Raw genomic sequence first — 794,582 nt, forward strand, 5'->3', positions numbered from 1 at the left:
CCATGCCTGCTTCTATAGCCTGCTGCACTTTGTTGCGGGTGGCGCCTTCGATCCTGTTCTGGATGAATTTGTCGATCCGCAGGGGTTCCTGGCCTTTATCCACCACCAGGTTCACCCTTTCATACATTTCCTCGCTGCCTTCGCCGTTCTCCAGTTCATCTTCCAGCTCCACGATTTGATCGGTCATCAGTAAAAATTTTTGCAAAGATACTTATAGTTATCTTTGCAGGCGATGAAACCGAGCAGAACGAGATATATATCTGGTGGATGGACCGCGAGGTTGCATCCGGCCTTTAAAAGACATTGTGAACGGATGACACCGAGCAGAACGAGATATATATCTGGTGGATGGACCGCGAGGTTGCATCCGGCCTTTAAAAAAGACATTGTGAACGGATGACACCGAGCAGAACGAGATATATCTGGTGGATGGACCGCGAGGTTGCATCCGGCCTTTAAAAAAGACATTGTGAACGGATGAAACCGGGCAGAACAAAATGAAACAGCAGATTAAAGTGAGCGACCTGGGGGTGATCCCTTACCAGGACGCATGGGACCTGCAGGAGCGGTTGTTGCAGGAAAGCGTGGCGCTGAAGGCCGATCTCCGCAACGGCCTGGCGGCGCCAGGCGCAACAGTGCAGCATCACCTGCTGTTTTGCGAGCATCCCCCCGTTTATACCCTCGGCAAAAGCGGGCATATGGAAAACCTGCTGGTGAACGGCCAGACGCTGGCGCAGAAAGGCATTGGTTTCGTGCATACCAACCGCGGCGGCGACATTACCTTTCACGGCGAAGGCCAGATAGTAGGCTACCCCATCATCGACCTGGAACAATTTTTTACGGATATCGGCCGCTACCTGCGGTTCCTGGAGGAAGTGATCATCCGCACCCTGGCGGATTACGGCCTCAAAGGCGAACGTTCCAAAGGCGAAACCGGCGTTTGGCTGGAACCTGAGATCCCCGGCAGGGCGCGCAAGATCTGCGCGATGGGCGTACGTTGCAGCCGCTGGGTCACCATGCACGGCTTTGCCATCAATGTGAATACGGACCTGGATTATTTCTCCAACATCGTGGCCTGCGGGATACAGGATAAAGCGGTCACTTCCCTGCAAAAAGAAACCGGGCGCATCATTCCTTTGGAGGAAGTACAGGCCCGGATCTTATATCATTTCTCCCAGGTATTTGAGGCTGAGATGGTTACGAACGGTAATTGAGCGGAATGTAAAGGCTCCATTTCTCCAGCAGCTTCCCTTCTTCGTATATCTCGAAATTAAACCAGCCGGCGTGCATAAAAATGGCCTTTTCCAGTATCAGGAAAGGTTCCAGCACCTGCTCCACTTCAAACAGGAATGCACCGGTGGGCTCAAAGAACTTTACGGAATATTTTTTCTGCGGCGCCTGCGGCAGGCGGATGTTCACATTCCCGTCAGCCGTTGTGTAGATGTAGTTGGACGGTTTCCAGGGGATCACTTCCTTGGTGCCGGTGGCATTGGTGCCCGCGGTGGCGGCGCCCACATCCTGCGCGCTGAGCTTGGTATTGCCCGCAATGGTGGAATCGGGCACGGCCAGTACGGTTTTGCTGTACATGTACCTGTTGTTCTTGAACAGGATGAAGAGGCGGTAGTAATTTTTCCCGGGCAGCGGTTTATTGTCGAGGTAAGCGTTGCGCGTTTGGTCCGGGTAGCTGGCGTAGCCGATGGTGGTGAAGTTCAGCACACTGTCCAGCGAGCGCTGGATACCGATCTGCACGGCGTTCGGGAAACCGGAGATCCAATCCAGCTGGATCTTCCCTGTTTTGATGAGGGCCGAGAAGTCGGGCAACACGGGCGTTGGCGGCCCCGGCACTGCATCCTGCGCTTTGGCTGTGGCGATAGTACCTATTAAAATCACGGTGGCTATAATGCATCTAACAGTCTGCTTCATACAGTACATCAAAAACGTCTTAAGTTGGCAAAAATACGATCTGGAGGTCAAATATACGGCTCCGTGTTTTAAAAGCATAGAACGCCCGGGCCTAAAGATTCATTGCCCTGCAACCCGCCGGAATGTATCAGCAATACGCGGCTTTCCGGCGGAAAGAACTGTTGTTGCAGCAATTTCCTGAAAGCCAGCACCATTTTGCCCGTATATACGCGGTCGGTAGGAATGCCGGTTTCCCGGTAAAAATCGTTCATGGCGCCGATTAACGCAGGCGTATGTTTTGCATAACCGCCTTCGTGGAAGTCATGTAATATCCGCCAGTTGGTAAACGGCCGGCGCAGCAGGCTTTCCACTTCTTCTTCCAGAGAAAAAGCGCCTTTTAATGCTGAAATGCCGGTGATCTGCTGACGGGTGTCTGCATTGATAAGGCCTGCCAGCGTAGTGCCTGTGCCCACCGCACAGAGGATGTGGGTGTAAGCTGATGTGTCCGCCAGCTGCAATATTTCTTCGCAGCCCCTGGCGCCTTCCGCATTGCGGCCGCCTTCGGGTATGATCCAGGCATCGTTCAGCAGGTGCTGCATGAGGCGGGTCATTTCGCTGCCGCGTTTTAATTCAGCATACAATTCCCGGCTTACGTAATGCAGGTCCATACCCAGTTCCGCTGCCTTCAGCAAAGTATGCCCCGGCCGCGCGGGTTTTTCGCCGCGGATGATTCCCACGGCCTGCTGCCCGTACAGCTTGCAGGCGGCCGCGGTGGCCACGATGTGGTTGGAGTAAGCGCCGCCGAAGGTTACGATCTTCCGGTTGCCGGCGGCTTCCAGGTTGTACTTCAGCTTGAACCATTTGTTTCCCTGCACCAGCGGGTGGATAAGGTCCAAACGCAACATGGCTGCCCGGATGTTGCCGGGCAGCCATGTTGTATGGAAAGGTTGTAATATTTCCTCAGTGGAAAAGCGCATTCCGCAAGTTAATGCTTTGTTTGCCTTTCAGGCCGGCGCCTACCTGCAATTGCTGTGCGCCGCCCGCATTGAAATATTGGACGCGGATCTTGTGAAATCCTTTCAGCAGCGGTATCATGCCGGTTTTTTCGACGGCGCCATGCTCCCCGTCGTTGTCAACGATCACTTCATCGTCTACGGCCAGTACAGACCCGTCGTCTGAATTAGTCCTGAATTCATACAGCCCGCTTTCATCGATCCTGATATACCCTTCAAAGCTCACGCCGTATTTCTCGCGGTGCATAAAGGGCCGGATGGAAAAATCAGGCAGGGTGCCGGTGCTGTCCGCGGTTCCGGCGCCGGTCTGTTTAGCCTGCACGAAGGTTTTGCTGTACACGGAGAACTGTACGCCCTTACGCGTGGGATTCACGGGCTGCGCGTTTTTGAAGGCCTTGCGTGTATAGGTGTTGGAATACACGGCGCTGCTGCGGCCGGAAGGCAATACCACGATGTATTTCAGCGTAACGGTCTCGTTTTGTGCGGGCGATATGTTAAAGGGCGCTGCATAGGCCTTGCCGTTGGGCGAAGGCTGTGTACCGTCCAGCGTATAGAAAATGGACGCGCCGGGTATAGGTTGCAGGGTGACGGTGGTTTTGGGGCCTGATACTACCATGTCTTCCGCGCCCGCGGCCTCGGGTATGCGGAAGTTCACGCCGCGTTTGTCCAGGTCCTGCAATGCGCTCTGCAGGCGGCTGGTGAAGGATGCGTAATCTTTTTTGGAAGCGGGGCTCCAGCCAATTTCAGCCAGCGCGAGCGCACGCGGGTAGGTGAAATAATCGACGCCTTTTGCATCGGGGATATATTCCGTCCACACGTTGCCCTGCACGCCTTTGATATATTTCTGTTCTTCCGCGTTCAGGGAAGAGGGGTAAGGCTCGTAGCTGTACACCTTTTCCAGCGGCAGGTATCCGCCGATGGCCAGGGGCTCGGTAGCGGGGTTGCCCTGGTGGTAGTCCAAGTAGAGGTAAGTGTTTGGCGTCATGATCACATCGTGTTTCTGCTTCGCGGCCGCAATGCCGCCGGCTTCGCCGCGCCAGCTCATTACGGTGGCGTCAGGGGCAAGACCGCCTTCGAGTATCTCGTCCCAGCCGATGATCTTCTTGCCTTTGCTGTTCAGGAATTTTTCCATCCGCTGGATGAAATAGCTCTGCAATTCGTGCTCGTCTTTCAGGCCCAGCGCCTTCATGCGCGCCTGGCATTTAGGACATTCTTTCCAGCGGTCTTTCGGGCATTCGTCTCCCCCGATATGCACATACTGCCCCGGGAAAAGCGGCATCACTTCGGTGAGCACATCTTCCAGGAATGCGTACACGGAATCGTTGCCTGCGCAGTACACTTCTTTGTGAACGCCCCATTTGGTGGACACTTCATAGGGCCCGCCGGTGCAGCCCAGGTTAGGATACGCTGCCAGCGCGGCCTGCGCATGACCGGGCATTTCTATTTCCGGCACTACGGTAATAAAACGTTCCCCGGCGTACTTCACAATGTCTTTCACTTCTTCCTGCGTATAATAACCGCCGTAAGGCTTGCCGTCGTACTTCCCGTCGCGGTAAGGGCCCATCATGGTCTCTTTCCGGTTGGAAGCCACGCTTTGCAGCTTCGGGTATTTTTTGATCTCGATGCGCCAGCCCTGGTCTTCGGTGAGATGCCAATGGAAGCGGTTGAGCTTGTAATGCGCCATCACGTCTATGAACTGCTTAACATACGCCACGGAAAAGAAGTGCCTGCCCACGTCGAGCATAAGGCCGCGGTAAGCGAAGCGGGGCGCGTCTTTGATGGTAACGGCCGGAACATAGGTGAGCTGTTTGGTCTGTGCCACCAGCTGCTGCAATGTTTGCACGCCGTAGAACAGGCCGGCTCCATGCCCCTGCAGCACGATCTTGTTGCGCACAGCCGTGAGCTGGTAGCCTTCCGCAGGAAGCATTTCATCGTCCGAGAAAATGAGCGTGCTGTTCTGCATGGTGCCTTTTTCGAGGCGCAGCTTGTAGTTGGCTTCCAGGAAGGTGTTGAACAGTTCCGCCGCGCGTTCGGCGCCCTCGCTGTTGCTGAAATATTTCATGCGCGCATTGATGGCCACATGGCCTTCCGCCGGTTCTACGGACTGTGGTTCGGGGATGATGCCCGGCCGCGATACCTTTGGCTGCGCAAATCCCGCAATGGAGGCCAGCGCCATTGAAACAAATAGGAGCGTTCTTTTCATATGAATGATCTGATAGTATATGCGTTTCCGTTATCCATTCAGCCCGCCTTTGCCGCGGTAGAGCTTCACAGGCTTGTCCAGCTTCAATTCCAGCACGGTCATGTATTCATCCTGCACGTTGGCGGGCACAGTGATGTAAACGAGTCCGGGTACGGGGCTCCAGGATATTTTCCCCACAATTTTATGCTGCAGCTTCGTACCGCTGCCTACAACGGTGATGTCCTGTATCTTGTTGTCCAGCCCTTTCACCATAATGTTCCCGCTTACGTTGCCGGGCAGGAAAAGATAGAGGCTGGTACTGTCTTTGCTGAGGGTGGTAGGCCCGTAAAAATGCCCCTGCGGGATGCCGCCGATGGTGCTGAAGATAGCTTTTTCATGTTTCTTATTCCATTTTCCCAGCTCTTTTAACACGTTCACCTGCTCGGGCGGTATGGTGCCGTCTGCCTTCGGTCCTATGTCCAGCAGCATATTGCCGCCGTTGCTGATAGCGTCCGCGAAGATGGTGATGATCTCGTAAGGGGTTTTCCAGTTGGTGTCCTGCGGCTGCCAGCCCCAGTTATTATTGATGGTCATGCAAAGCTCCCACCAGTTGTAGTGCGGGCGCTCCACGGGGAAGTTCTGCTCGGGCGTGTCGTAATCGCCGTAGCCGGTGAGCCTTCCGTTGATGATGGTGTTGGGGTTGAAGTCCGTCAGCATCTTGCGCACTTTCAGGGCCTGCCACTCTTCGGCGCTGCGTTCCCAGTCGCCGTCGAACCACCAGAGGTCGGGATTGAACTGTTTCATCACTTCGGCCAACTGCCCCTGGTAAAAAGCCTGGAACTTCGCCCAGCGCTGCGGTTGCTCGCTGATCTTGTAGCGGCTGCTGTCTTTCAGGAAGCCGGGATAATCGGGCGAGGTCCAGTCCAGCAGGCTGAAATAAGCGCCTGCTTTGATATTGTTCTTACGCAGCGCGTTAAAGAAGGGCGTGAGCACGTCCCTTTTGGCCGGGGTGCTTTTGGCGGTGCTGAGCTTGTTGAATTTCGTATCCCAGAGGGCAACGCCATCGTGGTGTTTGGTGGTGATCACGGCATAGCGGGCGCCGGATTCGCTGATGAGATCGGCCCAGGCCTGCGGGTCGTATTTGTCTGCGGTAAAGCCTTTGAGCTGGTCCATATAGTCCGCATGCGTGATCTTTTTGTTATGAAAGCTCCAGCTTTCATCCACGCCTTTCACGGAATAGATGCCCCAATGGATAAAAATACCCAGTTTGGCGTCTGCAAACCATTGCATTTTTGATCTGATCTCTTCGGGGCTGGTTTTTTGCTGCGCTTTCGCAGGCATCATACAATGCAGTGCCATGGCTCCCGCCACTACGATTCTTTTCATTCGCTTTTTTTTTGAGCTAAAATTCAATTAAATGCCGGCTGGCGCTTATCATACAAAAAGCCGGGCTGATGGGGCAGACGTTGGATCGAAAAAATAAAAATAAAGAAATTACTGTTCACCGGGGCAATTCTTTTACTGGTTTAAGTAGCTGGTAAAGTTTAATTTCCCCCTAAATTTGGCCCATCTTTTAAAATTTCAGGATTTACCCTGATTGGGAAAAATTTATGTTTAATTTTAGCCCCCGATATTAAATCGGGTGAAATTTATAAACTAATATCAAAAAATGCAACCGACATTATTGATCCTGGCAGCCGGTATGGCCAGCCGATACGGAAGTTTAAAGCAAATCCAGCAGTTTGGCCCCAGTGGAGAAACGATCATTGATTATTCTATCTATGACGCTATCCGCGCGGGTTTTGGCAAGATCGTGTTTATCATACGCGAGAATTTTGCCGAGGAATTCAAAGAGATCTTTGAACCCAAGCTGAAAGGAAAAGTAGAGACAGCATATGTTTTCCAGAACATGGACGCGTTCACGGAAGGATTTGAGATCCCTGCGGACCGTACCAAACCCTGGGGCACCGCGCATGCCGTATTATGTGCCAAAGGCGCTATCAACGAGCCTTTCGCCGTGATCAACGCGGACGATTTTTATGGCCGGGACGCATTTGAGAAAATGGCTGCCTTCCTGAAGAACGAATGTGCTGACGACAAATACAGCGTGGTAGGCTACGAGCTGGGTAAAACCGTGAGCGACTACGGTTTCGTAAGCCGTGGCGTATGCCAGGTGAGCGACAACGGTAACCTGGCCACCATCACCGAGCGTACCAAGATCACCGTGGAAGACGGCAAGATCGCTTACGAGGAAGGAGACAAAAAAGTGGAACTGGGCCCTAAAACCCCCGTATCCATGAACTTCTGGGGCTTTGCGCCTTCTGTGTTCCCCATCAGCGAAAAGCTTTTCAGCCAGTTCCTCGAGCAGAACATCAGCAATCCCAAATCCGAATTCTTTATACCCATCGTGGTAGACCAGTTCATTGCAGCAGGCATGGGGTCCGTGAAAGTGATACCCACCAGCAGCCAGTGGTTCGGCGTAACTTACAAGGAAGACGCACCCGGCGTACAGGCAAGCCTCTCTGCCCTGGTCAAAAACGGAGAGTATCCGGACAATCTCTGGAAATAATGACATAATGGTGAATACAGACATCCTCCGAGCCTTCGGATTGGAGCCTGCCAGCTTTAGCGTACAGAAATTCGGGAGCGGCCACATCAACAACACCTTTTTATTAGGTGGCCGGGACGGTGAGAAGTACATCCTCCAGAAGATCAATACCTACGTATTCAAAGAACCGGGGGTAATCGCCCGGAACCAAAGGCTGGCGGCCGATTTCTTGGCCGAGAGACACCCAAGCTACCTCTTTATTACTCCCATCCCTACCACAACGGGGGATGAGCTCTTTCATTTCAACGATGAGTACTGGCGCATGATCCCCTTTATACCGGATTCCACTTCGGTAGACCAGGCGGATACGCCCAAACAGGCATTTGAAGCGGCCCGGCAGTTCGGGTTGATGGCCAGGATGTTCCATGGCATTGACCTGCACGACTTCAAAGCCAGCATTCCCAACTTCCACAACCTCACCCTGCGCTACGCTTCCTTTCAGGAGGCCATACGCCAGGCGAAGGAAGACCGGAAGCAGTTCGCGGAAGAGCTGGTGGAGCAGTTCCTGCGCCACAGCGACATTGCCGTTACCTTCGAGGCGCTGAAGACCAACCCGGAATTCAGCGACCGCCTCATGCACCACGATACCAAGATCAACAACGTGCTGCTGCGCAAAGGCAGCTACGAAGGCATTTGCGTGTGCGACCTCGATACGCTGATGCCCGGGAAGATCATCTCCGACCTCGGCGATATGGTGCGTACCTACGTATGCCCGGTATCGGAGGAGGAGCGGGACTTTTCGCAGATCCATGTGCGTGAGGAATATTTCGAGGCCCTCATGAAAGGGTATCTTTCCGAAGTACTGGGCACCCTTTCAGCCACTGAAAAGGCGCACCTGTTCTACGCCGGCAAGTTTATGATCTACATGCAGGGCATCCGCTTCCTGACGGATTACCTGAACGGGGATGTGTATTACCCGATCAAGTACCCGGAGCACAACTTCAACCGGGCAAAAAACCAGCTCACGCTGCTGGAAAAGCTCATGGAAAAGGAAGCTCCGCTGCAGGCGGTGATAGACAGCTGCCTGAAGAACTGAGGCATTACACCAAAAGAATAGCAAAAAAGACCTCCCCGGAGGTCTTTTTGCGTTTGACAGGACCAAAGTGAAATTGTTGTTTATTGAATATTATTCAATCAGCTGGCTTCTTTTTTCGATATTTTGAAAAATCCCCTATTGGGTTGATTTTTCTCAAAAGTTTGAGGCTTGTATTGTTTTTTAGTTTATTCACCAATACATTTGTAGTGATAACAAAAAATCAACAGCACCTCCATGTGGGTAAACAAAGACAATAACAAAATCAGTCACATCGTGCCGCAGCTCAATTGGGCTATTACGCTCGTCGTGATCGTCGTTGTCATTATTACCCGCCAGCCAATTGGAGGATAAAACGCGTGTATAATAACAACTCAAAATAAACGCCTTCCTCCACCAGGAAGGCTTTTTTTATGTGCAAATTCCAATTATATGTATAGCTATTACAACGAAAACACGATTCTTTACTTTGATGGGGCTTATACGAAAGCCACAGAAGCCAAAATTGACCTCTACGGTCAGTCGCTGCATTACGGATACGCGGTATTTGAAGGCATCCGCGCTTACAAGACCGCCGGTGGCGAAGTGAAAATCTTCAAACCCAGGGAGCATTTCGACCGTTTTAAGCGCTCCTGCGAGCTGATACATATACCTTACAAGTACAACAACGACGAGCTGATCGCCGCTTGCTATAAAGTGCTGGAGCTGAACAACCTGGAGGAAGCCTACATCCGCCCGCTGGTGTTCTGCCCGCCGAACATGACCCTGAAAGCCGCTACAGATACGCATCTGCTCATCTGCGCATGGGACTGGGGCGCTTACCTGGGCGAAAAGCTGCTGCGTGTATGCGTTTCCTCTTACCAGCGTCCGAACCCGAAAGCCTTTAAGATCGAATCCAAAGCCGCCGGCCTGTACGTAAACTCCATCCTGGCTTCCCAGGAGGCAAAAGAGAAAGGGTTCGACGAAGCTTTGCTGCTGGATATCAACGGTTTCGTGGCGGAAGGCCCCGGCGCCAACCTGTTCTACGAGAAAGAAGGCACCGTGTACACCCCCGCAACCGGCAACATCCTGCCTGGTATTACCCGCGCCACCGTTATTGAGATCTGCGGCGAACTGGGTATTCCTTTAGTGGAAAAACAGATCACCGTGGAAGAGCTGAAAGGAGCTGAAGCAGTATTCTACTGCGGAACCGCCGCCGAAGTGATCGGATGGGACAGCCTCGACAACCAGGGCTTCTCCAAACCCTGGGCGCAATCCCTCGGCAAGGTCATCCAGCAGGCTTACAAAGCCAAAGTGCTGGAGAAAGAATTCAAACGCGAGGCAATTCCTGCCTGATAATACCGGATTCCCCCTTCCGCCCCTGCAACCGGAAGGGGGAATTCCTCAAAAAAAGCGTACAGCCGGCCCGTTGAATGGCGTAAACGCTTTTCTTTCTAACTCAGACCCACAGCGGATTTTGGCCATCAGGGCCACCTTTTGAAGACCGGGAACAGCCGGATTATTGGTTTGAATATCAGCCGCACCGGGAATAACTTGTACGATAATTAGAAATTCAGATAGCCGTGACCCGGTACTAACGACCTTATTATTATGGAGTTGAACAAATACAGCAAGACGATTACGCAAGACCCTACACAGCCCGCCGCACAGGCCATGCTGTACGGGATAGGACTGACGGAGGAAGACCTGAAAAAAGCACAGGTGGGCATCGTAAGCATGGGCTACGATGGCAATACCTGCAACATGCACCTGAACGACCTCGCGAAGGAAGTGAAAAAAGGCGTATGGGCTAATGACCTGGTGGGACTTATTTTCAATACCATCGGCGTGAGCGACGGTATCAGCAATGGTACCGACGGTATGCGTTATTCCCTCGTAAGCCGCGACCTGATTGCAGACTCCATTGAAACCGTTTGCGGCGCGCAGTATTACGACGCCCTGATCACCGTGCCCGGCTGCGACAAGAACATGCCCGGCTCGCTGATGGCCATGGGCCGCCTGAACCGCCCTGCCATTATGGTGTACGGCGGAACGATCGCGCCCGGTAAATACAAAGGACAGGACTTAAACATCATATCCGCATTTGAAGCGCTCGGCCAGAAGATGGCGGGCAACCTCAACGAAGGGGACTTCAAAGGCATCGTGCAGAACTCCTGCCCCGGGGCAGGCGCCTGCGGCGGGATGTACACGGCCAATACCATGAGCTCCGCTATCGAAGCGCTGGGTATGAGCCTGCCGTACAGCTCTTCCAATCCCGCGCTCAGCAAAGACAAACAGGACGAATGCCTGGCAGCCGGCCAATACATCCGCCTGCTGCTGGAAAGAGATATCAAGCCGAAAGACATCATGACGCGTGAAGCATTCGAAAATGCGATCGTTGTGATCATGGCTCTCGGCGGCAGCACCAATGCAGTGCTGCATTTCATCGCGATCGCGAAATCTGTCGGGGTGAATATCACCATGGCGGACTTCCAGCGCCTGAGCGATGCTACTCCGCTGCTGGCGGATCTGAAGCCCAGCGGTAAATACCTGATGGAAGACCTCCACAACATCGGCGGCGTTCCCCTGGTAATGAAATACCTGCTGAAACAAGGCAGGCTCCACGGAAACTGTCTAACCGTTACAGGCAAAACCCTGGCGGAGAACCTGGAATCCGTGCCCGACATCGACTTTTCAAAACAAGACATTATACACCCGCTGGAACAGCCGCTCAAAGCCACCGGCCACATCCAGATACTGTACGGGAACCTTGCAGAGCAGGGCTCCGTGGCAAAGATCACCGGTAAGGAAGGCGAGAAATTCGTGGGCCCGGCCCGTGTGTTCGACGGTGAGTTTGAGCTGATCGCAGGCATACAGTCCGGCAAAGTGAAATCGGGAGACGTCGTCGTCATCCGCTACGTAGGCCCCAAAGGCGGCCCCGGCATGCCTGAGATGCTGAAACCCACTTCCGCCATTATGGGCGTTGGCCTGGGTAAAAGCGTAGCCCTCATTACAGACGGGCGTTTCTCCGGCGGCACCCACGGCTTCGTGGTAGGGCATATCGTACCGGAGGCTTACGAAGGCGGCACCATTGCCCTCGTGAAAGATGATGATGTGATAGAACTGGACGCCGTCAACAATATCATCAAGGTTAACCTGACGCCCGAAGAGCTGGCCCAAAGAAAAGCAGCGTGGAAAAAACCGGCTCTGAAAGCAACGAACGGGATATTATTCAAATACGCAAAACAAGTAAAAAATGCAACAGAAGGATGTGTTACCGATGAAGACTGATGAGTCTGACAAGCGGGCCACCGCTGCCCCCGAGATCATCACCGGTGCGGAAGCAGTGATCCGGTCACTGATTGCGGAAGGCGTGGATACCATTTTTGGTTACCCCGGCGGGGCTATTATGCCCATTTATGATGCACTCTACGATTTCCAGGACCAGGTTCACCATATCCTGGTGCGCCACGAACAAGGCGCTACGCATGCAGCGCAAGGCTATGCCCGTGCCAACGGCAGGGTAGGCGTGGTATTTGCCACCTCAGGCCCCGGCGCCACCAACCTGGTGACCGGCCTTGCAGACGCGCAGATGGACTCTACCCCCATGGTATGTATCACCGGCCAGGTGGCCGCTGCATTGCTGGGTACAGACGCTTTCCAGGAAACCGATGTGATCGGCATCACGACTCCCATCACCAAATGGAACATACAGGTCACCAGGCCTGAAGACATACCCGGCGCCATTGCCAAAGCATTCTACATCGCCCGCAGCGGCCGCCCCGGCGCCGTGCTGGTAGATATCACCAAGAATGCGCAGTTCGGCAAGCTGGACTTCCAGTACAAAGCCTGCGAAAGCATCCGCAGCTATCACCCGCACCCCGTGCTGAACATGGATAGCGTGAAAGCCGCGGCGGAACTGATCAATAACGCAAAACGCCCTTACATCCTCTGCGGCCACGGCGTGCTGATCTCCGGCGCTGAAAAAGAACTGATCGCCGTAGCCGAAAAGGCGGACATCGCGATCGCTTCCACGCTGCTGGGCCTTTCAGCCGTTCCCGTAGACCATCCCTGTTATGTGGGTTACACCGGCATGCACGGCAACTACGGGCCGAACATCAACACCAACGAATGCGATGTGCTCATCGCGGTAGGCATGCGCTTCGACGACCGCATCACCGGCGACGTGAACGAGTTTGCCCGCCAGGCGAAAGTGATCCACATCGAGATCGATAAAGCGGAGATCAACAAGATCATCCCCGCCGATATAGCCGTACATGCGGATGCGAAAGAAGCGCTGGCTGCATTGCTGCCGCTGATCAACGAAGCGAAACATCCTGAATGGCTGCAGCTGTTCAAGGAAGCCGATAAAAAAGAAGACGAGAAAGTACGCCACCGCGAGCTGTTCCCCACCGAGGGCCAGATAAAAATGGCGGAAGTGATCCGCATTATTTCCGAACAGACCAAGGGCAAAGCGATACTGGTAACGGACGTAGGCCAGCACCAGATGGTGGCCAGCCGGTATTACCGCTTCGAAGATCCGAACACCAATATCACCAGCGGCGGCATGGGTACCATGGGCTTCGCGCTGCCTGCGGCTATGGGCGCCAAAGTGGGCGCGCCGGAGCGGGAAGTGGTAGCCATCATCGGTGACGGTTGTTTCCAGATGACGCTGCAGGAGCTTGGCACCATTTACCAGTCTGAAATAGGCGTGAAGATCGTGATACTGAACAACAACTTCCTCGGCATGGTCCGCCAGTGGCAGCAGCTGTTCTTCGACAAACGTTATTCCTCCACCGTGATGATCAATCCTGATTTCGTGCAGATCGCAAAAGGATTTTACGTACCGGGCCGCAAGGTGACCGAACGCGCGGACCTGGAAGGCGCAGTCAAAGAAATGCTGGACACCAAAGGCGCTTACCTGCTGGAAGTAGTGGTGGAACAGGAAGACAACGTATTCCCGATGGTACCGGCCGGCGCGCCGATCTCATCCATCCGCCTCGAGTAGCAGTTCATCACCATTAATCAGACACAACATGCAAAAGGAATATACAGTTACGGTATACACTGAAGACAGGGTGGGGATCACCAACCGCATCTCCGTTATCTTCACGCGCCGTGGCATCAATATCACCAGCCTCACCACCGCAGAAACGGAAATAACCGGTGTGTACAAATTCATCATCACCGTGATGTCCACGCGCGACAGGCTGGAAAAAGTAATAGGCCAGATCGAAAAACTCATCGAAGTGCACCGCGCATTTGTGCACGACGAAGATGAGGTGGTGTACCAGGAGCTGGCGTTGTATAAAATATCCACGAAAAGCCTTCACAATGGCGACATTGAGAAGATCATCCGGGACAACAACGCGCGCATCCTCACCATTACGGCAGATTATTTCGTGCTCGAAAAAACAGGCCACCAGCAGGAGCTGATCGCAATGCTCCAGAAGCTGGAACCATACGGCCTCATAGAATATTCCAAAAGCGGCCGCGTAGCGATCGTTAAATGGAGCCGCCGTTTCCACGAACATCTCAAAGACCTGTCCCTCATTGAGGCAGACAGCCTGAAAGACTGATGCGGCATTAAGAATGCAATAACCTAGAACTTAAAACTTTTTAAAAAACACTATCAAAACATGGCAACCATCAATTTTGGCGGAGTACTGGAAGACGTAGTAACCAGAGAAGAATTCCCCATGGAAAAGGCAAGGGAAGTACTGAAAAATGAGACTATCGCGATCATCGGTTACGGCGTGCAGGGCCCCGGCCAGGCGCTGAACCTGAAAGACAATGGTTTCAACGTGATCATCGGTCAGCGTAAAGATTCCAAAACCTGGGACAAAGCCGTAGCAGACGGATGGGTACCGGGCCAGACGCTGTTCGAGATCGAAGAAGCTGCCCAGAAAGGCACCATCATTCAGTACCTGCTGTCCGACGCCGGCCAGATCCAGCTGTGGCCTACACTGAAACCTTTCCTCACCAAAGGTAAAGCCCTGTATTTCTCACACGGTTTCGGCATCACTTTCAAAGAAAAGACCAATATCATTCCCCCGGCAGACGTAGACGTGATCCTGGTAGCTCCCAAAGGCTCCGGTACTTCACTCCGCAGGCTGTTCCTCGCAGGCCAGGGTCTGAACTCCAGCTTCGCTATATTCCAGGACGCCACCGGCAAAGCACGTGACCGTGTAATTGCGCTGGGTATCGGCGTTGGCTCCGGCTACCTGTTCGAAACAGACTTCAAAAAAGAAGTGTATTCCGACCTCACCGGCGAACGCGGCACCCTGATGGGCGCCATCCAGGGCATTTTTGCTGCACAGTACCAGACACTGCGCAACAACGGCCACTCCCCTTCAGAAGCATTCAACGAAACCGTTGAAGAGCTTACCCAATCCCTGATGCCGCTGGTAGCAGAGAACGGTATGGACTGGATGTATGCCAACTGCTCTACCACTGCGCAGCGCGGTGCGCTCGACTGGTGGAAGAAATTTAAAGAAGCTACCCAGCCCGTATTCGACGAGCTGTATGCTTCCGTAGCCGCAGGTAAAGAAGCACAGCGCTCCATCGATCTGAACGGCCAGGCGGATTACCGTCCGAAACTGAATGCAGAGCTGGAAGAGCTGCGCAACAGCGAAATGTGGCAGGCAGGCGCGGCTGTAAGAAAGCTCCGCCCCGGGAAATAATAAGCTATAAAAAATAAAATATGAAAAGTACCAGGATGGATATTGGCAGCGGTTGCGGAGGAGTGTGTCTGATTTGAAGCCGATACATGTCCCGGTACTTTTCTTTTTTATTTTTTAATTCAATGAAAAATGTCTGAAGTTCTTCCAACCATCGATACCAACCATATAAAGGAAGCAGCCGAAAGGCTGCGGTCCGTAGTGATACGCACCCCTTTAACTTACAACGCCAACCTCTCCCGCAGATACCAGTGCGATGTGTACCTCAAAAGAGAAGACATGCAGGTGGTACGTTCCTACAAGCTGCGCGGCGCTTACAATCTCATGAGCAGCCTTACGCCCCTTCAGCTGGCCAACGGCGTTACCTGCGCCAGCGCGGGCAACCATGCACAGGGTTTTGCCTACAGCTGCCGCCTGCTGAAAGTGAAAGGCGTCGTGTTCATGCCCATCATTACACCCAAACAGAAAGTAAACCAGGTTAAAATGTTCGGCGGCGACAGTATCGAGATACGGCTCGTTGGCGATACATTCGACGATTGCTCCGCCGAAGCACAGGCTTTTACCCGCGAGCAGCGCATGACCTTCATCCCGCCGTTCGACGATCTGAAGATCATCGAAGGGCAGGGTACCGTGGGATTGGAGATACTCGAAGAACAGCCGGAAGTGGATTTTCTCTTCGTGCCCGTCGGGGGCGGAGGGCTGGCTTCGGGAACAGGGGCTTATTTCCGCACTTACAGCCCTGGTACAAAGATCATCGGTCTTGAACCAGAAGGGGCGCCCTCCATGCTGAAAGCGCTGGAAAATGGCAGTCCTGTCACTCTTCCTGAAATAGACAGGTTCGTTGACGGAGCGGCGGTGAAAAGGGTAGGAGAGCTGACCTTCCGCATCTGTAAAGATGTGCTTGATAAGATGAGCCTGGTGCCGGAAGGGCGTATTTGTTCGACTATCCTGAAATTGTATAATGAAGACGCGATCGTCGTGGAACCGGCCGGCGCACTGTCTATCGCAGCCCTGGAAGATTTCGCGGACGAGATCAGAGGAAAGAAGGTAGTGTGCGTAGTGAGCGGCAGCAACAACGATATAGACAGGATGCAGGAGATCAAGGAGCGATCGTTGTTATATGAAGGCCTGAAGCACTACTTCATCGTGCGCTTTGCCCAGCGGCCGGGCGCTTTGAAGGAATTCGTGAACCACGTGCTGGGTCCGGATGATGATATTACCCGCTTTGAGTTCATCCAGAAACACAACAAGGAAACCGGCCCCGCGCTGGTAGGAATTGAGCTGAAGAACAGGGAAGATTATGATGTGCTGCTGACCAATATGACGAAATATAATGTCCATTACACAGAGCTGAATAAGGACGATAATCTTTTTGGTTACCTGGTGTAGCGCCCGGGTCGAACTGTAATAATATAAAAGCTCCGCCCTGTTTGGCGGGGCTTTTCTTCTTTATATCCCAATATTTTGTAAGTTGCCTGCGTTATTAATATCCAAAACCCGGTCTATGTCGAAAAACCTGCTGCTGTCGGGGTGCCTTGCGGCGCTTGCACTTTGTTCCGCCTGTTCCAAAAAGGAACAATCTGCCGGGGCAGAGGGTCCCAAACTCGTTTTCAAATATAAGTTCGATCCTAACCAGGAGCGCCTGGGCAACCTGGGCCAGCCGGTATCCGTGCCTGCCGGGAATGCTGCGCAGAGCCCGGCTTTCAGGGCTATGAGCTCCCATTACCTGGAGCTGGCGCCGACTGCGTTTACGGCCCTGGGTAAAGGCGCGGTGTTGTACAGGCACCAGGAGACCAATAAAGGCGGGGAAATGGCGATAGACTTTGCAAGCGCTAAGCTGGCGGCGGATGGGGAAGTGTTTTTTGAAGTGCCGCTGAAGGACGTGCCGGCCGGGGAATACGAATACCTGCGGGTGTCGCTGGCTTACCAGAACTACGATATCCGTTTCAGCGCGCTGGGGCAGGAATGGACGGGTTCTGTGGCGTCATTCATCGGGTTTAACAGTTACATCGGTACGTATAAGATCAAGGACAGTTCGCTTACGCTGAATGCGAACCGCAAGCAGGGGTATTGGGCGCTGGAAACGAAATACAGCGTGGTGAGCGGGCAGGCGCCTGCGGGGGCTACTACGGTGCCGAACCCCATCGCGGGTACTTCGCCGGTGCCGGCGGGTTCTTGTGTGGTGACGGGACCGTTCAGCAGCGCATTGCAGATCACGGGGCAAGAGAAACAGGATATTGTGATCACGGTTTCGTTGTCTGTCAATAAAAGCTTTGAATGGAAGGATATGAACAGCAACGGCAAATATGACCCGCTGGAAGGGGAGGCGGTGGTGGATATGGGTGTTCGCGGGTTGAAGCCGCTGGTGAACTAGGGCTTCATGCAACTTTTACTTTACGGTCCCTGCTCTTCGTTTCTTTGACGGGCAGGGACTTTTTTAATTTCGGTTTGTAGCGTTTGAGCTTGAGCTTGGCGATATGCGGTCTGGCTTGTTCGACATTGTACGCTGCCTGCATGCGCTGCCAGAATTCGGCGGTACCGCCAAATACATATTCCATTCGGAGGCTCATATCAACGGAGAGATCGGCTTTACCGTTCGCCACATTGGAGAGGGCAGTGCGGGTTACTCCCAGCAACTCAGCGGCATCGGTGATGCTGAGGCCCTTTTCATCGAAGATAAGTTCTTTGATGATGATGCCGGGATGTTCAAATTTCATTTTACGTTTCATAAAAAACCTTTTAATGATAATCAATATAATCTACGTCGTATGCATTTCCGTTTATAAAGGTGAAAACAATCCTGTAGTTGCCGTTCACTTTCACACTCCAATAGCCTTTATAATTTCCCTTGAGCGGATGAAGATCAAGTTGGTGCAGGTCATCCGGAATGGCCTGTGCCAAATCCATTATCTGTAATATCCACCTGATTTTTTTGAGTGATGACTGTGGTAGTTTATAACAGTCATCGCCAACCCAACAGGATCTTAACGCTTTGCTTTTAAAACTTTTTATCATCGTTTTATTTTTACTCTTATAAAGAGCCCAAAACGATGTAAAAAGGGGGAATAAAAAACCTGAGAATATCTCCGTTTTGCGATAGTATTTCTCAGTGTTTCGAAGGAAAATTTTTCAGTGCAACAAGCTGAAAATTTTTACTTTTACCTATTACAATTTCAGTATTCCGAAGAAATATTCTCCGAAGAAAAAGTGTAAAGCGTAAAGTTACGCTTTACACCAAATCACTCCAAAAAATATCCCGGATTTTCAATACATTCGCATCATGCTCAGTTACTGGGAAAAACAAAGCCTTCTCCACTACGACTGCATCCTCCTCGGGAGCGGTATCGTCGGGCTTTCCACGGCCATCAGCCTTAAAGAGCGTTTTCCCAGGCAACGCATCCTCGTACTCGAAAAAGGCCTCCTCCCCACCGGCGCCTCCACCCGCAACGCAGGCTTCGCCTGCATCGGCAGCCTCACCGAAATCCTGGACGACCTGCAGCACATGCCCGCCAAAGACGTGGTGGCCCTCGTCCAAATGAGAAGGAAAGGCCTTCAGCTCCTCCGCAGCCGCATTGGAGACGACCGGATGGAATACCGGGAGAACGGCAGCTTCGAGCTCATCAGCGAAGCGGAAGCGCCCGCCCTTGAACAACTGGAGAAGATCAACGAGCTGCTGTTCGATATCCTGCCCGGCCCCGCCTTTTCAATGGCGGATCATAAGATCGCGGAGAAAGGCATCGTCACCCAACACCTCGTGCAGAACAATTACGAGGGCGAGCTGCATACCGGCAAAATGATGCGTACGCTGATAGACGTGGCCATCGAACGCGGCATCGAAATAAAAACGGGCTGCAACGTTACGCATTTCGAAGAAAAGGCAGGCGGCGTGGAAGTAACGGTGAACGATGAACTGACCTTTTTCGCCGCGCGCATCGCCATCTGCACCAACGCTTTTGCAAAAGGCCTGCTCCCGGACCTGGACCTCACGCCCGGTCGCGGCCAGGTACTCATTACCGCCCCCGTCAAAAAACTCCCTTTCAAAGGCATCTATCACTTCGACCAGGGATATTATTATTTCCGTGAACTGAACGGCCGCGTATTGTTCGGCGGCGGCCGCAATCTTGACTTCGCAGGCGAAACCACCACAGAATTTGAGCTGAACCGGCGCATACAGGACGACCTTGAGACGAAACTCAGCACCATCATCCTTCCCCACCACAACTTTACCATAGAAGACCGCTGGGCGGGCATTATGGCCTTCGGGAAAACAAAACAGCCCATTGTGCAGGCGCATTCGGCGCGCATCTGGCTGGCAATACGCATGGGCGGCATGGGCGTAGCCATAGGCTCCGAAGTGGGCAGAACCCTCGCCTCCATGATGCAGGAATAGCATATAATCGCAAATAGTGGTATTTAATTAACGGCTTCTTGTAAGCCAGCACCTCAATCATTATATTTATTATCCCATATCGTTTACAGTTATGAAACAGTTCCTCCTCCTCCTGTTACTCCTTTCCAATGCCGCTATGGCACAGCGGTCCATGCAATTATGGTACAAGCAGCCCGCCCGCAGGTGGGAAGAAGCGCTTCCTGTAGGCAACGGCCGGATGGGCGCCATGGTATACGGCCGCCCGGAAAAGGAAATACTCCAGGTGAACGAAGAAAGCGTTTGGGCGGGCGTCAAATTCAACGATGCCAATCCCAATGCCTATAAAGTGCTGGATACCATACGTAAGCTCCTCTTCGAAGGCAAGAACCAGGAAGCGCTTGTGATCGCACAGGCCAACTTCCTCGCGGTAGATGCGGAGAACTCCGATAAGACCGCCCGCGCTTTCCGCTCCCACCAGACGCTGATGAACGTGTATATCAACTACGGGTTCGCCGCCTATGACGATTACAGACGCAGCCTGAGCCTCGAAACGGGCATCGCTACCACTACCTTCAAAGTGAACGGGGTGGAATATAAACAAGAAGTGCTCGCCTCCGCGCCGGACAATGTGATCGTGGTGCAGATCAGCGCATCGAAACCCGGTTCCATCAACGCAGTGTTCAGCGTAGACAGGCCCGATACCAGGGACACGGCTTCCCGCTACACAGATTGTAAAGTGACCGCAGCCGGCAACCAGCTGGTGCTGAACGGCCAGATCAACGACAGGAACGGCAGGGAAGACCGCGGCCCTGAAGGCCTGCATATGAAGTTCGCCGGTGTCGTACAGGTGGCCAATGCAGGCGGCAGCAAAGCCGTGACCGGCCAGGAGATACACGTGAAGAACGCGAACACCGTAACGCTGTACATCCAGGGCGCAACGAATTACAATCATACCAAACAGGATTTCGAAAATTCGGTTTCCGCGCTCAATAAATGTAAAAAGCTGCTGCAGGCCGCTGCTGTAAAAAGTTATGCTTCCATCTCCGGCCGCCATATCCAGGACCTGAAGCCTGTAATGGAAAGAGTAAGCCTGCAGATCAACGGCGAACAGGCGGATGATATACCTACGGACGAACGCCTGAAAAGGACCAGGGAAGGTATCGAAGATCCGCACCTGATCAGTCTTTTCTTCCAATACGGCAGATACCTGCTGGTTTCCAGCTCACGCGCGCCGGGCGTTTTACCGGCCAACCTGCAGGGCATCTGGAACCAGCATATCGATGCGCCCTGGAACGCGGATTTCCATACCAATATCAATCTCCAGATGAACTACTGGCCTGCGGAGGTGACGAATCTTTCCCTTACCACTACACCTCTGTTCGACTTCATGGATTACATCAGGCCGCAGGGGCGCATTACAGCGAAGAAGATGTACAACGCACGCGGCTGGGTAGTGCATCACGCTACCGATGCATTCGGGAAAACCGGCGTACAGAACGGCGTGGCCTGGGGCACCTTCCCGATGGCCGCCAGCTGGATGTGCCTTCACTTCTGGGAGCATTTTGCATTTACGCAGGATTATGCTTTCCTGAAGAACAAAGCATACCCGGTGATGAAAGAACATGCGCAGTTCGTGGAAGATTACCTGGTGAAGAGCCCTGAGGGATACCTGGTGACCTCGCCCGGCAGCTCTCCCGAAAACCAGTTCCTGCACCCGGTTACCGGCAAAGCTACCGGCCTCACTTACGGTCCAACGATGGACAGCCAGATACTCCGCGAATTCCTCGGCAAATGTATCGCCGCCGCGAAGGCGCTCAGAACAGATTCCGCTGATATTGTCCGCTGGGAAAACATCATCGCGCAGCTGCCGCCCACCAGGACCGGTAAAGACGGCCGCATACTGGAATGGATACAGGAGTACCAGGAAGCGGAGCCCGGCCACCGCCACATCTCCCATTTATTCGGCCTGCATCCGGGCACACAGATCACCGAACAGACGCCGGCGCTCTATGAAGGCGCATTACGCACACTCACCGGCCGCCTTGCGAAAGGCGGCGGCCACACCGGCTGGAGCCGCGCCTGGATCATCAACTTTTATGCGCGGCTGAAACAGGCGGACAGTGTGAGAAGCCACCTGCAGGCGCTTTTCGCGAAGTCCACCCTGCCCAACCTCTTCGACAATCATCCTCCTTTCCAGATAGACGGCAACTTTGGCGGCACCGCGGGTATTGCCGAAGCATTGCTGCAAAGCCATGGCGACTACGTGGAGCTGCTGCCCGCATTGCCCGTTCAGTGGACCTCCGGCAAAGTGACGGGTCTTTGCGCCCGCGGGGGCTTTGTGCTGGATATTACCTGGGAGAATGGTGCGCTGGCAGGCGTAAAAGTACGTTCCACCACTGGCCGCAATCTCGTGCTCAAATACCGCCAGCACCTCCTGCCGCTCACCGTTGAAAGAGGGAAGGAGATCGTTGTGCCCGTTGAGCAATTGTTATAAAACCACGTTTAATATATGAAGTCACTGAAATGTTTGTTATGGCTGCTGCTGCCATTTACCACTGCGGCACAGCAGTACAGGCCCACCTGGGAATCGCTGGACAGCAGGCCGGTTCCCGCATGGTTCGAGAATGCCAAGTTCGGGATATTTATTCACTGGGGCGTGTATTCCGTTCCTGCATGGGCGCCTAAAGGCGTGTACGCCGAATGGTACCAGTACTGGCTGCAATCCAAACGGGTAGGCGGCAACAACAACCCTAAGCCCACCGCGGTGTACGATCATCACGCCAAAGTTTACGGCGCCGATTTTTCGTACTACCAATTCGCGGATATGTTCAAGGCCGAAGACTTTGACCCGGACGCATGGGCGAAGCTTTTTGAAAAGTCCGGCGCGAAATACATCGTGCTCACTTCCAAACACCACGACGGGTTTGCGCTCTGGCCCAGCAAAGAAGCCAGCAAAGCGTTCAGTACCCCCTGGAACGCCATGGACGCAGGCGCAAAGCGCGACCTGCTGGGAGACCTCACGGCCGCCGTGCGCAAAACGCCGGTGAAGATGGGCTTCTATTATTCGCTCTATGAATGGTATAACCCCCTGTATAAAAACAAGCAGTACAAGGAATACGTGAACGGACATATGATCCCGCAGCTGAAAGACCTGGTGAACCGCTACGAGCCTGACATCATATGGCCCGATGGCGAATGGGAACAGTCGGACACGCTGTGGCAAAGCCGCGAATTCCTTACCTGGCTGTACAACGAGTCGCCCGTAAAAGACAAAATAGCGGTGAACGACCGCTGGGGCAAGGGTATGCGCCAGAAACACGGCGGCTATTATACCACGGAATACGAAGTAGGAGCCAAATTCGCCCGCCCCTGGGAAGAATGCCGGGGCATGGGCTTTTCCTTCGGCTATAACCGCAACGAGGATATAGAGGATTACAACAGCGCCCAATCGCTCATCTACCTGCTGCTGGATATTGTAAGCAGCGGCGGCAACCTGCTGCTGGACATCGGGCCCGATGCGCAGGGCAAGATACCGCCCATTATGCAGGAGCGCCTGCTGCAGATAGGCAAATGGCTGGATGTGAACGGCGAGGCCATCTACAACACCCGCGCCTGGAAAACACATGTGCAGTGGTCTGCCGGCCGGCAGGACTGGAAACCGCCGCATGGCGGCTATGTAAGCGGCGAAGTGATGCTAAAGCAGACCGTTGATCCCGACCCCGGTTACGCCCGCAAGGAATTTTTCTTTACCGCAAAGGGAGATACCGTGTACGCCATCGCGCCCATCCTTCCCGAAGGGAAGCTGCTTATCAGGGACGTGCTGCCCACTGCGGGTACGAAAGTGCAATTGCTGGGCCTGAAGCAGAACCTGCCCTTTAAAAAGGTGAACGGCGGCATCGAGGTAACGGTGCCCAGGCTGAGTGTCAAAGAAACGCCCTGCGAGCATGCGTTTGCGTTTAAGATCACCGGCGCCAAAGCCATATAACTGATTGTGAACGGATTGAACCGGTTCCCGGGGGCTGCCCGGGGCCGGTTATTTTTATCCAATATTTTTAACTGTAGATTTAACAATTAAAAATAGTTTGCTATCTTGACACACTATTGAATTTTCACGTTATTCTGATACAAAATGGAACATAAGCTTCTGAATCTGGATTACTTTGTTTTTGCCATTTACTTCGTGATCGTGGCAGGCTACGGTTATTATATCTATAACCGTAAAAAGAAAGCCTCTGCCGATACGAAAGATTTCTTCCTGGCTGAAGGATCCCTTACCTGGTGGGCTATCGGCGCATCGCTGATCGCTTCGAACATTTCCGCGGAACAGTTCATCGGCATGAGCGGCTCCGGTTTTAAAATGGGCCTTGCCATCAGTACTTATGAATGGATGGCAGCGGCCACCCTGCTGGTAGTGGCTATTTTTTTCCTGCCCATTTACCTGAAGAACAAGATCTACACGATGCCGCAATTCCTGCTGCAGCGGTACGATTCAAGGGTGAGTACGGTGATGGCGGTGTTCTGGCTGTTGCTCTACGTGTTCGTGAACCTCACGTCCATCCTCTATCTTGGCGCGCTCGCGGTGTCCACTATCTCCGGTTTCAGCTTCACGGCATGTATGATCGGGCTGGCGGTTTTCGCGGTGATCATTACGCTGGGCGGTATGAAAGTGATCGGGTTTACGGACGTGATCCAGGTATTTTTCCTGATCCTGGGCGGCCTCGCTACTACTTATCTCGCGCTGAACCTGGTTTCGCAGAACGTGGGCACGGGCGGCGATTCCTATTCCATTAATGGTATGATGGAAGGCCTGGGCCTGCTGCGGCAGAAAGCACCGGAGCACTTCCATATGATATTCGACAAAAGCAATGAGAACTACATGGAGCTGCCCGGCCTGGCCGTGCTGATAGGCGGTATGTGGATCGTGAACCTCAACTACTGGGGCTGCAACCAATATATCACGCAACGCGCACTGGGCGCCGATCTGAAAACAGCGCGCAAAGGCCTGCTGTTCGCCGGCTTCCTCAAGCTCCTTATGCCTATCATCGTAGTGCTTCCCGGCATCGCAACATACGTGCTCTGGAAGAACGGCATGTTCCAGGAAGAAATGCAGGGCGTGGTAGACGGGGTGAAAAGAGTAAAGCCCGATCAGGCTTACCCCATCCTGCTGAACCTGCTGCCCGCGGGTCTGAAAGGCTTGTCTTTCGCAGCGCTCACCGCCGCCATCGTGGCCTCGCTTGCAGGTAAGGCCAATAGTATTGCAACCATCTTTACGCTGGATATCTACAAACATTTCTTCAAAAAAGAAGCTACCGAGCAGGACCAGGTGAAGGTAGGCCGCATCGTGATCATCGTTTCCTGCATCATTGCAGCGATCGTGGCGCCCGCGCTGAAGAGCCTGGACCAGGGCTTCCAGTTCATTCAGGAATACACCGGCTTCATTTCACCCGGCGTATTCGCGATATTCATCCTCGGCTTCTTCTGGAAACGCACCACCGCGAATGCCGCGCTGGCAGGCGCCGCGCTGGCGATTCCATTATCGATATGGCTTAAATTCCAGTTCACCGCGCTGCCTTTCATCAACAGGATGGGCTGGGTGTTCCTGATCATCGTGGGGGTAATGGCTGTGATCAGTCTTGCAGACCCGCGCAGCAAAGACAATCCGAAAGCGCTCAGGATCGACGCTTCCATGTTCAGGCTGGATACTGCCTTCACTATCGGCGCCATCCTGATCTGCGGCATACTGGCGGCTTTGTACACAGTGTTCTGGTAGAACGAAACAACTTTTTTAATTCCACGCATACTCAGTATTATGTTCCTGATTGGTTATGATATCGGCTCTTCTTCCATTAAGGCAGCCCTGCTGGACGCTGAAACAGGCCGTTGCCTGGCGGCGTCCACAGGTTCTGCCGGGGAACTGGTCATGAATGTGCCCCGCTCCGGCTGGGCGGAGCAGGATCCCGAAATGTGGTGGCAGGAAGTGATCAAAGCCACCCACGGGCTCCGCCGGCAATATGATTTCGATCCCGCCGCCGTAAAAGGCATCGGCATTGCTTACCAGATGCACGGCCTCGTGTGTGTGGATGAGAACCAGCAGGCATTGCGCCCGTCCATCATCTGGTGCGACAGCCGGGCTGTGGCTATCGGCGACAAAGCGGCGCAGGAGCTGGGTAGCGGCTACACCCTTCCCCACCTGCTGAACTCTCCCGGGAATTTTACCGCCTCCAAACTGAAATGGGTGCAGGTGAACCAGCCGGAGATCTATGCACGCATCAGGCACATCATGCTGCCGGGCGATTTCATCGGCATGCGGCTCACCGGCCAGCCGGCCACTACGCTCTCCGGCCTGTCCGAAGGTATCTTCTGGGACTTCGCGGAGCAGCAGGTTTCCCAACGTTTACTGGATTATTACGGTATAGACCGCAGCTTGCTGTCGCCCATCGTGCCCACATTCGGCGAGCAGGGCCGTGTAACGGAAAAGGCCGCCGGGCTGCTTGGTTTACGTGCAGGCATCCCCGTTACTTACCGTGCCGGCGACCAGCCCAACAATGCATTTTCGCTGAACGTGCTGCAACCCGGCGAAGCCGCCACCACGGCGGGTACTTCAGGTGTAGTGTACGCCGTGCACGACGCAGCGGCGTATGATGAGGAGAGCAGGGTGAACACTTTTATGCACGTGAACCAGACGGACACAGCGATCCGCAACGGCGTGCTGATGTGCCTCAACGGTACAGGCATCCTCAACAGCTGGCTGCGTGGCATTACCGGCGGGCTTTCGTACGAGAGTATGAACGAGCTGGCCGCCAAAGCGCCGGTAGGATCGGAAGGCCTGCAGATATTTCCTTTCGGCAACGGCGCGGAGCGCATCCTGGCCAACCGCCAGCCCGGCGCAAGGGTGGAGGGGCTCGAGTTCGGCGTTCACCACCAGCAGCACCTGCTGCGCGCAGGGCAGGAGGGGATCGTGTTTGCGCTTACTTATGGTGTGGACATCATGCGGCAGATGGGCCTGCAGATCAGCCGCGTAAGGGCGGGCAAAGCCAATATGTTCCTCAGCCCGCTGTTCCGGGAAGCATTTGCCAACACCGCCGGCGTTACCATTGAATTGTACAATACAGACGGCGCTCTGGGCGCTGCAAGAGGCGCAGGCGTTGGCGCGGGCGTTTACAGCAGCTTCCCCGAAGCGTTCATTGGTATGGAATGCCTTGCTTCCATTGAGCCGGAACCCGGGCTCAGCAAGGCTTACGGCGAAGCGTACACCGCATGGAAAAACCGACTTGACGAGATACTATCAACGCTATAAAACTTTGAACAATGAATATCGTTACAGGAAACAAGACCTACTTCCCGAGCGTGGGAAAGATCAGCTTTGAAGGACCACAGTCAGACAATCCATTTGCCTACAAGTGGTACGACGAAACCAAAGTGATCAACGGAAAACCCATTAAAGAGCTCTTCCGTTTTGCGGTGAGCTACTGGCACACCTTCTGCGGCACCGGCGGCGATCCTTTCGGCCCGGGTACAAAAGCATTCCCCTGGCTGACGGCCTCTGACCCCGTGCAGCAGGCGAAAGATAAAATGGACGCAGCTTTTGAATTCATCACCAAGCTGGGCGTGCCGTATTATTGTTTTCACGACATCGACCTGGTGGATGAGGGCAGCAGCCTTGCGCAATACGAAAGCCATCTCCAGCAGATCGTTGAATATGCTAAAGAGAAGCAGAAAGCCAGCGGCGTGAAGCTCCTCTGGGGCACCGCGAACGTGTTCAGCAACCCGCGTTACATGAACGGCGCTTCCACCAATCCTGATTTCGCCGTGCTGGCCTATGCCGGCACCCAGGTCAAAAATGCGCTGGACGCAACGATTGCGCTGGGCGGTGAAAACTACGTGTTCTGGGGCGGCCGCGAAGGTTATATGACCCTGCTGAACACCAATATGAAAAGAGAGCTGGACCACCTGGCCCGTTTCCTCACCATGGCCCGCGATTACGCGCGCAAACAGGGTTTCAAGGGTACCTTCTTCATTGAGCCCAAACCTTGTGAGCCCACCAAGCACCAATATGACTACGACAGCGCGACCGTGATCGGCTTCCTGCGCGAGTACGGCCTGGATAAGGATTTTAAGCTGAACATCGAAGTGAACCATGCTACCCTGGCTGGCCATACCTTCCAGCATGAATTGCAGGTAGCGGCGGACGCGGGCATGCTGGGCAGTATAGACGCGAACCGCGGCGATTACCAGAACGGGTGGGATACAGACCAGTTCCCCATGAACCTCAACGAACTGGTGGAAACCATGCTCGTGATCCTGGAAGCCGGCGGCTTTGCAGGCGGCGGTGTGAACTTCGACGCAAAAGCGCGCCGTAACTCCACCGATCTCGAAGACATTTTCCACGCGCACATCGGCGGTATGGACGCCTTTGCCCGCGCAGCCATAATAGCGGATAAACTGCTGAGGGAATCACCCTACCGCAAATTCCGCACGGAGCGTTACGCTTCTTTCGACAGCGGCCAGGGTAAAGCTTTTGAAGAAGGCAAGCTGCAGCTGGAAGACCTCCGCTCCTTTGCCCTCGCCAACGGCGAACCGAAGCAGACCAGCGGCAGGCAGGAATGGCTGGAGAACATCATCAACCAGTATATCTGACACTGCTTTTAAAACAGGAATGAATTGTATAAATAAAGGGCATCGCAACAGCGGTGCCCTTTTTGCATTGAACTATTTCCTGCCATTTTGTATTTTACCGCAAATTGACAGCATGGGATTTAGCATAGAACACCTGGAGGAGAACGGTTTCTCCATTATTGCCCTGAAAGACGACGCAGGAGCGGAAGTGCAGATCATTCCCACATATGGCGCGCTCCTCCACGCATTCATCGTGCCGCTCGGAACGGGGAAACTGAATGTGATAGACAGCTACAAGAATGTAAGCGACCTCAATGCCGGCGTTACCGGCAGTTTCAAAAGCGTGAAGCTCAGCCCCTTCGCCTGCCGCATCAAAGACGCGCAATTCAGCTGGCGGGGGAAAGAATATACCCTACAGAAATCCCCCATTCACGGACTGCTGTACGACCAGGCGTTTGCCATCACCAAAGAAGAGGTGACCGACAGCTACGCGGAGATTTCCCTGGAACATCATTACCCCGGTACAGACGCCGGTTATCCTTTCCCGTACAGCTGCGAAGTGCAATACCGCCTGCTGCCGGACCAAATGCTGCAGGTTACCACAGCCATCCTCAACCAGCATTCCGGCCCCATCCCGCTGATGGATGGCTGGCACCCGTATTACAGCACCGGCACCCCGGTAGACCAGCTGGAACTGCAATTCTGGTCCAAAGAGATCGTGGAATTCGATGAAAAGCTGATACCCACCGGCAAAGTGCTGCCTTACAGGGGCTTTACCGAAAGCAAAAGCCTCAGCGGCGTGAACCTGGATAATTCTTTCCTGCTGGACTTCAACCGCCAGGCGCCCCTTTGCACGCTGAAAGACCCCGTAAAGGGCGTGCAGATCGAATTCTACCCGGACCAGGCTTACCCCGTTCTGCAGGTATACACGCCGCCGCACCGCAACAGTATCGCCATCGAAAACCTGACCGGCGCCCCCAATGCCTTTAATAACGGTATGGGCCTGGTAACCCTGGAAGCGGGCGAAAGCATGCTGTTTACCACGGCCGTTCGCGTAAAGTAGCCACCATCGCCGGTTTTTAATAAAAACAGCCGTTTGGCACAAACTTTGAAATTCATATCATGAACCCCTCATTTTTCACAATTAAAATGTCATGATATGGACATCCTGATGATCAAGGACCGGTGGACCGAGATTAAGAGCAAGCTGAAACAAATGTTTGATGATCTGACAGATAAAGACCTGTACTACGAGCATGGGAAGGACGACAGGCTGATCGGGCAGATCCAGATCAAGCTGGGCAAGTCCAGGGATGAGGTGATATCACTCATCCGGTCCTTGTAAAAAACAAGTATAACGGCAATTCCCGGGAAACAGCGTACTCCCGGGAATTGATATTTATATTACATTCGTGTATTAACTATTCTTAAGGCACAATTGTTAGTAAATACATGATCAACAGACTGTTATTAGTTACCATGCTTTCCTTCCTGCTTGCGGGAAGCGCGCTGCACGAGGCCCGGGCCCAATCGCAAGACCCTGTTACCCTCCGTGGCCAGATCACCAGCACCGACGGGCAGCTGGTGCTGTACCCCGCCACCATCCGGAATAAGAACACCGGCGCCAGGGTATTTTCAGACCAGGGCGGTTATTACCGCATCGGCGCCAGCAAGGGAGATGAGATACTGATCTCCTTCATCGGCTATATATCCGATAGCGTGACGGTTACCAACGTGATGGGCACGCAGATATACAACGTGCGCCTGAAAATGAAAGAACGTTTCCTTCCCCAGGTTGAAGTGTCCGGCAGATGGAACCCTTACCAGCTGGACTCTATAGCGCGTTATGAAGAATTCAGGCCTTTCCTCGAAGAAAAGACCCATACCCTGGTAGACACTTCCAAACGCAGCAGCGGCGGTTTCGGGATAACGTTCAGTCCTTTCACGCGGGGTTCCCGGCAGCAGAAAGACCTGCGGAAGTTCAAGAAGCTGTATGAGCAGAACGAGATACAGCAGTATATAGACTATCGTTATTCCAAGAGTTTCGTGAGCCGTGTAACCGGTTTCACCGGCGATACCCTGTTACAGTTCATGCGCGTGTATACGCCTTCTTACGGCTTGCTGCGCAAGATCCCCAACGAAGACCTGATCGTCTGGATATCCGTCAGGGCAAAGCAGTGGCGGGAAAACCCGAAGGTGGTACTGAAAGAGAACGACTTGCAATAAAATAAAGAAAGGGCCGGATCACTCCGGCCCTTTGCTTTTTATTTTTCATTTCTAATCTGCGGATCAGTTATACACCTTCACCATATACACGAACTCTTCCAGTTTCTTAGCCTGTTCCACACGGTTGAGGCCGTTCAGCTGGCTTTTCTGTTTCAGGTCCCTGCGGCTGAATTTCTCTTTGGGTAATTCGTCCAGCAGGCGTTTCAGGTGGCCGGATTTAACGGCGAATGCGATGCCGTCTGAAGAGGATTGTTTGCCGGTGATGATACCGATCACCTCGCCGCTGTTATCCAGCAGCGGGGCGCCGCTGTTGCCGGGGTTTACGGGGATGCTCACCTGGTAAGCGAGGGTATCTCCGTTAAAGCCGGTCTGTGCGCTGATGTATCCCATGCCGTAAACGATCTCGTCTCTCGGGAAGCCCATGCTGAACACTTCCTGGCCAAGGCGTGAAGGATGCAGTTTCAGGGAGTAGGGGAGCGGTGAGGTCCGGAACCCGGAATCCGCCACGCGGAGCACTGCCAGGTCGCTGGAAACATCTTCGAAGATGCTCACCGCCTTGAAGGCTTCACCTTTGTTGTTCTGGATATAAATGGAGTCCGCCCCTGCAATGACATGGTAATTGGTGACCATATAGCCGTTCCGGCTGATGGCAAAGCAGGTGCCGCCATACGTGCCGGGGTTGAGGGGAGGGTTGTTTTTGCTGTTGATATCGCGGATGAGGGCGTTCTGCGAGCGCTGGATGTTGTTCAGCACGCGGCGTACGTCTTCATATTTGGATGTGTAGGATCTTTTGGCCGAGTTCTGCATGATGGCCATGGTGGCAAGGGAAGTGATCAGCGCAATAGAAGCGGCCGCGGCCAGGTTCTGCCAGGTGCGGCGGCTGCGCATCTGTACCACCGGCGTTTTAGCGGGTGCTGCGGCTGGTATCTCGGCCTGGGCATGAATGGCGTTCATGCGGCGGAGAAGGTCTTTCCGCATGCCGTTAGCCCTGAACTGCTGCAACAGTTGCTGGTGTTCGGTAACCTGACGGTCTATCGCGGAATCCCTGCGGCGGAGGGATTCAAACGCCTCCTTTTCGGGGGCGCTCATCTCACCGTCGAGGTAGCGTTCAATTTCCTGTATTAAATGTATATCGTTCATCACATCGGCCTCCAGGGCGCTATTTATATGGTGCAAAGAATAATTTCTTCAGTCTCATCAGGCATTTATACTTCTGGTTCTTGGCGTTCTCGGCGTTGGTGTAGCCGAAACTTTCCGCGATTTCCTGCATGCTCTTACGATGTATATAATAATCTTCAAGGATCGTTTTACAGGGTTCGCCGATCTTTCCCATGGCCTCTTCCATCTGCCGGAACTGCTGGTCCCGTTCCATGTGAGCTTCCAGGGCTTCTTCAGCGGCGGTGGTCTCTTCCAGCTCTTCGTAAATGGGGCCATTGAGCGCCGAGCCTTGTAACTTCTTGAGCCACAGTCGCCTGCAAACTGCGTAGAGGAAAGTCTTAAGCCTTGAACTTAGCACAAATCCCCCCTCCCTGACCTTTTCGTACAGCACGATCATCGCCTCCTGGAAGATGTCCTTGGCATCGTCCTCCGATCCGTTGTTCTGCAGGACCATCTTGGCTATCATCGGGAAATTCTCTAAATAGATGGTTTCCAGCGACTTATCGTCATTAGCAGCCAGTCCGTGCAGTAATTCCTGATCCCTTTCTATGTGCAAAAGATTATTCACTTATTAATACGATTAGCGGCTTTTAGTAACCCAAAGTAGGAAAAAAATATTTTTTACAGGTGACGGGTTACCTTTTATGTATTCCCGGAATAAAGAATAAATCTCATTTCAAATAAACCTTAAAAACATTCAAAATGAAAAAAGTTGGTTTCTTAGCACTCGCTCTTGGTCTGTTCGTTGCAGCTTGTAACAATGCCGGTACTTCTGGTTCAGGTGATTCTACCGCTATCGACAGCACCATCAACCAAGGTGTAGACACAACTACCGTTGTTGACACTACCACCCTGGCTCCTGTAGACACTACTACTGCTCCTGCTGCTGACTCAGCTAAATAATTATAGGCAAGCAAAAAAGGATATTTAATCCGGGCCTCCTGTGCAAACAGGAGGCTTTTTTTGCCCTGTCCTTCACCAATTGTTGTTTTGTTATCAAATTCCTCTCCGGTTTTTCTTTCCCGAAAATATTTGCTATAGCACTTAAAACGCCTCTTCGCTGCCGATATTTCACATTCTGATAGGGGTTTTTGAATAAAATCCATTTAAAATGGATTTTTGTTTGACGTTTTTTATATTTTTATGCTCCTGTTTGAATAATTGAAATCCTGCCTTACTTTTGTTCTATCAAACAAACAACAATGCAACAACGCACTTTCGGTTACTTTTACGGCTTTTACTTTTTCTGGTACCAGAAATAGGAGGTTCGTTTGTGCTGAAAAATGCTAAAAAATATAACGGGCCTCCTGGAAAAGGGGGCCTTTCTTATTAACATGAAATCCGGTAAACAAATTATATGTCACAAAAGAGCTTTAGCCTGTATTTCTTTTACTTTTTCTTTTATCACGAAGGAAGCGGGACTCTCTTGTAACAACGGTTTATCATAAACGAACAAATGAAGGGTCCCGCGGAAAGGGGGCCCTTTTTTATTGACTCAATTATTCATATCACAGCTCATGCGTATTGCCATACAAGGATTTGAAGGATGTTTTCACCAGATCGCCGCGAGGAAATACTTCGGGAAACAAACCGAAATAGAAGCCTGCGCCTCGTTCCCCGAACTGGTAAGGAAGGTAGTGAACGCCGAAGGGGCTGACGCCGGCATGATGGCCATTGAAAATTCCATTGCCGGAAGCATCCTGCCCAACTACAGCCTTCTCAAGAACTCAGGCCTGCATGTGATCGGCGAGATATACCTCCAGATCAACCAGCAGCTGATGGTACTGCCGGGCCAGACCATTGAAGATATCAAGGAGGTGCACAGCCACCCCATGGCCCTGCTGCAATGCATGGACTTCCTGGGCAAATACCCGCACATCAAGCTGGTGGAAACCGAAGACACGGCGCTGAGCGCAAAACACGTGCGCCAGAAGAAGCTGAAGAGCACCGCCGCCATCGCGGGAGACCTTGCAGCGGAGATCTACGAGCTGGATATCATCGGCCGGAATATCCATACTGCCAAGAACAATTACACCCGCTTTCTGGCGATTTCTAAAAATGGCGTGCAGCCGCCCGCGGATGCAAACAAATCTTCCGTATATTTCCAAACTTCCAATGAGAGCGGAAGCCTGGCCAAAGTGCTTACCCGGATAGCGGCGGAAGGCATCAATCTTAGCAAGATCCAGAGCTTTCCCATCCCGGCGAAAGAGTGGCATTATTACTTCCATGCAGACATGGAGTTTGAATCCCTGGATCATTTCCAGCAGGCGCTGAAAAAGATCACACCGCTCACGGAGCACCTCACGGTGCTGGGTATTTACAAAAAAGGCAATACGCATACCTGATACCTGAAATCATAAACCAATGCAACCATCCGTAGCCAAACGATTACAACACACCGAAGAGTATTACTTTTCACGGAAGCTCCGCGAGATCGACGATATGAACAAAGCGGGCGCCAACGTGATCAATCTTGGCATAGGCAGCCCGGACCTTCCCCCGCATCCTTCCGTAATTGCAGCGCTCAACGAGCATGCCGCAAAACCTAATACCCACGCCTACCAGGGCTACAAAGGCATTCCCGCCCTCAGGCAGGCCATTGCCGGCTGGTATGGCCGTTATTATAACGTTCCGCTCAACCCCGATACGGAAGTGCTGCCCCTCATCGGCTCCAAAGAAGGCATCATGCACATTTGCATGACCTTCCTCCAGGAAGGCGACGAAGCGCTCATTCCCGACCCGGGCTACCCCACTTACCGCTCCGCCGTGCAGCTCTCCGGGGCCACGCCGGTAACTTACGCGCTCAGCGCCGCCAACAGCTGGCAGCCTGACCTGGATGCGCTCGAAAAACAAGACCTCTCCAAAGTGAAGCTCATGTGGGTGAACTACCCGCACATGCCCACAGGCGCGGAGGCTAAAAAAGGAACTTTCGAAAAACTGGTGGCTTTTGCCACGAAACATAATATCCTCCTGTGCCACGACAACCCGTACAGCTTCATCCTCAACGACAATCCCGCCAGCCTCATGGCTACGCCGGGAGCCAGGGAAGTGGCGCTGGAGCTGAATTCCCTCAGCAAAAGCGGCAACATGGCCGGATGGCGTGTAGGCATGCTCGTTGGAAAGGCTGAATTCCTCAACGACGTTCTGCGGTTCAAAAGCAATATGGACTCAGGTATGTTCCAGCCCGTGCAAATGGCGGCTGTGGCGGCTTTGGAGCTGGGCCCCGAATGGTACGCACAGCTGAATACCATCTACGCCGGCCGCCGCAAAAAAGTATTCGAGCTGCTGAACCTCCTGGGCGCTGAGTTCGACCAGCAACAGGTTGGCATGTTCGTTTGGGCAAAGATACCCGCGGGCTATGCGGACGGTTACGCCGTCAGCGACGCCGTGCTGCACAAAGCGCAGGTGTTCATCACTCCCGGCGGCATATTCGGCGCCAACGGGCAGCAATACATCCGCGTGAGCCTTTGCAGGGACGAGCAGGTGTTTGCCGAAGCGATAGACCGTGTGAGGAAAAACATTGTTCAACCTCAAACCGCCGCCATATGATAGCAGCTGTAGTAGGAGTAGGATTGATAGGCGGTTCCCTGGCCCTCAGCCTGAAAGAAAAAGGGGTGGCCAACTGGATCATCGGGGTGGATTACAACGCGGAAAATCTCGCCAAGGCGCAGGAGCTGAAGATCATAGACGAAGGCTCCACCCTGGAAGACGCACTGGAACGCAGCCAGCTGATCGTGCTGGCCATCCCTGTGGATGCGCTGCTGCAAACGCTGACTTCCATCCTGGACAAGGTAAAGCCGCATCATGTGATCATGGACGTGGGCTCCACCAAACAAAAATTACTGCAACTCGTTGCCGGTCATCCCCGGAGAGGTCGTTTTGTTGCCGCCCACCCGATGGCCGGCACCGAGTACTCCGGGCCCGAGGCCGCCGTGCGCAACCTGTTCCACCAGAAAACCATGGTGCTCTGCGATGTGAAGAGCAGCGACGAGGATGCGCTGGAGATCGTGGAATCCATGGTGGACAAGCTGAGCATGCGCATTGTGTACATGAACGCAGAGGAGCATGACCTGCATACGGCTTATGTAAGCCATATTTCGCACATCACTTCCTTCGCCCTGGCGCTTACGGTGCTGAAGAAGGAAAAAGAGCAGGGGCGCATCTTTGAGCTGGCCAGCGGCGGTTTTGAATCCACCGTTAGGCTTGCCAAAAGCTCGCCGGACATGTGGGTGCCCATTTTCAAGCACAACAGGAACAACGTGCTGGATGTACTGGAAGAGCACATCAACCAGCTGCAGCAGATGAAACAGCTGTTGCAGGCGGAAGATTACGACACCTTCTACAAGCTCATCCAGAAAAGTAATAAGATCAGGAAGATCCTGAAATAATAACTCATTTGTAAACTCTTAACACGTCACGATAACAATGGAACAGATCTTAGCAAAAACAAAATTCGCTGATCCGGCTTCAGACAAAAAGCCGCTGATCATTTCCGGCCCCTGCTCTGCCGAAACCGAAGAGCAAACACTGGCCACCGCCCTGGCACTGGCTAAAACCGGCAAAGTGGATGTGCTGCGCGCCGGCATCTGGAAGCCCCGCACCCGCCCCGGTTCTTTCGAAGGCATTGGTGCAAAGGGTTTGCCCTGGCTGCAGAAAGCCAAAGAGCTGACCGGTATGCCCACTACTGTTGAAGTAGCCACCGCCAAACAGGTGGAAGACGCGCTGCATTTTGGCGTGGATATCCTCTGGATCGGTGCCCGCACAACCGTAAACCCGTTCTCCGTACAGGATGTGGCCGATGCGCTGAAAGGCGTGAAGATCCCGGTGCTGATCAAAAACCCGATCAACCCCGACCTGGAGCTTTGGATCGGCGCAGTGGAGCGCATCGCGAAAGCCGGTATTGAAAAGATCGGTTTGATCCACCGCGGCTTTTCCAGCTACGGCAACACCGAATACCGCAACGCCCCCATGTGGCACCTGGCCATTGAGCTGAAACGCCGCCATCCTGAATTACCGATGATCTGCGACCCGAGCCACATCAGCGGCCGCCGCGACATCCTGCAGGCAGTGGCACAGGAAGCGATCGACCTGGATTACGATGGCCTGATGCTCGAAACCCACGTGGATCCTGATAATGCATGGAGCGATGCCAAACAGCAGATCACGCCCGAGAAATTCGGCGAAATGCTGGACAACATCACCTGGAGGCATGAACGCACCGATCAGAAAGATTTCAATACCGCGCTGGAAAAGCTGCGTAACCAGATCAACGGCATCGACGACGAGATCCTGCTGCTGCTCGGCAACCGCATGAAGATCGCGGAAAAGATCGGTCAGTATAAAAAGGACAACAACATCACTATCCTGCAGACCAACCGCTGGAACGAAATACTGGACCGCGGCATCCGCGCCGGCGAAAAGCTGGGCCTGACCAAAGATTTCGTCCTGAAATACTTTGACGCGGTGCACCTGGAATCCATCAACCGCCAGAACAAAGTGATGAACGACTAAGCCCATTTTTTCAGTACATATGATCAAACAGTCACACCGTTTTCAGAATACCGCCACCGATTATTATCTCGGTGAAAATCTTGCCAACCTTGGCAACTACGTGGATAAAAGCCGTACCATCCTGCTGGTGGACGAAAATGTGGACCAGCATTACGGCGATATGTTCCCCGGCTGGAAAAAGCTCGTGATCCCTGATGGAGAAGAGAACAAGAACATGGAGGTGATGGATCAGATCATCAACGGGCTGATAGAGCTGGAAGCAGACCGCAAAACCATGCTGGTAGGCATTGGCGGCGGTATGCTCACAGACATGACAGGTTTTGCCGCCAGCATTTATATGCGCGGTATCCCCTTCGGGTTTGTGCCCTCCACTTTGCTGGCGCAGGTAGATGCTTCCATCGGCGGGAAAAATGGCATCAGCCATGGCATGCATAAGAACATGCTGGGCACCATCAACCAGCCGGCATTTATCCTGTTCGATTATTCCCTGCCCTCCACCATGCCCGATGGCGAATGGTGCAACGGGTTTGCGGAGATCATCAAATATGCCTGCATCTACGACGAATCTTTATTCGTCTACCTGGAAGCCAATAAGGAAAAGGCTTTGGCCAAGGATGTGGAAACACTGCAATTTCTGGTGCAGCGTTCGGTGGAGATCAAAACGAAATTTGTACTGGAAGATGAGTTTGAAAGCGGCGTCCGCCGCTGGCTGAACTTCGGCCATACCCTCGGGCATGCCGTTGAAAAGCTGGAAAGTATCGCACACGGACAAGCGGTGGCCATCGGGATGGTAGCAGCTGCTAAGATCTCCGAAAAATACAATTTGCTGCCAGCCGAACAAACCAACCGGTTGATCCGTTTGATCAATGATTACCGCCTGCCGGTGACCATGACCTCGGACAAAGAAGCGGTATTTTCCATCTTCAAGCTGGACAAAAAAAGGGAGAAAGATCACATTCACTTTGTACTGCTCGAAAAGATCGGCCAGGCCAGGACCCAGCCGATACTGCTCGATGAGTTGAAACAAATCTTACAAGAATTATGATGCAAGTAACCATACAGCCTGCACCGGTAAGCGGCGCCGTTACCGCCAACCCGTCCAAAAGCGCGATGCAGCGTGCGGTGGCCGCGGCGCTGCTGGCCAAAGGCAAAACCATCATCCGTAACCCGGGGCTCAGCAACGACTGTCTTGCCGCCCTTGAAGTGGCCGAAAACCTCGGCGCTATGGTAAAACGGGTGGATGAGGAGATACACATCACCAGCAACGGCGTAAAACCTTTTTACGACGAGATCAACTGCGGCGAATCCGGCCTGGGCATCCGCATGTTCACACCCATTGCCGCGCTGGCTGAAATGCCTATCACCATCAACGGGCATGGCAGCCTCGTAACGCGCCCCATGAACTTCTTCGAAGAAGTGCTGCCGCAGCTGGGCGTAGAGATCAAAAGCAGGGACGGCAAGCTGCCCCTGGAGATCAAAGGCCCTTTGCAGGCGAAGAACATTACGATAGACGGCAGCCTTTCCTCCCAGTTCCTCACCGGCCTGCTCATGGCCTTCGGAAGCGTGGCAGACAAAACGGCCATCACTGTAAAAGACCTCAAAAGCAAGCCCTACATAGCCCTTACGCTCCAGATCATGGAACTGTTCGGCGTGAAGGTGCGCAACGAGAACTTCGAAACGTTCCACTTCGACGCGCCACAGCAGTACAAAGCCGTGGAATATACCGTGGAGGGAGACTGGAGCGGCGCGGCCTTTTTGCTGGTAGCCGCGGCTGTGGCCGGTAAGGCGGAAGTGCATCACCTGAACACACAGTCTGCCCAGTCGGACAAAGTGATCATGGAAGCGCTGGAAAAAGCGGGCGCCGAAATACTGCCGGGCGTGTATACCATCATTGTGCAGAAGAGCGGGCTGAAGGCTTTCGAGCTGGACGCAACGGACTGCCCCGATCTGTTTCCGCCGCTGGTGGCCCTGGCTGCCAATTGCAACGGCAAAACGAAGATCAAAGGCGTGAGCCGCCTGGCGCACAAAGAAAGCGACCGTGGTATCACCTTGCAGCAGGAGTTTGGTAAAATGGGCATCCGGATAGACCTGGACGGCGACTATATGTACGTGCATGGCGGCACCGGTATCAAAGGCGCTACCGTGCATTCGCACAACGACCACCGCATTGCCATGGCCTGCGCCGTGGCGGCGCTCAACGCCAGCGGGGCCGTTACCATCGAAAACGCAGAAGCCATCAACAAATCATATCCCGAGTTCTACGATCACCTGGAATTGCTGGGTGTGGCCGTGCAACGGCAGGAACAAACGGTGTAAAAAACAGTAACATGAACAGTTTTGGCAGAATATTCAGGGTGAATGTTTTCGGCGAATCGCATGGGGAAAGCGTGGGCGTGAATATCGACGGCATTCCCGCAGGCATCCCGCTGAAGCAGGAAGACTTTTTGCCCGACCTGGAACGCCGGAAAGGCGGCGCCAGGGGCACCACGCCGCGCAAGGAAGAAGACCTGCCTTTCCTGAAATCCGGCGTTTTCAACGACCGTACTACCGGGGCGCCTATCACCATTCTTTTCGAAAACAATAATACCCGCAGCGCCGACTATGCCAAGCTCCGCGAATTTCCCAGGCCCGGCCATGCGGATTTTGTAGCGGCCAAAAAGTTCGGCGGTTTTGAAGACTACCGCGGCGGCGGCCACTTCAGCGGCAGGCTCACGCTCAACCTCGTGGCAGCCGGCGTGATCGCTAAAAAGATACTGGGAGAGAACATCAGGATCAATGCGGTGATCAAAGAAGTAGGCGGTTTTGCCGATGCGGAAGAAGGGCTGGAAGAAGCCATCAAAGCGAAAGATTCCGTGGGCGGCATCGTGGAATGCACGGTGGACGGGCTGCCTGTCGGCCTGGGCGAACCTTTCTTCGATTCCGTGGAATCCGCATTGGCGCATGCTGCTTTTGCCATTCCCGCCATTAAAGGGATCGAGTTCGGCGCGGGCTTTGCGGCGGCCAAAATGAAAGGGCTGGAGCATAACGACCCGATCGTGGATGGTACCGGTAAAACGGCCACCAATCATGCCGGCGGCGTGGTAGGCGGCATCACCAACGGCAACCAGCTGGTGTTCCGCGTAGCGGTAAAACCTACGTCCAGCACACCGAAGGAGCAGCAAACGCTGAACATCGCGAGCGGGCAGGTGGAAACATTTTCAGTGAAAGGCCGTCATGACCTTTGCATCGCATTGCGCGTGCCGGTAGTGCTGGAAGCCGTAACAGCCATGGTGCTGGCGGATTTTATGCTGCTGGAAATGCGCGTGCCGAGAGTATTCCAATGATATCAACGCAATAAAATAACAAGGGCTGTTCAGTAATGAACAGCCTTTTTTTATTTGATGTCCATCTTCCGTACCTGCGCGATCTTCAGCAAAGTGGTGAGCATTTCGCGGGGGAAGAAAGGTTTGTTCAGGATATCGAAAATGCCTTTGCGGGCGAAACCCCTTCTCACTTCAGGCATAATGTCCGCCGTGAAGATCACGATATGCGTTTCGGGGTACTGGCTGCGGATCAGCTCTGAAAGCTCGTGTCCGTCCATCCCGGGCATGTGCAGGTCCAGGAAGGCGATGTCGTATTTATTTTCTTTCAGCAGCTCCGTGGCCTCGGTTCCGTTCAGCGCGCAATCGGGCTGTATGCCGAAATATTCCAGCTGCCTTTTGGCCACCATGACGTTGATGGGATTGTCTTCCACGAACAGCAGGCTCAGGCCTTTGAATTTCTTTTGATAAGCGGACAGTTCTGATACCTGCGCGCGTTTGGGCGGACTGTTCTTTTTCGTGGGAATGCCGAACGTGAGGTCGAAATAGAATTCCGTGCCCTCGCCCGGCTTACTTTTCAGGAATATTTTACTGTTGTGCAGCTGCACCAGCTTTTGCGTGATGGTAAGGCCAAGGCCGGTGCCAGAGGGTTTGCCGGCTACAGGCTGCTCCACCTGCCGGAAGCTTTCGAACACGAGGCCGTGGTATTCTTCCGCGATGCCGACGCCGGTGTCTTTCACGGAAAAATGAATATGCACCTTGTCGGTTTGTTTTTTAATGAGGTGCGCGGAAACGATCACCTGTCCTTTTTCGGTGTAATGGATCGCATTGCTGATGAGATTGTTCAGTATCTGGCTGAGGCGTATCACATCCGCGAGCACTTTTTTCGGGATGTCCTGGTCGATATCGGTGATCAGCGCTATCTTTTTCGCATCCGCCAGCGACTTGAACTGGTTGTGTATATTCCGGTGCAGCTCGTGCAGGTTCACGACGGAATAGGTAAGGTCAAACTGGTCCTTTTCAATTTTATTCAGGTCGAGGATATCGTTGATGAGCCGCAGCAGGTGATCGGCGGAGAACATCAGGTTGCTGATGTATTCTTCCTGTTCTTCCGAATAATTCAGCTTGAGCAGGTTGGCAATGCCGATGATGCCGTTGAGGGGCGTGCGTATCTCGTGGCTCATGATGGACAGGAAATCCGACTTCGCCCTGGAAGCCTCTTCCGCGGCGTTTTTCGCGGCCAGCAGCTCTTGTTCGGCTATCCACTGCGGAGTAAAATCCTTGACGCTCACAATGAGGATATATTTTTCCGGATCGGCGGACCTGATCACCGGCTTCACCCTGGTTTTGAACCACTGGTTCACCGAATCGTCCATGTGTTTGTACACGATCTCCCGTTCTTCGCCAAGGCTTACCACTTCCGCGATCAGCTGTCCGAACATTTCGGCCTGCGGGCCCATCACCTCGCTCACTTTTTTACCGAGAAAGGCTTCCTTGGGCATGTACAGCTTAGTTTGATCCTGTATCCATACGTTGAGGAACACCTGGTTGGCGTTGATCTCGAATACAATATCTTCCAGCGAAGCGATCAGCGCTTTGAGATGGGTGGTTTCTTCCAGCTGCTTGTTTTCCGCGAGTTTTTCCGCAGTGACGTCCTGCACGTACCCGAGGAAAAAATCCTTTCCCGGCGCGTCTTTCACAGCCCGCATGTCGACTTTGACATAACGTAACCCTGCTGCGGGGTGCGTAATGCGGTAGGAGCAGGTAAGCGGAACCTGTGGCGGTTGTTGCGCCGCATGTTGTAAAAAGGCTGCGATCCCCGGAATGTCTTCGGCTACGACGATATTTTGCCAGCCTTTATCCATTGATTCATCGAAAGTAAGGCCCGAGATTTTTTCCCATTCTTTGTTTACAAAAAAACAGTTGCCTTCCATATCCGCCAGGAAGGCTCCAATAGGTGCTATCTGTAATGCTTTCTCGATATAGGTATCCTCTCCGCCAATTGATTTGTTAGACATGGGAGTGGTTTAAGAATGACTCTGGGATTAAATATAGGGTTTTCCATAAAATTATCTTCCGTATTAACTTATATTCTCATGTTATATGTTAGGTTTCCTTACATACAAGGGGAAAGCATAGCATTATGGTTTTATGTATTACATAATTGCTTCCGTAGAGTATTTCAGGAGAAAGACGGTTGATCTGTATGGATTTTCCGACTATGACAGAACACTCGGTTTAGGCGTTCCCCTATTTAAAATATGTCATCGCCATTCCCGAAAGTGTAAGATTATTCCGGGATGCCGCAGAATCCCAGGTAAGAACAGGCTGCAATAATAAAGGCCGTCCGGGTTCACCCTGGACGGCCTTGTGTTTTACAAAGAATTGTATGCTTACTGTGCGGGTTGCGTAGCAGGCGCAGGCGTATCCTTCACAATTTCCAGCAGTTCCACATCAAACACCAGCGTGCTGTTGGGCGTGATCTTCGCACCGGCCTGGCGTTCGCCATAGGCGAGATTGGCGGGAATGAAGAGCTTCCATTTTGAGCCAACGGGCATCAGCTGCAAAGCTTCCGTCCAGCCGGCGATCACGCCGCTAACGGGAAGGGTGATGGGTTCGCCGCGGTCAACGCTGCTGTCGAACGTAGTGCCGTCTATCAGCATACCGTGGTAATGAACTTTCACTTTATCCTGCAGCGTGGGCTTTGCGCCGTTGCCTTCTTTCAGGATCTGGAACTGGAGGCCGCTGGGCAGCACGGCAATGCCGGGCTTGGTTTTGTTGGCGGCGAGGAACGCTTCCCCGGCAACCTTATTTTTAGCGGCTTTTTCGGCCTTTAATTTCTGGATGTGGGTACTTACCACCGGCTTGCCCTGTTCGGCGGAAATAAGCGGCTTGTTGCCCTTGAATGCGTCTTCAAGAGCGGCCATGAACAGCCGCAGGTTCAGGGAATCCAGGCCCTGGCTTTTCATCATCTCTCCCATATCGTTGCCAATGGCATAACTCACGGAATCGAGGGTGGTAACCACTACCGGGCCGGCGGGTGGCGGCGGCGTTTTGCTTTTTTTCCTCTGGCTATAGGCGGTTTGCAGGCTGAACACGCTCAACGTGCAGATAAACAGGATTTTTTTGAAACTCATACAGATATGTAAAATTTGAGCTGCAATATAGTATATTATTCAATCCTGCTCCATATTTCACTGATCGGGTCGCCCTTGGAGCTTTTGCCGCTGTGGTGCCATTGTTTGCCGTCCACTTTCCCGTTGAAAGTAAGCGCGGCGCCCACGCGGGTATTGTCGCGGGAAAAGAAGGTGATATTTTCGGTGTACTTCCCGTTTTCGAATGTATAAGTGCCGCCGCCGGTGCCGAAAAATTCCTTTGTTTCCGTGTTGATGGCCGCCCATTGAAAACGGGTGCCGGAAAGGATCTTCAGCGTTTTACGCGGGCCGGGCCGCATAGGCACCATGCTGCCTTCGTTTTCCCTGGCGGTAATGCGCCATGCGCCTGCAAGGGGAGCCTTCCCGTCGTCCACCCGCTGCCAGGTGGTGGCCTCGCCGTTGCAGGTGATCACCAGCTGGTTGTTGTTCAGCTTGTAACTGCAGTCGTTCACGGTGCCTACTTTGTTCTTGTCGGCCGTATGGAACTCGATGGTTTCCTTCAGCCCGCCGCCGCTGGCTTCCAGCCTGCCGCCATGGGTGCTGATGAACTGTTTGCCTTTTTCGTCGAAGTGGGTCTGCATGAAATAACTGTCCTCGATGATTCTCACGGTTTGCGGTTCTCCGTTGGCGGGCGCCAGCTTCCAGGCCCCGTCCAGGTTGTCCTGCGCGAGGCCGTACTGCGAAAGCAGTAAAAGCGCCGCGGAAATAAGTGCTTTCATATTGCGTATGTTTTAACGTGTGGAATTTATGGTATCACCGGCAGCAGGATCTTTGAAGGATGCGCCGCGTTGTGATGAATGCGTATATCTGACTTTCTGAATGCCTCTTTCGCCGCTTTGTAAATATCCGTAAAAACCTGCGGATTACGGTCGGCCAGCGGGAACCAGCTGCTCTGCACCTGTATCATCAGCCGGTGGCCCTTTTTGAAGGTATGCGCCACATCGGGCAGGGTGAATTTCACCGGCGTGATCCTGCCGGGCACAAAAGGAACGGGCGTTTCAAAGCTGTTGCGGTACCTGCCTCGCATGATCTCCCCGCGCACCAGCATCTGGTAGCCGCCCATGGGATAGGTGGGGGAAATGTAACGGCGGTGCGCCAGGCGAACGGTATCAGGCCCGTAGCTGAAATCGTCCGGGAACACATCTATCACTTTCACCACAAAATCCGCATCGGTGGTGCTGATGCTGACCTGCAGGTCAGCCACCACAGGGCCCGCCAGCGTCAGGTCCTCTTCCAGTACGGCCGTCTGGAACACCAGCACGTCCGGCCGGCGGCTGGCAAACCGCTGATCGTCCGTCATATAGCTGATCGTGCGTGCATGATGCACGTCTTCGGTGTAAGGTACGGGTTTGGAAGGATCGCTGGTGTATTGGGTGAAGGAATTTTGCACGGCGGGCGCGGTGAACAACAGGCCGCCCCCGGGCTGCAGGTAAACCGGCCGTGATTGTACCTCAGCCGGCGGCCAGGCAGGAAATTTTTTCCACTGGTTTTCGCCGGTAAAGAAAATGGTCGCCTCGCTGATATCCGGCTGTGGGCCTTTTCCTTTCAGGTAGTAGTTGAAGAACGGCACTTCAATGTTCTCCTGGTACCAGGTGGAAGTATTGCTGCCGAATTTCACATGGCCCAGGTAGGTGCCGTCGTCCGTACTCCACTGGCCATGGTACCAGGGGCCCATCACCAGCCTGTTATCCGCGCCCGGGTTTTGTTTTTCGATGGCCTGGTAAGTAGCCCAGGCGCCGAAGCAGTCTTCCGCGTCGAAAGTACCGCCAACAGTGAGCATGGCGGGTTTTACCTGTTTAAGATGAGGCCTTACGTTGCGCGCTTTCCACCAGGCGTCGTAGTTGGGATGCGCATAGAGGTCTTTCCAGAACGCGATGCTGTCGCCCATCAGCCGGGCAATATCCGGCAGTGCGCCCGCTTCGAGGTAGAATTTATAGTTGTCCAGGGTGGGATAGGCGTATTCCGTAGGCTCTTTGGTCGTAGGCGCAGGCCGCGGCTTCCCGAAGGAAGTGTAGAAGTCGAACGCGTCCATCAGCATGAAAGCGCCGTTGTGATGGAAATCGTCGCCGATGAACCAGTCGGTTACCGGCGCCTGCGGGCTCACGGCTTTGAGCGCGGGATGCCCGCTCAGCGAGGCCATGGTGGAATAAAAGCCGGGATAGGAAATGCCCAGCACGCCCACGTTGCCGTTGTTGTTGTCCAGGTTCTTCACCAGCCAGTCTATGGTATCGTAGGTATCGCCGGCCTCATCGGTGGCGGCGCCTGTTTTATTGGGGTTGAAAGGCCGTACGTCCTGGAAAACGCCTTCGCTCATCCACCGGCCGCGCACATCCTGGAAAACGATGATATAGCCTTCATTGGCGTAGTGCTGGAAATATCCTTTCAGTGAAGGGAATGAATCCGCTCCGTAAGGCGCACAGGAATATGGCGTGCGGCTCATGAGGATGGGATGTTTCTCCGCGTTGCTCTTCGGCTGGTAGATGGCGGTGAACAGCTTCACGCCATCCCGCATGGGGATCATCACTTCTTTTTTCGTGTAATTGGCGGGGAACCGGTCCGTTTGTTGTGCGCATACGCTTAAACAGCCTGCCATGGCGAGCATCAGAACGAATACTTTCTTGTGCATGTCTTTCAGTTGAGCAGGTTTGGTGGGTTGTACAATCAGGGATAAATATAAGCCATTGCCCCGATAAACGGGATTTATCCTAACTTCCGGGAAATTTTTTGACCTATGGCCAGACCATCACAGGGAGACTACGGCGCTTTCTATGAAACCTACGTGAGCAAAGTGCCGGAAGACAATATTCTCGAAGCCTTTAAAAAACATACGGGGGAAGTGCTGGATTTCCTGGAAGGCATTCCGCATCATAAGCTCAATTTCGCTTATGCCACCGGCAAATGGACTATCAAGCAGGTGCTGCAGCATATGACGGACGCTGAAAGGATATTCGCTTACCGCGCGCTGCGTTTTGCCCGTAAAGACAATACCCCGCTGGCTTCGTTCGACGAAAACAGCTTTGCCGCAGCAGCGCAGGTGGAGCACCGCGATTGGATAGACATGGTAGAAGAGTTCCAGCTGGTGCGCCTTTCATCTGAACATTTATTCCGATCGCTGGAGGAGGAAGAGCTGAAACGCAGCGGTATTGCGAGCGGCGTGCCCGTGAGCGTGCTCAGCCTGGGTTACATCCTGGTAGGCCACGCGATCCATCACATGGGCGTGATGAAGGAACGGTACCTTTAAGTAATATTCATAATCGCATAAAAAAGCGGAAGGCCCTGCACAGGGCCTTCCGCTTTTTTGGTTTCCGTTCAAACGGTTTAGAATATCATATATCCGCCGCCGCCATTGTAGCGCCTGGGCGGTTTTATTTTTCCGAATTTAGAGATGTTGTAGCTTAAGGTGAGCATGAAGTATTGTTCCACCAGGTCCGTCTGCGTATCGAACGTACCCAGCTCGGTAACGTTGCGGCGGACGTTGGTGTTCTGGCGCAGCAGGTCGTAGGCGTAGAGCTTCACCTGCGCGCGTTTTTCCTTCAGGAACTCGTATCCAATGGCTGCGCTGTACACGGTGATGCCTTTCCTGAAACCCGGCGCGGTATTGGCGTTGTAGTTGTACTGCACGTCGTTCTCCACGAAGAGATTGAGCGGCAGGTAAGCCGTTGCGCCCACCTGCAGTCGTTGTGTGAAATTGCTGGTGGTCACATTGTTCAGCCTGCTCTTCACCTGGTTGTAATTGGGGCGGTAGAACATGTTCATCTCCAGTATTTCCTTGTAAGCGTAGGAAAGGCTAAGCATCGGGCCTACCATCAGCGATTGCGACACGTTCTTGCGCAGGCTGGTGTCTCCTTTGGGATTGTTGATGTTGGAGTAGTTCACCTGCCGCGACATATTCCCGAAGAAACCGCCGTTCACCCGCATCTGCCAGTCCTTCATCTTTTTGCTGTAACTCGCGTTCACGTTGGCGTTCATCGTCCAGGTGCCGTCCACGTTCACGTTCTGTACGGTTTGCCCGCCCCGCTCGTTCACTTTCGTGATGGTGGAGATCCTGTTGGTGGTAGGCGTGATGCCGATGTTGGAGAAAAGACCGATGCCGGTGGGGGAGAAGCGGTTGTAACCCAGGCCCATGCTGTGATTGAAAGATGCCTTCAGGTCAGGGTTGCCGATGCGCACGTTCAGCGGGTTGGTATTATCTCTTACCGGCTGCAGCTGCTCTACGGTAGGTTGCTGCATATAACCGCTGTAGTTGAAAGAAAGCTGGCCCTTGTTCTTGAAAGTGTATGCGATGCGGCTGCTGGGCGCCAGGTTGGTCTGGCGCTGGCGGATGCTGGTATTGTCCATGAACGACCGGTTGTCCAGCGTATTGAAGTACACGGAGCCGCCCAGGCTGGCGGTGAACTTTTTGTTGCTGTTGGTATGCACAAAACGGATGGAAGGCTGCTGCGTGGTCATGATGGTGCGGAAGCGGTTGGAATACAGGCTGTCCAGGTCCGTATAGCCTTTCATGTCCTCATCGAAATTATAGGTATTGCGGTCGGACGAGCTGATGCCGTAAGAATATTTATAGTCGAAGTGCATCTTCCAGGTCTTGGTGATCGGCTGGCCGTAATAGAGGCTGATATCGTAGCGTTCGTTGCGGCTGTTCATGACGCTTTTCTGGTCCAGCACCTGGGTGGAGTCCAGCAGGTTGTTCTCGAAGAACTGCTGGGTGGAGTTATTGAAGGCATTCCCGTCCTGCGTGTTGTACATATTGCTGAATGTGAGCCCGATGGCCTGGCCGTTTTTATTAAGGATGCGGTTCAGCGTGATGCTGTTCTCGAAACTCACACGGTTGCTGCGGAGGAGATTGGTGTTCTTATTCGTATTACCAAGATCCCCGGGACCGAAATAGGTGGTGTCTATGCTGCTCGTATTGGACGTCTGTCGGGTATAACCGAATTTCGGCGCGATGCTCAATGTGGTCATTGAATCCAGTTGTATGTCGAACGAGAAGTTGAGGTTGTGGCTGTAGTTGCGTCCGTTGCCGGTGCGTTTGCCGATAATGTTCCGCCCGTCGTTGTACAGGCTGTTGCTGAGCGTAGTGAAGCGGGAATCGGTGTTGTTGAAGAAGTAGCTGTTGTTCACATCCAGGTTCTTACCCCACTTGTCGTTGTAGTTGTAACCCAGCATGGAAGCCGTTCTGATGCCTTCCCCGCTGGCGCCGAAGCTGATGCCGTTCATGTTGAGGCCGCCGTCGGAGGAAACGGACATATACATGCCGCCGCCTTTTCTTTCCGATGCGGCAGACATCTCGTTCTGGGTGAACCCGATCTTGTTCAGGTTATTTGAAGAGCCCAGAAAGCTGATCTGGCGCGGACCTTCGAAAGCGTTCAGCATGCCGCTAAGCTCAAACCGGTTGTCTGTGCCGCCGCCGGCAGATATGCGGCCGAAGAGCCCTTTCTTTTTATCGGCTTTGAGGGTCACGTTGATGGTGCGGTCTTCTCCGTCTTTTTCAATGCCCATCCGCGCTTCCGTTTTGGTCTTGGTATCCACCACCTGCACCTTGTCCACGATGGCGGAAGGGAGATTTTTGGTGGCGAGCTTGGGGTCGTTGCCGAAGAATTCTTTTCCATCCACCAGTATGCGGCTTACTTTTTTGCCGTTCACGGTGATGTTGCCGTTCTCGTCTATGTCCACACCGGGCAGCTTTTTCAGCAGGTCTTCCACCACGGCGTTGGGCCGGGTCTTGAAGGCGGCGGCATTGAATTCGATGGTGTCTTTCCGGATGGCGATGGGGGGGCGGTCTCCTTCCACCACCACGGTGTTCAGCTCACGGGCCGAGGTAGCCAGCATAATGCTGCCCAGGTCTTCAGGCCGGTCTGTATCCAGGATCTTTGAATAAGTGCGGTAGCCGGTATAGGAGATCAGCAGGCGCACGGATTTGTTGCCCGGCAGGCCGGTGAGGCGGAAGGCGCCTTTTTTATCGGTAAGGGTGTAGGTGATGAGGCTGCTGTCTTTACTGTCCTGCACGGCCACGGTGGCCATTTCCAGGAATTCCTTGCTGGCCGAGTCCGCCACTGTGCCCCTGAGCTGGTTGCGCTGCTGGGCGTTGATGGCGCTGGTTATACATAAACATAGAAGGGTCAATAGAATTGCATTACGTAACATGGCGGTATTGGTTTCGGGAATCAAAATACGAAAGTTTCGTAGAAAGACGACTTTTCTAGTTAAAATGTGGTTCAAAGGACAAAAAAGGGGTTGGGCGGTTGAAGTTGCCGGGAAAAAGTGCGCCGGGTCTGTGCCATAAAAAAAGCAGCGGCCTGGTAAGCCGCTGCCTGTATGTTTCTTTGATGAATAACCGTTTATGCTTCCGCTTCCGCATAGGAGCTGGCGGGCTCGCAGGTGCAGATCAGGTTGCGGTCGCCGAAAGTATTGTTGATGCGGCTTACGGAAGGCCAGAACTTGTTCAGCGTTACGTATTCCAGCGGGAAAGCTGCCTGCTGGCGGCTGTAAGGGCGCGTCCATTCGTCGGCGGTGATCACTGCCTGGGTATGGGGCGCGTGTTTCAGCACGTTGTTCGCCTTGTCCGCCTTGCCTTCTTCCACTGCGCGGATCTCTTCGCGGATGGCCAGCATGGCGTCGCAGAAGCGGTCCAGCTCGGCTTTGTCCTCGCTTTCAGTCGGCTCTATCATGATGGTGCCCGGCACGGGGAAGCTCATGGTGGGTGCGTGGAAGCCGTAGTCCATCAGGCGTTTGGCCACGTCTTCGGCTTCAACGCCGGCGGTATTTTTGAAAGGCCGCAGGTCCACGATGAATTCGTGGGCACAGGTGCCGCTCACGCCGGTGTAAAGGATATCGTACGCATTTTCCAGGCGCGCCTTCATGTAGTTGGCGTTCAGGATGGCAAATTCAGTGGCTTTACGCACACCATGACGGCCCAGCATACGGATGTATGCATAGGAGATCAGCAGGATGCTGGCGCTGCCGTAAGGCGCTGCGGATACCGCGTGAGCCTGTTTGCTGCCGTTGCCGGCGGCCTGCTGGTTCACATGGCCGGGCAGGAATGGCGCAAGGTGTTTGGCTACGCAGATGGGGCCCATGCCGGGGCCGCCGCCGCCATGCGGGATGGCGAAGGTCTTGTGGAGGTTCAGGTGGCAAACGTCCGCGCCAATAAGGCCGGGAGCGGTAAGGCCCACCTGGGCGTTCATATTGGCGCCGTCCATGTACACCTGCCCGCCGTTGGCGTGGATGATCTCGCAGGCCTCTTTCACGCCTTCTTCGTACACGCCGTAGGTGGAAGGATAGGTGATCATCACACCGGCCAGGTTGTCTTTATGTTGTTCTGCTTTGGCTTTCAGGTCTGCCACGTCGATGTAGCCGTTTTCCAGCGCTTTCACGATCACTACCTTGTAACCTGCCATCACGGCGCTGGCGGGGTTGGTGCCGTGCGCGGAAATGGGGATCAGGATCACGTTGCGGTGCTGGTCGCCACGGCTTTCGTGGTAGGCCCTGATGGTGAGCAGGCCGGCGTATTCGCCCTGCGCGCCCGAGTTGGGCTGCAGGCTGCATGCGTCAAACGCGGTGATCTTGCAGAGGTATTCGCCCAGTTCTTTCACGATCTGTTCGTAACCTGCCACCTGCGCCCGCGGGGCGAAGGGGTGTATCTTGCTCCAGTGGCTCCAGCTGAGCGGGATCATTTCGGTGGCTGCATTCAGCTTCATGGTGCAGCTGCCAAGGGAGATCATGGAAGTGTTGAGTGAAAGGTCTTTGTTCTCCAGCATCTTGATGTAACGCATCATCTCGGTTTCGCTGTGATGGCTGTTGAACACGGGGTGCAGCAGGTAAGCGGAACTGCGTTGCAGCGCCGCGGGAATGCCGCTTTGCGCGTTCTCCACATCGGCTTCGCTGATGCTGCCTGCGCCGAACACGGAAAGGATCGCGTTCACATCATCCACGCCGGTGGTTTCGTCCAGCGAAATGCCGGCGAGTGTGTTGCTGATGCCGCGGAAGTTGATGCCGGCTGCGTTTGCTTTGGCATGCAGGGCGGCTGCGTCCGCGGTTTCAACGGTGATGGTGTCGAAATGGCCGTTGTTGCTCAGTTTCACGCCGGCTGCTTTCAGTTTGGCGGAAAGCGCGGCGGTGAGCAGCGCGGTTTTCAGCGCAATGTTCTTCAGGCCCTGCGGACCATGGTACACGGCGTACATGGCGGCCATGTTGGCCAGCAATGCCTGCGCGGTACAGATATTGGAAGTGGCTTTTTCACGTTTGATGTGCTGCTCGCGGGTTTGCAGCGCCATGCGCAGCGCGCGTCTGTTCTGCGCGTCGATGCTTACGCCGATAATGCGGCCGGGGATGGCGCGTTTGAACTCGTCTTTACAGGAAAAGAACGCAGCGTGGGGGCCGCCGAAGCCCAGGGGAACGCCGAAGCGCTGGGCGCTGCCCAGTGCGGCATCCGCACCCAGTTCGCCCGGAGGGGTGAGCAGGGTAAGCGCCAGCAGGTCCGTTGCCATGGCCACGTAAGCGCCAACGGCATGCACTTTTTCGATGAACTGGCGGTGATCGGCCACGGTGCCGTCTGCGGCCGGGTATTGCACCAGCGCGCCGAAGTATTCAGCGGTAATATCTGCCTTCGCAAAGTCGCCAAACACCACTTCGATCTGGAGCGGGGTGGCGCGGGTGATCACTACATCTTTGGTCTGCGGGAACACATTCTGGTCCACGAAGAATTTGCCGCGGGTAATATGATCGTGATCTTTATTGAGCGCGTTGAAGAACATGGTCATGGCCTCTGCCGCGGCGGTTGCTTCGTCCAGCAGGGAGGCGTTGGCAATGGGGAGGTCCGTAAGGTCGCTCACCATGGTCTGGAAGTTGAGCAGGCTTTCGAGGCGGCCCTGGGAGATCTCAGCCTGGTAAGGCGTGTATTGGGTATACCATCCCGGGTTCTCGAAAACGTTGCGGAGAATGACGCTGGGGGTAATGGTGTCGTAATAACCCTGGCCGATATAGGATTTGAATACTTTGTTCTTCAGGGAGATATCTTTCAGCTGGCTCAGGTAAGTGAATTCGCTTACAGCTTCGGGGATATCCAGGTCCTTCTTCATGCGGATGGCGGAAGGCACTGTTCTGTCTATTAATTCATCCAGCGACCCGATGCCGATCTTGCCCAGCATAGCGCGGGTCTCTGCTTCATTGGGTCCGATGTGACGGCCAATGAACTCATTCTTGAAAGTATTCAAAAGATTCATGATGTAAGCAGGTATTTATAAAAGAATGCGCAAAGCTATGATGTTTTTCAGCAACAGCCAAACCCGCGAGGGGATAGGGAAAGTAGACTGATATTCCGCCGGCTGGCACGCGGGGTATTGTCATGGGATATTCATCTGGCCGGATATTGTTAGCTTTGCAGAAAATCAGCGGCATGACCGATCTACTCTCCGACTGGGAGAAAAAGGCGAAGGAACAGCAAAAGAGTTATAAACAATTTTTGCAGAAGATGCAGACCAAGAAAGGTAAAGGAGCGGAAAAGCTCCTGCCGGACCTGCATGAGGAGGCATTTGAGAAGATCGACTGCCTGCAATGCGCGGGCTGCTGCAAAACCATCAGCCCCCGGTTCAAAACGCCGGATATCAAAAAAGTCTCCAAATACCTGGGCCTGCGCGAGTCTGTTTTCATCGAAACCTACCTGCGGCTGGATGACGATGGTGATTACGTGGTGAAACGCAGTCCCTGCGCGTTCCTCGGCAGCGACAACTACTGCTCCATCTACGATGTGCGCCCCGGCGACTGCCGCAATTATCCGTATACAGACAGCGGCGAATTCTTCAAACGCCCCAATACCACGCTGCTCAACTCCACTATCTGCCCCGCGGTGTATTATGTGCTGGAAAGGCTGAAAGCAATGGTGGGGTAATGATCTGATACCTGAATATATTGATTATCAAGCCTTCAGCTCTAACTTCCGCATCGCCGGCGAAATAACATAAGTGGTGATCACCACGGCCAGCGTCATACAGCCGCCGAACACCACTGAACCCACCGGCCCCATGATCCTCGCAGCCACACCGCTCTCGAAAGAGCCCAGCTCGTTGGAGCTTCCCACGAAAATGGAACTAACCGAAGAAACCCTCCCGCGCATATCGTCCGGCGTTTTCAGCTGGAGGATGGTTTGCCGTATGATCACGCTCACCCCGTCCATCATACCGCTGAAGAACAGCGCAGCCAGGGAAAGCAGGAAGTTTTTGGATAAACCGAACACGATGATGCATAGCCCGAAGGCGAACACCGCGGCCAGCAGCTTAATGCCGGGTTTGGTGATGATAGGCTTGTAAGCCAGCATCAGCAGCGTGAGGAACGCGCCTACGGCCGGGGCCGCCCGCATGGCGCCGAAACCTGCGGGGCCTATGTGCAGGATATCGTTCGCATAGATCGTCATCATCGCCACCGAACCGCCGAACAGCACGGCGAACATATCCAGCGCCATCGCATTCAGCAGCACTTTGGTGTTCCACACGAACTTCAGCCCCTTGGCCAGCCTTTCTTTCACCGTTTCCCCAATTTCCTTGTAAAAAACGGGCTTGGGAGTGATCTGCAGGATGCAGAACAGCGCCAGCAGCACGAACCCGATCACCAGCAGCATGCTCCAGTGGATGCCCAGCCAGCCCATGCAAAGCCCGCCCAGCGCAGGCCCCGCAATGGCCCCGATCTGCCAGGCGGAAGTGCTCCAGGTAGTGGCATTCGGATATAAAGGCCTGGGAACAAGGAGAGACAGCAGGCTGAAGTTGCTCGGCCCCGTAAACGCGCGGATCACGCCGCCGCAGAATACGAGCAGGTAGATAAGCAGCAGCACCGTATTGGTAGGAATGCCGGCCATCAGCTGGTCCCAGGTGAGCAGGAACAGTCCCGTGCCGGTGAACAGGTAACCGATGATCGATTTGAGGATCATGCCTCTTTTTTCACGTTTATCTACGATATTGCCGGCGAACAATGCCAGGCTGATGGCGGGAACGAACTCCGCGAGGCCGATAAGCCCCAGGTTCAGCGGGTCGCGGGTGAGCTGGTAAACCTTCCATTCCACGATGGCGAATTGCATGGCCAGCGCAAATATCAGGGCAAAACGGATGACCAGGAAGAACCTGAATTCCTTATATCGCAGCGATGCATACGGATCATTCGGCAGGGTAGCGGCTTCGTCCAATCTGTCAGTTTTTTTATGCTGTCCAAAATTAAAGCTTTCCGGTTAAACAGTGCATGCTCCAGCGGTCAACTTTTTATAACAAGTATGCGGGCAATGTTTATTTTTATTGCATAAAATTCCAACAAACGTATGAAGCTAGCTCAATTATTATTGGCCGGGGCGCTCTTAGGCCCGGCAGCGGGGAACCTGCATGCACAAAAGGTAAACGTGCAGCTGGTGACCGACAGGGTGCAATCTCCCGTGTGTATGGCCACCCCCGCCGATGGCACCGGCCGTCAGTTCATTGTTCAGAAGGAAGGAAGGGTGTGGGTGATCGAGAACGGCCAGTTGCTGGACAAACCGTTCATAGATGTGAGCGCGGACATGGTGAAGGTGAACCCCGCCTACGACGAACGCGGCCTGCTGGGCATGGCTTTCCACCCGAAATTCAAGACCAACGGCAAATTCTACCTCTATTACAGCGCTCCCGTGGCCAACGCGGGCAAAGGGCTGAATCACAAAAGCGTGATCGCGGAATACCGTGTCAACAAAGCTTCAGACAACGTGGCTGTTCCTGCCACCAAAAGAGTGGTACTGGAATTCAACCAGCCCGAAAGCAACCACAACGGCGGTGATATCATCTTCGGCCGCGATGGCTACCTCTACATTACTTCCGGCGACGGCGGCGGCGGTGGCGACAAACACGGCGCGACCGGCAACGGCCAGGACCTGAACACCCTGCTGGGTAAGATCCTCCGTATAGACGTGAACGGGAACCCCTACTCCGTACCGAAAGACAATCCCTTTGTAGGCAAAGAAGGCGCCAGGCCCGAGATATGGGCGTACGGCCTGCGCAATGCATGGCGCATTTCGTTCGACAAGGCTACGGGCCGACTCTGGGCGGGCGATGTGGGCCAGAATAAGTACGAGGAAGTGGACATCATCACCAAAGGCGGCAATTACGGCTGGAGGATCATGGAAGGGTACCACGAGTTCAACGTGCCCGCGGGCGCCGATAAAAGCAAGCTCATCGCTCCTGTGCACGAATACGATCACGACGACGGCATCAGCATTACCGGCGGTTACGTATACCGCGGCAAAGCGATCCCCGCGCTGACCGGCAAATACGTGTTCGGCGACTACAACGGCAAAACCTGGACGCTGACCCAAAAGGGCAACAAATGGGAGCGTTCCGACCTCGTTTTCGGGAACAGGCCCGAAGGCAACCTGCAGTTACTGAGCTGGGGCCAGGACGATGCCGGCGAAATTTATATGCTGGTGACCATTGCGGGCGCCAGCAACAAGGGCGGCGTGTACAAGCTGGTAAAATAAAGTACGGACGATCGATTACGGGTTACGAATGGCGCAATGTTTGTTCCAGTGGTAACCAGTGAAGAAAAGAAGCACTTTTTTGCCGGTAACAATATGTTAAAATACGCTCCGTGGCTTCAGCCGTTGAACGCCCGCTGCGCGATAAGGCTTATATTTGAATAGAATTCCGGAACAACTGTTCGTAATTCGTAATTGATATTCTGTAATTGATCTTTGGGTTATGAAGATGAAACTGAAAGTGATAGTTCCCGCGATGCTGATCAGCATTTCGGCAGGCATATTTGCATTTACAAAAATCGCTGCAAAAGACGATCCCCCGGGCCGGTATGAAGCCATTATTTCCCTGGTAGGCCAGATCCTGAAAGAGGGCCATTACCAGCCGAAACCGATAGACGACGCGTTTTCCCGGGAAGTATTTGCCAAATACCTCAAAAACCTGGACGGAGAAAAGAAGTTTTTCCTGAAAAGCGATATACAAGCCCTCAAACCGCTTGAAACGCATGTGGACGATGAGCTCAACGGCGCATCGCTCGACTTTTTCAACCGCACCACTGAAATCATTAAAAAGCGCACAGCGGAAGTAGCCGGCATTTATCCGGAAATACTCGCCAAACCGTTCGATTTCTCGAAACAGGAAACCGTGGTGATAGACCCGGAAAGCCTGGACTGGCCGGCTGATGAAGCCGCCCGCAAGGAAGCGTGGCGCAAGTCGCTGAAATACCGCGCATTGGAGAAATACGCGGAACTGCTGGACCAGCGCGACAAAGAAAAGAACGGCAAGACCGACGCGGCGCTGGAAGCAGAAGCCCGTGCCAAGGTGAAAAAAATCTACGACCGGTATTTCGACCGGCTGAAGAACCGCACCAAGGAAGACGACCGCTTTTCCCTCTATGTGAACGCCATTACCACCACCATGGACCCGCATACCGATTACATGCCTCCCATCGAGAAACGTTCCTTCCAGGAATCCATGGCCGGCAAGTTCTATGGCATCGGCGCCCAGTTGCGGGAAGAAGAAGGCCGCATCAAGATCGTGAACATCGTGGCCGGCAGCCCTGCCTGGAAAGATGGCAGGCTGAAGGCGGATGACGTGATCCTGAAAGTAGGCGAAGGCAACAAGGAACCGATCGACGTTGGTGGATATGCCGTTGAAGAAGCCGTTACCGTTATCCGCGGTACCAAAGGCTCCGAAGTGAAGCTCACCGTAAAAAGCGTGGACGGTACCACTAAAGTAGTGAACCTCATCCGCGATGAAGTGAAGCTGGACGATACCTTCGCCAAATCAGCCGTTATCAATGGCCCGCATAAGATCGGCTACATCTACCTGCCGGAGTTCTATGCGGACTTTACCGACCGCGAAGGCGCATTCTCCTACGATGATGTGGCCGCGGAAATAAAGAAACTCAAAGATGAAAAAGTAGAAGGCATTATTCTCGACCTCCGCTTCAACGGCGGCGGCTCACTGCCCGACGTGATCAAGATGGCCGGCCTGTTCGTGCCTGAAGGCACGATGGTGCAGGTACGCTCCCGCGGCGGGGAAATACAGCAGCAGAAAGACCGCGATAAATCCGTGCAGTACGACGGCCCGCTCGCCATTATGGTGAACGAGTTCAGCGCTTCCGCTTCGGAGATCATGGCGGCCGCTATGCAGGACTACAAACGCGCTGTGATCATCGGCAGCCCCAATTCCTTCGGGAAGGGCACCGTGCAGCGCCTGCTTGAACTGGATAATTTTGTGCGCGGCGACCTCGGCGGCAGCCTTGGCGCCATCAAGCTCACCGTGCAGAAATTCTACCGCGCCAACGGCGGCTCCACCCAGCTGAAAGGCGTGGAATCCGATGTGGTGCTGCCTTCGCCTTACTATGAAGTGGGCGAGAAGCGCGACAAGGATGCCCTGAAATGGGACGTGATCCCCAAAGCCAATTACGAAGTATGGCAGGACCCTGTGGACGTTGAGCCGCTGAAACGTAACAGCGCACAGCGTTTGGCCAGCAACGAAGCATTTAAGATGATCAATGAAAATATCGCCACCCTCAAAAAACTGGATGAACAGAAGACCTATCCGCTGGACGTCACCAATTACAGGGCCGATATGAAAAAGAACGCCAACGCTTCCAAACGTTACGACGCCGTGAACGACAAAGTAGCGCCGCTGAATATCACCAGCCTGAAAGTGGACATGGCGAAGATCCAGAACGATACCGTGAAAGTAGCCCGCAACAAGGACTGGATCAAGGCGCGTTACAAAGACCCGTACCTGAGCGAAGCGGTGAACGTGATGAACGACCTCATCATGCAAACCAGCTTCCCGAAACTGAAGAATAACTATACAGACGCCAAAGTGCCTGCGCAAAAGTAGGAACGGCATAAAGGATAATAAAAAAGGGTAAAGCAGCTGCTTTACCCTTTTTTATAAGTATTTGTTCCGGCTCAGGATTTATCCAGCGTAATGTCTATCACTTTCCTGGTTTTCTTCGCCTTCATCTTTTCCGGCACATGCGCCAGGATTTCCTTCTTAAACGCCTCAATTACGGCCTGTTTGATGAAATAGCGGTGAGTGACCAGGCTGATCTCCCTGACGGGCTCAGGCGCCTTAAAAAAGCGTACCATGTTCATTTGCTTGGCGCTCAGGTCCTGGAGAGACAGCTCGGGCAGGATGGTATACCCTTCATTCAGCTCCACCATACGTTTGAGTGTTTCCACGCTGCCGGTGTTGTATTCCAGGTTCTTGAACTCGCCCATGCTGAACTTGTCGCGGCAGATATTTAGCACCTGGTTGCGCATGCAATGGCCTTCGTTCAGCACCCATATGTCCTTGGTTTCCAGGTCTTCCGGCTGGATGAGCTTTTTATCGGAGAGTTTGTTGCTTTTGGCGGCGAATATCACGAAGTTCTCGTAGAACAGCGGGTGTTCCTCCAGGTGCTGGTTGTTCAGCGGGGTGGCCAGCAGCCCGCAGTCCAGCTGCTCCTGCCGCAGCAGCTGTATGATCTGCTCGGTGGAGTATTCCCAGACCTCCAGCTTCACCTTCGGGTATTTTTTCATGAAGGAGGTGAGCACGCGCGGCAGCAGGTAAGGCGCCAGGGTGGGGATGATGCCTACTTTAAGGATACCCTGCACTTCCTTCTTCTGGTCCGCAATGATCTCGCGGATGCGGGCGCTCTCTTTTAATATTACCCTTCCCTGCGCGATCACCGCGGTGCCGATCTCCGTGGGCACGACGGGCAGCTTGCTCCTGTCGAATATCTTCACGCCCAGCTCGTCTTCCAGTTTCTGGATCTGCATGCTGAGGGTAGGTTGTGTAACAAAGCATTTTTCCGCGGCTGTAACAAAGCTCCTGTAGGTGTCCACTGCTACAACATATTCTAATTGTACCGTAGTCATATCGTCAAAGTGATAATAGTTGGAATCAATTGCAAGTTAGGATAGTATAGGTAATTTCTATAAAAAGAATTACGAACGGGTATGAGCCGTTCGTAATTCCGCTTGGGGTGTACAATGAATATTTTAGAATATCCTGTATCTGTATTTGATCTTGTCTACGTTCAGCGTCAGCTCCCGCATATTGATGGAAGCCTGTATCTCTTTCACGGCATCGTCCTTCAATGCGCGGAACTCCGCCTGCTTGGCTTCTACGATGGGCCTTTCCGCCAGGGCATTGTCCTGCGCGAGGCGCAGGGAGTGGTTCACCTTGGTGTAGTAGGAATCCAGGAGGCTGAAATATTCGTTATAAAGGTTCTCGAAACGTTTGGTCTGCAGCACAAGGTCTTCCAGCTGGTTGTTGGCTTCCTTGAGGTTCGGGTTATCCCGCAGCAGCGCTTCGTAGTTGATCTTGTTATTTTTTGTGTACTGCGTTTCCAGCTTCTGGAAAAAGTCGATCACCTTGTCTTTCCTGAAATCAATAAAATAATCATTCAGCGATTCCGCGATGGTTTTGTTGCCGCGTGCGGGCAGGGGCATTTTCAACACGTTGGACGTAAAGGCCAGGTGGTCGTACATATTGTCCTGCAGCAGGGAAAGCTGGTCTTTATTGAAGTTCAGCCCGAATTCGAATTTCTGGTTCGCATCGTTGAGCGCGGTGTAATAGATCACGTATTTATTCAGTTCCTTCTCGAATTCCTGGAGCAGCTTGTGGTTGATGGCCTTGTTGCTCTGGCTTACGCTGTGCAGGAAGTTCATCACCGAGCTGGCGATGGCCAGCGGCGGCGTGAGGGAGGTGAAGCTCTTGAATATCGGGCTGTTGATGATGGATTTGGTGGACTCCACCAGCTTGGTGTTCCGCTCGTTCTTGTCCGATTTCCCTTTCAGGATGATCTTTTCCACCAGTTCCACCACGCGGTCGCTGAGGGAAAAGCCAAGTTCCTTGCTCTCCGGGTTGTTGAGCGAGGTGATGAACACGTCCAGGTTGCTGGTAGTGGTCCTGGACTTAAGGTCTATTATCTTTTTGTTAAGGAGATAGTAGGTTTCTGATGCCTGGATCAGGTTGTTTTTGATCAGGTCGTATTTGGTGATGTTGTCTAATTCCCTGCCGAGCGAGAGTTGTTCGATGGCTTTGGCGTTCTGCTTATCACTGTCTGCCACCCGCTGAAGATCATCCATGATCTTCTTGATAGTGGTGTCTGCAGTGCGCACCGGCGGCGGTTTCACCTCCGGGTCCTGCGCAGCGGCAGTCATCGTCACAAATCCCGTCAACAACAGCGGCATCATCCATCTGATTAGCTTGAGCATGCTTGAATGTCCTTTTTTATGTTAAGAAAACCTTAAAGAAAATATAATGCCAAAAATTCTCCAAAGGACAAAGATAACATTTTTATCTACTGCATAACCCAAAGGACAGTAAAAGCAACGAAACGTATTAGGAGTATTTTTATACCTTTGCCGCTCAAAGACCCTATATTCATGCTGAACAACAAAAAGGTGGTCGTAGTACTGCCTGCCTACAACGCAGCAAGGACGCTGGAAAAGACCTACCTGGAAATACCTGTGGATGTAGTGGATGAAGTGGTATTGGTAGACGATTGCAGTAAGGACGACACGGTAGAAGTGGCCCATCAGCTGGGCATCCGCCACATCATCCGGCACGATGCCAACAAAGGCTACGGCGGCAACCAGAAATCCTGTTACACCAAAGCCCTTGAGCTGGGAGCGGATATCGTGATCATGGTGCATCCTGATTACCAGTATACGCCCAAGCTGATCACAGCCATGTGCAGCATTATTGCCAACGGCGTGTACCCGGCGGTGTTCGCGTCCAGGATCCTGGGCAACGGGGCTTTAAGAGGCGGCATGCCGTTGTATAAATATTTTTTCAACCGTATGCTGACCTTGTTCCAGAACATATTGCTGGGGCAGAAGCTGAGCGAATACCACACAGGTTACCGGGCTTTTTCGGCGGAGGTGCTGAGGGATATCAGGTACATGGCAAACGACGATGATTTTATTTTCGATAATGAAATGATCAGCCAGGTGTTCATGAAAGGGTACGAGATCGGCGAGGTGACCTGCCCTACGAAGTATTTCGAAGAGGCGTCCAGCATCAACTTTGCGCGCAGCAGCAAATACGGGCTGGGAGTGCTCCGGGTTTCGGTACAGCACCGCATGCATAAATGGGGATTGATCAAGGCTAAAATTTATTAAATAGTGAGTGTAAGGCACCAGGCGGAATTGGCAAAAAAATATATCCGTTATTATTTTTCGGCGGGCAACCGGCACAGCGTGCATTCCCCTTTCGTATACACGCTGGTGGAAGAAGTATTGAACAAACGCGGACCCCTTGCGGCATATGAACCCATTGAAGCGCTGCGCGCAAACCTCCTGAAGAGCAGTGAGGTGCTGAACGTAACGGACCTGGGCGCAGGCTCGCTGATGGGCGCCACCAACGTCCGGAAAATAAAGGATATCGTAAAACATGCCGCCAAGCCGCCGAAGTTCGGCCAGCTTTTCTACCGGCTGGTGCAGTATTTAAAAGCCGGCACCGTGCTGGAGCTGGGCACTTCCATGGGCCTTTCCACGGCTTACATGGCCTCGGCGGGCGCCACCGTTCACACCATCGAAGGCTGCCCGAATATTGCGGCCCGCGCAGCGCAGAATTTCCAGTCGCTCGGCCTGCGGAACATCCATCAATACGTGGGCAATTTCGATACGGAGCTGTCCAAAGTGCTGCGGCAGATCCCTTCCCCCGACATTGTGTACATAGACGGCAACCATCGCGAAACCCCCACGGTGCAATATTTCCTCGAATGCCTCCCGTACCTCAAGCCCAGTTCTCTCCTCATCTTCGACGATATTCACTGGACGGAAGGCATGGAGCGCGCCTGGGAAACCATCAAAGCGCACCCGGCCGTCACTACCTCCATCGACCTGTTCTTTATCGGGCTGGTGTTTGTTAGTCCTGATTTTAAGGAGAAACAGGCGTTTGAGATCAAATTTTAACGGCGTTCAAAACATCTGATATTTTTATTTCTTTTAAATTATGAAAATTAGAATGTTTTGTTTTATTTTGTCCCCGGACGAAAACCAGTAAAAAATTTAACTATACCTGAATCTGGAAACCAGTAAGTAGCCAAAAAATATAAGTTAGACCCGATTCCCGTGCCTTAGCCCGCTAATTGCTTGTATTTTATTCAACAGCCACAATAACGTTTGATTTGAGAACCCTTGGTATTCTTATACTTATGATATCCGCATGCCAGTGCTGTGCCCAGTCGTTTTTACGTACGGTTTCCCCCGGGAAGCCTGTGGATACGGCAGGAGGGTACTATTACCGAATAAAAGACAGCAGTTTTGCCCTTATACCTGCAGGTACCTGCAAGGGGGTAATGTTGTTGCCGGTATATCATTATGTGTTAAGCGAAGATACCGTAACAGGCGTCCGCATCCGCGAGCCACGCAACAATGCAGCGGCCTTGCCGCCCGCGAAAAAACCGTTCCTGACAGTTCATGGCAATGTGATGTACGATTTTTATTACCAGTCCAATGCCGACACGCCTTTTATCGAAAAAGAAATTTACCAGCATACCGTGCAGACCACGCTGGATATTACCGTGCGGGACCAATACCCTCTTCATCTCACCTTCAGTACCAGCCAGAGCAATTCGAGCCTGCTGCGGGATATTACCGGCATGAATTTCCGGTACAGCAGCCGCGATCTGAAAAATTCCATTCTTCAGAAGGCCAATGCCTGGGATGCGGGCCGGCAGCTGCAATGGAAGGAGCTGGATGGCATGAAGACGAGGCTGAATGAAAAACGGGATTCACTTTACCGCCTGAAAAGCTGGTTTTCCGCTCCTTCACAAACACAGCGGTTAATAGAAGCGAGAGAACGGGAGCTGTACGGCGTGAAGGATGTAAAAATGCCTGGCCTGCCCGGCAAATGGCCGCTGCCGTTGAAAGGAGGACTGAGGGATCACAAGCCGAAGCTACCGGTGAAAGACAGCAGCGTGCAGCAGATAGCAAAAGAATACGAAGCAAGGAAAGCAAAGATAGATTCGCTGGAAAAAGAGATCATGGTACTGGATCAACGGTATGGCCGGGCGCTCGCGAAGCTGGGGATGAAAAAGGAGAGCCTTTCCAAAGTGCTTACACAGCAAATGAGCACGAAAGAGCTGACGGACCGGCTGGAAGCTATGAACCTGCCTGACAGCGTATTGCCGCGTGGGTATAAGCCTTTACTGGCACTGCGTTCGGCGGGTATCGGCAGAACCATGGTGGATTATTCGGAATTAACAGCCAGGCACATCAGTATCATCGGCGTACAGGCTGAATTTAATCCTTCCTGGTACTTTGCTTTCGGCTCCGGTGCAGTGGATTACCGGTTCCGTGATTTTGTGGTGAACACGGGACGCAGCAGGCAATATCTGAATATAATCCGCGGCGGCTACGGCATGCGCGACGGCAACAATATCATTCTCAGTTATTACACCGGGAAAAAACAAGCTTATAATTTCAATGCCTCAACGGACCCGGCCATCAGCGTGCCGGATAACCGGATCATGGGGGTTGCGCTGGAGGGCCGCTGGCAGCTGGACAGGAATACTTACATCGTTGGCGAAGTGGCCAAATCGAGCCTGCCGCAGCACGAACGCGTTGCGCACCAGCAGGGGATGATGGGCAGCATGTTTACTTTGAAGGAGCACAGTAACCAGGCGTACGCCCTGTCTGCCAGCTCTTTTATTCCTTCCACGGGCACACGCGTTACCGGCATGTACAAAATGATGGGCGCCAATTTCCAGTCCTTTAGCCTGTACGCTTCCGGGTCTTCACAAACCGGGTGGATGGTGAAGGTTGATCAGCCGTTCTTCCGGCAGCAGCTAACGGTGTCTGCATCCGTGAGAAAGAACGCCTTCAACAGCATATTCGAAAGCGCCAGTTACATGAGCAGCACCGTGTTCAAAAGCATACAGGCCACTTTCAGGAGAAGGCACTGGCCGGTAGTATCGCTGGGTTATTTTCCCAGTTCGCAGCTGATCAAAACAGGGGAAGACAAGTTCATGGAGAATATGTTCTACACTATGGTGGGAACGGTGAGCCATTTTTACCAGTATCGTGGAATGAGTATGAACACCATGCTATCCGGCACCAGGTTCTACAACCGGCAGGCAGACAGCAGTTTTGTGTATTTCAACAGTACCAACATAGTGCTGCAGCATAGTGTTTTCCTGGGGAGGCTGACGTTGAACGGAAGCGCGAATGTGGCATCCAACCAGGATTATGCTTTATATGGCGGAGATGCCAATGCTTATTACAAAGTGCGTAAATGGCTGGATGTGGGCGGCGGCCTGAAATACAATTACCAGACCGTTTACCGCCTGCGGCAACTGGGCTATACGGCGAATATGAGAGTGGAAGTGCCGAAAGTGGGAGAATTTATGCTGATGGCTGACCAGGGTTTTGTGCCTGGAACAGACCGCAGGCTTGTGCCCAATAAAACGGGGCGGCTAACCTATACCAGAATTTTTTAAAAGACATATAATAATGAAAAGAACCCTATGCCTGGTAATGCTTTTACTGGCCCTGCGCGCTGGCGCGCAGGTGAGCATGATGCCGCAGGTGCCCCCGGCGGGCGTGATATTAAAAGCACAGCTATGGAATATTCTGCTGGTATCTGCGGCGGACCGCCCGGTGAAAGTGACCATTACCCTCCGCCTGCTGGATGCGCAGCAGAGCCAGCCGCTGCTCACGGGTATCACTAAATCCATCGTGCTTGCCAAGGGAGCCAAACAGCTCCAGGCGGCAGATGTGATGCCGGTTCAGTACGAATATCTTTCACCCAATATAGACCGCAGCGTGAACGGCTTTCTGCCGGCAGGGCAATACACGGCCTGCTACAGCCTGCATGTGGAAGGTGGTAAAGACTATAACCACCGGGAAGATTGCATTCCTTTCACGATAGAGGCGGTAAGCCCGCCGATGCTGAACCTGCCGGAAAACGGGGCAGTATTGGAAAGCCGCCAGCCGCAATTCACCTGGCTGCCGCCTGCGCCGGTGAATCTTTTTTCCCAGCTCAATTATGAAATGCTGCTGACGGAAGTGCACAGCGGGCAGCCCGCCCCGGAAGCCATCCAGCAGAATCTCCCGGTGCTGCGGCTTACAAGACTGCGGGAGAATTATGCCAACTATCCTTCTTCTGCTGTAAAGCTGGACACAGGGAAAGTGTACGCATGGTCTGTAATAGCAAAGAACGGGGAGCAGTTTGCCGCGCAAACGGAGGTCTGGACCTTTACCATTACCACACCCAAAGCCGGCCATGGCAGCAGCAATACCGTGTACACCCGCCTCAGGCGCGAGCTGGACGGGAACGTGCTGTATGCGGCGCGTGTGCTGAACGTGGATTATACCAACGAAACGGCGGACAGTGCAGTGCGTTATGAAGTGATCGCGCTGGAAGAAGGGAACAAAGCAGTGCATACCGGCACGCTGGAGCTGAAGAGGGGAGGCAACCGCCTGGATGTGGCCATACCCCAGCGGGTGAGCCTCCGGAAAGGCGCCAGCTACCTGTTTCGCCTGCTGAATGGCAGAAGTGAATATTGGCAGCTGAAGTTTGTTTATCAATCCGAAAAATAACCTGTACCTGAAAATATTGTATGATGATTCTAGCATTGGCTAACGGAAGAAAGAGGATTGCCTGGGGCATGCTTACCTTGCTATACCTGGAAACAGTAGTGCCTGCACATGCGGGTGCGCCTGCGCCGGGCAGGAGAAGGAAGGGAACGGTGGAAGCAGCGCGCACTGCCGGGTTTGCCGCCGCAGCCCGGCCCGCAACGCCGGCCGCAGTTGCAGGGAAGAAAGCAGTGTTCAACGGCGGGCCTACCCAACCTGAATCGCAGGCGTTCTCTTCCGTGAATAATGACAACATGGTAGACCTGTTCACAGGGGACTTCAGCTATAACATTCCATTGATAGACGTTGGCGGATACCCCCTGGCGCTGGGATACAACAGCGGCGTCAGTATGGACCAGGAAGCCAGCTGGTGCGGCCTGGGATGGAATATCAATCCCGGCTCCATTACACGGAACATGCGCGGCCTACCGGACGATTTCAACGGGCAGGATACCATCGCCAAAACAGCCTGGGTAAAAACGAACAAAACCATCGGCGTAACTACCGGCGCCGGAATTGAAATAGCAGGTTTTCCCAAGGGCGCCAGCGGCGGCGGAGGCGCGCAGGATAGCAGCAGTGTTAGTCTCAACCTGAGCGTGAACCTCGGCATATTCCATAACACCTACCGCGGCTGGGGGCTGGAAGCCGGCATTAACCCCAGCATCAATGCCGGCGGCGTGGCCGGCGGTTCGCTGAGCGGAGGGCTGGGCATTACGACCAATTCCCAGGAAGGGCTTACGCTTTCGCCCAGCCTTTCCTACGCCTGGTCAGAACAGGATGCCAGGGCAACCAGCGGCTTCGGGGGCAATGTGTCCATCGGCTCTTCTTATAACTCAAGATCGGGCATGAAAGCGCTGCAATTCTCAGGCGGCGTGCGCCAGTTCAAGTCCGCGGCCGAAGTCGCAAAAGATGTAAAAGCAATCCAGGACAGCAAGAAAGGAAGCCTGCAGATGCTGAACGCCGGGTCTACCAGCGTGTTCGGCAGCGGGTTGTCTTTTGCGTATCCCGGGTATACGCCAACCATCTCCATGCCGTTCACCAACAGCGTTTTTACTGCCATGGTGAAGGTGGGCGTTGAATACAAATCCATCGACCCCAACTTTTATATAGGCGGCTACGTTACCAAACAATACATTGCGGACGAAGATACCACGCGTTATCTGCCTGCATACGGATATCTTCATTACCAGGACGGCGCGAACAACCCCGCCGCCTTGATGGATTACAACCGTGAACGCGAGATCCCGTACCGCGAAAAGCCGGAGTTCCCCAATATCGCCGTACCGGTGTATACGCACGATGTGTTCACCATGTCCGGCGAAGGAACGGGCGGAACTTTCAGGGCGTACAGGAGCGATGTGGGCTATGTGTTCGACCACCAGATGCGCACAAAAGACAAATCCTTTACAGGCAACCTGGACCTTGGTTTTGGAGACCTCGTGCACGTAGGCGTGGATGTTTCCGTTACAAAAGCCTTCACTGAAACCTCCGCCTGGAAAAGCGCCAACCCGCTGGCTTCCGCCATCCCCTTCACCAGGTCTTCCGGTAAATATGAAGCTGCTTATTTCCGCAACCCGGGCGAAAAAACGATCAACACCCGTTCTTTTTATGATAATATCGGGGGCGATGACGTGGTATTTGCGAAGCTGAACCAGCCCAACAAAGTGCTTCCCTCCATCACATCCACCAACAAGCTCGTACGCTACCGCGGCGGGCAGGCCGCCGGCGAAGTGAGCATCCTGCCGGGCCAGGCTGTCAAAAAAACAAGGGACAAAAGAACGCAGGTGATATCGTACCTGACCGCGGAAGAAGCCAGCACCGCGGGCTTTCCCAAATACATCGAAAATTACGGGCTTAATAAGTTCGTTACCCGCAATTGCGATAACCAGTTTCCCGCCGATACCGAAGGGGAAGGGGTAGGTTGGTATGGAGAGTATTTCAAGGGAAACAATTTCAACGAATTTAAATTTAGCCAGGTAGATAAATCCTTCGATTTCAGGAACAAGCAGGAATATTTCCAACGGCAGGATAAGGACTATCATTACATGGGCAACAGCCACTCCACGGTAAGATGGACGGGACGCGTAAAGGCTCCGGTAACCGGCACATATAAAATTTCCATGTGGGCGGACGACGGGTGCCAGCTTGCGGTGAACAACCAATGGGTATTGCAGGCCTTTGGCGGTGAGAACGACGGCTCTGCGGAGCGGATCTGTTATCTCAACCTGGAAGCAGGAGAAGTGTATGATATCTGGCTGGAATATGTGAACAGGAACCCTGAGGACGCAGAGTTCAGGATGGTATGGAAATGCGGTGAAACGCAGCTGACCTGGAAGGACATGTACCTGATGCCGGCCACTGATACTTTTGAAGTAATAAAAGACACCCTTTACAAAGAAAAACGGGTAAACTCTTTCCGTAAGAAAAATCACATTTCCCAGATCGACGTGTTGAACACCGATGGCAGGAGATATGTTTACGGCATCCCCGTCTATAACCTGAAACAAAAAGAAGTGACCTTCGCCGCCAGAAAGGAGAACGGCGACCCGCTGGGCGATACCGTAAAGTATGCCCATGGCGTGGATAACACGGCCAAGCTGAACAGGAACGGGATAGATAACTACTACAGCAGCGAAATAACGCCTGCCTATGCGCATAGCTTCCTGCTCTCCGGCGTGCTTTCACCGGATTATGTGGATGCCACCGGCGACGGTATTTCAGACGACGACCAGGGAGACGCTATCAAGTTCAACTACACGAAAGTAGCCGGCATAAAGAATCCTTTCAAATGGAGAACACCCAATGGCTACGCCGCATCCTACAACCAGGGCCTGAGATCTGAGAACCGCGACGATAAAGGAAGTTATGTATACGGCGAAAAGGAGCTGTGGTATCTTAACTCCATTGAATCCAAGACCATGATCGCCATCTTTAAGCTGGAAGACCGTAACGACGTGTTTTCCGTAAAAGAGAACGGCGAACCGGAATTGAACCTGAGAGCCAAAAAATTAACGGAGATCAATCTCTATTCCAAAGCTGAATACCTGAAGCGCGGCAAAAATGCACGGCCGATCAAAACCGTTCACCTGGAATATGAAGATGCGCTGTGCCCTGACAATACCTATTCGGGCATACCCCGCGCCAAGCTGACATTAAAAAGCGTTTACTTCAGCTATAACGGCAACAAGAAAGGGAAGAAAAATGCCTACCGGTTCAACTACCATGCAAACAATCCTTCCTATAATGCCAATGCCTTCGACAGGTGGGGCAACTATAAAGACCCGATGAGCAACCCCGGTTCCGCTACCGGCAATGTGGTGACCAACGCGGATTATCCATATGCCCTGCAGGACAGCGCCACGGCAGCCTACAACGCAGCCGCCTGGGCGCTCGATTCCATCATACTTCCGTCAGGTGGCAGGATCAAGGTGAAATATGAAAGCGACGACTACGCTTTCGTACAAAATAAAAGAGCGGCGCAGATGTTCAGGGTGGCGGGCTTTTCCGCTTCGCAGCCAACCAGCAAGGCGGGGCTTACCAACCAGCTGTACGGCAGCCAGGACCACCTGTATGTGGCCGTGGACGTGCCTGTTGCCGTGGCTTCCAACCGGGACGTGTGGGAGAAATACCTGGAAGGGATAGATAAAATGCACTTCCGGCTGAATGTCAAAATGCCCGGCGATAAATGGGGGAGCGGATACGATTTCGTATCAGGTTATTCCAAGCTCGAAAAAGGGCAATACGGATACATTGATGCTAATACTATCTGGTTCAAAATGGTGCCTGTAGATAAAAAAGGCTTCGACAACGGCCCTTACAGCCCGATGGCAAAAACAGCGGTGCAGTTCCTGCGGCTCAACCTGCCATCCAAAGCATTCCGCGGCTCCGATGTGGGAGACGATATAGACCTGAAATCCGGCGTGCAAATGATCGCCGGGATGGCTGATAATATCGTAACTGCGTTCCGTTCCTTCGACGAATCCGCCCGCAGGCAGAACTGGGCGCAGGAGGTAGACCTTACCCGGGCTTACGTCCGGCTCAACACACCCGGATTCAAAAAGCTGGGCGGCGGCCACCGCGTTAAGCAGGTACTGATATACGACAACTGGAAAGCGATGACCGGCCAGAAAGAATCTATTTACGGAACGGAGTATACTTATACCACCACCCGCCGGGTGAATGGAAGGGACCTCACTATCAGCAGCGGCGTGGCGGCTTACGAGCCTATTATCGGCGGTGAGGAAAACCCCTGGAAGCTGCCCCTGGAATACCGGGAGCAGGTAGCTTCGCTGGCGCCTACCACGCTGGGATATATTGAAACGCCATTGGGCGAATCTTTCTTTCCCGCGCCGACGGTAGGCTACAGCAATGTGCGCGCCCGTTCAATAAAAACAGCCAAAACCCGCTCCGCCAACGGCTTTATCGAGACGGGCTTTTATACAGCCTACGATTTCCCCATGATCGTAGAGCATTCTTTGCTGGATAATAATACGAAGCTGCGCTACAATCCCTGGCTCACCAACCTGCTGCAGGTGAACGTGATGCGCCACCTGGTAGTCAGCCAGGGCTTTAAAGTGGAGCTGAACGATATGCACGGAAAGATGAGATACAGGAAAGTATATTCAGAAACCGACAGCGTCCCTATCGCCTCTACCACTTATCACTACCGGCTGGACAATGAGGTGGCTGAGTTCAAGCACCTGAACAATACGGCGCCCGCCATGGGGGCAAACGGGCTGATTGATACCCAGACCATGATCGGGAAAGACATGGAGCTGATGATGGATATGCGCCAGCAAATAAGCATCAGCCATGCCATCGACTTCAATGTGAACGGCGATATATTTTCATTCGGCATCCCGCCGATACTCGGTTATCCTTCCTTCTGGGCCTTCCCGCACCGGCAGGAAAATCTTTTCAGATCGGTGGCCGCCACCAAGGTGATCAACCGTCATGGCATTATGGACAGCATTGTGGTGACAGATAAAGGAAGCAGGGTAAGCACCCGCAATCTTCTGTTCGATGCGGAGACCGGCGACGCCATTCTTACCGCCACGCAAAACGAGCACGATGACCCCATCTATAATTTCACATATCCCGCCGGCTGGATCTACGACGGCATGAGCGGAGCATATAAAAACATCGGGACACTGATGCAAAATGCGGAGTTCAGGGAAGGCAGGCTCATTACCAGTCTCGGAACAGATTCCGTATCGGGCCTTTTTGCCTCCGGCGACGAAATACTTGTTTATTCGCAGAACAACATCAGCGCAAACGGCTGCGATCCGCTGGTGGCCACTTTCAGGAGCGCCAGCGTGATCTGGGCGGTAGATGCGAACGCCCTCAGCGGCGGCCCGGCCAACATATTTTTCCTGGATAAGAACGGGAAGCCTTTCTCCGGCAGTGGAGTGAACCTGAAGGTGATACGCTCAGGCAGGAAAAATATTTCAGCCAGCGCCGGTTCGGTCACCATGCTGGAAAACCCGCTTAAAAAGAACGCCTCCGGCGAATATTACCTGCAGATCGATCAGAACAGCAGGATCATCAACGCTCAAATGACGGAATTCAAACAGAACTGGCAGGTGGAAGACAGGAAAAGGGAAAAGATCATTTGCCTGTTTTAACACCATTAACTGATTGTAACATGAAAAGACATTTTTTACTGATATGGCTGCTGATGGCTTTGGGAACGGCAACCACCTGCGCGCAGGCCGTGGATACCGCTGCAGCGAAGATCGCAGGGCAATGGGAGGTAAAGGCGGTGATGGTGAAGGAAACACTGTATACCAGCCATGCGCATCTGAAAGAATATACCCTTACAGATAAAAGCGAGATAGAAAAACTGAAGGCAGGGCTTCCGATTGAAATAATATTCGGCGGCTACCGGTACCAGGCAACCCGGAGGGGCGGGATGGAAACGGGCGTATTCAGCTGGACGGGCGCAAACATGATCCTGCTGGCCAGAACGCAGCCAGATGCACAATGGAATTTCGTTTACGATTGGGAAATGCCTTCACCGGATACGCTCATTCTTAAAAGGCCTTTTTCAGTTTACAGGGATGCCGCTTCCGGCCAGCTGGTGAGAGCGGAATATACAAGTCATTACAGCAGAATGCCCAAAAATCAATAACCGATTGCAATGCGGACAATAACAGGAAAAACTCTTTTAACGGTAATAATGGCATTCGGCCTGCTGCTGGCTTTTATAAAGCCGGCGAGTGCCCAATGCGACTGGTCGGTTCAGGCGGTTGTTGATTCATCACGTTGTGCGGTGAGCGGTAAAATAACTGCGTCCCTTACCGGGCCGGACAAACAAAACGTGTCTAACCTGCTCTACCGGCTGAAACTCATCGGTGGAACGGAATACCCGGAGGTGAGCACGCCCGTGTTCGAGAACCTTGCTCCGGGAAACTATGAAGTGATGGCGAAAGGCATCTGCAACGGCGAGCTGGATTCCAGCACCGTACAGGTGACAGTGCCAGGCAATTATATAGGTTTCACTGCCAACGGCGCCAGGCTGAGGGATGCTTTCAGGAATTGTAACTCAGGCCAGGCGAAAATGTTCTTTTCCAATGGCAGGAAGCCTTACCGTGTGTCTGTTACCGCCGCGCCCGGAACATATACCGGCGGCACGACCTTTTACACCGAGGCATCGGAATTTATAGCAGGTAACCTTCCTGCGGGTAATTATACATTTGTGCTTTCCGACTCATGCGGCGCCGCTTCTTCCCAGCAGTTTGTCACCATCGGCGAGCTGCCGGTGCCTACGGTGAACAACACGGCGTTGGCGAACCTTATTATCCTCAACCCCGATTGTAATACGCTGAATATGCCCGCACCGCCATTGGGCCTGAACTCGCCCTTTATGCCATATGGCGTTCCCGGCTCAGGCTTTACGTTTGGCGTGGCGCTTCCCGGCAATGTACCTGCTGAATATAAAGATGTGTATTATACGAACAGGATATCGCTGGACCTCCCGGCAGGGCAGACCCTGAAAGACATTTACGGGCAAACCGTCAATTATTACCTCAAAGCTCCCTGCGGTGAAATAACCATATTACCTTACGTAATACCTGAGCGCACGCTTGGTTTTTCCGTGGTTAAGAATTGTAACATCAGTTTCGGGATCACGGCCTATTCCATGAACACCGTCTGCCTTCCCGTTATCATTAAGGGAAAGAACAGGGCCACCCTGCAGGAATATAGTGATACGGCGTATGATTATAATGACTGGAGCCTGCACGGGTTACCATATGGCAGCTACGATTTCACCTACACATCCGGAGACGGCGCAGTGTTGCGCTCCGCTACAAATTATACCGTGACGGCGGACGATCCGGCCACCAAATACACCGCGTCGTTTAACTCCATGTATGGAAGGAGCGGGATAGACGGAGCGGTGCAGTTCAGCATTGATATACACGGCGGCCAGGTTTTTTCCGCCAATACCGTCATTGAGCTGGTTGCGCCGGCTACACACCGTCTGAAACACACGATTTCATCGGATGGAGGAAACGGTTATAACTATTATATGAGCGACAACCGGAAGATGTTCACCCCCGGCGTCTATACATGGAAGATCACAGACTATTGCGGAACCTATTACGTGACCAAAGAAGTAAAGGAAACCGACGTATACCGTTTTGTGGTGGATGCTACGGAGAAAGACACCTGTAACGGGCGGATCGTAAGGCCCACTGGTACTGCAACCTACAACGGACAAACGCACCCGGTATATTTCAAGATCGTTGCAGGCCCGCCCGGTCAGATATGGAACCAGGCCATTGTACCGCTGGGTACGCCGCTGTTGCTGCCCGGCCCCGGCGATTACCGGATCGCCATTACCGCAAACCCGACTTATGTGGAAGATTTTTTCCAATTCTACGGACTCACAGCCAACGTTAAATTTATTACCTACAACCCTTCGCCCCTGGCTATCGATCCCAATCTTACCGCGGGATATATCTGCCCGCAGGGAGCGCCTAACAGCGGCAGCATCGTTGTGCGCGCTATCAATGGCATCCTGCCGCAGGGAGGCAGCTATCAGTACAAACTTGCCGCAGCAGGAAATGGCTTCGCCGGTCCGTACCTGGATTCCAATTATACAGGCAGGTTCAATTCCGGGCCGTCCTATTCACTGATGGTACACCAGAATTATGATGTGAAAGTGATAGACGGTTGCGGCGCCTCCATCGTGCAAACCGTACAGATACTGGATTACGCTACCGCCCAGCTGGCATTGCTTGATAAAGAAGCCTACTGTGTGGGAGACATTGCCAGGCTGAATGTGCTCCAGCTGCCCACCACCGCCATCAAATACCGGTGGACGTTCCCGGACGGATCCGTGGACACCTCAAAGCTGGTGACCATCCGCAATCTCGGGCCTTCGCACCGCGGCACCTATCACGTAGCCATCAGCGCGGACATTTGCCAGGATACCATCAAAAGCCAGGTAACGCTGGACCTTGCGGAATTTGAGCTGATCTGTTACAGCGCCGTGACCGATACCAGCGTGAACCCGTATACCGCCGGCCTGCTGGGCAACTGGCGGCCGTTCAAAGCATATGCTTACTATGGCGCCCGTAAAGAATCCGATCCGGAGCAGCAGACCAATACCCGGAAAGACGGTACCTACCAGGATTTCCTTACGTTCTGGCAAAAGCAGCAAAACGGCTGGAAGGCCAGCCAGGATACCACCCGCTGGGTATGGACCACCGAATCCACGCTCTTCAATAAAAAAGGATTTGAGCTGGAAAATAAAGACCCGCTCGGAAAATATAGCGCAGCCATTTACGGGTTCGAGAATGCGCTGCCGGTTGCGGTAGTGCAGAACAGCCGGTACCGCGAGGCCGCCTTCGAAGGGTTTGAGGATTACGACCTGAGCGCCAACACCTGCGAAACCGGCTGCATTACGGGAAGGCGCTTCGACTTCAGCGGGTACATGAGCATGATAGATTCTTCCCAGCGCCACAGCGGCCGGTATTCCGTACGCGTAGCCGCCGGAGACACCATGTTCACCAGCCACACCGTTTCAGACGCGGCCGGCACGGCTTCCCTGCCGGTATTCGTAACGGGTGCTTCGCAATGTACCACGCCGGGCCTGGTGTTAAAATCCATCAAAGCGGATTCGTCTGTATTGTTGCCCGCTTTCTCCCCGCTCGCCGGTAAAAAAGTGATCTTCAGCGCCTGGGTGAAAGAACAGGCGGATTGCAATTGTACTGCCTATACTTCCAACGTAGTGAAGCTGGTGGTAAAAAAAGGAGAAGAGACCTTCATCCATACAATCGCGCCTTCGGGCAACATCATTGAAGGATGGCAGCGCTATGAATATGCGGCAGACGTACCTGCAGGCAGCACACAGCTTTCCGTGCTCTTCATCGCCAACGGCACTTCCGATATCTATGTGGACGATATCAGGCTCCACCCTTACAACGCCAATATGAAATCCTACGCCTACGATCCGATGACCATGCGGATGATGGCCGAGCTGGATGAAAATAATTACGCCACTTTCTTTGAATACGACGACGACGGCGTATTGATCCGTGTGAAGAAGGAAACAGAAAGAGGCATTAAAACGATCAAAGAAACCAGAAGCGCACTCGTAAAGGAATAAATGATGTACAAGAAACCGGTAATAACCATTTTGATGATCTTTTTCGCCCAGGCCCTGAAGGCCCAGGCGATAGATACGGTCAGGCTGTTCAATGAAATAAAGCAGGTGCAGGCAATGTTCCACGATAAGGAGCTGGCGTTCGACATGCGGTATACCTATGCCGATGAAAGCAGGCCGCTTGCCATCCTGGATTCTGTGAAAGGAAAAATGGAGGTAACAAAAGCAGGCAACCGCTATGAACTGGCGAACGTGGTTTGCGTGAGCAACAGCCGGTATGTGATCGTCATGTTCCGCGACGACAAACTGATGTATCTCTCCAGGGCCTTTCCCATGGCGCCGGTTGATCCCTTCCAGCAGGTACGGGCCATGATCAGCCAGGGCAGCATACAGTCCTTCAGTACAGAGATAGTGCCCCATGGCAAAAGATTGCTGATGAGCTTCGGCGAGCAGGCGCCCTGCCGTAAGATAGAAATGGAAATGGACCTTGAAAAAGGACTGGTAAAATCCATCCGGTACACCGTCAGAACCGAAATGATCAGGGGAGGGCTGGGTGAACTGTCTGCCGGGGCCGCCAGCGCTTTTGGTGAATACGCCATAGTGGCCATGTATTTTGAAGGATACCGGAAACCCGGTGGCGATGTGGCACGGTTTGACGAGAAGAGTTTCTTTTACAGGGAAGGGGATGAATTAAAAACCACCCCTGCCTACAGCGATTATACAATTTTTAAAGCATCGACCAATTTATAGTCCCGATAACCTATGAAATTGTTCCCACAGAAATATCCCGGTATCCTGACCCTGTTGGTCTGCTTGCTGCTTGCAGCCTCTGAAGCCGGTGCGCAGAACAGGAAGAGCATTGTGCTGAAAAAGACGCTGGACGGCGCCGCAGGCCAGCTGGCCAAAGACTCCGTCCTGGAAGTGTCTGACAGCGCTTTTTATAACCCTGCCCTGGCCGGAAAGCTGGACACGCCTTACAAAGTAAGGAACATCATCACCTTCCGGATCAATGAATATTCCAGCAAATATATCCCTGGAAATTTCCAGGCTACCGCTTCCGTAAGGCTGTATTACTATGGCAGCGGCAGCGTGTACGATTCGGTAGACCAGGCGCTGGTTATCAACTACGATACCTCGCATCCATATACTATGCGAAGCAGCTTCGTATTCAGCAATGCCCACCGGGTAAGGGTGAAGGTGCTGGATGTGACCGTACCCGCCGGCATGCTGGAGCTGCTGCAGCTGGACAATGAAATGGAAGTGCAGCCGGTGTACATACTTTCCTGTACCGCCGACGCTGTAAAAACGATTGCCTGGCAGGCCCCCGCCGAAAGCAGTCCCGACGAGCTGCGTGTAAACTGGCCCGTAGTGCAGGGAGCCGATGGCTACGACCTCGAATGGACATACGTGGATTCGAGCACCCTCACGTCTGCGCGTTTCGGCCAGCCACTGAACCCCGCCCTGGTCTTTGACAATAACACCACCAGGGTAAGCCTGGCTGAAAATACTTACGCCATTCCCCTGATGTATGATGGGAAGGGAAAGCTGTTCTTCAGGGTGAGGGCGGTGCAGGTAAAGGAAAATGATCAGCGCGTGGAAACCGCATGGAGTTCGGCGTACCCTGGCGGTACAGGCGAATTCGGGTTTGGCGGGCACGAAACAGGTTTGAACTGGCAGTCCAATATCGTTTTTGCTGAAGACGGCAAAAGGAAAGTTGTTACCGAATACTTCGACGGCAGCCTGCGTGGCAGACAGACCGTCACAAAAGATAATACGACGGGAACTACCGTAGTAGCGGAGAGCTTCTATGACTACCAGGGCCGCCCGGCCATCCAGGTGCTTCCTGCCCCTACGCTGGACAAGATCATCAAATATACCCCCCGCTTCAACAGCGACATTAATGGAGCGGAATACGACAAAGATCATTACGACTACATTGCCGGTACCGAAGAATACCTCACAGGCAGCGCGGCTCCAATGGGCAAAAGCTCCGGCGCCAACCAGTATTATTCAGACAATAACCCGCTGAAATCTTCCGGTATCCACCAGTTCATTCCCGATGGTGAAGGCAGGGCATTTGCTGAAACAGAATATACGCAGGACAATACCGGCCGTATCTCCCGCCAGGGCGGTGTTGGCCCTGCCTTTAAGCTGGGCAGCAACCACGAAACGAAATATTATTACAACGTACCTACCCAGGAAGATCTTGACGCGATCTTCGGTACGGAAGCAGGCCTCGCTTATCATTATTCCAAGAACACAACGATAGACCCCAATGGCCAGGCTGCCGTAAGCTACCTGGATATGCGCGGCCGCACCGTTGCCACCGCCCTGCTCGCATCGCCCCAGAGCGCGGTGCTGGACGATCTGCCTTCCAAAGAAGTATTGATTGTAACAGATTCGCTGTCCGGCGCAGGCAAGAATATCCTGCGTGAAAACGTTATGGAAAGCCGCCATTCGCAAACCGTTGGTGTGGCTGGTATGTACTATTTCAAATACCAGCTGGTGCCGCCGGTGTTCAGCAAAAAGGATTGCAACAACAACACGGTTTGTTACAGCGGCATTTACGATCTCCGTATCAGGATCACAGATAACGTGAACAACCTGCACCTTGGCGGCAGGCCGTTCGATACGATCATCCGTAATTTCCACCCGGACAGCCTGCTGGTGGATTGTTCCGCGCCGCGCCCGATCAATGTGGACTTTTCCATTTACCTCGAAAGAGGCAGCTACGAGATCAGCAAAACCCTTACCATCAACCAGGAAGCGCTGGCATATTACAGGGACAGTATATTCCTGATGACCAACGTATGCACCACGCTGGAAGAAATGGTGGAGGCAGAAAAAGTGATCCAGCGAAATGCCGCCTGCCTGCCTGATTGCCAGACCTGTCTTGACGGTATCGGCGACTGGAATACCTACCGCACACGGTATATGAATGAATCGGGCATCCCTGTGGCGGATACTGCCGCTTACAGAACAGAAGCGCTGGCCGCATACAACAGCGCCATCTCAGCCTGCGACGATCTGTGCGACAAAACGAATATCATTGATAAAATACGGCAGTTCATGCTGCTGGATATGACCCCGCCGTCCGGCCAGTACGCAAGCCTGGAGAACAAAGATAAACGGTATTCTATTTTTTACAGGGATGTGCCCGGCGCTACCCCGGTTTATCAGCGGACGGATATACTGTACACCAACGAAACCGGCCGGCGCGATACAGTCACAGATCCGCTGAGCGGCACGAGGATGATCCCGCAGCAACTGTCTCCCGAATCTTATATCAGCACTTTCAAACCATCGTGGGCAGAAAGCCTCCTGCGTTTCCATCCCGAATATTGCAGGCTGGTGGAATATGAAAAATTCAGGCAGGGCATTGAGTGGGAAAAGAAATTTGAAGCAACGGATACTTACCAGGAAGCAAAGGCGCTCGGTTTCCTGAACCCGACCAACCTGGACAGCATCCCCTTCCCGCATGGCGGCGATCCCCTGGCCGTTACACTGGCATACCGCAATTCCCTCAACGATTCGCTGAACCGCCCCTGGGCCAGGTATTCTGCCTGGAGCACAGCCGGCGCGCTCGTAAAATGCGATGCAAAAGATAACCAGTGCCTTTATGATAACCGCAGGCCGCAGTTCGCCTTCGACAGCACTGCCATGTGCCCGGCAGACCTGGATATGGCCTGGAGGCATTTCAGGGGTATGTACCTCAACGCCAGGAAAAATATTATCGGCAAGGTAGTCAACGACGTAAGCTGCACATCCTCTGCTGCAGACCTTTCACTGATGGGCTACGAGCCGCGCATTCAAAGCCCGGGTTACTTAATGGCGCAGTCCGGCGTGGGCGGCATCACTGGCGGCAACCTGTCTGAAGCCGCACTGAAACAGATGGCGGACGAACGCGAGCAGCAGATGTATAACGATAACTGCGATGCGTGGATAGCCGCATGGGTACAGCAGCTGGCTCCCTGCAATTATCCCGTTGCCGATCTGAACAACATCATCATTCCCCGCCTCAAAGAAGTTTGCCGCCAGGGTGCGGACCGCGACCATCCCCGCGGATCCGGTACGGTGAAGCCTTCTTCCACCTACCGTTACAGGAGCTTTGAAGACGTGATCAATGAATATAACGCCCAGCACAACATCGCCAATTCCCTCCAATGCAATCCGCAGCTGATCACGATGCCGCTTGCATATGGCAAGCAGCCCCCGGGTGGCGACAAGCTCAGCTATAACCGGCCCGATGATTGCGAATGCCGCACGTTGCAGGGCCTGAACCTGGAGTACGGCAAGATGGGAACAGCCGCGGACACTACGCTGGCCGCTTACCTGAACCGTACGCGCAAGATCAATGTATCGCAGGCCAATCTCAATATATTGCTGGATGCGTGCTCGCCCGGCGGTATGGCGGACTGCCATTACCTGCCCGTGCCTGTTACCATTCCCGTGCTCATCCAGTGCCGCACGGCGCCGCCTTGCGTAAGCTGCGATGAAGTGAAGCTGGCATACGATCAATACCTGGAAGCATATCCCTTGATGGAGCCGGATTATACCCTGCTGGATTCGCTCCAGCTGGCAAAGAACGAACTGTTCACCCGGTATATGAACAACCGCTTCGGGTATGGTAAACAAGGCTGGGAATATATCGGTTTCATGGACAGCTGCGATGTGCCCCGGCCGATTCACAGCGATATGGTGTGCATCCCCGGCGATCCGGCTTCAAAAAGGCTGGTGAGCGCTTATACCAACGGCGGCAATAATGTGATCAACGACATCCAGCGCACTGCGGATAACGGTTATATTCTTGCCGGTTCCACCACGGGTATAGGCAGCGGCGGAAAAGACGGTTATCTCATTAAAACAGACAGTCTCGGCAATTTCATCTGGGCCAAAACTTTCGGCGCCGAGATGGACGACGAGTTTACCAGGCTCAGAACCACTGCAGACAGCGGGTTCATTATCACCGGCAGCACTTATTCCTATTGTTACGACAGGGGAGCGGCGATGGTGCTCAAGCTCGATTCCGTCGGCAACGTGCAATGGAACCGGGTAGTAGATTTCGGTGAAACCCATGGCGGCCGTGGAACGGACATCCTCCCGCTGCAGAACGGGCATTTCGCCTTTGCCGGCCTTCGCAGCGCAACAGGCGTTAGTACAGACTGGGTGGCCGGTGTATTCACTGCGGAAGGAGAACTGAAATGGATGACCCAGACCGGCTCCGCGGCGCCGAGGCAGTCCCTCAGCATCCTTGAGAACGGGGACACGCTGGTAGCGGCATCGTCCATCATGGAAGGCGCCGATTATGATGCCGTGCTGATGAAGCTGAATAAAAACACCGGCTTAGTGCTGGACGTTTCGCAATACGACCTCGAAGGGAAAGATAATATCGCGGGTAACCTGCTTAAAACCGCGGCAGGGTATAAAATGGTCATGGTGAATATTGCCGGCGCCGGTGGCTCCAATGGCAACGGCGTACTGATGGACCTGACCGGCGGCGGCGCCATCACGAACATCACCAAGCTGGAGAGCCCGGGCAGCCTGGACGTCCGGTCCTTCACCATCAGCCCCGCACTGGACGGCGGTTATTATGCCGCACAGTCCAGCCAGGACGTTTACTGGCACAAACTGCGCACGGATAATTCCGTGCAATGGACCAAAAGATCGAGGAACGGCGGAACGGACCGCCTGCGCCGCATCCTGCAGGATCCTGACGGTACACTGGCGGGCGCTGGTGAATACAACGACCAGTCTGCCCTGCTGATGCTAGCCGGCGCCGACGGCCGCTCCGGTTGCAGCGACACTGCTGTCGTTCTCAATTCGTCTGATATCACCGCTTCGGGCATCCGCAGAACAGCGGCCGCCCAGCAGATCGTGTCGCTTTCCAGCAAACAGGTAAGCATGGTGAACATAGTGGAGACCTTCCTTACCCCGCTGAACCGCCTGGTGATGAACTGCCCTGGCCTGGATACCTGCTACGAAGTGAACGACCGCATCATGCTCTGCGGCAACGCGGCGCCTGTTTTCTTCCCCGTGGAGCTGGAGAATGTGACGAACTGTACAGACAGCACTTATTTCGCGGTAAGCGCGGGCTCCGTGAAGTACAACTATTACGTGGATTCCGTAACGAACGATTTTGTATCCGGATATATCAGGAAAGCGCTGGAGGCGGAGAGCCTGGAGCGTTTCGCAGTCACCTATACTTCCAGCGAATATCATTACACGCTCTATTATTACGACCAGGCAGGCAACCTCGTGAAAACTGTTCCGCCTGCCGGCGTAGTGAAGAGAAGGGAACGCAGCTGGCTGGATAGTGTGGCGGTAGCAAGGCAGGCCGGCGAGCGGCTGGCGCCGCCGCATGGGATGGCGACGCAGTATAGATATAATACCTTGGACCAGATAGTGGGGCAGAAAACGCCGGATGCCGGGATTTCGCACTTCTGGTATGACAGGTTAGGGAGGATGGCGGCGTCGCAAAATGCACAACAGGTGTTAGCGAATAAGTATAGTTATATTTTGTACGACCCGATGGGGCGTATTACTGAAGTTGGGGAGCTGACCAGTGGTAATCCCATGACGGATGTTATCTCCATGAGTACTGGTGACCTTGGCGCTTGGCTGACGAATGCGGCTGGCAGCAGGACACAGATAAGTAAGACGGTTTATGATCTGCCCCATACGCCGTTTGCGGGGCTAGCTTTGGATGCGGAGAATTTGAGGAACCGGGTTTCGTGGGCTGCCATGTACGAAAATGCATCAGACCTGGCAGCAGGAGACAGGGCTTCGGGATCGTTTTACAGTTATGATATATTGGGAAATGTGAAGACATTGGTGCAGGATTATAATTCGAGGACGACTTCGGATATATCTAACAGGTTTAAGAAGATTACTTATGAGTATGATTTAGCAAGCGGTAAAGTAAACCAGGTAAATTACCAGCCTGGGCAGGCGGATGCATATTATCATCGGTATAGTTATAACGCGGATAATCGTATCGTAAATGTGGGAACCAGCCGTGATAGTGTGTATTGGGAGAATGATGCGTACTATCAATATTACAGGCATGGCCCTCTGGCCAGAACCATCATCGGGCAGCAACAGGTGCAGGGAATAGACTTCGCTTATACCCTGCAGGGCTGGCTGAAAGGCGTGAATGCGACTTCTCTTACACCGGTATTTGATATGGGAGGCGACGGGAATACAGCCGGTGTCACCGCCAGGGATGCGATGGGATTTGCCCTGAATTATTTCGGGGAAGATGAATATAAGCCCGTTAATTCACAAAAACATCCTTTCGCTCGGCCTGAAGGGACTTTCCAACCATTGTACAACGGGAATATCAGCTCGATGAGCGTTAATATTCCTAAGTTGAGCGAGCCATTGCTGTACAAATACGGATATGATGTGCTTAACCGCATTACGAGGTATGATGTGGCGAAAAACCTGGACGCTTCTACTAATAACTGGAGCCCAATTTCTGTTTCTGACTTTGAGGAACGTGTTTCTTATGACCCGAATGGCAATATCCTTAGCTATAAGCGGAACGGTAATGTGACCTGGGCTGGTAAGCCATTGGGTATGGATAGCCTTCAGTATCATTATCTTGCCGGCTCCAACCAGCTCGGTTATATAACCGATTCTATTCCGGGTAATGCCTACACGGAAGATATTGACAACCAGCAAAGCGGTAACTATACGTATGATAAGAATGGTAACCTGGTTTCCGACCAGCAGGAGGGTCTGAGTGTGGAATGGACTGTCTATGGTAAGATCAGCAAGATCGCTAAACCAGGCGGTGTTGTAATTACATATAAATATGACCAGGCCGGAAACCGCATCGGCAAACTGGTAGGAAACGCGGAAACCCGTTACGTCCGTGATGCTGCGGGAAATGTAATGAGCTTGTATGTAGAGGATGATAGTAATTACAATAGTGGAAAGCTGACTCAGCGTGAAATTCACTTATATGGCGACAGTAGAATCGGCTTGCAGGAACAAAATTTGGATGTAGAGTCAGGAAATAACGGGAACCCTATAATATTACCTTCGATAGGAGTAGGAGATAAAACCAATTATAATAGGAGGAATAAGATATTTGAATTGAGTAACCATTTAGGAAATGTGCTGGCAACAATTCGGGATAGTAAAAAAGGGGTTGATGATGGTAGTGGCGAAGTTAATTATTACCTCGCGGAGGTGCTTTCGGCGCAGGATTATTATCCTTTTGGAATGCAGATGGTGGGAAGGAGTTTTGCTTCAGAAGCTTATCGTTATGGGTTTAATGGGAAGGAAAATGATAACGAGGTAAAAGGTGAGGGGAATCAGCAGGATTACGGAATGAGGATTTATGATCCGAGGATTGGCAAGTTCTTGTCTATTGATCCATTAACAGCGAAATATTCTTATTACACTCCTTATCAATTTGCTGGGAATACGCCAACAAATGCGATTGATTTAGATGGAGCCGAGCCCTATGGTAACCTTGGAGACACGAGGCGCTATACCAAAGTAATACCTGTGGATGGAAATGGGGAATTAATTTATCTGGACAATAGAACCTGGATATTTGCCCAGCCTTATATTATCAATAGTGGTATAATGAAAGGGCTTGAATCGAAGCGGTTTTATTGGTGGAGGGGGGATCATTGGGAACCATTTAGACAGGGACATGCATTGTATGATTTAAGTGATGGAATGGCTAAAACAGCTAATGTTATTGCACTTGGAGCTGGTCTCGCGCCGGCGGCGCCTCTTATAGGTGCGGGAGTTTCTAAGTTGGGTTGGTTTGCGATCACCAATCCTGTACTTTTTGGTGAAGCCGGAGCTTTTATTGCAGGAATTCTGAATCCCGGACCGGAAGATGTTAGCCCTAATAGTAGTTCTGATGAACTTGGTAAGTTTTTCGGGAAAGGCTTCCAGCCAATGAAAAAAGTGATTGGAGGCGTTTGTTTTGTCGAAGGTACATTGATATTGACAAATAAAGGGTTAAAGCAGATTCAAGCAGTTCAGGTTGGAGATTCCGTTTTAGCTTTTGATATTGTTTCTCACACAGTGAAATATCAACCAGTACTTGTCTCGATGAAAAAGACGACGACAAAATTGCAAGGAATAGAAATTGAAGCGGATACGATATGGGGAACCGAAGAGCATCCTTTTTGGTTAAGAGATAAATGGGTTCCATTAAAGGACATTTTACCGGGTGATAGTGTTACCCGATTTAATGGACATAAAACAGTTGTATTAAATAAATTTTTCAAAAAAGATACCTCGGCGATAGTTTATAATTTAAATGTAGCGGACTATCATACCTATTTTGTTTCAGAAAGTGGCATTCTGGTTCATAACGATTGTATGCGATTGCCACGCATTATCTCCTTTGGTAACAAGAATACGATTGGGCATCTAATTAAACATGCAAAATATCTAGGTGTTGAGGGCACAGCTCAAGAGTTACAAAAGCCTGCAAATATTCAAAGGTTAAAAGATGCGGCCACCGCATTTGTAAAGAATGCGGACGAGATTAGGTCAGGGAAATGGGATGACACATTTCCCGATGCGCTTTTTTATCGAAAAGGAGATAATATTGTGGTAACTGATAAAGCGACAGGGAATTACATCACAGCAGCTGATAATGCTGGCGGAAATAAGAAATTTAGTTCAGCAACCGTAATTGAGAAAACTAATGAAAATTAATAAAAACGTTACGAGCCTTGGTAACTCCATACAGTTGCTTAAAATGATTGTAGGGAAAACCGTATCCGGAATTTACGTGGTGATGTGGCCGCCCTTAGGAGAAGATAATCCAAGGAATATAATTTTGGCCTTGATTTTAGAGTTGGAAACGGGAGAATGTCTTCTGATTGATACGGACGACAACCAATATTCTATTTTGGTTAAAGAAATTAGTAAAGAAACCCATGATTATGTTCTTTCGGAAATCGAAGGGAGAATTTCTTTTTGGATGCATCATTCTGATACTAATCTGCCCATTCTCAAAAACGAGGTTTTTCTCGTAAACGCTAACTCTACATTAGGCGATAAAATTGGCAGGGAAATCAAAAGTATCATTCTGCTTAATATTGGAGAGGAAGATTTAAATCCTTATGGCGTGAAAATCATATTTGAAAACGACAGTTACATATTTTCATTTTCCAGTACTTATGGGAATAGTATTCAATCGGAAAGGTTTATGAATTTTTTAAACCCATTAAAAGTAAATGAACATTTAGGAAATTGCTTAGAGCTAGATGTTAATCTGATTAACTAAAATCCTGAACTAAGCTTAATAAAAAAGGCAACGACTCGAAGAATGAAACGTATCCTATCCCTGATACTTATGATATGCGGACTCGCCTCCGCCGCCTATGCCCAGGACCGCCTCGTTACCCACCGCTTCATACGCGACAAGGTAACGGAAGGATACTTCCAGCAAAAGACCGGAACGACTATTCCGCTGGACGATTATTGCATCAACGCCACCGAAGCCAAAACATGGCTGCACCTGGTGGAGAACATGCTGCCGGCGGAACCTGGCCGTATGCCCTGGTGGAGCGAGCTGGTGCCTATCCCTAAAGTATTGCCCTGCAACGAATACTACGACCCCGCCTGCCAGGCAGACTACGAATCCTACGGCGCATGCGGCAGCTGGCTTTACCAGCCCGGGTTCAACGTGTATTTTAATTCATTCAACCGGCAGCGGCTCGGCGGCACCACCAATCCTTTATGGAATCCGTCGGCGGCGTTGGGCGCCGAATATTGCGCCACCCCGCCGGTTACCCAGCAGTCTGCCATGGCCTTGCGGAGCGTGGTGAAAAGCAATTTGGATTCCGCTCTCAAAATGCAGCCGTTTCCCGTTCCGGCAAGCTCGCCGGATAGTGCGGGTATTCCTGCTTCCTCCGCATCCACATTTGCTGCAACTGAATCTGTATGGAGCGGGGCGTTGAACAGGTGCGGCGTATGGCAATGCAACAATACGGTGGGCACCAGTGTATGGATGTCCATAAGCGGGAGTTTCACGGCCCCGGTTGCCAAAACTTACTACATCGGCGTGGGCGCGGATAATTTATTCGAGCTGTATATCGACGGGTTGTTGATCGCAGCCATGAATAACCCGGACAACGTCCAGGAAGACGCATTTTTATTGTGGCATATCCTTCCCGTTACACTTACCGCGGGATCGCATACCATCGAGCTGAGAGCCCGGAATACGCAAACCGGCCCGGCTTCACTGGGTTGTGAAGTGTATAACAATACACCCTCCGAATTGGGGAATGCCGCCAGTGAAGATGATCTGAAGCTGTTGTTCACTTCCCAAAGTTACCGGGGTGGCTCCATTTGCCGGACCCCGGTTAAGATCATCCTCAGCAATTATACCAGCGACGGAAACATGTCCGCCGAATACGGCGGCATATCCTATCAGATGCCTGCGCATGAAATTGTGGAGCTGGAGTACGCACCCGGGAATTATTTCACATTGCATACTGCAACTGCTTTTTTTGAGCTGTACGTAAACGTCTATGTGGATGGAGCATGGTATTCAAGTTATTTGGTGAATGGTACAAGCTCCACTCACATCCCGATTCCGACGAACGTCAATTCGGGAATAACGATCGAAGTATCCAATTAAGGACCGGCAAGAAAAAACTTACAAAAATATAAAGTTAGAATTTCAGAAGTAACCTACCGACATGATAAAGACTGCTAAAATTTTCCTTGTGATCCTGTTGCTCTGCACAGGAAAGGCTTATTCCCAGCACGTATACCAGATCCGCGCAGACAGTGTGCGTATCTATAACGTATGCGACACTGCGGAACTGATCATCGAGAACCGTACCCGGGGCGTAGCAGGTTACCTTTACAACAAAGGGAACGGGCGTACGGAGTTCCGCCGCATCAGGCTCGAAACAGTGGGGAATAACCAGATCGCTATCACCGGGCAGGATACGCTGAACCTTTCCAGCCTCTCGGGTATCGGGGGAGTGGATACCATTTACCGCAACGGTGATAATATCCTGTATGTGAAAAAAGGAGTGACCTATACCATCAATGCGCCAGTCGTGCAGACGGGAAGCTTTGTACAGAACCAGTCTGCGGCCATACAGTCCGCCAATTTTAATATCGGCGGCTTTGGCGCTTTTGCTAAAAACGGTTCCAACGCTTTTCAGGCGTCACTCCAATTCACCAACCTGGCCATGAGCAGGGGGGTGAACATGCAGCTGAACGGCGATGCCACTCCGGGCCTGGCTACCTGGATACACAATGGCACGGCATGGGCAAAACGGCTGGAAATATTTTCGAATGGGGATATGACCAATACCGGCAGCACTGCTAACTTGTCGTTTAAATCAGGCACCACGATCGATTTCAGCAGGAACGGGGCAAACTATATCGCCGCCTCCGATGTGGCAGGCTATCTGAATTTTGTGACGGGAGGCGCTGTAACGGAAGAATTAAATTCGGCTTTAACGCTGGCCGCCAACAAGAACGCGACGTTCCGGGGGCAGGTGAATATTACGAACATCCCCGCGCAGGCCACAGCGGCCACGCTTTACCTTACATCCAACGGAGGTACTGTGAGCAGCCGCTCGGCAGCGCAATTGCTGGCGGATATTGGGGCTGCCCCGTTGTCTGGCTCCAACAGCTACATCAAAAATGATCTTGCCTCGGCGCAATCCGCTAACTTTTACATCTCACAGGTAGGCAGAACCAACGGGAGCTTCCAGATAGCGCGCAACGGATCCGCAACCATTGCCAATGCATTTACACTGGCCAATGCAGCGCTGGACAGGGGCGCGAATTTGCAGCTGAACGGCGATGCCACCCCAGGCCTGGCCACCTGGATACACGACGGAACGAACTGGATGAAGCGGGCGGAAATTTCTGCAGACGGTTCATTTCAGTATCCGAATATCCTCACGGGCAACTCAGCCGGGGTAACTACCGCCGGCACGCTGGACATAGGGAGCATTCCCGCGCTGGGCACGGCAGCCGCTACTTTTTTAACCCATAGCTCCGGGGTGGTTCAAACGAGAACTCCCGCTCAGGTGTTATCCGATATCGGCGGAGCCCCGGCATCAAGCTCTGCCAACTATATTCAAAACCAGTCAGCAGCGCTTCAGACCGCCGCAAATTTCTGGACCAATACAGGCCGGGTAAGTAATTACTTCCTGGTCAGCAGGGACGGTAGTAGCGCAGTTCAGGGAGGTTTTAGTTTGTATAATGCGGCTCTTACAAGAGGTGTCCAATTGCAACTCAACGGCGATGTGAATCCTGGCCTCGCGATGTGGTCACACAATGGAGCGGCGTGGCAGCGTAGTTTTGATTTATTTGCAAGCGGGGCGTTTGCGTTCCCAAATATTTTGTCAGGCAGCGGATCAGGCGTTACCGTTTCAAACATTCCTGCACTCGGTACAGCCGGGACGACTTTTTTAACGCATACTGCAGGTTTGATCCAATCACGCACAGCCGCACAGATACTATCAGACATCGGGGCAGCACCTTTAAGTGGTTCCGGTAATTATATACATAATCAAAATGTTTCTGCTCAATCTGCGACTTACAGATTAAACGGCGCTGCTGTTATACAAAAAGACGGTTCTGTTTCATTGGTACCAGGTTTTTTACTATATAATGCAGCGGGTACCAGGGGTGTTAATTTTCAGCTTAATAGCGATGCAACGCCTGGCCTTGCCACCTGGATACATGACGGCACTGCATGGGTAAAACGGATGGAAACCGATGCAACCACAGGAGCGGCCGATATTTTTGCAGAAGGCGGCGAAGGATTGAACCTTAACAGGACTGTCAATACCGCTTTAGGGGCTACAGGTGGTGTGAGGTTCAATGCATTGAACAGCGCTTCTGCCCCGGTATCTTATGCGCAAATATGGGGTGTGATTGGAACCAATACCGCTGCGGCTGAAAACGGATATCTCGATTTTAACACCCGTTCGAACGGCGTATTGGCCAATAAAATGAGGCTGATGCACGATGGCAACCTATTGCTGGGTACGACCATCGCCGATGGCTCGAAACTGTTGGTGAATGGCAATATCAAATCTATTGGCGGCGTCACTTCCACAAACGGCACCGTGATCTCCTATCTGACATATGCCACCGGAAATGTTGGTATAGCCGGCACCGCTACGGCCCACCCATTCGCACTGTATTCTTCCGGCGTGGAAAGAATGAGGATAAACGCAGGAGGGAATGTGCTGATGGGAACTACTACAGACGATGCCCTCAACAAATTGCAGGTGGCCGGAAATATTGCGCTCACGGGAGCCGCTTCCAACCAGTTGCTTTTCAATAATGCGGGTATAGGCGCCCCAACTGTCGGTACAAGAAGCATAGGTACCAAGATCACGTTGTACCCCAGCTTAACGGCCACCACCGCCGATTATGCGATCGGTATTGAATCGGGCACCATCTGGCATAGCGCTGGCTCCGCGGTCGGCGGGTTTAAATGGTATGCAAACACAACGAGCCTGGCGGGCCTTTCCAGTGCCGGACTTGTGCTCAATAACATCCCGGCCCAAGCCACTGCCGGCACGTTATTCCTGACCTCCAACGGAGGTCTGGTAAGCAGCCGCACTGCTGCGCAGGTATTGGCAGACCTTGGAGCGGCCCCTATTACTGGCTCCGGTAATTACGTGCACAACCAGGATGACGCCGCCCAAACCGCCAATGCCTGGATCTCCGGAACGCTCAGGACGGATACCAGGCTATATGCCCCTGAATTATGGGGTGTTGGAGCCGCGGGAGCAAGCGTGATCAGCAACAGTACCACCGGTGCGCTGCAGCTGATCGGCGGCGCCACCGGTGCAGGTTCTGCAAGAGGCGCACAGATCAACCTGTACGCGGGAGGCCATACTACCGGCCTGGGGGCCATGGCCTTCTATACGGGAGCCGGTACTGGCGGCACTTTACAGCCTGAAAGAATGCGCATAACACCTGGGGGAGCCGTGGGTATAGGCACTACCAATCCTTTATTCGACCTGCATGTGCAAAGCGCTACCGCTAATGGTATCGCCATTCAAAATACTACAGCCATGGCCGCAAACTCCGGGGCCTTTTTGAGAATGTATAATTCCGGTGTGCCCTCCGCAGCGGATCACCGCCTGGGAGGTTTTCTCTGGGGCGCGAATACCACCGGCGCAACTTATGCCGTTGGAGCCCAGGTGCAGGCGGCTTCGGAGAGTGCGTGGACGAGCGGAACCTCTCATCCTACATACATCAGTTTCCAGACTGTTTCTTCCGGCGTAGGGCTTTCTGAAAAACTGAGGCTTAATTCCACCGGAATGGTAGTAACCGGCAATGCAAGGATCAACGGGGGCAGCGTGACCGTGCCCGGCGGCAATATCACATTAGGAGGCGCGGGCGTCACTACCGCCTATAACCTGGATGTAACCCGCAGCGTGTCCAGTGTAAATTACTCTGCCCGCCTCACCGTAGGTGCGGCAGGACAGGCCGTGCTCACTGCATCCAACGGTACAGCGGCTTCCGATAAAAGTATTTATCTCAATTTCAGCGGGGATCCCGCATATTCTCCCAATGGCGGCACCACGCAACATACCCTCTGGCATGCAGGCAACCAGCCGGTAGCCACCACGGGTACCGCCAACACGCTGGCGAAGCGTGATGCCAGCGGCGCTGTTTACGCTACAGGTTTCTTTCAATCGTCTATGGCCGCGCTGAAAGATAATATCAGCGACTTCAATGAGCCCGCGTTGCCGCTGATCAATGGTCTTGCTATAAAAGAGTTTACATACAAAGCAGATAAAGAGCATAACATTCACTTCGGCATCATTGCTGACAGCTCAGACTGGCATTTCTCTACAAAGGATCATAACAAGTTCGATACAAACAGCTCACTGGCTATTACCATTAAAGCCATGCAGGAACTGAGCAAAAAGAACGAAGCACTGGAAGAGAAAGTGAAATCGCTGGAAGAAAGGCTCGCCAGGCTGGAAAAATTGCTGAAGTAGTTCTGAAACAGGAATAAAAGAAAACCCGATAAATATGAAAAAGATAAAATGGCTCATAGCCATACTTTTATTGCAGGCGGTCAACGCGTTTTCCCAGCATGTGTACCAGATACGGGCAGATAGCGTGCGCATTTACAATATCTGCGATACGGCGGAGCTGATCATCGAGAACCGTACCCGCGGCGTGGCCGGTTTCCTGTACAATAAAGGGAACGGGCGCACGGAATTCAGGCGTGTCAGGCTCGAAACGATCGGCAACAGCCAGATCGCCATTTCAGGGCAGGACACGCTTGACATCTCAAATCTTTCCGGCCTGAGAGCCGGGGTGGATACGATTTACCGCAACGGGGACAGCCTGGTATATGTGAAGAACGGCCTGGCCCATGCGATATTTGCTCCCGCTTCGGGCGGCGGGGGAGGTGCCACAATATACACCGCAGATGGAACGCTGACTGGGAATAGAACGGTCTCAGGTGCGAGTACGTACGGGCTTTCGCTGAATAACCTGACCAATTATTCTGTGGTTGCCGGTCAGGCCGGGATGAAGATACGGGGCGCCGATTCAGTGATTTCATTTTCGACCTGGGGGAATAACCCGGATAATAACAGGGACTTGGTGGTTAAAAAAGGTAATGTTTCTGTTGGAAGAATAGGAGACAATACCGCCGGTATTAATGATTCGATATGGAATGTTGTGGAGGTAGGTATTACGAAAACAAACGCAGGCGTTCCTGACACCGGCATTTTGATGATGCGGGATAAAAGGATCCCGTCTTCGGTTTCAAAGAGCTACAAGATAACATTTGAATCCAATATGGATGTTTATAGCTTTAAAAGACCTGCCATATGGGCGGAGTCAGTTTGGCCCTTCTCTCCTCCAACACTCAATTTACAAGGGACTGTGCAAATTGTGCCATCTATGGGCACCAGTTCAATATTGGGTTTTTCCTCTGACATCAGCCAGAGTGCAACTACCTACTTTTCAATAAATGCAGGCTCGGATGGTACAAGGCTTTTACATGAAGTACCCGGGAAGCCATTGCATATACTAACTTCTCTTGCCAGTGGCAACTCTCTACAGTTATCATCAAACAGGCTGATCCTCGGAAGCCAGGGTAAAAATATAAATCTGGTCGGGTATGGATCTAGCTTCAATGCGGATAGCATTTTAACGACCAACAGCAGTGGCGACCTGATTTTCACATCCAGGAATCTTACTACAGGCGCATTGACCCAACCGCAAAACAACATCAGCGGCGGCATGCTCCAATATTACCACGCTGTCGTAAAAGTTACTTCCCTTGCTGAGCCGGTTGCCCTGCCCACGGCCAGCGCCTGCCTTGGAAGGGTGTACGAGATCATCAACTACAATACAGGAGGAAACGTAACGATCTCGCCTGTCGAAATTTATGGTGTTGTCTCCACGGCTATTCCAAACAATACCACATGGAGAGTGCAGTCTGACGGTACAAAGTGGATCCTCCTGTCAAGATCTAATTAATAAAAACGAAAACTCCGGCCCCTAAGGGCCGGAGTCTCTACTTCACAATCTCATCTTTTCCCTTCGCCGGCATTACCCGGATCAGGTTCTAAAGGTTTACAATCTCAGGCTTTGAAGTTGCCACCCTTTTAGAGAAAAATTGTGAGTAATTATTTCAGCTTGTCCTGTTCTTTTTTGATCATATCCAGGTGCTTGCGTAACTCGGGTAATGTTTTACCGAACCATGCCTTCACTTCCGGGTCGTTTGCATCGGCGGCTGTTTTGTCGAACAACCTGATGGCTCTTTCATGTGCGTCTGCCAATTCCTCTAGGTAAGCTTTATCGAAATCCGTGCCGCTTTTTTCAAACAACTGTGTTACGTCTTTCGCTTTCGAATCAGTAATAGCTGTAGGAAGGATCACGTTTTTCTTCGTGGCAAGGTCCAGCAGTTCCTTGTTCGCTTTTTCGTGCGCTTCCTGCATGTGTTTGGCTACAGCTTTCACGCCGGCGTTGGTGGATTTGGTCTGAGCGTCCGTGGATACTTTTACTTCCCATAACCCGTCTTCAGCAGCTTCAGTCATGGCTTTGGAGTCGCCGCGAAGACTGTCGCCTTCCAGCATATCCTTATTCACGTCGTGCGCCATATCCTGCGTAATGCCGGTGTCCGCAGCCGTAGTGGTGTCGTTAGCATTCCTGTTGGCGCCGCTGTTGCAGGCAAAAAAGCCCACAAGGGCCAACGGTAGCATTAAAGTGATCAGGTTTTTCATTTGTGACTATTTTTCGATTCGGGATAAGTAGTGAAAAGATTGTGCCACTGCCTAATAATGCTGTTTTACAGGGATTTGCGCCGCCAATGTGTGGAATTAGATGCATGGCTGTTTTCCCGTATCAGGTAAATTTCCACGCTAAATGCATTATAAATTTTATATATTTATGTAGAATTCACCCTTTACCTATGATTACCTGGAACCTCCTGGCCTTTTTCCTGGTGCACATGAGTTTCTCCAAACCGCACACCAGGGCCTTTCCCATCGCGGATTTCAACGATAAGCTGAAAACGGCGGAATGGATGGTGGCCTACGACAGCGCCGCCTGGCGCATGTCTGAGCTGGTCACGCATGTGGATAATGACCTGCTGGCCCGCATGGGCCGCGAATGGTTCTGCTTCCGCGGGGCGGACAGTCTCTGGAATGGGGTTTACGGCAAGTATAAAGACGGTAAATACGACCTGGTGATCCAATACCGCATCGAAGCCTCGGATTCCATCAAGATCGTGGAAGAAAAGCCGGACAGCATCATGCTTATTTCCATATCAAAGGCTATCAATGCCGCCTACACGGAGGCGGGGCTGCGGCTGGGGAAGTCGTATGTACGATTCAATAAATTTATCCGTTATCAGCCCGGTCATATCAGCATCTGGCTGCTGCCCGCCCTGCAGCCGAATGAAATAGCCCTCTACGGAGGCGAATTCTATTACCGCTTCGACCATACCGGCGAAAAGATACTCGAACGCCAGGAATATTTCCAGGGCTTCAAAGGGTTCCGTTTCGGGAAGGGCAGGGAGGTGAAGCTGGAATATGAAGCTGCCGCGGCCCCTCCGCTGGGCGCGGTGTATTTTGCATTGCAGTACCGCGACCAGTTCAAAGGGGTACAGATCGAAACGAGAGAGAACATCAGCGTGTTAAGTTTTAACCAGCTGAAAGGATATTACTGGGAACATAAGGAAAAAGACTTGCGGAAAATTGTAAATTAATGGGTTCAAACCCTAAGCATCATGAGACACATCTTTTTGTACCTGCTCCTGTGCTGCCCTTTTTTCGCAGGGGCGCAGGATTTTGAAGCAAAACTTTTTATCCGCGACACGGATACGCTGCCTTACCGCATCCTGATGCCGGAGAATTACAGCTCCGTCAGGAAGTACCCGCTTGTTATATTTATGCATGGCGCGGGAGAAAGAGGGAACGACAACCAGGCGCAGCTTACCCATGGCAGTGGTCTTTTCCTGAAAGACAGTGTGCGCAAGGCTTTCCCGGCTATCGTTATTTTCCCGCAATGCGCGAAGAACACTTCCTGGGCTACGCTGCGTGCCGAGATGGACAGTGCGGGCAACCGCATTGGCTTCTCCTTTCCCGCGGAAGCAGCGCCTACAGTGCCTTCCATGCTGCTTTACAAATTGATAGACAGCCTGTTGGCCTCCAAAGTGGTGGATACCAAACGCGTGTATGTGGGCGGTCTTTCCATGGGCGGTATGGGTACATTCGATATGCTTTCCCGCTTCCCTAACCGTTTTGCAGCTGCGTTTCCCATCTGTGGCGCGGGCAATGAAGCGCTCAGCCGCCGCTATGCAAAAAATACAGCGCTGTGGATATTTCATGGGGCGGACGATAAAGTGGTGCCGCCGGGCTCTTCCCGCAAGTTCTACGAGCTGCTGAAGCAGGCCGGCGCGGACGTGAAATACACGGAATACCCCGGCGTAGGGCACAACAGCTGGGATAACGCTTTCGCAGAGCCAGAGCTGCTGCCCTGGCTGTTCTCACATCATCTTTAAACAGCAACGGCGACCGGCACAAAAAAGCCCCGCTCTCGCGGGGCTCCACTCTCACATTGATCCGGATTGATTGTTAACTTCTTTATTTGATCGCCTGCATTGCTGCTTTGGCGGCTTCGACAGTGAATTCGATATCTTCCTGGCCGAGGGCATGGCTGATGAACCAGCTTTCAAACGCGCTCGGTGGCAGGTATACGCCTCTTTCCAGCATTGCGTGGAAGAACCGCCTGAACAGTTCGTTGTTGGCTCCTGAAGCGGCGGTGAAATCCACGATGGGATATTCCGCAAAGTGTACGCTCATCATAGACCCGATGTGGTTGATCTGGTACACCACGCCCGCGGCGCCGAAGGTTTCGCGGAGGCCCGCCACCAGCTGGCTGGTTTTTTCTTCCAGCTGGGTATAGATGGAAGGGCGTTCCTGCAAGGTCTTCAGCAAAGTATAACCCGCGATCATCGCGATGGGGTTGCCGCTGAGCGTGCCTGCCTGGTACACTTTGCCTGCAGGCGCAATGTGCTCCATGATCTCGCGCCTGCCTGCAAACGCGCCTACGGGCATGCCGCCGCCGATGATCTTGCCGAAGGTCACAATATCCGCCTTAATGCCCAGCAGCTCCTGCGCGCCGCCTTTGGCAAGCCTGAAGCCCGTCATCACTTCGTCCATGATGAACAGGATGCCATGCGTATCGCAAAGCGAACGCAGGCCTTCCAGGAAGCCCGGCTGTGGCAGGATGCAGCCCATGTTGCCCGCAATGGGCTCCACGATGATGGCCGCTATCTGTTCAGGATATTCCGCGATCAGTTGCTCTACCGCGGGAAGGTTGTTGTAAGGCACGCTGAGGGTGTCTTCAGCCACGCTGGCCGTTACGCCGGGCACGGACTGGATGCCGAGCGTGGCAACGCCGCTGCCCGCGCTCACGAGGAACGAATCCGCATGGCCATGGTAATTGCCTTCGAATTTGATCACCTTGTTGCGGCCGGTAAAGCCGCGGGCAAGGCGCAGGGCAGACATGCAGGCTTCCGTGCCGGAGTTCACCATCCGTACCATGTCTATGTTCGGCACCATGCTCACGATCAGCTCCGCCACGGAGATCTCCAGCTCTGTAGGCGCGCCGAAGGAAGTGGAGTAGGTGGCGTATTCCTGGATGGCTTTCACCACGGGCTCGTAGGCATGGCCCATTATCATGGGGCCCCAGGAGTTGATGTAATCCACGTAACGGTTGCCGTCCACGTCGTACATATAGGCTCCTTTGGCGTGCTGCATGAAAACGGGCGTTCCGCCCACGCTCCTGAAAGCGCGTACGGGCGAGTTCACGCCGCCGGGAATTACCTGTTGTGCCTTTTCGAACAAGGCTTTGCTTTTTGTGTACATGCGCAAATAAGGTTTTATTGGTTTAACAGGCGCACCGCATCTTTTGCAAAGTAGGTGGCAATAAGGTCTGCACCGGCTCTTTTGATGCTGGTGAGGCTTTCAATAACAGCTTTTTCTTCGTTGATCCAGCCCATCCTGGCGGCGGCTTTGATCATGGCGTATTCGCCGCTCACGTGGTAAGCGCTCACGGGAAGCGTTACACTGTCTTTGATAAGGCGGATAATGTCCAGGTAAGCCATAGCGGGCTTCACCATCACAATATCCGCTCCTTCGTCCACATCCATCAGGGTTTCGCGGAGCGCTTCCCGCGCATTCGCATAGTCCATCTGGTAGGTCTTTTTATCGCCGAAGCCGGGCGCGGAGTCCAGCGCATCACGGAAGGGGCCGTAAAAGCAGCTGGCGTATTTGGCGCTGTAGGCCATGATGCCGGTCTTCGTAAAGTTATTTTCTTCCAAAGCCTCGCGGATGGCCAGGATGCGGCCGTCCATCATATCGCTGGGGGCTACGATGTCCGCCCCTGCCTGTGCATGGCTCACGCTCATCTGCGCCAGTACTTCCACGGTAGCGTCGTTCACGATCTCTTCGCCTTCCACGATGCCGTCGTGGCCAAAGGAAGAAAAGGGGTCCAGCGCCACGTCCGTCATCACGACCATGCCGGGCACCGCGTCTTTCACGGCTTTGATGGCCCGTTGCATCAGCCCGTCAGGATTGAGGGCTTCGGTGCCTTTATTGTCTTTCAGCTCATCCGCACATTTTACGAACAGCAGCACGCTTTTGATGCCCATGCTCCAAAGTTCCTTCGCTTCCTGCACGGTACCGTCCAGCGAGTGGCGGAAATACCCGGGCATGGAGGATATCTCTTCTTTAACGCCTTTGCCTTCCGTGATAAACAACGGGGCGATAAAATCGTTGGGCGTCAAAATGGTTTCCGCCACCATGGCACGGATAGCGGGAGTGGTCCGTAAGATCCTGTTTCTTCTGATCATCGCTTTCTGTTTAAAATGCTCTTAATCCTTTATCCATTCACGCGGCTTCAGGTATTCCAGCAGCCTGGCTTCCTCGCTGCCGGGCCCGGGCTGAAAGTCGTACTCCCAGCGGGCCCTGGGCGGCAGGCTCATCAAAATGGACTCGATGCGCCCGTTCGTTTTAAGGCCGAAAAGGGTGCCGCGGTCGTGTATCAAATTAAATTCAACATAACGGCCACGCCTGTACTCCTGCCAGTCCGTATGCGCTTCGGTATACGGCATATCCTTCCTCCTGGCTACGATGGGCAGGTAGGAGTGGAGGAATGCGCTGCCTGCGGCTACCTGGAACTGCAACAGCGCTTCCGCCGGGCGTCCGGGCTGCGGGCGGAGGTAATCGTAAAAGATGCCGCCAATGCCGCGGGCCTCGTTGTTGCGGTGTTTATTGACAAAATATTCGTCGCAGTGTTTTTTATACAGCGGGTACAGCTCTTTGCCAAACGGATCGCAGGCGTCCTTGAAAGTGCGGTGGAAGTGCGCGCCGTCTTCTTCAAACACGTAATAGGGCGTAAGGTCCGCCCCGCCGCCGAACCAGCTGTCCGCCACCTGCCCGTCCTCGCCATACAGCTCAAAATACCGCCAGTTGGCGTGCACGGTGGGCACAAATGGATTCTGCGGGTGTATCACGAGGGAAATGCCCGCCGCCAGGAAACTGCTGTTGTCCGGCACTTTGAACTGCTGCGCCATCACGGCCGGCAGCTGCCCGTGCACCACGGAGGTGTTCACGCCGCCTTTCTGGAAAACGCTGCCACCGGCAATCACGCGCGTGATGCCGCCTCCGCCGCCGGCCCTTTCCCAGCGGTCTTCCCTGAACTTCGCTTTTCCGTCCATGGTTTCCAGCTTCCGGCAGATATCGTCCTGCAGCTGGTGTATGAATGATATGAACTGTTCTTTGATGCTCATGCGCACGGTTAATTTAAGCAAAGCTCTTCACTGCTTCCACGAAAGCCTTTGCATGGTCCACCGGGATGTTCGGCAGGATGCCATGGCCGAGGTTGGCGATGTAGCGCTGGGGGCCGAAAGCGTTGATCATGTTCTTCACCGACTTTTGTATCTCCGGTATCGGTTTCATCAGCTGCGCGGGATCGAAATTACCCTGTAAAGTAACGGCCGGCCCGGCAAACTGTCGTGCCAGCTGCGGTTTAATGCACCAGTCGAGCCCCAGGCCCTGCGCGCCGGTGGCGGCCATCTCTTCGAGGGCGAACCAGGCGCCTTTGGCGAATACGATCACGGGGGCTACGCCCTGCATGGCCGCCACGATGCGGCGGATATACTGGAGTGAAAATTCTTCGAAATCTTCAGGGCTCAGCAATCCTCCCCACGAATCGAATACCTGCACTACGTCCGCGCCGGCCAGCACCTGTGCTTTCAGGTAGGCGATGGTGGTTTCGGTGACGCGGTTCAGCAGTTCATGCGCCACTTCGGGCTGTGTATAGCAGAATGTTTTTGCTTCGTCGAATGTTTTGGAGCCTTTGCCCTGCACCATGTAGCACAACAGCGTCCAGGGGGCGCCGGCGAAACCGATGAGGGGCACGCGGCCCGCGAGGGTTTGTTTGGTGAGCTTCAGCGCATCCATTACGTAATGCAGGCGGTCGTTCACGTCCGGTATCACAATGCGGTCCAGGTCTGCGGCGGATTTAACAGGTTGCGGCAGCAGGGGCCCCAATTTTTCGACCAGCTGCACTTCCATGCCCATGGCCTGCGGCACCACGAGGATGTCGGAGAATATGATGGCTGCGTCCACACCTACCTGGTCCACCGGCATCACGGTGATCTCGGTGGCCAGCTCGGGGGTCTGACAGCGTTCAAAGAAGGAATATTTATCGCGCAGCTTGATGTAATCAGGCAGGAAGCGGCCGGCCTGGCGCATCATCCATACAGGCGGGCGGGGAACCGGGGTTCCTGCCAGCGCCTTCAGCAGTAAGTCATTCTGTAATCCGCTCATTCGTAGCAATTGATATTGTCAAAGTAAAAAATAGCTGTTTCCACCAGCATCGCCACTGAAGGCCCGGGACTGGTGATCACCCGGTTACGCGTAAGCGCCCCGATGGCGGCGGCGGTGGTGCTGCCGATGGCAAAGCATACCGTGCTTTCGGGGAGCGAGTTGGACGTAAAAAAGCTGCGCACGCTGCTGGGACTGAAAAACAGTATGCCGTCGTAATCCTCATCCAGCGCGGCGGGTGTTTCAACGGTGTTGTACACGACTATCTCATCAACTCCGATGCCGTTTTCCTGCAGGTGGTCCGGCAGGTCCGCCCGGCGGATGTTTCCGCTGAAGAACACTACTTTATCGGCGATGCCGTCGGCCAGGATCTTTTTCGCCAGGTCCAGCGAGTTGGCCGCCGTGCCTTCGATCACCACGTTCAGCATCCTTTCTTCCACGGCCTGGCGGGTGGCGCCTTCGATGCAATACACGCGGTGCCTGGCGGCCAGCCGGGCTTCATCGTGCATCCATACGCCGGTTACGAATTTCACGGCGTTGGGACTGGTGAACACCATCACGCCGCCGGTTGATGCCAGCTCCATGATGCGTTTCCTTGTTTCAGGCGTTATCACGGGCTGCACGTCAATAAAAGCCTGGGCCGCCACGGCAATGCCATGCTGTGCGGCCGTGTGCACCAGTTCCTGGGGCAGCGGCTTCGTGCTTAATATGCGGTAATTATGCCTGGGCATTCCTGATCTCTTCAATGATAACGTCCCCGCCTTTTTCCAGCACTTCCCGCGCTGCGGCTCTTCCCAGCCCCGGTGCTTCCGTAACCGGCACCTGTCGCGATACGGTGATGCTGCGGTCGCCGTTCAGGCTGCAAAGGTTCCCTTCAAATACGATCTGGTTACCGTCCACATAAGCGTATGCGCTGATGGGAGTGGTGCAGCCACCGAGAAGGGTGCGGAGGAATTCTCTTTCTATGCCGGTGCAAAGTGCGGTTTCAGAATGATTGAGGGGGGCGAGGGCCTCACGGCAATGGCCGTCGTTTTCGCGGCAGGCCACCACGATAGCGCCCTGTGCGGGGGCGGGCAGCATCCAGTCCAGTATCACTGAATTGGCGGGCCTTACATTGATCCTTTCCAGTCCTGCGGCGGCGAATATGGCCGCATCCCAGTTTTCAGCGGCCAGCTTTTGCAGGCGCGTGTTCACATTGCCGCGGAGGTTGTGCATGCTGTGCTGCGGAAAACGCCTGAGCCATTGCGCTTTGCGGCGGATGCTGCTGGTCGCAATATTGGCGGCGTAAGTTGTATCGTAGAGGAAGTCTGTGTCTTTTTTGTATACCAGCAGGTCTTTCACATTGCCGCGCTCCAGTACGGCGGCGTTCATCAGGCCTTTGGGCAGCTGGGTGGGCACGTCTTTGAAAGAATGAACGGCGATGTCTATCCGGTCAACCAGCATTGCCGCGTCAAGGCTTTTGGTGAATATGCCCTGCACGCCTATTTCATACAGCGGGGTTACAAGGTCGATGTCGCCATCGCTTTTGATGGGAACGAGTTCCGTGGCATGACCGTTGGCGGTCAAAAGATCTTTCACCAGGTTGGCCTGCCACAATGCGAGCTGGCTTTCCCGTGTACCTATCCTGATAACTTTGTCCATTGCTTATTCCTGGTTAATACCGGTCTCGAATATTTCGCTGATCATGGCGATGTATTGGTCGCCTTTGTCCGACTCGGATTCGCGGCGCACTTTGCCGGCCATGAGATTGATCATTTTCTGGATGATGCGGGACGATACCTGTTCCATGTCTTCCAGTTTATAGTGCGCGCCGTTCTTCTGTTCCCTGATCTCGCGGGCGTGGATCTCCGTCAGTTTTTCCTTCACGGCCTTCAGCACCACGGCATGCTTGCGCATCTTGAACCAGTAGAGGAATTCCTCCATATGCTCTTCGATGATGGCCATGGCCTTGGGTACTTCGTTCAGGCGTTTCTGCAGGGTTTCGTCCTGCACTTTGCTCAGGTCGTCCACGTTCACCACTTCCACATGCGCCAGCTCCCGTACTTCGGGGGCTACGTTGAAGGGAATGGAGAGGTCCACGATCAGTTTGGAAGCGGTGCCTTCCACATGAGCCTTGTGAATGGTGGGTTGGGGTGCATTGGTGGCCACGAGTATCACGTCCGCGCTTTGCAGGACGCCATCCATTTCCTCGTAGGGGGCGTATTGCAGGCCGTGCTGGCCGGCAAATTCTTCCGCTACCGCGGTGGTGCGGTTGATGAGCGTGATGTTGCGCACGCCGAGGTATTCCATCATGTTCTTGCAGGTGTTGCGGCCTATTTTGCCCACGCCCAGCAGCACGATCTTTTTCTGTTGTATATCAGCCACCTTGCCCTCCAGCAGCCTCACCGCGGCAAATGCAACGGATACAGTGCCCGAGCTGAGGCCGGTTTCATTTTTGATGAGCTTGGAAACCTGTAACACGCTGTTCACCAGCCTTTCCAGGAAAGTGCCTACGCAGCCCTGCGCTTTCGCGAATTTGGCCGCGCCCTTGATCTGCCCGATGATCTCGTAATCGCCGAGTATCTGGGAATCGAGGCCGGTGCCCACATGGTAGAGATGGCGGATGGCCTGCTCGCCGGATTTGTGATAGGCCAGCCCTGCGAACACCTGCGGGTTGCCGTTGGTGGCGCTGCATAGCAGGTCCATCAGGTCCCTGGCGTTGCTGGCAAAACCGTAGATTTCCGTGCGGTTGCAGGTGGAAAGCACGAACAGATCGTCCATGCCTGCTGCCTTGGCGGCGAGTAAGAGTTGCTGGTATTGGTCCTGATTAATCGCAAATAATCCACGGATCGCAGCGTCAGTTTTCTTATAGTTGATTCCAACAATATGAAAATTCGATATGTCTTTGGGCTGATTGACCTGCATGTTTTTTCTAAAAAGCTTCCGGTTGCAAAAATACAGGCCTGCGCTTCAAAACCGCGCCGGGCGCTGTCACTCCACTGTCATTTCTACCCCTGGTGATAAGGGCTCTGAAAAAATGATTTTGGTCAGGTGTCGTAATAAGCACTGCAGCGCTGCGTTACAACAGATCAATGACACAAACCGGCGCTGGCTGAGTGATGCTTATCATCTCCAACATGCCTGTGCACAGGGTTTTCAAAGCATTGAATCTAACAATTTAATGACAGAAGGAGGAGGAGAAAGGATGAAAAGCCCTTACTTTTGCAACAATTTTTTAGGTCTTATGGTCGCGAAATCTGATACTGCAATTATACTGATGAACCTCGGTTCGCCGGATTCCACGTCGGTTCCGGATGTGAAGAAATACCTGCTGGAGTTCCTGATGGACAAACGGGTGATAGACTATCCCTGGCTGATGCGCAAGCTGCTGGTAGGCGGCATGATCGTTCCGCGACGTGCGGAAAGGAGTGCTGAAGCGTATAAGAGCATCTGGTGGGAAGAAGGTTCCCCGCTGATCGTGCTTACTAGGCAATTGCAGAAAGCCCTTCAGCACGACCTGGAGATACCGGTGGAGATCACCATGCGTTACGGCAATCCTTCCCCCGCCGATACGTTCGATAAGCTGATGAAGGAACACCCGGGGCTGAAAGACGTGATACTCGTGCCGCTGTACCCGCATTACGCCATGAGCAGCTACGAAACCGCCGCCGAATACGCGAAGGAAATACACCGTAAAAAACGTTATCCCTTCGAGCTGAAGCTGGTAGACCCGTTCTACAAACATCCTGATTACATCCACGCCATGGCCGAAAGCATGCGCCCTTACGTGGAACAGGAATACGATCACATACTGTTCAGTTACCACGGTATACCGGTAAGGCACCTACGAAAAGGCGACATTACCGGCGGGCATTGCCTTAAGGTGAACGATTGCTGCCATGTGGACAGCAAAGCGCATAGCCAGTGTTACCGTCACCAGATAACCGTTACCTCCGAGCTGGTTGCGAGGCAGCTGGGCATCCCGCGGGAAAAATGGAGCATCAGCTTCCAGAGCCGCCTGGGCCGCGAGGAATGGGTGAGGCCGTATACGGACGAGCTGTTCCAGCAATTGCCCGCACAAGGCAAGAAAAAGCTGCTGGTAGTATGCCCGGCTTTTGTGTCTGATTGTCTGGAAACCCTGGAAGAGATCGCTGTGGAAGGGAAGCATACCTTCATCAGCAGCGGCGGCGACAGCTTTACAATGATTCCCTGCATGAACACGCATCCTGTGTGGGTAAGGGCCCTGGGCAACCTGTGCCGCGAAAAGATGGAAGCAGTAACGGTCTGAGCCTGTTCTGAAAATAATACTGAAGCCTGCGCTGTGATGCACCATCAGCGCAGGCTTTTTTTATGTGTGGCGGAGTGTTTCTCCGCTTTTTTCTTTAAATTTCATGAGCAAAATCCAAACCATGATCCTGGCCGTATTGAAAGAAAAAACAGGAGAGAACAGGGTGTCGCTCGTTCCGGAAGTAGTGAAACAGCTCGTGCAGCAGCACGTGGAAGTATGGGTGGAAGAAGGGGCGGGCCTGGGCGCTTTTTACGCAGACGCTATGTTTACAGAAGCCGGGGCGCTCATAAAATCCCGCGGCGAGCTGCTCCGGAAGGCAGACCTGCTGCTGTCGCTCCGCCAGCCCTCCCAGCAGGACTGGGAGCAGGTTCCGGCCGGGAAGATATGGATGGGTGTTTACCAGCCCCTGTATAACCCCGCGCTCATGCAAAAATGGGCGGATAAGAAGTTCACCGTTTTCAGCCTCGATACCATTCCCCGTACCACCCGCGCCCAGAGCATGGATGTGCTCAGCTCGCAGGCCAATATTGCGGGATACAAGGCAGTGGTGCTTGCCGCGTATACCTATAGCCGTTATTTCCCGATGTTCATGACCGCCGCCGGCAGCATTCCTCCCGCCAAAGTGCTCATTTTAGGCGCCGGCGTGGCGGGCCTGCAGGCCATTGCCACCGCGCGCAGGCTGGGCGCCGTGGTAGAGGTGTTCGATACGCGGCCTGCCGTAAAGGAGGAAGTAATGAGCCTGGGCGCGAAGTTCGTGGAAGTGGAAGGCGCCGCCGATGCATCCAAAGCAGGCGGTTATGCCGTGGAGCAGTCCGCCGATTACCAGGCGAAACAAACGGCGAAGATCGCGGAAAGCGCTGCGAAGGCGGATATCATTATCACCACCGCGCAGATCCCCGGCAAGCCCGCTCCCATACTTATTACCAAAACCATGCTGGAGGCCATGCGCGCAGGCTCCGTGATCATAGACCTGGCGGCCGCCACCGGGGGCAATACCGAACTGACGAAAGATGCGGCCACCGTTGTGCACAACGGCGTTACCATCATCGGTAATTCGGACCTGGCGGGAAGCGCCCCCGCAGACGCGAGCAAGCTCTATGCCCGCAACGTGCTGAATTTCCTGAAGCTGATCCTCACCAAGGAAGGAGGGTTGCACCTGGATTTCGGGGACGACCTGGTAAAAGGCACCTGCATCGTGCATAACGGCGAGATCGTGAATGAACGGGTGAAGCAGCTGCAACCCGCCGCTGTATAAACTTTCAACTAATTAAATACGTGAATATGACCGCAGTACTGGATTTTTTACAACTGCACATCGAGATGGTGTATATCGTCATACTGTCCATTTTCCTGGGGATCGAGGTGATCGGCCGGGTGCCTTCCGTACTGCATACCCCGCTGATGAGCGGCGCCAATGCGATACATGGCGTGGTGATCATCGGCGCCATCATCGTGATGGGAAAAGCGGAATCAGACAACTACCTGGCGCTGATCCTGGGTTTCCTGGCGGTGATCCTGGGAACGCTGAACGTAGTGGGCGGGTTCGTGGTAACGGACCGTATGCTGGAAATGTTTAAAAAGAAGAAATAATCATATGGATTCAACTACCACCGGGATCTGGCCTTCCATTTTGTCTATCGCTTACCTGATCGGTTCCGTTACCTTCATCATCGGCCTGAAAATGCTCAGCAATCCTGCTTCCGCACGGAAAGGCAACCTGATCGCCGCAGCCGGTATGTTCATTGCCATTGTGGGAACTATTTTCCTGTACGAGGAAAACGGGGAAAAGCTGGGGAATTACGGCTGGATATTCGGAGGGCTCCTGATCGGTTCCGTGGTTGGCGTGCTGGCGGCGAAGAAAGTGAAAATGACGGCCATGCCGGAAATGGTGAGCATGTTCAACGGCATGGGCGGCGCCTGCGCCATGCTGATATCGATCGTGGAATTTAACCATTTGGTGCATGGAGGCGCGGCAATAAATGTGGTAGCGGGTTTCAAGGCGCTGATCGCCGGCGCGGAATTCGACGCATTTACCAATGTGACCGGCAAGCTGCTGGTAATATTGCTCGGGCTCATTATCGGGAGCGTATCTTTCGCAGGCAGCGTGATCGCCTGGGGCAAGCTGAACGGGAAGATCAAAGATTTTGCGTTCAAAGGCCAGCATATCGTTAACCTGCTGGTGCTGGGCGTTATCGTCATCCTGATGGTGTGGTTACTGGTATCCGCGCATCAGACAAGTACTTCCGATGTTTCTTTTAACCTTGAGATCAACAACTCTTCCATCCATCTTAACTCAGGCGGCGCACTGGCTGGCCTGAGCGCGGGTTTTTATATTATTCTTGCTTTGTCTGTCGCATACGGCATCCTGTTCGTAATGCCGATCGGCGGGGCAGACATGCCGGTGGTGATCTCTTTGCTGAACTCTTTCACCGGCGTAGCCGCGGCCTGCGGCGGTTTCCTCTACAATAATCCGGTGATGCTCACCGGCGGTATCCTCGTAGGTTCAGCGGGTACCATTCTTACCATCCTCATGTGCAAGGCCATGAACCGTTCGCTGAAGAACGTGCTGATCGGCTCTTTCGGCGCTACTGCCACAGGTGGCGGCGCGGCGAAGGAATTCGGGAATTACAAGGAGATCAGTATTTCCGATGCGGCCGTGGTACTGCGTTATGCCAGCAAAGTGATGATCGTGCCGGGTTACGGCCTGGCGGTGGCGCAGGCGCAGCACGTATGCCACGAGCTGGAAAAATTGCTGGAAGACCATGGCGTGGAAGTGAATTATGCCATCCATCCTGTTGCCGGCCGTATGCCGGGACATATGAACGTATTGCTGGCTGAAGCCGATGTGCCTTATGAAAAGCTGGAAGAAATGGAACAGGCCAATGCCGCCATGGCCAGCACTGACGCTGTGCTCGTATTGGGCGCGAACGACGTGGTGAACCCTGCAGCGAAGAACGATCCAGCCAGTCCCATTTACGGTATGCCCATCCTGGAGGTGGAGCTGGCCAAAATGGTGATCGTAAATAAACGCAGCATGAAACCGGGATATGCGGGCATTGAGAACGAGCTTTTCTTCCAACCCAAAACCTCCATGCTTTTCGGCGATGCAAAATCGGTGCTGCAACAGCTGGTAGCTGAAGTAAAGGCGCTTTAACCGTCATTGCGAGGAGTAGCGGGGATTTTGTGCGGGGCTGCGACGAAGCAATCTCCTCCTGGTATTGGAGCATCTACATTCAACGCAGGAGATTGCTTCGTCGCCCACCCGCTTTAGCTCTGCTGCTTCTCGCAATGACGGACTCGCCCCTCCCGCTTTAGCTTCGCTGCTCCCCGCAATGACGAAAACTGATAAATCTGTACCTTTGCGGAAAAACAGCAATTGTCAGCGTTACCAAGGGCTTTAACCGATAGTTTACAGGGTCTTCCCGGTTTTCGGGAAGAAGCGTTTTTACAGGTGCATCAGTCGCCTGAACGTATTACTTCCATCAGGTTGCAGACGCAGAAAATAACGGATGTCAGCGCAGTGTTCCCGCAGCTGGAAACCTCGCCCGTTCCCTGGGCCCGAAGCGGCTATTATCTTTCCAGCCGCCCTTCCTTCACTTTCGACCCGCTTTTCCATGCCGGCGCCTATTACGTGCAGGAAGCCTCTTCCATGTTCCTGGAAGAAGCCATCCGGCAGGTGGCCAATACCAGCGTTCCGCTCAGGGCGCTCGACCTTTGTGCCGCGCCCGGCGGCAAAAGCACGCTCATACAAGGCGCGCTTCACCCGGAGAGCATACTGGTTGCCAACGAAGTGATCAAGACCCGCGCGGCCCTGCTGGCGGATAATATCACCCGCTGGGGCGCGCCCAACGTGGTGGTGACGAACAACGATCCCCGCGATTTCTCCCGCCTCCCCGGTTATTTCGACCTGTTGGTGGTGGACGCGCCCTGCTCCGGCTCAGGCCTCTTCCGCCGCGACCCTGAAGCAGTGGAGGAATGGAGCCGCGATAATGTGATCCTCTGCAGTCAGCGCCAGCAAAGGATACTGGCGGACGCGCTGCCCGCGCTGCAACCCGGCGGCGTGCTCATTTATTCCACCTGCTCCTATTCCGGGGAAGAAGACGAGGAGATCATGGATTGGCTGGTGGAAAATTTCGGCATGGAAAATATCCCCCTGCAGCTCAGGCCCGAATGGCATATCGTGGAAACCGCCTCCACGCAACATAAAGCGCTGGGTTACCGTTTTTATCCTGACCAGGTGAAGGGCGAAGGTTTTTTCATCGCCTGTTTCCGCAAACCGGGAACGCCTGCCGCGCCGCCGAAGATCAAAGCGGGCTTCAGCGGCCTGCCGCGGAAAGAAGCAGAGCTAGTGCAGCCCTGGTTGCAGGATGAGCGCGAAATAGCGCTGATGGCGCATAAGGGAGAAGCGATCGTGCTCACTGCGCCGTTGGCAAAAGAGATCCCGCTGCTGCAAAAACAATCCTACATCCGGAAAGCGGGCGTAAAAGCAGGCCAGCTCACGCCCCGGGAGCTGGTGCCGGACCATCAGCTGGCGCTCAGCACCTGCATTTCAAACAATTTGCCTTCCATGGAACTTTCGCTGGAGCAGGCTTTACGTTACCTTCGCAAAGAAGAGCTTGTTCTGGATAACGTGGCAAAAGGATGGACCCTCATGCGTTTCAACGGGAAAAACCTGGGCTGGGCCAAGATCCTGCCAAACCGTGTCAACAATTATTACCCGAAAGAAATGCGCATCCTGAAAGCCGGTACGCCCGACTTATAAACATGTGAAGAAATAGTGCCGCCAACGCTTGGGGAGCTGCAACAAATTCAGTTTTTTGCCGTTCGATAATAAATGAAAATTCGTATTAAACACATATATTCGTTCCCTTAAAGTATTAGAAATTATGTTAAAGTCAGTTTTGATAGGTGTTTTGATGACCGGTGCAATTAGGGTAGCCGCGCAGGATACGCTGATTGTACAGGGCAGTTCACCCGATCTGTATTTGACGCATTCCGTGAAGAAAGGGGAAACCTGGTACAGCCTGGGCCGTGCGTACGGTCTTAGCCCGAAGGACATTGCAGCCAGGAACAAGATGCAGATGGACCAGGGCCTGAGCCTCGGCAAACAGATCACGATACCGCTGAATAAAAATAATTTTGTGCAGGAGAAAAACGCCGGTTCAGGCGTAAGACCGGTATACCACCGTGTGCTTGAAAAAGAAACGCTGTACAGGATCCATGTGAAATACGGTAAAGTGCCGTTGGATAACGTGCGCGAATGGAACCGCTTCTCCGGCGACGGTGTGCAGAAAGACGCATTCCTCGTTGTGGGTTACGTGAAAGGCAACGGCCAGTCCGCAGCACTGCCCACAGCAACGCCTCCCTCGGGAGATGTAGCCGCGGCGCCCAAGGCCCTGCCGCCCGCGCCCGAAACGAAACCCGCCCCGAAACCGCAGTCCGCTGCCCCCGAAACAAAGCCCGTAGCCAAATCGCAAACAGTCGAGCCCGAAACCAAGCCTGCGCAAACCGCTGAGCCGGAAACCAAGCCTGTTGCCAAATCGCAATCCGCCGCGCCGGAAACAAAACCAGCGCCGGCCGGAGACACGGAAGTGACAGCGCCCGTTGAAAGAGAAACGCCGGTGACCAGCGTTGGCAGAACGCCTTCCGTTCCCGATGGCGGTTTTGAGCAGCAATACCAGCAGCAGACCAACAACGGCCGCAACGCCGTGTCGGAAAAAGGCCCCGGGAGCTGGTTCAAAAGCAACGCAGTGATCGGTTCCGGAAAATATTATGCTTTGCATAACACCGCTCCGCGCGGCACCATCGTAAAAGTGACCAATCCGCTCACCGGCCGTTCCATCTACGCGAAAGTGCTGGACGCCATCCCCCAGCTCAAAGCCAACGCCAACCTGATCATCAAACTCAGCGACGCCGCACAGGACGCGCTGGGCATCAATGAATCCAGGTTCTACTGCGAGCTGAGCTATGATGAAAAATAATCACTGTTATGAAATGTGAACACCTGCTTAACCCCGATGAACTGGCCGTGCTGGGAAAACCTGGCAACGACAGGGAACTGCTGGACTGCCTGATCAGGGAAAAATACCTGCTGGTGGTGGATTGGAAAGGAGAGGACGAACCCGGCGCGATAGGTAATTTCCTTCAGAACAGGGCCGCCGCGCTGATCCCCGGTACAAAATTCAACACCAGCGAAGCGTACAGCGAGCTGGCCAAAGAAGAACTTGCGGTTGGCGACGCTGTGCCTTTCCTGCTGGCACATTTCCAGAAACGCCTGAAGAGGATCAAGCTCACCATCATCCTGCAGGACCAGCAAAATGACAGCTATTACATCGGGCTGGTAAAGGAGGAGAGCGTGAAGGACCTGAAGAAACAGAATGATGAATTCTGGAACTTCACAGTCTTCGGCAGCCTCACCGGCGAAGTGCTCTACACCGTGAATTGCGACTGCGGCAGCATGAACGTATGGCAGCTGAAACGCGGGGAACCGCTTACAGACGATACCTGCCAGGATTGCGGCAAAGTATTGTTCGACAAGGAAGGCAACGCTTCGCTGCCGGTCATCAAAGAATATCTTTAGGAAAATCATAAAAACGTCCCGGCTGAGCGGGACGGTTTTTTATAAAGTAGCTTCAGAACCTGAATCCCCGCAGGAACTCCACCACGCCCATCCTTTTCTTCCCTTCCAGCTGGATGTCAGTAACGCCGATGTAACCGCCCGGCGCAGCGAATTTCAGGTAAGTCTTATGATCTGTATGTACAGAGCCCGGTGCATGCGGATGCTGCGCCGTCTCTTTCTCCGCTTTGAATATCTTGAGGGTTTTATCCTGCAGTATCGTAAATGCAGTGGGATAAGGGCTCAGGCCGCGAATGAGGTTGTAGATATTCTCCACGGGCATTTCCCAGTTGATGCGGCAGGTCTCTTTAAATATTTTGGGTGCATGTTTTAATTCCTCCGGCGGGATATTGTTTTGCACGGTGCCGGTGATATCACCTTTTTCCAGGGAAGCCACTGTCTGGATCAGCACTTTCGCGCCTTCTTTCATCAGCGTATCATACAGCTCGCCCGCAGTTTCGTCGTCACGGATGGGCACTTTGGAAGAATAGAGGATGTTGCCGGTATCGATTTCATGCTGCAGCCTGAAGGTCGTAACGCCGGACTCTTTTTCGCCATTGATTACCGCCCAGTTGATAGGCGCCGCGCCGCGGTATTGCGGGAGGAGGGACGCATGTACATTCACCGTGCCGAAGCGCGGCATATTCCACACTACTTCCGGCAGCATGCGGAATGCCACCACTACCTGGAGGTCCGCATTATACGATTTCAGCTCTTCCAGGAAAGCGGGGTTCTTCAGTTTCTCCGGCTGTAATACGGGAATGTTCTTGTCCACGGCGTATTGTTTCACCGCGCTCTGCTGAAGCTGTAAGCCTCTGCCGGCGGGCTTATCCGGCGCCGTGACCACCGCGGCCACATCGTGTCCATGCTGTACCAGCGCATCCAGGGAGGCCACCGCAAATTCAGGTGTGCCCATAAAAATGATCCTCATGGGTGCAAAGGTATTTTATAAAATGATTATTCCCGTCATTGTGAAGAGCAGCAGGGCGGTTTGCTGGTGCAATGAAGGGCTCTCCTGGTCAGGGATAGAGCAGGTACTTCTTCCTGATTTTCTTAAATGCCTTAATGCCGGGCTCCCAGCTTTTGTAGATCTTTTCCGCCGGCATTCCTTTTTTGATCTGTTCCTGCAAAACCGCATTCCCGGCCAGTTTGTTGAAAAATGTGTTGAAGAATTTATCCTTGTCGGGAAACAGTTTGTATGCGTTGATAAGGTAGCACACGTTCACGCCTCCTACCAGTGTTTTTGTTTCGCGCCAGGGCGAAAAATCGTATCCGTAACAAAGGGAATCCATCAGCACCGGCTTTTTGGCACCCGGTACGCTGCGCGGCGTGAAGGAATAAGGAAGGGTTTTGGGGAATGAGGGATGGCCGTATACTTCGAAAGGCTTGTCTGTACCGCGCCCCAGGCTGATGGCCGTGCCTTCGAACAGGCAAAGGCCGGGGTAGAGAAGGATCGCGTTCATTGTGCGAAGGTTCGGCGATGGGGGTATTGTGATCTCATAACCGAACGGCATGTCGCGGTTGTAATGGAGGCAGGTGATCACCTGGAGGTCGCACTGCGCCTTGTTATCGAGCCAGCCTTCCCCGTTCAGCATCCTCGCATATTCACCCACCGTCATGCCATGCATGACGGGAATGGGCTGCATGCCGACGAATGAACGGAAAGCTGTGTCCAGCACAGGACCGTCAATGACGAAACCATTCGGGTTAGGCCGGTCGAGCACGATGAGCGGCTTGCCGTTCTCCGCGGCGGATTCCATCAGTTCTTCCAGCGTGGAAATGTAGGTGTAAAAACGTACGCCCACGTCCTGCACGTCAAAAACAAGGATGTCCACATCCGCGAGATCCGCCGAATCGGCTTTGCGGTGTTTGCCGTAAAGCGAAATGATGGGCACGCCCGTTCTTTCATCGGTGCTGTTCCCCACTTTTTCTCCTGCATCCGCCTGCCCGCGGAAGCCGTGCTCCGGGCTGAATATCTTCACGATCTTCACGCCCCGTTTCAGCAGCGAATCTACCAGGTGGGTGCTGTCGTTGATCACGGAAGTCTGGTTCACCAGCATGCCTACGCGCTTCCCCTCCAGCAGCGGCAGGTATGCTTCCGTGCGTTGCGCGGCGGTGACCACCGGCGGCGGCGTCTTTTGAGAAAATGCGGTTAAACAGCTGGTTAGCAATAGTATGCAGGCATGGAATTTCATGGCGGAACAACGTTGAGTACAACAAAATAACGCTGCTGTTCCAGAAATCAAAAACAAAATCTGTACCTTCACTGTCTATTATCTTATTTTAAATATTTTATATGCAACAAGTTAAGTCCGGTGATACCGTTAGGGTTCACTATCTCGGCAAGTTACAGAATGGTAACAAGTTTGATTCTTCAGAAGGAAGAGAGCCACTGGAGTTCAAAGTAGGTACCGGACAGGTGATCAAAGGGTTCGATAACGGTGTGCTGGATATGAAACCGGGAGAGAAAAAAACGCTGAACATCCCCGTGGAAGAAGCGTACGGCCCCAAGAGCGACGAGCTGATCATGGAGTTCCCTAAAGCGAATATCCCGGCGGATCTGAACCCCACCGTGGGCATGGAATTGCAGATGAGCAATCCCCAGGGCCAGGTGTTTCCCGTGAAAGTGGCGTCCATCGGTTCTGAGTTCATCACCCTCGATGCCAACCACCCCCTGGCAGGTGAAGCCCTGATCTTCGAGATCGAACTGGTGGAAATTGTGTAACAAATATTCTGTTCACTAAAATACTGAAAGTAAAAAGCGGGCCCGGTCCTGCTTTTTACTTTTACTTTTTATACCCATGGATAAAAACTACGCATACTCCGTAACAGAACGTTTCCTGCGCTATGTGCAGATCGATACGCAGGCGGACCCGTTGAGCAAAACCTTTCCTTCCAGCGCCAAACAGAAAGACCTCTCCCGGTTGTTGGTACAGGAATTGCAGCAGATCGGCCTTTCCGATGTTGTGACGGATGAATATGGCTACGTATACGCCACCATTCCCGCCACTACAGACAAAGAGGTGCCTGTGATCTGTCTCTGCGCGCATATGGACACAGCGCCGGACTGCAGCGGCGCGAATGTAAAACCGATCGTCCACAAAGCATACGACGGAAAGGATATCATTCTGCCGGACGATACCTCACAGGTGATCACCGTCAGGGAACATCCTTACCTCGCCGGAAAGACCGGCGACGACATCATCACCGCCAGCGGCACCACCCTGCTGGGTGCGGACAACAAAGCCGGCGTGGCGGAGATCATGGACGCGGCGCAGTACCTGGTGCAGCATCCCGAAATAAAGCACGGGAAGATCAGGATACTTTTTACGCCCGACGAAGAAGTGGGCCGCGGCGTGGAGCATGTGAACATGGAGCAGCTGGGCGCGCAGTTCGGCTACACGATGGACGGCGGCGAGCTGGGCTCGCTGGAAGATGAAACATTTTCAGCGGACGGCGTGAAGATCACCATCCATGGCGTAAGCGTGCATCCCGGTGCGGCGAAAGACAAGCTGGTGAGCGCGATAAAGATCGCGGCGGATATCCTGCACGTGCTGCCTAAAGATATCCTGTCCCCCGAAACCACCGAAGACCGCCAGGGTTTCATCCACCCCGTGCGCATCGAAGGGATCACGGAAAAGGCGGAGATCGATTTTATCATCCGCGACTTTACCACCGCGGAGCTGGAAGGGCATGAGTTTTTCCTGCGCAAGATCATGGAAACGGAAGTCTCGAAACATCCCGGCGCAAAAGGCGAGTTTAAGGTGACGGAGCAATACCGCAACATGAAAGAGGTGCTGGATAAGCACCCGCAGGTGGTGGCCAACGCAGAGGAAGCGATCCGGCGCGCCGGTATCAAGCCGCTGAAAATGAGCATCAGGGGCGGAACCGACGGCAGCAGGCTTTCGTTTATGGGCCTGCCCTGCCCGAATATTTTCACCGGCGAAATGGCGCTGCACAGCAAACACGAGTATGTAAGCATCCAGGATATGCAGAAGGCCGTGGATACGATTATCCATCTCGTACAGGTTTGGGAGGAACGCAGCTGATAATATTTTCAGGGCAAATCCGTTTTTTTATTATTACTTTAAACCCTTGTTATACTTTCAGGTATATACATTTGCAAGGTTAAAATTCAATACATGTTGCTAGGACTCGTTACAGTTTTGCAGGATTCCCTTTTACTGCCCAAAGCGGATACAGTGGCCGCGGGCCTCAGTGCGGCAGCCGCAGCGCCCCAGGAGATCAAGCTCTGGGATATGATCGTGAAGGGCGGCCCCCTCATGATCCCGCTCGGTATACTTTCCGTGATAGCCGTATACGTATTCGTGGAAAGGTATCTGACCATTTCCCGGGCAGGTAAGCTGGAAAACAATTTTATGCCGATGGTGAGGGATCATATCACCACAGGCAACATCAGCGCAGCGCGTTCTCTTTCCAAGAACACCGCAGGGCCTATTGCGCGCATGATCGACAAAGGCATACAGCGCATCGGCAAACCGACGGACGCCATTGAGAAATCCATGGAGAACGTAGGCAAGCTGGAGATATACAAAATGGAGAAAAACCTCGTGATACTCGCCATCATTGCGGGTATTGCGCCGATGTTCGGTTTCCTTGGCACTATCGCCGGTATGATCCAGACATTCTTCAACATCTCCCAGACCTCAGACATCACCCTCAGCACCATCGCGGGCGGCATCTATGTAAAAATGGTGACCTCCGCTGCGGGCCTCATTATCGGCCTGGTGGCCTATATCGGCTACAGCTTCCTGCAGGCGCAGATAGACAAGGTGATCAATAAGATGGAAGGCGCTTCTTCTGAATTCATAGACGTGCTGCTGGAACCATCTAAATAAACTTTCAAACAGAAACCTGTTCAAATATGAATTTGCGGAGGAATAAAAAAGGGACTGCGGAACTGCACAGCGGCGCGTTGAACGACATCCTGTTCATCCTGCTCCTGTTCTTCCTGATCGTGTCTTCCCTGGCCAATCCCAACGTCATCAAGCTGATGTTGCCGAAGGCCAAAAGCAATACCAAAGCAAAGCAAACGGTAGTGGTGAGCATCGATGCGGGGCAGCAGTATTATGTGGGAACGAATAAAGTAGATTTCGCAAGCCTGCGCCAGGTGCTGGCTACCAAGATCCCCCAGGGCGAAGTGGATCCTACGATCGTGATCAATGCGGAAGAGACCGTGCCCATTGGCATGGTGGTAGGCGTGATGCAGATTGCGAGGGAACTGGGCGCCAAAACGGTGCTGGGTACCGCCAACCCGCAGAATGCGCCGCCGGCGAAGTAAAATATAAGGCTGCCGGCACGGCGGCCCGAAAATAACCGAGTAATCCCGGCGCCATGCCGGGATTATTTTTTTACCGCCCTTACCATCCGGTCTTTGCCGAACATATCCTGCCGCAGCCGCACGTCCGCAAATCCTTCTTTTTCCAGCAGGCTCACTACTTCGGGGCCAAATGATTCATGTATCTCGAAATACAGCTTCCCGCCGTTTTCCAGCCTTTCTTTGGCAAGCCCGGCGATGCGGCGGTAGAACAGCAGCGGCTCCTTATCCGGCACGAACAGCGCGATGGAGGGCTCGAAAGCCGTTACGAGCGGCTGCATTTCACTGCGTTCCTTTTCGGGGATGTAGGGCGGGTTGCTGATGATGATATTGAAGGAGGGAAGCACCTGCGCGGCATCCGCGCTCAGTACGTCCTGGAGCACGAAGCGGATGGGCGTATGCTGAAGGCTGGCATTCCGCGTGGCCAGCGCGATGGCGGTGGTGCTTACATCCATGGCCCAGACGTCTGCCGCGGGCCAGTGTTTTTTGATCGCGATGGGGATGCAGCCGCTGCCGGTGCCAATGTCCAGCAGGCGCCAGGCTGGCTGGGAGGGATGGTCTTTCAGTATCCATTCCACGAGCTCTTCGGTTTCGGGGCGGGGGATGAGCACCTGGTCGCTGACGAGCAGCTCCAGCCCGTAGAACCAGCTTTTGCCGGTGATGTGCTGAATGGGTTTGTGGGCCAGCAGGGCGGCAAGGGCTTGTTGGTACTGGTTTTCCTGGGCCGGGTTAAGGTCGCTGTCTTTATGCACCACCCGGTCCAGCTTACCCAGGCCGGTGATATGCTCCATCAGCAGGTGCCCGATGTTTGCGGCTTCGCGGGCGTCGTACAGGTGCCTGATGGCAGCCGTAAGGCCGGCAAATGCAGATTGAATCGTCATGATATTCAAATGATCAGCGGGAAAATCCCCGCTGAAACGATATTTTTGCAAACATATATTTTCAGCCGCAATCATGCACAGCAATCTTCACGAAATTTTCATGCAGCGATGTATCAGCCTGTCCCTCAACGGGGAAGGCATGGTGGCGCCCAACCCGATGGTGGGGGCGGTGCTGGTGCATGAAGGCCGTATCATCGGGGAAGGGTTTCACCGGGTGTATGGCGAAGCCCATGCTGAAGTGAACTGCATCAACAGCGTGGAGCCCGAGCTCCAGGAGCTGATCCCGCGGTCCACCATGTACGTAAGCCTGGAACCCTGCTCGCATCATGGCAAAACCCCGCCCTGCGCGGACCTTATCGTTTCCAGGAACATCCCTGAAGTGGTGATCGGCTGTGTGGACAGCTTTTCCAAAGTCTCCGGGCGTGGCATCAAACGGCTTGCCGAAGCCGGGGTGAAAGTGAGCACTGGCATCCTGGAAAAGGAATGCAGGGAAGCGAACCGCCGGTTTTTCACCTTCCATGAGCAGCAGCGCCCTTACGTGATCCTGAAATGGGCCCAGAGCCCCGACGGGTTCATTGCGGGCGTTACCGGCGCGCCGGTGCGTATTTCCGGGCCTTACAGCGACAGGCTCGTGCACCAGTGGCGCAGCCGCGAAGCGGGCATCATGGTGGGCACGCAAACCGCGCTGAAAGACAATCCCAGGCTCAATACGCGTCTCTGGCCGGGTAAAAGCCCCGTCCGCATCGTGCTGGACCTGGAGGAGAAAATACCGCCCCATTTTCACCTGCACGACGGCTCCGTGCAAACTATCTTTATCACCGGCCGCGATGTGGACCGGGAGCGGGAGCTGGTACCGCAGGTGATGGCGGTGCTGCATGCGGCGTCTATACAGAGCGTGATCGTGGAAGGAGGAGCCGGCCTGCTGCAACAGTTCATTAACAGCGGCATCTGGGACGAAATGAGGGTGATCACCGGGCAACAGCCTCTTGGTAATGGCCTCCGGGCGCCATACACGGGCAATGTAGCCGTATTGGAAAAAATAGATGCCGGCGGCGACCAGGTGGTGGTATATGGCCGGGAAACGGCGTAAAACAGGAAAATGGAAGTTTATTATACGATCGAAAAGAAGGCAGTAGCGGAATTTAAAGACAGGGGAAGCAAGTTCCTCGCGTTTGCTTACCCCGTTAAAACCCCTGAGCAGGTGAAAGAATGCCTCCAGGAAATAAAAAAAGAGCATCCCAAGGCCACGCATCACTGTTATGCTTACCGTTTGGGAACGGACGGGCTGCAATACCGCGCGGTGGACGACGGGGAGCCTTCCGGCTCAGCCGGGAAGCCCATCCTGGGGCAGATAGACAGTAAGCAGCTCACAGACGTGCTGGTGGTGGTGGTCCGTTATTTCGGCGGAACGCTGCTGGGCGTGCCGGGCCTGATCAACGCCTATAAAATGTCCTGCGCGCTGGTGCTCCAGCTTATTCCCGCCGTGCAAAAGAACGTGGAAGCGCGTTACCAGCTCGTGTTCGATTACACGATCCTGAACGATGTGATGATGGTGGTGAAACAGAACAACTGCACCGTGCTCAGCCAGGACATCCAGCTGTTCTGCAACATGGAAATAGGCATCCCCAAAGCCAGCCTGGACCTGTGCCTGCTGCGCCTCAAAGACATCTACAACCTTGAAGTGAAAGCGCTGTAATTACCGGAATGCTTTTCCCACATCCTTCAGGCTGACCCCGAATAGTTTTTTCACGATAGGATCGAGGTGCCTTTCGCTGCCCTGCAAATGGATGGTGCGGTGATAATGTTCCAGTTTGCCGCCCGGTTTCAGGGCGGCGGCGGGAGAGGAGCTTTCAAGCTCGTAGAACCGCCCCAGCTGGGGTTTCCCTTCGTCCGGCGGGCCGTCGTTATAGGCGTTTACCATGTCGCCCGCGAAGGGTTTGTTTTGTATGCCCCAGGCGGAGTTGACATATTTATGCGGCGCAGTGGGCATGGTGAATTGCACCACCGTCAGTATCTTATTGGCGGCATCGTAGCTTCCGAGCACGTTGTAGCAGGCATCCTGCCGCAGGCCGATCTTGCTGCGGTAATTGGCGTCCGCCCTGAAATACACGATGTTTCCTTCCTTTTTTAATCTTTCTTCCGGCACTTCCCCGAAATAATCATCATTAACGGCGCCGCCTGTACGAACCGGTATCATCACTGTATTTTTCTCCGCCGCGGGAAACATGCCGAGTATCCAGATGGAAGGCATGCCGTAAGCCGTGTCCCACTTCTGGCGGCCGGTGTTGGTAATGCTGTTGGCGGAATGGAAACCAACGGCATGAACGCTGCGGTGAAGGTCTGTGCGGAGATAATTACGCAGGTCGCGGCGGGCTATGAGGATGATGGTGCGGTTCACTTTGATGTTGAACTGGTGGCCTTTGTAGTTGGGCAGCTGCATGTCGCGCTCGAAGGAAACGCTGGACCTGGAGCGGGCCGTTACCTGGAAAGGCTCGGTGTCTATGGCTGCTGGCACCTGCCAGTGCTCAAGATCAAAGGTATCGCCCGGCGCAAAATAAAAGCTGTTCTGGCTGCCTTCGGGCCCCAGCCAGAAGCGGTCTTCCCCGCCAAAGGCGTTGATGTGCGGCTGCGGCTTACCGTCCGCAATGAGGCTGTGGTTGATCCAGCCCAGGCTGCGGCCCTTGTCGCCTTCCGTTGTGCTGGTCATTACGCGGCCCTGCCATGCGGGCACGATAGCGATGGCGGATTTGCTGGTGCTGTCCGTCAATACGATGGTTTCGGTATGTTCTTTCAGGAATGCAACGTCTGCCCCGAAGTTTTCCGGCCTGGATATGGTTTGCGGCTGTGTTGCGGGCTGCTGCTGTGCCGGTTGTTTGCGGGGACCGCAGGCGGCCAGGCACAGTGTGCCGTAGAGCACAAATTTTTTCATGAGATAGTAGTGGAATGGTCGTTAATGCACTGCAATGATAAAGTTTAATTTTAACAACATTAACCGCAGCAATATTGTGCAGTGCAATTTTTTTAAAGGAATCTGAAATATTATTTGCTGATTTCAAACAGTTTCCTATTTTTGCAATCCCAAAACGGGAAAGCGCGGAAGTAGCTCATTTGGTAGAGCACGACCTTGCCAAGGTCGGGGTGGCCGGTTCGAGCCCGGTCTTCCGCTCAAAACACAAAGCCTGGTTGATTCAACCGGGCTTTTTTTATGCGCAAGGCTGTTTGACCTTCCATGCATAAAAAAAGCTGCGTAATACGCAGCTTTCAAAATATCCTGATCTCTTGTTATTTGTATTTCGGTTCGTACAGGGAACTTTCCGGTACGGCTACTTTAGGTTTCCCTTTATAGCGGTGCCCAAACAGGGCGAAGCTGCCACCCACCAGGAGTGCCAAAACGCAGGCGAGCTGCAAATAAAACAGGAAACGGGAGGAAGAAACCCAGTCGCGGGTAAAATCGTTCGTATTTTCTACTGTATGCTGGTCCATATAGATTTTTTTCGCTCTGCAAACTTACAAAGGAAATTTTCAAAGTCCAAATCAGGAGCTTATTTCTTCTTCGGGTGCCAGAGGGTGGAAAAGGTGCGTTTGTTGAGGAAATAATAACGCCAGATCATGATCCCGTGGAACACGCCCTGCAGGTCGTAAAGCCGTTTGCGGGGAAAGGCCTCCGCCGTTGTTTTCCCTTCTTTCCTGCGCCAGCGGTAATAGTCGCGGTAGGCGCGGAAAATGGCCATCATGTCCCTGGGCTTGCCCGAAACCAGGCTCTTCACAGCCGCCATGAGGTCCAGCACATGGCGCTGGGTAAGTATGATCCATTGCTCGCCCGGGTGAAGGTTCTTCTTGAGCATGATGAGGTTGTTCCTGAAATTCAGGTACAGCTTGCGGGGATTGCCCTGCGGAAGGCTGCCGCCGCCCACGTGGTACACCGTTGCTGCCGGGCAGATGCTGATCCTGTAACCGGCGCGTTGCAGGCGCCAGCAAAGGTCCACTTCTTCCATATGCGCAAAAAAGTAAGGATCAAACCCGCCAACTTCCCGGAAGCAGGAAGAGCGGATGAACAATGCCGCGCCGGTGGCCCAGAAGATGTCCTGCGGGTTGTCGTATTGCCCTTTGTCTGTTTCGGTAGTATAGAGTATGCGCCCGCGGCAGAAAGTATAACCCAGGATGTCCATCCATCCGCCGGCCGCGCCCGCATATTCAAAACTATCGCGGTCGTGGTAAGCCCGGAGCTTGGGCTGGCAGGCCGCGATCTGCGCGTCCGCCTGCATCTGCTCCACCACCGGCGTGATCCAGTCAGGCTCCACTTCCACATCCTGGTTCAGCAGCACATAAATATCAGCCTCCACATGTTGGAGCGCTTCGTTGTATCCGCCAGCAAAACCGCTGTTGGTGGGATTCCTGATTATTTTTACCCCGGGGAACGATGCGGCAACAAAGGCCACGCTATCGTCTGTGGAAGCATTATCCGCCAGGTAGATCTCCAGGTTGCCGTACCGGGAAGCGCATACCGAAGGGAGAAAGCGTTCGAGAAAGGCTTTTCCGTTCCAGTTGAGGATCACTACCGCTACCGAGGGCAATACTGTCAAAAGAGTTCCGTTTAATCCGTGACGTAATAATTTAGCGTTGCAAATATGCAACAAAGCCTCCAAATATTACTAAATTAGTTGATTGTTAACAGCCGCTATGGCTGTGATTTTATAAACCAAAGATGTTTAAACAGTACATAGGCTGGAAGTTTACATTGGTGGCGGTGGCAGTGGTCATTATTGTGGCCACGATCTGGTTCGTGAACAACCTCTCTGAAAAAATACAGCACGAAGAAGCAAAAAATGTGGCCACCTGGGTGGAAGCCAACCGCGAGGTTTTGCAGGCTTCCGCAGACGCCAATATCAACCTGGCTTCAGTGATTGTTACCACCAATACGACCATCCCGCTTATCCTGACAGACGACCTGGGCCGGATCATCGACACCCGGAATATGGATTCCGCGAAGCTGGCTAACGACACGGCTTATTTCGGCCGGCAGCTGGCGGCGTTTAAAAAGCAGCATCCGCCCTTTATCATGGCGATAGACGCCAAAACGAATTATTACATCTATTACGGCGATTCCCTGATCCTGAAACAGGTGCGGTATTACCCGTACATCCAGCTGATGGTGGTGGCTTTGTTCATCGGCATTGTGCTGTTCGCGCTGTCGTCTACCAACCGGGCCACGCAGAACCTGGTGTGGGTAGGCATGGCGAAGGAAACGGCGCACCAGCTGGGCACCCCGCTCTCGTCTATGGAAGCGTGGCTGGAAATATTGAAGGACAAGGAAGAAAGCCTGGCCATCGCCACGGAGCTGGGCAAGGATGTGGACCGGCTGAAGCTGATCAGCGAGCGTTTTTCAAAAATAGGCAGCGTGCCGGTGCTGGAAGAGCACAACGTGGTGGGGCAGGTGGCCAATATGGTGGCCTATATCCGGAAACGGGCGCCCCAGAAAGTGCGTTTCACGCTGCAAACGGCGGAGCAGGAAGTAACGGCCATGATCTCGCCGGCGCTGTTCGACTGGGTGGTGGAAAACCTGCTGAAAAACGCGCTGGACGCGATGGAAGGGAAGGGGGACATTACTGTTGTGATCGAAAATCATCCCACTTATATTACGATAGATGTGACGGACACCGGTAAGGGCATTCCCAAAAGCCTGCAGGATAAGGTGTTCAACCCAGGTTTCAGCACCAAAAAACGGGGCTGGGGACTGGGGCTGTCGCTGGCCAAACGGATCATCCAGGAGTACCATAAGGGCCGGCTGACGGTGAAATGGAGCGAGGTGAACAAGGGGACTACGTTCAGGATCCTGCTCCGGAAATAAATTTATTTGCTTATTATTAAAAAGGCTTTATTTTTGCAACCCACAATCAACGCGGAGGTGGCGAAATTGGTAGACGCGCTACTTTGAGGTGGTAGTGCCTGAAAGGGCTTGGGAGTTCGAATCTCCTCCTCCGCACAAACGCCATAATGATAGATATCGTTATGGCGTTTTTCTTTTTGCCTTTTACTACGCTACCGGTGCATCAAAACATAAATTTTCACTTAAGTGAAAAATATAATGACAGGCAAGCCCTACATTGGCCCCCCGGTTTGCTGTGATGCCCGCGCTATAAATACTTGTTCCTGATTTCTTAATTTTAACCGGTTTAGCGCCCGGTGCGTCAACGTTCAAAACACCAGCGTATGAGTGAACATCATGAGATATTAAGGCAGCATTTGATGAACTTTGCGGCGCTAATGCCCAAAGATATCACAGACAGCCAGGCCTATTGGAAGAACCGTAAAATAAAAAAAGGCGATTTCTTTAATATGCAGAATGTGGTCTGTAACGACCTTGGATTGGTAGTGAAAGGAATTTTCAGGATCTATTATAATGACCCCGTGACCGATGAAGAAAAGAATATTTTCTTCTTTTCGGAAAACCAGTTTATCGTATCCTTCAGGAGTTTCATCACCCGTTATCCCTGTGCATATTTCATAGAAGCCCTGGAAGATTCCGAGATTATATATATCACTTACCGTGACCTGAACAATTTATACGACACGCATCCCAGCTGGAGCAGGTTCGGGCGGTTGCTGGCCGAGTTATTTTTTAATTACTCCCAGTCCCGGACGGAAGAGTTCCTGTTCTACTCGCATGAAGAGCGTTATATTAAATTGTTGGAAGAACACCCCAATATCGTGAACCGTATCCCGGCCTACCATATATCATCTTACCTGGGTATCACTAATCCTTCCTTAAGCCGTATCCGCAAGAGAATTAATCGTTGATGCCTCATCGGCATTTAACAGATCATCCGTTTTTTTTGCCGGGCAAAGTGAAAAAATTTGTTTCGAATTAACTTAAGTGAATATTTCCCATTTTTTTTCTCCAAAAATTTGCAGAAAAAAATAACAAATGGGACTATCAAATTTGGGCATTTTTCATACCGCCATTGGGATCATTGCCATTGTCGCGGCAGTAATATCTTTTTTAAAGCATGGTAAGATCAATCTTGCTGAGGTTTCCGGAAAAATATATTTTTACGGGACGGTCATAGCTTCATTGACAGCTTTAGGGCTTTCAAAGCACGGCGGCTTTAACGCGGGGCATCTTTTTTCGTTATTGATCTTAATCCTGGTTGTAATTGCTTTTTTTCTTTATTACAAGATGGGGCAGCATAACAAAGCCCGTTATTTCGAAAACTTTCTGCTGTCCCTCAGTTTTTTATTATCTATGGTTCCTACGGTCAACGAGACGCTAACCCGTCTTCCAGCCGGGAAACCTTTGGCCCAAAATGCCGGCGACCCTTTGATAGGGAAAACGCTGCTTGCCTTTTTTATACTGTTTCTTGCAGGTTCGGTTTACCAGTTTATTAAGCAAAAAAGGAGTAATAAAAATTCATCGGGAGGCAATGTTCTTGTCAAATAAGAACCTGTTCTGCCTCTCTTTATGGTATATAAAATGGAACCACTGGCAAACCTGCCGGTGGTTTTTATGCCGTTATATTAATTCCAGGTGAGTGAGTTCTTTTCCAAGATCCTTTATGCTGGTCAGAATCCTGTTAACCTGTTTTTCCGACGGCGTTTTGATCCTGTTGGCATATTGGGAGAGTAATGACTGGCTGATGCCGATGCGTTCTGCAAGCGCGGACGAATTGATTACTTTATAATACTCAAAAAATTGCGCGAGGTCCAGCCTGATGATAAGATCTTTTTCCGATACATCCTTTAATCCCTCTTCTTCTCTCCAGGTATTGATGGCATCCAGCACATTTTTCCGGAGGCCGGGCATATTATTTCCCACTGTGCCTACGGGAATATTATCATCCAGGGCATAGGCGGAATATCCGGTGCCGGTTTTCTCAACAATGAATACGTATTTTTTCATGGTTCATACATTTTTAGATGTGTTAAATCAGTCCTGCCTGTTTTAAGATTTTCCGTTCGAGTCCTTTGCCTATTTCATTACTGCCGTGATCAGTAAATACGATCCTTTTCCCGGGTTTGTCAGGATAGATCAATATGATATGACTCCCTTTTCCCTGGCGGAGTATCACCCAACCTGCGTTGAGCAGTTTCTTTTTCAGCTCAGAACATTTAGTCGTCAAAGTAATGTATTTATTACTTTTTAAAAAACTGACCAATGGTTATTTTATCACTTTTTCATGGTTTTAAAAAAAGACCCGCCAGAAAAAGCGGGTCGTTTGAATATCCAAATGCACTTTGTTGAAGAATGCACAATGTATACTGCCGGATGTAGCTGTTGAAACAGGATCCGGATATGATCTCCCCAAAATGAATCAGTAATTTTAGTTATCGCAACACGCAGCATGTAGAAACATGCCGTGGTTTGATTTCCCTTGTTTCCAAATTCCAATACACCAAATGTAAATGCAGTCTTGCAGAAACCCTGAAAATGGAGGGCAAGAAATCCTCCTGGTTTCCAGAGAATATCTCAGGTTTTTGAAGGGAAATTAAATTTTGCAACAAAAGGAACTGCGCCGCTATCCCCCACAATACTGAAAAATCGGCTAACTTTACATAACGCGCGCAGATACACTGCGTAACGTTGCCGGAGCTTTAAACCGGCTACAATCATGTGAACTATGGGAACTTCAATCACCTGCCCTAACTGCAAGCACCCCTTCGTTATGGAAGACGCTTTAGCAGTAGACATTGAACGTGAAATGCGCAGTAAAATGGCTACTGAATGGAATAAAAGGCTCGACGAGCTCAAAGCTCAGAAGCAGGAAATAGAACAACAGACCCTGGCCGCTAAAAGCCAGATGGAGAGAGAACGCCAGCAACTCGCGCAGGACCGCCTGCAGATCAGCCAGCAGCGCCAGCAGCAGGAAGATGAACTGATCAAACGCCTCCAGGCGGAAAAAATAAAATTGCAGGAAAGCATGGCGGCCAACATCCGCAAAGATGTTGCGGCCGATTTCGAAAACCAGTTGCAGCTCCTTCAGCAATCACAGCGCGAAAGCGAAGAGAAGCTCAAAGAAGCGCGCCTCCGGGAGTTCGATTTCCTCAAAAAAGCACAGGAACTGCAAAACCGCGAACAGGAACTGGAACTCTCCCTCCAGAAAAGGCTCATCGAAGAACGCACCCGGCTCATGGAACAGATACGCCGGGAAGAAGCGGACCGCAATAACCTGAAAGACACGGAATACCAGATGCGCCTCAAGGAAATGGAGAAGCAGCTGGAAGACCAGCGCCGCCTCGCGGAAGAAATGCGCCGCAAAGCGGAACAAGGCTCCATGCAGCTCCAGGGAGAAGTGCAGGAGCTCGCCCTCGAAGAAATGCTGCGCGCCACCTTCCCCTTCGACGCCATCAGCGAAGTAGGCAAAGGCGTGCGTGGGGCAGACTGCATCCAGACGGTACGCAACCAGTTCGGCCAGGAATGCGGAAAGATCATCTACGAAAGCAAGCGCACCAACAGTTTCTCCCAGGAATGGATCGAAAAGCTGAAGGCGGACATGCGCAGCCAGGGTGCTGATGTGGCCGTGCTCGTTACCCGCACCATGCCCGGCAATATGGACCGCTTCGGTGAAAAGGAAGGCATCTGGATCTGCTCGTTCCATGAAGTGAAAAGTCTTACCTATGTGTTGCGCGACGCCATCCTGAAGATCTACAACTCCGCCAAAAACCAGGAAAACAAAGGGGATAAGATGCACCTGCTGTACCATTACCTCACCAGCGGCGAATTTGCCGAACAATGGAGCGCCATCCGCGAAGGTTTCCGCGCCATGAAAGCCTCTATCCAGAAGGAAAGGGAAGCCATGGAAAAACTCTGGAAAGCCCGCGAAAAACAACTCGAAAAAGTGCTGCTCAACGCCGCGCATATCAAAGGCTCCATTGAAGGCATTGCCGGCAGCGATTCGGTAGACCTCCAGCTGCTGGACGAAGCCGCAGAAACGCTCTTAAACGGCCCGGGACAGACGCCGGACGAATGAGCATGAATATTTTAGAAAAAAAATTGATATAAAATCTTGCATGACAGCAAACCGTGCAATACATTTACCGCCATAAAACCGGTGCATCCGGCAACTAAAAAAGACAAATATCAACGGATGAGGTCGAAGACCCATGAGGCCGATAAATAAGACAAATAAGAACTCATGAAAAACCACGCTTACCATTCCATCATATTCGACCTCGGCGCCGTGCTTGTTGACTGGAACCCGCGTTACCTGTACAGCAAGATATTTGCGACGCCGGAAGAAGTGGATCATTTCCTGCAGAACATCTGTACGTCAGACTGGAACGAAACCCAGGACGAAGGCCGCAGCCTGCAGGAAGGAACGGAACTGCTGATCGCGGAACATCCGGCATATGAAGCGCAGATCCGCGCTTTTTATGGAAGGTGGAAAGAAATGCTGGGCGGCCCCATTCCCGAAACCGTACAGATACTCCGACAGCTGAAGGACAGCGGCCGTTTCAAGCTCTACGCCCTCACCAACTGGAGCAACGAAACCTTTCCCATCGCACTGATGGAATACCAGTTCCTGCAATGGTTCGATGGTATCGTGGTGTCGGGCAAAGAAAAGCTCCGCAAGCCGCAGCCTGATTTTTACCAGCTGCTGCTCGACCGGTATAATGTTGATAAATCAACCTCCATCTTTATTGATGATAATTCCAGGAATGTAAAGGCCGCAGAAGAGTTCGGCATCGAATCCATCCACTTCCTGAACCCGCAGCAATTGCAGGAAGAACTTTCTTCCCGCGGTATCCTGAATTAACATCATTTCCCGCTTCAACATAACGCGAAAACATAACATTTATTTTCGAGAATATATATCGTAATTCCCCCATGCAAACCGCCTTCCGGGCGGTTTTTGCTTTAACATTTCTTTATGTCTATTTTAACTTTTTTGCTGTAAACCAGCAGTAACATTCGCGTGTCTATAGCGTTCAATAAAAGAAGCCGGATGTGAAGTGATATGGTGGGAAATGATGATGATGTTAGTCCGTTGAAACGGACTGCATCACCGGCCACAATAACAGCGATTAAATTGAAACACATATGAAAAGAACAGGATTTATTTTAAGTCTGGTGGCTGCAGGCGCGTTGCTGGTGAGCAGTTGCAGGAAGGACCCGCTTAACGACATGACGGCTGAAGAATCCCGTATTTATGTTACGAATTACGATGAGCAGGCCAATTTCTCTTCTTACAAAACTTTCAGCATAGTGGATTCCGTTGCGGTGATCAGTAACCGCGAAGGCGCCACAAAAGAACTGACCGCCTACGACCAAAGCCTTCTGGCCACCCTCAAAGCTTCCATGCAGGCGCGCGGCTACACCCTGGTGGATAAAAGCGCTAAACCGGACCTGGCGATGAACGTCACCCGGATAGACAACACCACTACTTCCGTGGGTTACAATCCCGGCTATTGGGCAGGCTGGCCCGGGTACTGGGATACCGGCTACTGGGGCTATCCCGGCTGGGATTACTGGTTCCCTTCTTATTACACGGTGTTCCGCTACAATGAAAAATCTGTAGCTATAGACCTGGTGGACCTGAAGAATGCCGCCGGCCACGACAACAAGCTTACTGCGGTTTGGAACGCCCAGTTGCGCGGCACCGGCGTATGGACCGGCAGCAACCTGGATTCCATGCTCAAGGCTGTGTTCGACCAGAGCCAGTATCTGAAAACGTCTAATTGATTGGTGTAAAGTTTAAAAAGAAGAAAAATGAAAAGTATCAAAGCAATCATACTTGTGCTGATCGGTTCGCTGGGCGTAAGCAGCGCTTTTGCGCAAAGCAGGCCGCCGGTATCAGTGAACCTCAACTACTCCATTGCACAGCCGCTGGGCTCCCTCAGCGACTATGCCAAAAATACCAGTTTCCGCGGCTGGACCCTCGGCTTCCAGTACGCGCTGAACGACCGCCTGAGCCTTGGCCTTAAAACAGGTTTCAGCGATTTTTATGAAAGAGTGCCCCGAGCCGTATATCCCGGTAAAGGGGAAGATGTGAGCGCCGTGCAAACACGCACGCTGCAGACCATTCCCATCCTCGCTACTGTGCAGTATACGCTGGCCTCCCCCGAAGCAAGGGTGATCCCTTACGCGGGCCTGGGCGTGGGTACGGCCAATATGAACTACGAAAAATACTGGGGAGAGTTCGTGGAGAAGGAAAATAAATGGGCCTTCCAGGTGAGCCCGGAACTGGGCGTCAACGTGCCTTTCGGGAAATATTCACCTTTTATGCTGAACGCCAACGTACAGTATAACTACGCGCCGTTTAAAGTGAACGAGATCTCAAATTTCAATTCCATACAAGCAAACATTGGAGTGAAGTTCCATATCCAGTAACCACAATTAACGGAACATGTGAGAGTGAGGGGCTGTCCGGCTGAGCCGGGACGGCCCCATTTTTTTACCGCTGCTCAAAGAAACCTTCGGAATATTTTTCACGCACCTGCCCGTCCGCATCCTTGTAAATGTAGAATGCGCCAAGGTTCAGCCGGGGATGGTCGCGGATAAATTCAAGCCCTTTGTCCACGCCCAGCAGGATGAGCGCGTTATCATAGGCGTCCGCCGTAATAGCATCGGGCGCCGTAACGGTTACGCTGATGATGTTGTTGTGAATGGCTTCGCCGGTGCGCGGGTTGATGGTGTGCGCAAAGCGGCTGCCGCCTTCCTCGAAGAAGCGCTGGTAATTGCCACTGGTAGCCACAGCGCCGTTAGTCATCATCAGCAGGTTTTGCGGCCCGCTGCCCCGTTGCAGCCTTTCGATGCCCACGCTCCAGGGTTTTCCCTGTTCATTGTTCCCAAGCGCAACCAGCTCGCCCCCCACGTCCACGAGGTAATTGGAAATACCGCGGGAGAGCAGGAATTTGGCGATCACATCGGACGTGTAGCCCTGGGCAATGCCATTGCAGTCTATTTCCACACCCGGTTGTTTTTTGATCAGGTAGCGGGCGCGGAGGGTCAGGTTTTGGTAATCCACCTGCCGCAGCGTGCGCCTGATGGCGTCTTCCGAAGGTCTGCCGTTGTTGTGGCGCACCACGCCGAAGCCCCAGAGATCCACCAGCGGTTTCACGGTAATGTCGAACAGGCCGCCGGTAACGCGGGAAACTTCCTGTGCTTTTTTTACCACGGCCCGCATATGATCGTCCATCATTATTTTATCTCCCTTGTTGAAGCGGTTGATCAGCGAGCTGGGAATGTACAGGGAGAGGGAACGGTCTATCTGCCGGAAAATGGCTTCTATTTCAGGTTGCAGCGACACTGTGTCCCGGCCCAGGTATTTTACGACATAATAGGTGCCCTGCGCCTTACCGGAAACGGTAATAGCCTTTTGCGCAGAGACACTAACGGTTAAGCATATACTAAGCAGTAAAAATAACCCCTTCATAGGTACAAGTTAATAAATCGTCAGGAAAATGCATTTTGCCCGGTAATATCCATGCCGGTGATGAGGAGATGTATTTCGTGGGTGCCTTCGTAGGTCATAACGCTTTCGAGGTTCATCATATGCCGCATGATGGGATATTCGCCGGAAATGCCCATGGCGCCTAATATTTGGCGGGCTTCCCGCGCAATGTGGGTGGCGGTTTCGCAGGCGTTGCGTTTGGCCATGGATATCTGCTCGGGGGTGGCCTTATTTTCGTTCCGGAGCACGCCCAGCCGCCAGTTGAGCAGCTGTGCCTTGGTGATTTCGGTGATCATTTCCGCCAGCTTTTTCTGTATCAGCTGGAACCCGGCAATAGGCCTGCCGAACTGCACCCTTTCTTTGGCGTAGCGGAGAGCGGTATCGTAGCAGTCCATAGCCGCGCCGATGGCGCCCCAGGCAATGCCGTAACGGGCGCTGGAAAGGCAGGAGAGGGGCGCTTTAAGCCCCGAGGCCAGCGGCAGGATATTGGTCTTCGGCACCCGCACATTATCCATCACCAGCTCGCCGGTGGCGCTGGCGCGCAGGCTCCATTTGTTGTGGGTCTCGGGCGTGGAAAAACCTTCCATGCCCCGCTCCACGATCACCCCGCGTACTTTTCCCTCGGGGTCTTTGGCCCAAACGAGGGCAATATGGGCGAAGGGCGCGTTGGATATCCACATTTTGGCGCCGCTGAGCAGGATGTGATCGCCGTCGTCGTCGAAATAAGTGAGCATGCCGGCGGGGTTGGAGCCGAAATCGGGCTCGGTAAGCCCGAAGCAGCCCATGATCTCCCCGGTGGCCATTTTGGGCAGGAAGCGGGCTTTTTGCTCTTCGCTGCCGTAGGTGAAGATCGGGTGCATCACGAGGGAACCCTGCACGGATGCGGTGGACCGTACCCCGCTGTCGCCCCGTTCCAGCTCCTGCATCATAAGGCCGTAGGCTATATAATCCAGCCCGCCGCCGCCATATTCCGCCGGGAGGGTGGGGCCAAAGCAGCCCTGCTCTCCCAGGCCGCGCAGGATGTGGGTGGGAAAGGCGGCACGCTGGCAATAGTCATCTATCACCGGGGTGACGGCTTTTTTTACCCATTCCCGCACCGAGGCGCGCACGAGTTGATGTTCTTCGGTAAGCAGTTCGTCCAGTTGATAATAGTCGGGCGATTGAAACAGGTCCTGGTGCATGGGCAACGATTTTGTGTCTGCTCCTAATTTACGGAATTACACCAAAGTTGCTACCTTCGGCACAGCAAATCTGATGTGTATGGCCAAACTGATGCCTGTCTTTCTGCTGGCGGTGTTCCTGACCTTCGTGATCGCCAGTTTTTCCTCCAGAACATTGCGGTTCAAATCAACAGAAAGCAACCCCGTTGCCGGCATAGATGCGGCGCGGCAGGTGGAAGTGAAAAAGTACTGGATGGTTTTCCTGGAAACCGGCCCGCATCATTCGCAGGATCCCGCCACAAGGGCGCTGATCCAGGAGAAGCACATGGCGGGCATCCGGAAAATGGCGGCGGACGGCAAATTGCTGGCGGCAGGGCCTTTCGGCGGCGGCGACAACCTGCGCGGGATATTTATCATGGATTGTAAAGACAGCCTGGAAGCTGTTTCCCTGATTAATGCAGATACGGCGGTGATCACGGGGCGATTGAAATACACGATCAAACCCTGGTGGACGGTGAAGAATTGCCTGTTCCGGTAGAAGCGTCCCGCGGGAGAAAGTGCTTCGCCGCTGCAACTTCTTTGCACTAAAGCTGGCGCAAGTCTGGGCGCGGCCCATGTGCGTGGCCGACTTGTGCAGATGTGCGGTAGATGACGTTTTTCTCCCTGCCAAATAAAAAAGCGCCCTGCCAGGCAGAGCGCTCCGATATCAAAAGTCTTTTTATTACAGGTATCCCGCCATTTCTTTCTGCAACTGCTGCGCGGCGGCGCGGGCATCGTCCGCAAATTTTTCGTCATTTCCCGCGTAAATCACGGCGCGGCTCGCATTTACGAGCAGTCCCACTTCTTTATTCATCCCTTTTTCGGAGATGTCTTTAAGGCTGCCGCCCTGCGCGCCCACACCGGGAACGAGGAAGAAACTGTCCGGCAGTATTTTCCGGATATCCGCCACGGCACTGGCCTGCGTGGCCCCTACCACAAACATCATGTTATCCGGTGAACCCCATGAAGCCGCCGTGCGCATCACGTTTTCGTAGAGTTTCTCATTTTTCAGCGGCAGCATCTGGAAATCGGCGCTGCCCGCATTGGACGTAAGTCCCAGCACTATGGCCCATTTCTCATGGAACTCCAGGAAGGGCTGCACGCTGTCGCGGCCCATGTAAGGCGCCACGGTCACGGAGTCGAACCCGTAGGTTTCGTAAAAGGTTTTGGCGTAATAGGAAGAAGTATTGCCAATGTCGCCGCGTTTAGCGTCGGCGATGGTGAATATTTCTTTCGGAATGTATTCCACGGTACGCTGCAGGCTTTCCCAGCCGCGGATGCCCTGGCATTCGTAAAATGCGGTATTGATCTTGTAAGAAACGCAAAGGTCTTTCGTAGCGTCAATAATGGCCTTGTTGAAGGCAAACATCGGGTCCGGGTGGGAAAGCAGGTGTTTGGGGATCTTGTGGATGTCCGTGTCCAGTCCGATACATAAATAAGACCGCCTGTCCCTGATAAGCTGCACCAATTCCTGTCTATTCATAGTGTAATTTGCAATTAGCAGCGAATTTCCGGCATTTTTACCAAATCCCCATTTTGATTTTCCGATTTAAGTGCTTATTTTTTGATCTGCCACGGTATAGAAAAACTAGCATTCCATGAAATCATCCGCATTTTTTTACCTTTTACTCGCCGCTGTACTGCCTTTCCTGCAATCGAATGCACAAGGAGTGAAACTGCCACAGATCGGCGTAGCCACCTCTTTCGATAACGACAGCCTGCTGAGCAGCGCCGGTTATGTTTATATAGAGGAATCCGCCCGCAAACTGCTGGCCCCCGCCGTGCCCGATTCCACCTACCGCCGCCAGCTGGCACGCCTCAGGAGCATGAAGCTGGAAGTCCGTTCCTGCAACCTTTTCCTCCCCGGCGATATACGGCTCATTGGGCCGGGCGTGGACGAGCGGCGGATATTGGGGTACGTGGATACGCTCATGTTCCGCGCCCGCGAGGCCGGCATCAAAATGATCGTGTTCGGCAGCGCCGGTTCCCGCAAGCTGCTGGACGGTATGGATCCGGAAACCTCGCTCCGCGAGCTGATCGCCATTTCCCGCAAAATGGCGGAAGTGGCCGCGAAATACGACCGCATCATCGCTATTGAGAACCTGAACAGCTCCGAAGACAACTTTATCAATTCCCTGGAGATCGTTACCCGTATCGTGAAAGCGGTGGACCATCCCAATTTCCGGATCACCGCGGATATCTTTCATATGAAAAGGGAGAACGAAAGCCCGGAGTTCATCGTGAAAGCAGCGCCCTGGCTGGTGCATTGCCATATCGCTGAAAAAGAAGGCCGCCGCGCGCCGGGTACTTCGCAGGAAGATTTTGTGCCCTATCTCGCCGCGTTAAAAAAAGCCGGTTTCAAAGGCCGCATCACCATCGAATGCAGCTGGAAGAACATGCAGGAAGAATGCAGACCCGCGCTGGCCTACCTGCAACAACAGCTGGAAGCGGCTTATAAGTAAGGTATCAACAGCACATCATACAGCATACTCACAACAAAAAAAATCGATCAATATGACTGAAGTTAAAAAGGACCGCCGCGAATTCCTGAAGCTTTCCCTGATGGGCGGCGCAGGCGTTGCCCTGAGCGCAATGGGAATGCCGGCCAGCAGCTACGCCCGCATCATAGGCGCCAACGACCGCGTGAACGTAGGCGTGGTGGGATTTTCCGACCGTTTCCGCCAGGCCCTCATGCCCTGTTTTATGGGAAACCGCAAAGAACTGAATTTTGATATCGTGGCTGTTTCGGACATCTGGAACAGGAGAAGGGAAGAAGGCAAGGCCGCTCTTGAAAAAGAACTCGGCCATAGCGTGCAGACCTGCGTGAACAACGACGAGCTGTACAAGATCAAAGACCTTGACGCGGTGATGATCGCCACGGCAGACTTCCAGCACGCTTTTCATACCATAGAAGCCGTAGGCAACAAAAAAGACGTGTACTGCGAAAAGCCTTTCGCTGAAACCATGGAAGATGCCCGCAACGCGCTCAAAGCCGTGAAGGCCTCCGGCAGGGTGTTCCAGGTAGGCACGCAACGCAGGAGCGGCCCCAGTTACCATTCCGCCGCGAAGTTCATACAGGACGGGAAATTCGGCCCTATCACCATGGTGGAAATGACCTGGAACGTAAACCAGCCTGGCCGCTGGCGCAGGCCCGAGCTTACCAGGGTCATCAAGGAGTCTGACGTGGACTGGCAACGTTTTCTCTGCACCCGCCCCAAAGACAGCTGGGACCCGCGCAAATATCTTGAATACCGCCTCTTCTGGCCTTATTCCTCCGGCATCTTCGGCCAGTGGATGACGCACCAGATAGATACCGTGCACTGGTTCAGCGGCCTCAAACACCCGCGCAGCGCGGTGGCCAACGGCGGCATCTACCAATGGAAAGACGGCCGCTCCAACCCGGACACGCTTACCGCGGTGTTCGACTACGGTCCGTCCAACGACCCGTCCAACGGCTTCCAGGTGGTGTATAGCTCCCGCTTCCACAATTCCGCCGGCGGCACGAAAGAGTTGTATTATTCTAATGGCGGCATGATCGATATGAGCACCAACAAGATCAGTCCTACCGGCGGCCTGCGCGAAAGGGAAGCCAAAGAAATGGGCATGAAGGCCAATCTCCTTCCTGAAATGGACCTCAGCCAAACCGCTGCCACAGTGGAGGCGGGCGCCAACACCGGCGGCGATGCGACCACTTACGCCCACGTCCGCAACTGGATGGAATGCGTAAGAAAACAGGATGTAAAAACAAATGCGCCGATAGAAGCCGCCTATTCCCATTCCATTGCGCTGATCATGGGAACAGCCGCCTACAGAACAGGCCTGAAAGCCACTTTCGACGAATCCAAACAAGATGTGATAGTAGGAGGGAAGGTGTTCACACTTTAATTTCCTCTCCGGTGTATGGCCGGGTGTATATGAACATTTTTAAAAAATAAACCGGGCTTTGATCTTTCGGGGCTATGGGTACAGTATTTTTTCAAAATGTTCATATACACCCGGTTTCCTTTTTTATGACTGCGTTTGAAAGTTATTGTATTTTGTTGGAGCGGATGGAATGCAGAATTGTTGTGCAGGCAAAGCGCTGCGCCTCTTGCAAATCCTGTCAATTTCCCTGGCTTTTACAGTTCCAGGAGCTAAGGGTTAATTTAAATTTCATATAAAGCTGAGCACGCAACCACGAAAGAACAATGCCTAGTTCTTTTTATGGAATTTAAATTTCCTTCAGCTCCGCCTCTTCAGCATTTCCTCCGCTATTTCCTGCGACTGGGAGTCGGGATTCTGCTGGAGGTGTTGTACCACGCTGGCGTAGTCCTTGTCATTTTTATTCTGGCTGAGCTTGAAGCGGGTGTCTACGCGGGTGATGGTGATCTCGAAGCCGGTGATGGCTTTCAGGTTGTTGTGGAGCTCTTTTTCACCAATGTCCGAAATGCTTACGGGTTGCTCGCTTGCGGCTTCGTATTTATTCATCAGCGCGGTGAGGGATGTTATCAGTTCTTCATCGCTCTGGATGCGGAGCGTGCCGTATACATGCACTGCGATGTAGTTCCAGGTCGGTATTTTATCTTTTTCATACCAGGAAGATGAAATGTAGGCATGCGGGTCTGAGAACACAACGAGGAAGGTCTGGCCGCTGGTGAAGGTGGCGGATTGCGGGTTGGAATTTGCAATGTGGCCGCGCAGCACGTATTCGCCGGGAGATCTTTCTTCGAGCTCTACCGGCAGGTGTGTGCCGACAGGCAAGCCGTTCTCCAGGCTGATAAGCAGCGCGAAGCTATGCCTGCGGATGAATTCAGCGATGGTGTCCCAATCTTTTTCCTGGTGATAGCGGGGAGCGTACATTTTTTTATTTTGTATGATTCTACATCACCATTCATTCCAATCCCGAACGCCGCGCCATTCATGACTTCGGCGCCGGGAGTGTAATGATTATAAAAAGCGCTTAAACTACGATCTCAACGATCTTCGTCGGTTCGATGTTGGCATTGCGCATGGCGATGCTGCGGGCAGTAGCGCCTGCGAACTCTGCAAATGCATTTTTCGTTACGGCGTCATTGCCGGCCACCGCAGGCACGCCTTCGTCTCCGCCTTCTCGGATGCTTTGCACCAGCGGTATCTGGCCCAGGAAGGGGATATCCAGCTCATCAGCCAGTCTTTTCCCGCCTTCTTTGCCAAAGATGTAGTACTTATTCTCCGGCAGCTCGGCAGGCGTGAAATAGGCCATGTTTTCCACCAGGCCGATGATCGGCACGCGGATCTGCGGGCTGCTGAACATGCTGATGCCTTTTTTGGCGTCCGCCAGGGCAACGTCCTGGGGGGTGGTAACGATCACCGCGCCGGTAACAGGTACGGTTTGCACCAGCGTAAGGTGAATGTCGCCGGTGCCGGGCGGCATGTCTATGATCAGGTAATCCAGCTCATCCCAGTACACGTCGCTCACGAATTGTTTGAGGGCGCTGCTGGCCATGGGGCCGCGCCATACGATAGCCTGTTTTTCATCTACCAGCAGGCCGATGGACATGAACTTGATGCCGTATTTTTCCATGGGAACGATCATGCCTTTGCCTTCCACGTTCACCATCATCGGCCGCTCGCCGCGTACGCCGAACATAATGGGAACGGAAGGACCGTAAATGTCTGCGTCCATCAGTCCCACTTTGGCGCCGTCTTGCGCAAGGGCAAGGGCCAGGTTGGCCGCCACGGTGGATTTACCCACGCCGCCTTTACCGGAAGCTACCATGATGATATTTTTAACGTTCGGGAGCATCGACTTGCCATCCTTACGGTTGGAGCTTACGTTGGCGGTCATCTTCACCTCCACTTCCGCCTCTTTACTGACGAGGTGGATGATGGCGTTCACACAGGCGTTCTTTATCATTTCCTTCAGCGGACAGGCCGGGGTGGTCAGTACTACTGTGAATTTTACTTTATTGCCGTCGATCTCAATGTCCTTCACCATGTTAAGGGTCACCAAATCCTTGCCCAGATCGGGTTCTTCCACATTCGACAGTGCCTCGAGGACCTTTTCTTTTGTGATCATAAATTGATGTTAAAATTGTTTCCGATCTGCAAAGTTAACCTAAAATGATGTTTAATTTGTTGGTTTTATATTCGTGTTTCCGGGAGGAACATATATCTTAGTACCTACATGCATAAGAAACTGATCATACTGATTTCCCTGCTGTTCCTGCCGTTTTTGCTGAAAGCTCAACTGAAAGCGTTCAAAGACAGCATCATACAGATTTCCGGTATTACCATGACGGCGGACAGCCTGCGCGCCATCCCGGCGGTAAGCATCCTCGTGAAAGGGCAGAACCGCGGTACCATTTCCAACAGCCAGGGTGTATTTTCCATCGTGGCGTTTAAGGGCGATACCCTGCTTTTCAGTGCCGTGGGCTTCCGGAAAAAAGATTACAAAATTCCCCTGGAACTTCCCGGCAACAGTTATTCTCTTATACAGCTCATGGCGGAAGACACGATGTACCTCGCCGAAACCGTGATCCATCCTTACCCTAACCGCCGCGAATTTGAAAAGATGTTCGTGGATATGAACATCCCGAACGACATGTATGAAGTGGCCCGCAAAAACAACGAACAGGCCAAGCTTCGCGCTATGGCCCGTTATATACCGGTAGACGGGGGCGGGGCCTACAACGTGTTCATGCAGAAGCAGCAGCAGTCCCTTTACTACGCAGGGCAAACGCCGCCGCAAAATATCTTCAACCCGCTCGCCTGGGCGCAGTTCATCGAATCCTGGAAACGGGGTGATTTCAAAAGGAAGGATTAATTTTTATTTACTTTAACGGCTCATCACAAAAAGCTTTCCCATCGCCGGCTCAAACCTGATGCGGCACGGAACCCGTTTTTCCTTAAATTGCCGGATCATTGATATCACCAAAATAGATCTTCTTATGCAGAAAGTAGCTGTGATCGGCGCGGGCACTATGGGCAACGGGATTGCCCATGTATTTGCCCAGCATGGTTTTTCCGTTCACCTCATCGATGTATCGCAGGCCGCGCTGGATAAAGCGCTGGACACCATCATCCGGAACCTCAACCGCCAACTCTCCAAAGAAACCATTACAGAAGCGGATAAACAGCAGACCATTTCCAACCTTCAGACCTTCACCAGCCTCGCCGCAGGCGTGCAGAATGTGGACCTGGTGGTGGAAGCCGCCACGGAGAACGTGGAGCTGAAGCTGAAAATATTCCGCGAGCTGGACGAACATACCGGGCCGGAAGTGATCCTGGCCAGCAATACCTCTTCTATTTCCATCACCAAAATTGCCGCCGTCACTAAAAAGCCGGGCAAAGTGATCGGCATGCATTTCATGAACCCCGTACCGGTGATGAAACTGGTGGAGATCATTAACGGCTACGCCACTGAAAAAAGCGTAACGGAATACATCACGGAATTGTCGGGGAAACTTGGCAAAGTGCCCTGCGTGGCGAATGATTATCCCGGTTTTATCGCAAACCGCATTCTCATGCCGATGATCAACGAAGCGGTGTACACATTGTATGAAGGCGTAGGCGGCGTGGAAGAGATCGATACGGTGATGAAGCTGGGCATGGCCCATCCCATGGGGCCCTTGCAGCTGGCGGATTTCATCGGGCTCGACGTTTGCCTGTCTATCCTGAATGTGCTGTACGAAGGATTCGGCAACCAGAAATATGCTCCCTGCCCGCTGCTGGTGAACATGGTGACGGCAGGTTACCTCGGCGCCAAAAGCGGGGAAGGGTTTTACAAATACGTTGCAGGCAGTAAAGACCTGGTGGTGAGCGAACGATTTCTGTAAGAAACAATACGGCGTTCAACCCGCATACTTTTCCCGGTATTCTTTGGGAGAGAGGCCAACGATCTTCCGGAAGAGCTGCCGGAAGGCTTTTGCGTCTTCATAACCGGTCTGCATCATTACGCCGGTGATATTTTCCTGTTTTTGTTCGAGCATTCTTTTAGCCGCTTCGATGCGCAGGCGTTGTAAATATTCGATGGGCGTTACGCCTGTGGCTATTTTGAAACGGCGGATAAAATTGCGGCGGCTCACGGGCAGCCCGCGTATCACTTCTTCAACGGTCAGGCGGTCGCGGAAGCGGTCTTCCATTCTCTGCTGCGCTTCGCTCACCAGCTCGTCGCAATGCTCGCGCGAGGGCGACCAGTTGGCGAAATAGGACTGCTGCGCGCGGTCCATGTCTATGGCAAAAACTTTAGCGGTATGGATGGCCGTATTCCTGTTGCAATATTTTTCCAGGATATGCAGCAATAAATGGAAAGTGGAGGTGGCGCCGCCGCTGGTGTAAATACCGTTGTCGTCCGTCACTACAACATTCGGGTCAACGATCACATCGGGGTATGCCCGGGCGAGCTCTTTAACAGCAGTAACATGGGAAGTAGCCCTTTTGTTCCTGAGCAGCCCGGTGGCCGCCAGTAAAAAGGCGCCGGTGCAGAAGCTGGCCACTTCTGCCCCTTTGTCCGCCTGCTGGCGTATCCAGGCGATAAACCCGGCATTTTCCCGTACGTACGACGGAATGTCGCCGCTCACGAAAGCGGGTATCAGCACAAGGTCCGACTGCTGCACTTCCCGCATAGGCACGGGCTGGTACATTTCATGGAAGGAAGGGGCCTGTGTGCCTCCTTCCAGGGCTACCAGCCTGATATCGAAGAACGGGTGGCCGACGTGTTCCTGGTAATAAAGATTCACTGTCTGAAATACGTCCAGGATGGCTGCGATACTGATAGGACGGTAATGCTGGCTGAGGATTACAGAAAGCTTTTTCATAATTAGGTGAAATGGTTTAGCAATATACTAAAAATTTTGGCATAAATGACCCGGTAAATTGACCCTTCTGCCCATGAAGTTTCCCTGTAAGGCTTTGTAAATTAGCAGTAAATACCACCTTCACATGAAAAAACAACCTGGCACTCTCATAGGTTTGGACCTGACGGTGAATGATGCCGAAACGGTAAGCCAGTTCTATCATAAAGTGATAGGCTGGGAAATAGGCGCGCAAAAGATGGGGGAATATGAAGATTATTTCATGAAGAACCCTGAAACCGGCGACATCATTGCCGGTGTATGCCACGCCCGTGGCGGCAATAAGGACCTTCCGCCAGTATGGTTGGCGTATATACAGGTGGCGGACCTGGATGCCAGTCTTGCCCAGGTGGAAAAACTGGGCGGCAAAATAATGAGCGAAAAAAAGAAGGCGGGGGAGATGGGAAATTATGTGCTGGTGCAAGACCCCGCGGGCGCTTTTTTTATGTTATGGGGATAAGACACGCCTTTTTATAACCTGGACGACGGGGCTGTTCATGAACGGCCCCGTTTAAAATGTTTAATGCGGTATGCAATGCAGCGCATCGCCTGCCAGCCTGGGTTTTAGGATCCGGCGAAACGGCCTGTGAACGGCGTAACACCCGGGAGGATTCCGTAAAATAAGAATGCCGGTCCTTTTGAGACCGGCATTCTTATGATGTTTCAGTTGGTTTGGTAAATTCATGCCCGCAATAAGCGCAATGGGTTAAGCCCGCCTGTTTGCCGCTCCTGGCGCCGCAGGCCGGGCAATTCCGGTTCGATGGCGGCGGCTGGCCCGGCGGAGGATCCAGCTTCAGTTTGTCAATAATGTCCAGCGGTTTGTTACTTTCTTCTGTCATACCATACAAATTTTCTATTGGTTCTTAAATTCTGCTGTGCGTATTAAGCTCCTTATAAGGTCCTGCTGCCTGAATTAACAGATATAAATATAATAAAAACCTTTAAAATGAAAGCATGGATGGATGAACGGTAATCCGTACATTTATATACTATGCCATGAGGCTTTAACTGGATTCATGCTGAAAAAAACGTTACTATACCTGCTGCTGGTACTCGCTGTAACCCGCGCTGAAGCCCAAACCTGCACCGCACTCGGGCAAAACCCATCCACGGCGTTCCCCGTCTGTGGCGACCAGACCTTTCTTCAACATTCCGTTCCCATCTGCGGAACCCGCACTATTCCCGGCCCTGTCTGCAATACTTTTGGTGACGGGCCTCACCACGACAAAAATCCTTTCTGGTATAAGTTCACCTGTTACAAATCCGGCACGCTGGGCTTCAGGATCACACCGCTTGCGGCGGATGAGGATTATGACTGGCAGCTGTTCGACATAACGGGCAAGGACCCCGATAATGTGTATACCGACCGGAGTATGTACGTAGCCATGAACTGGACGGCGGAATACGGCGTAACCGGCGCATCGTCCGCAGGTACCCGCCTCGACGTATGCGGAGGGCCCAGTCAGCCTTTGTTCAGCAAAATGCCAGAGCTGGTGGAAGGGCACGAATACCTGATACTCGTCAGCCACTTCACACCCGGGCAAAGCGGGTATGAACTGAGCTTTGGCGGCGGTACCGCGGAAATAATCGATCCACTGTTGCCTGAGATCAGATCGTTGAAGTATGACTGCGCTTCCTATTCCATCGGCATCAAGCTGAGCAGGAAAGTATTGTGCAGCAGCCTTGCTGCGAACGGCAGCGATTTCCAGCTGTCGCCGGGCGCGCCCGCGATCCTGTCTGCCAGGGGCGTTACCTGCGCCAATGGCTTCGACCTCGACTCCGTTACGCTTTTCCTCGCCGGCCCCGTTGCGCCGGGCAACTACACTGTTACGGTACGCAACGGCAGCGACAACAATACTTTATTCAACGCCTGCAACAAACAAATGCTGGCGGGCGGGAACATGAGCTTTTCCGTGCCGGTATTCCCCGCTCCGCGCATGGCCACCGTTCAAACACCGCCCTGCGGGCCTGATGAAGTGGTGCTCCAATTCCCGGACGGCATCCGTTGCAGTTCCGTAGCGGCCAATGGCAGCGACTTTACCATCACCGGTCCCGCGGGTGTGACCATCGTTTCGGCAGCCACCGCCTGCGCCGCCAATGATCTTACCAATACCGTCACGCTGAAGCTCAGCAGCCGCATCATAAGTTCCGGCACTTACACGGTAAGGCTGGCCGGCAGCGTGCTGAGCGAATGCCACATTCCCAGCTTACCCGGCGGCCAGGCAACATTCGACATCCCGCCGCAGCCCCCAGTGCTGGTAAGAAACATCCCCGCGCCAGGCTGTGAACCTACAACGGTAAAGATCGGGTTGAGCATCCCTGTGCGCTGCAGCTCCATTGCGGCGGACGGCAGCGATTTTATCCTTCGCGGCAACAACGGTGTTACGATTACCGGCGCTGCAGGGAATTGTAACGGAAATGGTTATACGGATTCAGTGGAGCTGCGCTTTAACCGGCCGGTACAAACAGGCGGGAGGTTTGAAGTGCTGACGACGCTGGGCACAGATGGTAACACTTTACTGAGCGAATGCTGGCAGCCCGCCGCCACCGGGCAGATCGCCGCTTTTAATACAGCCGATACCGTGAATGCGGATTTTTCTTTCGGCCTCGCCTTCAACTGCAAGCTCACCACCGCCAGCTTCCATCACCACGGCCGGAACAATGTCAATTCCTGGAACTGGCTGCTGGACGGGGTAGAACCTTTCAACATACAACATCCCGTAAAAATATACGACAGCTTCGGCGATAAGGCTGTGACCCTTGTAGTCAGCAACGGCGTATGCGCTGCGCGGAAAGACACGACCGTTAGCATCATCAGCGAGCTCACAGCCGGTTTCAGTGTGGATTATGGGCCCTATTGCCCGCTGGAAGCCGTACAAGCCACAGATCACAGCACGGGCAACATCGTCCGCTGGACCTGGGATTACGGCAACAACGCGACTTCCTCCGGCAAAGAAGCGATCCCGATGCGGTACTTCCCGCAGTTCCGCGACCAGGATTATACGATCCGCCTGATCGTGGAGAATGACAAAAATTGCCGCGACACGGCGGAACACCGCATTAAAGCGGCACGCAGCTGTTTCGTGGAAGTGCCTTCCGCTTTTTCGCCGAACAATGACGGCGTGAATGACTTCTTTTATCCCATCAACGCCTATAAAGCCACCCACCTCCACCTGGCCGTGTACACCCGCGGCGGCCAGCTCATTTTTGAAACGCGCGACTTTAACAAACGTTGGGACGGCAAGATCAACGGCTCGCCCGCTGATGTTGGCACCTACGCCTGGATGCTGGAATACACCGACCAGCTGGGTGAAAAAGTGAACCGCAAAGGCACGGTGGTGCTGGTGCGGTGAGGCGCGCGGATTGTCGTATCTTAGAAACATGAAGTATCACACACTCGGACGTTCCCCGCTGAAGGTGAGCGAGGTGGCATTCGGCTGTATGTCCCTCGGGATGGACGATGCGGCCAATGCAAAGCTCATTCACCGCGCCCTGCACCTGGGCATCAATTTTTTTGATACGGCGGACCTTTACGATAAAGGTATTAACGAATCCACGCTGGGTAAAGCCCTCAAAGGAAAAAGAGAAGAAGCGGTGATCGCCACCAAGGTCGGCAACCAGTGGCGGGAAGACGGTTCCGGCTGGGACTGGAACCCGCGGAAGGCATACATCATCGCTTCCGTGGAAAAAAGCCTGCAACGCCTGCAGACGGACCGGATAGACCTTTACCAGCTGCACGGCGGCACGATAGAAGACCCGTTCGATGAAACGATCGCGGCATTTGAGTTACTGCAACAGCAAGGGAAGATATTGTATTACGGCATTTCTTCCATCCGCCCCAACGTGATCCGCGAGTACGTTAAACGTTCCAATATCGCGACGGTCATGATGCAATACAGCCTGCTGGACCGGCGGCCGGAGGTATCCTGCTTCGGCGTTCTGCAGCAGCATGGCATTGGCGTGCTGGCGCGCGGCAGTCTTGCCAAAGGCCTGCTGGTGAACAAACCCGCCGTGCCTTACCTGGATTACAGCGAGGCGGAAGTGCAAAAAGCCAAAGATGCGATAGCAGCCGTTTCGGAAGAGCGCAGTCCTGCGCAGACCGCATTGAAATATGCCCTGATGCATCCCGTGGTATCCAGCGCAGTGGCGGGTATCAGAACCATGGAACAGCTGGAGGAACTGGCGCGGGAAACGCCCCGGCTGAATGAAATGGAATACGAACAGCTGACGGCGGCCGTTCCCGTGAAGGATTATACGCAGCATGTATAGAACAAGGCCTCATACTTTTCTTCAACAAAACCTGCTTCTCCAGATCACTCAACAGCATGCCGAATAACTCTCAGGAAATCACCGGAGCTGTACGGGATATAGAAGAGAACAGCAACGTTCGCGGTAAAGTGTTCAATATCGGACAGCTGCTGTTACATTTCCGGACAGAACAGTTACTTGAAAAGTTGATATCCGGTTGAATTTCAATGACATTTGTCTTAGGTATTTAATTTGACAATCCTGCTGCATGCTGACCAACTATCTGAAAATCGCCTGGAGGAACCTGTTGAAGAACAAGACCTTCTCTATCATCAATATTATTGGCCTGGCCATCGGGATGGCCACCTGCATCGTGATCCTCTTGTTCGTGTCCTACGAAAAAAATTTCGACGGGATGCATAAGAAGAACATCTACCGGTTGTGTGAAGTGCAGAAGCAGGAGGGCCTAATGGCGCCGCAGAACGTGGCCCTCAGCATGTATCCCATGGCTACGGCGCTGAAGCTGGAATACCCTGAGATCAGGAATTTCGTGCGCGTCAACCAGGGAGGGGAAACTGTGCTTGCTTATAAGGAGAGGCGGCATTACCTCAAAAAGTTCAATTCGGTGGATTCCACCTTCTTCCAGATATTTGATTTTCCCTTGCTAGAAGGCGACAGGAATACCGCGCTCATGAAGCCCGGAAACATAGTGCTCACAAAGGAAACGGCAGAGAAGATCTTCGGGAACGAAGACCCTATCGGTAAAACCGTGATGCGTTACCAGCATGATACGCTTGCCCTGACCGTTACCGGCATTGTGAATGTGCCGGCCGGTTCCCACCTGCAATTTGAGGCGCTGATTTCGCTGAGCACCTTCTATAATCCGGATTGGGAGGGATACTGGGACGGGAATTGGCTGGTTACTTACCTGGAGCTGGACAAAAACGCCAATGCTAAAGGGCTCGAAAACAAGTTTCCCGCGTTCTGCAAAAAATACCTGGCCCAGGACGATAACTGGAAAAATTACGAACTGTTCCTGCAACCGCTTTCAGAAGTTCACGCCGCATCCAACCAGATCACTCACGATTATAACAACTTTCAGAAATTCGACCGGCGCTATACCTACATCTTTTCATTTATTGCTGTGCTGATACTGGTGATCGCATGCATCAACTTCGTGAACCTGTCCACGGCCCGGTCCGCGGAGAGGGCCAGGGAAGTGGGTATCCGGAAATCTATCGGGGCGCACCGCTCGCAGCTGGCCTGGCAGTTCATTGGGGAATCCGTGATGCTGTCGCTGATCGCGCTGGTGTTTGCCGTAGTTATTGTGAAGCTGAGCCTTCCCTGGGTGCGCAATTTCAGCGAGCGCCCGCTGGAACTCCCTGTCTTCACTGATCTCAGGTTACTTGCCGGGTTTATAGCAGGAACCGTGCTGATTGGCATCCTGGCGGGTCTTTATCCCGCCGGATATCTTTCCTCCTTCCAGGCTGTGAAGGTGCTGAAAGGTTCGGTAATGACGGGAAAGAACAAAAGCCTGCTGCGTAATTCCCTGGTGGTGGCGCAGTTTACCGGGGCGGTATTTCTCATCATTGCCACCGTGTTTGCGCTGAAGCAGCTGAGGTTCATGCAAACCAAAGACCGTGGCTTCAATGGCGACCAGGTGTTGCTGGTGCCACTGGATAATGAGTCGAATCCCAAATACCACGCCCTGAAGAATGACCTGGTAACCAGCTCGCTGATCAGCGCCGTAAGCGGATCGCAACAGCGGCTGGGCAATAACCTTCACCAGTCCGGTATAAAATTTCATGGAGAAGGACCGGTGAGATCGCTTACATCCTCGCAGGTGATCGTAGACAAGGATTTTCTTACCCTGTATAAAATACCGCTGGCCGCGGGCAGCAACTTCTCGCGGAATAAATCCGCCAACGGAAAGGAATATATCATCAATGAAACACTGGCCCGTGAGCTGCTGAAGAACGAAAGGAAAGGAACTTCGCTGGAATCGCTGATAGGGAAAAGGTTCGGCTTTGATTTTTCGGGTATGGACACCGTAGGCAGGATCGTAGGCGTGGCGCGGGACTTCAATTTCAATTCCCTGCACCATAAAATAGAAGGGCTGATGATGATGCACCAGGAGGAATGGAGCTTTTCCGAAATATCCATCCGCATCAGCGGCAGCAGAACGAAGGAAGCCATTTCTTTTGTAGAATCCGTCTGGAAAAAACACGGCATACAACATCCTTTCAGCTACAGCTTCCTGGACGAGCATTTTGCGCAGATATATCATTCAGACGCACAGGTGAGCAGCATCGTGACGATACTCGCCGTGTTGGCGATCATTGTCAGCTGCCTGGGCCTCTTCGGCCTCGCATCTTTCGCGGCGGAGAGAAGGGTGAAAGAGATCGGGATACGGAAGGTACTGGGCGCCACCGTGGAAAACATTGTGGCCATGCTCAGCAAGGATTTTGTGAAACTGGTGATCGTTGCCAACCTGATCGCCTGGCCGATCGCGTTCTTTGCCGTGCGTACCTGGCTGCAGGACTTTGCTTACCGGATAGACATCAGCTGGTGGATATTCATTGCAGCGGGTGTCATTGCGATCCTCATCGCGCTGTTCACCGTTAGCTTCCAGGCTTTTCGGGCCGCGCGCAGCAACCCGGTGCATAGCTTGAAATAGACTGATCCTTTTTCTTTATAGCAAGCAACAGCAATGCCGCTGTCAGTTTCACTTCGGGCTGGCCAGCGGCATTGCAATTTTATGGAACTTTAACGGCATTGCCACAATACGTCGGTAAACCAGCGTTTGCTGTCGTAAAACATCTCTGCCGGCTTGAACCCGCTGCGCGAGCCCAGTTCGTTGATCTCTTCCACGGTGTACTTCTGCGATATTTCCATGAACAAAGGTTCGTTCGCGGCGAAGCGGACCGTTTTCCCGGCGATATGAACGGCCTGTTCCTTCAGGCTGACCAGGAAACTTCTGCAGGCGCCGGTAAGCGGGTCGTAAGTGGGGAAGTGCGTGAATTGCGAAAGGTCGAAATCCCCGTCCAGCTCGCGGTTGATGCGCTCTAACAAATTAAGGTTGAAGGCGCGGGTGATGCCGGCCTTGTCGTTGTACGCATCCAGTATCGTTTGCGGGTTTTTGCGGAGATCGAAGCCGATCATCAGCAGGTCTCCGGGCTGCAATTGCTGCCGCAGCCGGGTGCAGAACTGCAGGGCTTCAGCAGGCGTGAAATTGCCGATGCTGGAACCCATGAACATCACCAGCTTGGGCCGCCCGGTAATCTGCCGCGCCGCCTGGAGCATGTCCATGTATTCCCCGTTCAGCCCCTGCACGGTAAGGCCGGGCAGCTTTGCCGGCAACGACTGTTGCAGCTGGGCAATAATGTTGCGGGAAATATCGATGGGGAAATAGGTATCCATGGCGCCAACGCGCAGTAATTCCTTCAGCAGGTAAAAAGATTTGGAAGCATCCCCCGCACCCAGTTCCACGAGATCGAATACCGGTGCGTGCTGCTGCAACGATTGTACGATCTGCCCGGCCTGCCCGCGCAGGATCTCCATTTCGCAGCGGGTGAGGTAATATTCAGGGCAATGCATGATCTGCTGGAATAATGCGTCGCCCGTGGCATCGTAGAAATATTTGGAATGCAGCCGCCTGGGCACTTCCTGCAATCCTTCCAGGACGTCTTTTTCGAATGCCAGCCGCTGTTTTTCGGAAATGCCGGTGCTGTGATATGCCAATGCTGTTCTCATCGATAATATTTTTTTGTGTTGGTGCTATAAAGTTTTAGCCAGCCGGATGCCTGAAAGCTGCCAGCGCATGGGTGCATGGAAAAAGTTCCGGTAAGTGGAGCGGCTGTGGCCTTTGGGCGTATAGGCTGAGGCGCCGCGCAGCACTTTCTGGTTCACCATGAACTTGCCGTTGTATTCGCCGATGGGCCCTGCCACCCGCTCAAAGCCGGGATAGGGGAGGTAGGCGCTTTCCGTCCATTCCCAGCAGCGGCCCCAGCTGAATTTATCCGCCGCGGCTTCCCATTCAAATTCGGTAGACAGGCGGAGCCCTTTCCAGGCTGCGTATGCCGCGGCTTCGTAAAAGCTCACATGGTGAACGGGATCGTCCGGCAGGATACTTTGCAGGCCTGATAAGGTGTAATGCTGCCACTGGCCGTCTATTTTATGCCAGTAGAGCGGCGCCTGTATGTCGTTGTTCTTCACCCAGTCCCAGCCTTCCGCGTGCCAGTGGGAGAAATCCTTATACCCGCCGCTGCGGATGAATTCAAGGTATTCGCCGTTGGTGACCAGCCCATTGGCTATGGCATATGGCTGCAGGTACACTTTGTGGCGGCCCAGCTCGTTGTCGTAACAAAAGCCGGGGCCGGAGAAACCTGCTTCATAAACGCCTCCGGGCATTTCGGTAAAGCCCTTTGGCTGTGCAGCTTCCTGTTCGCCGCTGTCTTCTTCAGAATAAGCGGGAAAAAGCGGGTTGTGGCCCAGGATGTATTTGATGTCGTACCACAACAGCTCCTGGTGCTGCTGCTCATGGTTGCAGCCCAGTATGAGGATGGTTTCGGCTTCAGGCGAAAGGGGCGCTTCCAGCAGCTGTTCCATGGCGGAATCGACGTAAGCGCGGTAACGGTAGACCTCCTCCACCGTGGGCCTGCTGAGATTGCCGCGCTGGGTGCGGATCACGCGGGCGCCGAGACTTTCGTAATAGCTGTTGAACACGAAATTGAAATTCGGATCGTATTCGGCGTAGCCGGGTAAAAAAGATTTTAATAATAATGTTTCAAAAAACCAGGTGGTATGGCCAAGGTGCCATTTGGGAGGACTGACGAACTCCACAGGTTGTACCACATAGTCCTCTTTCTGTAGCGGGCGGCATATGTCTTCCGTCCATTTGCGCACGCTCCTGTACTGTTGTAACAGTGGCGCCGCTGCGGTAGTAGTGATCATTACTGGTCTTTTTGCGTATTCAACAATTGCGTAAGGTTGGTGATGGTGCGGAGCTTCAATTCCTCCGCCTTCCCCCTCCTCATCATTAATGCGTATGCGTTGTTAAAGCCGATGGGCTTCAGCCAGGAAAGCCTGTATTTTTCCCTGAACTGCGCCTGGACGTATTCATAAACGCTGTCTTTATTTCTCAGCCGCTCCGTGAGCGGCGACTGTAATATGACTAATAAACCCGTACCGGTATATTCGGGATAAAGGTCTATCTGGTTGTTCGTTAATGCATCAAAACAAATTTTCGTGCCACCTAACCCGGTTTTAGAATCCACCCCCAGGTCTGTATGCCCCCGGATGAGCATTTTGTACATCTCGCAGAGGATATATTGCTCGGTGAATATCTTGGACCCGATGCGGACCAGGCCTTTATTCCCGGCGCGCGGCGGCAGCAGCAGGCGGTTTTCCTGTAAAAATGTCCGCGCTACCTGTTCCGGGCTCTGTTTCAGGTAATCGACCTTATAATTGAGATAGGTCATCACGGAGTCGTTGATCTTTCCGGCCAGCAGGTTGAGCGCGCCTTCCAGCTCGGGAAACTGTTCCAGCGCAGCCTGGCGCACCACCGGCGCGGCGTAATATGGCGGGAAGATGAATTTATCGTCTTCCAGTATCACGAGGTCGTACGCGCGGATGCGCCCGTCGGTACTATACCCGCTCACCACATCGAGCTTGTTCTCATGCAGCGCCTGGTACATCACCGCATCGTTTATCACGACGGTAGGGATGCGCAGGCCGTACACGCTTTTCAGGCCGAGGTAACCATCCTGCCGGCCCATGAATTCGGGCGTGAAACCTGCCAGCAGCTTGCCTTTGGTAGCCGCGGGCAGCATGGCGAAGCAAAGCACGGCGATACCCGCGCCGCCCAGCAGCAGCTTGTATTTCCTCCAGTTGGTCTTTTGGATGCGCGACAGCAGGAAGTCGAACAGCAGGGCGAGCAGCGCGGCCGGGATGGCGCCGGCCAGTATCATATTGGTATTATTGAGCGCGATGCCGCCGAAGATAAATTCTCCCAATCCCCCGGCTGCAATGTAAGCCGCCAGGGTAGCCACGCCCACATTGATCACCGCCGCTGTGCGGATGCCCGCGATGAGCACGGGCATAGCCAGTGGAAGCTCCACTTTAAAAAGCACCTGCCAGGGCGTCATGCCCATGCCTTTGGCGGCTTCTTTCACGGTAGCGTCCACCCCGGTAATACCGGTGTAAGTATTGCGGATGATGGGCAGCAATGCATACAGGAAAAGTGCAAAAATGGCGGGTTTCGGGCCAATACCCAGCAACGGTATCAGGAAGCCGAGCAGCGCAATGCTGGGAATGGTCTGCATGACGCCGGCAAACCCCAGCACCGCGCCGGAGAGCTTCTGCCTTTTAGCGACCAGGATGCCCAGCGGCACGCCTGCTGCAATGGCAATGGCCACGCTCACCAGGGTGAGATTGATGTGCGTGAGCGTTTGCTGCAGCAGCTTGTCGGACTGCGAGGCGAGGAATGCAAAAAATCCGTTCATGGTGCTTCGTATTGTCCTTTCAGGAAATTGCTTACAAATTCATTGGCCGGGCGGTCCCGCAGTTCTTCCGGGGTGCCAAGCTGTACTACTTTTCCTTTATCCATCAGGCAGATGCGGTCGCCCAGCGCAAAGGCGTCCTGTATGTCGTGGGTGACCATGATGATGGTCTTTTCCCTGAACTCGTCCAGCTCCGCGAATTCCTTCCGGATGCGGCGGCGGGTAACGGGGTCGAGCGCGCCGAAAGGCTCGTCCATCAATAACACCGGCGGGTCCGCCGCGAGCGCTCGGGCAAGGCCCACTCTCTGCTGCTGGCCGCCGCTCAGCTCGTGCGGGAACATATGCGCGTGGCTTTCACGGGTGAGGCCCAGCTTGGCAAGCAAAGCGCCCGTCCTTTCATGGATGCGTTGTTTGTCCCACTTTTCCAGTTTAGGTACGATAGCGATATTTTCTTCCACGGTGTAATGCGGGAACAGGCCGGTTTGCTGCATCACGTAGCCCATCTGGCGGCGGAGAAGTTCCGGTTTGAGATCGCGGGTGTTGGCGCCGCGGAAAAATACATCGCCGCCGTCAGGTTCCAGCAGGCGGTTGATCATGCGCAGCGTGGTGGTTTTACCGCAGCCGCTGGTGCCGAGCAGGATGAGGTTCTCGCCTTCCGCAACGGTAAAGGAAACGTCGTGCACGGCGGGCGTGCCGTTAAAATTCTTCCGGAGATGCCGTACTTCAATCATTATCGAGCGAAAGGAAAAGATTGTTTAAGGATTCTGAGAATGTGGGATGTGCGAACACGTTATCCCTCAGTTGTTCGTATGTAATACGCCCCATCATGGCCATTTGCAGAACAGACATGATCTCGCCGCCGCTGACGGACAGGATGGCTGCGCCGAGTATCTGTTTATTGTCCGCATTGATCACCGCTTTCATGAGCCCGCGTGTTTCGCCGGTCTCGATGCCTCTTGCTACTTTGCTGAGCGGCAGGTGCGCCACCTTAATCGTAAAGCCCTGTTTCAGCGCTTCTTTTTCGGTGAGGCCTATGCGGCCCAGTTCCGGGTCGGTGAACATGCAATAGGGCGTTAAGCGGTCTTTAATGGTCAATGCCTGGTTCTCTAAAATGTTGCGGGCCACAATAAGATGATCGTTATAGGAAATATGCGTAAAAGCGGGGCCCCCTTTCACATCTCCCAGCGCATACACGCCGGGGGCGGATGTTTCCAGCCGGTCGTTCACTTCAATGTGCCCGCCGGGGCCGGTTTTAACGCCTGCGGCGGAAAGATCCAGCTCTTCCGTGTTCGGTGCTCTGCCCGCGGCCACCAGCAGGTGGCTGCATGTAATGTGTTTTTCCTCTCCGTCGTGCATCAATGTCAGCTCCGTTGTCCCGTCTAATTTACGGGATACTTTGTTAACCGCGGCATTTGTAAGGAAAGTAACATTTTCTTCTTCAAGTACCTGCACGATAGCGGCCGCCACATCGTCGTCCTCATTGTTCAGCGGCGCGGCATTACGTTCCAGTAAGGTCACGCGGCTGCCGAAGCGGCGGAACATCTGCCCCAGTTCCATGGCGATGTAACCGCTGCCGAGTATGGCCAGGTGCGCCGGGATTTCTTCCAGGTCGAGGATGGTGGTGGAAGTGAGGTAACCTGCTTCTGCAAGCCCGGGTATACCAGGTATGGCGGGCCTTGCGCCTGTGTTGATGAAGATATGTTCCGCGGTGAGCGTTTCGCCGTTCACGGTGACGGTCTTTGGACCGGTGAAGCGGGCAGTTCCGTATATCACTTCAATGTTTGCCGTTTTTTGCAGCGATCGTTCAAGCCCTGAGCGGGAGCTGTCCACCACTTCATTTTTCTTTTGCATCACGGCAGGGAACGATAGCCGGGAAGGATCGGAGGGAATGCCGAATGCCTGCGCCTTCCGGGAAAGATAGCTGAGGCGGGCTGCGGCTATCATGGTTTTGGTGGGCGTGCAGCCGTCGTTCACACAGGTGCCGCCCACAAAACGTTTTTCGATGAGCGCGGTGCGGCGGCCGGCTGCGGCGAGCTTTTGGGCAAGCGGCGGCCCTGCCTGGCCGGAGCCGATAATGATTGCGTCTAATGTCTTCATAAAACCGTTTTGCAGGCGTGTAAATCTAGTATAACAGGTACGGACCGTGCAATGTTCATACCATGGATTGGGAGGTATGGAGAATGGGAGTGGTGAACATACGGGATGCATATTATTTAAACTTATGTTCCAGGGCGGAAAGGAAGCTAAGAGAGAGCCAGGTAAGCGGAAGTTAAAATTGTATCGTCATGCCTGAAAGGGATATCGTATTTTGCAAAAATGATCTTCGAACTCTGCCTGATATTTTTTCTCATTGCATTGATCTATTCCTCTGCGGGCTTCGGCGGCGGATCCAGTTACCTGGCTCTGCTGGCTTTGTACGGTATCGGTTTCCAACTGGTGAAATCCACGGCGCTGATCTGCAATGTGGCCGTTGTGGCCGGCGGTGTGTGGCAGTTCCATGCCAGCGGGCAATTGCCCTGGAAGAAGGCTTTGCAGCTGAGTGTTTTCAGTATACCCATGGCGTTTATCGGCAGCTATATGCCGGTAAAGCGGGAAACATTTTTCCTGTTGCTGGGCCTGGCGCTGGTGCTGGCGGCAGCTTTGATGGGCATGAAGCTGATCAGGGAAAAACAATATGCGGTGAGGGAAAGGCGCGGCTGGCAGTTTTCCGCGGTGGGCGGAGCGATCGGTCTTTTATCGGGTGTCACAGGCATCGGTGGCGGTATTTATCTCGCGCCGGTATTGCGGCTGGGCAGGTACGATTCTCCGAAACATATTGCGGGACTGTGCAGTTTTTTTATTCTCGTCAATTCCCTCGCGGGTTTGCTGGGGCAGTGGGCTAAAAGCGCCGTGGTGTTCGAGGCCGGCGTTACGCTGCCTTTGCTGGCGGCGGTTATCATTGGAGGGCAGATTGGATCAAGACTGAGCGCTTCCCTGCTGAAGCCGCGCTGGGTGGAAGTGGCCACGGCCGTGCTGATCCTGTATGCGGGTATCAGGCTGCTGGTGAAGTAAGCGCTCAGCCGCCGATGGCAGACATACTTTCCATTATGCTGCGCGCATTGGCGCGTTCCGCCTGGAAGCCGTCCGCATGTTTGTTTGCAATGGCGGTCCTGATCTCATCGGTCAATACATCATTTGAAATTCCTTCTCTTATCAGATCGCGCACATTCAGCGCATCATGGCCGTATAAACAGGTTTTAAGCCCGCCGGTGGGCGTAATGCGCAGGCGGTTGCAGGTGCCGCAGAACGTTCTGCTGAATGCAGGTATCACGCCGATATTCCCTTTATGACTGGCTATGCTGTAATTCAGCGAAGTGCTGCCGGGCGCGTCGGGGAGCTTGTGCAGGGGGAATGTTTCCCCGATATGATCCAGTATGCGGCGGTAATTCCATTCTATGCCGGAGAAGCCGTTGCCCTGGCCGTTGAAGGGCATTTCTTCAATGAACCTTACGGATACCGGGTATTGTTCCGTTAAAGCGGTGAAAGCCGCCAGTTCGTCTGTATTCACGTTGTTCATGACCACCATGTTGATCTTCACTTCCATATCGTGCTCCAGCAATGCTTGCAGCGTATGCATTACGGCGGCAAACTGGTCGCGGCGGGTGATCTGCCGGAAACGTTCCGCATGCAGCGTATCGAGGCTGAGGTTCACTTTACGGATGCCAAGTTTGCGCAAGGCCGGCACGAACGGCGCGGTGAGCACGCCATTGGTGGTGATGGCGGTTTCGCAATAGCCGGTGAGCACTTCCAGCAGCGAAAGCAGATCCTTACGCAGGAAAGGCTCTCCGCCTGTAATGCGTATCCTTTGCACGCCTTCGGCGGCCAGCACCTGCACGATACGGGCGATCTCCTCATAAGTGAGCAGTGCGGCGCGGTCCAGGAACTGCATCTTTTCCGGCATGCAGTAAGTGCAGCGGAGGTTGCAGCGGTCGGTGACCGCAAGGCGCAGGTAGTTGATGGGCCGGTTGTGTTGGTCAGTCAGCATATCAGCAGTTTTTCCCCGCATCGGGGTTCTCGAAGGCCTGGCTGTCGTCTTCGTCACGAACCGTCAGGCATTTGAAATCTTTTTCCACCAGTATTTTCAGCAGGGAACCGTCCGGGTTTTCAAATTGGTGGTCAAATCCAACTTCCGCAGGCTCCAGCATGCGGGTGAACCAGGCAGCTGGTATGCTCAGGTGCACGCCGTCGCTTTCCAGCTTAATAGCGGGTGCGCCGATATCGCGCGAACGTATGCAAAAATGCAGCTTGCCTGCGCCGATATGGGTGTGTTCTTCTGTTTTGCCTGTTTCCTGCAACCTGGTCACATCCGCCTGGTCCAGCCGGTAACGGATGCTGTTCCCCCTGATCCTGATCTTCATATTGAATATTTTTGTTGGCAAAAAAATGCTTGTGTTATTGTAGCTTTATACTGTCATGAGAATTATGTTTTTCGGTATCACGAAAGAGCTGGCGGGCGGCGCGTCGCTGGAGGTTGCGGAGAGGTTCGCAACGGTGGGCGAGTTCCGTTCCTGGCTGGGCCTGCAATACCCTTCTATGCTGAACCTCAGGAAAGTGATGATAGCGGTGAACAAAGCGTATGCAAACGATGAGCAACCGTTGGCGGAAAGCGATGAAGTGGCCGTTATCCCACCTTTGAGCGGCGGGTAAAAATTACGAGATGGAATCATTGATTAAAATTGTTTCGGACATACGCACGGAAGAAGCCATCCGCTTCGTGGAAAGCCCGGGAAGCGGGGGCATTGTCACTTTTATCGGCACCGTGAGGAACCAGACGATGGGAAAGCCCGTGCAGAAGCTTTTCTTCGAGAGCTACGAACCCATGGCCCTGCTTGAAATGGAAAAGATCGCACAGCAGGCTGCCCTGCAATGGAACGTGCAGCGTATCGCCATTATTCACGCCACCGGCGAAAAGCTGCCCGGCGAAGAAGTAGTGGTGATCGCGGTGGCTGCCCCGCACCGTGCGGCGGCTTTTTCCGCCTGCCAGTTCGCCATCGATACGCTCAAGGAAACTGTTCCCATCTGGAAACAGGAATTCTTTGAAGACGGCGCTGTGTGGGTGGCGGCGCATCCCTGATATGCATCTCTCATTCCTCATTTCAGTTTCTCCTTCGCATTTTCCATTTCTTCCGGTGTGTTGGCATTGTATTGTTCGCGCCGGTACGGGTTTTCCAGCAACACCACGTCGAGGCCGGCCAGCGTTTTACGCGGACAGGTCTTGCCTTCCCTGAAATCCGTTTCCAGCTGCGCCAGCGCAGCGGGTTCCCAGATCGCGATCAGCGGTTCGGGCTGTTCGTTGTAGGGGCTGATGAAGGAAGTAGCGGGCCGCTGGGTTTGCCGTTTTTCCAGCAACAGGGCAATGCTTTGCTCGCTGATCAGCGGCAGGTCGCAGGCCAGCACCAGCCAGGACGCGGCCGGGTCGTGCGCATGGGCGCTGAGCAGCCCGGCAGACGGGCCAGCGCCTTCGATGCTGTCGAAGATAATGTTTTTGCAGCCCGGGAACTTTTGTCCCTCGCGGGCGGATAGCCATACTTCGGGTACAAATCCTTTCAGCAGCCCGTATAGATATTTCCACTGCGGTTGCCCGTGATAGTCGATCATGCTTTTATCCTGCTGCATGCGCAGGCTTTTCCCGCCGCACAGCACCAATCCTTTAAGCGCCATGTTTACCTCCTTTTTTTCCGGTGAATTTTGTTTCACGAAGCACAATGTTTTTGTTTATGCTTCTTTCCGCTATGGACTTTGTTTCATAAAGCCCAATGTTCTTGCTTATGCTTGTGCCCGCTATGGGCTTTGTTTTATGAAGCGTTATGATCACGTTTGCCTCCCGTTTTTACAATGAGCTTTGTATCGCGGATCACCATTTCCATAGAAAGCGCTTTGCACATATCGTAAACGGTGAGCGCGGCTACGCTGGCGCCCGTGAGCGCCTCCATTTCCACGCCGGTTTTGCCATGCGTTTTCACCGTGCAGCGGATCACCGCCTCTTCGCCTTCCAGCGTGACAGTTACGCTGCAATGATCCAGCAGCAGCGTATGGCAGAGCGGGATCAGCTCCGGCGTTTTTTTGGCGGCCATGATCCCGGCGATAATGGCGGTTTGGAACACAGCGCCTTTTTTCGTCACCAGCTCTTCGCCGCTCATGCAATTGCGCACCGCGGCGGGCAGAAACACCCGGCTTTCCGCTATAGCCGTTCTTTCCGTGTCGGCCTTGCCGCCAACATCCACCATATGCGGACGGTCCTGCCCGTCCAGGTGGCTGAACGCCGTATTTGACGCATTGCTCATAATTGAATAAATTTATCGTAACTAAAATCGTTTATCGCATGATGTCTGTTCCGGATGCTTTTAAAGCAGTAATGGCCGTTGTGAAAGACACGGGCGCCACCACTGTGTTGCTGGAAGCGGCTGCCGGCCGCATTTTGCGCGAGCAGGTGATCGCAGACCGGCCTTTTCCTCCCTACGACCGTGTAACGATGGACGGCATTGCCATTGCATACGACAGTTATGCCCGCGGCCAGCGGGTATTCGGGCTGGAAGACGTGCAGGCTGCCGGTATGCCCCGCATGCAGCTGGCCAATCTGGCGGACTGTATGGAAGTGATGACCGGCGCCATCCTGCCCGAGCTCACCGATACGGTGATCCCTTACGAACATCTTCAGCAAACAGAGCATGAAGGGTTCAAACGTTTTACGATCGAAAAGGAAGTGCAGGCCGGACAGAACATTCATGCCGAAGGCAGCGACGTTCCGGCGGGGAAAGTATTGCTGGGCCCCGGTGTACGCATCGGCCCGGCGGAAGCCGGCGTGCTGGCCAGTGTGGGAAAAGCGGAAGTGAAAGTGAGCAAACTGCCCCGTATTTACCTGGTGGCCACCGGCGACGAGCTGGTGGAGATACGTTCCATGCCGGAACGGCACCAGGTACGTATGTCCAACGTTTACAGCATTGCCGCGGCCCTGCATGCGCTGGGCATTCCCGCGGATATCATCCACCTGCGCGACGAGCCGCACAGCATGGAACAGCAGCTCCGGCCCCTGCTCACCAAATCGGATGTGCTGATATGTACGGGTGCTGTTTCTGCCGGTAAATTCGATCATCTGCCACAAGTATTGGAGCGCTGCGGCATGCAGCGCGTGTTTCATAAAGTTGAACAGCGGCCCGGGAAGCCCTTCCTGTTCGGTACCATTCCCGACGGGCCGGTGGTATTTGCTTTGCCGGGAAATCCTGTTTCCGTACAGCTTTGTTTTTACCGTTATATCCAGCCCTGGCTGCTGGCCTGCCTGCATCATACGCCGGAAGAACAGCTGTTCGCCGCGCTGGAAACGGACGTAAAATTCGACAAACCCCTCACTTATTTTCTGCCGGTGCAATTACAATATGCGCCCGGCGCCCGTATTACCGCCCGTCCCGTCACTTACGGCGGCTCCGGCGATATGGCTTCGCTGCTGCATGCCAATGCGTTTATGGAGCTTCCTCCCGAACCGGGAACATTCCCTGAAGGATCGGTGTTCCCGGTATGGAAATTCAGGTGAGCGGCACAGTCAGTGCGGCCAAAGCCACCGGTGTGAATTCCCGGACGGGTGTTTCACAAATGTAACAAGAATAATCCTCCGGCAAAGCTGTTACAGGCGTACCCGCCGCAATTCCCCGCCCGGCGTCTCCTGCTGTTTCATCATAAATGCTCAGGCAGGAAGGGCACTGGTGCACGGTTTTTTCTGAATTTATGTCAACCGGTATGGCCTTTTGCCCGGAAACATACTCCTGTAGCACGTTCCACTCGGTTCCTTTTTCGTAATAATGCCTGCACAACGACGCGATATACGGCCCCAGGTGCTCTTTCAGCACCTCGCTCCGGTAAGGTATCAGCTGGTGTGTGTTGGGATTGAAATCCGGCGTATACAGTACGTCATACCGCTGCAGGTATTTGAGCTTGCTGCGGTGTTTGTTCTCCTGCCGCCTGATCACAATGGAGCCGAAGTGATGTTTGCCCATATCCAGGCTGATATTGAAGCACAGGCCGTAAGTGCGCACGTCAGCCGTATCGAAATGGCGGATGATGTGGCGTTTCAGGATCAGGCTGTCCTCGCAATGGTCCGCCACCTGCCAGTTCAGCTCATTGGCCGCATGCCGCACATTGATGCCGTGCTTGCCGAGAATATAATCCCAAAGCTTGCGGTGCGCGGGTTCAATGTTTTTGATGATGACAGACTTCCAGGGCGTTGCATAAAACTGCCCGATGCCGGTTTCCAGGCAAACGGAGCAGATATCTTTCAGGAAAGCCACGTCAAAGACCTCGTCGCGACGGTAGATCCCCAGCCAGTATTGATTGTCGTGGCGGTTAAAACCTTCGTAATAAGGAAGGTGAAAAGCCGGCAGTTCCAGTTCCCTGTCAATTTCGCGGCTGATGCAATCCAGCGTGGTACTGAGCAGGGATGCGGGATTTTGTTGCTGCAGGATCTGCGTTTCCAGCATGGCGCTCACCTGCGGGATGCTGTTGGTGTAGATCAGCCGCGACCAGCGCCAGGTGTCGGTTTGACCGGGATAGCGTACGTACAGGTACCAGTAATGCGGATGCGGCGACGCGATCCAGTTGAGATGGCCGCTGAACAGCGGTACGAATGTCTGGCGGCTGTCGCAGATATTGACCTTCAGCTGCGGCTGCGCCAGGGTGTCGAAAATATCTTTGTAAATGCCCTCTGTGAGCCATGAATCAGTGATGAAGATGCCCGCGGCAGCGTAGGAGCTGATGATGTTGGGCGCGGAGAGGTCCAGGTGAAATTGAATTTCTTTCTGCCGGCAGACCGTTTCGAAAGTATCGAAGTTCTTATAAGGCACCTGTAAAAACAGCTGCTGGCGGAGGCCGAAGCGCACATCTTCCACCCTGGCGGCTTCCGCTGCTTCCAGGATTTCCTGCAAATAGCCGGGCGATATGATGCCCCCGGTGAAATTAAACCGTACCAGATGTGATTGCTTGGCCATGATGAGTGGTTTTAATGGAAGGAAGCGCCTGTTCCAGCAGCCTCAATACTTCAGGGCGGCAGCTTCCGCAGCCCATGCCCGCGCCGCTGGCACGGCAAACGCCGTCCAGGTCCGTATGCCCGCCCCTGATCGCTTCTTTGATATTGCCATCGCCCACGTTGCCGCAGGAACAGATGAGCTTGCCCAGCACCGGCGCGCCTTTTTTGCCCGAGCGGAGCAGTTCCAGCCGCTTGTCAGACAGCTCCGTTTTCTGCCGGATGAGGTCGCGGAATTCCGCCAGCTCGCTTTTATCGCCGATGAGGATGGCGCCTACCAGCTTGTCCTGGTGGATGATGCATTTTTTATAATAACGTTTTGCTTTGTCGATGAATATCACTTCTTCATAAGCAGGATCGCCGGGCGTTTCCACCATACCGAGCGAGCAGAGGTCCATGCCCTGCACCTTCAGGATGTTGATGAACAGTGAACCTTCGTAATAACCGGAGATGTCGCCGTTGAGGAAACGCGCCACCACGGCGGCTTGTTGCTCCGCGGCGGCGGTGATGCCGTACAGCACGTTTTCGAACGCGGCTATCTCGCCTATGGCAAAAATAGAGGGGTCGCTGGTTTGCAGGTATGGGTTCACCACCACGCCGCGGTTGCATTCCAGCCTGGCGGCCTGCGCCAGCTCAATGTTCGGTATGGTGCCGATGGAAAACACAACAGCCTGGCAATCGATGTAGCGGCCGCTTTTCAGGCGGATGCCTTCTACCTGCCGGGTGCCGGAGAACTGTTCTATTTCATCGTTGAAAAATATTTCGATATCCCTTTCTTTCAGCTCTTCACTGAGCAGCTGCGCGCCGAGCGCATCCAGCTGGCGGTCCATGAGCCGCGAGGTGCGCTGGATCACGGCCACGCTGATATTCATTTCCCGGAGCGAAGCGGCAAGCTCGATGCCCAGCAGGCCGCCGCCGGCGATCACCACTCTTCCTTTTTCCGGGGAGATGTGCTGCATGAAATCGTCCGCATTCCTGCGGGTGCGCATGGTGAAGACGCCGTTCATTTCCGGCGTGTCCTTAAGCGTGGCCGCCCTGCTGCCGGTAGCGAGGATGAGCACGTCGTAATCGTGCACAACGCCTTTGCTGTCTGTCACCTGCTTGCGTTCCCGGTCTATATGCTCAACGCTTATGCCGCGGTGCAGGGTGATGTTGAGCGATGCTTCTTCCGTGTCTGACATCTTCACCAGCTGCGCCCACTGCTGGGCGCCGCTGATGTAGTCCGGCAGCATAACGCGGTTATAAAAAGGCAAGTCTTCCTTACTGAATACGGTGATGGGATCGGTCCGGTTCAAACCGCGGTAGGAGCGCACAAAGCCGCATGCGCCCGCACCTGCGCCGATCACGACGATCTTCTGCAAAGGTTTGCTGTATTTCGCTACTTCCACGGCGGCAAACTTCAGGTCCGGCTGGCGGGAGATGGGATCGGTGAGGTTATTGGTAAGATTGTTCGCCCGGTTCAGGTCGTTCTGTAATATCTTGCCCCAGTGCATGGGCAGGAAAACCACGCCGGGCTTGATGTCTCTGCTGATCTTTGCTTTCACGCGCACCTGTCCGCGCGGGCTGGTCACTTCCACAAGATCGTCCTGCCGGATGTTGCGGGCTTCCGCATCGTCCGGGTGGATTTCGAGGAAGGATGATGCGATATGCTGTTTGAGCTTGCTCACCTTTCCCGTTTTGCTCATGGTATGCCACTGGTCGCGGATGCGGCCGGTGGTGAGGATGAGCGGGAAATCCTCGCCGGGCGCTTCGGAAGTGTTCCCGTCGCTCACGGTGTGGATTACGGCTTTCTGGTGTTTGGTGTAAAAAAGGTGGTCGGTGAAGAGGCGGGCGGTGCCCTGGCCGTTGTTATAAGGCCATTGAATACTTCTCCGCTCCTGTAATATTTTGTAGGAAAGCCCGCTGATGTCTATGCGCGTACCGGCGGTGAGCCTGCAATGTTCATCGTATATCTCGCCGGGATTCGTGTAGTCAAACCCGTTATATCCCATCTTTTGCGCGAAGCGGCAGATGATCTCTGCGTCGGGCAGGGCTTCGCCGGGCGGCTCGGTGATCTTTGCCAGGTAGCTGATGCGGCGTTCGGCATTGGTCATGGTGCCTTCTTTTTCCGCCCAGGCCGCCGCGGGAAGTATTACATCCGCGTACTTCAGCGTTTCTGGTTTGGAGGAAATTTCCTGTACTACTACAAAGCTGGCTTTCTGCAAAGCTGCTTCCATGGCGCGTGCGTCGGGGAGGGAAATGAGCGGGTTGGAGCCCATGATCCAGATGGCTTTCAGGCTGCCTTTCTCCAGGGCGGCGAACATGTCTGTAGCAGTCAGCCCAGGCTTGTCGGAGATCGTAGTGCCGCCCCAGAATGCCTGTACTTCTGCCCGGTGGGCCGGATCGTCCAGCAAACGGTGCGCGGGCAGCAGGTTGGCGAGCCCGCCGGTTTCTCTTCCGCCCATGGCGTTCGGCTGCCCGGTGAGCGAAAATGGCCCATTGCCGGGCTTGCCGATCCTGCCGGTGATAAGGTGGAGATTTATAAGGCTGAGATTCTTGGAAACACCAACGGCACTCTGGTTCAGCCCCATGGTCCACATGGTCATGAACCCGCCGGAAGCGCCGATCATGGCTGCTGCTTCGTAAAGCTGCTGCTCCGGGATACCGCAGATGATGGCGGCTTCTGCAATGCTGCGCTGCATTACGGCATCCCGGTATCGTGCAAACCCTTCGGTGTGCTGGTGTATAAAATTTTTATCGGTATGGCCCTGCTCTATGAGCAAACGGCCGATGGCATGATGTAATACGATGTCTGTACCCGGGTTAAGCTGAAGGTGCAGGTCTGCCGCCGCGCAGCTCTGCGTAACGCGCGGGTCGCTCACTATGATGCGGAGCGCGGGATTGGCAGCTTTGGCGGCTTCTATCCTGCGCCAGAGGATGGGATGGCACCAGGCGGGATTGGCGCCTGCGACAAAAATGCAGTCTGCCAGCTCAATGTCGTCGTAGGTGCCGGGCACTGCATCTTCGCCCAGCGACATTTTGTAGGCGGCCACGGCGCTGCTCATGCAGAGGCGCGAGTTGGTGTCTATGTTATTGCTGCCGATGAAACCTTTGATCAGTTTATTGACGACGTAATATTCTTCGGTAAGGCACTGGCCGGAGGCGTAGAATGCCACGGCATCCGGGCCGTAGCGGCGGATGATGCTTCTGAAAACCGCGGCCGCCCTGTCCAGCGCCTGGTCCCAGGAAACTCTCATCCTCGGAGCGTTGCGGTGGTAGCGCATTTCAGGGTGAAGCAGCCGGTCGCTGGTGTCCATCACGGTGTAGTGCAGGTTCATGCCTTTGGAGCAAAGCATGCCCCGGTTCACAGGATGGTCTTTGTCGCCTTCGAGACTGAGTTTCCCCTGCCTGTCGCGGTGAACAACGATCCCGCATCCTACGCCGCAGTAGCAACAGGTGGTTTTGAAGCTGGACATATTATTGCGTGATAAGGTTTGGAACCCTGCGCGCGGCGGGTTCTTTGGAAAATCCCGTGAACAGTACGATGCAGCCGGTGGCTATCACTGCGTAAGCGATCCAGGTGAAAGCCTGTTCGTAGGAAATATTATCTGCCTTGAAAAGAAAGCCGAACAGCATGCCGCCGAGGTTGCCGCCTGCGCCCACAATGCCGCTCACCAGGCCCACATTTTTCTTGTCTATGAAAGGTACAATTCCGTACGTGGCGCCATTCGCCATTTTCAGGAACAATGCAAAGCCGATCATGGCAATGATGGCCAGTTTCAGGCTGCCTGCTCCTGCAAAGAGCAACAATCCCCCGCCTTCGGCCAGCAGCACAAAGGCAAGCAGTATGCCTTTCCCTTTCAGTCCCTGTTTCAGCCCGACGCGGTCGGAAACAAAGCCGCCCAGTGCGCGGGCAAACAGGTTCATCAACCCGAATATGCCGGCCCAGAACCCTGCGCTGCTTTGGGAAAGATGGTACGTATCCACGAAGTGAAGGGAAGCGACGTTATCGAAAGTGATCTCCATGCCGAAGCACATGGCGTATGCGAGCATTAATGCCCATACGCGCCAGTCTTTGAGCACAGACCAGTCGGTCTTGCCTTTTTCGGTGTCGCGTTCTATCTCGTCGTAATTACCTGCCGGTGTGTCTTTGGTATATTTATGATAAAGGAAGGCTGCGCCCAGCATCATCAATCCCGGCACGATCATGGCCAGCCGCCACGATTGCCCGGCGGTGTAGCCGAAGCCCATGATGGCCGCGAATATGAGCGGCATCACGATATTGGTAACGCCTCCGCCCAGGTTGCCCCAACCGCCGGTGATGGCGTTGGCCGTGCCTTTGATATTGGCGTCGAACATCATGGAGGTATGGAACTGCGTGATCACGAAGGAAGCGCCGATGGTGCCGATAGCCAGCCTGAACAGCAGGAATGTGGTGTAATCGTGCGCGAGCCCCGCGAGGAACACCGGGATGGAACCGAACAGCAGCAGGCGCACGGCGGTTTTGCGCGGGCCCCAGGTATCGCAGAGGCGGCCGATGATGAGGCGCGCGATGATAGTGCCCGATACGGATGCGATCATAACGTTGCCCACCTGCGATTTGGTAAGCCCAAGGTCCGCCCGGATGGTAGGCATCAACGGCGCAAGGCCGAACCAGCCGAAGAAACAGACGAAGAACATCAGCCAGGTGATGTGGAAGGTGCGCATCTGCACGGTGGCAAGACTGAAAAGCGAGAGTTTGCGGAGGGGTTCCTGTAACGGATTTTTCATGTAAATTTGAGAAATTTTAAGTGAGCCAATCAATTTAAAATCCAGAAGCCCAGCCAGTCTGCAAACTGCCGGGTTTCGCTTTTACAGTGCTTCCACCGTTACCAGCACATCCGCTTCCACACCGGCCTGTATGCCGATGTACACGCGGTCGTCCTCCAATCTTACCGGGTATACTGTTAATGAGCATTCATGTTCGTCGCTGAGGCAGCGCCCGTCTGCCAGGGAAAATGTTTTTTTGTGAAAGGGGCAGGCTACCTTCGGCTCGCCCTGGTGCGTGCCCGTCATGCCGCGGCTGAGCGCCATCTGGCGGCGGTGCGGGCAGAGGTTTTGCGTGGCATACCAGCTGTTGCTGCGCGAGAAATAGAACAGCGCGATCTGTTCGTCTTTGTACTTGATGCAAACGCCGCCGTTCTGCGGCACATCAGTTGTTTTACAGGCAAAGAACCAGGTAATGGCGGTTGAGCTGATCGTTGACATAATCGGTGAGTTTGGTTATTTCCAGTCCGCTGCTTTTTTCTGCTCGCGGAGCGTTTCAAATTTTACGGTCGGATCTTTTTCTTCAGGCGCATTGATGAAGTGCGAGAATTTCTTCCGCAGCTCGGGACTGTCCACCACTTCTTTCCATTCGCATTTATAATTGTCCACCAGCAGCTGCATTTCCGCTTCGAGTGACTCGGCAATGCCCAGGCTGTCGTTCACCACTACGTTGCGCAGGTAGTCGATGCCGCCTTCCAGCTTGTTCAGCCAGGTGGCGGTACGGGTCAGCGGGTCGGCGGTTTTGATGTAAAACATGAGGAAGCGGTCTATGTAGCGGATGCAGGTTTCGCTGTCCAGGTCCTGCGCAAGCAACAGCGCGTGCTGTGGCTTGGAGCCGCCGTTGCCGCATACGTAAAGGTTCCAGCCTTTCTCGGTGGCGATGATGCCGAAGTCTTTGGACTGTGCTTCCGCGCATTCCCTGATGCAGCCGGATACGGCGCTTTTGATCTTGTGCGGCGCGCGCAGCCCGCGGTATCTTTCTTCTATGCGGATGGCGTAGCTCACGCTGTCGTGCAGGCCGAAGCGGCACCAGGTGGAACCGACGCAGCTTTTCACGGTCCTCAGCGCTTTGCCGTAAGCGTGGCCGCTTTCAAAACCGGCATCAATGAGGGCTTCCCAGATGGCGGGCAGGTCGCCGAGGTGCGCGCCGAACATATCGATGCGCTGGCCGCCGGTGATCTTGGTATATAAATTATATTCTTTGGCAATGGTGCCGATCACGATGAGCTTTTCGGGCGTGATCTCGCCGCCGGGGATGCGGGGCACCACGGAATAGGTGCCGCCTTTCTGGATGTTGGCGAGGTAACGGTCGTTGCTGTCCTGCGCGGTATCGTTGCCCTTGGCGAGGATCATGTCGTTCCACAGGCTGGCCAGTATGGAGCTGATCACGGGTTTGCATACTTCGCAGCCTTCACCGTGACCGTAATGGTCCAGCGCTTCGTCGAAGGAGCGGAGTGATTTTACTTTGATGAGGTCCAGCAGTTCCTGGCGGGAGTAGTCGAAGTGCTCGCACACCACGTTGCGGATGTATTTGCCCTGTGCCTTCATGGTGGCGGTGATGAGGTCTTTCACCATGGGTGTGCATCCGCCGCAGCAGGTGCCGGCTTTGGTGCATTTTTTTACGGCGTCGAGGGTTTCGTTGCCGGCCTCTACCGCCTGGCAGATGGCGGCTTTGGTGATGCTTTCGCAGCTGCAGATCACTGCTTCGTCAGGCAGCGAGTCCACTCCGGCGCCGGCGGGTGCGGCCCCGTTGCGGGGACCCAGCAGTACGTCGGCAGGGTTGGGAGGGAGGATAATATTGTTCTTGCAGGTTTGCAGCAGCATGTTATAAGCGTCGGCGTTCCCGATGAGGATGCCGCCGAGTAGGTATTTCCCGTCCTGCGAAATATTGATGCGCTGGTAAACCCCGCTGATGCTGTCTTCCATCACGATGCTATGGCTCTGGTCCGGGGCGGTGAAGGGATCGCCGAAGCTGGCCACGTCCACGCCGATCAGTTTCAGCTTGGTGCTCATATCGAAACCGGTGAAGGCCTTTTGCGAAGCTGCCGCATCAATGATATGCGAAGCGGCCACTTCCGCCATTTCGTAACCGGGTGCCACCAGGCCGTAGATCATACCATTATATAATGCACATTCGCCCACGGCATAAATGGAGGGGTCGCTGGTTTGCAGCAGGTCGTTCACCACGATGCCGCCGCGCGGCCCGGTTTGCAGGCCGCAGGCCGCTGCCAGCTCGTCGCGCGGTTTGATGCCGGCGGAGATCACCAGCATGTCCGCATCCAGGGCAGTGCCGTCTGAGAACTGGAGGCCGGTGATGGTTTCCTCACCGAGAATGGCGGAGGTGTTTTTACCGGTGAGCACTTCCAGGCCCAGGCTCTGCAGTTTGGTCTGCAATACAAAGGATCCTTTATCGTCGATCTGCCGGGGCATAAGCCTTGGCGCGAATTCGATCACGCTGGTGCGTGTAATGCCGAGGTCCAGCAGGGCCTTGGCCGCTTCCAGCCCCAGCAGGCCGCCGCCGATCACGGCGCCGCGGGTGGCGCGGGGAGCGTAATCCTTCATCAGCTCCAGGTCTTCGATGGTGCGGTAAATAAATACGCCTTTTTTATCTGTTCCCGCTATATTGGGTACAAAAGCGGCGGAGCCGGTGGCCATCACGAGAAAGTCGTAAGGTTCGGTAATGCCTTTCAGGGAAGTGACCGTTTTTTGTGCCCGGTCAATTATATGAACAGGGTCGCCAAGGTGAAGGGTGATGTTTTGGGAAGCGTACCAGCTGGCTGGCGCGAGGGAAAGGTCTTCCGCGGATTTGCCGGCAAAGTACTCGCTGAGGTGTACCCGGTCGTACGCCGGAAGGGTCTCTTCGCCAAAAATGACGATCCGGGCGGTGTTTGTGCCAAGTTTTTGTGTGATCTTCTCACAGAATTTATGGCCGACCATGCCATTACCAATTACTACGATCTTCATACTAAAGATATATTAATAAATAATTAATATAATTGAAATCAGCTTTAAAAACGTAGAAATTGAATTAGGTGTATGATCTATATCATAAATTTACGGCAAAATGTTTTAATTTTAGGTATGATTAGGTCAATAATAGTTATATAAATTTTATCATAATGTGTTTTCTATGCCAAAACCTGCTTTATCTTTAATCGGAGCCGGCCCCGGAGATCCGGAGATGATCACGCTCAAAGCCATCCGCGCTCTGGCTACAGCTGATGTTGTATTATACGACGCCCTGGTGAACCCGCAGCTGCTGGAATACGCCACCAAACCGGCTGTGCTTCGTTTCGTAGGCAAACGGTACGGCTGCCATGCGCTCTCCCAGGAGGAGATCAATGAGCTGATCATCAGTTCCGCCCGTGAGTATGGCCATGTGGTCCGGCTGAAAGGAGGCGACCCCTTCGTGTTCGGCAGAGCGGTGGAAGAGATTGAAGCTGCTTCCCGGGCAGGCATACCGGTAAAAGTAGTGCCCGGCATTTCCAGCGCGCTGGCCGTACCGGCCATGCAGATGATCCCGCTCACGAGCAGGGGCGTGGCGGAAAGCTTTTGGGTAACCACCGGTACCACGCGCAGCGGCGACATTTCGGGAGACGTGTACCTGGCGGCCCAATCCACCGCCACCGTGGTGATCCTGATGGCCATGAGCCGCATCGGCGCCATCATGGATATCTTCCGGGAAGCGGGCAAGGGTTCCGTGCCCGTGGCGGTCATTCAGAACGGCACTACGGACCAGGAACGGATCATTACGGGCGCCGTTTCGGATATCGCCACTGTGGCGGAAGCGCAGGGCATCGAAAACCCCGCTATTATAGTGGTGGGTGAAGTGGTGAAGTGGCGGGAACAACTGGCCGGCATGATCGCCGCCGGCGCAGACAGGCAGATAATATATGAAGAAAGATAAACAGGGCTGCGATACCAGTATCTGCATGGTGTGCCGCCTTTGCATGAAGGAATGGCTGCCCGCGGTGGAGGCAAACAGCATGCATTTTACATACCGGAAAGGGCAGGAACTGTTCCGGGAAGGAGACCCCGTGAAAGGGATCTTTTTCATCTATAAAGGCAGCGTGAAGGTGCACAAGCACTGGGATGAAGGCAAGGAGCTGATCGTCCGTTTCGCGAAAAAAGGCGATATCGTCGGCCACCGCGGCATCGGGCTTGAGCCGGTGTACCCGGTTACGGCCACCGCGCTGGAAACGGTAACGGTGTGTTATTTCGATATTGCGTTCTGGGAGGCTTCGCTGAAAGTGAACCACCAGCTGTTATATGAACTGATGCTCTTCTACGCCAGGGAATTACAGGAATCGGAAAGAAAGATGCGCAACCTCGCCCACATGCCGGTGAAAGGAAGGATCGCCCAGGCCCTGGTTTCACTGGAAAAGAAATTCGGCAGGAATGAGAACGGGTTCATCGACTTCGCTTTGTCGCGGCAGGACCTTGCTTCTTACACCGGCGCCACTTACGAAACCACGTTCAGGATGTTGCAGGAAATGATCCAGGAGCACCTGATCGTCATGTCCGGCAAAGAGATCGCCGTGGCGGACCGGGCCCGGCTCCTGCTTTTGTGCGAGCTGCCTGCGGGCAAAACATGAATTACATCGTTGTAGCGGCGGATTCTGACAACCGTTCCGTTTTTTTTCAGATATTGGCGCAGTAATAAAAATTCCACGGGGCCGCTAAGGCCCGATGCTAAACTTTCTGCACATGTCAATGGAACAAACAATGCGTTGGTTCGGGCCCAACGATCCTGTCAGCTTATGGGATATCCGGCAGGCAGGCTGCTCCGGCGTTGTAACGGCGCTTCATCACATTCCCCCCGGCGAAATATGGACCGTTACCGAGATCAACCGCCGGAAAGCCATGATAGAAGCCGCCGGCATGCGTTGGTCCGTAGTCGAAAGCCTTCCTGTGCATGAAGATATCAAACGGCAGACCGGCGATTTTACCCGTTTCATCGAAAACTACAAGACGAGCCTGCAAAACCTCGCCAAATGCGGCATTACCGTGATCACGTACAATTTTATGCCGGTGATGGACTGGATGAGGACGGACATTGCCTATGTAATGCCTGATGGCAGCCGCGCCCTGTATTATGAACGCAACGCCTTCATCGCCTTCGACCTCTACCTGCTCAAAAGGCCCGGCGCCGAAAAAGATTATACCGAAAAAGAAATGGCCGCCGCACGGCAACGCCTGCACGAAATGAGCGATGCTGAAAAAGAGACGCTCTTTCACAACGCCCTGCTGGGCCTGCCCGGCAGCGACGACCGGTTTACGCCCGAAGCCGTTCTTGCCGCGCTCGGTAAATACGCCCACATCAACGCGCAACAGCTCCGCGAACATCTTTTTCATTTCCTGCGCGAAGTGGTGCCTATTGCGGAATCCCTCGGCCTCAGCCTGGCCATTCACCCGGACGATCCGCCGTATCCCTTGCTGGGCCTGCCCCGCATCGTAAGCACGGAAGCTGACCTGGAGGCGATCCTGCGGGCGGCGCCTTCGCCCGCCAATGGTCTGTGTTATTGTACCGGTTCATTAGGCGTGCGGGCAGACAATGACCTGCCCGGCATCATCCGCCGGCATGGAGATCATATCCACTTCATTCATCTCCGCAATATCCGCCGCGATCAAAACGGCAATTTCTATGAAGCGGACCACCTGGATGGCAATGTAGATATGTACGCCGTGGTGACCGAGCTAACGCGGGTGATGCAGCGGAGAAATATTTCCCTGCCCATGCGTCCCGACCATGGACACCAGATGCTGGATGATCTTCAAAAAACAACCTATCCCGGATACAGCGCCATCGGGCGTTTGAAAGGGCTGGCGGAGATACGCGGGCTGGAGTACGGCATCCTGCAACAACAACGGTAATTATACAGTGATCAATTAATTCTATGTTCAAAGCCGGATATTCTGCTGATCTTTGCGGAAATTTCCGGCTTTGAAACGTTCGACCTATTTTTTTCTGATCCTGATACTCGGAAGCCTTACTGCCCTCGGCCCTTTTACCATAGATATGTACCTGCCCGGCTTCGGCGCCATTGCTGAAGATCTCCATACGGATGTATCCAGCGTAGGCCTCACTTTATCCAGCTATTTTATTGGTATTTCCGCCGGGCAGTTGCTGTATGGCCCGCTGCTGGACCGGTTTGGCCGCAAAAAGCCGCTCTACATCGGCCTGCTGGCTTACATCCTCGCGTCCATCGGCTGTGTGCTGACGCAGAATATAGACCAGTTCATTATCCTGCGTTTCTTCCAGGCCATCGGCAGCTGTGCGGCCACCGTGGCAGCTATGGCGATGGTGCGCGATATCTTCCCGGTGAATGAGAATGCGAAAGTATTTGCCCTGCTCATGCTGGTAGTGGGCGCTTCGCCTATGATAGCGCCAACGGCGGGCGGTTACGTGACCACTGCTTTCGGCTGGCATGCCGTGTTTATCATTCTTACGGTAATGGGCATACTGATGCTGCTGGCCAGCATCTTCTGGCTGCCGGAAAGTTACAAGCCGGATACCACCATGTCTCTCAAGCCCGGGCCAATCATCCGCAACTTCTGGCAGGTGATGAAGGAGCCGCAGTTCTACACCTACACGCTCACCGGCGCGATTGCGTTCTCCGCTTTGTTCGCTTACGTATCTGCTTCTCCCAAAGTATTTATGGACGTGCATCACGTGGACAAAAAAACTTTCGGCTGGATATTCGCCGCGCTGTCTGTCGGTTTTATCGGTTCCAGCCAGGTGAATACCCTGGCGCTGCGGAGGTTTACCAGCGAACAGATATTGCCGGTAGCGCTGGGCGTCCAATCCCTGGTGGGCTTGTTTTTTATATTTGGCGTAATGAACGGCTGGCTGGACCTTTGGGGCACGCTGGCGGTATTGTTCGTGCTGCTGTGCTGCCTTGGTTTTGTGAACCCCAATACGGCCGCGCTGTCGCTGGCTCCGTTTGAAAGGAATGCGGGCAGCGCTTCTTCGCTGATGGGCGCATTGCAGATGGGCGTTGGCGCGCTGGCTTCTGTATTTGTAAGTCTTGATGAAGCGAACAGCGCCATGCCGCTGGCTTTGGTAATGACGGCGGCCGCAATGGCGGCGCTGGCAGTGTTGCTGGTATGCCGCCGGACCATTGGCCGTACGGAGACGGCTGAAGCCTGAGCACAGGATGGTTCCGGGAAAAAAAGCATAATTTTCCGCCACAAACAAGCAGCATATGCCTGACAAGATCCATGCGATCATCACCGGTGTTACCGGGATGGTAGGAGAAGGGGTGCTTCACGAATGCCTGCAACACCCGGCAGTAGAGAGCGTCCTCATCGTCAACCGCAAACCTTCCGGCTTCAGTCACCCGAAGCTGAAAGAGATCATCCACGAAGATTTTTACAACCTTGCGCCGCTGGCCGGCGAGCTGACCGGTTACAACGCCTGTTTCTTTTGCCTTGGCGTAAGCGCCATCGGTAAAGATGAAGTAACGTATTACAAACTCACGCACACGCTCACGCTGCATGCGGCCGAAGTAATGTGCCAAGCGAGCCCCGAAATGACTTTCTGTTATATTTCCGGTTCTGGAACGGACAGCAGCGAACGCGGCAGGGCTATGTGGGCGCGGGTGAAAGGCAAAACAGAGAACGACCTGATGCGGCTCCCGTTCAGGCAGGTGTATGCATTCCGCCCGGGTTACCTGCATCCCACCAAAGGTTTGAAGAACACGAAACCTTACTACCGGTATTTGAGCTGGATGTTTCCCTTCTTCCGCACGCTCTTTCCTTCATTTGTGGGCACCCTGGCGGAGCTGGGGCAGGCCATGATCAAAGTTGCGCAGCATGGTTACAGCAAAAAGGTGCTGGAAGTAAAAGATATTTACAAAGTGGCGAACGGCGCTTAAGCTTCCGCTTCAAAATCTTCCGCGCAAAGCTGGGAATTGCACGCAGCAGCGGCGGTATGCCCGCCGGATGCGGCTACTGCTACCTGGTGCAGTCCGTCGTGACTGATATCTCCCGCTGCAAATACGCCAGGGACGGTAGTTTCGTACATCGCATTCACCACTATGGAGCCTGCTTCCGAAAGCTGGCAGCCCAGCTGTTTTGCCAGTTCGTTCTGGAAATGCAATTTTTCGGAGCGGTAATACGCCGCTTTTTTCTGGATAGAGCTGCCGTCAGTAAAGGAAATTCGGATGCCTTCACCTTCTCTTTGCAGCGATGTTATGGGCGTTTCGATAATGGAAAATCCTTTGCGTTTGAACTTCTCTGTTTGCTCGGCGCTTAATGTGGACGGGCCATTGGTAAGGAATACCAGGTCTTTGTTCAGCTTCGACACCATCATGGCATAATGCCAGGCGTTATCCCCGTTCGAAATAATAGCTACCGGTTCGCCCTTCACTTCCCAGCCGTGGCAGTAAGGGCAATGGAACACGGCATTGCCCCAAAGCTCCTGCATGCCGGCAATCCCGGGCAGGGTATCTTTCACGCCGGTGGCGATGATAATTCTTCTCGCGCTGATGCGTTCGCCGGAAGCGGCCGTCAATACAAAACCTTCCGCTGTTTTTTCAGCGGATGCGATGGTGAGCGGCTGCAGTTCAACGGAAGGGTACGGCACAAGCTGTTCCCTTGCGATGCGCAACAGTTCCGAGGGCGGAACGCCGTCGCGGGTGAAGAAGTTGTGCGCGTGCGCGGCGGGTTTGTTGCGCGGCGTACCATTGTCAAATACGATCGTGGGCCTGCCAAAGCGCCCCAATGTGAGAGCGGCGGACAATCCTGCGGAAGAACCGCCGATAATGGCGGCGTCATATGCTGTATTCATCGGGTAAAGGTAGGCAGATGTACCTTTCCGCATCTTGTGCAGATAAAGGGAAGAATTGCACTTTTCCCGGATTGATCAAATCAGGATATGTGCTCTTTCCTTATTCCGAGTTTTTTCATCTTCGAATTCAGCGTGGTGGGTGGCACATTCAGCAGTTCTGCCGCTCCGCCCATGCCCCAGATACGGCCATTGCATTTTTTGAGCACGGTAAGGATATGGTCCCGCTCGTTCTCATGGATCGTTTTGATGCGTTCTTCTCCAGCGGGCTCCGCGGATCCTTTGCGTTGAAGGGAAGGAATGGGCACTTCTTCGATAATATTGCTGCGCGTCAGCAGGATGCTTCTTTCCACCAGGTGCTCCAGCTCGCGTATGTTGCCGGGCCAGTTGTATTCCATCATGCTGCGAAGTGCTTTGTCAGACAGGCCGGTGATGCGTTTGCCGGTTTTGCGGTTGAAGTATTGGAGGAAATGGGATACCAGCGCGGGAATATCTTCCTTCCGCTCCCGCAATGGAGGGATGGTAATGGGAAACACGTTGAGCCGATAATAAAGGTCGAGCCGGAAGCGGCCTTCCGCCACTTCTTTTTCGAGATTGCGATTGGTGGCGGCAATAATGCGGATGTTCACACGGATGGGCGCCCTGCTGCCGATACGTTCCACTTCTTTTTCCTGCAACACGCGCAGCAGCTTGGCCTGCAGCTCCATGGGCATTTCGCCGATCTCGTCCAGGAAAATAGTGCCTTCGTGGGCCTGTTCAAATTTCCCGATCCGCTTATCCAGCGCGCCGGTGAACGCGCCTCTTTCGTGGCCGAACAATTCCGATTCTATGAGCGTGGCGGGTAGCGCCGCGCAATTCACTTTAACAAGCGGCTTGTGTTTGCGCGGCGAAAGCCGGTGAATGCAATCCGCGATCCTTTCCTTGCCGGTGCCGCTTTCGCCGAGTATGAGGATGGAGGTATCCAGCGGGGCTACCTGCGCGATGTTGTCGAATACATTCAGCAGCAGGTGGCTGCTGCCTACAATGCCTTCGAATCCGGAGCCGTGCGCGGAAGGCCGGAAAGGTGCAGCCACAGCCGTTTCCATGGCGCCGAACTGCGCAAGGTGCTCTGTTATTTTTGTGAATGCAGGCGCCATGCGGCCGAATAATGCGATATGCGCGGGGTTGTAGGCATCCGGCCGGCGTGAATAAAAATGGAAATAAAAATGATCGCCGCTGCCGAAGGGGATAGGGTAAACCATATGGCTGCCCATCCTGAAACTGTCTGCCACCAGCTTATGCAGGCCCGCCGGTTTTGTAAGCTGGCGGAAACTTTCATCGTTGTAAAATGCGGGTTTGGATATTCTTTCCATGCTGTTATGCAGCAGGTTCAGCGCCGGTTCTTTCATGCCGCTGATGGCGGCCAGCTCGCGCGGGCCGATGTGCTGGTATTCGTCGAAGCCGGTGCGCAGGAAGTCTTGCCCGTGTACCACGGTGCCGTCCTGCAACTGCATGACGGCAGAGAAATAGTCGAACGGGATAAAGGCCTGCAAGGCCATGGCGCACTGGAGCAGCTTCTGGTCCCGGTTTACGGGGCTTTCGCGAATGATGTCCAGCTTTTTGTGCAGCGCCGATTCCCTGCGGAGGCTCGATTCCAGGCTGTTCTCGTGCCGGTAGCGGGCAATTTCGAGGGTAATGAGCAGGTCTTTTTCACGGAAGGGTTTTACCAGGAACCCGTATGGCTGCGTAGCTTTCGCGGCGGCCAGCACGTCCTGGCTGGAATTGGCGGACAGGTACACGAAAGCGACGTGTTCTTCACGCAGCTGCTTCGCGAGATCTATGCCCGTTTGTTTGCCCTTCAGGAAAATATCCAGCAGCACGAGGCCCGGCCTTTCTTTTTCTATCAGCTCAAGCGCCTGCGGCACCGAGCGGGCGATGCCGCATACTTTATAACCGGCTTTTTCCAGCATCAGCCGGAGGTCGTTTGCTTCAATGAACTGATCTTCCACGATCAGCACTTTGTCATTCATATTCAAAGAGTTTAAATTTTTCATACCTGCGCTTTTTCAGCTTTTGCAAAATTCAAAACAGAATGTTGTTCGTGTTCATGGTCGAAAGCAATGGAAATGGAAGCGCCTGCCCGGTTGCGGATGCTGAAGCGGCCGCCGAGGTCTTCCGTAAGCCCCTGCATCAGGCTCATGCCGAGGGAGCTGCATTGCAGGTGGTCGAAGTCCGGGGGAAGCCCTACGCCATTGTCTGCAATGGTGAGCAGGGTGCGCCCGCCGGCATGTTTCTCCAGTTTGATGCTGATGGCGCCGTCGCGCTTGCCCGGGAAAGCGTATTTGATGCTGTTGGTGATCGCTTCATTCAATATCAGGCCCAGCGGCACCGCCTGCGATACATCCATTTTAATGTCGGCCACCTGCAGGTCGAAAAGGATGTTCTGCGAAGTGTCGAAACAATCTTTCAGGTATTCCGTCAGTTCGTGGATGTACAGCGGCATGGCTACCATACCCACATCATCCGACTGGTAGAGCTTTTTATGGATCAGCGAAATGGCCTGCACGCGGTGCTGGCTGTGCCTGATGGCGTTAAGCGCGGCATCGTTCTGGAGGTAAGCGCTCTGGCTGTTCAGCAGGCTCATCACGATCTGCAGGTTGTTCTTCACACGGTGGTGTATTTCTTTCAGCAGCCATTCTTTTTCGCTTACGAGGTGCTGCAGTGAAATGTTCTGTTGGTTGATCTCTTTCTGCTGCGCTTCCAGCCTCCTGTTGCTGCGGCGTTTTATCTGGTAGCCGTAATACAGCAGCCCCACGATCACGAGCAACAGGCTCACGCCGCCATAGGTCACCTTTCTGAGCATTTGCTCCTGTTGCAGGCGGCTTTGCTGCAGCAGCGACTGTTTGGTAAGCAGCTGGATGTTCTGTTCTTTTAATTTCAGGTCCTGGTCCTTTCGCTCCGCTTCGATCTCCGCCTGCCTGCGTTTCAGCAGCGCCTGCTCCAGCCGCGTTTCGCGCAGCATGCCCTGGCGGGTGAGCAGCAGGATGTCCTGCTCCCTGAGCAACAGGTCTTTTTCTTTCAGCATCAGCGTCTGGTCTTTCTTTTCGGTTTCGTATTGAATTTGCAGTTCCTGGATCTGCCGGCTGGTATGGGTATTGAAAATGGAATCGTTGAAAGCCTTGTATTGCTGGTAGTGCCTGATGGCGGAGATGTAATCGCCGCGGGCGGAATCGGAACGGAAAAGCAGCAGGTGCACGTCTTTGGCGGAGGCCACGGCAGTCGCATCCTGGGTATAACGCAGGGATCTTTTCAGGTGGTAGTCCGCGCGCAGGTACTGCCCTCTTTCCAGGTAGAACTTGCCGATATTGTACTGGATGTCCGTGTAGGTTTGATCTGATATCCGTGTGCGTTCCAGGTCGTAGGTGTTCGCCAGGTAATATGTTTCGGCGAGGTGGTGCTGCCCGAGTATATTGTAGCAGGTGGCCAGGGCGTTGTGTATCCCGATCTTCGCATAGTATGTTTGCGGGGGAAACTGTTTGTAAAGTTGCAGAAGAACGGCCAGTCCCTCTTTTGTTTTACCGACCTTCACCATTTCCTCCACCAGCTTGCCGGTAACGATGTAATCGAAGTCTTCGGGAGGGTTGTGATGGACAGCATCCAGCGCGCGCCGGTACCAGGCAATGCTTTTGAGCGGCTGGCCGAGGTTGGAGTAGATGTCGCCGGCTTTTTCATACAGCAGGTGTATACCGGTAAGGTTGCCGGTTTTTTCCAGCAGGCGGATGCTTTTGAGGGAATGGTCCAATGCCAGGTTAAGATTGCCGCGGCTGCGGTAAATGGCGCTGAGGTAGCTGTGGAGCCTGTAGGCGAGCGGATTTACGGCATCGGGATATTTTTCCTGCAATTGCAGCAGCGCTTTTTCGGATAGTTCGGGTTGTGTATCTTCCGCTAGCTGGTAGGCGTATCTCAGGGTGGCATTTATTTCGAGGTTCTTGTCCTTCGTTATGGCGGCCAGCGTGGCGCTTTGCAGGTATGCGTTGATAATGGCGGGGTAGTTGTGCCGTGTTCGGCGGATAGTATTACCGATGAGCATCCATGTCACAGCTTCTTCATGTTTATCGTTCCTGCTGCGCAGCCCGGTGATCACTTCCCAGAAAATATTCATCCCTCCCGGGACGTCGTTCATCATAAATGCGGTGCGGCCCTTTTCCCGGCGCGCATTGCGCAGGCTGGTATCCTCCTGCGCGGCACTTTCAGCTATGGCTATTGCTTCGGTGAAATACAGATCCGCTACCTGCAGCCTTCCCGGGTCAAAGACCGGGAAACCGCTTTGGTATTCCTTTCCCAGCTTCATCAGTTTTTGATAACGCGCCATGCCGGCCAGGCCCTGCACCTGTTTATCCGTGTTCTCTTTTTTCATTTCCAGCGCAGCCAGGATGCGGTTGCAGGTGATTATACCGTCTTTACCCTGCTCTGCCTTATAAATATCCAGGGCCTCTCTGGCGGTGCGGTACGCACTGTCGTGCATGCTTTTGTTAAGATAATACCCGGCCATCCTGGCGAGCACATCGGCTTTCCGGCCACCATTCAGTTCCGGCAGAATGTTGCCTGCTTCGGTATATTGTTTTGCTTTGCAGTGGATATTGGCCAGCTGGGATAAGTTCCGTTCCAGCGGCTCTTTCAGGCCCAGCTGCCTGCACAATTGCACGGCCTGGCGGGTGTACAGGAAGGCGGTATCTATATCCGTTTTTACCGTTCCCGGCTTTGCGTAATATATCCAACCGAGCATATGCAGCGCCTCCGCCCTGGGTACGCCTTCCAGCTGCTTCACATATGAAAGGGCGCTGGTCAGCCTGTTGCCTTCGAAATAGGCTTTGGTAACAATGTTGCAGGCGTTGTCGTATTCTTCTTGCAGGTTGTGCTTTTTTGCGACTGCCATGGTTTGTTTGCCGTAGATCACCGCGCTGTCCAGGTCATAATCGAATTCCCCGGGTCTGTACAGGTAATGGAAGGCGGTGTTGAAGAGCACCGTGATCTGATTAGGTGGTGAAAGCCGTTCCGCCGTTTTAATGGCGGAAGGGATGTCCCTCCGTTCCAGGTAAAGGTTTCCTTTCAGTGCTCCGCAGAAGTCGTGCTGTTCAGACATTCTTAGTTTACTGCTCAGCTCTTCGGCGGATAAGATGAAATACATCGCGCTGTCCAGGTCCTGCGGTACTTCGCCAGGTTTGTAAAGATAGTGGCTGCCGAGTTCGATAAGCAAATGTACCCTGGCGCTGTCGTTGCGTTCCTGCAACAGCATCTTACGCGAATTGGCAGGGCCTTGCGCGGTTGCGGTACAGGCCAGGCAAATAAAGAATAAGGTACTCATCCAACGGCGGCGCATATGGTTTGATTTAGACTTTTAAAGGGCATAAAACAGGCCATTTCCCATGCAAGCTGCTCTCTCCAGGCAGGAGCCTGCGCGAAACGTCTCAATGTCAATGCAACCGGATGGCTGGTGATGATGAATGACGGGAAATGATAGGTTGGTCGAAGGCAAAATTACTACTTTATTTCGTTGCGAAAAAAATCGGCGTAACGATATATCGTTGTCGTCTGTACCAGTGGGCGTTTTTAAGTAACTGACCTTTAGCCGGTTGCGCGAATGGCACCGGTTTGGGATAACCAGGCCAAAGCAGCAACATGAACACGATCGTATTCCTGACCGGGGCCTTCGTCAGCAGCCACTGCTGGGATCCCTGGAAAGGATTCTTCGAACAGCGGGGATACCGCTGCCTTGCGCCGCCATGGCCTCATAAAGACGCGCCCGCGCTGGTGCTGCGCAGCCGGCAGCCCGACGCGGCCATTGCGTCTATCAGGCTGGCGGACCTGGTAAATTATTTCACGGATTTTATTACGCAGCTGGATGAAAAACCGATACTGATCGGGCATTCGCTGGGAGGCTTGCTGGTGCAGCTGCTTTTGCAGAAGGACCTGGCCGTGGCCGGCGTGGCCATTCATTCCGTGCCGCCCGCGGGCGTGATGTCTTTTAAATGGTCTTTCCTGCGGGCCGCCTGGGCGCCGCTGGGATTCTTCACGCCTGCTTCCCGTTCGTTCCTGATGAGCTTCCCGCAATGGCAATACGCTTTCGCGAACGGTATGCCGCTGGCGGAACAGAAGGCAGGGTATGAAAAGTTCGCCATCCCGGAATCCAAACGCGCCCTGCGCGACGGTCTCAGCCATGTGGCAAAGGTCGATTACAAACGGCCGCACCCGCCGCTGCTTTTCGTGGCGGGCACCGCAGACCATACCATGCCCGCTTCGCTCAACCGCTCCAATTTTAAGAGATATGCGAAGTCGCAGTCCGTTACGGAATTCAAACTGTCCGAAGGGAGGAACCACTTTGTGCTGGGGCAGCCGACCTGGCGGGAAGATGCTGATTTTATTGCGCAGTGGCTGGACAGGCACGTGTGAGATATGTAATTGATATGCTGGGAGTTGTTCCGGTTTTTTCAGCTAATTTTGGCCGGGCCTGGTATTTGCCGGGCTAGAGCATATGGTAAGGAACAGGAAGCATCTTAAGCGCTGGCAGGTATTTTTATGGTCTTTTAAAGACGCCTTCACGGAATTGCAGGCAAACGACCCGCTGCGCATGGCGGGCGCCACGGCGTTTTTTACGACGTTCGCCCTGCCGGCCATCCTGGTGATCATTCTCCAGGCCCTGCGCCTGCTGTTTGAGCCGCGCGTAATTTCCCGGCAGCTGTTCGACCAGATGATCGAGATCATCGGCCCCGAAGTGACCAACGAAGTGATCGAAACGCTCAAAGCCTTCAGGGGCATAGCGCAGAACTGGCTGATCGCTATCGCCGGATTCGTATTCCTGCTGTTCGTGGCTACCACGCTGCTGAAAGTAATGACCAGTTCCGTGAACCAGCTATGGCGCGTGAGGCCCATTGCAGCGGGGAATTTCAGGCACATCATGCTCAGCCGGCTGCGCGGCGTGGCGCTGATACTCTGCACGGGCGTACTGTTCGTCATGGGCATCGTCGCGGATTCCGCGCAGGGCTTTATCGGTAAATATGTAACGCGTTTTGCGCCGGACCTGTCTATTTATTACAACGGCGTGCTGCGTTATGGCATATCCGTCTTTACGGTAACGCTCTGGTTCGCGCTGGTGTTCTTCCTGCTGCCTGACGGGCGGCCGCGCTGGAAAATACTATTGACCGGGGCGCTGGTTACCAGCATACTCTTCAACATCGGTAAGCTCATCCTGCGCTGGTTGCTTACTTACAGTAATATCAACAGCATCTATGGCGCATCCGCGTCCATGGTGCTGCTATTATTGTTCGTGTTCTACGTGGCGCTGATCTTTTATTACGGCGCTTCTTTCGCGAACGTGTGGGCCAATGCGAACGACAAGCCCATCCAGCCGCTGCACTACGCCATCAAATACCAGCTCACCGATGTGGAGCCGGAAGACGAATGATCTTACAACCCAGCTTTTTTTCTTTCCCTTTGCACGTCTGCGACCGTCACGCTGTCTGCCTGGTTGCGCCATGCGTTGCGGATGTACCCGGTAATGGCGGCTATGTCTTCATCGGGCATAAAAGCAAACCCGGGCATCTGTTCGCCGGTGTTCTTTTTGCTTCCTTTTAATACGATCTGCAATAGTTGCCCCGCATCGCCGGTTACCAGCTTGCTCCTGTCCAACGCGGGGAAGGAGCCTTTTATACCCCTGCCGTCAGGCTTGTGGCAGGCTTCGCAGTAATTGGCATAGAGCACCGCGCCTTTGGCAAGCGCCGCGGTATTCAGGTTGGCCGATTGGGGCAGCACGGGCAGGTTGCCGGCCGATGAAATGGGAGAGAGGCGGATGATGCGGTCGTCGTGCGTTTTCGGGAAACCTTTGCCGGGGTTCCAGTCGCGGTTGCTGGTGGCAATGTACACATCGCCGCCGGGCGATACGCAGAGATCGCGGATGCGGCCGAAGATGCCGCTGAGATAAACGTTTTCTCCCAATACGGAATCCTGCGTGGCGTTCAGCCTGATTACGCGCAGGCTGGCGTTTTTGAGGGTGCCCATCAGGATAGTGTTCTTCCATTCGGGAATATTATCAGACATGTAATGATCAATGCCGGCTGGCGCTATGGTAGGCGTCCAGGCAATAACGGGGGGAATGAAAGCGAATGTATCCGCATAGTTTTTTTCTTTGGGACGGTCCGCATATCCTTCAATATGCGGCCAGGCGTAATAGCCGGTTTTCTGAACGAGGTTCAGCTCGTCGTCCGTCGCATCGCCATGCTCGGACGCGAAGAAGCCGCCGCCGGAAGTATAGGCGAGGCCCTGTATGTTTCGGTGGCCGCGGCTCCACATGTAGTTGCCGGGATAAGGATTGTCCGCGGGAACGGAACCATCAATATTCATACGCAGCACTTTCCCGTTCAGCGACGCGGTGTCCGGCGCATTGGGATAACGGGCGGCGTCGCCGGTGGCGAGCATTACTTTGCCGTCCGGCGAAATGATCACACGGGAGCCGTTGTGGCCGGTGTTGCCGGGGTATTCGAGCAGCAGCAGCGGGTCTTTTAAAGTGTCCGCCGTGCGGGTGTAACGTACCAGCTTTGATACGATGGTGGAATCTTTTTTGAGATGCGTGTAGTCCACGAACACATAGGGCTCCGTTGGATGGAGCGCCATGCCCAGCAGGCCGAGTGAGCGCTGGCGGTATACTTCGGGGATAGTGAGCATGATCTTCCGCTCGCCCGTTTCAGGTTTTACGGCGCTGATGGTGCCGCTCTGCTCGGTGAACCAGATGCGGTTATCAGGCCCCCAGCAGATCTCCCAGGGCACGTTCAGATCCTGTATAACGGTGCTTACGCCGAGTGTGGTAGATTCCAGCACCAGCGCGCTTTCCGGCTGCTGGACAAAATTCGTTTTTGTGCCGGGCCGGCAGGCGCTTCCTGCAAAGAGGCATAGGAGCAGGAACTGAACAGGCGTTGATCTTTTCATGGAAGACAAATGTTTTTCAGGTAAAAGGAGCAGCGTGATGATGGCGGCACCCGTTTTTCGGGTACGTTACCGAAAAATAGGAATAATTCCGTTGATTTGTATGCGGGGGAAATTTTTTTCGGTAATTAGCTGCTTGTTAATAGGAAAAACTCGTCATTGCGAGGAGTAGCAGAGGGTTTGTGCATGGCCGCGACGAAGCAATCTCCTCCTGGTATTGGAGTATTCCCATGTTATGCGGGAGATTGCTTCGTCGCCCCACCCGCTTTAGCTCCGCTGCTCCTCGCAATGACGGACGAAACGGTAATCAAAACCGGATAACGTATATTTATGAAATGCAAAACCCGGAATACGACGCGATAGTGGTAGGATCAGGCCCCAACGGGCTTGCAGCCGCCATCACCCTGCAGCAACAGGGGGTGAAGGTGCTGCTGGTGGAGGGAAAGTCCACCATCGGCGGCGGGCTTCGCAGCGCGGAGCTGACCCTTCCCGGTTTCCTGCACGACATATGTTCCGCTATCCATCCCCTCGCCGCCGGTTCCCCGTTTTTTCAAACCCTGCCGCTGGCCGGTCACGGACTGAAATTCATTTACCCGGCCATCGCCGCCGCCCATCCGTTCGACGGCGGCCATGCGGCTGTGCTCAGCACGAACATGTTGCAAACGCTGGATTCCCTCGGGAAAAAAGATGCGGAGGTTTACCGCAGGCTGATGGAACCGCTCATGCGCAGCTGGCCGTTTATCATCAATGACGCGCTGGGTCCCTTGCAGATACCTGCCCATCCTCTTAAAATGGCGCAATTCGGGCTGAAAGCACTACAGCCGCTGACGAGCCTTATACGCCGCTTTGAAGACCCTTATGCCCGCGGCCTGCTGGCCGGCATGGGCGCGCATGCCATCCAGCCGCTGGAAAATATCGCCACATCCGCTATTGCGCTGGTGCTTTCCATTACCGGCCACCTCCGGGGCTGGCCCGTGCCGCAGGGCGGTTCACAGCAGATCGCCAACGCGCTGGCCGGGTATTTCACTTCCATCGGCGGCAGCATTGTAACGGATACTTATATCAGCCGGCTGGAACAGTTACCGTCGCACCGCGCACTTTTGCTGGATGTAACGCCTAAACAGCTGTTGGAAATCACGGGCCACCGTTTTTCTTCCTTCTACAAATGGCAGCTGGAAAAATACCGTTACGGCATGGGCGTATTCAAGGCAGACTGGGCATTGTCTGCGCCCATTCCCTTCACCGCCGCGGCATGCAGGGAAGCGGGAACCGTGCATATTGGCAATACCGCCGCAGAAATAGCGCAATCCGAAAAACAAACAGCCGCGGGCCATCATCCGGACAAACCTTTTGTGCTGCTCGCCCAGCAAAGCCTTATAGACCCTTCGCGCGCCCCTGAAGGCAAACATACAGCCTGGGCCTATTGCCACGTGCCCAACGGCTCCCGGAAAGACATGACCACTGCCATGGAAGGGCAGATCGAAAGGTTTGCCCCCGGTTTCAGGGATACCATCCTGGCGCGGCATACTTTTAACACGGAAGAGCTCGAAAGTTATAATCCCAATTACATCGGCGGAGACATCAACGGCGGCATTATCGACATCCGTCAGCTGTTTACCCGCCCGGCCCTGCGGCGCTCTCCCTACCGCACTTCAGCCAAGGGCATCTACCTCTGTTCCTCCTCCACGCCTCCCGGCGGCGGAGTGCATGGCATGTGCGGCTATCACGCCGCCAGGTGTGCGTTATCGGACATTTTTAAAGTGAAGCTGCCGCCGCTTGCCGGTGCTACCCGTTAAGGGCCATTCCTCCTAACCCGCAACCATTTATCAAGCGCGTGCAACTTAACCTGCGCCCGGGCGTCTTTATCATGTACATCGTCGTACGGGCAGGGTTTGCCATAAAGTATTCCAGTGCAGCGGAATAAGGATGAGCGGGAGAAATTTGTGCGCGGCATCTCCGAACTTTACTGTACTTACCTGCCCCGGATCAAACCTTAACTATAAGAAACAGACAACAGATCGCTTATGAAGAAACGCTCCATACTGATCATTATATTGCTTGCTGCCCTGAACACTGTGTTTGCGCAAAGCAACGTCAGTGTGAAAATTACCGATGTTTCCGGGAACCCGCTTCCTTACGCCAGCGTAGCCGTGCGCAAATCCACGGACAGTTCCCTCGTGAAAGGCCAGATGAGCGATGCGGACGGCAAATGCCTGTTCGAAAAGATCGCGGCCGGTTCTTATTACCTGGAAGTTTCCCAGATGGGGTTCACCGCTAAAAAAAGCAGCGTGTTCCAGGTGAAGGACGCTGCCGTGGACCTGAAGGCGCTTGCGCTGGAAGCCGCGCCCAAAAGCCTGAAAGGCGTGGAAGTAACCGCGCAGAAACCTTTCATTGAAAGAAGCGAAGGCAAAACCATCCTGAACGTGGAAAGCAGCGTGGCCGCCGCAGGCAATACCGTGCTGGACCTCCTGCGCCGCGCGCCCGGTATTACCGTGGACAAAGATGAGAACCTCGTCATGAAAGGCAAGCAGGGCGTTACCGTTATGCTCGACGGCAAGCTCACTTATCTTTCCGCCGAAGCGCTGGCGGAGCTGCTGAAAAGCATGACAGCGGAATCCGTTTCACAGATCGAGATCATCACCAGTCCCAGCGCGAAATACGATGCTGCCGGCACAGCGGGTATCATCAATATCAAAACCAAAAAAGGACAGATGACCGGCACCAACGGCACGCTTAACCTGAGCGGCGGCGGAGGCAGGTACATGTTCTTTTCCACCGGTCTCAGCCTCAACTGGCGCACCAAAAAGTTCAACGTGTTCACCAACCTGAACTGGGCGGACCGCAATTTTTTCAATACCCGCCTGCTGCACCGTAAAACTCCGGGCGACGTGCCGCTGCATTTCCAGCAGGACGTGTTCCAGAAAGGCCACTTCCTCAACCGCTCCGCCAAAGCGGGCATCGACTGGTACATCAATGAAAAGCAGACGCTGGGCTTCATGGTGAACGGTTACCGCAACGCCTTCTGGCGCGATGCACCCAGCGCTACGCAGATATCAAGGCAGAGCACCATGATCGTGGATTCCATCCTCTATTCTTCCGTAGCCGGCAACAACCGTTTCAACAGCACCTCCTATAATCTCAACTATAAGTTCAAGCTCGATACCAGTGGCTCCGAATTCAGCATGGATGCGGATTACATGAAGTTCGACAACAATATGAAAACCTGGATGTCCGACAGCGTGAAAGTAATGAAAGACAATTCCGTGTTCGACCACAACTCCGTACGCACCCTGCCGTATACAGACATTACCATCCGCAGCATAAAGGCGGACCTGGTAAAGACGATCACCAAAACCAGCAAGATAGAGGCCGGCGTGAAGGGCAGCTTTGTGACCACGCAGAACAACATGCGGTACGATTCCCTTAAGAACGGCGCATACCAGCCCGTGTACGAACAGTACGACGAGTTCCTGTACGACGAGAACGTGCTGGCCGCTTACCTGATCTATAAAAAGCAGTTCAAGAAAACGGACTTCGTAGTGGGGCTTCGCCTGGAGCAGACCATTTCCGATGCCACGAGCAATACGCTCAAGAGCAATGTGAAAAGAACGTACCTGGACTATTTTCCCAATTTTACGGCGGATCATAAGTTCTCCGAAAATCATAAGCTGGGCATTACCTACAACAAACGCATCAACCGCCCGGGCTACGGCATGCTGAACCCTTTTATGTTCTTCCTGGACAAGTACACCTTTTTCCGCGGCAACTCTTACCTGACGCCTGAGTATATCCACAACACCGAGCTGACGTATACATTCAAAAATAAATACCTCGCCACCCTCGGCTACAGCCGCGTGAATGATGTGTACGACGAGTTCCTGATACTGAACCCGGAAACCAATGTGACCATCAGCACAAATAAGAACCTTGGCCACCAGAACAGCTATTCGCTCAACCTCACCCTTCCCTTCGACCCGGTGAAGTGGTGGAATACAAGCAATAACGTTTCCGTTTATTACAATGAATACCGGATACTTGACTCCCTGGGCAATTTCAATACCTCGCAGGTGGCGTGGAACATCAATTCCACCAATACTTTCACCCTGCCGCATGATTTTAAGTTTGAGCTGAGCGGATGGTACGAAGCGCCGAACGTATACGGCATCTGGGTGTCCAAATCCATGTGGAGCGTGAATTGCGGCGTGCAGAAAACCGTGCTGAAAAAGAAAGGCACCATCAAAGTGAATGTGAACGATATTTTCGCTTCCCAGCGTTTCCGGGGCGTGGCGGAATTCAATAACATATACCTGAGCGTGAATAACCGCTGGCAGAACAGGACATTGAACGTGGCCTTCAGCTACCGCTTCGGCAACACGAAAATGGAAACCAAGGAAAGGCAAAGCGGCAACGACGAAAGCCGCCGCGCCGGCAACTGATCATACTAACCTGTTAAAAATGCGATCCCCTGCTTTACCGGCGGGGGATTTTTGTTGGGACCGTTCCCAAGGCGGCCTTAAAATAATTTCTCCGTGCCGAATCGAATTTTTCCTATTTTTGGTTGACCACGGTATGCTATAAGAATTCCACATCACAGTTCCCATGGAACCAGCTAACAATGAAACTGAACTGATACGTTACTCTGCAGCGGGCGATGCCACGGCATTTGCGGCCCTTTTCAGATCGTATAAGGACAAACTTTACGGTTTCCTCCTGCGTGCCACCGGTTCCCCGGAAATGGCGGAAGACATTGTGCAGGATATTTTCCTCCGACTCTGGAAGAACCGGGAGAAGCTCCCGGAGATCGGCCAGTTTGGCGCGTATATTTACCAGATGGCCCGCAACCAGGTGATCAATTCCCTGAAACGCATGGCCAAGGAGACCCTTATACTGGACGAGCTGGTCAAAACCCGCGAAGCCGTGCGCATGGACGCCGAAGACCGGCTGAACGTGCAGGAAGTGAACAAACACCTGCACTCCGCCCTCGAAAAACTTACGCCGCGGCAGAAGCTGGTATATACGCTTAGCCGGGATAAAGGGCTGAAGCACGATGAGATAGCCCGCTTCCTGGGTATTTCGCCTTCTACCGTGAACAACCACCTCATCGAGGCGCTCCGCCTCATCCGGCAGCAGCTCAGCGCCAGGCCGGAAGCCTTTACCATCTTCATTTCCTGCTTCCTGGAAATTTTTTTATAGAAAAACCAGGTATACTTTCCTTCCCGGTTGTCTATATACAAGGGTAAACCACTCAATATGTTGAGAGAACGATTGCTGTACCTCATGGAAAGGTACTTTAAAGGCGCATGCACGGACGAAGAACGGAAAGAGCTGGCGCAATACATTCACGCTGCGCAGGACGACGGCCTGCTGAAAGAGGTGCTGGACAGTACCTGGGGCCGTTTTCAACCGGAGGGGCCTATGCCTGCCGGGGCGGCAGACCGTGTGCAGGCCGCACTGCTCTCAGCGGACAGCAAAGTGGCGCCTATGCGCCGCCGTAAGCCCTGGCTGGCGGCAGCCGCCGCTGTTCTACTGTTGCTGGCGGCGGGAGGTTTCTGGTTTAACCGTGAAAAAAAACAACCCATCGCACAACAACCTGTGCAATTACCGCTGGTGGCCAGTGTGCTGCCCGGCGGCAATAAAGCCGTGCTCACCCTGGGCGACGGCACCGTGATAGCCCTGGACAGCTCCGGCAACGGTGTGCTGGCGCAGCAGGGCAATATGAAAATAGTAAAACAGGCCAACGGTCAGCTCGCTTACGAGCAGGCAGGGCAGGGGCAGGAAGAAGTATTGTTCAATACCATGCGCACCCCCAGGGGAGGAGAGTACCGCCTCACCCTGCCGGACGGCAGCCGGGTGTGGCTCAATGCCGCATCGTCCGTTACCTATCCCACCGCCTTTACGGGCGAAAGCCGCGAAGTATCCATTACCGGCGAGGCTTACTTTGAAGTGGCCAAACAGGCCGGGAAACCTTTCCGCGTAAAAGCAGGCGCAATGAGCGTGGAAGTGCTCGGCACACATTTTAATATTAATGCCTATACAGAAGAAAAAACCGTGAAAACCACGCTGCTGGAAGGCGCCGTGAAAATTGCCGCCTCCGGGAAAGAAGCATTACTGAAACCTGGCCAGCAGGCGGGCCTGCAAGGAAACGGCTCGCTGAATGTGAAAGACAATGTGAACCTGGACGAAGTGGTGGCCTGGAAGAACGGCCTGTTCCAGTTCAACGACGCAGATATGCCGGCAGTGATGCGGCAGCTGGAAAACTGGTACGATGTGAAAGTGATCTACGAAGGCGAAGTACCGGAAAGGAGCTTTGGCGGCGCGATGCAGCGTTCGCTGCCTTTAACGGACGTATTGAAGATACTGGAGGAAAATAATGTGAAGTTCAGGCTTGAAGGAAGAAATTTAATCGTTATGAAATAAATACCGGGGCCACAAAAAAGCCAGAAATGCTGCGAACATCTCTGGCGCATTTGGCCGTAGCAATCAGAACAATCGGTAAGACAGCCTAATTATTCAACCAAACAATGCAAATGTATGCAATTTAAACTTATCGCTTTACGTAAGCGGGCTGGCGCTGCTATACCCTGGCAAGCATCGCTCCCGGCGGGCGATGTGGCCGCCACGGGCCGCCTGCGATCTTCAACCAAAATATTGTTAGCTATGAAGTTAACATGCTTTTTTCTGACGGTGCTTTTCCTGAATGTAAGCGCTACCGGCGTTTCGCAAACCGTCAGCTTTTCCGGTAAGAATGTAAAACTGACAACGATCTTTTCCGCGATCCGTAAGCAAACCGGGTACGTGGTATTTTATGACAACAGCCTGATCAACACCACGCAACCTGTATCCGTTGCGCTCAAAGACGTATCCATTGAAACCCTGCTCTCCGCCAGCCTGCAAGGCCAGGGGCTGAGCTATTCCATTACCGATAAAACCATTTCCATCCGCAAGCTGCCGCCCATACCGAGGTTGCTGATGCCCGCCGCGCAGCAGGCCGTGCCGCTAACAGGCAAGGTAACGGACGATGCGGGGGCGCCGCTGCCCGGGGTAACCGTGCTCATCAAAGGCACGCAAACCGCTACCATGACGGATGAAAAAGGCGAGTTCAAGCTCCCCGATGTGAAAGACGATGCCACCATCGTGTTTTCCTACATCGGGTTCGAGAAACAGGAGCAGCCGCTGAACGGCAGGCGCAGGCTGGACATCAGGATGGTGTTTGCCGACAATACCGCGCTGGAAGGCGTGGTGGTGGTAGGTTACGGCTCGGTGAAAAAAAGCGACCTTACCGGCTCCGTGTCTGCCATGCAGGGAGACGCCATCACCCAGCGTAAGACCACCAACATTTCCGCCGCCCTGCAGGGCGCCATGCCAGGCGTAATGGTGACGCGTTCGAATAGCGCGCCCGGCGCCGCGCCAAGCATCAGGGTGCGCGGCATCACCACCATCAGCGGCGAAGGCGCCACCCCGCTCTACATCCTGGACGGCGTGCCCATCGACGATATCAACTCCATCAACCCGAACGATGTGGACAATATATCCGTGCTGAAAGACGCCGCTTCAGCATCCATTTACGGCTCCAGGGCTGCGGCCGGCGTTATCCTCATTACCAGCAAAAGGGCGAGGAACGGGCAGCTGAACCTCGATTATACCTATGAATACGGCATCGAAAAAGCCACGAAGCTCCCTGATTACGTGGACGCGGTGCGTTACATGCAGCTCACCAACGAGCTTCGCTGGAACGACAACGGCAACAATGCCAACGAATACCCGACCTACGCCAAGAACATCGTCGATAATTATCACGACCTGCACGCGCAGAACCCTGATGAATACCCGAATACGGACTGGCGCGGACTTATCCTCCGCAACAGCGCGCCACGGCAAAGCCATATCATGAGCCTTTCCGGCGGCGGCAAAAATATCCGTTCGCGCGTTTCGCTCGGGTACGATAAATCGGAAGCCTTGTATCCGGGGCGTACGTACGAGCGTATGACAGCGCGTATCAACAACGATATCACCATTTCAAAATACCTTTCCGCCAGCGCGGACATCAATTTCCGCCGAACCACCATCAAGCAGCCTGTTACCAATCCCCTGCATAAAATGAACATTGTACCGCCGATATACGCGGCCATGTGGAGCGACGGGAGGATAGGCGCGGGAAAGGACGGAGCAAACATTTACGCCCTCATGAAAGAAGGCGGTTTTTACCACGACTGGTATAACCAGCTCGGCGGCAAAATAGGTGTGGATTTCACGCCGATCGAAGGATTGAAGTTCTCCGGCGTGGTGTCTCCCTTCCTCAACTTCGACAAACGGAAACATTTCACCCGTAGGCTTCCCTATACTTCCTTCAACAATCCCAACTCCATCTCAGGCTACATAGAAGGCGGCACGGAAACCAAGCTGGATGAGGACCGCAACGACAATTACCGTTACACCATCCAGTTCATGGCCAACTACGTGAAGCAGCTGGGCAAACATAATTTCAACCTGCTGGCGGGCTACGAATATTTCCACGCCTTCAACGAAGAGCTGGGTGCTTACCGCGGGCAATACGTGGTGAGCAACTATCCCTACCTGAACCTGGGCCCGCTGGAGTTCCGCGACAACAACGGCGCCGCCTGGGAAACGGCTTACCGTTCATGGTTCGGCAGGGTCATGTACAGCTTCGATGAAAAATATCTTTTGCAGGCCAATATCCGCTACGATGCTTCTTCGCGCTTTGCGCCGGGTTACCGCTGGGGCTCCTTCCCCTCTGTATCCGCCGGGTGGATCGCATCGCAGGAGAATTTTATGCAGAGCACGGCCAGCTGGCTCTCTTTCCTGAAGCTACGCGCTTCATGGGGCTCGCTGGGCAACGAAAGGATCGGGAACTATCCCTACCAGGCACTGCTCCGTTTCGAAAACAATTCCCTGTTCTATAAAGGCAACACCGTGCAAAGCGCGCAGTCTGCCGCACAATGGCAATACGCCATCCGCGACATCACCTGGGAAACCACCCGTTCCTACGACGTGGGCATAGACGCGAACTTCCTGGATAACCGCCTGCGCGTGACCGCCGATTATTTCCGCAAAACCACGCACGACATGCTGCTGCAACTCGAAATACCGGATTACATCGGCTACGACAACCCCTTCCAGAACACCGGTAAGATGTTCACCAAAGGCTGGGAACTCCAGGCCGGCTGGTACGACAAAAAAGGCGATTTCACTTACAGCGTTTCCGTGAACGTATCCGACTTCGTCACTAAAATGGGCGACCTCGGCGGAACGGAGTTTGTAGGCGATACGATCAAGACCTACGGCAGCGAATTCAACGAATGGTACGGCTATCGCGCTGACGGCATCTTCCAGACGCAGGAGGAAGTGGACAAGGCCCCCAAGCTCAACGCCAACACAAGGCCCGGCGACATCCGTTACCAGGACATCAGCGGCCCCGCCGGCGTGCCGGACGGGAAGATCTCTCCTGAATACGACCGTGTGCTGCTCGGCGGTTCCCTGCCGCGTTACATGTACGGCGCAAACCTCCAGGCCGGATATAAGAACTGGAGCCTGGGCATTGTACTGCAGGGCGTAGGCAAGCAGAATGCCCGCCTTACGCAGGATATTGTGCGGCCGTTGTCAGAAAACTACGGCAATTTCCCCGCGATCATCGACGGGCAGAGCTGGAGTAAATACAACACGCCCGAACAGAACCAGAACGCGAAATATCCCCGTTACACCAATACCTCGGCCGGCAACAACTACACTATGTCCGACTTCTGGCTGATCAACGGCGCGTATTTCCGTTTAAAGAACGTGAACCTCAGCTACAGCCTGCCGAAGCACCTCGTGAACCAGCTGCATATACAGGATGTGCGTATATATGGCACGGTAACGGACCTGTTTTCTGTGCACAATTTCCCCAAAGGCTGGGATCCTGAGAACTGGAACCCCAGGGATACTTACGAACGTTATCCCATCACGGTATCTTATGTGCTGGGCTTATCTGTTAAGTTTTAAAACCGACGATGATGAAACGCAAAATATTGATCACCTGCATCAGCGCATTCCTCCTGGCCGCCTGCGGAAAACTGGACCTGAACCCGCTTTCCGACGGCTCCAGCGAAACCTGGAATTCCAATGCAGAAGAAATAGAAATGTCCCTCAACGGGCTGTATAAAGACGCATTCTGGCCTACGGACAACGACGACTGGACGGACGATTTCCTTTACCGCGACGTGACCACGCCCGTTACCGGCGCCACCATCAACGGGGAGACCGACTTTGTGAAAACCTGGTGGGTGAACACTTATAAGGCCATAGCCCGTGCCAACAACGTGATCTTCAGCATCGGCCGTGCTGAAGGTAAGCTGAGCGCGGTGCAGATCAGCCGCTATACCGCCGAAGCGAAGTTCGTTCGCGCCGCCATGTATGCAAGGCTTGTATCGCACTACAACAATATCATCTATACTGAAACCGCGCTGGATATTGAAGAAGCGATGAAGCTGAAGCAGGAAGACAGGTCCGTGAGCGTTCCGAAGATCTTTGCGGACTTCGACGAAGCGGCGCTGAACCTGCCCAAAACATACGGCGCCAACGAGCTGAAACGTGCCACCTCCGGCGCCGCGCTGGCCCTGAAAGCGCGCTTCGCATTGCAGATGGGCGACTACGCCACCGCTGCCACCGCTGCAAAAGCTTGCATCGATCAGAACGTTTACAAGCTGCATGCTGATTTCAGCAGCCTGTTCCTGTCCAAGACCAAAAATTCAGTGGAAACCATTTTCGGCCTGCCGAGATCGGTGGCGCTGAAAGTGACGCTGGGCGACCTGCAGAACTACGTGCCGCGCAACGCGGGAGGCTGGGGCGCTAAGAACCCTTCCTGGGACCTTCTGTGCGCGTTCCTTTGTAAAGACGGTTTGCCGATAGACGAATCGCCGCTGTACAACCCGCGCAGGCCCTTCGATAACCGCGATCCGCGCTGTACCGCTACCATACAGGAATTCCAGAAATCGCACCTTGGCTACACCTACCAGCCGCACCCGGATTCGGTGAAGGTTTGGAAAGACGCGGACCAGAAGTACGTGGAAAACAAAGACACCCGCTCCGTAGCCATCTTTGCGTCCTACAACGGGCTGGTATGGAGAAAAGGCGTGGATAACGACTGGCTGCTCAACTCCTGGAATGCGGAGCCTGACAAGATCATTGTGCGTTATGCGGACGTGCTGCTGATGTACGCCGAAGCGAAAATCGAGCAAAACCAGGTAGACCAGTCAGTACTGGACGCCATTAACGCCGTGCGCGCCCGCGCTTATGGCGTACCAGTGGCCAACGTAGCTGAATATCCCGCCGTGACGGTAACGGACCAGGCAGCGCTGCGCCGGATATTGCGGATAGAGAGAAGAATGGAGTTTGCGCTGGAAGGCGTTCGTTACATGGACATCATCCGCTGGAAGATCGCGGAGAAAGTGCTGAACACGCCGAACTTCGGCTTGCTGGACCCTGCGGACCTGCGCACGAAAGTAGTGCAGCCCGGCCTGTGGTTCTTTCCGCAAACGCCGGACATAGACGAGAACGGCTCGGCAAACCTGTTGCCGATGTACAACGCCGGCCTGATCAAACAGGTTTCGCTGAGAAAATTTGACGAGACACGCCAGTATCTCTGGCCTATTCCAACTTCAGAGGTATTGAGCAGCCACCTCACACAAAACCCGAATTATTGATGATGCGGATGAAAATGATCCTGCTGGCGGGCCTGCAACTCGCGGGCCTGTCAGCTTTTGCACAGGCAAATAAATATCCTTCTTACGGCGGCGTATACCCGCACCTGGCCATGTACAACAACGAAGGAGAATGCGGAACGGGCGCGGTAGTGCCCTGGGCCGGCAAGCTCTGGGTGATCACCTACGGCCCGCACCTGCCGTTCGGCTCGTCGGACAAGCTGTATGAGATCTCGCCCTCGCTGGACCAGACCGTGAGGCCGGAAAGCATTGGCGGAACGCCCGCCAACCGGATGATCCATAAAGAGAGCAACCAGCTTTTCATTGGCCCCTACGCGATAGACGGCAGCGGCAAAATAAGGGTGATACCCTATACCGCCATGCAGGGCAGGCACACCGGCAACGCCCGCCACCTCAGCGATCCCGCGGGGAAAATTTATTACGCCACCATGGAAGAAGGATTCTATGAAGTGGATGTGAAGACCCTGCAGCCAACGATGCTGTATGCAGACGGGAACCAGAAACCAAAAGAAAAGGATGAAGCCAAAAACTACCACAATGAGCTGCTGCCCGGAGCGCACGGCAAAGGCGTGTACAGTGGGCAGGGCGTGATGGTATATTCCAACAACGGCGAACCCGGCTCTCGGGCCCTCAAGCAGTTCGATATAGAATCAGGTTCGCTGTCGGAATGGGACGGGAAGAACTGGAAAGTGGTGCGCCGTAATCAGTTCGTGGAGATCACCGGTCCCGGCGGCATCAACGGCAATGCCAACCCTGCAACGGACCCTATCTGGGCTACCGGCTGGGATCATAAGTCTGTACTGCTGGCGGTGCGCGATAAAGGCAGCTGGCATTTCTTCCGCCTCCCGAAAGCCAGCCACAGCTACGACGGCGCTCACGGCTGGAATACCGAGTGGCCGCGCATCAGGGACATAGGTGTTACGGGCAGGCCCGATTACCTGATGACGATGCACGGCTTGTTCTGGCGCTTCCCCGCCAACTTCAGCAGTACGCATACGGCAGGCATCCGCCCGCGTTCCGCCTACCTGAAAGTGATCGGCGATTATACCCGCTGGAACAACCAGCTGGTGTTCGGCTGCGATGATTCCGCGCAGAAGGAATTCCTCAATAAACGCAAAGCAAAAGGCAATATAGAAGGACCGGGCCAATCCAATTCGAACCTCTGGTTCACCCCGCTCAGCCTGCCGGACCAATTGGGACCCAATACAGCGGAAGGCGCAGTTTGGCTGAATGAGAACGTGAAAGCGGGAGAGCCTTCAGAGCCCTTCCTGTTTGCCGGCTGGCCGGTACGCGCCGCCTGGGTAAATAATAACGGTAACGCAGCAACGAAGTTTACTTTCGAAAGCGGCGCACAGCAATGGACGGTGCTGAAAACAGTGACTGTTCCGGCAGGAGAGGCCGCGCAGGTGGTATTTCCCGCCGCCGCGCCCGGTGAATGGATCCGCGTAAAAACGGATGCAGACGCTAAAACTACCGTACAATTCACCTACGCGCAGAAGGATATCCGTGGAACCGTTCCCACAAATATTTTCAACGGATTGGTGAAAACTTCAGGCACACCGGCAAGCGGCGGCCTGCTTTACGGGCTGGGCGCCAACCGCAGGGCATTGGGCCTGGCAACGGAAAGCGGTTATTACGAGCTGAATGAAAAAATGGAACTGCAGCCCAAAAACGATGCATCCATGCTTTCATTCATCAAAGAAAAATTCGCCATTCCCAAACAGGCGGTAACTGTGGAAGCCGCTTCAGTACTGATAACAGACGATAACGGCCGGCGCTGGCGCCTGCCCCTGGGCAATAAGGCCTTTACAAGCCTCACAGAACAAGGCGCACTGCGCATTTGCCGCGAAGTAGCTACCGAGAGGGACCTGTTAAACTGCCATGGCACATTTTATGAATTGCCCGCGGAAAACGCGGACGGCTACGCCAAGATCCGCCCGGTGTCGACGCATAATTTCCGGATCAACGATTATGCATCTTATCGCGGTTTGCTTATCTTAACGGGCATAGATGCAAACACGAAAAGTTCGCGCATCATCCGCTCCGCAGACGGCAAAGCCGCTGTTTGGGCGGGCGTGATAGACGATCTCTGGAAGCTGGGTAAACCCACCGGCAAAGGCGGCCCCTGGTCGTCCGCCGCCATCAAAGCAGGGGAGCCATCGGACCCTTACCTGATCGGGTTCTACGACCAGCGCAGCTTGCAGCTTTCACACAAGGCCAACGCTCCTGTTTCATTCACCATTGAAATGGACCCGGTGGGCAACGGCGTGTGGATGAAATATAGAACAGTCACAGTAAAACCCGGCCAGGCCTTCGTGCACAAATTCCCGGAAGGCGTACAGGCGCGGTGGATACGCTTCACAGGCGGCACAGACTGCGAAGCAACGGCCATGCTTGAATATAAATGATACCTATGCGGTTGTTCATCCTCGTCATATTTTGTTTGATAACCGGCAAAGCTGCCGCCATATCCCCTTTCCCGGCCGATACGCTCAAGACGTATGAGATCAGGGAAGGGGATACGGTTGCTTATACCCTCAATCTTGCACTGGACGCGGCTGGCAAACCGAAATATTTTTTCCGGAATATTTTTACACCCGTGTGCAATACCGGCGAATGCAGGCCGGTGCGCGTCAACATGTATTGGGACCTGCTCGGCAATTACATCCGTTATGATCTTCCCGGCAACGAAGTGCTCACCAAAACCGATCACCGCGATTTTAAGGAAGAAGAATACCGCAAGCTGCAGGATATCCTGGCCAATGAATCATCCATTCTCGCAGAACTGAAAATGGAAGACCTCGTGGTGAAGGGCACGGAAAATATTTCCGACTCCGCCAATGTACGCACCGGCGCCACGTTGAAGACCATCAAAAATGAAGTGATAGAAGGAGCCGTGTTCACCTGCTACACGCTCTGGCATTTCGCGCACGGCCCTACCTCCGCGCAGATACAAAAGATCACGGACTCCCTGGAAACGCCTTCCATGCTGCACAGCTTCCTGCGGAGCAGCAACCATCATTACCAGTACTGGGCCATGGATAAAGTGATGAATGAAGAAGGAAAAGTGCAGGCCGGTTATGAAGAAGACATGGCAGGCATCATCCAGGGGCAGAACATTTTTACCGCCCGCTACGCATTGCAAAAACTGCACCCGGATTATTTCCTGTCCGCCAAAAGGCAGGCCTGGTTGTGGAACACTTATGCGAAGGCCGCTTACCCGCTGCAAATGGCCATCCTTAAGAAGCTGGCAGGTATACAGGTGAATGAAAAGCTTTGTGAGAAGATCGCCGCTTCGGCTACGGAAGGCAACCGCGAACAGCTGCAGGCCAAGCTGAAGATCTTGACGGCGCGGCCGAAGCTTCCGGGCAAAGCCCTGAAGAGCCTGGCAGCGCAACTGTCGCACCCGGACATGGGCGGCGACATCTACCATGCATTAAAGCAGCTGAACCCGGCGGATAAAGCCATTCAGCAGCAATTAATTCAGCACGAAATGAAAAATGAATAATATGGCAAGAACAAAAATCCTGATCCTGCTGCTGTTCCTCTGCACAGCAGCCTTCGCCCAGAAACACGTGTATGTGGAGGCGGAATCTTTTTCCGATAAAGGCGGCTGGGTAATAGACCAGCAGTCGTTTGTAACGATCGGCTCTTCGTACCTCATGGCCCATGGCATGGGGCGGCCGGTGAAGGATGCGTCCACCACCGTGCAATTCCCCGCCAAAGGGAAATACCGCATGTGGGTGCGCACCAGGGACTGGGCGCCGTTCCCCACGGGTCCGGGCAAATTCACGATCAGCATCGACGGCGCGCAGGCCGGGCAGGTAATGGGCGCCAGCGGCAACGATGCCTGGAAATGGTACGATGCAGGCGTGGTGGATATTTCAAAAGAAGAGGTGAAGCTTGTGATGAAAGACCTCACCGGATTCAACGGCCGTTGTGATGCGATCCTTTTTACCGACGCGCTGAAATTCACACCGCCCAATACGCTCAAATCCCTCAACGACTTCCGCATGCAGGTGCTGCATACTTCAGCCACGCCAAAGGATGCGGGCCAGTACGATCTCGTGGTAGTAGGCGGCGGCATTGCCGGTACCTGCGCCGCGATCTCCGCTGCGCGTATGGGCCTCAAAACCGCGCTGATACAGGACCGCCCGGTATTGGGCGGGAACAACAGCTCCGAGATACGCGTGCATCTCCGAGGCGATGTGGACAAGAACCATCATCCCAAGCTTGGCCGCATTGTGCGTGAAATGGACAACGGCGACCCCGGCAACGGCAATCCTAATGGGGCCGAATACGGCGATGACCGGAAGATCGCCATCGTGAAAGGGGAAAAGAACCTGCACCTGTTCCTCAACACGCATGTGTATAAACTGGAAATGAAAGACAACAAGATCGTCGCGGTGATCGGCAGGAATATTTCCACCAACGAGGAAACACGTTTTGCCGGTACCTATTTTTCCGATTGTACCGGCGACGGTACGGTAGGTTACCTGGCCGGGGCTGATTTCCGTCATGGCCGCGAATCCAAAGCGGAAACCGGCGAATCGCTGGCGGCCGAAAAGGCAGACAGCTTTACCCTGGGCACTTCCAACCTCTGGGCGTCCCTGGAAAAAGACACGGTTTCCAGCTTCCCGGAAACGCCCTGGGCCCTCCAGTTCTCTGATGAGTATCATATCGACGAAGCCAGAGCGGATTGGGAATGGGAAACCGGCTTCGGTAATTTCAACACCATCACCGACGCGGAAAAGATCCGCGACCATAACCTGCGTGCCGTTTACGGCAACTGGTCGTACCTGAAAAAGAACAAGCCTGAAAAATACGCCAAACGCGAGCTGGCCTGGGTGGCCTACATCGGCGGCAAACGCGAATCCCGCAGGATCATCGGCGACCATGTGCTTACGCAGATGGACATACAGGAAGGAAAATTCTATCCTGACGGCACCGTTACCGCCACCTGGACCATCGACCTGCATTTTCCCGACGCAAAGAACAGCAAGTACTTTGAAGGGCAGGAATTTTTCGCCAGCACCAAACATATCAGGGTGGCGCCTTACACCATTCCGTACCGCTGCTTTTACAGCCGTAATATTCCCAACCTGTTCATGGCAGGGAGGAATATCAGCACCACGCACGTGGCGTTCGGCAGCACGCGCGTAATGCGTACCTGCGGTATGATGGGCGAAGTAGTGGGCTTTGCGGCAGCCGTGGCAAAGAAACACAATACCACGCCGCGGGGCGTTTATCAAAATCACCTGGCAGAGCTGATGGCGATCATTAAAGACGAAACGCCGCCGGGGCAAACCCTGCAAAACCCTCCCGCGGGTAAATAATGATGTACCTGGCCGCCATATGGATGCTGCTGCAAAGCAGCCCGCTGCTGAAGCTGGAAGGCTTTGCACAGGGTACTTCGTGGCACATCGAATATGAAGACGGCCTTCGAAGGAACTTCAGAAACCAGGCGGATTCCATATTCCATGACATAGACAAGGCATTGTCTACCTACCGGGCTGATTCCGAGATCTCGTCCTTCAACCAGTTTGAGGACTGGCGGTTTCAGTCCGGTCATTTTTACAAGATGCTGCAGCGTTCCGCCGAGATATACAAAGCCACCAACGGCGCATTCGACCCCACCGTGATGCCCCTGGTGGAAGCGTACCGGCGGGGTAAACGCAGCGGGCGGGACTGGACAGAGAAAGCGGATTCGCTGCTGCAATACGTCGGGTTCCAATATATTCAATTCGACCGCGAAACCGTCCGCAAGACCAAACCCAACGTGCGACTGGATTTCGACGGCATCGCGCAGGGCTACACCGTGGATGTGCTGGCTGCTTACCTCGAAGAAAAAGGAGCGCTGCGTTACATGGTGGAAGTGGGCGGCGAGGTGCGTTGCGGGGGCGCCTGGGAGATCGGGATCGAAGACCCGCAGCAGCCCGGGAAAGACCTGTTCCGCATCAGGCTCGAAAACGCGGCCGTGAGCACCGCGGGTAATTACCAGGATCATTATACAGCAAAAGGCCATTCCTTCGGCCATATCATTCACCCCAAAAACGGCTACGTCCAACCGGATTCGCTGCTGAGCGCCACCATTATTGCGCGGGATGCCGTTACCGCCGACGGTTTTGATACGCCCTGCCTTGTACTGGGTTTTGAAGGCAGCAAACAGCTGTTGCAGCGTGAGCCATCTCTCGAGGGCATTCTTCTTTACAAAGATCAGAACGGCCGTACGGCTGTTTATATGACCGGTGGCATCAAAGCGCTGGTGGTACGGTAATTGTGTTTGTACCCGCATGAAACAGCCCATCTTATACATCGTTGGCGCCTGCCTGTTAATGGCCTGCGCCGGCCGGCAGCAGCCGCAGCATATGGATACCGTAGCCGTTACGCCTACGGAAGATTCGGCCCTGCAAACCACCGGCGCCAACCCGCCGGCCGTGAGCACGGAAGAGCAGGAGTTCCGTACTTTTTTCTCTTCCCTCCGCGAGCTGTCTGACGGCACGCACGACACCACTTTGCGCAGCATGGTCAATTTCCCCTTGCCCATCGATACTATGACGAAAACGATGGCAAAAAAAGATTACCGCAGGCTCTTCAGCGCTGAAATGCAGCATAAGCTGCACGCGGTGACTGATGAAAATATTACCAGGCTTGAGGATAATCTCCCCGGCGAATATTACCAGCGCCTGAAAAGAATGACGGACAGCGGCACGGCCATGTACAATGTGCAGCTGCAGGATACCGCCCTTATTTTCGGTAAAGTGAACGGGCAATACAAAGTGATAGCGCTCAAACGGTAGTTTTTGTATATTAAGCGCATGAAATTTCCACGCATCGCCTTTGTTGCCATCCTTTTGCTGCTCGCTGCAAGCAGCGTTGCCCAAAACACCCTGCCGGACTGGGCGCTGGGCGGTTTTGTGCGCGTCCGCGGGAAAAATCCCGTGATTTCGCCCAATAACAACACTTATTTCTGGTGCCCCATGCAGAAGGATTCCATCGCCTGGGAATCCAACGACACCTTCAATCCCGCTGCCACCGTGATGAAAAAAGACATCGTGGTGCTGTACCGCGCGGAGGACAAAAGCGGGCAGGGCATCGGCAGGAGAACTTCCCGCATCGGGTATGCCGTTAGCCGCAACGGTACCGACTTCACGCGCAGGCCCACGCCAGTGCTGTACCCGGATGCGGACAGCCAGCAGGCGTTCGAATTCCCCGGCGGCTGTGAAGACCCGCGGGTGGCCGTTACCAGCGACGGGTTGTATGTAATGCTTTATACCCAATGGAACCGCAAGGTAGCCCGGCTGGGCGTGGCCACTTCCCGCGATCTTATTCACTGGGAGAAACACGGACCTGCTTTTGAGCATGCATATGACGGGAAATTCCTGGAACACTGGAGCAAATCCGCTTCCATCGTTACACAGGTAAGGCAAGGCAAACAAGTGATCACCAAGGTGAACGGAAAATATTTCATGTACTGGGGAGAGAACGGCGTGTACGGCGCTACTTCAGACAACCTGCTGGACTGGGCGCCCGTGCTGGACGATACCGGCGGCATCAAGCCGTTCATCAAGCCCCGCACAGGATACTTCGACAGCGACCTGACCGAATGCGGGCCACCCGCCGTGATCACGGATAAAGGCATTCTTTTGCTATATAATGGCAAGAACAACGGCGGCAGCCGCCGCGATACCCGCTTTAACGCCAACGCCTATTGCGCCGGGCAGGTATTGTTCGATAAGGAAGATCCCACCAAACCCATTGCCCGGCTGGACGTGCCGTTTCTCCGGCCCATGGAGGCCTTCGAAAAAAGCGGGCAGTATAAGGACGGGACCGTGTTTATCGAAGGGCTGGTGTACCATCGCAAAAAATGGTACCTGTACTATGGTTGCGCGGATTCGCGGGTGGCCGTAGCCGTGTTCGACCCGAAACATCCCGTTGCCGGCGATCCGGTGCCTGCAAAGTGATACCTTCGCCGCTTATCATTTGACCCTTGCATAAGCCGGATAATTGCCTAGTTTTAGCTTACTATCTTATAACCGATCGTATGTTAAAATTCAATGCCCTCCTTTGCCCTTTAGTACTGGCCGCAGGTTTATTGCACGGCCAGCAGAAAATGGACTTCGAAAAGTATGACCCGGTATCCACCCTCGTTGTGCCCGGGCACCCGCTCAAAAAAGCGAAATTCCCTTTTATAGACGTGCATAACCACCAAAGGGGCATGGGCTCCGGCAACCTGGAAAACCTGACCAGCCAGATGGACGCGCTCAATATGAAAGTGATGGTGAACCTCAGCGGCGGCAACGGCAGCGAGCTCAAAAAAATGACGGACAACGTAAAAGCCAATGCGCCCAAACGTTTCATCATATTCGCCAATATCGATTTCAGCGGCATCGGGGAGGAAGGCTGGACGGCCAAAGCCGTGCAGCAGCTGCAGGAAGATTATAACGCAGGAGCGGGCGGTTTGAAAATATTCAAGAACCTGGGCCTCAGCGTAAAGGATAAAAGCGGCAAGCGCGTAACGGTAGACGATCCGCGGCTGGATGCCATCTGGGACAAATGCGGCGAGCTGAAAATGCCCGTGCTGATACACACCGCAGACCCCAAGCCCTTCTGGGAGGACGTGGACGATCACAACGAACGCTGGCTGGAACTGGTTACGCACCCGGGCCGCAAAAGAGGGCCGGATAATCCCGCTCCCTGGGAAACCCTCATCGCGGAGCAACACCGCATGTTCAAAAAACATCCCAAAACCACCTTCATCAACGCGCACTTCGGCTGGTATGCGAACGACCTGGCGCATCTCTCCAAACTGATGGATGAAATGCCGAACATCGTGGTGGAATTTGGCGCCGTGATCGCGGAGCTGGGCCGGCAGCCCAAAATGGCCAGGCAGTTCTTTGAGAAGTACCAGGACAGGATACTTTTCGGCAAAGATTCCTGGCAGCCCGATGAATACGCCACTTATTTCCGCGTGCTGGAAACGGCCGACGAATATTTCCCCTACCATAAAAAATATCACGCCTTCTGGCGCATGTACGGTATGAACCTGCCGGACGATATCCTGCGCAAGATCTACTACAAAAATGCCCTCCGCATCCTTCCCCGGATCGATAAATCGCTGTTCCAGTAATGCATTAAACTGCAATAACCGTAAATTGCAGTTATGCAGTATAAAATGGCAAATCCCGTTAAGGGTACGATCGGAGAAATAAAATACCGCTGCCGCATAGAGTGGCGCAATGGCGCTTTTGTAGCAGACGAGCCGCCAAGCGCGGGCGGGCAGGACGAAGGGCCTGATCCTTTCACGCTTTTCCTGTCCTCCGTTGTATCGTGCACGCTGGCTACGCTCCGCATGTATATAGACCGCAAAGGCTGGAACATTCCCAACATCGCCATGAACGCCAATATGTACCAGGTGACCCGCAACGGGCAGCTGGTAACGCATGTGGACAAGGACCTGTATTTCCTGAGCCCTGTGTCCGCCGAGCAACGGGAAAAGCTCGTGAGCATCGCCAAAGCCTGCCCCGTGTCGCGCCTGCTGGAAGGCGACATCATACTCACCACACTGGTGGGCGAAGGGGCTGATGTGGCCCCGGAAATGCTGGCACGCAATCCGATTGATTCCTGATTTAAACTGAAAAGATATGGCCGGAACTTTTGAAAAGATCAAACAGGCGTACAAGCTGTTCAAATCCATCGACTTTGAAAAGCTGGACAAGCTGTCCCGCAAGGTAGACCTGCAAAAAGTAATGGACGGGTTCTCGAAGCTGGACGACAGCCAGCTGAAAGGCCTGATGAAAATGATGGATGGAGGGCAAAAGAAAAAGGAACTGCCCGAGATCAATGGCGACTTTTATGAACTGCATCTGCGGCTGAGCGAAGAAGACAGGGCCGTGCAGCTGAAGGTCCGTGAATTCATGGAAAAAGAGATCAAGCCGCTGGTGAATAATTACTGGCTGCATGATGAATTTCCCTACGAAGTGATTCCCAAGTTCGCGGAGCTGAACCTCTGCGGCGTGACATATAAAGGTTATGGCTGCCCCGGAAAGTCCTTCCTGATGGAAGGCATCATTGCCATGGAAATGGCCCGGGTGGATTCATCCATCGCCACTTTCTTCGGCGTGCAAAGCGGCCTGGCCATGGGTTCCATTTACATGTGCGGCTCCGATGCGCAGAAGGAAGAGTGGCTGCCGAAAATGCAGCAGTTGCAGGCGATCGGCGCTTTCGGGCTCACCGAGCCGGAAGTAGGCTCCGGTGCGGCGGGCGGCTTAACGGTAACGGCTAAACGAACGGCTGACGGATGGGTGCTCAACGGCCAGAAAAAGTGGATCGGCAATGCGCCGTTCGCCGATGTGACCATCATCTGGGCTCGCGACCTGGACGACAGCCAGGTGAAAGGTTTCCTCGTGCGCAAAGGCACGCCGGGCTTTACCGTGGAAAAGATCAAAGGGAAGATGGCGCTGCGCATCGTACAGAACGGCCTGATCACCATGAAAGACTGTGTGGTGGAAGAAAAGGACCGGCTTCAAAACGCAAACTCCTTTAAAGACACCGCCCGCGTATTGCAGATGACCCGTGCGGGCGTGGCCTGGATGGCCGTGGGTTGCGCGCGCGGCGCCTATGAGAACGCGCTGGATTATACCCGCAAGCGCAGGCAGTTCGGCAAGCCGATCGCATCGTTCCAGCTGATACAGAACCACCTGGTGGAAATGCTTTCCAATCTTACCGCGATGCAGTCGCTGGTATTCCGGCTGTCTGAACTGCAGGACCAGGGCATGCTCCGCGACGAGCACGCCTCCCTCGCCAAAGTGTTCTGCTCCCTGCGCACGCGCGACATCGTGAGCAAGGCCCGCGAAGTGATGGGCGGCAACGGCATCCTGCTGGAATACGACGTGGCGCGGTTTGTGGCCGATGCGGAAGCCATCTATTCCTACGAAGGCACCAAGGAGATCAACTCGCTGATCGTGGGTAGAGCGATTACGGGGTTTAGTGCGTTTGTGTAAGGGCTATATACCCTGATTACTTTTTGTTGCACTCAAAACTACCCCATAATTCTTTCAGCTTTACCCAGGCCGGGTCAGTGAACGGTTTAGGCGAAAGCTGATGGAAAACGATGGTATTGGCCATTCCCGGGCATTTCACCACATGTATCATGCAATTCAATACCATCGGCTTTTTAGCCATATAATCAAGCATGGTGACAGTGCCTGTGTAGGTTGCCTTATCCTTCCCTTCCGGTTTCGCCAGCTTCTTTACCCGGGTGACCGTTTTGGTAACCATATTGGCGGGAATGCTGCGCTTTTCGATATTCCGGCCGATCAGGCCATCGTAATAGGCATTTAAATTTTTATTGATGGTCTCTGCATCGATCTCATGCGTTCCCTCTATGAGCCACAAAAAGGCATACGACCAGTAGTTCTGATGGCCTGCTTCTCCCCATCCGGGTGCAAAGCGGATATCTTCTACGCCTTTATACGGAATAGCGGGCGCAAAATCAATTGGCATCGGGAACCGCTCGATCCCCCATCCTTCAACAGGCAAATGATACGGCGCCTGCCATGTTTCATGGTTAAACGTGTTTTTATCCTGTCCGGATAGATGAAACGACCAGAGGCAGGCTAATAAAAGAAGGGTTTTTTTCATAACCATCGGGTTTAGGGCCGGCACTTTTGTGCGGGCATTTTCAGGCGTCAATTATTATGCCCGGATAAAGGTTATTGATGGCGTTGGATTTGACCGGCTTTGGGTTGATGGGACTGTCCGGAAATGGACATACCGTGTCCGGATATATACATAAGGGTTATTTGGTTTTAATGTTCCGTGGGATGCTTATTTTTAATAAAATACTGACTGAGCGCCCGCGCTATTTGTCGCGATGCACCCTGTATTTTGTCATATTCTACCCCCGGTCAAGCGCCGGAGGGGTTTTAGTTTTACCGGTACAAATATTTTTATGAGCGCATTACCGAAAATAACAGAAAACGACCCGCGATATGAAGTACTGAACCGCCGCGGTTTCAACAAACGTTTCACCGGCAAGCCGGAATACATCAGGCTGGCGGAAACGGTGGAAGACGTGGTGGCAGCCGTGCAGGAAGCTGTTTCCGAAGGCAAGCGCCTTTCCGTTCGCAGCGGCGGGCATTGCCTCGAAGGTTTTGTGCAGGATCCCGCCGTGCAGGTGCTGCTGGATATGAGCCTGATGACGGGCGTGTATTTCGACGAAGAAAAGAAAGCCTTCTGCATAGAAGCGGGCACGCTGCTGGGCGAAGTGTACCGCAAATTATTCCTCGGCTGGGGCGTGCTGATACCCGCGGGCGAAAGTCCGCTGATAGGCGCCGGCGGCCATTTCCAGGGCGGATGTTTCGGGTTTTTATGCCGCGAGCACGGCCTGGCTGCTGATTATTTGTATGGAGCGGAACTGGTAGTGGTGGACGAAAACAAAAAGGCGCATACCGTTGTGGCTACCCGTGAACAGGACGATCCCAACCATGAACTGTGGTGGGCGCTTACCGGCGCGGGCGGTGGCAATTACGGTATCGTCACCAGGTTCTGGTTCAGAACGCCCGGTGTGAGCGGCAACGATCCTTCAGAACTGTTGCCTAAAGCCCCGGCATCGGTACATGTGTTTAGAGCGAATTGGAATTGGGAAGGCGTGAGCCAGGCGGCATTCAGCCGGCTGGTAAAAAATTACTGCAACTGGTGTGAAAAGAACAGCCGGGCCGGCACCCCCGAAGCAATGCTCTACAGCCTGCTGATGCTGCGCCGCTTACAAACAGGCTCTTTCGGCATGATCGGCCTGTGCACCGCGTCCGATGCGGCGGACATTTGCAAACAGCACCTGGACGCGGTGAACAAAGGCACCGGCCTTCAGTTTACATACGAAGCCGAGGAGCTTTCCTGGCCGGCATTCGCCTGCAATCCTTTCCCGGAGCTGTTTGGCGTAGGTATGGACAATGCAAGGATGCAGGGGAAGGACGCCTTCCTGCGCAAAGGGCTAACGGAAGAGCAGATCAATACGGTCTACAAATACGTGACCACCACGGAACACAATATCATGGGCGGCATGTTCGGCATGGTGACATACGGAGGAAAAGTGAATACCATTGCCCCTGATGCCACGGCCACCCCGCAAAGGGACTGCATCATTTCCTCCGCATGCAGCACCGGCTGGGGAAGCAAGGAAGAGGAAGCTGCGCATCTGGCATGGAACCGCGGCCTGTACAGCGAGCTTTTTGCCGCAACCGGCGGTGTGCCCGTGCCCAACGAACAAACGGACGGCGCGATGATCAATCATCCCGATGCCGACCTGGCGGATCCTGCCTGGAACAAATCAGGCCTGCATTACAGCGCGTTTTACTGGAAAGGGAATTATCCCCGTCTGCAAAAGGCAAAAATGCGCTGGGACCCTTTGAATATCTTCAGGCACGCGCTTTCCATTCAGCCCATAAAATGATGTTGAACGATACATCCGCAAAAGAAAAGCTGCCCGTTTGAAGGCAGCTTTTTTCTATGATGGAATGGCGTGAAGATCAGGGAGCGGGGGGTACCTTGCTCATGTCCATATGAACCATTTCCCAGTGGTGGCCGTCCAGGTCGTCGAAGCTTACGGAATACATGAACCCGAGGTCTATCGGCGCATTGGGCGTGGTGGCGCCCGCTGCTACGGCTTTAGCCAGCCATTCGTTCACTTCTTCTTTTGAATCGGCGTTGAGGGCTACCATCACTTCAGAAGTTTTGGTGGCGTCGGCAATGGTCTTTTTGGTGAAGGTCTGGTAGAAATTATTTTCCACCAGCATGATGAAGATCACATCGCTGATCACCAAGCAGGCGCCCTGCTCGTTGGTGAACTGGGGATTGAAGCTGTATCCGAGCTGTTTAAAGAATTCCATTGACCGGTTGAGGTCTTTTACCGGGAGGTTTACGAAGATCATGTTTTGTTTTGCCATGGTGGTGCGCTTTTGTATTGCATCACAAACTTACAGCGGATAATTTGATCCGGGCATGGCTGAAAACGACAATCTCCGGGGTGTATCCCGACAAACCGAAACTATTCAGACCGCAACGACCGCATCGGGTTCGTGAGCGCAGCCTGCACAGAGCGGTAGGCCACCGAGAGGATGGCTACTACCAGCGTAACGAGAATGGCCAGCGCAAATATGCCCACGCCGATCTGTATCCGGTACACAAAATTCTGCAACCAGTGATTCATCACGTACCAGGCCAGCGGCGCGGCAATGGCGAAAGCCAGCAGCAATAATTTCCCGAATTCCTTGCCGAACAGCCATAGAATGCTCTGAACGCTCGCGCCCAGCACTTTCCGCACGCCTACTTCCTTTGTTTTCTGCGCGGCCATGAAAGATACGAGGCCGTACAACCCCATGCATCCGATCAGGACAGCCACCAACGCAAAGAACTGGATCAGGCGCAGCAGCATATCGTCCAGCTGGTAGAACCGCGCGATCTTTTCATCCAGGAAATCATATTTGTACAGGTGATCGGGGAAAGCCTTGCTCCAGGCGGCTTCTATCGCCGGCATCACGGAGCTGAGCCTGCCTGCATCTACTTTCACGGCGCAGCGGCCGTACCAGCCGAGGCCGCTGGTCATACAAACCGGGATGATCGGCTCGTGGAAGGAACGGTTATGAAAATCCTTCACCACGCCCACGATCAGGCCCTGCCTGCCATCGATGCGCACGGGCTGGTTGATGGCCTGCTGCGGCGAAGAAAGGCCGAGCTTTTTCACGGTGGTTTCGTTGACGAGGTATTCGCGGCTGGTGTCGATGGGAGAGAGGTTGCGGCCTGCGGCCAGCTGAAGGTTGAAGACGGGCACATACCGGCTGTCCGCCCCTTTCAGGTAGATCGCGAAATCTTCCGGTTCCTGCCGGCCTGCATAGCGGATATTGGTGATGTAAGTTTCATGGCCTGCCGGTTCTTCCCCGCAGAAAGTAACCCCTTCCACGCCGCGCGCCGCCGCCAGCAAGGCGTTCAGCGTACCGGTGGCTGCCTGGTCGCGCACGGGTACGGGCAACATCACCACGGCGTCTTTCCGGAAGCCAAGGTCCGCATGTTTGGCGTAACGCATCTGGTTGGCGATCACCAGCGTACCGATAATGAGCAGCTGTGAAATGGCGAACTGCGTCACCACCAAACCTTTCCGCACATTCAGCCCGCCCGCATGACGGTGGGATATTTTTCCTTTTAATGCCATCACCGGCTGAAACCCGGCAAGGATAAGCCCCGGATAAGAACCGGAAAAAAATATCACAGCCAGCAACAGCAAGGGCAGGAACAACATCAGCTGCAGATCGCTGAAGAGGTTGATGCTGAGCTCCGTGCCGAACAACCGGTTCACATAAGGCAGCATGAACAAGGCCAGCACAAAAGCCAGTATCATAGCGGCTGTGGCAATGATCGCCGTTTCCATGATGAACTGCCTGAACAGCTGCAAACGCAGGCTTCCCAGCGCTTTGCGTATGCCGATCTCTTTCGAGCGGCTCAAAGCCTGCGCGGTAGCCAGGTTGATGAAATTGACGCAGGCGGTGACGATCAGGAACAACCCGGTGAGCGACAGTGCCCAGAGATGCTGCCGGTCCACCTTCCCGTCTATTTTGGTATTGAAATGAATGTCGTGCAGCGGCTGAAGCCTGAACTGGAAGCGTTCATCCTGCTGCGGGTCGTAATATTTATTGGAGAAAGCAGGGAAGGATGTGTTCATTATTTCCGCTGTGATGCCGGCTTTCAGCCGGAGGTATGATTGGTGGAGAGCGGATGTCTGGTACCAGTTGTCTTTCGCGAAACCGCTGTGGAAGCTGTGCAGGTTTTCGTAGGAAAGATAGATCTCCTGGCGGCGGTCGGTGTTACCAGGCAGGTTTTGCAGGATGCCCGTCACCCTGAAATCCAGCTTGTTATTGTTGAACCGGTTGATGATGCGGATGATCCTGCCGATGGGATTGGTTTTGCCGAAATATTTCTCCGCCACGCGCTGCGTGATCACCGCGGTATTGGGTTCCGCCATCAGGCTGCCTTGCAGGAGCGGGTACTGCATAATGTCAAAAAAAGAAGGGTCGGCGAAGGAGAAGCCGGCTTCTTCCTGGAACTTTTTCGTGGAGGCGGGTTGCAGCACCGTAACCAGCTGATCTTTGAATGTAGCCACCCTTCCTGCTTTTTCAACAAAAGAATAATCGGCCAGCATCGCTTCCGCAAGCGGTGGCGGCACGCCGGGCTGATATTCTTCCTTATTGCTTTGTACGGCTGTCAGCACACGGTAGACCCTTTCTTTCCCCTGGTGAAAATCATCGAAGCTCAAATGAAATTTAACGAGGCTGAAGATGAGGATGGCGCAGGCGATGCCGAGCGTGAGGCCAAAGATGTTCACCAGCGTGTAAGCCTTGTTGCGCTGCAATGTTCTCAGTGCGGTCTTGAAATAGTTCATCAGCATAATTTCGTGGCAGCAAGAAAACTGCCATAGTAAGAGCCAGGTGCAGGCGAATAATAATTCGTTTGTTATGTATTTTCAAAAAAAATAATCCGAATTACATTTGTTCATTTCCGGACAGGGCGTGTTCAATAACAGGCGCGGCGAGTTCCCGGTAGTGGCTGGCGGCTGGAAGGCCCATCCTGCCCGCGATAAGGGCGTAGATATCTTCCGGCTTCCGGCCTTCATTGCGCAGGTAAAGGATGGATGTATCGCCTGCTGATTTGGACAGTTTGCGGCCGGGACCGTCTGTAAGCAGTGTATGATGGTAAAAAACGTTTTGCGGGAAGGAAGAACGGGGCAGCAGGCGTGCCAGGTAAAGCTGTGCCAGCGTTGAATCCCGGAGGTCCTGGCCGCGCACAATGAGATCTGTATGGTAATGATCATCGTCCGCAACGGAGCTGAGCTGGTATGCGGGGAAGCCGTCCTTTTTTCTCACCACGAATTCTTTCATGGATAGCGGGAGCGTGGTTTGAACGGGAATACCGGAGAGGGTTTGTACGGTCAGCGGGATGCTGTGATCCGTGCGCAGCCTCCAGCTCACGCCCGGCTGGTCCAGCGGGATGTTCCGGCAGTTGCAGGGCTGGGCGGATGCAAGCCGGGAGCGGGAACAGGCGCAGGCGAACACCTGCCCGCTGTTGCGAAGCTGTTCCAGCGCGCTTTCGTACAACGGCATGCGGCGAAGCTGGGAATAATGCTGCGTGAAATCTTCCGCGTTGGCGGGCCCTTCCTGCCAGGGGATGCCGAGGAAATGCAGGGTGTCGAAAATATCCCGGATGTAGTCCGGCGTTACGCGCTGCCGGTCCAGGTCGTCTATCCGCAGCAGTATTTTTGCGCCGGTACGCTCTGCCAGCGCGGCGGTAACGGCGAAAGAAAAAATGTTGCCCAGGTGAAGATACCCGCTGGGCGTAGGTGCGATCCTGGTCCTGGAAAAATTCATCCGTAGCGTTTATAGCAGTGCAAAATAACAGTTTGTCCTGAATTGCCATCTAAGTTGTCATTACAGCCCACCTTTGAAACCGGCGGATAGAAGGATATTTGTAAAAAAGAACAGCATATGGAAGCGGATATCAGGATCGCAGCGGATGCAGCCATCGCGGAAATGGCGCAGCTATTAGCCTCTTGCAACCAGCAGCAGGCCAACCAGGTACCTTTTGCCGGCAGCTGGACGGCCGCGCAGGTAACCGAACACATGCGGAAGTCTCTCGGCGGCTGCGTGCAGCTCCTGCAGGGCGGCGCTAAACCCACCACAGACCGCGAGCCGGACGAAAAGGTGAAAGACCTCGCTATTTTCCTCGACATGGGCGTGAAGATGGAATCGCCGGATTTCGTTGCCCCTGAGGATAAAGAATACGATAAGGATGCGCTGGCCAAAGAAATGGAAACGCTCCGCCGCGAGTTCAACGGTGCGCTCGGCGGAAAAGACCTTTCAGAGACCTTAACGGATTTTGAAGTCCCCTTTTTGGGCGAAATGACGCGGCTGGAAGTGGTGCATTTTGCGGCGTATCATATGCAAAGGCATAATCAGCAGATGAAGAAGATCATTGGGAGGTTGAAGGGGGTGGAGGTGTAGTATCGAGGTATCCCCTACAACAAAATATCATGCGTCGCCACCACTGCCGGCGGCAGTTCTGTTTCTCCCAGCATTTCGCGCAGATCAAATTCGATATTACGGCTCATGGCCGTGATCGGTATATCGTTCGGGCCGCCTTCGAAAGGGTTTTCCGTGCTCTCGCCCACTTGTTCCAGCGAGGTGAACACCCAGCCCACGATCACGCTGAACGGAATGCTCAGCCATACGCAATGCGGCCCCAGCTGTGCAAACTCATTCATGATACCCAGCGGCAGCAGCACTACCAGCAGGCGGATAAAAAACAGGTTGATGCTGGCAAACTGCCGGGGGTAAGGATAGTTCTTGATCCTTTCGCTGCGGCCCTGTTCGTTGTAGAGGTCTTTGAGCGTGTTTGTCAATTCAATGTAACACAGCATATCTATATGACCGGCTTCCTGCAATTCGCGCAGGTGGGCGGATTGAAGGGCGATGATCTGCGCCGCGGGGTTTTTGGTATGCGAGATCCTTTCCCATTCTTCAGGATCGATGTACGGCGCAATCTCTTCTGGAAGTTTGTTTTCCCACTCCGGCACCTTATAATATTTCCTGTATTCGATGTTGTAAGGTTTCACCTTCACATTCTCCCAGCGCCGCGATTCGCGCAGCTGGAAACGCAGGGCCGTGAGCCATGCAATGTGGCGGTAAATGAGCGTGCGGTGAAACTGTAATGCTTCCTGCCGGTTGGCGGAGCGCACGAAATCCTTCACCATGATACCCCAGGTACGGCTGGTGTTCACAATGCCGCCCCAGATGATGCGCGCTTCCCACATGCGGTTGTAGGTCTGCGTGTTCTTGAAGCCCACGATGAAAGCCGCGCCGGTGCCTACCAGCGCTACGGGCACCCAGGGCACGCCCAGCCACTTCCAGCCCACTATTTCGTATAGTACAACGGGGATGGTGGAAATAACGATCAGTGCGTAGATGTTTGTCCGCGTCCAGAGAACGAACTCTTTGAAACTGTAATTGCTGCCTGCATTCATGCCAATAAATTAAGGAATTTATTTGTCTTTCTGCAGCTTCTTCATGAACACGGGCGCGAAGTCGAAACTGAGCATGCCACGGAGGTCGCGGTCCGGGAGGCCTTCCACTTTCTGGTCTATTTTATAATATTCCAGGCCGAATTTCACGATATCGAAAAAGGTGAGGCGCGTAAGTACGCCGTACATATCGGGGGAATTGGCGTTGAAGGGATCCTGCTTGCCGTAGTTGAAAGTGGCGTCCAGGCCGGTGCTGAGTGGTACCGGGAAGTCGGGCACGTTAAATTTACGCGAGAGGGCGAGGTTGCTTCTGAAATCGAATGCGCCTGGCTGATCGCCGGCTGGCAGCAGGCCGCCTCCGCCGGCGCCGAGGGAGAATTTCCATTTGTCGCTGTCCACCAGGTTGAACTGTGTGGCAGCGTTGATGCGGCCCCGGTAGGACTCGGGAGCATCCGGCCGGTAATCCAGCTCGCCGGTGAGCTGCATGAGGCTGAGCGGGCCGAAGTTCTTCATCATAAATCCGGCCCTGCCGTAAGCTTCCAGCGCGGATGAATCGCCGAAGCGGGCGCCGCCTTCCAGCAGGCCGTAATACCCTGCCGCGCCGGTGTACAGGCCGCCCATGAACTTGTGTTTTTCTTCCGGCGCAGGCTTGCCTTCCACAGGCTCTTTGTGGGAATAAGAGAAATAAGGGAAGAACTCGAAACCTTTGTATTTGGGTTTTTCCTTTTCGTCTTTTGGATATTTGTCCAGTGCAGACGCCAGGTTGAACCCAAGCCCCAGGCTCCATTTTTTTTCTTCCGCTTCTTCGTCGGTGCCTGAATATTTTAATTCGAATTTCTCCGGCGCATCGAGGAAAGGGGATTTCCAGCGTTTGTCCGGGATATTGTTCAGCATAAACGGGCGCTTGAAGCCGTAAGGTTGTTCGGTGAACTTGGCGCTGGCCGGGCCAAGCAGGGAGGCGAAATCGAGCTCGCTGCCCATGAGCGCGTTCAGGCCTACCATGCCGCCCTGCAACAACGCGCCGGTGATGAGGAAGGTGCCGAGGTTGTCTTTCGCATATTCCGGCAGCTGCTCCGACAGGTATTTTTTCATATCCTTATGCAGCACGAGGGAAGCAAGACTGATATAAGTGCCTGAAGTGCCGGATAATTGTTCCGCCATTTCAAGCCCCTTTGAAAAATCGATCTTGCCGCCGTACTTCGACATTTCTTTCATCTGCAGGGCATAAAAAATATTCCACAACGCCATGATCTCGTTAGAGAGCAGCTCCTGCCCGAAAGTGGGATCGAACACGATGCTGGTGCCATATTGTTTGGAGCGGGCATATGAATCTTTCCAGCGTTTGGGGAACTGGAAAAGCACATCGTCGAAAATGCTGTAGAATACATTCGGTTTCTCCGGCGCGGCTTCTTTCTTCGGTTCTTCCTTTTTGGGTTCAGTGCCGGGCGCGGGCTTTTGCGGGTCCGCCGCTTTTTTGTCTTCATCCTGTTTCTGGACGGTACCGGGCGCAACAGGCGTGGGCCGGAAAAAAGGATCAGGCACGCTGGTGGGGCCAAAGAAGGGCCTCGACTTGGGAGCGCTGCCGGCGGGGTCGGGTGTATGAACGGGCTTGCCCATGAGAATGGATTTCGGGGTTAATTACTCCCTGAATTTCCGAAAAAATATGCAAACTGCCTAAACTACCAGTTTGCCGCTACAAGCTGCATTACCTCCACCTGCTGTGGCTTCTCCAGCCTGCTGGCATCGCGCCTGCGCTGGAATTCAAGGAAGGCGGGCAGGGCCAGCAGCTGCTGCTGCGCGGCGGCGTTGTCGTATTGTGCAATGTGGGTGAAGGTTTTGCCGTCTTCCCCGAGATAGGAAACATAACGGATGGCGGGGTTGTTCAGGGCCCGCAGCGCCCGCATGAAGGTGTTCACATTGGCAATATTGGCCTGGGCGAATTCGGCCTGTACGGTGTAGGTTACTTTTACAGTGATCATTGTTTCGTGTTTTTCGTGAATGTTCTTCAATAAGACACAAAACAATTCCACGGCGTGACAGCCCCCGCAAAAATTATTGGGCCGCCACTGCGGAAGGCGCCATCCCAAAGGCTTTTTTGAAGGCAAAAGAAAAATGCGAGAGGTCTTTGAAACCCACTTCCAGGTATACATCGGAGCTTTTCCAGCCCTTTTCCTTCAGCAGGTAATAAGCGTCGTTCAGGCGCTTTTGCTGCAGCCAGCGGCTGGGGGAAGTATGGTAGATCTTCTCGAAATCGCGCTTGAAAGTGGCGAGGCTTCTGCCGGTGAGATAGGCGAAGCGGGGAAGGTCCACGTTAAAACGGTAATGTTCGTTCATATAAGCCTCCAGGTCCACCTTGCCGGGCTCGCTGAAATCAAATAGCAGGTCCCGGAGGGAGGGATTGGTTTCCAGCAGTATCATCACCGCTTCTCTTACTTTGATGTTGGTAAGCGCGGGGTTCAGGTCCTGCTCCATATCCATGTAAGGTTTGAGTGAATTGATGTAATTGCTGAAGAGCCTGTTCGGCTGCAGGCTGACGATATTCTCGCCGGTATAGGGTTTGGGGGGATGCAGGTTTTGTTCGTTGCTGATGCTTTGAAGGGTTTCTTTGTCCAGCAGCACGCTCACGGCCCTGTATTCGCCGTTCGCCGGCGGACGTTTTACGAACCTGGCCAGCTGGTTCTTCCTGTAAAGGCGGTACTCGCCTTCTTTGAATTCATAATGCCTGCCGCCGGTATATATCTCGATGCTGCCGGACAGCACATAACTGAAAATATTGTCCGGCACAAATTGTTCCCCTTCACGGCTCATGTGGGAATAGCAGGAATATAAAATACTCGGCATCAGGTTATTTTCCATACAATCGTCGGTTTAAATACAGAACAGCATTGCTGTACAAATCTATGCAACAATGCTGTTCTGATGAAACGGGATTAAATTCCTTTGGCTTCCGCGATCAGCTTGGAAACATCGGATTCGAAGAAGTTGCCGGCATCGTCCGCATCGGTGGAGATGCTGACGGGTTTCCATTCGGCCAGTTCGGCGTCGCGGGCGGCGTTGGCCTGTTCCAGCAGGGCCACGGCTTCGCTGCCCAGCACCAGGTGCACCGGGGGATTGGGATGTACGGCCAGGTTGATAAGCACCTGGGCGGCTTTGGCGGGGTCGCCCATGGGAATGAACCTGCCGTTGGATAAAATATCCTCGATCACGCCGATAGTATTTTCATAACCTTCCACTTTCGGGGCAAAGCTCATGGAGTTGCCCGCCCAGTCGGTCCGGAACCCGCCCGGCTCCACGCTGGTAACCCGGATGCCCAGGGGCGCCACTTCTTTATTCAGCGCTTCGGTGAACCCGCCCAGCCCGAACTTGGCTGCCTGGTAGATGCTGAGGCCGGCATTGCCCAGGCGCCCGCCGATGGAGCTGATCTGGAGGATGCGGCCATGGCCTTGTTTACGCAGGTAGGGCAATACGGCGCGGGTTACTTCGATAGGGGCGTAGAGGTTCGTTTCCAGCTGGCTGCGCACCTGCTCGTCCGTATACCCCTCGGTTGCGCCGGTAATGCCGAAGCCGGCGTTATTCACGACCACATCTATTTTCCCGAAATGCGCCACGGCGTCGGCCACGGCGCGATGCACCTGCCGGTGGTCGGTCACGTCCAGGCGGAGGGGAAGCACCTGGCCGGGGTACTGCGTTTCGAGGTCTTTTAATTGTTCGGGATTCCTGGCGGTGGCGGCCACTTTGTGGCCTGCTGCCAGCACGGCGGCGGTGAGGCTGCGCCCCAGCCCGCGTGAACTGCCTGTAATAAACCAGATCTGTGTCATTGTTTGAATTATTTACTGCAAAGTAAGGCCGTATTCCAACCCGCCATTTTGTTCAAAAGCTCAATTTGTTTTGTTGAAAGGCTCAGGCCTGTAAGTTGCTGTGGTGGCTGGTTTTAGGTGGATGGGCGGTTTCCCGGTATTTCCGTTCATAATAATTTCAGGCGGACTGTTATGCATTCAGGGCGATTTGCTATATATTCAACCAACGCTACAACAAAAAACCTAATCAACACCCTATGTCGTTACCTTCCCGCCCTTGGAGCGCCGGACAGAAGCTCGCGTTCCGTTTCTTTTTCGTTTTTTTTGCGCTGTATATTTTCCCGTTCCCTCTCACCTTTGTACCATATGCCGGCGAGGTATATGAAGGGGTATGGCGGCTGTTCATTCCCTGGGTAGGCGCGCACATCCTGCATCTGCCGGACCCTATCACCATTTTTACCAACGGCAGCGGCGATACCACCTTCGATTATGTGAAAATGGGCACTATGCTGGCGCTTGCCGTACTGGGGGCATTGGTGTGGTCGCTGGCGGACCGCCGCCGCAGGAACTATGAAACCGCGCATCACTGGCTGCGGGTGTGGCTGCGTTATTACGTGGCGTACATGATGTTCATTTACGGCTTCGCCAAAGTTTTCCATTTGCAGATGCCTTCCCCTTATCTCTCGCAGCTGGTGCAGCCTTTCGGCGATAAAAGCCCGATGGGCCTGGCCTGGTCGTACATAGGTTATTCAAAGGCATTCAGCGCGTTCACGGGATGGGCGGAAGTGATAGCGGGGCTGTTCCTCCTGTTCCGCCGCACCACTTTGCTGGGCGCTGTTCTTTCCGCTATCGTTGCGGCCAATATCGTTGCCATCAATTTTTGTTTCGATGTGCCGGTGAAGCTCTTTTCTTCTTTCCTGCTGCTCGTTTCCCTTTTTCTGATGGCGCCCGATGTAAAACGCCTGGCGAACCTGTTCGTGCTGAACAAACCGGTGCAGCCGAAAATATACCGCAACTACCTGTCCAAACGCTGGTTGCGTATTTCCGCCGTTGTGCTGAAATCCCTGTTTATCATTTTCATTTTATATTCCCAGGTGGAAAGCAGTGTAAACGGAACGAAGCGGTATGGCGACGGCCGCGCAAAACCGCCGCTGTTCGGTATCTACAACACAGAGCTGCTGGTGCGTAATCACGACACCATTCCTCCGCTGACGACAGATACCACGCGCTGGCGGCAGCTCATCATACAATACGAGAAAAGCGCGCATCTTAAGCTGATGAACGACTCCCTGAAACCGCTTAATTTTATAGTGGACACTACCCTGAAAACCGCCACCGTATTTAGCCGCACCGATACCTCCCGCAAATCCGTGCTGCATTACACCGCGGATTCCGCCTACCTTACGCTGACGGGCGTGCTGGACAACGATTCCGTGATGTACCGCCTCAGGAAATTCGATCATCGTTCCTTCAGGCTGCTGAGCCGCGGTTTCAGGTGGGTGAACGAATACCCGTACAACCGGTAAAGCACGGTGCACAATTTGCACAAACGATTGCGCATTTTTTGGATCGATTCCTGCCTTATATTTGAATTGTCAACCAGCAATATCCTTGATAATATAGTAGACTAGCACAACTGTAAGCGAAAAAAAACTGTCGGAAAAATTATTTCACCTGTACGCGATAAGCCGGTAGTGGCGCGCTGCCACTGCGTTACCTGTTATTTGCTACTCTTTAAAAAATAAGCTATGCGGTGACAAAGATCACTGCGGAATTGTTATTTGCTACTCTTTATTGATTCTTTCTAACTATCCTGCTCCCTGACGCCAGCCATTATTTATTTATACTGAACACCAGTTCAGGGAGGATCTCTTCTGTGTAAAAGTCATCGGACTGCTCTTCGTGCATAGCGCGGATGATCAGTTCCATGGCCTTTTCACCCTGCCTGAACGGAAATTGTTCCAGCGAAGCGGCGGGAGGGAAGGCGATATAGCTTGTTACCGGGAGATTGGCGTAACTCGCGAAAATAATGTCTTCATTCACTTTCACGCCATGCTGCAAAGCATAACGCGCAGCGTCCATGTGCACATAATCGTTGAAGCTGATAATGGCCGTGGGCGGCTTTTTCAGCTTGAGCAGCCTTTCCATGGCCCCGGAAGTTTGTTCCGTGGAAAGATCCGTTGTTTCCACCAGCTGCATATCCACTTTGATCTGTTTTTTGGAATGCGCCTCCATGTAACCAGTCAGTCTTTCCTTACTGGCAGGCAGGCTGTCAGGCCCGTTGATAAGCGCTATGCGCCTGTGCTTGGCGGCCAGCAGCCAGTTCACCATCTGCACCGTGCCGCGGTGCATATTGCAGAACACTTTGTGCGCGTCCTTGAACGGCGGCACCCTGTCGAAATACACGACCGGTATGCCATATTTATGGAGCGAGCGCAGGTGATCGTAATTCACGGTGTATTTGCTGAGGGAAATGATCAGCCCGTCCACCCGCTGCTTTTTCATGGCGGCCACGATCTTTTTTTCCTGTTCAGGATCGTCCAGGCTTTGGCCGAAGAGAATGGTGTAATCCTGCGCGATGGCGGCCATTTCGATGGCGCTGATGGCGGAAGAGAAAAAATCTTCCCGTATGAAAGGAAGAATGACGCCGATGATGGAGGTCCGTTTCTGCTTAAATGAAATGGCCTGTGAATTGGGCTCGTAACCCATTTCACGGGCGAGCGCCTGCACCTGCATCCGCATTTTAAGGCCAATGCGCGGGTGATTGCCTAATGCACGGGATACGGTAGAGGGCGACACTTTAAGTTTTTCAGCTATATCCTTGATAGTGACAACACTACTTTTCATATCGGACTAAAAGATAGTGAAAATACAGCCAACAGCAATATTATTTTGCCAGGGCAAAAGGGTGTTATGACTTCGATTTGTATAAAAAACTACTATTTCCAGTAATACCCAGGCGTGCGGATAACCATTATATTCAGGGTAAGGACATTAACCACCCCTGACCCTCCTTTATGAAAACACTGCTTTACCTCGCCGCCATCCCGGTGCTGCTTGCCGGGTGCATCAAAGATCCCCAGCCGCCTTTCCCTCCCGCGGAAAAATCCGATTTCCTGATGAAGCGCGCCACACAAGTGGATATTTTCGACCCGGGTGAAGAAGGACAGATACCCACCTACACAAAGTACATAGATGAATGGACGTACAACGATCAGAACAAACCCGTAAGCCGGAGAAGGTATTCGAACAACTTCACTTCCAACGACACGAACAACATTCAGCTGGACCAGCGGGACACGCTGTACTACGACAGCCAGCGCCGTGTGGTGCGCTTCGAGAAGTTCGACGTGCATTACAACAAGATCATCGAAAAGGATGAGTTCTTTTACCGGGGCAACGAAAGGAGGATCCACCGCCACAATTCGTACTTCAACCCGAACCCTATGCAGGTGGATACTTTCCAGCTGACGGAAAACGAATACGTGTATGGCGATACACTGTGCCTGCGCATTCACAAAGGCTGGTTCACCCAAAAGACGGATACCATCCACTACGTATACCGCAACGGTAATTCAGCCTACTGGTTCAGCCCGGGGGAGGTGGACCATCCTGTCGGGTATGCCGAGTATGACAATAAGAAGAATATCGAGCTTACCTGGAACCTGCCGCAGGGCCATCTCATTTTCAGCCTTCCCGTAACAGGGGAGCCGTTTCCCCTGCCGGACCGCAACAACTGGATCTATAAAGGCCAGGACCCCAAGAGTGCCGGCTACCGCGGCGATATCACCTACGACGAAAACGGGCTGATCGTAAGGACTTACACGAAAGAATACACCGAGACCACGATCCGGTTCGAGTACGTCCGCGCACGGCCTTAGGCCAGGAGTTCTTTGGCCTTGGTAGTGATCAGGTCTGCGATCATACCTTTAAAGAAGGAAAGCGCGAAAGGGAGGTCGCCCTCAATATCCACGCTCTCAGGTTTCACCTGGATGCCGCCGGATATGTCGAATCCTTTAATGGAAAAACTGAAGGAGGCATTGTCTCCTTCCCAGGTTTCTTTTACATCCGATATCTTGTCCGCCTGCTGTTCCTTCAGGTTGGTCAGCAGTTGCTGTATCCGTTGCTGCGCCTCATCCTTGGAGAGGCTGTGAGGTATATTCACCGTGAGTTTAGACATGGGCTGAAGATATTACTTCTTTTTCTTTTTGCTAAAATATTGTACCGTTTTTCCTGCCCATCAGGATCCAGGTGGTCTATCGTTTCCTGCAGGAGTGTGAGCGTGGCCGCGCCGGTGAGGCCGCTTTCGAGGATTTTCGCCAGTTTCATGTCCATATGTTTTAGATAAAAAAAGAGGAACAAAGCCGGTGCCATATCTATTGCCGTTGAAAAAAATGCGGTTGCAAAAAAAGCGCTCCCTGCGGGAGCGCCCTCGTTGTATGATGTTTATGCCGGAGTTACCGCCCCGTCCGTTTTACGGCTTTGCCCGCGGAAGCTTTCCCGGTGGCGGTTTTGCGGGCAGGAGTTTTTTTCTTTTTAGGCACCACGATCTTCTGTGTATCGCCTGCGGTCACCTCGCGGGTGATATTCCTGCTGTAATCATTTCCCAGGTTGGGCCCGCCCTGTTCCAGACCGCTGCTGCCTATGGTTCTTCTTGCCATAACTAAAATCATTTAGGTGAGCAATTTTCTGTTCCTGTTAGGGGCTCACAAACTATGCCATGGGTAATGCTGTTGGCTTTTTTTGTATTTTAACTGCAATCTGCGTGTATGATGCGTTTCCTTTTACTCCTCGTTCTCAGCATTGTTGCGGTTGCCGGCCATGCCCAGCTGCGGGTGAGCGGCAACGGCCGTTTCCTGTTGCGGGATGGCAAACCGTTTTTCTGGCTGGGAGATACAGCATGGGAATTATTCCACAGGTTGAACCGGGACGACGCCGGTTATTACCTGAAACACCGCGCAGAACAGGGGTTTACCGTGATACAGGCGGTGATCCTGGCGGAGCTGGACGGGTTGCATACACCCAATGCGAATGGCGATCTGCCTTTGATAAATGACGACCCGGCAAAACCCAATGAGGCCTATTTCAGGTATGTGGACACGCTGATAAGCATGGCAGATCGTTATGGCCTGGTGATGGGGTTGCTGCCCACCTGGGGCGACAAGGTCTGGAAGTCCACCTGGGGCAAGGGCCCGGAAGTGTTCAATCCGCAGAATGCCCGCCTGTATGGCCGCTGGCTGGGAAGCAGGTATGGCGGCAGGAAAAATATCATCTGGATACTGGGCGGAGACCGCAACCCGCAAAACGATACGCACGTTACCATCTGGCGTGAAATGGCGGCAGGTATCATTGAAGGCGCGGGCCCTGAGCGGCGGCCGTTAATGACCTTCCACCCCCAGCCACATGCATCCGGCTCGGCGCATTGGTTCCATGAAGACGGATGGCTTAGCTTCAATATGTTCCAGAACGGGCATTGCAGGAATACGCCGGTATACGACAAGATCAGAACCCTGTATGACCGCAGGCCGGTAAAGCCGGTGCTGGACGGGGAGCCCTTATATGAAGATCATCCCGTTTGTTTCAACGCGGCCGACCTGGGTACCTCCAATGCTTATGATGTGCGGATGTTCGCTTATCTCGACGTGTTTGCCGGCGCCTTCGGGCACACCTATGGCTGCCACGGCATCTGGCAGTTCTACGCCCCGGGCAGGGAAGGGGTGAATGGCCCGCACATGTACTGGAGGCAGGCCATGGACCTGCCGGGAGCGAGGCAGATGGCGCATCTCAGGAAGTTGATAGAATCCGGCCCGGTGGAAGAGCGTGTGCCGGACCAGGACCTGATCAGGGAAAACGATCTTCCGGCGGCCGGGCGCATACAGGCTGCCAGGGGCCGGGATTATGCTTACATATACAGCTGCGCGGGCAGGCCGTTTACCGTGAACCTCGGCCGGATAACAGGCACCACATTGCAATCCGGCTGGTATAATCCCAGGAACGGCGGATATAAACCCGCCGGCAGCTTACCCAATACAGGCTCCCGCCTGTTTACGCCCCCTTCGGCCGGTTATGGTCACGATTGGGTGCTGGTGCTGCAGGATGCGGCCCGTCCTGTTGCTTTATAACCCCTTCACCATCTTTAGATCCCCTCTTTTTCTTTGTATCATGACTATTTCATTTATGAAAGCATGTTATTTCGTTATATTTCATATCGTGTTTTAAATAATTATCTTTATTTTAATTTTGTTTAATTTCGTTTTTTCTATACTTTAGCATTGTCCCTAAGCGCGATTGAAGTCAATGAAGATGAGTTCCACGAACATCCGGCCTGAAAACCGGGTATAATGCATCATTAGCCTGGATTTCCGGGATTTACCGGGGAAGGGATCCGGGGAGGTTTTAAAATTTCACGTATGTAGCCTGGCACTGCGGCCAGCCGCAGCCGCTTTAATTCTGTACCAGCAAACCGGCTCCTTTTAAAGTAAACAGACCAAAGTCAGTAACGTTATGAATGTAATACGTCGCTTTGCCTCGAATAGGCCACAGGAGCAGGATTCCTGTTCCTATTATCCGTTTTTACGCATCCCTTCGGCGTTGGCCGGACTTAATAATCACTTAACATTAACTTTAAAATGGGGCATATACCTTTGCGCCTTGAACAGGAACTGAAATCTGAAAACGTTTTTTAAAGCTGAGCGAGCCACATAGGTCTTTTCTATCTGTTATAACGGGGTTATAATTACTTACAAAATTTTGTTGAATGAAACATTTTTTCCTACTTATCTCCGGCCTGCAATTGTTTGCCAGTAGCATTGCATTTGGTAAGGCTGACATCTATCCTGGCGCTTCTTATCCGGGAGCCAAAACAACGGAATACACCGCCCCGGCCATTTACCAGGAAGACTCCAGTATTGTGATAACAGGCAGGGTGACGGACGAAAAAGGAGAAGGGCTGATAGGAGTGAACATTAAAGCCAAATCCGGCAACAAAGGCGTCGTGACCAACCCTGATGGTTCTTATACCCTGGCGCTTTCCGGTTCCAACAGACTTGCATTTTCCTTTATCGGCTACCTTCCCCGCGAATTTGCCGTAACCAAAACCAGCCGCCTGGACGTGCAGCTGCTGCCCGATCCGAAAAGTCTTGACGAAGTGGTGGTAACCTCCCTCGGCATCAAACGCGACGAGAAGGCGCTGGGTTATTCCGCCACCGTGGTAAAGAACGAGCAGCTCACCGATGCGATCTCCAACAACTGGACGGACGCGCTTTCCGGTAAAGTGGCGGGCCTCAACCTGGTGCGCTCCGGCAGCGGTCCCACCGGTTCCAACAAGATCGTGCTCCGTGGCGAAAGTAACCTGACCGGTATTACCGAAGCGCTGGTAGTGGTAGACGGTGTGGTGATCAACAACTCCAGCGGAGCCCGTACAGCGGTAGCCGGAGAAAGCGTATACGGCACCGGCAGCGACAACATGCCGGCGGACTATGGCAGCGGCCTGAACGACATCAACCCCGACGATATTGAGACCATAACCGTACTGAAAGGTCCCGGTGCTGCTGCATTATACGGCCAGCGCGGCGCAGGCGGCGCATTGATCATTACCACCAAATCGGGCAGCAGTAAAAGGAAAGGGCTTGGCGTAACCGTCAACTCCAACCTCAGCCGCGAATACGTGAACCGCTGGCCCGACCTGCAATTCGAATACGGCCAGGGCCTCGACGGCATGGCATACTATTCTTACGGCAATACGGTAGACGGCAGCAGCACCAGCGGCACCAGCTCCGCTTACGGCCCCCGCTTCGATGGGCAGAGCTTCTTCCAGTACGATCCGAAATTGCAGGGCACGGGCAAAGAAAGAACGCCCTGGGTACCGTATGTGAACAAAGTGAATGAATACTTCCGCCCCGGCGAAACCTATACCAACTCCGTTAGCGTGGACGGCGGTACGGATAAAACCTCCGCCCGCTTCTCCATAACCAATGTGAGCAACAGCTGGATCACGCCCAATACGGGTTATGGCCGTAACACCGTGGCATTGTCCGTAAACTCCAAAGTGAACGACAAGCTGCAGATCACCGCCAAAGTGAACTATACCAATAAATCCAGCGATAACCTTCCCGGCGCTGGTTACGGCAACCAGTCCATCATGTACTGGTACATTTTCTGGCAGCCGAACGCAGACCTGGACTGGCTGCGCAACTACTGGCAGACGGGCGATGAAGGCAGGAAGATCAAATTCCCCTTCAGTTCGTTCCCCGAAAACCCGTACGCCATCGCTTACGAATTCCTCAACGAATCCAACCGTCATACGGTGACCGGCAACGTGTCTGCCACCTACAATTTTACGAAAGAACTGAGCCTGATGGTAAGAACTTCCGTGGACCTCGGTTACGAGCAACGTGCCCAGAAACGCCCGTACGACGCCGGTTCCAAGCTCACCAAAGGCAGCTACCGCACGCAGAACATCTTCGGGATGGAATCCAGCACAGACTTCCTGCTGCGTTATGGCAGGAAGATCGGCTCAGACTTCGAGATCTCCGGCACATTGGGCGGAAGCATCCTGAGGAACAATTACAACAGGGACGAAGTACGCGCCGATTCGCTCACCCAGCCCGGAATTTATACATTCGCGAACGCCGCCGGCCCGCTGGCGACCATGCCCTATAAATCCAAATACAGCATCAACAGCGGGTACGGAATGCTGGCATTAGCGTATAAAGATTACCTGTTCGTGGACTTCACCGGCCGCCAGGACTATACCAGTACGCTGGCCACCCCGCTCCGTTCCGATGAAGCCGGTTTCTTCTACGGTTCCGCCAACGCCGCCGTGGTGCTGTCTGAAATATTTAAACTGCCTGCATCCATAAACTACGCAAAAGTGAGATTCTCCGCATCCAGCGTGGGTAGCGGTGGAACGGACGCCTACCTCACCGCATATAACTATGCAACGGCCGGCCCTTTCTACAATGGCGGCCTGGAGAATCCTTCCCTGCTGGCGAACCCTGACCTGAAACCGCTCAGGACCAATTCCTACGAAGTGGGCGCTGCGGCGAAAATGTTCAAGAACCGCTTTGGTTTTGATGTGGCGCTGTACCTGGGCAACACCAAAGACCAGCACCTTAAACGTATAGTAGACAGGGCTTCCGGTTTCAGCCAGATCCTCATCAACGCAGGCGAAGTAAGCAACCGCGGCATTGAAGTGGCGCTGAACGGTACGCCCGTTTCTTCCCGCAGCAGTTTTAAATGGAATACCAATATCGTTTTCTCCGCAAACAGGAACAGGGTAGAACAATTGCTGGACAGCTCCGTGGTACTGAGAACAGGCCCTGTAGGCGGCGGCCAGATCGTTGCCAATGTAGGCGGTAGCATGGGCGACCTTTACGGAAGGGGCTACGTACGCGCCCCGGACGGCCAGATCGTTTACGATGCGAGAACCGGCTTCGCGCTGATCTCCCAGGAGGTGCAGTACCTCGGCAATACCATTCCCAAATGGAAGCTGGGTTTCACCAATGAATTCTACTACAAACAATTCCACCTGAGCCTGCAGTTCGACGGACAATACGGCGCCGTGGCACACTCCCTGATGCATTTCAAAATGGCAGAACAGGGTAAGCTGACCAAAACGCTCCCCGGCCGATACAACGGCATCATCGGTAATGGCGTAATAATGGGCTCGGACGGTAAGTACAGGCCCAACGACGTGATCGCTACAGACATCGATGAATATTACCGTTCACACTACGGTACAGACAATGCCGAGGGCAGCACTTTCAGCACAGACTTCATCAAGTTCAGGGAAGCCCGCCTCGATTATAACCTCAACCCGCGTACGCTGAAAAGACTGGGCCTGCAAAGAGCGACCGTAGGCGTATATGGCCGTAACCTGTTCATCTGGTCAGAATGGCCGATGTTCGATCCCGAATTCGGTACGCTTGCCGGTACGGATATCGTACAGGGTTTTGAGACAGGCCAGTTCCCGTCTACCCGTACCATTGGCTTTAACTTAGTTGTTGGATTTTAATTCGAATAAACATGAAGCGAATCATATATAAACTATCGATGGTTGCGGCACTGATCAGCCTGATCGCCACCTCCTGCACCAAAGACTTTGAAGAAACGAATACCAACCCGAACGCGAGCCCAACCGCCCTGCCGCAGCAATTGCTGCCGCCCGCGCTGGTAGGCACTATGGGCTATCTGCAGCTGCGCAACCGCAACTTCAACAACGAGCTGATGCAGGTGACCGTGGAGCAGAGCGATGCCGAAGGTAAAGTGTTCAGGTACGACTTCCGTTCCAACTGGGCGGATTATCTCTACAACGGCCTGTATTCAGAACTGACAAATTTCAAGGACGTTTACCGGTATGCCGGTAATGACAAGGACAGCATGACCTACAAAGGCATCTCCCTCATCTGCCAGTCGTGGATCTATTCCGTTCTTACAGACACTTACGGCGATCTGCCTTACTTCCAGTCGAACCTGGCCAAGGAAGAAGGTATTTATGAACCGGTGTTTGACAAGCAGAAAGATATTTACCTGGACATCTTCAAAAAACTGGAAGAAGCAAACGCCGCGCTCAGCAGCACCGGCGTCATCAACCTTATCCAAACCTCTGCGGATCCTGTGTATAACGGTACTGCATCATTGTGGCGTAAGTTCGGCAACTCCCTGTATCTCCGCCTGCTGCTGAGAGTAGCGCATAAAGCAGATGTAGGAGCCGATGCGCAGGCCAAGATCAAGGAGATACTGGAAACAAAGACCAGCACTTATCCTCTCATTGCGAACGTAACTGAATCTGCCGTACTGGACTGGACAGGCGCAGGTCCTTATGTATCCCCGCTGATGAGCATACGTGCACAGGATTTTACCGCACCCGGCATTGCGAAGTTCTTTATTGATAATCTCGTTGCCTGGAACGATCCCCGCCTGGATATTCCGACCTGGGGCAGCGGTGGAGCGAACAGGCTTCGTATCGCTCCTTACCAGGGCGGTTACCAGGGTATTCCCAGCGGGTACGCGGTGGGAGAGAACCCGATCAAGAAGTCATATTTCTATTCCACCAGCAGCGCAAATACTTTAATGAACGACCCGATGACGGGCCTGATGTTTCCCTATGCGGAAATAAAATTCATCAAGGCTGAATGTATCGTAAAAGGTTATATCTCCACCGGCAGCGCCGAAACCGAATACAACGCCGGCGTTGAGGCAGGTATCAAGTACTGGCTGCCTGCCTGGGATGTACCTGTGATCGACTATCTCACAGCCGCGGATATCCAGTGGGTTGAAGCAGCCACGCCGGAACAAAAAATGCAGCAGATACATTTGCAAAAATATTATGCGCTTTTTTTAGTGGACATGCAGCAATGGTTTGAATACCGCCGTACAGGCCTCCCGGTGCTGCCTAAAGGCGCCGGCCTGAGGAATAATGGTGTAATGCCCGCCAGGATGACCTATCCCGTATACGTGCAATCCACCAACCCCACCAATTACAAGCTGGCCGTAGCGGCCCAGGGGCCTGATGCGATCTCCACACAGGTATGGTGGCAGAAACCTTAAGCGTGTAAAGAACTTATGCTCAAAGAATAGTTGTAAAGCACTAAAAAAAGTATAATGAAAAATTCAATCATATATTCTTTCCTTTTACTCTCATTGGCCGGCCTGTGGGGTTGCGCGGATGATAACTATCCCGGCGCCCGGATAAGCCCGTACTTTTCCATGTACGACCTCCGGAACCTGTACAAAGGCCAGGATGTAACGCTCACGAAAGAAAAAATGTTCGGCTCCGACAGGCTTACCGGCGTAGTGGTATCAGACCATTCCGGCGGCAACATGCCCGCGGGCCTGCTTTGCATACAGGATGCCCGCCGCATCGGCCTCCGCGGCATTTCCATTCCCCTTGGCAGCGCCGCCGGCAATTATGTTCCCGGCGATTCCATTATCGTACAGGTGGAAGGCGCTGTTTTGAAAAAAGAGAACGGCATACTGCAGGTGACCGGCATTTCCGCCGACGACATCGTGAAAGTATCTTCCAATGTGCCCATCGCCGTGAACCGCGTACCGGTGGACAGGCTGATGAAAAACCCCGATAACTATGAAAGCACGCTGGTGGCGATCGTAAAAGGCGGCTTCGACCCGCTGCCCCAGGAGGGAGACAAGCTGGGCGGCGACAAAACGCTCAACGACGGCTTTGGCAACATCAACCTGCATACGGAAACAACCAGCCAGGTTGCGAATGTGGCAGCGCCGGTGCTGGCCAATTTCTATGGCATTCCCTTTAACAAACAGGTAAGGGAAGATTCCGTAGCTCCGCAATTCCATCTCCGCACGCCGGATGATGTGGTGGTGCTCAGCGCGGAGATCACTACCGCGCCGGTTATCATCACGGGCATGGCAACGGACATCAAAGGCGGCGACGGTAACTATGAATATTTCCAGCTCCTGGCTACCCGCGACATCGACTTTTCCGTTACGCCTTTCTCCGTTGTTACCACCAACAATGCTACCAATTCCACACCCACCGGCTATCCCGCGGCAGGCTGGGCTACCGGCGGCATGCGTACATTCAAATTCAACCTGACCTCCGGCACCGCGGCCAAAGGCACTTACTTCTATGTAGGCGGCGCAGCCAGGCGCATCAATGGCGGCAGCTCCACGGATATCTCTTCCTCCAACTGGATCAGGTATTTCGACTATACGAAACAGGATGGGGACGGCTTCGGCAACAAAACCGGCGGCCTCATGGCCAACAGCGGTTACGCATCCGGTGTGGCCGTGTTCGAAGGCACCAATATCACCGTGGATTCCCGCCCGGTGGACGTGCTCTTTATCTCCAACGGCGGAAGCCTCTGGACCGAAGGCCCGCCGCAAAGAGGGTATAAGATCGCGAATACAGACTGGTATGATATCGTAAATCCCCTCACCCTCCTGGAGCAGCCATATTACATGGCCGGCTCCAACATCCTCTTCCTTTCGTACAACACGGCGGATCTGGGTTACTGGTACATGCTTGGCGGCGAATACAATGCGAGGCTGGGCCGGTGGATGAAAGCCAGGTCGCAGAATAATTTCCTGATGACGAAACAAACCGCCATCGAGGAACTGGAAGGCGAGCTTGCTACCAAATTGTCAGAATAATTTTGCCGGCTTTATAGAGCAAGGGTTACTCCGCTTTGGAGTAACCCTTTTTTTGATCCCCGCCGCTCCTCAGCCACTGGTGTAAAATTGTTTCCCCCGGAATTTTATTTTTTATACTTTGGAAACCTCATTTTAAAATTCCATTTAGATGAACAACGAATACTCAAGAAGGTCGTTCCTGAAGAAAGCCATGCTGGCTTCCGCAGCGGCCGCCACCCCGGGCATCCTGATGGCCGGGCAGCGCGGTCCCCGCAGGATCGGGCCCAACGACAAGGTGAACCTGGCCTGCATCGGCATCGGTAACCGCGGCGGAGAGATCACCGAAGCTTTCGCCAAAACCGGCCTCGCCAATTTCGTCGCATTCTGCGATGTGGACATGGGCGCTCCGCATACCCAGAACATCCTCAAACAATTTCCCGACGTGCCGCGGTTCCAGGACTTCAGGCAGATGTTCGACAAAATGGGCAACCAGATAGACGCGGTAACAGTAGGCGTACCCGATTTCTCTCACTTCCCCATCACCATGATGGCCATGGGTCTCGGCAAGCACGTGTATTGCGAAAAACCGATGGCCCGTACTTTCAACGAAGTGGAACTGATGATGAAAGCAGCGGAGAAGTACCCGAAAGTGGTGACCCAGATGGGCAACCAGGGCCACTCCGAAGCCAACTACTTCCAGTTCAAAACATGGGTGGACGCAGGCATCATTAAAGATGTGACCCGCATAGACGCGCACATGAACTCCCCGCGCCGCTGGCATGGCTGGGATCCGAAGATATCATCCTTCCCCGCGCCTGAGTCTGTTCCTTCCACGCTGGACTGGGACGTTTGGCAGATGGCCACGCAGGGGCATACTTATAATAAAGATTTTGTGAACGGCCAATGGCGCTGCTGGTTCGACTTCGGTATGGGCGCGCTCGGCGACTGGGGCGCGCACATCCTGGACACTGCCCACCAGTTCCTGGACCTGGGCCTGCCTTACGAAGTAGCCCCGCTGAAACTCGAAGGGCATAATAATTTCTTTTACCCGATGAGCACCACGCTCAGCTTCAAATTCCCCGAGCGCAAAAATATGCCCGCGCTGGAAGTGAAATGGTACGACGGCCTGGACAACCTGCCGCCGATCCCGGCGGGCTACGGCGTTTCCGGCCTGGACCCGAACATTCCGCCCCCGAGCACCGGCGCCATCAAACCGGCCAAGCTCAACCCCGGCAAGATCATTTACGGCAAAGACCTGACCTTCAAAGGCGGCTCGCATGCCAGCACGCTTTCCATCATCCCTGAAGAGAAAGCAAAAGAAATGGCTTCCAGGCTGCCGCAAGTGCCGAAGAGCCCGTCCAACCACTTCGCCAACTTCCTGAAAGCCTGTAAAGGCGAAGAGCAGACCCGCTCTCCGTTCGCCATTGCAGGGCCCTTGAGCCAGGTGTTCTGCCTCGGCGTACTGGCGCAATGGACCGGTGAAAAACTCGCATTCGACCGCAAGAAAAAAGTGATCACGAACAACAAACGCGCTAACGAACTCCTCATTGGCCCGCCCCCGCGGAAAGGATGGGAGCAGTATTACAAAGTGTAGTTTGTTGCAGACGATACCAGCAAAGAGACAGCCGCACCGGCTGTCTCTTTTTTTTAATGGCACTATCAGAATTGATGGAAATGGCTTTCTGCGAAACGGTCAAAACCAGTAGATTTGGAACATGGCAGACATGAATCTACAGGCAGTGCTGGAAAATGGACTGGTAAAGCTTATTCCCCTGGAAGAAGCTCATTTTGAGGGCCTTTACGCTGTGGCGTCCGACCCCCTGGTATGGGAGCAGCATCCTAACCGGAACCGTTACGAACGCGAAGTGTTCAAAGTTTTTTTTGAAGGCGCAATCGCATCCCGCGGGGCCTACCTGGTGCTGGACAAAAGCACCGGTGAAATAGTGGGTAGCTCGCGGTATTATGAACTGGACAAGGAGAAAAAAAGCGTTGCAATAGGGTATACTTTCGCGGGCCGGAAATACTGGGGGAAAGGCTTCAATCCCGCCGCCAAAGCGCTGATGCTGGCACATGCTTTTCAATATGTGGACACAGTGGTGTTTCACATCGGGGCCACCAATATCCGCTCGCAGAAAGCGATTGAAAAGTTGGGCCCGGTGAAGACCGGTGAGTTTGAAGTGGCTTATTATGGCGAACCGGTACGGCCCAACTTCATTTATGAGATCAGGAAAGCAGACTGGCTTGCTCTCTGATAAGCTGCACCATGGCGCGCACGCCCTGCGCCAGCAATTTTTCATTAAAAGCCGTGTAGCCCAGGATCAGTGCCGGCGGCTGTTTGTGCTTAAGTGTGTAACCGGATAACGGTACCGCATATATCCCGTGCAGCCGCAGCATTTCCGCTACTTCCTGGTCGTTCATTTCATGCGGCAGCCAGGCCAGCAGGTGCATGCCGCCGGACTGTTTTTCCACACGAAGCAATCCTTCTCCCAGCCGCTGTATCAGTTCCAGTAATATTTCCTGCCGTTTTTTATACAATTGCCGCATCCTGCGGATATGGATCGTGAAATGATCGCCCTGGATGAATTCATGCAATATCAGTTGATCCGTGATGCCGTTCTGCCTGTCCGCAAAAGCCTTCGCATACCCGAAAGCATCCGCCATTTCCCTGTCCGGCAAAATAATGTAGCCTATGCGCAGGCCGGGGAAGAGCACTTTGCTGAAAGTGCCGAGATAGATCACCCGCTTGTGCGGATCCAGCCCCTGCAGCGCGGGCACAGGGTTGGAGCCGTACTGGAATTCGCTGTCGTAATCGTCTTCGATGATCCACATTTTTTTCCTGGTAGCCCATTCCAGCAGCTTCAGCCGTTTGGTGATGCTCAATGTGCCGCCCACGGGGAACTGGTGGGAGGGTGTGATGTAGCAGAGAGAAGCGTTCGGATGTTTTTTGACCGCATGGTCCACATCAAATCCGTCCGCATGCAAAGGCACAGGACAGGCTTTGCCGCCTGCATGCTCGAGCACTGCGCGGGCATTCACATAACCGGGGTCTTCTATCCAGAAGCGGTCGCCCTGCTTCAGCAGCATGGCGGCGGCAAGGTTGAGCGCCTGCTGCGTGCCGGTGGTGATCACGATCTGGTCCGCCCCGCAGCGGATGGCGCGGTTCACGCGCAGGTAGTCCGCAATGGCTGTGCGTAGCGGCAGGTAGCCTTTCGCATCATGGTAATTCAGCGGTTCAAATTCTAGGTTCCTGAATATCCGGTAAGCGCATTTGGCCCAGGTGCGGTACGGAAAATGATCCATGGCGGGCTCGGGGTTCTGGAAAGGTTTTACATTGGCCGGTGCGCTTTCCCTTTGCATGAAGCGGTCGCTCACAGGATATTGGAACCTGACGTCGTTGTGTGGCGCAATTTCTTCAGGCGGCGCCTGTTCCTTCGGCAGCCGCGGCCGTGTATCCGGCAGCGTGCCCGCCACAAAGCTCCCGTTGCCCGTAGCGCCGGTGATAAAACCTTCCAGCGAAAGTTGTTCATACGCCAGCAGGATGATATTGCGGCTGAGCCCCATGCTTTCCGCCAGCAGCCTGCTGGACGGGAGCCTTTGCCCCGGCTGCAGCCTGCGTTCAAGAATAGCGGTGCGCAGCAGGGTGTACACTTGCTTGTATGCGGGAATTTTACTGGCCCTGTTCAGTTCCAGGCCGGGAATACTGATCTGGTGCGATACTTTCGGCATTGATGAGAATATTAGAACCGGGCCATGCAGGCCCGGTACCGGTGGAGATGACCGGTGGCGGGCCGGCATCTTCAACCGTTGAATAAGTTGTGTTGTTCTGAACCTGGCGGGCGACGCTATTTCCGCCGGCATCGCCAACCATTTATACGTTGATCCGTTGTTTGATGGATGACACCGCTTCGGACCGGTTTCTTTTGAATGGCAGGGCCGCTTAAAGGCGCGGTATGATGAACCATTTACGGATTATTCATTTTCTTTGAGGGACAAGCCGCTTTCAATCATTCAACACCGGATCAATTTTGCCCGGATTGGCAGGACCGGCCCCGGGCCTGTGTTTCCCGGAACCGGCTGATCCTGTCATGCATAAACTGTACATACTTACAGTTAGGTTACTGCTTCAAAGATAAGTGGATAATGGATGGTTGAATAATCCAAATAGCATAAAAATGGTAGGGCCATTATTAACAGGCTTTTACAACCTTGTTTGTGAATTTTGCCATTAACAAATGATTAGCGTGGAATCATAGGCTGAATGGGCATATTTACCGATTAACCATACAACCCGGAGCCGGAAGGCCCGGTTTTTCTGCATTCAATTTCGCTTATGAAACAATGTTATCTCTCCCTGCTCAGCCTTATGCTCATACTGGCTGCAGCCTGTAAAAAAGACATCTCTCCCTCGGATGCGCCACAACCCGGCGCCAAAGAGGCTTTGGCGGAAGAGCCCGTCACCCCGATCGGCCAGGCCATTCCTTTGCCCTCCGGCGGGCACAAGCAAACAAATGCCCGTGCGGCCAACATTCCCGTGATCATGGTACATGGCTTCGGCGGCATCAGCCCGGGTGATATGATGGACCAATACCGCTACTGGGGCGGCTGGGACAACATCCCCCAATTCCTCACCGAAAGCGGTTACCCCGCATTTGCAGCCAAGGTAGGGCCGCTCAGCAGCAACTGGGACCGCGCGGTGGAACTGTATTATTACATCAAAGGAGGGCAGGTGGATTATGGTAAGTTCCACAGCGGCAAGGCCGGCCACACGCAGCTGAAGGGCCGTTATTATCCCGGTATTTACCCTGAGTGGGATGAGGATCATCCCGTGCACCTGCTGGGTCATAGCATGGGCGGGCTTACCGTGCGCAAGCTGGTTACCCTGCTGGAGCAGGGTGATGCGGCGGAGCGGCAGGATCCCGGGCATACGGAGATCTTCAGCGGCGGTAAAACCGGCTGGGTGAAGTCCGTTACTACCATCAGCACGCCGCACAATGGCGCTACGCTGGCATACATCCTGGAAGACGGCTACATCCCGTTCGTGCGCCAGCTGATCACCTCAGTTGCCGCGCTGGCGGGCATTTTCCCGGGTGTGGACAAGATATACGATTTCAGTCTTGAACAATGGGGGCTCGAACAAGAGCCCGGTGAAAGCTGGCTGGCGTACGCCAAAAGGGTGGAGCAAAGCAACATCTGGCAAACGGAGGATTATTCCGGTCATGACGTAACGCCTGAAGCAGCGCTGGAGCGCCGCGCCGCGGAACCGGATTCGAAGAACGTATACTATTTTTCAATTTCAACGAAAGCGTCGCTGCGCGGGCTGATCACGGGATGGGAATATCCCCGCCTGGATATGTTCCCCGCGGTGATGCCCATTGCATTTCCCGTGCCTGTGCTGATGGGGCTTGGCAACTACACGCGCAATTCCGGCAAAGTGGTGATAGACGCCAAATGGTGGCCCAACGACGGCGCCGCGAACGTGTACGGCATGAGCGGACCGGAAGGCAGCATTCTTAAAGAATACGATGCCAGGCAGCCGTTGGAGAAAGGCGTATGGAACCATATTGGCATGTATAACGGCTACGATCATTTTGATGTGATCGGGATTGGCTACTGGCAAAGCGTGCGGCCGTTTTACACGAACATCGCGAAGTTGCTCGCGGAGGTGGAATGATGAAGTCTGTATGTTAAAAAAAGCTGCCCGCAACAGGCAGCTTTTTTTTATGCGGATATTTCCGTGCGTCAATAAGTGAATACCTGTGATGGCGGCAGCGTAGTGACGTGTTTCATCTGCCCGCGGCGGAAGTCCTGGTACAGGCGTACGATATCCTCCTGCCGGTCTGCAATGAACGGCCCGTGCGCAATGATGTCATCCCGCTGCGGTTGCCCGCTGTAAAGGATGAAACGCCCGCCTGAAGGGCCTGCTGTTAATGGCAGGTCGCTCAGGGAATCGGCAGAAAGCCTGTCCAGCCAGGCCGCCTGGCCTGCATGCAGCGTTTTGCTGTTGCCGCCGGCTTCCAGGCTTCCTTCGACCATGTACAAAAATGTATTGTATGCGGCCGGAAGTTGCAGCGTGGCATTGGCGCCGGTCTGCAGCCTGACGTCTGCAATGATCACCGGCACATGGTTTTTGAGCGGCGATGTGAGCCCGGCCAGCGAGCCGCTGTACACTTTGACTTCCATGCCGTTCTCCTTTTTTTGGGGGACCTGTTCGTTGCTGAGGTTTTGCACCCGTGGTTGCGACCACCTGTCTTTTTTTGGCAGCGTCAGCCACAGCTGCAGGATGCGCCATTTCGTAAGCGGCGGCAACATTTCGGCGTGCACGATGCCGCTGCCAGCTGTCATCATTTCAAGGTCGCCGGTGTTCAGCGGGATGCCGGGCTCCTGTTTCGTGCCTTCCAGCGCCAGCGTTACCGTTTCGAAGCCTGCATGCGGATGAGGCCCGCCTACGGGGGCGCCTGCAGGTACGCTTATTTCGTCGTCCATCAACAATATAAAAGGGTCTGACTGAATGAAATGCCCCTGCACCACGGCGCGGGCGGTATGCCCTTCACCAAGGAACCCCTGGTGGGGAGCAGGGGTTTCAATGGTTTCCACGTTTCTTCTGAGGTTCATGTGTAATAATTTAATCCTGCAAATTTACCACCGTCCGGGTTCATACAGTGTTCCGCTATACTTGTGTATAGCGGCGGGCATAACCGCCGCCTTCTCTTCCCCAAAAAAATACGATATTCAGTTACAATATTTCTGACGATGAAATCAAGTACGGACGTTATCATCATCGGCGGAGGCCTTTCAGGTCTCGTTGCTGCCAAAGAGCTGGCTGAAAACGGCGTTCAAGTGATATTGCTGGAGCAGGAGGGTGAGCAAAGCCTCGGCGGGCAGGCATTCTGGTCGTTTGGCGGCCTGTTTTTCGTGAATTCGCCTTTGCAGCGGCGCATGGGTATCAAAGACAGCCTTGAGCTGGCCATGCAGGACTGGATGGGCACTGCGGCCTTCGACCGGGAAGAGGATCACTGGCCGCGCAAATGGGCGGAGGCTTACGTTCATTTTGCGGCAGGCGAAAAATACAGCTGGCTGAAGCAGCACGGCCTCCGGTTCTTTCCCGTGGTGGGCTGGGCCGAGCGCGGCGGCTACGGGGCGATCGGGCATGGCAATTCCGTACCGCGCTTTCACGTAACATGGGGTACAGGCCCCGGCGTGATGGAGCCTTTCGCGGCGCGCGTGAAAGCGGCGGCAAACAAAGGCCTGGTGCAATTGAAGTTCCGTCACCGCGTAACGGAGCTGATCGTGGAGAACGGCGCGGTGAAAGGCGTACGCGGCGTAGTGCTTGCGCCTGCGGATGCGAAAAGGGGAGAGCGCAGTCCCGATACCATCACCGGCGACTTTTACATTGAATCCCCGACCGTGGTGATCACTTCCGGCGGCATCGGCGCCAATCACGAGCTGGTACGGAAAAATTGGCCGGAACGGTTGGGGCGGCCGCCGCAGCATATGCTCAGCGGCGTGCCGCATTATGTGGACGGGCGCATGCTGACCGCCGCACAGGCCTCCGGGGCCCGCATCATTAACCCGGACAGGATGTGGCATTATACCGAAGGGATCAAAAACTGGGCGCCCGTATGGGAGAACCACGGCATCAGGATATTACCCGGCCCTTCGTCCCTCTGGCTGGATGCAAAGGGCAACCGCCTGCCCGGCCCGCTGTATCCCGGCTTTGATACGCTGGGCACGCTGCAGCACCTGATGCATACGGGCTACGATCATTCCTGGTTCATTCTCACCCAAAAGGTCATCAAAAAAGAATTTGCATTGTCAGGCTCGGAGCAAAACCCGGACCTCACCAATAAAGAATGGAGCCAGGTACTGAAGCGCGCATTCGGAAAAAAAGCAACAGGCCCGGTGGAGGCGTTCAAGGAAAAAGGAGAGGACTTTATAGTGGCGGACGATCTCAGGACGCTGGTAACGGGAATGAATACACTAACGCCCGAACCTTTGCTGGATTACGAAAAGATCTTCGCGCAGGTAAAGGCCCGCGACAACGAGCTGGACAATAAATTCTGCAAAGACCTCCAGATCGCCGCTATCCGCAACGCCCGCAATTACCTTGGCGACAGGCTGATAAGAACAGCGCCGCTGCACAAATTCCTGGACCCTTCCGCCGGCCCGCTGATAGCCGTAAAGCTGCATATCATTACAAGAAAAACGCTGGGTGGGCTCGAAACAAATCTCAACAGCCAGGTGATGGGTAACGATGGCAAAATAATAGAAGGTTTGTATGCGGCAGGAGAAGCGGCGGGCTTCGGCGGCGGCGGCATGCACGGCTACCGCGCACTGGAAGGCACTTTCCTGGGAGGCTGCATTTTTTCCGGCAGGGCGGCGGCGCGGGGAATATTAGGCATTTAATAGTATAAATAATAAATCCTTAATACAGGAAGCACGCATTTCCGGGGTAACATGAGCATCTTTACTGCTTCAATTATTTATTCCGAAATGAAAAGGAGACAATTTTTACAACAATCCTCATTTGCGGCGTTAGCCTCTTCCATATTTGCACCGGCCGAACTGCTGGCTTCCGGTAAAGAAAACGAAGCAGTAAAATGGGACGGCACCACCGCCCGTAATATCATTTTCCTGGTGAGCGACGGTATGAGCATCGGCACCCTGTCTATGGCCAATATGCTCCTGCACAGGAAAGAAGGCCGTTCCAGCAGCTGGATGGCCTTGTACGAACAGGGGAAAGCCAAACGCGGACTTATGGATACCGCTTCCGCGGATAACCTGGTGACCGATTCCGCCGCAGGCAGCTCAGCCTGGGGTGGCGGCGTGCGCGTACCCAACGGCATGCTGAATGTGAATGCGGACGGATCGTTCAATACCCCCATTCTTCAGAAATTCAAAGCCGCGGGTAAAGCCACCGGCTGCGTTACTTCCGTGCCCATTACCCACGCCACGCCCGCAGGGTTTTGCGTGAACAATTCCAGCAGGAGCTCCCAGCCGGAAATTGCAGAACAGTACCTGGGTCTTCGCTTTGATGTGATGATGGGCGGCGGAACGGAATTCTTCAGCGCCGAAACCCGCAAAGACAAACAGGACCTTTTTGCCAAATACGCCCAGGCAGGCTTCAGCGTAGCGCGCACTAAGCAGGAAATGCTGAACGCCGCCACGAACCAGCCATTGATGGCCGTATTCCATGAAGACGCTATTCCTTATGCGCTGGATCATGCGAATGATACCGGACTGCAGGCCACCATTCCCACCCTCGCGGAAATGACCAAAACCGCAATAGAACGCCTGAACAAAAACAAAAAAGGTTTCGTGCTGCAGGTGGAAGGCGGAAAAGTGGACTGGGGCGCTCATTCCAACGACCTCGGCGGCCTGATCTACGACCAGGTGGCTTTTGATGAAGCGATACAGGTAGCGGTGGACTTTGCGGAGAAAGACAGGAACACGCTCATTATCATCACTACGGACCATGGTAATGCCAATCCCGGGATTTTCGGCGGCAGCAAGGAAAATAAAAAATTCGACAGCATCCAGCAGTTCAAACATACCAACGACTGGATACTGAAAGGCATCAACAAGGATTTCACCGCCGCACAGGTGAGGGAAAGAGTGGAAGCGGCACTGGGCATCGCCATTAAACCGGAAGAAGCGCATTCGCTGCTGGGTCATTATGTGCACCCCGATGGCGAAGGGCTGTACAATAAAGCAAAGCTGCCTTTCAGGGAGCTGGGCGAGCTGCTGAGCGGCTATACTACCGTGCATTGGGCTTCTATGGATCACTCCGCCGATCATGTGGAGCTGACCATGCTGGGCCCGGGCAGCCAGATGCTGAAGCCGTTCATGCTGAATACCGAATTGCATAACCTTATGCTGGAAGCCGCAGGCGTAAAAAAAGCATAGTGTAAGATATTTCCATCCATTGTTTTCAAAGTTGTTGATCAATCCCTCTACCGGGAAAAGGGCCGGCCGTTGCGCCGGCCCTTTTTGATGAGTTTGGCGAGATGCTGTAGTAGTAATACTACAGCCTGATCGTACTCGTTCTATACAGCGGCCCTCATGCCGTCGTTACCTTAGCAGATCGGATGATCCGGCCTATTCTTAAAAATACAGGACAGGTAAAGCCATATTCTATTTAACCATATTACGCCTATGAAGATTTTTACCCTTCTTGTGTGGGTACGCGGCACAGCGTATTCCAGGTATTTCCCGATAATGTTTTGTTTGTTAGCAACCGCCTTCGTGAAAGCAGCTGCATTTCGTGTTACTGATCCGTGCCACTTCTAAAACCTAAACTCCCGGAACCTTGAAGCAATTTTATTTTTCCATAAAAAAACACAGGCGCATTGCGATGGCCGCATTGCTGATTTTAATGACCAGCGGGCTTTCCGCGCAGGAACAAAAAGGAGAGCTGCGCCTTGCGGATGAAGCTTACGACCGGCAGGAATATGCGCTGGCCGGCAGCCTCTACACCCGCGTGGTAAAAAACAAAGGCACGCATGCACCCACAGACCTGCTGCTGAAGCTCGCCATCTGTCACCGCGAGGTGGGTAATTTCAGTCAATCAGCAGGCTGGTACGCAGAAGTGATCCGGCGGCCGGACCATTCCAGGGGCGCTTATTTTGCCTATGGCGAAGTGCTGCGGAATATGGAGCAATACGATTCCGCCCGCGTGCAATATAATCTCTTTGAAACCGGGGAGGCAGACAGCCTTCAGCTGAAAACAGCCGCCCTGCAGGGTTGCAGCGATGCCCTGAAATGGCGCGAACGTAAAGTGAACCTGAACAACCTCAAAGGATTAAAAGAACTGAACACGCCTTATTCTGAATGGATCAGCGGCGCGGTGCGCCAGGGCCTGCTGATCGTGAGCAACGGCTACCGCAGGATGATGCTGAACGATGGCGCGGAAAACAATCCTGCTTCAGACAAAAGAACTTTTCAGCCTTATTACAAAGCATATGTTTACCAGCAATACCCTGGCGGCAATGCGGTGATGTACCTGGAAGAGATGCTGCCCAAAGTGCTGGGTAAATATGATTATCATATCGGTCCCGCCTGCTTCAGCGCTAAAGAAGACACTGTATATGTAACAGTGAATGAACAGGAAAAACCGGCGGTAACGCAAAAGCGTGGCACGAACAACGGCAGGCGGCGCCTGGTGCTGTATTATTCCGTAAAGAAAGATAATGTTTGGTCTTCCCTCAAATTATTGACCGGTCTGAATTCGGACGGGTCCTCCTCCAGCCATCCTGTGTTGAGCAGTGCTGGAGACTTGCTTTACTTTGTATCTGACAGGCCGGGAGGATATGGGCAAACAGATATCTGGTACAGTGAAAAACAGGCGGACAGCAGCTGGGGCAAGCCAGTGAACTGCGGCCCCCGGATCAACACCGTAGCCTCCGAAACCTTTCCCACCTTTAATGAAGAAGGTACCCTGTACTTTTCCAGCAAAGGCCATCCCGGTATGGGAGGTTACGACATTTTCCGGGCAACCGGCGCCAAAGCCGGATGGGATACGCCGTTCAACCTGCAGCTTCCCTTCAACTCCGGTGCGGACGATATGGGCTTCATCCTGAAAGTGAATGGTTACGAAGGATATTTTTCCTCCAACCGCAACGGCGGCCTGGGTTCCGATGATGTGTACCACTTCATGGACCCGGCTATGACCAGCTGGCTGAGCGGCGGCGGAACAACGCCTGACGGCAAGCCGCAGAACAACGTAAAAGACTCTACAGGCAATCAGCTCATAGATCCTGTTACCGGCAAACCCGCCAGTCCTTCAACAGGCGGCAGCACAGCGGGCGCAACACCCGCCAAAAGACCGTTGACGGCTGAGGAGAAGGAAATGGTGGGCAAAGTAGAGAAACTCCAGTTCCTCTACGATTACAACAGCGTGGAATTATTGTCTGAATCGCGCAAGATGCTGGACTATGTGGCCGGCGTGCTGAAACAGCACCCGGACTGGAAACTGATGGTGCTTTCGTTTACAGACAGCCGTGGCGGCGACCAGTACAATACCGACCTTTCGGCATTGCGCTGCTACGCGGTGATCGATTACCTGGCGGCAAAAGGCATTTCACCCAAACGCCTCTATTACCGGAATATGGGCGAGCAAAATCTTGTAAACCCTTGTAAGGACGGCGTTCCCTGCACCGAGCAACAGCAGCGGCGGAACAGGCGGTCCGAGCTTAGGGTCATCTACTAATGGCTTCGAATAATGGTTATCATAGGAAAGGGGCTGTCTGTTGAGACGGCCCTATTTTTTTATCTTTGCCGGATGAAGATCTACCAGGCATTCATACAGCTGCAGGAAAGGAAACGCGGTTTCCACCTGATCACCGCCGAAGTGGCGCAGGCCCTGCCACAGCTCAGAGAGCTGAAAACCGGCATGTGCCAGGTATTTATCCGGCACACTTCCGCTTCGCTCACCATCAACGAAAATGCAGACCCCACCGTGCGCAAGGACTTTGAAATGTATTTCAGCAAGGCCGTGCCCGAGAACGACCCGCAATACCTTCATGACGACGAAGGTCCCGATGATATGCCCGCCCACCTGAAAGCGGCCCTGCTGGGCAGCTCTGTGATGATACCCGTGCGCAACGGCAGGCTGGCTTTGGGTACCTGGCAGGGCGTGTATCTCTGCGAACACCGCAACCACGGCGGCCCCAGGGAGATCGTCATTACCGCCTGGGGAGAAGAGGAGCCCGCCTGAAAGTTTTATTAACTTAGCAGCCGGCTCCGGCAGGCGGAGCCTGTTTTTTCATTCAACAAAAAAAATAATGAGCAATACCATACAAAGCCAGATATACCAGGATGGCGCGGCCATTCCCTGGGAAGACGCAGCACCGGGTATACAGCGGCAAATGCTTGGTTACGATAACAGCGTGATGCTGGTGAAAGTGAAATTCGAAAAAGGGGCCGTTGGCGATATGCACCAGCACCCGCACACGCAGGTGAGCTACGTGGAAAGCGGCAGCTTTGAGCTGACCATCGGCGGGGAAAAGAAAGTGCTGCGTACAGGCGACGGGTATTTTGTGCCTTCGAACGTGCTGCACGGCTGTGTTTGCCTTGAACCTGGCGTGCTGATAGACGTGTTCACCCCTCACCGCGCAGATTTCCTGGCCAAAAAATAACGCATATGCAATACCCCGCAATAGCCGCTTTCATCAACGCCGTGATCGATAAAGTGGAAGAGCTTATTCCTGAATACATGCAACGGAAAGAGGACCGCGAGAAGGAGAGGGGCGGCGTGGCCGTTTGCATCCTCGACCCTGAAGGCCGAGTATATGGCAAGATGTTCGGCGAAGACAGGATCATGGCCCGCGAGCGTTACCGCGTAGCCTGGACGAAGGCCAGCCAGGCCTGGATCACCGGCCTGCCCACCGGGGAATATGAAAGGCGCGTATTCAATAAAGAGATAGACGAAGGGCAGTTCGGCATCCGCAGGCCCGACCTGATAGGCTGGGAAGGCGGCCAGCCGCTGTATCTGCCGGATGGCACCATGATCGCGGCGGGCTTCGGCGGTTTCACGAGCGCCAGCGACCTGGAGATCGTTCAGCGGGCGCTGGCGATGGTACGATAGCCATATGGAAAATAATAAAGATCGCATCTTCCAGGCATGAAAATCTGCCTTCTCATGATCTTATGCTGCCCGGTGCTGCTGAAAGCCCAGCAAGGGAATTACACAAGATCTTTCTGAATGGTTTCATCTGTAAGGTTTTTATAGTTTAAAACAGAAAGATGTACGAATGCGGATATTCCATATCTCAAATCCTTAACTTTAAACAAAAAAGAAAATGGCAAGAGCATTTTTAGGCATGGGCCTTTTAGGAGCGAATTTCGTAAAGGCCATGCTGGATAAAGGAGAAAAAGTACAGATATGGAACCGTAATCCTGAAAGGGCCAGGGCGCTGGAAGCTTCCGGTGCGGAAGTGTTCGCCTCAGCGGCGGACGCCGTTAAAGGCGCGGATCATGTGCACATTACGGTGAAAGACGATGCCGCGGTGAATGAAGTATTGGCGGCCGCCGCGCCCGGCCTGAAACCCGGCGCAATCATCATTGATCATACCACCACTACGGTGGAAGGCGCGCGGCAGCGAACCGAAGCATGGAAAGACAAAGGTTTCACCTACCTGCACGCACCGGTGTTCATGGGCCCGGCCAACGCCCGCGAAGGCAGCGGCTACATGCTGGTTTCCGGCGACCAGGCCCTGATTGAAAAAGTACAACCCCTGCTGGATAAAATGACCGGCAAAGTGATCAACTTAGGGCCGGAAGAAGGCAAGGCCGCAGGCATGAAGCTCATCGGCAACAGCTTCCTGGTGACGTTCGTGGCGGGTTTGTCGGACACATTGTCCCTCGGCAAGGCGCTGAACATCTCCGCGCAGGACATTGGCTCCCTGTTCGACATCTGGAACCCCGCACAAATGTTGCCCGTCCGCCTCCAGCGCATGAGCAGCGGCGATTACAGCAAAGCTTCCTGGGAGCTGAACATGGCCCGGAAAGACACGCAGATATTCATCAACACCGTGAACGAAAATAATGGTTCGCTTACCGTACTGCCTGCTATCGCAGCCACTATGGACAAATGGATCGAAAAGGGCTTCGGTACCAGCGACTGGACCGTGATTGCGAAAGATGCGGTTTCCTGAAGAGGATAAGAAATTCCATTCGTCATGGCTGAAAGGAACGCACAGGTGGAACGGGCAATAACGGAGCAGTCCTGACAAAAGCGCAAAAAGAAAAGGCTTCCCCATGGGGAAGCCTTTGAAATATCTTCAGCATACCTACACAAAAAATTCCGGCAGCAGTTCCTTACACACCTTCCTCGCTGCGCTTACTTCTTCTTCCGGTATCCATTTATACGGCCAGCGCAGGCGAGTACCCACTTCCGCCCAGCCGCCGATGGCCGCGAGGAATTTGTCCACCGCCTGGTTCGAATATCCCTGCTGCGTGATATACGGCACGATCTGTTCGTTCATAAAACGCTGGATACGTCCTTCCAGTTCCAGCGCGGCTTCCATATGGGTATGCATGCTGTCGTACCACTGCTGTGCCACGAGCGGGTTCAGGCAGGCCACATTAGAATAGGCCCCGTGCGCGCCTGCCCGCACGCCGGTGGCAAGGTGATGGCCGGGAATGAAGACGGAGAGCCCGGGGTTGAGGCCCAGCATCTCCTTATACCAGGCAGCATCGCCACCCGGCAGTTTGCAGCCCGCCAGTTGAATGCCAGCTTCGCGGATCATTTTGAAATCGCCGGGGCTCAGCCTCACCTTTGAATGCGGCGGATTGTAAAGAATAAGCCGGATAGAACCTGCCGCTTCTTCCATCTTCCGGAGAAAAACTATGATCTCGTCCATTTTCGGCGGGAACCAGTCCGGCAGTATCACCTGGATGGCCGACGGTTGCAGGGCAACAGCCCTTTTCAGCCTTTCAAGGGATAGCTGCGGGCTCATATGGCTGCAGCCAACCTGGAAAGGCATACCGGCCTTGTTGCATTTTTCCGCCAGCAGGCCGTTCACTTCGTCGAACTCCTGCTCGGTCTGGTTATAAAATTCGCCGGCGGTACCGTTGGAATAAATGCCATCCACTTTCATGGCGATCAGCTGGTCTATTTCAGCGGCCAGGCGAGGGTAATGAATGCTGTCGTCCGTATGAACGGGCAATAGCAGGGTAGCCCAGTTGCCGCGTATCTCGTGGCTTTGTAAAGGAATCATAGCGTTGGATCGTAGAATTTAATATGTCATACAATTCTACAAAATAGTAAAAATCCCGCATGCTGCTCTTGAGGAACAGGCTATATTTGGGAATATGAGCAAATTACTGAACCGGTCGCTGAAGAAATTTATCATATACGCCGCGCTGGTGCTGGTTTTCAGCATACCCGCGTATTACCTCACCATCAGCATGCTGCTGCAATATGAGTTCGAAGAGCACCACATCGTTCTTTCGCCGGAAGCGGGCAGGGAAGACCGTTACCTGATCATTGTCGCGGTAACGCTGCTTACGGTATTGTTCTTTATCCTGTTGCTGGGCGGTTTCATTTTGCTGAACCGCCGTGTGTCAGGCAGGATGTGGCAGCCTTTTTACCGCAGCCTGGGGCAAATAAAGCAGTTCGACCTGGACCGGCAGGAAACAGTCGTGTTCGAAGAAACCGATATTGAAGAGTTTGCAGAGCTGAACCGGAGCCTGCACAAGCTTATTACGGGCAATATTGCAGCTTACACCCAGCAGAAAGAGTTTGCGGACAATGCCTCCCACGAGCTGCAAACGCCGCTGGCCATCATACAATCCAAGCTCGACCTGCTGCTGCAAACCCCGTCGCTCACGGATGAACAGTACAACATCATCGAGGACGCAAACAAAGCGCTGGCCCGGGTTACCCGCATCAACAAGAACCTGCTGCTGCTCACTAAAATTGAGAACAGCCTGTTCATGGACAAGGAGGAGATCGATCTTTCAGGCCTGCTGGCCAGTACGGTGAACCTGTTCTCCGGTTTTTCCGAAAGCAGGCAGCTGGCCGTGGAAACCCACATCCGCCCTAATGTAAAAGTGATGGGCAACAGGATACTGGTGGAAATACTGCTGAATAACCTGCTCACCAATGCGATCCGTTATAGCCCTGATAATAATCCCATTGTTGTTCGCCTCTCCGGAAAGGAACTGATGATCACGAACGCGGGCGCAGTGGGGCTGAAACAGGAACGGCTGTTCAAACGGTTCGGCGGCGCTTCTTCCGGGTCGCCGGGCACAGGCCTCGGGCTGGCGCTGGTGAAGCAGATCTGCAGCCGCTACGGCTGGCGCGTGATCTACTCATTCGACCAGTCACTGCATGTTTTTTCGGTGGAATTTTGATATATTTAGGATAACGGGAATTTTATTAGTAATCATTAAATACTTATAGTATGACCTTACTAAAAAATATCTTCACCCTCTTGCTCTTCACCGCCTTCGTTTCCTTCACACCGCCGCACCACGGCTGGGCCAATTACGATCAGAATAAAACCCTTGATTACACCGGCACTATCCAGTCTTCCGTGTACGAAAACCCGCACAGCGTTATTAAAGTGAACCAGGACAAAAAGACCTGGACGGTGATACTGGCGCCTGTAAGCCGCATGAGCGCCCGCGGCGTAACCGCCGATATGATCAAAAAAGGCAGCTCTGTACGCGTGGTAGGCTACCCGCACAAAGAGGTCAAAGACGAAATGCGCGCGGAGAGGATCTTCATCAACGGAACCAAATATGAGCTGCGTTGATGCCTGTGCCGGCTGAGTGGCTGCAGTTCCTGGAGCATTTACGCTTGTCGGCCGCCATCCGGCAGTCTGCCTGGTTGTACCCTTTCCTGGAGATCGTGCACATCGCCGGCATCGTAGTGCTGGTGGGACCCGCCGTAATGTTCGACCTGCGGTTGCTCGGCGCATCGAAGCACCTGCCCGTGAACGGTCTTTCGCGCCATTTACTTACCTGGTCCGTACGCGGGCTCTGGCTCGTGATCCCTTCCGGCATCCTGCTTTTTATTACCAATGCCGTTGCGCTGGGCAACGATCCCGTTTTCTGGACGAAGCTGTGCCTGCTGGCGCTGGCCGCGGGCAATGCCCTGCTGTTCCGTGTATTCAGACCCGTAGACGAGCGGGAACATTTGCCCGGGAAGGTGAAAGCCGTTGCCATAGCGTCTCTCCTGCTATGGACCGCCATTATTGCCTGCGGGCGGATGCTGGCTTATTGATCTGACGATACCCTGACGGCAGGAGGATGGCGAAGCTCTCCACGCCCGCCGAAGTGGAACAGGGGAACAATAGACCTCCAGTGGATGATAAAAGCCTGGCTGGAGAAGGTAGAGAACCTCTCCCGGAACAACCGTAAAACCCCGGTATCCAAACAAGTAGCGGCTACAGCGGTTCCCTGCCGCAACACTACTACTATCAGTAGTCTGTATCCCCCCGACTTTGCCTACTTTTCCATCTGGACAAATTTGGTAAAAAGGGTAATATGAAATTACTCAGGAAATTGTTGTGGACTTACATGCCGATCCTGGTTATCATGCCGCTCTTCTTCATTGTGTTATCGTTGGTCCCTAACCGTTATGCTTCTGCTTACCGGGATACAGGGCGGAAGGTATTTATCAAAAAAGAAGCCGGCGGGTACAAGCTTTACCGGAACGGCCGCCCGTTTTTCGTACAAGGCGCTTCAGGCAGCGCATTCCTGGAGCAGCTGCGCGAGGCGGGAGGGAACACGATCAGGACGTATGATACCCTGGGGCTGGCGGCTATCCTGGACGAAGCGCAGAAAAACGATATAGCGGTGATCGTCGGGCTGCCCATGCCCATGAGCGTTTACCGCGATTACTTTTATGCGGACGATGAGAAGGTGAACGCCATGACCGAAGCCTTCCGCCATACCGTAACCCGTTATAAAGATCACCCCGCCCTGCTGATGTGGTGCCTGGGCAATGAGCCGGTCATGACCTGGAAGCCGGGCTACAGCGCATTCTATAAAGCGTACAACCGTATGCTGAACATGATCCACGCCACCGATCCCGATCACCCCGTTACCACCACTGTTCCCAATTTCAACATCGCGCAGGTAATGATGATCCGCAACAAGGTGCCGGGGCTGGATCTTATTTCCTTTAATACATTCGGTAAGCTGGAACAGCTGAACGGTCAGCTGGAAAAATATGACTGGTTGTGGAGCGGCCCCTTCCTCGTGATGGAATGGGGCGCGTACGGGCCCTGGGAGTCTGAGCTGACCGCCTGGAAAGCCCCCCTGGAAAACACCAGCACCAAAAAGGCGGAACATTACCGCTACATGTATGACAAATTGATGCCGCTGAAACATCCGAATTTCCTGGGTTCTACTGTTTTTTTCTGGGGCGCGAAGCAGGAAGTGACGCCCACCTGGTTCAGCATGTTCTCCGAAACAGGCGGGCCCACGGAATCGGTGACTGTGATGAAGGAACTATGGAAAAAGACGGGACATGACGCCGGGCTTCCGCGGCTGAAATATATGCTGGTAGACGGCAAAGGCGCGCGGGACAACCTGATGTTCAGGCCCGGCAGCGCACGCTCTGCGGAGTTTTTCCTGGAAGGGGATAACAAAGCGGAGATCGCTTCCGTGCGCTGGCGGATCATGGAAGAAGACTGGTATAAGAACGATAAAAGGAAAAGGCCGCCGGCCACCTTACTGGATACGCTCGCCGGAATGAGCAACGGCAGGAAGCTGCTGTTCAAAGCGCCGGCAAAAGAAGGCCCTTACCGGATCTATGTCAGCATTGCGGATGAAAAAGGGAATATTGCCACGGCGAACACGCCGTTTTATGTATTGAAGTAATCTATGTCTGAATTGAAACAAGCGCCACAGCCAACGAGAAGTGAACTGCTCACCCTCCGGCTGATGATCCTGATCGGAACCATCAGCCTGGCGTGTTTTTTATATTGCCTGCTGGACCCCGCCAACATCACCCATGCCCCGCTGTATTGGATGTTTGTAACGGCGACGATATTTTATTGCCTGCGCATCCTGCACGAATGGTATCATTACCTTTTTATTTCCGTTCCGAAACCGGCGAAAGGAGACAAACAATTTACTGTAGACATGTTCACCACCTTTTGCCCCGGCGAACCTTATGAGATGATCGTGGAAACGCTGACCGCCATGCAGGCCGTTAAATACCCGCACACCTCCTGGCTCTGCGACGAGGCAAACGATCCCTACCTACGTGAAGTATGCCACCGCCTGGGCGTGCGGCATGTAACGCGCAATCACAGAAGAGACGCAAAAGCAGGCAATATCAATAACGCGCTCCGCTTCGCCAAAGGCGACCTCTGCGTGATACTGGACCCCGATCATATCCCGGTACCCGAATTCCTGGACCCTATCGTTCCGTACTTCAACGACGAAAGAGTAGGCTATGTGCAGATCGTGCAGGCCTACTACAATATCGGCGACAGCCTTATCGCGAAAGGCGCGGCGCAGCAGACCTTCCAGTTCTACGGCCCCATGATGATGTCTATGAACCGCTACGGCACCGTACTGGCCATCGGCGCCAACTGCACCTTCAGGCGCAGCGCGCTGGACTCCATCGGCGGCCATGCGGCCGGGCTGGCGGAGGATATGCATACTTCCATGCAGCTGCACGCCAAAGGCTGGAAATCCGTGTACCTGCCCGCAGTGCTGGCGCAGGGCAGGGTTCCTTCCACTTTGTCCGCTTACTACAAACAGCAGCTCAAATGGGCGCGGGGCACCTTCGAGCTCTTCGTGACCACCTATCCGAAACTCTTCAGGCAATTCAGCTGGAGGCAGCGTTTCCATTACGGTACGATCCCGTTTCATTACCTGTCCGGCATTATATTTTTTATCAATTTCCTCGTGCCCGTGCTGTCCCTGGTGATGGGCGTTATCCCTTTCCGGATGGACCTCGTGGAATTCACGCTGCTGGGGCTTCCCTTTATCAGCGCCGCGCTGGCTGTGCGGCATTTTGTGCAGCGCTGGGTGATGGGGCGGGGGGAACAGGGGAATCATGTGCTGGGGGGCTTCCTGCTGATCGGCACCTGGTGGGTGCACATCACTGGTTTTGTTTATACGCTGATGCGCAGGAAAGTGCCTTACATACCTACGCCGAAAGATGACCGGGAAGAAGACAACTGGAAGCTGAATATCCCGAACATACTCGTGGCCGTTTGCACGCTTGCAGCCATCATCTACGGGCTGCAGATCGAATGGAACCCGTATACCTGGATCATGGCAGGCATAGCAGGGGTCAATTTCGCGGTGATGCTGTTCAACATCGCGGTGAGCCGTGAAAAGGACATCCGGCACTGGCGTGAGCGGTTCCGCTTGTTCAGGCATAGCTTCGTGTATTACAAGATCATCAAGCAGCAGTTCTGGAACTTCCGGCACCTGGTATACGCAGGGCTGAGGATATTCGCTTTCCCGATCATCATGTTCGTTTCTTTTTATACGCTGTATTTCTTCGGGAACGCTCCATATGCCGGCTCCGGTCCGCTGTCTGAAAACGGGCGGCAGCATGTATTCTATACGGGGTTGTACAGTCCCGGCGGGCAGGATGGCCTTACTTCCATGGCCGAAGTGCGCAGCTTGCAGGAAAAGTTCCGTGCAAAGGTGAATATCGTTTCGCTGTACGTTCCCTGGAGCAACGGCAGCCAGGGCGACATACCGCAGCATCTCGTGCAGGACATCTACCGCAACGGCTCCCTGCCGCTCATCACCTGGGAACCCTGGGCTTCAGGGCTCAGCGATTCCTCCGCGAACCCCGACTTTCAATCAGAGAAAAATGTGTTCGAACATATCGTTGCCGGGCGGTTCGATGCTTACCTGGAGCGGTTTGCCGCGCAGGTGAAGGCGTTGAATAAACCGGTGTATATCCGTTTTGCCCACGAGCCGGACAATCCCGCCTATCCCTGGTCGCCGGCCGGCGGCAATTCGCCGGAAGATTTCAAGGACGGCTGGCGGTATGTACATGATTTTTTTAACATCCGCCGCGTGTACAATGTGATATGGGTTTGGAACCCCTGGAAGCCGGATTCGGCGGAGCGTTATTTTCCCGGAATGGCTTACGTGGACTGGATCGGCATGACCGGTCTCAACTATGGGGCGCTGAACCATGATGGCCGGCCTTATTCCTTCCGGGAACTGTATGAGCCTTTTCACCGCAAATATATTTACCGTTCAGGCCTTCCCGTTATGGTGGCGGAAGGCGGCAGCATCAGGCCGGAAGGGCGGCAGCAGCAATGGCTGGAAGAAGCGGGAAAAGATATAGCGGGAGAATTCAGGGAAATAAAAGCCTTTGTGCTCTTCAATGCCGGCAACGACAGGAATGTTCCTGCGAACAGCGCCGGCGTGAGCAGCCTGGACTGGCGGCTGAACGAGCCCGGCGGCTTTTTTCATGTGATGAGGAAACTGAATGCCGCTAAAGCCGAACCGGTAAAGTCGCTTCGCTATGTGCGCACACCGGCGGGCGGGGAGCGGCAGGGCCTGCAATGGATGGATACCATCCGCGGCGTCAATTACCAGAAAGGGGCCAACTGGTTCCGCAACCTGCATATGCTCACCCGGAAGGAAGTGGCCGCGGACTTTGCGCAGATGCGCAGGATGGGCATCAATACCGTGCGGCGTTACGGTCCCGGTGTGTATGACCGGAATATTTTCAACGCAGCGCAAAAAACGGGCATGAAGATACACTATGGTTTCAGGCTGCCTTCCGTTACCGATGCCATTGCCGGCCGGGAACAGCTGGCAGACCAGGCGGAAAAGATACTGGCGTATGTAAAACAATTGAAGGACCATGAAGAGATCAGCGCCTGGTATATTACGAATACCGCTTTCCCGATGCTGAGCCTGTATTTTCACAAGCCCGATTACCTGTACCAGCAAAAAGCCTACACTGCCTGGCTGAAGCGGCTGGTAGCCGATATCAGGACGGAAGACCCGTCGCGGCCCGTGACCATCGACCTGGAAGCAGACGCCGATATGATGGAGCTCACCCAGTACCTGCACGACGAGATACCCCAGGCAGCTGCGTTCGGCCTGGCGCCGCGCGATGCTAACAGCCTGGTGAAAATAGCTGCCGTGCCTGTGCCTCACTTCATCAGTGCCGTATCCGTGCCGGATTATGAAAAAATAAAAAAAGATGCGGGCGGCGTGTTCATCACTTCCTGGCAGGACCAGGGTTCGGCCGGCGACCTGTCTTTCGACGGACTGCTGGATCACGAGGGGAGATATAAGCCCGGGTTCTATCTTTTGCAGCAATTGTGGAGGGAGGCCGTGAAGCCGGAAAAGCTGCCGGTGGTGAATATCCTGCGGCCTGCGGAAACAGCGCGGGAAAGCAGCCGGCTGGTGTACCGCGCGGTGGTATTGCAGGGTGAGAACTGGAAGCTGGCCTCCGGGGTAAAGTCGCCGCTCCGCTACGAATGGCACCTGGTGCGAACGGACAGGAAGGGGGAAGCCGTAATGATGAAACGCCTGGGCGAGGGCCCGGAGATCACGCTGGATGTGCCTTTCAACCCTTCTGCTTACCGCCTTTACCTGACGGCTGCCCAGGGGCATAGCGTGGCAACGGCGGCGGTTACACTAAATACGCCGCTGTGACGAAGCTTACCGAACAGTGACAAATTAAAACGCAGGTTATCCGCCGGCCGGCCGGGTTAAAATATGAGCAGTTGCATGGATGAATCTGCGTAAACGGCCGTCTCTAGAAAAGAATAACCGATATTTTGTTAAAGAATTTATAAATTTTACCGCAAAATCGTCTTATCTTATCCCCTGATCGGGATCGGTCACAACTATGTCAGATCGGAGCATCAAATTTTATTATTGAGACAGAAGGGTATAGCTTAGAACCGGAAATGTAGAGGCCCTGAAAATGAGCATAAAAAGAATCGAGGATCGGGAATAAGGGGTGGAGCGTAACAGGCCCCTGTAAGAGCAACCAAAAGCACATAACCGGGGAACAGCCCGGGAAAAGGATCTGCTTGAATGAATGGCAGTAGACTAAAACCAAAATCAAAATCAAACTAAAGCATCCCGTTATCGGGACAAGGCCGCTCCGGAGAGAGAGCAGTGAACAGGCGGTCATCCGGCACAGGAATTCAAAACTAGATCTGATTTACCAATTTATTATCCGTCACAAGAACATGAGGAATTTTTCGCGAGCCATTTGGACGTACGACTAAATCGATTTTGCATTCAGGCATTTGAACGGAAGGAAACGTTACTCTTTTACCCGCCATGCACTTAAATCACTTTATTATGAGATTATAGACTACAAAACTACCACTATCTAAACGTATCAGTTCCTGATATAACAAGGCGCAATCCCCCGCTGCTATCACGCATAGCGGCCCGGCCGTTTATTGTCCTGCATCGCCGTAATAATATTCCTAACCATAAAAACACCGCATGACCTGACACAAACTGTATGAACTGATTGATCAGACCTGTATTGAAAACGTATAACAACCAAAATTCAAGATTATGTTTAAAAGAACTCTCCACCTGATGTTCCTGCTCCTGCTATCCCTGCATGGGCTCGCCCAGGAACAGAAGGTTACGGGTACCGTGAAGGATACCACCGGTACCCCTTTGCCGGGCGTTACGATCACTGACAAAGACCTGAAGAACACCGGCACTGTTTCCGATGCTAACGGCAACTTTTCGCTTACTGTAAAAGGCAATTCAAAGATCCTCGTATTTTCCATCATCGGCTATAATACCAAAGAGGTGAGCGTTTCCGGCAGAACTACCGTGAACGTAGTGCTGGAAGTAAATTCCAAAATGCTCGGCGACGTGGTGGTGATCGGCTACCAGGAAGTTTCCCGCCGCAAAACGACGGCTTCCATCGCCACCGTGAAAGGCGAAACAATCGCCAACCTGCCGGCTCCCAGTGTGGACATGATGCTGCAGGGCCGTGTATCCGGTGTGAATGTGCAGAACTTTTCCGGCGAGCCGGGCATTCGAAATACAGTGATCGTGCGCGGTAACTCTTCCGTGTTGCGCGGGTACGACGAAGCGCGCGCGCTGAGCGCACCGCTCTATGTGATAGACGGGGTACCTACCTCCGTGACCGATTTCGGCGGGATAGACGGCTCCGGCACCGGCACCAATACGCTCGCCGGCATCAACCCCAACGATATTGAATCGCTGGACATCCTGAAGGACGCCTCCGCTGCTGCCATTTATGGTTCCCGCGGTTCCAACGGCATTATTATCATTAAAACCAAACGGCCCAAAAAAGGTAAGCCGGAATTCAATTTCAGCACCTACATGGGTATTTCCATCAAACCTAAACTGACGGAAGTAGTGGCCGGCGCGGAAGAACGAAGGATGAAGCTGGGCGTGATGGACCTGTACAACGGCTACATTGACGACGAAACGCTGCCGATGATGCTGACGGACAGCCTGAACCCGGACTTCAATAACGCTACGGACTGGCAGAGCTATTTTTTCCAGAACGGGAAGATCAATAACTACGACCTCTCCATGTCCGGCGCCACCGATGTGATCAGTTACCGCCTGAGCCTCGGGCATTACCGTGAGGACGGCATCATTAAAAATACAGGGTTCAAGCGGTACACGCTGTTGGGCAGCGTCGGTTCCCAGCTTGCGCCCTGGCTGAACAACCAGACGCGCTTCCGCCTCACGCGCTCGGACCGGCCGCGAAGCATCAACGAGCGGACGGGCAGCTTCTTCGCATTCGACTCCTATAGCATGCCTTCCTCCTTTTATGGCCTGACGGATAATACGAGGGAATTCCTTCTCGGCAACGACAACCGCCTGGACAAAAACATCAACAGCAATGCGCTGATCACTACGGTATTTACCGCCAATGTGACCAAAGGCCTTACCCTGAACGCAACTGCCAACTACGAAAACAGGAGCTCCAACCGCGACTATTACCAGCCTTCGGTTGTACGTGAAAACAAGCAGGGGTATGCCTCTTTCTACAGCGACAAAACAGAGATCGCGTCGCTTTACACCACCCTTGAATATTCCAGGAGCATAGGCCAGCACAACCTGAACCTCATTGCCGGCCAGAACATGGAATACACCAAATGGGCCTGGAATTCCGGGGAGGCGGACCTTATTCCCAACGACTATGCCTGGACGGTGAACGTAGCCAACAGGCAATTTTCAAACACCGCCTCGTCTATAGATGAAACCGGCCTGCAAAGCATTTTCGGGAGGGTGAACTACGATTTCAAAGACCGCTACCTCCTGTCTGCCTCCCTCACCGGCGACGCTTCGTCCAAGTTTGGTAAAGACAACCGCTGGGGCAAATTCCCTTCTGTTTCCGTTGGCTGGATCGTGTCTGACGAGCCGGCTATCCAGAACAGGTTCAGCTGGCTGAATTTTTTGAAGATACGCGGCAGCTACGGCATTGCCGGCAACCAGCCTGAAAGGAATTACCTGGGCTATAATAATTACATGGTGAACAGGGCCGTGATAGGAGATTATTCCGGCGTTACCTCCTACAACGGAACTTCCGTGATCACGCCCAACTACCGGGACGGTATTGCACAGAAAGACCTTTCATGGGAAGAATCCAAACAGGGCAATATCGGTTTTGAAGCAGGGCTGTTCAAAGACAGGGTGCGTTTTGTGGTGGACGCTTACAAACGCGAAACCACCAAGGGCTTCTTCCAGTACCTGCTGCCTAATGCCAGCGGATACACTGAGGCGCAGACCAATTCCATCGGCACACGCAACGCGGGCATAGAAGTGACCATCAACACCCGCAACCTTAACCCGAAGAGCGAGCTGCAATGGTATACAGATCTTACCTTTTCCTACAATCAGAACATGATCACCTCCCTGCCGAACGGCGGGCGCAGCATCGTGATGAACTATAACTCTGGTGTATATGGATCGGACTACTTGCTCTCCGTAGGCCTGCCCGCCAACCAGTTCTATGTATTCGAATACAAAGGCATCTACGCCCGTAATGAAGATGTGCCCTATAACCTGCTCACCGGCCAGCCGATGAAAAACTTCGTAGGCTGGGATTATTTCGGCGGCGACCCTATCCTCGTGGACCAGGACGGTAACTTCGACCTGAAAGAGCCGATGGACCAGATCGTTGGCGGCGACCCCAATCCCAAATACTACGGCGGTATTCTCAACAATTTTACCTGGAAAGGGTTTTCCCTCGGCATATTCCTCAACTACACCTTCGGCAGGGATATTATGAACAGTTACAACAACCGCCGTTACGAATACCTGTTTGAAGGCACCGGCGATGGTGGTGAGATCAATCTCGCCAGGCGGGCCATTATGGATATCAGCAAGCTGAACTTCTGGAAAAAACAGGGCGACATTGCGGACCTTCCCACTTTCTCACTCGTCAGGGAACAACGTTCTCCCTACCGTTTCTTTGACAAGAGCTCCATGTACATCGAAGACGGCAGCTACCTCCGCATCAAGACCATCACTGTGGGCTATAATTTCAGTAACGAAATGCTCAAAAAGCTGAAAATAAACCGCCTTCGCCTGTATGGGGTGATAGACAACCTTTACACTTTCCAGAAAAGCGATATTCCCGATGCCGAGGCGGTGAACGCTTACGGCGTGTACGACGGCGACGGGTATCCCATTCCCAGGAAATTCACCTTCGGACTTGATTTCGGCTTCTGATGAGTGTGAATTATTGTAACATCTAAACTGAAAGAAATGAAACGTATCCATTATATACTGCCTGCGCTTTTGACCCTGGTTTTTTTGCTTGCAGGCAGTTCCTGTAAAAAAATACTGGAGCTGGAAAGCAAAAATGTTCCCTCCAGCAACAAATTCTGGAAAACCGACAAAGACGCGCTGGCCGGCCTCCTGGGTGGTTATTCCCTCCTGCGCGACGCATTGACGGACGAGAACAGATATTACGTGTACGGCGATGTGCCCGCCAATACTTTTGAGATCACCTACACCTCCGACTATTCCATTCACCAGATCCGGGATGGTTCTTTTGACGGTGTGTACTACGGTTACCTTGAAAACCTCCAGGACTGGACCAAGTTCTACAAGTCCATCGCGCAGGCCAACCTGCTCATCGAGAAAATCCCCGAAATCCCTGATGCGGCTTTCGAGCGGAATGTGAAGGACTATTACCTGGGAGAATCCTACTTCCTGCGCGCTTATAATTACTTTTTCATTTCCCGCGTATGGGGCGATGTGCCCCTGGTGCTGGAAGCAGTGGAAGACGTTGCTGAAGCGAAGAACTATGGCAGGGAGAAAAAGGAGATCGTGCTGAAACAGGCCCTGGCTGACCTTGACAAAGCCGTGGCTATGCTGCCCCAGGCGCCCGTATCCAACAACGATCGCGGCCTTAGAGCCACCAAAGCAAGCGCCATCGCTTTGCAGGCGCATATCCACGCCTGGATGCAGGACTATGTGAAATGCGAAGAAGTGACGCGGGACCTGGTGGCTAACCCCGGCGCCTATGGTCTCACGTTCATCACCGACTCTGCTTCCTATGCCAAAATGAGCATCGGGAAATCTTCCGAAGCCATTTTTGAGATCAATATCAACTATAGCCAGAACGAGGCTTCCTGGAACGGCATCGGTCAGAAAACACTTTGGAGCCCGTACCTGTCTACCCGCATCATAGACGACAACGTGGACGGCGTACCCTGGAGAGTGCACCGGGGAACGATGAGCAACCTTTTCTGGGAAGCGGGCGATAAGCGCTCTTCACACTGGTTCTATTTTGACAACCAGGCAGATATTTACATGCTGACAAAATATTCCAACGTGATCTACAATGACGGCGATGAAAGGAAAGACCCACGCTTTTCCAACAACATCCTCATCTTCCGCCTGTCAGACATTATCCTGCTCAGGGCGGAAGCGCTGTACAAAACAGGAAAGGAAGGAGATGCGAGAACGCTGCTGAACCTCACCCGCAACCGTGCAGGCATCGGCGACGTGGATCCTGCCCTTACCGGCGTGGATTTCTTCTACGAGCTGATCTGGGAAAGGGGGCGTGAGCTGTATGCGGAAGGACATTTCTACTGGGACCTGCTGCGGACTGACATTGCCACCGAAAATTTCAACCCGGTGTTCAAAGATGCCATGCATGCCGGCAGTGCCACCTATGGCCGCAATTACTGGCCCATCCCGCGCAAGCTGTTCAAAGACAATTTGCTGATGAAACAAACCGCCTACTGGAACGGCAGGCTTTAACCTGATCAAAAAACGACATTATGAAACTTACCATAAAAATGCTGATGGCCGCCTTGCTGATCGCCTCTTTTGTATCCTGCAAAAAAGATGATTATTTCATAGGAGGGAGCCTGCACAACCCGCAATTCAACGGTACCACTTACGAATACCTGAAGACCAACCCGCTTTTCGACACGCTGCTGCTGCTGATAGACAAGACGGGCCTGAAGGACGAAGTGAACGCCGCCAATACTACTTTCTTCGCTCCTACTGACTATGCGATCAAAAAATACGTGAAAGAAGTGGTGCAGGAGCGCAAACGCCTTGAAACCGGCGACGAGAACCTGATCTTCGAGTTCGGTGAGCTGGATTTCGCGCAGCTGAAAGATTCCTTGCGGGCCTATATTTTCGGGGAAAAGATAGAAAGAAGCGGCCTGAACAACATAGGTAAATACTATACCGCGAAAGACGGAGAGCAGCGCCACATCACCCTTTGGGACGACCCGACCAGCGACTACGTATCCGGCGGCCTCACCAATCTGCCCAAGTACATTTACCTCACCAAGGTGATCGGCACACTCGATCCCGAAGAGAACAGGTCCATTCCGGAGGCGCAGCGCGATTTACGCATGCGGGTGCAAACTTCCGGCATCCTGACCACCAACGGCGTATTACACGTGCTGACCAACGGGCATACTTTCACATTTGCAACCGCACCTAAATAGACTAATTTATGAAGAAGCATATAACTTTTCTTAATTGTGCAATGCTGGTGGTGCTGGGTACCGGGTTATTCTCCGTATCGTCCTGCGAAAAAGTACCCATCGGCTACATCAGCGACCAGATCCGTTACGTGAACGATACCTTCCGTGTACCGCGGGGTACCAATTACAAAAGCGAGCCGAAGGCCTTTGAGCTGGACGGGTCCAATTACCCGATCAGCGTGAAGCTGCTGGAAATGAGGGACCTGGCTACAGGCAAACCCACCAACATTTTCAGCGAACCGCATGAAGTGTATATCTGGAACGCCCTGTTCAATGTAAATACAGACACCACGGTAGCGCTGTTAAATAAAAAACGCAACAAACAGAATGTGCCCTCGCTGGAGGTCGTGGAAAAATCGGGCCAGCTGATCCTCAACGAAGGTTCCCTCGCCATCCCGACCGGCAAATACACCTTCGACCTGCAGGTGACCAACGGCAGCGGCACCAAGATATTCAAGAACATCGGCGTGATAGACCTGCTGGACCAGCCGTTTGAAGACAAAGGCGGCGGCTGCGCCTACTTCATAGACGGTACCAATACCAGCGGCGACATTGGTCTTCCTGCCGTGACCTACAAAAAGATCTCCGACGAAGGCTACCAGGTTCGCCTGAAAGTGACAGACAAGAACGGCACGGCCTTCAACCCGAAGCTGGGCGAGCTGCAGAAACGGGGCGACAGGCCCTTATTCGAGACCTATGCCAAGTTCAACCCGGTGGAGTATACCGATACGACGATGATCTGCAATTACGAGCTCACGCCTTTTCCCATCCTGGAATACCCAGGCTACGGCTACCTGATGTATTACCGCATCCCCAGCAATAAAGTGGTGATCGACCCCGGGGTTGTGCAAAATCCCAAGCCCGGAGATACCTACAACGTGAACCCCCGCTGGGCGTTCCGTTTGCTGGTAAAAGGCACCTACGAGGTAACGGTGAAGATGCCGAAAGTGACAAGAAAACCCTGACAATAACAAATCAAAAACCAGGAAACGCCCGGCCATTTGCCGGGCGTTTTTGTTGCAGCTGCGGATACGTGCCGCATGGATGCGCGGACGATTGTTTCAGGGGAGTGACCATCACCCGTATCGAAAAGCTACAACGTATTGAAGGAATATAAGCATGAAAAGAGACAGTCTTACCGGCTGTCTTTTTGTTTTTTGGGCCTTTTTAACGTGCATTCTGGCCTGTAAACATTTATGGTATGTATTTCATGCGAGGCCGGAGCAATTGTTGAATAACACAATCGTACCAAAAATCATTTCTTCACTTTGTGTTTTTGGACATAAATTTTAAATTTGCGTTTCTCCATGCGGAAGAACAGTCATATAAAACAATGGGTGATATGTGCCATCATGCTGACCATACAGCTTGTCAGCATAGCTATGCCCGTAGCAGCCGCCCACCGCCAGCTGGCGGATGCGGGTTGGCAGTTCCCCGCAGAGCAATACCGTGCACCGGTGCATATGGAGGAAGATGAGCCGCCGGCGCACGAAGTGGTGAAAACCCAGAAACACCGCCGCAAAACACGGCTTTACATCTCCACGTCTTCAAGGCAATATAGTTTTGAGAACTACGCCTTGTACCGGCTCCCGCAGGACATTGCGCTCAGCATCTTTATACCGGAGAATAAAACCGGCGAATACCGCTTCCAGCGTGCATTCCTGCCTGCCTATTACGATTTCCTTTTCCGGCTGACCCCTTTCTGACAGCAGTTTCCCGTATTTTTTTGACCAGATTGTTTCATTCACGGCCGCTTGCGGCCGCGGGATTGTTTTGCCGTATTTAAATACAGATAACTAATTTACTATGCAACTGATAAAGTGGCTGATCATATCGCTGCCCGCCCTTGCTATGGCCGGATGCGCTGCAAAAGGAGAAAAAACCGATAAAAACGATATCAGGATATTGCCCGTTACCCAATTGATAGCAAAAGACACCATGATGTACCGCTCGTATGTGGCCAATATACAGGCGGTGCAGAACGTGGAGATCAGGGCCAGGGTAAGCGGGTTCCTCGAAAAGATCTATGTGGACGAAGGAGAGGATGTTAAAAAAGGACAGCTGCTCTTTAGCATCAGCGATGCCGAATACCGCGCGGAGCTTGCCCGCGCCAAGGCGGCACTCAGTAATGTGATAGCCGAAGCAAAGGCGGCGGAGCTGGAAACTGGCAGGGTGAAGCTGCTGGTGGAAAAGAAAGTGCTGGCGCCCTCGGAACTGGAAGTGGCGGAAGCGCGCCTGCTGGCGGCCAAAGCGAAGATAGACGAAGCCCGCTCCGCGGAAGCCAACGCAACGATGCGGCTGAGCTATACGAGCGTACGCGCGCCGTTCGACGGGATCGTGGACCGCATTCCGCTGAAAACAGGCAGCCTGATCAATGAAGGCTCCCTGTTCACCACCGTATCCGACACACGCGAGGTGTACGCCTATTTTTCCGTGTCGGAAACAGAGTACCTGCGGTATAAGCAATCCCTGCACAAAGGCGGGGATGAATACAGCAAAGTGAAGCTGGAGCTGGCGGACGGTGGGGGATACAAACATATAGGCAAGATCGAGACCGTGGAAGGGGAGTTTGAAGAGAACACCGGTTCCATCGCATTCCGCGCCCGCTTCCCCAACCCGGGAAAACTGCTGAAACACGGCGCCAGCGGCAAAGTGAAACTTAGCAACAAGCTGGATGGTGCGGTAATGGTGCCGCAGAAGGCCGTGTTCGAAATGCAGGACAAAAATTATGTTTTCGTGGTAGATAAAGACAACCGGGTGAAGATGAAAAACTTTAGCCCGCAAACGCGTTTCGCACATTTCTACATCGTGGAAAGCGGGCTGCTGCCTGGCGAACGGGTAGTGTGCGAAGGTGTGCGCAATATCCGCGACGGCATGGAAATAAAGCCGCGTCCCGTTGTCATGGATAGTTTGTTGCGCAGTTGATCTAAAATGTCCTTTACCGGAAAATCACGAAAAACATGTTTGATACTTTTATAAAAAGGCCGGTGTTATCACTGGTCATATCCCTTATTATTCTATTGGTAGGCCTGCTGGCCCTTATTTCACTGCCCGTTACCCAATTCCCGGACATTGTGCCGCCTTCCGTAACCGTTACCGCAAAATATACCGGGGCCAACGCGGAAGTATGCGCCAAGGCCGTGGCCACGCCGCTGGAGCGTGCTATCAACGGGGTGCCGGGTATGACGTATATGTCGTCCGTTTCCAGCAACAACGGCCTTACGGTCATCACCATCAACTTCAACGTGGAAACAGACCCCGACCAGGCGGCGGTGAACGTACAGAACCGCGTGGCCACGATCATAGACGAGTTGCCCGAAGAAGTGATCAAAAGCGGGGTTACCACGGAGAAGGAGGTGAACAGCATGTTGCTGTACCTCAACGTGATGAGTGAAGACACTAAGCTGGACGAGCAGTTCATCTACAATTTCGCGGACATTACCGTGCTCCAGGAGCTTAAGCGCATAGACGGCGTGGGCCGCGCCGAGATCATGGGGGCTAAGGAATATGCCATGCGCGTATGGCTGAAGCCTGACCGGATGCTGGCTTACAATATTTCCGCAGACGAAGTGATTGCGGCCATCCGCCGGCAGAACGTGGAAGCAGCCCCGGGCAAAACAGGGGAAAGCTCGGATAAGGATCCGTTGATGCTGCAATACGTATTGCGTTATACCGGTAAATTCTTTGAACCCGGACAATACGGGCAGATCGTATTGCGCGCCGGCGACGATGGCGCGCTGCTGCGGCTGAAAGACGTTGCAGAGCTTGAATTCGGCGCTCTTACCTACAGCATGGTGTCCAAAACGGATGGCAAACCTTCCGCTTCCATCATGCTCAAACAACGGCCCGGCTCCAATGCCCGCGATGTGATCCGTAATGTGAAAGAGAAGATGGAGGAAATGAAACGTACCTCGTTCCCGCCGGGCATGACCTATAACTTCAATTACGACGTATCCCGTTTCCTGGACGCTTCCATTTCCGAAGTGATGCGCACGCTGGTGGAAGCATTCCTGCTGGTATTCCTCGTGGTATTCATCTTCCTCCAGGACTTCCGCTCCACCCTCATACCCGCGCTGGCCGTGCCGGTAGCGCTTATCGGCACACTGGCTTTCATGCAGGTCATGGGCTTTTCCATCAACCTGCTCACCTTATTCGCGTTGGTACTGGCCATCGGTATCGTGGTAGACAATGCGATCGTGGTGGTGGAAGCGGTGCACGTGAAGATGACGGAGGAGCATATGCCACCCATGCAGGCCACACTGGCGGCCATGAGAGAGATCAGCGGAGCGCTGGTAGCCATTACGCTGGTGATGTCTGCCGTGTTTATCCCGGTCGCTTTTTTATCCGGCCCGGTGGGCGTATTCTACCGGCAGTTCTCACTCACGCTTGCCGTTGCTATCGTGATCTCCGGCATCAACGCCGTCACTTTAACACCGGCGCTCTGCGCTATTATGCTGAAACATAACAGCGGGAAAAAGCGCGGCTGGCTGCAACGTTTCTTTAACGGCTTCAACCGCGGATATAATGCCACCGAACGGGGGTATGCGAAATTCATCCGCCTCATCGCAGGACGGAGACTGGTTACCCTATGCAGTCTGGTGCTTTTCTTTATCCTTACCTGGGGTGTGGGCGCCGTGCTGCCTTCGGGGTTTATTCCTACTGAAGACCAGGGCATGATCTATGTGAACGTGACCGCGCCTCCCGGCGCTACGCTGGAGCGTACGGACAAAGTGCTGGACCAGGTGCAGGCCATTGCGGAGCAGTTCGGGGAAGTGGAATCCGTTTCCACACTGGCCGGCTACAGCCTGGTGAATGAAGTGGCCGGCGCCTCGTACGGCATGGCGATGGTGAACCTGAAACCCTGGGAAGAACGCGGAACCGATGTGAACGGTATGATCGTAAAGCTGCAAAAAGAAACCCGGAACATCACCGATGCTTCGATAGAATTTTTCCCGCCGCCAACAGTGCCGGGGTTTGGCAACTCCAGCGGATTTGAGCTGCGCGTGATAGACCGCACCGGCAGCGATGATTTTGTGCAGACGGCGCGGATCACCAACCAGTTCATCAGCGCCCTGAACGAACGCCCGGAGATCAGCGGCGCATTCACCAGCTTCGATGCGGAGTTCCCGCAATACATGATCCATGTGGACCAGGCTATGGCCGCTAAAAAAGGCGTGAGCATAGACAATGCCATGAGCAACCTGCAAACCCTGCTAGGCAGCTATTACGCTTCCAACTTCATCCGTTTCGGGCAGATGTATAAAGTGATGGTGCAGGCATTGCCGCAGTACCGGGCCAGGCCGGATGACCTCTTGCAACTGCATGTGAAGAACGACCGGAACGAGATGGTGCCTTACGCGGACTTTATCCGGCTGGAGCGTGTGTACGGGCCCGAACAGCTGACGCGTTACAACATGTACACATCCGCTATGATCAATGGCGACGCCGCGCCCGGCTACAGCAGCGGCGATGCCATCCGCGCAGCGGAAGAAGTGGCGGCAAAGGAGTTGCCGCGAGGTTTTACGTATGAGTGGAGCGGCATGACCCGCGAGCAGATCGCGTCCGGTAACCAGGCGGTGTTTATCTTCCTCATCTGCCTCGTATTCGTGTACCTGCTGCTGGCCGCCCAATACGAAAGCCTGCTGTTGCCCTTGCCGGTGATCCTTTCGCTGCCCGCGGGCATATTTGGCGCCTTCTTCAGCCTGTACCTGCTGGGCCTGGAAAATAATATCTACGCACAGGTAGCGCTTGTGATGCTGATCGGCCTGTTGGGCAAAAATGCCATCCTGATAGTGGAGTTCGCCATCCTGCGCCGCCAGCAGGGAGCGCGCGTCAAGGAAGCGGCGGTGCAGGGCGCAGTGTCCAGGCTGCGGCCGATCCTGATGACCTCCTTCGCGTTCATCGCGGGATTGATACCGCTTTGTATCGCTTCGGGCGCGGGAGCCATGGGTAACCGTTCCATCGGTACCGCCGCCGCCGGGGGCATGCTGATCGGCACCATATTCGGCGTGATCGTGATACCGGGCCTGTACGTGCTGTTTGCATCTATGACGAGGAAAAAGAATGTTGAACTTAAAGCTTACACGAATGAATAATATCCGCAAAGGGTTACTTGTATTGACAATGACGGGCCTGGGCGCGTGCAGCCTGCCGAAACAGGCGATGTTGCCCGCAGCCAGGCCGCTGCCGGCGGAGGGGAAAGATACTTTAACGCTCAGGGGGTTTAACCAGGTGTTCGACGACCCGCAACTCCGTGCGTTGATAGATACTGCCTTTCAACGTAACAACGACTTGCTGGCGGCCGCGCAGAAGATCAGGGCCGCAGAGGCGAGCCTGCTGATAGCGAAAAATGCCGCCTTGCCTTCCCTCGACGTTTCCGCATCCGCGGGTGTAGAGAAATATGGCGACTATACCATGAACGGCGTCGGGAACTATGATACGAACCTGTCGCCCAACATCAGCAAGGACCAACGCATTCCCCGCAATGTGCCAGATTATTTCATCGGTTTGCGCAGTTCCTGGGAAATAGATCTGTGGGGCAAGTTGAAGAGCAGGAAGAAAGCTGCGTACAGCCGTTTCCTGGCGTCGCGCGAAGGGCAGCGGCTGCTGCGTACGCAGGTAGTAGCGGGCATTGCGGGCATATATTACGAGCTGGCGGCGCTGGACCAGGAATTGAAGATCATTGAGCGGAATATTGTATTGCAGGAAAGCGCCGTGGCTACGGTGAACGTGCAGAAGGCGGCCGGCCGTGCCACGGAGCTTGCTGTGCAGCAATTCACCGCGCAGCTGCTGAGCACGCAGGGTTTGGAGTATAACATCCGGCAGCAGATCAGTATGCTGGAAAACCGGCTGAATGCTTTGCTGGGCCGCTTTCCTGCGCCCATTGCCCGCACGGCGGACACGTCGTTGCCCCGTACCGTAAAAGGCGGTATTCCCGCCTACCTGCTGCTGCAAAGGCCTGATGTGCGGCAGGCTGAACTGGAACTGGCGGCAGGCCGGGCTGATGTGGAAGCGGCCCGCGCGGCTTTCCTGCCTTCGCTCACGCTTACGCCCTATGCGGGTTTTAATGCCTTTAAGGCGAACCTGCTGTTCCAGACGCCCGCTTCCCTCGCCTGGGGCGTTGCAGGCGGTATCACTGCGCCCATTTTTAATAAACGGCAGTTAAGATCCCAGTTCAATATATCCACCGCGTCTGCCATGACCGCCTTTTACCATTGGCAGCAAACCGTAGTAAACGGTTACGAGGAGATCGCGACAGCTTTGAATAAAGTGGAGAACCAGGAGCGGGTGTATGAATTGAAGAACAAGGAAGTGGCCGTACTGAAAGCGGCTGTGGAGACTGCCAGCACTTTATATTCCACCGGATACGCTTCATACCTGGAGGTGATCACTGCACAGAAAAACGTGCTGGAGGCCGACTTGGCGCTGGTCACCACCAGGAGGGAAGTGTACCAGGGCCTGGTGCAACTGTACCGGGCATTAGGCGGCGACGGTCTCCCGTAAACCTGTTCCGGTTAAACCCGGATACCGGTTACCGGGCCAATGCAGACGGGAACACGCAGCAAAAAAGCCTGCCTGTTCCCGTTGCTGCATTGTGGTGAACGACCGTTTCATAAATTTTTAACCCCTTGCATTAACGATTTAGCAGTATGTTTGCAAAAGATAGATTCCGAGGCTCCAGTTAAATTGACCAAAATTCAATATCTACGCTGATGGGGACCGCCAATTATCAATTCCACCAAGATGAAGAATTGCTGCTCCTACTGCAAACCGGGGATCACGAAGCTTTTCGTGAGATATATAAAAGGTATTGGGATAAACTACTTTACATCGCGGGAAAAAAACTGGCCGACTTTTCTGAAGTGGAAAGTATTGTACAGGATGTATTTGTAGACCTCTGGCAACGCCGCGAAACGCTGGAAGTACGGCAGCAGCTGGCAGGATATCTTGTTGTGGCGGTGAGATACCGCATCCTGAATTTCCTTGCCCGGCAACAGAAAGCCGAAACCTACCTGCGCAATGCCGCACGCAGCTTGTCTCCGGCAGACAGCTCCACTGAAGAATGGCTGGGGTTCGAAGACCTCCGGGAATGGCTGGAGAAAATGGTGGCCCGCCTCCCGGAAAAATGCCGTCTTGCATACCGGCTCCGCGGGGAAGGTTACAGCCAGCGGGAAATTGCCCAACACATGAAAGTTTCCGAAAAAACCGTCGAAACGCACATCAGCCGCGCCCTCAAGATCCTCCGCAGCGGCCTGGGCCAGCTTATTTCCAGGATGCTGATGATGTTCTTCTGAAATTTTTTTTCATCCCGTTCAGGGAAAATCCCTTTTCAATTGACCTTGTATCAGAAACCCTTTGCTGATGCAAGATCATTCCACGAATGAGCGCTACCACGAGCTCGCCCGAAAACAATTGCAGGGCACCATTTCACCTGACGAAGCGGCTGAGCTGGCCGAATGGCTGGCCCATGACGACGGCCGGCAGCTGGAAGTGCCTTCCGGCATAGCCGAAAGCCGCGATGTGCACGAGAAAAGGCTGCTCGGCGCTATCGAGCAGCGCATCGGCTGGAAACGATCGGCACGCATCCGTACCCTCAGGCTCGCCGCCGCCGCCGTTATACTCGTGGTTGCATTGGGCTGGTGGCTGGTTAAACCTTCTCCTTCCGCACCGCCTGCCCCCTCCATAGCTGTAAACGAACTCGACCGCTCGCCGGGCGGCAACCGGGCCGTGCTCACGCTTGGCAACGGCCAGCGCATTGTGCTGGACAGTGCGGCGAACGGCACGCTTTTCAGCCAGGGCGGCATACAGGCCGTAAAGCTGGACAGCGGGGCCCTGGCTTACAACATGGGCGGAACGGGCGCGGAAATACAGATGCATACATTGTCCACCCCGGTGGGCGGGCAATTCAGGATCACCCTCTCTGACGGCACTGCCATCTGGCTCAATGCCGCTTCAACGCTGAAATTCCCGTCTTCCTTCACCGGCGGCGAACGCGCCGTTGAAATTACCGGTGAGGCTTATTTTGAAGTGGCGAAAAACAAAGCGATGCCTTTCAAAGTAATGTTCAACGGCAGCTCCGTAGAGGTGCTGGGCACGCATTTCAATATCATGGCTTATCCTGATGAAGCAAGGAGTAAAGTTACCCTCCTGGAGGGCAGCGTGGCCGTCAGCAATCCTTCCGGGCGGCAGCTGCTCAGGCCCGGCATGCAGGCGCTGGTGGGCAGCTCCATTACCACGGGGCCTGCCAATGTGGAAGAAGCGGTGGCCTGGAAAAACGGGCTTTTCATTTTCGACAACGAGGATATACACAGCATCATGCGCAAGCTGGCGCGCTGGTACGACGTAAAACCGGAGTATGCCGACGCGATGCAGGGCGTTACTTTCTCCGGTACCGTGTCGCGGTACAGCAACGTGTCCGGCGTGCTGGAGATGCTGGAAATGACGGAAAGCGTACGGTTCGAACTGCAGGGCGGCGCCATTAAGGTGCTCCGCTGATTTTCTCTCCAATGCCATATTAACTAACCATAACAGCCAAAATTGTTTGCCATGCAACGGTTCCACACAATGAAACTCCTGATTTACGGAAAGCTGACTTTCCTGTTATGCATTATCGCATTCATGCAGGTGCAGGCATCAGCATTTGCACAGCTGATCACACTAAAGGTCAGGGACACTTCGGTTGAAGAAGTGCTGAAAGAATTAAAAAAACAAAGCGGCTATAAGCTGCTGTACAACGATGCCCAGCTGGCGGCCACAAAACCGGTGAGTATCTCCGTGGAAAATGCCACGGTAAAGGAAGTGCTGGACCTCTGCTTCGCCGGCCAGCCGCTGGATTACACGATCCGCGAAAACACCATCGTCGTGAAGCCGCGGAGCAGCCCCGTTCAGCGGGCTTTTACGGTCAAGGGGAAAGTAGTGGGAGAGGCCGACGAGCCGCTTCCCGGCGTGAGCGTGGCGGTGAAGGGGACCTCCAAAGGCACGGCCACACGCGATGACGGCAGCTATATACTCTCCGTGCCCGAAGGAACCGAAACGCTCGTATTCTCCTTCATCGGCTTTGTTACGCAGGAAGTACCTATTCAGAAAAGAGCTACTGTTGACGTAAGGCTGGCGGTGGAAAACAAAGCGCTCACCACCCTCGTGGTAGTGGGTTACGGCGTGCAGAAAAAAGCCACGGTTACCGGCTCTGTAGCGTCCGTTACCAGCAAAGAGATCAATACCACCAAAAACGAAAGCGTGCTGAACATGCTGACAGGTAAAGTACCCGGCCTGCGTATTGTGCAGAACAGCAGCGAGCCCGGCTCTTTCGACAACAACTTCGACATCCGCGGGCTGGGGGCGCCGCTGATGATCATAGACGGCATTCCGCGCGATAACGTTGCCCGCCTGGACCCTAACGATATCGAGAACATTTCCGTGCTGAAAGACGCATCGGCGGCGGTGTACGGCGTGCGTGCGGCCAACGGCGTGGTGCTGGTAACCACCAAACGCGGCAAGATCGGCCGGCAGCTCACCTACAACGGGTCCTACACCTGGCAGGCGCCTTCCGGCCTGCCGCGCTCCCTGGATGCCATCGGCTATATGACGCTGGTGAACGAAAAGAACATGCACAACGTGAACGGCGGCCGCCTGGCATATACCGACGCGGATTTCGAGCCCTACCGCAACGGCAGCAAACAAAGCACCGACTGGTATACACCTTCCATCAGGAACGTGGCGCCGCAAATGCAGCACAATCTTAACGCCTCCGGCGGAAGCGAGAATATCAGCTATTATGTAAGTCTCGGCTATATGGAGCAGCAGGGTTTTCTCCGCAGCGGCGACCTGAACTACCGCCGTTATAATGTACGCGCCAACGTCACCGGCAAAGTAACCGACGACCTCAGCGTGGACCTTAACGTAAGCGGCATTTTCGACCAGAAGAACCAACCCTACCAGGACGCCTGGTGGATCATCCGTTCCTTCTGGCGCCAGAACCCGCTGGAGCCCGTATATGCCAACAACAACCCGGATTACCTCGCGCATACGCCGGTGGATGGAACTAACCCCGTGGCGATGTCCGACAAAAGCATTTCAGGTTATAAAACCTTCCAGAAACGCTGGTTCCAGTCTGCCGTATCCGCCACCTACCAGGCGCCGTTCCTCAGCGGGCTGAAGTTCAGGGGCATGTACAGCTACGATTACAACAGTTCCATCAACAAATTTTACCAGCAGCAATACAATCAATATACCTACGACGCGGCTTCCGACACTTACACGCCCAGGGCGCAGCAGTCGCCTTCGAGCCTGCGGCGCGAATATTTTGAACGGCCCAACACGCTGTTCCAGCTGTCTGCCACCTACGATAAGAAGTTCAATTCCATACACGACGTGAGCGCGTTGCTGCTGTATGAAAACAGCGTGCGCTCCGGCGATAACTTCTACGCGCAGCGCGAACTTTCCCTGGCTGTGGACCAGCTGATGGCCGGCAACAGCACCAACCAGCAGGGCAACATGTCCGCTTCGCTGGATGACCTGTACCGCAACGCCAACCGTGCGCTGGTGGGCAGGCTGAATTACGCGTACAAATCGAAATACCTGCTGGAAGCGAGTTTCCGGAGAGACGGCTCTTCCAAGTTTCCCGAGAACAAACGGTTTGGTTTCTTCCCCGGCGCATCAGTAGGCTGGAGGATATCGGAAGAGGGTTTCTTTAAAGGCAGCCGGGCGCTGAAGATGATCAGCAACCTGAAGATCCGCGCGTCTTACGGCGAGCTGGGCGACGACGGGGCTATCGCTTACCAGTTCATCACCGGCTATACCTATCCCGCTTCCGGCAGCAACAACCAGCTGCCTCCCGGGCATATGTTCGACCGGGAATTCATCAACGGCCTGGAAAGCAAAGGCATTCCCAATCCATTCATCACCTGGTTCGTGGCCAAAACCGCGAACATAGGTCTGGATATAGACGCATGGCGCGGCAAGCTGGGCATCGTGGTGGATGTATTCCGCCGCAACGGTACCGGCCTGCTCACCACCCGCGCGCAAAGCCTGCCCGGCGTGGTAGGGGCGAACCTTCCGCAGGAGAACCTCAACAGCAACCGCTCGCAGGGTATAGAAGTAGAGGTTAACCATGGCAATAAGATCGGTGACTTCGAATATTACGCCAAAGCCATCTATTCGTATACCCGTACCCGTAATATATATGTGGAACGTTCCGCTGCGGGCAACTCCTACGAGAACTGGCGGCAGAATTCCAACAACCGCTTCAACAATGCCCGCTGGGGCCTTGGTGCGGGCAACCGCTTCACTTCCTGGGATGATATCATTAACAGTAAAACCTACGTGGGACGGGGCACCCTGCCCGGCGATTATTCCTACGAGGACTGGAATGGAGACGGCATGATCAGCGACCTGGATGTGCATCCCATCGCCTACAACGGCATACCGCTGGTGAATTACGGGCTGATGCTCGGTGGTTCCTGGAAAGGCCTGGACCTCAACCTGCTCATCCAGGGCGCCAGCATGGTGAATGTAGGCTACAACGAGCAGCTGCGCGAATCCCTCTGGGGCGGCGGCAGCGGCCTGGCCCTGTTCCTGGACAGGTGGCATCCGGCTGATCCCACGGCGGACCCCTATGATCCGAACATCCAGTGGATACCCGGGAAATACGCTTACACCGGCACAGTGCCAGATGAGAACTCCGGCTTCAATGTGCAGAATGCTGCATATGTGCGGCTGAAGAGCGCTGAAATAGGGTATTCGCTTCCCGATAAGCTCGCCGCAAGGATCGGGCTGGGTGGCGTAAGGGCTTATGTGAACGGCTACAACCTGATCACCATAACAGATATCAAGTATGTGGACCCTGAGCACCCCGCCACCCTGTACAGCTACCTGTACCCGCTCAACAGGACATTTTCCGTAGGCCTGAACGTTAAATTTTAATCTTATGAAACGAAGCATGATAGATAACATCACACAAGGGAATGTATATGCGAAGTTCCATCCGGCCGCTGAAAAGAGAGGAAGTATACGGATGAAACGAAGCATGATAGATAACATCACACAAGGGAATATACGGATGAGACTGAAGATATTCCTGCTTTCCATCGCCTGCATCATTGGCCAGGTTGCCTGCACCGACCTGGAGATACCGCCCATGAACGTGATCCAGGACAAGGACGTGTTTACTACCGAAGGCGGCATCAGGATCTACATGGCCCGCTGCTACAGCGAGCTGCCGATGGAAGATTTCCGTTATTCGCCCACCAGGGGTACCAATCACTTCTGGATCATCAATCCCCAGCCGGCCAATACCGGCGAGGCTTTGAGCCGCGACCTGAACAGCGCTACCGCTGAGCAGTTCAACTTCTGGGAGCGCGCTTACCCGCTGATCCGCGAAGCGAATTATTTCCTGGAAACGCTGCCTTCCTACGCGAAGAATTTCCAGGAAGCCGATGTGAACCACTGGCTGGGAGAAGCCCGTTTCATCCGTGCTTTTACTTATATGGCGCTGGTGAAAAGATACGGCGGCGTGCCGATCGTGGACAAAGTACTGAGCTACCCGGAGCAAAGCATCGAGGAACTGCGCATCCCGCGGGCTTCCGAAGAGGATGTGTATGATTTCATCGCGGAAGACCTGGATTTTGCGTATGCCAACATGAAGGAATCCAGCGAAGTGGGCCGCGCGAACAAATACGCGGCTGCCGCTTTTAAATCGAGGGCTATGCTGTATGCCGGTTCCATCGCAAAATACAACCAGATCCAGCTGTTCGACGGCAGCCAGAACCGCCTCTGCGGCATTCCTGCCGCCAGGGCGAACGAATATTTCAAGGCTGCTTACGATGCTGCGGGTTTGCTGGATGGAAAATATACACTGTACCGGAAAACCTGGGCCGCCGGCGACAAACAGGCGCAGATGGAGAATTACATCAGCCTGTTCTTCGACGCTGCCAGCCCGGAGAATATCCTGGTGAAAGAATACAAATACCCCGAAACCGTTCACGGGTACGATGCCTACAACGTTCCGCGCCAGCTGATGGGCGGCAATGGCTATTCCGCGGAAGTGAATCCCACGCTCAATTTCGTGGAGCTTTTCGACGGCATTCCCAAGAATCCTGACGGCACCATCCAAACGCTGGACGGCGCCGGTAAATACATTCTCTACACCAACACGCTCGATCTCTTTGCCAATGCGGAACCCAGGCTCCGCGCTTCGGTGATCGTGCCGGGAGACATTTTTAAAAATGAAAGCATCGAGATCTGGCGCGGTATTTATACCGGCAGCGTAGCCGGCGGCATCAGCCGTTTGTTGCCTGAAGGTTCCACCGCACCGTATCCTTCCACCAATATCGTTTCGTCCGCCAACGCGCAGCAAACGCCTTACACGCTGCCCGGCGGTGCGAAAAAGAACCCTGCGGGCCGCAGCGGCGTGTTCACCGCGGACGGAACCTGCTCCGTATCCGGGTTTTCGGTAAGGAAATACCTGGACCCCGCCAGGCCCACCGCTGAAGTGCTTGAAAACCGTTCTGACCAGACCTGGATCGAAATGCGTTATGCCGAAGTGCTGCTCAACCGCGCGGAAGCCGCTTACGAGCTGTATGCGGCCGGGCAGGCGGGCAACTACCTGCAGGATGCGTTCACGATCATCAACCAGGTGCGCGACAGGGCAGGGGCCAACCTGCTGGCTTCCGCCGCGGCGCTCAACAATATCAATATTGTGCGCAATGAAAGAAGGAAGGAGCTGGCGTTTGAGAACAAGATCTGGTGGGACCTCAAAAGATGGCGCGTTCTCGACAGGGAACAGAACGGCACCATCTACCGCACGCTGATGCCTTTTTACGCGGCACAGGCCGGTAAATATTTCTTCGATGCGCGGTTAGACGAACGGAACTCCCGCTACACCTTCGACAACAGGTGGTATTACCAGGAAATTCCCGGTTCGGAAATATCCAAAAGCCAGAACCTGATCCAGAACCCGGGCTATTAATGTTGAAAAAAAATCAAGCCATGAAAAAGAAAATCCTCCATATCGGTCTATGTATATTGATAACGCTGGCCGGAGCCTGCACCAAGGAATTCGACGATTATCCCGAACCGGCTGAAACGCTGGCCGGCAACGTAAAAGACGCGGGCTCCAAGAACAACCTGCAGTCTGAAGCCGGCGACAGGGGCATCCGCCTGGTGCTGGAAGAGCTCAGCTGGAGCGCCACGCCCACGCCGTATTATTTCTTCGCCATGCAGGACGGTACTTTCCGCAACACGAAGATCTTCAAAGGAAAATACCGTATTTCCGTAGAGGGCCCCTTTGTGCCGCTCTTGCAATACGACGGCTCGGGCGCCGTTACGGTGGACAACCGGAAGACCATGGACGTGGCCGGCACCACCAACGTGGATTTTGAAGTGGAGCCTTTCCTGAATGTTGCCTGGGTAGGAGAACCGGTGTACAACAGCGCAGACCAGACCGTGAGCGTGCAGGTGCGTTTTACACGCGGCACCGCCAACACCGCGTATCACGCGAATGTAACGGACGTGTTCCTGTTCGTGAGCCCCAATACCTACGTGGGCAACAACAATTACGACAACAAATACTCCATGCAGGTGAATTACGGCGGCACATCCGGCAACGACCTGCTGGGGCAAACAGTGACGCTCACCACGAAAGACAAGCTGCCGCCTTCCCGCACGTTTTACCTGCGGGTGGGGGCGCGTATAGACTACGGTTTGAAGTATTATAACTATACCAACGTCAAAACGATCAGCATACCATGATGAGAAGAACATTCATAATTGTTTGCAGCCTTTGCCTTACTGCCGCCGCCACGGCCCAGCAGAAAACGGCCTTTCAGACCAGCAGTGCGTGGACCCCTGAGATAGACGTCCGTTCGGACATTGCGATCGTATACGGCGCCAACGACCGCCGCGGCATGACCTTCGGGGAACGTGTGCGGTCGTGGCGCGAGCGCGGTTACCAGACGCATTTTATGACGGGCATTGCCTGGGGTTCGTACGAGGATTATTTCACCGGTAAATGGGACGGGAAGAACCATTTCGGCATCGGGCAGGTGGAGCAGGACGGTGATACCATCTGGCACGGCCGGAACGTGCCGTACGTGGTCCCGGAAAGTACTTTTATCCGCTATATGAAGGAAGGCATCGTCAAAAAAGTGATCGACGCCGGCATCAGCCATATCCACCTGGAAGAGCCGGAGTTCTGGGCCAGGGCTGGTTACAGCGAAGTGTTCAAGCAGGAATGGCAGCGCTACTACGGGTTTCCCTGGCAGCCGCAGCATACTTCGCCTGAAAATACCTACCTGTCCAGCAAGCTGAAGTATCATCTTTATTACAATGCCATCAAAGAAGTGTCTGAATACGCCAAGTCTTATGGCAGGCAGAAGGGGATGGACGTGAAAGTGTACATCCCCACACATTCGCTGGTGAACTATTCTTCGTGGCGGATCGTGAGCCCGGAGGCAAGCCTGGCTTCGCTTCCCAGTATCGACGGTTATATTGCGCAGGTATGGACCGGCACTTCACGCGAGCCGACTTTTTATAACGGTCTCCGGAAAGAGCGGGTGTTCGAGAATGCATTCCTGGAATACGGTTCCATGATCTCCATGACGGCGCCCACCGGCCGGAAAATTTTCCTGCTCACGGACCCTATCGAAGACTGGCCGCGTGACTGGGGCGACTACAAACGCAATTACGAAGCCACTTTCACAGCCAAGCTGCTTTACCCCATGGTGGCTGATTACGAGGTGATGCCCTGGCCCGAGCGGATCTATACCCGGCCTTATAAATTGCCCGGCAGCGATTCCAGCATCCTGATCCCGAAGTATTATTCCACCCAGATGCAGATCATGGTGAATGCGCTGAACAGCATGCCGGTATCGGAAAACCGGGTGTCTGGCGTGCATGGGATCGGCGTGCTGATGGGAAATTCCATGATGTTCCAGCGCTTCCCAACCCACCAGGGTTTCGAGGACCCGCAGTTCTCCAACTTCTACGGGCAAACTTTGCCTTTGCTGAAGCTGGGCATACCGGTGGAAACGGTGCATATGGAGAACCTGCCGTTTGCGGCCACACTGAAGGACATTAAAGTGCTGGTGATGAGCTATTCCAATATGAAACCGATGTCTGCCGAAGTGCACAAGCACCTGGCGGCCTGGGTAAAAAAAGGCGGCGTGCTCATCTATTGCGGCCGCGACGATGATCCGTACCAGACGGTGCAGGAATGGTGGAACACGAAGGGGAATTCCTTCAAAGCGCCTTCAGAGCACCTGTTCCGCCTGCTGGGGATCAAAGCGGGCCAGCCGGAGTCGCGGGTAGGGAAGGGAACCGTCTACGTGGTGCGGCAGCATCCCAAGGAATTCGTGATGAACGCGGGCGGGGATGCGGCTTTCGTGGCGCTGGTAAAAAAGGCTTTTGAAGAAAGCGCCAAAGCCGGCAAGCTCTCCTTCAGCAATACGCTTCACGTTTCCCGCGGCATGTACGATGTGGTGGCTGTCATGGACGAAAACTCAAGCAATGACCCTTTTGTGGTAAAAGGCCCGGTGATCGACCTGTTCGATCCCAAGCTGCCGGTGCTTTCCGGCAAATCTGTAGCGCCGGGCACACAGGCGCTGCTGCTGAACGTTGCGCGGGTAAAGGAACAGGGCAAGCCGCAGGTGCTGGCGGCAGCGGCCCGCGTGTATGACGAGGAAAGAAAAGGAGATTCGTATAGTTTCGTGGTAAAGAGCCCGGCTAAAACGGTCAATGCCATGCGCATTTTATTGCCGGCCGAGCCGAAGGAAACCGTGCTGACCGGCCCGGGCGGGGAGAAGATGCAGCCGGCTGCGTCTTCCTGGGATGCGGGTTCCAAAACATATTTTTTGCAGTTCGATAATCATCCCGATGGAGTGAAGGTGGATGTGAGATGGAAATGACGTTCTACGAAGTGGTCTGAGGGCCGGTGATCATTTTCTTCAGCAACACGATCTGCCCCAGGTGATAATAACAATGAAGGTAAGGGCGGCGATAGTATTGAGCGACCCGGTCTTTTTGACCAACACCACTGGATATTTGGTAAATCATCTGGTGGGTTCAGGACGCAGGTAAAAATGGCCGGAAATCTATTCCGGCCATTTTTTATAATCGTCTTCTAATTGCCGATCAGGTTTTGAGGAGTGACTACAAAGGAGAGCAAAAAAGCGTTGGACTTCAGCTTTTCCGCATTGGTAATCGGGGGAAGCGCGAAACCTATCCTGCCGATTTTTGGTATATCAATACCCACTGTAGACTGCATCAGGTAGAAGTTGCTCTCCAGCTGTAAAGCATCCAGATACGGGCCGGTGCCAATAAGGTAAGCAGGCCGTATGTAAGCGTACAGGCTGCTTCCGTTAAATAGTCTTGGTATATAAACAGAAAGGTTCAGGTCTGCACCCAGGTTAAAATTACCGAAAAGCGTATCGGCCGCAAATGGCGAGCCCAGTACAGGCGCCTCACACACCAGCTTGGGAGAGGCTTGCACGAAGGCTGTAAAATGTGCCCTGGAATAATAAAATATCGGCAGGTAAACGCTGAAGGCAAGGTTGCCTCCGTTGCCTGTGAGGGTACGCAACTTAGCATCCTCGGCACGGGCTTCCGTACTATCTTTATTGGAGGTAGAAGATATTAATGTATTGAGCGCGAACCTGAACGGTCCGGCAATAAAAGTAACCAACTCGGGATTAACAGTTCCACGGTTCTCCCAGCCATAGAAAGCGATATTGGTTCCCACTTGTACAGCGCTGCTGTTGTAACGCTGATAAAGGGTAGTTGTCATAATAGTGTTTCTCCCGGGAAAGAACCAGTTATTCGCCTTGGGATTTCCGTATATCCTGTTGACGGATTCAAAACCTTTTCTGATTTTCTCAAGAAGCGACCCGATGCTGTCCAGCCCTGTCAGTTCCTGATTGTATTTAGTGGAGTAGTGTGCGGCAAAGTTCGATTCAATTGTGCTAAGCCTGCCATCGCGATATTGACCAATCCTCTTCCGTAGTTCGGCAATGAGATTTTGCTCATGATGCGACAGCCAGGGATATATATCCTCCGGTTTTCTCAGCGCATTTTGCCATCCTGATACCGTTTCCCGGAGCACTTCCATCTTCAGTGTGGTGTCTTTCCCGGTGGAGTCAATGCCAAAGTATTTATCTGTCTCAGTCTTCTTGATTTCGGCTTTTTCACCGGCGGACCCGCTTTCCTTCGGGGTGCTGTTATAAGAGAACCTGTTTATCGGCACCTGCGCTTTTGCTGCCTGAAACAGCATAAAGGAAAGCATACATAATACACCAGCCTTGATAAAGGGAATGGGGGTACATTTTAGTTTCATAGACGGATTGTTAGGGATTTAATTAATTAAGGGGAATGAAATTTTTAAGGGATAATTCAATAGTGCGACAGGGAATAAAACTTTCACGTGAAAGTAATAGAAAAGAATAAAGCTTCCAAATTAACATCTGTTCGCCGGGTAGAAAAACTTAATGGTGTGGTAAGATCCCGGTTTCGGGATTGATAAAAAATCTGGTGCTGAACGGGATTACACGCTGTGCTTCCGCCTGAATTGCGAAGGTGAAAGCTTTACGACCTTCCTGAATTGTTTGTTGAAATTGGTCATATTGTTGAAACCGCTTTCCTGGCAAACATAGCTGATGCTGAAATTACTTTTCATCAGCTGCCGGCAGGCATGACCTACTCTTATCTGGTTCACGAAGTGCGAGAAATTTTTCTTGGTCCTGTTCTTGAAATACCTGCTGAAGCTGGAAGGGCTCATCATGGCGATGCGCGCTATCTCCTGCAACTGGATCTCCTGCTTGAAATTCGCCAGCACATAGTCGAAGATCTTTTGCAGGCGGTCGTTTTCCCGGCTGCTTCTCCCGATCACCTCAGGGCTTGAAAGAATGGAATATTCAACGGATTCGGATAACTCTTTCAAAATAGCCAGCAGGCACATCAGCCGGTCGATGCCGCTGCAGGATAGCAGCATCTCCATCTTTTCCGCAACGCTGAGCGCGGTTCTCCCGCTGAAATGCAGTCCCATTTTCGATTTTTCGAACAGTAACAGGATCTTTTGCATTTCGGGTATCTGCAAAAAGTCTTTTCCCAGGAATTCTTCCCTGAAGTGGATCACCAGCGAGCCGCCGCGTTTTTCCCCTTCGTCTTTGCGGTACCAGTGCGGCAGGCTCGGGCCTAAAAGATCCAGCTCGCCTTCGCTGTAGTCAGATACATGATCGCCCACAAAACGCCTGCCTTTTCCATGGATGATCAGCACCAGCTCATATTCCGGGTGGTAATGCCAGGGGGTCTCAAAATAGGGTGTAATGTAACGGTCTGCTACAAAAGACGATTGTTCGGAAAGCGGCAGTTTTTGAATGAGCGACTTCATCGCAATACCCTTTGGTGATAATTTAAAATACAAAAAATCGCCGCATGGATGAATAAAAGGGTCAAAAAAGTTGTTTTTTTAGGTCAAATAGTTGTAAACCCGCCCCGCTTTAATCCTCATATTTGAATACGTATAAAACCATTGAATATGGACGCACTATTCACCCCCGAACAAAGAGCGCAATACCACCGGGACGGGTACATCATCGTGAAAGGCCTTGTTTCGCAGCCTGAAACAGACCTGCTCTATAAAACGGCCCTGGAAGACGATGCCATGCGCAAAAATGCGCTGGACCTGAACGACCAGGCCGGGAAAAAAACAAAACTTTCCCTTTGGTTTACGCCCGGCAACGATGTATTCGGGTACCTGACCCGCAGCGAAAAGGTGGTAGGCAGGGTAGGGCAGCTGCTGGACAGCGATTCCCCCGTTTGCCATTTCCATTCCAAGCTCATGCAAAAAGAGCCTAAGGTAGGCGGCGCCTGGGAATGGCACCAGGATTACGGGTATTGGTATAAGAACCAGTTTATGTTCCCCGACCAGCTTGTATCCGTGATGGTGGCGTTAACAGCGGCCAATAAAGAGAACGGCTGCCTGCAGGTCATAAAAGGTTCGCATAAGCTCGGCCGGGTGAATCACGGCTTCGCCGGCGAACAGGTGGGAGCGGATATGGTCATGGTTAGCAATGCGCTGAAAACGATGGAACTGGTATATGTGGAACTGGCGCCCGGCGATGCGCTGTTCTTTCACAGCAACATCCTCCACCGCTCCGAAGCCAATCTTTCCGACCACCCGCGCTGGTCGGTCATTTCCTGCTACAACTCTCAATCCAACCTGGCGTACAATGAAACATCAACGGCCTGGAAAGAACCAGTGCGCACGGTGCCCGACGAGGCCATCCTGCAATGGGAGGCTGCTTCTTTATCTGAAGCCGACTTCCTGAAAAAAGAGAACGACCCGGCGCTGAAAGACACCGGTTGGGAGAAAGAAGTGGATGTGAAATAACATAACGCATATAACGAACCACGTCATGAAAACCGGGTATTGCATACCGCTTGCGCTCCTGCTCACTGCCCTCTCCTGCAGTCAACCTTCCGGCAGGAAAAAAGGAATAACGAAAAGCCTGGACCTTTACCTCCCCGGCGACCTGGAAGCGACCTTGTGGGCGGAATCCCCCCTATTCTACAATCCCACCAATATGGACGTTGATATCAGGGGCAGGGTATGGATCACCGAAGCGGTGGACTACCGCAATTTCAACAACGATTCCGCCAAACATCTGTATCACGCAAACGGGGACCGGGTAATGATCCTGGAAGATACAGACGGCGACGGCCGGGCAGACACGTCCAAAGTGTTTGTACAGGACAGCGACCTGATCGCGCCCGTGGGTATTGCGGTGATCGGGAATAAGGTCGTGGTGAGCTGCTCTCCCAATATGATCGTATACACAGACGAAAACGGCGACGACCGGCCGGATAAAAAAGAGATCTTCCTCACCGGCTTTGGCGGCCATGATCATGACCATTCCCTGCACGCCGCGTATGCGGGCCCGGATGGCAACTGGTATTTCAACACCGGCAATGCGGGCCCGCATATCGTAAAGGATAAGAGTGGCTGGACCCTGCGGTCAGGCAGTATTTATACCGGCGGATCGCCGTACAATAATAAAAACAGCGGCAATATGAAAAGCGATGACGGCAAGGTTTGGGTAGGCGGCCTTGCTTTGTGCATCAAACCGGATGGAACAGGCTTGAAAGTTTTGGGGCACAACTTCAGGAATGCTTACGAGGTGATACCCGATTCTTACGGCAATCTCTGGCAGAATGATAACGACGACCAGGTGGTGGCCTGCAGAACCAGCTGGTTGATGGAAGGCGGTAATGCTGGGTTCTTCAGTGCTGACGGCACCCGTTTCTGGCAGGCGGACCAACGCCCCGGCCAGGATGTGTTCGCCGCGCACTGGCACCAGGACGACCCGGGTGTAATGCCCGCGGGCGACAGGTCCGGCGCCGGCGCGCCCACAGGTATCGTGGTGAATGAAAGCGATGCGCTGGGAAGAGAATATCTGGGGCTTTTGATGAGCGCCGATGCGGGAAGGAACGTGATATTCGGCTATCATCCCGCCCTGCGGCAGTCCGGCTTCGACCTCGGGAAGAGAGAAAATTTCATCAGCTCCGTTGCAGATGCCGATGCGCCATATGTATGGAATGATACGGCGCAGAACAGGAAAAAAGAAAGCTGGTTCCGGCCGAGTGATGTAACCATCGGTACAGACGGCGCCATTTATATTGCGGACTGGTACGACCCGGTAGTGGGCGGCCACCAGATGCAGGACAGTATAGGTTATGGAAGGATCTACCGGATCGTTCCCAAAAATAAAAAACTGGCTGCGCCCAAAATTGATATCGGCACCACGGAGGGGCAGATCGCAGCGCTGAAGAGCCCCGCCATCAATGTACGCAACCGGGGTTTTGAGCGGCTTCGTCAGAAAGGGGAGGCAGCTGTGCCGCCCGTGCGTGAATTGCTGGATGATCGCAATCCCTACATCAGGGCAAGGGCGGTGTGGCTGCTGGCGCAACTGGGCGCAAAAGGAAAGGCTGTGGTGGAAGAAGTACTGGAGAGCAAGGAAGTGCAGCTGAGAGCCACGGCTTACCGCGCGCTTCGCCAGAGTAACAGCGACATGTTACCCTATGCCACGAAAATGATCAACGATACTTCGTCTTTTGTGAGGAGGGAGGTCGCGATCTCTCTCCGCGACTGGCCATATGAGAAAAAGAAACCTTTGCTGGTGGAGCTGATCAAAAAATTCGACGGCGAAGACCGCTGGTACCTGGAAGCCCTGGGCGCCGGTTTGCAAGGGCATGAACCGGATATATATCCTGAGGTGGTAAAAATATTCGGTGAAGGAAAAACCGCTGCCCAATGGAACCGCCCGATGGCGGCGCTTGCATGGCGTTTGCATCCTCCCGAAGCTGTGCCCGCTTTAGCCCAAAGGGCCGGCGATCAGCAACTGCCGGCGCAGGACAGGCAGGCGGCATTGACGGCGCTGGCCTTTGTGAACACCGGACCTGCGGCGCAGGCTATGGCTGCGCTGGCGAAAGGAAACCTGCGGGATGTGTCGGAGGCTGCCTCTTACTGGCTGGCTTTCCGCCAGGGCAACGACTGGTATAACCTGCTGGACTGGAGCACGATCGACCTGAACACGGCTTATGAGCGCCAGCTCGCAACGATGAAAGTGAAAAAACAGATCATCACCGACGAGCATCAGTCGCTCGACGAGAGAAAGTGGCGGGTGCAGGAGATGGCGGTCGATTCCGTAGGAGGCAGGCTGCTCATCGGGATGGCGGAAGAAAAGACCTTACCCAAAGACCTGTTGCCATTTATAGAACAGAAAATATTTGTCAATCCGGACGCCACCATCCGGATGCAGGCCGGCAAATACTTCAAACAACCCGGTTCCGGCCGGACCTACTCCATACCTGACATGCTGCAACTGAAGGCAGACGTGGCGAACGGCAAAACAGTATTTACGACCCGCTGCGGCAGCTGCCACAGGCTGGGCAAGGAGGGCATCAGTATCGGTCCTGATCTGACGGGCATTGGCAAGAAGTTCGACAATGCCGCCCTGCTCGATGCCATCGTAAACCCCAGCGCGGGTATTGTGTTCGGCTATGAGTCGTGGCTGGTAAATACCAGCGACGGCGCGACGCTCTTCGGTTTCCTGCTTTCCGAGAACCAGCGGTCGATCGTCATCAAAGACATTGGCGGGCAAAGGCACGTCGTGGATAAAAAGAAAATCACCTCGCGTAAAAAACAGGAAAAAAGCCTGATGCCCGATCCTGTCAGCAATAACCTTACAGAAAAGGACATCACGGATGTGGTGGGATTTTTAAAAAGTCACGGGTAAAAAAGGAACTTTCTTCATTTATTTATTAATGCTGCGGGAAACCCAATCCCTCACTATATTCCGCGTAAAATCCGTTTACTCGCGATATATCGCGAAGCGGCATTCCGATCATTTCCCTTAATTTATTGATAGCTAATTTGTTAATCCAATGGCACATGGGTTGCAAACACTTTGTCACAACAATAGTGTTGCATTCACCAATAAAACCCAAAGCCATGATACCCATTGCCCAGATCCTGCGCAGCATTTTCAAGGGTGAAGATCCGAAACCTTCCACCACCAGCGACGAACCCGCCCTGCACCCGGTTCATGAGAAAGATGTGACCCAGGGCGGCGAATTCCTGGACGACCTGATCAGAACAGACGATATCGCAGAAGATGAGATCTATTAAATAAATACCGGCGAACCAGTTAACATATGCATATAGGCAAATCATATAAATTATTCGATTTTCTTTTCTGGACAAGAAGAAAAATATACACGCTCGTGATCCTGGGCACCGTACCGGTGATACTCTACCACCTTCTCGGCATAAAATGGCTGGTGGTTCCCTGGACGGTCGTGTCTATCCTGGGTACGGCCACCGCCTTCATTGTAGGGTTTAAAAATACGCAGACCTACAGCCGCACCCGGGAAGCGCAGGCCGTTTGGACCAACATCGCCAATACCAGCAAGGCATGGGCCATCATGTGCCGGGATTACTTCCAGGATCCGGTGTTCGTCCGGGCGATGGTTTACCGCCACTTCGCATGGCTTACAGCATTGCGTTACCAGATGCGGGAAGAACGTGTATGGGAAGTGGCGGACATCCACCACAACGCGGAATACCAGCGTTACTACGAGATCCCGGAGCGGGTGACGGATTTTAGGGAAGAGATGTTGAAATACATACCGGAAGAAGAGCTGGCTTATATTTCCGGCACCCGCGACAAAACAACCCAGCTGCTTGCCCTGCAGAGCCAGGCCATGAGATCGGTGTATGAAAGCACGGGAGGCGTGCCCGCCCAGTTCATCGAGATACAGCGGGCGCTCAATAACCTCTTCAGCCAGCAGGGGCAATGCGAATCGCTTAAAGACACTCCTTATCCGCGGCAGTATTCCATTATCAATACCATTTTCGTGCGCATCTTCTGCCTGCTGCTTCCATTTGGCATGCTGCAGGAGGTAGACCAGCTCAATAACCTGGCCGGCGGCCTGATGGAAGGGAATATGATCTGGCTGGTGATCCCTTTCAGCGTGCTCATATCCTGGATGTATACTTCCCTGGAGCAGGTGGGCGAAAGCACGGAGAACCCTTTTGAAGGGAATGCCAACGATGTTCCGATCTCACAGATCTGCCGTGATATAGAGATAGACCTGAGGGAGATGCTGGGAGAAACAGCGTTGCCGGCCCGGTTAAAACCGCAGAACGATATTGTTGTTTAAAAAACTCGAAAAAAATATCCCGGAATTTGTCCAATCGAGGTAAATCCGATTGTCTATAGTATAACAAACCAATAAAAAATGGAACAAAGAATTAACTTTCAGGAAAAAGGGCCGAATGCCCTCAAGACGCTCTTTCACACCGGCGCGTATCTCAAGAAGTCGTTGATTGAAGAGAAATTGCAGGAACTGGTGGACTTCCGGGTATCGCAGATCAACGGCTGCGCTTATTGCCTGGATATGCACGCGAAAGATGCCCGCGCCCATGGCGAAACCGAGCAGCGTTTATATGCTGTGAGCGCCTGGCGCGAAACACCGTTTTATACCGACAGGGAAAGGGCTGCGCTGGCATGGGCCGAAGCAGTGACCGCCTGTCATGTACCGGATGAGACCTATGCGCGGGTAAAAGCACAGTTCACCGATGAAGAGCTGGTAGACCTCACGCTGGTAGTTTCAACCATCAACACCTGGAACCGCTTCAATATAGCGTTTCACAACCAGGCAGCCGTAGGCACTTACCGCGTAGGGCAGTTTGGCTGAGGCACCGTTCAGGCACCAAAAAAAACCATGATATATGAATGACTTCCTGTTGGTATTCCGCAGAGATTACAAAACGAAAGAGATTCAACCGTCACCGGAGCAATTGCAGGCGCATTTGAGCCGGTGGCGGGAATGGTTTGACGATCTCAGGGCACGCGACCTGCTTGCCAGGCCCTTGCAGCCCTGGGAATCCGGCGGGAAGGTGCTGAAGCAGGACAAGAGCGTGACGGATGGTCCCTATGCGGAGATCAAGGAATCTATCGGCGGGTTTATCGTGATCAGGGCCGGCAGCTACGACGAAGCGGTGGAGATCGCGAAGGGCGCGCCCATCTTCGAGCTGGGCGGAACGGTGGAAGTGCGTATGGCCGTGGTGTAAACAGCTTCCGGCATCAAATAGAAATGCCTTTCTTATTTTTGCACAGGCATTTTTGTTTGTTGTATGGAAAGGACTGAGTTACTACCGCATTTATTCAGAACAGAGTACCGGAAAATGGTTTCGGTGCTGAGCTCGCTTTTCGGCATGGAACATATAGAACAGGCGGAAGATATCGTGAGCGATACTTTCCTGGCGGCCACCGAATCGTGGAGCGCAAAGGGAGTGCCGGAGAACCCGGCGGCCTGGTTATATACGGTCGCCAAGAACAAAACGAAGAACTGGCTGAAGCGGGACAATCTCTTCCAGCAGAAATTGCTGGCAGACCTCCGGCGCAACACCCCGGAAGGCGAAGAAATAGAGATAGACCTTTCCGCCCGGAATATTACGGACAGCCAGCTGGCGATGATCTTCGCGGTATGCAATCCCTCCATTCCCGCCGAATCGCAGGTAGCCCTTGCGCTGAACCTGCTCTGCGGCTTCGGCGCGCAGGAAATCGCGGATGCGTACCTGACCACCACAACCGTCATTTACAAGCGGCTGAGCCGGGCGAAGGAAAAGCTGAAGGAAGCAGATATAAAGATCCAGCAGCCGACCATACCGGAAATAAACGAACGGCTGGAAACAGTGCTGAAAACTTTGTACCTGCTGTTTTCCGAAGGCTATTATTCCACTTCACATAATACCGTGCTGCGGAAAGAACTGTGCGTGGAAGCCATGCGGCTCGCTTACCTGCTCATAGAGCAGCCGCATACCAACCAGCCTGCCGTGAATGCGCTGATGGCCCTCATGTGCTTTCATTCCTCCCGCTTCGACGCGAGGATGAACGATACGGGCGAGCTGGTGTTATACGGGGAACAGGATGAAACGCTCTGGAACACCGAACTGATAGAACGGGGCGAATATTATCTCATGCAGGCCGCGGGCCCGGTATTGACACGGTACCACCTGGAAGCTGCGATCGCCTATTGGCATACGCACAAAGAAGATTCCAGCGAAAAATGGAACAACATCCTGGACCTGTACAACCAGCTGCTGATATTGGAATATTCGCCGATTGCCGCGCTGAACCGGACTTTCGCCCTTGCCAAAGCAAAAGGTAAACGGGAGGCCATTATAGCGGCGGAAAAGCTGGAGTTGACGGAGAACCACTTTTATTACTCATTGCTGGGCAATCTATATACAGGCATAGACGACCGGAAAGCGATGCAGCATTATGAAACGGCGTTGAAGCACGCCAATACCCCGGCTGATATTGCTTTAATGGAAAAGAACATCGGGCAGATAAAGCGCAGGCTGGATAATTAGGATACTCATTCCTTTTTTGATACGGTCACGCAGCCCGTGCCGGCTTCCCCGGTCAAATTACAACAACAAAATAAAACGCTTTATAACCGGGCTGTTGCCTGCACCACCCAAGATCAGGCCCTGCGGATGATCTTCCGGCCGGGCAACCGGGAAAACCGGTGCGGACAGGTGCGCCCATAAATTCTTTATCATGCTTGGTTTCAAACAATTTTTCCGTTCCTCCCTGGGCAGGAAGCTGATCATGTCTATGACCGGCCTGTTCCTTTGCCTTTTCCTGATCGTGCACCTGGGCGGCAATCTCACGCTGTTCGCGGGCGATGAAGGGTATACTTTTAATATTTACGCGCATTTCATGACGAATTTCCTGCCGGTGGAGATCATTGGTTATGTGCTGTATATTTCCATCCTGGTGCACGCTGTTTACGCGCTTGTATTAACAATAAAGAACCGCCGGGCGCGGCCGGTGAAGTATGCCGTTCAGCCAAAGGCAGGCTCCAGCTGGGCGTCGCTGAACATGGGGTTGCTGGGCAGTATCATTTTCCTGTTCCTGGTGATCCATATGACCAATTTCTGGGGCCGGTATAAGTTCACCGAAGGAACGTACCGCGAATACCGGAAGGACCTTTTAACCGGCAAGCTGACATCTTCCGTGTACCTGCCGGATTCGCCGCACTTTGAGTATGCCGTAACCATGGAAGGGAACACAGAGGTGGTGCGGGTAAAGGACCTGTATGTGATCGTATCGCACAGCTTCAGCCTGCTCTGGTATGTAGTGCTTTACCTGGTGGCCATGGTGGCGGTGGCGTATCATCTCTATCACGGTTTTCAAAGCGCTTTCCAGACGGCGGGGCTGGCGAGCCGGAAGTATACGCCCCTTATAAAATTCACCGGCATATGGCTTTTTGCGGTAATTATCCCGTTGGCCTTTGCATCCATGCCTGTTGTATTTTACATCAAGAGCCTTTTATAATGAAGCTGAAAAAAAGGAAAGCCTTTGCAATATTGCAAAGGCTTTCCTTTTGCCGTTCAATGCTGTAATTATGCTACGGGCACCGCCATGCGCACTTCAACAATGGCGCCGTACTGGATGATCGGGCAGCCTTTCGCTATTTCCACCGCATCGTCGTAATCCTTTGCCTTGATCAGGAAGAGGCCGCCGATGGATTCTTTGCCTTCAGCATAAGGGCCGCTGTACACCTGGTCTTTCTTTTTCTCATGTTTGATCACCCTGCCGTCCGCGTCCCAACGTTTGGGAGGCGCTACCAGCCTGTCTTGCGCGGCAATGCCCGCTATCCATTCCTGGTAAGGCTTAAGGGCTTCTTTCATCTGTTCGGGTGTGGGTGTTGGGTTGGCGCTGGTCAGATCCCGATGGATCACTAAGAGGAATTCCTGCATGTTGTTGTTTTTAGAAATTATTATTTGAGAAAGCTTGATGTGTGGATGTTGGATAAAATTTCCAGGACTTGCCGGGCGCCGGTGTGTCGTTGCGTTGCTGACCGGATGTCGCGGCGGTAAGCCGCGCCGGCGTTTGGGGGGGAACCATGCGCGAACGGGTGGAAAGCGCATGCCAGTTACAACAGCCGCAGCGAGCTGACACCCGTCATCTTCGTTACAAACGGAACCGGGCAAGCCCTGGAAGTGTCGAAAATGCCTACGCCTTTACTGGCTGGCTGGCAAACCATGATTCGAAATTGATCTTGCCGATGCGCGGGTTGGCGCCTGGGACCAGCGACTGCTCATTGAGCGGCGCGCCGAAGTACAGGGCGTTCACATCTGAAACCACCGTGCGCGGATCATTCACTTCGCCCAGGTAACGTGCTACGAGGGAAGAGAGGCTCACTTTGTCGGGTCCCGCAATTTCTACCGTACCATTGATGGGCGTTCCCAGCGCAACATCCGTAACGGCTGCCGCTACATCATCCGATGCAATGGGCTGCACAGGCGCAGGCGATAAACGAATGGCCGCATCTTTGGCCGCTGAGGCCGCAATACCGCCCAGGAACTCGAAGAATTGCGTGGAATGAATAATGGAATAAGGAATGCCGGAAGCTTTGATCAGGTCTTCCTGCGCTTGTTTCGCGCGGAAATAGCCGCTTGCCTGCAGCCGCTCGGTGCCTACTACAGACAGGGCGATATGATGCTTCACGCCCGCCTTTGCTTCCGCTGCCAGCAGGTTGCGGCCGGAGGTCTGGAAAAACTCCATCACGGCCTTGTCTTCAAAAGAAGGGGAATTGGCGACGTCTATCACCACCTCCGCGCCCGTGAGCGCTTCATCCAGGCCTTCGCCGGTGATGGTGTTCACGCCGGATGCCGGTGAAGCTGCGATCACCTCGTGCCCCAGCTGCCTGAGCCTTGCCACTGTTTTGGAGCCGATAAGGCCGCTCCCGCCGATCACTACGATTTTCATGATGTCGATATTTAATAATGTTGTGAAGATTTTTTCTTAACCGCTCCGGGTTGTTCACGTATTACTTTGCAAGCGGGGTGCCATTGCAGCAAGGGTTTGCAAATCAATTGTTTAAGCTTTTTTCTCTTGTTTTTCTTTCACGTTATAAAGAGAATTGCTCCCGGTTTCACGAAATACAGCGGGTGATGAACGGCGTCAAAATAAAAAGGCCGCCCCGGTTGAGTGGGACGGCCTTCCTGCATGTTCACGCTCTTATTTTATAAAATAATCGGCTTTCGCGATCTTCAGTTTTCTCATCTTGGAATGCAGCGTTGTGCCCGGTAGCTCCAGTATTTCCGCGGCTCCCCCGGTACCGGAGATCTTTCCGCCGCAACGCTTCAGCACTTCAATGATATAGGTCCGCTCGATCTGCTCCAGCGTTCTCGCGGAAGCGGGATGCCCGTTGCTTTCTTCTTCCTCCTGCCGCCCGGGCAGGTGAACTTCTTTGAGGATCTCCCCTTCGCTGAGAAGGATGCCTCTTTCGATCTGGTGCTCCAGCTCCCGCACATTGCCCGGCCAGTCGTAGCTCTTTAATTGCTTCAGTACTTTGGCCGAAATGCCGGTCACTTTTTTCCCGATGTTCTTGCTGAATTTGGCGATAAAGGAATTGGCAAGCGGCTCGATATCTTCCAGGCGCTCCCTTAACGGGGGCAGGTGTATGGGGAATACATTCAGCCGGTAGTAGAGGTCGGACCTGAAGCGGCCTGCCTTCACTTCCGCTTCCAGGTTGCGGTTAGTGGCGGCAATAATGCGTACGTCCACTTTGATGGTACTTTTTCCGCCAACCCGCTCCAGTTCCCGTTCCTGGAGCACGCGCAATAATTTCACCTGCAGCTCCAGCGGCATTTCGCCGATCTCGTCCAGGAAGAGGGTGCTGTTGTTGGCCAGTTCGAACTTCCCGATCCGTCTGTCTATCGCGCCGGTGAAGGCGCCTTTTTCGTGGCCGAACAATTCGCTTTCGATCAGGTGGGTGGGTAGAGCGGCGCAGTTCACTTTCACCATCAGTTTGTTTTTGCGGGGAGAAGCATTGTGTATCGCCCGCGCGATCAGTTCCTTGCCGGTGCCCGTTTCGCCGAGCAATAATACAGTGGAGGCCGATTCGGCCACCTGCGTAATGAGGCGGTACACCTTCTGCATTTGCAGGCCGCTGCCTACGATCTCGGAAAAATTATAGATGGTTTTGATCTGTTCCCTCAGGTAGTCGTTTTCATTTTCCAGCTTCTGCTTGTAAGCCAGGATCTTTTCGTTGGCGCGGATATTCGAAATGGCAATGGAGATCTGCGCGCAGATGCCTTTCAGGATAGTAGTGGTGAGGTTAAGCTCATTCGTGAGCAGCCAGAGCGTCCCGATATTGGTGGCCCCCACGCGAAGCGGCGCCCCGAAAGCATTTTTCATCCCCACATTCTTCCAGAACTGCAGCACCGGGCTGTCGCTGTCCCGTTCCACTTCTTCCAGGACATTAAAAACGACCGGGCCATCGTTCTTCAGCACGCGCCCGGTCAGCTCTTCGTGGATGTCAATGTTCCTGGCGGCAAGCGTCCTGAACTGTTCTTTTTCTTTCCCCCACACGCTTTCATCGTACATGTACGGGCTGAGGGTAACGCCGTCGTCTTCTATGGTGCGGATCATCACGAGCTTTATATTCAGCACATTCTGCAGAACATTCGAAATGGCCCGCTGCAGGTCGTCTTTGGACCGCAGGGCGGCAATATCATGGCTGAATTCGAGGAGGAAGGTCTGTTCCCTTTCGCGGCGCAATATTTCTTCATTGGCGATGATGTTGTACATCGCGATGGAGATCTGTGCGCAGATGCCTTGCAGCAGGGGCATATTTATTTCTTCGAGGCCCAGCCACAAAATACCCAGGGTTACATCGCCGGTGCGCAGGGGCGTGCCTATAACGGAGGTGAACCCGATCTTTTTCCAGAGTTCCAGGTAGCGGGCGGTATTGCCTTTGGCGATCTCCGCGTTCACGCTGAAAAAAAGCGGGATCTCGCTGTTCAGCACCCTGTTCTGCAACCCGTCGTCGATGGGCAGCCTGGCAGTGATCATTTCCTGCACCAGCTCGTCGTCGCCTGCTGCAATGCTTTCATCATAAATGTACGTGGTGGAGGTTACCTGGTCGTCGTTGATCTTGCGGATCGCGTAACCGTCGAGGGAATTCAGTTTTTTAAGGCTTTTGCGTACGGCTTCCGCCAGGTCTGCCTTACTTCTTACGGCGGCGATGTCGTTGCTGAAGTCGAGCAGGAAGGATTTTTCATTTTCCCTTTCCAGTATCTCTTCGTTGGCTGCAATGTTGCTGACAGCGGTGAACAGCTGGCTGGAGATGCGGTTCACGATATTGACGGCCTCTGCGCCAAAGGCGCCGGTTTCGTGGGAGAACAGCATCAGGCTGTATTTCGACGCGCCGTTGCCACCCAGTATCTTCACGATCATCTCCCGCGCGCCTGCTTCGTAATGGAGCCTGAACCAAAGCGGCGCATTTTCCAGGTCGAAGGTCTGCATGTTGAACACCAGCGGCTTGTAGTACAGCGACGCAACATCGTAAATGCCGTCGTCCGCCGGGGTGGCCATGGAAAGCGCATCCCCGGAATCTGTCAGCTCGTTCAGCCTTGCCTGGTTATCGATCAGGTAGGCTTTATAATATTCCTCTTTTTCGTCCATCACGGTGATCATGGCGTTCGAGAAGGGGATGATCTCTTTCAGGCCGGAACTGATCACTTTCAGCAGGCCCTCCCTGTTCCTCACCTTTACCATTTCGTTGCTCAGCGACAGCAACACTGCGTTAACGGATTCGGCGTGGCTGATCGCTTCATTATTCTGGATATTGGCCACTGCGCTGGATATCTGCGGAGCGATGCCGGTAATGATGCGGATAAATTCATCCGTAAAACCGTTCACGTCTTTTGTATAAGTATGCAGGAAGCCGATGATCTGGTCCTTGTCTTTTAACGGCGTCATAAGGATCACCCGGATGCCGGCCTGGTAGTTGACTTTCAGGAACACCGGGCTGCCGGGCAGATCCATCACGTCTTCCATCCTGAAAGCGGTAGGCTCGCCGTTTGCCATCACCTTTTGAATGAACGGTTCGTGCAGCGGAAAACGGCCCGCTACCAGCGAAGGATACAGGTCATGGTGTTGAATGGGGGAGGAATCGGGGTCGAGCAGGAAGGGGGTGTAGCTCTGCGCATCGTCGTTGATGAGCGTAACGATGGCGTGCGAAAAGGGGTACATCTCCCTGATCTTTGATGAAAAAATGGTGATCAGGTCGGTCTTCGCCCGCACTTTTGTGAGCTCATTCCCCAGTTCCAGGAGGATGCGGCGCTCGGTCTCCAATGATGTGATACGGTCACCCAGGCCATTGGTGGCGGTTTTGGGGGCAGTCATGGCTAATGTCTTTCTCATGCTAAAATTGACAGATTTTAAAAGTTTAGTATGTCGTGCTCATATATAACAATCAAAAGGCCGCAACTGGACAAAAATTTTCGGGGTATTTATCTCATTTTTTAATGGTATTGATAATCAATATTTTAAGTATTTTCTTAACCGGGGGGAATGGAAAAACCGGGCAGGATTACCCGGTTTAATGCTCCATTTTCCTGTTACTGTTTAGCTATTACAATTCCTTTGCCGCGTTGATAATGATCTCCGTTACCTTGTCCGGCATGGAAACCATCGGCACGTGGCTTGCTTTCAGTTCGGTCTTTTTGGCGTTGATCATTTTGGCTTCGGCCCTTGCCAGTTCAAGCGGCACCATCTGGTCGTCCGTACCAATGATGAACCAGGAAGGCCTGGTTTTCCATGCGGCCGTTGATATTTTAGTGAGAGTCGCTTTCGCCGCCCAGGGCGTTTGCGTGGCAACCAGCACCTGCCTTTCTTCGGCGGGGAGGTCCTGCGCAAAATGTTCGTGAATGCCTTTGGGGGAGAGGCTCAGGAAACCGGATGCATCCTGCCTGAATTCCGCGCTGCCGGGCGCGGGCGGGAATGCCTGTGTTACGTCCACTACAGATTGGCCATCGTTGGGCACCAGGGCGCAAACATACACGAGGCCGGCAACCTTGGGGTCGTTACCCGCTTCTGTAACGACCATCCCGCCGTAGGAATGCCCTACGAGCAAAACGGGGCCGTCCATTAGGGCAATGGCCCTTTTGGTGGCGGCTACATCTTCTTCGAATGAAGTGAGCGGGTTCTGCACGGCGATAATGTTCAGCCCGCCGGCATGCAGGCCGGGGATGATCTTAGCCCAGCTGGAGCCATCGGCAAAAGCGCCGTGAACCAATACGATGTTCTTTACTCCTTTGGGAACGGAGGTGGTTTGCGCTCCGGCAGGGCCGGATGAAGCGGTAGCTGCTGTTAATACCGTTGCGGTAACGATTTGTTTGATGGTAGACATTGTTTGTTCATTTAAAAGTTTGGAAAAGGGGAACATCACCTGCATCTGAATGTTTGTGCTCTTCTCATGTTTCCCGGGCCATTTCGTGTTCAGTGGATAATTGCAAGCGTCACGCCATTGATTAAATGTTTGATAATCAAATGCCGGTGCGTGTAGTGAGGAGATTTTCTAACGGTATTTCGCGGATTGGCGGGGTGCTGGGCGGAATATCGGGAAAGGGCAGGGACAATTTTTTCCCTATCCCCCGCTTCAGCTCCGGGTACTATCTTTGGTACAAAATATTTACAATGTACCAGAAGAAAATACCCGAGTTGCTGGATTGCGGATTGGCTGTGGCTGTTAAAGTAATAGGCGGTAAATGGAAAGCCTGGATCATTGATTGTATCAGGCGCGGGGTGAAGCGGCCGAGCGCTATTCACCGGGAAATGCATGAGGTGAACCCGAGGATCATCAACCTGCACCTGAAGGAGCTGGAAGATTTCGGGATCATATACAAGCGCGTATATGCCGAAGTGCCCGCCAGGGTGGAATACTGGTTTACCGAAGTAGGTGAGAGCGTATTGCCCGTAGTGGACGTGCTGGAAAACTGGGGCAATACGCACAAGGAATATATTCACCGCAATAATGCTGAATACCAGGCAGGATCCTGCCAGTTCCTTCCAGAGCCGCAGCAACATTACTGAGAAGCCGAAGGCTCTATGCAGTTTGTCTCATCACTTTGATGATCGCCGCATGTTCTTCCCCGCCGTAACCGGCGTCTATCGCGCGCTGGAAGATATTGGCGGCGAATACCGGCAGTTCTTTGCTGATGCCTGCTTCTTCCGCCTGCTGTACCAGCAGGTGAAGATCATGCCCCGTTGTGTTGATGGTACTTTCAGGATCGCTGAAACGGTTGTGCTGGATCACTTCGCCCATATGTTTGGATTCATTTGCCAGTATCGGTGAAATGCTATGGATCAGGCTGCCGAATTCATCCGCCCGGAACCCTTCCTTTTCACAGATCAGCGCGCCATGGACGAAGCCTATCCAGTTACCCGCCAGGTAAGCCATCACCGCGGAGAACAGGACTGCCGACGCACCAGCTTCCCCGCCGAGATAATTGACCGTACCGGCGAGGGAACCGAGCGCTGTTTCATGCTGCTTAAAGATCTCGCTATCGCCGCACACCGTGATCGAGGCTTCGTCGGTACCGATCTGCCGCGGCCAGGCGAGTATATCACCGTTCAGGCAATCAGCGCCGTGCAGCTTTGCCCATGCATCCAATTCGCGGGCCTGCTTTGGCGTGCCGGTGCTCAACTGCACCAGGGTGCGGCCGCGCAACGAGCGGGTGATATCTTCGCTTGCAAATATTTTATCTGTGGTTTTATAGTCAGACACGCATATCACTACCAGCGGGCTGGCTTCGATAGCCGCTGCAATACCCGTTGCAAGTACGGCGCCTTTTTCTGCAAGCGGAGCGGCCTTTGCCGTGTTCCTGTTCCATACGGTTACCTGGTGCCCTTTTGCCAGCAATGCATTGGCCAGCGCGCTTCCCATAGTGCCAAGACCGATTACGGTCACCTTTTCGCCGGGATTATTTTTTGTTCCTGTCATCATTATTTTTTTTACTTGTTCTGATAATGACTGCAAATTAGTTTCGATGGCTTTAATCATCAATACGGGATAAAAGATTCAGGTGGGGGATAAATTTATCAGTGCTTTATTTGTGTAAGATGTGCATAAAATAAAGTGCGCAGACATAACATAAGCATAATGTAGAATGCTTAAATAATCGGGATGAGTGCGTAGAAAAATATCTGGCTTAAAAAATCACACACTCGTATCATAAAACTCCAAAAGATGCGCAATACCTTTGCGCTGCCTATACCAGAAAATAGTAACCATGCCCTTTAGAGAGAATCCGTATAAAAAATTAAGACAAAAAAAATAATACCGATACTGAAACCGAATACCGTATTCCTGTTAAAAATCGTAACCACCTTTAGAGAAATCCCATATAAATCAAGGCAAAAAATTAATACCTAATACTTAAACCGAATACCGTATTCCTATTACCGCCGGTTCTTCTGAACCGCGCTGGACAACTTTTATTCTATTAATTCTTTAAAGTACACCTGCATGAAACATTTACTTCTTGCGGCGGTGCTGCTATTGCTTGGCAGCGCTGTTTCCGCACAGCTCAAGGTCGGTTCCAATCCCAGCCAGATCAACAGATCCTCCATACTCGAACTGGAAAGCTCCCGCCAGGGCTTGCTGCTCCCCAGGATCCCCGGCAGCAACCTGGGCGCCGCTCCGCTGAACACTGCGCCGGACGGGATGATCATCTACGTGCCGGATTCCGCGAGCCTCTTTGTGCGTAAGAATGCTTTATGGCAAAAGATGAGCGTGGACAGTGTTGCCAATGCATCCAACTGGAACGTGATCGGCAACGCGGGCCTGGACTCCACGAAGAATTTCTTTGGTACCACAGACCAGCAGGCGCTCATCTTCCGCACCAATAACGCGGAACGCCTGAGATTAACCGCCGGCGGCAACATTACCGTAGGCACTAACGTGGTTCCCCAGGGCACCGACCAGGTGCAGGTAATGGTGATAGACCCCGCTACCGGTACACTCATGCAAAGGACCATCGCTGAATCCGCATTCAGCAACGCCATCGTGTCGATAAACGGCTTAAGGGACACGGTACAGACATTTCGTATAGACAGCGCCGTTACATCCGACATCGCCATCACTTCCGCCGTTAACGGCACCACCGGCAACGCCGAACACGTATTCAACATTCCTACGCAGGACGGTACCAGCAACGTTTCCCGCGGTTTCCTCTCGTATGCGGACTGGCTGCGTTTCGATTCCTCAGCGCGTTACCAGATACTCGCCACAGCGTATACTGCTTCAGCATCCGCTACCGGTCTCAGCATCAACGGGGATTCCATCCGCCTGCACCCGGCAGACGACGCCAATCCCGGCGCCGTATCCATCACCGCGCAAACTTTCGCCGGCGCAAAGAACGTACGTGACACGCTGAGCGTGGGCCTTGCCGCAGGCGCTACCGCGAACTCCACCTTCCAGCTGAACGGTTCCATGTCTTCCAACATCACGACGGTAACCGCCAACCATGCCGCCAGCGAGTCGGACAACACGATCCTTGCGAACACCACCAGCGCAGGCATCATCGTTACGCTTCCGCCAACCGCCAATATTGCCGGCAGGATATACACCATCAAAAAGATCGGCACCGGGGGGATAGACAATGCGTTGACCATTCAGCCCACAGGCGCCACCATCGACGGCGGTACTGATTACATCATTTACAATGACTGGACGTTCGTGACCTTACAGACAGACGGCACCAACTGGTACGTGATCAAAAAATAAGGCTTCATCAAACGATCAGCTATGAACATACGACCATACGGTTGGATGCCGTTGCTGCTGCTCGCTGTCATGGCGATCCCTTCCGCCCTCCGGGCGCAATTGAAGCTGGGCGAAAACCCGGCGAGTATCAACAAGTCTTCCATACTGGAGCTGGAAAGCAGCAGCCAGGGGCTTTTGCTGCCGCGCGTGCCGGATACGACGGTGACTACCCTGGCCGCTGCGCCCGACGGCACGATCGTTTATTTTACGCCGCTGAACAGTATACTTGTTCGCAAAGGCGGTTACTGGCGGCCGTTAAAAGACGCCGCCACCTCCACAGAATGGCTTTTGGACGGTAACACCCTTCCCACGGTTTCCGCGTTCGGAACGGTGAATAACCTCGCGCTTCCGTTCATCACCAGCAACCAGGAAAGGATGCGCATCGCCGCCAACGGCGCCATTGGTTTCGGGACCGCGGCGCCTACAACGTTAATGCATATACGTACAGGCGTAGCCGATTCCAGCGGGCTGAGGCTGGAGAACCTTACCGCTTCTTCCGCCATTACGCCCAATGCGGCGGCACTTGGCGTGGATGAGAACGGCAAGGTGGTGAGAGCGAACAGGCTGGCATATTATAGCGGCGGCGCGGGCGCAGACGGATCGTCAGGAGGAACTGCGGATGTTGATGAGGTGACGAAGGTGTGGATCGCCGAAGTGGCGAACACCAGCACCGGTGTGCAGACGATCAATTTTCCAGGAAATATTTCGTTCACCCATATCCTAGGAATCCAGGTAACGGCTAAAGGCGGGACGGGCATCGTAGATGCACCTATCGCCGTGGTGACATCCAATACAAACAGCAGTATTACGGTCCGGGTCATGGAAAGCGCGGATGTCACCACGCCGAGCCTGGCGTTAGAACCACATGTAAATACCACTACGAAGCTCTACATCCGTGTAGAAGGGAATTAAACTATTAAAAACGGTTGTTGAACAAACATTACATATCATTCATCTGCCAGCTGGTCTTTCTTTGTTCGGGCCTGGCCGTCCGCGCACAAACAGGCGTGTTTATACCGCCGGGCGCGGACGTGATGGCCCACAGGGCAGACACTGTTGCGATCTTCAGTAATGTGGACAACCAGGGCCGCTTTGGCAGCGCTACCGGCTCGGTGGTATTTTTTTACGGGGGCCGCTGGAGCAATACCGATGCCGCTTTGCTGCCGGAAGACCGTTTCTATGACCCAACCCTGCCTCCCGGCGGGGGCGTATTCCGGTTCATGGGAGATGCAAGGCAAACGGTCTTTGGCGGCTACAATTCCGCTACCGGCATCGGCGCCAGCTTCCCGAACCTTTACATCAACAATCCCTCCGGCGTGGAACTGGCGGACCTCAGCGACCTGCGCGTCCGCTACAACCTGCATTTCGAGAGCGGGCATCTTTATCTCAACGGCTGGGACCTTGCCCTGGGAGGGGAAGCCACCGGCAGAAGCAGCATTACCGGCTACACAGCCAGCCGTTTTATCGTGACAGGGCCTTCGCCTTACGGCGGGTTCCTATACCTATACAATATCAGCTCCGCAACCGGGGACGCCATTTTTCCCATCGGCACCGCCCCGGAGAGCTATACGCCGCTTGCCCTGCGGTACAGCGGGCGGCGGGCAGACAATTTCCGCGCAAGGGTATTCGACAATGTATACGCCAACGCGCAAACCGGCCAAACGCTGGAAGGAAACCTGGTGCTCAAAACCTGGCAGATCCTGCAAAACGGGATGCCGAACGGGGACAGCATCACCGTTTCCCTCCAGCATAACCCGGCCGAACAGAACACCGGCTTCGCGGAGAATATAGACAGCAGCTTTATGTCCCGTTACAGCCCGCTTTCCGGCTGGGACACAATTACGCCGCGCGGTTTTTCCCAACCCGGCACACTCACTACCGGCAACCCGCTCCGGCAGGCGTATTTGCATACCCGTACCCTGCCTGCATCCGGAGGGGTGTTTCTTTCCCTGGCCGCACTCAAAAAACCGGTCGCGCCGGGGCTGGACGTATCATTGATATTCGACGCCACACGCAGGGACATCCGGCAGGTGCAGACCAACTGGCTCACTATGCGCGAACGCAACGTGCAGCATTTTGAGCTGGAACGCAGGCTGGAACATGAGAACGGATTCCGCACCATCGCCATCGTGGCTACACAAACGCCTACAGGCAACAGCAACGTGAACCGGCCGTACCAGTACATGGATGACAACTATTACGGCAACTTCAGTTACTACCGCCTCAAAACCGTCAGCCGCAACGGCGACAGCATTTATTCCGCCATCCGCTCCGTGCCCGGCATGTACAAGATCACGGTATCCCCCAATCCCAGCAGGGGCCAGTTCACCGTCAGCCTCTCGGGCGTGCGTAACCTGCTCAGGATGGAGATGTATGATATGAAAGGAAGCCTGGTGGGCAAAACGCAGATCAACGCTACGAATATGCCCGTGCATGTGCCCAACCTGGCCGTGGGCATGTACATACTGGTGTTCTACGACACGGATAATAATAATGTGATCGTGGACCGGCAGAAGATTGAGATCATTAAATAAAGAGCCGGCACGGTTCCGTTTATCGCTGCTGCGCGCACCAGCTTAATATCGCGGGATAAAGATCAATTACCTTTACATCCTTTTGTAATTGCCGCAGCCTTACCAGTTCCCGGTTAAACTCTTTGAACCGGATAAAATTCCTCCTGTTCACCATCAGCTGCTCGCGGTTGTCTATTACGAAATTCGCCGTTGCAGTGTCATAACTGTCCAGCATATAGAGGCAGAACAGCGCATGGGTCATGTATTCGTTGAATACGGACACCGGGTTCCTGTAATTATTATTGGCGATATCCGCCTTTACCCACAGCGAGCGGTTTGAAAAAATGCTGTCTACCCGTTGCTGGTAGCGGGAAGTGGCCGGGTTTACGTAGTTGTGGTCGATTTCGGTGAATACAATCCCGGATAAAAGTCCTTCTTTCTGTATTTCAGTCAGGCTGTCGATTTTGTCGTACCTGTCAGGGCCGCAAATGAACATCACTGTTTCCCTGAATGCGCCGCTCTCGCTGAAGGTGCTGTATTGCTGGGTGGAATGTGAGCCGCCGATGAGCGGGGAGAATACGATCCTGTAGGAAGAGAACTTCCTGTTGGGGAACTGTTCCTCCATCCATGTCCACATCTTTTTTACAGGCAGCAGCGCTTTCTGGCGGGCGGCCGTTTTGTGATAGTAACCGAGATTGTTTTTATAGAACTCCCGGAATTTTGATGTAGCGGCAAAGTCTTCCACCAGTGGTTTCAATTTACCAAACAGGCTGCTGTCTGCAAGGTTTCTGCCGAAAACATAATAATATGGCCCATTGAACAGTAACGTGGATGAATGATCATTTTTGAAATTGAATGCAAAGCTGTTTTCCCTGAAGTTGTAGTACCTGTCGAAATACAGGCTATCCGGGAAATCCAGCGCTTTGAACACCGGATGGCCGGCATACGGCTTGAACCAGGCTTCCACTTTTTTATAGTATTCGCCTTCTTTGTCTAGGTCTGCGGCTCTTTGCGCGGTAGGAGAGAGCGTCCATATGATATTCGCCAGTTCATAAGGTTCCGGGATATCAAATTGTATGTTCCCGTTATTTTTCCGGCGGTATGCTTCGGGAAAATACGCCGCCGGTTCGTCGAAGTGGAACCGGAACGTTGATTTTCCTTTCGGGGAGCTGAAATTGACATAAATGATATGCGCGTAAGGCAGGCGGTTATGATAGTTCAGGCGAAGGCTGTCATTGCCGTAGTATATCGTGGCATAATCGCCCGGGCTGGCGTTTCCGCCGGGGCTTCCGTTGTCGGTCTTGCTGGCCCTGAAGGGAAACAGTTTGTCCAGGCCTTTATGTTTCATGACGAACGTATCGTTCGGGCAAAAGAAGGTACCGGGTATAGTGTCTTCTACGGTTTGGGAATACGACGCGGCGCAGATCGCCAGGAGCAGCAGGGTGAAGAAGGATTTAGTCATTGTTTTAACGGGTAAATTATTTATCAGGTTCGCCATGGTTTCCGATCTTGCCATCGCTATCCGATAAAATAAAGAATTTCACCCCAATTTTTTCAATTATATATGGTGAACGGCTCAACTGATCAGGTGGCCTGTGTATTCCCGGGCAACGGCGGTCCCGCGGAATTTAAGCTCATGGCAGCCGGAAAGAATGGCCTACATTCGTGAAAGCCCGAAAGAGCGGACCTGCGCGGTATTTTCCGCCGCGGGAAACAAAAATCAAAACATGGATCAGACGACGGAGATTATTGCTCAAACGAGGAACTGGATCAGGGTGACGGTGATAGGGTGTAATTTCTGCCCGTTTGCAGCCAGGGAGGTAAAGCAGAACAGGGTGCATTACGAGGTCGCTTATGCCGCCAGTGCCGTTACCGTCAGGCAGGCATTCCTTAATGAATGCAGCAGGCTTGATAAGGACAGCAGCATTGGAACGACCCTGCTCATTTTCCCGGATGCGTTCGCGCTGTTTGCTGATTACCTGGGTATCGTAAAAGTTGCCGAAGGGTTGATCCGCCGGAAAGGTTACGAAGGCATTTACCAGGTGGCCGGTTTTCATCCGCTATACCAGTTTGCAGACTCCCTGCCGGATGACGCGGCCAATTATACCAACAGGTCCATTTACCCCATGCTGCATTTGTTGCGGGAAGCCAGCATCCGCAAAGCAGTGTCCAATTTCCCTGACCCGGAGGGCATCCCGGCGCGGAATATTGAATTTGCGAGACGGAAAGGGGAGGAGTATATGAGGGTGTTGAGGGATAGTTGTTTGTAGGAATGATACTCCTCAACTGGTAATACAAACAAAAAAACCGCGCAATGAGAAATATAACTTTGTTCAGGAAATAGTTATCGCCGAAGCACCAGGCGAAAATGGTTTGCAGGATAAGCTTTTTTCAGGGCACCGGGACAAAACAGGCAATGCGGATATTGGCTTCGAAATACCCGGGATAAACAGAATATTCGTAAATTAGAAGTTATAGAGAGATTGGCTTCCGGATAATACCCCGCCGGATACCCCCAAATAATACCTGGTCAGCAGTACAGAATAAGTGGTATGAACATACTTATGATAATGTATCGTCAACTCCAAAATAACCTCAATCAATTATTTTTATGAGACAAATCTGCACCGCACTTATTTCGCTATTTTTCCTGTACGCGTGTATCAACCGCAATGCGGCAAAGGAAAGCCAATCACCCGATAAAATTTCCCAGTCAGTTGGTTGTTATAATCCGCGCACAACGGACAAAGACTGGTATACTTCCGGCAGGAAAGCGCCAATGTTTGAAGGTTTGGAAGGCATTGATTTCAGGATTTCGACTTCGGTTAAAGAAGCGCAGTCGTATTTTAACCAGGGGATGATGCTGTCCTATGGTTTTAACCATGCCGAATCTGCAAGGTCGTTTTTTGAAGCAACCCGCCTTGATTCCAATTGTGCCATGGCTTATTGGGGTCTTGCGTATGTATTGGGCCCGAATTACAATGGCGGAATGGAGGAGGATAATTTTCAACGCGCCTACGAAGCGTCCGTTAAAGCACAGTCGCTTTCCGGAAAATGCACACCCAAAGAAATTGCGCTTATCAGAGCATTGGCTACCCGGTATGCACAACAGCCGCCGGCCGACCGCAGTTCCCTGGATATTGCCTATGCTTCCGCCATGAAAAAGGTATATGCGCAATATTCTTCCGATCCGGATATAGGAGCGCTGTATGCCGAATCGATGATGGATCTGCATCCCTGGGATCTGTATGATAAAAAGACCAAAGCTCCGAAAGCGTGGACCCCTGAGTTGATCAGCGTACTGGAGCATCTTATGAAAACTCATCCCAGGCATCCCGGGGCGCATCACTTCTTTATACATGCGCTGGAGGCTTCCGCCACCCCTGAGAAAGCATTGGCAAGCGCGAAATTGCTGGATACATTGGTGCCCGGCGCCGGCCATTTGTTGCATATGCCTTCACATATTTATATCAATACCGGGGATTATCATCTTGGTTCGCTCGCTAATATCCGGGCAGTGGAGACAGACAGCGTTTATACTACCGCATGCCATGCCCAGGGAGCCTATCCCCTGGCTTATTTCCCGCATAACTACCATTTTCTGGCCGCTACGGCAACACTGGAAGGCAATACAGCATTGGCCTGGGAAGCGGCGAAAAAATTACAGCAACATACTTCTGAAGAGATCATGCGCATGCCTGGATGGGGAACATTACAACATTATTATACCATTCCTTTTTACATAGCGGTGAAATTATCGATGTGGGATACTATTGCTGCGCTTCCGGCGCCGGGAAGGGACCTTGTGTATCCCCGTGCAATCTGGCATTATGCAAAAGGAATGGCTTTTCTGGGAAAGCATGATCTGGTGAATGCGGAAAGAGAAATGGACAGCTTAAATATACTGGCAGCAGACACCATCCTTAAGGACCTCACGGTCTGGAATATCAATACCACCGCGGACCTGGTGCAGATTGCCGTGAAAGTACTGTCTGCAGGAATAGCGTTACATCAAGGGCAACCAGGTCAATCCGTTTCAATGCTGAAAGAAGCTGTTGCCATGGAAGATATGCTTAATTACAATGAGCCGCCGGATTGGTTTTTCTCAGTCAGGCATCATTTGGGAGCTGTGCTGCTCAAAGCCGGGAAGCATAAAGAAGCCGAAGAAGTTTACCGCCAGGATCTGCGAACCTGGCGGAAGAATGGGTGGGCATTAATGGGCTTATATAAGACCCTGGCGCTTCAGAAGAGGGACGTTGAGGCGCAGAAAGCCCAATCCGATTTTAATGAAGCGTGGAAATATGCTGATATGAAAATCAATTCGTCCTCCAGTATTGCCGATTAAAATGCAAACCCCGAAATTCCGATGGTAACTTCAGGGAACAGGAATAATCTTTGATCCAGACGAGTCGGCTTTCAGAATTTTATCTGAAAGCCGTTTTTTATTGTACCCATGCGGGAGCTGAACCGCTGCGGCCTGGCAGCCCCTAATGACCCTGCCGGATTTTCTCTTTCGATTATCCATGAAATTTTATCTTTATACTACCGGTATAAATATCATGTTATGGGAAGAAGGATATATGTTAACTGCGTTTTTTTATCAGCCTGCATTCTATTGTCGATAAGCAACAGCGTGGCGCAAAAGGCTTCACACGGGAAAAGCAGGTACCCGAACATCGTTATTTACCTGGCGGACGATCTTGGGTACAACGACAGCGGCCCCTATGGAAACAGGGTAGTGAGAACCCCTCACCTGGACAGCCTGGCTTCCGGCGCGTTGAAATTTACGAATGCGTTTGCGAACACGCCCACCTGCACGCCTTCGCGGGCTACTATTATGACGGGACTCATGCCCTCGCGCAATGGTTCTCATGCCAACAACGTAAACGGTTACCCGGTGAGCGAAGTACGGCCGGGAGTGTCAACCCTGCCGGCGTTGCTGCGGCAGGCGGGCTACAGGGTGGCGCTGGCAGGCAAACGCCATATTGGCCCCCTGAAGGCCTTTCCTTTTGAATGGATACCCTTGTCTGAAGTGCGGGAGCCCGGGCATGAAAACACGCCGGGATTATTTACCGATCTGAGCACCGACGCGGTGGACAAATGGTTGGCGCAGCAGGAGAGCGGCCAGCCCTTCTGCCTGGTGGTGGCGGATCATAGTCCTCATGTGATCTGGCCGCAGCGGCCGGTTTATCCCCTCGCTGATATTGACATACCTCCCAACGCCATCGCGACGGACGCTTACAGGCAGATGCGCAGCCGTTATTACACAGACGTCACAAAAATGGACAATAACCTGGGCCGCGTTCTAGGAAGCCTGGAAAAATATGGCCTGGCCGGGGAAACGCTTTTCATTTTTACTTCGGACCAGGGCGCACAGTTCCCTTTTGCAAAATGGAATTTGTATGACGCAGGCGTGCGTGTGCCGCTGCTGATAAAATGGCCGGGCAGGGTTGCCGCCGGTACCACTGATGCACTGGTAGCCCATATAGATCTGTTGCCCACGGTGCTCACGCTGGCCGGAGCCAAAGTTCCCGCCGGGCTGGATGGAATTGATTACGTGAAGGTACTGCTGGGAAAAAAACAGGCGCACCGGCAGGAAGTGTTCCTCACCCACTCCCAGGACGGGCTTATGAATATTACCCCTATGCGGGGAATACGAACGCAGCGGTATAAATTCATTGAAAACCTGTCGCCGCAGTATGCATACCATACACATATTGACGGTGCAAGGGACCACGACGGAGGCGCTTCTTACTGGATCAGCTGGGAACAGCTGGCAGAGAAAAACGACACGGCGGCAGCGCTGATAAAACGGTATCATCACCGCCCGCAGGCGGAACTATACGATGTTGTAAAAGATCCCTATGAGCTGGATAACCTGGCCGGGAAAAAAGAATACGGCGATATCCTGCTGCAGCTGAAGAAAAAGCTTTCCAGCTTTAGGGCGCAGCAAAAAGACACTATCACCGGTCCTATCCTGGACATCAGACCCAACTGGAAAAGTGAGGCGGCTTCAAAAAAGTAATCATTCAACAGTAAAAAAAGGTTCATGAAAATAAGACAAGTAATTATTACCGCCTGGCTATGCTTAACGGTTTTGACCGCCGGGGCGCAGCAAAAGCCCAATATCATTCTGATACTGACCGATGATATGGGCTCGGCCGATGTAGGCTGTTATGGCGGAAAGGTTGTTCCAACGCCGCACCTGGACAGGATGGCGGCTGAGGGAATCCGTTTCACGCAATATTACAGCGCATCGCCTATCTGTTCTCCTTCGCGGGCCGGCATTTTGACCGGCAGCCATCCCGCCAGGTGGAACCTGACCAGTTACCTGCAAACGCGAAAGGGTAATGCTGAATGCGAACAGGCGGACTTTTTACAGGCGCAGGCGCCTTCAGTAGCCAGGCTGCTGAAAAGCGCCGGATACCGTACCGGCCATTTCGGGAAATGGCACCTGGGCGGCGGAAGGGATGTTAAGAACGCGCCCTCCATCCGGGAATATGGTTTCGATGAATACAGCAGCACCTGGGAAAGTCCGGACCCGGATCCACTGCTTACTTCCGGCAACTGGATATGGTCAAAGACCGACAGCATAAAGCGTTGGGACCGCACAGGATATTTTGTGGACAGAACGCTGGCTTTCCTGGCGGCCAACAAGGGCACGCCCTGTTTTGTCAATCTCTGGCCGGACGATGTGCATACACCCTGGGTGCCGGGCGAAGCAGAAATGAACACGATGCCCAAGGGGGCGGAGAGCCGGCGGCAGTTTGAGGAGGTGCTGGCCAGTTACGACAAACAGATCGGGAGGCTGCTGGAAGGCCTGAAGAAGCTGGGGCTTGATCAGAATACGCTGATCGTTTTCACCTCGGATAACGGCGCGCTGCCAACCTTCGGATTCCGTTCCGGAGAATTCCGGGGCACTAAATTGTCGCTTTATGAAGGGGGGATCAGAATGCCGCTGATCGCCAGGTTTCCGGGCAGGATAAGGCCGGGGAAAGTGGATAGTGTTTCAGTGCTGAGCGCTACGGACCTGTTGCCGACTTTTTGCCGCGTGGCCGGCATCGCGGGTAAAGCGCTGCCTGAAACGGACGGCATGAACCGCGCTGATGTGCTGCTGGGCAAACCCTCGGCTCAGCGGCGCACGCTGTTCTGGGAATACGGCCGCAACCAGACCTCGTTTCATTATCCCCGCGGCAGGGACCGGAGCCCGTCATTGGCAGTGCGCGACGGCAAATGGAAGCTGCTGGCCAATGCTGATGGTTCCACGGCAGAGCTGTATGATCTTGAAAATGATCCTTCCGAGAACAGCAATGTCGCAATTCAATATGCAGATATCTCAGCCCGGCTGAAAGAAAAATTGCTCAGCTGGTACCGGTCGCTTCCCCCGTTAAAAAAATAATGACCCGGTCTGACCGCCAGGATGCTTATTTTGACGATAATTTCCAGAGAAAATGAACGAGATACCGGTTAAATCCAAGATCACGGCGGAAAGCCTGTTTAAGATAAGCATGATGAAGACGGTCATCAAGCCTACCCGGCCTCATCGCCATGCGGATTATCATGAGCTGATCTTCCTGGATGAAGGTTCGGGATTTCATGAGATCGATGATATGAGCTTCGAGGTCGCTCCGCCTGTGGCTTTTTACATCAGACCGGGGCAGACCCATTGCTGGAACTTCTCCGCATTGCCGAAGGGATTTGTGCTGCTGTTCAGGGAAGAACTGCTGCTGAAAGAAGATATCGGCATTTTGTATGAATTCCCCGCGATTATTTCCCTCGCAGATCAACCGCAGTTGTTCCGCTTGGTGTCGGAGTTATATGGCGAACACCAGGTTGCCGGCACCGGTTATTCCGTGTGTAGCGCATATCTTCATTTGCTGGTCACGAAACTGAAAATGATCTCGGGGATGAGTAACGGCGCAGGTACTTTTGCGGATGTTGTTTTTCAACAGTATAAACGCCTGGTAAACGATCATTTCCTGGATAAGAAGCAATTAAAATTTTATGCCGGTACATTGAATACTACCATCGCAACTTTAAATGAGATCTGTAAAAGATCGTCCGGTAAAACGGCTTCTTCCGTCATTAACGAGAGGGTTTTACTGGAGGCAAAAATGCAGCTGTCCGCTACAGCTTTGCCGGTGAAGGAGATCGCGGCCAATCTTCAATTCTCCGATGCGCCTCATTTCGTCAAGTTTTTCAAGCTGAATACAAACTTAACCCCCGGGAAGTATCGCGAACTGGCGCTTTTAAAAAAATAATTCTACAATCATTGCCCTGAATTTTACAATCCCCGTCCAAATCTGGCGAGTATATTTGCAGCGGTTTAACAATCGTCCGGATGAACTACAGATTTATTTTCCTTTCCATATTACTGATGACCGCCCAGGCGGCTATGGGGCAAAAAGCGTCCATTACAGGAACTATTAACGATAAAAAGGACGGCCAGCCGCTGGAATATGCCAGCGTTGCGGTGTTCAGCAACGCCGATTCCTCCCTTGTTACCGGCGCCCTGACCCGGGCAAACGGCGGCTTTGCATTGGAAAAGCTGGCGCCCGGGAATTACTACCTCAGAATTTTGTACATGGGATATGAGACCAGGTACATCGGGAACCTGGCATTAACGGCAGGGCAGCAGCTGAACCTGGGGCAGACCCCGCTTGCGCGGAGTAGCGCGTTGCTGGAGCAGGTAAATATCACCGGGGTGCAATCCAATGCTTCAAACAGGATCGATAAGCAGACATTTCGCGCGGGGCAGTTCGAATCCGCAAAAGGAGGGAGCGCCATTGACGTGCTGAAGAACCTTCCTTCTGTGTCGCTGGACGGCGAAGGAGGGATCAGCGTGCGGGGTTCGTCGGGTTTCCTGGTGATGATCAACGGGAAGCCGGTAGTTACGGATGCCCGGACGGTCTTAAGCCAGCTTCCGGCAAATGCCGTTGAGAATATAGAGCTGGTCACCGCGCCATCCGCGAAGTATGATCCGGATGGTAAAGCCGGCATCATTAATATCATCACCAGGAAAGGGGCTGCCGACGGGTTCAGCATTTCCGCCAATGCACAGGGGGGGCTGCCCAGTACGGGCGATCATGGTAACAAGGAAAAGCCGAAACGTTTTGGCGGCGATCTGACCGTCAACTTCAAAAAGAATAAATGGGATATTTCCGTCGGCGGCAATTATACCCGGAATGATAATGCGGGTTACCGGGAAGGGGATGTCTATACCAAAAACTTTTCCACCGGTATCATAACCCGGTTCCCCTCAAACGGCGAAAGGAGCTTTGATAAATACAATTATGCGGGCCGCGCTTCTGCCACCTTTTCGCCGGATTCGAATAACACCTTTTCCGCGGGAATTTTCATCGGTAAAAGATACCAGGCCCGGCTGGCGGATATCCTGTACAATAATACCGCTTCGCGCATGGCCAATGGCGAGCTGATCAGCAGTACCACCTATTTTAATTCAAACCTGCAAACAAAGCAGGGGAATTTTTACCTGGGAAATGTGGATTATACCCACAGGTTCCGCAACAGATCTGCGCTTACGGCTTCCGCGTTGTTTGAAAGCGCCCGGCTTTTTGGCAATACCAGGAACAAAAACCTGGTTTACCCTGAAACCGGCGGGGTATTGCAGGAAGTCTATAATCCATATGAGAACCCGATTGACGGATACAGGTTCAAACTGGATTATTCGGTCAATATCGGGAAAGGGAAACTGGAAAGCGGCTACCAGTTCAGGCACGACAGGCAGGACGGAAAATTTGATTACTTCGTAACACCCGCAGCCTCCCAACCGGATGCGGACCGGTTCAGGGGATCCGCCCGCGCCCGCAACCAGATCAATTCCGTTTATACCCAATATTCAGGAAGCCTGAAAAAACTGGAGTATGTGGCGGGGCTGCGGTATGAATACGCCGCCAGGACCGTGGAACTTTCCTATGATCCAACGCCGCACAAACTTGATCTGTCCAATTTATTTCCTTCCGCAAACCTGCTGTACACCATCAACAAAGGGTGGAAGGCAAAAGCGGGATACAGTAAAAGGATCCAGCGCACCAATAATTTTGAATTGAATCCGATTCCCGAGCGGGAGCATTCCGAAACCCTGGAGCAGGGAGATCCTGATCTGCTGCCCTCATTTACAGATCTGGCGGAAATAGGCTCGATCCACAATTTCAAAAAAGGTTCTTTTTTTGCGACCCTGTATTACCAGCACATCAAAAACCCGATCCAGCGGGTAAACAGCGTGTATGCCGATACCATTTTAAACCGGGTGTTCACCAACGCCGAAGCGGCCACTGCAATTGGTCTGGAGGCCGGAGCTAATTTTGAGCCAACGAAATGGTGGAGCTTATACCTGGGCGGCAATATTTATAACTATAAGATCAAGGGTGACCTCAATATACTGGGAGAGAAATCTTCCGTCAACAATACGAACTGGGTGTATTCCATCAATGCGAATACAAATTTTAAGCTGGGACCGTCATGGAGCCTCCAGGCGAATGTGAACTACCTTTCCGCCCGGCCCACCGCCCAGGGCGAAGATTCCAGGTTCCTGGTGCCCAATGCTTCATTGAAAAAGACATTCCTGAACGGGCGCTTTTCCGCCACGCTGCAATGGCAGAATATTGACCTCGGTATGAAACAGACGCAGCGGCAGCGCATCTCCACCAGCGGCCCGGATTTTTACACTACGACAAATTACATTTACGAAACGGATGTGTTCCTGATCAACCTTAGTTATAACCTGAACAGGCTGAGCGGGAAATCAAAACTTCCGAATAGCGAGTTTGGGGATAAGGAGTTTTAAAAATACAGTTACGTTTATGTTGCTGGCGGCTTTTCTTCAACCTATAGGGGACCGCCGCTGGCTTATTAATCGAATGCAAAAAAAGCAGCCCACTCCCGGGCTGCTTTTTTTAAAAGGTTGATGTTAGCCTTACAACGCCTTAAACAGCAACTCAGCCACCGGCTCTGCCGAAGCGGGGTTCTGCCCGGTTAATAATTTACCGTCTGCAATTGCGAAAGGTTGCCAGTCTGCTCCTTTCTGGTACAGGGCGCCAAGTTCTTTCAAACGGTCTTCCAGCGAAAAAGGCACTGCCGTAGTAGTCTGGCCCGCCTGCTCCTCGCTGTTGGTGAAGCCAGCCACCTTTTTGCCTTTGATCAAAGGATCACCGTTGGCGGCTTTTGTATTCACCAGTGCCGCGGGGCCATGGCATACCAGCGCTACCGGCTTGCCTTTTGCATAAAAGGTTTCGATGATGGATATGGAGATCTTATTCTCAGGCAGATCCCAGGTAGGGCCGTGGCCGCCGGGATAGAACACGGCATCATAGTCCTCCGGGCGGATGTCCGCCAGTTTTTTAGTACGGTTCAGTTTTTCCCGGGCAGCTTTATCTTCATTGAATTTTTTTACGCTCGGCGTAACGTACCCGGGCTGCTGGCTTTTTGGGTCTATAGGCGCAATGCCGCCTTCCGGGGTAGCGATGGTAATGTCCACGCCTTTAGCCTGCAGGTAATAGTAGGGAGATGCGAACTCTTCTATCCACGTACCGGTAGGCTGGCCAGTGGTTTTTATTTTGTCTGTGGAGCTCAGCACAAACAGTACTTTTTTCTGTTTCATATCTGACTTTTTGGTGTTAGACTGCTGGGCATGGCCTGTGATTGTGGTGAAAAACGACCAGGTGCACAGGAGTATTTTTGTTATTGTTTTCATACTTTATTTATTTTGTGCAAAGATCATTACAGACCGGCCTACTGTCCAATGAGCCGGGTCACACTTATGATGTGATGTATATCACATAAAAAACAACGCCCTTTATGGAGCATATTTTTCGCAAGCAGATTGAAAAGATCGTATCGCTTACTGACAGCGAGTTTGAGCATATACTTTCGTTTTTTATCCGGAAAAAATATAAGAGGCATCAGTTTGTGATACAACAGGGCGACCCGGTGAATTATGAATTTTTGGTGCTGTCCGGCCTGTTAAAGAGTTATATCCTGGACGATGACGGGAAAATGCATATCCTGCAGTTTGCAATGGAAGACTGGTGGTTGTCTGACTACACCGCCTTTCTGACCGGAACGCCGGCTACCTCTTTTGCGGACTGCCTGGAAGACAGTGAGCTGCTGGGCATCACGAAAGAGAATAAAGACAAGCTGTGCAGTGAAATGCATAAGATGGAGCATTTTTTCCGCGTAAAATCCAACTACGGGTATGTCGCTTTACAGCGCCGCATCTTATCGCTGCTTAGCAATAATGCCCAGGAAAAATACAGGCAGCTGTTCGAATTATACCCTTCCCTTTTCCAGCGCGTGCCCAAAGCGCTGCTGGCGTCATATATCGGCGTGTCAAGAGAAACCCTGAGCAGGCTGACGATATCTCCCGACCTGTTATGAGGCTAGCAATTCAATTATTTTTTCGTTTTCGATAATGATCATTCCCTGCCTGTCGCTGGTAATGCCCGGCGTAAGCATATAGGGATAACGGGGAATATTTCCGTCCATTACAGTGGGGAGGTAAGAGAACCGGATGTTGCCGCATTGTTCCCTCAGCGCATCGCCCGCTTCAATGATGTGCGTGGAGATGATAAAAAAGCAGTTCCGGTACTTTGAAAACGCCGCGGTAATGGCCAGTGTGGCGTCGTAGGCGTCTTTCACGTTGGTGCCTTTGAACAGCTCGTCGAAAATGACGATCATGTTTTTTCCGCTGCTTACTTCCTCCGCTACTCTTTTGACCCTGAGCACTTCCGCATAAAAATGACTGTAGCCCATATTCAGGTTATCCGGCACATTGATGGAGGAATAGAGCCCGTCGCGCACGGAGAAGGTCATGTCTTTCGCGGCCAGGGGGAACCCCATGTGCGCCATATATACCGCGATACCGAAGGATTTCATGAGCGTGGATTTCCCTGCCATGTTCGCGCCGGTGAGGAAAATCACGTTCTCCTGTTCGTCCAGCGACAGCGGGTTGGCCACTGCATTGCTGAGGCCCGGGTGTGTGAGGGCCGTAGTGCTGAATACATTTTTTTCAGCAGGCAGGGCGCGGGCATAGGATAAATTTTTTTCCCGGGCCACTGAGCTGACGGCAATATATACATCCAGCTGGTAAATGGTGTCCAGCAATATTTCCATCTCCCTGCGCAGGGTATTGCGCAGCAGCTGATCGTATTTCGCGGCTTTCATGACGCCAAGCTCTTTTGCCCCGCGTTCTTTTTCCAGCCAGGCCAGCCTTTTGTCCGCCAGCACCTCCACGGCGGGCTGCAGCAGCTCAATGTCCAGTGGTTTCAGCAGGTCTTTCAGCGCATGGAGGGCTTCAATGGTCGCGGTCAGCCCGCTTTGCAGCTGTCCGTACTGATCGTCTTTCAACAGCGTGCCCATCATCTTTTTACGCAGCATGCCTGCCGCGGCGGTTACTATATTGCCGGCGGCCCCGGCGCCCAGGTAATTTTCAACGAAGCGGAACGATTCATGCCGGAACGGGAAAGTTATTTTTTGCGCCTGGAAGTACCGGAAAATGAAGCTGCGTTTGTTGATGGCCGCCGCGTCGGTCAGCGGCTGGTGAAACATCTCTTCCAGCAAACGCCCGCCGCCTGCGGTATGCACTTTGTTAAAAAGATTGAAAACGGAATGCGGCCGGAACCGGCCCAGCAGCCCCAGGTCGTCCAGCGTTTGTTTATCTGCAATAAAGCTCATGCTGATGTCTTTTTTTTGATACCGGCTTCAAGTATATCCATGATGCCTTCGTTGTTGATAATGATCATGCCGTGGCGGTCGTCCGTAATACCATCATCCAATGTATATGTGTATACGGGATTGCGCCCGTTCATGCGGGTGGGCAGGTATACGAAACGTACGTTGGGGCAGGCCTGTTTCAGCACTCCTCCCGCTTCGATGATGTGCGTGGAGATCACGAACAGGCTGTTCCTTTTACCTGCAAACCCTTTAGTGATGGCGATCGTGGCCTCGTAAGCGTCTTTTACGTTTGTGCCGCGGAACAGCTCATCAAAAACGATCAGCAGGTTCTTCCCCAGGCTCAGCTCATTCGCCATCTTTTTTACACGCAGCACTTCCGCGTAGAAGTGGCTGGCGCCCATGCCCAGGTTATCCGGCAGGTTGATGGTGGTGTAAATACCGTCCAGCACGGAAAACTCCATCTCCTTCGCCGCCACGGGAAAACCCATATGCGCCAGGAACATGGCGATGCTGAAAGATTTCATGAAGGTGGACTTCCCGGCCATATTTGCGCCTGTGAGGAATATTACATTGCCTTCCGGCGTGATGGTGATATTATTCGGCACCGCGTTTTTCACCTGCGGGTGGTACACGCCTTGCAGCCGTACCCTATGCTGCCCGCGGGGTAAAGCCTGCGGGAATGCGAACTCCCGCTCCTTCGCTACCCTGGCGATGGACAGATACACGTCCAGGAAATAAATGTGGCGGAGCAGCTTTTGAATATCCTCGCGGTGGCGGAAACGCAACAGTACGTCGAACTCGGCGATGGTGGCGGGCTGCAGCTTGCCTTTGCTTTCGATAATGGGCGAAAAGGCCGGTTCGGAAAGGATAACGGAGATGGCCGCTTTGTCCCCGGCATAAAAATGTTCTTCAGGAATGTGCAGGCCGGCAATAAATGTTTTTGCGCCTTTCAGCAGTTCCGTAAGAGCGTTCACGCCATTGTACACCTGCTTTGTTTCGGCATCCAGGGCAATGATATTGCTGAGCTTTTTTGTAACGGAATGCTCCTGGGCGCTGAGCCTGGTGCGTTCATCAGTATTGGCAAGATAAGGCTCAGCTGCGTCGAAAAGCGCGCCCTGGAAAGGGAATGGCGTGCCCGCTTCCGCAAAGTGGCGGATGATGCCGCAGCGGCGGTTGATAGCCGGATCGTCTGACAAAGGATACCGGAACATCTCCTCCAGGATCGCTGCGCCACCTCTTGTGGCGCAGCGGTTGAAGATGTTGTACACGGAATCGCCGCCATGTTTGCCGAAGATGTTCAAATCTTCCAGTGTCTGTTTATCTGTCGTGAATAACATGTTGCTTTTTATTTTCTTTTACGCCTGATCAGCAGGATGGCGCCAAAAGCCAGCAGGGTGGCGGGCGCTATCCAGAGATACATCAGGCGGAGCAGGCCCATATCATCCTGTGAGGGGTTTACGCGCGTGTCTTTCGGGTCAGGGCGGGAAGCGTCTATAGGAAATTCCCCGTTGCTCAGCCAGCTGAACAGCGCGGTGGTGAATATGAAATTGGCGGTACCGGGGCGGCGCAGGCCCTGGTTGCTGATGAAGTCCGCATCGCCGGCCACCACGATACGCTGTTCCCTGCCGTTTACCTGCCGGGTGAGGCTCGCGACAGTCGGGATAGGGCCTCTTACATCGCCGTCAGCGGCGGAAAAGCTGACAGTCGCCACGGCGGTTCGCGGCCTGCTGCCGGGCCCGCCGTAAGGGCCTTCTTCCACAGCCATTTCCTCTGCCGGAGCTGAAGTTACTTGCGGTTTTGCAGCCGGCGCTTTGCTCTTTTCCTCTTTGGAAGGGGCATTGCTTTTTTTCGCGGTGAATGAAGTGTTGGCAGCTGCGCCGTCCTTCGGTGTTTCGCCCGTTTTCTTCACGGCAAAGGTGACAGGGCTGTCGGTGTTCTCAGCGGCCACCGCGTTGGTCACCATCTCCAGGTCAAGCGGTTTGAGCCTGTTCCAGGTGAGCTTTGCGTCGGATACCAGCAGCGGTTTGATGGCATAGGCGCTGTTGCCGGTAAAGGCAAGGCCGGCCGTACTGGGCATGAATACCTTCACGCTGTCTTCCGCTCTTTTGGCCAGGGGTTTGGAAAATCCGGCCGCGGTTTTCGTGAGGTCCGGCATTACCTGGTCCGGCGCCATCTCGGCGCTTTCCTGTATGATCATGCCTTCCGTAAGCTGTACGCCCAGCTCCTGCAGCAACGGGTTCACTATCGCCTGCCTGCCGGGTTCGCCGGCTATCAGCAGGTTGCCGCCGTTCCGGATGTATTGCTGCAAACGCTCCATGGCAGCGGGTGCGATCGGTATCCTGGGGTCCGCTATTACCAATGTGGAAATATCGGCGGGAATATCTGTCGTGTCCAGCGAAATGCTCAGTACATCAAACCCCTGGTTCACCAGCGAGTTGCGGAAAGTGGGGTAGTTGGTAAGTATCTTATAGTCGCGGTCAGACATTTTACTGATATTCCTTTCCAGGTTGCCGGTGAGGAAAGCGATCTTCGGCAGCTTTGCCTGCTGGAGGCGTTTCAGCGCAGCGGCCACCTCGGTTTCGCCGGGCCACATGGTCTGGTCGTCGAACACGCGCAGGAAAGTGGTCCTGCCTTTCCATTTCAGCTGCATCACATAACGGTTCTGCTCGGGCCGAAGGTCTATGATCTTCCGCATTTCTTCCGGCGATTTGAAGCTTTTGAGGTCTATCTCCTGGTTCTTGGCGTATTGCTGCGCCATTTCTTTCAGGTTTTTGCCGGGATAGGCCTTCCAGATAAAGTCGTTGCCTTTTGCGCTGTCGTAATAGTTTATGGTATTCAGTTTTATATTATTCCTGAATCGCAGGTACGGCGCCCAGCGGTCGGAATTGGCGTTGTACGAGGCGGGGTCGCCCAGGAAATAGAACCGGTCCAGCAGGTTGTTATAGGCGGTTATCTCCAGCGGCTCGTCACCCAGCTCCGTGAGTATCTTTTGCACTTTAGGCGTGAGCGTTCTGCTTTTGTTGGCAGTGGCGTCGTAATAGCCGATCAGCGAGGGAATTGAGCTGATATAGCCGATCAGCAGCGCGGAGGCTACAATGGCGATGTATCTTCCCGCTTTCACCATAGCCGGTTTTGATTCCATGCCCGCTTTCAGCTTAAAAATGCTGAGGCCGAGGAAAATATACACGATCACGCAGAAATAGATCACGTCTTTGGTGGTCAGCAAACCGACCAGCATACTTTCCGTACGGCCCCGGATAGACAGGAAGTAGGTAAGCTCCCGTACAAATTCGATGCGCTGCCACAGCGTGCCGATATAGCTCAGGATGCCGATCATCACGAAGGTGCAGATGGCGGCTACTACCTGGTAAGTGGTGAGGCATGACATGAACAGGCCGATGGCTGAATAGGCACAGAGCAGCAGGTAAAATCCCAGCAGGCCGGTGAGGAGCATGCCGGTATCGAGATGAGGTATCTGGAAAAGACCTGTGATCACGAAGATGCTAACAATGGCTACCAGCAGCAGGCTGTAGATCATCATGGCGAGATATTTGCCAAACACGATCTCCCTTACGCTGATAGGCGAGGAGTACAGCAGCTTGATGGTGCCGCTGCCGGTTTCGCGGCTGATGAGGCTCATGGTGAGCAGCGGGATATACAGGTAAAGATTCTGCATGACGCCCTGGAACAAGCCGCCACGGCCTAAAAAGATCTGTTCGGTGAGAGACATGGGGCCTCCCATCATGACCACTCCGCGCATTTCCTGCATGCGGGCCATGCCGCTTACGCTTCCCAGGTATGCAATGCCGCATTGTACGAGGAAGACGATGAGCAGGAACCACGCAATGGGCGAGTAGAACAAGGTGCGCAACTCGGTTTTCGCAATTCTGAATATTGTTTTCATACTTATTTTTTATGGAGCTAATGCAGTCCCGCTTTGCGGGATCGCACTTAATTATGTTGTTGAGTGGATAATTGCTTGAATATTTCATCCAGCGCGCTTTTGTCGAGGCTGATCTCCCGCAGCCTCCAGCCGTGCTGCACGCTGGCCGTTACGATCCTTTCCGTGATGTCCTGGCCGCCGCTGAAGTAAACGCGTACCTGGCGTTCCGTCAGGAAATCCACGCGGGTAACGCCTTCCAGCCTTTGCAGTTCCGCTGCGGAAGGAGGATTCTCCATATGGATCAGCACGCTGTGCGGTTCCACGTAGTTGTTGAAGGCGTCCATCGTGTCGGAGAATACGATCCTGCCGCTTTCGATCATCTTGATCTCTTTGCAGAGCAGCTGTACTTCCGAGAGGATGTGAGAGGAAAAGATCACGGCCCTGTCCTGCGCGATCTCTTTTATCAGCGCGCGCACTTCGATGATCTGGTTCGGGTCCAGGCCGTTGGTAGGTTCATCCAGCACCACGAGCTTCGGGCGGTGAACAATGGCTTGCGCAATGCCCACGCGCTGGCGGTAGCCGCCTGAAAGGTTGCGGATGAGGCGGCTGCTGTAATGGTCGATGCCGCAGCGTTCTTTTGCTTCTTTGATAGCGGGTTTCATGGCGTCTTTCGGCATGAGGCGGAGGCCTGCGCAGTAGCTGAGGTATTCGTCCACGGTGAGGTCCATATACAGCGGCGGGTTCTGCGGCAAAAAGCCGATCTCTTTCTTAGCCTGCTCAGGCTGCTCGCGCATGCTGATGCCGTTGATGTACACATTCCCTTCGGTCTGGTTCAGCGCGCCGCAGAGGATGTTCATGGTGGTGGATTTACCCGCCCCGTTTGATCCCAGCAGCCCTACGATCCCCGTCTGTGCTATTTCCATGTTGATGTCACGGATGGCCCAGGCGCTGGAGTACCGGTGGGAGAGGCGCTCAAGTTTTACGATACTGGTCATAATGGTATGAGTGTTATGAGTTTGATATGTTTATGATTTGGGCATGGCCGGGGCTTTGCCGGGCATTGCGCAGGTGCTGCGGCATGCCCGGCAGTGGTTGGCCTCCGGCCCTGGATTGCCTGGTGTTATGGATTGTCCGGCATTTCAGGATTTGCGTCTGTAAAAAAGCGCGGGAACTTCAGCACCCAGCGGTTGGGCTGCCGCAGCGTGTATACGGCAGTGCTGCCGTCCTCGTTGTACATGGTATGTGTATGAGCCGTACCGGCGAACAGGGGGTCTACGGACAGCCGGCGCATGTCGAACCAGCGGTAGCCGTCCATCGCAAATTCGCGGATACGCTCTTCGATGACAAACTTTACCAATGCGGTCCGGTTACCTGCGATAGCCGCGGGCACCACTGCGCCGGCAGGCGGCATCCTGTGCCTGCGGAGCGTTTCCAGGTCCGCTGCCGCGCCGGTGAGATCGCCGGTTCTGGCTTTGCATTCTGCGAGCAGCAGGTACAGTTCGGAAAGCTCCAGGCCGAACCTGGAGAACTGGTTGGTTTGAAAAGGCGCGCCGTATTTGCGGAGCCTTCCGGCGGGGTTGACGGAGTTGTCCGGGTTTTTGCTGGTGTAGAACAGCAAACGCAGGTCGTCCGGGCCGAACAGCGCCTGTGCCTGCGGGGTGAGCACCAATCCGTCTGAACCGGTCTGGTTGCCGGTGTAAAAGCCGCTGGTGTAAATTTTGGAGACAACGGATTCACGCAGGTCGAGCAGGTTCAGGTTGGGACCGTTAGGGCCGGCAACCGGGTCGATAGGCATAAAAGCGCCGCCGGGAGCAAGGGTTTGATTGTAGTCGTACAGGGAGGTCTGGCCGTTCGCGGTAACATGTACCAGCGCGTCTTTCAGCAGCGGCAGCGCTTCGCTGTATTTGCCCATGAACACATAGACCTTGCCCAGTAAGCCTTCCACGGCGGGCCTGGACATGCGGGTAACGATCGGCTGCTTCGCCGGTATGTCCGCCAGCGCATCGTTCAGGTTTTTCACAATAAAATCATAAGTGCCCTGTAAAGTGCCACGCTGGAAATCATCTTTGTTCACATCAGGAACATCGGTGAAAGGAAACCCAAGGTCGGAAGCCGCGGTGGAAGCGGAATACGGCTTGCAATAGAAATTAGCCAGGTTAAAGATGGTAAACGCGCGTGTGGCCATCGCTTCGGCGCGGATACCTTTTTTTTGCGCTTCGGTGCCGCCTTCGGAACCCATCACTTCATCCACGATCTTATTCAGCTCGTACATCATGCGGAGGTTCATATTTAATGTGAAGGGCGTTTCACTTGGCTGTGGATAAACGCTGTCTTTCCACTGGAAAAGCGCGTCACGGATCGGGCTCTTGTTCACGAAGTAAGGCCTTTCAGCCGCCACTTCATCCCCCATCAGCTGGGCCTCGCCCCATCCGCCTATGTTATAGCAGATATAGAAATCCGGATCGTTCATCAGCTTGTCGTAATCCTGCGTGGTGGTAGCTACCAGGCTGCCCTGCGGCACTATTTCCAGCCAGCTCTTTTTGCAGGCGGCGAAGGCGCCCAGCAGGAATATTGAAATAAGAATATGTTTCTTCATGGATGTCTCTTTAAAAATTAAAACGAAAGGTTTACGCCCAGGCTGTAGCTGTGCATCACCGGTGCGGAATACCCGTATTCCGGATCGATATCGGCATCGTTCGCGGCCCATACGAGGAAGTTGGTGGCCTGTGCGTAAATGCCGGCACGCTGTATTTTCAGGAACCGCAGCGCCTGCGGTTTCAGGTCATAAGAAAGCGTAACATCCCGCAGCTTTATATAAGATGCGCTCACTACGTTAATGTCGCCCTGTGTATAGTAGGAAACATTCCTGCGCTGCGAGCTGGTGAAATAATCCGGTACATAGGAGGGCACATTGGTAAAGGCTTCGTCTCCCGGTTTCTTCCAGCGGTCCAGGAAGAAGGGCGGGATATTACCGCTGCCGAAGCTGCCGGAGCTTGCCAGCCTTCCTTCATAAAAAGTATTTACCGGCTTGCGCATCACATGACCCATGTTATAGATCATGTTCATGGAAAGGCTAAGCCCTTTGTAGCTGAAGGTGTTGCTGAAACCGCCGGTGAACCTGGGCGTGGAGGTGCCCATGTACTTGATATCTTCCAGCTTGGCGATGTTGTAAGCTTTGGATGTGCTTTTATCCGCAAGGTAGATCAGCGGATCGCCCATATTGTCCAGGCCGGCGAACTGGTAGGCGAACAAAGGATTGTTCGGGTAGCCAACCAGGTAAGGAACATTGCCCATCCTGGCGTTTACAGTGTTGGAAAATGCGCTCGGTTTGCTATAGGAGATCAGTTTATTCCTGTTATGCCCGAGAGTAAAGGAGGTTGCCCAGATGAAATTTTTGGTGCGGATGTTCTCAGACCGGATGCTGAGCTCCAATCCCTTATTCTGCAATTCGCCGATGTTACCGGTGAGGGAGCTATATCCTGAAAAAGGATTCAGGATGGTGGTGCCTATCAGGTCTGTGGTTTTCCTTTGATAGAGTTCTATCCCGCCGCTGATCCTCCGGTTGAGCACTGCAAAATCGATACCGAAATTGATATTATCGGTTCTCTCCCAGGTCAGCGTTTTATTGGCTACGCCGGACAGTTTATAGGAGTCGCCGGCTGCAAGGGGATGCAGGAAGGATTCTACGTTGGTGAAAGACCGCAGCACGTCGTATTGTGATGCGGCGCCTACATACGGGGAGTTGCCGGTAATGCCGTAGGTGGCCCTGATACCAAGGTCGTTGAGCCATTTAACGCGGCTCAGGAATTTTTCCTGGCTCAGCCTCCACCTGGCGCCCATGCTCCAGGCGGGTTTATTCTGTGAAGAAATCTCGCTGGCGAACATATTACTGTAATCCTGCCGGATGCTGAGATCCAGGTTGTACCGGCCATTCATCATACTGTAGCTGCCAAGGCCGAAATAGGAAATGAACCGGGTGATGTCCTTGCTGGTCTGGAAGGGTACAACGGAAAGATAGCCGTATCCCGTGACGGTAGGAAAAACTCCTGCCCTCAGCCTTTCGTAATCCAGCAGGGCGTAGGTGCCCAGCGCATCGTCGTAACCGGGAATGGCAATGCTTCTCCTGAAGTTCATGCCTTCCTGTACTTCCTGGCCGGCCTGCAGAAGAAGTTCGTCCTGGCCTTTGCGGAATTTGGCGGAATACGCGAGCTGGTTACGGACGGTCCAGTTGCGCTGGTCGCTGGTATTGGTGGTGAGGCGGCCGCCGGTGCGCGGGTACAGGTATTCCGGCACGCCGTTGTTCACAACGGTCAGGCTGAGCTGCTGCTTGCGTTCTTCCAGCGCTTTGTTGTCCGCATATGTAGTGCTGGTGCCGGGCGCTTTCTGGTAGCCGTAGGTGCCGGCGAACATCAGGCCCTTGAACAGTTTTACGGAAACGTTGGCTGTTACATTGATGGCGAGAAGATTGGATTCGGAATAACCGTATTCTGTTTCCTTAACCGGATCAAAATCCATGTTGATACCGCTCCTGGCTGCATAGTCCTGGCTAACGGAATCCAGGTAGCCGTTCAGGTAATTTATGTTCAGGCTATTGCCGGACGCATCACGGAACAGCTGGTAGGGCAGGAAGCTATAAGTGACGGGAGCGGGTCTTTTATTTTTGCTGAGCGTATTGATCAGTGAGGTGTTCAGCGAAACCTGCACGCGGTTGCCGGCATTAACGTTCTGCGTAAGATTGAGCTTGTAGGAATTGCTCCTTTCCCCCGGTGCATCGCCCTGTGTGCCAGTATAGCCCAGTGACGCGTAGAAGGAATAGGTGTTGCCGCCGCCGTTTACAGACACGGTATGATTGGTGGTAATGGCATGCCGGTACCAGATGTCCCTGATCTGGTCCTGGTTGTTGATGGAAGCAAGACTGTCCAGCCTGCGGTTGGCCTCGGCCGCTGAAATGCGGCCCAGCGCCTGGTCGTACAATATGCGGTCGTGCGGGGCGAAGAAACTTTGTGACCTGTAGGGATATGCCACGGGATTGAATACTTCCTTCGCCGCGTCTATATATTGCCGGCTGGTCATCATCGGCGCATAATCAAAGTTTGGCTTTTCGGAATAGTTCACGAAGCCGTTATAATTCACGGACATGCGCTGGTTCTTCGCGCCTGATTTGGTGGTGATCACCACTACGCCGTTGGCGGACCTTGCGCCCCAGATGGCCGCGGCGGCTGCGTCTTTCAGTACGGTAATGTCTTCAATATCATCGGGGTTTACGGCGCTCATATCCGCTACGATCACACCGTTCAGGACATATAAGGGAGTTGTTTCCAGCCGGCTGGAGCCTATTCCACGTATAACGCTTTTGCGCAGGGATACGCCGCTGCCGTTGCGGTTTATATTATCGCTGTTGGTGCCGACGAGGATCTGCATTCCGGGTATCTGCCCTTCCAGCCGGGCAATCACATCCATAGTGCCGGTGCGTTTGCTGAAAATATTCATGTCGGCCTTACCAAAGGAACCGGTAGCCCTTTCTTTGTCCAGGCTCTGGTAGCCGGTGTTGTATACGATGATGCTGGTGAGGTTGGTAATGCGCTGTTTCAAGACGACCCGTACAAAGGCCCTGGAATCGGCGGGTATGGTGATATTCTCGTAATTAATGCTGGTAAACCGGAGGGAGTCGCCTTCCACTATGCGGTTCAGCTCAAAAATCCCTCTTTCGTCCGTCACGGTGGCGATCATGCTTTTACGGGCAAACACCGTTACGCCGGGAATGGGCAGCTGTTTTTCATCTACCACAGCGCCGCGTACTACCATAAACGGGGGGGCTTCTTTTTTATTGACGAAAATGGTCCGCCCCTGTATCACGAAATCGAGCTGCTGGCCGGCCAGTATCATTTCCAGCGCGGTTTGCAAGGGGGTATCGTTGAGCTGGACATTCACGGTGCCGGCACTGTCCAGGTCTTCCGCGCGGTAGAACACGCGGTAGTCCGTTTGCTGCCTGATCACTTTGAACATCTGTTCAAGGGAAGCAGGCTTGCCGGTGTAAGTGACCGTTTGTGCCGAAGATTTGGCGCTGCTCTGAAGGATGGCTGCCAGGATAAGCATGAATGTGATCCTCATGACTAAAAAGATTTTTTTGCAGGCGGCGCGGCGGAAGATCGATCCATGGCTCCGCGGCATCGCGGCTGCGTTTTTGGTTGACAGGCTCCCCCGTAAGGTACAGGCACGGGAAGGCCGCATGGTAATACTTTGAAATTGCATACCTTTGTACTGTTTAAGTTGAATGAATAAAGGAGTTTCAACGCACCTGAAGCATTCGCTGGAACAAAAGCCGGGAAAGGTGTCCAATCTTGCGCCCGGTTTTTTTTGTGCCTGTGCGAGCCTGTAGAGGCTGTACTCTCTGATTTTGGCTAAAGTTCTCTCATCTAAAGTATTTACGGCAGAATGATCAGCTTCCTGCCTTCTTCTATCCTGTAACGTATCCTGTTGCGTGCCAGGCCTTTCAGCACCTGGTCCAGTGTAAGCGATTTATCGATGTCCCCCGTGAATTCAGCATGCGGAATCGTATCCTGGTAGATCACTTCCAGGTCGTACCAGCGGGCCAGCTGCCGCATAACGGAAGGCAGGTCCGCCTTGTTGAAGCTGAAGAAACCATCTTTGGCCGTAGCCTGCTCCGCGCTGGCGTCTTTCACGATCCGCAGCTGGCCGGCGGATGTGAGCTCGGCTTGTTGCCCGGGCGCCATCACCAGCGACTGGCCCTTCGCGCGCATTCTAACGGAACCTTCCACCAGCGTGGTTTTGATAGTGTGCTCGTTTTCATAGGCCGTTACATTGAAGCGGGTGCCCAGCACTTCTATTTCCGCCTGGCCTGCAATTTTTACACGGAAAGGCATCGCGGCGTTTTTCGTCACTTCAAAATAAGCTTCCCCCGTTATCTCTACAGCCCTTTCCTTGCCGGTGAATGCTGTAGGATAACGCAGCGAAGAGGCGGCATTCAGCCATACGCCGGTGCCATCCGGCAATGTGATGCGGAACTGGCCGCCACGGGGAGTATGAAGGGTGTTATAGGTGATGGCGGCGGTCGTTTCCTGTACGTCGTAGATAAGCTGGCCGCCCTGCTGGCGCACGGTGGCGCCGCCTTGCAGCAAAGTGCGGCTCCCCGCACTGTCCAGCGGAACCACCGAACCATCCGCCAGGGTAAGCGTTGCCTTGTTCGTACCCGGCGGCACATCGTGTTTCACCTGCGCTATTTCCGTGGGCGAAGGCTGCCGCCAGCGGTAAATACCAGTGGAAAGCAGCAACAGCACGGCGGCTGCGGCTGCCCACCAGTAGCGGGTAATGGTTGGTTTCTGCTTTTGCGGCGCAGTGCCCGCAACGATCTGCACGTAAGTTTTGTCAATAACGGGTTTATAAAGGCTATAGAGTTCTTCTGCGGATCTTTCGTCTTCTGTTTCTTCCAGCATTTGCTGCCAGGCGGGGAAAAATGTTTCCTTTTCTGAGTAGGACATAAGAAGCCTTATCTCCTCCTCAGAGCAGTTCTTCTGCAAATATTTGCTGAAGAGGGAACGAAGCTCCTCTTCATGGTACATTTCTTCCATATAGCTAATACGGTCAAGGGAAGGATAATAACTACTGCCCCGGAAAAAAAATTATTGGAGCAGGAAATACAGCAGCAGCGTACCCGCGGCGTCCGGATGGTCAGCCAGGTAATTGCGCAGGCTCTGCATGGCTTTTACGATGTGGTTATTAACAGTGGAGGGAGAGATGTTCAGCATGCGGGCTACTTCGTCATGACTTTTCCCTTCCAGTTTACAGAGGATGAACACGGTTTTGCGCTGGGGAGGCAGCGCTTCAATGGCTTTATCGAGCAGGCCGGCCTTTTCCTTTTGTTCCAGCCATTCTTCCGTATGCGTATAATGGTCAATGCTGGCGGCCATGAGGCGGTCCATTATTGCGTGGTCGCGGTTGGCTTTCCTGAAAAGGTCTATGGCCAGGTTGTCTGCAATCTTGAATAAATAGGAGCGGAATGAGCGCGAAGGATCTATCAGCGCCCGTTTTTGCCAGATGGTAATGAATACTTCCTGCAGTATCTCGGAGGCGAGATCTTCCGAATGCAGTGTTTTCAGCAGTTTTCCGTACAGGCGGGGCGCATAGTGATAATATATCACATGGAAGGCATCCTGGTCGCCCTCAGCGATTTTTTTCAGTAAAACATCCTCATTATCTGCTTGAATATGCATTCAGTCCCGTATCCTGGTTGATTTCTGACTTAAATGTAATAAAAAGGATTAAGAAGCAAAAGCGTTTCGTCAGGCATGATAGGGGTATCTTTTTTAATGTGATAGCGGGTTGTTGCCCATCGAACCTGCTTTGAACAATATTCATCTGCCTGTTCAGGAAGCATATCCGCAGAGCAACGAGGCCAGCGCCCCCTTGCCCTGCGGATATGCTGTATCACTGCCGGGATGAGATTACTAAATTCCACTATTGATAGCAGTGCTGCTGGTTGTCCGATATTAAATAAGCGCTTACGGGTATTGCACCTCTTCGGCGATTTCCTTAGTATTGCCCAGTACCTGTTCAAAGAGCGCTTCATCGAGCAGGTCCTTAATGGAGGATATCACAAAATCGGGCTGGTAGCTGTATTGACTAAGATCTTCGGCACTGGTAACCCCGGACAGGGTAAGTACCGTGGTAAAGCCCATTGAACCAGCTCCCAGGATATCCGTTCCCATGGTATCACCGATCATAACAGTCTGATCGGTAGAGAGCCCCAGTTTTTTGCGGGCCATACGCATCATCACCGGGCTGGGCTTGCCTACGCTGAAAGCCTGTTTTCCGGTGGCAAACTCTACCATCGCCACAAACGCACCGCAACCGGCCCGGTATTTTCCATTACCAACAGGGCAGTTGGGATCCAGGTTAGTGGCTATCAGTTTGGATCCGTTCATGATCATGTTAATTGCCTTATCGACCGATTCGAGCATGATCGTGCGGCCTTCACCGATGATCACATAATCCGGATGATCGTCTACAATAGAAAAACCTGCGGCATGCAGTTCCGCAAGCAAGCCACCTTCGCCTATCACATAGGCTGTAGCTTGCGGGGTACGGGATGCCAGGTAGCGGGCCGTAGCCATACCGCATGTAAAGACGTCTTCGTCTTCTACATTAAAGCCTAATTTTCGCAGCTTGTAGGACACATCGCGGTTGGTCCGCTGGCTGTTGTTGGTGAGGAAAAGGAAGGGGAAGCCCTGGTTTCGGAGCTGATTAATAAACTCAACTGCACCGGGGATAGGTTCTGCACCCCGGTAAATGACGCCATCCATGTCGATTAGAAATCCTTTCTGGTTCATAATTTTGGTTTTTATACGCAGCCGTACTTCAGTGTGCAGGTCATAAGGAAACAACCATGCGAAGCTTATCGGCCTGCAAGATGAAATGTGAATTCAGACTTAGTTCGTGGAGATTTGAAAGGCGAGCTTGGCCCCGGTGTATCCTCTTTGCAGAGTAAGGCCTATTTGTTCAAATATACAACAAATGTTGAAATGTTTAAATTTAAATCGCTATTCGTAGTGGGTACAAAAAAAACTCAACTCGATAAAAAAAATTTCAATACCGCGTTATGTGACGGATATTACTGAGCGTTGAGTCCGGGGAAAACCAGTTAATTTTAATAGGATCTGGTTCGTTACATCCGGCGCAATTTCTTACAAAAGTATTTGCCTGAAAATTGTCTGAAATCCTCCTGAAAACAATAAAGGCCTCCTCACGGAAGCCTTTAAAACCTGGTAAATATTCGTACGGATGACGGGAGATCCTCGGAATACCTGGCGGATTTTTTGAAATTGGTAAGGGGGTTTTTAGAAAATCTCAAGATCCGGAAGCCAGTTTGAAATTTCTGTAACTACTATTTCATTTTTTCAAGACTATCAATTGAAGATTGGATATCTATTAACCGGGCATGAACGGTTCCAAGTTGCTTCTTTTTAGCCTCTGCGCTGTCGTAAACGCCTTTTTGGATGTAGCCACCTATCCTTTCGGTTATATTATTAGCGCTATCCTTCAGGATTTCTTGTTCGTTCAAAAGTTTTGTCCTCACTTCATTACGATTGCATCCGCAAGCGGACAGGATGAGAATGCTTAAAACGGCTGAATATTTCATATAAGTTTTTAATTAAAGTTGAAAAAAGATCAGGATCCGCAAGGATAACATGATCTGATTTGGTTAAAGTCTTTTGTATATTCAGATATTTATTTTTTTGCCACGATTTTCATAAAGAGTTTAACATCGTCCGAAATAGCTCCTTCACCAAACTTATCAAAGGACTTTTCTGAGTTATAATTGATACCCCAATCTGTTCGATCAATGATCAGCGTGCCATTCACCACGACAGTTCCGTCCATTCTGTCCTTAAAATCCATTTTGGCTGGAAAAGTAACTGTCTTCGTGATACCTTCAATGGTCAGGTTACCTGTAACTTTTATATAGTCCCCTGTCTCTTTTATATTTTTATTATTCCATATTTCAACCTTCGTAATTGCGAATGTAGAAACAGGGAATTTTTTGACATCAAAAAATTCAGGTGATTTATTGTATGGACCTTTACCATCAAATTTTTGTTCAATTGTATTCATGTCGACTTCAACTGCACCGCCCACCAGATGACTGTTCTCGATCAACAATTCTCCTTTTTTTATATCGACGTGCCCTGTACTGGAACCATCACCAAGTAACGTAGAACCTTCCCATGCACCAAGTACCATAGAACTTTTCCATATTATAGCACTTTGCTTCGTATCTATGATATATTTTTTCTGACCCTCTTTATTATAAAAGTCCGTGATGGTGGTTCCATCATAACGATACACTCCGGTTGCAGATCCAAACCAAATACCTCCATCGTTAGCTTCCAAAAGCCCAAAGAAAGCATTTCCTGACATAATTTCGGTTACAGTGGGCTCATTACTATGCAAGGACTTTGCATCATAACGGGAAAGTGCCTGGATAGCCCAATTAGCAGGATTTACTGAACCAGTGGTCCAGATGTTTCCTTTTTTATCTTCGATTATAGCATAAGCACCTCTCTGCGATACCTTAGTAAAGGTACTGCCGTCATAGCGCCAAAGGCCACCGGTCCGGCTTACTTTCCAGCCATTGAAACCGCTGAGCCAAATATTGCCTTTTCTATCTTCCATTATACCCCAAACGTCGAGAAAGGGTTCGCCTTTATGGGTTAAAGTGGTAAATTTTTCCCCGTCATAAACAAAGGCGTCGCCCTGTGTACCCACCCACAATTTCCCTGTTTTATCTTCCATGATCGTATTAATATCATTATTCAAATGACCTTCTTTATAAAAAAGCGGGGCGTTCGGGTTTTTAAAATTTCGAAAGGATGTCCCGTCGTAACGGCTCAGGCCATTTCCAGTGCCGAACCAAATAATGCCAGCTTTATCTTCATAAACAGACCTAACCCGGTTATCGGCAAGTCCCTCCGTGGTAGTGAAATGTTGAATGGATTTCCCGTTGTAATAATAAACGCCTGAATCAGTAGAAGTGAACCAAATATTTCCTCGCCGATCTTCCAGGACATCCCAGAATTGGTGCGAACCTATTTTACTTGTAAGATTAGTAAAAGATTTTCCATCGTATCGAAAAACATCACCAAATGATGAGTTGTTCGGGCCAGCAATCAAAATGGTGCCATTTCTGCCTTTTTTTATATTACGAACCATCATGTTAGGCCCTATGTCTTTAATTTCGGACCTGATATTATCTTGTGGTACGTTTGTTTGGTTTTGTCCACAGGAGGAGTGAAAAACAAACACCAGGAACATAGCATATACGTGTGCGTATTTCATAATTTCTTTTAATTTCTTTTAATTACTTAAGAATTTCAATTAACCTTATTTTTTTGCTACAATCTTAATATGGAATTCAATGGAATCCGAAATAGCTTGATCCTTTAAATTATCAAAGAACTTTCCGGATTTATATCGGACATCCCATAGTGTTCGATCAATGACGAGCTTACCACTGGCTTTGACAATTCCGTCTTTCATTTCCATTTTAGCCGGAAAAGTAACGGGGTGTGTGATACCTTTAATGGTCAGGTTCCCAGTGATTTCTTTATCCTCAACATTTATTGATGTAACGCTGGAAATGGCAATTGTAGAAACGGGGAATTTTTTAACATCAAAGAAATCAGGACCTTTTAAGTGATTAATAAGGTTATTATCTCTCGAGTGGCCAGGACCCTCAATTTTTTTCATTTCTATTTCAACGGTACCACCCATAAGTTGACCGTTTTCAATCAACAATTCTCCCTTTGATATATAGGCGTACCCTTCCTGCTTACCATGAACACTTGAACCTGTCCATGCTACAACACTTTCCTTCGTATCTATTAGAAAATATTTTTCATCCCCAACATGTAAGGATATGGAGCTTGCCGATGCATTATTGTTATTTTCCCCTTTTACAGGTCCATTGCAACCGAAGAATAAAGGAGCAATAATTAAAATTAAGTGAGAGAGTGATATCTTGTTTTTCATACTACAGAAATAATATTGATTGATAAATGATAATTGATAAATGATTGTAAAGTGATGGTCTTTCCATCATAGCGATGCACTCCCTTCATAGATCCAAACCAAATACTTCCGTATCTGCCCGAACCTATTTTACTTGTGAGATTAGTAAACGATTTTCCATCGTAGCGGAAAGCACCACCCCATGATGCGGCAAACAAAATGTTTCCGTTTCTATCTTGCTTAACATTCCGGACCATTGAGTTAGGCCCGTAGGAAGTGACGGTGTCTTTGATATTGTAATTGATATTATCTTTATGTGGTTCCGTTTGCTTTTGCTCACAGGAGGTGTGAAATACAAGCATTAAAAATAAAACATATACGTATTTCATAAATTTATTTGTTTAATATTGGTAATTGCTGCGCGGTTCCGGGAGCGGTCAGGCATATAAAAGTTGATGCAGCGAAATTACTTTGATATCTTTCAGCACAGGGCATTTGGACTGTAAATAGAAATGTAAACTTTGTAAATAAAGCGTAAATAGTATGTCTAATAGCCAAAAACTCCTCTCCGGGAAACGCAGGTACTTGTACGCGTTGATATTACTTTTGTTTATCGCAGTAATCTGTGTGGCTTTCAGCATGACCGGCAGTGACGACTTTGCTATCGCCAGAAGAGAAGTTTTGCTCCGCAGGATCGGGCATGAATTACTTCTGCAGTCTGGCGACAGCAGATCGCGGGTACTTCCGGTGAAAAAGATCGCAAAAAATGAATACCAGATCAGGTTTGAGAAGGAACTTACTTTTCGACCGGGCTCCCTGGTGAATACTATCGGGCGTTTGCTGGCCCAAGACCCCCTCGCCAGTGACTATATTGTTAACGTTCTGAACAGTGGCGACTCTAGTGTAGCTTATGGATACGCTATATCTAAAAATAAAAAAGATGATATTGTAGCATGCATAGGAAGAGAGCAACCCAGCGCACGCTACATGATCAACATTAAATTCAAGCCGCCAAAGATAAATAACGCAAAGAATGGATATCTTCTGGGCAGCCTGCCTTTTTTAGCATTTATTGGTTTTATTTTTTTGAGATCTGCTAAGCCGCGAAGAGGTTTACCTGAGGGTCAGGATGCAGGTGATACCAGTTTGTTCACTTTGGGCTCGGTGTTGTTCGATGCGAAGAACCGGAATCTGGTAATAAATGGAAATGCAACAGACCTGACCGGAACGGAAACCCGTGTATTGCTCATTTTCGCATCGTCTCCCAACGAGATCATAGAGAGAAGCCGGCTGCAAAAAGAAATTTGGGAAGATGAAGGTGTTATTGTCGGGCGCAGTCTGGATATGTTCATATCAAAACTTAGAAAAAAACTGGAACCTGATCCGAACATCAAAATTGCTGTTATACGCGGAAAAGGATATAAGCTTGAAATTAGCGCTTAAGAAGAATTTTCCCGCTCCGAACGGATCTTACCAGCATTCACTAAAAACACAAAAACCCTCTCTACGGAATGTAAAGAGGGTTTGTACCCGGGACGGGAGTCGAACCCGTACGAGCCTTGCAGTCTCTCATGGAATCCTCACGGCAAAATGAATCTGAGCTTAAGCGCCAGCAGGGGGAGATACATGATATTAAAGCATTGCTTTCGCAAATGACCGGGCTTAATTGCCTGGCAGCAGAGCTGGCAAAGGAGCTGAAAGAATCTACGGCCCGGAGTGCAAAGTTTCAGGTAGATGTGCATCTCCTTTCCCGGGAAATGACCGGATTAAAACACCAGCTTTCCCTGCCGGTGCCGCATCATCACCGCCACCATGTACCAAAGTTGGTTTGGATGTCCGCCGGGCTTTTCCTGGTACTGGCGATGGTGATAATGGGCTGGTTTTCCTGCTGGCAGCGGTTGGCCGATTACAGGAGCAGCGACACGAAGCTTCGGTATCTATGGTTACAGCATGACAGAACGGTGCTGCGGTGGGTGCATGTGGCGGACAGCCTGGAGCTTGCCGGGCCTGACCGCCTCCGGGACACGGTGAAGAAGGAAGAAGCCGCCCGGGAGCGCCGCTGGCAATTACTGAAGCAGGCCCGGCAAAAAGAAGCGGAAGCCATGGAGCTCCGCAGCCGGGCAAAGTGACTCATATCAGCGATATATCTTCCTGATCTCCGATATCTCCACCTTTGGGAAGAGCTCGTGCCTTGGGTTTACAATATAGTTTAGCTGCCTTGCCCAATGTTTTGAAGGAAATGCCGCTACCAGGGCGGCCTTGTCTTTAAGGAAGCCCCTCACCCAAGCTCCCAAATGATGGCTCCCGTGAGCGTAATCCTCATATACCGGCAATTCATTAAAAACGTGTAGGCTGTTGTCCGGAATAACGTATTCCACGACTAATATGGAAGGTGGTATCTCGCCCAGGGCCATGTATACCTGGCTTTCTATAATTGCTGCCGAAACGGCATCGAAGCCATAGAAGAAAGGATTGCCGCGATAGAGGGTGCAGCCGGTCAGTGGTTTCTCTGCCAGCTTATGGGCTTCTTTTTTATGAACTAATCGTATCAATTTCATCTGTAAATATTTAGAGGTGACCGTATTGGATGTTATTTAAAGCGGACCTGACTGCCAGCAGGCCAGGGTGGGTCATGATCGAGATGAGCGGGCTGTAGCCCAGCAGCTTTTCCTGGGGCTGCCTCATCCATTCATGGAAATCTGCGGAGCCGCCCATCACTTCATACCCGAAGCTGTACAATTCCAGGATCGCCATGATCCGGTCGCTGACACCGGGGCTGAACACTTGGTTTTCTTTTTTTAAATGCAAAGACCGCTCTGTGATCAGCAGCAGGCGGCTTAACAGGTCGTAGTCAAAATGCAGGATTTTCTTGATTTCCGCGAGCTGCACTTTGGAAATATCCGCCTGCACGAACTGTATACGATCCTGTAAGGGTAGATGTTGCAGCCTGGCTAAGGCTCTCGGTGAAGCGAGAAAGTCCTGCAACATGGGTTTCTTTTCAGTGGTGGTCTCAGCGTGCGACAAACGGGCTGCGTCCTTTCTTTTACGGTAGAAGGTGGCTCGCTCCAGCGGCATTCCTCTATGATAGTCGAAAAGCAGGTCGGCCATTTTAAAAGTTACCGGCCTGTAAGCTTCCAGGCGCTTTGTACGCTTCAGGAACACCCGGATGCGGCGCAGCAGCTCCCCGGCATGATATGGCGCACGGACATAGTCATCCAGACCGGCATCAAACAAGGCTAGTTTGAAGGGTAGACTATTTTCCGGGCGGATGGCAATAATAGGTACAGCTTCACTTTGCTTCCGGATGCTTTTTGCCGTGGGTATGACTTTTTCCTGGCGAAGGTCAGGCCCGATAATGTGGAGGTCACTTTTAATGTCCTGCGGCCTCCCGGCTTTCCAGCATTCAGTGGTTACTTCGCTGAATTCCCGGGAAAGCTGTGCGGAAAGTTCTTTGGTGTTTGCAGCCAGCACATCGTCCCGGATGACGGTAATTTTTTACTGTTTCCATGGTTTGAAATTTATTTACTTCCCTATAGGTGATTGTCTTAGAGATAGGAACACCTGATCTTTATACCTACCTATAGGTGATTATGAAAAGCAAGATCGATCAATACGTTATCAATAAAGTAAAGGAAAAGCGCCTTGAGCGGAATCTTTCCCAGGCAGAGTTGGCCTTTGAGCTGAATATGTCCGTGGGGTTTATTGGTAAAGTAGAAAGTTCGAAGTATCCTTCCCACTATAATATCAAGCATCTCAACCAGTTAGCCAAAATACTTGAATGCAGTCCCCAGGACTTCCTGCCAAAGAAGCCGCTTTAGTGATTATTTACACCAAAGATAGGGAAATTCTGCAAATACTCACCTATAGGTGATTGATAAAGTTTTTACATCCCGGCACCTTTTCACTTACCAATAGGTGATTAACTATGAGATCCCCAATAGACAACTACATTATAGATAAAGTCCGCGAAAAACGTGAGGCGGCAAAAATGACCCAGGAAGAACTTTCTGAGAAGGCGGGATTTAATTCAAACGGATTTGTGGGACAGGCGGAGAGCCCGAAGTATAGTAAGAGGTATAATCTCCAGCATCTTAATAAGTTCGCCTTAATATTTAATTGCTCTCCTAAAGATTTCCTTCCTGATGCGCCTTTTGAGTTGGTGCAGCCTGCACAACTCCCAGCTGAATGAAGTTCGAATACTTGAACGTTATTGTAATTTTCAGCTTAGAGGTAAGTACACTTATCGTAGTAGGAATAAATTATTAGCAATACGAATCATGAGAACTGAATTATTCAGCAAGAAGTAAAATGAGAAGCAAATGGCGAAGCGAATAGTTCATCTTGCCCACATTGCAATTCTTCAACAGAACCTTTACAATTACGGATAATTTTTCATAAAAAAAAATATAGGTTTTAAAACGATTGGGTTATTTTCAATATTGATACCTATAAGCTAAGATGATCAGGAAACCCATCTGAAGCCCTTAGAACCCAAATTTTATCACTATGAAAGGATTGTTTTTTTGTTTACCCCAAATTATTACTCTGCACTGGAGTAATCTATTTTGCATGTACAAGATTGGATAACTACGATTACTCATGCAGAAGCCACCACGTATTTTAGCTCATTAACAAATACAGGCATCCTCACTAATGTAATCTGTCATGTCTACAGGAAATTGCGTGGATTTTTGTATACCAGTGCAGTGCGCTAACATTGAGCACTGGCAGGTAATTATCAACGATTTTAGAACCTTTAATTTCATCATTAATCCCTTTTATTATGAAAACTATTCTCACCATTTTAGCTGTAATTATCAGTGCCAGTCTGCTGGCTGTTCAACAAATGCCTGCACAGGCATCCACACAACCGAAACAGGAGGTAACCGCACAACACGCCGCAGGCGATCGTGACAACGATGGTGTGGAAGATAGCGTTGATCGTTGTCCGGATACACCTGCAGGCGTCCAGGTGGATGCTTGGGGATGTCCTGTAACCGAGGGGGGCGGTGAAGGTGATCAGGACATTGACGGTGTTCCTGACGAAGTTGACCTTTGTCCTAACACCCCTTTAGGCACACCGGTTGACGCCAATGGATGTCCGGTTTAAAAAAAATATTTTTAAAAAAGGTTTCCGGATGACTGTTCCTTGCTTAACAAGGAACAGTCATTTCCAAGTTTAATAGCAATTCAAATTTAGCGCGAATCCCGCCGCTTTGTAATTTTTATACGCTGTTTAACTAGTTCTGTTAATCGAAAAAAATGAATTCTCAGATTACAAGAAATGGAAAAAGGATACAGCTTCCAATGCTGACCCGACTGTTTGGAGACTTGAATACCATAAGGGTTCAAAGCGATGATTTGCTGTACGCAAATACTTTGGCGTTGCCTTTTGGCTCCTCTGCCAAGGTGGATATAAAACCTATTGTTACCACGGTGGATTGGCTTTATCTTGAGTTTTTGGTCACCCGATTAAAAGAAAAGCTACCATCCGACCAGTGGATGATGATCTATGAAAAACTTCATTCTTTCTTACAAAGTACTCTCAGTAATTTTTTAGACGTATTGGCGCAGTTGTTAGTTTGTGAAAGAATCGTTCATAAAGAAGGCTACCAGTTGGATTTTCTTCAATTAACCGAGTTCAATGAGATATATTATCGAATGGGATTTAAGGACGCACATGGGAAAAAGGGGATCATAATAGATGTGAAAAATTTGAACTACCGGCACATGCAATTTGGTAATGCACAAGCACTTTATCTCATGTTGGCAAATGATTTGTCAGTGCCGGAAATGAGTTTAAAAGTATTGAATAACCAACCATTAACTCAAATTAAGCAGCCAGTAATTTGGATTTCTCCGGCCTACCTTAAATGGCTTAATACTGACCTGACCTTGCCGATAGTCGACAACATCCGATGTGAGCAACCGTTGACCATGCGTTCACTGAAAAATCAAAAAGGAGAATACCGGGTATTGGCAGGCCCTATAAAAAATGTCATTTCCTAATTTTACCTTCAATTAAGTATAACAATATCTACAACCCTTTAAAAGAAGGAAGATGGTAGCATAATAAGGCGGTGTTGGGATAATTTCGCGAGAAAATTGAATCACACGAAGCCTTTACTAAACAAGTTATTCAGTATATGAAAAAGAGCAGTGTCTTATTTTTGTTGTTAAACATCGCGGTTCATGGATTCTCCCAGTATAAGAACTCATTACCGCACGTCAATCCGGTAAAGCCGGATGCGGCAGCTCTGTTTAAGCCAGTGGAGCATCCTATTGGGACTTTTTCAGGCACTGTGCCAGTAGAGGTGCCGATAGCTACCCTCGAAGAAAATGCTGTCCAGATCCCTGTATCCATTAATTATAGTACAGGTGGCATTAAGGTTGAAGAAATTGCCGGGTCGGTAGGGCTTGGCTGGTCGCTAAATGCCGGTGGATCAATAACTCGGGTGCTGAATAGTGTGGCTGACGACGATGCATTAGGGATGCTCGGTGCGACCCGGAACTTGTCGGAGCTGCTTGCGACTCTTACGGCTAATGATGCTACAGATATCGCTGAAGGACTAATAGATTCACAGCCCGACATTTACTATTTTAATATAAATGGTCGTTCAGGAAAGTTTTATTTTAATGAGAAAGACAGTGTTGTTCTTGTAAAGCAGGAACCGTTGGACATTCAACCGATCTATCTTGATCCTGCAAGAAAAAACACGATACGAGGATGGGTCATTAAAGATGAAACAGGGAATAAATATTATTTAGGGCTCAATAAAGCAGCGACAGACTCTGCCAGGGATTATTCTACCACTTCTTTTATGAATCAAACCGGCCTCAATAATATTCCTGATACTAAAAGCTACTGTTCGGGCTGGCAGTTGCTGGAAATTACCGATATGAGTGATGTTTCCCTCGCCCGTTTCGAATATATCAATAGTTACCCTGAGTTTACTTCAAGGTCGATAGACTATACCCCTGTTTTTGTGGTGGCCGCGGGGCAATGCGTGGAGTCTGATATTGAGCCCGATGTGGCATATAGTACTACTTCCGTACAAGAGAAATTTCTTCACAAAATAATTACGAATAAAGGCATCATCGAGTTTCAAAGTTCCACTGGTAGAAAGGATTCACCAGGAGCACGACGGATAGATGCCATACTAGTGAAAGATTATAATAATACACTGAGGAAGAAGTTTGCGTTCTCATATGGATATTTTTCCGACCCATTTGCGCCGGAAGGCCCGTTGTACGATCCCTTCCACAAGCGCCTGAAGTTGAATTATATCGCAGAGTATGGTAGTAATAACGATGATAGTTTGGTACATTCTTTCCAGTATCATGAAGGTGTAAATCTGCCCTCCAGAAATTCAACGGCGATGGACTATTGGGGATATTTTAACGGGAAAACGAGTAATTTAAGTACAATACCTAATGGAAGATACACAAGGTATGGCACTACCATTGAGGTCACTGATGGCGGCGATAGAAGGGTAGATTCTATATTCAGTAAGGCAAATTCTCTTTACAAGATCAATTTCCCAACGGGAGGGTATCGAGAGTTCATATATGAAGGAAATCAGGCGTTGCAAACCATCTGGACGCAATTGGCAACCAACCCAGATTATTTTGTACCTCATTTTTTTGAAACATTGGAATTTCCTGGTCAGAATTCCTCGGAACCAAGGTATCAGCATTCTTTTTCGGTCAATAGTACAAGCGGAGCGGCTACCTTCAACTATTCAATTACAACGATGGATGTTTGGGGGGACTTTAGCGTCAAGATCGTAAAGTTCACCGGACCTAGTGATCCGGGAGCGAATTTTAAAGTGTTTACGAATGAAGACATAGGAACGGTTTCACTTCCAAACGGAAATTACCGGTTTGAGATTTATTATAGCGATTCTCGTACAGTATTCACATATGCAGAAGGTAACTGGCTGGAAGAACAAATGCCTTCTGAGACGTTGGTTCGCTACAATGAGGATTTTTATAAAGCGAACATGCTTGCGGGGGGGATAAGAATAAAAGAGATCAGAGACTATGATCCAGTTTCACAGAAAAAACTGGTGACAAAATATAGTTATCAAATACCGGGAATGCCTGGCTTCTCCAGCGGTCTGTTGATAACACCGCCGATATTTCTGTTTCAGGGTACCTGTCGTAAAGCTCAGGGATGCGATTATTCCCGTCTGGCATCATCTACCTGTTATCCTCTTTCCTCAGAGGGGAATGTTTACGTATATTATCCTGAAGTTCGCACTATTCAGGAAAACAATGGCTATACGGACCGGGAGTTCAGTTTTGATTTTGATTTATTTACGTATGAAGCGGACGAGATATCACAGACCACGCCTCCTGTTGTTCCAAGATACGATCGAAGCTGGAAAAGGGGAAAGCTGTTGCTGGAGAAACAATATAATCAGGATAGTGTACTCCAGAACTATAAGATGGTATTGTATCCCAATCTTTTTCCAGTGGATGGGCCGGAACATCTGGGTGATATAAATGCCAAAGAACAACGCGCTTTTAAGGTCGCGAGGTTCAACAGGACAGGAGTGAGTACTGAAATGTGCATGAACGTATATACTTTGGGATCATTCTTTGCCGAGCCCCTGGTTGTGTTGAATACCAGCTATACATCTACAGGTACTATAGAGAACCGAACAGAGTATGAATATTATATTTCCCAAAACCGCCCCGTCCTTAAAAAGGAGAAACTCTTCATCAATGATGGAAAAGTAAAGGAGACAGAATACCGGTATGTATTTAATAACACTAGTGATTTTTATTTTGGGTTGAGCAGTGAGGAGCAGGCAATGAAAACAAATCTGCTTTTGAAGAACTACCTGCAACCTATCGAAACAGTAGTTTTTTCAAAGGCAGGTGAAATCCGAACTATGGTCAGCGGCGGCAAATATATTTTTAAACTGTTCAGTGGCCAGCAGGTTCGATTAGGGGCATACCGAAATTATACAACATCGACGGTTTATGATGAGTCGATATTTGCCAATTATGATGAAGTCGGGAATTTGCAAGAGCAATATAAACAAAACAATGCCAAAGAAGCTTATATCTGGGGATATAATAGACGTTATCCCGTAGCAAAGATTGCTGGGAGTGATTTTGCCAGTGCGGTGCAACTCTTGGATTTAGCTGTGCTCAATAATAGTAATTCTACTGAAGCTCAGATAAGAACCGAGCTTAATAAGCTGCGGGTTGGGTTGCCTAATGCGATGGTAACTACTTTTACCTATCTTTCCGGCTTAGGTGTCAGTAGTGTTACTGCTCCCAACGGTGTAACTGAATTTTATGAATATGACTCGTTCGGTCGCCTGAAAGTAATTAAGGATAGGGATGGGAAGATACTGAAGGTGATGCGATATAAGTATAAAGAGGTCGTTTCAAACTAATCCCAGTCTGAACTCTAACAATACGACAATCAATATTAGGGCTCGAGTAACTCAATAAATAATTTCAGATGTGTAATACCTATACCCGCGCCGCTTGGTTAGCTGCAAGTAGTTGGATGATGTTGATCGGCGCTGATGCTCTCGCTCAGAACCCCCCGAATACAAGCGCCCGTCCTGGTGCTACTGCTGCAACCTTGCCGGTACCTTATACTAATCCCGTTGTCAACTATATCCGTACCTGGGAACCGGCTATGCCGACAACTGACACTGCAGTGGTAACCGCTACAGCGCGAACAGTAAAAGAAGTAAAACAGACCACGCAATATTTTGACGGACTGGGTAGGCTACTGCAGCAGGTGTCTAAGGGGATGAGCGGCGGCATTACGGTAGAGGCCACAGGCGGCAAAGACCTGGTGAGTATGCATGTCTATGACGCGTATGGCCGGGAGCAATTGCAATACCTGCCTTATGTACCACAAACGGGCAATACCAGCGACGGGTTGTTCAAGACCTCACCTTTTGCCGGCCAGGCAGCCTTTTATCAAAATGCAACGTTGAACCCGGGTGCGCAAGGGGAAACGATATATTACAACCGTACAGCGTTCGAAGCCTCTCCTTTAAACAGGGTGCTGAACACATACGCGCCTGGCAACAGCTGGGCACTGGAAGGCGGCAACAAACCGGTAAGCCTGCAATATTTGGTCAATACTACTACCGATTCAGTGCGTATCTGGGACATGCCCGCTAGCGGTACGATTCCGACCAGCGCGGCCGGCAGGGTATACGGAGCAGGACAATTGTACAAAAATGTCACCCAGGATGAGGCGGGCAACCAGGTAATGGAATATAAAGACAAGGAAGGACAGATCATCCTCAAAAAAGTACAGTTGGCGACCTCTCCGGGAAGCGCCCATGTAGGCTGGTTCTGCACCTATTACGTGTATGACAATCTGAATAATCTGCGCTGTGTGATCCCGCCGCGGGCCGTAGAGCTGATTAACAGCAGCTGGGTGATCAGCGCCGCCATTGCCGGCGAGCTATGCTTCCGCTATCAATATGACGAACGCAGGCGGATGATTGAAAAACAGTTCCCCGGCGCCGGGCCGGTGCAGCTGGTCTACGATGTCCGGGACCGGCTGGTTTTTACACAAGACTCCGTGCAACGGGCCAAATCCCCCACGAAAGAATGGTTGGTGACCTTTTATGATGCGCTGAACCGGCCGGTGATGACGGCCTTATATCCCTCCAATTCTACGCGGAACCAGTTGCAAACAGCGATGAACGCTGTCACGTCCAGCTCAACGCTGAGCTATACCGCCCCCGGTACAGCGGACCTGGTAGTAGGTAACCGACAAACCGGCCTGACTAGCTACAAGGCTACGAACAGTGTTGTCCTCCAAGAAGGTTTTGAAAGTGAAACGGGCGCGGAGTTCGTGGCCGAGATCGACCCCGTACTGCAGGGTCTCACAACCCAGATAACCGTCAGCAACCCGTTGCCCAATATCACAGGCTACCAGCCGCTGATCTATACCTTTTACGATAACTATGTCTACACAGGCAGCCATGGCCTACAAACAGCCGAACTGATCAAACCCCAGGCGGATAATAATCCGTACCCGGAAACTGTTACGGCTGCCAGTACGATGACGCAAGGCTCGGTAACAGGTACACGCATCAAAGTATTAGGTACTACAGATCAATGGTTGACCACCACGACATATTATGATAACAAAGGCCGGGCGATCCAGACCATCAGTGATAATACCGGCGGCGGCAAAGATATCGTCACCAGCCTGTACGACTTTAACGGTAAGGTGCTGAGTAGTTACCTGCGCCATACCAACCCGCGCAGCGGCGCCACGCCCCAGACGACGGTGCTGACGATGAACCGGTACGATGCCGCAGGTCGCCTGCGCTCGGTAAAAAAGCGGCTTAACGATAATGTTGCCCTGGAACGGACTGTTGCGACGATGGAATATGACGAATTAGGCAAGCTAAAGGAAAAGAAGCTGGGCGTAACAAGTGCTTCCGCCCAAATGGAGAAATTGGCCTATGAGTACAACATCCGCGGCTGGCTCAAAGGGATCAACAAAGCCTATGTGACCACGGCAGGTAGCACGAGCAATTGGTTCGGCCAGGAGATGAGCTACGACTACGGCTTTACCACCAACCAGTACAATGGCAACATCGGTGGCCTCAAATGGAAAAGCGGTGGGGATGGCATTGCCCGGGCCATGGGATTTGGCTATGATAAAGTCAACCGGCTGACAGCTGCGGACTTCAACCAGCAAAACACTGGCACGACCACCTGGCAAAAGAACCTGGCAGACTTCAGTGTGAGTAACCTGGGCTACGATGCCAACGGCAATATTATGTCCATGACCCAAAGGGGCCTGAAGGCTGGCGCCCCCGCCACGGTGGACCAGCTGAGCTATGCTTACTACTCCAATAGCAACCGTTTGCGCTATGTACGGGACAATGTCAACGACATCAGCAGCACGCTGGGCGACTTCAAAGAACCCACAGCCAACAACACCTCCAACCTGAATGCCCCCACGACTGACTTCGATTACAGTTATGACGGAAACGGTAACCTGACGGCGGATAAGAATAAGGAGATCACCGGCATTGTTTATAACCACCTGAACCTACCGCAGGCGATCACCATCACAGGCAAAGGCACGATCGCCTACCAGTACGATGCGGCGGGCACCAAGCTGAAAAAGACGGTGACGGACAATACAATTACCCCTTCGAAAGTAACGACCACCGATTATATGAGCGGCGGCATGGTATATGAAAAAGATACGCTGCAACTGTTGAGTCACGAGGAAGGCCGCATCCGGACTGTGTTCCAGTCGGGCCAGTCGCTGCAATACAAGTATGATTACTTTGTCAAGGATCACCTGGGAAATATCCGGGTGGTGCTGACGGAACAGACTGATTTTTCGATGTATACTGCCAGTATGGAGCCAGAGAGCGCGGCGGTAGAAAACGCGCTATTCTCCAACATCGATGCGACCAGGACAGCCAAACCGGCGGGTTACCCGCAGGATGCGACCCCACAGGCCACCACACAGCAGAACAGCTTCGTAGCCAAACTGAACGGCAATAACCCGGATAAGAAGATCGGGCCCAGCCTGGTGTTAAAAGTGATGGCGGGCGATACGATCCAGATCGGTGCGAAGGCATTCTATAAATCCGGCCCGGCGCAAAAGAACCAGAATGCTGTACCACAGGATATGCTTAACGCGCTGATCAGCGCTTTTGGTAATGGCCAAGGCATCGCTGAACCTGGCCACGGTGCCACAGTTGCTGCGGTGAACAGCACTCCCTTCAACAACGACTTCAACAATGCCTACCAACGGCTGAAGGAAAAGGATAAAGATGCGTTCAATCCGCAGCGGCCCAGGGCCTACCTGAATTTTGTGTTGTTCGACGAACAGTTTAACTTGGTGGAAGACAATAGCGGAGTGAAACAGGTGGAGGCCACCCCGGATGAGCTGCAAACGCTGGCGCAGGATAAGATGGTGATGGAGAAGAGCGGCTTCCTATATGTATACACAAGCAACGAAAGCCCACAGGATGTGTATTTTGACAATGTAACGGTGCTGAGCTTGCCGGGGCCTATGCTGGAGGAAACGCATTATTATCCGTTCGGGTTGACCATGGCGGGAATTAGTACGAAGGCCGTGGGAAAGTTGGAGAACCGGTACAAGTATAATGGTATTGAAAAGATCGGGGATTTAGGATTAGAAGATTACGACGCCCTGTTCAGAGAACTTGATCCCCAGATCGGTAGATGGTGGCAGGTTGATCCGAAGATTGAGAGTATGGAAATGTGGAGCCCGTATGCATCAAATTACGATAACCCGATTCGCTTTAATGATTTTCTGGGAGATGAACCGGGAGAAGACGGGCCGGGATTTTTGGAACAATTCCTTATTGCGGCTGGAGGTTTCATCAATGCGTATGTCTCAAACAATTCAGCTGGTATTGGAAGGACTGACGTAGAACGAACAGGACTTACTGGAGCGAATGCGACTGTCTATCAATGGGGGCAAAAAGTAGGTGATGCTGCGTCAACAATTACCGGTACCGGAGAAATGGCAACTGCAGGCGCCGCTACTGTTACGACAGGTGGGGCCGCTGCTCCGGTGGCGATACCCCTAGCCATACACGGGGCTGTTACTTCCACTATTTCAGTAAAGAACTTGTTTAGTCCGATTAAGAATATAGAAGGTAACACTTCGGGAGGACAATATACGGAGCCAACTTTGCCACCCAAGACGGTTGCCGATAACGGTAAGGTGAGAGCGGACCATTATACCAGAAGTGGGGATCACGGCCCGCCGCATTTACATGTCAAAGGCGGAGGTAAGGAAACGAAGATCGGCCAGAATGGAAAGCCAATAGAGGGGTCACCTGAACTCACGGCTACTCAGCAGCAGTTTGTTCAAGACTTTAAAAAAGATATTAGAAAGGCCGTTGATAAGATTGGGAAATGGTTTAATTATAATAATAAAAAGAAATAGTATGCTAGAATATGTATGGGTTTTTAACGGAGAGAATAGTCGTTTTTCAAGTGGGATTTTCAAGAATATTGAGAAAGCTGAAGAATGGATATTTACCAATAAGCTTAGTGGTATATTAACTAAATATCCACTTGATATAGGTGTTTATGATTGGGCTATACAAAATGGTTTTTTTTCTGTTAAGAAAGAAGATCAAAAACAGCCTGCATTTATTGGAAAGTTTTCTTCAGGTAGTCAAGAGCATTTTCATTATGAGAATGGAATCAGAGAATAGATGAAAAAATAGATAATACGTTTAAAAAGCTGTAGAATACAGAACCCGCGTGATCAGCGCGGGCTTTGTGTTTTAAGCGTACACCCCTTCGTACCTTATAATCGCAGAGGTAAGGCCATGGTTTCGCAATAATTGCATTTATGATCGGAACCATTGTTTTCCATTTCTTTTTAACACAACAATGGCAGATATAGGCGGTCGACATTGCTACACATTAAGGGTAAGCAATTTGCCGATTTTCGCAAGGGTAGGCGGCGTACGTTAGTTCGGTGAAAGGAGATATATTCAACATCAAAATCATACACCATGAAAAATCAACGTACCTCCAAAGATGAAATTCCTGTCTGGCTGAAAATCGCAGGGTCGGCTGGCGTCCTCCTCTTTGGCGTTTATCCAATCTTGTCCAAATCTTTCCGCTTGTTGGCAGACATCCGACTGCAACGATTAGGTAACACCGAAACTTCTGCGTGGACTACGGGTTATTTGGAAAGTAATGTAGGGGTAATGTACTATGCGATAATGGTGCTTGTCGGCTATTGGATCGCCATGAAGCTCGATAAAAAGCCTTTACGCTTAAAGTGGGCGATTCTGACCGTCATACCAGTATGTTTGGCACTGATGGGGTATTTTGTCTGGCAGGACTTTCCTAAACCATCTCCCCGGGCAGACCTGATCTCAGAAATAATGGTAATAATAATGTTCGCGCCTTTCTTCCCGTTCATTGTCAATTTTGTGGCGACCTCAATCTCAAAAAAGGAATATGGTCAAAAATTCTGGTTCATTACGCTGGGATATGGTATCTTCTATCTTTTTTTCTGTCCGGCCCTGATAGGCGATATTATTACTATACTGACTATATGAGTCGACGCATGGCAGGCCTCACTAAGGCCGCCAACAAATTGATATCAATTAATTTGGATTGCCCTATTTTTAAATCAATACATTTTATACCTATGGAAAGATATATTGTGTCAGGCTACGACGAAATTGCCCAAATAATCGATGATCTCCGTCATCCTGCCACTGTCTTACAGTTCAGGGGACAGGCATGTGACGATTGTGGCTGGACGCTTCGTCCCACATTAGCCAGGCAGGTGGCTACCCCGCAAGAACTAGTGCAGCACCAGCGCGAACTTATGGATGACTTTCAAAAACGTATTCAGGCGGCAGGGCTGGAGCGCCGATTGCTGACCAATAGATCTCCCCGCTTTCATCAGGCTGACTGGGAACTTCTCCAGCAGGCGCAACACTATGAGGTGCCGACCATGCTCATGGACTTCAGTCTTGACTGGCATCGGGCCTTGTATTTTGCGGTGCACGACCCGGCAATGGATGCACATGATGGTCAGTTGTGGGTTTATCAGGCGCCCTATGAAGTGCTGAAAGGGGATAACGAGGACGATAAGGATTCAGATTATTTCAGGCAGGAACCTTTGGCGTGTAAGGATCCGATTATCGCTAATCCCGCATTTTATTGGAATGACGATGAGAGTGAACAGATCGCCGCCCAGCGCCGCTGGCTTCAAATGGGAAGATTTTTACTGCAGTCCCCTGAAGAGAGTCTGATTCCTATGGAAGAAAATCCGCGATTCGACAGGTACTTAGTGAAAATTGTGATCCCTGCCGTCACTAAAGCGGGCATCAGGGCCCAGCTCACTAATAATGGTCTTTCGATGGATTATTTATACTATAGGCAGGATCCGGCAATATCAGCTATTGTAAAGAATCTGAAGCGATAACAGGATAGAAGTTTCGATGAAATATACCCAGTCCCTGGTACGAGCTTTATGAAAGGATTAAGTTATACTTTCATTAGTTAAACCAGTTAATTAATTATTCCGGCTTTACAATTGCTTGCAAATTTCAGCGTTAAATTTTGAAGGGGAAAGGTTAACTTTATTACAAAACTAAGTTCTTTACTTACCGCCGGAATCTACCAAACTCTTTGTTTGCAAATTGTTTGCAAATCTCCTGAAAACAATAAAGGCCTCCTCATGGAAGCCTTTATAACGCCTTGGTATTCAGTACCCGGGACGGGAGTCGAACCCGTACGAGCCTTGCAGCTCACAGGATTTTAAGAATTAAAAAGTCTTAATCCAGCTTAATCAGGATGAATTTAATTTAACTATAAATAATTGATTTGGAAATAGTTATGTAATTTCCTTATCTTAGTTGTAGTAACACTTCAGGACGCTTAACAGGCAGTTTGCTTGAAAAATGTTTGAAAATGTGCCAGGTGATTATGTGAAAACGAAAATTTCAAACAATGGCAACTACAGCAAACATCTTCATTGACACCAGGGCGGGCAAAGACAAGAAAAGCACATGCCCCGTGAAGCTCCGGGTTATTCATTTGCGGAAATCCAAAGAATACGCCACTATTCACAATCTAACTCCGGAAGACTTTCAGAAATTGAAAGCGCCGAATGTCTCAGCTTATCTTCAAAGGATAAGGGAAGACTTAAAAACAATACAAGCCTCGGCGGATGCCATTATCAAGCGGCTGAACCCATTTTCATATTTTGAATTCCACCGTGATCTGGTAGAAGATAACCCACTGTTCAAACAACGCAAGGCCAGCATGCCCGACGTACCCACGGCGCCGCCTTCGGAGTTTGATTTTACCCCGTATTACGCCAAATTCCCCATTTTATTGCAAGATCACAACGAACCCGGTACGATTTCCGGGGTTTTCTGTTGCATCATCAGGCAGCTGATCAGCGAAAACCGGCTGGGCAGTGCATTCAAGTACCGGGAAAGCTATAATTCATTATTTAAGTTCGGTGGAAACGCCCGGTTCAAAGATATTACGGTTAGCTGGTTGCGTAGGTATGAAGACAACCTGCTGAAGGCAGGTAGGTCAAAAACCACTGTGGGTATGACGTTGCGTAACCTGCGATGTGTATTTAATGAGGCGGACCACCTGGGAATTATCAATAAGCAGCATAGTTATCCCTTTGGCAGGCGAAAGTACCAGATGCCGTCTTCCCGGAAAACGAATAAGGCTTTGAGCTTGCAGGATATCGGGCGGCTATATTACTATCAGCCCCCCTGTGAAAGTGAAGAGTACGCCATTGGTCTCTGGTTCTTCTGCTATTTTGGAAATGGCATGAACGTAAAAGATCTGGCCCAGCTGAAGTATAAGAATATTGAAGAGGAGTTTTTGAAATTTGACCGGGCCAAAACTGAGCTGACGGCGCGGGAGAACGCGAAATCCATTACTGTTTTTATCAATGAAGATATGCAGCGCATTATAGACAGATGGGGTAACCCGGACCGGGATAAAGAAAATTACATATTTCCCATTCTTCGGCCAGGCCTTTCCCCGCTGGAAGAATACCGTGCAGTTCCGCGTGCAACACAGTTTATCAATTCATGGATGAAGAAAATTGGCAAGGAACTTGGCTTTGAGCTAAAACTTTCAACGATTGTTACCCGACATAGCTTTTCTACGCTTTTGAAAAGAGCGAATGTAAGTACGGAATATATTCAGGAAGCACTTGGGCATACAGATATACGGACAACGGAAAACTACCTGGGAAGTTTTGAAAATGGTGTAGTAAAGGCCAACGCGGGGAAGCTTACAGAATTTAAGAGATGATCTTTCGTTAACTCTGAGTACTTTCTTTTGTAAAAGCATGCCACTCCGCATATACATTGAGATGGGAAGGAATCCTCAAGCATGTCGGCTTAAAATATTAAACCTGCGCTAGACGCAGGTTTAATATTTCCCAGTGATCCCGCTGGACAAAAATAAAGCCTTAATGACAGTGTGTTCCCGGGACCGAACACTAACGGTCCGCTCAATATGATGATCAACCTGCCGGTAGGCAGCACAAAACCGCTGTTCCTATCTTTGGGGGATTGAACTCTTTCGGGAGGTGATTCCGAAGTATATAAAGGATGCCCGGTTAAAATCATAACCGGGCATTCCGATCCTTTATAATTTCAATTTGGTGAATTTGATTTTTGTCACTTTGCCGTCTGCATCCACAAAATTCCCCGAATATAGCCCGTTGGCCAGGCTGCTGATATTGATGGTCATAGTACCTCTCAGGCCTTGTATATTTTTTTCGAGCATTCTGTTGCCGATCATATCTGTAATATAAAAGTTCATCCAGGAACCATCGCCGATGATCCTCAGAGTGATTTCCGAATTGGCTGGGGTGGGATACAGTTGTACTTCGCGGCTATTGTCGCCGTTCAGCAGTGTGAACTCTAGTATGTTGCTGTAATAATTCGCTGGACATGCGGCTACACCGGCCACCATGCACCTGATCACCGAAGCCTGGTCCGTGGGACGGTAGGAGAACGTGGAGCGGTTTTCGTTGGGGAAATAATTCCATCCGCCGCCGTTGCTGATCTCCCATACATATCCGTATATATCCATTCCGGGCTCTACGCTGGCCGTGAGGACGGTAGCGTCTCCGCTGAACAGCGTGGTTTTTCCGGAAATGGTCACCTTTGGCGAAGTATGCGGCAATACCTGTATGGTTACCGGCTGACTGGCGGCCCGTTCCATATGGCAACTGGCGGCATCGTAGAATTCCACGGTCACTACATCACCGTTATCCGGAGTGGGGTTGGTGTATTGGGCTTCGTTGTTTCCCACGGCGATGCCGTTCTTTTTCCATTCAAATACAGGTGAACGCGCGCCCTCCGTGGCGGTGGCGTTGAATATGGCAGGCTGGCCTTTACAAAGTATCCGGTCCTGTACGGAGAGGCGCACCTCGGGGAAAAACGCTTCTACCGCTACACGGATCGTGTTGCTTTGAGACACTTTAAGGCCGCAGGGCGTCTGGTCTGAAACAATCACATATACATCGCTTTCCGGGCTGAGTGTACTGGTAGTGAAGAACGGCAGGTTCTCGCCCACCTGATTCCCTCCCAGCATCCATTTGTAATGCAGCGGTCTTCTAGGGCTTTCGGATACCGCAGTAAAAGTAACAGGCGTACCGTAACATATCTTGTCTTTTGTGACGGTTATTTTAACAGGTGCCTGGAAGTCGTTCGCCTTTACCACGATGGTGTCGCTGAAGAGCGTGAGAGTGTTGCAATATCCTTGTGTAGTGACGGTAAGGGTTACTATATCATTGTTGCGGGCCTGCATTTCGAAGGTGCTCAGCCAGGTTTTTGAAATACCGTTCACTTTCCAGTCATATCTCGTATTAGTGCCTTCATTTCTGATGTTCGCGTTGAATGAGATATTAGCGCCCTGGCAAACACCGGTATCCGATACCGCTATTGTTACGGATGGCGTTATTTCTTTTATCAAACGAAGGGTGATCTCGTTGCTTTCTACGGTTACCGTATCTCCGCATCCATTGGTGGTGGTCATTCTTACCTTTACCCGCTCTATGGAATCTGTCATATTATAGATATGATAGAATTCGTCGGTTTCATCTCTCGGTGGCGTCGGCATGCCGTTCCGGATCCATTTATATTTCGCGGGAATGCCTGTATTTGCCGGCATAGCCCTGAAGACGCCGTTGTGTCCCTGGCAAAGTAGCGTATCTGGGACGGCAATCGTTACGGATGGCTGCGGGGGTGATTTGACATTTACCTGCAGGGTATCATACCAGGTGCCGGTGCAATTTCCGGCGTTGGTGGCCTTTAAGATATACTGTGTTGTATCCGGGATATTGATGGATAATTTTGAAGGGCCTGTCATAAAGGTGCTGCCATTGGTACTCCATTCGTAAGTCCCGCCTTCGTCTACTACGCCGATAGTGAGCGGCTTTCCAGGGCATATGGTGGTATCCGGCCCGAGGGATGGCATACCTTTCAGCCGCACGAGCACCGAATCGCTGGCGGTGATGCCGTTGTCTGCAGTAACGGTGAGATGGTACATGGTGTGCCCGGATGGACTTACCAGTGGGTTGGGTTCGCGGGAAACGAATCCCGCGGGGATGGAGGTCCAGTAATAACGGTAGCCGAGTGTGGCTTGCGCTGTGCCGATACGTACGGTTGTACTGGGGCAGGCGGCTGTATCCGTACCCGCGTCCGCAACCGGAGGCTGCTCGTCCAGACAGAAATCAAGGTTCGTTTTCATGAACACATTACCCGGTTTGGTCACCGGCATATTAAACATACTGCTGGGCCCTTCGTAATACATGCGCACGGCGGTACCGAACAGGAAGTTATTTCCCCCTGCATCCAGGAAGTGATCCGGCACGTGCCCAAGGTCCATACTCCTGCCGCTCCTCCTGATCTTTTTTAATACGCCGGCGGTGTCGTAACGGGCTACAAAAAACTCCGAATTCATCAGGCGTACTTCTTTTCGGTTCCCGTCGCGGGAGGTAAACCTGAATGTCGTATCATCAATTCCGTTCAGCGAAAGGAAGCCGGTTACGAACAGTTCCTGGTTTCTGAACACTACGGTTCCACCAGAGGCATAATAGGTGGCATAACTGGCGTTGTGCCAGCGGTATTTGCCTCTGTCGTCAAACTTATATACGGCAAATCCCTGGGTGCTGTCCCTGACTTCAATGGTGCTGCCGTCGCTGTGGGTGATGAAGTGGGGAATGACAGCTTTGTAATTGCTGGCCTCGGTGCTTCCCGCGAGATAAAAATATTTCCAGTCAGCGTCTGCTGCTACGCTCTTTATTCTGGAACCGCTGGCGAATGAGCTGTCGTTGAAGGTGTTCAGCCATTCTGCTTTACCGTAGCTGTTAAACTTCAGGAAAAAGCCGGTGGAATTGCCAGGGTATGACTGTTTGAAAGATTTGTACATTTCGCGCCCGGCATTGTAGATCTCCATCCCGTATTCATACTGGCCTCCAAGGAAGGTGTTGCCGGATGGGTCCGAAATGATATCTTCCAGCCTGCAGATGTTGTTGCCGTCATGGAACTTAATGTGGGCGCTCCATTGAAGATCACCTTCGCGGTTAAGTTTCAGGATGTATGTCCCGGTTTCCTGGTTATAATAGCCGTACGCCGGGTAGTTAAATAGCTCATGCCAGTGGGATTCTTTGTAATTAAAATATAACAAGCCCCCGTTGAATGTACCTGTCAGGAAAACGTTTTCGCCGTTGATGGCCAGTTTCTTCGGATGCGGAGCATGCCGTGAACTGGTCTGGTCGTGCAGCACGGTGTGCCATAGATATTTCCCGTATGGGTCGAGCTTCATGATAAAACTGTAAGAGCCCCATATATCCCCGTATATGGCGGTCCGCAGCATAACGGAATCGCCGTTCATGAAGTACATATATTTCAATTCGTCAAAAGCGCCTCCGAGGTAAATATTCCCGTCTTTGTCCGTTTGTGTAGCGGTAATGCGGCCGCCTTTCATGTATACATACCATTTCAGCACGCTTTCACCGCTGTATTTGCCGCTGTAGGAAGTGGCTCCTTCCGGCAGTTTAACGGTTACGCCGTAGCGGCTGCCCAGTGTGGTACGGCCGGTGAGCTCAGCCGCTACCAGGAAGCCGCCATCGGGTGCGGTGGCCATATCCTTTGTGGTTACATTGCCGTCAGCAGAAGGCTGCGTGATATAACATATATCGGGGATGGAGTTCTTATCATAAATATTGACGGCGGTCATCGTAATGGTGTCCCGGCAGCCATTGCGGCTGATAGCGGTGAGTGTTACGGTTTTCATGCCCGGGCTGGCATATGATACGGCTGGCGGATAACGTTCGTCGCTGCCGGTAATGCTGGCATCTTCGTTGAAATGCCACTGCAACTGCGCGGCATCCCGTGAAAGGCTGTTAAATTTCACCGGTTCGCCCGGTGCGATATTCAGCATGTTTGCCTGGAAGGCCGCGGTAGTCTGTTCTACAGTGATCATTAGCTCACCGAAGGTTTTTGATACGTGTGGGGCATTGGGTATGGACGCCCTGATACGGTACGTACCGCTCCGCGATATGGGCCAGCTTGTGAAAGTAAGATCGCCGCCCTGCCCCGAAGCCCTGCCAAATACATTGCCCAGGCTGTCCACCAGCTCGTAGACGATCCCAGTTACGGACCGCTGGATGGTGAGGCTTACCGGCCCAGTTTTGCAGCGCAGAGGCGTCAGAAGGATGGCCGGCACTTCTTCCGGTTTCTCCAGGTACACAAATCCGGGAACCTGGCCTTTTCCATTCTCGGTGACCAGGGTAATGTTGCCCGAAGCTCCGTCTTCTACCCTGGCGCGTATTTCAGAAGCGTTATAGTTCACCCAGGTGCCGGAGCGCACGCCGCCAAAATATACCGCCTTCACACCAATACCGATGTTAAGCCCTTTGAGGATTACCTCGGTACCTTTGGTACCTTCCATAGGCCAGGCGGAATAAATTTCAAGCAGGGGGGTGAAATGGACGTATTGTGTAACTGTATCTGATTTTATCCCGTTGGTTACGATCAGTGTAACCGTATCTGTCAGTTGTTTGGTGCTGCCCCGCTGGTAGCGGGCATTATAGGAAGTGGCTATCTCCCTGCCGTTGAGCATCCAGCTGAGCTTGTGTGTCGGAGACGATGCATTCACCAGGTCCACCGTGTTGTCAATATCATAACCGCTGGTATCCACAGTAAAAAATGCGCGAGGCTCCGGCATACCGCCGCCATTATATGCCTGCTCCAGCAGTCCGTGATCGCCGCCTGCCAGTATATAACCTGAAGGGAACACCTGAAGGTCGTTGTGTGTATAGTTGGCGTACGTAAATCCTCCGCTCCTTGGAAGAGGCTCCCATACTTTGCCGGAATCCGTGGTCTTGTAGAGGGTATAAGGGTCGGAAGACAGGGCGATAGCCGTACCGGCGTCTATAAACCTAACATCCTTTACAGATACGGAGGGGTAACGGGGGGCGGATAATGCACGCCAGGTGTCGCCGCCATCTTCGGTAAAAAACGACTGGGAGCCAGATGGGCCATTGGCCTGCACAAATCCTTTTTGCGGTGAGAAGAAATGCACACCGGTGTTTGGCCCGCCATATACCGGTCCCAGCTTCCAGACATAATCCGAAGCTTTATCTGTAACAAAATACAGGCCGGCGGCGGATTCCTTATAAGCCACGATGTGTGTGGCATCTATAAGCTGGATATGATCAAGCCCGGAATTGCTTATTTGGTAAGTAAGCCACCAGCTAAGGCCGCCATTGTTCGTTTTCAGCAGCCCATCCGGCGAAACGGCGTAGCCGGTAATCCTGTCCGGCAGAAAACACATGTCCTGCACCCCTTTGCTTTCCGGCAGCGGCGTGTATACCCGGTCGCCATGATGAACGAGTTTATATTGATCTCCGCCGTCCGTGGAATAAAGGATAGCAGGTTCCAGCCCGTAATCACCATATATCAGCAGGGTATCTTTACTGAAAGCCTTCACCCCGCGGATATTAAACCCAAAAGTAAGGTTCACTGTATAAAATCCGTAGTTGACGTTACCGGCGGTTATATATTTTTTGATATAGGTCTTGCCACTGTCTGCCGTATAGCCTACCCATTTATTGGTGGCAAGATAACCGGTAGATGGAGAGAAGAAGTCAATCTTTTGAATACGGAGGTCTGCATCCTGATCAAGGTACAGCTGTCTGACCTGTGCCTGGGCGGGGATTAAAAAACAAAACATTCCGAGCAACCATACTGAAATACGGAAATTGTAAAAAAAACTCATATGTATTATTCTGAGGTATAGGAAATCGTTGGCTTGGCCTCCGTTTACCTCACAAAATTAAGTAATCGCAGGCGGAATAGAAAGGCGGGTAGGGGGCCATTTCGTGTTAGGGATTGTTAATTGTTTTCTTAACCAATACAACAGCCTGACGGTGATTGGTTTTGTCTGGCTGGCATTTCGCGAGGACTTTTTTATTCCACCGCACCGGTAGTAATGCCAAATGATCCACTTCTGAATGAACCCCATTACTTCCCAATGACTGGAGTATTGCTCTGTAATGAAATTTCATACTATTCAATGGAACTATTTCTCCTGCTCGAAGAAGAAATTGACGGCAAGTGTGAATTTCGTAAATCAAACGGGTTTGTGGGGCAGGCGGAGAGTCCGAAGTACAGTAAGCGGTATAATGTGCAGCACCTTAATAAGTTTGCGCTGATATTCAATTGTTCGCCGAAAGATTTCCTTCCAGATATTGCGTTTGAATTAAATGTATCCACGGGTGAAGTTTCGCGCATAGGATAGAATGTATTTTTGATGCGATTCGAATATGCTACTTTTTTATTTTGTTGAATTCTTCCACAATATGCCTTTGGGTAATACCGTATATTCAACCGAATTTATTTGAAATATCTGAATCGTTTTTTTATCAATGGATAGCGATGGTTCGACATCTTCCGATATCTCGAATAAGCTGTTGTTCCTATAATCCTCATCAAAATGATCGATAGGCGTTTCACCAAACTCAAATGGGTCTTCCAAGATGAATGCAATCTCATCGCCCAGGCCAATATCAGCATTTAGCCATTCAAGTGTATAGTCATCAAAGTTATCAACGGCTCGAACTTTAATACTACCCTCCTTAAACTTAGGCAGCTCTTCTACTTTTGAGGATTTATTAAATAGCACCACGTTCATTTTATTGCCGCCTTTTATTTGGGCACTAGGAAATATTATCCCATTTACATCAAGTTCACTTCGTGATGCTAAATACTCTGCGATATATTGAGTGGCGAGATACTCGGATTCAGCGTCATCAGGCATAACAGGCCTGCTAATTGTGTCACTCAACGAGTATAAAAACATGCTTTTGGCATACTTTTTAGCAAAAATGGGGTCAAATATGCTTACATTATTTTTAATAGATGCAAGCGCGGGAAGATTTAATAATTTTAGCGGTTTAATGATTTTGAACTTTGCAATAACGACGTTACTACCTACAGGTGGCCGGACTTCTGCGATCGCAGTTTCTTCCTCCAAAGCTCCATAGAAAACAGGAATACCTTTAGCATTCATTCGGCCACTCCCAGCAACGTTTGAGGCCGGCCGGCCAAGCTGCTCATCTGGCGAAATTAGTGCAAGTGCTACTCCATCCCATTTTTGAAAGACCCTTGCCCGAAAGAGTGAGTCAATCCGACATCCTGGGCCAGCGCTTTCAATGATTTTATCTGCTCCTTCTACTTCAAGTTCAGTAATATCGCCAAATATGTCATTTAGAAAATCTAATGCTTTTTGGTTGAAATATCGAGCCTTTGATTTTAATTCACTTTCAAATTCATTCCATCCATCGTAGTATGCATGGCTTGGTGGACTGAAACTGTACCAAGAGTTGGGATTATAAGGTGGAGTAGTTTCACTTTTATAATCACCAGTTTCAAATGGCTTGGCGGCCATTTGTGCGCGTATTTTTTCCGCGATGATCTCGCTGACAATGGCAATATCAGCTATTGCTTTTCTAACATGTTTTGGTGAGTAAGGATAATTCAATTCTAACATGTCAGCTAGTCGTTGATATTCTACTGATACTGGCAAAGCCGTTACGTAATGTGTCTCGAAAGCGGTATAGACAGTATCTGCCAGCCAGTTTAAGTGCATGCCTGGACCTTCCTTTTCACAATGCCAACAAAGTTTCCGGCTGCCGTTTTCAAGTATTTTTGTCCGGAGGTATGGTTCGCCGACGCAGTCTGCGCAGATATAATTTTCTTCCATAGCAGGGCTTGTATGCGCTAATATAGCTTTTTTGAGCCTGTATGAATTCATACTGCTTAAATATTTGGCATGTTTACACTCAAGTTACAATTAGTTAGCCCTGTTGGATTCCATTCATTTGTATATTTGACAATATGAAAGGCTGATGATCTTGAAAACCCCAAAGGCAATTGATTACAAATTCTAATTAATCGTGCACAGGATGGAGAACAAAAGGAACCTGGAGAATTTAATTAATGCAACCTCTGCTATACAAGCGGCGGAGAGAGCCATACAGAAATCCTTCATGGTAAATAAACAAATGAAGGCATTTGAGCAAGTACAACAGCAGATTATTCTGTTCGCCCGGGTGTATTCTCGAGTGGCCAATTCTGCATCCGGTATTGTGGGTTTGAGTGAAGAAGCGATGTCCAGTGCCTTGATTGAGTTGGCCTCCTTCGGCTGGTATATTAACCTGAGCTTTTCAATGGGTGAAATGAAGAAAATGAAGCAGCTGTTAGAGGAAAAGAAAATTCAAGAGCTGAACGTATTCATGTGCAAGGTTTTGCAGGAGGATTACAAAGCTTTTAAAGAAAGCTTAGTTAAAGCATATCCTGATCGCCGGCAACCCTTGGAAGCGGCATTTGAGGCCCACGAAAAAGGACAATATTACTTGTCAATACCAGTTTTTTTCGCTCAAACAGATGGAATCTGCAAACAGCATACGCAGTTCCTTTTCTTTAGCAAAGAAGGGAAGGAGAGAGGGCATGAACCAAAAGTGAAACGTTGGGCAATGGTGGAAATGTGCGAAGGATTTCATCGAACCATGGCAGCCGGACTGCTTTGCAACGGTGCCTTCCAGCTTCATGAATCCTTACCGAACAATTTATCTTTCACCAGGCATAGTGTATTACATGGCGAAAGCAGCGATTACGGAACGGAACTCAACTCTATGAAAGCAATTTCATTACTGCATTATGTCAAGGATATTCTTGAGCGTTAAATTCAGAGAAAATCAGTTAACTTTAATAAAACCAAGTTCTTTACATCCGGCACAATTCAAACAAAAAGTATTTGCTTGAAAATTGTTTGAAATTCTCCTGAAAACAATAAAGGCTCCCTTACGGAAGCCTCTATAACTGATTGAAAACCAGTACCCGGGACGGGAGTCGAACCCGTACGAGCCTTGCAGCTCACAGGATTTTAAGTCCGGCGTGTCTACCAATTCCACCACCCGGGTATCCTGCCTTGTAAATGTAGTCCATTCACAAAGAACTTAAAACAAAAATTCCAAACCGCTTGCGACAGTTTGGAACCTTTATTATGGAGCGGAAGACCGGGCTCGAACCGGCCACCCCGACCTTGGCAAGGTCGTGCTCTACCAAATGAGCTACTTCCGCATATCTGTATAAGAACTTTTTTCTGTTGGGATTGCAAAGATAAGAATTGTTTACAATCTGCAAAGTATTTTTTAACCTATTGAAAAAATTCATACGTGTAACGCACCATTCCCAGCAGCTCTTTCCCTTTACCATAGCACTCTTCCCGTTCCGGCAGTCCTTTCGCATCATAGCTGTACTTCCAGACCAGGTAATCCCCCGTCTCGATATTCACCACGGTCATCTGCGCCAGCCGGCCGCCTGCGCCGTACTCAAAATTATAGTCAGGCAGCATCCGTTTCCGGCTGGGATGGTACCGCAGCACGTCCGTCAGCCGGCCCTGCGCGTCGTAGTTGTAATACACGCGCTGGCGGCCCGGGGCGGCCTCTTCGGTCACGCGGCCGCTGCTGTCCGTCTTGAATATCACGATGGTGGAGTCAAGCCCCCCTTTTTTGACGATCAGCTGCAACAGCCTGCCCGTGCTGTCGTACACAAAACGGCGGCGCTCCGAGGTGCGGAACTTGTCTTCCCGCCCCCTGGAACCCGCCTGGATCTCGGCCAGCCGGCCCTCCGGCGTATACTGGTACTGCGTGGTGCTGATACTGTTGTCTGTACTGTCCACCGTGCGGGTGAGCCGCCCGGAAGCGGAAAAGGTGGAAGTAAGCACGGAACGCCCGCTCACACTGCTTTGCGTAACGGCCCGCAGCTGCCTGAACGTGGGATTGGTACCCCTTACGCACACAAAATCGTTGTCCGTTTCCTGGTTGGCATCCAGCGTTTTTACGTGCTGAAAGCTCACCTTGTTTTCCTTGAACAGGGCCATGGTGGCCGCTGTTTGGTTAGTATTGTAAATGTCCTGGTAATAATACTGCGCCCGGGCAGTATCGCCCAGGGCCAGCAGGAGGAATATGACAGTCAGTATTCGCATGTTTGGCTTCAATGTTCGCAAAAGTACTAACGTTCGGGGCAATTTAAAACGTATATGCATGAGAATAATTCATAAATCTTTATATTTAACTGTCCTAAACCTATCAACCCGCCTTGAAAACACAGCATCTCAGGAAAGACAATACCTGCCTTAACTGCGGGCACGAAGTAACCGGCCGCTTTTGCAGCAATTGCGGACAGGAAAACGTGGAAACAAAAGAATCCTTCGGCCACCTGGCGAGCCACTTTTTCCAGGATATTACGCATTACGATTCCAAATTTCTCACTACCCTCAAATTCCTGTTCTTTTACCCGGGGCTTCTCACAAAGGAGTACATCAGCGGCAGGCGGATGTCCTACGTCAATCCCATCCGCCTCTACGTGTTCACCTCCTTCGTATTTTTCCTGATGATGGGCATCACGGGCGCGCATGAGAACCCGTACGACCGGGAGGCCAGCGTCCGGGAGATAAAGGAAAGGGAGTCGATGGTCATAGAGGCCCTGACCTTGCGGGATTCCCTCCGCAGGGGCCTGGTGCGGCCTGCTGATACCGCTTCCATGCGCAACAGGGCGGAGGTGCTCATGATCATGGGCGCTGATTCCATCCGCAACTCCGCGGAACTGTACGATTCCCTCCAGGAGTCGCTGCCGCCGCATATGCGCGAGGATTGGCTGGAGCGGAAAATTCAAACCCGCACGCTGGAGATGCGCGATAAATATGGCGGCAACATGGGAGAAGCCCTGGAAGAAAAGCTCGTTCACCATTACCCCAAGCTTATGTTCCTCCTGCTGCCGTTCTTCGCCCTGTTGCTGAAGTGGTTCTTCCCGAGAAAATCCTGGGTGTATGCGGACCATGCCGTCTTTTCCATCCACATCCATACATTCATTTTTATGTTCGGCATCGCAGGCATGCTGGTCAATACCCTGCTGGATTCCGACGCGCTCTACGGCTGGATGGTGATCCCGGTGTTCCTGTATGTAGTGTTCGCCGTGCGGAACGCTTACCAGGTGAGGTTGGACACCGCGCTGCTGAAGTCCGCCGCCATCGTGGCGGTCTACGCCCTGGGAACCGCGGTGGTGGGCCTGGGCTTCATTTTGTTTATTTTCGCTATCACGTGATCGAAATCATTATGCGCGGCGGCAGAATAGTCCATAAATCTATATCTTAGCCGTCCTAAACCTGCAAACCAGCTTTGAAAACACAACATATCAGAAAAGACAAAACCTGCCTTAACTGCGGACATGAAGTGCCGGACCGTTTCTGCGGCCACTGCGGGCAGGAAAACGTGGAAACAAAAGAATCGTTCGGGCACCTGGTGAGCCACTTTTTCCAGGATATCACGCACTACGATTCCAAGCTCCTCCTCACGCTCAAATATCTTTTCTTTTACCCCGGCCTGCTTACCAAAAAATACCTCCAGGGCCACCGGATGGATTATGTGAATCCTATCAGGCTGTATGTGTTCACTTCCTTTGTGTTTTTCCTGATGCTCAGCTTCACGCAGGAAGACCACAATCCTTACGAGCGCCACCGCAGGGGGCCAACCAGCCGGATGGTGTTTGACACTACCGGCACGAGGCTCCAGCAGGCGCTGGACAGCGGGAAAGTAGCGCCGGACGAGGTCGAGAAAACCAAAACGGCCATCGCGGTGATGAAAACCATGCGGGACCTGTCGTACGACACTACCGGCCGCGCCACGCACATCTACGATTCCCTGCAGGCGGCCGTTCCGGACAGCGAAAAACACGGCTTTATCCTCCGCAACTTCCTGCACCGTTATTACGAAATGCAGGACAAATACGGCGAATACGTGCAGGATGTGATCCGCGACAAAATGGCCCACAACTATCCCAAGCTCATGTTCCTGCTGCTGCCGTTCTTCGCGTTGCTGCTCAAATGGTTCTTCTTCCGGAAAAGTTATTATTACGCGGACCACGCCATTTTTGCGATACACATGCACACCTTTATCTTTATGGCGGGCATTATCGCGGTACTGCTCCAGCTGTTGCTGCATACGGACGATGTATATCTCTGGTTCATGATACCGGTCTACATTTACTTCGTTTTCGCGTTGCGCAATACGTACGCCATCACACTGGCCAGGGCGCTCTTCGATTCCGTGCTCATCCTGCTGTGTTACGCGCTGGGCACTTTGATCGTCGTATTATTATTCCTATTGCTTATTTTCGCGATAGCATAATCACCAAATATCATACACCATGACCCCCGGATTCATTATCGTACAACCGCAGGTGCGCCCTTTTGTTGCGCATATACAGCTCAACCGGCCGAAAGAACTGAATGCCCTCAACCTCCAGCTGATGCAGGAATTGCGGGATGCGCTCAGGCAGCTGGATGAGGACGAACAGGTACGCGCGATCGTGATCAGCGGGAACGAAAAAGCTTTTGCCGCGGGGGCAGACATCCGGCAGATGGCGGGGCTAACGGCCATGGATATGTATAATATCGACCAGTTTGCCACCTGGGATGCGATCAAAAAGATCAAAAAGCCCCTTATAGCCGCAGTTAGCGGCTTTGCACTGGGCGGAGGCTGCGAGCTGGCCATGCTCTGCGATATGATAGTGGCGGCGGAAACGGCAAAGTTCGGGCAGCCGGAAATAAAAATAGGCGTAATGCCCGGCGCGGGAGGCACACAGCGGCTCACCAGGGCAGTAGGCAAAGCCCTCGCCATGGAAATGGTGCTCACCGGAAAGTTCATCTCCGCGGAAGAAGCGCTCCACGCAGGACTGATCAACCGCATTGCACCCGTAGAGCTATACCTGGAAGAGGCTTTCCGCCTGGCCGCCGAAGTGGCCAGACAAAGCCCGCTGGCGGTGAAAATGGCAAAGGAGTCCGTGCTCCGCGCCTTTGACAGTACGCTGGACGAAGGGCTGCATTTTGAAAGAAAGAATTTTTACCTGCTCTTTGCTTCCGATGACCAGAAAGAAGGCATGAACGCCTTCATCGAAAAAAGAGAGCCGGTATTTAAAGGCAAATAACTGATAAACGCTGCGTAATGAACCCATTTGAACAACTGCTCGAAAACAACAAGATATGGGCCGCCCAGCAGGTGGCGCGGGACAAGGATTTTTTCAAACGCCTGCAGGACCAGCAGGCCCCGAAGTTCCTCTGGATCGGGTGTTCAGACAGCCGGGTGCCGGCCAACGAGATCACCAACACACAGCCCGGCGAAATATTCGTGCACCGCAACGTGGCCAATATGGTGATCCATACGGACATGAACCTGCTCACCGTGCTGGAGTACGCCGTGAAAGTACTGGGCGTGGAACACATCCTCGTAGTAGGCCACTACGGCTGCGGTGGCGTAAAGGCGGCCATGACGCAAACCAACCTGGGTATCATCAACCCCTGGCTTAAGCACATCAAAGACGTATACCGCCTGCATAAAGGAGAGATCGACGCGCTGGAAACCCACGACCAGCAGGTGGACCGGCTGATAGAGCTGAACGTGAGGGAACAGGTGAACAACCTGGCCAAAACCATCACCATACAGGAAGCCTGGTACAGGGAAAAACGCCCGCATCTGCATGGATGGGTGTATGGCCTGAAAGACGGGCTCATCAACCCGGTGTATCATATGCCGCCCTGCACCCCGCAGGACCCCATCTACGAATTTGATCTCAAACCCTGACCCCATATGAGGCTGATAATCTTTTCCGCCGTTTGCCTGTCGCTGGCCTGCAATAATCCTTCTTCCCCGGAGAAAAAGCAGCACAAGCCTGATTCCGTGACCATGATCCCCACGGACACGATGATCCATATCACGGACACGACGGTAACGCCCTCGCTCATCGAATCCTGGAAGGCGTTCGAGAAGTTTAACGGCAAATACGCCTCCGACGTGAAGCTCCTTGATCAGAAGCCGCTCAAAGCGCGCCTGAAGGAAATGCTGGGAGAGGAGGAAAAAGATTTTATCGCCCGCTACAAAGTAACGCCCCCGCTGGAGATCGAGTCGGGCATATTGTTCAATGAAGGCTGCAAGCCGCATGACTGCTCGGTGGAAGAAGCCGCCATCGCCATTGATATGAAGAAGGACGTGATCTACATCGGAATTGCGCGCAACAAGGCGGTGAAGCTTTACGGCGAAAAAGGGGACGCGGCCTATCCCGAAAAGCTGCTGCAGTGGATGATGAAGTTCGAGGAGCAATAGACCGGATGATCACAGGGCATCGAGGAAGCTGCTGATGGACTGACCCGTTTTTAAGCCCAGCTTTTTCCTTATCCTGTAGCGGTGTATCTCCACGCCTCTCACGGAAATATTGTGCAGCTGGGATATTTGCTTGGAAGAGAAGTTCAGGCGCAGGTAGGCACAGATCTTCAGATCGCTTCGCGACAGGTCCGGGTATGTTTTTTTCAGCTTCCTTAAAAGATCGTTGTTCACTTCATCAAAATGAGCCGCAAACTTATCCCAGTTGGCGTTGCTTTCCTCCGCGCCTTTTACCAGCGCAATGATCTTTTTCATCTCGCCTTCGCTGCCGCTGCCTCCGTTGTGGTTCAGCTTGAATACCTGGTCTTTCAGCTTGCTTAATGTATCCGTATTTCCCGCCAGCTGCATGGTGGCACTGGCCAGCTCCCTGCTTTTGAGCGCTACCTCGCCGGCCAGCTTTTCGTTCTGCAGCTGGATAATTTCCTTTTCGTTCTTTTCCCGCTCCAGCTGGTGGATGTATTCCAGCTGCCTTTTCTTTTCATCGAATTTTTTCTGCTGCTGGAGCAGTTTCTTTTTGTGCCAGCTGAGAAGCAGGTATAAGATCATGACGCCTATCGCAAAATAAACCAGCTTCGCCCAGCCGGATTTATACCAGGGAGGGCTAATTGAAAAGGAATATTCCAGCTCTTTCGATTCGTTATGCAGGTTGTCCCGCGCCTTCACCTTGAAGGTATAATTGCCGTCCGGCAGGTTGGTGTAGTCCTTTGCTGTTTTGGTGCTCCAGGCAGACCATTCCGTTTCATAGCCTTCCAGCCAGTAGCTGTATTCTATTTCGTTGGTAAAACCATAGGCGGGCACGCTGTATTCGAAGTGAAAGGCGTTGAAGCTGGGAGGCAGGGAGTGCACGTCATGCTGCTGCCGGGAGTATTCTCCCTGCGCATTCCTGTAAAAGAAACCGCCGGACAATACGCTGTCTTTTTCCCCGATGGCCTTGGCCTCGTTCAGGAAAATGGTCAGCGCCCGTTTCCGGGAAACGTATTTTTTATAATTGATGTGGATGGCGCCTTTCTCGGAACCGATAAAGATATTTTCCGGGTTGTAGGGGTAGATGTTATCAAACTTCGACAGCATATGGGCTTCCAGCTCAGGGAAATAGACGATGGTAAAAGAGCTCCGGGCAGTGTCTGTTGCCGCAAAGCGGGCTAACCCGACCTTCCTGCCGCTACAGAACCAGATATTGCCTTCCCCGTCTTCTTTCATATACCGGATGGCCATGCCGTCAAAAACGGATAAAAAATCGGAGGGAACAAATTTGTCCGCGGCCGCATTGAACTCATACACGCCGGATTCGGTGGGGAATACAATGCGGTTCTTTATTTTAAACACATAGTTGTTGAACGCGGAGGGCAGCCCATTCGCAGCGGAATAGAAACGGGCGGTATAACGCAGGCTGTCCGGCGATACCCGCAGCCGGTAAATGCCCCGGTATGGATGGGACGACCAGATGTCGCCGTTCTCGTCCATGGTCAGGAAACGGTAGGAGTCCGAGGTGCCTTGCAGCCTTCCTGCGTGCCGGAACGCGTTGTCGCTGAACTGCAGCAGGTCTATGCCCCAGTAGCCGCCTACCAGTATATTTTGTATGGGATAGACGGAAGACAGCGGTAAAAATTTCCATGATCCCATGTTCTGCGAAATGGGGAATGCTTCCTGGTTCCTGATCACATAGGTGCCGTTGTTGTGAGTGGACAGCAGCTGCCCGTTGATCTCGTCCAGCTGCCAGGCCTCGCCGCCGTCACTGCGCTTCACCAGCGAGAACCGGCTTTTTTGCAGGCTCAGGTCGCCCGCGCCGCCGGCCAGGGGAGCGGCGTAAATGCCATTGGACGTGGAAAGGTAAAGTTGATCGTTGAAGATCAGGGTGGAGAAACCGATCACATCATTCAGCTTGTCAGGGCGAACGAACTTTATCGGCGAGCTGTAGCTGATAAACGCGACCGCATTGTCTACCCCGGCCCAGATATTTTTGTCTTTGTCAACAAAGACAGATGTAGTATTGTTATTTTGAAGGCCTTCCGCGACAGAAATCCGCTGGATAAGGCGATGGCGGGCATCGCGCACCAGGCAGCCTTCCAGGGCGGTTGCCACAGCAAATGCGGTATCGTTGAGCTGGGAAAATGAAGGGGTGTATTTACCTTCACGGGGAATGCCCCTGATGCTGGAAACGGTATCATTATTCAACCAATATGAAGCATCATTGACCGTTTCGATATGATAGCCTTCCTTCCCGGATGGAAAAACGGCAGCTATGGACACGCCTTGCAGGAGCCTGCCGTTCACCAGCGGCACCCAGCGGCCGTTCTTATATTCCAGCAGGCCGTTGGCGGCGTCCTGCGCAAAGAGCCGGTTCCCGGCCTTACCGAGAAAGATCCACTCCCTGGCTGGCTTATATACTACTATGCGATTGTTCTCCAGCTTGAAGATCCGGTCGGTAACCCGGAAAAAGACGGCTTTTTCATGAACGACGGTATTCCAGACGTCTGCAAAATCCTGGTATTGCCCGGGGATTAGTTTTTTGAGGGAGGTATAGCGCAAGCTGTTGTTGCTTCCTGCTTCAAAATACCCGATCTCGTCCTGTCCGCCGGCATACACCCTGGCGTTTGCGTCGATATGAATGGACCGCAGCACAGTTTTATTAGGCAGCGGGAATAATTTCCAGAAGCTGCCGTTGAACGTTACCAGCCCTTCGTCGTTGGCAAAATACATGATCCCTTTGTTATCCTGTTCGATATCCCAGGTACGGCTGCCGCCATTGAACAGGGCCTTATGATAGTTGACAACGAAGGGAATTCCCAAAGTATTCTGTGCCCGGGTGGCTGTACTGAAGAGCAGTAGCAGGAGGACTAAAGTTCTCATATACAAGAATTTCCTACTTAGATGAGGTGATGAAGTAGTTTGAATTTACTGAAAAATAGTCACTTAGAAATTTTTGATGAGGAAATGATGTAGTGAATTTAAGCGCTCCGGTTGATAAGGTTGTTAATTTTGAGTAAGTGTTTGATAAACCGCTACTATAACCTGAATTAAATTTCCCACGTATGAAGTATTTTTTCTCAGTATGCTTTATTATCGCCGTTCTTTTACCCGGGATCTTTGCATCCGCCCAGGCCCAGACGAGGACCGTAAAAGGCAGGGTGCAGGATGAGCAGGGGCTTCCCCTCCCTGGTGCAACCATCACTGTAAAGAACGCGCCCACGGTAGGCGCCATTTCTTCGGAAAGCGGCGCGTTCACACTCAACGTGCCTGCAACGGCGGATTCCCTGGTCGTGACCATCCTTGGATACAACAGGCGGGCCTTTGCCGTTGCGGACAACATGCAGATCACCCTGGAGCCCGCCGAAGGGGCCACGCTGGAGCAGGTGGTGGTGGTAGGGTACGGTACCCAGCGAAAAGGGGACCTCACAGCGCCCATTACCACCGTGAACACGGAGAACATGATGAAACGCACTACATCTACTCCCATGGATGCCCTTCAGGGCAGCGTGCCAGGGGTGCAGATCGTGGGCAACGGCGCGCCAGGCAGTTCTCCCGCCGTGCGCATCAGGGGCATTGGATCTTTAAATAACGAAAGTCCTCTATATGTGGTAGACGGCATGTTCGTTAACGACATCAATTTCCTCAACCCGGGAGACATCGCCGAAATGTCCATTCTGAAGGACGCATCGGGCGCTGCCATCTACGGTGTGCGCGCAGCCAACGGCGTCGTGCTCATCACGACAAAAAAAGGCAAGCTCAACATGCCCACCCGCGTCACCTACAACGGGTACGTAGGTTTCCAGAAACCGGTGAACATGCTCAAGATGGCTAATGGCCAGCAATACACGAAATTTGCCCTCGAAAGAAGAACGACACAGGACACGAATACCATCCGGCTGTCTTCCGAAAGATTCGGCGGCAGCGGGCTGAACCCTTCTACCAGCACTGATTGGTACGACGAGCTGCTGCGCGAACGGGCGCTTATCACCAATCATGGGGTAGACATCCAGGGCGGCAGCGATAAAGTGACCTACTCGGTCGGCCTCAACTACACTTATCAGAACGGTATCCAGGAATCGAAGAACAGCTTTGAAAGATACAATGCAAGGCTGCAGCTGGAAGCAAGGGCGTACCCCTGGCTGAAAGTGGGCTTCACGGCGTACGTGGTGAACTCCACGACATTTGTGCCCAACAGCGATGCCTTTTCCGATGCATATTCCGCCACTCCCTTATTCCCGGTATACGACGAGCAGAACGTTAACGCCTTCCCTGTAAAATTCACCGCGGCCGCATCCATCGGCAGGGAAGACGCAAACCCCGTGGCCAATGCTTATTATAATTACAACAGGCTGAAAAATTTCCAGGTGCTGCCCACGCTGTATGTGGAAGCGAATTTCTGGAAAGACAAACTCACGTTCCGCTCGCAGCTCAACCAGCTGTACGCTTCCAGCCTGCGCGCGCAATACGGCCAGGAACGCAACCTGGGCCCGGGCACCAGCGTGACCGTTTCCAATTTGAGGTCTACGCAGGAACGCACGACGAATTATGTGCTGGATAACCTGCTCACTTATCGCGACAGCAAAGGCAAACATAACTGGTCGCTGCTGCTGGGGCAGTCTGCAAGAGAAGAACGCTGGAGGCAAACATGGGTATCTGCCAACAACGTGCCCTTTGCGGAGGAACAATGGTATGTAACACAGGGAACGAGGGATCAGAACGGCTACGATGAAGATGGTACCCGAAATGCGGGACTATCGTTCTTTACCCGCGGCACTTATTCCTACGACAACAAGTACCTGCTCACCGCCACGCTCCGCGCGGACGGCAGCTCCAAGTACCAGGAAAAATGGGGTTATTTCCCTTCCGTAGGTCTTGGTTGGGTGATCACCGGTGAAAATTTCATGAAAGGCCAGCATATATTCGATTACCTGAAGCTGCGCGGCAGCTGGGGCAAGCTGGGCAACGACGGGGTGAGCTCCAATGCCGGCTATGCGAGCGTAACCCAGGGAAGCCCTGTTTCAGGCATATTCGGCAGTACGCCGACCGCCAACGGCGTTTACGTGCCCGGGTATACGGTGAAGAGGTTCTTTACCGATCTTACCTGGGAAGTAGTAACAGAATGGGATGGCGGTATAGACTTTGAAGTGCTTAACAGGCGATTAAAAGGCTCCGTCGATTACTATCACCGCAAAACCTCGGATGTGGCTCTCAACAGGCCATTTGGCTTCACTTACGAAAGCGTTTACGGCAACTGGGCGGAAATGGTGAACAGCGGCTTCGATGTGCAGCTCAGCTGGAACGACAAGATCGGGGATTTTCATTACGAAGTAGGCGGCAACTTTTCAACATTAAAGAATGAGGTGACAAGCCTGGGTACGCTTCCCAGCATGATTGACGGCGTTTTTCCGTATATAGCCGAATTCCCCAACAGGACCGTCGTAGGGCAGCCGCTCAGGTATTTCTATGGATACGAAATGATCGGTGTGTACCAGACGGACGACGAGATCGCCAAAGATCCCATTGCGTCCAACTACAATGCAACGGCTCTTTCAAAAATACGCCCGGGCTTCCTGAAGTATAAAGACCAGGATGGCAACGGCGTGCTGGACAACAATGACCGCATCAACATGGGCAGCTATCTTCCCAAGGTAACTTATGGATTCAACCTCGCGATGGACTATAAGAACTTCGATTTCAGCATCGCATTCCAGGGGTCGGCGGGCAACAAGATACTCAACCTGAACCGCGGTAAATTATACAAGGCGTCCAACTCGCTGAACATCGACGCGGATTTCGCCAGCAACATGTGGACGGGGCCCGGCTCCACTAACGCTTATCCTTCCGCCAACGCTATTGCAGACGGATGGTTCAAGGTAAGCAACACCTTCTTTGTTGAGAACGGTTCTTACCTGCGCATACAGAACATACAGCTGGGATATAATTTCAATGTGGGCAAGGAAAACAATCCTTCCAGGATCCGTGTATATGCCACGGCGGACAGGCCTTTCATTTTCACTAAATACAACGGCTTTACGCCTGAAGTTTCCGGGTATGGCTACGATATGAACGTATATCCCATATCGGCTACGTACAGCCTTGGCGTGAGAGCATCATTCTAGTTTATCCTGTCAACACCACTCAAAAAAATTCTTATGAAACGATACAAACAAGTCACAATTCTGGCAACTGTTATTACCCTGCTGTCCGGTTGTTCAAAATTCCTCGACCGCCTGGCGGAGAACGAGCCGCCGGTAACCACGATCGATTACTCAAACCTTTCGCTGATGTACCAGCCGGTATCTGGTACGTACAGAACCGCTGCCAGCGGAACATTCGCGAAATGGATCAGCGTTACCATCAGGTCGGTGCGCGGCGATGAAATAGAGCCCGGCAACGACGATGCGGGACAGATCGCTATTCACAATTACCAGAACAACGTAACGGTAAAAAGTTACTGGGGCATCAACGATATGTGGATCAGCATTTACGGTGTAGTGCTGGGCGCGAACAGTGCGCTGGCCGAGCTGGATGAATTTGGCAAACGCATACCTTCCGGCGACGCCGCCAACCAGAAGCTCCTGGAGCAATACCGCGCCGAAGTACGCTTTTTCAGGGAGCTCGGGCATTACTGGGCCAGCAGGTACTGGGGCGATGTGCCGGTGCTGGGAATGGAAAGCAATGATCCGAACCAGTTGAGCGAAGCGAAAAAAACATCCAGGGCCGATGTGCTGGCACACGTGATGGAAGAAATGGACTTCTGCATCGCCAACCTCGAAGATGCCCGCCCCAACCAGGCTACCCATGCCGGCGGCGTGACCAAATACACCGCGCTTTTCCTGAAAGCCAAAGCCGCGATGGACCTGGCCGGCAACAACAACGCAAGCCCGCATTGGGATGTGGTGCTGGATTGCACGAACCAGATCATCAACAGCGGGAAATTCAACCTGTTCCCCGATTATTACCAGCTATGGAAAAAACCGGGCAAACTCTCCAATGAAGCCATCCTCGAATTTCAATATTCCGATTTCGGGAACGAGTCCGGCGACATCGTAACATCAGGCGGCGCGAACGAACTGTGGGGCAATTTCTTCCTTTTCCAGGGCCCGGAAAATACCCATGGCATGCCGATATCCGGCTCCGGCTGGATGGTGCCCACCCAGAAAGCCGTGGATTTCCTGGCAGCACGCCAGGACACGCTGAGAATGAGAACGACGATACTCAGGTGCGGTGTGAACGGTGAGCCCGGCACTACCGCCCTTACGCCGGACGGCGACCCGGTTTCAGGTAATGCGGGACGGAAAAAATATTTCAACGGCAAAGCTTATTACCCGAAATCACAAATGACGCCGGGCCGCGTGGATTATTACGGCGCGAATAATAATGTCCGCGTATTCCGTTATGCCGAAGCGCTGCTGATGAACGCCGAAGCAAAGGTCCGCAAAGGGCAGAGCGGCGATGTGCAGCTGAACCTGGTGCGCGTCCGCGCAAAACTTAACCCGATCGCAGGCGCTACCGTGCAGCAGATATTGAACGAACGCCGCGCTGAGCTGATCTGCGAATGGTGGGGCGAAAGGTTCAACGACCTGTTGCGCACCGGCCAGGCGGCCACTGTGCTGCCGGGCTTTACGGTAGGGCAGAGCGAATTCCTGCCGATACCGCAGGAGCAGGAAGACAGGAACGCTAATCTTAAGAACTGAGATAAAAACTGACATAAAAAAGCCCCGGTGATGTACCGGGGCTTTTTTTATTATTTGAATTTCGATTTCAATGCCTGGAGTTTTGCCTGGAAGTCGTTGAGCGGCGCTTCCTTGGCTGGTTTGCCTTCCCTGCCTTCCCTTCTTTCTTTCCGTTGGCCACCACCGCCGCTTCCGCCGGTATTAGGCTCGTTGTCTTTCATGGACAACGAAATGCGCTTACGCGCAATGTCTACTTCCAGCACGGTTACCGTTACTTTCTGGTTCAGCTTCACGGCTTCGTTCGGGTTGCTGATGAACTTGTTGGAGAGGTGAGAGATATGCACCAGGCCGTCCTGTTTCACGCCAATGTCCACGAAAGCGCCGAATGCGGTGATATTGGTCACCACGCCGGGCAGCGTCATGCCGGGATGTACGTCTTCCATGGATTTGATGCCTTCTGCATATTCAAAGATGGCGATCTCGTCGCGGGGGTCGCGGCTGGGCTTGGCCAGTTCTTTGAGGATGTCTTCCAGGGTGAGCTGGCCTACTTCTTCGCTGATGTAATCTTTGATGTTCACTTGTTTGCGAAGCTCGTTGCGGCCGATCAGTTCAGATACGGTACATTTTTGCCCTGCCGCGATCGCTTCCACTACAGGGTAACGCTCGGGGTGCACGGCGGAATTATCCAGCGGGTTGTCGCCATGCTCGATGCGGAGGAAGCCTGCGCATTGTTCGAATGCCTTATCGCCGAGGCGGGATACTTTTTTGAGTTCCTGGCGGTTTTTGAAAGCGCCGTTCTCCCTGCGGTATTTCACGATGTTCTCCGCCAGCGAAGGGCCGAGGCCTGAAACATACGCCAGCAGATGCTTTGAGGCGGTGTTGAGGTTTACGCCCACATTGTTCACGCAGCTCACCACTACGCGGTCGAGGCTTTGTTTGAGGTGGCTCTGGTTCACGTCGTGCTGGTACTGGCCCACGCCGATGGCTTTCGGATCGATCTTCACCAGCTCTGCCAGCGGGTCTATCAGGCGGCGGCCGATGGATACGGAACCGCGCACGGTCACGTCCTCATTCGGGAATTCCTCACGCGCCACTTCTGAAGCGGAATACACGGAGGCGCCGCTTTCGTTCACCATGAACACATTTACTTTTTTACCGAAATCGATCTTTTTGATGAAGTCTTCGGTTTCGCGGCCGGCTGTACCATTGCCCACGGCGATGGCCTGGATCTCGTATTTGTTCACCCAGTTGCGCAGCAGGTGCTCGGCGTCCTGGGCTTTGTAGTTCTTTTCGAGGGGGAACATTACGTCGTGCGCGAGCATATTGCCCTGGTTGTCCAGCGCCACGGTCTTGCAACCGGTGCGGTACCCGGGGTCCACCGCTATCACGGCCTTGGGGCCGAGAGGGGCTGCGAGCAGCAGCTGGCGGAGGTTTTCGGCGAACACTTCAATAGCTTCGGTGTCTGCTTTTTCCTTGGCGGCGGCGCGGCTCTCGTTTTCGAGCGAAGGGCGCAGCAGGCGCTTGTATGCGTCCGCGGCGGCTTTTTCCACCTGCTGGCTGGCAGGGCCGTTGCCGGTCACGAATTGTTTGTGAATAATGCTCTGCGCTTCTTCTTCATCGGGGGAGATATTGCCGAAAAGAATGCCTTCCGCTTCGGCGCGCAGGATGGCCAGCACGCGGTGGGAAGGAATGGAATGCAGCTCTTCGGAAAAATCGAAGTAGTCTTTGTATTTCACGCCTTCGGCTTCTTTTCCTTCGATCACTTTGGAGCTGAATTTCGCGGTATGCGTGAAAAGCTTGCGCAGCTTGTCGCGCAGCTCGGCGTTTTCGTTGATCCTTTCCGCGATGATGTCCCGCGCGCCTTTCAGGGCCTCGTCTGCCGAAGCGACCTGTTCGTTGATATACGTTTTGGCGGCTTCGTCGATCTCCCCGGCTTCCTGCGCCAGGATCAGGTCTGCCAGCGGCTCAAGGCCTTTTTCGATGGCAGCCATGGCGCGGGTCTTGCGTTTTGGCTTGTAGGGGAGATACATATCTTCCAGTTCCGTGAGCACCCAGCTGGCTTCAAGTTTGGCCAGCAGCTCGTCGGTCATTTTTCCCTGTTCGGTGATGGTTTTGATGATGAATGCCCGGCGGTCGTCCACTTCCTGGTAGCGTTTGCCCAGGTCCTCTATCTTGCCTATCTGCACCTCGTCGAGACTGCCGGTCTGCTCCTTCCGGTAACGGCTGATAAAAGGTACGGTGGAGCCTTCTGCCAGTAAGCTCATGGTATTCTCAGCCTGCTTCATCGAGATGTTCAGCTCAGCAGAAATGAGGGCCACGTATTTCGGATTCATATTCGTTTCTTTTGTGATTTTACTAAGGCCGCAAAGCTAATTAAATTGGCTATTCCGCCAAGAAAAAGAAATTAACAATAAGCCGCCCCGCTTTTCCACCCGCGGGGATATCCTGAAATTGCATTATTTTACCGCTTCTTAGCGCCAGATCATTAATATTAAATGTTATGCAGCCGGAACAAGCCTTCAGCCGATTATTACAGATTATGGACGACCTGCGGGAGAAATGCCCCTGGGACAGGAAGCAGACCCTTCAATCCCTCCGGCAGCTCACCATCGAGGAATTGTACGAACTGGCGGACGCCATTACGGAAGAGGATTATAAAGGGATCAGGGAAGAGCTGGGCGACCTGATGCTGCATATCGTCTTCTATGCAAAGATAGGCGCCGAACAGCAGCAATTCACCATCACGGATGTAATTAACGGCGTGTGCGACAAGCTCGTGGCCCGGCACCCGCATATCTATGGCGACGTAAAGGTGGCCGATGCCGAAGAGGTGAAGCAGAACTGGGAGAAGCTGAAGCTCAAAGAAGGAAAGAAATCCGTGCTGAGCGGGGTGCCCGTTGCGCTGCCGGCGCTGGTGAAATCCATGCGTTTGCAGGAAAAGGCCAAACAGGTTGGCTTTGAATGGGAAAACCGGGAGCAGGTATGGGATAAAGTGGAAGAGGAGATGGGCGAGCTCAGGGAAGCGGTGGAAAAAGGCGATCATAATGAAATAGAGGCGGAATTCGGCGACCTGATGTTCTCGCTGGTGAACTACAGCCGGTTTTTGAAAACAGACGCTGAAAACGCCCTGGAACGCACCAACAAGAAGTTCATCCGCCGCTTCCAGCTCATGGAAGAAATGGCCGCCAAAACCGGCCGGCGGCTGGACGAGATGAGCCTCACCGAAATGGACGGCCTCTGGAACCAGATAAAGGAAGGCGAATAACATATGCTCGATATCAAGGAAATAAGGTTCTTTATCCTCAGGAACGGTTACCTGCTCATCATTGCGGCATGGCTGTTCACATTCGCATTCCTGTTCAACAACTACTGGAGCTATTATTCCTCCCCCCACGGCGTGCAGCGCAGCCTCGAAAGCGATATCAGCAGCCGGCAGCAAGCTTTCGGGGAGCTGGCGGCGGATACGGCCCTGGTAAACAGTCTTTTCAAAGGGAATTTCAACCAGGAGACCCTGGATGATATCTATAGCGAGAACTTCTTCGTTTTTGCCTACGATTCGCTGGAATATGGCCCCAGGCTGAAGTTCTGGAGCACCAGCACCGTGCAGCCGCCTGTAGCGGAAGGATTTTTTCCCGGCCTCACTTTCCGGAAACTGGCCAACGGCCATTATGTGATCCTCTGCCACCGTACCGCGCCGGGCAAATACCTGGTCGGCCTTATTCCCGTGATGCAGGAGTTTGCCATCACGAACGATTACCTCGGCAGATCGTTCTACGGCCGCCCCGCCATAGGCCCCGAATACACTATTCAGAACCGGCCGCCCGGCCTGCCCGTGCTGGATATAAACAGGACCATCCTGTTCTACCTCCACTACGACCCTTCCAAATCAGAAACATCGCCCAGCCTCGCCAGCGTTCTGCTGCTCACCATGGGCTGCATCTGCGTGTTCATATTCATCAACCTGTTCGCCACGCTGCTGGCCAAAAAGCTGACGCCAGGCTGGGGCTTCCTCTTCCTGCTCGTGGTGGTGTTCGGGTTCCGGGTGCTCACCTATCTGTATCCTTTCCCGATAGACCTGAGCGCGCTGAACCTTTTCCAACCCACCATCTACGCGAAAGATGACGTATTCCGCAGCCTGGGCGACCTCTCGCTCAACGTGCTGCTCACTTTCTGGCTGATCCTTTTCTTCCGCCAGCACGTGCGCACCATTCACCCGCCCGTGCTGCGCAAACGCTGGCAGGGCTGGCTGATCATCGGCGCGGCGGGGCTCGTCATGTTCATCGCCGGGCAGTTCCTGCTTGACCTGATCCGCAGCCTCGTGATAGACTCCAGGATATCCTACGACGTCACCAATTTCTTCAGCCTCAACGAATACAGCGTGATAGGCAGCATGAGCCTGGGTTTCATCGCCATCACCTTCCTGTTCTTTTCGCAGATCGTAAACTACCTGCTGAACCAGCTGACCGATTTCCAGTACCGCACCAAATACATTTCCCTTTTTATCGTAGGGCTCATCTGGCTGGCTTTCCGCTTCAACCTGCCCGACTTCGGGGCCTCGGTGGTGCTCATGTTCTGGCTGCTGGGCTACGTGATTATACTGGACCTGCTGGAGCTGCGTTTCTCCAGCAGCTCCGCCACGCTTCCCTTTATTATGTGGATGCTGATGATGACCGTCACCACTTCGGCCGTGCTCATTTATTACAACAACCAGAAAGAGCTGACCACGCGCCAGAGCGTTGCGGAAAACCTGTCCAAACAGCGCGACCCGTACATCGAGACCCTGCTGAACGACGTAGGGGAGCGGCTTACGCAAGACGCTTTCGTGCGCCAATATTTCATGGGCCCCAACCGCGAATACAAAAAGAACCTGGAAGGAATGCTGCGCGAAAAATATTTTTCCCGTTACCTCAGCCGCTTCAACGTATCGTTCTATACCTACGATGCCGAAGGGCAGCCGCTCTACAACGGCGACCCCGTGCCGTTCGTGGCGCTGCAAAGCCGCATCATGGGCAATACGCTCTCGCATGTGCTGGGCAACGACCTGTATTACGACGAACGCAGCTTCCGCGACTACAGCTATATCGGAAAAAAAGAATTCACCGGCTACGACGGCCTGCCTGTGGGCTACCTGTTCTACGAAGTGCGCTCCGAAGCGGAGATCGCGCAGCCGGACCGCCTGTACCCCGAACTACTGATAGACGCGGGCCGCGACGATCTAGGGCAGGAGATCACCGACCAGTATTCCTATGCCGTATACGACAAAGGCGTGCTGGTGAACAATCACGGGAATTTCCCGTTCAAAACACGGCTGGGCACGCCCGAAACTCCCGGGGCGGACATCCTGTTTGATGAACAGGGGAACAATTCGCTGCTGTATTACAGGGCGTCCAAAGACAAGATGGTAGTGGTGGTGCGGAAGATGGCCAACTTCCTGGAGTTCATTACCCTGTTCGCTTACATGTTCTGCCTCTTCCTGCTGATCATCGGCGTATACAGCCTGCTGGACCTGCTCATCAAAGCAAGGCTCCGCCTGTCTAACCTCAGAACGCTGGTGAAGCTCACCATCCGCACCAAGGTGCAGACCACTATCATCGGCGCGGTGGTATTCGCTTTCCTCGCGCTGGGCCTGGCCACCATCCTCTTCTTCTACGGCCGCTACCGCGCCGAGAACGCGGAGAAGCTGAGCAGGACCGTGCACAGCATCGGGCAGGATATTGAAGAAGAATTCTACACCCTCCGCCAGTTCGATGAAATGGACATGTTGTATGATTCCATCTTCGCCTCGCAGCTCTCCGCCAAAATTGCGGAGATCGCTTCCGAGCATAATGTGGACGTCAATATTTACGATACCGACGGGCAGCTGCAGCTGTCCGCACAGCCGTTGATGCTGGAAAAAGGTTTGCTTTCCGAAGCGATGAACCCCGTGGCTTATTTCCAGCTGAGCAGGCTCAGCAAGATCCAGTACATACAGGAAGAGCGGATAGGGGAGATGAAGTACATCAGCAGCTATGTGCCGCTGCGCAGCCAGGGGCGGGTGTTTGCATACCTCAATGTGCCTTATTTCGCGACGCAGACGGAGCTGAACCAGCAGATATCCACCTTCCTGGTTGCGCTCATCAATATCAACGCATTCATTTTCCTGATCGCCGGCCTGCTGGTGCTGCTGATCTCCAACACCATCACAAAATCCTTCTCGCTCATTACCGATAAACTGCGCAGCGTGAACCTCGGCCAGCATAACGAGCAGATACAATGGGCCAACGACGACGAGATCGGCCTGCTGGTGACGGAATACAACAAGATGGTGCAGAAGCTGGAAGTGAGCGCCGAAATGCTGGCCAAAAGCGAAAGAGAAGGGGCCTGGCGCGAAATGGCCCGGCAGGTGGCGCACGAGATCAAGAACCCGCTCACGCCCATGAAGCTGAGCATCCAATACCTGCAACGCGCCATCGCCAACGATTCGCCGGATGTAAAGGCGCTTTCCCGCAACGTGGCCAACACGCTGGTGGAGCAGATCGAACATTTGTCGAACATCGCGTCAGACTTTGCGGCCTTTGCGCATATCACGAAGGTGAACAACGAGGTGTTCTCGCTCGGAGAGGTGCTGCAATCCGTAACAGGACTGTATATGAGCAACCCCGAATGCCATATCTATTACGAGCGGCAGCAGAAGCCTTACCTCGTGGATGCGGATAAAACGCAGATCAACCGCGTGTTCACCAACCTGCTGCAGAACGCCATACAGGCCATACCTGAAGGGCAGGAGGGGCATGTGGCCATCAGCGTGCAGGACGATGGGGATCACGTGATCGTGGAGGTGACGGACAATGGCACGGGCATTCCCGACGACGTGCAGCCGAAAATATTCGTGCCCAACTTCACCACGAAATCTTCCGGGACCGGCCTGGGCCTGGCGATGTGCAAGAATATCGTGGAGCAGGCGGGCGGGGAGATCTGGTTCAAGACCACGCCGGGCGTGGGCACTACTTTCTTCGTAAGGTTGCCGCTGGTGCCGTAAACGATGGGTAAAGACATAAAAAAACGGCCGTCCTGGTGATATACCGGAACGGCCGTTAATATTTTTACGCTGTACGGGATCAGCTTTCGTTGGTTACCACGAAGCTTTCCCTGATCTTTTCCAGCAGTTTGCTTTCTATCATTTGTTTGGCGAGGTTGATCATGTTGGAGAAGGCCCTGGCGCCGGAAATACCGTGCCCGATGATCACCGGTTCAGCCACGCCCAGCACGGGGGTGCCGCCGTATTGCTCGAAATCGAACCGGTCGAAGTACTCGTCCTTGATATTGCGGCGAACGGCCACGTCGTGGAAGGATTCGGCCATTTTCAGCACCACGTTGCCCGTGAAGCCCTCGCAAACGATCACATCCACCGTTTCCTTGAACACATCGCGGCCTTCCACGTTGCCGATGAAGTTGAGCTGGGTATTCTCTTTCAGCAGGGGATAGGTGGCCTGCGCGAGCAGGTTGCCCTTGCCTTCTTCCTCGCCGATGTTCAGCAGGCCCACTTTCGGGGAAGCGGTGCCCATGATGTACTGGGAGTAGAGGGAACCGAGAACGGCGAACTGCACCAGGTTTTCCGGCTTACAGTCCGCATTGATGCCCACATCCAGCAATAAACCAAGCGAACCGTTCTCGCGGGGGAGAATGGTGGAAATGGTGGGGCGCAGGATGCCTTCAATAAGTTTGATGGAATAGATCGCACCCACCATCATGGCGCCAGTATTGCCGGCGCTGATGAAAGCATCGATCTTTTTGCTCTGAAGAAGATGAAAGCCGATGGAGATGGAAGATTGCGGCTTTTCCTTGAGTGCTTTGGTAGGGTGTTCATTCATCCCGATAACCTGGGATGAATGAACAACTGTATATCTTGATTGGTCCAACTGTGCGCCTTCAAGCAGCGGCGTTAAGGCTTGCTCATCACCGATCAGCACGAGGTGCGCATCTGTTGCTACGCTGTCTAAAAATAACTGTACTCCTTTTACTGCTTCTGCGGGGGCATAGTCGCCGCCCATCATATCAAGCCCGATTCTCATGAACTGTAGTTTGTCTGTTAGCTCGGGTGTAAAATTAGTAAAAATTATTATTTAGCAGCAGCTTGTTTTTCCAAAACAACTTTTCCTTTGTAGAACAGTTTGTTCTCTACCCAATGAGCACGGTGTCTCAGGTGCACTTCGCCGGTAGCGCTGTCTGTGCTTAAAGTGTCAGCAACTGCCTTGTAATGCGTTCTTCTCTTAGCTGATCTTTGTTGCGAGTGTCTGCGTTTAGGATTCGGCATCTTATTTAATTTTTAATTGTCTACGTATTTGTTTAATTGTCTCTGAACTTCTCCAATCCTTTCCAGATCGGATTCGTATCGTCGTCGCCCGGTTTGTTCATCTTAGCCAGCATCTCCAGCACCTTCGGATCGCAGCCGCTGGTTCCGTCCGGCTTGTCCGGGTGGATGCGCTGCATCGGGATGCTCAGGTTGATGAATTCGTAAACGAAATCCGCCACGTTAAGGTGGCTTTCGGCCCGGCTGATATAAGTAACATCCGGATCCTCATCGGTATTCATCTCCCCGAGATTATCCACCAGCTTGATCACCTGGTTGAAATCATCCCATAATTGCATCTCGAACGGCTGGCCGCAGCGGTCGCAGGTTACCGTAACGGTACCCCCAACCTCGAATTTCAACAGGAAAAACCCCGTTTTCTTGTCAAATTGTAACTTTACAGTCGCGTTACAATTCGAGAAATCCTGCTGACCGTAGTTCTCAAAGAAACTGTCAGTGATCTGGTATTGGAATGTATGCACTCCGGGCGTCAGACCTACAAAAGCTATGTCGAATTCGCGGAGGTGCTTCATATCTAAAACCTCACTTTTAGAGGGATGCAAAGGTAATCAAATATTCTCAAAAGCAAAAATTTCCTACTTTTGCTGATTGTCAACCAAGTATTATATATGAAAATATATAAAAATGTCAGATATTTAAGGATAGATACTTCCGTCAAAATTAATAACTTCACACAGTACTCGGATAATTTTGTTTTTAATGCCTTATGGAATCCTATAAAGCCCCCTATTCCCCAGATGATATGGCACCTAAAGGTAGAATAGGCAGGACAAAAAAACGCTCTTTGAAGACCACTCCCTCCACCCCAGAAGGGCTGCCGGACATTTTTGCCCTCCCCATTTCAGTTTACCTCCAGAATACCAATGCAGGCGTGCTTGTTTCCGATGAAAAACACCGTTTCATCTGGGGCAACGACGTGTTCATGGGTTACAACACCTTCCCCTACAAAGGCAATATCATCAACCTGGCATTTCAGCCCTTCGTGGACCATATCGGGCCGCTGACCACCGACCCTGCTGGTTTTGAATTGAAAATGAAAGAGTTACGGAAGAAGAGAAAACCTTTTTTCGGCTGGGAACTCACCTTCTGCACCGGTCATATCCGCGAGGTCAGCTATATACCCGTGTTCGACGGCCGCCGGTTTGCCGGCAGCATCTGGCAGATCGTGGACGTTACCCGCCACCGCCAGTGGCAGGAAGAGCTGAAGCGCACGGACGAAAAATACCGCGTCATCCTCGACAATCTCAACGCCGCCCTCTGTGAAACAGACCTGGAAGGCAATATCACCAAGGTATACGAAAGTTTCTGCCGCATGTCCGGCTACACGGAAGAAGAACTGCTGGGCCGCAACATTACCGACGTATTTGTGCCCGAAGAGAACCGGGAATACGCCCGCAACCTGCGCCGCTACCGCGTGGAAAAGAAGCTGGCCCTGCTCTACGATATGGAGATCGTGCTGAAAGATGGCACCCGCAAATGGGTGCTGGCCAGCTCCGGCAATATTTACGACAGCGAAGGCAATCCCGTGGGCGGGGTGGGCATTCATATGGACATCACCCCCCAGAAGATACTGCAAAAGGAGCTCGAGCTGGCCAAACAGGCCGCTGAAGAAGCCCAACGCGCCCAAAAGGAATTCCTGGCCAATATGAGCCACGAAATACGCACGCCGCTCAACGCCATTATCGGCATGGCCCACCTGCTGGATGAAACCACCCTCAACGAAGAACAAAAGGAATATATCAAAATATTAAAGCATTCGTCGGGCATCCTGCACGGCCTGATCACGGACATCCTGGACATTTCCAAGATAGAGGCCGGCAAACAGGAAGTGCACCCCCGGGAATTTGACCTGCGCGACCTGGTGCAGAGCATGAAGCACACCTTCCAGCTTAAACTGGCCCAGCGGCCCGTGCAGGTGACCGTGGAGCTGGACAAGAAGATCGATACCCTGCTGATCGGGGACGATATGATTTTGAACCAGATATTGATGAATTTGTTAGGAAATGCGGAGAAATTCACGAAAGAAGGTGAAATTGCGATAAAAGTGCATTTGGAGGACGTCCAGGGCAATGCGCTCTGGATCCGGTTCAAGGTCTGCGATACGGGCATCGGCATCCATAAAGACAAGCTGGAGCTGATCTTCCAGAACTATAAGCAGGCGGAAAAAGACATCCGCGAGCGTTACGGCGGCACGGGCCTGGGCCTGGCCATCGCCAAGCAGCTGGTGGAATTGCAGGGCGGGAACATCGCGGTGGAAGAGGGGCCGGAATACAGCACCTGCTTCAGCTTCACCCTCCCGTTCATAGATACCCGGAAGCCGCTGGCCCCGGGCGCTGAATCGGATATCGAGAACAAATACTCAAGGATCGATTTCGGGCAGGCGAAAGTGCTGGTGGTGGAAGACAACCCGATGAACCTCAAGTATGTGATCAGCCTGCTGGAAAAGTATAAGATACATTACCAGCTGGCCACCAACGGCCCCGACGCGCTGTATTTCCTCGAATCCAGGCAGTACGACCTGGTGCTGATGGACATCCGCATTCCCGGCATGGATGGATTTGAGCTGGCAAAAAAGATCCGGGAAGATGAAAGCCGCCCCAACGTGGCTACCCCCGTGATCGCGACCACGGCGGCGGCCATGCCCAGCACGGTTTCGCTGGCCCGCACGATCGGTATTACGGATATTCTCACGAAGCCCTATACGCCCGATCAGTTGTTGCAGGTGTTGAACAAGTACCTCAATGAAGATGAAACAGAAATTATTATGGAAGTGCAAAATATAAGCGGTTACGAATTCCATCCGGCGCTGGACGTCAGATACCTGAACACCCTCTATGAAAGCAACATCGGTTATGCGATCGACCTGTTCGAGATATTCGTGATGACGATCAAGGAGGAAATGGGGAAACTGGAAAAAGTGGCGCAGGAAAAAGACTGGGACAAGCTCAAATTCCAGGTACACAAGATCAAACCTAACTTTTCAATGGTGGGCCTCACCTGGATCACAGGCAAAATGGAAGCCCTGGAAGGGATTCTGCGTAAAGCGGAAGACAAAAAGGGCGAAGAAAAAGCCGAAGTATTGAGCGTGATCCCCGGTATGCTGGACGAGATCGCTACAGAAGTGACCAACCTTTATCCCACTATCGAGTCTGAATTACAAAAAATGCACGAGTTCGTGAAGAATCATCAAAATTCCTAATTGTATTGCTGTAACACATCCTTCACGTCATTAAAGTAATTCCCGCCGAAAAGATTGAGGTGTACCAGTAACGGGTACAGCTGGCACAAGCCCAGCCGCTGCTGCCATCCTGATTCCAGGGGGCGGATGGCCTGGTATGTGTAATAGAACCGCGTGTCGAACCCGCCGAACAGGCGCGTCATAGCCAGGTCCATTTCACGGTGCCCGTAATATACAGCAGGGTCGAAAATAACGGCTTTGCCGTTGTTGCCTACCAGGAAGTTGCCGCTCCACAGGTCGCCATGCAGCAATGCCGGCGGCTCTTCGGGAAACAGCTGGGGCAGGCGCCTGCAAAGGCTTTCCAGCTGCTGCATCACCGGCCGGTCTATCCTGTAATTGTCGAATGCCATTTTCGCCAGCGGCATCAGGCGGTTGAATGCGTAGAACACCGCCCAGCTGGTATACGGCGTATTGTATTGTTTGATGGAACCGATATAGTTGGCGTCGTTCAGCCCGAAATAAGGCCTCGTATGCTCGTGCAGGCGCACCATGGATGCCGCGAAGTTTTCCCAGAAGTCAGGCGCCGCGCTGCCCTTTTCAAGATATTCCAGCAGGAGGAAGGCCCTGTTGCCAGCCGTACCGTAACAAAAGGGTTTTGGAACGGAAATGACACCCGCGGCCCTGAGCTCTTCCAGCCCGCTCAGCTCCCTCTCGAACATGGTGGGGTATTTCCGCGCATCGTTCATCTTCAGGAACCAGCGGCCCTCTGATGTGTCCAGCAGGAAAGTTTCGTTGATGTCCCCGCCGTGTATCCGCTCTGCGTGATTTATCTGTATTTTCACCGATAATTGACGGGACAGGGCAGTGTTCAGCTCCCGTTTAGTCATTTCATCTATCATAGTCCTTCAACTTAAAATGGAAACAAGGGTTCAGCTAAAAAGGCAGGTCATCTCAATCGCGGTCAGTATTACAGGTATACTTTTGCTGACCTGGGTCATAGCAGCGGACGGGTGGCTTGCAAGGCTCTACTTTCATAGGTGGTACGAATTTATCAGTACGTTGTTAAGAAATCTGATTGGAAGGGTGCCTTTCAGTATCGGCGATGTAATATACTGCGTCTGGGTCGTAATCGGTATAATTTTTTTGTTAAGATGCTTGTGGGTGCTCATTCACGGCCGATGGAAGGAACTTTTGCAAATGACCCTGAAAGCCGTTGCCGCCCTGCTCAGCCTCTACTTCTTTTTCCTGCTGTTATGGGGCGGGCATTATCGCCGCACTACCATGGTGGCGGACCTTGGTTTTAAAACGAAGAACTATACCACGGCGGACCTTTACCTGCTTACGGACACGCTCGTAAAACTGGTGAACCGCGACCGCGCGCAGATGGAAAAACAGCCGCTCGGTAAGCAACAAATGTTCAGCATGGCAGCCCATGCTTATAACGACCTGGCTAAATCCGCTCCCACACTGGAATACAGGCATACTTCCGTAAAATCGTCATTGTTCGGCGAATACCTCAACTACCTGGGCGTAACCGGCTACCTGAATCCCTTTACCAACGAAGCGCAGGTGAATACCACGGTGCCGGCATTCCAGCAGCCTTTTGTGACCTGCCATGAAATTGCCCACCAGCTGGGCTTTGCGCCTGAAGAAGATGCGAATTTTGTGGGGTACCTCGCCGCCAGCAGGATGACGGACAGCCGTTTCCGTTATGCCGCCAATTTTGACATGCTGCTCTACAGCATCCGCCGCCTGGGCCGCCGGAACGGTTACCTGGCAAGGGTCTTGTGGGACAAGACGGACCCTGGTGTAAAGGAAGACGTCCGGAAGCTGATCCGGTTCTATGAAAAATATGAAGGGCCGGTGGATAATTATTCGGCGGTGCTGTACGATCAATACCTCAAGGCTAACCGCCAGAAGCATGGCATCCGCAGCTACAGCGAAGTGATCGGCTGGCTCATGGCTTATTACGGGATCTGATCCGCATCAGGCCCGCCTCTTCCGCGGCATCAGTTCATCATCAGCACATTCACGCTGCGTTGCAGGATATTGAAAGCGATCTCCGCCATCAGATTCTCCCTGTCCAGCGTAGGGTTCACTTCCGTGATCTCGAAGCAGCAGATCTTACGGTGCTGCATGAACTTCGAAATAAGGTCTTCCGCTTCCCTTTCCTTCAGGCCATTGCTCACCGGGGTGCCGGTGCCGCGGGAGATAGACGCATCGAGGCTGTCCACATCAAAAGAAACATAGATGTACTCGCAATCGCTGAGGTAACGGAATACGGATCGGGCAATGGCTTCGGGCCCCTTGCGGCGCACTTCGTTGGTGGTGAACACCTTCATGCCGTATTTTTTGATCAGGTGCTCTTCTTCCTTCTCATAATCCCGCAGGGAAATAAATACGATGTCTTCCGGCAGCACCTTCGGCGATATTTTCCCCAGGTTTTTCAGGTTGTTCCACATACGCAGGGTGTTGTCGTCCAGGTCGTGCACCTTATGGTCCTCATTGTCTTCCGCAATGGAAATGGCCAGCGGCATGCCGTGCATATTACCTGACGGCGTGGTGAAAGGCGTATGCAGGTCCGCATGCGCATCGATCCAGATCACGCCCAGCTTGGCTTTGGGCCTGGCCATCTTTAGCCCGGCAATGGTGGCGCCGGCAGTGCTGTGGTCGCCGGATAACACTACCGGGAACCAGTTTTGCTTAATGGTATCGCAAACGGATTTGCTCACGCGTTCGTACAAGGCGTAAGTGCCTTTGATGCGTTTGGCGTAAGGGGATTCTATCGGTTCAAAAAGCAGCTTGTTCTCCGTTTCCACCGCTTCGGTGGGGAAGTGCACAAAGAAATTGCTCATAAAATCGAGCGCGGCAATCTTGATGGCGTCCACCCCCAGGCTGGCGCCACGGGTGCCTGCGCCGATCTCGGACTTAACCTCAATGATCTTGATGTTTTTCATACATTGTTTTGGTGTGTAACCGCTGATGCTGGAACAAAGGTAATCGTATTAAGATAAATTCCAACATCTAACCGGGTTTATCCCAGTATGCTGCGGCTGATCACGATCCGCTGTACCTCGGACGTGCCTTCGTATATCTGGGTGATCTTCGCATCGCGCATGAGGCGCTCCACGTGGTATTCTTTTACGTAACCATATCCGCCGTGCACCTGCACCGCTTCGGTGGTCACCCACATGGCGGTTTCGGAGGCGAATACCTTGGCCATGGAGCCGCTGAGGGTATAGTCCAGCTGGTTATCCTTTTCCCATGCGGCGCGCAGGCATAGCAGGCGGGCGGCTTCAATGCGGGTGGCCATATCGGCCAGCTTGAACTGGATGGCCTGGTGCTGGGCGATCTCTTTCCCGAAGGCCTTGCGTGTTTTGGAATATTTCAGCGCCAGCTCGTAAGCCCCGCTGGCAATGCCCAGGGCCTGAGATGCGATCCCGATGCGGCCGCCGCCCAATGTTTTCATGGCAAATTTGAAACCGAAACCGTCTTCCCCGATGCGGTTCTCCTTCGGCACCTTCACATCCTGGAACATGACGCTGTGCGTATCGCTGCCGCGGATGCCCAGTTTATTCTCTTTCACGCCGATAGTGATGCCAGGCGTGTTCTTTTCCACGATGAGCGCGTTGATGCCTTTGCTGCCTTTTTCAGTGTGCGTTTGCACCATCACGAGGTATATGCTGGCGGAATTACCGTTCGTGATCCAGTTCTTTGTGCCGTTCACGAGATAGTGATCCCCTTTGTCTTCCCCGATGGTACGCTGTGAAGTAGCGTCAGACCCCGCTTCCGGCTCGCTGAGCAGGAATGCGCCGAGCACTTCGCCTTTGGCCAGCGGCGTCAGGTACTTTTGTTTTTGTTCTTCGGTACCGTATGTTTCAAGCCCCCAGCAAACAAGGGAATTGTTCACGCTCATCACCACGGAAGCGGATGCATCTATTTTTGATATCTCTTCCATGGCCAGTACATACGAAACGGTGTCCAGCCCGGCCCCGCCGTATTTGGGGTCCACCATCATGCCCAGGAAGCCCAGTTCGCCCAGTTTTTTGATCTGTTCCGCAGGAAATTTCTGCTGCTCGTCCCGTTCAATTACGCCCGGCAATAACTCGCTCACTGCAAAGTCCCTTGCCGCTTTTTGGATCATCAGGTGTTCTTCTGTTAACTGAAATTCCATGTAAAATTTATTTTAGGATAAGATTGTTGGTGTTTACAAACCTATTTTAAAATGAGGATGTAAAAAAATCACCCCCAGAGAATTTAACGGTAACAAGCATTTCCCCGGTATTGTTGAATATTTTGCATAGATCGGGGGCGATTTGTTGGGCTTTTTCCAAAGGCTGCGCCGTAAATGCTTAAAGTCTATTATTTTTGTAGGAATATGGCAGTGAATATTAATAACTACCGGCAGGTGTTGCAACAACTTGAACCATACCATGCCAGGCTGGTAGCAGTATCAAAAACCAAACCCGTGGAAGACATCCGGGAACTTTACGCCGCAGGCCAGCGCATATTCGGCGAGAATTACGTGCAGGAAATGGTGGAAAAGGCCGGGCTCCTCCCCGAAGACGTACAATGGCATTTCATCGGCCACCTCCAGACCAACAAAGTAAAATACATCGCGCCTTTTGTGAGCATGATCCACGGAGTGGACAGCCTGAAGCTGCTCGCCGAGATCAGCAAACAGTCGCTGAAGCACAACCGGGTAACAGACTGCCTGCTGCAGGTGCATATTGCCATGGAAGAGACGAAGTTCGGCCTCAGCGAAACCGAGCTGTTCCAGTTGCTGGACCAGGCCGGGGAACTTGCGGGCGTACGCATCACCGGGCTCATGGGCATGGCCAGCAATACGGACGATGAAACGCAGATACGCCGGGAGTTTGCGGGCCTCAAAGCCCTCCGCGACAGGATAAGGGAAAAGTATTTCCCCGGTACAGATACCTTCAGGGAATTATCCACCGGCATGAGCGGTGATTATAAACTCGCGCTTGAAGAAGGCAGTACGCTCGTTCGCATCGGCAGCCTGCTTTTCGGCGCAAGAAACTATGCATAAACAGACAGTATGAAACGGAGCATGTTGAAACCATGCATTAACATGCGAAGTTCCATCCGGCTTTTAAAAAAAAGTTATTTCACTGAGGCCGATAAAAGACATATTTGAACGAAGTAATCAATTATTAACGGATGAAAAGACTAATGATCGCAGCAATGATCGGCCTGGCCGCATGCAGCGCGCAGAAACAGGCCACACTGGCTACCGGCCCCTGGCAGGCGCACCTGCTCCGGGAAGATGGAGGGGATATCGTATTCAACTTCGAGCTGGAAGACAGCTCCGGCAAAAAGGCCATTCACATCATCAACGCCGGCGAACGTATGCTGGTGGATGATATCAGGCAGGAGGGAGATTCCGTTTTCATCCGCATGCCTTTCTTCGATTCCGAATTCAGGACCGCGCTGCAGCCGGACGGCAGCCTGCAGGGCCTGTGGATACGCCACCTGGCGGATAAGGACGTGAGCATCCGGTTCAAAGCCGTACCGGGCGTGGCGGAACGTTTTGCCGCCGCTCATCCGCCAAAATTCAACGTTACCGGCCGCTGGCCCACTTATTTCTTTTCGCCCGAAGGGAAAGACAGCAGCCTTGCCATCGGTGAATTTTCCCAGAACGGCAGCGCCGTAACCGGCACCTATCTCACCACCACCGGCGATTACCGTTACCTGCAGGGCGTTGTGGACGGCGATACGCTCAAATTGTCCACCTTCGACGGTTCGCATGCTTACCTGTTCACCGCCAAAGTGGAAAACGATTCCACCCTCAGCAACGGCGTGTTCTTTGCTGGCATTACCGCCAAAGAGCAGTTCACCGCAAAAAAGGACAGCAGCGCCAAACTGCAGGACGCCACCACCATCGCCACCGTGAAAGAGGCCGGCGCCACGCTGGACTTCACTTTCCCGGATGTGAACGGGCAAAAGGTGTCTATCAGAGACGAGCGTTTCAGGAACAAAGCCGTGATCGTGCAGATCTCCGGCTCCTGGTGCCCCAACTGCATGGACGAGACCGCCTACCTCAGCGAATGGTATAAGCAGAACAAAGACCGCGGCGTGGAGATCATTATGCTGTGCTACGAGCGCACGCCGGATTTCGGGAAGTCGAAAAAAGCCGTGCAGAGCTTCATTAAACGCTTTGACGTGACCTATCCCGTGCTGATCACCGGCGTTACGCCGTCTGACCCGCAGAAAACGGAGAAGACGCTGCCGCAGCTGACGGCGCTAAAAGGTTTCCCCACCACCATTTACCTGGACAAGAGCGGCAAAGTGAAAGAGGTGCATACCGGGTTTAACGGTCCGGGTACGGGCGAGCATTACGAAACGTACAAGAAAGAGTTTAACCACCTGATGGACGGGCTTTTGCAGTAACGTATACACGACATTTCATCAAGCGCAGGCGCCCGGTTGTAAAGGGCGCCTTTTTTTATGCGTAATTCCTTGTTATATTTCGGGTATCAATCACGTTTATGAAAACAGTATTCCTTTTCCTTGCAGGCGCCCTGCTTGCAACGGCCGCCGGGGCCCAGCAGCAGCTGAAGCCTGCCGCCAATATTGCGGCCGCCGGTTTTTCCGCTGCAAGGCTCGCCCGTATAGACAGCTTTTTCAATGACGCCATCGCAAGGGGATATGCGCCCAATGCCGTCACGTTCATTGCCCGCAACGGGCAGGTCGTGCATCATAAAGCGTATGGTCACCGCAATATTGAAAAACAGATACCCGCGCGCACGGATGATTTTTTCCGCATCGCGTCGCAGACCAAGCTGGTGACCACCATCGCTGTGCTGATGCTGTACGAGGAAGGAAAATTGTTCCTGGATGATCCCGTTTCCAAATTCCTGCCCGAGTTCAGCGACATGCAGGTGCTGGATAGTGTGGACAAGGCCACGGGCCGCGCTATTACGCACAAGGCGAGGAAGGCCGTGACCATCCGTCACCTGCTGGCGCATACCGCGGGCATTCCTTACCAGCATCCTTCGCATAAAGTGCCCGGCGGGGCGCTCAGCGACCTGGACGGTCTCACCCTCGATTCCCTTATCAGGCAGGTGGCGGCTCGGCCGCTGGTGCATGAGCCCGGGGAGAAATTTACGTATGGTTACAATACGGACATTGCCGGGAGGGTGGTGGAAGTGATTTCCGGCCGGAACCTCAGCCAGTTTTTTGCCGAGCGGATCTTCGGGCCGCTGGGCATGAAGGATTGTTATTTCTACCTGCCCGCATCCAAGGCGGGGCGGCTGGTGGAGCTGTATTCCAAGCGCACGGTGAACGATCCGCTTACGCTCAGCACGAGCGTGGAGAACCGTACCTTTCCAATTGCCGGGAAACAAACCCTTTTCCTGGGAGGTGCGGGCCTGGTGTGTACTGCGGAAGATTATGCGAAGATATGCCAGCTGATCCTGAACGGCGGGAGTTACAATAATGTGCGGCTGCTTTCCCGTAAAACGGTGGACCTGATGGGGCGCAACCAGATCGGCGACAATTTCGTGTGGGACCGCAACGACAAGTTTGGCCTGGGTTTACAGATCATCACTGATGATACGCGTTATGGCGACCAGGCTACGCCGGGTTCGCTGACCTGGGGCGGGGCATATTGTTCCGAGTATACGATCGACAGGCAGGAGAACCTGATCATGCTGGTGTTTACGAATGTGAGCCCGTATGGCTGGTATGGGGATTTTGTGCGGAAATTCAGGATATTGACTTACGGGGCGTTGGAGTAAGGATATTCATAAATCGGAGAAAGTGTTAGTCTGAGAAGAGAACATACAAAGTAAAAATCCGGCTAAGGGTAATAAAAAAAGCGGGCCCTCTAAGGAAGCCCGCTTCTTCTTATCAGGAATGTCTTAAAACTCATTCTTCCACATCATACTTTCCACCGGCCTCACGGTTCTGCCATTGTACTTCGCGTTGCCCTTTTTATTGTACAACGTTTCAATTTCCCCCTCCACCGCGAAATAGATCAGCTGGCCAATGGGCATGCCTGCGTATATGCGCACCGGTTGGGCGCAGGAGATCTCCAGCGTCCAGGTATTGCAGAACCCTACGTCGCCCTTGCCGGCGGTAGCGTGAATGTCGATACCCAGGCGGCCCGTACTGCTCTTGCCTTCCAGGAAGGGCACATGCGCGTGGGTCTCCGTATATTCATGCGTTACCCCCAGGTAAAGCGTATTCGGCTGCAATACAAAACCTTCCTCCGGGATCTCGAAATGCACGATCTCGTTATGCCTGCGGGCATCCAGCACCCTGTCCGCATAAGTAGCCAGGTACTTCCCCAGGTGCACATCATAGGAGTTGGTACCCAGGTATTTGCGGTCGTAAGGGCTGATCACGATGGTGCCCTTTTCAATTTCCTCTAAAATCCTTTTGTCAGACAAGATCATGATGTGGTTTGTTTAGGTTTAGGCCAGTTGGGTATTTCCGTTTAAATTCGCGGTAATAGCGGCGAATTTATGGCTTTAATACGAACGATACAAATTGACCCCGCCACGAAGCTGGGAGTGTGGAAAATTGGTGAAGAAGAAGCGTTTTTCAGGACCACCGTCAGCATAGAACCCGACGTTCACCACCCCCACAAGCGCCTCCAGCATTTTGCCGGCCGCTACCTCCTCCAGCACTTGTTCCCGGACCTACCCGTGAATGAAATCCGCATCCTCGAAAGCAGAAAACCGTATATTCCCGGAAATCCTTACTATTTTTCCATCTCGCATTGCGGCGACTATGCCGCCGCCATCGTGAGCACCCGGGAACATGTTGGCATCGATATTGAGAACGTGCAGCCGAAGATCGGCCGCGTAGCGCACAAATTCCTCGCCCCCAGGGAACAGGAATTCATGTCGCCCGCACAGAAACTCCCGCACCAGACTATCTGCTGGAGCGCCAAAGAAGCGGTCTACAAATGGTACGGCATGGGCGGACTTGATTTCAAAGCCAATATGCAGCTGCAATCCTTTCCCTTTCAGAACGCCGGCTTCATCACCTGCGATTTCCTGAAAGACGACCGGATCGCCTGCCTGGACCTGCAATATATTCTGGACGATAACCTATGCCTGGCCTGGACGGCGGGGGAAAGAAAACAATAAGACAACATGAAAGTATTTCTGCTTGGTTTTATGGGAGCCGGTAAATCCTATTGGGGCAAACAACTGGCCATTCACTGGAACCTGCCGTATTTCGACCTGGACGATGTGATCGTGGAGCGGGAGGGCATGTCCGTAGCCGAGATCTTCGCCGAAAAAGGCGAATCCTATTTCCGGGAGCTGGAAGGCAAGGTGCTCCGTGAGCTTGCGCTGGACTACGACAGCTTCCTGATCTCCTGCGGCGGCGGCACACCCTGCTTTTCGGATACCATGGATTTCATGAACAACGCCGGCATTACCATCTGGCTGAACCCTTCCGTGCCCGTCATGGTAGAGCGCCTGCAAAGGAAACAGGCCAAACGGCCGCTGATACAGGACCTCTCCGTGGAAGACCTCACCGCCTTCACTGAAAAGAAATTAATGGAAAGGCAGTCATTCTATGAGCAAAGTCAGGTGATCATCAGCGACGATGAGATATCTTTGGAAACTTTTGATAAATTGATCCCGCATGCATAAAACATTTCTCATATGGGCGGCGCTTTTAGGCGCGCTGGCAGTGATCCTTGGCGCATTTGGCGCGCATAAGCTGAAAGAGCTCGTGCCACCCGAAACCGTAAGCACCTTCCAAACAGGCGTTACCTACCAGTTCTACCACGTGTTCGCACTGCTGGCAGTGGGCATCCTGTACGCGCATGCGCCCGGGCCGCAGCTGGTATGGGCCGGCCGGCTTTTCCTTTTGGGCATCCTCCTGTTTTCAGGCTCGCTGTACGTGCTCACCCTGCTGAAAGCGACCGATACGGTGGGCCTGCGCGGCATCGGCGCCATTACGCCCATCGGCGGGCTGGCGTTCATTGCCGGGTGGGTAATGCTGTTGCTGGGAGTTCTCAAAAAATGATCACGGTATGATAAGAAAGACTGCCCTATGCCTGTTGCTGTGGCTGCCGTCAGCCATTTATGCCCAACACGGGGCGGAATTTTAAGACGTCGGCATTCCAAACAAGAACATTTCTTCCGGATTTCGCCACAGATGCGCAGGCGGTACTGGCCATTAATGGAGAAAAAGACGTGCAGGTGGCCAGCCAGGCCAATCTGAGAGCATGGAAAGATGGGTTGACTGCGGCAGGCAACCCGAAAGTAACCGTAAAAACCTTTCCCGGCCTCAATCATCTTTTCCAGCATTGCAAAACCTGCACGGTGTTTGAATATGGACAGCTGCCCGAGACAATATCTCCCGAAGTTCTTGCGTATATTCAGGAATGGATAGCCGCACAAACCGGGCTGAAAAAAGCTGATCATAAAACTGACAGCCGTTCCGGGAAGAATTAAACAGCTGGTTGTGGTAAACCGCCGGGCCCCGGAAATAATTTTCCGCGATTGCCCCGGCAATAGTTAATTTTGATTTCGATTATGGCAGGTAACAAACTGAAATCAGAAAAGAAAGAACCTAAAAAGAAAAAAGAACAGCTACCCAATCCTGATACGCTCAAGCCGGACAAAGAGCCGGAGGTAAAAGTGAAGGAGCTGGTAAAGGATGAGCGCACCCATAAAGTACTGGGGGCTTTTTTCCTGCTGCTGGCGCTGTACTGCTTTATTGCTTTCACATCCTACCTGTTCACCTGGGAGGAGGATTTCGATAAAGTGCACCGTTACTCCTCGTCCGTACTCTTCAGGCACGAAATTGAAGTGGACAACCTGCTGGGCCGCCTCGGCGCGTTTACTTCCCACTGGTTCTTTTTCAAGGGCTTCGGCATTGCCTCTTACCTGTTCTGTTATTTCTTTTTCATTATTGGTATCAACTTCATTGTAGGCCGCCGCGTATTCCGCTTCTGGCGCAATGTGAAATACATCATTTTCGGGCTGCTGTTCATCAGCATGACCTTCGCTTTCCTTACCGGCAAGTCGGCCTTCCCCTGGGGAGGGGCCATGGGCGATGCGCTCAATCGGTGGACGAGCGGTTTCCTCGGTAAGACCGGCGCAGGTTTGCTGCTGCTGGTGGCGGGGCTCAGCTGGATCATCTGGAAATTCAACGTGGACTTCAAATGGCCGGAAAAGAAACCCAAACCGGTGAAAGAACCGTTTGCCGGTTTCGGGGAGCCGGATGAAGAGGAGGAAGAAGAACCGGAACCCGTTTTTGCGCCTGCCAAAAATAATGCGATGAAAGGGGGCGGAAGTCCCATCACGGTGATCCCTCCCGTGGAAGAAGAAGAATTTGAACAGGAATTACAGCTGATCGAAAAAGAAGATCCCGCGCCCAAAGCCATCACCTTCATTCCGCCTGCACCGACACCCGAACCGGAACCTGAACCGGAAGCTGAGCTGATGCTCACGGAAGAAGAGCCCGAACCGGAGCCCGGGATCTACACCCCTCCACCTTCACCTTCACCGAAAAAAAGCGGGGCGGTGGAAGAAGTGGCTTTCGAGATCAAACCGGTGTACGAAGATCCGACCGACGATGAAGTGGAAGAGATCGTGCCTGTGCGTGAAGCTGTGCCCGTAGACCCATACGAGCCCACCCTCGACCTGCGGGATTACAAATACCCCGCGCTGGACCTGCTGGAGAACCATGGGTCAGACAAGATCGTGCAGGACACCACTGAGCTGGAGAAAAACAAGAACCAGATCATTGACACGCTGAAGAACTACGACATCGCTATCCAGAAGATCAGCGCCACCGTTGGGCCTACCGTTACCCTGTACGAGATCGTGCCGGCCGCGGGCGTGCGTATTTCGAGGATCAAGAACCTGGAAGACGACATTGCGCTGAGCCTTTCGGCGCTGGGCATCCGCATCATCGCGCCCATTCCCGGCCGCGGCACCATCGGTATTGAAGTGCCCAATGTGAAAAAGACTATCGTTTCCCTGCGCAACATGCTGGCGTCTGACAAGTTCCAGCACAGCCAGATGGACCTGCCCATCGCCATCGGGAAAAAGATCGACAACGAGAATTTTATCGCGGACCTTGCCAAGATGCCCCACCTGCTGATGGCGGGCGCTACCGGCCAGGGTAAGTCAGTGGGCATCAACACCCTGCTGGTATCGCTGCTGTATAAAAAACATCCTTCGCAGCTGAAGTTCGTGCTGGTAGACCCTAAGAAAGTGGAACTTTCGCTGTATAAGCTGATCGAAAAACACTTCCTGGCCAAGCTGCCCGGCGAAGAAGATGCGATCATTACAGACACCAAGAAGGTGGTGCATACCCTCAACGCGCTTTGTATCGAAATGGACCTGCGGTACGACCTGCTGAAAGAAGCCGGCACCCGCAACATCCGCGAGTACAACGGCAAATTCACCCAGCGCAGGCTGAACCCGCAGAAAGGCCACCGCTACCTGCCGTTTGTAGTGCTGGTGATAGATGAGTTTGCGGACCTGATCATGACCGCGGGCAAAGAAGTGGAAATGCCTATCGCGAGGCTGGCGCAGCTTGCCCGTGCCGTGGGCATCCACCTCATCATCGCTACGCAGCGCCCGTCCGTGAACATTATCACCGGTACCATCAAGGCAAACTTCCCGGCGCGTATTGCATTCAAAGTATCATCCAAAATAGACTCCCGCACCATTCTCGACATCGGTGGGGCGGAGCAGCTCATTGGCCAGGGAGACATGCTGATCTCCTTCAATGGCGAGCTTGTGCGCCTCCAGTGCGCATTTGTGGACACGCCTGAAGTGGAAAGCGTGGCCGAGTTCATCGGCGAACAGCGCGGTTACCCGGACGCTTTTCTGCTGCCGGAGTATATCGACGAAAAGGATATGGAAGGCAAGGACTTCAGCCTGGCAGACCGTGACCCGCTCTTCGAAGAAGCCGCCCGCGTGATCGTACAGAACCAGCAGGGCTCCACTTCGCTGCTGCAAAGGAGAATGAAGCTGGGCTACAACCGGGCAGGCCGCCTGATGGACCAGCTGGAAGCCGCCGGGATCGTAGGCCCCAACATGGGAAGCAAAGCGAGGGACGTGAACGTGAAAACCGAAGCCGACCTCGAAGAAATTCTTAACAGTATGTTATAATTTGCGCACGCCAGCCTGCATTCTTCCACTTTTGACGGAAATAAACGAATTTTGCAATTCTTTAACATGACGGTATAAACTTACCGGCATAAGATTTGGTCTAATTCCCTACAACTACAACACTTAAACTTATGATGATGAAGAAAACGGTATTAACGGGTTTGATCATGTGCGGGATGGTATTCGGCGCCAGCGCCCAGGCATCGTCGTCCTCCGGCAAAAACGACCCGAAAGCCAAGGTGGTGCTGGATGGCGTGAGCAAAAGGTTCAAATCCCTCAAATCTGTTATCGCTAATTTTGTACTGAAGGTGGAAGGCGCCAACAACAGCGTGAGCGACACCAAAAAGGGTTCTGTTTACGTAAAAGGGTCCAAATATAAAGTGATCATGGACGGACAGGAGATTATCAGCGACAACAAAACCTCCTGGACCTACGCCAAAGACGTGAACGAAGTGACGATCAGCAATGTGGACCACAGCAACAGCAGCATGACGCCCGCCAAGATCTTCACCAATTTCTACGACAAAGACTTCCTGTACCGCCTGAATGGTGAAACCACCGAGAAAGGAAAGGTGCTCCAGAATATAGAGCTGACGCCGACCGACAAATCCAAGAACTTCTTCAAAGTGCTGGTGGACGTGGATAAGAAGAACCAGACCCTGGCCCGTATGAAGGTTTTTGAAAAGAACGGCAACCGTTACACTTACGAGATCACCAATTTTACCCCCAACGGCGCCGTGAAAGACGATCTGTTCACCTTCGACGCGAAGAAATATCCCAACGTGGAAGTGGTAGACCTCCGCTAGTTCAACCTTTACAGCATAATACTGGAACGGCTCCCGGTTCGGGGGCCGTTTTTTATTTGCGGGAGGCTGTCTCCGGCCATTGTCATGTATCCGCCGCAAACAGCAGAACTTTACTTTTTTTTGCTACATTTGCCAAGTTTTATTATAAAAATCAAGCAATATGGCATACGACGTAATCGTAATTGGTAGCGGCCCCGGTGGATACGTGGCGGCTATCCGGGCTTCTCAACTGGGATTTAAAACAGCAATAGTAGAAAAGGAGAGTTTGGGCGGTATCTGTTTGAACTGGGGTTGCATCCCGACCAAAGCATTATTAAAATCCGCACAGGTAGTAGAATACATCAACCATTCCAAGGATTACGGCGTAACCGTTGAAGGGTCCGTGGTTGATTTTCCCGCTGTGATCAAACGCAGCCGTGGCGCGGCAGATAAAATGAGCAAAGGCGTTCAGTTCCTCATGAAGAAGAACAAGATCGACGTGCTTATGGGCACTGCCACGCTGAAAGCGAAAGGCCAGGTGGAAGTGACCGATAAGGACGGGAAAGTATCCGTTCAGGACGCCAAGCACATCATTCTCGCTACCGGCGCCCGCGCCCGCGAGCTCCCCAACCTGAAGATCGACGGGAAGAACGTGATCGGCTACCGCCAGGCCATGAACCTGCCTACCCAGCCCAAAAGCATGATCGTGGTAGGCTCCGGCGCTATCGGCGTTGAATTTGCCTATTTCTACGCTACCCTGGGCACCAAAGTGACCATCGTTGAATTCATGCCGCGCATCGTGCCGGTTGAGGACGAGGATATCTCCAAAGAACTGGAAAAGATATACAAGAAAAAAGGTATCGAAATAATGACCAACGCCAGCGTGGAAGCTGTTGAAGGTGCAAAGAACGGCGTAAAGGCGAAAGTGAAGACCGCTACCGGCGAAGTAACCCTGGAAGCGGACGTGGTGCTGAGCGCTGTGGGTATCACCGCCAACATCGAAGGTCTCGGCCTCGAAACCCTCGGCGTAAAAACCGACAAGGGCAAAGTACTGGTAGATCCTTATTATGCCACCAATGTTCCGGGCGTTTACGCCATCGGCGATATGGTTCCGGGCCAGGCGCTGGCACACGTGGCTTCCAAAGAAGCTATCGTTTGCGTGGAAGCCATTGCTTACAACGAAAAGAAATACAACCACAAACCCCACCCGATCGACTACAACAACGTTCCGGGCTGTACTTACTGCACGCCTGAGATCGCATCGGTGGGTTATACTGAAAAGGCCGCCAAAGAGGCCGGTTACGAAGTGAAAGTGGGCAAATTCCCCTTCAGCGCTTCCGGCAAGGCTGTGGGCGCAGGCGCTACAGAAGGTTTCGTAAAAGTGATCTTCGACGCCAAATACGGCGAATGGCTGGGCACGCATATGATCGGTATGAACGTAACAGAAGCTATTGAACAGACCGTTACCGCACGTACACTGGAAACCACTTACCTGGAAGTGCTTAATTCCATCCACCCGCACCCGACCATGAGCGAATCCGTGAAGGATGCGATCGAAGTGGCTTACGGCGAAGCGATTCACCTGTAAATCAACTTGTTGATAACGATAAAGCGGAGGCTGCACCATGTGGTGCAGCCTTTTGCGTTTATGACAGCACGAGTATTTATTAGCATCAGCCTTCCATGCAGCGCGGTGTATACACCGCCGCCGCTTATCTTCTTCCTCCCGCATTCCCTCCCAAAACCACCTTGTTAATCTTCCGGTTATCAGTAAATTGCCGCTTTGATTCACCAAATCCATCTTATGAGGCAAAAAATCGCTACATACCTGTTGACCGCAGTATTATCCCTCGCCCATCTTTCCGTTTTTGCCACGGAAGGCATGTGGCTGCCGCAGCTCTTGGGCAGGCTGAACGAAAAGGAAATGAAAGGCATGGGCCTGAAGATCTCCGCGGCAGATATCTACAACGTCAACAAAGGCAGCCTGAAAGACGCCATTGTCAGCTTCGGCGGCTTCTGCACCGGGGAGATCATTTCCTCCAAAGGCCTGCTGCTCACCAATCACCACTGCGGCTACGACGCTATCCAGAAACATTCCTCACTTCAGCATAATTACCTGGACAAAGGCTTCTGGGCCCGCAGCATGCAGGAAGAACTTCCCAATGCCGGGCTTACCGCCACCTTCATCGTACGCATCGAAGATGTGACAAAGGCGGCGCTGGAAGGCGTTTCCGCCAGCCTCACCGAAAGCGAACGCCAGAGCGCGATAGACAAGAACCTGAATATGATCAAAGGCGGCGCGAAAAAGGAAACCTGGCAGGAAACCCTCATCAAACCCTTCTTTGAAGGCAACCAGTATTTCCTGTTCGTAACGGAAACATACAAAGACATACGCCTGGTGGGCGCGCCGCCCTCTTCCATCGGGAAGTTCGGCGCCGATACGGATAACTGGGTATGGCCCCGCCATACGGGCGACTTCTCCATTTTCCGCGTGTACGCGGGGAGAGACAACCGGCCTGCGGAATATTCCAAAGACAATGTTCCCCTACAACCCAAACACTTCCTGCCCATTTCGCTGGACGGCATCGCGGAGAACGATTTCACGATGGTATTCGGTTTCCCCGGCCGCACGAACGAATACCTGCCCTCCGAAGCCATGAAGCTCACCGTGGAAGGCCAGGACCCCGCCCGTGTAAGCATGCGCGACGCTGCGCTGAAAGTGATCGACGGCTTTATGCGCCAGGATGAGCAGATAAAAATTCAATATGCGGCCAAACAGGCCTCCACCGCCAATTCCTGGAAAAAATGGATCGGCGAGATGCAGGGCGTGCGCCAGACGAACGGCATTCAGCGCAAGCTGGACTACGAAGCCCGTTTCCGGCAGCTGGTGAACAACAACGCGGAATACCGCGGCACCTACAGCGGCCTGCTGGACTCGCTCAATAATCTCTACAAAACGCAGGCGCCGTACGCCATCGCGCGCGATTATTACAGCGAGCTGATACGCAGTGTGGAAATGCTGGGATTCGCCAACAACGCCATCACCCTGCTGCAGGAAACGCGGCTGAAAGGGGAGGAGCAATATGAAACGCTCAAACAGGCTTATCTCGCCAAAATAAAACCGCAATACCAGAACTATAACAACGATGTGGACCGCGAAGTGGCGGCCGCGCTGCTGGATATTTATTTCAAAGAGGTGCCCTCGAACAAGATCGGCGGAGAAGCTTACCAGGTATGGATGGAGACGAATAAAGACGGGAAGAGGACTGCGGACAAAATGTACAGTCAATCTGCTTTTTCGTCGTACGACAAGCTGGCCGCGTTCCTGGACAGGCCTTACAAAACCGTGTCTGCCGACGTATGGAAAGACCCCGCCACCCGGCTGATGATCGGCCTGCGCAACGGTTATATCGATTTTGTGAATAAACCTTACGACGAGCTTCAGCCGGAGATCAACCGCCTGCAACGCCGTTATATGGCCGCGCAGATGGAAGTGATGAAAGACAAACGTTTCTACCCGGACGCCAACAGCACGCTGCGCATTACCTACGGTAAAGTGAACGGCTACGCGCCCCGCGACGCGGTGAAATACGACTTCATCACTACGCTGGACGGTGTGATGGAAAAATACAAACCCGGCGATTATGAGTTCGACGTGCCTGAGAAATTACGGGAACTGCATGCCCGGAAAGACTATGGCCCATACGGTGCAAACGGCAAGATGCCGGTATGTTTCATCGCCAGCAACCACACTACGGGCGGCAATTCCGGCAGTCCCGCGCTGGATGCGTACGGCAACCTCATTGGCCTCAACTTCGACCGTACCTGGGAAGGCACCATGAGCGATATCAACTACGATCCTTCCATTTGCCGCAACATTATGGTGGACATCCGGTATGTATTGTTCATCGTGGACAAGTTTGCCGGTGCAAAACACCTCGTTGATGAAATGAAGCTTGTGCATCCGAAAAAAGGGAAAATGACGCCGCTGAAAAAAGCGTCCTGATAATAAAAAAAAGACCGCCTCACGAGGCGGTTTTTTTTTATGCCGAAGATATTGTTACCAGTTATGCCCCGGCGCAAAAACGCCGCTCCGGTTGCCCAGCGTGAGGCCGATGGTGATCTCATGCGTGCCTTTACTGACGTAGTTCAGCGAAGAAGCTGTATAGTCGTATGCGTAACCGATGTTTAAGACCGGTGTGATGTAAGCCCCGAGCATCCCGGCAAACCCGTCGTCCACCCGGTAATTGGCGCCAACCCACAGACGGTCGCGGTAAAGCAGCTTTGCATTCACATCGATACCCAGCGGTGCAGGGTCTACAATTTTCAGCATCATGGAAGGCAGCACGCTGAAATCGTTGCTCAGCCAGAGGCGGTAGCCCGCGGTGATAAATACATGTGGCGTGAGCTTCCCGCGTTCTCGTGCATTGATAATTTCACCTTCGTCGAATGTGAGCTCTTGCGGAATGATGTTCTGCACAGATGCGCCGCCGAAGAAATCAGCAGAGTACAGCCAGATGCCGGCGGAGAGGTCTGGCTTCCATTTTCTCATCAGGCCAACGCCCGCCATGGTAGGGTCGCCAGGATCGGCGAAATCCAGCTTGTCCGCATCCAGGCTGTAGGTTTGCATGCCGGCCCCGAGACCCAGGCTGATGCTTGTTTTCGGGCCAAGGCCGATGTGATGCGCATAGGCGGCATTCACCGCGAAGCGCCGGATAGGGCCGGTTACATCGCTTAACACCGTGAAGCCCACGCCTGGGTGCCCTTCCGGGGCGCTGTAATTGTCCCAGTAAGTTTTATCGCGCGAGGTATACCGCATGTCTGTCGGCGTCGTATTGTTGCGGGAATATTTGCCCAGCGGGCCGTGCGCCGAAAGATAGGTGGTGACCGGTGCATCCTGCAGGCCGGCCCATTGATGCCGGTGGCTGGCTTTTATGTCCCAGTAGCTTTCAATGCCCGCCATGGCGGGATTGAGGATAAAGGGATTCATGAGGTATTGCGTATAGTGCGGCTGCTGCTGTGCAACGGCGGCCGGCGTAAATGCCAGCATCAGCAGGAATATGTATAAATATTGTCTGATCATAACCAACATTATTTAAGGATGGTAACGGATCCTGAAACGGGCTTCCCGCCGTCTCCGGGGTGAATGACGTAATAATAGGTACCTATCGGCAGCGGCTCCCCGCGGTATTTACCGTCCCAGGCGGCGCCGTACCCGTTGGAGCGGAACAGGCGCTGGCCATAGCGGTTGAATATTTCCACGATGCAATTGGGATAATGCACCAGTTCCCGGATCACCCAGGTATCGTTGATGTTATCGCCATTGGGTGAAAATACGTTCGGGGGGTCGATGGCTTTGATGATGGTGACCGTTACCTGGTCCGTTGCGCTGCAATTGCTGCCGCTGGTGGCGGTGAGCGTATATACGGCGTCGCGGGTGGCTACCAGCGAAGCGCGCAGCACATTGGGATCAATAAAATCCGCTGCCGGCGACCAATGGAATGTTACCTGCGTGGTATTGTTTGCCGTCGGGCTGAATTGCACCTGTGCGCCTTGTTTTACGGTGAACGAAGGCCCCGCGTCTATCACCGGCAACACGGTGGCTACTACCGGCAGGCTGAAAGGTTCGGACACGCAGCCGTTGCCGTCCGTTACGCGAAGGCTCACCGCAAAATCGCCGGCGGTATTGAAACGGTGGGTGGGGCTTGCCGCAGATGCGGTTCCGCCATCCCCGAAGTTCCAGTTCCATGCAGATGCGCCGCCTGTGCTCATATTCGTGAAGGTGACGCTTCCGCCCTGGCATACGGAATCGAGGGAAGCGACGAAGCCCGCAACAGGTAAGGCATTCACGGTAATGCTGCTGCTCGCGGAGTCTACGCAGCCATCTGTAGTGGTGAAGATATATTTCACGGCATGCTGCCCCACTCCCGCAACAGCAGGGGCGAAGCTGCCGTTGGCGCTAACGCCTGCGCCGCGGTAGATGCCGGTTCCAGCCAGGTTATTCTCCACTGAAGCAGTGGCGACTGTAACCGGTCCGGGCGCTGAAACGCATACCGGCGGGATCACGCTGTAGGCCAGGTCCGGCAGCATGCCCAGCTTCACCTGCACACTGGTATCGTTCGTACAGCCGTTCACGGTAGTAGCGGTATATGTAACATTGAAAGTGCCTGGCGCGGCATAATGATGCACGGGGTTTTTGTCCGCAGACAGCGGGGAACCATCCCCGAAGTTCCACTGGTAGCCGGTAACAGCCTGCCCGTCAGGTGTAGTGGCATTGCTGCTGAAAGCGGCTTCGCCATTCACCGGGAGGCACCCTTCCGGCAGGGTAAGGCTGAGCAGCGGTTTGGCGCGTATGGTGAGAGTGGTGGATACGGAATCCACGCATCCGTCGGTAGTTGTGAAAATATATTTAACGGGATGAGTGCCGGCCCCTGCGATCGCAGGATTCAAAATGCCAGTTGTGCTAACGCCTTCACCGGTATAAATACCGCTACCCGGCAGGTTATTCACTACCGAAGCATTGGCAACCGAAGCAGGTCCTTGCGTGGAAATGCAGACTGGTGGAATAACGCTGTAGGCGAGATCAGGCAGCATGCCTAGCTTCACCTGCACACTCGTATCATTCGTACAGCCATTAACGGTAGTAGCGGTATAGCTGACGTTGAAAGTGCCCGGCGCAGTGTAATGATGCACCGGGTCTTTGTCCGCAGACAGCGGGGAACCATCCCCGAAATTCCACTGGTAGCCGGTGACGGCCTGCCCGTCAGGTGTAGTGGCGTTGCTGCTGAAAGCGGCTTCACCATTCACCGGGAGGCATCCTTCCGGCAGGGTGAGACTGAGCACCGGTTTGGCGCGTATGGTGAAGGTGGTGGATACGGAATCTTTACAGCCTTCCGTAGTGGTGAATATGTATTTGGCGGTATGTGTGCCGGCACCCGCGATACCCGCCTGCAATGCGCCGTCGTCGGTAATTCCCGGGCCGCTGTAGATTCCTGCACCCGTTGCACCGTTCAGTACGCTGGCCTGCGCCACGGAAGCAGGGCCGGTGGCGTCTTCACAAACGGGTGGTACCACGGAATAACTCAGTTCCGGTTTGGCGGCGACGGTTACGTTGAACGTGCTGTCACTGGTGCAGCCATTGCTGGTGGTAACAGCATAGTGCACGGGATAGGTGCCGTTGCCGGCATAAGTATATACAGGGTCTTTGTCTGTGGAAGTGCCGGTACCATCGCCGAAGTTCCATTGGTAGCTGCTGATCGTTTGCCCGTCTGGGGTAGCGGCATTGCTGGTGAATGAAGCCGAACGGTCTGCCGGCAGGCAGTTGCCTGGCATCGTGAGCGTGATCGACGGATTGGCGTGTACGGTGATAGTCCGGCGGGCGGTATCGCTTATGCACAGGTCGCTGACCTTCGCAACCATTTTCACTTCGTAACTGCCGTAGGTATTAAAGGTAGCCTGCTCTGAAGCGTTGCCGCTGTTAAGAGTCGGCGCGCCGTTCCCGAAATCCCAGGACCGCCCTGAAATTGCCGCTGAGCCTGCATAAGCAGAACCGTTATCAGTGAAAGTGACCGCGCCTTCTTCGCATACGGCCGGTACAGCGCTGTTGAAGCTGGCCGTGGGGCGGTCGTGTATGGTGAACGAAACGGAATCCAGGCTTACGCAGCCTATGGTGGTAACGGCGCGGAGTTTTGTTTTATGTGTGCCGGGCGGGTAGAGTTTTTTCGCCTCCCGTGCATTGATAGTGCTGCCGTCAGGGAAGCTCCATACCCACCTGTCGAATGTAAAAGCGCCGCTCGTTGTACCGGCCGAAAGTTGCACAGTATCTAATGTGCATGCGGTAGGGTTGCTGAAAGCCGCTGTTGCCTGCGGTCCGGCCCTCACTTCAACGGGAATGTTGATGGTCTCGGTATGGTTACATGGATTGATGCTGGAGTGGGCGGCTTCTACAGGGATGGCATAGTCGCCCGGGGCGCTGAACGTGTACGGCTGCGGCAGTACGTATTGATAATACAGAACGCCGTCAACACGTACGGTATCTATGGGCGAAGGCATATTTTGCAGCACGTCCGTATTGGGCGTGATGGCGCCGCCCATGGCGCTGATCTTCCAGTTCAGACTGGTGGCAAGGTAGGGGAGGAATACGGACAGCTGCGCCGGTGTACCCTGGCAGGTATATTCGCTGCTTGCTGCGCTGCTTTCCGCGTTCCTGATCCGGCCAAAACCGTTGAGGTTCCACAAGTTCATGCCCACATTGTAGCCGTAACTTTCCACGCTGCCCAGGCCATAGGTGATACCGGTGAACGGCTGGTCGCAGGTAATGATGCCCGATGCATTCAGGGCATTATACCGTTTGACCGCAACACTATAACCTGCCAGCTGCGGATGCGGGTACACATGATCCGCGCCTGCGCCATCTATCCGTAAAGAAGCCAGGCCGGCATCGGGCACTATTAGCGTTACGTAATTATTATTGATGCTTTCACGCGAGGTACGGGTGAACACGGTTTTTTTAACGCCTTGCGCCAGCGGGCTTAAGTAGACCATCTCCGGGTCGCCTAACCCGGTGGTATTGTTGCAGCCGCTTGCAGAAGACATGTATTGGGCCACCATCACCGGCTTGTCTGCTTCAATAAGATCGGCGGTATTGCTTTGAAATTCGTAATAGGCGTTATCGGTGAGCGGTCCCAGCGCAACGCCGTTCCGCCTTACTACCGTTGCCGGATCGCTTACCAGTACGCGGTAGATATCCGTCCGGAAGTTATCCGCGGCAATGGCGTTGGAAAAAGGCGCCGTAAGATAGCGCTGCCCCCAGGTGTGCCGGGGAAGCAACTGCTGGATGATATAATCGCCGCCTCCGGGATAGTTGCCCGGGCAGGAAATATAGGTGCGGCTGCTGCCGGAAAAGACCCCAATGGGATGGCATTCGCCGCTGCTGTTCTGGATTGCGCGCACTTTTGTGCCCGTGAGATCGTTCCCGAAACCTGCACCCAGGCTGGCCCCAAGCAATTGGTATATCTGGCCCTTGCTGAGCGTCGCGGTGAAGGGTACACCGGCCATCCTGCCGTTGCGCGTGGGTTTGGAGGGTGTGATCTCGATCACCGTATTATCTTCTTTTGCGATCACGAAGAGCCAGGAGAATGCATTGTCCTGGTAATACTGCTGGCTGTTGAGCGAGAGGTATTCATACCCCCAGGTGTTGCTGGGCAGCAGCATGGAAGACCCGCTGGAGGCGCTCCCCAGCATATGCACGTTAGCCACCACCGGCACATCGCTCTCGATGTGAATACCTTTGCTGGCGAAGATACCTTCTCCGCCTGTTCCGCCAAACGATGGCGGAACCGAATACAAACGGGCGTCGTAGAACCCGGCTTTGGGCAGGTATTCCGTGGTGATGGCAGTGTTGGCGGGAATGCTGTAATGCCGTACCCAGGCGGTACCGTGTATGCTGACCGTTACATTGGCCGCCTGTTCGGCGCTGATATGCAGGACCAGTTCCTGGGAATTGCCCATGCCGGGCTCCATGAACTGGTGATGCCCGTACCCGACCCAGAAATCGGTGCCGGCATTGGACAGCTGCTGCGCGGAAACGGTATGTTGCAATAATACACAGGTAATAAACGACAATGCGCGCCGGATATAAGCACGGGGTAAAGATGGTTTCATGCAGGGTATTCGGTTTAAAACACAGGGGAATACTAATCGGCGGCAAGATAAAAACTATTTCCCGAAAAGTGCAAACGCAGGCGCAGTAAGGCATTGCCTCCCCCAAAAGGGGGAGGGAGAAGAGTTGCTAATGGTGGTTTTTTTCAGTGCTGGAAAGGAATTTTTACAGAGCTTTCACTTCGTACACAATCGAGCTGCATTTGTCCACATGCCGCCATGCTTTCCAATAGGAGCGCAGGCCGTTCCATCCGCCGGCAACCAGGCCGCTGCCGCCTTTGCTGTTCTTTTCGCTGAGCAGGCTCACGTAAAATGCGTCGAATACCATGGGATGTTTCTGCACGATCTTGAGTTCGTGGCGTTGCAGCAGGATGTCCATGGAGCGGGGAGAGAAGTGGTAGAGATGGCGCGGCACATCGTAGGCGGCCCATCCGGCGCCGTAAATGCGGGCATCGGTGGAGGTATAGTTGGGCACGGCGATCAGCAGCGCGCCGCCGGGTTTCAGCAGCGTGCGGATCTGTTGCAGGTAACCATGCAGATCGTGCACATGTTCCAGCACATGCCACATGGTGATGCAATCGTATTGTGCGGGAGCGAGGGAGAAGAGGGCTTCCACGCTTTGTGTTTCGATCTTGTAAAGATTGAGGGCGTTTTCGCGGGCGCCTGCGTCGGGTTCGAGGCCGGTAACGTCCCAGCCCAGCTGCTTCATGTGATGCAGGAAGGCGCCCGTGCCGCTGCCGATATCCAGCAGCTTGCCCTGTTTTACGCCTGCGGCCGTTTTCACCCAGTTCTGCTTGGACCGCATGGTGATCTTGCGCACGCTGTGATACATGCGGTTGATCAGTCCTTCACGGGTTTCGGAGTGAGAAATATATTCTTCGGAACGGTAGTACCGTCCTATTTCGTTGAGGGATGGAACGTCTTGCGTGAAGCGGCCTGTGCAGGCGGCGCATTCCCAGATCCCGAAGGTTTCTTTTGATACGGTATAGTCCTTTGCGGTGAGCACCTGGCTGATCTTTGCCGATCCGCAAACAGGGCATTGCGTGTAATGAATGCTACTCATGGTTATCATAAAGCTGGCTGCAAGATAAACAAATTAAATCCCCCTGTATTCCCCCCACACGTTCCGGAGGCTGTCCGCAATTTCCCCAAGGGTACAGTAGTTTTCCACGGCCTCCACCACCAGGGGCATGAGGTTTTCGGTGGTTGTTGCACGGCTGGCAATGGCTGCCAGCAAGGATGTTACTTTTTCGTTATCACGGCGGCTGCGGAGGTGCTGCAGTTTTTCGGATTGCAGTTTGCGGATGCTGTCGTCTATCCGGAACACTTCGGCATCCGCTTCTTCTTTTACGTTGAATTTATTCACCCCCACAATGATCTTTTCGCCGTTCTCGATCTCCTGCTGGTACTGATAGGCGCTGCGGGCTATTTCATCCTGTATGAAACCTTGTTCTATCGCGCTCACGGAGCCTCCCATGGCGTCTATTTTACCGATCAGTTCCCAGGCGCGGGTTTCCACTTCTTTGGTGAGCGCTTCCACGTAATAGGAGCCGGCCAGCGGGTCTACAGTATCGGCAATGCCGCTTTCGTAGCCGATGATCTGCTGGGTGCGCAGCGCAATGCGTGCAGCCGCTTCCGTTGGGAGGGATATGGCCTCGTCGAAGCCGTTGGTGTGAAGGCTTTGTGTGCCGCCAAGCGTGGCGGCCAGCGTTTGCACGGCCACGCGCACAATGTTGTTCTGCGGCTGCTGCGCGGTGAGCGTACTGCCGCCGGTCTGGGTATGGAACCGCAGCATCTGCGCCTTGGGATCGGTGGCGCCCAGCTCTTTGGTGATATGCGCCCACATATTGCGCGCCGCGCGGAACTTGGCCACTTCTTCAAAAAGGTGGTTGTGCGCGTTGAAGAAAAAGCTGAGGCGTTTGGCAAACACGTTGATGTCCATCCCCACGGCCTGCGCGGCCTTCAGATAGGCCTTCCCGTTGGAAAGTGTGAAAGCCAGCTCCTGTACGGCGTTGGCGCCCGCTTCGCGGATATGGTAACCGCTGATGGAAATGGTGTTCCATTTGGGCACTTCCCGGCTGCAATAGTCGAAAATATCCGTGATGAGCCGCATGGACGGCTGCGGGGGGTAGATGAAAGTGCCGCGGGCGGCGTATTCTTTGAGAATGTCGTTCTGGATAGTACCGGAGATCTTATGCAGGTCCGCTCCCTGTTTTTTGGCCAGCGCAATGTAGAATGCCAGCAGGATAAAGGCGGTGGCGTTGATGGTCATGGAGGTGGACACCTTTTCCAGCTCGATGCCGGCAAACAGCGTTTCGATATCTTCCAGCGAATCGATGGCCACGCCTACTTTGCCCACTTCGCCTTCGGCCATGGCATGGTCTGAATCGTAACCGATCTGCGTGGGCAGATCGAAAGCCACGCTGAGGCCGCTAACGCCCTGGCCGAGCAGGTAATGGTAACGTTTGTTGGATTCTTCCGCGGTGCTGAACCCCGCGTATTGCCGCATGGTCCATAGCTTATCCCGGTACATGGACGCGTGTATGCCCCTGGTAAAGGGAAAGCTGCCGGGCAATTCATCCATCGGCACGGGAGTAGTGTACAATGGCTGTATCTCTATTCCCGAATCCGTCCTGATCTTCTTTTCCATATTTACAATGTTACTTTAAAAACGATAAATTGCGGTAAATTTTGTTGCCCGGCTATGTTTACGTATTTGTTATTGGCGCTAACGATCGGATTGGCGGCGCTGAGTATATTCCTGATGTACCGGGCTTCCCGGAAACCGCTTGCTGACCTGGTGTTTACCGCCGTGCTTTCCGCTTTCCTGGCTTTGTTCATTTACCTCTTCGGCATGTGGGTGTTCCTGAGCGTTTACCTGAAGTATGTTTTCGGCATACTCTTCCTGCTCAGCACCGCCTGGTTCTTCATCCGGCGGAAAGTGACCCTCCCTGCGCGCAGCATCTGGATGAAATTCGTTTTCACCATTTTACTGGGCGCTGCCAGCGTTCTGTATTTTACGGGCACCACCGGCGTACCCAAGACCGTAGAGCTTGATTTTCCGCTTAAAAAAGGCCGTTATTTCGTTTTACAGGGAGGGAAGGGACTGCCCACCAATATTTTCCATTTCAGCCTGCGCGGCGCCATTTACGCAATGGATATCGTAAAGCTGAATAAATACGGCAACCGTGCCAACACTGTCTTTTCCAGGAAGCTGGAAGATTATGCCATTTTCGGGGATACGGTCTACAGCCCCTGCTCCGGTAAAGTAGTGCGGGCTTATAGCGACAACCCCGACAATATTCCGCCGAACATGGCGCGCGGCCCGAAGAACACCAATATGGTGGTGATAGAAGGAGACAACTACACCGTGTTCATGGGCCACCTGAAAATGGGCAGCGTGATGGTAAAGGAAGGGGATATGGTGAAGATCGGCGAACCGCTGGGCTGTGTAGGTAACTCCGGCTTCAGCACCGAGCCGCACCTGCATATACAGGTGCATGAGATCGAGAAAGACAAGCCCTGGTACGCCAGCCGGCCTTTGTATATCCGGTTCAACGGGAAAACTTACCTGCTGAACGAAATGATCCGGGAAAAGAACCTGTAAAAAAAGAGACCTGCATGGTCTCTTTTTTGTTTATCCGTTACCGTTGCATCAGCTTTCGTGCTTCGGCGTTGATGATCTCTATCGCGATGTCTGAAGGGGATTCCGGCTGCAGCATGAACAGTTCCAGAATCTGTTTGTTCAGCTCTATGGAAGGCGCGTCGGGCGGGAGTTTCAGCGCTATCTGGTTGATGATGGAAATGGTCTGTTCCTTCACGGTTTTCACGGCCTCCCATGCCTGCGCTGTTACGTATATCTGCTGCGAAACGTTATGATCGTATTCCGATTTGATATTCGATACCATGCCTATCTGCATGTCCAGCACCGAGAAGCCGGGCTGGTTCACACGGCTGATCAGGTTCTGCGGGGCAATGCGCTCCACGAACAGCACGATCCTTTCATACGCCTGCAGCTGCAAAGGCAGCACTACATCGCCATGGCCGCCTTCTGCTTTCCCTGACACGGATCTCAGCCCCTTTTCCCTTTCTTCTTTCTCTTTCTTTTCGCCTTTTTTCAAGGTGTCTTTCAGGGTCCAGATAACGAGCACTACAGCGCCGGCGATGATAACGATAAACAACAGTTCCTGACTGGATGGCATAATCGTGTGTGTTTTAGAAGTACAAATATAATAGGAATTTATTATTTGTAACTGAAAACATCAGATTAAATAAAAAAAGCGTTCCGCCTTGCCTGGGGGAACGCTAGGTTTATAAGATTATTGATGGCTCAGCACTCGGGCAGGCTGATCGGGATATTCACTGCCAGCCCGCCGTCTGAGGTTTCCTTGTATTTGGAATTCATGTCCTGCGCGGTTTCCCACATGGTTTTCACGACAGCGTCCAGCGATACCTTTGCCAGCTCTGGATTGCTCTGGAGCGCCAGCTGGGAAGCGGTGATGGCTTTGATGGCGCCCATGGTGTTCCGCTCAATGCAGGGCACCTGTACCAATCCTCCGATGGGGTCGCAGGTAAGGCCGAGGTGGTGTTCCATCGCTATCTCCGCGGCCATCAGCACCTGGCGCTGGCTGCCGCCCATGCATTCCGTAAGGGCCGCGGCGGCCATGGCGGACGATACGCCTATTTCAGCCTGGCACCCGCCCATAGCAGCCGAAATGGTTGCGCGTTTTTTGAAGATGCTGCCCACTTCCGAAGCGGTGAGGATGAACTGGATGATCTTTTCCTTGTGGAATCCATCGCAGAATGTAATGAAATATTGCAGTACCGCGGGTATTACGCCCGCGGCGCCATTGGTGGGAGCGGTCACCACGCGGCCGAAAGAAGCGTTCTCTTCGTTTACGGCCAGGGCAAAGCAGCTCACCCAGTCCAGCGTATAGGAGAAATGTTCCCCGCCTGAGCGGATGGCCTCCACCCAGCTGTTATAATCGGTGTAGGTTCTTCCTTTCAGGAGTTTGGTGTTGAGCGCCGCGGCCCTGCGGCCCACTTTCAGCCCGCCGGGCAGCTCGCCGGTAGTGTGGCAGCCACGGTAGATGCAGTCGCGCATCACTTCCCATATCTGTAAAATGCCGGCTTTGGTGTCCGCCTCGCTGCGCCAGGCCTGTTCGTTTTCCAGCACCAGTTCTGAAATGGAATAGCCTGTTTTGATGCACCATTGCAGCAGCTGCCGCGCGGTGTCTATCGGGAAAGGCAGGTCCACATTGTTTTTGCCGCCGCCCGCCATTTCGCCTTCCTTCAACACAAAGCCCCCGCCGATGGAATACCAGGTGGATGCCAGCTGTTCGCCGTTTTGCAGCGTAACGAGAAAGGTCAATGCATTGGGATGGAAGGGGAGGGATTCGTCGTAGAGGAATTCCACATCGGTCAGCGGATCGAAGGCGATCTCGTATTTGCCTTGCAGGCGGAGCTTTTGTTCGCGGCGGATCTTTTCGATCTTCGCGTCTATGTCGTTCACATCGCAGGTAACGGGGTCTTCTCCCCCAAGGCCCAGCTGAATGGCGATATCCGTACCATGCCCATGCCCGGTTTTGGCCAGCGAACCGTAGAGCAGCACGCCAAGGCGCTGCACAGCGGGCAGTTTGCCGGCTTCGGCCAGCTCGTCAATAAAACGCATGGCGGCACGCCAGGGGCCTAGTGTATGCGAGCTGCTGGGTCCTACGCCTATCTTGAAAATATCAAATACTGAGATACACTCGTGTGGCACTGTAAACAGGTTTAATGTCCAAAGTTAAGGGATTTGGGACCACTTCTGTTCCGGCAAAAAAAATACGCGCTACCGCAAGCAGTAACGCGCATTTATATGACAGATAGAGAAAGACTTATTTATCCCACCAAACTTTGCCGTAGAGCCCGTCTCCGGCTCCGCCGAACTGCCGGCTCACAGCGTCTGTGTAATTGGTGGCGTTGTTGAACACCTCGTCCGGCGGATAGCCCTGGCGGTTAGGTACGTCTTTGCCCTGGGGTTTGGTGAAGGCGGGGAAACCGGTCCTTCTCCATTCGGCCCAGGCTTCATAGCCGTGCATGAACAGGTGTACCCAACGCTGGGTACCAATCTGCGCATAAGCGGTGGCGGCGTTGTAAGCCATGCCGGGAGAGGCCATCATGGCGGCATAACCGGCAGTGTCGTTTTTGTTCCATTGGCGGATGGACTGCTCGATGGCCTGGTTGTAGTAGTTCGCAGCGGCGGCATCGCTTCCGCCAATCCATCCGAGCTTGGCGGCTTCGGCTTGTGCAAAGAGGGCCTGGGCATAGGTTACGAGGTAAACGGACGCGTCCTGCTTGCGGATCTCTGCACCCAGCAGGCTGAATGCCGTGGTGCTGAGGCCGTCCAGCGCGCCAAATTCAAGGCCCTCATATTGTCCATCCACATTCGGGTCGCCATAAACGCGCAGGCGGGGATCGCCAACGGGTTTCATTTTGCTGACCAGCAGCTGGCTGAGCGCCCACCATTTGCGGTTCTGGTCGGTCACCTGGTCGTACCAGTAACTTTCATTGGCGGCTTCGGGCAGATGGCGGAACACCAGGTTGCCGGCGTTGCTGGTCATTACCCCGGCGGCCAGCGCTTTGTTGAACTCTTCGCGGGCTTTGGTGGCATTGGCCTGGGAAAGCCGCAGGGCCATCAGCAGCCGGATGGTGTTGCCGAGCTTTTTCCAGTGGGTCATGTCGCCGTTAAAAAGGATGTCGTTACTGATCTTGCCGTCTACGATGGATTTGTCCGCCTCGTCCAGCAGCGCGAACAGACTGTTGTAAATAGATTCCTGCGAGTCGTACACGGGCGTGAATTTTTCACTGCCCTTGAGCGATTCTGAATAGGGTACATCTCCCCAGCGGTCGGTGATATGCCAGAAATAATACGCCTTCAGGATCTTGGCAACGGCCAGCTGGTTGGCAATGGGGCCTTCCTTGGCGTCCAGCTGTTTGGATTTGATGACTGTTTCCAGGTTCATCAGCGGGCCCTGGTAGATGCCGTAGAAGTTCGCTGAAACCTGGTTGTATAACGAAAGGTTAGGATACTGTGTTTCTGAAAGGTATTGCGCGTTGTATTCACCCTGCGGCGATTCGGCCAGCACGGGCAGGTACAGCTCCGCGTTGGCGATCAGCTGGGTGTTGGATGCCTGGCTGGGCAGGTTGGGGTTGACGTTGATGTCGCCGAATTTGTTACAAGCCCCAAGGATGAAAGTGATTCCTGCTAAAACATACATTCTTTTCATGATGGTGTGGCTTTAGAAATTGACGATAAGGTTTACTCCGTAAGAACGCACCGTGTTGGCCTGGCCGGATTCCAGCCAGCTGATGCTCTGGCTTCCGCTGGAAAGCTCCGTCGGGTCGAGGCCTTTGGGCGCTTTCTGCCAGATCATCCAGGGGTTACGCGCTATCAGTGCCACATTGATGCTGCTGAAAGGAAGCCTGGCCAGTTTTGCCTTGCTGAAAGTATAGCCCAGCCTCAGTTCCCTCAGTTTGATATAGTCGCTTTCGTACAGCCACTCTTCGTACACATGCGTGCCGAGCACGGTGCGGTAATAAGCGCGGGCGTCCACGTAAGCGGTGATCATTTCTTTGGTGGAGGCTTTCATGCCGGTCACTTTTACGCCGCCGCCGTCCGCCACCGGGTCACGCACGTTTTTGCCGTTTTCGTTGATGGCAGCGGTCTCTTCGGCCATGCCGGTTTTAACGGCCAGCATTCTTGAACGGCTGAAGAACATACCGCCCACCTGGTAATCGATCATCGCGCTCAGGTCGAAGTTGCCGATGGTGAAAGTGTTCTGCCATCCGCCGGTGGCGTCGGGCAGCACTGATCCGAAGTTGTGAGTGGCTTCGGTGTACAGCGGCATGTTGTTCGCTCCCAGCAATATGGCGCCGGTAGCGGAATCGCGCTGGTACGCTTTGCCGATGAGGCTGCCGAAAGGTTTGCCTACATATGCGTTGAGATATGCGGTAACGCCGGAATAAGTAGAAGAATAAAGCGGGTAAACGGTCTGGTTGGGCGCCAGTTCTTTCACCATGCTCTTGTTGGCGCTGATGTTGAATATAGTGGTCCAGGAAAAGTTCTTGCCGCGCACGGGAGTAGCGGAAAGCGCTATTTCAAATCCTTTGTTCTCGATCAGGCCGGCATTGATGATGGTGCCGCTGTAGCCGCTGGTGCCGGAAAGCGCAAGGGGAATGATCTGGTTCTTGTTCTTCTGCAGGTAATACGTGAAGTCGAGCCCGAGCCTGCTGTCCAGGAACTTCAGGTCCACGCCGGCTTCGTAAGAGTGCGCAAAGGACGGTTTAAGGTTCTGGTTCACCAGGTCGTCAAGCACATACAGCGAATTCACTGCCGCGCCGGTAGCCGGCCGGTAGATGCCGCCCACGCCGTAGTTCACGGAGGTGGCAAACACGCCAACGTCCGACCCTGCCTGGGCGTAGCTGAGGCGCAGCTTGCCGTAATTCAGCGGCTTCCATTTCAGCACGTCGCTGAAAATGAAGCTGGCGGAAACGGAAGGATAGTAGTATGAGTTGTTGTTCTCGTTGAGGGTGGATGTATTATCGTTACGTAATGAAGCTTCGAGGAACAGCAGGTTCTTATAACCCACGGAAGCCATGCCGTATGCGCTGCGGATGGTCTTTTCCAGCTCATAAGAGTTGAGCACGGGCCGGTCTATGGAAGCGGCAAGGCTGTAGTAGCCGGGACTGGAAAGTCCGCCCGCGGTGGCGCCCGATACATAGCTGTATTTGCGGTTGAAGATGTTGCCGCCGAGGTTGAAATTGAACGAGAAGTCGTTCACTGTTTTATTGTACTGCGCCAGGAACTCGTAGTTCATCTCCTTGTTCTGGTATTTGGCGCTGGTATAGGAAGGCACTCTTCTGCTGCCGAATGCAATCCTGGTCTCGATGTTCTGTGTATACATATCGCCGCGCACAAAACCGCTCAGCTTGAGGCCGGGCAACAGGTTGTAGGTAAGGCCCACGTCGCCGAAGAAACGGTCGCGGCCGTCGTTGCTGGTATTTTCATATGCGTCGAAATACGGGTTGTCCCAGTACTGCGGCTCAAAGTCCGTTACTACGCCGTTGCCGCCGGTAGCGGGGGGATTGATGTTCCAGTGCAGGTTAGTGCCGTCCGCATATTTGTAATTCCTCATCCGCTTCATGTCTATATTCCGCTGGAACCATTGCACGATATAGCGCGAGCCCCATTCGGAACCCTGAGACGGGCGCTGGGCGCTGTTGTTGGCGTAGTTGATATTGGTGGACACCTGGATCTTGCTGGTGAGGTCCAGCGAAGCGCTTACACCGAGGTTGTTCCTTTTCAGCCAACTGTTAGGTTCCACGCCGCGGATGTTGGTATTGTTGTAGCTCAGGCGGAAAGTGGCGTTTTCGCTGCCGCCTGTTACGTTAACGCCGTTGTTGAAAGTGGTGCCGGTCTCATAAAAATCCTCGATGTTGGTAGGGTGCGGCACAAAAGGCGTTTCCTTGCCGAAATCGGGATCGAGCGGGTAGAAGCTGAACACCTGGCGTACGGGAGTGCCGTCCATTTTAGGCCCCCAGCTTTCGTCCCAGTCTGTCTGCACTACTTTCTGGCCGTTGGCGAGAGTGTTCCAGGTTTGTTTGGAGCCCGCCCCGTAAAGGTTTTGCAGTTTCAGGAAGTTGGCGGCCTTTTCTATGGAGAAAGCGCTGTTGAGCTGTACGTTCACTTTTTTGGCGCCGCGTTTTCCTTTTTTGGTGGTGATCATGATCACGCCGTATTGTCCGCGGAGGCCGTACAATGCGGAAGCGGTGGGACCTTTCAGCACGCTGATGTCCTCGATGTCTTCGGGATTGATGTCCTGCGCGAGGTTACCGTAATCCGCCCGGTCGCTTTCAGCGAAGTTGGCGTTGGAGATGGGCGTACCGTCTACCACGATCAGCGGCTGGTCTGAGCCGGAAATGGAGTTGACGCCGCGTATCTTGATCTTCTGCGTTCCGCCCATGCTGGCGCCTGAAGAGCCTACTACCTGCACGCCCGCCACTTTGCCGGCGAGCGAGCCCAGCACGTTCTGGTCTTTGGCGTAAGTGAGGTTTTCCCCCTTCACACCCTGGGTGGCATAGCCGAGCGAACGCTGGCTGCGGGTGATGCCCAGCGCGGTCACCACCACTTCGGAGAGGTTGGTGTCGCCGCCTTCCAGGCTGAAGTCGGCGGATGCTGTCTGGTTGTTCACCACGGTAACTTCTGCGGTCGCGGCTTTAAAGCCCATGGCGGTAGCCTGGAGCTTATAGGTGCCGGGCTCCACGTTGCTGATGGAGAAACGGCCCTGTTCGTCTGCCACGGCGCCTTTGGTGGTGCCTACGATCTGCACGGTGGCAAAGGCGAGCGGCGAGCCTGATGCGTCGCGCACCACGCCCCTGATACCGCCATCAAAAAGAACGGCTGTCCTGTGCGCGGAGGGGCCGGCGGTTAAGGAAGCGATCCCTTTTTTGATGACGATATTGGCGTTCACCTGCTCGTATCGCAGGTCTGTAGTGCGCAACAGCTCGTCGAGCAGGCGGCTGACGGGGATATCTGTTGCCTGGTAGGTGATGTTGTTGTAACCCGCAACGTCCTGGGTTCTGTAAGTAAAAGAGCAGTCGGCCAGCGATTCGATCTTTTTGAACGCCTGCTTGAGCGAAGCGTTCCGCAGGTCGATGGATACAGTGATCTTGCTGAGATCCTGCCCGCTGCCGGTAGCGGCCATGAGTAAGCCGTTGATAGTGAGCAATATGGTCAGAATGGAAATTCTCATAATACACCTTTTGAATGTCAGCCGCCGGAGGATGGGCGCCGGCCGCTGTATTTCATTGCATAGCGGGGCAATGAAATTGCTTTTTTCTACATACAAATTCATAGCTTTGGTAAGTTTAATAATTCATGAAAAGGGATTATTCAACGCAAACAGGAGCCGCTGCCAGGTCGCAATTGGAGCGGCTCTCTGCTTTTTTGTAACAATCAGCCGGATGCAGGAGTGCACGGATGGTTCATGATCTTTAGATTTTGGTTAATGTATCGTATAAACCCCTTCTGTCAGCGACAGCCGGGTGTCCGTCAGTTTGCATAATACCTGTAATGCCTGTTCCACCCCAATGTCCCGCTTGAACGACGTGCTCACCGTGAGCCCCCGCAGGTTTTCCTGCATGATCCTGATCTTCACATCGTATACCCTTTCGAGATCGGCAATGATGTCTGCCAGCATTTCACCGTCGTACTGGAGATCTCCCTGCTTCCAGGGCGCCGCATCGGCCATGAGCAGTTTTTTTACGCTCTGGGCCGGCCTTGTAACGTCCACTTTCAGCTGCTGGCCGTTCGTCAGCATGGCCGGCGCGCCGTCTCGGTAGTTCACGCTCACCTTTCCTTTGCTTACGCTCACCACCACGCTCCTGCGGCCGGGGTAGGCCCTGATATTGAAGGCGGTGCCCAGCACGGTGGTGGAAACCTTGCCGGTATGGATGATGAAGGGCGTTTCCACCGCATGCCGCACATCAAAATAAGCTTCGCCGGTGAGGTATACTTCCCTGCTCCGTTTCCCGAAATCTTCGGGGAATTCCAGTGTGCTGGCGGCATTCAGCCAAACCTCCGAGCTGTCTGGCAGCACGATGTGCTTGTATTCGCTGCGGGCGGTATGCTGCCGGGCCATATGCGTGGGCTGTACGGCTTTTTGCCGGGGCATGAGCCAGAGGGCGGCGCCTGCGGCGGCAACGAATATGGCGGCCATGGCCAGCGCTTTGCGGAGAACGGCCCGGTTGCGTTTGAAAGGCACCACCAGCTGGCCGTTCTCGTCCACGTAAGCGTCCGCGGGCGCGTTGCCGGCTTCGGCTTCGTAAGCCTGGCGGATCAGCTCGCGCACTGCCCCGTCGTGGGCGCTTTGGCGCAGGAGGGCGAAGAACTCTTCGTACTCCTGCCGGGTGCAGGTATTGTCCCGGTATCTTTTGAACAAATATTGTATCCGTTCTTCCATCGCGGTTGTATTGGTGTATACACCGGAAGACGAAGCAGCGGGAAAATGTTCCTACCGGGTTTTAAAAAAAAGTGGAATTTTTTTGAAAAGCGGAGAGAGGGTGATAAACAACGGGGCCTGCCAATTTTCGGGACAGGCTTCAGCAATACAGTGAAAAGAACAGCGACAGCGGCCCCGCCGTTTTGGCCACGAAGCTGCGGATAGCCTGGAGGGCGGTAGATAGCTGGTTTTTGACCGTATGGCGCGATATTTTAAGCTCTTCGGCTATCTCCTGGTAGTTGAGCCCTTCTTCCCGGTTGAGGCAGTAAATGAGCTTCCTTTGGGGCGGCAGGCGGTCGATCGCTTTTTGCAGGATGTGATGATATTCCCTGGCCTCCACTACGGCGGCGGTGGCCTGGGTATTGGCGGGCATCGCTTCCCAGATGGTCTGGCGCAGGCGCTCATCGGCGGCGGCTTTGCGCAGGAAATCGATCACCCGGTTCTCGGTGAGCCGGTACAGCCAGGCATCCATATTACGGATCTGCCCGAACGCCTCCCTTTGTTCCCACAGCTTGATAAATACATCCTGGATCACGTCCTGGGCGTATGTTTCAGACTTAGTGAGCTTCAGGGCCAGGGCATACAGCCTGCCTTCGTGCCGCCGGAATATCTGCATGAATTGCAATTCCAGCGGATCCTGGCGTTGGGTACGGTATCTCGGTTCATTGTGCATGCAATACGGGGAATAATTACAGCGATTTTCGTTGATTCTGGTCTTCTTAAATGTAGGACATTTTCCCCGTAATATAAAATGCCTGTTGCGGTGAGCAACAGGCATTTTTATAAAAAATTCAGTCTGAACTAGTAATAATAGTTATTCAGCTTTACTTCGAAGATCAGCACGGAGTTCGGCGGTATGGTGCCTTTATCCTGGTCCCGGTAACCCAGCACAGAAGGAATGAAGTAACGCACGGTGCCGCCCTTGGTGGTTTTCATCGGCCCTACCTTAAAACCCTCGATCAGGCCGGGCTGCCCCAGGCGCATGTCGTTGAAGGTCACTGCCGTGGCGGAATCGAAACGGGTGCCGTTCAGCAGGAAGCCTTTGTAGTCTATATTGAAACGGTCTGTGAGCTTAATGGTATCGCCGCCCTGGCCATGTACCAGCACTTTAAAATATACGCCGGTGGTATCGCGCACATAACCGGTCAGGTTATTCGCGGCAATGTAGTCCTTGATCGTCTGCTCGTCTTTCGCAGCCTGTTTGTCGTAGTCGTAGGGAGGCGTGTCGTTGTCTTTTTTGTTGCAGGCAAACATCAGTACAATTGCCAGGAGGCCTGTAAGGCCGAAAATGTTTCTCTTCATATATTTTTCCGGTTATTTAATATCGATAAGGCTTACGTCGCATGCAAGGATGGCGTAGGGCGGAATGGTGCCCGGCACGCCGATATCCGCGAAAGCAAGCCCGGAAGGAATGAATAAAAGGATGCGCCCCCCCTTGGTGATCTGCTGCAGCCCGATCTGCCAGCCGGCAATATGGTTCTTCAGCTGCCGGTTGTCGAACGAAGTGGGCAGGGGACTTTGTTCCACGATCTTTGTATCGCCCAGTATACGGCGGGTGAAGGTAACCACGGGTACCTGGTTCAGGCGGATGGTATCTCTCCCGTTCCCCTTGTCCAGCACCTTGTACACGAGGCCGCTGGGATGATACACTGCGCCGGAATCCTGGTTGGAGTACAGCAGGTAGCGCCTGATAATGTCGGTATCCCTCGTCACGGCGTCGAAGGCGGCTTCGAGGCTGGGCGTGTCCTTCGAGCAGGAAGGCAGGAGCGCCGGCAGTGCCGCCAGTATGCATACGATCAGAATTCGCCGGTATAACATGCCTGTTTAACTTTTTTTCAAAAATACACCCGTTAAACGGGCAGGAAGGCAGGAAAGTTACAAATAAAAAAATCCCGCCCATGGATTACCAGGGCGGGACTTGGAAAATTTATTCCCGTAAGGATTAATAATCCATACCCATACCGTGGCCGCCCGGCATTGCAGGGGCTGCGGATTTAGGCTCGGGTTTGTCTGCGATCACACATTCGGTGGTGAGCAGCATACCAGCAATGGATGCGGCGTTTTCCAGCGCGATGCGGGATACTTTGGTCGGGTCGATTACACCGGCTGCCAGCAGGTTCTCATAAGTTTCGGTGCGGGCGTTAAAACCGTAGTCGGCTTTACCTTCCTTCACTTTCTGTACCACGATGGAACCTTCGATACCGGAGTTTTCGGTGATCTGGCGCAGCGGCTCTTCGATAGCGCGTTTAACGATCGCGATACCGGTCTGCTCGTCTTCGTTGTCACCTTTCAGTTTATCCAGCGATTCGATAGCGCGGATGAAAGCCACACCGCCACCTGCTACGATGCCTTCTTCAACGGCAGCGCGGGTTGCGTGCAGGGCGTCGTCCACACGGTCTTTCTTTTCTTTCATTTCCACTTCAGTGGCAGCACCAACGTACAGTACAGCTACACCGCCGCTCAGTTTGGCGAGGCGTTCCTGCAGTTTCTCACGGTCATAGTCGGAAGTGGTCACTTCGATCTGTGACTTGATCTGGTTGATACGGCCCTGGATGGCTTCTTTATCGCCTTTACCGCCTACAACGGTGGTATTGTCTTTATCGATGGTTACGGATTCTGCACGGCCCAGGTAAGTGAGGTCTGCATTTTCCAGTTTGTAACCCTGCTCTTCGGAGATCACCACACCTGCAGTGAGGGTAGCAATGTCCTGCAGCATTTCCTTCCTCCTGTCGCCAAAGCCGGGAGCTTTAACAGCAGCTACTTTCAGGGTGCCGCGCAGCTTGTTCACCACCAGGGTGGCCAGTGCTTCGCCTTCCAGGTCTTCAGAGATGATCACCAGGGGAGCGCCTTGCTGGGCCACTTTTTCCAGGATGTGCAGGATGTCCTTCATGGTGCTGATCTTTTTGTCGTAGATCAGGATGTAAGGGTTCTGCAGCTCAGCCTGCATTTTTTCGCTGTTGGTAATGAAGTAAGGGGAGAGGTAACCACGGTCGAACTGCATACCTTCTACCACTTCCACGGTAGTTTCGGTGCCTTTCGCTTCTTCAACGGTGATAACGCCGTCTTTGGTCACTTTCTGCATGGCTTCAGCGATCAGCTTACCGATCTCCGCGTCGTTGTTGGCGGAAATAGCGGCTACCTGCTCGATCTTTTTATTGTCGCTGCCTACTTTTTCAGACTGGCTTTTCAGGTTCTCTACTACAGCTTTAACGGCTTTGTCGATACCGCGTTTCAGATCCATGGGGTTAGCGCCTGCAGCTACGTTCTTCAGGCCTTCGCCGATGATGGACTGTGCGAGCACGGTGGCGGTGGTGGTACCGTCGCCCGCGATATCCGCAGTTTTGGAAGCCACTTCCTTCACCATCTGGGCGCCCATGTTCTCAATGGGGTCTTCCAGTTCGATCTCTTTTGCTACGGTAACACCGTCCTTAGTTACGCTGGGAGCGCCGAATTTCTTTTCGATCACCACGTTGCGGCCTTTGGGGCCCAGGGTTACTTTCACAGCATTAGCCAGGGTGTCAACGCCTTTCTTCATTTTATTGCGGGCGTCTGTATTGAAAAATATCTGTTTTGCCATAGTTGTACTATTTTCTTTGGTCGTGTTTTAGAAATGATAACAGGGGAGGGTGGCTTAGATAACCGCCAGGATGTCCGATTCGCGCATGATCAGGTAATCATCGCCTTCCAGGCTGATCTCGGTTCCTGAGTATTTACCATACAGCACGGTATCGCCCACTTTCACACTAACGGGTTCATCTTTTTTACCGGGGCCGGCTGCTACTACCGTACCACGCTGCGGTTTTTCTTTAGCGGTGTCGGGGATGATGATGCCGCCTGCGGTTTTTTCTTCAGCTGCTGCGGGTTTTACAATCACCCTGTCTGCCAGAGGTTTAATACTTAAATTTTTAGCCATTGTAATTCTATTTTTAAAAAGATGAGTGTATGAATAAAATGAAGTTTGACGGTTTTTCCCTTAACGAAGATTATGCCAACCGGCCTGTTTGGCCGGTTACCGGGAGCCAACGAGCCAAATTTGCAGGAAGCAAAGATAAGCAAATAGGAACGGGACTGTCAAGAAATGCCATTTTTTCATTTTTTACCTGCCAGGCTCCTGTCCTATGGCAGTTTAAGCCTGCCGGAACAGCCTGCCCCACGAAGTATTTTTTATAAAGTCCTTGTAAAACAGTAGATTTGCGGCCATTTTCCTAAGCGTACAATGATCAGTAGAAGAAACATCCGGGTTAAAGTAATGCAAACGCTGTATGCCATGGATACCATGGAGCAGGAAACGGTGAAACCGGGCACTGCAACGAGTTTGCTAAATGAGAAGCTGGACCAGACCTGCCAGATATTCACCTATATACTCTACACACTGGCCCGCGTGGCCCAGTATGCGGAAACCGACGCCCAGGCAAGGGCCAACAAGCACCTGCCCAGCGAGCACGACCTTTCCGTGAATACCAAGGTGGCAGGGAACGACTTTATTTTCCAGGTAATGGGAGATAAAGGGTTCCAGGTGAACCTCGAAACCTGGAAACTCCGCCGGCTGGAAGATGTGGACCTTACCCGCAAACTGTACAACCAGCTCACGGAAACGGAAGTGTATAAGACCTATATCGCGGAACCCGCCAGGGACAAGGCTTCTGAAAAGCATATCGTCGAATATATCTATAAGCACATACTGGAAAAGAACGAGCTGTTCCGCCAGCATATGGAAGACAGCTTCCTGCACTGGGGCGACGATGAGGACATGATGGGCATCCTGGTAGGCAACTACCTCTCCAAGCCGCAGCTGTTCAACTTCCTGCAGCTGATCAGCCGCGAAAAGCTGGAATACGCCAAGGACCTGCTCACCACCGTGATCAATAAAAAGGATTATTGCATGGAGCTGATCAAACCGAAGCTCCAGAACTGGGACCCGGAGCGGATCGCGGCGGTAGACATGCTGCTGATGGAAATGGGCGTCTGCGAATTCCTGTATTTCCCCACCATTCCCACCAAAGTGACCATCAATGAGTATATAGACCTGGCCAAAGCCTACAGCACGCCGCAAAGCGGGCAGTTCGTGAACGGCATCCTGGACAATATCCTCAAAGACCTGGTGCAGGCTAACCTGGTGGAGAAAACGGACCGGAACAAGAAATAAAGTTCATCTCATATGCAACCGATCTTATACCTGTTTTTCGCTGCGGCTTTGGCCCTTACGGCCTGCGGCGGCCAATCCGGCAAACAGCCGGCCACGGCTACGGACGCGATGGATACCACAAAAGGGACCTGGCCGGTGATGACTTTTGAAAAGGAAAGCCATAACTTTGGCGATGTAACGGAAGGAGAGGTGGTGGAATATTCCTTTAAGTTCACCAACACCGGCAGCCGGGACCTGCTGATCACCAAGGCGGAAGCCAGCTGTGGCTGCACCGTGCCGGAATGGCCCAAGGAACCGCTGAAACCGGGGCAGAGCGGGTATATGAAAGTCAAGTTCGACAGCAATGGCCGCCCGGAAGGGTACACCGAAAAAGAACTGTATATCCAGGCCAATACCAATCCTCCCGTGATCAACGGCCCAAAGATCCAGTGTGTGATCGTAACAAAGAAATAGTAACTTTACCAGCTTCAAATCAATAAACAACATACGATGTACAACTTATTATTAAACGTATTTCTGATGACGCCCCCGGCCGGTGGCGCACAGGGCGGCGGAATGGGCAGCTATGGCACCCTGCTGTTCTTTGGCGGTATGATCCTCGTGATGTGGCTCTTCATGATCCGCCCCCAGACCAAAAAAGCAAAAGCACAAAAACAATTCATCGATAACCTGAGAGAAGGTGATAAGATCGTTACCATTGCCGGCATACACGGTAAAGTGAAAAAGATCAACGACAACAACACCCTCCAGATCGAGGTGAGCCCCGGTACTTTCTTCACTGTAGAGCGTTCTGCCGTGAGCATGGAGTACACCACCGCCATCAACAAAGCCGCTGAAACCAAATAAACCCGGTTCAGCCCGAAATAATGAAAAGAGAGAAGGAAATTTCCTTCTCTCTTTTTTTGTAATTTTCCGTCATATGCAGATCATAGGCATTACAGGAGGCATCGGCTCCGGCAAATCGACCGTTGCGAAGATATTTTCCCTGCTCGGCATTCCCGTTTATTCGGCGGACGATGCGGCGAAAGAGATCATGGTGAACGACCCGCTGCTGGTTTCCCAGATAAGGGCCCACTTTGGCGACGCGGCTTATTTTGACGACGGCAGCCTCAACCGCAAACACATCTCCAATATCGTTTTTGCAGACAAAGAGCAGCTGGCCGTGCTCAATTCCCTCGTGCACCCCGCCACCATCCGCGATTCCGAAGCCTGGGCCCGCAGGCAGACCAGCCCCTACGTGCTCAAGGAAGCCGCCCTGATGTACGAAACGGAATCCTTTCATCATGTGGACAAGGTGATCGTGGTATCGGCCCCGCAGGCCATGCGCATCCAGCGGGTGATGAAGCGCGACGGCGTAGACCGCAATGCCGTGCTGGCGCGCATGCACAAGCAGCTGGACGAGGCCATTAAGCTCAAGCTGGCCGATTACGTGATCTACAACGACGAGCAGCAGATGGTGATACCTCAGGTGCTCAGCCTGCACCGGCAGCTTTTAAGTTTTTAACTTTTCTTTACCAGGCCCGGCCCGGCTTTTAACTTTTTCTTAGAACCGATTGCGGTAGTTTAATGGCATGAATCCCCGCATCCTGGCCCTGGTGAGCGCATCGGTATGGTGCAGCTCAGCCTCCGCGCAATATCTGAAAAAAGATACGCTCCCTTATCCGCGCTTCCTCGCGCCCGCAAAGGATTCCCTGAGAAGGGACAGCCTGCCGCCCATGCGCGTTTACCAGCTGAAGGAATTTAACGTGCGGCACTTCGACCATTCGGAAGATTCCGCCATGCTGCGAAAGCTCCAGCCGAAGAACTTCCGGCTGATATTACCGCTCGAAAAACAAAAGGGCGTCGCTTATGAAAAGGACGGTAAAACCCACCACCTGCCCGGCGTAGCCATGAACCTGAACGCCATCGTGTCGGTATTTGATTTTAAGAAAAAAGCGCGGGACGAGGCTTTCCGCCGCAGGCTGACGGCCAGCATGGAAGAGCGGGCGGTAAATAAGATGTATAACGCGGACCTGGTGGCCCGCTTCATCCCGCTGACGGGAGACAGCCTTTATGCCTTTGTGGACAGAACCCGCCCCAATGCGGGTTTCCTGGCTGGCATCACCGCCTACGACCTGGGTGTGTACGTGAAAAAACGCTACAAAGAATACCTGGACACGATGCAGCTGCACTGATGCATTAAATACGAATGGCGCCCGGGAAGGCGCCATCCATCTATCTTTCAGCGGGATGTTATTTCAGCTTGCCCAGCCATTCCTTCATCCTTTTCATGCCTTCCTGTATCCGGTTCATGCCGGTAGCGTAGGAAATGCGGATGCATTCCGGCTGCTCGAAGGCCGCGCCTGAAACCACTGTTACGTTTGCTTTATGCAGCAGGTACATGCAGAGGTCGTCCGCATTGTTCACCTTGCTGTCTTCATACGACTTTCCATAAAAAGCACTGACGTTCGGGAACATATAGAACGCCCCGTCCGGCTCATTCACTTTTAACCCCGGGATGTTCCTGAGCGCATCGTAAATGAATGCGCGCCTTTCCCGGAAAGCGGCCACCATTTCCTTTGCCGTATCCAGCGGGCCGCGCAGGGCCGTAATGGCGCAGCGCTGCGTGATAGAGCAGGTGGCGGAAGTGAACTGGCTCTGCACCATGTCGCAGGCTTTGGCGATCTCCAGCGGGGCGGCCAGGTAGCCGAGGCGCCAGCCGGTCATAGCAAAACCTTTGCTGAGGCCGTTGATGATCACTGTACGGTCTTTCAGCGTGCCGAAGCTGGCAATGCTGCTGTGCGGCGCCACATAATTGATGTACTCGTAGATCTCGTCGGAAATGATAAATATCTCCGGGTGTTTTTCGAATACTTCCGCCAGGCCTTTCAGCTCTTCGTGGGAATACACGGAGCCGGTAGGGTTGCAGGGGGAAGAGAACATGAACAGCTTTGTTTTTGGCGTGATGGAAGCTTCCAGCTTTTCAGGCGTGATCTTGTAATTATCCTCAATGCCGCAGGGTACAAACTTCACGACGCCCTGGCAAAGCTTCACCAGTTCCGAATAAGTGACCCAGTAAGGCGTGGGAATGATCACTTCATCGCCGGGGTTCACAATGCTGAGCACTGCGTTGGCGATGCTTTGTTTGGCGCCGGTGCTCACCACGATCTGTTCCGGCGTGTATTCGAGCCCGTTATCACGCTGCAGCTTGTAGGTTACGGCCTGCTTGAGGTCCGAATACCCGGCTACGGGCGTGTAATGGGTATACCCTTCATCGATGGCCTTCTTGGCGGCTTCACGGATGTATTCGGGTGTATCAAAGTCAGGTTCGCCGATACTGAGGTCCACAATGTCAATTCCCTGTGCTTTCAGTTCGCGGCTCAGCTTTGCCATCCTGATGGTTTGCGGCACGGATATCCGTGTTAATCTTTCGGCTAGTTGCATAGACGTTTATTTTTTGGGTTGACCGCGGCAAACCTACTGCAAAAAAATGAAAAAAGGTTCCGGACTTATGCCCGGAACCTTCTGTATAAATTGGAGTGTAGCGTTTATTACTGGTAACCGACGATCTTGATCACCGGCTTGGTAGTGCCTCTGGTGGAATCTCTTTCACCCATGAGATAGATGTTGTACGCGCCGCCGGTAGCGGTGAGGGCCGCATCGTTCTTTACAGCCACCTCTGCTCCTGCAGCCGTTTTCACGGAAATGGTGGTGTTGCCTACTTCCGTTGCTTCGAACTGGGAGTAACCGCCGCCTTCAAAATCCGCGAAGTAGCGGGAAGAGAATACTTTGGTTGCGCCGACGAACACATCCAGCGCATCAGGGCCGGCCATCAGGTTGTAGAAACGTACGTTGGCCTTGGTCCGGGAAAGGCTTTCAAAGTTTTCCAGGAGCTTGTACACTTCAACGCCGGTGCTCTGGTCGCCATACACGATGAGCGTGTTGTACTGGGAAGTGTCGAAGCGGGCGGTGAGAGTTGCCAGCAGGCTGTCTGCTCCGCCTTTCTTGAAATCGAATTTGTAGCCGCTGCTCGGCCTGAAGCGGTCGCCCACAGCTTCGCCAAAGGGAATAGGCTGCGAAGTGATCTTCTGTCCGTCAAGGGCAATGTCCAGCCCGTATTTGGGAGATGCCACGCCGTTCACGATCGCAATGATCGTTTGCGGTTCGGGAGGAGTGGGGTCGCTGTTTTTCAGACAGGAGGAAAAACCGGTGATTGCAACTGCCACGGCGGCCAGTGCCCATAAACGGCTCTTTTTAGTTACCATGCGCTCTTTCATTTTATGTTTTAGTACTTATAAGTTACGGTTGTTGTTCGGGCCCGTACGTTACTTTATAACGCCGGAGGTCCGGTTTGTATTTTCTGGTTCGTTTCAGTTCCGCTTCGTAGATCACCCGGCCCAGTTCCCGCAGGAATGGCTGGCCGACGGTTTCAAAGTCGTAGGTATCATCTCCGATCACGCCGTCTTTATTACAATACACGGTGGCAGACAGCATAAACTCCACATTGTTGGCAAAGTCTGCAAAATAAGCCACATCCGTTAAAAAGCCATACGCCCAGCCAGGTTTATTGAATATCCTGAGTCCCGCGGGCAGCTCCGTTTTTGCATCAGCCCCGCCCAGCAGGTATTTGACGTAATTGCGGTGGAATTCCGTGGTGTCATATACTGGATGGTCTGTTTCTGCGGGCAGCTGCGACATGTAACGGTATAAAAACCGGTAATCCTCCTCCGTTAAACGAAATCTGCGCGCAGATGTTACACTTTCCGGAAAAATTACGCTCCGCAGGATGTTATGAAGGTCCTCCAGCACGATCCGGTTCTTTTCGGAAAAATTAAAAGGCGCTTCCACCAGCTTGTTGCCCTCGTAATGGGCTTTGCCCACGGAATCCGCGCGGGGAGCGAACTGCAGGGCGCTCTGCTGCTCGGGCTGGCGGTACACGGTTTCCCCGTTGTCCACGAACCGCACGGCATTGGTAAGCCGGTTGGCTTCCTGCGGCAGTGCTATGTCGAGGCGGTGGCGCACCTGTACGGACGGATACCCTTTTTCCCAGAGCGAGCGGTTGAAGGCTTCCTGCCCCAGGAATTCGTACAGGCGGTTAAAAGCGTCGTTGTCGCTGACGAGGAATATTTTTTTAATATAATGGGCCACAGAAGGTTGCCGGGTCTCCGCCGAGCTGTCTGACGTTACGGCTGTTGTGATGCCTGACAGACTGTCTGTATACATGGGGGTGTATTTGTTCACCCGCAGCCGGTTCACCTTCTCCAGCGCCAGGAACGCCGCGGGCATTTTTACTGTAGAAGCAGGGTAGAAGTAGGTTTCGGGGGAAAGGCGGTAAGCGTGATCCGTGAAGACCGGCTGGTTCCGGGCATTCCGGTCGATGCGGGTGTAAATAACCTGGAGCCGGTACTCCCCCGGATCGGCCATCACAGGGCCCAGGCGCTCAGCATTGGCTTTCAGCAGTGAATCCAGGAATGCATCCGTATTTTTTTGCATGGAGGTAGAAATTATCGCCCTGGGAGTTTGGCAGTTCGTAAAAAAAACCAATATTGCAGCTGCCAGAAAAAACTGTTGCGCCATAGAAGGAAATTTTTAGGCCGGAATGCAGCTCAAAACCAATCACCTACTGGTTTTTGATCTGTTTGTTACCGGGCTTTAATATATCAATTTAAATTCTATCTTTGCAACTCTTAAAAAATTTATATTAATAATCAAACAAAATGCAACTAAAAGGACTGGTTAGATTTTTTGCTGTCGCACTGATCCTTATCTCTTTGTATCAATTGTCCTTCACGTTCGTGGTGCGGAACTATGAGAAAAAGATAAAGACCCAGGCCGAAGACTTTGTGGCCAAACAGTATCCCTCCGCAGAACAGAAGTATCCCGGTAATAAAGAGGCGCAGGCCCTCTACAAGGATACCGTGAACGATTACATCAAAGCGCGTTCGGAACAGTTGATTGACAGCGCCAGTGGCAAGGAGATTGCAGGATTTCCCTGGTTTACCACCTATACCAAAGCGAAAGAAAAGCAGCTGAACCTGGGCCTCGACCTCCAGGGCGGCATGAATGTGGTGCTGGAAGTAAGCGTTGAAGACGTTGTACGCCAGCTGTCAGGCCAGTCGAAAGACCCGGCCTTCAACAAAGCCATTGCCAAAGCAAAAGAACGCAAAAAGAACAGCCAGTCCGATTTCGTGACCCTGTTTGGCGAAGCTTATAAAGAAGAAGCGCCCAACGGGAAACTGTCTTCCATCTTCGCCAGCGCGCAGCAGAAGCAGATCACTTTCAACAGCTCCAACGACCAGGTACTGAACATCGTCCGGAACGAATCCAGGGCGGCGATCAGGAACACCTATAAAGTATTGCAGAACAGGATCGACAAGTTCGGCGTGGCTTCGCCTTCCATCAACCTGGACGAGAACCGCGGTATCATTTCCGTGGAACTGGCCGGCGTGGACGATGCCGACCGCGTACGCAAGTACCTCCAGGCCAGCGCCAACCTCGAATTCCGTGAAACTTACAAAACCAGCCAGGCTTTCTACGACGGTGTGCTGCTGCCCATGAACGAAGCTATCAAAGCTTCCCTGGGCAACGCCCCCAAGGTAGATACCGGCGCTGTTAAACAGGATAGTACGGCCACTGCCGCGGCGCCCACCGCCGCTCCCGATACCACCGGTTCCCTTTCCAGCCTGCTGGCAAAGGATTCTTCCGGCAAACAGGTAGCCGGCGACTCCGCTGCCCTCGCACTCGCCAGGGACCAGAAGGAAATGCCGCTCTTCATGGTATTCAAGATCAACCCGGAACCCAGTTCCATCCTGGGCCAGATCGCTCCGAAAGATACCGCCACCTTCCGCCGTTACCTCGAACTGCCCGCAGTGAAAGCTGTAATGCCGAAAGACCTGGTATTCCTCTACGGCCCTTCCAACAGAGAAGACCGCACCCAGCCGTTACAGATATTTGGTGTGAAGATCAACCCGGCCAGCCCGAAAGCGAAGATCACCGGTGAAAGGGTGATTGCCGCCCGTTCGGACTTCGGCCAGGACGGCCGCGTGGAAGTGAGCATGAGCATGGACAACGTAGGCACGCGCGACTGGCGCAACCTTACCCGCCAGCTGAAGCCCACCAATCCTGACGACCGCAGCACCTTCAACTACGTAGCCATCGTGCTGGACAACGTAGTGTACACCGCCCCCTCCATCATCAACGAGATACCGAACGGTAACTCTTCCATCAGCGGCAGCTTTACGACCGAAGAAGCGGAAGATCTTGCCAACATCCTGATGTCCGGCCGTATGCCCGCCCCCGCCAAGATCGTGCAGGAGCAGGTGGTAGGCCCCACCCTGGGACAGGAATCCATCGCAGCGGGCGCTAAATCATTCATCATCTCCTTCGTGGTGATCTTCATCCTGATGCTGGTGTACTTCAACACCGGCGGCTGGGTGGCCAACATCGCGCTGATACTCAACCTGCTGTTCACCGTAGGCATCCTGGCTTCGCTGGGCGCCACGCTCACCATGCCCGGCATCGCCGGCCTGGTGCTCACCATCGGTATGGCAGTGGATACGAACGTAATCATATTTGAAAGGATCAAGGACGAGCTGAGCCGAGGCAAAACCTACCAGCAGGCAGTGGAAGACGGTTACAAACGTTCTTACGCGCCCGTGCTCGACGGTCACATCACCTCCCTGCTCACAGCCTGCATCCTGTTCTACTTCGGCCTCGGCCCCGTACTGGGCTTCGCCACCACACAGATCATCGGTCTGTTGCTGTCCCTGTTCTGCGGTATCCTCGTATCCCGCATGATCACCGACTGGTGGACGAACAAAAAAAGGCACCTGGAATATTTCACGCCGATCTCCCGCAGGATCTTCAGGCATGCGAACTACGACTTCGTAGGCATGCGTAAGATCACCTACGTGATCTCCGGTATTGTACTGATCCTCGGTATCGCTACCTTCTTCAACGGCTTCGACCGTGGTGTGGACTTCAACGGCGGCCGCAGCTACACCGTGCGTTTCGACAAACCGGTGAACCGCGAGGCTGTTCACGAATCCCTGAACAAGGAATTCGAATCCGAAACTATTGTAAAGACCATCGGTACCAACAACCAGCTGAATATTACTACTCCGTACAAGATCGATGATAACTCCGACGAAGCGGGCAACGAAGTGCGGACCAAGCTGTTCAATAGTATTAAATCCAACTACGAAGGGAACCTGGATTTTGCTACCTGGCAAGCCCAGTACCTGGTAGGTTCGCAAACCGTTCTACCCACTATTTCCGACGACTTGAGGACCGGCGCTATTAAAGCCACCATCCTGTCGCTGATCGTGGTGTTCCTCTACATCCTGCTGCGGTTCAATAAATGGCAGTACTCTATCGGTACCATCGTTTCCCTGCTGCACGACGTGCTTGTTACGCTGATCGTATTCTCGTTCTTCCGTAACATCGTACCTTTCGCACTGGAGATTGACCAGCACTTCATTGCGGCCATCCTGACGGTGATAGGCTTCTCGATGAACGATACCGTGATCGTGTTCGACAGGATCCGTGAGAACTTCCGCCTGACCAAGAATGCAGATACCAAAACAGTGATCAACCGTGCGATCAACGACACGCTGAGCCGTACGATCATGACCTCTGTAACGGTGTTCCTCACCATCCTGATCCTGTTCATCTTCGGCGGCGAGGTAACCCGCGGGTTTGCCTTCGCCATGCTGATCGGTGTACTGACCGGCGCCTATTCTTCCATCTTCGTAGCCGCGCCGATCCTGGTGGACTTCGATAAGAAGAACACGCTGTCACAGGAGAAAGAAGCCGTGAAGGTCGAAAAAGCTCCTCCTTTAGTAGGGGGCAAATAAGCTCAAATGGAAATTTTATATCAGAAGGCCGTTCCGTAAAAGGGACGGCCTTTCTGTTTTGATGGTATTTTAACTGAAAGACTTGCCTATACGATACGTACAGGACAGGTAAAGGAGAGGTAAAGGAGAGCACTCCGGAGGTAGAGTCAAAATAATACAAGAGGCCGTCCCGGTTCAATACCTGGACGGCCTCTTGTTAATAGTAATTTCACTGCTGTTACACGGCAAACGAAGTACCGCAGCCGCAGCTGGAGGAGGCATTCGGGTTGGAGAAAGTGAACCCGCGCGCGTTCAGCCCGTGCTGGAAGTCGATTTCCATGCCCAGGAGATACAGCCCGTGCGATTTCTTCATCACTACCGGAATGCCTTCAATGTCGTAAACCTCGTCATCTTCCATTTTAGCGTCAAAGCCGAGCACATAGGAAAGGCCGGAGCATCCCCCGCCTTTTACGCCGATGCGGAGGTATTGGCTCTGGTCGAAGCTTGCCTCCCCGCGGAGGCGTTGCAGCTCCTGGATGGCGCCGCTGGTGAGATTTATAGGTGCGTTGGTGATTGTTTCCATTGTTCTGATACGATTTATACTGCAAAAATACGGAAAAATGAAGAATGTGTGTTGTCACATGATCGTCAACCCCGCAGATATGAAAGTTAAAAATTGTATGTAATTTGTTTCCCGGTGCCTAACCCTTCTTATATGCAAAGATTACTATGCCTTGCCGTGGCCGTTTTATTAGCCAACCAGGCGGCTGCACAATTATTCGGTGGAAACCCGCCCTCCCAGAAGTGGCAACAGGTGAATACGGATACGGTGAGGGTCATCTTTCCCTATGGCATGGAAGCGCAGGGCCGCCGGGTGGCGGATCTCGTGCAGCACATGAGCCGGTTCAATACCGGCAGCCTCGGGCCACAGGTGAGAAAGGTCAATATCATCCTGCAGCATCAGACCCTCCAATCCAACGGGTATGTTCAGGTAGGCCCTTTCCGTTCCGAGTTTTTCATTACCCCGCCACCCAACAGTACAGACCTCGGGTCCATCAACTGGCTGGACCAGCTGGCCCTGCACGAATACCGGCATGTGGCGCAAAACAACAATTTCCGGAAAGGCGTGAGCAAGCTGCTCTATTACCTTGGCGGGGAACTGGGGCAGGGCGCGGCCAACAGCATTGCGGTGCCCGACTGGTTCTGGGAAGGCGATGCGGTGGTGATGGAAACGGCGCTCAGCCTGCAGGGCAGGGGGCGTTTGCCGGCCTTTTTCGACGGGTTCAGGGCGATCACGCTGTCGGATAAAAAATACAGCTACATGCAGGTCCGCAACGGCTCTTACAGGAAATACATGCCCAGCCATTACCATACCGGCTATCTTATGAGCAGCTACGGGCGGCTGCAGTACGGGAAAGATTTCTGGAAAGACGTAACGGACGATGCCGTGCGCTACCGGGGCGTATTCTATCCCTTCAGCCAGAGCCTGAAACGCCGCACCGGCAAAAACGCAGCCGCGTTCTTCGCCGCTTCGCTGGACCATTATAAAAAAGCCTGGACGCCAAGGGAAGTGGAAAAGGCCGATACACTCACGCCCGCGGGCCGCACCGTTTCCAATTACCGGTATGTATACGCGGTGGACGACAGCACCTTGATCTACCTGACTAATTCATACAAACAGATCGCCAGCTTCCGGCTGCGGCATGCAGATGGCCGCGAAGAGCTGATAACGCGCCCCGGCGTTGGTTTCGACGACTATTTCAGCTACCGCAACAACCGCATCCTGTGGACGGAAAGCCGTTACAACCCCCGCTGGAACAGGATCGATTATTCCGTTGTGAAGGTATACGACCGGCAAACCGGGCGTGCCGCGACGCTGAAGCAGGAGCGCCGCTGTTTTTCGCCGGACCTGAGCCATGACGGGAAAATGATCGTTGTAAATGCCGTAACGCCTGAACAGCAATACGGGCTGGAGATCCTGGATGCCGCTACAGGCACGGTAACGGGGAGCCTTATCAACCCGGACAACTGGTATTACACTTATCCTAAGTTCACCGACGATGACCAACATATTGTAAGCGCCGTACGTGACCAGCAGGGCAGGATGGCGCTCATCAAACAACGGCTGAGCCCCTTGCTGCCGGGCAGGACAGGCGCGGGTGCCAAAGGCGAATGGATTTCACTTCCGCCTGGTACCCCAACAGATTCCGCGATCAAAAACCTGCCACGGATACGTGCCGCCCAAGCCGGCGTCGAATACCTCATTCCCTTCGGAACCCCCACCATCGGCATTTCCAGCATCAAAGGCAATACCGTTTATTTCCAGGCTTCCTTCGGCGATGCGGACAACGTTTACGCCGTTTCGCTGGACGGCGGCCCGGTACAGCAGGTCACCCACCGTCCCAACGGCGTGAGCCATATGGCGGTGCAGAACAACAGGATCGTTTTCAGCGAGTTTACCACGGAAGGCTACAAGCTGTTGCAAAAACCGCTGGAAGGCAGCACCCCCTTCGATCCAAAGCAGGACCATCACAGCGTATGGTTAAAGCCCGATCTGGGCGAGGAAGGTAATATCCTGGATAAAGTACCGTCAGGTAACCAGGAAGTCCGCAAATACCGTAAATCACACCGTCTCTTTAATTTTCACAGCTGGATACCGAGCATCAACGATCCGGAATATGGTTTGTACCTCTACGGCGATAACGTGCTGGGCACACTGCAAACAGCCGTGGGCGCATATTACAACACCAACGAAAGCAGCCCCGCCATCAGCGGGCAGCTTACTTACGCAGGGTTTTTCCCTTACCTGCGCACCGGGGCGGACTACCGCATGCAGCGTTACCTCTTCGTGAACGACACCGTGCAGGTAACCTGGAATGAGCTGGACTGGTTCGGCGGCATGAGCATCCCGTTGACCTTTTCCGCCGGGAAATATTTTACGGGCCTTACCATCAGCGGCAACTACCATGAAGTGAACCGTACCCCCGCCAACAATTCCAAATACCGCTTCCGCGACAGCCATATCCAGTACCTGGACCTCGCCCTGGGTTTCTCCAGCCAGCGTGTAAAGGCATTGCAGAATATTTATTCGCACTTCGGGCAGTCGCTGAGCGCGCGTTATAACAAATCGGTGAACAATGTGCCGGCGGAACAGCTGTATGGCCGCCTGGACCTCTACCTGCCGGGCCTTTCAGCCAATCACAGCATCGTGTTGCAGGGCGCTTACCAGCAGCGGGATACCATGCTGCGGTATTCCTTCACCGATAATTTTGTGTACGCAAGAGGCTACAGCAAACCTTTCTACGAGCATATCTGGAAAGTGGGCGCCAACTATCATTTCCCGGTAGCATACCCGGATTGGGGATTTGCGAACCTGCTGTATTTCTCGCGCATCAGGGGCAACGCTTTTTATGATTACAGCTCCGCATACAACTTTAGAAGCAGGCAGGATGTTACTTATGCATCCACGGGGGGAGAGCTTTTCTTCGATACAAAGATCGGGAACGTGCTGCCGTTTACTTTCGGAATGCGTTACAGTTACCTGTTGAACACCAACCCCGGCGGCCCTTCGCGGAAAGACCGGTTTGAATTTATCGTGCCTTTGCAGCAATTGTTTTCTTTCTAAAAACAGATCATGAAACCTTTATCCAATAAACCGCCTTTTTACATCAAACTGAGCCATGTACTGCTGAGCCTTGTGCTGATCGTGGTGATACTCCGCACCATGAAGGAAATACTGGCGCCGGTGGCTTTCGGCTTCCTCTTTGCCGTGCTGTTGCTGCCTTTGGCGCAGGGACTGGAAAAAATGAAACTCTCCCGCGCCTGGGCTTCCACCATCGCTGTGCTGCTGTTTGTGATGGCAATGCTCGGCATGGTGTATTTTATCTCCTGGCAAACTTCCACTTTCCTCAACGACCTGCCGGTACTGGAAAAAAGGATGATGACGCTGGCCAACGAGCTCACCATTTGGATAGACGAGAAATTCAAGATCGATTCGGACCAGCAGGTGGCCTGGATCAACGAAACGGCTGCGAAGAGCGTGAGCACGGTGAGCCAGTTTGTGATGAACGCCGTGTCGTCCGTTTCTTCGGTGCTTATTTTCCTCGTGTTCATTCCCTTGTATACTTTCTTTTTATTGTTCTACCGCCGCCTGCTGATGAACTTTTTGCTGAAGCTTTTCAAACGCGAGCATGCGGATGAAGTGCATGAAGTGATGGCGCATTCGCGCGTGGTGATCAAGAGTTACGTGGTGGGCCTTTTTATTGAAATGATCGTAGTGGCGGCGCTTTACATCATTGCGCTGCTGTCCCTCGGCGTGAAGTACGCGGTGCTCTTAGGCACGCTGGGCGCCATTTTCAACGTGATCCCTTACATCGGGATGGTAGTAACGATACTGGTAACGGTGCTGGTGACCTTAACCACGGGCACCGGCGCACAGGCTTTGTGGGCGGCGCTCATTATGTTCGGCATTCACCTGCTTGATGCAAACGTGCTGCTGCCGCGGATCGTAGGCTCGAAAGTGTCCATCAACGCGATGATCACCCTGCTGGGCGTGTTTATCGGCAGCATGATATGGGGGATTGCCGGTATGTTCGTTTCCATACCCGCGATGGCTTTGCTGAAAATTATCTTCGACAGGATACCGAATATGCGCCCCTGGGGCTTGCTGATGGGGCAGGGAGAATGATCAGTTCACCACGATGCGCAATTCCGGCACGCGGTAATATTTATCTTCTGTATAGCGGATCACGATGTTGGAGAACAATAATATCTCGCCTTTTTGCACGGTTTCTTTCAGCCGGGTGCTCCACAAGGGGCTGAGCTTGTTGCTTTTGAAGGAATCGCCGGTGGTTTCGGTGTAAAAGCCGACCTGCTGCGTGGTATCGTTCAGGTAAGGTTCTTTGGATTCGTAAGTGAAGTCGAAAGACACGACGGGGAATTTGTTGTTCTTCTGATCCCGCACTACCAGCGAGGAATCGAGGAGCTTCACCACTTCGGGGCGGGGCAGCGTATCGCTTAAATAAATGCCCCAGGTAGTGCGGAAACTAAGCGGCTTTTCCTTCGCGGCCGGCTTTTGTGCAGGCTTTTGGGAGGAAGTCGGTTTTTTCGCCTGTGCGCTGGCCGCAGCGCTGCAGCAAATGAAAAACAAGACCGTGTAAAATAGTTTCTGCATCATAGGGAATTATAAAAGCCCGTCCAGGTTACTAAACGCGGGACGGGCCTTTAAATTATAACAGTTTGAGACTTTCTTCGATGGCCTGGATGCGGGCTTCGCAATCCGCTTTCTTGCGGCGCTCGGCTTCCACAGCTTCAGGTTTGGCGTTCTGCACAAATTTCTCATTGGCCAGCTTCGCGTCTACAGACTTCAGGAAGCCCTGTTGATAAACAAGATCTTTCAGCAGCTGCTCTTTCTGCGCGGCAGGGTCCACCTCGGTATCCGTTACCATATAGAACTTATCCTTGCCCACCACCAGCGATACGGCGCCCGGCACAGCGGCTTTGGTGTAGGTCAGCTCGCGTGTGTTCAATTGTTTGGCCAGTATGCTTTCGATGCGCTTAAAGGCGTTCTCATGGCGCGTTTCGATGTACAGCGCAATGGTGTCTTTCGGTTTCACCTGGTTTTTATTACGCGCATCGCGGATGCTGGTGATCACTTCCTTGGCCAGCGCTCCTTCTACCAGCACAGGCTGGTGAGTGGCGGCGGGCGCGGCGAACTGGCGGATCACCAGGTCGTCTCCCGCCTGGCGGTCGCGCAGCAGGTGATACAGCTCTTCTGTTACGAAAGGCATGAAAGGATGCAGCAGCTGCACGAGGCGTTCGAAGAAGCCGATGGTCTTTTCATACACGCCCGCGTCGATAGGCTGTTCAAAACCGGGCTTGATCCATTCCAGGTACCAGGAGCAGAAATCGTCCCAAATGAGGCTGTATATGGCTTTGAGGGCTTCGCTGAGGCGGAAGTCCTTAAAGAGCTTTTCCACTTCCGCATGCACTTCGTTCAGGCGGTTCTCCATCCATTCCACCGCGAATTCAGGAACGGGCGCGCCTGTGTCTGCGGCGGGTTTCCACATTTTCACCAGCTTGAGGGCGTTCCACATCTTGTTGTTGAAGTTGCGGCCCTGCTCGCAGCTGGTATCGTCGAACAGCAGGTCGTTGCCCGCGGGGGAGGAGATCATGATGCCGAAACGCACAGCGTCCGCGCCGAAACGTTCTATCAGTTCCAGCAGGTCCGGTGAGTTGCCGAGCTGCTTGCTCATCTTGCGCCCCAGCTTGTCGCGCACCATACCGGTGAAGTACACGTCGCTGAAAGGTTTTACCTGCTTGTATTCCAGGCCGGCCATGATCATACGGGCCACCCAGAAAAAGATGATATCCTGGCCGGTAACGAGCACGGAAGTAGGATAATAATAGTTGATGTCCGCGTTATCGGGCTGGCTGATGCCGTTGAAAACTTCCATGGGCCAGAGCCAGGAAGAGAACCAGGTATCCAGGCAGTCTTCGTCCTGGCGGAGCGTTTCAACGGTTTTGCCGAATTTCTCCGCATACAGCTTCAGCGCGTCCGCAAGGGTTTCCGCTACCACGAACTGGCCCGCATCGTCGTACCAGGCGGGGATCTGCTGGCCCCACCACAGCTGGCGGGAAATACACCAGTCCTTCACGTTCTCCATCCAGTATTTGTAGGTTGCCAGGAAGCGGTCGCCGGGATGGATCTTCACATCGCCGTTCACTACCGCATCCAGCGCGGGTTGCGCCATGTCCGCCATTTTCACGAACCATTGCGTGGAAATGCGCGGCTCCACTACGGTGTCCGGGTTACGTTGACTGTAGCCCAGGCGGGTGGTGTATTCCTGTTCTTTTACGAGCAGGCCCTGTTCCGCGAGCGCGGCCACTACTTTTTTGCGGGCGCGGAAGCGGTCTTCGCCCACGAACACTTCGGCTGCTGCGCTCAGCGTGCCGTCGTCGTTCAGGGTGTCCACCACTTCGAGGTTATGTTTCAGGCCCAGGTTATAGTCGTTGATATCGTGTGCGGGCGTTACTTTGAGCGCGCCGGTACCGAATTCTTTGTCTACATATTCGTCGAAGATCACGGGCACCTTGCGGTTCACCAGCGGCACCACGGCAAAGTGGCCTTTCAGTTGGGCGTAACGCTCATCGCCGGGGTTCACGCAGATGGCCGTGTCGCCCATGATGGTTTCGGGGCGCTGGGTGGCGATGGTGATGAATTCACCGGTGGCTTCGCCGGCTGCGTTCACCACGGCGTATTTTACATGATAGAGCTTGCCATTGATCTCTTTGTATTCCACCTCCTCGTCGCTGAGCGCGGTTTTGGCCTTCGGGTCCCAGTTGATCATGCGGGCGCCGCGGTAGATCAGTCCTTTGTTATACAGGTCAACAAACACGCGGATAACGGCCTGGTAATAATGGTCGTCCATGGTGAAGGTCACACGGTCCCAATCCACAGAGCAGCCCAGTTTTTTGATCTGGTGGTAAATGATGCCGCCGTATTTCTCTTTCCATTCGTAGGCGTATTTCAGGAATTCCTGGCGGGTAAGCTGGCTTTTTTCGATGCCTTTTTCATCTTTCAGCATATTCACCACCTTCGATTCGGTGGCAATGGAAGCATGGTCGCTGCCGGGCACCCAGCAGGCATTGAAGCCGCTCATGCGGGCATGGCGCACCAGGATGTCCTGCACGGTCTCATTCAGCGTATGGCCCATGTGGAGCACGCCCGTTACGTTTGGCGGGGGGATCACGACGGTAAAGGGAGGCCGTTCGTCGGGAACGGAGCGGAAATACTGCTTGTCCATCCAATACTGGTACCATTTGTCTTCTGCCGAGGCAGGAATGTAATTCTTCGAAAGTTCCATGCTGTTCATAATAAGGTCTGCAAAAATAGCGGAGATTCAGGAGAGAAGGAAATCAGCGGTCAATATATTGAATTTTTATGATGGGAGCCGGCGGCTGCCGGGCTCTGAAAGGAATGGAGGGTTCTGAAAACAGGTATTTTTACGGGATTGGCTGTTGAAACATAGCATTATTTTCGAGTTATTGAAGCGTTTGGCCCCTGTTCCTGAATGATCACGTAACCTCAAACTCACAAATATGAAAGTTTCACCGAAAATCTCCGTTCTCCTGCTTTGTATAAAAAAAGCCGTCCCGCTCATCCGGGACGGCTTTTTCGTATAGTTATAGCAGTTATGCCATCGTGCGGATCACTTCTATCGTTTTTTCCACCATTTCGGGGGTAATGTCCAGGTGAAGGACCATTCTGACCTGGGTGGGAGAGATGGCCATTACGCGGATGCCCTCGCGTTCCATGTAGTCGCGGAACTTCACGGGCGTCCAGCCGCCGTGCACTTCAAAAATGAGGATATTGGTTTCCACCGGCAGCATATGGCCGGTGAAGGCCTGTTCCAGCAGGGCAGCGGCGATCATTTTGGCGTGTGTATGATCGTCTGCCAGCCTCTCCACATGATGTTCCAGCGCGTAAATGCCTGTGGCGGCCATGTAGCCGGCCTGGCGCATGCCTCCGCCAAGCTTTTTGCGAATGCGGCGCGCTTCTTTGATGAAAGCCGCGCTGCCCAGCAGTACGGAGCCCATGGGGCAGCCGAGGCCTTTATTGAGGCAAACGGAAATGCTGTTGAATACCTGGCCGTACTGGGCGGGCGTTTGCCCGACAGACAGCAGTGCGTTGAACAGCCGGGCGCCGTCCAGGTGCAGTTGCAGGCCGTGTTCGGTGCAAACTGCTTTGATCTTTTCGATCTCTTCCCAGCTGTAGCAGCATCCGCCTCCGCGGTTGGAGGTGTTTTCCAGGCACACGAGGGAAGTGCGGGCTTTGTGCACATCATCCGGGTTGATGGCTGCTTCCACATCAGCGGCTGTGATCATGCCGCGGTCGCCTTCCAGCGGGCGTACCTGCGCGCCGGCGTTGAACGCGATGCCGCCGCCTTCGTAGATGTATACGTGGGCGAGGCTGCTGCAGATCACTTCATCTCCCGGACGGGTGTGTACTTTGATAGCGATCTGGTTGCTCATTGTGCCGGAAGGGCAGTAAAGCGCTGCCTCCATGCCAAAAAGCGCTGACATCCTGGCTTCCAGTTCATTTACGGATGGGTCTTCACAGAAAACATCGTCGCCCACGGGGGCGTTAAGCATGGCCTCCAGCATGGCCGGAGTGGGTTTGGTAAAAGTGTCGCTCCTGAAATCCATTAAAAATTTTGCAATAGGTGGTTAAATAAATTAGAGAAGTTGCTAATTTGAATGTGTATATTTTTCAATTGTTAAAATTTAGATAAACCCCCGGAAATACTGACGGATTCACTATTAAATTCCGTTTATATGGAGTACTTTGTTATAATGAACAGGCATAGAGACTGTTCTTCAGCAAGTGCTCAGCTATTGAAAGTGAACAGGTAATGAGCGTCTTACCCAAGGTATCCGTAACCCAACCTAACCATATCCGTAGCAATTTGGAAGAGTGGGGGATTAGCACGATCTTTGCAGGCTAATTTCGCAACCGTGTAAGATATACCATTTAAATGTTACAACAAAATTATCTTTCGGCTGTTAATATAATATTCGTAAACCAATACTTTTAAAATATGAGGCAACTTAAAATTGCCACCCAGATCACCAATCGTGATTCGCAGGCGGTAGAAAAATACCTGCAGGAAATCTCGAAGATCCCTTTGTTAACTCCAGAGGAAGAGACCATACTGGCCCAGCGCATTAAAATGGGCGACCAGCGGGCTCTTGAAAGATTAACTACAGGAAACCTTCGTTTCGTTGTTTCTGTGGCCAAACAATATCAGCACCAGGGCTTAAGCCTCTCCGACCTCATCAATGAAGGTAATTTAGGGTTGATCAAGGCAGCACAACGTTTCGATGAAACCAAGGGTTTCAAATTCATTTCTTATGCTGTATGGTGGATCCGCCAGTCCATTTTACAGGCATTGGCTGAGCAGGGCCGTCTGGTCCGCCTGCCGCAAAACAAAATTGGCACTTACAATAAAGCGAACAAAGCTTACATGGCATTTGAGCAGGAGAACGAGCGCGAGCCTTCCACGGAAGAGCTGGCAGAGATCCTGGAAATGTCTGAGTCGGAGATCAACAATATCTTCCAGAGCAATACCCGCCACATGAGCCTCGACGCACCCGTGCACGAAGCGGAAGATGTGGCCATGGGCGATCTGCTGGAAGGTGGCGATGTGACGGATGATGATGTGATGCAGGATTCGCTGCGTGAGGAGATCCGCCGCGTGCTCAAGTCCCTGAGCCCCCGCGAAGCGGAAATTGTGAATGCGTACTTTGGTCTGGATGGTGAAAACGGCGCGACAATTGAACAAATAGGACAAAAGTATGATTTGACGAAGGAACGTATCCGCCAAATCAAGGAAAGAGCCATTAAAAGGCTGCAAAAGGCCCGCTATAGCGGCGCACTGAAATCCTATCTGGGTTAATTGGTTTAATACTACTATCTTATATCTTCGAATCTGGGATAAAGGCATCCCGCCCTATGTAATGTGGCGGGATGCCTTTTTTTATACCTATCAAGTTCATCTATACCAGTATAGAGTCATATAGATGCTAAACGTTTCCCCCCGATTCGAATATTTCCTTTCACCCCTTTATATTTGCAAACTTATGCGAAAGGCATACTTCACACTCGTTTTTCTGACAGTAACCGGAACAGCCTGTGAAAAAGAAATCAAAGTTGACCCGCAGCGTAGTGAAGACCTCCTGGTGGTAGAAGGGATTATTGAACAGGGAAGCTTTCCCATGGTGCGTTTGAGCAGGAGCCTCAACTACTTCAGCCGGATCACCCCGCAGCAATTGCTCGAATCTTTCGTGCATAATGCGACCATCACCGTCAGCAACGGCGCCCGTACTCACCAGCTGCGTGAATACAGCACCGATACCACCGGCGGCGTGGCCCTGCATTTTTATACGATAGACACGGCCAACCTGCAAACCGCCTTCGTCGGCGAAGCCGGTAAAAGCTACACCCTGCGGATAGAGGCGGAAGGGAAAGTGCTGCATGCCATCACCACCATCCCTCAGCCACGCCTGCGGCTGGACAGCATGTGGTGGAAAAATGCAGGCGGCAGCGATACAGACCGCGCCAGGATCCTGGTGAAAGTGACGGACCCTCCCGAAAGAGGCAATTATGTCCGTTATTTCACCGCCCGGAACAACGAACGTTTCCTGCCGGGGCTCAACTCAGTATTCGACGACCAGGTGGTGAACGGCACCAGCTTCGACGTACCGCTGGATCCGGGGTTGGACAAGAACAGGAGCGTTGACTTTGACGATTACGGCTTCTTCGACAAGGGAGATACGGTGACGCTGAAATTTTGCAACATAGATCATAGTACCTATGATTTCTGGCGCACGGCAGATTTTGCCTATACATCCACCGGCAATCCCTTTGCATCGCCCACGCGTATACTGGGGAACGTACAGGGAGCGCTCGGGTATTGGGGAGGCTACAGCATAACATACAGAACCATAACTATTCCGAAATAAAATCAAAACCAACACCAACACATTAAAAACACCATTAAACAACAGCATGGAAAACAAAACATCACAGGAACATGTACATGTACTGATCATCGGGTCGGGCCCGGCGGGGTACACGGCAGCCATTTATGCCGCCCGGGCCAACCTGAAACCCGTCCTATACCAGGGCATTCAGCCCGGAGGCCAACTTACCATCACGACCGAAGTTGAAAATTATCCAGGCTACCCCGAAGGCATCCAGGGGCCCGAAATGATGGTAGACTTCGAAAAACAAGCCACCCGCATGGGCGCCGATATCCGTTACGGTTTGGCTACCGCCGTGGATCTCAGCTCACAGCCTTATAAAGTGGAAATAGACGAAGAAAAGACCATCACCGCCGACGCCATCATCATCGCCACCGGGGCCTCCGCCAAATGGCTGGGCCTGCCCAGCGAACAGCGGCTGAACGGCAGCGGCGTTTCCGCCTGCGCTGTGTGCGACGGGTTCTTCTTCCGCGGGAAAGAAGCCGCCATCGTGGGCGCGGGAGATACTGCGGCGGAAGAAGCGCTCTACCTCTCCAAGATCTGCTCCAACGTGCATATGCTCGTGCGCCGCCATGAGATGCGCGCCAGCAAGGTGATGCAGGACAGGGTGCTCAAAACTTCCAACATCATGGTATACTGGAACACCGAGACCCTGGAAGTGACCGGGGAGAACAAGGTAGAAGGCGTACGCATCCTCAATACCCAAACAAAAGAAGAAAAAACAATACCTGTCAACGCATTTTTCGTTGCCATCGGCCACCAGCCGAACTCCGGCATTTTTGCAGGCAAGCTGGAAATGGACGACCAGGGTTATATCAAAACCGTTCCCGGCAGCACCAGAACGAGCGTGGAAGGCGTTTTCGCCTGTGGCGACGTGCAGGACAAGATCTACCGCCAGGCTGTAACGGCAGCGGGCAGCGGCTGTATGGCCGCGCTGGATGCGGAAAGGTACCTGTCTGCCAAAGGACATTAATAAACACAGGGCAGAACGGCAGGACGCGGTTAACGCGAACAGCTATCCGAACCTGTAACCAGGATATTCATCACAGGGCCGGCCGGGAGGAATTCAGCAGGAGAGCGGCCGCCGCATTGCGCGGCGCTGAACTTTACCAAAGCAGGATACCTTGCTGAACCGGCCTTTTATATTTTACATATGCTGACCATCGCGCTGGAAAGTATTAAATTCTTCTCTTACCACGGTTTGTATAAAGAAGAACAGGTGCTGGGCAATCATTTTATCCTGGACGTCCAGGTAAGCATCCCTGAGCCGGAGCATCCGTCTATGCTGGCGGAATCGGTGAACTATGAAGAGCTGTACGGCATTGCCTGCCGCGTGATGGAAGTACCGCAGCCCCTGCTGGAACAGGTGGTACATAACATTACCGCCGCCATCCGCGAGCGGTACCCGGCGGTAACCCATTCCAGGGTCACATTGCGGAAACAGGCCCCGCCTTTCGGGGGCGACCTGGCTTATTCCGTGGTGAGCCTCGAAAAACAATATTGAAGCTTCCCTGTTATTTACCCGGGAGAAAACTTATTTTTGGTGACCCTTAAATTCGAAAAGTCCTATGCTTAAGAAAACCATCTTCCTGCTGATGATCTGCGGTATCGCGATGGGCGTGAAGGCCCAAAGCGCTGAAGAATTGCTTAGCCAGGCACAGCAGCTCACCAAACAAATGAAGGAAACCGAGGCGCTCGCCAAATATAAGGAGCTGTTGCAGGTATCCCCCGGTCATGTTATCGCATTTACCCAGGCCAGCCTGATATGCAGCCGCGAAGGCGCCCGCCAGAAAGATAAAGCCGCCAAACAGGAATGGTTCGACCAGGCCAGGGTATACGCCTACGAAGCGCTGAAAGTGGAACCGGAAAATCCTGAAGCCAATTACGCCCAGGCCGTGTACTATGCCCGCCTGGCACAGATCTCCGGCGCAAAGGAAAAAGTGGCGGCAGCGAAAGAAGTGAAAAAGTATGCGGACCTTGCCCTCAAATTCAAACCGGATTACGGCGAAGTATATCACCTCATCGGCAAATGGAACTTCGACCTGCATAACCTCAGTTCCATCGAAAAAGCCGCAGCCAAAGTATTATTCGGCGGCGTTCCTCCCGGCACCATGGAAGACGCTATTGCCAGTTACGAGAAATGTATGCAGCTGAAACCTTCGTTCATCATCAATTACCTGGACCTCGCCATCGCTTTTAAACAGAACAACCAGGAAACGCAAAGCATGGAAGTGCTGAATAAAGCCATGAAGCTCCGCCCCATTTTCCAGGACGATGTGGCGTATAAAGCGGAATGCAAAAAAATGCTGGAAGAGATGCAGTAACGCGCAAGCTGTGGCTAAGCCAGTTTTTTTCCTTTCCAGCGCCCGCTGCGCAGGTAAAGCCAGGCCAGCCCGCCCATAACGCTCCAGTATACGAACTCGGCGCCCCAGGCCCAGTGCAGCGCGCTCCGCCATTTTTCTATCACTACAATGCAATAAGTAAGGTATACCGCCACCGCCGCAAATTCGATCAGCAGGTTGATGCGTGTATTGCCCGTGCCGGTCACCCCGTTGAAAGTAATGGCCGTCATGGCGGAAAGCAGCATCACCAGCGTACATACCCTGATGGAAGGGATCGCGTCTGTGATGAGCGTAGCGTCGTTCGTATATATTCTTAATAACTGGTAGGGGAATAGGTTGATCAGCAGGCAGACGGACGTGGCGCAAAGAAATGCTATTCCTATGATCCTTTTCACCAGAGGCAACACATCCCCTTCGCGTCCCTGCCCGATTAGGTTGCTCACCATTGTATTGCAGGTGGAAGCCAGCGCCCAGGTGAATATCCCGAACAGCCCGAACACGCTCCGCATCATGTTAGACACTGCCAGCGGCCGTTGCCCCAGGTGCTCAATGAAAATAAAGAACACCAGCCAGCTGCCGATGCTGAACAGGAACTGCACGATCAGCGGGGCGGATATGGTGAGTATATTTTTTATCGCTGCCCATTCGGGTTTGAACCGGTCAAACAGCCTGAACCTGGCGTGAAAATTAAGCCCGAACAGCAGGCAGTACGCCGCCGTAAACCCTATCACCTCCGCGATCACAGATGCATAAGCCGCGCCGTTGAGTCCCAGCGCGGGCAGGCCGAGCTTGCCGAAGATAAATCCATAGTCCAGCGTAATGTTGGCGATCTCCTGGAAAATAGAAGTAATGGCCAGCAGCCGCGTGTTGCCGGTGCCGATATAGAATGCGTTGCAGAGGCTCATGAGCATGAGGAAGGGAAGTCCCCATATCCTGATGCGCACAAACCCCGTGGCTGCATCCCTGATGGCGGGGTCGTGAAGGGTGGCGGAGAAGAACGCGGGAGAAACGGTATAAGTGAACAGGATGGCAAAAAGGGAAAAGACGATGGCAAGGAACAAACCGTTGGAAAATATGGGCCCCATGCCGCCGTAATTCATCTCACCTGCCCTCCGCGCGAAAAGCACCTGCAAGCCGTTGTTCAGCCCGTAAGAGATCATGTGCATTACGAGATAATAAATACCGGCTATGCCGTTCACCGCAAAGGGGAATTCGCCCAAATGCCCGAGGAAGGCGGCATTGGTCATGTGATTGATCTGCGGAAGGATAAGCGCAAGGCAAATAGGCCCGGCGATGGTGATGATCTGTCTGTACGATAAATTAACTTGCATATGTCAGGTTCCCGCCAAAAATTAAGTCCGGCAATTTATTGAAAAACGCTCCAACGGGTATCGAATATTTTATAAAAAAGAACTGGGCATTAGTCTTTAGTAGCAACGGGCTCAGCTTTTTTATAAAATATCCGCTACCCGTCTCCGCTCCGGCTTATTAATGCCGGGTTGGGAGCGATGGTGTTTCAGGTAAGATCCGGGTGAACTGTGCCAGGAAGACAAGCATAAGTATTCCAGTGTGCAGCATGCTTCTCCATCGTCCGTTTTCAATCATTTGCCTGTCAAGCCCGGCATTTCCTGTGGGGCCGGAAACGGATACCTCAAATTTGATAAAAAAGCTGAGCCTGCCAACTTACCGTTTTCAACCATTTGCCTGTCAAGCCCGGCATTTCCTGTGGGGCCGGAAACGGATGCCTCAAATTTGATAAAAAAGCTGAGCCCTCCGCCCCGGAATCTCTCAGCCCAGTTCTTTTTTATCAAATTTGAGGTATCCGTTGGAGCTTTTTGTTTATTATTGTGCGGACTTTGTGTCCCGAAACATCAACATTTACAATGCCCGTGGCATATACCATACAACCCACATACGCGATAGACGACGCCTCCCTGCTGGAGACGGACCTCACCAATTGTACCCTGCTGGTGCTGATCGGCGCCGGTACGTTCAGTTATGCGGTACTGTTGCCGATGAGCAGGAAGTTCCTGGCGCTGAAGAGCTATAGCTACCAGCCGAAAACCGTTGCACTGGCGGACCTGGAGATGATCGAGCATATCTTTGACGCGGACAAGCTCTTGTTTACCGCATTCAAACAGGTGCTGCTGGCCTTCGATTCGCCGGATAACACGCTCGTACCTGAAGCGCATTACCAGGCGCAGCTCAAAAAGGATTACCTGCGCACCGTGCTGCCGGAAAAGCTGCACGAAGCCGTGCTCACCGATATGCTTCCGGACCTGGGAATGGTGAATGTTTTTGCGGTGGACAAGGATATGCTGGGGTTTTTAAGGAAAGAATTCTCTACGGACCAGGTCATCCACGCCCATTCCGCTTTACTGAAAGCGTACCAGGCAGACCGGGATATCCAGCACTCCGAAGGAGTGGCCTATATTGAAGTGGGGGCGCAGCAATTTACACTCACCATCTACGCCTCCGGCAAGCTGCAGATGCAGCAGCAATACACTTACCGGAGCGGGCTCGACATTGTATATTACATCGTCAATTCCCTGCGCCAGCTGGGTTTTGCGGAGCAGCAGGCCAGGATCAAGCTGGGCGGCGCCCTCATGCAGGATTCACAGGTATACCAGGAGCTGAACCGCTTCCTGCCGCGGCTGGAGTGGGTACACAGGCCGGATGGATACCTTTATATCCCGAAAATGAACGAGCTGCCGCCGCATCATTTCCACAATCTTTATGCACTGGCATTATGCGTATAATAGGAGGAACATTGGGTGGTCACAGGATCAATCCCCCTGCTAATATGCCGCATACACGGCCCACCACCGATATTGCCAAAGGCGGCCTTTTTAATATTATCGAGAATAACCTGGACATCTCCACGCTCAAAACGCTGGACATCTTTGGTGGCACGGGCGCCATCAGTTACGAACTGGCGTCGCGCGGGGCTGCGGACCAGACGATCGTGGAGAAAGACAATGCGATGGCGGACTTCATCGCCAAAACCGCTGCTACACTGGGGGTGAACCTCAAGCTGGTGCGGATGGACGTATTCAGGTTCCTGGAACAATGCAGCGAGCAGTTCGATTTTATATTCGCCGGGCCACCCTATGCGCTCGACACAATAGACGAGCTGCCGAAGATCATTTTCAGGAAGCAGCTGCTGAGACCCGAAGGCTGGTTTGTGCTGGAGCATACGCCACGGAACGATTACAAACAATTCAGCTACTACCGCACGCAGCGGAACTACGGAACCACGATTTTCTCTATATTCATCAACCGGGAGGAATTAAGGAAACCCGCTCCCGGAGAACAATAACAATACCGTATGCGAAGAATCTGCTTATTCCCCGGTACTTTCGATCCCGTAACGCTGGGCCATACCGACATTATAGACCGGGCGCTGCCGCTGGTGGACGAACTGGTGATCGGCATCGGGGTGAATTCAGGCAAAGAACCCATGTTCACCGTAGAACAGCGAGTGGAATGGATACAGGAAATATACCGCAACGAACCCCGCATCAGGGTAACTTCTTATGAAGGGCTGACCGTGAACTTCTGCAAACAGATAGGAGCGCAGTTCATCCTGAGAGGCATCCGTTACGTGAGTGATTTTGAATATGAAAAAGCGATCGCGGACATCAACCGGAAAATGGACCATGAAGTGGAAACCGTTTTCCTGACCTGTTCCCCCGAATATTCCACTATCGCCAGTACCCTGGTAAGAGACGTGATCCGCCATGGGGGCGATGCCGCGCAGTTCCTGCCGGAACCGGTGGCCAAAACGGTGGCTTCAAGAAAAAAATCGTAAAAAGCTATATAACATGAAACCAATCTGGTTTTCCCTGGATATTTCGCTGGATCAGCTGAATGAAAATGCGGCCAATACGATGGGGCCGTACCTGGGTATGGAGTTCACGGAAATAGGCCCCGACTACCTCAGGGCCATGATGCCGGTGGATCACCGCACCATTCAGCCCTACGGCCTGCTGCATGGCGGGGCTTCCGCGGCGCTGGCCGAAACCGTTGGCAGCGTGGCCTCCGCGCTGGTAATAGACCAGCAGAAGCTGATATGCGTGGGCCTGGAGATCAATGCCAACCACCTGCGCGGCGTAAGGGAAGGTTATGTGCATGCCATCGCCAAACCTTTGCACCTCGGCGGCACCACCCATGTGTGGGACATCCGTATTACGGACGATCAGCATAAACTGGTATGCGTAAGCCGCCTCACCGTGGCCATTCTGCCAAAACGGGAGCAGGCTTAGCGGCTCATTACTTATTCTTTTCCGCCACCAGGTAATGCATCCGGGCAATCACCTCGTGGTCTGTGACGGTGAAACCCGCGGCGGTAAGCATCATTTTTATCTGTTCAATTCCCAGCCGCAGCTTTTGATAGCTGCTTACTTTCTGTATCCACTGCCCGTTCACTTTCTCCATCAGCACATCAAACACCCTCACAAATCCCGGGAAGTACTCCAGGAAACAGGAATGGATCCGTTCGTCTTCCGCCCTTACGGGAATGAAACGCTCTTCCCCGTGCAGCTCCTGCGTGAGGTCGCGGAACGATAGTACCAGCCTGCCGCCGCCGGGCAGCATTTGCTGCCATTGCTCCAGCAGGGCGGTTACCTGCTGCACGCTTTCCAGGTGGGTGAGGGTGTCGCCCATGCAGGTGATCAGCTCCGCATCCATGGCGTATTGCGCACTGTTGGTGAGATTGGCGAGAATGGTGCGCACGGGCATGCCTTTGGCACGGGCGTTCAGTTCTGAAAGAAGGTGCTGGTTGAAGTCCACCGCAAAAACCGTAAAGCCCAGGTTTGCCAGCGAAATGGTTTGCAGGCCGTGGCCGGCGCCGAGGTCGATCGCCACGCGGTTGCCGGAAGGGGTAATGTGCTTACGGGAGAAATAGGCTTCCTGTTCCTGCTGCTTCGTCTCGAAATTCCCGGTCATCCAGGCATAGAAGGCGGCCAGGTGATTGTCGTAATGGTCTTTTGCATTCATAGGTTATAGTTTGTATCCGGCTTTCGCCACCACATCAACGATGTTCTGGTAAGAGTATTGCATGTACTTGGCGAGGTTATCGGGGCGTATCCACTGGATGTCCACAATGTCTTCTTCGATCTGGGGAACGGTGAGCTCGGTGCCCGTAAAGTACATCCGGTACCAGTAGCTGTGCTTCAGTATTCTCTTTTCTTTCAGGGAGTAATAGTGCCAGGTTTCCGTGATAAGGTGCCCCAGCCTGATGTTCTGAAGGCCGGTTTCTTCCTGTACCTCACGGAGGGCGCAGGCTTCGAGGCTTTCGCCTTCATCCTGTTTGCCCTTGGGCATGTCCCACTTGCCGCGGCGGAACATGAGCAGCACCTCGCCGGTTGCGTTGGTGATGAGCCCGCCGGCCGCCACGAATTCCGTAAAGTGGCTTTTCACCTGTTCCATCACCGTTTCCGGGTGCGGACTGCGGAGTACGGCCATGGGCAGTTCCCCTCTTTCCAGCAGGCGGATGGTTTGGGCCACTTCTTCGTCGGAGGGGGAAAAAAGGGTAGCGGCCGTGGTGAATGCGGGAGCGAGGTGTTGTTGTAAACCGGCTATTACCAGCGGTTTTTCATTTATATATATATTAACGGGTGTTTCCATGCTGCAAAAATAATCCTTTGCATTATTCATCGTACTTTTGCCCCCGTTATGAATAATGTCAGCGAAAAACAGGTGGCTGAAAAGCTGCTCCAGATCCAGGCCGTGAAATTAAGCCCGGCCCGGCCCTTCAACTGGGCTTCAGGTTGGAAATCCCCGATCTACTGCGATAACCGCAAGGTATTGTCTTTCCCGTACGTGCGCGATTACATCAAATCGGAGCTGTGCAACATGGTATTCGAATCTTTCCCGGACGCTGCCGTGATTGCGGGCGTGGCTACGGCGGGTATTCCCCATGGCGCCATGGTGGCTGACCAGCTGAAGCTGCCCTTTATTTATGTGCGCTCCAAGCCGAAAGAGCACGGCATGGGCAACCGGATAGAAGGCGTATTGCAGCCCGGCCAGCCGGTGGTGGTCATAGAAGACCTGATCTCCACAGGCAAAAGCAGCCTGGAAGCCGTTCAGGCTATCCGTGAGGCAGGCGGGGAAGTGATCGGCATGGTGTCTATCTTCAACTATGGTTTCGACGTGGCGGTAAAAGCGTTCGAAGCGGCAGGCGTACCCTTCAAATCCCTGAGCAATTACAGCGCCCTGATAGAGCTGGCGGTGGAAAAAGGCCAGGTATCCGCGGCAGAGCAGGATACCCTGAACGCCTGGCGTTCCGCCCCGGATGTATGGGGGAAATAAACGGGATATATTTACGTTTATTTGTATATTGTAGACATAAAAATCATGCTATGCGTATCATTCAATTAATGCTGGTGTTCATGTTGTGCGGAGCAGGCGCTGCCATGGCCCAGTCCAACAAACAGACGCTTGCCACGGCGAAGATCAAGGTGCCGACCGTGCAGTGCAATATGTGCAAAGACAGGATCCAGCGTTATTTCCTGAAGGAAGAAGGGGTAAAGAGTATGGTGGTGGACGTTAAAAAGAAAGAAGCTACCGTAAAATATTACACCGACCGTACGAATATCGAGAATATCAAGACCTCCATTGCCAATGCGGGTTACGATGCGGACGATGTGACGGCGAATGAGGATTCCTACAATGCCCTGCCCAAGTGCTGCAAGAAACCTGAAGACGGCGGAGGGCCGGTGAAGAAGAATTAAAGAATAAGATACATATTTGACCGCTCCGGGTTCCGGGGCGGTTTTTTTGTGCCCGGAAGGTTGGGCCGGTTATGTCTCTTCCTCCTCCTCCTCATCATCGTTTCCGTCTTCAATAAACTCCCAGTCGTCTCCCTTGGAAGCCCGCCAGGCCTGGGCGCCATATGGCAGGTTAAAAAGTTCATTCAAGGAGGGGTCCAGCCGGGTTATTTCTTCGAGGCCGACGATCTTTATGTCCTTTTCGGCGGGAGCGGGCGTGGTATGAAACTGCCAGGCGCCGTCCTCATCGTGGTAAACATACAGTACCGGATCGCCCTTCAGGGCCCGTTCGGTGGTGAAAACGGTGGTATTCCTTTCCTCAAAGAATTTGAAATCCATGTTCCTGTCCAGCAAAGGCTGCTTGAATTTCCAGTCCGGGTTGAATCCCGGTTCCCAGGGGAAATGCTGCTGCTTGTCGGGCCATATTAATTGCAGGAGGGGAAAATCGAAGGTCATATCATAGAACCAACCTGCATAACCCACATAGTCGGGATAATAAGCTTTATCCACTTCCAGGAATTGTATTTCAAAACCCTGCAAAAAACCGGTATACGGTCTGTTTATCGTGAGGTTTTCCCCTTTTTTTACGAGATCACAGGCGTGGTTGAGAATGGAGGCCATCACTGCCGGTTTTAAGCCAAAACAGATAATTTCCGGGTGGCCGAACTCCTTAAAAAGACCGATGGTGTAAACGAACCCGGGCAGATAACCGTCTGTTTCGATCTGCACCAGGTGGCATCCGAACTTTTCAATATTGGCGAGAATGGCTTGCCGGGCTTCCTGGCCCGATGGATCGTTATGGTCTGACATTTCAATGGAATTAGGTGAATAATGCCAATCTCCGCGTTATCGAAATCAGGGATGAGAGGAAAAAGAGATTATGCCCCGATCAGAAAAAATCCAGTTTCTGCTTCGTTTCGCAACGGATCGGGAAGGGAAGGAAGACGCCTTTTTTGCCCACTTTGCAGTTTCCGGCCGCTTTTATCGTCACTTCTTTATTGCCAAGGGCCCCGAGCACATTCTTGAAAACGTTGCCCATTTCCACCTCCAGTTTCACCGGGAAATAAAAAGTATCCCTGGCCGGGATGTCGATCAGGGTGTCTTGCAGGGAGTGGCCGACTTTGGTGTCGTCCAGGAAAACATCGAACTCCGCGTCTTTGAGCCGGAGGGAAAAATTGTTCGGGTTAAAATAAGCGAGCTCCATTTTAACGGTGCTTTTTGAAAAGCTCAGGTTCTCAAAATCGAAGCTGGCTATCCGGAGAAATTCCAGGTCCTTCATTTTATCGCAGGAGCTGAGCCCTCCCCAGATGACCAACACTATAAGGCACCATTGAAACCGTTTCATGAACTGCTGATTAAGAATTTCATCAAACCTACGAAACTCCCTCTAAACATTACGTTAAAGATTCTTTTCCGGAAGGCTGGGAGCGGACCTCCTACTTCAAATTTTACTTCAAATAAAAATCTGTCAAAATCAACTCTTTTTCGGACTAAGAACTTTAGTATTTTTGTTGACTTTTAAAATTCTGCTTCAAACAGCATTTTACTAAAGTAAATAGCATATTTAATATCATTCTATGGACTGCATTTCAATAAATTATGCAGTTACAACAGCAACTTAACATTAAAGTTTAAGCAACTGTTTTCCATCGATTTTGCAAATATAAAAGTTCAATTGTGACTATATGACAGAAGTACAACGATTCAAAACATTATTGATTGAAAGTCAATATTTTCCATCAATTTATTTTTATAAAACTTTAATTGAGGCTGAAATATTACAAATTGAGAGATATGAACACTACCAGAAGGTGAGTTTCAGGAACCGTTGTTACATCGCCGGACCGAACGGCGTGATACTTTTAAGCGTCCCCCTGTCGAAGGGAAAAAATCAGCGGACGGTGATGAAGGATGTTCGGATCAGCAATGAGGAAAACTGGCAGGCCCTCCATTGGAAGACCCTCACTTCCGCTTACCGCCGTTCCCCCTGGTTCGAATATTTTGAACCAGAGCTGGAGAATTTATATGAGCAGCGTTTTGAATTCCTGCTGGACTGGAACATGGCCTGCCTGGAGTGGGCCAACAATGCCCTGGGCGTCCATCCGGAGATCCGGCTCACGGATTCGTTCCGGAAAACCTACGATCCGGCCGAGGGCATCATCGATAAAAGGGATCACATGGTGCCTGGCGGGCTGCCGGACAGCGCGCCGGTTTATACCCAGGTATTTGGAGAAAGAACCGGCTTTTTCCCGAACCTTAGCATCCTCGATCTGTTATTCTGTGAAGGAAAAAGGGGACTGGAACTATTAAAATGATTCTGAAGCCATTGTAATATTCCCGTCACGCTGTTATATATGAGGGAGAAATGTACTCTGTGTTTGAAATTTTAATAGCAGGTGATAATCGTAATTTATTAATATTCAATTAAATGAATTGATTTTCCACCTTTCATAAAAAAGGGGGAAAATTTTTGGATTTCCATTGGAACAAAATAGTAGATTTGCATCCGATTTTGCTGGTCAAACGACTTACGTAGGTGTATAAACCAGAAGTTTCCAGCTCATTTATACTGTAGTTTATTTAAGTTTAATTACTAACTCAAAAATTCATTCACAGCGTTAAATGAACAACACCTACACGGACCTCGTTAACCAAACCTTCGAGTTCCCCCAGGAGGGGTTCGAAGTGAAGGAGAACAACCTTATATTTAACGGGTTGGATATCCGGGCCCTGATCGATAAATACGGGACGCCTTTTAAGCTGACCTACCTCCCCAAGATCGGGATGCAGGTGAACAGGGCTAAAAAGATGTTCCAGGATGCGATCAAAAAGAACCGGTACGATGGCAATTATTATTATTGTTATTGCACCAAAAGTTCGCACTTCTCCTTTATAATGGAGGAGACCCTGAAGCACGACGTGCATATCGAAACTTCTTTTGCCTACGATATTGACATCATCAATAAGCTGTACGAAAGGAAAAAGATCACGAAGGACAGGTTCATTATCTGCAACGGCTATAAGACCAAAACTTATACCCGGAGCATCGCCAAACTGGTGAACAGCGGTTTTACCAATGTGATACCGGTGCTGGACAATAAAGAGGAGCTGGACGACTATTCCAAGCTGGTGCGCACCAAGGAGCCCCTTAAGCTGGGTATCCGCATCGCGGCAGAAGAGGAACCGACGTTTGACTTTTATACCTCCCGTTTGGGCGTTGCCCCCCGCGACATCCTCGAGTTTTACGTGGACAAGCTGAAGGGTAACCCGAAGTTCGAGCTGAAAATGCTCCACTTCTTTATGAACAAGGGGATCAAGGACGATATATTTTACTGGAGCCAGTTCAATAAAGTGTTGAACCTCTACTGCCAGCTGAAGAAGATCGCTCCCGAACTGGAGAGCATCAACCTCGGCGGCGGCTTCCCGATCAAACACTCCCTCGGGTTCGACTACGATTACGCTTACATCGTGAACGAGATCGTGGCCAACATCAAGAGCGTTTGTAAAAAGAACAAAGTGCCCGTGCCGGACATTTATACGGAATTCGGGTCGTTTACAGTGGGAGAGAGCGGCGCAGTGATCTACAGCGTACTGGGTGAAAAACAGCAGAACGACCGTGAGGCCTGGTATATGATAGACAGTTCTTTCATTACCACGCTGCCAGACACCTGGGGCATCGGCGAAAAATTCCTGATGCTGCCCATCAACAAATGGGACCAGGAGTACCAGGAAGTGCACCTTGGTGGGCTTACCTGCGACGGGTATGATTTCTACACTTCGGAAGAGCACATCAACGCGGTGTTCCTCCCGAAGCTGACCAACGGGGAGCCCCTTTATATCGGGTTCTTCCACACGGGCGCCTACCAGGATCAACTGAGCGGGTACGGAGGCATCAAGCACTGCCTGATACCTTCCCCCAAGCACGTGATCGTGGGGTACGACAAGAACGGACAATTAAAAGACTGGTTATATGCCAAGGAGCAAACCTCCCAGAGCATGTTGAAAATTTTGGGTTATTAAAAAAATGGGTTAGTAATCCACTTAAAAACCCTCCGGTTCTCCGGAGGGTTTCCTGTTTTATGGCGGCTATAACCCGATGCAACCGTTCGTCCCAAAACGGCCGGTATTCCCGCGGCAGTTCCGTAATTTAAGTAAAGGATAACCCGATATGTTTCTCTTTCCGCCTTTCGTTTTACGGAATACCTGACTATCACATAATTGAATAGGCTCTCCAGGGGGAGAGCCTATAATTTCATAGGATAGATCGATCCAACATTCATAGCAAGGGAATAAACGGAAATTCCAGGTACAAGGAAAATCGAACAATTCATGGCATAAGGAAAAAGGAAAATCTCAAGGTATCGGGCAATAGGTTACGATTTATTGCTCAGTTCAAAATTAGTCCGAAGGAATCCGATTGCAAATACCTCTTAGTTGTATCTTTTAACAACTTTTTTACACAAAATGCGTTGCACACATTTTTATTCCATACCTGATAATATTAAATTAAGGCGATCAATCAATTATGAAATACTTTAAACTTATCCCGTTTATATTATTAGTTATATGTTCCCGCCCTGCGGCAGCGCAGCATTCAGAGGAAGAAGCCGTAAAAAGTGCCATTCGTCAACTATTTGAGGGGATGAAGCGCGGGGATAGCGCGATGGTAAAGGCTGTGTTCTCGGAAAACGTGGTCATGCAAACTGCTTTGACCACTAAAGACGGCACCCTTAAACTGGTGACCGCCTCCTTTGAAAAATTTCTAACAGCTGTAGGCTCGCCTCACACGGACGTGTGGGATGAGCGGATCTCGTTTAGCAAAGTTTTAGTGGATGGCCCCCTTGCCAGCGTCTGGACGCCCTACCAGTTCTATCTCAACGAAAAGTTCTCCCATTGCGGGGTCAATTCTTTCCAGTTATTCAAAAGCCCGGAAGGCGGGTGGAAGATCATCTACCTGGTGGATACAAGAAGAAAGGAAAAGTGCGTGGAGTAGGTTATTCAGGCCGCGCCCCGTCCAGGTACTGGATGGCGGTATCGCATTGTTTTTCGATCTCGGAGAAGCAGGCGTCCAGCATCTCGGTGTTGCCTTCCATGTTCTCCGTTTTGCCGGAGCGGGAGAGCCCCTTCACCAGCAGGAACTGTTTGGTCAGCTTTTGATTGATCATGGCGGTGAACTGCTGCTGCTGCTCCAGCCGGGTTTTCTGTTCCAAACGGGTGATATTCAGGTAATATACTCCCCAGACCCGCAGGCAAACGACCATGTACCCCGCCATCAGGAAAGGGGTGGCCACGTATTTGTCCATCGCTGAGTAGGTAGGAGGCAGCAATACCGGGATGTGATTGATCTTGATCAGCGCCACCAGCCCCAGGTACAGGAAGAGCATCGAGCTCAGCCCAAGGGCCGCCCGCAGGTTGATCACGAAGAAACCCAGCAGGCAGGCCATCATCCAGGGTATGGCATAAATGGGGGATACGTCCAGGTCGTTGGTGAAAGAACTGAGCATAGGTATCACCAGGGTGTTCAGCGCGGCTACGGTGCCGGCTATGGCAAGATTTACGCCGGAAGCCATCAGGGCCGCGCATAACACGAAGATGGATATGAAAGAAACGGTGACGAAGGCGTTGGGCCAGTCGTGCTGGTAAACGACCGCCCCCAGGATGGGCAGCAGCACCAGGCTGTAGAAGAACAGGTAATCGAACAGCATTTTGATACGGGCCTGCTCGTAAGGGCAGGACGTATTGCGTATAAGCCTGCCCGTTACCCATGTTTCAGCGATGCTGTAGAGGGTGTTCGAGAGGCGCCGTATGCTGCTGATCGTGGCCGACATATCCGGGGGGAGCTTTATATGGTTCGTTGAACAAGGTACTTCCATCCTGCATGCCGGCCATTCAACGTTAGTGGTAATTTAGGCGCATAAAAAAAGGAGCCGCTCTTGAAAGAGCAGCTCCGTAATGTTGAAATTCGAATGTCAAATCGCAACTATTCCTAACCCTTATGCAACTGTAATTTCTTTTACGGTTTCCTGTTTTGCCTCTTTTTTAGGCAGGGTCAGTTTCAGGACGCCGTTATCGTATTTCGCGTTGATCTTTTCAGCATCCACATTCTCGTCCAGGTTAAAGGAGCGGGAGAAGGAGCGGAAGCTGTATTCGCGGCGGATGTGTTTGTCGGTTTCTTCTTTCTGCTCAGCTTTCTTTTCTGCGCTGATGGTCAGCGTCTGCGCGTCCAGCTTGATCTTGAAGTCTTCCCTGGCCAGGCCGGGCGCTACCACGTCGAGCACGTAAGCATCTTTGGTTTCGGTGATGTTCACCGGGGTGTGGCTGCCGAAGAAGTCGGAGCTAACAAAATCGCGGTTAATGAATTTGCCGTTGAAAATATCGTCTACAAGGCTGCTAAAGGTCTTAACCGGCTGATGATTAAATTTTACGAGTGTCATAGTGTTTATTATTTTTTGAGTTAAACCATTTTTTTCGGTTACGCAGGGTATAGATCAAACGGGATACCAATGCCGGGAAACAGTAAAATCAGCAGAAACTGGGCATATTTTAATGACAAGTTGTCAAAATATTGTTTAATTTCAAGACAAATTGTCAAAATTCGATATCCATTGAAGTATGTCGATATATTATTAACTTTGCAAAAAACATATAGTTATGTACCCTGCGGAACTCGTGATGCCGATGAAGGCAGAATTAACAGATAATGGATTTGAAGAATTGCTGACGCCTGCAAAGGTGGATGACGTATTAAAGGAAAGCGGTACTACCCTGGTGGTGATCAACTCCGTATGCGGCTGCTCTGCCGGTACCGCGCGCCCCGGTGTGCTGATGGCGGTAGCTGCCAGTGAAAAGAAACCGGACAGGCTGACGACCAGCTTCGCCGGCTTCGATTCCGCTGCCGTGCAGCAGATCCGTACGCACCTGATGCCGTACCCGCCTTCTTCCCCGTCTATCGCACTCTTTAAGGATGGCCAGCTGGTTCACTTTATTGAGCGCCATATGATCGAAGGGCGTTCGGCCCAGATGATCGCAACCAACCTGCTGGCTGCTTTCGACGAATACTGTTAATAAATATGGATAACGGTTACGGATGGTGTTTTTAAATTCGTAATGGTTAATTCATATTTGAAATGTAACTTGGTGGTTTGATTTTCCGACTGACTCAATTCGGCTTTGTTCATAGGAAAACAGATCACCATTTTTTTTGCCTATGTATCCTAACTTGTATTACGCTTTTAAGGATTTGTTCGGGATCGAGATCCCATTTCTGAAAGTATTGCAGACGTTTGGTTTTTTTGTGGCGCTGGCCTTCCTGGCAGCGGCTTACGTGTTGACCTCAGAATTGCGCAGGCGCGAAAAGCTCGGGTTGCTTCACCCGGTGCCGGAAACAATTACAGTCGGTAAACCCGCTTCCATGGGGGATATCCTCATCAACGCGGTGATCGGTTTTATCCTTGGCTATAAGATACTCGGGCTTTTTTTCGGCAACGCCGGGGGAGAGCTGCGCGACTACCTGCTGTCTGCCCAGGGCAGCTTCATTGGCGGCCTGCTTGTGGCCGCGGCCATGGGGTATTATAAATATTATACAAAGAAAAAGAAAGCGCTGCCCAAACCCAGGGAGGAGAAAGTGATGGTGTACCCGCACCAGCGCGTGCCCGACTTTACCATTATGGCCGCAGTGGCTGGTTTGATAGGCGCCAAGATATTCCACAACCTGGAGAACTGGGGCGAATTCGTCAGCGATCCCTGGGGTTCCCTTTTTTCCGCCAGCGGCCTTACCTTTTACGGCGGCCTGATCCTGGCGGCGTATGTTATTATCCGTTACGCCCATAAAAAAGGCATCAACTGGAAGCACCTGATAGACAGCGCCGGCCCTGCATTGATGCTGGCTTACGCCATCGGCCGCATGGGCTGCCAGTTTTCCGGCGATGGCGACTGGGGCATCAATAACAGCGCCTATGCTACAGACGCGGCTACCGGCAAAGTGGTGAAAATAGCGCCGGCCCAGTACCAGGAGATCATTCAAAAGAACGCGGATTATTTTACCAGGCAGTTCGGCAGCCTGGAGAACGTGCCGCACCGCAGCTTCGAGAAGCCGGCCTCTCTCAGCTGGCTCCCCGATTATTTTATTGCATACAGCTACCCGCACAACGTGGTGAACGACGGCGTTCAGCTGCAGGGCTGCAGCGGAGAGTATTGCAGCGCTTTGCCCGTAGGCGTTTTTCCCACGCCTTTATATGAGATCGTCGTTTGCGGCCTGTTCTTCGTAGTGCTCATGGCCATCCGCAAAAAGGTGACCACGCCCGGGGTGATCTTCGGCATATATCTGATACTCAATGGGGTAGAGCGTTTCTTCGTGGAAAAGATACGGGTAAATACAAAATATGATATCTTGGGCTTCCATCCCACCCAGGCGGAGCTGATCGCCAGCCTGCTGGTGATAGGAGGGGCTGTGCTGATCTGGTACGCCCGCAAAACGAATACGCCTAAAACCGCATAGATGCAGCGTCATCAGAATTTGATTCCACTTTCGCACGAACATAAAAGCCTGCTTTTTGTGTGCAGGTACCTGAAAAAGGATGCGGCCCCGTACGAGGGCTACCCGCTGGAAACCAGCGCCAAGATGGATTACATGGTAAAGGTATTCCAGGAAGTAATGGTGCCGCATATCCAGAAAGAAGACCACCTGTTTGAGCAATGCCGCGGCTTCTCCCCCGAGATGGATGCCATGCTGGACGAACTGCTGGATGAACACCGCATTATTTCAGGCATGTACAGCGCGCTGGTGGACAGTAAAGACCTGGTAACGGACATGGATACACTGGCCTGCAACCTGGAAGCGCACATCCGTAAAGAAGAACGCATCGTGTTCGAAAAAATGCAGGAATTGTTGCTCGAAGTGCTGGATAAGCTGAAGTTCGACTAACAACCTCTCCATACAAACCTCCCTATATCATGAAAAAAACAATCCGACTAATTGTTTGCGCGCTGGCCTTATGCCTGTCCGCCCATGCCCAGAAGCTGGATTCCAGCGGCCCGCGGGTTGCCGAAGCGCCCGAAGAAGAACTCTCTGAAGAAGAGGCCGAAGCCCGTTTTAAAGTCTATGCAGATTCCGTGAATGCAACGTTTACTTACCAGACCGGCACTATCAGGCTGGGTAACGGCGCCGTGCTGACTGTTCCCAAAGGTTTCCGCTTCCTGGACGAAAAGCAGAGCCACCGCCTGCTGGAAGATATCTGGGGAAACCCTGAAATGCATACGCTTGGTTCACTGGTGCCCGATTCCCTCGGGCCTATGGACGAGGCCTGCTGGATCTTCAACGTCTGGTTCGATGCTATCGGTTACGTAAAAGATGAAGATGCGGACAAGATAGATTATGACGACCTGCTGAAGGAACAACAGAAAGATATCCGTGAAGCGAACCCCGAGCGGATCAAGAACGGGTACGAGCCGATCGAGTTCATCGGCTGGGCTGCGCCGCCATATTATGATAAAACAAAAAAGACCCTTCACTGGGCCAAGGAGTTGAAGTTCGGGGAAGCCGAAGACCATACCCTGAATTATAACGTAAGGATACTGGGCCGGAAAGGGGTGCTGATCATGAATGCCATCGGCACCATGAACGACCTGCCGGCTATCCGGCAGCATGTCCCGGCTATCATTGCCTCGGCCACCTTTGAGCAGGGCGATAGCTATGCGGATTTCGATCCGGATGTGGACGAAGTGGCCGCCTGGAGCATAGGCGGGCTGGTAGCTGGTAAGGTGCTGGCCAAAGCCGGCTTTTTCGCGGTGATTGTGAAATTCGGGAAATTCATCGTGCTGGGGCTCATTGCCGCCGGCGCGGCCGTCTGGCGCTGGATCACCGGGCGCAGGAGGAAGGACGAGCTGGAAGACGGCTGGATCATGCCTGCTCCCAAAGCTGAACCCGAAGGGCCGGAAACGGCTGCCACAGCGGAAGAGGAGCGGAAAGACGGCGGGCCGGCCGCATCCTGACCGGGCAAAAGGATTGCTTCGTCGCCCCACCCACCTGGCCCTGCTGCTTCTCGCAATGACGAGCTATATCGAAGGGAACCGCCCGGAAAGGGCAGTTCCCTTTTTCTTTTTCCGGTCCATCCCCGATAAGCTCCATTCATCAAATGCAGGCGAAACTTTGCAACATATCCCTGCCCCGGTCGTCTATTATCCTGAATGCGGTCCCTAACGAACGACTGGATTTAACCTAACCAAGTTTCCAAGATTCAAATTCAAGGTTTTTACCAATCGTCACCAGATTACGACCACTTGTGTATAATTATGTACTATGTTAAACATACTACCTACCTTTACACTGTAGTTGATAAAGAAAGGAACTATAGCAACATACAAATCAATCCAAATTCTACAATCCTCCTTATATGAAATCTAACTTTATGCTGCTGATCCTGAGCTTGTTACTGATAGGTAACAGTTTTAATGGACAGGCCCAGAACACCCCCGCACAGATAAATGAAAAAGGTAAAGTGACCGGCATCGTATTAAAAACAGATAACAAGCCTGTTGAATTTGCCACCGTAACGCTCCTGAAAGTGAAAGATTCCTCCCTCGTGAAAGGGGCCATTTCCGATATCGAAGGCAAATACGTTTTTGAAGGCATTGCCGAAGGCCAGTACCTGGTGGCTGCGGCGAACATGGGCATGAAAAAGAGTTTCAGCAAGCCCGTCAAAGTAAACGGTTCTCCTGTGAAAGTAAGCGCCATCGTGCTTTCCGAAGAAACCCGCAGCCTGAAAGAGGTAAACGTAACGGGTAAACGCCCTTTTATTGAGCAGAAAGCAGATAAAATGGTCGTGAACGTGGAGAACAGCATCGTGGCTGCGGGCGGCACGGCGCTGGAAGTGCTCCAGCAATCCCCCGGCATACAGGTAGATAAAGACGACAATATATCCATGCGTGGCAAGAACGGTGTGATCATTATGATCGACGGCAAACCCACGAACATGTCTCCCCAGGACGTTGCCCTGCTGCTGAAAAATATGCCCAGCTCCAACATCGACCAGATAGAGCTGATCGCCAATCCTTCCGCCAAATACGACGCAGCAGGCAACGCGGGGATCATTAACATCAAGCTGAAAAAGAATTCCAACTTCGGCACCAACGGCAGCGTGAACGCCACCTACGGCCAGGGATCCCTTCCCCGCGGCAATGGCGGCCTCAACCTGAACCACCGCAACGAAAAGATCAACGTTTACGGATCTTACAATTACAACTACAACCGCCAGTTCGAGAACCTGAACATAGACCGCGACAACATGGAGGCCAGCGGCCGCATCGTGTTCGACCAGAACTCTTACCTGGACAAGAAAAGTCAATACCATGGCGCTAAAGCCGGCATCGACTGGTTCCTCAACAAGAACCATACGGTAGGCGTAATGGTAAATGTAGCCGGCAACCGCTGGAACGGGAGCGGCAACAGTCAGACCTGGATCGGCAACGGCACAAGGGTGGATTCGAGCCTCCGCACCGTTACCGTCAACAGCCAGAATATGAACCGCCAGAGCTACAACCTGAACTACAAAGGCCGGCTGGACACGACCGGCAGGGAACTCAACATCGACCTGGACTATTCCCGCAACGCCGAGGACCAGTACAGCGACCTCTATTCCGGCTACATGGATGCGATAGGTAAGATCCACTTCCGCGGCGATACCACCCGCAGCCAGCAGCCTTCCGTTATCAATATCAAGACCGCGAAGATCGATTATACCCACCCGCTGAAGAACAACGCCAAGTTCGAGGCCGGTCTGAAAGTGAGCTTCGTGGACTCCGACAACAACTCCCGCTTCGATTCCCTGCGGCACGGCAACTGGGAGTATGACTACAACCGCTCCAACTACTTTATTTATAAAGAGAACGTGAACGCGGCGTACCTCAACTTCAGCAAGCAGTTCAAGAAATTCGGCGTACAGGCCGGCCTGCGCGCGGAGCAGACCAACGTTGAAGGAAATTCAGTGACGCTCAAGCAGGTGAACGACACCAGCTACCTGAACTTCTTCCCCAGCATCTTCCTGAGCTACGCCGCCGGGAAAGACCACCAGTGGGGACTTTCATTCAGCCGCAGGCTGCAGCGCCCGAGCTACGACGATCTGAATCCCTTCGAATTTTACCTGGACCGTTACACCAAAGCCGGCGGCAATCCCAATCTCCGCCCGCAGTACTCCAGCAACTTCGATCTTACGCATACCTTCAAATCGTTCCTGACCACCGCCATTGGCTACAGCCACACGAAAGACATGCTTTCGCGGATACTGGAAGCCGGTGTGGACCCGGAAACAGGGGATACCACCATCGTAGTGTACAAATACATGAACGTGGCCAAGAAAGACAACGTGAACCTGAACATCTCGGCCCCTGTTCCCATCACCAAATGGTGGAACACCTTCAGCACCTTCTCTGTTTTTTATAACGCCTTCGAAACAACCGTTAATAACGAGCTGATCAAACGCTCATCAGGCGGCTTCTTTGGCAACACCCAGCATACCTTCACCCTCGGCAAAGGTTACACCGCGGAAGCCTCTTTCTGGTACAATTCCCGCCAGATCTCCCAGGAAGGGCTTTTCAAAATGAACCCCATGTATGCCTTTAACCTCGGCTTCCAGAAAACCGTGCTGAAAAAGAAAGGCACCATACGCCTGAATGTGAACGACGTATTTAACACCCAGCGTTTCGGCGGCACTTACAGCGTGACCAACCGTTCCGTGAAACTCGCGAACAACTGGGACAGCCGCCAGGTAAGGGTATCTTTCTCCTACCGTTTCGGCAACTCCAACGTAAAAGAGGCCCGCAACCGTAAGACCGGGCTGGAAGACGAGCAGAACAGGGTGAAATAACACAAACACGGACCTAATCATGTTTTAGGTATATAAGGATGGAAGGAACGCGGCCTCTTGCAGGTCGCGTTCTGTTTTATATATCAATGATTTTCAGTATTTTGAAAATAGTTGTCTCCCAAATGCAACCATCATTCCAATCCCGCGTCTTTAATATGACTTTATACCCTGACAATTTGGAACATCCGCCTGTAACTAATCAAATCGTGGTACGCTGCCGCAAGGGCGACGTAAGGGCATACCGTGAGCTGTATGAGGCGTATTCCAAAGCAATGTTCAACATCTGCCTGAGAATGACGGGGCATTCGGCCGATGCAGAAGATGTGTTGCAGGAAGCCTTTGTACAGGTGTTCAAGAACCTGGACAAGCTGGCCACAGACAGCAGTCTTACCGCCTGGATCAAAAGGATCGTGGTGAACCACTGCCTCAGCTATCTCCGCAAAAAGAAGGTGTATTTCGAGGAAGTGGGAGAGGCGGAGTTTGAAGAAGAAGAACGGGTGGACGAATCGGAGCACACCATGACGGTGGCGGCGGTAAAGGAAGCGATAGGCCAGTTGCCGGACGGTTACCGGACGGTACTTAATCTTTACCTGTTCGAAGAGTATTCGCACCGCGAGATCGCAACACTGCTGGGCATATCGGAATCTACCGTAAAAACCCAGTATATGCGGGCGAAAGAGAGGGTAAGGCAATTGGTGAAAATAAAAACGAGAGAAGTATGAAACTGGAAGATTTCATTCAGCAGCACAGAGGTGAATTTGAAGAAGAAGGGCCTGGCCCGGGAGTGTGGGCCGCGCTGGAAAAGGAGCTGCCGGTAAAGCAGAAGCCCAGGGTGATCTCCATGATGGCCCGCCACTGGTGGAAAGCTGCCATCCTGGTTGCACTTGTGGCAAATGCGGGCATCCTCCTCACTTTCCTGCAAACTAAAAAGGAGGCGACCGTTGTGGTGATCCCGGAAATGCAGGAGATGGAACAATTCTACACCACCCGCATCGAACAGAAACTTGATGAGCTGAAACAGATACCGCCCGCAGAGCTAGGGCTGGACAGCGCCACCCGCAAGGAACTGGAGCTTCGCAACGAAACCTATATGATGCTGGAAAAAGAGCTGGCCGGCAACCCGGGCAACGAGCGCATCCGCTCGGCCATGATCCGCTATTACCAGATGAAGCTGGAACTGCTGGACAAAATACTGGAAGGCCACAGCAAGTTCAACGATAACGCTAACAACGACTCCACACTATTAAATAAAAAAGATGTTCTCTAAATCTACATTAATACTCTTATTGCTTTGCCCGCTCCTGGTCTTTGCTACCAAGGGCGATGAGGAACATAAGCTGCGTATCACCAAATCGTTCAGCGTAAGAAGCAGTTCGAAGGTGATCATCCTGAACAAGTATGGTAAGATCGTGGTCAATATCTGGAACCGCAACGAATGCAAGGCCGATATAGAGATCGTGGGATTCGGCGCAAATGCAGAGCAGGCACGGAAGATGGCCGAAATGGTTGAAATAAAGGCCAGCGACAACGGCGATGCAGTGAAAATGGAAACCTCCTACAACGCAAGCGGCGCCGGTAAATGGTTCAACTTCGGCAAAAAGGATTCCCGCGATTATGTGAACGTGAACTATAACCTGTATGTTCCCGCCAATATCGCCTTCCTTGTGCTGGATAATAATTTCGGCGACGTGCTGGCCCGCGATCTGCCCATGGTAAGCAGGGTAGCGGTGAACTACGGTTTCGTGGACATTGGCGAAGCCGGTAAAAAAATGTCCGTGCATCTTAACTATACAGACAAATGCCGCATCGGCAAAGCCCAGGAACTGGAAGTGCATGCCAATTATTCCAATATGCGCGTAGGTAATACAGGAAAGCTGGTGCTGCATTCCAACAATGGTAACTGCACATTCGGAGCAACCGGCGAAACGAAGATCAGTTCCAATTATGACGATATCAAAATCCAAAGCGTTAAATCTCTCGAGTTTGACGGCAACTATACCGATTTCAAGACGGAACAGCTGAACGGTCCCGCCAGTATCAGCGCCAACTACGGTGATATCACCCTGCGCAAGATCACCAACGATTTCAAAAGCATCAGGATAAGCACCAATTACACGGATGTGGAACTGGGCCTGGGCGATAACAGCGCCTTCCGTATCAAGGCCTCGATGAAGAACGGCGACCTCAGAACGAGGGATTTTGAATGGAAAGATGTAAACCAGGTACGCAACAACGAAAACCTCTCCTTTTCCGCCATAACTGCCAACGGCTCGGATGCTTCGCCTGTCATTATTATCAATGGAAGGTACAGCGACGTGAAGTTGGGAGGAGAATAACACAAAAGCCAAATTAAATCTAACATTATGAAGAAAATTGCAACCTTCCTGTTTGCTTCGCTCATCGCTGTTGCCGGAACTCTGCACGCGCAGGAAAAGATCAGTGGCAATGGTAAGCTCAAAAAAGAAACACGCCCGGCCAAAGGCGCTTTCAGCGAAATCTCTTCCGCCGGCAAATACAAGCTGGTACTGAAACAGGGCAGCAGCCACTCCATCGAGGTGGAAGCGGACGAAAACATTCTGCCTTACCTCGAAACCGAGATCGAAGGCAACGAACTGAAGCTGCATCCGAAAAAAGGGTATAACCTGAGCCCGAGCCAGTCCATTACCGTTTGGGTCACCCTCGCCACATTGAAGGAGATCAATGCCAGCGGCCAGGCTGATATAACTACGGATGGCACATTGAAGGGCGAAGGTCTCGAAATGAACTTCAGCGGCAGGGTAGATGCAAAGCTCGACGTGCAGTACGATAAACTTGAAGTGGCCCTGTCCGGCTCCGGCAAAATGAAACTCAACGGCCGCGCGGACCACGCGGAGGTAAGCATATCCGGCTCCGGCGAAATGGATGCGCCTGAAATGCAGTCGAAGAACATGGAACTGCACATTTCCGGCAGTGGCAACGCCAGTGTGAATGTATCGGAGAAACTGGAAGTGGCCATTTCCGGCAGCGGCAATGTAAAATTCCGTGGAAACCCCACCAGCGTTGAGCAGGCTGTTTCCGGAAAAGGTAAAGTGAGCAAAGAAAACTAGGGCGCTTTTCTTATCTTCGCTACAAAATATGCCGCTTATGAGAAAAGACATTTTGTTGATCCTGGGGCTTGCGTGCAGCTTTCAGGTTGTGGCACAGGAGCATCCTGTTGCGATCACTGCTACTCCGGAGGAGGTGACCGTTCTCAAGGTCAACAAGGCCACCGAAATAAAAGACCAGGGAAACACCGGCACATGCTGGTGTTTCGCCACTGTATCCCTTATCGAGAGCGAATGTGTGAAGAAAGGCGGTGAAACGCCCGATATCTCGGAAATGTTCACCGTGCGCAATGTATACATGCTCAAAGCCCGTAACTATGTAATGCGCCAGGGCGATGCGAAGTTCGGCGAAGGCGGCCTCGGCCATGATGTGCTGATCGCCGCTGAAAGATACGGCCTCATGCCGGAATCTGCCTACAACGGTCGCGCAGCCGGGCAAACAAAGCCTGACCACAGCAAAATGGCGGATACCCTGAAGAAATTCCTGGACACCATGCTGCGCAAAAGGCCCATCCCCGTTAACTGGGAGCAGCAGTACGCCGCGTTAATGGACGAATACATGGGAGGCGCGCCGCCTGCCACATTCGACTTCCACGGCCGTACCTACACTCCTCAGCAGTATGCAAAGGAAGTAGTGAAATTCAACCCGGCTGATTATGTGAACCTGACATCGTTCACCCATCACCCGTTTTACAGCAGGTTCATTCTTGAGCTGCCGGATAACCACGCCAATGGCAGTTTCTACAACGTAACGCTCGAAGAGCTGATCGGCGCCACCAAAAGCGCCGTGCAGAAGGGGTATACCGTGATGTGGGATGCGGACGTGAGCAACCGTGGTTTCGTTACCTCCAGCGGTTATGCGTTTTCCCCGCAGGCAGACAGCCTGTTCAACCGCAGAAAGCCCAACCCGGATCTCCCGGAAGTGAACGCCACACAGGCTTATCGCCAGGAGCTGTTCGAAAAGCTCGTTACGCAGGACGATCACCTGATGCATATCACCGGCCTCGGTAAAAGCCCGGCCGGGAAATCTTTCTTTATCGTGAAAAATTCATGGGGCGTTCAATCCTCACCTTTTGGAGGTTATGTATATGTGTCAGAACCGTACTTCGCGGTGAACACGATCAATGTTATTGTTCCAAAAGCAGCGCTGGACAAGGATTTGCTGAAGAAGCTGCAGCTCAATTAAGGTTTAAGGGAAATAGATTTGAACGGCGGCGGGAAGATTCCTGCCGCCGTTTTTCTATGGCTGAATGGCATAGGTCTGTCATTATTTTGAGGGGTACCGTTTGATCAGCAGGTCGATAACGCGCACGTCCAGCGCGTCTGCCAGCTGACCCGCGGTGCGGAGGGTTATGTTGATATCTCCTTTTTCCATGCGGGAGATGTCCGCATTGTCGACATTGCAGCGGGAGGAAAGTTCCCGTTGGCTGTATCCTTTCTCCCGCCTGATATGCCGGAGATTTTCACCGAAAATGGACAGTATTTCAGATTCTTGTGAAGCCATTGATTGATGGTTTGCTCTGCCGGCAAATTGAATTTTTTAATTGACGTAAGTGCTGGGTTAAAACCCTGCATGCGAAAATTGTTACGCAGGCAAGTTGGTGTTTTTTGCTGAGTTAAACATTGGGCCGTAACCCTTCACCGGTACGGTTCCGTGAAACGCTTTACGGTAGCTGGTTTCAGAAGATGCATCAATCAAAGGCGGTATAGCATAATTTTTTTTAACTGTGCAGTATTTCAAAACCTGAGATATTCTCCAGGGGGCCGTCGGTAATTTCCAGCTCGGTGACATTTGCACCGGAAGGGCCGATGCGGCACCAGCTGATGAATTCGTTCATGGCGTGCTGCGGTCCTTCCGCAACGATCCAAACATGGCCGTCCGGCAGGTTTTTGACAGCGCCGGTTAGGCCGAGCCTGACCGCGACGGACCGTGCGGTTGCCCTGAAATAAACGCCCTGTACTTTGCCTTTCACTATAATTTCTTTATGGATCATTTTGTCTTAATAATTGATGTTGGGTAATAAATATAACAATGAATTGGGGCCCAGGTTTTACCCGGCGGAGATGCAACGTTGCAATTGCCCGATATCAGAGGCAAAAGCCGTTGCGCCGCCGGGGTAAAAGATGAAAAAACTGGACGGACCGTTGTCCGCCTCCTGCACTTCGTGCACCTGGATGTATAATGACGGATGAAAGTAAAAATTTTCGGTCACGGCGGGGGAGATGCTCCGCCGTTGTTGTTCCAGCTGGAAACCGGCCCTGGTAAGCCAGGAGAATACGGTTTGTGCCGGGGAGGGCTGCATTTGCCCGTTTTTATATGCTGGTGTGATAGTGACCCATTCCATGGTTTTTAAATTTACTGGGGAGTAATGCATTTGCTGGTGGGCCTTAGCCCAACAGGCGTATTTTTTTTATTGATCAATGAATGCCTGCCGGCATCAGGCCCTGGCAAAGGTTGCCCACTGCCATGGTCTGTGCGTCCTCCCTTGGGAAGGCAGGCAAAGGTTAAGATCGTCTGTTCCATCCACCGGTGCTGCTTTTTATGGCAGAGGCGATGATTGACAAGAACGAGTTTCCCTGCCGACATCAGGCCCTGGCAAAGGTTGCCCACTGCCATGGTCTGTGCGTCTTCCCCGGGGAAGGCAGGCAAAGGTTAAGATCGTCTGTTCCATCCACCGGTGCTGCTTTTTATGGCAGAGGTGATGAATTGGCAAGGCATAAGTTCCCCCGCACCTACAGTTGCCTGTTATGCGCCGGCGGTTCCTGCCCCGTTGAATGCAAATACAAGGGTGAATCGGATGGGTCGTAAGTAGGAAAAGAGGGGTCGGGAGATCAACGCCCGACCCGGTGAGATATGATACTGACTCTTAAAGATTATGTCTTGTGTCCTTAAGCTGCATGGTTAAATAAGGGGTGCCTGGCCGGCGTGTCCTTTCCAAACATAAATTCTCTCACCGTTTCATATTTGCCGCCGCCAACCGGTTTTCTCAACAGGCTGAAACTCTGGCAATGAAAACTGCGCACGAACATTTTGTTGGCCAGGTAAGGCGCCAGCTGGTTAAAATGCTGCTGGCTCACGGAACGGGCCAGCGTAATATGAGGCTTGTAGGATCCGGCCTTCAGCTCGAACGCATCAAGGATCCTGCGGTGCAACTCCTCCACAGGGCGGGGATTGGCCACGTTCACATAAAACATATGCTTCGTTTCCCCCTGCCGGCAATGATCAATACGGGAAGTGTACACCGTGAATGCCGACTGGTCCGCCACTAGCGCATCCAGCATAAGGATGAACTCCGCTTCATACCGGGCCGGGAACTCCGACCGGAAAAGCGCAATATGCGCCTGTGAAAACGCACCGGGGGAAGGGCCCAGTTCCTCCGCGATCAGGTGCTTGTACATGCTCACATCCTGCACCGTCTGCGCGTCAGGTTGTAATACCAGCATGTAATCATATAATACGTCCTGTTCCATGTCATTATGATTAAGCAATCATCAATTTGAAACAATCACTATCGTTTACAGCATCGCGATAATGATCCCCTCTTTTCACAATACAAATATACAAACTAAATTGGTAAATACTAAAATTATTAGCAAAAAATACTAAAAAAAATGGCTGACAGGTTGTAGCCCGTCAGCCGCTCCTGCTGTATTTCAGCAGTTTATAAGCTCTTGATGATCGCCGTGAAGTCCGCAGCCACCAGCGACGCGCCGCCGATCAGCCCGCCGTCCACATCGGCGCTCGCAAACAGCTCGCCCGCGTTGGACGGTTTCGCGCTGCCGCCATACAGGATAGTGATGCCCAGCGCCGCTTCACGCCCGAATTTCTCGGCAATGCGCGAACGGATGAACGCATGCATGTCCTGCGCCTGCTGCGCACTGGCCGTTAAACCTGTGCCAATAGCCCAGATCGGCTCATACGCGATCACGATATTTTTCAGTGCAGCGGCGTCCAGGTGGTAAAGACTCTCTTCCAGCTGCTTTGCTACGTATTCGTTCTGTGTTTCCGCCTTCCGGATCTCCAGCGGCTCCCCGCAACAGAATATCGGCTTCAAACCGTTGGCCAGCGCCTGGTCTATCTTCTTAGCCAGCTGCGCATTGGTTTCAGCGAAATACTCCCTGCGCTCGGAGTGCCCGAGGATCACATAGTCCACACCCACAGACGCCAGCATTTCAGCTGAAACCTCACCGGTATAAGCGCCTGATTTTTCACTGGCGCAATTCTGCGAAGCCAGGTAAATGCCCGGGTAATTGCGGATGATCTGTTTTACCCGCGCCAGGTAAGGAAAAGGAGGGGCAATCACCACTTCCTGGCCTTCTGCCAATTTGATGCCGGCGGAAACGATGTCGTTCACCAGCTGTTCGCCCTGCGCCAGTGTGAGGTTCATCTTCCAGTTACCGGCTACAATCTTTTTTCTCATAGACGTTTTACTTGCTTTTGATAAGAGGCGCGAAAAATACGCATTTATCCCTGAAATATACGGGTAAGTATTTGCTGGTCCTGCTCACTGAGCGACGCGCCCTTGAGCTGCATCCACGAATCGGCGTCCCGCAGGGCTTCTGTGAGCCGGTACCGGTCTGTAAGTCCGGCGCCTCCCCAGCTGAAGGAAGGCAGGTATTTGGGCGGAAAATTGCCGCCAAACACGTTGCAGCTCACGCCTACCACGGTGCCGGTGTTGAACATGGTATTGATGCCGCAGCGGCTGTAGTCGCCCATGATCACGCCGCATTTGGTGCCGGCAGACCAGGCTTCCTGCTTGGCTTCCATCCAGACGCGCACCTCGCGGGCGTTGTTCTTCAGGTTGGAACAGCTGGTATTGGCCCCCAGGTTACACCATTCGCCGATCACCGCGTCGCCCAGGTAGCCGTCGTGCCCTTTGTTGGAATGGTCGAAGAAAACGGAGTTCTTGATCTCTCCGCCGGCCACACAGTGGCGGCCGATGGAAGTGGCGCCGTAAATGCGCGCGCCCATCTTCAGCACGGCGTGTTCGCCCATGCCGAAAGGCCCGCGGATGAGGCAGCCTTCCATCACCTCGGCGTTCTTCCCGATGTAGATAGGGCCGGTGGAGGCGTTCAGCACGCAGTGCTCCACTTTGGCGCCGGGTTCCAGGAATATCTGTTTTGGATTCTCGACCCGGTTGGTAGGAGAGATGGAGGCGCTTTTACGCCGTTTCGTGAGCAATGCAAAATCGTCACGGATCGCGGCATCGTTATATTGCGCGATATGCCAGGGCTGGTCTATCCGGATGATGTCTCCTTCAAAATCGATGCGGCCGGCCGTAGGCACAAAAAAATCGTCACCGCTTACGGCTTTGGCCAGCAGGCGGCCATTCTTGTATATTTCCTGGCCGGGCTCCAGCCCGGTCACGGCGGCCACGATAGCAGCAGAGGGGAGGAGGTGCCCGTTCAGCAGGATGGTAATGGCATTTTTGGGCGCTTTGATAAGGGGGAATTTCTCCTGGAGGTAGTCCAGGGTAAAATAGCTGATGGGACTGATCCCCAGCCATTTTTCCCATTTTTCCCGGATGCTCAGGAGGCCAATGCGGCATGCGGCGACCGGGCGGGTATGCGTGAAGGGAAAGAGCTGGTCGCGTTCAGGCGTGTCAAACAGGATGTAGTGCGGGTTCATAGCTGGCTAAAATAAAGAAATCCCGCCGATATAGGACCGGCGGGATTGTTAAAATATGGAAGGACGCCTTATTTCGCGTCTTTTTTGTAACGTTTGTTGAACTTGTCGATACGGCCTGCGGTATCTACCAGTACGTTCTTACCTGTATAGAAGGGGTGAGAAGTATTGGAGATCTCAAGCTTGATCAACGGATACTCGTTACCATCTTCCCATTTCACGGTTTCGCGGGTAGGAGTGGTAGAACGGCTCAGAAAGCTATGCCCGTTAGACATATCTTTAAACACTACGAATCTATAATTTTCCGGATGGATTCCCTGTTTCATATCAAAAAGTTAAATACAGAGCGCAAAGGTAGGAGATTATTTTAAATAAGCCAAGAAATTTTTAGCTTTTCATATTTACGTATTGGAGGGGAATACCCAGGTTCGCTTCGCGGCACTTTTGTATAACTTCCTGTAAATCATCTATTTTTTTACCCGTAACCCGTACAATATCGTCCATGATGGCCACCTGCACCTTCAGCCCCGCATCCTTGATCATTTTCACGATCTTCTTTGCATCTTCCTGCTTAATGCCGTTCCGCACGGGTATTTCTTTTTTAACCACTTTGCCGCTCTGGTAATGCTCTTTGCTGAGATCGTAAATGGAAGCTTCCAGCCCCTGCCGCATGGTACGGCTGATCAGCACCTCTATCACCTGGTCCAGCTTCATTTCTGTTTCCACCTCCAGCTTCAGCTGCAGTTCCTTTTTGTCCAGCTCGATATTTACGTGCGACCCTTTGAAGTCGTAACGGGTGGTGATTTCCTTTTTTACGGTGTTGATGGCGTTGTCGAGGGTTTGAAGATCTATTTTGCTCACGATGTCGAAAGACGGCATAAACGGGCTTTTTAATGGTGAATAAACGAGGGGCAAATATAATAAAAAACCGCTACCGGTAAGGCAGCGGCTTTTTTATTAGAATGGCGGGCGGGAATGGGTAACATGGGCAAAAGAGCCACAGGCTACTTGTTGTCGGTAGACTGTATGTTCAACTCGTTTTTGCTTCCACGTATTGAAACGTTATCGTTTTTGAGATATTGTCCGTATTTCTTTAATATATCTTCGGGTTGTTTTTTGCCGTTGATGTAAAGGTCGTTGCCTTTCTTTTCAACGTTGTAGCGGGCGTTGCGGTCTATCAGCTTGTCGGATTCCAGCCCGTCCAGCAGCTTGCGGAAGCCTTCGGTGGCGGCTTCGGCTTTCTTACGGTCCTGTTCTGCCCTGAGGAGGTGTTTCTCTGTTTCAATCTGCTGCTTCTCCTGGATCTCCTTAATTCTTTCTTCACGCTCCTGCTGAATGGCCTGGGTACGGGCGAGGTGCTCTTCCTGCATGCGTCTTGTTCTTTCCTCGTTCGCCTGCTGGATAGCGCGGGTACGGGCAACATTCTCTTCCTGTATGCGCCTTACCCTTTCTTCATTCTCCTGCCGGACGTCGCGGTTACGGGCCAGGTTGATCTCATGCTGAGCGCGGGCACGCTCTGCATTTTTTTCCTGTATCTGGCGGGTACGTTCTTCATTTCTTGCCTGCGCTTCACGGACGCGTGCCATACTTCTTTCGCGGGTACGGAGAGCCTCGTTTTCCCTGCGGCGCGCTTCGCGGTGGATGCTGGTATCAAAGTGAAAGTCCTGGTTGAAGTTGTAGTTGAAATTGCCGTTCTTTTTCTGCTCTTCAATGGCCTTCTTCACATCGTTCTCTATCTTTTTCCAGTCTATTTTGTCCATAGATTTTTTAATCTCCCGGCTCAGCTTGTCCCAGTCCTGGTCTTTCATCTTCGCCTTCATTTCATCGCTGATCTTTTCCCACTGGATCTCTTTCATTTGTTTAGCGATATCGGCGTTCATCTTGTTCCAGTCAATGTTCTTCATGCTCTCGGCCACTTGTTTGTTCATCTTGTCCCAGTCAACCTTTGACATGCTGGCTTTGATCTGGGCATTCATCTGGTCCCAGTTGATCTTGCCGATGGCCTCCTGCGCGCTTTTCATGGCTTTGGCAAAGTCGTCATGGTTTAATTTGAAATTATCGAAATTGAACTGCATGTTTTGCCTGGCCTGCTGCATGTTGAAGAAACTTTCTTCCATGCGTTTGCGGTCTTCGGCGGGCATTTCATCGATGCTGCTGTATTCCTTTTTGTTCCCTTTATCATCTACGATGATGATCTTTTTACCGGGAGCAAGCGTATCGGCATAATAATAAGTGTAGCCGTTGCCGGAGCGGTGGCCGAAGCCGTTCACGCTGACATCCTTACCGCCGAAATTAACCCAGTCCGGAGGAGTAGGGGGAGTAGGCGGTTGCGGCGTGGCGGCCGGATAAGGCGCGGCTGCGGGCGAAGGGAATGGCGGCGCGGGCGGCAATGGCGCTGCTGCCGGGAATGGGAGCGGCGTTGCCACTGGCGGTACGGGCGGAGCAGGAGGCGCATCCGGCGCTGTTATATCAGCGGGCGGCGCTACGGGCGGCGCAGGCGGTGCGGGTGTTACGCCTGGTGCAATAGGCGCCTTCGGCGGAACGGTATCTGAAAAAAGGGACCGTACTTTTGCAGAAACAGACCGTTCTTTTTCTTTTTTCTCGTTCTTCCTGCCCGGGTTCAGCCAGGCAATGGACACGAGGCCGGTAACGATGATAAGCAATGCAAGGAACCGCTGGCTATAATTGAGATTTTTCGTTTTCATTTCCATGATGCGTTTAATGCGATGAAGTAAGAAATGTTTATCATGCGCAGCCGCCATGGCCATCGGGTTAGCGGTGATCCGGTACTCCTCAAGCGCCACAAGGGCTTTGGCATAATGCATGGGCTGAACGGTGCCTGCGATCACCAGGTCGTCACAGCAATGTTCCCTTTCCAGGCGGATGTTCCGGGATATCCACCATACAAACGGGTTAAAGAACAGGATGGTTTCAACAATGGACTGGAAGATATTGAGAAGATAATCATTACGCTTGATGTGTGCGAGCTCGTGCAGCAGGATGGCCTCCAGCTGTTCAGGGCTCAGGTTGTTCACCATGGCTGCGGGCAGCAGTATCACGGGTTTCAGGAACCCGATCATCACCGGCACCTGCAGGGTTTCGGAAATGAACAACTGTACTTTTTTCGTGATGCCCATCCGTTTGCCCAGGTCTTTTAAATGACGCTCCCAGACTGTTCCCATAGGCGTAACGCCCTGCCTGCGCATGTGGCGCAGCTGCGAAAGGTCCAGGCATAGCTTGATGGTCATGATTGTCACCCCGATGATATATACCGCCACGAGGATAGGAAAGTAGCTTTCCATGCCAGGCATCATCATCTGTAGCCCGTTGCTCTTTACCGGCGCCTGCTGCATGGCACGGGCCATTACGGCGGGGTCCAGCTGCAGAGTGATGGTCTGCTGCACCTGTGCTTCCCGCAGGGCAGACAGCTGGGCGAACAGCGTGGCCATGAACCAGCCGCTGATGCCGGCCAGGCTCAGGAACGACAGGTGGTATTTGATGGCAGCGCTTGCCTGGGGCCAGAGCCGCAGCACAATACGCAGGCATGCGAATACAAAAAAGGCCTGCCAGAAGGAGTGCAGCAGCGTCCAGCCGAATGCACGAATCAGATCTTGGGTAAAAGGAAGCAACGAAGTCATGGCAAAATGTTTATTTCTGCTTTTTTTCCATTTCGTTCAGGTACTGGCGGATCATGTCCAGCTCCTCGGGGGAGGAACGGTGATGACCCAAAGCCTGCATCACCAGCTGTGAAGCGGAGCCTTTGAAAACGGTATCTATCATTTTGTTCAGCAACTGCCGTTGGGTAAGCTCACGGTCCACCGCCGCTTCATAAATATGCGTTTTGGCGCTGGCGTCCCGCGTCACCAATCCTTTTTCATGCATGATCTGCATCAGCTTGAGGGTAGTGGTATAACCCGCTTCCTTCTGCTGCTCCAGTATCTCATGTATTTCCCTGACCGTACTGGCCCCTCTTTCCCAGAGGATAGCCAGTATCTCCAGTTCACTTTCGGTAGGCTTGATGGGCTTGTTCATGTTGATTTCTATTGTAATGATCTCTTTGTACGAATATCTTCGTAAACGAATGTACGACACTTTTCGTAATAACAAAACATGTCCTGTTATTTTTGGATAAATGGTATTCCGGGAGGAGGAGCGGAAGCCTTCCGGGCCGCTTCTCTTAATTGTCGGGTAGTTTGCCTGCTGCCGTCTGGGCTCCAGCCAGGCGCGCCGAAAAGATAATGCCATGCATCACGCCAGGAACGCGCCTTGCGGAGGTCTTTTCCGATGGAGGCCCATTCGTGCGTGGCTATTTTGAGCGGGTTGTAAGTATTGATGTTGGCGGTAAGCCCGTACACCGGCTTTTCCTCTTCCGGCTGGAAGGTGCGGAACAACCGGTCCCAGATGATCAGCACACCGGCATGGTTCTTATCCAGGTATTTAAGATCGGAGGAGTGATGAACGCGGTGATGGGAAGGCGTATTGAGCACAAATTCCAGCGGGCGAGGCAGCTTGTTGATGGCCTCGGTATGGATCCAGAACTGGTAAATGAGGCTGATGGCCTGCATGGTCATGACCATGGCGGGGTGGAAACCGATCAGCGGCATCCAGCACCAGAACAGGAATGTGCCGGTAAGGTTGCCCGTCCAGGTCTGGCGCAGGGCGGTGGAAAGATTATAACGGCGGCTGGAATGGTGGATAACGTGGCTGGCCCAGTAGAAGCGGATGTTGTGGCTGAAACGGTGGAACCAGTAATAAGTGAGATCGTCCGCAAAAAAACAAAGCACCCATACCCACCAAAGGCCCGCGTCGAGCGTGAGGAAGCGGAACTGGTAAACGAAGTCGTAAACAAGGTAGATGACGCCTTTGATGAAAAGGCCGATGAATACATTGCCAAGGCCCATGGCGATGCTGCTGACGGCGTCTTTGGTTTCGTAAAGATTGCGGTGGTCCCAGGCGGAGAAGATCACTTCGGCAAGCAGCAGCAGCACAAAACCAGGGATAGCTAAATGTATCGGGTCCATTGGTTACGGATTACGAATGGAGGTGATATTCCTTTTGCCAAAAGTTACTGAATATCTGCGGAATTCAGGCGACATTTCCTGAAAAACCGCCCCGCATCCGCAATCCGTAGAGAGTTAAAAGAAACTGCCCCACGGTTGAAGGTGAGGCAGCATCATATGCATGGTTCCCGTCAGTATAAAATTTAAAACCTCCCGGCCTTGATGGTAAAGTGCGCAGCGGGGCCGCTCAGCTTTTCATCTGTGATGCCCGTGGTGTTGGAGCCGCTTACGAACCGGTACGATCCGCCAACTGCCAGGCGCAGGTAGGAGGTGATGTTCATTTCAAAATTCACATGCGGCTCGCCGACGAAAAAGCCGCTGTAATCAAAGTTCTCGCTTTCTTCCGCCCCTTTGAAACGTTCGTTCTTCATCACGCCGCCGCCGCCGATCAGCCCGCCTACGGCCATGTGGAAGAGTTTATTGGATTTAATGGTATACTCGGGCACGAAGCCGGTGTACCACATGTTCCAGTAAAGGGTGGGGTCCGCCGCGTTGCTGCGCGGCGCTTCGATGTTGTTCACGAGCGCGTATGCGCCGGCGCCCAGCATCATCCTGCTGTTGAGCATCACGCCGGCATAACCGCCCATCAAAATGCCCAGCTGATCGTCGAACGTGGTGAACTTGACGGTGGGCGCGCCGAAACCGCCTACACGGATCTTCGTTTTCCCGCGGCCTGCCAGGCTCTCAATAGGCTCATCCTGCGCAAAACCTGTGTGGGAGAGCAGTACCGCTGTTGCAATGAAAAGTATTGTCTTCAGTTTCATGATCAAAACGTGTTTAAGAATTGTTTTGGAGAATGTTATTTCACCATTACGCGTTCTTTGAACTGTACGGCGGATGTGCCGAACCAGCCGAGCACTTTCGCGTTGCTGGAGGTATTGACATTTTTCAGGTTGGTAGGCACGTTCTCCAGTATCTTGGCAAACAGTCCGCCGTTGCTCAGCTGCTCGTCCACCATCCTGAGGAAAGTGTGGCTGGGTTTGCTGACAGAAGACAGGCGCACGATCACTTTTTCGTTTTCCTGGAAAGGCTTGTCCTCGCGGGTGATGGCTTCGCTGAGCGGGTAAATGAACACTGAGCCGTCGGCCACGTTTGCCTCAAAGGAGCCGTCTATCGGGAAGGCGTCCGCCACGCGGTTGTCTGTGCTGTTGCGGTAGCTGCGCACCCAGTAAAAATCGGTGGCGCCGGCAATGTCCCTGCCGTGCCAGCGTGCATAAAAACCTTCTTCACTGCTGGCGGCGTCTTCTTTGGTCTTGAACTCGTAGGTGATGGAATCTATTGGCACTACGCGTTTGAGCGTGTCGATCGCTTCAAAGGTGGATTCTTTCAGCTCCACGCGCAGCTTGTATATATGGTTCACTATGCCTACGCTTATGCCCACGCCGGGGTCGTAGCTGTATTTTCCGTTGGAGAAAGCGAAGGGATACACCTGCCCGCTGGTCATGTCGGTAAGCGTTACCACGGCGTCGCTCACAATAGGGGCGGGCGCCTGGTTGGTGTAAGGCATGCTCTGGGTGATGCGTATATCCTGCCGCCCGGGAGTGTTCGTGATCCATGCGTCTACTACGGTAAAGGTTTTGCCTTCGGGTACTTCCACGTCTATAACGTCTTCGCAGGCGGTGAATGCCGCGGCGGCGAATATAATGGCGAGTGTGTTGATGATCTTTTGCATATGATCGGATGCTTTTGCGGGTAATTAGAATTTAAAATTGTAGGTGATGCCGGGGATGATGGAGCCGATGATGGACAGCCGTACGGCTTCCTTCTTCGACGCATCGTCCGGGTTCTGGCGGAAATACACGGTGTAGGCATTCCTGCGGGCGTACACGTTATACAGCGAGAACACCCATTCGCCTTTCCAGCGTTTCAGCTGTTTGCCTTTCCATGTTACGGACAGGTCGAGCCGGTGGAAGGGTTTCAGGCGGTAGTTGTTCCTTTTTTCAGTGGTGTTGTAGGGAATATCCCAGTCCTGGAATTCGAGGCGAGCATCTGCAAAAGTGGCGGGCGTGCCGGAAGCGAACACCCAGTTGCCGCTGAGGCTGAGGCGTTTGGTGAATTCGTGGCTCACTACCACGTTCAGGTTGTGCGTACGGTCGTAGCGGTTAATGAACCATTCGTTCAGGCTCAGCCCGGGCGTTTTGCGCTCGGAACGGCTGAGGGTGTAGCTTACCCAGCCCGTGGTGTTGCCGATGTCTTTTTTCGCGTACAGCTCCAGGCCATAGGCGCGGCCTTTGGAGGCCAGCAGGTCGCCTTCGATGAATTCATTCAGGTCGAGGTCCGCATTGTCTATATAGTCGAGCTGGTCCTGCATGCTTTTGTAGAACACTTCCGCTGATATTTCAAATTTGTCGCCGGGGGCGTTGTAGAAATATCCGGCTGTCACCTGGTCTGTTACCTGCGGTTTCACGTTGTTGGACACGGGCGTCCAGATATCCACCGGGGTGGGGGACGCGGTGTTGCTCAGCTGATGCATGTACTGTGCGCTGCGGCTGTAGGCCACTTTCACGGCGGAAGTGCTGTTGATGCCGTAGCGGGCGGAAAGGCGCGGTTCGAAGTTGTAGTAATCGGCGATGGTTTTGCCGCTTTCAAACTCTTTCGTGCCGAGGAAACGCTTGCGGGTACCGGCCGCAGTGTCTGCATAATAATAAGCGGTGCCTTTGCCGCGGTACTGGAAGCCGGAGTAACGCACGCCGTACTGGATGCCGAATTTATCGCCGAGCTTCAGCTCATGGTCCAGGTACAGCGCTGCTTCAATGGAATTTTTGTCCTTGAGCGTAATGCGTGTTTCACGTTCGTCTTCCTGCGAGGTGCCGGTGCCGGGTTTGAATGTATAATAGGTGCCCTGTACGCCGAAATGCAGGGTATTGCTCGCGTTGATGTAATAAGTGAAAGCGGGCTTAACGCCGTAGTTGATGATGTTGGAAGTCCATTTGAACCGCTGCCTCACGGGTTCGCCTTCTTCCGTTTTGAATTCCAGGCTGTAGTCGTATTTGGTATAATAAGTGGTCAGGTTGAGGAAGAGGCGGCTGTTGAAGATGTGGTTCCAGCGGATAGACGCGGTGTTGTTACCCCAGTTCATATTGGCTTCGTTGCCGAACCCGAACACGTCGCGGCCTAAATAGGTGCTCACGAACAGGTTGTTGTTCTTGTTCAGGTTGAAGTTCACCTTCGCGGTAATGTCGTAGAAATACAGCTTGGTGTCCTTCATATCGCCTTTCAGGAAGGGTTTCATGAGCACGTCCATATAAGACCGGCGGGCGGCTACGATGAAAGAGGATTTATCTTTCTGCAGCGGTCCTTCCACGGCGAGGCGGCTGAAGATATTGCCGATGCCGCCGGTAAGGCCGAATTTCTGGTTGTTGCCGTCCTTCATCCTGATGTCCAGCACGGAAGCGGTTCTGCCGCCGTATTCCGCGGGAAAGCCGCCTTTGATGAGATTGATGTTCTTTACCGCATCCGGGTTGAATACGGAAAAGAAACCGAGCATGTGGGTGGAGTTGTATACGGGCGCTTCGTCGAGCAGGATAAGGTTCTCGTCGCCGTTGCCGCCGCGTACGTTGAAGCTGGCCGCGCCTTCGCCTACGGTATTCACCCCGGGCAGCGTCTGGATGGCTTTCAGCACGTCCACTTCGCCCATAAAGGTGGGCAGTTTCTTTATCTCGGCAATATCCAGCTTGTTCATGCTGGTATTGAGGGTGTTGATGGTCTTTTCCTGGTGTTTGCTGGTGATCACCACTTCATTCAGCTGGCGGTCAGACTGGGCCAGCTTAATGTCCTGCCGTTTATTGGAAGTGAGGTCTACCGTAAATTTCTGGGCGGTATACCCCATGTAGGAGAACTGTATCTCGTGTGTTCCGGCGGGCAGGGTCAGCGAATAAAAGCCATATTCGTTGGTAACGGTACCTACAGAAGTGCCGGGCTTGCCGATGGAGATCCCGATGAGGGACTCGCCGGACTGAGCGTCTTTCACGTAGCCGCTGATGGTAAAACGTTGCTGTTGTGCCGATGAACTGAATGCTGTCAGCATGAACAAGCAAAAGGGCAAAAGCCAGTTTGCAATCCTTTTCATTTGGTTTTCAGGTTTTTATATGTTAAATGGGGAAAAAGGGAAGGTGGTTTCCGCCGTTTTCCGAGAGTATGACGTGCAAAAGGGAAGTTACCCCTACGGGAATAAAATAATTCACAGAATCATCTTGCAGGGGTTAACTGATAAACGTCATGTTTTTTCCGGTAAAATGGGCGCAATTTTAATTACTCCAGTACGGAACACTGGTAGCCGAGGCTGCATACGAGGGAGATCACATGCTGTTCTTCCAGCTGCTGGCACACTACGCGCAATACCTTGTCGCAATCTTCCAGGTCCAGCGTGCAGGCGGTAACAGCAAAACGGCCGGTCACCGCGTCTATCACCTTAATCTTATCCTGCTGGGTAGAGATATTTGTTTTGAAGATTCCGATCATGTGCCTAATTTGAATAATTTCACACAAAAGTCGGACCCGCACGGCAAACCTGCTTATACCAAACGGATTATTATTTATACTTAACGGATTATTATGCCTGTAACCATTACCAACGAGAACCGCGAAATCCTCTTTCACGACGATACCGTGTATTCCGCGGAAATGTTCATGAAACCGGAGCTGATAGAGCAAACCCACCGTATGGAGTTTAAGTTCGGGAAGGCGGAAATGAAGGAGTTCCACTTCGACGGGTTTATGCTGGGTTTTGGCAGCGCTATGGTGAACCAGCGCCTGCACATCGAAATGAGCGAGGAATTGCAGCGGGTGGGCATGCATTTTATGATCCGCGGCCAGGTGACCTCTCACATCAGGGGCGCCGCAAATAACCTGGTTACTTCCAGCCACCAGCATAATATCGTTTACAATCCTGACGCCGAAGAAACGGTGCAGGTGGAGCGGCAGCCGGACCTGCAGATGTTCGGGCTGGGTTTCGTGAAAGACAAATTCGTGCAGCTGGCGGCCAACAACGGCCCTGTGCTGGACCGTTACGCGGAGAACGTGGCCAATAATAAGCCGGTGTTCCTCACCCGCGGCTACCACATTACGCCCCGCATGATGCAGGTGATAGAAGAAGTGCAGCACTGCCATTTCACCGGCGGCCTGAAGAAGCTATTCCTGCAATCCAAGGCCATAGAGCTGCTGGCGCTGCAATGCGAACAGATAGAATCCGAATCGAAGCGCGGGCCGGGAAATCATAAAGTATCGCGGACGGACGAAGAAAGGGTATACCACGCCCGCGACCTGCTGCTGCACCATTCGCAGGAGCCGCCGTCACTTTCTGAGCTGGCGCGCAAATCAGGCCTGAACGAATTCAAACTGAAAACCGGTTTCAAAAAAGTGTTCAACAATACGGTGTTCGGCTACCTGAACGATTACCGGCTGGAGCAGGGCAGGGAAATGATACGGGAAGGGGCGCTGTCTTTCACCGAGATCGCCGATACGCTGGGGTATTCGTCGTTACAGCATTTCAGCAATGCGTTCAGGAAGAAATATGGCATGAGCCCGAGGGAAGTGAGGAAATGGATGTGACAACATTTGTTTAAACATAAAAAAAGCGGCTGCATCTCCAATGGTACAGCCGCTTTTCGTTTATTAAAACTTCCCCGCGTTCAATTTCGAAAACTCTTCAAAACTAACCGGCTCCTTGCCTGTAATATCTTTCACCGCGGTAGTGGTAGCCGCACTGGCGCCGCTTCTCATGGCAGCCAGCAGCGTTGCGAGGTATTGGGCCACGCTGTCAGGCGCGCCCTGTGCTTTCATGCCGCTCAGCAGGTCTGCTTCTGAAATAGGCAGGTAAGTAACTTTCCTGCCGGAATGTTTCGTGATAATGTCCGCCACCTGGTGATGATCGATCGCATCAGGGCCGGTGAGGGTCAGTTCCCGGTTGGGAAGATGATCGTTGAGCAGCAGTTCCACGGCCACAGCGGCAATGTCTGCCGTGGAGATCATGCTGGACGCCGCGTCGCCGGCTGCGAGAATGATCTGGTTGCTTGCTTTGACGGTGCCGCTGAAAGGGCCTTCGGTGAAGTTCTCCATGAAAAAGTTAGCCCGCAGGATGCCGTAAGGGATGCCGGATTTCTGCAGGTATAGCTCTATCTGGCGAAGCGGCGCGCTGTCATGATTTTCCACACCCATGGCGGAAAGGAACACGATCTTTTTCACACCCGCTTTTTTCGCTTCATCCACGAAAGGGAAAAGTTTAGTGGCTGCCTCCGCATCAAGGGGAAGGGCGGAGAGGAAAACCCTGTCTACACCGGCCAGCGCGGGCGCAAAGGTGGAAGCGTCTTCCTGTACGAGGCGTACCGGGCTTACATTCGGGGCGGGGGATTGGAATTTCTCAGGCGTACGGGTAGCAGCTTTTACCTGCACGTTCTTCCCGGCCAGCAATTTTACCAGCTCTTTACCGGCCTGGCCGGTGGCGCCTAATACTAATACGGTGTTTGACATGTGTGATATTTTAATTGTTATAAAAATTATTACAGTTTTAAGGAAAAAAAATTAAAAGTATTTACGGGTGAATTCTTCCAGCGTAATGCCGTGCAGCTGTTTGTGCACCGCGTTGTCGATACCGGTGAACAGGCTGTTCAGCGCCTCGTTGATCTGCTTGCCCACGCTGCATTCAGGATTGGGCGTGTTGGGAGCGTAGCTGAAGATATGCTCGTCCTTCACAAGGTTGAACACATCCGACATGCGGATGTCTTTTGTGGACCGGGCCAGCCTGTTCCCGCCATTCTTGCCCTCCTTGCTTTCCACCAGCCCAGCTTCGCGCAGCATGCTCAGTTCCTTCCGCACCAGGGCCGCATTGCTGTTCAGCGAACCGGCAATGAAGTCAGACGTGAGCCACTCGCCGGGAAAATTGGCAAGCAGGGAAAGGATATGAATACTGATGGCGAATTTGCTTTTGATCAATTCTGTAATTTTTTTGATTACAGTACAAAGGTAAGGGGAAGAATGATTCCGTCCAAAATATTTTCGAAAAAAGATCCCGGTAAAAAGAAAAAGCCGGCTGGGATCATCCTCAGCCGGCCTGTTCATATCGTGGAACCGTTGATATTTAGAGCTTTACTGCCGGTTTGGAAACCGTTTCAGCCTGTTTAACCACTTCCTGCGCTTTTTCCTTATCTCCGGCAACAACGGGTGTATTGCGGTGCAGATCGGCCAGGGTGGGGGCAATAACAAGCGATACGATGGACATCAGCTTGATGAGGATGTTCATGGACGGGCCGGAGGTGTCTTTGAAAGGATCGCCCACGGTGTCGCCGGTTACCGATGCTTTATGCGGCTCGGATTTTTTATAGAAGATCTCGCCGTTGATCTCAACGCCTTTTTCGAAGCTTTTCTTTGCATTGTCCCATGCGCCGCCGGCATTGTTCTGGAACATGCCCATGAGCACGCCGCTCACGGTAGCGCCTGCCAGGAAACCGCCCAGCACCTCAGGTCCGAAAATGAAGCCCATCAGGATGGGAGAGAGCAGGGCGATAGCGCCGGGCACCATCATCTTTTTAATGGAAGCCTCGGTGGAAATGGCCACGCACTTATCGTACTCCGGTTTGCCGGTGCCTTCCATGATCCCCGGAATGGTGCGGAACTGGCGGCGTACTTCTTCCACCATGCTCATGGCGGCTTCGCCTACCGCGCGGATGGCGAGGGAAGAGAAGATGAAGGGGATCATGGCGCCTACGAAGAGGCCTGCCAGTACATCCGCTTTATAGATATTGATCGCGTCTTCCAGGTCGTAACCATTTGCCTTTACCACGCCTACGTAGGCTGCAAACAGCGCCAGTGCGGTAAGCGCAGCGGAAGCGATCGCAAAACCTTTACCGGTGGCGGCGGTGGTGTTGCCCACAGCATCCAGGATGTCCGTCTTTTCACGAACGTCTTTCGGCAGTTCGCTCATTTCAGCGATACCGCCGGCATTATCTGCAATCGGGCCGAAGGCGTCGATAGCGAGCTGCATGGCGGTAGTGGCCATCATGCCTGCCGCGGCAATCGCCACGCCGTAAAGACCGGCCAGTGCGTATGAGCCGTAAATGCCGCCCGCCAGCACCAGGATAGGGAGCATGGTGGATTCCATGCCTACTGCCAGGCCGCCGATGATGTTGGTGGCATGGCCGGTGGAAGACTGGCGGATGATGGATTTTACGGGACGTTTGCCCATGGCCGTATAATATTCTGTGATGATGCTCATGAGCGTGCCTACCACAAGACCCACGATGATGGCGCCGAAAACGCCGTCGCGGGTGAATTCATGGCCGCGGAGGGTCATGCTTTCGGGCAGTATCCAGTTCACGGTAAAATAGCATACAATGGCCGTGAGCACAATGGAACCCCAGTTGCCCATGTTCAGCGCGCGTTGCACGGCGGAAGTGCTCAGCCCGCTGCTTTCGCTGATGCGCACGAAGAAAGTGCCGATGATGGAAAGTATGATACCGATACCGGCTATGAACATCGGCAGCAGCACAGGGGCCAGGCCGCCGTAATTGTCTGTGGAAGTGGTTTCTACGCCCAATACCATCGTGGCCAGCACGGTGGCTACGTATGAACCGAAAAGGTCTGCGCCCATACCGGCAACGTCGCCTACGTTATCGCCCACATTATCTGCAATGGTGGCGGGGTTACGGGGATCGTCCTCGGGAATGCCCGCTTCTACCTTACCTACCAGGTCGGCCCCAACGTCAGCTGCTTTGGTATAGATACCGCCGCCTACGCGGGCGAACAGCGCGATACTTTCAGCGCCGAGGGAAAAACCGGTGAGCACTTCGATGGTCTTGATCATTTCCGCGGTATTGGCCTCCGCGCCGAAATATCCTTTCAGGATAATGAAGAGGCCGCCCAGGCCGAGCACGGCAAGACCTGCAACGCCCATTCCCATTACGGAACCGCCGGTGAAGGAAACTTTCAGTGCGCGGGAAAGGCTGCTGCGGGCTGCCTGCGCGGTGCGCACGTTGGCCTTGGTGGCTATTTTCATCCCTACAAAACCGGCGGTCGCGGAAAATATCGCGCCGATGATAAAGGCGAGAGCGATCGTCCAGTCAGAGCTTTCGTGGGAATATCCCATGTAGCCCAGCAAGAGGGCCGCGATGATAACGAAATAGGTGAGGATCTTGTACTCAGCCTTCAGAAAGGCCATAGCGCCCTCTGCAATGTGTTTGGCAATTTCCTGCATCTTTTCATTGCCGGCATCCTGGCGGGTAACCCAGGCACTTTGGATAGCTGTGAATAACAGTGCGATCAGTCCGAACAGTGGAATAACGTAAACTATACTCATACTCATAGAAGCCTTTTAAAATTTACAAGGTTGACGAAGATAATGTATTAGAATTTATTTTACTAGTGCTCGCATATATTCACTAGAAGTGTAATATGGACGTTATTTCCGGATGTCCAGGTATGCCTGGCCAAGGTAATGAATGATATCTTCTGCAACGAGGGCTTCTTCTGAAAGATCTTCGGCAGCCAGGTCGCCGGCCAGGCCATGTAGCCACGCACCCAGCAGCAGCGCGGCTTTCGGGGCATAACCCTGGCTCAGCAGGCCGGTCAGTATCCCGGTCAGTGCATCCCCGCTGCCGGCCGTGGCCATGCCGGGGTTGCCGGTGGGATTGAAGTATACGGACCCGTCGGGACAGGCCATGGCGCTGTACCTTCCCTTCAGCAGGATATACAGTTGCCATTCCACCGCCTGGCGGGAAAGAAGCCGCAGCCGCTCGAAATGGTTATCTGTTTTGCCGAAGAGGCGTTCAAATTCTTTCGGATGGGGGGTGAGGATGGAATCTTTAGGGATCTCCGCCAGTAAAGCCGGGTATTTCCCGATAATATTCAGCGCGTCCGCATCCAGCACCATGGGCTTGTGATAGGCCTGCAGCAGGCGTTCCAGCGCTTTGGCTGTGACGTTTTCCGTGCCAATGCCCGGCCCTATGCCGATCGTTGCATAATCCGGCGCCTGGCGCAACCTGAACGGCTCGTCGAAATGCGCGGAAAAATGCGCCTGCTCTTCCGCCAGGCACATGGCCTCGGGCACGGCGGTCTGCATGATCTCGTAACCGCAGCGCGGGACGTGCGCGGTAACCAGTCCTGCCCCGGCCCGCAGGCAGGCGCGGGTAGCCAGCAGCGCGGCGCCCATTTTCCCGAAGCTGCCTGCGATCACCAGCGCATGGCCATAAGTGCCTTTATGGGAGAACGGATCGCGGGGCCGGTAAATAGTACGGATGGTGGCAGTGTCAGTAAGATGGTATGCTGTTTGCGCCTGCGCCGTGTAATCCGGGTGTATCCCGATCTTCAGCAGCTCCGTCTTCCCTGTCCGCTCCGCATTCTCCGGCAGCAGGAAAGCAAGTTTATAGAATTCAAAAGTAAGCGTATAACGTGCATGCACACACGGAAAATGAAGGGAGCTTTCATCGGCCATCATACCGGAGGGCATATCGATGGAAACGATGGTGTGGCGCTGTTGCTGGTCGTTTATTTTATGGATCACACCGGCGGCCCAGCCTTCTACGGGGCGGTTGAGGCCGGTGCCGAAAAGGGCGTCCACAATAATGCCGGGCTCTTCCAAAGCCGGGAATTCCGCTAGTTCGCGGATGTGCATCAGTTCCGGGTAATAAGGCTGGTTAGCCGCATTGTCTTCTGAAGGTTCACCTGCCGTATGCACCAGCCACGCCTGCACGTTAAAGCCCTGTTCCTGCAGCTTCCGGGCAATCACCAGCCCGTCTCCGCCATTGTTGCCCATACCGCAGAAAATGTAGTAGGGGGGCGGCGTTTCACCGAAGGTATGCACCATCCATCCGGCGCATTCCGCGGCGGCGCGTTCCATCAGCAGTAAGCTGCTCACGGGTTCGTGCCGGATCGTGTAGGCGTCTGCCGCCCGTATCTGCTGTGCGGAAAGTATCTTCATACTCTCCCAAGATAATAAAAAACCGGCTGCCGCCAGCGGGCGATTGATATGCATAAAAAAACGGCTGCTTCATGGAGAAGCAGCCGCCTGAACTTTTGTTCTTCAAACTTATTTGAATGTATACCTTACAGAGAAACCACCGATCTGCTCGCCGAGGAAATCGTTGTAGCCGTTGAAATTCACGTACGGCTTCAGGTCGGCGCTGAGGTTCAGCGGAATGTTCTTGAACGTGTACTCCACGCCGAAGATACCATCCAGGCCAACGGCAACGTCGGTGCCGTCGCCCCTGCGGCGGCCATTGTCCCAGTAATAATCCCTCCAGAAGCCGATGTGCGCGCCGCCGCCGGCGTACATGTTCCATTCTGATTTGCCGAATACATTCCAGTGGTACTCGTAAAGACCGGTAAACGTCACATTGGAAGCATCATCGCCGTTCTCGAAATAGTGATGCACGATGCCTTCAATGGCGTGCGGCCCTTTGATGAAGTGCTTTACGGTGAAACCTGCGAGCCAGGGGTTAACCCTTAAGCCCAGCGCGGTATGGTAATCAGCCGGAGAGCCCCCGCCCGATGTTCTGCGCTGTGCATTAGCCTGGAAGGCCATCAAAGAAAGTACTCCGAAGAGCAACAGGATCCTTTTCATATGTTCGTCTTTAATTAAGCTTGTATCATTTCTTCCATCCGAAGCGGTAGCGTGCCGATATGGCAAAGTCCGCCAGGTTGGGAGAGGTCGTGAAATGTATCGCCGGTTTCCAGTCCAGGCTGAGGTTTAGCGGTATCGTGGGAAAGTTGTAATTGATGCCCGCGATACCATCCACGCCTGCAAGGAATTTCTGGCTGCCGTCTATTTCCCTTGTGCCGAGATGCGCGCCTGCGCCTGCATACCAGCCGAAGCCTTCTACGGTAAGGGCGGAGAGGTCCCAGTGATACTGGTACAACCCGGTGACGGAAAATGTTTTGTTATACAGGGCCACAATTCCTTCCGCTGCGGAGCGGTCTGTGAAAAAATACCTGCCTGTTACGCCCAATGGCAGGCCCAGTCTTACGCCTGCTTCAATTTGTCCGGTTGCCTGCTGTGCCCTGGCGCTTACGGTAAAGCCCAAAGCCAGCATGGCCGCGATAATACGATACTTCATGCGATTGAATATTTGCAATAACAATGCCAAAGGCGGCGACAGAAGGGAAATCCGGTTGCACAGGCTGCTTCAGGAACGGCTATTCTGCGGTTTTATTTTGAACAGGCCTCAATGGTTTTACGGAAGGATCTTTAGTGAATATTCTCAGGAATATAAACCCGGCAATAGCGGCGATAACGGATGCGGCGATAACGGACATGATGGAAACGACCTGTATCTCCACGTCGCTGAACGCCAGCGTGGCGATAAAAATACTCATGGTGAAACCGATGCCCGCGATCATACCCACGCCCCACAGCTGTTTCCAGTTCGTCTGCGCGGGCAGGCTGGCCAGCTTGAGCTTCACGGCGATAAAGCAGAGCATGAATATGCCCAGCGGCTTACCGAGCACCAGGCCCGCCATAACGCCAAAACTTACGGTATGGCCGAAAGCATGCAGCAGGTCAGCCGGGAAAGTGATCGCCGTGTTGGCGAGCGCAAATACGGGCATGATCAGGAAGTTGACAGGGTCGTGTAGATTGTCTTCCAACGAATGCACTTTATCCAGCGGGATGGTGAACGCCAGCAATACGCCGGCAATGGTGGCATGGATGCCGGAGTTGAAAATACAGTACCAGAGCACTATTCCCGGGATAAAATAAAAGATGAGCTGCCGCACTTTAAAATAATTCAGCGCCAGCAGCAACGCAAAAATGCCTGCGCCTGCATACAGGTACATGGTATGCAGCTCAGCCGTGTAAAATATGGCGATGGTGAGGATGGCGCCGAGATCGTCTATGATGGCCAGTGCGGTAAGGAACACTTTAAGGCTCAGCGGCACGCGCCTTCCCAGCAAGGAAATGATGCCGAGGGAGAAGGCAATATCTGTGGCCATGGGAATGCCCCAGCCCTGATGATAATCGGTATGATGGTTAAAAGCCACATAAATGAGGGCAGGGGCAAGCATTCCGCCAACGGCCGCCAGTGCGGGCAACATGGCTTTGCGTACGCTGGCCAGCTCGCCCACCGTCAGTTCCCGCTTGATCTCCATACCTACCAGGAAAAAGAACAACGCCATGAAACCGTCGTTGATCCACAACAGCCAGGAATTGGGGAGGTGCAGTCCGTGGAAGTCGTAATGATGCCCACCGGCCGCATCGAACAGGTTGGTGAAGAAACGGATGTAAGGCTCCTGCCAGGGCGAGTTGGCAACGATCAGCGACAAGATGGTACAAACGATCAGGACAATTCCTACTGCACGGCTATCTTTTAAAAACTGGAAAATAGGGGAGATTACGCGTGTTTTGATCGTCTGTTTAATAGTCATCTTATAAGTTTATATGAATGATTACTGGCCTATCAGCTCGTATTTCGATTTGGGCTTGCGGTGGATCTCCCACTTGAACCCCGGCAGCAGCTTCTGCTCTTCAGGCATTTGCGTAAAAGGGTACATCGTGGCTTCGGGCTCTTTTACAAACACGATCCTTTCCAGCTCGCCCTTCTCGAAATACACGCGGGTATTGGCAGACAGCAGGCGGTTGATGCTCACGAACGCGCTGTCGTCGTCCTGCACGTAATAAATATTTTCTGCGTTCCCGTTCACGTACATGGAGTCGAGTTTTTCGTCGCCGAAGTAACCCAGGATGGTATTGCCTTTTATCTGGTTGTACATGTCAGGCCCCGGACTGTTCACGATGAGCGCGTTCTGGTCCAGCAGGAGCTTGTCCGCTTTCTGGTTTTTGGTAAAGAGGAAGATGGTGTCTCCCGTGAGCTGGTTATTGTTCGCCCACAGCACGGGGTCGCGGTAGAGGCGGAACACGGAGTCCACGCTGGAATAATACACGCTGTCCGCCACGCCCTGCAACGAATCGGAGTATATCTTCACATGATGGTAAGCGATGAGGAAACGTTTTTCCGCGGTGTCGGATTTGTTGACGCTGGTATCGCCGCGTGCAATACGGGCGCTGTCTTCAGCCAGCGTGGCACTGTCTTTTATGATGGGCACGATGCCGGAGAACAGGGTGTCTCCCGCTACGAAAAGCGTATCGTCTTTCCCTTCCAGCAGCATCACGGGTTTTTGCGTGGCCAGCACGGTTTTCACGTTCTGGTTCACGATGCCGTAATTGGCCAGCACAGCCACTTTCTGCGCGGTGTCCCTCCATATCATGTTGCCGGTGGCGATGGAAATGCCGGTAGCTTTGTCTGTCTGTATTTCGTTGGCGGTAAAAGTATTGGTGCTGTCTTCAATGGTCGGGCGCTGGGCAAAGTTGCCGTAGCCCAGTTCGGTGTTGTAATAGCCGGAGGTAACATACATGGTCATCTTACCATCGTTGATGGTGGTAGGAGCCATGATGGTGGCTATTTTGGTAACGGAGTTATACATCAGGGTGTCTGTTCCCAATGTAAAGCCGGGATCTACCACCACCACTTCTTTTTTGAAGTACACGTCTTTCGTTTCACCGTAATAAATGCCTTCGCGGCTGGTGAGCACCGATTCCCCGTTCACCAGCTTGCCGCCCTGATCGTAGGTGCCTATCTTGGTGTTCAGGTCGTAGTGGAGGGTGGGACTGGTTAGCACGATCTTGCTGTCCGTCAGTTTTGCGTTGCCGGTAAGCGTGGCCAGGCGCTGGTTGCCGCGGTAAAGCAACTGGTCTGAATAAGTATGTACGCTGTCGTCCTGGTTGATGTGCACGTTGCCCCAGGCTTCGATAATATTGGTGTTGGCATGGAAAGCCGCGCTGTCGCAGGAAAGCAGGCTGGTGCCCTGTTGGAAGATCACGTCTCCCACGAAGCGCCTTTCGGTCATGGTATCCGTTTGCAGGTTCACCACGCTTTTGGCCTGTATCAGCCGGATCTTTTTGGAAGTATCCTGCTGTACCGGCATAGTTTCCGGCCTGTTCAGCGGCAGGCGGCCGGGGGCGCGGTAAGCGGCCGTCAGTAACCCGGAAGCGCCTATTCCTCCTAAAAGAATGAGGCCGTATAATGCGTTCTTGAACATGTTCTTATTGTAATTGAGCCGTGTCTGAAGGGATAGGCACTACTTTGTTTTTCCTTCCGAACACGCTCAGGTGCACATATCTCCAGGGATTGTACCGCAGGTCTTCCAGCAGTTTGTTGAGGCTGCTGAGGGAGCTTTGGAGGTTGTTATACGCCTTCTTGTCGTTTACCAGCATACCGAGCGAACCGTCTGTGCTGCTCACTTTGGCCACCACGTTGTTCAGCCTTTCCATCGTGTAACGCAGCTGGTTAATGGTAGTGTCCAGCTGGCCGTTCGCGAACGAGCCGGAGGCCTTGTCGAAATTGGTGAGGATATTGGAGATCTTGTCGTTGTTGTTCTTCAGGTTCTCTGATACCGCCGCGAAGTTGTCGAAAGTGCCGGCGATCTTGCCTTCTTCCGCCAGCATGCCGTTGATGGAGCGGGTGGCCATGGACAGGTTGTTCATGGTGCCGTTGAGGCCCGCGATGGCGGTGCGGAGATTGTTTTTGGTAGTGGTGTCGAACACGGAGTTGACGGTGATCAGCAGGGTATCTACCGCGCCGAGGGTGGTTTCCAGTTTTTTCACGAGGGGGCTGAGCTGTTCTTTCAGCGCGTCTGTGATGGAACCGTCTACCGCTGCGTAAATAGTGTCCTTGTTCTTTAATACTTCTTCCGTATTCCCGAAATCGATCTCCACCTTGCGGGTGCCGAGCAGGTCTGAGCTGATGCGGGCGACGGAATTTTTGGGGATCTCGATGTCCTTGTTGATCTGAAGGGTCACCAGGATGCGGCCTGCGCGTTTGTCCATTACTTCAAGGCTCAGCACGCTGCCGATGGCAAGCCCGTTCACCATCACCGCGTTGGAAGGCTGGAGGCCGTTTACCTGCTGGTATACGGCGTAAATCGTCTTTTTATTGGAAAAGAGGCTTCTTCCTTTGAGGATATTAAAACCCAGGATCAGCAGCACAATGGCAACGGTGGTCAGAATACCTACTTTTGTTTCGTTATTTATTTTCAGCATCATTGTATGAAGTTCGTGTCGCAAAAATAGTTAAAACAACGGTGCGGCAGTTGTAGGTAGACAGAATATCTGCAAAAGGCGGGCCAACGGGCCGGGGTCAGTCGATGCGGTTGCCATCTTTATAGGCCAGCATAAAGGCGTCTGAAAAGCCCTGCTTGCGGGCTTTGTAGACGGCTGCCTGGGCTTCGGCTTCCGTGCGGAAGCTGCCCCATATATATTTGTTAACTTTTTTCCTTCCCTGCTTAAATTCCTCACGCTCAATGGTTCCTTTCAGGTTTTTGAAGAGGGTGTTGGTGCGGGCGTATACTTTTTCGGTGGTCATCAGCTGCACTTTGTAGCTGAAGCTTTCCGTAGCGTCCGCCGCGGGGGCATTGGGGGGTTCGGTAGCGGTACTAACGGTGGAGGATATATGGTTCACCACCTGCCTGGCAGGGGTGGGGGCGGGAGCAGCAGCGCCGGTGGCGGGCGTTTCCAGCACGGGCGGGCGGGGCTCGCCGCTTTTGTATATCCTTTCCAGTTCGTCCTTGTACCTTTTTACCGCACGGTAAATGCAGGAAGCCATTTCATCCTGGCCGTTGGCGGAATTGAGGTAATTCTCTTCTTCGGGATTGCTGATGAAGCCCAGTTCCACCAGTACGCTGGGCATAGCGGTGGCATGCAGCACGAGGATGCCCTTTTCATTGCGCTGGCGGGCGCCGCGGCTGATGCGGCCCACGCGGGTGAATTCGTCTTCCACGAGGGTGGACAGGCGGAGGCTCTGGTCGAAATAAACGTTGCGGAGGGTATTGAGCATGATGATGGTCTCCGGGTCCCGGGTGTCCATGATCTGCTGCGTTTCTTCGGAATTGGCGTCGAACACGATCACGGAGTTGTTCCGCAGCGATTCGGTCTTAGCGTTATTCTTGCTGGTGGCCCAAATGTAGGTTTCGGTGCCCTTGGCGGGGTTAGGCGAGCTTTCGTATATGGGTACCTTGCGGGTGCGTTTCCTTTTCTTCTTGTCCCTGTAAGTCACGGTTCTGTGCCCCACGATCCGTTTGATGTCCGGCGCGGCGTTGCAGTGAATGGAGATGAACAGGTCGCCTTTGGCTTCATTGGCGATGGCCGCCTTGCGGTGCACATCGTCGAACCGGTCGGTTTTGCGGGTATATACCACTTTCACATCGGGCATGGCCTCCTCTATGATCTTTCCCAGCTTCAGGGCTACGTCCAGGGCTATGTCCTTTTCATGGGAGTACCGTCCGCCGGCTCCATGATCGCTGCCACCGTGGCCCGCGTCGATCACGATCGTGCGGATAGGCTTGTCCTGAACAGGGAAATCCGGTGTAGTTTTTGCATGAATGAACAAGGTATAGATCAGTCCTATGCCTAAACCTGAAAATAAAACTCTTTTCCAGCGCATGTCAACATTTTATTTTAATGGGTTGTATTCAATCGGGAACAGGTCCTTCATTAATTGTTCACCATAATTTTATACTCGTATGATGCACGTCCGCCCAACATTCCATACCTTTTTCCCTGGCAGGGGCATTAGCGTACTATGTAATAATTTGTATAAAATCATGTAGGTTTGTGCCCGCTTAACACATGGACCCTTTCTGCAAAAATAATTATAAAAACTTTTTAAGGCGGTTCTTCCTGCCTTTGATCCTTCTTTTATTCACGGCCTGGTCCCTGTTAAAAGACGAATTAGCCCGTGCATCCGTGGTTCCGTCAGTTTACTTTAACAAAACTTTCACAGATACCGTGCCACAGCCGCATCCCGTCACTTTCCCCGATCGGGACTCCCTGGCGAAAGATACGGCGCGCCGCCCGGTTATTAAACGCGTAATTGACACAATTCCGTCTGTACTGCCAGATTCTCTTCAGCTCATGGATAGTTCGCGCATCAGCCGCGACTCCCTGCGAAGAGATACATCGGGCATCCGCATATCCAAAGACAGCCTCAGCGCCCCCGTGTACTACAAGGCGCAGGACTCCATCGTGATGCTGGTGAAAAAGAAAGAATTCCGTCTTTATAATAAAGCGGACGTGAAATACGAACAGACCCAGCTTACCGGCAATACCATGGATTTCAACCAGGCTACCGGCATCCTCACCTCCCGCATGGGAGTGGATACAGCGGGCAAACCCCTGGACAAGGCTGTGCTGAACGACGGTTCCACCAGTTCGGACATGGATTCCGTGCAGTATAATTTTAACAGCGGCAAGGCGATGATCTATCAAACCCGCGCTCAGTACGGGGAAGGATTCGTGAGCAGCCAGAAAGTAAAAAAACAGCCGGACAATACTATTTTCGGGTTCAGGAACGGCTATACCACCTGTAACCTCGATACGCCTCACTTTGCATTTCGTGCCAAAAAAATCAAAGTGATCCCTAACACTTTAATTGTATCCGGCCCGGCCAACCTGGAGATCGAGGGCATTCCCACCCCGCTGTTCATCCCCTTCGCGATATTCCCCATCAGCCAGGGCCAGCGCACCGGCCTGCTGCCGCCGCAGTACGTGGTAGACCAGCAGAAAGGCATCGGCCTGCAGAATGGCGGTTATTATTTCGGGCTGGGGGAGTACCTGGACCTTACCGTGCGGGCGGATGTTTACTCCTACGGCAGCTGGGGCATGGCATTCGCGCCCACTTACCGCAAGCGGTATAAATACAGCGGCAGCATGAACCTGTCTTACGCTCTCACCCGCATGGGCGACCCCGAGGTGAAGCAGGACTATACGCGTTCGCAGGACTACCGGGTTTCCTGGAGCCACAGTATGGACGGGAAGGCGCGGCCGGGGACTAACTTCAGCGCCAGCGTGCTGTTTGGTACCTCCACCTACAACCAGTACAATGTGCTGAATGCGGCTACGAGGCTGAACAACAACATGAGCTCTTCCATTACCTATTCCAAAAGCTGGGTAGGTAAGCCTTATAACTTTTCCGTTGCCGCTAACCATAACCAGAACACGCTCACCCGCCAGGTAACTATTAATTTCCCGGACGGTTCCTTTAACGTGAACACCATTTACCCCTTCCAGCGGGAAGAAATGGTGGGTACGCCCAAATGGTACGAGAAGATCGGGGCCAGCTACAACCTGCTGTTCAGGAATAATATGAATTTCGCGGACTCCACATTCGGAAAACCTTCCATGTTCGACCGGTTGCAGGCGGGTATGCAGCACCAGATCCCGCTCACCCTGTCCATCCCGCTGTTTAAGAACCTGACCCTTTCGCCCAGCGTGAACTATACCGAAAAGTGGTACATCCGCCAGCAGGTAATGACCTGGAACGAAAAGAAAAGATATTACGACACGACCTACAACAGCGGCTTCTACAGGAGCAGCGCCATGTCTACCGGCGCATCCCTGGCTACCGCGGTGTACGGTATGTATGAGTTCAAGAACAAAAAATCGAGAGTGCAGGCCATCCGCCACGTAATGCGCCCCAATGTGGGGGTGAGCTACTCGCCGGACCTGGCCAGCAAAGATTATTATATGGTGCAGTCAGACACCACGGGCCGCCAGAGCCGGTTTTCCTACTACGACGGCGCCCCCTTCGGCCCTTCGCCGGCGGAAACCTTTGCCGGTCTTAACTTCGGGATAGACAATAACCTGGAAATGAAAGTCCGGTCTGACAAGGATACCTCGGGTTTTCGCAAAGTAAAGATACTGGACGGTTTTGGGGTGAACAGCAGTTACAACTTCGTGGCAGACTCCTTTAACCTGGCGCCCTTCAGCCTGAACGCCCGTACCAACCTGTTCGACAAAGTGAATATCTCCTTTAGCGGCACTATAGATCCTTACCAGGTGGACAGCATGGGTTACCGGGTGGACAAATACACCTGGAAAGGTGAAAAGTTCAGCATCGGCCGTCTGACCCAGGCCAATATCGCGATCAGCACTTCCTTCCAGAGCCAGGATGCGAAGAGCAAGGCGAAGCAGAAACAAAAAGAGGAGATGGCCGAAGAAGATGGCGTGCTGCCCGAGGCCCAGCTGGAAGAACAGCGGCGGCAGATGGAACTGATGCGTGCGAACCCGGGCGACTATGTTGACTTTGACATTCCCTGGCGCCTGGATCTTTCCTATAGCCTTAACTATACCCGCGGCCGGTCGCAGGACCGGCTTCGCGATACCACGATATTCACGCAGGGTCTTAATTTCAGCGGCGACTTCAGTCTTACGCCGAAATGGAAGATCATTATGAGCAGTGGTTTCGACTTCCGTCTCAAACAGATCTCATACACCACTCTCACCGTTTCGAGGGATATGCACTGCTGGCAGATGAGCATCAACCTGGTGCCATTCGGATCGTACCGGCAGTTCAGCATCACCATTAACCCCAAGGCAGGCATCCTGCGCGACCTGAGGGTGAACCGAACGCGGCAGTTCTTCGACTTGTAGCGGGCCGGCAAGAAAACAACCGGCCCTTGCGGAAAAAATAAAAGGGCCGTCTTCAGCGAGACGGCCCTTCTTTTTTTGTTCGGTTTTGCCTGCTAGAAATTAAAAAGTCCCGCGAGGCCGAACAGGTTCAGTTTATTATCGTCCAGTCCTTTGAAGTAGGAGAGTTTTATTTCGATGTTTTTGCCGCTGTTGCCCACGCCTATGCGCATGCCTGCGTTGGCGGCGGGGCCGAATACCGTACCCCCGGTGTTGCGGTATTCCACGTTGCCGTTTTCATCGTAAAACACCTGGTCTGTAGAAGCGCTCAGGTGCAGCCCGAAGCCGGCGCCAAAGAACCCGCCCAGGCGGCTTTCATTGTCGTGGGTGGACCCTGCGCCCAGGTTGAGGTTTACGATCAGCGGAGCGTTGAAAAACACGCCTACGCTGGGTTCGTCAGTAGCATAAGGATCGTCTTCCCAGCCCGTTCTTGAATTGTAGGTAACATTGTAGCTGCCGCTGATCACCGCGCTCATGGGGATGCCGACGGAAACGGACATGCTTTCTGTTTCCACGAAATTGAAGCGGGGAGAATAGGTGAAGCCGAAGCCTGCGCGGGCGTCGAGATCTTTGGCTTTGTCTACCATAACGGTAACGCCCACACCGTGCATAAAGCTCTGGGAAAATGCGCCGGTGGCGGAGAGGCAGACGATGGCCAGGAGTAACAGTTTTTTCATGTTGATGCGAGGGTAAAGGGATTAGGAATAAAAGGTATAGAAATCGCATCAAATATAATGGATAGGTTTTACTATCCCATCATGATAAGTTAGTATTTTTTTATATGCATAAAAAACCGGGCAGGAATGCCCGGTAAGTTTGTATGTCCATTTTTTAAATTTCACCGGAGTGAATATCATTAAATTTCTTTCGTTCGGAGGATCACAGTGGATTCGATGTCTGTAGGCGGAAAATAATGCTGCGAGGTAAACGGCTTGCCGTCCAGCAGCATGGTGTCGATCTTCACATCGGGGAGGAAGTGGGATTCGTTTCCCGCGATACTGATGCCGATATAACTTATCCCGTCATCTTTCAGGCTGTTGATGAATGCAATGATCTTTTGTTGGAGCATGATGGCGGGGGTCTTTTCCATACAGTTCTTTGGGTATAAAGAGTCAGGTACCAGTTTACGGAAAGATAAGAAAAAAATTGTTTTGTTGGGTTATTCGCCAACACCTATTGCAAAGATTTCCATCAACTTGAGCGCCGGTTTCACACAATGACAATCGGCAAACGGCATAGGGAAAGAATAGCCATTGGTCAGACCATCAGGATGATCAGGGAAAGGAAGGGCTTGAGCCTTCGCCAGGTTGCCATGCGCTGTGACGTGGATTATGCGGACATAGCCCGGATTGAGAACGGGAAGAAGGATTCGCGCATTTCCACTTTTATTGAACTGGGGGTTGGGCTTGAATTAGGGCCGGAAGAAGTTTCTGTCATAATTGCTGCGCTTTGGAAGGAATAAGCCTTGCCGTTTGAAATCCTACTTCATTTTTATTGCCTGTTTGCACCGCTTGGGTACCTGTTCCATCTATTCCAGTGAATTTACATCCGGCGTCTGCGCTGTTATTCAAGCTTCAGCTCCATCTGAATATTACACCTTTCATAAGGCGATACATGCCCTGCTACTTTTTTGAATCCCAGTTTATGATAAAGATTGATGGCCGGTTTTAATATCGTATTGCTTTCCAGGTAAAGCGTGGAAGCGCCCAGCGCACGGGCTTTTTCGATGATGGCCTGGCCCAGCAGCCAGCCGATGTTCTTGCCCTGCGCGGCAGGGGATACTGCCATCTTCGCCAGCTCGAAGTCATAATGCGGGTCGTCCATTTTGATGAGGGCGCAAACGCCCACCGGTTCGCCGTTGTATAGTGCCACGATGATGGCGCCGCCGCGTTTCAGGATGTAGGTTTCCGGGTTGTCGAGCGCTTTGTGGTCTGCCTCTTCCATTTTAAAATAAGCAGAGATCCATTCTTCATTCAGGGCTTTGAACGCTTTGGCGTACGCGGGTTTGTAATCCACGATCTGCACATGGCTGCTTTCTCGCAGCTTTTTCTGGTCCTGCACGCGCCGCAGCAGGCTTTTCTGTTCCAGCACAAATTCCCATTCCCCGATCGCTTTCCAGAGATCGTTGCGGGTGCCGCTGAGTATTTCTTCAATGGCGCTGTTCACGTCGGTATATTGTTCCCGGATCTTTTCAGCGATCTCTTTTCCTTTTTTGGAGAGGCTGACGAGGTTCCGCCGCCCGTCGGCCTTGTCTTTCTTTTCCGTAACAATACCCTTTTTGGACATTTCCGCGACGATCTTGCTCACCGAAGGGTGGGAGTGGCCGATCAGCTGGGCTATTTCGGTAATGGTGTTCTCCTTTTGGGAGAGGGCATGGAAAACGGGGAACCATTTAGGTTGAAGATCAACCTGGTAGAGCTTATAGATCTCCGCTGCGTCTTCCGTGATCTTGTCGGTAAGCAGCCGCAGCCTGCTGCCGATGGCCATTTTGCCGGTCTGGTCGTAAAAGTTCATAGTGTAGTTAATTACGTTCCTGATTACGCAAATATAGAGAAATAATTAAACACAGCGAAAATAAGGGGGGATAAGGTCAAATTTAATTTTTAAGAAGGTCATTCCGCTGCGTATTCCAATATGTCAGGGCATCATCGGCGTCCGGCAACAGCTCAGGGATGTCTGATATGAATTTGGGCTATAGCATGATCTGCGTATGAAGATGTAAAAACACCGGAATTATTAAAACAAAAAAGCCTCCAAAATAAAGGATTTTGAAGGCTTTTGAACTTCCGGGAAGGGATAGATAGTAAATGCGTATTAATAGGATAAAAGCCTGAATGAACGCGGGAGCAGCTTCCCGTTGGCTAATCTTAGTCCTGTAAAATTGTTGATATAATTTTTTTCAGTACCCAATGCGCCTTTATTAAAGTCAAACCGCGACCCGGTTGCCCGTTCCGGAACAAAGGGTTGCAGCACATCCGCGAAAGGAACGCCGGCGGCATCCAGCAGTTGAAAGAAATAAGCGATTGTGGTGTTGCCTGGCACACTGTCTTTCACCATTTTAAATCCGGTTAATTCACCTCTTATCACTTTGTCAAATTTTGCCAGCGTATCTATACCGAGCAGTTCCCTGGTATCAAGATCATAATAGCACGCATACAATTCAACGCCTAATGCTTCCGGCAATACGGAGTCCGAATAGAAGAACGCCAGCATCTTCCTGTCTTCGGGTACATCAGAAGCGCCGCCGTTCACCAGCGTGGGAACGCTGCCGGGGTCGAGCTGAAGCAGCGTTACAGTGGCAATATTCTCCGGCATATTAATTAAAGTATCCAGCAGCGTGGAATCGTTTGTCTCTTTTTTTACGACCAGGTGCTGCATGCCATCCTGCCGTACGATCGTTTTTGAAGCCCTGTGGTTGTTGTAAAGGCTGTCTGATACCAGCTCCCCGTTGATGTTAACGGAAAAGGCGGCTTCCGGATCGGTAGAGAAGCTGGACACCGTCAGCTGAATGATCTGTGTATTTTTTTCCAGCTCGCCATCTTTGTTGCAGGAAGCCATTAAAACGGGGAAAGCAATTGCGCCCGAAAAGAAAACTGTTTTTATATGTCTAAATATGTTGTTCATCGTAAAAAATTTATCGCATGCTGTAAGATTAGAAATTGTAGGTAGCCGTCAAGCTCAGGTTCCTTCCTTTGAACCATTTATGGAGCGCAAAGTCGAGTTCCTTGTTATAGGAAAGCCCTTTGGGATCATCGTTCATGTTCGCCTTATTGGTCATGTCTTCGGCAGACCCCAGGATAAAAGCCCCGCCACCATTAACCGACGAAGGATTGGCAGATACGTTCTGATAGATCACATAATCCTGCTGCAACAGGTCGCTGATATTGAAACGTACCTGCAATCTGTTCTTCAGTAAGACGGCGCTTAGCTGGATATCGATCACATCACGGGAATTCTCGTACTGGTCCTGCCAGGGCTGGTAGCCGCCGTTGAGTATTCGTCTGCCATAACGGTTGTAGGTGATATTGGCCCCGAAAACGTTTCCAAAATAACCCAGCCCCGCATTTATGACGTAAGGAGAAAGTCCCTGCAAAGGCCGCCGGCGGCTTGCCGGAGGATCCTGCCCTGGCGTTGACCCTGCATCTGCGGCGGATTTCGACAGGGCTTCGGCATTATAGGCTACATCGCCCTTCATCCAGGAACCGTTCGCGCTGACGAATATTTTCTTTAACCATGGCATTGCCGGCGCGATAAAGCCCAGCGATTTCCGGATATCTATTTCCACGCCTTTATTGGTAGCGCTTTCCAGGTTGAAGTAAAAGAGGTTCAATTCGGCGCTTCCGGAGAAAAGACCGATCAATTCAACCGGTTTACGGAACTTTTTATAAAAGCCCGACACGGAAATGACCTCGCCGGGCCCCGGATAATATTCATAACGGATATCAAGGTTCCTGATCTTCGCATCGTCGAGCCCAATGGAACCCCTGTATATGCTCCTGTCCCTGAACTCGTAATATTTGAAAGCGGACCTCTCCCTGAAATCGGCCCTGGCCAGGGTTTCGGAGTAGGCCAGGCGTATGTTCATCGTGGAAGTCAGGCTGTACACCAGGTTCGCGGAAGGCAGCCAGTCTGTTCTGCGGTACCGCATGTTTGAATCGACGGGCAAGCCGGAGTTCGCGTTATATGCAATGGCATTTACGTCCATGTTGTTTTTTTCCACACGCATGCCGCCGATAAAGCGGAACTTTTTGAGGAAGTTCAGGTCAGCCATTAAATAAGCCGCGTGCAGTTGCTGGTCGCCGGCATAATCTTCGCCGGCGTAGCCGGAGCCCGTGCCTGTCAGCACGTATGTCAGGTACCCGGGTTTCAGGAAATTTTGCAGCTCGTAGTCTGCTAAGCCCAGTATTGCCTTTGCGGTAGCGTTAGGATCACCTTTACTGTCCTGGAAAAGCCGGAGTGAGGTGGACTGGAAGTGGGCCTTGCGGAACGCGCCTGCATACCCTAATTTGATCAGCTGGTTGGCTTCGCCTATTTTGAAAGGAACGGAGAAATTACCCGATACATTCTGTCTTCTTTCTTTTAATTCAGAATTAAAGATGTTGTTCCCTCTTGTCATGTAGCTGGAACCTTCGTTCAGCAGGTATTCGTAATAACCTTTGGGGCCATTGCCCTGGTATCCCATGGAGGAGCGGCTGTCCGGCTGATACCTGTTGATCGTGATATAATCGGCAGACCAGTCGAATTTCAGGTGTTTATGCAACAGGTGCTCGCCTTCCAGCCTGTTTTGCAGCAACTCGTTTATCAGCAGGATATCGGTGTAGTAAAATACTTCATCGCCGCCGGGCGTACCGATCATCTGGAAATTGAACTCCTTTCCGTAGTTGACGCCGGACTCGTGGCTGAATCTGTGATTGTACAGGTTCTTGAATGCGAGCTTGTGCCCTTTAGCCTGGAAACCTGCATTGGCAACGGCGCCCAGGGCGGTGGAAAAATTGTAGGAATTGCCGGTATTGTAATCATAATAACCCGGCTGGCGCCTTTGGTCGTCTGTAATATTCTCTTCATGACGATAAGTGCCTGCAAGGGTAATACCCAGCGAGGATGCGTTTTTCAGGCTGATCCTGCGGCCTGCGGAGAACTGGTAATTCTGCACGGGCGTGTACTTGTATTTATACAGTCCCCAGTTGTTGGGAATGCGCGCATTCATTTCACTTGCTTTCATATTGTCTTCCACGGCAGCGTAATGCCTGTATTCCCGCGGGTCCCAGTCCTTTTTCCACCACGTGCGCCTGCCATCGTCGAAGCCCAGGTATTCCCTGCCGCCTCTCGGGGATGAATACAGGGACTTGCCGGTGCTGTTCGTGTTGATGCCGGTGCCGACAGAGATGGAAGCAAAATTCTCCGCCGGAATGTCCTTCGTGTTCACCTGCACCAGGCCGCCCGCGAATTCCGCCGGCATATCGGGCGTGGCTGTTTTGTTCACTACAATGTTGTCGATAAGCACGCTGGGGATCACGTCGAAGGAGAAGTTCCTGCGGTTGGGTTCCGTGCTGGGGAGGTTGGCGCCGTTCAGGATCACGTTGTTGTAGCGCTCGCTCAGGCCGCGAACGGTAACGAACTTTTCTTCCTGTACGGTCAGGCCACTTATGCGTTTCAGCACCTGTGCCGCGTTGTTGTCCGGCGTAGCCCTGATCTGCTCTGCGCTGATGCCGTCCGATACGGCGGCGGCGTTCTTTTGCCTGGCATAAAGCGCGGCCACGCTTTCCTTCCTGGCGGAAGCCGTTACGACCACGGTACCCAGCTGTCCTTTCCTGCGCTTCAGTGTTGCATTCAGTTCAAAGGTCTTTTGACCGGTCACTTCAATTTCACTGATTTCCTTGGTGCCGTAGCCGATATAGCTGATAATGGCGGTATAGCGGCCTGCGGGAAGCATTAGCGTAAATGAACCGTCGATCGCCGTGATGGTGCCCTTTGCGCCGATCTGTACGGTGGCGCCTGGCACAGCCTGGCCATTTTCTTCGTCAATGATCCTGCCGCTTACCTGGCCGGGATCGGATGCGTTTTTCTTTTCTTCCTTTTTGGGTTGGGGAAAGAGGATGATATTACCGCCCTCAAGTTTGTAGCCGAACTTGTATGGGCCGAGCAAATGATCCAGTACGTCCGTCAGGCTTTTTTGTTGATAAGAAGCGCTGGCCACCTGTATCTTTTCCACCTGCTGCCGGTTATAGATGAAAGGGGAGCCGGTTTGTTTTTCAATAGCCTCCAGCACGGCGGTGAGCGGTGCATTTTTCACATCCAGGCTTATTTTACGGGTGGATTGGGCCCGTCCCTGCAGGTTGAGCAGGATGCAGAAAACGATCATCAGGAATACGGGCTGTCCCGCAAATGTCAATTTTGTCATATTTTTAGCGCGTTAATGCACCTCCGGGTGCGTTGGTATTTTAGTAATGCCGCCGGTTCGTTCTTCCAAAAATTCACCGGCCGGTGTTGCGGAATTTGCCGGAGCCTTCGCGGGCTCCGGTTTTTTATTTGTTTTCAGGGTATCGTATATGCATGGTTTTATGGGTGAATAATAATTCATTCGCAGCCTTTCCCTTCCAGGAAGATGCTGTCTCCCTTGGCGGTATAGCGGAACCCGTTGGTGAGGCTCAGCTGCTGTAATATCTTTTCGAGCGGCAGATCCCGGAACACTGCCCTGTAGCGGCAGTGTTGCATGGAAGGATCGCTGAACACCAGTGTTTTCCCGTAACGCCTGCCCAGTTCCGCCGCAAGGTCTTTGAACGGGATATCGTTAAATGCCATGCGGTTCTGCTGCCAGTCCATTGTTTCATGAGGCTGGGAGCTGAGGGCAAAATTTTTTCCCTGCACGTGGTAGGTCAGCAGATGATCGGGTAACAGCACGCCCAGCGTTTTTTCAGCAGTGTTCACCTGTACCTTGCCTGTTGCCACCCAAACGCTTTGCATTTCTTCACCGCTGTAGGCCCGCACATTGAAGGATGTGCCGAGCACCCTGGTACGCAGGGCGCCGCTTTGTACGATAAAGGGTTTGCCCGCATCCTGCGCGACCTCAAAAAATGCCTCGCCGTTCAAACGGATCTCGCGGACGCTGTCTGTAAAGGCAAGCGGGTATTCGATATGGGAGCCGGCGTTGACATACACGACGGAGCTGTCTGCCAGTATGATCTTTTGTTGCTTGCCGGGTAATACGTCCAGAGACGCCCATTTTACGGGGCTTGTAGCCGGGTTGTTTTGAAAGAACCAATACAAGCACACGCTGATGCCAGTGAGAACGGCGGCGGCGATCCATTTTTTCCAGCCGTTCCTTTGGCCGGGCAGGGTGTAGACCGGTGTTTCTTTTGTATGTTCATAAGGCGGCAGTTCCGGGGCCTGCCGTTCTCCTGCTTCGTATTCCCTGATCTTTTGGTGGGTGCGTTGCAGCAGCTGGCTGTCATATCCCGGCTCATCGCCCGCGGTCTGCTCCCACATTTTTTTCGCTTCGTCGAATTCATCCCGCAGCACCGGGTCGCTTTCCAGCAGTGCAAGCAGGGTGGCCTTTTCCTGATCGTTGATCTCGCCGGACAGGTATTTACCGGTCAGCAGCCAGAACGCATGCATATCCGTCATGTTTCTTTTTTTGATATAACAATCGCTTCTGCCTGTATATCTCGTTGGGCAGGGCAAATGGCCTATCGGCCAATGTTACCATACTGTTAACTCCGGGAAAGGCGCAGGCTAAAAAGAAAACGGCAGGCAGGGCCACAGCAGCATCGGAAGGGCGAGGGGGTAAGCGGACAAACTGTTCCGCAGGGTCTTAAGCGCTGCGGCCAGCTGGTTCTTCACAGTGCTTTCCGATATATTCAGGAGGGAAGCCATGGTTTTATAAGAAAGCCCGTCTATGCGGCTGAGCTTGAATACCAGTTTGCGTTGGGCGGGAAGCTGTTCAATAGCCTTGTGGAGGATACCGGCGAGTTCGCCGGAGGCTAGTTGCCGCAAGGGATCGACCGGCGAATCCTGGGGCCGGGAGGCGTAATCATCCAGGGGTACAACCTGCACTGTTTTATTGAGCTGCGCAATTGTTTTGGCCCGGTAACGGATAGCGGTGAACAGGTAGGCCTGGAAGAGGGGGATAGGCGGAAGTTTTTCCCTTCTTGCCCAAAAGCTGAAGAACACATCCGATACAATTTCTTCCGCTTCGAAGCGGTTACCCGCGATCATCGTTGCCAGCTCCACCCCGCGGCGGCTATGCCGTTCGAAGAGCGTGTTAAACGCACGCATATTGCCTTTGCGCAGCTGCTCAAGCAATGTTTCGTCACTGGGCTGGGATAAATCTATATGAGTGGGATCGGTGCGCATCATGCTGGTTGCATTGCAAAGCTAACCTGCGCATGTTATGTTAACGTTAAGAGGATCGCCGGTAGTTTTTTAATCCTTTTGATTTAAAGACTGGTTTGAATGGAATGAGAAACTGGTGCTGATGGAGGTGGGTTATAAAAAGTAAAAGGGTTGTAAATCATGATTTACAACCCTCATATGGTGAACCGGATTGGATTCGAACCAATGGCCTGCTGCTTAGAAGGCAGCTGCTCTATCCAGCTGAGCTACCGGTCCGGGTAACGTATCACAATAAATTTTTCTTTATTGGGAGTGCAAATTTATATAATTTTCCACCAATTAATCAAATTAATCGCCGACCCAAAGGTAATATAATGGATGTAAAGATTGAAAGCAGCTGGAAGGAAGCGTTGAAAGACGAGTTTCAAAAATCCTATTTCGAACAGATCGTCATGTTCCTCAAACATGAAAAGGCATTGGGTAAAACCATTTATCCCCAGGGAAGCCAGATCTTTAATGCTTTTGACAAAACCCCCTTTGATAACGTAAGAGTGGTGATCCTCGGCCAGGACCCCTACCATGGGCCCGGACAGGCTCACGGCCTTTGTTTTTCCGTCCAAAAAGGCGTAAAACCGCCGCCATCCCTCGTGAATATCTATAAGGAAATGAATGCGGACCTGGGTATCCCCATTGCCCAGACCGGCGACCTTACGCCATGGGCGGAGAACGGCGTACTGCTGCTCAATGCCATCCTTACCGTGCGCGACGGGGAGCCAGCCTCGCATAGCAAGATAGGCTGGGAAACTTTCACCGATGCGGTAATACGCACCATTTCGAACAAAAAGGAAGGCGTGGTGTTCATGCTATGGGGTAAGTTCGCCCAGGACAAGCAGGTGCTGATAGACGGCACCCAGCATCACATCCTGAAAGCTGCCCATCCCTCGCCGTTCAGCGCAGACAAGGGCTTTTTCGGCTGCAAACACTTTTCAAAGGCCAACGAACTGCTCATCCGGCAGGGGAAAGAGCCGGTGAACTGGCAGTTGTGATTTTTTCTTAATATTACGTTTCATTCCCATAGCGTATGAAATGGCTTAGAAACATTGCGGGTCGGGTTTTTGCAATCTACGGGCTGCTGCTCTTCGTTGCGACGCTGCTGATCGTGCTTATCCCTATCTGGATCATATCCTTCCTGCCAGATCCCCGTAAAACGCGTTATTTCCTGAACATCGGCAGAGTATGGATGGGTATTTACATGCCCCTCATCGGTTGCCCGGTTTTCCGCAAAGGCCTGGGACACTTCAAAAAAGGTCAGCAGTACGTAGTGGTATGCAATCATAATTCTTTCATAGACGTGCCTGTAACCACACCCGGCGTACCGGGCGTGAACAAGACCCTCGCCAAGGCTGAAATGGCTAAGATTCCCCTGTTCGGGATGCTGTACCGAATTGGCGGCATCATGGTGAACCGGAAGGATGATAACAGCCGCCGCCAGAGCTTCGAGCATATGCACAACGCGCTGAAGATGGGCATGCACATGGTGCTTTTCCCCGAAGGCACGCGCAACCGCACGGGCATGCCCCTGAAAAAATTTTACGACGGCGCCTTTATCCTGGCGATAGAATCACAAACGCCTGTAATTCCTTCATTGCTCTTCCATACCAAAAAGATACAGGTTCCCGGCAAGTTCCTCTTCGCATTGCCGCACCGGATCGATTTTCATTTCCTGCCGCCGGTAGACACCAGAGGCCTTACCCGCGCGGATCTGCCAATGCTGAAGGAAAAGGTGTTCAACATTATGTGGGATTATTATACAGCCCATGCAAAAGACCCGATCGTGAATACCGCGCCGGATGCCGAACTGGCCTGATCACAGCTGCGTGATCCACCACACGTTACCGAAGGGATCTTTTATGCCGGCAGATCTGCCGTAGTCCTTATTTTCCGGCTCGCCTTCCGAAGTGGCGCCTGCTGCCAGCGCTTTGTTGTACACATCATCTGTACTGGCCACATACATGAACACGCCGCCGGTTTGCGGGGGAAATTGTTCTGTGCTGTTGCCGAACATGATCACGCTGTCGTCTATACGCAATTCCGCATGCAGGATGCGGCCGTTATCGTCGCGGTACACGGCTGATTCTTCGGCTTCGAACACATTTTTAAGGAAAGAAATGAATTTGTCCCCGTCCGGCACCAGGAAATAAGGGCAAAGCGTGGGTGAGCCCGCGGGTTTGTTCGGTGTTGCCATGATTTGTTTTTATTGCAATATTAAGGTTGGGGAGGAGGGGGAAATTGGAGAAAAACGACTTTTTGCACTAAAAGTGCAAAGCCGTTTTTTCAAAAAGGCTATTTTGGGGAAGAAGGTGCTTTGGCAGGACGGTCCGCGGAGTGGCGATTCCGCTTTGCCTCTGCCCAGAATTGATTCAATGATGCATTATCAGACATCATCTGTTTCAGCCTTTCCATCGGAGATTTGGAAAGCCATATCTTTAACTGAAGTGCTTTGATATGTGCGGGTGTGTCCGTCATAGATTTATTAAGTTAAAGGTACTTAATTTTAGCTTTTTAATCCAGGAACTAATATATTCCTTGTCTAAATCCTCCTTTTCCGCGATATTCCTGATATCCTCCATTTGTATTGCCGATTGAAGTTCCTGTATCCATATAAGTTTGGAAATCAATAAGTCTTCTGCTGATACAACAAAAATCGTCTTTCCGTAAAAATCCAGCGAAATTCTCCGGCTAAATTCCATTTGCCTGAAAGGGTCTCGCTTAAGCACCACAAAATCCGCTTTAAACCCCGAAGCATGGTCAATAATATTGAACATGCCCTGTCGCTGCACGGCTTCATTTATAGCATCCTTGTCACAATAGTAGCCTTCACTGAAATTTTCAACGAAACGATCCACGCTCCCCGGTTCCAGATGTATTATAAAATCAAAATCACGAGTGGCTCTTGGCAGAACATATAAGCTCATCGCAACGCTTCCGGACAGCATGTACGGTATGTTGTGACTGTTTAGCACATCCGTTATTTTATTGAAGAAAGGTATCATGCTGAAGCAAGTTACTTCAACTCTTGGTTCAGGGCAAGAGATTTTTATTCCTCCCTATACTCAATCCCTTCCGGCCGGCCGGAGAAATACTGCCGCGGATGGTATCCGGAAAACTCTTTGAAGTCGTGTATAAAATGGCTTTGGTCGTAATACCCGCATTCATACGCCAGGCCCGTCAGGTTTTCTTCCACCCGGCCATATTGCGACACAGCCCGCTGGAAGCGGATGATGCGCGACCAGGTTTTAGCGGTGAAGCCCGCGTAGGTTTTGAAATTGCGCTCGAACTGGCGGGCGCTCAGGCATAAATCCGCCGCCAGCTCCGTGATGTTCACCATACCCTGCGCCTGGAGGATGGTCCTGATGGCATGATGCGCGGCGGTCTCAACAGGCTTGCGCCGGGCCAGCTGTGTTTGAAGGAATGCGCTGAGTATTTCCACGCGCTGGTGATGATATTTCGCCGTCATGATCCGCTCTTCCAGCCACCGCCCTTCCGCGCCGCAAACGGCTGCCAGCTCAGGTATCTGGTTGCTGAACGCCGCTGAAGAGATACCGAACAGCTGCGGCAGTGCGGAAGGATAGAGGTAAGCCCCGAAGATGCCGAAGCTGCCATGCGTCAGGAAGCGGGTGTAGCGGCTGGTTTGCGCATGCAGCACCGCGGTTTGGTCGCAACTGCCGCCCAGCTGGGAAAAGCGGCCGTTGTAATGAAAGACCATTTCCGCGCAACCGTCTGCCAGCGAGCGGTAAACGTACGGTTCCCCATCCGGTACCTGGTACTCGAAAGCCCAGAACATACGCACATGGCGGGCCAGCTGCGGCGGGGGAGGAAATGTAACGTACATGGTCATAAAGTTAACGATATCATCTGAATCGCCGTTTTCGACGGCAAAACGGCAGGATAGGGCAAAAAACACAAAATCCAGGTTGCGGGTTCTTTGCTTTATGTAAAATTTTAGAAAAGTTTTTTACATTAAGTAAAAAATAAGAAAACTTTACGCTTTAGCAAAAATTGTCCGCATATTTGAAATGCATATAATTATCTAAGGGGTTTTCAGAAAAGCAAGATACCTATCGTTTGGCTTCAGCATCAGCATTCAAAAAATTCCAGTTTGTATTTTGTATTGCGAAAAATCACGTTTACACTCAAATAAAACCATGGGAAAGAAAGTAAATCAATCTTCCAGGAGGGCGTTCGTCCGTAACTCCCTGGGAGCGCTAGCAGCTTTTACCATTGTACCCCGTCACGTTCTGGGCCGCGGCTACCTGGCCCCCTCCGATACGCTGACGAAGGCCGTAGTGGGAACCGGCGGCATGGGCCGCGGTCACTTCGGTTATGCAGGCACCCGCGTAGTCGCCATTTGCGATGTGGACAAAGGCCACATCCAGAAAGGCCTGGATGCGCTCCCTAACGGCGGGAAAGGCGTTAAAACCTTTACGGATTACCGCGAGCTGATCCAGCTGCCCGAAGTGGACATTGTGCATGTGGCCACGCCGCCTCACTGGCACGGCATCATTGCGGCGGACGCCGCGCGCGCCGGGAAAGACATCTGGTGCGAAAAGCCGATGACGGCCACTATCGGCGAAGGCAAACGCCTCGTGGAAGCGGTTCAGCAGCACGGCAGGATCTTCAGGCTCAACACCTGGTTCCGCTTCTCCGACCGCTTTTACGGCATGGGCACTACCGTGGAGCCCATCAAAAAGCTGGTGGACAGCGGCCTGCTCGGATGGCCCCTTAAAGTGACCGTGAGCAGGCACACCGGATTTGACTGGAAATTTTTCTGGGTAGGCAAAACCAACCTTGAACCGCAGGCCGTTCCCAAAGAACTGGACTACGACATGTGGCTGGGCCCCGCACCCTACAAACCATACAACGCACACCGTGTGCACGGTACCTTCCGCGGCTACTGGGATTACGATGGCGGCGGCCTGGGAGACATGGGCCAGCACTACCTGGACCCCGTGCAGTACTTCCTTGGGAAAGACAATACCAGCCCCGTGAAAGTAGAAGTCGACGCACCCCAGCAGCACAGCGATGCCGTAGGCACCTGGCGCAAGATCACCTATACTTACGCAGATGGTTGCCAGATCGTGCTGGACGGTGCAGGCACTGAAACCAAAGCCGCCTATATCGAAGGGCCGAAAGGCAAGCTGTATCCCGGTTTTAAGTCAGATATCCCGGACCTGGAAAAGAAACTCGCCGCCTTCCCCGACCCCGCGCCGCAGGTAACGGATTTCGTGGAAGCCGTGAAAAAACGCCAGAAGTTCGCGCTCAATGAAGAGAACGGCCACCGTTCCGCCACTATCGTGAACATGGGTAAGATCGCCCTGCAACTAGGCCGTAACCTCGAGTTCGACCCCGTAAAACAGGAGTTCATCAACGACGAAGGCGCCAACAGGCTTATATTCCAGCCTATGCGCGGCCCCTGGACCATCTAGCTTGCATCACCCTGACAATTAAACATGATGAAAAAAATATTGATCGTTGCTGCCTGTTGTTTTCTTCAGCTGGGTGTTATGGCCCAACCGAAGCAGGATAACCGTGCCGCACATACGAAAATAGCAGACCTGCTGCAACAGCAGCCTGCAAAGAACCAGGCCGCCCTCCAGGCCAATATGACCGCTCTGGCGGAACTGGGGGAGGAAGGCATCACCGGCATGGCCGCCATGCTGTCTGCGCCCGGCAAAGGCGACAACACTGCCATCCACTACGCACTCTCCGGTTATGCTTTTTGTGTAACCCAGCCCGGCAAGGAAGACCTGCGCAAAACCGCGGTAGCCGCTTATTCCAAAGCGCTGGGCCAGGTGCAGGATAAAGAGAGCAAAGCCTTCTTGCTGGCACAGCTTCAGCAGATCGGTACAGACCAGGCGGTGGCTTCCATCGTACCTTATCTTACAGACGAGCGCCTGGCGGACCCCGCGGCCCGCACGCTTTCCAAGATCAATTCCCCCGCGGCGCAGCAGGCCCTGCTGGCAGCTTTGCCGAAGCTCAGCGGCCGCAACAAACAGATCCTGGTTGAAGCCATCGGCGATGCGGGCATTCCCGCTGCCACCAGCGCTTTGATTCCACTGGCAACAGATGCGGACAAGATGCTGGCCAAAACTGCACTTTACGCTCTCGCGCAGATCGCAGACCCTGCTGCCGGCAAAACGCTGGAAAATGCAGCCCGCCGCGCCAATTATAAATACGACCTCACCAACGCGACCGGTTCTTATGTCGCTTACGCGCAGAACCTGCTGGCAAAGGGCAAAACCAAAGAAGCGTCCCTCGCCGCGCAGGACATCCGGAACCAGGCACAGGCGCCCGAACAGGTACATGTGCGCACCGCTGCCTTATACATCCTGAATCAGGCAGAGGGAGAAAGAGCGCTACCCATGCTGCTGGCCGCCGTAAACGATAAACAACCCGAATACCGCGACGCCGCCATGAAATTTGCAAGCGGCTCCCTGGGCGCCGCTGCCACCGCCGCATGGATCAAATCCTTATCCAAAGCCACGCCGGAAGGCAAAGCCGCGGTGATCACCATGCTGGGTAATAATAAAGTGGAAGCGGCCCTGCCCGCCATCATGCCTTTCCTGAAAAGCAAGGACGCGCCGGTGAAACTGGCGGCCATTACCGCTGTAGGACAAATAGGCGGCGAAAAATCCGTACCCGCGCTGCTTGGCCTGATGAAAACCGGCAATGCCACTGAAATTGCCGCCGTAAAAAGCGCGCTGCAAACGATCAAAGGCGATGAAGTGACCGCCCAATCCGGTTCCCTGCTGGCTAATGTGCCACCGGCGGCACAAGTAGCCCTCATAGACGTGCTTGCTTCCCGCAAGGCAGACAGCCGCATACAGGATGTGCTGCCCCTCACCGGATCCTCAGACGCCGGCGTGCGCAAAGCCGCCATGGGCGCACTAAAAGATATGGTTACCGCCGGCAACCTGCCTGCATTGTACAAGCTGCTCTCTTCCGCGCAAAACGCAGAAGACATTAAAGCCCTGCAAGCCGCTGTGATAGCTGCCGCGCCGGGCCAGGAGAAAGCAGTGATCGCGCAGATGGAAACAGAAACGCCCGCCACCCAGGAACGTTATTACGCGATCCTCGCAGGGCTGGGCGGCGCCGATGCGCTGAAAATGGTGAACACTGCCTTCGAGAAAGGCAGCGCTTCGCAGAAAACCGCGGCAGTAGCGGCACTCAACGACTGGAAAGATGCAAGCGCGACGAATTCCCTGCTGCAGATCGCACGCAAGGACGCAGCTTACCGCAACACCGCTTTACAGGGATATGTTCGTTTAGCCAAGGCAGTTAGTCAGCCCGAGCAACGCCTGCTGATGCTGGGCAATGCCATGGAACTGAACCCCGACGCCGCTTTGAAGAAAAAGATACTTGCGCAGGCTGAGCAATGCCAAACCTTCCCCGCGCTCATATTCGCCGGCAGGTTCCTTGACGATGCGTCCGTACAGCAGGAAGCAGCGCAGGCAGTGATGAACGTTGCGCTGGCCGATAAAACATACAGCGGCGCCACCGTACGCGGCCTGCTGGAAAAAACCTCGTCTGTGCTGAAAGGCCGTGATGCGGACTACCAGCGCGAGGCGATCCGTAAATATCTTGCTGAAATGCCGGCAGGCGAAGGCTTTGTGAGCATGTTCAACGGTAAAGACCTCAGCGGCTGGAAAGGCCTCGTGGCCAACCCCATCAAACGTGCGCAGATGGATGCTGCCACGCTTGCAAAAGAGCAGGAGAAAGCGGACGCGAAGATGCGCGAAGGCTGGAGCGTAACCAATGGCGTGCTCACGTTCAACGGTCATGGCGACAACCTTTGCACCACCAAAAAATACGGTGATTTTGAAATGTTCGTTGACTGGAAAATAGAACCAAATGGCGACGCAGGCATTTATCTCCGCGGCACCCCGCAGGTGCAGATCTGGGATACCGCCCGCAGGGACGTTGGCGCGGATGTTGGTTCCGGCGGTCTTTACAATAACCAGTCAAACCCGAGCAAGCCCGCCGTGCTGGCGGACAATACGCCCGGCGAATGGAATACTTTCCGCATCATTATGAAAGGCGACCGCGTAACTGTTTATCTCAACGGCGAGCAGGTAGTGAACAATGTAATGCTGGAAAATTACTGGGACCGCAAGCTGCCCATCTTCCCCGAAGAGCAGCTGGAGCTCCAGGCCCACGGCACCAAAGTATATTACCGCAACCTGTATGTACGCGAGTTTGAGCGCGCCAAACCCTACGTTCTCAGCGAAGCTGAAAAGAAAGAAGGCTACCGCATCCTGTTCGACGGTACTAACATGCACCAGTGGACCGGCAATACCAGCGGTTACGTTATCGAAAACGGCGCCATGGTTTGCGAGCCGAAAAGCGGCAGCGGCGGCAACCTTTACACCAAAGACGAATTCTCCGATTTCGTATACCGCTTCGAATTCCAGCTCACTCCCGGCGCGAACAACGGCCTGGGCATCCGCGCCCCGCTTGGCGGCGACGCGGCTTACAAGGGCATGGAATTACAGATACTGGACAACGATGCGGATATCTACAAGAACCTGCAGGTATACCAGTACCACGGTTCAGTGTACGGCGTGATCCCCGCCAAACGCGGCTTCCTGAAACCCACCGGTGAATGGAACTACCAGCAGGTAACTGTAAAAGGCACCCGCATCATCGTGGAACTGAACGGCACCGTGATCCTCGACGGCGACATTGCCAATGCCCGCGACAACGGTACGCTTGACCACAAGGACCATCCCGGCCTGAAAAACACCACCGGGCATATCGGTTTCCTGGGCCACGGCTCTGTTGTGAGTTTCCGGAACATCAGGATCAAAGACCTGTCAAAAGAAGTGGCGAAGAAGAAATAGTACTCAGCAACATCACATAAAAAGGCAGGCCATTGCGGCCTGCCTTTTTTTATTGGGCAATGGTGGGGGAGAGGGCCCTTTTCATCCGTCTTATAAGGGGAATTGTGGATTTATATAAGCAGGGTTAACCTACAACCATGTAAATTTATCCACACCCTGGAATGTGGAAATGTTCTCCGGGCGCGCCTGTAAACCTTTTACAGGTTGGCACGTTATAGGATGTAACCGAATTGTAACCTAAAATCGATTGACCCAAAAATTAACACCACCCTCTATGAAAACGGTAACCATCATTGGCGGTATCACCGGAATTTTAATGGCAGTAATCGCCTATTTTGCCGAATTGAACAGCTGGATGAGTACGGAAGTAGTCCTGACCATAGGATTTGCCGGATATGTGCTCATAATCACGGCAATAGCGTATTTCCTGCTGGCCTGGCTGTACAAAGGCAGCAAAAAGCTGGATGTGCTGTAAAACAACGGGATAGGCCGTAAAATATAACAGTTAGACTGCACCGGGATACCTCCGGAAAAGAAAAAGACGCCCATAAAGGCGTCTTTTTCAGTTTCTTTTAAAGAAAAACTACTTCTTCAGCTTCTCTGCGAAAGCCTTCTTGAATTTCTCCAGCTTCGGCTTCACCACGTAATAACAGTATGGCGCTGAACCATTTTGGTTATAGTAGTTCTGGTGGTAGTTCTCCGCCTTGTAAAAAGCCTTGAAAGGAGCGATCTCCGTCACGATCGGCGCGCTGTAGGAGCCTGATTCCTGCACCTTCTGCTTGTAGAACTCGGCTTCCTTCCGCTGCTCCTCGTTATGGTAGAAAATAACGCCCCGGTACTGGGTGCCCACGTCGTTGCCCTGGCGGTTCAGCTGGGTAGGGTCGTGGCTGAGCCAGAAAGCTTCCAGCAGGGTGGCAAAGCTGATCTTCGCGGGATCGTAGGTGATCTGCACCACTTCGGCATGGCCGGTATTGCCGGTACATACCTCATCGTAGGTGGGGTTGGGCTTTTCGCCGCCGGAATACCCGGATTCCACTGTCAATACGCCTTCCAGCTGCTGGAACTGTGCTTCTGTGCACCAGAAGCAGCCTGTGCCGAAGGTGGCCGTTTCGGTCTTTGTGTCTTTTGAGATCGTCATATCCCCTGGTTCTTTACTTGTTTCGGACTTGGACTGTGCGCAACCGGCCAGGCCGTAGCCTGCGAAAAGGGTTGCGAGCAGGTATTTTTTCAGGTTCATCATATGTTTGTTCTGTCTATCAAATTACGATATCCCTGGTGCTTTGGATCAACAAGTTAAGTAACTTTAACATTCTTTTGAGAAAACGGCGGATGATGAACCGCATTTGTCATTCGTACCTGTTTATTGATCAATCGCTTTTGAGCATTTCCGGGAGATGGTCCAACTTTGCGGAACGAAAAAAGGAAAAAGGTTGCACCGGGCCGGCAGCCACAAATTTAAATTGACAAAAAGGTGAAATATTTTCCAGAGTCGGCGCTGGTACAGTTGGAGTTTGACAAAGTAAGAACATTACTGCAGGAACATTGCAAAACGGAGCTGGGCAAGCAAATGGCCGAAGAGCTGCGCCTGCATACGCACATTGATTACGTGAGAACTGCGCTGCAACAGGCGCACGAATACAAGCAGCTGGTGCTGATCCAGGTGCATTTCCCGAATGACCATGTGCTGAACCTGAAACAGGAACTCCGCCTGCTGGACATTCAGGGGGCCGTGCTCACCGGCGAGCAGTTCATGCAGATCCGCAAACTCGCGGAAAGCATGAGCAGCATTGTCCGTTTTTTTGACGCCGACAGGAGAGTGACCTATGCAGCTTTGTATAGCGTCATTGCCAACACATACTACGAAAAGAAGATCGTGACGCTGATAGACGAAGTGCTGGACGAGGCCGGGCAGGTGCGGGACAATGCCACGCCCGAGCTGGCCAGGCTGCGCATGCAGCTGTTCCGCAAGCGTACCGAACTCAGAAGGGTGTTTGACCGCATCCTTTCCAAATTACAGAAGCAGGGCTACCTGGCAGACATAGAGGAGAGTTTCCTCAATGGCCGCCGGGTAGTGGCCATTTTCGCCGAGCAGAAGCGCATGGTGAAGGGCATCCTTCACGGAGAGTCGGACACGCGGCGGACGGCCTTCCTGGAGCCGGAAGAAACCATCCAGCTCAACAACGAAGTGTATTCCCTGGAGCGGGATGAGCAGCGTGAGGTCTACAAGATACTGCGCGGTCTTACCGCGGACCTGGCGAAGCATCACAGCCTGCTGAGCGGCTATCACGACATCCTGGGCATTTATGATTTCATACGGGCAAAAGCCCGCCTGGCCCTGGATATCAATGGTAATTTCCCCATGCTGATGCCGCATGCGCAGGTGCACCTGGTGGAGGCTTACCACCCCTTGCTGCTGCTGTATAACCGCAAGCAGGGAAAACCCACCATCCCCGTCAATATGACGCTGGACAAGGATCAGCATATCCTCGTGATCAGCGGGCCTAATGCCGGGGGAAAGACCGTGACGCTGAAGACCGTGGGGCTCATCCAGCTAATGCTGCAGGCAGGCCTGCTGGTGCCCGTGCACCCTACCAGTCAGCTGGGTATTTTCCGGCAGGTGATGATCCACATCGGCGACACGCAGAGCCTTGAATTTGAACTGAGCACCTACAGCTCGCACCTGAAGAACATGAAACACTTCATGGAAAATGCGAACGGCAGAACGCTCTTTTTTATAGACGAGCTGGGCAGCGGCTCAGACCCCAACCTGGGCGGGGCCTTTGCCGAGGTGATCATGGAAGAGCTGGCGCGCAGGCACGCCTTCGGTATCGTGACCACCCACTACCTGAACCTGAAGATCATGGCCGGGAAAGTGAAAGGTATCGTAAACGCCGCCATGGGCTTCGATGAACAGAACCTGCAGCCCATGTATAAACTGCTGATAGGCAAGCCGGGCAGTTCATATACGTTCAGCATCGCGCAGCGTATCGGGCTGGACCAGGGGCTGATCAACCGGGCCAGGAAGCTGGTGGATGAAGGGCATTTCAGGCTGGACAAGCTGCTCAACAAGGCGGAACAGGACCTCCAGAAGGTGGAAAGCAAGGAAAAAGAGCTGCAGAAGCTGCTGAAAGAGAATGAAAAACTGAAAAAGGAATACGAGATATTATCCGATAAAGAGCGCGCGCAGCAGCAATATACCCTTCAGAAGCTGCAGAACAAGATCAAGGAAGAGGACCTGAATTACCTGAAGGACATGGAGCGGAAGCTGAAGCAGATCGTTATAGAATGGAAACGGACCGAAGACAAGCAGAAAGTGATCAAACAGGCCGAAGCCCTGCTCTTTAACCGCAAAAGCCAGGCAATTAACGAAAAGATAAAGAAGAAGGTTCAGGACAGGTTCGAGGAGGTGAAGGGAGAAGTGAAAGCGGGCGACCAGGTGAAGATCCGGACGAATAACCAGGTGGGCAGGGTGAACGAGCTGCGCGGCAAAATAGCCGTGGTGCAGATCGGCAACATCCCCATCCAGGTGAAGCTGGCGGACCTGGTGCTGGTGCAGGAACGGCAAAAGGCAGAATAAACGTATCTTTACAGCCCTTTTATTACGAAATAATGTGGGCACAGGGATCATAAACGGTAAAAACTCATCCCATGCAACTGACGAAATTCAATCATATACCCCTGGTAAGCGTGCAGGATTCCGCCTATGCGGAAGAGGGCTCGCAGTTCCTTATCCACCTGGCCAATCTCCGTGAGATAGACTGGGAGGGGTTTGACATTCCGCACCGGCACGACGGGTATACCATAGATATCCTGCTGAAAGGGAGCGTTACCCAGTACATAGACTTCGAGAAACATACCATCAGCGCCCCGGCCATCATTATGCTGGAGCCTGAACAGATCCACCAGCACGACCGTAGTTCAGACGCCGAAGTGCTGGCCATGTACTTCACGCGCGACTTCCTGGTGACCGAAACCCTCGGCGTGCTCAGCTGCTGGCAGTGCGTATTCAAGGACAACATCCTGCACCTGGAAGAGAACCAGCTCCAGGAAGTGCTTTCCTTCGCGCGCATCCTGCTGCACGAGTTCCGCAGCGACAAACCCCGGAAAGAAGCCGTGCTGCGCCACATCCTGAGCGCGTTCATCATCGCCTGCGGGCGCATAGCGCGGCCTGAGACCGGCAGCACAGAGATATACCGTTCCGAAGCCCCCTTCAACGGGCTGGGTATCCAGTTCAAGATACTGGTAGACGAACATTTCAAGGAGAAGGTGCAGGTGGCGGAATATGCCGAAATGTTGCACGTTACCCCCGGGCATCTGAACGATACGGTAAAAAGCACCATTGGCCGCAGCGCCAAACAGATCATAGACGCCAAGCGGATCATGGAGGCCAAACGCCTGCTGTTCTGGCAAAAGCACTCTGTGAAACAGATTGCGGGGGAATTGAACTTCGATGACGACGCCTATTTCTCCCGTTTCTTCAAAAAACACACGGGGCAGACGCCGGCTTTATTCCAGAAAACCATCCGCGAAAAGTACAATTAATACCGCGATTCGGAACGTACAACTTAAGAACAGACTTTATACATTTGCATTGTCAATTGCAACGCATCAATATCGACGAACGATGAAACTTATGTAACCTAACTGTAGCAGCCTCCGTTGAAGATATAACAGCAATATCCAAAAACGGGATCCATTAAGTTACAGCCACATACTGCAAGCCCAGGCAGTATCACAGTCTTCCTTTTTTCACACCATGTTTTGAATACAGGCATTGCTATGCCTGCCTGATATGCTATTGCTTCCTGTTTTTTGCGGAAAGCGGCATGAGTGTGCATGTTCTAAAATTTTCTATAAACAACCGAAGTATGAAACCAGTATCAAATTCAATGAAACTATTACAAAAAGTGACCACACATAAGCCATTCAGTTATTCAGCTGGCGTCCTGATGTTGGCCATATTATTATATGGCTGCTCATCTCCCCAGGCAGGTCCGCCCCAGCAAGGGCCCCCGCAGTTGCCAGTGATGGTGGTTGCATCGGCCCCGGCTACTACTTACCTGGAATTTCCCGCTTCGCTGGAAGGAAAGGTGAATGTAGACGTGCGTCCGCAGGTATCAGGCTACCTGGAAAAGATCTTTGTAGATGAAGGCGCCTATGTAAAAGCAGGGCAGCCTTTGTTCAAAATTGATCCGAAAGTATACGCTGAACAACTGAACGGCGCCAACTCGAACCAGCTTGCCGCACAGGCTAACGTTGAAAAGGCGCAGGTTGAAGTGGACCGCCTGGCCCCCCTGGTTGCCAGCAACGTGGTTTCCGACGTGCAGCTGAAAACAGCAAAAGCAAACTATGAGGCAGCGAAGGCTGCTTTAGCGCAGACCAAAGCAGCAGTAGGCAGCGCACGGATCAATGTAGGCTATACACTGGTCACTGCGCCGGTGAGCGGTTACATAGGCAGGATTCCTTATAAAGTAGGCGCCCTTGTAAGCAACGTAGATGCCCAGCCCCTTACCGTGCTTTCCGAAGTACGTGAAATGTACGCTTACTTTTCAATGAGCGAAGCGGACTTCATCACGTTTAAGAACAACTTTCCGGGCAAGACGCTCGAAGAGAAGCTGAAGAATGCACCTCCGGTAGAGCTGATACTGGCAGATAACAGCACGTTCGAACAAAGAGGGAAAATTGGAATGGTAGAAGGACAATTCAATAAAACAACCGGCGCTATCACTTTCCGTGCCACCTTCCCTAATGCCGACGGCGTACTGCGTACGGGCAACACGGGCAAAGTAAGATTCGCACAGGAAGTTCCCGCTGCCATTACGATACCGCAGGAAGCTACATTCGAGATCCAGGACAAAGTGCTGGTATATACTGTAGCTGACAGCAATAAAGTGACCAGCAGGCCCATCAGCATCGCCGGGAAAACAGCTAACCTCTATTTTGTAAGAGACGGGCTGAAAGCCGGTGAAAAGATCGTTTTGTCCGGAACAGGCAGTTTAAAGGACGGGGCCGTAATCACACCGCAGCTGGTACCGGCAGACAGTGTGCTCAAGTCAAAACCATTGTAAGTAACAGCGATACTTTAATTGTAAAGTATGACATGCGAAAATCGATTTTACTTACGATCTAAAAAGTGAATTTATCATGTTAAGAACATTTATATTAAGGCCGGTCCTTTCTACGGTGGTGTCCATAATACTACTATTATTGGGCGTCATATCCTACTTTGCCCTGCCGGTTACGTTGTTTCCCGACATCGCGCCGCCCAGTGTGACGGTGACGGCCGTCTATCCCGGCGCTAACGCCGAAGTAGTGGCCCGTTCCGTGGCTAACCCGATAGAGGAATCGGTGAACGGGGTGGAGAACATGACCTACATGACCTCCAACTCCAATAATGACGGCAGTATGGTTTTGACGGTCTTCTTCAAGCAGGGGACCGATCCGGATATCGCCGCCGTGAACGTGCAGAACAGGGTATCCAAGGCTACCAGCCAGTTGCCCGCAGAGGTAGTAACAGCGGGTATCAGCACGCAGAAAGTACAGAATGGTTTCATCATGTTCATGGGATTGTATAGCGAAAATCCTAAGGAATACGATGAAAAGTTCCTGCAAAACTATATCAAGATCAACCTGATCCCCCAGATACAACGTGTACCCGGCGTAGCCCAGGCGCAGATCTTTGGCGCCAAGGACTATTCCATGCGTATCTGGTTAAAGCCTGACCGCCTTGCGGCCAATAACCTTTCCCCGCAGGATGTACTGAATGCGGTCAGGGATCAGAACATTGAATCAGCCCCGGGCCGTTTGGGTGAAAACAGCACAGAGACCTTTGAATTCGTATTGAAATACAAAGGTAAGCTGAGCCTTAACGAGGACTATGAGAATATTGTCATAAAGGCCAACAGCGACGGGTCCATGCTTCGCTTAAAAGATGTGGCCCGCATAGAATTCGGGTCGCTCAACTACGGAGCGAACAACCTGCTGGATGGCAAGCCGGCGGCAGGCTTTGCGATTATTCAGACAGCCGGTTCTAACGCCAATGAGATACTCGAGAACATTGAGGCTTTGCTGGTGGATTTCAGGGCCACTCTCCCTACCGGCGTTAAGACGGAGGTGATGTACAACGCCAAGGACTTCCTGGACGCCTCCATACACCAGGTGCGTGAAACGCTTGTGATCGCCTTTTTGCTGGTGTTCCTGGTGGTATATATATTCCTGCAGGATCTCCGCTCTACGTTGATCCCTGCTATTGCAGTACCGGTGGCCATTTTGGGCACATTCTTCTTCCTGCAGCTGTTTGGTTTCAGTATCAACCTGCTGACCCTCTTCGCCCTGGTACTGGCGATCGGTATCGTAGTGGATGATGCGATAGTGGTAGTGGAAGCAGTGCACGCCAAAATGGAACAAACGCGATGGCCGGCCAGGAAAGCTACCCTGAAGTCGATGGATGAAATATCAGGTGCTGTTATTTCCATTACCCTGGTGATGATGGCGGTATTTATACCCGTTGGTTTTATGGAGGGCCCCGCAGGTGTGTTCTACAGGCAGTTTGCATTTACCCTGGCCATTGCTATCATGATCTCGGCGATCAATGCATTGACCCTGAGCCCTGCGCTGTGCGCCTTGTTCCTGAAACCTGAACACGGCGACGGCGAGCATGGCCAGAAGACGGGATTTGGAAGCCGCTTCTTCAATGCCTTTAACGCCGGTTTCCGCTCTATGACGAACCGCTACATCAAGAGCCTTAATTTCCTGATTCGCCGCAAGGCGATTGCCATAGGCCTCCTCGTAATTGTAACGATCGGCGCCTTTATATTGACCAGGACAACACCTACCGGGTTTATTCCTACAGAAGACCAGAGCTTCGTATTGTATGCCCTGAACACGCCTCCGGGCAGTTCCCTGGACAGGACGCATAAGTCTACCCAAAAAATAGACCAGGCGCTTCGCCAGATCCCCGCGGTGAAACATACCTGGACGGTGGACGGTTTTAACTTCATCAGCAATGCCGCAGCATCTCCTTATGCTGCAGGGTTCGTACGCCTGAAAGACAGGGGCGAAAGAGGCCCCGTAGAGAATATTGACCAGATCACCGGGATGATGTACGGGCCGGCAAGCGAGCTGAAAGATGCGAGCGCCTTCTTCTTTACCTTCCCGACGGTACAGGGCTTTGGTAACGTGAGCGGTTTTGAGTTTATGCTGCAGGATAAGCAGGGTCGCCCGCTGGACCAGCTGGGTAATAATGCCTGGGCTTTCATCGGCGCTTTGATGCAAAGAAAAGAGATCGGTGCGGCCTTCACTACCTTCTCCGCAGGCAACCCCCAATACAAGGTGGAAGTGGATAATTTTAAGGCTAAACAATTAGGCGTATCTATTAACGACCTGATGCAGACCTTGCAGATATATTATGGTAGCAGCTATGTTTCAGACTTCAACCGTTTTGGAAAGTACTATCGTGTTGTAGCACAGGCTGATGTGCCCTATCGCACGGATATCCACTCGCTCGATGGTATTTACGTGAAGAATGATCAGAGTGAGATGGTGCCGGTGAAATCAATGGTGTCGCTGAAGCGTGTATATGGCCCTGAAACGGTGACCCGCAACAACATGTTCAATGCCGTGACCATCAACGGTACACCCAAGCCGGGTTATAGTACAGGCGATGCCATCAAGGCCATTGAAGAGACAGCAAAACAGGCATTGCCGCAAGGATATGGGTACGAATGGACCGGCGCCACCCGCGAGGAGATCAGCGCCGGCGACCAGCAGATCTACATCTTCCTGCTCAGTATCTTATTCGTATACTTCCTGCTGGCTGCACAATACGAAAGTTATGTATTGCCGCTCGCAGTTATCCTGACCATCCCGACAGGTATCCTGGGTGTATTTGCGTTCATCGGTTTTGCCGGTCTGGACAATAACATCTATGTACAGATTGGTATGATCATGTTGATAGGCCTGCTCGCGAAGAACGCCATCCTGATCGTGGAATTTGCCGTGCAGCGGCGACGCAACGGTATGGGCCTCATCGAATCGGCGCTGGCCGGGGCAAGGGCCAGGCTTCGTCCTATCTTAATGACTTCATTCGCCTTCATCGTAGGTCTGATACCCCTGGTATTTGTGCAGAAAGGCTCCGCGGTGGGTAACCATTCCATTGGTTATAGCGCCATCGGCGGTATGTTGACCGGGGTAATACTGGGCATATTTATTATTCCTGTGTTGTATGTGATATTCCAGTTCTTACAGGAAAAAATAACCGGCCGTCCTGGTTTAAGGGTCTATGAAGAAGAGATGGAAGAAGAAGCAGCAACTGTATAAAGTAAAATCAAGGATTTATGACGCAATATTCAAAATATCTAATAGCTATACTCACGGCAGCTTCGTTTGCCGCCTGTAAGGTCGGAAAAGACTTTCAGCGGCCCGAAGTAGCCGTACCGGCTCAGTTCGGCAACGCTGCGGCAACGGACAGCACCATCGCCGATGCGCAATGGAGGCAGTTTTTCCCTGATCCCGCGCTGCAAAGCCTGATAGCCGAAGCGCTGAAAAGCAACTTCGACCTGCAGATAGCGCTGAAACGGATAGACGCCGCTTCCAGCTACCTGAAACAGGCCAAAGCACAGATGCTGCCTTCCATAACGGCTAATGCCACCGCCAATACCACTATTCCTTCCAAGAACAGCCTGAACGGCCTGAGCCTGGAAAATTTCCTGAAGACCAACCACATCGAGGATTATAACCTTGGCGTGGGCCTGAGCTGGGAGATTGACGTATGGGGTAAGATCCGCCGGCAAAAGGAATCGGCCCTGGCAACCTACCTGCAAACCTTCGAAGCTGCGAAAGCAGTGCAGACAGGCATTATCGCCAATGTGGCCAACAGCTACTTCAACCTGCTGATGCTCGATGCGCAGCTCGATATAGCCCGCAAGAACGTGTTGCTCAGCGACACCATCGTGCAAATGATCAAAATGCAGAAAACAGCCGGTGAAGTAACCGAGCTGGCAGTACAACAGGCCGTGGTGCAGAAGCAGAACGCAGAGCTGCTGGTTCCCCAGCTGGAGCAGGCAGCAGCCATCCAGGAAAATGCCATCCGCATCCTGATGGGGCAGATGCCCGGCAACATTACCCGGGGCGGTACCCTGGATAATTATCCCATCTGGGACAGCCTGCAGGCCGGCGTTCCCGCGCGTGTGATCGCCAACCGGCCGGACGTAAAAGCTTCCGAGCTGGGCCTGAAAGCAGCCAACGCCAACGTAGGCGCAGCCCAGGGCGCTATGTACCCGGCGCTGAGCCTTACCGCCAACGGCGGTCTGAACGCTTACGAGATCGGCAAATGGTTTTCCATGCCCAACTCCCTGTTCGGCACCGTGGCAGGCAATATCGCCCAGCCCATCTTCCAGCAGCGGCGCCTGAAAACCAACCTGGAAGTGGCCAAAGTTGAGCGCGACCAGGCGGTGATCCGTTTCCGCCAGAGCGTAACGGTGGCCGTGCAGGAAGTGTCCGACGCGCTGATCCAGCTGGATAAGCTGCAGGGCCAGCAGGATATTGCCGGCGCAAGGCTGCAAACCACGCAGCAGGCCGTGAGCAATGCCCGGCTGCTGTTCCGCAGCGGCCTGGCCAATTACCTGGAAGTGATCAACGCCCAGGGCAGCAGCCTGCAGGCGGAGCTTACGCAGGTAGACATCCGGCGCCAGCGCCTTACCGCAATGGTAGACCTCTACCGCTCATTGGGCGGCGGATTCCAATAAAAAGGAAGGGGATACCGGGGACAGGTGATAGTTGTTATTTTCGGAATCAACAGACAGGTTATACGGAAGAATGCAAGAACAACTGTCATCTGTCACTGGTTATCTTTCTTCATGAACAGGTTGTACCGGCAGGCTTAGCGGAAACGCGGTTTGCCGGTTTTTTTATGCCGGTGTATAAAATTGGCGCCCGCGCTTTTTAGGATATATTCATTTAAATTAGTAACCCTGAATAAAACCCACACCATATGTTTGATAAATTCTTTGAAAAGTACCCAGGTTACACCATCATACAAAAGGCCGAAGAAAATGTAGTGAATCACTTCAAAGCCAAATTGCCTGCACAGCTTATCGACTTCTGGAAGGCTTATGGGTTTGGGGTATTTATGAACGGCTATTTGAAGATCGTTAATCCATCAGCGTTTCAGACAGATCTTGATGATGCCTACGACAATGCTGATGGCGAAATTGTGATTGCAATCACCGCTTTTGGAGATTTCCTTACATGGACAGGCGATGCGGTCAGAGCGATCTACTTTAAGAATGGACATGAATCAATTATTGAAAGCGGGGATGATATGGAATGGTTCTTCGATATGGACCTGGCAGATGAAGGCTTTTTAAAAGATAATTTAAACGACGGGCATTTTTCTTCCGCAAAAGAAAGGCTGGGAGAGCTTGAATTTGACGAATGTTATGGCTATGTGCCGCTGTTGGCTATGGGTGGCCGGGAAAAAGCAGAAAACCTTCAAAGGGTAAAGTTAAAGGAACATATCGCCTTGATAAAACAAGCCGTTGGTAAAATCGGATAGTATGTGGCCCTCCTTAAAACACCAATGTCCCGCAAGCTGCGAGACATTATTGGAGAGCGGAGGAAGAGGGATTCGAACCCCCGGACCTGTTACAGTCAACAGTTTTCAAGACTGCCGCAATCGACCGCTCTGCCATTCCTCCGGCGCAAAAGTATAAATCCGGTTGAATTTAAAAAAATTATTTTTCGGCCCGGACTGGATAGAATTAATGAAATCCAATGCTGTAAAGGGTTTTGGTGCAATAAAAAACACCAAACCGATGCTTTTTCAGGGCTTTCCGGCATATTGGGCCATATGGGAACAAAAAAGATTGCCCGCCTCGGGGCAATCTTTTTTATGTATCGTCAATTCAAATCAATCCACTTCCCAATCAAATAAAGCCAACTCCGCCTTCGTCTTCGACTGCTGCGCTAACGCATACAACTCCTTCAACTTAGCCGTCCGCGCCGGGTCGGCCTTGCACCTGGTTGACATACACGCCGGGCAGGCCTTGCAGCGCCTGGGAAGAATTGGTGATGGGCCGGTTGGCCAGCGCTTTCTGATCCAGGGAAGCCACCGAACCGGTCAGGCTGGTCTTTTTCTGCTGCCCGTAACCGACTACCACCACTTCATTCAGCTCGCCGGCAGCGGGCTGCAGAATGATGTTCAGCGGGGCGGAGCCGGCAACGTTCACTTCATGCGGCTGGTAGCCGGTGAAGCTGAACACCAGGGTAACAGGCCCGTCCGGCAGCTGGAGGCTGAAACTGCCGTCTACCGCGGTAAGCGTGCCCCTGGAGGTGCCTTTCACCCGCACGCTTACGCCGGGAAGCTTTTCCCCATCGGCGCCGGAAACAGCACCGTTGATCTTTTTGTCCTGGTAAAAATAAAGAGCAGGAGGACTGTAGCTGTAAGCGGTGGTTGCTGCCCCGGCATATTGCGTCATGGCAAGGCATGCCGCTGCCAGGCAACATTTTTTTAATGTTGGTAACATAATGACATAAGAAATTTACTTCGCGGCGCACGCCTGATCAGGGCGGCGCGGCGATTGCGTGATGAATATTTGGTAAATTCCAACAGGAGGATCAAAAAAACAGGAGAGGATTTTTTCCGGCGCATTGATCTGCAATTTTTTCCGGTCCTGAAATTTTTTCTTTCCCGGTGAAAAAATGACAGTAAAAAAAGTCATAAAAATTCCCGTAAACCCTTTGGCACAGGACTTGAGCTGGCATTTCCGGAAGGCGATACAGCCCTTCATCGGATAGTATAAATAATAACTTTGGCAACAGTATTGTTTCACTATTAAATGAGGTTGATATGTCTGTCATTAAAAGAACCAGGGAGTCCTTTCCCGCATTATCCAATGTGCTCGACGATTTCTTCAGTCGCGAATTGTACAACTGGGGCCTTTCCAATTTCTCATCCGGCGGCTCCACCATGCCCGCAGTGAACATCAAAGAAACGGCCGATAATTTCGAAGTGGAAATGGCCGCGCCGGGCATGAATAAAGAAGACTTTAAAGTGCAGCTGGACGGTAATACTCTGTCTATTTCCGCTGAACAGGAATACAGGAACGAAAGCAACGGCAACTACACGCGCAAAGAGTTCAGCTACCAGGCCTTCCAGCGCACTATTATGCTGCCGAAAGACGTGGTGGACGAAGACAAGATCAACGCCCGCTACGAAAACGGCCTGTTGCGGCTTACCATTCCAAAGCGGGAAGAAGTGAAGAAAAAAGGGCCGCGTAATATTTCCATCGACTGACCGCCATGCCGGTCAACACTCTCCACCCCAAGCGGGTTCCATATAAATCATCCCTGCGGAAGGCAGCGCCTGAAAAGGAAGACTGCCTCTCCGTCAGGGCCAAATGGCAACCTGTACAGTAAAAGCTGCGCAATGAGACAGACGGGTGATGCACTTATTTAGCAGCCTTTTCCTGGCGCTCCTGCTCGTCTATCCTGAACGAAACCTTACAGATCAGTCCGTAAGTCGTTATCTTCCCGTCTTTTACATGCGCTTTGATATCCTTCACAAATATGGAGTCGATATTGTGGATCGTTTTGGAAACTTCCGTTACCGCATTCTGCAGCGCGTCTTCAATGCTTTTTTCAGAAGATGCAATGATCTCGATTACTTTAACTATCGGCATAACCTTGTTGTTTTGGTGATTAGAAAATAGGGTTTATCCCATCCACCTAAAACAAACCAAAGCGCACTTTTGTTTTATCCCCTGAAAGCCCTGGGGGTGGTCTGCTCGTTTTTCCGGAAAAATTTAACAAAGTGGGACGGGTCTTCGAACCCCAGGCACCAGGCGATATCGGAAATGCTCCAGTCCGTATGTTTCAGCAGTGCCCGCGCTTCGAGGGTGATGCGTTCAGCCAGCAGGCGGGTAGTGGTTTTGCCGGTGGTCTCTTTCAGTATCTTGTTCAGGTGGTTGTAGTGAATGTTCAGCTGGGCCGCAAATTCTCCCGGGGTGCGGAGCTTCACGCGCTGCATGGGCGACTCGATGGGGAACTGCCTTTCCAGCAGCTCCAGGAACAGCCCGGTGATCCTGTCTGCGGCATGGCTGCCGCCGGATTCCATTGGGGTAACGATGGCGGGGCGCAGCTTCAGCGCGGTATGGATCAGCTCCATCACAAGGTTGCGCAGCACGTCGTATTTAAAAACATAGTCGGACGCGATCTCCTGCATCATTTTTTTATAAATCTCCCTTACCTGGTTAAACTCTTCGTCGGAGAGCGACAGCACCGGGATGCCGCCGGGCTGGAAGAGGGGATAGGCTTTGAAGTTGCCGTACCCTTTAAAAAAATCTTCAGTGAACACGCAGAATTCCCCGGCCAGGTTCTGCGTAACAGGCGTCCAGTTGTATGGCACCTGCGGGTTGGCGAAGAGGAGCATGTTGTGCTCCACTTCCAGCGTTTTATCCGCATAGTGCACGGTGTTGCTGCCTGAAATAAGGCTGATCTTATAATAATCTTTCCGGCTGTAGGGCACGGCGGCTTTGGGGCCGGTAATGAAATCGGACAATGAAAAAACATTGAACTGCCCGATCTTGCCAATGATCTCGCTGGGCAAAATACCCAGCGAGTTCTTGTAGAATTCCGTCAGAGAAAGCGTCTTTTCCATTAGATCTTTTTAAATGGCCTGGCCGCCGGACACTTCTATCCGCTGCGCGTTGATCCAGCGGGCTTCTTCCGTGCAGAGGAAAGCCACCACGCCGCCGATATCGTCCGGCAGGCCTACACGGCCCAGGGCCGTGATGCCGGCGATGTGCCTGTTGATCTCCTCGTTATCTCTCACCGCGCCGCCACCGAAATCAGTTTCGATGGCGCCGGGCGCCACGGTGTTGGACCGGATGCCGCGTGCGCCCAGCTCTTTTGCCTGGTAGCGGGTCACCACTTCTATCGCGCCTTTCATAGCTGCGTAAGCGGAATAGCCGGGAAGCGAAAACCTGACCAGGCCGGAGGAGATATTCACGATGCCGCCGCCGTCTTCCAGCAGCTGCAGGGCCTTTTGCGTGAAGAAATATACGCCTTTAAAATGAATGTTGACCAGGGTGTCGAAATCTTCTTCAACCGTGCTGTCGAGCGGGGCGTAAACGCCAATGCCCGCATTATTCACGAGGAAATCGATCTTTTGCGCGCCAAAGGTTTTGGGCAATTCTTTTTCAAGCTGCGCGAAAAATGCGCCGAAGTTTTTCACATCGCCGGTATTCAGCTGGAGGGCCAGCGCTTTTTGGCCAAGCGCTTCAATAGCGGCTACTGTCTTTAATGCCTCTTCTTTGTTGCTGTTGTACGTAAGCACTACGTTCAGTCCTTTCCGGGCAATGGCAATGGCCATGTTCTTTCCGAGGCCGCGGCTTCCGCCCGTTACCAGGGCAATTTTGGGTGTCTGTGACATAATTCCTTTTTTTGACAAAGGTAAAACCGCACCAGGCGCGGAAATTGGTCGGTTTGAGGGTATTTATGGTAAAATTCAAATAATCGGGCGAAGGTAGCGCTGCCATGGCGAACATTTCAAAATGTCTCCCTTTTTTATACGGACGAATAACGGCGGCAAACTCAACTGTTGCTTTATTATCTTTACGCCGTTTTGAACCATCACTTTTATTCATGTCTGCAACAGGCGCGCCGCGAGGCAAACTGATACTGGCGGGGATCACCTTCGCATTTTTATGGGCTTCCGCGTCGGCCGCCACCAAGGTGGGACTGAGCGCGGTGCAGCCCATGGTGCTTTTTGTGCCGCGTTTTTTCCTGGCGGCGGCTATCATGCTGCTGATCTCACACGCCGGCATGAAAAAGAGTCTTCCCCGGGGAAAAGAATGGGGAAGGCTGGCCATATACGGGTTGTTTAATGTCTCCCTTTACCTTGGCATTTATGTAGTGGGTATGAAGGGCACTTCCGCTGGCCTTGGCGCACTGGCCACTGCCACCAATCCCGTGTTCATCAGCCTGCTGAGTGCCGTATGGCTCCGCAAGCCGTTGAAGCCGCTCACCATCCTGAGCCTCCTGCTTTGCCTGGCGGGCATCGGTGTGGCGGCATGGCCGCTGCTGGCAGACAGCTATGCTACTCCCATTGGCCTGAGCCTGGTGCTCACCAGCATGATCGCTTATTCCATAGGGGCGATCTATTTTTCCGCCAGCCATCTCGGCAGCCTGCATATTTTCACGGTCAATGGCTGGCAAACCTTATTCGGCGCGCTTTTCCTGCTACCGGTGATGATATGGGAATATGATCCTGCACAAAATTTGTTCAACCTCACCTGGTTGCTTTCCTCCCTCTGGCTCGTAGGGCCTGTATCGATGGTAGCGGTTTTGTTGTGGTTGTTCCTGCTGAAAGACAATCCTGTGAAAGCATCTTTCTGGCTTTTTCTTTGCCCCGTATTTGGCTTCGGCATCTCGGCCGTTCTTATGCGCGAGCCGCTTAGTTTTTTTACGCTGGCCGGCGTTGCGCTGGTGATCGGCGGGCTTTGCCTGGTACAGCTCCGGAGAAAATAGGCCGCTGTTCCTGATGGAGAGGGCGGAACAGCAGTAGCAGCAAGGGCTGCGGCGGTGTGTGAAATTGGCGTAACTTTATAGCAGTCGTGGATCTTTTAAACCCCCGTTGTATGAAAAGAGTGATCATGGCTGCTGCGGCGGTAACCCTGCTGGTATCTTCACTGGTCATTTCCTGCTCTAAAGACAGCGACCCCTGCATCAGATGCACTGCCGTATGCAATGGTGTTTCCAGCAGCGAAATGCGCGATTGCGGGGAGGATATCCAGGAGCAGGAAGCTGCTTTCAGGGCTGCCAATCCTGGTTGTACCATCAATTGTCAGCCGGAGTAAATTCCGCGCGTGCCTGGTTGCGGTATTCTTTCGGGCTGCGGCCTTTTTGTTTGCGGAAGAACTTGTTCAGGTGGCTTTCGTCCGTAAACCCGAATTCATCCGCGATCTCGTTGATCCTTTTGCCGCTGAAACGGAGGCGGTGTTCGATCAGCTTTGTTTTGTACCCTGCTATATATTGCTGCATGGTTTCATTCGCATGCCGTTTGAAATACCGTCCCAGGTAAGCGTTTGAGATCCCGAAATGCCGGCTGATGTGCTCCGCTTTCAGTTTCTCCGGCTCGTAAATATTCCCCTGTATGTATTGCAGGATGTTCATCGCTTTTTCTTCCGCCATCTCGTTCACGCTTTGAGGCAGGTACTTCGCAATGTTGCGGGCTACCACGATGATGAGCGTGTTCACCAGTTGCTGCACCAGCTCGCGGTTATACAGGTCGCGGTTCACATATTCCCGGATAATGGCTTCCACCAAAGGTTTCACAAGGCTCTTGTCCGTCTTGTTCTTCAGGATGCAGCCGGGCTGGTGGTTGGCGTTTTGCAGGATGTATTCAAGCCGCTGGATGTTCTCCGCCAGCAGGCCGCCGTTCTGGATGTAGATGTTGTTGAAGCGGAGGAAGAAGAATTCCGTGGTAGTGTGCACTTTGAAGGAATGGCAGTCTTCCGGTGTAATTAAAAACATATGCCCCGCGCCGTAATGGAAGTTGTTTTGATTGATGCACTGCACGCCCGTGCCCGAAACAACGTACACCAGCTCGAAGAAATTATGCTGATGCCCCTGCTTGGGGCATTCGTCCACCGTCACGAATTCGATCGAGAACGGTTCGTGGAGGTTTTCCCTGATCATGGTGTAAAACTACCGAATTATGTCAAACATGTACCTTTTTAAGATGTTTTTACGGTATAATTTTGTCATACAAACACATCCTGATAAATGAAAGCAATTCTCTTAAAAGCATACGGCCCGGTGGAAAACCTGGCTTACGAAACGATAGACACCCCTGCCATTGCGGAAGATGAGGTACTGGTGCAGGTGAAAGCCATCAGCATCAACCCGGTGGACGCGAAGACCCGCAAAGGCGGCGGAATTGCAGGGCGGCTGCAGGCGCCCTTTCCCTTTATATTAGGCTGGGATATTTCCGGCATCGTGACCAGCTCAAAGTCCACGCGTTTCAAGGCGGGCGACGAAGTGTTCGGCATGGTGAACTTCCCCGGTATCGGCAATGCTTATGCTGAATATGTGGCTGCGCCCGCTGCGCACCTGGCTCTGAAACCCGCCAATATTTCCCATGCTGAAGCCGCCGCGGCTACATTGGCGGCGTTAACCGCCTGGCAGGCACTGGTAACACATGCACCGATAACCCCGGGCCAACGTGTGCTGATCGGCGCTGCGGCAGGCGGAGTAGGGCATTATGCAGTACAGATCGCTAAATACCTCGGGGCGCATGTAACGGGTACGGCTTCGGCGGCCAACCGCGATCTTGTATTGTCCCTCGGTGCGGATGCGTTCGTGGATTATACAGCGCAGCCTTACGAAACCGTGGTAAAGGATATGGACTTCGTGCTGGAGCCCATGGGCGGAGATGAAATAGACCGTGCGCTGCAAGTGATCAAACCCGGCGGCAGCATTATCAGCCTGCCTTCCGGCCTGAATCAAAACCTGATGGAAAAGGCCGCGGCAAGGCAGATCAAAGGCATCCGGATGATGGTTGCCTCCAGCGGGGAGGATATGCAAAAGCTGGCTGAATTGCTGGAAAAGGGGATCGTCAGATCGCATGTATCCAAAACTTTTTCCTTTGAAGAAATAGCCGCCGCGCATACGCAGATCGAAAGCGGGAAAACAGCGGGAAAGATCGTGATCGAAATATAGGAAGAAGGTTGTTTTAGCCGGCTTGCCCCTTACTGGTGGGAGGCCGGCGGCAGAAAGGTTCCAGCCATTAGAAAAAGCAAAGGCCGTTTCCGGAAGGATGCGGCCTCTTTGTGCCCGGTTTTTCCGAACTTGTAACCGGTCAAAGTATATACGGTATGCCAAACAGAATAATTGAAAAGACGATCGACATCAACGCTACGCCCGCCAACGTCTGGCGCGTATTCACAGACCCTGCCGTAACCCGGCAGATGGGTGGTGAATACGTCAGCGGCTGGAAACCTGGCAGCGAATTCGGCTGGAAAGGGAAAGACGGTACGATGCTGACGCGCGGCATCATCCTGGAACTGGCGCCTGCAAAGCTGCTGAAACATAACTTGTCCGGGCCGGGCGATCCCGGGGCACTGCTTTCCACCATCACCTACGAATTCATCGAAAACGGCGGCGGAACGATGCTTTCGGCAACGGAAGAACTGCATTACGAAACAACGGAAGAACAGTTCAGCGAAGCGGCGGAGGGTTGGGATTATGCGCTTCAGGCGGTGAAAGATATTGCCGAAAAACTCTAAATGAGCCGCCCCGCTTAGCGGGACGGCTCATTCAATTTTACATATCCTGCATATTCTCCACGCCCTGGTTCTTCATGTTCCTGCGTTTGAACAGCGACATATCCATTTTGCCAAACCGGTAAGCGAAATTCAGCCGCAGTACCTGCGGATTGTTCAGCCGGTAATAATCCTGCGTAAAGCCCGGCCCTTCTGAATACTGGTCCGTTTTGCGGCTGCGGAATATATCGTTTACGCTGAGCGTCAATGAGGCGGCCTGCTCTTTCCCGAAAGTTTTTTTCACTGCTGCATCTACCCCGTAAAACGGCCGGATATATCCCTGCGAAGCGCTCTGCGCCTGGTTTGGCGGGCCAAAGCCCTGGTTGGTATTCACAGGCAGGTTGGTTTTACCCTGGTAGTCGGCAGACAGCTGGATGGTAAAGTGCTGCGGCAGCTTAAAATTGTTGTTCACCTTCGCAAACACGCTCCACAAAGGATCTGCGGCGCCTTCCGCGCTGATCTTTGAACGGTAGAGGTTTACGTTCGTGGTAAGGTCCCACCAGCGGGTAAGGGCATTTACGGCGGTAAGTTCCAGCCCGTATGTTTCCCCATGGTTCGCGTTGATGAAAGTGTTGATGTACGCTTCTTCCCCGGTGACAGGGTGGGTGCCTTTGGTGAGGTAACGGGTGATGAGGTGGCTGGTGCGTTTGTAATACGCGGAGGCCAGCAAGCTGTTGCTGCCTTTGAAAGCCTTGCTGTAAGCGAATTCCGCGGCATTGGTGAATTCCGGCACCAGGTCCGGGTTGCCGCGGGTGATGTTCAGGTTGTCTGTAAAATCGGTGTAAGGCGAAAGCTGGTAAAAGCTCGGCCGGTTGATCCTGCGGGTAAGGCTGAGCTGCAGCTCCTGCTCTTTGTAGAGCTTGCGGCTCAGGGCCAGGGAAGGGAAGAGGCTGAGCGGGTAATCGTTTTCGAATTCTTCGCCTGTATTGGTCAGTTTACCGGTGTAACCTGAACTTTCCGCCCTCAGGCCGGCCTTGTAGCTGAAAAGCCGCTTAACGGCCCCGGAAAGCGTAATGTAGCCTGCGTACACGTGGTTGGTGGTGGTGTAGTTCATGGAAGCGGCATGCACCGGTTCAAATTCACCGCCGGGAAAACGGATGAAGTTTGCGTTATCGTTCGAAACATCGGCCAGCTGCGCACGCAGTCCGGCTTCCAGCTTAGTGGCAGGGGTGAGTGGAGATACGTAATCCGTTTGCAGGATCAGCAGCCTGTTACTGGCCCCGAGCAGGTTCTTTTGCTGGAAAGCGCCTCCATGGCTGCTCCCGTTGGCTGTGATCAACCCGTCGCCGCTTACGTGGCGGTCGCTCCAGGTAACGTCTGCCGTCCATTCACGGCCGGGCTGGGGGAAGTTGTGCTTTATGCCCAATTGCAGGGTGGTGCCGTCTATCGTCCGGCCGGAGGAATAAAGCCTGTTGCCGTAAGCGCTTTGCGTGCCCGGAGGCAACAGGCTGTCTGTTTGTATATAAATGGTTTCACCGGGCTTGAACCTGCCGTGCATCTGGATGGCGGAAAGAGAGATCGTGGTTCTGTTGGATGCAAAGTAGTCGAGGCCCAGCTTGCCGAAAAGGAAACCGCCGTTGGTCTTGTTCTCATTCTGCTGGAAAATGTTCACCCGCGGTTCGCCGGACAGGTACCGGCTGGTAGTGCCGGTGGTGCGGTTCCTTACCTGGTTGGTCATGAACGTGGCGGAAAGATTGAATTTCCCCTGCCTGAGATTAAACATGCCGCCGCCGTTATAACCGCCGCGGCTGTCCGCCCCCGCCATGATATTGCCGTTATAGCCCGTCTGCCGGTTCTTTTTCAGCACGATATTGATGATGCCCGCATCGCTGGAGGCATCGTATTTCGCGGATGGATTGGTGATCACTTCCACGCTGGCAATTTCGGCGGCGGGGATCTGGTCCAGCGAAAGGGTAGTGGGGCGGCCGTCTATGTACAATTGCGGCGCGGCATTGCGGAGCTTCACATTACCGTCTATATCTACCTGCACGGAAGGTACGTTGCGCATTACGTCAGCCGCGGTGCCGCCGGCGGATACCAGGTTCTTGTCTACATGGAAGGTTTTTTTATCGAAGTCCATCTGCATGAGCGGCCGCGCGGCGGTAACGGTCACTGTCCGCAGCTGTTTTTCCACAGGGCTGAGTTTAATATTGCCGAGGTCTTTATCGAAAGCGCTCATATCCGGCATCCTGCCGGGAGCGCCGCCTGCGGGCCTGGTGGGAGCATTGGCGGGCGCCGGTACGCTGTTGTTGCCGGTTGCAGGCTTTCCCTGCGGATAACTTCCCGGCGGCATATTGATGAACGTAACATCCTGCTCATACCCGCTGAAGCCGGCAGCGGAAATCTTCAGCCTGAACCTGCCCATTATGGGCAGTTCTGCAAGACTGAATTCGCCATTGCCCGCGGTCACAGCGCCTTTCACCAGCACCTCACGGCTTTTACGCGAAACGGAATCGTATCTCTGTTGCAGGAAATACACGGACGCATCCGCCAGCGGCTTACCCTGCGCATCCGTTACTTTGCCATATACATGGCCGATATTGGCGGGCCTGCCGGGCATCTGCGCGGAGGCGCGTATTATAACGGCCAGGGTCAGGATCGTGATCAGTATTGTCTGTTTCATACATTAGGTTTTCAGCGAAGCTATCCCAATGAGGAAGGCAGGCGGGGGAGGAGTAGACAAGGCCCGCAATCTGCGCGACAAAACGGATGGATCCCGCCACTTCACGGATGGGCTGATGATGGTCTTTTTTTCTGCCGGTATGCTGTTACATCTGCACATTTACCGGTGTAGTCGTGCCATTTAGCCGGCTTGTATACAGAACCCCTGTGCAATGGCGGTTATAAGCCCTACGGGCCGTATCTTTATTGCCATGAAGCCAGTTTCCCGGTCGAGGTACATCAACATTGCGCTGCACGTGCTCATCTGGAGCGCGATGATACTCATGCCTTACGTGGTGTCCACGGCCCGCAGCGGCTACAGTATCGGTTCCATTCCCGGGCTGATCTTTTCTCTCTCCGGCTTCATTCACATGGCCATCTTTTACACCAACGCCTATTTCCTGGTCCCGAAGCTGTTCAACCGGCGTTTCTGGTGGCTGTATTTTATTTCCGCCTTCCTGCTTGCAGGGCTTTCCATTCCCCTCAAATGGCAGATGCTGGCCGCCTGGTTCCCTGATGTACAGAAGGATTTTACGCTGTACCGTTTTGTGTTCGCGCCTTCTTTCGCAATATTGGTGATCAGCTTTTTGTACCGCATCCTGGCAGACAGGATCAGTCATGAAAAAGAACAGAAGGAACGCCGCGCGGAGCAGATGGCCGCGGAGCTGAAATTTCTCCGTTCACAGGTGAGCCCGCATTTTCTTTTCAATGTGCTCACCAACCTGGTGTCGCTGGCGAGAAAGAAGTCGGACCAGATGGAACCCGCGCTCATCCGGCTGTCCGGCCTTATGCGGTATATGCTTTATGATACGCAGCAGCAGAAAGTGGCGCTGCAAAAGGAGATCGAATATCTCAACAGCTACGTGGAGCTGCAAAAGCTGCGTTTTGGCAGCGATGTGAAGATCGAGTATGAAACGGATATCCGCGAGGTGGCCTATGAGATAGAACCCATGCTGCTCATCCCTTTCGTGGAAAATGCCTTCAAGCACGGCACGGGTACTTCGGAAACGCCCTGGATCAGCATCCGGCTCACGGTAATCGAAGGCGTGATGGTGCTGGAAGTGAGGAACCGGTTCGAAACGCAAACGAGTAAAGACGATAGTTCCGGCATCGGCCTGCACAACGCGAAAGCGCGGCTGAACATGCTGTACAAAGGCAGGCACCGGCTTGAAATAAACGATCGCAACAAGGTATTTCACGTAACTTTAACGCTGCATCTCACATGATACGCTGCATTATTATAGACGATGAACAACTGGTCCGCGAGCTGCTGGAAGACAACATCCGGCAGATACCGTTCCTGCAACTGGTAAAGTCGTGCCGGAGCGCCATGGAAGCCATGGAAGCGCTGCAGTCCGGGCAGGTGGACCTCATGTTCCTGGACATCCAGATGCCGGGCCTTAGTGGCCTGCAATTCCTGCAATCGCTGCAAAACCCGCCGCTCACCATACTCGTTACCGCGTATGAAAAATACGCGCTGGAAGGGTATAACCTGCAGGTGGTGGATTACCTGCTGAAGCCCTTTACCTTCGAGCGTTTCCTGAAAGCCTGCAACCGTGCGGACGAGCTGCTGAAGCTGCGGCAGAAAACATCCGTTGCGCCTGTGCAGGACTTTTTCGTGAACGTAGAATACACGCAGGTAAAAATAACCGTATCGGATATCGAATACATCGAAGGGCTGAAGGATTATATCAAGATACACCTCGCTTCTTCCCCGAGGCCCGTGCTCACGCGCATGACCATGAAAGCGATGGAAGAGAGGCTGCCCGCGGGCGCTTTTATCCGTACCCATAAATCCTACCTGGTGGCCGCATCCAGGATCACGATGATCAAACGTGATCTCGTGTATATCGGCAAAACGGAGATCCCCGTGAGTGAATCCTACAAGGAAAATGTGACCCGTTTGAGCAACAGCTGACCGTTTCGTCTACACAATTACCCCTTGCGTCTACACGCCGGAAATACAGGCCGGCGTTGGTTTAGTTTTGTATCAGCATTAAAATTATTCACCACAAAAACTGACGATCATGGGATTCGCATTCATCATTTTATTACGGATACTGTTTGCCGCCTGTATGGTATTTATCATCGGGTATGTGTTCGGAGGGTTCTCCAAACGGCCGGTGCTGGCGAGGATCACTAAAGTGGCGGCCATCCTGGCTATTGTATTGTTCATCGGCACGAACGTGGCGATGATGCGCTTTGCCTTCGGCCATCACAACGGCAGGTACAGCGGCTGGCGCTGCGATGAAAGGGAATGGAGAGACGACCGCCGTATGCACGATAACCGGCATCAGCCTGTGCAGGAACCTGCCCCTGCTGTAACGCCGGCCACGCCGCAACCCGCGCAGGAGGCGCCTTCGCCGCCGGCGCAGTAACCTGTATTGTAACGGAAGACCTGTCGCGCGGGAGTTGCCTGCGCGGCAGTTTTTATTTGGAGATCTTTTCGTGCACCCACCGCGCCTCTGTTTCAGGCGTGCCGTCGTGCTCGGAGGTGAGCCTGCTGAAGGTGCATTGAGGCCAGTCGTAGGGCTGGCTCTCGTCGAAGTAAGGGCCTACCACGCCCAGCATCCAGCCTTTGCCTGCGGCCCAGTGCGGCGCGTTCACACGGAAGCGGAACACTTCGTAATGCACGAAATGCTGCTGCCCGTCGAAGTCGATGGTCACTCTTTTGATATAGGCCATTTCGTCGGGGATGGCGGCCAGTTCTGTGGGGAATTCCAGCCAGTTGGCGAGGTTGGCTTCGGAGGAATGTACAAGGCTGTTGAATTCAGGGGGGAAGATGTGTGAAAGATTAAAGTCTTTGAGCAGGGAATAAGCGGATTCGCGGGTGCGGACGTCTTTCACATAAGGGAGAACATCCTCCGTACCGGTGGGGACGCCGCTCTCCAGCTTGTCCAGCAGCGGACTGATCCTTTCAAATTTAATTTCCTGTGCCCGCCGGCTGGCTTTTTTGACAGCCACCAGCCGGTAAATAACAAATACGGCGATGGCTGCAACAATCGCAAGCAGGATGTAAACAAACGTCATCAGCGGGATTTACGGTAATGTAAGCATTCCTGAGCAGATTATATCTCTTCAGGCTCTTCATCTTCAAGGTTAGTGTCGTCAGGCACAGCAACGGGGCTTCGTCTTTCCCCGATCTGCTGCCGCCACATGGCGTAGTACAGCCCTTTGTGCTCTACAAGCTCATCATGGGTGCCGGTTTCGGCGATCTTTCCTTTTTCCAGCACAATGATGGTGTCCGCATGCATGATGGTAGACAGGCGGTGGGCGATCAGTACGGTGATCTGCTCACGCAGCGCGGAAATGTTGCGCACCGTGTCTGTAATCGCTTCTTCGGTAAGCGAATCCAGCGCGGAAGTGGCTTCGTCGAATATGAGCAGGCGCGGGTGGCGGATGAGGGCGCGGGCAATGGAAATGCGTTGTTTCTCGCCGCCGGAAAGCTTCAGCCCGCCTTCGCCGAGCCTGGTGTAAATGCCTTTGCCGGAGCGGTTGAGCAGCGCCGTGCAGGAGGCTTTTTCCAGCGCGGAGATGATCTCTTCGTCTGTAGCGTCGGGCTTTACGAACAGCAGGTTGTCTTTGACGGTGCCGGCAAACAGCTGTGTGTCCTGCGTAACGAAACCGATCTGCCGGCGGAGGGCGTTGTAACGGATGTCTTTGGCGGGCACGTCGTTATAGAATATTTCGCCGGCCACGGGCTTGTACAGGCCCACGAGCAGCTTTACCAGGGTAGACTTGCCTGAGCCGGAAGGCCCCACGAACGCAATGGTGTCGCCGGTCTTCACCGAAAAGGAAATATTGTCGATAGCATTGACGGTGGCGGTCTTGTGGCGGAATACCACCTGGTCGAAACGCATTTCCTCCAGTTCTCCGATCTCCACCGGCTCTTCCGGCCTTTCTTCCACGGGCCGCTGCATGAGGCGGTGGAACAGCTGGAGGGAAGCTTCCGCTTCGCGGTACTGGATGATGATATTGCCAAGGTCCTGCAGGGGCACGAAAATAGCGGTGGTGATGAATTGCATGGTGATCAGCTCGCCCGTGCTGAGGATGTTCCGGAAAATAAGCCAGAGCAAAATGAAGAGGATGGATTGTTTCAGCAGGTTGAGGGTGGTGCCCTGGAGGAAGGAAAGGGTGCGCACCTGCCGGGTCTTTTCCATCTCCAGGTCGAATATCTGCTGCGTAAAGGTCCTCAGCCGCCTGATCTCCGGGAAGGTAAGCCCGAGGCTTTTCACCAGCTCAATGTTCCGCAGCGATTCGGTGATGGCGCCGGAGAGCTGCAATGTTTCGCGGTTGATGGCCCGCTGCACGGATTTCATCCTTTTGCTCAGCAGCCCCGTAAGCCCGCCCAGCACCAGTATCCCGATCACGAACACGGGTATCAGCGCCCAGTGTTTGGTGATGGCGTACCATACCAGGAAGCCCATGCCCACAAGGGAAGTAAATAGGATATTGATGAATGCGTTGATGAACCGCTCGGTGTCCGTTCTTACTTTCTGCAACACGGCCAGCGTTTCGCCGCTGCGTTGTTCTTCATATTCCTCAAAGCTCAGGCGCAGCGTTTGCTTCAGCCCGTCGTTGAACACCTGCATGCCGAATTTCTGCACCACGAGCCGCATGAGGTATTCCTGGAACGATTTGGCGGCCCTGGCCAGCAATGCAATGGCGATGGCAATGCCCAGCCAGCGGATCACGCCGGCGATCAGCTCGGCTTCGGGGCGGGTAGGGGGCTGGGTAGTGTAATCGTCAATGATCTTCCCGAAAATAAGCGGGTCTATCATGATCAGCACCTGGCTGAGCCCCGCCAGCAGCAGCGCCCACAGCACGAGCCAACGGTGGGGTTTGAGGTAGTTCCACAGGATTTGCATCTTTAAATTTACGATGTTCGGTTATCATTTTTGGTGGCAAAACAAAGCCCGGCCGCCAAACGCAACCGGGCTTCTGAAAAATCATTTCCACAAACTTCAGCTGATACCCAGCAGCTCCACTTCGAAAATAAGCGTGCTATTGGGGCCGATCTGGGCGCTCACCTGGCGGTCGCCATACCCAAGGTCCGCCGGGATGAAAAAGCGCCATTTGCTGCCCTGCGGCATCAGTTGCAGCCCTTCCGTCCAGCCCTTGATCACCATGTTCAGCGGGAAAGTGGCGGGCTGGCCGCGTTTCACTGAGCTGTCGAACACCGTGCCGTCTATCAGCGTGCCATGGTAATGGCAGGTTACTTTACTCGTTGCGGAAGGTTTGGGGCCTGTACCTTCTGTGATCACCTCGTATTGCAGGCCGCTCGGCAAGGCCGTTACCCCCGGTTTCTGTTTGTTGGCTTCCAGGAAGTCCTGGCCGGCTTTCAGGTTAGCCGCCGCTTTTTCATTCTTCGCTTGGAAGAGTTTGTCCGCTATGCCCATGTTATTCTTTTTTGCAAAAGTAGGAAATCCACCCAGCATGCTGAAAGAAGCATAACAGGGCCGAAAGGATATTTTTGAAAAACACTATAAATTTATTGTTTTTCGATAAATATTTATTAATTTTGACTTGCACTATAAAACATGTAAGACAATGACAATAAAAACAGAATACATCCTTAAGGCCCTCCATCTGCTGTCATGGATAATTTTTGTCGGCCTTTCTATTGAAGCGTGCGGCTTCATCACCAATACCGTTGCTACCCTGGCGCTCGGCACGGAAGGCGCATCGAAATTCTGGAAAGAAATAGATCTGGCAGCGGTATACCACTTCAATGAAAGCCAGTATGTGACCCTGGCAAGCATTATTATTATTGTGACTGTGCTGAAGGCATTGATGTTTTATGTCATTGTGAGGATCTTCCAAAGTAAGCTTGATCTGTCGAAGCCGTTCAATGAAGCCATGCGGCGGTTTGTACTGATAATATCCTACATGGCGCTGGGTATCGGCCTGTTTTCTTTCTGGGGTGCAAAATTGGCTAAACAGCTGGTGAGCCAGGGCGTTAAGCTGGCAGATATACAGCATTTAAAATTAGGCGGCGCCGATGTATGGGTATTTATGGGTGTAACGTTACTGGTCATTGCTTTTATTTTCAAAAGAGGTGTTGAAATTCAAAACGAAAATGATTTAACTGTATAAGCTATGCCAATAATTGTAAACTTAGACGTGATGATGGCAAAGCGAAAAATGTCGTTAAATGAGCTGTCTGAAAAAGTAGATCTGACCCTTTCTAATCTTTCCATTTTAAAAACAGGTAAAGCAAAGGCTATTCGCTTCAGTACTTTGGAAGCCATCTGCAAAGCGCTGGATTGCCAGCCCGCGGATATCCTGGAGTACCGGCGGGATAGCCGGTAGCAGGGGTAAAGATCATCCCGAATTAACAGCGGCACCGGCAGCCATTCCGGAATTATTGTTATTTTGGTCCATAGCTACTCAAAACCTAACGATCAATTTATGGACTCAAGAAGGGAATTCCTCCGCAAAGCCGCGTTGCTCACGGGCGCCGGCGGCCTCGCCACCATGCTGCCGGACACCATCCGCCGAGCCATGGCCATCAATCCCGCCCCGGGCAGCACCTATCTCGATGCGGAACATATTGTGTTCCTCATGCAGGAGAACCGCTCTTTCGACCATTGTTTCGGTACATTGAAAGGCGTTCGCGGCTTCAACGATCCCCGCGCGCTGAAAACGGAAGGCGCAGCCAATGTTTTTTTCCAGAAGAATGAAAAGGGAGAATACTATACGCCTTTCCGGATGGACATTAAAGACACCAAAGCCACCTGGATGAGCGCCCTGCCGCATTCCTGGAGCGACCAGGTGGATGCCCGCAACAATGGCAGGTACGACCGCTGGCTGGACGTAAAACGCTCCGGCAACCGCGAATACAGGGAGATGCCGCTCACCATGGGCTATTACAACCGGGAAGACATCCCGTTCTACTACGCACTGGCAGACGCTTTCACCGTGTGCGACCAGCACTTCTGCTCCTCGCTCACCGGCACCACGCCCAACAGGCTTTACTTCTGGACCGGCACCATCCGCGAAGAGCAGCATCCCAACGTAAAAGCCAACGTCTGGAACTCCGATGTGGACTACGGCAAATGGGCCAAATGGAAAACCTTCCCCGAGGTACTGGAACAGCACAACATCAGCTGGAAGATCTACCAGAACGAGATCAGCGCGGGCGTAGGGTTTGAAGGAGAAGAGGATTCGTGGCTGGGGAACTTTACCGACAACCCGATAGAGTGGTTCACCCAATATCATGTGGAATACCATGAGCCGCACCTGGCCTGGCTCAGGAAAGTGAAAAAAGATATGCCCGCCGAACTCGCCGGTCTTGAAAAAGAACTGGCCGGCATGGAGAAAGGCGCCAAAGCTTATACCGACCGGGAAAGGAAGATCGCCAGGCAAAAAAGGGTGCTCCAATACGCCTTGGATACGTTGAAGCGCGTGGAGGAAAAACCTTTCCATACCCTGCCTGCCACCGAGCAGCAGCTGCATAAAAAAGCCTTCACCACCAACGCCGGCGACCCGGATTACCATGCCCTCTCGCGCCTGCAGTACAAAGACGGCGAAACGGAGCGGGAAGTGCAGTTGCCGAAGGGCGACATCCTGCACCAGTTCCGCAAAGACGTAAAAAGCGGCCAGTTGCCCGCCGTGTCGTGGATCGTGGCGCCGGAAAATTTTTCAGACCACCCCGGCGCGCCCTGGTACGGCGCCTGGTACCTTAGCGAAGTGATGGACATCCTCACGCAGAATCCCGAGGTCTGGAAAAAGACCATCTTCATTCTTACTTACGACGAGAACGACGGCTATTTCGATCACGTGCCGCCGTTTACCGCGCCGGCGCCGGGAGCAGGCAAAGTGTCTGCCGGCATAGACGCTTCGCTGGAATTTGTAAACAAAGATGCGCAGGAGCAAGGCAGCGGTGTGCGGGAAAGCGCCATCGGCCTGGGTTACCGCGTACCGCTGGTGGTGGCTTCGCCATGGAGCCGCGGCGGGTTTGTGAACTCACAGGTATTCGACCATACCTCCAACCTGCAATTCCTCGAACATTTCTTTAGCCGGAAGCTGAAAAAAGAAGTGCATACCGATAATATCTCCAGCTGGCGGCGCGCCGTTTGCGGCGATCTGACCTCCATCTTCAGGCCCTGGAACGGCGAAAAGATCAGCACGCCGGCTTCGCTGGAAAAGGAACGGTTCATTGAAACCATTCACAGCGCGAAGTTCAAATCTGCGCCTTCCAATTTTAAACCTGTTACGGATCTCACCGATGCCGCGAAATACATGCCGGAGCAGGAAAAGGGCGTACGCCCGGCCTGCGCCATCCCGTATGAGCTGAATGCGCACATCATTCCGCTTAAAGACGGCAAAACGCTCGGCCTTGAGCTGGAAGCCGGCAATAAAATATTCGGCGGCAAAAGCGCGGGCGCGCCTTTTAACGTATACGGCGCGAAAATGGAGAACCGCTCTTATGCCGTATCTGCTGGCGATACCCTTACGGATGAATGGAACGGGGAGGAGCTGAGCATATACGGGCCTAACGGTTTCTTTCGTTCATTTAAAGGCATAAGCGGCCAGCTGCCGCACCTGCTGCGGATCAGGGTGGAATATAAAGCCGGCGGCCTGGTGCTGAAGCTGCAAAACCAGGATAAAACACCTGTGCTGGCGCATATCGCGCAATCGCATGTTTCCAAAACAGAGAAAGTAAAAGTGGAAGAAACCAAGTCCATAACGATCAGGCTCTCCGGCACGCACGGCTGGTACGATATCTCGGTCACCCTTCCGGATCATAAGGCGGAGTACCGCTTTGCGGGGCATGTTGAGACGGGAAGTACCAGCTTTAGTGACCCGGTGATGGGACGAGTAACGGGATAAACAAATTCAAAGGGCCGGTCATTCGCCGGCCCTTTTTTATGGTGTTACCTGTATTTCCAATGCCTGACCTTCCCTTCCGCGATCTGCTCCACTGCCTGCGCCAGCCGCTTTTCCCTCGTGACCAGGGTTTTGGCTTCGCTGATCCAGTCTGAATAATCTTTTTTGTCGGAATAGTTCCAGCCATCCCATATCTTCTGAGCTGCTTTGTTTTCCTTCAGCGCGGCGGTCAGCTCCGGCGGCACCACCAGCTCCTTTTTGGCCGCAGGCTCTTTTTTTACTTTGATGCCCGCTTTGTTCAGCTTGTCCGCTTCCCTGAGATAGGCGATCAGCACTTTATCCGGAGGAAGGTCTTCCAGCGAGGCGATCTTCCCCAGGCTGCCCATGGCTTCCTTGTTCTCCAGCACAATAATACCCTGACTGTCTTCCAGCAGGCTGCCTTTCCAGAAACCGAAAGAGCAATGCTGCTTGAAAGCCGCCATGTTGCAGAGGTTATCCCCATGTGTCATAAAATGCGGGAAGCTCCATTTCATGGCTTCGGCGGCGTGCGGGCATGCCTTGTGCACCAGGTTGCGGAGGTGCTGCAGGATGGGCTGCGCAAAGGGCGCAGCTTTGGCGATATAGGCGTCTATGGGATCCATATTCTAATTTAAGGAAAATCCCTATCTTGTAGCAGGCCATATCGTGCGCCCCATGTGCATAACGAGATTTCCATCCGTATTTATACGCTATTATTCGGGAAGTTCTACTTGTCAGTCGTCGTGCTGCTAACTGTAAATTACATTCACTCACATAAAACCTCAAACTGTTATGAAAAGATCAAACCTCGTGCCCTGGCTGATCGTCCTGCTGCTGCTGGCGATCTTCATATACCGGGAACTGAACCGCAAAATTCCCGTTAGCGGGGAAAGGGTGAAGGAGCACGTGATCAGCATGAAAGAGGCCGAAGGTTATACCAAGGCCTTTGCCGAAGCCAAAGTTGCGCTAAGCCGCCAGCTGCAAAACCCCGCTTACCTGGACAGCAATTTTAACATGCCCCAATGCGAGCTCTTCAACAGGGACGCCATTGCCGCCATTCTCAACAAGCCCGGCGCAACCGGCCTCCGCGTTTACCTCGGCCTCAACCCGAAAAAGGAAGTATGTTTCGTACTGGTTCCGGTAACGGATAAAGGAAAAGACATCACCGAACGCCTCGCCATGGACTACAACACCTGGATACCCGGCATTACATCCGCCAGGGCAGGTTATCCTGACGATGCCGAAGCTATTGAGAGAGGCCAGCGTTGCCCGCATATGTGCGACCTGGAAAGCCCCCTAACGAATCCCTAGATCTAATCACCTGGAGTAACCGGTTGCCGAGATGAACCATACCATCGCTTCCATTTTATCTTTTTCAATCGTCATTCCTCTCATCATGGGGCTGGTACGGCTGAGCAGGATACGCATCAGCTACCAGCCCTTCCTGATCTTCATGCTGCTGGCATTTACCTCCGAGCTCGTAGGTTTCATCAGCGTGAAAGTTCTCCGCAGCAATTATGTTTCCACCAATATCTACACGCTGGTGGAAGCCGTCGTGATCGCGTATATCTTTTACGCCTGGGGCTTTTTCAGGGAGCACAAGATACTGTACTGGACGGTGCTGGCGCTCTACGGCGTGGTCTGGACGCTGGAGAACATCGTGTATGGCGACCTGGAAAGCCAGATATGTTCTTACTTCATTTTCCTCTATTCGCTCACCACCGTATTGCTCTCCATCAACGAGATCAACTATCTTATTGCCGAACGCGGCAACCTGTTCAGGAATGCCCGGTTCCTGATCTGCATCGGGTTCATCGTCATCTGCGTATACAGCCTCATCACGGAAGGCACCCAGCTGATAGACCCGGACAATGCCCCGCTGTCCAATAAGATCTTCACTTTTTATGTTTATATCAATGCATTTGTTAATATTGTTTATGCAGTGGCTGTATATTTCATGCCCGAAAGGGATGATATCTATTTTTCCAAACGGTTCAATGCATAATACAACCCCATGGAGAACAGGATCCTTTATATCACCATATTCCTCTCTTCGCTGCTGGCGGTGATCATCAGCTTTTTCATTGCCTCCATCATCCGCTACCACCGCCGTTTTATCCGCCTGCAAAGAGAACGCATCACGGCAGAGATCAGGTCGCTCGAAAATGAGCGGAAACGCATTGCCACAGACCTGCACGATTCCCTCGGCCCCCTGCTGTCCAGCGTAAAGCTCAACATCACCAGCGTGGAAGTGAACGACGAGCGCGACCGGCAGGTGATCAGCAAATCCACCAAGTACATAGACGAGATCATTACCAGCATGCGGCAGATATCGCACAACCTGCTGCCCAACACCCTGGAGCGGAAAGGCCTGGTAGAGGCCATCCGCGAGTTCAGCGGCCACCTCGGGCAGGAAGCGCTGCTGGAAGTGCACGTGTATGCCATGAATCCCATCACACCCAATGCCGGGCAGGACATCCATATTTTCCGCATCATCCAGGAGATCATTCACAACACGCTCAAACATGCCGGCGCTTCCCGGCTGGACATCGGGTTCAAGCAGGATGCCGAAGAGCTGCTGGTGCTGGTCAAAGACAACGGCAAGGGCTTCAACGTTCAAAAGGCCACCCGCGATTCCCAGGGCCTGGGGCTCAAAAGCCTGGAGATCAGGACAGACATCATGCATGGCACCATCAACATACGCTCTACGCCCGGCGAGGGCACCAATTATTACATCCGCATCCCGCGGCGCTGATATTTTACTTTCACCTTGCACATCCGCCGCGATACATCCTTTCCCCGGGATAAATAATTTGTATATTGTGCAGGCAACCATATTTTTCCGACCCTAAGCAATTCTCTTTCATGAAATACGATATCAGGCTGGTAGTGGCGGACGACCACGAGATCTTCCTGGACGGGCTGGCGCTTATGCTTTCCCGGCAGGAACACATCATCCTGGTAGGTCAGGCCTCCGACGGGCGCGAGCTGGTAGAGTTGGTGAACGCCGAAAAGCCCGATGTGGTAATGACCGACATCAAAATGCCGCGCATGGACGGCATCGCCGCCACCCGCCTGCTTGTACAGCAAAACCCCGATGTGCGGGTGATCGCCCTTTCCATGTTCGATGAGGAAGACCAGATCGTGGAAATGCTTGAAGCCGGCGCTAAAGGTTACCTGCTTAAGAACGCGGACAAGCAGGAGATACTGGACGCCATCGCCAGCGTATACGAAGACCGTGTGTATTACTGCAAAAGCACTTCCGCCAAGCTGGCGGGCATGATCGCCAAAAGCAAATTCAATCCCTACAAGCAAAAAGAAGTCATTACTTTCACAGACCGTGAGCAGGAAATTATCAAGCTCATATGCCTGCAGTTCACTGCCCAGCAGATAGGAGAGCGCATATTCCTCAGCAAGCGCACGGTGGAGGGCTACCGCACCCGGATACTGGAGAAGATGAACGTCCGTAACACCGCGGGGGTCGTGATGTACGCCCTGAAGAACAACCTGGTCAGAGAAGAAGACATCCTGTAAATAAAAGACACAACTAAAATCTAACATCTTCATGAGATCAACCTTCATTTTACTGGCCCTGCTGGCCTCCGGCGCCGCCTGTGCGCAGGACGCCGTTACCTACCAGCGCCCGCCGGCTGTAATCGAAGAGCTGTTGCTGGCCAAACCCACACCCGGCGTTAGCGTTGGAAGGAACGGAGAATGGCTGCTGCTGGCCGAACGCATTACCTTTCCAGGCGTGGAAGAGCTGGCCGAGCCCGAGCTGCGCATTGCCGGCCTCCGCCTGAACCCGCGCAACTTCAGCACTACGCGCGGCACTTACAGCAACAACCTGAAGCTGCAGAACATCAGGACCAAAGAGCTTTTCCCCGTAACCGGCCTGCCGGAAGGCCTGCGGTCCAACAGCCCGCAATGGAGCCCTGACGGGAAAAAGGCCGCCCTGGTGCATTACGGCCCGCAGCGTGTAGACTTATACGTGATAAGCGTGGAAACGAAGACCGCCGCCAAAATAAATACCGCCGCCCTCAACGCCACCTCGGGCATGACCTTCGCCTGGGTGGATAATAGCACCCTAGTATACAAAACAGTACCCGCGGGCACCGGCGCCCTGCCTGCCGTTCCCGCCGCGCCCAAAGGCCCGGTGGTACAGGAAAGCAAAGGGAAAGCAGCCGCTTCGCGCACTTACCAGGATTTAATAAAGTCCCCTTACGACGAAGCCCTGTTCACCCACATGGCCACTTCACAGTTTGTGCTCAACAACGGGCAGGGGGAGAAGAACCTGGGCGCGCCGGCTGTGATCACCAGCTTCAGCGTGTCGCCGGACAAACAATACCTGCTGGTGCGGAAAGTGGAAAAACCGTATTCCTATCTTGTGCCCATGTACGGTTTCCCGCACAGCTGGCTGGTGCTGGATATGCAGGGGCGTGAAGTGAAAAGCCTTGCAAAGAATCCTTCCTCCGAAGGCGCGCCCATCGGCTTCGACGATGTGATGGACGTGCCCCGCAGTTTCTCCTGGAAAGACGACGAGCCGCATACCGTTACCTTCGCCAAAGCGCTGGACGGCGGCCTGGGCAAACAAAAAGCCGAATACCGCGACGCGGTGTATGCCGCCGACGTAACAGGTAACGATGCGCCGAAAGAACTCTTCCGCACCAAACGCCGCTTCGACGACGTGACCTGGGGCAATAAAGAAGTAGCCCTGGTATACGAATCCATGTTTGCAGACAGGCGCGAACGCATCAGTATTTACAATCAAACCACCGGCCGGCTCGATTCGCTGTTCGAAAAAAGCAGCAACGATGCCTACAGCGATATTGGCAGGCCCTTCACCACCCGCAACCAGTACGACAGGCAGGTGCTGTTCATTCAAAAGAACGGCGATCTGCTCATGCGCTCACAGGGCTCATCCCCGGAGGGAGACATGCCTTTCGTGCAGAGCTACAACCTGAAAACCGGGAAGGGCGCCATCCTCTGGCGCTGCCCGGCCAACACCTACGAATACGTGGTGGAAGCGCTGGACCTGGAAAAGCTGATCATGCTCACCTCCCGCGAAAGCCAGGCCGAAGTGCCCAACTACTACATCCGCGACCTCCGCAAACGTTCGCTCATGGGCACGCCTGTTACGGATTTCACCAATCCCTACAAAGCGATGGAAGGCGTTACCAAACAAAAGATCTCCTACAAAAGGGAAGACGGCATCAACCTCACCGGCGACCTCTACCTGCCTAAAGGCTACGACGCCAAAAAGGATGGTCCGCTGCCGGTGCTGATCTGGGCCTATCCCCGTGAATATAAATCCGCCGCGGATGCAGCACAGGTGAGAGGCTCGCGTTATACGTTCACCCGTGTGGGTTATGGCAGCCCCATTTTCTGGGTCACGCAGGGCTACGCCATCCTCGACAATGCTGAAATGCCCATCGTAGGCGAAGGCAACAGCCAGCCGAACGACCATTTCATTCCCCAGCTTTACCTCAACGCCCACGCCGCCATCCAGGCGCTGGCCAAAATGGGGGTGGGAGACAGCAATCGCGTGGCCGTAGGCGGGCATAGTTACGGTGCGTTCATGACGGCTAACCTGCTTGCACATACGAAATTGTTCAGGGCAGGCATCGCGCGCAGCGGCGCTTACAACAGAACGCTCACTCCCTTCGGCTTCCAGGCGGAAGAACGCACTTACTGGGAGGCGCCGCAAGTGTATTTCAACATGAGCCCTTTCAGTTTCGCCGATAAGATCAAAACGCCGCTGCTTATGATCCACGGCGAGCTGGACAACAATCCCGGCACATTCCCCATCCAGAGCGAACGGCTGTACAATGCCGTCAAAGGCCACGGCGGCACTGTGCGTTATGTGCAGCTGCCGTTTGAAAGCCATGGTTATTCCGCCCGGGAAAACCTGCTGCATATGCTGTGGGAGCAATCGCAGTGGCTGGATACCTATGTAAAAGGAGTGCGGTAAATACTTTTTGAACTTTTCCTGATTGACAGTTGCCTGATCTTCCGGCAACTGTCTTTTTTTTATGCTGTTTCAAAGGTTTTGGACCGTATTATCGTCCAATCAATCAGAAATACAACCAAAGTATGCGGCATGCATTGATCTTTACATTGCTTTTACTGACCTGCGCGCAGTTATCTTTTGCGCAGAATCTCGTGCTGAAGGGTGTGCTGAAGGATAAAGGAGATAGCACGGCGCTGAGAAACGCCACCATCAGGCTAAGTTCCCCGGAAGACGCCGCATTCAAGAAACAGGCTATTACCGACAAAGACGGCGCTTTCGAGATCACCGGCCTTTCAGCGAAACCTTATATAGTTACCATTTCATACGTAGGTTACGGGGAACTGACCCGGGCCATCATGCTGCAGGCGGAAACGCAGAACCTGGGCACCATTATGATGCCCAAAAGCAGCCGCGACCTGAAAGAAGTGGTGATCAAGGGCCAGGTGCCGCCCAGCCAGCAAAAAGGCGATACCCTGCAATACAATGCAGACGCCTATAAAGTAAACCCGGACGCCAGCGGGGAAGACCTCATCAAAAAGATGCCGGGCATTACCGTGGAAAACGGTACCGTAAAGGCGGGCGGAGAGGAAGTGAAGAAAGTAACGGTGGACGGGAAGGACTTTTTCGGCGACGATGCAGCCATGGCATTGAAGAACCTCCCGGCAGACGCCATTTCCAAAATAGAAGTGTTCGACCGCCAGAGCGACCAGGCCCGCTTCACCGGCTTCGACGACGGTAACGCCGTGAAAGCCATCAACATCGTGACCCGCGCCGAAATGCGCAACGCCCACTTCGGGAAAGTGTACGCCGGTTATGGTACGGACCAGCGGTATTCCGCCGGCGGCAGCGTGAACTTCTTCAAAGACAACAAACGCATTACCATCCTGGGTATGGCCAATAACGTGAACCAGCAGAACTTCTCCTCGCAAGACCTGCTGGGCGTGCAGAGCGCCGCTTCAGGCCGCGGCGGCCGTGGCGGCGGAGGTCCCAGGGGCGGCGGCGGCCGTGGTGGCAACTTTGGTGGCGGCGGTGGCGGAGGCAACTTCCTGACCGGCGGCCAGAGCGGGCTGAACAAGACCAACTCTATCGGGATCAACTTCAACGACAACTGGGGCAAAAAAGTGACCTTCAGCGGCAGCTATTTCTTCAATAACTCCAACAGCAGCAATACCGAGATCACCCGTACGCAAACGCAGTTCCAGAAAGGCGTTCAGCTGGAGAACGATACATCCCTGAGCGGCAGCCACAACTACAACCACCGCTTCAACGTGCGCCTGGAATATAATATCGACTCCAACAACGCGATCATATTCGAACCGAACATCAGCTTCCAGCAGAACGACCGGTTCTCCAATTCCATCGGCAACACTTTTATGTCCGACACCCTGCTGAGCAGGAACCTGAGCGGTACCACCAGCGAAAATTCAGGCTACAACCTGAACGGCAACCTTACTTTCCGGCATGCCTTCGCCAAAAGAGGCCGCACCATCACCCTGGGGCTGAGCGCCAGGACCAACGACCGCACCGGCGAATCGTTCACCAACAGCGACCTGGTGTACCCCGGCAGCCCGCTGGATAATGATTCCCTGCGCCAGCGCGTAAGGCCGCTCAGCGACGGGCAGAACTACGGCGTGAACGTGGCCTATACCGAACCTATCGGCAAATCGGGCCAGCTGCAGGTAAACTATAACCCTAACTGGTCCACCAACAACTCCGACCGCCGGGCATACCAGTACGACTACTCCGGCAAGGACTACAACATCCTGGACCCCGAGCAGTCCAACATGTTCAGCAACCGCTACAACACCCAGTCCGCCGGCCTCAGCTACCGCCTGGGCAACCGCGACAGGATGCTGATGGTGGGCGTGAACTACCAGTATGCCGAAATGGAGACCAAAAGGGAATACCCCACGAAGAACTACGCCACACAGAGCTACCAGAACATACTCCCCAATGCCATGCTGATGTACAAGCTGGGCGAATACAGCCGCGTCCGCGTGTTCTACCGGGCCAGCACCAACCAGCCCGGCATCGACCAGCTGCAGGACGTGTATATTTATTCCGGACTCACCAACGTATCTATCGGTAACCCAAGCCTGAACCCGCAGTTCGGGCACAGTGTAATGGGCCGGTACAACTACACCAATACCCAGAGCGGGCAGAACCTGTTTGCCAACGTAAATGTGCAGACGAACAGCAATTACATCGCCAACGCGATCTATACGCCCACCAACGGTAAAGATTCCCTGCTCACCCCCGTGGACACACTGAAAGTGGGTGGCAGGCTTTCCAAACCGATCAATATGGACGGGTATTTCAGCGGAAGGACCAGCCTTACCTGGGCCATGCCGGTGAAATTCATCAAATCCAACCTGAACGTGAACGCGGGCGTAGGTTACAGCAAGATACCCGGGGTTACCAACTCCCTGGCGGGCTTCACCCACAACTACAACTATAACCTCGGCGCGGGCCTGAGCAGCAATATCAGCGAGTATATCGACTTCAACCTGTCGTATAACGCGCTCTTCAACGTGGTGAACAATACCATCCAGCCCGAGAACAACAGTAACTATTCCACCCACAACGCCAGCGCGAGCATCAACCTGCTGTCCAAAAGCGGGTTCGTGTTGCAGAACGAGCTCAATTACACCTTTACTAAAGGACTGGGAGAGGGTTTCGATCAACGTTTCGTGCTGTGGAACGCCAGCGTGGGCAAAAAGTTCCTGAAAGAGCAGCGCGGCGAGCTTCGCCTCTCCGTATTCGACCTGCTGAAACAGAACCGCAGCATCAACCGTACGGTGAACGGGCTGGACATTGTGGATGAGCAGAACTCCGTTCTCACCCAATATTTTATGCTTACTTTTACTTACCGGTTGAAAAACTTTGGTAAATTGAAAGTACCCGAGGGCGGCGGAGAGCAGCGCCGCTGGAACCGCGAAGGCAGGGGAGACGGCCCTCCGGGCGGAATGGCCCCCGGTGGAATGGGCGCTCCCGGCGGTATGCGCCGCGACTTCTAATGCCGTTTTAACATCTATATGCAAGTAGCTTGACGGATATCATAGCACATCTGAAACAGGGCAGCGAAGCCGCCTTTAAGGAACTGGTGGCTCAGTGGAAGGGCATGGTGTACAACACCGCCCTCGGCATCCTGCAAAATGAAGCGGATGCGGAGGATGTGTCTCAGGAAGTGTTTATGCAGGTGTTTGAATCCATCGGGACCTTTAAAGGAGAATCACAGATATCCACCTGGCTGTACCGCATCACGGTCACCAAATGCCTTGATTTCCTGCGTAAAAAGACGCGGAAAAAGCGCTGGGGGAAAGTATACAGCCTCTTCGGGGCACAGAATGAACTGGTGATCGACCCCCCTGATTTTCATCACCCCGGGGTGGAGCTGGCCAATAAGGAAAGGGCCCAGCTGCTCTTCAAAGCCATTGCCCGCCTGCCGGACAGCCAGAAGGCCGCTTTCGTGCTCAACAAGCTGGAAGGATTGAGTTCCAAGGAGATAGCCGGGATCATGGACGCCTCGGTGTCTGCCGTGGAAGGGCTGCTGCACCGCGCCAAGCAGAACCTGCGGGACCAGCTGGAGGATTATTACAGAAATAAGGATTAAATACAAGTATTCAGCATAATTATCGTCTAAATTAAATACAGCGATTATGAAAGCGAGACGCGACATAGAACAGGAAATAAACAGGACGCTCGGCAGCCTCGACGGAGTGCAGCGGGCGGAGCCGGGAGATTTCTTTTTTACCCGTCTCCAGGCCCGCCTGGCGCGTATAGAGCCAATGGACGCGTGGGAGCGCTTTATCAGCGTCATTGCCCGCCCCTCTATCGCATTTTCCGCCCTGGCGCTGATCCTGGCCGTAAACGGCATCATGTTCGCCATGAACCTGCCTACCGCTGAGCGGCAGGAGCAGGCAGCCCTGCAGCAGGCGCTTGCAGATGAGGAATACCAGTTCGGTATCGCCAATTTTTATGAGCTAGAAAAACTGGAACAATAATGAGGGAAACATTCGTGCGGAATAAAGTACTGAGCGTATTGGTGATCATCCTTTTGCTGACGAACCTCCTCCTGCTTTTTTTCTTTGTCTGGAACAAACCCGCAGACCCTGCCAGGACCAGCAACCGGAGCCGGGGCGGGGAAGTGATGCAGCTGCTGGAAAAGGAAGTCGGTTTCAGCAAACAACAGCTGGACCAGTATAAGCAACTCAAGGAGCAGCATTGGGAGCGTATGAAAACTTCCTTCGGGGAGCTACGCACCGCCAGGGATAATTTCTATAAGCTCCTGAACGAAAACTCCGTGGCCGATTCGGTGATCACGGCGGCAGCCGACTCTATCGGCTCCAGGCAGATGGAGATAGATGTGCAGACCTTCCGGCACTTCCGCGAAGTGCGCGGCCTGTGCACGCCGGAACAGTTACCGCATTTCGATTCTGTAGTGCAGCACGTGATGAAAAAGATGAACAACTACAGGAAAAGTCCTCCCAAAGAAGACAGCCTGAAAAGATGACCATGAGCATTTAAAATATAATACTCCAAAACCCTTAAACAATCACAACATGAAGAAACAGATCCTGTTCGTGCTGGCATTTCTGCTGGCAGTGAACGTAGCGGCCTTTGCCCAGCAGGGCGGGGGAAACGGCGGTCAGCGCCGCACCGTTGAAGAACGCGTAAAAGCAACACTGGAGCGCCTTACCACCGAGCTGCAGCTGAACAAAGACCAGGTTACCAAGCTGGATACCGTGTTCACCAAGTCTTTCAAAGACATGCAGAAGGCGCGCGAAGAAGCCCAGGCAGGCGGTGGCCGCATGGACCGCGAAGCGTTCCAGAAAATGAACGCCGAAAGGGATGAGAAAGTGAAAGGCATTCTCACCGAAGAACAATTCAAAAAGTACAAAGAACAGATGGAAGCGATGCGCCAGCGTGGTGGTAACCGCGGCGGTGGCGGCGGAAGCAACTAACGTTCCGTTAAAGATCGTGGCCGTATTATACTGCAAATAACTTAGAAGAATGCACGCAGTATAGTACGGCTTTTTTGTGCCCCGAAATGTTGTAATTTGCCGGCGATATGTTGCAATTCCTCAAAGACCACTGGCAGTCCATCGGCCTCATTATCCTTTACAGCCTCACATTCCTGGTAGCTATCAAAGCACTGCTCGAAACACGGTCCACCGGCAAAACGCTGGCGTATCTTCTCCTGCTCTTCTTCCTTCCCGGCTTAGGCATGATCATTTACCTCCTCATCGGCGTGAACCGCAGGATCAACCGCATCTATAGCCGCAAATGGATGAGCAATGTGCGCCTCAGCGAGCGGTTGCAGGAATACCTCCGGCAGGAGAACCGGCAGACCCTGCTGGAGCACCCGGACCTGGTGACCAACAAGAGCAGCATCGCGCGGCTGCTGTTCCGCGATTCGCTGTCGCCCATCACGCCGGACAACGAGGCCATTCTCCTGATCAACGGCGATGAGAAGTTCCCTTATCTCCTGGATGCGCTCCGCTCCGCCAAACATCATATCCACCTGGAATATTACATTTTTGAAGAGGACACCATCGGCATAGAAGTGATGGAGGTGCTGAAACAAAAAGCAAAAGAAGGGGTGGAAGTGCGTTTCATTTACGATGATTTCGGCAGCTCCGACATCAACCGCCGCTTCCTGCGCCAGATGCGGGCCGCAGGAGTGGAAGTGTTTCCCTTCTACCGTGTGCGCCTGCTGGCCAACCGGCTGAACTACCGTAATCACCGCAAGATCGTGGTGGTAGACGGGCATACCGGTTTCGTGGGGGGCATCAACGTGGCGGACCGTTACCTGAACGACCCGAAATACCGGGCCAAACACCCGGAATGGCCCTTCTGGCGCGACACGCATCTTTGTATCAAAGGGCAGGGTGTGCATACCTTGCAGTTCCTGTTCATGGGCGATTGGAACTTTTGCGCCGAGGCAGACCTGCCTATTACGCAGGACTTTTTCCCGGACATACCCGTTTCCGGTAAAGACCTGGTGCAGATCGCCGCCAGCGGCCCCGATTCAGAGCGTTCTTCCATCATGCTGAGCTACCTGGCGGCCATCAACCAGGCGCAGCGGTCCGTATACATTACCACGCCTTATTTCATCCCCAACGAGGCTATATTTAACGCTTTGCAGCAGGCGGCACTGTCTGGCGTGGACGTGCGGCTGCTGGTGCCGGGCATCAGCGACAACCGGGTGGTGAACAAAGCGGCGGAATCCTTTTACGAAGACCTGCTGGCCACCGGCGTGCGGATATTCCGTTACAACAAAGGTTTCGTGCATGCAAAAACCATGGTGGTGGACGATAACCTGACGGTGGTGGGCACGGCGAATATGGACATCCGCAGCTTTGATTTTAACTTCGAGGTAAATGCTTTTGTATATAGCAAAGAAGCGAACTGGAAGATGTCGGAGATATTTTTGCAGGACTGCCTGTACAGTAATGAGCTGCTGCTGGACGACTGGCGGGCCCGCGGCCGCTGGACGCGGCTGGGGGAGGCCGTGGTAAGGCTGTTCAGCCCGTTGTTATAGGTGGCCGGTATTGTTATATCCGCACCGGGAACGTTGCCTGTGGCGGGTTCCGGGCTCTTTTTTAAAGCTCCGGGGAAGCGGGGACGGGTTTTGCCGGCTGCTTTTTCCTCCTTCTGAAAAAAATAGATCGATATATTTCGATATTTCAAAAAAGTACCTATATTTGCACCATGATCATAGACGAAGCGATGATAGTGAAGGCGGCGAACGCACTTTCAGATAAACACCGGATGGCTATACTTATGCAGATAGCCAGGCAGGAGTGTAGTATCTGTTGCGGCGCCATCCAGGATCTCACCTGCCTGTCACAACCCACCGTTTCGCATCATATCAAGATATTGGTAGACAGCGGGGTGCTGATCAGCACTAAAGAGGGGCGCAACGTGAACCTGACTATCAACCGGGAGATGATGAAACAGTTGTCTATGTTCTTCCTTCAGCTCAGCTGACCTTTTTTTTGCTTAAAAATATCGAAGTTTTTAAATAAATCAATACGAATCACAACACTCACCATCAAACACACACCATGAGCACCTTGAAAGATAAAGTAGCGGTAGTAACGGGCGGCAACAGTGGGATAGGCCTTGCTTCCGCTGAGGAATTCATAGCCAGGGGAGCGAAAGTGGTGATCACCGGGCGCAACCGCGATGCTGTAGAAGCGGCTGCCTCCGCGCTGGGAAACGGTACACTGGGCGTGACCGCAAACCAGGCGAGCATCACAGACTCCGAAGAGCTGGTAAACACAGTGAAGGAACGATATGGTAAAGTTGACGTGCTGTTCGTCAACGCCGGCATCGGCGCCTTTGCAACTGTGAACGACGTAACAGAAGAGCAATTCGACGAAACGATGAATGTGAATTTTAAAGGAGCATTCTTCACCATTCAAAAGTTCCTGCCGCTGCTGAACGACGGGGCTTCCATTATTCTCTTATCCTCCGTGAATGCTTTCACCGGTATGCCCGGCGCAAGCGTTTACTCCGCCAGCAAAGCTGCGCTCAACTCACTGGGCCGTACGTTGAGCCGCGAGCTGGCATCCCGTGGGATCCGTGTGAACACGGTGAACCCCGGGCCGATCAAAACGCCCATCCTGGCCAAAGCCGGCCTGGATGAAGCAGGCGTGGCTTCCTTCCATCAAAAATCCGCGGAGCGGGTGCCGCTTAATCGCGTCGGTGAATCCGCAGAGGTTGCAAAGCTTATAGCATTTCTTGCTTCCAGCGATGCATCCTTTATCACCGGCGCGGAATATAACATCGATGGAGGGATGACAGTACATCAATTATTGGGTTAAAAAAGTAAGACTGCATATTTTCATTATCCGTTGTAACCCGATGCGTTAAAAACAAATTGACAAAAGCATCGCCGGGGTGGTTTCGCACCACTCCGGCATTTTCAAAAAGCGTTCATCAAAATTTAACCAATTGCCTAACTTTAAGCTGTAAAACCATGCTATATGACTGTAAAGGAACCGTCTTCGTTATACACCGTGCGGTTTAATGACTGCGATCCGTTCGGGCATCTGAACAATTCATCTTATATCAATTATTTTATGAACGCCAGGGAAGACCACCTGGCGGAGAGTTACGACCTTCACCTGAAGGACTATGCTGCAAAGGGATTGGGATGGGTGGTCACCCAGCACCAGATCTCCTACATCAAACCCGCTTTCGTGGCGGAAAAAGTGCATATCCATTCACGCGTGCTGGAATTTTCCAACCATCACATCCTCGTGGAAATGTGGATGACGGACGAGCAGAAAAAGAAAGTGAAATCCTTTCTCTGGTCCAGGTTCGCGCACATCGACCTGAAAACAGGCAAACGGGCGGAACATGATGAAGCGCTGCTGAAGCTCCTGGACGAGATCCGGGTGGAGCACAACGGCGTAGATACGTTTGACCAAAGGGTGGGAGCGGTGCTTCAATCCTTTTAACCCCTCAAGATACTTTAGTAAACAGTTGTAGGTAACAGCCGCCGGGGTAATCTTGCTCCGGCTTTTGTTTTTATGAATGATGTACTAATTGAAAACCAGTGCTTTGAATTTTATTTCCCCGATCATTTGGTGATTTGAATCCTTTGCCTATCTTTGCATTAACCAAATGGTTAAACAGTTTAGTTAGATCATGCAAACGACCAATACCACCGAACAACAGATCATAGAAGCTGCCAGGAAAATATTCATGCAGAGGGGGCTCAGCGGCGCCCGCATGCAGGATATAGCGGATGAGGCCGGTATCAACAAAGCCATGCTGCATTATTACTACCGCAGCAAGGAAAAGCTTTTCGAGATCGTGTTCGCCGAAGCGGTGCAAATGCTTCTTGGCAGGGTCAACGCCATCTTCGCCGGTGAAATGCCCTGGAAAGAAAAGATCGTGGCGGCGATAGACAACTATATCGCCTCCCTCAGCGAAAATCCTTACCTGCCGCTGTTCGTGCTCCATGAAATAAACCAGAACCCTGAGCGGCTTGTGCAGCAATTTCTCCACGGCCCCCTCTTTCCCAATCTACGCGCCTTCATGATGGAACTGGCCCAGGAAGCGGAAAAAGGAAATATCAGGAAGGTGGACCCGTTGCAGCTCATGATCAGCATTATTTCCATGTGCGTATTCCCGTTTGCCGCCAAACCGTTGCTCAGTGGCGTGTTCCAGATGGATGCCGCCCGGTTCGGCGCCTTCATGGAAGAAAGAAAAAAATTCGTCAGCAGCTTCGTGCTTCATGCGCTGGAGCCCTGATATTTTTTTGTTCCGCAATTAACCAAACAGTTAAATAAAAGAGTTAGTTATGAGATCGTTCCTTCCGCTGCTTTTGCTCATGGCTTGTTTACAGGCTTCCGCGCAGCAGCCCTTTACGCTGGATTCGGCCTGGGCCGCCGCCCGGCGCCATTACCCGCTGCTGAAGCAGCAGGAAGTGACGGACCAGGTGACCGCCCTCCAGCTCCGCAACATCCGGACGAATTACCTGCCGCAGGTAGAGCTTAACGGCAAAGCCACTTACCAGTCAGACGTAGTGACCATCCCCATCAAGCTGCCGAACGTGGACATTCCCACGCTGCCCAAAGACCAGTACAACGTAACGCTGGACGTGAAGCAGGCGATATACGACGGCGGCGCAACCAGCAGCCAGCGCGAGCTGCAGCTGGCGCAGCAGCAGGCGGAAAAACAAAAAGTGGAAGTGGAAATGCACAAGCTCCGCCAGCAGGTAATGCAGGTGTTCTTCAACGCCCTCATCTGGAACGAGCACATCGCCGCCCGCAAACAAATGATGGACGAAGTAAAACAACGCATGGAACGCCTCCAGGCCGGGGTAGACAATGGTACCGTGCTCGCCAGCCAGGTGGACATCCTGAAGGCCGAGCTGCTGAAAGCGCAGCAGCAGCTGGACGAAGCGACTACCGGCAAAGCCACCGCGCTCAATATCCTCAGCCTGCTAACGGGGAAGGATATACGTGAAATGGAAAACCTCCGGCTGCCGCAACCCGCGGGCAATCCGGATCAAAACCTCCAGCGCCCCGAGCTGGGCCTCTACAGCCTGCAAACGGATGTGCTCCGCCGGCAATCGAAGCTCACCGGCACAAAAGCACTTCCGAAAGTGAGCGCCTTTGCGCAGGGAGGCTATGGCAGGCCCGGCCTGAATATGCTGGACAACCGGTTCGACTTCTACTACATCGGCGGCCTCCGCCTGCAATGGACGCTCTGGAACTGGCGACAGACCCGCACTGAGCGCGACATCCTGCGGGTGCAGGAACAATCCCTGCAATCGCAGTCGGAAACCTTTACGCTGCAAACCAGGTCGCAGCTGCTCCAGCAATCGGGCGAGATCAGCAGTCTTGCTTCGGCCATGGAAAAAGACAAAGAGATCGTGGCGCTGCGCACGAAAGTGAAGGACGTGTCCGCCGCGCAGCTGGACAATGGCGTGCTCACCGTGCACGATTACCTCAGCGACCTCTTCGCCGAAACGCAGGCCCTGATCACCCAAAAGACCCGCGAGATACAGTGGGTGTACGCAACTATCAATTACCAGGTTATTAAAGGATATTAAACATGAAAAGCACAACAAATCATATAAGGCAGGATGAACCGCGGGTTTCCGGCCTTCCTTTGAAAACGGCTCTCACGGCCATCGCCATCACTTTTGGCCTGGCTGCCTGCTCCAGCAACGACGATGTTGCGGATGCTTACGGCAATTTTGAATCCACTGAAGTGATCATATCCGCCGAAGCCACCGGCCGCCTGCTGAGCTTCGATGTGGAAGAAGGCGCTGTGCTGGCTGCCAACACACTAGTTGGCGGGATCGATTCCATCCAGCTGAAGCTGCGCAAAGACCAGCTGGGCGCGAATATCAAAGCGGTGCTCAGCAAAACGCCGGACGTATCCCCGCAGCTGGCCGTGATCCGCCAGCAGATCGCCACGCAGCAGAAAGAAAAAACACGCATCGAGAACCTGCTGAAAGCCAATGCCGCCACTCCCAAGCAGCTGGACGATATCAACGCGGCGATCGCTGTGTTGGAGAAGCAGTACGCTTCCACCGCGTCCTCTCTCAGCACCCAGGTGACGGGCATTTCCAGCGAAACGCAGCCCCTGCAGGTGCAGGTGGAACAGGTGAAGGAACAGCTGGCGCAATCGCGTGTAGTCAACCCCGTTAACGGCACTGTGCTTGTGAAATACGTGGAGAAAGGGGAAGTGGTGAGCTATGGGAAGCCGCTGTATAAGATCGCGGACCTGGAAACCATGTACCTCCGTGCTTACATCAGCGAAAACCAGCTTTCACGCATCAAAACCGGCCAGCAGGTGACCGTGCAGCTGGACCAGCCGGATGGCACGCTCAAAAGCCTGCCCGGCACCGTAAGCTGGATCGCATCGGAAGCGGAGTTCACCCCAAAAACCATCCAGACGCGCGAAGAAAGGGTGCACCTCGTGTACGCCCTGAAAGTGCGGGTACAGAACGACGGCAGCCTGAAGATCGGCATGCCGGGAGAAATGAGGATCGCTAAATAAACGCGTATGCAACCCATTGTAGTGGAACATATCCATAAAAGTTTCGGGGACCTGAAAGCCCTGCACGACATTTCCTTCACCGTCGGCGAAGGAGAGCTGTTCGGCCTCATAGGCCCTGACGGGGCGGGCAAATCCACCCTCTTCCGCATACTCACCACCCTGCTGCTGGCCGATAAAGGGAATGCGCAGGTGGGCGGGCTGGACGTGGTGAAGCATTACCGCACTATCCGCCGCGAAGTGGGTTACATGCCCGGGCGCTTTTCCCTGTACCAGGACCTTACCATTGAGGAGAACCTGAACTTCTTCGCCACCATTTTCAACACAACGGTGGAGGAGAACTATGACCTCATCAAAGATATTTACGAACAGATAGCGCCCTTCGCCAAACGGCCTGCAGGTAAGCTTTCCGGCGGTATGAAACAGAAGCTCGCCCTGTGCTGCGCGCTCGTGCACAAACCGAAAGTCCTGTTCCTTGACGAGCCCACCACCGGCGTGGATCCCGTATCCAGGAAAGAATTCTGGGACATGCTGCAACGCCTCAAAACAAAAGGCATCCCCATCCTCGTATCCACGCCTTACATGGACGAAGCCATTCTCTGCGACCGGGTGGCCCTGATGCAGAAAGGCGCCGTCATGCAGATCAATACCCCGGCCAATATCGTAAAAGGTTTCGGTATGCCCATATGGGCCATGAAGGCGCGCAACATGTTCCGCCTCATCCGCGACCTGCGGGCCTTTGACGGCGTGAACAGCTGCTATGCCTTCGGCGAGTACCTGCACGTGACCCTTCATACCGACCTGGACAATGTAAAGACTTACCTCGCGCCGCTGGGGCACGAAGAACTGGAGATCAAACCGGCGAAGCCCGGCATTGAAGACGCCTTCATGCAGCTTATGCAGGAACAAAACGAATTGACATGAACACGCAGGCGATCGTTACAAAGGACCTGACCAAACGTTTCGGCGATTTCATTGCCACCGACGCCATCACTTTTGAAGTGGGGCAGGGGGAGATATTCGGTTTCCTGGGCGCGAACGGCGCCGGCAAAACCACCGCCATGAGGATGCTCTGCGGCCTGTTGCGCCCCAGCAGCGGCGAAGCGAAAGTGGCGGGGTACGACATCTACACGCAAACTGAACAGATCAAAAAACGCATCGGGTACATGAGCCAGAAATTCTCGCTGTACGAAGACCTCACGGTGAAAGAGAATATCCGCTTCTACGGCGGCATCTACGGCCTTAGTAACCAGCAGATCAAACAAAAAACACAAGAGCTGCTGGCGCGCCTGCAGCTGGAAAAAGAAGCGGGCCAGCTCGTCAGTTCCCTTCCGCTGGGCTGGAAACAAAAGCTGTCCTTTTCCATTGCCGTGCTGCACGACCCGTCTATCGTATTCCTGGACGAGCCGACCGGTGGCGTGGATCCTATTACCCGCCGGCAGTTCTGGGACCTGATCTACGAATCGGCGGACAAGGGCGTCACCATTTTCGTGACCACCCACTACATGGACGAGGCCGAATACTGCAACCGCATTTCGATCATGGTGGATGGAAAGATCAAAGCGCTGGACACGCCGGCCGGGCTGAAGAAACAATACAACGCGGATTCCATGAACGAGGTGTTCCTCCAACTCGCAAGAGCCAAAACTTAACACATGCAACAGTTCTTCGTATTCGTCAGAAAAGAATGTTACCACATTTTCCGCGATAAGCGCACCCTGCTGATCCTTTTCGGGATGCCGCTGGTGCTCATCATCCTGTTCGGTTTTGCCATCACCAACGAAATTCATCATGTGCAGATAGCCGTGCTGGACGAAAGCCGCGACAGCTACAGCCAGCGCCTGGTGCAGAAGATGACCGCTTCCCGTTACTTCACCGTCAGCCGTTACCTCACCAGTCATAAAGAGATAGAAACAACGTTCAGGCAGGGCGATGTAAAGCTGGTAGTGGTGATCCCCCACAAATTCGGGCATGCCTTTCACCACGAAAGGAAAGCCGCTGTGCAGCTGCTTACAGACGCCAGCGACCCGAACACGGCCACCACGCTCATCAACTACGCCACCGCCATGATCATGCAATACCAGCAGGAACTGACAGGCGAGGTCAAACTGCCGCTTACCATAACGGCCGATGTGCAAATGGTGTACAACCCTTCCCTGAAAGGCGTATTCCTGTTCGTTCCCGGCGTAATGACGCTGATACTGATGCTGGTGTCCGCCATGATGACCTCCATCACCATCACCCGCGAAAAGGAGCTGGGCACCATGGAGATCCTCCTCGTTTCTCCCCTGAGGCCGGTGATGATCATCGCGGGGAAAGTGGTGCCTTACATCGTGCTGTCGTTCCTCATCGCGCTCATCATTCTCGCCATGGGCGCCTGGGTGTTTGCCATGCCGGTGAAAGGCAGCCTGCTGCTGCTGTTGCTGGAATGCATATTGTTCGGCGTTACAGCGCTGTCGCTGGGCATACTTATCTCCAGCGTTACCAATTCGCAGCAGACCGCCATGATGATGTCGCTGATGGGGCTCATGCTGCCCACCATCCTGCTGTCTGGCTTCGTATTCCCGCTGGAGAGCATGCCGAAACCCTTGCAGCTGCTGGCAAATATCATTCCGGCAAAATGGTTCAATATTATCCTGAAAGACGTAATGCTGAAAGGGGCGGGGCTGCGCCAGGTATGGCTGCCCACGTTGATCCTCATTGGCATGACCGTCTGTTTCCTGGCTGTAAGTATCCGCAAATTTAAAACCCGTTTAAGCTGATGCGTACCATCTTTTTCATATTGCAAAAGGAATTCCTCCAGATCTTCCGCAACAGGAGCATGCTGCCGATCATCTTCGCCGTGCCCGTGGTGCAGCTGCTGGTGCTGGCTTTCGCCGCGAATTACGAGATAAAGAACCTCAGCATCGACATCGTGGACCACGACGGCGGTACCTGGAGCCGCCAGCTGCGCGACAAGCTTACCGCCTCGGGATATTTTTCACTTTATAAGCAGTCCACCAGCACTGCGCAGGCGTATGAGCACCTGGAAGCGGACAAAGCGGATCTCATCCTCGTCATTCCCCGCCACTTCGAGCGGGACCTCGTGCGGGATAACGAAGTGCGGGTGCAGCTGCTCGTAAATGCCATCAATGGCAGCAAAGCCGGACTGGCAGCCGGTTACGCCAGCAGTATCCTGAACGGTTTCAACCGCCGCATCCGGCTGGACTGGCTGGCGCTGGATGAAGACGATGCTCCCGCGCATTTCGATATCAGCTATCGTTACTGGTACAATCCTGATATGAATTACAAGTTCTTCATGGTGCCGGGCATACTGGTAGTGCTGGTCACCATGATCGGCGCTTTCCTTTCGGGTATGAACATCGTGAAGGAAAAAGAGGTGGGCACGATAGAGCAGCTGAATGTAACGCCTATTAAAAAGATCCATTTTATTGTTGGCAAGCTGCTGCCCTTCTGGATCATCGCGCTGTTCGAGCTGGTGTTCGGCCTGGCGGTGGGCAAGCTGGTGTTCAATCTGCCGGTGGTGGGCAACATCGGTTGGGTGTTCCTGTTCGCGGCTGCGTACCTGCTGGTGATGCTGGGGCTGGGCCTGCTGATATCCACTTTCACGGAAACGCAGCAGCAGAGTATGTTCATCACCTGGTTCTTTCTCATCATTTTCATCCTCATGAGCGGCTTGTTTACGCCCGTGGAAAGCATGCCGCTCTGGGCGCAGAAGATAACCCTGTTCAACCCCGTAGCTTATTTTGTGAAGGTGATCAGGATGGTGATGCTGAAGGGCAGCGGATGGGCGGATATAAGGTATTATTTAGGTGTAATGCTGGCCTTTGCAGTGGCATTGAACGGCATTGCGGTATGGAACTACCGTAAAACGGTATAGTAAACAGTTGTAGGTAAACAGACGCCGGGGTATTCGTGCCCCGGCTTTTTAACACACTTAAAAGTCTATTTATTGTAGCATCTAATGGCAGCTTTTTGCGGAGGATGGCCGTTTAAATCAAAGCCCCGGCAGGGAAAGAACTGCCAGGGCAAAATTTTTCCGGAATCTCACGCTTGTCCGTATCTTTTTCCAAAAAATCAAAAACTCCGGCTTATTTATTTTGCCTGTTTTTTGCAAGAATATATAAGAACTTCACGACCTTAATCATCACCCCATCTGCCCCGCCAGTTTCCCGATCAGCTTCAGTCCATCCTCCACCTGTTTGCTCCAGGGGGTGGCGTAGCTGATGCGCAGGCAGTTATTGTACCGGTCCTGCAGCGAAAAGATGCGCCCGGGCGCGAAGCTTACTTTGCGGCGGAAGGCCTGTTCATATAGTTCGATAGTGTTGACGGACTGGTTCAGTTCCAGCCAGAGCACATAACCGCCTTGCGGGCGGGATACGCAGGTGTCTTCCGGGAAATAATCGGCGATAGCCTGCTGGTAGCGCAGGCATTGTGTGTGCAGCATTTTGCGGAGGTTGCGCATATGGTGTTCGTAACGCCCGTTCTCCAGGAAGTGCGCGATGGCGGCTTGTGGCAGCGTGGCGCTGGATACGCTGTGGTTGAGCTTGAGGCGCAGCACGCGTTCCTTGTATTTACCGGGGATGGTCCAGCCAACGCGGTAGCCGGGCGCAAGGGATTTCGAAAAGGAATTGCAGAGCAGCACGTTGCCGTTGCGGTCGTATTGTTTGCAGCTGGAAGGGCGGAGCTTGCCGAAATAAATATCGGCGTAGATATCGTCTTCGATCAGCGGTATGTCGTATTTGTTGACGATCTTCACCAGTTCGCGCTTGTTCTTGTCCGGCATGCAGGAACCGATGGGGTTGCTGAAATTGGTCACGAACACGCAGGCTTTTATTTTGAACTTGGGAATGGCTTTGTCGAGATATTCGAGGTCTACCCCGCAAACGGGATTGGTGGGCACTTCCAGCACTTTCAGGCCAAGGCTTTCCGCGAGCTGGTAGGTGCCGCAGTAGGCGGGGCTTTCCAGGGCGATCACATCACCAGGCTGGGTGGTGGCGGAAAGGCAGAGGGTGAGCGCGTCCATACAGCCGGTGGTGGTCACAATGTCGTGCTCGGTGATGCTACCGCCCCATTGGAGGCTTTGCCGCGCGATCTGCCGCCGCAGGTTCAGGTTGCCCTGGAGGTTTTCGTAATTGAGCCCGCCGCCGGTATTGCGCATTGCCGCCAGCATGCTTTTGCTGAGCTTGGCGGAAGGGAGGAGGGCTTCGCTGGGGGCGGCTACGGATAAACGCAGGATGTCTTCGCCGGCATGATGGCTGAACACTTCGGTGATCATTTCGCTGACGTTCACTTCGGTGGCTTTTTTCACGGGCCTGCTGATGCTGGGCATTTCCGGGAGGCGGCGCGGGCTGAAGCATACGTAATACCCGGATTTGGGCCGCGGTTCAATGAATCCCTTGCTTTCCAGGTGGTAGTACGCCTGGAAAACGGTGCTCATGCTGATGCCCTGCTCTTTGCTGAGGGAACGGACGGAGGGGAGCTTGTCCCCGATGCGGATCACTTCTTTCTCGATCATCGTCTGGATGCGGTCCGCCACCTGCATATATAATGTCTCCATGTTGCCGGGTTTGTACTGATATGGTCAAATTTACGAAAATGGAATCTGTTTATTTTATATTTTATATTTTCATGCCCCGGTAAACCCAAAAAGGAACATATGAGCAACTTACCCTTCAGCGTAGCCCAGCGGCTGCAAACGCAGCATCTTTCACTGGAAGAAATGACGGCTGGCGTGCCGGACGAAAAGTTAAGGCAGGAGATAACGCCCGGCAAATGGACCGCGCTGGACAATCTCGCGCACCTGGCTGTATTCCACGGGATTTACAAAGGCCGCATAGAACGTGTGCTGGAAGAGGATGAACCGGCTTTCCCTCCTTACAAATGGGAGGAAGACGCACTGTTCGCCCAATACAGGCAGCTGCCCGTCAAAGAGCTGATCGCAGTGTATAACGACGACCGGGCGGATTTTATCCGTTATGTGAACACCCTCGCGCCTGAATCGTACAGCCGCTGCGGCAGGCACCCGGTGTACGGCCGCTTTTCCGTGGCGGACCTTATAGAAATGATGATCCTGCATGAAAGCCACCACCTGTTCACCGTTTTTAAATTGCTGCACAGCATACCGAAATGATCTCCCTTCCCATCACAGATTACCGGCATTTTAATTTCGCGGAATGCCTGTTGTTCCTCAACCGCAGCACCCGCGAATGCCTGCATACCGTGCGGGACGGCGCGGTGTATAAACTCCTGGCGCCCGAAGGCAGTCCGGTGCTGCTGCGCATTCGCGAAGAAGCCGGCAAACCGGCATTGGCGGCCGATGTGCTGTACGGCGAAGTAACACCGGAAGGAGAGCGCTACATCCGCGATTTCATCAACAAATGGCTGCACCTGGACGGTGACATGACGCCCTTTTATGCCTTTTCTTCAAAAGACGCTTTGCTCGGCCCGCTCACCCGCGATTACAAAGGCTTGCGCCTGATCGGCATACCGGATCTGTTTGAGGCCATCACCTGGACCATCACCGGCCAGCAGATCAACCTGGCATTTGCCTACACACTGAAACAGCGGCTGGTGCAGGCTTTTGGATATGTGCTGGAAGAAGGCGGGCATCCATATCACCTTTATCCGCATCCCGCGGTGATCGCTTCCATCAGGCCGGAAGAGCTGACTGCGATGCAGTTCTCCAAAACCAAGGCCGAGGGCATTATCCGCGTTGCCAAACTGATGGCGGCGGGAGAGCTGAGTGAAGAAAAGATCAGGGCGTTATCCTTCGAAGCGGCCAGGGATACGCTGGTGGCTATCAAAGGCATCGGACCCTGGAGCGCGAACTACGTGCTCATGAAATTCGCGCAGCACCCGCAAGCCCTGCCCCTGGAAGACGCCGGGCTGCACAACGCGCTGAAAGCACGGCTGAGCATGCCCGTCAAGCCCACGCTGGCCGAAGTAAAACAGATCACCCAACACTGGCAACAACACGCAGCATATGCAACCTTCTACTGCTGGCGCTCACTCTACCATGGATGAGCAGCTGATATACATCAACAGCCCGGTGGGCCGTATAGGCATCCGCGGTACCGCGGACTATATCACCGCCGTGCTGTTCGAAGACGAATCCCAACAACATGTTGCAACACCTGATGCGGCGCCTCTCCTGTACACCGCCGCACGGCAGCTGGAAGAGTATTTTTCCAAAACGAGAAAAACGTTTGATTTCCCCATGCAGCAGCCCGGTACTGAGTTCCAGCAACGTGTATGGCAACAGCTCACCACCATTCCCTTCGGTGAAACCATTACCTACCTGGCGCTGGCCAAACGCGTAGGTAATGTCAAAAGCATCAGGGCCGTAGGTACCACCAATGGAAAGAACGCGCTGGCGATAGTGGTACCATGCCACCGTGTAATCGGCAGCGGTGGCGTGCTCACAGGATATGCAGGCGGGTTGTGGCGCAAACAATGGCTCCTTGATCATGAAAAAGGAGGCCTGCTTTTTTGAATGACGAACCGCATTCGTCATGGATCATTATTTTTGATCAACCCATCTGATATGGTCAAAATTTACAAAACTGAATCTGTTTTTTCTTACAGATTTGTTTGAATTTTGGGTCGTCAATTCACAACCTCGAAACCACCGTATCATGAATGCAACATTCCGCGAGGACCTCTTACAGTTGAACGACCTCTTACAGCAGACAGCCAGCTATGCCGGGGATTTTCTCAGCCGCATCAACGAACTGCCCGTAAGCAGGCAACTGCCCGCTTTTACACCGGCCGCACTGCCGGAAAAGGGGATGGGGGCTGCCGCCGCGCTGGAATTGTTCGATAACCGTTTCGGGGACCATCTCACCGCCAACGCGGGGCCGCGCTACTTCGGGTTTGTGACCGGGGGCGTTACGCCGGCTGCACTGGCCGGGGACTGGCTGGCAGCTACGGTGGACATGAACCCGGGAGACCGGGCGGACGTTTCCTTCCAGGTGGAGACCGAGACCCTTGGCCTGTTGCGCCAGCTTTTTTCCCTCCCTGAAAGTTTCCTGGGCTGCTTCGTAAGCGGCGCTACCATGAGCAATTTCACAGGACTGGCCGCCGCAAGGCAGTGGCTGGGCTTGCAACAGGGCGTGAATGTGGCGGAACTGGGCGCGGGCGCCATCAAAGATGTGAAAATACTGGCCGCAACGCCGCATTCCAGCATCAGCAAAGCATTATCCATGCTCGGCCTGGGCAGGAATGCCCTCGTGCTGCTGCCCACCCTGCCCGGCAGGGAAGCGGTAGACATCAATGCCCTCAAAGCCTGGATCGGCGAGCATCCCGGCCAGCCCTTCATCTTCAGCGCCAGCGCAGGTACCGTGAATACCGTGGACTTCGACGACATTGCCGCACTGGCGGAGCTTAAAAAAGAACACACATTCTGGTTGCATGTAGATGCGGCCTTTGGTGGGTTTGCCGCCGTAAGTCCGCGCTACAGGCACCTGTTGCATGGATGGGAACAGGCGGACAGCATCACCATCGACGCACATAAATGGCTGAACGTGCCTTACGATTCAGCGATGATATTCACCCGGCATCCGCAATTGCAGCTGGCCGTATTCCAGAACGCAGGCGCCGCCTACCTGGGCGACCCTGCGGCCAATTTCAACTTTATCAACTACGCGCCAGAGAACAGCCGCCGCCTGCGCTCGCTGCCCGCATGGTTCTCCCTGAAAGCATACGGGGCCGAAGGCTACCGCGACCTGGTGGAGCAGAATATCCGCCTGGCGCAGCAACTGGGCGAAGCCATTTCGCGGAGCAGCCGCTTTAAGCTGCTGGCTCCCGTTCGAATGTGCGTAGTATGCTTCACCCTGGAAACCGAAGAACGGAACCGGGCCAGCCATGTGGCGCTGTTCCTCCAGAAGCTCGTCAAGCGGGGGGTGGTGAACATGACGCCAACCACGTACAAAGGCACTCCCGGCGTACGTGCAGCATTGGTAAACTGGCGCACCACCGGGCAGGACATCGATAAAGTCATCACCGAACTAGAAACCGTGGCAGCCGACATCTCAGACCTGTCTGCCATTATCGAAAATAATTGATTTAGAGGTTGATATTAGTAGCGGCGATGGGTCTCTACCCATTGCACGTTTTTCTATTCATTAACACACACGGATATGCAATACGACCTGAAGGAGCTCATTTCATTCGAAGAAATGAAGGCCCAGTATTTCCTGTTACAACAACTGAACCCACGGCTGCTGCAAGACGATTACGAAACCATGCTGCCTGATATGATCCGCAACGGCTACCGGCAGGTAGTGGTGCTCGAGAACGGCCAACCCATCGGCATGAGCGGCTTCTGGATCAATACCAAGCTTTACTGCGGCAAGTATATTGAAATGGACAACGTGGTAACGGATGTAAACCACCGCAACAAAGGCATTGGCAAAATACTCTGCGACTGGATCACCCAAAAAGGGCGCGCGGAAGGCTGCAAACACATCCTGCTGGATGCATATGTGAATAACCGCGATGCGCACCGGTTCTATTTCAGGGAAGGATTTTTTATCGAGGGTTTTCACATGAACAAAAAGATCGCAGATTAAACGGGACACCATGAAAAAGCAAAATACAAATGCCTACCTGGCATTGGTGATAGTGAGCATATTCTGGGGCACCACTTACCTGGCCGCCAGGATAGGCGTACAGCACATGCACGGCATGATGCTGGCGGGGTTGCGGCAGACCAGCGCGGGCGTGATCCTCACCGCATTTTTTCTGCTGAGAGGGTACAAGCTGCCGGAAATGCCGGTGCTGAGCCGCCTCTTCGTGATCGGCGTGATCATGCTTTGCGGCAGCAACGGCCTCATGACCTGGGCCATGCAATACATTCCCAGCGGGCTGGGCGCTATTATCGCCGCCACTGTGCCCATCTGGGTAACTATTTTCAGTTTCTTTTTAGTGCAGCGCACCAGGATATCCTGGCAGCTCATAGCCGGCATGATCATCGGCCTGCTGGGCATTGGCGGCATCTTTTACGACAACCTGGCCCAACTGATGGAGCCCGAGTACCGCTTCGGCGTGCTGCTGATCACCGCGGCCTGCGTATTCTGGGCGCTGGGCTCTGTGCTCACGGCCAAGTGGGCGCTGGGCATCAATTACCTGTACGGGGCCGGTTACCAGATGTTGTTCAGCGGTATCGTGATGCTGATCATCTCCGCGCTGATGGGCCAACACCTGAATATTGCTAACTTTACCGGGGAGCTGTGGGGCAGCCTGCTGTACCTGGTGTTCATCGGCTCGCTGCTGAGCTATTCCGCCTACGTGTTCGCGCTCAACAACCTGCCGCCCTCGCTGGTATCCGTGTATGCCTACATCAATCCCGTAGTGGCCGTGATACTCGGCTGGCTGATCCTCAGCGAAAAGCTCAACTGGCTGATGGGCGCAAGCTGTATGGTCACGCTGCTGGGCGTGTATATCGTGAACAAAGCATTTAACAAGCATAAGAGTTATGAACGCAGTAAATGAACCCAGGGTGCTGAGCTGGCATCCCGCTTACCAGAAGGACTTTGAGCAGCTCAACAAGACCTGGATCGAAAAGTATTTTGTGCTGGAACCGGTGGACATTGAAGTGCTGGAGCATCCCGCTGAGCATATCATCGTTCCCGGAGGGGATATCATATTCGTGGCTATGAGCAAGCGTATAGCCGGCACCGTGGCTTACCGCCGGCTGGACGATGAGACCGTTGAAATGACGAAGATGGGGGTGGACGAAGAATTCCAGGGCCGCGGGCTGGGCTGGCTGCTGGGCAAGACCATCATGGAGCGCGCTGCTGCGGCGGGTTATAAGAAGATGGTGCTTTTCTCCAACCGCAAGCTGACGCCGGCTATCACCATGTACCGCAAGCTGGGTTTCGCGGAAGCGGAGCTGGAACAGGGCGGTTACCAGCGCTGCGATATCAAAATGACTATAGACCTGAAAGAACCGCCACTGGCCGGTTTGAGCCGGCAGCTGAAGGAAGCAGTGCATACCACCGTGGAAAAGCTGCTGCGGTACAGCAACGAAGAAGCAGGTATCCGCCCCTCTGCGGACAAATGGAGCCGCAAGGAAGTGCTGGGCCACCTGATAGATTCGGCGATGAACAATTATCCCCGCTTCATCCGCGGCCAACAGGCCGAATACCTGGAAGTGCCCGGCTACAACCAGGATTTCTGGGTAGACGTGCGGCGTTACCAGGAAGAGGACTGGGACGAGCTGGTGCAGATCTGGAAGATGCTGAACCTGCACATCGTGCGGGTGCTGCCCCTTATCCCGGAAGAAGCGCTGGGCCACATCCTGGCCGTGGGGCCCCATGCGCCGGTCACGCTGCGGTACATTGCCGAAGATTACCTGCGCCATTTACAACATCATCTCACACAAATATTTCCTGTTCATGCAAATTACTAAAGCCACTACCGATCATTTACCGCAACTGGCGGTCCTTTTCGACCTTTACCGCCAGCATTACGAGCAACAGCCGGACCTCGAAGGAGCCGAACAATACCTTGCCGAACGGCTGGTGCGGAACGAAAGCGTGATCTACGTGGCGGAAGAAGAAGGGCAGCTGGTGGGTTTTACGCAATTGTACCCCGTGTTTTCTTCCATCGGCATGAAAAAGGCCTGGATACTGAACGACCTGTACGTGGCGGACGATCATCGCCGGAAAGGCGTTGCCCGCGGCCTGCTGGAAGCTTCCCGGGAGCTGGGTAAGGCCACCGATGCGCGGTACCTCATGCTCCAGACGCATATTGACAACACGAAGGCGCGCACGCTGTACGAATCCAACGGCTGGAAGCTGGATGAAGAATTCTACTATTATTATCTCTCCATTTAACCATAGCTATACAGTGATCAGTCAGGGGCGCAATATTGCGTCCCTTTTTTTTGAAAAGACCTTTACCGTTCAATACGCTTCCTAACTCAAGTTGCTTGCCTGCTCCTTTTGGTAAACAGAGAAAAGCACTTTGCCGGCCCCTGGTGTTTTCTTGTACCGCTGTTTTACCTTTTCTTTGCTGCATGGAAACGCAACAGAACCCATGGCAGATACTGGAATCGACAGTTCCATACGATAACCGCTGGATCAGGCTGACAGAGCACCAGGTGATCAATCCTTCCGGCGGGCGTGGCATTTACGGTATCGTGCATTTCAAGAACCTCGCGATTGGCGTGGTGGCATTGGATGAAGAAAATAATATCTATCTCGTAGGCCAGTACCGCCTGGCGATAGATGCTTTCAGCTGGGAAATCCCCGAAGGCGGCGGCCCGCTGGGTAAAGACCCGCTGGAATCCGCCAAACGCGAGCTGCTGGAAGAGACCGGTCTAACCGCCCGTAGCTGGCAGCCCATCGTGCACATGCACCTCAGCAATTCCGTGAGCGACGAGGCCGGGATCGTTTACCTGGCGCGGGATCTGCAGCAAGGGGAGGCCGAGCCAGAGGAAACGGAACAGCTGTTCCTGAAAAAGATCCCCTTTATGGAAGCCTACCAAATGGCAAAAGAGCACCGGATCACCGATTCCCTTTCCCTGGCCGCGATCCAAAAGATCAGGCTCATGATGCTGGAAGGGGAGCTTTGATGCGTTATCTTTGCCGCGATGAACAACAGATTTAAACCGTCGCCGCCCAAGCCGAAGCAGTCCAGCCTGATTGTAGGCCGGCAGCCCATACTGGAGGCCATGAAGGCCGGGAAGGCCATTGAGCGTATTTTTCTCCTCAAAAGCGCCACCGGCGACATCATTCCCCAGCTCCGCCAGCTGGCCACCGAGCAACGTATTCCCGTGAACCTGGTGCCCATGGAGAAGCTCAACAGCCTCACCCAGGCCAATCACCAGGGCGTTATAGCCGTTACCGCCAAAGTGGCCTACCTGGACCTCCAGGATGTGATCTCCCACGTGGTGGACAGAGGCGAAACCCCGCTCTTCCTGATCCTCGACGGCATTACGGACGTCCGAAACATCGGCGCCATTGCCCGCAGCGCCGTTTGCTGCGGCGCGCAGGCCATTATTATACCGGACAAGGGTATTGCCGCCCTCAACGAAGAAGCCATCAAATCCTCCGCCGGCGCCCTCGAAAAGATCGCCATCTGTCGCGTGAACAGCCTGCTGAAGGCCATAGACACCCTGCATCTGAACGGCATAAGGATCGTGGCCAGCGAAATGGAGGCCCCCCGCCAGCTGTTCGACCTGCCCTGGCTGGAGCCCGTGGCGGTGATCATGGGTTCCGAGGACAAAGGCGTTTACCCCGCCCTGCTGAAAGCGGCGGACGAGCAGTTCCATATTCCCATGCAGAACAGTTTTGAATCCTTCAATGTGAGCGTGGCCGCGGGCATTATCCTTTACGAAGCGATGAAGCAAAGGATGAAAGCGGGAAGCTGAGATACTCAATCTTTCGAGCAAAAATAAATTACCACCCTCAGCCCCGCGAAGCTGGGGGTGTTTGGTTTTCCATGTATGCCACGGCAGTTCCGCGCCTGTTTTTTCCTTACTTTAGCTTATGCTGAAATTCATTGAATGCCCGCGCGATGCCATGCAGGGATGGCCGCGCCAGATCCCCACGGATGAAAAGATAAGCTACCTGAATGCCCTGCTGGACGTCGGGTTCGACACGCTGGACTTTGGCAGCTTCGTTTCCCCCAAAGTAATGCCCCAGATGGCGGATACCGCTGAAGTGCTGAAAGGCCTGAAACCTTCCGCCACCAAACTCCTGGCCATCATCGCCAATGTCCGCGGGGCGGAAGAAGCGGTAACACACGATGCCATTTCTTACCTGGGCTTTCCTTTTTCCATTTCAGAAACATTCCAGCTGCGCAATACCAATAAAACCATCGCAGAGGCCATGGAGCAGGTGCAAACCATCCAGGAGCTGTGCATCAAGAACAACAAGCAGCTGGTGATCTATATTTCCATGGGCTTTGGTAATCCATACGGCGATCCTTACAGTACGGACACCGTGCTGCACTGGGCCGGCAACTTCGCGGAGCTGAATATCCCCATCATTTCCCTGGCGGACACGGTGGGGGTAGCTGAGCCAAAAGGCATTGAGAAGCTGTTTTCCCACCTGGTGCCTAAATTCCCGGAAATAGAGTTCGGCGCCCATTTCCATTCCACCCCGCAATTGTGGGAGGAAAAGATCGCCGCGGCGTACGATAACGGCTGCCTGCGGTTCGACAGTGCGCTGCGCGGCATCGGCGGCTGCCCCATGGCGCAGGACGATCTCGTGGGGAATATTGCCACGGAAAACCTCGTTCACTTCTGCCAGGCGCGTAATATACCTGTATCTTTCAACCTGGAGCGGTTTGCGGCGGCAGGGGCTTTGGCGGATAATGTGTTCGGGCACTAAGACCGTATTGTATTTCAATGTGACAGGTTAAACAAAATGCTTTGTGCTACAGTGGACTGTGGGCGGAATAAGTAATAAATGTTCCATTCCTTTCAAAGCACCGGGCAACCCGGTGAGCTTCGGTGGAAAAAGGGCTTCAATCTTCAAATCATTTCCGAATTCAATACTTTTGCAGCATGAACTTCCGCTTGACCTTCCCGGTGGCTCCGCTGGAGCCTTCGCTGCAATATTCAGACAAGATCCTGCTGTCCGGCTCCTGCTTTGCTGAAGAGATCGGCGCCAGGCTGCTGCAACACAAGTTCAACGTACAGGTAAATCCCAATGGCATCCTCTTCAACCCCCTCAGCATCGCGCAAAGCATGCAGAGCTACATGGACGGCCGCCGCTACACGGATACAGATCTTTTTTTGCATGAGGACATCTGGCACAGCTGGGACCATCATTCCCGCTACTCCGGCACCCGGCAGCAGGAAGTGCTGGACCAGATCAACCAGGCGCAGTCGGAAGCCTCCAAACGCCTGAAGGAAGCTGACTGGCTCGTTATCACACTCGGCTCTGCCTACGTGTATGTGCTCAAGGAAAACAGCCGCATCGTCGGCAACTGCCATAAAGTGCCGGAAGCCGCTTTTTTTAAAAGACTGCTGAGTGCGGATGAGATCATCGCCGCGCTGGATAACATGATGCACCGCCTTTTCTTTTCCAACTCCAAAGTGAATATCCTCTTTACCGTAAGCCCCGTGCGTTATGCGAGGGACGGCGTGGTGGAGAACAATCTCAGCAAAGCTATCCTGCTGCAGGCCGTGCATCACCTGGTGAACAAGTTCAGCCGCCTCTATTATTTTCCCGCATACGAACTGGTGATAGACGACCTGCGCGACTACCGCTTCTTTAAGGAAGACCTTGTGCATCCTAACGACCTGGCCATCCAGTACGTATGGGAACATTTTGTGAATGCGTGTATGTCTCCCGCCACGCAACAACTGGAAAAACAAGTGCAGGACCTGCTGCGCGCCCGGCAGCACCGGCCTTTCAACGCCGATAGCCCGCAACACCGGCAGTTCCTGGAAACCTATGCGCGGAAAACCGAAGCCCTCAGAGAGCAGCATCCTTATCTTGACCTGGAGGAGGAATTGGTATATTTCCGGGGCTGAACGGAGACCCGCCTTTCCAGCTAATATAATACCACGAAAGGTGAATTATTAGCCATGAAATATTGAAAATGCGGCTTAGCTTTAGTAGAGCTTTACTATGAGCAGTGAACAGCCATCTTACAACACGTTCTGGAAAACAGGGGACATGGGATCATTCAAATGCCTGATGAAGGAATTTGGCCCCGCGCTCCACTATTTTGCCGACAGCATGACAGGCAACCGCCAGGAAGCCGAAGAGATCGTGTCCGACGTGTTCATTAAAATATGGCAGCAACGCGAAAACCTGCCGCCTCCCGGGAATATCAAGTTCTACCTCTTCAAAGCCGTTAAAAATACCGCCCTTAATTACCTGAAAAGCAAGGACCGCCGGGCTTCGCACCATTCCGCCTGGGAAGTACAGGTGAAACGCCTGCAGGGGCGCAACCCGGAAGAGATCATGATCAGCAAGGAAGAAGTGACTTCCATACAATCCGTGATCCGCGGCCTTCCGCCCCGCTGCCGCCAGATATTCATCCTCGTAAAGGAGGACGGTCTTACCTACGAACAGGTGGCGCACCTGCTGGATATTTCCAAAGCCACCGTGAATGTCCAGATGACCCTCGCCATGAAAAAGATATGGGGAGCACTGGATACGGCGCTTAAAGTATCCCATTCCTGATTTTTTTTTACCCGCCTTAATTGTTTTCCCGTTTTCCGTTGTCTTACTATTATTAAAAGCGTAATGCGCATATAAATGACCAATCGACTAAGGGAATTATTAGCCCTTTACTGGTGCAACGAGATATCAAAGGACGAAAAAGCCGAGCTGGAGCAACTGTTGTTGAAGCATCCGGATGTTTGGCTGAAGTCCGGTTTGATGGACCAGCTTTCCTTTTCGAAACAACCCGTCATGGACGAAGATGCCGCGGCGGAATGGGCCGATAAGGTTTCCCGGGAGATCGAAGTGATGGAGAACATGGAGGCTGGAACAGAACAACCGGAAATGGTGCGAAAACGGCGGCCGTTCCGCACGGCGCTCCTTGCTTCCGTATTCCTCGTGGCCGCCGCCGGGCTGTTTTTCGTGTACACCCGGTGGATAGCCGCGCCGGGCGGGTATAAGGTGGCAACGACGGACGCCGGTATGAAAACGCGGATCCGGTTGTCCGACGGTACCATGGTGTGGCTCAATGCAGGCAGTTCTTTAAAATATCCGCCGAAGTTCGGCAAACATACCAGGGAAGTATTCCTGGAAGGCGAGGCTTATTTTGATGTAAAGCAGCAGGTGAACCAGCCTTTCATTATTCATACCGAAAAAATGGATATCAAAGTGCTGGGTACCGCGTTCAACGTCCGTTCTTACGAAGACGAGGATTTCCAGGAAACCTCGCTGATCTCGGGCGCGGTGGAAATATCCGTGAAACAGGCGGACAAGCTCAGCCGGGTAGTGCTGAAACCGAACCAGAAATTAGTGGTCCACGATATAAAACATACACAAACCAAAGTCGAAAAAGCAACCATCATCCATCAGTCGGCGGACGTGATCATAGAACGTAAGGCCCTGTCTGCCATCCTTTCGCCGGATAGCGGCCAGGTGGCCGAAACAGCCTGGCTCAGCAACCGCTTCGTTTTTCAGAATGAAACGCTGGAATCCATGGCCCGCAGGCTTGAGCGCTGGTACGGCATTACGATCGTCATCAAAGACCCGCAATTGTCCGGCTTAAGATTTACCGGCCGCGCGGATAATCTGCCGCTTGAAAAACTATTAGCGATCCTACAGGAAATTAAACCGTTCAATTATTCCATCGAAGATGGCACCGTCATCATAAACTAACCTTCTTTATGCATTATGTGAACAAAATAAGGGGCGCTCCCCTAAGGGGAATGTTATGCCCTATTATACGCCTTACGTCTGCAAATCCACGCTTTATTGAATAATTAATCTGAATCCCACACGATTATGAAAAAATCAATTACCCGATCACTGCACCGGCTGCCTGTATACGCAGGAAAGATCATACAGCTGATCAAATTCACCGCGGTGCTTCTGCTGCTGTTCCTCAGGGTATCCGCTGCAGGGTATTCTCAAACCACATTATCCGTTTCGTTCGTGCAAACTGAAGTGGAAAAAGCATTCCAGTTCCTCGAAAAGAAAACGGGGTATGTTTTTTATTACAGCAATACCGAAGTGGAAAAGCTGCCCAGGCTGAACCTCCGGATGGTGGACGCTTCTTTCCGGCAGGTGCTCGATTCCATTTCGGTCATTACCGGCCTGCATTATACCGTTATCGACAACAAGATGGTGGTGTTCAAAAAGAACGCCGCGCAAACCCGCGCGCAAAAAGTGAGCGGGAAGATCGCCGACGAAAAAGGGATGCCTTTGCCCAACATCACCATACAGGTAAAAGGCACAGGCATCGGCACGCTGACGGACGCTGAGGGCGCGTTTTCCCTGGATGTACCTGCGGGCGCAATTCTCGTAGTGTCAGGCATTGGTTACATCAGGCAGGAGATTGCCGTGGAGGGCCGCGCTTCCTTCAATATCGTTTTGAAAGAAGACGTAGCCGGCCTGAGTGAAGTAGTGGTGGTGGGATATGGCTCCCAGGAAAAACACAAGCTCACCAGCGCCGTGGCTACCGTAAGCGGCGCGGAGCTGAACAAACGCGTGGCCACCGATCCCGTGAGCCTGCTGCAGGGCCAGCTGCCCGGCCTGCAGGTCACCCAGGGATCGGGAGAACCCGGCAACGAAGGCCTGGTGCTGCGCATCAGGGGATTGAGCACTTTCAGCGGCGCGGGCAACGACCCGCTTGTGATCGTGGACGGTCTGCCTGGCAGCCTGAGCGTGCTGAACCCGAACGATATCGAATCCGTGTCGGTGCTGAAAGATGCGGCCTCCGCCGCTATTTACGGCTCCCGCGGCGCCAACGGCGTGATCGTGGTGAAAACCAGGAAAGGGAAGGGGACCGGCTTCACCCTGCAATACGGCTACAACCTCGGTATCTCGAAAGCCACCAAGCTCCCGGATGTGATCACCAATTCCGCGGAATACATGGAATTGTCCAACGAAGCCCGCGGCAACTCCGGCCTTGCTCCATTGTATACCCAGCAGCAGATAGACCTTTACAGGAATGCGACAGACCGCGTGAAATACCCGAACTACAACTGGCTGAACGACCTGTTCCGCACGGCTTACACGCAGAACCATTACCTGAATATGAGCGGCGGTAAGGAGAACACGCATTACAGCCTTGGCCTCGGCATGAACCTGCAACCGGGCGTGATGATCGGGTTCGATTATAAAAAATACACCATGGACCTCGGTCTCAGCTCCCGCGTACACAAAAGGGTAACGCTGGGCACCAATATCCAGATGCGGTATGGCGACCGGAACTATCCTCCGCAGGGTGCCGGAGACATGTTCCTCTCCACCCTTGCCCAATCCCCGCTGTACCCGCCGCGCTCGCCGGACGGCAGGTGGATCAAAAAAGCATATTCCAACGAGCTGGGTAACAAGAACACCGTTGCCCTGGTAGGCGAAGATGTGCGCACGCGCTTCGTGGATTATTACGCCCAGGGCAATTTTTCCGTGGACATTGATATTACGGACGACCTGAAATGGGAGAACAGGGGAGGGATGAACTACAACTCCATAAAAGTGAACGATTTCAGGCCCGTGGTGCCCACCTTCTATTACAACGACATGAGTCCCGCCGGCCTGCTGGACGTAGGTACGCCGGGCCTCACTATCAACAACCGGGGGAACCTCTACACGGTTTATTACAGCCAGTTCACCTACAAGAAAAAATTCGGCGTCCATAATATTTCCGCACTGGCCGGTTACCAGCAGGAACATAATGAGAACGACGAGCTGAATGCCAACCGCACCCAGTTCCCCACCAACCTGCTGCGCGAATTGAATGCCGGCCCCACCGAAGGCCAGTCTAACAGCGGCACTTCCAGCGAATGGGCCATCCGTTCTTTTTACGGGAATGTGAACTACGATTACAATGACAAATACCTGTTCGGCGCCAGCCTGCGCTACGACGGTACTTCCCGGCTTCCTTCGGACACACGCTGGGGCTTGTTCTATTCCTTCTCCGGCGCGTGGCGCGTATCGGAAGAGCCTTTCCTCAAAGATGTTTCCTGGCTGAACGACCTGAAGCTCCGTGCTTCCTGGGGCGAGCTGGGCAACCAGAACATACCTACCTACCCGTACCAGTCCTCGCTGGACAACCGCCCTTACGTATTCGGTGGCGCCGTTACCAACGGCTTCGCGGGCAGCACACTGGTAGACCCTGACCTTACCTGGGAAAGCACCCGTGTGCTGGACTTCGGGATCAACCTGACCGTATTCGCCCAGCGGCTCAGCATCACGGCGGACTGGTTCAATAAATACACCTACGACATCCTCCGCGAATCGCAGGTGCCGCTCTGGCTGGGGCTGAACGCGCCCATCATCAACAACGGCGCGGTGCGCAACAAAGGGTTCGAGTTCAATATCCAGTACAGCGACCGTATCGGCAAAGACTTCAGCTATAACCTCGGCGCCAATTTCCAGGCGTATAAAAATTCCCTGGAGAAATTCGGGAAAACGGAGATCGGCGGAAGGACCATCCGTAAAGAAGGGCTTGAGCTGGACGGGTATTATGTCTATCAATGGGACGGCATCTTCCAGAGCGCCGACGAGATACTGAAATCTCCCAAACAGCCCGTTACGCCCACCCCTGGCGACCTCAAGATCAGGGATGTGAATATGGACGGCAAGGTAGACGACCAGGACCGCACATTTGTGAAAGGGAAATACCCCTCGTTCCAATATTCCTTCAACGTCGGCCTCAACTGGAAATCATTCGACCTGAACGCACAGTTCTACGGCTCCCGTGGGCAAAAGATCTATGTGAACGGATGGGGGATAGAGCCGTTCCGTCAGGGTTCCGTGCCCACTACCGACTGGCGCAACCGCTGGACGCCCACCAACCCGACCAACACCATGCCGAAGATCTACGTGGCAGACGGTTACGCGCCGGTGCAGAATTATGCGTCCACTTATTTCCTGAAAGACGCGTCGTTCCTCCGCCTCCGCAACCTGCAGCTGGGTTATACCATGCCTGTGTCCCTGATCAGCAGGCTCAGCATGAAGTCGCTCCGCGTATATGCCGCAGCAGACAATGTATTTACCGTCAGCAAGTTTCCCGGCCTCGATCCCGAACGGACCGGCGACGGCAATTATGTGACCTACCCGCAAACAAGAACATTCACCCTGGGAGCGATGGTCCAGTTTTGATCATATTCCATAAAATGATTTGCATATGAAACAGTATCGGAATTACCTCATCATATTACCCTGCGTGGCAGCCCTGCTGCTGAGTGCCTGTAAAAAAGGATTCCTGGACGTGATGCCGCGGGATAAATTATCTACTTCCGTATTCTGGAAAACAGAAGCGGATGCGGACCTTGCGCTCACCGGCCTATATAATTACCTGTACCAGAGCGGCGGCGGTTATGCCACTTCCCTGTATGAGATCTTTGCCTGGGATAATTTCAGTGATGATTCTTACGGCCAGTATAATTACGGGGGCGGGCAGAGCGCGCTTTCTTCCGGCATCACCCCGCAGTCCGGCGATTTCGTGTTGAATTATTACGCGAACTCCTACAAAGCCATTGCAGCAGCCAACTCCTTCCTCGCCAACGTGGAAAAAGTACTCTCGGGCGACAAGCTCACCCGTTACAAAGGAGAAGCGCACTTTCTCCGGGCATTCAATTATTTCTGGCTGGCGCAGCTGTATGGCAATACCGTTCTTTTCACGGAAGATCCTTTCCAGGTGGACTATACCACTGTCAAAGCAAAGTCTGCCAGGGCCGAAGTGCTGAAGCAGGTGGAAACAGACCTGGATGTGGCCATCGCATCGCTGCCCGATGTGGCGTATGGCGACGGGCATGCTACCAAAACCACCGCGCAGGGTTATAAAGTGCGGGTGTTGCTCTTCCAGAAAAAATACGCCGAAGCGGCCGCGCTGGCAAAACAGATCATGACGAGCAACAAATACATCCTGTATCCCAACTATGCCGGCAACTTCTACAAGCCGGACCAGAATAACAGCAAAGAGATCATGTTCTCCGTAAAATACCAGCGCCCGAACGTGCTGCACCTGGATGTGGCCGTGGCGGTACAGCTGCAGCGGTGGAAAGGCGAGCTGGGCACGCAGGACCTGATAGACGAATACGAAGCCGCCGATGGTAAGGACACCGCTTCGTCCGCCGTGTACGTAAAAGGCCGCCCCTACGAGAACAGGGACCCGCGCATGCGGATGACCTTTTTCTTCCCCGGCGACACCAAGGCCCAGGGCTGGCCGTTCACCGGCGCGCTGGCCGTGGCCACTCCCGGTAAGGACAGCTGGATCACCGGTTTTTACGCCGTAAAAAAATGGCTGGACCCTTCGCTGGTAGATCCCGATTACGGCACCATAGACGACAACGACTTTGTACTGCTCCGCTACGCGGACATACTGCTCATGTTTGCGGAATCGCAGAACGAAGCGGCGGGCCCCGATACGGAGGTCTATGCGGCCGTAAACCTGGTGCGTGCCAGGAGCAATATGCCCGGCCTTCCCCTGGGATTGAGCAAGGACGCCATGCGCACCCGGATACGGCATGAGAGAAGGGTGGAATTTGCGCTGGAAGGCCAGCGTTATTTCGACCTGAGAAGATGGGGCATTGCCCGCCAGGAGCTGAACGGCTTTGTGCAGAACCCCCTTGCGCCCACCATCAAAACAAAATACGAAGCGCATTATGATTTCTGGCCTATTCCGCAAACGGAAATAGACCGGAATGCACCGGAGCTGATCCAGAACCCTGACTACTGATCATATTCCACTGCAAACAAAATGGGCTGCCCCGGTATCGGAGCAGCCCTTTCTTCATGAACACAATTGTAGGTAAAAAAAGATCGTCATTGCGAGAAGCAGGGGGCGACGAAGCAATCTCCTTCATTGAAGTGACGTACGCTGGTATTGCTTCTCCTAATGACGGCTTATACTTCCGGCTCTTCCGCGTAGCCGTCTTTCGTTTTCTTCTCTTTGATGAACACCATGCCGATCACCATACAAATGATGGCGATAGATACGGGATAGAACAGTCCCGCCAGGTGATTGCCCGTGCGCTGCACCATCAGCGTGGCGATGGCGGGCAAAAGGCCGCCGAACACGCCGTTGCCGATGTGGTAAGGCAGGCTCATGGACGTGTAGCGGATGCGGGTGGGGAACAGTTCCACCAGGAAGGCCGCGATAGGGCCGTATACCATGGTCACAAATATTACCTGGATGAACACCAGGAATATCAGCCATATCATGGCCGTGGTGCCCACCTTGATCTCCTTATGCTGCGTGGTTTTGCCGGCTTTGGTCACCGTTACGTCGCGCACCACGGTGCTGTCTGAATACGTGCGCACCTTGGCGGAGCTTTCCGTCATCCTGCCTTCGGAATCAGGCGTCACCGAGCCTTCCACGCGGTACATGGCGGATATTTCCTGTTTGGAGGAAAGGTCCACCGTTTTATCCATCGCATTGTAAATAGGGAAATAGCTGATGGCGGCGATGAACATGCCCAGCATCATAATATTCTTACGTCCTATCCGGTCGGAGAGGCCGCCGAAATAAATAAAGAACGGCGTGCCGAAGAGCAGCGCCACCGCGATGATGATATTGCTCTGTATGAACTCGATCTTCATCGTGTTCTGCAGGAACGACAGCGCGTAGAACTGCCCGGTATACCATACCACGCCCTGGCCCATGGCTGCGCCGAAGAGCGCCAGCAGCACCAGCTTGAGGTTCTCTTTATTGCCAAAACTTTCCTTGAGCGGGTTCTTGGAGGTTTTGCCTTCCGATTTCAGCTTGCTGAACAGCGGCGATTCATGCAGCTTGATGCGGATGTAATAGCTCATCATAACCAGGAACACGCTCAGCCAGAACGGGATGCGCCAACCCCAGTCGTTGAACTTTTCCGGGCTCATGGAAATGCGGGTAACCAGTATCACGCCCAGCGATACAAACAGGCCGAGCGTAGCGGTGGTCTGGATAAAGCTGGTGTAATATCCTCTTTTGTTGGCCGGCGCATGTTCGGCCACATACGTGGCGGCGCCGCCGTATTCCCCGCCCAGGGCCAGGCCCTGCGCAAGACGTAATATCAGCACCAGTATCGGCGCCAGTATGCCGATGGTGGAGTAGCTGGGTATAAGGCCGATGGCGAAGGTAGAGCCGCCCATGATGAGGAGGGTGAGCAGGAAAGTGTATTTCCGGCCTACCATGTCGCCCAGGCGGCCAAACACGATGGCGCCGAAGGGGCGTACGATGAAGCCCACCGCAAATGTGGCCAGGGTGGCTACGTAGGCGAGGGTAGGGTTGCTGTCAGGGAAAAATTTTTCCGACAGTATCAGTGAAAGGCTGCCGAAGATGTAAAAGTCGTACCATTCTATCAAGGTTCCCGCAGACGAGGCGAATATCACCTGCCAGATACTCTGCTTTGCAGACGTTGAGCTCATAATGTGAAATTGTTATCCGGAAAAGATAGAGAATAACTTTAATAAATAAAACAAGTTTCCTTTCCTAACGGCCTTTGAATTACAGAATCCTTTATCTTTATTCAAACACCAGGAGGACGGTTAACCAATGCGCCGGATCATATTCATTTTAGTACTATTAGTTGCAGGGCTGCATCCCTACCTTTCATCGGCCCAGCGCCCGGGCGTGGGGCTCACCCTGAGCGGCGGCGGGGCCAAGGGGCTGGCGCATATCGGCATTTTACAGGCGATAGACAGTGCGGGGCTGAAGATCGATTACGTGACCGGCACCAGCATGGGCAGCATCGTAGGCGCCCTCTACGCCATCGGTTATTCCGGCGATTCCATCGAGGCCATGGCCCGCAGGCTGGACTGGAACCAGCTTTTCTCCAACCAGCCCGTGCTTACGGACATCAGCTACGAAGAAAAAGCGGAGTACAACCGCTACATGATAGAGATACCTTTCGAATACGGCAAGCCCAAGCTCACGTCGGGCGTGATCTCCGGCGAGCAGCTGTGGCTGGAGCTGGCCAAGATGTGCTGGCCGGTGCGGGATGTGAAGGACTTTTCAAAATTCAACATCCCCTTCAAATGCATCGCCACCGATGTGGCTACGGGAGAGATCGTGACGTTGGACAGCGGGGAGGTGGTTTCGTGTATGCGCGCCAGTATGGCCATCCCTTCCGTGTTCACCGCCGTGAGGATCGGCAACCGCAAGCTGGTGGACGGCGGCGTGGTGCGCAATTTCCCGTCCATCACCGCGAAGGAGATGGGGGCGGATATTATTATCGGCAGCAACGTGAGCAGCGGCCTGCGCACGGCGGAGGAACTGCAAACGCCCATCGATATACTCTACCAGCTGGGATTTTATAAAGACGCGGAGGATTTCGTGGAAGCCCGCAAGATCACCGACGTATATATCCATCACGACCTGAAAGGTTATGGCCCGGCCGCCTTCGGCAGCATCGATTCCATCCTGGAAGAAGGGCGGCAGCGGGGGAGGGAAATGTACCCTGTATTCAAACGTATGGCCGATTCACTGAACGCGCTCCATCCCGAAGCGCCGCCGGAGCTGAACCGCCTGCCCAGGGTGCCGGATATCGAGATCACGGACATCGCCGTCAAAGGCCTGCTGCATTCCGATGAAAAGTTCTTCCGCGGCAGGCTGGGCCTTCAGCCCGGCGGTTGTTACACGCCGGACATGATCCGCGAGGCTATCCTGAACGTATACGGCACGCGTTTCTACAAACAGATCACCTACCACATGAACCCGCTGGGCTACGGCAAAAGCCAGCTGGAAATAGACGTGGAAGAAACCCCGCTCACCTACGTGAAGCTGGGCCTGCATTACAACACCTTCACCAACATCAGCGCCGTTGTGAACATCACGCAGCGGAACTTCGTGGTGCCCAACAGCCGCGCCTTCGTGACCGCGGCCGTGAGCGAGAACCCGCGGCTGCGCGGGGAATATTTCAAATACCTCGGCCGCAAGCGCCGCATGGGTTTCGGGCTGGGCGCGTATTATGAGAACAACCCGCTGAACTATTACGACAACTTCAAAAAGATCCAGGAATACCGCAGCAAATATGCTAACGTGGACGTACATATGCAGTTTATGCTGAACCGCATCATGGCCATTGGCATAGGCACCCGCTGGGAGTACATCCGCGTGAAACCCAAGCTCTCGCCCTTCGTGGAGCTGGACGGCAACAACAAACAATACCAGTCCTTCTTCTACTACGGCCTCAACACCATCGACCGTAAGCTATACCCCACCCGGGGCGCGCTGATCTCGCTGGAAGGCGGCATGGTGTACGGCCAGAACCCTGACCTGCGGCTGAAAATGAACGGGCAGAACCTCCCGCTGGACAGTATGGGCTTTAACTTCAACGACTACCAGCGCGTGCTGCTGAAAATGAACTATTATTTCCCGCTGGGGCGCAAAAGCACGCTGAACCTGAACGGTTATGCCGGCTTTAACTTCAACTACGACCTGGAGCTGCTGAACGATTTTATGATCGGCGGCGTAACGGATTTCAGCCGCAACCAGATCCCCTTCGTGGGGCTGTACGACGGGGAGATCAATACTTCCAGCGTGGGCGCCCTGCAGCTGGGCTGGCAATACGAGGCTTTCCGCAACATCTTCATCATTCCAAGGGTAAATGCCGCGGTGTACGACCTCAACGGCAAGGCCGAACCGAAATACCGGTATGTAACGGGCTATGGCATCACGGCGGGCTACAGCTCGCGTCTGGGGCCGATGGAGATTACACTCATGTACAGCGACCAGGCGAAATATTTAAAGGGTTATGTGAACCTGGGATTTCATTTCTAATGCATCCTGTCGCCGCGCACCGGCAGCTGCTGTATCATGTCCGCTTCAAATTTCAGCCATTCCGCCCAGCGGAGCTTTACTTTTTCTTCGGGGAGGTATTCATTCGCCAGGTCTATAAACAGGCGGTAGTGGCCGGCTTCGGAAACCATGAAGCGGCGGTAGAACTCGCGCAGGTATTCATCTTCCAGTCCTTCGCTCAGCAGGCGGAACCGTTCGCAGCTGCGCGCTTCGATGAGCGCGAAGATCAATAACCGGTCCAGCAGCACTTCCGCGGGCGCGCCGCCTTTCTGCTGGAAGTTCATCAGGTTGTTCACATACTCGTCTTTCCGCTGCTTGCCTAGTGCGAAGCCGCGTTTTTTCATTTCGGCGAGCACCTGCCTGAAGTGGCCCCATTCTTCGGTCACGATGGGCGCCAGCTCTTCCACCAGCCTTTGTTTATCAGGGTAGCGCTGTATGAGCGAGATGCAGGAGGTGGCGGCTTTTTGTTCGCAGAATGCGTGATCGGTCAGCACTTCTTCCAGTGAAATGGCCGCCAGGTTCACCCATCGCGGGTCCGTGGGTAACTTCAGGCCGAGTATCGAAACTTTACTGCTCATACAGGTGTTGGATATTGATCTGCGAAGTTACACAGAAGATACTTAGTTTTGAACTATGCAAAAGGAAGACTTTCTCCAGTCGGCCCTCGCCAAACGCCGGGAGCAGCACGCCTTCCGCCAGCTGCGGCTGAGCGGGCAGCGGACGGACTTCTGCTCCAACGATTACCTGGGCCTTGCGCGCAGCGAAAAGATCCAGGAGAACGCTCATGCCATCGTGAAGCAGCTGGACCAGGTGCATGGCTCCGGCGGTTCGCGCCTGCTGGCGGGCAATTACGAGCTGATCGAAGAAGCGGAGCAGCTGGTGGCCGAGTTTCACCAGGCGCCCGCGGGCCTCATTTTTAATTCCGGTTACGACGCCAACCTGGGCCTGTTTTCCTGCGTGCCGCAAAAAGGCGATGTGGTGGTGTACGACCAGCTCATCCATGCCAGCATCCGCGACGGCATCCGGCTGTCTGCCGCGCAGGCGTATTCCTTTTTGCACAACGACCTGGCGGACCTGCAAAAAAAGCTCGCCAATGCCGAAGGGCGGGTGTTCGTGGCCGTGGAATCCGTGTACTCGATGGACGGCGATATGGCCCCCCTGGAGGCCATTTGCGAACTCTGCGAACGTTACAATGCATACCTGGTGGTGGACGAAGCGCATGCCACCGGCGTGGTGGGCCCGCGGGGAGAGGGCCTGGTGCAGCATCTGGGGCTTACAGAGCGCTGTTTTGCCCGCGTGCATACCTTCGGCAAGGCGGTGGGCTGCCATGGCGCTATTGTGCTGGGAAGCCTGTTCCTGCGGGAATACCTCGTCAATTTCTGCCGGCCTTTCATATACACTACCGCGTTACCGCCGCAGGCCGTGGCGGTCATATTAAGCGCCTACGCCTTTTTCCCGGACATGCACGCCGAAAGGAAGCACCTGGACCATCTGATAAAGCTGTTCCGCGAACGCCTGGGCGGCAACAGCCATACGCCCATACAGGTGGTGATGGCGCCGGGCAATGAAAGGGCGAGACAATTGGCAGCACAATTGCAGGAAGAAGGGTTGGACGTGCGGGCTATTCTGCACCCCACCGTGCCGAAAGGGCAGGAGCGCTTAAGAGTTGTGCTTCACAGCTTTAATTCGGCAGAGGAAGTGGAACAACTCGCCGCAATTGTATTGTCATATTCCTGAAAAGGTGTATATTAACAATGGATTTCCTTACCTTCTAAAGATATTTTTTATGGAGATGAACCCAGTCTGGAGAAAAGTATTAGAAGAAGTCGGATTTGTATCCTGGTACCGGTCACTTTCCGATGAGTTTCAAACCACACAGCCCTTTGCGGACCATAGTATCACGGAAGCGCAGGATATGATCATGGAGTTCGGTTTCAAGAAAACGCATTTCGATCCCAAGACTTCTTTCTACCAGGTAGAAGGCGTAGACGATACGCGCATTGTAAAAGGCCTGGGCGCCGGCGTGAGCATTTCCCTCAAGGATGGTAATGTGGAAGTGGTGGTAGCTTTTGACCTGGACAACGACACGCGCGTGGGCGGCACGTTTTCCCTGCTGCCGGGCATGCTGGGAGACCCCGCGCCTATCAGTAAGCCTGTATTCACCAACTACAAAGAACTGTACGCACTGCTGAAAAAGATCTTCCAGAAGTACGATGACATCGGTAACAAGGTCATCGATATCTACCTGGCCGAACCGGCAACCATGTAAAACTCTTTATGAGAATTATCCCATTGATCTTCACGGTTGCGCTCGTCTGGGCGCTCAACCACCGCTGGGGCGCAACGCCTCCGTTTGGTATGCTTTTCAGCCCGCAGCACGGTTTCTGGGTACATGCGGAGCCCGTTGGTTCTCCTGTTAACGGACAATTCGTCTTTCCCCAGCTGAAAGGCAAGGCAGAAGTATGGTTCGACGACCGGATGGTGGCCCACGTATTCGCAGAGCAGGAAGCCGATGCTTATTTCATCCAGGGCTACCTGCACGCGAAGAACCGCCTCTGGCAGATGGAGCTGCAAACCCACGCCGCCGGCGGCAGGCTCAGCGAGATACTCGGCCCCAAGCTGCTGGACTACGACCGCCGCAAACGCCGAGAAGGCATGGTGTACGGCGCGGAGCAGGTCATCAAAGGCATAGAGGCGGATCCCGTCACCAAAATGGAGCTGGACAGCTACACCGCCGGCATCAATGCTTACATCGGCGAGCTGCGCAAACGTAACTACCCGCTGGAATACAAGCTGCTGGGGTACAGTCCGGAGCCATGGACCAACATCAAGACCGGCCTGCTCGTGAAATACATGAGTGCGGACCTGGCCGCCACTGCGGACGATATCCCCTACACCAACGCCCGCAACCATTTCTCCAAAGAAGATTTCGACCAATTATACCCGGATTTCACCGACCTCATGGCGCCCATCATTCCGAGAGGCACGCCCTTCCCCGCGCCCGCGCGCCGCGCCGTGCCCCCGCCGGACAGTGTGGTGAACGCCGAATTCCAATACAACACCGCAAAGCAGGACCGAGACAAAGGCAGCAACAACTGGGCGGTGGCCGGCAGTAAAACGAAGAACGGCTATCCCATCCTCTGCAACGACCCGCACCTGGAGCTGAGCCTGCCCAGTTTGTTCTACGAAATGCAGATCAAAACCCCCGGCATGAACGTGTATGGCGTAAGCCTGCCCGGCGCGCCCGGCATCATCATCGGCTTCAACGACAATATGGGCTGGGGTTTCACGAATGGTTACGTGGATGTGCTGGATTATTACAAAATGGAATTCCGCAACGGCAAAAAAGAATACCTCTTCAACGGCCAATACCGCCCTGCGGACCTGCGGGTGGAAGAGATCAAAATAAAAGGCCAGCCCAGCTTCTACGACACCGTAGCCTACACCGTTTGGGGCCCGGTGCTGTACGATGAGACCTTTAAAGATCCCCGTTTCAACGGCTACCTGGCCATGCGCTGGACGGCGCACGACCAGAGCAACGAGTTGCGCACCGTGCATCTGCTGAACCATGCCAAAGGCTACGGCGATTACCTGGAGGCTATGAAATACTGGAGCTGCCCCGGCCAGAACTTCATCTACGCCGGCAAAAAAGACGGCATCGCCATCTGGCACAACGGCAAGCACCCGCTGCGCTGGAAGGACCAGGGCAAGTTCGTAACCCCCGGCAGCGACAGCACCTATGCCTGGCAGGGCTTCATTCCCCAGGCCGAGAACCCGCACGTGTACAATCCGGCAGAGGGTTTCGTCAGCTCCGCCAACCAGCAGGCTACAGACAGCACTTATCCATACAACCTTTTCGGTTATTACGACCTCTTCCGCGGCATGCGCATACAGGAGCAATTGAGCCAGATGAGCGGCATTACGCCGGAGGATATGATGAAGCTCCAGAACGACAACAAGAACCGCCTGGCGGAGGCCGCGGTGCCCTTTTTGAGCGAATACGTGAGCGCAAATACCTTAACGTCCAAGCAGCAGGAATACTGGCGTATGATGTTCGCCTGGGACGGTGTGGCCGGGCCCGACAGCAAGGTCGCCACGCTCTTTAACCTCTGGTGGAGCAACCTGGAAGACGCGATCTGGAGCGACGAGCTGCCGCTGAACGACAGCATCGCCTACGTGCAGCCCGAGGAAAAAACGCTGCTGTTCTGGCTGATGCGCGACAGCGCCATGCATTTCATCGACAATATCCGCACCCCCGCCCGCGAAACCCTGGCGGACCAGGTGATGGCCAGCTTCCGCCTGGCGGCAGACACAGCCGCCGCGCTGGACGCCAGGAACGAGCTGGCGCTGGGGAAATTCCGTGGTACGGACATCCGGCACCTGAGCCGCAGCATACCCGCTTTCAGCCGCATGCACCTGAACACCGGCGGTGGCCGGCACATTATCAACGCCACGAAAAAGACCACCGGCCCCAGCTGGCGCATGGTGGTGGAGCTGGGCCCTGAAACCAAAGCCTGGGGCATTTTCCCCGGCGGCCAAAGCGGCAACCCCGGCAGCAAGTATTACGACAATATGGTGAGCGATTGGCTGGCCGGGAAATATTATGCGCTGCGGGTGTATGATGAAAAGAAGCCCGCGGAAGGAGTGGTGGGGAAGATGGTGTTTACGCGGGGCGGGGATTGATTTTCTGTGCCGCTATGATCATACAACGGAGAATTTTTTTCTCTTTGAAAGCCAGGGTGGGAGAGGGTTTGAGCTGGGTAGTAAATTTTATTGACTGAAATATTTGGCAAAAATAATTTAATACATATCTTTGCACTCCCAATCGAAAACGAAACGGGATGATTCCGTAGCTCAGTTGGTAGAGCAATACACTTTTAATGTATGGGCCCTGGGTTCGAGTCCCAGCGGGATCACTGGAAAATCAGAAGCCTTCAGATTCATTGAATTTGAAGGCTTTTTTGTGTTTGAGGTTTTCATTGAAGCTACTATCATTTGCAACTGGTTGAATGCAAGGACAGCATTGGTTCTAATATCATTGGGATGCTGGATTTTCTCATCCCTTATAATTTTAATAGATGTTCAATAACTCCCTCCCTCCAAGATCACATCTTTGTCCTTGTGCTTTCCTAGCTTAAATGAAACTTGCTGATTTTTCTGATCTTTTATGCTGTTTCCAATAAAGAAACACAGATTGCATGTATATACATTTAATATCTCCTACAACTATCCAACTACTAAGGTAAGTAGCAATGAAAAAAAGAACAAGGCTTTGTATCACATTGATCTTCTGTAAGTTTTGTCGAATTTTGGTACATTAGTATTTTGGTAGAACTTATGTATATTTGAGGGTTAGCTATGATTTTTAAAATCAAATAATTAACGACTTTACACGAAATATAATATAAAATGCTTCATTTTCAGGACCCATATTTTTCGAACTCTTATACACTCCACGAAGCATTGATTCAATCTTGTTCAGCTTCAATCCATGGAAAAGGAGCATATGCCTTTGCATCTAAAGGGGGAATTGAAATTCTTTTTAAAGATAGCGTATTTGATTCCTTGTTGGAAAGAGGTGAGTATTCATTGATCATTGGCATAGATGAAATTACTAATCTCGCAAGCTTAGAGATTCTGCATAACATCAAAACTGCACGACCAAGCTTAACTGTTAAAGCATTTGATCACAATAACAGGGGCTCACTTTTTCATCCTAAATTAAGCTATTTTAAAAATCAGAATGAATCAGGAACATTAATAGTTGGCTCAGGAAATTTGACTTTAGGGGGCTTGCGCAGAAACAGAGAGGCTTTTAGTCTTATACAGCTTTCCAATGAAGAATTTCAACGAATTGAACAATATTGGAATGCTTGGTTGTTACATTCAGATCAACTTTTAAAAGAAATTGATAATCCTGATGTAATAAGAAAAGCTCGGGATAATCAATATGTGAGGAGAGCAAGAATAATACGACCTGATGAAGAAGTAGAGGTTGAAATCGATGCTTTACCTGAAGGAGTTGATGAAATTGAAATTTTACATCAGGATGGATGGCAGTTTTACCCTGATAGTGAAGTGCTAATTGCTGAAATTCCAAGAAGTGGTGATAGATGGAAACAAGCTAATTTTGATATTGATACTTTTCGAAACTTCTTTGGAGCAATACCAGGAGATAATAGCCAAAGAATACTTCTACGAAATATCAATGATGACTTCTCCATGTCTGAGATTGAAGTAAGACCGAGCGTGTCGGTCGTTAGTCAGAACTACAGATTTGAATTAGATGCAGCCAGTGGTTTGCTTTATCCGAACGAAGGAAAACCTATTGGAGTATTTGTGAAAGTTACAACAAGGATGTTTTTATACCATCTTTATATGCCTGACCAGCCTTTATACGCAGAACTTAACGAATGGTTACAAACAAATTGGACAGGTAGAGAAGACAGAATGAAAAGAATTACAGGAAGGATAAGCCAATTACCTGCTATTATTGGACAATCCGTCTTCAACAGGTATCTTATTTAAACATAGTAAACAATGGCGGTAATAGGAAAGATCGAAAATGGAATTGTAGCCTTAAATAAGCCTAAATCATTTAGGACTATTCACTATTTAGGTAGCAAGTTAAGAGTCCTTGAATTTATTAAGAAGGTAGTTGATGAGTTAGATCCTAACAGAAATGGGATTTGCGATTTATTTTCGGGAGCGGGTTCGGTTAGCCAATATTTCTCTTTAGAAAGGAAGGTAGTTGCAGTCGACATTCAAAACTATTCTAACATTATTTGCTCGGCACTTTTGTTTCCGGAGGAAAGTTCTTTGGTTAATTCATTTGTTGAAAGGATGAATAATTCCAAATTTATTGTTGAATATCAAAAGGCGTTTCAACCTCTAATTATTTTGGAAGATTCAATAATTAATGGTGAATTAGGTACAAACTTAGAAGCCGTTTGTCACTTTTTAGAAAATGGCTCTTTATATTCCTATTTGTCAAAAGATGGAAATAACGATTTACGATCTGAATTAAGAGAAGCATTTGATAGAGTCGAGGAAAACTTAAAATCTTTTGGAGGTAATTCATTTATAGCTTCGAAGTATTTTGGCGGTATTTATTTTTCATACAAACAATCAGTACTCTTAGATGCCATTATAACTGAAATCGGGAATACTAATATTAAACATCAAAGCTTCTTACTTGCGGCTCTTTTAAGTACAGCAAGCGACATTGTAAATACTGTTGGTAAGCAGTTTGCTCAACCAATAAGACCAAGAAACAAAAACGGTCTACCTAAAAAAGGAATTGTAAAACAGTTGCGAAAAGATAGGAATATTGATGTTTTTGATCTCTATAAGTATTGGCTGCATAAGTACACAAGCAATCAATTTGCCGAAAATGGACATCAAGTACTGCGAGCAGATTTCAAGGAAGCATTAACGAATTTAAGCGATGACATACGTATAGTTTATGCCGATCCACCTTATACGAGAGATCATTATAGTAGATTCTATCACGGCCTGGAAACTTTAAGTTTGAGGGACTTTCCAACAGTTTCTAAAACTAAAATTGGCGGCAAGGAAAGACTTAGCAGGGGTCTTTATCGAGAGAATAGAGAACAGTCTGATTTTTGTATTAGATCTAAAGCTCCAAAGGCGTTTGAAGAGTTATTTAAACTTGTTTCCGAGAAAAATAAAATTCTGTTGCTCTCATACTCCCCATATGACAAATTAAAAGGAGCCCATCCTAGAGTTGTAGAGATCGAAACGTTGGAGAAGATGGCTAGAGTCTACTTTGACTTTGTGGAAATTCGTTCAATTGGCAAGTTAGTACATAGCAAATTGAATAGAGCAGACTTACATTTAGAAGCAGAAGAATCAGCAGAAGTATTAATAATTTGTCAGAACAGATGATGGAACTTAAATTTATTAAAAAACATTCCTCGCCATCAGGTGATAGCCTAACAAGAAAAATAATTCAAGGTGAAAATCTTGATGTATTAGATTTGCTAGCCCATAACTATAGTGGGAAAGTTAAATGCATTTATATTGACCCGCCTTACAATAATGGAGAGAACTATACGCATTATGACGACACTGTTCACGAGGAATGGATAATAGAAATAAAGAAAAGACTCGAAAAACTGAAACCGCTATTAAAATCAGATGGAAGTATTTGGATATCTATTGACGATTCGGAAGTTCATTATCTTAAGGTGGCGGCAGATGAGATATTTGATAGAGGCAATTTTGTCACTACAATAATTTGGCAACAAAGAACAACAAGAGAAAATAGAAAAATATTTTCGAATAACCACGAGTATATACTCGTTTATGCAAAAAACAGATTGGAATTTTCTAAGTCCGTGAACAAACTCAAAGGAAATGGTGCGCAAATTGCGAGGTATAAAAATCCTGACAATGACAAACGGGGTGCTTGGCAATCTGTTTCATTAAACGTGCAGGCAGGACACGCTGTAAAATCACAATTTTATGAAATAGTTAGTGCATCCGGCAAAATCCATGTCCCGCCCAAAGGTAGGTGCTGGGTTTATAATAAACATAAGATGGACGCTCTTATAGAAGATGGTAGAGTATGGTTTGGAAATGATGGTAACGGTGTTCCAAGACTTAAAAAATTTTTATCAGAATCTGAAATTATAATAACACCCGAAACACTTTGGCTTGCTGATGAAGTTGGAACCAATAAAGAGGCAAAAAAACATTTGATGAAGCTATTTCCTGAAAAGGATATATTCGATACTCCCAAACCAGAGAAACTGATAAAACGAATTTTGGAAATAGCAACAAAGGAGAATGATTTGGTATTAGATTCATATGTAGGAACAGGTACAACTATCGCTGTTGCTCACAAAATGAAAAGACAATATATTGGAATTGATCAAGGAGAACATATTATTGACTATGCTGTCGCTCGCCAACGACTGATTTTAGAAGGCAAGGGCTTGGGTATTTTAGAAAGAGTGTCTGACGAGAATGAAGGGTTTGATTTTTATAAACTAATCCCCAAAACAAGTAACAAGAGAATTGCCAAAATTAATACGGCTTTTGTATAGTCGAACTGACGAGCGAGATTCAGCAGTGGTTCATCGAATAAAAATTAGTAATAAATTGAATTCTGTGCTTCGATTTCACGCCCAGGGCACATAGCCAATATGGTTAACGAAATGTCAAATCAATGTAAGATTTATTGATTTGACCAAGCCTGTCATAAGGGAAGAATCGCCAAAATAGGGACTAATACCATTTTTACCAATGATGACAATAATCATGCTATTTCTGCAAACTTTCGTAAATCAAATACAAAAAGTTCGAGTTGTGCCATAGGGATAACAAAAAGGTGCTAGAAGTAGCACCTTTTTCGTTTAAGCTCCTCAATGTTTTTTAAGAATAACTCTCATAAGAAATAAAGAGTCTATCAAATCATTCGCACATGAACTGAGCGCGCCCAAATAATTTCACAAGCGGTTTTAAGTCAATTCAAACTTAATGAACCCTTCCCAAACCCGCTCACCTCCCCTTCAAAACCATCTCCACCGCCACCGGATCCTGCATATTCACCCCGGAAGATTTCAGCTGCCCGCTCATCACGCCCGATGCTACCACGTACCGGAAGTTATAGAAGGGCATAAGGGTGTTTTCCAATCCGTCGGGCACCAGTTTGCCGGTTGTATTGGCCGTCCAGTAGTAGTGAATGGTAAGCGTTCCCTGGCGGTATTCGTACGCGAAATTATGCACCACGTCGGAGGGTGAGGCGGCCTGGAACGAAAGCGGCAGCGGCATCCAGTTGTGCACGCCTTTCGGGATCATATATACCAGCACCAGGCCGTTATCTATCACATCTTTCGTGATCTCGGGAGCTTCCACCGTAATATATTTGCTGAAATGCAGTTTCACCTGGTTGTTGCCGTAATCCAGGGCGTAGTGGCCGGGGTATTTCCACGTGGATGCCATGGTGGTGAATTTTTTTGCCGTGATGTTGGCGTTGCCGTCTTTCCCTGCGGGGCCGGCGGGGCCTTCTTTTTTACAGGCGCCGAGGGTGATCAGGAGGCTGGCCGCAAGCAATACAAACGTATTTTTCATAACTATAAAAGGTTTATAGGGTGATTTTATGGCCGCAAGCTAGGGATGTTCAACGGCTGTAAAGGGAGGGAATTAACGGATGAGGGGTTTCTGTTTACGGAACGTGGGTTTGTATATATAAGCAACGGGCGCGAAACCTTCGCGCCCGTTGCCTGGTGGTATTATAAAACAATAGCCAGGTGATAAGCTTCGGGCACCTTTTCGATAACCCGTTGCAGGCCGGTACCGTCTGTTTTACAGCGGAACAACGTGCCGTACCCCACATTAAAATCATATGTGATCCAGTACATGTATTGATTGGCAGCGTCTATTTCCAGGTCGCCGACCCCCATCATGAATTCCGCGGGAACCGGCAGCTTCGTAAGTGTTCCGGAGCCATCCCGGGCGCCCGTATAGCAGGAACTGTTACCGCCGTCGAGGATATAGATGTCCGTGCCATCCAGGGCCAGGTTGGCCGGGGCACTAACGCCATCGTTGGCATCGAATAACATTTTGGGCGCCTGTGTTGCCTGGCCGTCGATGCTGCCTTCGTAAGTGGCCATGAACATTTGCTCTGTCCAGTATATTTTCCCGTCGGCCTCATCTATTTTTAACCCTACGGGCATCATTTCTCCCAGCTTATATAGCTCTTCTGCTCCCGTTCCATCCATATTTACCCGGGAAATGTAATTGTTGCCCGAAAAAGTAACGTCTGCCACCGTTACATATAACCTGTCCTGGCTGTCAAAGGCGATATCCTGCAACATCACTCCTTCCGGGAATGTATGCACGAGGGTGGGAGTGGCAGTGCCATCCATGCTGCCGTAGTAAATTTTGTTGATGTCCATCCAGTACACGCGCCCGTTCTTTTGGTCAATGGTCAGCCCGCTGGGGTAAACGCCCACGTTGTCAGACTCATCATATATAGCCTCGATGACCGGATTACCATTGTCATCTATCACAGCCTTGTACACCTTGCCCCATGATGCCCAAAAAATCTCCTTCACGCCGGCAGGTGTTTCATCCACGACGAACCGGCCTGCATGAATGCTGTAAACCCCTTGTTCTACGCGCAGGGAAACAGTATCCGGCGTTATTTTCGGGACCTTCACCTTTACCTGGGTGCTGCTGATCTCCGTGATCGTTCCTTCCGTATCGCCGAAGAAGATCTTGCAGCTGCCGTCTTTAAAATTATACCCGTTGATGGTGACCTCCCCGCCAACCCTCGCATGCATGGGCTGTATTTCCCGGATCATGGGTAATGGAATAACAGACGCGTCAACCGTATAAACAGGCCCCGTAGCGGCAGAATCCACCTGCCCGCTGTAGTCATAACCGCCTGTCTGGTTTTTCCTGTTAAAATTGAATTCCAGCTTCCCGGTCACGGCGCCTTCCGGTATTTGTATCAGCATACTGTCCAGCGACATGGTCACGATGCGCACCTCGGCGTTGTTGAGGCGCACTTTGGCATCTGCCGCCAGGTAGGTGAAATTATGGCCGTGTACAACCACGTAGGTGCCCGCAGGCCCGGCGCCCGGCGAAATACTGTCGATGGTCACCTTGCCGAAATCCCGCACGTCGATCACTTCCTTGCGGCAGGCCGTGAACGCGCACATCAGCATAATGAACAGTAAGTATATATCTCTTTTCATGATGTTATTTTTTACAGGTTGAACTGGAAGCCCAGCGTATAATAAACGCCCGGTCTGTAGTTGCGGATGTAATAATCACCGCGGATGTATTTTGTGGTCTCCGTACGAATAGGGCTGTGAATGGTCCATTCGAACAGGGTAGGGTCGGTGTTGAACTTTTTATTAAAGTCATTGTCCACGTAGTGGCGGATCGCCGCGTTCAGCAGGTTCTGCGCGGCCACTCTTACGCTGATGCGTTTGTTGATCTTCTGCAAAATGGAAAGGTCCACCAAATGCCTGCTGCGCTCAACCACCGGGGGCTCCAGCTCCGTTACCCTGCCGCCGGAGGTATTGGTGAGGATGCGCTCTGCGAGCACGTTGTATTGCAGCGATATCCTGCTGCCGCTGGCCTTGTGATCATAAAAAAGACCTGCGTTCAGTATCCAGGGGGCGGCGCCCGTGAAGGCCCTTTTTTCACCGCCGGGATAGTAGTTCTCGTTCTCCGGTGCATCCACCATCATCGCCTTGTTGCTGGCTTCCGTGAAGTTGTAGCAGGCATTCACGATGAGGCCCATATGCTCGAAGATGTCCCCGCCGAGGAAGCCCAGTTGCTTGCGAACTTCCAGCTCTATACCATAAATGCGGGCGTAAGGCATATTGCTGTGGGTGAAACCGGGAACGCCGGTATTGGTATTGGCCATTGTTTCTTCGATCGGCTGATCGATATGTTTGTAGTAAAACCCGGCGGAAACCGCTTCTCCCGCGGTGGGGTACCATTCCAGGCGCAAGTCGTAGTTATCGATGCGCGCATCGTGCAGCGTGGACTTCCCGATATAAGTGAACCCGTCCGAGGGATTATATGTAACGAAGGGAGACAGCTCGCGCAGCTCCGGCCTGTTCAATGTTTTGCCATAGCTCGCGCGCAGCTGCCACTGATCGTTGATGTGCAGCGTGGCGTTCACGGAGGGTAAAAAGAAATACTGGTGTGTGGGAGGAGCCGTTCCTACCAGCACCTGCTGGCCGGCGGAGTTCGCTTCATATGCCTTCAGCAATTGCTGCCCTTTCGTGTCCAATACAACGCGTTTGGAATATTCCACGCGTAAGCCGCCATAGATGTCCAGCTTCATCACCGGGCGGTTGCCAAATGGCCAGCGGAAGGTCACGGGAAGATTGGACGCCACGTAGCCGGCCACGTTATCGAAAGTGGCGGTGTACCCATTCGTCTGTGCGCCGGCCAATCCTACTTCCTGTATATTGGTGTACATGCGTACATTCCTCGTTCGCATGGCATATAACAGGCTGTCGCCGAGGTTTTCCCATGGATTCGCGCTGTATCCCAGTTCCGGGAAGTTCTTGTAAGCCAGCGCGCTGTAGAAATATTGCTTGCGGCGGCTTTCAGCATAAGCGCCCGCACGCAGCAGGAGATCTTTCTTTTGCCGCAGCGGTGTGAACGTATAATCGAGGCTTCCCTGCCAGCGTTTTTCATCGCCCTCGCCATCTGTAAACCGCCCTATCACCGTGTTCTTGCGCGTAGCCGCGTTTAACTGCCAGGTGGTGCTATCCGTCTGAGTAAACTTTCCCAGGCCGGCCCTGTCGCCGGTAATAGACGCAGCGTCCGGCTCATAAGCGTTGGAGAACTGGTTAGGATCTTTATTGATACCCTGTGAATAGCTGGCCGTCCATTCCAGCAGATGTTTTTCATTGCCGGTCTTGTGCGAACCGCCCAGCATTCCCAGGTAAAGGTCTTGCGTATTGTAAGCATTCTCCATGCGACGGATATGAAGCGAAGGGGCTTCACCAGTATACCACTCGTTCACGGTATTGATCTGCAACACCTGCTTCGTATTACGGTTCATCAGGCCCATAGCGGTGATCTCGTTCCGGTCGTTGATGATCAGGGAGAAGTGCTGCATGGCCGCCAGCCGTATGCTGGAAGAGTAAACGGAATCGTGCCCTATGCGCAAGCTCGGAAGCGTTAGGGGCGTAAGCGCCGTGCCCGGAGCGGGGAATGCCGTATCCCTGTACATATTGGCGCTGCGGGCGGTATTGGTAGAATAGAAGCTGCGTTGATTTTCATAACGCCCTACGGTTACGCTGTTCAGTTTCAGCTTGCCGATATTGGCGTAAGTATAGTAGGTCATATCGCCCTGGAGGTCTGCCGGGTGATATTTTTTGCTCAGGTTCCAGGATTTGACGCTGCGCGCCAGCAAGGCGTCTGTCATGGCCCCGTTGGCGGCCAGGTAGGCATCGGGCACGCTCGGCACATCTCCCAGGATTACCATGCCATATTGGTTACGCGGCATGTTCACCGGCATGGCGCGGGTGCCGTCGTCAAAGCCCAGCCAGTCGTATTTACCGCTGCCAGCCTGCACATGATCGTCGAAGAACTTGTTGCCTGTGCGGTATTGTGCATTCAGGCTGATCTCCAGCCTGCGGATGGGAACGGATTTTTTCGTGTACACCTTTACCACGCCGCCCGCAAAATCAGCAGGAAGTTCCGGTGCGGGAGATTTATACACGATCATCCGGTCTATCACAGATGAGGGCAGCAGGTCGAAATTGAAGGCCCTTTTATTGGGATCGGTGGAGGGAAGAAAGGCATTGTTGAGGTAAACGGGGTTGTACCGGGGCGTCATACCACGGATGCTGATAAAACCATCCTGCAAAGTAACGCCCGATACGCGGCGCGCCACCTCGGAGGCGGAACGGTCCACGCTGATCGTGATCTGTTCCGAGGAAATACCGGAAGCAATACCTCTCGCCGTCCTGATCTCTTCGATCAGCTGGCGGTCGCTGGTGGTGATCACACGGTCCGCCCGCACGGTCACTTCCCCCAGCTGGCGCTTGTCTTTCTGTAATACGATGTCCAGCGTGGAAGTGGAATCGTCCTTTACCGTTACGCCGGGTATTTCCGTATAGGCAAAGCCCACATAACTGATGATGGCGGTGTAATTGCCGGCCGGCAGCGTGATGCTGAAGTGCCCGTTCGCATCTGTCACGGCGCCGCTGCCGCCGATGCGGATATTGGCGCCTGGCACAGGTTGCCGCTGTTCTTCGTCCGTCACCTGGCCGGTGAGCTTTCCCTTCGCACGAACGGGAGCGGCTGGTGCGTTGTTTTCTTTGCTGATGATAATGTAGCCATTGGCTTCCCGGAAAGAAAGGGAAGTGTGCTGCAGCAGGGCTTTTAATACCTGCTCCAGCGTTTTATCGGTGTATTCGGCAACAGGAGCTTTGTATCCGTTGGTGTTGGCGGCATTAAAAGCCAGTTTGAGCCCGGCTTGTTTCTCCACTTTCCCGAGTGCGGCCGCCATGCTTTCGCCGGTAAAGCGGATGCTGATCTTTTTGGATAAAGCGGGTTGTTGTGCATACAAATGATGGCTGGTAAAGAGGCACACCAGTAGCAGGAGGCGTTGCCATAGGCGGTGCCGCGGTTTCGTCCGACTGAAAAATTTCATACCTTCGTTCTAGTTTATTTGTTATAAATACCGGTACTTCCAATACCGGTGTTTGAAGACGCCTGCTTCCAACAGGCGTTTTTTCTTTTTTATCGGATGATCACTTCCGTACTGTCTTTCTGCCATTCCGCGCGGTTCCCGTTCACCATGCAGATAACTTCGATCAACGGCTGCGGGTCTGTTCCGTATTTGACGGGCAGGTTATATTGATTGTGCCTTACAGCCGCACCGCCCGCTATGACGGTGATGCCGTAGAGTTGTTGCATCAGGCCGGCCATTTCTGCAAAACTGGCTCCGGAAAGCCGTACTTCCCCGCCTGTCCATTCCCCGATATTGCCGGGATCGGTATGCATCGTCCGCGTCCGGGCATTTGCAATGTCATAGAACACCCCGTCACCGGGTAACAGCGTCGCAATGGCTTTCTGCTGCCTGTCAACCCGCACTTTACCGGTTTTCACCGCTACCTGCAAATGGCCGGCAACACTGTCTGTCATAACGGTGAATGTGGTGCCCAGTACGATGGTCTGCATACCTTCGCTGCTTTCCACAATGAAAGGTGTTTCCTGTTTTGCAACATCGAAATAAGCCTGCCCCTGCAATAGCTGCACGGTACGGGTTCCGCCGCTGAAGCTGGCCGGGTAACGGATCGCGGAGCGTGCGTTGAGGAAGATGCGGGAGTGGTCGGGCAGTAGTATTTCTTTCAGTTCCCCGTTGCCAGTTTGCAGGGTCAGCATGGGGGTAGGGGAGGGCGGTTTCCTGTCCTGCCGCAACATCAGGCCAACGCCGGCGACCACCAGCGCCGCGGCAGCTGCGCCTGCCAGGCGGTGCCAGGCAGTTTTTCGTACAGGCTTGCGCGGTATGCTTTGCATGATCTGCTGAAATCGCACCTCCTGCGGTGTTGCTGGTTGCCCGGCGGCATCCGGCATGTCGGAGAAATCAATGCCGGCCAGCTGTTCTTCCGCTTCGGGGGTAGAGAGGTACAGGCGCAGCAATACCATCTCACGGTCGGTGATGGTCTTGTCTTTCTGTTTGCGCAGCAATTGCTTCAACAGCTCGGGAGAAACAGGCATATCGGGCGGCTTTTACAGGAAGTACCCAATAAAGCCTGCGAGGTAGTAAGCGGTAACAATTAGTTAATATACGGGGAGCAGCAGCACGGCCAGGCTGTAGGCATAAGGGGAGACCTGTGTGCGTAAATGTGTAAGGGCAAGGCTCACCTGCTTCTTCACGGTCAGCACGGAAATACCCAGCTCGTCCGCGATCTGCTGGTAGCTTTTATCTTCATCCCGGCTCATGAGGAATATTTTCTTCCGCATGGGCGGCAGGGATTGAATAATGGTGTGGATGTATTGTTCGATCTCGTGGTAATAGAGTTGTTGCAGCGGGTCAGACAGATCAGCGGGCGCTTTGGGCAGGCTGCTGATGTCCGTATGGAGGATCTGCCGGCGCAGGGATTTGAGGGCCTTATTGCGGCATACGGTGATGAGCCAGCCGGAGATATCATTGCCTTCCATACCGGCCCGGTGCTCCCAGAGGCTGGTAAATACATCCTGTACCACTTCCTCCGCATCCTGCCGGGTGCTGCATATTTTTGCCGCATAAGCGGTAAGCCGGGCATCGTATGCCATGAATATTTCCCGGAACGCCTCTTCCGATCCGTCCCGGAATGCGGCAATAACGGAGGCAGGTACAGCGGGATGTTGATGGGCGATATGCATACGGAGGCAGATTCCGCACAAATATAGCCGCAGCATATTACCAAAGTGTTAAGGATGAAGTGGATGGGTGTTGTGCCGGGGTAAATCAGCGTCATCAATTTTTGGAATGCAGTGCCATTTTATTTCCTTCAGTGTCGATAAACATTGCGAAGAAGCCGGTTTCAGGGTTAATTTCTGTTTTCGGGACAACCACCTGTCCTCCATTCGGTTCTATTTTGTCCAATACCATTTGCAGATCGTCTGTGTTCACGTACACGATGGTGCCGTCTGTGGAGGGTTTGTATCCTTCTCCTTTGATCAGCACGACAGATACGCCATTGCCGTCGCCCGGGAATAATCCCATTTGTGTTCCCTGCATATCCGTTTCTTCGATATGGATGTTTAATATTTCCTGGTAGAATGTGAGGGCCCTTGAGAAATCCACGGTGGGGATCTCTACGATTGATACTAGATTTTTCATATAACCTGTTAATTGTTTTACAAAACAAATCTAGGAAGCCGGCAGGTGTTAAAATTGTAAAATTGCGACACCTATCCTTGTTTGTAGAAAAGAGCGGAAAGCATCATTGTCTTATCGGATAAGAAATCTTTAGGGTTCGTTCCTGTAAATTCCTGGAAGTCTTTGGTAAAATGTGCCTGGTCGTAGTACTCGCTTTCATAGGCAATTTCGGTTAAGCTTTCGCCCTGCGGGTGGAGGAGCATTTTTAATGCCGTTTGTAATCTGATTACTTTGCACAGTTGCTTTGGGCTCATCCCCACCTGTTGAAGGAACTTTCTTTCGAGCTGCCTTCTTTTGGACAGATCGCCTTTAAGGATAGTATGTACGGCTGCACTTCCTTTTGTTGAAAAAATAATGTCAATGGTCGATTTGACGATATGGTCAATGGTTGCCTTGTTTTTCAGCTTATCCAGGAGAAAGTCTTCTGCGATTTTTATCCTGCCGGGAGTATCCGTTGCCTGGATGATTTTTTGCTCCAGCTCTTTTGAAGCTGTCTCTCCAAACAAAGCCGCTGCGGGCGTTTCTTTGTTCGCCAGGTTTTTAATGGGTACAGGCACGAAGTTGGCAAATCCATAAGGGTAGAAGCGCACTGCGAAGGAATGGACGTATCCTGTTGGTTCGATCAAAAACGGCTCGGTGATTTGCCCGATCACCATTGTACGGGGCTGAACGATAAACTCGTTTTCGGAAATGATCCGCTTTACATCATCTCCCAGCATAAAGATCAGTTCAATGCAGCCGTCAGGCAGGATACGCTGTCTTTGGGAGCTTTCCTCCGCAGGAACCTCCAGTGTCCAAAAACATTTTACAACTGATTTCAGGTCTGAATGCGGTTGAAATGTTTGATAATCCATTAACTGTAGGGTGTTAGATGAGGGTGCCGTCCTAAATATACTTTATAAATCGTTAGTGACCATACTGCCGTCTCCAGTCTTCACCGGCCCCTGTAATGCGGCCAGGGCTCATAACAGGCTTGATCTTTATTCCGGTAAACTGGAATGGAGATACGATTCCGCACGCCAGGTCTGCGGAGGAATGGGAGAGGGCAGGGCGCGAGGGCAGACCGGCATGGTCTTATTACCGGGGCGATACGGGTGAGGTCAGGAGCTATGGCCGCATGTACAACTGGTTTGCGGTAAACGATGCAAGGGGGTTAGCACCGGTGGGCTGGCATGTTGCAACGAACGATTTCACAGGAATGGGGGAATTCACTTACATGGCAAGTGCTACTGAAGCCGATTTAAAGGACTCGAGAAATGACCAGATGGCTGTATGGGGCCGCGGTGCGCATATTGACAATAAGACTGTAATGAGATGCGCGCTGGATAAACATTTCGGGTTGTACGTGCGGTGTGTGAGAGATATTGACAGATAGAAAATTACAGATGCGCGTTTGATTCATCTTCCGGGGCGCCATTTATTTATGCATCAGCGTTTCGCCCGCGAAAAACTAAAATATTCCCTTGCATTTTTTTGAATTTTTATTCATTTTAATTTTGTATTTATGTACTACATAATAAATTGACTGAAGCCCGGCTTGTTCATCAGGCGTCAGGAGTTAAGAAAAGGGCTTCTAAAAGAAATAAAACACCAGCTCAAAGATGTTCCATAAAATAACAAGACCGTTAAAAACACTCTGCTTTTTAGCCCTTATGCTGCCACTGCTTAGCGGCTCAGCCCCACAACCCGGCAGGGGCCCGAATATCGTTTTCATTCTGATTGATGATATGGGCTATAGCGATATCGGCAGCTATGGTTCCACCTATTACGAAACGCCCAATATAGACAGGCTGGCAAAGCAGGGAATTAAATTCACCAATGCCTATGCCGCCAGCACTTTATGTTCGCCCACCCGTGCAAGCATCCTCACCGGCAAATACCCCGGCAGGCTGCACATCACCCACGCCATACCGATAGAAGGTTACAGCCGCCTGCCGAACACGCCTTTGATGGACGCAGATTACACCAAGAACCTCCCGCTTGAAGAAGTAACTTTCGCGGAAACGCTGAAAGAAAATGGTTACAAAACAGCGGCGATAGGTAAATGGCATGTATGCTGGGATAAACAATACTTCCCCGAATCCCAGGGCTTCGATCTGAATATAGGCGGCGGGGGAATGGGAAGCACGATGGATTACTTTTATCCCTATGCCGGCAAATGGAAAATGAACCCGTCGAGCCCAGTTGTGGAATGGCAGGTATTTCCCGACGGGAAAAAGAATGAATACCTTACAGACAGGCTGACGGATGAAACGATCCGGTTCATTGAACAAAATAAGGAAGGCCCGTTTTTAGCCTACCTGCAGCATTACGGCGTGCATACGCCTATACAGGCCAAAGACAGCCTGATCAAAAAGTACCAAAAAAAGCCGGTCGATTCCCTGAAAGGCCATACCAATCCAAAGTACGCAGCCATGATAGAAAGCATCGACGAAAGCGTGGGCAGGATCATGCAGAAGCTCGACGAGCTGGGATTGTCTGAGAATACCATAGTGGTCTTCACATCAGACAATGGCGGGCACGGGCGGATAACATCCAACTGGCCTTTCCGCGGCAACAAAGGGAATTTTTACGAAGGCGGCATCAGGGTTCCCCTGATCATAAAATGGCCCGGCCATATCAAACCCGGCCGGAGCAGCGATGCGCCATTCATCAGTACCGATTTTTATCCCACCCTGCTGGGCCTTGCAGGCCTGTACCCCGGCAGGGAATATATCGATGGCATCAACCAGGAGCCCCTGCTTACGCAAGGTAAAACCGTAAGCCGCAACAAGCCGCTTTACTGGCATTTCCCCAACTACACCGGCACCGGCCATCCTAACGCCTCCGGCCCATGCAGCGCCATCAGGGATGGCAAATGGAAACTCATAGAATACTTCGAAGACGGCTCCCTCGAATTATACGATCTTGAAAATGATATCAGGGAAAAAAGCAATCTGGCAAAGCAGTATCCGCAGGTAACGGCAGATCTTCACCGGAAACTGGCCGGGTGGCGAAAGGAGGCAATGGTGCAGATGCCGCGTGTAAATCCGGATTATAAAGCCGCCCATTAAATAAAACGGCCACCCGCCCGAAAAAAAATTCTCCCAACCCCTTGTTTTATCCCCGAACTTTACTATGTTTGAACATTCGTACATGAGTTTAAAGATCGACCATAAGAGCAAAATGCCGCTCCACATACAGGTGGAAGAACTGCTGCGGAACCTGATCAGCCAGCCTGAATACCAGGGCGGCTCCTTCCTGCCAAAGGAAGTAGAGCTGGCCAACCGGCTGGGCGTTTCCAGGAACACCATCCGCCAGGCCACCAATAAGCTGGAGTACGAAGGGCTGCTCACCAGGAAAAAAGGAGTGGGCACCAAAGTGGCGCCACGCCAGCTTTCCACCAGCCTGCAGGACTGGCAGAGCTTTACCAAGGAAATGTCCAAGCGCGGCATCATCACGTCCAACCTCCTGCTAACGCTCGAAAAGGTGAAGGCGGACGAAAAGATGGCCGGCTTCTTCAACATCCCGCCCGGCACATCCATCTGTAAGCTCAGCAAACTCAAAGGCGTAGACGGCGAACCGATCGTTTATTTCGAAAGTTACTTCCATCCACGTATCACCCTTACTGAAAGCGACGACCTGAACCGTCCGTTGTACCAGCTCCTGTCCGAAAAGTTCGATATCACCGTCGTGCGCTCCAGCGAGCATATCAATGCCCTGATGGCCGGCGCTGTGGCTAAAAAGCTGCAGGTGGACCCGAAGTGCCCCGTGCTCTTCAGGGAACGTTTCGTGTACGACCCGGGCGACAGGCCGGTAGAATACAACATAGGTTATTACAGGTCCGATAAATTCACGTATTCCATTGAAATAAGGTCAGAACGCTGATCTGATATAAACGCTCCTTTTTTTGCTCCACGCAGGAAAAGGATATTTTTTTCTTCATTCTTAATATGTTCAAACATATGAACAATAGCTATGTGATCGGTGCGGATATCGGTGGTTCACATATTACGGCGGCTCTCGTAAGCCTGGCCAATGGCGCTGTGGTAGATGATTGTAAGTTCAAAGAACCGGTGAATGCCGGCGCCGGCGCTGAAGACATCCTTGCGCACTGGACGGCTTGCATCAGCCGCACGCTCGCCGCTGCCGGCGCGGAAGTGGAAGCCATCGGCATCGCCATGCCGGGGCCCTTCGATTACCCCGGCGGCATTTCGCTGATCAAAGGCGTGGCCAAATACGAATCCCTCTACGGCATGAACATCCGGGAGAAACTGACGGCATCGCTGGGATTTTTTAAAGGTATTTATTTCGAGAACGACGCTTCCTGTTTTGCCCTCGGCGAAGCATGGGCAGGCGAAGGCGCCGGCTGCGCCCGTATGGTGGCCGTTACGCTCGGCACAGGCCTCGGCGGCACCTTCCTGCTCAATAACGAAATACTGCACGAAGGCAAAGGCATACCGCCGGAAGGGTATATCTATCACCTGCCTTACAGAGCAGGCATCGCGGAAGATTACATCTCTTCCCGCTGGCTGCTCAACGAATATCAACAGCGCACCGGCCAGCGCCTGGCTGAGGTGAAGCATATCGGGGAACTAGCCGAAAAGCAGGACACTGTTGCACTGGCGCTGTTCGCGGAAATGGGCGAAGCTTTAGGCGAAGTGCTGGCTCCCTGGCTCATGGATTTTGATGCGGAGCGCCTGGTGATCGGCGGCAACATCCGCAAGGCGCATCCGTACTTCCTGCCCGCCCTGCAGACCAGTTTACGGCGGAGCAATATCCAGACCAGCGTGCACATCTCGGGCCGCGGCGAAAACTCGGCCCTGTCGGGAGCCGCATGGATATGCAGGTCCATTCTTACCCATCAATAACAACAACGCGCGATAGACATGAACACCATGATGAATTGGAGAAAAACAACCCAACCCCTGATGCCGGTTACAACGGCGGAGAGAGAGGTTCCATCGGCAGGTCATTACGACATGTACCCCTTCGCCAGGCTGGAAGCAGGCAGCATCCAATGCGGATATGCCAGTCTTGCCAACTGGACGGCCGGCCGTAAAGTTATTCTGATAGACGGTTATATCGGTAACGACTGGGAGTATATCGCCGGCTCCCTGGAACGGGAGCTGACTGCCACGGGAGCCGCCGTGAACCTGGTGTACGCTTCCTCGCTGATGAAATCTGCTGAAGAAGTGGAAGCGCTGGTAGCGCCTTTTCTCGGGGAGAAAGGAACGGTATGGGGCAGAAGGGCTACGATCACTTTAAAAGATCTTTTTGACAACGATAAGCTGAAGCAGGTGCAGCCCGCGGAGGAAGGCATCACGCTCGTTATCGGCGTAGGCGCCGCGCTCACCGGGCTGGATGCGCCGGTGGTATATATAGACCTTCCCAAGAACGAGCTGCAATACCGCATGCGCGCCCGCACGGCCAATAACCTCGGTAAGGAGCAGTGGGACGATAACCAGGAAACCTACAAACGTTTTTATTTCGTGGACTGGGTATTGCTCAACGCGCACAAGCAGCAAATTCTGCCTTCCATCGAAGTGATTGCGGACGGCCAGTGGAAGGAACAATTCACCTGGGCTACGCATGCCGCCATCAGCAAAGGCCTGCAATACCTTTCCCAAAACGCTTTCCGTGTAAGGCCCTGGTTTGAGGCCGGCGCCTGGGGAGGGGACTGGATGAAGGAAAAGATCCCCGGTCTCAACAGGGAAGAGGTGAACTACGCATGGTCTTTCGAAATGATCGTTCCCGAGAACGGCCTGGTGTTCGAAAGCGACAGCAGGCTGCTGGAAATTGCGTTCGACTGGCTGATGATGAAACATTCCAGGGAAGTGCTCGGCCGCGATGAGCAGCGTTTCGGCATCGATTTCCCGATCCGCTTCGATTTCCTGGACACCTTCGACGGCGGAAATCTTTCCATCCAGTGCCATCCCCGCGTACAATACATACAGGAGCAATTCGGGGAAACCATCACGCAGGACGAAACCTATTACATACTCGATTGCAGCGAAGGAGCAAAGGTTTACCTCGGCTTCCAGGACGATATTGATCCCGCTGCCTTCCGCCGTGTGCTGGAAGAAAGCGCCGCGGAGAACAAGGCCATCGATATCGAAAAATATGTGCAGGTGCACGACGCCGGCAAACACGATTTTTTCCTCATTCCCAATGGTACGGTGCACAGCTCCGGGAAAAACAACCTGGTGCTGGAGATCAGCGCCACCCCTTACATCTTTACGTTCAAAATGTACGACTGGGTGCGGCTGGACCTCAACGGGAAACCGAGGCCCATCAATATCGATCATGCCTTCCATAACCTCGATTTCAGCCGTAAAGGCGCTCGGGTAAAGGAAGAACTGATCTCCAGGCAGCAGGTGATCGCCAGCGGCGAAAACTGGCAGCTGGTGCATGCGCCCACCCACGCCGAACATTTCTACGACGTGCACCGGATCGAATTCACCGGTACCGTAACGGTGGAAACGGAAGGCAAATGCCATGTGCTGATGCTGGTGGAAGGGAAATCCATCCTGGTGGAAACTGCCAACGGCTTCCGGCAGCGGTACAACTACGCGGAAACTTTCGCGGTGCCTGCGGCGGCGGGTTCTTATAAGATCATCAATGAAGGCGGTACCACGGCCAAAGTGGTAAAGGCTTTTGTAAAATAAAACGGAACAGCCCGGGGCTTGGTTCCCGGGCTGTCATCATCACAAAACAATGTCAGGTATGAGAAAGGAAAATTGGATGCTCTGGTTGCTGCTGCTCGTTTCAGTATCCCATCTCAGCGCACAGGAAAAGAACGACCCGGTTGCATATGTAGATCCGTTGATCGGTACCGCGCATTGCCGCTGGTTCCATTTTGCGCCCGGCGCTTCGCCGTTCGGCATGGCCAAGCCCGGCCCTTCTACGAACGGGCACTACGGCAATCCCAACGGCTGGGAAGCGGTGGGCTACGATTACAGGCATACTTCTATTGAAGGTTTCCCCAATTTCCATGAGTTCCAGGTAGGCGGCGTTGTGCTGATGCCCTCCAAAGGCCCGCTGGTAACAGTGCCCGGGAAGCTGGAAGACAGCCTCTCCGGTTACCGCTCGGCCTTCGACCGCGCGCAGGAAACTGCCACCGCGGGATATTATTCTGTACTACTGAAACGCTATGGCATTAAAGCAGAGCTGACCTCCACCCAACGCGTGGCTTTTCAGCGCTTCACTTTTCCCGCCGGCAACGATTCCCATATTCTTTTCGATATCGGTAACAAACAGGGCGAAAGCGGCGAAGTGAAGGATGCGCAGGTGTACATGTCGCCGGACGGCCGCATTGAAGGTTACGTGATCACGCTGCCCGCTTACGTACAAAAGTACCAGCAGGGCGCCGAGGTGGCCATGTACTTCTCTGCCGTGGTGGACAAAAAACCTTCGTCTTTCGGCACTTTCAGCGGTGAAACGCAAACCGCCGGCTCCAGGGACATCCGCGGGAAAGGGGCGGGGCTCTACCTCAGCTTTGAAACCAAAGAAGGGGAAGCGGTTACCGTGCGCATCGGTCTTTCTTACACCTCCGTAGAGAACGCCCGCCTCAACATGCAGCGCGAAGCGGCCGCCATGACGTTCGACCAGGCCAGGCAGCAGGCGCAGCAGAAATGGAGCGAATACCTCGGCCGCATTACCGTAAGCGGCGGCACCAAAGCCGACCGTACAAAATTTTATACCGGCCTGTACCATGCAGTGCTGGGCCGCGGCCTTGCCAGCGATGTGAACGGGGCTTATCCAAAAAATACCGGCGGCAACGGGCAGATCCCACTGAACAACAAGGGCGTGCCCGTACATAACCACTACAATACAGACGCCGTATGGGGCGCGTTCTGGAACCTTACGCCGCTCTGGGCACTGGTATACCCGGAATATTATTCCGACTTCGTGAGCAGCCAGCTGCTGGTCTACAACGACGCCGGCTGGCTGGGCGATGGTATCGCTTCCAGCAAATACGTATCCGGCGTGGGTACCAACTTCGTCAGCCTCGTGATAGCCGGCGCATACAACTACGGCATTCGCGACTTTGATGTGGCCAAAGGATATGCGGCCGCGCTTAAGAACGAGATCGGCTTCGAGAACAGGCCTGAAGGCGCGGGTAAGGACGATGTGGCCCGGTTCCGCAAATACGGCTATGTGGATCATATAGACCCGAAGCCGGGCGACTGGTGCTTTTCCGGTTCCCATACGCTGGAATATTCCTTCAGCGCCTACGCGGTGGCACAGTGGGCAAAAGCGCTGGGCAAAACCGGTGATTACAACACCCTGCTGAAGCTCTCTAAAAGCTGGGAAAACATCTTCGATCCATCCGTTAAGTATATGCGTCCCCGTTATGCAAACGGCCGCTTCGTGGACAACTTCAAGCCCACCGAGCCCTGGCGCGGTTTCCAGGAAGGGAATGCGGGGCAGTATACTTTTTATGTGCCGCACAACCCCGAAGGCCTGGTGGCCAAAATAGGGAAGGCTGAGTTCAACAAAAGACTAGACAGCATTTTTACCGCCGCGCAAAAAACAACATTCGGCGGCGGCACCACTATCGATGCGTTCTCTGGCCTTTCCGCGCCTTACAATCACGGCAACCAGCCCTGCCTGCAAATGCCCTGGATGTTCAATTACTCCGGCAAACCGCATCTTACCCAGAAGTGGGTGAGGGCCATCTGCAACGAGTTTTACGGTACCGAAGGTGTGCATGGCTACGGCTACGGGCAGGACGAGGACCAGGGACAGCTCGGCGCATGGTACGTGATGAGCGCCATGGGGCTGTTCGACGTGCAGGGTGGCGCTGCAGCCAAACCGGTGATGCAGATCGCTTCTTCGCTGTTCGACAAGGTGGAGATCAAACTGAACAAAAAATATTACAAGGGCAGCACCCTCGAGATCGTTACGCGCAATAACGGCGCGGGCAATATCTATCTCCATCAGCCAACATTCAACGGCAAAAAGCTCCGGCAAAATTCCATATCGTTCGCACAGCTGACGCAGGGAGGGAAGCTGGAGTACCGCTTATCCGACAAACCTGCTGCGTATTAATGCGGCGGGCATTTAAAAAAAGAATATTCCACATCTGATCAAAAAATTAAGCCTATGCTAGCTTATTATCACGTTATCGCAGACATGCTCTCGCGCAGAAGCAGGCTCCCGCTGATGGTGCTGCTGCTCCTGCTGGCGGCGGGCCGCGGCGCGTACGCCCAGGATCCACGTACCATTACAGGCCGCGTCACGGACGATGTTACCAAACAGCCCATCCCGGGCGTATCCGTTTCACTCAAAGGCACCGGCACCGGCACGGCCACATCCGCCGACGGTACGTTTTCCTTAAAGATCCCCGCCGGTAGCAACCAGCTGCTGGTGTTCTCTTCCATCGGCTATGCCAGCCAGGAAGTACCGCTCACATCAGCGTCGCAGCTGAACATATCCCTTAAAGTGTCCAGCAGCACTTTATCGGATGTGGTAGTAGTAGGCTACGGCACACAGAAGCGCACCAGCCTCACAGGTGCGGTGAGCGTGGTGACGGCCAAAGACCTGGAGGGCAAACCTGTTACCAGCGCGGTACAGGCCCTGCAGGGCGCAGCGCCTAACCTCATCATCCAGCAGAACGCCACGGAGCCCGGCGCCGCCATCAATATCAACGTGCGCGGCGTCAGCACCGTCAACAATACCAGCCCGCTGATACTGGTAGACGGTGTGCCCGGATCGCTCGACCTGCTCAATCCTAACGACATCGAAAGCATCAGCGTGCTGAAAGACGCGGCCTCATCCGCCATATACGGCTCCCGCGCCGCCAACGGCGTGATACTCGTTACCACCAAAAAAGGCAAGCTCAACAAAACGCCCCGCATTACCTACAACGGCATGGCGGGCGCGCAGCAGCCTACCTTCCTCATCAAGCCGGTGAGCGGGGTGGAATACATGCAGCTGAAAAATGAGGCGCTGGTGAACTCCGGGCAAACGGCGCAGTTCTCCCCCGAACAGATCCGCCAGCAGGGAGAAAAAGGCTCAGAGAAATGGTGGATGGGCGAAGTGATGCGCCCCGCCGCATTGCAGCACAATCATAACCTCGGCGTAACAGGCGCAGTGGGCAAGGTATCTTACCTGGTTTCCGGCGGCTACCTGGACCAGAACAGCCTTTACCGCGGGCCTGATTACGGCTACCAGCGTTACAACGCGCGCGCCAACCTCAGCACGCAGCTGGGTAAATTGAAGCTGGGCGGTAATTTCGCGTATGCAAAGCAGAAGATCAGGGAGCATGCCTATTATTCAGACTGGCTGATCTCCACAGCCATCCGCATTCCCCGCATATATCCCATCAAAGACACGGCCGGCCATTATTTCCTGGCGCCCACAGCCTCCAACAACCCGCTGGCACAGCTGGAGCAGGGCGGCCGCAGGCTGTACAACAACGACAGCTACAATTACATGGCCAATGCCGAATACGCGATCACCAGCCACCTGTCCGCCAAACTGGTATACGGCGCGGACATCCGTGTGAACAACATGGATGAGTTCCGCCGGTCCATCAACTACGCGCCCTACTCCGGGTCAGACAACCAGAGCGCCAGAACGGTGAACCATGCGCGCAGCATACAGGACAACTTTCAGGCATTGCTCAACTACGACCGCACCTTCAACAAAGTGCATGAAGTAAAAGCCATGCTGGGTTATGCTACGGAAGGCTGGAAAAATGAGTACAGCCAAACCCGCCGGCTCAACGTGGATAATACCACCGGCGATTCCACCGCCGGTACCGAAACCCTTAAGGGCTTCAACGATACCTACGATACCCGCATCGACCAATGGGCGCTCAACTCTGCGTTCGGCCGCCTGAACTATAGCTTCGACAACCGTTATTATTTCGAATTCAATTTCCGGTACGACGAATCCAGCCGCTTCGCCAAAGGCAACCGCGGTGCGTTCTTCCCCTCGTTCTCCGCCGCCTGGCGTATTACGGACGAGCCGTTCATGGAAACGGTGAAGCAGAAGCTGGGCGACCTGAAGCTGCGCGGTTCATGGGGCCAGCTGGGCAACCAGCAGATCATTTCCAATTACGGGTATATGAACGTGTATACGACCGTGAGCAATATGTACGGCTTCAACAACCTCGCGCAGGCAGGCTCCTCCTTTTCAGTAGGCAACCCGGTGATCACCTGGGAATCCGCCAACTCAGCCAACATTGGTTTCGACCTGTCTATGCTGGATAACCGGCTGACCATCAGCTACGATTATTTCCACAAGATCACGGATAACATCCTGCTGCAGCTGCCCGCACCGGGCCTGTACGGCGCCACGCCCGCCTTCCAGAATGCCGGCAAGGTGAAGAACCAGGGCTTTGAGCTGGCTGTCAACTACAGGGCTAAAACAGGCGCATTCAACCATACGCTGGGCGCCAATCTGGCGGACAACCTGAACGAGATCGTTGATTTCAAAGGCCGCACTTTCATCCAGGAAGGCGACGTCACCTACATCAACCGCGAAGGGTACCCGATCAGCGCCTATTATGGTTACGAAGCAGACGGTTTTTACCAGAACCTGGAAGACATCAAGAACAGTCCCAAACCGGCGTTTGCGAACCAGGTAAAGCCGGGCGACATCAAGTATGTAGACCGCAACGGCGACGGCGTGATCAACAACGACGACCGTTTCATCATGGGCAATCCTTTTCCCCGCTTCACCTTCGGGCTGAACTACAGCGTAACCTGGAAAGGTTTCGACGCGAGCATCTTCATCCAGGGCGTGGGCAAAAGGAACGTGTTCCTGCGCGGCGAAGGCGTAGAGGCATTCCACAACAACTGGGATAACGTGTACGCACAGCATATCGACCGGTGGACGCCGAACAACCCGGACGCCGGCTATCCCCGCCTTACCATCGGTACGGAATCTGTGAACAACAGGGCCAACTCCACTTTCTGGCTGGAGAACGCCGCTTATGCCAGGCTGAAGAATGCGCAGCTCGGTTATACGCTGCCTGCCAGTCTCACTAACCGGGCAAAGATCCAGAAGGTAAGGGTGTACCTCACCGGGCAGAACCTGTGGACCGTTACAGGCATGAAGAACGGCATGGATCCCGAACTGACGGAGTTTAACAATACCCTCAACCTGAACCAGCTGAGCAGCGCCACGAGCGGCCGCATCTACCCGGTTCAGAAAGTTTGGGCGGTAGGGCTGGATATCAACTTTTAACCACGTTTAAATGATCGCAATATGCGTATAAGAAAGTATTGTTCAATTGTGTTGGGGGCGTTGCTGCTCGGAGCCGCGGGCTGTAAGAAGCTCGACCTGGGCCCGTCCTACCAGGATACGGATCTCACCTTCTGGCAAAAGCCGGAAGCCGCGGAGCAGGTGCTCAATAACTGCTACGCCGGCATGTATTCAGACGATTATTATTTCTTCAACGAAAGCCTCAGTGATAATTCCTTCAGCTCCAGCTCCGTGAACGGCGGCGCCGCGCAGAGCATTGCAGCTGGCGCTTACGACGGCCGTACCAACCGCGTGGCAGGGGAGTGGGCGTTTCATTACGGGGGCATCCGCAACGTAAATAATCTCATCGCCAATATCGATAAAGTGCCCGGTCTCGACGCCGGCCTGAAGGCCCGTTACCTCGCCGAAGCTAGGTTCATCCGCGCTTTCCATTACTTCCACCTCGTTACCTGGTACGGCAACGTGCCGCTGATCAAAAACGAGATATCTTACGAAGAAAGTTTCCAGATTGCCCGCACGGCCAAAGCCGAAGTGGTGAGCTACATACTCTCCGAGCTGGACGAAGTGGCCGCCGAACTGCCCATGAAATCTGGTTATCCCGCCGCCGAAAGAGGCCGCATCGCCAAAGGCGCCGCAGCAGCCCTCAAGGCCAAAGTGCTGCTCTACGACAACAAGTGGAGCGACGCCGCTGCGGTGCTGGAACAGATCATGGCGGGCACATACGGTGTTTACACTTTGTTCCCTTCCTTCCCCGGCATTTTCCTGGCGGAAAATGAGAATAACAGCGAAGTGATCCTCAACCTGGAATTTGTACCGGTGAGCAGAACACACAGCATGCAGCGTTTCTTCATTCCCTTCACCGAAGGCACGCTCATCAGCGGCATGGCGCCTTCCCAGTCGCTGGTAGACGATTTTATCATGACCAATGGCAAGGGCATCAACGAAGCGGGCTCCGGCTACGACGATAATACGCCTTTCCGCAACCGCGACCCGAGGCTGGAAGCCACCATCATTCACGACGGCTCTTCCTTCACCACCAAACGCGGGGAAACCATCGTTATCCGCACCGCGCCCGGCACCGGCGATAACGCGGCAGACAAAGCGGACGCTTCCAAAACAGGCTATTACTTCCGCAAGTACTACGACCGTACGGCGGACGGCAACAACAACTCCGGCCTCAACCTGATCCTCATCCGTTATGCGGACGTGCTGCTGATGTACGCGGAAGCAAAAGCGATGATGAACCAGCTGGACGCGGCCACGTGGGATAAGACCATTAAACCCATCCGCCAGCGCGCAGGCTTCAATGATCCGGCGGCACTCAACTTCTCGAACTACGCCGGGTTAAGCAACGCAGCCAAAACGGATCTCGTGCGCCGCGAGCGCAGGACCGAGCTGGCGCTGGAAAGCCAGCGGATATTCGACATCCGCCGCTGGAAGATCGCGGAAACGGTGATGAACGGCATCCTCTACGGTATGAAGGTGGGCAATAGCCATATTATAGCCGACAGGCGCGTGTTCGATGCCAGTAAACATTACCTGTGGCCGGTGCCCCAGGCGGATTTAGATATGAACAAAAACCTGCTGCCTAACAACGCCGGCTGGTGATCTGTACAACCTTTATCAACACTTCTAAAAAGATATTCTCATGATACGCACTTTCAATCTCAGGATATATAGCATGCTGGCCGCGCTGCTGGCGGTAGGAGCCTTCGCCTCCTGCGAAAAGGATAAAACCATCAACAGCAATATTTCCACCGTTAAAGAACTGTATTACCCTGAAGTGGGCAAGTACTACAAGCTGCAGCCCGCCACCAGCGCCGTGGTGAACTTCGAATGGAGCGCGGCAAGGGCCGAAGACGGCAGCCTCGTGATGTACGAAGTGGCGTTCGATACGGTAGGCGGAAATTTTCAGCGCCCCATTTATACCGTTGCCTCCAACGGCAACGGCGTGCAGAATTCCCTCGCGCTCTCCCATAAAATACTGAACTCCATCGCCAGCAAAGCAGGCATTCAGCCCGCTACCTCCGGTTCCCTGCAATGGACGGTGATCGCCAGCAAAGGCCTCAACGAAAAACGCGCGGATTCTTCCAGGGTGATCGTGATCGAAAGGCCCTCCGGCTTTACCGAAATACCCGACAACGTGTTTATCACCGGAGCCGCCACCGAAGGCGGAACGGACCTTTCAGCCGCCAAAGCCATGAAGCTCGGCACCGATGGCGTGTTCGAAATATTTACCCGCCTGAAGGCCGGCGCTTTCACCTTCACAGACCGCAACAGCGGAACGCCGGTTACTTACTCCATACAGGGCAACAGGTTGCAGGAAGGCGGTGAAAACCAGCAGACGGGCGATAAGGTATACCGTATCCGGCTGGACTTTGCGAATGCCGCCGCGGAAATGATCGAGATCACCGACGCAGGCGTGTTCGCCTCCGCATACAACAAAGTGGTGGGCAAGCTTGCCTACGCAGGCAACGGAACCTGGTCGGCGCAGGGCGTGCCCATTGCGTACTTCGATTTCGGCAGCTGGAAAGACGATCGTTTTAAATTCCAGTTCACCACCCTGGATGCGGGCGGCACTGCCGGAACCCTCTACTATGGCAGCGTGAACCAGTCCAATTCCACACCGCCTGACGCCAATACGCCGGCCGCTTATTACAGCGTGGTACCGGTAGATAATTCGCAATGGGATTTCACCTATAAATACCCTGCCGGGTCCGACGGGAAAACAGGGGACTTTACCCTGCAGCTGAACGCTAAGGAAGATTATTCCTATAAACTCATCGTGCACTAATTGGTGAACCTTTAAAGTCATTTACATGAGACCTATCATTCTGATCATAGCCGCGGCGGCGCTTACCCTTACCGGGTGTTACAAGGAGCGGGAAGACACGCCCGTGAAGGCGGAAGGCGATACCACTTCGGTGACGTTGACCTACAAGCTCAAAGCCCGCCAGGCCCTCGACGATATCTATAAGAACTACGGCATCAGCGGCAGCAACTATGTGCGGGAAAGTTTTCCCGCACAGCCCGGAGACCCGAAGTATGCTTATCTCTGGCCGTACTCCGCCATGTTTACGGCGGCTACGCTGATCAAGCAGCTGGGCTTTACGGATGAGGTGTACCAGGGTTATTATACCAGCACGCTCGCGGGCATGCAGGGTTACCTGGACGCGTCGCGCCTGCCTGCCGGCTACCAGTCCGTTCCGGTAAGCGAAGGCCTGGCGGACCGTTTCTACGACGACAACGCCATTACCGGCATAGACATGCTGGAAGCCTACCGGCTCACCCGCGATGCGCAGCTGCTCAGCAACGCGAAGCTCTGTTACACGTTCTGCGCCTCCGCCGAAACCCCGGAAGCGGGCGGCGGCCTTCACTGGAACGAAGGCGTGCGTAACAATCCAGACGATCCGAATTATATCAAGGCCACCAACGTGACCGCACTTTCCGCCACACTGGCCCTGCAGCTGTACCAGCAGGAGCAGAACGCCGCCTATCTTGCCTCCGCCAAACGCTGGTATAACTGGGTGAAACAGTATATGCTGGACCCCTCGGACAAGATCTTCTGGAACTCCGTATGGATCAAGGATGGCAGCATCAACTACGCCAAATGGACCTACAACTCCGGCGCCATGATCCAGAACGCAGCGCTGCTGTACAAGATCACCGGGGAAGAGGCTTACCTCGCCGATGCGAAAGCATGGGCGCAGGCCTCCTATAATTTTTTTACGCGCCAAGTGGCTAACATCGGGCGGTTCTTCGTGCCGCACGACCCCTGGTTCACCGCCGTGCTGCTCCGCGGGTACCTGGAGCTGTATGAGCTGGACAAGAACGCCACGTACATCAATACCCTCGCGGCCAACGTAGACTATGCGTGGCAGCACAGCAGGCTGCCCGGCACTTTCCAGTTCTATGAGGACTGGTCCGGCTCCGACCTGGGGAGATATTATTCCCTGCTCACGCACATCGGTATGGTGGAGATCTATGCGAGGCTATCGATCTGGAAAAAAGAACAATAAACCGGCGCATCCGTTCGCGGTGATCATAGCTGCGAACGGACGCCTCAACCGGGAGTTATGAAAAGGATATTATTGAGTATGGCGCTGGCCGCAGCGGTACTGCCGGCTGTTGCGCAGCAGGGTGAATACCGGCGCAGGGCGGAAGAAATGTTCCACCGCGTATGGACGCTGTACCGCGTGCCGCAGCACGGGCTTTTTTCAGAGTATTACCCGCAGCAGCACAAGGATTCCCTCACCTATATGCAGGACGGGAATGTGCAGTCGAAAGAAGTGAGTTACCTCTGGCCGCTTAGCGGCGTGGTCACCTCCGCTAACATCATGATGAGGCTGCCCGGCAAAAAGGCAACCTATCAGCCTTACGTGGATTCAGCCATGGCAGCCATGTACCAATACCGGGATACTACGCGCCGGCCGGCCGGCTACCAGGCTTACCCGGCAAAGTTCGAGAAGGTGGACCGTTATTATGACGACAATGGCCTCGTGGCTATCGATTACATGGAAGCCTACGAAAATACCCGCAACCCTGTGTATCTTTCCAGGGCTAAAGAAGTATTCGCCTTCATCATGAGCGGATGGACGGATGTGCTCGGCGGCGGCGTTACCTGGCTGGAAGGCCGCGGCGATCAAAAGCCCGCCTGCAGCAATGGTATGGCCACACTGGCCGCGCTCAAAATATACAAGGCCACCAAAGAACCGTATTACCTGCGGCAGGGCATTAAATTCTACGACTGGATGAACAGGCATTTGCGCGACTCCGCCGGTTTGTACCTGAACGATATTAAGACCGCCACGGGAGCGTTGAATGCTACTTACTATACATATAATTCAGGATCTATGCTGGAAGCGGCTATGATGCTCTATGGTTTCACCCGGCAGCAAAAATATTACCGGGATGCGAAGCAGACCGCTGAATCGGCTTACCACTATTTCGGCCGGCCGCAGAAAGATATGCGCAGTGAATTTTGCGACCTGCCCTGGTTTGCCACGGTGCTGTTCCGCGGGTATGCCGCGCTTTATGCCGTAGACAAAGATCCTGTGTATTTAAAAGCGATCATGGCGCGGGTGGACCATGCCTGGAACAACCGTGACCGTTACGGCCTGCTCAACCATAACTGGAGCGACAAGCGGGATGAGGCCGGTAAGCCCAAGTGGCTGCTGGACGAAGCCTGCATTGCCGAGCTGTATGCACGCATGGCGCTGCTGAATTTATAATGAATACAACATCAAACAACTTATGACGAAAGCTACCAGCAATTCATCGCTTCCGCCGGCCAAAACAAGTGTGTTGCAGCTCGCTCCCATATTGTTCGGCTTCTTCATCATGGGCTTTGTGGACGTGGTGGGCATTGCGACCAACTACGTGAAAAAGGATTTCGGCCTGTCTGATACCTTGTCTAACCTATTGCCCATGGCGGTTTTCCTGTGGTTTTTGATCTTTTCGGTGCCTACCGGCATGCTCATGAACAGGATCGGCAGAAAACGCACCGTGCAGCTGAGCATGCTCTTCACAGGCATCGGGCTGCTGGTGCCGATGATATCCTATACCTTACCCGTGGTGCTCTCGGCCTTTGCGCTGCTGGGCATCGGCAACACGCTGCTGCAGGTGGCCCTCAACCCGCTGCTGACCAATGTGGTGAGTAAAGACAGGCTGACCAGCAGCCTCACCACCGGGCAGTTCATCAAAGCGGTGTCTTCCTTCCTCGGGCCCATTATTGCAGCCTATGCGGGCACGCAATTCGGGAACTGGCAGTTGTTGTTTCCCGTATTTGCTGGCATCACGTTGTTGTCTTTCCTCTGGCTCAGCGCCACGCCGCTGCACGAAGGCGGCCGCAAGGAAAATACCTCTACCATCGCGGAATGTTTCGCCCTGCTGGGCGACAGCAGGATATTCCTGTATTTCCTCGGCATACTGACGCTGGTGGGCATTGACGTAGGGTTGAATGTATCCGCTCCCAAAATACTGATGGAACGCACCGGCATGGCGCTTGAGCAGGCGGGTTATGTGGCCAGCGTATATTTTGTTTTCAAAACCGCCGGCACCTTCCTGGGCGCCTTTCTGCTGGCCAAATGGCCGGCCCACCGGTTTTACCTGGGGTCCAGCATCGCCGCGGTGGCTGCCATGGTGATGCTGCTGTTCGCTCACAATGCGGCCCTGATCTACGCGGGCATTGCATTGGCGGGGTTTGCCTGCGCCAATATTTTTTCCATCCTGTTTTCTTTTGCGCTGCAGCGGGTGCCGGAACGGTCCAACGAAGTGTCGGGTCTTTTGATCATGGGCGTTTCCGGTGGTGCTATTTTCCCGTTGCTGATGGGCGTGGCTTCTGATGCGGCGGGTGCGCAATGGGGGGCTGTGGCGGTATTGCTGGTTTGCTGCGCCTATCATTGGATGCTGGCCGTGAAGGAGATGAAGTAGGGGAGCGGGGGCTTAATCCGCAGGAAGTAAATTATTCCGCTAAACCGGAGTGTTTCCTGCTCTTTATGCTGCTTAAGGATTTAAGCAGCTGATACTATCCGCCTGAATGAACTTCAGATCATGTTCTGCAAATATGCCGCTGTTCTGAGAATTCTCCATATCTCTTTTTTTGATCCTTTTGGGAAACGGAGGCACGGCTTTCCAGTTTGTAATGGAATCTTTACTGACGATCGTTCCGCTAAAATGCAGATTGTATATCCCGTACCAGGCCCCTTCTCCCATCGCTACCGCCGCCGGAACAAAAGCGGATATTTTATTTCCTTCAATGATGTATACCCCAAGGTCAGCGGGGTTCATTTGCTGGTAATACCTGCAGGTAAATAACGAGCTGTCTGTAACGATATTCGCGCCGTGAGAAACATGTATCCTGTTTTTCGGGGTGAAAAATACCGGGTTCACAGCGGAATACTTATTACGGGGATAGCCTGGTTTACTGGTATTTGAATAAAAACCATCGAACCGCAACTTATTGGTATCAGCTGGCGCCGGTGCTTCATAATAGGCAGGAGCGTCCAGTTGCTTGCCCGTCAGGCATGAAACCAGGCTGACTGTAATGATGAAGAGGGTAAGGGACCTGCCAAAGGACATCGGTAATCAATTTATTAATCCATCCGCCGCCAGTATCAGCAGCAGGGTCACATCGTTCCCCAATGATGCGCGCAGGATGCGCAACGCCTTGCGCATATGCTGTTCCACCGTATTTACGGAAATATTCAGCTTTTCGGCCACTTCCTTGTTGGAGAGCTGTGCCTCGCGGCTCAGCAGGAATACGGCCCTGCATTGGGGCGGCAGTTCCGCTATGCGTGCTTTGATATAGTTATGCAGCTCCTTCATCTCCAGCTGCAGGTTCACTTCCGGCGCCTGGAAATGCGGGGCTTTCCACAGGGCCTGGTCTTTCCGCAGCTGCTGCAGCTGCTGACGGTGATAGTTGAAAATGCGGTTTTTAAGTGCGACAAAAAGATAATTCTCCGGAACAGTGTCTTCACGGAGGGTAGGCATCTGCCGGTAGAAGGAGAGGAACACATCCTGCGCCAGTTCTTCCGCTGCGGCGGTGTTACCGGTTTTTTTATACGCAATATTCACCAGGCGGATGAAGTGGCGCTCATATATAATATTGAACGCTTTTTCATCTCCCTGCTGCCATAACGCGAATAATTCAGGGTCATTATAGTTGGCGTACCGTGCTATGTTGATAAAGTTTATCCAAAAATAACAATATTTCGTACTTTTTCAGCGCTTTGCTGAATCGATTCAGCAAAAAAACGATGATTGTTGTATAATATAGATTATCAGTAAGTTATAAGACAAATCCCGGAAAATTAAAAAAAATCTCCCCAGCGGACTAACGGTAGCTCACCGAATCCGTGTTTTTATCTACATACTTATGGAAGCACACGCTTTATATGAACTCTTGGAAAAGTACCGGCAGGGCAACTGCAGCCCGGAAGAGCTGGAGCGCCTGGAACGCTGGTATGCGTCGCTGGGCAGCGGCCGGCCGGACAGCTTGCTGGAAGAAGGCAGCGAACCGGCGCGGATGCTCACCGAACGTAAATTACAGGAGCTGCGCGCCGCCGTCGGGCGCGGGCAGCGTGTAGTGCCTTTCCGTAAAAGAGCGCTGCGCTGGGCAGCGGCAGTGAGCGGGCTGATATTGCTGGCCGGAAGCGCCGCCTATTACTTCAGGCCTGTTTCCCGGCAAAACGAGCTGGTGAAAGAACACCGCATACCGGCTGAACACAGCCGCCATATCACCCTTCCGGACGGCAGCCTGGTAATATTGCATGCAGGCAGCCGCCTCGAATATCCGCTGGCTTTCAGCGGCGGCCTCCGCGATGTTACGCTGGTCGGCGAAGCTTATTTCGACATCAGGCCCGATACCGCCAAACCCTTCGTGATACATAGCGGCAGCCTGCGCACTACGGTGCTGGGCACGGCTTTCAACATAAAGGCCTATGAAGGTTCGCCGGAAGTAACAGTGTCGGTTACACGCGGAAAAGTGAAGGTGGAAACAGAGCAGGAGGGAAGATTGCTCGCCGTATTAACGCCTGACCAGCAGGTGGTGTACAACAACCTGGAGGCCATGGCCGTCAGGCAGCCCGTAATGGCAGACTCTACGATACAATGGGTGCGGAAAGACATGATGTTCGAAAACCTGCCTTTCGCCGCCGTTACACAAGCCATTGCCAGCCGCTACCATGTCAACATCCGGTTCGAGAACGAAGGGCTGGCAGCCTGCCCCATCAGGGCCTCGTTCAACGGAACGGAGTCGCTGGAAACAGTGTTGTCTGTAGTTTGCGGCATACGCAACGCGTCATATACCATAGAAGATGAAAACAATATTCTGATAACAGGGAAAGGATGCCAGTAATTAAACGATACTACTAAATAAGAGGAACACAGCAACACATTATTCGTTAACAAAAAAACCGCGTTTCAAACATGAAATGGGCCCCTGCGCTGCCCGTTTAGGCCCCGCGTTTGCCTGAACTTTCAGACCGTATCATATCCGGGGAAAAGGCAATTATAATTGCCGCAGGGCGCCGTATACCCGTAAGTCAACCAGGATTATTCTGTAACAAACTAAACTGAAACTTGTTATGAAAACACACGTAGCTGTGCAAAAACAGCTGAGAGGCTTTTTATTGCCCGTACTGATCTCAACTTTCCTTGTGCTGCCTATGCTCCTTTCCGCGTCCGGCAGCGCGCAGGACATGACCACCAAAAAGATCACGTTATCTCTTACCAAAGAATCCCTTCGCAATGCATTGGTAAAAGTAGAATCCCTTTCCGGTTTCCGTATTGCCTACCCGCCGGACCAGGTGGCCCGTTACCGCGGCATCAACCTGCCCAAAGGCACACGTACGGTGAAGGAAACCATTAACCTGCTGCTGCTGAATACGCCTTTGGAATTCCGGCAGCAGGACGATATCATCATCGTTTTCCTCCAGGAAGAAGGAAAAGCCGAGGCAGACACCACGGTGACGCCCGCCGCCCCGCCCCGGCAGGAAACAAAGGCGCGCACTATTATCGGCTCCGTGACCGAAGCGCGCACCAACATTTCGCTGCCCGGCGTTACCGTAATGGTGAAGGGTACCAACCGCGGCACACAAAGCCAGGGAGACGGTACCTACAGCCTGCAGGTGCCTTCGGGCTCCGCCACGCTGGTGTTCAGCTATATCGGCTACAAGCCGAAAGAAGTGGAGCTCACCTCTTCCAACCAGCTGCACGTAGCGCTGGATCCTTCCAACACCGGCCTGGATGAAGTAGTGGTGGTGGCCTACGGCGAACAGAAGAAACAGACCGTTACAGGTTCCATCGCCTCGCTTACCACCAGGGAGCTGCAGCAAAGCCCTGTATCCAACCTCACTAACGCGCTGGCAGGCCGCCTGCCCGGCCTCATCACCACGCAGCGCAGCGGCGAGCCCGGTGTGGATGCCAGCACGCTCTATATCCGCGGTATTGCCACGCTCAACAGCGCCACGCCCATTTTTATGGTGGACGGCGTGGAGCGCAGCATCGATTATGTAGACCCAAACGATATTGAGAGCCTCACCATCCTGAAAGACGCCGCCGCCACCGCCGTACTCGGTATGCGCGGGGCGAACGGCGCGGTGCTGATCACCACCCGCCGCGGTAAATCTGGCGCGCCCAGTGTGAACTTCCGCGCTTCCGCCGGTATGCAGGAAGCCAACAAGCTGCCCGAATACCTGGGCTCGTACGATTATGCCCGGCTGCTGAACGAGGCGCTGGTGAACGACGGCGCACAGCCCGCTTTTTCGGATGAGCAGCTGGAAGCCTTTCGCAACGGCTCGGCGCCGAATACAGACTATTACAAGTTCATCATGAAAACCTCCCACGTAGGGCAGGCGAACCTGAATGTAAGCGGCGGCGGCAACGTGGCGCGCTACTTTATTTCAGCCGGCTACAACATTGCAGAGGGCAACTACCGTCATACCAAATCCAATAAAGAAGGGTATAACGGCAACAACATCATGAAAAGGTATAACCTGCGCGCCAATGTGGACGTGGATATTACCCGCAACCTCTCCGCCCGCCTGGACCTGGCCGGCATCCTGACAGACAGGACGGACGGCAACAACTCCGCCGGCACCATCATGAACCTGGCCAACCGCATGGCGCCTATTTATCCCATTTTTAACGAAGACGGCAGCATGTGGGGCAACGGTACTTTCCAGAGCAATATTTACGGGGAACTCTCGCAGAAAGGTTACCGCCGCTGGTATAACAATACCACGCAAGGTACATTCGCCCTCACCCGCAAGCTGGATTTCCTGACGAAGAACCTCAGCGCCAAACTTTCATTCTCTTATGATAACACCAATACTCCCAATGCCAGCTACGGCCGCAACTACGCCGTGTTTGAGCCCATCCGCAACGCGCAGGGGGAAATCACCAGCTACAAACAATTCGGTAACGATACCCGCATAGACCCCAACGGCGGTTTCAGCGGCGGCGGCGCGGTGCGGCAAACCTATGTGGAAGCAACCGCCAACTGGAACCGTTCTTTCAAAAAGCACAACGCCACCGCCATGCTGCTGTGGAACAGGCGCCTGCTGGAAAACGGCTCCAGCATTCCCAATGCATACCAGTCCCTGCTGTTCCGCGGCACGTACAACTACAACCAGAAATACCTGCTGGAACTGAGCGCCTCTTACCAGGGCTCTGAGAACTTCCCGAAGGAAAGCCGCTTCGGTTTCTTCCCCTCCATTTCCGGCGGCTGGGTATTGTCTGAAGAGCCTTTCATCAAAGACAATGCGCCTTACATCCGCTTCCTCAAGCTCCGCGCTTCATATGGCGAAGTGGGGAACGACCGGAGCGGCGGCGACCGCTTCCTCTGGTTCACTTCCTGGGGCGGCGCAGACCCGTATTATTTCGGCAGCAACGCCAACCAGGCCAACGGCTGGGGGCAGGGCGCCATCGGTAATCCCGGCGTTACATGGGAGCGTGGCAAGCAGATAGACCTCGGGCTGGACCTGCAGATGTGGAACGGCAAGCTGGATGTTACGCTGGACCTGTTCTCACAGAAAAGAAGGAAAATACTCATTTCACGCAGCACCCTTTCCGATGTATTCGGCCAGAGCATCAAGGCGCAGAACATCGGCGCGGTAGACAACAAGGGCATAGAGTTTGAAATTTCACACCGCAACACCATCGGTAAGTTCCGCTACCAGATCAAGCCTAACTTTACCTATGCCAAGAACGTGATCGTGTATAGCGATGAAGTGACCCGCAGCTTTCCCTGGATGCGGCGTACGGGCCACCCCATCGGCACCAAGTTCGGCCTGATAGCCGATGGTTTTTTCAGGGATGCGGAAGACGTGGCCAACAGCCCCTTCCAGAATTTTTCCGCTTATGGTCCCGGCGATATCAAGTATAAAAAGCTCACCGGCAAAGAATACGACTACATACAGGCCAGCTTCGACGAAACCCGCATAGGCTACGCCCGCACGCCTGAAATCATGTACGGCGCCACGCTGGCGGCCGGATACGGCAACTGGGATCTGAGCGTACTGTTCCAAGGCGCCGCGCATGCGGATGTGCTGCTGAACAACGAAGCTGTGTATGAATTTTTCCAGAGCGGAAAAGTGAAACCCTTCCACCTCGGCCGCTGGACGCCGGAAACGGCTGCCACAGCCACTTACCCGCGCCTGCACAGCAACACCCATGGCAACAACCACCGTGCTTCCTCTTTCTGGATACGCAGTGCAGATTACCTGCGGCTCAAGAACGCGGAAGTAGGTTATTCCCTGCCCAAACGCTGGATAGACCCGCTGAGCCTCTCTTATTTCCGCATTTACTTCAACGGCATGAACCTCTTCACCTGGGATAAGCTGGACGATTACCAGGTAGACCCGGAAATAGGCGATGGCAACGGCGCGATGTATCCCATTCAGCGTATCTGGAACTTCGGGATAGATGTAAAATTTTAACCACTCACCATTTAAGCTGATTCAGATGAAACGTAATATTCTCCTTTCAATATTTTTATTTTCAGCCCTGGCCCTGCTGCCGCATTGCAAAAAGGGCTTCCTTGACAGGGCAGCCACCACACAGCAGCAGGACTCCGATATTTTCACCAGCTTCGCCATGACGGACCAGGTGGTGAACAACCTGTACAGCAAAATGCGCGGCACCTACACTTATTTGGGCGGTTACAACATGGCCTCGGCTACAGACGAAGCCAAGGACGCTTCCAGCTGGATGGGCTCCATGCGCTTCAACAACGGTTCCTGGTCGGGCAACGACAACCCCATCGGTAATACCTGGAGAGACAACTATGTGGCCATCCGCCAGGCCAACACCATTCTCGAGAACGTAGTCAAATTCAATACGCCCGACGATGCGAATAACCCGGGCACCCTGGAGATCAGGATCGGGGAGGTGTATTACCTGCGCGCCTATTTCCTTTGGGAGCTGATGCGCCAGTTCGGCGGAGTGATCATTTTTACAAAACCCGTTGAACAGACGGATGAAGTGGAGCTGAACAAGCCCCGCAATACATACGACGAGTGCGTGGCCCAGGTACTGGCAGACTGCGATGAGGCGTTCAAACGCGTACGGTTCGCCTACGATCCCAATACAGAAGTGGGCCGTGTTACCAAAGGCGCCTGCCTGGCCCTGAAGGCCCGCGTATTACTGTTCTCCGCCAGCCCGCTGTGGGCCAATGCCGGCAAAACCGGCTACCTCGCGGATATTGCCCCCGGCAGCATGGCTTCAGACCCCGCCAAATGGAAAAGGGCCGCAGATGCAGCCAAGGCGGTGATAGACCTGAAAGATGCCGGCGGCAACACCGTATACGCCCTGGAACCTACGCTGGCCGCAAGGCAGGATATGTTCAAGAGTAAAACACTGCAAAGCAAGGAGGTGATCTTTGTGCGCATGCGCGAAGCCAACCAGGACTACGACCGCTATATTTTCCCCAAGGGTTACGGCGGCTGGAGCGGTTGCGCACCGGCCCAGGAGCTGGTGGACGATTATGAGATGAGCAACGGCCTGCCCATCGAGGACCCGCTTTCCGGGTACGATGAAACCATGCCCTATACAAACCGTGATCCCCGTTTTTATACGGACATCCTGTACAACGGCGCCAACTGGAAAGGCCGCCAGGTGGAAACCTACGCTACCGGCCGCGACAAGCAGAGCACTGAAACGGACCATACCCGCACCGGCTATTTCAACCGCAAGCTGGCGGATGAGGCCATCACGCCCGGGCAGAGCGGCAGCCGCTTCATTCACGGTATTAACTACCGCCTCGCGGAAATGTACCTGAGTTATGCCGAAGCGCTCAACGAGAGCGAGCCTGCCAACCCGGATGTGCTCACGTATGTAAACCTGATACGCACCCGCGCGGGACAACAACCCTTGCCGGCAGGTCTTTCGCAGGCGGACATGCGTAAGCGTATACAGAACGAAAGGCGAATAGAGCTGTGTTTTGAAAATCACCGTTTCTGGGATGTGCGCCGCTGGAAAATAGCAGAAGCCACGCAGAAAGAGATGTGGGGTATGCGGCCTATCGTAGACAATACCGCGCCGGGCGGTTTCCGGTACGAACGTTTTAAGGTGGAAGACAGGCTGTGGAGGAATGCCATGTATGTGATCCCCATCACTACAGACGAAACGCTGAGAAACCCCAACCTGAAGCAGAACGAAGGCTGGTAACCATTGTGCTGCAGGCATTCATCCAACAGGAAAGTAATCAGGGATGAATGTAATGCCCCCAAGAAGCCGGATGCTTTTTGGGGGCATTTTTTATGGAGAAATGACGCCGTGTTTTTTTAAAAAATATAGATCAATGCCTGGATTGCCGGGCCGGGCGGGCCTTCTGCCACCCATCCTGGAGTTGCTGTTTTAGCGCGCTGGTCAAAGCATCATTCGCTGAAATATTTGCTATGTTATTTACTTCACCCGGATCAGCCTGGTGGTCATAAAGCTCGGTTGCTTTTACTTCACCGGTTTTAACGTTACGCCATTCCACGTAACGGTAACGATCTGTTCTAATAGCGTATCCCATTGTTTCCGGTTCGCCCTTGTATTGCCAGGGGCGCGGAAATTGGCTGAACGCCGCGCTTTTCCAGGGTTGGCCGGGCCTGGTCAATAATGGCGCTAAAGAAGTACCCTCCAGCCCCTCCGGAACGGGAAGGCCGCCCAGTTCGGCTAAAGTAGGGTACAGGTCTACCAGTTCAACCAGTGCATCCGTTTTTACGCCCCGCTCTTTCCGCGGCGCTGCAATAATCAAAGGCACCCTGGTATCCAGCTCATAATTGGTGGTTTTGGTCCACAACCCTTTTTCGCCTAGATGAAATCCATGATCGCTCCACAGAACAATGATGGTATTGTTGGTCAGATTTAAACGGTCCAGCTCTGCCAGCACCTTTCCGATCTGGGCATCCGTATAACTGATGGCGGCATAATAGCCGTGCAGCAATTCCCGCTGTTTTGCATCCGTGATCACGTTATTAAATCCAATGTCGCTATACCCTCTCAGCTCCTCGTTCTTATGCACCGCATAGGCCGGTATATTGGAAGCGGGAGTGCGCTGGCCGGGCAGGGGGATCTTTTCCCGGTCGTACATATCCCAGTATTTTTTAGGCGCGCTGAAAGGCAGATGCGGGCGGCGGAATCCTACCGCCAGGAAGAAGGGCTTGTCTTTCACCTTTCTCAAAACCTCCAGCGCCTGATCCGCTACCTGTCCATCGATATAAGCATCGTCGGCTACATCTGCCTCTTCTGTGGCCGCTGCTTTTGAACCTTTTTTTTGAAGATTGGCAGGCAGCACATATTTGCCTTCCCTGTTCGTTACCGCCAATATTTCCGGTGCAGACCAGGAGGGAGCATCTTGTGCCGAAGCGGGATCGTGATAGATTTTACCAATGCATTGCGTATGGTAGCCGTTATTTTTAAAATACTGGGGTAATGTAATTACATCCGGGATAGTATTACGGAAATGGGTCTTTAAATCCCAGACCCTGGTCGTATTCGGCCTTTTCCCTGTCATTAAAGAGGTCCGTGAAGGAGAGCATACGGCTTGCTGGCAGTATGCGCGGTTGAACAGAACGCCCGCCCCCGCCAGTTTATCAATGTTCGGGCTCTGCACGGTTTGGTCGCCATAACACCCCAATTGCGGGCGCAGGTCGTCTATCGCGATAAAAAGGATATTGGGAGGCTGTTTATGATTGCTCATTCCCTTATTTACCCGGCAGCCGCTCATGGTAAGCATCACGATGGCAGCCGCTATAAAGGCCCGCTTACTGGTGCAGAATGTTATGTCGTTGTTTTTTTGATCTTTCATATTTCGTGGTAACGGCGTTATTATAAGTTTTTTGACATGCATTTCAAGCAGGGAAGTAACCTGAAAACATGCTTTAAACAGATATGTAGTACAATTGCACAAAACAAATATATTCAAAACCTATCGTATTTTCTTCATAAAAAAAGAGGAAAGCCCATCCAGGTAAAAAAATATTTACATCAGGTGTGTTCCATTTACACTAAGGGTTGTGAGCTAAAATAGATGCGGGTTTGATCGTATTTATGAAGATGCAGATGCTCTTTATGATGGAGAATATCGGCCAGGTTTGTTATCGATTCAAAAAAAATGTTTTGATATGTACTACATAACTACTAGATTTGTTTTCAATAACTTTTTAGCCACTTTGTTAAGTCAACATACGTGCATAAAAGAATGAATTCCACGATTACTGAGAACTAAAGAAACCTCTACCTCAGAATGATCCACCACCAAGATCTTCAAAGGTTGGCTGCTTAAAGTCTCCCTGTTCACATTCACTTTTATGCTAAACAAGATCAGATAGCTAACAACTGTAGGTATTTATTTATAACAATCGCTGCTGGCAGGCCGGGACTGTTGCAGACCGCCCTGTACGGCGAAACTAACCAATTTCAAATCATTATCTCATGTACCACGAACCAACTACTTTTCAGAGTTTCGTTCGCATCAGTGTGCCTGTACGTCGTTATCTGGGAACAATGATGGCCGTGGCGCTGTCCGCATTATTGCTGCTCGGGGAAGCAGCTGCGCAGCGCCCGCCCGCCGTTGTAACAGGCCGCGTAACGGACAACAAAGGCGAGGCATTGGTGGGCGTAAACATCAGGCTTAAAAATGGAACCGCCGCCACAAGAACGGATACGGCCGGCAATTTTAAGATCAGCGTTCCTGATACGCAGGGAACCCTCGTTTTTACCTACCTGGGCTTCAGCGCCACCGAAGTGCCCATCAGGGGGCGGTCGACTGTTTCCGCAACACTTGTGCCCGACATCACCGGGCTGAACGAAGTGGTCGTGCTCGGTTACGGAAGCTCGGCAAAAAAAGATGTGACCGGCTCCGTATCCCAGGTGCGCGTAGAGGATCTGCAAAAAGCCCCGGTGCTGTCGTTCGATCAGGCGCTTGCGGGAAGGGTCGCGGGCGTCCAGGTATCGTCTAACGACGGGCAGCCCGGAGCCGAAGGCATTAACATCGTTGTGCGCGGCGCAAACTCGCTGTCACAAAGCAATTCACCGCTCTATGTGATCGACGGCTTCCCGATGGAAGACCCGGAGAATATGTCCCTCAACCCTGAAGATATCAAGACGATCAACATCCTGAAAGATGCATCCGCTACTGCGATCTACGGTGCAAGGGGCGCGAATGGCGTGGTGGTGATCGAAACCAAACACGGGCAGGCCGGCGCCGCCCCGGCCATCACGGCAACGGCATCTTTCGGTTTCCAGGATGTGACCAAACGTATGGAACTGATGAGCCCCTATGATTTTGTGCGCTACCAGTTCGAGCGGGACGATCAAACCACCACCGATGCTTACCTGTCAAACGGGTTGACGCTGGAAGACTATAAGCGGACCTCCGGCATAAACTGGCAGGACCGTTTGTTCCGGCGGGCGCCCATGCAGGTTTACAATATTGCTGTGCGCGGTGGTAACGACAAAACGAAATATGCTGTTTCCGGCTCCGTATCGGATCAGGAGGGAGTGCTGATAAATTCCGGTCAAAACCGTTACCAGGGCCGGTTTGTTTTAGACCAGGCCGTTGGCAGGAAGGTGAACATGGGTATCAACGTAAACTACAGCCGGTTCAGCAACAACGGGCAGATCGCGGCGGCGGCAAATGCAGGGAACGGCGCAAGCAGCTACCTGCTATATTCCGTTTGGGGATCCCGCCCTGTGTCCGGGAAAAGCCTGGACCCGGCCACTGATGACCTTGGCGATGAGCTGATCGACGAGGATATCGATCAAACGATGGATTACCGGGTCAATCCGATCATATCGGCCGAGAACGAAATTCGAAAATCAATTTCAAACAATCTTATTGCCAATGCTTTTATTGCAATCGATGTCATTCCGGACCTGAAGCTCCGGATAAGCGGAGGCGTTGAAAATCTTATCCGGAGAAATACAAGTTTCTATAATTCGCTCACCTCACGTGGTACGCCATTATTCCCCAACAACACGCGCGGCCAGTTCGGCAGCGTGAATTACGCTGAAAGAAGCAGCTGGCTGAACGAAAACACGCTGACCTGGACCAAAAGGATCAACCGGTATAACCGGGTGGAAGTTTTGGGCGGTTTTACCATGCAGGGAACAAAAGCAGCAGGCTACGGATTTTTGTCGCAGAACGTGCCGAATGAGTCGCTTGGCGTCGCTGGCCTTGAACAGGGTATTCCCGGGTCAACATCTTCATCGGCTTCAGAGAACAAGCTCAGCTCGTTCCTCGGCCGGGTGAACTATAGCTACCGTTCCAGGTACCTGTTTACGGTGAGCTTCCGTGCAGACGGTTCATCGAAGTTTTCTCCTGAAAACCGCTGGGCCTATTTCCCATCTGCAGCTTTTGCCTGGAGGTTAAAGGAAGAGGGCTTTATGAAGTCAGCGGAATTTATCTCCGAAGCGAAGTTCCGGACCAGCTATGGCGTAACGGGAAACAACCGCGTGAACGATTTCGCCACCTTACCGGCGCTGACGAGCCCGGTAGGGGCTTCGTACTCCTTCAATAACGGAAGCCCTTCTACGGGCGTTATCCAGTCATCGTTAGGCAACTCCAGGCTCAAATGGGAAAATACCACCCAGATCGATGTGGGCCTTGACCTGGGCTTTTTGAACAACCGGATCATGTTCAACGCCGACATATACCGCAAAACGACTTCCGATCTGTTGCTGAATGCCAATCTTCCAACAACGACAGGCTTTTCCAACGTCTTCAAAAATATCGGGGAAGTACGCAACGAAGGACTTGAATTAACGCTGACTACGGTCAACGTCCGGTCAAAATCATTTTCCTGGAACAGTGATATCAATATCAGTTTCAACCGGAACAAGGTGATGGGGCTCGCGGAGAACCAGGATAATTTACTGAGCACGATAGGATGGGAGAACAGCTTCAATACAGTGCCCCTTTATATGGCCTCCCTCAACGGGCCCGCTGCAATGTTCTTCGGCTATCTCTCCGACGGGCTGTACCAGGTAGATGATTTCGACAAATCGGCCAGCGGCGTATATAGCCTCAAGCTCTCGGAACCCACGAACGGAATGGCAAGGTACCGCGTCCAGCCCGGCGATATCCGGTACAAGGATATCAATCTCGACGGGGTGGTGGATGAAAAGGACAGGGTTGTCATCGGGCGTGTACTGCCCAAACACTCGGGAGGTTTTAACAATAACTTCAGCTACAAACGCTTCGACCTGAATATATTCTTTCAATGGTCGTACGGCAACCAGATTTACAATGCCAACCGCATGATGTTCGAGGGCAACGTTAATAACAAGGCCAACCTGAATCAATATGCTTCCTACAACGACCGGTGGACAACGGATAACCAGGATAGCAAGATGTTCCGCACCGGTGGATACGGCCCGTCGGGTTATTACTCGGACTATTACCTTGAAGACGGATCGTTTCTCCGCCTGAAGACCGTATCACTTGCGTATTCCCTCCCTGTCAGGCTCCTGGGGCCAACCTTCGTGAAAAGTTTGTCGGCCACCGTTTCAGCCCAGAACATATACACCTGGACGAAATATTCCGGTATGGACCCGGAGGTTTCGGTACGGAACTCCGCGCTGACGCCGGGCTTTGATTATTCCGCTTATCCAAGGGCCCGGACGCTGGTCTTCGGCATCAGGGCTGGTTTTTAGTTCCTAAATAAAATAGCAACATGAAGTCTTTTTATATATCTCTCCTGGCATTTGCCCTGATCACACAAGGCTCCTGTAAAAAGTTCCTTGAAACGGAACCGAGCGATTTCCTGGCTCCTGAAACATACTATAACACGGAAAAGGAACTGATGTATGCGCTTACCGGTGTTTACGACGTACTGGGCAGTCCGGATCTTTATGGAGACAATGTTTTTTATCATTTCGATATCACCGACGAAGGGGTATACGGTCATGCCGGTGTTACTGCGGGCGTACAGGTGTATAATTTTTCCAGCTCAGACCCGATCGTAGCCGCTACGTGGAAAACGCTCTATAATGGTATCGGGCGCGCCAACCTGCTGCTGGAGAATATCGGCCGGCCGGTGATGGATGAGGATAAGAGGAAGGTGATCAAAGGAGAAACGCTTTTCCTTCGCGGCTATTACTATTTTCTGCTTGCGCAGATGTGGGGCGATGTGCCGCTGATCCTTCAAACGACCAGGTCTCCCGATGATACGCAGCGGCCGCGCGCCCCGCTTTCGCAGGTATACAGCCAGGTGCTGGCCGACCTTACGGAAGCAGAAACGCTTGTGCCCTCCATCAAGGCGGTGGGCTTCGGCGGGCGGGCGAATAAGTCGGCCGTACGCGGGATACTCGCGCGGGTATGCCTTTATATGGCCGGCTATCCGCTGAATGACAGGTCAAAATATACGGATGCCCGCAACTGGGCCAAAAAGGTGATGGACGATGCCGAGGCCGCGCATACACTGAATAACTCCTATAACCAGGTATTCATCAATCTTGCAGCGGACAAATATGACATCAGGGAAAGCCTGTTCGAAGTTGAATTCTGGGGAAACCGTTCGGATGCGTACACGGAAAGCGGCCGCCTCGGTTCGCGGAACGGCATCCGTTGCACGAATGTGGATACCGGCTACAGCCTCGGGCGCATCAATGCAACTCCCCGTTTCTACCATCGCTATGAGGCGCTCGATGAGCGCCGCGACTGGAATATCGCACCCTATATTTACGGCGGGACCGACAACGCTGAAAGAGAATACTGGCCGGAGAGCAATACCTGGCAACGAAGCTGCGGCAAGTACCGCCGGATGTACGAGGTGCTCCTGCCAAAAAGTACCAGTTTCACGCCGATCAATTACCCCATCCTGCGTTATTCAGATGTTCTGCTGATGTTTGCGGAAGCGGATAACGAGCTGTCCGCAACGCCATCACCTGAAGCTGTAAATGCGGTGAATCTTGTAAGAAGAAGAGCCTTCGGTAAAAATATTCATGGAGAAAATCTAAGCGTGATAACCGTTACGGATGGCGGCAATGGTTACTCTTCCACCAACCTCCCGGTTATTATGATAACGGGCGGTGGCGGCAGTGGTGCAACGGCGCGCGCAACGGTTTCCGGCGGCAGGGTCACAGCGGTCACCATAACCGACCGTGGTGCTTTCTATACTTCAGCGCCAACCATCACGATAACAGGCGGCGGTGGAACTGGTGCAACGGCGGTCGCGCAGATCACAACTCCCGGCGATGCGGATGTGCCGCCCGGCGATCACAGTTCACAAAACAACTTCCGCGCTTTCCTGCACGACGAACGCAGCCGGGAACTATGTTTTGAAGGCCTGAGAAAAGGCGACCTCATCCGCTGGCAGGAGTTCATCGCGGAGATGCGCGCGGCAGGCACCGAGATCAGCCAGATTGCCGCCTCGGCCTACAAATTTGAATCAAGGGCGGGCCTCAATGTTTCAGAAAAAAATTATCTGTTCCCCATTCCGACTAATGAGATGTCGCTCAACCGCGCCCTCGTTCAGAATCCGGGATGGTAATCACTCATTAACACTGATCAATATGAGATTCAAATATATCATAGCCGCTTTGTGCCTTGGGGCCTTTGTTTCCTGCGATAAAGAAAGTATCAGCGAACCCGGTTTCGACATAACCGGCTACAAGGTCACCTCCATTGTAGACACTTCGGGCAACGCGGTTAAGGAGGTCACGTTCAGCTTCTCGGGCGATGCAGCCGTCATTTCATTTTATCCCGGGCTTCTTGGCAACGATTATGCGTACAGGGAAGGGCGTGTTCTCGATGTAAAGGCATTGCTTTCGTCCTTTTCCACCACGCTTAACAATGGAACGCAGGAGAACCAGCTGTCAGTTTTGGTTTCCTCCGACTTTAACGGCACCTATGACATCGCAAACATCCGCTTGGCAACGTGGACCGATATTACCAGCCACTATGTGCTGAATACGAGGGGAGCCTCCGCATCCCTGCCGTCCGGAACGAAAGATATCAGGGAATTTGTTGTGGAGGGGAAGCCTCTTTATTATGCATACCGTTACATCTGCAAACCGCAAACGGAAAACGGGGCGAATTCCACGTGGCGCATCCGTGCTTTTTCACTGCAATCACAGACCGATCTGGGCGCTGCTTCACTTGCAACGCTTACCACTGCAGACTGGAATCTCATCAACGACGGAGCGGTGGTTGATCCCGGCCGCGGGGCGGTCATTGAAAGCTCCGGGGCCATCCGGTTCAATGGGAACCACATCAACAAGGAGGTGCAAACGGAGTCGTGGGCGATAAGCAAAGGATTCCTGATCACCAGGACCGATATGGGGCCGGACCGGCCTATCGCCATAAAAAGCGCCATTAATCCGCGCCTTGGCAGCTATTCTTTTAACTACACTACTCCCGGAACCTACAAGGCGGTATTCATCGCTACCAATGCAAGTTATGAAGGACAGTTACGCGTTGTCCGCGAAATCGATGTTATAGTTCCCTAAGCCGTTATTCTGTTTTTACCTTAAATAATTATATTATGAGAAAGAACCTGAATCCAGCCCCTGTAAGATCTCTGTTCTCACGCCCCGGGCGTAAACCGTTGAACGGCGGTTTACGGCGATGGCGCCCCGCGCATGTGGAAATGGCGGTTGTAGCCGCCATCGTATGCCTTACCGCGGTCTCCGCATGCCGGAAAGGAAACGGTTTGACAGAAGACCTCAATAGCAGCGGCCAAGCTCTTAAGCCCGAAGGGAAAGCGGTGGCGGCAGCGCAAACAGGCGCGGCGGTGCATACAAGCATTAAGCTGTTTGACGGGGGAACGGGCGGCTTTCATGCCTATCGTATCCCTTCTATCGTACGTACTACCAACGGCACGCTTATCGCTATTTGCGAGGGAAGAGCGGATAACGACAACGACTACGGTAATATCAACGTCGTCTGTAAAACATCTTCGAACAACGGCGTAACATGGTCTGCGCTCAAAACGATTGCGGGGGCAACCCTTGGCACATGGGGCAACCCCACGGCGGTTGTTGACTGGGACACAGGCCGGGTATGGCTCTTTATGTCCTGGAACGACGCTGACCACAGCGAAAACGGCAGCGGCGATACAGAACCGGTGGACACCTGGGGGGAAAGACGCGTTTTTTTAACGTGGAGTGACGATAATGGCGCAACCTGGGCCACACCTGTCGATAAAACCAGTATATTGCTGCCTTCCACGATGACCTGGGACGCCATGGGGCCCGGTGTTGGCATACAAACTACCGGAGGCCCGCATCCCGGCCGCCTCATTATCCCGGCCAGGAGGCGTAACATTTACAGCGACGACCACGGGCAAACCTGGCATTACCAGATCATCCCTGCGGGAACAGATGAAGGCACCATTGTGGAACTGGCAGACGGCACGCTTATGCGTAACGACCGGCCCGGGGGAACGCCCTGGGAGGCGGCCAAAAGGCGCCATATTTCTACCGGAACGATCGAAGGAGGTTTTTCAGCATTTACTCCCGCTTCCGCATTGCCCGATCCGCGATGTGAAGGCTCAATACTCCGATATGCCGGCGACCGTTCCCGTATTATTTTCCTGAATTCAGCCAGTGAAAGCACCCGTTATTACATGGTTGCCCGTGTAAGTTACAATGAAGGGCAGACCTGGTATGCCAGCCGGCGGCTGCACAACACCATTACGCCGGAAGAGGCGGCTGCGGAGGGGAAAGGAGGATACTCAAGCATGACCAAAACAGCCGACTTTGCCATCGGCGCTTTAGTGGAGCAAAGGGAAACACCTTCATCCTCAAACAGCAATTGGTCCATCGAATTTCAGAAATTTAACCTGACATGGCTTCTCAATGGGCAGCCTGAACCGTGATGAAAAACACATAACTGCTAAATACTGATCAATGAACCTGGTAAAAACCGGAAGCGCTCTTTTCTCAATAATGCTGCTTCTTACGTCATTTTCAAAGCCGGAACAACCGGATCCCAAGTTTCACCTTTACCTGCTCGTCGGGCAGTCCAACATGGCCGGCCGGGGGATCATCACCGCCGAATACAGCGGCCCTTCACAACCCAATGTACTGATGCTGGATAAAGAGGGTAAATGGGTAACGGCGTCGCATCCTTTGCATTTTGATAAGCCGGCCAGGGCAGGGGTAGGGCCGGGACTTGCGTTCGGTTTGGAAATGGCGAAAGCGAATCCTTCCGTACGGATCGGGCTGATCCCCTGTGCCGTGGGAGGCACAGCGATTGAATCCTGGCAGCCGGCAGCGATGGATCTCGCGACGAGGAAGTATCCATATGACGATGCAGTGGCCAGGTTACGCATAGCGATGAAGAGCGGCATGATCAAAGGCATTATCTGGCACCAGGGAGAGGCGAACAGCAAGGCTGAGCGGTCTGCCGGCTACCTCGAAAACCTGGAAACTCTCATCGGCCGCCTGCGCCAGGCTGCCGGGGATAACAACCTGCCCTTTGTTGCGGGCGAACTCGGGCATTACCGTGATAACTATCAATTGGTGAATGACCAGCTGAAACAGTTGCCGGGGAAAGTAAAAAACACTGCCCTGGCCGGTTCGGAAGGGCTTATTCACAAAGGAGACAAGACCCATTTCGATGCGGCGTCGGCTACGGAACTGGGCAAACGTTTTGCGGCGAAAATGATCCTCCTTCAACAATAGATGCCATCAAAAATATACTAACCAATAAGTCATATGAAACGAATAAAAGCATGTATCGGGCTGTTTATGCTGTTGAGCACGGCTGCCAGCGCCAAGGTGATCCTGCCGGCTGTCATCGATCACAACATGGTGCTTCAGCAAAAAACGAACGCCGCTCTATGGGGGAAAGCGCGCCCGGCGGCAAAGGTAAAGATCACAACCGGCTGGAATGGAAAAACGTACACTGTCCAGGCCGGAAACGACAGCCTCTGGCGCGTTTCGGTAAGTACGCCGGCAGCGGGCGGCCCTTTCAATATCACCTTCGACGATGGGGAAAAGCTGGTATTGAAGAACATACTCATCGGCGAGGTCTGGGTTTGCTCAGGCCAATCCAATATGGCTATGCCCGTTAAAGGTTTTCGCAACCAGCCCATAGAAGGTTCCAACGACTTGCTGATGAATGCGAAGAACCCCAATATCCGGCTGTTCCAGGTTACCCGTCAAATATCCGGCGAAGTCCAGTTCGACGCAAAGGCACGCCGCTGGGAAGAAGCGGATGTGGAGGGCGTAAGCGAGATGAGCGCGGTGGGTTACCTGTTTGCAAAGATCATCCGGGAAAAGCTGAACGTGCCGGTGGGCATCGTGCTTACATCCTGGGGCGGCACCCGCATCGAAGCATGGACGAGCGCCGCTGGTTTGCAGGCTTTTCCTTCGGTTAAGATCCCCGCTGCCGGCGATACTGTAAAATTAAATCAGAACAGCCCTGCCGTACTCTACAATGCAATGGTCAATCCCATTGCTGGTTTTAGTATCAAAGGGGTATTGTGGTACCAGGGAGAAGCCAACCGCAGGAACCACCAGGAGTATGCGCAAATGATGCAGGCTATGGTAGCGGACTGGCGCAAGCGCTGGGATTGCGGGGAATGGCCGTTTTATTATGTGCAGATCGCTCCGTACAAATACGAGAACGACAAAAGATCGGCTTATCTCAGGGAAGCGCAGCTGCAGGCCCTGAAACTGATCCCCAACTCGGCAATGGCGGTAACCGCCGATGTGGGGAAGGAACAATCGATCCATCCGCCGGATAAAATGACGGTAGCCACCCGGCTGGCTTACTGTGCGCTGGCACGGGACTATGGCATCAGCCAGCTTCCATACCAGGGCCCGGTTTACAAGTCCATGAAGATCAACAAAGACACTGTTGATCTCACCTTTGATCATGCCCAAAACGGCCTGTATGCGGGAGGGAAAGACCTTACCCTGTTCGAGATAGCGGGGGAGGATAAAGTTTTTCATCCCGCGGAGGCGAGCATAACGCAAAAGGGTATCCGCCTGCGGTCTGAGCAGGTGAAAAATCCGGTAGCGGTCCGGTATGCTTTTAAAGACTGGTTCACAGGCGAGCTTTTTAATACGGAAGGTTTGCCGGCATCTTCCTTCCGTACTGATAATTGGTAGGATGACCTTACTGTAAGGGCTTATTATAATGCCGGCAACATCGCCGGAAGATGACAAACCTCACGCCATGCGTGGGGTTTTGTTTTGTATGAAGCATGAGCGGTACATGATTCCCGGCCCTGTCGTAAAACACCCGGATAATGTCGTATACATACGCGGCCCGGTAAGCCTGATCAAAATACATTTGTAATGTACTTTCCTGCTTCAACAGGAAATAAAACTTTGCAAAATGAAAATCATCATTTATCTCGCGGCTTCCGCCAATGGAATGATCAGCAATAAAAGGAATGTACCGGATTGGCTGTCGCCGGAATACGGGGAGGGATTTATGGCCATGAGCCAGCGCACGCAGGCCGTGATCATGGGGAAAACGACCTACAACATCCTGTCGCCTGAATACCTGCCGCTGAAAGACGAAGGTTCGCTGGTAGTGCTGACGCATGATACGAACGCAACGCCATCCCAATCCAATGTACTGTTCACCGCCGACGGCCCGGAAAAGATCGTAGCACAACTCACGGCCAAAGGGCATACCGAAGCCGTGATCATTGGCGGCACGCAAACAGTCACTGAATTTGTTAAAGCCGGACTGGTGAATGAGATCATCCTGGTGGTAGAGCCGGTGTTATTTGGGAGTGGATTGCCCTTCGTGAGCGATGTGGAATTCGAATATCAGCTCGCGCTGGTGGACGTGAGAAAATTGAACGGTAACACGGTGCAATTGCATTATGAGGTAGGAGATAAGCGGGATTAACAGAAAGCGGACAACAGGGTGTTCAGGGAGGTCTTTAAAAGGATAACCGGTTTATCTCCTTTGGAATACCGGGCGAAATTTAATAAAGAAGCGATTTCCGCTTAGTGCGGAGTTGTTGTTTGGTTACTTCTCAATCGCTCTATTTGAACTGAAAACGCCCCTGCTTCCATCATTATTGTGCTCAAAAAAATATAGTTGGGAAACCGTGCTTTGATAAGCATCAGCTTGTATTTTTGGCATTCTGCATTTTCTAAAAAGCCGTCAGAAGAAGGATATTGTTGATAATCTCAAGGGAGGCATTTTGAATGCTTCGCAAGTTTTGTATCGATAAAACGGAAAAATATGAGCACATATGTACTAAGTTTTCAGGAGATCGACAGCACAAAATTAATGCTTGCAGGAGGCAAGGGCGCCAACCTGGGCGAACTCTCCGGGATGGAGGGGATACGGGTGCCGGACGGTTTTTGCATCACTACTGAAGCGTATAAAAAGATCACCGGGAACAACCGGGAGCTTCACAGCCTGCTGGATGAATTAACGCGTTATAAGGCGGAAGAAAGGGAGAATATCAGCAGGATCAGCGCAAAGATCCGCATGACTATTGAAAGTATGCCCATTCCGGAAGACATAACAGGAGAGATCGCTGGTTATCTCGCAAAGTTCGGTGAGAAAGATGCTTATGCGGTGCGGTCCAGCGCTACGGCGGAAGACCTGCCGGCGGCTTCCTTTGCAGGCCAGCAGGATACCTATCTGAACATTACCGGGAAGGAAGAGATACTGAAACATATCAGCAAATGCTGGGCATCGTTGTTTACCGCCAGGGCAGTGATCTACCGCCTGCAAAACGGCTTTGATCACGGGAAAGTACTGCTGTCTGTGGTTATTCAGAAGATGGTCTTCCCCCAGGCGGCAGGGATCTTATTCACCGCCGATCCCATCACTTCCAACAGGAAAGTATCATCCATCGACGCCAGTTTTGGATTGGGCGAAGCCCTCGTGTCCGGCCTGGTGAATGCTGATAACTATAAAGTGCAGAACGGCCGGATTTTAGATAAAAACATACCTGCCAAGAAGCTGGCTATTTACGCTTTAAAGGACGGCGGCACGAAAGAACAGGCGCTAGCACCTGAAATGCAGAACAGGCAGGCGCTGACAGACGAACAGATACTGCGGCTCGAACGCCTGGGCAGAAAGATCGAGGCGCATTTCGGTCGCCCGCAGGACATTGAATGGTGCCTGGCTGACGATACATTTTATATTGTCCAGAGCCGGCCGGTTACCACGCTATACCCGGTCCCTGAAACAAACGACCAGGAAAACCACGTATATATATCCGTAGGCCACCAGCAGATGATGACCGATCCCATCAAGCCGCTGGGACTATCCTTTTACCTGCTAACCACCCGCGCACCCATGCGTACAGCCGGCGGAAGGTTGTTTGTTGACGTTGCGCCCATGCTGGCCCGGCCAGCCGGCAGGAAATCGATGATAGACACCCTGGGGAAAATCGATCCGCTCATAAAAGACGCGCTCACCACCATCATAGAGCGGGGAGATTTTATCAAAACATTACCGGATGAGGATAATGCACCCGGCGGCAAAGGCTCTCCGATGGTGGATTACGGGACATTGGCAGACCACGATCCGGCAATCGTTTCTGAGCTGATCAGGCATAGCGAAACATCGATAAACGAGTTAAAGGATGCCATCCGGTCAAAATCGGGGCCAGAGCTGTTTGACTTTATCCTGGAAGACCTTCAGAACTTAAAGAAGATCGTCACCGATCCGCAAAGTTTTAGTGTAATCATGACTGGTATGAACGCGTCATCATGGATCAATGATAAAATGAAGGAGTGGCTGGGAGAAAAGGGCACGGCAGACACGCTTTCCCAATCGGCGCCCGGCAATATTACTTCAGAAATGGGCCTGGCGCTGCTGGACGTTGCGGACGTGATCCGCCCTTACCCGGAAGTGACCGGTTATTTACAGCACGCAAAAGACGATCGCTTCCTCGAGGAGCTGGCTAAGTTTGAAGGCGGGCCCGAAGCCCGGGATGCAATCCAGGCTTATCTTGATAAATACGGAATGCGCTGCGCCGGGGAGATCGATATCACCAAAACCCGCTGGAGCGAAAAACCGGCTACCCTCGTACCGATGATCCTCAGTAATATCAGGAACTTTGAGCCCGGCGCCGGCCACCGGAAATTTGAGCAAGGCCTGCAGGAGGCGCTGGAAAAGGAACAGGAGCTGCTGCACCAGCTGAAACAATTACCGGATGGGGAGCAAAAAGCCCGGGAAACAAAACGGATGATCAGCCTGATCCGGAATTTCATCGGTTACCGTGAATACCCCAAGTACAGCATGGTGAGCCGTTATTTCGTTTATAAGCAGGCGTTGATGGAAGAGGCCGGCCGGCTCGTGCAGAACAACGTTATCCACGAAAAAGAAGACATTTATTACCTCACTTTTGAAGAGCTCCGGGAAACAGTTCGCGCCAATAAACTGGATTACCGGCTCATCAGCCAGCGGAAAGAGGAATACCGGTTATATGAAAAGCTGACCCCGCCGCGTGTTATCACTTCCGACGGTGAAATTATAACGGGAAAGTATAAACGAGAAGCTCTTCCGGCCGGCGCTATCGCAGGCCTGCCTGTTTCTTCCGGCATTATAGAAGGGCGGGCGCGTGTGATCCTGAACATGGAAGATGCCAGGCTGGAAGAGGGGGATATATTGGTCACGTCTTTTACCGATCCCAGCTGGACGACCTTGTTCGTATCGGTAAAAGGCCTGGTCACCGAAGTGGGTGGGCTGATGACGCACGGAGCGGTGATTGCGCGGGAATATGGCCTGCCGGCGGTTGTGGGCGTGGAGAATGCCACCAGGCTGATCAAAGACGGGCAGCGGATCCGGGTGAATGGAACAGATGGATACGTGGAAATACTGTAACCGGGCTGTTTCGCAGGATATCATCACAAAAAGCCGCTATGAAGCGGCTTTTTATATCGGTTCGTTTATAACATCAGTTCTCACCGGAATGCCAGTTTCACCCAGGGGCTTTGCGGGTCGCTGAGCAGCAGCTCCATGCCCTGCTGCATGCTGGTCATCACGTCTTCATCAATACCATTCCATACGCACCTGGCAAACTGGTAGGAAACGGAAAGCTGTTTCCAGGAAACGTACATGTTGCGGATAGGCTCCGCGCAACGTTCAATGAAGGATAAAGCTTCCTCCCGGATAAGATAACCGGCGTCGAACCCGCCCCGGCTGAGGTTGATAATGCGGGCATAGTCCCAGATCAGCATTTCGGGCTGTGTATCCGGCTGTATCAGTTTCCGCTCCCTGTACAGCTCAAGCGCGTCGCGCATATTGCGGAGCCGCTCCAGGGCCGTTTCTTCTTCGATCTTGTTAGAGGCTACATATTCCCGGAGAAAGGCCTTGCTTTCCTTGATGGAAACGGTATTCATGGCCTGCCAGATAATATCGTACTGGATGCGGTGGCCTTCGTTGATCAGCCAGGCGAGGGTTTCGGTAAGCTCTTCCTTGCTGTCTATATCCCACCATTGGGAAAGGAGTTCCCTGCAGTCCTGCCGGGTAAGGCCCGTGGTAAGGTCGTTGAGGTACTGGCCGTTCATCATGGCCAGGTCTGCCCCGCAGGCAATGGCCCATTGCTGCTCCGGCGTGAGGGTGCTTCCGGGGTTCAGCAATATTTGCTTCGGCTCTCCGGGAGATGGGGCTTCCGCATCGTCGCCGGTGAACATGGCATTAAATTGCTGGATGTTCTGGCTGAACTGGTTGAGCTGGCTGGCCCAGGCGCTGGAAAACTGCATGGACTGCTCCATCTGTTTCCGGTACATGTCTATGGCTTCCTCGCTCATTCCCATGGCCTTGAGGGATTGCAGGTATTGCTCGATGTTATTAAGAGGGTTCATGGATGGATCAGGATATTTTGGATTGCAGGGCCGCCGCCACTTCTGCTTCCAGCTTGTTCCATGAAGGCAGCAGCGCCAGGCGGGTAACGAAATTGCCGAACACGGTACGGTCCAGGACCATATTGGGTACGATACCATCCACGTCCAGGATATTTTTCTTTTCATTCACAAATACACCCACGCCGATCATCCCGGATTTTTTGATAAGCAGGCAGTTCTTAGGGCCGGATAAGTTCACAGACCAGCGGTCGTGCACAATATCGCAGCTGTATTTGCCGGACAGTTGCTGCTGGATGATGGCATGCAGCTCCTGCAGGGAGGGCGGTGATTGTTTTAGTTGTAATGTCATAGAAATGGAATTTAAGTGTGAGTGGTGGTTGTAACACGAAAGTAGTAATCTGCCATCCCTGAAGCGGGCAGCTTTCAGATACGCCGGGTATTTTTTGAAATCCGCCTGCTTTGGGGCCGGATTTGATCAGGGGGAGCAGGTAATCTCTCTGGCTCCGGGAGAATTACCAATGAGAAATGGCCCCCGCAGGGGCCATTCAAGTTGTCAAACATGCATCATCAAAAGTGTATCTGAGGTTGATCTTAGACCTGTAAGTGATTGTTTTGGTGTATGTACTGAAATACCGGCAAGGGGTGAGGATGGGATGAGATCAAGAGTTTCCTGTTACGGAAACTCTTGATGAATAAATGGTTGGTTTATGGCGTTGATCGAGAAACTAATGGTTTGCCCCCGGCCGGAAATTTATTATCTTCCGGCTGAAATATTTTCAATCTAAATTCAAAAATGTTTTTCATATTTACTGCGATTTGGGAGAAAACCGTAAAAAATACGGCAAATGCCGGAATTCAGGTTTTTTTCAATAGAAAAGACCAACCGCGTATCGAAAACTCCGAATTTCTTCCGGCGCGCAGCTTAATCTTTTAAACGATGAAGGATCTGGACCCTACCGATATTGAGATTTTACGGTTGCTGCAAAAGAATGCAGAACTGACCAACAAGGAAATTTCGTACAAGCTCCACAAATCCGTGGCCACCATTCATGAGCGCACCAGGAGGCTGAAAGAGCAGGGATATATCCGGCGGGTGGTTGCCATCCTGGACAGGAAGAAAGTGGACAAGAGCCTGATCGCTTTCAGCCATGTATTGCTGAAAGACCATTCGGCCAATACCCTGAGCTCGTTTGAAAAGGAGGTCGTGAAATTCCCCGAAGTAATGGAATGTTTCCAGATGACGGGCACCTTTGACTTTATCCTGCGCATTGCCACGACAGATATGGACGCTTACCATGTTTTCTACCGGAAACTGGCGACGTTGCCCAATATCACCACCGTGCAGAGTTTCTTTGTGCTATCAGAAACAAAAAGCGACACCGCTTACCCGATATAACCCTCGTTGCAGACCGCCCCGTCTGCCTGCCCCCGCATGCTGAACAAAAAAAGCATCGTTATTGTCCCCGTTTTGAAATGCCGGTCGTTATCAGGGGAACCACAAAATTTAAACTAATGAAAAGTGCCTTGCATATTGTTTCCAGTGCACGGGGAAGCCAGTCGTACAGCAGAGGGCTGAGCGCTGCTATTGTTAAGAAATTGAAAGACAGGAATGAAATAGGAGCGGTAGTGGAGCGCGACCTCACCGGAGAATTCCCTCCTTTCCTGGATCAGGCTTTGATCGGGGAATTTTATAAGCATCCTGAAACGGTCGGGGAAGAAGGAAAGCGGCTGCTGAAATATTCCAATGCCATTTTCAATGAGATCAGCAACGCCGATGTTATCGTTATCAGCACGCCTATGCATAACCTGGGGATGTCCGCTCCCTTGAAAGCCTGGATGGACCAGCTTGTCCGTTTTGGACTCACCTACGTTTACGACAGCGATGGCATGAGATCAGGCCGCCTGCAAAACAAGAAAGTATACCTGGCCATTGCTTCCGGGGGGCAATTATCCCAGTGGCCCGATGGGTACGAGTTTATTGAATCCTACGTCAAAGCTGTGTTTAGCGCGTATGTTGGGATTACAGACGTTTGTACGTTCAGGGTGGAAGGTACCGCGGGGAACAATTTTACGGCAGATTACGAAGACATTATACAAAGCCTGTAGGGGCAAAAGGGCAGGAGAGCATCTTACGAACCTGGCGAAGGCTCAGCTGTGCGCCTCCGCCGGGTTCGGCTCGTTTTTCTGCTGCATCAGCTGCTGGAATTCCGGGACGTAGCCGTTGCCCCAGGCATCCATCGCATTGATGACGGGCATGAGGGACAGGCCGAAGTCCGTCAGGAAGTATTCCACGTGCGGCGGTAGTTCGGGGTAGATCTCCTTGCCGATGATGCCATGGAATTCCAGTTCCTTCAGCTGCAGGTTCAGCACGCGGCGTGTGGCAGTGGGCACTTTCCGGTGAAGCTCGCTGGGCCGCCGTACCCCGCTGCTGATCAGGAACAGCAGGTATGATTTCCATTTGCCGCCGATGATCTCCATCAGCACGGAAAATCCGCAGCTAAAGTCTTTCGGGATCTTCTTCTCATACATATCTTCTCACGTTTTATACCAGCAAAAATAGGCGTATGGCCCTGAACGGACAAGGATAAAATTATCCCTATCCGAATAAAATCCCCCGTATTGTTATGCGTTCCGGGATCCCGGAATTTTGTTCAGCAGAAATGATACGGCAATGTCCGCATCAATTCCGCAGGAATGATTTTTTTAATAAAATAAAACAGGCATAACATGCAGGAAAAAATTCTGATGATAGGATTAGGGGCTATGGGTTCGGTATTGGCCCGGTTACTACAGGAAAAAGGAAAAAAAGTAACGGTCTGGAACCGTTCGGAAGCAAAAGCCAAACCGCTCACCGCGATAGGCGCGGCCTACACGGCAGATATCAGCAAGGCAGTGGCGGAGAACGACATCATCCTGGTATGTGTGCTGGATTATGCGGCTACAGAACAGGTGTTGCAGGGCGTTTCGCTGGAAGGCAAAACGGTAGTGCAGTTCAGCACCGGCACCCCGCAGGACGCGCGGCTGATGGCTGCTTCGCTCAGCGCCCGCGGCGCGGCCTACCTGGACGGCGCCATCCTGGCCACTCCTTCACAAATGGGCGCCGAACAAACACCGATTTTCCTCTCCGGCAGCCAGGAAGCGTGGACAACCGCGGGAGATGCGCTGCGCATCCTGGGCGGCACGCTTATCTACCTCGGCGAAGCTCCCGGAGCTGCTTCGGCATGGGACATTGCCGCGCTCTCCAGCATGTTCGGCATGATGATCGGCTTCCTGAACGGCGCCCGCATCATCGAGTCAGAAGGCATGCAGGTGGCCGACCTCGGGAATATGATCCTCAACGTTGCGCCGGTGCTGGGGCAAATGGTCAAAGATACGGCAGATGATATCCAGGCGGAAAGATACAGCAACCCTGAAAGCTCGCTGGATATCTGCCTCGGCACCTTCGACCTCATGTTGCGCCTCGCCGCAGATAACAAGCTGGACGGCGGTTTTGCCAGCTTCGGGCAGCAGCTTTTCCGCAAAGCGCAGGATGCGGGGTATGGGCAGGAAAGGATCTCGGCGTTGATGAAAACGCTCCGGTAATTGCAATAAAAAAGCAAAGCCCCCGTTTACCGGGGGCCTGCCTGTAATTATTCACTGATCTTACAATCAAACGAGATCGAACCTGTCAAGGTTCATCACTTTGGTCCACGCTGCCACAAAATCTTTCACGAATTTATCGTTGCCGTCTGCGCTGCCGTACACTTCTGCGATCGCTCTCAGCTCTGAGTTGGAGCCGATCACCAGGTCAGCACGGGTGGCAGTCCATTTTGTTTTGCCGGTGGCGCGGTCGCTGCCTTCATACAATTCTTTGTCTTCGGAAGCCGCTTTCCATGCGGTGTTCATGTCCAGCAGGTTGATAAAGAAGTCGTTGGTCAGCAGGCCGGGGCGGGAGGTGAAAACGCCATGCGGGGAGCCATCGTAATTAGCGTTCAGCACGCGCAGGCCGCCTATCAGTACTGTCAGCTCTGGCGCAGTAAGGGTGAGCAATTGCGCCTTATCTATGAGCAAAGCCTCGGTGGCTATATGCGATCTGGATTTGCGATAGTTGCGGAAGCCGTCCGCAACGGGCTCCAGGTAACCTACTGATTCAACGTCGGTCTGTTCCTGCGAAGCATCCATGCGGCCGGGTGTAAAAGGAACGGTAATGGCTTGTCCCGCATCTTTCGCCGCTGCTTCAACAGCTGCGCTGCCGGCCAGTACGATCAGGTCTGCCAGCGAAACCTTTTTGCCATCTTTCTGCGCGGCATTAAATTCCTTTTGAATGCTCTCCAGCTTATCCAATACTTTTTGCAGCTGCGGCGGGTTGTTCACCGGCCAGAATTTCTGCGGGGCCAGCCGGATGCGCGCGCCGTTTGCGCCACCGCGTTTGTCGGAGCCACGGAAGGTGGAAGCGGAAGCCCATGCTGTGGATACCAGTTCGGATATGGTCAGCCCGGAAGCGAGCACTTTTGCCTTCAATGCCGCGATATCACTGTCATTCACCAATGCATGATCCACCGCGGGGATGGGATCCTGCCAGAGCAGCTCTTCTGCCGGCACATCGGGCCCCAGGTAACGGGCGCGGGGGCCCATATCGCGATGCGTTAATTTGAACCATGCGCGGGCGAAGGCATCTGCAAACGCATCAGGATTTTCGAGGAAGCGCCTGGATATTTTTTCGTAAACGGGATCGAACCTTAAAGCCAGGTCGGTGGTAAGCATGGTGGGCAAATGCTTTTTGGAACCGTCGTACGCGTCGGGAATGATGCTCTCAGCATCTTTGGCTACCCACTGGTGCGCGCCGGCGGGACTTTTCGTAAGCTGCCATTCGAAGCTGAACAGGTTCTCGAAGAAGTTATTGCTCCATTGGGTGGGAGTTTTGGTCCATATTACTTCCAGGCCGCTGGTGATGGTATCGGCGCCTTTGCCGGAACCGAAAGCGTTTTTCCAGCCCAGGCCCTGCTGTTCCAGTCCGGCGGCTTCGGGCTCGCTGCCTACGTTGCTGGAAGGGGCTGCGCCGTGGGTTTTGCCAAAGCTGTGCCCGCCTGCTATCAATGCAACTGTTTCTTCATCGTTCATGGCCATGCGGCCGAAAGTATCGCGGATATCTTTAGCGGCGGCAATAGGGTCGGGGTTACCGTCGGGGCCTTCGGGATTCACGTAGATCAGCCCCATCTGCACGGCTGCGAGCGGTTTTTCCAGGTTGCGTGAATGAACTTGACCGTCTGCATCGTCGTCTGACGACACCACGCCATGTTCTTTCGGCACGCCTTCGGAACCATGGGCATAACGGATATCGCCGCCCAGCCAGGTGGTTTCAGAGCCCCAGTACACATCTTCATCGGGTTCCCATACGTCCGGGCGGCCGCCGGCAAAGCCGAAGGTCTTAAAGCCCATCGATTCCAGGGCAATGTTACCGGTGAGGATCAGCAGGTCTGCCCAGGAGAGCTTGTTGCCATATTTTTGTTTGATGGGCCAAAGCAGCCTGCGGGCTTTATCGAGACTCACGTTATCAGGCCAGCTGTTCAGCGGGGCAAAACGTTGCTGCCCTGCGCCTGCGCCGCCACGGCCGTCCCACACGCGGTAGGTGCCCGCGCTGTGCCAGGCCATGCGGATGAACAGGGGGCCGTAATGCCCGAAGTCTGCCGGCCACCAGTCCTGCGAGTCCGTCATGAGCGCATGAAGGTCTTTTTTCACTGCTTCCAGATCGAGGCTTTTAAAGGCTTCTGCATAATTAAAATCTTCACCCATCGGATCGGATTTGGAAGAGTGCTGGCGCAGGATGCCCAGCTTCAGCTGGTTAGGCCACCAGTCCCGGTTCCTGGTGCCTCCGCCGCCTACGTTCTGCTTCATGCTGCCATTATGAAAAGGGCATTTGCTGATGTCGTTCGATTCTTTTCCCATTGTATAAGTTTAATTAATTGAATAAACAGTCGCCCACACCTTGTGGTTGTGCAGATGAGTAAAATTACCGTATTGATTCCATAATTAAAATCTATTGATTTTATGTTTTGATAGGTAAAATCTATTTAATGGAAGTGTTTTAGCAGTGCGGATCGTTATTAATGATAAGATAACATTCCATTTATATTTTTACGCCTCCAACCGGAAACCTCCATTTATGAACGCGACTTCCAGTGATGATGATAAGGAACTGTTTAAGCTGATCGGCCTTGGCGATGCCGGCGCTTTCAATGAATTGTACGACCGGTACTGGAAGCTCCTCCTGCAGCTGGCGGAAAAAAAGACGGGCGATACGGGCGATGCCAAAGATATCGTACAGGAGCTGTTTGTAGACCTCTGGAACCGCCGTGCCAGGCTGGAGATCAGGGGGGCGGCACGAACCTATATGATATCCGCGTTGTACCTGAAAATTTTCCGGTATTTCCGTGTCAAAGGATTCCGGTCCATCCATTACCGGCATTTTGAGGAATACCTGGCGCAAACCGGTCAGAACACGGAGCCGGCGCATACCGGCGCTTACTTGGAGGAAAATGAACCGGGCCGGATGGCGGACATCCTTGAGGCCACAATTGCCGGAATGCCGCGGCAGATGAAAAAAGTATTCACCCTGAAACATTTCCGGCAATACAGCAACAGTGAAATCGCCGCGGAACTGGGCATCAGCATCCATACCGTAAAAAATCATCTCAAAGAAGGCGTCTCACGGCTGCGCAAGGCGGGCGAGGCCTCCGGTTGTTACCCCTTGCTTCTTTTATGCGTAATGAACTGAATTGCGCCGCTTTCGAAGAGTTCATATTAAGTTAACACAAAACAACTAGCCCCTTTAGCCACTTTGTGGAACTACCCGGTATATGGAACCTGGAAAAAAGGAACTGGACCGGTTATTCCGGCGATTCATGGAAGGCGACTGCACGCCTGAAGAAACGGAATTGCTCTGGCAATGGTTTTGGCTGCTGGACCTGCGCTCGCAGGATTTGCTGCGCAGCAGGCAGCAGGAAGATGTTATCCGCGAAGAAATGCGCAGCACCATTATGGCCAAGATCAATCCCCGGAAGCCGGCGCGTATACGGGGATGGCAGCTGGCCGCTGCCGCAATGCTGGCAGGCCTTATTGTGAGCCTCGCCTTATTTATCCCGGGGATAGGGCCGGATAAAAAACACCTGGCGGAAAATGTAATTGTCAACGACACTGCCGCCGTTATATCGTTTTACCTGCCTGACAGCAGCCGGGTGATATTAAGCCGGTCTTCCCGCCTGACCTGGAAAGAAGACTTTGATGCCATGGAAAGGCGGGTAACGTTATCGGGGGAAGGATATTTTGATGTTCATCCCAACCAGTCGCATCCCTTCATTGTGGAAAGCAACGGTATTGAAACCAGGGCGTTGGGCACCGCCTTTACCATAGAAGCTTATGAAGGGGAAACGGAAACCAGGGTGTTGCTGCTGCAGGGAAAGGTGGAAGTGGCCGGCCGGCAAAAAATATTTCAACCTGCTTTACTGGAGCCCGGCCAGCTGCTGCGATACCGTCGTCATCAAAAAGATATACAGGTAGAAAAGATCACGGTGAGCGATCCGCTTGCGTGGACCAGGGGAGGAATGACCTTCAACAGCCTCCCGTTGTCTGAAGCGCTGGACAGGCTGGCGCGGCGCTATTCCATCATTATCCGGTACGATCCGGGCAGGCTGAAAGGGAAAATGGTGAGCGGCAGCTTTCACAACGCTTCCTGGGAAAAGCTCCTGCAGGGCATTCTCTTCGTTCACGGCCTCCGTTACAGGGTCGCCGGCGGCTTCATACAAATAGCGGAATAGAATTTATGTATTTACAAAAAAAGGAGGTGCTACCAACACCTCCCTTAAAAACTCGTATCAACACAAGTATTTATGAACCACAATTTTAGCATTTTCCGGGCAAAGTGCCAACTGAGGCTGCGCAAAGCGCTGCATGCCTTATCGCTGGCCGCCTTCTTTTTTTTGCCGGCGCGGGGGCAATTGAACAGCTTAACGGAGAAGATAACCCTTGATCTCCGCGAAACCACTGCGAAGCGCATCATTGAAGAAGCAGACCGGCAAAGCAGTCATGCTTTCCTGTTTGCGCCGGAAATACTGGACCGTGTCAATATCAGGCATTTTACTGTAAAAGAACAGCCGCTGGGCAAGGTACTTGAGTTGTTGCAGCAAAAGCACGGCCTGCTGTTCTCCGTTTCAGACGGAAATATTTATGTAAGGCAGGGCCAGGCCGATACGCAGGCGCCCGTGCAGGAGAAAGAATCCGGTAGCTTAAGGGGGAAAATTATAGACGAAGAGAATGGCCAGCCCATTATCGGGGCAACGGTCCGCATTGGCGCAACCGGCACCACCACCAATGAAAACGGGCAGTTCAGCATCAGGCTTCCGGCAGGCAGATATACGGCTGTGCTCAGTTCCATAGGCTATGGCCCGAAAGAGATCGGCGGGGTGGAGATCAGGAGCAACCAGGTGTTTACGCTCAACGCAACGCTGAAGCAAAAAAAAGGTAACCTGGCCACGGTAGTGGTAAGGTCTTCGGCCCGCAGGGAAGGGGTGAATGCGCTTTACAGCCGCCAGAAAAACGCCGGTACCGTTACGGACGGCATCTCGGCGGAACAGATCGCCCGTACACCAGACAACAATATGGGCCAGGCGCTCAAGCGCATCAGCGGCGTCACTACGGTAGACAACAAATATGTGATCGTACGCGGGTTGAGCGAACGTTACAACCAGGCGATGCTGGACGGCATCGTCATCCCCAGCACAAGTATGAACAAAAGGAACTTTTCGTTCGATATCATTCCTACCGAGATGGTCAGCAATGTAGTGGTGAACAAAACCGCCACGCCCGACATGTCCTCGGAATTTTCCGGCGGGCAGGTATCCGTCAATACGCTGGACATCCCTTCCGAAAGCTTCACTACTATTACCATCGGCACCGGCTGGAACTCGCAAACCACCGGCAAGGATTTTTACCGCCTCGGCAAGCTCGGCACGGGCCAGTACCTTGGTTTCGATAACCCGGGCAACAAGCTGCCGGATAACATGAAAGCGTGGTACTGGCATAACAACGTGAATGTGCCCCCTCCCGGAATCCCTGGACAGACGGACGATCTTCCCCTGATCCCGGAAGAGGGAAGTGCGCCCTATAGCAGCCTGGATGCTGTAGCACAGAGCAAACGCATCAGCGCTGACGCACTGAAACTGCAGCGATACAAGGGAAGGCCCAATCAGCAATACCGTATTTCCTTAGGGCGTGTATATGATCTGAAGCGGAATGCCCGCATCGGTTTTGTTGCTGGCTTGCACCTGAGGAATGAGCAGAATATTGTAGACTTTAACAACGTACGCGGCGCGGAAGACTCAAAGAATTTTATGGACAGTACCGGGTATGCCGCTAACGGACCTGGCAGGTCTTACCGCTTCAACAGCACTTCAGGCGCCATTGCCAACATTGGTTTTCAGAACGACCGCCTGCGGCTGGGCCTGAAAAATATGTATACCCGCGTTTACAACGATTTCTATAACGAGTCCGAGCGCCTGGTCTATGGCGATCTTTCCACATCCTTACCCATGATCAGGCAGCAATACCAATTGCCCGAGTCCATGTCGCTCCGGCAGCACAAGCTGGAGGTCAGCTACCAGGTAGCGCCGAAATATCAACTGGATGCTTCAGCTTCCGTCAACTTCATCGAACAGCAGATCGTAGACGAGCGGAAATTGCAGCACAGGGCAACGGCATTGCTGGACGGCAAGCATTATTTCCACACGCCCAACCTGTATCTGGCAAGTTCCGCCGGTGTTTCCAATAACGTGAGGAGCGATTCACGGATGTGGACCAACGTGGATGAAACGGATTATAACTGGGCCACGTCGCTCACCCGCAGCTTTGGCAAGAGCGGCGTGTTCAGTACCCAGGTGAAAGCAGGATATATGGGCTGGCATAAACACAGGAAGGCAAGCGTATTCCGGATGCTGCCCATGACTGCCGGCAAAACATTGATTGAAACACCCTATGATGTGATCCTTTCCGAAGACCGCATCGGCGCTGGTGAAGGGCAGGCCTTTTACTGGGCGGAAAATATCAATGGCCCGATTTTCGACGGCGCTATGTCCAACCACGCTTTTTATGCCATGGCAGACCAGAAGCTCCGGGACAAGCTGCGCCTGGTATATGGTCTGCGGGCGGAATATTACAACTTGTCCAACCGGCAGGAGGATTATATAAAAAGAAGGTTCGGCTCGATCCCGGGTTATCTCAAATTGTTTTCTACCACGGGCGAAAAAGACTGGCGCCTGCTGCCTTCCGTCAATCTTATTTACAGCCTTACGCCACAAATGAATATCAGGGCTTCCTATTCACGCACGGCTATACGTCCTGATTTCAGGGAGACTTCTTATTTCGGGTTCTATGATCCCGAGCTGGATGCTAATATTTCCGGACGGCAACTGGTGTCTACACTGGTGGACAATATAGATCTGCGGTATGAATGGTACCCCGGCCCGGGTGAGATCATCTCTGTTTCCGCTTTTTACAAGTATATGGACAAGCCTACGGAGCTGGTAGCCAACAGCCAGCTGTCCGGCCAGTATGCATTTCAGAACCAGCATTCAGCCGTAAACCAGGGGCTGGAGCTTGAGATCAGGAAGTCCTTTGGATTCCTGCCGGGGAAAAAGTGGCTTCAGGACCTGTTCATATTCGGAAACGGCACCCTGGTCAAATCGAAAGTGGAAGTGATGTCTTTCCCCATAGTAGAAATGGTGGATGGGGAAGAGGTGACTATTTCCAAGCGGCTGCCGGGGCAAAGCCGTCCTTTGCTGGGGCAGTCTCCCTGGATACTGAACGCGGGCCTGGCCTATTGGGGCGAAAGCTTTGGCGCTACGGCCTCCTACAGCCAGCGGGGGTACCGGACCAATATTCCGGCAGACGTTCCCAACGCCGTAGAATATGAAATTGCGCCGCGTGGGCTGGACTTCCAGCTATACCTGCGTTTCTTCAAAAAAGCGGCCGAGCTGAAATTGAATGCCGCGAACCTGCTGAATGAATGGAACATTTACTACACCAATACAAGAGCCTATGAGCAGGATCCCGCGGACGGCAGCAAATGGCTGCGGGTGCGGGGGAATGACGACTACAACAAACAGGACGGCGACGTGATCAAATTCCGCTCCCGCAGCGGCAGGCGTTTCAGCATGTCTCTCACTTATAATTTTTAATCCTGAGGTATGAAAAAAAGATATTTAGCACTGTTTGTTTCTTTGACGATGTTTGCAGCCACCGGCTGCCAGAAGGGCGAAACCGCTGTGGAGGCTGTGCCGGACATTGCCGATCTCCACATCCGGAACTACGATTTCAACCAATTGGAGCTTCTGAGCAACGGCCAGCCGGCGTTTGCCAGGAATACTTCCAGCTTCAAGGTACTCAGCGGCAAAAACACATTGGCCCTTGTGAATAAAGAAACCGGGGATACGTTGTTTGAACAGGAATTTGACATACAGAAAAAGGATACGCTATACCTGTTACTACCGTCCGCGCAGATGGCGAGCCTGCTGAGAAGCAACCAGGGCGGCGAGCCGCAGCCCGGCAAGGACAGTATAAAGCTGAAGGTCATGAACTTCACCAGCCTGTTGCCTGAAGGCCAGCCGGTGAACCTGGAATTCCGTCAGGCCATCGGGTATGACTGGGACTCGGGAGGTGATATTTACAGCGACAAGCCGGATACCATTTTCAATGTTACCGTTTCCACGGAAAGTTATGCGACGCTGGCCGCACCGGAGATACCGGACTATGGCACCTTTGGCGGTTTTCGTGTCACGTTCCTGGATTCCAACAATCAACCCATCCTGAAAGACGGCTTCCCGGTACATATCATCTTTGCTGCGGAGGGATACCTGGCGGAGAATGGAACTTTTATCAATCCCGCCCGGATCTATACCAGTTACCTGACGGACAACGATATTTATCTCCTGGAAACCCAATGGGCAGGCCAATTCGTCCACCTGTTCCTGAATTAAGGGGCTGCCGGCAGCGAGCTGTCCTCAAAGGCTTTAAGTTTCGGCTTAAAGCCTTTTTAGTTTTTATGCCGTACTCATGTTGCCTCACCCGCTCCATCAGCCCATACATTTGCGGGATTATTTACACGGCGGGGGATGCCTTTTCAATAATTTTATTACATTGGCGATAATTCAACCAGCATACCGCATCCCACGTTTCAGGCATGTACGACCGTTCACACACAGACAAAAGGTTATTTCAGTTAATTGCCGAAGGCGACGAAGCCGCTTTCCGCGAGCTGTTCCATGCCTATGTGCCACAGTTGCAGCCGCTGGTGATGCACCTCACCAAAACGGCGTCCGTAACGGAAGATATCATCCAGGAAACGTTCTTAAGGGTATGGCTCAGCCGCGACAAGCTGCCGGCTATCGAAAATCCGCGTTCCTGGCTGCTGCGTATCCTCTTTTACCAGTCGTTCACCTGGCTGCGCCGCCGGAACGTGCACTACAAAGCCCTGGACGCCATGGCATACGGTGAAGACGAAATGCGGAGCACCACGGAGGAAGCGGTGGCCTATGCAGCCATGCTGAGGCTGGTGGGAGAGGCGGTGCAGCAGCTGCCCGCGCAGGCAAAGAAGATCTACAAGCTCAGCCGCGAAAACGGCCTCCGCATCCCTGAAATAGCCGCACAGCTCGGTCTGTCTCCCAATACCGTAAAAAATTCCCTCGTGCGCTCCCTGCAGGCCATCCGGCGGCATATGGAGGCGGGCGGGTACTGGCTGCCGCTGGCGTTGTTATGGTTCCTGCCGGCTGCGTTGATATTTTAATGTTACGCCCGGCCGCTATCATGGCTCATTTCACTTACCTTAAATTTTTTTTCCTTTCAATGGGTCCTAAATATCCGGTGGCGCGTCTGTTCTTATGAAAGCGCCACATAAACTGAAAAACGATACCAAAATTGACTACCCAAGAACGTATAGCCGTACTTCTTAAAAAAGCTGCGGACGCCACGGCCACAGCGGAAGAATTACAGGAACTCGCCGATCTCGTGCAGCACGATCCCTCCGGGGAGCGCTCGCTGGAGATAGAAGCGCTGCTGCGCAACGACGCAGCGCCCGGCCAGGCATACGATAAAGCACACTGGAACAGGCTGGCAGACAATATCCTGGAGGCAGACCGCCCCCAGCCGGCAAAAGTAATACCCTGGCGCATCCGTGCCTGGGCAGCGGCCGTGGTGCTGATCGTCGCATCCTCCGCAACTTTCTGGCTGCTGCGCAGGCCGGCCCCCGTGCAGGGGCCTGTAGCGGCGGCGCAACCGCAAAAAGACATCGCCCCCGGCGGCAACAGGGCCGTGCTCACGCTGAGTGACGGCACCGAAATATCGTTGGACAGCGCGGGCAATGGCGTACTGGCCCAACAGGGCAGCGCCAAGGTGATCAAAACCGGCAACGGGGAATTACAATACGATGCGCCGCAGAACGGCGGCCAGCCGGTCTTTAACAAGATCGCCACTCCCCGTGGCGGGCAATACACCATTACATTGCCGGACGGCAGCCGCGTATGGCTGAATGCTTCCAGCAGCTTGCGTTACCCCGCTGTTTTTAACGGCGGCGGCAGGGTAGTGGAGCTGGAAGGGGAAGCTTATTTTGAAGTGGCAAAACAGGCAGGCCGGTCTTTTGTCGTGAAAGTGGATGAGATGGAAGTAAAAGTGCTCGGCACACATTTCAATATTATGGCGTACAACGATGAGCCGGCTGTGAAGACCACCCTGCTGGAAGGCGTGGTGGAAGTAAAGAAGGCCGGTCTCGCCAGGAAGCTGAAACCCGGTCAGGGCGCCAGTCTTCACCGCCAGAGCGGCACGCTCGAACTGCTGCCCGAGGTGAACACCGAAGAAGCGGTGGCCTGGAAGAACGGTTTCATCCAGTTCGAAGGCAACGACATCCGCTCCGCCATGCGCCAGATTGCGCGCTGGTACGATGTGGAGGTAGTATACAAAGGCAATGTGCCCGCGCACTTCAGGGGCATTGTGCCAAGGAATGTGCCCGTATCGCAGGTATTAAAAATGCTGGAACTGACAGGAGAAGTTCATTTCGAGATAGGAGACAGGCAAATTATTGTATCACCGTAAAAAACGCAGCGGTCAACCAAATTACAACGTTATGAGTCCCTGAACTATGATACCACGATGGCCCAAATAAATGCCGGAAGCGTTCGTACCGCTCCCGGCGGGGTTTGGGTGCATCAACCAACAATCGTTTCGCAATTATTATTTAATTACCCATAACCGTACAAATGTATGCTTTTTTCCCAAAGCAGGCCCCGGTATGCCCGGCGGCTGAGGATTCCGCGATTATCAGCAAAAACGTTACTGATCATGAAATTGATAGTGCTATTGATGACCACCGCCTTACTGGAGGTACATGCAGCAGGGTTTGCACAGACCGTGTCCATCTCTGCCCGCAGCACTTCCCTGGAAAAGGTCTTTAAGGAGATCAGGAAACAAACGGGGTATACCTTCCTGTATACGGACGAGCAGCTGTTCCACGCCCGCGCTTTCAGCCTGGAGCTGAAAAACGTGCCGCTGAAAGAAGCGCTCGACCAGTGTTTTGAAAACCAGCCGCTGCACTATACGATAGAGAACAAGACCATCGTGGTGAAACGCAAGCCCGCCCCGGTAAGCGACGCCGCCGTTGCCGCCGATGTGGTGGTAAAGGGAAAGGTAACGGACGATAAAGGGGAGCCTCTGCCGGGCGTTACCGTACAGGTGAAAGGGACTTCCCGCGGGGTAACCAGTAACGCCAACGGGGAATACAGCATTGAAGTACCGGGCCCGGACGCCGTGCTCATCGTGTCTTCCATCGGTTACGACCGCAGGGAGGTGCCGGTAGGCGGCAACGCGGAACTGAATATCACCCTCAACGTATCGGCCTCAAAAATAGCAGAGCTGGTGGTGGTAGGTTATGGCGAACAAAAAAGAGGTTCGCTGACCAGCTCCATTTCTTCGCTTTCGGCCAAGGACTTTGAAGCCCAACCCGTGAACCGCCTGGACCAGGTGTTGCAGGGCCGCGTAACCGGCGTACAGGTAACGAATTCCGCCGGCTCGCCCGGTGGCGCGGTGCGCATCCGTATCAGGGGCGCCAACTCCATCAACGGCGATAACGGTCCCATCTATGTGGTGGACGGTTTCGTGGGCGCGGAATTTTTTTCCATCAACCCGGACGATATCGAATCCATCCAGGTGCTGAAAGATGCGGCGGCTACCGCGATCTACGGCAGCAGGGGCTCCAACGGCGTTATTCTCGTTACCACCAGGAAAGGCAGTAAAGGCGGCATGAAAGTGAATTTCACCACCCGCCTCTCCAGCTCCCAGGTCATCAAAAAAATGGACCTGCTCAACGCTGAGGAATTTGCCACCACTGTAAACGAACGCGCCACCGCGCTGGGCACCGCCAAACCTTTTACGGATGAGCAGATAGACGGCTACCGCCAAAACGGGGGCACAGACTGGCAGGATGAGATATTCCGCACTGCCCTCGGCCAGGAATACATGCTGAGCCTCTCCGGCGGCAATGATAAAAGCGGCTACTTCATTTCCGGTAACTACCTGGACCAGGACGGCGTGATCAATAATTCCAACTACAAACGTTACACGCTCCGCTCCAATATCAATTCAAGGCTTACGAATAAAATTTCCACTTTCCTCAATATCACCGGCTCCTATAGCCTGGCGCAAAATGTGGATATCCCGGCAGACGGCCCCCACAGCCCGCTCGCACAGGCCGCGACCTGGTCGCCGACCGTGCCCGTGCGCAAGGCGGACGGTACCTATACCGCAACCGACCCTGTAGGCTCCGTGTTCTTCAACCCGGTAGCGCTCACCACCGAGCAGCTGTCTGTGCGCGAACGCATGCTGGCCAACGCCATCGGCGGGTTCAAGTTCGACGATGTGGCGGTGCCGGGCTTGTCGCTCAGCATCCAGTACGGCGCGAACTATCTCGAGTACCAGGATAAATCTTTCGCCGGCAAAGTGATCAACTCCGGCACGGCTACAGCGGCCCTCCGTACCAACAAGGAAACGAAGCTGCAGAACACCAATATTATTAACTACCGGAGAACATTCAATGGTCACAGCATTGATGCAACGGGAGTAGTGGAATACCAGCAGACCGTGTACAGCTACATGTCTGCCGGCGCGTCTAACCTGGTGTATGAATCTTTCCACTGGAATAACCTCACGCAGGGCACGGCCGGCAGTCCGGGCTCGGGCTATTCCAAAGGAGCCATTTTCTCCCTGGTGGGCCGTGTGAACTATGGCTATAAAGACCGTTACCTGTTATCGGCGGCAGTTCGCCGCGACGGTTCCTCCAAATTCTTAGGCGGCAATAAATTCGCTTATTTCCCTTCTTTCTCAGCGGGCTGGATCATCAGCCAGGAGCCGTTCATGAAAGACCAGGAGCTGTTCAGCAACCTGAAGCTGCGCGCCAGCTGGGGCTATACCGGCAACGACGGCGTTGGCCCGTACAGCACGTTCTCCGCCTATTCCAACAGGAACGCATCCTTCACGAACTCTACTTTCCAGAACGGCATCATCCTGGGCGTGATCGGCAATCCTGACCTGAAGTGGGAATCCACCGAACATCAGAACATCGGGATAGATGCTTCGCTGCTAAACGACCGCATCAGCATCAGTGCCGACTATTTCGTGAAAAATACCCGCGACCTGCTGCTGAATGAGAACCTGCCTATTTACCTGGGCGGCAACGTGATCACCCGCAACATAGGGTCGGTGCAGAACAAGGGCTGGGAATTTGCGGTGGAAGGCGATGTGATAGACCGTGGCTCTGTTACCTGGAACACGGGCGTGAATATTTCTTTCGTAAAAAATAACGTGCAGTCCACCGGTTCGAAGTCCATCATCTTCGACCCCAATAACCGCCGCATTGGTGGCGGCATGTCGCCGCAATCCGAGTTCGTGGTAATGGCGGGCCAGCCGCTGGGCGCTATCTGGGGCCTGCAATACCAGGGCACCTGGAAGCCGGGTGAAGAAACCGAGGCTGCCAGGTTCGGCGCCAAACCCGGCGATGCGAGATATAAGGATCTGAAGGAAGACGGGGTGATCGATGCGGGCGATTATGCCGTGATCGGCACGGGCATTCCCAGAACAACGCTGGGCTGGAACAACACCGTCAATTACCGGTCTTTTTCCCTCAATGTTTTTTTCCAGGGCATGTTCGGGTTCGACAAGCTCAACTACAACAATGCCGCGGCCATGTATCTCGGCGGCGACGCCAGGCAGGCCACGCTCCGCGATATCCTGGACCGGTACATCCCCGGTAAGAGCGAAACCTCCAACATACCGGCTTTCAGCTCCACCAATAAAAACTTCACGCAGTCTACCCGCTTCCTCGAAAAAGCAGATTTCCTGCGCCTGAAAAACATCAGTCTTTCCTACACCTTACCCAAACCGGTATTGAAGCATGTGGGACTGAAGGTGTTTGTGAGCGCTACCAATATGCTCACCTTTACCGATTACTCCGGCATCGATCCCGAAGCCAGCTCTTCGTCCGGCGATTTCAGGCAGGGGATAGACTATGGCTCGTACCCGAACGCAAAAACGATCACGGGCGGGTTTACATTGAATTTTTAAAGGTTTGATCCAAAAACAGCAATTCATGAAAAAGATATATTCCTTCGCACTTATCATCATATTGGCGGGCTGCAGCAAAGCCCTCGAAGAAAATCCACGCGGGCTGGTAATAGGCAGCGAGGGCCTGAGCAGCCAGGCCGGCCTGGAAGCCGCGCTCACTGGTGCTTACGGCAGCCTGATGGTTCCCTGGGAAAGTGGCTTCACGACCGTTTCGCAAATAGCCATGAGCATGGGGGCGGACGATCTTACCACGCATCCCGGTTCCAACAAGGAAGAGTTCAGGGAGTTCGACCGCTTCAACGTATCTTCCCTCAACAGCCGCATGACGCCTATCTGGCGCGGTTGTTACAAGGTGATACAATCCACCAACAACATCATCAACAATTATACGGCGGTGAAAGATGGCAACGAAGCAACGGTACGCGCCATCGTGGGCGAGGCGTATTTCCTGCGCGGACTTTGTTATTACTGGCTTACCCGCTACTGGGGCGCCGTGCCGCTGATACTCACCGAAAAATATACCTCCGACCAGCTGAGCATGCAGAAAAGCCAGCCGGCCGATATCTACAAACAGATCGAGGCGGACCTGCTGAAGGCGGAGGAATGGGTGCCCAATAACAAACGCGATCCGGGAAGGCCGAACAAAGGTTCCGTTAAAGCATTGCTGGCAGATGTGTATCTCACTGAAGCCGGATGGCCGCTGAAAGACCAGGGCAAATACGCGCTGGCCGCCGCGAAAGCGAAAGAAGTGATCGACAACAAAGGCGTGTATAAATTCGACCTGTACCAGGACGGCTTCCTGAAAATATTTGCGGGCGGTACCTCGGAGGATGTGTTCACCCTGTTCACCCGCGGGCAGTGGTCTACTTACAATTCCTTTTACGGCCTCTCCACCATGCCCGAAAATGAAGGCGGCTGGTCCGACTTCTTCCCCGAGCTGAACTTCTTCAACAACTTCCCTGCGGGCAGCAGGAAAGACGCTACTTTCTCCACCTCTTTCGTAGTGGGCGGCGTTACGATCCCCTGGCAGGAGGTTACAACAAAACACCCTTATTACAAAAAGTTCACCATCCAGAGCGGGCAGAAAGACACCTACATGTCTAACAACCCTGTGGTGATGATCCGTTATGCGCATGTGTTGCTGATCTATGCCGAAGCGCAGGCCAGGTCTGGCGCCGCTCCTTCGCCTGAAGCATATGCCGCCGTGAACGCTGTGCGCCTCCGCGCAGGGCTGGGAGAGCTTACGCCCGGATTGAACGGCGCCGCGTTCGCAGCGGCCGTGGTGAATGAAAGGGCCTGGGAATTCGCCGGTGAATGGAGCCGCTGGTTCGACCTCGTGCGCCTTGAGCAAGTGGAAGCGGCCAATGCTTCCAAAGATCCCGGCGACCTTACGCCCGGCCCGATCACGAAAGCAAAATACTGGCTGCCCATCCCTGGCGCGGATGCGCAGATGAACCCGAACCTTTGATCATTCCACATTTTCGCGATACAAACTTTTTCTTATGCAGCCCCGCGTGAAAGACGTTTCATGCGGGGCTACATAAGACTTCCAAGAGTAAATAATTCCACATGAAACCAGGCATGAAAGCCCTGCCGCCGGCGGGAGAGCTGCATGCGAGGTTGCGCAAGACTATCAGAACACTAATTATCCACTGATGAAAAACACCCGTTATGAAAAAACTTTTACTGCTCATCCTGGGCGGCCTGCTCTGCTGCAATATGCTGCAGGCCCAGTTCCTGCTGCTGGACGATTTTGAAGGCCACGGCCCGCTTTCCGGCAGATGGACCTATTACGCCGGGGCCAATGCCACAGGCAACGTATTGTTCAACGTGCCCAACCCGGCCCCTTCATCCATTAACCCCAGCTCGCATGTAGCGAAATTCACGAAAGACACGACCTGCTTCGAGTACATGAGCGCCAGCTGCGGCCTCACCACCACCTTCGACCTCAGCGGCGGCGGGGTGTTCAAAATGCTGGTGTACAGCAACGTGCGCGAAGAAGTGATGTTTAAGCTCCAACCCGGTAACGACTACACGAAAGCCGTGTTCTTTACCTACAAGATCAAGAACCTCAACCAGTGGGAAGAAGCCACCTTTAACTTCTCCAGCGTGGCGAACAGGACCGATTTCAACCGCATTGCCGTGCAGTTCATCGACGGCCGGAAAGCCAACGGTATCCTGTATTTCGACCTGGTGCAGGCGCCCAATCCCATCAACCTTACTTTCCGCAACACCAGCATCCCGATGGGGCAGGAACACGGAGCGGTGATACCGGTGGAAGTGAACGGCGCCGTTTTTAATGACACGCTCCTCCAATCGAACTGGAATGCGGAAAACCTGCCGCCGGGCGTAAGTATCGGCAACATTCAGCGCATGAACGATACGATCGCGAACATCGTGCTTGCCGGTAATTCCCCCGCCAACTATTCCCGCACTGTGCTCAAACTGACGGTAGCAGGGCAAGAGGTGGATGGCGCCAACGTTACATCCTACGCCGTAAAAGGCAATGCCATTTTTGACGGCAACCCCAACTGGACGATGATCTACAACGACGAATTCAACATCGACGGCCTGCCCGACCGCAGCAAATGGACGGTAGACCCCAAACCAAAAGCCTGGATCAACGGGGAGCAGCAGGTGTATACCGATACCACGCACGACAATGCGCGCGTGCGCAACGGCGACCTGGTGATCACCGGCAAGAGGGATTTCCCGAACGGAGGGACCACAGATCCATGGTCGTCCGCCCGCGTGATATCGCAGAACAAAATGGATTTCCTGTACGGCAAGGTGGAAGTGAGGGCCAAGCTGCCCAAAGCGAGAGGCTCCTGGCCCGCCATCTGGATGATGCCTACCAGCAGCGTATACGGCGGATGGCCGAAAAGCGGCGAGATAGATATCCTGGAACATATCGGGAACCAGCTCGGCAGGGTAATGTCCACCGTGCATACCGAAAACAACAACTGGCAGAACAACGGCCACCTTTCCGGCTACCGCATGTTCCCCGATGCGCATACCAATTACCATACGTATTCGCTGGAATGGTCGCCGGACTCGCTGGTGTTCACGTTCGACAGCCTGCATATTTACACCTACAGGAACCCGCATACCGACTGGAAAGACTGGCCTTTCGACCAGAAATTCCACATCATTCTCAACCTCGCCATCGGCGGAGGTATGGGCGGTACCATCGTACAGGCCGACTGGCCGGACAGCATGAACGTAGATTATGTGCGCGTATACCAGAAAGGCCTGGGCACGCCCTATCCCGATACCGTGATCGTAACGCCCGCCAACCAGCTGGTGCTGGAAGGCAAAACGCTGCAGTACACGGCCAAGGTGCTCGATCAGAACGGGCATGTGATGAACCTGTCGCCCCAGTGGAGCATTACCGGCGCAGGTAATACCATCACCAGCGGCGGACTCGCTACCCTGGATACTTCCGGCATTATTACAGCCACCGCCGTGCAGGATACCATATCGGTCAGCGGCTCGGCATACGTCAATGTGCGCACGCCCAACTACAAGCTTATTCCCGCAAGGATCGAAGCGGAAGCATTCGATAACTCCAACTCCTGCTGCACCGAGCCTACGCAGGACACCAGCGGTACGGTGAACGTAAGCTATATCGGCAAAGGCACCTGGTTTGAGTACGACATCGATGTGCCCGATACCAACAAGTACCGGTTACAGCTCAGGGCAGCGGTGAGCACGGCCACCAGCGCCAACATTTACCTGGACACCGTTTTGCTGGCTACCGTGAAGATGCCGGCAAGCGGAGGCTGGCAGAAGTGGATCACCGTATCCTCGCCCAAGATCAGGTTCAGGGAGGGCAAACAAACCATCCGCATCGTATCCAATGCATCCGGCTGGAACTACAACTGGCTGCGGATCGTGGATGCGGACAGCGTGGTGGTTTCCAGCGTGGCGGTAACGCCCGATTCCGTGACGCTTAAAAACGGCGAGACCCAGCAATACAGCGCCAAGGCTTTCGACCAGCGCGGCGATATCGTATCATTCACCCCTGAGTGGAAATTGCGCAATGGCGACACGGTGAATGCGATCGACCAGCAGGGCCTGTTCACAGCCGGCGATTCTACCGGCTGGTTTATGGTAAAAGCAAGGGACGAAGGCGTGACCGGCACTGCCATGGTGAAAGTAGTGCCTGTGCCCGTACTGACGCGGGTGGCCATTTCTCCGCGCAGCGCAACGGTGCCGGTAGATGCCTCCCAGTCGTTTTCCATCACCGGGTACGACCAGTTCGACAGCATTATGCCGATACCGGCGCAAAGCGCATGGGCGGTTACCGGGGCGCGCAACCGCGTTAGCGCTGCCGGCGTATTCACCGCGGGCGATTCCATCGGTACCTTTATGGTCACCTTCGCCAGCGGCGCAGCGAAAGATACCGTGTATGCCACCACGGCCTACACCTGCACGGTGAACGATCATTACGAGGCGGAATCCGCTTCGTCCGTAGCCGGCGGATCCAGCCTGCAGGCCTGCACAGACGTAGGCGGCGGCCAGAACTATACCAACCTGGCAAGCGGCCACCGCTTCACTTACAGCAATCTCAACGTGCCTTCTCAAAGCAAGTATACTTTCCGTATCAGGGTATCCACCACCTATCCCGCGGAAATGAGGCTGGTGCATAACAGCCAGACGTACGCTTCCATCAAAATACCCAACACCAGCGGTAAATGGGTGACCATTTCAGATACCGTTCACCTGCCCGCCCTCACGACCATGAACATCACCGTGGGTTCCGGCAGTCCGAAGTTCAACTGGTTCAGGATCGAGAACTGCGCGCCGGAAATAGTGCGGCTGGACATGAGCCCTGATACGGTGGATGTTACCAGCGGTAACGCGCAGCCGTTTATCTTGATGGCCTACGATTCAAGCAACACCCCGGTGATGCTGCCTGCCACGCAATGGACCACTACAGGGGCCAATAATACTATCAGCCCCACAGGTATGTTCAATGCCGGCGCAACCACCGGCAGCTACACGGTAACCGCGGCGCTGCGCGGCCTCAGCGTTTCAGCACTGGTAAACGTGGTGACTTCCACCTGTACCATCAATAACAAACGCGAAGCCGAAAGCTTCTCAACGCGGCACGCGGGCCCTTACCTGCAACCCTGCACGGACGTGGGCGGCGGACAGAATTTCGCCGGCCTGGCCGTGGGCCACTGGTTCTCCTACGATAATCTGAATGTGCCCGCAGCGGGCGTTTACACCGTCAGCGTGAGGGTCAACTCCACAGCGGCCGGGCAGATAGGCATTGGTTACTCGGGTGTTACATTCGGGCTGATAGACGTGCCCAATACCGGCGGCACCTGGCAAACGGTGAGAGACACCGTGACACTGCCCGCATCGGCTAATATCACCGTCAGCGTAAAAGCAGGCACGTTCAAATACAACTGGTTCAGCATCGATAACTGTAGTGCTATACCGGCTGAAAGCGCGCCGCTCCTCGCAGTAGCTTCCAAAATTCCTTTGCCGCAGCCGGAAGAGAAACGTCCCCAGGCTGTAAGGGCTTATCCCAACCCTGTTCTGGGCAACGTCACCATCGACCTGCCGGAAGGCTTCCGCACCGCCACCCTGTTTGACATACAGGGCCGCGTGATCAGGCAGTGGGGGATACGGCCGGGCGAAACCAGGCTGGTGAAAGACCTCGGCTTCCTGAAAGGCGGTTTCTACCTGATCAGGCTGGAAGGAACCGGGAATACGGAAATGATAAGGATCGTAAAACAATAACAGATAATCATCCGTGTAATCAAAAGGGCCGCCTCCCGGTTTGGAGGCGGCCCTTTTATTTGCTTCAAAAAGGCTTTACAATTTTATAACATCACTCTAAACACGGTTCCTTGTAGTTTTGCCCGCGAAATGGACACGCCATATTTTGCCGGACGCTTACCAGACCAGGTGGACCTGGGTGAATTTGATGCCTTATACCATCAATACCACCAGGCTGTGTATGCCAACATATGGAAGATCGTAAAGCAGCACGAAGCCGCGGAAGATATACTCCAGGAAGTTTTTCTCGCCCTCTGGGAAAACCGCCTGAAACTGGATGCCGCCAAAGTGGCCGGCTGGTTGTTCGTGACAAGTTTCAACAAATCCCTCAAATACCTGAAGCAGAAGGAAAGGCAGCTGGTGCCGCTCAAAACCACCGAGATCTGCCAGGAAGAGCCGCTCAATGAAGAGCTGTATACTTTCCGGCTGTCTATCGTGGAAGAAGCGGTGAGCCATCTTCCCGAACGTAAAAAAGAAGTTTTCAGGCTCTGCCGCTACGAAGGCAAATCATATGACGAAGTAGCGCACATTCTCGGCATCTCCGCCGCCTCCGTAAAGGATTACCTTAAACAATCCACCCGGTTCATCAAAGATTATATCTCCCATCACCAATCCGAAAGCCTTGCCGCCGGGGCTTCTTTGCTCTTTTTTTATCTCAGCTGAAGCACATAACAATTTCGTAACACAAAACGGCATCCCCTTTTTCACGGTTCAGGGTATTTATACCAGAAACCAGGAACAGCATGGCATTAAACAGCAACGAACGAAGGGAGAAGGCCCGTTTGAAAAAGGAATTTGAAGACTTCCTTCAATCCGGCGACTCTATTCTTCCCCCGGAAAGGTCAGCGCTGCTGCTGGAGAAATTGCACCAGAACATCATTGACCGGGAAAGTACATCCGGCCGCAACAACACCAGGCGTATTCTCATCATGTCCGCAAAATGGGCAGCCGCGGCCATGGTGCTCTTTATTGCCGGCGCCGCCTGGCTTCATTATAATAACACCGGGCGCAAAACGCCTCCCGTTGCCGCCGCGGCTGAAACCAGGAAAGACCTGCTGATCGTTGAATCCAACAACAGCGACAGCGTTCGCCGCCTTGTATTGTCAGACAGCTCCGTCGTGAAGCTGGCACAGGGAAGCTCCATCAGCTATCATACCTCATTTGATACAGGCAGGCGCGATATCAGGCTTACCGGGAAAGCCATCTTTGAAGTAACGAAGAATGCCGCAAGACCTTTTACGGTGTACGCGGGAAATATCAGCACGACAGTCCTGGGCACCCGTTTTATGATGAATACGCTTCATCGGCATAAGGTAAGCGTAAGATTATTTGAAGGGAAAGTGGTGATCCGCTCCGCTGCGGGAACATTCGGCATGAAGGACGTATACCTTAAGCCGGGAGAACAGTTTGTAATGGACAACCGTTCCAGGCACTTCACCGTAAAGTCTTTCAGGGAACCTGTCAATAATATCCCCTTGCCCGTCCAGTCAACAGATACAGCGGCCATATCGCTCGAATTCAACCAGGAGCCGCTGGGGAAAGTATTGGCCAGCATCGGCAGGCAATATAATGTGGAATTCAAATTCAGCGATGAACGCTTTAACAATATGCTGATAACAGGCAAACTTTTGCCATCTGATTCATTAGACGTGGTGCTTTCAATGCTGGGGAATATCAATGGGCTGGCATTTAAAAAAGTGGACAACAATAAGATAGAAGTAACCAGGATTCAATAAGAAAAAATTAACCCCTCAATAAAATGCCCTTCCGGGCATGCGGGGAAACTATTGTCAAAACAGAAAAAATAATATGATGAAATTCAGATCTCTAACAATCAAATGGTGGCTATGCCTGGCAGCATTTGCCTTTTCAATTTCATTGAAAGCCCAGGAGAGACCGCAGCTCACCGGTATTGTGACATCCGAAAAAGGAGAAATACTGCCTGGCGTTGGCGTGAGCATCGTTGCGGCAGGCACTACAGAGAAACAAAATCTCGCTACCAATGAAAAAGGCGTATTTACTGTATCAGGCCTGAAGCCCGGCAATAAATACCAGTTCACATTTTCTTTCATGGGATTCGAAAAGTATGTGATCAAAGATTTCGTTATCAAAGCCGGCGCTAATAATTCACTGATCATACGCATGAAGGAAGCGCCCGCCGACCTGAATGAAGTAGTCGTGATCGGGTATGGTTCCGTACTTAAAAAAGACCTGACCGGCGCCATATCCACTATAAAATCTGAAAAGATAACAGAGGTGGCCGTAACCAACGTAACACAGGCCCTCCAGGGCCGCATAGCCGGTGTAATGGCGCAGACAACTTCCTGGAAACCCGGCGCCGCCACGCAGGTAAGGATAAGAGGCAACCGTTCCATCAATGCCACCAACGAAGTATTGTACGTGATAGACGGCATGCCCCTCACCGATGGCGCAGACCAGATAAACCCCAATGATATCGAGACCATCAACGTATTAAAAGATGCATCCGCCACGGCGATCTATGGTAACAGGGGCGCAAACGGCGTGATCATCATTACCACGAAAAAAGGGAAGCCCGGCCAGACCACCGTGGAATACAACGGGTACTATGGCGTACAGAAGAACCGCCCCATGCCCGAATTAATGAATGCCGCGGAGTTCGTGGAATTCTCCCGCGAAGCGCAACGGAATGCATTGGGCGGCGCATACGACCCCAAACCGAACCGTGAGCTGGATTTTAAAAATGATCAGCTGGTGGCAACGCCTTACATGCTGAAGAACATGGAAAACGCCTGGGCTAGCGGCACTTACGATCCTTCGAAGCTGGTGAGCACAGACTGGCTGAGCTACGGCCTCCGCACCGGCAACATGCAGGACCACCAGGTGAGCGTGCGCGGCGGAACAGACAAAACAAGGCTGCTGTTGTCCGCCGGTTACTTCTCCAACGCGGGGGTGGTGAAAGACCAGGACTATACCCGTTACAGCATCCGCGCCAACATCGATCACAATATCCGGGATCATATAAAGATCGGTACACAATCCCTTTTTACCAGCTCGAAATTAAATGCCGGGTGGTCTGAGATCTTTGACGTGTATGGATTAAAAAGTTTCAATCCCCTCGCTTCCCCTTATACCGCAGACGGGACAACGCTGGCGTTATTCCCCACCAACAACACCCGGACGCCCAATCCTGTCACCAACTTCGGTAATACCAAGCGCCTGGTGAAGCAGGACCGTTACATCGGGAACTATTACCTGGACGTCTCTTTCCTCGATGGGTTCAATTTCAGGTCTAATGTGGGCCTGGATTACCGCGGCATACAAAACCTCAATTTCGACAAGGCCAATACAGCATCCGCGGGGGGAGAGGCGCCCTCGAGAACGTCTAACGGCGGCAGTAAAAAACTCATGTACAGCTGGGAGAACATCCTGAGCTATAACAAATCCGTTGGTGATCATAATTTTTACGCTACACTGGTACAGTCCATACAATCCGAGACCATTGAGAGTTATGGCGTTTCGGTGAGGGACCTTCCCTACGACCAGCAATTGTATTACAACGTGGGCAGCGCTCTGACCATCAGCGGTGTTTCCAGCGGCTACTCCCGTTCCTCGCTGGCTTCGTTTATGGGAAGGCTGAACTATAACTATAAGAATAAATACCTTGCCACAGTGTCCACCCGTTATGACGGGTCTTCCGTGCTGGCCGAAGGGCATAAATGGGTGGCCTTCCCTTCCGTAGCGCTGGCATGGCGCCTGAAAGGCGAGAACTTCCTGAAGGACGTAAAAGGCATCACCGATCTGAAACTTCGCCTGGGTTGGGGAAGGACGGGTAATTCCGGCGGCGTGGCGCCTTATATAACATGGGGCAGCCTTTCCACCGTTAGATATGTGTATGGTGAAACTTCCAGGCTGGGTTTTGCGCCTACAGACATGATCAATCCTGATCTTGGCTGGGAAACAACCGGCCAGTATAACATAGGGCTCGATTTCTCCCTGCTCAGGGGCCGTATTTCCGGCAGCATTGAAGCATACCGGCAAAATACCAGCGATCTGCTGCTGGACCAGCAGCTGCCCACCGTATCGGGGTTCAACAAAATCCTCGTGAACATTGGCAAGACCACCAACAAAGGTTTCGAAGTATCCATCAACACGGTGAACGTATCCAGCAGGAAATTGAAGTGGAGCACGGACTGGATATTTGCCACGAATAAACAGCAGATCGTGGAGCTGTATAACGGTAAACATGACGATCTGGCGTCCGGCTGGTTTATCGGCCACCCCGTTAAAGTGATGTACGACCTGAGCCCCAACGGTATCTGGCAGGATACGGAGGCAGACAATGCCGAGATGGCCAAGTTCGCCGTCAATGGCGCTGTTTTCAAACCGGGAGATATCAGGCCGCTTGACCTGAACAACGACTATAAGATCGATGCCGCAGACAGGCATATCTTCGGCCAGCAGGACCCGAAATGGACGGCCAGCCTGGGCAATAACGTCCAGTATGGCAATTTTGACCTCTCCGTTTTTATCTATGCGAATATTGGCCAGACCGTTTATCATAGCCTGGATATGCGTTTCGACGGCCGTTATAACCAGCCCAAGCTGGATTACTGGACGCCCAATAACCCGAGCAACAAATATCCCCGCCCGTTCCTTGGTTCGGCAGGCCTCAACTACTTAAGCATCCTGAACTATTATGATGGTTCCTTCATGCGGGTGAAGAATATCTCCCTGGGCTATACCATTCCTGAAACCATTGTGCACCGGGCGCATCTGCAGAAGTTCAGGGTCTATGGCAGTGTGCAGAATCCTTTTGTGGTCACCAGGTTTCCCGGTACCGATCCTGAAGGCGCTACCGGGTTTAACGAGCCGAGCCTGACCATGTACCTGCTGGGTGTGAATGTGAGTTTCTAATATTCAATTAATACTATAAACAGAGATAAATGAAAAAGATATATGCATGCCTCGCGGCAGTTATTGCAATCGCTTCTTTCACCGGCTGTAAGAAATTCCTGGAAGAGAAAGTGATCTCGAAGGTCTCTTACCAGCTTTACGAAACACCGGAAGGCGTGGAAGGCGCATTGACCGCCGCCTACAACAACTTAAGGCTGGCGGTGAACGGCGAACGTGCCCTTACTTTCAGCGACGCGGGTACAGACCTCTTTACGGCAGGTTCCGACGGCGACAGGTCCTTCAACCAATACCTCGCTACCCTGAGCTCTCTCAACGGCGATGTGACTGATTATTGGGATTACCACTATTCCGGTATCTCACAGTGCAACGTAACGCTCAGCTACCTGCCCAAAGTGGCTATGGACGAGGGCCGGAAGAAGGTGGTGGAAGCAGAAGCAAAGTTCCTGCGTTCCTTCTATTATTTCGAGCTCATCCAGCATTTCGGGAATGTGCCGCTGGTGCTTACCGCCATAGATAAAGTGAAAACGGATTTTAAACGCGCGCCTGTTAAAGATATCTATGCCACCATCATCGCGGATATGACAACGGCGGTTGAGCAGCTGCCGGTAACGCCCGCGGAACAGGGCCGTGCTACCAAAGCCGCTGCGGCGCATCTGCTGGCAAAGATCTATCTCGCAAGGGGAAGTGCCGTTTCCGCTGAACAAAAGGCTATCCGCGGGTCAAAAGGAACGGACATAGACAGCGTTATTTTTTACGCAGGTAAAGTGGTAAGGCAGGAAATGGGTACATATTCCCTGGTGCCGGATTACACGCAACTGTTCGATATCGCCAACCAGGTAAACCCCGAAGTGGTATTTGCAGTGCAGTTCACCACCAACACCCTGAACAACGGAAGCGGTAACAATATGCATCTCTACCATGTGCCGCAATACGACGCCGTGAACACTAAAATATTACAGCGTACCACGGAGTATGGCCGCCCTTACCGCAGGGTCCGCCCCACGCCTTATGTGTATACCGGCCTGTTTGGCGCTACCCGAAAATATGATTCCCGCTTCGCGAAGTCGTTTGTATGGGCTTACATCGCCAATGTAGCGGCAACAGGTATTACTACTACGGCAGGTAATAAAGTGGATGTGAAGGTAGGCGACACCGCTATCTGGTTCACCCCGACGCTCTACGCCACACAGGCTGAGCAGGATGCGGCCACACAGGAGAACAAACGGTTCGCTTATTTCTTCCCGCTGAACTTCTACCTTCCTTTTTCCAGGAACAACATCTTCCCCGGCCTGAAAAAATGGCTGGATAAAACGCGCGTCACTACCAACGATGCCAATGGTTCAAAGGACTGGATGGTGTTCCGTTATGCGGAAACATTGCTGCTGCTGGCGGAGGCCTATGGCCGTAAAGGCGAATACGAAAACGCCGCCAAATATATCAATGAAGTAAGAACGCGCGCCGCTTACAAGAACGGTGAAATGAAAACCACGCAGTACTGGACGTTTGAAGGCGGCAGCTATGCGGATAGAACTGCCAGCACCGTGTCCGAAATGCAGGTGACCGCCGCGCAGATCGGCACCGGCTTTGTTGATTTTATCCTCGAAGAAAGAGGCCGTGAAATGCTGGGCGAGCTGAACAGGTGGGAAGACCTGAACCGTTGCGAAAAGTTGGTGGAACGCGTGAAACTGTACAACCCGGATGCCGGTAATATCCGCGACTTCCACGCACTGCGGCCTATCCCGCAAACGCATATCGACAGGCTGATCCCGATGGGACCGATAGAAGAAGAACAGAATATAGGTTATTACTAGCAGCAATTCATCATAAAAAATACATGCATATGTTCAGGGAAATTTTATTTGCGGCGTTATCGGTGGCGGTTTTTTCTACTGCCGCCGCGCAGGAAACAGCCCGTTTTAAAGAGATCAATGAGGCATTTTTGTCTCCCGGTTCAAAGATAATCATGATCGCTTCGCACCGCGGAGCCCACAACGATTTCCCGGAAAACTCCATGGCATCGTTCAAAAGAGGTATTGAGCTGGGTATCGATGTGATTGAGCTGGATGTGCGCCATACGAAGGATGATTCGCTCGTTGTAATGCACGATGCTTCTGTAGACAGAACGACCAATGGCACAGGTAAAGTAGCTGACCTTACTTTTGAGGAGATCAGGAAGCTGCGCCTGAAGTTCAACGGCCAGTTAACGGAAGAGCAGGTGCCTACGCTGGAAGAAGCGCTGAACCTGGCGAAGGGTAAGATCCTGGTGGACCTGGACATTAAGACCAGCCGTGTTCCCCAGATCATCACTGTAGTGGAGAGAACGCAAACGGCCGGCACCACGATGTTCTTTTTAGGCCGCGGTATTTACGCGAAAATGGTGAAGGAGAAGAACCCCGCATTCAGAACACTGGTAAGGACACACCAGGCGGCAGATATTGATTCGCTTTTTGCGCTTACCAAAACGGAAGCGGTACATATCGATCCTTCACACAATACCGTGGAAGTAATTTCAAAAATAAAAAAGAATGGCGGACGGGTATGGATCAATTCACTCGGTGAGATAGACAAAAGAGCGGCTGCCGGCGACCTGGAAGCTTATGGCGAACTGCTGAAGAATGGCGCCAATATGGTGCAGACGGATTACCCCGCTCTGCTGATGAAATACCTGAAGAGCAAGAACCTTTATTATAACTGAGACTGAAACAGGCTCACAGTCAAGAGATCGGCCCTGGCAAAAACCGTCATTGCGAGGAGCCGCTGAGCTAAAGCGGGGTGGGCGACGAAGCAATCTCCTTCATTGAATTGACATGCTCAATATATGGAGATTGCTTCGTTGCGGCTCCTGCACATACTCCCCGCTGCTCCTCGCAATGACGGGCTTTTCAGGGCAATGATGGCCATGTCTTTTGCCGAGAAGCGGCCGCTTACCAGTAAAGGAGATGTAGTTACCAGGCAGGGAATAACCGGGCGCCGGGTTGCGAGTGACGTGTTATTTAAGGTTGTTCACCGTGTTGAAATTTTCCAAAGCTTCGGAAAATGCTTTTTCTTTTTCATAGACCTTTTTGTAAAGCTCCTGCTTTTGAATGCTTAATTCCAGGTTTTTGTGCAGCGCTGTATCCAGTTCCTTTCCCTGCATGTGGGAATACGCTTCCTGGTGGGTGATTTCAATACGGTCAAACACCGTTAGTTCTTTTACGGCAACATAATAATTCGCGGCGGCTGTTTTTAGCTCATTGCCCTGTTGAATGCCTTCGGCCGGTAATGTTTCGATCTCTTTAATGAGTGCGTCGAATTCCTTCTCCTGCTTGTCTACCATCGTCACGGCGTTTTTATAGTCATTGCTGATCAGATACTTCAGTTTTTGTTCGTTTGAGCCGTTCTTGCCGACCAGGATCTTAAACGCAACGCGTTCTTTCTGAACAATGTTTTCCCTGAGCGCAATGGCTTTCCTGGGCTTGCAGGATACCAGGATGATCAGTAAAAAGGCGGCTGAAAATATAGTGGATAGCTTGTTTCGTATCATTTTCCGGGTGTTGTATCGGGTTAAAACTGGAAATTCTAAAAAGATATGCCTGGATGTTCGGCAAAACGCATGCCGGCTTTGCTATGGGATCACATACGTTTACAGGCATACGAAATCCAGGTTCATGCCGGCTGATGGGGAAAAGCCGGCAATATGTATTTTATCAAAATGTCAAAAGCCCTCTTCGCGCTCCTGGAATTATAATTGCCCTGTGTAAAAACGATCACCAGGCCAAGTTCCCTGATGATCATGATATACTGGCCGCCATTCCCGGACGCAAAAAGCACATCCACATCCGATGCGGCAGTCCTGATCTTTTCCCGGTACCAGTAGTACCCATAACGGGCGGGCTGCGTTATAGCGGCCGTTGCCCCGCCGATCTCGGCAAATGAAAAACCGGGTATGGTAATAGTGGCGGTGGTGGATTCCCGCAGCCAGGATGAAGAGACGATCCGTTTGCCGCGCCACAACCCGTCCTGCCGCACAAGTTCTCCCAGCTTCAGCATATCCGCCGGAAGCATGTAAAACGAACCCGCAGTGTTGACGTGGCCGGTTGCGTCCGCTGCCCACTGGTACCCGCGGATGCCCAACGGGCCAAAGAGGTACCGTTCGGCAAAATCCCGGACCGGCATCCCGGCCGCCTGGCTGATAATACCCCCGATAATGACGGGGTTGCAGGAAGTATATGCCCAGACCTTACCCGGAGCATCTTTCAAAGGAAGGTCCAGCGAAAACTTAAGCCAGTCAGGCGCATCGGTCATCTCATCTTCGCAGTCCTTCCCGTCGTTAAATTCCTCGCAGTCGAAGCCGGATTTCATTTCGAGCAGGTCTTTGACCGTCATGGCTTCTTTGCGCGCATCCGGGTTGCTGAAAGGTTTGTATGCAGGGAAAAAGGGATAGACCCGCTGGTGAACATTCTTGATAAAGCCTTTATCCAGCGCGATGCCTGCCAGCAGGCTGGTGACCGATTTGAAAGAGGAGCGGGTGTCGTGCAGCGAATCCTTGTTCCAGCCGTTGAAATAACGTTCGTAAACCAATTCTCCTTCTTTTGCGATCAATATGCTGTGGATGTTGGCATAGGTATTTTTTTCCACCGCGATGGTCATGCTGTCCAGCAAAGGCAGATCAGCCTTCACCTGCGCATTTGCTGCAAGGGTGCATAGTATCGATATGGGGAATAAAATGTGTTTCATCGTCATGCGCTTGTTTCAAAGATAGAAAACCATCCGTTCACGGGTCCGGGGGTCAAAAAAACATGTAAATTGGTCAAAAAGCATCTGGCTGGGCTGCCCTGTGCCATGCTACATTTGGGCGTAGAGAAAATTAGTCATTAAAACATACAATTCCCGTAATGAAATTCGAACGGCTCATATTAGGTACGGCTGGTATTGGCGGCATATGGGGGAACGTTTCGGCGGAAGCTTCCGTTGAAACCGTATTGCTGGCGCTGGAGCGGGGCGTGAAAGCGATCGATACCGCGCCGGCATACGGGCAGGCCGAAGCATTACTGGGATCCGCATTGAATCAATGGAAGGGGCAGGCGCCCATTATCAGCTCCAAAGCGGGCCGGCTCCAGGGTTTTACGGCTTCCGACGGGCGCTACGATTACAGCCGCGATGCCATGTTCCACAGCGTAGCCGCTACCCTGGAAAATTTAGGTATTGCTGCATTGGATATACTTTTCCTGCACGACCCCGCCCAAATTCCCGAAGAAACATTCGGCGCCACAGTTCAGGTCATGCAGGAGCTGAAGGTCAAAGGATATACACGCCGGCTGGGCCTGGGCGGCAACCCGCCCGCATGGGCCTGGCCGTGGCTGAAAGACGGCGCTTTCGACGTGCTGATGGAATATAACCGGCTTAATGCCTGCCATACGCCCGCGATGGAAACCTCTTTGCCCGCCTGCGGGGAAGCCGGGGTGCAATATTTTGCCGCCAGCCCGCTATATATGGGCCTGCTGGGCAAATCGTTCGCCGCTTTCTCTGACAATGCCCCCGAATGGCTGCCGCCCGGCGCTGTAGTGGCCGCCCGGCGGTTGCATCAACTGGCGGAAGCCGAAGGCATGCCGCTCCACACTTTGGCCCACCGTTTCCTGCTCACCGTCCCGTTTGCATTCAATATCGTCATCGGCCCTTCCGGCCCTAAAGAACTGGAAGAAACCCTCGGCGATTTTGCCGGCGGGCCGCTGCCTGAAAACCTTTACCAGAAAATTTTGCATTACAGCAAGGATATCATTACAAGATGAAAGACATCAGCGACCAGATCTTCAATATTACCCGCGTCCGGATCAACGTCCTGGAGCCGGTTCCGGCGGTCACTCCCTTCCAGGACGCTACCATGGGCCCGTTCCTGACCTTCGGCCTCGCCGTTATCACCCTGGAAGACGAAAACGGTTTCCTCGGCGAAGCGCCGGTATTCAGCAGCTACACCAACATACTTGAATCCTGTTTCCTGCCTATCCTGCTGCATAGCAAGGGCGTTCCGTATAACGAGATGTACAGCAAGCTGTACTGGTCCATCCGCAACGAAGGCTTCCGTGGCGCCGCCGCAGCGATGCTGGGGCAGATCGACTTCGCGCTGCACGACCTCGCCGCGCGGCGCGCCGGGTTGCCGCTGCACCGTTATCTCGGCGCCGGCCGCGATCATGTCAGGATCTACGGCAGCGGGGGCGGTACGAATTATACCTACGCCCAGCTGGAGGCGGAGGTTAGTTATTTCCTTGGGTATGGCGTTGACTGCTATAAAATGAAAATTGGGAAAGACTTCGGCGCACGCCTGCACGAAGATGCGGAGAGGGTGAAGTTCGTGCGCAGCCTCCTGGGGCCTGCGGTGAAGCTGGCCGTGGATGTGAACCAGGTCTGGAATGCAACACAGACCCTCCGCTTCCTGGACCTCACGGCAGCGCAGAACATTGCATGGATAGAAGAGCCCGTGCATTCCGCCGGCATGGACCAGATCAGGTCGCTTTGCGAAGTATCGCCGGTGAAGGTTTCTTTTGGCGAATCCGAGCGCACTTCCAGGATGTTTCCTACCTTGTTGCAAATGGGGGTGCTTCACCTGCAACCGATTCCCACGCAGATTGGTGGGGTGCGGGAATGGGCGGAAGTACGCGACCTGGCAAAGGCGGCCGGGGCCGATTTTTCCTCCGGCGGCTATTCGCTCTATACCTCGGGCCTTATGGCCACTGCCGGCGAGGATTGCCGCGTGGAATACCTGTATTCCATTATGCACGGCCTCGAACGGTATTTCAGCGTGCAACCCGAATGGCACAACGGGGGATGGTTGCTGCCGGATATTGAGGGAGCGCCTGTACGCGTGGATTGGGATTACTGGCGCCGCGCCGGCAAGGTTACGCGCAGCGCGCAGTGGGAACCTGCATCAGTAAAGGCATATCTGCCGAACGTCATTTTATAAAACGAAAAACGCATTCCTTGAATATAACACTGGAAGGGGCCGATTACCTTGTACTCCTGCTGTACGTTGTGGCCTTGATGGTTACAGGTTTTTATCTCAACAGGCGGAGCAAATCCTCCGGCCGCGATATTTTCCTTGGCGGCCGTTCCCTTAGCTGGTGGCAGATCGGGTTTTCGCTGTTCAGCGCCAATGCCGGGCCTTCCATGCTGGTAGGCTTTGCCAGCATCGGGTTCACGCAGGGCATGGTAGGCAGCAATTTCGAATGGCTGGCCTGGGGATTTATCTTCCTCATGTCCATGTTTTTCCTGCCGCATTACATCTCTACAAAAGTATTTACAATGCCGCAATTCCTGCTCGCCAGGTTCGGCAAACCATCGTATAATTTCCTCGTGATCTACAGCCTCATCTCCATCCTCGTGGTGTGGCTGGGCAGCGCGCTGTATGCCGGAGGGCTTATCATCTCGCAGATCTTCAGGATACCGCTCATGCAGGCGGTTTCGGTGGTGGCGCTTATTGCAACGAGCTTCACGGCCGTGGGCGGGCTGAAGGCGGTGGTGCGCACGGGTATTTTTCAATCCGCCGTTATCATCCTGTCTTCCATCGCGCTCGTATACCTGGCGCTAAAAAAGGCCGGCGGCCTGCAGGCATTAACGGAAGCGGCGCCTGCTCACTACTGGCGGCTGTTCCGCCCGGCGTCGGACCCGGAATATTCCTGGGTGGCCATTGTGCTGGGATATCCTGTTGTGGGCATCTATTACTGGTGTACGGACCAGACGATCGTGCAGAAGGTGCTGGCCGGGAAAAACATGCAGGAAGGGCAGTACGGCGCGATCTTTATTTCCGTTCTCAAGATCATCATGCCGTTTATTTTTATCTTCCCCGGTATTATATGCTACGTGCTGTATAAAGATATTGCGCAGCCGGACAATGCATACATCACCCTCGTGAGCCAGGTGATGCCGCATGGCTTCCTCGGCCTCTGCATCGCTGCGCTGATCGCCGCGCTGATCGATACTGTGTCTTCCGGCCTTAACTCATTCAGCACGGTTTTCACGCTGGATGTGCTGGCGCGGTACCGGCCGATGGACGATGCCGCGAAAAGAAAGACGGGGCAGTGGGTAACGGTGCTGGCCGCGGTTTTGGCGGTAGGCGTGGCCTATTTGTTCTCGCATTCGGGAAAAGGTTTTTTTGAATTAAGCCAGGGCATGGTGTCTATCCTCGCGCCGCCATTGTCTGTCGTATTCGTGGGTGGCATCTCGTGGAAGCGGGTGAACAGCACGGCGGCGGAAGTAGTGCTTTACGGCGGCGGGCTGGTATGCCTGGCGGTGGGCGCCTGCCATGTGCTGAACTTCCCCTCGAAAACTTTCTGGCCGCATTTCCTGCTGCTGTCTTTTTACCTGTTCATGGCCATGTCTGCGGTACTGGTGGCAGTTACGCTGCTCACGAAGCCGCCCGCGGTCCACACGCTGCCTTCCATCGCAGAGTCATGGCGTAGCGGCGGGAAGAGCCCGGCCAGGGTATGGCTGCTCTGGGGTGTGCTGGCCGCGCTGATGTGCGGGATTTATCTTTATTTCGGTTAAAATCATGGATATGCGTTTTTTTATGCTCCTGGCGCTGACGCCCGTTTTGTTATTACAGTCCTGCGGCCGCGAACGGCTCACTGAAAAAGTATTCGTTGTGCAGATCAAACCGGGGGAAGACAAACTGAAGGAGTACCTGGACTATCACCGGGCGGTGTGGCCCGAAGTGGAGCAGGGCTTTGAACAGGCTGGCTACCGGCAGATCCGGCTTTTGCGCAGCGGGCATACTGTGGTGATGATCATCAAAGTGCCCGATGGCGCGGACCTGGATGCGATGGGGAAAAGAGCGGAAGGGTACAACAAACGCTGCGCGGAATGGAACCGGCTGATGGCCGGGTACCAGGAAGGCGTGCCGGGTACAGCGCCGGGGCAAACGTGGACCGTGGCGGAGCCGTTTTATCTTTTCAGCCGGGAATGACAGCCTTTACCGGCTTTCCTGCGTTTCGTACCGGCGCATGAAGTCGCGGGGCGAGAGGCCTTTTACTTCCTTGAAATGTTTATTGAAATTGGAGAGGTTGTTATACCCGCTCATGTAACAGGCTTCTGTTACATTGTGTTTCTTTTCCAGCAACAATTTGGCGGCATGGCCGATGCGCACTTCCTTCACAAAATCGATCAGCGTCCGGTTCGTACGCGCTTTAAAATACCGGCAAAACGCCGCGGGCGACATGGGCAGGATATCAGCCACCGCCTTCAGCGAAATCTCTTCGCGGAAATTCCTGAAAATATAATCGAACACTTTATTGATCTTTTGCGCTTCGCCGGAAGAACTCACTGAATTATAGTAGGGGGAAGACAATACTTTCGATGGCGCGTTGGCCAGCATGTCCAGCAGGCTGAGCATGAGCGCCACACGAGCCATGCCGGTAGAAAATAGCATCTGCTGCATGATCATCTTGGCCGACTGGATCGTATACCCTGAAAAAGCCACGCCCTTCGCCGCTTTGTCGAACAATTCATTCAGCTGCCGGGCTTCCGGTTTCTCCAGCAACTGCTGCCCCAGGAAGTCCGGGAAAAAATGAATGATGGTGGCCTGCGGCTGGATCATGGGGTCCAGTACGGTGTAATACTGCCAGCAATGCGGCAGGTAGCTGCCCAGCAATACCAGTTCTGTTCCTTCGAAATCCTCGATGTGATCGCCGATAAACCTTTTGCCACTGCAGTTCTCCAGCAACGCGATCTCGAAATTGATATGAGACCGGAGCGTGGTATATTTTTTTATTTCCAGTATCTCTGAACGGATGGTAAATGACTGGTCAGGCGGAAAAGTGAAATTCTCATATATGTATTGCATACGAAGCTTATCTCGTTGAAGCGATCCTGGTTTGTTGCATTGATGTCCTGAAAAAGCAATAAAAAGTAATCAAATATAACGAATTACGCGGGTTAACGGTCAGCGGCAGGAATGAATAGGGGTGGGGAAAGACACTGCCTGCAAAAAAAACATAGCTAATAGTCAAATTTAGGGTGGTGGAGGGACTGGTATTGTATGAATTTTATGTCATTGCCAAACACATGGGATGTCAATTCCTGTAGAGGAGCTGTTGGTCATTTTTCCACCTATACAATTCCAATTATGAATCAATCAAAATTTATGTGCTGGATGCTGGGCCTTATTTGCCTTGCATTGTATTCCACGCGTTTGTATGCACAGGAAAAAATTATCCTGAAAGGCGCCGTTACCGATTCTACCGGCGCGCCGCTTCCAGGGGCTTCCGTTAGCCAGATCGGCGGAGAAAAAAGAAATGTCGCGGCAGACGGGGAGGGCAGGTTCGAACTGAATATTTCCCCCGGCGCCCGCCTGAAAGTTTCCATGACAGGTTATGAATCACAGACGGTCACGGTAACGGGCGCTTCCATCCGCATCGTGCTCCGGTATGCGGCCACTTCGCTGAAAGACGTGGTGGTGACCGGTTACGGCACGCAACGGAAAGACCTGGTAACGGGATCGGTGGCTTCCATGAAAATGGACGAAGACCGCCGCAATTTCCCCACCACATCGATGGCCAACCTGCTGGCCGGCCAGTTCCCGGGCGTGTCTATCTCCACGCCTTCCGGCATACCGGGCTCTTCGCCGGGCATCCGCGTCCGCACGGGCAGCACCTTTCCGGGAACATCGCAGAACCCGTTGTTTGTAATAGACGGGATCATCAGCTCCGCGGATGATTTTAATAACCTGGCGCCTAATGACATCGATAACGTTTCCGTGCTGAAAGACGCTGCGGCTGCTTCCGTTTACGGGGCCCGCGCTGCCGGCGGCGTAATATTGATCACCACCCGCAGGGGAGCGCTTGGTCTCGCGCGCATCAGCTATTCCTTTAATACCGGCGTTTCCAAACGCGGAAAGAACGCCGAACGCACCAACGCCATCGAAACAGGCGAGATCTACAACCGCCTCAATCCCGGCTCCAGCAGCATGTGGTCGCAGTCGGATTTCGATTACTTCCGCACGGTCAACAACGGCTGGGGCTACGACCAGCTGAACGAAGTATATAACGATCCTAACATCACCGCGCATAACCTCAGCGTGAGCGGCGGCAGCGAGAAGATCAAATATTTTATCTCCGGCGCGTACATCAAGGAAGACGCCGTGATGAAAAACCTCACTTTCAACCGTTACAACTTCCGCGCGAACCTGACGGCGGACATCACGCCCCGCCTGCAGGCCTTTGCCGGCATAGGATTGTACAACAACCTCACCTACGGCCCGCCGTCTACCGCGGTGGCCGGCAACCCGAATGACCTCTACCGCAAGCAGCTGCTCTGGCAGCCTGAGCAGCCGGTGTGGACGGACGGCGGCAACCCCATCGATTACGGATGGATCGCCAACGTAGGCGCCGAAGCGCGCGGCGACGGCGGGTACATCAAACGGAATTATCTTACACCGAATATCAACCTGCGCCTGCAATACAAGGTGCCGGGCATCAGCGGCCTCACCGCTTCGGGCCAGTTCTCCAAAAACTATTCCTTCAACCGTTCCAAATATTTCGAAAAACAATACGACATGTGGGTGATGAAAACCACCGGCGTACGTCAGATCAGCACAAACGACGGCGACCGCGTGGCGATCAAACGATCTTCACAGATCGGCAAGAATTTCCTGCAGGAGGATTATAACTGGTTCACGAACTACCAGCTCAATTTCCAGCTGAACTACGATACCACTTTCAACAAGGTACACCACGTGCGCGGGTTGCTGGTGTTTGAAAAAGCGCATAATGAGTCCGGCGGCATACAAACTGCGCGTGACAATTTTCCCGTGTACCTCACGGACCAGTGGTGGGCCACCAGCGGCGACCGCCTGGATTCCTACAACGGCGGCAACACAGAACAGGCCAACGGCCGCCGGTCTTGGGTAGGTCAGCTGGGTTACGACTACGACGGCAAATACATCGTGGCATTCAGTTACCGGTACGACGGTTCCATGCAGTTTGCGGAAGACAAACGCTGGGGCTTCTTTCCCTCTGCTTCCGCGGGCTGGATCGTGTCTAAGGAAAATTTCTTCAGCAGCGTGAAGGGCATCCAGTTCCTGAAGCTTCGCGGCTCGGTGGGTATCACCGGCAACGACTTCGTGGGCGGATGGCAATGGCAGCAGTCGTACCAGAACGGCAGCAGCGCGTATTTCGGCAACGACGGGAAAACCAATGCAGGCATCACTTACGGCCCCATCGTGAACGAGGGCCTGACATGGGAGAAAACGCTCAGCTACAACGCAGGCCTGGACGTGAACTTCCTGGAGCATTTTAATGCCACGCTGGACCTTTACCAGGTAAAGACCTACGATATCCTCGGCCAGCGCATCGCCTCCGTGCCGCCAACTTTCAGCCGCACATTGCCCAGCGCCAACTACGGCGAAATGAAAGCGAAAGGGGTGGAGTTCTCCATCGGCATGAACAGGAAGGCCGGCAACTTCAGCTATTACGTAAATGCCAACATGGGCTACGGCATAGCGAAATACATTACCCGCGACGAAAATATCACTTATCCCTGGCAGCAATCAGTGGGCTTCAATGCCAGCAGGGTGGTTTCCCGTGTTGCTACGGGCATGCTGCGCACGCAGGCGGATGTAGATGCGTTCCTCGCCAAAAATCCCAACTACAAATATTACGGTATCGCGCCGCAGCCCGGGCACCTGACCTATGAAGACATCAGCGGCCCCGGCAACAGGCCGGACGGTATCATAGACGATTGGGACAATAAAGTGCTGAAGCCCAACAACCATCCTGTGACCGCGGGCCTCAACCTGGGCGGTGAATGGAAAGGCATTGCATTACAGGCTTCCTTCAGCGGCAGCTTCAATCAATGGAAGATGGTGAATAACCTGGTGGATGGCAACGTGGAATGGAACCGCATGTGGAAGAAATGGTACACAGACGCCTGGACGCCCGAAATGCCGAACAGCACGCTGCCCCGCCGCTATTCCGCCAACGATGGCGCCAGGAGGGTAACCAACGATGCCAGCTCTTTCTGGATGAAGGATGCCAGCTTCCTCCGCCTCCGCTTCCTGAGCGCATCCTACAGCCTGCCTGGCAGCCTGACGGGTAAAGTGGGCATCTCGGGGCTGAAATTCTATTTCAACGGGTCCAACCTTTTCGTCATCAGCAAATTCGGAAAAGAGTACTACGACCCCGAAATGGCAGACGGTTTTACCTATCCCATCATGAAAGCTTTCAACTTCGGCGCCATCCTTTCGCTGTAATCTCTTAAACGGTCCAAACATGAAATTGAATAATAAGTTCCTCATACTCCTCCTCGCAGGCGCCGCCGCTATCAGTGGCCAGGCCTGTAAAAAAGGGCTCGACTACGAAAACAAGAACAACCTGAACCCGGAAACCGTCTGGAAGGATTCGTCGATGATCAGGGCGTTCCTCAGCGACATATACGGCCGCATGATGCCGGGATGGCCGTTCAACGGCAACAGTTCAGATGAAGGCATCAGCAACGTGCGCAGCATGCCTGACTACAACCGCGGTATCATTTCGGTATCGTCTACCACCTCGTCGCTGAGCTATACACAGATAGACCGGATCAATTTTTTCCTGGACCAGCTGGGGCAAACGCCCGCCGGGGTATTGTCTGAGCCCACTAACCGGCAATACCAGGCCGAAGCAAAATTCTGGCGCGCATGGGCTTACTGGGGCATGGTGAACAATCTCGGCGGCGTGCCGCTGATCCTGCACACGCAGCAAACGGATAACATAGACGCGCTGTTCGTACCCAGGAATAAAACATCCGAGTGCGTAGCACAGATCGTACGCGACCTGGACAGCGCCATTATGCTGCTCCCTGGCGTTTATTCCAATGCAGGCGCGGATTACGGCCGCATCACACGGGTGGCTGCAATGGCCTTCAAAGGCAGGGTGCTGCTAAGCTACGCCAGCCCGCTGTTCAATCCCAATAATGACGCAAACAGGTGGCAGGCGGCTTACGATGCCAACAAAGCGGCCGTGGATTTCGCCCTGGCACAGGGGCATGCGCTGCATCCCGCGTTTAATAAGATCTGGGTGCAGGAGCGTAACAAGGAGGTCATCATGGTAAACCAGTTCCAGTATCCCAACCATGCCAACAACTTCAACGGCATCCGCCCGGAACCGCTCACCAAAGACGCCTCCAACAACAACCAGCCTATCCTGTCGCTGTTGCTGGCGTTTCCCAAAAGAGACGGTTCACCGATGCAGTTCGATAAAGACCAGCTCACAGACCCCGTATACAACGCACAGTTCCTCACTGATTTCTACACTAACCGCGACGACCGCTTTTATGCGACCGTTTTCTGCGGCGGCACACCTTATCCCACTCCCGATGAAGTGGCGCCCATCTACGTGAAGGGCAACAGTTTCTGGAACGTATGGCGGTACAACGCGGGCGAGAACAGGTATGTGAACATCATGAATGTCATTCATCCGGCTATGCCTGGCAATCCCAGCATCACCGGATTCTTCCAGCGGAAAGGCCTTGATACGACAGTGACGGCGGGCCTGGGCGGCCAGGCGCAGACAGACTGGCCGGAGATCCGTTTTGCGGAAGTGCTGATGAATTATGGTGAATGCGCCAACGAAACCAACCGCGCCGCTGAGGCATTGCAGGTATTGAAAGATATACGCAAACGGGCCGGCATAGAGCCCGGAGCGGGAGACAATTATGGCATTACCGCCACGTCGAAAGGTGAGATACGCGAAGCGTACATACAGGAAAGATATGCGGAGTTCGCATACGAAAACAAACGTTTTGGCGACCTCCGCCGATGGAAACGGTACGATGTGCTCAACAACCAGGTTGCCAGGCACGGCCTTTACATCACGCTGAAAGACGGGCAGATGGTCGTTCCGGCGGATAATATCATGACGCCGGCTGTAAGGGCAAAGTTCTCCGCGAATTTTATCGACAACCTCGACGGCGACGCGGGTTTTAAGTTCAATCTCGACCTGAACCACTGGTTCTACGCATTGCCCGAGAACCAGATATCACAATCCAAAGGTGTATTGCAGCAGAATAAAGAGTGGGGCGGCCAGTTCGATCCGTTGCAGTAATCCGTTTTCAAACATGTAAAAGAATACCTGGGACGAAGCAGACATGAACGATAAAATAAACTTCTTAAGCAGCACCTTCTGCCTCTGTATCATGCTGACGGCAGCGGTTTGCGGGGGAAAGGCATACGGACAAAAGAAAAAGTTCGAAACGAAATACTCCACGTTTACGGTCAACGCGAAAGGTTACGTTGTATCCATCCTGGACAAACGGTCCGGCAGGGAATATTGTCCGAAAGATTTACCATCCGCGTTACTGACGCTGGTTACCCGTGAAAAACAGATCCTGCCGGTTTCGGCGGAATTTAACCCAGGAGACATCGTGCTGCGGTACCCGAACGGGGCTGTAGCGCGGATAGATGTTCAGCTGCGGCCGCAATATTTGCGGCTGCAGCTGCTGTCTCTGGACAATGCGCCGGATGTGGACAACATTGTATGGGGACCATACAAGACCACCATCTCCAAAAAGATCGGCGAGATCATTTCCGTTGTGCGCGACGACCGGTTTGCCATCGGTATGCTGGCGCTGGACGACAATACCACCAGCGGGCCTCCCACGGATGGCGATTTCGGCGTCACGTATTATTACATTCATTCGCCCGACCCTCTCAAATACCCGTTACCGCCGCATTTGAAGGAAGGGCAGACATTTAAGATCGGGGGAGACGGGCGCAACGATATCGCGTTCTATTCCCAGCCGGAAGAATATTACCGGATGAATTACGGTAATGGCGCAGTGCTGGAGCCGGCTTTCGGTTCATCCATCTGCCTGCATTCCCGCAACCGCCGGAAAGAACAGATGATCCGTTTCCCCGTGCTGCCGGACAACCTGGACGGCGGATACAATTCAGCCCGCTACCAGCTGGTATTACCGGCCGACGTCGGTTTTGACGGCTCGTCCATCGCGCTGTACGCCTGCCCCGATTCGCTCGGGCTGAAAACGATCGAACGGATCGTGCTCGATGAAGGGCTGCCGCACCCGGAAGTGGACGGCAAGTGGATCAAAGACCCCGCCTCGTTCCGGCCGGATCTTGCATGGTCGGGACCGCACGACAGTCTCGCCGCATATATGTCCCGCCTTGGCGTGAAAAACGTGCAGGATGAAGGCTGGGGAGAATATTATCCCAACTTTGAGAACAAATGGGGGCATAACCGCATCAGCTTCACCGGCGGCCGTTCTGTAACATTGCCGCAGTATGGCGCGCAATTAAAGGCGGAAGGCATCCGCTACGGGCTGCATACACTCTGCGAGTTCCTCCAGCCGGGCAACAACAGCCATGTGGCGCCCGTGCCGAGCGACAGCCTCGCTATCATGCAGCGCACGCGCATTGCGGCCGCGCTGTCTGTGACCGATACCGTTATCACTTTGGAAGACACCTGTTACCTCAACGAGTTTGGCGGCTGGGAAGGCAACCACACCAATGTGCTGAAGATCGGGAAGGAGCTGATAGAATACGAAAGCGTTACCACCACGCGGCCTTATACGCTGAAGAACGTGAAACGCGGCCTGTATGGCACCGTGCGCGGCGATTATGCGGCAGGAACAGTTATCGTGAAGCTGCAGCCCAACTGTTACCGCGGCTTTGCGCCGGACCTCCGCCTGCAGGACAGCTATGGCGATTTTTACGGCCGCTGGCTCGTGGACGGCGGGATGGATTATATCGATTTCGACGGCCTGGAAAGCTGCATGTACCAGGGTCACGGGCAATATTCCTTCAAACGTTTCTTCCGGCGGCTGTTTGACAGTTATGAGAAAGCTGGCGGAAAATACCTCCGCGTAATGGGCTCCTGTATATTCGAAGGTAACTGGCATTACATGAGCGTGTGCAACGTGGGCGGCGGGAATCACATGTTCGACCCCGTGCTGAACAAATGGGGGATCGAAGGGAAAGACATGCGGTATGTGTTTGAAAGCAATTATTTCCCGTCCACTTTCGGCATTATTTCCTATACCAGCGACTGGAGCCTGTACGACATGGAAAACCTCCAGGCAAAGTCCATCGGCTGGGATGCCACATATATGCTGGGCCTCAGCCAGCGCGCTGCAGAGGCAAGCGGCCTCAAAGACGCGGCCTTCAGCGCTTTCCGTACCTGGGAGCATGCCAGGGAAGCCGGTGTTTTTAAGGCCCGCCACAAAGAAAAGCTAAAGGATCTCGCAAAGAAATTCCACCTGGAACAGACCGCACCCGGCATTTTCGTTTTATACACTTTGCACGAGGAACGGAGGGCGGAGGTGCCTTACCAGCTGGACTTTTACAGCATGCCGTTACGGAAAGCAGGCGCGGCTGCATTGTTCGAGTGGTCGGTTCGAGTGCGTACGGGGAAAGACGAATATGCGGAAGGGCTCCGGCTACGGATGCCCGGCGGGCAGACCGTGCCGGTGGAAGTGCGGTTGACGGACGGGCAATACATTATTTATAACGACGGCATATTGTACCTGGCAGACAGGCACCGAAAGCCGCTACGGCAAATCGTAAAGATCGACCCGATTGCGATGGAAGGCAAGGACCCCGCAATTGGCGTGGCAGCGCTGGGAAATGGATCGGATAAAATAAAACTGGAGATCGTGGCCGTGCAGATGGAAGAGAAAGAAAAGATCGGGCAATGATGAAATAATTAATAAAAGAGCATCGGATGAATAAGCTGGCAGGCATCACTTTATTGATAACAATTTCTTGTGTGTGTACGGCGGCTGGCCGGCAAGCTGGGCTGCCGGAGATCCTGCGCCCGCTGCAAGGCGGGTTGCAGGTTTCTTTAAAACAATACGAAGGCACAACGCTCCGGGAAGAGCACCGCTTCAGGAACAATGACCTGGCTGAAGGTGAAAATACCTGGCGCCTCGCCTGGAAGATAAAAAAAGCACCTCATGCCGGCGGCTGGGATGTGACACTGAGCTGCAGGCTCGTTGAGGGACGGGCTGTTGCCACCGCGCTGTCGGTGGATGTTGGATTTGGACAGTGGGATGCGCGCAATTACGTGATGGTGCCGGGTATTGTGTACAACGGCAACCGTTACCGCTCCATTGGCAACGGTTATAATCCGGATTACCCGCGGGACATGTATTACAATCCTTCCGTGCCGCTCACTGTTTCCAATAACCCGCGATTGTCGCTGCCGGGGAAAGACACTTCCTTCCTGGAACTGGAAACGGGCAACACCGCCGTACCGGCCATGAGCTTTTATTCGCCGGCTATGAGAAAAAGCTGGATCATGCTAACAGAGCAGGGAACCCGGTGGGGCAACAGCGGCTTGTCTGTGAAAGAGAACATCACGCGTGACAGCTGCACATTCTCTATTTCGGCGCCAGCCATGCGCCGCCGTGCGGCCGGGTTTGGCGATTTCCACCCCAGTGGCGACAAGGCGCCTGACTGGGTGGCCGGAGACGAAATAGTGCTGCGTTTCCAGGTATACATCTCCGAAGCGGAAGGGATTCCCGGTCATTTGCAGCACTTCATGCAGGTGCGCAAAGCGCTGGCAGCACCGGAAGGCCCGCGCAACCTCGTGCCCATGAGCAAGCTGGCGGAGCTGGGAACGGCTATCTGCCGCGGTAATTATGCTGAAACAAAAGCGGGGAAATATTACCTTCCTGAGAACAGCCGGAATTTCCAGCTGGGCTGGGTGAGCGGGATGATCAATACATTTCCCATGCTGGCGCTGAATGATACCCTGGAGCGGGCGAGGGTGGCGGAGGAGCTGGACTTTATCACTGACCGTATGCAGGGCAGGAGCGGGTTCTTTTATGGTTTTATCAGCGCGGAAGGAAAGACCGGCACGGAAAAAGCACACCCGGATTTTCCTGCGGTGCAGGCCATGGTCCGGAAAAACGGGGATGTACTTTTCTGGCTGGTGAAGCACCTCATGCTGCTGAAAGCCCAGGGACATGGAAACATTATCAAACCGGAATGGGAGCTCGCCGCAAAGAAGCTGGCCGAAGCATTTACGCGCACCTGGAAAAAATATGGGGAGTTCGGGCAGTATATTGTCCCGGAGACGGGCGAGATCGCTGTGTTCAATTCCACTGCCGGGGCGATCGTTCCGGCGGGCCTGGCGCTCGCGGCGGATTATTTCCGGCAGCCGGGATGGCTTGCTGTCGCAGAGGCCTCCGCGGCTTTTTATTATAAACGCGATGTGGAAAATCAGGGTTTTACGAGCGGCGCATGCGGGGATATTTCCCAGGATGCGGATTCTGAAACGGCCTTCGGGTTCATGGAGTCGCTGATGGCGTTGTACCGGTATACCGGCAAACCAGCCTGGCTCGATCGTGCGAAAGTGCAGGCCGCGCTCTGCGCCAGCTGGACGCTCGCTTACAACCCCGTTTTCCCGCCGGGCAGCGCCATCGCCAGGCTGCAGGGCAGGATGGCAGGGGCCGTGTGGGCCAGCAGCCAGAACAAACATGCCGCGCCGGGCGTTTGTACTTCATCCGCCGATCATCTTTTCAAACTTTACCGGGCAACCGGCGATGAACGATATGCGGAATTGATCCGCGACATTCAGCATGCGCATACCGAAGCGGTGAACATGCCCGGGCATGTTACCTCCAACTACCTCGACGGCAGCAGCATGGAACGCATCCAGCCAAGTGATGCGGAAGGAAAAGGAAGCAGGGGCAATTTCATCCACACCCGCAACTCCTGGACGGAAACGAACGGTATCCTCATGGCCATGGAACTGCCCGGGATCTATGTTCGCCCCGGGGAAGGCAGGATGTACGTGTTCGATCATATTGAGGTCCTGCGGGTGAAGGAGGATAAACATTCCGTTACGCTACGCCTCCTCAACCGGACGCCTTACGCCGCCGCCGTTTCGGTATTTGCGGAAACCGCCCGCCAGGCCGTAAAGCCGATGGGATATACCGCATTCATCCATTGGCCGAAAGTAAACGTACCTTCCGGCAGCGAAATAACGGTAAGGGTTATGGCGGATGGTAAAGTGATCCCGCAGTTTTAAAGATCATAACCAGACAACAGTATACAAAATACAAAGATGACTTACAGAAAAGGATTTGCGACGACGGTTTTCATAATGGCGGCTATTGTATGGGCCGCAAATGTTTCCGCTCAACAGCCGCCGGCTGTTCATTACAACATGGGCCGGGCCGGGGCTGTCACCTATGCAACGGCTCCCGACACGCTTTGGCCGCTGGCCGGCAGCCGCCTGCCCCTCAAAAGGAACGGGCAGCCTTTGTTTTTCGCGGATGCCCCGGCAGAGAAAAAACTGGCCAGCGAAGGCGCGGTGCTGTTTAAGGATAATGCCGGGTATGTATCTCAGGGCGCGGTTGGAGCCGGAGGGAAGGACTTTGTGCTGGAAGTCTGGCTGCAAGCCAATGCACGCCAGGGCGCGGATGAACGTCTCTCCGGGAAAACCTCGGTATTGTATTACGGCGGCCAGGGAAAAGGTTATGAGATATGCCGGGAAAATGATAGCTGGACGCTCCGCGTCAACGGAATGCCAGCGAATTCCGCTATCGGGAAAGTTACGCCCGGCGAATGGGTGCATATTGCACTGGTAGACGCCCGTGGGAAAGCCGCCGTATACCTGAACGGGAAGAAGAGCCCCGCAGAAGCCGCCGCCGGCGGATATGGAGCGGACTCCCTTTTCCTCGGCGCCATACGCCGCACACCTGCGTTCAACGGGCTGATATACGAAGCCCGCCTGACGCGGTTGCCGAACGGCCGGTTCAATCCATCCAAAGACCTGCACTATAACCAGCAAACGGTAACCCGCAATAAACAACTCGCCGAAAGCAGGCAGAGGGCGCTCATCGCGGCCATCGCCGCAAATAGTAAGGTCCGGCAGACGGACGACATGCGTGAAGATGCTGTAAAAGAAGATTGGCTTGTCCATAAGATTGACCGCCGCTCCGAATTGTCGTTCCGCCAAGCACCTGGCGGGCTTACCGGGAAATTGCGGCTCAGCAATGGCCTCATCAGCAGGGAGTTTTATATTGGCGACAACCTCGCCGGCGTCAGCTTCAGGAATCTTGCAAACGGCGCGCAATACCTCCGCGCGGTAAAACCCGAAGCAAGGATCAGGCTGGATAGCACCTGGTACGATATCGGCGGGCTCTCCGGCCAGCCGGAAAAATCATACCTGCTGGAATCCTGGCTGAAGGATATGGTCACCGATCCGTCCGCCTTCCAGTTCGCCGGTATTGAAGTGACGCAGCCGCGGGCGCGGTATCCCTGGCAGCGGAAGTATAATGCCGTGCATGCAGACTGGCCGCCGAAAGGCTTGCAGGTCATCATGCATTACCAGGCGCCTCCCGGCAAACAGGAATGGAAAAATAATTTGAAGGTATCTGTGCATTACGAGATCTACGACGGCATTCCCGTGCTCGCCAAATGGATCACCATCCGCAACGGAACCGGCAAGCCCGTATTAGTGGCAGAAACGGAATGCGAGGTGCTGGCCGTGTGCCAGGACCAGGAAAAACGCCTGCACACAGAGAGCGACTATTCCTTCGCATTGGCCAATGCGGACCGCCGCGGCAGCGCATTGATGCATTACAAAGGCGAGCCGCCGGCATACCAGGTGGGCGGCTCCACCACTTCCTGGGAGGTGGACAAAGACTATCATACCTGGGCCTCGCACAACCCGGCCGAAGATCAATTCCTGGACTTCCCGCATCATTCCCTGCTGGTGAGCCGGCTGCCCATGGGGCCTTCGGAGCTGCTTGCGCCGCAATCTGATTTCACATCATTCACTACCTTCGAGCTGCTGCACGACAGCGACGACCGCGAGCGGCAAACTCTTGCCCATAGAAGGTTCTACCGCACGCTGGCTCCCCAGGTGACCGAGTCGCTGCTCACCGGCGGCATCACCTCGCACGACCGCACGGAGCTGAAACATTTTATCACGCAAATGGGCGAGCTTGGTTTCGAAAGGCTCGATATCATGGCCTGGCCCGGCATTTCGCACAACAAGCTGGATACCGGGTATGTGGCATTGTGGAAAGAGATCGCGGACTTTGCCAAAAAGAAAGGCATCGTGATGGGCGGGTATGAATTACAGGTAGCTTCAAGGGGAAGAGGGCAGGAGGTTGATTGTGTAGACCCGGAAACAGGGAAGCCCGGCAGCCTTTTCGGGCAAAGCGTTTGCATTGCCAGCAAATGGAAGGACGCCTATTATCCCGCCATGTGGCAATTCTTCGACCGCACCGGCCTCATGACGTTCAACATGGATGGTCCTTATCACGGCGACGTGTGCGCGTCTGCAACGCATGCCCATCACCGCGGGCTGGACGATTCGCAATGGGAACAATGGAAAACACAGGTGGAAGTGCTGCACGAGCTGCAACGCCGCAATATGTACATCCCGATCCCGGACTGGTATTTCCTGAACGGGCAATCCTCCACAGGCATGGGCTACCGCGAAGCCAGCGCCAATCTTACACCTCAGCAACAATTACTCCTGGGCAGGCAATATATTTATGATGGTACCTGGCATAAAACGCCCACCATGGGCTGGATGGGATTGCAGCTGGTAGGGTTCTACACCAATGACCCGCGTGTGGGCCTGGAGCCGCTGTCCCAAAATATAAGCCGGTACGAAACCGGCCTGTTCCAGCACCTGGCGAGCGGCTGCCAGTTTACCGTGAGGGGAAAAAGATTGTACGACACGCCGGAAACGAAAGCGATGGTACAAAAATGGGTGAACTGGTTCAAGCAATACCGCGATATCCTGACCTCGGATATCATCCATCTCGGCCGCCCGGATGGAAGGGATATCGACCTTATGCTGCACGTCAACCCGGCGATCGCCAATAAAGGTATGCTGATCGCGTTCAATCCCACAGGCCAGGCCATTACAAAAACTGTCCGGATACCGTTATATTACACCGGCATCAGGGGCGCTGCGAAAATAACCGGCGCCGATGGACAGCAAGTTGGTCAAACGCTGAACGAAGACGCAGGCATAGACTTGCAGTTGTCTATTCCTGCCGGCGGTTTCGGCTGGTACCTGGTGCAGCAGGGCGAATAGTCATCCATACAAATATATCCGATGAAAATAATCAAAGTCTTTTGCCTGCCGCTGCTGATACTGGCAGCACAAAATATCAGCGCACAGCCAAAGCAGGAGCACAACCTGCGCTTTGATCACCTTGCCCCGCGGTGGGACGAGGCCATGCCGCTCGGCAATGGCATGCTGGGAGCGCTGATCTGGCAGAAAGATGGTAAGCTCCGGCTTTCGCTGGACAGGGCGGACCTGTGGGATGAACGAAAAGCGATGGATATTTCGAAATTCAATTTTAAATGGGTGGAGCAGCAGGTGCTGAAAAAGGATTACGGCCCGGTTCAGCAGCTGGGCGACCGGCCGTACGACGCCATCCCTTATCCTACCAAACTGCCGGCCGCCGCACTGGAGTTCAATATCAGCTCGTTGGGAAATATTGTTTCAAACGAACTGGATATCGCAACGGCGCTCAATACCGTTAAATTCAGCAACGGGACTGTATTCAACTGTTATATCCACGCCTCGCAGCAACAGGGATATTTTGCTTTTGAGAACCTGCCCGCACGGCAGGACTCATTGCTGCCGCAACTGGTAGTGCACAACTATAACAAGGGAGCGGCCAAACCTGATAATGCAAACAGCCATGCCGGCGAAGGCCTGGAAAAACTGGGATACGCGAAAGGAACAGTAAGGCGGAGCGCTAATGCTATTCTTTATCATCAACCTACTTACGAAGGGCATTATTACGAAGTGGGGGTGCGGTGGCAAAAGTACCCGGGCAACAAGATCATTGGCAGCTGGACGGTCAGTAAAGACCAACCGGCGGATCTGCCGCCGCTTTCCCCGGGAAAAGAACCGACGGGATGGAATGCGCATACCGGCTGGTGGGAAAAATTCTGGGCGCAGTCTTCCCTCACGCTGCCCGATAAAGCGATAGAAAAACAATATTACCTTGAAATGTATAAACTGGGCAGCGTTGCCCGGAAAGGCGCGCCAGCCATCACGCTGCAGGCCGTCTGGACGGCGGACAATGGAAGTTTGCCGCCCTGGAAAGGCGATTTTCACAACGACCTCAATACGCAATTAAGTTATTGGCCGGCCTATACCGGCAACCGCCTGGCCGAAGGGGCTACGTATACCGACTGGCTGTGGAAAATAAAAGATAAAAGCAAGCAGTATACCAGGGATTATTTTGGCGTGGAAGGCCTGAACGTGCCCGGTGTAGCCACGCTGAGCGGAGACCCGATGGGTGGGTGGATACAATACTCTCTTTCGCCCATGGTAGGCGCCTGGTGTGCCCAGCATTTTTATTGGCAATGGAAGTACTCGATGGATAAGCAGTTCCTTGAAAAAAAGGCTTATCCCTATATCCATGAGGCCGCCACCTACCTGGAAAACATCACGCGTTTGAAGGATGGCGTACGGAAACTGCCTTTAAGTTCCAGTCCTGAATATAACGACAACAGCATAGACGCCTGGTTTTTTGAATGGAGCAATTTCGACCTCTCGCTGGCGAAATTTTTATTTGCAGCGGCCGGCGAAGTTGCGGCTGCTGCCGGTAAACCGGCTGAAACCCGGCACTGGAAAGATATTTTATCGCAATTGCCTCCGTACGAGGTGAACGAAACCGGTTTTACGGTAGCCCCGGGGCAAAACCTGAATACATCGCATCGCCACATGTCGCAGTACATGGCCATATACCCGTTGGCGTTATTGGACGTCAATAAGCCGGTAGATAAGATCATTATCGAGAATTCGCTGAAGCGTATTGAAGAAAAAGGCACAAGCGCCTGGTGCGGCTATTCCTTCAGCTGGATGGCGTCGTTGTATGCAAGAGCGTATAAGGCGGATAGTGCTGTAAAGCAATTGCAGATCTTTGCATCTAATTTTTGTTCACCCAACAGCTTCCACCTGAACGGCGATCAAAAGGGCGGCCAATATTCCAGCTTCACCTACCGCCCGTTTACGCTGGAAGGTAATTTTGCTTTTGCGCAGGGCGTGCATGAATTGCTGCTGCAAAGCCGGGAAGATTACCTGCAGGTGTTCCCCGCTGTACCGGATAGCTGGAAGGATGTATCATTCAGGAACTTAAGGGCCGAAGGAGCCTTCCTGGTGACAGCGTGGAAAGAGAACGGGGTACCTGCCGCCGTAAAGGTGGCAGCGGAACAGGGCGGCCTGTTGCGGATCAGGTTGCCCTTCAAAACCTGGATCGCTGAAAAAGTTCCGATGGCGGCTGTAAAAACCACGGCGGACGGGCTTGTATCGGTGAACCTGAAAAAGGGGCAGGAGATTCTTTTTAAGAACGGGTATGAATAGAATATTCCACCATTACTTACCTGACGGCCTGTTCCAGCAGCTCAACGATCGTTTGCGGCCGTTCGCTGAACTGGTCTTTCACCCAATCATGCTCTTTTAACCTGGCAAGCGCCAGGAACATGGCGAGCCCTTCTTCCTGCGACCATTGGTTGCGTTTCCTGCGGAAGCCTGATATCGCTGCCTCACGGCTTGTATTTCCCCCGTTCGGCTGCACAAGCCAGTATACTGCCATGTATTGCCCGAGGCCTTCCATGGAAAGGAAAATGCCGTCGAGCTTTTCCAGGACCGTTTTGTTGCCGGTGAAATATTTTGCCTGCCTTGCTTTCAGCAGGGAAAGGCCTTTCCGTACCGAGCCTTCCGCCTGTTGCCGGTCCGCCGCAAATGCCGCGGTGTAAAACGCATCTGTCTCTTCCCGGAATTGACGGACGTATTCGCTGTCCGCTTTGAAATAACCCTGTACGATGTCGTCCGTAAGCGGTATATCAGTGAAGGTGTGCGCGCGTTCAATGGAATCCACCTGCCGGCCAAAGCCCTTTTGTTGCCTTGTATGGGTGAATTCATGCAGGAACACGCCCGTCAGCATTTTGTTCAGCGAAAATTCACTGCTGGCCACCCCGGCGGCTTCCCAGAAGGAGGGAGCGGCCATTACAAAAAAACTGTTTCCCGCGGGAGTGGAAGCTGCAAAGCTCATCAAACCAACCGGCACGCGCTGGCCATCCGGCAGCATCAGGGTATCGTTGTGCCGGGCCTTTCGCCATGGCAGCGGTTTTCCGTACATGCCCGGGCCTTCGATCCGCGAAGCGGCAGGCGCGGTGACGGCTGAAGTGGTGTATACGAAGGTATCGTCGTAAAAGACCATTTCAGGCGGCTGGCCGGCAGGTAATTGCAGCAGCTGGTGTACCATTTCCCAGGCGCCCAGCCATTCTTGCAGCCATTTTGTTTCAGTGCTTTGAGACATGGTGGTAAGCGGGGAGAGGCTGAAGATGAACAAGACCGGCAGCAGCTTTTTCATGGGCAGGTATTTAAGCTAAAAGATAATATTTTTTCAACTCCGCATTTTCAACCCGGCGCCGTCAAGGCTAATCTTCAAATATACACCAACTCTTCCTCCCAAATTAAATTTTACTAATTTTATCCATCAGTTCATCACCCCGAAAGAACCATGTTGCTGAAACCGCTCCTCCTTACCCCGGTCCTCTTGTGCCTTGCTGTCATTCTCCCCGCACAGCAGCCTGGATTGTATTTTGAAAGGATCAGCACACAAAATGGCCTTTCCCACAATAAAGTAAACTGTTTTTTACAGGACCACCGCGGGTTTATGTGGATCGGTACGGAAGACGGGCTGAACCGTTACGACGGGCAGACCTTCACGGTCTACCGCCACGAGCCTGGCAACCCTTCCTCGCTGTCCGGCAACATCATCACCGATATCCTGGAAGATGAAACGCAGGTGCTGTGGATCGCCACGGCGGACGGCGGGCTTACAAGATATGATTACCACCTTCCGCCGGAGCGGCAGTTCAGGCAATACAAACATTCGCGCAGCAACCCCGCATCCATCCCGGTGAATATGGTGAACACGCTGCTGCACGACCGGCAGGGCTACCTCTGGCTGGGTACCGGCGGCAAAGGAGTATGGCGTTTCAATAAAAAAACGGAACGCTTCGAACAGCCCGTCTCCAAAGGCACGCAGGGCATCCTCGATCTTTGTATGGACAGCGGCGGCGTGATCTGGGTAGGCCGGCAGGGTGGTGGTCTGCTGAAGATCAATTCCCGGAACCTGCGCTACGGGTCGGATGCGCGGTATGCCGACCTGTATGCAAAGCTGCCCCATGCAACGGTCACCGCCTTGTTCGCGGACAGCCGGAACAACATGTGGTTCGGCTCCTGGGACAAAGTGCTCTACCGCTACAATCCCCGTACCGGCAAAGAAGAGGTTTTCCGGCAAAGCGGCCCGGCAGACAGTTTTATGAACGGTTTCGTAAACGACGAGATCATCAGCTTTGCGGAAGACAGCAAAGGGCTGATATGGATGGGAGGCAGCCGCAACGGCCTGCAGGTATACGATCCAACGCACCGCTATTTCCGCAATTACCGCACCGATGCTGCGCTGGAAGGAACCGTGGCGGACGACAAGATCAACAGCATATATGCGGATAAACAAGGCATTATCTGGGTGGCGACGGACAAAGGTGTAAGCATCCACCGCCCCGCGCAAAAACAGTTTGAGCAGGTGTTCCTGCCGGGCAGGGCAGGCGAAGACCTGAAGATATATGACTTCTGCCGCGAAAGCGGCAACGAACTCCTGATCGGCACCAGTAACGGCATCTACGGCTGGAATGCGGGTTCCTTCCGGCACATTCCCCTGCAATACCAGGGCTACCTGCTGAGTGTCACGAAATTCTTCCGGGATGCAGACGGCACGTTTTACCTTGGCACCGATTATTCACTGTTCCGCTACAACGCCGCCAGCCGCCAGCTTTCGCTGCTGCCCAATACGGAAAAGGATTCCGTGATGAACAGGATCATCGAATCGCGCGTGGTGAGCATAGCCCGAGATACGATAGAAGGCCGGCCGGTGCTGCTGGTGCTGCCTTACGGGCACTTCCTGGCGTATTACGACCTGGCGGAACAACGATGGATGTCCCGCGTGGACACCGGCAGGAAAATATTGCAGCGCTTCAACCTCAAAGACAATCTTATCAGGAAAATATTCAAAGCCCGCAACGGCGCCATCTGGCTGGCCACGGCAAAATCCGGCCTGGGGAGCTGGGCAAAGCAGCCCTCGCCCCGCGTCAGCTATTTCAGCAGCGATCCCGCGGACTCCGCGAGTATCCACAGCGATCATGTGTACGATATCGCGGAAGATGCGAAAGGCAACCTCTGGGTGAGCACCTACGGCGGCGGACTGCATTATTTCGATGTGCGCAATGGAAATTTCTCCCACGTCCCCGGCAGCCGGAACCTGCTGGAAGGCTTGTGTATAGACAGTTCCGGCAAAGTATGGATGATCAGCAGCGGCAACCTTTACCGCTACGATCCTTCAGACGGGTCGTACGTTTCTTTCCGCCTGCCGGATATTAAAAAGACAGGCGGCGTCAGCGGCAGCATATACCAGGACGCAGACGGCAAAATGTACGTCGCCGGCGCGGGTTACTTTATCGCTTTCGACCCCGCCGCCATCCGCAGCGAAAGCAAAGCGCCCGATGTGTTCCTTACAGACTTCAAGGTATTCAACAATTCCTTCAGCCACCTGCTCATGCAGGATAAGATCACGCTCAAACATGACCAGAATTATTTCCGCATAGAGTTCGCGGCGCCTGACTTTTCTTCCGCCGATACCCGGTACGCTTACCGGCTGGAAGGGCTGGACAGGCACTGGGTGGACAATGGCAGCCAGCATTTCGCGCAGTTCTCCAACCTGGAAGGCGGGGAGTACATCTTCCAGGTGAAAGCCACCGGCGGGCCCGGCGCGAAGGAAGGGAAAATTGCCTGGGTGCGCATCATCATCATCCCGCCCTTCTGGCAGCAGTGGTGGTTTTACGCGCTTGTTGCCCTGGCGCTTACCGGCGCGGCGTATGGTATTTACCGCTACCGCGTGAATGAGCTGCTGAAACGCCAGGCCATCCGCAATAAAATTGCGCAGGACCTGCATGATAATGTTGGCTCCACTCTCAGCAGCATCGCTGTATACAGCGAGGTGGCCCAGATACATAACCAGCGGCAGAACCGGGAAGAGCTGAGCGGCGCCATCGCCCGCATCAGCGATACCGCCGGGGAAATGATCTCCGAAATGAACGATATCGTTTGGGCCATTAACCCCGGCAACGACAGCATGGCCACCATCCTGCAACGCATGGAATCTTTCGCCCGACCGCTGCTGGCCGCAAGGAACATCCGGTTCCATTTCGAGGCCGCTCCTGAAGTGATGGAGCTGAACCTGGAAATGACCCGCCGCAAGAACTTTTACCTTATTTTCAAAGAAGCGGTGAACAACGCCCTGAAGTATGCGGATTGTGTAAATTTGCAGGTGAAGATCAGCCTGCGCCACCGCCAGCTGGAACTGGCTGTGCAGGACGATGGGAAAGGTTTTGACCGGGCAACCGCCGGCGCTTCGCAATCCTTATCCGGCAACGGCCTGCGTAACATGGAAATGAGGGCGGCTGAAATGAAAGGAACGCTCCTCATTCAAAGCCGGCCCGGGCAGGGAACGCTCATCCGCCTTACGTTCCCGGTTTCGTGAGCGGTCCCCACTTTCGGGGATTGCGCATGTCCGCAAATAACAGGAACTTCAGTCAACAGCCATTATATGAGCATACGCATCGCAATATTCGACGACAACAAAAGCATCCGGGAAAGCATTACCATGCTGCTGAATACCGTGCCGGAAATGGAAGTGGCGGGCTCTTTTTCCCATGTGCTGGATTGCGTGGCGGATGTGCGCGGCTGCCGGCCCGATATCATCCTGATGGACATCGAAATGCCGGGCATGACGGGCATCGAGGCGCTGAAGCTGATCAAAGCAGAGTTTCCCCAGGTGCAGGTGCTGATGCAAACCGTGTTTGAAGACGACGACCGCGTGTTCGACTCCATCTGCGCCGGCGCTTCCGGTTATATCCTGAAGAACCAGCTCAACACCCGGCTGATCGACGCGGTCAGGGAATTACAATACGGCGGTTCCCCTATGTCGCCCTCCATAGCCAGGAAAGTGCTGGCAAAGCTGCAGCAGATCCCACAGCACGTGCAATCCGCGCCCGCGCCTGACTACCACCTTTCGCCCCGCGAAAAAGAAGTGCTGGCCTGCATCGTGGAAGGGCTGAGCTATAAAATGATCGCGGACCGGCTCACTATCAGCTACGAAACCGTACGCAGCCACGTAAAAAAGATCTATGAAAAGCTGCACGTGGCATCCCTTACCGAAGCCGTGGCAAAGGCCATCAATCAAAAGATCATTTAAGCATTCCCGCAACGCTAGTACTAAAATACTATTGCCCGCACGCCGCGCCCCCGTTAGTTTTGCCGCTTTAACTAACAAAAGATCATGAACAATTTTATTACGCTGGATAACCTCAAAACAGCCAACGCAATGGATGGAGCGGATGTCGCTTTTTTCCAGACAGATTACCACACCGTGGGATACACCATCATGAAAGCAGGCGCGGAAGTGCCCTTGCACCAGCATGTCCAGGAAGCGATGGACATTGTGCTGGAAGGAACGCTTGAAATGCAGATCGGCGAAACTACGGGCATACTCACGCCCGGCATGATGAGCTTCGTGCCTTCCAATGTTCAGCACCGCGCCAAAGCGGTTACCGACTGCAAAGTGGTTACCATCCTTCACCCGCAACGTCAAATCTAAACACAGCCATGAAACGATTAACCCCTTTAAAACTTGGCCTGCTTATTCTTTATTTTACAGCCGGCCCTTCCGCGGCGAACGCGCAATACCAGTACCCCCACACCAAACAGCAACCCGTAACGGATAATTACTACGGCCTAAAGATCACCGATCCATACCGCTGGATGGAAAATATGGACGATCCGGAAACGCAGCAATGGTTCAAAGCCCAGGGCGCGCTTACCAACCAGTGGCTGGACAGGATAGAAGGCCGCGCCGCGCTCCGCGAAGAGATCCTTCAGCTCTACAACATGGCCCGGCCCTCCCGGCTGGGCGCGGACCTGGAGATATACGAACGGAACAACCGTTTCTTTTACAGGAAAGAAAAACCAGGGCAGCCAGTGGCCACGATCTGCTACCGCGAAGGGCTGAACGGCCCGGAGAAAGTACTGGTAGACCCTGCAAATTTTTCCACCGGTAAAAGCACCGAGGTTGCCTTTTTCCTGCCTTCCAACGACGGCAAAAAGCTGGCTTTCGGTTTAAGCGAGAACGGGAAGGAGCTGGCCGCCATCCGGATCGTTGACGTGGACCGCATCACGCTATTTCCCGAAGTGATATACCCTTCCTGGTTCGGCATATCCTCCTGGACGGCCGATAGCCGCGGCTTCCTTTACACCCGCAACAACAGCGACAATGTGAACGATACCAATATGCTGCTGGATACGAAAGTGATGTATCACCGAGTGGGCACAGCTGAAGCGGAGGACAAGGAAATATTTTCCCGCGCCGCATACCCCGAGTGGGATCTGCAGCCGCGGGACGTGCTTTCCGTCGCTATTTCCGACGATAACCGCTACCTCATAGCCTATGCGGCCACGGTGCTGGATGAGCTCAAATCTTTTATCGCCCCGGCTTCCGCTTTGCTGGAGCCGCATATTGCCTGGAAGCCGGTTACTTCTGCGGAAGATAAAGTGAAAGGTATCTACCTGAAAGGGGATGACCTGTTCCTGCTGTCTAACCGCGAAGCGGGAAATTTCAGGGTGCTGCGCACGAACGCAACAAACCCTGATATGAAGAATGCCGCCGTGGCGATTCCCGAAGAGGGTCAATTGCTGGCAAAGGTCTCGCTGGCGAAGGATTTCCTCTACCTCACCTATTCCGACGGCGTGAATAATTTCCTGAAACGGTACCACTTCGCAACCGGTAAGATCTCAGGTATACCTCTTCCTTTAAAAGGTACGCTCAACACCGCGGTGACGGACCCGATGGGCAACGGCTTCGTAGTGGAGATCACTTCCTGGAACACGCCCCCGGTCAAATTTGATGTGGATGGCAATGCACAGGTGCAGAAAAGCACTTTTGAAACGAACCTCCCGGTGCCCGGCAGCGCGAATATGGTAGTGGAAGAGCTTGAAGTGCCCGGCCACGATGGTGAGATGATCCCGCTTTCGGTGTTTTACCATAAAAGCCTGGTGAAGAACGGCAGCGCCCCTTGTTTTGTGAGCGGTTACGGGAGTTACGGCATGACGATCTCCCCATTCTTCCATCCCGCCTTCTTCGCCATGATGAACAAAGGGGCTGTGGTAGCCATTGCGCACGTGCGCGGCGGAGGGGAAAAAGGCACTTCCTGGCGCATGGGCGGCTTTAAATCCACCAAGCCCAACACCTGGAAGGACCTGATCGCCTGCGCGGAATACCTCGTCGATAAACAGTACACCTCTGCCAAACGGATAGTGGCCCATGGCGGCAGCGCGGGCGGCATTACCGTAGGCCGCGCCGTAACCGAACGGCCGGAACTGTTTGCCGCCGCCATCAACGAAGTGGGGCTGAACAACATGATCAGGCTGGAACAGGCGCCCAACGGGCCGAACAACGCCACGGAATTCGGTACGGTAAAAGACAGCATTGAATGTATGGGCTTGCTGGAGATGGACAGTTACCATCACGTGAAAACCGGCGTGGCCTACCCGGCTGTGCTCTCTACCGTGGGTATGAACGACCCGCGTGTGAGCGCCTGGCTTACCGGCAAGTTTGCCGCGGCCCTGCAACGGGCTTCTGTTTCAGGCAAGCCGGTATTGCTTTCCGTGAATTACGAAACCGGCCATATTTCGCGGGACAAGCAGGTGGCCGCCGCAAGGTATGCGGACATCATTTCGTTTGCGCTCTGGCAATGCGGCCACCCGGACTTTAGGCTGAAGAAAGAAAAGGAGGGAACCATTACACCGCGGAAGGCAGCTTCCACTCGTTAATATAGCGCGCGCCGGGAGACGGAATGTTTTCCGGCGCGGTTATTTTATTCAGCAGTTCAATGGCATTGTTGACCTGGAACTTCTGGAACAGCTTCTGCCGCATATTCCGCACGGTATGGTGGCTGATGCTGAGCGAATGGGCGATCTCTTTGGTGGAGAGGCCCTGTTTCATCAGCGGCAGCAGCTCGGTTTCCCTGGGAGAGAGCTGGCTGACGGCCTGCGCGGACGCATCGTATTCAAGTATTTTTTTATTGCCGTGCCCGTCTTTGTAAACGGCCATTTTTACGCCGGAGAACGGCGTTTCGTCGCTGATGTCGCGCCACAGCATGAAGTGCAGGTTCAGGCCATTACGCAGGGGGATCATGGCTTTTTCGTCGTGCAGGTGCATGTACCGGCCGCTGGGGTGCTGTATGCGGTAATTGAAAATGAAACGCAGCTTATGGCGTTCTTCAGGTTCTTCTTCCTGGAATAGCCCGGCGATCAGCTGCAGGCTTTTGGAATAACCTTCGATGTCAGCCGGGTGAATGCGTTTAAAATATTCCTCGCCGTCCAGCATGCTGGTGAGATGGCCGGGATCGAAGCCCAGCAGCTCCCTGGCGTTATCGCTAACATAAAAGAAACCTTTATGCATCAGCCGGCAGGTGCAGATCACCCAGCGCGGGAATATCTTCTGAAGATTCATAAACGTATGCATGATCTCTTCATGCACGTCGTCCGGGTGCACATGCCCGGGAGCCGTATGCGCGATAATGCTGTTCGTTTTTCGCGCCAGTGTGAGTAAGGAGGATTGCATGGGGTATTCGTTTATTCAGGCCAATGACGGTTGCCGCAAATATATTTACATGCTGTTTTCCCCGCAATCCCCGAATCCGGGGATGCCCCGGTAGTATAAATGTACCATTGTCCGCGGCCCGCACGGCAGGTAATTTTGTGCCCGAAGAATATAAGAACTCCATACTAAACAGGCTTTTAGACCAAGTAGATGACAGGCCCTTTCATTCCTGGAAGGGTACTTCTTTCGCAAAAAAACAAGATAAAATATATGCAACGAACAATTGTGAACCCTCTTTACAGGGATACCGTCACATTTCTCGAAACAGCTTCCGAATCGGATCACCGGTATTCGCTGATGGAACTTACCCTGCTGCCTGGCGGCAGCAACCCGCCGCATTACCATACCGCTTTCGCGGAAAAATTCACCGCGGTGGATGGCACCCTGGGCCTGCAGCTGCGCGGCAGGAAAATATTCCTGCGGCCGGGGGAAGATTACCTGGTGCCGGCCGGCACGGTACATAATTTTTTTAATCCCTGTAAAAAAGAGATCCGCTTCCATGTGAAGTTCAAACCAGGGCACGAAGGGATGGAAAACACCCTGCGGATCGCGTATGGCCTGGCTACGGATGGGCTCACGAACCGGAAGGGAATGCCCAGGAGTATACTGGTGGCGGCTTTGATCCTGGAGATGAGCAATTCGTACCCTGCCGGCCTGATGACGGTCTTAAAGCCCCTGCTTCCCTTCCTGGCCGGCAGGGCGAAGAAGAAAGGGATCGCGCAAACGCTGATCGATAAATATTGTAAATAAAAAAACACGCAAAAAGGAATGAACAACAAATGGATCGAGTTGAGCCTTGGCTTAACTACTTTTTTAAGCGGCCTCTACGGCGGCATAGGCTTCTTTACGCTCATGGGCGGCAACCCGGCGCTGGAAAGACTGAGCCCGCGCGCCTTTGCGGAATACTGGCAGCAGATAGACAGCTTCATGGGGGCGAGAATGCCCGTATTCGGCCCGGTGCTTTTGCTGTCGGTATTGCTCAGCGCGATGCTGCTGCTTAAAGAATGGCGCACCTTGCCCTTCTGGCTGATGCTCTCCGCATTTTTAGTGCTGGTGGGCGACGTCGCCTTTACATTATCCGTTAACCACCCGCTGAACCGGCTGATACAAGGATGGGATCTGAACAGCCTGCCGGACAACGTGGAGCAGATCAGGCTGAAAGTGGTGAAAGCATTTAACGTGCGGCTCTTTCTCATGCTGGGCGCCTTTGCCCTGGTGATCCTCGCCGTCTGGACCAGAAATAAAAAATGATGAAACAACAAACCCCAAGAACAGCCATCCTCTTCCTGTTCATCCTCATGGTGTTTTACTGCTACGGCGCGGGCATGATGGATTATTTCACGATATACAAACCCTGGAAGCTGATAGCTGAAGAGGATTTCGCCCGCTTTCACCAATACCAGGGGCAGTTTGTGATCAGCATTTTCGTGATCCCTTCCGCGGTGATGACGCTGCTGAACATCCTGGTTGTACTGTTCCCGCCCCCTTACCTGGACAGGAAGCTGCCGGGGCTTGCGCTGGCGGCCTATGCATTCGACTGGATCTTCAGTTTCACCATGCAGATACCCATCCAGCTGGAGCTGGAAAAAGCCAAAAGCATGGCGCTGCTGGACGAGCTGCTGCGCACCAACTGGTGGCGGTTCACGGCTGATACCATCCAGTTCGTGATCGTCTGCATACTGTTTTGGCAGCTGCTGCGCAGGCTGGAAGGGTTTCCCGCCGACCGCAACGATAGTATTCTTAGTCCTGAAATAAAAAAATAATGAAACAACAAACCGTAAGAACAGGCATCCTGTTCCTGTTCATCCTCATGGTGTTTTACTGCTACGGTACACGCATGATGGATTATTTCGCGATATACCACTCCTGGAAACTGGTGGCTGAAGAGGATTTTGCCCGCTTACACCAATACCAGTCGGTATTCATTATCAACATTTTCGTCATCCCCGCCGCGGTGATGACGGTGCTGAACATCCTGGTTGTACTGTTCCCGCCTCCTTACCTGGGCAGGAAGCTGCCGGGCATTGCGCTGGCGGTGTATGCATTCGACTGGATATTCAGTTTCACCATCCAGATACCCATCCAGTTCCAGCTGCATAACGGCAAAAACATGGAGCTGCTGAACGAGCTGCTGCGCACCAACTGGTGGCGGTTCACGGCGGATACCGGTCAATTCGTGATCGTCTGCATACTGTTTTGGCAGCTGCTGCGAAAGTTCGAAGGTTTTGCCGCCGCCCGCAGCGGTAGTATTTAAATACTATTTTTCACGGCTTTGCGCCGTCTTAATTTTGTACGAAAGGAAATCATGCACGATACCCCAAAATTTATTTTATAACTGTTAAATGTAAGAAAATGAGGATGACCCCATTAATGGCAGGGCTTGCTACATTAGGCCTGATCACAGCCTGCCACAAAGACGATGATAACGATGAAAAGCCGGAGCAGGGAATATTCTACGGCAACACGGTGAATGTCGGGAACGGTAAAGCCAGGAGCTTTATTTCCCATACGGATGAGCATAGCCGGATGGAGCTGGGCATTATTATGAGCGCCGCGGCATTGCAGGGCCTTTCCGCCAACGAGCAGGAATTTGAGCTGGACCTGCCGAAGGAGGCTGCGGGCCTTACGCCCTTTGATCATATCGCGCTCGGCTGGATGTCTCACGGCCACCCCGATCCCGTATATCATCACCCGCATTTCGATATTCATTTTTACATGATATCAAAAGCGGAACAGGAAACCATTTCGCCGGACAAGCCTGAGATGGGCCTTCTCCCGGATCCGGTCTTTTTGCCGGAGCAGTACATCAATCCTGATGTGACCGGCGTGCCGAAAATGGGCCGGCACTGGGTAGATGCCACCGGCCCTGAATTCAAGCCGGGCGGTAAGTTCACCACAGCATTTCTTATGGGCACCTATAACCGGAAGGTCGTGTTCTGGGAACCCATGATCACCCGCGAGTACCTGGCTACGAAGCCCGATACGGTGATGGCGATACCCCAGCCCAAAAGCTTTCAGCAGCAAGGCCATTACCCTACCAGGTACGAGATCCGCTTCAACCAGCAAAAGCAGGAATACAGGATACTGCTGTCCGGCTTCGAGCACCGGTAAATTTTTTAAACAACAAAACATCATTCAATCATGAAAATATTACTGATATCAGCAGCAGCCTTGCTCTACGCCTGGGTTTCCGGGGAAGATGCATTAACAGGCAGATGGGAAACACCGCCCTCCGAAAAAGGAAATGTGACCAGCGTATTGTTCAAAGCCGATAACACATTCGAAGGGGCCATCAACAAAAAACCGTTCGCCACCGGCAGATACACCCTGGAGAATGATGTGTTCACCTTTAGGGACAACGGTTGTAACGGTATGGAAGGAAAGTACCGCATCATCTTTTTCAGCGGCAAGGATTCCCTTCGTTTACAGCCCATCAGCGACAGCTGCGAGGGGAGGAGGAACGGCATGAGCAGGCTGGTGATGGGCAGGGTAAAATAATGCTTATGAAACCGGGCATGAAAAGTTTTCTCACATATAAGAATGCACATGCGAGGTTCCATTCGACCTTTAGAAAATCAATTATTAACGAATGAAAATATATGCCCTTCTGGCAATCATCAGTTGTGTGTTGGTCTTTGTTACGCAGGCTTCCTCTTCGCGTGAGGGGCCTGCTGACAAGGCCGCTTTGGGAGAAATGCTTTTTTCCGATCCCATCCTCTCCCGTACCAGGACCATCAGCTGCGCCAGCTGCCACAAGCCCGCCTTTGCTTTTGCGGATACAACCGCCGTAAGCACCGGCGTGGAAGGAAGAACCGGTGTAAGGAATACGCCTTCCGCCATGAACCTCAGCCTGCAACGCACCTTTTTCTGGGACGGGCGCGCCAAAAGCCTGGAAGAGCAGGCGCTGGCGCCTATCAGAAACCCGGATGAAATGGACCTGCCCATTGAAGAAGCCGTGCGGCGGCTGAAAGCGGACAGCAAATACAACCAGTATTTCCGGAACATCTTCAACAGCGGGCCGGACAGCACGAACCTCGCCGCCGCCCTCGCGGCTTTCGAGCGCACGCTGGAAACCAGCGACAGCCCGTTCGATAACTGGAAGTTCTCGGACGATCCCCGCGCGGTAAGCGATGCCGTAAAGCGTGGCTTTACACTGTTCAATGAAAAGGGGAAATGCGTGAAATGCCATTTCGGGGCGGACTTCACCGCCAACGAATTCCGCAACATCGGCCTGTTCAACGGCAAAGAATTTAACGACAGCGGCCGCGCCTTAATTTCAGGAAATAAAGAAGAAACCGGGAAGTTCAAAACCCCCGGCCTGCGCAATATAGCGTTGACCGCGCCTTACATGCACAACGGCATGCTCAGGGACCTGCGCGAGGTGGTCGAGTTTTACAACGAACCGGGCAAATTCGTCAAAAACGCGATCGGCCGCGACAGCATATTGCTGCAGCCATTAGGACTCACAGATGATGAAAAGAAAGACCTGGAAGCATTCCTCCTTTCGCTGACAGACAAAAGGTTTGAACAGCAGGGAAGGGTTGCCGCCCGGAAACAGTAAAGGTCAGGTACAGAAGACGCCCCGGGCAGCTGCAATGGCGCCGGGGCTTTTTTATTTACCTTTACCGGAAGAGGCGCCGGATACCCGGGAAATCCCGCCAGTTATAAACTCCGGGCTTGCCGGCTGGTGTATGACCGCTAAATTGACAGTAACCGTTTTTCATCCTGAACCACTCAAATCCTGCTCATGAAAAAGCTCCTGACCGCAGAGCGGCTGATCTGCTGCATCAGCCTGCTGATCCTCACCGGTTGCGCCGGCAGAAACAAAGTGCCGGACAGCGAAGCCATCGACGCCATGAATCTCAAAAAAGGCAAAACGATCCTGTGCGGCCCTGCAGACCAGCAGCTGGGCGCGGTGTCGTTCGAGACCTCATGTTCCGGGAAGGTGAAAGATGAATTTAACCTCGGGCTGGCCCTGCTGCATTCGTTCGAATATGATGAAGCGGAAAAGGTCTTTGCCGGTATCATCGGCCAGGAGCCGGGCTGTGCCATGGCTTACTGGGGCGTGGCTATGAGCAATTTCCACCCTTTGTGGTCGCCGCCCGCCAGGGAAGAATTTGAAAAAGGAAGTAAGGCGGTGGCTATTGCGCAATCCATTTCCAGTAAATCGGCCAGAGAATCCGCTTACATCGATGCGATCGCTGAATTCTATAAAGACCCGGAAAAAACGAACCACAAGAGCCGTTGTGTGAATTTCGAGAAGGCCATGGAAAAAGTGCATCTCACTTACCCGGATGATATGGATGCCGCCTCGTTTTATGCCCTGGCGCTCAATGGCGCGGCGGACCCCAAAGACAAGACTTTCACCAGGCAAAAGAAAGCCGGGGAGATCCTGTCTGCCGCAGGCAGGGACAAATCGCATCCCGGTGTCATACACTATATCATCCACAGCTACGACTACCCCGCATTGGCCGCCATGGCGCTTCCTGCGGCGAGAAAGTATGCTTCCGTGGCTCCTTCTTCCTCGCACGCACAACATATGCCTTCGCACATTTTCGTGAGGCTCGGCCTCTGGGATGAAAGCATCTATTCCAATAAAGTGGCTGCCTCCTCCGCAAAATGTTATGCAGAGGCCCTGGGCATTAAAGGCCATTGGGATGAGGAGCTGCATGCCCTGGATTACCTCGTGTATTCCTACCTGCAAAAGGCGGACAACAAAAACGCGAAGGAGCAATGCGAGTATCTGAAGACCATCCACGAGGTATACCCCGAAACCCCCAAGGTGATCTATTCCTTTGCCGCCATCCCGGCCCGCTACGTGCTGGAGAACAGGATGTGGGAAGAAGCGGCGGCCCTTCAGCCGCATGCCACCGGCTTTGACTGGGATAAATATCCCTGGGAAAAAGCTATCATACATTTTACCCGGCTGCTGGGCAACGTTCAGCTCAACCGGCTGGATCCTGCAAGGGAAGAATACAAGACCCTCAGCCAGCTGCACGATACGCTCATCAAAAAACAGGAAGCATACAAGGCCAACCAGGTGCAGATACAGCTGAAAGCTGCCGAAGCCTGGATATTGCTCAAAGAAGGCAAGCAGGAAGAGGCGCTGAAACAGATGAACACCGCCGCGCTCATGGAAGAGACCACGCCCAAGCCCCCGGTTACGCCTTCAGAAGTGGTGCCCGCCAGGGAACTGCTGGGCGACATGCTGCTGACCATGAACGAACCGGCAAAGGCTCTGGAAGCTTACGAGATCAATCTCAGGGACCATCCCAACCGCTTCAACGCTTTGTACAGCGCGGGCCTGGCTGCGGAAAGGTCCGGCGACCCGGTGAAAGCGGGTGTTTATTATGCCCAGCTGATCAAAAATTCCAACTCGCCGCACTCCGGCCGGCCTGAATTAACAGCTGCACGGCAGTTTCTCGGCAAATCAAAACCATTGGCGCAGGCAGGCCGCTGACATGCGGAGAAGGAACGATTATTGCTGCTTCCCGCTTAAACAGGAAAATTGAAGATCGCAACATACAATGTCAACGGCATCAATGGCCGCCTGCCGGTGCTGCTGCGCTGGCTCAAAGAAGCGAAGCCCGATGTGGTATGCCTGCAGGAGCTGAAAGCGCCGCAGGAAAAATTCCCGGAAAAAAGCATACAGGAAGCTGGGTACAGCGCCATCTGGCACGGGCAAAAAAGCTGGAACGGCGTGGCCATCCTGTCCGCCAAAGGAAAGATACAGGAAGTGAGGAGAACATTGCCCGGCGGCGCGGAAGATACCCACAGCCGTTATATCGAGGCGGTCGTAAACGGAATGCTGATCGCCTGCCTCTACCTGCCGAACGGTAACCCGTATCCCGGCGTCAAATTCGATTACAAGCTGGATTGGTTCAAACGCCTGCATTCGCATTCAAAAACGCTGCTCCGGCAGGAAGTGCCTGTTGTGCTCTGCGGGGATTATAACGTAATGCCAACTGAGCTGGACGTTTACAAGCCTGAAAAATATATCAACGACGCCCTGTTCCGCAAAGAAGTACGGGCAGCCTGGCAGCGGCTCGTAAAGCTGGGCTGGACGGACGCGCTGCGCCACCTGTACCCCAATGAGCGCATCTACACTTTCTGGGATTACCTCCGCAATGCCTGGGGCCGCGATGCGGGCCTGCGCCTGGATCATTTTCTTTTAAACCCGGAGGCGGAAGGCCGCCTCCGGAATGCCGGTGTAGATAAACATGTACGCGGATGGGAAAAATCCAGCGATCATGCCCCGGTATGGATCAGCTTGTCTGAATAACCTCAATGGCCCTTAATGTACCGGTTGTTTGTGGATCGGAACCCTTCCGGAGCCGGGCGCGCTTCTTGTCAGCATTACCGCGCCGAGCTCGGCAATACCCAGGATAAAGTGGGGCTGCCACACAAATTCCGAGAAGCTGAACAACCAGGGCGATGCCGCCAGCAGCATGCCGCTCAGCCCATCCAGTATCAGATGCATTTTCATGGGAATAACGCGGGCGAGGCCCAGTTCATAATCCGTCAGTAAACTATAGATGATCGTGGCGGACCCCAGTACAACCGGTACCCAGGTTTCTGCGCCGCCCCTGTAAAAACCGAACAACCATGGTGAAACGATCAATAGCAGACCCATGATGTAATCAAGGTAACCATGGGCTTTTGTTCCTATGATTTTCATGACCGTAGGTTTTGATGAATTAATATACGTACATAAGGTGTGCCAGCAAACAACCGTATATCCTGTACCAGCCCCGTTTTATGGAAATGCTGCCCGTTTCTCGTTCTTTTTTTACTTTTACCGCTGTATTGCATAGCCAAGGAGGCCATACTAAACCGATTTTGCCAGCCGGATCACCATACGACGAGAATGAACTGCTTACGCGCATTGCGGAGCGCGATCCCGCTGTTTACCCTTACCTGCACGACACTTATTATAATTCCCTGATCTATTTTTCCCTCAGCATCATAGATGATCAGCAGCAGGCGGAAGATATTGCAGTCGATTCCCTCGTAAAGCTCTGGCAGGCGCCCGCCCGTTTTGAATCTGCGGGCAAGTTGAGGAGCTACCTTTTCACCCTTGTGCGCAACGCCAGCCTGAACCATCTCAAGCACCTGCGGGTACGCGGGCGCAGCGAGCAGGAGCTTTCCGGACCGGAAGCCATGATAGACGGCCGTCTTGAAGCACTGATGGCCGAAACCGACCTGATGCGCCTGGTGTACGAAGAAGTTGCCCGCCTCCCGGAAGGCTACCGGCAGGTGGTTGAACTGCTCTACCTGGAAGACCTTTCTTCAGCCGAAGCCGCTGCCCGCCTGGGCATCAGCATGGAAAACCTCCGGCAGCGGAAAGGCAGGGCTATTAAAGAACTGAAAACCGCGCTCCTGCGCAAAGGGCTCAGTGAAATCCTGTTTTCCATGTTATTTTTTTAAAAAATCTGTCACGCTTTCTTCCTTTCAGTTGTTTTACTGAAAATGACCTATGGCCAAGGAGGAATTCCCCGCTTTTAATACTGAACCTGATCCGGTAGTGCCCCTGCTGCAAAAGCTGCTGGAAGGGGAACCTTTGTCCGGCGAGGAGATGCAGCTGCTGGAAGCGTGGAAAGGCCGGTCTGAGGCCAACCAGGCGCTTGCGGCGCGGCTGGGCGAGCCGGAGGTGGTGAAGGAAATGCTCCGCAAATGGCATGGCATCGAAAAGAACAGCGGGCAGAACAAGCTCCGCGGCATGAGCCGTGTGAGCGAACTGGCAGGCGCCGCCGCCAGGCCGGTGCACCGGGTTCATTTTTTACGCAGCAGGTTTTTCCGCTATGCGGCGGCAGTCCTCATTTTGCTGGGCGCCGGCGCGTACTTCATTACATTAAAAACCAGTAACCATCCGCTGGCCGGCGGCAGCAAACCCCTGGAGGCGATCGCCCCGGGGCGCGAAGGCGCCGTACTCACGCTGGCGGATGGTTCCCAGGTAGTGCTGGACAGCCTGGCGAACGGCGTAGTGGCCAGCCAGGGCGGCGCACAGGTACTCTTGCAGAACGGGCAGCTGGCCTACGACCCTTCCGGGAACGCGGGCGAAGCGGCGTGGAATACGGTGAGTACGCCCAAAGGCCGGCAGTTCAGGCTGCAGCTGCCTGACGGCAGCAAAATATGGCTCAATGCGGCGAGCTCCGTGAAATACCCCACCGCTTTCACCGGCGGCGAACGAAGGGTGGAGCTGGAAGGGGAGGCTTATTTTGAAGTGACGAAGAATGCAGAGCAGCCTTTTAAGATAAGCCTGCGTAATGCCGCGGAGGTGGAAGTACTGGGCACGAGCTTCAACATAAATGCTTATCACAACGAATCCGCGATCAAAACCACGCTGCTGGACGGCGCGGTGAAAATGAACGCATTCAGCCGCACGCAGTTGCTGAAGCCCGGTCAGCAGGCTGTGGTAAAGCCTTCCAACGAGCAGCTGGAACTGGTACGCAGCGCGGACCTGGATAAAGTAATGGCCTGGAAGAACGGCCTGTTCAACTTCGACGATGCCAGCCTGGAAGAAGTGATGCGGCAGCTGGAACGCTGGTACGATATTGAAGTGGTATACACGAAAGGCATACCCGCCGCGCGTTTCGGCGGCGAGATCAATAAGCAGAACACATTGCAGGATGTTTTGCAGATCCTGGAAAAATCAAACGTGCATTTCAGGCTGGAAGAAGGCCGCAGGCTGATAGTAGTACCATAACGATCACAAAATCACCATCCGCTTGTTCTATTAAGAACAGCGGGACATATAAGGCATACGACAGGATTTAAACATACATAGGACTGAGAACAGCATCTGTAACAGGTTATGCACCGGGCTGGCTATTATTTACCGCTATACCAATCACTTCGTAAAAAACTAAAAGAGACTATTACAATGGGGACAAACAGGTAAAACATGGGAATGCCCGTAAAAAAGCCGAAGGTGCTACCAACACCTCCGGCGGATGGCCGGGCTGAAACCCAAAAACAATTTTCTTTCGAGGATAACCGCTTTTTTATCAACCCAAACCAGGTGTTAAGTTATGGATTTTACAGCTTATCCCAAGCCGTATGTTGCTGCCATGCATTTTGAGCGGCCGCCGGCACAGGGGAAATCAACCAAATCGCTGCCCGCGGGGGCCGGGAGCAATGTACGAGGCCGCCGCAGATATGCAGCATCAATTGTTCTTGCAATGAAACTGACAATTGTATTCCTTACCGCTGCGCTGATGCACGTGCAGGCCGCTGTTACGGCACAGACCATTTCACTGTCCGCCCGGAACATGCCGGTAAAGCAGGTTTTCCAGACCATCCGGCAGCAAACCGGTTATGTGATCTTTTACAACCAGGACATGCTGGCCGGGGCAAAGCCCGTTTCGCTGGATGCGAAAGCCATGCCGCTGAGCGCGCTGCTGGACGCGGTGGCCAAAGACCAGCCTTTCCGCTTCGAGATCAAGGAAAACACGAAAACGATCGTGATCGCGCCGAAGCCGGCAACACCGGGTCTGTCCGTCACTGCCGTACCCGTTGAAGAACTCGCCGCGCTGCCCGTTTCCGGGCGGGTGACGGACAGTACGGAAGGCACGCCGATGCCAGGCGCTTCCATCAGCATTCGCGGAAAACAGAAAAACGTGGTGACGGACGCCAACGGCCGCTTCCAGATAGATGCGGAGCCCGGCGATGTGCTGCAGATCACGTATGTGGGTTACAAAACCGTTGTGTATACGGTGAAGAACGATAAGCCCATTCACATTTCCCTGGCGCCCACAGTGTCCACCATCAACAACGTGGTGGTAACGGGCATCTTCAACAAAGCAAAGGAAAGTTATACCGGCGCGGCCAGGCTCATCACGGAAAAGGAACTGCAACGCTTCCAGGGCCGCAATATATTCGTAACGATCGGCAACATCGATCCTTCTTTTTACCTGGTGCCCAACAACAGCTTCGGGTCCAACCCGAACCGCCTGCCGGATATCCAGCTGCGCGGCACCCGCAACCTTCCCAATATCGACCAGCTCACGGACAATACCGCCGCGGCCCTCAATACGCCGCTCATTATCCTGGATGGTTTCCCCATCACGCTGGAACGCATGATGGACCTCAACAACAACGAGATCGCATCCATTACCCTGCTCAAAGACGGCTCTGCTACCGCATTATACGGCTCGCAGGGTGCGAACGGGGTAGTGGTGATCACCACCAAAGCGCCGGTGCCGGGGAAGCTCCGGCTTACCTACCGGGCCGGCCTCAACCTGAGCATTCCCGACCTCAGCAGCTACAACCTGCTGGACGCGCGTGAAAAGCTGGAGCTGGAGCGAATTTCAGGCTATTACGTAAGCGCCACCAAAGACGCGGCGGCCAACATCAGGATGCAGCAATATTACAACGAGGTGCTCGGCGTCATCGAAAGCGGCGTGAATACGGACTGGATGCGCAAGCCGCTCCGCACGCAAACAGACCAGAACCACTCCCTGCGGCTGGAAGGCGGCGACAATGCCTTCCGCTATTCATTGCAGGGCCAGTATAATAACATCAACGGCGTGATGAAAAACTCCGGCCGCGATGTGATCAATGGCACGGTAGACCTTTCCTACCAGCTGAAAAGGCTCAACTTCCGCAACACCCTGATGGTAGGCAGCAGCAAAAGCGAAGAATCGCCCTGGGGCTCCTTCGGCGATTACGTAAAGCTGAACCCTTACTGGAGCCCGTACGACGCGCAGGGGCACATCGTGCAGTCGTTCACCCCCTACAACTACGACTACTGGGTACAGGGCGACGGGCGCAGCAGGCCCTACGCGAACCCGATGTACGACGCAACGCTGAACACCTATAACAAAAGCGATTATACTTCGATCATCAATAACTTCCAGGTAGACTGGTCGCCGGTAGACCACCTGCGGATAAACGGCGGCCTGAGCATCAACGCCAAACGCAGCGCCGGCGATATTTTCAAACCGGCTTCCCATTCGGCCTTTGCCAACTACACGGAAGAAGATATTTTCCGCAAAGGCAGCTATGACTATTCCAGCGGTAAAGACTTCAGCTGGACCGGCCGTTTGCAGGCAAATTATTCCAATATCTTCGCGGACGTGCATAGCATCAGCGCAGGTATCAGCATGGATGCGAGTGAAAGCAGGGTAACGAGCTACACTTTTTCCGCGGAAGGTTTCCCCGATGAAAGCATCGACTTCCTGGGCATGGCCCTTCAATACAAGCAGAACGGCGCCCCCGCCGGATTTGAAGCCACCACAAGAAGGGTAGGGCTCGTAAGCTCGCTTACCTATACTTATGATGAACGTTATTCCGCCGAAGCCAACTATCGCGTGGACGGCGCTTCGCAGTTCGGTACAGACAGGCGGTTCGCGCCTTTCTGGTCCGTAGGCGCGGGCTGGAACCTTCACCACGAAGAAGTGATCCGCGAAAAACTGCCCTTTGTGGACCGCCTCCGGCTGAAAGGAAGCTACGGCGTAACGGGCAACCAGGCTTTCGCAGCCTACCAGCCGCTGGCTACCTATACCTATTACATGAACAACCGGTACAAGAACTGGGTAGGCGCTTACCAGACCGCGCTCGGCAACCCGAACCTGCAATGGCAGCGGACCAATAAAGTGAACGTTGGCTTCGAGTCCGAACTGTTCCGCGGCCGGGTAATACTGAACGGTAACTACTTCAAAGAAAAGACCTCCAACCTGCTCAGCTCACTGGAACTGCCTTACTCCAACGGTTTTACCAGCTACGTGCAGAACACCGGCGGCATGGAGCTGACCGGCTTCGAGCTGACGGCTACTGTGATGATCATCAACAACAACACGGAACGCATCAACTGGTCTGTTACCGGCAACATGGCGCACAGCCAGGATAAGACCACGCAGCTGTCTGAAGCCATGAAAGCCGCCAACGAAAAGCTGGCACTGCTGCCGCCGGGCAACTACCCGAATAAGATCATCCTCGAAGGCGCTTCGCAGGATGCGATCTATGCGGTGCGTTCCATGGGCATAGACCCCAGCACCGGCCGCGAGCTGTTCATGAACCGCAACGGCGAGGTGACCTATACCTGGAATGCGGCAGACAGGGTGATCGTAGGCCAGGCCAGGCCGAAATACATCGGCAACGTGAGCACCCTGTTCCGTTACAAGGCTGTTACCTTCAACGCTTCCTTCGCTTACCGCTTCGGCGGCCAGCTGTATAACCAGACGCTGATAGATAAGATCGAAAATGCAGACAGGTTCTTCAACGTAGATTCACGCGTGTTCTACGATCGCTGGAAACAGCCCGGTGACAGGACCTTCTTCAGAGGGCTCAACGAAGTGACGGATGTATATCCCTCATCGCGTTTCGTGCAGGACGAAGCAACTTTCCTGTGCCAGAACATGAACCTCGCCTACGACCTTACCGGCCAGCGCTGGCTGGACCGCCTGGGCCTGCAGTCGCTGACCCTTACGGCAAATACCGGGGAGTTATTCTATATCTCCAGCATCCGCCAGGAACGCGGGCTTGATTATCCGTTCACCCGGCAGTTCAGCATGACCCTGTTCGCCACTTTTTAATCCGCAACAACATGAAGAAAATAACGCTCAATACGATATTACTCGGCGTCCTGCTATTCAGCAGCTGCAACAAGTGGCTGGATGTGAAGCCCGCGGCGCAGGTTACCAAAGATGAGATGTTCTCCACCCAGAAAGGCTTCCGTGATGCGCTTACCGGCGCATACATCCGCATGAAAAGCGGCAACGTTTACGGCGGCAATATGATGTGGGGAAATATCGAATACATGGCCCGCAACTGGGATGTGTCCAACGCCCAGTTCACCGGCCTCACCAACCTGGCCAACGCCAATTATTCGGATGCGGTAGTGAAAGAATGGCTGGCCGCTACCTATGCCGATGAATACAAAATAGTGGCCGATGTGAACAGCATCCTGCAGAACATTGACCGGCAGAAAGCCCTGTTCACGGGAGACAACTACCGGCTGATCAAAGGAGAAGCCCTGGCGCTGCGTGCTTTCGCGCATTTCGATGTGCTGCGCATGTTCGGCCCGATGCCTGACAACCCTGGCACGGTGGGCGTATTGCCTTATGTAAAAGAAGTATCCAAAGAGATCGTGACGCCCGTACCTTTCCGGGAATTTGCGCAGCAGGTGCTGGCAGACCTCGATGAAGCGGAAACATTACTGAAAGAGGTGGATCCTTTCCTGCAATATTCCATGACGGAACTGAACCCGCCGGCGAACTCCACCGCCATACCGGTGGTGGCGGACAACTTTTATATGTACCGCCAGGTGCGCATGAATTATTATGCCGTGCTGGCCCTGAAAGCGAGGGTGTATATGTGGCTGATCCCGCAGGACGACGCCAACCGCGGCAATGCGGTGAAATATGCGAAAATGGTGATAGACGCAAAGGACCGGAACGGCCAGCCCACCTTCAGGCTGGGCCGGGCCAGCGATGTTTCCGCGGGAGACTACACCATGTCGTGCGAGCACATTGCAGCACTGAGCATATTCGACCTGAAAGAGACCGCCAACGGGCTTTTCGGCGAATCGGGCACACTGGTGCGCTACGACTTCAACTTCCAGGACGGGTTCTATTACCTCAACAACCTGTTCCCCGTTACAGAAAGGGTATCAGACATCAGGTGGAACAACATGTGGGTGTATAAACCCGCGCCGGGTGGCGTGCCAAGTTACGTGCTGTATAAAAAGTACATCCAGAAAACATTCCAGCCGGTTCTCCAGGCGCCGTTGCTGCGCCTCAGCGAAATGTACCTCATACTCACGGAATGCGCCCCGGACAAAGCGGAAGCCGAAGGCTACTACGGCGCTTACTGCGCGGAGAAAGGCATTCCCTTCACCAACGGTTTCAACGCAGGCAACTGGGAGGCGGACCGGAAAAACAAGATGATCCGTGAATATGTGCGGGAGTTTTACGCGGAAGGGCAGACCTTTTTCACGTACAAACGTTTTAATCTGGCCACGCTGCCCGCCAGCTGGACAGGCACCTATTACACCGCCACCACGGCCAGGTACATCGTGCCCAAACCGGACCGCGAGATTAATTACCATAACAACTGATCACCGCCATGAAAAGATTCATATGCCGCATAGCAGTCTGCCTGGCCCTCGCCCCCGGCTGCAAAAAAGCGGAAAACCTGATGTACAGCGACATCAACAGGATACAGCTGGCTGATACCTCCGCGCTGAGCGCCACCTTCATTTACGATGGCCCCGCCGTTACGAAAGACACCGTGTATATAGAAGTAAATACCATCGGCAGCCCGGCGGATCATGACCGGCCGGTGACGCTTGTGCAGGTACCCGAATACACCTACACTTTAGTGCGTGACCCGGTTACTAACCAGGTGACAGACACCCTCGTTGAGGAAATGCCTTTCAAAGCCGTTCCCGGCGTGCATTTTATCAGCATAGACGACAAATCGGTGCAGCCGCTGATGGTGGTAAAAGCAGGAGAGGTAAAAGCCAGGCTGCCCATCGTGCTGCTGCGCGATGCGAGCCTGAAAGACAACAGTTACCGCCTGCGCGTGGAGCTGGCGGCCAACGACGCGTTCGGCCTCGGGGAAACAAAAGCCCGCGCCAGAACTGTCATATTCTCCGACAGGCTGGAGCGGTTCTATTCCTGGCGGTTCGACAACGGGACGGCTCCCGCATTTTACACTTTCGGGAAATACAGCACCGGCAAGCACCAGTTCATGATAGACGTGCTCGGCGAAGTGATCGACGAGAACTGGTATAAGGCTGCCCAGGCTGCCGGCGCGCTCACGCACTATGCGAACCTGTTCAAGCAGGAACTGCAGCGCTTCAATGCCGACCCGGCCAATATTGCCAGCGGGAAAGCGCCGGTGCGTGAAACAGGTTCACCCAACAGCGCGGTTGTTTCGTTCCCTTAACCATCAACAATTACTATCATGAAGAAATTATATATCATCGCCGCCGCCCTGCTGGCCATCGTTGCGGGCGCCTGCAATAAAGACAACAGCACCGCCGGCGACCATCCGCTGCCGGAGGTGAAGGTGGCCGGGCTGCAAACCAGCTATTCCGTGTACACCCGGCAGGATATCCTGCGCATCAATCCCGAAGTGCAGGATGAAAGCCGCTACGACTTCTTCTGGACGGCCTTTACCACCAACTTCGTGCAGGGCAACGCGCCAAGGCCCGATACACTGGCCAGGACGAAGAACCTGGAATATGAAGTGATGCTGAATCCCGGCCAGTACATCCTCGTGTTCAACGTGCGGGATAAAAAAACTTCCGTGACCAAGCTCATCAACATGAACATGATCGTGGCCACCCTGAACATGAACGGCTGGTACCTGCTGAAAGAAAATGGCAGCAATACGGATCTTGATTTTATTCATAAAGACGGCCGGATAGACAACTGGATGGCCTTTTACAACAATGGTAAAAGTCTTGAAGGCAAGCCGCTGGAAGCCGTTTTCGCGCCTAACTTCAAGATGTCCGTTGCTTCTACGGAACTCTTTGGCGCGTTGGCGCTGGTGTCCGACAAAGACGCAGCCATTATCAGGGTGGACAATGGAAAGATCATGCGCACCTTCGACGATATGTTCTTCACCAAACCAGCCGTAAAGAAGCCACAGAGTACATTCCAGCCGATGAACTCCTTCAACCTCGGCCTGGTGAACGACGGCAAGTCGTATTGCATGAATAAAGGCGGCCTGTTTGCCGAATGCGCGCCCGTACCATACCAGATATCCCGGATTACGGCGGTAGGCGCCATGGATATTGGTTTTGACGAAAAGACCAAAAGCATATTTTTCTTTAACGGGCTTTATTTTAACAGCCTGCCAACCACCGGGAACGACCTGAAGAACATGAATGCGGACCTCATCTGGATCAATGGCTATGCAGGTTCCCGCAGTGTTGCAATGGCCCTCTTCCGTGATGCCACCGGCGCAGGTACGCTCTTTAAGCTGAACACCTCGTATCCTTCTCTCACGAACGGCTCCGGCAGCGCCCCGCTGGTTACGGCAAAGCAGCCGCTGCCGGTTGCCCATGGCCTGATGAAAGCCAGCGCCATCGGCGGTAATTACGATGCGGATTACATTTATTACGCTGTAGGCAACAATATATACATGACAGACATCGCCGGTTTGCAGGAAAACCTCCAGGTATCGCTGCCCGCGGGGGAGGCCGTTACCTGCATCCAGCATATCAAGTTCCCGCAGCCGGGAACCGGTGTGGTCAATACGCTGGACTTCATTGCCATCGCTTCCTTTTCGAACGGCCGGTACAAAGTATGGCTGCACAAGCCCAGCTCCACCGGTACCATCCAGCCGCTGGCCAAACCTGATTTCGAAGGAGAGGGCCGCGTATCTACGGTGATCTACATGGAGAACGGTTTGGGAAGCCGCGTTTTTTAACATTTAAAAGGTTTGGGATCGCACCCGTTGCCGCTGTACAACAGCCGGTGGGGTGGTTGCATGCCTTCTCAAAAAATAACAACATGAAAAGCTCATTACTACTGGCCCTCGCCTGCAGTTTTTGTACCGGCAGCCTGATGGCGCAAAGCGCTGGTGCAGACACCCTGGCGCTGGCCAAACAAAAGGCGGAACTTAAACAGGCCTTGCAGGAAACCGACGATAAAATGGCCGCCCGGCAGCAGGCATGGCTGGACGCACAGAAAGCAAAAACGAAGTACGATACCATCGGCCTGGCGCAATACCGCGCCGAATGGGCGCTGCTGAAGCAGGAGCGGAAGGCGGAAGAGATCGCGTTCATACAGCGGCACCCGGATTACCTGGTGAGCCTCGATGCCCTGAAAGATGCCATCGGCCCCATTCCTGACGACATCACCAAATACGAACGACTGTTCAGCTCATTGCACAAACCGGTGCGGCAGAGCGAAAACGGAAAAAATATCCGGAAACTCATAGACAACTACATGAAAGTGCGCCTGGGCGCGCAGGCGCCCGCATTTTCCGCGCCGGATACTGCCGGCAACACCGTGCGCCTGGCCGATTACAGGGGGAAATATGTGCTCATCGATTTCTGGGCCAGCTGGTGCGGGCCCTGCCGTGAAGAGAATCCCTTTGTAGTGGCGGCTTACCACCGTTTTAAAGATAAAAGCTTCGACATCCTCTCCGTGTCCCTGGATCAGCCGGGGAAAAAAGCGGAATGGCTGAAAGCGATCCATCACGACGGCCTCGCCTGGAAACATGTGTCCGACCTTCAATACTGGAATAATGCAGTAGCGAAGCTGTACATGATCCGCTCCATTCCGCAGAATTTCCTGGTAGACCCGCGCGGGAAGATCATTGCCAAAGACCTTCGCGGGGAACAGCTGACCAAAACACTGGAAGAAATACTTAAATAACCATGCTTAGAGTTAACATCACTTTATTTGCGCTGCTTGGTCTCGCTGTTGCCGCCCATGCACAAAAAGCCGTTCCCGCGGATACATCTGTCAAAAAAACCGATTCCCTCCCTTCCGTCATCAAACCATACGGGCAGGTGATCACCGCAAAGGCGAAAACATACGCAGGTATGTTCAAGGTTCACCACCTGAACAGCCGGTATTTTTTTGAGATACCGGATTCTATGTACAACCGGGCCATCCTGGTGGTGAACCGCATCGGCCGGTCGGCAGCGGGGCCAAGGCCGCAAATGACGGGTTATGCCGGCGACCAGATCGCGGAGAACGTGATCCATTTCGAAAAAGGGCCGGACGATAAGGTGTTCCTGAAAGTAATGCGCTTCGCCGAACGTTCCGGCGACTCTACGGAGAACGGCCTTTACAGGTCCGTGATCAAGTCGAACCTGGAACCCATTGCCGCCGCATTCCCCGTAAAAGCTTACAACAGAGAAGCGAAAAGCACGGTAATAGATATCACGGATTACCTGAACACGGAGAACGAGATCTTCCATTTCAGCCTGCAAACAAAAGGTGTGCTCAAGATCGGCGGCTTGCAGGCGGACAGGTCGTATATCTCTTCCGTGAAAGCGTTCCCCATGAATATCGAGATCCGTACGGTAAGAAGCTATCTACAGGCGCCCACACAGGGCCCGGCTTCGTCTATCCCGGATACCTATGAGCTGAACAGCTCCATGGTGCTGCTGCCCGAAACGCCCATGCAGCCCCGGTATGCGGATGCAAGGGTAGGTTTCTTCGCGAGAGGTTATGTGGATTTTGATGCGGACCCGCAAGGCGTAAAGGAACAATATATGGTAACCCGCTGGAGGCTGGAGCCGAAAGAAGAAGACATCGAAAGATACAAACGCGGCGAGCTGGTGGAACCTAAAAAGCCCATCATCTATTACATCGATCCCGCAACGCCTAAAAAATGGGTGCCTTACCTTATCGCGGGGGTGAACGACTGGCAGAAGGCCTTCGAGCAGGCTGGCTTCAGGAACGCCATCATGGCGCTGCCCGCCCCTGAAAATGATTCCACCTGGAGCATAGACGATGCACGGCACAACGTGCTCGTGTACAAACCTTCCCAGGTGGCCAATGCCAGCGGTCCCCACGTGCATGACCCGCGCAGCGGCGAGATAATTGAGACGCACATCAACTGGTACCACAACATCATGCAGCTGGTGCATCACTGGTACATGATCCAGGCCGGAGCCACCGATCCGGCCGCCCGCAAAATGGAGTTTGATGAAAAGCTGATGGGCGAGCTGATCCGTTTCGTATCGTCGCACGAAGTGGGCCACACGCTCGGCCTCATGCACAACTTCGGTTCCAGCTCCACCGTGCCGGTGGAAATGCTGCGCAACAAGGCTTATGTGGAAGCCCATGGCCATACGCCTTCCATCATGGACTATGCGCGCTTCAACTACGTGGCGCAGCCGGAAGACGGCATCACGCAGAAAGGCATCTTCCCGAGGATCGGTGAATACGACCGCTGGGCCATTGAATGGGGATACCGCTGGTACCCGCAGTTCAAAACGGCGAAAGACGAAGCGCCCTTCCTCAACAAACAGATCATAGACAGTCTTGCCAAAAACAAGCACCTCTATTTCGGCAACGAGATGAGCTTCACCGATCCCCGCAACCAGAGCGAGGACCTGGGCGATGACGCTGTGCTGGCCGGCAAATACGGTATCAAAAACCTCCAGCGCATCCTGCCGCAGCTCAAAACCTGGACCCGTGAGCCGAATGAAGGATACACCAATCTGAAAGTGATGTACGAAGAGCTGCTGAAACAGTACAGGCTGTATACGGTGCAGGTGATGAAAAGCATTGCAGGCAGCTACGTTACCGCGAAAAGCGTGGAGCAGCCGGGTAATATATTCGAACCAGTGGAATACCGGCGGCAGAAAGATGCGATGAAATTCCTGAACGACTATGTTTTCACTACGCCCGCCTGGCTCATCAACGACGAGCTCACCGCTTTAACCGGCACCGATCCCGGTTTGCACATCAGCGTAGCCCAGTTCAATATCCTGATGAAATTGCAGGGCTCAGGCACATTGCTGACCCTGCTGAAGGCAACGGAGCAGAACAAGGGAATGAAGACCTATAAGGCCGAAGAGTTCCTTGAGGACCTGAAACGCGGCGTATGGGGCGAGCTGTATACGGGCAAGCCGATGGACATTTACCGCCGCGGCCTGCAAAAGCTGTATATAGACAATGCATTCAAAGCCTTTAAACCGGTGAATGAGATCGTAGGCAGGAATAATGGTAACGGGACGATCTTTTACATAAACCCCGATCCGACAGCCAACGATGTATCCAGCATCATGCGGGCGCACCTGGTAAGCCTGCGCAGCGATATCCGCAAAGCGGCGACTTCGCAAACGGGCTTATCGAAGTACCACCTGCAGGATATGGAACAAAGGATCAGCAGGGAATTGGAAGGAAAGGATAAATAATGCCGGATTCCCCGTTGTGATGTCCCCTGAAAGAAACCACCGCAAGGTGGTTTTTTTTATGCCTGCTGATGAAATGAAAAGAGAGCGGCAAACGCCGCTCTCTTTTCACCTGGTTGGTTTCGATATGATATTTAGCTGGTTTTTTTCTGCAACATAGATTCGATCATCAGCTCCAGCATTCTTTCATTATCGCCGTGGATCATGAAGTTGGAGTAGATGATCCGGCCGTCCTGGTCTATCAGGTAATTGGTGGGCGCACCGGGCGAAGGCAGGTTGCCTTTGTCGCGCTTTTCATCTTCCGCGAGCGGTGTGAAAGTGTAGCCGCTGCTTTTCAGGAAGGGTATCACATAAGGATCCTGATCGCGTACGATATTGATGCCGAGGTATACCACGTCTTTCCCCCTGAATTTTTTCAGCACGTTCTCGAAGTGCGGGAATTCGCCGCGGCAGGGGCCGCAGCCGGGAAACCAGTAGGTGAGGAGTATCACTTTCCCTTTATAATCGGACAGGGATATTTTGTTTTTGGTGAAATATGCATCCAGCGTGAAAGGAGTGGCCTGTTTGGCTTTCTGCTCACGGAGCGCGCTGAGGTCGCGCTGTATGGCTGCTTCGTTCTTTCCCAGTTTAGCGGCGTAGATGCCGATGGCTTTGCCGATCTCGTCGGAAGGTTTGGCGGACTGGAATTTCAGCAGGCTGTCGTAGGCTTGCTGGGTGCGGCCGGCAGAAGCTTCCAGAGAGGCTTTCAGTAGGGCAAGCTCTTCTGCGACCGCCGCGTCTCGGCGGGTATTGAGGCCGACCAGCAACGCCAGCGCTTTATCAGGCTCGGCCTGCAGGGCTTTCGCTTCTTTGAACTTCTGGGCTACCAGTTGACGGCGTGTCCATTCTTCCTGCCTCGTTTCTTCTGTATTGGGGAGGGTTTTCATTCTTTCTGCGATTTGCAGCGCTTTGTCAATGTCTGTCGGGAAAAGCAGTTCATAGTAGTAGTCCATCCCGTATTTGCTCCAGTCATATTTTTCCGGAGGGAATTCATTGGACATCATTTCAGCGTATTTCATTTTCTTCGCCGGATCCTTCAGCCGGAAGGCCAGCCAGTACAAAGCCTGCGCGGCGCGCGGGCTTTCAGGGAAACGTTTGGTGAGTTCCAGGCTCAGCGCTTCGTATTTAGCGGGATCGGAATCGTCGAATTTCATGGTGTAGTAGAAAGCGTAATTCGGGTCGTCCGGTGCGGCGGCGGTGGCTTTTGCCAGGTATTCGGTGGCCTTGTCGAACTCGCCCCAGCGTTCGGCATCGGAGCTCAGGTTACCCCAGGCGGAAGCCAGCTTAGGATTGCGTTTCACGGCTTCCAGCAGGTAAGTTTTGGCTTTCGGGTCTTCCTGGTTGGCGAGTCTTTCACCGATGGCGGCCGGTATGATGGCCGATTTCGGGTATTGTTTGATCCATGCGTCGTATTGTTTCAATACTTCCGGCGTTGCGCCGCCCGCGGCTTTGATGTAAGCTTTATGCGCTTCCGCGTCTTCCGGTTGCTTGAGCACGGCGGCTTTTGCTTTGCCGATCTCTTCCGGTGAAGCGGGCACGGGCTTCCTGCCCTGGCCCATTGTGTTGAATGCGAGGAGGAAAATACAATATGCGAGTGCGATAATATACTTTTTCATGCGTTGAGTTTTTTTAAGGATGAATTAATTCCAGTCAGGGTTTTGCGCCAGCGGTGTGCCGGAGGGGTATTTGTTGATCTCGGAAAGCGGGATGGGGAAGAGGTACATCTTCGGCTGGAAGAACCTGCTTTCCACCTCAAAACGCGTATAAGTGCGCCCGCCGGGCGTATCCTGGATGTCGGCGCCGAATATCTTTCCACCGATCCGGGCAGCACCCTGGTTCCAGCGCCGTATGTCGAACCAGCGCTGCCCTTCAAAGGCCAGTTCCACGAAACGCTCGTGTTGCAGGCTGGCGAAGGTGAAGCCGGCGGCTCCTATCTCCGGGATGCCCGCACGCGTGCGCAGCTTGTTCACATACTTCCGCGCTTCTTCTGTATCGCCCAGGTTCCATTTTGCTTCTGCATAAATAAGGTAGACCTCCGCAAGACGGATGACTGGGCAGTTCTGGAAATTGGCATTGTTGGCGGTAACCCTGGCGTCGAACTTCGGGTTGAGGAATTTCCGCAGGAAATAGCCGGTGGGCGAAGATCCTGAGCCGGAGGCACGGTTGAATTTGCTGCCTTTTTTCATGTCCACCTTTTCGTTCATCCACTGGTAACCGTCGTGCAGCACGGTGGCGTAAAAGCGCGGGTCGCGGTTCTCGTAGGGTTTGGCGGCGTTGTAAAGCGGGGATTTGTCCCAGCTGAGGCCATCCTTCATTTCAAAAGCATCCACGAGGTTCTGCGTGGGACAGGTAATGGCGCTGGAAAAACCGGTGAAGAAAGGCGAATTCTCGTAGGTATCCAGGTCATGTATCTGCCCGCTGATGCCGCTGGCATATTGTTTATCGAAAATGATCTCGATGTTGTTGTCGTTTTCCGGGTTGAACAACGTGAGGAAATCCGGGAACAGGTCGTACTTTTTACTGTCTATCACGGCAAATGCCGCTTCGGCGGCCTCTGCGTCGCGATGCCGGTTCAGCAGGAAACGGCTTTTCAGCGCCAGCGCGGCCCAGGAGGTGGCGCGGCCCAGGTTGGCGGAGTTATAGGAAGGCGGAAGGAGCTGGGCTGCTTTGTCGAGATCGGCAAGGATGAACTTCACACAATCCTCGTCTTTGGCTCTCTGCACGGTGGTCTCATCTTCCAGGCTCAGCACTTTATCGATGATGGGAAAACGGCCGAAGCGCTCGTAGAGCTGCATATAGGCCAGCGCGCGCAGGAAATACGCTTCGCCGCTCATGCGCTGCTTCAATCCTGCAGACAGCGGGGCATCGGAAACCCTTTCCAGCAGGGTGTTGCATTTGCGCGCCTGGATATAACAGTCGGTCCAGTATTCGCTGTACACATTATCTGAAGGGCCGTACTGCCCTGTGTTGATCTGGTGCGACTGGTGAAAGGTGCGTGCGCTTTCGGCCTCGTCTGTAATGCAGCCCATCAGCCAGTCGCCGCCTTCGTCGTAAGTGGTGAACATGCCGGCATAGATGTTCCCTACATAAAGATTGATCAGGGTGCTGTCTTTCCAGACGTTCTGCTCGTTGTATTTGTCCAGCGGCCCGCGGTCCAGCAGGTCGGTGGAGCAGGAGGCGAATATGGAAACAGCGAGTATGGAGAAGAAAATTTTTCGCATGTAATGTTTTGTTTTAAGATCAGAACTTCACGTTTACGCCCGCATTGTAGTACCGCATGAGCGGGTAGGCCACGGAGGCGGATGCTTCCGGATCGGTGTATTTGTAGGAGGAGAAGGTCAGCAGGTTCAGCGCGCTGACGTAGAACCGTATCTGCGACAGCCCCACCGGTTGCAGCATCTGCCGGGGCATGGAGTACGCCAGTTCCAGGTTCTTCAGCCTCAGGTAAGAGGTATTGCGGAGCCAGTAGGTGGAGTTTTGTGAATTGTTTTGATTGTTGATCCACAAACGTGGGAACGATGCGCCGGGGTTCTCTGGCGACCAGCGGTCCAGGTGCTGCGCGGCGGGCACGCCGTCTCCGGAGAAGGGCCAGGCAATGGTGCCGCGGAAATGTGTTTCCACATTGGCGGCTCCCTGCCACAGCAGGTTCAGCTCAAGGCCTTTCCAGGATGCGCCCATATCCGCGCCCAGCAAGATGTTGGGGTAAGCGCCTTTACTGATGACGGCCCTGTCTGCCGGCGTGATCCTGTTATCCCCGTCGATGTCCGCATAACGGATATCGCCCGGTTTTACGTTGGGGTACAGCGGGGTCGGCCCTGCTTTGATCTCATCCTCGGACTGGTACAGCCCTTGCGCCTGGTAACCCGTCACTGCGCCGAAGCCTACGCTGAGGCCTTCCAGCCGCTGCCATTGAGGCACAGAGGAAGCCTGTGCGTATTGCAGCACTTTGTTGCGCAGGAAGGTCGCATTCGGGCGTACGCGCCAGGAGAAATCCTTGTTGCGGTCCGCATATCCCAGCTGTATCTCCACACCGCGGTTCTGCACTTCCGCGGCGTTCTGAGGCGGCAGTGTAATGCCGAGCGTGGAAGCCACCACCTGCGTGGGCGGTATCAGGATATCTACGGTATGTTTGGTGAAATAGTCCGCTTCCAGCGTCAGGCGGCCTTCCCAGAAGGATGCTTCGATGCCGATGTTGCCGATGCGCGTTTTCTCCCAGGTGAAATCAGGATTGGGAAGCACGCTTTCCTGCAAGCCCGAAATGTACTGCGGGGCCGCCCCGCCGAAGGAATAGCCGTTGGTGGTCTGCACGAGGTTGTAGGTGGCGAGGAACTGGTAAGGGTTCACCGCATCGTTGCCCGCCAGGCCATACGATCCGCGTATCTTGAGGGAAGGGATGAAAGGCAGGGCCTCTTTGAAGAAAGGCTCGTCCGAAACCCGCCATCCCAGCGCCAATGAAGGGAAGAAACCGAACTGGCGGCCGGGAGGGAAGATGTTGGAACCATCGTAACGGAAGTTGAATTCCAGCAGGTAACGCTCTTTGAAATTATACCCGAAACGGCCCACATACCCGATACGGCCGCGTTGTGAGGCATTGCCCGCATTGGTGGCCTGGGTGCGGTCGCCAAGGTCCAGCTGGTCCAGCGCGGAAGACGCGAAGTTGGTCCTGCCCGCGGAAAGGTTGTCGCCCTGGTCGTCCGTACGGTTGAAGAGCAGCAATGCGGACACATTGTGCTGCCCGAACTGGCGCTGGTAGGCCAGCGAAAACTCCGTCACCAGCGTCTGGAACTGGGTGTAGGTTTCGGTCAGTTCCGGCTTGGAAGGAAAAGTGTTCGCCGGCGTATAGTTACCCGCTGCATCGCGGATGTACGCGGTATAAGGCGTCAGCCAGCGTTTGCCGAAGGTGTTTATTTTGTCGTAGGCCAGCGTTCCTTTTACGGACAGGCCTTGCAGGAAAGGCACATCGTATTGGAGCGACACGTTGCCGTTGAATACGTTGTTGGTAGTGGTGCGGGTACCGTTGTCGCCGCGGGCCATCAGGTACATATTGCCGCGTGCCTGCGGGATGTAGTTGTACAGCCCGTTGGAGAAGCGGTTGGGATAAATGCGCGGGCTCTCCATGGCAAACTGGATCACGTAATCGGAGGTGAAGCTGCCCATGTCCTGCGCTTTGGAAGCCATGCCGCTGCTTTGTATGCTGAAGGTGACATTCTTGCCTACTTTCGATTCCAGGTTGAGGCGGAAGTTGTAACGGTTGAACTTCGCCAGGCTGAACAGGCCGCCTTCGTAAGCGTAGCCCGCCGATGCGAAGTAGCGCGTTTTTTCGGCGCCGCCGCTTACGGAAAGACTGTGCTGTGTTTGTATGGCATGGTCGTCCAGTATTTCATCATACCAGTCGGTATCCGCGTACACATCAGGGTCGGAGCCGTCTTTGAACTTTTGCAGCTCTGCGTCTGTGTACCCGCGGCCCGCGGTGGGATTGTAAGAACCTTCATTTTTATGCGCTTCATTCAATAGCAGCGCGTAATCGTAGGACCCGAGAACGTCGTAAAGGCGCGTAGGGCGCTGCATCACCACGCCGCTGTTCAGTGAAATGGAAGGTGCGCCGCGCACGCCTTTTTTAGTGGTGACCAGTATAACGCCGTTGGCCGCTCTTGCGCCGTACACGGCACTGGCGGATGCGTCTTTCAGGATGGAAACGGTCTCGATCTCGTTCGGGTCCAGGTTGTCCAGCCCGCGGCCGGGAATGCCGTCTATTACCACGAGCGGGGCAAGACTGTTCAGCGGCGGCCCGCTGTTGAGCGTGCTGAAACCTCGGATGTAGAGGTCTGAGCCCCTGCCGGGCCCGCCCGCGCTTTTCACCGCCATCAGCCCGGGTATGCGGCCCACGAGAGCGTCGGAAGCTTTTATGACGGGAGAGCGCTGTATCTCTTTGGAGTCTATCGTGCCAATGGCGCTCACAACATTCCGTTTGCGCTGTTCGCCGTAACCCACCACGATCACTTCCTTCAGTTCCGCATTGTCGTCCTGGAGCACGATGCGGAGGGGGCTATTGCCTGCAATGGCTTCCTGCTGCAGGAAACCGAGGAAGGAGAACACGAGCACATCGCCCTTCTGGCAACGGATACTGAAGGCGCCATTTTTGTCGGACACTACGCCGGTAAGCCGGCCTTTCACGCGGATGCTCACGCCGGGCAGCGCTTCGCCATGACCGTTGGTCACGGTGCCGCTAACGTTCTGGTCCTGTGCCGCGGTGAGCTCTTCCACCGGGTTGTAGATCACGATGCTGTTGTCCATCTCGCGGAACGCCAGCGGGGTGGATGAAAGGAGGCTGCCGAGAATGCTGCCGAGGTTTTGCCGCGTGAACCGTCTTTCCGAAATGCTGAACTGCTTCAGCTCTTCCGGGTTGTAGGCAAATTCAACCCCTGTCAGTTTCCTGATCCTGCGGATGCAGGTTTCGAGGGATTCGTTGCGGAAAGAAACCGAGTATTGTTCCTTGTCCAGCAGCTGGCCTTTGCTGCTGGCGGATGCCAGCATGGCCGTAGCAAAAAGAAGAGATGTAAGCATCACTACCCGCATAAACCTGATAATTAACGTTAATGGCGGTTTTTTCATAAATTTGTTTGTTACGGTTTTTGTTGTTAAACAATAAAATACCAGCCGGTGCACCGCCTGCAAGTTTACCAGACCAAGGCAGTGTGACCGGAATAACGATCCGGTGCCCGTTTTTGCGGGCACTTTTTTATGTAGAACAATATGCGTGTGGAATCAATATGCAGCCTTTGCGGCAGCTCAGTCTAATTGTTTTATATGCCGCATCCGGCGCCGTAAATCAAAATTCCTCCCGGTGTGACCTTATATTCAAAATGGTTGATCAATTTCAGTTTGTCCAGTATTTCCGGCAATGGGCGGCCGGTATTGATACTGATGGTATTCCTGCAGGCTTTCAGCCGTTCTTCTTCGAAGCTGAAGCGCACGTTATAAATACTTTCCAATAGCAGCGCCAGTTCGCCGGTAGACACATTGTCCAGCTCCAGCGAGCGTGCCTGCCATCCTTCTCGGGCCTGGGCGGATTGCAGGGCGGCGGGTATGGTGTCCGTTTGCTTCACTGCCGCCGCGGGTTGCGCCGGTTTGAATGCGGCGGATTCCTGGCGGGTAAGCACCACGGGCGGCTGGCTTTTGCCTTCCACCTGCACTTTACCGGTGATCACGGTCACTTCCACGGCGTCGTCGGGCAGGCCGGCGTTGATCCTGAAAGAAGTGCCCAGCACGCGCGTGCGGGTACCGCGGGCTTCCACGGTAAAGGGCCGCCGGTCGTCCTGTTTAATATCGAAGAAGGCTTCGCCGTTTTCCAGCAGCACGTGGCGGCCTTCCGTAAAGCCGGGCTGGTAGCGCACGCTGGCGCCGCTGCTGAGCCAAACGCGGGAGCCGTCCGGCAGGGACAGCGGCACGATATCGCCGGCCGCCGCGGTGATCTGTTGCAGGCCGGCATCCGTTTCCGGACGGGCAAGCCACAACGCGGCTGCCGCGGCGATCAGCACGGCAGCTGCCGCGGCCAGGCGTATGCCGCGGATGGAGCGGCGGGGATGCGATTGTTCGCCCGTGCGGGCTTCGATCTTTTCCCAGAGCCGGCCTTCCTGTTGCGCAGGCAGCGGTTCACCAGGCCGGTTTGGCAGGGAGGCGTACCATTGTTCCACAATGGCTTTTTCCTCCGGGGCACAGGCGCCTTCGGCGTACTTCTTTAATAATTGCGTTATGTGTTCGTGCGTATCCAAAAACCGGCTTTATTAATATGACACTTCAAAATGCCAGGTATACCAGATGGGAGGAAAATATTTTTTTATGAATTACCCGCCGGTTTATACCGCGGTACAGGAAAAGTCCGCCATTGCGAGGAGCAGGTCTCCTGTGTTGCCTCTCGCAATTACGGGTCTTGCTGGCCAACCTTGCCTTAGCGGATAGTCGTCATGTTTTTTGGTAAGAGGTCCCGCGGGAAGAAAAGTCTCTCAAAACCGCTGCTACAGGGAATTCGGCAGCGAATGGCCCCTGTAATATTCAGTGACCTTGCCCTTCAGGCGTCTGAGCGCGTTGGATATCTGGTTGCGGACGGTTTGTTCGGAAATGGAGAGCTGCGAGGCGATCACAGGGGCGGAGAGGCCTTCTTCGCGGCTTTTCAGATAAACGGTGCGCATCTTTTCAGGCATCTGGTCCAGCTCGGCCTTTACCTGTGCGGCAAGCTCCTTGAGGCCCAGGGGCAGCTGATGATGGTCTGTCGCCTGCGGCAGCATGCCGGAAACTTCGCGGATATGAGTGGTTTGGGTGAGCTGCGCCCGGAAATAGTTGATGACCCTGTTGCGGAGCGCCGTGAAAAGATAAGCGCCTACGGCGCCGGTAATATACAGGCCGGATCGTTTCTCCCAGAGATGTACGAAAAGCTCCTGCAGGATATCTTCCGCATCCTGCATGGAACCGGTTTTGCCGGCGGCCTGCAGCAGCAGCGGTTCCCAATACCGCCGGTACAGCTCCCGGAAAGCGTCGTGGTCATTCCCCCTGATCATCCCGATCAGCTCCATATCTGAATAACTTTCCACTCGATCTTGATTGGTAAGAGTTTCGCGTGAACTTCACTATTCACGGGTTGAATTTACAAAGAATCCGTGATTTTTTCCGCATGTTGTTCCCCTTCGTCAATTGAACAACCCCTTTCGTTAATCCCGCTATCATTTCCGTAAATCCCGCATCCGCCACCCGGGCCTCCTGTTCTACATTTGAGCCGTTAAACCAAAAAAACTGATTTTATGAAAACGACAACCCCTGTAAAATTATGCGCCGCTGCATTTTTAGCGGCGGGCATCAGCCTTTCATCCTGTGAACAGCTCGAGCTGCCGCTCCCCATCGGTTCAAATGACAAGGTCTTTAAATCATCCCTCTTCAAACAAAAATTAAAAGAAGGGCTTGCCGGCGCCCGTGGCTACCAGTTCGTGATCACGCACAAAGGCCAGGTGTCGGACACGGCGGCGTTCGGCATCGGTTCCGTTGCCGGCACAAAGTCTGACGTGAATGCGTTTGTGAACATCGCCAGCGTTACCAAAACACTGACGGCCGTTACCGTGCTGAAATACCTGGACGCATTTACCATAGACAACGAGATCGGGCCCTGGCTGCCCGCCTCCTGGAGCAAACATGCGGATATCCGGAACCTCACCTTCAGGCAGCTGCTCACGCATAAATCCGGCATCCGCGGCAGCGGCACCAGCTGGACGGACCTGATGAACACCGCCGCGGCGAAGATCGATTCTCCCAAAACGCGCGCATACTCCAATATCAACTTCGCGCTTTTCAGGGCCATGCTCCCCAAGCTGCACGATTCCATCACCTTCCGTGAAAAGGAAAAAATGCTTTCCCCTTCCGATTTCCGCAGCTGGATGAGCAGCGAATACATCCGCCTGGTGCAGGCGCATGTGCTATCCAGAGCCGGTATAGGCCAGCGTGGATGCGCGCCCGTTAAAGGCCTGACCCTGCAGATGCTCAACGAATCGCCTTCCCGGCTGGATGGGGTATCGCATATCGACTGGAAGGAACTCTGCGGCGGCGGCGGTTTTGTGCTCACCACCATGGACATGTCGCGGGTGATCACTTACATGGCGGAAAAAGAAACCCTTATATCGAATAATAAAAAGCTGCTGATGGATACCTACGGTCTCGGCTGGAACGGGATATTCGACGTATACGGCGGCAAAGCATACGGTCATGGCGGCGCCCTGTACAGTGAAAGGAACGGGATCGACAGCCTGAATGCGGGAGACGTGGGCTTGCAGACGATCATCATCAAGCTGCCCGCCCGCGTGCAGCTGGCGCTTTCTGTTAACTCTATCGGCGCGGACTGGCGTAATATGTACGGTCTCGTTAAAAAGGCCTACGACGCTTCGTGGATAAAAGACTAACGAACGCTATTTTGAAAAGAAGGTCCCGCCCCGGTTCACCCGGCGCGGGTCTTTTCTTTTTAGTGAATACTGGTTGGATTTTTGATAAGTAGTTTTCAATGGCAGGTAAAAAACATCCCGGTAAAGTTGTATTCAGATCAGGTACCAGCGGCCTGGTGCTGCCTGTGCCCAACAAACAGGCTTTCCCGCCCGCGTTCCGCGACAAAAGCCGGCTTACTTATTACAGTTCACTGTTCAACAGCATCGAAATAAACAGCTCGTTCTACAAAGTGCCGCAGGCGGCCACGGTAAAGAAATGGGCGGATAGCGTTCCGGATGATTTTGTATTTACATTTAAGCTCTGGCGGGAGATCACCCATGGCAAAGGGTTTGTGTACAATGAGGAAGATGTGGTGCGTTTCATGGAAGTGATCAGCCAGGCGGGCAGTAAAAAAGGCTGCCTGCTGGTACAATTCCCTCCATCCGTGACCGTGGAGCAATTCAGCAAAGTGGAGCGGCTGCTGGACATACTGCAACAGATCCGCCCCGCGCATAGCTGGAAGGTTGCGCTTGAGTTCAGGCATGCTTCGTGGTACATCGGCGAGGTGTATGAGCTGGCGGACGAACATGCATGCAGTGTGGTGCTGCACGACATCCCTAAATCACGGAATATGCAGCTGAACAGGAAAGCCCATTTCGTATACCTGCGTTTCCATGGTCCGGCGGGCGATTACAGGGGCGGGTATGGTGAGGAGCAGCTTCACCAGTACGCCATGCAGGCCCGGCAGTGGATGGCAGAAGGGAAGGACGTGTATGTTTATTTCAACAACACCATCGGCGACGCCATCAGTGATCTTGTTACCCTGAACAGCATGGTGGCGGCTGATTCTCCCGCCGGGAAAAAAGGTTATTGAAACGATTGAGCGGAATTCCTGTTCTTTTTTATACTTTAGTCCCGATATTGACCAGGATCGGATCACCAAGCCAGCCACCACGGGATGTACGCGGATATTCAAAACCAGGCACACTTATTACATGAGATGGCCGCCGGCAACCAGCAGGCGCTGAAGACCATTGTGGAAGCTTTCTGGCCCAATATCTATGCTCATGCGCTCGCCTACCTGCGTTCGCCGGAAAAGGCGGAAGAGCTTACGCAGGATGTTTTCCTCGCCATCTGGGAAAAACGCGAAACGCTCCCCGGTATCGAAAATTTCCGCGGCTACCTGTTCATTACCGCAAGGAACAAGATCGTGTCCCGCCTCCGGGAAAAGCTGGCCGGCGCGCATTCCGGGGAAGAGGCGGACGTTGCGGAAACGCTTTACATACCAGACAGCCAGCTGGAACTGAAGGAGCTTAACAACCTGCTGCGCCGGGGCATCGCGCAGCTGCCGCCCAAACGGAAACGGGTATTCGAAATGAGCCGCCTCGAAGGGAAGTCGCATGCTGAAATAGCCGCAGCGCTGAACATCTCTAAAGACACCGTGAGCGAGTACATCACGCTCTCCCTCAATTTTCTCCGTACTTATCTTAAGAACAACGGCAACCACCTGCATATTCTCATATTCTGCCTGTATTATATATAGGGATTAAGAATATTTGAGTTTTTTTACGGACCCATCCCCGGTACTGTTTTGCTTTTGCGTCTTTATTGTTAACTGGATTCAAATCATGATGAACAAGGCCCTGCTGGAAGAACTGACAGACAAATATGTAACGGGCGCCGCCACTGCGGCGGAGGAGCGGCAATTGCAGGAGCTGCTGGATGATCCGCTGTACCTGGCGCAATTCGAAGAGATGGTGCTGGGCAGCCTGGAAGCTGAAAAATACCTGCAGGAAACGGATGAAGCCGTTTTTCGGCGCATTTACTCCCGCATAGAAATGGGCATTCAACCCCAGCCACGCATACGCAGGCTGAAACCATACCTCGCCGCCGCGGCCGCCGTGTTGCTGCTGATGCTGTCAGGAGGCTTGTATTTCCTGCTGGATAAGAAGGTGGAAGTCCCGGAAACCGCACAAGTGGCGGATGTACAGCCGGGCGGCAGCAAGGCTGTGCTCACCCTGGCAGACGGCAGCACCATAACGGTAGACAGTTCGGCCAGGCAGATCAGCCAGCATGGAGGCGCTATCACCCAACAGAACGGCCGGTTGCAATACGCGGCCAACGCCGCTGCCGGGAATGCCTACAACACGCTCGCCACGCCTCCCGGCGGCCAGTACCGGCTGCGCCTGCCCGATGGCACGGAAGTATGGCTCAATGCAGCTTCCTCCATCCGCTTCCCTGTAACGTTCAGTAAAAATGAAAGAAAGGTGGAGCTGACAGGCGAGGCGTATTTCGAAGTGGCGCAGAACGCCTCAGCGCCATTCACAGTAAGCGTAAACAAACAAACGGAAGTGCTCGTGCTGGGCACCGCGTTTAACGTCAATGCCTACACGGACGAACATAATGTTACAACTACATTACTCAGCGGCAAAGTGAAGGTAACGGCAGGCAACGAAGGCGTACAGCTCTCCCCGGGCCAGCAGGCCGTGAGCACAGGCGGGCGCCTGGAAGTAAGCAGGGATGTGGATGTAGATAAAGTAGTAGCCTGGAAGAACGGGCTGTTCAATTTCCAGGATGCTTCGCTGGCGGAAGTAATGCGCCAGCTTTCCCGCTGGTACAACATTGCGATCGTATACGAGAACGGTATACCGGACATGGAATTCTATGGCAAAATGCAGCGCGATATGCCGCTCTCCGCCATGCTGAAAATGCTGGAGCGCGCGGGAGTGGAGTTCAGGCTGGAAGAAAATAACAGGCTGGTGGTGGTGAACCGCCAGGTGAAATAAAAATAAGGGAAGCAGCATAAAACACCGCCGTCACAAAAGAATACGCCCCGGATTAGGGCCCGGAGCGCATCGGTGACCTGGCGGACCATGAATACGCACAGTCGTGGCAGACTGGTTATTAGTCAACCAAATCAATGTAAAAGTATGCAATTTAAAGCTATTTGCAGGGGCCCCGTCATGCCCGGGCCCTTTGCCAAAATGTTCCGCGCCATGAGATATACCGCTTACCTGTTGCTGGTTTTTTTTCTGCATGTTTCGGGGAAGAATATTGCCCAGACGGTGACCGTTTCGGGTAATAACCTGCCCCTCACCAAAATTTTCAGCATCATCGAAGAACAAACGGGCTACGTTGTGTTCAGCAACAAAAAAGTGCTGAACGGCAGCCGTCCCGTATCGCTGCATGCGGTGGATATGCCGCTGGAGCGCCTGCTGGACGCCGCGTTGCAGGGGCAGCCGCTGGGTTACGAGATCAGTAACAAAACCATCCTGATCTACCGCAAACAGGAAAGCGGCAGGGGCGCGGCAACGCAGGTGGCGCTGATTGCGCGCAACATCACCGGCACATTGGAAGACAGCGCCTCTGCCCCCATACAGCGCGCCTCCGTGAGGTTGACGCCGGGGAATAAAGGCGCCTCCACAGACAACCGGGGCGCTTTTGCAATCGCCGGCGTTGCGCCCGGCAGTTACCAGCTGGAGATCTCCTGCCTGGGATACCAGCCTTTGCGTATACCCGTTAACGTTACCGAAGGGTCGGACCTGGACCTCGGCAGGATCCGCATGAAGCAGCAGGCCAACACCCTGGGCCAGGTGGAAGTGGTGGTGGCCTATGGTACGGTGAAAAGAGCGGACCTTACAGGCGCGGTAGGCCAGGTGGACATGGCGGACCTTGCCAAAGCGCCTGTAGCGTCTTTCTCCGAAGCGCTGGCAGGGCGCATTGCCGGCGTACAGGTATCCTCGCAGGATGGCCAGCCCGGCAAAGGCATGAACATCGTGATCCGCGGCGCCAACTCGCTCACACAAAGCAATTCACCATTGTATGTTATAGACGGCTTCCCGATAGAAGATCCGGAAGACGGTATGCTGAACCCCGACGATATTGAAACGATCAACATCCTGAAAGACGCGTCAGCCACCGCCATTTACGGCTCCAGGGCGGCTAACGGCGTGATACTGGTGGAAACCAAAAAAGGCAGGACAGGCAAGCCGGTAGTGACGTTCAATACATCCTACGGCGTGCAGCAGGTGCAGAAAACGATCCCCGTGATGGATGCCTATGAATTCGTAAAATACCAGGCGGAGCTGAACAAGACCTCGGCCGCCAATACCTATTTCCAGAACGGCCGCACGCTGGAAGATTACCGCGGCGCGGAGGGCATCAACTGGCAGGACCAGGTGTTCCGCCAGTCGCCCATTATGATCAGCAACATTGCCGTTCGCGGCGGCACCGGGCAAACGCGGTATTCCATTTCCGGCTCCGTGTACGACCAGCAGGGGATCGTGATCAACTCCGGCTACAAACGTTACCAGGGCCGCGTGGCCATAGACCAGGCCATTGGCAGCAAGCTGAAGGCCGGCATTACCGTCAACTACAGCAGGATCAATACCAACGGGCAGCCACTGTCCGAAGGCAACGGCCCCATGTTCACCACCTACCTGCTCTCGCGGGCATGGGGATACCGGCCCATTGCCGGCAATGCAAATGTGGACCTACTGGACGACGACGGCGATATGGCTTTCATCAACCAGTACGACATCCGGCTGAACCCCATTACCACCAGCAACAACGAATACAATAAAACCGGTACTTCCGACTTCCTCGCCAACGGTTATCTTACTTACAGCCCCGTTTCCAACCTCGTGTTCAGGTTCGCCGGCTCTATGTCTAACCGTCAGCGGCGGGGCGACATTTTCTTCAACTCCAAGACCGTACAGGGCAGCCCGCTGAACCCGCGCAACATAAGAGGGCAGCATGGCTCGGTGACCTTTACAGAAACAAACATCTGGTCCAACGACAACACCGTTACCTACAACACTACCATCAACAGCGACCATAAGATCACCGCGCTGGGCGGCATATCGTTCCAGGACTACCGGGCGGAAACCTACGGCTACGCGGCGCAGAACCTGCCCAACGAGCAGCTGTCCATGCCCGGCCTCGACGAAGGCATACCATATTCCTCGTTCGCCAGTTCGGGCGAGAACTTTATCGCATCCTTCTTCGGGCGGCTGGGTTACAACTACCGCTCCAAATACCTGCTGGAGTTCACTTTCCGGGGCGACGGCTCTTCCAAGTTCGCCAAAGGCCACAAGTGGGGCTATTTTCCTTCGGGATCTTTTGCATGGAACATGCAGGAAGAAGATTTCATGAAAGGGCTCGCATTTGTGTCCAACTCCAAGCTCAGGATAAGCTACGGCAGCACGGGCAACAACCGCGTGGGGAATTACGACGCTTTTTCAGGACTGAGCTTTCCCGTTGCCAGCTCTTATTCCTTCAACAACGGCGTGCCTGGCAAAGGCGCCATCATTTCCGGCCTGGGCAACGCCGGCCTGAAATGGGAAACCACCCGCCAGCTGAACATCGGGTACGACCTCGGCCTGTTCAACAACCGCATAGAATTCACGGCGGACTGGTACCGCAAGATCACCAGCGACCTGCTGCTGAATGCTGATCTGCCCGCCACCATGGGCATTTTGCAGGCGCAGCAGAATATCGGGAAGATCCAGAACCAGGGAATAGAGCTGGCGCTGAAGACCGTCAATTTCAGAACGAAGGATTTTGAATGGAGCAGCAATTTCAACATCAGCTTCAACCAGAACAAGATACTGGAACTGGTTAGAGGGCAGGACGCGCTGTATTCCACCGTCAGCTTCGAAACCCAATACAATAACAACCCGCCGTATATTTCGCAGGTAGGCCAGCCCGCTGGCATGTTCTACGGGTATATCTTCGACGGCGTGTACCAGCTGACGGACTTCGATAAGTCCGCTTCAGGCGCTTACACGCTGAAGCCCGGCGTTTCCAACAACGGCGCGGCCGCGCAGCCCGGGCATATCAAGTACCGCGACATGAACGGCGACGGCAACATCACCCCGGCGGACCTGGTGGTGATAGGCCGCGGGCAGCCCATCCATACCGGCGGCTTCTCCAACAACTTCTCCTGGAAAGGGTTTGACCTGAATGTGTTCCTGCAATGGTCTTACGGCAACGACATCCTGAACGCCAACCGTTACATGTTCGAAGGTAATGGCAACATCAGGCTCAGCCTGAACCAGTTCGCCAGCTACCTGGACCGCTGGAGCGAAACCAATCCCACCAACAGGAATTTCAAACCAGGAGGCCAGGGCACTATCGGCAGCTATTCATCACGCGTGCTGGAAGATGGCTCTTATCTCAGGCTCAAAACCGTTTCGCTTGGCTACAACCTCCCGGCAAGATGGCTGAAAGTATTGCACGTGAACAAACTCAGGCTCACGGCCGCTGCGCAGAACCTGCTCACGTTCACCGGTTATTCCGGCATGGACCCTGAAGTGTCCGTGCGTAATTCCGTGCTCACGCCCGGGTTCGATTTTTCCGCTTACCCGATCGCCAGAACCGTGGTGTTCGGCCTGAATGTCACTTTTTAATTCCTGACGCTCATACTATAAAAAATGAAGTACAGTAATTTATTGATCGCCATTTTTATCCTTGCCGGCTTTACAGGCTGCGTGGAAAAACTGGACCGCAAACCGAAAGATTTCCTGGAGCCAGCCACCTACTACCGCACGGCGGAGCAGTTGAATATTGCGTTGAACGGCGTGTACGACAACCTGGGCTCGCTGTATTCCAATCCCATCCATTTCCGTTTCGGTTTCGAGGGCGATGAGCACTGGTATGTAAAAAATTCCCCGCTCAGCGGCCTCCATATTTACGACTACACCGCCGCTCATCCTGATTTCCAGAGCTTCTGGAACAATCTCTACATCGGCATCGGCCGGGCCAATTATTTGCTGGCCAACCTGGACAACAACCCGTCCATCGACGCGGCCGTCCGCTCAAAAGTGAAAGGGGAGGCCTTGTTCCTGCGGGCGTACTATTATTTTATGCTGGTGCAAAGCTTCGGCGGCGTGCCGCTGGTACTGGCGCCGCCCAAATCCCTCAACGACGTGGACGTACCGCGCGCAACTGCTAAAGCGGTGTACGAGCGCATTATTGCCGATATGACGGAAGCGGAAACGCTGGTATCGCCCATTCAGCAGCTGGGTTTTGGCGGGAGGGTGAACAAATCAGCCGTACGCGGCATCCTGGCGAGAGTGTGCCTGCATATGGCCGGCCACCCGGTGAAAGAGACCGCCAGGTATCTTGAAGCGCGCAACTGGGCCAAAAAAGTGATAGACGACGCTGAAGCAGGCCATGCGCTGAACCCGTCCTACTCGGGCGTGTTCATCAATCTTATATCAGATAAATACGACATCAAAGAATCTTTATGGGAAGTGGAATACTGGGGCAACAGGTCCGACGCCTATACGGAAACCGGCTCGCTGGGCGATGTGAACGGCCCGGCCACGCAGAATACGCAGACCGGGTTTGCTTACGCGGGCATCAAAGCCACGGCAGACAACTATTACCGTTACCAGGAAGGCGATGCGCGCCGTGACTGGTGCATTGCGACCTTCAACTACGGTACTGCCAGCCAGCCGGCGAACCACAAGGTTTTCCTCACCTCCGTGAACCGCAACACCGCGTATAACCGCTGGCCGGGGAAATACCGGCGCGAATATGAGATAGTGCTGCCTAAAAACAATACCGCCACGCCCACCAACTGCCCGCTGCTGCGTTTCTCCGATGTGCTGCTGATGTTCGCGGAAGCGGAAAACGAAATTTCCGGCCCGACGGCAGAAGCCATTGAAGCGGTGAATAAAGTGAGGAAAAGAGGATGGAGCAGCGGCATAAAGACCCTGACCATCACTAACGGCGGTGAAGGCTATACCACCGCTCCGGCTGTAACGTTCACGGGTGGCGGCGGCTCGGGCATTTCCGCTGCCGCAACTGTTTCGGGCGGGAAAGTGACAGGTATTGTATTCGCCAACGACGCCGTGTATGGAAAGGCTACCGGTACCGGCTACACGTCTGCCCCGATCGTTTCTTTTACCGGGGGCAACGGTTCCGGCGCTGCGGCTACAGCCACGGTCTATACTGCCGCGGATGCGGAAATACCCGCTGCTGCTGCGGCCGGTAAAGAAGTGTTCCGGAAATTCATACAGGACGAAAGGTCCCGCGAGCTGAACGGGGAAACGTTCAGGAAGGCCGACCTGATCCGCTGGGGTATTTTCGTGGAGCGGATGCACGCGCTTTCCGCCACTATCGAAAAGGATCTGGGCACCCTCACCACGCCGGCCTACCTGAATCTTTTCATAAAAGGTTTCGGACCCAATATAACGGAGAGGAATACACTATGGCCCATTCCTACCAAAGAACTGACTTTAAACAGGGCGTTGACCCAAAATCCCGGTTGGTAATGCATTAAAAATTGAACCCGATGAAATATCTACAAATGATCTGCTGCATGCTGCTGATGATGGCATGCAAAAAGGAAGTATTGCCTGAAACGCCTGATTTTAATGTGAGATCGGCTGCCGTTACTTTCCGGGCGGGGGAAGAAGGTGTGTTTGAATTTGAAGGCACGGCCGGTATTATTTCCTTTTATTCCGGCGAAGCCGGGAATGAATACGTGCCCGGCCCGCCTGATGGCGTGAACAGATCGCTGGCGGTGAAAGGCAATTCCGATTCCAGGCTAGCCCGTTTCACTTACGCATACGAAACCAAAGGCGTTTACAAGGCGTACTTCGTTGCAAAAAATGCCAGCATTTACGGCGAAAGGGAAGTAATAAAAGCAATCAACGTAACCGTTACCGAATGATGGACAGGAGAGCATTTCTGAAGAATGCAGGTATGGCCGCCGCGCTCAGCGGCAGCGGTCTTCCGCGTGTATTGGCAAAGCCCGCGGGGAATATCACCGTAGTGTATGCCGATTCGGATTTTGAGCGTGAAGCGCTGCTGAGGCCTTTCGGTTTCAAGGGCGGTTACCTCACCGAGCTGTGGCAGGTGGCATCCCGGCTGCAGGCGGCTTCAGGGAAAAGCAGGACGGGCGTGGCCACGCAAAGCGTGCTGTATGGCGACGCGGAAATGTTTGCCTCCCATACTGAAACGGAAGGCAATGCGCTGATGTACCTCGTGGCCGTGAGGGCGCTGAAGCTGATCAGGAACACGCCTTTCACCGACCCGGTGATGTTGCAGGAAACCATATTCCCGCAATTGATGGCCGAAGCGCGGCAGATCACCGGTAAAAAAGACCTGCACACCAATTTCGTGTACAATGCGCTGGTAAGTGCGGACAATGCTGCCTGGCTGCTGTATGCGGCTGAGAACGGCCTTGAAAGTTTCGACGCCATGGTGCCTGCGGCCTACAAAAAAGGGCTGACCCACCGGAACAGCAAGGTGGCGGTCACTTACCAGGTGCCCTACGGCATGCCGGTGGAAGAGCTGCAGCGGGCCGCGGCGGCAGGATATTTTGTGTTCAAGATCAAAACCGGCTACCCCGGCACGCAGGCAGAAATGCTGGAAAAGGACATGCGGCGGCTGAGCCAGGTACACCGTGTACTGAAAGACCTGCGCACGCCGCACACCGCTACCGGCAAGCTGATCTATACCCTTGATGCCAACGGGCGGTACGAAAAGAAAGAGCTTTTGCTGCGTTACCTCGATCATGCTAAAAAGACCGGCGCGCTGGAACATATCCTTTTTTACGAAGAGCCGCTGGCCGAGCAGAACGACGAAGATGTGTCCGACACCGGCATCAGGATGGCCGCGGACGAAAGCGTGCACGACGAAGCCGGCGCGCTGCGCAGGATTGAGCAGGGTTACACTGCCATGGTGCTGAAAGGCATTGCCAAAACGCTCACCTTATCCATGAAAATAGCCGCGCTGGCCGCGGAAAAGAAGATACCCTGCCTGTGCGCGGACCTGACGGTGAACCCCGTGCTCGTGGAATGGAATAAGAACATCGCCGCCCGCCTGATGCCTTTCCCCGGAATCGGGATGGGGATCATGGAAACCAACGGGGATATGAACTATCGCAACTGGAAGAATATGACGGCCTGGCATCCGCTGGCCGGCGCATCGTGGACGCAGCCGCGCGACGGGGTGTTTGAGCTTAACGAAGACTATTACCGGCAAAGCGGGGGCATCTTCCTTCCGTCCGCCCATTACGAAGAAATGTTCCACCGCCGCCTGAAATGAGATCATGCGGTCATTTAATCAGATCTATTAAAACACTTTAGCAATGAAAACATTTTTACTTTTTGCAGTAATGGCATTGGCAGTGTGCAGTCAGGTTAAATCCCAGCAAAGATTCGTTTCGTTCGACGGTGCGGTGCCGGCGAACTGGCAAACCAATTCCGCCACACCCTTGTCCGTAAGCACGCAGCACGTGAAAGCCGGCGGCGGGGCTTTGCTGTGGGAGGCCAAAAGCGGCGACTATCTCAGCGCGGCCTCGCTGGCCATTCCTTCCGCGGAGCTGAACAACGCCACCAACTCCCAGGCGCAGATATTTCTCCATGTTCCGGCCGCCACCAACGACACGCTGCTGTTCCAGTTCCTGGACGAAACCGGCGTGGTGCGGCGCGAAGGGAAGATGCTGCTCAACTTCAAAGGCTGGCGCGAATTCCACCGCTCTTATTATTATGATTACAGCGGCGGGGTAGCAGCGTCTCCCTTCAATCTCGAAGAAATGCGCATCACCTATATTCCTGTAAACCCCGCAGACAGCTGCACTATATACATAGACGAAGCGCGGCTGATCGGTAATGCCGATGTGCGCATTCCCGGCCCGCATGTATGGCCCGATTACGCAGCGTTCAGGAAACACGTTACCAACGCGCCTTACCTGAACGTGCTGCCCAACTGGAAAAGCGGGCCCGATATGCCCGTAACCACCGCCACTGCCACAGAACTGGCTGATCTTGCAGTGCTCAGAACCCGCTTTGCCCGGCCCGCCGGCGCGGATACCTTGCTTGCCGTTGCCAAAAACTTCGTGCTGGGCTGCCAGATCCACACCCATGCGGATGGCAGCCTGAACGGCAGGGGCATTTACAATATCTACCGCCCGGACTCACTGGTCATATTTTCCACTTACATCGGTTCGCTGGCCAGGGGCGCAAAAGCAGGCGACACCGATGCGGAGAACAAGCTGCTCTTATTTACAGAATACCTGCTGAGCGAAGGCCTGGCGGAAGGAGGGAGGATCGTGCTCCAGACGAATTCCTACCCCAATGCGCGCACCTTTCCCGTAGGCTTTCTCGAAGCCCTGCCCTTATATCCGCCCGGCCTTCGTGCCGAAGCGCTGGACATGCTTAAATGGAACAACGAATACAGCGTAGTGAACGGCGCAACATTCATGGAAGGATACAGCGTGGATTACCTGAATCTCCGCACCGGGTTCCTGTTCGAGCTGGCGCTTGCCAACCCGGACGACAATGCGGCGGTGAGAGATGTGAAAATGGTGAAACGTTTCCTGGAACGCAATACTGTTCCCAGCCTTGGCGGCCGAGACGGTATGAAGCCGGACGGCGTGGGATATCATCACGGCTCGCAGCATACCAGCTACATGGGCGCCTGGAGCCGGTGGATAGATATGGCCGACTCGCTCAGGGGCACGGTGTACCGGGTGAACCTTGCGGCGTATGAGAACATGAGCCTGGGTATTAAATACCTGCTGGCGGGTTCTTCCAAAGGCGTGCTTTTCGCGCACGCGGAATCAGGCAGGAACCCGTTTCCCGCTGCATTGCCGGTAAGCCTTGAGCGGTTTGAAAAGTTTGTGCGGGTGGGCGGAGACATCAAAGGGACCGGGACAGACCCGGTGATGGGCAGTTTTTATAACGCCGTTACCGGAACCAGTACTTTCCCGGCATCACCCGTATCTGCCGAGGGTTTTTATCAATACAACTACGGTGCGCTGGGCATCCGGCGGAAAAGCAATTGGGTGGCAGTGATGCGGGGTTTTACCAGCAAGATCTTCGGCGCGGAGATCTACAGCGCCGAAAACCGTTACGGCCGGTACCAGAGTTACGGTACCCTGGAAGTACTGTATGGCGGCACTTTGGAGGCCACTGGCTACATCCTTGCAGGCAAAGGCTGGGACTGGAATGTAATGCCCGGTACCACCACCGCTCACTTCCCGGACTTCGCGGGTTTGCAGCCTTTGAAAACAACGGCCATGGAATTCCAGAACAATAATTTCGCAGGCTCGCTGTCGCTGGGGCAGGAAGGGATCTTTGGCTTGAACCTGGATGAAAGGGCCAACGGGAACTATAGTCCTTCACGGCTGAAAGCAAAAAAATCCGTGTTCGCGTTCGACAGCATCCTGGTTTGCCTCGGCAGCAGCATCAATGCGCTCAATGGTTTGGGCAATGTGGCCACTAATTTTTTCCAGGCCGTCAATAAAACGAGTAATGCGGATATTTATGTGAATTCCGTTACCCCGGTTTCCAATTCAAGCTACGACCAGACGATAGACACGCAGCCGGCGGACCTCTGGCTGCTGAACGGCCAGTCTACCGGGTATTACATCCCGCAGGGCAACGGATCAGTACGCGTGGTAAGAGGAAAGCAGGTGACGCCCAAAGAGACCGTATCCAATCCCAGCCTTCCCAATTCCTACGACTCCGCCTACGCCAGCAAAGCCTGGATGAATCACGGTGTGAATCCTGTAAATGCAAAATATCATTTCGTGGTGGCGCCCGGCATTACGCCAACGGCCATGCAGGCGCTGGCCACGCAGCTTGCTGGCGGCACGCTGTACAATATCCTGAAACAAACGGACACCATGCATATCGTCCGGTACAACCCGCTCGCACTGACCGGTTACGTGTTCTTCAAAGCCAATACCGCCGTGAACACAGGGCATATCAAAAGCGTGTCTGCCGTATGTATGGCCGGTATCCGCGAAAGCGGCGATACGATCACCGTCACGGTCAATTCCCCGGATATGAATATCCAGACGGAGACCGCCTTCGACTACTATTGGCGCGCCCTTCCGCGCACGGTGAGCCTTGTGCTGAACGGCAGCTGGGACGTGGTGGAAAATCTTTCGGGCGTAACCATTACCCACCAGGCAACAACGGTCACCGCTTCTTTCTACCTGGAGCACGGCTTTTCGAAGACTATCAGGCTGAAAGTGCCGGGCACGGCCCGCAGGGCTGCAGAGCGCGCGTATGCGGATACGGCTGCGCAGAGAGCTTTACCTGGAGAAAAAAGCAGCGGAAAAAAATTCATGCTTTTTCCTAACCCGGCCGGCAAAACGATGATGGTGGATTTTATGGCAGCGGAACATGGTGCGGTGAATGTAGAAATATTCAACATGCAGGGCGCGCTGATGCAACGGCAGCAGCTAACCGTGAAGAAAGGGCCAAACCGCCACCCGGTGGATGTTTCAGGCTTTACGCCGGGCAGTTACCTTATTGTGCTCAATGGTGGCGGCTTGCAGGAAAGGGGCATATTTATAAAACAGTAAATAATCGAATGATCCCGCAAACCGGGAAGCTTTGAAAATAAAAGCATGCAAATGAATCGGAACATACAAGTCTGGCTGATGTGCGCAAGCCTCGCGGCTTTTGGAACGGCCTGCAACCAGAACGGTAAAAAGAACGGCGGAAAGGATAGTACAGCCACTGCTTCCCAGTTGCCGGAAAGCGACAACGAAGATGTTGCCCGCTATATGCAATCATTCAACGGCGTGGGGGCGCTCAGCGATTCGTCGCTGCCAACGCCGCCGCAGGAAGCGCTCAGCCATTTCAGTTGCCCGGACGACCTGGCGCTGGACCTCGTTCTGTCCGAACCGCAGGTAGTACAGCCGGTAGAGTTGAGCTTCGACCACCGCGGGCGGCTGTGGGTGGTGCAGTATCATCAATATCCTTATCCGCAGGGGCTGAAAGTAACCAGCGTGGACAATTACCTGCGCGTGAAATTCGATAAAGTGCCTGCCGCCCCGCCTGAAGGCGTAAAGGGCGCAGACAAGATCAGCATCTTTGAAGATACGGACGACGATGGCAGGTTCGACAAATCGACCGACGCCATCACGGGATTAAATATTGCCACGAGTGTATTAACGGGCCGTGGTAAGGTCTGGGTGCTGAACCCTCCGTATCTTCTTGCTTATCCTGACGCCAATCATGATGGCATGCCCGAAGGGGCGCCGCAGGTTTGCCTGGAGGGCTTTGGGCTGGAAGATACGCATGCAGTTGCCAACAGTCTCCGCTGGGGGCCCGACGGCTGGCTGTACGGCGCGCAGGGCAGCACCGCTACCGCCAACGTGAGCTCATCCGTTTCAAAGAATATAACATTCCAGGGTCAGGCCATATGGCGGTACAATACGGATACACATGTGTTTGAAGTGTTCGCCGAAGGTGGCGGGAATACCTTCAACGTGGAATTCGACAGCAAAGGCAGGGTGTTCTCTGGAGACAATGGTTACGACCGCGGCCCCAACTTCAAGCAGGGGGGGTATTACCAGAAAAGTCTCGGCAAGCACGGTCCTTACACCAACGCATACACGTTCGGCCATTTGCCCAGCATGCAGCTGACCGGCGAGCGGAAACGTTTTACGCATTCCCTCATCCGGTACGAAGAAACCGCGCTGCCCGGAAGATACCATGGAAAAATGATCGCTGTGAACCCGCTGCTGAATTTCGTGCAGCTCACCCGGATGGAACCTTCCGGCTCCACTTTCAGGAATGTGGATGAAGACAAGGTGCTTACAACAGGCGACCGCTGGTTCCGGCCGGTGAACATCAAAGCCGGGCCGGACGGGGCCGTTTACCTGGCCGATTGGTACGACAGCCGCCTTTCCCACGTGGACCCGCGGGACACCTGGCATAAATCTTCCGGAAGAGTATACTGCCTCCGGAATAAAACAGGCCAGCGCAGGTTACCCCGCTTCGACCTGGAAACTTATACGCCCGAACAGCTCATCGCATTATTAAAAAGCGGCGACAAATGGTTCCGCCAGCAGGCACAGCTGCAGTTCGCCAACCGCGGGAACAGGTCTTTCGTGCCCGCATTGCTGCCGCTGCTCCGCTCCGGCAACGGGCAAATGGCGCTGGAAGCGCTCTGGGCCATCAACGGCTGCAAGGCTTATAACGACGACGTGGCTTTGACCGCGCTTGGTCACAAAGACCCGTATGTAAGATACTGGGCCGTAAGGTTTGCAGGAGACGGGAGAATAGCGTCGCCGGGAGTTGCGGAGAAACTCGTGCGGCTGGCGCAGGCGGAGCAGCATCCAGAAGTAAGAAGCCAGCTGGCCTCCACGGCCAAACGTATGCCCGGCGAGCTTGCCGTGGCCATGATAGAAGCCATGCTGAAAAACAGGAACGATGCGGGCGATCCCGATATTCCTTTACTCACCTGGTGGGCCATGGAAGCGAAAGCGGAAACAGACCGCGAATTGATACTGGCCATGTTCCGCAACCGGCAGCTGTGGCAGGGAAAAACAGTTCAGCAAACCATCCTGCCAAGATTGATACAACGGTATGTAATGCCGGGTGGCGAAGAAAATTATACCGCCGCCGCACAACTCATCGAAATGTCGCCTTCGCCGGCCATGGCTAAGATATTGATCAGCGGGCTGAGTGAAGGGTTGAGAGGGAAGGACGTAACAGGCCTGTCTCCCGCGCTCACCAAAGCGATCAAACCATACCAGGCGGAGCTGTTCGGTGCGCCGCTTGCGCTGGAGATCAGGCAGGGCAACGCGAAAGCGGCGGAGCAGGCCATCAGGATCATCGGCGACGGGAAAGCGGAAATGCGCCACCGGCTTGCCTACATCAGGATCATGGGCGAAACCGGGAAGGAAAAAGCAGTGCCCGCTTTGCTGAAAGTGGTGGCCGGCGGAGGTTCTTCCGCAGCCCTGAAACAAACCGCCCTCCAGGCCCTGCAATATTTCAGCGCGCCGGAGATAGGCGCGAAGGTGGTGGCTGCCTATCCCCAGCTGCGGGGCGATGTAAGCGTGCGTAATGCCGCGATAGACCTAGTGTCCAGCAGAAGCCAGTGGGCCGCTTCCTTCCTGGATGCGATCGAGAAAACGAAGACCATCAGCCGGGAAGACGTCAGCGAGCAGGCCGCCCGCAAGCTCAAGCTTCTTAAGGATACGGAGATAACGGACCAGGTGAACAGGCTGTGGCCGCGGCTGAAGCTGGCCTCGAACGAGGAAAAGAATGAAAGCATCGCGCGGTATATGAAGATCATTAAATCCGGGACCGGCAATACCGGCAAGGGAAAAACGCTGTACCAGAACAATTGCGGCGCCTGCCACCGCCTGTTCGATACGGGCGGCAGCATCGGGCCCGACCTTACCGGGTACGACAGGGACAACCTGAACAGCATGCTGCTGAACATCATCGATCCCAATGCGGATATCAGGGAAGGGTACGTGATCCACCGCATAGTTACTACAGACGGGCGCACGCTGGAGGGAAAGATCGTTTCCAGGAACGGGAATGCCATCACGCTTCAGTCGCTCGGCGGGAAAGACATGGTGCTTACCGCCTCGCAGGTAAAGGAAATGAAAGCGCAGCAATCGTCCGTTATGCCGGAGCGGCTGCTGGACCGGCTGACTGACCAGGAAGTGAAGGACCTGTTTGCTTACATCATGAAAAAATAGCCGGCAGGAAGGGTTATATCCTGTAGCATACGGCGTTGATATTCATGCCGGCGCCTACCGACGCGAAAACAACGATATCTCCGGGCGAAACGCTGTGCTGGGGAATGGCTCCTTTCCGCACCATATCAAATAAAGTAGGGATGGTGGCCACAGAGCTGTTCCCCAGTTCGCGGATATTCAGGGGCATTACCTCTTCCGTTACCACAGTTTGCCCATACAGGGCATACAGGGCCTTGATGATGGCGTCGTCCATTTTTTCGTTGGCCTGGTGGATGAATATTTTCCGCACATCGGAAAGCGTTACCCCGGCGTTTTCCAGGCAGCTTTTGATGGCCAGCGGTACATATTTCAGCGCGAATTCATACACCTTCCGCCCCTGCATTTTAATGAAGCGGATGCGCTCATCGGACCCCGGGAAATTGGACTTGCCCATATTGATATACTGCAATTCGTTCAGCGCATAAGAAGCGGCGCTGCTGCCAAGGATGCCGTTATCCGCATCTTCGCGGGCTTCCGCAACACAGGCGCCCGCGCCGTCACTGAATATCATGCTGTCGCGGTCATACATATCTATCACCCGGCTCAGCATTTCCGTGCCGATCACCAGGCAGCGTTTGGCTGCTTTGGCCTTGAAATAAACGTCTGCCTGCATGAGGCCCTGCACCCAGCCGGGGCAGCCAAACAGCAGGTCGTACGGGATGCAGGAAGGATTGGCGATACCCAGCGCATGTTTTACATGAGAGGCGAGGGAAGGCACGGCGTCCATCTGGATGGTGTGCTTCATCACATTACCGAAATTATGCGCCACGATAATGTAATCGATGGTTTCAGGGTCTATGGCCGCGTCCGCGATCGCGTATTGGGCCGCAAGGCAGGCCATGTCTGAAGTGCTCATGTCTTCTGTTGCATAGCGCCGCTCCGATATGCCGGTGATCTTCCGGAATTTTTCAATGATCTCTTCAGCTGCATTGGGGATCCGCTCCTGGTCCTGGGTGTAAAAATCATTTACGGCAAATTCCCGGTTGTATTTGATGACCGGTGGAATGAAACTACCCGTGCCCGTTATAACAGTCGATGTGCTCATTGCAATAGTTTTAGTTGTAAAAGGTCCCCCCGGCTTTATCGTATGAAGGGATCCTTAACAAGCTCGTTGCTACAAAAATCCTGCAAAAAATTCAACTGATGGAAGTTTACGGGGGTAAAATAATAATAAAACGGCGTTTTACCGCGATTTTGATCAGAAAATCGGCCATTCGGCCAGTCTGAAGCAAACCCGGAAGGCGCTGTTGAGATGTATGAATGAGGATCAATCTTCCCACTTGTAGCCGGTGCCGTACACATTTTTCAGGTAGTTGCCATAGCCGGCGTCCGTGAGTTTTTTCCTGAGGTTCTTGATATGCGTGTACACGAAGGAATGACCGTCCAGCATATCCGCGATATCGCCTGAAAGATGCTCTGCCAGGGCGCTTTTGGAGACCACCCTGTTTTTGTTGCCTAAAAAATAGAGCAGCAGCTCGAATTCTTTCCTGGTAAGCGGGATATCTTTTTGATGCACCTGCACTTTTTTAGACAGGAGGTCTATGCTCAGCTCATGCTGCGTGATCACATCCGAGTTTGAAAAGTTCTTCCTGCGTATCACCGAATGAATGCGCGCGGCCAGTTCAGACAGGTGGAAGGGTTTGGCAATGTAATCGTCCGCCCCTTTTTTTAATCCCTTTACTTTATCCTCCAGCGCATTGCGGGCTGAAATAATGATGATGCCGTCCTGCCGGTTCAGCCGTTTGAACGCTTCCAGCACGCGTAGGCCATCCCCGCCGGGCAACATGATGTCCAGCAGTATACAATCGTACTCATACTGTTCTATTTTTTCCAGCGCCTCGGCAAAAGTACCGGCCGTTTCGCAGGTGTAATCGGCGAGGTACCCTGTTATGCTGGATGCGAGGTCTGCCTCATCTTCAATCACCAGGAGCTTCATGCGGCAAATTATCCCCCAATTTAGAATAAATCCGTAACAGTACATTTCATGAACGGACCGGGTACACCGGAGGAACCGTCTTATACGTGTTCTGTTTTCCTGCGCTTCCCCAGCTGGGCAACGCCCATGAGCAGCCAGGCGCAGGCCCAGAAGCCCGCCATCATGGCCGCGCCGTTCAGCAAAGCTTTGGGATAGCCCAGCAGAGAGGCGTCTGCAAAAGGGTAGGGGTAATGGCCGGTGAACAGGCCCAGCGTGATCACGTAGACTATGTAAACAAGCGGGTAGAGCAGCCAGGGGTTAAACTCTTTCATTTTCATATCGTGCTTCGGCAAAAAAAGTATCCAGAAGAAAAGGAACATGACCGGCAGCACGGAATGCAGCAGCTCGTCGATCACCAGCTGCAGGCCTTTCGGCTCCCAGGTAAAACGGAGGATCAGGTTATATATCACGCCAACGATAATAATGAACACCGTGATGGCAAAAACGGAAGATGGTTTGCGGAGCAGCTGGCTGAAGCGGCCTTTGCCCTCCCGCCAGAACGAAGTATAACATAGCGCTGCAAGCGTGTTGGTGGTGATGGTGAAATAACCAATGAACCGGAGCAATTGTTCCGGCACGGACACCGTTCTGATGGTGAACGTAAGGTATAACTGGCCCAAAACGGCCAGCCAGCCCAGCAAAGCGCCAGCTGCTGCGTATGTTTTCAGGGATCTGGAAGGTGTTTTCATGAGCATCTTGCCGGGTGAATGATAGTATGCCCATTTAAGTTACATACTTTTTGGATGGCTTTTGATTGTTTTGTCAATACCGGCGCACAGGGAATAATTTTTCCCTGCCTGAATAATTATTCCGTTATTGAATGAACCGGCCGCGGTGCTGATTTTTGTGTTCCATAAAAACGGAACCGACATGAAAAATACATATCCCGCCCGGCCCTGGAACATCGCTGAGATCATGCTGCTGATGCTGTGGGCGGGCATCGCTTTCCTTACCTGGAGCTTTATGCATAAGGCGGATCACTTCCTGGAAATGACGCCGGAAGCGCTGGGCAAATACTTTAACCTCCGGTGGATATTGATACTGCACATTACCGCGGGCGGCGGAGCTTTGATAATGGGACCTTTCCAGTTCTGGGAGCGGCTGAGGAGTAAGAACCCGCGCCTGCACAGGATCGTAGGGGTGTTGTACCTGCTGGCCATTGCCGCCAGCGGCCTCTGTGCGCTTATTCTTGCGTTCACCACGGCCAAAAGCGTCAACTGGCCTTATGCCTTTTCGGCGCAGGTATGGGTGAGCGTATGGCTTACATCTACTTTCATTGCCTACCGCGCCGCCATCAGCCGGAAATTCAAGCTGCATAAGGAATGGATGACCCGCAGCTACATCGTTACCCTGGCCTTCGTGGTATCAGGCAGCCTGCTGAAGCTGCCGGCCGTGCAGCGCCTGGGCGATTTTGCGGACACCTCCCCGACCTTTTTCTGGCTGGGCTGGGCGGTACCGCTTTACATTTATGAAATGGTACTGGCTTACCGCCGTAAAGCCTGAATAGCGGGAGTATCACAGCTTGCGGTAATGCAGCCAGATCACGCCGCAGGCGTAAATGTGAGAGTTGACCAGCTTCAGCTCCTGCAGGGTATTCTGCTGGAAAAGGGGAATGCCCTTGTTGATAGCCACCGGGTTCACGAACAGCCAGTATTCGTCTATCAGGTTGTGCTCTATCAGCACCTGTGACGCGCCCGGGCTGCCGAAGATCAGGATGTTCCTGCCCGGTTCTTCCTTCAGCGCCCTGATCTGCTCAGGCACATTTTCACTGATCACCCTGGTTTTGGGATCGTTGCTTTTCATCGTCCTGGAGAGCACTACTTTGTTGACGCTCCGGTACCATGCGGCATGCTGCCTGTCGTGTTTGCCCGCATTGGGCTTCTGGTCGGCGGTGGGCCAGTAGCTGTCCATTATTTCAAATGTTTTCCGGCCGTACAGGGCTGTATCCGCTTCTTCGGTCTTGTCGCCCACGAAGCCGAACAATTCGTCGTCGAACTTTATCCAGTCTATTTCCCCTTTGGGGCCGGCCACATAGCCGTCCAGCGAAACGTGCATGGAGAGTGTGATGATCCTTGCCATGATCTTGTTTTTTATTGTACTGTAAATGTCCGGCAATATGCGGAAAAGCAGCGGGGGGAATAACGACATTTCAACGGGGCGATGCCGACAGGCCCCGCGCTAACCCGGAGGTAACCGGTAACCTTACGGAAAGTAGCGCAGGGAAGGGCCGCGGTTGTTTTAACTTTATGCCTTGATTATACTACTACCAATGTAAACAGTATAAACAGTTGTAGGTAAACTGACAAGCCGCTGGTCCCAGCGGCTTTTTTGTGCTTCAACAACGCTTTACTCATGACCAGCATCGAACATGAATGGATCGGCATAGGCGAAAAGTAAAAGGCCGCCATTCCATGAACAGCGGCCCTTTTATTATTGCATATTAACCTCTATTTCGCCAGCACCCCATTCAGCAGCAGGCCATCGCCTGCAGGCATATCCAGCTGGAGTAGTTTGCTCACCAGCGGCGCAATGTCTACCAGCCCCATCTGCGGTATCACGCCGCCTTTCCTGATGCCGTTGCCGAAGGCGACGAACCCGGTCTGTATCTCCTTAAAATCAGGATAAAAACCATGTGTGCCGCCTTTGGCTCCGCGGATGAATTCGCCGGTGGAGGCAGGCGTGAAAGCATAACCCTGCTGCGCGGCCAGCCCCAAGGCGGCGGTAGGGTCGGCGCCGATGGCGTCCAGCTCTTCGCGGGATTTGATGATGAAGGTCTGCTGTTGCTGTACCGGCAGGCTTTTCAGGAGCTGCATCACTTTATCCCTGGTCTGTTTATCGTTCCTGTCTTTCAGCTGCAAAAAACAACCGCCGCCCGCGGTGTGGAAATAGGCTTTCCAGTTCCCGGGTTGCTGCGGGTCGTACAGGCCTGCTTTGGCCAGCAGCACGTTAGGCGCCACTACGGCATGGATGTCCACAAAACCATGGTCGCCGGTTACGATAACGGTGGTGTTTTTGGTGATGCCCGCCATGTCTATCGCTTCGCGGATGCTTTTCACGGCACGGTCCGCACTGGCCACTGCGGCCCTTACCTTGTCGCCGTCGCGGCCCTGTTCATGCTCGAAGTGGTCTACCATCACGAGGTGTACGGCGGTGAATGCAGGTTTGTATTTGCGGATGAGGTAGCAGGCTGTGCGGGCGAGGTTATCGTCCAGGCCGAGGTAATCGCCGCTGAAGTCGACGTCTTCCAGCTTGCCCAGGGCATTGTTTTCCAGCTCTTCATACAGGCCGGCGGGAGTGGTGTTCTCTTTTAATGCTTTGAGCGTGATGCGGCTTTTTTTATCGGAGAGGTACCAATATTCCGGGAAGTTCCAGGTGGCGGGGGAGTTGAAGGAAACCGGCCAGTATACGGATGCGGTTTTTAATCCTTTCGCTTTTGCCGCGCTGAAGAGGGTGGGCGTTTTGATGGTGTTGTAATCCCATATCCATTTGCCGGTAGCGCCCAGCGGTTCGGAAGGTGTATTGTAATAAACGCCGTGCCTGAGCGGTTTCACACCGGTGATCATGGTGGTATGGGAAGGGTAGGTAACGGTCGGGAAAACGCCGTCCACCCCGTCTGCATACACGCCTTCCTGCATGGCCTGCCGGAGGTTCACCATGTTCCAGGTCGGGTCTTTGTAAAATTCGGGCCTCAAACCATCGATGCTGATCAGAACGACATGCTGATCCTGGCCATAGGTAACGGTTTCCAGGGAAAGCACGGCTAAAAGTGCAAATATTATCTTCTTCATTTGGATCTGTTATAGGGTATAAACATCTAAAATAACATTTACACTTTGTAATTAATAATGTTACGAAATCTTTAATTAAGGTTTAAAAAACTTTAATTCGAGGTGCCTTCCGGGGATACCGCAGCTGCTGGTTCTAACTCCGGAACCCGGCTGACAGGGCCTGTTTGGCCGGCCTTATTTTGAATAATAGGCTTTCAGGTATTTCCCCGTCACGCTATGCTCCGCCCGCACCAGTTCTTTCAACGTGCCTTCAAACACCACCTTCCCGCCTTTGTTCCCCGCGCCCGGCCCGATGTCTATCACCCAGTCCGCCTGGCTGATCACTTCCACGTTATGCTCGATGATGATGACGGTATTGCCTTTGTCTGCCATTTCCTGGAAGATCTTCATCAGCTGCGCCGTGTCTGAAGGGTGAAGGCCGGTGGTAGGTTCGTCGAAGACGAAGAGCTGCCCTTCTTCTTCCATTTCCGTGGCCAGCTTGAGCCGCTGCCGTTCGCCGCCGGAAAAGGTATTGAGCGACTGCCCCAGCGTAAGATACCCCAGCCCGAGCCTGTCCACTTTCTCCAGCGTGCCCTGCACGGAATGGCCCTTGAAGAAGGTGATGGCTTCTTCCACGGTCATGGCCAGCACTTCGGCGATATTTTTATGATGCCATTTGTGACGCAGCGCCTGCGGGTTGTAACCGCTGCCGTTGCAAGCGTCGCAAAGCTCTTCCACGTCGTCCATGAACGCAAGGTCGAGGATGATGACGCCAAGGCCTTTGCATTCCGGGCATGCGCCTTCGCTGTTGGCGCTAAACAGGCCGGCGCTGGTTTTACCGGTTTTGGCGAACAGGCCCCTGATGTAGTCGAACACGCCGGTGTAGGAGGCGATGTGTGCGCGGCGTGAACCGCGCAGCGGCGACTGGTCTATCAGCCTTGCGTCAGGATGCTGCTCGGGCAGCACCTGGTTGATGAGCGTGCTTTTGCCGGAACCGGCCACGCCGGTAACAACGTTCAGCACGCCCTTGGGAATATGCAGGGTTACGTCCTTCACATTATGCAGCGTGGCGTGGGATATCGTAAAATGCCCGGTCGCTTGGCGGGGATGTTCGTTCAGGATGTGCTGCTGCCGGAAATAGGCGCCGGTAAGCCCTTTGGAACGTTTCAGGCCGTTGAACCCACCCTGGTAGACTATTTCCCCGCCATGAATTCCCGCCTTCGGGCCCATATCCACCACGTGATCCGCAATGGCAATGATGTCCGGGTCGTGCTCCACGATGAGGATGGTATTGCCTTTGTCGCGCAGCTGCTCCACCTGGCGGTTCAGGCGCTGCACGTCGGCGGGGTGGAGGCCGGTGCTGGGCTCGTCGAAGATGTAGATGAGGCCGGTGAGGCTGCTGCCCAGGTGCTTCACCATTTTGATGCGCTGGCTTTCGCCGCCCGAAAGGGTGGAGGTGGTACGGTCTAGGCTCAGGTAGGAAAGGCCGATGTCCGCCAGGTGCTGCAATCTTTTGATCAGCTCGGCCACAACGGTCTGGACGTTTTTTATTTTGATCTGTTCAAGAAAGCTGATCAGCTCGTTCACCTGCATGGCGGCGCAATCCGCAATATTCTTCCCTTTGATCTTACTCGCCAGCACTTGTTGATTGAGCCGCGCGCCGTGGCAAACGGGGCAATCGTCCAGCCTCATCACCTGGTACATTTCCTCACGGTTACGGGTAAACGATCTTGATTCTCTTTTCAGGAAGGTCCGCGTAATACGGGGGATCACGCCTTCGTACAGCTGCGTTTTGCCCCAGCCCGGCAAGGGTTGCGGCGGCTTATGCTCCGGGGCGTTCAGCAGCAGCTCCCATTCTTCGGGTGTGTAATCGCGCAGTTTTTTATCGTTGTCGAAGTAGCCGGACAGGGTGTACCGCGCCCAGCGGTAACTCCCCGGCTGAAAAGTAGGGAAGTTGATGGCGCCTTCGTTCAGCGATTTGTTTTTATCGATCAGTTTATTGATGTGGATGGTGTTCACCTTCCCGAGCCCTTCGCAATTAGGGCACATGCCGGCGGGATTGTTGAAGGAAAAAGCGTTGGAATAGCCCGCGAAAGGCTGCCCGGCGCGGGAGAAGAGCAGGCGCAGCAGCGTAAAGGTGTCTGTGGCAGTGCCTACGGTGGAACGGGCGTTGCCGCCTATTCTTTTCTGGTTGATGACGATCGCCACGTTCAGGTGTTCTATTTTGTCCACATCCGGCTGCCCGTAATGTTGCAGCCGGTGGCGCGCGAAGCTGTCGTATGTTTCATTCAGCTGCCGCTGCGCTTCGGCGCCAATGGTCTCGAACACGAGCGACGATTTGCCGGAACCGGAAACGCCGGTGAATACGGTGATCTTGTTCTTGGGCAGGCTCAGGGAGATATTCTTCAGGTTGTTCTGCCTGGCGTTCACAATGGAAATAGGTTGCATGGTTCAGTTAAATGGTCTGCATTGCCTTCACAAAAAATAAGCCTGAACTAACAGCCGTAAAAATAAAAGAGCTGCCACAAGGACAGCTCTTTTACAGGAGACAGGCGTTGCCGCTGTTATTCCCGGATCAGTTTGAGTATGAATTTTTCCCCTCCGCCTTCTATTGTTACGATATAAAGGCCTTTGCCGAAGTTGGATATATCCAGCACATGCGTGCTGCCGCGTATACCGGGGTCGGTTTTCACCAGCCTGCCGCTCAGGTCTGAAACATTGATGCGGTATGCCGTTCCGGGTTTGCCGTTCCAGCTCAGCCGCGCGATGCCGGATGTTGGGTTCGGGTAGATGCGCAGGTCTTCCGGCTGCTGCGTTTTCCGCACCGGCTGCACGGGCGCTGCCATGCGCATGAGCGGGGAAGACGGCGGTGTAACCATCCACAGCCATCGGTTATTGCTGCTGTCGGAGCCTGCGAGGCTGAAGCAACTGTCCCAGGTAACGGCGTTATATCCGCCGCCGGTTTGCATGGTCAGGCGTTTATCGCCGTTGAGGGCATTGTACAGGTCGGTGGAAGCCCATGGCGGCGTTGTGCCGTGCGTGTCGCTGGCGCCATGCCATACCCAGTGGCGTCTGCCGTTGCTGTAAGCCGTAATCTGGGGATATACGGTGCTCCAGGTGGTGGATGCGCTGATGGTGGTGGAGAATATGTGCCGGTAAGGACTGTTGTGATTCTGTGTATTGATAAGGTAAGCCCACATCCTGCTCGCGCCGTGGCCGATGCCCGCAATATGGAAACGGTCGTGGCTGGCGGTATCCAGCGGTTCGATGTGCTGGAGGAAATACGCAATGTCTGAAGCGTAGCCCGGTACGTAAAAGCTGGCGTTATAGGGCACGGTCAGTATTTCCCAGGCAATGGTATCGTTGGGCCCGCGCAACGTACGGCCATTCCAGTTAATGCCCGCGTCCGCCAGCAGTTTGGCGGGGGAGTTCAGCTGGTAATTGGTGCTGTCCGTCGATTCGTCGTTGGTGAATACCACGAGCACATGCCGCTCGCCGCAGCCTCCTGCTCTGAAGTAGCCATGGGAGCGGTTGTTGAACTGCCAGTTGACCTGTGTGCCGGCCACATAATTGGCGGGGCCGCCGGTAACCGGGCAGGGATCGGGATCTACCGGGACGGAATCCGGACGTGTCACCATCCAGAGCCAGCGGTTAGTAAGGGTGTCTGTTCCGGCCAGGGACAGGCAGGCATCCCAGGTTTCACCGCCGTGGCCGGCATCCGGCTGCAGGGTAAAGTGTTTCGGTCCGGTAATGGCGTCGTATAGCCACACCGAATAGTCCACCCGTGTGTCGCCGGAATCTTCTTCGCCTACCCATACCCAGTTGCGTTTACCGGCGGAGGCAGGGCCAACCACCGACGGGCTTTGCTGCGTGCCGGCAATGCTGATGGTGGTGGAGAAGATACCGCGGTAGGGATTGTAGTCGCCCTGCGAGTTGGCGAGGTAAGCCCATAGCCGTCCCACGCCGAAGCTCAGCCCTTCGATATGAAAGCGCCAGTGTTCGCTGGTGTCTATCGGCGCAATGTGCGAGAAAAAATAATTGATATCGGAAACATAGGCGCCCATCCACATGTTGGAGGTATTGGGAATGGTGAACACCTCCCAGACGATGGTATCCCCGGGAGCGCGCACGGTGCGGCCGTCCCAGTTCTGGCCGTTGTCTTTCAGGAATTTCTGCGGCGATTGCGAATCGTAGTTCACGCAGCTTGTTTCGCCGATACCGGTAAAGGAAATAAGAATGTGCCGCTCTCCGTTGCCTGCGGCTTTGAAGTAGCCGTGGTCGCGGCCGTTGAAGTTCCAGCACACCTGCGTGCCGGGCTGGTAGCCCGCAGGCTGCGCCCAGGCAATGGTACAGAGAAGCAACAGGGGAATGAACAGGGTAAATTTTTTCATGGTAAAACAGGGTTTATGGGGAATTAAAAAATTGCATGTCCGTCATGAGGCAATAACTGCGTTATCAAGATAGGCAGCTGTACTGCAGTCTTATGTCAGTGGCCGCTTCTTCGATATAAAACATGTACCAGGGCCATTGGGCAGGCAGCCTGGCTGCTGCGCAGGATAAGCTTTGGGAGGAAGTACCTGTAAAAAAAACTGGCTGCTAAAAAGCAGCCAGCGATTTAATTAACCTATATGAATTATGCAACGGTGGTTAGAAAGAGTACCGCAACCCTGTCTGCATCTGCCAGCGGGAGGCCACAGGGTCCACGGAATAAGGTTGCCCCGGCTCCACGAACTGGTACAGCGGGTAGCCGCCTGAAGTCCTGGACGGAATGTAAGGCTGCAGGCCAACGCTCGCGGTGGAGTTGTAAGTGTTGGGTGCAAAGTATGCGATCCCCCAGTTCTTCGAAACCAGGTTGGTGAGATTGATGATGTCGAGCGAAAACGTAAGGGTATGCTCACGGGCGCCTTCGCGTTTTTTACCAAAATGGAAATCCTGCGCGAAATGGAAATCGGCGTTGTTGTTCCAGGGCGTTCTGCCCGTATTCCGCTCTGTAAAATTCCCCCTGCGGCCGCGAAGGTATTTATCGCCGTCAATAAAACGGTCGAAAGCGGCGGCCTGCTCCTGCGGGGAAACCAGCACGGTTTGGCCGTCTTCAGCCAGTATGGGCGCAAAGAACCGGATGGATTCGCCCACGGCGGGGATGTAGGCCAGCCCTATCTGCTGCGGCGTATTCTGCGGGGTGAAGTTCACAAACCCGTAGGTAAAGGGGCTGCCGCTCTGGGCAGTTACCAGCAGGGAAAAATGGCTGGTGAACTGTTCGTTCCATTTTTTGCTGTACGAAACGGTGGCCACAATACGGTGCCGTATGTCGAAGTTGGAATAAGCCAGGTCCGGGTTATTCGGGTTCAGCGCCTGGTTCAGCTGCCAGTTGGATTCCATGGAGTTGCGGATGCCGTTGGAGATGTCTTTGGACATACCGTAGGTATACGCGGCGGAGAAGCCGAACCCGCCTGCAAACTGGTTGCTCACCTGCCCGGTGATGCTGTAGCGGTATCCCTTGGTAGTGTTGCTCAGCTCGTAGGCATTGGCCAGCCGCGAGTCTACGCTGCCGGAAAAGACCGGCTGCCTGCGCAGGCCGGAAGCCGTGTCGTATGCGTAATACACGGGGATGTCTTTGAGGTTCACCTGGCGGAACATCACGTCTTTGATCGTTTTGGTATACATGCCTTCCAGCGTGTATTTGAAGCCGCGTTTATCCGTATAGTCCAGTGCGATGCTGCCGCGCAATACGCTGGGCATTACAAATTCATTGTCGATCACATCTATCTGCGTGGTGCCCGCATTGCGGTCGTTCACCACCTTTCCCTGCTCGTACGCAAAACCCGCGATGCCCTGGTAAGGATTGCCCGGCGAGGGTTTCAGGGGATCGGTGCCGGGCCTGAAAGGGCTGGGAGGGCTTCCGTCCGTCCGCATATCGATGGTGCCGTACGAATTGCCGTCGTTGTAAAAGGCGTAGCCCAGCCAGGCCAGCGGTATCCTGCCGGTGAAGATGCCGGCCCCGCCGCGGAGCACCACGGAACGGTCTTCCGTGAGCTCTGCGCGGAAACCAAGGCGGGGGCTCATCAATGGCTTTTCAAGATAGTTGTTCACGATCCTGCTGAGCGGGGTATAGGTATAGGTATTCCCGAAATCCGGGTCTGCTATGGCGTTTTTTGTGCGGTCGCTCAGCGTTTGTTTGCCGGGCAGCACGGTGTAATCGGCGCGCAGGCCGGGCGTTACGCGGAAGCGGTCTGAAATGCGGATCTCATCCTGGATATAAAGGCTGAGGAAATAGATGTTGAATTTGGCGGAAGGATTGGCCAGCAGGTAGTCTCGGCTGTTGTTGTAATAATGGAAGTTGCCCTGCACGCGCTGGGGTTTGTTGGCAAGGTAGTCTTCTATGCTCTGGTAGGTCACCCTGCCGTTCCAGCTGTTCACAAAGCCGTAATCGATGCCGTAGAATTCGTTGTGGGTGCCGATGGTGAGCGTATGTTTGCCGGTGCTCAGCGTTACGTTGTCGGTGAATTCGAAGGTGCGCTGCTTCAGGTTGAATACCGATGCTTCACGGTCTGTTCCGAAGAAGATGGTGGAGCCGGGCGTTCTGCCCACGATCTGCACCTGCGGGAAAGCGGGATCGTTTTCGGGCGTGCGGTAATCGTGAATGCTGGTATAACCGAGCAGCAGACTGTTGCTGAAGCGGTTGGAGAAGCGGGTTTTCAGTTCGGCTACGGTAGACGACTGGTTGTTGGTCTGCTTGTACGCGATGCCGCCGAAACGGAAGCTGAGCTGGTCGCGGTCCATATGCACGGCGTCGGAGAGGATGGTGTTGTTGCGCAGCACCAGCTGGTTGCTGCCATTGATGTTCCAGTCTATACGGTTAAAGAACTTGCGCGAGCCGGAGCTGGCATTAAAAATATCTTCCGTTCCGGGGTCGAAGCCGTAGTGGTCGATACTGTGCTGCCGGATGGCCGTGGCGTCGTTTTTGCTGAGAACGCCTTTAGAGGCATTGCTGCCCGCAACCTGCTGCACGGCGTCCTGCCGGTCGGTGATCTCCAGGTTGGTAAAGAAGAACAGCTTGTTTTTGATCAGGGGAAGGCCGACCCTGAAGCCTGTTTGCAGGTCATGGAAGGAAGAAGGCATTTTTTTCTCCAGCTCGTTGCCCGTTCTGTCCGGCCCTGCCATTGAGCCGTTGCGGCCGTAGGCGTAAATGGAGCCATGCACTTCGTTGGTGCCCGAGCGGGTTACGGCGTTGATGCTGCCGCCGGTGAAGTTGCCGATCTTTACATCGTACGGCGCAAGGTATACCTGCATGTCTTCAATGGCGTCCAGCGAAACGGGGTTGGTGCGGGTGCTGCTGCCGGGCATGTTGGAAGTGCCGGTTTGCCCGCCGGTGCTGGGACTGAAACCAATGGCGTCGTTGTTGATGGCGCCGTCTATGGTGACGTTGTTGTACCGGAAGTTCGCCCCGCCGAAACTATTGTCTTTCGATCCCTGCGGCACCAGCCGCGAGATGTCGGTAAGGCTGCGGCTGATGGTAGGTACGTTCTGTATCTGTTGCTGCCGGATGCTCATGCCCGCGCCGTATGTGTTGGCAGTGGGTTTCCGGCTGCCTTTCACCACTAATTCTTTCAGCGCGGCGGCATTATCTTCCAGCCGCACTTCCAGTACCAATGGTTCGCCCAGGGCTATTTTGGGAATGGTGCGTGTTTCTTTTTTCATGCCTATGAACGCGATCTCTACGAGGTAAGGCCCGCCGATGCGCATGCCGGTGAAAAGGAAACGCCCGTCGTTAAAGGTGACCATGCCGTAACGGGTACCGGAGGGTATATGCGTGGCCGTTACAGATGCGCCGGGGAGAGCTTCGCCGGTGGAGTTGAACACCCTTCCCTGGAGGCCGCCGCTGGTTTCCTGGGCCGCGCCCCGCAGCCATGCGCCGAGGCAGAGGATGATGATCAGTAAATATTTTTTCATCGGTATTGTGTTTGTCTTTCGTTTATCATATTGATCAGGTGCCTGCTTTTATCACTCTGTCCACGATGTGCAGCACGCCGTTGTCCGTCAGGATGTCGCGCTGGATGATGCGCGGCACATGCAGGTTGAAGGGCGTGAGGAAGGTGAGGCCTCCTGCCTGTATAAAATACCCCATGGTATTGGTGTTTAGCGCATAGAGGGCCGGGCGCCGGTTACCTGTTAATTCCACGCCGTTCAGCCAGTCGGATACGAACCAGCGGCCGCCTATCAGGTAAAAGCCCAGCAGTTTGCGCAGATATACCGGGTCTTCCTGCATGAGTTCTTCCGGGGTATCGTAACCTTCCTCCCTGAACGCATCGTCCGTCGGCGCCAGGAAGGTGAGGCCGCGCTCAAGACCGTTGCCTTTCCACCGGAGGGTATCAGGTTCGCGCAGCAGCGCTTCCCAGCCTTGTGTGTGGCGCACGAGATATGCGATGAAGGTGAGGTCGGGGTGTTGTTGTAACGCGTCGTACGTATCCGTGCCGGGTAAAAGGGACATGCCGTTTATTTTGTGGAGCACGCCGTCTCCCAGCTCTACGTCGGCTGTGGTGACGGCGATGCCGTTCAGGAATATACCATGGAAGTTGCGGCTCACTTTGGGCCGGCGGCCAGGTTCCAGCGAAAAGGCATCCTGCGTGTAATTGCCTACCAGTGTGGAAGAGCTGAGCCTTCCGTTGAGGATATGATACCGGAGTATCTTCGCCAGTGCTGCCGCATCATAGTTGCTGATGGCCTGTTCGGTAAAGCCGGCGCGGATCATGGCGCTGTCTACCGGTACAAAAAAGGTAAAGGGGCCGCCGGATTGCAGCTGTACGTCTTTGTCGAGGCCCGCTTTTTTTAATGCCTTTCCGAACAGCGAAAGGTCGGGCTGTGTGGCAAGGTATTCCTGCATAACGGGCTGCGCCCGGTTAGAGGGCGGTTCCGTTTCACGGGTGCAGGCGGCTGCGCAGAAAAGCAGCAGGCACAGTGTCAGTATATGTTTATGTATGGTCATGTCTGATCTTTTTATATGGGTCAGGGGATCAATACGCCGTTTATTTTATGCATCACGCCGTTGCCGGCCGGTATATTGGAACTGAGATCGAAACGGAGGTACGGGAATGGCGGAATACCCGCGGCCATACCGTTGTTGCCCGTGCCGGTGAATTGGATGCTGTTGAACTGGCCGGCGCTGCCCCCGATCGTCACCTTGCCACCGTTCTGCATCGTGATGCCGGAAGGGTCGGCTGCCGCCGCGCGGAAAAGATCGCTGGTGAAATACCGTCCTTTGATGATATGATAACGCAGCAGCGTTTTCAATTCTTCGGGCGTTGCCTGTGATATTCGCTCCATGGAGGCCAGCACGGTGCCTGAAGACATGCAGGCCGAATTTACTGGTGGCAGCAGGGTAAACGCGTCTTTTGCTCCGTCCAGCGAATCCGCCAGCCCGCTGTGTTTCATGGCGGCTGAAAAGAGGGCGAGCGAGGTGTCGCTGCGCGCCGCAGTGATCAGCGAAGGGAAATTCTCTATGTTCGGCAGCTCGGACAATACCTGTATCAAGCCATTGGAGGCGGGGTTGTCCAGGCTCTTCAGGCGGATGCCGTTTACGGTCACAACGGTATCCCCGTTCTCTACGTATTTGCTGATATACACGTTGGTTCCGCGGTGCGTGAGGTACGCTTTGTTTTCCTGCAGGGGCAGCGCCTTTATGGCCAGTGTGCCGGAGAGGATGCTGTATTGCATCAGCTGCCTGGCCTTATGGTAGGTCATGAAATTGGCAAAGTATGAAGGATGGCTGGACGTCAGGTTGAACAGCGCGAAGGCGTCGTTATGCGGCGCCAGGAAGGTGTAAGGGCCTTGCTGCAAAAGGGAGTCCTGCATGTCCGCATAACGCAGGGCAGTCCATAATACTTCGAAAGTGAAATTGTCCTGCAGCACATAGGGAATGCGGCTGGTGTAGCCGGGTTCCGGCTCTGGTTTACGGTTCTTGTCTTTATTGCAGCCGCAGGCCAGCAGGCAGATGCCTGCGAAGTACAGCAGTGTTGATCTGATCTTCATCCTGTAGAGTTTAACGCGGTTTAAAAAGTTGATCTGTTTTGTACACCGCCCCGTTCACCGCGATGCCTTTGTTGCCGGGCTGGCGGATAATGTTGGCCACTGCGCCCGGATTGTACCGTACCTGCACGCCGCCGTTCGCCTGCAGGAATTGCAGCTTGTGGGGAGAGCCGATATAGGTGGGCGGGCCCCAATAGCTGACCGGCCGCTTGTAGGTGTTTAGAAGGCTGTTATTGAAAGTGGAGCTGGCCAGGTCGTTGTACAGCACAGGGATCCTTGCCGTCGTCCCGGTGAGCAGCTCTTCGTTGTGCAAAATGTGCCGCTTCAGGATGGAGTCCAGCGGCGACCATTTGATGGTCATGAGGTAGGTGTTCCAATCAATATTTAGTTCCGTGGGCGCGCTGAGCGCAAAGTTGCGGATGTCTTCTTCCGTGCCGAGCCCCGCGGCCCTGAATGCGGCGTTGGTGGGCGCGAGGATGGTCGGCTTTGCCAGCCTGGGCCGGCCGTATTCATCTAAATAGTTGTCCAGGAAAAATGTATCGGAGCCGGTGTATAGATCGTAGGAGTCCCACATAACCGCCGGGTCGCGGAAGATGCTGTCCCGGAGGTTGAGCGCAAAGCGGTACAGGCTTAGCTCGGGATCTTCGTCCACAATGTTGAGCATCGTACGCGCGGGCGGCGGCTGCACGAGGCTGTCTACCGCGTAGATGTACCCGTTCGCCGCTTTGATGGCGGAGGGCAGCGGGCATACGGCATAGTCGTTCAGGTAAAGCTTGCTGTTACCCGAAACGTACAGCAGCGGCGAGCTGAGCTGCCGGTAATGTTCGCGGAAAGGAATAGTGTCCTGCCGGAATGTGGGCGTAATGAGGGTGAAGGCTGCGCTGAGGATGGCATTATCGTCCAGCGCGCCGGACAGTATGTGATACCTGATCAGCCTGCTCAGCGAATCCAGAGGCAGACTGCTGATCTTCCCGGCGGTAAGCCCTGCGGCGATCATGCCGGCGTCTTTCACGGCAAAGATCGTGTAGCCCTTGTTGTGATCCATTTCCTTGTCTATACCCAGCCGTTTATAGGCCTGGTTGTACAGCGCCAGCCCCGGCTGCTGCGCCAGCACTTCGTGTATGTCCGTGCCGGAGTGGGGCTTGGGAAGGGATACCTGCATGTCCGAATCGGAAGGCTTCAGGCAGGATGTTGTGCCCAGCAGGCCCGTCATCAATATGATAAAAGATGTTGTTCTCATAAGGTTTAATTTATTCTTGCACTGTCAGGATAAACGAGCACGCCGCTCACGCCATGCACCACGCCGTTCAGCGCGGGATAGTCCGTGTCGCTGTTTTTTACAGGCTCCCCGTACTCCCACCAGCCCAGCTGTTGCAGCTCTTTGTAGTTGTAGGGAAATACCCTGAACCCTTCGAAGGTGTATTCCAGCACGGCATCGGGTTGCAGGAACACCGGCGGCATCACGCCCGAGCCGTATTGGGAAATAGGCGCGTCCGAAAGATCGGACCAGAAGAACCTTCTCGGGCTGAGCGTGTAGTTGTTGAACAGCAGCTTTTTATAAGCAGTGGTGTCGATGTTTTCGAGCGCGGCATCGTCAATGCCATAACGGTCATACACTTCGTTGGGCAGCGCCAGCACCACGAAGGGGCCCGGGCCGGCAAGCCTGTCCAGCAGGCCGAACTTTTTCAGCGAGGCAGTGAAGCGGCTGTACCGCGGCGCATTCTCCAGCCATTGTTTCACAGTGGGGGCGGGGTAGCGCAACACTCTCTCCATGGCATGTATCACGCCATTGGCCGCCAGGATGTCCATTTTTTTTACGTTGAGGCCGTTGAAATGGATGGTTAGCGGATCCCAGGAATTGGGCGCCATGGGCACGGAGGCATACAGCACGGTGCCTTCAAGCGAAGTAAACGGAAAGTCGATGGTTTGCGGCAGGCTTGAAAAAGGGTAGTTCCCTTTGATGATATGATAACCGATGAGCTGCTTCAGCGCCGCATCGTTCATGCGCTGCAGGCTGTCTTTATCTATGCCGGAAAGGATAAAGGCGTCGTTGTCCGGCGCCAGCAGCGTGTATTGCTCCTGCGAGACGGTAACTGTGTCCAGCCCGGTGCGTTGCAGGGCGCTGTAGAACATGCTGAAGGCGTAATTGTTCTGCAGGATCACTCCCAGCTGGCGTTCGGGCTTAACGGGCGCGTCGTCTTCCGTTTTAATGCAGCCTGCGCTGAGCAGGAGGCAAACAGTGATTAAGGTCTGGTATGCTTTCATGATTATCAGTTTAAAGGCACCGTGTTGAAACCGCGTTGTATCTGCATCAGGTACACCCGGTCATACACGATCTCCATAATGTTCAGGGTGGAGTAGAGGTTGTTCACGTTGTTGCTGTTCACGATGAGGTTCAGGTTGGGCGTAAAGTTCGTTGCCCCGCTGTTCACCGGGTCGTAGTTGTTGAACGTGCGCGGGTTGGCCGCGGAAAACAGGGTTATCCACCTGGTGGGGTTGGCCGCATCCGCAAAATGAAAGGCGAACGAGGGCAATGTGCCCACGCCCCTGCCTGAGGGATTGAGCGGGCCGCCCTCGATGATAGCGCGTTCGGGTGCATATTCCCTGATCACTTTTTGCAGGAAAAAAGAATCCCTTGGCAACATGGGCAGTTCCAGGAAATGGATAGCCGTGTCCATATTTTGCCGCAGGGTGGTGAAGTAGGTCTTGTCGAACCCTTTCAGTGTATTCAGCTGGATGCTGTTGGTATTGGGGCTTACCGCCGGCATGTAATAGGTGCAGTAAATGGCCGGCCTGTCAGGATATACAAATCCGTAACCCGCGCCGATCGCTTTCGGCTGCTTGCCGGAAAGGTTCACAAAGCCCGCATAGATCTTGTTCTCGTCGAACGTTTCATGCACAAAGCTTTCCTTACGCACGTACAATCCGTATTTCGCCTCATCCAGGTCGCGCGCCAACACATGCATGGTGTATACTTCGCCATGCGCCAGCTCCACCGTGGTATCTATGAGTATGTTGCCGCGTATTAAAGCGCTCAGGTTTTTGAACGGCGTATTATTCTGCGGCCGCACGATGAACATGATGCGGTGTTTGCCGGAAGGTATCTGCGCCCACGCGGAAAGATCGAAGCCGTTGATGGCGGGCGCCGTGAGCACATGCGCATTGCCGGGGTATTCGAAGTTGGAAGGGTATAACGAAGCGCTGGCGCCGCCCCTGCCGCTCAGTACCGAGCCGGAAATATCACTGTTCGCGGCATTGATAGGATAAGAAAGGCTGAAGAGCTGCCGGGTGGCAAGGAAGTCGCCCACGATGCCCGCATTGTTTGGCAGCCCCTGTCCGTCCGTTTCCGGGTCTATCAGCATGGTGAGGAAAGGGGTGGCCTGCCCGGCGTAAAGTGCGTTGCCGATCTTGGGCAGGTTGTTGAATACCCTGATGTAAGCAGGGCTCTCCACCAGCGGCGCTTCTTCGTATTTCATGCAGCCCGTGGTCATTACACTGCACAGGGCCAGTAAAGAATATATTAAGTTGCTCGTTTGCATGATCCGTTATTTATTATGCTTGATGACTACCAGTTTTGCTTTGTCGCCCGCGCCGGTGGCATTGTAGGTGCGGCCCACGAGCGCGATGGAATAAATGCCTGTTTCCACTTTTGGCACTGTGCCTCCGCTGGCATACAGCTGCGGGTTGGCGGTGAATGCTTTTTTCGCATCCAGCGGGGCCACCTGCTGCAGCCATTCGCCGGGTATTTCGCCGGGGCTGCCGGGGCGGCTCCTGAATACCCTGATGAGCGAAGGCGTGATGTCCATTTCATAGACAGGGTCCGCACTGTAAAAGGTAAATCCGTTCTTAGGCGGAAGGGTATAAATGATGGATGCATTCCGCTGCGGCAGTACGCCGGAAGCGATGTTCACGTAAGCGGAGGAGTACCGCAGGCTGTCGGTATACACGGGCCCGGCCTGGAACAGCGACTGGTCGTTGGTGAAAGTGGCATAGGGGAGGTCCGGGCTGAGGTTCAGGAACCTGCTTTGCCAGGCGTACGGGAAACTGATGCGCCGGGGCGTGCCGTTGGTGCCATCGTCCGGGTACTGGCCCTGGTTGTAGTTGGAGGCGTACAGGGTGGAGGTCATGTCGTTGGCGGAGAATAACAGCCCCGGCTTGCCGTCGGGCTTTTCGTTCACCCAGATGGTGTAGTTATCGTAAGGGTAAAGCCGCAGCGTTTGCTCTGCCAGCACAGTACCTTTTTCATCCACGGCCTGCACGGTGTGCTCGCCTTGCACGAATGTTTTATAATCAGCTTTTATGGCTTCGTTGTCCGGCAGCGATCCGAGATAAGGCAGGGGGCTTTCGCTCATGAAAGCGCCGTCCACCTTTACCCTTACCTGTTTGCCCGGCATCGCGTTCACTGCGTGCATGCGCGCATAGGAATGGTTCACGCCAGGGTCCAGCTCGGTAACAATGCGGTAGGAGTTGACCATCTTCCCGATCCTCGAATACCTGAGGCAATCCCAGAAGTTGACCAGGCTGCTGCTCACCACGATGCTGTACACGCCGCCGGGCTTAAAAGTGCGTACCCTCGGGAAGAGGCCCGTTTGCGGTATCACGGCATCAGGGTTGCAACCGTCAAAGAGGGCATTCACTGGCAGTTCCGCCAGCTGTTTGATCACATTAACGCCTGTGCCGCTGCCGGCAAACAGCTTGAACTGGTATGCGCCATAGGGAAGCTCTACGTATTCTGAACTGGTATTGGAGGCCACATTTTGCAACAGCGGGCTTACCGCGCTGCCGTCCGCCCAGGTGAGGGAAAGCGGAACGCCCAGGCCGAGGGCGTCGTTTTCGTCGCCCATGTTGATGATCCGGATCCTGAAATTCTCTGGCCTTGAAGGCGGCACATTCTGCCGGGCCAGCATTTTCATACTCCCGTCGGGCAGCAGGTAATAATCACGCGGTTGGGTGATGTCGTTCTGCAATACGGTGTCTTTATTCAATATCATTCCCAGGCTGAGCACCATGTGCGCTTTGCCGTTCTTATCCAGCAGGCCGTTCAGGATGGTGAAGGGGCTGCCGTTGTCGGCCGGGTTCCATTTGCCGGCGGGGAAAATGCTCAGCCCCAGCGGAGTGGCGCCGCCGGTGTTGTTGAAAGAGGTGAGCGGGATGTTGTTGATCATCACGTCCACAGCGGCGCCTGTCAGGTTGAACATGCGGATGGATGAATTGGATTTCTGCAGAACGTCCAGCGGCTCAATGAGGTTGTCCTTCTTTTCTTTCAGGCACGCGGTCGTGGAAACCAATGCCAAAAGCAGGACGGCGGCTATTTTCCGGTTGATGGTCTGTATATGCATGTGGATCAGAATAATTTGTAAGTAATGCCCAGCGATACTTCGGAGCCTTTTTTGTATTGCCGGTAAACGTAGGCGGTGCCGTGGTATTTGCCGTTGTTGCCGGGATTGGTATATACCTGTTTGAAGTCCGGGTTCAGGATGTTCTTCCCGAAACCCCTTACCAGCCATCGTTTGCCGAGATGTTTGCTGAACACGAGGTCCAGCATGGGCACCGGCCTGTCGTACAGGTCGGGCGTGCCATCCATCTGCACCTGTATCAATCTTGCGCCCACGATGTTGAAGCTGGCGGTAACGTTGGTGCCGGACCGCTGGTGCTCGAAATCGATGTAGGCGTTTACAGAATAGGGCGCCTGTTCAAACACGGGACTTTTGGCGGGAGAGCGGCGGTCGTTGATGCGGGCGGCTTCCAGCCTTGCGGGGTTCTTGTCGATCTCGCTGTAGGCCAGCATCGCGTTGGCGCCGAAGAATACCGGTTTCAGCGGGCTCCAGTAGCGGCCCAGGTTGTGCCTTATCTCCAGCTCAATGCCGTACACGCGGCCTTCGTTCGGGTCGTTCTCGAACACGATCAGCGGGAATTCAGGCGCGGTGCTCTGGTTGCCCGGGGAGCGGTAGAAGAACACGCGCTGCAACTGGTTCTCGATGATCTTGCCGAAGGCGGAGGCGGAAAGCACTTCGCCGCGCTGCGGGAACCATTCCCAGCGGAAGTCGAAGCTGCGGGTGAACTGGTTCTCCAGGTCCGGGTTGCCGCCTACCACTGCGAACTGGAAGGGATCGTATTCGTAGATATTGATCAGCTCCCTGATCTCGGGCCTCGCCAGCGAAGTGCTGTAGCCCAGCCTGAAGTTCATGCTCTCCTGCGGCGACCAGGTAAGGTTGAGGGAATAAAAAGGTTTGTAGTCTTCCACGTAGCGGTTGCGCGGGTTCAGGGTGCTGTAACGAAGCGATTGACCTGTAAAGCCGCTGATGGCGTTGATGTTCAGCGGCACGAAAATGTTGTTGGTGTCCACCAGCGTTTTGATGTCTGTGGATTCGAACCGTACGCCGCCCACGAAACGGAAGCGCTGTAAAAAGCGTGTGTCTATCATGCCGTAGAAGGCGCGCGTTTCGTAGGTGCCGGTGTAGTTGTTGGGCGATTTGCGGATCTGGTAAAGGAATCCGCCTACGCGGGGCTTGCCTTCCTCGTCGTAAGTGCCGGGGTCTTGCAGGCCTACATATTTTGGGGAGATGAGCTCGTTGATATTTCCGCCCACCTGGTTGAGCAGGTCCGCGCTGCCACCGCCGAGGCTGGTGGCGGGCAGGCCGAGGATGTTGGTGGTGAAATCACGCTCGCGTTTCAGGTAGTTAAAACCAAATTTCAATACCTGTTCCGCGCCGCCTATTTTGAAAGGTTGTGTAAGATCGGCCTTGCCGTTGTAGTTGCGCTCGGTGAGCTTGCGGAACTGGCGGCCGTTGGGGTCCGCCACCATAATGCTGGAATAATCGTCGCCCACGCCGTGCACCATGCCTGTTACAAACGCATAGGTGTCCTGGCCGATGCCTGTGCCTCCCGGGCCCGCATAGCGGAGGGTGCGCAGGTTGGCGAGATTGGTGGAACGGAAGTCAGGGTCGTTCTGCGTGCTGCGCGAAGTGCTCAGGTTGTAGGTCAGCCGCGGGCTCCAGCTTTGGTCCAGTATTTTATGCTCGCCCTGCAGGTTATAGGTATCGAATGTACGCTGCGTCATACGCAGCTGGTTGATCACGTTGTATACCGGGAATTCCATCCCCGTGTTCTGCCAGGAGCCGGTAAGGTTGCTGGCCTGTGTTTCCGCGCCGCGGCTGCCCACCACCTGCGCCTGGATAATGTGCCTTGCGTTGAAACGATAGGTGAGGCCCGCCAGCAGGCCGTAGTTCAGGGTTTTCTTACCCATGTTCTCCTTATACGTCAGGTAGTTGCCCAGGCGCGGATAGGCCGGCGTAATGAAATTGGGAATGGCCAGCTGGTTGAAGATATTTTTGTTTCCTGTTACAATGCCCTGGAAAAGACTGTATTGATTGCGTGTGGCCTGGTAAATGTCTTCCGTGCGCTGGTAATAGCTGCCGTTCAGCACCACGCCCAGCTTGTGGCCGTTCTTCAGCTTATACAGATTCCCGAAACCGATGTTGTACACCTGGTTGGGGCTGGCATTTTTGTAGGAAGTGGTGAGCACGGGCTCGAACCGCTGCATGATACCGCTGATGCGGTGCGATTCCGCCGCGAGTGCCGGATTGTTGCGGCTCTGGATGAACATTTCCTGTATCTGCACAAGGCCGTTGGGATACTGGTCTTTCAACGCCAGGAAATCCGCGGGCAGGTCGTGGTCTTTCACGTGCTGGCCCCAGAAGCCCAGCCTGTCGTTATAAAACCCGTTGTATTTGCCGTTGAGGCCGATATTGGTGTTGAAGCCCGTTTGCGCGGTGAATTCCAGTGTGAGGGAATCGGGGATAGACCTGGTTTTCAGCTCCACGATGCCGGCTGAAGCATCGGCCGGCCTGTCAGGCGAGAGGGTCTTGTATACGGTGATATTGTCCAGCAGGCCGGCGGGCACGATGTCCAGCGGCACCACGCTGCGGTCGGGGTCCGAGGAGGAAAGCCTTGCGCCGTTCAGCGTGGCGATCACGCTGCGGTCGCCCAGCCCGCGGATGGCCACGAATTTATCGTCTGTTACGGTAACGGCTGTCACTCTTTGCAGGGCCTGCACGGTGGTGATGCTGGCGCTTTTGGTCATCTGCGCGGCGGATATCGCATCCTGCACCACGCCGGAGTTCTTGCGTTCGTTCAGCACGGCGGCTTCGGTGTTCGTGCGGTTGGAGGCCGTTACCTGCACCTCGCCGAGCTGCGTGTAGCTTTCTGTTAAAGTGACCGTAAGGCTGCCCGCGCCTGTACCCGCTCTTACTTCCCTGGGCTTATAACCCATAAAGGAAACGGTGAGCACGGCCTGCGCGGAAGGGGCCTTGAGGGTGAAACGCCCGTCGGGCCCGCTCATGGCGCCGGTGTTGGTGCCTTTTACCTTGATGGTAACACCGGGCAGGGGCGTGCCGGTTTTGGCATCGGTCACAACGCCCTTCACCGTTACGGGCTCGCCGGTGATGCCGAGAATGATATAATCGCCGTTCTGTTCGTTGCTGATACCGGCGGCAATGCGGAGCAGGTTCAGCGCTTCTTCCAGCCGGATGCTGCCGGAAGGTAGTTGCAGGGTTTGCTCCAGCCGCGCGGCCACCGCGTCTTTGTAGGTAAAACGCAGGCCCCCCTGTTTCTCCAGCAGGGCGATCAGCTCTTTTGCCGTCATGCTGCTCCTGCCGAGCTGGAATGTTCCGCCCTTTGTTTGCGCAAAGGAAGGGAAGGGAACAAGGGCCAGCAGCATCCATAAAAACAGCCTTGTGTGTAACCTTTTATGCATAGTCAGTGATTTTCTGTGAAGGGCATGGCACGGCCATGAGCAGGCCTGCCGCTGCCCTTATAGGAATAATGATGTTACCGTTTTAATAAATGATGATCTGGTGTCCGTTGCTTTCGTATCTGAACCGTACCGTTTGCGAAAGGATCTTCATGGCTGATTCCAGCGTCTGCCCTTCGAGGTTGGCCGTTACCCGCTCTTTTTCCAGGTCTTTATTCCTGATGATCATTTTTACTTTATACCAGTCGCTTACCAGGTCAAACGCTTCATGCAGCGGCGTTTGGCGGAACGAAAGCCCGCCGCTGATCCAGTTGAACGCGTTTTTCCCCTGCCAGTGCTCCAGCACGTAACCCGTGCCGGCCGTGTCCATCACCAGGCGGTCGCCCGCGGTGATGTCAGACAGCAGGCGCGCGCCGTAATGCACGCGCACCTTGCCCGTGCGCACGGATACGATCAGCTTGTCCGCGCCTTCTTTCACCTCGAAGGAAGTGCCCAGCACCGTGGTGGTCAGCTTCCCGGACTGCACTTCGAATACTTTGCCCACATTCTGCCGCACGTCGAAGAAGGCCCTGCCGGCCACTTTCACGGAACGGGAGGTTTCGCCGTATTGGTCAGGCACGTCGAGCCTGGTGCCGGGGAACAGGTAGATGATGGAACTGTCGGACAGGGTGATCTTCCGGAGCTCGCCGGGAGGCGCTTCGAAATGAAGGAATGCGAGGTCGTGCTGCCGGTTTTTATTGGAAAGGATGAAATAAATGGCAAGGCCGGCCACCGGTGTGATGAAGATGGCGGCATACCGCAGGAAAGCCCGCAGGTGGAAGGTTTTGGCCGGTCGGGAGCGGCCGGTGCGTTCATCTACCGCCTGCTTTATTTCTGCGGAAAGGGATCTGCGCTCCTCATTATCCAGCGTCACTTTTTCTTTGTCGGTAGCGGCGAGCCAGCGGTGGATGAACTGTTCCTCTTCCTTGCCGGCATTGCCCTGCAGGAAGCGGTCTATGATACGTTTGAAGTGCTGAATATTCATTGAGCCGTGTTTCTGCATATATGAGCAGCAACAGGCGGGTTTAACCAGTGCGGGTGTGTTAACTTAATGTTACTTCGATCCCGGTTCTATTTCCCGGCTTCGATGAGCATAACGATCAGGAAAACCGCTTCTTTCATTTTAAGGCGCAGCTTTTTGAGCGCGGCGTTCAGGGTGTTGCGTACGGTTTGCTCGGAAAGACTGAGGCGGGCGGCTATTTCAGCGATGTTCAGGTTCTCTTCCATATTCAGGCGGAACACTTGCTGCATGCGGCCTGGCAGCAGGCGCACTTCGTCGTTGAGCAGCCTTAGCAGCACCTCTTTCTGGTAAGGATCCAGCAGATCGTCCAGCACGGGCTGGAGCAGCTGTTCCATTTCTTCTTCGCGGGCGCGGTCTTTGATGGCGCGGGAAATGCAGCGCAGGGTTTCGTTGCGCACCATGGTGAAGAGGTAGGCTTCGGCGTTGCTGTTCACCGCCAGGGTATCCTTTTTATGCCAGAGGGTAACAAATACGTTCTGCACCACGTCTTTGGCATCGTCGGGGTTTTTAAGCCGCCTGAATGCAAATACGTAGCATTGTTCCCAGAACCGGTTGTATAATTCGTCGAACGCCTGCCCGTCCCCTCCGCACACCACTTCCATCAACTCGTCAGTAGTCAGGATTGCATAATTCATGAATCGAAAATGTGAGCCAAAATAGGCAAACCGGGCATAAAGCGGGGTAAACTTTACGTTAATTCCTCCTGATTTTTATTTTCTTTGTTTATAAATCTCCCGTTCATGAAGCATTTTGCCCTGTTCTGGCTCATACTTACCGCCATTCCCGCATTTTCACAGGATACCGCCGCGTACCTTCAGAAGAATAACCTGGCTTACCGCACCGGCCGGCAAACGGATTATATGAAAGAGCGCTGCGTGCTGGACGTCTATTATCCCGTCAAAGCCGCCAATGCGCCCGTGATCGTCTGGTTTCACGGCGGAGGTATCACCGGTGGTAATAAATCCATTCCCGCTGAACTGAAAAGGCAGAACGTGATCGTGATCGCCGCCAACTACCGGCTGAGCCCGAAAGTAAGCTGCCCCGCCTACATCGAAGACGCTGCAGCCGCGGTGGCCTGGGCATTCAGGAACGCGGCTTCCTTTGGCGGCGATAGCAATAAGATATATGTTTCCGGCCACTCGGCCGGGGCATACCTGTCCTGCATGGTAGGGCTGGACAAAAAATGGCTGGCTCCCTATAATATTGACGCGGACCGCATCGCGGCCATATTTTCCTTCAGCGCGCAGGCCATCACCCACTTCACCGTCCGCAAGGAGAGGGGCATTGCGGATACGCAACCCGTTATCGATGAGTTCGCGCCGCTCTATCATGTACGGGCCGATGCGCCGCCGCTTTATCTCTACACGGGTAACCGCGAAATGGAAATGCTGGGCCGTTATGAAGAAAACGCCTACCTCGCGCGCATGATGCAGCTCACAGGCCATAAAAAAACGTATCTCTATGAGATGGACGGTTACGGGCATGGCGATATGCCGAAACCTTCGTTTTATTTAATGTTGAAGGAGATCAATAAGAAATAATTCCTTACATGGAAACAATGAAAGCCGTTGTCTACAAAAAATATGGCCCGCCGGATGTGCTGCAACTAAAGGAGGTGGCAAAGCCCGTTCCCGGGGAAGATGAAGTGCTGATAAAAGTTCATGCCACAACAGTGACCGCCGGCGATTGGCGGATGCGAAAGGCCGATCCCTTTTTGGTAAGATTGTTCAATGGTCTTATAAGGCCCCGGATAAACATACTGGGATTTGAGTTCGCGGGCGAGGTGGAAGCAACCGGCAAAAATGTAACGCTGTTCAAAACCGGGGACCAGGTATTCGGAACGCCGGGCTTTCGTTTCGGCGCTTATGCCGCGTATAGACGCATGCCTGAAAAAGGGGCGCTGGCGCTAAAGCCCGGGAATATGACCTATGAGGAAGCCGCCGCCGTTCCCGTCGGGGCGCTTACGGCCTTATTTTTCCTCAGGGAAAAGGCAAATATCCGGAGCGGGCAAAAAGTGCTTGTTTATGGCGCATCCGGCAGTGTGGGCACTTTTGCGGTACAGCTGGCAAAACACTTCGGGGCGGAAGTTACCGGTGTATGCAGCACCGCGAATATAGCGTTGGTTGAATCCCTGCATGCAGATAAAGTAATCGATTATACCAAAGAGGACTTTACAAAGAGCGGGCGGTACGACATCATCTTTGATGCCGTTGGGAAAGCACCGTCCTCCAAATGCCGCAAAGCATTGGCGCCGCAAGGAACGTACGTGTCAGTGGCCCGGGGAACCGTCAAACTCCGCGCAGAAGACCTGAATTTCCTCAAAGAGGTCATTGAAGTAGGAAGATTAAGATCGGTGATCGACAGGCGTTATTCGCTGGATCAGATCGTGGAAGCGCATGGTTATGTGGAGAAGGGGCATAAGAAAGGGAATGTGGTGGTGACTGTATACAATAATACCTAAGAAAATAAAGCTAAATATGAAACACACCCTCCTAAACTCTTCAATGGGTTATTAATCACATTGTTTATAAGTTTGGGTTAAAATATTTTCTTATAATTGTACATCCCTCAAGGGAGCCATGGCCCTCCATACAAAAAAATACCTATGAGCAAAAAATTATTAGTTGTTGGTATCCTGATTACCTCTCTGGTTATCTCTTCCAAAGCACAAGACAAACATTCAATTAATATTATACCACCAAGCCCTACCGCGAGCTCACTTGGCAAGTATGGGGAAGTACCGGTTGGTCATTATACAGGCATACCGCAAATTGCGATTCCTATCTATGACGTCAAAGAAGGTAGTTTAAGCTGCCCTGTCAGTTTGTCCTATTACGGAGGAGGCGTAAAAGTGGAAGAAATATCGTCCTGGGTTGGGTTGGGATGGAGCCTGAGGGCTGGCGGCGTGATATCACGGTCGGTACGTGGGTTGCCCGATGAGTCCGGTTCCTTCTTCCTTCCGGGTAATAACCTGACAGGATACCTAGCAGGCGGCCAGCCTGGGTTTCCGGAATTTCTGAGAGGAATTGAACGACAGACCGAAGACGGGGAAAGTGATATATATACCTTTTCTGTAGGGGATATGAATGGCTCTTTTTTCTACGATCAATCAGGGAATATTCATGCATTGCCCCTTAATAAAACGAGAATCGAAAAAAACGCCACCGGCTGGTTATTGACCGCAGTAAATGGCGATAAATATTATTTCGAAGCAAAGGAATATGCCGTAACTGAACGGGCCTGCGAAGCAGGAGCTGCTACACCTATACCGAACGTCTTCAATGCTTCTCCTACTTCCTGGTATCTTACCAGCATCGTCAGTGCAAATAGCGCGGACAGTTTGAAATTTGAGTATGATGACTATATTTCAAACCATGATCTCGCACTTGTTGAGACAAGATACCAGCTTGTTCAATACGGAGGCCCCCTTTGCACTTCATCAAGGAATAGCAATTGTAGATCATTTATAAAAACGTATGGCAAGAGATTAACGCGGATCCTTTTTAGGAATGGTTCCGTCAATTTCAGGGCTAATACAGCCCGGGTGGATTTAAGCGGGGACAAAAGGCTTGATATGATTGAGGTCCTTAACGGAGAAAACACGCTAGTAAAGAAGTATCAGTTTTATTACAGCTATTCCATAAGCCAGGACCAGGTTTACCCGTGCAATGTTTCACAATACCCCACTTTGGAAAGACTGAAACTGGATTCGCTGGCGGAGGCATCCGCAACAGGAGCTTACCCGCCTTACAAATTTTTCTACGAAAGCACCTTGCTTCCCTGCAGAAATAGTTTTGCACGAGACCATTGGGGATACTATAATGGAGCAAATAATACAACTTTAGTTCCCACCTTTATTTATAATCAGTCCGGTCAAACATATACATATCCTGGCGCCAACAGAGAAGCCAACCCAACATATGCCAAAGCAGGTACTCTTAATAAAATAACATACCCTACCGGTGGCTCAACTTTATTTGAGTTTGAGAATAACACGATATGGGAATCGAGCTATATTGAAAACCCGGTAAACATGGGTGCGTCTGTTAGTGTAGGGGCAGACCCGGTTCAAAGTATATACCAGGATAACTTCATAATAGATATTCCTCCAAATTCCCTGAATGACAATTTAGGAGGTGCGAAAGTCAATATCACAGTAAATGAGACACTGGGAGATGGCCGGATTGCCAATACATATCTTGAAAAACTCGATGCAAACGGCAACAGACTGAGTATAATAAATTTCGACAACGGTTTTCTGGCCGATTACCGCTTGGAGAATGGAATCTACCGGTTAAAGGCTGAAATGCCGCTTCCTTTGTCCACTAATTTGGCTGACTATGATTTTTTTGGAGTATTTATGGTTTGGCAGGAGCCCGGGGAGCCTACAGTAGTCAGCAATAATAAGCCCGTTGGCGGTTTAAGGATTAAAAAGGTCCAGGATGTGAATGCGGACGGAGCCGTTGCGAGAACCCGTACTTTCAGTTACAATTATCCAAATAATCAATCTAGCGGTGGAATGTTCCCGATGACTGAATATGTAAGAAACTCGACGGAGCAAAAAGTTGAACAAAGCCCGCTCCCCGGCACCGCTGTGGATATTTATAATTGTGTGTTTAAAATCAGGCAGGCATATACAAATCTGCCGCTTACGCAAACATCGGGTGGATATGTCGGATATCAATATGTTACTGTTTCGGAGGCTGGAAATGGTTATAGTACATATGAGTTTACCAATCCGACAACAAATCCGGATGAAACTTATCCAAACTTTCCATATGCACCGTCTACAAGCTTTGAATGGCAGAGAGGGCTATTGGTCAGGCAACGGGATTTTGCAGAAGGAGGAACCTCCCCTTTGCGCAGCGTCCGCAATGTGTATAATATACTTACTCCGCTAACGAAATCTTTCTCCGGGATTACGGCAGGCCGCAGTTTCATTACCGATCTTCCCAACGATTTGCTACCAGAATATACCGTATATAGTATTATTACTGAATTCCCTTATCTGAATGTTACCTACGACACATTATTTGATAAAAATAATTCAGCCAGTTATATTGCTACAACCCAAACCAATGAGTATAACCCCAAAAACCTCCTGGTAAAAAAGGAAAAAAAGACCAACAGCCGCAACGAAGAAATAACGGCCGAATACCGGTATCCGGTTGATTATTCAGATTCTGTAATGCAGGGCACCATTGGCATGCTAAAGCAAAAAAACATTATTTCGCCAGTTGTGTTCCTTTCTAATTTACGGAATGGGGCTATTACGGGCGGAAATATCAACATGCTGAATAGTGACGGCGAAATCGCCAAGGTATATAATTTTGAATCAAGCTCGACGATTCCAATGCCAGTACTGGATTCCAATATTCTGAATCCTGCGCCAGGTAATTTTCGGTTAAGCAGCGAATTGTCTTACGATCAACGCAAGAGATTAAACCTGATCACTTCACCTCAAAATCATTCTATTACCTATATATGGGATTATAAAAATGCTTTTGCTGTTGCTGAGTTCAGAAATGCTGAAAAAAATGAGGTTGCATATACTTCCTTTGAGTCGGACGGTACCGGTAACTGGAATATTAACGCAACGAATATTGTTCAGGGCAGTCCATCCAGCCCTCTTCCAACAGGGAAGAAGTACTATAATTTAACAGCCGGGTATCCCGCAACCAAAACCAGCCTGATAAATGGTAACGAATATATTGTATCATACTGGCGGAATAATTCGGCACCGTTTACAATTTCCGGAGCCAGTTTGGTACAGAATGGCTACAAAGCCGGGAGAAGTTTTAATGGATGGACTTATCATGAGCATCATGTTAAGACAAACAGTACTTCTGTAACGATAACTGGCAGTGGGGGAATTGATGAATTGAGATTATATCCTGCGACTTCGACAGTAAGAACGATCACATATGATCCCTTGATCGGTGTCACCAGTGAATGTGATACTAACGGTAGAATATCATATTATGAATATGACAACTTTGGAAAGCTGAAACTTGTCCGCGACCAGGATGGTAAAATCCTTAAGCAAATTGACCTGAAATATCAAGTGTCAGCTACTCAATAGATACTTTAGGTTTCGATCAGTATCATTGGATAAAACTGCTATAATTAATCTGATTCTTTTATCTATGAAATATAAACCCACGACATTCCCGAAAATTATTTCTGCAGTCATTTGTTTGTTCCTACTGGCGAATCAAACCTTTGCCCAGAAGCCAAACACGCAAACTCAGCCTGCTGCGCCTACACAAACGGTGAACCCCGTTCCGGCGGCTTACGGTGCAGGCGTGAAGGTAAACTACGTGCGTACCTGGGAGCCGGCGAAGCCGCTCACCGACCCGGCGGCGGTGGCCGCAGAAATGAATGTGTCCAATGTCCGCCAATCCACCCAATACGTCGACGGCCTGGGCCGCCCCTTGCAAACAGTGACCAAAGGCGGCTCACCGGCTAAAAAAGATATAGTGGTGCCCGTGGTCTATGATTCCTTCGGCCGCGAACAATACCAATACCTGCCGTATGTATCCACTGCCGGTGACGGTGCTTTCAAGGCCAACCCTTTTACCGATCAGAAGAACTTCTACGCGCCTACCGCCGGTACGCCGATCTATCCCGGCGAACAGGTATTCTACAGCCAGACGCAATACGAAGCCTCTCCGCTCAACCGGGTGCTCAAAACCATGGCTCCTGGCAACAGCTGGGCCGGGTCAGGCACCGGCGTGAGCCAGCAATACCTGGTAAATACTGCCACCGACTCCGTACGCATCTGGACGATCGCCGCCGCGGACGGCAGCCAGCCAGCCAGCACCACGCGGTATTCTGCCGGGGAACTGTATAAGAACATGACCACCGACGAAGCGGGCAATGCCGCGGTGGAATACAAGGATAAAGAAGGCCGGGTAGTGCTCAAGAAAGTACAGCTGGCCGCCACACCCGGCACGGGCCATGTGGGCTGGCTGAGCACCTATTATGTGTACGACGACCTGGGCAACCTGCGCTATGTGTTACCGCCTAAAG

General features: G+C 53.2%; 613 protein-coding genes, 7 tRNA genes and 1 riboswitch (1 of these 621 cut by a window edge). Of the genes, 383 read left to right on the plus strand and 237 right to left on the minus strand.

The annotated features are described in order from the left end of the window. Nucleotides 1-187 carry the beginning of an RluA family pseudouridine synthase gene (locus ACTJIK_RS12170; protein ID WP_440646625.1) on the minus strand. The gene continues 872 nt to the left of window position 1, outside the view, so only the first 187 of its 1,059 coding nucleotides appear in the window; it begins with the start codon at nucleotides 185-187; its stop codon lies beyond the left edge, outside the window. Between the two features lie 310 nt (nucleotides 188-497). Between ACTJIK_RS12170 and lipB the strand changes: the two genes are divergently transcribed. Next, nucleotides 498-1,214 (plus strand): lipoyl(octanoyl) transferase LipB, encoded by a 717-nt coding sequence (lipB, locus tag ACTJIK_RS12175; RefSeq protein WP_440646626.1) that lies wholly within the window; start codon nucleotides 498-500, stop codon nucleotides 1,212-1,214. Here lipB and ACTJIK_RS12180 read toward each other — a convergent pair. The 4 genes from ACTJIK_RS12180 to ACTJIK_RS12195 all read right to left on the minus strand — a co-directional run bounded on the left by ACTJIK_RS12180 (nucleotide 1,198) and on the right by ACTJIK_RS12195 (nucleotide 6,483). Then, on the minus strand, nucleotides 1,198-1,923 hold the full coding sequence (locus ACTJIK_RS12180; protein ID WP_440646627.1) for a hypothetical protein: 726 nt from the start codon (nucleotides 1,921-1,923) through the stop codon (nucleotides 1,198-1,200). The two genes, lipB and ACTJIK_RS12180, sit on opposite strands and share 17 nt — an antisense overlap. A gap of 68 nt (nucleotides 1,924-1,991) precedes the next feature. Next, entirely contained in the window at nucleotides 1,992-2,879 is an 888-nt protein-coding gene (locus ACTJIK_RS12185) for a 1-aminocyclopropane-1-carboxylate deaminase/D-cysteine desulfhydrase (protein WP_440646628.1), read from the minus strand. Next, nucleotides 2,863-5,118, minus strand: coding sequence for a family 20 glycosylhydrolase (locus tag ACTJIK_RS12190; protein WP_440646629.1), 2,256 nt, complete (start codon nucleotides 5,116-5,118; stop codon nucleotides 2,863-2,865). Before ACTJIK_RS12190 ends, ACTJIK_RS12185 begins: the two co-directional genes overlap by 17 nt. Nucleotides 5,119-5,148: 30 nt before the next feature. Further along, entirely contained in the window at nucleotides 5,149-6,483 is a 1,335-nt protein-coding gene (locus ACTJIK_RS12195) for an alpha-L-fucosidase (protein WP_440646630.1), read from the minus strand. 283 nt (nucleotides 6,484-6,766) lie between these two features. Here ACTJIK_RS12195 and ACTJIK_RS12200 point away from each other — a divergent pair, with 283 nt between their 5' ends. The 9 genes from ACTJIK_RS12200 to ACTJIK_RS12240 all read left to right on the plus strand — a co-directional run bounded on the left by ACTJIK_RS12200 (nucleotide 6,767) and on the right by ACTJIK_RS12240 (nucleotide 17,771). Further along, nucleotides 6,767-7,666, plus strand: coding sequence for a nucleotidyltransferase family protein (locus tag ACTJIK_RS12200; RefSeq protein WP_440646631.1), 900 nt, complete (start codon nucleotides 6,767-6,769; stop codon nucleotides 7,664-7,666). 7 nt (nucleotides 7,667-7,673) lie between these two features. Continuing rightward, on the plus strand, nucleotides 7,674-8,741 hold the full coding sequence (locus ACTJIK_RS12205; protein ID WP_440646632.1) for a phosphotransferase enzyme family protein: 1,068 nt from the start codon (nucleotides 7,674-7,676) through the stop codon (nucleotides 8,739-8,741). A 429-nt stretch (nucleotides 8,742-9,170) separates the two neighbouring features. After that, on the plus strand, nucleotides 9,171-10,073 hold the full coding sequence (locus tag ACTJIK_RS12210; RefSeq protein WP_440646633.1) for a branched-chain amino acid transaminase: 903 nt from the start codon (nucleotides 9,171-9,173) through the stop codon (nucleotides 10,071-10,073). A gap of 255 nt (nucleotides 10,074-10,328) precedes the next feature. Continuing rightward, complete coding sequence (gene ilvD / locus ACTJIK_RS12215; protein WP_440646634.1) at nucleotides 10,329-12,008, plus strand: dihydroxy-acid dehydratase; 1,680 nt, start codon at nucleotides 10,329-10,331, stop codon at nucleotides 12,006-12,008. Beyond that, nucleotides 11,974-13,725: a biosynthetic-type acetolactate synthase large subunit gene (gene ilvB, locus ACTJIK_RS12220; protein WP_440646635.1), complete on the plus strand. Its 1,752-nt coding sequence runs from the start codon at nucleotides 11,974-11,976 to the stop codon at nucleotides 13,723-13,725. The genes ilvD and ilvB overlap by 35 nt, the downstream gene beginning before the upstream one ends. A gap of 28 nt (nucleotides 13,726-13,753) precedes the next feature. Beyond that, complete coding sequence (gene ilvN, locus ACTJIK_RS12225) at nucleotides 13,754-14,296, plus strand: acetolactate synthase small subunit (protein ID WP_440646636.1); 543 nt, start codon at nucleotides 13,754-13,756, stop codon at nucleotides 14,294-14,296. Between the two features lie 60 nt (nucleotides 14,297-14,356). Continuing rightward, the gene (gene ilvC, locus ACTJIK_RS12230) at nucleotides 14,357-15,400 is read left to right on the plus strand and encodes a ketol-acid reductoisomerase (RefSeq protein ID WP_440646637.1); all 1,044 of its coding nucleotides are present in this window, start codon (nucleotides 14,357-14,359) and stop codon (nucleotides 15,398-15,400) included. A 129-nt stretch (nucleotides 15,401-15,529) separates the two neighbouring features. Further along, entirely contained in the window at nucleotides 15,530-16,786 is a 1,257-nt protein-coding gene (gene ilvA, locus ACTJIK_RS12235) for a threonine ammonia-lyase IlvA (protein ID WP_440646638.1), read from the plus strand. A gap of 115 nt (nucleotides 16,787-16,901) precedes the next feature. Next, nucleotides 16,902-17,771: a hypothetical protein gene (locus ACTJIK_RS12240; RefSeq protein WP_440646639.1), complete on the plus strand. Its 870-nt coding sequence runs from the start codon at nucleotides 16,902-16,904 to the stop codon at nucleotides 17,769-17,771. Nucleotides 17,772-17,775: 4 nt separating this feature from the next. Here the strand turns inward: ACTJIK_RS12240 and ACTJIK_RS12245 are convergent, their stop codons facing one another. Both ACTJIK_RS12245 and ACTJIK_RS12250 read right to left on the minus strand, forming a co-directional pair. Then, nucleotides 17,776-18,126, minus strand: a complete 351-nt coding sequence (locus tag ACTJIK_RS12245) for a HigA family addiction module antitoxin (RefSeq protein ID WP_440646640.1) — start codon at nucleotides 18,124-18,126, stop codon at nucleotides 17,776-17,778. Nucleotides 18,127-18,136: 10 nt separating this feature from the next. Next, complete coding sequence (locus ACTJIK_RS12250; protein ID WP_440646641.1) at nucleotides 18,137-18,412, minus strand: type II toxin-antitoxin system RelE/ParE family toxin; 276 nt, start codon at nucleotides 18,410-18,412, stop codon at nucleotides 18,137-18,139. A gap of 265 nt (nucleotides 18,413-18,677) precedes the next feature. Between ACTJIK_RS12250 and ACTJIK_RS12255 the strand changes: the two genes are divergently transcribed. From ACTJIK_RS12255 to ACTJIK_RS12295, 9 genes are all read left to right on the plus strand, one after another. Beyond that, nucleotides 18,678-19,787: an NAD(P)/FAD-dependent oxidoreductase gene (locus tag ACTJIK_RS12255; RefSeq protein WP_440646642.1), complete on the plus strand. Its 1,110-nt coding sequence runs from the start codon at nucleotides 18,678-18,680 to the stop codon at nucleotides 19,785-19,787. Nucleotides 19,788-19,878: 91 nt separating this feature from the next. After that, a complete protein-coding gene (locus ACTJIK_RS12260) occupies nucleotides 19,879-22,260 on the plus strand; it encodes a glycoside hydrolase family 95 protein (RefSeq protein ID WP_440646643.1) in 2,382 nt (793 codons plus the stop codon). 15 nt (nucleotides 22,261-22,275) lie between these two features. After that, nucleotides 22,276-23,751, plus strand: a complete 1,476-nt coding sequence (locus tag ACTJIK_RS12265; RefSeq protein ID WP_440646644.1) for an alpha-L-fucosidase — start codon at nucleotides 22,276-22,278, stop codon at nucleotides 23,749-23,751. Nucleotides 23,752-23,895: 144 nt separating this feature from the next. Continuing rightward, the gene (locus ACTJIK_RS12270; RefSeq protein ID WP_440646645.1) at nucleotides 23,896-25,536 is read left to right on the plus strand and encodes a sodium/sugar symporter; all 1,641 of its coding nucleotides are present in this window, start codon (nucleotides 23,896-23,898) and stop codon (nucleotides 25,534-25,536) included. 39 nt (nucleotides 25,537-25,575) lie between these two features. After that, a complete protein-coding gene (locus tag ACTJIK_RS12275) occupies nucleotides 25,576-27,063 on the plus strand; it encodes a xylulokinase (protein WP_440646646.1) in 1,488 nt (495 codons plus the stop codon). Between the two features lie 11 nt (nucleotides 27,064-27,074). Next, on the plus strand, nucleotides 27,075-28,403 hold the full coding sequence (gene xylA / locus ACTJIK_RS12280; protein ID WP_440646647.1) for a xylose isomerase: 1,329 nt from the start codon (nucleotides 27,075-27,077) through the stop codon (nucleotides 28,401-28,403). 112 nt (nucleotides 28,404-28,515) lie between these two features. Further along, a complete protein-coding gene (locus tag ACTJIK_RS12285; RefSeq protein WP_440646648.1) occupies nucleotides 28,516-29,445 on the plus strand; it encodes an aldose 1-epimerase in 930 nt (309 codons plus the stop codon). A gap of 96 nt (nucleotides 29,446-29,541) precedes the next feature. After that, nucleotides 29,542-29,727: a CsbD family protein gene (locus tag ACTJIK_RS12290; protein ID WP_440646649.1), complete on the plus strand. Its 186-nt coding sequence runs from the start codon at nucleotides 29,542-29,544 to the stop codon at nucleotides 29,725-29,727. 107 nt (nucleotides 29,728-29,834) lie between these two features. Further along, on the plus strand, nucleotides 29,835-30,608 hold the full coding sequence (locus ACTJIK_RS12295) for a hypothetical protein (RefSeq protein WP_440646650.1): 774 nt from the start codon (nucleotides 29,835-29,837) through the stop codon (nucleotides 30,606-30,608). A 63-nt stretch (nucleotides 30,609-30,671) separates the two neighbouring features. Here the strand turns inward: ACTJIK_RS12295 and ACTJIK_RS12300 are convergent, their stop codons facing one another. From ACTJIK_RS12300 to ACTJIK_RS12310, 3 genes are all read right to left on the minus strand, one after another. Next, the gene (locus ACTJIK_RS12300) at nucleotides 30,672-31,784 is read right to left on the minus strand and encodes a trypsin-like peptidase domain-containing protein (protein WP_440646651.1); all 1,113 of its coding nucleotides are present in this window, start codon (nucleotides 31,782-31,784) and stop codon (nucleotides 30,672-30,674) included. Then, on the minus strand, nucleotides 31,768-32,322 hold the full coding sequence (locus ACTJIK_RS12305) for an RNA polymerase sigma factor (RefSeq protein WP_440646652.1): 555 nt from the start codon (nucleotides 32,320-32,322) through the stop codon (nucleotides 31,768-31,770). The genes ACTJIK_RS12300 and ACTJIK_RS12305 overlap by 17 nt, the downstream gene beginning before the upstream one ends. Before the next feature lie 115 nt (nucleotides 32,323-32,437). Then, entirely contained in the window at nucleotides 32,438-32,872 is a 435-nt protein-coding gene (locus tag ACTJIK_RS12310; protein ID WP_440646653.1) for a hypothetical protein, read from the minus strand. 411 nt (nucleotides 32,873-33,283) lie between these two features. Here ACTJIK_RS12310 and ACTJIK_RS12315 point away from each other — a divergent pair, with 411 nt between their 5' ends. From ACTJIK_RS12315 to ACTJIK_RS12345, 7 genes are read left to right on the plus strand one after another with little or no spacing between them, the layout of a single operon-like run. Beyond that, entirely contained in the window at nucleotides 33,284-34,111 is an 828-nt protein-coding gene (locus tag ACTJIK_RS12315; RefSeq protein WP_440646654.1) for a prephenate dehydratase, read from the plus strand. 19 nt (nucleotides 34,112-34,130) lie between these two features. Then, nucleotides 34,131-35,315: a pyridoxal phosphate-dependent aminotransferase gene (locus ACTJIK_RS12320; RefSeq protein WP_440646655.1), complete on the plus strand. Its 1,185-nt coding sequence runs from the start codon at nucleotides 34,131-34,133 to the stop codon at nucleotides 35,313-35,315. Continuing rightward, nucleotides 35,312-36,154 carry a prephenate dehydrogenase gene (locus ACTJIK_RS12325; protein ID WP_440646656.1) on the plus strand — a complete coding sequence of 281 codons (843 nt, stop codon included), beginning with the start codon at nucleotides 35,312-35,314 and terminating at the stop codon, nucleotides 36,152-36,154. Before ACTJIK_RS12320 ends, ACTJIK_RS12325 begins: the two co-directional genes overlap by 4 nt. A gap of 37 nt (nucleotides 36,155-36,191) precedes the next feature. Further along, nucleotides 36,192-37,277, plus strand: coding sequence for a chorismate mutase (locus tag ACTJIK_RS12330; protein ID WP_440646657.1), 1,086 nt, complete (start codon nucleotides 36,192-36,194; stop codon nucleotides 37,275-37,277). Nucleotides 37,278-37,296: 19 nt separating this feature from the next. Further along, complete coding sequence (gene aroB, locus ACTJIK_RS12335; protein WP_440646658.1) at nucleotides 37,297-38,322, plus strand: 3-dehydroquinate synthase; 1,026 nt, start codon at nucleotides 37,297-37,299, stop codon at nucleotides 38,320-38,322. Further along, a complete protein-coding gene (aroA, locus tag ACTJIK_RS12340) occupies nucleotides 38,319-39,593 on the plus strand; it encodes a 3-phosphoshikimate 1-carboxyvinyltransferase (RefSeq protein ID WP_440646659.1) in 1,275 nt (424 codons plus the stop codon). The genes aroB and aroA overlap by 4 nt, the downstream gene beginning before the upstream one ends. Nucleotides 39,594-39,604: 11 nt before the next feature. Then, nucleotides 39,605-40,600, plus strand: a complete 996-nt coding sequence (locus ACTJIK_RS12345; RefSeq protein WP_440646660.1) for a chorismate synthase — start codon at nucleotides 39,605-39,607, stop codon at nucleotides 40,598-40,600. A 50-nt stretch (nucleotides 40,601-40,650) separates the two neighbouring features. On the opposite strand, the gene ACTJIK_RS12350 is transcribed toward ACTJIK_RS12345, so the two are convergent. The 4 genes from ACTJIK_RS12350 to ACTJIK_RS12365 form a co-directional block, all read right to left on the minus strand. Beyond that, nucleotides 40,651-42,594, minus strand: coding sequence for an ATP-binding protein (locus ACTJIK_RS12350; RefSeq protein ID WP_440646661.1), 1,944 nt, complete (start codon nucleotides 42,592-42,594; stop codon nucleotides 40,651-40,653). A gap of 375 nt (nucleotides 42,595-42,969) precedes the next feature. Next, complete coding sequence (locus ACTJIK_RS12355; protein ID WP_440646662.1) at nucleotides 42,970-43,713, minus strand: FKBP-type peptidyl-prolyl cis-trans isomerase; 744 nt, start codon at nucleotides 43,711-43,713, stop codon at nucleotides 42,970-42,972. 35 nt (nucleotides 43,714-43,748) lie between these two features. Beyond that, nucleotides 43,749-44,450, minus strand: coding sequence for a hypothetical protein (locus ACTJIK_RS12360; RefSeq protein ID WP_440646663.1), 702 nt, complete (start codon nucleotides 44,448-44,450; stop codon nucleotides 43,749-43,751). A 26-nt stretch (nucleotides 44,451-44,476) separates the two neighbouring features. Continuing rightward, nucleotides 44,477-46,357, minus strand: coding sequence for a CocE/NonD family hydrolase (locus ACTJIK_RS12365; RefSeq protein ID WP_440646664.1), 1,881 nt, complete (start codon nucleotides 46,355-46,357; stop codon nucleotides 44,477-44,479). Nucleotides 46,358-46,462: 105 nt separating this feature from the next. Between ACTJIK_RS12365 and ACTJIK_RS12370 the strand changes: the two genes are divergently transcribed. Beyond that, nucleotides 46,463-46,972, plus strand: a complete 510-nt coding sequence (locus ACTJIK_RS12370; protein ID WP_440646665.1) for a DinB family protein — start codon at nucleotides 46,463-46,465, stop codon at nucleotides 46,970-46,972. Between the two features lie 77 nt (nucleotides 46,973-47,049). Here the strand turns inward: ACTJIK_RS12370 and ACTJIK_RS12375 are convergent, their stop codons facing one another. After that, entirely contained in the window at nucleotides 47,050-49,875 is a 2,826-nt protein-coding gene (locus tag ACTJIK_RS12375) for an outer membrane beta-barrel protein (protein ID WP_440646666.1), read from the minus strand. A gap of 194 nt (nucleotides 49,876-50,069) precedes the next feature. Next, on the minus strand, nucleotides 50,070-52,952 hold the full coding sequence (gene gcvP, locus ACTJIK_RS12380) for an aminomethyl-transferring glycine dehydrogenase (protein WP_440646667.1): 2,883 nt from the start codon (nucleotides 52,950-52,952) through the stop codon (nucleotides 50,070-50,072). A gap of 173 nt (nucleotides 52,953-53,125) precedes the next feature. On the opposite strand from gcvP, the gene ACTJIK_RS12385 reads away from it, so the two are divergent. After that, complete coding sequence (locus tag ACTJIK_RS12385; protein WP_440646668.1) at nucleotides 53,126-53,617, plus strand: YkgJ family cysteine cluster protein; 492 nt, start codon at nucleotides 53,126-53,128, stop codon at nucleotides 53,615-53,617. 27 nt (nucleotides 53,618-53,644) lie between these two features. Here the strand turns inward: ACTJIK_RS12385 and ACTJIK_RS12390 are convergent, their stop codons facing one another. Next, the gene (locus ACTJIK_RS12390) at nucleotides 53,645-54,901 is read right to left on the minus strand and encodes an MFS transporter (protein WP_440646669.1); all 1,257 of its coding nucleotides are present in this window, start codon (nucleotides 54,899-54,901) and stop codon (nucleotides 53,645-53,647) included. Between the two features lie 129 nt (nucleotides 54,902-55,030). Between ACTJIK_RS12390 and ACTJIK_RS12395 the strand changes: the two genes are divergently transcribed. After that, complete coding sequence (locus tag ACTJIK_RS12395; protein ID WP_440646670.1) at nucleotides 55,031-56,212, plus strand: PQQ-dependent sugar dehydrogenase; 1,182 nt, start codon at nucleotides 55,031-55,033, stop codon at nucleotides 56,210-56,212. A gap of 220 nt (nucleotides 56,213-56,432) precedes the next feature. After that, entirely contained in the window at nucleotides 56,433-58,571 is a 2,139-nt protein-coding gene (locus ACTJIK_RS12400) for a carboxy terminal-processing peptidase (RefSeq protein WP_440646671.1), read from the plus strand. Between the two features lie 71 nt (nucleotides 58,572-58,642). Here ACTJIK_RS12400 and ACTJIK_RS12405 read toward each other — a convergent pair whose 3' ends face one another. Both ACTJIK_RS12405 and ACTJIK_RS12410 read right to left on the minus strand, forming a co-directional pair. Then, the gene (locus ACTJIK_RS12405; RefSeq protein WP_440646672.1) at nucleotides 58,643-59,593 is read right to left on the minus strand and encodes a LysR substrate-binding domain-containing protein; all 951 of its coding nucleotides are present in this window, start codon (nucleotides 59,591-59,593) and stop codon (nucleotides 58,643-58,645) included. A 123-nt stretch (nucleotides 59,594-59,716) separates the two neighbouring features. Beyond that, nucleotides 59,717-60,937, minus strand: a complete 1,221-nt coding sequence (locus tag ACTJIK_RS12410) for a hypothetical protein (RefSeq protein WP_440646673.1) — start codon at nucleotides 60,935-60,937, stop codon at nucleotides 59,717-59,719. Nucleotides 60,938-61,108: 171 nt separating this feature from the next. Between ACTJIK_RS12410 and ACTJIK_RS12415 the strand changes: the two genes are divergently transcribed. From ACTJIK_RS12415 to ACTJIK_RS12475, 13 genes are all read left to right on the plus strand, one after another. Next, nucleotides 61,109-61,846: a glycosyltransferase family 2 protein gene (locus tag ACTJIK_RS12415; RefSeq protein ID WP_440646674.1), complete on the plus strand. Its 738-nt coding sequence runs from the start codon at nucleotides 61,109-61,111 to the stop codon at nucleotides 61,844-61,846. A gap of 3 nt (nucleotides 61,847-61,849) precedes the next feature. Next, entirely contained in the window at nucleotides 61,850-62,641 is a 792-nt protein-coding gene (locus tag ACTJIK_RS12420; RefSeq protein ID WP_440646675.1) for an O-methyltransferase, read from the plus strand. Nucleotides 62,642-63,051: 410 nt separating this feature from the next. After that, a complete protein-coding gene (locus ACTJIK_RS12425) occupies nucleotides 63,052-65,169 on the plus strand; it encodes a hypothetical protein (protein WP_440646676.1) in 2,118 nt (705 codons plus the stop codon). A gap of 13 nt (nucleotides 65,170-65,182) precedes the next feature. Continuing rightward, on the plus strand, nucleotides 65,183-66,271 hold the full coding sequence (locus ACTJIK_RS12430) for a hypothetical protein (RefSeq protein ID WP_440646677.1): 1,089 nt from the start codon (nucleotides 65,183-65,185) through the stop codon (nucleotides 66,269-66,271). Between the two features lie 20 nt (nucleotides 66,272-66,291). Next, nucleotides 66,292-71,931, plus strand: a complete 5,640-nt coding sequence (locus tag ACTJIK_RS12435) for a PA14 domain-containing protein (protein ID WP_440646678.1) — start codon at nucleotides 66,292-66,294, stop codon at nucleotides 71,929-71,931. A gap of 20 nt (nucleotides 71,932-71,951) precedes the next feature. Beyond that, complete coding sequence (locus tag ACTJIK_RS12440; RefSeq protein WP_440646679.1) at nucleotides 71,952-72,437, plus strand: hypothetical protein; 486 nt, start codon at nucleotides 71,952-71,954, stop codon at nucleotides 72,435-72,437. A 141-nt stretch (nucleotides 72,438-72,578) separates the two neighbouring features. Continuing rightward, nucleotides 72,579-75,923 carry a hypothetical protein gene (locus ACTJIK_RS12445; protein WP_440646680.1) on the plus strand — a complete coding sequence of 1,115 codons (3,345 nt, stop codon included), beginning with the start codon at nucleotides 72,579-72,581 and terminating at the stop codon, nucleotides 75,921-75,923. 33 nt (nucleotides 75,924-75,956) lie between these two features. Then, a complete protein-coding gene (locus ACTJIK_RS12450) occupies nucleotides 75,957-76,670 on the plus strand; it encodes a hypothetical protein (protein WP_440646681.1) in 714 nt (237 codons plus the stop codon). 12 nt (nucleotides 76,671-76,682) lie between these two features. Next, on the plus strand, nucleotides 76,683-85,613 hold the full coding sequence (locus ACTJIK_RS12455; protein WP_440646682.1) for a polymorphic toxin-type HINT domain-containing protein: 8,931 nt from the start codon (nucleotides 76,683-76,685) through the stop codon (nucleotides 85,611-85,613). Continuing rightward, entirely contained in the window at nucleotides 85,603-86,187 is a 585-nt protein-coding gene (locus ACTJIK_RS12460) for a hypothetical protein (RefSeq protein ID WP_440646683.1), read from the plus strand. Before ACTJIK_RS12455 ends, ACTJIK_RS12460 begins: the two co-directional genes overlap by 11 nt. A 42-nt stretch (nucleotides 86,188-86,229) precedes the next feature. Continuing rightward, nucleotides 86,230-87,546 (plus strand): hypothetical protein, encoded by a 1,317-nt coding sequence (locus ACTJIK_RS12465; RefSeq protein WP_440646684.1) that lies wholly within the window; start codon nucleotides 86,230-86,232, stop codon nucleotides 87,544-87,546. 61 nt (nucleotides 87,547-87,607) lie between these two features. Then, nucleotides 87,608-91,906 carry a tail fiber domain-containing protein gene (locus tag ACTJIK_RS12470; protein WP_440646685.1) on the plus strand — a complete coding sequence of 1,433 codons (4,299 nt, stop codon included), beginning with the start codon at nucleotides 87,608-87,610 and terminating at the stop codon, nucleotides 91,904-91,906. Between the two features lie 34 nt (nucleotides 91,907-91,940). Beyond that, on the plus strand, nucleotides 91,941-93,407 hold the full coding sequence (locus ACTJIK_RS12475) for a hypothetical protein (RefSeq protein ID WP_440646686.1): 1,467 nt from the start codon (nucleotides 91,941-91,943) through the stop codon (nucleotides 93,405-93,407). A gap of 41 nt (nucleotides 93,408-93,448) precedes the next feature. Beyond that, a riboswitch (TPP riboswitch) is annotated at nucleotides 93,449-93,545 on the minus strand. 11 nt (nucleotides 93,546-93,556) lie between these two features. Here ACTJIK_RS12475 and ACTJIK_RS12480 read toward each other — a convergent pair. Further along, complete coding sequence (locus ACTJIK_RS12480) at nucleotides 93,557-94,153, minus strand: DUF4142 domain-containing protein (RefSeq protein WP_440646687.1); 597 nt, start codon at nucleotides 94,151-94,153, stop codon at nucleotides 93,557-93,559. A 188-nt stretch (nucleotides 94,154-94,341) separates the two neighbouring features. On the opposite strand from ACTJIK_RS12480, the gene ACTJIK_RS12485 reads away from it, so the two are divergent. Further along, nucleotides 94,342-95,139, plus strand: a complete 798-nt coding sequence (locus tag ACTJIK_RS12485; RefSeq protein ID WP_440646688.1) for a hypothetical protein — start codon at nucleotides 94,342-94,344, stop codon at nucleotides 95,137-95,139. Between the two features lie 21 nt (nucleotides 95,140-95,160). Next, complete coding sequence (locus tag ACTJIK_RS12490; RefSeq protein WP_440646689.1) at nucleotides 95,161-95,934, plus strand: serine aminopeptidase domain-containing protein; 774 nt, start codon at nucleotides 95,161-95,163, stop codon at nucleotides 95,932-95,934. Nucleotides 95,935-96,016: 82 nt separating this feature from the next. Here the strand turns inward: ACTJIK_RS12490 and hemL are convergent, their stop codons facing one another. The 7 genes from hemL to hemA are packed head-to-tail and all read right to left on the minus strand — an operon-like array spanning nucleotide 96,017 to nucleotide 103,171. Beyond that, nucleotides 96,017-97,303, minus strand: coding sequence for a glutamate-1-semialdehyde 2,1-aminomutase (gene hemL / locus ACTJIK_RS12495; protein WP_440646690.1), 1,287 nt, complete (start codon nucleotides 97,301-97,303; stop codon nucleotides 96,017-96,019). A gap of 14 nt (nucleotides 97,304-97,317) precedes the next feature. Further along, entirely contained in the window at nucleotides 97,318-98,289 is a 972-nt protein-coding gene (hemB, locus tag ACTJIK_RS12500) for a porphobilinogen synthase (protein ID WP_440646691.1), read from the minus strand. A 21-nt stretch (nucleotides 98,290-98,310) separates the two neighbouring features. Then, the gene (hemF, locus tag ACTJIK_RS12505) at nucleotides 98,311-99,228 is read right to left on the minus strand and encodes an oxygen-dependent coproporphyrinogen oxidase (protein ID WP_440646692.1); all 918 of its coding nucleotides are present in this window, start codon (nucleotides 99,226-99,228) and stop codon (nucleotides 98,311-98,313) included. Between the two features lie 13 nt (nucleotides 99,229-99,241). Beyond that, nucleotides 99,242-100,270, minus strand: coding sequence for a uroporphyrinogen decarboxylase (gene hemE / locus ACTJIK_RS12510; RefSeq protein WP_440646693.1), 1,029 nt, complete (start codon nucleotides 100,268-100,270; stop codon nucleotides 99,242-99,244). Next, nucleotides 100,267-100,998, minus strand: coding sequence for a uroporphyrinogen-III synthase (locus ACTJIK_RS12515; RefSeq protein WP_440646694.1), 732 nt, complete (start codon nucleotides 100,996-100,998; stop codon nucleotides 100,267-100,269). Before ACTJIK_RS12515 ends, hemE begins: the two co-directional genes overlap by 4 nt. Continuing rightward, nucleotides 100,985-101,908, minus strand: coding sequence for a hydroxymethylbilane synthase (hemC, locus tag ACTJIK_RS12520; RefSeq protein WP_440646695.1), 924 nt, complete (start codon nucleotides 101,906-101,908; stop codon nucleotides 100,985-100,987). The genes ACTJIK_RS12515 and hemC overlap by 14 nt, the downstream gene beginning before the upstream one ends. A 3-nt stretch (nucleotides 101,909-101,911) precedes the next feature. Continuing rightward, a complete protein-coding gene (gene hemA / locus ACTJIK_RS12525) occupies nucleotides 101,912-103,171 on the minus strand; it encodes a glutamyl-tRNA reductase (protein WP_440646696.1) in 1,260 nt (419 codons plus the stop codon). Nucleotides 103,172-103,490: 319 nt separating this feature from the next. Here hemA and hemH point away from each other — a divergent pair, with 319 nt between their 5' ends. From hemH to ACTJIK_RS12560, 7 genes are all read left to right on the plus strand, one after another. Continuing rightward, nucleotides 103,491-104,534, plus strand: coding sequence for a ferrochelatase (gene hemH, locus ACTJIK_RS12530; RefSeq protein ID WP_440646697.1), 1,044 nt, complete (start codon nucleotides 103,491-103,493; stop codon nucleotides 104,532-104,534). A 103-nt stretch (nucleotides 104,535-104,637) separates the two neighbouring features. Continuing rightward, nucleotides 104,638-105,789 carry a Re/Si-specific NAD(P)(+) transhydrogenase subunit alpha gene (locus ACTJIK_RS12535; RefSeq protein ID WP_440646698.1) on the plus strand — a complete coding sequence of 384 codons (1,152 nt, stop codon included), beginning with the start codon at nucleotides 104,638-104,640 and terminating at the stop codon, nucleotides 105,787-105,789. A 26-nt stretch (nucleotides 105,790-105,815) separates the two neighbouring features. Next, complete coding sequence (locus ACTJIK_RS12540) at nucleotides 105,816-106,124, plus strand: NAD(P) transhydrogenase subunit alpha (RefSeq protein ID WP_120519310.1); 309 nt, start codon at nucleotides 105,816-105,818, stop codon at nucleotides 106,122-106,124. Nucleotides 106,125-106,128: 4 nt separating this feature from the next. Beyond that, nucleotides 106,129-107,688 (plus strand): NAD(P)(+) transhydrogenase (Re/Si-specific) subunit beta, encoded by a 1,560-nt coding sequence (locus tag ACTJIK_RS12545; RefSeq protein ID WP_440646699.1) that lies wholly within the window; start codon nucleotides 106,129-106,131, stop codon nucleotides 107,686-107,688. A gap of 222 nt (nucleotides 107,689-107,910) precedes the next feature. Next, entirely contained in the window at nucleotides 107,911-109,296 is a 1,386-nt protein-coding gene (locus ACTJIK_RS12550) for a methyltransferase RsmF C-terminal domain-like protein (protein WP_440646700.1), read from the plus strand. 154 nt (nucleotides 109,297-109,450) lie between these two features. Then, nucleotides 109,451-110,515, plus strand: coding sequence for a LysM peptidoglycan-binding domain-containing protein (locus ACTJIK_RS12555; protein ID WP_440646701.1), 1,065 nt, complete (start codon nucleotides 109,451-109,453; stop codon nucleotides 110,513-110,515). A gap of 8 nt (nucleotides 110,516-110,523) precedes the next feature. Beyond that, nucleotides 110,524-111,114 (plus strand): DUF6630 family protein, encoded by a 591-nt coding sequence (locus ACTJIK_RS12560; RefSeq protein ID WP_440646702.1) that lies wholly within the window; start codon nucleotides 110,524-110,526, stop codon nucleotides 111,112-111,114. 52 nt (nucleotides 111,115-111,166) lie between these two features. On the opposite strand, the gene fmt is transcribed toward ACTJIK_RS12560, so the two are convergent. Together fmt and ACTJIK_RS12570 are read right to left on the minus strand one after the other, a co-directional pair. Continuing rightward, complete coding sequence (gene fmt, locus ACTJIK_RS12565) at nucleotides 111,167-112,081, minus strand: methionyl-tRNA formyltransferase (protein WP_440646703.1); 915 nt, start codon at nucleotides 112,079-112,081, stop codon at nucleotides 111,167-111,169. Nucleotides 112,082-112,169: 88 nt separating this feature from the next. Then, entirely contained in the window at nucleotides 112,170-113,345 is a 1,176-nt protein-coding gene (locus tag ACTJIK_RS12570) for an exo-beta-N-acetylmuramidase NamZ family protein (protein WP_440646704.1), read from the minus strand. Nucleotides 113,346-113,446: 101 nt separating this feature from the next. On the opposite strand from ACTJIK_RS12570, the gene ACTJIK_RS12575 reads away from it, so the two are divergent. From ACTJIK_RS12575 to ACTJIK_RS12590, 4 genes are all read left to right on the plus strand, one after another. After that, the gene (locus ACTJIK_RS12575; protein WP_440646705.1) at nucleotides 113,447-113,875 is read left to right on the plus strand and encodes an FKBP-type peptidyl-prolyl cis-trans isomerase; all 429 of its coding nucleotides are present in this window, start codon (nucleotides 113,447-113,449) and stop codon (nucleotides 113,873-113,875) included. A gap of 76 nt (nucleotides 113,876-113,951) precedes the next feature. Continuing rightward, nucleotides 113,952-115,199, plus strand: a complete 1,248-nt coding sequence (gene pepT, locus ACTJIK_RS12580; protein ID WP_440646706.1) for a peptidase T — start codon at nucleotides 113,952-113,954, stop codon at nucleotides 115,197-115,199. Nucleotides 115,200-115,292: 93 nt separating this feature from the next. Further along, entirely contained in the window at nucleotides 115,293-116,009 is a 717-nt protein-coding gene (locus ACTJIK_RS12585; RefSeq protein WP_440646707.1) for a MotA/TolQ/ExbB proton channel family protein, read from the plus strand. Nucleotides 116,010-116,035: 26 nt separating this feature from the next. Beyond that, nucleotides 116,036-116,452: an ExbD/TolR family protein gene (locus ACTJIK_RS12590; protein WP_346318560.1), complete on the plus strand. Its 417-nt coding sequence runs from the start codon at nucleotides 116,036-116,038 to the stop codon at nucleotides 116,450-116,452. Between the two features lie 62 nt (nucleotides 116,453-116,514). On the opposite strand, the gene prmC is transcribed toward ACTJIK_RS12590, so the two are convergent. Further along, entirely contained in the window at nucleotides 116,515-117,369 is an 855-nt protein-coding gene (gene prmC, locus ACTJIK_RS12595; protein WP_440646708.1) for a peptide chain release factor N(5)-glutamine methyltransferase, read from the minus strand. A 73-nt stretch (nucleotides 117,370-117,442) separates the two neighbouring features. Here prmC and ribD point away from each other — a divergent pair, with 73 nt between their 5' ends. Continuing rightward, entirely contained in the window at nucleotides 117,443-118,459 is a 1,017-nt protein-coding gene (gene ribD / locus ACTJIK_RS12600; protein ID WP_440646709.1) for a bifunctional diaminohydroxyphosphoribosylaminopyrimidine deaminase/5-amino-6-(5-phosphoribosylamino)uracil reductase RibD, read from the plus strand. Between the two features lie 9 nt (nucleotides 118,460-118,468). Next, complete coding sequence (locus ACTJIK_RS12605; protein WP_440646710.1) at nucleotides 118,469-119,065, plus strand: IMPACT family protein; 597 nt, start codon at nucleotides 118,469-118,471, stop codon at nucleotides 119,063-119,065. Here the strand turns inward: ACTJIK_RS12605 and ACTJIK_RS12610 are convergent, their stop codons facing one another. Continuing rightward, the gene (locus ACTJIK_RS12610) at nucleotides 119,066-120,298 is read right to left on the minus strand and encodes a DUF6786 family protein (protein WP_440646711.1); all 1,233 of its coding nucleotides are present in this window, start codon (nucleotides 120,296-120,298) and stop codon (nucleotides 119,066-119,068) included. A gap of 164 nt (nucleotides 120,299-120,462) precedes the next feature. On the opposite strand from ACTJIK_RS12610, the gene ACTJIK_RS12615 reads away from it, so the two are divergent. Next, nucleotides 120,463-120,535, plus strand: a tRNA-Gly gene (locus tag ACTJIK_RS12615). Between the two features lie 116 nt (nucleotides 120,536-120,651). Here ACTJIK_RS12615 and ACTJIK_RS12620 read toward each other — a convergent pair. Together ACTJIK_RS12620 and ACTJIK_RS12625 are read right to left on the minus strand one after the other, a co-directional pair. Next, nucleotides 120,652-120,852 (minus strand): hypothetical protein, encoded by a 201-nt coding sequence (locus ACTJIK_RS12620; protein WP_440646712.1) that lies wholly within the window; start codon nucleotides 120,850-120,852, stop codon nucleotides 120,652-120,654. 59 nt (nucleotides 120,853-120,911) lie between these two features. Continuing rightward, entirely contained in the window at nucleotides 120,912-121,952 is a 1,041-nt protein-coding gene (locus tag ACTJIK_RS12625; protein WP_440646713.1) for a glycosyltransferase family 2 protein, read from the minus strand. A gap of 122 nt (nucleotides 121,953-122,074) precedes the next feature. Between ACTJIK_RS12625 and ACTJIK_RS12630 the strand changes: the two genes are divergently transcribed. The 4 genes from ACTJIK_RS12630 (at nucleotide 122,075) to ACTJIK_RS12645 (ending at nucleotide 124,807) form a co-directional block, all read left to right on the plus strand. Beyond that, nucleotides 122,075-123,217 (plus strand): sensor histidine kinase, encoded by a 1,143-nt coding sequence (locus tag ACTJIK_RS12630; RefSeq protein WP_440646714.1) that lies wholly within the window; start codon nucleotides 122,075-122,077, stop codon nucleotides 123,215-123,217. 51 nt (nucleotides 123,218-123,268) lie between these two features. Then, a tRNA-Leu gene (locus ACTJIK_RS12635) sits at nucleotides 123,269-123,352 on the plus strand. Between the two features lie 227 nt (nucleotides 123,353-123,579). Beyond that, a complete protein-coding gene (locus ACTJIK_RS12640) occupies nucleotides 123,580-124,167 on the plus strand; it encodes a Crp/Fnr family transcriptional regulator (protein WP_440646715.1) in 588 nt (195 codons plus the stop codon). A 127-nt stretch (nucleotides 124,168-124,294) separates the two neighbouring features. After that, nucleotides 124,295-124,807: a hypothetical protein gene (locus tag ACTJIK_RS12645; RefSeq protein ID WP_440646716.1), complete on the plus strand. Its 513-nt coding sequence runs from the start codon at nucleotides 124,295-124,297 to the stop codon at nucleotides 124,805-124,807. Between the two features lie 72 nt (nucleotides 124,808-124,879). On the opposite strand, the gene ACTJIK_RS12650 is transcribed toward ACTJIK_RS12645, so the two are convergent. Further along, nucleotides 124,880-125,266: a hypothetical protein gene (locus ACTJIK_RS12650; RefSeq protein ID WP_440646717.1), complete on the minus strand. Its 387-nt coding sequence runs from the start codon at nucleotides 125,264-125,266 to the stop codon at nucleotides 124,880-124,882. 22 nt (nucleotides 125,267-125,288) lie between these two features. Next, nucleotides 125,289-125,522, minus strand: coding sequence for a type II toxin-antitoxin system HicA family toxin (locus tag ACTJIK_RS12655; protein WP_440646718.1), 234 nt, complete (start codon nucleotides 125,520-125,522; stop codon nucleotides 125,289-125,291). Between the two features lie 462 nt (nucleotides 125,523-125,984). On the opposite strand from ACTJIK_RS12655, the gene ACTJIK_RS12660 reads away from it, so the two are divergent. From ACTJIK_RS12660 to ACTJIK_RS12675, 4 genes are all read left to right on the plus strand, one after another. Next, nucleotides 125,985-127,334, plus strand: coding sequence for a DUF2130 domain-containing protein (locus ACTJIK_RS12660; protein ID WP_440646719.1), 1,350 nt, complete (start codon nucleotides 125,985-125,987; stop codon nucleotides 127,332-127,334). A 165-nt stretch (nucleotides 127,335-127,499) separates the two neighbouring features. Continuing rightward, the gene (locus tag ACTJIK_RS12665; protein ID WP_440646720.1) at nucleotides 127,500-128,120 is read left to right on the plus strand and encodes an HAD family hydrolase; all 621 of its coding nucleotides are present in this window, start codon (nucleotides 127,500-127,502) and stop codon (nucleotides 128,118-128,120) included. Between the two features lie 284 nt (nucleotides 128,121-128,404). Then, entirely contained in the window at nucleotides 128,405-129,046 is a 642-nt protein-coding gene (locus ACTJIK_RS12670; RefSeq protein WP_440646721.1) for a DUF4136 domain-containing protein, read from the plus strand. 27 nt (nucleotides 129,047-129,073) lie between these two features. Next, the gene (locus ACTJIK_RS12675) at nucleotides 129,074-129,694 is read left to right on the plus strand and encodes an outer membrane beta-barrel protein (RefSeq protein WP_440646722.1); all 621 of its coding nucleotides are present in this window, start codon (nucleotides 129,074-129,076) and stop codon (nucleotides 129,692-129,694) included. Nucleotides 129,695-129,758: 64 nt separating this feature from the next. Here the strand turns inward: ACTJIK_RS12675 and ACTJIK_RS12680 are convergent, their stop codons facing one another. Together ACTJIK_RS12680 and ACTJIK_RS12685 are read right to left on the minus strand one after the other, a co-directional pair. Continuing rightward, nucleotides 129,759-130,739: an FAD:protein FMN transferase gene (locus tag ACTJIK_RS12680; protein ID WP_440646723.1), complete on the minus strand. Its 981-nt coding sequence runs from the start codon at nucleotides 130,737-130,739 to the stop codon at nucleotides 129,759-129,761. Nucleotides 130,740-130,759: 20 nt separating this feature from the next. Continuing rightward, on the minus strand, nucleotides 130,760-131,938 hold the full coding sequence (locus ACTJIK_RS12685) for an acyl-CoA dehydrogenase family protein (protein ID WP_440646724.1): 1,179 nt from the start codon (nucleotides 131,936-131,938) through the stop codon (nucleotides 130,760-130,762). 79 nt (nucleotides 131,939-132,017) lie between these two features. Here ACTJIK_RS12685 and ACTJIK_RS12690 point away from each other — a divergent pair, with 79 nt between their 5' ends. Next, nucleotides 132,018-132,455 (plus strand): YciI family protein, encoded by a 438-nt coding sequence (locus ACTJIK_RS12690; protein ID WP_440646725.1) that lies wholly within the window; start codon nucleotides 132,018-132,020, stop codon nucleotides 132,453-132,455. Between the two features lie 183 nt (nucleotides 132,456-132,638). On the opposite strand, the gene pyrF is transcribed toward ACTJIK_RS12690, so the two are convergent. Continuing rightward, nucleotides 132,639-133,439 carry an orotidine-5'-phosphate decarboxylase gene (gene pyrF, locus ACTJIK_RS12695; RefSeq protein WP_440646726.1) on the minus strand — a complete coding sequence of 267 codons (801 nt, stop codon included), beginning with the start codon at nucleotides 133,437-133,439 and terminating at the stop codon, nucleotides 132,639-132,641. A 115-nt stretch (nucleotides 133,440-133,554) separates the two neighbouring features. On the opposite strand from pyrF, the gene ACTJIK_RS12700 reads away from it, so the two are divergent. Together ACTJIK_RS12700 and ACTJIK_RS12705 are read left to right on the plus strand one after the other, a co-directional pair. Further along, nucleotides 133,555-134,418 carry a sugar phosphate isomerase/epimerase family protein gene (locus tag ACTJIK_RS12700; protein WP_440646727.1) on the plus strand — a complete coding sequence of 288 codons (864 nt, stop codon included), beginning with the start codon at nucleotides 133,555-133,557 and terminating at the stop codon, nucleotides 134,416-134,418. 52 nt (nucleotides 134,419-134,470) lie between these two features. Continuing rightward, nucleotides 134,471-135,841, plus strand: coding sequence for a Gfo/Idh/MocA family protein (locus tag ACTJIK_RS12705; protein ID WP_440646728.1), 1,371 nt, complete (start codon nucleotides 134,471-134,473; stop codon nucleotides 135,839-135,841). Between the two features lie 336 nt (nucleotides 135,842-136,177). Here ACTJIK_RS12705 and ACTJIK_RS12710 read toward each other — a convergent pair whose 3' ends face one another. Then, complete coding sequence (locus ACTJIK_RS12710; protein WP_440646729.1) at nucleotides 136,178-136,795, minus strand: FMN-binding negative transcriptional regulator; 618 nt, start codon at nucleotides 136,793-136,795, stop codon at nucleotides 136,178-136,180. 100 nt (nucleotides 136,796-136,895) lie between these two features. Next, nucleotides 136,896-137,993 (minus strand): Mrp/NBP35 family ATP-binding protein, encoded by a 1,098-nt coding sequence (locus ACTJIK_RS12715; RefSeq protein WP_440646730.1) that lies wholly within the window; start codon nucleotides 137,991-137,993, stop codon nucleotides 136,896-136,898. Between the two features lie 108 nt (nucleotides 137,994-138,101). Here ACTJIK_RS12715 and ACTJIK_RS12720 point away from each other — a divergent pair, with 108 nt between their 5' ends. Then, nucleotides 138,102-138,740: a carboxypeptidase-like regulatory domain-containing protein gene (locus ACTJIK_RS12720; protein WP_440646731.1), complete on the plus strand. Its 639-nt coding sequence runs from the start codon at nucleotides 138,102-138,104 to the stop codon at nucleotides 138,738-138,740. Between the two features lie 124 nt (nucleotides 138,741-138,864). Next, nucleotides 138,865-139,752, plus strand: a complete 888-nt coding sequence (locus ACTJIK_RS12725; RefSeq protein WP_440646732.1) for a 3-hydroxybutyryl-CoA dehydrogenase — start codon at nucleotides 138,865-138,867, stop codon at nucleotides 139,750-139,752. Nucleotides 139,753-139,767: 15 nt separating this feature from the next. On the opposite strand, the gene ACTJIK_RS12730 is transcribed toward ACTJIK_RS12725, so the two are convergent. Continuing rightward, nucleotides 139,768-140,733 carry a GlxA family transcriptional regulator gene (locus tag ACTJIK_RS12730; RefSeq protein ID WP_440646733.1) on the minus strand — a complete coding sequence of 322 codons (966 nt, stop codon included), beginning with the start codon at nucleotides 140,731-140,733 and terminating at the stop codon, nucleotides 139,768-139,770. 124 nt (nucleotides 140,734-140,857) lie between these two features. On the opposite strand from ACTJIK_RS12730, the gene ACTJIK_RS12735 reads away from it, so the two are divergent. Continuing rightward, on the plus strand, nucleotides 140,858-141,229 hold the full coding sequence (locus ACTJIK_RS12735; RefSeq protein WP_440646734.1) for a VOC family protein: 372 nt from the start codon (nucleotides 140,858-140,860) through the stop codon (nucleotides 141,227-141,229). Nucleotides 141,230-141,422: 193 nt separating this feature from the next. Here the strand turns inward: ACTJIK_RS12735 and ACTJIK_RS12740 are convergent, their stop codons facing one another. Next, complete coding sequence (locus ACTJIK_RS12740; protein ID WP_440646735.1) at nucleotides 141,423-141,608, minus strand: hypothetical protein; 186 nt, start codon at nucleotides 141,606-141,608, stop codon at nucleotides 141,423-141,425. Between the two features lie 177 nt (nucleotides 141,609-141,785). Here ACTJIK_RS12740 and ACTJIK_RS12745 point away from each other — a divergent pair, with 177 nt between their 5' ends. The 3 genes from ACTJIK_RS12745 (at nucleotide 141,786) to ACTJIK_RS12755 (ending at nucleotide 147,694) form a co-directional block, all read left to right on the plus strand. Beyond that, a complete protein-coding gene (locus tag ACTJIK_RS12745; protein WP_440646736.1) occupies nucleotides 141,786-144,122 on the plus strand; it encodes a gliding motility-associated C-terminal domain-containing protein in 2,337 nt (778 codons plus the stop codon). Between the two features lie 28 nt (nucleotides 144,123-144,150). Continuing rightward, complete coding sequence (locus ACTJIK_RS12750) at nucleotides 144,151-145,038, plus strand: aldo/keto reductase (protein ID WP_440646737.1); 888 nt, start codon at nucleotides 144,151-144,153, stop codon at nucleotides 145,036-145,038. A gap of 247 nt (nucleotides 145,039-145,285) precedes the next feature. Next, entirely contained in the window at nucleotides 145,286-147,694 is a 2,409-nt protein-coding gene (locus ACTJIK_RS12755; protein ID WP_440646738.1) for an ABC transporter permease, read from the plus strand. An 89-nt stretch (nucleotides 147,695-147,783) separates the two neighbouring features. Here the strand turns inward: ACTJIK_RS12755 and egtD are convergent, their stop codons facing one another. The 5 genes from egtD to ACTJIK_RS12780 are packed head-to-tail and all read right to left on the minus strand — an operon-like array spanning nucleotide 147,784 to nucleotide 153,614. After that, a complete protein-coding gene (gene egtD, locus ACTJIK_RS12760) occupies nucleotides 147,784-148,770 on the minus strand; it encodes an L-histidine N(alpha)-methyltransferase (protein ID WP_440646739.1) in 987 nt (328 codons plus the stop codon). Nucleotides 148,771-148,794: 24 nt separating this feature from the next. Further along, nucleotides 148,795-149,970 carry an ergothioneine biosynthesis protein EgtB gene (egtB, locus tag ACTJIK_RS12765; RefSeq protein ID WP_440646740.1) on the minus strand — a complete coding sequence of 392 codons (1,176 nt, stop codon included), beginning with the start codon at nucleotides 149,968-149,970 and terminating at the stop codon, nucleotides 148,795-148,797. Next, nucleotides 149,970-151,520 (minus strand): ABC transporter permease/substrate-binding protein, encoded by a 1,551-nt coding sequence (locus tag ACTJIK_RS12770; protein WP_440646741.1) that lies wholly within the window; start codon nucleotides 151,518-151,520, stop codon nucleotides 149,970-149,972. Before ACTJIK_RS12770 ends, egtB begins: the two co-directional genes overlap by 1 nt. Further along, a complete protein-coding gene (locus ACTJIK_RS12775; RefSeq protein WP_440646742.1) occupies nucleotides 151,517-152,248 on the minus strand; it encodes an ABC transporter ATP-binding protein in 732 nt (243 codons plus the stop codon). The genes ACTJIK_RS12770 and ACTJIK_RS12775 overlap by 4 nt, the downstream gene beginning before the upstream one ends. Beyond that, nucleotides 152,241-153,614, minus strand: a complete 1,374-nt coding sequence (locus ACTJIK_RS12780) for a mercuric reductase (protein WP_440646743.1) — start codon at nucleotides 153,612-153,614, stop codon at nucleotides 152,241-152,243. Before ACTJIK_RS12780 ends, ACTJIK_RS12775 begins: the two co-directional genes overlap by 8 nt. A gap of 219 nt (nucleotides 153,615-153,833) precedes the next feature. On the opposite strand from ACTJIK_RS12780, the gene ACTJIK_RS12785 reads away from it, so the two are divergent. Then, on the plus strand, nucleotides 153,834-154,568 hold the full coding sequence (locus ACTJIK_RS12785; protein ID WP_440646744.1) for a sulfite exporter TauE/SafE family protein: 735 nt from the start codon (nucleotides 153,834-153,836) through the stop codon (nucleotides 154,566-154,568). A 4-nt stretch (nucleotides 154,569-154,572) separates the two neighbouring features. On the opposite strand, the gene moaA is transcribed toward ACTJIK_RS12785, so the two are convergent. Then, complete coding sequence (moaA, locus tag ACTJIK_RS12790) at nucleotides 154,573-155,541, minus strand: GTP 3',8-cyclase MoaA (RefSeq protein WP_440646745.1); 969 nt, start codon at nucleotides 155,539-155,541, stop codon at nucleotides 154,573-154,575. A gap of 1 nt (nucleotide 155,542) precedes the next feature. After that, entirely contained in the window at nucleotides 155,543-155,914 is a 372-nt protein-coding gene (locus ACTJIK_RS12795; protein WP_440646746.1) for a DUF7009 family protein, read from the minus strand. Between the two features lie 55 nt (nucleotides 155,915-155,969). On the opposite strand from ACTJIK_RS12795, the gene moaD reads away from it, so the two are divergent. Together moaD and ACTJIK_RS12805 are read left to right on the plus strand one after the other, a co-directional pair. Further along, nucleotides 155,970-156,203, plus strand: coding sequence for a molybdopterin converting factor subunit 1 (moaD, locus tag ACTJIK_RS12800; RefSeq protein WP_440646747.1), 234 nt, complete (start codon nucleotides 155,970-155,972; stop codon nucleotides 156,201-156,203). Between the two features lie 10 nt (nucleotides 156,204-156,213). Next, nucleotides 156,214-156,630, plus strand: a complete 417-nt coding sequence (locus ACTJIK_RS12805) for a molybdenum cofactor biosynthesis protein MoaE (RefSeq protein ID WP_440646748.1) — start codon at nucleotides 156,214-156,216, stop codon at nucleotides 156,628-156,630. A gap of 17 nt (nucleotides 156,631-156,647) precedes the next feature. On the opposite strand, the gene mobA is transcribed toward ACTJIK_RS12805, so the two are convergent. Both mobA and moaC read right to left on the minus strand, forming a co-directional pair. After that, nucleotides 156,648-157,253, minus strand: coding sequence for a molybdenum cofactor guanylyltransferase (gene mobA / locus ACTJIK_RS12810; RefSeq protein WP_440646749.1), 606 nt, complete (start codon nucleotides 157,251-157,253; stop codon nucleotides 156,648-156,650). 98 nt (nucleotides 157,254-157,351) lie between these two features. Next, nucleotides 157,352-157,840, minus strand: coding sequence for a cyclic pyranopterin monophosphate synthase MoaC (gene moaC, locus ACTJIK_RS12815; protein ID WP_440646750.1), 489 nt, complete (start codon nucleotides 157,838-157,840; stop codon nucleotides 157,352-157,354). Nucleotides 157,841-157,878: 38 nt separating this feature from the next. On the opposite strand from moaC, the gene ACTJIK_RS12820 reads away from it, so the two are divergent. After that, the gene (locus ACTJIK_RS12820) at nucleotides 157,879-159,084 is read left to right on the plus strand and encodes a molybdopterin molybdotransferase MoeA (RefSeq protein ID WP_440646751.1); all 1,206 of its coding nucleotides are present in this window, start codon (nucleotides 157,879-157,881) and stop codon (nucleotides 159,082-159,084) included. Here ACTJIK_RS12820 and ACTJIK_RS12825 read toward each other — a convergent pair. From ACTJIK_RS12825 to nirB, 5 genes are all read right to left on the minus strand, one after another. Further along, the gene (locus tag ACTJIK_RS12825) at nucleotides 159,077-160,531 is read right to left on the minus strand and encodes a rubredoxin (RefSeq protein WP_440646752.1); all 1,455 of its coding nucleotides are present in this window, start codon (nucleotides 160,529-160,531) and stop codon (nucleotides 159,077-159,079) included. The two genes, ACTJIK_RS12820 and ACTJIK_RS12825, sit on opposite strands and share 8 nt — an antisense overlap. Next, a complete protein-coding gene (locus ACTJIK_RS12830) occupies nucleotides 160,500-164,021 on the minus strand; it encodes a molybdopterin-dependent oxidoreductase (protein ID WP_440646753.1) in 3,522 nt (1,173 codons plus the stop codon). Before ACTJIK_RS12830 ends, ACTJIK_RS12825 begins: the two co-directional genes overlap by 32 nt. A gap of 1 nt (nucleotide 164,022) precedes the next feature. Beyond that, nucleotides 164,023-165,315: a NarK family nitrate/nitrite MFS transporter gene (locus ACTJIK_RS12835; RefSeq protein WP_440646754.1), complete on the minus strand. Its 1,293-nt coding sequence runs from the start codon at nucleotides 165,313-165,315 to the stop codon at nucleotides 164,023-164,025. Between the two features lie 81 nt (nucleotides 165,316-165,396). Beyond that, a complete protein-coding gene (gene nirD / locus ACTJIK_RS12840) occupies nucleotides 165,397-165,792 on the minus strand; it encodes a nitrite reductase small subunit NirD (RefSeq protein WP_440646755.1) in 396 nt (131 codons plus the stop codon). A 15-nt stretch (nucleotides 165,793-165,807) separates the two neighbouring features. Further along, nucleotides 165,808-168,315: a nitrite reductase large subunit NirB gene (gene nirB / locus ACTJIK_RS12845; RefSeq protein ID WP_440646756.1), complete on the minus strand. Its 2,508-nt coding sequence runs from the start codon at nucleotides 168,313-168,315 to the stop codon at nucleotides 165,808-165,810. Between the two features lie 166 nt (nucleotides 168,316-168,481). Here nirB and cobA point away from each other — a divergent pair, with 166 nt between their 5' ends. From cobA to ACTJIK_RS12870, 5 genes are all read left to right on the plus strand, one after another. Next, nucleotides 168,482-169,258: a uroporphyrinogen-III C-methyltransferase gene (gene cobA, locus ACTJIK_RS12850; RefSeq protein ID WP_440646757.1), complete on the plus strand. Its 777-nt coding sequence runs from the start codon at nucleotides 168,482-168,484 to the stop codon at nucleotides 169,256-169,258. Next, entirely contained in the window at nucleotides 169,245-169,946 is a 702-nt protein-coding gene (locus tag ACTJIK_RS12855) for a Crp/Fnr family transcriptional regulator (protein ID WP_440646758.1), read from the plus strand. Before cobA ends, ACTJIK_RS12855 begins: the two co-directional genes overlap by 14 nt. A gap of 112 nt (nucleotides 169,947-170,058) precedes the next feature. Next, nucleotides 170,059-171,225 (plus strand): mannonate dehydratase, encoded by a 1,167-nt coding sequence (gene uxuA, locus ACTJIK_RS12860; RefSeq protein WP_440646759.1) that lies wholly within the window; start codon nucleotides 170,059-170,061, stop codon nucleotides 171,223-171,225. Between the two features lie 70 nt (nucleotides 171,226-171,295). After that, nucleotides 171,296-172,501 carry a multidrug effflux MFS transporter gene (locus tag ACTJIK_RS12865; protein ID WP_440646760.1) on the plus strand — a complete coding sequence of 402 codons (1,206 nt, stop codon included), beginning with the start codon at nucleotides 171,296-171,298 and terminating at the stop codon, nucleotides 172,499-172,501. A 55-nt stretch (nucleotides 172,502-172,556) separates the two neighbouring features. Continuing rightward, nucleotides 172,557-173,228: an NAD-dependent epimerase/dehydratase family protein gene (locus ACTJIK_RS12870; RefSeq protein WP_440646761.1), complete on the plus strand. Its 672-nt coding sequence runs from the start codon at nucleotides 172,557-172,559 to the stop codon at nucleotides 173,226-173,228. Here ACTJIK_RS12870 and ACTJIK_RS12875 read toward each other — a convergent pair. The 3 genes from ACTJIK_RS12875 to ACTJIK_RS12885 all read right to left on the minus strand — a co-directional run bounded on the left by ACTJIK_RS12875 (nucleotide 173,225) and on the right by ACTJIK_RS12885 (nucleotide 179,498). Next, nucleotides 173,225-174,142: an NAD(P)/FAD-dependent oxidoreductase gene (locus ACTJIK_RS12875; protein ID WP_440646762.1), complete on the minus strand. Its 918-nt coding sequence runs from the start codon at nucleotides 174,140-174,142 to the stop codon at nucleotides 173,225-173,227. The genes ACTJIK_RS12870 and ACTJIK_RS12875 overlap by 4 nt on opposite strands. A gap of 80 nt (nucleotides 174,143-174,222) precedes the next feature. Beyond that, nucleotides 174,223-176,148, minus strand: coding sequence for a sigma 54-interacting transcriptional regulator (locus ACTJIK_RS12880; RefSeq protein ID WP_440646763.1), 1,926 nt, complete (start codon nucleotides 176,146-176,148; stop codon nucleotides 174,223-174,225). Between the two features lie 20 nt (nucleotides 176,149-176,168). After that, nucleotides 176,169-179,498, minus strand: coding sequence for a tetratricopeptide repeat-containing sensor histidine kinase (locus ACTJIK_RS12885; protein ID WP_440646764.1), 3,330 nt, complete (start codon nucleotides 179,496-179,498; stop codon nucleotides 176,169-176,171). 299 nt (nucleotides 179,499-179,797) lie between these two features. On the opposite strand from ACTJIK_RS12885, the gene ACTJIK_RS12890 reads away from it, so the two are divergent. Continuing rightward, nucleotides 179,798-180,568, plus strand: coding sequence for an alpha/beta fold hydrolase (locus ACTJIK_RS12890; RefSeq protein ID WP_440646765.1), 771 nt, complete (start codon nucleotides 179,798-179,800; stop codon nucleotides 180,566-180,568). An 82-nt stretch (nucleotides 180,569-180,650) separates the two neighbouring features. Continuing rightward, nucleotides 180,651-181,580 carry a YihY/virulence factor BrkB family protein gene (locus tag ACTJIK_RS12895; RefSeq protein ID WP_440646766.1) on the plus strand — a complete coding sequence of 310 codons (930 nt, stop codon included), beginning with the start codon at nucleotides 180,651-180,653 and terminating at the stop codon, nucleotides 181,578-181,580. 2 nt (nucleotides 181,581-181,582) lie between these two features. On the opposite strand, the gene ACTJIK_RS12900 is transcribed toward ACTJIK_RS12895, so the two are convergent. Further along, nucleotides 181,583-183,097: a PQQ-dependent sugar dehydrogenase gene (locus tag ACTJIK_RS12900; protein ID WP_440646767.1), complete on the minus strand. Its 1,515-nt coding sequence runs from the start codon at nucleotides 183,095-183,097 to the stop codon at nucleotides 181,583-181,585. A 332-nt stretch (nucleotides 183,098-183,429) separates the two neighbouring features. Between ACTJIK_RS12900 and ACTJIK_RS12905 the strand changes: the two genes are divergently transcribed. From ACTJIK_RS12905 to ACTJIK_RS12975, 15 genes are all read left to right on the plus strand, one after another. Then, complete coding sequence (locus ACTJIK_RS12905) at nucleotides 183,430-184,890, plus strand: phytoene desaturase family protein (protein ID WP_440646768.1); 1,461 nt, start codon at nucleotides 183,430-183,432, stop codon at nucleotides 184,888-184,890. Nucleotides 184,891-185,118: 228 nt separating this feature from the next. Next, nucleotides 185,119-187,530, plus strand: a complete 2,412-nt coding sequence (locus tag ACTJIK_RS12910; RefSeq protein WP_440646769.1) for an outer membrane beta-barrel protein — start codon at nucleotides 185,119-185,121, stop codon at nucleotides 187,528-187,530. A 163-nt stretch (nucleotides 187,531-187,693) separates the two neighbouring features. Beyond that, nucleotides 187,694-188,287: an RNA polymerase sigma factor gene (locus ACTJIK_RS12915; RefSeq protein ID WP_440646770.1), complete on the plus strand. Its 594-nt coding sequence runs from the start codon at nucleotides 187,694-187,696 to the stop codon at nucleotides 188,285-188,287. Nucleotides 188,288-188,344: 57 nt separating this feature from the next. After that, on the plus strand, nucleotides 188,345-189,511 hold the full coding sequence (locus ACTJIK_RS12920; protein ID WP_440646771.1) for a FecR family protein: 1,167 nt from the start codon (nucleotides 188,345-188,347) through the stop codon (nucleotides 189,509-189,511). A gap of 240 nt (nucleotides 189,512-189,751) precedes the next feature. Beyond that, nucleotides 189,752-193,093, plus strand: a complete 3,342-nt coding sequence (locus ACTJIK_RS12925) for a TonB-dependent receptor (protein ID WP_440646772.1) — start codon at nucleotides 189,752-189,754, stop codon at nucleotides 193,091-193,093. Nucleotides 193,094-193,101: 8 nt separating this feature from the next. Continuing rightward, a complete protein-coding gene (locus tag ACTJIK_RS12930; protein ID WP_440646773.1) occupies nucleotides 193,102-194,793 on the plus strand; it encodes a RagB/SusD family nutrient uptake outer membrane protein in 1,692 nt (563 codons plus the stop codon). Next, on the plus strand, nucleotides 194,793-197,219 hold the full coding sequence (locus ACTJIK_RS12935) for a hypothetical protein (RefSeq protein ID WP_440646774.1): 2,427 nt from the start codon (nucleotides 194,793-194,795) through the stop codon (nucleotides 197,217-197,219). The genes ACTJIK_RS12930 and ACTJIK_RS12935 overlap by 1 nt, the downstream gene beginning before the upstream one ends. Before the next feature lie 5 nt (nucleotides 197,220-197,224). Further along, the gene (locus ACTJIK_RS12940; protein ID WP_440646775.1) at nucleotides 197,225-198,319 is read left to right on the plus strand and encodes a hypothetical protein; all 1,095 of its coding nucleotides are present in this window, start codon (nucleotides 197,225-197,227) and stop codon (nucleotides 198,317-198,319) included. 1 nt (nucleotide 198,320) lies between these two features. Further along, a complete protein-coding gene (locus ACTJIK_RS12945; RefSeq protein ID WP_440646776.1) occupies nucleotides 198,321-200,147 on the plus strand; it encodes an FAD-dependent oxidoreductase in 1,827 nt (608 codons plus the stop codon). Then, the gene (locus tag ACTJIK_RS12950; protein WP_440646777.1) at nucleotides 200,147-201,088 is read left to right on the plus strand and encodes an FAD:protein FMN transferase; all 942 of its coding nucleotides are present in this window, start codon (nucleotides 200,147-200,149) and stop codon (nucleotides 201,086-201,088) included. Before ACTJIK_RS12945 ends, ACTJIK_RS12950 begins: the two co-directional genes overlap by 1 nt. Nucleotides 201,089-201,104: 16 nt before the next feature. Beyond that, a complete protein-coding gene (locus ACTJIK_RS12955; RefSeq protein ID WP_440646778.1) occupies nucleotides 201,105-201,611 on the plus strand; it encodes a hypothetical protein in 507 nt (168 codons plus the stop codon). An 18-nt stretch (nucleotides 201,612-201,629) separates the two neighbouring features. Continuing rightward, a complete protein-coding gene (locus ACTJIK_RS12960) occupies nucleotides 201,630-202,775 on the plus strand; it encodes a glycoside hydrolase family 130 protein (protein WP_440646779.1) in 1,146 nt (381 codons plus the stop codon). Between the two features lie 80 nt (nucleotides 202,776-202,855). Beyond that, the gene (locus ACTJIK_RS12965) at nucleotides 202,856-203,941 is read left to right on the plus strand and encodes an amidohydrolase family protein (RefSeq protein ID WP_440646780.1); all 1,086 of its coding nucleotides are present in this window, start codon (nucleotides 202,856-202,858) and stop codon (nucleotides 203,939-203,941) included. A 33-nt stretch (nucleotides 203,942-203,974) separates the two neighbouring features. After that, complete coding sequence (locus tag ACTJIK_RS12970; protein WP_440646781.1) at nucleotides 203,975-204,439, plus strand: OsmC family protein; 465 nt, start codon at nucleotides 203,975-203,977, stop codon at nucleotides 204,437-204,439. Between the two features lie 16 nt (nucleotides 204,440-204,455). Next, on the plus strand, nucleotides 204,456-205,814 hold the full coding sequence (locus ACTJIK_RS12975; protein WP_440646782.1) for an acyl-CoA dehydrogenase family protein: 1,359 nt from the start codon (nucleotides 204,456-204,458) through the stop codon (nucleotides 205,812-205,814). A gap of 16 nt (nucleotides 205,815-205,830) precedes the next feature. Here ACTJIK_RS12975 and ACTJIK_RS12980 read toward each other — a convergent pair whose 3' ends face one another. Next, nucleotides 205,831-206,454 (minus strand): hypothetical protein, encoded by a 624-nt coding sequence (locus ACTJIK_RS12980; RefSeq protein ID WP_440646783.1) that lies wholly within the window; start codon nucleotides 206,452-206,454, stop codon nucleotides 205,831-205,833. 310 nt (nucleotides 206,455-206,764) lie between these two features. Here ACTJIK_RS12980 and ACTJIK_RS12985 point away from each other — a divergent pair, with 310 nt between their 5' ends. After that, the gene (locus ACTJIK_RS12985) at nucleotides 206,765-208,264 is read left to right on the plus strand and encodes an FAD-dependent oxidoreductase (protein ID WP_440646784.1); all 1,500 of its coding nucleotides are present in this window, start codon (nucleotides 206,765-206,767) and stop codon (nucleotides 208,262-208,264) included. Nucleotides 208,265-208,340: 76 nt separating this feature from the next. On the opposite strand, the gene ACTJIK_RS12990 is transcribed toward ACTJIK_RS12985, so the two are convergent. The 3 genes from ACTJIK_RS12990 to ACTJIK_RS13000 all read right to left on the minus strand — a co-directional run bounded on the left by ACTJIK_RS12990 (nucleotide 208,341) and on the right by ACTJIK_RS13000 (nucleotide 212,225). Further along, nucleotides 208,341-208,757 carry a VOC family protein gene (locus tag ACTJIK_RS12990; RefSeq protein WP_440646785.1) on the minus strand — a complete coding sequence of 139 codons (417 nt, stop codon included), beginning with the start codon at nucleotides 208,755-208,757 and terminating at the stop codon, nucleotides 208,341-208,343. 101 nt (nucleotides 208,758-208,858) lie between these two features. Continuing rightward, the gene (locus ACTJIK_RS12995; protein ID WP_440646786.1) at nucleotides 208,859-211,243 is read right to left on the minus strand and encodes an ABC transporter permease; all 2,385 of its coding nucleotides are present in this window, start codon (nucleotides 211,241-211,243) and stop codon (nucleotides 208,859-208,861) included. A gap of 100 nt (nucleotides 211,244-211,343) precedes the next feature. After that, nucleotides 211,344-212,225 carry a glutamate--tRNA ligase family protein gene (locus ACTJIK_RS13000; protein WP_440646787.1) on the minus strand — a complete coding sequence of 294 codons (882 nt, stop codon included), beginning with the start codon at nucleotides 212,223-212,225 and terminating at the stop codon, nucleotides 211,344-211,346. Between the two features lie 117 nt (nucleotides 212,226-212,342). Here ACTJIK_RS13000 and ACTJIK_RS13005 point away from each other — a divergent pair, with 117 nt between their 5' ends. Then, nucleotides 212,343-212,858 (plus strand): DinB family protein, encoded by a 516-nt coding sequence (locus tag ACTJIK_RS13005; RefSeq protein WP_440646788.1) that lies wholly within the window; start codon nucleotides 212,343-212,345, stop codon nucleotides 212,856-212,858. Nucleotides 212,859-212,872: 14 nt separating this feature from the next. On the opposite strand, the gene ACTJIK_RS13010 is transcribed toward ACTJIK_RS13005, so the two are convergent. The 5 genes from ACTJIK_RS13010 to ACTJIK_RS13030 all read right to left on the minus strand — a co-directional run bounded on the left by ACTJIK_RS13010 (nucleotide 212,873) and on the right by ACTJIK_RS13030 (nucleotide 217,692). Next, nucleotides 212,873-213,877: a bestrophin family protein gene (locus ACTJIK_RS13010; RefSeq protein WP_440646789.1), complete on the minus strand. Its 1,005-nt coding sequence runs from the start codon at nucleotides 213,875-213,877 to the stop codon at nucleotides 212,873-212,875. Nucleotides 213,878-213,895: 18 nt separating this feature from the next. Then, the gene (locus ACTJIK_RS13015; protein WP_440646790.1) at nucleotides 213,896-215,491 is read right to left on the minus strand and encodes a hypothetical protein; all 1,596 of its coding nucleotides are present in this window, start codon (nucleotides 215,489-215,491) and stop codon (nucleotides 213,896-213,898) included. 62 nt (nucleotides 215,492-215,553) lie between these two features. Next, complete coding sequence (locus tag ACTJIK_RS13020; protein ID WP_440646791.1) at nucleotides 215,554-215,853, minus strand: antibiotic biosynthesis monooxygenase; 300 nt, start codon at nucleotides 215,851-215,853, stop codon at nucleotides 215,554-215,556. Nucleotides 215,854-215,926: 73 nt separating this feature from the next. Continuing rightward, nucleotides 215,927-216,730 carry an AraC family transcriptional regulator gene (locus ACTJIK_RS13025; RefSeq protein WP_440646792.1) on the minus strand — a complete coding sequence of 268 codons (804 nt, stop codon included), beginning with the start codon at nucleotides 216,728-216,730 and terminating at the stop codon, nucleotides 215,927-215,929. A 74-nt stretch (nucleotides 216,731-216,804) separates the two neighbouring features. Further along, nucleotides 216,805-217,692 carry an oxidoreductase gene (locus tag ACTJIK_RS13030; protein WP_440646793.1) on the minus strand — a complete coding sequence of 296 codons (888 nt, stop codon included), beginning with the start codon at nucleotides 217,690-217,692 and terminating at the stop codon, nucleotides 216,805-216,807. Nucleotides 217,693-217,928: 236 nt separating this feature from the next. Here ACTJIK_RS13030 and ACTJIK_RS13035 point away from each other — a divergent pair, with 236 nt between their 5' ends. Beyond that, nucleotides 217,929-219,197 carry a DoxX family protein gene (locus ACTJIK_RS13035; RefSeq protein WP_440646794.1) on the plus strand — a complete coding sequence of 423 codons (1,269 nt, stop codon included), beginning with the start codon at nucleotides 217,929-217,931 and terminating at the stop codon, nucleotides 219,195-219,197. Between the two features lie 307 nt (nucleotides 219,198-219,504). On the opposite strand, the gene ACTJIK_RS13040 is transcribed toward ACTJIK_RS13035, so the two are convergent. Then, a complete protein-coding gene (locus ACTJIK_RS13040; RefSeq protein ID WP_440646795.1) occupies nucleotides 219,505-220,518 on the minus strand; it encodes a LacI family DNA-binding transcriptional regulator in 1,014 nt (337 codons plus the stop codon). Between the two features lie 170 nt (nucleotides 220,519-220,688). On the opposite strand from ACTJIK_RS13040, the gene ACTJIK_RS13045 reads away from it, so the two are divergent. Further along, nucleotides 220,689-221,552, plus strand: coding sequence for a hypothetical protein (locus ACTJIK_RS13045; protein ID WP_440646796.1), 864 nt, complete (start codon nucleotides 220,689-220,691; stop codon nucleotides 221,550-221,552). Here ACTJIK_RS13045 and ACTJIK_RS13050 read toward each other — a convergent pair. The 3 genes from ACTJIK_RS13050 to ACTJIK_RS13060 form a co-directional block, all read right to left on the minus strand. Beyond that, nucleotides 221,549-221,851, minus strand: coding sequence for a polyhydroxyalkanoic acid system family protein (locus tag ACTJIK_RS13050; protein ID WP_440646797.1), 303 nt, complete (start codon nucleotides 221,849-221,851; stop codon nucleotides 221,549-221,551). The two genes, ACTJIK_RS13045 and ACTJIK_RS13050, sit on opposite strands and share 4 nt — an antisense overlap. Continuing rightward, complete coding sequence (locus ACTJIK_RS13055; protein WP_440646798.1) at nucleotides 221,833-222,000, minus strand: hypothetical protein; 168 nt, start codon at nucleotides 221,998-222,000, stop codon at nucleotides 221,833-221,835. The genes ACTJIK_RS13050 and ACTJIK_RS13055 overlap by 19 nt, the downstream gene beginning before the upstream one ends. Before the next feature lie 128 nt (nucleotides 222,001-222,128). Then, on the minus strand, nucleotides 222,129-222,332 hold the full coding sequence (locus ACTJIK_RS13060) for a hypothetical protein (protein ID WP_440646799.1): 204 nt from the start codon (nucleotides 222,330-222,332) through the stop codon (nucleotides 222,129-222,131). A 108-nt stretch (nucleotides 222,333-222,440) separates the two neighbouring features. Between ACTJIK_RS13060 and ACTJIK_RS13065 the strand changes: the two genes are divergently transcribed. The 6 genes from ACTJIK_RS13065 to ACTJIK_RS13090 all read left to right on the plus strand — a co-directional run bounded on the left by ACTJIK_RS13065 (nucleotide 222,441) and on the right by ACTJIK_RS13090 (nucleotide 233,030). Beyond that, on the plus strand, nucleotides 222,441-223,793 hold the full coding sequence (locus tag ACTJIK_RS13065; protein ID WP_440646800.1) for a glycoside hydrolase family 140 protein: 1,353 nt from the start codon (nucleotides 222,441-222,443) through the stop codon (nucleotides 223,791-223,793). A 635-nt stretch (nucleotides 223,794-224,428) separates the two neighbouring features. Then, on the plus strand, nucleotides 224,429-227,686 hold the full coding sequence (locus tag ACTJIK_RS13070; protein WP_440646801.1) for a SusC/RagA family TonB-linked outer membrane protein: 3,258 nt from the start codon (nucleotides 224,429-224,431) through the stop codon (nucleotides 227,684-227,686). A gap of 11 nt (nucleotides 227,687-227,697) precedes the next feature. Continuing rightward, on the plus strand, nucleotides 227,698-229,221 hold the full coding sequence (locus tag ACTJIK_RS13075) for a SusD/RagB family nutrient-binding outer membrane lipoprotein (protein ID WP_440646802.1): 1,524 nt from the start codon (nucleotides 227,698-227,700) through the stop codon (nucleotides 229,219-229,221). A gap of 54 nt (nucleotides 229,222-229,275) precedes the next feature. Next, nucleotides 229,276-230,799 (plus strand): DUF5689 domain-containing protein, encoded by a 1,524-nt coding sequence (locus ACTJIK_RS13080; protein ID WP_440646803.1) that lies wholly within the window; start codon nucleotides 229,276-229,278, stop codon nucleotides 230,797-230,799. Between the two features lie 148 nt (nucleotides 230,800-230,947). Then, nucleotides 230,948-232,372 carry a Gfo/Idh/MocA family oxidoreductase gene (locus ACTJIK_RS13085; RefSeq protein ID WP_440646804.1) on the plus strand — a complete coding sequence of 475 codons (1,425 nt, stop codon included), beginning with the start codon at nucleotides 230,948-230,950 and terminating at the stop codon, nucleotides 232,370-232,372. Between the two features lie 130 nt (nucleotides 232,373-232,502). Further along, entirely contained in the window at nucleotides 232,503-233,030 is a 528-nt protein-coding gene (locus tag ACTJIK_RS13090) for a GNAT family N-acetyltransferase (protein ID WP_440646805.1), read from the plus strand. Here the strand turns inward: ACTJIK_RS13090 and pdxR are convergent. Further along, a complete protein-coding gene (gene pdxR / locus ACTJIK_RS13095; RefSeq protein WP_440646806.1) occupies nucleotides 233,002-234,504 on the minus strand; it encodes a MocR-like pyridoxine biosynthesis transcription factor PdxR in 1,503 nt (500 codons plus the stop codon). The two genes, ACTJIK_RS13090 and pdxR, sit on opposite strands and share 29 nt — an antisense overlap. 604 nt (nucleotides 234,505-235,108) lie before the next feature. On the opposite strand from pdxR, the gene ACTJIK_RS13100 reads away from it, so the two are divergent. Further along, nucleotides 235,109-236,449: an esterase/lipase family protein gene (locus ACTJIK_RS13100; protein WP_440646807.1), complete on the plus strand. Its 1,341-nt coding sequence runs from the start codon at nucleotides 235,109-235,111 to the stop codon at nucleotides 236,447-236,449. Nucleotides 236,450-236,517: 68 nt separating this feature from the next. Here the strand turns inward: ACTJIK_RS13100 and ACTJIK_RS13105 are convergent, their stop codons facing one another. Continuing rightward, complete coding sequence (locus tag ACTJIK_RS13105) at nucleotides 236,518-237,390, minus strand: pirin family protein (protein WP_440646808.1); 873 nt, start codon at nucleotides 237,388-237,390, stop codon at nucleotides 236,518-236,520. Between the two features lie 138 nt (nucleotides 237,391-237,528). Here ACTJIK_RS13105 and ACTJIK_RS13110 point away from each other — a divergent pair, with 138 nt between their 5' ends. The 7 genes from ACTJIK_RS13110 to ACTJIK_RS13140 all read left to right on the plus strand — a co-directional run bounded on the left by ACTJIK_RS13110 (nucleotide 237,529) and on the right by ACTJIK_RS13140 (nucleotide 245,429). After that, the gene (locus ACTJIK_RS13110) at nucleotides 237,529-239,181 is read left to right on the plus strand and encodes an FAD-binding dehydrogenase (RefSeq protein ID WP_440646809.1); all 1,653 of its coding nucleotides are present in this window, start codon (nucleotides 237,529-237,531) and stop codon (nucleotides 239,179-239,181) included. 87 nt (nucleotides 239,182-239,268) lie between these two features. Then, on the plus strand, nucleotides 239,269-240,681 hold the full coding sequence (locus ACTJIK_RS13115) for an alkaline phosphatase (protein WP_440646810.1): 1,413 nt from the start codon (nucleotides 239,269-239,271) through the stop codon (nucleotides 240,679-240,681). A gap of 448 nt (nucleotides 240,682-241,129) precedes the next feature. Further along, complete coding sequence (locus tag ACTJIK_RS13120) at nucleotides 241,130-242,983, plus strand: OmpA family protein (RefSeq protein ID WP_440646811.1); 1,854 nt, start codon at nucleotides 241,130-241,132, stop codon at nucleotides 242,981-242,983. Between the two features lie 72 nt (nucleotides 242,984-243,055). Next, complete coding sequence (locus ACTJIK_RS13125; protein ID WP_440646812.1) at nucleotides 243,056-243,490, plus strand: secondary thiamine-phosphate synthase enzyme YjbQ; 435 nt, start codon at nucleotides 243,056-243,058, stop codon at nucleotides 243,488-243,490. Between the two features lie 67 nt (nucleotides 243,491-243,557). Continuing rightward, nucleotides 243,558-243,911, plus strand: a complete 354-nt coding sequence (locus ACTJIK_RS13130) for a cupin domain-containing protein (protein ID WP_440646813.1) — start codon at nucleotides 243,558-243,560, stop codon at nucleotides 243,909-243,911. A 5-nt stretch (nucleotides 243,912-243,916) separates the two neighbouring features. Further along, entirely contained in the window at nucleotides 243,917-244,360 is a 444-nt protein-coding gene (locus ACTJIK_RS13135) for a GlcG/HbpS family heme-binding protein (protein ID WP_440646814.1), read from the plus strand. A gap of 214 nt (nucleotides 244,361-244,574) precedes the next feature. Beyond that, nucleotides 244,575-245,429 carry an NAD(P)-dependent oxidoreductase gene (locus tag ACTJIK_RS13140; protein WP_440646815.1) on the plus strand — a complete coding sequence of 285 codons (855 nt, stop codon included), beginning with the start codon at nucleotides 244,575-244,577 and terminating at the stop codon, nucleotides 245,427-245,429. Between the two features lie 135 nt (nucleotides 245,430-245,564). On the opposite strand, the gene ACTJIK_RS13145 is transcribed toward ACTJIK_RS13140, so the two are convergent. Beyond that, nucleotides 245,565-246,494: a dihydrodipicolinate synthase family protein gene (locus ACTJIK_RS13145; RefSeq protein WP_440646816.1), complete on the minus strand. Its 930-nt coding sequence runs from the start codon at nucleotides 246,492-246,494 to the stop codon at nucleotides 245,565-245,567. Between the two features lie 94 nt (nucleotides 246,495-246,588). On the opposite strand from ACTJIK_RS13145, the gene ACTJIK_RS13150 reads away from it, so the two are divergent. The 19 genes from ACTJIK_RS13150 to ACTJIK_RS13240 all read left to right on the plus strand — a co-directional run bounded on the left by ACTJIK_RS13150 (nucleotide 246,589) and on the right by ACTJIK_RS13240 (nucleotide 278,113). Further along, nucleotides 246,589-247,632 carry a sensor histidine kinase gene (locus ACTJIK_RS13150; RefSeq protein ID WP_440646817.1) on the plus strand — a complete coding sequence of 348 codons (1,044 nt, stop codon included), beginning with the start codon at nucleotides 246,589-246,591 and terminating at the stop codon, nucleotides 247,630-247,632. Nucleotides 247,633-247,682: 50 nt separating this feature from the next. Further along, complete coding sequence (locus ACTJIK_RS13155; RefSeq protein ID WP_440646818.1) at nucleotides 247,683-248,036, plus strand: DUF6152 family protein; 354 nt, start codon at nucleotides 247,683-247,685, stop codon at nucleotides 248,034-248,036. Then, nucleotides 248,036-248,506, plus strand: coding sequence for a DUF6644 family protein (locus tag ACTJIK_RS13160; RefSeq protein WP_440646819.1), 471 nt, complete (start codon nucleotides 248,036-248,038; stop codon nucleotides 248,504-248,506). The genes ACTJIK_RS13155 and ACTJIK_RS13160 overlap by 1 nt, the downstream gene beginning before the upstream one ends. 263 nt (nucleotides 248,507-248,769) lie before the next feature. After that, the gene (locus ACTJIK_RS13165) at nucleotides 248,770-250,110 is read left to right on the plus strand and encodes a glycoside hydrolase family 2 TIM barrel-domain containing protein (protein WP_440646820.1); all 1,341 of its coding nucleotides are present in this window, start codon (nucleotides 248,770-248,772) and stop codon (nucleotides 250,108-250,110) included. A gap of 3 nt (nucleotides 250,111-250,113) precedes the next feature. Next, nucleotides 250,114-253,887 (plus strand): glycosyltransferase family 2 protein, encoded by a 3,774-nt coding sequence (locus ACTJIK_RS13170; protein WP_440646821.1) that lies wholly within the window; start codon nucleotides 250,114-250,116, stop codon nucleotides 253,885-253,887. 885 nt (nucleotides 253,888-254,772) lie between these two features. Then, the gene (locus ACTJIK_RS13175; protein WP_440646822.1) at nucleotides 254,773-257,928 is read left to right on the plus strand and encodes a SusC/RagA family TonB-linked outer membrane protein; all 3,156 of its coding nucleotides are present in this window, start codon (nucleotides 254,773-254,775) and stop codon (nucleotides 257,926-257,928) included. 36 nt (nucleotides 257,929-257,964) lie between these two features. Next, the gene (locus tag ACTJIK_RS13180; RefSeq protein ID WP_440646823.1) at nucleotides 257,965-259,470 is read left to right on the plus strand and encodes a RagB/SusD family nutrient uptake outer membrane protein; all 1,506 of its coding nucleotides are present in this window, start codon (nucleotides 257,965-257,967) and stop codon (nucleotides 259,468-259,470) included. A 20-nt stretch (nucleotides 259,471-259,490) separates the two neighbouring features. Continuing rightward, on the plus strand, nucleotides 259,491-260,174 hold the full coding sequence (locus ACTJIK_RS13185; RefSeq protein WP_440646824.1) for a fasciclin domain-containing protein: 684 nt from the start codon (nucleotides 259,491-259,493) through the stop codon (nucleotides 260,172-260,174). An 8-nt stretch (nucleotides 260,175-260,182) separates the two neighbouring features. Continuing rightward, nucleotides 260,183-261,178 carry a DUF5007 domain-containing protein gene (locus ACTJIK_RS13190; RefSeq protein WP_440646825.1) on the plus strand — a complete coding sequence of 332 codons (996 nt, stop codon included), beginning with the start codon at nucleotides 260,183-260,185 and terminating at the stop codon, nucleotides 261,176-261,178. A 342-nt stretch (nucleotides 261,179-261,520) separates the two neighbouring features. Continuing rightward, nucleotides 261,521-261,919, plus strand: coding sequence for a hypothetical protein (locus ACTJIK_RS13195; RefSeq protein ID WP_440646826.1), 399 nt, complete (start codon nucleotides 261,521-261,523; stop codon nucleotides 261,917-261,919). A 100-nt stretch (nucleotides 261,920-262,019) separates the two neighbouring features. Continuing rightward, nucleotides 262,020-263,138, plus strand: a complete 1,119-nt coding sequence (locus ACTJIK_RS13200; RefSeq protein WP_440646827.1) for an efflux RND transporter periplasmic adaptor subunit — start codon at nucleotides 262,020-262,022, stop codon at nucleotides 263,136-263,138. Between the two features lie 35 nt (nucleotides 263,139-263,173). Beyond that, nucleotides 263,174-266,308, plus strand: coding sequence for an efflux RND transporter permease subunit (locus tag ACTJIK_RS13205; protein WP_440646828.1), 3,135 nt, complete (start codon nucleotides 263,174-263,176; stop codon nucleotides 266,306-266,308). Further along, complete coding sequence (locus ACTJIK_RS13210) at nucleotides 266,301-267,716, plus strand: efflux transporter outer membrane subunit (RefSeq protein WP_440646829.1); 1,416 nt, start codon at nucleotides 266,301-266,303, stop codon at nucleotides 267,714-267,716. The genes ACTJIK_RS13205 and ACTJIK_RS13210 overlap by 8 nt, the downstream gene beginning before the upstream one ends. Before the next feature lie 209 nt (nucleotides 267,717-267,925). Continuing rightward, on the plus strand, nucleotides 267,926-268,507 hold the full coding sequence (locus ACTJIK_RS13215) for an RNA polymerase sigma-70 factor (RefSeq protein WP_440646830.1): 582 nt from the start codon (nucleotides 267,926-267,928) through the stop codon (nucleotides 268,505-268,507). A 67-nt stretch (nucleotides 268,508-268,574) separates the two neighbouring features. Beyond that, nucleotides 268,575-269,708 (plus strand): FecR family protein, encoded by a 1,134-nt coding sequence (locus ACTJIK_RS13220; protein WP_440646831.1) that lies wholly within the window; start codon nucleotides 268,575-268,577, stop codon nucleotides 269,706-269,708. A gap of 69 nt (nucleotides 269,709-269,777) precedes the next feature. Further along, on the plus strand, nucleotides 269,778-273,134 hold the full coding sequence (locus tag ACTJIK_RS13225) for a TonB-dependent receptor (protein WP_440646832.1): 3,357 nt from the start codon (nucleotides 269,778-269,780) through the stop codon (nucleotides 273,132-273,134). Nucleotides 273,135-273,138: 4 nt separating this feature from the next. Next, entirely contained in the window at nucleotides 273,139-275,178 is a 2,040-nt protein-coding gene (locus ACTJIK_RS13230) for a RagB/SusD family nutrient uptake outer membrane protein (RefSeq protein WP_440646833.1), read from the plus strand. Nucleotides 275,179-275,198: 20 nt separating this feature from the next. Continuing rightward, entirely contained in the window at nucleotides 275,199-275,960 is a 762-nt protein-coding gene (locus tag ACTJIK_RS13235) for a DUF3823 domain-containing protein (RefSeq protein ID WP_440646834.1), read from the plus strand. After that, nucleotides 275,957-278,113 (plus strand): hypothetical protein, encoded by a 2,157-nt coding sequence (locus tag ACTJIK_RS13240; protein WP_440646835.1) that lies wholly within the window; start codon nucleotides 275,957-275,959, stop codon nucleotides 278,111-278,113. Before ACTJIK_RS13235 ends, ACTJIK_RS13240 begins: the two co-directional genes overlap by 4 nt. A 215-nt stretch (nucleotides 278,114-278,328) precedes the next feature. Here ACTJIK_RS13240 and ACTJIK_RS13245 read toward each other — a convergent pair whose 3' ends face one another. Together ACTJIK_RS13245 and ACTJIK_RS13250 are read right to left on the minus strand one after the other, a co-directional pair. Then, complete coding sequence (locus ACTJIK_RS13245) at nucleotides 278,329-279,537, minus strand: hypothetical protein (protein WP_440646836.1); 1,209 nt, start codon at nucleotides 279,535-279,537, stop codon at nucleotides 278,329-278,331. A 207-nt stretch (nucleotides 279,538-279,744) separates the two neighbouring features. Next, entirely contained in the window at nucleotides 279,745-280,590 is an 846-nt protein-coding gene (locus ACTJIK_RS13250) for a helix-turn-helix domain-containing protein (protein ID WP_440646837.1), read from the minus strand. A 147-nt stretch (nucleotides 280,591-280,737) separates the two neighbouring features. On the opposite strand from ACTJIK_RS13250, the gene ACTJIK_RS13255 reads away from it, so the two are divergent. From ACTJIK_RS13255 to ACTJIK_RS13285, 7 genes are all read left to right on the plus strand, one after another. Continuing rightward, entirely contained in the window at nucleotides 280,738-281,592 is an 855-nt protein-coding gene (locus tag ACTJIK_RS13255; protein WP_440646838.1) for a phytanoyl-CoA dioxygenase family protein, read from the plus strand. A gap of 25 nt (nucleotides 281,593-281,617) precedes the next feature. Beyond that, the gene (locus tag ACTJIK_RS13260) at nucleotides 281,618-284,497 is read left to right on the plus strand and encodes a PVC-type heme-binding CxxCH protein (protein WP_440646839.1); all 2,880 of its coding nucleotides are present in this window, start codon (nucleotides 281,618-281,620) and stop codon (nucleotides 284,495-284,497) included. Between the two features lie 215 nt (nucleotides 284,498-284,712). Then, complete coding sequence (locus ACTJIK_RS13265) at nucleotides 284,713-284,889, plus strand: hypothetical protein (RefSeq protein ID WP_440646840.1); 177 nt, start codon at nucleotides 284,713-284,715, stop codon at nucleotides 284,887-284,889. A 26-nt stretch (nucleotides 284,890-284,915) separates the two neighbouring features. Continuing rightward, complete coding sequence (locus tag ACTJIK_RS13270; RefSeq protein WP_440646841.1) at nucleotides 284,916-285,923, plus strand: bestrophin family protein; 1,008 nt, start codon at nucleotides 284,916-284,918, stop codon at nucleotides 285,921-285,923. Nucleotides 285,924-286,001: 78 nt separating this feature from the next. After that, complete coding sequence (locus ACTJIK_RS13275) at nucleotides 286,002-286,460, plus strand: carboxymuconolactone decarboxylase family protein (RefSeq protein ID WP_440646842.1); 459 nt, start codon at nucleotides 286,002-286,004, stop codon at nucleotides 286,458-286,460. A gap of 34 nt (nucleotides 286,461-286,494) precedes the next feature. Then, nucleotides 286,495-286,836: a YciI family protein gene (locus tag ACTJIK_RS13280; protein ID WP_440646843.1), complete on the plus strand. Its 342-nt coding sequence runs from the start codon at nucleotides 286,495-286,497 to the stop codon at nucleotides 286,834-286,836. Between the two features lie 63 nt (nucleotides 286,837-286,899). After that, entirely contained in the window at nucleotides 286,900-288,141 is a 1,242-nt protein-coding gene (locus ACTJIK_RS13285) for an RNA polymerase sigma factor (protein ID WP_440646844.1), read from the plus strand. Nucleotides 288,142-288,198: 57 nt separating this feature from the next. On the opposite strand, the gene ACTJIK_RS13290 is transcribed toward ACTJIK_RS13285, so the two are convergent. Continuing rightward, nucleotides 288,199-288,333 carry a hypothetical protein gene (locus ACTJIK_RS13290; RefSeq protein ID WP_440646845.1) on the minus strand — a complete coding sequence of 45 codons (135 nt, stop codon included), beginning with the start codon at nucleotides 288,331-288,333 and terminating at the stop codon, nucleotides 288,199-288,201. Here ACTJIK_RS13290 and ACTJIK_RS13295 point away from each other — a divergent pair. Beyond that, nucleotides 288,332-289,111 (plus strand): succinate dehydrogenase cytochrome b subunit, encoded by a 780-nt coding sequence (locus tag ACTJIK_RS13295; protein ID WP_440646846.1) that lies wholly within the window; start codon nucleotides 288,332-288,334, stop codon nucleotides 289,109-289,111. The genes ACTJIK_RS13290 and ACTJIK_RS13295 overlap by 2 nt on opposite strands. A 68-nt stretch (nucleotides 289,112-289,179) precedes the next feature. On the opposite strand, the gene ACTJIK_RS13300 is transcribed toward ACTJIK_RS13295, so the two are convergent. The 4 genes from ACTJIK_RS13300 to ACTJIK_RS13315 form a co-directional block, all read right to left on the minus strand. Further along, nucleotides 289,180-289,536 carry a YciI family protein gene (locus ACTJIK_RS13300; protein ID WP_440646847.1) on the minus strand — a complete coding sequence of 119 codons (357 nt, stop codon included), beginning with the start codon at nucleotides 289,534-289,536 and terminating at the stop codon, nucleotides 289,180-289,182. Nucleotides 289,537-289,792: 256 nt separating this feature from the next. Then, complete coding sequence (locus ACTJIK_RS13305; RefSeq protein ID WP_440646848.1) at nucleotides 289,793-290,548, minus strand: SDR family oxidoreductase; 756 nt, start codon at nucleotides 290,546-290,548, stop codon at nucleotides 289,793-289,795. 252 nt (nucleotides 290,549-290,800) lie between these two features. Next, nucleotides 290,801-293,992, minus strand: a complete 3,192-nt coding sequence (locus tag ACTJIK_RS13310) for a sigma 54-interacting transcriptional regulator (RefSeq protein ID WP_440646849.1) — start codon at nucleotides 293,990-293,992, stop codon at nucleotides 290,801-290,803. A gap of 211 nt (nucleotides 293,993-294,203) precedes the next feature. Next, nucleotides 294,204-294,980: an alpha/beta fold hydrolase gene (locus ACTJIK_RS13315; RefSeq protein ID WP_440646850.1), complete on the minus strand. Its 777-nt coding sequence runs from the start codon at nucleotides 294,978-294,980 to the stop codon at nucleotides 294,204-294,206. Nucleotides 294,981-295,267: 287 nt separating this feature from the next. On the opposite strand from ACTJIK_RS13315, the gene ACTJIK_RS13320 reads away from it, so the two are divergent. After that, nucleotides 295,268-295,663, plus strand: a complete 396-nt coding sequence (locus ACTJIK_RS13320; protein ID WP_440646851.1) for a winged helix-turn-helix transcriptional regulator — start codon at nucleotides 295,268-295,270, stop codon at nucleotides 295,661-295,663. 13 nt (nucleotides 295,664-295,676) lie between these two features. Here the strand turns inward: ACTJIK_RS13320 and ACTJIK_RS13325 are convergent, their stop codons facing one another. Beyond that, the gene (locus ACTJIK_RS13325; RefSeq protein ID WP_440646852.1) at nucleotides 295,677-296,576 is read right to left on the minus strand and encodes an NAD(P)-dependent oxidoreductase; all 900 of its coding nucleotides are present in this window, start codon (nucleotides 296,574-296,576) and stop codon (nucleotides 295,677-295,679) included. A 522-nt stretch (nucleotides 296,577-297,098) separates the two neighbouring features. On the opposite strand from ACTJIK_RS13325, the gene ACTJIK_RS13330 reads away from it, so the two are divergent. The 3 genes from ACTJIK_RS13330 to ACTJIK_RS13340 are packed head-to-tail and all read left to right on the plus strand — an operon-like array spanning nucleotide 297,099 to nucleotide 300,931. Next, complete coding sequence (locus ACTJIK_RS13330) at nucleotides 297,099-298,358, plus strand: hypothetical protein (RefSeq protein WP_440646853.1); 1,260 nt, start codon at nucleotides 297,099-297,101, stop codon at nucleotides 298,356-298,358. Nucleotides 298,359-298,379: 21 nt separating this feature from the next. After that, a complete protein-coding gene (locus tag ACTJIK_RS13335; RefSeq protein ID WP_440646854.1) occupies nucleotides 298,380-299,309 on the plus strand; it encodes a hypothetical protein in 930 nt (309 codons plus the stop codon). Between the two features lie 17 nt (nucleotides 299,310-299,326). Further along, complete coding sequence (locus tag ACTJIK_RS13340) at nucleotides 299,327-300,931, plus strand: T9SS type A sorting domain-containing protein (protein ID WP_440646855.1); 1,605 nt, start codon at nucleotides 299,327-299,329, stop codon at nucleotides 300,929-300,931. Between the two features lie 19 nt (nucleotides 300,932-300,950). Here the strand turns inward: ACTJIK_RS13340 and ACTJIK_RS13345 are convergent, their stop codons facing one another. Continuing rightward, entirely contained in the window at nucleotides 300,951-302,372 is a 1,422-nt protein-coding gene (locus ACTJIK_RS13345) for a DUF4932 domain-containing protein (RefSeq protein WP_440646856.1), read from the minus strand. 265 nt (nucleotides 302,373-302,637) lie between these two features. On the opposite strand from ACTJIK_RS13345, the gene ACTJIK_RS13350 reads away from it, so the two are divergent. The 6 genes from ACTJIK_RS13350 to ACTJIK_RS13375 all read left to right on the plus strand — a co-directional run bounded on the left by ACTJIK_RS13350 (nucleotide 302,638) and on the right by ACTJIK_RS13375 (nucleotide 311,717). After that, on the plus strand, nucleotides 302,638-303,180 hold the full coding sequence (locus ACTJIK_RS13350; protein WP_440646857.1) for a DUF1415 domain-containing protein: 543 nt from the start codon (nucleotides 302,638-302,640) through the stop codon (nucleotides 303,178-303,180). A 341-nt stretch (nucleotides 303,181-303,521) separates the two neighbouring features. Beyond that, nucleotides 303,522-305,255 carry a tetratricopeptide repeat protein gene (locus tag ACTJIK_RS13355; protein WP_440646858.1) on the plus strand — a complete coding sequence of 578 codons (1,734 nt, stop codon included), beginning with the start codon at nucleotides 303,522-303,524 and terminating at the stop codon, nucleotides 305,253-305,255. Nucleotides 305,256-305,525: 270 nt separating this feature from the next. Then, the gene (locus tag ACTJIK_RS13360; protein WP_440646859.1) at nucleotides 305,526-306,935 is read left to right on the plus strand and encodes a sulfatase family protein; all 1,410 of its coding nucleotides are present in this window, start codon (nucleotides 305,526-305,528) and stop codon (nucleotides 306,933-306,935) included. 24 nt (nucleotides 306,936-306,959) lie between these two features. Next, on the plus strand, nucleotides 306,960-308,309 hold the full coding sequence (locus tag ACTJIK_RS13365; RefSeq protein ID WP_440646860.1) for a sulfatase-like hydrolase/transferase: 1,350 nt from the start codon (nucleotides 306,960-306,962) through the stop codon (nucleotides 308,307-308,309). Nucleotides 308,310-308,361: 52 nt separating this feature from the next. Further along, nucleotides 308,362-309,171 carry an AraC family transcriptional regulator gene (locus ACTJIK_RS13370; RefSeq protein WP_440646861.1) on the plus strand — a complete coding sequence of 270 codons (810 nt, stop codon included), beginning with the start codon at nucleotides 308,362-308,364 and terminating at the stop codon, nucleotides 309,169-309,171. 80 nt (nucleotides 309,172-309,251) lie between these two features. Further along, nucleotides 309,252-311,717, plus strand: a complete 2,466-nt coding sequence (locus ACTJIK_RS13375) for a TonB-dependent receptor domain-containing protein (protein WP_440646862.1) — start codon at nucleotides 309,252-309,254, stop codon at nucleotides 311,715-311,717. 129 nt (nucleotides 311,718-311,846) lie between these two features. Here the strand turns inward: ACTJIK_RS13375 and ACTJIK_RS13380 are convergent, their stop codons facing one another. Continuing rightward, nucleotides 311,847-312,623: a type 1 glutamine amidotransferase domain-containing protein gene (locus tag ACTJIK_RS13380; RefSeq protein WP_440646863.1), complete on the minus strand. Its 777-nt coding sequence runs from the start codon at nucleotides 312,621-312,623 to the stop codon at nucleotides 311,847-311,849. A gap of 104 nt (nucleotides 312,624-312,727) precedes the next feature. Here ACTJIK_RS13380 and ACTJIK_RS13385 point away from each other — a divergent pair, with 104 nt between their 5' ends. After that, the gene (locus tag ACTJIK_RS13385; protein WP_440646864.1) at nucleotides 312,728-313,306 is read left to right on the plus strand and encodes a Crp/Fnr family transcriptional regulator; all 579 of its coding nucleotides are present in this window, start codon (nucleotides 312,728-312,730) and stop codon (nucleotides 313,304-313,306) included. Here the strand turns inward: ACTJIK_RS13385 and ACTJIK_RS13390 are convergent. The 13 genes from ACTJIK_RS13390 to ACTJIK_RS13450 all read right to left on the minus strand — a co-directional run bounded on the left by ACTJIK_RS13390 (nucleotide 313,301) and on the right by ACTJIK_RS13450 (nucleotide 331,399). Continuing rightward, nucleotides 313,301-314,602 (minus strand): MutS-related protein, encoded by a 1,302-nt coding sequence (locus tag ACTJIK_RS13390; protein ID WP_440646865.1) that lies wholly within the window; start codon nucleotides 314,600-314,602, stop codon nucleotides 313,301-313,303. The two genes, ACTJIK_RS13385 and ACTJIK_RS13390, sit on opposite strands and share 6 nt — an antisense overlap. Then, a complete protein-coding gene (locus ACTJIK_RS13395; RefSeq protein ID WP_440646866.1) occupies nucleotides 314,599-315,939 on the minus strand; it encodes a MutS-related protein in 1,341 nt (446 codons plus the stop codon). The genes ACTJIK_RS13390 and ACTJIK_RS13395 overlap by 4 nt, the downstream gene beginning before the upstream one ends. An 8-nt stretch (nucleotides 315,940-315,947) precedes the next feature. Beyond that, on the minus strand, nucleotides 315,948-318,506 hold the full coding sequence (locus ACTJIK_RS13400) for a Gldg family protein (RefSeq protein ID WP_440646867.1): 2,559 nt from the start codon (nucleotides 318,504-318,506) through the stop codon (nucleotides 315,948-315,950). A 47-nt stretch (nucleotides 318,507-318,553) separates the two neighbouring features. After that, nucleotides 318,554-319,480: an ABC transporter ATP-binding protein gene (locus ACTJIK_RS13405; RefSeq protein ID WP_440646868.1), complete on the minus strand. Its 927-nt coding sequence runs from the start codon at nucleotides 319,478-319,480 to the stop codon at nucleotides 318,554-318,556. A gap of 125 nt (nucleotides 319,481-319,605) precedes the next feature. Next, a complete protein-coding gene (locus tag ACTJIK_RS13410; RefSeq protein ID WP_440646869.1) occupies nucleotides 319,606-321,081 on the minus strand; it encodes a RagB/SusD family nutrient uptake outer membrane protein in 1,476 nt (491 codons plus the stop codon). Nucleotides 321,082-321,098: 17 nt separating this feature from the next. After that, nucleotides 321,099-324,596: a SusC/RagA family TonB-linked outer membrane protein gene (locus tag ACTJIK_RS13415; protein WP_440646870.1), complete on the minus strand. Its 3,498-nt coding sequence runs from the start codon at nucleotides 324,594-324,596 to the stop codon at nucleotides 321,099-321,101. Nucleotides 324,597-324,910: 314 nt separating this feature from the next. Continuing rightward, entirely contained in the window at nucleotides 324,911-325,984 is a 1,074-nt protein-coding gene (locus ACTJIK_RS13420; protein WP_440646871.1) for a FecR family protein, read from the minus strand. 141 nt (nucleotides 325,985-326,125) lie between these two features. After that, the gene (locus ACTJIK_RS13425) at nucleotides 326,126-326,716 is read right to left on the minus strand and encodes an RNA polymerase sigma factor (RefSeq protein WP_440646872.1); all 591 of its coding nucleotides are present in this window, start codon (nucleotides 326,714-326,716) and stop codon (nucleotides 326,126-326,128) included. Nucleotides 326,717-327,004: 288 nt separating this feature from the next. Further along, nucleotides 327,005-327,832: an HAD-IIA family hydrolase gene (locus ACTJIK_RS13430; RefSeq protein ID WP_440646873.1), complete on the minus strand. Its 828-nt coding sequence runs from the start codon at nucleotides 327,830-327,832 to the stop codon at nucleotides 327,005-327,007. A gap of 554 nt (nucleotides 327,833-328,386) precedes the next feature. Continuing rightward, complete coding sequence (locus tag ACTJIK_RS13435) at nucleotides 328,387-328,641, minus strand: hypothetical protein (RefSeq protein WP_440646874.1); 255 nt, start codon at nucleotides 328,639-328,641, stop codon at nucleotides 328,387-328,389. An 89-nt stretch (nucleotides 328,642-328,730) separates the two neighbouring features. Beyond that, nucleotides 328,731-330,338, minus strand: coding sequence for a two-component regulator propeller domain-containing protein (locus ACTJIK_RS13440; protein ID WP_440646875.1), 1,608 nt, complete (start codon nucleotides 330,336-330,338; stop codon nucleotides 328,731-328,733). Nucleotides 330,339-330,383: 45 nt separating this feature from the next. After that, entirely contained in the window at nucleotides 330,384-331,031 is a 648-nt protein-coding gene (locus tag ACTJIK_RS13445) for a YceI family protein (RefSeq protein WP_440646876.1), read from the minus strand. Continuing rightward, a complete protein-coding gene (locus ACTJIK_RS13450) occupies nucleotides 331,028-331,399 on the minus strand; it encodes a hypothetical protein (RefSeq protein ID WP_440646877.1) in 372 nt (123 codons plus the stop codon). The genes ACTJIK_RS13445 and ACTJIK_RS13450 overlap by 4 nt, the downstream gene beginning before the upstream one ends. 154 nt (nucleotides 331,400-331,553) lie before the next feature. Between ACTJIK_RS13450 and ACTJIK_RS13455 the strand changes: the two genes are divergently transcribed. Then, nucleotides 331,554-332,453 (plus strand): winged helix-turn-helix domain-containing protein, encoded by a 900-nt coding sequence (locus ACTJIK_RS13455; RefSeq protein ID WP_440646878.1) that lies wholly within the window; start codon nucleotides 331,554-331,556, stop codon nucleotides 332,451-332,453. A gap of 209 nt (nucleotides 332,454-332,662) precedes the next feature. Further along, nucleotides 332,663-333,139: a hypothetical protein gene (locus ACTJIK_RS13460; RefSeq protein ID WP_440646879.1), complete on the plus strand. Its 477-nt coding sequence runs from the start codon at nucleotides 332,663-332,665 to the stop codon at nucleotides 333,137-333,139. Between the two features lie 6 nt (nucleotides 333,140-333,145). On the opposite strand, the gene ACTJIK_RS13465 is transcribed toward ACTJIK_RS13460, so the two are convergent. Then, nucleotides 333,146-333,568, minus strand: a complete 423-nt coding sequence (locus tag ACTJIK_RS13465) for a hypothetical protein (protein ID WP_440646880.1) — start codon at nucleotides 333,566-333,568, stop codon at nucleotides 333,146-333,148. Between the two features lie 10 nt (nucleotides 333,569-333,578). Beyond that, nucleotides 333,579-334,481: an antitoxin Xre/MbcA/ParS toxin-binding domain-containing protein gene (locus ACTJIK_RS13470; RefSeq protein WP_440646881.1), complete on the minus strand. Its 903-nt coding sequence runs from the start codon at nucleotides 334,479-334,481 to the stop codon at nucleotides 333,579-333,581. 119 nt (nucleotides 334,482-334,600) lie between these two features. Between ACTJIK_RS13470 and ACTJIK_RS13475 the strand changes: the two genes are divergently transcribed. From ACTJIK_RS13475 to ACTJIK_RS13520, 10 genes are all read left to right on the plus strand, one after another. Next, nucleotides 334,601-334,828, plus strand: a complete 228-nt coding sequence (locus ACTJIK_RS13475) for a helix-turn-helix domain-containing protein (RefSeq protein ID WP_440646882.1) — start codon at nucleotides 334,601-334,603, stop codon at nucleotides 334,826-334,828. Between the two features lie 107 nt (nucleotides 334,829-334,935). Beyond that, a complete protein-coding gene (locus ACTJIK_RS13480; protein WP_440646883.1) occupies nucleotides 334,936-335,199 on the plus strand; it encodes a helix-turn-helix domain-containing protein in 264 nt (87 codons plus the stop codon). A 594-nt stretch (nucleotides 335,200-335,793) separates the two neighbouring features. Beyond that, nucleotides 335,794-336,120: a thrombospondin type 3 repeat-containing protein gene (locus ACTJIK_RS13485; RefSeq protein WP_440646884.1), complete on the plus strand. Its 327-nt coding sequence runs from the start codon at nucleotides 335,794-335,796 to the stop codon at nucleotides 336,118-336,120. A gap of 152 nt (nucleotides 336,121-336,272) precedes the next feature. Then, the gene (locus ACTJIK_RS13490) at nucleotides 336,273-337,019 is read left to right on the plus strand and encodes a hypothetical protein (protein WP_440646885.1); all 747 of its coding nucleotides are present in this window, start codon (nucleotides 336,273-336,275) and stop codon (nucleotides 337,017-337,019) included. A 137-nt stretch (nucleotides 337,020-337,156) separates the two neighbouring features. Further along, nucleotides 337,157-340,423 carry a hypothetical protein gene (locus ACTJIK_RS13495; protein ID WP_440646886.1) on the plus strand — a complete coding sequence of 1,089 codons (3,267 nt, stop codon included), beginning with the start codon at nucleotides 337,157-337,159 and terminating at the stop codon, nucleotides 340,421-340,423. Between the two features lie 68 nt (nucleotides 340,424-340,491). Beyond that, nucleotides 340,492-344,958, plus strand: coding sequence for a DUF6443 domain-containing protein (locus ACTJIK_RS13500; protein ID WP_440646887.1), 4,467 nt, complete (start codon nucleotides 340,492-340,494; stop codon nucleotides 344,956-344,958). 1 nt (nucleotide 344,959) lies between these two features. Then, nucleotides 344,960-345,232, plus strand: a complete 273-nt coding sequence (locus tag ACTJIK_RS13505) for a DUF7710 domain-containing protein (RefSeq protein WP_440646888.1) — start codon at nucleotides 344,960-344,962, stop codon at nucleotides 345,230-345,232. 306 nt (nucleotides 345,233-345,538) lie between these two features. Then, nucleotides 345,539-346,093 (plus strand): hypothetical protein, encoded by a 555-nt coding sequence (locus tag ACTJIK_RS13510; RefSeq protein ID WP_440646889.1) that lies wholly within the window; start codon nucleotides 345,539-345,541, stop codon nucleotides 346,091-346,093. A 92-nt stretch (nucleotides 346,094-346,185) separates the two neighbouring features. Continuing rightward, nucleotides 346,186-346,971, plus strand: coding sequence for an FRG domain-containing protein (locus tag ACTJIK_RS13515; RefSeq protein ID WP_440646890.1), 786 nt, complete (start codon nucleotides 346,186-346,188; stop codon nucleotides 346,969-346,971). 527 nt (nucleotides 346,972-347,498) lie between these two features. After that, nucleotides 347,499-348,833 carry a tyrosine-type recombinase/integrase gene (locus tag ACTJIK_RS13520; protein WP_440646891.1) on the plus strand — a complete coding sequence of 445 codons (1,335 nt, stop codon included), beginning with the start codon at nucleotides 347,499-347,501 and terminating at the stop codon, nucleotides 348,831-348,833. Nucleotides 348,834-349,172: 339 nt separating this feature from the next. On the opposite strand, the gene ACTJIK_RS13525 is transcribed toward ACTJIK_RS13520, so the two are convergent. Further along, nucleotides 349,173-354,773 carry a hypothetical protein gene (locus ACTJIK_RS13525; protein WP_440646892.1) on the minus strand — a complete coding sequence of 1,867 codons (5,601 nt, stop codon included), beginning with the start codon at nucleotides 354,771-354,773 and terminating at the stop codon, nucleotides 349,173-349,175. A 603-nt stretch (nucleotides 354,774-355,376) separates the two neighbouring features. After that, the gene (locus ACTJIK_RS13530) at nucleotides 355,377-356,855 is read right to left on the minus strand and encodes an RES family NAD+ phosphorylase (protein ID WP_440646893.1); all 1,479 of its coding nucleotides are present in this window, start codon (nucleotides 356,853-356,855) and stop codon (nucleotides 355,377-355,379) included. A 151-nt stretch (nucleotides 356,856-357,006) separates the two neighbouring features. Between ACTJIK_RS13530 and ACTJIK_RS13535 the strand changes: the two genes are divergently transcribed. Continuing rightward, nucleotides 357,007-357,786: a hypothetical protein gene (locus ACTJIK_RS13535; RefSeq protein ID WP_440646895.1), complete on the plus strand. Its 780-nt coding sequence runs from the start codon at nucleotides 357,007-357,009 to the stop codon at nucleotides 357,784-357,786. 151 nt (nucleotides 357,787-357,937) lie between these two features. Here the strand turns inward: ACTJIK_RS13535 and ACTJIK_RS13540 are convergent. From ACTJIK_RS13540 to ACTJIK_RS13550, 3 genes are all read right to left on the minus strand, one after another. Then, nucleotides 357,938-358,023, minus strand: a tRNA-Leu gene (locus tag ACTJIK_RS13540). An 84-nt stretch (nucleotides 358,024-358,107) separates the two neighbouring features. Beyond that, nucleotides 358,108-358,183, minus strand: a tRNA-Gly gene (locus ACTJIK_RS13545). 76 nt (nucleotides 358,184-358,259) lie between these two features. Next, complete coding sequence (locus tag ACTJIK_RS13550; protein ID WP_440646897.1) at nucleotides 358,260-359,090, minus strand: hypothetical protein; 831 nt, start codon at nucleotides 359,088-359,090, stop codon at nucleotides 358,260-358,262. A 113-nt stretch (nucleotides 359,091-359,203) separates the two neighbouring features. Between ACTJIK_RS13550 and ACTJIK_RS13555 the strand changes: the two genes are divergently transcribed. The 5 genes from ACTJIK_RS13555 (at nucleotide 359,204) to ACTJIK_RS13575 (ending at nucleotide 363,261) form a co-directional block, all read left to right on the plus strand. Next, nucleotides 359,204-360,208 (plus strand): DUF3667 domain-containing protein, encoded by a 1,005-nt coding sequence (locus ACTJIK_RS13555; RefSeq protein ID WP_440646899.1) that lies wholly within the window; start codon nucleotides 359,204-359,206, stop codon nucleotides 360,206-360,208. Nucleotides 360,209-360,282: 74 nt separating this feature from the next. Then, nucleotides 360,283-361,290 (plus strand): DUF3667 domain-containing protein, encoded by a 1,008-nt coding sequence (locus tag ACTJIK_RS13560; protein WP_440646901.1) that lies wholly within the window; start codon nucleotides 360,283-360,285, stop codon nucleotides 361,288-361,290. Between the two features lie 19 nt (nucleotides 361,291-361,309). Next, entirely contained in the window at nucleotides 361,310-362,089 is a 780-nt protein-coding gene (locus ACTJIK_RS13565) for an enoyl-CoA hydratase-related protein (RefSeq protein WP_440646903.1), read from the plus strand. 17 nt (nucleotides 362,090-362,106) lie between these two features. Next, a complete protein-coding gene (locus tag ACTJIK_RS13570; protein WP_440646905.1) occupies nucleotides 362,107-362,742 on the plus strand; it encodes a carbonic anhydrase in 636 nt (211 codons plus the stop codon). A gap of 6 nt (nucleotides 362,743-362,748) precedes the next feature. After that, entirely contained in the window at nucleotides 362,749-363,261 is a 513-nt protein-coding gene (locus tag ACTJIK_RS13575; RefSeq protein ID WP_440646907.1) for a hypothetical protein, read from the plus strand. A gap of 9 nt (nucleotides 363,262-363,270) precedes the next feature. Here ACTJIK_RS13575 and ACTJIK_RS13580 read toward each other — a convergent pair whose 3' ends face one another. Beyond that, nucleotides 363,271-366,168 (minus strand): triple tyrosine motif-containing protein, encoded by a 2,898-nt coding sequence (locus ACTJIK_RS13580; protein ID WP_440646909.1) that lies wholly within the window; start codon nucleotides 366,166-366,168, stop codon nucleotides 363,271-363,273. A 182-nt stretch (nucleotides 366,169-366,350) separates the two neighbouring features. Between ACTJIK_RS13580 and ACTJIK_RS13585 the strand changes: the two genes are divergently transcribed. Together ACTJIK_RS13585 and ACTJIK_RS13590 are read left to right on the plus strand one after the other, a co-directional pair. Next, a complete protein-coding gene (locus ACTJIK_RS13585; protein WP_440646911.1) occupies nucleotides 366,351-369,407 on the plus strand; it encodes a SusC/RagA family TonB-linked outer membrane protein in 3,057 nt (1,018 codons plus the stop codon). Between the two features lie 33 nt (nucleotides 369,408-369,440). Beyond that, nucleotides 369,441-370,985: a RagB/SusD family nutrient uptake outer membrane protein gene (locus tag ACTJIK_RS13590; protein WP_440646913.1), complete on the plus strand. Its 1,545-nt coding sequence runs from the start codon at nucleotides 369,441-369,443 to the stop codon at nucleotides 370,983-370,985. Nucleotides 370,986-371,035: 50 nt separating this feature from the next. On the opposite strand, the gene ACTJIK_RS13595 is transcribed toward ACTJIK_RS13590, so the two are convergent. Continuing rightward, nucleotides 371,036-373,297, minus strand: a complete 2,262-nt coding sequence (locus ACTJIK_RS13595; protein ID WP_440646915.1) for a Tex family protein — start codon at nucleotides 373,295-373,297, stop codon at nucleotides 371,036-371,038. Nucleotides 373,298-373,464: 167 nt separating this feature from the next. Between ACTJIK_RS13595 and mazG the strand changes: the two genes are divergently transcribed. After that, nucleotides 373,465-374,229, plus strand: coding sequence for a nucleoside triphosphate pyrophosphohydrolase (gene mazG / locus ACTJIK_RS13600; RefSeq protein WP_440646916.1), 765 nt, complete (start codon nucleotides 373,465-373,467; stop codon nucleotides 374,227-374,229). 3 nt (nucleotides 374,230-374,232) lie between these two features. Beyond that, on the plus strand, nucleotides 374,233-377,982 hold the full coding sequence (locus ACTJIK_RS13605) for an ATP-binding protein (RefSeq protein WP_440646918.1): 3,750 nt from the start codon (nucleotides 374,233-374,235) through the stop codon (nucleotides 377,980-377,982). A 79-nt stretch (nucleotides 377,983-378,061) separates the two neighbouring features. Here ACTJIK_RS13605 and plsX read toward each other — a convergent pair whose 3' ends face one another. The 3 genes from plsX to ACTJIK_RS13620 are packed head-to-tail and all read right to left on the minus strand — an operon-like array spanning nucleotide 378,062 to nucleotide 379,826. Then, nucleotides 378,062-379,015, minus strand: coding sequence for a phosphate acyltransferase PlsX (plsX, locus tag ACTJIK_RS13610; RefSeq protein ID WP_440646920.1), 954 nt, complete (start codon nucleotides 379,013-379,015; stop codon nucleotides 378,062-378,064). Nucleotides 379,016-379,062: 47 nt separating this feature from the next. Continuing rightward, nucleotides 379,063-379,257 (minus strand): 50S ribosomal protein L32, encoded by a 195-nt coding sequence (rpmF, locus tag ACTJIK_RS13615; protein WP_120516147.1) that lies wholly within the window; start codon nucleotides 379,255-379,257, stop codon nucleotides 379,063-379,065. A gap of 32 nt (nucleotides 379,258-379,289) precedes the next feature. Then, nucleotides 379,290-379,826 carry a YceD family protein gene (locus tag ACTJIK_RS13620; RefSeq protein ID WP_440646923.1) on the minus strand — a complete coding sequence of 179 codons (537 nt, stop codon included), beginning with the start codon at nucleotides 379,824-379,826 and terminating at the stop codon, nucleotides 379,290-379,292. Between the two features lie 272 nt (nucleotides 379,827-380,098). Here ACTJIK_RS13620 and ACTJIK_RS13625 point away from each other — a divergent pair, with 272 nt between their 5' ends. Beyond that, entirely contained in the window at nucleotides 380,099-382,513 is a 2,415-nt protein-coding gene (locus ACTJIK_RS13625) for a PAS domain S-box protein (RefSeq protein ID WP_440646925.1), read from the plus strand. On the opposite strand, the gene ACTJIK_RS13630 is transcribed toward ACTJIK_RS13625, so the two are convergent. Continuing rightward, entirely contained in the window at nucleotides 382,510-383,391 is an 882-nt protein-coding gene (locus ACTJIK_RS13630; RefSeq protein ID WP_440646927.1) for a fructosamine kinase family protein, read from the minus strand. The genes ACTJIK_RS13625 and ACTJIK_RS13630 overlap by 4 nt on opposite strands. A 16-nt stretch (nucleotides 383,392-383,407) precedes the next feature. On the opposite strand from ACTJIK_RS13630, the gene ACTJIK_RS13635 reads away from it, so the two are divergent. Continuing rightward, nucleotides 383,408-384,472, plus strand: a complete 1,065-nt coding sequence (locus tag ACTJIK_RS13635) for a DUF3810 domain-containing protein (protein WP_440646929.1) — start codon at nucleotides 383,408-383,410, stop codon at nucleotides 384,470-384,472. A gap of 29 nt (nucleotides 384,473-384,501) precedes the next feature. On the opposite strand, the gene ACTJIK_RS13640 is transcribed toward ACTJIK_RS13635, so the two are convergent. Both ACTJIK_RS13640 and ACTJIK_RS13645 read right to left on the minus strand, forming a co-directional pair. Beyond that, the gene (locus tag ACTJIK_RS13640; protein ID WP_440646931.1) at nucleotides 384,502-385,449 is read right to left on the minus strand and encodes an arginase; all 948 of its coding nucleotides are present in this window, start codon (nucleotides 385,447-385,449) and stop codon (nucleotides 384,502-384,504) included. A 77-nt stretch (nucleotides 385,450-385,526) separates the two neighbouring features. Then, nucleotides 385,527-386,666: an acyl-CoA dehydrogenase gene (locus tag ACTJIK_RS13645; RefSeq protein WP_440646933.1), complete on the minus strand. Its 1,140-nt coding sequence runs from the start codon at nucleotides 386,664-386,666 to the stop codon at nucleotides 385,527-385,529. 204 nt (nucleotides 386,667-386,870) lie between these two features. Between ACTJIK_RS13645 and ACTJIK_RS13650 the strand changes: the two genes are divergently transcribed. The 3 genes from ACTJIK_RS13650 to ACTJIK_RS13660 all read left to right on the plus strand — a co-directional run bounded on the left by ACTJIK_RS13650 (nucleotide 386,871) and on the right by ACTJIK_RS13660 (nucleotide 390,252). After that, nucleotides 386,871-387,542 (plus strand): YggS family pyridoxal phosphate-dependent enzyme, encoded by a 672-nt coding sequence (locus ACTJIK_RS13650; protein WP_440646935.1) that lies wholly within the window; start codon nucleotides 386,871-386,873, stop codon nucleotides 387,540-387,542. Between the two features lie 131 nt (nucleotides 387,543-387,673). Further along, nucleotides 387,674-388,903 (plus strand): TlpA disulfide reductase family protein, encoded by a 1,230-nt coding sequence (locus tag ACTJIK_RS13655; protein ID WP_440646937.1) that lies wholly within the window; start codon nucleotides 387,674-387,676, stop codon nucleotides 388,901-388,903. 98 nt (nucleotides 388,904-389,001) lie between these two features. After that, nucleotides 389,002-390,252 carry a serine hydrolase domain-containing protein gene (locus ACTJIK_RS13660; RefSeq protein ID WP_440646939.1) on the plus strand — a complete coding sequence of 417 codons (1,251 nt, stop codon included), beginning with the start codon at nucleotides 389,002-389,004 and terminating at the stop codon, nucleotides 390,250-390,252. Nucleotides 390,253-390,375: 123 nt separating this feature from the next. Here ACTJIK_RS13660 and dcd read toward each other — a convergent pair whose 3' ends face one another. Beyond that, nucleotides 390,376-390,912, minus strand: coding sequence for a dCTP deaminase (gene dcd, locus ACTJIK_RS13665; RefSeq protein WP_440646941.1), 537 nt, complete (start codon nucleotides 390,910-390,912; stop codon nucleotides 390,376-390,378). A gap of 69 nt (nucleotides 390,913-390,981) precedes the next feature. Between dcd and ACTJIK_RS13670 the strand changes: the two genes are divergently transcribed. From ACTJIK_RS13670 to ACTJIK_RS13705, 8 genes are all read left to right on the plus strand, one after another. After that, the gene (locus ACTJIK_RS13670) at nucleotides 390,982-391,611 is read left to right on the plus strand and encodes a 4'-phosphopantetheinyl transferase family protein (protein ID WP_440646943.1); all 630 of its coding nucleotides are present in this window, start codon (nucleotides 390,982-390,984) and stop codon (nucleotides 391,609-391,611) included. Nucleotides 391,612-391,617: 6 nt separating this feature from the next. Beyond that, nucleotides 391,618-392,124 carry a shikimate kinase gene (locus ACTJIK_RS13675; RefSeq protein WP_440646945.1) on the plus strand — a complete coding sequence of 169 codons (507 nt, stop codon included), beginning with the start codon at nucleotides 391,618-391,620 and terminating at the stop codon, nucleotides 392,122-392,124. Beyond that, on the plus strand, nucleotides 392,117-392,503 hold the full coding sequence (locus tag ACTJIK_RS13680) for a DUF423 domain-containing protein (protein ID WP_440646947.1): 387 nt from the start codon (nucleotides 392,117-392,119) through the stop codon (nucleotides 392,501-392,503). The genes ACTJIK_RS13675 and ACTJIK_RS13680 overlap by 8 nt, the downstream gene beginning before the upstream one ends. 59 nt (nucleotides 392,504-392,562) lie before the next feature. Then, a complete protein-coding gene (locus tag ACTJIK_RS13685; protein WP_440646949.1) occupies nucleotides 392,563-392,934 on the plus strand; it encodes a hypothetical protein in 372 nt (123 codons plus the stop codon). An 81-nt stretch (nucleotides 392,935-393,015) separates the two neighbouring features. Continuing rightward, nucleotides 393,016-395,610, plus strand: coding sequence for a DNA translocase FtsK 4TM domain-containing protein (locus ACTJIK_RS13690; protein ID WP_440646951.1), 2,595 nt, complete (start codon nucleotides 393,016-393,018; stop codon nucleotides 395,608-395,610). Nucleotides 395,611-395,741: 131 nt separating this feature from the next. Beyond that, nucleotides 395,742-396,416, plus strand: a complete 675-nt coding sequence (locus ACTJIK_RS13695; protein ID WP_440646954.1) for a LolA family protein — start codon at nucleotides 395,742-395,744, stop codon at nucleotides 396,414-396,416. A gap of 160 nt (nucleotides 396,417-396,576) precedes the next feature. Continuing rightward, nucleotides 396,577-397,983, plus strand: coding sequence for a dihydrolipoyl dehydrogenase (lpdA, locus tag ACTJIK_RS13700; protein ID WP_440646956.1), 1,407 nt, complete (start codon nucleotides 396,577-396,579; stop codon nucleotides 397,981-397,983). A gap of 216 nt (nucleotides 397,984-398,199) precedes the next feature. Further along, on the plus strand, nucleotides 398,200-400,401 hold the full coding sequence (locus ACTJIK_RS13705) for a S46 family peptidase (protein WP_440646958.1): 2,202 nt from the start codon (nucleotides 398,200-398,202) through the stop codon (nucleotides 400,399-400,401). 54 nt (nucleotides 400,402-400,455) lie between these two features. Here ACTJIK_RS13705 and ACTJIK_RS13710 read toward each other — a convergent pair whose 3' ends face one another. From ACTJIK_RS13710 to ACTJIK_RS13725, 4 genes are all read right to left on the minus strand, one after another. Then, nucleotides 400,456-401,478, minus strand: coding sequence for a PorP/SprF family type IX secretion system membrane protein (locus ACTJIK_RS13710; RefSeq protein WP_440646960.1), 1,023 nt, complete (start codon nucleotides 401,476-401,478; stop codon nucleotides 400,456-400,458). Nucleotides 401,479-401,486: 8 nt separating this feature from the next. After that, nucleotides 401,487-406,058 (minus strand): PKD domain-containing protein, encoded by a 4,572-nt coding sequence (locus tag ACTJIK_RS13715; protein ID WP_440646962.1) that lies wholly within the window; start codon nucleotides 406,056-406,058, stop codon nucleotides 401,487-401,489. A 163-nt stretch (nucleotides 406,059-406,221) separates the two neighbouring features. Continuing rightward, nucleotides 406,222-407,118 carry a class I SAM-dependent methyltransferase gene (locus tag ACTJIK_RS13720; RefSeq protein WP_440646964.1) on the minus strand — a complete coding sequence of 299 codons (897 nt, stop codon included), beginning with the start codon at nucleotides 407,116-407,118 and terminating at the stop codon, nucleotides 406,222-406,224. Between the two features lie 33 nt (nucleotides 407,119-407,151). Beyond that, nucleotides 407,152-408,705, minus strand: a complete 1,554-nt coding sequence (locus tag ACTJIK_RS13725; protein WP_440646966.1) for an acyl-CoA mutase large subunit family protein — start codon at nucleotides 408,703-408,705, stop codon at nucleotides 407,152-407,154. 54 nt (nucleotides 408,706-408,759) lie between these two features. On the opposite strand from ACTJIK_RS13725, the gene ACTJIK_RS13730 reads away from it, so the two are divergent. Next, on the plus strand, nucleotides 408,760-409,662 hold the full coding sequence (locus ACTJIK_RS13730; protein ID WP_440646968.1) for a peptidoglycan DD-metalloendopeptidase family protein: 903 nt from the start codon (nucleotides 408,760-408,762) through the stop codon (nucleotides 409,660-409,662). Between the two features lie 37 nt (nucleotides 409,663-409,699). On the opposite strand, the gene ACTJIK_RS13735 is transcribed toward ACTJIK_RS13730, so the two are convergent. From ACTJIK_RS13735 to ACTJIK_RS13780, 10 genes are all read right to left on the minus strand, one after another. Then, a complete protein-coding gene (locus ACTJIK_RS13735) occupies nucleotides 409,700-410,257 on the minus strand; it encodes a hypothetical protein (RefSeq protein ID WP_440646970.1) in 558 nt (185 codons plus the stop codon). Nucleotides 410,258-410,385: 128 nt separating this feature from the next. After that, on the minus strand, nucleotides 410,386-411,816 hold the full coding sequence (locus ACTJIK_RS13740; RefSeq protein ID WP_440646972.1) for an L-serine ammonia-lyase: 1,431 nt from the start codon (nucleotides 411,814-411,816) through the stop codon (nucleotides 410,386-410,388). A gap of 115 nt (nucleotides 411,817-411,931) precedes the next feature. After that, nucleotides 411,932-413,323 (minus strand): SusD/RagB family nutrient-binding outer membrane lipoprotein, encoded by a 1,392-nt coding sequence (locus ACTJIK_RS13745; protein ID WP_440646974.1) that lies wholly within the window; start codon nucleotides 413,321-413,323, stop codon nucleotides 411,932-411,934. A gap of 12 nt (nucleotides 413,324-413,335) precedes the next feature. Beyond that, nucleotides 413,336-416,848, minus strand: a complete 3,513-nt coding sequence (locus ACTJIK_RS13750) for a SusC/RagA family TonB-linked outer membrane protein (RefSeq protein ID WP_440646976.1) — start codon at nucleotides 416,846-416,848, stop codon at nucleotides 413,336-413,338. Between the two features lie 252 nt (nucleotides 416,849-417,100). Then, a complete protein-coding gene (locus ACTJIK_RS13755) occupies nucleotides 417,101-418,057 on the minus strand; it encodes a FecR family protein (protein ID WP_440646978.1) in 957 nt (318 codons plus the stop codon). A gap of 139 nt (nucleotides 418,058-418,196) precedes the next feature. After that, entirely contained in the window at nucleotides 418,197-418,769 is a 573-nt protein-coding gene (locus ACTJIK_RS13760; protein WP_440646980.1) for an RNA polymerase sigma factor, read from the minus strand. Between the two features lie 128 nt (nucleotides 418,770-418,897). After that, on the minus strand, nucleotides 418,898-419,398 hold the full coding sequence (locus ACTJIK_RS13765) for an FKBP-type peptidyl-prolyl cis-trans isomerase (protein WP_440646982.1): 501 nt from the start codon (nucleotides 419,396-419,398) through the stop codon (nucleotides 418,898-418,900). A 12-nt stretch (nucleotides 419,399-419,410) separates the two neighbouring features. Next, a complete protein-coding gene (locus ACTJIK_RS13770; RefSeq protein ID WP_440646984.1) occupies nucleotides 419,411-419,914 on the minus strand; it encodes an FKBP-type peptidyl-prolyl cis-trans isomerase in 504 nt (167 codons plus the stop codon). Between the two features lie 124 nt (nucleotides 419,915-420,038). Next, nucleotides 420,039-421,673 carry a chaperonin GroEL gene (groL, locus tag ACTJIK_RS13775; protein ID WP_440646986.1) on the minus strand — a complete coding sequence of 545 codons (1,635 nt, stop codon included), beginning with the start codon at nucleotides 421,671-421,673 and terminating at the stop codon, nucleotides 420,039-420,041. Between the two features lie 54 nt (nucleotides 421,674-421,727). Then, nucleotides 421,728-422,009, minus strand: a complete 282-nt coding sequence (locus tag ACTJIK_RS13780) for a co-chaperone GroES (RefSeq protein WP_120516114.1) — start codon at nucleotides 422,007-422,009, stop codon at nucleotides 421,728-421,730. 29 nt (nucleotides 422,010-422,038) lie between these two features. Here ACTJIK_RS13780 and ACTJIK_RS13785 point away from each other — a divergent pair, with 29 nt between their 5' ends. The 6 genes from ACTJIK_RS13785 (at nucleotide 422,039) to ACTJIK_RS13810 (ending at nucleotide 425,416) form a co-directional block, all read left to right on the plus strand. Beyond that, a complete protein-coding gene (locus ACTJIK_RS13785) occupies nucleotides 422,039-422,266 on the plus strand; it encodes a hypothetical protein (protein WP_440646988.1) in 228 nt (75 codons plus the stop codon). A gap of 46 nt (nucleotides 422,267-422,312) precedes the next feature. After that, nucleotides 422,313-423,242, plus strand: coding sequence for a transcription antitermination factor NusB (gene nusB / locus ACTJIK_RS13790; protein WP_440646990.1), 930 nt, complete (start codon nucleotides 422,313-422,315; stop codon nucleotides 423,240-423,242). 12 nt (nucleotides 423,243-423,254) lie between these two features. Next, the gene (locus ACTJIK_RS13795) at nucleotides 423,255-423,695 is read left to right on the plus strand and encodes a DUF1573 domain-containing protein (protein ID WP_440646992.1); all 441 of its coding nucleotides are present in this window, start codon (nucleotides 423,255-423,257) and stop codon (nucleotides 423,693-423,695) included. Nucleotides 423,696-423,731: 36 nt separating this feature from the next. Continuing rightward, nucleotides 423,732-424,088: a preprotein translocase subunit YajC gene (yajC, locus tag ACTJIK_RS13800; RefSeq protein ID WP_440646994.1), complete on the plus strand. Its 357-nt coding sequence runs from the start codon at nucleotides 423,732-423,734 to the stop codon at nucleotides 424,086-424,088. Nucleotides 424,089-424,161: 73 nt separating this feature from the next. Beyond that, nucleotides 424,162-424,746: a dephospho-CoA kinase gene (gene coaE, locus ACTJIK_RS13805; RefSeq protein WP_440646996.1), complete on the plus strand. Its 585-nt coding sequence runs from the start codon at nucleotides 424,162-424,164 to the stop codon at nucleotides 424,744-424,746. 67 nt (nucleotides 424,747-424,813) lie between these two features. Further along, nucleotides 424,814-425,416, plus strand: coding sequence for a hypothetical protein (locus tag ACTJIK_RS13810; RefSeq protein ID WP_440646998.1), 603 nt, complete (start codon nucleotides 424,814-424,816; stop codon nucleotides 425,414-425,416). Between the two features lie 58 nt (nucleotides 425,417-425,474). Here the strand turns inward: ACTJIK_RS13810 and ACTJIK_RS13815 are convergent, their stop codons facing one another. From ACTJIK_RS13815 to ACTJIK_RS13825, 3 genes are all read right to left on the minus strand, one after another. Then, nucleotides 425,475-426,665, minus strand: coding sequence for a pyridoxal phosphate-dependent aminotransferase (locus ACTJIK_RS13815; RefSeq protein ID WP_440647000.1), 1,191 nt, complete (start codon nucleotides 426,663-426,665; stop codon nucleotides 425,475-425,477). A 107-nt stretch (nucleotides 426,666-426,772) separates the two neighbouring features. Continuing rightward, nucleotides 426,773-427,486: a hypothetical protein gene (locus tag ACTJIK_RS13820; RefSeq protein ID WP_440647002.1), complete on the minus strand. Its 714-nt coding sequence runs from the start codon at nucleotides 427,484-427,486 to the stop codon at nucleotides 426,773-426,775. 34 nt (nucleotides 427,487-427,520) lie between these two features. Continuing rightward, nucleotides 427,521-428,714, minus strand: a complete 1,194-nt coding sequence (locus ACTJIK_RS13825; RefSeq protein WP_440647004.1) for a serine hydrolase — start codon at nucleotides 428,712-428,714, stop codon at nucleotides 427,521-427,523. Nucleotides 428,715-428,938: 224 nt separating this feature from the next. Between ACTJIK_RS13825 and secDF the strand changes: the two genes are divergently transcribed. Beyond that, on the plus strand, nucleotides 428,939-432,076 hold the full coding sequence (gene secDF / locus ACTJIK_RS13830) for a protein translocase subunit SecDF (RefSeq protein ID WP_440647006.1): 3,138 nt from the start codon (nucleotides 428,939-428,941) through the stop codon (nucleotides 432,074-432,076). Nucleotides 432,077-432,293: 217 nt separating this feature from the next. Here secDF and ACTJIK_RS13835 read toward each other — a convergent pair whose 3' ends face one another. Beyond that, nucleotides 432,294-432,638: a HesB/IscA family protein gene (locus tag ACTJIK_RS13835; protein WP_440647008.1), complete on the minus strand. Its 345-nt coding sequence runs from the start codon at nucleotides 432,636-432,638 to the stop codon at nucleotides 432,294-432,296. A gap of 132 nt (nucleotides 432,639-432,770) precedes the next feature. Between ACTJIK_RS13835 and ACTJIK_RS13840 the strand changes: the two genes are divergently transcribed. Next, a complete protein-coding gene (locus ACTJIK_RS13840; RefSeq protein ID WP_440647010.1) occupies nucleotides 432,771-435,680 on the plus strand; it encodes a hypothetical protein in 2,910 nt (969 codons plus the stop codon). Nucleotides 435,681-435,689: 9 nt separating this feature from the next. Next, nucleotides 435,690-436,742, plus strand: a complete 1,053-nt coding sequence (locus ACTJIK_RS13845) for an AI-2E family transporter (RefSeq protein ID WP_440647012.1) — start codon at nucleotides 435,690-435,692, stop codon at nucleotides 436,740-436,742. On the opposite strand, the gene ACTJIK_RS13850 is transcribed toward ACTJIK_RS13845, so the two are convergent. The 3 genes from ACTJIK_RS13850 to ACTJIK_RS13860 all read right to left on the minus strand — a co-directional run bounded on the left by ACTJIK_RS13850 (nucleotide 436,743) and on the right by ACTJIK_RS13860 (nucleotide 441,262). Then, complete coding sequence (locus ACTJIK_RS13850; RefSeq protein ID WP_440647014.1) at nucleotides 436,743-437,231, minus strand: hypothetical protein; 489 nt, start codon at nucleotides 437,229-437,231, stop codon at nucleotides 436,743-436,745. 52 nt (nucleotides 437,232-437,283) lie between these two features. Next, nucleotides 437,284-439,920 carry a valine--tRNA ligase gene (locus tag ACTJIK_RS13855; protein ID WP_440647016.1) on the minus strand — a complete coding sequence of 879 codons (2,637 nt, stop codon included), beginning with the start codon at nucleotides 439,918-439,920 and terminating at the stop codon, nucleotides 437,284-437,286. A gap of 328 nt (nucleotides 439,921-440,248) precedes the next feature. Then, entirely contained in the window at nucleotides 440,249-441,262 is a 1,014-nt protein-coding gene (locus ACTJIK_RS13860; RefSeq protein WP_440647018.1) for a threonine aldolase family protein, read from the minus strand. Nucleotides 441,263-441,654: 392 nt separating this feature from the next. Here ACTJIK_RS13860 and ACTJIK_RS13865 point away from each other — a divergent pair, with 392 nt between their 5' ends. The 5 genes from ACTJIK_RS13865 (at nucleotide 441,655) to ACTJIK_RS13885 (ending at nucleotide 445,923) form a co-directional block, all read left to right on the plus strand. Further along, nucleotides 441,655-442,512 carry a sigma-70 family RNA polymerase sigma factor gene (locus ACTJIK_RS13865; protein ID WP_109698810.1) on the plus strand — a complete coding sequence of 286 codons (858 nt, stop codon included), beginning with the start codon at nucleotides 441,655-441,657 and terminating at the stop codon, nucleotides 442,510-442,512. Nucleotides 442,513-442,696: 184 nt separating this feature from the next. Beyond that, entirely contained in the window at nucleotides 442,697-443,578 is an 882-nt protein-coding gene (locus ACTJIK_RS13870; protein WP_440647021.1) for a DUF4249 domain-containing protein, read from the plus strand. A 46-nt stretch (nucleotides 443,579-443,624) separates the two neighbouring features. Next, nucleotides 443,625-444,572, plus strand: coding sequence for a thioredoxin-disulfide reductase (trxB, locus tag ACTJIK_RS13875; RefSeq protein WP_440647023.1), 948 nt, complete (start codon nucleotides 443,625-443,627; stop codon nucleotides 444,570-444,572). Between the two features lie 180 nt (nucleotides 444,573-444,752). After that, complete coding sequence (locus tag ACTJIK_RS13880) at nucleotides 444,753-445,103, plus strand: dihydroneopterin aldolase (protein WP_440647025.1); 351 nt, start codon at nucleotides 444,753-444,755, stop codon at nucleotides 445,101-445,103. Between the two features lie 64 nt (nucleotides 445,104-445,167). Continuing rightward, entirely contained in the window at nucleotides 445,168-445,923 is a 756-nt protein-coding gene (locus ACTJIK_RS13885) for a hypothetical protein (protein WP_440647027.1), read from the plus strand. A gap of 14 nt (nucleotides 445,924-445,937) precedes the next feature. Here ACTJIK_RS13885 and ACTJIK_RS13890 read toward each other — a convergent pair whose 3' ends face one another. Beyond that, a complete protein-coding gene (locus ACTJIK_RS13890; RefSeq protein WP_440647029.1) occupies nucleotides 445,938-447,272 on the minus strand; it encodes an MATE family efflux transporter in 1,335 nt (444 codons plus the stop codon). A gap of 552 nt (nucleotides 447,273-447,824) precedes the next feature. Between ACTJIK_RS13890 and ACTJIK_RS13895 the strand changes: the two genes are divergently transcribed. From ACTJIK_RS13895 to ACTJIK_RS13910, 4 genes are read left to right on the plus strand one after another with little or no spacing between them, the layout of a single operon-like run. After that, complete coding sequence (locus ACTJIK_RS13895; RefSeq protein WP_440647031.1) at nucleotides 447,825-448,700, plus strand: DUF3822 family protein; 876 nt, start codon at nucleotides 447,825-447,827, stop codon at nucleotides 448,698-448,700. A 44-nt stretch (nucleotides 448,701-448,744) separates the two neighbouring features. Further along, nucleotides 448,745-449,260: an RsmD family RNA methyltransferase gene (locus ACTJIK_RS13900; RefSeq protein WP_440647033.1), complete on the plus strand. Its 516-nt coding sequence runs from the start codon at nucleotides 448,745-448,747 to the stop codon at nucleotides 449,258-449,260. Nucleotides 449,261-449,269: 9 nt separating this feature from the next. Beyond that, on the plus strand, nucleotides 449,270-449,752 hold the full coding sequence (gene coaD / locus ACTJIK_RS13905) for a pantetheine-phosphate adenylyltransferase (RefSeq protein ID WP_440647035.1): 483 nt from the start codon (nucleotides 449,270-449,272) through the stop codon (nucleotides 449,750-449,752). Between the two features lie 13 nt (nucleotides 449,753-449,765). Next, nucleotides 449,766-450,206 (plus strand): hotdog fold thioesterase, encoded by a 441-nt coding sequence (locus ACTJIK_RS13910; protein ID WP_440647037.1) that lies wholly within the window; start codon nucleotides 449,766-449,768, stop codon nucleotides 450,204-450,206. A 7-nt stretch (nucleotides 450,207-450,213) separates the two neighbouring features. Here the strand turns inward: ACTJIK_RS13910 and ACTJIK_RS13915 are convergent, their stop codons facing one another. Both ACTJIK_RS13915 and ACTJIK_RS13920 read right to left on the minus strand, forming a co-directional pair. Then, the gene (locus ACTJIK_RS13915; protein WP_440647039.1) at nucleotides 450,214-450,939 is read right to left on the minus strand and encodes a class I SAM-dependent methyltransferase; all 726 of its coding nucleotides are present in this window, start codon (nucleotides 450,937-450,939) and stop codon (nucleotides 450,214-450,216) included. A 3-nt stretch (nucleotides 450,940-450,942) separates the two neighbouring features. Further along, nucleotides 450,943-451,569 carry an NUDIX hydrolase gene (locus tag ACTJIK_RS13920; RefSeq protein WP_440647041.1) on the minus strand — a complete coding sequence of 209 codons (627 nt, stop codon included), beginning with the start codon at nucleotides 451,567-451,569 and terminating at the stop codon, nucleotides 450,943-450,945. Nucleotides 451,570-451,617: 48 nt separating this feature from the next. Here ACTJIK_RS13920 and pyrE point away from each other — a divergent pair, with 48 nt between their 5' ends. Together pyrE and ACTJIK_RS13930 are read left to right on the plus strand one after the other, a co-directional pair. Continuing rightward, nucleotides 451,618-452,253 carry an orotate phosphoribosyltransferase gene (pyrE, locus tag ACTJIK_RS13925; RefSeq protein WP_440647043.1) on the plus strand — a complete coding sequence of 212 codons (636 nt, stop codon included), beginning with the start codon at nucleotides 451,618-451,620 and terminating at the stop codon, nucleotides 452,251-452,253. A gap of 50 nt (nucleotides 452,254-452,303) precedes the next feature. Next, complete coding sequence (locus tag ACTJIK_RS13930) at nucleotides 452,304-452,675, plus strand: heavy-metal-associated domain-containing protein (protein WP_440647045.1); 372 nt, start codon at nucleotides 452,304-452,306, stop codon at nucleotides 452,673-452,675. 69 nt (nucleotides 452,676-452,744) lie between these two features. Here ACTJIK_RS13930 and ACTJIK_RS13935 read toward each other — a convergent pair whose 3' ends face one another. Further along, on the minus strand, nucleotides 452,745-453,521 hold the full coding sequence (locus ACTJIK_RS13935) for a DUF4262 domain-containing protein (protein WP_440647047.1): 777 nt from the start codon (nucleotides 453,519-453,521) through the stop codon (nucleotides 452,745-452,747). 79 nt (nucleotides 453,522-453,600) lie between these two features. Beyond that, entirely contained in the window at nucleotides 453,601-454,056 is a 456-nt protein-coding gene (locus tag ACTJIK_RS13940) for an LEA type 2 family protein (RefSeq protein ID WP_440647049.1), read from the minus strand. 340 nt (nucleotides 454,057-454,396) lie between these two features. Here ACTJIK_RS13940 and ACTJIK_RS13945 point away from each other — a divergent pair, with 340 nt between their 5' ends. The 3 genes from ACTJIK_RS13945 to ACTJIK_RS13955 all read left to right on the plus strand — a co-directional run bounded on the left by ACTJIK_RS13945 (nucleotide 454,397) and on the right by ACTJIK_RS13955 (nucleotide 457,704). After that, nucleotides 454,397-455,026: a WbqC family protein gene (locus ACTJIK_RS13945; protein ID WP_440647051.1), complete on the plus strand. Its 630-nt coding sequence runs from the start codon at nucleotides 454,397-454,399 to the stop codon at nucleotides 455,024-455,026. Nucleotides 455,027-455,333: 307 nt separating this feature from the next. Then, nucleotides 455,334-456,731, plus strand: coding sequence for an arginine decarboxylase (locus ACTJIK_RS13950; RefSeq protein WP_440647053.1), 1,398 nt, complete (start codon nucleotides 455,334-455,336; stop codon nucleotides 456,729-456,731). 505 nt (nucleotides 456,732-457,236) lie between these two features. Beyond that, on the plus strand, nucleotides 457,237-457,704 hold the full coding sequence (locus ACTJIK_RS13955; RefSeq protein ID WP_440647055.1) for a nuclear transport factor 2 family protein: 468 nt from the start codon (nucleotides 457,237-457,239) through the stop codon (nucleotides 457,702-457,704). 1 nt (nucleotide 457,705) lies between these two features. Here the strand turns inward: ACTJIK_RS13955 and ACTJIK_RS13960 are convergent, their stop codons facing one another. Both ACTJIK_RS13960 and ACTJIK_RS13965 read right to left on the minus strand, forming a co-directional pair. Then, complete coding sequence (locus ACTJIK_RS13960; protein WP_440647057.1) at nucleotides 457,706-458,539, minus strand: hypothetical protein; 834 nt, start codon at nucleotides 458,537-458,539, stop codon at nucleotides 457,706-457,708. A 165-nt stretch (nucleotides 458,540-458,704) separates the two neighbouring features. Further along, nucleotides 458,705-459,145, minus strand: a complete 441-nt coding sequence (locus ACTJIK_RS13965) for an Hsp20/alpha crystallin family protein (RefSeq protein WP_440647059.1) — start codon at nucleotides 459,143-459,145, stop codon at nucleotides 458,705-458,707. Nucleotides 459,146-459,362: 217 nt separating this feature from the next. On the opposite strand from ACTJIK_RS13965, the gene ACTJIK_RS13970 reads away from it, so the two are divergent. The 10 genes from ACTJIK_RS13970 to ACTJIK_RS14015 all read left to right on the plus strand — a co-directional run bounded on the left by ACTJIK_RS13970 (nucleotide 459,363) and on the right by ACTJIK_RS14015 (nucleotide 469,840). Beyond that, nucleotides 459,363-459,776, plus strand: a complete 414-nt coding sequence (locus ACTJIK_RS13970; RefSeq protein ID WP_346318269.1) for a BrxA/BrxB family bacilliredoxin — start codon at nucleotides 459,363-459,365, stop codon at nucleotides 459,774-459,776. Between the two features lie 142 nt (nucleotides 459,777-459,918). After that, complete coding sequence (locus ACTJIK_RS13975) at nucleotides 459,919-461,208, plus strand: prolipoprotein diacylglyceryl transferase (protein ID WP_440647061.1); 1,290 nt, start codon at nucleotides 459,919-459,921, stop codon at nucleotides 461,206-461,208. Beyond that, a complete protein-coding gene (locus ACTJIK_RS13980) occupies nucleotides 461,209-461,634 on the plus strand; it encodes a hemerythrin domain-containing protein (RefSeq protein WP_440647063.1) in 426 nt (141 codons plus the stop codon). It abuts the gene before it with no gap. 29 nt (nucleotides 461,635-461,663) lie between these two features. Next, nucleotides 461,664-462,701 (plus strand): DUF2167 domain-containing protein, encoded by a 1,038-nt coding sequence (locus ACTJIK_RS13985; protein WP_440647065.1) that lies wholly within the window; start codon nucleotides 461,664-461,666, stop codon nucleotides 462,699-462,701. 401 nt (nucleotides 462,702-463,102) lie between these two features. Beyond that, nucleotides 463,103-465,571, plus strand: coding sequence for a TonB-dependent receptor domain-containing protein (locus ACTJIK_RS13990; RefSeq protein ID WP_440647067.1), 2,469 nt, complete (start codon nucleotides 463,103-463,105; stop codon nucleotides 465,569-465,571). Between the two features lie 206 nt (nucleotides 465,572-465,777). After that, entirely contained in the window at nucleotides 465,778-466,293 is a 516-nt protein-coding gene (locus ACTJIK_RS13995) for an RNA polymerase sigma factor (protein WP_440647069.1), read from the plus strand. Then, nucleotides 466,290-466,838: a hypothetical protein gene (locus ACTJIK_RS14000; protein WP_440647071.1), complete on the plus strand. Its 549-nt coding sequence runs from the start codon at nucleotides 466,290-466,292 to the stop codon at nucleotides 466,836-466,838. The genes ACTJIK_RS13995 and ACTJIK_RS14000 overlap by 4 nt, the downstream gene beginning before the upstream one ends. Beyond that, the gene (locus ACTJIK_RS14005; protein WP_440647073.1) at nucleotides 466,828-467,907 is read left to right on the plus strand and encodes a hypothetical protein; all 1,080 of its coding nucleotides are present in this window, start codon (nucleotides 466,828-466,830) and stop codon (nucleotides 467,905-467,907) included. The genes ACTJIK_RS14000 and ACTJIK_RS14005 overlap by 11 nt, the downstream gene beginning before the upstream one ends. A 27-nt stretch (nucleotides 467,908-467,934) precedes the next feature. Continuing rightward, nucleotides 467,935-468,657: a head GIN domain-containing protein gene (locus tag ACTJIK_RS14010; protein WP_440647075.1), complete on the plus strand. Its 723-nt coding sequence runs from the start codon at nucleotides 467,935-467,937 to the stop codon at nucleotides 468,655-468,657. Between the two features lie 37 nt (nucleotides 468,658-468,694). Then, nucleotides 468,695-469,840, plus strand: a complete 1,146-nt coding sequence (locus ACTJIK_RS14015; protein ID WP_440647077.1) for a C1 family peptidase — start codon at nucleotides 468,695-468,697, stop codon at nucleotides 469,838-469,840. An 81-nt stretch (nucleotides 469,841-469,921) separates the two neighbouring features. On the opposite strand, the gene ACTJIK_RS14020 is transcribed toward ACTJIK_RS14015, so the two are convergent. From ACTJIK_RS14020 to ACTJIK_RS14090, 15 genes are all read right to left on the minus strand, one after another. Further along, complete coding sequence (locus ACTJIK_RS14020; RefSeq protein WP_440647079.1) at nucleotides 469,922-470,158, minus strand: helix-turn-helix domain-containing protein; 237 nt, start codon at nucleotides 470,156-470,158, stop codon at nucleotides 469,922-469,924. A gap of 217 nt (nucleotides 470,159-470,375) precedes the next feature. Continuing rightward, on the minus strand, nucleotides 470,376-470,648 hold the full coding sequence (locus ACTJIK_RS14025; protein WP_440647081.1) for an acylphosphatase: 273 nt from the start codon (nucleotides 470,646-470,648) through the stop codon (nucleotides 470,376-470,378). A 57-nt stretch (nucleotides 470,649-470,705) separates the two neighbouring features. After that, entirely contained in the window at nucleotides 470,706-470,999 is a 294-nt protein-coding gene (locus tag ACTJIK_RS14030; protein ID WP_440647083.1) for a hypothetical protein, read from the minus strand. Nucleotides 471,000-471,543: 544 nt separating this feature from the next. Then, nucleotides 471,544-472,125 carry a 2'-5' RNA ligase family protein gene (locus ACTJIK_RS14035; RefSeq protein WP_440647085.1) on the minus strand — a complete coding sequence of 194 codons (582 nt, stop codon included), beginning with the start codon at nucleotides 472,123-472,125 and terminating at the stop codon, nucleotides 471,544-471,546. A 191-nt stretch (nucleotides 472,126-472,316) separates the two neighbouring features. Next, nucleotides 472,317-473,075 carry a triose-phosphate isomerase gene (tpiA, locus tag ACTJIK_RS14040; RefSeq protein WP_440647087.1) on the minus strand — a complete coding sequence of 253 codons (759 nt, stop codon included), beginning with the start codon at nucleotides 473,073-473,075 and terminating at the stop codon, nucleotides 472,317-472,319. 44 nt (nucleotides 473,076-473,119) lie between these two features. After that, entirely contained in the window at nucleotides 473,120-474,283 is a 1,164-nt protein-coding gene (locus ACTJIK_RS14045; RefSeq protein WP_440647089.1) for a putative sugar nucleotidyl transferase, read from the minus strand. Nucleotides 474,284-474,351: 68 nt separating this feature from the next. Continuing rightward, complete coding sequence (locus ACTJIK_RS14050; RefSeq protein ID WP_120516061.1) at nucleotides 474,352-474,606, minus strand: type B 50S ribosomal protein L31; 255 nt, start codon at nucleotides 474,604-474,606, stop codon at nucleotides 474,352-474,354. A 61-nt stretch (nucleotides 474,607-474,667) separates the two neighbouring features. Then, complete coding sequence (locus tag ACTJIK_RS14055; RefSeq protein WP_440647091.1) at nucleotides 474,668-475,159, minus strand: YajQ family cyclic di-GMP-binding protein; 492 nt, start codon at nucleotides 475,157-475,159, stop codon at nucleotides 474,668-474,670. Between the two features lie 125 nt (nucleotides 475,160-475,284). Beyond that, on the minus strand, nucleotides 475,285-477,918 hold the full coding sequence (locus ACTJIK_RS14060; protein WP_440647093.1) for a M56 family metallopeptidase: 2,634 nt from the start codon (nucleotides 477,916-477,918) through the stop codon (nucleotides 475,285-475,287). Between the two features lie 10 nt (nucleotides 477,919-477,928). Then, on the minus strand, nucleotides 477,929-478,312 hold the full coding sequence (locus tag ACTJIK_RS14065) for a BlaI/MecI/CopY family transcriptional regulator (protein WP_120516058.1): 384 nt from the start codon (nucleotides 478,310-478,312) through the stop codon (nucleotides 477,929-477,931). A gap of 86 nt (nucleotides 478,313-478,398) precedes the next feature. After that, a complete protein-coding gene (locus tag ACTJIK_RS14070; protein ID WP_440647096.1) occupies nucleotides 478,399-479,301 on the minus strand; it encodes a sterol desaturase family protein in 903 nt (300 codons plus the stop codon). Nucleotides 479,302-479,483: 182 nt separating this feature from the next. After that, complete coding sequence (locus ACTJIK_RS14075; protein ID WP_440647098.1) at nucleotides 479,484-480,104, minus strand: hypothetical protein; 621 nt, start codon at nucleotides 480,102-480,104, stop codon at nucleotides 479,484-479,486. Between the two features lie 35 nt (nucleotides 480,105-480,139). Continuing rightward, on the minus strand, nucleotides 480,140-481,012 hold the full coding sequence (locus tag ACTJIK_RS14080) for a DUF4249 domain-containing protein (protein WP_440647100.1): 873 nt from the start codon (nucleotides 481,010-481,012) through the stop codon (nucleotides 480,140-480,142). Between the two features lie 24 nt (nucleotides 481,013-481,036). Beyond that, the gene (locus ACTJIK_RS14085) at nucleotides 481,037-483,409 is read right to left on the minus strand and encodes a TonB-dependent receptor (RefSeq protein WP_440647102.1); all 2,373 of its coding nucleotides are present in this window, start codon (nucleotides 483,407-483,409) and stop codon (nucleotides 481,037-481,039) included. Nucleotides 483,410-483,591: 182 nt separating this feature from the next. Beyond that, nucleotides 483,592-483,801: a hypothetical protein gene (locus ACTJIK_RS14090; protein WP_440647104.1), complete on the minus strand. Its 210-nt coding sequence runs from the start codon at nucleotides 483,799-483,801 to the stop codon at nucleotides 483,592-483,594. A 93-nt stretch (nucleotides 483,802-483,894) separates the two neighbouring features. On the opposite strand from ACTJIK_RS14090, the gene ACTJIK_RS14095 reads away from it, so the two are divergent. After that, complete coding sequence (locus tag ACTJIK_RS14095) at nucleotides 483,895-484,890, plus strand: helix-turn-helix transcriptional regulator (protein ID WP_440647106.1); 996 nt, start codon at nucleotides 483,895-483,897, stop codon at nucleotides 484,888-484,890. A gap of 63 nt (nucleotides 484,891-484,953) precedes the next feature. Here the strand turns inward: ACTJIK_RS14095 and ACTJIK_RS14100 are convergent, their stop codons facing one another. The 10 genes from ACTJIK_RS14100 to ACTJIK_RS14145 form a co-directional block, all read right to left on the minus strand. Further along, on the minus strand, nucleotides 484,954-485,808 hold the full coding sequence (locus tag ACTJIK_RS14100; RefSeq protein ID WP_440647108.1) for an SDR family oxidoreductase: 855 nt from the start codon (nucleotides 485,806-485,808) through the stop codon (nucleotides 484,954-484,956). 51 nt (nucleotides 485,809-485,859) lie between these two features. Next, nucleotides 485,860-486,270: an RrF2 family transcriptional regulator gene (locus ACTJIK_RS14105; protein ID WP_440647110.1), complete on the minus strand. Its 411-nt coding sequence runs from the start codon at nucleotides 486,268-486,270 to the stop codon at nucleotides 485,860-485,862. A 145-nt stretch (nucleotides 486,271-486,415) separates the two neighbouring features. Beyond that, entirely contained in the window at nucleotides 486,416-488,629 is a 2,214-nt protein-coding gene (locus tag ACTJIK_RS14110) for a sodium-translocating pyrophosphatase (protein ID WP_440647112.1), read from the minus strand. A 102-nt stretch (nucleotides 488,630-488,731) separates the two neighbouring features. Further along, nucleotides 488,732-490,249, minus strand: coding sequence for an NAD(P)H-hydrate dehydratase (locus ACTJIK_RS14115; RefSeq protein ID WP_440647114.1), 1,518 nt, complete (start codon nucleotides 490,247-490,249; stop codon nucleotides 488,732-488,734). Nucleotides 490,250-490,357: 108 nt separating this feature from the next. Continuing rightward, a complete protein-coding gene (locus tag ACTJIK_RS14120) occupies nucleotides 490,358-490,891 on the minus strand; it encodes a hypothetical protein (RefSeq protein ID WP_440647116.1) in 534 nt (177 codons plus the stop codon). A gap of 25 nt (nucleotides 490,892-490,916) precedes the next feature. Then, nucleotides 490,917-491,384 (minus strand): hypothetical protein, encoded by a 468-nt coding sequence (locus ACTJIK_RS14125; RefSeq protein ID WP_440647118.1) that lies wholly within the window; start codon nucleotides 491,382-491,384, stop codon nucleotides 490,917-490,919. 79 nt (nucleotides 491,385-491,463) lie between these two features. After that, on the minus strand, nucleotides 491,464-492,690 hold the full coding sequence (nhaA, locus tag ACTJIK_RS14130; protein ID WP_440647120.1) for a Na+/H+ antiporter NhaA: 1,227 nt from the start codon (nucleotides 492,688-492,690) through the stop codon (nucleotides 491,464-491,466). Nucleotides 492,691-492,711: 21 nt separating this feature from the next. Next, a complete protein-coding gene (locus ACTJIK_RS14135; protein ID WP_440647122.1) occupies nucleotides 492,712-494,361 on the minus strand; it encodes an OstA-like protein in 1,650 nt (549 codons plus the stop codon). Nucleotides 494,362-494,365: 4 nt separating this feature from the next. Further along, complete coding sequence (locus tag ACTJIK_RS14140; protein WP_440647125.1) at nucleotides 494,366-495,364, minus strand: MlaD family protein; 999 nt, start codon at nucleotides 495,362-495,364, stop codon at nucleotides 494,366-494,368. 94 nt (nucleotides 495,365-495,458) lie between these two features. Further along, on the minus strand, nucleotides 495,459-496,760 hold the full coding sequence (locus tag ACTJIK_RS14145; protein WP_440647127.1) for an N-acetylmuramoyl-L-alanine amidase family protein: 1,302 nt from the start codon (nucleotides 496,758-496,760) through the stop codon (nucleotides 495,459-495,461). A gap of 470 nt (nucleotides 496,761-497,230) precedes the next feature. Between ACTJIK_RS14145 and ACTJIK_RS14150 the strand changes: the two genes are divergently transcribed. Continuing rightward, nucleotides 497,231-499,747 carry a putative LPS assembly protein LptD gene (locus tag ACTJIK_RS14150; protein WP_440647129.1) on the plus strand — a complete coding sequence of 839 codons (2,517 nt, stop codon included), beginning with the start codon at nucleotides 497,231-497,233 and terminating at the stop codon, nucleotides 499,745-499,747. Nucleotides 499,748-499,839: 92 nt separating this feature from the next. Here ACTJIK_RS14150 and ACTJIK_RS14155 read toward each other — a convergent pair whose 3' ends face one another. Then, nucleotides 499,840-500,460, minus strand: a complete 621-nt coding sequence (locus ACTJIK_RS14155; RefSeq protein WP_440647130.1) for a hypothetical protein — start codon at nucleotides 500,458-500,460, stop codon at nucleotides 499,840-499,842. Nucleotides 500,461-500,639: 179 nt separating this feature from the next. Continuing rightward, a complete protein-coding gene (locus ACTJIK_RS14160) occupies nucleotides 500,640-500,873 on the minus strand; it encodes a hypothetical protein (protein WP_440647132.1) in 234 nt (77 codons plus the stop codon). A 126-nt stretch (nucleotides 500,874-500,999) separates the two neighbouring features. Here ACTJIK_RS14160 and ACTJIK_RS14165 point away from each other — a divergent pair, with 126 nt between their 5' ends. After that, the gene (locus ACTJIK_RS14165) at nucleotides 501,000-501,245 is read left to right on the plus strand and encodes a helix-turn-helix domain-containing protein (protein ID WP_440647134.1); all 246 of its coding nucleotides are present in this window, start codon (nucleotides 501,000-501,002) and stop codon (nucleotides 501,243-501,245) included. A gap of 101 nt (nucleotides 501,246-501,346) precedes the next feature. Here the strand turns inward: ACTJIK_RS14165 and ACTJIK_RS14170 are convergent, their stop codons facing one another. The 6 genes from ACTJIK_RS14170 to ACTJIK_RS14195 form a co-directional block, all read right to left on the minus strand. Further along, on the minus strand, nucleotides 501,347-502,297 hold the full coding sequence (locus ACTJIK_RS14170; protein WP_440647136.1) for a bifunctional helix-turn-helix transcriptional regulator/GNAT family N-acetyltransferase: 951 nt from the start codon (nucleotides 502,295-502,297) through the stop codon (nucleotides 501,347-501,349). Between the two features lie 300 nt (nucleotides 502,298-502,597). After that, on the minus strand, nucleotides 502,598-503,407 hold the full coding sequence (locus ACTJIK_RS14175; RefSeq protein ID WP_440647138.1) for a hypothetical protein: 810 nt from the start codon (nucleotides 503,405-503,407) through the stop codon (nucleotides 502,598-502,600). A 28-nt stretch (nucleotides 503,408-503,435) separates the two neighbouring features. After that, nucleotides 503,436-506,684 carry a TonB-dependent receptor domain-containing protein gene (locus ACTJIK_RS14180; protein ID WP_440647140.1) on the minus strand — a complete coding sequence of 1,083 codons (3,249 nt, stop codon included), beginning with the start codon at nucleotides 506,682-506,684 and terminating at the stop codon, nucleotides 503,436-503,438. Between the two features lie 176 nt (nucleotides 506,685-506,860). Next, nucleotides 506,861-507,907 carry a FecR domain-containing protein gene (locus tag ACTJIK_RS14185; protein WP_440647142.1) on the minus strand — a complete coding sequence of 349 codons (1,047 nt, stop codon included), beginning with the start codon at nucleotides 507,905-507,907 and terminating at the stop codon, nucleotides 506,861-506,863. A 108-nt stretch (nucleotides 507,908-508,015) separates the two neighbouring features. Next, nucleotides 508,016-508,639, minus strand: a complete 624-nt coding sequence (locus tag ACTJIK_RS14190; protein ID WP_440647144.1) for a sigma-70 family RNA polymerase sigma factor — start codon at nucleotides 508,637-508,639, stop codon at nucleotides 508,016-508,018. A 175-nt stretch (nucleotides 508,640-508,814) separates the two neighbouring features. Continuing rightward, nucleotides 508,815-508,891 (minus strand) — tRNA-Arg (locus ACTJIK_RS14195). A gap of 98 nt (nucleotides 508,892-508,989) precedes the next feature. Between ACTJIK_RS14195 and ung the strand changes: the two genes are divergently transcribed. Then, the gene (gene ung, locus ACTJIK_RS14200; protein WP_440647146.1) at nucleotides 508,990-509,661 is read left to right on the plus strand and encodes a uracil-DNA glycosylase; all 672 of its coding nucleotides are present in this window, start codon (nucleotides 508,990-508,992) and stop codon (nucleotides 509,659-509,661) included. Nucleotides 509,662-509,696: 35 nt separating this feature from the next. After that, complete coding sequence (locus tag ACTJIK_RS14205; RefSeq protein WP_440647148.1) at nucleotides 509,697-510,482, plus strand: lysophospholipid acyltransferase family protein; 786 nt, start codon at nucleotides 509,697-509,699, stop codon at nucleotides 510,480-510,482. Here the strand turns inward: ACTJIK_RS14205 and ACTJIK_RS14210 are convergent, their stop codons facing one another. The 3 genes from ACTJIK_RS14210 to ACTJIK_RS14220 all read right to left on the minus strand — a co-directional run bounded on the left by ACTJIK_RS14210 (nucleotide 510,483) and on the right by ACTJIK_RS14220 (nucleotide 512,507). After that, a complete protein-coding gene (locus ACTJIK_RS14210) occupies nucleotides 510,483-510,860 on the minus strand; it encodes a VOC family protein (RefSeq protein ID WP_440647150.1) in 378 nt (125 codons plus the stop codon). Between the two features lie 277 nt (nucleotides 510,861-511,137). After that, the gene (locus ACTJIK_RS14215; protein WP_440647152.1) at nucleotides 511,138-511,668 is read right to left on the minus strand and encodes a hypothetical protein; all 531 of its coding nucleotides are present in this window, start codon (nucleotides 511,666-511,668) and stop codon (nucleotides 511,138-511,140) included. A gap of 44 nt (nucleotides 511,669-511,712) precedes the next feature. Further along, nucleotides 511,713-512,507: a DUF6597 domain-containing transcriptional factor gene (locus ACTJIK_RS14220; RefSeq protein ID WP_440647154.1), complete on the minus strand. Its 795-nt coding sequence runs from the start codon at nucleotides 512,505-512,507 to the stop codon at nucleotides 511,713-511,715. A gap of 313 nt (nucleotides 512,508-512,820) precedes the next feature. Here ACTJIK_RS14220 and ACTJIK_RS14225 point away from each other — a divergent pair, with 313 nt between their 5' ends. The 3 genes from ACTJIK_RS14225 to ACTJIK_RS14235 all read left to right on the plus strand — a co-directional run bounded on the left by ACTJIK_RS14225 (nucleotide 512,821) and on the right by ACTJIK_RS14235 (nucleotide 517,990). Continuing rightward, entirely contained in the window at nucleotides 512,821-514,101 is a 1,281-nt protein-coding gene (locus tag ACTJIK_RS14225) for a Gfo/Idh/MocA family oxidoreductase (protein WP_440647156.1), read from the plus strand. A 24-nt stretch (nucleotides 514,102-514,125) separates the two neighbouring features. Further along, complete coding sequence (locus ACTJIK_RS14230) at nucleotides 514,126-517,515, plus strand: family 16 glycoside hydrolase (protein WP_440647158.1); 3,390 nt, start codon at nucleotides 514,126-514,128, stop codon at nucleotides 517,513-517,515. 274 nt (nucleotides 517,516-517,789) lie between these two features. Continuing rightward, nucleotides 517,790-517,990, plus strand: a complete 201-nt coding sequence (locus ACTJIK_RS14235; RefSeq protein WP_440647160.1) for a hypothetical protein — start codon at nucleotides 517,790-517,792, stop codon at nucleotides 517,988-517,990. Nucleotides 517,991-518,098: 108 nt separating this feature from the next. Here ACTJIK_RS14235 and msrA read toward each other — a convergent pair whose 3' ends face one another. Further along, the gene (gene msrA / locus ACTJIK_RS14240) at nucleotides 518,099-518,755 is read right to left on the minus strand and encodes a peptide-methionine (S)-S-oxide reductase MsrA (protein WP_440647162.1); all 657 of its coding nucleotides are present in this window, start codon (nucleotides 518,753-518,755) and stop codon (nucleotides 518,099-518,101) included. Nucleotides 518,756-518,986: 231 nt separating this feature from the next. Here msrA and ACTJIK_RS14245 point away from each other — a divergent pair, with 231 nt between their 5' ends. The 6 genes from ACTJIK_RS14245 (at nucleotide 518,987) to ACTJIK_RS14270 (ending at nucleotide 529,069) form a co-directional block, all read left to right on the plus strand. Next, nucleotides 518,987-521,092: an endonuclease MutS2 gene (locus ACTJIK_RS14245; protein WP_440647164.1), complete on the plus strand. Its 2,106-nt coding sequence runs from the start codon at nucleotides 518,987-518,989 to the stop codon at nucleotides 521,090-521,092. A gap of 71 nt (nucleotides 521,093-521,163) precedes the next feature. After that, nucleotides 521,164-522,057 carry a helix-turn-helix domain-containing protein gene (locus ACTJIK_RS14250; protein WP_440647166.1) on the plus strand — a complete coding sequence of 298 codons (894 nt, stop codon included), beginning with the start codon at nucleotides 521,164-521,166 and terminating at the stop codon, nucleotides 522,055-522,057. A gap of 347 nt (nucleotides 522,058-522,404) precedes the next feature. After that, a complete protein-coding gene (locus ACTJIK_RS14255) occupies nucleotides 522,405-523,583 on the plus strand; it encodes an efflux RND transporter periplasmic adaptor subunit (protein WP_440647168.1) in 1,179 nt (392 codons plus the stop codon). 76 nt (nucleotides 523,584-523,659) lie between these two features. Further along, complete coding sequence (locus ACTJIK_RS14260) at nucleotides 523,660-526,833, plus strand: efflux RND transporter permease subunit (protein WP_440647170.1); 3,174 nt, start codon at nucleotides 523,660-523,662, stop codon at nucleotides 526,831-526,833. Between the two features lie 17 nt (nucleotides 526,834-526,850). Next, entirely contained in the window at nucleotides 526,851-528,260 is a 1,410-nt protein-coding gene (locus tag ACTJIK_RS14265; RefSeq protein WP_440647172.1) for an efflux transporter outer membrane subunit, read from the plus strand. A gap of 245 nt (nucleotides 528,261-528,505) precedes the next feature. Beyond that, on the plus strand, nucleotides 528,506-529,069 hold the full coding sequence (locus ACTJIK_RS14270) for a T6SS immunity protein Tdi1 domain-containing protein (RefSeq protein WP_440647174.1): 564 nt from the start codon (nucleotides 528,506-528,508) through the stop codon (nucleotides 529,067-529,069). A 57-nt stretch (nucleotides 529,070-529,126) separates the two neighbouring features. Here the strand turns inward: ACTJIK_RS14270 and ACTJIK_RS14275 are convergent. The 3 genes from ACTJIK_RS14275 to ACTJIK_RS14285 all read right to left on the minus strand — a co-directional run bounded on the left by ACTJIK_RS14275 (nucleotide 529,127) and on the right by ACTJIK_RS14285 (nucleotide 530,303). Then, nucleotides 529,127-529,211: transfer RNA gene (locus tag ACTJIK_RS14275), tRNA-Ser, on the minus strand. Between the two features lie 291 nt (nucleotides 529,212-529,502). Then, nucleotides 529,503-530,039: a carboxypeptidase-like regulatory domain-containing protein gene (locus tag ACTJIK_RS14280; protein WP_440647176.1), complete on the minus strand. Its 537-nt coding sequence runs from the start codon at nucleotides 530,037-530,039 to the stop codon at nucleotides 529,503-529,505. 15 nt (nucleotides 530,040-530,054) lie between these two features. Then, nucleotides 530,055-530,303, minus strand: coding sequence for a hypothetical protein (locus ACTJIK_RS14285; RefSeq protein WP_440647178.1), 249 nt, complete (start codon nucleotides 530,301-530,303; stop codon nucleotides 530,055-530,057). A gap of 59 nt (nucleotides 530,304-530,362) precedes the next feature. On the opposite strand from ACTJIK_RS14285, the gene ACTJIK_RS14290 reads away from it, so the two are divergent. After that, nucleotides 530,363-530,809, plus strand: a complete 447-nt coding sequence (locus ACTJIK_RS14290) for an Hsp20/alpha crystallin family protein (RefSeq protein ID WP_440647180.1) — start codon at nucleotides 530,363-530,365, stop codon at nucleotides 530,807-530,809. A gap of 154 nt (nucleotides 530,810-530,963) precedes the next feature. On the opposite strand, the gene ACTJIK_RS14295 is transcribed toward ACTJIK_RS14290, so the two are convergent. From ACTJIK_RS14295 to ACTJIK_RS14305, 3 genes are all read right to left on the minus strand, one after another. Next, nucleotides 530,964-531,194 carry a dodecin family protein gene (locus ACTJIK_RS14295; RefSeq protein WP_440647182.1) on the minus strand — a complete coding sequence of 77 codons (231 nt, stop codon included), beginning with the start codon at nucleotides 531,192-531,194 and terminating at the stop codon, nucleotides 530,964-530,966. Nucleotides 531,195-531,268: 74 nt separating this feature from the next. Continuing rightward, the gene (locus ACTJIK_RS14300; RefSeq protein WP_440647184.1) at nucleotides 531,269-532,171 is read right to left on the minus strand and encodes a helix-turn-helix domain-containing protein; all 903 of its coding nucleotides are present in this window, start codon (nucleotides 532,169-532,171) and stop codon (nucleotides 531,269-531,271) included. A 9-nt stretch (nucleotides 532,172-532,180) separates the two neighbouring features. Then, nucleotides 532,181-532,945, minus strand: coding sequence for an SDR family oxidoreductase (locus ACTJIK_RS14305; protein WP_440647186.1), 765 nt, complete (start codon nucleotides 532,943-532,945; stop codon nucleotides 532,181-532,183). Nucleotides 532,946-533,157: 212 nt separating this feature from the next. Here ACTJIK_RS14305 and ACTJIK_RS14310 point away from each other — a divergent pair, with 212 nt between their 5' ends. Then, the gene (locus tag ACTJIK_RS14310) at nucleotides 533,158-534,042 is read left to right on the plus strand and encodes a DMT family transporter (protein ID WP_440647188.1); all 885 of its coding nucleotides are present in this window, start codon (nucleotides 533,158-533,160) and stop codon (nucleotides 534,040-534,042) included. 110 nt (nucleotides 534,043-534,152) lie between these two features. Further along, on the plus strand, nucleotides 534,153-534,371 hold the full coding sequence (locus ACTJIK_RS14315; RefSeq protein WP_440647190.1) for a hypothetical protein: 219 nt from the start codon (nucleotides 534,153-534,155) through the stop codon (nucleotides 534,369-534,371). Here ACTJIK_RS14315 and ACTJIK_RS14320 read toward each other — a convergent pair. Further along, complete coding sequence (locus ACTJIK_RS14320) at nucleotides 534,352-535,212, minus strand: helix-turn-helix domain-containing protein (protein ID WP_440647192.1); 861 nt, start codon at nucleotides 535,210-535,212, stop codon at nucleotides 534,352-534,354. The two genes, ACTJIK_RS14315 and ACTJIK_RS14320, sit on opposite strands and share 20 nt — an antisense overlap. An 87-nt stretch (nucleotides 535,213-535,299) precedes the next feature. On the opposite strand from ACTJIK_RS14320, the gene ACTJIK_RS14325 reads away from it, so the two are divergent. Beyond that, on the plus strand, nucleotides 535,300-536,235 hold the full coding sequence (locus ACTJIK_RS14325; protein WP_440647194.1) for an NADP-dependent oxidoreductase: 936 nt from the start codon (nucleotides 535,300-535,302) through the stop codon (nucleotides 536,233-536,235). Between the two features lie 155 nt (nucleotides 536,236-536,390). Further along, entirely contained in the window at nucleotides 536,391-536,801 is a 411-nt protein-coding gene (locus ACTJIK_RS14330) for an SRPBCC family protein (protein WP_440647196.1), read from the plus strand. A 37-nt stretch (nucleotides 536,802-536,838) separates the two neighbouring features. Here ACTJIK_RS14330 and ACTJIK_RS14335 read toward each other — a convergent pair whose 3' ends face one another. Beyond that, on the minus strand, nucleotides 536,839-539,460 hold the full coding sequence (locus ACTJIK_RS14335) for an outer membrane beta-barrel protein (protein ID WP_440647197.1): 2,622 nt from the start codon (nucleotides 539,458-539,460) through the stop codon (nucleotides 536,839-536,841). A 250-nt stretch (nucleotides 539,461-539,710) separates the two neighbouring features. Between ACTJIK_RS14335 and ACTJIK_RS14340 the strand changes: the two genes are divergently transcribed. From ACTJIK_RS14340 to ACTJIK_RS14350, 3 genes are all read left to right on the plus strand, one after another. After that, nucleotides 539,711-540,724, plus strand: coding sequence for a sensor histidine kinase (locus ACTJIK_RS14340; protein ID WP_440647199.1), 1,014 nt, complete (start codon nucleotides 539,711-539,713; stop codon nucleotides 540,722-540,724). After that, complete coding sequence (locus tag ACTJIK_RS14345; protein WP_440647201.1) at nucleotides 540,721-541,416, plus strand: LytR/AlgR family response regulator transcription factor; 696 nt, start codon at nucleotides 540,721-540,723, stop codon at nucleotides 541,414-541,416. The genes ACTJIK_RS14340 and ACTJIK_RS14345 overlap by 4 nt, the downstream gene beginning before the upstream one ends. Before the next feature lie 109 nt (nucleotides 541,417-541,525). Next, nucleotides 541,526-541,876, plus strand: coding sequence for an SPOR domain-containing protein (locus ACTJIK_RS14350; protein WP_440647203.1), 351 nt, complete (start codon nucleotides 541,526-541,528; stop codon nucleotides 541,874-541,876). Between the two features lie 52 nt (nucleotides 541,877-541,928). On the opposite strand, the gene ACTJIK_RS14355 is transcribed toward ACTJIK_RS14350, so the two are convergent. The 3 genes from ACTJIK_RS14355 to ACTJIK_RS14365 all read right to left on the minus strand — a co-directional run bounded on the left by ACTJIK_RS14355 (nucleotide 541,929) and on the right by ACTJIK_RS14365 (nucleotide 544,897). Then, complete coding sequence (locus ACTJIK_RS14355) at nucleotides 541,929-542,528, minus strand: hypothetical protein (protein ID WP_440647205.1); 600 nt, start codon at nucleotides 542,526-542,528, stop codon at nucleotides 541,929-541,931. A 38-nt stretch (nucleotides 542,529-542,566) separates the two neighbouring features. Then, nucleotides 542,567-544,366, minus strand: coding sequence for an ABC transporter ATP-binding protein (locus tag ACTJIK_RS14360; RefSeq protein ID WP_440647207.1), 1,800 nt, complete (start codon nucleotides 544,364-544,366; stop codon nucleotides 542,567-542,569). Between the two features lie 96 nt (nucleotides 544,367-544,462). Next, on the minus strand, nucleotides 544,463-544,897 hold the full coding sequence (locus ACTJIK_RS14365; RefSeq protein ID WP_440647209.1) for an FKBP-type peptidyl-prolyl cis-trans isomerase: 435 nt from the start codon (nucleotides 544,895-544,897) through the stop codon (nucleotides 544,463-544,465). Nucleotides 544,898-545,048: 151 nt separating this feature from the next. Between ACTJIK_RS14365 and ACTJIK_RS14370 the strand changes: the two genes are divergently transcribed. From ACTJIK_RS14370 to ACTJIK_RS14380, 3 genes are all read left to right on the plus strand, one after another. Beyond that, nucleotides 545,049-545,594: a DUF2975 domain-containing protein gene (locus ACTJIK_RS14370; RefSeq protein WP_440647211.1), complete on the plus strand. Its 546-nt coding sequence runs from the start codon at nucleotides 545,049-545,051 to the stop codon at nucleotides 545,592-545,594. Nucleotides 545,595-545,597: 3 nt separating this feature from the next. Beyond that, on the plus strand, nucleotides 545,598-545,810 hold the full coding sequence (locus ACTJIK_RS14375) for a helix-turn-helix domain-containing protein (protein ID WP_440647213.1): 213 nt from the start codon (nucleotides 545,598-545,600) through the stop codon (nucleotides 545,808-545,810). 99 nt (nucleotides 545,811-545,909) lie between these two features. Further along, entirely contained in the window at nucleotides 545,910-548,333 is a 2,424-nt protein-coding gene (locus ACTJIK_RS14380; protein ID WP_440647215.1) for a phosphocholine-specific phospholipase C, read from the plus strand. A gap of 44 nt (nucleotides 548,334-548,377) precedes the next feature. On the opposite strand, the gene ACTJIK_RS14385 is transcribed toward ACTJIK_RS14380, so the two are convergent. Then, nucleotides 548,378-548,971, minus strand: coding sequence for a YdeI/OmpD-associated family protein (locus tag ACTJIK_RS14385; protein ID WP_440647217.1), 594 nt, complete (start codon nucleotides 548,969-548,971; stop codon nucleotides 548,378-548,380). 169 nt (nucleotides 548,972-549,140) lie between these two features. On the opposite strand from ACTJIK_RS14385, the gene ACTJIK_RS14390 reads away from it, so the two are divergent. The 21 genes from ACTJIK_RS14390 to ACTJIK_RS14490 all read left to right on the plus strand — a co-directional run bounded on the left by ACTJIK_RS14390 (nucleotide 549,141) and on the right by ACTJIK_RS14490 (nucleotide 569,764). Further along, nucleotides 549,141-549,659 (plus strand): hypothetical protein, encoded by a 519-nt coding sequence (locus ACTJIK_RS14390; RefSeq protein ID WP_440647218.1) that lies wholly within the window; start codon nucleotides 549,141-549,143, stop codon nucleotides 549,657-549,659. Between the two features lie 31 nt (nucleotides 549,660-549,690). Next, a complete protein-coding gene (locus ACTJIK_RS14395) occupies nucleotides 549,691-550,353 on the plus strand; it encodes a hypothetical protein (RefSeq protein ID WP_440647220.1) in 663 nt (220 codons plus the stop codon). 9 nt (nucleotides 550,354-550,362) lie between these two features. Then, nucleotides 550,363-551,103, plus strand: a complete 741-nt coding sequence (locus tag ACTJIK_RS14400; RefSeq protein WP_440647222.1) for a sensor histidine kinase — start codon at nucleotides 550,363-550,365, stop codon at nucleotides 551,101-551,103. 110 nt (nucleotides 551,104-551,213) lie between these two features. Then, on the plus strand, nucleotides 551,214-551,882 hold the full coding sequence (locus tag ACTJIK_RS14405) for a response regulator (protein WP_440647224.1): 669 nt from the start codon (nucleotides 551,214-551,216) through the stop codon (nucleotides 551,880-551,882). Nucleotides 551,883-551,913: 31 nt separating this feature from the next. Then, nucleotides 551,914-554,316: a S9 family peptidase gene (locus tag ACTJIK_RS14410; protein ID WP_440647226.1), complete on the plus strand. Its 2,403-nt coding sequence runs from the start codon at nucleotides 551,914-551,916 to the stop codon at nucleotides 554,314-554,316. Nucleotides 554,317-554,438: 122 nt separating this feature from the next. Then, nucleotides 554,439-557,372, plus strand: a complete 2,934-nt coding sequence (locus ACTJIK_RS14415) for an outer membrane beta-barrel protein (protein ID WP_440647230.1) — start codon at nucleotides 554,439-554,441, stop codon at nucleotides 557,370-557,372. Between the two features lie 29 nt (nucleotides 557,373-557,401). After that, nucleotides 557,402-557,968 (plus strand): RNA polymerase sigma factor, encoded by a 567-nt coding sequence (locus ACTJIK_RS14420; protein ID WP_440647233.1) that lies wholly within the window; start codon nucleotides 557,402-557,404, stop codon nucleotides 557,966-557,968. A 46-nt stretch (nucleotides 557,969-558,014) separates the two neighbouring features. After that, nucleotides 558,015-558,359, plus strand: coding sequence for a hypothetical protein (locus ACTJIK_RS14425; protein WP_440647235.1), 345 nt, complete (start codon nucleotides 558,015-558,017; stop codon nucleotides 558,357-558,359). Beyond that, the gene (locus ACTJIK_RS14430; RefSeq protein WP_440647237.1) at nucleotides 558,359-558,868 is read left to right on the plus strand and encodes a Spy/CpxP family protein refolding chaperone; all 510 of its coding nucleotides are present in this window, start codon (nucleotides 558,359-558,361) and stop codon (nucleotides 558,866-558,868) included. The genes ACTJIK_RS14425 and ACTJIK_RS14430 overlap by 1 nt, the downstream gene beginning before the upstream one ends. A gap of 49 nt (nucleotides 558,869-558,917) precedes the next feature. Then, nucleotides 558,918-559,319, plus strand: a complete 402-nt coding sequence (locus ACTJIK_RS14435) for a hypothetical protein (protein WP_440647239.1) — start codon at nucleotides 558,918-558,920, stop codon at nucleotides 559,317-559,319. Nucleotides 559,320-559,426: 107 nt separating this feature from the next. Next, nucleotides 559,427-560,899, plus strand: a complete 1,473-nt coding sequence (cls, locus tag ACTJIK_RS14440) for a cardiolipin synthase (protein ID WP_440647241.1) — start codon at nucleotides 559,427-559,429, stop codon at nucleotides 560,897-560,899. A 170-nt stretch (nucleotides 560,900-561,069) separates the two neighbouring features. Beyond that, nucleotides 561,070-561,348: an ArsR/SmtB family transcription factor gene (locus tag ACTJIK_RS14445; protein WP_440647243.1), complete on the plus strand. Its 279-nt coding sequence runs from the start codon at nucleotides 561,070-561,072 to the stop codon at nucleotides 561,346-561,348. A gap of 77 nt (nucleotides 561,349-561,425) precedes the next feature. After that, nucleotides 561,426-562,187, plus strand: a complete 762-nt coding sequence (locus ACTJIK_RS14450; protein ID WP_440647245.1) for an SDR family oxidoreductase — start codon at nucleotides 561,426-561,428, stop codon at nucleotides 562,185-562,187. Nucleotides 562,188-562,349: 162 nt separating this feature from the next. Further along, nucleotides 562,350-562,826, plus strand: coding sequence for an acyl-CoA thioesterase (locus ACTJIK_RS14455; protein WP_440647247.1), 477 nt, complete (start codon nucleotides 562,350-562,352; stop codon nucleotides 562,824-562,826). A gap of 190 nt (nucleotides 562,827-563,016) precedes the next feature. Beyond that, nucleotides 563,017-563,625, plus strand: a complete 609-nt coding sequence (locus ACTJIK_RS14460; protein WP_440647249.1) for a TetR family transcriptional regulator — start codon at nucleotides 563,017-563,019, stop codon at nucleotides 563,623-563,625. Between the two features lie 49 nt (nucleotides 563,626-563,674). Next, nucleotides 563,675-564,931 (plus strand): TolC family protein, encoded by a 1,257-nt coding sequence (locus ACTJIK_RS14465; RefSeq protein WP_440647251.1) that lies wholly within the window; start codon nucleotides 563,675-563,677, stop codon nucleotides 564,929-564,931. Between the two features lie 2 nt (nucleotides 564,932-564,933). Further along, entirely contained in the window at nucleotides 564,934-565,887 is a 954-nt protein-coding gene (locus ACTJIK_RS14470; protein WP_440647253.1) for an HlyD family secretion protein, read from the plus strand. Nucleotides 565,888-565,893: 6 nt separating this feature from the next. Next, nucleotides 565,894-566,808 carry an ABC transporter ATP-binding protein gene (locus tag ACTJIK_RS14475; RefSeq protein WP_440647255.1) on the plus strand — a complete coding sequence of 305 codons (915 nt, stop codon included), beginning with the start codon at nucleotides 565,894-565,896 and terminating at the stop codon, nucleotides 566,806-566,808. Then, nucleotides 566,805-567,536, plus strand: coding sequence for an ABC transporter ATP-binding protein (locus ACTJIK_RS14480; RefSeq protein WP_440647257.1), 732 nt, complete (start codon nucleotides 566,805-566,807; stop codon nucleotides 567,534-567,536). The genes ACTJIK_RS14475 and ACTJIK_RS14480 overlap by 4 nt, the downstream gene beginning before the upstream one ends. 3 nt (nucleotides 567,537-567,539) lie before the next feature. Continuing rightward, complete coding sequence (locus tag ACTJIK_RS14485; protein ID WP_440647259.1) at nucleotides 567,540-568,646, plus strand: ABC transporter permease; 1,107 nt, start codon at nucleotides 567,540-567,542, stop codon at nucleotides 568,644-568,646. After that, nucleotides 568,646-569,764: an ABC transporter permease gene (locus ACTJIK_RS14490; RefSeq protein ID WP_440647261.1), complete on the plus strand. Its 1,119-nt coding sequence runs from the start codon at nucleotides 568,646-568,648 to the stop codon at nucleotides 569,762-569,764. Before ACTJIK_RS14485 ends, ACTJIK_RS14490 begins: the two co-directional genes overlap by 1 nt. A 267-nt stretch (nucleotides 569,765-570,031) precedes the next feature. On the opposite strand, the gene ACTJIK_RS14495 is transcribed toward ACTJIK_RS14490, so the two are convergent. Then, the gene (locus ACTJIK_RS14495; RefSeq protein WP_440647264.1) at nucleotides 570,032-571,444 is read right to left on the minus strand and encodes a PLP-dependent aminotransferase family protein; all 1,413 of its coding nucleotides are present in this window, start codon (nucleotides 571,442-571,444) and stop codon (nucleotides 570,032-570,034) included. Between the two features lie 99 nt (nucleotides 571,445-571,543). Between ACTJIK_RS14495 and ACTJIK_RS14500 the strand changes: the two genes are divergently transcribed. From ACTJIK_RS14500 to ACTJIK_RS14575, 16 genes are all read left to right on the plus strand, one after another. Continuing rightward, nucleotides 571,544-572,017 carry a DinB family protein gene (locus ACTJIK_RS14500; RefSeq protein WP_440647265.1) on the plus strand — a complete coding sequence of 158 codons (474 nt, stop codon included), beginning with the start codon at nucleotides 571,544-571,546 and terminating at the stop codon, nucleotides 572,015-572,017. Next, nucleotides 572,014-572,910 carry a DNA-3-methyladenine glycosylase family protein gene (locus ACTJIK_RS14505; RefSeq protein ID WP_440647266.1) on the plus strand — a complete coding sequence of 299 codons (897 nt, stop codon included), beginning with the start codon at nucleotides 572,014-572,016 and terminating at the stop codon, nucleotides 572,908-572,910. The genes ACTJIK_RS14500 and ACTJIK_RS14505 overlap by 4 nt, the downstream gene beginning before the upstream one ends. After that, nucleotides 572,870-573,379, plus strand: a complete 510-nt coding sequence (locus tag ACTJIK_RS14510; protein ID WP_440647267.1) for a methylated-DNA--[protein]-cysteine S-methyltransferase — start codon at nucleotides 572,870-572,872, stop codon at nucleotides 573,377-573,379. Before ACTJIK_RS14505 ends, ACTJIK_RS14510 begins: the two co-directional genes overlap by 41 nt. Before the next feature lie 142 nt (nucleotides 573,380-573,521). Beyond that, nucleotides 573,522-574,949, plus strand: a complete 1,428-nt coding sequence (locus ACTJIK_RS14515) for a pyridoxal phosphate-dependent decarboxylase family protein (protein ID WP_440647268.1) — start codon at nucleotides 573,522-573,524, stop codon at nucleotides 574,947-574,949. 75 nt (nucleotides 574,950-575,024) lie between these two features. Further along, the gene (locus ACTJIK_RS14520; RefSeq protein WP_440647269.1) at nucleotides 575,025-575,456 is read left to right on the plus strand and encodes a GNAT family N-acetyltransferase; all 432 of its coding nucleotides are present in this window, start codon (nucleotides 575,025-575,027) and stop codon (nucleotides 575,454-575,456) included. A 10-nt stretch (nucleotides 575,457-575,466) separates the two neighbouring features. Next, complete coding sequence (locus ACTJIK_RS14525; protein ID WP_440647270.1) at nucleotides 575,467-576,378, plus strand: EamA family transporter; 912 nt, start codon at nucleotides 575,467-575,469, stop codon at nucleotides 576,376-576,378. After that, nucleotides 576,362-577,297 (plus strand): GNAT family N-acetyltransferase, encoded by a 936-nt coding sequence (locus ACTJIK_RS14530; protein WP_440647271.1) that lies wholly within the window; start codon nucleotides 576,362-576,364, stop codon nucleotides 577,295-577,297. Before ACTJIK_RS14525 ends, ACTJIK_RS14530 begins: the two co-directional genes overlap by 17 nt. After that, the gene (locus ACTJIK_RS14535) at nucleotides 577,284-577,724 is read left to right on the plus strand and encodes an N-acetyltransferase family protein (RefSeq protein ID WP_440647274.1); all 441 of its coding nucleotides are present in this window, start codon (nucleotides 577,284-577,286) and stop codon (nucleotides 577,722-577,724) included. The genes ACTJIK_RS14530 and ACTJIK_RS14535 overlap by 14 nt, the downstream gene beginning before the upstream one ends. A 182-nt stretch (nucleotides 577,725-577,906) precedes the next feature. Beyond that, nucleotides 577,907-578,464, plus strand: coding sequence for an NUDIX domain-containing protein (locus ACTJIK_RS14540; protein ID WP_440647276.1), 558 nt, complete (start codon nucleotides 577,907-577,909; stop codon nucleotides 578,462-578,464). 18 nt (nucleotides 578,465-578,482) lie between these two features. Further along, a complete protein-coding gene (rlmB, locus tag ACTJIK_RS14545; protein ID WP_440647278.1) occupies nucleotides 578,483-579,262 on the plus strand; it encodes a 23S rRNA (guanosine(2251)-2'-O)-methyltransferase RlmB in 780 nt (259 codons plus the stop codon). Between the two features lie 118 nt (nucleotides 579,263-579,380). Next, nucleotides 579,381-580,226 carry a hydroxymethylglutaryl-CoA lyase gene (locus tag ACTJIK_RS14550; RefSeq protein ID WP_440647280.1) on the plus strand — a complete coding sequence of 282 codons (846 nt, stop codon included), beginning with the start codon at nucleotides 579,381-579,383 and terminating at the stop codon, nucleotides 580,224-580,226. A 176-nt stretch (nucleotides 580,227-580,402) separates the two neighbouring features. After that, nucleotides 580,403-581,377: a GSCFA domain-containing protein gene (locus ACTJIK_RS14555; protein ID WP_440647282.1), complete on the plus strand. Its 975-nt coding sequence runs from the start codon at nucleotides 580,403-580,405 to the stop codon at nucleotides 581,375-581,377. A 145-nt stretch (nucleotides 581,378-581,522) separates the two neighbouring features. Beyond that, entirely contained in the window at nucleotides 581,523-582,035 is a 513-nt protein-coding gene (locus ACTJIK_RS14560) for an RNA polymerase sigma-70 factor (RefSeq protein WP_440647284.1), read from the plus strand. A gap of 75 nt (nucleotides 582,036-582,110) precedes the next feature. Next, complete coding sequence (locus ACTJIK_RS14565; protein WP_440647286.1) at nucleotides 582,111-583,187, plus strand: FecR family protein; 1,077 nt, start codon at nucleotides 582,111-582,113, stop codon at nucleotides 583,185-583,187. A 126-nt stretch (nucleotides 583,188-583,313) separates the two neighbouring features. Then, complete coding sequence (locus ACTJIK_RS14570) at nucleotides 583,314-586,637, plus strand: SusC/RagA family TonB-linked outer membrane protein (protein WP_440647288.1); 3,324 nt, start codon at nucleotides 583,314-583,316, stop codon at nucleotides 586,635-586,637. Between the two features lie 25 nt (nucleotides 586,638-586,662). Beyond that, nucleotides 586,663-588,216 carry a RagB/SusD family nutrient uptake outer membrane protein gene (locus tag ACTJIK_RS14575; protein WP_440647290.1) on the plus strand — a complete coding sequence of 518 codons (1,554 nt, stop codon included), beginning with the start codon at nucleotides 586,663-586,665 and terminating at the stop codon, nucleotides 588,214-588,216. Between the two features lie 167 nt (nucleotides 588,217-588,383). Here ACTJIK_RS14575 and ACTJIK_RS14580 read toward each other — a convergent pair whose 3' ends face one another. Beyond that, entirely contained in the window at nucleotides 588,384-589,889 is a 1,506-nt protein-coding gene (locus ACTJIK_RS14580; protein ID WP_440647292.1) for an MFS transporter, read from the minus strand. Between the two features lie 127 nt (nucleotides 589,890-590,016). Between ACTJIK_RS14580 and ACTJIK_RS14585 the strand changes: the two genes are divergently transcribed. Continuing rightward, on the plus strand, nucleotides 590,017-592,242 hold the full coding sequence (locus ACTJIK_RS14585; RefSeq protein ID WP_440647294.1) for a patatin-like phospholipase family protein: 2,226 nt from the start codon (nucleotides 590,017-590,019) through the stop codon (nucleotides 592,240-592,242). Here the strand turns inward: ACTJIK_RS14585 and ACTJIK_RS14590 are convergent. Next, on the minus strand, nucleotides 592,239-592,838 hold the full coding sequence (locus ACTJIK_RS14590) for a tRNA-(ms[2]io[6]A)-hydroxylase (protein WP_440647296.1): 600 nt from the start codon (nucleotides 592,836-592,838) through the stop codon (nucleotides 592,239-592,241). The genes ACTJIK_RS14585 and ACTJIK_RS14590 overlap by 4 nt on opposite strands. A 55-nt stretch (nucleotides 592,839-592,893) precedes the next feature. Between ACTJIK_RS14590 and ACTJIK_RS14595 the strand changes: the two genes are divergently transcribed. The 7 genes from ACTJIK_RS14595 to ACTJIK_RS14625 all read left to right on the plus strand — a co-directional run bounded on the left by ACTJIK_RS14595 (nucleotide 592,894) and on the right by ACTJIK_RS14625 (nucleotide 601,331). Continuing rightward, nucleotides 592,894-593,997 (plus strand): aminotransferase class I/II-fold pyridoxal phosphate-dependent enzyme, encoded by a 1,104-nt coding sequence (locus ACTJIK_RS14595; RefSeq protein WP_440647298.1) that lies wholly within the window; start codon nucleotides 592,894-592,896, stop codon nucleotides 593,995-593,997. A 49-nt stretch (nucleotides 593,998-594,046) separates the two neighbouring features. Beyond that, the gene (locus ACTJIK_RS14600) at nucleotides 594,047-594,529 is read left to right on the plus strand and encodes a hypothetical protein (protein WP_440647300.1); all 483 of its coding nucleotides are present in this window, start codon (nucleotides 594,047-594,049) and stop codon (nucleotides 594,527-594,529) included. A gap of 8 nt (nucleotides 594,530-594,537) precedes the next feature. Next, complete coding sequence (locus tag ACTJIK_RS14605; protein WP_440647302.1) at nucleotides 594,538-596,943, plus strand: penicillin acylase family protein; 2,406 nt, start codon at nucleotides 594,538-594,540, stop codon at nucleotides 596,941-596,943. 160 nt (nucleotides 596,944-597,103) lie between these two features. Continuing rightward, nucleotides 597,104-597,176 (plus strand) — tRNA-Lys (locus tag ACTJIK_RS14610). 493 nt (nucleotides 597,177-597,669) lie between these two features. Continuing rightward, entirely contained in the window at nucleotides 597,670-598,788 is a 1,119-nt protein-coding gene (locus ACTJIK_RS14615; RefSeq protein ID WP_440647304.1) for a phospholipase D family protein, read from the plus strand. Between the two features lie 12 nt (nucleotides 598,789-598,800). Further along, entirely contained in the window at nucleotides 598,801-600,168 is a 1,368-nt protein-coding gene (locus ACTJIK_RS14620) for a DNA adenine methylase (RefSeq protein WP_440647306.1), read from the plus strand. Beyond that, nucleotides 600,165-601,331 (plus strand): site-specific DNA-methyltransferase, encoded by a 1,167-nt coding sequence (locus ACTJIK_RS14625; protein ID WP_440647308.1) that lies wholly within the window; start codon nucleotides 600,165-600,167, stop codon nucleotides 601,329-601,331. Before ACTJIK_RS14620 ends, ACTJIK_RS14625 begins: the two co-directional genes overlap by 4 nt. 454 nt (nucleotides 601,332-601,785) lie before the next feature. On the opposite strand, the gene ACTJIK_RS14630 is transcribed toward ACTJIK_RS14625, so the two are convergent. The 7 genes from ACTJIK_RS14630 to ACTJIK_RS14660 form a co-directional block, all read right to left on the minus strand. Continuing rightward, complete coding sequence (locus ACTJIK_RS14630; protein ID WP_440647310.1) at nucleotides 601,786-602,358, minus strand: hypothetical protein; 573 nt, start codon at nucleotides 602,356-602,358, stop codon at nucleotides 601,786-601,788. 161 nt (nucleotides 602,359-602,519) lie between these two features. After that, the gene (locus ACTJIK_RS14635; RefSeq protein WP_440647312.1) at nucleotides 602,520-603,989 is read right to left on the minus strand and encodes an IPT/TIG domain-containing protein; all 1,470 of its coding nucleotides are present in this window, start codon (nucleotides 603,987-603,989) and stop codon (nucleotides 602,520-602,522) included. An 11-nt stretch (nucleotides 603,990-604,000) separates the two neighbouring features. Further along, nucleotides 604,001-607,423: a TonB-dependent receptor domain-containing protein gene (locus ACTJIK_RS14640; protein ID WP_440647314.1), complete on the minus strand. Its 3,423-nt coding sequence runs from the start codon at nucleotides 607,421-607,423 to the stop codon at nucleotides 604,001-604,003. Between the two features lie 89 nt (nucleotides 607,424-607,512). Then, entirely contained in the window at nucleotides 607,513-608,493 is a 981-nt protein-coding gene (locus ACTJIK_RS14645; protein WP_440647316.1) for a FecR family protein, read from the minus strand. Between the two features lie 63 nt (nucleotides 608,494-608,556). Further along, on the minus strand, nucleotides 608,557-609,141 hold the full coding sequence (locus ACTJIK_RS14650; protein ID WP_440647318.1) for an RNA polymerase sigma-70 factor: 585 nt from the start codon (nucleotides 609,139-609,141) through the stop codon (nucleotides 608,557-608,559). Between the two features lie 94 nt (nucleotides 609,142-609,235). Continuing rightward, the gene (locus ACTJIK_RS14655; protein ID WP_440647320.1) at nucleotides 609,236-609,601 is read right to left on the minus strand and encodes a VOC family protein; all 366 of its coding nucleotides are present in this window, start codon (nucleotides 609,599-609,601) and stop codon (nucleotides 609,236-609,238) included. 71 nt (nucleotides 609,602-609,672) lie between these two features. Continuing rightward, on the minus strand, nucleotides 609,673-610,494 hold the full coding sequence (locus ACTJIK_RS14660) for an AraC family transcriptional regulator (protein WP_440647322.1): 822 nt from the start codon (nucleotides 610,492-610,494) through the stop codon (nucleotides 609,673-609,675). Nucleotides 610,495-610,589: 95 nt separating this feature from the next. Between ACTJIK_RS14660 and ACTJIK_RS14665 the strand changes: the two genes are divergently transcribed. The 12 genes from ACTJIK_RS14665 (at nucleotide 610,590) to ACTJIK_RS14720 (ending at nucleotide 628,270) form a co-directional block, all read left to right on the plus strand. Further along, nucleotides 610,590-611,015 carry an FISUMP domain-containing protein gene (locus ACTJIK_RS14665; protein WP_440647324.1) on the plus strand — a complete coding sequence of 142 codons (426 nt, stop codon included), beginning with the start codon at nucleotides 610,590-610,592 and terminating at the stop codon, nucleotides 611,013-611,015. Between the two features lie 277 nt (nucleotides 611,016-611,292). Next, nucleotides 611,293-612,693 carry a sulfatase gene (locus ACTJIK_RS14670; RefSeq protein ID WP_440647326.1) on the plus strand — a complete coding sequence of 467 codons (1,401 nt, stop codon included), beginning with the start codon at nucleotides 611,293-611,295 and terminating at the stop codon, nucleotides 612,691-612,693. A gap of 82 nt (nucleotides 612,694-612,775) precedes the next feature. Further along, nucleotides 612,776-613,507: a GntR family transcriptional regulator gene (locus ACTJIK_RS14675; protein WP_440647328.1), complete on the plus strand. Its 732-nt coding sequence runs from the start codon at nucleotides 612,776-612,778 to the stop codon at nucleotides 613,505-613,507. 77 nt (nucleotides 613,508-613,584) lie between these two features. Further along, nucleotides 613,585-614,490 carry an ROK family protein gene (locus ACTJIK_RS14680; protein WP_440647330.1) on the plus strand — a complete coding sequence of 302 codons (906 nt, stop codon included), beginning with the start codon at nucleotides 613,585-613,587 and terminating at the stop codon, nucleotides 614,488-614,490. Nucleotides 614,491-614,550: 60 nt separating this feature from the next. After that, nucleotides 614,551-616,287, plus strand: a complete 1,737-nt coding sequence (locus tag ACTJIK_RS14685; RefSeq protein ID WP_440647332.1) for a class I mannose-6-phosphate isomerase — start codon at nucleotides 614,551-614,553, stop codon at nucleotides 616,285-616,287. 49 nt (nucleotides 616,288-616,336) lie between these two features. Next, nucleotides 616,337-618,673 carry a GH92 family glycosyl hydrolase gene (locus ACTJIK_RS14690; protein ID WP_440647334.1) on the plus strand — a complete coding sequence of 779 codons (2,337 nt, stop codon included), beginning with the start codon at nucleotides 616,337-616,339 and terminating at the stop codon, nucleotides 618,671-618,673. A gap of 54 nt (nucleotides 618,674-618,727) precedes the next feature. Next, complete coding sequence (locus ACTJIK_RS14695; RefSeq protein WP_440647336.1) at nucleotides 618,728-621,820, plus strand: SusC/RagA family TonB-linked outer membrane protein; 3,093 nt, start codon at nucleotides 618,728-618,730, stop codon at nucleotides 621,818-621,820. Nucleotides 621,821-621,841: 21 nt separating this feature from the next. Continuing rightward, nucleotides 621,842-623,446 (plus strand): RagB/SusD family nutrient uptake outer membrane protein, encoded by a 1,605-nt coding sequence (locus tag ACTJIK_RS14700; protein WP_440647338.1) that lies wholly within the window; start codon nucleotides 621,842-621,844, stop codon nucleotides 623,444-623,446. A gap of 40 nt (nucleotides 623,447-623,486) precedes the next feature. Continuing rightward, the gene (locus ACTJIK_RS14705) at nucleotides 623,487-624,632 is read left to right on the plus strand and encodes a SusE domain-containing protein (protein WP_440647340.1); all 1,146 of its coding nucleotides are present in this window, start codon (nucleotides 623,487-623,489) and stop codon (nucleotides 624,630-624,632) included. 25 nt (nucleotides 624,633-624,657) lie between these two features. Further along, a complete protein-coding gene (locus tag ACTJIK_RS14710) occupies nucleotides 624,658-625,857 on the plus strand; it encodes a glycoside hydrolase family 76 protein (RefSeq protein WP_440647342.1) in 1,200 nt (399 codons plus the stop codon). 57 nt (nucleotides 625,858-625,914) lie between these two features. Beyond that, nucleotides 625,915-627,069 carry a glycoside hydrolase family 76 protein gene (locus tag ACTJIK_RS14715; protein ID WP_440647344.1) on the plus strand — a complete coding sequence of 385 codons (1,155 nt, stop codon included), beginning with the start codon at nucleotides 625,915-625,917 and terminating at the stop codon, nucleotides 627,067-627,069. Nucleotides 627,070-627,091: 22 nt separating this feature from the next. Beyond that, on the plus strand, nucleotides 627,092-628,270 hold the full coding sequence (locus tag ACTJIK_RS14720; protein WP_440647346.1) for an MFS transporter: 1,179 nt from the start codon (nucleotides 627,092-627,094) through the stop codon (nucleotides 628,268-628,270). Between the two features lie 72 nt (nucleotides 628,271-628,342). On the opposite strand, the gene ACTJIK_RS14725 is transcribed toward ACTJIK_RS14720, so the two are convergent. After that, a complete protein-coding gene (locus ACTJIK_RS14725; protein ID WP_440647348.1) occupies nucleotides 628,343-628,918 on the minus strand; it encodes a hypothetical protein in 576 nt (191 codons plus the stop codon). A 6-nt stretch (nucleotides 628,919-628,924) separates the two neighbouring features. Then, nucleotides 628,925-629,533, minus strand: coding sequence for an RNA polymerase sigma-70 factor (locus tag ACTJIK_RS14730; RefSeq protein WP_440647562.1), 609 nt, complete (start codon nucleotides 629,531-629,533; stop codon nucleotides 628,925-628,927). Nucleotides 629,534-629,714: 181 nt separating this feature from the next. On the opposite strand from ACTJIK_RS14730, the gene ACTJIK_RS14735 reads away from it, so the two are divergent. The 3 genes from ACTJIK_RS14735 (at nucleotide 629,715) to ACTJIK_RS14745 (ending at nucleotide 636,007) form a co-directional block, all read left to right on the plus strand. After that, nucleotides 629,715-630,695, plus strand: a complete 981-nt coding sequence (locus ACTJIK_RS14735; RefSeq protein ID WP_440647350.1) for a FecR family protein — start codon at nucleotides 629,715-629,717, stop codon at nucleotides 630,693-630,695. Nucleotides 630,696-630,924: 229 nt separating this feature from the next. Further along, nucleotides 630,925-634,278 carry a TonB-dependent receptor gene (locus ACTJIK_RS14740; protein ID WP_440647352.1) on the plus strand — a complete coding sequence of 1,118 codons (3,354 nt, stop codon included), beginning with the start codon at nucleotides 630,925-630,927 and terminating at the stop codon, nucleotides 634,276-634,278. 25 nt (nucleotides 634,279-634,303) lie between these two features. Beyond that, nucleotides 634,304-636,007 (plus strand): RagB/SusD family nutrient uptake outer membrane protein, encoded by a 1,704-nt coding sequence (locus tag ACTJIK_RS14745; protein ID WP_440647354.1) that lies wholly within the window; start codon nucleotides 634,304-634,306, stop codon nucleotides 636,005-636,007. 130 nt (nucleotides 636,008-636,137) lie between these two features. Here the strand turns inward: ACTJIK_RS14745 and ACTJIK_RS14750 are convergent, their stop codons facing one another. Then, nucleotides 636,138-637,637, minus strand: a complete 1,500-nt coding sequence (locus ACTJIK_RS14750) for a sulfatase (RefSeq protein WP_440647356.1) — start codon at nucleotides 637,635-637,637, stop codon at nucleotides 636,138-636,140. A gap of 626 nt (nucleotides 637,638-638,263) precedes the next feature. Here ACTJIK_RS14750 and ACTJIK_RS14755 point away from each other — a divergent pair. The 8 genes from ACTJIK_RS14755 to ppsA all read left to right on the plus strand — a co-directional run bounded on the left by ACTJIK_RS14755 (nucleotide 638,264) and on the right by ppsA (nucleotide 651,593). Then, on the plus strand, nucleotides 638,264-641,485 hold the full coding sequence (locus ACTJIK_RS14755) for a SusC/RagA family TonB-linked outer membrane protein (RefSeq protein ID WP_440647358.1): 3,222 nt from the start codon (nucleotides 638,264-638,266) through the stop codon (nucleotides 641,483-641,485). 20 nt (nucleotides 641,486-641,505) lie between these two features. Beyond that, on the plus strand, nucleotides 641,506-643,323 hold the full coding sequence (locus ACTJIK_RS14760; RefSeq protein ID WP_440647360.1) for a RagB/SusD family nutrient uptake outer membrane protein: 1,818 nt from the start codon (nucleotides 641,506-641,508) through the stop codon (nucleotides 643,321-643,323). A gap of 22 nt (nucleotides 643,324-643,345) precedes the next feature. After that, the gene (locus ACTJIK_RS14765; protein ID WP_440647362.1) at nucleotides 643,346-644,281 is read left to right on the plus strand and encodes a DUF5017 domain-containing protein; all 936 of its coding nucleotides are present in this window, start codon (nucleotides 643,346-643,348) and stop codon (nucleotides 644,279-644,281) included. Nucleotides 644,282-644,316: 35 nt separating this feature from the next. Beyond that, nucleotides 644,317-645,651: a sialidase family protein gene (locus ACTJIK_RS14770; RefSeq protein WP_440647364.1), complete on the plus strand. Its 1,335-nt coding sequence runs from the start codon at nucleotides 644,317-644,319 to the stop codon at nucleotides 645,649-645,651. Nucleotides 645,652-645,682: 31 nt separating this feature from the next. Continuing rightward, complete coding sequence (locus tag ACTJIK_RS14775; RefSeq protein WP_440647366.1) at nucleotides 645,683-646,459, plus strand: sialate O-acetylesterase; 777 nt, start codon at nucleotides 645,683-645,685, stop codon at nucleotides 646,457-646,459. Between the two features lie 33 nt (nucleotides 646,460-646,492). Beyond that, nucleotides 646,493-647,893: a sialate O-acetylesterase gene (locus ACTJIK_RS14780; RefSeq protein WP_440647368.1), complete on the plus strand. Its 1,401-nt coding sequence runs from the start codon at nucleotides 646,493-646,495 to the stop codon at nucleotides 647,891-647,893. A 229-nt stretch (nucleotides 647,894-648,122) separates the two neighbouring features. Then, nucleotides 648,123-648,647 (plus strand): dihydrofolate reductase family protein, encoded by a 525-nt coding sequence (locus ACTJIK_RS14785; RefSeq protein WP_440647370.1) that lies wholly within the window; start codon nucleotides 648,123-648,125, stop codon nucleotides 648,645-648,647. 342 nt (nucleotides 648,648-648,989) lie between these two features. After that, nucleotides 648,990-651,593 (plus strand): phosphoenolpyruvate synthase, encoded by a 2,604-nt coding sequence (ppsA, locus tag ACTJIK_RS14790; protein WP_440647372.1) that lies wholly within the window; start codon nucleotides 648,990-648,992, stop codon nucleotides 651,591-651,593. 80 nt (nucleotides 651,594-651,673) lie between these two features. On the opposite strand, the gene ACTJIK_RS14795 is transcribed toward ppsA, so the two are convergent. Continuing rightward, the gene (locus tag ACTJIK_RS14795) at nucleotides 651,674-652,576 is read right to left on the minus strand and encodes a DUF1266 domain-containing protein (protein ID WP_440647374.1); all 903 of its coding nucleotides are present in this window, start codon (nucleotides 652,574-652,576) and stop codon (nucleotides 651,674-651,676) included. A gap of 7 nt (nucleotides 652,577-652,583) precedes the next feature. Continuing rightward, entirely contained in the window at nucleotides 652,584-652,925 is a 342-nt protein-coding gene (locus ACTJIK_RS14800) for a hypothetical protein (protein ID WP_440647376.1), read from the minus strand. Nucleotides 652,926-653,513: 588 nt separating this feature from the next. Here ACTJIK_RS14800 and ACTJIK_RS14805 point away from each other — a divergent pair. Together ACTJIK_RS14805 and ACTJIK_RS14810 are read left to right on the plus strand one after the other, a co-directional pair. Next, on the plus strand, nucleotides 653,514-653,972 hold the full coding sequence (locus ACTJIK_RS14805) for an Lrp/AsnC family transcriptional regulator (RefSeq protein ID WP_440647378.1): 459 nt from the start codon (nucleotides 653,514-653,516) through the stop codon (nucleotides 653,970-653,972). 116 nt (nucleotides 653,973-654,088) lie between these two features. After that, nucleotides 654,089-654,682, plus strand: a complete 594-nt coding sequence (locus ACTJIK_RS14810; protein ID WP_440647380.1) for an FMN-dependent NADH-azoreductase — start codon at nucleotides 654,089-654,091, stop codon at nucleotides 654,680-654,682. A gap of 42 nt (nucleotides 654,683-654,724) precedes the next feature. Here the strand turns inward: ACTJIK_RS14810 and ACTJIK_RS14815 are convergent, their stop codons facing one another. Further along, nucleotides 654,725-655,105: a winged helix-turn-helix transcriptional regulator gene (locus tag ACTJIK_RS14815; protein WP_440647382.1), complete on the minus strand. Its 381-nt coding sequence runs from the start codon at nucleotides 655,103-655,105 to the stop codon at nucleotides 654,725-654,727. 198 nt (nucleotides 655,106-655,303) lie between these two features. Here ACTJIK_RS14815 and ACTJIK_RS14820 point away from each other — a divergent pair, with 198 nt between their 5' ends. Continuing rightward, complete coding sequence (locus ACTJIK_RS14820; RefSeq protein WP_440647384.1) at nucleotides 655,304-656,158, plus strand: NAD(P)-dependent oxidoreductase; 855 nt, start codon at nucleotides 655,304-655,306, stop codon at nucleotides 656,156-656,158. A 66-nt stretch (nucleotides 656,159-656,224) separates the two neighbouring features. On the opposite strand, the gene katG is transcribed toward ACTJIK_RS14820, so the two are convergent. After that, nucleotides 656,225-658,501, minus strand: a complete 2,277-nt coding sequence (katG, locus tag ACTJIK_RS14825; protein ID WP_440647386.1) for a catalase/peroxidase HPI — start codon at nucleotides 658,499-658,501, stop codon at nucleotides 656,225-656,227. A 217-nt stretch (nucleotides 658,502-658,718) separates the two neighbouring features. Here katG and ACTJIK_RS14830 point away from each other — a divergent pair, with 217 nt between their 5' ends. The 14 genes from ACTJIK_RS14830 (at nucleotide 658,719) to ACTJIK_RS14895 (ending at nucleotide 683,591) form a co-directional block, all read left to right on the plus strand. After that, nucleotides 658,719-659,330: a sigma-70 family RNA polymerase sigma factor gene (locus ACTJIK_RS14830; RefSeq protein ID WP_440647388.1), complete on the plus strand. Its 612-nt coding sequence runs from the start codon at nucleotides 658,719-658,721 to the stop codon at nucleotides 659,328-659,330. Nucleotides 659,331-659,412: 82 nt separating this feature from the next. After that, nucleotides 659,413-660,369, plus strand: a complete 957-nt coding sequence (locus tag ACTJIK_RS14835; protein WP_440647390.1) for a FecR family protein — start codon at nucleotides 659,413-659,415, stop codon at nucleotides 660,367-660,369. Nucleotides 660,370-660,441: 72 nt separating this feature from the next. Next, nucleotides 660,442-663,783: a TonB-dependent receptor domain-containing protein gene (locus ACTJIK_RS14840; protein ID WP_440647392.1), complete on the plus strand. Its 3,342-nt coding sequence runs from the start codon at nucleotides 660,442-660,444 to the stop codon at nucleotides 663,781-663,783. 9 nt (nucleotides 663,784-663,792) lie between these two features. Continuing rightward, nucleotides 663,793-664,581 carry a hypothetical protein gene (locus ACTJIK_RS14845; protein WP_440647394.1) on the plus strand — a complete coding sequence of 263 codons (789 nt, stop codon included), beginning with the start codon at nucleotides 663,793-663,795 and terminating at the stop codon, nucleotides 664,579-664,581. 203 nt (nucleotides 664,582-664,784) lie between these two features. Continuing rightward, complete coding sequence (locus ACTJIK_RS14850) at nucleotides 664,785-665,387, plus strand: RNA polymerase sigma factor (RefSeq protein WP_440647395.1); 603 nt, start codon at nucleotides 664,785-664,787, stop codon at nucleotides 665,385-665,387. A gap of 131 nt (nucleotides 665,388-665,518) precedes the next feature. Further along, the gene (locus ACTJIK_RS14855; protein WP_440647397.1) at nucleotides 665,519-666,688 is read left to right on the plus strand and encodes a FecR family protein; all 1,170 of its coding nucleotides are present in this window, start codon (nucleotides 665,519-665,521) and stop codon (nucleotides 666,686-666,688) included. A 246-nt stretch (nucleotides 666,689-666,934) separates the two neighbouring features. Next, nucleotides 666,935-670,207 (plus strand): TonB-dependent receptor, encoded by a 3,273-nt coding sequence (locus ACTJIK_RS14860; RefSeq protein ID WP_440647399.1) that lies wholly within the window; start codon nucleotides 666,935-666,937, stop codon nucleotides 670,205-670,207. Nucleotides 670,208-670,232: 25 nt separating this feature from the next. Next, entirely contained in the window at nucleotides 670,233-671,675 is a 1,443-nt protein-coding gene (locus ACTJIK_RS14865; RefSeq protein WP_440647401.1) for a RagB/SusD family nutrient uptake outer membrane protein, read from the plus strand. A gap of 203 nt (nucleotides 671,676-671,878) precedes the next feature. After that, nucleotides 671,879-675,961, plus strand: a complete 4,083-nt coding sequence (locus ACTJIK_RS14870; protein WP_440647403.1) for a carbohydrate-binding protein — start codon at nucleotides 671,879-671,881, stop codon at nucleotides 675,959-675,961. Between the two features lie 129 nt (nucleotides 675,962-676,090). Next, complete coding sequence (locus tag ACTJIK_RS14875; protein ID WP_440647405.1) at nucleotides 676,091-676,663, plus strand: sigma-70 family RNA polymerase sigma factor; 573 nt, start codon at nucleotides 676,091-676,093, stop codon at nucleotides 676,661-676,663. Nucleotides 676,664-676,743: 80 nt separating this feature from the next. Next, nucleotides 676,744-677,736, plus strand: a complete 993-nt coding sequence (locus ACTJIK_RS14880) for a FecR family protein (protein ID WP_440647407.1) — start codon at nucleotides 676,744-676,746, stop codon at nucleotides 677,734-677,736. A 73-nt stretch (nucleotides 677,737-677,809) separates the two neighbouring features. After that, nucleotides 677,810-680,896, plus strand: coding sequence for a SusC/RagA family TonB-linked outer membrane protein (locus ACTJIK_RS14885; protein ID WP_440647409.1), 3,087 nt, complete (start codon nucleotides 677,810-677,812; stop codon nucleotides 680,894-680,896). A 29-nt stretch (nucleotides 680,897-680,925) separates the two neighbouring features. Beyond that, nucleotides 680,926-682,707, plus strand: a complete 1,782-nt coding sequence (locus ACTJIK_RS14890; protein WP_440647411.1) for a RagB/SusD family nutrient uptake outer membrane protein — start codon at nucleotides 680,926-680,928, stop codon at nucleotides 682,705-682,707. Nucleotides 682,708-682,736: 29 nt separating this feature from the next. After that, nucleotides 682,737-683,591, plus strand: a complete 855-nt coding sequence (locus tag ACTJIK_RS14895; protein ID WP_440647413.1) for a glycerophosphodiester phosphodiesterase family protein — start codon at nucleotides 682,737-682,739, stop codon at nucleotides 683,589-683,591. A gap of 294 nt (nucleotides 683,592-683,885) precedes the next feature. On the opposite strand, the gene ACTJIK_RS14900 is transcribed toward ACTJIK_RS14895, so the two are convergent. Together ACTJIK_RS14900 and ACTJIK_RS14905 are read right to left on the minus strand one after the other, a co-directional pair. Further along, complete coding sequence (locus tag ACTJIK_RS14900; RefSeq protein ID WP_440647414.1) at nucleotides 683,886-684,419, minus strand: hypothetical protein; 534 nt, start codon at nucleotides 684,417-684,419, stop codon at nucleotides 683,886-683,888. Nucleotides 684,420-684,541: 122 nt separating this feature from the next. Beyond that, nucleotides 684,542-685,612: a serine hydrolase domain-containing protein gene (locus ACTJIK_RS14905; RefSeq protein ID WP_440647416.1), complete on the minus strand. Its 1,071-nt coding sequence runs from the start codon at nucleotides 685,610-685,612 to the stop codon at nucleotides 684,542-684,544. A 158-nt stretch (nucleotides 685,613-685,770) separates the two neighbouring features. Here ACTJIK_RS14905 and ACTJIK_RS14910 point away from each other — a divergent pair, with 158 nt between their 5' ends. Genes ACTJIK_RS14910 through ACTJIK_RS14925 form a run of 4 tightly spaced genes read left to right on the plus strand, consistent with a single transcriptional unit; the run spans nucleotide 685,771 to nucleotide 689,831 of the window. Then, nucleotides 685,771-686,664: an aldo/keto reductase gene (locus tag ACTJIK_RS14910; RefSeq protein ID WP_440647418.1), complete on the plus strand. Its 894-nt coding sequence runs from the start codon at nucleotides 685,771-685,773 to the stop codon at nucleotides 686,662-686,664. After that, nucleotides 686,661-687,833, plus strand: coding sequence for an enolase C-terminal domain-like protein (locus tag ACTJIK_RS14915; RefSeq protein WP_440647420.1), 1,173 nt, complete (start codon nucleotides 686,661-686,663; stop codon nucleotides 687,831-687,833). Before ACTJIK_RS14910 ends, ACTJIK_RS14915 begins: the two co-directional genes overlap by 4 nt. A gap of 17 nt (nucleotides 687,834-687,850) precedes the next feature. Next, nucleotides 687,851-689,413, plus strand: a complete 1,563-nt coding sequence (locus ACTJIK_RS14920) for a sodium:solute symporter family transporter (RefSeq protein WP_440647422.1) — start codon at nucleotides 687,851-687,853, stop codon at nucleotides 689,411-689,413. 10 nt (nucleotides 689,414-689,423) lie between these two features. Then, on the plus strand, nucleotides 689,424-689,831 hold the full coding sequence (locus ACTJIK_RS14925) for an L-rhamnose mutarotase (RefSeq protein WP_440647424.1): 408 nt from the start codon (nucleotides 689,424-689,426) through the stop codon (nucleotides 689,829-689,831). A gap of 6 nt (nucleotides 689,832-689,837) precedes the next feature. Here ACTJIK_RS14925 and ACTJIK_RS14930 read toward each other — a convergent pair whose 3' ends face one another. Next, nucleotides 689,838-690,707, minus strand: a complete 870-nt coding sequence (locus ACTJIK_RS14930) for an AraC family transcriptional regulator (RefSeq protein ID WP_440647426.1) — start codon at nucleotides 690,705-690,707, stop codon at nucleotides 689,838-689,840. Between the two features lie 282 nt (nucleotides 690,708-690,989). Between ACTJIK_RS14930 and ACTJIK_RS14935 the strand changes: the two genes are divergently transcribed. Genes ACTJIK_RS14935 through ACTJIK_RS14960 form a run of 6 tightly spaced genes read left to right on the plus strand, consistent with a single transcriptional unit; the run spans nucleotide 690,990 to nucleotide 706,209 of the window. Further along, nucleotides 690,990-694,112 (plus strand): SusC/RagA family TonB-linked outer membrane protein, encoded by a 3,123-nt coding sequence (locus ACTJIK_RS14935; protein WP_440647428.1) that lies wholly within the window; start codon nucleotides 690,990-690,992, stop codon nucleotides 694,110-694,112. A 19-nt stretch (nucleotides 694,113-694,131) separates the two neighbouring features. Beyond that, nucleotides 694,132-695,943, plus strand: a complete 1,812-nt coding sequence (locus tag ACTJIK_RS14940; RefSeq protein WP_440647430.1) for a RagB/SusD family nutrient uptake outer membrane protein — start codon at nucleotides 694,132-694,134, stop codon at nucleotides 695,941-695,943. Between the two features lie 43 nt (nucleotides 695,944-695,986). Continuing rightward, nucleotides 695,987-698,548: a hypothetical protein gene (locus tag ACTJIK_RS14945; protein WP_440647432.1), complete on the plus strand. Its 2,562-nt coding sequence runs from the start codon at nucleotides 695,987-695,989 to the stop codon at nucleotides 698,546-698,548. Nucleotides 698,549-698,574: 26 nt separating this feature from the next. Beyond that, nucleotides 698,575-700,887 (plus strand): hypothetical protein, encoded by a 2,313-nt coding sequence (locus ACTJIK_RS14950; protein ID WP_440647434.1) that lies wholly within the window; start codon nucleotides 698,575-698,577, stop codon nucleotides 700,885-700,887. Between the two features lie 36 nt (nucleotides 700,888-700,923). Further along, on the plus strand, nucleotides 700,924-703,920 hold the full coding sequence (locus tag ACTJIK_RS14955; protein ID WP_440647435.1) for a LamG-like jellyroll fold domain-containing protein: 2,997 nt from the start codon (nucleotides 700,924-700,926) through the stop codon (nucleotides 703,918-703,920). A gap of 21 nt (nucleotides 703,921-703,941) precedes the next feature. Further along, entirely contained in the window at nucleotides 703,942-706,209 is a 2,268-nt protein-coding gene (locus tag ACTJIK_RS14960; RefSeq protein WP_440647437.1) for a glycosyl hydrolase family 95 catalytic domain-containing protein, read from the plus strand. 16 nt (nucleotides 706,210-706,225) lie between these two features. On the opposite strand, the gene ACTJIK_RS14965 is transcribed toward ACTJIK_RS14960, so the two are convergent. Further along, nucleotides 706,226-707,221 (minus strand): hypothetical protein, encoded by a 996-nt coding sequence (locus tag ACTJIK_RS14965; RefSeq protein WP_440647439.1) that lies wholly within the window; start codon nucleotides 707,219-707,221, stop codon nucleotides 706,226-706,228. Between the two features lie 150 nt (nucleotides 707,222-707,371). Here ACTJIK_RS14965 and ACTJIK_RS14970 point away from each other — a divergent pair, with 150 nt between their 5' ends. The 4 genes from ACTJIK_RS14970 (at nucleotide 707,372) to ACTJIK_RS14985 (ending at nucleotide 713,796) form a co-directional block, all read left to right on the plus strand. Further along, the gene (locus ACTJIK_RS14970; protein ID WP_440647441.1) at nucleotides 707,372-710,452 is read left to right on the plus strand and encodes a two-component regulator propeller domain-containing protein; all 3,081 of its coding nucleotides are present in this window, start codon (nucleotides 707,372-707,374) and stop codon (nucleotides 710,450-710,452) included. Between the two features lie 66 nt (nucleotides 710,453-710,518). Then, nucleotides 710,519-711,166: a response regulator gene (locus tag ACTJIK_RS14975; protein WP_440647443.1), complete on the plus strand. Its 648-nt coding sequence runs from the start codon at nucleotides 710,519-710,521 to the stop codon at nucleotides 711,164-711,166. Nucleotides 711,167-711,250: 84 nt separating this feature from the next. Next, nucleotides 711,251-711,568 carry a cupin domain-containing protein gene (locus tag ACTJIK_RS14980; protein WP_440647445.1) on the plus strand — a complete coding sequence of 106 codons (318 nt, stop codon included), beginning with the start codon at nucleotides 711,251-711,253 and terminating at the stop codon, nucleotides 711,566-711,568. Nucleotides 711,569-711,576: 8 nt separating this feature from the next. Beyond that, a complete protein-coding gene (locus ACTJIK_RS14985) occupies nucleotides 711,577-713,796 on the plus strand; it encodes a prolyl oligopeptidase family serine peptidase (protein WP_440647447.1) in 2,220 nt (739 codons plus the stop codon). Here ACTJIK_RS14985 and ACTJIK_RS14990 read toward each other — a convergent pair. Further along, nucleotides 713,765-714,589 carry a LuxR C-terminal-related transcriptional regulator gene (locus tag ACTJIK_RS14990; RefSeq protein ID WP_440647449.1) on the minus strand — a complete coding sequence of 275 codons (825 nt, stop codon included), beginning with the start codon at nucleotides 714,587-714,589 and terminating at the stop codon, nucleotides 713,765-713,767. The two genes, ACTJIK_RS14985 and ACTJIK_RS14990, sit on opposite strands and share 32 nt — an antisense overlap. A 249-nt stretch (nucleotides 714,590-714,838) precedes the next feature. Here ACTJIK_RS14990 and ACTJIK_RS14995 point away from each other — a divergent pair, with 249 nt between their 5' ends. From ACTJIK_RS14995 to xth, 9 genes are all read left to right on the plus strand, one after another. After that, a complete protein-coding gene (locus ACTJIK_RS14995) occupies nucleotides 714,839-715,378 on the plus strand; it encodes a cupin domain-containing protein (protein ID WP_440647451.1) in 540 nt (179 codons plus the stop codon). A gap of 18 nt (nucleotides 715,379-715,396) precedes the next feature. Further along, nucleotides 715,397-715,879, plus strand: a complete 483-nt coding sequence (locus ACTJIK_RS15000) for an anthrone oxygenase family protein (protein ID WP_440647453.1) — start codon at nucleotides 715,397-715,399, stop codon at nucleotides 715,877-715,879. Next, nucleotides 715,876-716,391: a hypothetical protein gene (locus tag ACTJIK_RS15005; protein ID WP_440647455.1), complete on the plus strand. Its 516-nt coding sequence runs from the start codon at nucleotides 715,876-715,878 to the stop codon at nucleotides 716,389-716,391. Before ACTJIK_RS15000 ends, ACTJIK_RS15005 begins: the two co-directional genes overlap by 4 nt. Continuing rightward, nucleotides 716,391-716,882 (plus strand): hypothetical protein, encoded by a 492-nt coding sequence (locus ACTJIK_RS15010; RefSeq protein ID WP_440647457.1) that lies wholly within the window; start codon nucleotides 716,391-716,393, stop codon nucleotides 716,880-716,882. The genes ACTJIK_RS15005 and ACTJIK_RS15010 overlap by 1 nt, the downstream gene beginning before the upstream one ends. Before the next feature lie 98 nt (nucleotides 716,883-716,980). Further along, nucleotides 716,981-717,739 (plus strand): DUF5602 domain-containing protein, encoded by a 759-nt coding sequence (locus ACTJIK_RS15015; RefSeq protein WP_440647459.1) that lies wholly within the window; start codon nucleotides 716,981-716,983, stop codon nucleotides 717,737-717,739. A gap of 30 nt (nucleotides 717,740-717,769) precedes the next feature. After that, the gene (locus ACTJIK_RS15020) at nucleotides 717,770-718,126 is read left to right on the plus strand and encodes a hypothetical protein (protein WP_440647461.1); all 357 of its coding nucleotides are present in this window, start codon (nucleotides 717,770-717,772) and stop codon (nucleotides 718,124-718,126) included. A gap of 127 nt (nucleotides 718,127-718,253) precedes the next feature. Beyond that, entirely contained in the window at nucleotides 718,254-719,189 is a 936-nt protein-coding gene (locus tag ACTJIK_RS15025) for a cytochrome-c peroxidase (protein ID WP_440647463.1), read from the plus strand. A gap of 186 nt (nucleotides 719,190-719,375) precedes the next feature. After that, the gene (locus ACTJIK_RS15030; RefSeq protein ID WP_440647465.1) at nucleotides 719,376-721,088 is read left to right on the plus strand and encodes a tetratricopeptide repeat protein; all 1,713 of its coding nucleotides are present in this window, start codon (nucleotides 719,376-719,378) and stop codon (nucleotides 721,086-721,088) included. A 48-nt stretch (nucleotides 721,089-721,136) separates the two neighbouring features. After that, nucleotides 721,137-721,910 (plus strand): exodeoxyribonuclease III, encoded by a 774-nt coding sequence (gene xth, locus ACTJIK_RS15035; RefSeq protein WP_440647467.1) that lies wholly within the window; start codon nucleotides 721,137-721,139, stop codon nucleotides 721,908-721,910. A gap of 12 nt (nucleotides 721,911-721,922) precedes the next feature. On the opposite strand, the gene ACTJIK_RS15040 is transcribed toward xth, so the two are convergent. Continuing rightward, nucleotides 721,923-722,306 (minus strand): SPW repeat domain-containing protein, encoded by a 384-nt coding sequence (locus tag ACTJIK_RS15040; protein ID WP_440647469.1) that lies wholly within the window; start codon nucleotides 722,304-722,306, stop codon nucleotides 721,923-721,925. 161 nt (nucleotides 722,307-722,467) lie between these two features. On the opposite strand from ACTJIK_RS15040, the gene ACTJIK_RS15045 reads away from it, so the two are divergent. The 8 genes from ACTJIK_RS15045 (at nucleotide 722,468) to ACTJIK_RS15080 (ending at nucleotide 735,464) form a co-directional block, all read left to right on the plus strand. Next, nucleotides 722,468-723,055 (plus strand): RNA polymerase sigma factor, encoded by a 588-nt coding sequence (locus ACTJIK_RS15045; RefSeq protein ID WP_440647471.1) that lies wholly within the window; start codon nucleotides 722,468-722,470, stop codon nucleotides 723,053-723,055. Between the two features lie 49 nt (nucleotides 723,056-723,104). After that, a complete protein-coding gene (locus tag ACTJIK_RS15050) occupies nucleotides 723,105-724,334 on the plus strand; it encodes a FecR family protein (RefSeq protein ID WP_440647473.1) in 1,230 nt (409 codons plus the stop codon). A 475-nt stretch (nucleotides 724,335-724,809) separates the two neighbouring features. Then, the gene (locus tag ACTJIK_RS15055) at nucleotides 724,810-728,163 is read left to right on the plus strand and encodes a SusC/RagA family TonB-linked outer membrane protein (protein ID WP_440647475.1); all 3,354 of its coding nucleotides are present in this window, start codon (nucleotides 724,810-724,812) and stop codon (nucleotides 728,161-728,163) included. 11 nt (nucleotides 728,164-728,174) lie between these two features. Continuing rightward, nucleotides 728,175-729,686, plus strand: coding sequence for a RagB/SusD family nutrient uptake outer membrane protein (locus tag ACTJIK_RS15060; protein WP_440647477.1), 1,512 nt, complete (start codon nucleotides 728,175-728,177; stop codon nucleotides 729,684-729,686). 8 nt (nucleotides 729,687-729,694) lie between these two features. Further along, nucleotides 729,695-730,519 (plus strand): DUF4843 domain-containing protein, encoded by an 825-nt coding sequence (locus ACTJIK_RS15065; RefSeq protein ID WP_440647479.1) that lies wholly within the window; start codon nucleotides 729,695-729,697, stop codon nucleotides 730,517-730,519. Nucleotides 730,520-730,537: 18 nt separating this feature from the next. Continuing rightward, nucleotides 730,538-732,010, plus strand: a complete 1,473-nt coding sequence (locus ACTJIK_RS15070) for a PKD-like family lipoprotein (RefSeq protein WP_440647481.1) — start codon at nucleotides 730,538-730,540, stop codon at nucleotides 732,008-732,010. Between the two features lie 83 nt (nucleotides 732,011-732,093). Next, nucleotides 732,094-732,963: a peroxiredoxin family protein gene (locus ACTJIK_RS15075; protein WP_440647483.1), complete on the plus strand. Its 870-nt coding sequence runs from the start codon at nucleotides 732,094-732,096 to the stop codon at nucleotides 732,961-732,963. A 2-nt stretch (nucleotides 732,964-732,965) separates the two neighbouring features. Further along, entirely contained in the window at nucleotides 732,966-735,464 is a 2,499-nt protein-coding gene (locus ACTJIK_RS15080; RefSeq protein WP_440647485.1) for a zinc-dependent metalloprotease, read from the plus strand. Nucleotides 735,465-735,595: 131 nt separating this feature from the next. Here the strand turns inward: ACTJIK_RS15080 and ACTJIK_RS15085 are convergent, their stop codons facing one another. From ACTJIK_RS15085 to ACTJIK_RS15105, 5 genes are all read right to left on the minus strand, one after another. Beyond that, complete coding sequence (locus ACTJIK_RS15085) at nucleotides 735,596-737,116, minus strand: redoxin domain-containing protein (protein WP_440647487.1); 1,521 nt, start codon at nucleotides 737,114-737,116, stop codon at nucleotides 735,596-735,598. 24 nt (nucleotides 737,117-737,140) lie between these two features. Next, nucleotides 737,141-738,721 carry a RagB/SusD family nutrient uptake outer membrane protein gene (locus tag ACTJIK_RS15090; protein WP_440647489.1) on the minus strand — a complete coding sequence of 527 codons (1,581 nt, stop codon included), beginning with the start codon at nucleotides 738,719-738,721 and terminating at the stop codon, nucleotides 737,141-737,143. Nucleotides 738,722-738,740: 19 nt separating this feature from the next. Beyond that, on the minus strand, nucleotides 738,741-742,076 hold the full coding sequence (locus tag ACTJIK_RS15095) for a SusC/RagA family TonB-linked outer membrane protein (RefSeq protein WP_440647490.1): 3,336 nt from the start codon (nucleotides 742,074-742,076) through the stop codon (nucleotides 738,741-738,743). 227 nt (nucleotides 742,077-742,303) lie between these two features. Next, nucleotides 742,304-743,272, minus strand: coding sequence for a FecR family protein (locus ACTJIK_RS15100; protein WP_440647492.1), 969 nt, complete (start codon nucleotides 743,270-743,272; stop codon nucleotides 742,304-742,306). Nucleotides 743,273-743,515: 243 nt separating this feature from the next. Beyond that, nucleotides 743,516-744,088, minus strand: coding sequence for an RNA polymerase sigma factor (locus ACTJIK_RS15105; RefSeq protein WP_440647494.1), 573 nt, complete (start codon nucleotides 744,086-744,088; stop codon nucleotides 743,516-743,518). Between the two features lie 207 nt (nucleotides 744,089-744,295). Between ACTJIK_RS15105 and ACTJIK_RS15110 the strand changes: the two genes are divergently transcribed. The 10 genes from ACTJIK_RS15110 (at nucleotide 744,296) to ACTJIK_RS15155 (ending at nucleotide 761,934) form a co-directional block, all read left to right on the plus strand. After that, nucleotides 744,296-745,441 carry a serine hydrolase domain-containing protein gene (locus tag ACTJIK_RS15110; protein WP_440647496.1) on the plus strand — a complete coding sequence of 382 codons (1,146 nt, stop codon included), beginning with the start codon at nucleotides 744,296-744,298 and terminating at the stop codon, nucleotides 745,439-745,441. A gap of 98 nt (nucleotides 745,442-745,539) precedes the next feature. After that, entirely contained in the window at nucleotides 745,540-746,334 is a 795-nt protein-coding gene (locus ACTJIK_RS15115; RefSeq protein WP_440647498.1) for a DUF72 domain-containing protein, read from the plus strand. 84 nt (nucleotides 746,335-746,418) lie between these two features. Continuing rightward, nucleotides 746,419-747,003 (plus strand): RNA polymerase sigma factor, encoded by a 585-nt coding sequence (locus tag ACTJIK_RS15120; RefSeq protein WP_440647500.1) that lies wholly within the window; start codon nucleotides 746,419-746,421, stop codon nucleotides 747,001-747,003. An 85-nt stretch (nucleotides 747,004-747,088) separates the two neighbouring features. Further along, the gene (locus tag ACTJIK_RS15125) at nucleotides 747,089-748,246 is read left to right on the plus strand and encodes a FecR family protein (protein WP_440647502.1); all 1,158 of its coding nucleotides are present in this window, start codon (nucleotides 747,089-747,091) and stop codon (nucleotides 748,244-748,246) included. Between the two features lie 210 nt (nucleotides 748,247-748,456). Beyond that, entirely contained in the window at nucleotides 748,457-751,870 is a 3,414-nt protein-coding gene (locus ACTJIK_RS15130) for a TonB-dependent receptor (protein ID WP_440647504.1), read from the plus strand. Nucleotides 751,871-751,894: 24 nt separating this feature from the next. Beyond that, the gene (locus ACTJIK_RS15135) at nucleotides 751,895-753,742 is read left to right on the plus strand and encodes a RagB/SusD family nutrient uptake outer membrane protein (RefSeq protein ID WP_440647506.1); all 1,848 of its coding nucleotides are present in this window, start codon (nucleotides 751,895-751,897) and stop codon (nucleotides 753,740-753,742) included. 20 nt (nucleotides 753,743-753,762) lie between these two features. Further along, nucleotides 753,763-754,143: a DUF5017 domain-containing protein gene (locus tag ACTJIK_RS15140; protein ID WP_440647508.1), complete on the plus strand. Its 381-nt coding sequence runs from the start codon at nucleotides 753,763-753,765 to the stop codon at nucleotides 754,141-754,143. Next, nucleotides 754,140-755,522, plus strand: a complete 1,383-nt coding sequence (locus tag ACTJIK_RS15145; protein WP_440647510.1) for an enolase C-terminal domain-like protein — start codon at nucleotides 754,140-754,142, stop codon at nucleotides 755,520-755,522. Before ACTJIK_RS15140 ends, ACTJIK_RS15145 begins: the two co-directional genes overlap by 4 nt. Before the next feature lie 43 nt (nucleotides 755,523-755,565). Continuing rightward, nucleotides 755,566-758,793, plus strand: a complete 3,228-nt coding sequence (locus tag ACTJIK_RS15150) for a polysaccharide lyase family 8 super-sandwich domain-containing protein (RefSeq protein ID WP_440647512.1) — start codon at nucleotides 755,566-755,568, stop codon at nucleotides 758,791-758,793. A 45-nt stretch (nucleotides 758,794-758,838) separates the two neighbouring features. Then, the gene (locus ACTJIK_RS15155) at nucleotides 758,839-761,934 is read left to right on the plus strand and encodes a PVC-type heme-binding CxxCH protein (RefSeq protein ID WP_440647514.1); all 3,096 of its coding nucleotides are present in this window, start codon (nucleotides 758,839-758,841) and stop codon (nucleotides 761,932-761,934) included. 13 nt (nucleotides 761,935-761,947) lie between these two features. Here ACTJIK_RS15155 and ACTJIK_RS15160 read toward each other — a convergent pair whose 3' ends face one another. From ACTJIK_RS15160 to ACTJIK_RS15170, 3 genes are all read right to left on the minus strand, one after another. Then, complete coding sequence (locus ACTJIK_RS15160) at nucleotides 761,948-763,018, minus strand: 3-oxoacyl-ACP synthase III family protein (protein ID WP_440647516.1); 1,071 nt, start codon at nucleotides 763,016-763,018, stop codon at nucleotides 761,948-761,950. A gap of 222 nt (nucleotides 763,019-763,240) precedes the next feature. Continuing rightward, entirely contained in the window at nucleotides 763,241-763,909 is a 669-nt protein-coding gene (locus tag ACTJIK_RS15165) for a response regulator transcription factor (RefSeq protein WP_440647518.1), read from the minus strand. A gap of 80 nt (nucleotides 763,910-763,989) precedes the next feature. Then, nucleotides 763,990-764,637 (minus strand): Pr6Pr family membrane protein, encoded by a 648-nt coding sequence (locus ACTJIK_RS15170; protein ID WP_440647520.1) that lies wholly within the window; start codon nucleotides 764,635-764,637, stop codon nucleotides 763,990-763,992. A gap of 181 nt (nucleotides 764,638-764,818) precedes the next feature. Here ACTJIK_RS15170 and ACTJIK_RS15175 point away from each other — a divergent pair, with 181 nt between their 5' ends. Continuing rightward, on the plus strand, nucleotides 764,819-765,451 hold the full coding sequence (locus ACTJIK_RS15175) for a DUF2306 domain-containing protein (RefSeq protein ID WP_440647522.1): 633 nt from the start codon (nucleotides 764,819-764,821) through the stop codon (nucleotides 765,449-765,451). A 12-nt stretch (nucleotides 765,452-765,463) separates the two neighbouring features. Here ACTJIK_RS15175 and ACTJIK_RS15180 read toward each other — a convergent pair whose 3' ends face one another. The 14 genes from ACTJIK_RS15180 to ACTJIK_RS15245 form a co-directional block, all read right to left on the minus strand. Next, nucleotides 765,464-766,027, minus strand: coding sequence for a dihydrofolate reductase family protein (locus ACTJIK_RS15180; RefSeq protein ID WP_440647524.1), 564 nt, complete (start codon nucleotides 766,025-766,027; stop codon nucleotides 765,464-765,466). A 368-nt stretch (nucleotides 766,028-766,395) separates the two neighbouring features. Further along, nucleotides 766,396-767,736: an alkaline phosphatase family protein gene (locus tag ACTJIK_RS15185; RefSeq protein ID WP_440647526.1), complete on the minus strand. Its 1,341-nt coding sequence runs from the start codon at nucleotides 767,734-767,736 to the stop codon at nucleotides 766,396-766,398. A 174-nt stretch (nucleotides 767,737-767,910) separates the two neighbouring features. Then, nucleotides 767,911-770,163 carry an ATP-binding cassette domain-containing protein gene (locus tag ACTJIK_RS15190; protein WP_440647528.1) on the minus strand — a complete coding sequence of 751 codons (2,253 nt, stop codon included), beginning with the start codon at nucleotides 770,161-770,163 and terminating at the stop codon, nucleotides 767,911-767,913. Between the two features lie 116 nt (nucleotides 770,164-770,279). Next, entirely contained in the window at nucleotides 770,280-772,106 is a 1,827-nt protein-coding gene (locus tag ACTJIK_RS15195) for a T9SS type A sorting domain-containing protein (protein ID WP_440647530.1), read from the minus strand. A gap of 256 nt (nucleotides 772,107-772,362) precedes the next feature. Further along, the gene (locus tag ACTJIK_RS15200; RefSeq protein WP_440647532.1) at nucleotides 772,363-775,665 is read right to left on the minus strand and encodes a carboxypeptidase regulatory-like domain-containing protein; all 3,303 of its coding nucleotides are present in this window, start codon (nucleotides 775,663-775,665) and stop codon (nucleotides 772,363-772,365) included. Between the two features lie 34 nt (nucleotides 775,666-775,699). Continuing rightward, the gene (locus ACTJIK_RS15205; RefSeq protein ID WP_440647534.1) at nucleotides 775,700-776,698 is read right to left on the minus strand and encodes a fasciclin domain-containing protein; all 999 of its coding nucleotides are present in this window, start codon (nucleotides 776,696-776,698) and stop codon (nucleotides 775,700-775,702) included. Nucleotides 776,699-776,718: 20 nt separating this feature from the next. After that, nucleotides 776,719-777,741 carry a fasciclin domain-containing protein gene (locus ACTJIK_RS15210; RefSeq protein WP_440647536.1) on the minus strand — a complete coding sequence of 341 codons (1,023 nt, stop codon included), beginning with the start codon at nucleotides 777,739-777,741 and terminating at the stop codon, nucleotides 776,719-776,721. A gap of 10 nt (nucleotides 777,742-777,751) precedes the next feature. Further along, entirely contained in the window at nucleotides 777,752-778,978 is a 1,227-nt protein-coding gene (locus ACTJIK_RS15215) for a fasciclin domain-containing protein (RefSeq protein WP_440647538.1), read from the minus strand. Nucleotides 778,979-778,983: 5 nt separating this feature from the next. Continuing rightward, nucleotides 778,984-780,003 carry a fasciclin domain-containing protein gene (locus ACTJIK_RS15220; RefSeq protein WP_440647540.1) on the minus strand — a complete coding sequence of 340 codons (1,020 nt, stop codon included), beginning with the start codon at nucleotides 780,001-780,003 and terminating at the stop codon, nucleotides 778,984-778,986. Between the two features lie 5 nt (nucleotides 780,004-780,008). Then, a complete protein-coding gene (locus ACTJIK_RS15225; RefSeq protein ID WP_440647542.1) occupies nucleotides 780,009-781,277 on the minus strand; it encodes a hypothetical protein in 1,269 nt (422 codons plus the stop codon). 6 nt (nucleotides 781,278-781,283) lie between these two features. Then, nucleotides 781,284-783,077: a hypothetical protein gene (locus tag ACTJIK_RS15230; RefSeq protein ID WP_440647544.1), complete on the minus strand. Its 1,794-nt coding sequence runs from the start codon at nucleotides 783,075-783,077 to the stop codon at nucleotides 781,284-781,286. Nucleotides 783,078-783,082: 5 nt separating this feature from the next. Next, nucleotides 783,083-786,493 carry a TonB-dependent receptor domain-containing protein gene (locus tag ACTJIK_RS15235; RefSeq protein ID WP_440647546.1) on the minus strand — a complete coding sequence of 1,137 codons (3,411 nt, stop codon included), beginning with the start codon at nucleotides 786,491-786,493 and terminating at the stop codon, nucleotides 783,083-783,085. Between the two features lie 82 nt (nucleotides 786,494-786,575). Further along, nucleotides 786,576-787,514, minus strand: a complete 939-nt coding sequence (locus ACTJIK_RS15240; RefSeq protein WP_440647548.1) for a FecR family protein — start codon at nucleotides 787,512-787,514, stop codon at nucleotides 786,576-786,578. 86 nt (nucleotides 787,515-787,600) lie between these two features. Beyond that, a complete protein-coding gene (locus ACTJIK_RS15245; RefSeq protein ID WP_440647550.1) occupies nucleotides 787,601-788,185 on the minus strand; it encodes an RNA polymerase sigma factor in 585 nt (194 codons plus the stop codon). A 105-nt stretch (nucleotides 788,186-788,290) separates the two neighbouring features. On the opposite strand from ACTJIK_RS15245, the gene ACTJIK_RS15250 reads away from it, so the two are divergent. The 4 genes from ACTJIK_RS15250 to ACTJIK_RS15265 all read left to right on the plus strand — a co-directional run. Beyond that, nucleotides 788,291-789,091, plus strand: a complete 801-nt coding sequence (locus ACTJIK_RS15250; RefSeq protein WP_440647552.1) for an alpha/beta hydrolase — start codon at nucleotides 788,291-788,293, stop codon at nucleotides 789,089-789,091. Nucleotides 789,092-789,099: 8 nt separating this feature from the next. Further along, the gene (locus tag ACTJIK_RS15255) at nucleotides 789,100-790,011 is read left to right on the plus strand and encodes an NAD(P)-dependent alcohol dehydrogenase (RefSeq protein WP_440647554.1); all 912 of its coding nucleotides are present in this window, start codon (nucleotides 789,100-789,102) and stop codon (nucleotides 790,009-790,011) included. A gap of 144 nt (nucleotides 790,012-790,155) precedes the next feature. Further along, nucleotides 790,156-793,632 (plus strand): hypothetical protein, encoded by a 3,477-nt coding sequence (locus ACTJIK_RS15260; RefSeq protein WP_440647556.1) that lies wholly within the window; start codon nucleotides 790,156-790,158, stop codon nucleotides 793,630-793,632. Nucleotides 793,633-793,696: 64 nt separating this feature from the next. Further along, a partial coding sequence (locus tag ACTJIK_RS15265) for a DUF6443 domain-containing protein (RefSeq protein ID WP_440647558.1) occupies nucleotides 793,697-794,582 on the plus strand: 886 nt, incomplete at its 3' end.

It is taken from the genome of Chitinophaga sp. 22620, assembly GCF_052044405.1.
Lineage (GTDB): Bacteria > Bacteroidota > Bacteroidia > Chitinophagales > Chitinophagaceae > Chitinophaga.

What these genes read in the sequence shown, in the direction of transcription:
- ACTJIK_RS13090 (WP_440646805.1), top strand. Translation starts at nt 232,503, where the DNA reads ATGAATCTACAGGCAGTGCTGGAAAATGGACTGGTAAAGCTTATTCCC.
- ACTJIK_RS14365 (WP_440647209.1), bottom strand. Translation starts at nt 544,897, where the DNA reads ATGGGCATAGCGGACAAACTCTTCCAAGCGAAGAATGAAAAAGCGGCG.
- ACTJIK_RS14115 (WP_440647114.1), bottom strand. Translation starts at nt 490,249, where the DNA reads ATGAAGATACTTTCCGCACAGCAGATACGGGCGGCAGACGCCTACACG.
- ACTJIK_RS12900 (WP_440646767.1), bottom strand. Translation starts at nt 183,097, where the DNA reads ATGAAAAGATCAACGCCTGTTCAGTTCCTGCTCCTATGCCTCTTTGCA.
- ACTJIK_RS12740 (WP_440646735.1), bottom strand. Translation starts at nt 141,608, where the DNA reads ATGACAGAAGAAAGTAACAAACCGCTGGACATTATTGACAAACTGAAG.
- ACTJIK_RS12990 (WP_440646785.1), bottom strand. Translation starts at nt 208,757, where the DNA reads ATGGCAAAACAAAACATGATCTTCGTAAACCTCCCGGTAAAAGACCTC.
- ACTJIK_RS12185 (WP_440646628.1), bottom strand. Translation starts at nt 2,879, where the DNA reads ATGCGCTTTTCCACTGAGGAAATATTACAACCTTTCCATACAACATGG.
- ACTJIK_RS13585 (WP_440646911.1), top strand. Translation starts at nt 366,351, where the DNA reads ATGAAGTATTTTTTCTCAGTATGCTTTATTATCGCCGTTCTTTTACCC.
- ACTJIK_RS14455 (WP_440647247.1), top strand. Translation starts at nt 562,350, where the DNA reads ATGACTGTAAAGGAACCGTCTTCGTTATACACCGTGCGGTTTAATGAC.
- ACTJIK_RS13005 (WP_440646788.1), top strand. Translation starts at nt 212,343, where the DNA reads ATGGAAGCGGATATCAGGATCGCAGCGGATGCAGCCATCGCGGAAATG.
- ACTJIK_RS13270 (WP_440646841.1), top strand. Translation starts at nt 284,916, where the DNA reads ATGCATATAGGCAAATCATATAAATTATTCGATTTTCTTTTCTGGACA.
- ACTJIK_RS14655 (WP_440647320.1), bottom strand. Translation starts at nt 609,601, where the DNA reads ATGAAAAATCTAGTATCAATCGTAGAGATCCCCACCGTGGATTTCTCA.
- ACTJIK_RS14185 (WP_440647142.1), bottom strand. Translation starts at nt 507,907, where the DNA reads ATGACGGATATGCATGCGTTCTGGCTGCTGACCGGTAAATACCTGTCC.
- nirD (WP_440646755.1), bottom strand. Translation starts at nt 165,792, where the DNA reads ATGTCAACGATCAGCTCAACCGCCATTACCTGGTTCTTTGCCTGTAAA.
- ACTJIK_RS13895 (WP_440647031.1), top strand. Translation starts at nt 447,825, where the DNA reads ATGCCCGTGGCATATACCATACAACCCACATACGCGATAGACGACGCC.
- ACTJIK_RS14110 (WP_440647112.1), bottom strand. Translation starts at nt 488,629, where the DNA reads ATGAGTATAGTTTACGTTATTCCACTGTTCGGACTGATCGCACTGTTA.
- ACTJIK_RS12320 (WP_440646655.1), top strand. Translation starts at nt 34,131, where the DNA reads ATGCAACCATCCGTAGCCAAACGATTACAACACACCGAAGAGTATTAC.
- ACTJIK_RS14865 (WP_440647401.1), top strand. Translation starts at nt 670,233, where the DNA reads ATGAAAAAGATATATTCCTTCGCACTTATCATCATATTGGCGGGCTGC.
- ACTJIK_RS14625 (WP_440647308.1), top strand. Translation starts at nt 600,165, where the DNA reads ATGATGGAACTTAAATTTATTAAAAAACATTCCTCGCCATCAGGTGAT.
- ACTJIK_RS14065 (WP_120516058.1), bottom strand. Translation starts at nt 478,312, where the DNA reads ATGAACAAGCCCATCAAGCCTACCGAAAGTGAACTGGAGATACTGGCT.
- ACTJIK_RS13960 (WP_440647057.1), bottom strand. Translation starts at nt 458,539, where the DNA reads ATGTCGGCCACGATCAGCAGCATACGGCGCCTCTCGAACACCCTCTAC.
- ACTJIK_RS13780 (WP_120516114.1), bottom strand. Translation starts at nt 422,009, where the DNA reads ATGGCTAAAAATTTAAGTATTAAACCTCTGGCAGACAGGGTGATTGTA.
- ACTJIK_RS15125 (WP_440647502.1), top strand. Translation starts at nt 747,089, where the DNA reads ATGATGAACAAGGCCCTGCTGGAAGAACTGACAGACAAATATGTAACG.
- ACTJIK_RS14690 (WP_440647334.1), top strand. Translation starts at nt 616,337, where the DNA reads ATGTCAGGTATGAGAAAGGAAAATTGGATGCTCTGGTTGCTGCTGCTC.
- ACTJIK_RS13670 (WP_440646943.1), top strand. Translation starts at nt 390,982, where the DNA reads ATGGCTTTAATACGAACGATACAAATTGACCCCGCCACGAAGCTGGGA.
- ACTJIK_RS13305 (WP_440646848.1), bottom strand. Translation starts at nt 290,548, where the DNA reads ATGAAAATCGTAGTGATCGGCGGGAGCGGCCTTATCGGCTCCAAAACA.
- cls (WP_440647241.1), top strand. Translation starts at nt 559,427, where the DNA reads ATGTTGCAATTCCTCAAAGACCACTGGCAGTCCATCGGCCTCATTATC.
- ACTJIK_RS12560 (WP_440646702.1), top strand. Translation starts at nt 110,524, where the DNA reads ATGAAATGTGAACACCTGCTTAACCCCGATGAACTGGCCGTGCTGGGA.
- ung (WP_440647146.1), top strand. Translation starts at nt 508,990, where the DNA reads ATGGATGTAAAGATTGAAAGCAGCTGGAAGGAAGCGTTGAAAGACGAG.
- ACTJIK_RS12980 (WP_440646783.1), bottom strand. Translation starts at nt 206,454, where the DNA reads ATGAAAAAAACCCTTCTTTTATTAGCCTGCCTCTGGTCGTTTCATCTA.
- ACTJIK_RS13650 (WP_440646935.1), top strand. Translation starts at nt 386,871, where the DNA reads ATGGCAGTGAATATTAATAACTACCGGCAGGTGTTGCAACAACTTGAA.
- ACTJIK_RS15010 (WP_440647457.1), top strand. Translation starts at nt 716,391, where the DNA reads ATGAAACAACAAACCGTAAGAACAGGCATCCTGTTCCTGTTCATCCTC.
- ACTJIK_RS13405 (WP_440646868.1), bottom strand. Translation starts at nt 319,480, where the DNA reads ATGACCAGTATCGTAAAACTTGAGCGCCTCTCCCACCGGTACTCCAGC.
- ACTJIK_RS13850 (WP_440647014.1), bottom strand. Translation starts at nt 437,231, where the DNA reads ATGATGCAGAAACTATTTTACACGGTCTTGTTTTTCATTTGCTGCAGC.
- ACTJIK_RS14755 (WP_440647358.1), top strand. Translation starts at nt 638,264, where the DNA reads ATGTACCACGAACCAACTACTTTTCAGAGTTTCGTTCGCATCAGTGTG.
- katG (WP_440647386.1), bottom strand. Translation starts at nt 658,501, where the DNA reads ATGGGAAAAGAATCGAACGACATCAGCAAATGCCCTTTTCATAATGGC.
- ACTJIK_RS14880 (WP_440647407.1), top strand. Translation starts at nt 676,744, where the DNA reads ATGGCATTAAACAGCAACGAACGAAGGGAGAAGGCCCGTTTGAAAAAG.
- ACTJIK_RS14900 (WP_440647414.1), bottom strand. Translation starts at nt 684,419, where the DNA reads ATGATACGAAACAAGCTATCCACTATATTTTCAGCCGCCTTTTTACTG.
- groL (WP_440646986.1), bottom strand. Translation starts at nt 421,673, where the DNA reads ATGGCAAAACAGATATTTTTCAATACAGACGCCCGCAATAAAATGAAG.
- ACTJIK_RS13495 (WP_440646886.1), top strand. Translation starts at nt 337,157, where the DNA reads ATGAAAAAGAGCAGTGTCTTATTTTTGTTGTTAAACATCGCGGTTCAT.
- ACTJIK_RS13280 (WP_440646843.1), top strand. Translation starts at nt 286,495, where the DNA reads ATGAATGACTTCCTGTTGGTATTCCGCAGAGATTACAAAACGAAAGAG.
- ACTJIK_RS14280 (WP_440647176.1), bottom strand. Translation starts at nt 530,039, where the DNA reads ATGTTACCAACATTAAAAAAATGTTGCCTGGCAGCGGCATGCCTTGCC.
- ACTJIK_RS14265 (WP_440647172.1), top strand. Translation starts at nt 526,851, where the DNA reads ATGACGCAATATTCAAAATATCTAATAGCTATACTCACGGCAGCTTCG.
- ACTJIK_RS12210 (WP_440646633.1), top strand. Translation starts at nt 9,171, where the DNA reads ATGTATAGCTATTACAACGAAAACACGATTCTTTACTTTGATGGGGCT.
- ACTJIK_RS14320 (WP_440647192.1), bottom strand. Translation starts at nt 535,212, where the DNA reads ATGATCAGGGAAAACCTCCACGAACCGTTCTCGATCGAATTCGTGACG.
- ACTJIK_RS12945 (WP_440646776.1), top strand. Translation starts at nt 198,321, where the DNA reads ATGGCAAGAACAAAAATCCTGATCCTGCTGCTGTTCCTCTGCACAGCA.
- ACTJIK_RS14310 (WP_440647188.1), top strand. Translation starts at nt 533,158, where the DNA reads ATGTCTGCAACAGGCGCGCCGCGAGGCAAACTGATACTGGCGGGGATC.
- ACTJIK_RS13580 (WP_440646909.1), bottom strand. Translation starts at nt 366,168, where the DNA reads ATGAGAACTTTAGTCCTCCTGCTACTGCTCTTCAGTACAGCCACCCGG.
- ACTJIK_RS14050 (WP_120516061.1), bottom strand. Translation starts at nt 474,606, where the DNA reads ATGAAACAGGGAATCCATCCGGAAAATTATAGATTCGTAGTGTTTAAA.
- ACTJIK_RS15030 (WP_440647465.1), top strand. Translation starts at nt 719,376, where the DNA reads ATGAAAAAGCTCCTGACCGCAGAGCGGCTGATCTGCTGCATCAGCCTG.
- ACTJIK_RS13225 (WP_440646832.1), top strand. Translation starts at nt 269,778, where the DNA reads ATGAAACTCCTGATTTACGGAAAGCTGACTTTCCTGTTATGCATTATC.
- ACTJIK_RS13190 (WP_440646825.1), top strand. Translation starts at nt 260,183, where the DNA reads ATGAAGAAGCATATAACTTTTCTTAATTGTGCAATGCTGGTGGTGCTG.
- ACTJIK_RS13210 (WP_440646829.1), top strand. Translation starts at nt 266,301, where the DNA reads ATGAATAATATCCGCAAAGGGTTACTTGTATTGACAATGACGGGCCTG.
- ACTJIK_RS13605 (WP_440646918.1), top strand. Translation starts at nt 374,233, where the DNA reads ATGCTCGATATCAAGGAAATAAGGTTCTTTATCCTCAGGAACGGTTAC.
- ACTJIK_RS14225 (WP_440647156.1), top strand. Translation starts at nt 512,821, where the DNA reads ATGGGAAAGAAAGTAAATCAATCTTCCAGGAGGGCGTTCGTCCGTAAC.
- ACTJIK_RS14580 (WP_440647292.1), bottom strand. Translation starts at nt 589,889, where the DNA reads ATGAGCTCAACGTCTGCAAAGCAGAGTATCTGGCAGGTGATATTCGCC.
- ppsA (WP_440647372.1), top strand. Translation starts at nt 648,990, where the DNA reads ATGAGCACATATGTACTAAGTTTTCAGGAGATCGACAGCACAAAATTA.
- msrA (WP_440647162.1), bottom strand. Translation starts at nt 518,755, where the DNA reads ATGATGAACCTGAAAAAATACCTGCTCGCAACCCTTTTCGCAGGCTAC.
- ACTJIK_RS15130 (WP_440647504.1), top strand. Translation starts at nt 748,457, where the DNA reads ATGAGATATACCGCTTACCTGTTGCTGGTTTTTTTTCTGCATGTTTCG.
- ACTJIK_RS12780 (WP_440646743.1), bottom strand. Translation starts at nt 153,614, where the DNA reads ATGAAGACATTAGACGCAATCATTATCGGCTCCGGCCAGGCAGGGCCG.
- ACTJIK_RS12650 (WP_440646717.1), bottom strand. Translation starts at nt 125,266, where the DNA reads ATGAAAAAATACGTATTCATTGTTGAGAAAACCGGCACCGGATATTCC.
- ACTJIK_RS14500 (WP_440647265.1), top strand. Translation starts at nt 571,544, where the DNA reads ATGAGCAACTTACCCTTCAGCGTAGCCCAGCGGCTGCAAACGCAGCAT.
- egtB (WP_440646740.1), bottom strand. Translation starts at nt 149,970, where the DNA reads ATGATCACTACTACCGCAGCGGCGCCACTGTTACAACAGTACAGGAGC.
- ACTJIK_RS13785 (WP_440646988.1), top strand. Translation starts at nt 422,039, where the DNA reads ATGAATAAAATGAAGTTTGACGGTTTTTCCCTTAACGAAGATTATGCC.
- ACTJIK_RS12350 (WP_440646661.1), bottom strand. Translation starts at nt 42,594, where the DNA reads ATGTCTAACAAATCAATTGGCGGAGAGGATACCTATATCGAGAAAGCA.
- mazG (WP_440646916.1), top strand. Translation starts at nt 373,465, where the DNA reads ATGCAGCCGGAACAAGCCTTCAGCCGATTATTACAGATTATGGACGAC.
- ACTJIK_RS13070 (WP_440646801.1), top strand. Translation starts at nt 224,429, where the DNA reads ATGAAACATTTTTTCCTACTTATCTCCGGCCTGCAATTGTTTGCCAGT.
- ACTJIK_RS12630 (WP_440646714.1), top strand. Translation starts at nt 122,075, where the DNA reads ATGTTTAAACAGTACATAGGCTGGAAGTTTACATTGGTGGCGGTGGCA.
- ACTJIK_RS13825 (WP_440647004.1), bottom strand. Translation starts at nt 428,714, where the DNA reads ATGCAAAAAAATACGGATGCATTCCTGGATTCACTGCTGAAAGCCAAT.
- ACTJIK_RS14560 (WP_440647284.1), top strand. Translation starts at nt 581,523, where the DNA reads ATGGGATCATTCAAATGCCTGATGAAGGAATTTGGCCCCGCGCTCCAC.
- ACTJIK_RS13100 (WP_440646807.1), top strand. Translation starts at nt 235,109, where the DNA reads ATGAAACAATGTTATCTCTCCCTGCTCAGCCTTATGCTCATACTGGCT.
- ACTJIK_RS12735 (WP_440646734.1), top strand. Translation starts at nt 140,858, where the DNA reads ATGAAAAAACAACCTGGCACTCTCATAGGTTTGGACCTGACGGTGAAT.
- ACTJIK_RS12590 (WP_346318560.1), top strand. Translation starts at nt 116,036, where the DNA reads ATGAATTTGCGGAGGAATAAAAAAGGGACTGCGGAACTGCACAGCGGC.
- ACTJIK_RS14250 (WP_440647166.1), top strand. Translation starts at nt 521,164, where the DNA reads ATGCAACTGACGAAATTCAATCATATACCCCTGGTAAGCGTGCAGGAT.
- aroA (WP_440646659.1), top strand. Translation starts at nt 38,319, where the DNA reads ATGATGCAAGTAACCATACAGCCTGCACCGGTAAGCGGCGCCGTTACC.
- ACTJIK_RS12645 (WP_440646716.1), top strand. Translation starts at nt 124,295, where the DNA reads ATGGGACTATCAAATTTGGGCATTTTTCATACCGCCATTGGGATCATT.
- ACTJIK_RS14385 (WP_440647217.1), bottom strand. Translation starts at nt 548,971, where the DNA reads ATGGATCCCATAGACGCCTATATCGCCAAAGCTGCGCCCTTTGCGCAG.
- ACTJIK_RS14510 (WP_440647267.1), top strand. Translation starts at nt 572,870, where the DNA reads ATGCAACCTTCTACTGCTGGCGCTCACTCTACCATGGATGAGCAGCTG.
- ACTJIK_RS12995 (WP_440646786.1), bottom strand. Translation starts at nt 211,243, where the DNA reads ATGAACTATTTCAAGACCGCACTGAGAACATTGCAGCGCAACAAGGCT.
- ACTJIK_RS12585 (WP_440646707.1), top strand. Translation starts at nt 115,293, where the DNA reads ATGTTGCTAGGACTCGTTACAGTTTTGCAGGATTCCCTTTTACTGCCC.
- ACTJIK_RS13915 (WP_440647039.1), bottom strand. Translation starts at nt 450,939, where the DNA reads ATGAATGCAAAAGACCATTACGACAATCACCTGGCCGCCTTCTATGCC.
- ACTJIK_RS13235 (WP_440646834.1), top strand. Translation starts at nt 275,199, where the DNA reads ATGAAAAAGAAAATCCTCCATATCGGTCTATGTATATTGATAACGCTG.
- ACTJIK_RS15075 (WP_440647483.1), top strand. Translation starts at nt 732,094, where the DNA reads ATGAAAAGCTCATTACTACTGGCCCTCGCCTGCAGTTTTTGTACCGGC.
- ACTJIK_RS13955 (WP_440647055.1), top strand. Translation starts at nt 457,237, where the DNA reads ATGAAATACTTTAAACTTATCCCGTTTATATTATTAGTTATATGTTCC.
- ACTJIK_RS14630 (WP_440647310.1), bottom strand. Translation starts at nt 602,358, where the DNA reads ATGAAAAATACGTTTGTATTGCTTGCGGCCAGCCTCCTGATCACCCTC.
- ACTJIK_RS15040 (WP_440647469.1), bottom strand. Translation starts at nt 722,306, where the DNA reads ATGAAAATCATAGGAACAAAAGCCCATGGTTACCTTGATTACATCATG.
- ACTJIK_RS14220 (WP_440647154.1), bottom strand. Translation starts at nt 512,507, where the DNA reads ATGTACGTTACATTTCCTCCCCCGCCGCAGCTGGCCCGCCATGTGCGT.
- ACTJIK_RS13745 (WP_440646974.1), bottom strand. Translation starts at nt 413,323, where the DNA reads ATGAAAAGAATGTATGTTTTAGCAGGAATCACTTTCATCCTTGGGGCT.
- ACTJIK_RS13730 (WP_440646968.1), top strand. Translation starts at nt 408,760, where the DNA reads ATGTTTACGTATTTGTTATTGGCGCTAACGATCGGATTGGCGGCGCTG.
- ACTJIK_RS13175 (WP_440646822.1), top strand. Translation starts at nt 254,773, where the DNA reads ATGTTTAAAAGAACTCTCCACCTGATGTTCCTGCTCCTGCTATCCCTG.
- ACTJIK_RS15240 (WP_440647548.1), bottom strand. Translation starts at nt 787,514, where the DNA reads ATGAATATTCAGCACTTCAAACGTATCATAGACCGCTTCCTGCAGGGC.
- dcd (WP_440646941.1), bottom strand. Translation starts at nt 390,912, where the DNA reads ATGATCTTGTCTGACAAAAGGATTTTAGAGGAAATTGAAAAGGGCACC.
- ACTJIK_RS12665 (WP_440646720.1), top strand. Translation starts at nt 127,500, where the DNA reads ATGAAAAACCACGCTTACCATTCCATCATATTCGACCTCGGCGCCGTG.
- ACTJIK_RS13170 (WP_440646821.1), top strand. Translation starts at nt 250,114, where the DNA reads ATGTCTGAATTGAAACAAGCGCCACAGCCAACGAGAAGTGAACTGCTC.
- ACTJIK_RS13465 (WP_440646880.1), bottom strand. Translation starts at nt 333,568, where the DNA reads ATGAAATTGATACGATTAGTTCATAAAAAAGAAGCCCATAAGCTGGCA.
- ACTJIK_RS14745 (WP_440647354.1), top strand. Translation starts at nt 634,304, where the DNA reads ATGAAACGTAATATTCTCCTTTCAATATTTTTATTTTCAGCCCTGGCC.
- ACTJIK_RS12680 (WP_440646723.1), bottom strand. Translation starts at nt 130,739, where the DNA reads ATGAAGGGGTTATTTTTACTGCTTAGTATATGCTTAACCGTTAGTGTC.
- ACTJIK_RS13520 (WP_440646891.1), top strand. Translation starts at nt 347,499, where the DNA reads ATGGCAACTACAGCAAACATCTTCATTGACACCAGGGCGGGCAAAGAC.
- ACTJIK_RS14190 (WP_440647144.1), bottom strand. Translation starts at nt 508,639, where the DNA reads ATGATGCGCACCGATCCCACTCATATAGATTTATCCCAGCCCAGTGAC.
- ACTJIK_RS12535 (WP_440646698.1), top strand. Translation starts at nt 104,638, where the DNA reads ATGAGCAAAATCCAAACCATGATCCTGGCCGTATTGAAAGAAAAAACA.
- nhaA (WP_440647120.1), bottom strand. Translation starts at nt 492,690, where the DNA reads ATGACTATTAAACAGACGATCAAAACACGCGTAATCTCCCCTATTTTC.
- ACTJIK_RS12895 (WP_440646766.1), top strand. Translation starts at nt 180,651, where the DNA reads ATGGTAAGGAACAGGAAGCATCTTAAGCGCTGGCAGGTATTTTTATGG.
- ACTJIK_RS13710 (WP_440646960.1), bottom strand. Translation starts at nt 401,478, where the DNA reads ATGATCAGACAATATTTATACATATTCCTGCTGATGCTGGCATTTACG.
- ACTJIK_RS13660 (WP_440646939.1), top strand. Translation starts at nt 389,002, where the DNA reads ATGAAAACAGTATTCCTTTTCCTTGCAGGCGCCCTGCTTGCAACGGCC.
- ACTJIK_RS15140 (WP_440647508.1), top strand. Translation starts at nt 753,763, where the DNA reads ATGAAATATCTACAAATGATCTGCTGCATGCTGCTGATGATGGCATGC.
- ACTJIK_RS13890 (WP_440647029.1), bottom strand. Translation starts at nt 447,272, where the DNA reads ATGCAAGTTAATTTATCGTACAGACAGATCATCACCATCGCCGGGCCT.
- ACTJIK_RS13565 (WP_440646903.1), top strand. Translation starts at nt 361,310, where the DNA reads ATGACCCCCGGATTCATTATCGTACAACCGCAGGTGCGCCCTTTTGTT.
- ACTJIK_RS14875 (WP_440647405.1), top strand. Translation starts at nt 676,091, where the DNA reads ATGGACACGCCATATTTTGCCGGACGCTTACCAGACCAGGTGGACCTG.
- ACTJIK_RS14615 (WP_440647304.1), top strand. Translation starts at nt 597,670, where the DNA reads ATGCTTCATTTTCAGGACCCATATTTTTCGAACTCTTATACACTCCAC.
- ACTJIK_RS14150 (WP_440647129.1), top strand. Translation starts at nt 497,231, where the DNA reads ATGGATAGTTCGCGCATCAGCCGCGACTCCCTGCGAAGAGATACATCG.
- ACTJIK_RS12265 (WP_440646644.1), top strand. Translation starts at nt 22,276, where the DNA reads ATGAAGTCACTGAAATGTTTGTTATGGCTGCTGCTGCCATTTACCACT.
- ACTJIK_RS15080 (WP_440647485.1), top strand. Translation starts at nt 732,966, where the DNA reads ATGCTTAGAGTTAACATCACTTTATTTGCGCTGCTTGGTCTCGCTGTT.
- ACTJIK_RS15220 (WP_440647540.1), bottom strand. Translation starts at nt 780,003, where the DNA reads ATGAAAGCATACCAGACCTTAATCACTGTTTGCCTCCTGCTCAGCGCA.
- ACTJIK_RS14540 (WP_440647276.1), top strand. Translation starts at nt 577,907, where the DNA reads ATGGAAACGCAACAGAACCCATGGCAGATACTGGAATCGACAGTTCCA.
- ACTJIK_RS12715 (WP_440646730.1), bottom strand. Translation starts at nt 137,993, where the DNA reads ATGATCACAAAAGAAAAGGTCCTCGAGGCACTGTCGAATGTGGAAGAA.
- ACTJIK_RS14000 (WP_440647071.1), top strand. Translation starts at nt 466,290, where the DNA reads ATGAAACTGGAAGATTTCATTCAGCAGCACAGAGGTGAATTTGAAGAA.
- ACTJIK_RS13690 (WP_440646951.1), top strand. Translation starts at nt 393,016, where the DNA reads ATGGCAGGTAACAAACTGAAATCAGAAAAGAAAGAACCTAAAAAGAAA.
- ACTJIK_RS13045 (WP_440646796.1), top strand. Translation starts at nt 220,689, where the DNA reads ATGAAAACACTGCTTTACCTCGCCGCCATCCCGGTGCTGCTTGCCGGG.
- ACTJIK_RS14165 (WP_440647134.1), top strand. Translation starts at nt 501,000, where the DNA reads ATGACAATCGGCAAACGGCATAGGGAAAGAATAGCCATTGGTCAGACC.
- ACTJIK_RS13845 (WP_440647012.1), top strand. Translation starts at nt 435,690, where the DNA reads ATGAAACCTTTATCCAATAAACCGCCTTTTTACATCAAACTGAGCCAT.
- pepT (WP_440646706.1), top strand. Translation starts at nt 113,952, where the DNA reads ATGGATAAAAACTACGCATACTCCGTAACAGAACGTTTCCTGCGCTAT.
- ACTJIK_RS12805 (WP_440646748.1), top strand. Translation starts at nt 156,214, where the DNA reads ATGGAATCATTGATTAAAATTGTTTCGGACATACGCACGGAAGAAGCC.
- ACTJIK_RS12405 (WP_440646672.1), bottom strand. Translation starts at nt 59,593, where the DNA reads ATGACTACGGTACAATTAGAATATGTTGTAGCAGTGGACACCTACAGG.
- ACTJIK_RS13085 (WP_440646804.1), top strand. Translation starts at nt 230,948, where the DNA reads ATGAACAACGAATACTCAAGAAGGTCGTTCCTGAAGAAAGCCATGCTG.
- ACTJIK_RS13485 (WP_440646884.1), top strand. Translation starts at nt 335,794, where the DNA reads ATGAAAACTATTCTCACCATTTTAGCTGTAATTATCAGTGCCAGTCTG.
- ACTJIK_RS14125 (WP_440647118.1), bottom strand. Translation starts at nt 491,384, where the DNA reads ATGAAGTATCGTATTATCGCGGCCATGCTGGCTTTGGGCTTTACCGTA.
- ACTJIK_RS13295 (WP_440646846.1), top strand. Translation starts at nt 288,332, where the DNA reads ATGCTTGGTTTCAAACAATTTTTCCGTTCCTCCCTGGGCAGGAAGCTG.
- ACTJIK_RS13325 (WP_440646852.1), bottom strand. Translation starts at nt 296,576, where the DNA reads ATGATGACAGGAACAAAAAATAATCCCGGCGAAAAGGTGACCGTAATC.
- ACTJIK_RS14140 (WP_440647125.1), bottom strand. Translation starts at nt 495,364, where the DNA reads ATGATGCTGAAAATAAATAACGAAACAAAAGTAGGTATTCTGACCACC.
- ACTJIK_RS14075 (WP_440647098.1), bottom strand. Translation starts at nt 480,104, where the DNA reads ATGAAACTGAAGACAATACTTTTCATTGCAACAGCGGTACTGCTCTCC.
- ACTJIK_RS12480 (WP_440646687.1), bottom strand. Translation starts at nt 94,153, where the DNA reads ATGAAAAACCTGATCACTTTAATGCTACCGTTGGCCCTTGTGGGCTTT.
- ACTJIK_RS15215 (WP_440647538.1), bottom strand. Translation starts at nt 778,978, where the DNA reads ATGAGAACAACATCTTTTATCATATTGATGACGGGCCTGCTGGGCACA.
- ACTJIK_RS12190 (WP_440646629.1), bottom strand. Translation starts at nt 5,118, where the DNA reads ATGAAAAGAACGCTCCTATTTGTTTCAATGGCGCTGGCCTCCATTGCG.
- ACTJIK_RS14205 (WP_440647148.1), top strand. Translation starts at nt 509,697, where the DNA reads ATGAAATGGCTTAGAAACATTGCGGGTCGGGTTTTTGCAATCTACGGG.
- ACTJIK_RS14030 (WP_440647083.1), bottom strand. Translation starts at nt 470,999, where the DNA reads ATGGAATGGGTCACTATCACACCAGCATATAAAAACGGGCAAATGCAG.
- ACTJIK_RS13445 (WP_440646876.1), bottom strand. Translation starts at nt 331,031, where the DNA reads ATGAAAAACAAGATATCACTCTCTCACTTAATTTTAATTATTGCTCCT.
- ACTJIK_RS14850 (WP_440647395.1), top strand. Translation starts at nt 664,785, where the DNA reads ATGTACGACCGTTCACACACAGACAAAAGGTTATTTCAGTTAATTGCC.
- ACTJIK_RS15195 (WP_440647530.1), bottom strand. Translation starts at nt 772,106, where the DNA reads ATGAAAAAATTTACCCTGTTCATTCCCCTGTTGCTTCTCTGTACCATT.
- ACTJIK_RS15115 (WP_440647498.1), top strand. Translation starts at nt 745,540, where the DNA reads ATGGCAGGTAAAAAACATCCCGGTAAAGTTGTATTCAGATCAGGTACC.
- hemL (WP_440646690.1), bottom strand. Translation starts at nt 97,303, where the DNA reads ATGTACACAAAAAGCAAAGCCTTGTTCGAAAAGGCACAACAGGTAATT.
- ACTJIK_RS14475 (WP_440647255.1), top strand. Translation starts at nt 565,894, where the DNA reads ATGCAACCCATTGTAGTGGAACATATCCATAAAAGTTTCGGGGACCTG.
- ACTJIK_RS14645 (WP_440647316.1), bottom strand. Translation starts at nt 608,493, where the DNA reads ATGCCTGTTTCTCCCGAGCTGTTGAAGCAATTGCTGCGCAAACAGAAA.
- ACTJIK_RS12295 (WP_440646650.1), top strand. Translation starts at nt 29,835, where the DNA reads ATGATCAACAGACTGTTATTAGTTACCATGCTTTCCTTCCTGCTTGCG.
- ACTJIK_RS13220 (WP_440646831.1), top strand. Translation starts at nt 268,575, where the DNA reads ATGCAAGATCATTCCACGAATGAGCGCTACCACGAGCTCGCCCGAAAA.
- ACTJIK_RS14695 (WP_440647336.1), top strand. Translation starts at nt 618,728, where the DNA reads ATGCTAGCTTATTATCACGTTATCGCAGACATGCTCTCGCGCAGAAGC.
- ACTJIK_RS14160 (WP_440647132.1), bottom strand. Translation starts at nt 500,873, where the DNA reads ATGGAAAAGACCCCCGCCATCATGCTCCAACAAAAGATCATTGCATTC.
- ACTJIK_RS14905 (WP_440647416.1), bottom strand. Translation starts at nt 685,612, where the DNA reads ATGAAACACATTTTATTCCCCATATCGATACTATGCACCCTTGCAGCA.
- ACTJIK_RS14810 (WP_440647380.1), top strand. Translation starts at nt 654,089, where the DNA reads ATGAAAAGTGCCTTGCATATTGTTTCCAGTGCACGGGGAAGCCAGTCG.
- ACTJIK_RS13570 (WP_440646905.1), top strand. Translation starts at nt 362,107, where the DNA reads ATGAACCCATTTGAACAACTGCTCGAAAACAACAAGATATGGGCCGCC.
- ACTJIK_RS14705 (WP_440647340.1), top strand. Translation starts at nt 623,487, where the DNA reads ATGATACGCACTTTCAATCTCAGGATATATAGCATGCTGGCCGCGCTG.
- ACTJIK_RS14330 (WP_440647196.1), top strand. Translation starts at nt 536,391, where the DNA reads ATGCCAAACAGAATAATTGAAAAGACGATCGACATCAACGCTACGCCC.
- ACTJIK_RS14660 (WP_440647322.1), bottom strand. Translation starts at nt 610,494, where the DNA reads ATGGATTATCAAACATTTCAACCGCATTCAGACCTGAAATCAGTTGTA.
- ACTJIK_RS12360 (WP_440646663.1), bottom strand. Translation starts at nt 44,450, where the DNA reads ATGAAAGCACTTATTTCCGCGGCGCTTTTACTGCTTTCGCAGTACGGC.
- ACTJIK_RS13935 (WP_440647047.1), bottom strand. Translation starts at nt 453,521, where the DNA reads ATGTCAGACCATAACGATCCATCGGGCCAGGAAGCCCGGCAAGCCATT.
- ACTJIK_RS13505 (WP_440646888.1), top strand. Translation starts at nt 344,960, where the DNA reads ATGCTAGAATATGTATGGGTTTTTAACGGAGAGAATAGTCGTTTTTCA.
- ACTJIK_RS14085 (WP_440647102.1), bottom strand. Translation starts at nt 483,409, where the DNA reads ATGAAAAGGATTGCAAACTGGCTTTTGCCCTTTTGCTTGTTCATGCTG.
- ACTJIK_RS13260 (WP_440646839.1), top strand. Translation starts at nt 281,618, where the DNA reads ATGAAAACCGGGTATTGCATACCGCTTGCGCTCCTGCTCACTGCCCTC.
- ACTJIK_RS15055 (WP_440647475.1), top strand. Translation starts at nt 724,810, where the DNA reads ATGAAACTGACAATTGTATTCCTTACCGCTGCGCTGATGCACGTGCAG.
- ACTJIK_RS14300 (WP_440647184.1), bottom strand. Translation starts at nt 532,171, where the DNA reads ATGGAAAAGACGCTTTCTCTGACGGAATTCTACAAGAACTCGCTGGGT.
- ACTJIK_RS14095 (WP_440647106.1), top strand. Translation starts at nt 483,895, where the DNA reads ATGCCTGTAACCATTACCAACGAGAACCGCGAAATCCTCTTTCACGAC.
- ACTJIK_RS13985 (WP_440647065.1), top strand. Translation starts at nt 461,664, where the DNA reads ATGAAAAAAACAATCCGACTAATTGTTTGCGCGCTGGCCTTATGCCTG.
- ACTJIK_RS14090 (WP_440647104.1), bottom strand. Translation starts at nt 483,801, where the DNA reads ATGATCGGAATCTTCAAAACAAATATCTCTACCCAGCAGGATAAGATT.
- ACTJIK_RS12460 (WP_440646683.1), top strand. Translation starts at nt 85,603, where the DNA reads ATGAAAATTAATAAAAACGTTACGAGCCTTGGTAACTCCATACAGTTG.
- ACTJIK_RS13110 (WP_440646809.1), top strand. Translation starts at nt 237,529, where the DNA reads ATGAAATCAAGTACGGACGTTATCATCATCGGCGGAGGCCTTTCAGGT.
- ACTJIK_RS13990 (WP_440647067.1), top strand. Translation starts at nt 463,103, where the DNA reads ATGAAATCTAACTTTATGCTGCTGATCCTGAGCTTGTTACTGATAGGT.
- ACTJIK_RS14965 (WP_440647439.1), bottom strand. Translation starts at nt 707,221, where the DNA reads ATGAAAAAGCTGCTGCCGGTCTTGTTCATCTTCAGCCTCTCCCCGCTT.
- ACTJIK_RS13310 (WP_440646849.1), bottom strand. Translation starts at nt 293,992, where the DNA reads ATGAGAAAGACATTAGCCATGACTGCCCCCAAAACCGCCACCAATGGC.
- nusB (WP_440646990.1), top strand. Translation starts at nt 422,313, where the DNA reads ATGATCAGTAGAAGAAACATCCGGGTTAAAGTAATGCAAACGCTGTAT.
- ACTJIK_RS13695 (WP_440646954.1), top strand. Translation starts at nt 395,742, where the DNA reads ATGATGATGAAGAAAACGGTATTAACGGGTTTGATCATGTGCGGGATG.
- ACTJIK_RS14410 (WP_440647226.1), top strand. Translation starts at nt 551,914, where the DNA reads ATGAGATCAACCTTCATTTTACTGGCCCTGCTGGCCTCCGGCGCCGCC.
- ACTJIK_RS13415 (WP_440646870.1), bottom strand. Translation starts at nt 324,596, where the DNA reads ATGAGGATCACATTCATGCTTATCCTGGCAGCCATCCTTCAGAGCAGC.
- ACTJIK_RS13180 (WP_440646823.1), top strand. Translation starts at nt 257,965, where the DNA reads ATGAAACGTATCCATTATATACTGCCTGCGCTTTTGACCCTGGTTTTT.
- ACTJIK_RS12330 (WP_440646657.1), top strand. Translation starts at nt 36,192, where the DNA reads ATGGAACAGATCTTAGCAAAAACAAAATTCGCTGATCCGGCTTCAGAC.
- ACTJIK_RS12605 (WP_440646710.1), top strand. Translation starts at nt 118,469, where the DNA reads ATGGAAGTTTATTATACGATCGAAAAGAAGGCAGTAGCGGAATTTAAA.
- ACTJIK_RS12890 (WP_440646765.1), top strand. Translation starts at nt 179,798, where the DNA reads ATGAACACGATCGTATTCCTGACCGGGGCCTTCGTCAGCAGCCACTGC.
- ACTJIK_RS12345 (WP_440646660.1), top strand. Translation starts at nt 39,605, where the DNA reads ATGAACAGTTTTGGCAGAATATTCAGGGTGAATGTTTTCGGCGAATCG.
- ACTJIK_RS14860 (WP_440647399.1), top strand. Translation starts at nt 666,935, where the DNA reads ATGAAATTGATAGTGCTATTGATGACCACCGCCTTACTGGAGGTACAT.
- ilvB (WP_440646635.1), top strand. Translation starts at nt 11,974, where the DNA reads ATGCAACAGAAGGATGTGTTACCGATGAAGACTGATGAGTCTGACAAG.
- fmt (WP_440646703.1), bottom strand. Translation starts at nt 112,081, where the DNA reads ATGAGGATCATTTTTATGGGCACACCTGAATTTGCGGTGGCCTCCCTG.
- ACTJIK_RS12450 (WP_440646681.1), top strand. Translation starts at nt 75,957, where the DNA reads ATGATCTTTTTCGCCCAGGCCCTGAAGGCCCAGGCGATAGATACGGTC.
- uxuA (WP_440646759.1), top strand. Translation starts at nt 170,059, where the DNA reads ATGTCAATGGAACAAACAATGCGTTGGTTCGGGCCCAACGATCCTGTC.
- ACTJIK_RS14345 (WP_440647201.1), top strand. Translation starts at nt 540,721, where the DNA reads ATGATACGCTGCATTATTATAGACGATGAACAACTGGTCCGCGAGCTG.
- ACTJIK_RS15135 (WP_440647506.1), top strand. Translation starts at nt 751,895, where the DNA reads ATGAAGTACAGTAATTTATTGATCGCCATTTTTATCCTTGCCGGCTTT.
- ACTJIK_RS12670 (WP_440646721.1), top strand. Translation starts at nt 128,405, where the DNA reads ATGAAAAGAACAGGATTTATTTTAAGTCTGGTGGCTGCAGGCGCGTTG.
- ACTJIK_RS13900 (WP_440647033.1), top strand. Translation starts at nt 448,745, where the DNA reads ATGCCGCATACACGGCCCACCACCGATATTGCCAAAGGCGGCCTTTTT.
- ACTJIK_RS12370 (WP_440646665.1), top strand. Translation starts at nt 46,463, where the DNA reads ATGGCCAGACCATCACAGGGAGACTACGGCGCTTTCTATGAAACCTAC.
- pyrF (WP_440646726.1), bottom strand. Translation starts at nt 133,439, where the DNA reads ATGAATAGACAGGAATTGGTGCAGCTTATCAGGGACAGGCGGTCTTAT.
- ACTJIK_RS14670 (WP_440647326.1), top strand. Translation starts at nt 611,293, where the DNA reads ATGCTGCCACTGCTTAGCGGCTCAGCCCCACAACCCGGCAGGGGCCCG.
- ACTJIK_RS12435 (WP_440646678.1), top strand. Translation starts at nt 66,292, where the DNA reads ATGATGATTCTAGCATTGGCTAACGGAAGAAAGAGGATTGCCTGGGGC.
- ACTJIK_RS14715 (WP_440647344.1), top strand. Translation starts at nt 625,915, where the DNA reads ATGAAAAGGATATTATTGAGTATGGCGCTGGCCGCAGCGGTACTGCCG.
- hemC (WP_440646695.1), bottom strand. Translation starts at nt 101,908, where the DNA reads ATGGACAAAGTTATCAGGATAGGTACACGGGAAAGCCAGCTCGCATTG.
- ACTJIK_RS12310 (WP_440646653.1), bottom strand. Translation starts at nt 32,872, where the DNA reads ATGGATTTTATTCAAAAACCCCTATCAGAATGTGAAATATCGGCAGCG.
- ACTJIK_RS13420 (WP_440646871.1), bottom strand. Translation starts at nt 325,984, where the DNA reads ATGTCCTACTCAGAAAAGGAAACATTTTTCCCCGCCTGGCAGCAAATG.
- ACTJIK_RS12290 (WP_440646649.1), top strand. Translation starts at nt 29,542, where the DNA reads ATGGACATCCTGATGATCAAGGACCGGTGGACCGAGATTAAGAGCAAG.
- ACTJIK_RS12285 (WP_440646648.1), top strand. Translation starts at nt 28,516, where the DNA reads ATGGGATTTAGCATAGAACACCTGGAGGAGAACGGTTTCTCCATTATT.
- ACTJIK_RS14820 (WP_440647384.1), top strand. Translation starts at nt 655,304, where the DNA reads ATGCAGGAAAAAATTCTGATGATAGGATTAGGGGCTATGGGTTCGGTA.
- ACTJIK_RS14430 (WP_440647237.1), top strand. Translation starts at nt 558,359, where the DNA reads ATGAGGGAAACATTCGTGCGGAATAAAGTACTGAGCGTATTGGTGATC.
- ACTJIK_RS14370 (WP_440647211.1), top strand. Translation starts at nt 545,049, where the DNA reads ATGACAATAAAAACAGAATACATCCTTAAGGCCCTCCATCTGCTGTCA.
- ACTJIK_RS12920 (WP_440646771.1), top strand. Translation starts at nt 188,345, where the DNA reads ATGTTGAGAGAACGATTGCTGTACCTCATGGAAAGGTACTTTAAAGGC.
- ACTJIK_RS14375 (WP_440647213.1), top strand. Translation starts at nt 545,598, where the DNA reads ATGCCAATAATTGTAAACTTAGACGTGATGATGGCAAAGCGAAAAATG.
- ACTJIK_RS15200 (WP_440647532.1), bottom strand. Translation starts at nt 775,665, where the DNA reads ATGAAAAAATATTTACTGATCATCATCCTCTGCCTCGGCGCATGGCTG.
- prmC (WP_440646708.1), bottom strand. Translation starts at nt 117,369, where the DNA reads ATGACGATTCAATCTGCATTTGCCGGCCTTACGGCTGCCATCAGGCAC.
- ACTJIK_RS13530 (WP_440646893.1), bottom strand. Translation starts at nt 356,855, where the DNA reads ATGAATTCATACAGGCTCAAAAAAGCTATATTAGCGCATACAAGCCCT.
- ACTJIK_RS14650 (WP_440647318.1), bottom strand. Translation starts at nt 609,141, where the DNA reads ATGCATATCGCCCATCAACATCCCGCTGTACCTGCCTCCGTTATTGCC.
- ACTJIK_RS13380 (WP_440646863.1), bottom strand. Translation starts at nt 312,623, where the DNA reads ATGAAAACAATAACAAAAATACTCCTGTGCACCTGGTCGTTTTTCACC.
- ACTJIK_RS14100 (WP_440647108.1), bottom strand. Translation starts at nt 485,808, where the DNA reads ATGTCAAACACCGTATTAGTATTAGGCGCCACCGGCCAGGCCGGTAAA.
- ACTJIK_RS14570 (WP_440647288.1), top strand. Translation starts at nt 583,314, where the DNA reads ATGAAAAAATCAATTACCCGATCACTGCACCGGCTGCCTGTATACGCA.
- ACTJIK_RS12470 (WP_440646685.1), top strand. Translation starts at nt 87,608, where the DNA reads ATGATAAAGACTGCTAAAATTTTCCTTGTGATCCTGTTGCTCTGCACA.
- ACTJIK_RS13640 (WP_440646931.1), bottom strand. Translation starts at nt 385,449, where the DNA reads ATGAAAAACATCAAGATCATTGAGGTTAAGTCCGAGATCGGCGCAGGC.
- ACTJIK_RS12885 (WP_440646764.1), bottom strand. Translation starts at nt 179,498, where the DNA reads ATGCGCCGCCGTTGGATGAGTACCTTATTCTTTATTTGCCTGGCCTGT.
- ACTJIK_RS12570 (WP_440646704.1), bottom strand. Translation starts at nt 113,345, where the DNA reads ATGAAATTCCATGCCTGCATACTATTGCTAACCAGCTGTTTAACCGCA.
- ACTJIK_RS14470 (WP_440647253.1), top strand. Translation starts at nt 564,934, where the DNA reads ATGAAAAGCACAACAAATCATATAAGGCAGGATGAACCGCGGGTTTCC.
- ACTJIK_RS13350 (WP_440646857.1), top strand. Translation starts at nt 302,638, where the DNA reads ATGGATCAGACGACGGAGATTATTGCTCAAACGAGGAACTGGATCAGG.
- ACTJIK_RS14945 (WP_440647432.1), top strand. Translation starts at nt 695,987, where the DNA reads ATGAACGATAAAATAAACTTCTTAAGCAGCACCTTCTGCCTCTGTATC.
- ACTJIK_RS13155 (WP_440646818.1), top strand. Translation starts at nt 247,683, where the DNA reads ATGACCTTACTAAAAAATATCTTCACCCTCTTGCTCTTCACCGCCTTC.
- ACTJIK_RS14835 (WP_440647390.1), top strand. Translation starts at nt 659,413, where the DNA reads ATGGAACCTGGAAAAAAGGAACTGGACCGGTTATTCCGGCGATTCATG.
- ACTJIK_RS15020 (WP_440647461.1), top strand. Translation starts at nt 717,770, where the DNA reads ATGAAAATATTACTGATATCAGCAGCAGCCTTGCTCTACGCCTGGGTT.
- ACTJIK_RS13815 (WP_440647000.1), bottom strand. Translation starts at nt 426,665, where the DNA reads ATGCAACTAGCCGAAAGATTAACACGGATATCCGTGCCGCAAACCATC.
- ACTJIK_RS14520 (WP_440647269.1), top strand. Translation starts at nt 575,025, where the DNA reads ATGCAATACGACCTGAAGGAGCTCATTTCATTCGAAGAAATGAAGGCC.
- ACTJIK_RS14505 (WP_440647266.1), top strand. Translation starts at nt 572,014, where the DNA reads ATGATCTCCCTTCCCATCACAGATTACCGGCATTTTAATTTCGCGGAA.
- ACTJIK_RS15190 (WP_440647528.1), bottom strand. Translation starts at nt 770,163, where the DNA reads ATGCAACCTATTTCCATTGTGAACGCCAGGCAGAACAACCTGAAGAAT.
- ilvA (WP_440646638.1), top strand. Translation starts at nt 15,530, where the DNA reads ATGTCTGAAGTTCTTCCAACCATCGATACCAACCATATAAAGGAAGCA.
- ACTJIK_RS14980 (WP_440647445.1), top strand. Translation starts at nt 711,251, where the DNA reads ATGAACAATTTTATTACGCTGGATAACCTCAAAACAGCCAACGCAATG.
- ACTJIK_RS14940 (WP_440647430.1), top strand. Translation starts at nt 694,132, where the DNA reads ATGAAATTGAATAATAAGTTCCTCATACTCCTCCTCGCAGGCGCCGCC.
- ACTJIK_RS13500 (WP_440646887.1), top strand. Translation starts at nt 340,492, where the DNA reads ATGTGTAATACCTATACCCGCGCCGCTTGGTTAGCTGCAAGTAGTTGG.
- ACTJIK_RS14765 (WP_440647362.1), top strand. Translation starts at nt 643,346, where the DNA reads ATGAGATTCAAATATATCATAGCCGCTTTGTGCCTTGGGGCCTTTGTT.
- ACTJIK_RS13460 (WP_440646879.1), top strand. Translation starts at nt 332,663, where the DNA reads ATGACCGGGCTTAATTGCCTGGCAGCAGAGCTGGCAAAGGAGCTGAAA.
- ACTJIK_RS12720 (WP_440646731.1), top strand. Translation starts at nt 138,102, where the DNA reads ATGCATAAGAAACTGATCATACTGATTTCCCTGCTGTTCCTGCCGTTT.
- ACTJIK_RS14815 (WP_440647382.1), bottom strand. Translation starts at nt 655,105, where the DNA reads ATGTATGAGAAGAAGATCCCGAAAGACTTTAGCTGCGGATTTTCCGTG.
- ACTJIK_RS14315 (WP_440647190.1), top strand. Translation starts at nt 534,153, where the DNA reads ATGAAAAGAGTGATCATGGCTGCTGCGGCGGTAACCCTGCTGGTATCT.
- ACTJIK_RS13475 (WP_440646882.1), top strand. Translation starts at nt 334,601, where the DNA reads ATGAAAAGCAAGATCGATCAATACGTTATCAATAAAGTAAAGGAAAAG.
- ACTJIK_RS15120 (WP_440647500.1), top strand. Translation starts at nt 746,419, where the DNA reads ATGTACGCGGATATTCAAAACCAGGCACACTTATTACATGAGATGGCC.
- ACTJIK_RS13440 (WP_440646875.1), bottom strand. Translation starts at nt 330,338, where the DNA reads ATGAAATACGCACACGTATATGCTATGTTCCTGGTGTTTGTTTTTCAC.
- ACTJIK_RS14785 (WP_440647370.1), top strand. Translation starts at nt 648,123, where the DNA reads ATGAAAATCATCATTTATCTCGCGGCTTCCGCCAATGGAATGATCAGC.
- ACTJIK_RS12935 (WP_440646774.1), top strand. Translation starts at nt 194,793, where the DNA reads ATGATGCGGATGAAAATGATCCTGCTGGCGGGCCTGCAACTCGCGGGC.
- ACTJIK_RS13185 (WP_440646824.1), top strand. Translation starts at nt 259,491, where the DNA reads ATGAAACTTACCATAAAAATGCTGATGGCCGCCTTGCTGATCGCCTCT.
- ACTJIK_RS14960 (WP_440647437.1), top strand. Translation starts at nt 703,942, where the DNA reads ATGAAAATAATCAAAGTCTTTTGCCTGCCGCTGCTGATACTGGCAGCA.
- ACTJIK_RS12610 (WP_440646711.1), bottom strand. Translation starts at nt 120,298, where the DNA reads ATGAAAAAATTTGTGCTCTACGGCACACTGTGCCTGGCCGCCTGCGGT.
- nirB (WP_440646756.1), bottom strand. Translation starts at nt 168,315, where the DNA reads ATGAAGATCGTAGTAATTGGTAATGGCATGGTCGGCCATAAATTCTGT.
- pyrE (WP_440647043.1), top strand. Translation starts at nt 451,618, where the DNA reads ATGAATAATGTCAGCGAAAAACAGGTGGCTGAAAAGCTGCTCCAGATC.
- ACTJIK_RS13685 (WP_440646949.1), top strand. Translation starts at nt 392,563, where the DNA reads ATGCCCAACACGGGGCGGAATTTTAAGACGTCGGCATTCCAAACAAGA.
- ACTJIK_RS14710 (WP_440647342.1), top strand. Translation starts at nt 624,658, where the DNA reads ATGAGACCTATCATTCTGATCATAGCCGCGGCGGCGCTTACCCTTACC.
- ACTJIK_RS13715 (WP_440646962.1), bottom strand. Translation starts at nt 406,058, where the DNA reads ATGAAACCATCTTTACCCCGTGCTTATATCCGGCGCGCATTGTCGTTT.
- ACTJIK_RS13870 (WP_440647021.1), top strand. Translation starts at nt 442,697, where the DNA reads ATGCGAAAGGCATACTTCACACTCGTTTTTCTGACAGTAACCGGAACA.
- ACTJIK_RS13970 (WP_346318269.1), top strand. Translation starts at nt 459,363, where the DNA reads ATGTACCCTGCGGAACTCGTGATGCCGATGAAGGCAGAATTAACAGAT.
- ACTJIK_RS14565 (WP_440647286.1), top strand. Translation starts at nt 582,111, where the DNA reads ATGACCAATCGACTAAGGGAATTATTAGCCCTTTACTGGTGCAACGAG.
- ACTJIK_RS13635 (WP_440646929.1), top strand. Translation starts at nt 383,408, where the DNA reads ATGGAAACAAGGGTTCAGCTAAAAAGGCAGGTCATCTCAATCGCGGTC.
- ACTJIK_RS13355 (WP_440646858.1), top strand. Translation starts at nt 303,522, where the DNA reads ATGAGACAAATCTGCACCGCACTTATTTCGCTATTTTTCCTGTACGCG.
- ACTJIK_RS14010 (WP_440647075.1), top strand. Translation starts at nt 467,935, where the DNA reads ATGAAGAAAATTGCAACCTTCCTGTTTGCTTCGCTCATCGCTGTTGCC.
- ACTJIK_RS14700 (WP_440647338.1), top strand. Translation starts at nt 621,842, where the DNA reads ATGCGTATAAGAAAGTATTGTTCAATTGTGTTGGGGGCGTTGCTGCTC.
- ACTJIK_RS13395 (WP_440646866.1), bottom strand. Translation starts at nt 315,939, where the DNA reads ATGTTATTCACGACAGATAAACAGACACTGGAAGATTTGAACATCTTC.
- ACTJIK_RS14490 (WP_440647261.1), top strand. Translation starts at nt 568,646, where the DNA reads ATGCGTACCATCTTTTTCATATTGCAAAAGGAATTCCTCCAGATCTTC.
- ACTJIK_RS15160 (WP_440647516.1), bottom strand. Translation starts at nt 763,018, where the DNA reads ATGAGCACATCGACTGTTATAACGGGCACGGGTAGTTTCATTCCACCG.
- moaA (WP_440646745.1), bottom strand. Translation starts at nt 155,541, where the DNA reads ATGCTGACTGACCAACACAACCGGCCCATCAACTACCTGCGCCTTGCG.
- ACTJIK_RS14840 (WP_440647392.1), top strand. Translation starts at nt 660,442, where the DNA reads ATGAACCACAATTTTAGCATTTTCCGGGCAAAGTGCCAACTGAGGCTG.
- ACTJIK_RS13980 (WP_440647063.1), top strand. Translation starts at nt 461,209, where the DNA reads ATGCAGCGTCATCAGAATTTGATTCCACTTTCGCACGAACATAAAAGC.
- moaC (WP_440646750.1), bottom strand. Translation starts at nt 157,840, where the DNA reads ATGAGCAATGCGTCAAATACGGCGTTCAGCCACCTGGACGGGCAGGAC.
- ACTJIK_RS14805 (WP_440647378.1), top strand. Translation starts at nt 653,514, where the DNA reads ATGAAGGATCTGGACCCTACCGATATTGAGATTTTACGGTTGCTGCAA.
- ACTJIK_RS14360 (WP_440647207.1), bottom strand. Translation starts at nt 544,366, where the DNA reads ATGCAAATCCTGTGGAACTACCTCAAACCCCACCGTTGGCTCGTGCTG.
- hemB (WP_440646691.1), bottom strand. Translation starts at nt 98,289, where the DNA reads ATGATCAGAAGAAACAGGATCTTACGGACCACTCCCGCTATCCGTGCC.
- ACTJIK_RS12315 (WP_440646654.1), top strand. Translation starts at nt 33,284, where the DNA reads ATGCGTATTGCCATACAAGGATTTGAAGGATGTTTTCACCAGATCGCC.
- ACTJIK_RS12385 (WP_440646668.1), top strand. Translation starts at nt 53,126, where the DNA reads ATGACCGATCTACTCTCCGACTGGGAGAAAAAGGCGAAGGAACAGCAA.
- ACTJIK_RS12870 (WP_440646761.1), top strand. Translation starts at nt 172,557, where the DNA reads ATGCCTGACAAGATCCATGCGATCATCACCGGTGTTACCGGGATGGTA.
- ACTJIK_RS13150 (WP_440646817.1), top strand. Translation starts at nt 246,589, where the DNA reads ATGAGCAAATTACTGAACCGGTCGCTGAAGAAATTTATCATATACGCC.
- ACTJIK_RS12205 (WP_440646632.1), top strand. Translation starts at nt 7,674, where the DNA reads ATGGTGAATACAGACATCCTCCGAGCCTTCGGATTGGAGCCTGCCAGC.
- ACTJIK_RS14270 (WP_440647174.1), top strand. Translation starts at nt 528,506, where the DNA reads ATGTTTGATAAATTCTTTGAAAAGTACCCAGGTTACACCATCATACAA.
- ACTJIK_RS12910 (WP_440646769.1), top strand. Translation starts at nt 185,119, where the DNA reads ATGAAGAAACGCTCCATACTGATCATTATATTGCTTGCTGCCCTGAAC.
- ACTJIK_RS13105 (WP_440646808.1), bottom strand. Translation starts at nt 237,390, where the DNA reads ATGAACCTCAGAAGAAACGTGGAAACCATTGAAACCCCTGCTCCCCAC.
- ACTJIK_RS14465 (WP_440647251.1), top strand. Translation starts at nt 563,675, where the DNA reads ATGAGATCGTTCCTTCCGCTGCTTTTGCTCATGGCTTGTTTACAGGCT.
- ACTJIK_RS14550 (WP_440647280.1), top strand. Translation starts at nt 579,381, where the DNA reads ATGCTGAAATTCATTGAATGCCCGCGCGATGCCATGCAGGGATGGCCG.
- ACTJIK_RS14575 (WP_440647290.1), top strand. Translation starts at nt 586,663, where the DNA reads ATGAAACAGTATCGGAATTACCTCATCATATTACCCTGCGTGGCAGCC.
- ACTJIK_RS13285 (WP_440646844.1), top strand. Translation starts at nt 286,900, where the DNA reads ATGGAAAGGACTGAGTTACTACCGCATTTATTCAGAACAGAGTACCGG.
- ACTJIK_RS13855 (WP_440647016.1), bottom strand. Translation starts at nt 439,920, where the DNA reads ATGGAACTTTCGAAGAATTACATTCCTGCCTCGGCAGAAGACAAATGG.
- ACTJIK_RS14885 (WP_440647409.1), top strand. Translation starts at nt 677,810, where the DNA reads ATGATGAAATTCAGATCTCTAACAATCAAATGGTGGCTATGCCTGGCA.
- ACTJIK_RS13240 (WP_440646835.1), top strand. Translation starts at nt 275,957, where the DNA reads ATGATGAGAAGAACATTCATAATTGTTTGCAGCCTTTGCCTTACTGCC.
- ACTJIK_RS13000 (WP_440646787.1), bottom strand. Translation starts at nt 212,225, where the DNA reads ATGAATTTTTCCAGGACCAGGATCGCACCTACGCCCAGCGGGTATCTT.
- ACTJIK_RS14515 (WP_440647268.1), top strand. Translation starts at nt 573,522, where the DNA reads ATGAATGCAACATTCCGCGAGGACCTCTTACAGTTGAACGACCTCTTA.
- ACTJIK_RS14445 (WP_440647243.1), top strand. Translation starts at nt 561,070, where the DNA reads ATGATCATAGACGAAGCGATGATAGTGAAGGCGGCGAACGCACTTTCA.
- ACTJIK_RS14935 (WP_440647428.1), top strand. Translation starts at nt 690,990, where the DNA reads ATGAATCAATCAAAATTTATGTGCTGGATGCTGGGCCTTATTTGCCTT.
- ACTJIK_RS13125 (WP_440646812.1), top strand. Translation starts at nt 243,056, where the DNA reads ATGAAGATCTACCAGGCATTCATACAGCTGCAGGAAAGGAAACGCGGT.
- coaD (WP_440647035.1), top strand. Translation starts at nt 449,270, where the DNA reads ATGCGAAGAATCTGCTTATTCCCCGGTACTTTCGATCCCGTAACGCTG.
- ACTJIK_RS13490 (WP_440646885.1), top strand. Translation starts at nt 336,273, where the DNA reads ATGAATTCTCAGATTACAAGAAATGGAAAAAGGATACAGCTTCCAATG.
- ACTJIK_RS14450 (WP_440647245.1), top strand. Translation starts at nt 561,426, where the DNA reads ATGAGCACCTTGAAAGATAAAGTAGCGGTAGTAACGGGCGGCAACAGT.
- ACTJIK_RS14975 (WP_440647443.1), top strand. Translation starts at nt 710,519, where the DNA reads ATGAGCATACGCATCGCAATATTCGACGACAACAAAAGCATCCGGGAA.
- ACTJIK_RS12830 (WP_440646753.1), bottom strand. Translation starts at nt 164,021, where the DNA reads ATGTCCAGCTTCAAAACCACCTGTTGCTACTGCGGCGTAGGATGCGGG.
- ACTJIK_RS13945 (WP_440647051.1), top strand. Translation starts at nt 454,397, where the DNA reads ATGACAGAAGTACAACGATTCAAAACATTATTGATTGAAAGTCAATAT.
- ACTJIK_RS13965 (WP_440647059.1), bottom strand. Translation starts at nt 459,145, where the DNA reads ATGACACTCGTAAAATTTAATCATCAGCCGGTTAAGACCTTTAGCAGC.
- ACTJIK_RS15065 (WP_440647479.1), top strand. Translation starts at nt 729,695, where the DNA reads ATGAAAAGATTCATATGCCGCATAGCAGTCTGCCTGGCCCTCGCCCCC.
- ACTJIK_RS15255 (WP_440647554.1), top strand. Translation starts at nt 789,100, where the DNA reads ATGGAAACAATGAAAGCCGTTGTCTACAAAAAATATGGCCCGCCGGAT.
- ACTJIK_RS12820 (WP_440646751.1), top strand. Translation starts at nt 157,879, where the DNA reads ATGATGTCTGTTCCGGATGCTTTTAAAGCAGTAATGGCCGTTGTGAAA.
- ACTJIK_RS14535 (WP_440647274.1), top strand. Translation starts at nt 577,284, where the DNA reads ATGCAAATTACTAAAGCCACTACCGATCATTTACCGCAACTGGCGGTC.
- ACTJIK_RS14015 (WP_440647077.1), top strand. Translation starts at nt 468,695, where the DNA reads ATGAGAAAAGACATTTTGTTGATCCTGGGGCTTGCGTGCAGCTTTCAG.
- ACTJIK_RS13300 (WP_440646847.1), bottom strand. Translation starts at nt 289,536, where the DNA reads ATGCAGGAATTCCTCTTAGTGATCCATCGGGATCTGACCAGCGCCAAC.
- ACTJIK_RS13525 (WP_440646892.1), bottom strand. Translation starts at nt 354,773, where the DNA reads ATGTTTTGTTTTTTAATCCCCGCCCAGGCACAGGTCAGACAGCTGTAC.
- ACTJIK_RS15015 (WP_440647459.1), top strand. Translation starts at nt 716,981, where the DNA reads ATGAGGATGACCCCATTAATGGCAGGGCTTGCTACATTAGGCCTGATC.
- ACTJIK_RS14525 (WP_440647270.1), top strand. Translation starts at nt 575,467, where the DNA reads ATGAAAAAGCAAAATACAAATGCCTACCTGGCATTGGTGATAGTGAGC.
- ACTJIK_RS14025 (WP_440647081.1), bottom strand. Translation starts at nt 470,648, where the DNA reads ATGATCCATAAAGAAATTATAGTGAAAGGCAAAGTACAGGGCGTTTAT.
- ACTJIK_RS14355 (WP_440647205.1), bottom strand. Translation starts at nt 542,528, where the DNA reads ATGACGTTTGTTTACATCCTGCTTGCGATTGTTGCAGCCATCGCCGTA.
- ACTJIK_RS14990 (WP_440647449.1), bottom strand. Translation starts at nt 714,589, where the DNA reads ATGCAATCCTCCTTACTCACACTGGCGCGAAAAACGAACAGCATTATC.
- ACTJIK_RS13050 (WP_440646797.1), bottom strand. Translation starts at nt 221,851, where the DNA reads ATGTCTAAACTCACGGTGAATATACCTCACAGCCTCTCCAAGGATGAG.
- ACTJIK_RS14080 (WP_440647100.1), bottom strand. Translation starts at nt 481,012, where the DNA reads ATGCAAAAGATCATCAACACACTCGCCATTATATTCGCCGCCGCGGCA.
- ACTJIK_RS13450 (WP_440646877.1), bottom strand. Translation starts at nt 331,399, where the DNA reads ATGAAATACGTATATGTTTTATTTTTAATGCTTGTATTTCACACCTCC.
- ACTJIK_RS12555 (WP_440646701.1), top strand. Translation starts at nt 109,451, where the DNA reads ATGACCGGTGCAATTAGGGTAGCCGCGCAGGATACGCTGATTGTACAG.
- ACTJIK_RS13820 (WP_440647002.1), bottom strand. Translation starts at nt 427,486, where the DNA reads ATGGTAACTAAAAAGAGCCGTTTATGGGCACTGGCCGCCGTGGCAGTT.
- ACTJIK_RS13720 (WP_440646964.1), bottom strand. Translation starts at nt 407,118, where the DNA reads ATGAGTAGCATTCATTACACGCAATGCCCTGTTTGCGGATCGGCAAAG.
- ACTJIK_RS12875 (WP_440646762.1), bottom strand. Translation starts at nt 174,142, where the DNA reads ATGAATACAGCATATGACGCCGCCATTATCGGCGGTTCTTCCGCAGGA.
- ACTJIK_RS12690 (WP_440646725.1), top strand. Translation starts at nt 132,018, where the DNA reads ATGGCCAAACTGATGCCTGTCTTTCTGCTGGCGGTGTTCCTGACCTTC.
- ACTJIK_RS14800 (WP_440647376.1), bottom strand. Translation starts at nt 652,925, where the DNA reads ATGACATTACAACTAAAACAATCACCGCCCTCCCTGCAGGAGCTGCAT.
- ACTJIK_RS15005 (WP_440647455.1), top strand. Translation starts at nt 715,876, where the DNA reads ATGATGAAACAACAAACCCCAAGAACAGCCATCCTCTTCCTGTTCATC.
- pdxR (WP_440646806.1), bottom strand. Translation starts at nt 234,504, where the DNA reads ATGCCGAAAGTATCGCACCAGATCAGTATTCCCGGCCTGGAACTGAAC.
- ACTJIK_RS12985 (WP_440646784.1), top strand. Translation starts at nt 206,765, where the DNA reads ATGAGCGCATTACCGAAAATAACAGAAAACGACCCGCGATATGAAGTA.
- ACTJIK_RS14910 (WP_440647418.1), top strand. Translation starts at nt 685,771, where the DNA reads ATGAAATTCGAACGGCTCATATTAGGTACGGCTGGTATTGGCGGCATA.
- ACTJIK_RS12195 (WP_440646630.1), bottom strand. Translation starts at nt 6,483, where the DNA reads ATGAAAAGAATCGTAGTGGCGGGAGCCATGGCACTGCATTGTATGATG.
- ACTJIK_RS15145 (WP_440647510.1), top strand. Translation starts at nt 754,140, where the DNA reads ATGATGGACAGGAGAGCATTTCTGAAGAATGCAGGTATGGCCGCCGCG.
- coaE (WP_440646996.1), top strand. Translation starts at nt 424,162, where the DNA reads ATGCAGATCATAGGCATTACAGGAGGCATCGGCTCCGGCAAATCGACC.
- ilvN (WP_440646636.1), top strand. Translation starts at nt 13,754, where the DNA reads ATGCAAAAGGAATATACAGTTACGGTATACACTGAAGACAGGGTGGGG.
- ACTJIK_RS14155 (WP_440647130.1), bottom strand. Translation starts at nt 500,460, where the DNA reads ATGAAAAAACTGTTACTCCTGGCCATCGTCTGCCTCTCCGCCACCGGC.
- ACTJIK_RS14495 (WP_440647264.1), bottom strand. Translation starts at nt 571,444, where the DNA reads ATGGAGACATTATATATGCAGGTGGCGGACCGCATCCAGACGATGATC.
- ACTJIK_RS13860 (WP_440647018.1), bottom strand. Translation starts at nt 441,262, where the DNA reads ATGGATTTCAGGAGCGACACTTTTACCAAACCCACTCCGGCCATGCTG.
- ACTJIK_RS14585 (WP_440647294.1), top strand. Translation starts at nt 590,017, where the DNA reads ATGCGCCGGATCATATTCATTTTAGTACTATTAGTTGCAGGGCTGCAT.
- ACTJIK_RS14760 (WP_440647360.1), top strand. Translation starts at nt 641,506, where the DNA reads ATGAAGTCTTTTTATATATCTCTCCTGGCATTTGCCCTGATCACACAA.
- ACTJIK_RS12825 (WP_440646752.1), bottom strand. Translation starts at nt 160,531, where the DNA reads ATGGCCAAGCAATCACATCTGGTACGGTTTAATTTCACCGGGGGCATC.
- ACTJIK_RS15095 (WP_440647490.1), bottom strand. Translation starts at nt 742,076, where the DNA reads ATGCGGGTAGTGATGCTTACATCTCTTCTTTTTGCTACGGCCATGCTG.
- ACTJIK_RS14260 (WP_440647170.1), top strand. Translation starts at nt 523,660, where the DNA reads ATGTTAAGAACATTTATATTAAGGCCGGTCCTTTCTACGGTGGTGTCC.
- ACTJIK_RS13835 (WP_440647008.1), bottom strand. Translation starts at nt 432,638, where the DNA reads ATGGAAACAATCACCAACGCACCTATAAATCTCACCAGCGGCGCCATC.
- ACTJIK_RS15245 (WP_440647550.1), bottom strand. Translation starts at nt 788,185, where the DNA reads ATGAATTATGCAATCCTGACTACTGACGAGTTGATGGAAGTGGTGTGC.
- ACTJIK_RS12430 (WP_440646677.1), top strand. Translation starts at nt 65,183, where the DNA reads ATGAAAAGAACCCTATGCCTGGTAATGCTTTTACTGGCCCTGCGCGCT.
- ACTJIK_RS12240 (WP_440646639.1), top strand. Translation starts at nt 16,902, where the DNA reads ATGTCGAAAAACCTGCTGCTGTCGGGGTGCCTTGCGGCGCTTGCACTT.
- ACTJIK_RS14680 (WP_440647330.1), top strand. Translation starts at nt 613,585, where the DNA reads ATGAACAATAGCTATGTGATCGGTGCGGATATCGGTGGTTCACATATT.
- ACTJIK_RS14290 (WP_440647180.1), top strand. Translation starts at nt 530,363, where the DNA reads ATGTCTGTCATTAAAAGAACCAGGGAGTCCTTTCCCGCATTATCCAAT.
- ACTJIK_RS13880 (WP_440647025.1), top strand. Translation starts at nt 444,753, where the DNA reads ATGCTGACCATCGCGCTGGAAAGTATTAAATTCTTCTCTTACCACGGT.
- ACTJIK_RS14485 (WP_440647259.1), top strand. Translation starts at nt 567,540, where the DNA reads ATGCAACAGTTCTTCGTATTCGTCAGAAAAGAATGTTACCACATTTTC.
- ACTJIK_RS14530 (WP_440647271.1), top strand. Translation starts at nt 576,362, where the DNA reads ATGAACGCAGTAAATGAACCCAGGGTGCTGAGCTGGCATCCCGCTTAC.
- ACTJIK_RS12685 (WP_440646724.1), bottom strand. Translation starts at nt 131,938, where the DNA reads ATGCACCAGGACCTGTTTCAATCGCCCGACTATTATCAACTGGACGAA.
- ACTJIK_RS12415 (WP_440646674.1), top strand. Translation starts at nt 61,109, where the DNA reads ATGCTGAACAACAAAAAGGTGGTCGTAGTACTGCCTGCCTACAACGCA.
- rlmB (WP_440647278.1), top strand. Translation starts at nt 578,483, where the DNA reads ATGAACAACAGATTTAAACCGTCGCCGCCCAAGCCGAAGCAGTCCAGC.
- ACTJIK_RS12355 (WP_440646662.1), bottom strand. Translation starts at nt 43,713, where the DNA reads ATGAGTTTCAAAAAAATCCTGTTTATCTGCACGTTGAGCGTGTTCAGC.
- ACTJIK_RS14045 (WP_440647089.1), bottom strand. Translation starts at nt 474,283, where the DNA reads ATGAACCCGCACTACATCCTGTTTGACACGCCTGAACGCGACCAGCTC.
- ACTJIK_RS15205 (WP_440647534.1), bottom strand. Translation starts at nt 776,698, where the DNA reads ATGACCATACATAAACATATACTGACACTGTGCCTGCTGCTTTTCTGC.
- ACTJIK_RS12365 (WP_440646664.1), bottom strand. Translation starts at nt 46,357, where the DNA reads ATGCACAAGAAAGTATTCGTTCTGATGCTCGCCATGGCAGGCTGTTTA.
- tpiA (WP_440647087.1), bottom strand. Translation starts at nt 473,075, where the DNA reads ATGAGAAAAAAGATTGTAGCCGGTAACTGGAAGATGAACCTCACACTG.
- ACTJIK_RS14830 (WP_440647388.1), top strand. Translation starts at nt 658,719, where the DNA reads ATGAACGCGACTTCCAGTGATGATGATAAGGAACTGTTTAAGCTGATC.
- ACTJIK_RS12785 (WP_440646744.1), top strand. Translation starts at nt 153,834, where the DNA reads ATGATCTTCGAACTCTGCCTGATATTTTTTCTCATTGCATTGATCTAT.
- ACTJIK_RS13135 (WP_440646814.1), top strand. Translation starts at nt 243,917, where the DNA reads ATGCAATACCCCGCAATAGCCGCTTTCATCAACGCCGTGATCGATAAA.
- ACTJIK_RS14735 (WP_440647350.1), top strand. Translation starts at nt 629,715, where the DNA reads ATGGAAGCACACGCTTTATATGAACTCTTGGAAAAGTACCGGCAGGGC.
- ACTJIK_RS12515 (WP_440646694.1), bottom strand. Translation starts at nt 100,998, where the DNA reads ATGCCCAGGCATAATTACCGCATATTAAGCACGAAGCCGCTGCCCCAG.
- ribD (WP_440646709.1), top strand. Translation starts at nt 117,443, where the DNA reads ATGCACAGCAATCTTCACGAAATTTTCATGCAGCGATGTATCAGCCTG.
- ACTJIK_RS15260 (WP_440647556.1), top strand. Translation starts at nt 790,156, where the DNA reads ATGAGCAAAAAATTATTAGTTGTTGGTATCCTGATTACCTCTCTGGTT.
- ACTJIK_RS13390 (WP_440646865.1), bottom strand. Translation starts at nt 314,602, where the DNA reads ATGAGCTTTATTGCAGATAAACAAACGCTGGACGACCTGGGGCTGCTG.
- ACTJIK_RS13035 (WP_440646794.1), top strand. Translation starts at nt 217,929, where the DNA reads ATGTCGTTACCTTCCCGCCCTTGGAGCGCCGGACAGAAGCTCGCGTTC.
- ACTJIK_RS12200 (WP_440646631.1), top strand. Translation starts at nt 6,767, where the DNA reads ATGCAACCGACATTATTGATCCTGGCAGCCGGTATGGCCAGCCGATAC.
- ACTJIK_RS13115 (WP_440646810.1), top strand. Translation starts at nt 239,269, where the DNA reads ATGAAAAGGAGACAATTTTTACAACAATCCTCATTTGCGGCGTTAGCC.
- ACTJIK_RS12400 (WP_440646671.1), top strand. Translation starts at nt 56,433, where the DNA reads ATGAAGATGAAACTGAAAGTGATAGTTCCCGCGATGCTGATCAGCATT.
- ACTJIK_RS13795 (WP_440646992.1), top strand. Translation starts at nt 423,255, where the DNA reads ATGCAACCGATCTTATACCTGTTTTTCGCTGCGGCTTTGGCCCTTACG.
- ACTJIK_RS13645 (WP_440646933.1), bottom strand. Translation starts at nt 386,666, where the DNA reads ATGGAATTTCAGTTAACAGAAGAACACCTGATGATCCAAAAAGCGGCA.
- ACTJIK_RS14640 (WP_440647314.1), bottom strand. Translation starts at nt 607,423, where the DNA reads ATGAAATTTTTCAGTCGGACGAAACCGCGGCACCGCCTATGGCAACGC.
- aroB (WP_440646658.1), top strand. Translation starts at nt 37,297, where the DNA reads ATGATCAAACAGTCACACCGTTTTCAGAATACCGCCACCGATTATTAT.
- ACTJIK_RS13950 (WP_440647053.1), top strand. Translation starts at nt 455,334, where the DNA reads ATGAACAACACCTACACGGACCTCGTTAACCAAACCTTCGAGTTCCCC.
- ACTJIK_RS13770 (WP_440646984.1), bottom strand. Translation starts at nt 419,914, where the DNA reads ATGTTATACCGGCGAATTCTGATCGTATGCATACTGGCGGCACTGCCG.
- ACTJIK_RS14675 (WP_440647328.1), top strand. Translation starts at nt 612,776, where the DNA reads ATGAGTTTAAAGATCGACCATAAGAGCAAAATGCCGCTCCACATACAG.
- ACTJIK_RS13510 (WP_440646889.1), top strand. Translation starts at nt 345,539, where the DNA reads ATGAAAAATCAACGTACCTCCAAAGATGAAATTCCTGTCTGGCTGAAA.
- xylA (WP_440646647.1), top strand. Translation starts at nt 27,075, where the DNA reads ATGAATATCGTTACAGGAAACAAGACCTACTTCCCGAGCGTGGGAAAG.
- ACTJIK_RS12475 (WP_440646686.1), top strand. Translation starts at nt 91,941, where the DNA reads ATGAAAAAGATAAAATGGCTCATAGCCATACTTTTATTGCAGGCGGTC.
- ACTJIK_RS14120 (WP_440647116.1), bottom strand. Translation starts at nt 490,891, where the DNA reads ATGAAAAGGATCCTGTTGCTCTTCGGAGTACTTTCTTTGATGGCCTTC.
- ACTJIK_RS14020 (WP_440647079.1), bottom strand. Translation starts at nt 470,158, where the DNA reads ATGGCTTCACAAGAATCTGAAATACTGTCCATTTTCGGTGAAAATCTC.
- ACTJIK_RS13535 (WP_440646895.1), top strand. Translation starts at nt 357,007, where the DNA reads ATGGAGAACAAAAGGAACCTGGAGAATTTAATTAATGCAACCTCTGCT.
- ACTJIK_RS14325 (WP_440647194.1), top strand. Translation starts at nt 535,300, where the DNA reads ATGAAAGCAATTCTCTTAAAAGCATACGGCCCGGTGGAAAACCTGGCT.
- ACTJIK_RS15230 (WP_440647544.1), bottom strand. Translation starts at nt 783,077, where the DNA reads ATGCATATACAGACCATCAACCGGAAAATAGCCGCCGTCCTGCTTTTG.
- ACTJIK_RS12540 (WP_120519310.1), top strand. Translation starts at nt 105,816, where the DNA reads ATGACCGCAGTACTGGATTTTTTACAACTGCACATCGAGATGGTGTAT.
- ACTJIK_RS13705 (WP_440646958.1), top strand. Translation starts at nt 398,200, where the DNA reads ATGAGGCAAAAAATCGCTACATACCTGTTGACCGCAGTATTATCCCTC.
- ACTJIK_RS14380 (WP_440647215.1), top strand. Translation starts at nt 545,910, where the DNA reads ATGGACTCAAGAAGGGAATTCCTCCGCAAAGCCGCGTTGCTCACGGGC.
- ACTJIK_RS14425 (WP_440647235.1), top strand. Translation starts at nt 558,015, where the DNA reads ATGAAAGCGAGACGCGACATAGAACAGGAAATAAACAGGACGCTCGGC.
- ACTJIK_RS13200 (WP_440646827.1), top strand. Translation starts at nt 262,020, where the DNA reads ATGCAACTGATAAAGTGGCTGATCATATCGCTGCCCGCCCTTGCTATG.
- ACTJIK_RS14460 (WP_440647249.1), top strand. Translation starts at nt 563,017, where the DNA reads ATGCAAACGACCAATACCACCGAACAACAGATCATAGAAGCTGCCAGG.
- ACTJIK_RS14955 (WP_440647435.1), top strand. Translation starts at nt 700,924, where the DNA reads ATGACTTACAGAAAAGGATTTGCGACGACGGTTTTCATAATGGCGGCT.
- ACTJIK_RS15090 (WP_440647489.1), bottom strand. Translation starts at nt 738,721, where the DNA reads ATGCGAAAAATTTTCTTCTCCATACTCGCTGTTTCCATATTCGCCTCC.
- ACTJIK_RS13230 (WP_440646833.1), top strand. Translation starts at nt 273,139, where the DNA reads ATGAAACGAAGCATGATAGATAACATCACACAAGGGAATGTATATGCG.
- ACTJIK_RS14740 (WP_440647352.1), top strand. Translation starts at nt 630,925, where the DNA reads ATGAAAACACACGTAGCTGTGCAAAAACAGCTGAGAGGCTTTTTATTG.
- ACTJIK_RS12795 (WP_440646746.1), bottom strand. Translation starts at nt 155,914, where the DNA reads ATGAAGATCAGGATCAGGGGGAACAGCATCCGTTACCGGCTGGACCAG.
- ACTJIK_RS12725 (WP_440646732.1), top strand. Translation starts at nt 138,865, where the DNA reads ATGCAGAAAGTAGCTGTGATCGGCGCGGGCACTATGGGCAACGGGATT.
- ACTJIK_RS12940 (WP_440646775.1), top strand. Translation starts at nt 197,225, where the DNA reads ATGCGGTTGTTCATCCTCGTCATATTTTGTTTGATAACCGGCAAAGCT.
- ilvC (WP_440646637.1), top strand. Translation starts at nt 14,357, where the DNA reads ATGGCAACCATCAATTTTGGCGGAGTACTGGAAGACGTAGTAACCAGA.
- ACTJIK_RS15250 (WP_440647552.1), top strand. Translation starts at nt 788,291, where the DNA reads ATGAAGCATTTTGCCCTGTTCTGGCTCATACTTACCGCCATTCCCGCA.
- ACTJIK_RS12545 (WP_440646699.1), top strand. Translation starts at nt 106,129, where the DNA reads ATGGATTCAACTACCACCGGGATCTGGCCTTCCATTTTGTCTATCGCT.
- ACTJIK_RS13920 (WP_440647041.1), bottom strand. Translation starts at nt 451,569, where the DNA reads ATGGAAACACCCGTTAATATATATATAAATGAAAAACCGCTGGTAATA.
- ACTJIK_RS14915 (WP_440647420.1), top strand. Translation starts at nt 686,661, where the DNA reads ATGAAAGACATCAGCGACCAGATCTTCAATATTACCCGCGTCCGGATC.
- ACTJIK_RS14995 (WP_440647451.1), top strand. Translation starts at nt 714,839, where the DNA reads ATGCAACGAACAATTGTGAACCCTCTTTACAGGGATACCGTCACATTT.
- ACTJIK_RS12880 (WP_440646763.1), bottom strand. Translation starts at nt 176,148, where the DNA reads ATGAATGACAAAGTGCTGATCGTGGAAGATCAGTTCATTGAAGCAAAC.
- ACTJIK_RS12465 (WP_440646684.1), top strand. Translation starts at nt 86,230, where the DNA reads ATGAAACGTATCCTATCCCTGATACTTATGATATGCGGACTCGCCTCC.
- ACTJIK_RS12755 (WP_440646738.1), top strand. Translation starts at nt 145,286, where the DNA reads ATGCTGACCAACTATCTGAAAATCGCCTGGAGGAACCTGTTGAAGAAC.
- ACTJIK_RS14845 (WP_440647394.1), top strand. Translation starts at nt 663,793, where the DNA reads ATGAAAAAAAGATATTTAGCACTGTTTGTTTCTTTGACGATGTTTGCA.
- ACTJIK_RS12410 (WP_440646673.1), bottom strand. Translation starts at nt 60,937, where the DNA reads ATGCTCAAGCTAATCAGATGGATGATGCCGCTGTTGTTGACGGGATTT.
- ACTJIK_RS13410 (WP_440646869.1), bottom strand. Translation starts at nt 321,081, where the DNA reads ATGAAGAAACATATTCTTATTTCAATATTCCTGCTGGGCGCCTTCGCC.
- ACTJIK_RS15165 (WP_440647518.1), bottom strand. Translation starts at nt 763,909, where the DNA reads ATGAAGCTCCTGGTGATTGAAGATGAGGCAGACCTCGCATCCAGCATA.
- ACTJIK_RS14305 (WP_440647186.1), bottom strand. Translation starts at nt 532,945, where the DNA reads ATGTCACAGACACCCAAAATTGCCCTGGTAACGGGCGGAAGCCGCGGC.
- ACTJIK_RS14350 (WP_440647203.1), top strand. Translation starts at nt 541,526, where the DNA reads ATGGGATTCGCATTCATCATTTTATTACGGATACTGTTTGCCGCCTGT.
- ACTJIK_RS15180 (WP_440647524.1), bottom strand. Translation starts at nt 766,027, where the DNA reads ATGGCAAGGATCATCACACTCTCCATGCACGTTTCGCTGGACGGCTAT.
- ACTJIK_RS13010 (WP_440646789.1), bottom strand. Translation starts at nt 213,877, where the DNA reads ATGAATGCAGGCAGCAATTACAGTTTCAAAGAGTTCGTTCTCTGGACG.
- ACTJIK_RS14295 (WP_440647182.1), bottom strand. Translation starts at nt 531,194, where the DNA reads ATGCCGATAGTTAAAGTAATCGAGATCATTGCATCTTCTGAAAAAAGC.
- ACTJIK_RS13810 (WP_440646998.1), top strand. Translation starts at nt 424,814, where the DNA reads ATGAATCCCCGCATCCTGGCCCTGGTGAGCGCATCGGTATGGTGCAGC.
- ACTJIK_RS12700 (WP_440646727.1), top strand. Translation starts at nt 133,555, where the DNA reads ATGAAATCATCCGCATTTTTTTACCTTTTACTCGCCGCTGTACTGCCT.
- ACTJIK_RS14795 (WP_440647374.1), bottom strand. Translation starts at nt 652,576, where the DNA reads ATGAACCCTCTTAATAACATCGAGCAATACCTGCAATCCCTCAAGGCC.
- egtD (WP_440646739.1), bottom strand. Translation starts at nt 148,770, where the DNA reads ATGAGAACAGCATTGGCATATCACAGCACCGGCATTTCCGAAAAACAG.
- ACTJIK_RS14930 (WP_440647426.1), bottom strand. Translation starts at nt 690,707, where the DNA reads ATGCAATACATATATGAGAATTTCACTTTTCCGCCTGACCAGTCATTT.
- ACTJIK_RS13385 (WP_440646864.1), top strand. Translation starts at nt 312,728, where the DNA reads ATGGAGCATATTTTTCGCAAGCAGATTGAAAAGATCGTATCGCTTACT.
- ACTJIK_RS12620 (WP_440646712.1), bottom strand. Translation starts at nt 120,852, where the DNA reads ATGGACCAGCATACAGTAGAAAATACGAACGATTTTACCCGCGACTGG.
- ACTJIK_RS12905 (WP_440646768.1), top strand. Translation starts at nt 183,430, where the DNA reads ATGCAAAACCCGGAATACGACGCGATAGTGGTAGGATCAGGCCCCAAC.
- ACTJIK_RS12440 (WP_440646679.1), top strand. Translation starts at nt 71,952, where the DNA reads ATGAAAAGACATTTTTTACTGATATGGCTGCTGATGGCTTTGGGAACG.
- ACTJIK_RS13455 (WP_440646878.1), top strand. Translation starts at nt 331,554, where the DNA reads ATGTCTAATAGCCAAAAACTCCTCTCCGGGAAACGCAGGTACTTGTAC.
- ACTJIK_RS13335 (WP_440646854.1), top strand. Translation starts at nt 298,380, where the DNA reads ATGAACATACGACCATACGGTTGGATGCCGTTGCTGCTGCTCGCTGTC.
- ACTJIK_RS13365 (WP_440646860.1), top strand. Translation starts at nt 306,960, where the DNA reads ATGAAAATAAGACAAGTAATTATTACCGCCTGGCTATGCTTAACGGTT.
- ACTJIK_RS14600 (WP_440647300.1), top strand. Translation starts at nt 594,047, where the DNA reads ATGGAGATGAACCCAGTCTGGAGAAAAGTATTAGAAGAAGTCGGATTT.
- ACTJIK_RS13655 (WP_440646937.1), top strand. Translation starts at nt 387,674, where the DNA reads ATGAAAAGACTAATGATCGCAGCAATGATCGGCCTGGCCGCATGCAGC.
- ACTJIK_RS12270 (WP_440646645.1), top strand. Translation starts at nt 23,896, where the DNA reads ATGGAACATAAGCTTCTGAATCTGGATTACTTTGTTTTTGCCATTTAC.
- ACTJIK_RS14435 (WP_440647239.1), top strand. Translation starts at nt 558,918, where the DNA reads ATGAAGAAACAGATCCTGTTCGTGCTGGCATTTCTGCTGGCAGTGAAC.
- ACTJIK_RS15235 (WP_440647546.1), bottom strand. Translation starts at nt 786,493, where the DNA reads ATGCATAAAAGGTTACACACAAGGCTGTTTTTATGGATGCTGCTGGCC.
- gcvP (WP_440646667.1), bottom strand. Translation starts at nt 52,952, where the DNA reads ATGAATCTTTTGAATACTTTCAAGAATGAGTTCATTGGCCGTCACATC.
- ACTJIK_RS12255 (WP_440646642.1), top strand. Translation starts at nt 18,678, where the DNA reads ATGCTCAGTTACTGGGAAAAACAAAGCCTTCTCCACTACGACTGCATC.
- moaD (WP_440646747.1), top strand. Translation starts at nt 155,970, where the DNA reads ATGAGAATTATGTTTTTCGGTATCACGAAAGAGCTGGCGGGCGGCGCG.
- ACTJIK_RS14005 (WP_440647073.1), top strand. Translation starts at nt 466,828, where the DNA reads ATGTTCTCTAAATCTACATTAATACTCTTATTGCTTTGCCCGCTCCTG.
- ACTJIK_RS14230 (WP_440647158.1), top strand. Translation starts at nt 514,126, where the DNA reads ATGATGAAAAAAATATTGATCGTTGCTGCCTGTTGTTTTCTTCAGCTG.
- ACTJIK_RS13015 (WP_440646790.1), bottom strand. Translation starts at nt 215,491, where the DNA reads ATGGGCAAGCCCGTTCATACACCCGACCCCGCCGGCAGCGCTCCCAAG.
- ACTJIK_RS12675 (WP_440646722.1), top strand. Translation starts at nt 129,074, where the DNA reads ATGAAAAGTATCAAAGCAATCATACTTGTGCTGATCGGTTCGCTGGGC.
- ACTJIK_RS13040 (WP_440646795.1), bottom strand. Translation starts at nt 220,518, where the DNA reads ATGAAAAGTAGTGTTGTCACTATCAAGGATATAGCTGAAAAACTTAAA.
- ACTJIK_RS14170 (WP_440647136.1), bottom strand. Translation starts at nt 502,297, where the DNA reads ATGAACTTTTACGACCAGACCGGCAAAATGGCCATCGGCAGCAGGCTG.
- ACTJIK_RS14780 (WP_440647368.1), top strand. Translation starts at nt 646,493, where the DNA reads ATGAAACGAATAAAAGCATGTATCGGGCTGTTTATGCTGTTGAGCACG.
- ACTJIK_RS14890 (WP_440647411.1), top strand. Translation starts at nt 680,926, where the DNA reads ATGAAAAAGATATATGCATGCCTCGCGGCAGTTATTGCAATCGCTTCT.
- ACTJIK_RS13080 (WP_440646803.1), top strand. Translation starts at nt 229,276, where the DNA reads ATGAAAAATTCAATCATATATTCTTTCCTTTTACTCTCATTGGCCGGC.
- ACTJIK_RS14070 (WP_440647096.1), bottom strand. Translation starts at nt 479,301, where the DNA reads ATGGACCCGATACATTTAGCTATCCCTGGTTTTGTGCTGCTGCTGCTT.
- ACTJIK_RS13750 (WP_440646976.1), bottom strand. Translation starts at nt 416,848, where the DNA reads ATGAGAATTTCCATTCTGACCATATTGCTCACTATCAACGGCTTACTC.
- ACTJIK_RS14685 (WP_440647332.1), top strand. Translation starts at nt 614,551, where the DNA reads ATGCCGGTTACAACGGCGGAGAGAGAGGTTCCATCGGCAGGTCATTAC.
- ACTJIK_RS12485 (WP_440646688.1), top strand. Translation starts at nt 94,342, where the DNA reads ATGATTACCTGGAACCTCCTGGCCTTTTTCCTGGTGCACATGAGTTTC.
- rpmF (WP_120516147.1), bottom strand. Translation starts at nt 379,257, where the DNA reads ATGCCGAATCCTAAACGCAGACACTCGCAACAAAGATCAGCTAAGAGA.
- ACTJIK_RS14060 (WP_440647093.1), bottom strand. Translation starts at nt 477,918, where the DNA reads ATGACTTCGTTGCTTCCTTTTACCCAAGATCTGATTCGTGCATTCGGC.
- ACTJIK_RS14985 (WP_440647447.1), top strand. Translation starts at nt 711,577, where the DNA reads ATGAAACGATTAACCCCTTTAAAACTTGGCCTGCTTATTCTTTATTTT.
- ACTJIK_RS13590 (WP_440646913.1), top strand. Translation starts at nt 369,441, where the DNA reads ATGAAACGATACAAACAAGTCACAATTCTGGCAACTGTTATTACCCTG.
- ACTJIK_RS14145 (WP_440647127.1), bottom strand. Translation starts at nt 496,760, where the DNA reads ATGCGCTGGAAAAGAGTTTTATTTTCAGGTTTAGGCATAGGACTGATC.
- ACTJIK_RS13765 (WP_440646982.1), bottom strand. Translation starts at nt 419,398, where the DNA reads ATGAAGAGAAACATTTTCGGCCTTACAGGCCTCCTGGCAATTGTACTG.
- ACTJIK_RS12180 (WP_440646627.1), bottom strand. Translation starts at nt 1,923, where the DNA reads ATGAAGCAGACTGTTAGATGCATTATAGCCACCGTGATTTTAATAGGT.
- plsX (WP_440646920.1), bottom strand. Translation starts at nt 379,015, where the DNA reads ATGAGAATCGGGCTTGATATGATGGGCGGCGACTATGCCCCCGCAGAA.
- ACTJIK_RS14750 (WP_440647356.1), bottom strand. Translation starts at nt 637,637, where the DNA reads ATGAAAGATCAAAAAAACAACGACATAACATTCTGCACCAGTAAGCGG.
- ACTJIK_RS13575 (WP_440646907.1), top strand. Translation starts at nt 362,749, where the DNA reads ATGAGGCTGATAATCTTTTCCGCCGTTTGCCTGTCGCTGGCCTGCAAT.
- ACTJIK_RS13245 (WP_440646836.1), bottom strand. Translation starts at nt 279,537, where the DNA reads ATGAAACTAAAATGTACCCCCATTCCCTTTATCAAGGCTGGTGTATTA.
- ACTJIK_RS15170 (WP_440647520.1), bottom strand. Translation starts at nt 764,637, where the DNA reads ATGAAAACACCTTCCAGATCCCTGAAAACATACGCAGCAGCTGGCGCT.
- ACTJIK_RS15110 (WP_440647496.1), top strand. Translation starts at nt 744,296, where the DNA reads ATGAAAACGACAACCCCTGTAAAATTATGCGCCGCTGCATTTTTAGCG.
- ACTJIK_RS12710 (WP_440646729.1), bottom strand. Translation starts at nt 136,795, where the DNA reads ATGTACGCTCCCCGCTATCACCAGGAAAAAGATTGGGACACCATCGCT.
- ACTJIK_RS13865 (WP_109698810.1), top strand. Translation starts at nt 441,655, where the DNA reads ATGAGGCAACTTAAAATTGCCACCCAGATCACCAATCGTGATTCGCAG.
- ACTJIK_RS13595 (WP_440646915.1), bottom strand. Translation starts at nt 373,297, where the DNA reads ATGAATCCGAAATACGTGGCCCTCATTTCTGCTGAGCTGAACATCTCG.
- ACTJIK_RS13630 (WP_440646927.1), bottom strand. Translation starts at nt 383,391, where the DNA reads ATGATAGATGAAATGACTAAACGGGAGCTGAACACTGCCCTGTCCCGT.
- ACTJIK_RS13735 (WP_440646970.1), bottom strand. Translation starts at nt 410,257, where the DNA reads ATGCCATCCAGTCAGGAACTGTTGTTTATCGTTATCATCGCCGGCGCT.
- ACTJIK_RS12955 (WP_440646778.1), top strand. Translation starts at nt 201,105, where the DNA reads ATGAAACAGCCCATCTTATACATCGTTGGCGCCTGCCTGTTAATGGCC.
- ACTJIK_RS13725 (WP_440646966.1), bottom strand. Translation starts at nt 408,705, where the DNA reads ATGGAAAAGAAGATCAGGACGGATTCGGGAATAGAGATACAGCCATTG.
- ACTJIK_RS13020 (WP_440646791.1), bottom strand. Translation starts at nt 215,853, where the DNA reads ATGATCACTGTAAAAGTAACCTACACCGTACAGGCCGAATTCGCCCAG.
- ACTJIK_RS12835 (WP_440646754.1), bottom strand. Translation starts at nt 165,315, where the DNA reads ATGAAAAATCCGTTACAGGAACCCCTCCGCAAACTCTCGCTTTTCAGT.
- ACTJIK_RS13025 (WP_440646792.1), bottom strand. Translation starts at nt 216,730, where the DNA reads ATGGAAAATAACCTGATGCCGAGTATTTTATATTCCTGCTATTCCCAC.
- ACTJIK_RS13400 (WP_440646867.1), bottom strand. Translation starts at nt 318,506, where the DNA reads ATGAAAACAATATTCAGAATTGCGAAAACCGAGTTGCGCACCTTGTTC.
- ACTJIK_RS15175 (WP_440647522.1), top strand. Translation starts at nt 764,819, where the DNA reads ATGAAAAATACATATCCCGCCCGGCCCTGGAACATCGCTGAGATCATG.
- secDF (WP_440647006.1), top strand. Translation starts at nt 428,939, where the DNA reads ATGCAACTAAAAGGACTGGTTAGATTTTTTGCTGTCGCACTGATCCTT.
- ACTJIK_RS13160 (WP_440646819.1), top strand. Translation starts at nt 248,036, where the DNA reads ATGCCTGTGCCGGCTGAGTGGCTGCAGTTCCTGGAGCATTTACGCTTG.
- ACTJIK_RS14725 (WP_440647348.1), bottom strand. Translation starts at nt 628,918, where the DNA reads ATGTCCTTTGGCAGGTCCCTTACCCTCTTCATCATTACAGTCAGCCTG.
- ACTJIK_RS13165 (WP_440646820.1), top strand. Translation starts at nt 248,770, where the DNA reads ATGAAATTACTCAGGAAATTGTTGTGGACTTACATGCCGATCCTGGTT.
- ACTJIK_RS14555 (WP_440647282.1), top strand. Translation starts at nt 580,403, where the DNA reads ATGAACTTCCGCTTGACCTTCCCGGTGGCTCCGCTGGAGCCTTCGCTG.
- ACTJIK_RS14775 (WP_440647366.1), top strand. Translation starts at nt 645,683, where the DNA reads ATGAACCTGGTAAAAACCGGAAGCGCTCTTTTCTCAATAATGCTGCTT.
- ACTJIK_RS13205 (WP_440646828.1), top strand. Translation starts at nt 263,174, where the DNA reads ATGTTTGATACTTTTATAAAAAGGCCGGTGTTATCACTGGTCATATCC.
- ACTJIK_RS13480 (WP_440646883.1), top strand. Translation starts at nt 334,936, where the DNA reads ATGAGATCCCCAATAGACAACTACATTATAGATAAAGTCCGCGAAAAA.
- ACTJIK_RS15000 (WP_440647453.1), top strand. Translation starts at nt 715,397, where the DNA reads ATGAACAACAAATGGATCGAGTTGAGCCTTGGCTTAACTACTTTTTTA.
- ACTJIK_RS15225 (WP_440647542.1), bottom strand. Translation starts at nt 781,277, where the DNA reads ATGCAAACGAGCAACTTAATATATTCTTTACTGGCCCTGTGCAGTGTA.
- ACTJIK_RS14950 (WP_440647434.1), top strand. Translation starts at nt 698,575, where the DNA reads ATGAATAAGCTGGCAGGCATCACTTTATTGATAACAATTTCTTGTGTG.
- hemH (WP_440646697.1), top strand. Translation starts at nt 103,491, where the DNA reads ATGGTCGCGAAATCTGATACTGCAATTATACTGATGAACCTCGGTTCG.
- ACTJIK_RS13910 (WP_440647037.1), top strand. Translation starts at nt 449,766, where the DNA reads ATGAAACCAATCTGGTTTTCCCTGGATATTTCGCTGGATCAGCTGAAT.
- ACTJIK_RS13885 (WP_440647027.1), top strand. Translation starts at nt 445,168, where the DNA reads ATGCTTAAGAAAACCATCTTCCTGCTGATGATCTGCGGTATCGCGATG.
- ACTJIK_RS14135 (WP_440647122.1), bottom strand. Translation starts at nt 494,361, where the DNA reads ATGTTCAAGAACGCATTATACGGCCTCATTCTTTTAGGAGGAATAGGC.
- ACTJIK_RS13275 (WP_440646842.1), top strand. Translation starts at nt 286,002, where the DNA reads ATGGAACAAAGAATTAACTTTCAGGAAAAAGGGCCGAATGCCCTCAAG.
- ACTJIK_RS12770 (WP_440646741.1), bottom strand. Translation starts at nt 151,520, where the DNA reads ATGAACGGATTTTTTGCATTCCTCGCCTCGCAGTCCGACAAGCTGCTG.
- ACTJIK_RS14970 (WP_440647441.1), top strand. Translation starts at nt 707,372, where the DNA reads ATGTTGCTGAAACCGCTCCTCCTTACCCCGGTCCTCTTGTGCCTTGCT.
- ACTJIK_RS14925 (WP_440647424.1), top strand. Translation starts at nt 689,424, where the DNA reads ATGCGTTTTTTTATGCTCCTGGCGCTGACGCCCGTTTTGTTATTACAG.
- ACTJIK_RS13250 (WP_440646837.1), bottom strand. Translation starts at nt 280,590, where the DNA reads ATGAAGTCGCTCATTCAAAAACTGCCGCTTTCCGAACAATCGTCTTTT.
- ACTJIK_RS13065 (WP_440646800.1), top strand. Translation starts at nt 222,441, where the DNA reads ATGATGCGTTTCCTTTTACTCCTCGTTCTCAGCATTGTTGCGGTTGCC.
- ACTJIK_RS13075 (WP_440646802.1), top strand. Translation starts at nt 227,698, where the DNA reads ATGAAGCGAATCATATATAAACTATCGATGGTTGCGGCACTGATCAGC.
- ACTJIK_RS15050 (WP_440647473.1), top strand. Translation starts at nt 723,105, where the DNA reads ATGGCCAAGGAGGAATTCCCCGCTTTTAATACTGAACCTGATCCGGTA.
- ACTJIK_RS13430 (WP_440646873.1), bottom strand. Translation starts at nt 327,832, where the DNA reads ATGAACCAGAAAGGATTTCTAATCGACATGGATGGCGTCATTTACCGG.
- ACTJIK_RS13215 (WP_440646830.1), top strand. Translation starts at nt 267,926, where the DNA reads ATGGGGACCGCCAATTATCAATTCCACCAAGATGAAGAATTGCTGCTC.
- ACTJIK_RS14605 (WP_440647302.1), top strand. Translation starts at nt 594,538, where the DNA reads ATGAGAATTATCCCATTGATCTTCACGGTTGCGCTCGTCTGGGCGCTC.
- ACTJIK_RS13255 (WP_440646838.1), top strand. Translation starts at nt 280,738, where the DNA reads ATGGACGCACTATTCACCCCCGAACAAAGAGCGCAATACCACCGGGAC.
- ACTJIK_RS13435 (WP_440646874.1), bottom strand. Translation starts at nt 328,641, where the DNA reads ATGAAATATTCAGCCGTTTTAAGCATTCTCATCCTGTCCGCTTGCGGA.
- ACTJIK_RS13370 (WP_440646861.1), top strand. Translation starts at nt 308,362, where the DNA reads ATGAACGAGATACCGGTTAAATCCAAGATCACGGCGGAAAGCCTGTTT.
- ACTJIK_RS12745 (WP_440646736.1), top strand. Translation starts at nt 141,786, where the DNA reads ATGCTGAAAAAAACGTTACTATACCTGCTGCTGGTACTCGCTGTAACC.
- ACTJIK_RS13320 (WP_440646851.1), top strand. Translation starts at nt 295,268, where the DNA reads ATGTACCAGAAGAAAATACCCGAGTTGCTGGATTGCGGATTGGCTGTG.
- ACTJIK_RS12640 (WP_440646715.1), top strand. Translation starts at nt 123,580, where the DNA reads ATGAGTGAACATCATGAGATATTAAGGCAGCATTTGATGAACTTTGCG.
- ACTJIK_RS12960 (WP_440646779.1), top strand. Translation starts at nt 201,630, where the DNA reads ATGAAATTTCCACGCATCGCCTTTGTTGCCATCCTTTTGCTGCTCGCT.
- ACTJIK_RS13760 (WP_440646980.1), bottom strand. Translation starts at nt 418,769, where the DNA reads ATGCACAATGAACCGAGATACCGTACCCAACGCCAGGATCCGCTGGAA.
- ACTJIK_RS13550 (WP_440646897.1), bottom strand. Translation starts at nt 359,090, where the DNA reads ATGCGAATACTGACTGTCATATTCCTCCTGCTGGCCCTGGGCGATACT.
- ACTJIK_RS13425 (WP_440646872.1), bottom strand. Translation starts at nt 326,716, where the DNA reads ATGCATATTCAAGCAGATAATGAGGATGTTTTACTGAAAAAAATCGCT.
- ACTJIK_RS14720 (WP_440647346.1), top strand. Translation starts at nt 627,092, where the DNA reads ATGACGAAAGCTACCAGCAATTCATCGCTTCCGCCGGCCAAAACAAGT.
- hemE (WP_440646693.1), bottom strand. Translation starts at nt 100,270, where the DNA reads ATGAGCGGATTACAGAATGACTTACTGCTGAAGGCGCTGGCAGGAACC.
- ACTJIK_RS13940 (WP_440647049.1), bottom strand. Translation starts at nt 454,056, where the DNA reads ATGAAACGGTTTCAATGGTGCCTTATAGTGTTGGTCATCTGGGGAGGG.
- ACTJIK_RS12730 (WP_440646733.1), bottom strand. Translation starts at nt 140,733, where the DNA reads ATGAAAAAGCTTTCTGTAATCCTCAGCCAGCATTACCGTCCTATCAGT.
- ACTJIK_RS13840 (WP_440647010.1), top strand. Translation starts at nt 432,771, where the DNA reads ATGCAAAGATTACTATGCCTTGCCGTGGCCGTTTTATTAGCCAACCAG.
- ACTJIK_RS13755 (WP_440646978.1), bottom strand. Translation starts at nt 418,057, where the DNA reads ATGGAAGAACGGATACAATATTTGTTCAAAAGATACCGGGACAATACC.
- ACTJIK_RS12925 (WP_440646772.1), top strand. Translation starts at nt 189,752, where the DNA reads ATGAAGTTAACATGCTTTTTTCTGACGGTGCTTTTCCTGAATGTAAGC.
- ACTJIK_RS13140 (WP_440646815.1), top strand. Translation starts at nt 244,575, where the DNA reads ATGGCAAGAGCATTTTTAGGCATGGGCCTTTTAGGAGCGAATTTCGTA.
- ACTJIK_RS13265 (WP_440646840.1), top strand. Translation starts at nt 284,713, where the DNA reads ATGATACCCATTGCCCAGATCCTGCGCAGCATTTTCAAGGGTGAAGAT.
- ACTJIK_RS13675 (WP_440646945.1), top strand. Translation starts at nt 391,618, where the DNA reads ATGAAAGTATTTCTGCTTGGTTTTATGGGAGCCGGTAAATCCTATTGG.
- ilvD (WP_440646634.1), top strand. Translation starts at nt 10,329, where the DNA reads ATGGAGTTGAACAAATACAGCAAGACGATTACGCAAGACCCTACACAG.
- ACTJIK_RS12275 (WP_440646646.1), top strand. Translation starts at nt 25,576, where the DNA reads ATGTTCCTGATTGGTTATGATATCGGCTCTTCTTCCATTAAGGCAGCC.
- ACTJIK_RS12915 (WP_440646770.1), top strand. Translation starts at nt 187,694, where the DNA reads ATGGAACCAGCTAACAATGAAACTGAACTGATACGTTACTCTGCAGCG.
- ACTJIK_RS12775 (WP_440646742.1), bottom strand. Translation starts at nt 152,248, where the DNA reads ATGATTGAAGTACGGCATCTCCGGAAGAATTTTAACGGCACGCCCGCC.
- ACTJIK_RS14400 (WP_440647222.1), top strand. Translation starts at nt 550,363, where the DNA reads ATGGAGAACAGGATCCTTTATATCACCATATTCCTCTCTTCGCTGCTG.
- ACTJIK_RS13375 (WP_440646862.1), top strand. Translation starts at nt 309,252, where the DNA reads ATGAACTACAGATTTATTTTCCTTTCCATATTACTGATGACCGCCCAG.
- hemF (WP_440646692.1), bottom strand. Translation starts at nt 99,228, where the DNA reads ATGAGCATCAAAGAACAGTTCATATCATTCATACACCAGCTGCAGGAC.
- ACTJIK_RS13130 (WP_440646813.1), top strand. Translation starts at nt 243,558, where the DNA reads ATGAGCAATACCATACAAAGCCAGATATACCAGGATGGCGCGGCCATT.
- ACTJIK_RS12750 (WP_440646737.1), top strand. Translation starts at nt 144,151, where the DNA reads ATGAAGTATCACACACTCGGACGTTCCCCGCTGAAGGTGAGCGAGGTG.
- ACTJIK_RS12375 (WP_440646666.1), bottom strand. Translation starts at nt 49,875, where the DNA reads ATGTTACGTAATGCAATTCTATTGACCCTTCTATGTTTATGTATAACC.
- ACTJIK_RS14340 (WP_440647199.1), top strand. Translation starts at nt 539,711, where the DNA reads ATGAAGCCAGTTTCCCGGTCGAGGTACATCAACATTGCGCTGCACGTG.
- ACTJIK_RS12950 (WP_440646777.1), top strand. Translation starts at nt 200,147, where the DNA reads ATGATGTACCTGGCCGCCATATGGATGCTGCTGCAAAGCAGCCCGCTG.
- ACTJIK_RS14210 (WP_440647150.1), bottom strand. Translation starts at nt 510,860, where the DNA reads ATGGCAACACCGAACAAACCCGCGGGCTCACCCACGCTTTGCCCTTAT.
- ACTJIK_RS12245 (WP_440646640.1), bottom strand. Translation starts at nt 18,126, where the DNA reads ATGAAACGTAAAATGAAATTTGAACATCCCGGCATCATCATCAAAGAA.
- ACTJIK_RS15150 (WP_440647512.1), top strand. Translation starts at nt 755,566, where the DNA reads ATGAAAACATTTTTACTTTTTGCAGTAATGGCATTGGCAGTGTGCAGT.
- ACTJIK_RS14335 (WP_440647197.1), bottom strand. Translation starts at nt 539,460, where the DNA reads ATGAAACAGACAATACTGATCACGATCCTGACCCTGGCCGTTATAATA.
- ACTJIK_RS12975 (WP_440646782.1), top strand. Translation starts at nt 204,456, where the DNA reads ATGGCCGGAACTTTTGAAAAGATCAAACAGGCGTACAAGCTGTTCAAA.
- ACTJIK_RS12455 (WP_440646682.1), top strand. Translation starts at nt 76,683, where the DNA reads ATGAAATTGTTCCCACAGAAATATCCCGGTATCCTGACCCTGTTGGTC.
- ACTJIK_RS12575 (WP_440646705.1), top strand. Translation starts at nt 113,447, where the DNA reads ATGCAACAAGTTAAGTCCGGTGATACCGTTAGGGTTCACTATCTCGGC.
- lipB (WP_440646626.1), top strand. Translation starts at nt 498, where the DNA reads ATGAAACAGCAGATTAAAGTGAGCGACCTGGGGGTGATCCCTTACCAG.
- ACTJIK_RS14285 (WP_440647178.1), bottom strand. Translation starts at nt 530,303, where the DNA reads ATGAAGGGCTGTATCGCCTTCCGGAAATGCCAGCTCAAGTCCTGTGCC.
- ACTJIK_RS12250 (WP_440646641.1), bottom strand. Translation starts at nt 18,412, where the DNA reads ATGATAAAAAGTTTTAAAAGCAAAGCGTTAAGATCCTGTTGGGTTGGC.
- ACTJIK_RS14590 (WP_440647296.1), bottom strand. Translation starts at nt 592,838, where the DNA reads ATGAGCAGTAAAGTTTCGATACTCGGCCTGAAGTTACCCACGGACCCG.
- lpdA (WP_440646956.1), top strand. Translation starts at nt 396,577, where the DNA reads ATGGCATACGACGTAATCGTAATTGGTAGCGGCCCCGGTGGATACGTG.
- ACTJIK_RS13620 (WP_440646923.1), bottom strand. Translation starts at nt 379,826, where the DNA reads ATGAAGCACCTCCGCGAATTCGACATAGCTTTTGTAGGTCTGACGCCC.
- ACTJIK_RS13975 (WP_440647061.1), top strand. Translation starts at nt 459,919, where the DNA reads ATGTATCCTAACTTGTATTACGCTTTTAAGGATTTGTTCGGGATCGAG.
- ACTJIK_RS13195 (WP_440646826.1), top strand. Translation starts at nt 261,521, where the DNA reads ATGCGGAAGAACAGTCATATAAAACAATGGGTGATATGTGCCATCATG.
- ACTJIK_RS12325 (WP_440646656.1), top strand. Translation starts at nt 35,312, where the DNA reads ATGATAGCAGCTGTAGTAGGAGTAGGATTGATAGGCGGTTCCCTGGCC.
- ACTJIK_RS15070 (WP_440647481.1), top strand. Translation starts at nt 730,538, where the DNA reads ATGAAGAAATTATATATCATCGCCGCCGCCCTGCTGGCCATCGTTGCG.
- ACTJIK_RS14055 (WP_440647091.1), bottom strand. Translation starts at nt 475,159, where the DNA reads ATGCCGTCTTTCGACATCGTGAGCAAAATAGATCTTCAAACCCTCGAC.
- ACTJIK_RS12855 (WP_440646758.1), top strand. Translation starts at nt 169,245, where the DNA reads ATGAAGAAAGATAAACAGGGCTGCGATACCAGTATCTGCATGGTGTGC.
- ACTJIK_RS14405 (WP_440647224.1), top strand. Translation starts at nt 551,214, where the DNA reads ATGAAATACGATATCAGGCTGGTAGTGGCGGACGACCACGAGATCTTC.
- ACTJIK_RS15085 (WP_440647487.1), bottom strand. Translation starts at nt 737,116, where the DNA reads ATGAAAAAGTATATTATCGCACTCGCATATTGTATTTTCCTCCTCGCA.
- ACTJIK_RS14035 (WP_440647085.1), bottom strand. Translation starts at nt 472,125, where the DNA reads ATGGAACAGGACGTATTATATGATTACATGCTGGTATTACAACCTGAC.
- ACTJIK_RS12490 (WP_440646689.1), top strand. Translation starts at nt 95,161, where the DNA reads ATGAGACACATCTTTTTGTACCTGCTCCTGTGCTGCCCTTTTTTCGCA.
- trxB (WP_440647023.1), top strand. Translation starts at nt 443,625, where the DNA reads ATGGAAAACAAAACATCACAGGAACATGTACATGTACTGATCATCGGG.
- ACTJIK_RS13060 (WP_440646799.1), bottom strand. Translation starts at nt 222,332, where the DNA reads ATGGCAAGAAGAACCATAGGCAGCAGCGGTCTGGAACAGGGCGGGCCC.
- ACTJIK_RS14595 (WP_440647298.1), top strand. Translation starts at nt 592,894, where the DNA reads ATGCAAAAGGAAGACTTTCTCCAGTCGGCCCTCGCCAAACGCCGGGAG.
- ACTJIK_RS13030 (WP_440646793.1), bottom strand. Translation starts at nt 217,692, where the DNA reads ATGACACAGATCTGGTTTATTACAGGCAGTTCACGCGGGCTGGGGCGC.
- ACTJIK_RS13330 (WP_440646853.1), top strand. Translation starts at nt 297,099, where the DNA reads ATGAAACATTTACTTCTTGCGGCGGTGCTGCTATTGCTTGGCAGCGCT.
- ACTJIK_RS14415 (WP_440647230.1), top strand. Translation starts at nt 554,439, where the DNA reads ATGCGGCATGCATTGATCTTTACATTGCTTTTACTGACCTGCGCGCAG.
- ACTJIK_RS13055 (WP_440646798.1), bottom strand. Translation starts at nt 222,000, where the DNA reads ATGAAACTGGCGAAAATCCTCGAAAGCGGCCTCACCGGCGCGGCCACG.
- ACTJIK_RS12395 (WP_440646670.1), top strand. Translation starts at nt 55,031, where the DNA reads ATGAAGCTAGCTCAATTATTATTGGCCGGGGCGCTCTTAGGCCCGGCA.
- ACTJIK_RS14390 (WP_440647218.1), top strand. Translation starts at nt 549,141, where the DNA reads ATGAAAAGATCAAACCTCGTGCCCTGGCTGATCGTCCTGCTGCTGCTG.
- ACTJIK_RS12705 (WP_440646728.1), top strand. Translation starts at nt 134,471, where the DNA reads ATGACTGAAGTTAAAAAGGACCGCCGCGAATTCCTGAAGCTTTCCCTG.
- ACTJIK_RS15185 (WP_440647526.1), bottom strand. Translation starts at nt 767,736, where the DNA reads ATGAAGAAGATAATATTTGCACTTTTAGCCGTGCTTTCCCTGGAAACC.
- hemA (WP_440646696.1), bottom strand. Translation starts at nt 103,171, where the DNA reads ATGCAGGTCAATCAGCCCAAAGACATATCGAATTTTCATATTGTTGGA.
- cobA (WP_440646757.1), top strand. Translation starts at nt 168,482, where the DNA reads ATGCCAAAACCTGCTTTATCTTTAATCGGAGCCGGCCCCGGAGATCCG.
- ACTJIK_RS13345 (WP_440646856.1), bottom strand. Translation starts at nt 302,372, where the DNA reads ATGACTAAATCCTTCTTCACCCTGCTGCTCCTGGCGATCTGCGCCGCG.
- ACTJIK_RS14395 (WP_440647220.1), top strand. Translation starts at nt 549,691, where the DNA reads ATGAACCATACCATCGCTTCCATTTTATCTTTTTCAATCGTCATTCCT.
- ACTJIK_RS13145 (WP_440646816.1), bottom strand. Translation starts at nt 246,494, where the DNA reads ATGATTCCTTTACAAAGCCACGAGATACGCGGCAACTGGGCTACCCTG.
- ACTJIK_RS14635 (WP_440647312.1), bottom strand. Translation starts at nt 603,989, where the DNA reads ATGAAAAGAGATATATACTTACTGTTCATTATGCTGATGTGCGCGTTC.
- ACTJIK_RS13515 (WP_440646890.1), top strand. Translation starts at nt 346,186, where the DNA reads ATGGAAAGATATATTGTGTCAGGCTACGACGAAATTGCCCAAATAATC.
- ACTJIK_RS14175 (WP_440647138.1), bottom strand. Translation starts at nt 503,407, where the DNA reads ATGAACAACATATTTAGACATATAAAAACAGTTTTCTTTTCGGGCGCA.
- ACTJIK_RS14180 (WP_440647140.1), bottom strand. Translation starts at nt 506,684, where the DNA reads ATGACAAAATTGACATTTGCGGGACAGCCCGTATTCCTGATGATCGTT.
- ACTJIK_RS13680 (WP_440646947.1), top strand. Translation starts at nt 392,117, where the DNA reads ATGCATAAAACATTTCTCATATGGGCGGCGCTTTTAGGCGCGCTGGCA.
- ACTJIK_RS14215 (WP_440647152.1), bottom strand. Translation starts at nt 511,668, where the DNA reads ATGATACCTTTCTTCAATAAAATAACGGATGTGCTAAACAGTCACAAC.
- ACTJIK_RS12660 (WP_440646719.1), top strand. Translation starts at nt 125,985, where the DNA reads ATGGGAACTTCAATCACCTGCCCTAACTGCAAGCACCCCTTCGTTATG.
- ACTJIK_RS12965 (WP_440646780.1), top strand. Translation starts at nt 202,856, where the DNA reads ATGTTAAAATTCAATGCCCTCCTTTGCCCTTTAGTACTGGCCGCAGGT.
- ACTJIK_RS14480 (WP_440647257.1), top strand. Translation starts at nt 566,805, where the DNA reads ATGAACACGCAGGCGATCGTTACAAAGGACCTGACCAAACGTTTCGGC.
- ACTJIK_RS14255 (WP_440647168.1), top strand. Translation starts at nt 522,405, where the DNA reads ATGAAACTATTACAAAAAGTGACCACACATAAGCCATTCAGTTATTCA.
- ACTJIK_RS14620 (WP_440647306.1), top strand. Translation starts at nt 598,801, where the DNA reads ATGGCGGTAATAGGAAAGATCGAAAATGGAATTGTAGCCTTAAATAAG.
- ACTJIK_RS15155 (WP_440647514.1), top strand. Translation starts at nt 758,839, where the DNA reads ATGCAAATGAATCGGAACATACAAGTCTGGCTGATGTGCGCAAGCCTC.
- ACTJIK_RS15210 (WP_440647536.1), bottom strand. Translation starts at nt 777,741, where the DNA reads ATGAAGATCAGATCAACACTGCTGTACTTCGCAGGCATCTGCCTGCTG.
- ACTJIK_RS12260 (WP_440646643.1), top strand. Translation starts at nt 19,879, where the DNA reads ATGAAACAGTTCCTCCTCCTCCTGTTACTCCTTTCCAATGCCGCTATG.
- ACTJIK_RS13120 (WP_440646811.1), top strand. Translation starts at nt 241,130, where the DNA reads ATGGCCGCATTGCTGATTTTAATGACCAGCGGGCTTTCCGCGCAGGAA.
- ACTJIK_RS14870 (WP_440647403.1), top strand. Translation starts at nt 671,879, where the DNA reads ATGAAAAAACTTTTACTGCTCATCCTGGGCGGCCTGCTCTGCTGCAAT.
- ACTJIK_RS12970 (WP_440646781.1), top strand. Translation starts at nt 203,975, where the DNA reads ATGCAGTATAAAATGGCAAATCCCGTTAAGGGTACGATCGGAGAAATA.
- ACTJIK_RS13930 (WP_440647045.1), top strand. Translation starts at nt 452,304, where the DNA reads ATGCGTATCATTCAATTAATGCTGGTGTTCATGTTGTGCGGAGCAGGC.
- ACTJIK_RS13315 (WP_440646850.1), bottom strand. Translation starts at nt 294,980, where the DNA reads ATGTCTACCATCAAACAAATCGTTACCGCAACGGTATTAACAGCAGCT.
- ACTJIK_RS15060 (WP_440647477.1), top strand. Translation starts at nt 728,175, where the DNA reads ATGAAGAAAATAACGCTCAATACGATATTACTCGGCGTCCTGCTATTC.
- ACTJIK_RS14770 (WP_440647364.1), top strand. Translation starts at nt 644,317, where the DNA reads ATGAGAAAGAACCTGAATCCAGCCCCTGTAAGATCTCTGTTCTCACGC.
- ACTJIK_RS12930 (WP_440646773.1), top strand. Translation starts at nt 193,102, where the DNA reads ATGATGAAACGCAAAATATTGATCACCTGCATCAGCGCATTCCTCCTG.
- ACTJIK_RS13290 (WP_440646845.1), bottom strand. Translation starts at nt 288,333, where the DNA reads ATGATAAAGAATTTATGGGCGCACCTGTCCGCACCGGTTTTCCCGGTT.
- yajC (WP_440646994.1), top strand. Translation starts at nt 423,732, where the DNA reads ATGTACAACTTATTATTAAACGTATTTCTGATGACGCCCCCGGCCGGT.
- ACTJIK_RS14665 (WP_440647324.1), top strand. Translation starts at nt 610,590, where the DNA reads ATGCGGCCAGGGCTCATAACAGGCTTGATCTTTATTCCGGTAAACTGG.
- ACTJIK_RS14235 (WP_440647160.1), top strand. Translation starts at nt 517,790, where the DNA reads ATGAAAACGGTAACCATCATTGGCGGTATCACCGGAATTTTAATGGCA.
- ACTJIK_RS14895 (WP_440647413.1), top strand. Translation starts at nt 682,737, where the DNA reads ATGTTCAGGGAAATTTTATTTGCGGCGTTATCGGTGGCGGTTTTTTCT.